This window comes from Sulfuricystis multivorans, from assembly GCF_003966565.1.
GTDB lineage: Bacteria > Pseudomonadota > Gammaproteobacteria > Burkholderiales > Rhodocyclaceae > Sulfuricystis > Sulfuricystis multivorans.
In genome coordinates, this window is record NZ_AP018718.1 from 838,636 (window position 1) to 1,733,125 (window position 894,490).

General features: G+C 62.8%; 862 protein-coding genes, 21 tRNA genes, 3 rRNA genes, 2 other RNA genes, 10 pseudogenes, 1 CRISPR repeat array and 1 riboswitch (1 of these 900 cut by a window edge). Of the genes and pseudogenes, 454 read left to right on the forward strand and 444 right to left on the reverse strand.

What is annotated here, in order from left to right:
* Window positions 1-226 precede the first annotated feature (226 nt).
* From rpmG to radC, 3 genes are all read right to left on the reverse strand, one after another.
* Window positions 227-397 carry a 50S ribosomal protein L33 gene (gene rpmG / locus EL335_RS04185; RefSeq protein WP_126444390.1) on the reverse strand — a complete coding sequence of 57 codons (171 nt, stop codon included), beginning with the start codon at window positions 395-397 and terminating at the stop codon, window positions 227-229.
* Between the two features lie 17 nt (window positions 398-414).
* Entirely contained in the window at window positions 415-651 is a 237-nt protein-coding gene (rpmB, locus tag EL335_RS04190; RefSeq protein ID WP_126444391.1) for a 50S ribosomal protein L28, read from the reverse strand.
* Between the two features lie 85 nt (window positions 652-736).
* Window positions 737-1,417, reverse strand: a complete 681-nt coding sequence (gene radC, locus EL335_RS04195; RefSeq protein ID WP_126444392.1) for a RadC family protein — start codon at window positions 1,415-1,417, stop codon at window positions 737-739.
* Between the two features lie 41 nt (window positions 1,418-1,458).
* On the opposite strand from radC, the gene coaBC reads away from it, so the two are divergent.
* The gene (gene coaBC, locus EL335_RS04200) at window positions 1,459-2,643 is read left to right on the forward strand and encodes a bifunctional phosphopantothenoylcysteine decarboxylase/phosphopantothenate--cysteine ligase CoaBC (protein WP_126444393.1); all 1,185 of its coding nucleotides are present in this window, start codon (window positions 1,459-1,461) and stop codon (window positions 2,641-2,643) included.
* Window positions 2,636-3,103 (forward strand): dUTP diphosphatase, encoded by a 468-nt coding sequence (dut, locus tag EL335_RS04205; protein ID WP_126444394.1) that lies wholly within the window; start codon window positions 2,636-2,638, stop codon window positions 3,101-3,103. Before coaBC ends, dut begins: the two co-directional genes overlap by 8 nt.
* Before the next feature lie 100 nt (window positions 3,104-3,203).
* Here the strand turns inward: dut and EL335_RS04210 are convergent, their stop codons facing one another.
* From EL335_RS04210 to EL335_RS04235, 6 genes are all read right to left on the reverse strand, one after another.
* Window positions 3,204-4,511, reverse strand: coding sequence for an NAD(P)/FAD-dependent oxidoreductase (locus tag EL335_RS04210; protein WP_126444395.1), 1,308 nt, complete (start codon window positions 4,509-4,511; stop codon window positions 3,204-3,206).
* Window positions 4,512-4,523: 12 nt separating this feature from the next.
* Window positions 4,524-5,105, reverse strand: coding sequence for a c-type cytochrome (locus EL335_RS04215; RefSeq protein WP_126444396.1), 582 nt, complete (start codon window positions 5,103-5,105; stop codon window positions 4,524-4,526).
* Window positions 5,106-5,156: 51 nt separating this feature from the next.
* A complete protein-coding gene (locus EL335_RS04220) occupies window positions 5,157-6,080 on the reverse strand; it encodes an ethylbenzene dehydrogenase-related protein (protein ID WP_172600027.1) in 924 nt (307 codons plus the stop codon).
* Window positions 6,081-6,118: 38 nt separating this feature from the next.
* Window positions 6,119-6,763, reverse strand: a complete 645-nt coding sequence (locus tag EL335_RS04225; protein ID WP_126444398.1) for a NapC/NirT family cytochrome c — start codon at window positions 6,761-6,763, stop codon at window positions 6,119-6,121.
* Window positions 6,764-7,085: 322 nt separating this feature from the next.
* Window positions 7,086-8,696 (reverse strand): malate synthase A, encoded by a 1,611-nt coding sequence (aceB, locus tag EL335_RS04230; protein WP_126444400.1) that lies wholly within the window; start codon window positions 8,694-8,696, stop codon window positions 7,086-7,088.
* Between the two features lie 337 nt (window positions 8,697-9,033).
* The gene (locus EL335_RS04235) at window positions 9,034-10,308 is read right to left on the reverse strand and encodes a glycerate kinase type-2 family protein (RefSeq protein ID WP_431306262.1); all 1,275 of its coding nucleotides are present in this window, start codon (window positions 10,306-10,308) and stop codon (window positions 9,034-9,036) included.
* Between the two features lie 108 nt (window positions 10,309-10,416).
* On the opposite strand from EL335_RS04235, the gene EL335_RS04240 reads away from it, so the two are divergent.
* A complete protein-coding gene (locus tag EL335_RS04240; protein WP_126444404.1) occupies window positions 10,417-11,316 on the forward strand; it encodes a LysR family transcriptional regulator in 900 nt (299 codons plus the stop codon).
* Window positions 11,317-11,466: 150 nt separating this feature from the next.
* Here the strand turns inward: EL335_RS04240 and aceA are convergent, their stop codons facing one another.
* The 4 genes from aceA to clpS all read right to left on the reverse strand — a co-directional run bounded on the left by aceA (window position 11,467) and on the right by clpS (window position 16,171).
* Window positions 11,467-12,777: an isocitrate lyase gene (aceA, locus tag EL335_RS04245; protein ID WP_126444406.1), complete on the reverse strand. Its 1,311-nt coding sequence runs from the start codon at window positions 12,775-12,777 to the stop codon at window positions 11,467-11,469.
* 301 nt (window positions 12,778-13,078) lie between these two features.
* Window positions 13,079-13,558, reverse strand: coding sequence for a ribonuclease E activity regulator RraA (gene rraA / locus EL335_RS04250; RefSeq protein ID WP_126444408.1), 480 nt, complete (start codon window positions 13,556-13,558; stop codon window positions 13,079-13,081).
* Complete coding sequence (gene clpA, locus EL335_RS04255; RefSeq protein WP_126444410.1) at window positions 13,558-15,840, reverse strand: ATP-dependent Clp protease ATP-binding subunit ClpA; 2,283 nt, start codon at window positions 15,838-15,840, stop codon at window positions 13,558-13,560. Before clpA ends, rraA begins: the two co-directional genes overlap by 1 nt.
* 10 nt (window positions 15,841-15,850) lie before the next feature.
* Entirely contained in the window at window positions 15,851-16,171 is a 321-nt protein-coding gene (gene clpS / locus EL335_RS04260) for an ATP-dependent Clp protease adapter ClpS (protein WP_126444412.1), read from the reverse strand.
* Window positions 16,172-16,519: 348 nt separating this feature from the next.
* Here clpS and EL335_RS04265 point away from each other — a divergent pair, with 348 nt between their 5' ends.
* Window positions 16,520-16,723 carry a cold-shock protein gene (locus tag EL335_RS04265; RefSeq protein ID WP_126444415.1) on the forward strand — a complete coding sequence of 68 codons (204 nt, stop codon included), beginning with the start codon at window positions 16,520-16,522 and terminating at the stop codon, window positions 16,721-16,723.
* Between the two features lie 91 nt (window positions 16,724-16,814).
* Here the strand turns inward: EL335_RS04265 and icd are convergent, their stop codons facing one another.
* Window positions 16,815-18,059, reverse strand: coding sequence for an NADP-dependent isocitrate dehydrogenase (icd, locus tag EL335_RS04270; RefSeq protein WP_126444417.1), 1,245 nt, complete (start codon window positions 18,057-18,059; stop codon window positions 16,815-16,817).
* Window positions 18,060-18,183: 124 nt separating this feature from the next.
* Between icd and aceK the strand changes: the two genes are divergently transcribed.
* From aceK to EL335_RS04290, 4 genes are all read left to right on the forward strand, one after another.
* A complete protein-coding gene (gene aceK / locus EL335_RS04275) occupies window positions 18,184-19,980 on the forward strand; it encodes a bifunctional isocitrate dehydrogenase kinase/phosphatase (RefSeq protein ID WP_126444419.1) in 1,797 nt (598 codons plus the stop codon).
* Window positions 19,977-20,411 (forward strand): DUF192 domain-containing protein, encoded by a 435-nt coding sequence (locus tag EL335_RS04280; RefSeq protein ID WP_126444421.1) that lies wholly within the window; start codon window positions 19,977-19,979, stop codon window positions 20,409-20,411. Before aceK ends, EL335_RS04280 begins: the two co-directional genes overlap by 4 nt.
* A 64-nt stretch (window positions 20,412-20,475) precedes the next feature.
* Window positions 20,476-21,609, forward strand: a complete 1,134-nt coding sequence (locus EL335_RS04285) for an aminotransferase class V-fold PLP-dependent enzyme (protein ID WP_126444423.1) — start codon at window positions 20,476-20,478, stop codon at window positions 21,607-21,609.
* 25 nt (window positions 21,610-21,634) lie between these two features.
* Complete coding sequence (locus EL335_RS04290) at window positions 21,635-22,579, forward strand: PDC sensor domain-containing protein (protein ID WP_126444425.1); 945 nt, start codon at window positions 21,635-21,637, stop codon at window positions 22,577-22,579.
* A 29-nt stretch (window positions 22,580-22,608) separates the two neighbouring features.
* Here EL335_RS04290 and infA read toward each other — a convergent pair whose 3' ends face one another.
* The 5 genes from infA to xseA all read right to left on the reverse strand — a co-directional run bounded on the left by infA (window position 22,609) and on the right by xseA (window position 25,551).
* A complete protein-coding gene (infA, locus tag EL335_RS04295) occupies window positions 22,609-22,869 on the reverse strand; it encodes a translation initiation factor IF-1 (RefSeq protein ID WP_126444427.1) in 261 nt (86 codons plus the stop codon).
* A gap of 89 nt (window positions 22,870-22,958) precedes the next feature.
* Window positions 22,959-23,165, reverse strand: a complete 207-nt coding sequence (locus EL335_RS04300; protein ID WP_126444429.1) for a cold-shock protein — start codon at window positions 23,163-23,165, stop codon at window positions 22,959-22,961.
* A gap of 56 nt (window positions 23,166-23,221) precedes the next feature.
* On the reverse strand, window positions 23,222-23,443 hold the full coding sequence (locus tag EL335_RS04305) for a hypothetical protein (protein ID WP_126444431.1): 222 nt from the start codon (window positions 23,441-23,443) through the stop codon (window positions 23,222-23,224).
* Window positions 23,444-23,640: 197 nt separating this feature from the next.
* Entirely contained in the window at window positions 23,641-24,225 is a 585-nt protein-coding gene (locus tag EL335_RS04310; protein WP_126444433.1) for a superoxide dismutase, read from the reverse strand.
* Window positions 24,226-24,285: 60 nt separating this feature from the next.
* Window positions 24,286-25,551, reverse strand: a complete 1,266-nt coding sequence (gene xseA / locus EL335_RS04315; protein WP_284155444.1) for an exodeoxyribonuclease VII large subunit — start codon at window positions 25,549-25,551, stop codon at window positions 24,286-24,288.
* A gap of 330 nt (window positions 25,552-25,881) precedes the next feature.
* Between xseA and EL335_RS04320 the strand changes: the two genes are divergently transcribed.
* A complete protein-coding gene (locus EL335_RS04320) occupies window positions 25,882-27,858 on the forward strand; it encodes an SEL1-like repeat protein (RefSeq protein WP_126444437.1) in 1,977 nt (658 codons plus the stop codon).
* Here the strand turns inward: EL335_RS04320 and EL335_RS04325 are convergent.
* On the reverse strand, window positions 27,851-29,179 hold the full coding sequence (locus EL335_RS04325; RefSeq protein WP_126444439.1) for an ATP-binding protein: 1,329 nt from the start codon (window positions 29,177-29,179) through the stop codon (window positions 27,851-27,853). The two genes, EL335_RS04320 and EL335_RS04325, sit on opposite strands and share 8 nt — an antisense overlap.
* Window positions 29,145-29,888: an osmolarity response regulator transcription factor OmpR gene (ompR, locus tag EL335_RS04330; protein ID WP_126444441.1), complete on the reverse strand. Its 744-nt coding sequence runs from the start codon at window positions 29,886-29,888 to the stop codon at window positions 29,145-29,147. The genes EL335_RS04325 and ompR overlap by 35 nt, the downstream gene beginning before the upstream one ends.
* A 350-nt stretch (window positions 29,889-30,238) precedes the next feature.
* Between ompR and EL335_RS04335 the strand changes: the two genes are divergently transcribed.
* The gene (locus tag EL335_RS04335; protein ID WP_126444443.1) at window positions 30,239-30,514 is read left to right on the forward strand and encodes a hypothetical protein; all 276 of its coding nucleotides are present in this window, start codon (window positions 30,239-30,241) and stop codon (window positions 30,512-30,514) included.
* 96 nt (window positions 30,515-30,610) lie between these two features.
* Window positions 30,611-30,976, forward strand: a complete 366-nt coding sequence (locus EL335_RS04340; protein WP_126444445.1) for a TusE/DsrC/DsvC family sulfur relay protein — start codon at window positions 30,611-30,613, stop codon at window positions 30,974-30,976.
* Here the strand turns inward: EL335_RS04340 and EL335_RS04345 are convergent, their stop codons facing one another.
* From EL335_RS04345 to EL335_RS04365, 6 genes are read right to left on the reverse strand one after another with little or no spacing between them, the layout of a single operon-like run.
* Complete coding sequence (locus tag EL335_RS04345; protein ID WP_126444447.1) at window positions 30,977-31,759, reverse strand: energy-coupling factor ABC transporter ATP-binding protein; 783 nt, start codon at window positions 31,757-31,759, stop codon at window positions 30,977-30,979.
* On the reverse strand, window positions 31,759-32,316 hold the full coding sequence (locus EL335_RS04350) for an ABC transporter permease (RefSeq protein ID WP_284155445.1): 558 nt from the start codon (window positions 32,314-32,316) through the stop codon (window positions 31,759-31,761). Before EL335_RS04350 ends, EL335_RS04345 begins: the two co-directional genes overlap by 1 nt.
* Window positions 32,304-32,945 carry an energy-coupling factor ABC transporter permease gene (locus EL335_RS04355; protein ID WP_126444449.1) on the reverse strand — a complete coding sequence of 214 codons (642 nt, stop codon included), beginning with the start codon at window positions 32,943-32,945 and terminating at the stop codon, window positions 32,304-32,306. Before EL335_RS04355 ends, EL335_RS04350 begins: the two co-directional genes overlap by 13 nt.
* 15 nt (window positions 32,946-32,960) lie before the next feature.
* Window positions 32,961-33,938, reverse strand: a complete 978-nt coding sequence (locus EL335_RS04360; RefSeq protein WP_126444451.1) for a transporter — start codon at window positions 33,936-33,938, stop codon at window positions 32,961-32,963.
* On the reverse strand, window positions 33,935-34,354 hold the full coding sequence (locus EL335_RS14290; protein ID WP_172600028.1) for an ABC transporter permease: 420 nt from the start codon (window positions 34,352-34,354) through the stop codon (window positions 33,935-33,937). Before EL335_RS14290 ends, EL335_RS04360 begins: the two co-directional genes overlap by 4 nt.
* The gene (locus tag EL335_RS04365; RefSeq protein ID WP_126444453.1) at window positions 34,351-35,061 is read right to left on the reverse strand and encodes a DUF4198 domain-containing protein; all 711 of its coding nucleotides are present in this window, start codon (window positions 35,059-35,061) and stop codon (window positions 34,351-34,353) included. The genes EL335_RS14290 and EL335_RS04365 overlap by 4 nt, the downstream gene beginning before the upstream one ends.
* A gap of 92 nt (window positions 35,062-35,153) precedes the next feature.
* Between EL335_RS04365 and EL335_RS04370 the strand changes: the two genes are divergently transcribed.
* From EL335_RS04370 to rpoS, 10 genes are read left to right on the forward strand one after another with little or no spacing between them, the layout of a single operon-like run.
* The gene (locus tag EL335_RS04370) at window positions 35,154-35,930 is read left to right on the forward strand and encodes an MlaE family ABC transporter permease (RefSeq protein WP_126444455.1); all 777 of its coding nucleotides are present in this window, start codon (window positions 35,154-35,156) and stop codon (window positions 35,928-35,930) included.
* Between the two features lie 4 nt (window positions 35,931-35,934).
* Window positions 35,935-36,879 (forward strand): MlaD family protein, encoded by a 945-nt coding sequence (locus EL335_RS04375; protein WP_126444457.1) that lies wholly within the window; start codon window positions 35,935-35,937, stop codon window positions 36,877-36,879.
* Window positions 36,876-37,529 carry a hypothetical protein gene (locus tag EL335_RS04380; RefSeq protein ID WP_126444459.1) on the forward strand — a complete coding sequence of 218 codons (654 nt, stop codon included), beginning with the start codon at window positions 36,876-36,878 and terminating at the stop codon, window positions 37,527-37,529. The genes EL335_RS04375 and EL335_RS04380 overlap by 4 nt, the downstream gene beginning before the upstream one ends.
* Before the next feature lie 10 nt (window positions 37,530-37,539).
* Window positions 37,540-38,235, forward strand: a complete 696-nt coding sequence (gene tsaB, locus EL335_RS14295; protein WP_172600029.1) for a tRNA (adenosine(37)-N6)-threonylcarbamoyltransferase complex dimerization subunit type 1 TsaB — start codon at window positions 37,540-37,542, stop codon at window positions 38,233-38,235.
* Window positions 38,232-38,669, forward strand: a complete 438-nt coding sequence (rimI, locus tag EL335_RS14300; RefSeq protein WP_172600030.1) for a ribosomal protein S18-alanine N-acetyltransferase — start codon at window positions 38,232-38,234, stop codon at window positions 38,667-38,669. Before tsaB ends, rimI begins: the two co-directional genes overlap by 4 nt.
* Window positions 38,666-39,367: a uracil-DNA glycosylase gene (locus tag EL335_RS04390; RefSeq protein ID WP_126444461.1), complete on the forward strand. Its 702-nt coding sequence runs from the start codon at window positions 38,666-38,668 to the stop codon at window positions 39,365-39,367. The genes rimI and EL335_RS04390 overlap by 4 nt, the downstream gene beginning before the upstream one ends.
* Window positions 39,368-39,376: 9 nt before the next feature.
* Window positions 39,377-40,120 (forward strand): 5'/3'-nucleotidase SurE, encoded by a 744-nt coding sequence (surE, locus tag EL335_RS04395; protein WP_126444463.1) that lies wholly within the window; start codon window positions 39,377-39,379, stop codon window positions 40,118-40,120.
* Window positions 40,105-40,782, forward strand: a complete 678-nt coding sequence (locus tag EL335_RS04400) for a protein-L-isoaspartate(D-aspartate) O-methyltransferase (protein WP_431306256.1) — start codon at window positions 40,105-40,107, stop codon at window positions 40,780-40,782. The genes surE and EL335_RS04400 overlap by 16 nt, the downstream gene beginning before the upstream one ends.
* Window positions 40,782-41,765: a LysM peptidoglycan-binding domain-containing M23 family metallopeptidase gene (locus EL335_RS04405; protein ID WP_126444467.1), complete on the forward strand. Its 984-nt coding sequence runs from the start codon at window positions 40,782-40,784 to the stop codon at window positions 41,763-41,765. The genes EL335_RS04400 and EL335_RS04405 overlap by 1 nt, the downstream gene beginning before the upstream one ends.
* On the forward strand, window positions 41,762-42,721 hold the full coding sequence (rpoS, locus tag EL335_RS04410; RefSeq protein WP_126444469.1) for an RNA polymerase sigma factor RpoS: 960 nt from the start codon (window positions 41,762-41,764) through the stop codon (window positions 42,719-42,721). The genes EL335_RS04405 and rpoS overlap by 4 nt, the downstream gene beginning before the upstream one ends.
* Here rpoS and mltB read toward each other — a convergent pair.
* The 4 genes from mltB to EL335_RS04430 are packed head-to-tail and all read right to left on the reverse strand — an operon-like array spanning window position 42,713 to window position 47,526.
* A complete protein-coding gene (gene mltB / locus EL335_RS04415) occupies window positions 42,713-43,693 on the reverse strand; it encodes a lytic murein transglycosylase B (RefSeq protein WP_126444471.1) in 981 nt (326 codons plus the stop codon). The genes rpoS and mltB overlap by 9 nt on opposite strands.
* Entirely contained in the window at window positions 43,690-45,648 is a 1,959-nt protein-coding gene (locus tag EL335_RS04420) for a transglutaminase TgpA family protein (RefSeq protein WP_126444473.1), read from the reverse strand. The genes mltB and EL335_RS04420 overlap by 4 nt, the downstream gene beginning before the upstream one ends.
* A complete protein-coding gene (locus EL335_RS04425) occupies window positions 45,632-46,612 on the reverse strand; it encodes a DUF58 domain-containing protein (protein ID WP_126444476.1) in 981 nt (326 codons plus the stop codon). The genes EL335_RS04420 and EL335_RS04425 overlap by 17 nt, the downstream gene beginning before the upstream one ends.
* Window positions 46,612-47,526, reverse strand: a complete 915-nt coding sequence (locus tag EL335_RS04430; RefSeq protein ID WP_126444478.1) for an AAA family ATPase — start codon at window positions 47,524-47,526, stop codon at window positions 46,612-46,614. The genes EL335_RS04425 and EL335_RS04430 overlap by 1 nt, the downstream gene beginning before the upstream one ends.
* A gap of 74 nt (window positions 47,527-47,600) precedes the next feature.
* Between EL335_RS04430 and EL335_RS04435 the strand changes: the two genes are divergently transcribed.
* Genes EL335_RS04435 through EL335_RS04450 form a run of 4 tightly spaced genes read left to right on the forward strand, consistent with a single transcriptional unit; the run spans window position 47,601 to window position 51,340 of the window.
* The gene (locus tag EL335_RS04435; protein WP_284155447.1) at window positions 47,601-48,524 is read left to right on the forward strand and encodes a histone deacetylase family protein; all 924 of its coding nucleotides are present in this window, start codon (window positions 47,601-47,603) and stop codon (window positions 48,522-48,524) included.
* A gap of 19 nt (window positions 48,525-48,543) precedes the next feature.
* Window positions 48,544-49,422 carry a 4-hydroxy-tetrahydrodipicolinate synthase gene (gene dapA / locus EL335_RS04440; RefSeq protein ID WP_126444480.1) on the forward strand — a complete coding sequence of 293 codons (879 nt, stop codon included), beginning with the start codon at window positions 48,544-48,546 and terminating at the stop codon, window positions 49,420-49,422.
* An 8-nt stretch (window positions 49,423-49,430) separates the two neighbouring features.
* Complete coding sequence (gene bamC / locus EL335_RS04445; RefSeq protein WP_126444482.1) at window positions 49,431-50,582, forward strand: NlpB/DapX family lipoprotein; 1,152 nt, start codon at window positions 49,431-49,433, stop codon at window positions 50,580-50,582.
* Window positions 50,579-51,340: an MBL fold metallo-hydrolase gene (locus EL335_RS04450; RefSeq protein ID WP_431306257.1), complete on the forward strand. Its 762-nt coding sequence runs from the start codon at window positions 50,579-50,581 to the stop codon at window positions 51,338-51,340. Before bamC ends, EL335_RS04450 begins: the two co-directional genes overlap by 4 nt.
* A 3-nt stretch (window positions 51,341-51,343) precedes the next feature.
* On the opposite strand, the gene EL335_RS04455 is transcribed toward EL335_RS04450, so the two are convergent.
* Window positions 51,344-53,872, reverse strand: coding sequence for an EAL domain-containing protein (locus tag EL335_RS04455; RefSeq protein WP_126444484.1), 2,529 nt, complete (start codon window positions 53,870-53,872; stop codon window positions 51,344-51,346).
* Window positions 53,873-53,990: 118 nt separating this feature from the next.
* Between EL335_RS04455 and rlmD the strand changes: the two genes are divergently transcribed.
* On the forward strand, window positions 53,991-55,289 hold the full coding sequence (gene rlmD, locus EL335_RS04460; RefSeq protein WP_126444486.1) for a 23S rRNA (uracil(1939)-C(5))-methyltransferase RlmD: 1,299 nt from the start codon (window positions 53,991-53,993) through the stop codon (window positions 55,287-55,289).
* Here rlmD and EL335_RS04465 read toward each other — a convergent pair.
* The 5 genes from EL335_RS04465 to typA all read right to left on the reverse strand — a co-directional run bounded on the left by EL335_RS04465 (window position 55,272) and on the right by typA (window position 59,703).
* Window positions 55,272-55,922: a DsbA family protein gene (locus EL335_RS04465; RefSeq protein WP_126444488.1), complete on the reverse strand. Its 651-nt coding sequence runs from the start codon at window positions 55,920-55,922 to the stop codon at window positions 55,272-55,274. The two genes, rlmD and EL335_RS04465, sit on opposite strands and share 18 nt — an antisense overlap.
* Window positions 55,919-56,347 carry a disulfide bond formation protein B gene (locus tag EL335_RS04470; protein ID WP_126444490.1) on the reverse strand — a complete coding sequence of 143 codons (429 nt, stop codon included), beginning with the start codon at window positions 56,345-56,347 and terminating at the stop codon, window positions 55,919-55,921. Before EL335_RS04470 ends, EL335_RS04465 begins: the two co-directional genes overlap by 4 nt.
* A 450-nt stretch (window positions 56,348-56,797) precedes the next feature.
* On the reverse strand, window positions 56,798-57,487 hold the full coding sequence (locus tag EL335_RS04475; protein WP_126444492.1) for a Bax inhibitor-1/YccA family protein: 690 nt from the start codon (window positions 57,485-57,487) through the stop codon (window positions 56,798-56,800).
* A gap of 274 nt (window positions 57,488-57,761) precedes the next feature.
* Window positions 57,762-57,902, reverse strand: a complete 141-nt coding sequence (locus EL335_RS14305; RefSeq protein WP_172600031.1) for a hypothetical protein — start codon at window positions 57,900-57,902, stop codon at window positions 57,762-57,764.
* On the reverse strand, window positions 57,883-59,703 hold the full coding sequence (gene typA / locus EL335_RS04480; RefSeq protein ID WP_126444494.1) for a translational GTPase TypA: 1,821 nt from the start codon (window positions 59,701-59,703) through the stop codon (window positions 57,883-57,885). Before typA ends, EL335_RS14305 begins: the two co-directional genes overlap by 20 nt.
* Before the next feature lie 68 nt (window positions 59,704-59,771).
* On the opposite strand from typA, the gene EL335_RS04485 reads away from it, so the two are divergent.
* A complete protein-coding gene (locus EL335_RS04485; protein ID WP_126444496.1) occupies window positions 59,772-60,518 on the forward strand; it encodes an S-methyl-5'-thioinosine phosphorylase in 747 nt (248 codons plus the stop codon).
* Between the two features lie 23 nt (window positions 60,519-60,541).
* Here the strand turns inward: EL335_RS04485 and EL335_RS04490 are convergent, their stop codons facing one another.
* Both EL335_RS04490 and map read right to left on the reverse strand, forming a co-directional pair.
* Entirely contained in the window at window positions 60,542-63,127 is a 2,586-nt protein-coding gene (locus EL335_RS04490) for a [protein-PII] uridylyltransferase (RefSeq protein WP_284155448.1), read from the reverse strand.
* Window positions 63,124-63,930 (reverse strand): type I methionyl aminopeptidase, encoded by an 807-nt coding sequence (gene map, locus EL335_RS04495; RefSeq protein ID WP_126444501.1) that lies wholly within the window; start codon window positions 63,928-63,930, stop codon window positions 63,124-63,126. Before map ends, EL335_RS04490 begins: the two co-directional genes overlap by 4 nt.
* A 221-nt stretch (window positions 63,931-64,151) precedes the next feature.
* On the opposite strand from map, the gene rpsB reads away from it, so the two are divergent.
* Genes rpsB through EL335_RS04585 form a run of 18 tightly spaced genes read left to right on the forward strand, consistent with a single transcriptional unit; the run spans window position 64,152 to window position 80,256 of the window.
* Window positions 64,152-64,907: a 30S ribosomal protein S2 gene (gene rpsB / locus EL335_RS04500; RefSeq protein ID WP_126444503.1), complete on the forward strand. Its 756-nt coding sequence runs from the start codon at window positions 64,152-64,154 to the stop codon at window positions 64,905-64,907.
* Between the two features lie 17 nt (window positions 64,908-64,924).
* Window positions 64,925-65,818: a translation elongation factor Ts gene (tsf, locus tag EL335_RS04505; protein ID WP_126444505.1), complete on the forward strand. Its 894-nt coding sequence runs from the start codon at window positions 64,925-64,927 to the stop codon at window positions 65,816-65,818.
* Window positions 65,819-65,826: 8 nt separating this feature from the next.
* A complete protein-coding gene (gene pyrH, locus EL335_RS04510; RefSeq protein ID WP_126444507.1) occupies window positions 65,827-66,549 on the forward strand; it encodes a UMP kinase in 723 nt (240 codons plus the stop codon).
* 24 nt (window positions 66,550-66,573) lie between these two features.
* The gene (gene frr / locus EL335_RS04515) at window positions 66,574-67,131 is read left to right on the forward strand and encodes a ribosome recycling factor (RefSeq protein ID WP_126447687.1); all 558 of its coding nucleotides are present in this window, start codon (window positions 66,574-66,576) and stop codon (window positions 67,129-67,131) included.
* 21 nt (window positions 67,132-67,152) lie between these two features.
* Complete coding sequence (gene uppS / locus EL335_RS04520) at window positions 67,153-67,941, forward strand: polyprenyl diphosphate synthase (RefSeq protein ID WP_126444509.1); 789 nt, start codon at window positions 67,153-67,155, stop codon at window positions 67,939-67,941.
* Window positions 67,934-68,716, forward strand: coding sequence for a phosphatidate cytidylyltransferase (locus tag EL335_RS04525; protein ID WP_126444511.1), 783 nt, complete (start codon window positions 67,934-67,936; stop codon window positions 68,714-68,716). The genes uppS and EL335_RS04525 overlap by 8 nt, the downstream gene beginning before the upstream one ends.
* The gene (gene ispC / locus EL335_RS04530; protein ID WP_126444513.1) at window positions 68,713-69,894 is read left to right on the forward strand and encodes a 1-deoxy-D-xylulose-5-phosphate reductoisomerase; all 1,182 of its coding nucleotides are present in this window, start codon (window positions 68,713-68,715) and stop codon (window positions 69,892-69,894) included. Before EL335_RS04525 ends, ispC begins: the two co-directional genes overlap by 4 nt.
* Window positions 69,891-71,264, forward strand: coding sequence for an RIP metalloprotease RseP (gene rseP / locus EL335_RS04535; protein WP_126444515.1), 1,374 nt, complete (start codon window positions 69,891-69,893; stop codon window positions 71,262-71,264). The genes ispC and rseP overlap by 4 nt, the downstream gene beginning before the upstream one ends.
* 13 nt (window positions 71,265-71,277) lie before the next feature.
* On the forward strand, window positions 71,278-73,566 hold the full coding sequence (gene bamA / locus EL335_RS04540) for an outer membrane protein assembly factor BamA (protein WP_126444517.1): 2,289 nt from the start codon (window positions 71,278-71,280) through the stop codon (window positions 73,564-73,566).
* A gap of 13 nt (window positions 73,567-73,579) precedes the next feature.
* A complete protein-coding gene (locus tag EL335_RS04545) occupies window positions 73,580-74,098 on the forward strand; it encodes an OmpH/Skp family outer membrane protein (RefSeq protein ID WP_126444519.1) in 519 nt (172 codons plus the stop codon).
* A 13-nt stretch (window positions 74,099-74,111) separates the two neighbouring features.
* Window positions 74,112-75,143: a UDP-3-O-(3-hydroxymyristoyl)glucosamine N-acyltransferase gene (gene lpxD / locus EL335_RS04550; RefSeq protein ID WP_126444521.1), complete on the forward strand. Its 1,032-nt coding sequence runs from the start codon at window positions 74,112-74,114 to the stop codon at window positions 75,141-75,143.
* Complete coding sequence (gene fabZ / locus EL335_RS04555; protein ID WP_284155449.1) at window positions 75,140-75,616, forward strand: 3-hydroxyacyl-ACP dehydratase FabZ; 477 nt, start codon at window positions 75,140-75,142, stop codon at window positions 75,614-75,616. The genes lpxD and fabZ overlap by 4 nt, the downstream gene beginning before the upstream one ends.
* Window position 75,617: 1 nt before the next feature.
* On the forward strand, window positions 75,618-76,400 hold the full coding sequence (gene lpxA / locus EL335_RS04560) for an acyl-ACP--UDP-N-acetylglucosamine O-acyltransferase (RefSeq protein WP_126444523.1): 783 nt from the start codon (window positions 75,618-75,620) through the stop codon (window positions 76,398-76,400).
* A gap of 6 nt (window positions 76,401-76,406) precedes the next feature.
* The gene (gene lpxB, locus EL335_RS04565) at window positions 76,407-77,552 is read left to right on the forward strand and encodes a lipid-A-disaccharide synthase (protein ID WP_126444525.1); all 1,146 of its coding nucleotides are present in this window, start codon (window positions 76,407-76,409) and stop codon (window positions 77,550-77,552) included.
* Window positions 77,549-78,112, forward strand: coding sequence for a ribonuclease HII (rnhB, locus tag EL335_RS04570; protein ID WP_126444527.1), 564 nt, complete (start codon window positions 77,549-77,551; stop codon window positions 78,110-78,112). Before lpxB ends, rnhB begins: the two co-directional genes overlap by 4 nt.
* Window positions 78,109-78,924, forward strand: coding sequence for a TrmH family RNA methyltransferase (locus EL335_RS04575; protein ID WP_126444529.1), 816 nt, complete (start codon window positions 78,109-78,111; stop codon window positions 78,922-78,924). Before rnhB ends, EL335_RS04575 begins: the two co-directional genes overlap by 4 nt.
* 38 nt (window positions 78,925-78,962) lie before the next feature.
* Entirely contained in the window at window positions 78,963-79,403 is a 441-nt protein-coding gene (locus EL335_RS04580; protein ID WP_126444531.1) for an NfeD family protein, read from the forward strand.
* Between the two features lies 1 nt (window position 79,404).
* Window positions 79,405-80,256 (forward strand): SPFH domain-containing protein, encoded by an 852-nt coding sequence (locus EL335_RS04585; RefSeq protein ID WP_126444533.1) that lies wholly within the window; start codon window positions 79,405-79,407, stop codon window positions 80,254-80,256.
* A 79-nt stretch (window positions 80,257-80,335) separates the two neighbouring features.
* Here the strand turns inward: EL335_RS04585 and EL335_RS04590 are convergent, their stop codons facing one another.
* The gene (locus EL335_RS04590; RefSeq protein WP_126444535.1) at window positions 80,336-81,277 is read right to left on the reverse strand and encodes a CysB family HTH-type transcriptional regulator; all 942 of its coding nucleotides are present in this window, start codon (window positions 81,275-81,277) and stop codon (window positions 80,336-80,338) included.
* 116 nt (window positions 81,278-81,393) lie between these two features.
* Between EL335_RS04590 and EL335_RS04595 the strand changes: the two genes are divergently transcribed.
* The 6 genes from EL335_RS04595 to EL335_RS04620 are packed head-to-tail and all read left to right on the forward strand — an operon-like array spanning window position 81,394 to window position 87,367.
* Window positions 81,394-82,164, forward strand: a complete 771-nt coding sequence (locus tag EL335_RS04595; RefSeq protein WP_126444537.1) for a sulfite exporter TauE/SafE family protein — start codon at window positions 81,394-81,396, stop codon at window positions 82,162-82,164.
* A 15-nt stretch (window positions 82,165-82,179) separates the two neighbouring features.
* Window positions 82,180-83,874: a nitrite/sulfite reductase gene (locus EL335_RS04600; protein WP_126444539.1), complete on the forward strand. Its 1,695-nt coding sequence runs from the start codon at window positions 82,180-82,182 to the stop codon at window positions 83,872-83,874.
* Window positions 83,828-84,385 carry a DUF934 domain-containing protein gene (locus tag EL335_RS04605; RefSeq protein ID WP_126444541.1) on the forward strand — a complete coding sequence of 186 codons (558 nt, stop codon included), beginning with the start codon at window positions 83,828-83,830 and terminating at the stop codon, window positions 84,383-84,385. Before EL335_RS04600 ends, EL335_RS04605 begins: the two co-directional genes overlap by 47 nt.
* The gene (locus EL335_RS04610; RefSeq protein ID WP_126444543.1) at window positions 84,382-85,167 is read left to right on the forward strand and encodes a phosphoadenylyl-sulfate reductase; all 786 of its coding nucleotides are present in this window, start codon (window positions 84,382-84,384) and stop codon (window positions 85,165-85,167) included. Before EL335_RS04605 ends, EL335_RS04610 begins: the two co-directional genes overlap by 4 nt.
* On the forward strand, window positions 85,164-86,084 hold the full coding sequence (gene cysD / locus EL335_RS04615; protein ID WP_172600032.1) for a sulfate adenylyltransferase subunit CysD: 921 nt from the start codon (window positions 85,164-85,166) through the stop codon (window positions 86,082-86,084). Before EL335_RS04610 ends, cysD begins: the two co-directional genes overlap by 4 nt.
* Window positions 86,084-87,367 carry a sulfate adenylyltransferase subunit 1 gene (locus EL335_RS04620; protein WP_126444545.1) on the forward strand — a complete coding sequence of 428 codons (1,284 nt, stop codon included), beginning with the start codon at window positions 86,084-86,086 and terminating at the stop codon, window positions 87,365-87,367. Before cysD ends, EL335_RS04620 begins: the two co-directional genes overlap by 1 nt.
* 702 nt (window positions 87,368-88,069) lie before the next feature.
* Here EL335_RS04620 and smpB read toward each other — a convergent pair.
* Window positions 88,070-88,516 (reverse strand): SsrA-binding protein SmpB, encoded by a 447-nt coding sequence (smpB, locus tag EL335_RS04625; RefSeq protein ID WP_126444547.1) that lies wholly within the window; start codon window positions 88,514-88,516, stop codon window positions 88,070-88,072.
* Window positions 88,517-88,574: 58 nt separating this feature from the next.
* Here smpB and EL335_RS04630 point away from each other — a divergent pair, with 58 nt between their 5' ends.
* Window positions 88,575-89,006, forward strand: coding sequence for a type II toxin-antitoxin system RatA family toxin (locus EL335_RS04630; protein ID WP_126444549.1), 432 nt, complete (start codon window positions 88,575-88,577; stop codon window positions 89,004-89,006).
* Window positions 88,999-89,322, forward strand: coding sequence for an RnfH family protein (locus EL335_RS04635; protein WP_126444551.1), 324 nt, complete (start codon window positions 88,999-89,001; stop codon window positions 89,320-89,322). The genes EL335_RS04630 and EL335_RS04635 overlap by 8 nt, the downstream gene beginning before the upstream one ends.
* A 6-nt stretch (window positions 89,323-89,328) precedes the next feature.
* Here the strand turns inward: EL335_RS04635 and EL335_RS04640 are convergent, their stop codons facing one another.
* Entirely contained in the window at window positions 89,329-89,787 is a 459-nt protein-coding gene (locus tag EL335_RS04640) for a DUF4124 domain-containing protein (RefSeq protein WP_126444553.1), read from the reverse strand.
* 106 nt (window positions 89,788-89,893) lie between these two features.
* Here EL335_RS04640 and guaB point away from each other — a divergent pair, with 106 nt between their 5' ends.
* Window positions 89,894-91,354, forward strand: a complete 1,461-nt coding sequence (guaB, locus tag EL335_RS04645; protein WP_126444555.1) for an IMP dehydrogenase — start codon at window positions 89,894-89,896, stop codon at window positions 91,352-91,354.
* Window positions 91,355-91,415: 61 nt separating this feature from the next.
* Entirely contained in the window at window positions 91,416-92,981 is a 1,566-nt protein-coding gene (gene guaA, locus EL335_RS04650) for a glutamine-hydrolyzing GMP synthase (protein WP_126444557.1), read from the forward strand.
* 24 nt (window positions 92,982-93,005) lie between these two features.
* On the opposite strand, the gene EL335_RS04655 is transcribed toward guaA, so the two are convergent.
* The 3 genes from EL335_RS04655 to EL335_RS04665 are packed head-to-tail and all read right to left on the reverse strand — an operon-like array spanning window position 93,006 to window position 96,696.
* Complete coding sequence (locus EL335_RS04655; RefSeq protein ID WP_126444559.1) at window positions 93,006-94,166, reverse strand: MFS transporter; 1,161 nt, start codon at window positions 94,164-94,166, stop codon at window positions 93,006-93,008.
* Between the two features lie 11 nt (window positions 94,167-94,177).
* A complete protein-coding gene (locus EL335_RS04660; protein WP_126444561.1) occupies window positions 94,178-95,854 on the reverse strand; it encodes an ABC1 kinase family protein in 1,677 nt (558 codons plus the stop codon).
* On the reverse strand, window positions 95,854-96,696 hold the full coding sequence (locus tag EL335_RS04665) for a DUF2934 domain-containing protein (protein WP_284155450.1): 843 nt from the start codon (window positions 96,694-96,696) through the stop codon (window positions 95,854-95,856). The genes EL335_RS04660 and EL335_RS04665 overlap by 1 nt, the downstream gene beginning before the upstream one ends.
* 191 nt (window positions 96,697-96,887) lie before the next feature.
* On the opposite strand from EL335_RS04665, the gene crcB reads away from it, so the two are divergent.
* Together crcB and EL335_RS04675 are read left to right on the forward strand one after the other, a co-directional pair.
* On the forward strand, window positions 96,888-97,271 hold the full coding sequence (crcB, locus tag EL335_RS04670) for a fluoride efflux transporter CrcB (protein ID WP_126444565.1): 384 nt from the start codon (window positions 96,888-96,890) through the stop codon (window positions 97,269-97,271).
* Between the two features lie 9 nt (window positions 97,272-97,280).
* Window positions 97,281-97,601, forward strand: coding sequence for a DUF190 domain-containing protein (locus tag EL335_RS04675; RefSeq protein ID WP_126444567.1), 321 nt, complete (start codon window positions 97,281-97,283; stop codon window positions 97,599-97,601).
* Here the strand turns inward: EL335_RS04675 and EL335_RS04680 are convergent, their stop codons facing one another.
* Both EL335_RS04680 and moeA read right to left on the reverse strand, forming a co-directional pair.
* Window positions 97,602-98,414, reverse strand: a complete 813-nt coding sequence (locus EL335_RS04680) for a sulfite exporter TauE/SafE family protein (protein ID WP_126444569.1) — start codon at window positions 98,412-98,414, stop codon at window positions 97,602-97,604. It lies immediately after the preceding gene.
* Window positions 98,415-98,427: 13 nt separating this feature from the next.
* Complete coding sequence (gene moeA / locus EL335_RS04685) at window positions 98,428-99,696, reverse strand: molybdopterin molybdotransferase MoeA (RefSeq protein WP_126444571.1); 1,269 nt, start codon at window positions 99,694-99,696, stop codon at window positions 98,428-98,430.
* Window positions 99,697-99,748: 52 nt separating this feature from the next.
* On the opposite strand from moeA, the gene EL335_RS04690 reads away from it, so the two are divergent.
* On the forward strand, window positions 99,749-100,186 hold the full coding sequence (locus EL335_RS04690) for a hypothetical protein (RefSeq protein WP_126444573.1): 438 nt from the start codon (window positions 99,749-99,751) through the stop codon (window positions 100,184-100,186).
* A 148-nt stretch (window positions 100,187-100,334) separates the two neighbouring features.
* On the opposite strand, the gene EL335_RS04695 is transcribed toward EL335_RS04690, so the two are convergent.
* The 6 genes from EL335_RS04695 to EL335_RS04720 all read right to left on the reverse strand — a co-directional run bounded on the left by EL335_RS04695 (window position 100,335) and on the right by EL335_RS04720 (window position 105,581).
* Window positions 100,335-101,129, reverse strand: a complete 795-nt coding sequence (locus EL335_RS04695) for an SDR family NAD(P)-dependent oxidoreductase (protein WP_172600033.1) — start codon at window positions 101,127-101,129, stop codon at window positions 100,335-100,337.
* Between the two features lie 140 nt (window positions 101,130-101,269).
* Complete coding sequence (locus EL335_RS04700) at window positions 101,270-101,524, reverse strand: MoaD/ThiS family protein (protein ID WP_126444577.1); 255 nt, start codon at window positions 101,522-101,524, stop codon at window positions 101,270-101,272.
* Complete coding sequence (locus tag EL335_RS04705; protein ID WP_126444579.1) at window positions 101,521-102,762, reverse strand: NAD(P)/FAD-dependent oxidoreductase; 1,242 nt, start codon at window positions 102,760-102,762, stop codon at window positions 101,521-101,523. The genes EL335_RS04700 and EL335_RS04705 overlap by 4 nt, the downstream gene beginning before the upstream one ends.
* A 1-nt stretch (window position 102,763) precedes the next feature.
* Window positions 102,764-104,611: an aldehyde ferredoxin oxidoreductase family protein gene (locus EL335_RS04710; protein ID WP_126444581.1), complete on the reverse strand. Its 1,848-nt coding sequence runs from the start codon at window positions 104,609-104,611 to the stop codon at window positions 102,764-102,766.
* 15 nt (window positions 104,612-104,626) lie between these two features.
* A complete protein-coding gene (locus tag EL335_RS04715; RefSeq protein WP_126444583.1) occupies window positions 104,627-105,106 on the reverse strand; it encodes a 4Fe-4S dicluster domain-containing protein in 480 nt (159 codons plus the stop codon).
* 94 nt (window positions 105,107-105,200) lie between these two features.
* A complete protein-coding gene (locus tag EL335_RS04720) occupies window positions 105,201-105,581 on the reverse strand; it encodes a hypothetical protein (protein ID WP_126444585.1) in 381 nt (126 codons plus the stop codon).
* Between the two features lie 261 nt (window positions 105,582-105,842).
* Here EL335_RS04720 and EL335_RS04725 point away from each other — a divergent pair, with 261 nt between their 5' ends.
* Both EL335_RS04725 and ylqF read left to right on the forward strand, forming a co-directional pair.
* Window positions 105,843-106,130, forward strand: coding sequence for a hypothetical protein (locus EL335_RS04725; protein ID WP_126444587.1), 288 nt, complete (start codon window positions 105,843-105,845; stop codon window positions 106,128-106,130).
* 79 nt (window positions 106,131-106,209) lie between these two features.
* Window positions 106,210-107,097, forward strand: coding sequence for a ribosome biogenesis GTPase YlqF (gene ylqF, locus EL335_RS04730; RefSeq protein ID WP_126444589.1), 888 nt, complete (start codon window positions 106,210-106,212; stop codon window positions 107,095-107,097).
* Here the strand turns inward: ylqF and EL335_RS04735 are convergent.
* A complete protein-coding gene (locus EL335_RS04735; RefSeq protein WP_126444591.1) occupies window positions 107,085-108,500 on the reverse strand; it encodes a sensor histidine kinase in 1,416 nt (471 codons plus the stop codon). The two genes, ylqF and EL335_RS04735, sit on opposite strands and share 13 nt — an antisense overlap.
* A 134-nt stretch (window positions 108,501-108,634) precedes the next feature.
* Here EL335_RS04735 and EL335_RS04740 point away from each other — a divergent pair, with 134 nt between their 5' ends.
* From EL335_RS04740 to EL335_RS04835, 20 genes are all read left to right on the forward strand, one after another.
* Complete coding sequence (locus tag EL335_RS04740; protein ID WP_126444593.1) at window positions 108,635-110,965, forward strand: Tex family protein; 2,331 nt, start codon at window positions 108,635-108,637, stop codon at window positions 110,963-110,965.
* A gap of 92 nt (window positions 110,966-111,057) precedes the next feature.
* Window positions 111,058-111,486, forward strand: a complete 429-nt coding sequence (gene paaI, locus EL335_RS04745) for a hydroxyphenylacetyl-CoA thioesterase PaaI (RefSeq protein ID WP_126444595.1) — start codon at window positions 111,058-111,060, stop codon at window positions 111,484-111,486.
* A 71-nt stretch (window positions 111,487-111,557) separates the two neighbouring features.
* A complete protein-coding gene (locus EL335_RS04750) occupies window positions 111,558-112,181 on the forward strand; it encodes a TetR/AcrR family transcriptional regulator (RefSeq protein WP_126444597.1) in 624 nt (207 codons plus the stop codon).
* A 191-nt stretch (window positions 112,182-112,372) separates the two neighbouring features.
* Window positions 112,373-113,608, forward strand: coding sequence for an efflux RND transporter periplasmic adaptor subunit (locus EL335_RS04755; RefSeq protein WP_284155451.1), 1,236 nt, complete (start codon window positions 112,373-112,375; stop codon window positions 113,606-113,608).
* Window positions 113,609-116,731 (forward strand): efflux RND transporter permease subunit, encoded by a 3,123-nt coding sequence (locus tag EL335_RS04760; RefSeq protein WP_284155452.1) that lies wholly within the window; start codon window positions 113,609-113,611, stop codon window positions 116,729-116,731. It abuts the gene before it with no gap.
* Window positions 116,724-118,091 carry an efflux transporter outer membrane subunit gene (locus EL335_RS04765; protein ID WP_126444601.1) on the forward strand — a complete coding sequence of 456 codons (1,368 nt, stop codon included), beginning with the start codon at window positions 116,724-116,726 and terminating at the stop codon, window positions 118,089-118,091. Before EL335_RS04760 ends, EL335_RS04765 begins: the two co-directional genes overlap by 8 nt.
* Window positions 118,092-118,170: 79 nt before the next feature.
* Window positions 118,171-118,404 carry an RNA chaperone Hfq gene (hfq, locus tag EL335_RS04770; protein ID WP_126444603.1) on the forward strand — a complete coding sequence of 78 codons (234 nt, stop codon included), beginning with the start codon at window positions 118,171-118,173 and terminating at the stop codon, window positions 118,402-118,404.
* Between the two features lie 27 nt (window positions 118,405-118,431).
* Window positions 118,432-119,619 carry a GTPase HflX gene (gene hflX / locus EL335_RS04775; protein WP_126444605.1) on the forward strand — a complete coding sequence of 396 codons (1,188 nt, stop codon included), beginning with the start codon at window positions 118,432-118,434 and terminating at the stop codon, window positions 119,617-119,619.
* Window positions 119,606-120,811: an FtsH protease activity modulator HflK gene (gene hflK / locus EL335_RS04780; RefSeq protein WP_126447695.1), complete on the forward strand. Its 1,206-nt coding sequence runs from the start codon at window positions 119,606-119,608 to the stop codon at window positions 120,809-120,811. Before hflX ends, hflK begins: the two co-directional genes overlap by 14 nt.
* Window positions 120,811-121,689, forward strand: a complete 879-nt coding sequence (hflC, locus tag EL335_RS04785) for a protease modulator HflC (RefSeq protein WP_126444607.1) — start codon at window positions 120,811-120,813, stop codon at window positions 121,687-121,689. The genes hflK and hflC overlap by 1 nt, the downstream gene beginning before the upstream one ends.
* Before the next feature lie 18 nt (window positions 121,690-121,707).
* On the forward strand, window positions 121,708-121,890 hold the full coding sequence (locus EL335_RS04790; RefSeq protein WP_126444609.1) for a DUF2065 domain-containing protein: 183 nt from the start codon (window positions 121,708-121,710) through the stop codon (window positions 121,888-121,890).
* A gap of 6 nt (window positions 121,891-121,896) precedes the next feature.
* Window positions 121,897-123,054, forward strand: a complete 1,158-nt coding sequence (locus EL335_RS04795; RefSeq protein WP_126444611.1) for an ATP phosphoribosyltransferase regulatory subunit — start codon at window positions 121,897-121,899, stop codon at window positions 123,052-123,054.
* Between the two features lie 3 nt (window positions 123,055-123,057).
* Window positions 123,058-124,368: an adenylosuccinate synthase gene (locus EL335_RS04800; RefSeq protein ID WP_126444613.1), complete on the forward strand. Its 1,311-nt coding sequence runs from the start codon at window positions 123,058-123,060 to the stop codon at window positions 124,366-124,368.
* A 190-nt stretch (window positions 124,369-124,558) separates the two neighbouring features.
* Window positions 124,559-124,915 (forward strand): hypothetical protein, encoded by a 357-nt coding sequence (locus tag EL335_RS04805; protein WP_126444615.1) that lies wholly within the window; start codon window positions 124,559-124,561, stop codon window positions 124,913-124,915.
* 19 nt (window positions 124,916-124,934) lie between these two features.
* Window positions 124,935-125,444: a hypothetical protein gene (locus EL335_RS04810; protein WP_126444617.1), complete on the forward strand. Its 510-nt coding sequence runs from the start codon at window positions 124,935-124,937 to the stop codon at window positions 125,442-125,444.
* Between the two features lie 53 nt (window positions 125,445-125,497).
* The gene (locus EL335_RS04815; RefSeq protein ID WP_126444619.1) at window positions 125,498-126,097 is read left to right on the forward strand and encodes a LexA family protein; all 600 of its coding nucleotides are present in this window, start codon (window positions 125,498-125,500) and stop codon (window positions 126,095-126,097) included.
* A 1-nt stretch (window position 126,098) separates the two neighbouring features.
* Window positions 126,099-126,521: a LexA family protein gene (locus tag EL335_RS04820; protein WP_126444621.1), complete on the forward strand. Its 423-nt coding sequence runs from the start codon at window positions 126,099-126,101 to the stop codon at window positions 126,519-126,521.
* 3 nt (window positions 126,522-126,524) lie between these two features.
* Entirely contained in the window at window positions 126,525-127,793 is a 1,269-nt protein-coding gene (locus tag EL335_RS04825) for a Y-family DNA polymerase (RefSeq protein ID WP_126444623.1), read from the forward strand.
* 165 nt (window positions 127,794-127,958) lie between these two features.
* Entirely contained in the window at window positions 127,959-129,203 is a 1,245-nt protein-coding gene (locus tag EL335_RS04830) for a cytochrome D1 domain-containing protein (RefSeq protein ID WP_284155453.1), read from the forward strand.
* The gene (locus tag EL335_RS04835; RefSeq protein ID WP_126444627.1) at window positions 129,178-129,795 is read left to right on the forward strand and encodes a DUF3299 domain-containing protein; all 618 of its coding nucleotides are present in this window, start codon (window positions 129,178-129,180) and stop codon (window positions 129,793-129,795) included. Before EL335_RS04830 ends, EL335_RS04835 begins: the two co-directional genes overlap by 26 nt.
* Window positions 129,796-129,819: 24 nt before the next feature.
* Here EL335_RS04835 and nfsB read toward each other — a convergent pair whose 3' ends face one another.
* The 5 genes from nfsB to EL335_RS04860 form a co-directional block, all read right to left on the reverse strand.
* Complete coding sequence (nfsB, locus tag EL335_RS04840; protein WP_172600034.1) at window positions 129,820-130,476, reverse strand: oxygen-insensitive NAD(P)H nitroreductase; 657 nt, start codon at window positions 130,474-130,476, stop codon at window positions 129,820-129,822.
* A 71-nt stretch (window positions 130,477-130,547) separates the two neighbouring features.
* Window positions 130,548-130,624: transfer RNA gene (locus tag EL335_RS04845), tRNA-Met, on the reverse strand.
* Window positions 130,625-130,682: 58 nt separating this feature from the next.
* Entirely contained in the window at window positions 130,683-132,440 is a 1,758-nt protein-coding gene (locus tag EL335_RS04850) for a GGDEF domain-containing protein (protein ID WP_126444631.1), read from the reverse strand.
* Window positions 132,441-132,458: 18 nt separating this feature from the next.
* Window positions 132,459-133,100, reverse strand: a complete 642-nt coding sequence (locus EL335_RS04855; protein WP_126444637.1) for a response regulator — start codon at window positions 133,098-133,100, stop codon at window positions 132,459-132,461.
* 1 nt (window position 133,101) lies between these two features.
* The gene (locus EL335_RS04860) at window positions 133,102-134,622 is read right to left on the reverse strand and encodes a hybrid sensor histidine kinase/response regulator (protein WP_126444639.1); all 1,521 of its coding nucleotides are present in this window, start codon (window positions 134,620-134,622) and stop codon (window positions 133,102-133,104) included.
* A 73-nt stretch (window positions 134,623-134,695) separates the two neighbouring features.
* On the opposite strand from EL335_RS04860, the gene EL335_RS04865 reads away from it, so the two are divergent.
* A tRNA-Thr gene (locus tag EL335_RS04865) sits at window positions 134,696-134,771 on the forward strand.
* 33 nt (window positions 134,772-134,804) lie between these two features.
* Window positions 134,805-136,982 carry an exonuclease domain-containing protein gene (locus tag EL335_RS04870; RefSeq protein ID WP_126444641.1) on the forward strand — a complete coding sequence of 726 codons (2,178 nt, stop codon included), beginning with the start codon at window positions 134,805-134,807 and terminating at the stop codon, window positions 136,980-136,982.
* Between the two features lie 18 nt (window positions 136,983-137,000).
* Here EL335_RS04870 and EL335_RS04875 read toward each other — a convergent pair whose 3' ends face one another.
* Window positions 137,001-138,086 (reverse strand): ankyrin repeat domain-containing protein, encoded by a 1,086-nt coding sequence (locus EL335_RS04875; RefSeq protein WP_172600035.1) that lies wholly within the window; start codon window positions 138,084-138,086, stop codon window positions 137,001-137,003.
* 36 nt (window positions 138,087-138,122) lie between these two features.
* Between EL335_RS04875 and EL335_RS14310 the strand changes: the two genes are divergently transcribed.
* From EL335_RS14310 to EL335_RS04895, 5 genes are read left to right on the forward strand one after another with little or no spacing between them, the layout of a single operon-like run.
* Window positions 138,123-138,677: an energy transducer TonB gene (locus EL335_RS14310; RefSeq protein WP_172600036.1), complete on the forward strand. Its 555-nt coding sequence runs from the start codon at window positions 138,123-138,125 to the stop codon at window positions 138,675-138,677.
* A complete protein-coding gene (locus tag EL335_RS04880; RefSeq protein ID WP_126444645.1) occupies window positions 138,674-138,967 on the forward strand; it encodes a hypothetical protein in 294 nt (97 codons plus the stop codon). The genes EL335_RS14310 and EL335_RS04880 overlap by 4 nt, the downstream gene beginning before the upstream one ends.
* Before the next feature lie 9 nt (window positions 138,968-138,976).
* Window positions 138,977-139,954 (forward strand): ABC transporter permease, encoded by a 978-nt coding sequence (locus EL335_RS04885; RefSeq protein ID WP_126444647.1) that lies wholly within the window; start codon window positions 138,977-138,979, stop codon window positions 139,952-139,954.
* Window positions 139,951-141,282: an ABC transporter permease gene (locus EL335_RS04890; RefSeq protein WP_126444649.1), complete on the forward strand. Its 1,332-nt coding sequence runs from the start codon at window positions 139,951-139,953 to the stop codon at window positions 141,280-141,282. Before EL335_RS04885 ends, EL335_RS04890 begins: the two co-directional genes overlap by 4 nt.
* A complete protein-coding gene (locus EL335_RS04895) occupies window positions 141,279-143,189 on the forward strand; it encodes a dipeptide ABC transporter ATP-binding protein (protein ID WP_126444650.1) in 1,911 nt (636 codons plus the stop codon). Before EL335_RS04890 ends, EL335_RS04895 begins: the two co-directional genes overlap by 4 nt.
* 216 nt (window positions 143,190-143,405) lie before the next feature.
* Here the strand turns inward: EL335_RS04895 and EL335_RS04900 are convergent, their stop codons facing one another.
* Window positions 143,406-144,851 carry a transglycosylase SLT domain-containing protein gene (locus EL335_RS04900; protein WP_126444652.1) on the reverse strand — a complete coding sequence of 482 codons (1,446 nt, stop codon included), beginning with the start codon at window positions 144,849-144,851 and terminating at the stop codon, window positions 143,406-143,408.
* A gap of 191 nt (window positions 144,852-145,042) precedes the next feature.
* Here EL335_RS04900 and EL335_RS04905 point away from each other — a divergent pair, with 191 nt between their 5' ends.
* The 41 genes from EL335_RS04905 to EL335_RS05105 all read left to right on the forward strand — a co-directional run bounded on the left by EL335_RS04905 (window position 145,043) and on the right by EL335_RS05105 (window position 183,133).
* On the forward strand, window positions 145,043-146,047 hold the full coding sequence (locus EL335_RS04905) for a TRAP transporter substrate-binding protein (protein ID WP_126444654.1): 1,005 nt from the start codon (window positions 145,043-145,045) through the stop codon (window positions 146,045-146,047).
* 66 nt (window positions 146,048-146,113) lie between these two features.
* On the forward strand, window positions 146,114-146,851 hold the full coding sequence (locus EL335_RS04910; RefSeq protein ID WP_126444656.1) for a TRAP transporter small permease: 738 nt from the start codon (window positions 146,114-146,116) through the stop codon (window positions 146,849-146,851).
* Window positions 146,848-148,134 (forward strand): TRAP transporter large permease, encoded by a 1,287-nt coding sequence (locus EL335_RS04915; RefSeq protein WP_126444658.1) that lies wholly within the window; start codon window positions 146,848-146,850, stop codon window positions 148,132-148,134. The genes EL335_RS04910 and EL335_RS04915 overlap by 4 nt, the downstream gene beginning before the upstream one ends.
* A 132-nt stretch (window positions 148,135-148,266) precedes the next feature.
* On the forward strand, window positions 148,267-148,695 hold the full coding sequence (ndk, locus tag EL335_RS04920) for a nucleoside-diphosphate kinase (protein WP_126444660.1): 429 nt from the start codon (window positions 148,267-148,269) through the stop codon (window positions 148,693-148,695).
* Window positions 148,695-149,804, forward strand: a complete 1,110-nt coding sequence (rlmN, locus tag EL335_RS04925; RefSeq protein WP_126444662.1) for a dual-specificity RNA methyltransferase RlmN — start codon at window positions 148,695-148,697, stop codon at window positions 149,802-149,804. Before ndk ends, rlmN begins: the two co-directional genes overlap by 1 nt.
* Entirely contained in the window at window positions 149,801-150,607 is an 807-nt protein-coding gene (gene pilW / locus EL335_RS04930) for a type IV pilus biogenesis/stability protein PilW (protein ID WP_126444664.1), read from the forward strand. The genes rlmN and pilW overlap by 4 nt, the downstream gene beginning before the upstream one ends.
* A complete protein-coding gene (locus EL335_RS04935; RefSeq protein ID WP_126444666.1) occupies window positions 150,604-151,452 on the forward strand; it encodes a helix-turn-helix domain-containing protein in 849 nt (282 codons plus the stop codon). Before pilW ends, EL335_RS04935 begins: the two co-directional genes overlap by 4 nt.
* A 2-nt stretch (window positions 151,453-151,454) precedes the next feature.
* Window positions 151,455-152,684, forward strand: coding sequence for a flavodoxin-dependent (E)-4-hydroxy-3-methylbut-2-enyl-diphosphate synthase (ispG, locus tag EL335_RS04940; protein ID WP_431306258.1), 1,230 nt, complete (start codon window positions 151,455-151,457; stop codon window positions 152,682-152,684).
* Complete coding sequence (gene hisS, locus EL335_RS04945; RefSeq protein ID WP_126444670.1) at window positions 152,681-153,976, forward strand: histidine--tRNA ligase; 1,296 nt, start codon at window positions 152,681-152,683, stop codon at window positions 153,974-153,976. The genes ispG and hisS overlap by 4 nt, the downstream gene beginning before the upstream one ends.
* Before the next feature lie 2 nt (window positions 153,977-153,978).
* A complete protein-coding gene (locus EL335_RS04950; protein ID WP_126444672.1) occupies window positions 153,979-154,641 on the forward strand; it encodes a tetratricopeptide repeat protein in 663 nt (220 codons plus the stop codon).
* A complete protein-coding gene (bamB, locus tag EL335_RS04955) occupies window positions 154,638-155,801 on the forward strand; it encodes an outer membrane protein assembly factor BamB (RefSeq protein WP_126444674.1) in 1,164 nt (387 codons plus the stop codon). Before EL335_RS04950 ends, bamB begins: the two co-directional genes overlap by 4 nt.
* Entirely contained in the window at window positions 155,801-157,126 is a 1,326-nt protein-coding gene (gene der / locus EL335_RS04960; protein WP_126444676.1) for a ribosome biogenesis GTPase Der, read from the forward strand. The genes bamB and der overlap by 1 nt, the downstream gene beginning before the upstream one ends.
* Window positions 157,127-157,362: 236 nt before the next feature.
* On the forward strand, window positions 157,363-157,692 hold the full coding sequence (gene fdxA / locus EL335_RS04965) for a ferredoxin FdxA (protein WP_126444678.1): 330 nt from the start codon (window positions 157,363-157,365) through the stop codon (window positions 157,690-157,692).
* Between the two features lie 53 nt (window positions 157,693-157,745).
* Window positions 157,746-158,870 (forward strand): chorismate synthase, encoded by a 1,125-nt coding sequence (gene aroC, locus EL335_RS04970; RefSeq protein ID WP_126444680.1) that lies wholly within the window; start codon window positions 157,746-157,748, stop codon window positions 158,868-158,870.
* A 46-nt stretch (window positions 158,871-158,916) separates the two neighbouring features.
* Window positions 158,917-159,180, forward strand: a complete 264-nt coding sequence (locus EL335_RS04975; protein ID WP_126444682.1) for an HP1242/YdcH family protein — start codon at window positions 158,917-158,919, stop codon at window positions 159,178-159,180.
* Window positions 159,177-160,370 (forward strand): MFS transporter, encoded by a 1,194-nt coding sequence (locus EL335_RS04980; RefSeq protein WP_284155454.1) that lies wholly within the window; start codon window positions 159,177-159,179, stop codon window positions 160,368-160,370. Before EL335_RS04975 ends, EL335_RS04980 begins: the two co-directional genes overlap by 4 nt.
* On the forward strand, window positions 160,367-161,146 hold the full coding sequence (locus EL335_RS04985; RefSeq protein WP_126444684.1) for a M48 family metallopeptidase: 780 nt from the start codon (window positions 160,367-160,369) through the stop codon (window positions 161,144-161,146). The genes EL335_RS04980 and EL335_RS04985 overlap by 4 nt, the downstream gene beginning before the upstream one ends.
* 66 nt (window positions 161,147-161,212) lie before the next feature.
* Window positions 161,213-161,332 carry an entericidin A/B family lipoprotein gene (locus tag EL335_RS04990; protein ID WP_126444686.1) on the forward strand — a complete coding sequence of 40 codons (120 nt, stop codon included), beginning with the start codon at window positions 161,213-161,215 and terminating at the stop codon, window positions 161,330-161,332.
* A 20-nt stretch (window positions 161,333-161,352) separates the two neighbouring features.
* Entirely contained in the window at window positions 161,353-162,417 is a 1,065-nt protein-coding gene (leuB, locus tag EL335_RS04995; protein ID WP_126444688.1) for a 3-isopropylmalate dehydrogenase, read from the forward strand.
* Window positions 162,418-162,438: 21 nt separating this feature from the next.
* Window positions 162,439-163,560 carry an aspartate-semialdehyde dehydrogenase gene (gene asd, locus EL335_RS05000; protein ID WP_126444690.1) on the forward strand — a complete coding sequence of 374 codons (1,122 nt, stop codon included), beginning with the start codon at window positions 162,439-162,441 and terminating at the stop codon, window positions 163,558-163,560.
* 139 nt (window positions 163,561-163,699) lie between these two features.
* Window positions 163,700-166,462 (forward strand): motility hub landmark protein FimV, encoded by a 2,763-nt coding sequence (locus tag EL335_RS05005; RefSeq protein ID WP_126444692.1) that lies wholly within the window; start codon window positions 163,700-163,702, stop codon window positions 166,460-166,462.
* Window positions 166,463-166,531: 69 nt separating this feature from the next.
* A complete protein-coding gene (locus EL335_RS05010) occupies window positions 166,532-167,128 on the forward strand; it encodes a CbiQ family ECF transporter T component (RefSeq protein WP_172600037.1) in 597 nt (198 codons plus the stop codon).
* The gene (gene truA, locus EL335_RS05015; RefSeq protein WP_126444696.1) at window positions 167,125-167,919 is read left to right on the forward strand and encodes a tRNA pseudouridine(38-40) synthase TruA; all 795 of its coding nucleotides are present in this window, start codon (window positions 167,125-167,127) and stop codon (window positions 167,917-167,919) included. Before EL335_RS05010 ends, truA begins: the two co-directional genes overlap by 4 nt.
* Before the next feature lie 4 nt (window positions 167,920-167,923).
* On the forward strand, window positions 167,924-168,571 hold the full coding sequence (locus EL335_RS05020) for a phosphoribosylanthranilate isomerase (RefSeq protein ID WP_126444698.1): 648 nt from the start codon (window positions 167,924-167,926) through the stop codon (window positions 168,569-168,571).
* Window positions 168,540-169,745 (forward strand): tryptophan synthase subunit beta, encoded by a 1,206-nt coding sequence (trpB, locus tag EL335_RS05025; protein WP_126444699.1) that lies wholly within the window; start codon window positions 168,540-168,542, stop codon window positions 169,743-169,745. Before EL335_RS05020 ends, trpB begins: the two co-directional genes overlap by 32 nt.
* 43 nt (window positions 169,746-169,788) lie before the next feature.
* Window positions 169,789-170,013, forward strand: coding sequence for a DUF4160 domain-containing protein (locus EL335_RS05030; protein ID WP_284155455.1), 225 nt, complete (start codon window positions 169,789-169,791; stop codon window positions 170,011-170,013).
* Window positions 170,006-170,263: a DUF2442 domain-containing protein gene (locus EL335_RS05035; RefSeq protein ID WP_126444701.1), complete on the forward strand. Its 258-nt coding sequence runs from the start codon at window positions 170,006-170,008 to the stop codon at window positions 170,261-170,263. Before EL335_RS05030 ends, EL335_RS05035 begins: the two co-directional genes overlap by 8 nt.
* Entirely contained in the window at window positions 170,263-171,081 is an 819-nt protein-coding gene (gene trpA, locus EL335_RS05040) for a tryptophan synthase subunit alpha (protein WP_126444703.1), read from the forward strand. Before EL335_RS05035 ends, trpA begins: the two co-directional genes overlap by 1 nt.
* A complete protein-coding gene (gene accD, locus EL335_RS05045; RefSeq protein ID WP_126444705.1) occupies window positions 171,078-171,938 on the forward strand; it encodes an acetyl-CoA carboxylase, carboxyltransferase subunit beta in 861 nt (286 codons plus the stop codon). The genes trpA and accD overlap by 4 nt, the downstream gene beginning before the upstream one ends.
* The gene (gene folC, locus EL335_RS05050) at window positions 171,938-173,221 is read left to right on the forward strand and encodes a bifunctional tetrahydrofolate synthase/dihydrofolate synthase (protein WP_284155456.1); all 1,284 of its coding nucleotides are present in this window, start codon (window positions 171,938-171,940) and stop codon (window positions 173,219-173,221) included. The genes accD and folC overlap by 1 nt, the downstream gene beginning before the upstream one ends.
* 1 nt (window position 173,222) lies before the next feature.
* A complete protein-coding gene (locus EL335_RS05055; RefSeq protein ID WP_126444709.1) occupies window positions 173,223-173,906 on the forward strand; it encodes an SPOR domain-containing protein in 684 nt (227 codons plus the stop codon).
* Between the two features lie 15 nt (window positions 173,907-173,921).
* Entirely contained in the window at window positions 173,922-174,413 is a 492-nt protein-coding gene (locus EL335_RS05060) for a CvpA family protein (RefSeq protein ID WP_126444711.1), read from the forward strand.
* A gap of 250 nt (window positions 174,414-174,663) precedes the next feature.
* Window positions 174,664-176,184 (forward strand): amidophosphoribosyltransferase, encoded by a 1,521-nt coding sequence (purF, locus tag EL335_RS05065; RefSeq protein ID WP_126447698.1) that lies wholly within the window; start codon window positions 174,664-174,666, stop codon window positions 176,182-176,184.
* Window positions 176,181-177,362 (forward strand): O-succinylhomoserine sulfhydrylase, encoded by a 1,182-nt coding sequence (locus tag EL335_RS05070; RefSeq protein WP_126444713.1) that lies wholly within the window; start codon window positions 176,181-176,183, stop codon window positions 177,360-177,362. Before purF ends, EL335_RS05070 begins: the two co-directional genes overlap by 4 nt.
* A 126-nt stretch (window positions 177,363-177,488) precedes the next feature.
* Window positions 177,489-178,670, forward strand: coding sequence for a DUF2863 family protein (locus EL335_RS05075; protein WP_126444715.1), 1,182 nt, complete (start codon window positions 177,489-177,491; stop codon window positions 178,668-178,670).
* Complete coding sequence (recR, locus tag EL335_RS05080) at window positions 178,670-179,266, forward strand: recombination mediator RecR (protein ID WP_126444717.1); 597 nt, start codon at window positions 178,670-178,672, stop codon at window positions 179,264-179,266. Before EL335_RS05075 ends, recR begins: the two co-directional genes overlap by 1 nt.
* Before the next feature lie 93 nt (window positions 179,267-179,359).
* Window positions 179,360-179,956 (forward strand): ubiquinol-cytochrome c reductase iron-sulfur subunit, encoded by a 597-nt coding sequence (gene petA, locus EL335_RS05085; protein ID WP_126444719.1) that lies wholly within the window; start codon window positions 179,360-179,362, stop codon window positions 179,954-179,956.
* A gap of 3 nt (window positions 179,957-179,959) precedes the next feature.
* On the forward strand, window positions 179,960-181,258 hold the full coding sequence (locus EL335_RS05090) for a cytochrome b (RefSeq protein WP_126444721.1): 1,299 nt from the start codon (window positions 179,960-179,962) through the stop codon (window positions 181,256-181,258).
* Window positions 181,258-181,968: a cytochrome c1 gene (locus EL335_RS05095; protein ID WP_126444723.1), complete on the forward strand. Its 711-nt coding sequence runs from the start codon at window positions 181,258-181,260 to the stop codon at window positions 181,966-181,968. The genes EL335_RS05090 and EL335_RS05095 overlap by 1 nt, the downstream gene beginning before the upstream one ends.
* Window positions 181,969-182,061: 93 nt before the next feature.
* Window positions 182,062-182,661 (forward strand): glutathione S-transferase N-terminal domain-containing protein, encoded by a 600-nt coding sequence (locus tag EL335_RS05100; RefSeq protein WP_126447700.1) that lies wholly within the window; start codon window positions 182,062-182,064, stop codon window positions 182,659-182,661.
* Between the two features lie 37 nt (window positions 182,662-182,698).
* Complete coding sequence (locus EL335_RS05105; protein WP_126444725.1) at window positions 182,699-183,133, forward strand: ClpXP protease specificity-enhancing factor; 435 nt, start codon at window positions 182,699-182,701, stop codon at window positions 183,131-183,133.
* A 22-nt stretch (window positions 183,134-183,155) separates the two neighbouring features.
* Here the strand turns inward: EL335_RS05105 and EL335_RS05110 are convergent.
* Together EL335_RS05110 and EL335_RS05115 are read right to left on the reverse strand one after the other, a co-directional pair.
* Window positions 183,156-183,231: transfer RNA gene (locus tag EL335_RS05110), tRNA-Arg, on the reverse strand.
* 13 nt (window positions 183,232-183,244) lie between these two features.
* On the reverse strand, window positions 183,245-184,114 hold the full coding sequence (locus EL335_RS05115; protein WP_126444728.1) for an HDOD domain-containing protein: 870 nt from the start codon (window positions 184,112-184,114) through the stop codon (window positions 183,245-183,247).
* A 173-nt stretch (window positions 184,115-184,287) separates the two neighbouring features.
* Here EL335_RS05115 and rpsF point away from each other — a divergent pair, with 173 nt between their 5' ends.
* The 5 genes from rpsF (at window position 184,288) to dnaB (ending at window position 187,336) form a co-directional block, all read left to right on the forward strand.
* Entirely contained in the window at window positions 184,288-184,674 is a 387-nt protein-coding gene (gene rpsF / locus EL335_RS05120) for a 30S ribosomal protein S6 (RefSeq protein ID WP_126444730.1), read from the forward strand.
* Between the two features lie 19 nt (window positions 184,675-184,693).
* Window positions 184,694-184,999, forward strand: coding sequence for a primosomal replication protein N (gene priB / locus EL335_RS05125; RefSeq protein WP_284155457.1), 306 nt, complete (start codon window positions 184,694-184,696; stop codon window positions 184,997-184,999).
* Between the two features lie 15 nt (window positions 185,000-185,014).
* The gene (gene rpsR, locus EL335_RS05130) at window positions 185,015-185,287 is read left to right on the forward strand and encodes a 30S ribosomal protein S18 (RefSeq protein ID WP_126444732.1); all 273 of its coding nucleotides are present in this window, start codon (window positions 185,015-185,017) and stop codon (window positions 185,285-185,287) included.
* Between the two features lie 15 nt (window positions 185,288-185,302).
* The gene (gene rplI, locus EL335_RS05135) at window positions 185,303-185,752 is read left to right on the forward strand and encodes a 50S ribosomal protein L9 (protein ID WP_126444734.1); all 450 of its coding nucleotides are present in this window, start codon (window positions 185,303-185,305) and stop codon (window positions 185,750-185,752) included.
* Window positions 185,753-185,944: 192 nt separating this feature from the next.
* Entirely contained in the window at window positions 185,945-187,336 is a 1,392-nt protein-coding gene (dnaB, locus tag EL335_RS05140; RefSeq protein ID WP_172600106.1) for a replicative DNA helicase, read from the forward strand.
* Window positions 187,337-187,375: 39 nt separating this feature from the next.
* Here the strand turns inward: dnaB and EL335_RS05145 are convergent, their stop codons facing one another.
* From EL335_RS05145 to EL335_RS05160, 4 genes are read right to left on the reverse strand one after another with little or no spacing between them, the layout of a single operon-like run.
* A complete protein-coding gene (locus EL335_RS05145) occupies window positions 187,376-188,806 on the reverse strand; it encodes a PhoH family protein (protein ID WP_126444738.1) in 1,431 nt (476 codons plus the stop codon).
* A gap of 27 nt (window positions 188,807-188,833) precedes the next feature.
* A complete protein-coding gene (locus EL335_RS05150) occupies window positions 188,834-189,316 on the reverse strand; it encodes a peroxiredoxin (protein ID WP_126444740.1) in 483 nt (160 codons plus the stop codon).
* The gene (locus tag EL335_RS05155; RefSeq protein ID WP_126444742.1) at window positions 189,313-190,131 is read right to left on the reverse strand and encodes a polysaccharide deacetylase family protein; all 819 of its coding nucleotides are present in this window, start codon (window positions 190,129-190,131) and stop codon (window positions 189,313-189,315) included. The genes EL335_RS05150 and EL335_RS05155 overlap by 4 nt, the downstream gene beginning before the upstream one ends.
* The gene (locus EL335_RS05160) at window positions 190,128-190,511 is read right to left on the reverse strand and encodes an Mth938-like domain-containing protein (protein ID WP_126444744.1); all 384 of its coding nucleotides are present in this window, start codon (window positions 190,509-190,511) and stop codon (window positions 190,128-190,130) included. The genes EL335_RS05155 and EL335_RS05160 overlap by 4 nt, the downstream gene beginning before the upstream one ends.
* A gap of 115 nt (window positions 190,512-190,626) precedes the next feature.
* On the opposite strand from EL335_RS05160, the gene EL335_RS05165 reads away from it, so the two are divergent.
* From EL335_RS05165 to thrC, 4 genes are read left to right on the forward strand one after another with little or no spacing between them, the layout of a single operon-like run.
* The gene (locus EL335_RS05165; protein ID WP_126444746.1) at window positions 190,627-191,853 is read left to right on the forward strand and encodes a pyridoxal phosphate-dependent aminotransferase; all 1,227 of its coding nucleotides are present in this window, start codon (window positions 190,627-190,629) and stop codon (window positions 191,851-191,853) included.
* Window positions 191,854-191,883: 30 nt separating this feature from the next.
* Complete coding sequence (locus tag EL335_RS05170; RefSeq protein ID WP_126444748.1) at window positions 191,884-193,206, forward strand: homoserine dehydrogenase; 1,323 nt, start codon at window positions 191,884-191,886, stop codon at window positions 193,204-193,206.
* A gap of 12 nt (window positions 193,207-193,218) precedes the next feature.
* Window positions 193,219-194,331 carry a hypothetical protein gene (locus tag EL335_RS05175; protein WP_126444750.1) on the forward strand — a complete coding sequence of 371 codons (1,113 nt, stop codon included), beginning with the start codon at window positions 193,219-193,221 and terminating at the stop codon, window positions 194,329-194,331.
* A gap of 15 nt (window positions 194,332-194,346) precedes the next feature.
* A complete protein-coding gene (gene thrC, locus EL335_RS05180) occupies window positions 194,347-195,798 on the forward strand; it encodes a threonine synthase (protein ID WP_126444753.1) in 1,452 nt (483 codons plus the stop codon).
* On the opposite strand, the gene EL335_RS14315 is transcribed toward thrC, so the two are convergent.
* On the reverse strand, window positions 195,785-195,925 hold the full coding sequence (locus EL335_RS14315) for a hypothetical protein (protein WP_172599968.1): 141 nt from the start codon (window positions 195,923-195,925) through the stop codon (window positions 195,785-195,787). The two genes, thrC and EL335_RS14315, sit on opposite strands and share 14 nt — an antisense overlap.
* A 414-nt stretch (window positions 195,926-196,339) precedes the next feature.
* On the opposite strand from EL335_RS14315, the gene EL335_RS05185 reads away from it, so the two are divergent.
* On the forward strand, window positions 196,340-196,636 hold the full coding sequence (locus tag EL335_RS05185) for an HU family DNA-binding protein (protein WP_126444755.1): 297 nt from the start codon (window positions 196,340-196,342) through the stop codon (window positions 196,634-196,636).
* A 53-nt stretch (window positions 196,637-196,689) separates the two neighbouring features.
* On the opposite strand, the gene EL335_RS05190 is transcribed toward EL335_RS05185, so the two are convergent.
* Window positions 196,690-197,907: an MFS transporter gene (locus tag EL335_RS05190; RefSeq protein ID WP_126444757.1), complete on the reverse strand. Its 1,218-nt coding sequence runs from the start codon at window positions 197,905-197,907 to the stop codon at window positions 196,690-196,692.
* A gap of 69 nt (window positions 197,908-197,976) precedes the next feature.
* On the opposite strand from EL335_RS05190, the gene gltX reads away from it, so the two are divergent.
* Window positions 197,977-199,371, forward strand: coding sequence for a glutamate--tRNA ligase (gene gltX / locus EL335_RS05195; protein WP_126444759.1), 1,395 nt, complete (start codon window positions 197,977-197,979; stop codon window positions 199,369-199,371).
* Between the two features lie 207 nt (window positions 199,372-199,578).
* Here the strand turns inward: gltX and EL335_RS05200 are convergent, their stop codons facing one another.
* From EL335_RS05200 to EL335_RS05220, 5 genes are all read right to left on the reverse strand, one after another.
* Window positions 199,579-200,274: an outer membrane lipoprotein gene (locus EL335_RS05200; RefSeq protein ID WP_126444761.1), complete on the reverse strand. Its 696-nt coding sequence runs from the start codon at window positions 200,272-200,274 to the stop codon at window positions 199,579-199,581.
* A 79-nt stretch (window positions 200,275-200,353) separates the two neighbouring features.
* On the reverse strand, window positions 200,354-202,252 hold the full coding sequence (gene mnmC, locus EL335_RS05205) for a bifunctional tRNA (5-methylaminomethyl-2-thiouridine)(34)-methyltransferase MnmC2/FAD-dependent 5-carboxymethylaminomethyl-2-thiouridine(34) oxidoreductase MnmC1 (protein WP_172600038.1): 1,899 nt from the start codon (window positions 202,250-202,252) through the stop codon (window positions 200,354-200,356).
* Window positions 202,249-203,751: a lysine--tRNA ligase gene (gene lysS / locus EL335_RS05210; protein WP_126444765.1), complete on the reverse strand. Its 1,503-nt coding sequence runs from the start codon at window positions 203,749-203,751 to the stop codon at window positions 202,249-202,251. Before lysS ends, mnmC begins: the two co-directional genes overlap by 4 nt.
* 9 nt (window positions 203,752-203,760) lie before the next feature.
* The gene (locus tag EL335_RS05215) at window positions 203,761-204,189 is read right to left on the reverse strand and encodes a type II toxin-antitoxin system VapC family toxin (protein ID WP_126444767.1); all 429 of its coding nucleotides are present in this window, start codon (window positions 204,187-204,189) and stop codon (window positions 203,761-203,763) included.
* Window positions 204,189-204,422, reverse strand: a complete 234-nt coding sequence (locus tag EL335_RS05220; protein WP_126444769.1) for a type II toxin-antitoxin system Phd/YefM family antitoxin — start codon at window positions 204,420-204,422, stop codon at window positions 204,189-204,191. Before EL335_RS05220 ends, EL335_RS05215 begins: the two co-directional genes overlap by 1 nt.
* A gap of 293 nt (window positions 204,423-204,715) precedes the next feature.
* Between EL335_RS05220 and EL335_RS05225 the strand changes: the two are divergent.
* Window positions 204,716-204,895: pseudogene (locus tag EL335_RS05225) on the forward strand (transposase); the annotation flags it as partial.
* Between the two features lie 538 nt (window positions 204,896-205,433).
* Here the strand turns inward: EL335_RS05225 and prfB are convergent.
* The 9 genes from prfB to EL335_RS05275 all read right to left on the reverse strand — a co-directional run bounded on the left by prfB (window position 205,434) and on the right by EL335_RS05275 (window position 213,624).
* A protein-coding gene (prfB, locus tag EL335_RS05235; protein ID WP_126444771.1) for a peptide chain release factor 2 occupies window positions 205,434-206,538 on the reverse strand; the annotation gives its coding sequence in 2 pieces (ribosomal slippage) (window positions 205,434-206,456 and window positions 206,458-206,538; 1,104 coding nt in all).
* 39 nt (window positions 206,539-206,577) lie between these two features.
* On the reverse strand, window positions 206,578-208,164 hold the full coding sequence (locus EL335_RS05240) for a peptide chain release factor 3 (protein ID WP_126444774.1): 1,587 nt from the start codon (window positions 208,162-208,164) through the stop codon (window positions 206,578-206,580).
* 183 nt (window positions 208,165-208,347) lie between these two features.
* Complete coding sequence (locus EL335_RS05245) at window positions 208,348-209,463, reverse strand: acetate/propionate family kinase (protein WP_126444776.1); 1,116 nt, start codon at window positions 209,461-209,463, stop codon at window positions 208,348-208,350.
* Between the two features lie 11 nt (window positions 209,464-209,474).
* Window positions 209,475-210,887 (reverse strand): bifunctional enoyl-CoA hydratase/phosphate acetyltransferase, encoded by a 1,413-nt coding sequence (locus EL335_RS05250; protein ID WP_126444778.1) that lies wholly within the window; start codon window positions 210,885-210,887, stop codon window positions 209,475-209,477.
* Between the two features lie 40 nt (window positions 210,888-210,927).
* The gene (locus EL335_RS05255) at window positions 210,928-211,704 is read right to left on the reverse strand and encodes a M90 family metallopeptidase (RefSeq protein ID WP_126444780.1); all 777 of its coding nucleotides are present in this window, start codon (window positions 211,702-211,704) and stop codon (window positions 210,928-210,930) included.
* A 29-nt stretch (window positions 211,705-211,733) separates the two neighbouring features.
* Complete coding sequence (locus EL335_RS05260; RefSeq protein WP_126444782.1) at window positions 211,734-212,507, reverse strand: peptidyl-prolyl cis-trans isomerase; 774 nt, start codon at window positions 212,505-212,507, stop codon at window positions 211,734-211,736.
* Between the two features lie 21 nt (window positions 212,508-212,528).
* Window positions 212,529-212,789 (reverse strand): BolA family protein, encoded by a 261-nt coding sequence (locus tag EL335_RS05265; protein WP_126444784.1) that lies wholly within the window; start codon window positions 212,787-212,789, stop codon window positions 212,529-212,531.
* On the reverse strand, window positions 212,786-213,085 hold the full coding sequence (locus EL335_RS05270) for a YciI family protein (protein WP_126444786.1): 300 nt from the start codon (window positions 213,083-213,085) through the stop codon (window positions 212,786-212,788). Before EL335_RS05270 ends, EL335_RS05265 begins: the two co-directional genes overlap by 4 nt.
* Entirely contained in the window at window positions 213,085-213,624 is a 540-nt protein-coding gene (locus EL335_RS05275) for a septation protein A (protein ID WP_126444788.1), read from the reverse strand. Before EL335_RS05275 ends, EL335_RS05270 begins: the two co-directional genes overlap by 1 nt.
* A 44-nt stretch (window positions 213,625-213,668) precedes the next feature.
* Here EL335_RS05275 and EL335_RS05280 point away from each other — a divergent pair, with 44 nt between their 5' ends.
* Together EL335_RS05280 and EL335_RS05285 are read left to right on the forward strand one after the other, a co-directional pair.
* Window positions 213,669-214,922 carry a D-amino acid dehydrogenase gene (locus tag EL335_RS05280; protein WP_126444790.1) on the forward strand — a complete coding sequence of 418 codons (1,254 nt, stop codon included), beginning with the start codon at window positions 213,669-213,671 and terminating at the stop codon, window positions 214,920-214,922.
* Between the two features lie 57 nt (window positions 214,923-214,979).
* A complete protein-coding gene (locus EL335_RS05285) occupies window positions 214,980-216,734 on the forward strand; it encodes a DEAD/DEAH box helicase (protein ID WP_126444792.1) in 1,755 nt (584 codons plus the stop codon).
* On the opposite strand, the gene EL335_RS05290 is transcribed toward EL335_RS05285, so the two are convergent.
* The 3 genes from EL335_RS05290 to EL335_RS05300 are packed head-to-tail and all read right to left on the reverse strand — an operon-like array spanning window position 216,688 to window position 218,467.
* The gene (locus tag EL335_RS05290) at window positions 216,688-217,407 is read right to left on the reverse strand and encodes a UDP-2,3-diacylglucosamine diphosphatase (protein ID WP_126447706.1); all 720 of its coding nucleotides are present in this window, start codon (window positions 217,405-217,407) and stop codon (window positions 216,688-216,690) included. The two genes, EL335_RS05285 and EL335_RS05290, sit on opposite strands and share 47 nt — an antisense overlap.
* A complete protein-coding gene (locus EL335_RS05295) occupies window positions 217,404-217,895 on the reverse strand; it encodes a peptidylprolyl isomerase (RefSeq protein WP_126444794.1) in 492 nt (163 codons plus the stop codon). Before EL335_RS05295 ends, EL335_RS05290 begins: the two co-directional genes overlap by 4 nt.
* An 11-nt stretch (window positions 217,896-217,906) precedes the next feature.
* Window positions 217,907-218,467, reverse strand: a complete 561-nt coding sequence (locus tag EL335_RS05300) for a peptidylprolyl isomerase (protein WP_126444796.1) — start codon at window positions 218,465-218,467, stop codon at window positions 217,907-217,909.
* Window positions 218,468-218,737: 270 nt separating this feature from the next.
* Here EL335_RS05300 and cysS point away from each other — a divergent pair, with 270 nt between their 5' ends.
* Window positions 218,738-220,117 (forward strand): cysteine--tRNA ligase, encoded by a 1,380-nt coding sequence (gene cysS / locus EL335_RS05305; protein ID WP_126444798.1) that lies wholly within the window; start codon window positions 218,738-218,740, stop codon window positions 220,115-220,117.
* 139 nt (window positions 220,118-220,256) lie between these two features.
* Window positions 220,257-221,231: a CRISPR direct-repeat array (repeat unit 37 nt; unit sequence GTTGTAGCTCCCTCTCTCACCCCGGATAGCTACAATT).
* A 63-nt stretch (window positions 221,232-221,294) separates the two neighbouring features.
* Here cysS and cas2 read toward each other — a convergent pair.
* The 3 genes from cas2 to cas9 are packed head-to-tail and all read right to left on the reverse strand — an operon-like array spanning window position 221,295 to window position 225,889.
* Window positions 221,295-221,603, reverse strand: a complete 309-nt coding sequence (gene cas2, locus EL335_RS05310; protein WP_126444800.1) for a CRISPR-associated endonuclease Cas2 — start codon at window positions 221,601-221,603, stop codon at window positions 221,295-221,297.
* A 25-nt stretch (window positions 221,604-221,628) separates the two neighbouring features.
* Complete coding sequence (gene cas1, locus EL335_RS05315; protein ID WP_284155458.1) at window positions 221,629-222,531, reverse strand: type II CRISPR-associated endonuclease Cas1; 903 nt, start codon at window positions 222,529-222,531, stop codon at window positions 221,629-221,631.
* The gene (cas9, locus tag EL335_RS05320) at window positions 222,518-225,889 is read right to left on the reverse strand and encodes a type II CRISPR RNA-guided endonuclease Cas9 (protein ID WP_126444802.1); all 3,372 of its coding nucleotides are present in this window, start codon (window positions 225,887-225,889) and stop codon (window positions 222,518-222,520) included. Before cas9 ends, cas1 begins: the two co-directional genes overlap by 14 nt.
* A 251-nt stretch (window positions 225,890-226,140) precedes the next feature.
* On the opposite strand from cas9, the gene EL335_RS05325 reads away from it, so the two are divergent.
* Window positions 226,141-227,109, forward strand: coding sequence for an acetyl-CoA carboxylase carboxyltransferase subunit alpha (locus EL335_RS05325; RefSeq protein WP_126444804.1), 969 nt, complete (start codon window positions 226,141-226,143; stop codon window positions 227,107-227,109).
* Window positions 227,078-228,052 carry a tRNA lysidine(34) synthetase TilS gene (gene tilS, locus EL335_RS05330; protein ID WP_126444806.1) on the forward strand — a complete coding sequence of 325 codons (975 nt, stop codon included), beginning with the start codon at window positions 227,078-227,080 and terminating at the stop codon, window positions 228,050-228,052. Before EL335_RS05325 ends, tilS begins: the two co-directional genes overlap by 32 nt.
* Here tilS and EL335_RS05335 read toward each other — a convergent pair.
* The 7 genes from EL335_RS05335 to EL335_RS05365 all read right to left on the reverse strand — a co-directional run bounded on the left by EL335_RS05335 (window position 228,013) and on the right by EL335_RS05365 (window position 238,054).
* The gene (locus EL335_RS05335; RefSeq protein ID WP_284155459.1) at window positions 228,013-228,642 is read right to left on the reverse strand and encodes a response regulator transcription factor; all 630 of its coding nucleotides are present in this window, start codon (window positions 228,640-228,642) and stop codon (window positions 228,013-228,015) included. The two genes, tilS and EL335_RS05335, sit on opposite strands and share 40 nt — an antisense overlap.
* Window positions 228,627-230,582, reverse strand: a complete 1,956-nt coding sequence (locus EL335_RS05340; protein WP_126444808.1) for a sensor histidine kinase — start codon at window positions 230,580-230,582, stop codon at window positions 228,627-228,629. The genes EL335_RS05335 and EL335_RS05340 overlap by 16 nt, the downstream gene beginning before the upstream one ends.
* Window positions 230,583-230,640: 58 nt before the next feature.
* Window positions 230,641-231,015, reverse strand: a complete 375-nt coding sequence (locus tag EL335_RS05345) for a hypothetical protein (RefSeq protein ID WP_126444810.1) — start codon at window positions 231,013-231,015, stop codon at window positions 230,641-230,643.
* A 201-nt stretch (window positions 231,016-231,216) separates the two neighbouring features.
* Complete coding sequence (locus tag EL335_RS05350; protein WP_126444812.1) at window positions 231,217-234,126, reverse strand: adenosylcobalamin-dependent ribonucleoside-diphosphate reductase; 2,910 nt, start codon at window positions 234,124-234,126, stop codon at window positions 231,217-231,219.
* A gap of 333 nt (window positions 234,127-234,459) precedes the next feature.
* Window positions 234,460-236,367 carry an ATP-binding cassette domain-containing protein gene (locus tag EL335_RS05355; protein ID WP_126444814.1) on the reverse strand — a complete coding sequence of 636 codons (1,908 nt, stop codon included), beginning with the start codon at window positions 236,365-236,367 and terminating at the stop codon, window positions 234,460-234,462.
* An 89-nt stretch (window positions 236,368-236,456) separates the two neighbouring features.
* The gene (locus EL335_RS05360) at window positions 236,457-237,257 is read right to left on the reverse strand and encodes a PEP-CTERM sorting domain-containing protein (protein WP_126444816.1); all 801 of its coding nucleotides are present in this window, start codon (window positions 237,255-237,257) and stop codon (window positions 236,457-236,459) included.
* Window positions 237,258-237,469: 212 nt separating this feature from the next.
* Window positions 237,470-238,054: a malonic semialdehyde reductase gene (locus tag EL335_RS05365; RefSeq protein ID WP_126444818.1), complete on the reverse strand. Its 585-nt coding sequence runs from the start codon at window positions 238,052-238,054 to the stop codon at window positions 237,470-237,472.
* Window positions 238,055-238,088: 34 nt separating this feature from the next.
* Here EL335_RS05365 and nikR point away from each other — a divergent pair, with 34 nt between their 5' ends.
* Window positions 238,089-238,562 (forward strand): nickel-responsive transcriptional regulator NikR, encoded by a 474-nt coding sequence (gene nikR / locus EL335_RS05370; RefSeq protein ID WP_126444820.1) that lies wholly within the window; start codon window positions 238,089-238,091, stop codon window positions 238,560-238,562.
* Window positions 238,563-238,567: 5 nt separating this feature from the next.
* Here the strand turns inward: nikR and EL335_RS05375 are convergent, their stop codons facing one another.
* Window positions 238,568-238,777, reverse strand: coding sequence for a YdcH family protein (locus tag EL335_RS05375; RefSeq protein ID WP_284155460.1), 210 nt, complete (start codon window positions 238,775-238,777; stop codon window positions 238,568-238,570).
* A gap of 86 nt (window positions 238,778-238,863) precedes the next feature.
* Here EL335_RS05375 and greB point away from each other — a divergent pair, with 86 nt between their 5' ends.
* From greB to tfpB, 4 genes are read left to right on the forward strand one after another with little or no spacing between them, the layout of a single operon-like run.
* On the forward strand, window positions 238,864-239,424 hold the full coding sequence (greB, locus tag EL335_RS05380) for a transcription elongation factor GreB (protein WP_126444824.1): 561 nt from the start codon (window positions 238,864-238,866) through the stop codon (window positions 239,422-239,424).
* Between the two features lie 52 nt (window positions 239,425-239,476).
* A complete protein-coding gene (htpG, locus tag EL335_RS05385) occupies window positions 239,477-241,384 on the forward strand; it encodes a molecular chaperone HtpG (RefSeq protein ID WP_126444826.1) in 1,908 nt (635 codons plus the stop codon).
* Complete coding sequence (locus EL335_RS05390; RefSeq protein WP_284155461.1) at window positions 241,381-241,947, forward strand: DNA-deoxyinosine glycosylase; 567 nt, start codon at window positions 241,381-241,383, stop codon at window positions 241,945-241,947. The genes htpG and EL335_RS05390 overlap by 4 nt, the downstream gene beginning before the upstream one ends.
* Complete coding sequence (gene tfpB, locus EL335_RS05395) at window positions 241,877-243,679, forward strand: type IV pilus assembly ATPase TfpB (protein WP_126444828.1); 1,803 nt, start codon at window positions 241,877-241,879, stop codon at window positions 243,677-243,679. The genes EL335_RS05390 and tfpB overlap by 71 nt, the downstream gene beginning before the upstream one ends.
* Before the next feature lies 1 nt (window position 243,680).
* Here the strand turns inward: tfpB and EL335_RS05400 are convergent, their stop codons facing one another.
* The 10 genes from EL335_RS05400 to ppk1 form a co-directional block, all read right to left on the reverse strand.
* Window positions 243,681-244,109, reverse strand: a complete 429-nt coding sequence (locus EL335_RS05400) for a DUF1841 family protein (protein ID WP_126444830.1) — start codon at window positions 244,107-244,109, stop codon at window positions 243,681-243,683.
* Window positions 244,087-244,734: an endonuclease III gene (gene nth / locus EL335_RS05405; RefSeq protein ID WP_126444832.1), complete on the reverse strand. Its 648-nt coding sequence runs from the start codon at window positions 244,732-244,734 to the stop codon at window positions 244,087-244,089. Before nth ends, EL335_RS05400 begins: the two co-directional genes overlap by 23 nt.
* An 8-nt stretch (window positions 244,735-244,742) precedes the next feature.
* Complete coding sequence (locus EL335_RS05410) at window positions 244,743-245,933, reverse strand: type IV pilus assembly protein FimV (RefSeq protein WP_126444834.1); 1,191 nt, start codon at window positions 245,931-245,933, stop codon at window positions 244,743-244,745.
* Between the two features lie 284 nt (window positions 245,934-246,217).
* Window positions 246,218-246,898: an electron transport complex subunit E gene (locus tag EL335_RS05415; protein WP_126444836.1), complete on the reverse strand. Its 681-nt coding sequence runs from the start codon at window positions 246,896-246,898 to the stop codon at window positions 246,218-246,220.
* Entirely contained in the window at window positions 246,895-247,608 is a 714-nt protein-coding gene (rsxG, locus tag EL335_RS05420) for an electron transport complex subunit RsxG (protein ID WP_126444838.1), read from the reverse strand. The genes EL335_RS05415 and rsxG overlap by 4 nt, the downstream gene beginning before the upstream one ends.
* Window positions 247,605-248,621 carry an RnfABCDGE type electron transport complex subunit D gene (locus tag EL335_RS05425; protein WP_126444840.1) on the reverse strand — a complete coding sequence of 339 codons (1,017 nt, stop codon included), beginning with the start codon at window positions 248,619-248,621 and terminating at the stop codon, window positions 247,605-247,607. Before EL335_RS05425 ends, rsxG begins: the two co-directional genes overlap by 4 nt.
* Entirely contained in the window at window positions 248,621-250,126 is a 1,506-nt protein-coding gene (rsxC, locus tag EL335_RS05430; protein WP_126444842.1) for an electron transport complex subunit RsxC, read from the reverse strand. The genes EL335_RS05425 and rsxC overlap by 1 nt, the downstream gene beginning before the upstream one ends.
* Window positions 250,119-250,688 (reverse strand): electron transport complex subunit RsxB, encoded by a 570-nt coding sequence (rsxB, locus tag EL335_RS05435; RefSeq protein WP_126444844.1) that lies wholly within the window; start codon window positions 250,686-250,688, stop codon window positions 250,119-250,121. Before rsxB ends, rsxC begins: the two co-directional genes overlap by 8 nt.
* A 4-nt stretch (window positions 250,689-250,692) precedes the next feature.
* Complete coding sequence (gene rsxA / locus EL335_RS05440; protein WP_126444846.1) at window positions 250,693-251,277, reverse strand: electron transport complex subunit RsxA; 585 nt, start codon at window positions 251,275-251,277, stop codon at window positions 250,693-250,695.
* 100 nt (window positions 251,278-251,377) lie between these two features.
* Window positions 251,378-253,459 carry a polyphosphate kinase 1 gene (ppk1, locus tag EL335_RS05445; RefSeq protein ID WP_126444848.1) on the reverse strand — a complete coding sequence of 694 codons (2,082 nt, stop codon included), beginning with the start codon at window positions 253,457-253,459 and terminating at the stop codon, window positions 251,378-251,380.
* A 131-nt stretch (window positions 253,460-253,590) separates the two neighbouring features.
* On the opposite strand from ppk1, the gene ppx reads away from it, so the two are divergent.
* The 5 genes from ppx to EL335_RS05470 are packed head-to-tail and all read left to right on the forward strand — an operon-like array spanning window position 253,591 to window position 258,529.
* Window positions 253,591-255,084: an exopolyphosphatase gene (gene ppx / locus EL335_RS05450; RefSeq protein WP_126444850.1), complete on the forward strand. Its 1,494-nt coding sequence runs from the start codon at window positions 253,591-253,593 to the stop codon at window positions 255,082-255,084.
* 8 nt (window positions 255,085-255,092) lie between these two features.
* Entirely contained in the window at window positions 255,093-256,211 is a 1,119-nt protein-coding gene (locus EL335_RS05455) for an MlaE family ABC transporter permease (RefSeq protein WP_126444852.1), read from the forward strand.
* Entirely contained in the window at window positions 256,208-256,987 is a 780-nt protein-coding gene (locus tag EL335_RS05460; RefSeq protein WP_126444854.1) for an ABC transporter ATP-binding protein, read from the forward strand. The genes EL335_RS05455 and EL335_RS05460 overlap by 4 nt, the downstream gene beginning before the upstream one ends.
* Window positions 256,988-256,992: 5 nt before the next feature.
* Complete coding sequence (locus EL335_RS05465; protein WP_126444856.1) at window positions 256,993-257,940, forward strand: MlaD family protein; 948 nt, start codon at window positions 256,993-256,995, stop codon at window positions 257,938-257,940.
* Window positions 257,941-257,944: 4 nt separating this feature from the next.
* Window positions 257,945-258,529: an ABC-type transport auxiliary lipoprotein family protein gene (locus tag EL335_RS05470; RefSeq protein WP_172600041.1), complete on the forward strand. Its 585-nt coding sequence runs from the start codon at window positions 257,945-257,947 to the stop codon at window positions 258,527-258,529.
* Window positions 258,530-258,543: 14 nt separating this feature from the next.
* On the opposite strand, the gene EL335_RS05475 is transcribed toward EL335_RS05470, so the two are convergent.
* Entirely contained in the window at window positions 258,544-258,909 is a 366-nt protein-coding gene (locus EL335_RS05475; protein ID WP_126444860.1) for a YhbY family RNA-binding protein, read from the reverse strand.
* 13 nt (window positions 258,910-258,922) lie between these two features.
* On the opposite strand from EL335_RS05475, the gene EL335_RS05480 reads away from it, so the two are divergent.
* The 4 genes from EL335_RS05480 to EL335_RS05490 all read left to right on the forward strand — a co-directional run bounded on the left by EL335_RS05480 (window position 258,923) and on the right by EL335_RS05490 (window position 262,086).
* Window positions 258,923-259,558, forward strand: a complete 636-nt coding sequence (locus EL335_RS05480; RefSeq protein WP_126444862.1) for an RlmE family RNA methyltransferase — start codon at window positions 258,923-258,925, stop codon at window positions 259,556-259,558.
* 35 nt (window positions 259,559-259,593) lie between these two features.
* Window positions 259,594-261,480, forward strand: a complete 1,887-nt coding sequence (gene ftsH, locus EL335_RS05485) for an ATP-dependent zinc metalloprotease FtsH (protein ID WP_126444864.1) — start codon at window positions 259,594-259,596, stop codon at window positions 261,478-261,480.
* A gap of 85 nt (window positions 261,481-261,565) precedes the next feature.
* Window positions 261,566-261,718 (forward strand): GDCCVxC domain-containing (seleno)protein, encoded by a 153-nt coding sequence (locus EL335_RS14325; protein ID WP_172599969.1) that lies wholly within the window; start codon window positions 261,566-261,568, stop codon window positions 261,716-261,718.
* Window positions 261,715-262,086, forward strand: a complete 372-nt coding sequence (locus tag EL335_RS05490; RefSeq protein ID WP_126444866.1) for a winged helix-turn-helix domain-containing protein — start codon at window positions 261,715-261,717, stop codon at window positions 262,084-262,086. Before EL335_RS14325 ends, EL335_RS05490 begins: the two co-directional genes overlap by 4 nt.
* A 3-nt stretch (window positions 262,087-262,089) precedes the next feature.
* Here the strand turns inward: EL335_RS05490 and EL335_RS05495 are convergent, their stop codons facing one another.
* The 4 genes from EL335_RS05495 to EL335_RS05510 form a co-directional block, all read right to left on the reverse strand.
* Entirely contained in the window at window positions 262,090-263,148 is a 1,059-nt protein-coding gene (locus EL335_RS05495; protein WP_126444868.1) for an ABC transporter ATP-binding protein, read from the reverse strand.
* Window positions 263,141-263,923 (reverse strand): molybdate ABC transporter permease subunit, encoded by a 783-nt coding sequence (locus EL335_RS05500; RefSeq protein ID WP_284155463.1) that lies wholly within the window; start codon window positions 263,921-263,923, stop codon window positions 263,141-263,143. Before EL335_RS05500 ends, EL335_RS05495 begins: the two co-directional genes overlap by 8 nt.
* Window positions 263,920-264,801: a molybdate ABC transporter substrate-binding protein gene (modA, locus tag EL335_RS05505; protein ID WP_126444872.1), complete on the reverse strand. Its 882-nt coding sequence runs from the start codon at window positions 264,799-264,801 to the stop codon at window positions 263,920-263,922. The genes EL335_RS05500 and modA overlap by 4 nt, the downstream gene beginning before the upstream one ends.
* Before the next feature lie 118 nt (window positions 264,802-264,919).
* Entirely contained in the window at window positions 264,920-266,083 is a 1,164-nt protein-coding gene (locus EL335_RS05510; RefSeq protein ID WP_126444874.1) for a hypothetical protein, read from the reverse strand.
* 75 nt (window positions 266,084-266,158) lie between these two features.
* On the opposite strand from EL335_RS05510, the gene mgtA reads away from it, so the two are divergent.
* A complete protein-coding gene (gene mgtA / locus EL335_RS05515) occupies window positions 266,159-268,633 on the forward strand; it encodes a magnesium-translocating P-type ATPase (protein WP_126444877.1) in 2,475 nt (824 codons plus the stop codon).
* Between the two features lie 50 nt (window positions 268,634-268,683).
* Here the strand turns inward: mgtA and EL335_RS05520 are convergent, their stop codons facing one another.
* Window positions 268,684-269,514 carry an AraC family transcriptional regulator gene (locus EL335_RS05520; protein ID WP_126444879.1) on the reverse strand — a complete coding sequence of 277 codons (831 nt, stop codon included), beginning with the start codon at window positions 269,512-269,514 and terminating at the stop codon, window positions 268,684-268,686.
* A 111-nt stretch (window positions 269,515-269,625) separates the two neighbouring features.
* Between EL335_RS05520 and EL335_RS05525 the strand changes: the two genes are divergently transcribed.
* From EL335_RS05525 to EL335_RS05595, 15 genes are all read left to right on the forward strand, one after another.
* Window positions 269,626-270,192 (forward strand): carboxymuconolactone decarboxylase family protein, encoded by a 567-nt coding sequence (locus tag EL335_RS05525; protein ID WP_126444881.1) that lies wholly within the window; start codon window positions 269,626-269,628, stop codon window positions 270,190-270,192.
* Window positions 270,193-270,271: 79 nt separating this feature from the next.
* A complete protein-coding gene (locus tag EL335_RS05530) occupies window positions 270,272-270,574 on the forward strand; it encodes a BufA1 family periplasmic bufferin-type metallophore (RefSeq protein WP_126444883.1) in 303 nt (100 codons plus the stop codon).
* Window positions 270,575-270,581: 7 nt separating this feature from the next.
* Window positions 270,582-271,448 (forward strand): MNIO family bufferin maturase, encoded by an 867-nt coding sequence (gene bufB / locus EL335_RS05535; protein ID WP_126444885.1) that lies wholly within the window; start codon window positions 270,582-270,584, stop codon window positions 271,446-271,448.
* Window positions 271,445-272,221 (forward strand): HvfC/BufC N-terminal domain-containing protein, encoded by a 777-nt coding sequence (locus tag EL335_RS05540; RefSeq protein ID WP_126444887.1) that lies wholly within the window; start codon window positions 271,445-271,447, stop codon window positions 272,219-272,221. Before bufB ends, EL335_RS05540 begins: the two co-directional genes overlap by 4 nt.
* Entirely contained in the window at window positions 272,218-272,730 is a 513-nt protein-coding gene (locus EL335_RS05545) for a DoxX family protein (RefSeq protein ID WP_126444889.1), read from the forward strand. Before EL335_RS05540 ends, EL335_RS05545 begins: the two co-directional genes overlap by 4 nt.
* Window positions 272,714-273,613, forward strand: a complete 900-nt coding sequence (locus EL335_RS05550) for an HD domain-containing phosphohydrolase (RefSeq protein WP_126444891.1) — start codon at window positions 272,714-272,716, stop codon at window positions 273,611-273,613. The genes EL335_RS05545 and EL335_RS05550 overlap by 17 nt, the downstream gene beginning before the upstream one ends.
* Before the next feature lie 119 nt (window positions 273,614-273,732).
* Window positions 273,733-275,886, forward strand: coding sequence for a dihydrolipoyl dehydrogenase family protein (locus tag EL335_RS05555; RefSeq protein ID WP_126444893.1), 2,154 nt, complete (start codon window positions 273,733-273,735; stop codon window positions 275,884-275,886).
* Complete coding sequence (locus tag EL335_RS05560) at window positions 275,883-276,641, forward strand: YiiX/YebB-like N1pC/P60 family cysteine hydrolase (protein WP_126444895.1); 759 nt, start codon at window positions 275,883-275,885, stop codon at window positions 276,639-276,641. Before EL335_RS05555 ends, EL335_RS05560 begins: the two co-directional genes overlap by 4 nt.
* Complete coding sequence (locus tag EL335_RS05565) at window positions 276,638-277,360, forward strand: DUF3047 domain-containing protein (RefSeq protein WP_126444897.1); 723 nt, start codon at window positions 276,638-276,640, stop codon at window positions 277,358-277,360. Before EL335_RS05560 ends, EL335_RS05565 begins: the two co-directional genes overlap by 4 nt.
* On the forward strand, window positions 277,357-278,046 hold the full coding sequence (locus EL335_RS05570; RefSeq protein ID WP_126444899.1) for a TIGR04283 family arsenosugar biosynthesis glycosyltransferase: 690 nt from the start codon (window positions 277,357-277,359) through the stop codon (window positions 278,044-278,046). The genes EL335_RS05565 and EL335_RS05570 overlap by 4 nt, the downstream gene beginning before the upstream one ends.
* Window positions 278,027-278,689: a TIGR04282 family arsenosugar biosynthesis glycosyltransferase gene (locus EL335_RS05575; RefSeq protein ID WP_284155464.1), complete on the forward strand. Its 663-nt coding sequence runs from the start codon at window positions 278,027-278,029 to the stop codon at window positions 278,687-278,689. Before EL335_RS05570 ends, EL335_RS05575 begins: the two co-directional genes overlap by 20 nt.
* 50 nt (window positions 278,690-278,739) lie before the next feature.
* Window positions 278,740-279,339: a sigma-70 family RNA polymerase sigma factor gene (locus EL335_RS05580; RefSeq protein WP_126444901.1), complete on the forward strand. Its 600-nt coding sequence runs from the start codon at window positions 278,740-278,742 to the stop codon at window positions 279,337-279,339.
* A complete protein-coding gene (locus EL335_RS05585) occupies window positions 279,333-279,533 on the forward strand; it encodes a zf-HC2 domain-containing protein (RefSeq protein ID WP_126444903.1) in 201 nt (66 codons plus the stop codon). The genes EL335_RS05580 and EL335_RS05585 overlap by 7 nt, the downstream gene beginning before the upstream one ends.
* Window positions 279,534-279,600: 67 nt before the next feature.
* Window positions 279,601-280,593 (forward strand): arsenosugar biosynthesis radical SAM (seleno)protein ArsS, encoded by a 993-nt coding sequence (gene arsS, locus EL335_RS05590; protein WP_126444905.1) that lies wholly within the window; start codon window positions 279,601-279,603, stop codon window positions 280,591-280,593.
* The gene (locus EL335_RS05595; RefSeq protein WP_126444907.1) at window positions 280,578-281,618 is read left to right on the forward strand and encodes a methyltransferase domain-containing protein; all 1,041 of its coding nucleotides are present in this window, start codon (window positions 280,578-280,580) and stop codon (window positions 281,616-281,618) included. Before arsS ends, EL335_RS05595 begins: the two co-directional genes overlap by 16 nt.
* 74 nt (window positions 281,619-281,692) lie before the next feature.
* On the opposite strand, the gene merA is transcribed toward EL335_RS05595, so the two are convergent.
* Together merA and merC are read right to left on the reverse strand one after the other, a co-directional pair.
* On the reverse strand, window positions 281,693-283,126 hold the full coding sequence (merA, locus tag EL335_RS05600) for a mercury(II) reductase (protein WP_431306259.1): 1,434 nt from the start codon (window positions 283,124-283,126) through the stop codon (window positions 281,693-281,695).
* Window positions 283,123-283,548: an organomercurial transporter MerC gene (merC, locus tag EL335_RS14435; RefSeq protein WP_348541424.1), complete on the reverse strand. Its 426-nt coding sequence runs from the start codon at window positions 283,546-283,548 to the stop codon at window positions 283,123-283,125. Before merC ends, merA begins: the two co-directional genes overlap by 4 nt.
* A gap of 68 nt (window positions 283,549-283,616) precedes the next feature.
* Here merC and merR point away from each other — a divergent pair, with 68 nt between their 5' ends.
* From merR to EL335_RS14570, 9 genes are all read left to right on the forward strand, one after another.
* Window positions 283,617-284,060, forward strand: coding sequence for a mercury resistance transcriptional regulator MerR (merR, locus tag EL335_RS05605; RefSeq protein ID WP_126444909.1), 444 nt, complete (start codon window positions 283,617-283,619; stop codon window positions 284,058-284,060).
* A gap of 151 nt (window positions 284,061-284,211) precedes the next feature.
* Window positions 284,212-285,267 (forward strand): permease, encoded by a 1,056-nt coding sequence (locus EL335_RS05610; protein WP_126444911.1) that lies wholly within the window; start codon window positions 284,212-284,214, stop codon window positions 285,265-285,267.
* 3 nt (window positions 285,268-285,270) lie between these two features.
* Window positions 285,271-285,666, forward strand: a complete 396-nt coding sequence (locus EL335_RS05615) for a thioredoxin family protein (protein WP_126444913.1) — start codon at window positions 285,271-285,273, stop codon at window positions 285,664-285,666.
* Entirely contained in the window at window positions 285,663-286,367 is a 705-nt protein-coding gene (locus EL335_RS05620; protein WP_126444915.1) for a cytochrome c biogenesis CcdA family protein, read from the forward strand. Before EL335_RS05615 ends, EL335_RS05620 begins: the two co-directional genes overlap by 4 nt.
* Before the next feature lie 75 nt (window positions 286,368-286,442).
* Window positions 286,443-286,676, forward strand: a complete 234-nt coding sequence (locus tag EL335_RS05625) for a thioredoxin family protein (RefSeq protein WP_126444917.1) — start codon at window positions 286,443-286,445, stop codon at window positions 286,674-286,676.
* Between the two features lie 11 nt (window positions 286,677-286,687).
* Entirely contained in the window at window positions 286,688-286,918 is a 231-nt protein-coding gene (locus tag EL335_RS05630) for a DUF2798 domain-containing protein (RefSeq protein WP_126444919.1), read from the forward strand.
* Window positions 286,919-286,958: 40 nt separating this feature from the next.
* Window positions 286,959-287,564 carry a Crp/Fnr family transcriptional regulator gene (locus tag EL335_RS05635; protein ID WP_126444921.1) on the forward strand — a complete coding sequence of 202 codons (606 nt, stop codon included), beginning with the start codon at window positions 286,959-286,961 and terminating at the stop codon, window positions 287,562-287,564.
* 89 nt (window positions 287,565-287,653) lie between these two features.
* Window positions 287,654-289,024 carry a multiheme c-type cytochrome gene (locus EL335_RS05640; protein ID WP_126444923.1) on the forward strand — a complete coding sequence of 457 codons (1,371 nt, stop codon included), beginning with the start codon at window positions 287,654-287,656 and terminating at the stop codon, window positions 289,022-289,024.
* A gap of 80 nt (window positions 289,025-289,104) precedes the next feature.
* Window positions 289,105-289,230 (forward strand): YgaP-like transmembrane domain, encoded by a 126-nt coding sequence (locus tag EL335_RS14570; protein ID WP_431306263.1) that lies wholly within the window; start codon window positions 289,105-289,107, stop codon window positions 289,228-289,230.
* Between the two features lie 217 nt (window positions 289,231-289,447).
* On the opposite strand, the gene EL335_RS14330 is transcribed toward EL335_RS14570, so the two are convergent.
* Complete coding sequence (locus EL335_RS14330) at window positions 289,448-289,792, reverse strand: ribbon-helix-helix domain-containing protein (RefSeq protein ID WP_172600042.1); 345 nt, start codon at window positions 289,790-289,792, stop codon at window positions 289,448-289,450.
* Window positions 289,793-289,898: 106 nt separating this feature from the next.
* Between EL335_RS14330 and EL335_RS05655 the strand changes: the two genes are divergently transcribed.
* The 42 genes from EL335_RS05655 (at window position 289,899) to glmM (ending at window position 320,715) form a co-directional block, all read left to right on the forward strand.
* Window positions 289,899-290,393, forward strand: coding sequence for a YeeE/YedE thiosulfate transporter family protein (locus EL335_RS05655; RefSeq protein WP_126444927.1), 495 nt, complete (start codon window positions 289,899-289,901; stop codon window positions 290,391-290,393).
* A complete protein-coding gene (locus EL335_RS05660; RefSeq protein ID WP_172600043.1) occupies window positions 290,390-291,097 on the forward strand; it encodes a YeeE/YedE thiosulfate transporter family protein in 708 nt (235 codons plus the stop codon). Before EL335_RS05655 ends, EL335_RS05660 begins: the two co-directional genes overlap by 4 nt.
* A gap of 12 nt (window positions 291,098-291,109) precedes the next feature.
* Window positions 291,110-291,415 (forward strand): sulfurtransferase TusA family protein, encoded by a 306-nt coding sequence (locus tag EL335_RS05665; protein WP_126444931.1) that lies wholly within the window; start codon window positions 291,110-291,112, stop codon window positions 291,413-291,415.
* Window positions 291,416-291,420: 5 nt separating this feature from the next.
* Window positions 291,421-291,630 (forward strand): hypothetical protein, encoded by a 210-nt coding sequence (locus EL335_RS05670; RefSeq protein WP_126444933.1) that lies wholly within the window; start codon window positions 291,421-291,423, stop codon window positions 291,628-291,630.
* A gap of 96 nt (window positions 291,631-291,726) precedes the next feature.
* Window positions 291,727-292,002 (forward strand): hypothetical protein, encoded by a 276-nt coding sequence (locus EL335_RS05675; protein ID WP_126444935.1) that lies wholly within the window; start codon window positions 291,727-291,729, stop codon window positions 292,000-292,002.
* 2 nt (window positions 292,003-292,004) lie between these two features.
* Complete coding sequence (locus EL335_RS05680) at window positions 292,005-292,598, forward strand: rhodanese-like domain-containing protein (RefSeq protein WP_126444937.1); 594 nt, start codon at window positions 292,005-292,007, stop codon at window positions 292,596-292,598.
* Window positions 292,595-292,882 carry a hypothetical protein gene (locus EL335_RS05685; protein WP_126444939.1) on the forward strand — a complete coding sequence of 96 codons (288 nt, stop codon included), beginning with the start codon at window positions 292,595-292,597 and terminating at the stop codon, window positions 292,880-292,882. Before EL335_RS05680 ends, EL335_RS05685 begins: the two co-directional genes overlap by 4 nt.
* Window positions 292,879-293,157: a hypothetical protein gene (locus EL335_RS05690; protein WP_126444941.1), complete on the forward strand. Its 279-nt coding sequence runs from the start codon at window positions 292,879-292,881 to the stop codon at window positions 293,155-293,157. Before EL335_RS05685 ends, EL335_RS05690 begins: the two co-directional genes overlap by 4 nt.
* A 21-nt stretch (window positions 293,158-293,178) precedes the next feature.
* On the forward strand, window positions 293,179-293,364 hold the full coding sequence (locus tag EL335_RS05695; protein ID WP_126444943.1) for a hypothetical protein: 186 nt from the start codon (window positions 293,179-293,181) through the stop codon (window positions 293,362-293,364).
* A gap of 25 nt (window positions 293,365-293,389) precedes the next feature.
* Window positions 293,390-294,322, forward strand: coding sequence for a sulfurtransferase (locus tag EL335_RS05700; protein ID WP_126444945.1), 933 nt, complete (start codon window positions 293,390-293,392; stop codon window positions 294,320-294,322).
* Window positions 294,271-294,927 (forward strand): c-type cytochrome, encoded by a 657-nt coding sequence (locus tag EL335_RS05705; protein ID WP_126444947.1) that lies wholly within the window; start codon window positions 294,271-294,273, stop codon window positions 294,925-294,927. The genes EL335_RS05700 and EL335_RS05705 overlap by 52 nt, the downstream gene beginning before the upstream one ends.
* Before the next feature lie 171 nt (window positions 294,928-295,098).
* Window positions 295,099-296,037: a sulfurtransferase gene (locus EL335_RS05710; protein WP_126444949.1), complete on the forward strand. Its 939-nt coding sequence runs from the start codon at window positions 295,099-295,101 to the stop codon at window positions 296,035-296,037.
* A gap of 19 nt (window positions 296,038-296,056) precedes the next feature.
* Window positions 296,057-296,962 (forward strand): cation diffusion facilitator family transporter, encoded by a 906-nt coding sequence (locus EL335_RS05715; RefSeq protein WP_126444952.1) that lies wholly within the window; start codon window positions 296,057-296,059, stop codon window positions 296,960-296,962.
* A gap of 61 nt (window positions 296,963-297,023) precedes the next feature.
* On the forward strand, window positions 297,024-297,257 hold the full coding sequence (locus EL335_RS05720; RefSeq protein WP_126444954.1) for a thioredoxin family protein: 234 nt from the start codon (window positions 297,024-297,026) through the stop codon (window positions 297,255-297,257).
* A 161-nt stretch (window positions 297,258-297,418) separates the two neighbouring features.
* Window positions 297,419-297,763, forward strand: coding sequence for a hypothetical protein (locus EL335_RS05725; RefSeq protein ID WP_284155465.1), 345 nt, complete (start codon window positions 297,419-297,421; stop codon window positions 297,761-297,763).
* Window positions 297,764-297,887: 124 nt separating this feature from the next.
* On the forward strand, window positions 297,888-298,619 hold the full coding sequence (locus EL335_RS05730) for an ABC transporter ATP-binding protein (protein ID WP_126444957.1): 732 nt from the start codon (window positions 297,888-297,890) through the stop codon (window positions 298,617-298,619).
* Complete coding sequence (locus EL335_RS05735; RefSeq protein ID WP_126444959.1) at window positions 298,612-299,859, forward strand: ABC transporter permease; 1,248 nt, start codon at window positions 298,612-298,614, stop codon at window positions 299,857-299,859. The genes EL335_RS05730 and EL335_RS05735 overlap by 8 nt, the downstream gene beginning before the upstream one ends.
* Before the next feature lie 6 nt (window positions 299,860-299,865).
* A complete protein-coding gene (locus EL335_RS05740) occupies window positions 299,866-300,597 on the forward strand; it encodes an outer membrane lipoprotein-sorting protein (RefSeq protein WP_126444961.1) in 732 nt (243 codons plus the stop codon).
* Window positions 300,594-301,844 carry a hypothetical protein gene (locus EL335_RS05745; protein WP_126444963.1) on the forward strand — a complete coding sequence of 417 codons (1,251 nt, stop codon included), beginning with the start codon at window positions 300,594-300,596 and terminating at the stop codon, window positions 301,842-301,844. Before EL335_RS05740 ends, EL335_RS05745 begins: the two co-directional genes overlap by 4 nt.
* Window positions 301,845-302,023: 179 nt before the next feature.
* Complete coding sequence (locus EL335_RS05750) at window positions 302,024-303,220, forward strand: acetyl-CoA C-acetyltransferase (protein ID WP_284155466.1); 1,197 nt, start codon at window positions 302,024-302,026, stop codon at window positions 303,218-303,220.
* Between the two features lie 14 nt (window positions 303,221-303,234).
* The gene (locus tag EL335_RS05755; protein WP_126444965.1) at window positions 303,235-303,657 is read left to right on the forward strand and encodes a c-type cytochrome; all 423 of its coding nucleotides are present in this window, start codon (window positions 303,235-303,237) and stop codon (window positions 303,655-303,657) included.
* A gap of 48 nt (window positions 303,658-303,705) precedes the next feature.
* On the forward strand, window positions 303,706-304,200 hold the full coding sequence (locus EL335_RS05760; protein WP_284155467.1) for a disulfide bond formation protein B: 495 nt from the start codon (window positions 303,706-303,708) through the stop codon (window positions 304,198-304,200).
* Complete coding sequence (locus EL335_RS05765; protein WP_126444969.1) at window positions 304,197-304,844, forward strand: thiol:disulfide interchange protein DsbA/DsbL; 648 nt, start codon at window positions 304,197-304,199, stop codon at window positions 304,842-304,844. Before EL335_RS05760 ends, EL335_RS05765 begins: the two co-directional genes overlap by 4 nt.
* A 124-nt stretch (window positions 304,845-304,968) precedes the next feature.
* Complete coding sequence (locus tag EL335_RS05770; protein WP_126444972.1) at window positions 304,969-305,280, forward strand: hypothetical protein; 312 nt, start codon at window positions 304,969-304,971, stop codon at window positions 305,278-305,280.
* Between the two features lie 24 nt (window positions 305,281-305,304).
* The gene (locus EL335_RS05775) at window positions 305,305-306,363 is read left to right on the forward strand and encodes a hypothetical protein (RefSeq protein ID WP_148103019.1); all 1,059 of its coding nucleotides are present in this window, start codon (window positions 305,305-305,307) and stop codon (window positions 306,361-306,363) included.
* Between the two features lie 118 nt (window positions 306,364-306,481).
* The gene (locus tag EL335_RS05780; RefSeq protein WP_126444976.1) at window positions 306,482-306,787 is read left to right on the forward strand and encodes a hypothetical protein; all 306 of its coding nucleotides are present in this window, start codon (window positions 306,482-306,484) and stop codon (window positions 306,785-306,787) included.
* Between the two features lie 324 nt (window positions 306,788-307,111).
* Window positions 307,112-307,873 (forward strand): sulfite exporter TauE/SafE family protein, encoded by a 762-nt coding sequence (locus tag EL335_RS05785; RefSeq protein WP_126444978.1) that lies wholly within the window; start codon window positions 307,112-307,114, stop codon window positions 307,871-307,873.
* Window positions 307,874-307,883: 10 nt separating this feature from the next.
* Entirely contained in the window at window positions 307,884-308,738 is an 855-nt protein-coding gene (locus tag EL335_RS05790) for a universal stress protein (RefSeq protein WP_126444980.1), read from the forward strand.
* 30 nt (window positions 308,739-308,768) lie between these two features.
* Window positions 308,769-310,184, forward strand: coding sequence for a F0F1 ATP synthase subunit beta (gene atpD, locus EL335_RS05795; protein WP_126444982.1), 1,416 nt, complete (start codon window positions 308,769-308,771; stop codon window positions 310,182-310,184).
* Entirely contained in the window at window positions 310,181-310,588 is a 408-nt protein-coding gene (locus tag EL335_RS05800; protein WP_126444984.1) for a F0F1 ATP synthase subunit delta/epsilon, read from the forward strand. Before atpD ends, EL335_RS05800 begins: the two co-directional genes overlap by 4 nt.
* Window positions 310,588-310,860: an AtpZ/AtpI family protein gene (locus EL335_RS05805; protein ID WP_126444986.1), complete on the forward strand. Its 273-nt coding sequence runs from the start codon at window positions 310,588-310,590 to the stop codon at window positions 310,858-310,860. Before EL335_RS05800 ends, EL335_RS05805 begins: the two co-directional genes overlap by 1 nt.
* Before the next feature lies 1 nt (window position 310,861).
* Window positions 310,862-311,539: a F0F1 ATP synthase subunit A gene (locus tag EL335_RS05810; protein WP_126444988.1), complete on the forward strand. Its 678-nt coding sequence runs from the start codon at window positions 310,862-310,864 to the stop codon at window positions 311,537-311,539.
* A 4-nt stretch (window positions 311,540-311,543) separates the two neighbouring features.
* A complete protein-coding gene (locus EL335_RS05815) occupies window positions 311,544-311,810 on the forward strand; it encodes an ATP synthase subunit c family protein (RefSeq protein ID WP_126444990.1) in 267 nt (88 codons plus the stop codon).
* A 7-nt stretch (window positions 311,811-311,817) separates the two neighbouring features.
* Window positions 311,818-312,588, forward strand: coding sequence for a F0F1 ATP synthase subunit delta (locus tag EL335_RS05820; RefSeq protein WP_126444992.1), 771 nt, complete (start codon window positions 311,818-311,820; stop codon window positions 312,586-312,588).
* Window positions 312,578-314,044, forward strand: a complete 1,467-nt coding sequence (locus EL335_RS05825) for a F0F1 ATP synthase subunit alpha (RefSeq protein ID WP_126444994.1) — start codon at window positions 312,578-312,580, stop codon at window positions 314,042-314,044. The genes EL335_RS05820 and EL335_RS05825 overlap by 11 nt, the downstream gene beginning before the upstream one ends.
* Window positions 314,041-314,886 carry a F0F1 ATP synthase subunit gamma gene (locus EL335_RS05830; RefSeq protein ID WP_126444996.1) on the forward strand — a complete coding sequence of 282 codons (846 nt, stop codon included), beginning with the start codon at window positions 314,041-314,043 and terminating at the stop codon, window positions 314,884-314,886. The genes EL335_RS05825 and EL335_RS05830 overlap by 4 nt, the downstream gene beginning before the upstream one ends.
* A gap of 12 nt (window positions 314,887-314,898) precedes the next feature.
* Window positions 314,899-315,321: an OsmC family protein gene (locus EL335_RS05835; RefSeq protein ID WP_126444998.1), complete on the forward strand. Its 423-nt coding sequence runs from the start codon at window positions 314,899-314,901 to the stop codon at window positions 315,319-315,321.
* Window positions 315,322-315,522: 201 nt separating this feature from the next.
* Window positions 315,523-316,470: a sulfurtransferase gene (locus tag EL335_RS05840; RefSeq protein WP_284155468.1), complete on the forward strand. Its 948-nt coding sequence runs from the start codon at window positions 315,523-315,525 to the stop codon at window positions 316,468-316,470.
* 262 nt (window positions 316,471-316,732) lie between these two features.
* On the forward strand, window positions 316,733-317,647 hold the full coding sequence (locus EL335_RS05845) for a cation diffusion facilitator family transporter (protein ID WP_126445000.1): 915 nt from the start codon (window positions 316,733-316,735) through the stop codon (window positions 317,645-317,647).
* A gap of 400 nt (window positions 317,648-318,047) precedes the next feature.
* The gene (locus EL335_RS05850) at window positions 318,048-318,494 is read left to right on the forward strand and encodes an OsmC family protein (RefSeq protein ID WP_126445002.1); all 447 of its coding nucleotides are present in this window, start codon (window positions 318,048-318,050) and stop codon (window positions 318,492-318,494) included.
* Window positions 318,495-318,568: 74 nt separating this feature from the next.
* Window positions 318,569-319,348 (forward strand): dihydropteroate synthase, encoded by a 780-nt coding sequence (gene folP / locus EL335_RS05855; RefSeq protein WP_284155469.1) that lies wholly within the window; start codon window positions 318,569-318,571, stop codon window positions 319,346-319,348.
* Window positions 319,348-320,715, forward strand: a complete 1,368-nt coding sequence (glmM, locus tag EL335_RS05860; RefSeq protein ID WP_126445006.1) for a phosphoglucosamine mutase — start codon at window positions 319,348-319,350, stop codon at window positions 320,713-320,715. Before folP ends, glmM begins: the two co-directional genes overlap by 1 nt.
* A gap of 33 nt (window positions 320,716-320,748) precedes the next feature.
* Here glmM and EL335_RS05865 read toward each other — a convergent pair whose 3' ends face one another.
* Together EL335_RS05865 and EL335_RS05870 are read right to left on the reverse strand one after the other, a co-directional pair.
* Window positions 320,749-321,129 (reverse strand): diacylglycerol kinase, encoded by a 381-nt coding sequence (locus EL335_RS05865; protein WP_126445009.1) that lies wholly within the window; start codon window positions 321,127-321,129, stop codon window positions 320,749-320,751.
* A 34-nt stretch (window positions 321,130-321,163) separates the two neighbouring features.
* Window positions 321,164-321,433, reverse strand: a complete 270-nt coding sequence (locus tag EL335_RS05870; RefSeq protein WP_126445011.1) for a hypothetical protein — start codon at window positions 321,431-321,433, stop codon at window positions 321,164-321,166.
* A gap of 99 nt (window positions 321,434-321,532) precedes the next feature.
* On the opposite strand from EL335_RS05870, the gene EL335_RS05875 reads away from it, so the two are divergent.
* From EL335_RS05875 to hypE, 14 genes are all read left to right on the forward strand, one after another.
* A tRNA-Pro gene (locus EL335_RS05875) sits at window positions 321,533-321,609 on the forward strand.
* A 30-nt stretch (window positions 321,610-321,639) separates the two neighbouring features.
* Window positions 321,640-321,716: transfer RNA gene (locus EL335_RS05880), tRNA-Arg, on the forward strand.
* A gap of 12 nt (window positions 321,717-321,728) precedes the next feature.
* Window positions 321,729-321,804 (forward strand) — tRNA-His (locus tag EL335_RS05885).
* 356 nt (window positions 321,805-322,160) lie between these two features.
* On the forward strand, window positions 322,161-322,850 hold the full coding sequence (locus tag EL335_RS05890) for a TetR/AcrR family transcriptional regulator (RefSeq protein ID WP_126445013.1): 690 nt from the start codon (window positions 322,161-322,163) through the stop codon (window positions 322,848-322,850).
* A 23-nt stretch (window positions 322,851-322,873) separates the two neighbouring features.
* Window positions 322,874-325,219, forward strand: a complete 2,346-nt coding sequence (locus EL335_RS05895; protein WP_126445015.1) for an acyl-CoA dehydrogenase — start codon at window positions 322,874-322,876, stop codon at window positions 325,217-325,219.
* A 140-nt stretch (window positions 325,220-325,359) separates the two neighbouring features.
* On the forward strand, window positions 325,360-326,622 hold the full coding sequence (locus EL335_RS05900) for an OmpP1/FadL family transporter (RefSeq protein ID WP_126445017.1): 1,263 nt from the start codon (window positions 325,360-325,362) through the stop codon (window positions 326,620-326,622).
* Between the two features lie 120 nt (window positions 326,623-326,742).
* Window positions 326,743-329,139, forward strand: a complete 2,397-nt coding sequence (locus EL335_RS05905) for a 3-hydroxyacyl-CoA dehydrogenase/enoyl-CoA hydratase family protein (protein WP_126445019.1) — start codon at window positions 326,743-326,745, stop codon at window positions 329,137-329,139.
* 10 nt (window positions 329,140-329,149) lie between these two features.
* Window positions 329,150-330,346 carry an acetyl-CoA C-acyltransferase gene (locus EL335_RS05910; protein WP_126445021.1) on the forward strand — a complete coding sequence of 399 codons (1,197 nt, stop codon included), beginning with the start codon at window positions 329,150-329,152 and terminating at the stop codon, window positions 330,344-330,346.
* Between the two features lie 22 nt (window positions 330,347-330,368).
* Window positions 330,369-330,950 carry a chalcone isomerase family protein gene (locus tag EL335_RS05915; RefSeq protein WP_126445023.1) on the forward strand — a complete coding sequence of 194 codons (582 nt, stop codon included), beginning with the start codon at window positions 330,369-330,371 and terminating at the stop codon, window positions 330,948-330,950.
* Window positions 330,951-330,997: 47 nt separating this feature from the next.
* Window positions 330,998-332,656: a long-chain-fatty-acid--CoA ligase gene (locus EL335_RS05920; protein ID WP_126445025.1), complete on the forward strand. Its 1,659-nt coding sequence runs from the start codon at window positions 330,998-331,000 to the stop codon at window positions 332,654-332,656.
* Entirely contained in the window at window positions 332,656-333,597 is a 942-nt protein-coding gene (locus tag EL335_RS05925) for an NAD(P)H-dependent flavin oxidoreductase (protein WP_126445027.1), read from the forward strand. Before EL335_RS05920 ends, EL335_RS05925 begins: the two co-directional genes overlap by 1 nt.
* Window positions 333,598-333,653: 56 nt before the next feature.
* Window positions 333,654-335,459 (forward strand): acyl-CoA dehydrogenase C-terminal domain-containing protein, encoded by a 1,806-nt coding sequence (locus EL335_RS05930; protein ID WP_126445029.1) that lies wholly within the window; start codon window positions 333,654-333,656, stop codon window positions 335,457-335,459.
* A 23-nt stretch (window positions 335,460-335,482) separates the two neighbouring features.
* Window positions 335,483-335,917: an SseB family protein gene (locus tag EL335_RS05935; protein ID WP_126445031.1), complete on the forward strand. Its 435-nt coding sequence runs from the start codon at window positions 335,483-335,485 to the stop codon at window positions 335,915-335,917.
* Complete coding sequence (hypE, locus tag EL335_RS05940) at window positions 335,917-336,963, forward strand: hydrogenase expression/formation protein HypE (protein WP_126445033.1); 1,047 nt, start codon at window positions 335,917-335,919, stop codon at window positions 336,961-336,963. Before EL335_RS05935 ends, hypE begins: the two co-directional genes overlap by 1 nt.
* A gap of 12 nt (window positions 336,964-336,975) precedes the next feature.
* Here the strand turns inward: hypE and acnB are convergent, their stop codons facing one another.
* From acnB to EL335_RS05960, 4 genes are read right to left on the reverse strand one after another with little or no spacing between them, the layout of a single operon-like run.
* Window positions 336,976-339,573 carry a bifunctional aconitate hydratase 2/2-methylisocitrate dehydratase gene (gene acnB / locus EL335_RS05945; RefSeq protein ID WP_126445035.1) on the reverse strand — a complete coding sequence of 866 codons (2,598 nt, stop codon included), beginning with the start codon at window positions 339,571-339,573 and terminating at the stop codon, window positions 336,976-336,978.
* A 37-nt stretch (window positions 339,574-339,610) separates the two neighbouring features.
* A complete protein-coding gene (locus tag EL335_RS05950) occupies window positions 339,611-340,027 on the reverse strand; it encodes a DUF3617 domain-containing protein (RefSeq protein ID WP_126445037.1) in 417 nt (138 codons plus the stop codon).
* Entirely contained in the window at window positions 340,027-341,040 is a 1,014-nt protein-coding gene (locus EL335_RS05955) for an HpcH/HpaI aldolase/citrate lyase family protein (protein WP_126445039.1), read from the reverse strand. Before EL335_RS05955 ends, EL335_RS05950 begins: the two co-directional genes overlap by 1 nt.
* Before the next feature lie 3 nt (window positions 341,041-341,043).
* On the reverse strand, window positions 341,044-342,033 hold the full coding sequence (locus EL335_RS05960; protein ID WP_126445041.1) for a malate dehydrogenase: 990 nt from the start codon (window positions 342,031-342,033) through the stop codon (window positions 341,044-341,046).
* A 147-nt stretch (window positions 342,034-342,180) separates the two neighbouring features.
* Here EL335_RS05960 and EL335_RS05965 point away from each other — a divergent pair, with 147 nt between their 5' ends.
* The 12 genes from EL335_RS05965 to zapE all read left to right on the forward strand — a co-directional run bounded on the left by EL335_RS05965 (window position 342,181) and on the right by zapE (window position 355,363).
* Complete coding sequence (locus tag EL335_RS05965; protein ID WP_126445043.1) at window positions 342,181-342,921, forward strand: GntR family transcriptional regulator; 741 nt, start codon at window positions 342,181-342,183, stop codon at window positions 342,919-342,921.
* A gap of 64 nt (window positions 342,922-342,985) precedes the next feature.
* Complete coding sequence (gene sdhC / locus EL335_RS05970; protein ID WP_126445045.1) at window positions 342,986-343,369, forward strand: succinate dehydrogenase, cytochrome b556 subunit; 384 nt, start codon at window positions 342,986-342,988, stop codon at window positions 343,367-343,369.
* A complete protein-coding gene (gene sdhD / locus EL335_RS05975; RefSeq protein WP_126445048.1) occupies window positions 343,363-343,710 on the forward strand; it encodes a succinate dehydrogenase, hydrophobic membrane anchor protein in 348 nt (115 codons plus the stop codon). Before sdhC ends, sdhD begins: the two co-directional genes overlap by 7 nt.
* Window positions 343,711-343,712: 2 nt before the next feature.
* Entirely contained in the window at window positions 343,713-345,500 is a 1,788-nt protein-coding gene (sdhA, locus tag EL335_RS05980) for a succinate dehydrogenase flavoprotein subunit (RefSeq protein WP_126445050.1), read from the forward strand.
* A gap of 13 nt (window positions 345,501-345,513) precedes the next feature.
* Window positions 345,514-346,230 carry a succinate dehydrogenase iron-sulfur subunit gene (locus tag EL335_RS05985; protein WP_126445052.1) on the forward strand — a complete coding sequence of 239 codons (717 nt, stop codon included), beginning with the start codon at window positions 345,514-345,516 and terminating at the stop codon, window positions 346,228-346,230.
* 2 nt (window positions 346,231-346,232) lie between these two features.
* Window positions 346,233-346,502, forward strand: a complete 270-nt coding sequence (locus tag EL335_RS05990) for an FAD assembly factor SdhE (RefSeq protein ID WP_126445054.1) — start codon at window positions 346,233-346,235, stop codon at window positions 346,500-346,502.
* 14 nt (window positions 346,503-346,516) lie between these two features.
* On the forward strand, window positions 346,517-347,806 hold the full coding sequence (gene gltA, locus EL335_RS05995; protein WP_126445056.1) for a citrate synthase: 1,290 nt from the start codon (window positions 346,517-346,519) through the stop codon (window positions 347,804-347,806).
* Window positions 347,807-348,054: 248 nt separating this feature from the next.
* Complete coding sequence (locus EL335_RS06000) at window positions 348,055-350,880, forward strand: 2-oxoglutarate dehydrogenase E1 component (protein WP_126445058.1); 2,826 nt, start codon at window positions 348,055-348,057, stop codon at window positions 350,878-350,880.
* 18 nt (window positions 350,881-350,898) lie between these two features.
* Complete coding sequence (gene odhB, locus EL335_RS06005) at window positions 350,899-352,218, forward strand: 2-oxoglutarate dehydrogenase complex dihydrolipoyllysine-residue succinyltransferase (protein WP_126445060.1); 1,320 nt, start codon at window positions 350,899-350,901, stop codon at window positions 352,216-352,218.
* A 10-nt stretch (window positions 352,219-352,228) separates the two neighbouring features.
* Window positions 352,229-353,671: a dihydrolipoyl dehydrogenase gene (lpdA, locus tag EL335_RS06010; protein WP_126445062.1), complete on the forward strand. Its 1,443-nt coding sequence runs from the start codon at window positions 352,229-352,231 to the stop codon at window positions 353,669-353,671.
* Between the two features lie 48 nt (window positions 353,672-353,719).
* Complete coding sequence (locus tag EL335_RS06015) at window positions 353,720-353,950, forward strand: DUF433 domain-containing protein (RefSeq protein ID WP_126445064.1); 231 nt, start codon at window positions 353,720-353,722, stop codon at window positions 353,948-353,950.
* A gap of 315 nt (window positions 353,951-354,265) precedes the next feature.
* Entirely contained in the window at window positions 354,266-355,363 is a 1,098-nt protein-coding gene (gene zapE / locus EL335_RS06020; RefSeq protein WP_126445066.1) for a cell division protein ZapE, read from the forward strand.
* 142 nt (window positions 355,364-355,505) lie between these two features.
* Here the strand turns inward: zapE and EL335_RS06025 are convergent, their stop codons facing one another.
* A complete protein-coding gene (locus EL335_RS06025) occupies window positions 355,506-356,723 on the reverse strand; it encodes a cation:proton antiporter (protein ID WP_126445068.1) in 1,218 nt (405 codons plus the stop codon).
* Complete coding sequence (gene mutS / locus EL335_RS06030) at window positions 356,720-359,326, reverse strand: DNA mismatch repair protein MutS (protein ID WP_284155470.1); 2,607 nt, start codon at window positions 359,324-359,326, stop codon at window positions 356,720-356,722. The genes EL335_RS06025 and mutS overlap by 4 nt, the downstream gene beginning before the upstream one ends.
* 87 nt (window positions 359,327-359,413) lie before the next feature.
* On the opposite strand from mutS, the gene plsB reads away from it, so the two are divergent.
* The gene (plsB, locus tag EL335_RS06035) at window positions 359,414-361,651 is read left to right on the forward strand and encodes a glycerol-3-phosphate 1-O-acyltransferase PlsB (protein ID WP_126445071.1); all 2,238 of its coding nucleotides are present in this window, start codon (window positions 359,414-359,416) and stop codon (window positions 361,649-361,651) included.
* Here plsB and EL335_RS06040 read toward each other — a convergent pair.
* The 6 genes from EL335_RS06040 to EL335_RS06065 all read right to left on the reverse strand — a co-directional run bounded on the left by EL335_RS06040 (window position 361,546) and on the right by EL335_RS06065 (window position 368,605).
* Window positions 361,546-362,973 (reverse strand): DNA recombination protein RmuC, encoded by a 1,428-nt coding sequence (locus tag EL335_RS06040; RefSeq protein WP_126445073.1) that lies wholly within the window; start codon window positions 362,971-362,973, stop codon window positions 361,546-361,548. The genes plsB and EL335_RS06040 overlap by 106 nt on opposite strands.
* Window positions 362,974-363,039: 66 nt before the next feature.
* Window positions 363,040-364,992 carry a diguanylate cyclase domain-containing protein gene (locus tag EL335_RS06045; protein WP_126445074.1) on the reverse strand — a complete coding sequence of 651 codons (1,953 nt, stop codon included), beginning with the start codon at window positions 364,990-364,992 and terminating at the stop codon, window positions 363,040-363,042.
* Between the two features lie 83 nt (window positions 364,993-365,075).
* Window positions 365,076-366,095: a quinone-dependent dihydroorotate dehydrogenase gene (locus tag EL335_RS06050; RefSeq protein ID WP_284155471.1), complete on the reverse strand. Its 1,020-nt coding sequence runs from the start codon at window positions 366,093-366,095 to the stop codon at window positions 365,076-365,078.
* Window positions 366,092-366,835, reverse strand: a complete 744-nt coding sequence (locus EL335_RS06055) for an arginyltransferase (RefSeq protein ID WP_126445076.1) — start codon at window positions 366,833-366,835, stop codon at window positions 366,092-366,094. The genes EL335_RS06050 and EL335_RS06055 overlap by 4 nt, the downstream gene beginning before the upstream one ends.
* Window positions 366,832-367,548: a leucyl/phenylalanyl-tRNA--protein transferase gene (aat, locus tag EL335_RS06060; protein ID WP_126445078.1), complete on the reverse strand. Its 717-nt coding sequence runs from the start codon at window positions 367,546-367,548 to the stop codon at window positions 366,832-366,834. The genes EL335_RS06055 and aat overlap by 4 nt, the downstream gene beginning before the upstream one ends.
* On the reverse strand, window positions 367,526-368,605 hold the full coding sequence (locus EL335_RS06065; RefSeq protein WP_126445080.1) for an ABC transporter ATP-binding protein: 1,080 nt from the start codon (window positions 368,603-368,605) through the stop codon (window positions 367,526-367,528). The genes aat and EL335_RS06065 overlap by 23 nt, the downstream gene beginning before the upstream one ends.
* A gap of 38 nt (window positions 368,606-368,643) precedes the next feature.
* Here EL335_RS06065 and EL335_RS06070 point away from each other — a divergent pair, with 38 nt between their 5' ends.
* Window positions 368,644-370,263 carry an ABC transporter permease gene (locus tag EL335_RS06070; RefSeq protein WP_126445082.1) on the forward strand — a complete coding sequence of 540 codons (1,620 nt, stop codon included), beginning with the start codon at window positions 368,644-368,646 and terminating at the stop codon, window positions 370,261-370,263.
* Window positions 370,264-370,313: 50 nt separating this feature from the next.
* Here the strand turns inward: EL335_RS06070 and EL335_RS06075 are convergent, their stop codons facing one another.
* The gene (locus tag EL335_RS06075) at window positions 370,314-371,012 is read right to left on the reverse strand and encodes a hypothetical protein (RefSeq protein WP_284155472.1); all 699 of its coding nucleotides are present in this window, start codon (window positions 371,010-371,012) and stop codon (window positions 370,314-370,316) included.
* A 501-nt stretch (window positions 371,013-371,513) separates the two neighbouring features.
* Window positions 371,514-372,536, reverse strand: coding sequence for a Fe(3+) ABC transporter substrate-binding protein (locus EL335_RS06080; RefSeq protein WP_284155473.1), 1,023 nt, complete (start codon window positions 372,534-372,536; stop codon window positions 371,514-371,516).
* A 148-nt stretch (window positions 372,537-372,684) separates the two neighbouring features.
* Here EL335_RS06080 and EL335_RS06085 point away from each other — a divergent pair, with 148 nt between their 5' ends.
* Together EL335_RS06085 and EL335_RS06090 are read left to right on the forward strand one after the other, a co-directional pair.
* The gene (locus EL335_RS06085) at window positions 372,685-373,677 is read left to right on the forward strand and encodes an oxidoreductase (RefSeq protein ID WP_126445084.1); all 993 of its coding nucleotides are present in this window, start codon (window positions 372,685-372,687) and stop codon (window positions 373,675-373,677) included.
* Window positions 373,670-375,592: a propionate--CoA ligase gene (locus tag EL335_RS06090; RefSeq protein ID WP_284155490.1), complete on the forward strand. Its 1,923-nt coding sequence runs from the start codon at window positions 373,670-373,672 to the stop codon at window positions 375,590-375,592. The genes EL335_RS06085 and EL335_RS06090 overlap by 8 nt, the downstream gene beginning before the upstream one ends.
* Before the next feature lie 174 nt (window positions 375,593-375,766).
* Here the strand turns inward: EL335_RS06090 and EL335_RS06095 are convergent, their stop codons facing one another.
* Complete coding sequence (locus tag EL335_RS06095) at window positions 375,767-376,540, reverse strand: enoyl-CoA hydratase (protein WP_126445088.1); 774 nt, start codon at window positions 376,538-376,540, stop codon at window positions 375,767-375,769.
* Window positions 376,541-376,842: 302 nt separating this feature from the next.
* On the opposite strand from EL335_RS06095, the gene tpiA reads away from it, so the two are divergent.
* The 18 genes from tpiA to EL335_RS06185 all read left to right on the forward strand — a co-directional run bounded on the left by tpiA (window position 376,843) and on the right by EL335_RS06185 (window position 393,494).
* Window positions 376,843-377,592 (forward strand): triose-phosphate isomerase, encoded by a 750-nt coding sequence (gene tpiA, locus EL335_RS06100; RefSeq protein WP_126445090.1) that lies wholly within the window; start codon window positions 376,843-376,845, stop codon window positions 377,590-377,592.
* A gap of 9 nt (window positions 377,593-377,601) precedes the next feature.
* A complete protein-coding gene (secG, locus tag EL335_RS06105; protein ID WP_126445092.1) occupies window positions 377,602-377,961 on the forward strand; it encodes a preprotein translocase subunit SecG in 360 nt (119 codons plus the stop codon).
* Between the two features lie 104 nt (window positions 377,962-378,065).
* Window positions 378,066-378,150, forward strand: a tRNA-Leu gene (locus tag EL335_RS06110).
* Between the two features lie 48 nt (window positions 378,151-378,198).
* On the forward strand, window positions 378,199-378,579 hold the full coding sequence (gene ndhC / locus EL335_RS06115; protein ID WP_126445094.1) for an NADH-quinone oxidoreductase subunit A: 381 nt from the start codon (window positions 378,199-378,201) through the stop codon (window positions 378,577-378,579).
* Window positions 378,580-378,583: 4 nt separating this feature from the next.
* Window positions 378,584-379,060: a NuoB/complex I 20 kDa subunit family protein gene (locus tag EL335_RS06120; protein ID WP_126445096.1), complete on the forward strand. Its 477-nt coding sequence runs from the start codon at window positions 378,584-378,586 to the stop codon at window positions 379,058-379,060.
* A 36-nt stretch (window positions 379,061-379,096) separates the two neighbouring features.
* A complete protein-coding gene (locus EL335_RS06125; RefSeq protein ID WP_126445098.1) occupies window positions 379,097-379,726 on the forward strand; it encodes an NADH-quinone oxidoreductase subunit C in 630 nt (209 codons plus the stop codon).
* The gene (locus tag EL335_RS06130) at window positions 379,719-380,972 is read left to right on the forward strand and encodes an NADH-quinone oxidoreductase subunit D (protein ID WP_126445100.1); all 1,254 of its coding nucleotides are present in this window, start codon (window positions 379,719-379,721) and stop codon (window positions 380,970-380,972) included. Before EL335_RS06125 ends, EL335_RS06130 begins: the two co-directional genes overlap by 8 nt.
* Before the next feature lie 3 nt (window positions 380,973-380,975).
* The gene (nuoE, locus tag EL335_RS06135) at window positions 380,976-381,473 is read left to right on the forward strand and encodes an NADH-quinone oxidoreductase subunit NuoE (RefSeq protein ID WP_126445102.1); all 498 of its coding nucleotides are present in this window, start codon (window positions 380,976-380,978) and stop codon (window positions 381,471-381,473) included.
* 149 nt (window positions 381,474-381,622) lie between these two features.
* On the forward strand, window positions 381,623-382,912 hold the full coding sequence (nuoF, locus tag EL335_RS06140; protein WP_431306264.1) for an NADH-quinone oxidoreductase subunit NuoF: 1,290 nt from the start codon (window positions 381,623-381,625) through the stop codon (window positions 382,910-382,912).
* Entirely contained in the window at window positions 382,906-385,239 is a 2,334-nt protein-coding gene (nuoG, locus tag EL335_RS06145; RefSeq protein WP_126445106.1) for an NADH-quinone oxidoreductase subunit NuoG, read from the forward strand. The genes nuoF and nuoG overlap by 7 nt, the downstream gene beginning before the upstream one ends.
* On the forward strand, window positions 385,239-386,312 hold the full coding sequence (gene nuoH / locus EL335_RS06150; RefSeq protein ID WP_126447735.1) for an NADH-quinone oxidoreductase subunit NuoH: 1,074 nt from the start codon (window positions 385,239-385,241) through the stop codon (window positions 386,310-386,312). The genes nuoG and nuoH overlap by 1 nt, the downstream gene beginning before the upstream one ends.
* Before the next feature lie 5 nt (window positions 386,313-386,317).
* Window positions 386,318-386,806, forward strand: a complete 489-nt coding sequence (gene nuoI, locus EL335_RS06155; protein ID WP_126445108.1) for an NADH-quinone oxidoreductase subunit NuoI — start codon at window positions 386,318-386,320, stop codon at window positions 386,804-386,806.
* A 9-nt stretch (window positions 386,807-386,815) separates the two neighbouring features.
* Window positions 386,816-387,457, forward strand: coding sequence for an NADH-quinone oxidoreductase subunit J (locus EL335_RS06160; RefSeq protein ID WP_126445110.1), 642 nt, complete (start codon window positions 386,816-386,818; stop codon window positions 387,455-387,457).
* Window positions 387,454-387,771: an NADH-quinone oxidoreductase subunit NuoK gene (gene nuoK / locus EL335_RS06165; RefSeq protein ID WP_126445112.1), complete on the forward strand. Its 318-nt coding sequence runs from the start codon at window positions 387,454-387,456 to the stop codon at window positions 387,769-387,771. Before EL335_RS06160 ends, nuoK begins: the two co-directional genes overlap by 4 nt.
* Window positions 387,772-387,776: 5 nt before the next feature.
* Window positions 387,777-389,798: an NADH-quinone oxidoreductase subunit L gene (nuoL, locus tag EL335_RS06170; RefSeq protein ID WP_284155474.1), complete on the forward strand. Its 2,022-nt coding sequence runs from the start codon at window positions 387,777-387,779 to the stop codon at window positions 389,796-389,798.
* Between the two features lie 13 nt (window positions 389,799-389,811).
* Window positions 389,812-391,284 (forward strand): NADH-quinone oxidoreductase subunit M, encoded by a 1,473-nt coding sequence (locus EL335_RS06175; protein WP_126445116.1) that lies wholly within the window; start codon window positions 389,812-389,814, stop codon window positions 391,282-391,284.
* Between the two features lie 26 nt (window positions 391,285-391,310).
* Entirely contained in the window at window positions 391,311-392,786 is a 1,476-nt protein-coding gene (nuoN, locus tag EL335_RS06180) for an NADH-quinone oxidoreductase subunit NuoN (RefSeq protein WP_126445118.1), read from the forward strand.
* A gap of 24 nt (window positions 392,787-392,810) precedes the next feature.
* Window positions 392,811-393,494 carry a hypothetical protein gene (locus tag EL335_RS06185; protein WP_126445120.1) on the forward strand — a complete coding sequence of 228 codons (684 nt, stop codon included), beginning with the start codon at window positions 392,811-392,813 and terminating at the stop codon, window positions 393,492-393,494.
* Here EL335_RS06185 and EL335_RS06190 read toward each other — a convergent pair.
* From EL335_RS06190 to EL335_RS06200, 3 genes are all read right to left on the reverse strand, one after another.
* Entirely contained in the window at window positions 393,471-393,785 is a 315-nt protein-coding gene (locus EL335_RS06190; protein WP_126445122.1) for a type II toxin-antitoxin system HicA family toxin, read from the reverse strand. The two genes, EL335_RS06185 and EL335_RS06190, sit on opposite strands and share 24 nt — an antisense overlap.
* A 20-nt stretch (window positions 393,786-393,805) precedes the next feature.
* Window positions 393,806-393,893 (reverse strand) — tRNA-Ser (locus EL335_RS06195).
* Between the two features lie 534 nt (window positions 393,894-394,427).
* Entirely contained in the window at window positions 394,428-394,772 is a 345-nt protein-coding gene (locus EL335_RS06200; RefSeq protein WP_126445124.1) for a YkgJ family cysteine cluster protein, read from the reverse strand.
* A 74-nt stretch (window positions 394,773-394,846) separates the two neighbouring features.
* Between EL335_RS06200 and EL335_RS06205 the strand changes: the two genes are divergently transcribed.
* A tRNA-Val gene (locus EL335_RS06205) sits at window positions 394,847-394,923 on the forward strand.
* A 76-nt stretch (window positions 394,924-394,999) separates the two neighbouring features.
* On the opposite strand, the gene EL335_RS06210 is transcribed toward EL335_RS06205, so the two are convergent.
* Complete coding sequence (locus EL335_RS06210; RefSeq protein ID WP_126445126.1) at window positions 395,000-396,271, reverse strand: bifunctional O-acetylhomoserine aminocarboxypropyltransferase/cysteine synthase; 1,272 nt, start codon at window positions 396,269-396,271, stop codon at window positions 395,000-395,002.
* A gap of 240 nt (window positions 396,272-396,511) precedes the next feature.
* Here EL335_RS06210 and yoaA point away from each other — a divergent pair, with 240 nt between their 5' ends.
* The 7 genes from yoaA to moaE are packed head-to-tail and all read left to right on the forward strand — an operon-like array spanning window position 396,512 to window position 402,376.
* A complete protein-coding gene (gene yoaA, locus EL335_RS06220; protein WP_126445128.1) occupies window positions 396,512-398,494 on the forward strand; it encodes a DNA repair helicase YoaA in 1,983 nt (660 codons plus the stop codon).
* A gap of 1 nt (window position 398,495) precedes the next feature.
* Window positions 398,496-398,816 carry a quaternary ammonium compound efflux SMR transporter SugE gene (gene sugE / locus EL335_RS06225; RefSeq protein ID WP_126445130.1) on the forward strand — a complete coding sequence of 107 codons (321 nt, stop codon included), beginning with the start codon at window positions 398,496-398,498 and terminating at the stop codon, window positions 398,814-398,816.
* Between the two features lie 20 nt (window positions 398,817-398,836).
* A complete protein-coding gene (locus EL335_RS06230; protein ID WP_126445132.1) occupies window positions 398,837-399,925 on the forward strand; it encodes a hypothetical protein in 1,089 nt (362 codons plus the stop codon).
* Window positions 399,922-400,419 (forward strand): molybdopterin-guanine dinucleotide biosynthesis protein B, encoded by a 498-nt coding sequence (gene mobB, locus EL335_RS06235; protein WP_126445134.1) that lies wholly within the window; start codon window positions 399,922-399,924, stop codon window positions 400,417-400,419. The genes EL335_RS06230 and mobB overlap by 4 nt, the downstream gene beginning before the upstream one ends.
* The gene (locus EL335_RS06240; protein WP_126445136.1) at window positions 400,413-401,633 is read left to right on the forward strand and encodes a molybdopterin molybdotransferase MoeA; all 1,221 of its coding nucleotides are present in this window, start codon (window positions 400,413-400,415) and stop codon (window positions 401,631-401,633) included. Before mobB ends, EL335_RS06240 begins: the two co-directional genes overlap by 7 nt.
* Window positions 401,634-401,637: 4 nt before the next feature.
* A complete protein-coding gene (moaD, locus tag EL335_RS06245; RefSeq protein ID WP_126445138.1) occupies window positions 401,638-401,883 on the forward strand; it encodes a molybdopterin converting factor subunit 1 in 246 nt (81 codons plus the stop codon).
* A gap of 1 nt (window position 401,884) precedes the next feature.
* Window positions 401,885-402,376, forward strand: a complete 492-nt coding sequence (gene moaE, locus EL335_RS06250; RefSeq protein WP_126445140.1) for a molybdopterin synthase catalytic subunit MoaE — start codon at window positions 401,885-401,887, stop codon at window positions 402,374-402,376.
* Between the two features lies 1 nt (window position 402,377).
* Here the strand turns inward: moaE and EL335_RS06255 are convergent, their stop codons facing one another.
* The 8 genes from EL335_RS06255 to EL335_RS06290 all read right to left on the reverse strand — a co-directional run bounded on the left by EL335_RS06255 (window position 402,378) and on the right by EL335_RS06290 (window position 412,602).
* Window positions 402,378-402,872, reverse strand: a complete 495-nt coding sequence (locus tag EL335_RS06255; protein WP_126445142.1) for a phasin family protein — start codon at window positions 402,870-402,872, stop codon at window positions 402,378-402,380.
* 307 nt (window positions 402,873-403,179) lie between these two features.
* Window positions 403,180-404,781 (reverse strand): acyl CoA:acetate/3-ketoacid CoA transferase, encoded by a 1,602-nt coding sequence (locus EL335_RS06260; protein WP_126445144.1) that lies wholly within the window; start codon window positions 404,779-404,781, stop codon window positions 403,180-403,182.
* A gap of 45 nt (window positions 404,782-404,826) precedes the next feature.
* Complete coding sequence (locus tag EL335_RS06265) at window positions 404,827-405,198, reverse strand: type II toxin-antitoxin system VapC family toxin (protein ID WP_126445146.1); 372 nt, start codon at window positions 405,196-405,198, stop codon at window positions 404,827-404,829.
* A complete protein-coding gene (locus tag EL335_RS06270) occupies window positions 405,198-405,410 on the reverse strand; it encodes an AbrB/MazE/SpoVT family DNA-binding domain-containing protein (protein ID WP_126445148.1) in 213 nt (70 codons plus the stop codon). Before EL335_RS06270 ends, EL335_RS06265 begins: the two co-directional genes overlap by 1 nt.
* 109 nt (window positions 405,411-405,519) lie before the next feature.
* Window positions 405,520-406,713, reverse strand: a complete 1,194-nt coding sequence (locus EL335_RS06275; RefSeq protein WP_126445150.1) for an EAL domain-containing response regulator — start codon at window positions 406,711-406,713, stop codon at window positions 405,520-405,522.
* A complete protein-coding gene (locus tag EL335_RS06280) occupies window positions 406,710-407,777 on the reverse strand; it encodes a response regulator (protein WP_126445152.1) in 1,068 nt (355 codons plus the stop codon). The genes EL335_RS06275 and EL335_RS06280 overlap by 4 nt, the downstream gene beginning before the upstream one ends.
* Entirely contained in the window at window positions 407,774-411,091 is a 3,318-nt protein-coding gene (locus EL335_RS06285; RefSeq protein WP_126445154.1) for an ATP-binding protein, read from the reverse strand. Before EL335_RS06285 ends, EL335_RS06280 begins: the two co-directional genes overlap by 4 nt.
* A 53-nt stretch (window positions 411,092-411,144) precedes the next feature.
* Window positions 411,145-412,602: an HD domain-containing phosphohydrolase gene (locus EL335_RS06290; RefSeq protein WP_172600044.1), complete on the reverse strand. Its 1,458-nt coding sequence runs from the start codon at window positions 412,600-412,602 to the stop codon at window positions 411,145-411,147.
* Between the two features lie 255 nt (window positions 412,603-412,857).
* Between EL335_RS06290 and clpB the strand changes: the two genes are divergently transcribed.
* Window positions 412,858-415,440 (forward strand): ATP-dependent chaperone ClpB, encoded by a 2,583-nt coding sequence (gene clpB / locus EL335_RS06295; RefSeq protein WP_126445158.1) that lies wholly within the window; start codon window positions 412,858-412,860, stop codon window positions 415,438-415,440.
* An 87-nt stretch (window positions 415,441-415,527) separates the two neighbouring features.
* On the opposite strand, the gene bcsS is transcribed toward clpB, so the two are convergent.
* From bcsS to EL335_RS06330, 7 genes are all read right to left on the reverse strand, one after another.
* Window positions 415,528-416,232 carry a cellulose biosynthesis protein BcsS gene (gene bcsS, locus EL335_RS06300; RefSeq protein ID WP_126445160.1) on the reverse strand — a complete coding sequence of 235 codons (705 nt, stop codon included), beginning with the start codon at window positions 416,230-416,232 and terminating at the stop codon, window positions 415,528-415,530.
* Window positions 416,232-418,499 carry a glycosyltransferase gene (locus EL335_RS06305; RefSeq protein ID WP_126445162.1) on the reverse strand — a complete coding sequence of 756 codons (2,268 nt, stop codon included), beginning with the start codon at window positions 418,497-418,499 and terminating at the stop codon, window positions 416,232-416,234. The genes bcsS and EL335_RS06305 overlap by 1 nt, the downstream gene beginning before the upstream one ends.
* Window positions 418,496-419,332 (reverse strand): hypothetical protein, encoded by an 837-nt coding sequence (locus EL335_RS06310; RefSeq protein WP_126445164.1) that lies wholly within the window; start codon window positions 419,330-419,332, stop codon window positions 418,496-418,498. The genes EL335_RS06305 and EL335_RS06310 overlap by 4 nt, the downstream gene beginning before the upstream one ends.
* Window positions 419,333-419,502: 170 nt before the next feature.
* Window positions 419,503-420,108 carry a DNA-3-methyladenine glycosylase I gene (locus EL335_RS06315; protein WP_126445166.1) on the reverse strand — a complete coding sequence of 202 codons (606 nt, stop codon included), beginning with the start codon at window positions 420,106-420,108 and terminating at the stop codon, window positions 419,503-419,505.
* Window positions 420,077-420,631, reverse strand: coding sequence for a peptidoglycan L,D-endopeptidase MepK (mepK, locus tag EL335_RS06320; RefSeq protein ID WP_126445168.1), 555 nt, complete (start codon window positions 420,629-420,631; stop codon window positions 420,077-420,079). Before mepK ends, EL335_RS06315 begins: the two co-directional genes overlap by 32 nt.
* A 4-nt stretch (window positions 420,632-420,635) precedes the next feature.
* Window positions 420,636-421,757, reverse strand: a complete 1,122-nt coding sequence (locus EL335_RS06325) for a L,D-transpeptidase family protein (RefSeq protein ID WP_284155475.1) — start codon at window positions 421,755-421,757, stop codon at window positions 420,636-420,638.
* A gap of 87 nt (window positions 421,758-421,844) precedes the next feature.
* Complete coding sequence (locus EL335_RS06330) at window positions 421,845-424,541, reverse strand: bifunctional acetate--CoA ligase family protein/GNAT family N-acetyltransferase (RefSeq protein ID WP_126445172.1); 2,697 nt, start codon at window positions 424,539-424,541, stop codon at window positions 421,845-421,847.
* Between the two features lie 227 nt (window positions 424,542-424,768).
* Between EL335_RS06330 and EL335_RS06335 the strand changes: the two genes are divergently transcribed.
* A complete protein-coding gene (locus EL335_RS06335) occupies window positions 424,769-425,596 on the forward strand; it encodes a class I SAM-dependent methyltransferase (protein ID WP_126445175.1) in 828 nt (275 codons plus the stop codon).
* A 33-nt stretch (window positions 425,597-425,629) separates the two neighbouring features.
* Here the strand turns inward: EL335_RS06335 and EL335_RS06340 are convergent, their stop codons facing one another.
* Window positions 425,630-426,031: a bacteriohemerythrin gene (locus EL335_RS06340; RefSeq protein ID WP_126445177.1), complete on the reverse strand. Its 402-nt coding sequence runs from the start codon at window positions 426,029-426,031 to the stop codon at window positions 425,630-425,632.
* A gap of 71 nt (window positions 426,032-426,102) precedes the next feature.
* Here EL335_RS06340 and EL335_RS06345 point away from each other — a divergent pair, with 71 nt between their 5' ends.
* Genes EL335_RS06345 through EL335_RS06360 form a run of 4 tightly spaced genes read left to right on the forward strand, consistent with a single transcriptional unit; the run spans window position 426,103 to window position 428,122 of the window.
* Window positions 426,103-426,837, forward strand: coding sequence for a pseudouridine synthase (locus tag EL335_RS06345; protein ID WP_126445179.1), 735 nt, complete (start codon window positions 426,103-426,105; stop codon window positions 426,835-426,837).
* Between the two features lie 31 nt (window positions 426,838-426,868).
* Window positions 426,869-427,378, forward strand: coding sequence for a class I SAM-dependent methyltransferase (locus EL335_RS06350; RefSeq protein WP_284155476.1), 510 nt, complete (start codon window positions 426,869-426,871; stop codon window positions 427,376-427,378).
* A 58-nt stretch (window positions 427,379-427,436) separates the two neighbouring features.
* Entirely contained in the window at window positions 427,437-427,706 is a 270-nt protein-coding gene (locus EL335_RS06355; RefSeq protein ID WP_284155477.1) for a type II toxin-antitoxin system Phd/YefM family antitoxin, read from the forward strand.
* Window positions 427,706-428,122 (forward strand): type II toxin-antitoxin system VapC family toxin, encoded by a 417-nt coding sequence (locus tag EL335_RS06360; RefSeq protein WP_126445183.1) that lies wholly within the window; start codon window positions 427,706-427,708, stop codon window positions 428,120-428,122. Before EL335_RS06355 ends, EL335_RS06360 begins: the two co-directional genes overlap by 1 nt.
* Window positions 428,123-428,410: 288 nt before the next feature.
* On the opposite strand, the gene mnmH is transcribed toward EL335_RS06360, so the two are convergent.
* On the reverse strand, window positions 428,411-429,490 hold the full coding sequence (gene mnmH / locus EL335_RS06365; protein WP_126445185.1) for a tRNA 2-selenouridine(34) synthase MnmH: 1,080 nt from the start codon (window positions 429,488-429,490) through the stop codon (window positions 428,411-428,413).
* Between the two features lie 91 nt (window positions 429,491-429,581).
* Between mnmH and selD the strand changes: the two genes are divergently transcribed.
* Window positions 429,582-430,625: a selenide, water dikinase SelD gene (gene selD / locus EL335_RS06370; RefSeq protein ID WP_126445187.1), complete on the forward strand. Its 1,044-nt coding sequence runs from the start codon at window positions 429,582-429,584 to the stop codon at window positions 430,623-430,625.
* Here the strand turns inward: selD and EL335_RS06375 are convergent.
* Entirely contained in the window at window positions 430,612-431,220 is a 609-nt protein-coding gene (locus EL335_RS06375) for an arylesterase (RefSeq protein WP_126445190.1), read from the reverse strand. The genes selD and EL335_RS06375 overlap by 14 nt on opposite strands.
* Between EL335_RS06375 and EL335_RS06380 the strand changes: the two genes are divergently transcribed.
* From EL335_RS06380 to EL335_RS06390, 3 genes are read left to right on the forward strand one after another with little or no spacing between them, the layout of a single operon-like run.
* The gene (locus EL335_RS06380; RefSeq protein WP_126445192.1) at window positions 431,219-431,887 is read left to right on the forward strand and encodes an ABC transporter ATP-binding protein; all 669 of its coding nucleotides are present in this window, start codon (window positions 431,219-431,221) and stop codon (window positions 431,885-431,887) included. The two genes, EL335_RS06375 and EL335_RS06380, sit on opposite strands and share 2 nt — an antisense overlap.
* Before the next feature lie 24 nt (window positions 431,888-431,911).
* Window positions 431,912-432,106: a hypothetical protein gene (locus tag EL335_RS06385; protein ID WP_126445194.1), complete on the forward strand. Its 195-nt coding sequence runs from the start codon at window positions 431,912-431,914 to the stop codon at window positions 432,104-432,106.
* The gene (locus tag EL335_RS06390) at window positions 432,103-432,966 is read left to right on the forward strand and encodes a hypothetical protein (protein ID WP_126445196.1); all 864 of its coding nucleotides are present in this window, start codon (window positions 432,103-432,105) and stop codon (window positions 432,964-432,966) included. Before EL335_RS06385 ends, EL335_RS06390 begins: the two co-directional genes overlap by 4 nt.
* Here EL335_RS06390 and hpnE read toward each other — a convergent pair.
* The 3 genes from hpnE to hpnC are packed head-to-tail and all read right to left on the reverse strand — an operon-like array spanning window position 432,956 to window position 435,815.
* Entirely contained in the window at window positions 432,956-434,182 is a 1,227-nt protein-coding gene (hpnE, locus tag EL335_RS06395) for a hydroxysqualene dehydroxylase HpnE (RefSeq protein WP_126445198.1), read from the reverse strand. The genes EL335_RS06390 and hpnE overlap by 11 nt on opposite strands.
* Complete coding sequence (gene hpnD / locus EL335_RS06400; protein WP_126445200.1) at window positions 434,167-435,000, reverse strand: presqualene diphosphate synthase HpnD; 834 nt, start codon at window positions 434,998-435,000, stop codon at window positions 434,167-434,169. The genes hpnE and hpnD overlap by 16 nt, the downstream gene beginning before the upstream one ends.
* Window positions 434,997-435,815, reverse strand: coding sequence for a squalene synthase HpnC (gene hpnC, locus EL335_RS06405; protein ID WP_126445202.1), 819 nt, complete (start codon window positions 435,813-435,815; stop codon window positions 434,997-434,999). The genes hpnD and hpnC overlap by 4 nt, the downstream gene beginning before the upstream one ends.
* A 36-nt stretch (window positions 435,816-435,851) precedes the next feature.
* Here hpnC and EL335_RS06410 point away from each other — a divergent pair.
* The 6 genes from EL335_RS06410 to EL335_RS06435 all read left to right on the forward strand — a co-directional run bounded on the left by EL335_RS06410 (window position 435,852) and on the right by EL335_RS06435 (window position 442,106).
* A tRNA-Leu gene (locus EL335_RS06410) sits at window positions 435,852-435,936 on the forward strand.
* 44 nt (window positions 435,937-435,980) lie between these two features.
* Complete coding sequence (gene tig / locus EL335_RS06415; RefSeq protein ID WP_126445204.1) at window positions 435,981-437,309, forward strand: trigger factor; 1,329 nt, start codon at window positions 435,981-435,983, stop codon at window positions 437,307-437,309.
* Between the two features lie 219 nt (window positions 437,310-437,528).
* Complete coding sequence (gene clpP, locus EL335_RS06420) at window positions 437,529-438,161, forward strand: ATP-dependent Clp endopeptidase proteolytic subunit ClpP (RefSeq protein ID WP_126445206.1); 633 nt, start codon at window positions 437,529-437,531, stop codon at window positions 438,159-438,161.
* Window positions 438,162-438,188: 27 nt separating this feature from the next.
* Complete coding sequence (gene clpX, locus EL335_RS06425) at window positions 438,189-439,463, forward strand: ATP-dependent Clp protease ATP-binding subunit ClpX (RefSeq protein ID WP_126445208.1); 1,275 nt, start codon at window positions 438,189-438,191, stop codon at window positions 439,461-439,463.
* A gap of 119 nt (window positions 439,464-439,582) precedes the next feature.
* Window positions 439,583-442,009 carry an endopeptidase La gene (gene lon, locus EL335_RS06430; protein WP_126445210.1) on the forward strand — a complete coding sequence of 809 codons (2,427 nt, stop codon included), beginning with the start codon at window positions 439,583-439,585 and terminating at the stop codon, window positions 442,007-442,009.
* Window positions 442,010-442,030: 21 nt separating this feature from the next.
* A tRNA-Val gene (locus tag EL335_RS06435) sits at window positions 442,031-442,106 on the forward strand.
* Between the two features lie 41 nt (window positions 442,107-442,147).
* On the opposite strand, the gene EL335_RS06440 is transcribed toward EL335_RS06435, so the two are convergent.
* The 3 genes from EL335_RS06440 to EL335_RS06450 form a co-directional block, all read right to left on the reverse strand.
* Window positions 442,148-443,020: a tetratricopeptide repeat protein gene (locus EL335_RS06440; protein ID WP_126445212.1), complete on the reverse strand. Its 873-nt coding sequence runs from the start codon at window positions 443,018-443,020 to the stop codon at window positions 442,148-442,150.
* Window positions 443,021-443,293: 273 nt separating this feature from the next.
* Window positions 443,294-444,181: an NAD(P)-dependent oxidoreductase gene (locus EL335_RS06445; RefSeq protein ID WP_126445214.1), complete on the reverse strand. Its 888-nt coding sequence runs from the start codon at window positions 444,179-444,181 to the stop codon at window positions 443,294-443,296.
* 31 nt (window positions 444,182-444,212) lie between these two features.
* Window positions 444,213-444,683, reverse strand: a complete 471-nt coding sequence (locus tag EL335_RS06450) for a YbhB/YbcL family Raf kinase inhibitor-like protein (RefSeq protein ID WP_126445216.1) — start codon at window positions 444,681-444,683, stop codon at window positions 444,213-444,215.
* Window positions 444,684-444,779: 96 nt separating this feature from the next.
* On the opposite strand from EL335_RS06450, the gene purL reads away from it, so the two are divergent.
* Both purL and EL335_RS06460 read left to right on the forward strand, forming a co-directional pair.
* Window positions 444,780-448,661, forward strand: a complete 3,882-nt coding sequence (gene purL, locus EL335_RS06455; RefSeq protein ID WP_126445218.1) for a phosphoribosylformylglycinamidine synthase — start codon at window positions 444,780-444,782, stop codon at window positions 448,659-448,661.
* Window positions 448,662-448,673: 12 nt separating this feature from the next.
* Window positions 448,674-450,851, forward strand: a complete 2,178-nt coding sequence (locus EL335_RS06460; RefSeq protein ID WP_126445219.1) for a RelA/SpoT family protein — start codon at window positions 448,674-448,676, stop codon at window positions 450,849-450,851.
* 23 nt (window positions 450,852-450,874) lie between these two features.
* Here the strand turns inward: EL335_RS06460 and mobA are convergent, their stop codons facing one another.
* The 16 genes from mobA to mltG form a co-directional block, all read right to left on the reverse strand.
* Complete coding sequence (gene mobA / locus EL335_RS06465) at window positions 450,875-451,441, reverse strand: molybdenum cofactor guanylyltransferase MobA (protein WP_126445221.1); 567 nt, start codon at window positions 451,439-451,441, stop codon at window positions 450,875-450,877.
* Window positions 451,434-452,450 (reverse strand): GTP 3',8-cyclase MoaA, encoded by a 1,017-nt coding sequence (gene moaA / locus EL335_RS06470; protein WP_284155266.1) that lies wholly within the window; start codon window positions 452,448-452,450, stop codon window positions 451,434-451,436. Before moaA ends, mobA begins: the two co-directional genes overlap by 8 nt.
* Window positions 452,451-452,653: 203 nt before the next feature.
* Window positions 452,654-453,130, reverse strand: a complete 477-nt coding sequence (locus EL335_RS06475; RefSeq protein WP_126445225.1) for a V4R domain-containing protein — start codon at window positions 453,128-453,130, stop codon at window positions 452,654-452,656.
* 29 nt (window positions 453,131-453,159) lie between these two features.
* A complete protein-coding gene (locus tag EL335_RS06480; protein ID WP_126445227.1) occupies window positions 453,160-453,894 on the reverse strand; it encodes a PhnD/SsuA/transferrin family substrate-binding protein in 735 nt (244 codons plus the stop codon).
* A 28-nt stretch (window positions 453,895-453,922) separates the two neighbouring features.
* Window positions 453,923-454,663: a phosphate/phosphite/phosphonate ABC transporter substrate-binding protein gene (locus EL335_RS06485; protein WP_126445229.1), complete on the reverse strand. Its 741-nt coding sequence runs from the start codon at window positions 454,661-454,663 to the stop codon at window positions 453,923-453,925.
* Window positions 454,660-455,151: a PAS domain-containing protein gene (locus tag EL335_RS06490; RefSeq protein WP_284155267.1), complete on the reverse strand. Its 492-nt coding sequence runs from the start codon at window positions 455,149-455,151 to the stop codon at window positions 454,660-454,662. The genes EL335_RS06485 and EL335_RS06490 overlap by 4 nt, the downstream gene beginning before the upstream one ends.
* 21 nt (window positions 455,152-455,172) lie before the next feature.
* Entirely contained in the window at window positions 455,173-455,535 is a 363-nt protein-coding gene (locus EL335_RS06495) for a roadblock/LC7 domain-containing protein (RefSeq protein WP_126445233.1), read from the reverse strand.
* Window positions 455,536-455,551: 16 nt separating this feature from the next.
* Window positions 455,552-456,205, reverse strand: a complete 654-nt coding sequence (locus EL335_RS06500; protein ID WP_126445235.1) for a hypothetical protein — start codon at window positions 456,203-456,205, stop codon at window positions 455,552-455,554.
* Between the two features lie 95 nt (window positions 456,206-456,300).
* Window positions 456,301-457,800, reverse strand: a complete 1,500-nt coding sequence (locus EL335_RS06505; RefSeq protein WP_126445237.1) for a protein kinase domain-containing protein — start codon at window positions 457,798-457,800, stop codon at window positions 456,301-456,303.
* The gene (locus tag EL335_RS06510; protein WP_126445239.1) at window positions 457,797-459,008 is read right to left on the reverse strand and encodes a response regulator; all 1,212 of its coding nucleotides are present in this window, start codon (window positions 459,006-459,008) and stop codon (window positions 457,797-457,799) included. The genes EL335_RS06505 and EL335_RS06510 overlap by 4 nt, the downstream gene beginning before the upstream one ends.
* 192 nt (window positions 459,009-459,200) lie before the next feature.
* On the reverse strand, window positions 459,201-459,884 hold the full coding sequence (locus EL335_RS06515; RefSeq protein ID WP_126445241.1) for a tetratricopeptide repeat protein: 684 nt from the start codon (window positions 459,882-459,884) through the stop codon (window positions 459,201-459,203).
* Window positions 459,885-459,930: 46 nt separating this feature from the next.
* Entirely contained in the window at window positions 459,931-460,560 is a 630-nt protein-coding gene (locus EL335_RS06520) for an ankyrin repeat domain-containing protein (RefSeq protein WP_172600045.1), read from the reverse strand.
* 11 nt (window positions 460,561-460,571) lie between these two features.
* The gene (locus tag EL335_RS06525; RefSeq protein WP_126445245.1) at window positions 460,572-461,354 is read right to left on the reverse strand and encodes a TatD family hydrolase; all 783 of its coding nucleotides are present in this window, start codon (window positions 461,352-461,354) and stop codon (window positions 460,572-460,574) included.
* Window positions 461,351-462,361: a DNA polymerase III subunit delta' gene (holB, locus tag EL335_RS14575; protein WP_126445247.1), complete on the reverse strand. Its 1,011-nt coding sequence runs from the start codon at window positions 462,359-462,361 to the stop codon at window positions 461,351-461,353. Before holB ends, EL335_RS06525 begins: the two co-directional genes overlap by 4 nt.
* A gap of 4 nt (window positions 462,362-462,365) precedes the next feature.
* A complete protein-coding gene (tmk, locus tag EL335_RS06535) occupies window positions 462,366-462,980 on the reverse strand; it encodes a dTMP kinase (protein ID WP_126445249.1) in 615 nt (204 codons plus the stop codon).
* Complete coding sequence (gene mltG, locus EL335_RS06540; protein WP_126445251.1) at window positions 462,977-463,981, reverse strand: endolytic transglycosylase MltG; 1,005 nt, start codon at window positions 463,979-463,981, stop codon at window positions 462,977-462,979. The genes tmk and mltG overlap by 4 nt, the downstream gene beginning before the upstream one ends.
* 271 nt (window positions 463,982-464,252) lie before the next feature.
* Between mltG and ygfZ the strand changes: the two genes are divergently transcribed.
* Window positions 464,253-465,134: a CAF17-like 4Fe-4S cluster assembly/insertion protein YgfZ gene (ygfZ, locus tag EL335_RS06545; RefSeq protein ID WP_126445253.1), complete on the forward strand. Its 882-nt coding sequence runs from the start codon at window positions 464,253-464,255 to the stop codon at window positions 465,132-465,134.
* 3 nt (window positions 465,135-465,137) lie between these two features.
* Window positions 465,138-465,905 carry an NRDE family protein gene (locus EL335_RS06550; protein WP_126445255.1) on the forward strand — a complete coding sequence of 256 codons (768 nt, stop codon included), beginning with the start codon at window positions 465,138-465,140 and terminating at the stop codon, window positions 465,903-465,905.
* Here EL335_RS06550 and EL335_RS06555 read toward each other — a convergent pair.
* The 4 genes from EL335_RS06555 to ppdK form a co-directional block, all read right to left on the reverse strand.
* Window positions 465,878-466,357: a L,D-transpeptidase gene (locus tag EL335_RS06555; protein ID WP_126445257.1), complete on the reverse strand. Its 480-nt coding sequence runs from the start codon at window positions 466,355-466,357 to the stop codon at window positions 465,878-465,880. The genes EL335_RS06550 and EL335_RS06555 overlap by 28 nt on opposite strands.
* Window positions 466,357-466,821, reverse strand: a complete 465-nt coding sequence (gene tadA / locus EL335_RS06560) for a tRNA adenosine(34) deaminase TadA (protein ID WP_126445259.1) — start codon at window positions 466,819-466,821, stop codon at window positions 466,357-466,359. Before tadA ends, EL335_RS06555 begins: the two co-directional genes overlap by 1 nt.
* Window positions 466,822-466,826: 5 nt before the next feature.
* Window positions 466,827-467,480, reverse strand: a complete 654-nt coding sequence (locus tag EL335_RS06565) for a DsbA family oxidoreductase (protein WP_126445261.1) — start codon at window positions 467,478-467,480, stop codon at window positions 466,827-466,829.
* A 99-nt stretch (window positions 467,481-467,579) separates the two neighbouring features.
* Complete coding sequence (gene ppdK / locus EL335_RS06570; RefSeq protein WP_126445263.1) at window positions 467,580-470,378, reverse strand: pyruvate, phosphate dikinase; 2,799 nt, start codon at window positions 470,376-470,378, stop codon at window positions 467,580-467,582.
* Window positions 470,379-470,521: 143 nt separating this feature from the next.
* On the opposite strand from ppdK, the gene EL335_RS06575 reads away from it, so the two are divergent.
* Complete coding sequence (locus tag EL335_RS06575) at window positions 470,522-471,424, forward strand: recombination-associated protein RdgC (protein WP_126445265.1); 903 nt, start codon at window positions 470,522-470,524, stop codon at window positions 471,422-471,424.
* A gap of 37 nt (window positions 471,425-471,461) precedes the next feature.
* Here EL335_RS06575 and zwf read toward each other — a convergent pair whose 3' ends face one another.
* Both zwf and gnd read right to left on the reverse strand, forming a co-directional pair.
* Window positions 471,462-472,967: a glucose-6-phosphate dehydrogenase gene (zwf, locus tag EL335_RS06580; RefSeq protein WP_126445268.1), complete on the reverse strand. Its 1,506-nt coding sequence runs from the start codon at window positions 472,965-472,967 to the stop codon at window positions 471,462-471,464.
* Entirely contained in the window at window positions 472,964-473,878 is a 915-nt protein-coding gene (gene gnd, locus EL335_RS06585) for a phosphogluconate dehydrogenase (NAD(+)-dependent, decarboxylating) (protein WP_126445270.1), read from the reverse strand. The genes zwf and gnd overlap by 4 nt, the downstream gene beginning before the upstream one ends.
* Before the next feature lie 35 nt (window positions 473,879-473,913).
* Here gnd and pgl point away from each other — a divergent pair, with 35 nt between their 5' ends.
* Window positions 473,914-474,597 (forward strand): 6-phosphogluconolactonase, encoded by a 684-nt coding sequence (pgl, locus tag EL335_RS06590; protein ID WP_126445272.1) that lies wholly within the window; start codon window positions 473,914-473,916, stop codon window positions 474,595-474,597.
* Here the strand turns inward: pgl and EL335_RS06595 are convergent.
* From EL335_RS06595 to EL335_RS06605, 3 genes are read right to left on the reverse strand one after another with little or no spacing between them, the layout of a single operon-like run.
* On the reverse strand, window positions 474,594-477,086 hold the full coding sequence (locus EL335_RS06595) for a glycogen/starch/alpha-glucan phosphorylase (RefSeq protein ID WP_126445274.1): 2,493 nt from the start codon (window positions 477,084-477,086) through the stop codon (window positions 474,594-474,596). The genes pgl and EL335_RS06595 overlap by 4 nt on opposite strands.
* Window positions 477,087-477,125: 39 nt before the next feature.
* A complete protein-coding gene (gene cphA / locus EL335_RS06600; protein WP_126445276.1) occupies window positions 477,126-479,696 on the reverse strand; it encodes a cyanophycin synthetase in 2,571 nt (856 codons plus the stop codon).
* Between the two features lie 8 nt (window positions 479,697-479,704).
* Entirely contained in the window at window positions 479,705-481,870 is a 2,166-nt protein-coding gene (locus tag EL335_RS06605) for a cyanophycin synthetase (RefSeq protein ID WP_126445278.1), read from the reverse strand.
* A gap of 128 nt (window positions 481,871-481,998) precedes the next feature.
* Between EL335_RS06605 and EL335_RS06610 the strand changes: the two genes are divergently transcribed.
* The 8 genes from EL335_RS06610 to malQ all read left to right on the forward strand — a co-directional run bounded on the left by EL335_RS06610 (window position 481,999) and on the right by malQ (window position 495,536).
* On the forward strand, window positions 481,999-484,269 hold the full coding sequence (locus tag EL335_RS06610; RefSeq protein WP_126445281.1) for a cyanophycin metabolism-associated ABC transporter: 2,271 nt from the start codon (window positions 481,999-482,001) through the stop codon (window positions 484,267-484,269).
* Complete coding sequence (locus EL335_RS06615; RefSeq protein WP_126445283.1) at window positions 484,266-484,748, forward strand: cyanophycin metabolism-associated DUF1854 family protein; 483 nt, start codon at window positions 484,266-484,268, stop codon at window positions 484,746-484,748. Before EL335_RS06610 ends, EL335_RS06615 begins: the two co-directional genes overlap by 4 nt.
* 98 nt (window positions 484,749-484,846) lie before the next feature.
* Window positions 484,847-487,342, forward strand: coding sequence for an EAL domain-containing protein (locus EL335_RS06620; protein ID WP_126445285.1), 2,496 nt, complete (start codon window positions 484,847-484,849; stop codon window positions 487,340-487,342).
* Between the two features lie 46 nt (window positions 487,343-487,388).
* On the forward strand, window positions 487,389-488,747 hold the full coding sequence (locus tag EL335_RS06625) for an ATP-binding protein (protein ID WP_172600046.1): 1,359 nt from the start codon (window positions 487,389-487,391) through the stop codon (window positions 488,745-488,747).
* Window positions 488,744-490,054 (forward strand): response regulator c-di-GMP phosphodiesterase, NosR family, encoded by a 1,311-nt coding sequence (nosR, locus tag EL335_RS06630; RefSeq protein WP_126445289.1) that lies wholly within the window; start codon window positions 488,744-488,746, stop codon window positions 490,052-490,054. Before EL335_RS06625 ends, nosR begins: the two co-directional genes overlap by 4 nt.
* Before the next feature lie 2 nt (window positions 490,055-490,056).
* Complete coding sequence (locus tag EL335_RS06635) at window positions 490,057-491,409, forward strand: bacteriohemerythrin (protein ID WP_126445291.1); 1,353 nt, start codon at window positions 490,057-490,059, stop codon at window positions 491,407-491,409.
* A 51-nt stretch (window positions 491,410-491,460) separates the two neighbouring features.
* Window positions 491,461-493,629, forward strand: a complete 2,169-nt coding sequence (glgX, locus tag EL335_RS06640; RefSeq protein WP_126445293.1) for a glycogen debranching protein GlgX — start codon at window positions 491,461-491,463, stop codon at window positions 493,627-493,629.
* A complete protein-coding gene (gene malQ, locus EL335_RS06645) occupies window positions 493,626-495,536 on the forward strand; it encodes a 4-alpha-glucanotransferase (protein WP_126445295.1) in 1,911 nt (636 codons plus the stop codon). Before glgX ends, malQ begins: the two co-directional genes overlap by 4 nt.
* A 6-nt stretch (window positions 495,537-495,542) precedes the next feature.
* On the opposite strand, the gene EL335_RS06650 is transcribed toward malQ, so the two are convergent.
* The 16 genes from EL335_RS06650 to gyrA all read right to left on the reverse strand — a co-directional run bounded on the left by EL335_RS06650 (window position 495,543) and on the right by gyrA (window position 514,057).
* Window positions 495,543-496,331, reverse strand: a complete 789-nt coding sequence (locus EL335_RS06650; protein ID WP_126445297.1) for a 3'-5' exonuclease — start codon at window positions 496,329-496,331, stop codon at window positions 495,543-495,545.
* Entirely contained in the window at window positions 496,328-497,230 is a 903-nt protein-coding gene (cysM, locus tag EL335_RS06655) for a cysteine synthase CysM (protein WP_126445299.1), read from the reverse strand. Before cysM ends, EL335_RS06650 begins: the two co-directional genes overlap by 4 nt.
* The gene (gene rfaD / locus EL335_RS06660; RefSeq protein WP_126445301.1) at window positions 497,227-498,225 is read right to left on the reverse strand and encodes an ADP-glyceromanno-heptose 6-epimerase; all 999 of its coding nucleotides are present in this window, start codon (window positions 498,223-498,225) and stop codon (window positions 497,227-497,229) included. The genes cysM and rfaD overlap by 4 nt, the downstream gene beginning before the upstream one ends.
* 22 nt (window positions 498,226-498,247) lie before the next feature.
* Window positions 498,248-499,417: an IS4 family transposase gene (locus EL335_RS06665; RefSeq protein WP_126443682.1), complete on the reverse strand. Its 1,170-nt coding sequence runs from the start codon at window positions 499,415-499,417 to the stop codon at window positions 498,248-498,250.
* A gap of 322 nt (window positions 499,418-499,739) precedes the next feature.
* Entirely contained in the window at window positions 499,740-500,693 is a 954-nt protein-coding gene (gene rfaE1 / locus EL335_RS06670) for a D-glycero-beta-D-manno-heptose-7-phosphate kinase (protein WP_126445303.1), read from the reverse strand.
* Window positions 500,690-501,877: a lipopolysaccharide assembly protein LapB gene (gene lapB / locus EL335_RS06675; protein WP_126445305.1), complete on the reverse strand. Its 1,188-nt coding sequence runs from the start codon at window positions 501,875-501,877 to the stop codon at window positions 500,690-500,692. Before lapB ends, rfaE1 begins: the two co-directional genes overlap by 4 nt.
* Before the next feature lie 2 nt (window positions 501,878-501,879).
* Window positions 501,880-502,149: a lipopolysaccharide assembly protein LapA domain-containing protein gene (locus EL335_RS06680; RefSeq protein WP_126445307.1), complete on the reverse strand. Its 270-nt coding sequence runs from the start codon at window positions 502,147-502,149 to the stop codon at window positions 501,880-501,882.
* A gap of 11 nt (window positions 502,150-502,160) precedes the next feature.
* Window positions 502,161-502,448, reverse strand: a complete 288-nt coding sequence (locus tag EL335_RS06685) for an integration host factor subunit beta (RefSeq protein ID WP_126445309.1) — start codon at window positions 502,446-502,448, stop codon at window positions 502,161-502,163.
* A gap of 9 nt (window positions 502,449-502,457) precedes the next feature.
* The gene (gene rpsA / locus EL335_RS06690; protein WP_126445311.1) at window positions 502,458-504,167 is read right to left on the reverse strand and encodes a 30S ribosomal protein S1; all 1,710 of its coding nucleotides are present in this window, start codon (window positions 504,165-504,167) and stop codon (window positions 502,458-502,460) included.
* Between the two features lie 28 nt (window positions 504,168-504,195).
* Window positions 504,196-506,178: a bifunctional 3-phosphoshikimate 1-carboxyvinyltransferase/cytidylate kinase gene (locus tag EL335_RS06695; RefSeq protein WP_126445313.1), complete on the reverse strand. Its 1,983-nt coding sequence runs from the start codon at window positions 506,176-506,178 to the stop codon at window positions 504,196-504,198.
* Window positions 506,178-507,065 (reverse strand): prephenate dehydrogenase, encoded by an 888-nt coding sequence (locus EL335_RS06700; RefSeq protein WP_126445315.1) that lies wholly within the window; start codon window positions 507,063-507,065, stop codon window positions 506,178-506,180. Before EL335_RS06700 ends, EL335_RS06695 begins: the two co-directional genes overlap by 1 nt.
* The gene (gene hisC / locus EL335_RS06705) at window positions 507,065-508,153 is read right to left on the reverse strand and encodes a histidinol-phosphate transaminase (protein WP_126445317.1); all 1,089 of its coding nucleotides are present in this window, start codon (window positions 508,151-508,153) and stop codon (window positions 507,065-507,067) included. Before hisC ends, EL335_RS06700 begins: the two co-directional genes overlap by 1 nt.
* 18 nt (window positions 508,154-508,171) lie before the next feature.
* Window positions 508,172-509,254, reverse strand: coding sequence for a prephenate dehydratase (pheA, locus tag EL335_RS06710; protein ID WP_126445319.1), 1,083 nt, complete (start codon window positions 509,252-509,254; stop codon window positions 508,172-508,174).
* Window positions 509,254-510,435, reverse strand: a complete 1,182-nt coding sequence (locus EL335_RS06715) for a phosphoglycerate dehydrogenase (RefSeq protein WP_126445321.1) — start codon at window positions 510,433-510,435, stop codon at window positions 509,254-509,256. Before EL335_RS06715 ends, pheA begins: the two co-directional genes overlap by 1 nt.
* Complete coding sequence (gene serC / locus EL335_RS06720; protein WP_126445323.1) at window positions 510,428-511,510, reverse strand: 3-phosphoserine/phosphohydroxythreonine transaminase; 1,083 nt, start codon at window positions 511,508-511,510, stop codon at window positions 510,428-510,430. The genes EL335_RS06715 and serC overlap by 8 nt, the downstream gene beginning before the upstream one ends.
* Window positions 511,511-511,513: 3 nt before the next feature.
* Window positions 511,514-514,057, reverse strand: coding sequence for a DNA gyrase subunit A (gyrA, locus tag EL335_RS06725; RefSeq protein WP_126445325.1), 2,544 nt, complete (start codon window positions 514,055-514,057; stop codon window positions 511,514-511,516).
* Between the two features lie 56 nt (window positions 514,058-514,113).
* Between gyrA and EL335_RS06730 the strand changes: the two genes are divergently transcribed.
* The 3 genes from EL335_RS06730 (at window position 514,114) to ubiG (ending at window position 517,205) form a co-directional block, all read left to right on the forward strand.
* A complete protein-coding gene (locus tag EL335_RS06730; RefSeq protein WP_126445327.1) occupies window positions 514,114-515,460 on the forward strand; it encodes a TRZ/ATZ family hydrolase in 1,347 nt (448 codons plus the stop codon).
* Between the two features lie 289 nt (window positions 515,461-515,749).
* A complete protein-coding gene (gene ompA, locus EL335_RS06735; RefSeq protein WP_126445329.1) occupies window positions 515,750-516,433 on the forward strand; it encodes an outer membrane protein OmpA in 684 nt (227 codons plus the stop codon).
* Between the two features lie 64 nt (window positions 516,434-516,497).
* Window positions 516,498-517,205 (forward strand): bifunctional 2-polyprenyl-6-hydroxyphenol methylase/3-demethylubiquinol 3-O-methyltransferase UbiG, encoded by a 708-nt coding sequence (gene ubiG / locus EL335_RS06740; protein WP_126445331.1) that lies wholly within the window; start codon window positions 516,498-516,500, stop codon window positions 517,203-517,205.
* Here ubiG and EL335_RS06745 read toward each other — a convergent pair whose 3' ends face one another.
* Window positions 517,206-519,317 carry an ABC transporter substrate-binding protein gene (locus tag EL335_RS06745; protein ID WP_126445333.1) on the reverse strand — a complete coding sequence of 704 codons (2,112 nt, stop codon included), beginning with the start codon at window positions 519,315-519,317 and terminating at the stop codon, window positions 517,206-517,208.
* 65 nt (window positions 519,318-519,382) lie between these two features.
* Between EL335_RS06745 and fabI the strand changes: the two genes are divergently transcribed.
* On the forward strand, window positions 519,383-520,192 hold the full coding sequence (gene fabI / locus EL335_RS06750) for an enoyl-ACP reductase FabI (RefSeq protein ID WP_126445335.1): 810 nt from the start codon (window positions 519,383-519,385) through the stop codon (window positions 520,190-520,192).
* A gap of 40 nt (window positions 520,193-520,232) precedes the next feature.
* On the opposite strand, the gene EL335_RS06755 is transcribed toward fabI, so the two are convergent.
* The 3 genes from EL335_RS06755 to EL335_RS06765 form a co-directional block, all read right to left on the reverse strand.
* The gene (locus EL335_RS06755) at window positions 520,233-522,131 is read right to left on the reverse strand and encodes a SurA N-terminal domain-containing protein (protein ID WP_126445337.1); all 1,899 of its coding nucleotides are present in this window, start codon (window positions 522,129-522,131) and stop codon (window positions 520,233-520,235) included.
* Between the two features lie 62 nt (window positions 522,132-522,193).
* A tRNA-Ser gene (locus EL335_RS06760) sits at window positions 522,194-522,287 on the reverse strand.
* Window positions 522,288-522,329: 42 nt separating this feature from the next.
* The gene (locus tag EL335_RS06765; RefSeq protein WP_126445339.1) at window positions 522,330-523,571 is read right to left on the reverse strand and encodes an aspartate kinase; all 1,242 of its coding nucleotides are present in this window, start codon (window positions 523,569-523,571) and stop codon (window positions 522,330-522,332) included.
* A gap of 177 nt (window positions 523,572-523,748) precedes the next feature.
* On the opposite strand from EL335_RS06765, the gene EL335_RS06770 reads away from it, so the two are divergent.
* Complete coding sequence (locus EL335_RS06770) at window positions 523,749-524,039, forward strand: helix-turn-helix domain-containing protein (RefSeq protein ID WP_126445341.1); 291 nt, start codon at window positions 523,749-523,751, stop codon at window positions 524,037-524,039.
* A gap of 8 nt (window positions 524,040-524,047) precedes the next feature.
* Here the strand turns inward: EL335_RS06770 and EL335_RS06775 are convergent, their stop codons facing one another.
* Complete coding sequence (locus EL335_RS06775; RefSeq protein WP_172600047.1) at window positions 524,048-524,902, reverse strand: radical SAM protein; 855 nt, start codon at window positions 524,900-524,902, stop codon at window positions 524,048-524,050.
* Window positions 524,903-525,272: 370 nt separating this feature from the next.
* Here EL335_RS06775 and EL335_RS06780 point away from each other — a divergent pair.
* From EL335_RS06780 to EL335_RS06805, 5 genes and pseudogenes are all read left to right on the forward strand, one after another.
* Window positions 525,273-526,350 (forward strand): annotated as a pseudogene (locus tag EL335_RS06780) (IS5 family transposase).
* A gap of 267 nt (window positions 526,351-526,617) precedes the next feature.
* Window positions 526,618-527,238, forward strand: coding sequence for a Crp/Fnr family transcriptional regulator (locus EL335_RS06785; RefSeq protein ID WP_284155491.1), 621 nt, complete (start codon window positions 526,618-526,620; stop codon window positions 527,236-527,238).
* 200 nt (window positions 527,239-527,438) lie between these two features.
* Entirely contained in the window at window positions 527,439-530,285 is a 2,847-nt protein-coding gene (locus EL335_RS14545; RefSeq protein WP_348541414.1) for a YgaP-like transmembrane domain, read from the forward strand.
* A gap of 3 nt (window positions 530,286-530,288) precedes the next feature.
* Window positions 530,289-530,411, forward strand: coding sequence for a hypothetical protein (locus EL335_RS14450; RefSeq protein WP_284155269.1), 123 nt, complete (start codon window positions 530,289-530,291; stop codon window positions 530,409-530,411).
* A gap of 71 nt (window positions 530,412-530,482) precedes the next feature.
* Window positions 530,483-531,763: an OmpP1/FadL family transporter gene (locus EL335_RS06805; protein WP_126445347.1), complete on the forward strand. Its 1,281-nt coding sequence runs from the start codon at window positions 530,483-530,485 to the stop codon at window positions 531,761-531,763.
* Window positions 531,764-531,799: 36 nt separating this feature from the next.
* Here the strand turns inward: EL335_RS06805 and EL335_RS14455 are convergent, their stop codons facing one another.
* On the reverse strand, window positions 531,800-531,985 hold the full coding sequence (locus tag EL335_RS14455) for a hypothetical protein (RefSeq protein WP_284155270.1): 186 nt from the start codon (window positions 531,983-531,985) through the stop codon (window positions 531,800-531,802).
* Window positions 531,986-532,027: 42 nt separating this feature from the next.
* A complete protein-coding gene (locus EL335_RS06810) occupies window positions 532,028-532,573 on the reverse strand; it encodes a hypothetical protein (RefSeq protein ID WP_284155271.1) in 546 nt (181 codons plus the stop codon).
* A gap of 59 nt (window positions 532,574-532,632) precedes the next feature.
* Between EL335_RS06810 and EL335_RS06815 the strand changes: the two genes are divergently transcribed.
* The 3 genes from EL335_RS06815 (at window position 532,633) to EL335_RS06825 (ending at window position 535,201) form a co-directional block, all read left to right on the forward strand.
* On the forward strand, window positions 532,633-533,220 hold the full coding sequence (locus tag EL335_RS06815) for a transposase (protein ID WP_284155272.1): 588 nt from the start codon (window positions 532,633-532,635) through the stop codon (window positions 533,218-533,220).
* A gap of 241 nt (window positions 533,221-533,461) precedes the next feature.
* Window positions 533,462-534,094, forward strand: a complete 633-nt coding sequence (locus EL335_RS06820) for a hypothetical protein (protein WP_284155273.1) — start codon at window positions 533,462-533,464, stop codon at window positions 534,092-534,094.
* Window positions 534,095-534,322: 228 nt separating this feature from the next.
* Window positions 534,323-535,201: an IS3 family transposase gene (locus EL335_RS06825; protein WP_431306265.1), complete on the forward strand. Its 879-nt coding sequence runs from the start codon at window positions 534,323-534,325 to the stop codon at window positions 535,199-535,201.
* 77 nt (window positions 535,202-535,278) lie between these two features.
* Here EL335_RS06825 and EL335_RS06830 read toward each other — a convergent pair whose 3' ends face one another.
* From EL335_RS06830 to EL335_RS06845, 4 genes are all read right to left on the reverse strand, one after another.
* On the reverse strand, window positions 535,279-535,557 hold the full coding sequence (locus tag EL335_RS06830; RefSeq protein ID WP_126445351.1) for a type II toxin-antitoxin system RelE/ParE family toxin: 279 nt from the start codon (window positions 535,555-535,557) through the stop codon (window positions 535,279-535,281).
* Window positions 535,557-535,766, reverse strand: coding sequence for a TA system antitoxin ParD family protein (locus tag EL335_RS06835; RefSeq protein ID WP_126445353.1), 210 nt, complete (start codon window positions 535,764-535,766; stop codon window positions 535,557-535,559). Before EL335_RS06835 ends, EL335_RS06830 begins: the two co-directional genes overlap by 1 nt.
* Window positions 535,767-535,846: 80 nt before the next feature.
* On the reverse strand, window positions 535,847-536,017 hold the full coding sequence (locus EL335_RS14460) for a hypothetical protein (protein ID WP_284155274.1): 171 nt from the start codon (window positions 536,015-536,017) through the stop codon (window positions 535,847-535,849).
* Between the two features lie 260 nt (window positions 536,018-536,277).
* Entirely contained in the window at window positions 536,278-536,730 is a 453-nt protein-coding gene (locus EL335_RS06845) for a DUF3489 domain-containing protein (RefSeq protein ID WP_284155275.1), read from the reverse strand.
* 107 nt (window positions 536,731-536,837) lie between these two features.
* Between EL335_RS06845 and EL335_RS06850 the strand changes: the two are divergent.
* The 5 genes and pseudogenes from EL335_RS06850 (at window position 536,838) to EL335_RS06870 (ending at window position 540,786) form a co-directional block, all read left to right on the forward strand.
* Window positions 536,838-538,029: pseudogene (locus tag EL335_RS06850) on the forward strand (IS256 family transposase).
* A gap of 250 nt (window positions 538,030-538,279) precedes the next feature.
* On the forward strand, window positions 538,280-539,362 hold the full coding sequence (locus EL335_RS06855; protein WP_126445355.1) for an IS5 family transposase: 1,083 nt from the start codon (window positions 538,280-538,282) through the stop codon (window positions 539,360-539,362).
* A 350-nt stretch (window positions 539,363-539,712) separates the two neighbouring features.
* Window positions 539,713-540,168, forward strand: a complete 456-nt coding sequence (gene queD, locus EL335_RS06860; RefSeq protein ID WP_172600048.1) for a 6-carboxytetrahydropterin synthase QueD — start codon at window positions 539,713-539,715, stop codon at window positions 540,166-540,168.
* Window positions 540,151-540,495, forward strand: a transfer-messenger RNA (tmRNA) gene (ssrA, locus tag EL335_RS06865). Before queD ends, ssrA begins: the two co-directional genes overlap by 18 nt.
* Window positions 540,496-540,498: 3 nt before the next feature.
* The gene (locus tag EL335_RS06870) at window positions 540,499-540,786 is read left to right on the forward strand and encodes a hypothetical protein (RefSeq protein ID WP_126445357.1); all 288 of its coding nucleotides are present in this window, start codon (window positions 540,499-540,501) and stop codon (window positions 540,784-540,786) included.
* An 11-nt stretch (window positions 540,787-540,797) separates the two neighbouring features.
* On the opposite strand, the gene EL335_RS06875 is transcribed toward EL335_RS06870, so the two are convergent.
* Window positions 540,798-541,040, reverse strand: a complete 243-nt coding sequence (locus EL335_RS06875) for a hypothetical protein (RefSeq protein ID WP_126445359.1) — start codon at window positions 541,038-541,040, stop codon at window positions 540,798-540,800.
* A 245-nt stretch (window positions 541,041-541,285) separates the two neighbouring features.
* The gene (gene acs, locus EL335_RS06880; protein ID WP_172600049.1) at window positions 541,286-543,268 is read right to left on the reverse strand and encodes an acetate--CoA ligase; all 1,983 of its coding nucleotides are present in this window, start codon (window positions 543,266-543,268) and stop codon (window positions 541,286-541,288) included.
* 187 nt (window positions 543,269-543,455) lie between these two features.
* Between acs and EL335_RS06885 the strand changes: the two genes are divergently transcribed.
* The 3 genes from EL335_RS06885 to murI are packed head-to-tail and all read left to right on the forward strand — an operon-like array spanning window position 543,456 to window position 546,380.
* On the forward strand, window positions 543,456-543,995 hold the full coding sequence (locus tag EL335_RS06885; protein WP_284155276.1) for a TIGR00645 family protein: 540 nt from the start codon (window positions 543,456-543,458) through the stop codon (window positions 543,993-543,995).
* A gap of 49 nt (window positions 543,996-544,044) precedes the next feature.
* Window positions 544,045-545,568, forward strand: a complete 1,524-nt coding sequence (locus EL335_RS06890) for a fumarate hydratase (protein ID WP_126445363.1) — start codon at window positions 544,045-544,047, stop codon at window positions 545,566-545,568.
* The gene (murI, locus tag EL335_RS06895; RefSeq protein WP_284155277.1) at window positions 545,565-546,380 is read left to right on the forward strand and encodes a glutamate racemase; all 816 of its coding nucleotides are present in this window, start codon (window positions 545,565-545,567) and stop codon (window positions 546,378-546,380) included. The genes EL335_RS06890 and murI overlap by 4 nt, the downstream gene beginning before the upstream one ends.
* Here murI and EL335_RS06900 read toward each other — a convergent pair.
* Complete coding sequence (locus EL335_RS06900; RefSeq protein WP_126445365.1) at window positions 546,370-547,254, reverse strand: DMT family transporter; 885 nt, start codon at window positions 547,252-547,254, stop codon at window positions 546,370-546,372. The two genes, murI and EL335_RS06900, sit on opposite strands and share 11 nt — an antisense overlap.
* A 44-nt stretch (window positions 547,255-547,298) precedes the next feature.
* Here EL335_RS06900 and EL335_RS06905 point away from each other — a divergent pair, with 44 nt between their 5' ends.
* Window positions 547,299-548,150: an ATPase gene (locus EL335_RS06905; protein ID WP_126445367.1), complete on the forward strand. Its 852-nt coding sequence runs from the start codon at window positions 547,299-547,301 to the stop codon at window positions 548,148-548,150.
* Window positions 548,151-548,157: 7 nt separating this feature from the next.
* Here EL335_RS06905 and EL335_RS06910 read toward each other — a convergent pair whose 3' ends face one another.
* The 7 genes from EL335_RS06910 to EL335_RS06940 form a co-directional block, all read right to left on the reverse strand.
* Window positions 548,158-548,643, reverse strand: a complete 486-nt coding sequence (locus tag EL335_RS06910; RefSeq protein ID WP_126445369.1) for an FKBP-type peptidyl-prolyl cis-trans isomerase — start codon at window positions 548,641-548,643, stop codon at window positions 548,158-548,160.
* Window positions 548,644-548,668: 25 nt separating this feature from the next.
* Complete coding sequence (locus EL335_RS06915; protein WP_126445371.1) at window positions 548,669-549,160, reverse strand: peroxiredoxin; 492 nt, start codon at window positions 549,158-549,160, stop codon at window positions 548,669-548,671.
* Window positions 549,161-549,240: 80 nt separating this feature from the next.
* Complete coding sequence (locus EL335_RS06920) at window positions 549,241-550,311, reverse strand: sensor domain-containing diguanylate cyclase (protein WP_172600050.1); 1,071 nt, start codon at window positions 550,309-550,311, stop codon at window positions 549,241-549,243.
* 54 nt (window positions 550,312-550,365) lie between these two features.
* On the reverse strand, window positions 550,366-552,846 hold the full coding sequence (locus tag EL335_RS06925; RefSeq protein WP_126445375.1) for an ABC transporter permease: 2,481 nt from the start codon (window positions 552,844-552,846) through the stop codon (window positions 550,366-550,368).
* Between the two features lie 14 nt (window positions 552,847-552,860).
* Window positions 552,861-554,240 (reverse strand): DNA repair protein RadA, encoded by a 1,380-nt coding sequence (radA, locus tag EL335_RS06930; RefSeq protein WP_126445377.1) that lies wholly within the window; start codon window positions 554,238-554,240, stop codon window positions 552,861-552,863.
* Window positions 554,228-555,313 (reverse strand): alanine racemase, encoded by a 1,086-nt coding sequence (alr, locus tag EL335_RS06935; RefSeq protein ID WP_126445379.1) that lies wholly within the window; start codon window positions 555,311-555,313, stop codon window positions 554,228-554,230. Before alr ends, radA begins: the two co-directional genes overlap by 13 nt.
* 3 nt (window positions 555,314-555,316) lie before the next feature.
* Window positions 555,317-556,222: a LysR family transcriptional regulator gene (locus tag EL335_RS06940; protein WP_126445381.1), complete on the reverse strand. Its 906-nt coding sequence runs from the start codon at window positions 556,220-556,222 to the stop codon at window positions 555,317-555,319.
* 166 nt (window positions 556,223-556,388) lie between these two features.
* Here EL335_RS06940 and lplT point away from each other — a divergent pair, with 166 nt between their 5' ends.
* On the forward strand, window positions 556,389-557,651 hold the full coding sequence (gene lplT, locus EL335_RS06945; protein ID WP_126445383.1) for a lysophospholipid transporter LplT: 1,263 nt from the start codon (window positions 556,389-556,391) through the stop codon (window positions 557,649-557,651).
* Window positions 557,652-557,691: 40 nt separating this feature from the next.
* Here the strand turns inward: lplT and EL335_RS06950 are convergent.
* A tRNA-Arg gene (locus EL335_RS06950) sits at window positions 557,692-557,768 on the reverse strand.
* Between the two features lie 71 nt (window positions 557,769-557,839).
* Between EL335_RS06950 and EL335_RS06955 the strand changes: the two genes are divergently transcribed.
* Genes EL335_RS06955 through EL335_RS06965 form a run of 3 tightly spaced genes read left to right on the forward strand, consistent with a single transcriptional unit; the run spans window position 557,840 to window position 562,435 of the window.
* Window positions 557,840-559,807, forward strand: coding sequence for a DNA topoisomerase IV subunit B (locus EL335_RS06955; protein ID WP_126445385.1), 1,968 nt, complete (start codon window positions 557,840-557,842; stop codon window positions 559,805-559,807).
* The gene (gene parC, locus EL335_RS06960) at window positions 559,804-562,152 is read left to right on the forward strand and encodes a DNA topoisomerase IV subunit A (protein ID WP_126445387.1); all 2,349 of its coding nucleotides are present in this window, start codon (window positions 559,804-559,806) and stop codon (window positions 562,150-562,152) included. Before EL335_RS06955 ends, parC begins: the two co-directional genes overlap by 4 nt.
* A gap of 37 nt (window positions 562,153-562,189) precedes the next feature.
* Window positions 562,190-562,435: a hypothetical protein gene (locus tag EL335_RS06965; RefSeq protein WP_126445389.1), complete on the forward strand. Its 246-nt coding sequence runs from the start codon at window positions 562,190-562,192 to the stop codon at window positions 562,433-562,435.
* A 9-nt stretch (window positions 562,436-562,444) separates the two neighbouring features.
* On the opposite strand, the gene recD is transcribed toward EL335_RS06965, so the two are convergent.
* The 3 genes from recD to recC are packed head-to-tail and all read right to left on the reverse strand — an operon-like array spanning window position 562,445 to window position 570,640.
* Window positions 562,445-564,022: an exodeoxyribonuclease V subunit alpha gene (gene recD / locus EL335_RS06970; protein WP_126445391.1), complete on the reverse strand. Its 1,578-nt coding sequence runs from the start codon at window positions 564,020-564,022 to the stop codon at window positions 562,445-562,447.
* On the reverse strand, window positions 564,019-567,498 hold the full coding sequence (gene recB, locus EL335_RS06975) for an exodeoxyribonuclease V subunit beta (RefSeq protein ID WP_126445393.1): 3,480 nt from the start codon (window positions 567,496-567,498) through the stop codon (window positions 564,019-564,021). Before recB ends, recD begins: the two co-directional genes overlap by 4 nt.
* A complete protein-coding gene (gene recC, locus EL335_RS06980) occupies window positions 567,491-570,640 on the reverse strand; it encodes an exodeoxyribonuclease V subunit gamma (RefSeq protein WP_126445395.1) in 3,150 nt (1,049 codons plus the stop codon). Before recC ends, recB begins: the two co-directional genes overlap by 8 nt.
* 43 nt (window positions 570,641-570,683) lie before the next feature.
* Between recC and dtd the strand changes: the two genes are divergently transcribed.
* Window positions 570,684-571,136 (forward strand): D-aminoacyl-tRNA deacylase, encoded by a 453-nt coding sequence (gene dtd, locus EL335_RS06985; protein ID WP_126445397.1) that lies wholly within the window; start codon window positions 570,684-570,686, stop codon window positions 571,134-571,136.
* Here dtd and EL335_RS06990 read toward each other — a convergent pair.
* The 10 genes from EL335_RS06990 to ispD form a co-directional block, all read right to left on the reverse strand.
* Window positions 571,087-571,398, reverse strand: coding sequence for a hypothetical protein (locus EL335_RS06990; RefSeq protein ID WP_126445399.1), 312 nt, complete (start codon window positions 571,396-571,398; stop codon window positions 571,087-571,089). The genes dtd and EL335_RS06990 overlap by 50 nt on opposite strands.
* A 5-nt stretch (window positions 571,399-571,403) precedes the next feature.
* Complete coding sequence (locus tag EL335_RS06995) at window positions 571,404-572,294, reverse strand: AEC family transporter (protein WP_126445401.1); 891 nt, start codon at window positions 572,292-572,294, stop codon at window positions 571,404-571,406.
* A gap of 126 nt (window positions 572,295-572,420) precedes the next feature.
* Window positions 572,421-572,535, reverse strand: a 5S ribosomal RNA gene (gene rrf / locus EL335_RS07000).
* A 119-nt stretch (window positions 572,536-572,654) separates the two neighbouring features.
* Window positions 572,655-575,826: ribosomal RNA gene (locus tag EL335_RS07005) — 23S ribosomal RNA — on the reverse strand.
* Window positions 575,827-576,116: 290 nt separating this feature from the next.
* Window positions 576,117-576,192: transfer RNA gene (locus EL335_RS07010), tRNA-Ala, on the reverse strand.
* 8 nt (window positions 576,193-576,200) lie between these two features.
* A tRNA-Ile gene (locus EL335_RS07015) sits at window positions 576,201-576,277 on the reverse strand.
* A 54-nt stretch (window positions 576,278-576,331) separates the two neighbouring features.
* Window positions 576,332-577,879, reverse strand: a 16S ribosomal RNA gene (locus tag EL335_RS07020).
* The 16S, 23S and 5S rRNA genes sit together here with 2 tRNA genes alongside, the layout of an rRNA operon.
* A 313-nt stretch (window positions 577,880-578,192) precedes the next feature.
* Entirely contained in the window at window positions 578,193-578,753 is a 561-nt protein-coding gene (thpR, locus tag EL335_RS07025) for an RNA 2',3'-cyclic phosphodiesterase (protein ID WP_126445403.1), read from the reverse strand.
* The gene (gene ispF / locus EL335_RS07030; protein WP_126445405.1) at window positions 578,746-579,228 is read right to left on the reverse strand and encodes a 2-C-methyl-D-erythritol 2,4-cyclodiphosphate synthase; all 483 of its coding nucleotides are present in this window, start codon (window positions 579,226-579,228) and stop codon (window positions 578,746-578,748) included. Before ispF ends, thpR begins: the two co-directional genes overlap by 8 nt.
* Entirely contained in the window at window positions 579,225-579,911 is a 687-nt protein-coding gene (gene ispD, locus EL335_RS07035; RefSeq protein ID WP_126445407.1) for a 2-C-methyl-D-erythritol 4-phosphate cytidylyltransferase, read from the reverse strand. The genes ispF and ispD overlap by 4 nt, the downstream gene beginning before the upstream one ends.
* 92 nt (window positions 579,912-580,003) lie before the next feature.
* Between ispD and amrB the strand changes: the two genes are divergently transcribed.
* From amrB to amrS, 3 genes are read left to right on the forward strand one after another with little or no spacing between them, the layout of a single operon-like run.
* The gene (gene amrB, locus EL335_RS07040; RefSeq protein ID WP_284155278.1) at window positions 580,004-580,822 is read left to right on the forward strand and encodes an AmmeMemoRadiSam system protein B; all 819 of its coding nucleotides are present in this window, start codon (window positions 580,004-580,006) and stop codon (window positions 580,820-580,822) included.
* On the forward strand, window positions 580,815-581,372 hold the full coding sequence (amrA, locus tag EL335_RS07045; RefSeq protein ID WP_126445409.1) for an AmmeMemoRadiSam system protein A: 558 nt from the start codon (window positions 580,815-580,817) through the stop codon (window positions 581,370-581,372). The genes amrB and amrA overlap by 8 nt, the downstream gene beginning before the upstream one ends.
* A complete protein-coding gene (gene amrS / locus EL335_RS07050) occupies window positions 581,348-582,442 on the forward strand; it encodes an AmmeMemoRadiSam system radical SAM enzyme (protein ID WP_126445411.1) in 1,095 nt (364 codons plus the stop codon). The genes amrA and amrS overlap by 25 nt, the downstream gene beginning before the upstream one ends.
* Before the next feature lie 234 nt (window positions 582,443-582,676).
* Here amrS and EL335_RS07055 read toward each other — a convergent pair whose 3' ends face one another.
* Entirely contained in the window at window positions 582,677-583,768 is a 1,092-nt protein-coding gene (locus EL335_RS07055; RefSeq protein WP_126445413.1) for a PilT/PilU family type 4a pilus ATPase, read from the reverse strand.
* Between the two features lie 91 nt (window positions 583,769-583,859).
* Here EL335_RS07055 and EL335_RS07060 point away from each other — a divergent pair, with 91 nt between their 5' ends.
* The 8 genes from EL335_RS07060 (at window position 583,860) to EL335_RS07095 (ending at window position 591,651) form a co-directional block, all read left to right on the forward strand.
* Window positions 583,860-584,609 (forward strand): fused MFS/spermidine synthase, encoded by a 750-nt coding sequence (locus EL335_RS07060; RefSeq protein WP_126445415.1) that lies wholly within the window; start codon window positions 583,860-583,862, stop codon window positions 584,607-584,609.
* 20 nt (window positions 584,610-584,629) lie between these two features.
* Complete coding sequence (locus tag EL335_RS07065) at window positions 584,630-584,977, forward strand: ArsC family reductase (protein ID WP_126445417.1); 348 nt, start codon at window positions 584,630-584,632, stop codon at window positions 584,975-584,977.
* Window positions 584,977-585,813, forward strand: a complete 837-nt coding sequence (gene hslO / locus EL335_RS07070) for an Hsp33 family molecular chaperone HslO (protein WP_126445419.1) — start codon at window positions 584,977-584,979, stop codon at window positions 585,811-585,813. Before EL335_RS07065 ends, hslO begins: the two co-directional genes overlap by 1 nt.
* 68 nt (window positions 585,814-585,881) lie before the next feature.
* A riboswitch (glycine riboswitch) is annotated at window positions 585,882-585,985 on the forward strand.
* A gap of 165 nt (window positions 585,986-586,150) precedes the next feature.
* Complete coding sequence (gene gcvT / locus EL335_RS07075) at window positions 586,151-587,248, forward strand: glycine cleavage system aminomethyltransferase GcvT (RefSeq protein WP_126445421.1); 1,098 nt, start codon at window positions 586,151-586,153, stop codon at window positions 587,246-587,248.
* Window positions 587,245-587,625 carry a glycine cleavage system protein GcvH gene (gcvH, locus tag EL335_RS07080; protein ID WP_126445423.1) on the forward strand — a complete coding sequence of 127 codons (381 nt, stop codon included), beginning with the start codon at window positions 587,245-587,247 and terminating at the stop codon, window positions 587,623-587,625. Before gcvT ends, gcvH begins: the two co-directional genes overlap by 4 nt.
* A complete protein-coding gene (gene gcvP, locus EL335_RS07085; RefSeq protein WP_126445425.1) occupies window positions 587,622-590,426 on the forward strand; it encodes an aminomethyl-transferring glycine dehydrogenase in 2,805 nt (934 codons plus the stop codon). The genes gcvH and gcvP overlap by 4 nt, the downstream gene beginning before the upstream one ends.
* Window positions 590,426-590,953 (forward strand): gamma carbonic anhydrase family protein, encoded by a 528-nt coding sequence (locus EL335_RS07090; protein ID WP_126445427.1) that lies wholly within the window; start codon window positions 590,426-590,428, stop codon window positions 590,951-590,953. The genes gcvP and EL335_RS07090 overlap by 1 nt, the downstream gene beginning before the upstream one ends.
* Window positions 590,950-591,651: an SIMPL domain-containing protein gene (locus tag EL335_RS07095; RefSeq protein ID WP_126445429.1), complete on the forward strand. Its 702-nt coding sequence runs from the start codon at window positions 590,950-590,952 to the stop codon at window positions 591,649-591,651. Before EL335_RS07090 ends, EL335_RS07095 begins: the two co-directional genes overlap by 4 nt.
* 28 nt (window positions 591,652-591,679) lie before the next feature.
* Here the strand turns inward: EL335_RS07095 and ftsB (EL335_RS07100) are convergent, their stop codons facing one another.
* Together ftsB (EL335_RS07100) and eno (EL335_RS07105) are read right to left on the reverse strand one after the other, a co-directional pair.
* Window positions 591,680-591,958, reverse strand: coding sequence for a cell division protein FtsB (ftsB, locus tag EL335_RS07100; RefSeq protein WP_126445431.1), 279 nt, complete (start codon window positions 591,956-591,958; stop codon window positions 591,680-591,682).
* Window positions 591,959-592,125: 167 nt separating this feature from the next.
* Window positions 592,126-593,304 (reverse strand): annotated as a pseudogene (eno, locus tag EL335_RS07105) (phosphopyruvate hydratase); the annotation flags it as partial.
* Between the two features lies 1 nt (window position 593,305).
* On the opposite strand from eno (EL335_RS07105), the gene EL335_RS14335 reads away from it, so the two are divergent.
* Window positions 593,306-593,476 carry a hypothetical protein gene (locus EL335_RS14335; protein WP_172600052.1) on the forward strand — a complete coding sequence of 57 codons (171 nt, stop codon included), beginning with the start codon at window positions 593,306-593,308 and terminating at the stop codon, window positions 593,474-593,476.
* 615 nt (window positions 593,477-594,091) lie between these two features.
* Here the strand turns inward: EL335_RS14335 and EL335_RS14465 are convergent.
* On the reverse strand, window positions 594,092-594,217 hold the full coding sequence (locus tag EL335_RS14465) for a hypothetical protein (protein ID WP_284155279.1): 126 nt from the start codon (window positions 594,215-594,217) through the stop codon (window positions 594,092-594,094).
* 193 nt (window positions 594,218-594,410) lie between these two features.
* On the opposite strand from EL335_RS14465, the gene EL335_RS07115 reads away from it, so the two are divergent.
* Window positions 594,411-595,226 (forward strand): PEP-CTERM sorting domain-containing protein, encoded by an 816-nt coding sequence (locus EL335_RS07115; RefSeq protein WP_284155280.1) that lies wholly within the window; start codon window positions 594,411-594,413, stop codon window positions 595,224-595,226.
* Between the two features lie 67 nt (window positions 595,227-595,293).
* On the opposite strand, the gene ftsB (EL335_RS07120) is transcribed toward EL335_RS07115, so the two are convergent.
* From ftsB (EL335_RS07120) to EL335_RS14475, 13 genes and pseudogenes are all read right to left on the reverse strand, one after another.
* Window positions 595,294-595,572: a cell division protein FtsB gene (gene ftsB / locus EL335_RS07120; protein ID WP_126445435.1), complete on the reverse strand. Its 279-nt coding sequence runs from the start codon at window positions 595,570-595,572 to the stop codon at window positions 595,294-595,296.
* A 334-nt stretch (window positions 595,573-595,906) separates the two neighbouring features.
* Window positions 595,907-597,193, reverse strand: a complete 1,287-nt coding sequence (gene eno / locus EL335_RS07125; protein ID WP_126445437.1) for a phosphopyruvate hydratase — start codon at window positions 597,191-597,193, stop codon at window positions 595,907-595,909.
* A gap of 25 nt (window positions 597,194-597,218) precedes the next feature.
* Window positions 597,219-597,512, reverse strand: coding sequence for a Dabb family protein (locus tag EL335_RS07130; RefSeq protein WP_126445439.1), 294 nt, complete (start codon window positions 597,510-597,512; stop codon window positions 597,219-597,221).
* Window positions 597,509-598,345 carry a 3-deoxy-8-phosphooctulonate synthase gene (gene kdsA / locus EL335_RS07135; RefSeq protein ID WP_126445442.1) on the reverse strand — a complete coding sequence of 279 codons (837 nt, stop codon included), beginning with the start codon at window positions 598,343-598,345 and terminating at the stop codon, window positions 597,509-597,511. The genes EL335_RS07130 and kdsA overlap by 4 nt, the downstream gene beginning before the upstream one ends.
* Window positions 598,342-598,725 carry a HEPN domain-containing protein gene (locus EL335_RS07140; RefSeq protein ID WP_126445444.1) on the reverse strand — a complete coding sequence of 128 codons (384 nt, stop codon included), beginning with the start codon at window positions 598,723-598,725 and terminating at the stop codon, window positions 598,342-598,344. Before EL335_RS07140 ends, kdsA begins: the two co-directional genes overlap by 4 nt.
* Window positions 598,722-599,033: a nucleotidyltransferase domain-containing protein gene (locus EL335_RS07145; protein WP_126445445.1), complete on the reverse strand. Its 312-nt coding sequence runs from the start codon at window positions 599,031-599,033 to the stop codon at window positions 598,722-598,724. The genes EL335_RS07140 and EL335_RS07145 overlap by 4 nt, the downstream gene beginning before the upstream one ends.
* Entirely contained in the window at window positions 599,026-600,663 is a 1,638-nt protein-coding gene (pyrG, locus tag EL335_RS07150; protein WP_126445447.1) for a CTP synthase, read from the reverse strand. Before pyrG ends, EL335_RS07145 begins: the two co-directional genes overlap by 8 nt.
* 36 nt (window positions 600,664-600,699) lie before the next feature.
* Complete coding sequence (gene pgsA, locus EL335_RS07155) at window positions 600,700-601,263, reverse strand: CDP-diacylglycerol--glycerol-3-phosphate 3-phosphatidyltransferase (protein WP_126445449.1); 564 nt, start codon at window positions 601,261-601,263, stop codon at window positions 600,700-600,702.
* A 2-nt stretch (window positions 601,264-601,265) separates the two neighbouring features.
* Entirely contained in the window at window positions 601,266-601,688 is a 423-nt protein-coding gene (locus tag EL335_RS07160) for a type II toxin-antitoxin system VapC family toxin (protein WP_126445451.1), read from the reverse strand.
* Window positions 601,688-601,969 (reverse strand): hypothetical protein, encoded by a 282-nt coding sequence (locus tag EL335_RS07165; protein WP_126445453.1) that lies wholly within the window; start codon window positions 601,967-601,969, stop codon window positions 601,688-601,690. The genes EL335_RS07160 and EL335_RS07165 overlap by 1 nt, the downstream gene beginning before the upstream one ends.
* 45 nt (window positions 601,970-602,014) lie before the next feature.
* Window positions 602,015-603,805, reverse strand: coding sequence for an excinuclease ABC subunit UvrC (uvrC, locus tag EL335_RS07170; protein WP_126445455.1), 1,791 nt, complete (start codon window positions 603,803-603,805; stop codon window positions 602,015-602,017).
* Window positions 603,806-603,836: 31 nt separating this feature from the next.
* A pseudogene (locus EL335_RS14470) lies at window positions 603,837-604,185 on the reverse strand (tyrosine-type recombinase/integrase); the annotation flags it as partial.
* Window positions 604,186-604,250: 65 nt separating this feature from the next.
* Window positions 604,251-604,385, reverse strand: a pseudogene (locus EL335_RS14475) (hypothetical protein); the annotation flags it as partial.
* 108 nt (window positions 604,386-604,493) lie between these two features.
* Here EL335_RS14475 and EL335_RS07185 point away from each other — a divergent pair.
* The 9 genes and pseudogenes from EL335_RS07185 to efp all read left to right on the forward strand — a co-directional run bounded on the left by EL335_RS07185 (window position 604,494) and on the right by efp (window position 609,994).
* A complete protein-coding gene (locus EL335_RS07185; RefSeq protein ID WP_126445459.1) occupies window positions 604,494-605,192 on the forward strand; it encodes an HNH endonuclease in 699 nt (232 codons plus the stop codon).
* Window positions 605,193-605,301: 109 nt separating this feature from the next.
* Window positions 605,302-606,303, forward strand: coding sequence for an IS256 family transposase (locus tag EL335_RS07190; RefSeq protein ID WP_284155281.1), 1,002 nt, complete (start codon window positions 605,302-605,304; stop codon window positions 606,301-606,303).
* Window positions 606,222-606,559, forward strand: a pseudogene (locus EL335_RS14480) (transposase). The gene EL335_RS07190 and the pseudogene EL335_RS14480 overlap by 82 nt, the downstream one beginning before the upstream one ends.
* Before the next feature lie 119 nt (window positions 606,560-606,678).
* Window positions 606,679-607,055 (forward strand): annotated as a pseudogene (locus tag EL335_RS07195) (transposase); the annotation flags it as partial.
* A 125-nt stretch (window positions 607,056-607,180) separates the two neighbouring features.
* Window positions 607,181-607,666, forward strand: a complete 486-nt coding sequence (locus EL335_RS07200; protein ID WP_126445461.1) for a hypothetical protein — start codon at window positions 607,181-607,183, stop codon at window positions 607,664-607,666.
* A gap of 105 nt (window positions 607,667-607,771) precedes the next feature.
* Window positions 607,772-607,960, forward strand: coding sequence for a type II toxin-antitoxin system HicA family toxin (locus EL335_RS07205; protein WP_126445463.1), 189 nt, complete (start codon window positions 607,772-607,774; stop codon window positions 607,958-607,960).
* 4 nt (window positions 607,961-607,964) lie between these two features.
* On the forward strand, window positions 607,965-608,219 hold the full coding sequence (locus EL335_RS07210; RefSeq protein ID WP_126445465.1) for a type II toxin-antitoxin system HicB family antitoxin: 255 nt from the start codon (window positions 607,965-607,967) through the stop codon (window positions 608,217-608,219).
* Between the two features lie 154 nt (window positions 608,220-608,373).
* Complete coding sequence (earP, locus tag EL335_RS07215; protein WP_126445467.1) at window positions 608,374-609,399, forward strand: elongation factor P maturation arginine rhamnosyltransferase EarP; 1,026 nt, start codon at window positions 608,374-608,376, stop codon at window positions 609,397-609,399.
* A gap of 34 nt (window positions 609,400-609,433) precedes the next feature.
* Window positions 609,434-609,994, forward strand: coding sequence for an elongation factor P (gene efp, locus EL335_RS07220; RefSeq protein ID WP_126445469.1), 561 nt, complete (start codon window positions 609,434-609,436; stop codon window positions 609,992-609,994).
* A 49-nt stretch (window positions 609,995-610,043) separates the two neighbouring features.
* Here the strand turns inward: efp and EL335_RS07225 are convergent, their stop codons facing one another.
* The 16 genes from EL335_RS07225 to rpoE all read right to left on the reverse strand — a co-directional run bounded on the left by EL335_RS07225 (window position 610,044) and on the right by rpoE (window position 622,368).
* Window positions 610,044-610,532, reverse strand: a complete 489-nt coding sequence (locus tag EL335_RS07225; protein WP_126445471.1) for a C-GCAxxG-C-C family protein — start codon at window positions 610,530-610,532, stop codon at window positions 610,044-610,046.
* Between the two features lie 80 nt (window positions 610,533-610,612).
* On the reverse strand, window positions 610,613-611,659 hold the full coding sequence (nagZ, locus tag EL335_RS07230) for a beta-N-acetylhexosaminidase (protein WP_126445473.1): 1,047 nt from the start codon (window positions 611,657-611,659) through the stop codon (window positions 610,613-610,615).
* On the reverse strand, window positions 611,656-612,033 hold the full coding sequence (gene acpS / locus EL335_RS07235; RefSeq protein ID WP_126445475.1) for a holo-ACP synthase: 378 nt from the start codon (window positions 612,031-612,033) through the stop codon (window positions 611,656-611,658). The genes nagZ and acpS overlap by 4 nt, the downstream gene beginning before the upstream one ends.
* Window positions 612,030-612,779 (reverse strand): pyridoxine 5'-phosphate synthase, encoded by a 750-nt coding sequence (locus EL335_RS07240; RefSeq protein WP_126445477.1) that lies wholly within the window; start codon window positions 612,777-612,779, stop codon window positions 612,030-612,032. Before EL335_RS07240 ends, acpS begins: the two co-directional genes overlap by 4 nt.
* Window positions 612,780-612,793: 14 nt before the next feature.
* Window positions 612,794-613,507, reverse strand: coding sequence for a DNA repair protein RecO (gene recO, locus EL335_RS07245; protein WP_172600054.1), 714 nt, complete (start codon window positions 613,505-613,507; stop codon window positions 612,794-612,796).
* Window positions 613,507-614,400, reverse strand: a complete 894-nt coding sequence (gene era / locus EL335_RS07250; RefSeq protein ID WP_126445481.1) for a GTPase Era — start codon at window positions 614,398-614,400, stop codon at window positions 613,507-613,509. The genes recO and era overlap by 1 nt, the downstream gene beginning before the upstream one ends.
* On the reverse strand, window positions 614,397-615,065 hold the full coding sequence (rnc, locus tag EL335_RS07255; RefSeq protein WP_126445483.1) for a ribonuclease III: 669 nt from the start codon (window positions 615,063-615,065) through the stop codon (window positions 614,397-614,399). Before rnc ends, era begins: the two co-directional genes overlap by 4 nt.
* 2 nt (window positions 615,066-615,067) lie before the next feature.
* Window positions 615,068-615,424, reverse strand: a complete 357-nt coding sequence (locus EL335_RS07260; RefSeq protein ID WP_126445485.1) for a DUF4845 domain-containing protein — start codon at window positions 615,422-615,424, stop codon at window positions 615,068-615,070.
* Window positions 615,425-615,446: 22 nt separating this feature from the next.
* Window positions 615,447-616,235, reverse strand: coding sequence for a signal peptidase I (lepB, locus tag EL335_RS07265; RefSeq protein ID WP_126445487.1), 789 nt, complete (start codon window positions 616,233-616,235; stop codon window positions 615,447-615,449).
* A 15-nt stretch (window positions 616,236-616,250) separates the two neighbouring features.
* Window positions 616,251-618,044, reverse strand: a complete 1,794-nt coding sequence (lepA, locus tag EL335_RS07270) for a translation elongation factor 4 (RefSeq protein ID WP_126445489.1) — start codon at window positions 618,042-618,044, stop codon at window positions 616,251-616,253.
* Between the two features lie 45 nt (window positions 618,045-618,089).
* Complete coding sequence (locus EL335_RS07275) at window positions 618,090-618,326, reverse strand: glutaredoxin family protein (RefSeq protein WP_348541429.1); 237 nt, start codon at window positions 618,324-618,326, stop codon at window positions 618,090-618,092.
* Window positions 618,319-619,749, reverse strand: a complete 1,431-nt coding sequence (locus EL335_RS07280) for a DegQ family serine endoprotease (RefSeq protein ID WP_126445493.1) — start codon at window positions 619,747-619,749, stop codon at window positions 618,319-618,321. The genes EL335_RS07275 and EL335_RS07280 overlap by 8 nt, the downstream gene beginning before the upstream one ends.
* Window positions 619,743-620,225: a SoxR reducing system RseC family protein gene (locus tag EL335_RS07285; RefSeq protein ID WP_126445495.1), complete on the reverse strand. Its 483-nt coding sequence runs from the start codon at window positions 620,223-620,225 to the stop codon at window positions 619,743-619,745. Before EL335_RS07285 ends, EL335_RS07280 begins: the two co-directional genes overlap by 7 nt.
* Window positions 620,222-621,217 (reverse strand): MucB/RseB C-terminal domain-containing protein, encoded by a 996-nt coding sequence (locus tag EL335_RS07290; protein WP_126445497.1) that lies wholly within the window; start codon window positions 621,215-621,217, stop codon window positions 620,222-620,224. The genes EL335_RS07285 and EL335_RS07290 overlap by 4 nt, the downstream gene beginning before the upstream one ends.
* Window positions 621,214-621,753, reverse strand: a complete 540-nt coding sequence (locus EL335_RS07295; RefSeq protein WP_172600055.1) for a sigma-E factor negative regulatory protein — start codon at window positions 621,751-621,753, stop codon at window positions 621,214-621,216. The genes EL335_RS07290 and EL335_RS07295 overlap by 4 nt, the downstream gene beginning before the upstream one ends.
* 15 nt (window positions 621,754-621,768) lie before the next feature.
* Entirely contained in the window at window positions 621,769-622,368 is a 600-nt protein-coding gene (gene rpoE / locus EL335_RS07300) for an RNA polymerase sigma factor RpoE (RefSeq protein ID WP_126445501.1), read from the reverse strand.
* A gap of 157 nt (window positions 622,369-622,525) precedes the next feature.
* Between rpoE and nadB the strand changes: the two genes are divergently transcribed.
* Window positions 622,526-624,094 carry an L-aspartate oxidase gene (gene nadB / locus EL335_RS07305; RefSeq protein WP_284155494.1) on the forward strand — a complete coding sequence of 523 codons (1,569 nt, stop codon included), beginning with the start codon at window positions 622,526-622,528 and terminating at the stop codon, window positions 624,092-624,094.
* On the opposite strand, the gene EL335_RS07310 is transcribed toward nadB, so the two are convergent.
* From EL335_RS07310 to EL335_RS07350, 9 genes are all read right to left on the reverse strand, one after another.
* Complete coding sequence (locus EL335_RS07310) at window positions 624,078-624,395, reverse strand: hypothetical protein (protein WP_126445505.1); 318 nt, start codon at window positions 624,393-624,395, stop codon at window positions 624,078-624,080. The two genes, nadB and EL335_RS07310, sit on opposite strands and share 17 nt — an antisense overlap.
* Window positions 624,396-624,428: 33 nt before the next feature.
* Window positions 624,429-625,661, reverse strand: a complete 1,233-nt coding sequence (fabF, locus tag EL335_RS07315) for a beta-ketoacyl-ACP synthase II (RefSeq protein WP_126445507.1) — start codon at window positions 625,659-625,661, stop codon at window positions 624,429-624,431.
* 194 nt (window positions 625,662-625,855) lie between these two features.
* Complete coding sequence (gene acpP, locus EL335_RS07320; protein WP_126445509.1) at window positions 625,856-626,095, reverse strand: acyl carrier protein; 240 nt, start codon at window positions 626,093-626,095, stop codon at window positions 625,856-625,858.
* Window positions 626,096-626,173: 78 nt separating this feature from the next.
* Window positions 626,174-626,926, reverse strand: a complete 753-nt coding sequence (gene fabG, locus EL335_RS07325; protein WP_126445511.1) for a 3-oxoacyl-ACP reductase FabG — start codon at window positions 626,924-626,926, stop codon at window positions 626,174-626,176.
* 5 nt (window positions 626,927-626,931) lie between these two features.
* Window positions 626,932-627,861 carry an ACP S-malonyltransferase gene (gene fabD / locus EL335_RS07330; protein WP_126445513.1) on the reverse strand — a complete coding sequence of 310 codons (930 nt, stop codon included), beginning with the start codon at window positions 627,859-627,861 and terminating at the stop codon, window positions 626,932-626,934.
* A gap of 10 nt (window positions 627,862-627,871) precedes the next feature.
* Window positions 627,872-628,840: a beta-ketoacyl-ACP synthase III gene (locus EL335_RS07335; RefSeq protein WP_126445514.1), complete on the reverse strand. Its 969-nt coding sequence runs from the start codon at window positions 628,838-628,840 to the stop codon at window positions 627,872-627,874.
* A 9-nt stretch (window positions 628,841-628,849) separates the two neighbouring features.
* A complete protein-coding gene (gene plsX / locus EL335_RS07340; RefSeq protein ID WP_126445516.1) occupies window positions 628,850-629,875 on the reverse strand; it encodes a phosphate acyltransferase PlsX in 1,026 nt (341 codons plus the stop codon).
* 65 nt (window positions 629,876-629,940) lie between these two features.
* Complete coding sequence (gene rpmF / locus EL335_RS07345; RefSeq protein ID WP_126445518.1) at window positions 629,941-630,120, reverse strand: 50S ribosomal protein L32; 180 nt, start codon at window positions 630,118-630,120, stop codon at window positions 629,941-629,943.
* A gap of 18 nt (window positions 630,121-630,138) precedes the next feature.
* The gene (locus EL335_RS07350; protein ID WP_126445520.1) at window positions 630,139-630,690 is read right to left on the reverse strand and encodes a YceD family protein; all 552 of its coding nucleotides are present in this window, start codon (window positions 630,688-630,690) and stop codon (window positions 630,139-630,141) included.
* A gap of 60 nt (window positions 630,691-630,750) precedes the next feature.
* On the opposite strand from EL335_RS07350, the gene EL335_RS07355 reads away from it, so the two are divergent.
* Window positions 630,751-631,335, forward strand: coding sequence for a Maf family protein (locus EL335_RS07355; protein WP_126445522.1), 585 nt, complete (start codon window positions 630,751-630,753; stop codon window positions 631,333-631,335).
* A 429-nt stretch (window positions 631,336-631,764) separates the two neighbouring features.
* Entirely contained in the window at window positions 631,765-632,496 is a 732-nt protein-coding gene (locus EL335_RS07360) for an SAM-dependent methyltransferase (protein WP_126445524.1), read from the forward strand.
* Here EL335_RS07360 and EL335_RS07365 read toward each other — a convergent pair.
* Genes EL335_RS07365 through EL335_RS07375 form a run of 3 tightly spaced genes read right to left on the reverse strand, consistent with a single transcriptional unit; the run spans window position 632,483 to window position 635,023 of the window.
* Window positions 632,483-633,433, reverse strand: coding sequence for a S49 family peptidase (locus EL335_RS07365; protein ID WP_126445526.1), 951 nt, complete (start codon window positions 633,431-633,433; stop codon window positions 632,483-632,485). The two genes, EL335_RS07360 and EL335_RS07365, sit on opposite strands and share 14 nt — an antisense overlap.
* Window positions 633,430-634,086 carry an HAD-IIIA family hydrolase gene (locus tag EL335_RS07370; protein ID WP_126447754.1) on the reverse strand — a complete coding sequence of 219 codons (657 nt, stop codon included), beginning with the start codon at window positions 634,084-634,086 and terminating at the stop codon, window positions 633,430-633,432. Before EL335_RS07370 ends, EL335_RS07365 begins: the two co-directional genes overlap by 4 nt.
* A complete protein-coding gene (locus tag EL335_RS07375; RefSeq protein WP_126445528.1) occupies window positions 634,055-635,023 on the reverse strand; it encodes an RluA family pseudouridine synthase in 969 nt (322 codons plus the stop codon). Before EL335_RS07375 ends, EL335_RS07370 begins: the two co-directional genes overlap by 32 nt.
* A gap of 462 nt (window positions 635,024-635,485) precedes the next feature.
* Between EL335_RS07375 and EL335_RS07380 the strand changes: the two genes are divergently transcribed.
* Complete coding sequence (locus EL335_RS07380; protein WP_126445530.1) at window positions 635,486-638,152, forward strand: Rne/Rng family ribonuclease; 2,667 nt, start codon at window positions 635,486-635,488, stop codon at window positions 638,150-638,152.
* 31 nt (window positions 638,153-638,183) lie between these two features.
* On the opposite strand, the gene EL335_RS07385 is transcribed toward EL335_RS07380, so the two are convergent.
* The 7 genes from EL335_RS07385 to EL335_RS07415 form a co-directional block, all read right to left on the reverse strand.
* Complete coding sequence (locus EL335_RS07385; protein WP_126445532.1) at window positions 638,184-638,657, reverse strand: low molecular weight protein-tyrosine-phosphatase; 474 nt, start codon at window positions 638,655-638,657, stop codon at window positions 638,184-638,186.
* Between the two features lie 4 nt (window positions 638,658-638,661).
* Entirely contained in the window at window positions 638,662-638,985 is a 324-nt protein-coding gene (locus EL335_RS07390; RefSeq protein ID WP_126447756.1) for a YbaB/EbfC family nucleoid-associated protein, read from the reverse strand.
* Between the two features lie 14 nt (window positions 638,986-638,999).
* Complete coding sequence (gene dnaX / locus EL335_RS07395) at window positions 639,000-640,580, reverse strand: DNA polymerase III subunit gamma/tau (RefSeq protein WP_126445534.1); 1,581 nt, start codon at window positions 640,578-640,580, stop codon at window positions 639,000-639,002.
* Window positions 640,581-640,600: 20 nt separating this feature from the next.
* Entirely contained in the window at window positions 640,601-641,113 is a 513-nt protein-coding gene (locus tag EL335_RS07400; RefSeq protein WP_126445536.1) for a Spy/CpxP family protein refolding chaperone, read from the reverse strand.
* 92 nt (window positions 641,114-641,205) lie between these two features.
* Window positions 641,206-641,304: signal recognition particle sRNA small type (gene ffs / locus EL335_RS07405), an RNA gene on the reverse strand.
* A gap of 10 nt (window positions 641,305-641,314) precedes the next feature.
* Window positions 641,315-642,172, reverse strand: coding sequence for an alpha/beta fold hydrolase (locus tag EL335_RS07410; RefSeq protein WP_284155282.1), 858 nt, complete (start codon window positions 642,170-642,172; stop codon window positions 641,315-641,317).
* Window positions 642,173-642,177: 5 nt separating this feature from the next.
* Window positions 642,178-644,463 carry a DNA internalization-related competence protein ComEC/Rec2 gene (locus EL335_RS07415; protein ID WP_126445541.1) on the reverse strand — a complete coding sequence of 762 codons (2,286 nt, stop codon included), beginning with the start codon at window positions 644,461-644,463 and terminating at the stop codon, window positions 642,178-642,180.
* A gap of 12 nt (window positions 644,464-644,475) precedes the next feature.
* Between EL335_RS07415 and EL335_RS07420 the strand changes: the two genes are divergently transcribed.
* Window positions 644,476-645,048 carry a DUF2062 domain-containing protein gene (locus EL335_RS07420; RefSeq protein WP_126445543.1) on the forward strand — a complete coding sequence of 191 codons (573 nt, stop codon included), beginning with the start codon at window positions 644,476-644,478 and terminating at the stop codon, window positions 645,046-645,048.
* Here the strand turns inward: EL335_RS07420 and lolD are convergent.
* Window positions 644,992-645,696, reverse strand: a complete 705-nt coding sequence (gene lolD, locus EL335_RS07425) for a lipoprotein-releasing ABC transporter ATP-binding protein LolD (protein ID WP_126445545.1) — start codon at window positions 645,694-645,696, stop codon at window positions 644,992-644,994. The two genes, EL335_RS07420 and lolD, sit on opposite strands and share 57 nt — an antisense overlap.
* Window positions 645,689-646,939: a lipoprotein-releasing ABC transporter permease subunit gene (locus EL335_RS07430; RefSeq protein ID WP_126445547.1), complete on the reverse strand. Its 1,251-nt coding sequence runs from the start codon at window positions 646,937-646,939 to the stop codon at window positions 645,689-645,691. Before EL335_RS07430 ends, lolD begins: the two co-directional genes overlap by 8 nt.
* 328 nt (window positions 646,940-647,267) lie before the next feature.
* Between EL335_RS07430 and EL335_RS07435 the strand changes: the two genes are divergently transcribed.
* Genes EL335_RS07435 through EL335_RS07445 form a run of 3 tightly spaced genes read left to right on the forward strand, consistent with a single transcriptional unit; the run spans window position 647,268 to window position 650,250 of the window.
* Window positions 647,268-648,242 carry a hypothetical protein gene (locus EL335_RS07435; protein ID WP_126445549.1) on the forward strand — a complete coding sequence of 325 codons (975 nt, stop codon included), beginning with the start codon at window positions 647,268-647,270 and terminating at the stop codon, window positions 648,240-648,242.
* Window positions 648,239-649,930 carry a single-stranded-DNA-specific exonuclease RecJ gene (recJ, locus tag EL335_RS07440; RefSeq protein WP_126445551.1) on the forward strand — a complete coding sequence of 564 codons (1,692 nt, stop codon included), beginning with the start codon at window positions 648,239-648,241 and terminating at the stop codon, window positions 649,928-649,930. The genes EL335_RS07435 and recJ overlap by 4 nt, the downstream gene beginning before the upstream one ends.
* A gap of 38 nt (window positions 649,931-649,968) precedes the next feature.
* Window positions 649,969-650,250: a segregation and condensation protein A gene (locus tag EL335_RS07445; protein WP_126445553.1), complete on the forward strand. Its 282-nt coding sequence runs from the start codon at window positions 649,969-649,971 to the stop codon at window positions 650,248-650,250.
* 57 nt (window positions 650,251-650,307) lie between these two features.
* Here EL335_RS07445 and EL335_RS07450 read toward each other — a convergent pair whose 3' ends face one another.
* Window positions 650,308-650,655 carry a hypothetical protein gene (locus EL335_RS07450; protein ID WP_126445555.1) on the reverse strand — a complete coding sequence of 116 codons (348 nt, stop codon included), beginning with the start codon at window positions 650,653-650,655 and terminating at the stop codon, window positions 650,308-650,310.
* A gap of 54 nt (window positions 650,656-650,709) precedes the next feature.
* Window positions 650,710-650,785 (reverse strand) — tRNA-Asn (locus tag EL335_RS07455).
* Window positions 650,786-650,916: 131 nt separating this feature from the next.
* Between EL335_RS07455 and dksA the strand changes: the two genes are divergently transcribed.
* Window positions 650,917-651,342, forward strand: a complete 426-nt coding sequence (dksA, locus tag EL335_RS07460) for an RNA polymerase-binding protein DksA (RefSeq protein WP_126445557.1) — start codon at window positions 650,917-650,919, stop codon at window positions 651,340-651,342.
* 176 nt (window positions 651,343-651,518) lie between these two features.
* Here dksA and pnp read toward each other — a convergent pair whose 3' ends face one another.
* From pnp to smc, 19 genes are all read right to left on the reverse strand, one after another.
* A complete protein-coding gene (gene pnp / locus EL335_RS07465; protein WP_126445559.1) occupies window positions 651,519-653,636 on the reverse strand; it encodes a polyribonucleotide nucleotidyltransferase in 2,118 nt (705 codons plus the stop codon).
* Between the two features lie 13 nt (window positions 653,637-653,649).
* Complete coding sequence (gene rpsO / locus EL335_RS07470; RefSeq protein WP_126445561.1) at window positions 653,650-653,919, reverse strand: 30S ribosomal protein S15; 270 nt, start codon at window positions 653,917-653,919, stop codon at window positions 653,650-653,652.
* A 316-nt stretch (window positions 653,920-654,235) separates the two neighbouring features.
* Complete coding sequence (truB, locus tag EL335_RS07475; protein WP_126445563.1) at window positions 654,236-655,138, reverse strand: tRNA pseudouridine(55) synthase TruB; 903 nt, start codon at window positions 655,136-655,138, stop codon at window positions 654,236-654,238.
* Window positions 655,131-655,532 (reverse strand): 30S ribosome-binding factor RbfA, encoded by a 402-nt coding sequence (gene rbfA / locus EL335_RS07480; protein WP_126445565.1) that lies wholly within the window; start codon window positions 655,530-655,532, stop codon window positions 655,131-655,133. The genes truB and rbfA overlap by 8 nt, the downstream gene beginning before the upstream one ends.
* 9 nt (window positions 655,533-655,541) lie before the next feature.
* Window positions 655,542-658,112 carry a translation initiation factor IF-2 gene (gene infB / locus EL335_RS07485; RefSeq protein WP_284155283.1) on the reverse strand — a complete coding sequence of 857 codons (2,571 nt, stop codon included), beginning with the start codon at window positions 658,110-658,112 and terminating at the stop codon, window positions 655,542-655,544.
* 9 nt (window positions 658,113-658,121) lie between these two features.
* On the reverse strand, window positions 658,122-659,606 hold the full coding sequence (gene nusA / locus EL335_RS07490) for a transcription termination factor NusA (RefSeq protein WP_126445567.1): 1,485 nt from the start codon (window positions 659,604-659,606) through the stop codon (window positions 658,122-658,124).
* A gap of 24 nt (window positions 659,607-659,630) precedes the next feature.
* Entirely contained in the window at window positions 659,631-660,110 is a 480-nt protein-coding gene (gene rimP, locus EL335_RS07495) for a ribosome maturation factor RimP (RefSeq protein ID WP_126445569.1), read from the reverse strand.
* A gap of 130 nt (window positions 660,111-660,240) precedes the next feature.
* Entirely contained in the window at window positions 660,241-661,101 is an 861-nt protein-coding gene (rluB, locus tag EL335_RS07500; RefSeq protein WP_284155495.1) for a 23S rRNA pseudouridine(2605) synthase RluB, read from the reverse strand.
* A complete protein-coding gene (gene scpB / locus EL335_RS14485; RefSeq protein WP_126445573.1) occupies window positions 660,995-661,672 on the reverse strand; it encodes an SMC-Scp complex subunit ScpB in 678 nt (225 codons plus the stop codon). The genes rluB and scpB overlap by 107 nt, the downstream gene beginning before the upstream one ends.
* Window positions 661,653-662,498, reverse strand: a complete 846-nt coding sequence (locus EL335_RS07510) for a segregation and condensation protein A (protein WP_126445575.1) — start codon at window positions 662,496-662,498, stop codon at window positions 661,653-661,655. The genes scpB and EL335_RS07510 overlap by 20 nt, the downstream gene beginning before the upstream one ends.
* Window positions 662,495-662,977 (reverse strand): thioesterase family protein, encoded by a 483-nt coding sequence (locus EL335_RS07515; protein WP_284155284.1) that lies wholly within the window; start codon window positions 662,975-662,977, stop codon window positions 662,495-662,497. The genes EL335_RS07510 and EL335_RS07515 overlap by 4 nt, the downstream gene beginning before the upstream one ends.
* Window positions 662,974-664,176 carry a tryptophan--tRNA ligase gene (locus tag EL335_RS07520; RefSeq protein WP_126445577.1) on the reverse strand — a complete coding sequence of 401 codons (1,203 nt, stop codon included), beginning with the start codon at window positions 664,174-664,176 and terminating at the stop codon, window positions 662,974-662,976. The genes EL335_RS07515 and EL335_RS07520 overlap by 4 nt, the downstream gene beginning before the upstream one ends.
* A 3-nt stretch (window positions 664,177-664,179) precedes the next feature.
* Window positions 664,180-664,827 carry a site-2 protease family protein gene (locus EL335_RS07525; RefSeq protein WP_126445579.1) on the reverse strand — a complete coding sequence of 216 codons (648 nt, stop codon included), beginning with the start codon at window positions 664,825-664,827 and terminating at the stop codon, window positions 664,180-664,182.
* 20 nt (window positions 664,828-664,847) lie between these two features.
* Window positions 664,848-665,480, reverse strand: a complete 633-nt coding sequence (locus EL335_RS07530; protein ID WP_126445581.1) for an L-threonylcarbamoyladenylate synthase — start codon at window positions 665,478-665,480, stop codon at window positions 664,848-664,850.
* Between the two features lies 1 nt (window position 665,481).
* A complete protein-coding gene (locus EL335_RS07535) occupies window positions 665,482-666,327 on the reverse strand; it encodes a 3',5'-nucleoside bisphosphate phosphatase (RefSeq protein WP_126445583.1) in 846 nt (281 codons plus the stop codon).
* A complete protein-coding gene (galU, locus tag EL335_RS07540; protein ID WP_126445585.1) occupies window positions 666,324-667,199 on the reverse strand; it encodes a UTP--glucose-1-phosphate uridylyltransferase GalU in 876 nt (291 codons plus the stop codon). The genes EL335_RS07535 and galU overlap by 4 nt, the downstream gene beginning before the upstream one ends.
* Window positions 667,196-669,220, reverse strand: a complete 2,025-nt coding sequence (ligA, locus tag EL335_RS07545; RefSeq protein WP_126445587.1) for an NAD-dependent DNA ligase LigA — start codon at window positions 669,218-669,220, stop codon at window positions 667,196-667,198. The genes galU and ligA overlap by 4 nt, the downstream gene beginning before the upstream one ends.
* Window positions 669,220-670,380, reverse strand: coding sequence for a cell division protein ZipA C-terminal FtsZ-binding domain-containing protein (locus EL335_RS07550; RefSeq protein WP_126445589.1), 1,161 nt, complete (start codon window positions 670,378-670,380; stop codon window positions 669,220-669,222). The genes ligA and EL335_RS07550 overlap by 1 nt, the downstream gene beginning before the upstream one ends.
* A complete protein-coding gene (smc, locus tag EL335_RS07555) occupies window positions 670,377-673,883 on the reverse strand; it encodes a chromosome segregation protein SMC (protein ID WP_126445591.1) in 3,507 nt (1,168 codons plus the stop codon). Before smc ends, EL335_RS07550 begins: the two co-directional genes overlap by 4 nt.
* Window positions 673,884-673,969: 86 nt before the next feature.
* Between smc and bioB the strand changes: the two genes are divergently transcribed.
* Window positions 673,970-674,911: a biotin synthase BioB gene (gene bioB / locus EL335_RS07560; RefSeq protein WP_126445593.1), complete on the forward strand. Its 942-nt coding sequence runs from the start codon at window positions 673,970-673,972 to the stop codon at window positions 674,909-674,911.
* Here bioB and bioD read toward each other — a convergent pair.
* Window positions 674,898-675,527, reverse strand: a complete 630-nt coding sequence (bioD, locus tag EL335_RS07565) for a dethiobiotin synthase (protein ID WP_126445595.1) — start codon at window positions 675,525-675,527, stop codon at window positions 674,898-674,900. The two genes, bioB and bioD, sit on opposite strands and share 14 nt — an antisense overlap.
* Window positions 675,528-675,541: 14 nt before the next feature.
* On the opposite strand from bioD, the gene EL335_RS07570 reads away from it, so the two are divergent.
* The 5 genes from EL335_RS07570 (at window position 675,542) to EL335_RS07590 (ending at window position 681,039) form a co-directional block, all read left to right on the forward strand.
* Entirely contained in the window at window positions 675,542-676,816 is a 1,275-nt protein-coding gene (locus EL335_RS07570) for an adenosylmethionine--8-amino-7-oxononanoate transaminase (protein ID WP_126445597.1), read from the forward strand.
* A complete protein-coding gene (locus EL335_RS07575; protein ID WP_126445599.1) occupies window positions 676,795-677,901 on the forward strand; it encodes an aminotransferase class I/II-fold pyridoxal phosphate-dependent enzyme in 1,107 nt (368 codons plus the stop codon). The genes EL335_RS07570 and EL335_RS07575 overlap by 22 nt, the downstream gene beginning before the upstream one ends.
* Entirely contained in the window at window positions 677,898-678,521 is a 624-nt protein-coding gene (locus EL335_RS07580) for an alpha/beta fold hydrolase (RefSeq protein WP_126445601.1), read from the forward strand. The genes EL335_RS07575 and EL335_RS07580 overlap by 4 nt, the downstream gene beginning before the upstream one ends.
* Window positions 678,514-679,260, forward strand: a complete 747-nt coding sequence (locus EL335_RS07585) for a methyltransferase (protein ID WP_126445603.1) — start codon at window positions 678,514-678,516, stop codon at window positions 679,258-679,260. Before EL335_RS07580 ends, EL335_RS07585 begins: the two co-directional genes overlap by 8 nt.
* A gap of 801 nt (window positions 679,261-680,061) precedes the next feature.
* Window positions 680,062-681,039, forward strand: a complete 978-nt coding sequence (locus EL335_RS07590) for a hypothetical protein (protein WP_126445605.1) — start codon at window positions 680,062-680,064, stop codon at window positions 681,037-681,039.
* Here EL335_RS07590 and EL335_RS07595 read toward each other — a convergent pair.
* On the reverse strand, window positions 681,020-682,201 hold the full coding sequence (locus EL335_RS07595; protein ID WP_172600056.1) for an ISL3 family transposase: 1,182 nt from the start codon (window positions 682,199-682,201) through the stop codon (window positions 681,020-681,022). The two genes, EL335_RS07590 and EL335_RS07595, sit on opposite strands and share 20 nt — an antisense overlap.
* Before the next feature lie 283 nt (window positions 682,202-682,484).
* Window positions 682,485-682,685, reverse strand: coding sequence for a DUF2905 domain-containing protein (locus EL335_RS07600; RefSeq protein ID WP_126445609.1), 201 nt, complete (start codon window positions 682,683-682,685; stop codon window positions 682,485-682,487).
* 81 nt (window positions 682,686-682,766) lie between these two features.
* Here EL335_RS07600 and queF point away from each other — a divergent pair, with 81 nt between their 5' ends.
* From queF to prmB, 7 genes are read left to right on the forward strand one after another with little or no spacing between them, the layout of a single operon-like run.
* Window positions 682,767-683,186: a preQ(1) synthase gene (gene queF / locus EL335_RS07605; RefSeq protein WP_126445611.1), complete on the forward strand. Its 420-nt coding sequence runs from the start codon at window positions 682,767-682,769 to the stop codon at window positions 683,184-683,186.
* Window positions 683,187-683,188: 2 nt separating this feature from the next.
* A complete protein-coding gene (locus EL335_RS07610) occupies window positions 683,189-683,914 on the forward strand; it encodes a DUF2189 domain-containing protein (RefSeq protein ID WP_126445613.1) in 726 nt (241 codons plus the stop codon).
* Window positions 683,911-685,116, forward strand: coding sequence for a succinyldiaminopimelate transaminase (dapC, locus tag EL335_RS07615; protein WP_126445615.1), 1,206 nt, complete (start codon window positions 683,911-683,913; stop codon window positions 685,114-685,116). The genes EL335_RS07610 and dapC overlap by 4 nt, the downstream gene beginning before the upstream one ends.
* Window positions 685,117-685,131: 15 nt before the next feature.
* Entirely contained in the window at window positions 685,132-685,950 is an 819-nt protein-coding gene (dapD, locus tag EL335_RS07620; protein WP_126445617.1) for a 2,3,4,5-tetrahydropyridine-2,6-dicarboxylate N-succinyltransferase, read from the forward strand.
* A gap of 11 nt (window positions 685,951-685,961) precedes the next feature.
* Window positions 685,962-687,134: a PilT/PilU family type 4a pilus ATPase gene (locus tag EL335_RS07625; RefSeq protein WP_172600057.1), complete on the forward strand. Its 1,173-nt coding sequence runs from the start codon at window positions 685,962-685,964 to the stop codon at window positions 687,132-687,134.
* A complete protein-coding gene (dapE, locus tag EL335_RS07630) occupies window positions 687,134-688,270 on the forward strand; it encodes a succinyl-diaminopimelate desuccinylase (protein WP_126445619.1) in 1,137 nt (378 codons plus the stop codon). The genes EL335_RS07625 and dapE overlap by 1 nt, the downstream gene beginning before the upstream one ends.
* Window positions 688,271-688,292: 22 nt before the next feature.
* Window positions 688,293-689,183, forward strand: a complete 891-nt coding sequence (gene prmB, locus EL335_RS07635) for a 50S ribosomal protein L3 N(5)-glutamine methyltransferase (protein WP_172600058.1) — start codon at window positions 688,293-688,295, stop codon at window positions 689,181-689,183.
* On the opposite strand, the gene EL335_RS07640 is transcribed toward prmB, so the two are convergent.
* Both EL335_RS07640 and EL335_RS07645 read right to left on the reverse strand, forming a co-directional pair.
* Window positions 689,178-689,807: a YbhB/YbcL family Raf kinase inhibitor-like protein gene (locus EL335_RS07640; protein WP_126445623.1), complete on the reverse strand. Its 630-nt coding sequence runs from the start codon at window positions 689,805-689,807 to the stop codon at window positions 689,178-689,180. The genes prmB and EL335_RS07640 overlap by 6 nt on opposite strands.
* Window positions 689,808-689,821: 14 nt before the next feature.
* Window positions 689,822-690,559 (reverse strand): pseudouridine synthase, encoded by a 738-nt coding sequence (locus tag EL335_RS07645; protein ID WP_126445625.1) that lies wholly within the window; start codon window positions 690,557-690,559, stop codon window positions 689,822-689,824.
* Between the two features lie 23 nt (window positions 690,560-690,582).
* Here EL335_RS07645 and EL335_RS07650 point away from each other — a divergent pair, with 23 nt between their 5' ends.
* Window positions 690,583-691,452 carry a 23S rRNA (adenine(2030)-N(6))-methyltransferase RlmJ gene (locus tag EL335_RS07650; RefSeq protein WP_126445627.1) on the forward strand — a complete coding sequence of 290 codons (870 nt, stop codon included), beginning with the start codon at window positions 690,583-690,585 and terminating at the stop codon, window positions 691,450-691,452.
* Here the strand turns inward: EL335_RS07650 and EL335_RS07655 are convergent.
* Window positions 691,441-693,387 (reverse strand): acetoacetate--CoA ligase, encoded by a 1,947-nt coding sequence (locus EL335_RS07655; RefSeq protein ID WP_126445629.1) that lies wholly within the window; start codon window positions 693,385-693,387, stop codon window positions 691,441-691,443. The two genes, EL335_RS07650 and EL335_RS07655, sit on opposite strands and share 12 nt — an antisense overlap.
* 43 nt (window positions 693,388-693,430) lie before the next feature.
* The gene (locus EL335_RS07660; protein WP_126445631.1) at window positions 693,431-693,853 is read right to left on the reverse strand and encodes an acyl-CoA thioesterase; all 423 of its coding nucleotides are present in this window, start codon (window positions 693,851-693,853) and stop codon (window positions 693,431-693,433) included.
* A gap of 69 nt (window positions 693,854-693,922) precedes the next feature.
* On the opposite strand from EL335_RS07660, the gene EL335_RS07665 reads away from it, so the two are divergent.
* A complete protein-coding gene (locus EL335_RS07665) occupies window positions 693,923-695,566 on the forward strand; it encodes an electron transfer flavoprotein-ubiquinone oxidoreductase (protein WP_284155285.1) in 1,644 nt (547 codons plus the stop codon).
* Between the two features lie 55 nt (window positions 695,567-695,621).
* On the opposite strand, the gene EL335_RS07670 is transcribed toward EL335_RS07665, so the two are convergent.
* From EL335_RS07670 to uvrB, 4 genes are all read right to left on the reverse strand, one after another.
* Entirely contained in the window at window positions 695,622-696,314 is a 693-nt protein-coding gene (locus EL335_RS07670) for an energy-coupling factor ABC transporter permease (RefSeq protein ID WP_126445633.1), read from the reverse strand.
* 10 nt (window positions 696,315-696,324) lie between these two features.
* Complete coding sequence (locus EL335_RS07675) at window positions 696,325-697,266, reverse strand: electron transfer flavoprotein subunit alpha/FixB family protein (RefSeq protein WP_126445635.1); 942 nt, start codon at window positions 697,264-697,266, stop codon at window positions 696,325-696,327.
* 2 nt (window positions 697,267-697,268) lie between these two features.
* Window positions 697,269-698,030 (reverse strand): electron transfer flavoprotein subunit beta/FixA family protein, encoded by a 762-nt coding sequence (locus EL335_RS07680; protein WP_126445638.1) that lies wholly within the window; start codon window positions 698,028-698,030, stop codon window positions 697,269-697,271.
* Window positions 698,031-698,147: 117 nt separating this feature from the next.
* On the reverse strand, window positions 698,148-700,196 hold the full coding sequence (uvrB, locus tag EL335_RS07685) for an excinuclease ABC subunit UvrB (RefSeq protein WP_126445640.1): 2,049 nt from the start codon (window positions 700,194-700,196) through the stop codon (window positions 698,148-698,150).
* A 93-nt stretch (window positions 700,197-700,289) separates the two neighbouring features.
* Between uvrB and EL335_RS07690 the strand changes: the two genes are divergently transcribed.
* A complete protein-coding gene (locus tag EL335_RS07690) occupies window positions 700,290-701,495 on the forward strand; it encodes an amino acid aminotransferase (RefSeq protein WP_126445642.1) in 1,206 nt (401 codons plus the stop codon).
* A gap of 32 nt (window positions 701,496-701,527) precedes the next feature.
* Window positions 701,528-701,602, forward strand: a tRNA-Val gene (locus EL335_RS07695).
* An 81-nt stretch (window positions 701,603-701,683) separates the two neighbouring features.
* On the opposite strand, the gene EL335_RS07700 is transcribed toward EL335_RS07695, so the two are convergent.
* Genes EL335_RS07700 through EL335_RS07710 form a run of 3 tightly spaced genes read right to left on the reverse strand, consistent with a single transcriptional unit; the run spans window position 701,684 to window position 706,034 of the window.
* A complete protein-coding gene (locus tag EL335_RS07700) occupies window positions 701,684-702,790 on the reverse strand; it encodes a lipocalin-like domain-containing protein (RefSeq protein ID WP_126445644.1) in 1,107 nt (368 codons plus the stop codon).
* Window positions 702,790-705,327, reverse strand: a complete 2,538-nt coding sequence (locus EL335_RS07705; RefSeq protein ID WP_126445646.1) for an FtsX-like permease family protein — start codon at window positions 705,325-705,327, stop codon at window positions 702,790-702,792. Before EL335_RS07705 ends, EL335_RS07700 begins: the two co-directional genes overlap by 1 nt.
* The gene (locus EL335_RS07710) at window positions 705,324-706,034 is read right to left on the reverse strand and encodes an ABC transporter ATP-binding protein (RefSeq protein ID WP_431306266.1); all 711 of its coding nucleotides are present in this window, start codon (window positions 706,032-706,034) and stop codon (window positions 705,324-705,326) included. Before EL335_RS07710 ends, EL335_RS07705 begins: the two co-directional genes overlap by 4 nt.
* A gap of 84 nt (window positions 706,035-706,118) precedes the next feature.
* Here EL335_RS07710 and EL335_RS07715 point away from each other — a divergent pair, with 84 nt between their 5' ends.
* Together EL335_RS07715 and glgB are read left to right on the forward strand one after the other, a co-directional pair.
* A complete protein-coding gene (locus EL335_RS07715; RefSeq protein ID WP_172600059.1) occupies window positions 706,119-706,649 on the forward strand; it encodes a Crp/Fnr family transcriptional regulator in 531 nt (176 codons plus the stop codon).
* 43 nt (window positions 706,650-706,692) lie between these two features.
* Entirely contained in the window at window positions 706,693-708,603 is a 1,911-nt protein-coding gene (gene glgB, locus EL335_RS07720) for a 1,4-alpha-glucan branching protein GlgB (protein ID WP_126445652.1), read from the forward strand.
* Between the two features lie 134 nt (window positions 708,604-708,737).
* Here glgB and dnaQ read toward each other — a convergent pair whose 3' ends face one another.
* Genes dnaQ through EL335_RS07735 form a run of 3 tightly spaced genes read right to left on the reverse strand, consistent with a single transcriptional unit; the run spans window position 708,738 to window position 710,610 of the window.
* Window positions 708,738-709,442 (reverse strand): DNA polymerase III subunit epsilon, encoded by a 705-nt coding sequence (gene dnaQ, locus EL335_RS07725; protein ID WP_126445654.1) that lies wholly within the window; start codon window positions 709,440-709,442, stop codon window positions 708,738-708,740.
* Complete coding sequence (rnhA, locus tag EL335_RS07730) at window positions 709,439-709,882, reverse strand: ribonuclease HI (protein ID WP_126445656.1); 444 nt, start codon at window positions 709,880-709,882, stop codon at window positions 709,439-709,441. The genes dnaQ and rnhA overlap by 4 nt, the downstream gene beginning before the upstream one ends.
* On the reverse strand, window positions 709,879-710,610 hold the full coding sequence (locus tag EL335_RS07735; protein ID WP_126445658.1) for a class I SAM-dependent methyltransferase: 732 nt from the start codon (window positions 710,608-710,610) through the stop codon (window positions 709,879-709,881). The genes rnhA and EL335_RS07735 overlap by 4 nt, the downstream gene beginning before the upstream one ends.
* Window positions 710,611-710,624: 14 nt before the next feature.
* Between EL335_RS07735 and gloB the strand changes: the two genes are divergently transcribed.
* Entirely contained in the window at window positions 710,625-711,380 is a 756-nt protein-coding gene (gene gloB, locus EL335_RS07740; protein ID WP_126445660.1) for a hydroxyacylglutathione hydrolase, read from the forward strand.
* Window positions 711,381-711,443: 63 nt separating this feature from the next.
* Here the strand turns inward: gloB and recN are convergent, their stop codons facing one another.
* Genes recN through EL335_RS07755 form a run of 3 tightly spaced genes read right to left on the reverse strand, consistent with a single transcriptional unit; the run spans window position 711,444 to window position 715,147 of the window.
* On the reverse strand, window positions 711,444-713,093 hold the full coding sequence (gene recN / locus EL335_RS07745; protein WP_126445662.1) for a DNA repair protein RecN: 1,650 nt from the start codon (window positions 713,091-713,093) through the stop codon (window positions 711,444-711,446).
* A gap of 3 nt (window positions 713,094-713,096) precedes the next feature.
* Window positions 713,097-713,969: an NAD(+)/NADH kinase gene (locus EL335_RS07750; RefSeq protein ID WP_126445664.1), complete on the reverse strand. Its 873-nt coding sequence runs from the start codon at window positions 713,967-713,969 to the stop codon at window positions 713,097-713,099.
* Entirely contained in the window at window positions 713,966-715,147 is a 1,182-nt protein-coding gene (locus EL335_RS07755) for an Eco57I restriction-modification methylase domain-containing protein (RefSeq protein WP_126445666.1), read from the reverse strand. The genes EL335_RS07750 and EL335_RS07755 overlap by 4 nt, the downstream gene beginning before the upstream one ends.
* A gap of 66 nt (window positions 715,148-715,213) precedes the next feature.
* On the opposite strand from EL335_RS07755, the gene hrcA reads away from it, so the two are divergent.
* From hrcA to EL335_RS07815, 12 genes are all read left to right on the forward strand, one after another.
* Entirely contained in the window at window positions 715,214-716,233 is a 1,020-nt protein-coding gene (gene hrcA / locus EL335_RS07760; protein WP_126445668.1) for a heat-inducible transcriptional repressor HrcA, read from the forward strand.
* Complete coding sequence (gene hemH, locus EL335_RS07765) at window positions 716,230-717,207, forward strand: ferrochelatase (protein WP_126445670.1); 978 nt, start codon at window positions 716,230-716,232, stop codon at window positions 717,205-717,207. Before hrcA ends, hemH begins: the two co-directional genes overlap by 4 nt.
* Window positions 717,208-717,467: 260 nt before the next feature.
* A complete protein-coding gene (gene trxC / locus EL335_RS07770) occupies window positions 717,468-717,902 on the forward strand; it encodes a thioredoxin TrxC (RefSeq protein WP_126445672.1) in 435 nt (144 codons plus the stop codon).
* Window positions 717,903-717,962: 60 nt separating this feature from the next.
* Window positions 717,963-719,579: a methyl-accepting chemotaxis protein gene (locus EL335_RS07775; protein ID WP_126445674.1), complete on the forward strand. Its 1,617-nt coding sequence runs from the start codon at window positions 717,963-717,965 to the stop codon at window positions 719,577-719,579.
* A gap of 302 nt (window positions 719,580-719,881) precedes the next feature.
* Window positions 719,882-720,448 carry a nucleotide exchange factor GrpE gene (gene grpE, locus EL335_RS07780; RefSeq protein ID WP_126445676.1) on the forward strand — a complete coding sequence of 189 codons (567 nt, stop codon included), beginning with the start codon at window positions 719,882-719,884 and terminating at the stop codon, window positions 720,446-720,448.
* A gap of 72 nt (window positions 720,449-720,520) precedes the next feature.
* Complete coding sequence (gene dnaK / locus EL335_RS07785; protein ID WP_126445678.1) at window positions 720,521-722,443, forward strand: molecular chaperone DnaK; 1,923 nt, start codon at window positions 720,521-720,523, stop codon at window positions 722,441-722,443.
* 97 nt (window positions 722,444-722,540) lie between these two features.
* On the forward strand, window positions 722,541-723,659 hold the full coding sequence (gene dnaJ, locus EL335_RS07790; protein ID WP_126445680.1) for a molecular chaperone DnaJ: 1,119 nt from the start codon (window positions 722,541-722,543) through the stop codon (window positions 723,657-723,659).
* Between the two features lie 101 nt (window positions 723,660-723,760).
* Window positions 723,761-727,168: a transcription-repair coupling factor gene (gene mfd / locus EL335_RS07795; protein WP_284155286.1), complete on the forward strand. Its 3,408-nt coding sequence runs from the start codon at window positions 723,761-723,763 to the stop codon at window positions 727,166-727,168.
* Window positions 727,169-727,180: 12 nt separating this feature from the next.
* Window positions 727,181-727,438, forward strand: a complete 258-nt coding sequence (locus EL335_RS07800; RefSeq protein WP_284155287.1) for a type II toxin-antitoxin system Phd/YefM family antitoxin — start codon at window positions 727,181-727,183, stop codon at window positions 727,436-727,438.
* Window positions 727,438-727,824: a type II toxin-antitoxin system VapC family toxin gene (locus EL335_RS07805; RefSeq protein ID WP_126445684.1), complete on the forward strand. Its 387-nt coding sequence runs from the start codon at window positions 727,438-727,440 to the stop codon at window positions 727,822-727,824. The genes EL335_RS07800 and EL335_RS07805 overlap by 1 nt, the downstream gene beginning before the upstream one ends.
* A gap of 7 nt (window positions 727,825-727,831) precedes the next feature.
* Window positions 727,832-728,911: a 3-deoxy-7-phosphoheptulonate synthase gene (locus EL335_RS07810; RefSeq protein ID WP_126445686.1), complete on the forward strand. Its 1,080-nt coding sequence runs from the start codon at window positions 727,832-727,834 to the stop codon at window positions 728,909-728,911.
* Window positions 728,908-730,161, forward strand: coding sequence for a DUF1015 domain-containing protein (locus tag EL335_RS07815; protein ID WP_284155288.1), 1,254 nt, complete (start codon window positions 728,908-728,910; stop codon window positions 730,159-730,161). The genes EL335_RS07810 and EL335_RS07815 overlap by 4 nt, the downstream gene beginning before the upstream one ends.
* A gap of 50 nt (window positions 730,162-730,211) precedes the next feature.
* Here EL335_RS07815 and tpx read toward each other — a convergent pair whose 3' ends face one another.
* The 13 genes from tpx to EL335_RS07880 all read right to left on the reverse strand — a co-directional run bounded on the left by tpx (window position 730,212) and on the right by EL335_RS07880 (window position 739,849).
* The gene (gene tpx / locus EL335_RS07820) at window positions 730,212-730,709 is read right to left on the reverse strand and encodes a thiol peroxidase (protein WP_126445688.1); all 498 of its coding nucleotides are present in this window, start codon (window positions 730,707-730,709) and stop codon (window positions 730,212-730,214) included.
* Window positions 730,706-731,512, reverse strand: coding sequence for a TatD family hydrolase (locus EL335_RS07825; protein WP_284155289.1), 807 nt, complete (start codon window positions 731,510-731,512; stop codon window positions 730,706-730,708). Before EL335_RS07825 ends, tpx begins: the two co-directional genes overlap by 4 nt.
* A 24-nt stretch (window positions 731,513-731,536) precedes the next feature.
* On the reverse strand, window positions 731,537-731,734 hold the full coding sequence (gene iscX / locus EL335_RS07830) for a Fe-S cluster assembly protein IscX (RefSeq protein WP_126445692.1): 198 nt from the start codon (window positions 731,732-731,734) through the stop codon (window positions 731,537-731,539).
* The gene (fdx, locus tag EL335_RS07835) at window positions 731,731-732,078 is read right to left on the reverse strand and encodes an ISC system 2Fe-2S type ferredoxin (protein WP_126445694.1); all 348 of its coding nucleotides are present in this window, start codon (window positions 732,076-732,078) and stop codon (window positions 731,731-731,733) included. Before fdx ends, iscX begins: the two co-directional genes overlap by 4 nt.
* Window positions 732,075-733,946, reverse strand: coding sequence for a Fe-S protein assembly chaperone HscA (gene hscA, locus EL335_RS07840; RefSeq protein WP_126445696.1), 1,872 nt, complete (start codon window positions 733,944-733,946; stop codon window positions 732,075-732,077). Before hscA ends, fdx begins: the two co-directional genes overlap by 4 nt.
* Window positions 733,947-733,967: 21 nt before the next feature.
* Window positions 733,968-734,504, reverse strand: coding sequence for a Fe-S protein assembly co-chaperone HscB (gene hscB, locus EL335_RS07845; protein WP_126445698.1), 537 nt, complete (start codon window positions 734,502-734,504; stop codon window positions 733,968-733,970).
* Entirely contained in the window at window positions 734,501-734,827 is a 327-nt protein-coding gene (gene iscA, locus EL335_RS07850; protein WP_126445700.1) for an iron-sulfur cluster assembly protein IscA, read from the reverse strand. The genes hscB and iscA overlap by 4 nt, the downstream gene beginning before the upstream one ends.
* A 4-nt stretch (window positions 734,828-734,831) precedes the next feature.
* Complete coding sequence (gene iscU, locus EL335_RS07855; RefSeq protein ID WP_126445702.1) at window positions 734,832-735,215, reverse strand: Fe-S cluster assembly scaffold IscU; 384 nt, start codon at window positions 735,213-735,215, stop codon at window positions 734,832-734,834.
* A gap of 15 nt (window positions 735,216-735,230) precedes the next feature.
* Window positions 735,231-736,445, reverse strand: coding sequence for an IscS subfamily cysteine desulfurase (locus EL335_RS07860; RefSeq protein ID WP_126445704.1), 1,215 nt, complete (start codon window positions 736,443-736,445; stop codon window positions 735,231-735,233).
* Between the two features lie 16 nt (window positions 736,446-736,461).
* A complete protein-coding gene (locus EL335_RS07865) occupies window positions 736,462-737,631 on the reverse strand; it encodes a cysteine desulfurase family protein (protein ID WP_126445706.1) in 1,170 nt (389 codons plus the stop codon).
* Window positions 737,632-737,642: 11 nt separating this feature from the next.
* Complete coding sequence (gene iscR / locus EL335_RS07870; RefSeq protein ID WP_126445708.1) at window positions 737,643-738,131, reverse strand: Fe-S cluster assembly transcriptional regulator IscR; 489 nt, start codon at window positions 738,129-738,131, stop codon at window positions 737,643-737,645.
* Window positions 738,132-738,223: 92 nt separating this feature from the next.
* Entirely contained in the window at window positions 738,224-738,976 is a 753-nt protein-coding gene (gene cysE / locus EL335_RS07875) for a serine O-acetyltransferase (RefSeq protein ID WP_126445710.1), read from the reverse strand.
* An 81-nt stretch (window positions 738,977-739,057) separates the two neighbouring features.
* Window positions 739,058-739,849, reverse strand: coding sequence for an RNA methyltransferase (locus EL335_RS07880; RefSeq protein ID WP_126445712.1), 792 nt, complete (start codon window positions 739,847-739,849; stop codon window positions 739,058-739,060).
* A gap of 26 nt (window positions 739,850-739,875) precedes the next feature.
* Between EL335_RS07880 and EL335_RS07885 the strand changes: the two genes are divergently transcribed.
* The 4 genes from EL335_RS07885 to EL335_RS07900 all read left to right on the forward strand — a co-directional run bounded on the left by EL335_RS07885 (window position 739,876) and on the right by EL335_RS07900 (window position 742,051).
* Complete coding sequence (locus tag EL335_RS07885) at window positions 739,876-740,682, forward strand: inositol monophosphatase family protein (RefSeq protein WP_126445714.1); 807 nt, start codon at window positions 739,876-739,878, stop codon at window positions 740,680-740,682.
* 81 nt (window positions 740,683-740,763) lie between these two features.
* Complete coding sequence (locus EL335_RS07890) at window positions 740,764-741,783, forward strand: GGDEF domain-containing protein (RefSeq protein ID WP_126445717.1); 1,020 nt, start codon at window positions 740,764-740,766, stop codon at window positions 741,781-741,783.
* Window positions 741,784-741,837: 54 nt separating this feature from the next.
* A tRNA-Gly gene (locus tag EL335_RS07895) sits at window positions 741,838-741,913 on the forward strand.
* Between the two features lie 64 nt (window positions 741,914-741,977).
* Window positions 741,978-742,051 (forward strand) — tRNA-Cys (locus tag EL335_RS07900).
* 82 nt (window positions 742,052-742,133) lie between these two features.
* On the opposite strand, the pseudogene EL335_RS07905 reads toward EL335_RS07900, so the two are convergent.
* A pseudogene (locus EL335_RS07905) lies at window positions 742,134-743,237 on the reverse strand (M20 aminoacylase family protein); the annotation flags it as partial.
* Between the two features lie 123 nt (window positions 743,238-743,360).
* Here EL335_RS07905 and EL335_RS07910 point away from each other — a divergent pair.
* The 4 genes from EL335_RS07910 to EL335_RS07925 all read left to right on the forward strand — a co-directional run bounded on the left by EL335_RS07910 (window position 743,361) and on the right by EL335_RS07925 (window position 746,600).
* The gene (locus EL335_RS07910) at window positions 743,361-744,740 is read left to right on the forward strand and encodes an NAD(P)H-hydrate dehydratase (protein WP_284155497.1); all 1,380 of its coding nucleotides are present in this window, start codon (window positions 743,361-743,363) and stop codon (window positions 744,738-744,740) included.
* Window positions 744,730-745,593 carry a DMT family transporter gene (locus tag EL335_RS07915; RefSeq protein ID WP_284155290.1) on the forward strand — a complete coding sequence of 288 codons (864 nt, stop codon included), beginning with the start codon at window positions 744,730-744,732 and terminating at the stop codon, window positions 745,591-745,593. Before EL335_RS07910 ends, EL335_RS07915 begins: the two co-directional genes overlap by 11 nt.
* A gap of 9 nt (window positions 745,594-745,602) precedes the next feature.
* Window positions 745,603-746,457: a carboxylating nicotinate-nucleotide diphosphorylase gene (gene nadC / locus EL335_RS07920; protein ID WP_126445719.1), complete on the forward strand. Its 855-nt coding sequence runs from the start codon at window positions 745,603-745,605 to the stop codon at window positions 746,455-746,457.
* Between the two features lie 52 nt (window positions 746,458-746,509).
* Window positions 746,510-746,600 (forward strand) — tRNA-Ser (locus tag EL335_RS07925).
* A 23-nt stretch (window positions 746,601-746,623) separates the two neighbouring features.
* On the opposite strand, the gene EL335_RS07930 is transcribed toward EL335_RS07925, so the two are convergent.
* The 3 genes from EL335_RS07930 to EL335_RS07940 all read right to left on the reverse strand — a co-directional run bounded on the left by EL335_RS07930 (window position 746,624) and on the right by EL335_RS07940 (window position 749,187).
* On the reverse strand, window positions 746,624-748,042 hold the full coding sequence (locus tag EL335_RS07930) for a mannose-1-phosphate guanylyltransferase/mannose-6-phosphate isomerase (RefSeq protein ID WP_126445721.1): 1,419 nt from the start codon (window positions 748,040-748,042) through the stop codon (window positions 746,624-746,626).
* A 9-nt stretch (window positions 748,043-748,051) separates the two neighbouring features.
* Window positions 748,052-748,276, reverse strand: coding sequence for a hypothetical protein (locus EL335_RS07935; protein WP_126445723.1), 225 nt, complete (start codon window positions 748,274-748,276; stop codon window positions 748,052-748,054).
* A gap of 140 nt (window positions 748,277-748,416) precedes the next feature.
* Window positions 748,417-749,187: a YdcF family protein gene (locus tag EL335_RS07940; protein WP_126445725.1), complete on the reverse strand. Its 771-nt coding sequence runs from the start codon at window positions 749,185-749,187 to the stop codon at window positions 748,417-748,419.
* 198 nt (window positions 749,188-749,385) lie between these two features.
* Here EL335_RS07940 and EL335_RS07945 point away from each other — a divergent pair, with 198 nt between their 5' ends.
* Window positions 749,386-750,708 (forward strand): right-handed parallel beta-helix repeat-containing protein, encoded by a 1,323-nt coding sequence (locus tag EL335_RS07945; protein ID WP_172600060.1) that lies wholly within the window; start codon window positions 749,386-749,388, stop codon window positions 750,706-750,708.
* 28 nt (window positions 750,709-750,736) lie between these two features.
* On the opposite strand, the gene EL335_RS07950 is transcribed toward EL335_RS07945, so the two are convergent.
* Window positions 750,737-751,975 (reverse strand): pyridoxal-dependent decarboxylase, exosortase A system-associated, encoded by a 1,239-nt coding sequence (locus tag EL335_RS07950; protein ID WP_126445729.1) that lies wholly within the window; start codon window positions 751,973-751,975, stop codon window positions 750,737-750,739.
* Between the two features lie 141 nt (window positions 751,976-752,116).
* Between EL335_RS07950 and EL335_RS07955 the strand changes: the two genes are divergently transcribed.
* Window positions 752,117-752,548 carry a hypothetical protein gene (locus tag EL335_RS07955; RefSeq protein ID WP_126445731.1) on the forward strand — a complete coding sequence of 144 codons (432 nt, stop codon included), beginning with the start codon at window positions 752,117-752,119 and terminating at the stop codon, window positions 752,546-752,548.
* Here EL335_RS07955 and EL335_RS07960 read toward each other — a convergent pair.
* Both EL335_RS07960 and EL335_RS07965 read right to left on the reverse strand, forming a co-directional pair.
* Window positions 752,517-755,705 (reverse strand): VanZ family protein, encoded by a 3,189-nt coding sequence (locus EL335_RS07960; RefSeq protein WP_126445733.1) that lies wholly within the window; start codon window positions 755,703-755,705, stop codon window positions 752,517-752,519. The two genes, EL335_RS07955 and EL335_RS07960, sit on opposite strands and share 32 nt — an antisense overlap.
* Window position 755,706: 1 nt before the next feature.
* The gene (locus tag EL335_RS07965; RefSeq protein ID WP_126445735.1) at window positions 755,707-757,293 is read right to left on the reverse strand and encodes an acyl-CoA ligase (AMP-forming), exosortase A system-associated; all 1,587 of its coding nucleotides are present in this window, start codon (window positions 757,291-757,293) and stop codon (window positions 755,707-755,709) included.
* A gap of 83 nt (window positions 757,294-757,376) precedes the next feature.
* Here EL335_RS07965 and EL335_RS07970 point away from each other — a divergent pair, with 83 nt between their 5' ends.
* From EL335_RS07970 to EL335_RS08005, 8 genes are read left to right on the forward strand one after another with little or no spacing between them, the layout of a single operon-like run.
* Window positions 757,377-757,628 (forward strand): acyl carrier protein, encoded by a 252-nt coding sequence (locus tag EL335_RS07970; RefSeq protein ID WP_126445737.1) that lies wholly within the window; start codon window positions 757,377-757,379, stop codon window positions 757,626-757,628.
* Between the two features lie 9 nt (window positions 757,629-757,637).
* Window positions 757,638-758,441 (forward strand): hydrolase 2, exosortase A system-associated, encoded by an 804-nt coding sequence (locus EL335_RS07975; RefSeq protein WP_126445739.1) that lies wholly within the window; start codon window positions 757,638-757,640, stop codon window positions 758,439-758,441.
* Window positions 758,438-759,277, forward strand: a complete 840-nt coding sequence (locus EL335_RS07980; protein ID WP_126445740.1) for a hydrolase 1, exosortase A system-associated — start codon at window positions 758,438-758,440, stop codon at window positions 759,275-759,277. Before EL335_RS07975 ends, EL335_RS07980 begins: the two co-directional genes overlap by 4 nt.
* Complete coding sequence (locus tag EL335_RS07985) at window positions 759,270-760,946, forward strand: asparagine synthetase B family protein (RefSeq protein WP_126445742.1); 1,677 nt, start codon at window positions 759,270-759,272, stop codon at window positions 760,944-760,946. Before EL335_RS07980 ends, EL335_RS07985 begins: the two co-directional genes overlap by 8 nt.
* Window positions 760,943-761,905 (forward strand): right-handed parallel beta-helix repeat-containing protein, encoded by a 963-nt coding sequence (locus EL335_RS07990; protein ID WP_126445744.1) that lies wholly within the window; start codon window positions 760,943-760,945, stop codon window positions 761,903-761,905. The genes EL335_RS07985 and EL335_RS07990 overlap by 4 nt, the downstream gene beginning before the upstream one ends.
* 26 nt (window positions 761,906-761,931) lie before the next feature.
* Window positions 761,932-763,128 (forward strand): DegT/DnrJ/EryC1/StrS family aminotransferase, encoded by a 1,197-nt coding sequence (locus EL335_RS07995; protein ID WP_126445746.1) that lies wholly within the window; start codon window positions 761,932-761,934, stop codon window positions 763,126-763,128.
* Window positions 763,125-764,237 (forward strand): sugar-transfer associated ATP-grasp domain-containing protein, encoded by a 1,113-nt coding sequence (locus EL335_RS08000; protein ID WP_172600061.1) that lies wholly within the window; start codon window positions 763,125-763,127, stop codon window positions 764,235-764,237. Before EL335_RS07995 ends, EL335_RS08000 begins: the two co-directional genes overlap by 4 nt.
* Window positions 764,234-766,357, forward strand: a complete 2,124-nt coding sequence (locus tag EL335_RS08005) for a GNAT family N-acetyltransferase (protein WP_148103021.1) — start codon at window positions 764,234-764,236, stop codon at window positions 766,355-766,357. Before EL335_RS08000 ends, EL335_RS08005 begins: the two co-directional genes overlap by 4 nt.
* Here the strand turns inward: EL335_RS08005 and EL335_RS08010 are convergent.
* On the reverse strand, window positions 766,302-766,997 hold the full coding sequence (locus EL335_RS08010; RefSeq protein WP_126445752.1) for a tetratricopeptide repeat protein: 696 nt from the start codon (window positions 766,995-766,997) through the stop codon (window positions 766,302-766,304). The two genes, EL335_RS08005 and EL335_RS08010, sit on opposite strands and share 56 nt — an antisense overlap.
* Before the next feature lie 78 nt (window positions 766,998-767,075).
* Here EL335_RS08010 and EL335_RS08015 point away from each other — a divergent pair, with 78 nt between their 5' ends.
* From EL335_RS08015 to EL335_RS08030, 4 genes are read left to right on the forward strand one after another with little or no spacing between them, the layout of a single operon-like run.
* Entirely contained in the window at window positions 767,076-768,308 is a 1,233-nt protein-coding gene (locus tag EL335_RS08015; protein WP_126445754.1) for a glycosyltransferase, read from the forward strand.
* Window positions 768,309-768,339: 31 nt separating this feature from the next.
* Window positions 768,340-769,017, forward strand: coding sequence for a class I SAM-dependent methyltransferase (locus tag EL335_RS08020; RefSeq protein WP_126445756.1), 678 nt, complete (start codon window positions 768,340-768,342; stop codon window positions 769,015-769,017).
* On the forward strand, window positions 769,014-769,955 hold the full coding sequence (locus EL335_RS08025) for a hypothetical protein (protein WP_126445758.1): 942 nt from the start codon (window positions 769,014-769,016) through the stop codon (window positions 769,953-769,955). The genes EL335_RS08020 and EL335_RS08025 overlap by 4 nt, the downstream gene beginning before the upstream one ends.
* A 37-nt stretch (window positions 769,956-769,992) precedes the next feature.
* The gene (locus tag EL335_RS08030; RefSeq protein WP_284155291.1) at window positions 769,993-771,492 is read left to right on the forward strand and encodes a lipopolysaccharide biosynthesis protein; all 1,500 of its coding nucleotides are present in this window, start codon (window positions 769,993-769,995) and stop codon (window positions 771,490-771,492) included.
* Here EL335_RS08030 and EL335_RS08035 read toward each other — a convergent pair.
* The 30 genes from EL335_RS08035 to EL335_RS08180 all read right to left on the reverse strand — a co-directional run bounded on the left by EL335_RS08035 (window position 771,461) and on the right by EL335_RS08180 (window position 803,216).
* Window positions 771,461-772,411, reverse strand: coding sequence for a polysaccharide deacetylase family protein (locus EL335_RS08035; protein ID WP_284155292.1), 951 nt, complete (start codon window positions 772,409-772,411; stop codon window positions 771,461-771,463). The genes EL335_RS08030 and EL335_RS08035 overlap by 32 nt on opposite strands.
* Complete coding sequence (locus EL335_RS08040) at window positions 772,408-773,718, reverse strand: putative O-glycosylation ligase, exosortase A system-associated (RefSeq protein WP_126445762.1); 1,311 nt, start codon at window positions 773,716-773,718, stop codon at window positions 772,408-772,410. The genes EL335_RS08035 and EL335_RS08040 overlap by 4 nt, the downstream gene beginning before the upstream one ends.
* A complete protein-coding gene (locus tag EL335_RS08045) occupies window positions 773,711-774,913 on the reverse strand; it encodes a glycosyltransferase (protein ID WP_126445764.1) in 1,203 nt (400 codons plus the stop codon). The genes EL335_RS08040 and EL335_RS08045 overlap by 8 nt, the downstream gene beginning before the upstream one ends.
* Before the next feature lie 4 nt (window positions 774,914-774,917).
* Window positions 774,918-776,018 carry a glycosyltransferase gene (locus EL335_RS08050; RefSeq protein ID WP_126445766.1) on the reverse strand — a complete coding sequence of 367 codons (1,101 nt, stop codon included), beginning with the start codon at window positions 776,016-776,018 and terminating at the stop codon, window positions 774,918-774,920.
* Between the two features lie 16 nt (window positions 776,019-776,034).
* Window positions 776,035-776,973: an acyltransferase family protein gene (locus tag EL335_RS08055; protein WP_126445768.1), complete on the reverse strand. Its 939-nt coding sequence runs from the start codon at window positions 776,971-776,973 to the stop codon at window positions 776,035-776,037.
* Window positions 776,974-776,985: 12 nt separating this feature from the next.
* Window positions 776,986-778,803 (reverse strand): asparagine synthase-related protein, encoded by a 1,818-nt coding sequence (locus tag EL335_RS08060; RefSeq protein WP_126445770.1) that lies wholly within the window; start codon window positions 778,801-778,803, stop codon window positions 776,986-776,988.
* 45 nt (window positions 778,804-778,848) lie between these two features.
* Window positions 778,849-780,078, reverse strand: coding sequence for a glycosyltransferase family 4 protein (locus EL335_RS08065; RefSeq protein ID WP_284155293.1), 1,230 nt, complete (start codon window positions 780,076-780,078; stop codon window positions 778,849-778,851).
* Between the two features lie 53 nt (window positions 780,079-780,131).
* On the reverse strand, window positions 780,132-780,545 hold the full coding sequence (locus EL335_RS08070; RefSeq protein ID WP_126445772.1) for a type II toxin-antitoxin system VapC family toxin: 414 nt from the start codon (window positions 780,543-780,545) through the stop codon (window positions 780,132-780,134).
* Between the two features lie 12 nt (window positions 780,546-780,557).
* Window positions 780,558-780,785, reverse strand: a complete 228-nt coding sequence (locus EL335_RS08075) for a type II toxin-antitoxin system Phd/YefM family antitoxin (protein ID WP_126445774.1) — start codon at window positions 780,783-780,785, stop codon at window positions 780,558-780,560.
* Window positions 780,786-780,923: 138 nt separating this feature from the next.
* A complete protein-coding gene (locus EL335_RS08080; protein WP_126445776.1) occupies window positions 780,924-782,123 on the reverse strand; it encodes a TIGR04063 family PEP-CTERM/XrtA system glycosyltransferase in 1,200 nt (399 codons plus the stop codon).
* Window positions 782,123-783,229, reverse strand: a complete 1,107-nt coding sequence (wecB, locus tag EL335_RS08085; protein ID WP_126445778.1) for a non-hydrolyzing UDP-N-acetylglucosamine 2-epimerase — start codon at window positions 783,227-783,229, stop codon at window positions 782,123-782,125. The genes EL335_RS08080 and wecB overlap by 1 nt, the downstream gene beginning before the upstream one ends.
* A 93-nt stretch (window positions 783,230-783,322) precedes the next feature.
* A complete protein-coding gene (locus tag EL335_RS08090) occupies window positions 783,323-784,489 on the reverse strand; it encodes a nucleotide sugar dehydrogenase (protein WP_126445780.1) in 1,167 nt (388 codons plus the stop codon).
* 2 nt (window positions 784,490-784,491) lie between these two features.
* The gene (locus tag EL335_RS08095; RefSeq protein WP_126445782.1) at window positions 784,492-785,499 is read right to left on the reverse strand and encodes an NAD-dependent epimerase; all 1,008 of its coding nucleotides are present in this window, start codon (window positions 785,497-785,499) and stop codon (window positions 784,492-784,494) included.
* A 27-nt stretch (window positions 785,500-785,526) separates the two neighbouring features.
* On the reverse strand, window positions 785,527-787,425 hold the full coding sequence (locus EL335_RS08100; RefSeq protein WP_126445784.1) for an XrtA/PEP-CTERM system amidotransferase: 1,899 nt from the start codon (window positions 787,423-787,425) through the stop codon (window positions 785,527-785,529).
* Between the two features lie 2 nt (window positions 787,426-787,427).
* Window positions 787,428-787,841, reverse strand: coding sequence for a type II toxin-antitoxin system VapC family toxin (locus tag EL335_RS08105; RefSeq protein WP_126445786.1), 414 nt, complete (start codon window positions 787,839-787,841; stop codon window positions 787,428-787,430).
* Entirely contained in the window at window positions 787,841-788,104 is a 264-nt protein-coding gene (locus EL335_RS08110; protein ID WP_126445788.1) for a type II toxin-antitoxin system prevent-host-death family antitoxin, read from the reverse strand. The genes EL335_RS08105 and EL335_RS08110 overlap by 1 nt, the downstream gene beginning before the upstream one ends.
* Before the next feature lie 20 nt (window positions 788,105-788,124).
* Window positions 788,125-789,312 (reverse strand): TIGR03088 family PEP-CTERM/XrtA system glycosyltransferase, encoded by a 1,188-nt coding sequence (locus EL335_RS08115; protein WP_126445790.1) that lies wholly within the window; start codon window positions 789,310-789,312, stop codon window positions 788,125-788,127.
* A complete protein-coding gene (locus EL335_RS08120) occupies window positions 789,309-790,388 on the reverse strand; it encodes an SDR family oxidoreductase (RefSeq protein ID WP_126445792.1) in 1,080 nt (359 codons plus the stop codon). Before EL335_RS08120 ends, EL335_RS08115 begins: the two co-directional genes overlap by 4 nt.
* Before the next feature lie 53 nt (window positions 790,389-790,441).
* The gene (locus EL335_RS08125) at window positions 790,442-790,756 is read right to left on the reverse strand and encodes a hypothetical protein (RefSeq protein ID WP_126445794.1); all 315 of its coding nucleotides are present in this window, start codon (window positions 790,754-790,756) and stop codon (window positions 790,442-790,444) included.
* The gene (locus tag EL335_RS08130) at window positions 790,749-791,249 is read right to left on the reverse strand and encodes a nucleotidyl transferase AbiEii/AbiGii toxin family protein (RefSeq protein WP_126445796.1); all 501 of its coding nucleotides are present in this window, start codon (window positions 791,247-791,249) and stop codon (window positions 790,749-790,751) included. Before EL335_RS08130 ends, EL335_RS08125 begins: the two co-directional genes overlap by 8 nt.
* Before the next feature lie 13 nt (window positions 791,250-791,262).
* On the reverse strand, window positions 791,263-792,609 hold the full coding sequence (locus EL335_RS08135) for a nucleotide sugar dehydrogenase (RefSeq protein ID WP_126445798.1): 1,347 nt from the start codon (window positions 792,607-792,609) through the stop codon (window positions 791,263-791,265).
* A 35-nt stretch (window positions 792,610-792,644) separates the two neighbouring features.
* Window positions 792,645-794,213, reverse strand: coding sequence for an exosortase A (gene xrtA / locus EL335_RS08140; protein WP_126445800.1), 1,569 nt, complete (start codon window positions 794,211-794,213; stop codon window positions 792,645-792,647).
* A complete protein-coding gene (locus EL335_RS08145; protein ID WP_284155294.1) occupies window positions 794,210-795,409 on the reverse strand; it encodes a TIGR03087 family PEP-CTERM/XrtA system glycosyltransferase in 1,200 nt (399 codons plus the stop codon). The genes xrtA and EL335_RS08145 overlap by 4 nt, the downstream gene beginning before the upstream one ends.
* Before the next feature lie 6 nt (window positions 795,410-795,415).
* The gene (locus EL335_RS08150; RefSeq protein WP_126445804.1) at window positions 795,416-796,480 is read right to left on the reverse strand and encodes a FemAB family XrtA/PEP-CTERM system-associated protein; all 1,065 of its coding nucleotides are present in this window, start codon (window positions 796,478-796,480) and stop codon (window positions 795,416-795,418) included.
* Window positions 796,477-797,307 carry an XrtA system polysaccharide deacetylase gene (locus tag EL335_RS08155; RefSeq protein ID WP_126445806.1) on the reverse strand — a complete coding sequence of 277 codons (831 nt, stop codon included), beginning with the start codon at window positions 797,305-797,307 and terminating at the stop codon, window positions 796,477-796,479. Before EL335_RS08155 ends, EL335_RS08150 begins: the two co-directional genes overlap by 4 nt.
* Complete coding sequence (locus tag EL335_RS08160; protein ID WP_126445808.1) at window positions 797,304-798,437, reverse strand: XrtA/PEP-CTERM system-associated ATPase; 1,134 nt, start codon at window positions 798,435-798,437, stop codon at window positions 797,304-797,306. The genes EL335_RS08155 and EL335_RS08160 overlap by 4 nt, the downstream gene beginning before the upstream one ends.
* A 7-nt stretch (window positions 798,438-798,444) precedes the next feature.
* Window positions 798,445-800,013, reverse strand: a complete 1,569-nt coding sequence (locus tag EL335_RS08165) for a TIGR03016 family PEP-CTERM system-associated outer membrane protein (RefSeq protein ID WP_172600062.1) — start codon at window positions 800,011-800,013, stop codon at window positions 798,445-798,447.
* Between the two features lie 21 nt (window positions 800,014-800,034).
* Window positions 800,035-800,970 carry an XrtA-associated tyrosine autokinase gene (locus EL335_RS08170; protein WP_126445812.1) on the reverse strand — a complete coding sequence of 312 codons (936 nt, stop codon included), beginning with the start codon at window positions 800,968-800,970 and terminating at the stop codon, window positions 800,035-800,037.
* An 8-nt stretch (window positions 800,971-800,978) separates the two neighbouring features.
* Entirely contained in the window at window positions 800,979-802,541 is a 1,563-nt protein-coding gene (locus tag EL335_RS08175; RefSeq protein WP_126445815.1) for an XrtA system polysaccharide chain length determinant, read from the reverse strand.
* Window positions 802,542-802,577: 36 nt separating this feature from the next.
* The gene (locus EL335_RS08180) at window positions 802,578-803,216 is read right to left on the reverse strand and encodes an XrtA/PEP-CTERM system exopolysaccharide export protein (RefSeq protein ID WP_126445817.1); all 639 of its coding nucleotides are present in this window, start codon (window positions 803,214-803,216) and stop codon (window positions 802,578-802,580) included.
* Window positions 803,217-803,385: 169 nt separating this feature from the next.
* Here EL335_RS08180 and EL335_RS08185 point away from each other — a divergent pair, with 169 nt between their 5' ends.
* Genes EL335_RS08185 through EL335_RS08215 form a run of 7 tightly spaced genes read left to right on the forward strand, consistent with a single transcriptional unit; the run spans window position 803,386 to window position 814,404 of the window.
* Window positions 803,386-804,597, forward strand: coding sequence for an MASE2 domain-containing protein (locus EL335_RS08185; RefSeq protein ID WP_284155295.1), 1,212 nt, complete (start codon window positions 803,386-803,388; stop codon window positions 804,595-804,597).
* Window positions 804,594-806,453 carry a patatin-like phospholipase family protein gene (locus EL335_RS08190; RefSeq protein ID WP_126445821.1) on the forward strand — a complete coding sequence of 620 codons (1,860 nt, stop codon included), beginning with the start codon at window positions 804,594-804,596 and terminating at the stop codon, window positions 806,451-806,453. The genes EL335_RS08185 and EL335_RS08190 overlap by 4 nt, the downstream gene beginning before the upstream one ends.
* Window positions 806,454-806,460: 7 nt before the next feature.
* The gene (prsK, locus tag EL335_RS08195) at window positions 806,461-808,578 is read left to right on the forward strand and encodes an XrtA/PEP-CTERM system histidine kinase PrsK (protein WP_126445823.1); all 2,118 of its coding nucleotides are present in this window, start codon (window positions 806,461-806,463) and stop codon (window positions 808,576-808,578) included.
* A complete protein-coding gene (gene prsR, locus EL335_RS08200) occupies window positions 808,575-809,930 on the forward strand; it encodes a PEP-CTERM-box response regulator transcription factor (RefSeq protein ID WP_126445825.1) in 1,356 nt (451 codons plus the stop codon). The genes prsK and prsR overlap by 4 nt, the downstream gene beginning before the upstream one ends.
* 24 nt (window positions 809,931-809,954) lie before the next feature.
* Window positions 809,955-812,723 (forward strand): XrtA/PEP-CTERM system TPR-repeat protein PrsT, encoded by a 2,769-nt coding sequence (gene prsT / locus EL335_RS08205; RefSeq protein ID WP_126445827.1) that lies wholly within the window; start codon window positions 809,955-809,957, stop codon window positions 812,721-812,723.
* Window positions 812,724-812,725: 2 nt separating this feature from the next.
* Window positions 812,726-813,625 (forward strand): transglycosylase SLT domain-containing protein, encoded by a 900-nt coding sequence (locus tag EL335_RS08210; protein ID WP_126445829.1) that lies wholly within the window; start codon window positions 812,726-812,728, stop codon window positions 813,623-813,625.
* Window positions 813,622-814,404, forward strand: coding sequence for a S1C family serine protease (locus EL335_RS08215; protein WP_126445831.1), 783 nt, complete (start codon window positions 813,622-813,624; stop codon window positions 814,402-814,404). The genes EL335_RS08210 and EL335_RS08215 overlap by 4 nt, the downstream gene beginning before the upstream one ends.
* Here EL335_RS08215 and EL335_RS08220 read toward each other — a convergent pair.
* From EL335_RS08220 to EL335_RS08280, 13 genes are all read right to left on the reverse strand, one after another.
* A complete protein-coding gene (locus EL335_RS08220; RefSeq protein WP_172600064.1) occupies window positions 814,401-815,495 on the reverse strand; it encodes a nucleotidyltransferase domain-containing protein in 1,095 nt (364 codons plus the stop codon). The two genes, EL335_RS08215 and EL335_RS08220, sit on opposite strands and share 4 nt — an antisense overlap.
* On the reverse strand, window positions 815,488-816,423 hold the full coding sequence (locus EL335_RS08225) for an HprK-related kinase A (protein WP_172600065.1): 936 nt from the start codon (window positions 816,421-816,423) through the stop codon (window positions 815,488-815,490). Before EL335_RS08225 ends, EL335_RS08220 begins: the two co-directional genes overlap by 8 nt.
* Window positions 816,393-816,650 (reverse strand): hypothetical protein, encoded by a 258-nt coding sequence (locus tag EL335_RS08230; protein WP_126445837.1) that lies wholly within the window; start codon window positions 816,648-816,650, stop codon window positions 816,393-816,395. The genes EL335_RS08225 and EL335_RS08230 overlap by 31 nt, the downstream gene beginning before the upstream one ends.
* Before the next feature lie 92 nt (window positions 816,651-816,742).
* On the reverse strand, window positions 816,743-817,321 hold the full coding sequence (locus tag EL335_RS08235; RefSeq protein ID WP_126445839.1) for a hypothetical protein: 579 nt from the start codon (window positions 817,319-817,321) through the stop codon (window positions 816,743-816,745).
* 146 nt (window positions 817,322-817,467) lie between these two features.
* Window positions 817,468-818,853 (reverse strand): TIGR03013 family XrtA/PEP-CTERM system glycosyltransferase, encoded by a 1,386-nt coding sequence (locus tag EL335_RS08240; protein ID WP_284155296.1) that lies wholly within the window; start codon window positions 818,851-818,853, stop codon window positions 817,468-817,470.
* Window positions 818,854-818,923: 70 nt separating this feature from the next.
* Entirely contained in the window at window positions 818,924-820,144 is a 1,221-nt protein-coding gene (locus EL335_RS08245; RefSeq protein ID WP_126445841.1) for an ABC transporter permease, read from the reverse strand.
* A 7-nt stretch (window positions 820,145-820,151) separates the two neighbouring features.
* Window positions 820,152-821,375, reverse strand: coding sequence for an ABC transporter permease (locus EL335_RS08250; protein WP_126445843.1), 1,224 nt, complete (start codon window positions 821,373-821,375; stop codon window positions 820,152-820,154).
* A gap of 87 nt (window positions 821,376-821,462) precedes the next feature.
* Window positions 821,463-822,677 carry a sugar-transfer associated ATP-grasp domain-containing protein gene (locus EL335_RS08255; RefSeq protein WP_126445845.1) on the reverse strand — a complete coding sequence of 405 codons (1,215 nt, stop codon included), beginning with the start codon at window positions 822,675-822,677 and terminating at the stop codon, window positions 821,463-821,465.
* Between the two features lie 11 nt (window positions 822,678-822,688).
* Window positions 822,689-823,714, reverse strand: coding sequence for a THxN family PEP-CTERM protein (locus tag EL335_RS08260; protein ID WP_126445847.1), 1,026 nt, complete (start codon window positions 823,712-823,714; stop codon window positions 822,689-822,691).
* Window positions 823,715-823,722: 8 nt separating this feature from the next.
* Window positions 823,723-825,150 carry a phenylacetate--CoA ligase family protein gene (locus EL335_RS08265; RefSeq protein WP_126445849.1) on the reverse strand — a complete coding sequence of 476 codons (1,428 nt, stop codon included), beginning with the start codon at window positions 825,148-825,150 and terminating at the stop codon, window positions 823,723-823,725.
* A gap of 17 nt (window positions 825,151-825,167) precedes the next feature.
* Complete coding sequence (locus tag EL335_RS08270) at window positions 825,168-825,995, reverse strand: PEP-CTERM/exosortase system-associated acyltransferase (RefSeq protein ID WP_126445851.1); 828 nt, start codon at window positions 825,993-825,995, stop codon at window positions 825,168-825,170.
* A gap of 22 nt (window positions 825,996-826,017) precedes the next feature.
* Window positions 826,018-827,379 (reverse strand): DUF1302 family protein, encoded by a 1,362-nt coding sequence (locus EL335_RS08275; protein WP_126445854.1) that lies wholly within the window; start codon window positions 827,377-827,379, stop codon window positions 826,018-826,020.
* A 1-nt stretch (window position 827,380) separates the two neighbouring features.
* Window positions 827,381-828,166, reverse strand: a complete 786-nt coding sequence (locus tag EL335_RS08280; protein WP_126445856.1) for an ABC transporter ATP-binding protein — start codon at window positions 828,164-828,166, stop codon at window positions 827,381-827,383.
* An 84-nt stretch (window positions 828,167-828,250) separates the two neighbouring features.
* On the opposite strand from EL335_RS08280, the gene EL335_RS08285 reads away from it, so the two are divergent.
* A complete protein-coding gene (locus tag EL335_RS08285) occupies window positions 828,251-829,075 on the forward strand; it encodes an outer membrane lipoprotein-sorting protein (protein ID WP_126445858.1) in 825 nt (274 codons plus the stop codon).
* 14 nt (window positions 829,076-829,089) lie between these two features.
* Here EL335_RS08285 and galE read toward each other — a convergent pair whose 3' ends face one another.
* From galE to EL335_RS08305, 4 genes are read right to left on the reverse strand one after another with little or no spacing between them, the layout of a single operon-like run.
* Window positions 829,090-830,100, reverse strand: coding sequence for a UDP-glucose 4-epimerase GalE (gene galE, locus EL335_RS08290; RefSeq protein ID WP_126445860.1), 1,011 nt, complete (start codon window positions 830,098-830,100; stop codon window positions 829,090-829,092).
* Window positions 830,101-830,105: 5 nt separating this feature from the next.
* Entirely contained in the window at window positions 830,106-830,789 is a 684-nt protein-coding gene (locus EL335_RS08295; RefSeq protein ID WP_126445862.1) for a response regulator, read from the reverse strand.
* Window positions 830,786-832,033 carry a GAF domain-containing sensor histidine kinase gene (locus EL335_RS08300; protein ID WP_126445864.1) on the reverse strand — a complete coding sequence of 416 codons (1,248 nt, stop codon included), beginning with the start codon at window positions 832,031-832,033 and terminating at the stop codon, window positions 830,786-830,788. Before EL335_RS08300 ends, EL335_RS08295 begins: the two co-directional genes overlap by 4 nt.
* Window positions 832,034-832,093: 60 nt before the next feature.
* Complete coding sequence (locus tag EL335_RS08305) at window positions 832,094-832,657, reverse strand: NUDIX domain-containing protein (protein ID WP_126445866.1); 564 nt, start codon at window positions 832,655-832,657, stop codon at window positions 832,094-832,096.
* A 100-nt stretch (window positions 832,658-832,757) separates the two neighbouring features.
* On the opposite strand from EL335_RS08305, the gene EL335_RS08310 reads away from it, so the two are divergent.
* Window positions 832,758-833,210: a ligand-binding protein SH3 gene (locus tag EL335_RS08310; protein ID WP_126445868.1), complete on the forward strand. Its 453-nt coding sequence runs from the start codon at window positions 832,758-832,760 to the stop codon at window positions 833,208-833,210.
* A 173-nt stretch (window positions 833,211-833,383) separates the two neighbouring features.
* On the opposite strand, the gene EL335_RS08315 is transcribed toward EL335_RS08310, so the two are convergent.
* Genes EL335_RS08315 through EL335_RS08330 form a run of 4 tightly spaced genes read right to left on the reverse strand, consistent with a single transcriptional unit; the run spans window position 833,384 to window position 836,833 of the window.
* Window positions 833,384-834,568 carry an acetyl-CoA C-acyltransferase family protein gene (locus EL335_RS08315; RefSeq protein WP_126445870.1) on the reverse strand — a complete coding sequence of 395 codons (1,185 nt, stop codon included), beginning with the start codon at window positions 834,566-834,568 and terminating at the stop codon, window positions 833,384-833,386.
* 34 nt (window positions 834,569-834,602) lie between these two features.
* Window positions 834,603-835,526, reverse strand: a complete 924-nt coding sequence (locus EL335_RS08320) for a CobD/CbiB family protein (protein WP_126445872.1) — start codon at window positions 835,524-835,526, stop codon at window positions 834,603-834,605.
* 55 nt (window positions 835,527-835,581) lie between these two features.
* Complete coding sequence (locus EL335_RS08325; RefSeq protein WP_126445874.1) at window positions 835,582-836,178, reverse strand: CoA pyrophosphatase; 597 nt, start codon at window positions 836,176-836,178, stop codon at window positions 835,582-835,584.
* Between the two features lies 1 nt (window position 836,179).
* Complete coding sequence (locus EL335_RS08330) at window positions 836,180-836,833, reverse strand: retropepsin-like aspartic protease family protein (protein ID WP_284155297.1); 654 nt, start codon at window positions 836,831-836,833, stop codon at window positions 836,180-836,182.
* A gap of 10 nt (window positions 836,834-836,843) precedes the next feature.
* Here EL335_RS08330 and EL335_RS08335 point away from each other — a divergent pair, with 10 nt between their 5' ends.
* Window positions 836,844-837,542 carry a type 1 glutamine amidotransferase gene (locus EL335_RS08335; RefSeq protein ID WP_126445876.1) on the forward strand — a complete coding sequence of 233 codons (699 nt, stop codon included), beginning with the start codon at window positions 836,844-836,846 and terminating at the stop codon, window positions 837,540-837,542.
* A 36-nt stretch (window positions 837,543-837,578) separates the two neighbouring features.
* Here EL335_RS08335 and EL335_RS08340 read toward each other — a convergent pair whose 3' ends face one another.
* The 7 genes from EL335_RS08340 to rpsT all read right to left on the reverse strand — a co-directional run bounded on the left by EL335_RS08340 (window position 837,579) and on the right by rpsT (window position 842,481).
* On the reverse strand, window positions 837,579-838,073 hold the full coding sequence (locus tag EL335_RS08340) for a YajQ family cyclic di-GMP-binding protein (RefSeq protein WP_126445878.1): 495 nt from the start codon (window positions 838,071-838,073) through the stop codon (window positions 837,579-837,581).
* A 4-nt stretch (window positions 838,074-838,077) separates the two neighbouring features.
* Window positions 838,078-838,389, reverse strand: a complete 312-nt coding sequence (ppnP, locus tag EL335_RS08345) for a pyrimidine/purine nucleoside phosphorylase (RefSeq protein WP_126445880.1) — start codon at window positions 838,387-838,389, stop codon at window positions 838,078-838,080.
* Complete coding sequence (locus EL335_RS08350; RefSeq protein ID WP_126445882.1) at window positions 838,386-838,610, reverse strand: DUF2788 domain-containing protein; 225 nt, start codon at window positions 838,608-838,610, stop codon at window positions 838,386-838,388. Before EL335_RS08350 ends, ppnP begins: the two co-directional genes overlap by 4 nt.
* A gap of 11 nt (window positions 838,611-838,621) precedes the next feature.
* A complete protein-coding gene (locus tag EL335_RS08355; protein WP_126445884.1) occupies window positions 838,622-839,905 on the reverse strand; it encodes an argininosuccinate synthase in 1,284 nt (427 codons plus the stop codon).
* A gap of 3 nt (window positions 839,906-839,908) precedes the next feature.
* Window positions 839,909-840,832, reverse strand: a complete 924-nt coding sequence (gene argF / locus EL335_RS08360) for an ornithine carbamoyltransferase (RefSeq protein WP_126445886.1) — start codon at window positions 840,830-840,832, stop codon at window positions 839,909-839,911.
* A gap of 9 nt (window positions 840,833-840,841) precedes the next feature.
* The gene (locus tag EL335_RS08365) at window positions 840,842-842,014 is read right to left on the reverse strand and encodes an aspartate aminotransferase family protein (RefSeq protein WP_126445888.1); all 1,173 of its coding nucleotides are present in this window, start codon (window positions 842,012-842,014) and stop codon (window positions 840,842-840,844) included.
* A gap of 206 nt (window positions 842,015-842,220) precedes the next feature.
* Entirely contained in the window at window positions 842,221-842,481 is a 261-nt protein-coding gene (gene rpsT / locus EL335_RS08370) for a 30S ribosomal protein S20 (protein WP_126445890.1), read from the reverse strand.
* Window positions 842,482-842,576: 95 nt separating this feature from the next.
* Between rpsT and murJ the strand changes: the two genes are divergently transcribed.
* Complete coding sequence (gene murJ / locus EL335_RS08375) at window positions 842,577-844,115, forward strand: murein biosynthesis integral membrane protein MurJ (RefSeq protein WP_126445892.1); 1,539 nt, start codon at window positions 842,577-842,579, stop codon at window positions 844,113-844,115.
* Window positions 844,116-844,223: 108 nt separating this feature from the next.
* Here murJ and EL335_RS08380 read toward each other — a convergent pair whose 3' ends face one another.
* The 8 genes from EL335_RS08380 to EL335_RS08415 form a co-directional block, all read right to left on the reverse strand.
* Complete coding sequence (locus tag EL335_RS08380) at window positions 844,224-846,329, reverse strand: sodium-translocating pyrophosphatase (RefSeq protein ID WP_126445894.1); 2,106 nt, start codon at window positions 846,327-846,329, stop codon at window positions 844,224-844,226.
* Window positions 846,330-846,417: 88 nt separating this feature from the next.
* On the reverse strand, window positions 846,418-847,686 hold the full coding sequence (locus EL335_RS08385) for a 6-phosphofructokinase (RefSeq protein ID WP_126445896.1): 1,269 nt from the start codon (window positions 847,684-847,686) through the stop codon (window positions 846,418-846,420).
* A gap of 14 nt (window positions 847,687-847,700) precedes the next feature.
* Window positions 847,701-848,357, reverse strand: a complete 657-nt coding sequence (gene adk / locus EL335_RS08390; RefSeq protein WP_126445898.1) for an adenylate kinase — start codon at window positions 848,355-848,357, stop codon at window positions 847,701-847,703.
* A 110-nt stretch (window positions 848,358-848,467) separates the two neighbouring features.
* Window positions 848,468-849,235, reverse strand: coding sequence for a 3-deoxy-manno-octulosonate cytidylyltransferase (gene kdsB / locus EL335_RS08395; RefSeq protein ID WP_126445900.1), 768 nt, complete (start codon window positions 849,233-849,235; stop codon window positions 848,468-848,470).
* Complete coding sequence (locus EL335_RS08400) at window positions 849,236-849,412, reverse strand: Trm112 family protein (RefSeq protein WP_126445902.1); 177 nt, start codon at window positions 849,410-849,412, stop codon at window positions 849,236-849,238.
* Window positions 849,393-850,385 carry a tetraacyldisaccharide 4'-kinase gene (lpxK, locus tag EL335_RS08405; protein ID WP_126445904.1) on the reverse strand — a complete coding sequence of 331 codons (993 nt, stop codon included), beginning with the start codon at window positions 850,383-850,385 and terminating at the stop codon, window positions 849,393-849,395. The genes EL335_RS08400 and lpxK overlap by 20 nt, the downstream gene beginning before the upstream one ends.
* Before the next feature lie 4 nt (window positions 850,386-850,389).
* On the reverse strand, window positions 850,390-850,806 hold the full coding sequence (locus EL335_RS08410; RefSeq protein ID WP_126445906.1) for an ExbD/TolR family protein: 417 nt from the start codon (window positions 850,804-850,806) through the stop codon (window positions 850,390-850,392).
* Window positions 850,807-851,412: a MotA/TolQ/ExbB proton channel family protein gene (locus EL335_RS08415; protein ID WP_126445908.1), complete on the reverse strand. Its 606-nt coding sequence runs from the start codon at window positions 851,410-851,412 to the stop codon at window positions 850,807-850,809. It lies immediately after the preceding gene.
* A gap of 77 nt (window positions 851,413-851,489) precedes the next feature.
* Between EL335_RS08415 and EL335_RS08420 the strand changes: the two genes are divergently transcribed.
* On the forward strand, window positions 851,490-852,902 hold the full coding sequence (locus tag EL335_RS08420) for a J domain-containing protein (protein ID WP_126445910.1): 1,413 nt from the start codon (window positions 851,490-851,492) through the stop codon (window positions 852,900-852,902).
* Here EL335_RS08420 and EL335_RS08425 read toward each other — a convergent pair.
* From EL335_RS08425 to cas6, 6 genes are read right to left on the reverse strand one after another with little or no spacing between them, the layout of a single operon-like run.
* Window positions 852,892-853,773, reverse strand: coding sequence for an MBL fold metallo-hydrolase (locus EL335_RS08425; protein ID WP_126445912.1), 882 nt, complete (start codon window positions 853,771-853,773; stop codon window positions 852,892-852,894). The two genes, EL335_RS08420 and EL335_RS08425, sit on opposite strands and share 11 nt — an antisense overlap.
* Window positions 853,770-854,645, reverse strand: coding sequence for an HDOD domain-containing protein (locus tag EL335_RS08430; RefSeq protein ID WP_126445914.1), 876 nt, complete (start codon window positions 854,643-854,645; stop codon window positions 853,770-853,772). The genes EL335_RS08425 and EL335_RS08430 overlap by 4 nt, the downstream gene beginning before the upstream one ends.
* Window positions 854,646-854,705: 60 nt before the next feature.
* Window positions 854,706-855,584, reverse strand: coding sequence for a TauD/TfdA family dioxygenase (locus EL335_RS08435; RefSeq protein WP_126445916.1), 879 nt, complete (start codon window positions 855,582-855,584; stop codon window positions 854,706-854,708).
* 11 nt (window positions 855,585-855,595) lie between these two features.
* Window positions 855,596-856,204 carry a hypothetical protein gene (locus EL335_RS08440; RefSeq protein WP_126445918.1) on the reverse strand — a complete coding sequence of 203 codons (609 nt, stop codon included), beginning with the start codon at window positions 856,202-856,204 and terminating at the stop codon, window positions 855,596-855,598.
* 3 nt (window positions 856,205-856,207) lie between these two features.
* Window positions 856,208-856,546, reverse strand: a complete 339-nt coding sequence (locus tag EL335_RS08445; RefSeq protein ID WP_126445920.1) for a TusE/DsrC/DsvC family sulfur relay protein — start codon at window positions 856,544-856,546, stop codon at window positions 856,208-856,210.
* A gap of 45 nt (window positions 856,547-856,591) precedes the next feature.
* On the reverse strand, window positions 856,592-857,479 hold the full coding sequence (gene cas6, locus EL335_RS08450; protein ID WP_126445922.1) for a type I-MYXAN CRISPR-associated protein Cas6/Cmx6: 888 nt from the start codon (window positions 857,477-857,479) through the stop codon (window positions 856,592-856,594).
* A 282-nt stretch (window positions 857,480-857,761) separates the two neighbouring features.
* On the opposite strand from cas6, the gene dsrA reads away from it, so the two are divergent.
* From dsrA to EL335_RS08535, 17 genes and pseudogenes are all read left to right on the forward strand, one after another.
* Window positions 857,762-859,063, forward strand: a complete 1,302-nt coding sequence (gene dsrA / locus EL335_RS08455) for a dissimilatory-type sulfite reductase subunit alpha (protein WP_126445924.1) — start codon at window positions 857,762-857,764, stop codon at window positions 859,061-859,063.
* Between the two features lie 101 nt (window positions 859,064-859,164).
* The gene (gene dsrB, locus EL335_RS08460; protein ID WP_126445926.1) at window positions 859,165-860,238 is read left to right on the forward strand and encodes a dissimilatory-type sulfite reductase subunit beta; all 1,074 of its coding nucleotides are present in this window, start codon (window positions 859,165-859,167) and stop codon (window positions 860,236-860,238) included.
* A 13-nt stretch (window positions 860,239-860,251) separates the two neighbouring features.
* The gene (tusD, locus tag EL335_RS08465) at window positions 860,252-860,644 is read left to right on the forward strand and encodes a sulfurtransferase complex subunit TusD (protein WP_126445928.1); all 393 of its coding nucleotides are present in this window, start codon (window positions 860,252-860,254) and stop codon (window positions 860,642-860,644) included.
* Window positions 860,645-860,656: 12 nt separating this feature from the next.
* Entirely contained in the window at window positions 860,657-861,019 is a 363-nt protein-coding gene (tusC, locus tag EL335_RS08470; protein WP_126445930.1) for a sulfurtransferase complex subunit TusC, read from the forward strand.
* Window positions 861,020-861,029: 10 nt separating this feature from the next.
* Window positions 861,030-861,326: a sulfurtransferase complex subunit TusB gene (tusB, locus tag EL335_RS08475; RefSeq protein WP_126445932.1), complete on the forward strand. Its 297-nt coding sequence runs from the start codon at window positions 861,030-861,032 to the stop codon at window positions 861,324-861,326.
* Window positions 861,327-861,358: 32 nt separating this feature from the next.
* Window positions 861,359-861,691 carry a TusE/DsrC/DsvC family sulfur relay protein gene (locus EL335_RS08480; protein WP_126445934.1) on the forward strand — a complete coding sequence of 111 codons (333 nt, stop codon included), beginning with the start codon at window positions 861,359-861,361 and terminating at the stop codon, window positions 861,689-861,691.
* 149 nt (window positions 861,692-861,840) lie between these two features.
* A complete protein-coding gene (locus EL335_RS08485; protein ID WP_126445936.1) occupies window positions 861,841-862,563 on the forward strand; it encodes a respiratory nitrate reductase subunit gamma in 723 nt (240 codons plus the stop codon).
* Window position 862,564: 1 nt separating this feature from the next.
* Complete coding sequence (gene dsrK, locus EL335_RS08490) at window positions 862,565-864,106, forward strand: sulfate reduction electron transfer complex DsrMKJOP subunit DsrK (RefSeq protein WP_126445938.1); 1,542 nt, start codon at window positions 862,565-862,567, stop codon at window positions 864,104-864,106.
* Window positions 864,107-864,138: 32 nt separating this feature from the next.
* Window positions 864,139-866,106 carry an NAD(P)-binding protein gene (locus EL335_RS08495; protein WP_126445940.1) on the forward strand — a complete coding sequence of 656 codons (1,968 nt, stop codon included), beginning with the start codon at window positions 864,139-864,141 and terminating at the stop codon, window positions 866,104-866,106.
* 33 nt (window positions 866,107-866,139) lie between these two features.
* A complete protein-coding gene (locus tag EL335_RS08500) occupies window positions 866,140-866,511 on the forward strand; it encodes a hypothetical protein (protein WP_284155298.1) in 372 nt (123 codons plus the stop codon).
* On the forward strand, window positions 866,508-867,257 hold the full coding sequence (gene dsrO, locus EL335_RS08505; RefSeq protein ID WP_126445942.1) for a sulfate reduction electron transfer complex DsrMKJOP subunit DsrO: 750 nt from the start codon (window positions 866,508-866,510) through the stop codon (window positions 867,255-867,257). Before EL335_RS08500 ends, dsrO begins: the two co-directional genes overlap by 4 nt.
* A 5-nt stretch (window positions 867,258-867,262) precedes the next feature.
* Entirely contained in the window at window positions 867,263-868,468 is a 1,206-nt protein-coding gene (gene nrfD / locus EL335_RS08510) for an NrfD/PsrC family molybdoenzyme membrane anchor subunit (RefSeq protein WP_126445944.1), read from the forward strand.
* A 54-nt stretch (window positions 868,469-868,522) separates the two neighbouring features.
* Window positions 868,523-869,926: a cobyrinic acid a,c-diamide synthase CobB gene (locus EL335_RS08515; RefSeq protein WP_126445946.1), complete on the forward strand. Its 1,404-nt coding sequence runs from the start codon at window positions 868,523-868,525 to the stop codon at window positions 869,924-869,926.
* A 403-nt stretch (window positions 869,927-870,329) separates the two neighbouring features.
* Window positions 870,330-870,704, forward strand: coding sequence for an iron-sulfur cluster assembly accessory protein (locus EL335_RS08520; protein ID WP_126445948.1), 375 nt, complete (start codon window positions 870,330-870,332; stop codon window positions 870,702-870,704).
* 52 nt (window positions 870,705-870,756) lie between these two features.
* Window positions 870,757-871,500: pseudogene (gene cobA, locus EL335_RS08525) on the forward strand (uroporphyrinogen-III C-methyltransferase); the annotation flags it as partial.
* Between the two features lie 89 nt (window positions 871,501-871,589).
* Window positions 871,590-873,005, forward strand: a complete 1,416-nt coding sequence (locus EL335_RS08530) for a cyclic di-GMP phosphodiesterase (RefSeq protein ID WP_126445952.1) — start codon at window positions 871,590-871,592, stop codon at window positions 873,003-873,005.
* Window positions 873,002-875,434, forward strand: a complete 2,433-nt coding sequence (locus EL335_RS08535; protein ID WP_126445954.1) for a sensor domain-containing protein — start codon at window positions 873,002-873,004, stop codon at window positions 875,432-875,434. The genes EL335_RS08530 and EL335_RS08535 overlap by 4 nt, the downstream gene beginning before the upstream one ends.
* 47 nt (window positions 875,435-875,481) lie before the next feature.
* Here EL335_RS08535 and EL335_RS08540 read toward each other — a convergent pair.
* The 16 genes from EL335_RS08540 to EL335_RS08615 all read right to left on the reverse strand — a co-directional run bounded on the left by EL335_RS08540 (window position 875,482) and on the right by EL335_RS08615 (window position 891,540).
* Window positions 875,482-875,557 (reverse strand) — tRNA-Thr (locus EL335_RS08540).
* A 38-nt stretch (window positions 875,558-875,595) separates the two neighbouring features.
* Entirely contained in the window at window positions 875,596-879,831 is a 4,236-nt protein-coding gene (locus EL335_RS08545; protein WP_126445956.1) for a pilus assembly protein, read from the reverse strand.
* 15 nt (window positions 879,832-879,846) lie between these two features.
* Window positions 879,847-880,449 carry a pilus assembly PilX family protein gene (locus EL335_RS08550; RefSeq protein WP_126445958.1) on the reverse strand — a complete coding sequence of 201 codons (603 nt, stop codon included), beginning with the start codon at window positions 880,447-880,449 and terminating at the stop codon, window positions 879,847-879,849.
* A 38-nt stretch (window positions 880,450-880,487) separates the two neighbouring features.
* On the reverse strand, window positions 880,488-881,669 hold the full coding sequence (locus tag EL335_RS08555; RefSeq protein WP_126445960.1) for a PilW family protein: 1,182 nt from the start codon (window positions 881,667-881,669) through the stop codon (window positions 880,488-880,490).
* Window positions 881,670-881,672: 3 nt separating this feature from the next.
* Window positions 881,673-882,086, reverse strand: coding sequence for a type IV pilus modification protein PilV (pilV, locus tag EL335_RS08560; protein ID WP_126445962.1), 414 nt, complete (start codon window positions 882,084-882,086; stop codon window positions 881,673-881,675).
* Between the two features lie 11 nt (window positions 882,087-882,097).
* On the reverse strand, window positions 882,098-882,634 hold the full coding sequence (locus EL335_RS08565; RefSeq protein WP_126445964.1) for a GspH/FimT family pseudopilin: 537 nt from the start codon (window positions 882,632-882,634) through the stop codon (window positions 882,098-882,100).
* Window positions 882,628-883,059, reverse strand: coding sequence for a type IV pilin protein (locus EL335_RS08570; RefSeq protein WP_126447781.1), 432 nt, complete (start codon window positions 883,057-883,059; stop codon window positions 882,628-882,630). Before EL335_RS08570 ends, EL335_RS08565 begins: the two co-directional genes overlap by 7 nt.
* A gap of 107 nt (window positions 883,060-883,166) precedes the next feature.
* Window positions 883,167-884,159 (reverse strand): 4-hydroxy-3-methylbut-2-enyl diphosphate reductase, encoded by a 993-nt coding sequence (gene ispH / locus EL335_RS08575; protein ID WP_126447783.1) that lies wholly within the window; start codon window positions 884,157-884,159, stop codon window positions 883,167-883,169.
* A gap of 237 nt (window positions 884,160-884,396) precedes the next feature.
* On the reverse strand, window positions 884,397-884,831 hold the full coding sequence (locus EL335_RS08580) for an FKBP-type peptidyl-prolyl cis-trans isomerase (RefSeq protein WP_126445966.1): 435 nt from the start codon (window positions 884,829-884,831) through the stop codon (window positions 884,397-884,399).
* The gene (lspA, locus tag EL335_RS08585) at window positions 884,824-885,294 is read right to left on the reverse strand and encodes a signal peptidase II (protein ID WP_284155299.1); all 471 of its coding nucleotides are present in this window, start codon (window positions 885,292-885,294) and stop codon (window positions 884,824-884,826) included. Before lspA ends, EL335_RS08580 begins: the two co-directional genes overlap by 8 nt.
* Window positions 885,287-888,097: an isoleucine--tRNA ligase gene (ileS, locus tag EL335_RS08590; RefSeq protein WP_126445970.1), complete on the reverse strand. Its 2,811-nt coding sequence runs from the start codon at window positions 888,095-888,097 to the stop codon at window positions 885,287-885,289. The genes lspA and ileS overlap by 8 nt, the downstream gene beginning before the upstream one ends.
* Window positions 888,098-888,111: 14 nt before the next feature.
* Window positions 888,112-889,047 carry a bifunctional riboflavin kinase/FAD synthetase gene (locus EL335_RS08595; protein WP_126445972.1) on the reverse strand — a complete coding sequence of 312 codons (936 nt, stop codon included), beginning with the start codon at window positions 889,045-889,047 and terminating at the stop codon, window positions 888,112-888,114.
* Window positions 889,048-889,079: 32 nt separating this feature from the next.
* Window positions 889,080-890,351 carry an N-acetylmuramoyl-L-alanine amidase gene (locus EL335_RS08600; RefSeq protein WP_126445974.1) on the reverse strand — a complete coding sequence of 424 codons (1,272 nt, stop codon included), beginning with the start codon at window positions 890,349-890,351 and terminating at the stop codon, window positions 889,080-889,082.
* Window positions 890,288-890,989: a tRNA (adenosine(37)-N6)-threonylcarbamoyltransferase complex ATPase subunit type 1 TsaE gene (gene tsaE / locus EL335_RS08605; protein ID WP_284155300.1), complete on the reverse strand. Its 702-nt coding sequence runs from the start codon at window positions 890,987-890,989 to the stop codon at window positions 890,288-890,290. Before tsaE ends, EL335_RS08600 begins: the two co-directional genes overlap by 64 nt.
* Window positions 890,982-891,320 carry a type II toxin-antitoxin system PemK/MazF family toxin gene (locus EL335_RS08610; protein ID WP_126445976.1) on the reverse strand — a complete coding sequence of 113 codons (339 nt, stop codon included), beginning with the start codon at window positions 891,318-891,320 and terminating at the stop codon, window positions 890,982-890,984. Before EL335_RS08610 ends, tsaE begins: the two co-directional genes overlap by 8 nt.
* Entirely contained in the window at window positions 891,310-891,540 is a 231-nt protein-coding gene (locus tag EL335_RS08615; RefSeq protein WP_126445978.1) for an AbrB/MazE/SpoVT family DNA-binding domain-containing protein, read from the reverse strand. Before EL335_RS08615 ends, EL335_RS08610 begins: the two co-directional genes overlap by 11 nt.
* Before the next feature lie 89 nt (window positions 891,541-891,629).
* Here EL335_RS08615 and queG point away from each other — a divergent pair, with 89 nt between their 5' ends.
* Complete coding sequence (gene queG / locus EL335_RS08620; RefSeq protein WP_126445980.1) at window positions 891,630-892,667, forward strand: tRNA epoxyqueuosine(34) reductase QueG; 1,038 nt, start codon at window positions 891,630-891,632, stop codon at window positions 892,665-892,667.
* On the opposite strand, the gene EL335_RS08625 is transcribed toward queG, so the two are convergent.
* The 3 genes in view from EL335_RS08625 to EL335_RS08635 are tightly spaced (each overlapping or abutting the next) and all read right to left on the reverse strand, a layout consistent with a single transcriptional unit that may run on beyond the window.
* Entirely contained in the window at window positions 892,655-893,512 is an 858-nt protein-coding gene (locus EL335_RS08625; protein WP_126445982.1) for a sulfurtransferase, read from the reverse strand. The two genes, queG and EL335_RS08625, sit on opposite strands and share 13 nt — an antisense overlap.
* Window positions 893,512-893,865 (reverse strand): SpoIIAA family protein, encoded by a 354-nt coding sequence (locus tag EL335_RS08630; RefSeq protein ID WP_126445984.1) that lies wholly within the window; start codon window positions 893,863-893,865, stop codon window positions 893,512-893,514. Before EL335_RS08630 ends, EL335_RS08625 begins: the two co-directional genes overlap by 1 nt.
* On the reverse strand, window positions 893,862-894,490 hold the 3' portion of the coding sequence (locus tag EL335_RS08635) for an aromatic ring-hydroxylating oxygenase subunit alpha (RefSeq protein ID WP_126445986.1). The gene runs 484 nt beyond the window's last position; 629 of the gene's 1,113 nt are visible here — the last part of the coding sequence; the start codon falls outside the window, past its right edge; its stop codon occupies window positions 893,862-893,864. Before EL335_RS08635 ends, EL335_RS08630 begins: the two co-directional genes overlap by 4 nt.

The window sequence follows — 894,490 nt, forward strand, 5'->3', positions numbered from 1 at the left end:
GGTTTCTCTTGACGAACCTCCTCCTCCTCCAATGTGCTTGTCGGGATCTTCCCTCAGGCTCGACAAGCAGGTAATCCAGCGACTCGCACCGCTTCTTTTTTTCCTGCCCAGAAAACAAAAACGCCAGCGATGGTTCGCTGGAAGAAAAAACGCCAGCGGTGGTTCGCTGGCGTTGTGGCCTTCCATTCCGCGCGCCCGGCAGGGGAGCGGACTGTCCGGGAATGGCTTACTTGAGCTTCACTTCCTTGTAAAGCACGTGCTTGCGTGCCTTCGGGTCATATTTCATGAACTCGAGCTTTTCCGGCGTGGTGCGCTTGTTCTTGCTAGTGGTGTAAAAGTGCCCCGTGCCCGCAGTGGATTCGAGCTTGATTTTTTCACGTCCGCCCTTGGCTGCCATGATTGCTGACTCCTGTCTCAAACGGCCTCGCCGCGTTCGCGCAGCTCGGCGAGAACGACGTCGATGCCTTTCTTGTCGATGGTGCGCAAACCCGCGTTCGAGACGCGCAGGCGCACCCAGCGGTTTTCGGATTCGACCCAGAACCTGCGATTCTGCAGGTTGGGTAGATAGCGACGCTTGGTCTTGTTGTTGGCGTGGGAAACGTGGTTACCCACCATCGGGGCCTTGCCCGTCACTTGGCAAACGCGGGACATGGTTGTCTCCAGAAAACATCGATTGCTTAAAAGCCGCACATTTTAGCCGACCGGCGGGGGGCGGGCAAGTGTTTTTTACGGAAATTCAGAGGAGTCCCCGCTCGGCAAAGGAAAGCGGCGGCGCGTGGCCGGCGACGATGAAGTGATCGACGAGGCGGACATCGACCAGCGCGAGCGCCTGCTTGAGGTTGCGCGTCAACACCTCGTCCGCGGCCGAGGGCTCGGCAACACCCGAAGGATGGTTGTGGGCGAGGATCACGGCGGCGGCATTGCGTGCCAGGGCGCGCTTGACGACTTCGCGTGGATAAACCGAAGTCTGGGTGAGGGTGCCACGGAACAGTTCCTCATCGGCGATCAGCCGGTTCTGGGCATCGAGCCAGAGGGCCAGAAAAACTTCATGCTGCAATGGCGATAGCGCCAGACGCAACCAGTCGCGCACGGCATTGGGGGTGGCAAGGGCCGGACGTTGGCGTAGCTCCTCGCGCAAGCCGCGGCGCGCGAGCTCGAGGGTGGCGACGAGCTGTGCCGCCTTGGCTGGTCCGATGCCATTGACGGCGGTCAGCTCCACTGCCGAAGCGGCACACAGCCGCGTCAGGCTGTTATCGAAATGGGCGAGCAGTCGCCGGGCGAGATCGACCGCGCTCACGCCCTTGACGCCGACACGCAGGAAGATCGCCAGCAGTTCCGCATCCGAAAGCGCAGCGGCGCCCTGCGAAAGCAGCCTTTCGCGCGGGCGCTCGTCGTCGGGCCAGTCGGTGATCGCCATGAGCTAGAATCTCCCAATCCGTTTCCATCATTCTATCTGTCATGAACGACTTGCAGGGTAGGCGCATCGTGCTGGGAGTCACCGGCGGCATCGCGGCTTACAAGGCCTGCGAACTGGCACGGCTGATCGGCAAGGCGGGAGCCGATGTCGATGTCGTCATGACCGAGGCGGCGACGCATTTCGTGGCGCCGCTGACCTTTCAGGCGCTCACCGGCCGGCCGGTGCATGTCTCGCTGTGGGAAACCGATCAAGCCAACGGCATGGCTCATATCGACCTCGTGCGCGGCGCGGCTGCCGTGCTGATCGCCCCGGCGACGGCCGATTTCATCGCCAAGCTGGCACATGGTTTTGCCGATGATCTACTTTCTTCCCTTTGCCTTGCGCGCGAATGCCCGCTGCTGGTCGCGCCGGCGATGAATCGCCAGATGTGGGCCCATCCGGCCACGCAGCGCAACGTCGCGCAATTGCGCAACGATGGTGTCGAAATCCTCGGCCCAGCCAGCGGCGAGCAGGCTTGTGGCGAGATGGGTGAAGGGCGCATGCTCGAAGCAGAGGAACTTTGCGACGCGCTGATCGCTCATCTCCAGCCGAAGCTGCTCGCTGGCAAGCGTGTCGTGCTGACGGCCGGGCCGACCCACGAACCCCTCGATCCGGTGCGCGTGCTGACGAATATGAGCTCCGGCAAGATGGGATTTGCTTTGGCGCGCGCCTGCGCGGAGGCTGGGGCATCGGTGACGCTGGTGGCCGGGCCGGTGTGCCTGCCGACGCCTGCTGGGGTCACACGCATCGATGTGCGCAGCGCGTTCGAGATGCGCGATGCGGTCCTGGCCGCCTTGCCGACCGATATCTTCGTCAGTGTCGCGGCGGTGGCCGATTACCGCCCCGCCGCCCCCGCTACTCACAAGATCAAGAAAGGTGCTGAGCGGCTTACCCTCGAACTCGTCGCCAACCCCGACATCCTGGCCGAGATTGCCGCGCGGCCGGATGCGCCGTTGTGCGTCGGCTTCGCCGCCGAGAGTCAGAATCTCGCCGAGTATGCCGAAGCCAAGCGGCGGGCAAAGAAACTGCCACTCATCGTCGGCAACCTCGTCCAGGACGGACTGGGCGGCGAGACGAACCAGATTACCCTGTTCGATGCTGCCGGCAGTCATCCGCTGCCGGCCGGCGACAAACTGACCCTGGCGCGCGCGATCGTGCGCCATATCGCGGAGATGATTCATGCCTAAGCCGACCATCGATGTGCGCATCCTCGATCCGCGTCTCAAGGACGAGAAAGGCGGCTACGCGCCGCATTACGCGACACCGGGTGCGGCAGGGATGGATCTGCGCGCCTGCATCGAGGCGCCGATCCGCTTGCATCCGAACGAGACGATGCTGGTGCCGTCAGGCATCGCGATCCATATCGCCGATCCGGGCATGGCGGCATTGATCCTGCCCCGCTCTGGACTTGGCCACAAACACGGCATCGTGCTCGGCAACCTGGTCGGCCTGATCGATTCGGATTACCAGGGCGAGATTTTCGTTTCCCTGTGGAATCGCGGTCACGAGGTCTTCGCCCTCAACCCTCTCGACCGCGTCGCGCAGCTGGTGATCGTTCCGGTACTGCAGGTCGCCTTCAACATCGTCGACAGCTTCGAAGATTCACAGCGCGGAGCAGGGGGATTTGGCAGCACCGGTCAGCGCTGAAACGCGTCGGATCGGTGCCGTTATGCCAGCGCCGAGTTTCGCACGACAAAAAAAGAACCCCGCGCGAGGCGGGGTTCGTCGAGTTGAATAAAACGTGGGATCAGGTCGACATCTCGGTGAGGATGTTCCTGAGCCAACTCTTGGCATAGATCGCTTCGGTCTTGACCATTGACCAGTCCTTCGGCGAGACGCCGCCGGAATTCGGCACCGAGACGATCTTGCCGTCTTTCAGCATGTAGACGGCCGCCACGCTGATCGCCTCGTCGTCGGTGATGTAGCTGTAGCAGGTGTTGATGCCGGACAGCGGCACCACCGGCTTGCCATTCATCAGTGCGACGACGTTGGCTGCACAGATCTTGGCTTCCGAGTTCGCCGAGTAGCCTGACTTCGGCATCGCGCCGGCGATCGAGGCATCGCCGATGACGTGGATGTCCTCGTGCAGCGTGGATTCGAAGGTCGCCTGATTGACCGGGCACCACTTCTTGTCGTCGCCAACCAGACCGGCCTGCACCGCGATGTTCGCGGCGCGTTGCGGCGGGATCAGGTTGATGACGTCGCCCTTGACCTCGTCGAGACCCTCGATCAGCACCGACTTATTCGCGGCATTGATCGCGGTGACCTTCGATGCCTTGAGGTAGTCGATGATGCCCTTGTAGTGCATGTCCCAGCCCTTGCGGAACAACGGGCCTTTCGAGGCGATGTCCGGGTTGGCATCTACGACGATGATCTTCGACTTCGGCTTGTGCTTCTTCAGATAGCGGGCGATCATGCTGGTGCGCTCATAGGGGCCGGGCGGGCAGCGGAACGGCGAGAGCGGCACGGCGAGCACCACGGTGCCGCCATCCTTCATCGCTTCGAGCTGCTTGCGCAGCAACACGGTCTGTGGGCCGGCCTTCCAGGCGTGCGGCATGATCTCGGGAGTTTGTGCGTTGTAGCCCTCGATCTCCTCGGTGCGGAAGTCGATGCCCGGGGAGATGACCAGACGGTCGTATTTCAGTGTGCCTTTCGAGGTGACGACGGTATGCGCGGCAGGATCGATCGCGGTGACCTCGGCCTGCACGAACTTGATGCCGTGATTGGCGATCAGTTTGTCGTATTTGATGGTCAGCGACGACAGATCCGGCAGGATGCCGCCGATGTAGAGGTTCGAGAACGGGCAGGAGACGAAATGGTCATTGCGCTCGACCAGTACCACCTCGATGCTCGGATCCATCATGCGGATGTATTTGGCGGCGATCGTGCCGCCGTATCCGCCGCCGACGACGACGACGCGGCGCGCTGCGCCCTTGGGCATGATTTCGGCCGCCGAGCCGCTCGACACGGCCGGGCCTTGGCTAGCGCAGCCAGCCAGCGCGAGGCTTCCGGCGCCACCAACGAGTTTGATGAAATTTCTGCGATCCAGTGTCATGTCTCGTCCCCCTTATTTATTCACGCTGGCGTAGAAGTGGAGCAGGGCGTCCAGGTCTTCCTTGGACAAGGGCTTCACCTTCTCGGCCATCTTGTCCGGCATCTTGCGCTTGCCAGATTGATAGAGCTCCATCTGCATCTGTAAGTAGGGTAGCCACTGGCTCGCCACCACCGGCGTGTCGTCCTTGCCATCCGTGCCATCGTCGAGATGGCAGCGGGAGCAGTTGGCTTCCTGCAGCTCGGCGCCTTTCTTCGCCTTGGCCATATCGACTTGCTGATGGGTGAAATGCAGCTTTTGCTTGGAGAAGAACTCACCGAGCTGGTCGATCTGCTGATCGGTATAGCCCTTGGCTAGGCGGCCCATGATGCTGGAGGGGCGCTCGCCGCTCCTGAATTTCTTCATCGCTTCGACGATCGCCGTCTTCGATTGCGCGGCCAGGCTCGGCATCGTCAAACCGGCGCTGCCCCCGTGCGTGCCATGACAGCCGGCGCAGGCATTGGCGAGCATCGCCGTGTATGGGTCGGCGGCAAAGGCCGTCGCCGAGATCGTCAGGGCACCTGCGGTCAGTGCCCAACTGCTCCATCGTTGCTTCATCGTTTTCTCCTCCTGTGACGAAAAAGTGAACTGCCGGTGCTGCTTCCCCTGTTACTGCTTCACGACGTTGTAGTAATACTTGACGCCCTCGACCGCCTTGTCGAGGCCGAATTGGTAATTGAGCGAGACATAGTGGTAACGCGCCTCGGCGCCACCATCATGCAAGGCAAAACCGAAGTCGTAGATTTTCCCCGGCTCGATCTTGTGGTCGCCCGTGCCGCCGCCGGCCAACGCCCGCGTGAAGGTGACGACCCATTTGTTGCCGTCCTTCTTCCCCTCGGCCTTGACGAGCCCTTTGCCGCCTTCCATCACGCGCTTGTCGGCAATAAAGCCATCGACCGGTTTTTCGCCCTTGCCACTGCGCCATTGGATCAGGTCCATGAACTTGCCGCCGTCGAGCGCCGCGCCTTTGATGTACTTGGTCTTCTTGTCGTCCTTGGCCTCTTTCATCGAACGCAGGTCGTTGTGACAAGTGACCCAGCAGCCGGCGCGCTCGGCCAAGTCGATCGCCGGCGTGCCACCGTCACTGATGCCGCCGTCGAACATCATCGCCAGCTTGACCTCGTTTTTCTTGTCCATGCCGAAGCTGCCGCCCTTGGGCTGCTCCCACTCGACGCGCACATAGAGATTCTGTCCGTCGTGGGCCATCTTGAAGCTCGCTGGCACCCAGCCGGCACGGTCGGCAATCGGCTTCGGTTCGAGTTGCGTCTTCGAGTTGCCGACAGGATTGCCTTTGATGATCTTGTCGCCGACTTCGTTGGCGTCGCCCTCGTGGCACTTCGAACAGGCGCGCTTCTTGTTGACGATATCGGGCACCGCCGAATGGTCGGCCTTATTCAAGATCCATTCCAGGCCGGACTGGCCGGGATAGAACAGCTTGATCTTGCGTTCGGTAACCTTGCTCCAGTCGGGCTCGCCGGCGAACACGCCGCCAGCGGCGAATACACCCATGAAAGCCCAAGCGATCTTTTTCATCTGTGACTCCATTCAGTTGGTCTCCGGGAAAATCGTGGTCAGCCTTCCGCCTTCTCGCCACCCTGCTTCTTCAGCTCTTCGAGATATTCCTTCGGCAGGTGGTGGGAAACACCCTTGTGGCATTCGATACAGGTCTTGCCGTCCTCGACCGCGCCTTCATGCTTCACCGCCGAGCGGTCTTTCTGCTTGTCGGGGTCCATGTACTTGAAGTCGTGGCAGTTGCGGCATTCCTTCGAGTCGCGTTCCTTCAGACGCTGCCAAACGCGCTTGGCCATCGTGTAGCGGTGCGCCTCGAATTTCTCCGGGGTGTCGACCGTGCCCTTGATATGGCCGATCACGTCGCGGGCGGCGAGAATCTTCTGGAACGCCTTGAACATGTAGTCGGTCGGCGTCTTGCTGCTGGCGACATGGCAGTCGGCGCATTGCGCCGCGGCGCCGCTGCGGTTCTTGTAGTGGACAGTCTGCTTGAGCTCGTTGAAGGGAATCTGCATTTCGTGGCAGGAGGTGCAGAACTCCGAGCGGTTGGTGTATTCCATGCCCATATTGAGTCCACCCCAGATGATGATGCCGCCCAGCACGCCGATGACGATCATGCGCAGCATCGAACATTTCGGCGGATTCTTCAACCGCTCGATCAGGCCCAACTTTTCTTTGGGGGGTGGGTCGTTTTGGATCTCAGCCATCGTCAATTCTTCCTCCTCATGTCGTCGCTCGATCTCTGGAAGAGGGATTCGAACCGACGGGATGGGGCGGACATCTACGACCTTCCCGGCCATACGACCCGGAAACGCTTCCCGACACTGAAACCTCCTCCGCTTCTTCTTCTCTGCGCCTAGCGCATGGCTTATGTCGAGAAATTATTACAGCGATCGCTGATTTGAATCAAGAGGTTTTATCGAACAATTTTTTAGGTGAATATATCCGAATCTTCTAATACTTGAGGGGTGGGAACGAGCTGCCGTCTTCCCAGCGCCGAATTTGGCTGCGGCGCTGGGATAGGCGGAGTTATTCCATCGCCTCGTAGAGCGGCAGGGTGAGGAATTCGGGAAACTCTTCGGCGAGCGACATCTGCTCGAAGATCTTCGCCGCCTGGTCATAGCTGTCGGTCTTTTCGCCGTTGGCGCTGACAACCGCCTTCACCTTGGCGAGTTCTTCCGGAATCATCGCCTTGACCATCTCGGCGGTGATCTTCTCGCCGGCGCGCGGGCCTTCGGAAATCACCCCTTTGGGCGAGCGTACCCACTGCCAGACCTGCGAGCGGGAGATTTCGGCGGTGGCGGCATCTTCCATCAGGTTGTGAATCGGCACACAGCCGTTGCCGGCGAGCCACGAGCCGAGGTAATGGATGCCGACGTTGATGTTGTTCCTCAGACCGGCTTCGGTGATGGGCTTTTCGGGGCCGAAATCAAGCCAGTCCTTCGGCCCGAAGTGGCCTTCGACCTGTTTGTCCCACTGGTTCGGCCGATCGCCCAGCACCTTGACGAATTCCTCCATCGCGATCGGGACTAGGCCCGGGTGGGCGACCCAGCCGCCGTCATAGCCGTCGTTGGCATCGCGCCGCTTGTCGTGGCGAATGCCGGAAAGCGCCTTTTCGTTGGCTTCGGGATCGTTCTTGATTGGGATGAGCGCGCTCATGCCGCCGATCGCCGGTGCGCCGCGCTTGTGGCAAGCCTGCACCAAGGCCAAGGCGTAGGCGCGCATGAACGGCACTTCCATCGTGATCGCGCTGCGGTTGGCGAGACAAAAATCCTTGTTGCGCTTGAATTTCTTGATCGCGCTGAAGATATAGTCCCAGCGACCTGCGTTGAGCCCGGCCGAATGTTCGCGCAGCTCGTAAAGAATCTCTTCCATCTCGAAGGTGGCGAGGATGGTCTCGATCAGCACCGTGGCCTTGATCGTGCCGCGCGGCAGACCGATGTGATCCTGCGCCATGCAGAAGATGTCGTTCCACAGGCGTGCTTCGAGGTGAGATTCCATCTTCGGCAGGTAGTAGAAGGGGCCGGCACCGCGTGCGACTTGCTCCTTGGCGTTGTGGAAAAACACCAGCGCGAAGTCGAAGATGCCGCCACTGACTCGCTGGCCATCGACGGTGACGTGCTTCTCATCCAGGTGCCAGCCGCGCGGGCGGATCTGCAAAGTCGCGATCTTGTCGTTGAGTTTGTATTCCTTGCCGGCCTCGTTGGTGAAAGTGATCTGGCGGCGGATCGCGTCGTAGAGATTCACCTGGCCCTGGATCTGGTTGTACCAGTTCGGGCTGTTGGAATCCTCGAAGTCGGTCATGTAGGAATCCGCCCCCGAGTTGAAGGCGTTGATGATCATCTTGCGCTCGACCGGGCCGGTAATCTCGACGCGGCGGCAGTGGAGCGCCGGCGGCAGCGGCGCGATCTTCCAGTCGCCTTCGCGGATATGCTTCGTCTCGGGCAGAAAGTCGGGCATCTGGCCGGCATCGATGCGCGCTTGGCGTTCGACACGCTTTTTCAGCAATTCCTGACGGCGTGGCTCGAAGGCGCGGTGCAGCTTGGCGACGAATTCGAGTGCCTCCTTGGTGAGGATTTCGTCGAAACGCGGATGGATCGGGGCGTGGATTTCTACGCCGGCGGGTAGATCGAGGTTCATGGCGTCTCCTATCTGGGTTGAGCTGGAAGAATGATGCGGTGCAGAAATATCTTATATAAGACACATGAAAAAACAAGCTTGGATTACACACATTTTGGTCAATAATGTCTTGACTAGAGGCGCCCATCTAACAGGCTGTTGAAAAACTACTGCGGTGGGCGTTCTTCCGCGTTGCGCGGTGTTGGCTTCGGCCGCTTCGCTTAACCTCGGCAAAGCCAAAGTGAGCCTTCGCCGCAACTTCGTTGTCGCTCCCTCGCCTATCTTATTGATAGACTTCGGTCGCTGCGCACCAAACGCCTTGCATCTGGCCATCCTCGTGACGTTTTTCAACGGCCTGCTAAGTACGGGGAAGGTAAATCGCACGAAAATCGTTGACGTTGGTGCGTGTCGGCCCGGTAACGATCAGCTGGCCAAGGGCGGCGAAAAAGCCATAGCCGTCGTTGTTCGCCAGAAAGTCGGCGCTGGCGAGACGGCACGCCGCGGCGCGTTCATGCACATCGGGCCCGAACCAGGCGCCGGCGTTGTCTTCGGTGCCGTCGATGCCATCGGTATCGCAGGCGAGTGCCCAGGCCGGGACGTCGAGTACATGGGCGAGCGCGAGCAGGAATTCGGCGTTGCGGCCGCCGCGGCCATTGCCGCGCACGGTGACGGTCGTCTCGCCGCCGGAAAGGATCACACAGGGCTTGGCAATGGGTTCGTCGTAACGATGGATCTGGCGGGCGATCGCGGCATGGACATAGGCCACGTCGCGCGCCTCGCCTTCGATCGTGTCGCCCAGCACCAGCGGTGTGACGCCTTGACAGCGGGCAAAGGTAGCCGCGGCCTGCAACGCCTGCTGCGCAGTGGCGATGATGCGGGTTTCGCAGTGCGCTAATCGCGGATCGCCTGGTTTCGGCGTCTCGCATTCTGCGCTTCCGAGCCAGGCGCGAACGTGCGGCGGCACCTCGATCCGGTATTTGGCGAGAATGCCGAGCGCGTCGCTGCACGTGGTCGGATCGGCCACCGTCGGCCCCGAGGCGAGCGCGGACGGGTCGTCGCCTGGGATGTCCGAGATGCCCAAGGTCACCACCCGTGCAGGCGCGCAGGCGAGTGCCAGTCGCCCGCCTTTGATCGCCGACAGGTGCTTTCTGACGCAATTCATCTCGTGGATGTTCGCACCGCTTTTCAACAAGGCTTTGCTCACCGCCTGCTTGTCGGCCAGCCGCAGGCCCGGGGCGGGCAGGGCCAGCAGCGCCGAGCCGCCGCCCGAGATCAAGCACAGCACCAGATCGTCGGCCGTCAGCCCTCTGACGCGTTCGAATATCAGGCGCGCCGCCTGCTCGCCGGCGGCGTCTGGCAACGGGTGGGCGGCTTCGACCACTTCGACGCGTCGCGTCGGAACGCCGTGGCCGTAGCGCGTCACGACCAGGCCGGAAAGCGGCGCGTCGCTTGGCCAATGCGCCTCGACCGCCGCCGCCATCGCCGCTGCGGCCTTGCCGGCGCCGATCACGACGGTGCGTCCCCGCGGTGGGGTAGGTAGACGACCAGGCACGCAAATGGCCGGATCGACTGCAGCGAGTGCCGCGTCGAACAGGTCGCGCAGAAAGATTTCCGGATTGTCGATCGATGCCATCATCGCAGAAATAAAAGACGTGACGATCGCAGTCTACAGATTATCGGCGGGCAAAAAAATTGGTTGATCGGCAATTGATTGTTGCAAAATAAACAAAGGAGAGGGCAGATGGACAGGCTTAAGTTGATGGAAACCTTCGTCGCCGTCAGTCAACGCGGCAGCCTGACGGCGGCTGCAGCAGCCGAGGGCGTGGCGCCTGCCGTGATCAGCCGACGGCTGGATGCACTCGAGGAACGGCTCGGCGTCAAGTTGCTGGTACGCACGACCCGGAAGATCACGCTGACCTTCGAAGGCAACGCCTATCTCGAAGATTGCCAGCGTATCCTGCGTGACCTCGAAGATGCCGAAGCGGCCGTCACCGAGGGAAGCGCGCGTGCCAGTGGCTTTCTTCGCGTCACCGCGCCGGCGGGGTTTGGCCGAAAGCATGTCGCCCCGCTGTTGATGGGCTTCCTGCGGGCTCACCCAGAGGTGAGCGCCAGTCTCGATTTGTCGGACCGCACGGTCGATCTGGTCAATGAAGGCGTCGACTGCGCGGTACGGCTTGGCGGACTCGTCGATTCGAGCCTCGTCGCCGTGCGGCTCGGCGAGATGAGACGCGTCGTGGTCGGCAGCCCGGCCTATTTCCGCGCACGTGGCGTGCCGCGCAGTCTGGACGATTTATCGCGCCACGATTGTCTCAGTCTGGTCGCTCAATCGGGTTGGGATTTCTTCGTCGATGGCAAGCCGGTGCTCTTCAAGCCAGGCGGTCGTTTCGCCTGTAACGATGGAGCGGTGCTGCATGACTGGGCGTTGGCCGGCATGGGGCTCGCCTGGCGCTCGCTCTGGGAAGTGGGCGAGGATCTGCGCTGGGGGCGTCTCGTATCGGTGCTCGACGAATTCGCCGCGCCGCCGGTGGGCATCCATGCGGTTTTTCCGCAGCGCCGCCATTTGCCCTTGCGTGTGCGACTGTTCATCGAACTGCTGAAAGAACATTACAGCCGGCCCGATTACTGGGATAAGAGCGAGTAGCTGCCGTCCCGCCAACGCCGAGTATTCGAAATGACTCGGCGCCCGGCGGGACGTCGAAATTTCCGCCAGCGCCGAATTTCGATGGATGCAAAAAAGCCCCGCGGGTTTCCCCGCGAGGCCTCTTCGCTCCACTCCCTCTGTTTCGAGGGATCAGTGAAACTGCTCCTCCTCCGTCGAGCCGGTGAGCGCCTTGACGCTCGATGAGCCACCCTGGATCACCGTGGTGACGTCGTCGAAATAGCCGGCACCGACTTCCTGCTGGTGGGCGACGAAGGTGTAGCCCAATTCGCGCGCGGCAAACTCGGGTTCCTGCACCATCTCGACATAATGCTTCATGCCCTCGCCGCGGGCGTAGTGATAGGCGAACTTGAAAGTGTTGAACCAGTTGATGTGGATACCTGCGAGCGTGATGAATTGGTATTTGTAGCCCAGCGCCGAGAGCTCGTCCTGGAACCTGGCGATGGTTTTTTCGTCGAGATTCTTTTTCCAGTTGAATGACGGCGAGCAGTTGTAGGCCAGCAGTTTGCCCGGGCATTCCTCGAGCACCGCCTGCGCGAACTCGCGCGCGAAACCGAGGTCGGGCGTGCCGGTCTCGCACCAGACCAGATCGGCATAGGGCGCATAGGAAACACCGCGGGAAATGGCTTGCTCGAGGCCATTCTTGACGCGGAAAAAACCTTCCTGGGTGCGTTCCCCGGTCAGGAACGGCCGGTCGCGCTCGTCGTGATCCGAAGTCAGCAGATTCGCCGCTTCGGCGTCGGTGCGGGCGAGCACGATGGTGGGAACATTCATCACGTCGGCGGCGAAACGCGCGGCGATCAACTTCTCGATCGCTTCCTGAGTCGGCACCAGCACCTTGCCGCCCATGTGGCCGCACTTCTTGACCGCGGCGAGCTGATCCTCGAAGTGCACGCCGGCAGCACCGGCGGCGATCATGTTTTTCATCAGCTCGAAGGCGTTCAACACGCCGCCGAAGCCGGCCTCGGCATCGGCCACGATCGGCAGGAAGTAGTCGATATAGTCCTTGTCGCCGGGGCCGATGCCGCGGCTCCACTGGATCTCGTCGGCGCGCTTGAAGGTGTTGTTGATACGGCGCACCATGGTCGGCACCGAGTCATAGGCGTAGAGCGACTGGTCCGGATACATCGTCTCCGAGGTATTGCCGTCGGCGGCGACCTGCCAGCCGGACAGATACACCGCTTCGAGGCCAGCCTTGGCCTGCTGCATCGCCTGGCCGGCGGTGATCGCGCCGAAGGCGTTCACATAGCCTTTCTTCGCCTCGCCATTGATCAGGCGCCAGAGCTTTTCGGCGCCGCGCTTGGCGAGCGTGTATTCGATCTGCACCGAGCCGCGCAGACGCACGACGTCGGCGGCAGAATAAGTGCGCCTGACGTTCTTCCAGCGCGGATTTTCGGCCCAGTCTTTTTCCAAGATGGCGATTTGGGTCTGTCGATCGATCATGTTTGAGTCCTCTCTCGCTAGGGTTCGGGGAAAGCGTTACGCTTAGCAGGCTGTTGAAAAACTACTGCGGTGGCCATCTGCGGCGTTGCGCGGTGCTCGCTCCCTCGCCTATCTTATTGATATGTCTCGGTCGCTGCGCTCCGTGCGCCTTACATCTGGCCATCCTCGTGACGTTTTTCAACGGCCTGTTGGACAACTATAATGGTAATATTGCAAAGCAACAAGTATCTTATATAAGACATATGTTAGAAATTTTTGATGCTGGTCATGGGCAGGCTTATCGCCTTCTTATGGATGGGGGTCAGTGGAGGCGTTCGGCCGCAACGATCAAGCCGTCGGCGTCGGCATAGAGCCAGTCGCCGGGACGAAATTCAATGCCGGCGAAACAGACGGGCACCCCTGCCTCGCCGAGGTTCTTTTTCACCGTCTTTTGCGGATGGGTGGCCAGCGCGAGCACGCCGAGATCCATCGCGGCAATGGCGGCGGAATCACGGATGCAACCCCAGACGACGACGCCGGCCCAGCCGTTCTTGACGGCAAGCGCGGCGAGCTGGTCGCCCAGGAGCGCGCAGCGCAGACTGCCGCCACCGTCGATCACCAGGACGCGCTCCGCGCCCGGGGTTTCGAGGGCCTGACGCACCAGGCCGTTGTCCTCGAAGAGTTTCAGCGTGGCGATCTGGCCGTGGAAAGCCTTGCGCCCGCCAAAGGAGCGAAAGATCGGCGCGGCAACGCGCACTTTGCCTTCGTGTGCATCGCACAGATCGCTGGTCGCGTATTGCATCAAGCCGTCGAGGAGGAAGGCGAAGGGGTGTTTTGGCTCGGTGTGTCCTCGAACACCAGGCGCACCTGGTCGTTCTCGTCGAGATCGATGGTCACCCTACCGCCATTGACGAGACGGCCAAACAGCAGCTCGTCGGCCAGCACGGCACGGATCGTGTCCTGGATCAGCCGCGCCATCGGGCGGGCGCCCATCAGCGGATCGAAGCCCTTCTCGGCGAGCCAGGCGCGCAGCTGATCGGTAAATACCGCCTCGACCTTCTTTTCATGCAGCTGGACTTCGAGCTGCATCAGGAACTTGTCGACGACACGCAGGATGATCGCCGAATCGAGCGGCTTGAACGAGACGATGGCATCGAGGCGGTTGCGGAATTCCGGCGAGAACATACGCTTGATGTCCGCCATCTCGTCGCCGGGCTGCTTGCTGGGGGTGAAGCCGATCGTCGTCTTCTGCAGCGCCTCGGCGCCGGCATTGGTGGTCATGATGATCACGACGTTGCGGAAATCCGCCTTCCGACCGTTATTGTCGGTCAGCGTCCCATGGTCCATCACCTGCAACAGGATGTTGAAGATGTCCGGATGCGCCTTTTCGATTTCGTCGAGCAGCAACACCGCATGCGGCTTCTTCGAGATCGCCTCGGTGAGCAACCCGCCCTGGTCGAAACCGACATAGCCGGGTGGCGCGCCGATCAGGCGGCTGACCGCATGACGCTCCATGTATTCGGACATGTCGAAGCGGATCAGTTCGATGCCCATGCAATAGGCGAGCTGGCGTGCGACCTCGGTCTTGCCGACGCCGGTGGGCCCCGAGAACAGGAAACAGCCAATCGGCTTTTGCGGGTTGCCGAGTCCGGAGCGTGACATCCTGATCGCTTTCGTTATGGCATCGATTGCGGCGTCTTGGCCGAAGACGACGCTCTTCAGGTCGCGGTCGAGATTTTTGAGTGCGGTGCGGTCATCCGCGGAGACGTGTTGCGGCGGGATGCGCGCGATCTTGGCGACGACTTCCTCGATCTCCTGCTTGCCGATCAGTTTTTTCTGCTTCGATTTCGGCAGGATGCGCTGCGCGGCGCCGGCTTCGTCGATCACGTCGATCGCCTTGTCCGGCAGATGACGGTCGGTGATGTACTTCGCTGCGAGCTCGGCGGCATTGCTGATCGCCGCGGCGGAATACTTGATACCGTGGTGCTCCTCGAAGCGCGATTTCAGGCCGCGCAGGATCGAGACGGTCTCCTCGACCGAGGGCTCACTGACATCGATCTTCTGGAAGCGCCGCGACAGTGCGTGGTCTTTTTCGAACACGCCGCGGAACTCATTGTAGGTGGTCGCGCCGATGCACTTGATGGCCCCGGAGGAGAGCGCCGGCTTGAGCAGGTTCGATGCATCGAGCGTGCCGCCGGAAGCCGCCCCGGCGCCGATCAGGGTGTGGATCTCGTCGATGAACAGGATCGCGTTCGGATCGTCGGCGAGCTGCTTGAGCACGGCCTTGAGGCGCTGCTCGAAGTCGCCGCGGTATTTGGTGCCGGCCAACAGCGCGCCCATGTCGAGCGCATAGACGGTGGCATTGGCGAGAATGTCGGGGACGCGGCCTTCGACGATGCGCCGCGCCAGACCCTCGGCGATCGCGGTCTTGCCGACGCCGGCCTCGCCGACCAGCAGCGGATTGTTCTTGCGCCGCCGACACAACGTCTGGATCACGCGCTCCAGCTCCTTCTCGCGGCCGATCAGCGGATCGATCTTGCCGGTGAGTGCCAGCTGGTTGAGGTTCTGCGTGAAGCTTTCCAGCGCGCCGCCGGCTTGCTGAGCATCGGTTTCCTGTTCGCGGTTTTCCTCATTCTTGCCGTTGTGGGCCGGCACCTTGGTGATGCCATGGGAAATGTAATTCACCACATCCAGTCGCGTGATGTTCTGCTTCTGCAGGAAATAGACCGCATGCGAATCCTTCTCGGCGAAAATCGCCACCAGCACGTTGGCGCCATTCACTTCCTTTTTGCCGGAAGATTGCACATGCAGGATGGCGCGCTGGATCACGCGCTGGAAACCGAGCGTCGGCTGCGTGTCGATCTCGCCGTCGCCGGGAACGGTCGGCGTGTGCTGGTCGATGAAGCGGGTGATTTCACGGCGCAGAGCCTCGATGTCGGCCGCACAGGCGCGCAGCACGTCGGCGGCGGAAGGATTGTCGAGTAGGGCCAGCAGCAGGTGCTCGACGGTGATGAATTCGTGACGCTTCTGGCGGGCTTCGACGAAGGCCATGTGCAGACTGACTTCGAGTTCCTGGGCGATCATTGCTTTCCTTTCAGTTCTCTTCCATCACGCAGGCCAGCGGATGCTGGTGTTGCCGGGCGAAGGCAGTCACCTGCTCGACCTTGGTGCTGGCGACGTCGCGCGGATACACGCCGCAGACGGCGCGGCCGCGGTGATGGACCGTCAGCATCACGCGCGTGGCCTTTTCGCGGCTCATGCGAAAAAACTTCTCGAGCACGACGACGACGAAATCCATCGGCGTGTAGTCGTCGTTGAGCAGCACCACCTTATATAGAGGCGGCGGGTTGACTTTCTGCTGCTCCGGTTCGAGGACGACGTTGCCATTCGGTTGAATCTTCTTGCGGGTGACCATGAAATGATTGTAATGCGAATCGTCGCGGCAACAACCCGCTGGCCATTGGGGAATCAGCGGGGGAAAACCCGGTCTGTGCCTCTGTTGGCTGAACTCATCGAGGTTCTGGCGATGTTGTCATGCAGCATCGAAACTGCTTGACGGGAATGGTGAACTTCAGTAAAAGGCTGCCGTGTTTGGTGCAAGCTTCATCCCAGCAATACCGAGTCACCGTGCTTCTCCGTGCGTTTGCCTCTGATCCACCGGCCTGACTCCTTCCTGCCGTCGAGAAACTTGTTACACAAACATGTCGCCGGTGATGCGCTGCATGGCCGGATATATGTAACGTCGTTTTAGGAAAGAGGTTTTATGGCAACGGGTACCGTCAAGTGGTTCAACGACTCCAAGGGTTTTGGCTTCATCACCCCGGACGATGGCAGCGAAGATCTGTTCGCGCACTTCTCCGCGATCAACATGCAGGGTTTCAAGACCCTGAAAGAGGGCGAGAAGGTCAGTTTCGACGTCGTCCAAGGCCCCAAGGGCAAGCAGGCTTCGAATATCCAGAAGACCTGATTTAGACGGTAGCTGTGCCGTCCCGCCAGCGCCGATTTTCGAGGGCGCTGACGACGAAAAACCCGGCATTGCCGGGTTTTTCGTTGCATCGTCACATCCGCTCGATCATCGCCCGGCCGAATTCCGAGCACTTCACTTCCTTCGCGCCTTCCATCAGACGGGCAAAGTCGTAGGTGACGATCTTGTCGCTGATGGTGGCTTCCATCGCCTGGATGATCAGGTCGGCGGCTTCCTTCCAGCCGAGGTGGCGCAACATCATTTCGGCCGAAAGGATCAGCGAGCCGGGATTGACCTTGTCCTGGCCGGCATACTTGGGCGCCGTGCCGTGGGTGGCCTCGAACACCGCATATTGGTCGGAGATGTTGGCGCCCGGCGCAATGCCGATGCCGCCGACTTGTGCAGCCAGCGCATCGGAGATGTAGTCGCCATTGAGATTCAGCGTGGCGATAACATCGTATTCGGCGGGACGTAACAGGATCTGTTGCAGGAAGGCGTCGGCGATCACGTCCTTGATGACGATCTCGCGGCTGGTTTCTGGATTCTTGAAGCTGCACCACGGGCCGCCGTCGATCGGTTGGGCGCCGAATTCGTTGCGCGCCAGCGCATAACCCCAGTCGCGGAAGGCGCCCTCGGTGTATTTCATGATGTTGCCCTTGTGGACGAGGGTGACGCTCTGCCGATCATTGGCGATCGCATATTTGATCGCGGCGCGCACCAGGCGCTCGGTGCCCTCGCGAGAGACTGGCTTGATGCCGATGCCGGAGGTGGCAGGAAAGCGAATCTTCTTGACGCCCATTTCGTCTTGCAGGAAGCGGATCACCTTTTGTGCGCCTTCCGACTGAGCCGGCCATTCGATGCCAGCATAGATGTCTTCGGTGTTCTCGCGGAAAATCACCATGTCGGTCTGCGACGGATCCTTGAGCGGCGAGGGTACCCCCTTGAAATAGCGCACCGGGCGGACACATTGGTACAGATCGAGTTCCTGGCGCAGCGCGACGTTCAGCGAGCGGATACCGCCGCCGACCGGCGTGGTCATCGGCCCCTTGATCGAGACCGCATAGGTCTTCAGGGCATCGAAAGTCTCCTGGGGCAGCCACTGATCTGGGCCATACAGCCTGGTTGCCTTTTCTCCCGCATAGACTTCCAGCCAAACGATCTTGCGCTTGCCGCCATAGGCCTTGGCGACGGCGGCATCGACGACGGCCTTCATCACCGGCGTGATATCGACGCCGATGCCATCGCCTTCGATGAACGGGATGATGGGATTGTCGGGAATGGGTTGTCCGACGACGATTCTCTGCCCCTCGGCAGGGATCTGGATATGGGATTGACTCATGATGGCTCCACTGACGGTTGCAATCGTTTCATTATCCATGATTGATCGCCGGCTCGCCAGCGAATGGGCAATGGTGGCAGGCAAGGTCTAGAATCGCTCGCTTTTGCATCAAGGTCTTCCGAACATGGGCATTCCCTCGAGCCTGGCGTCCGGCACGTCCTCACTTGAACGACGGGCGCTGGCGATCGCGCAGACTTTGCTGGCCGGCTTCGACAAGCATTACCGCTTGTTTCGTGAGATTTCGGCAGCGGCCAAAGAGTACTTCGAGGCCGGTGACTGGTCCGCCGTGCAGCGGGCCGTTCGCGAGCGCATCCAGTTCTACGACGACCGGGTCGCCGAAACCGTCGCACAAGTGCACCGCGCATTCGGCTCGGATGCCCTGGATACCGACATTTGGCGCCAAGCCAAGCTCTACTACATCGGCATGTTGACCGAACACGCCCAGCCGGAGCTGGCGGAAACCTTTTTCAACTCGGTGTTCTGCAAGATCCTGCACCGCACCTATTTCCACAACGAATTCATCTTCGTGCGGCCGGCGATCTCGACGGAGTACATCGAGTCCGATCCGCCCGCCTATCGCTTTTACTACCTGCGCGAAGCCGACTGGCGCGCAGCACTTGGCCGCATCTTTCTCGATTTCGGCTGGCGGCGCCCGTTTGCCGATCTCGACCGCGATGTCGCTTGGCTGCTACTTGCGGTGCGCGAACGCTATCCGGAGCTACCGCCGCGCGAGGACAACTTCCAGATCCAGGTGCTGTCCTCGGCCTTTTATCGCAACAAGGCCGCTTATGTGATCGGCAAGGTGATCAACGGTGCGAACGAGTATCCGTTCGCGATCCCGGTGCTCCATGATGCTTCCGGCAGGCTCTATCTCGATACGATCCTGCTCGATGCCGCGGACATCGGCGTGCTGTTCTCGCTGTCGCGCGCCTATTTCATGGTGGACATGCCGGTGCCGGCGAACACCGTGCAGTTTCTGCGCAGCCTGATGCCGAACAAGCCGCGCGCCGAGATCTATTCGATGCTCGGTTTGGGCAAGCAGGGCAAGACTTCTTTCTACCGTGGCCTGTTTTCCCATCTCCATCATTCGGATGACCAGTTCGTCATCGCGCCCGGCATTCGCGGTCAGGTGATGCTGGTGTTCACGCTGCCGTCTTATCCTTATGTCTTCAAGGTGATCAAGGATCGCTTCGGCAGCAGCAAGGAAGTCGATCACGCCACGGTGAGAAGCAAATACCAGCTCGTCAAGCAGATCGATCGTGTCGGTCGCCTGGCCGATACGCTCGAATTTTCCTTGGTCGCCTTGCCGAAAGCGCGGCTCGCGCCCGAACTGATCGATGAGCTCTACCGCGAGATTCCTTCGCAGCTCGAGGAGGAAGCAGGCGACCTGATCATCAAACATCTCTACATCGAACGGCGCATGCAACCGCTCAATCTCTATCTGGAACGGGCGCTCGCAACGGGTCGCGACGATCTCGTCGAGCAGGCGGTGATCGAATACGGCAATGCGATCCGTGAGCTGGCGATCGCCAACATCTTTCCGGGCGATCTACTGTGGAAGAATTTCGGCATGACGCGTTACGGTCGCGTGGTGTTCTACGATTACGACGAGATCGAATTCATGACCGACTGTCATTTCCGGCGTATTCCGCCACCACCCAACGAAGAAGCGGAATTGTCCGGCGAGCCCTGGTACGCGGTGGGCAAGAACGACGTCTTCCCGGAGGAATTCGCCACCTTCTTGCTCGGCGAACCACGCATACGCGCCGCGTTCCTGAAGCACCATGCCGATCTGCTCGACGTCGGCTTCTGGCTGCGCGCGCAGGAGGACATCCGCAGCGGAAAGATCCGCGACTTCTTCCCTTATCCAGAGGCCCTGCGCTTCTGCCACCGTTTCGCCGAAAGGAAGATCAACGCATGAAAGCCCCTGTCATGCTGGCTGCCCTCCTACTCGCCCGCGCCGCTCTTGCGCAGTCGTTGCCGGTGATCGAACTCAACGCCGGCATCCACCGTATCGAGGCCGAAGTGGCGGCCAGCCCAGCTGCGCGCATCCGCGGCCTGATGCAGCGCACGACGCTGCCTCCTGCGCGCGGCATGCTGTTCGTCTTCGACCAGGAGGCGCGCCATTGCATGTGGATGAAGAACACCTATCTACCACTCTCGGTCGCTTTTCTCGATGCCACGGGCCGGATCATCAACATCGAGGAGATGCAGCCGCAGACCCTCGACAATCACTGCGCGGCGCGGCCGGCGCGCTATGCGCTGGAAATGAATGCGGGGTGGTTTGCCCAGCGCGGCATTCGGGCTGGGGATGCCATCAGCGGCATCGGCCAAGTCCCGCCGGCGCATTGATGCCGTTCTGCCAGCGCCGAATTTGTTAATCTGAAGGCCCATCAAAGCACACAAGGAGTTGCGCATGCCCGGCTTGTTGCCCAACGTCGATCCGGAGGGTCTGCTCGAATACTCGGTCGTCTATACCGACCGCGCGCTCAATCACATGTCGGCGAAGTTCCAGAGCGCGATGCGCGAGATCGCGCGCGTACTCAAGGCCGTCTATCGTGCCGAGGCCGCGATCGTCGTGCCGGGCAGCGGCACCTTCGGCATGGAGGCGATCGCCCGTCAGTTCGCCACCGGTAAGAAATGCCTGGTGATCCGCAATGGCTGGTTCAGCTATCGCTGGAGCCAGATCTTCGAGATGGGCGCGATCCCTGCCTCCACGACGGTCCTGAAGGCGCGGCGCATTGCCGCAGAATCGCATTCCCCTTTCGTGCCTGCGCCGATCGAAGAGGTCGTGGCCACGATCGAGGCGGAGCGCCCCGAGCTCGTCTTCGCACCGCATGTCGAAACATCTTCCGGCCTGCTGCTGCCGGATGATTATCTGCGCGCTGTTGCCGATGCAGTGCATGCGCAGGGGGGCTTGTTCGTGCTCGACTGCGTCGCCTCGGGTGCTCTGTGGGTGGACATGGCGGAGCTGGGGATCGACATCCTCGTCACCGCGCCACAGAAGGGCTGGAGCGGGCCGCCGGGCGCGGGATTGGTCTGCCTGGGCACGACGGCGCTGGAACGTCTCGAGACGACGACCAGCACCAGCTTCGCGCTGGATCTCAAGAAGTGGCTGCAGATCATGCAGGCCTATGAGAAGGGCGGCCACGCCTATCACGCGACGCCACCGACCGATGCGCTCGTCACCTTGTGCAACGTGATGCGCGAGGCCGAGGAGTACGGCTTCGAGAAATTGCGTGCCGCGCAAATCGAATTGGGCGCCAGGGTGCGCAAGGTGCTCGCCGATGCAGGCATCAAAAGTGTCGCCGCGCCGGGTTTCGAAGCGCCCGGCGTCATCGTCTGCTATACCGACGATGCCGAGCTCCAGTCGGGCAAGAAGTTCGCCGCCCAGGGGCTGCAAATCGCCGCGGGCGTGCCGTTGCAATGCGATGAGCCGGCGGATTTCCGCAGCTTTCGCATCGGCCTGTTCGGCCTCGACAAACTATATGCCGTCGACCGCACGGTAACCACTTTCGCCGCTGCGCTCGACAAGGTGTTGGGGCGTTGACCGTGATCGGCAGCGTAGGGTAAGCGTGACGGAAAACTGGAAAGCCTCGATCGAACGACAGCGCGCCGCGCTCGCCGCACAGCTGCATGCGCCGATGGCGCGGCTGGCTTCGCTGTGCCCGCCGGTGTGGGGCGAGCGTGAAAAGCTCGATGCCTTGCTGCGCGAGCATTTCGGCGAAGTGCCACACGTCAAGTATCTGTATTGCCTCGACCCGCAGGGGATCCAGATCTGCGACAACGTCGGCGCCGATCGTTTCTCGACGGTCCATTTCGGCCGCGACCGCTCGCACCGCTCTTATATGCGTGAGCCGATGCCGCCGTGGGGCTTTTTGCTCTCCGATGCCTACGTGAGCCAGTCGGGCCGGCCATCGATCACGGCGCTGCATGTCGTGTGCAAGGGAGATCAGCTGCTGGGCTATCTGGGCGCGGATTTCGATCTGCGCCATTTGCCGACGGCCACGACACTGCACGAAGAATCGCGGGCCTGGCGTCAGATCAAGGGGGATCCGTCGATCCGCGGCACCGTGTTCCTCCAGGAGCGTATCGACAGCCCGATGGATCGTCATATCGATCAGGCGCTGACGATCCTCGAAGAGCTGATCACCGACCGGGGCCTGTTTCAGGCGGTGATCCATTTTTCCAGTAGCCGGGTCACCGCCTGGTTTCTCGATGATCCTTACCGTTATCGTCTCATCGACGACGAGGCGCTCGGTGATCCGGATGTCTGTCTGCTCTACCCGCGCCAGCACTGGCCGGCCGACGCATCGATGCCACGCGAGGCGATCCGGCCGATTCTCGCCGGCATGCGTGAGCTGCGCCTGGCCGATCGCACCATTTATCTACGCTCGGCGTCGATCAACATCTTCAACGGCATGGTGAGCCTGACATTCTCCTGTGATGGCTCGCACTATCTGAGCTACGCGGATTTCCTCGACCGCAAGAGCGGCTTCTGGCTCGGCATCGGCGGCTAGACAGGCACGTGTGTCAAGCCGCGCTGCCGTCAATACTTCCGGCGGCGTGGCGCGGCAGGTGTTGCGCGTGCTTCGAGGTGACGGAAGATGATGCGTCCCTTGCTCAGGTCATAAGGCGACAGCTCCAGCGAGACCTTGTCGCCGGCCAGGATGCGGATGTGGTGCTTGCGCATCTTCCCGGCGCTGTAGGCCACCAGATCATGGCCGTTGTCGAGGGTGACGCGATAACGCGAATCGGGCAGCACTTCCATCACCACGCCGTTCATTTCGATGAGTTCTTCTTTGGCCATCAGGGTTCTTTCATGGCGAGAAAAAAGCCCGGGAGGGCCCGGGCTCGGTAAGATCGCCGGCCAGCCGCTGAGACTGGCTGGGCAAGACCTTAGTCGATCGGCCGAATGTTCGACGCCTGCTGACCCTTGGGGCCGCGGGTGACGTCGAAATTGACGCGCTGACCTTCGCGCAGCGTCTTGAAGCCGCTCGTCTGGATTGCGGAAAAATGGGCGAAAAGATCATCGCCGCCGGCCTCCGGGGTGATGAAACCGAAGCCCTTGGAATCGTTGAACCACTTCACTGTACCTGTTGCCATGTCTTGAATATCCTGAAAAAACAAAAATTGGGGTTGCCCCCGTACTGGGGCGAAACTCAAGACAGCGGGTGGTGCAGGGGAAGGACGGCGACCGGGAACCGGTTCGCGAGTACAAGACCAGACAACAACGACACTACTTGAAAATCGCTGGATCGGACTATGCGCGCTTTCGCAAGGAAATGCAACGAATAATTTGTAACAGTGAGGTTCCCTCGGGTTTTCGTTTGCCAATCGGCGCCCTTGAGTTCGGCATGGATGGCGCGGATCAGCGCCAGCATCCGCGCATCCGTCAGGCGCCTGCGCTGCGCCGATCTGCTCCGGCGTCGCCACCTTGGTCTGAGGCCCATTGAGCTTCCCGGCATCGAATGTCTTGACCCGGTTGCGCAGCGTCTGCTCGCTCAACCCCGGCTGTTCGGGGGAAGCCCACAAAACGAAACGGGCGCCGCGGCGCCCGTTTTCTCGAAGCTGCGTGGGATTACGCGAAGTTCTTTTCGGCGAATTCCCAGTTCACCAGATGGTTGAGGAAGGTCTCGACGAACTTCGGGCGCAGATTACGGTAATCGATGTAGTAGGCGTGTTCCCAGACGTCGATGCACAGCAGCGGCTTGTCGCCCGTGGTCAGCGGGGTACCCGCGGCGCCCATGTTCACGATATCGACCGAGCCATCGGCCTTTTTCACCAGCCAGGTCCAGCCCGAGCCGAAATTGCCGACCGCGGACGCCTGGAAGGCCTTCTTGAACTCGTCGACCGAACCCCACTTCTTGTTGATCGCCTCGAGCAGCGCACCGCTCGGGGCGCCGCCGCCGTTCGGCTTCATGCAGTTCCAGAAGAAGCTGTGGTTCCAGACCTGGGCGGCATTGTTGTAGATGCCGCCGGCAGGCGCTTTCTTGACGATCGATTCGAGGTCGAGGTTTTCGTATTCGGTGCCCTTGATCAGGTTGTTCAGATTGGTGACGTAAGCCTGATGGTGCTTGCCGTAGTGGTAGTCGAAGGTTTCCTCGGACATATACGGCGTCAGGGCGTTTTTCGGATAGGGCAGGGGGGGGAGGGTGTGTTCCATGTCGTTCTCCTGTTCATTGGGGTTGAAGTCTCATGAGCCATGTGGTGCTCGCACATGATTTTACAAGTCGCCGGCCGGCGTGATCGTCTCGATGCGGCCACTGGCCGAGCCGCGGGCGAACTGTAACTCGATACGTTCACCAGGTGCGAGATGGCTGGCATCCCGCACGATGGCGCCATCGACCTGACGCACGATGCTGTAGCCGCGCGCGAGCGTGGAAAGCGGCGATAGCCCCGACAGCGCGCCCTGGCAGCGGGAGAGGCTTTTTTGGCAGCGGGAGAGCCTCTCGTTGATGGCTTGGCGGATGCGGTGTTCCAGCGAGCCGAGACGGGATTGCTGTGCCAAGCGTCGTTCGATCGCCGCGTGCAGGCGGTGGCCGAGCGATTCCAGCCGTTGGCGTCCGGCGGCGAGCCGCTGGGCCGGATGAATGAGGCGCAGGGCCAGCCGATCGACTGCCTGCATGCGGCCCTCCAGCGCCGTGCGCAATGTTCGCTGCAAGGTGGTGACGAGCGTGGCGAGCTCCCTGGCCGCTGCATGCCAGCCGGCGCTTGCCAGCTCGGCCGCGGCGGTGGGGGTTGCGGCCCGCTGGTCGGCGACGAGGTCGGCGATCGTCGTATCGGTCTCGTGGCCGATGCCGGCGATGATGGGCATCGGCGCGGCGGCGATCTGCCGCGCCACCGTTTCGTCGTTGAAGGCCCAGAGGTCTTCGAGACTGCCGCCGCCGCGCACGAGCAGCAGCAGATCGCATTCGGCGCGGGCATACGCGGTGGAAAGCGCGGCGACGATCGCGGCCGGTGCCTCGGCGCCTTGGACCAGGGTCGGATAGACGATCAGCTCGACATGTCTTGCCCGCCGCGCGAAGGCGGCGAGCACATCGGACAGTGCCGCGGCCTGGGGGGAGGTGACGATGCCGACCCGGCGCGGATACGCTGGCACGGGTTTTTTCCGTGAAGCATCGAGCAGTCCTTCGCGGCCGAGCTTGTCGCGCAGCTGCAGGAAGCGTTCGTAGAGGCGGCCAAGGCCGGCGCGGCGCAGAGCTTCGACGTTGAGCTGGAATTCGCCACGTGCCTCGTAGAGTGTGACGAGTGCCTGGGCTTCGACCTGCTGGCCGTTTTCGAGACGCCAGGGCAACGATTGGGCACGCGAGCGGAACATCACGCAGCGCACCTGCGCTCGATCGTCCTTCAGGGAGAAATACAGGTGCCCGGAGGCGGCGGACGTCAGGTTGGAAATCTCGCCGCTGACCCACAACAGCGGGAAATGCCGTTCGATCAGCTGACGGGCGGCGCGATTGAGCTCACTGACGGTGAGGATTTCTGCGTTCAATTGGCGCGAAAATGGGGTCAAAATGGCAGATGCAGGCGCTTTGCGAATGCTACCTCATCCACAATCGCGTTTCGTCTCCGAAACATTTCCCGACAGGTGACCCAAGTGCCGCCCAAAACCCGGGGTATCCATATAAGTCATTGATTAATAACGATAAATATTTTGGTCAGTTTTGCGACGAAGTAACAAAAGTCCTTTTCCGTAGGCTACTTAGGAGCATGATGCGCAAACGATTCACAAAGTTATCCACAAATTTTGGGGATAATTCGAACAGCCGCCGTTTCCGGCCGCTGACTTCGTTCGGCGAGCCTTTCTGATTTTTTCCTGCCGATGAACCTCGTCCCGCTGGAAACCCCTGCGCTGCTCGGCTTGTTTCGCGAAGCCCTCGATGGCAGCCTGATCGAGCGCGGCATCGCCGAAGGGCTCGATCTCATCGGGCATGCCGATACTTTCTGGCAGAGTGTCGAGGCGTCGGAATTGCAACGCATGGCGCAGGGCGGCAATCCTCACGCCCAAGCGGAGCTGGCCTGGCGTTGCGCGCTCGGCAAGGAAACGCCACCATCGGCGCAGGATGCGGTGCGCTGGGCGACACGCAGCGCGCAGCGCCAATGCCCGGCCGGCTACGCGGTTCTCGGTTGGCTGCTCTATCAGGGCATCGGGCTGCCGCGCGATTTCCGTGAAGCGGCGGCGCTCTTCGAGCGGGCCGCGCAGCAGCAGGATGGCCGCGGCGCGACCTGGTTCGCGCTCTGCCTGCTGCGCGGGCATGGCGTGGCTGCGGACAGCGAGCGCGGGCTGTCCTTGCTGCGTGAAACGGCCGAGCGCGGCAATCGCGAGGCGCAGTATTGGATGGGCAGATTGTCCTATTCGGGCGATTGCCTTCCCGTCGATTTCGCCGCGGCCGTGGCGTGGTTGCGCCGAGCCAGTGGGCAAGGCCATGCCGAAGCGTCCGATCTGCTTGCACGCTGCTGCTTTTTCGGTCGCGGCATCGCCCCAGACCGCGCCGAAGCCGTGCGACTGTGGCGCGAAGCCGCCCAGGCGGGGGTGCCGACGGCGATGTTCAGCCTGGGCCTTTGTCTTTATGCGGGGGAAGGGGTGGCAGTCGATCATGCCGAAGCGGTGCGCTGGCTGCGTGCCGCGGCACGGCACGGGGTGGTCGAAGCGATGACCCTGCTCGGCCAATGCGCCACCTTTGGCTTCGGCCTGCCCGCCGACCCGGCTGCCGGCGTGGCCTGGTATCGTCGGGCGGCCGCGCTGGGCAGCCGCGAAGCGCAGTTCGAGCTCGCCGAAGCCCATGCGACCGGCTATGGGCTGGTCGAGCGCGATTTGACGCAAGCCGTGCATTGGTGGCGCGAGGCGGCGAGCCGCAATCATGCGCGCGCGCAGCTCAAGCTGGGCCATTGCTACCGTTGGGGCGAAGGCGTCGAGGAAGACAAGGCGCTGGCGCTCGCCTGGTATCGGCGGGCTGCGGCCGGTGGCGAGGCGAGCGCCCACGTCTGGCTCGGGGAATGTCACGAGCATGGCGAGGGCGTGGCGGCCGATCCGGTCGCGGCGCGTCGCCATTACCATGAGGCCGCCACGGCAGGGCTTGCGCATGGCAAGGCCGAGCTGGGACGTTGTCTGCTGTATGGGATCGGTGGCCAGGCCGACATCGAGCGCGGCGAGACCCTGTTGCGCGAAGCGGCCGAGCAGGGCTGGCAGCCGGCGCTGGACGAGCTGGAACGTTATTGGTTCAACGAGGGCGAGCGTCATTTCCACGGCCGCGGCACGATCGTCGATGCCGCGCGTGCGCGCGAGTGCTATCGCAAGGCGGGTGAGCTTGGCCACCGGCGCGCCGCCTGGATGCTGGCCGAATGCCTGCGGCATGGTCTGGGCGGCCCTGCCGATGTCGTGCAGGCGGTGACCTGGTATCGCCGTGCCGCGATCCTGTTCGACGCCAAGCTGGCGCTTGCGGATCTTTATTACCACGGCGAGGGGGTGGCGCAGAATTACCGCGAGGCCTATCGCTGGTTCGCGCAGGCGGTCGAGCAGCACGAGGATGCCTATGCGCTCTACAGCCTCGGTTTCATGCTGCTTCACGGCCAGGGGGTGCGCCGCGATGCGAAGCGTGCTCTGAAGTATTTGCGCCGCGCGGCATTGCTCGGCGATCCGAACGCGCAGTATGAGCTCGGCTGTGCCTGGTATCGCGGCGTCGGCGGCACGAAGAATCCAAAGCTGGCAATGAAGTGGCTGCGCATGGCCGCCGCGCATGGACACGAGGCCGCGCGCGCCTTCCTCGAACGCATCGGCGAGGGAAAGAAGCTCAATTGACGGGCAGCACGATCCGGGCAGCCAGGCCCCCGCCTTCGCGGGGCAGGAGTTCCAGACGCCCGCCGTGGGCGCGGGCGATGCGCTCGACGATCGCCAGTCCCAGTCCCGCGCCGGCGGCGCCGGTGCGTGCCGCCTCGCCGCGCGTGAAGGGCTGCTTCAGGCGCTCGGCGTCCTCTGGGGCGATGCCGGGTCCGCGGTCGAGCACCGCGATGACGAGCCGGCCGTCTTCCCGCTCGAGCGTCAATTCCACCGCTGCGGTGCCGCCGCCGTGACGCAGCGCATTTTCGATCAGATTGACGACCGCCCGCCTAAGAGGCTCACGCTGGATCGGGTGCAGAAACTCGGCGCTGGCGGGACGGCACTTCACCTTGTCGCCATAGCGCGCGGCGATCTCTCCAAGCCACGGAGCGAGATTGGTCGGCTCCAGCGCGACGCTCCGCTGCGCCTTATGGCGCGCGAAGTCGAGGAACTGGCCGATGGTGCGATCCATTTCGTCGATGTCGGCGGCCATGTCGGCGCGCGCCTGCGGATCGCTGACCGAAATCTCGATCTCCATGCGCAGGCGCGCGAGCGGCGTGCGCAGGTCGTGCGAAATGCCGGCGAGCAGCAGCCGGCGATCTTCTTCGAGACGTTTCAGGCTCTCGCTCATCTGGTTGAAGGCGTGGGTGACGGCGACGATCTCGTCTGGCCCTTTTTCGGGCAAAGGTGAGGGTGTTTCGCCCTGGCCGAGCTTGCCTGCCGCGGCTTCAAGCGCTTTGAGCGGGCGCGAGATGCGCAGCACGATCAGCCAGGCGCCGGCGAGTGCGAGGAGCAGTACCAGCGCGCCCCAACCGAGCCATTGCAGCGGAAAGCGGCCTTCGAGGCGTTCGCGCGGCAGGGCGAGCCAAAACACGCCATCTTCGCCGGGAAAGAGGCGGAAGCTGACGAACAGCCCCGGCTCATCGTTGAGCTCGAAGGCAAGCCTTGTTTCGGTGCCGAGCCGCTCGCGCAGATCGCTTTCCAGATGACGCATCAGCGCTGTGGCTGGCGGTGGGACGATCCGGTCGTCGGCCTCGGCTGGATAGACATGCACGCCCTCGACGTCGGAGAGATCGGCGAGCACATCGATGCGTCGCTCCGGCCGCGCAGCGAGCAATGCGGTGCGCGTCAGATTGCTGATGCTGACGATCGTCTGGGCCAGCGCGTGGGCGCGCGGCTCGATTTCGGCCTGACGGAAGATCGCCAGCCAAGCGCCGACCGCCGCGAGCATCAGCGTCGCGATCAGCAGGAAAGCGCGCCAGAGCAGGCTATGCGGCAGCAGGCGCGTCGGGGACGAAGACATAGCCGAAGCCCCAGACCGTCTGGATGTGGCGTGGCTTGGAGGGATCTTCCTCGACGAGCTTGCGCAAGCGCGAGATCTGCACGTCGATCGCGCGGTCGAACACGCCATGCTCACGGCCGCGGGCGAGCTCCATCAACTTGTCGCGCGAGAGCGGCTGGCGCGGATGCTTGAGCAGCACGGAAAGCAGGCTGAATTCGCCGGTGGTGAGCATCGTCGTGCTGCCGTTGCGCCTCAACTCACGGGTGGCGAGATTCACCTCGACCTTGCCGAAGCGGACGATTTCAGGCGTGGGCGCGGGCGCGCCCGCCGGTATCCCGCTGGTGCGTCGGCGCAGGATGGCATGGATGCGCGCGACCAGCTCGCGCGGGTTGAATGGCTTCCCCAGATAATCGTCGGCGCCGAGCTCCAGGCCGATGATGCGATCGATGTCGTCACCCTTGGCGGTGAGCATCAGGATCGCGATGTCATGGTAAGCGTCGCGCTTCGCACGCAGCCGGCGGCAAATCGACAGACCATCCTCGCCGGGCAGCATCAGGTCGAGGACGATGAGATCATAGAGCTCGCGCTCGAGCTGGCGATCCATCTGCGGCGCATCACCCACTGCCTTGACGGTGAAACCCTGATCGCCGAGATAGCGCTCGAGCTGGCTGCGTAGCCGCACATCGTCATCGACGACGAGGATTTTCGGTTTGCGGGTCTCGGTGTTCATGAGGCGCAAGGATACCGCCTGAAATCTTTTCCGGATGTTGCCTGGGCTGCCACGGCAACGGATTGTTACAAAGGCAGGCTCGCCTGGGCAGTGCAGCGTCCTACAATGATCCTAAAAACCTCGGTTGGACGCGCCCGATGGTGCGTGGCGGCGGGTGCATGGCGCGGCGCGACGACGCAGCAGGCTCATGCCTGCAAGGAGGAGCAACAAAGCCAGGCGCGCGCCGGCGCGTGCCAGCGGGTGCGTAGCGGGGTCACCGACTCGGTGAGCGGGGGGTGTAGCAATCTATGATTTTCAAAGGCATTTTTTGCCTACAGGAGCGGTCAACTGAGGTTTTTAGGATGATAGCCATGAAAAAGCTCGCGGCTATTTTGCTGGGTTGGGCGGCAAGTGCGCTGGCGCAAGGCGTGCCGCCTGCACCGCCGCGTGCGCCCTGGCTCGATGAGGCGCCGCCCAGGATGCTGCGCGAACCCTCAGCGGAGCAGGCGCAGCGTTGGCAGCAGTGGCGTGACGAGCGTCATCGCGAGCACCGCGAAGCTTGGCGCGAGATGAGCCCTGAAGAACGCCGCGCATTACGCCACGACATCCGCGAGGCGGGCAGGATGTATCGGCGCGGCCCGCGCTGAAACTTTCCCTTGACTTCCTGGGTTCCTGTGCTTGACTAAAAACATAGTAAAAAAGTCGGGTAAGCCGACCCGTTCCAAGCCAAAAAGGAGGTCATCATGTACGACATCAACAAATTCATCGCCAATCCCTCGCTCGTCAATCACGATGTCGAAGGTTTCCTTGCCGATCTGCCGCACTGGTCGCCGCGTTTCGCCCACCAGCGCGCCGAAGAGGAAGGGCTGACGCTCACCGATGCCCATTGGGACGTGATCGTCCGTCTGCGCGAGCTGTATCGCGCCGAGGGGCCCGGATGGAATGCGCGTGACGTGACCCGAGCACTCGAGAAGGATTTCGCCGCAGCCGGCGGCCGTCGCCATCTGTATGCGCTCTTCCCGGGCGGCCCGCTGGCTCAGGGCTGCAAATTGGCCGGCCTGCCGCTACCGGAAGGAACGCTCGATCCCTCGTTCGGCAGCGTGCATTGATCAGCTGCTTGCCCAATCGTGGGCGTGCAAATGGGAGTGCTGCGTGCCGCCGTGCCGATGACGATGGCGGTGCGCCAGATGCGCTTCATCGAGTAGCGCGAGATTGCCTAGTGCCGCCTCGACCGGGCCGTCGAAGAGCATGCGACCCCGCTGACCCAGCACGATACAGCGGCTGCCGAGCTCGGCGGCGAGCGACAGATTGTGGGTCGCTGCGACTACCGTCACGCTCGATTCGATGATGAGATCGATCAGCCAGCCGACGCTGGCGGGATCCAGGCTCGCCGACGGCTCGTCGAGCAGCAAAAGTTTCGGCTCCAGCACCAGGATCGCGGCGAGCGCCACTTTCTGCTTTTCACCGCCGGAGAGCAGAAACGGCGGTTTGTCCAAGAGTTCTGTGAGCCGCAATGCAGCGGCCCAGTGTGCGACGCGCGCTTCGACGTCGGCAAGTCCCAGTTGCCGCGGCCCATAGGCGATTTCCTCGCGCACCGTCGGATTGAACAGCATCGCCTCCGGATGCTGGAAGAGCAGCGCGCACTCAGAGCGAAAGCGCCGCGCAAAGTGCCGTTCTCCCAGCGCCGACTTGGTGAGTGGCGTGCCCTCGTAATGAATTGTGCCCGACTGCGGTTCGATGAGTCCATTCATCAGCTTGAGCAGCGTGGACTTGCCGCAGCCATTGGCGCCCAACAGCACGAGCTTGTCGCCCGTGCGCACCTCGAGCGAGAGAGCCTCGATCACTGGCTGGTCGGCTTCCCAGCCGAAACGTATGTCATTGAGTTTCAGCATCAGTCGAAGGCGCCGCGCGAGCGCAGAGCCTGCGCGACCTCGGTCGATTGCGCCATTGCCTTGTCGAGCAAGGCAATGGCTTGAGCGCCGGCGTGATGGCGGCGGTCGAGGAGACGGGGACGCGCGATGTTACGACTATCGAAAGCCAGGCGAAAATCACCCAGCACGCGCTCGAAAGTGCGGATCTGGCCGATCGTCAGAGTGACCAGCCGCCGTGCGGTGGGCAGACCTTCGAGCGCCGCGAGGAGTTCGCACCGCGCGATGAACCAGAATCCGAGATAGGCCATCAGCAACACGCGCAGGTTGGCGAGCAGCAGCCAATCGACATCGATCCGGCCCTGCCACAGGCCGACCAGGACGACGCCGAGGCTCACCGACAGATCGAAGGCGAGGATGGCGATGAGGCTGCGGCTCAGGATGCGCCAGCGCGTTTTGCCGGCAAGCAGCAAAGCGAAGGCGAACCCAGCGGCGAGAAGCGCCGGCTGATGGATGAGCGTCGGCGCTGGCAGGACGGCAAGGTAGAGCAGGAGTTTCTGGCGCGGTGTCATGATGTCCATTTGCGCGCTTTCGCATAGCGCCAGACGAAGAGGGTGAGGGCTGCTTCGGCGAGGCCAATGAAGGCATGGGGGATCAGGATCGCCGGCAAGGTGATCGACCAGCCGAAGGGAAAGAAGAGCGGCGAGCCGTCGGGTTTATGGGCGATCAAGGGCTGCAGTCCCAGCACGAGGGCGACGACGATGCCCGGCAGCAAGACGGAAGCCCAGGCGGCGAACAGCACGGCAAAAGCCTCATTGACCCGCCGCAGCAGGCGGAAAACGATCAGCGCCGCGCCACTGCCGATGAACCCCATCGCCAGGGCGTTGACCGGCAGCGCGGTCAAACCTCCGGCGCCGAAGAGCAGCGCCTGCAGGAGCAATACGCCGGAATAGGCAAGGAAGGCGAGCCGCCAGCCGAAGAGCAGCGCGAGCATCGCGACACCGATCAGATGCGCCGAGGTGCCGCCGGGTAGCGGTAGCATCACCAGCCCCAGGCCATAGGCGAGCGCCGTGACCATCGCCAGCCGCGGCAGCAGCGTTTCATCCAGCCGCGATTTCAATCCGCGTGCCGCCCAGGCCCACGCCCCGACGGCCATCAGCGTGGCAGGCAGATAGGTCTGTGGCGAGAGAAAGCCGTCGGGGATGTGCATGGCAGAGGTCGGGGATCAGAAGAGGTAGGAGGCGGAAAAGATCAGCCGATATTTTTCCTTGCCTTCGGCGCCTTGCTGGTCGGCCGATTCGTTGAGACGGGTCCACACCGCTTTCTTGAAGCCGAAGGCGAAGCTCATGTCGTCCTTGTAGAGCCTCAGCCCTGGCATGAGATAGAGCATTCTGCCGCCGGTGGCTTCGGCAGGCGCACCATTTTCGATGTCGCGGCCCAGTTGCAGGTATTGCGCTTCGAGCACGCCATCGATGCGGAAGCGACTGTCCGGAATCGTATGGAGGCGCTGGGCAAGGCCGAGGTTGAGGCGATACTCGGTGCCGAACTTCATCGTCTGGCCGTCGTCGTAACGGTATTCCCGGAAACGGATCGCCGAGGCTTCGAGATTGAAGGTGAGATCACGCGCAAGCTGCTTGGTCGCCGTGACGCCGAGGCTGAGCGCCGGTTTGCCGAAACCGTGTGCTTTACCGGGATCGATCGTTCCGTCGGCGAGCCGATGGTTGGCGTTGCCGGTCGGCAAGGTGCTACCGAAGAACACCGTGAAATGCCAATCTTCCATGTCGTCGAGGCTTTCGTGCGCCGGCACGAGTTTGAAGCCGCCGTCGTATTTGAAGCCGATCTGGCCCATGACCGAGACATCGGCCCAGCCTTTCGAATCGAGCCCGCCGGGCTCGTCGATCTTTTCGTGGTAGGGCGCAAACAGATAGGCCGAAAACCAGGGGGTGAAGCCGTGGCCGAGCCCGACCATCCAGTAGTTCGCATAATCGCTTTCCGGATTGGCGGGATCCGGATCATAGGTCTTGAACTTCGCATGATCGAGCTTGGCGTAGGCGAGCGTCTTGCCGGCGGGCAACACTGCGGAACTTGCCGACTCGACCGGGGAACCCGGCCCTTCGAGGGCGGTAGCGCCGACACCGGCGACGCCGTGATGGGCAAGCGCTACGGCGGGCCAAAGCAGGAAGGAGATCATGAGGCGTTTCATCGTTTCCTCCTCAGGAAAAGTTGCCACAGGCCAAACAGGCCGAAGATCAGGGTGAAGCCGGAGAAGGCGATGAGCCAGCGTGGTTGCATGGGGGCGGCGGCTTTACTGGGCGCGCCGCGCGTGGGCACGGTGATTTCCTGGCTCACCCCGTGGCCGTCGGCGGAAACGGCCGAAAGTTGCCATTTCTCTTGCTGGCCCGGCAGGAAGACGATGCGCCCGGCGGCGTCGGTGTTGCCGACCTGCTGCGGCGTTTGTCGTCCTGCGGCGGTGAGGGCGTATTTCTCATAGGCGAAGGGCTCGCCGTTGGCATAGGTGAGCTTGATCACCACGGCTTCGGCGACGTCGATCTGCGTATGCACTTCGTGCGCCGCCACGGGCGGGCTCAGGCAAAGCAGCAACAGAAGAAAACGTTTCATTGCGGCAGCTCGAATTGCAGGGTCGTACCGAGGATTTCGACATCGGCCTTGCCGTCGGCAAGCGGCTGCTCGAGGCTGGCCGAGATGAGCTGCAGGCCGCCGTGGCGCAGGCGGATCGCGATCTGGCCTTGCGGGTCGGTCGTGCCGCGCGTCTCGCCGTGATAGGCCACTGGCACATTCGCCTGCGGCTTACCGGAAAGCAAGACCTGAACGACGAGTTTTTCACCGGGCTTGAGCGCGAATGGATCGGCCTGCGGCACGATTTCCAGAGCTTCGCTCAAAGGCTTCGCAAAGGGCGGCGCCCAGCGCTCGAGCCGCTTGATGGCTTCCTCGGACAGCCAGCTCTTGATCGCGCCGGGCGCTTCTGTCTTCGGCACGTTCCTCGTCTCCCACGGCGTCTTGCTCCAGTAGCCGGAAGAGGCGGTAATGACGAGCGCCGCGCACGCGCCGCTGGCCTTCCAGGGGGCGGGGCTCGTGATGGTGAGTGGGCGCCTGCCCCCTTGGGCATCGAAACAGGTGGCGGTGGTGACGAAATTCTTGCCATAGTCCATCGTTTCGGCGCCGGCATGGGCGCTGTGGCGATGGCCTTGATACAGAGTGAATTGCTGGCCGGATTTTTCGATCCACAGATCGTGGGCGAAGGCCGTAGGGACGGTAAGGCAGAGTGAAACGAGAATTGACAGGCTGAGGGGAAATCGCGAGTTCATCGCCGTCTAGTATGAAGAAAAGTATTTTTCATCATACTGATCGCACCGGGGAAAGCAACAGGGGCAGGCCGATCGGTTAAGATGGTTGCGCGATGAGCCAAGCCGATTCCTCCAAGCTTTCATTCCCGGTCCGGCTGCTGCGCGGTATCGAGCGCGAATGGCGCTTCGTGCGCTTCTTTGCGCTGCTATTGACCGCGGCGGTCAGCCCTGCGAGCCATCGTCCCGCCGTGCGTTTGGCCACGGCGCAGGCGCTGTGCTTCGCGGCCGGGCAGGCGCTGCCTGGCTATGCGCTGTTCTCGGCGCTCTTCGCCGCGGTGACGACGCGCATCGTCGCGGCGAGCGCTGCCAGTTACGGCCTTTCTCATTTGGCGCTCGAAGGCGTGGTGCGCGTCTTCGTCGTCGAGCTCTTGCCTTTGGCCGCCGCTTTGTTCGTCGCGATGCGCTCGGGGCTGGCCGTGCTCGATCATCTCGCCGGGCTGCGCGCACATGGCGAGCCGCTGGCCGTGGGTGATGCCTTCCTGCGCATCGTGCTGCCCGGCTTCATCGCCAACCTGTTCGCCACTGTGCTCTTGACGCTGGCCAGTACCTTGATCGCGCTTTTTGTGGCCTATCTGATCGTCTATGGCCTGACACCGTGGGGAATCGCCGGCTTTTCGAGACTCGTCGGTCAGGTGTTCGATCCGGTGACCCTGCCCGGTTTTCTGCTCAAGGCGGCCCTGTTCGGGCTCGCCGTCGGGGCGGCGCCGGCCACGGTGGCGCTCGATACGCCACGCCGCGCCGCCGCGGGCAGCGAAATGCGCGTGATGGCGCGGCTGTTTCTCTCGCTCGTGCTGATCGAAGGCGCGAGCCTCATCGTGCTGCATTTCTGAACCCATGAGCGCGCCTGCCGACCCGCGTGACCCGAATGCCCTGCCGATCGCGCATGCCACTGCCAAGGCTTATCTGCTTCTCACGCTGCTCATCATTCTTCTTGCCGGATTCGTGCTGTATGTGATGCACGCGCGCGGGGTGTTCGAGGAGAAACGGCATTTCGTGCTGCTGGCGGAAAATTCCGAAGGGGTTACGGTCGGCATGGACATGACCTTTTCCGGCTTTGCGATCGGCCGGGTGGCGAAGATCGAGCTGGGCGAAGACGGCAAGGCGCACATCCATGTCGAGGTGCCCGTCAAGGATGCGCGCTGGCTGCGCACTTCATCGGTATTCACGCTCGAACGCGGTCTCGTCGGTGGCGCAAAGTTGCGTGCCTATACGGGCATCCTCGACGATCCGCCGCTGCCCGAGGGCGCGCGCCGCGAGGTCTTGATCGGCGATGCGACAGCGGGCATCCCGCAGCTCGTGGCCACGATGCGCGATCTCATCGACAATCTGAAACGAATCACCGCTGCCGATGCGCCGCTGCGCGCAAGCCTCGCCAATCTGCAGACGCTCACCGGCCGGATGACCGGCAAGGACGGCAGCCTGCCCGGCTTGCTGGGCGAGGCCGGTGCAAAACGGGTGCTCGAGGCGCTCGAGCGCAGCAACCGCCTGCTCGCCCAGGCCGATGCGAAGATCCTGGGCCGCGAAGGCGTGCTGGATGAAACGCAGGCGGCCGTTGCCGAACTGCGCCACTTGCTCGGCCAAGCGCGGCAAAGCCTCGAGAAGGTCGATGCGACGCTCGATGAGGCGCGGCAGATCGCCGCGAATGCGCGCGTGGCGAGCGAAGACCTCGATGTCTTGCGTGCCGAGGTCGAGGCGAGTCTGCGACGCATCTCCCAGCTCGTCGAGGAGGTCAATCGCAAGTGGCCGTTTGCGCGCGAGCGGGAGCTCAAGCTGCCATGAAAAGCCTCCTCGCTTTGTTGCTTCTGCTCGCTGGTTGCGCCAGCGCTCCGGCGGTGCCGGACTGGCGGGTCAACGCCCATGCGGCGCTCGGCAATTACACGGCCGCCTATTTCGCCGGCCGCGAGCGCGTAGCCCGGCTGGAACTGGCGCGCGCCCGCGCCGAGGTCGCGCGGACCGGCGAGGCAAGCCAGATGGCGCGGGTGGAGCTCGTCGCCTGCGCGCTCGAAGTCGCCAGCCTCGCGGCGACGCAATGCCCGGCATTCCAGGTGCTTGAGCAGGATGCCGATGCCGCGGCCAGGGCGTATGCCGACTATCTCGCCGGCCGCTGGGAAAGACTCGATGCCGCGCTCTTGCCGCCAGCGCAGCAGGGTGTGCCGGCAAGCCGCGATGCGCTCGCAACGCTTTCCGCGATCGAAGATCCGCTTTCCCGGCTCGTCGCGGCCGCATTACTTCTTCGGGCCGGCCGCCTGCCGCCGGCAGGCATCGATCTCGCGATCGACACCGCATCGCAACAGGGCTGGCGGCGGCCGCTGCTGGCGTGGCTGAGTTTTGCGCGTGATCGTTGCAAGGCTGCCGGCGATGCTGCCTGTGCAGCGGCACGTCAGCGGCGGATCGATTATGTGCTCGGTTCCACCCGGCCCGACCGGTAGAATCCGCAGCGTGAAACTGATTGCCTTCGAGGCGGCCACGCGCCGCCTATCCGTTGCCTTGTGGTGCGACGGCTCCCTCTGTGAAAGAAGCGCCGATTACGCCAATGGCGGTTCCGAAGTGCTGCTGCCTTGGACGCTGGAATTGCTCGCCGAGGCGGGGCTCACCTTACGACGCCTCGACGGCATCGCCTTCGGCGCCGGCCCCGGCGGCTTCACCGGCTTGCGGCTCGCTTGCGGCGTCGCGCAGGGACTCGCCTGTGGCCTGGATTTGCCGGTGGCGCCGGTTTCCTCTCTTGCTGCGCTGGCCTTGGCGGCGGGCGACGGCCCGGTGCTCGCCTGCCTCGATGCGCGGATGAACGAAGTCTATCTCGGCGCCTATCGGGTTGCGGGGGATGATGTTGTCGAGCGGATGGCGCCGAAAGTCGGCCCTGGCGCAACGGCACCCCTGCCGGAAGGGGATGGCTTTCGCGGCGTAGGAGATGGCTTTGCGACGCCGCACGGCGAGGCAATCCGCGCCCGCATGGGGGCACGTCTCGAAGCCGTCGCTGCGACGGTATTTCCAAGCGCCGCGGCGGTGGCGCGGCTCGGTGTCCGGCAGCTTGCGCGGGGCGAAGGCGTGCCAGCCAGGCAGGCGCAGCCGCTCTACGTGCGCGACAAGGTGGCGCTCACCGTCGCGGAACGCCGCGCGCGCGGCGGCGAGAAATGAGTTTCGCGCCGATGACGGCGGATGACGTCGATGCCGTGCTGGCGATCGAGGCGGCGGTGCAGGAATTTCCCTGGACGCGCGGCAACTTTCTCGATGCGCTCGCCGCCGGTTATGATGCCTGGGTGATGCGCGAAGGCGACCGCTTGGTCGGCTTCGCGGTGCTGATGCATGCGGTCGACGAAGCGCATCTGCTGGTGATCGGCATTGCGCCGGATCGTCAGCGCGCCGGGCGTGGCCGCGCACTGCTCGAGTTCATCGCGGGGCGGGCGCGCGCGGCCGGCATGACGCGCCTCTTGCTCGAGGTGCGTCCCTCGAATCAGCCGGCACTTGCTTTCTACCGGCAGGCAGGTTTTGTCGAAATCGGCCGGCGGCGGGCTTACTATCCGGCACGGGAAGGAAGGGAAGATGCGATCGTGATGGCCAGGGAACCATGAACCGCGAACAGTTGATCAAGGAAATGGGCCTCGGCCCGATCTGGAAACTTCGCCGGCCGCCGCAGAAGTCGGCGGCGGACGCTGCATCGTCCGTCGCTGCCGCGGCCGCGCCGCTCGATCACCGCACCGCGGCGATCGCGGCGATGGATTGGGATCAATTGCGCCGGGCGGTGGCGGAATGCACCGCCTGTCCGCTCTATGCCACGCGCAAGCAGGCGGTGCTCGGCGTCGGCGACATCCATGCCGAGTGGCTGTTCGTCGGCGAAGGCCCGGGCGCGGAGGAGGACGAGCGCGGCGAACCTTTCGTCGGCCAGGCGGGCAAGCTGCTCGACAACATGCTCGCGGCCATTGGCCTTAGGCGGGGGGAGAACGTCTATATCGCCAATGCGGTGAAATGCCGGCCGCCCAACAACCGCACGCCGGAAGCCGCTGAGACGGCGGCCTGCTGGCCGTTTCTCGCACGGCAGATCGAGCTCATCCGCCCGAAGCTCATCATTGCGCTGGGCAAGCCCGCGGCGCAGACGCTATTGCAACGGGAGGTGACGATCTCGCGGGCGCGCGGCATCATCCACGACTTCGCCGGCACACCGCTGATCGTCACCTACCATCCGGCCTATCTGCTGCGCAACCTGCCGGACAAAGCCAAGGCCTGGGAGGACCTTTGTTTCATGCGGAAGACGATGGCAAGCCTCCGCTAAAATCGCCCCATGAACCTTTTGCTTTCCAACGACGACGGCTATTCCGCCCCGGGACTTTCCGCGCTCGCCGCAGCCTTGCAGGATCTGGGCCAGGTGACCGTCGTCGCGCCGGAGCGCAACCGCAGCGGCGCATCGAATTCGCTCACCCTCGATCGCCCCCTGCTGCTCAAGACGGCGGAGAACGGTTTCCACTATGTGAATGGCACGCCCAGCGACTGCGTGCATCTGGCGGTGACCGGCATGCTGCCGCAAGAGCCGGACATGGTGATCTCGGGCATCAATCTCGGCGCCAACATGGGTGACGATACGATCTATTCCGGCACCGTCGCGGCGGCGATGGAGGGCTATCTGCTTGGTATCCCCGCGCTGGCCGTCTCGTTGGCGAGTTTCGCGGGGCGCCATTTCGAGACGGCGGCGCGCGTCGTGCGCGCGCTGGTCGAGCGCCTGCACGCCCGGCCGTTTCCCGAGCCGGTGCTGCTCAACGTCAATGTCCCGGATCGGCCACAGGCAGAGCTTTCCGGCTGGGAGGTCACCCGCCTGGGTCGCCGCCACAAGGCCGAGCCGGTGGTCAAGCAGGTCTCGCCGCGCGGCGACACGGTATATTGGATCGGGCCCGCCGGTGCGGCGGCCGATGCCGGCCCCGGCACCGATTTCCATGCGGTCGCGCAGGGCCGGGTGTCGATCACGCCGCTCGCGATCGACCTGACGCATGTTGCCCAGCTGGACCGGGTGCGGGAGTGGCTCGGACGATGAATGCGCATATGGCTTTCCGTGGCGTCGGCATGACCTCGGAGCGCACGCGCGCGCGCATGATCGAACGCCTGCGCGAACAGGGGATCAAGAACGAACAGGTGCTGATGGCGTTGGGGCTGGTGCCGCGCCACATCTTCGTCGAGCCGGCGATGGCGCACCGCGCTTATGAGGACACCGCGCTGCCGCTGATCCTCGGCCAGACCATCTCGCAGCCCTACATCGTCGCGCGCATGATCGAGCTGCTGCTCGAAGGCCGCGCGAGCCTGGGCAAGACGCTCGAGGTCGGCGCCGGCTGCGGCTATCAGGCGGCGGTGCTCGCCCAGCTCACAAGGGAGGTCTATGGCGTCGAACGGCTCGCCGCGCTGCTGGCGCGGGCGCGCGAGAACCTCAAGGCGCTGCGCTTGACCCGGGTGCGCCTCAAGCATGGCGATGGCATGATGGGTCTGCCCGAGGCGGCGCCCTTCGAATCGATCATCGTCGCCGCCGCCGCGGCGGCGGTGCCGCAGGCTTTGAAGGACCAGCTGACAGTCGGCGGCCGCCTGGTGATGCCGGTCGGCGGCGGCGCGCAGATGCTGATGGTCGTCGAGCGTACCGCGCAGGGCTGGAAAGAAAGCCTCTTCGAGTCGGTGCGCTTCGTGCCTTTGCTGCCGGGAGTCGGCTGATGAAACGCAGAATCCTCACCCTCGCGCTGCTACTTCTCGCTGGTTGCGCCAGCACGCTGCCGGCCCCGGTGAGCGAGGTGCAATCGACCGCCCACATCGAGAAGCCGCGCCTGCCTGCGCCGGCGGAGACTGCGGCCAAGACCCATGTGGTCAAGAAGGGTGAGACGCTCTACGGCATCGCTCGCGAGCATGGCCTCAACCCCCGTGATCTGGCGGCCTGGAACTTGCTCGACAATACGAGCCGCCTCGTCGTCGGTCAGACCCTACGGCTGACCCCACCTGCAGCGCCAGCTGCTACGCCCGCGCCGTCGCCAGAAGCCATCGAAGTGCGGCCGATCATTGGCAGCGGTGCCGTCGTTGCCCGCCCTCTCGACGGCGCTGCCGCAGGCAGTGCCGTTCCACCAGCGCCGACCGTGGCGCCGAGCAGCCATGATGCCGTCAAACGTGCGCCGAAAGGCGGCAAGCTGCCTTACTCGGCAGAGAATCTCGCCCTGCTCAAGGGTGAATCCGCACCACCGCCCGCGGCGCTCGCCGCGCCCGCGCCCGGAAAGCCTGCTGCCCCCATCCCACCGGTAACATCGCCTGCTGCCGCGACGGACTCCGGCAGCGAATGGCTCTGGCCCGCCAACGGCAAGCTGCTCGCCACTTTCAGCGATGGCAATGGCGGCGCCCAGGCGATCAACCGCGGCATCGACATCGCCGGCAAGATCGGCGATCCAGTGCGTGCCGCCGCTGCCGGCAAGGTGATCTTCGTCGGTGTCTATCCGAAGCATGGTAATCTCGTCGTGCTGCTGCATGCCGATGGCTACAGCAGCGTCTATGCCCACAATAGCCGCATCCTCGTCAAGGAGGGCCAGATGGTCAAGCGGGGCGATAAGATCGCCGAGCTCGGCGATTCCGACGCCGATCAACCCAAACTGCATTTCGAGCTGCGGCACAAGGGCAAGCCGCTCGACCCGCTGAAGCTGTTGCCTGCTCGATGACGGCTGCCGACGAAGACAACGCCATCGGCGCCGGCGCGCCTGGCGACGCAGCACTGGCGCCGCCGTCGAATGACCATGAAGCGAGTGGCGAGCTCGCTGGCGAGGACGGCTTCCTCGACGACGTCACGCAGCTGTATCTGAACGAGATCGGCGCCAAGCCGCTGCTCAAGCCGGAAGAGGAGTTTGCGCTGGCGCGTGCGGTGCGTGCCGGGGATAGCCAAGCGCGCCAGAGGATGATCGAAGCGAACCTCAGGCTGGTGGTGAGCATCGCCAAACATTACCAGCATCGCGGCATTCCGCTCGACGACCTGATCGAGGAAGGCAACCTCGGCCTGATTCATGCGTTGGAGAAATTCGATCCGGAGCGCGGCTTTCGCTTCTCGACCTATGCGACCTGGTGGATCCGCCAGAACATCGAGCGCGCGATCATGAATCAGTCGCGCACCGTGCGTCTGCCGGTGCATGTGGTCAAGGAGCTCAATGGCGTGCTGATGGCGCTGCGCAGAATCGGCGCCGACCCGGAAATGGTCGATGCGGCGCCGACCCCGGTGCTCGAGAAAGTGGCCGGCTTGCTGCACAAACCGGTCGACGAGATTCGCCGCCTGTTGCTGCTCAACGAACGCACCGCCTCGCTCGATGCGCCGCTCGACATCGACCCTGATTTGTCGATCGCCGACGCGCTCGCCGACGAAAACGCCGTCGATCCCGAGGTGAGCGTCGAAGAAGACGAGATCGCCCGCCACATCGAAGGCTGGGTCGCCGAGCTGCCCGAGCGTCATCGTTACATCGTCGAAAGACGCTACGGCCTGAACGAGCGCGACGTCGCGACGTTGGAGGAGTTGGCCGGCGAGCTCGGCGTCACGCGCGAACGCGTGCGGCAACTGCAGATGGAAGCGCTTGCCCGCCTGCGCCAGCGCATGGCGAGGGATGGCATAGGGGTGCGCTCGTTACTCTAAGCGTGCCATCAGTGTCGCGGCGAGCCGATAAACCGCCATCGCATAGAAGCTCGAACGGTTATAACGCGTCAGCACATAGAAGTTCTGGTAGCCCAGCCAGTATTCGGTCGGCTTTTCCGGTGTGACGAGGTCGATCAGCGCCGCAGGGGCGTCGGGCGCATCGGCAGGGATCATGACCCCGAAGCTCGCCATCTCCTGCGGCCGTCGCTGGGGCAGGATGCCTTCCTCGATCAGGGCGTCGGCTGCCGTCTTACCTGCGCCGACTTTGACCGGGATCGCGATCGGCCCGCCTGCTTCCCAGCCGTGCGAGGCGAGAAAGTTCGCCACGCTGCCGATCGCGTCTTCCGCGCTGCCGACGAGATCGATGCGGCCATCGTGGTCGAAATCCACCGCATAGTGGCGGATGCTCGAGGGCAGAAACTGCGGCAGGCCGATCGCGCCGGCATAGGAGCCGCGGTAGCTGTCGGGTGCGCGTCGCTCGTCGCGCGCGAGTAGCAAAAGCGCCTCGAGCTCGCGCCGGAACGCTTCCGCGCGCGGCGGGTAGTCGAAGGCCAGCGTGGCCAGCGCCGCGAAGCTGTCGAAGCGGCCGAGATGTTTGCCGTAGAAGGTTTCGATGCCGATGATCGCGGCGATGATCTCCGCCGGCACACCGGTTTTCGCCTCGGCCCGCGCGAGCGCCGCGCGGTGCTGGCACATGAAGCGCAAGCCAGCGGCGATGCGTTTGGGTTCGATGAAACGTGCGCGATAGGTTTGCCACGAGCGGATGCGCGGATCGGTGGGCGGCCTGATGGCCTCGATCACCGCGGGCATCGGTCGCGCCTTGGCAAACAGCGCGGCCAGTCGGGAGCTATCGAGGCCGTGTTTTTCCTGCATCTCGGTGATGAACGTCTGCACCTCTTCGCGCTCGGCGAAACCGGCGGCGTGGGCGGGCAGGGCGAGCAAAACGATGACGAGGAAGACGAGCGGTTTCATGGGCGGAAGGCGTTGACACGCCGTCTGAGCGCGGCAAGCCCCTCGTGCGAGGTAGGGCCGTAGCGTAGCGCGCAGTAAGCCTGTGCGATGGCGCGAATATCGTCCGCTGCGGCGGGCAATTCCCGCGCGACGCGTTCCGCGTAATCCAGCGGCCCTTCCCACGGCCGGCGCGTAAGGCCGCGTTTGGCCAGACGCCGGCAGACCGTCAGCCATGCGCGCTGCGCTTTATCGGGATGCGGACGGCGCTTGAGCAGCACGAGGGCGAGCATGATGAGCGCCACGCCGGAAAGGCCGGCGAGCCAGGCGGTCATCGATCGCCAGTCTGGCGTGCTCATACCGAGCCGGAGGAGCAGATCGCGCTGGCGTTGCGGGTCGAAGCCGAGCACCCACTGGTTCCAGGCGTTGTTGATCGCCCACCAGCGATAGCGCACCGCACGCAGCCAGTCGAAACCCGAACGCGCGAAGAAGGGTAAGGGATCGCCGGCCGGCAGGGCGGTGGCGAGATCTTCTTCGATGCGCGCCGGCGCGGCGGTCGCGGTGGGATCGATGCGCTGCCAGCCGCGGCCGTCGAACCAGACTTCGGCCCAGGCATGCGCGTCCGCCTGGCGGATCACCCAGGTGTCATCGACGGGATTCCTTTCGCCGCCCTGGTAACCGGTGACGACGCGCGCGGGCACGCCCGCCGCGCGCATCAGCACGACGAACGCGGCGGCGAAATGCTCGCAGAAGCCGCGCTTCGTCTCGAACAGGAAAGTGTCGGCGACATGTTCGTCGGTGAGCGGCGGCCGCAGCGTGTAGGTGAGCCGCTGGTCTCGCAGGAAGTCGAGGCCGCGCGCTACGCGCTCGGCCGGGGCCAAGCCTGCTGCCGCCCAGCTGGCGCCGAGCTCTACGGTGCGCGGATTGAGCCCGGCGGGAAGCGTCAGCGCGGCGGCGAGCACGGCAGGGTCTTCGGCGCCGAAATCGACCAGCGGATGCGAGACGAGGGTGTAACGCAGGCGTTCGCGCACAGGGCGCTTCGCCTGCAACTGGAAGTCATGGGTGCGAAAAGCGTCGGGCGGCAATGTTTCGGGCAGCTCGAGCGCGAACAGCCACGGTCGGTTGTGCGCTTCGAGCGTCAGCGTGTAGTGATAGGCAAGGCTTGCCTGTCGAGCCCTGTAGGGCGACTCATCGAGACGTCGCACCTCGCCGGCCCGGAAGATGCGGCCATCGAGTCTCGAGAGCACCGGGCCGCGCCAGTACATGTCGCGTTTCGGCGGCGCCGCACCAGCGAATTTGACGCGGAAGGCGATCGCATCTGATTGGGCGAGGTTCTGGATCGTGCCTGGCGCCATGCTGTCCGACAATCCGGTCAGGCCGCTGTAGGCATCGCGCGGCAGGCCCCACAGCGGCCCCTCTACGCGCGGGAAGAGCAAAAACAGGATCAGCATTAGCGGTGCTGCCTGCATCAACAATGTGCCGGCGAGTTTGACCAGTTCCCGCGGCCGGCCTGCCGGATCGACGAGGCTGGCGAGGGTTGCGGTGATGATCAGCACTGTGCCGAGCATCGTCGCCGCGACCGGAATCGACTGGTTCGCGAAGAATTGCGCCAGCGTCAGGAAGTAGCCGAGCAACACGATGGCCAGGCCGTCGCGATTCGCGCGCGCCTCGAGCTGCTTCAAGGCCATGAAGACGACCAGCAGCGCGACGCCCGCGGCTTGACCGAACAGCGTGCGAGTGTGGATCAGCACCGCCGCGACGCTGCCCAGCGTGACGAGGATCAGCAACCAGCGCGGCGGCAGCGGCAGGCCGCGCGAGAGAAGCCACGCGCGCCAGAGGAATGCACCGGCGGCGAGGGCGGCAAGCCACGGCGGCACTTGGCTGGCGAGCGGCAGCGTGGCGACGATGCCCGACGCCAGTAGCCAGCCGCTTTGCGCCGACGTCAGCGGCGGCGCGGTTCGCTCATGCTTCGTCGCCATAGAGCGCCAAGGCCTTCAGGCAGGCATGCAAATGGACTGGGCCCTGTGTCTGCGAAATTTCTCGACCGGGCAGTCGCAAGCCATATGACAGACCTGCTTCTTCGGCATCGAGTACCCAGCGGGCAAGGATCGACAGCCGGGTCTCGACATCGAGTGACCCCGGTAGCTGCGCCCAGTCGAACATGAGCGCCGGGGACGCGGTGCCGGAAAACTGCTTGGTCTGCAAGCTGGCCTCCGGTCCCAGCCGCGCCGCGATCTTCCAGGCGACGTGATGCAGCGGATCGCCCGGCCGGTGGCGCTTGAGACCAGCGAAATCCTCGTCACCGGCCTCGCTCGCCAGCCGCCCCTCCTGCATCGCGGCGAAACTCGGCGGCTTCGGCACGGCACGGGCGGGTCGCGGATAGACAAGGCAGCGCGCCGCGGGCCAGGCGTAGGCCCAACAGCGCACCAGGCCCAACGGCCAGACCGTGTCGATCGTCACGCGCGGCATCGTCAGCCAGCCGCGCCGTCGCGCCGGCAACGGCAACAGCGCGCGAGTGCTCTCCTGCGGCGGCAGATCGATGGCGACCGCTGCCTGTCCCGGCAAAAACAGCCGCAGGCGGCGGCGCGCGCGGGCATCCGGATTGTGGAGCAACAAGGGAAAGCATGCATCGCAGCCGACGAACACGGGGGCCGCCTCAGCGACGCCGAGCGCGATACCGGCCAGATTGCGAAACGTGTGCAAAATCGTCACGACGCCCACGCCGGCGAGCAGGAACACCAGCGCATAGCCGAGCGAGAGGTTGTAGTTGATCGCGCCGATCAACAGCACGATGAGGGAGATCGCATAGAGCAGGCCGGCACGCGTCGGTAGCACATAGACGCGCCGCTGCCCGAGCATCACTGGCTGGGCTTCCGGCGGGTGGGCGCGCAGCGCCCAGGCGATGAACCGCTCGCGCAGCGCCAGACGTAATCCGGACAGCATCAGGGGATGGGCACCGCCTCGATCAGCGCGCGACCGCTGACATCGGCATCGCGCGGCTCGCCCGGGGTTCCCAGACGGTGCGCGACGACGGCCGGCAGCACGGCCTGCACGTCTTCCGGCAACACATGATCACGGCCGGCAAGCCAGGCCCAGGCGCGCGCGGCGGCGAGAAGCCCGAGCGCCGCGCGTGGCGACAGGCCGGTAGGCGATAGGTTGCGCGTATGGCCGACGAGTGCCTGCAGATAGTCGAGCAGAGCCGGCGCCACATGCACCGAGGCGACGCGCCGTTGCTCGGCGAGCAAGGTTTCGGCCGACAGTAGCGGTGCAGTCTTAGCGAGCAGCTCGCGGCGGTCGGCGCCTTCGAGCAGTGCGCGTTCGGCCGCACGGTCGGGGTAGCCCAGCGCGATCTTCATCAGGAAACGGTCGAGCTGCGATTCGGGTAATGGGAAGGTGCCGAGCTGGTGAGAGGGGTTCTGCGTGGCGATCACGAAGAAGGGCTGCGGCAGCGGGCGTGTTTCGCCTTCGACGGTGACCTGGCGTTCTTCCATCGCTTCGAGCAGCGCGCTCTGGGTCTTTGGCGTGGCGCGGTTGATCTCGTCGGCGAGCACCACCTGGGTGAAGATCGGTCCAGGGTGGAAGCGGAAGACGCCGGTTTCGCGGTCGAACACCGAAATGCCGAGGATGTCGGCCGGCAGCATGTCGCTGGTGAACTGGATGCGCTGGAAATCGAGGCCGATGAGGCGGGCGAGCGTGTGCGCCAGCGTCGTCTTGCCGACGCCGGGCAGGTCCTCGATCAACAGATGGCCGCGCGCCAGCAGACAGGCCAGCGCCAGGCGGATCTGCCGCTCCTTGCCGAGGACGATGCGACTGGCGGCAGCGAGCACGGTGGCAAGGGGACTGGGGTGGGAGACCATGCGTTACAATCCGAAGAAGCGCCATAATGGCGTTGCCGAGATTGTAAGCGAAGCCCCCGACGTCCCCCTCCGACATGCCGATCGCCTTCATCACCCATCGCGAGTGCCTGCTGCACGACATGGGCGCGCATCATCCCGAATGCCCCGACCGGCTCGGTGCCATCCAGGATCGGCTGATCGCCGCGGGACTCGACATGTATCTGAACTTTTACGACGCGCCGCTCGTCACCCGAGAACAACTGCTGCGCGTCCATCCGCCCGAATACATCGATTTCATCCATGCCAGCGCGCCCGAGCAAGGCATCCACCATCTCGATCCCGACACGGCGATGAGCCCCGGCACTTTGCGGGCGGCCCTGCGCGCCGCCGGCGCCGGTGTGCTGGCAACCGATCTGCTGATGAAGAATGAGGTTCGGGCGGCTTTCTGCGCGGTACGTCCTCCGGGCCATCACGCCGAACGCGCCAAGCCGATGGGCTTTTGCTTTTTCAACAACATCGCCGTCGCGGTGCGCCATGCGCTCGACGCCTGGGGCTTGCAGCGCGTCGCCGTCGTCGATTTCGACGTGCATCACGGCAACGGCACCGAAGACATCCTCGCGGGCGACATGCGCACCTTGATGGTCAGCATCTTCCAGCACCCCTTCTATCCCTACAGCGGCACCGAGAATCCGGCACCCAACATGTGCAATGTCCCGGTGAAGGCTGGCCTGCGCGGCGAGGCTTTTCGCGAGATCGTGACCGAGAAATGGCTGCCGCGGCTGACCGAATTTGCTCCCGAGCTGATCTTCATCTCTGCCGGCTTCGATGCCCATTACGAGGACGACATGGCATCATTGGGCTTGGTGGAATCCGATTACGCCTGGGTGACCGAACGGCTGCTCGAAGTCGCCCGTAAGAGCGCCCAAGGCCGCATCGTCTCGATGCTCGAAGGCGGCTATGCGCTTTCGGCGCTCGCGCGCAGCGTGACCGCTCACATCAAGGCACTGGCCGAAATCTAACCCACGGTTCGTACACATCATGATTCGAGGCTCCATTCCCGCGATCGTCACTCCGATGCAGGAGGACGGCTCGCTCGATCTTCCCGCACTGCGTCGCCTGCTCGACTGGCACATCGCCGAAGGTTCCGACGCCGTCGTCGTCGTCGGCACCACCGGCGAATCGCCGACCGTCGACATGGCAGAACACTGCCTGCTCATCCGCGAAACCGTCGCCCACGTCGCCGGACGCATTCCGGTGATCGCCGGCACCGGCGCGAATTCGACCACCGAGGCGATCGAGCTCGCCCACTGCGCCAAGGCTGCCGGCGCCAGTGCCCACCTGTCCGTCGTGCCCTATTACAACAAACCGACCCAGGAAGGGCTTTATCAGCACTTCAAGGCCATCGCCGAGGAAGTCGATCTGCCGATGATCCTCTATAACGTGCCGGGCCGCACCGTCGCGGATCTCGCCAATGAGACCACGCTGCGGCTGGCGCAGGTGCCCGGCATCGTCGGCATCAAGGATGCCACCGGCAACCTGGAGCGCGGCATCGACCTGATCAAGCGCGCCCCGGCGGGCTTCGCGATCTACAGTGGCGACGATGCGACCGGCCTCGCGCTGGTGCTGCTGGGCGGTCACGGCATCATCACCGTCACCGGCAATGTCGCGCCGCGGTTGATGCACGAGATGGTCGCCGCGGCGCTTGCCGGCGACGTCGAGACGGCGCGCGAGATCAATCTGAAGCTGATGGGTCTGCACAAGCAACTGTTCTGCGAAGCGAACCCGATTCCCGTCAAATGGGCCTGCGCACGCATGGGCCTGATCAAGGACACGCTGCGGCTGCCGCTCACCGTTCTGTCGCCCGAATATCACGGCCGGGTGCGCGCGGCCATGCTCGAAGCCGGCATCGACCTGTGACCATGAGCATGAAACTTCCCCTGTTCCGTCTCGCGGGCGCGCTGTTTGGCGCTGTCCTGCTCTCCGCATGCACCGGCAACATCCTGCCGGAATCGAAGAAAATCGAATACAAGTCGGCGGGCAAGCTGCCCTCGCTCGAAGTGCCGCCGGATTTGACCCAGCCGTCGCGCGACGATCGTTACGCGGTGCCCGACATCACGCCGCGGGGCAGTGCGACTTATTCCGAATATGCCGGCGAACGCAAGGGGGGGACGACCACCGCGGCGGCGAGCCCAGTGTTGCCGAATGCCGAGAAGATGCGCATCGAACGCGCCGGCACGCAGCGCTGGCTGGTGGTTGCCGGCACGCCTGACGAGTTGTGGCCCAAGCTCAAGGAATTCTGGCAGGAAATGGGTTTCATCATCGATGTCGAGCTTCCCGAAGCCGGTGTGATGGAAACCGACTGGGCCGAAAACCGCGCCAAGATTCCCCAGGACATCATTCGCTCGACGATCGGCAAGGTGTTCGACAGCCTGTATTCGACGCCGGAGCGCGACAAGTTCCGTACCCGGATCGAAAAGGGCGCGGAGCCCGGCACCGTGGAGATCTACATCAGCCATCGCGGCATGTACGAGGTCTATGTCACCGAAGGCAAGGACCAGACCCGCTGGCAGCCGCGTCCGCCCGATCCCGAGCTCGAAGCCGAGATGCTCAGACGCCTGATGGTGCGTCTCGGCGTCGAGGAAACGCGTGCCAAGACCTTGATGGCCGCCGAGAAGGCGCCGGAACGCGCCAAGCTCACGCGCGCTGCCGACGGCGCCGGCACGTTGTTGATCGAGGAGTCCTTCGACCGCGCCTGGCGGCGCGTTGGTCTCGCGCTCGACCGCGTCGGCTTCACGGTCGAAGACCGCGACCGCAGCCAAGGGCTGTACTACGTGCGCTACATCGACCCGGAAGCCGATCCGAAGAAGAAGGGCGAGAATGAGGGCTGGCTGTCCAAGCTCAATCCGCTCAATCTCTTCAAAGGCAAGCCCGAAGTCGACCCGAAGCAGCAGTACCGCATCCACGTGCAGGGCAACGGCCCGGAAAGCAGCGTGCGCGTACTGACCCGCGAGGGCGGCGCCGACAATTCGGAAACGGCGAGAAAGATCCTCACCCTGCTGCACGAACAGTTGAAGTGATTCGCTTCGCTTCACTGGGCAGCGGCAGCAAGGGCAATGCGCTGATCGTCGAATCGGGCGCAACCCGCGTGCTGCTCGACTGCGGCTTTGGACCGCGCGAGCTGGCACGGCGGCTCGCGCGCCTCGCCATCGTTCCGGAGAGCATCGCCGCGGTGCTGATCACGCACGAGCATGCCGACCATGTCGGCGGCGCGGCGCGCTGCGCGGCGCGCTACGGCTGGCAGGTTTTTGCCAGTTTCGGCACCGTTGCAGCATCCCGGCAACTGGAGGACGTGCCGGTGCGCCGTTTCGACAGCCACACCTGCTTTGCCATCGGTGATCTGGAAATTCATCCTTACCCCGTGCCGCACGATGCGCGCGAGCCGACCCAGTTCGTCTTCTCCGATGGCGCCAGCCGCTTGGGCGTGCTCACCGATGCCGGCGGCATCACCGCGCACATCGTCGCGATGCTCAGGGACTGCGTGGCGCTGGTGCTCGAATGTAACCACGATGCCGAGATGCTCGCCAACGGTCGCTATCCGCCACCGTTGAAGCAGCGCATCGCCGGCGGTTATGGCCATCTGGAAAATGGCCAGGCCGCCGAACTGCTGCGCGCCATCGGCGGGCGGAAACTGCGTCACGTCATTGCCGCGCATCTTTCCGAGGAAAACAACCGTCCGCATCTTGCCCGCGCGGCGCTCGCGCAGGCGCTCGATTGCTCGGCCGACTGGATCGGCGTGGCGACGCAGGCCGAGGGAACGGGCTGGCTGATGCTCTGAGCTTCACTTCCAAGCCGCCAACCACTCCTCGACGGGGAGCGGCTTGCCGTAGTGATAGCCTTGGCGGATGATTTCACCCTTGCCGTCGAGGAAGGCGGCATGAAGCGCGGTCTCCACGCCTTCGGCGACGACGCGTAACTTGAGCTGCCGCGCCACGCCTAGGATGGTATCGACGAGCGCTGCGTCGTCGGCATCGAATGGCGCGTCGAGGACGAAACTCTTGTCGATCTTGAGCTCCGAGATCGGCAGCCGTTTCAGATAGGCGAGCGACGAATAGCCGGTGCCGAAATCATCGAGCGAGAAATGCAGGCCCATGGCGCGCAGCGCATGCATGCGGCCGACGGTGACGGCGAAATCCTCGATGGCGAGGCTTTCCGTGACTTCGAGCGTCATGAGCGCCGGATCGGCGCCATGCGCCTCGATCAAATCGGCGAGCCAGCGCTCGAAGCCAGGCTGGCGAAACTGCCGTGCCGAGAGATTCACCGACAGGCGCAGCGGACGGCCTGCGTCGAGCTGGCGGCGGATCAGCAGGCAAGCTTCTTTGAGCACCCAGGCACCGAGCTCGACGATCAGCTTCGACTCTTCGGCGATCGGAATGAACTGGCCGGGCGGAACGAGCCCGCGTTCGGGATGCTGCCAGCGCAGCAAGACTTCGGCGCCGATGATGCGCCCGGCGGCATCGACTTGGGACTGTAGATACAAACGCAGCTCGTCACGCAGCAAGGCTTGGCGCAGCGCTTTTTCGATCTCGAAACGCAGCCGGGCGGTTTCGCCCATCGCCTCCTCGAAGAAGGCGTATTCGCCCGGCCCTTTCGCCTTCGCGCGATGCAACGCGGTATCGGCGCGACGCAGGGCGGCTTCAGCGCTGTCAGCCGCAGTTGTGGGCAGATGGGTGATGCCGAAGCAGGCGGCGAGGGCGAGTTCCTCGCCGTCCAGGAACATCGGCGCAACGATGGCTTGTTGCAGTTTGCCGAGCACGGAGACGATCTGCTTCGTGGCCAGATCGCTGTGCTTGTCGAGATGGGTGAGCAACAGAGCGAATTCGTCACCATAGGTGCGTGCGACGAGATCGCCTTCGCGCAGCGTGTGCTGGAGGCGCTCGGCCACGGCGATCAGTACCCGGTTGCCGAAATCTTCACCACGCGCTTCGTTGAGCCGCTTGAAACCGGAAAGATCGATCAGGATCAACGCCGCCAGCATCTTCTGTCGCGACGATGTGGCGAGCACGTAGGCGAGCCGCTCGATCATTTCGCGGCGGTTCGGCAGGCCGGTCAGCGCATCCTGGTAGGCGAGCCGTTCGGCCTCGGCCTCGGCGTGTTTGCGCGCGGTGATGTCGCGGAATGCACCGCGCCGGCCAAGATAGCGGCCCTCCTCGAACACCGGCATGCAGTCGTGCTCGATCCAGACGGTCTCGCCATCGGGGCGTAGCAGGCGCAGTTCCATGCCTTCGGTGGCCAGATCGGCATGTCCGAGATGCTCCTGCCAGCGTCGCCGATCCTCGGGCGCGATCCGCTCGAGCAGATCGGATGCATGGGCGCGGAGCAAGGCTTCGGGCGCTACGCCGAAAATGGCGCGCGCCGCGGGTGAGACATAGGAAAAACCTCCTTCGGGCAATTCGAAAGTGATGCAATCCCGCGCATGCTCGGCGAGCAGCCGGTAGCGCGCCTCCGATTCGCTCAGCGCCTTCTGCGTCTGACCGAGCGTGGTGGCCATGCGATTGAAGCTGTCGGCGACGGCACGCACTTCGTCGATCGTCGAAGCGGAATGCGCCCGCGCAGTCAGATCGCCAGTGGCCAGCTGCTGCGCAGCCGCGGCAACGCTCGCCAATGGCCGGGCGAGATCACGGCGCAGCCGCCAAACGAGGAATGCGCCGGCAGCGAAAAAGACGATCAGGCTGATCAACAGCTGCCAGCGGAAATTGCGCCAAGCATGCACGGTGACCTGTTCACGAGGCAGCTTGATCGACAGCACGCCGCGTAAATCACCCACCTTGTAACCGTAGGCATTCGGGTAACGCGCGCGGATCGAGGGTGGCGCATCCTCCGGCTTGCCGTGGCACTTCAGACAATAATCCTCGATCCAGATCGGCCGCGCATAGAGGAGCTTTTCGCGGCCGTCGGCGTCGATGATCGGAGCTGTGTAGCGTTCGGCCTTCGGGTGTTCGCGGAAGAAAGCGATGGCTTTGAGTTCTTCGGCATCCGCCTGGTTGTGGTGGTTACGCGCCTGATCCGAGACGTTGTTGAAAGAAAAGCCGCTGCTGTCGAAATTCTTCAGCTCTTCGGCCATTCGGGCCATCGCGAAAGCCGGCAAGAGCGGCAGCGTCTTTTCGTTGAGCTCGAGGCCGGATTCCAGGAACGCATGCTGGGAGACGCGGCGCAGGCTCATCAAGACCCCGCGGATGCGCTCGGCGTTTTCGAGCAGCTGATCTTCGGCGGCCTGCCTGGCCAGCCGCCAAGAGACGAGCTGGTAGAGCAGCAACGCCCCCAGCAAAATGCCGGCGAGGATGAGCAGGATCAGACGGTGGAATTTCATTGCAAGCGGCGCACCTTACCATGTTCGAAAGGGCTCGCTATTGATCGGCATCAATTGCGCATCTGGGCGAAGCGAGGCGGCCTCTATAATCGCGCCCCCGACCTTGCGAAGCGCCATCATGAACATCGCCATCATCGAATCGCTCGACCATGAAGGACGCGGCGTTGCCCACGTCGAGGGCAAGGTGGTGTTCATCGAAGGCGCGTTGCCGGGCGAGCGCGTACGTTACGCGCGCCTGCGCAGCAAGCCGAAGTTCGATACCGGCCGTGTCGAGGACATCCTCGAACCCTCGAGCCAGAGAGTCGCGCCGCGCTGCCCCCACTTCGGCATCTGCGGCGGTTGCAGCATGCAGCATCTGGAACCGGGCGCGCAGGCGGCCGTCAAGCAGCGGGTGCTCGAGGATGCCTTTTGGCACATCGCGCGGCTCGAACCCGAGACGATGCTACCGCCGATCATCGGCCCGGCCTGGGGCTATCGCCGCCGCGCCCGGCTTGCGGTGCGGTTCGTTGCGAAGAAGGGCGGCGTGCTGGTCGGCTTCCACGAGAAAAAGAGCAGTTTCGTCGCCGACATGACTTCCTGTGCCGTGCTGCCAGCGCCGATTTCCGCACTGTTGCCGGCTTTGCGGACCTTGGTTGGCCGGCTTTCGATCGCCCAGCAGCTGCCGCAGATCGAGGTTGCCGTCGGCGACGGGCCGCCCGTCTTGGTGTTGCGCATCCTCGAGCCGCTGACCGCTGCGGATGAGGATGTGCTGCGCGGCTTCGCCGACAGGCACGGTGTGCATCTCTGGCTGCAGCCGGGTGGGCCGGATACGGCGACACCCTTTCATCCGGCCGAAGCGCCCTTGCCCGTCTATCGGCTGGCGGATTTCGCGGTCGGCTTGCGTTTCCGGCCGACCGATTTCACGCAGGTGAATCACGATGTGAACCGCGTGCTGGTGCGCCGCGCGATCGGGTTGCTCGCGCCACGACCAAAGGAGCGCATCGCCGACATGTTCTGCGGGCTGGGCAATTTCACGCTGCCGCTGGCGCGTTGCGGGGCGACGGTGGTCGGCGTCGAGGGCAGCGCCCCGCTGGTGGCGCGGGCGCGGGAAAATGCGTTGGCCAATGGCCTCGCTGCGCGGATCGACTATCACGTCGCCAATCTGTTCGCGGTAACCCCGGAGCAGCTTTCTGGCTGGGGGTGTTTCGACAAGATGCTGATCGATCCGCCGCGCGAGGGCGCGATCGAGCTCGTCAAATGTCTCGGCAGCGATGCGCCGGCGCGCATCGTCTATGTCTCGTGCAATCCGGCCACCTTGGCGCGCGATGCGGCCGTGCTGGTGCACGAAAAGGGCTATCGGCTGCGCGCGGCGGGCATCGCGAACATGTTCCCGCACACCTCGCACGTCGAGTCGATCGCGCTATTCGAGCGTGGCTAGCGCGGCTTCGACGGTCTTTTGCAGCACGCCGAAACCGAAGCCAGGCAGCGGCCGGCCGTTGACGTAAAAAGTCGGCGTCGTGTCGATCCTCAGGCGGTTGGCGTCTTCCTCGTCCTGCTGGATGCGCGCGGCGATTTCCGGATCGCTCATGTCACGGCGCAGCCGGTCGAGATCCAGTTCCAGTCCGTCCAGGTGTTTCCAGACGCGCGGCAGCTCCGCTTCGTGCAGCGGCTTCCAGTCGTCCTGTGTTTCCATCAGCACATCGAGTACTGGCCAGAATTTGTCCTGGCGGCGGGCGGCCTCCAGCAGCGCGACGATGTGCTCCGCGCCGATCTGGAAGGGGGCATAGCGCAGCACCAGTTTGAGTTTGCCCGGATGGGCGGCGACGAGTGCTTTGAGAGGCTCATGGAATGCCTGGCAGGTAGCGCAGGCCGGATCGAAAAACTCGACGATCGTCACCGGCGCAGTGACATCGCCGAGGATCGGCGCATGCGGGCGGATCAGCCGATCGCCGTGATCGATCGCGCGCCGGGTGGCGGCATCGGCTTGTGCGCGGTGATAAAGCGCGGTTGCCGCGACGAATGCGGACAGCAACAGCGCGGCGGTGACGAGGACGAGGGTGCGGGGATTCATCGTCGCCCCTGCCGGAAGGCGAGCGTGAGCAACAGGACGATGGCCGCGAATGCGGCGATCGACAGCCAGGGAAGCGTGAGGAAACCGAACCACTCGACGACGGTCTTCGAACAGGGCACGCCGCGCGCGCAGGGTTCCAGGCTTTTCGGCACCCAGCCGGACACCAGCGCTTGATGGAACAGCGCGATGGCCAGGCCGATCATGGCGAGCGGCAGCGCATAGCGCACGATGTGACGATCTTGGGCGGCAAGCCCGAGCGGCAGGATCAGCGCCAGCGGGAACATGCAGATACGCTGATACCAGCACAGCAGACAAGGCGGCAGCCCCATCACCTCGCCGAAGAACAAGGCGCCGAGTGTCGCCGTAGCGGCGACGAGCCAGGCCGCGAACACCAGCCACCAGTCGGCGGGCAGACGGGCGTTCATTTTCATTGAACCTAAAAACCCCAGTTGACCGCTTCTGTAAGCAAAAAATGCCTTTGAGAATCAGAGCTTGCCACACTTTCCCCGCTCACCGAGTCGGTGACCCCGCTACGCACCCCCTGGCGCTTCCTAAGCTGGCACCTGGCTTTGTTGCTCCTCCTTGCAGGCATGAGCCTGCTGCGTCGTCGCGCCGCGCCATGCACCCGCCGCCACGCACCATCGGGCGCGTCCAACTGAGGTTTTTAGGTTGAACCCAGATTGTCCATTAGACCGTCCTGTCATCGGATGAGCGTGAGTAAACCTTGCCATGCTGGACTGCGCGGGCGCGCATCATCTGCGGGCGGGCCCTTCGCGCCCTAATGGACAATCTGGGTTGAAACGAAAACGGCGACCCCGAGGTCGCCGTCTGAGATGAAGCGCGGCGTGCCATTGCGCCAGCGCCGAATTTCATCGTCAATCCCGCTGGCCGGTAAAGGCGAGCAGCAGGTTCAAGAGGCTGACGAAGACGTTGTAGATGTCGAGATAGACCGCCAGCGTCGCCGAGATGTAGTTGTCCTCACCACCCCGGACGATGCGGTTGATGTCGTAGAGAATCAGCGCGGAGAAGATGCCGATCGCGAGCACCGAGATCGTCAGCGCCAGCGCCGGGATCTGGAAGAAGGCATTGGCGAGCGCGGCAAGCAGGATCAGGATCACACCGGCGAAGAGGAACTTGCCAAGGTTGGAGAAGTCGCGCTTGCTCGTCGCGGCGATGCCGGCCATCACGAAGAAGATCGCGCCGGTGCCGCCCGCGGCCAGCGCGATCAGTTGTCCGCCGTTGGCAAAGCCCAGCGCCACCTGCAGGATGCGCGAGAGCATCAAGCCCATGAAGAAAGTGAAGCCCAACAGCAGCACGACGCCCATGCCGTTGTTCTTGGTGCGCTCGATGCCGTACATGAAGCCCCAGGCGATGCCGAGGAACAGCAGGAAGGCCAGCAACGGGCTGCCAGCGAGGAAGGAGAACTTCAGCTGGACGCCGAGCAGCGCGCCGAGCACGGTCGGCACCATCGACAGGCCGAGCAGTGCGTAAGTGTTGCGCAGCACGCGGTTTTGACGGACGACCGATTCGGCAGAGGTTTGGGTGACGATGTCGAACGGTTGCATGGTGTTTTCCTCTCTGTGGTTACGACATAAATGATTTTTAGACTACCGAAAGCGCCAGAAAGTTTCAACCCAGATTGTCCATTGGAACACGAGCGGGTATCAAAAGGCGAGGGCGAGCAGGTTTGCGTCACCGCGACGAGCCAATAACCGTGTCTGGCGATACGCGGGGGCGCAAAGATGCCGCCCGCAGGCCGAAAAGCCGCCGCGTAAAGCAATGAAATGATCGTATCGAATGCTCATGGCGCATCAGCCAGATCTAATGGATAATCTGGGTTCAACCATAGATCTTGCACATCAGCGGCATCACCGGGGTCTGGGAAGAAAGCCCGATCAGCGCGAGGATCGCGCCGGCGATCGCGATGCGCAACAGCCAGCGACGCGCCGCCGGCGGCGGCTTATGCAGAAGATTCCTCACGGCCGGCACGCCTGCGCTCGTGTGCCTTCAGGAAGCGCTTCCTCAGGCGGATCGATTTCGGCGTGATCTCGACCAGCTCGTCGTCGGCGATGAATTCGACCGCCGATTCGAGGGTGAGCCGGATCGGCGGGGTGAGCTGCACCGCTTCGTCCTTGCCGGCGGCACGGATGTTGGTGAGCTGCTTGCCCTTGATCGGATTCACGACCAGGTCGTTTTCGCGGCTGTGGATGCCGATGATCATGCCCTCATAGACCGGATCGCCGGGGTTGATGAACATGCGGCCGCGCTCCTGTAGTTTCCATAGCGCGTAAGCGACCGCGGCGCCATCTTCGGCCGAGACCAACACGCCGTTGCGGCGGTCGGAAAGCGCTCCGGCCCAGGGGCCGTAAGCGTCGAAGACGTGGCTCATCAGGCCGGTACCACGAGTGAGTGTCAGAAACTCGCCCTGAAAGCCGATCAGGCCGCGCGCCGGGATACGGTATTCGAGACGCACGCGGCCTTTGCCGTCCGGCTGCATGTCCTGGAGCTCGCCCTTTCTGCGGCCGAGTTCCTCCATCACGCCGCCCTGATGGACTTCCTCCACATCCACGGTGAGCATTTCATAAGGTTCCTGCTTTTCGCCATCCACTTCATGGAGCACCACGCGCGGCCGTGAGACGGCGAGCTCATAGCCTTCGCGGCGCATGTTTTCGAGCAGGATGGTCAGATGCAGCTCGCCGCGGCCGGAAACTTCGAAGACGTCGGCGTTGTCGGTATCCTTGACGCGTAGCGCGACATTGGAAAGCAGTTCGCGCGCCAAACGTTCGCGAATCTGGCGGCTGGTGACGAACTTGCCTTCCTTGCCGGCGAGCGGCGACGTATTGACCTGGAAGTTCATCGTCAGCGTCGGCTCATCGACCAGGATCGGCGGTAAGCCCACGGGGTTGTCGACGGCGCAGAGCGTGACGCCGATGCCGACCTCATCGATGCCGGTGACCAGTACGATGTCGCCGGCTTCGGCTTCCGCTGTCGCTTCGCGTTCCAAGCCCTTGAAGACGAAGATCTGGCCGACCTTCGCGCTGCCGCGCATCTCGTCGCCGTACATCACCGCGACCTGCTGGCCGGATTTCAGGTGACCCTGCTTGATGCGGCCGATGCCGATGCGACCCAGATATGAGCTGTAATCGAGCGAGCAGATCTGCAGCTGGAGCGGCGCCTCCGAATCGACGTCGGGGGGCGGTACGTGGCGCAAGATGGCCTCGAAAAGCGGCCGCATGTCGGTGCCGGGCGTGTGGGAAGCCATCATCGCATAGCCGTTCAAGGCTGATGCATAGACGACTGGAAAATCGAGCTGCTCCTCGGTGGCGCCGAGCTTGTCGAACAGATCGAAAGTATGGTCGATCACCCAGTCCGGGCGCGCACCGGGCCGGTCGATCTTGTTGATGACGACGATCGGCTTCAAACCCTGCGCCAGCGCCTTTTTGGTGACGAAGCGCGTTTGCGGCATCGGCCCTTCGACGGCATCCACCAGCAGCAGCACGCCATCGACCATCGACAGCACGCGCTCGACCTCGCCGCCGAAGTCGGCGTGGCCCGGCGTGTCGACGATGTTGATGTGGGTGCCTTCCCAGTCGATCGCGCAGTTCTTGGCGAGGATGGTGATGCCGCGTTCCCGTTCGAGGTCGTTCGAATCCATCACGCGCTCGGCGATCTGCTGGTTCTCGCGGAAAGTGCCGGACTGCCGCAACAGCTGATCGACGAGAGTGGTCTTGCCGTGGTCGACGTGGGCGATAATGGCGATGTTGCGTAAGGAACGGGACATTGGCGTGCGTCTGGAAAAAGGGCGCGCATTCTAGCAGAGGCTCTGTCCCCATCACGAAGGAGATCAGAATGTTGGCAGTCATCGGCGGCAGCGGGCTCACTCAGCTGGCGAGTCTCGAAGTGACGCGGCGCGAGGTGGTGCGCACGCCTTACGGCGACCCCTCGGGCGTGCTCACGTTCGGCCGCATCGGCAGGCAGGATGTCGTCTTCCTGCCGCGCCACGGCTACGGTCACACGATCCCGCCGCATCGCGTCAATTACCGCGCCAATCTCTGGGCGCTGGTCAAGGCGGCTGGAGCGAGCGGCATCGTTTCCGTCGCCTCGGTCGGCGGCATTCGCGCCGACCTCGGCCCGGGTTCGCTCGCGGTGCCGCACCAGATCATCGATTACACCTGGGGGCGAGCGCATACCTTTTTCGATGGCGGCGAAGCACCGGTGGTGCATGTCGATTTCACCGAGCCCTACGATCGCGCCTTGCGCGAACGGCTGTTGTGCGCCGCCGATGCCTCTGGCATCAAGGCGGCCGGCTCGGCGGTTTATGCCGCGACCCAGGGACCGCGTCTGGAAAGTGCCGCAGAAATCGAGCGCTTGGCGCGCGATGGCGCCGACATCGTCGGCATGACCGGCATGCCCGAGGCTGGCCTGGCGCGCGAGCTGGAAACGCCCTACGCAGCGATCTGTGCGGTGGCGAACTGGGCGGCCGGGCGCGGCGATTCGAAAACGGCGATCAGTTTCGCTCAGCTCGAAGCGGTTCTGGAAGAAGCGCTGATCAAGGTGCGTCGGGTGGTCGAGCATTTGTGCGAGGCGCCACTGTAGTGCCGTCCTGCCAGCGCCGAGTTTCAGATCTTCAGCGTGTCGAGCAACTCCTGCTCCAACTGCACCAGCGAGGCGGTCTGGCCGAGCTCCGCGCCGCTGATCAGGAAGGTGTCCTCGACGCGCTCGCCGAGCGTCATGATCTTCGCGCCATGTACCGCGATACCGTGCCGCGCCAGCACGCGGGCGATCGCATAGAGCAATCCGGTGCGGTCGGCGGCGACCAGCGACAGCAGATGATGACGGCCATCTTCGGCGCTGCGGATCGACACTTCCGGAGCGAGCGGCATGTGCCGCGCGCGGCGCGATAGCCGGGCGCGCGGCGGCGGCGCCAGCGGTGGCAGCCGGGTGAGCTCGTCGGAAAGTTCGTGCTCGATGAAGCTCAGCATGTCGCGGTAGGGCATCTGATGCTCCGGATCGAGCAGCGCGAAGCTGTCGAGCGCGTAACCATGACGCGTGGTGTGGATCTTCGCATCGACGATCGTGAAACCGAGGCGGGCGAAAAAGCCGCAGATGCGGGCGAACAGCTCCGGTTGATCCTGCACGTAGATCATCGCCTGCAAACCGGCGCCGGCGGGATTGATGCGCGCCTTCACCAGCGGCCTAGCGGGCGCCAGACGGTGATAGAGCTGCTGGGTGTGCCAGGCGATCTCGTCGCCGTCGTGACGGAGGAAGTAGGCAGTGTCGAGCTCGCGCCACAAGGCGTCCTCGATGCCGGGGCGCAGGCCACGCAAGCGCAGCCGGTTGCGCGCTTCTGCCTGGCGTTCCTCGACGCCGGTCGGCGTGTGGCGCTCGCCAGTGAGCAGCGGACGCGTCAGCCGGTAGAGGTCTTCGAGCAGCTTGGCCTTCCATGGGTTCCACACCTTCGGGCCGGTGCCGCGGATGTCGCAGACGGTGAGCAGATACAGTGCGGTCAGTCGCTCTTCCGTGGCCACGATCGCGGCAAAGCGCCGGATCGTTTCCGGATCGGTGAGATCGCGCTTTTGTGCAAACAGCGACATCGTCAAATGATGCTCGACGAGAAACACGATCAGCGCCGTATCGTCCTTGCCGAGGCCGTGGGCACGGCAGAAACGTCGCGCATCGCGCATGCCGAGCTTCGAGTGGTCGCCGCCGCGTCCCTTGGCGATGTCGTGGAACAATGCGGCGAGATACAGCCGCCAGCGTTCCGGAAAGCCGGCCATCAGGCTCGAGTGCTCCGGGTACTCGTGGGCGAATTCGGGCAGCGAGAGGCGGCGCAGGTTGCGCACTACCTGCAGGATGTGCTGATCGACGGTATAGACATGGAACAGGTCGTGCTGCATGCGCCCGACGATGCGTCCGAAGGCCGGTAGATAAGCGCCGAGGATGTCGAACTGGTTCATGCGCCGCAGCTGGTGGGTCAAACCGCGCTGCGCTTTGAACAGCGCCAAAAAGCGCTCACAGTTGGCCGGGTCGTGGCGAAAGGCGGCGTCGATGCGGTGGCGCGCATGCCACAGCGCGCGCAGACAGCGCGGCGTCATGCCCTTCAGTTCCGGCCGCTGCGAGAGCAGCCAAAAGCTCGTCAGCAGCGCGCCCGGTTTGCGCTCGAACAAATCATCGCGGCGGATGTCGAGCAGATCTTGATCGATCTGGAAATCGGCGTCGATCGGGATGGCGGCGGCGGGGGGGTGCCGTTCCAGCCGCGCCGCCAGATCGAGCAGGATCAGGGTATTGAGCTGCGTGATGCGCTTGGCATTACGGTAATAGCGCTGCATCAGCACTTCGGCAGCGCGGCGGTTGGCGGTGGCCTTGCAGCCGAGCAGCGCGGCGAGCGCCCCCTGATGGTCGAACAGCAAGCGATCCTCGCGCCGGCGAGCGATCAGGTGCAAACCGATCCGCACGCGGCGCAGGAAGTTCTCCGTACCCGCCAGTTGCCGTGCTTCGATCGCCGAGACAAGCCCCTGGCGGGCGAGCGCCTGCCAGCCGATGGCTCCGGTCGCCGCGCGCCCGACCCAGAGGATGATCTGCAGATCACGTAAGCCGCCCGGATGCTCCTTGCAATTGGGCTCGAGTGCGTAGGGCGTGTCGTTGTATTTCGCGTAGCGTTCTTCCTGTTCGAGACGCTTCGCACGGAAAAAAGCGAGGGAATCGAACTGCGCTGCAAAGGCGCTCTGGAAACGCTCGAACAACGTGCGTGCGCCGCACAGGAAGCGCGCTTCGAGTAAGGCGGTCTGCACCGTGATGTCGCGCCCGGCGGCTTCCAGACATTGCTCGATGGTACGCACGCTGTGACCGATTTCGAGGCCGATGTCCCAGAGCATGCCGATGAATGCTTCCAATTGCGGCGCTGGGCCTTCCTCGGCGCCCGCTGGCAGCAGGATCAGAAGATCGACGTCCGAGGCTGGATAAAGCTCGCCGCGTCCGTAACCGCCGACCGCGACGAGGGCGAGCCGCCGGTCGATGCCGGCGCTCCGCCAGAGATGGCGCAGCACTCGATCCACCAGCCGTGCCGTGCCGCGCAGCAGTGCGGCCGGATGGCCGCCGGCGAGATAATGCTGCTCGAGCGCAGCGCGTCCTTGGCTGAGTCGCTCGCGGCAGCTGGCGATCGGATCGGCCGACGGGGAGGGGCAGCGAGGCCGGGAGCGACTCAAGACTGAAACGGATTCGGTGGCGCGCCAGCCGAGAGCGTCAGCACTTCGACGCCGGTTTCGGTGACGGCGACGGTGTGTTCCCATTGGGCGGAAAGGCTGCGATCCTTGGTGACGATCGTCCAGCCGTCGGGCAGCTCGGAGATCGCCGCCTTGCCCGCATTGATCATCGGCTCGATCGTAAACACCATGCCGGGCTCGAGGCGCAGGCCATCGCCGCGCTTGCCGTAATGGAGCACTTGCGGCTCTTCGTGGAACTTGCGGCCGATGCCGTGGCCGCAGAATTCGCGCACCACCGAAAAGCCGTTCGCTTCGGCATGGCGCTGGATCGCCGCGCCGATGTCGCCCAGATGCGCACCCGGGCGCACGGCGGCGATGCCCAGCCACAGACACTCGTGCGTGATGCGGATCAGCCGCTTGGCGAGGATCGAGGCGGCCTCCAGGCCACCGGCGACGAACATCCGGGAGGTGTCGCCATGCCAGCCGTCCTTGATCGTCGTGATGTCGAGATTGACGATGTCGCCCTTCTTCAGCGGCCGGTCATTCGGCACGCCGTGGCAGACCTGGTGATTGACGGAAGCGCAGATGGACTTCGGATAAGGCACATAACCGGGCGGTGCGTAATTGAGCGGCGCGGGGATGCAGCCTTGCACCTTGACCATGTAATCGTGGCACAGCCGGTCGAGCTCCTCGGTGGTGACGCCGGGCTTGACGAAGGGCTCGATGTAGTCGAGCACTTCGCCGGCGAGCCGGCCGGCGATGCGCATCTTTTCGATTTCTTCCGGGGTCTTGATCGTGACGCTCATGTTTCTCTGTCGGAGATGTCGGGCCTGCCGATTCTAACCCGCCGCCGCCAGCGAAAATCCAACCGCATCCGGCGCTTGCTGCACGGCATGCAATCCATTTATAATCCGCCGCTTGTTTTGCTTTGCGCAGGACAAAATTCACACACCCGGCGCCGAATGGGTGCCTTGCGCTTGAAAGACTGGCCGGGTGGCGGACCAACCCATATCGGAGATCGATCCAAATGAGCACTACCATGCGTCAGATGCTGGAGGCCGGCGTGCATTTCGGCCACCAGACCCGTTTCTGGAACCCCAAGATGGCCCCCTACATTTTCGGCCATCGCAACAAGATCCACATCATCAACCTCGAAAAGACTCTCGTCAAATACAACGAGGCGATGGACTTTTTGAAGAAGCTGGCAGCGAAGAAGGGCACCGTGCTGTTCGTCGGTACCAAGCGCCAGGCGCGCGAGATCGTCGCCGAAGAGGCGCAGCGCTGTGGCATGCCCTATGTCGATGAGCGCTGGCTGGGCGGTATGCTCACCAACTTCAAGACCGTCAAGCAGTCGCTCAAAAGGCTCAAGGAAATGGAGCAGATGGTCGAGGATGGCACGCTCGAGAAGATGAACAAGAAGGAGGCCCTGATGATGACGCGCGAGCTCGCCAAGCTGCAGAAGAGCCTCGGCGGCATCAAGGAAATGAACGCGCTGCCGGATGCGCTGTTCGTCATCGACGTCGGCTATCACAAGATCGCCGTCACCGAGGCCAACAAGCTCGACATCCCGATCGTCGGCGTGGTCGATACCAACCACAGCCCGATCGGCATCGACTACGTGATCCCGGGTAACGACGATTCCTCGCGTGCGATCCGCCTCTATGCGCGCGGTGCGGCCGATGCCATTCTGGAAGGCAGGAATCAGGCGATCGACGAGGTGGTGCAACAGCTGGCCGGCGACGATGAGTTCGTCGAGGTTGCAGAAGAAGAAACGGAAGAGTGAGCGAAGGGAAGATGAGCATGGCTGAAATTACCGCGAGCATGGTCAAGGCGCTGCGCGAGAAGACCGATGCGCCGATGATGGAATGCAAGAAGGCGCTGACCGAGGCGGGTGGCGACATGGCCAAGGCCGAGGAGATCCTGCGCGTCAAGCTCGGCAACAAGGCAACCAAGGCGGCGGCCCGCATCGCCGCCGAGGGTGTGATCGGCCTGTATCTGTCAGCCGACGGCAAGCTGGGCGCGATGGTGGAAGTGAACTCCGAAACCGACTTCGTCGCCAAGAACGAGGAATTTATCGCGCTCGCCAAGAGCTGCGCCGAGCTGGTGGCCAAGAACAACCCGGCTGACGTCGCGGCGCTCTCCGCGTTGCCGCTCGGTGAGGGGACGGTCGAAGATACGCGCGCCGCGCTGGTCGGCAAGATCGGCGAGAACATGACGATCCGCCGCTTTACGCGCATCGAGGCGGAAGGCAAGCTCGCCGCCTATGTGCATGGCGGCGCCAAGATCGGCGTGCTGGTCGATGTCAGCGGCGGCGACGATCAGATGGCCAAGGACATCGCGATGCACATCGCCGCCTCCAAGCCCAAGGCGCTGGATGCTTCCGGCGTGCCGGCCGAGCTCATCGAGACCGAGCGCCGCATCGCGATCGAGAAGGCGCGCGAGGCCGGTAAGCCCGAAGCGATGCTCGAAAAGATCGCCGAAGGCACGGTGCAGAAGTTCCTCAAGGACGTCACGCTGCTCGGTCAGGTGTTCGTCAAGGCCGAGGATGGCAAGCAGACCATCGCTGAGCTGCTGAAGAGCAAGGGCGCGACGGTGAATGGCTTTGCGCTCTACATCGTCGGCGAGGGCATCGAGAAGAAGCAATCCGACTTCGCTGCCGAGGTGGCGGCACAGGCGGCTGCGGCGAAGAAGTAAGCAGCATCATGCCCGCCGCCGCACCGCATTACCGTCGCATCCTGCTCAAGCTCTCCGGCGAGGCGTTGATGGGCGATGATGCCTATGGCATCAATCGCGAGACGCTCTGGCGCATCGTCAATGAAGTGAAGGCGGTCGTCGATCTCGGTGTCGAGATCGGCGTGGTGATCGGCGGCGGTAACATCTTCCGTGGCATGGCCGGGGCTTCCGCCGGCATGGATCGCGCCACCGCGGACTACATCGGCATGCTGGCCACGGTGATGAATGCGATGGCGCTCGCCGATGCGATGCGCCAGGCGGGTATGAATGCGCGCGTGCAATCGGCACTGACCATCGAACAAGTCGTCGAGCCCTACATCCGCGGCAAAGCGATCCGCTATCTCGAAGAAGGCAAGGTGGTGATCTTCGGCGGCGGCACCGGCAATCCGTTCTTCACCACCGATACCGCGGCGGCGCTGCGCGGCTCGGAGATCGGCGCCGAGATGGTCTTGAAAGCCACCAAGGTCGATGGCGTCTATAGCGCCGATCCGAAGAAGGATCCGGCCGCGATTCGCTACACGAAGATCAGCTTCGACGAGGCGATCGGCCGCAATCTCGCCGTGATGGATGCCACGGCGTTTGCGCTGTGCCGCGACCAGAAGCTGCCGATCAACGTGTTCTCGATCTTCAAGCCCGGCGCCTTGCAGCGTGTCGTGATGGGCGAAGACGAGGGCACGCTGGTGCATTGCTGAGTTGCCAAGCGGGAGTTTTCCATGATCATTGCGGAACTGAAGAAAACCACCGAACACAAGATGCAGAAGAGTGTCGAGGCGCTGAAGGCCGATTTGGCCAAGGTGCGCACCGGCCGCGCGCACACCGGCCTGCTCGATCACGTGATGGTCGATTATTACGGCAGCCTGGTGCCGATCAACCAGGTGGCGAACGTCACCTTGCTCGATGCCCGCACCATCGGCGTACAACCCTGGGAAAAGGGCATGGGGCCGAAGATCGAAAAGGCGATCCGCGAATCCGACCTCGGCCTCAATCCTTCGGCACAGGGCGATTTGCTGCGCGTGCCGATGCCGATGCTCACCGAGGAACGGCGCCGTGATCTGATCAAAGTGGTGCGCCACGAAGGTGAGACCGCCAAGGTGGCGGTGCGCAACCTGCGCCGCGATGCGATCACCCATCTCAAGGATGCGCTCAAGAAGCACGAGATTTCCGAAGACGAGGAACGGCGCGCGCAGGACGAGGTGCAGAAGCTCACCGACAAGTATGTCGCCGAGATCGACAAGCTGCTCGCCGAAAAGGAAAAGGACCTGATGGCCGTCTAGGCCGTCGCTGTGAGCCGCACGATGTTTTCCAGCACGACGCGCAGCATCCCGGCACCGCGCAGCGTTCCGCGCCATCTGGCGATCATCATGGATGGCAACGGGCGCTGGGCGAAGCAGCGTCTATTGCCGCGCGTCGCCGGCCACAAGCAGGGCCTCGAGGCGGTGCGCCGCATCGTCGCCGCCTCGATCGAGCGCGGCATCGAATATCTGACGCTGTTCGCCTTCAGCTCGGAAAACTGGCGTCGTCCCCCCGAGGAAGTCGGCTTCCTGATGAACCTGTTCATGGCGGCGCTGGAACGCGAGGTCGGCAAGCTGCACCAAAACGGCGTGCGTCTGCGCGTCATCGGCGATCTGGCCGCTTTCGAGCCGCGTCTGATCGACCTGATCCGCCGCGGCGAAAACCTGACCGCGGAAAACAAGCGCCTCACCTTGACGATCGCCGCCAACTACGGCGGCCGTTGGGATATGATGCAAGCGGTCAATGGCCTGGCGCTCGCCTTTCCTGAAAAGGCCGGCAACTATGGCGAGGGGGATCTGGAGCCGTTTTTGGCGATGAGCTACGCGCCGGAGCCGGACCTGTTCATCCGCACCGGCGGTGAGCAGCGCATCAGCAATTTCCTGCTCTGGCAGCTCGCTTACACCGAGCTGTATTTCACGGACACGTTCTGGCCCGATTTCGACGCCGCGGCGCTCGATGCCGCGATCGAAAGCTACCGCAAACGCGAACGCCGTTTCGGGCGCACCAGCGAGCAGCTACTCTCCGCCACGGGCACTGCCGTTGCGCCAGCGCCGACTTCAACCAATGCTTAAAGCGCGAATCATCACCGCGCTGTTCCTCGTCGCCGCTTTTCTGGCCGTCTTGTTTTTGCTGCCGCCGCGACTGGCGGGGATGACGTTCGCACTGGTGGCCGCAATGGCCGCCTGGGAATGGGCCGGCCTGATGCAAGCCCCGCTCCGCGGGCGCATCGCCTTCGGGCTACTCGCCTTCGGGCTGTGTCTGCTGTTCTGGACGCGGCCCGAAGACGGTTTTCGGCTCCTCTGGGGGCTTGCCACACTGTTCTGGCTTGGCGTTGCGCCGTTGTGGCTGAAGTGGCAATGGCCTACCGCCTGCGCCACGCTTGGCCTGGTGCTGATCCTGCCGGCCTGGGCGGCCCTGGTCGCCTTGCATGCGCGCAGCCCAGTCCTGTTGCTGGCGGTGATGGCGCTGGTCTGGGTCGCCGACATCGCGGCCTATTTCAGCGGCCGCGCCTTCGGTCGGCACAAGCTCGCACCGAGCATCAGCCCGGGGAAAACCTGGGAGGGCGTGGCCGGAGCGCTGATCGGCGTTCTGGTCTATGGTTTCGCGGTCGCACCACTGCTGCCGGCCGTGCAAAACCTCGACCGGTTCGTGCTGGCCGGCTGCCTGCTCATCATCACCGCACTGTCGATCGTCGGCGATCTGTTCGAGTCGCTCGCCAAGCGCCAGGCGGGCGTCAAGGACAGCAGCCAGTTGTTGCCGGGTCATGGCGGCATCCTCGACCGCATCGACAGCCAGCTGTCGACGCTGCCGCTCGTCGCGCTCGGTCTGCATTTCCTTTCGGCATGAAGAAGCTCACGGTTCTCGGCGCGACCGGCTCGATCGGTGTTTCCACGCTCGACGTCGTCGCGCGACATCCGGATCGCTTCCAGGTCGTGGCGCTGACCGGCAACAGCCGCATCGAAGTGCTCTACCAGCAATGCCTGCAGCATCGGCCGCGCTATGCGGTGGTCGGTCGGCCCGAGGATGCTGCCGCGGTGGGCGCAAGGCTAAGCGATGCCGGCGTGGCTACCGAGGTGTTGGCCGGCCCGCAGGCGCTCGAATTCGTCGCCGCGCTGCCGGAAGTCGATGCGGTGATGGCCGCGATCGTCGGCGCCGCGGGGCTGATGCCGACGCTCGCCGCAGTGCGCGCAGGAAAACAGGTGCTGCTGGCGAACAAGGAAGCGCTGGTGATGGCCGGCCAGCTGTTCATGGCCGAAGTCAAGGCGCATCGCGCCACCCTGCTGCCGATCGATTCCGAGCACAATGCGGTGTTCCAGTCGCTGCCGGCCGACTATGCCGGCCAGCCTGCGCGCGCGGGCGTGAGCCGCATCCTGCTCACCGCCTCGGGCGGACCGTTTCGCACCACGCCGCACGAGGCGCTGCGTGCGGTGACCCCAGAGGCCGCCTGCGCCCATCCGAACTGGTCGATGGGCCGCAAGATCTCGGTCGATTCGGCGACGCTGATGAACAAGGGCCTCGAAGTGATCGAGGCGCATTGGCTGTTCGGTCTGGCGCCAGAGCAGATCGAGGTGGTCGTCCATCCACAGAGCGTGATCCATTCGCTGGTGCAATACATCGATGGCTCGGTGCTCGCCGAGCTGGGTAATCCGGACATGCGTACGCCGATCGCCCATGCGCTCGCCTGGCCGGAACGCGTCGCCGCGGGGGTGGCGCCGCTCGATCTGCCGGCGATCGCGCGGCTCGATTTCGAGCGCCCCGATCTCGAACGCTTCCCTTGCCTCGGCCTGGCCTATCGCGCGCTCGCCGCGGGCGGCAATGCAGCGACCGTGCTCAATGCCGCCAACGAAGTGGCGGTCGCCGCCTTCCTCGACGGCCAGTTGCCCTTCCTCGGCATCAGTGAGGTGATCGGTGCGACGCTGGACGCGATCCCGGTCGAGGAAATGCCCGATCTCGCCGCGATCCTCGCCACTGATGCGCATGCGCGCAACATCGCGAGCGAAATGCTGCAACGCTGCCGGGCATGAATTCCTCGGGCATTTTCGGGACGCTCGGCGCTTTCCTGCTGGCGCTGGGGGTGCTGATCGTCGTGCATGAGCTGGGCCACTATTGGGCCGCGCGGCTATGCAACGTCAAGATCCTGCGTTTTTCGATCGGTTTCGGACGGCCGCTCCTGACATGGCGTTTCGGCCGCGATGCCACCGAATGGCAGATCGCCGCGTTTCCGCTCGGCGGTTACGTCAAGATGCTCGACGAACACGAGGGCGAGGTGCCGGCCGATGAGCTTTCGCGCGCCTTCAATCGCCAAAGTCTCGCCCGGCGCGCATTCATCGTCGTTGCCGGGCCATTCGCCAACCTGCTGCTCGCCGTGGCGCTTTATGCCGCGCTGTTTACGAGCGGCGTCGAGGAACCGCGGCCGATCCTCGCCGCCCCGCCTGAAAACACCTTGGCGGCAGAGGCGAAAGTCGGGGCTGGCGAGACGGCACGCAGCATCAATGGCAAAGCGGTGGCGACCTGGAGTGAGCTGCGCTGGGAAATCCTGCGTCATGTGCTGGAGCGCGATGCGATCGTGCTCGAAACCATCGATGCACATGGCAACATCAATTTTCATCGCTTCGATCTGGCCCGGTTGCCTTCATCGGCGCTGGAAGGCGACGTGCTGCCGGCCCTCGGCCTCAAGCTTAAGGCCCCCGATTTCCCAGCGCTGATCGGCAGCGTGCAGCCGGATTCGCCGGCGGCGCGGGCCGGTCTGCGGGTCGGAGATCGCATCGTCGCGATCGATGGCGAACCGATGGCCGGCTGGCAGGAGGTCGCGGCGACGATCCGTGCTGCCGGCGCACGCGTGCTGACGCTCGAAATCGAACGCGGCGGCGAGCGGCTCAGCGTCGCCGTGACGCCCGCGCTGGTCGAGGAGCGCGGCAAGCCGGTGGCGCGGATCGGCATCGGCGTGCGCAGTGACCCCGAGGCGCGCCGCGCGTTTTTGGTGAAGGTGCGCTATGCGCCGCTCGAAGCGCTCGAGCGCGCCATTGCGCAGACCTGGGATACCGCGGCGCTGTCGCTGCGCATGATCGGCCGCATGGTCAAGGGCGAGGCCTCGATCCGCAACGTCTCGGGCCCGGTGACGATCGCCGACTATGCCGGCCAGTCTGCGCGCATGGGCGGCGAGCACTATCTCCGTTTCCTCGCGCTGATCAGCATCAGTCTCGGCGTGCTGAACCTGCTGCCGATCCCGGTGCTGGATGGCGGACACTTGATGTATTATCTGGCCGAACTGATCAAGGGGAAACCGCTCTCGGAACGCGTCATGGCAATCGGCCAGCAAATCGGTCTGACCGTGCTTGCATTGCTGATGGGGCTGGCCCTATACAACGACTTTTTCCGACTGCTTTCCGACTGATTTCGGCCAACGCATGAAACGTTCTTTACTTGCGGGTCTGATCGCGGCAATGCTGGCCACGAGCGCTGCCGCCTTCGAACCTTTCGTGGTGCACGACATCCGTGTCGAAGGCATCCAGCGCACCGAGGCCGGCACGGTGTTTTCCTATCTGCCGGTCAAGGTCGGCGACACGCTCACCGAAGAGAAGGCCTCCCAGGCGATCAAGGCCCTTTTTGCCACCGGCTTCTTCAAGGACGTGCGGCTCGAGGTCGAAGGCAATGTGCTGGTGGTGTTGGTCGAGGAACGCCCGGCCATTGCCTCGCTCGAATTCATCGGCGTCAAGGCGTTCGAGAAGGAGCAGTTGCGCAAGGGTCTGCGTGAAGTGGGGCTTGCCGAATCGCGCATTTTCGACCGTTCGCTGGTCGAGCGCGCCGAGCAGGAACTGAAGCGCCAGTATCTGTCGCAGGGCTACTATGCGGCGCAGGTGACGACGACGGTCACGCCCTTGGAGCGCAATCGCGTCGGCATCACCTTCGCGGTCGAGGAAGGCGACATCGCCAAGATCCGCCAGATCAACATCGTCGGCGCCAAGGCGTTCAAGGAAAAGGAACTGCTCGAGCAATTCACCTTGCGTACCCCTGGCTGGCTGACCTGGTATACCAAGAACGATCAGTATTCGAAGCAGAAGCTCTCGGCCGACCTGGAAACCCTGCGTTCGTGGTATCTCGATCGCGGCTTCATCGAGTTCACCATCGAATCGACGCAGGTGATGATCACGCCGGATAAGCAGGACATCTACATCACGATCAACATCAATGAGGGTGAGCGCTACACGGTGTCATCGGTCAAGCTTGCCGGCGAGCTCTTGTTGCCGGAAGACGAGCTACTCAAACTGGTGACGATCAAGCCCGGCAGCCTGTTCTCGCGCGAGCAGGTAACCGCGACCACCAAGGCGATCGCCGAGCGTCTCGGCAACGACGGCTATGCCTTCGCCAACGTGAATGCCGCGCCCGAGCTCGACAAGGAAAAGAAACAGGTCGCCTTCACGTTGTTCATCGATCCAGGCCGCCGCGTCTATGTGCGGCGCATCCAAGTGCAGGGCAACACGCGCACGCGTGACGAAGTGATCCGCCGCGAGATGCGCCAGATGGAGGCCGCCTGGTATGACGGCGAGAAGATCAACAAGTCGCGTACCCGCGTCGACCGGCTCGGCTATTTCGACGAGGTGACGGTCGAGACGCCTGCGGTGCCGGGCACCACCGACCAAGTCGACGTGGTGATGAATGTCAAAGAAAAACCCACCGGCAATTTGATGCTCGGCGCCGGCCTGTCGAGCTCCGAAGGGCTGGTGTTCTCCGGCTCGGTCAACCAGCAGAACCTGTTCGGCAGCGGCAAGCATGTCGGCATCGGCTTCAACACCAGCAAGATCAACACGCTGTATTCGTTTTCCTATACCGATCCCTATTACACGGTCGATGGGGTCAGCCGCGGTTTCGACGTCTATGCGCGCGATACCGACACCACGAAGCTGACGAGCCTGGCGACCTATGCCACGAAATCGCTGGGTGGCGGCATCCGTTATGGCTTTCCGATCGGCGAGGACGACACGATCAACTTCGGCCTCGCCGTCGACAGCACCGAGATCAAGACGACGAGCTATACGACGCCGACGATCCAGCGCTTCCTCGACCAATACGGCAGCAAATTCACCGGCGCGATCGGCACGCTCGGCTGGGCCAAGAACACGCTCGACAGCATCATCTACCCGATGTCCGGCTACAACGCGCGTGTCAGTGGTGAGGTGGGGCTGGGCGGCAGCCTGCGCTATTACCGAGCCAATTTCCAATATCAGCGCTTTTTCCCGATCGGCCGCGAATACACGCTGATGCTCAATGGCGAATATGGCCAAGGAGGCGGCATCGGCAGCAAGCCGCTGCCGTTCTATAAGTATTACTATGCCGGTGGCGTTGGCTCGGTGCGCGGTTTCAAGGCGGGAGCGCTCGGCCCGGTCGATCCGTATGCGACCGATACCGACCAGCGCATCGGTGGTGACCGGCGCCTGGTGATGAACGCCGAATTCCTCTTCCCGATGCCCGGCAGCGGCAAGGACAAATCCTTCCGCCTCGGTGCCTTCGTCGATGCCGGTTGGGTATGGGGCGTCGGCGAGAAGCTCAACGTCGGCGACCTGCGCTACAGCACCGGGCTTTCGCTGTCCTGGTCCTCGCCGCTCGGCCCGTTGAAGTTCAGCCTGGCGCAGCCGCTCAACCGCAAGGAGGGCGACAAGACGCAGCGACTGCAGTTCCAGATGGGGACCGTCTTCTGACACAGGAGAGAACATGAATCGCATCATCCAGGTTATTGCTCCGGTTTTGCTGGCCCTGACCTTCACGCCCGCGCGCGCGGAAACGGTGAAGATCGGCTTCGTCAATGGCCAGCGGGTGGTCAATGAATCGCCGCAGGCCAAGCGCGCCAAGCTAAAGCTCGAGAAGGAATTCGCGCCACGCGACCAGGAGCTGCAGCAAATGGCCAAGCGCCTGCAGGCGCTGCAGGAAAATCTCGACAAGAACGGCGTGACGATGGCCGAGAGTGAGCGGCGCAGCAAAGAGCGCGAATTTGCCGAGCTGAACCGTGAATTCCAGCGCAAGCAGCGCGAATTCCGCGAGGATCTGAATCTGCGCCAGAACGAGGAGCTGGCGGCAATTTTCGAGCGCGCCAACAAGGTCATCAAACAGGTCGCCGAAACCGAGAAGTTCGATCTGATCGTCCAGGAGGCGGTGTATTTCAGCCCGCGCATCGACATCACCGAGAAGGTGATCAAGGCGCTCAGCAACGAGACTGCGCCCGCTGCGAAGTAACGGCAAGCAACAGGTGGCAACGCCACGCACCCTGGGCGAGATCGTCGCCCGTTTCGGCGGCGAGCTGAAAGGCGACCCGCAGCGGCTCGTCTGCGGGTTGGCGACGCTCGAAAACGCGACGTCCGATCAACTCAGTTTTCTGGCGAATCCGAAGTATCGCCGTCAGCTCATGACGACGCGTGCGGGCGCAGTGATCCTCGCCCCCGAAGCTGCGGCGGAATGTCCTGTCGATGCGATCGTCACGGTACAGCCTTATCTCTACTTCGCCCGCGTCTCGCAATGGCTGGCGAAGGTGCCGCGCCCGGCGCCGGGCATCCATCCGAGTGCGGTGGTCGAATCGGCGGTACCGGCAAGCTGCGCGATCGGTCCGCTGGCCTGGATCGGTCCAGATGTCGCGATCGGTGAAAATTGCGTCATCGGCGCGCACTGCCGCATCGGCGCCGGTGCAGTGGTTGGTGACGATAGCTGGCTGTATCCCAATGTGACGGTCTATCACGGTTGCCGCATCGGCCGACGAGTGATCGTTCATTCGGGCGCGGTGATCGGGGCAGATGGTTTCGGCTTCGCGGCCGACGGCGCGACATGGGTGAAGATCGCCCAGAGCGGCGGCGTCGTGATCGGCGACGACGTCGAGATCGGCGCCAATACGACGATCGACCGTGGCGCGCTGGAGGATACGGTGATCGAGGATGGCGTCAAGCTCGACAACCAGATCCAGATCGCGCACAACGTGAAAATCGGCCGGCACACGGCGATCGCCGGCTGCGTTGGCATCGCCGGCAGCACGAAGATCGGCGCGCGCTGCACCATCGGCGGTGCGGCGATGATCATCGGCCATCTGACGCTGGCGGACGACGTTCATGTCGCCGCCGGCACCTTCGTTGGCAAGTCGATCCTCGCGCCAGGCCATTACACCGGCGCCGTGCCCCTGCAACCTCATGCCGAGTGGCTGAAAAACTTCGCCCATCTGCGGCATCTTAATGCGCTGGCCGATAAAATACGCGCACTCGAAAAACGCCTCGCCGAACTGGAGAACGCCCGATGAACGCCCCGACCGCAATGGACATCCACCAGATCCTCGAATATCTGCCGCACCGCTATCCGATCCTGCTGGTCGATCGGGTGCTCGAGATCGTGCCGGGCGAACGGATCGTCGCCCTCAAGAACGTCAGCATGAACGAGCCGTTCTTCCCCGGCCATTATCCGCATCATCCGGTGATGCCCGGCGTATTGATCGTCGAGGCGATGGCGCAGACGGCGGCGATCCTGTCGTTCCGCAAGATGGATGGCAAGCCCGAGACGGATGCCGTCTATTATTTCGTCGGCATCGACGGTGCACGCTTCAAGCGACCGGTGACACCGGGCGATCAGCTGATCATCGAAGTGACCATCCTCGGCAATAAACGCGGCATGTGGAAGTTTTCCGGCAAGGCCAGGGTCGATGGCCAACTCGCCTGCGAGGCGGAACTGATCTGCACGATGCGCAAGCTGGAAAAGCCGGGACAGCCGGAACAGTGAGATGGCGGTCAGTATCCACCCCACTGCGCTCGTCGACCCGCAGGCGCAGTTTGGCGAAAACGTCACGGTCGGCGCCTACACCATCATCGGCGCCGAGGTCGAAATCGGCGACGGCACTTGGATCGGTCCGCATGTCGTGATCAACGGGCCGACGCGCATCGGCCGCGACAACCGCATCTTCCAGTTCTCTTCGCTCGGCGAGATGCCGCAGGACAAGAAGTACGCCAATGAACCGACCCGGCTCGAAATCGGCGACCGCAACACCATCCGCGAGTTCTGCACCTTCAATCGCGGCACCGTCCAGGATGCTGGCGTGACGCGTCTTGGCAATGACAACTGGATCATGGCCTATGTGCATATCGCCCATGACTGCCAGGTGGGCAACCACACGATCTTCGCCAACAACGCGCAACTCGCCGGCCATGTGCATGTCGGCGACTGGGCGATCCTCGGCGGTTATACCGGCGTGCATCAGTTCGTGCGCGTCGGCGCGCACTGCATCACCGGTGTCGGCAGCGTCGTGCTGCAGGACATCCCGCCCTACGTGATGGCCGCCGGCAACCCGGCCGCGCCGCATGGTATCAACAGCGAAGGCTTGCGGCGACGCGGTTTCGCCCCAGAGACGATTGCCAGCATCCGTCGCGCCTACAAGACACTCTACCGTAGCGGTCTCAAGCTCGACGAGGCGGTCGTGGCGATTGCCGCCGAAGCGCAAGCCGGTGTCGCGGCTCTCGCGCCGCTGGCCGAATTCCTCGCGACACCCGGACGCGGCATCATTCGCTGATCTCCCATGACGCGTATTGCCCTGGTGGCAGGCGAGGCGTCGGGCGACCTGCTGGCCGCACACCTGATCGAAGCCTTGCAGCGCCGCCTGCCCGACGCCGAATTCGTCGGCATCGGTGGACCGCAGATGCAGCGTGTCGGATTCACCGCCTGGTGGCCGGCGGAAACCCTCGCGGTGCGCGGTTATGCGGAGGTATTGCGGCATTATCGCCGCATCGCCGCCGTCCGCAGGCAGTTGCTCGAACGCCTGCTCGCCGAGCGGCCCGACGTCTTCATCGGCGTCGATGCACCGGATTTCAATCTCTGGCTCGAAGCGCGCATGAAGCGTGCCGGCGTTTGCACCGTCCATTACGTCAGCCCATCGGTGTGGGCCTGGCGCCGTGGACGTATCGGCAAAATCGCCCGTGCCTGCGACCAGTTGCTGGCGCTGTTTCCCTTCGAGCCGCCGCTTTACGAAAAAACCGGTCTCGATGTGGTCTATGTCGGGCACCCGCTGGCCGATATGCTGCCCATCGAGGTCGACCGCGCCGCAGCGCGTGAGCTTCTGGAGATTCCCGACGCTGGCCCCGTCTTTGCGCTGTTGCCGGGCAGCCGCCAATCGGAAGTCGGTTATCACGCCGAGCTGTTCATCCGTACCGCCGGTCTGTTACGCGAACGTTTTCCCACCTCACGTTTTCTCGTCCCCCTCGTCTCGCGAGAAACGCGCCTTTTGTTCGAGACCGCGCTGTGGCGGCTGGGCGCACAGGAGTGGCCGATCCGCCTGCTGTTCGGTCATGCACGGGATGCCCTCGCCGCCTGTGATGGCGCCCTCGTCGCCAGCGGCACCGCGACGCTCGAAGCAGCGCTGAGGAAGGCCCCGCATGTCATCACCTATCGCATGTCCGACTGGTCGTGGCGCATCATGAAACGGATGGGCTATCTGCCCTGGGTGGGCCTGCCCAACATCCTCGCCGGCCGTTTCGTCGTCCCGGAATTTCTGCAGCACGATGCAACAGCGGAGAACCTCGCCCAGGCGCTCGGCAATCTCGTCCAGGATGAGGAGGTCGAAAAACGTCTGGCCCGCTGCTTTACCGAGATGCACCTAACGCTGCGTCAGAATACCGCCGAACGCGCGGCCACGGCGATCCTGGCGTTGTTGGAAAAGCGTCGATGATTTGCGGTGTCGACGAAGCGGGCAGGGGGCCCTTGGCGGGCCCGGTCGTCGCCGCGGCGGTGATCCTCGATCCAACTCGTCCCATCGATGGTCTGGCCGACTCGAAAAAACTGACGCCGGCCAAGCGGGCAAGGCTCGCCGATGCGATTCGCGCCAAGGCATTGGCCTGGCATGTCGCGGTAGCGAGCGTCGAGGAAATCGACACGCTCAATATCCTGCAGGCGACGTTGCTGGCGATGCAGCGCGCGGTCGCGGGTCTGGCCATTCGGCCCCACGAAGTGTTGATCGATGGCAACCGCTGCCCATCGCTCGACATCCCAGCCCGCGCGATCGTCGGCGGCGACGCCACGGTGGCATCGATCTCGGCCGCCTCGATCCTCGCCAAGACGGCGCGCGACGCCATCATGCTCGACTTGCACGCACGCCATCCGCAATATGGTTTCGATCGCCACATGGGCTACGGCACCGCGGAACATCTCGCGGCATTGCGCGCGCATGGGCCCTGTCGAGCGCATCGCAAGAGCTTTGCGCCGGTGCGCCAATTCGAGCTATTCGCATGAAGACGATCACCTCACGTGACAATCCGACGTTCAAGGATCTGCACGATCTCGCCGTCACCGCGCGACGGCAGAAGCGTGAAGGCCGCGCACTCTTGGAGGGCCCTCATCTGGTTGCCGCGGCGCTCGATCATGGCGTGGTTCCCGAGCTCGTCGCCGTGGCGGAAGAAGCCCTCGATCATCCCGAGATCGCCGCCCTGCTGGTGCGCATTCCCGGCGTTCCGGTGCTTTGCCTGCGCAGCACACTGTTCCGTGAGGTGAGCGAATTGAAGACGCCAGTCGGCATCCTGGCTCGCATTGCCGTGCCGAAGGTGACGAAAGCCGGGGGTGCCGTCTCGTCAGCTCCAAGTTTGCGCACGGGGACGGCTGGTGACTGTCTGCTGCTCGACGCGATACAGGATGCAGGCAATGTCGGCACGCTGCTGCGCACCGCGGCAGCGGCCGGCGTGCGCGACGTGCTGCTCGGCCCAGGTTGCGCCGGTGCCTGGACGCAGCGCGTGCTGCGTGCCGCGCAGGGTGCGCATTTTTCGCTCGCCATCCATGAGAACGTCGATCTCGCTGCTTTCGTGCAAAGCTTTTCCGGTCGGTCGCTGGCAGCCGTTGCACATGGCGGCGAGTCGTTGTATGCGCTCGATTTCTCTCAACCGACCGCATGGCTGTTCGGCAACGAGGGGGCGGGGCTCTCCCCCGACCTCGTGGCCTTGGCCACGAAGCGCGCAACGATTCCGCTCGCCCCGGACAGCGAATCGCTCAACGTCGCCGCTGCGGCGGCGGTGTGCCTGTTCGAGATGCGCCGCCAGCGAGAATTCGGGTAAAGTCGGTGCTGCCGGGACGGCACGACGGGGGAAAAGCTATGGACCTTGCATGGTGGCACTGGGCGGTGGGCGGCATCGTGTTGATCGTCGCCGAGCTCGTCGTGCCCTCGTTCGTGCTGATCTGGTTCGGTGCCGGGGCGCTCGTCGTCGCATTGGCCGTAGCGCTGGCCGATTTGACGCTCACCGCACAGCTCGGGCTGTGGCTGATCGTCTCGCTGGTGCTGGTCGCGGCCTGGTTCAAGGTGTTCAAGCCGGGCATGCACAAGACGAAGGTTGGCATGGCCGATGCGGGCGTGATTGGCGAGGTCGGCGTGCTGGTGCATGAGGTAGCGCCGTTCCATAAGGGCAAGGTGCGTTTCCAGAAGCCGGTGCTCGGCGACGATGTATGGGTTTGCATTGCCGACGAGGAAATCAAAAGCGGCGAACGCGTCCGGGTGCTCGCGATCGAAGGCAGTTTGTTGAAAGTCGGGAGGGTTTGAGATGGATGTGATGATCTTCGTCGTCGCGCTGCTGGTCTTTACCGGCATCACGCTCGCCAAGGGCATCCGCATCGTGCCGCAGGGAGAGGAGTGGATCGTCGAACGGCTCGGCAAGTACCACGGCACCTTGCACCCAGGCTTGAACATCATCATTCCATACCTGGATCAGGTGCGTTACAAGCTCGTCACCAAGGACATCATCCTCGACGTGCAGGAGCAGGAGGTGATCACGCGTGACAATGCGGTGATCGTCACCAATGCGATCGCCTTCATCAAGGTCACCGATCCGATCAAAGCGGTCTATGGGGTGACCGACTTCGCCGAGGCGATCCGCAACATGATCATGACCACGCTGCGCTCGATCATCGGCGAGATGAATCTCGACGAGGCGCTCTCGAACCGCGACAAGATCAAGGCAAGGTTACGCGAGAGCATTGCCGACGAAGCGATCGACTGGGGGCTGACGGTCAAATCCGTCGAGATCCAGGACATCAAGCCCAGCCCATCGATGCAGAAGGCGATGGAGATGCAGGCCGCCGCGGAGCGCGAAAGGAAGGCGATGGTGACCAAATCCGAGGGCGAGAAGCAGTCGATGATCCTGCAGGCCGAGGCGCGCCTCGAATCGGCGCGCCGCGACGCCGAGGCGCAAGTGACGCTGGCCGAGGCGTCCGCCGAGGCGATCAAGCGGGTCAGCCAGGCGATCGGCGACAACGAAGGGCCGATGCGCTACATGCTCGGCGAGAAATACATCCTGGCGATGACGAAGCTCGCCGATTCTCATAACGCGAAGACGATCCTGATTCCTGGCGACCTGCAGGAGACGATCCGCGCCGTGCTGGGCAGGAAAGCTTAGCGGCCCTTTGCTTCCGTCGGTCAATTTTTTGAGACAGCGGGGATTTGACGGTCGGGACGGCGCAAGAGGTCTGTCCAGGTCAGAGGCCCGGATCCTCGCCGTCACCGCGTAGCGTAGCCTCGATGACACGGCGTGTCAGGTGCGGAGCAAAGAGTTCGATGAAATCGAAATCGTAGCGACGTAGCCAAGCCCCTTTGCGAATGGCTAACCGGGTGGTATTGGTCTCAAACAAGTTATTCGCAGACAGGGCGACGATGTCCGTGTCGCGTGTCGAATCGAAAGCCATCGCAGCGATGATGCCGATGCCCAGCCCCAAGGCGACATAGGTCTTGATGACATCGGAATCGATGGCGGTCAATACGACATTCGGCGCAACGCCCGCCCGGTCGAAAGCGCGATCGATCTTGGTGCGGCCCGTGAAGGTCGGGTCGTATGTGATCAGCGGCCACTCGGCAAGCATGGCGAGAGTGATGTCTTTGTGCGCCAGTAGCGGATGATTCCGGGGTGTAATGACGAGATGCGACCATTGGTAGCAAGGCAATGCGATGAGGCGTGGGTGTTCCGCCAATGCCTCTGTAGCTATTCCCAGGTCGGCCGTGCCATCTGCCACCCAGCTTGCCACTTGGATCGGATTGCCCTCCTGTAAACGTAAGCGCACCTGAGGGTGTCTTTCCATGAAACCTTTCACCACCGCCGGCAGTAGGTAGCGTGCCTGAGTGTGCGTGGTTGCCACACTCAGAGTACCGCTGGATTCATTGGCGTAGTCTTCGCCGACGCGCTTGAGATTACGGGTCTCATCGAGTATGCGGCCGACGATGGCGAGCACATGACGACCTGGCTCGGTGATGCCCGTCAAACGTTTGCCCTTGCGGGTGAAGATGGTTACGCCAAGCTCCTCCTCCAGCAAAGCCACTTGCTTCGAAACCCCTGGCTGTGAGGTGTAAAGAGCGCTTGCCGCCTCGGAAACATTGAGGTCATGGCGCGCTATTTCGTACAGATAGCGCAGTTGTTGCAGTTTCATGGCAACCAGAATATTCCTAAAAGTTATATGAATTTAATTATAAAGTATTTCAAGGAATTAAAGGAAGTCGATACGATGCACCGCAACGAAGTTTTGGAACGAGCGGAGCATCATTCGTGGAACTTGCGCAAATCATTTCGGGTTTTGCCGTTGGCACCCTAGTCGGGATTACCGGCGTGGGTGGCGGCGCGTTGATGACACCGCTGCTGGTGCTGCTGTTTGGCGTTGCACCCATCACGGCAGTGGGCACCGACCTACTGTATGCGGCGCTCACCAAGACTGGCGGCGCCATCATCCATGCGCGCTATGGCCATATCGAATGGCGCATCGTCGGTCGCCTCGCGCTGGGCAGCCTGCCGGCAGCGGTGCTTGCTCTCCTGTTCGTCCATCATTTCGTCCCGGGCGGCCTCGGCAACGCCCACCAGACCATTCGTTTTTTTCTCGGTCTGGCTTTGCTGTTTACCGCCGCGGCAATGATTTTGCGGCTTCGCCTGTTGGCCAGGGGAAAGGGCGGCAATCGGGTGACTCGGGATCGAGCGTGGCCGACGGTGCTGGCCGGCACCGTGCTCGGCATCCTCGTCGCTCTGTCATCCGTCGGTGCCGGTGCTCTCGGCGTCACGGCGCTGTTCTTTCTTTACCCGGGACTATCACCGATCCGCATTGTCGGCGCCGACATAGCTCATGCGGTCCCACTGACGCTGGTGGCCGGACTGGGGCACTGGTGGTGGGGAAACATCGACTGGTCGTTACTGAGCGCTTTGCTGGTCGGCTCATTGCCCGGCGTCTGGCTTGGCAGCCATCTGGCGCCGCGCATACCGGAGGTTTTTCTCCGCGCTGCCTTGGCGGTTTTGCTCGTGTTTGCCGGCGGCAAGCTCATTACTAACTGAAGAAAGGGCTTGGGTATGTATGCCTACAACGATATCGATCGTCGCATTGTCGCTGAACGTGTAACTCAGTTCCGCGATCAAACGCGCCGCTATCTAGCCGGCGAATTGACCGAGGACCAGTTCCGCCCGTTGCGGCTGCAAAACGGGCTCTATTACGAGAAACACAACCCTTTGCTGCGCATTGCGATTCCCTACGGACAATTGTCTAGCAAGCAACTGAGAACGCTGGCGCGCATCACCCGTATCTATGATCGTGGTTATGGTCACTTCACCACACGCCACAACTTGCAACTCAACTGGGTGCGCGTCGATCGGGTACCTGAGATTCTCGCCGAACTGGCCGAGGTCGACATGCATTCGATACAAAGCTGCGGAAACTGCATCCGCGTGGTGACCGCCGATCCTCTTGCCGGCGTTTCGCCCTCGGAAATTGCCGATCCACGCCCTTGGGCTGAGTTGTTCCGCCAATGGGCGACACTGCATCCTGAATTCGCCACTTTGCCACGCAAATTCAAGGTGGCGTTCTCAGGTGGGCCGGATGACGCAGCGAGCACCCGCATTCATGATCTTGGTTTCGAAATGCTCAAGGATACTGCCGGCAATCCTGGTTTTCGCGTTTGGGCCGGAGGTGGTCTTGGGCGTACTCCCATCCTCGGACGGATGGTTCGCGACTTTCTGCCGGCAGCTGAGCTGCTGAACTACAGCGAAGCGTTACTGCGTGTCTATAACCTGCAGGGCCGGCGCGACAATCTTTACAAATCGCGTCTCAAAGTTCTTGTCCAATCGCTGGGCGCGGAGGAGTTTTCCAGGCGCGTGGAGGCAGAGTGGACGCATTTGCGTGGCGGTCCGCTGACGCTGACTCCGGAACGGATCGCTGCCGTCATGGCTCATTTTGCCGCTCCCGCCTATGAAAACCTGCCGCATTGCGATGCACGCTTCGAGCTCGCACGGCGTTCGGACAAAGGTTTTGCTGCCTGGGTCGCCAGCAATGTCCATGCGCATCGTGTGCCCGGCTATGCTGCCGTCACGTTGTCGCTCAAGCGCCCGGGGAAAGCGCCTGGGGATGCATCGGCACAGACGATGGAAGCAGCGGCCGATCTTGCCGAACGCTTTGGTTTTGGCGAGCTGCGCACGTCACAAACCCAGAATCTGATTCTGCCCGACGTGAAGAAAAGTGATCTTTATAACCTCTGGCAGGAAGCGAAAAAATTCGGGCTGGCGACCGCGACGGTGGGGCTGCTCGCCGATGTCGTCGCCTGCCCAGGCGGCGATTACTGCTCGCTGGCATATGCACGCACGCTACCCGTGGTGGCGGAAATCCAGGCGCGTTTTTCCAGCCAGACGGAGCTGGCTGACATAGGTCCGCTGCGGCTCAACATTTCAGGCTGCGTCAATGCTTGCGGCCACCACCATGTGGGTGACATAGGCATCCTTGGTATCAACAAGGCCGGCGAAGAGCACTACCAGATCATCCTTGGGGGCAGGAGTACCGCGCCAGCTGCCATCGGCAAAGTAATTGGCCCATCGGTATCTGCCGCTGAGGTGCCCGAGGTCGTGGCGCGAATCGTTGCGCACTACCGTGCCTGTCGATACCCCAAGGAAAACTTCAGCGACACACTGCGACGTATCGGTATCAGCAGCTTCATGTCTGCCGCATACGCAATTGAAGAGCAAACTTTTGATAATGAAAGAGAGGTTGCAAATGGCTAAGTTGATCAAGCGACGCGCCGTCGTCGCGAACGACTGGAACATCCTGACCCTTGCCGAAGGTACGCCCCCCGCCGCAGCCAGGCTACCCTATGGCGACGTGTTGGTGCCGCTCGCCGTCTGGCAGGCGCGCAAATGGGATTTGATCCAGCGGCAATGGAATGATGGCGGCCAGGGTAATCGGCTTGGGATATGGCTGGCGCCTACGGATGATCCTTTGACCCTTGCCGGCGATCTTGAAGACTTGGACGTGATTGCCGTGCATTTCCCGGCCGTGGGCGACGGTCGCGGCTATTCGATTGCCCGCATGCTGCGCTCGCGCCTCGGCTATCGCGGCGAGTTGCGTGCCATCGGCGCCGTGGAGCGCGATTATCTGCATTTTCTGGAACGGGTGGGCTTCGATGCTTTCGAAATAGAGGGAGACGAAAGCGTGCTGGATTCTTTCGACACCTTTAGTGTCGCTTACCAACCCACTACGATCCCAGGATCTTGGCAACATGAGGTAGCGGCATGAAACGCGAAGATTTCTTGGATTCCTATGAAGATTCCACCGGCGACCTCGCAGAGCGGGCAGCCGAGGTGGCTCGTTTATTGAGCGCGGCCGCCCGCGACTTCGCGCCCGTAGTTTTTGCCAGCAGCCTCGGCGCCGAAGACATGGTGCTTACTGACTTGATCTGGCGCCAAGACATTGGCATCGAGATCTTCACCATCGATACCGGTCGGCTACCCACCGAAACTCATGATCTGATCGCCAGGACAGAACGGCACTATGGCCGCCGCATCGAGATCTGCCATCCCGATGCCGAGCAGCTGGCGCTGTTCGTTCGTACCTACGGCATCAATGGCTTCTACGATTCCATCGAGGCACGCAAGGCTTGCTGTCAAGCGCGCAAGGTCGAGCCCTTGCGCAGGAAACTTGCGGGCAAGAAGGCATGGGTCACGGGCTTGCGCGCTGAACAGTCTATTACCCGTAACAGCCTGCGGCGCATTGACTATGACTTCGCCTTCGATCTCGTAAAGTTCAACCCGCTTGTCGACTGGAGCGAGCGTGAAGTCTGGGCCTACCTGCATTTGCATAATGTTCCCTATAACGCACTGCATGACCGACATTATCCGAGTATCGGCTGCGCACCATGCACGCGCGCCATTCAACCCGGCGAGGACATTCGCGCCGGACGTTGGTGGTGGGAATCCCCCATTACGAAGGAGTGTGGCCTGCACCTGGTCGAAGGTCGTCTGATGCGCAAAGCCTGCACTGACGAGACGTTAGAGATCGTTACGCGGGAGGCGGCATGACTTTCGCAATCATGGGTCAGCACACCCTCAATCATCTCGATTGGCTGGAGGCGGAGGCGATCCATATTTTGCGCGAAGTGGCTGGGCAGTGTGCTCATCCTGTCCTACTGTTTTCCGGTGGCAAGGATTCGATCGTGTTGCTGCGCCTCGCGGAAAAGGCGTTTCGCCCTGGCCGCTTTCCATTTCCGCTGATGCATATCGATACGGGTCACAATTTTCCTGAGGTGATCGAGTTCCGCGACCATCGCGTCGCCGAGTTGGGCGAACGACTGATCGTGCGTTCGGTGGAGGATTCGATCGCGCGCGGTACTGTGGTGTTGCGTTCGGCTGAGGAGTCGCGTAACAAGCACCAATCGGTGACATTACTCGAAGCCATCGAGGAGTTCGGCTTCGATGCCTGCATCGGTGGCGCACGGCGCGATGAGGAGAAAGCACGCGCCAAGGAGCGGATCTTCTCGTTTCGCGATGCCTTCGGACAATGGGATCCGAAGAATCAGCGAGCGGAACTCTGGAATCTCTACAATGCCAGAGTCCACCCAGGCGAACACATGCGCGTCTTCCCGATTTCGAACTGGACTGAGCTCGACGTTTGGCAATACATTGCGCGTGAAAACCTGGAAGTGCCAACCATATATTTTGCTCATCTTCGACCGGTCATACGCCGCAGAGGGCTGCTGTTGCCGATCACCCCGCTTACCCCGCTGCAAGAGGACGAGAAGGCAGAAAACCTTTCGGTGCGTTTTCGTACCGTCGGCGATATCACTTGCACGGCTGCGGTCGAATCGCATGCCGATAGCGTCGACAAAATCATTGCCGAGACAGCGGCTGCTAGCATTACCGAGCGCGGCGCCACGCGCCTCGACGATCAAGCCACGGAAGCAGCCATGGAGCAACGTAAAAAGGAAGGATACTTTTGATGGGGGCTGCGGAACTTTTCGATCAAGGCGCTCCGGCGCTTGACAACGGCCTATTGCGCTTTATGACTTGCGGTAGTGTCGACGACGGCAAAAGCACACTGATCGGCCGATTGCTCTATGACAGCAAGGCGATCCTTGCCGACACGCTGCACGCCATTGCCAAAACCTCTCGGAAGCGAGGACTCTCGGCCGTTGATCTCTCGTTGCTTACCGACGGTCTTGTCGCCGAGCGCGAGCAGGGAATTACCATCGACGTTGCCTATCGTTACTTCAGTACCGGCACGCGCAAATACATTATCGCCGACGCGCCCGGCCACGAGCAGTACACTCGCAACATGGTTACTGCCGCATCCACGGCTGACCTGGCGATCATTCTCGTCGATGCACGGAAGGGCGTATTGCCGCAGACGCGTCGCCATTCGGCCATCGCGCGTCTGTTGGGTATTCCGCAGCTCGTCGTCGCGGTGAATAAGATGGATTTGGTCGGTTATGACGAAGATGTATTCGCGCGTCTGCGCGCCGACTATCTCGACTGTGCCCATCGTCTCGGCATCGATGATGTGTCGTTCGTTCCGATCTCGGCCCTTGAGGGCGACATGATCGTCGAACGCGGCGAGCGACTTGGCTGGTATCGCGGTCCGACCTTACTGGAGATTCTCGAAGCTGCGCCGGGTGCCGGCACCGTGGCATGCGACGAACGTTTTCGCTTCCCGGTGCAATATGTATGTCGACCTCAGCAGAGCGACGGTAGTTTTCGCGGTTACATGGGGCGTATCGAATCCGGCTCGGTCGCTGTCGGCGATCGGGTGGAAATCCTGCCTGCGGGTCTCGTCACCCATATCAAAGATATTCGGCTGTATGGTCGCTCACTGCCGTCGGCTGTCGCTGGTCAGTCGGTCACATTGCTAGTGGAGGATGAGATCGACGTCTCACGAGGCGATATGATCGTCAAACCTGACGAACGACCGCTGTCCTCCGCGTTGCTGAAGGCCGACCTTTGCTGGTTGTCTGGATCTCCCCTTGATCCAATGCGACGTTACCTGATCCGCCACACGACACGCGAGGTGCCGGCCCGACTCGCGGGTATCGACTACCGGCTGGACATCACCACCCTGAGGCATGTGGATACCAGCCACATCGGCATGAACGACATCGTCCGGGTAGGCTTCCGTCTTGGCCGTCCGATCTTCGTCGATCGATATGCGGACAACCGTGCCACCGGCGCCTTTATCGTCATTGATCCCTCGACCAATGATACCGTGGGGGCCGGCATGATCGTCTAACCTAACGCGCATGATCGCCACGCCCACCCGCGAAGGCATGAAAACCCCATGCGCAAAAATGAACACCCGCCCTCTCTTAAGCACCGCCCACGGCCGGCTCTGCATAGCCGGCCGGCTAGGCCTGGAGCGAGCAGTGCGCGCCGAAACAGCGCCCCCCCCCGCGGGAGGGAAGACTGTCAGCGCGGCTTTCGCCGCGAGGTTTGGCTGCCGTCGAGGAAACTTAAGTTGGCGCACTTATTGCCTTGTATTTCACGTTAAACCCAGATTGTCCATTGGAACGTGAGCGGGTATCAAAAGCGAGGGCGAGCAGGTTTGGGTCTCCGCGACGAGCCAATAACCGTGTCCGGCGATACGCGGAGGCGCAAAGATGCCGCCCGCAGCTCGAAAACCGCCGCGTAGGGCGTTGCAATGATCGTATCGGATGCTCATGGCGCATCAGCCCGCTCTCAATGGACAATCTGGGTTAAGCTGAATAAACCTGCTGCGTGTCCGGAGGGCTGTGTTGCGCGAGGCTCGGATGCTCGCCTATCTAGTTGAGGACACTTGCCCCCGGTTTCGTTCTGCGCTATCACCGGTGTGGCGCCGGAATCGCTGGCCAGATGGGGCAGGGAGGCGAGGTAGGGGGTGGTCGGCAGCGGCTGCAGCATCAGGCAGCCGACGATCAGTCAGAGGTTGGAAGTCGGTGTCACGGAAGGCAAGGATTCAGCGCGTTTCCTTCATCAGCCGTTGTTTTTCCCGATTCCATTCGCGCTCTTTTTCCGCGGCCCGCTTGTCGTATTGTTTCTTGCCTTTGGCGAGCCCGATTTCGAGCTTGATGCGGCCCTTGCTGAAATGCAGGTCGAGCGGCACCAGCGCATAACCCGCGCGCTCGACCTTGCCGATCAGCTTGGCGATCTCGCGTTCGTGCAACAGGAGCTTGCGCGTCCTGACCGGATCATGCTTGGTGTGGGTCGAGGCCGTGGACAGCGGGCTGATATGGCAACCGAGCAGCCAGACTTCGCCGTTCTTGACGATCACGTAGGCCTCTTTGATCTGCACGCGACCGGCGCGGATCGCCTTGACTTCCCAGCCTTCGAGCACCAGGCCGGCCTCGATGCGTTCCTCGATGAAGTAATCGTGGAAGGCTTTCTTGTTTTCGACGATGCTCATGAACGAAGGGTATGGCGCTGCGGAGGTAGAATCCTCGCATTCTAGAACACCCTCCATCATGGCCGTCGTCGAGAAATCCGTTTTGATCATGCGCACGCCCGAACAGATGTTCGCGCTCGTCGATCATGTCGAGGACTATCCGCAATTCCTGCCCTGGTGCGGCGGCGTCGAGGTGCTGGAACGCACGAACGACAAGACTGCGGCGCGCATCCACATCCACTATCGCGGCATCCGCACGCACTTCGCCACCGAAAACAGCAAGACACCGCCGCATTTGATGCGGCTTTCGTTCCGCGAAGGCCCGTTCCGCCGCCTAGACGGCAGCTGGCGCTTCACGAAACTGGGGGAGCAGGGTTGCAAGGTGGAGTTCCACCTGAACTACGAGTTTTCCAACAAACTGCTCGAGAAGGCGCTGGGGCCGGTGTTCGGCCACATCGTCAATACCTTCGTCGATTCTTTCGTCAAACGCGCCCAGCAAATCCATGACTGACACGATCAAGATCGAAGTGGTCTATGCGTTGCCGACCCGGCAAGAGGTGGTTCCGCTGACTCTGCCGGCCGGCTCGACGCTCCAGCAGGCGCTCGAGGCTTCTGGTCTGCTCGCCAAATATCCGGAAATCGATCTGGCGAAAGGCAAGTTCGGCATCTACAGCAAGCTCGCGAAACTGGATACGCTGCTGCGGGACCGTGACCGCGTGGAAATCTACCGGCCGCTGATCGCCGATCCGAAGGAAGTCAGAAAGCTGCGCGCCGCCGAGGGTAAGGTGCTCAAGAAGGGTGCTGGCGCGACAGCAGGGGAAGAATAGCAGAGGCTATTTGCACCACTCGGCGACCGATTGCCGCGCCCGGACGAGCTCCTCTTCGCGTAACGGACCTTCGAGGGCGACACGCTCTCCCTTGGCGTCGATCGTGAAGCGTATCTGGCCGGATTCGAGGGCTGCAAGCTGGTTCTTTGCGCGTTGACAGTTTTCGGCGCGCAGCTTGGCCTGCGCCGGGTCTTCCGGCGCCGATTTGTCTTGACTTCTCGTCTGCTTTTCACGCTGGGCGAACTGTCGCTCGGCTGCTGCCTTGCGGGCGGCTTCGACATCGGGGGTCGCAGCGGGCGCACCCGGCAACTGACGCACCTGGGCCTGACGTTCCGCAGGCGGTCGGTCGCCATAATGGACCTTGCCACTGGCGTCTTTCCAGGAATAGACCTGGGCCGCGGCCGCAAGGGGTAGCAGCGCGAGCAGGATGGCGTAGGGGTGACGCAGGAACGAGAATGAGCGCATGATCGATCCTCACGGAACTCGGGATGGGGATGGGGCCGGGGAGGGCCTGAATTGCCGCTGTCCGGCCGCCTCCGTATAATACGTTTTTGGATACGAGGATAACAGCATGCGACTGATCAAGAAGGCCCTGACCTTCGACGACGTTCTCCTGATTCCCGCCCATTCGGCGATCCTCCCCCGCGACGTCTCCCTCGCCACCCAGCTCACACGCAAGATCCGTCTCAACCTGCCGCTGGTCTCGGCGGCGATGGATACGGTGACCGAGGCGCGCCTGGCGATCGCCTTGGCCCAGGAGGGCGGCATCGGCATCATCCACAAGAATCTCGAACCGGCGGCCCAGGCCGCCGAAGTGGCGAAGGTCAAACGTTACGAATCCGGCATCCTCAAGGATCCGATTACCATTCCGCCGACGATGACCGTGCGCGAGGTGCTCGATCTTACGCGCATCCACAAGATTTCCGGCCTGCCGGTGGTCGAAAACGGCAAGGTCGTCGGCATCGTCACCAATCGCGACCTGCGCTTCGAAACGCGGCTGGACGAACCGATTGGCCACATCATGACGCCGAAGGAGTGCCTCGTCACCGTCAAGGAAGGCGCGACCCTCGAAGAAGGCAAGGCGCTGATGCACAAGCATCGCCTCGAGCGCGTGCTGGTCATCAACGATGCCTGGGAACTGCGCGGGCTGATGACCGTCAAGGACATCCAGAAGGCTTCGGACTATCCCAATGCCGCCCGCGACGAGCTTGGTCGGCTGCGCGTCGGTGCTGCGGTGGGTGTCGCTGCGGGTACCGAGGAGCGTGTTGCTCTGCTCGCCGAAGCGGGTGTCGATGTGATCGTCGTCGATACCGCCCACGGTCATTCGCAAGGCGTGCTGAACCGTGTCGCATGGGTCAAGAAGAACTACCCGCAGATCGAGGTGATCGGCGGCAACATCGCCACCGGCGAGGCCGCGCGCGCGCTCGCCGATCACGGGGCCGATGCGGTAAAGGTCGGCATCGGCCCCGGCTCGATCTGCACCACGCGTATCGTCGCCGGCGTCGGCGTGCCACAGATCACCGCGGTCGACAACGTCGCCACGGCATTGGCCAATACCGGCATCCCGCTCATTGCCGACGGCGGTATCCGTTATTCCGGTGACATTGCCAAGGCGATCGCCGCCGGTGCGCACGCGGTCATGCTCGGCGGCCTGTTCGCCGGCACCGAGGAGGCGCCGGGCGAGACGGTGCTCTACCAGGGCCGCTCCTACAAGGCTTACCGCGGGATGGGTTCTCTGGGCGCGATGCAGAAGGGCTCTTCGGATCGCTACTTCCAGGAAAACGAGGCGAACGTCGAAAAGCTCGTGCCCGAGGGGATCGAGGGTCGCGTGCCCTACAAGGGTCCGGTGGCTGCCGTGATCCACCAGCTGATGGGTGGTTTGCGTTCCTCGATGGGCTATCTCGGTTGCGCGACCATCGCCGAGATGCACGCCAAAGCGCAGTTCGTCGAAATCACCTCGGCCGGCGTGCGCGAATCGCACGTCCATGACGTACAGATCACCAAGGAAGCGCCCAACTACCACGTCGAATGAGACAGCGCAACTCCCGACGGGCGGCTTAAGGCCGCCCGTTTCACATGCAGAGGCAGCCATCATGTCCCATCAAAAAATCCTCATCCTCGATTTCGGATCGCAAGTCACCCAGTTGATCGCCCGCCGCGTGCGCGAGCAGCAGGTGTATTGCGAGCTGCATCCGTTCGACGTTTCCGAACAGTTCATTCGCGAGTTTGCACCTGCCGGCATCATCCTCTCGGGCGGGCCGAATTCGGTCTATGAGGCCGAGGATTGGCGCGCGCCGCAGCTCGTTTTCGAGCTGGGCGTGCCGGTGTTGGGTATCTGCTACGGCATGCAGACGATGGCGGCGCAGCTCGGCGGTAAGGTCGAAAGCTCCGGCAAGCGCGAGTTCGGCTATGCCGAAATGCGCGCCCATGGCCACTCGAGGCTGTTCGCAGGCATCCAGGATCGCACCAATGCCGAGGGTCATGGCCTGCTCGAAGTCTGGATGTCGCATGGCGACAAAGTCACGCTACTGCCACCGGGCTTCAAGGTCATCGGCAGCAACGAGGCGACACCGATCGCCGCGATGGCCGACGAAGAACGTCGCTTCTATGGTGTGCAGTTCCACCCCGAAGTGACGCATACGCTCAAAGGCCGCGAAATCATTGCCCGTTTCGTGCATGACATTTGCGGCTGCAGGGGTGATTGGAACATGCCCGGCTATGTCGACGAAGCGACCGCGCGCATCCGCGAGCAAGTCGGCAAGGACGAAGTCGTCCTGGGGCTCTCGGGCGGCGTCGACTCCTCGGTCGTCGCCGCGCTCCTGCACAAGGCGATCGGTGATCAGCTCACCTGCGTGTTCGTCGACAACGGTCTGCTGCGACTGAATGAGGCCGAGCAGGTGATGCAGACTTTCGCGCGTAATCTCGGTGTGAAAGTCATCCACGTCGATGCCGCCGCCCAGTTCATGGAGCATCTCAAGGGCATCAGCGATCCGGAACAGAAACGCAAGATCATTGGCCGCGAATTCATCGAAGTGTTTCAGGCCGAAGCCAAGAAACTGCCGAATGCGAAGTGGCTGGCGCAGGGCACCATCTACCCTGATGTGATCGAATCTGCGGGCGGCAAGACCAAGAAGGCGCACACCATCAAGAGCCATCACAACGTCGGCGGACTACCCGAAACGCTGAACCTGAAACTGCTCGAACCCTTGCGCGAACTTTTCAAGGACGAAGTGCGCGAACTGGGCATCGCTTTGGGACTGCCTCATGAGATGGTTCATCGCCATCCGTTCCCGGGGCCGGGCCTTGGCGTGCGCATCCTCGGTGAGGTGAAGCCGGAATATGCCGATCTGCTGCGCCGTGCGGATGCGATCTTCATCGATGAGCTTAGGGCCGCCGAATGGTATGAAAAGGTTAGCCAGGCCTTCGCCGTGTTCCTGCCGGTGAAAAGCGTCGGCGTGATGGGCGATGGCCGCGTCTATGACTATGTCGTCGCATTGCGCGCCGTCGAAACCACCGACTTCATGACCGCCCGCTGGGCCGAACTGCCGCATGAACTCTTGGCGCGCGTCTCCAATCGCATTGTCAATGAGATTCGCGGCATCTCGCGCGTCGTCTATGACATCACGGGTAAGCCGCCCGGTACGATCGAGTGGGAGTGAGCGAAGTGCTAGTCAGCGTATCGCTCACGTCCGCCCACCGATGATGAGTCCAGCCAGCGCCACCAAGGAGAAGGCCGCACCGGCATAGAAGGTCGCAGCCGGCCCGAGCCAGGTCCATAGGCTACCGGCGATGACGCTGGCGGCGAGCAGCGCCGCCCCGCTCACCAGGTTGAAAACGCCAAAGGCCGTGCCGCGCAGGCTCGCCGGCGCGGCATCGGCGATGAGTGCCGAGAGCAGTCCCTGGGTTGCGCCCATGTGCAGGCCCCAGATCGCGGCGCCCAGGCCGACGGCCCAGGCGTTGGCGGCGAGCGCGAGAACGATGTCGGCGGCGATCAGAAACAGCACGCCCCAGACGAGCAGGCTGCGGCGGCTGGCGTTGTCGGAGAATTTGCCGAAGGGAAAGGCGCTGGCCGCATAGACGAGGTTCATCACGATCAGGATCAGCGGCACCCAAGTCGCGGCCAGCCCCGCGTTCTCGGCACGCAGGAGCAGAAAAGCCTCTGAGAAGCGCGCGAGTGTGAGCACCGCGGCAAAGGCCACCACCCACCAGAAGCGGGACGGCAGTTGCGCGAGGCTGGCGCGGGAAATCGGGAAGCGCGCTTGGGCAGGCGGGCGCGTGGCCTCGGGCTCCTCGACGCCGAAGAGGATCAACAGCACGCAAGCGACGGCGGGCAGTACGGCGACCCAGAACACCAGGCGGAAATCGTCGTGACTCGCCGCCATCAGGCCCATCGCGGCGAGAGGCCCGGCGAAGGCCCCGACCGTGTCCAGCGCCTGGCGCAGGCCATAGGCCGCGCCCCGCTGCGCCTTGGGCGTCAAATCGGCGATCAGCGCATCGCGCGGGGCGCCGCGGATGCCCTTGCCGATGCGGTCGAGAAAGCGCGCGGTGAGCACCGCCGTGATTCCGGTGGCGAGGGGAAAGAGCGGTTTCGTCAGCGCCGCCAGGCCATAGCCCAGGAGCACCAGCGGTTTTCTGCGCCCGATCCAGTCGGAGATCACGCCGGAGAAGACCTTGGCGATCGCAGCCGTCGCCTCGGCGATGCCTTCGATGAAGCCGACCGACAAGGCGGATGCCCCCAGCACCGTCACCAGGAACACCGGCAAGAGGCTGTGGATCATCTCGGAGGAGAGGTCCATCGTCAGCGAGACCAGACCCAGGGCGATGACACCGCGGGGGAGTTTCATCGGGGGTGTCCTTACCTTCCGCTCTTCCAGATCGACAACACCACCCACAGACCGCCGACGACTGCGGCAATGAAGCCCAGCAGGCCAAAGGAAGGCAGGCTGGGCAGCGTGGTCTCATGCTCGACGGTCATCACGATCGCCGAGCCGATGATCAGCGCTGCGGTGACGATGGCAAGGGCGAGGCGGCTGATCGCCCGGTCGAGGCGATCGCCGAACTGCTTCAAGGGCAGGACTTCGACTTGCACCTGCAATTTGCCGCGCCGGGCGGCGGTGAGCAGCTGACGCAGATCCTGCGGCAGCCGCGAGAGGAGGGTGACCGTCTCGTCGATCTCGCGCCAGGCACGCTTGAGCAGCGCGGCGGGCGCGGCATGGGCGATCAGCACCCGTTCGATGAACGGCGCGGCTTCGCCCGCCATGTCGAAATCGGGATCGAGCTGGCGCCCCAAGCCTTCGAGGGTGATGAACGCCTTGGTCATCAACGCGAGGTCGGGCGGTAGCGCCAGGCCATGTTCGCGCAGGATGGCGATCAGATCGGAGAGCATCGCGCCCAGATCGAGGCGCTTGAGCGGCACACCGTGATACTGATCGACGAAGGCGTCGATTTCTGGCGTGATGGCTTCGCCGTCGGTCTGGGTATCGTTGCTCCATTCCAGGAACACGTCGGCGACCTTGGCCGCGTCATGGCGGACGAGGCCGTGCAGCAGCAAGGCCAGCTGATAGCGGCGTTCCTCGGAAAGGCGGCCGATCATGCCGAAGTCGATGAAGGCGATGCGCTGGTCGGGCAGATAGAAGACATTGCCGGGATGCGGATCGGCATGGAAGAAGCCGTCTTCGAGCAACATCTTCAGGACGGCTTGTGCGCCGCGCCGGGCGAGGGTTTTGCGGTCGAACCCGGCGGCAGCGACGGCGTCCAGGTCGCGGCCTGCAATGCCTTCGACATAGTCCTGGACGAGCAGTCGCTCAGACGTCCATGTCCAGTGGATGCGTGGTACGACGATTTCGGGCCAGTCGGCGAAATTCGCCGCGATGCGCTCGGCATTGCGACCCTCGATCGCGAAATCCAACTCGCGCCGCAGCGCCTGGGTGAACTGGCGCACCACTTCCTTGGGCCGATAGCGGCGCAGATCGGCGGCTTCCGCTTCGATGATCTCGGCCAGCCGCGCCAGCAAGCGTAGATCGGCCTCGACGATCGGCCGGATGCCGGGGCGGCGCACCTTGAGGATCACTGCCGTACCGTCGGCAAGCCAGGCACGATGTACCTGGGCCAGCGAGGCGGCGGCGAGCGCCTCGGTTTCCAGCCGGGGAAACACCGACTCTGGTTCCTGGCCGAGGTCCTCGGTCAATTGCGGCCGTAGTTGCTCGAAAGGCAGTGCCGGCGCGGCATCTTGCAACTTGCCGAATTCGGCGATCCACTCCGGCGGGAACAGGTCGACGCGCGTGGCGAGGATCTGACCGAGCTTGACGAAGCTGGGCCCCAAGTCCTCCAGCGCGCGGCGCACCCGGGCTGGCGGTTCCAGTCGCGCCAATTCTTCCGGCGCTTGCCAGTGCAGCGCACGGCCGGCCCGCTCCAGCGCGCCGGCCATACCGATGCGCCGCACCAGATCGCCAAAGCCGTAACGGATCAGGATGCTGGCGATGTCATGCAGGCGTCCCAGATCGCGGACGGCGCCGATGGCCTGCCACAGCATCAGCGCTGCTTCTCATCGGATGTCGATTGCAAGCGGGCGGCGATGCCTTGCAAGAGCCCGGCGGCCAGTCCGGCGAGCAGCGCGGTCTCGTTGCGCAGGGCTTTCGTTCCCTTTCGGGCCTGATCGCGTGCGGTCGCCTTGGCCGTCTGGGCGAGCTGCTCGACGGCCAGCTTGACCCGCTGCCCCACCGCCGAGCCGCTGCTTTTGGCATGCTCGGCCAGTTGCTTGAACGTGGTTTGTGCCACGCCCCGCGCCGTGCGCGCGGCCTCCTGCAGTGTTTCGGCAAACAGTGTCTGCAGCGTGGCCAGATCGTCCGCCGCCTTCTTGAGTCCTTGTTGGGAAAACTCCTTGGTGCGTGTCGCGGCTTCCTCGATGGCCAGATGCGCCGCTTCCGCAGCGCCGGCGAGTGCCTCGTCGAGGCCGCGCATCGCCTCTTTCAGCGGCTGGTCGCCACGTTCGCCCAACGGGGCGACGCCGGCGCGGGCGCCCGCGACCACCGCCGCCGTGACGCGTTTCACCGCCTCGCTATCGAGATGTCCACGAGTCAGCGCATCGAGCGTGATCGCGCGCACTTCCTTGGCGATCGACGCAGGGTCGCTAGCGAGCGCCGTCTTGACACGCTGTTCGATGTCTTCGTCCGTCAGCGCTGGCAGACGCCCCTGTTCGCGCAGCATCTGGTCGATCTGCGCTTCGGCGTTGCGCCAATCCTGGGCCATGTCGCCGCCGGCAAAGCCGCGCTTTTCGGCGAGGAAATAGGCAGCCTCGGCGATCATCTTGTAGCGTTCTTCTGGAGTAACGGGCCGCTTGCTGGCGTGGGCGGCATCGAGATCGGTTTCGGTCATGGTCGTGCTCCTTTCTGGGTGATGGAGACGTGTGGGACGGATGTCCATTTCCATTGTAGTCCGGGAAATCGAGCGTTCATGACGGTTTGCTTGCTACTGGGGCGAAGAGGAGGATAATCCGGCTGAAAGCTCATGATCTGCAGCGGGCGGTCGGTGCGCTTTGCCGTCTGCCGGAAATTCGGGAATTCGTCATGTGGAAAACGATACTCGCGATCGCCCTCGGGGCTGCGCTCGGTGCGCTGTTGCGCTGGTTTCTCGGCCTCAAGCTCAACAGCCTGTTCCCGGCCATCCCGCCGGGAACGCTCGCCGCCAACCTGATCGGCGGCTACATCATCGGTGTCGCGATCGCCTATTTCGCGCTGGCGCCATCGATCGCGCCGGAATGGCGCCTGCTGATCGTCACTGGATTTTGCGGCGGGCTGACGACCTTTTCGACCTTCTCGGCCGAGGTCGTCAGCCTGCTGCAGGAAGGCCGGCCGGGCTGGGCGCTGGGGGCGGTGGCGGTGCATGTCGCCGGCTCGCTGCTGGCGACGTTCGCCGGCATGGTCTCCTGGCAATGGTTGAAATCGGCATGAGGAATGGGTATGAACGGTTATCAGATCACCTTTTTCACCCAGCAGGATCGTCGTCACAAGGGCAAGCCGTTGGCCGACTGGCTGGTTCATCTTGCCAAGGAACTGGGGTTGCAGGGCGCGACGGTTCTTGCCGGCAGCGAAGGGCTGGGACATGATCGCCGCATCCATTCGGCGCGTTTTTTCGAGCTGGCCGATCAGCCGGTGGAGGTCGTGATGGCCGTGAGCAGCGAACAGGCCGAGCGCTTGTTTGCACGGCTCAAGGCCGAAGGCGTGCATCTGTTCTACGTCAAGACTGCCGTCGAGTTTGGTGTGCTGGGCGAGGATGCGTAATCAGCGAAAAAACTGCGTCACATAGGTCACCGCAAGCCCGGCGAGCAGCAGCGCCAGCCCGGTCTCGAGCAGTCGCAACGGCACGTGCTTTTGTGTGCGCGCGCCGAGATACATGCCGGCAAGACCGCCGAAGCCGAACATCAGGCCGAGCGCCCAGTCCGGCTGGGTCGGCAAGCCTGCCGGGGCGGGCAGGAACTGATAGGCGGCCACCCCCAGCAACGAGGTCAGGAAGGTGCCGAACAGTGTCGCGCCGGCGATCGCATGCAGTGATAGGCCGAATAGCGCGACCAGTACCGGAGACATCAACGCGCCACCGCCGATGCCGTAGGCGCCGCCGATCATGCCGATGACCAGGGAGAGCAGCAACACGCCGCGCGCCGGGAAACTCTCGGGTTTCGTTGTCGTCGGCCGGGTGGATACGATGGTTCGGGAGCGCCACAGGCGTATGGCGAGCCCGCCGAGCACCAGGCCGACGAACAGCTTGAAGGTCTTGGGATCGACCAGCCAATGCAGACGCAGCCACCAGCCGGCCAGGAGGCCGGGCAGTGTGCCCAGCGCGATGAGGCGCGCCAGAGGCCAGTCCAGCCGGCCTTCCTTGGCATAGCGCCAGACGCCGCCGGGGATCGCGACGAGGTTGAAGACCAGATTGGTCGCCGATACCGAGGGCGAGACGTAGCCGAGCACGCTCATCTGGAAGGGCAGCAGCAGGAAGGCGCCCGAGATGCCGACCATCGAGCAGAAATAGGCGAGCACGAAACCGGCCAATGGCGGTAGCCACAGTGGCGCATCGATGCCCGCAGTGGCAAAGTGCATCTGGGTCCTGCGGCTAGGCGAGCCCTGCGAAAGGCTGTACCTGCACCATCTCACCCGCTTCGATGAAGCCGCGTTCTGCTTCGAGGACGATGAAACAGTCGGCCTGGGTCATCGAGCTCAGCATGCCCGAACCCTGATGGCCGGTCGGCCGCACGCACCATGCGCCGTTTTCCTGGAACAGGATGCCGCGCTGGAACTCGGTGCGCCCCTTGCCTTTTTTGATCGGCACGACGCAGCGCGCCGGGAACGTCGCAACCTCGGGCACTGGGTCGATGCCCATCAGCTTCATCAGTGCCGGCTGGACGAACTGGTAGAAGGTCACCATCACCGCGACCGGATTGCCAGGCAGGCCGAACAGCCACGCGCTTTCCTTGCCCGCGCCGATGCGCCCGAAAGCCATCGGCTTGCCGGGCTTCATCGCGATCTTCCAGAACGCCACTTCGCCCAGGCGCGCCATCAGCTGTTTGACGAAATCCGCCTCGCCGACCGAAACGCCGCCGCTGGTGACGATCGCATCACTGCAGGCCGCCGCCGCGCGGAAAGCCGCTTCCAGCGTCACCGGATCGTCCTTGACCACGCCCATGTCGATCACTTCGCAGCCCAGCCTTGTCAGCATGCCCCAGAGGGTGTAGCGGTTGCTGTCATAGACCGCGCCTGGCGCTAGTGGCGTGCCGATCGACATCAGCTCGTCGCCGGTGGAAAACAAGGCGACACGCACGCGGCGCCGCACCGTGACTTCGGCGATGCCGAGCGAGGCGATCACGCCGAGTTCGGCGGGCCGCAAGCGCTTGCCGGCGGAAAGCGCCGGTTTGCCGGCCTGCAAATCCTCGCCGGCGCGGCGGATGTTCTGCGCCGGCTTCTGTCCCGGTGGGACGACGATCGTCTCGCCTTCGACGCGCACGACTTCCTGGATCACCACGCAATCGGCGCCCTCGGGAATCATCGCCCCGGTCATGATGCGTGCCGTCTCGCAAGCGCCGAGTTTCGCATCGCAGGGACGGCCGGCGAAGGCCGTGCCGACGATCGTCAGCCGTGTTTCGCGATCGGGCGAGAGATCGGCATGGCGCACCGCCCAGCCGTCCATCGCCGAGTTGTCGTGCGCCGGCACATCGACCGGCGAGATCACGTCCTCGGCGAGCACGCGGTCGAGCGCCTCACGCACGAAGAGGCGTTCATGGCCGACGATGGGCTGGACGGTTTCGAGCAGGAACTGACGGGCGCGCCAGACGCTGAGCGCGTCCGGGTCATAGTCGTCGAGACAGGTGAAAGGGAGTGCTGACATGTTCGTCGATGCCGGTTGCGAAAGGCTTTCGAGTGTAGCCTAGAATCCGCGCATGAGCATCCTGACCCAAATCATCGCCGCCGAAGCGGACGAAGTCGAAGCGATCGGCGAAGCGGCGAATCCGCTCGATCTGTGGAGCGGCATTGGCTTGCGCGATCTGACCATCCCCCGGATCGCGATGCTGGAGTGCGTGCTGACCGGCGAACTGTTCGATGACGCCGCGGCGCAATGCGAACCCGTTTATGTTTCGCCGGACGAGGGCGCGCTGGTGCTGCGTTTGAGTGACGCGCTATTGGCGCGGCTTGCCGCGCTCGACGACGAACGGCTGGAGGCCGTCGCCGCCGAGCTGACGGCGACAGAGGCATTCGAGACGGCGGGCTGGAGCGAGGATGAGGTTGCCACGATGCTTGCCGATCTTGGCGAGCTCGCGCAACTCGCCGAATCGCAGGGGCAGGCGCTGTTTGCTTGGATTCACCCCTTGCGCACCTAACGCGCATGTCACACACTGACGCCCGCGAAGGCTCTTGGGCAAACACCCGTCCTCCCTCGAGCAATGCGCGCCGAAACAGCGCCTTTTGCCCCTCGAACGAAAAGGGCAAGCGATTAGCCGCTTGCCCTTGTAGCCAAAGCCGAAACGCTTACTTCGCGATGCCGCCGGGATAGCAGAGGCCGCCGGTGATTTCCAGCGTGGTGGCGTTGATTGCCTCGTTTTCGGCGCAGTGGCCGATCAGGCGGGCGATTTCCTCCGGCTCGACCAGGCGGCCCAGATGCACGTCCTTGAGGATCGCCTTCAATGCGTCCTGGTTCATGCCGGTGAGCATCGGCGTCGCGGTGTAGCCCGGCGCGATGCCGACGCAGCGGATGTTCTTGATGCCGCGCAGCATGAATTCGCCGATGATGATCTTCGGCATCAGCGCGTCGGCGACCTTGGTCGAGGAGTAGTTGAGCTGGCCGATCTGGCCGACCTTGTTGACCGAGGAGATGGTGACCAGCAGGCCCGGCCAGCCGCCATTGACCATCGCTTCGGCGGAATCGCGCAGCGTCAGGAAGGTGCCGGTGAGGTTGACGTCGATCACCGCTTGCCATTTGTCGAGGCCCAGCTTGCGCGATACCTTGCCGGTCTGCTTGTCGAGCGTGAGCATCATGCCGTCGCGGATGATGCCGGCGCAGGCGACGGTGATGTTCAACTTGCCGAACGCATCGAGAGTCGCCTGGATGAACTTCGCGGTATCCGCCTCGCTGGTGACGTTCGCCTGCACGCCGATGGCTTCGGCGCCCATCGCCTTGAGATCCGCGAGCACGCGATCGATGTTTTCCTGCACCATGTCGACGATCGCGATCTTGGCGCCCCGTTGGGCGAAATACTTGGCGACCGCTTCGCCGATGCCATTGCCGCCGCCGGTGACGAGAACCACACTGCCTTTGATTTCCATGTTCGAGCCTTTCTTTGTTTCGGGTTGAACCCGGACATCCTTGGGTTGAAGCATAGGGAGGGCTGCGCCCTTCGAACTGCACTGCAAGTATCGCAAGTTTGCTTGTGCGCCGCAACAACGAAACGTTGCGGGACGAGCACTCAGCCGCCGGCGATCGGTGGCCAGATGGCGAGCGTTTCGCCGTCCTTGAGCGTGCGGCTTGCGCGCTCTGCCGGCGGCACGAACACGCCATCGACCAGCACCAGCTTGCAGGAAGCCGCCGGCAGCGCGAAACGTTCGATCACCTGGGCGATCGTCGTGCCTTCCGGAAGCTCGATCTCGAGCGCATTCTTCGCTCTTGCCTCGAACGGCAGATGATCCTGCAGCGAGGCGAAGAGCTTGAAGGTGATTTTCATGCCGCTTTTTGGGTGCAGGCGAGGTAGGCGGCCATGAACTGCGTCGGATCGGCCATCAGGCGCGCTTTCCACGGGCCCAGCCGGATGCGCGACTGGATCAGGCCACGCAAGGCGCCGACATGATCCGTCCAGCCGATGCTGGTGGCGCCGATCAGCACGTCATCCTCGAATTGCAGCGACAGATAGCGGAAGTTTGCCTCATCGACGAGCTCGACGCCGTCGCCTTTGCCTTGCCAGTGGCCGAAGGAGGTGGAGATCAAGCCGAGCGTATCGAGCACGTTGATCGCCAGACTGCCTGGCAATTCGGCATTGCCGCCGGCCATGTTGATCGCGGCGATGCGCCCTTGCTCGACGGCGTTGGGCTGGATCGCGTTGAGCTGCGGCGTGCCATCGTAAAAACCCGGTGCCTCGGTGACATCGCCGGCGGCATAAATGTCCGGCACCGAAGTGCGCATGCCGCGGTCGACGCGGATGCCGCGGCCGAGCGCCACGCCACTGCCGGCAAGAAAGTCCACATTCGGACGCACGCCGGCGGCGCAGATCACCAGGTCGGCTCGCAGTGCCGTTTCGCCAGCGCCGAGTTTGACACACAGCGCATCGCCGTCCTGCTCGATAGCGCTGATCGCGGTGCTGACACGCACTTCGATACCTTTGCTTTTCACCCAGCGCTCGATCATCGCACCGGCTATCAAAGTCATCATGCGCGGCACCATCCGGTCTCCCATCTCGACGATCGTCAGCTCGACGTCGCGAGTGGCAAGCGCTTCCAGGATGATGCAGCCGATGAAACCGGCGCCGAGCTGCACCACGCGGCTGCCGGGCTGGGCTTTTGCCGCGATCGCGCGCGCGTCGTCGAGCGTCCAGCAGGTATGCACGTTGGCGAGGTCGATGCCGGGAATCTCCGGACGGATCGGCCGCGAGCCGGTGGCAATCAGGAGCCGATCATAGGCAAGGCGTTCACCGCTGGCGAATTCGATCTGCCGCACCGCCGAATCGACACAGCTTACGCGCCCCTGGATCAGGTGGATGCGGTGGGTCGTGAAATGGTCGTGCGTCTTGCGCAGATGAGTGCCGTCCTCGGGAATGTTGCCTTGCAGGAAATACGGGATCGCCATGCGCGAGTAGGGTGGCTCTGCCTCGTCGCCGATCAGCGCGATCTCGGCGGTCGGCTGCAGTCGACGCAAGGTTTCTGCGGCAACGACCCCCGCGGGGCCGTTGCCGATGATGACATGCCTCATCTCACAAACCCAGCCGTTGCAAAGTCTCGCCGCTGGGTCGGCCTTCGGCATCCCAGCCGCGCAGCTGGTAATACTCGGGCTTCATCTTGTCGAGGCCGTTGACCAGCCCCTTGGCCGGCCCGGTCTTCGCCGGCTCGGTCTTCAGGCGCGGCGGCAGGTCGTCGTCCTTCGCGGTGAAGCCGGCGGCGAGGTTGAACTGGCGTTCCATGTTCCAGATGCGCTCGCCGACCTCATTGAGTTTTTCCAGCGACCAGTCGCCCTCACAGGCGGCGGCGATCTGCGGCTGGATGTCGGCCAGCGTCCAAGCGAACGAGGTGAAGATACATAAGCCCGAAGAATCGAACACCGCGGTGGCATCCTGAAAGGCTTTGACCAGCGCGGCCTTGCCTTCGGTGACGAGCGGGTCGGTCTTGACCGGGATGCCCAGCACCTCGGAGGCGACCGTATAGCCGCGCAGATGGCAGGCACCGCGGTTCGAGGTGGCATAGGCGAGCCCCATGCCCTGGATGCCGCGTGAATCGTAGGCGGGGAATTCCTGCTTCTTGACGCCCATCGACAGCTCCGGCCGACCGTATTTCTCGCACAGGCGCGCCGAGCCCAGCCCCAGCAGCTTGCCGAAGCCTTCGCCCTGCGCGGTCGCTTGCGCCAGCGCCACCAGCGCCTGGGCCGAGCCGAACGGCGCTTCCATGCCGATGTCTTCTTTCTTGAGGATGCCGAGCTCATAAAGCTCCATCGCCGCGCCGACGGTGGCGCCGAACGAGATCGGGTCCATGCCGTCTTCGTTGCAGATCATGTTCGCGAACTGCAAGGCTTCGAGATCGCCGACACCGTTGGCGGCGCCGAGCGCCCAGGCCGCCTCGTATTCGAGGCCGCCGGAGGCGCCCCAGTATTCGGGTTTGTTGACCACCGAGAAGTGCGTCTCGTCGATGCGCGAGATGCGGCCGCAGGCGATCGTGCAGCCGAAGCAGGCGGCGTTGGTGACGAGATGGGACTTGCCGTCGGTCGGGCGCTTTTCGTACATCGCCTCGGCCGAAATCCGGTTGGCCTGCTCGAACTGCACGTCGCGATGGTTGCGCGTCGGCAGCGCGCCGATCTCGTTGATGACGTTCATCAACACCTGGGTGCCGTATTTCGGCAAGCCCTGGCCGGTGACGGCATTCTCGGCCAGCACCTTCTTGCCGGCGGCGACGGCCGCCATGAAGGTCTGCGGGTCCTTGATTCCCGACACGCCTCGCGTGCCACGCACCGCGACGGCCTTGAGGTTCTTGCTGCCCATCACGGTGCCGACGCCGGAACGGCCCGCAGCGCGGTGCAGGTCATTGACGACGCAGGCGTAGAGCACGCCGTTCTCGCCGGCGCGGCCGATGCTGGCGACGCGTATTTGCGGGTCCTGGTGGGTCTTCTTGATGATCTCCTCGGTCTGCCAGACCGTCTTGCCCCACAGGTGCGAGGCATCCTTGAGCTCCGCCTTGTCGTTTTCGATCGACAGATAGACCGGCTGCGGACTCTTGCCTTCGAAGATGATCATGTCCCAGCCGGCGAACTTCAATTCCGCGCCAAAGAAGCCGCCCGAGTTCGAACAGGCGATCGCGCCGGTGAGCGCGCCCTTGGTCACCACCGAATAACGGCCGCCAGTCGAGGCGGGCGTGCCGGTCAAAGGCCCGGTGGTCATGATTAGCTTGTTGGCGGGCGAGAGCGGATCGACCTTCGGATCGACCTCGCTGACGAAATACTTGGTGGCCAGGCCGCGCTGGCCGAGATACTGCTGCGCCCATTCCATGTTGAGCGGTTCGGCTGTGCAGGTGCCGTGGGTGAGGTCAACGCGCAGAATTTTTCGTGTCCATCCCATGATGTTCTCCTCCGATCAGGCAGCAACGCGCGGTGCGGTGTCAGTCTTGCCGGCCCAGGCGCGCATTCTGTCGAAACCGGTCCAATCGGCATCGACATAGGTGATCGCCCCGGTGGGGCAGGCGGCGGCGCAAGCGGGTTCTCCGCCGCACAGGTCGCATTTTTGTACCTTGCCGGTCTCGGCGACGTAATTGATCGTGCCGAACGGGCAGGCGATCGTGCACACCTTGCAGCCGACGCAGGTCGCCTCATACACCACCTTGGCGCCAGTGGCGGCGTCGATGCGGATCGCATCGACCGGGCAGGCGTTCATGCACCAGGCATCGGCGCACTGGGTGCAGGTATAAGGCACCTTGCGTCCCTCGTGCTCGAAGTTGAAGACCTTGATGCGCGATCGGGATGGATTGAACGACCCGTAATTGTCGAAGGAACAGGCCAGCTCGCACTGCAGACAGCCAGTGCACTTGTTGGCATCGATATGAAGGGATTTCTGCATGACGCGTTTCTCCTGCTCGTTGGTCGTTATCGAGACGTCAGCCAATTCGGCCAGGCAGCCGATGAAGCCAACTTAGCACAGACAGCAGACGGCTTCAACGCGAACTTTTGCTGCCCAGCAGCATCGCGTGACGAAAGCGCGCCGGCGCGTGGGCGGCGATCGCCGAACCGGCGACGATGAGCCAGAACAGATAGGGTCGCGCGGCGGCGTCGAGGACCATCCAGCCGACCAGCACCAGTTTGACGAGGACACTGAGGCCGGCGGCCTCGATGAGGTGCTGCGGCTTGCGCCAGACATCGAGCGCGAACATCGCGAAACCGGTCACCGCGACGGCGATGGCACTGGCAGGGCTGGCCTGCGGCGCGCCGAGCAACGCCGCGCCGAGCAGGATCACCGCGGCAAGATGCAGCCCGCGCAGCAGCACGTTGATCCAGCGTAAGAGATGATCGAGAGGGGTCATCGGTTTGCGGGCCATCTTTGCATGATCCTAAAAACCTCTGTTGGACGCGCCCGATGGTGCGTGCCGGCGGGCGGATGGCGCGACGCGACGACGCAGCAGGCTCATGCCTGCAAGGAGGAGCAACAAAGCCAGGCGCCCGTCGGCGCGTGCCAGGGGGTGCGTAGCAGGGTCACCTCTCCGGTGAGCGGAATCAGTGAGACATCTTTCGATCTTCTCAGGCATTTTTTGCCTTCATGAGTGGTCAACTGGGGTTTTTAGGATGATAGGCTGCAAACCATGGACGATGAAACCCTGACACGCGAGATGGCGACGACGGCGCAGGAATTCCGCCGTGTGCTCGATTTCGCCTTTCCCGACGCCGTGAGCGAGCGCGACGAGAGGCTTTGCGTCGCGGCAGCCGGGGCGAAGATGGAGATAACGCTCGCGCCGCTGCCGCCGCGTGTGATCGCGAAACTTTCATTGCCGCGCCTGATGGTGCGCATCCGTTTCACTGCGGGATCGTTCGAAGCTTGTCAGGCGCTGCTGGCGCGGATGGATCGTGCGATGCAGCGCGGTGGTGGGTGAGGGTGCCGTATCGCCAGCGCCGGGTTTGTGAATTGTGAATCGGCGATAATCACGGCCCATTCATTTCCACGATTCGGCAATGTCCATCCAGTGGTTCCCCGGCCACATGGTCTCGGCGCGCAAAAAGGCCGCCGAGACGATGGCCCGTACCGATGTCGTCATCGAGGTGCTCGATGCGCGCTGCCCCGAGGCGAGCAGCAATCCGATGATCCGCGAGCTGCGTGCAGCGCGCCAGCGGCCGGTGTTGCGCGTGCTGAACAAGGCCGATCTGGCCGATCCGGTCGCAACCCGCGCCTGGCTCGACTTTTACGCCCGGCAGCCCGGCGTGCTGGCCGTCGCGCTCTCCTGCAAAAAGCCGGGTGAGGCGGCGAAGATTCCGGCCCTTTGCCGCCAACTCGCCCCACACCGCAACGACCCGACCAAACCGCTGCGCATGATGATCATGGGGATTCCCAACGTCGGCAAATCGACTTTGCTGAACGCGCTCATCAAGCGCCGCATTGCCGCGGTCGGCGACGAGCCCGCGGTGACCAGACATCTGCAGAGCTTCGACCTCGGTCCCGGCATGACGATCACCGACACGCCGGGGCTGATGTGGCCGAAGATCGAGCACGATGCGGATGGTTACATGCTCGCCGCCTGCCATGCGATCGGCCGCAATGCCGTGATCGACGAAGCAGTGGCCGAATTCCTCGCCGGCATCCTGCTGGTGCGTTATCCGGCGCTGCTCGCCGCGCGCTATGGAATCGATGTGGCCGGGATGGATGCGATCGGTATCGTCGAGACGGTCGGCAGGAAACGCGGCTGCCTGCGGGGTGGCAAGCTCGAACTGGAGAAGGCGGCGATGATCCTGCTGACCGATTTCCGCTCTGGGGTGTTGGGCCGCATCAGTCTCGAAACACCGCAGACCCGGGCGGCGATGCTTTCGCTGAAGGCGCAGGAATCCGCTGCGCCTCAGGCGGACTGATCCGCTGGCCGCAAAGGCAATTGCAGCGTGAAGGTGCTGCCATGCCAGGGGGTGCTGACGGCCTGGATCGTGCCACCCATCAGACTGGCTAGGTTCATCGCGATCGGCAGCGCCAGCCGCGTGCCGCACGCAGACCGATCGATCGGTTGGTCGTCGTGGGCGAAGGCCCGGAACGCATTGGTGATCTCTTCGCGCGTCATGCCGACGCCTTCATCTCTGACCGAGAACCACAGTTCGTCATCGGCGCTTAGCACGGTCAGCACGATGCTGCCGTGCGAACTGTGACGCACGGCGTTCATCAGCAGGGTGACGAGGATCTGCCGGATGCGCGCGGGGTCGCCGAGGATGAATTCCGGTAAAGAATCACTTTGCCGACAGACGAGCTCAAGTCCCTTGGCGGCTGCGTGCTGCTCGACCGCGGCGACTGCATCGGCGACGAGACTGGTGAGCTTGCAGGGGTTGTTTTCAAGGACGAGCTTCCCTGCCTCGATGCGGGAGAAATCCAGCACGTCGTCGATCGTGGCCTGCAATTGGGCGCCGGCTTTGTCGATGCGGCCGAAATGTTCTTGATCGATGGCGGATTCGCCCTGACGTGCGCCGAGCCGGGCGATCTGTCGGATGGTGGTGAGCGGAGCGCGGATCTCGCGGCTCAGGCTGGCTAGAAACTGGCTTTTCGCCTCCGAGGCGGCTTCGGCGGACGCACGGTCTTGGCGAGCTTCTGCGATTGTCAGCGCCAGTCTGTCGGCGAGACGGTTGATGTCGCCGACGAGCCGGCCGAGTTCGGTATTCAGATGGCCGGATGGAATCGGCAGCCGTTCGCCCTGCAGCGGATCCATCGTATGCAGACGCTCGGAGATGTGCGAAATCGGCCGGGCGACGAAGACGATCAGCGCCGTGCCGATCGCCCCGGAGACGACGAGGAGCTGCCAGAGGAGCTGCTCTGCTGCACGCTGGATCTCGTTGCTGCGCTGCTGGGCGATCACTTCCGGGTTGGGTGAGAGCCGGATCATGCCGACTTTCTTGTCAGGCGTGAAAGGGGATGTCACCACACGTTCGAGAGGAGGAAGCGTGACAGCTTCCGAAACAGGTGCTTCGCCGGCACGCTTTGCATCGACGAGCGTAATTTCATCGGCCTGGATCAGCACATGCAGCACTTCCGGACTTTTCAGCAGCCCAGTGGCAACATCCTCGGCAAGCGACTGATCCTTCAGGAAACAGGCGATGCTCAGGGTGCTGTAAATCGTGTCGAGCAACTGATTCAACCGGATGTCGACATTCCGCGCCGCTCGTTCGGCAGTTGCATGATAGGTGAACGCGAAAATGCCGATGCCCGCCAGGAAAAAGGCGAGCACCGTGAGCAGGATCGAACGCAGGACGATGCCATCTCCGGGAATGGGTTTCATCGCACGGCGCGGCAGAGGCAAAATTCCAGGTTGCGCATCGCCCGATCATACCAAACGAATATCTGCCGCGGTACCGATTGCACCTCGGCCCGGCTTGCGGTAGTGTGCGCGCCTTTTCGTTTCCAGTCCGACCCATGCTGCCTTCGATCGAATCCCGCATCGCCGCCGAACTCGGCGTGCTTCCCAATCAAGTCGCCGCGGCCGTCCAATTGCTCGACGGCGGCGCCACCGTGCCCTTCATCGCCCGTTACCGCAAGGAAGCGACCGGCAATCTTGATGACACGCAGCTGCGCACCCTCGAAGAGCGGCTGGGTTATCTGCGCGAGCTGGAAGAGCGCCGCGCGGCGATCCTGTCGAGCATCGAAGAGCAGGGCAAGCTCAGCCCCGAACTGAAGCATGAAATCGAGCACGCCGAGACCAAGCAGCGGCTCGAAGATCTGTATCTTCCTTATAAGCCCAAGCGCCGCACCAAGGCGCAGATCGCGCGCGAGGCGGGGCTTACGCCCCTGGCCGAGTCTCTTTATCGCGATCCGACGCTCGTTCCGGAAGCCGAGGCGGCGAAATTCGTCGCTGCCGACAAGGGCGTGCCGGACGTCAAGGCGGCGCTCGATGGGGCGCGCCAGATCCTGATGGAGCGTTTCGCCGAGGATGCTTCGCTGCTGGAGAAGCTGCGCGGCTATCTCAACGAGCACGCCTTCATCGTCTCGACCGTGATCGAAGGCAAGGAGGAGGCAGGGGCGAAGTTTCGCGACTGGTTCGATTTCCGCGAGCCATTGAAGAGCGCCGCTTCGCACCGCGTGCTGGCGCTGCTGCGCGGGCGCAACGAGGACGTGCTGCGCCTTTCGATCAAGACCGAGCCGGAACTGCGCGATCCGCCCGAATCCTCGCCCTGCATCGCGATGATCGCGCGTCATGTCGGCATCGAAGACAAGGGCAGGGCGGCCGACAGGTGGCTTACCGAGACGGTGCGCTGGACTTGGCTGGTGAAGCTCTCGCTCCATCTCGAAACCGAGCTGATGGGCGTCTTGCGCGAGCGCGCCGAGGAAGAGGCGATCCGCGTCTTCGCCCGCAACTTGCACGATTTGCTGCTCGCCGCGCCGGCTGGGCCGCAGGCGGTGATCGGCCTCGATCCGGGCATCCGCACCGGAGTCAAGGTCGCCGTCGTCGATGCCACCGGCAAGCTCTTGGAGACGGCGACGCTCTATCCGTTCGAGCCGCGCCGCGACTGGGAAGTCTCGATCGCCGCGCTGCGTCGGCTGGCGCAAAAGCACGGCGTCAAGCTCGTTGCGATCGGCAACGGCACCGCCAGCCGCGAGACCGACCGGCTCGTCGGCGAGCTGATCCAGCGCCATCCGGAACTGAGGCTGACCAAGGTCCTCGTCTCGGAAGCCGGCGCTTCGGTGTATTCGGCTTCGGAGCTCGCTGCGCGCGAGTTTCCCGAGCTCGATGTGAGCTTGCGCGGCGCGGTCTCGATCGCGCGCCGGCTGCAGGATCCGCTGGCGGAGCTCGTCAAGATCGAGCCGAAGAGCATCGGGGTCGGCCAGTATCAGCACGACGTCAATCAGGCCAAGCTCGCGCGCGCCCTCGATGCCGTGGTCGAGGACTGCGTCAATGCCGTCGGCGTCGATGTCAACACCGCTTCGGTGGCGCTCTTGGCCCGCATCTCCGGTTTGAATGCCACGCTCGCGGCGAACATCGTCGGCTACCGTGACCAACATGGGGCTTTCCCGACGCGCGCGGCGCTGAAAAAAGTGCCGCGGCTGGGAGAAAAGACTTTCGAGCAGGCGGCCGGTTTCTTGCGCATCCCTCACGGCGAGAATCCGCTCGATGCCTCGGCGGTGCACCCGGAAGCCTACCCGGTGGTCGAGCGCATCCTTGCCGACATCAAGAAAAGCGTGAAGGAAGTCATCGGCGATAGCCGCCTGATCCGCTCGTTGCGGCCCGAGAAATACACCGACGAACGCTTCGGCCTGCCGACGGTGCAAGACATCCTCAAAGAACTCGAAAAACCCGGCCGTGACCCGCGGCCGGAATTCAAGACCGCGTCATTCCGCGAAGGCGTCGAGGAAATCACCGACCTCGAACCCGGCATGGTGCTCGAAGGGGTGGTCACCAACGTCACCAACTTCGGTGCTTTCGTCGATATCGGCGTGCATCAGGATGGCCTGGTGCATGTCTCGGCGCTGTCGGACAAATTCGTGCGCGACCCGCACACGGTGGTGAAAGCCGGCGACGTGGTCAAGGTCAAGGTGCTGGAGGTCGATCTGCCACGAAAGCGCATCGCGTTGTCGATGCGGCTTTCAGACGAGGTGAGGAAGACGGAAAAAGTCGGCGCTGGGCAGACGGCATCTCCGCGTGATCTGCAACGCCATCGACAGCAGCCACGGCCAGAACCCACCAGCGCGATGGCGGCGGCGTTTGCGAAATTGAACCTAACAGCCCCGGCTGACCGCTCCTCAAGGTGAAAAGTGTCTTCGGAAATCAGAGTCTGCCTCACCTTCACCACTCGCTAGCGTCTTAGAATCCAGCGCGTTGTCTGCCGGGAGGGAAAAACAACATGTCCGCGCAACGGATCGCCGAGAAAGTGGCTGAAATCATGTGGGCCGACGACCATGCCGCGCGTGGCCTGGGCATCGAGATCGTCGCCGTCGGTCCCGGCGCGGCGACGCTGAAAATGGCCGTGCGACCGGACATGGTCAATGGCCACGGCAGTTGCCACGGCGCCTTCATCTTCGCGGTGGCCGATGCTACCTTCGCCTATGCCTGTAATTCCGACAACCAGCGCACGGTGGCATCTGGCGCGGACATCGATTTCCTCGCCCCGGCGATGATGGGTGAGGTGCTGACGGCGACGGCCATCCGGCGTCAGCAGGGCGGGCGCAGCGGTCTTTACGACGTCGAGGTCGTCAATCAAGACGGCAGGCTGATCGCGCTCTTCCGCGGCCGCGCGGTGCGCGTGAAAGGTCACATCTTCGAGCCAGCCTGAATGGCATGAGGCAAATTGCACGATTTCTTTCGATCCGATAGACTGGACAGTCTAGTCCATAGGATCGCTCCATGTCTTTTCCCGATCAAGCTGCGAGCGGCGATTGCCGGAAGCGTCTTTTACAAGCCGCCTGTGAGGTGTTCGGCGCCGAGGGTTACCATGTCAGTGTCGACCGTATCGCCGCGCAGGCAGGTGTGGCCAAGCAGACGCTCTACAATCACTTTTCGAGCAAGGCCGAGCTTTTTGCCGAGGTGATCAAAAATGCCACCGCCGAATTTCTCGTCGCTTTGGATGATGACGGCACCCCCTTGCGGGAGCGGTTGGTACGCTTCGGCGTGCGATATCGCGAACGCCTGCTCTCAACGGGCGGCCTGCAGTTCTACCGGATGCTGGTGGCCGAGATTCCGCGCTTTCCGGAACTGGCCGCCGCGTTTTACGAAAGCGGACCACGACGCACGGCCGCTTGTCTGCGCGAGGTAATCAAGGCGTCGATGGCGTGCGGCGAATTGCGCTGCGACGATGCCGAGTTCGCCGCTGGCATGCTTCTTTCGATGCTGGTTGGCGCCGAGCGTAGCCAATACCTGTTTTCCGGCGAAACACCGCCAGAATTCGATCCTGGCCAGGCGGCGAGGATCGTCGACTGTTTTCTGCGCGCCTTCGCTCCAGAAGGCGATGTCAGACGGAGTGATTCATGAAGGAAACGCTGAAGAAGGCCGCGAGCGGGATGCAGCGCAAGGCGCACGGAGCGCAGCGACCGAGAAAACGAGCCGAAGGCGAAGTTTCGGTGCAGGCTAACAGGAGCGAAGCGCAAGTTATGCCGGAACCACATAACATGGAGTTAGGCGAGGGAGCGACAACGAAGTTGCGGCGAAGGCTAACCTCGGCTTTGCCGAGGTTAAGCGAAGCGGCCGAAGCCAACACCGCGCAACGCGGCGATGCGCCCGCGCAGCAACTTATTCAGCGTTTCCTGAAAAAAATCCCATCTATTTTCCTCTTGTTGATCCTCGCGGCCTGCGGTCAGGGCAATGATGGGGGCAAGCCCGGCGCTACCGCAGGTCCGGGCAAACCCGCCGCAATGCCGCCGCCGGAAGTCGATGTCGTGACGGTCAAACCTGTCACGGCGAAGATCACGCAGGATCTGCCCGGTCGGCTACTGGCCTATCGCACTGCCCAGGTGCGGGCGCGCGTCGAGGGAGTGGTGGAAAAGCAGCTGTTCGTCGAGGGCAGCGATGTCAAGGCCGGCACGCCGCTGTTTAGAATCGATGCGCGCACCTACCGGGCACAGCTCGATGCCGCCGAGGCCGATCTCGCCGCGGCGCGGGCGGTGCTGGCGCGCTACCAGCCGCTTTTGGAAATCAAGGCGGTGAGCCAGCAGGAGTTCGACGCCGCCGCCGCCAAGGTCAAGCAGGCCGAAGCTTCGCTCGCCAAGGCGCGGCTCGATTTCGAGAATGCCGTCCCGTCGGCGCCGATTTCCGGCCGTATCGGCCGCGCGCTGGTCACCGAGGGCGCGCTGGTCGGCAGAAACGAGGCGACTCATCTGGCCACCATCGAACAGATCGATCCGATCCGCGTCGAATTCACCCACGGTTATGCCGATTTGCTGCGCCTGCAGCAGGCGGTGAAGGCCGGCAAGCAGAAAAAGGCCGACAGCGCCGAAGTGCAGCTTGTGTTGGAAGACGGCTCGCTCTATGCCGAAAAAGGCCGGGTCAAATTCACCGACATGGCGGTCGATCCGAGCACCGGCGCGGTGGTGCTGCGTGCCGAGTTTCCCAATCCGCGCCGCGAGCTGCTGCCCGGCGCCTTCGTGCGCGTGCGTTTTCCCGAAGCGATGATCGATGAGGCGCTGACCGTGCCACAGCGCGCGGTGCAAGGGTCGCCCACCGGCCAGATCGTGATGACCGTCGATGCCGAGGGCAAGGTGAGCGTGCGCCCGATCAAGACGGGCGGCGTCAGCGGCAATGATTTCATCGTCACCGAGGGTCTTGTGGCGGGCGATATCGTGATCGTCAATGGCCTGCAGAAGGCAAGACCCGGCAGCGTCGTCAAAGCGGTGCCCTGGACGCCTGGTGCGCCCCTGCTGGCTGGGCCGCCCGCCCCGGCCTCGGCAGCGGGGAAGAAGTAAATGCTGCCGCGCTTCTTCATCGACCGGCCGGTCTTTGCCTGGGTGATCGCGCTCGTCATCATCATGGGGGGGCTGATGTCTTTGCGCGAGCTGCCGGTGGCAAGCTATCCCTCCGTTGCGCCGCCGGCCTTGTCGATCACGTTGAACTACCCCGGCGCCTCGGGGCAGGTGGTCGAGGAGACTGCGGTCGCCTTGATCGAGCAGGAGATGAACGGCATCGACAACCTGCTCTACATGGAGTCGAGTTCAGAGCAAAACCGCGGCACGATCACGCTGACCTTCAAGGCCGGCACCAATCTCGATCTCGCCTCGGTCGAGACACAGAACCGCATCAAGCGCGCCGAGGCGCGTCTGCCCGAGGAGGTGCGGCGGCTGGGCGTGACGGTGGCCAAATCGGCGCGCAATTTCTTGATGATCATCTCGATCTTCTCGCCCGATAAGTCGCTCGACAACATCGCCCTGGGCAGCTTCGCGGCGGCGAACGTGTTGGAGAGCATCCGCCGCACACCGGGGGTGGGCGAGGCGATCCTGTTCGGCACCGAATATTCGATGCGCATCTGGCTCAAGCCCGATCGGCTCCAGGCCTTCAATCTCACCCCGGCGGATGTCGCCCGTGCGGTGCGCGCGCAGAACGTACAGCTCGCTACCGGAGAACTGGGCGCGATTCCCGCGCTGCCGGGACAGGAAATCGCTGCGCCGATCGTCATGAAAAGCCGCTTGGCCAGCCCCGAAGAATTCGGCGCGATCATCGTCAAGTCCGATGCCCGCGGCGCATTGGTGCGTGTCAAGGACGTCGCGCGGGTGGAATTGGGCGCGGAGGATTATTCGGTGGCGGCGCGCGTCGATGGTCAGCCGAACGCGGCGATCGCCGTGCGCATGGCCCCCGGCGCAAACGCTCTGGAGACCGCCAAGGCAGTACGCGCGACGATGACCAATCTCGCGCAGTATTTCCCCAAGGGGATCGACTGGCTGGTGCCGTATGACACCTCGACCTTCGTCGAGATCTCGATTCGCGAGGTGGTCAAAACCCTCGTCGAGGCGATGATCCTCGTCGTGCTCGTGATGTATCTGTTTTTGGAGAACTGGCGCGCCACCTTCATCCCGGCCATCGTCGTGCCGGTGGCACTGTTGGGCGGCACGGTGGGGCTCTATTTTCTTGGATACTCGATCAACGTGCTGACGCTCTTCGCGATGGTTCTGGCGATCGCCATCGTCGTCGATGACGCGATCGTCGTCGTCGAGAACGTCGAGCGCATCATGAGCGAGGAGGGGCTTGCCCCCCGCGAGGCGACCATCAAGGCGATGGGGCAGATCTTCGGCGCGATCATCGCCATCACCCTGGTGCTCTCGGCGGTGTTCGTGCCGATGGCCTTCTTCGGCGGCTCGACCGGCGCGATCTATCGCCAGTTCTCGGTGACCCTGGTGCTGACGATGCTCTTTTCCGCCTTGATGGCGATGACGCTCACGCCCGCCCTGTGCGCGACCCTGCTCAAGCACGAACGAGGCGAGGTGCTGCCCTCGCGCGGCTTCTTCGGCGGGTGGAACCGTTTCTTCGCCGCGACCGTGAGGCGCTATGTGGGCGCCATACGGCGCATGCTCGGCCGGCCCGGCCGCTGGCTCATCGTCTATGCGACGATTCTTGCCGCCGCCGGCTGGCTGTTCGCGAAGCTGCCTGGCAGCTTCCTGCCCTCCGAAGATCAAGGCTACTTCATCAACATCGTCCAGCTGCCGCCAGGCGCGACACGCGAGCGCACGCTCGAGGTGCTCTCGAGCGTCGAGCAATATTACCTCGCGCAGCCCGAGGTCGCGCATGTGATCGGGGTGGCCGGCTTTTCCTTCTTCGGCCGCGGCCAGAATGCAGCGATCGCCTTCGTGCGCCTGAAAGATTGGGACGGGCGGCCGGCCAAGGAAAGCGAAGCCGAATCCTTGGTGAGGAAGGCCAACATGACTTTCTTCCGCATCAAGCAGGCGATGATTTTCGCGATCAACGTGCCGCCGATTCCGGAACTGGCCGCGGTCGGCGGCTTCGATTTCCGCTTGCAGGATCGCGGTGGGTTGGGACGCGAAAAGCTTCTCGAAGCCCGTAACCTGGCCTTGGGCTTGGCGGGCCAGAATCCGGTGCTCTCGGGCGTGCGCCCCGAAGGGCAGGAGGCCGGGCCGCAGCTCTTCCTCGACATCGACCGCGTGAAGGCCAGCGCCTTGGGGGTGAATCTCGCCGATCTGAACGACAGCTTGCAAGCGACGCTCGGTCAGGCGTATCTCAACGATTTCGTGCGCCAGGGACGCATCCTGCGCGTGCAGATGCAGGCCGATGCCGGTTTGCGCCGCACGCCCGAGGACATCCTGCGCCTGCCGGTCAGGAACGCTCGCGGCGATATGATTCCGCTGGCCGAATTCGCGCAGGCGAAATGGGTGGTGGGTTCCCCGAAACTGGACCGCTACAACGGCTTGCCGGCGATGAAGATTGCTGGCGGCCCGGCACCGGGGCGCTCGACCGGCGAGGCGATGGCGGCGATGGAGGCGATCGCCAAGCAATTGCCTGCCGGGATCGGTTTCGAGTGGTCCGGCACTTCCTTCGAAGAGCGCCAATCCGGCGCACAGGCGCCATTCTTGTTCGGCGTCTCGCTGATCGTCGTCTTTCTTTGTCTTGCCGCGTTGTATGAGAGTTGGTCGGTACCCTTCGCGGTGATGCTCGTCGTGCCGCTCGGTATCTTCGGCGCGGTGCTGGCCGTCACCTTGCGTGGCTTGCCGAACGACGTCTATTTCAAGGTGGGGCTGATCGCGATCATCGGTCTTTCGGCCAAGAACGCGATCCTGATCATCGAGTTCGCGCGCAGGCTGCACGAAGAGGGTCGGGAATTGATCGAAGCGACGCTGGAAGCCTGCCGGCTGCGCTTCCGGCCGATCCTGATGACCTCGATCGCCTTCGTCTTCGGCGTGCTGCCGTTGGCAGTCTCCACCGGCGCGGGCGCCAACAGCCGCCATGCGATCGGCACCGGCGTGATGGGCGGCATGATCTCGGCCACAGTGCTCGCCGTGTTTTTGGTGCCGGTGTTCTTCGTCGTCGTGCGGCGCATCTTTCCCGGCCATTCCCGGCATCGTCAGGAGCCGCCCCATGAATAAGTCGCTGCCGCTTATCCTGCTCATCGCCGGCTGCTCATTCATCCCACCCCATGAGCGGCCGGCAGCGCCGGTGCCGCAAGCATGGCCATTGCCGAGTGCCGTCTCACCCGCGCCGGGTTTCAACGGCGACTGGCGCGCTTTCTTCACCGATCCGGCCTTGCAACGACTGATCGGCCTGGCGCTCGAACACAACCGCGATCTCATGATCGCCATCGCCCGTGTCGAGGAAGCGCGCGCGCAGGCAGGCTTGGCGCGCGCCGATCGTTTCCCGACCGTCGATGTCGGCTTGCAGGAACAGGCTGCCCGCGTGCCAGGGAGTTTGACCTCTTCGGGCCGGCCGACCCACAACCGGCGCTTCGATGCCAACCTGAGCATGACGGCCTTCGAGCTCGATTTTTGGGGACGTGTGAAAAGCCTCGATGAAGCGGCACGGGCGAACTTCCTCGCCAGCGACTATGCCCGGCAAGCGTTTGAGCTGTCTTTGATCAGCGATGTCGCGAGCGCCTATTACAGCCTCATCGAACTCGCTACCCGCAGCCGGCTCACTGCAGCGACGCTCAAGAACCGCGCCGAGAACCGGCGGCTCATCGAGCGTCGCCGCGACGTGGGGTTGGCCACGGACCTCGACTTTCTCGCCGCCGATGGCGCCTATCAGGCCGCAGCCGCGGAACTCGCGAATCTCGAGCGCCAACAGGCGGCGGCGGCAAACGCGCTGCGCCTTTTGGTTGGCAGCGATATCGGTGCCTTTCTCGATGGGCCGGCTCTGGGCTTTGGCGCCTTGCCGGAAGTCCCTGTCGGTCTGCCTTCCGAGGTGTTGTTGCGACGCCCCGACGTCTTGGCGGCGGAGCAGAAGCTGATCGCGGCGAATGCCAACATCGGCGCGGCGCGCGCGGCTTTCTTTCCGAAGATCGTGCTCACGGTGCTCGCCGGCTCGGCAAGCCCGGCGCTGTCCGGACTGTTCGGCGGCGGCAGCGGCGCGTGGAGTTTCGTGCCAGTGTTGAAATGGCCGCTATTCGACGCTGGTCGCAACGCGGCCAACGAAGATATCGCCGCGGCGCGCCAGCATATCGCAGTTGCCGAATACGAAAAGACCATCCAGCAGGCTTTCCGCGAGGTGGCCGATCTGTTGGCGGCGCGCGAGCATTACGCCCAACAGCTCGAAGCGCTCGTTCAGGCCGAAGCCGCGCAAGCCGAACGCCTGCGCCGCGTCGAGGCGCGTCAGCGCGCTGGGGTCTCCAGCTATCTGGAACTCTTGGATGCCCAGCGCGAGCTGTTCGCCGCGCAGCAGGCCGTGATCAGCGTGCGGCGGGCGCTGGCTGCGACTGCCGCCGGGCTGTTCAAGGCGACCGGCGGCGCCTGAGGGCCGGCAGGCGCTGGCTTCCCCGGCGAAAATCGGCTACAGTTCCGATTTTTCATAACCATGACTTCGTGAGGCCATCATGAGCAACAAAGGGCAGATGCTACAAGACCCGTTTCTGAACACGCTGCGGCGCGAGCACATCCCCGTTTCGATCTATCTCGTCAATGGCATCAAGCTGCAGGGGCAGGTCGAATCCTTCGACCAATATGTCGTGTTGCTCAAGAACACCGTCACACAGATGGTCTATAAGCACGCCATTTCCACCGTGGTGCCCGCCCGCCCGGTGAATATCAGCAACGAACCGGCCGAGTGACTCCCTTGAGCGGCGGACGCTCCGCCGATGTTTGAACGCCCTGCGGCCGGCGAGCGGGCCATTCTCGTGCAGCTCGATTTCGGTGAGGGCGATGTCGCCGAACGCCTCGACGAGTTCCGGCTCTTGGCCGGCAGCGCCGGGGCCGTCCCCATCGCCACGATCACCGGCAAAAGGGATCGCCCCGATCCGAAAACCTATGCCGGTTCCGGCAAGGTCGAGGAAATCCGCGCGGCGACGATTCTCCACGGTGCGGAGCTGGTCATCTTCAACCACGAGCTTTCGCCTGCCCAGCAGCGCAACCTGGAAAAAGCCCTGGAGCGCCGCGTCATCGATCGTACGGCGCTGATCCTCGACATCTTCGCATTGCGCGCGAAGAGTCACGAAGGCAAGCTGCAGGTCGAACTCGCCCAGCTCGAGCACCAGCTGACGCGACTGGTGCGCGGCTGGAGTCACCTGGAGCGGCAACGGGGTGGCATCGGTCTGCGCGGCCCGGGCGAGAAACAGTTGGAAACCGACCGGCGCCTGCTTGGCAAGCGCATCGCCGTATTGAAAGAGCGCCTGCGGCAGCTGGAACGCCAACGCGCAGTGCGCCGCAAGGGGCGTAGTCGCAGCGAGGTGCTCTCGGTCTCGCTGGTCGGCTACACCAACGCCGGCAAGAGCACGTTGTTCAACGCGCTGACGAAGGCAGGTGCCTATGCCGCCGATCAGCTCTTCGCCACCCTCGATACCACTTCCCGCAAGCTCTATGTGCCGAGCTGCGAGCTGGAAAACGGTCGATCAGGCTGCCAGATCGTGTTATCCGACACCGTCGGCTTCATTCGCGACCTGCCGCATGCGCTCGTCGCCGCCTTCCATGCCACGCTCGAAGAAACGGTGGCGGCCGATTTACTGTTGCACGTCGTCGATGCCGCAAGCCCCGATCGCGACCAGCAAATGCGCGCCGTCCTCCAGGTGCTTGCCGAGATCGGCGCAGCCGGGGTGCCGCAGATCGTCGTCCTCAACAAGATCGATTTGACGGGGGTTGCCCCCGGAGTCGAACGGGATGAGTGTGATAACATCGCCCGCGTCCGTGTCAGCGCCAAGACCGGCGCCGGACTCGACCTGTTGCGAGCCGCGCTGGCCGAAATGTCGCGCAAGCTGGCAATGCCGATCATCGACAAGACCACCCACCCCATTACAGAACATGATCACCGGCATTCTGATGTCGCTCAATGACCACGGCTGGGGCAACGACCCCGGGCGCGGCGGCCGCAACGGGCCTCCCGATCTCGACGAGCTGTGGCGCGATTTCAACAAGCGCCTGTCCGGCATCCTGGGCAAGAAGGGCGGCGGTGCGGGCGGCGACGACGGCGGCGCGCGCAGGCCGAACTTGACGCCTGGCCAGTTCGGCGGCGGCCTGGGCCTCTTGATCGCGCTCATCGCGGTCGTCTGGCTGGCGAGCGGCTTCTACATCGTCGATGCCAGCCAGCGCGGCGTGGTGCTCACCCTCGGCAAATACTCCGAAACCACCGAGCCGGGCCTGCGCTGGCGACTACCCTGGCCGATCCAGAGCCATGAAGTCGTCAACCTCACCGGCGTGCGCACCATCGAGATCGGCTATCGCGGTTCCGAGAAGAACAAGGTGCTCAAGGAAGCGCTGATGCTCACCGACGACGAGAACATCGTCAGCGTGCAGTTCGCCGTCCAGTACCTGCTCAAAGACCCAAAGGCCTACCTGTTCAACAACCGCCATCCCGACGACGCCGTCACTCAGGCTGCCGAGACCGCGATCCGCGAGGTGGTTGGCAAGAGCAAGATGGACTTCGTGCTCTATGAGGGTCGCGATGTGATCGCCGCCAACACGCAGAAGACGATGCAGGAGATCCTCGACCGTTACGACACCGGCATCCAGATCCGCGCCGTGACGATGCAGAGCACCCAGCCGCCCGAGCAGGTGCAAGCCGCCTTCGACGATGCGGTGAAGGCTGGCCAGGACCGCGAGCGGCAGAAGAACGAGGGGGAAGCCTACGCCAACGACGTGATCCCGCGGGCGCGTGGTACCGCTTCGCGCCTGCTGCAGGAAGCCGAAGGCTACCGCGCGCGGCTCGTCGCCACCGCAGAAGGTGAAGCGGCACGCTTTTCCAAGCTCTATGGCGAATACGCCAAGGCGCCGGAAGTCACGCGCCAGCGCCTCTATCTAGAAACCATGCAGCAGATCTTCACCAACACCAGCAAGGTGATGATCGATGCCAAGGGCGGCGGCAATCTGCTCTATCTGCCGCTCGACAAGCTGATGCAGCAGGCGGCGGCCAATCCCGCGCCGGCTGAAGCGCCGATCGTCGAGCGGCCGTCGGCGCCGGCTTCCGCCCAGGAAAACCGTGACGTGCGCACGCGCGGCCAACTGACGCGCGAACGGGGAGAACGCTGATGCAACGACTGCCCTTCATGCTCGCGATCGTCTTCGCCGTGTTCGTCGCAGCCGGCGCGATGCTGTTTACCGTCGATCAGCGCCAGTATGCAATCGTCTTCCAGCTCGGCGAGATCAAGGAGGTGGTCACGACTCCCGGTCTTCATTTCAAGTGGCCGTTGATCCAGAACGTACGCTATTTCGATCGGCGCATCCTGACGATGGACTCGGTCGAGCCGGAGCGTTTCTTGACCGCCGAGAAAAAGCCGGTGCTGGTCGATTCCTTCGTCAAATGGCGGATCGCCGACGTGCATCAGTATTACATCTCGGTGCAGGGCGACGAAATGCTGGCGCGTACCCGTCTGGCGCAGACCGTCAATTCCGGCCTGCGCGAAGAGTTCGGCCGGCGCACCGTGCATGACGTGGTTTCCGGCGAACGCGACAAGATCATGGCCGAGGTGCAGAAGAAGGCGGATGCCGATGCGCGCCAGATCGGCGTCGAGATCGTCGATGTGCGTTTGAAGCGCGTCGATCTGCCGCCGGAAGTCTCCGAATCCGTCTATCGCCGCATGGAGACCGAGCGCAAGCGCGTGGCCAACGAGCTCCGCTCGCAGGGCGCGGCAGAAGCGGAACGGATCCGCGCCGACGCCGACAAGCAGCGCGAGGTGATCATCGCCGAGGCCTATCGCGAGGCCCAGAAGATCAAGGGTGAAGGCGATGCCAAGGCCGCGGCGATCTATGCCAAGGCTTTTGGCGAGAACCCCGAGTTCTACGCCTTCTACCGCAGTCTCGAAGCGTATCGCCAGAGCTTCGCCAACAAGAACGACCTGCTCGTCGTCGATCCGAGCGCCGAGTTCTTCAAGTATCTGAAGAACGGCGCGAAAGCTGCTGGCAAATAAGTCTTCTGGCACGCACCCATGACGAATCTCCTGCTGGCGTTCGCGCTGATGCTCGTGATCGAAGGCCTATTGCCCTTCGCCGCGCCGCGCATCTGGCGCGAGACCTTTCGTCGTGCGCTCGAGCTCACCGATGGTCAGCTGCGTTTCGTGGGCTTGAGCTCGATCGTCATCGGTCTGACGCTGTTGCTGTTGTTCAGATAAAACGCCATGCATGCCTGGTTGTTGCCCGAGGCCATCGAAGACCTGCTGCCAGCCGAGGCCGCCCAGATCGAGCGTCTGCGCCGGCAGCTGCTCGACGAGTTCGCTCGTTACGGCTACCAGCTGGTCGTCCCTCCCTTGCTCGAATTCGCCGATGCCCTGCTCGACGAACAGGCCAGCGATCTCAATCTTTCCAGCTTCAAGCTCATTGACCAGCTCTCGGGCCGCACACTGGTGTTGCGCGCCGACATCACGCCGCAGGCGGCGCGCATCGATGCCCACCTGCTCAATCGGGCCGGCGTAACAAGGCTGTGCTACTGCGGCAGCGTGCTGCACACCCGGCCGGCGGGATTGTTCGCGCCCCGCGAGCCGCTGCAGATCGGCATCGAGCTGTATGGGCATGCCGGGCTCGAGGCCGATCACGAAGTCATCCGCTTGCTCGCGCGCACGCTGCATCTGGCCGATTTGCCGCCTTTCCGCATCGATCTTGGCCATGTCGGCATCTTTCGCGCGCTGGTGGCCGGCCAGGGACTGGCGCCAGCGGTGGAGCAGGCGCTGTTCGAAGCCTTGCAGGCCAAAGATGTGCCCAGCCTGCGCGAGCTGACCGCCGTTCTCCCCGAGCCCGTCAGAAATGGCCTGCTCTTCCTGCCGACACTCTATGGCGGCGAGGAAGTGATCCGCGGGGCGTCCGTCTGTCTGCCGATGCTGCCAGAGATCACGCGAGCGTTGGGCGACTTGCAACGGCTCGCCACCGAGCTCGCCGATCTGCCGCTGTCATTCGATCTGGCCGACCTGCGTGGCTATCACTATCACAATGGCGTCGTGTTCGCCGCCTATTGCGCCGACAGTCCTGGGGCGATCGCCTTGGGCGGGCGTTATGACGGCATCGGCGCGCGTTTCGGCCGTGCCCGGCCGGCGACGGGTTTTTCGCTCGATCTGCGCGCGCTGGCGCGCCTTGCCAAACCGCAGCCGATGCCGGGCGCGATTCTCGCGCCCTGGCCGGAAGACGAAGCGGCGCACGCGGAAGTCGAACGCCTGCGCGCGGCGGGCGAGATCGTCGTCGCCGCTCTTCCGGACCATGAAGGCTGCTGGCGGGAGGCCGGTTGCGACCGCCGTCTGGTGCGGCGCGGTGATGAATGGATCGTTGAACCGTTAGGGGAGAATTGAAAGATGGCCAAGAACGTCGTCGTGATCGGCACGCAATGGGGTGACGAAGGCAAGGGCAAGATCGTCGACTGGCTCACCGATCATGCCCAGGCAGTGGTGCGTTACCAGGGCGGCCACAATGCCGGCCACACGCTGGTGATCGGTGGCAAGAAGACCGTTTTGCATCTCGTGCCGTCAGGCATTCTGCGCGAGGACGTGATCTGCTACATCGGCAATGGTGTGGTGCTCTCGCCCGATGCGCTGATCAAGGAGATCGACGAGCTCAACGCCGCCGGCGTCGATGCCGAGGCACGGGTGAGGATTTCCGAGGCCTGCCCGCTGATCCTGCCCTACCACCAGGCGCTCGATGTCGCCCGTGAGGCCGCCAAGGGGGCGAAAAAGATCGGCACCACCGGCCGCGGTATCGGTCCGGCGTACGAAGACAAGGTGGCGCGGCGGGCTTTACGCGTGCAGGATCTCTTGCGGCCGAAGCGCTTCGCCGAGAAGCTCGGCGAGGTGCTCGACTATCACAACTTCGTGCTGAAAAACTATCTCGGCGCCGCCCCCGTCGATTTCCAGCAAGTGTTCGACGGTGTGATGGCGCAGGCCGCCCGGCTGACCAAGATGGTCGCAGACGTGCCGCGCGCGCTCTACGATGCGCACAACGCCGGTGCCAACATCCTGTTCGAAGGCGCCCAGGGCACGCTGCTCGACATCGACCACGGCACCTATCCGTATGTCACCTCGTCGAACTGCGTCGCCGGTGGCGCCTCGACCGGCGCCGGCGTCGGCCCGGGCATGCTGCATTACGTGCTGGGCATCACCAAGGCTTACACGACGCGCGTCGGCTCCGGCCCGTTCCCGACCGAACTGTACGATGCCATCGACAAGCAGGATCCCGTCGGTAAGCACATGGCCGAAAAAGGGCACGAATTCGGCTCGACGACCGGGCGCGCACGCCGTTGTGGCTGGTTCGACGCCGCCGCGCTGAAGCGCTCGATCCAGATCAATGGCGTCTCGGGCTTGTGCGTGATGAAGCTCGATGTGCTCGATGGCCTCGAGGAGATGAAGATCTGCACCGGCTACAAGCTCGACGGCCAATTCACCGACATCCTGCCGGTCGGCGCGGACGAGCTCGAACGCTGCGAGCCGGTCTATGAATCGATGCCGGGCTGGAAAGAGAGCACCGTCGGCATCAAGACCTTCGCTGATCTACCGCGCGCGGCGCAGAATTACATCAAGCGCATGGAGGCGCTGTGTGGCGTGCCGGTGGATATGATTTCCACGGGGCCGGACCGGGAAGAGACGATCGTGCTGCGTCATCCGTTCCAGTAAGACGAGAAAATCGGCGCTGGCGGAAAAAGGGACGTCCCGCCGGGCGCCGCCTCGTCTCGGAGAGTCGGCGGCTTCGGGATGGCACCCTCGCTCTTGCAACAATTCCTTACACTTTGCCACGCGGGCGACATTGTCTGGCGGCCCACGGATGCTTCAATGTGAATAAAAGTATTCGAGGAGAAAGCCAGCCATGAAGAGTGTCGCCAGAGCCGCAACGGTGCTCGCGCTGGCCTGCCTGCTGGTGGGCAACGCATGGGCCGATCCCCATTGGCATCATCGGCCACGCACGTCGGTCGAGTTCGGTTTCTATTGGGGCGGGCCATGGTGGTATCCGCCGTATTATTATCCCTATCCGATCTATGCCGCGCCGCCCGTCGTCGTGGTGCCGCCGCCCGCGCCACCGCCAGTCTATATCGAGCAGCCGCGCGCAGCCCCTCCGCCCGAACCCGGTTACTGGTACTACTGCCGCGAGGCTCGGGCGTATTATCCCTATGTCAAGGAATGTCCGAGCCCGTGGGAGAAGGTGGCGCCCCAGCCGCGGCAGTGACCCGCAAGGAGAGTTGGTGATGACCCCAAGGAAAAAAGTACTACCGCTATTGTTGGCCGGGCTGGCGATCGCCGGCTGTGCCAGCGTGCCGACCGCGCCGAGCGTGATGGTCCTGCCTGGCACGGGACGAACGTTCGACGAGTTTCGCGTCGACGATGTCTATTGCCGTGACTATGCTTTCCAGCAGATCGGCGGCCGGTCACGCGAGCAGGTCGCCAGCTCGGCAGCCATCCAGAATGCCGCCATCGGTACGGCGATCGGCGCCGTGGCGGGTGCCGCGATCGGTGGTCGCGACGCGGCCGGCGTCGGTGCCGGCATGGGGCTGATCGTCGGCAGCGCTTCGGGTGCCGAAGCCTCACGTGGCGCGGTATATGGCAGTCAGCGTCAATATGATCACGCCTATGTGCAATGCATGTATGCCCGCGGCCATCGCGTGCCGGTGAGCATGTCAGGCTACACTGCGGCACCGCCGGCCACTGCTCTGCCGCCTCCGCCACCGGGAAATCCGCCCCCGCCGCCTCCCCGTTGACAAGCGAACGAACGTTCTCTAAAGTAGAGAACGTTCGTTCAGGGGAGCGTGTCATGCCTGCTGCCAATCCTGCTCGCGATGCCGATTATCTCGACCGGCTGCGCGATTATTACGCCGAGAACCGGCACATTCCCTCGTTTCAGCGTATTGCCGAATTGATGGGCTTCGCCTCGAAGGCGGCGGCCAGCAAGCTGATGGATCGTCTGGCGGCCGCCGGGTTTTTCGAGCGTGCGCCCGATGATGCCACCTGGGTACCTGCCGAGCGCTTTTTCGAGCGTCCGCTGGCCGAGGCTGCGGTACGCGCCGGTGCGCCGGACATGATCGAAGGCGGCCAGGGGGAGCTTTTCCTCGTCGATCGCTATCTGGTGCGTCAGCCCTCGCGAACCGTGATGGTGCCGGTGAAGGGCGATTCGATGTGTGATGCCGGCATCTACGATGGCGACATCGTCGTCGTCGAACGCACCAAGGCCGCGAAGGCTGGGGACTTCGTCGTCGCCATCGTCGATAACGAGTTCACACTCAAGGAGCTCGCGCTGGAGCAGGGCCGTTTCGTCCTCAAGCCGCACAATCCGGCCTATCCGGTGATTCGCCCCCGAGGTGAACTGGAAATTTTCGGTGTGGTCACCGGTCTCGTCCGGCGCTATCGGTCCTGACATGCCCCGTCTGTCTGCCGAAACCGGCGTGATCCTGCCGCCGGGTCAGCCCTTGCTCGATCGGGCGGTACCTGCGGGTTTTCCGTCGCCGGCTGCGGATTATTTCGAGATGCGACTCAGTCTCGACGAGCATCTCATCAGTCACAGAGAAGCGACGTTTTTCGTGCGCGTCAGCGGGAATTCGATGACCGGTTTCGGCATTCACGATGGCGACCTCTTGGTAGTCGACCGCGCGCTCGATCTTGCCGACCGCAGCATCGTCGTTGCCGTCGTCGATGGCGAGTTCGTCGTCAAGCAGTTTTGCCGGTTGCCCGATGGCGTGCTGCTGCGCTCCGGCGCACCGGGCCACCGCGACATCCTCGTCGAGGAAGGGCAGGAGTTACAGGTATGGGGAGTGGTGCGCTGGAGCATCCACAAACTCTGAACGATGACGTTCGCGCTCGTCGATGGCAACAACTTCTATGTCTCCTGCGAACGGGTGTTCGACCCGAAGCTCGCCGGCCGGCCCGTCGTCGTCCTGTCCAACAACGACGGCTGTGTCGTATCGCGCAGCGACGAGGCGAAGGCGCTCGGCGTGAAGATGGGCGCGCCGTGGTTCCAGTTGCGCGATCTCGCGCGGCGCCACGGCATCGTTGCGCTCTCCAGCAATTACGCGCTGTATGCCGACATGAGCAACCGCATGATGGCGGTGCTCGCTGCCTTTTCCCCGCTCCAGGAGATTTACAGCATCGACGAATGTTTCTTGGTTCTCGACGGCATCGTCGGGAAAGACCGCTACGGGTACGGTCAGGCGATCCGCCGGCGGGTCGGGCAGTGGCTTGGTCTGCCCGTCTGTGTCGGCATCGGCGCCACCAAGACCTTGGCCAAGCTGGCCAATCATTGCGCGAAGAAACGGCTGGCCGGTAGCGACGGTGTCTGCGATTTCACGGCGCTGCCCGCAGAGGCGCTGTCCGGGCTTTTTTCGGCCCTTCCGGTGGGCGAAGTGTGGGGTGTCGGGCCGCGGCTGGCGCGGCAGCTGACGGAAATCGGCATTTCCAGCGTCGAAGCGCTGCGTCGCGCCGACACGGCGATGCTGCGCACCCGCTTCTCGGTGGTGCTTGAGCGCATCCAGCGCGAGCTCAACGAGATTCCCTGTCTTGCGCTCGAAGAGGTGGCAGCGAACAAGCAGCAGATCATCTCCTCGCGCTCTTTCGGCCGTTATGTGACCGAGCTTGCCGCGTTGCGGGAGGCCGTTGCCAGTCACGTCGCGATCGCGGCGGAAAAGCTGCGCGCTCAGGCTTCATGTGCCGGGATGGTGCAGGTGCTGATCCGCACCAATCCGCACAGTGCAACGGCGCCGCAATATCATGGGGCGCTTGCCGTCTCGTTGCCGACGCCGAGCGACGATACCTTGCGGCTGACGCGGGCGGCGCTGTGGGCGCTCGAACGCATCTATCGGCCGGGATTCGCCTATCAGAAGGCCGGCATCGCCCTGCTCGAACTGAGCCCTGCGGCCGCACAGCCGCAGGATCTGTTCGCCGCTCCGCGTGACAATAGGCGGCTGATGCAGGCGATGGACCGCATCAATGCGATCTGGGGGCGGGGAACGCTACGTTCCGCGGCCACGGGTCGAGGCGATGCATGCTGGCAAATGAAGCGCGAGCGGCTGAGCCCCGGCTATACGACGCGCTGGGATCAGCTGCCGCGCGTGACTTGAGCGATCCGCCCGGGGAAATGGCACCGCGGCAATGCGTATCTAGGCTCCGCTGGCTAGAAATCTCGCTTGCCGTGCCACCAGCGTCGAATTTCGGTATAGTCGATGGTGATATCAAGAAAATTGATATCTGCTCGATCTCATGTTTCATTCACAGGAGGAGGAAACGTGCATACCAACAAGAAGCTGATCGTCACCGCCCTTGCGGCGGCCTTTGCCCTTGCGGGCTGCGCCACCACCGCCAGCGCGCCCAAGCGCGCCGACGTCAAGTGGCCGAATGTGATCGTCCATCTGCACGGCGGCAACGGCAAGGCTTATCTCGTCGATCCGGCCACCGACAGCGTCGTCGCTACGCTCGACACCGAGAAGAGCGCCGGCCTGGGCGACACTACACCGGATGGCCGCAAGGTCTATGTCGGCGCCGAAGGCGAGGGCAAGGACACGGTGACCGTGATCGATCTGGACAAGCGCGCGGTCGTGGCGAAGATCAAAACCGGCAACCGGCCCAAACATCCGGTGGTCAGCCCGAATGGCAAGCTGGTGATGGTCAACCACTGGGGGCTCGATGACGGCAAACTGCGCGTCGCTTTCATCGACACCGCGAGCGACAAGGTCGTCAAGAACGTCGAGCTCGCCGTCACCGGTCAAGCCAAGGGGCCGACCTCGATGCACAATGCCTGGAGCTACGACTCGCGCTATGCCTTCACCGTCGATCGCGTCGATGACCATTTCGTGATCATCGACACCACCGACTGGTCGGTCAAAAAGATCAAGGTGCCGTCCAAGCCGCACTACGTCGTGCCGAGCCCCGATGGCACAGAAGTCTGGGTGGTCGTCGAAGGCAAGGATCGCGACAAGAACTATCCCGGCGCGCTGGTCTATGGCATCGGCAGCTTCGAGCAGATCGCCCAGATCAAGATGCCACTCATTGGCCAGGGCGTGATCGAGGGTCATCATGGCAATTTCTCGCAGGACGGCAAGTATTTCTTCATCCTGAACCGTGGGCCAGGCAGCAAGCTCGAAGGCACCGAGGTCGCCGTGTTCGACGCGGCGACCAAGAAGTTCGTCAAGCGCACCGAGACCGTCTCGACCGGCATCGGCCACACCTACAACACGCCGGACGGCAAGTACGCCGTGGTCACCAACTACGGCAACAACTGGGTGTCGATCATCGACAATACACAGGGCTTCAAGGTCGTCAAAGATCTGGCTGTCGGCAAGGGCCGCATGGGCCATATCGCCTTCACGCCGGATAGTCGTTACGGCTATCTGTCGAATGCCGGCGATGGCAACCTGCACAAGCTCGACATGCAAACGCTGACCGTCGTCAAGGAGATCAAGACCGGCAATGCGCCCGGTGGCTCGCAGGTGTTGAACGTCTGGACCAATGTCTTTGAAGAACTGCCGCGCTGATTGGCGGGGCGCATTGCGGCGGGGCCTTGGCCTCGCCGTTTTGTCGTCCGGCCTAGCCTTCGCCCAGGGTGAATTCCGTGTCGGCGAGACGCTTGCCGCACCAATGGCACGATCACTGCCGGCCGGTGTCGTCGAGCTCGAATGGGAAGCGCTGATGCCGGCGGACTGGAATCCAAAGAAGGCGCTCGACGGTATCGATCTTGCCGCGCTCTCTGATAACGACCCGAAGGCCAGTGCGCTGCTCGACAAGCTCAGGCAGGATCTGGACAAGGCGCCGGTGGTCAAATCGCTCGATGGCAAGCGCGTGCGCATCGCCGGTTTCGTCGTCACACTCGAGCGCAACGACAAGGGGGTGAGTGAATTCCTGCTCGTGCCCTATTACGGCGCTTGCATCCATACCCCGCCGCCTCCCGCGAATCAGATCATCCATGTGCTGCCGAAAACACCCGTTGCCCCGGAAATGGCGATTTTTCCGGTCTATGTCACCGGCACACTGAAGACCGTCGCAGTGACGACGGCCGAGGGCGCCGCGGGCTACCAGATCGCCGATGGCAAGGTCGAGGAATATCCTTGGCGCCGGCAGCGCAGGTGAGTCGCAGGCTCATAGAGGGTGCCGTCAAAGCTCGGAAATCACCGTCGCCGCGGGTAGCCGCGACTTGGGCAGGCGGGCGTTGAAATCCTCCGCGCTGCGATAGCCGAGCGCGGCGAGCACGACGCTGGTGAGCCCCTTTTCACGCAGCCCGAGCACGTCGTTGAGAATGCGGCTGTCGAAGCCTTCGATCGGGGTCGCATCGATGCCCAGCGCCGCAGCACCGAAGAGGAGGGTGCCGAGCGCCAGATAAACCTGTTTTTCCATCCAATGTTGGGTGTCTTTCAGGTCGAAACGGTGCAGGCCGGCATAGAACCGGCGGCTCTTCAGCTGCAGGGCTTGGGCGTCCGCGTTCGCAAAGCGGCCATCACGCGCTTCCTGCTCGGTGACTTCGACGAGGTGGGCATCCTCCAGTGTGGTGCGCGCGCAGAACACCACGACATGCGAGGCGGCCATGATCTTCTGGCCATTGGCGGCATACATCGGATGTTCCGTCGCCTTGGCGATGGTCGCCTTGGCGGCATCGGTGGCGGCAATGATGAAATGCCAGGGCTGCGAATTCACCGAGGAAGGGGCGAAGCGCAGCAGGGTTCTGATCTGTTCGACCTCTCCGGCCGGAATCTTGCGGCTGGGGTCGAAGGCCTTGCAGGTATGACGCGTCTGGGCGATTTTGGCGATATCCATCGAAGCGCTCTCCATGTCGGATACGAAAAAAATAAGGCCAACCACCGCTAAGTAGTTGGCCTCATTGTGTTTGGTTGCGGGGGCAAGATTTGAACTTGCGACCTTCGGGTTATGAGCCCGACGAGCTGCCAGACTGCTCCACCCCGCGTCAGTCCCGCCATTATGCAAGAAACCGGCCATCGGCGTCAATAACCATGATCGAATTTTCAGGCAGCCATCACGCGGTTCTTGCCAGCACGCTTGGCGAGATACATCGCTGCATCGGCGCGCTGCAACGCGGCTTCAGGCGATTCGTCGGGGCCGAGCTCGGCGACGCCACAACTGAAGGTGATCAGCACCTTCTGGTTGTCGTGCAGGAAGAAGTGGCGCGTCAGTTCGCGCTGCACGCGCTGCATCGCCGTGACGGCATCCTCCAGCGGTGTGTTGGGCAGCAGGATCACGAATTCCTCGCCGCCGTAGCGCGCCAGCGTGTCTGAGGGACGAATCGTTTCGCCGACGACCTTGGCCAGATGCACCAGCGCGGCATCGCCGGCAGCGTGCCCCAGGCTATCGTTGAGTTTCTTGAAATTGTCGATGTCGAGCAGCGCCAGGCAAAGCGGGCTGCCGTGGCGCTTGGCGCGTGAAGCCTCGGTTTCGATCGCCTCGTCCATGCCTTTGCGATTGAGGGCGCCGGTGAGCGGATCGTGGCGCACCAGCTCGCTCGCCCGAGCAAGCTCCTGTTGCAGACGTTGCACCTCCTGTTCGGCCGCCGCGACTCTCTGCCGCATCGACTGCAGCTCGTCATGGGTGCGCTGGGCATCGAGCTGGACGGCACGGGTTTCGCTCATCACCGCGTCGAGGACCTGCGTCAGCTCGGTGATGTCGCTGGCCTGGCTGATCTTCTCGGCATAATGTTCGAGTTTGTCGTGATAGCTGCCGGTCGAGGAGGAAAAATCGGCCAGGCGGTCCACGAACGTGGCGAGCATGGCCTTGAGCTGTTCCTGAGCGTCGATCAGGCTCTTTTTCAGCGCGCTTTGCTTGAAGATGACCTCTTTCATGCGACGCTCGACTTCATCGAGACGGCGCAGATCAAGCGGCTGGCTGACGAGATCGAGCACCGTCGCGATCTGGCCATGCAGCCAGCGGTCATCGATCACCAGCTCGCCGATATTGTCGATGATGAGATGCAGCAGGTGGAGCAAGGCGGCGCGAACCTCGTTCTGATCCTCGGCGACGAAATGCAGCCGGTAGGCAAAGCGCTTCAGCGTGGCGACGAGCTTGGCGACGTCGTCGTTGCTGTGCGCACTCCGCGCCGCAGCGACCAGCTTTTGCGCTTCGGAAGACAGTTCGGTGTTCTCGCCGATGATCAGCGCGATCGTGGTCTCGATGAGCTGCGCGAGCAGCTCGAGCAGCTCGATCGTCGCCTTGCCGAGGGTGGAAGAGGTGGCGCTGCCGGCCAAAGTCGGCGCTGGTGCACCGGCACTCTCGGCCTCGACAGCGGAGTCGGCGGTGGCAATTTCGAGCGCGCTGGCTTGCGACCAGCTTTTCATTAGCCCCTGGAGGCGGCCATAGAGCAGCTCGGGCGAGGATGTGGCGCTCAACACGTGTTCGAGCGCTTCGCGCTTGCGCGCCGGCGTGAGCTCGGCCTGGCGCATCTCCAGCCTCAGGATCAGCTCGCGGATCAACCCGGACCAGTCCGGTGGTTCTTCCGCGGATTTCGCCAACAGCTCGGTGAGCGCCGTGCGCACGGCTTCCCAGTCGTTTTCGCCGATCGCCTTTTCGATCTGGCGCGCGAAGCGCAGCTGTTCCGGTGCCGTGCGGGGCAAGCCGGAGAGCAGCTTTTTCAGCGATTTCTCCGGGAAGGGCTCCTGGGCGGTGGTGCCGGCGATTTCGTGATAGAGCGCCCGATAGTTGTCGGGCGTCGGCATGATGCGTTGCTGGGCGAGCCGTTTGAGGGTTTCGCGGGCGATTTCGAAGGGCGTCATGGCCGCGAAGAGAAAAGATTAGTCGACGAGCCCGTGCCGCAGGCCGTAGTGGATCAGCTCGGCGGTGCTCTTCAGCCCCATTTTTTCCAACAGACGCGCTCGATAAGTGCTGACCGTGGCGACGCCCAGATTCAGTTCGTCGGCGATCTGTGTCAATGGCTTGCCTTGGGCGATCATCACCAGCACCTGATATTCGCGATCGGTGATGCGCTCGTGCGGTAGCTTTTCGGTGTCTTCAGCAATCGCTTCGGCGAGCTGCTGAGCCACGCCCGGGCTGACGTATTTCTTGCCGCGCGCGACCTGACGGATCGCGGTGACGAGCTGATCCGGAGCGCTTTGCTTGGTCAGATACCCCGAGGCGCCGGCTTTCAGCGCGCGCAACGCATACTGCTCCTCGGGGTGCATGCTGAGGATCAGCACCGGTTGCTTGGGAAACTCACGCTTGAGCTGTTTCAGCGTGTCGATGCCGTTGCGGTTGGGCATCGAGATGTCGAGCAGGAACACGTCCCATTCGTTCTGCCGGGCGATCTGCAACGCATCGACGCCGTCGTCGGCCTCGCCGGCGACGACGAGGTCTTCGGTTTCGGAAAAGATCTGCTTGAACCCCTGACGCACGATGGCGTGGTCGTCGGCGATCAGGACACGGATTTTTTCTGCCATTTCAGAACAGATCGGGCTGGATGACGGGTTCGGCCTCGCCTGCAGCGACGACATCGCCGTGTCGCTCCGGCACTTTCAGGATCAGCAGCGTGCCACCTTGTTCCGCGCTGGCGATATGGAAGCTGCCATCGAGGCTCTGCACCCGCTCACGGATGCCGCGCAGGCCGAAGGATTTGGGCTTGTCGAGGTCGCACTCGGCGATGCCGCGACCGTTGTCGCGAATCTCGAGCACGATATTACCGTTTTCGCGTCTCAAGCGCACGGCAACCAGCGATGCGTGCGCATGCTTGGCGATGTTCGTCAGTGCTTCCTGGGTGATGCGAAACAGGGCCAGCGAGGTTTCGGGATCCACCTCGATGCCGTCGTCGCATTGAGCGCGGCAGGTGATGCCGGTGCTGTGCATGAAGTCTTCGGCCTGGCACTCGATCGCGGCGGCGAGTCCGAATTCCTTCAGGATCCCGGGGCGCAGCTGCCGGGCGACCCGGCTGGCGGTGCTCATCGCCTGGTCGAGCAGATTCTCGATCGAACGCGCCTTGTCGGCGAGCTCGACAGGCAGCTTGCTGGCCAGGAGCGCCGCTTCGATCTTGAGACGCACGAGGATGCTACCGAGCTCGTCATGGATGTCGCGGGCGATGCGTTCGCGTTCCTCTTCCTTGGCGGCTTCGAGGTGGAACGACAGAGCGGCCAGCTGGGCGCGTGATTCGCGTAGCGCGGCTTCGGTGTTCTTGGTGCGCGTGATGTCGGTCGCGATTCCGGTCCATTGCACCGTGCCTTCGTCGCCACGATGAGGCAGCGAACGCATGTCGATCCAGCGGACGCCGTCCCTGAGGCGACCTTCCCATGACAGTGGGTTGCCTGACTGGGCGGATTCCTCGAGTGCCGCGATCAGGGTTTGCTGATCGGCGGGCAGAAGACAGGCGAAAAAACGCTCCGTAATGCCGCGCAGTTCGTGCGGGGCGATGCCGAGCAGGCGCGTGCTGCCTTCGCTGACATAGAGGAAACGGAAACGCCCTGCCGGATCGCGTTGCAGGTTGAACACCAAGCCGGGCAGATTGCTGGCCAGCGCCCGAAAGCGGGTCTCGCTGTCGTGCAACATTTCCAGCGCGGCGCGATGGTCGGCGCGCTGGCCGGCTTCGCGGACCTCTCGCTCGACGGCGGCAGGCAGACGTTCGAGTCGATCGGTGAAGACGATGTCATGAATGCCGCAGCGCAGCGCCTTCATCGCGGTACGCTGGTCGGCCGGTTCCGCGACGACGATCAACGGCGTTTCGAGACCGCGATCGCGCAACGTCCTCAGCGCGGCGACTGGAGTACAGCCGGCATGATTGAGGCAATGCAGTACCGCATCCCAGGACCCGGAGCGCAGCGCCGAGCGTAGCGCGGGTAATCCGCTCACCGCGGAAAATTCCGGGGTGGGCCCTTCCCATTGCCAACTGCTGCGCAAGGCGTCGATCAGTGCCGGCGAGTCGCACAGCAGCAGAAGACGCAAGGCGATGTCGCGGTGCGACGAGACTGGTTGCATGGGGAAGAACGCAGATCAAAGCTTGCATTTTAAGATACACGCGAGGCTCCGTTTATAATCCGCTGCACAGCGTGCCGGCATAGCTCAGTCGGTAGAGCAACCGCCTTGTAAGCGGTAGGTCACCAGTTCGAATCCGGTTGCCGGCACCAGCACCAATCCTTCAGCCGAGGCACGCAGCGTCGATGAGCGCAAAAGCCCGCTTCATTCTGGCCGTGGTCATTCTGCTGTTGGTGATGACCGCGCCAGTGGCGCTGACGATGGCGATCGCCCTTCACGAGTTGCAGGGCGATGAGCGCGCCGCTTTTCTCGTCATGCTCAATCGCTGGTTGCCGATCGGTGCGATGCTCGGCTTGCTCGCGCTGTTGCTCGCCGTCAATGGGTTGCGGCTCTTTTTCAAGCAATATGTGCTCGGCCTGTCGGCGCTTGCCGAGAAGATGCGGCTGATGATCGAGGCCAACCGTGCCTACCGTATTCCACCCACCGGCGCGCCGGAAATCCGGGCATTGGCCGAGGCCGCGAATGCGCTGGCCGATGCGCGTGACGCCCTGCAGACCGATGTCGAGGCGCGCATCGCGGCCGCCAAGGCGGCCACCGAGGAGGAAAGAAACCGGCTTGCCGCATTGGTCGCCGATCTGCCAATGCCGGTGCTGGTCTGCAATCTCGACGGCCGCATCCTGCTTTACAACAATCATGCCCGCCTGCAGGTGAAAGCGCTGGTACCGGATGGCCATGCCGGTGGCGGCGTGATCGGTCTGGGGCGTTCGATCTACGGGGTGTTCGACCATTCGCTGATCGGCCATGCGTTGGAATCCCTGCAACATCGCCTGGAACGCGCGGGCAGCCGGCCGCTCGCCCACTTCATCACGACGACCCGCGCCGGACAGCTGATCCGCGTGCAAATGGCGCCGGTCCTGTCCTCTGCCGCTGCTCCGGATGAAGCAAAAGAAAAAGAGGTGCAGCGCAGCATTGCCGGCTATGTGCTGGTGATGGAAAACATCACCAAGCAGCTCGAAAGCGGGACGCACTGTGACCGCACCGTACAGGCGCTGACCGACGACACGCGCGCGGCGCTCACTGGAATCCGCGCCAGTTTGCAAGGACTGCGCGGCTGTGTTGCGATCGACGAGGTCGAAGCCATTGCCGATGCCATCGAGGACGAGATCCAGATCCTCGCCGTGCGGCTCAACCAGTCCGCCCAGGAATATGCGAACACGCTGATCGGCCGCTGGCCGCTAGAAGACATGCTGGGTGCCGATCTGATGACGGCGGTCGGTCGACGCATCGAAAAGCGGCTTGGACTCACGGCGAAGATCGACGACGTGGCGGATGATCTCTGGGTTCGCGTCGATAGTTATTCGCTCACCCAGGCGGTGACCTTCCTCGCCGCGAAGCTCACTGAAAGTTTCGCTGTCAGGCTGGTGCGTCTGCGGCTCGCCCGCGCCGGGCGTATGGCACGGCTGGAGCTGCATTGGGCCGGCACCGCGGTATCGACCGAAACGCTGCTGGGTTGGCAACTCGAACCGATGACCATCGCCGGGGAAACCACACCGCTCACGTTGCGTGACGTCACCGACCGCCATGGCGGCCAGCTCTCCTGTGGCCGCAGCGCGGCGATCCAGCAATCTTTTTTCCGCATCGAGATTCCGGCTGCCAGGGAGCAGGAAAGCAGCGATGGCGTCGCGCTGATCCAGGTCGAGAGCCGGCCGGAGTTCTACGATTTCGATCTGTTCCATCGCGCCGGCGAGGATCGTACCAGCGACGATATGCCCCTTGCGGCGCTCACCTACACGGTCTTCGATACCGAGACCACGGGCATCGAGCCCTCCGCGGGTGACGAGATCATCCAGATCGGCGCGGTGCGTATCGTCAATGGCCGGTTGTTGCGCCACGAGAACGTCGACCAGCTCATCGATCCGCAGCGTCCGTTGCGCCCCGAGAGCATTCCGATCCACGGCATCACCGAAGAGATGGTGCGCGGCCAGCCGACCATCGCCACCGTCCTGCCTCAGTTCCACCGCTTCTGCGAGGGAACCGTCCTGGTCGCGCACAACGCCGCCTTCGACATGCGTTTCCTGCAATTGAAGGAAGAGAAACTTGGCTTGCGCTTTACGCATCCGGTGCTCGATACGCTGCTATTGTCGGCGGTGATCCATCCGAACCAGGAGTCGCACAAACTCGAAGCGATCGCCGAACGGCTCGGCATCAAGATCATCGGCCGCCACACCGCGCTCGGCGATGCGATCGTCACCGCCGAGGTGTTCCTGCGCATGCTGCCGCTTTTGGCCGGCATGGGCATCCATACCCTGGGCCAAGCGCGCGCCGCGGCGGAGAAGACCTACTATGCCCGCGTCAAATATTGAGGAAGCGCTCGCTGAGGGTCATTGCGCAGCACTGGCGCGAATCGCCGCAGCCGCGCGGCGATAAAACTCCAGGGCCTGATGGCGCTCGCCGGCCGCTTCCGCGGCGCGGGCGCGTTCGAGCCATTGATCGGCGCTGGCGTCCTCGCTTTCCGCATAGCGGATCGTGAGCGACTGTTTTTCCGGCGCGTTTCGTTTGGCGCGAATGACGAGCGCTTTGGGTGTCTTCGCTCCCGCGTCGGTCTTTCCGGCGGGGGGCGTCTTGTCGGCGCCGACTTTGCGCGGCGCTTGCAGGGCTTTCAGTTCCTCCCAGGCTTGGCGGTAGATCAGGAGTGCTTCGTCACGCTTGCCAGCCATCTCGGCCAGGCGCGCCTTGCGCAGCAGCTCATCGACCCGATCGGGTGCCTGAAGCGAACGCACGGGCGGCGCGGGCGGATTTTCCGCGGCCTGGCGCGCCAGTGCGGCGAAGTTCTCGGTGCTGGTGAAGAGCTTGGCGATGTCGTAGTTGCCCTGTCGCATCGCCCAGGCGACGGCATCATCGCCATAATCGTTCTTGAGCGCGGGGTTTGCGCCGGCATCGATCAAGCGCTGGGCGATGCTTGCATGCCCTTCGCGCGCGGCCATCATCACCACCGTCGAGCCATTGGTCGAGCGTGCATTGACCTCGGCGCCGGCGGCGAGCAGGTCTTCGACCACGCGGGCATGGCCGGCGAAGGCCGCATAGTGCAGTGCCGTCCAGACGCGCTCTTTCCCAGGATTGGGGCGGGCGCCATGAGCGAGCAGCCAGCGCACCGCTTCCTGGCGGTTCTTCCATGCCGCGAGCATCAGCGCGGTTTCGCCGAAGCGGTTGGCGCGGTCGATGTCGGCGCCGCGAGCGAGGAATAGTTCCATCAGCGGGATATTGCCTTCCCAGGCGCCGATCATCAGGCCGGTGCCGATCAGCTGACCCTCGAAATTTGGGTCCAGTCCCTCATCGAGCCAGGCCGCGGCCTGCTGGATGTCGCCCAATTCGAGCGCAGCGGAAAATCGCGCTGGGTCGGGCAGCTCGGCAAAAGCGGTTGATAGCGGCAGCAGGAGCGCAAAGAGGGGAGGAAGCCAGCGTTTCATCGCCAGCAGTTTAACCGCTGGGGTAGCATTCACCGCATGATGGCGGCGACGATCGGGTGTCGGGATTCGGCAGGTGGCCGGATGGGGCTGGCGCTGTTGATCAGTCTTGTCCTGCACGGGGTGCTGTTGTTTCCTTGGCGCGCACCGCGTATGCCAAGGCCTGTTTCCGCGCTCGAGGTGACCCTGCCGCCGCTTGCCATGCCCGAGCCGGTCGCGCAGCTCATGTCCGCCGCGCCGGAAGCGACCCAGGATGCCATCGTGCCCGCTTCGGCCAAAGCTGCCGTTGCGCCAGCGCCGACTGTCGGCCCGGTAAAGCCGCAGCCTTTGAAAGGGCGTGCGCTGTCCGCCGCGCTGGCAGCATTGACGCAGGAGGAGTTCTATCCGCGCGCGGCGATCGAGCAGGGGCTGGAAGGGCGTGTCGTGCTGCTCCTGACACTCGACGAGGGCGGCCGTGTCACCCGCATCGAGCTGGCGAGTTCGTCGGGACATGCGCTGCTCGATGAGGCGGCCGTGCAGGCGGCAAGCCGCGTCGGGCGCCTGGCCGGCGGGCATCGCCAGGTGCTGCTGCCCGTGGAGTTTCGCCTCGAATGAAGGCCATCTCCCTTCATGCCGCCGTACCGGAGAAGCCTGCCGTCGGCGCCCCTTGCAATGGCTGCGGGGTCTGCTGTGCGCTGTTTCCCTGTCCGCTCTCGCGTCTTTTGCTGCGGCATCGCGAGGGCCCCTGCCCGGCGCTGACCTGGCAAGAGACGCGCTATGTCTGTGGCCTGGTCGTCGCGCCGACGGGGTTTGCCCGCTGGCTGCCGCGTCGTCTCGTGCGGCGCTGGATCGGTGTTGGCATCGGTTGCGATTGCGATGCCGAAGTCAGCGACGATGTTTTATAGTCACTGGCAATGCTCGCCTACCTGATCCGCCGCCTGCTTTACGCCTTGCCGATCCTGATCGGCGTCAATGTCATCACCTTTGCGCTGTTTTTCATCGTCAACACCCCGGACGACATGGCGCGCATGCAGCTCGGCGTCAAGCGTGTCACGCCGGAAGCGATCGAGAAATGGAAGGCCGAGCGCGGTTACGACTTGCCGCTGTTTTGGAATGCCCAGGCGCTAGGCGCCGAAAAGCTCACCCGCACGATCTTTTTCACCAAGTCGGTGAGGATGTTCGTGCTCGATTTCGGCCGCGCCGACGATGGCCGCGACATTGCGCGCGAGATCGGCCAGCGCATGGGGCCGAGTCTCGCGGTGGCGGTGCCGGTGTTCGTGCTGGGGCTGATTGCGGCGATTTCGTTCGCGCTCTTGCTCGTTTATTTTCGCGCCACCTATCTCGATTTCGCCGGCGTCGTGTTGTGCGTGGCGATGATGTCGGTCTCCAGCCTCTTCTACATCATCGGCGGCCAGTGGCTCGTTGCCAAGGTCTGGCATCTGGTGCCGATCTCCGGCTACGCCGAGGGGCTGTCGGCGACGAAGTTCATCGTCTTGCCGGTGATCATCAGCGTGCTCGCCGGCTTGGGTGCCTCATCCCGCTGGTATCGGACGATCTTTCTCGAAGAGGCGAACAAGGATTACGTGCGCACCGCGCGCGCCAAGGGCTTGTCGGAGCGCGTCGTGCTGTTTCGCCACGTGCTGAGGAACGCCCTGATCCCGATCCTCACCGGCGCGGTGGTGCTGATTCCATCGCTGTTCATGGGCAGTCTCTTGATCGAGGCGTTCTTCGGCATTCCGGGCCTGGGCAGCTACACGATCGATGCGATCAACGCGCAGGACTTCGCCGTCGTGCGCGCGATGGTATTCATCGGCTCGGTGCTCTACATCGTCGGCCTGCTGCTCACCGACATTTCCTACACGCTCGCCGATCCGCGCATCCGCCTGCAATGAAGTTCGTCCTGCTCGTCTCGGATGCGCTGTTCTTCCTGCTCGTTCTGGCGGCGATCATCGGCGGGCTTTGGGCGCGTCGCGTCGAGCACCTGCGGGCGAGTTGGCGGCGCGTCGGCCAAAACCGTGTGGCGATGGCGGCGGCGACGCTGCTCGTGGCCTTCACCGCCGTTGCGCTGCTGGATTCGGTGCACTATCGCGAGCGGTTGCCGGGGGAGGGCGAGAACTATGCCGTGGAGGTGCGATCATTGCTCGATGGGCTGCTTGCCGACCTGCGCACGCGCACCGAGAAGACCTACTCGGCGCCGCTTTCCACACACTCCTTCGCCAAGGAAACCATCGAGGGCGAGGGGCGCGACTTCCCGCGCCTCAAATTCGGCGGCGCGCATCTGGGTGAGAATCTCTCCCGCCACGGCGCGGATATCCGCTTGCGCATCCTCAAAGGACTGGGCGCCGGCGTGCTCGTCTGGCTGACGCTGTGGCTCGTCGGCGCACCGTGGCGGGCGAAGGTGCCGCATCTGGCTTGGGATGCCGTGTTCCTCACCTTGCTGGTGCTTTGCCTCATGGCCGGCCCCGTCGCCGTACTGGCACAGGGCTATCATGTGTTCGGCACCGACAAGGTGGGGCAGGACGTGCTCTATCTGACGCTGAAGAGCATCCGTACCGGCCTGTTGATCGGCACGCTCACCACGCTGATCATGCTGCCGGCGGCGATTTTTTTCGGCATCCTCGCCGGCTACGCGGGCGGCTGGATCGACGATGTGATCCAGTATCTCTACACGACGCTCAACTCCATACCCGGTGTGCTCCTGATCGCCGCCGCGGTGCTGATGATGCAGGTGGTGATCGACACCCATCCGGAATGGTTCGCGACCAGCGCCGAGCGCGCCGACGCACGGCTGATCGCCTTGTGCGCGATTCTCGGCTTGACCAGCTGGACGGGGCTGTGCCGGCTGCTGCGTGGTGAGACCCTGAAGCTGCGCGAGCTGGAATACGTGCAGGCGGCGCGCGCGCTCGGGGTATCTGGCCTGCGCATCCTGGCGCGCCACATCCTGCCGAACGTGATGCACATCGTGATGATCGCGATCGTGATGGATTTCTCGGGACTGGTGCTCGCCGAGGCTGTGCTGTCCTATGTCGGCATCGGCGTCGATCCGAACACGATCAGCTTCGGCACGATGATCAACGCCGCGCGCATGGAGCTCGCGCGCGAGCCGATGGTCTGGTGGTCCTTGGCTGCCGCCTTCGTCTTCATGTTCGTGCTGGTGCTCGCGGCGAATCTGTTCGCCGACGTGGTGCGCGACGCTTTCGACCCGCGGGCGGTGCGATGACATTGCTTACCGTGCGCGATCTTTCCATCGACATCGGCCCCGCTCGTCCGGTCGAGGGCGTTTCGTTCGAGATTGCCCGGGGGGAGACTTTCGCGCTGGTCGGGGAATCCGGCTGCGGTAAGTCGCTCACTGCGCTGGCGTTGCTGCGGTTACTTCCCGAGGCGGCGCGGATCGCTGGCGGCATGGCGCATCTGGGGGACACCGACCTCTTCGCCCTGCCCGAGGTCCGCATGCGCGAGGTGCGCGGCGGCCGCATCGGCATGATCTTCCAGGAGCCGGCGACCAGCCTGAATCCGGTGATGACCATCGGCAGCCAGATCGGCGAGGCGTTGCGGCTGCATGGCGGCTCGGCGGATATGAGACGAGTCGTCGAACTGCTCACCGCGGTGGGTATCCCCGATCCCGAGCGGCGGGCCGGCGAATATCCGTTCCAGATGTCGGGCGGCATGAAGCAGCGGGCGATGATCGCGATGGCGCTGGCCGGCGAGCCGGAGCTTTTGATCGCCGACGAGCCGACCACCGCGCTCGATGTGACGATCCAGGCCCAGGTGCTCGATCTGCTCGCCAGACTCGCGGCAAAGCGGGGCATGGCGATGCTCCTGATCACCCATGACCTGGGGGTCGTCGCGCGGATGGCCGATCGTGTCGCCGTGATGTATGCCGGCGAGCTCGTCGAGATCGCGCCGCGCGCTGCATTCTTTGCCCAGCCCGCCCACCCGTACGCGCAGCGGCTGTTCGCCGCCTTGCCCGCTACGGCCGCCCGGCGGACGCGTCTGGCAACGATTCCCGGCAGCGTGCCGAATCCCACCGAGCGTCATGCGGGCTGCCGCTTCGTCGCCCGCTGCTCGGTTGCCCTGCCGGTGTGCGGCACGGTGCCGCCGCCCTGGCGCGAGCCCACACCGGGACATCGAGTGCGTTGCCATCTGGAAACGGCGACGAAAATCGGCGCTGGTGGCACAGCACCTCCCTGCGCAGAAGGACATGGCCGCCCCACGACCGAGAACTTGCTCGAGGCGCACGACCTCAAAGTGCATTTCCCGATCCGGCGCGGCGTGCTACAGCGTGCCGTCGGCTGGGTGCGGGCAGTCGATGGCGTCGACCTCTCGATTGCGGCAGGCCGCACGCTGGCGCTGGTGGGCGAATCGGGCTGTGGCAAGACCACGGTCGGCAAGGCGATCCTTGGGCTGCAGTCGGCGACGGCGGGAACGGTGAAGCTCGCAGGTCGGATTTTGGATGGGCTGGCGCCGCGCGAGATGCAGATGGTGTTCCAGGACCCCTTCGGCTCCCTCGATCCGCGGCTCACCATCGACGCGATCGTTCGGGAGGGCCGGCCCGATGCGGACGTTTCGGCTTTGCTGCGCCAGGTGGGACTGACGCCGGAAATGGCCAAGCGCTATCCGCACGAATTCTCCGGCGGCCAGCGCCAGCGCATCGCCATCGCCCGCGCCTTGGCCGTCATGCCCAGGCTGTTGATCTGCGATGAGCCGACCAGTGCGCTGGATGTCTCGGTGCAGGCGCAGATCCTCAACCTGTTGCTCGACTTGCAGGCGCGTCTGGGATTGGCGTATCTGTTCATCACGCACAACATCGCGGCGGTCGATTTCCTCGCCCATGAGGTGGCCGTGATGTATCTGGGCCGCATCGTCGAACAGGGAACGGTCGAGGAGGTATTGGACAACCCGCGCCACCCCTATACTCAGGCGCTGTTGGCGGCGGTGCCGAAGCTTGTGGGAGCGCCCGGCGAACGGCTATGGGTCCAGGGCGATCCGCCCTCGCCGGCGAACCCGCCGCCGGGCTGCCATTTCCATCCGCGCTGCCCGCGCGCGGCGGCGCGCTGCCATGCCGCCTATCCTGCGACTGCCGTGATTTCGGCGACGCACTGGGTGCGCTGTTATTTTCCCGATTGAACCTAAAAACCTCAGTTGGACGCGCCCGATGGTGCGTGCCGGCGGGCGGATGGCGCGACGCGACGACGCCGCAGGCTCATGCCTGCAAGGAGGAGCAACAAAGCCAGGCGCGCGCCGGGGCGCGCCAGGGGGTGCGTAGCGGGGTCACCGACTCGGTGAGCGGGGAAAGTGTGGCAAGCTCTGATTCTCAAAGGCATTTTTTGCTTACAGAAGCGGTCAACTGGGGTTTTTAGGTTGAAGCTTTTTCTTGGTCGTCCGGGCATTGGGTGGCGTTTTCGTTTTCGCTCTCACGGCTGGTTTCGCGCTTGGCTTGACCGTCACCGTGGGTTTCCCCTTGAACCTGGCCGCCACTGTTTTGCCTTTGCGGCTCGGCGTGGCGCTTTCCTTCGGTAGCGGCGGAGGTTCGGGCAGCGCATGGGCGAGGTTTTCTGCCGCCTGGCTGCCAGGACGGGGGATGAGCAGGGTGAAGCCGGGATGGATTCTGACGCGCGGCGTAATCCCGTTGATCTGCCGCAACCGCGCCTCGCTGAGCTTGAAACGGGCGGCGACCTTGGCGATCGTCTCGCCGCGCTTGAGCGTATGAGTCTTCCAGTTCGACAGCGGCTTGTCTTCGGCCTCGTAACGCTCCAGATTGGTGAGGAAGGTGCCGATCTTTTCCACGGGAAGCAGCAGTTCCTCGCCGGCCTGATTGCCATCGATGACGGGACGATGGTAAGCCGGGTTCAAGGCGACGAACTCCTCGACCGATATCCCAGCGAGGTGCGCGGCGAGCGCGACATCGATGCGCGCCGGCTTCGCGACCGTTTCGAAATAAGGCCGATTGGGGATCGGCGGCAAATAGATACCGAACAGCTCGGGTTGCGCGACGATGTTCTTCAGTGCTTGCAGTTTCGGCACATAGTTGCGGGTCTCGGCGGGCATCGTCAGGCTCGAATAGTCCGTGGGCAGACCCTTGGCCTGGTTTTTTGCGATCGCCCGGCCGACGGCGCCTTCACCCCAGTTGTAGGAAGCCAGCGCGAGATGCCAGTCACCGTGCATTTCATAGATTTTTTGCAGATAGGTCAGCGCCGCATCCGTCGAGGCGATGATGTCGCGACGCTCATCGGCCCACCAGTTCTGGTCGAGGTTGTAGGTCTTGCCGGTCGAGGGAATGAACTGCCACAGTCCCATCGCTCGCGCCCTCGATACGGCTCGCGGATTGAAGGCGCTCTCGACCATCGGCAAGAGGGCAAGCTCGGTGGGCATGCCGCGTGTTTCCAGCTCCTCGACGATGTGGTAGAGATAACGCCGGCCACGCTCGAAGATGCGCCGCAGCATTTCCGGGCGGTTCAGATACCAGGATTGATGCTCGGCGACGAGCGGATCGTGCAGATCGGGCATGCCGAAGCCGCGGCGGATGCGCTGCCAGAGATCCTCGGGGGGGGCGGTCAGGTCGATGAGCGGCGGTGGAGTGTTTTCAGTGATGATTTGTTTGGGCAGTGCAGAGGCAGGCAATTCTGGCGCGGCGGCAGCGCCGGGTTCAGAAATGGTCTGGGGCGGCGAAGGCTGCACGGCCGCTTCGGCCGAGCGGTCGGGTTTTTGCGCAACACTGCCGGGTAGTGTTGCGCAGCCGCCGGCGAGCACGACCAGCACGAGCACGGTAAGGCGCAAAATGAGGTTCATCGGATGCCCGTTTCGGAAAAGGGGGGCAGTTTAACCCTTCGCATCGAGCGGGCAATCATGGCGAAGCATATGTCTGCGGAAAACCACAATGGCGCATGGCATTCGGAAAGCGCTAACTTGACAAGCCAAGAAAGCAGGATCGTATCCATGCGGCTTGGCCGCTTCATCGAATGGTTCCAAGGAGACGAGAAATGAAACTACGCACGCTCATGATGGGCCTCATCGCCGCCACATTCGCCTGCACGGCGCTGGCGGATCAGCCGATCGTCATCAAGTTCAGCCATGTCGTGGCCACCGACACACCGAAAGGCAAGGGGGCCGAGTTCTTCAAACAGAAGGCCGAGGAACTCACCAAGGGGCGCGTCAAGGTCGAGGTCTATCCGAACAGCACGCTCTACAAGGACAAGGAAGAAATGGAGGCCCTCCAGCTGGGCGCCGTGCAGATGCTCGCGCCGTCGCTCGCCAAGTTCGGCCCCTTGGGCGTCAAGGAATTCGAGCTCTTCGATCTGCCGTTCATCTTCGACAATTACGGGGAGTTGCACAAGGTCACCACCGGACCGGTCGGCAAGTCGCTGCTGAAGAAACTCGAGTCGAAGGGCATCCTCGGCTTGGCCTACTGGGACAACGGCTTCAAGGTGATGAGCGCGAACAAGCCGCTGCGCATGCCAGAAGACTTCAAGGGGCTGAAAATGCGCATCCAGTCCTCGAACGTGCTGGATGCCCAGATGCGCGCGCTCGGCGCCTTGCCGCAGAAGATGGCCTTCTCCGAGGTCTATCAGGCATTGCAGACCGGTGTGGTCGATGGCACCGAGAACCCGCCGTCGAACCTCTACACGCAGAAGATGCACGAGGTGCAGAAGTATGTGACGCTCTCCGACCACGGCTATCTCGGCTATGCGGTGATCGTCAACAAGAAATTCTGGGACGGCCTGCCAGCGGACATCCGCAAGGCGCTCGAAGACGCGATGGAACAGGCGACCCGTTATGCCAACCAAATCGCCAAGGTCGAGAACGACCAGGCCCTCGAGGCCGTCCGGAAGTCTGGCAAGAGCGAGATCATCACCCTGACGCCGGAGCAGAAAAAAGCCTGGAAAAAGGCCCTCGTCAAAGTGCATGAGCAGATGGCCGACCGTATCGGCAAGGAGCTGATCCAGTCGGTGTATCAGGAAACCGGCTTCGATCCGCACAAGCTTTGATTTCTTTGCTGCGTTAGCGCGAACGCGGGGAGCACGCTGCTCCCCGTCGTTTTGTCGGGAAAGCGCATGAAGATCCTCGATCACCTCGAAGAATGGCTGATCACCTTTCTGATGGGGGCGGCAACGACGATCATCTTCGTCGCCGTCTTGCATCGCTATGCCTCGGGTTGGCCGATCCCGGTCGTGCAGGACTGGCTGATTTCGCTCGACTTCTCCTGGGCGCAGGAGCTTTGCATCATCATGTTCGTCTGGATGGCCAAGTTCGGCGCCGCCTATGGGGTGAGAACCGGCATCCACGTCGGCGTCGATGTCTTGATCAATCGACTCTCCGACCGCACTCGCGCCAAGTTCATCGTCTTCGGCCTACTCGCCGGGGCGCTGTTTACGGGCATCGTCGGCACGCTGGGAGCGACCTTCGTCTGGGAAAACGGCGCGCACTACAGCATCTATAAATTCCTCGGCCTGGAGCTTGGCGACCTTTACGAAGGCCCGACGACGCCAGACCTCGAGTGGCCGACCTGGATCGTCTATTCGGCGATTCCTCTCGGCTCCTGGCTGATGTGCTTCCGCTTCCTCCAAGTCATGGTGAGCTTCATGCGCAGCGGTGAACTGCCGCATCATGATCACGGCCATGTCGAAGGTCTGCCAGAAGGCGAGTCGCTCGAACCTGGCAAGGATGACGCGATCTACCGGATGAACGATGACCTGCATCCGCGCAGCGTGTTTGCCGGCCCCGAGCGTCGGCAGCGCGACGACGGCCCGCCTGCTGGCGGCGATCGCCGTGCTGGGGGTGCCCAGTCATGAATTCGCTCCTCATCTTTTCGCTGCTGGTGGCGCTGATGCTGACCGGTATGCCGATCTCGATCTCGCTCGGCCTCACGGTGCTGTCCTTCCTGTTCTTCATGACCCACGTGCCGGTCGAGTCGGTGGCGCTGAAGCTGTTTACCGGCATCGAGAAGTTCGAGATCATGGCGATCCCGTTCTTCATTCTCGCCGGCAATTTCCTCACCCACGGAGGTGTGGCACGGCGCATGATCAAGTTCGCCACCTCGATGGTGGGCCACTGGCACGGCGGACTGGGCTTGGGCGGGGTGGTCGCCTGCGCGCTGTTTGCGGCGGTATCGGGCTCCAGCCCGGCCACCGTCGTGGCGATCGGTTCGATCCTGATGCCGGCGATGGTCAAAGCCGGCTTCCCGAAGCGCTTCGGCGCCGGTGTCATCACCACCTCGGGCGCGCTCGGCATCCTGATTCCGCCGTCGATCGTGATGGTGATGTATTCGGTGTCGACCAACACTTCGGTGGGCGCGCTGTTCATGGCCGGCGTGATTCCGGGGCTGGTGATGGCGACGATGCTCGGTATGACGACCTGGTACCGCGCCTGGAAGAACGCTTACCCGCGTCAGCCGCGGGCGTCGTGGGGCGAGCGCTGGACGGCCTTCCGCGAATCCGCTTGGGGGGTGTTCCTGATCGTCGTGGTGATGGGCGGCATCTACAGCGGCATCTTCACGCCGACCGAGGCCGCGGCGATGAGCGCGGTATATGCCTTCTTCGTCGCCGTGTTCGTCTATAGGGACATGGGGCTGAAAGATGTGCCGCGCGTGCTGCTCTCGTCGGCGAACATGAGTGCGATGCTGCTCTACATCATCACCAACGCGGTACTGTTTTCCTTCCTGATGACGCATGAGAACATCCCGCAAGAGATGGCGAACTGGATGATCGGTACTGGCGTCGGGGTAATCGGTTTTTTGCTGATCGCCAACGTGCTGTTGCTGATCGCCGGCAACTTCATGGAGCCTTCGTCGATCGTGCTGATCCTGGCGCCGATCCTGTTCCCGATCGCCGTCAAGCTCGGCATCGACCCGGTGCATTTCGGCATCCTGATGGTCGTGAACATGGAAGTCGGCATGTGCCATCCGCCCGTCGGTTTGAACCTCTACGTTTCCTCCGGGATCACCAAGATGGGCATTACCGAGCTGACGGTCGCGGTCTGGCCCTGGTTGCTGACGATGCTGATCTTCCTCGTCATCGTCACCTACTGGCCACCGCTGTCGCTGTGGTTGCCGCGCACCCTGGGCATGATCCACTGAGAAAGCCTTGCTGCGCACAAGCCCGGCCGTCGGACCGGGCTTTTTTGTCGCTGCTGCGGGCGGGGAAGGTCGATTCTGCGATAAAATCCGCAGTCCTTTGTTTTTCATATCAATCTGCTGGAGAATCTCAGAATGGCCATCGAACGCACTCTGTCGATCATCAAACCGGATGCCGTGGCGAAGAACCTGATCGGCAAGATCTATTCCCGTTTCGAGACCAACGGTCTCAAGATCGTCGCCGCCCGCATGGCGTGGCTCTCGGAACGTGAAGCGGCCGGCTTCTATGCCGTGCACAAGGAGCGTCCTTTCTTCAAGGATCTCGTCAAGTTCATGACCTCCGGTCCGGTGATGATCCAGGTGCTCGAAGGCGAGGACGCGATCGCCAAGAACCGTGCGTTGATGGGCGCGACCGACCCGAAAAAGGCCGAACCCGGCACCATTCGTGCCGATTTCGCCGAGAGCATCGATGCCAATGCCGTGCATGGCTCGGATGGCCCCGAGACGGCGAAGACCGAGATCGCCTATTTCTTCCCGGAACTGGACGTTTTCTCTGGCCGTTGATGACGACCAATCTGCTCGATTTCGATATCGACGGGCTGACAGCCTGGTTCGCGCAATTGGGCGAGAAACCCTTCCGCGCGCGCCAGGTGCTCTCCTGGATGCATCGTTTCGGCGTCGACGATTTCGGGCAGATGACCGATGTGGCGAAAAGCCTGCGCGCCAAGCTCACGGAAACGGCCGAGATTCGTGGTCCTGTTCCCGTGCGTGACAGCATGGCTGCCGACGGCACGCGCAAATGGCTGCTCGACGTCGGGCAGGGCAATGCCGTCGAGACGGTATTCATCCCCGAAGCCGGTCGCGGCACCCTGTGCGTGTCGACGCAGGTGGGTTGCGCGCTGGAATGCGCTTTTTGTTCGACGGGCCGGCAGGGTTTCAACCGCAATCTCTCCACCGCCGAGATCATCGGCCAGCTCTGGCACGCCAACCGTGTGCTCGGCGCGGTGAAGCAGCCAGGGGTGGGCGATCCAAGAGAACGCGTGATCAGCAACGTCGTGCTGATGGGTATGGGCGAGCCGTTGGCGAACTACGACAATGTCGTGGCGGCGCTCAGACTGATGCTCGACGACCATGCCTATGGCCTGTCGCGTCGACGCGTCACCGTCTCCACCGCCGGGATGGTGCCGGCGATCGATCGGTTGCGCGAGGATTGTCCGGTGGCACTGGCCGTCTCGCTGCACGCGCCGACCGATGCCTTGCGCGACGAACTGGTACCGCTCAACAAGAAATATCCGCTCGCGGAGCTGATGGCCGCTTGCCGGCGCTATCTGGAAAACGCGCCGCGCGATTTCATCACTTTCGAATACGTGTTGCTCGCCGATGTCAATGATCGCGACGAGGATGCCCGCGCTTTGTCGAAACTGGTGCGCGACATCCCCTGCAAGTTCAACCTGATCCCGTTCAATCCCTTCCCGGATTCGGGTTTTCGCAAGCCATCGATGGAGCGCGTGCGCCGCTTCCAGGCAATCCTGATGAACGCCGACATCGTCACGACGGTGAGGAAAACCCGCGGCGACGAGATCGACGCGGCTTGTGGCCAGTTGGCCGGGCAGGTCAGGGACAGGACCAAACGCCGTTCGGTCGAGCTCCATCCAGAGGCAATCGCCCAATGATCCCGTTGCGCTTTTTGCCGTTTGTCTTGGCATCCGCCCTGCTAGGATGTGCGAGCACCTCCGCTCCCCCCAAGCCGGAACCGCTGCCCGATCTGGAACAAAAGACGGCGATCAGCCCACCCGTTGCCGCGGATCCGCGCGAACGGGCGAAGGTGCATACCGATCTCGGTCTTGCCTATCTGCGTGAGGGTCAGTACGAAATCGCGCTCAACGAGGCGAAGATCGCCATCGAGGCCCAGGACGGCTATGCTCCCGCCTACAACCTGAAAGGGCTCGTGCATATGGCCCTCGGGCAGAACGGGGAGGCCGAAGCGGCTTTTCGCCAGGCGTTGGCGCTGGCCCCGGGCAATCCAGAAATCAGCAACAACTTCGGGTGGTTCCTCTGCCAGACGGGCAGGGTCAAGGATTCTTTCGCCTACTTCAACAAGGCGCTTGCCAATCCGCTCTACAAGACGCCCGCCACCGCCTTGCACAACATGGGCGTGTGCGCGCTGCTGGACAAAGACGACGTCACCGCCGAGTCTCATCTGTTCCGTGCCTTGAAGCTCGACCCGAACGACTTGCGCGCCTATTACCTGCTGGCCGAAATCGATTACCGGCGCGGACGTTACGAAGACGCACGCGAGTGGCTGCGCAAATTGCACGAGAGAATCGAACCGACGGCCGAGACCGTATGGCTTTCCTTGCGCATCGACCGTAAACTCGGCGACCACAAGAGCGAGGCGGCCAACATGGGCATCTTGCGCCGCAAATTCCGCGATTCGCCCGAATACCTGTTGATGATGCGCGGAGCGTTCGATTGAGCGAGTTGGAGCACGACATCGCCGGCAGCGAAACCTCGCCGGCTGCACAAACCCTTTCTGTCGGGTCGCAGTTGCGTGCCGCGCGCGAAGCCGCGCAATTGACCCCTGACGATGTCGCCCAGGCGCTGAAATTCAGCCCCCGGCAGATCGCCGCCCTCGAGGCCGACGATTACGCTGCGCTGCCCGGTGCAACGATCGTGCGCGGCTTCGTGCGCAACTACGCGCGTCTGCTGAAACTGGATGCGACGAAGTTGCTGCAGCAACTCGATGACGCCTTGCCAAGCGGGCCCGTCGAGGTGCGACCGCCCGATAACATGGGGATCGCCAGCGAGCGACGTGGGTTGCGGGAATCCTCCCCGTTGCTGACCCTCTCACTGGTGCTACTGCTGGCGGCTGCCTTGCTGATGCTGTGGCATTTCTTCGGCCCGGTGCCACAGCGGGCCGCGCCGGCGGCAGCTGGCGCAGAATCGTCGATCGGACAAACCACGAACCAGCCGCCGGCTTCACCGGCACCAACGCCCGTTACTGCGTCGGCCGACACTCCCGTTACTGCGTCGGCCGACAGCCCCGTGCCGGCGCCGGCCGATGTGGCGACCGGTCAGGGATCCTCGCCGGCTTTGCATTTCTCGTTTGCCGATCGTTCCTGGGTCGAGGTCGTCGATGCAAACAAGCAGGTGCTGCACAGCGGCGAGAATCCGCCGGGTAGCGAATTGAACCTCGTTGGTCAGCCGCCCTTCGACATCGTGATCGGCAATGCCACGAAGGTCACACTGTCCTATGATGGCAAGCCGATCGATCTCGCTCCTCATACGCGAGCGGAAGTGGCGCGCTTAAGACTCGAATGACCATGACGGCGAATATTCCAACACGCCGGCTGACGCGACAGGTCATGGTCGGCAAAGTCTGCGTTGGCGGGACGGCACCGGTTGTCGTCCAATCGATGACCAATACCGACACCGCCGACGTCTTCGCCACGGCCCAGCAGGTAGCCATGCTCGATCGCGCCGGCGCCGAGATCGTGCGCGTCACGGTGAATACCCGCGAGGCTGCGGCTGCGGTGCCGAAGATCAAGGAGCGGCTGCTGCAGCTCGGGCTGGAGGTGCCGCTCGTCGGTGACTTTCATTTCAACGGCCACAAGCTGCTCGCCGAGGTGCCGGAATGCGCCGCCGCGCTCGACAAGCTGCGCATCAATCCCGGCAACGTCGGCAAGGGGGCCAAGCGCTTCGATCAGTTCGCGCAGATGATCGAATTCGCCTGCAAATTCGGCAAGCCCGTGCGTATCGGCGTCAATTGGGGTAGCCTCGATCAGGAGCTCCTCGCCCGGTTGATGGACGAGAATGCCCGTCGCTTGGAGCCGAAGGACGCGACGGGGCTGATGCGTGAGGCGATGGTGACTTCGGCGTTGGAGTCTGCGGCGCAGGCCGAGAAGCTGGGCTTGCCCGGCAATGCGATCGTGCTCTCCTGCAAAGTGAGTGGGGTGCAGGATCTGATTGCGATCTATCGCGAGCTGGCGGCGCAGTGCGACTACCCGCTGCATCTGGGGCTTACCGAGGCCGGCATGGGCAGCAAGGGCATCGTCGCCTCGACCGCAGCGCTGGCCGTGCTGCTGCAGGAGGGCATTGGCGATACGATCCGTGTCTCGCTGACGCCGGAACCGAATGAGCCACGCACCAAGGAGGTCGTCGTCGCGCAGGAAATCTTGCAGACGATGGGCCTGCGTGCCTTCGTGCCGTTGGTGGTGGCCTGCCCCGGCTGCGGCCGCACCAGCAGCACTTTCTTCCAGGAGCTCGCGCAGGACATCCAGACCTATGTGCGGGAGAAGATGCCCAAGTGGCGGCTCGAACACCGTGGTGTGGAAATGATGACCGTGGCGGTGATGGGCTGCGTGGTCAATGGCCCCGGTGAAAGCAAGCATGCCAACCTCGGCATCTCGCTGCCCGGCACGGGTGAAGCGCCGGTGGCGCCCGTCTATGCCGATGGCGAGCGCCTCACCACCTTGCGCGGCGAGAACATCGCCGCCGAATTCCGCGCCATCATCGACGCTTACGTTGCAAAAACCTACCCAAGGCATTCATGAGTCGAGTCTTGCAAGCCATCCGCGGCATGAACGACATCCTGCCGCCCGAATCCGAGCGCTGGGAAGCCTTCGAGGAGACCGTGCGCGACTGGCTGTTTTCCTACGGCTACCGGCCGATCCGCATGCCGCTGGTCGAACCCACGCCGCTGTTCGCGCGCGCCATCGGCGCGGTGACCGACATCGTCGAGAAGGAGATGTATTCCTTCATCGACAGCCTCAATGGCGAATCGCTCACGTTGCGCCCGGAGGGGACCGCCTCCTGCGTGCGCGCCGTGTTGCAGCACAATCTTCTTTACGATGGGCCGAAGCGGCTGTGGTACATGGGGCCGATGTTCCGCCATGAACGGCCGCAGAAAGGCCGTTACCGGCAGTTCCACCAGGTCGGTGTCGAGGCGCTGGGGCTGGCGGGTCCCGATATCGACGCCGAGCAGATCCTGATGTGCGCGCGGCTGTGGGACGATCTGGGGCTCGACGGCATCCGCCTCGAGATCAACTCGTTGGGGCAGCTCGATGAGCGTACGAAGCATCGCGCCGACCTGATCAGTTATCTGGAAAGGCATATCGACCAGCTCGACGAGGACGGCAGGCGGCGGTTGCACACGAATCCGTTACGTATCCTCGACACCAAGAACCCGGCCCTGCAAACGCTCGTCGAAGGAGCGCCGAAGCTGATCGATTATCTCGGCGAAGCCTCGCTGAAACATTTCGAAGGCGTACAGCGACTGCTCAAGGATGCCGGTGTTCCCTACCGGATCAATCCGCGGCTGGTGCGCGGGCTCGACTACTACAATCTGACCGTGTTCGAGTGGGTCACCGACCGGCTCGGCGCCCAGGGCACCGTTTGCGCCGGCGGGCGCTACGATGGGCTGATCGCGCAGCTGGGTGGCAAGCCGGCGCCCGCCTGCGGTTTTGCGCTGGGCGTCGAGCGGCTGATGGCGCTGCTGGAGTCCCAAAGCGGCCTGCCGGAAGCGCCGGCGCCCGATGTCTATCTCGTGCATCAGGGCGAGGCGGCGCAGCGTCTTGCCTTCCGGGTGGCGGAAGCCTTGCGCGACATCGGTTGCGCGGTCATCAGCCACATGGGCGGCGGCAGTTTCAAGTCGCAGATGAAGCGCGCCGATGCCTCTGGTGCGCAGCTGGCGGTGATCATCGGCGAGGACGAGGCGCAGAAGAACGAAGCGAGCCTGAAGCCCTTGCGGGTCGAGATGGAGCAATGGCGCGTGGCCGTCGATGGGCTCGCGGATGCGGTAAGCGACTGGCTCTTCGGTGCGGATGAAGCAATCAACGAGGAATGAGCATGGCAACCTACGATCTCGAAGAACAGGAACAGATTGAAGAGCTGAAGACCTGGTGGAAGCTGCACGGCACGTTGGTCACCTCGGTGGTGGTCGCTTTCGCCGTCGCCGTGGTCGGCTGGCAGGTCTGGCAATGGTGGCAACGCAACGAGGCCGCCAAGGCCGCGCAGCTATTTGGCAATCTGCAGCAGGCGCTGGCGCAGCAGGATGTCAAACGCGTGCGCCTCTTGGCCGGCGAACTCGTCGACAAGCATGCCGGCACGGCCTATGCCGGCATGGCGGCGATGGTCGCCGGCAAGGTGCTGGCCGAGACCGGCGATCTGAAATCGGCCCAGGCCCAGTACGGCTGGGCGGCGGAACATGCGACGGATCAGGGCACGCGTGATCTCGCGCGGCTTCGGCAGGCCATCGTGCTGGCCGAGGAAAAGTCGTTCGACGAGGCATTGAAGCTCCTTGCCGTGCCGCCAACGCCGAATCTGATGATGCGCTTTCTCGAAGTGCGCGGCGACATCCTCGCCGCCCAGGGCAAGGCCGCTGAGGCCCGCAACGCCTACGAGGAAGCGATCAAGGCGCTCGAAGCCGACCGCAAGGCCGAGGGTTTGCCGCCCGGAACGTACCTCGACATCCTGAAGGACAAGCGCGACGCGATCGGGGTGAGCTCATGAGGTTCTCCGCACTGCTGTTGTCGTGCGCCACCGTGCTGCTGGCCGGCTGCGCCGCCTTGAGCGACACCGTCGATGCGATCAATCCCTTCAGCAAGTCGGTGCCGAAGGCCAAGCCCGCGCCGCTGCCGGTCATCCAGCCGCAGGCCGAGATCGGCCGTCTCTGGCAGGCGAGCATCGGCAAGGCCGGGGAATATGCGCTGACGCCGGCCGTGGTCGGCGAAAGCGTCTATGCCGCAGCGCGTGACGGCACGCTGGCGCGCTTCGACGCCGGCCGCCAGGTCTGGAGGATCGAGACTGGCAAGCCGCTCTCCGGCGGTGTCGGCGCCAGCGACCAGCTGGTGGTGGTCGGCACTCCGAAAGGGGAGGTGCTTGCCTTCCATGCTCGAGATGGCAAGTTGGCCTGGCAGGCGCAGGTCAGTTCCGAAATCCTTGCCTCCCCGGCACTGGCCGGCGATCTCGTCGTCGTGCGCAGCGCCGACGCGCACATCTTCGCCTTCGATGCGGCCTCTGGCCTCCGCCGCTGGCTGTATCAGCGGCCTCTGCCCACGCTGGTGCTGCGCTCCACGGCGGGCGTCGTGCTGACCGACAAGGCCGTCTTTGCCGGTTTCCCCGGCGGCAAGCTGGTCGCGATCGCGCGTGGCAATGGTGCGGCGCTGTGGGAATCCACGGTAGCGCTGCCGCGTGGCACGACCGAACTCGAGCGCATCGCCGATGTCGCCAGCGATCCGGTGGTCGAAATGGCTACCGTCTGTGCCGTCGCCTATCAGGGACGGCTGGCCTGTTTCGACAGCGACAATGGCCGGCAGCTCTGGGCCCGCGACATCTCCTCGGTGGCAGGTCTCGACATCGGCCAGCGGGCCATCTTCGTCACGGATGAAAAGGGCGTCGTGCATGCCTTCGAACGCAACGGCGGTGCCACGCTATGGAAGCAGGACAAGCTGCGCCTGCGCGGTGTCGGCCGCCCGCTGGCGCTGGACCGCAAGGTCGTCGTCGGTGATTTCGAGGGTTATCTGCACGTGCTCGCCGAGGACGACGGCAGCTTTCTCGCGCGCAGCTCGACCGATGGCTCGCCCCTGCTGGCGCCGCTGCGGCGCATGGCGGCCGAGAATTTCGTCGTGCAGACCAGAAACGGCGGCATCTTCGCCTTCGCTTTGCGTTGATGATTCCCACGCTCGCGCTCGTCGGCCGTCCCAATGTCGGCAAATCCACGCTGTTCAACCGGCTGACCAAGTCGCGGGCGGCGCTGGTCGCCGATCAACCTGGGCTGACACGCGATCGCCACTATGGCCAAGGCCGGCTCGGCAAACGCCCCTTTCTGGTCATCGATACCGGTGGTTTCGAGCCGCAGGCGAAGGAGGGGCTGGTTTATGAAATGGCGCGCCAGGCCGAGGCGGCGATCGCCGAAGCCGATGCGCTGTTGTTCATCGTCGATGTGCGCACGGGACTCACGCCGCAGGACAAGGTGATCGCCGAGCGACTGCGTCGTTCGGGCCGCCCTGTGTATCTGGTCGTCAACAAGGCCGAGGGCATGGACCGCGATGTCGTCGCGGCGGAATTCCACGAACTCGGCTGTGGAGAACCCTATGTCATCTCCGCCGCGCACGGCGAAGGGGTGCGCGAGCTGCTGGAGCTGGTGCTGGCTCGCTTTCCCGAGGCAGCCGAAGAAGCGCCGGAAGAGACCGGGCCACGTGTGGCGATCGTCGGCCGGCCCAATGTCGGCAAGAGCACGCTGGTCAACACCCTGCTCGGCGAGGAGCGCATGATCGCCTTTGACCAGCCGGGCACGACGCGCGATGCGATCGCCACGCCGTTCGAGAAGAATGGCCGGCGCTACACGCTGATCGACACGGCGGGCCTGCGCCGTAAGGGCAAGGTGTTCGAGGCCATCGAAAAGTTTTCGGTGGTCAAGACGCTGCAGGCGATCGAGGCCGCCAATGTCGTGGTGCTGATGGTCGATGCGAGCCAGAACATCTCCGACCAGGATGCACACATCGCCGGTTTTTGCTGTGATGCCGGTCGCGCGCTGGTGCTGGCGGTCAACAAGTGGGATGCCGTCGATGCCTATCGTCGCGAGCAGGTCAAGCGGGACATCCAGCGCAAACTCAATTTCCTTGGCTTTGCGCGCGTGCATTACATCTCGGCGCTCAAAGGACAGGGTGTGGCGGGTCTGCTACAGTCGGTCGCCTTGGCTTACGCCGCCGCGATGGCCAAGCTGCCCACTCCGAAGCTGACGCGCGTGCTGCTCGACGCCGTGCAAAAGCAGGCGCCGCCGCGACATGGCAACGTGCGCCCGAAGCTGCGCTATGCCCATCAGGGTGGCAGTAATCCGCCCGTGGTCGTGATTCACGGCAATGCGCTCGAGCACGTACCGCCGGCCTACGTGCGCTATCTCGAGCATGCTTTCGTCGAGGCGTTCGGGCTGCAGGGCACACCCTTGCGCATCCAGTTCAAGAGCAGCAAGAACCCTTACGTCGATAAGGGCTGAAACTCGGTGCTGGCGGGGAAATGAGAGCGTCCCGCCGGGCACCGGCTTTTCTCGTCGAGCCGGCGCTGGCGGGGAAATGAGAGCGTCCCGCCGGGCACCGGCTTTTCTCGTCGAGCCGACGCTGGCGGGGAAATGAGAGCGTCCCGCCGGGCACCGGCTTTTCTCGTCGAGCCGGCGCTGGCGGGACGGCATGCCGCGGCTATACTTAACGAAAGCAGTTGTGAAGGAGGGCGAAGATGACCTACGTCGTGACGGAAAACTGCATCAAGTGCAAATATACGGACTGCGTCGATGTCTGCCCGGTCGATTGTTTCCGCGAGGGGCCGAATTTCCTCGTCATCGATCCGGACGAGTGCATCGACTGCACCTTGTGCGTGCCGGAGTGTCCGGCCGAGGCGATTTTCGCCGAGGACGACGTGCCGGACGAGCAACGCGAATTCGTCGCGTTGAACGCAGAGCTGGCCAAGCAGTGGCCGCCGATCGTCGAGCGCAAGGCGCCCTTGCCGGATGCGGACGAATGGCGCGGCAAGCCGGGCAAGAAATCCTTGCTCGAACGCTGCGGTTGAGCGATGCTAGACTGCATGGCCCTTTTCGCCTCCTGTCCTGATACCGTATTCTGATGCCCGGCAATACCCTCGGCACGCTGTTTTCCGTCACCTCGTTCGGCGAATCGCACGGGCCGGCGATCGGTTGCGTCGTCGATGGCTGCCCCCCGGGGCTCGAACTGTCTGCCGGCGACATCCAGGTCGAGCTCGATCGCCGCAAGCCTGGCACCTCGCGTCATGTCACGCAGCGACGCGAAGCCGATGAAGTCGAGATTCTCTCCGGCGTCTTCGAGGGCAAGACCACGGGCACGCCGATCGCGCTCCTGATCCGCAATACCGATCAGCGCAGTAAGGACTACGGCAGCATCGCGCGGACTTTCCGGCCGGGTCATGCCGACTACACGTACTGGCAGAAATACGGCATCCGCGACTATCGCGGTGGTGGGCGCTCTTCCGCGCGAGAGACGGCGGTGCGCGTCGCCGCCGGCGCGATCGCGAAGAAATGGCTGAAGGAACGTTTCGGCGTGTCGATCCGCGGCTGGATGAGCCAGCTCGGGCCGATCGAGATTCCTTTCGTCGATGCCGCGGAGATCGACCGTAATCCCTTCTTTGCGCCGAACGCCGCGATCGTGCCGGAGCTCGAGGCTTATATGGATCGACTGCGCAAGGAGGGCGATTCGGTCGGCGCCAAGATCGAGGTCGTGGCCAGCGGCGTGCCGCCGGGCTGGGGCGATCCGGTCTATGACCGGCTCGATGCGCGGATCGCCTATGCGATGATGGGCATCAATGCGGTCAAGGGGGTGGAAATCGGCGCCGGCTTCCGAAGCGTTGCCCAGCGTGGCAGCGAGCATGGCGACGAACTGACGCCACAGGGGTTCCTCTCCAATCACGCTGGCGGCATCCTGGGCGGCATTTCCACCGGCCAGGAGGTGCGCGTCTCCATCGCCATCAAGCCGACCTCGAGCATTCGCATTCCGCGCCGCTCGATCGACATCGACGGTCGGCCGGTGATGGTATCCACCGAAGGACGTCACGATCCCTGTGTCGGTATCCGTGCCACGCCGATCGCCGAGGCCATGCTCGCGCTGGTGCTGATCGATGCCGCGCTGCTCGATCGGGCGCAATGCGCCGATGTGCATTGCCCGACGGCGGCGATTCCCGGCCAGGCGCCACCGGCTGGATCGGACTCGGCCTGTTAGAATCCGGCCCATTTCGATAACACGACAAACAGGGAAGAATACAGCCATGCACGTCGACCATCACGATCTCTACAGCGAGTTTCCGGAACTGCGCGACGCCATCGACACGATGAAGGCCGAAAGCGGTTTCTTCGCTGCCCTTTGCGCCCGCTACCACCGCCTGACCGGCAAGGTCGAGGATCTCGAGGAGCATGACATGCCGGTGGCCGACTTCACGCTCGAAGACATGAAGAAAGAGCGCGTCAGGCTCAAAGACGAGATCTACCAGTTGCTGATGGCTTACCGCATCGGTCAGAAACACTGCGCTTGACCATAGGCCAGCACGGCCACTCGCCCGAGCCAGATCGTCAGCAGCTTACTCGGCTGGCCGTTTGGTATTTCTTTTATTTCTCCTTCGTCGGGGCGTTTGCGCCGTATTTCACACTCTATCTCCAGGATGTCGGCCTGCCGGCCAGCGAGATCGGCATGCTGATGTCCGTGCCGCAGGTGATGCGCCTCGTGGCGCCGAATCTTTGGGGATGGCTTGCCGATCATCTCGGCGTGCGCGCCGCGGTGATCAAGCTCGCCGCGTTCGGCGCACTCATCGGTTTCGTTGCTTTCTTCCTGTCCCGCGATCTGGCCGTGCTGTTTGCCGCGATGGCGCTCGTCTGGTTCTTCTGGAGTGCCGCATTGCCCCTCGTCGAAGCGATGACCCTCGACCGGCTCGCCGGGCAGACCGAGCGTTACGGCAGGATCCGCTTGTGGGGGTCGATCGGTTTCATCGCCAGCGTGCTGGGCTTGGGCGCATTGCTCGATCACCTGCCGATCGGCACGATCCTCTGGGCCTGTTTGGCGATCCTTGCCAGCGTGCTGGCCAGCGCCATGACGCTCGAAGAAACGAAACTCGGCGCTCGTGGCACGGCACCTCCGATCGGCGCGCGCTTGCGTCGGCCTGCGGTGCTGGCGCTCTTGGCCGCGTGCTTTTTCATGTCGGTCGCACATGGGCCGCTTTATGTGTTCTACTCGATCCATCTCGTCGCGCATGGCTACGACAAGCTGTCGATCGGCATGCTTTGGTCGCTCGGCGTGATCGCCGAGATCGTCGTCTTCATGAACATGCCACGCCTGATGGGCCATGTTTCGCTGCGTGCCATCCTGTTGGCGAGTTTTGCCTTGGCTGTGCTGCGCTTCCTGCTGATCGGCTGGGCGGCGGATTATCCAGTGGCGCTGCTGTTCGCCCAGCTGCTCCATGGTGCGACCTTCGGCGCCTACCACGCAGCGGCGATGGCGGTGCTGATCCGTTGGTTCGAACCTTCGCAGCAGGCGCGCGTCCAGGGCGTTTATGGCAGTATTTCGTTCGGTGCCGGCGGCATGGTGGGCGGCCTGGTCAGCGGCCAGGCATGGGATCCTCTCGGCGCCGGCATGACCTATACGCTCGGGGCGCTGTTTGCCGCCTGCGGCTGGCTGTTGGTCTGGCGCGGCTTGTCAGCGCAATCGCTCACACCGCTGAAAGAAAAATGAAGAGCAAGGCATTGCTTCTGTCGCTGGCGGCCGTTTTTCTCCTGCAGACCGGCTGCAGCACCGTACCGGTCACTGGCCGCTCGCAGTTGCTGATGGTTTCGGAGCAGCAGGAAATCCGCATGGGGCTGACGAGCTTCAGGGAGATCCTCGAAAGGGAAAAGCTCAACACCGATCCGCTCATCAACGATCGTGTGCAACGTATCGGCCGCCGCATCGCCGCCGCGACCGGCCGCACGGATTATCAGTGGGAATTCAAGGTGATCGAGAACGACAAGACCGTCAATGCCTTCTGTCTGCCCGGCGGCAAGGTCGCCGTTTATACCGGCCTGCTGCCGGTGGCGCAGGACGATGCCGGCCTCGCGGCGGTGATCGCGCACGAAGTCGCCCATGCGATTGCACGCCACGGCGGAGAGCGCCTCAGCCAGGAAATGGTGGTCGCCGGACTGACCGTCGCCACGGTGATGGCCACCAGCGATTCGTCGCGCCGCGATCTTTATGCCGGCTTGCTCGGCGCGGGCGCGGCGGTCGGTTTCCTGCTCCCCTATTCACGCTTGCACGAATCCGAGGCCGACCGCATGGGGCTGATCTACATGGCCAAGGCGGGCTACGATCCGCGTGCCGCGCTGGCGTTGTGGCAGCGGATGGCGGCGCAGGCGAAAGGAAAGTCGAAGCTTCCGGAATGGCTCTCGACCCATCCGGCAGACGAAACGCGGATCAGGCAAATCGAGCGTTGGTTACCGGAGGCTTTGAGCCATTACCATCCGAGCAAGAACTGACCTCGCCGGAATCTCGCTGCTTCCATAGTGCTGTCATGCGATAATTTTTCTTTTTTGGAGACGAACATGAAGAAATTGCTGGGTTTGTTCGCCATCGTGTTGTTTCTCACCGGTTGCAACACCGTCCATGGGATCGGCAAGGATATCGAGAAGGGTGGCGAAGCGATTCAAAGAGCCGTCAAGTAATTCAGTCAATAGGAATCCTGATGAAAATCCTCGTATTGCCCGGTGATGGCATCGGGCCGGAAATCACCGCCGAGGCGGTGCGCGTTCTCGAGGCACTCGACCTGAAATTCGAAATGGAAGAGGGGCTCTTGGGCGGTTGTGCCGTTGATGCAACCGGTGACCCTTATCCCGAGGCGACACGGAAGCTCGCGCGCGAGGCCGATGCCGTACTGCTCGGCGCCGTCGGCGGCCCAAAATGGGACGGCAACCCGCGCGAACAGCGACCCGAACGCGGTCTCTTGGGCATCCGCAAAGAGCTTGGCCTGTTCGCCAATCTGCGCCCGGCAGTGCTCTACCCGGAGCTTGCCAATGCCTCGACGCTCAAACCCGAGATCGTGGCCGGCCTCGACATCCTGATCGTGCGCGAACTGACCGGCGACATCTACTTCGGTCAGCCACGGGGAATCGAGAAGCGCAACGTCGATGGCGAAGAGCAGCGGGTCGGTTTCAACACGATGATCTATGCCGAGAGCGAGATCCGCCGCATCGCCCGTGTGGCCTGCGAGGCGGCGCGCAAGCGCAATCGCCGCGTCTGTTCGGTCGACAAGATGAACGTGCTCGAATGCACGCAGCTGTGGCGCGACGTGGTGACCGAGACGGCACGCGAATATCCTGATGTCGAGCTGTCGCACATGCTCGTCGACAATGCCGCGATGCAGCTGGTGAAAAACCCCAAACAATTCGACGTGATGGTCACCGGCAACATGTTCGGCGACATTCTCTCGGACGAAGCCGCGATGCTGACGGGTTCGATCGGCATGCTGCCCTCGGCATCGCTGGACGAAAAAAACAAGGGGCTCTACGAACCCTGCCATGGTTCGGCGCCGGACATTGCTGGCAAGGGGTTGGCCAACCCGCTGGCGACGATCCTCTCGGCTGCGATGATGTTGCGCTATACGTTCAGTAACGAAGAAGCGGCCTGCCGGATCGAGAATGCGGTGAAGCGGGTACTGGCCCAGGGGCTGCGCACTGCCGATATCTTCGAGCCGGGCACCCGGAAGGTCGGCACAAAGGAAATGGGCGACGCGGTGCTCGCGGCGCTTTGATCGACGAGAGGAACGCGGATCATGAAGAAAGTAGGTTTGGTGGGTTGGCGCGGCATGGTCGGCTCGGTGCTGATGAGCCGCATGCGCGAAGAAGGCGATTTCGCCCTGATCGAACCGGTTTTTTTCACCACCTCGAACGTCGGCGGCCAAGGGCCGGCGGAGGCCGGCGGCGCGCCGCTCAAGGATGCCCGTGACATCGCCGCCTTGCGGCAGATGGACATCATCATCAGCTGTCAGGGTGGTGAGTACACGAAGGAGGTGTTCGCTCCCCTGCGTGCCGCGGGCTGGAATGGTTACTGGATCGACGCTGCATCCTCCCTCCGCATGGCCGATGATGCGATCATCATCCTCGATCCGGTCAATCTAGACGTCATCGAGGCGGGGCTGGCGAAAGGCATCAAGAATTACATCGGCGGCAACTGCACGGTGTCGTTGATGCTGATGGGACTGGGTGGGCTGTTCCATCACGATCTGGTCGAGTGGGTCTCGGCGATGACCTATCAGGCGGCTTCTGGCGCTGGCGCGCAGAACATGCGCGAGCTTTTGGCGCAGATGGGTATGCTGCACGAGGCGGTGAAAGCGGAACTCGCCGATCCCGCTTCCGCCATTCTCGACATCGATCGTAAGGTCGCCGAGACGATGCGCTCGGCGACATTTCCGACCAAGAACTTTCGTGGCGTGCCGCTCGCTGGCAGTGTGATTCCCTGGATCGACGTACCGGTCGAGCACGGCCAGTCGAAGGAAGAGTGGAAGGGCGGGGCAGAATGCAACAAAATCCTCGGCCGTCCACCGTTTCGCTCGCCGGGCAGCATCCCGATCGATGGCATCTGCGTGCGCGTCGGTGCGATGCGCTGCCACTCGCAGGGGCTGACCATCAAACTCAAAAAAGATGTGCCGCTCGACGAACTCGCGGACATCATCGCCAAAGGCAACGATTGGGTGAAGGTGGTAGCCAACGAGCGCGAAATCACCGAGCGGGAGCTGACACCCGCTGCAGTGACTGGCACGTTGACCGTGCCGGTGGGCCGTCTGCACAAACTGGCGATGGGGCCGGAATACCTCGGCGCATTTACCTGTGGCGACCAGCTGTTGTGGGGCGCCGCCGAACCCCTACGCAGGATGTTGCGGATTTTGCTCGCCTGAGCACGTATCCGGCATATGAAGTACAAGTCGAGCTTGCGCCATTAAGTGCATGATGTTATTTTGAATACTGGGTTATCTCTCCCGGGCGGGGTCAATCGTGAATAAATCACCCAGAGCGTCGATCTTCAAAGCGTCCCTGATGGCCATGCTCCTTGCCGGCGCCTTCGGTGCACAGGCCGCTGGACTCGGGCCGTTGAGTGTCTATTCCGGAATCGGCCAGCAGTTGAATGCCGAAGTCGCTTTGAATGCGACGCCTGCCGAACTGGGTTCGATGTCGGCCCGAATCGCTTCGCCGGAAGCGTTCAAGGAAGCAGGTATCGACTACTTGCCGGTGCTCGCGGACTTGCAGATCAGGATCGACAAGTCGGCGAGCGGTCAGCCGGTTTTGAAGCTGACGACGGTTCGTCCGGTCACCGAACCCTTCCTGCATTTTCTCGTCGAGCTGAGCTGGGGTTCCGGTCGGGTGATCAGGGAATACACCTTCCTGCTCGATCCACCGGAAATGCTCCAGGTAGCCAGGCCGGCTTCGGTGGTTGCGCCTACGGCACCGGCGAGCAAGCCCCTGCCGGCGCCTGCTGCCGTCAAACCTGCGGTGTCACCCACCGTCGTGGCAGGAGCGCCCGCCAGCAGCGAATATCGGGTCAAGCCCGGAGATACGCTGAGCAAGATTGCCCGGGAGACGCGGCCGGAATCGGTCACGCTCGATCAGATGCTGGTCGCATTGTTGGACAACAACCGGGATGCCTTCGATGGCGGCAACATGAACCGCCTGCGTGCGGGCAAGATTTTGCGCATTCCGGCAGCCGATGAGGTCGCCAGGGTCGATCCAGCCACGGCGCGCAAGCTGGTGATCGAGCAGACCACTGAATTCGCCGCATATCGGCGTCGGCTCGCAGGAGCGGTGGCGGCAGCGCCGGTGGCTGCGGCCGTTCCGCCTCAGCAGGTGAGTGGTACGATCAAGCCCGAGGTCGAGGACAAGACGCCTCCGCCGCCGGTCAAGGATAAGCTGGAAGTCTCGCGCACCGAACCGGCGAAAGCTAAACAGGCTGCGAGCGGCAGAAGCCTCGAAGAGGATCTGATCGCCCGCGACAAGGCGTTGCGTGAAGCGTCTGAACGCATCGCATTGCTTGAAAAAAATATCGAGAACCTCAAGAAACTCATTGAGATCAAGAGCGAGGCGGGGGCCGCACTCCAACAGCAGAATACGGCCGCCCAACCGGCTCCCAAGGCGAAACCCGTTGAGCCGGCGAAGAGTGAAGCGTCCGCGTCGAAAGCCGAGGAAGCCAAACCAGCAGCAGCCACGGAATCGGTCCCTGCCAAGCCGACTGATACTGCACCTGGGGCCGCGGTGCCTGCAGCCCCGGCCGACATTTCAAGCCAGACGGCCAAACCCGCTGTACCGCCGCCTGCTGCGAAGAAGCCGGCTTTGCCACCACCAGAAGCCGAACTCAGCTTCGTCGAGGAAAACCCCGAGATCGTCTATGGCGGTGGTGGCCTGATTGCCCTGCTGCTCGGTTATCTGGGCTATGCCTCCTGGCGCCGTAAGAAGGCAGCGGCTGAAAAAACTTCTCCAGCGGCTGCCGTTGCGCCAGCGCCGACTCCCGCCCCGGTCGAGGCCGCGCCGCAGAGCGTGCTTGCTCCCGGCTTCGAAAGTGGTGAACTCTCGATCCAGGGCGAATTCAGCGAAGGCGGCCTGCTGACGAGTGAGGAGATCGTCGATCCGGTGGCCGAGGCCGAGGTGCTGATGGCCTATGGGCGCGACCGTCAGGCCGAGGAAGTGCTGCAGGCTGGCCTCGTCAAGGACCCCGGCCGGTCGGCAATTCACATGAAACTGCTCGAGCTGTATGCCAAGCAGGAGAATCTCGCCCAATTCGAGGCGGTCGCCGCGAAACTCCACGAACTCGACAAAGGCCATGGCCCGGATTGGGAAAAAGTCGTTACCATGGCGCATTCGCTGGGCTTGTTTGGCGGCATTTTTGCCGTGGGCCCGACGGCGACCGAGGCAGTCAAGCCTGCTGCGGCAATCGACAGGGTCGAGCCCGCACCGACCGTCGAATCGATCCAGCCCGAGCCGATCCAGCCCGAGCCTGCAGCGGTTGGAGTCTCCAAACAGGAAGCTTTAGCCCCGCAGGCACCGGAAACAGCCGCCGTCGAAAACATTCCCTCGCTGGAGTTCGATCTGGATCTTGGCTCGCCCGCCGAGGTTGAGCCAGCAGGCAGCGAACCGGGTCAAGCTCGACTGGCTAAGGTGCCCGCCGAAGAGACCGGAGTGGTGCTCGATTTCGATTTCGACCTCGGCTCACCTGAAGCCGAGGCGGCTGTGGTGGGCGCGGTGGAAGAAGCCGAGGCTGTCGCGAAGGAAAATCCTCCGGTTCTCGATTTCGAACTGGACATCGGCTCCCCGGTCGAGGAAACCGCCGAAGCCGCAGAGAAAACTGCCGCTGCCGAACAACCCGTCGACATCGATTTCGATTTCGATCTGAATCCGGCGACCGATACCGAGTCTGGCCCCCCGGCTGAGCCCTCTTCAGCGGATCTATCTGCCGTTTCGGTCCCGCATGCGGAAACGCCAGCGGAACCATCGCCGTTGCCGGGCATCGGTGATCTGAAGCTGGATTTCGATCTCGACCTCGAAGAAGTGCCGACCGACAAGCTACCCCTGGGTTCCATACCAGAGCCGTCGCTGGCGGCCGAGGCGCAATCTGTTGCTGCTCCTGTCGCACCACAGGAAGCCGAGCCCGACAATGCCGAGGCGGCCACGAAGCTGGAGCTGGCGCAGGCTTATGAGGAAATGGGCGATTTGGAGGGCGCGCGCGAGCTCCTGAACGAGGTCCTCAACGAAGGCTCGCCATCCCAGCAGGCGCAAGCCAAGGCCAAGCTGGAGCAGTTGAGCGCAAGCTGAGCGGCAACACGCATGCCGGACACCTGAGAGGGTTCCGACATTACTTGTCTGCGGATGTCAAGACGCGCCATGTTCCATCCCGCCTCGCTGTTGCTGGCCTGGCTGGCTTTCGCATTTGCGCTGCAGTGGCTGAGCGTTATCTGGCTGGCCGCCGTGGCGGCTGCTTGCATCGCGCTGGCCATCGTGCTGGCCTCCGACCGCACCCGTGCGCTGCTGCGCCGCACCCGCTGGCTGCTGCTCTCGCTGCTGATGCTCTACCTTTTCTTCACCCCCGGCGAATATCTACCTGGAATGGCCGGAACGCTCGGCCTCACTCATGAAGGACTCAGACGAGGGGCGGAGCAGATCGGTCGACTGCTCACGCTCTTGGCGAGTCTCGCCCTGCTGCATCGGCAACTGGGAACAACAGGACTGCTCGCCGGACTGCATTGGCTTCTGACCCCCTTCGCCTGGCGCGAGAAGACGGTCGTCAGGCTGATGCTGGTGCTCGATACGGTTGAGCGGCAACGCGCCATGCCGTGGCGGGAATGGCTGATGCCGTCAGACATCGGCGCAAGCGGGCTGCCCTCCACCCTGACATTGACGATGCCGCGCTTTCGCGCCATCGATTGCGCCTTGATGCTGTTCGTCGCCGGCTGCCTTTCGCTCCTGATGCGCTACGCATGAGAATCGCGCTCGGTCTGGAATACGACGGCTCTCGATTCTTGGGTTGGCAGTCGCAAGCGGGGGGCAATACGGTCCAGGATGCGTTGGAGGCCGCGCTCGCTGCCGTTGCCGGCCATCGTGTTCGTGTCGTATGTGCCGGCCGCACCGACGCCGGCGTGCATGCGACCGCCCAGCTGGTACATTTCGATGTCGCTGTTTCCAGACCCCTGACGGCCTGGGTACGCGGCGCGAATGCGCATTTGCCGCGAGAAGTCGCTGTGCGCTGGGCCGTACCGGTCGGCGCGGATTTTCATGCACGCTTTGCCGCGCGGGCACGCAGCTATCGCTATCTGCTGCTCAATCGGCCTGAGCGGCCCGGCCTTTTGGCCGGCCGCGTCGGGTGGTGCCATCGACCCTTGGATCTACCTGCGATGCGGGCTGCCTCCGCCTGCTTGATCGGAGAACACGATTTCTCGTCATTCCGAGCCGCCGGCTGCCAGGCGAAATCGCCCGTCAAAACCCTGTATCGTTTCGACATCGAGCGGCAGGGCGATCTGATCGTGTTCGACTGCTGCGCGAATGCTTTCCTGCATCACATGGTGCGCAATCTGGTGGGCGCGCTGGTCCATGTCGGCGTGGGCAGGATGAGCCCGGACGATTTCGTGCGCCTGCTCGAAGCGCGCGACCGGCGTCTGGGTGCGCCGACTTACGCGCCCGATGGCCTGTATCTGACGGGGGTCGAATACGACGAGGCTTGGGGATTGCCGCAGCAGGGACGTATCATGGCGCTTCCCTGTCTGCCCCTTGGATGAGCCCATGCAGCGCACGCGCGTCAAGATCTGCGGCATCACGCGGGAAGAAGATCTCGCCGCCGTAGTGGCGGCCGGCGCCGATGCCGTCGGTTTCGTCTTTTATCCCCCCAGTCCACGCCATCTACCGGTCGAAACGGCTGCCAGGCTCTCGCGGCTGGTGCCGCCATTCGTCACCCGGGTCGGCCTGTTCGTGAATGCCGAGCCCGCCCTCGTCCGGGAAACGCTCGCCCAGGTGCCGCTCGATCTGTTGCAGTTCCATGGCGACGAGGATGCCGCTTATTGTCAGCAGTTCGCCCGCCCGTATCTCAAGGCGGTGCGGGTCAAGCCGGAGGTCGATCTGCTAGAATTCGCCGGCGCTTTCCCGACCGCCCAAGGATTGCTGCTCGATGCCTGGAGCAGCGGCTATGGCGGCAGCGGGCAAACCTTCGACTGGTCGCTGATCCCTGAAAACCTGCCGCTGCCGATCATTCTGTCGGGTGGGCTCCACGCGGGCAATGTCGGCGATGCGCTGGTCAGGATTCGGCCTTGGGCAGTGGATGTCAGCAGCGGCGTAGAACGCTCCAAGGGCATCAAGGATGCGACGAAAATCGCCGCCTTCATGGCGGCAGTGAGAATGGCAGATGACGCAAAACGAGTACAGTTTGCCCGATGAGCGGGGCCATTTCGGCAGATACGGCGGCATCTTCGTCGCCGAGACGCTGATTCCTGCACTCACCGAGCTGGCGGCGGCCTACGAGGATGCGCGCAACGATCCCGCCTTCCGCGCCGAATTCGAGCAGGAACTGACGCATTATGTCGGTCGCCCAAGCCCGATCTACTATGCGCGGCGCTGGTCGCAGGCGCTCGGCGGCGCACAGATCTATCTCAAGCGCGAAGATCTCAACCACACCGGCGCACACAAGATCAACAACGGCATCGGCCAGGCATTGCTGGCGCGCCGCATGGGCAAGCGGCGCGTGATCGCCGAGACCGGCGCAGGCATGCACGGCGTCGCGACGGCCACCGTTGCCGCACGCTATGGCATGGAATGCGTCGTCTACATGGGCTCGGAAGACGTCAAGCGTCAGTCGGCCAACGTTTATCGGATGAAAGTGCTCGGCGCGACGGTCGTACCGGTCGAGTCCGGCTCGAAGACGCTCAAGGATGCGCTCAACGAGGCGATGCGCGATTGGGTCACGAATGTCGAGAACACCTTCTACATCATCGGCACGGTGGCAGGTCCGCATCCCTATCCGATGATGGTGCGCGACTTCCAGTCGGTGATCGGCAAGGAGTGCATCGCGCAAATGCCTCGGCTTGCGGGGCGGCAACCTGACCAGGTGATCGCCTGCGTGGGCGGCGGTTCCAATGCGATGGGCATCTTTTACGACTACCTCCCCAATGAAAAGGTCAAGCTGGTCGGCGTCGAAGCTGCCGGCCTGGGGATCGAGACCGGCCACCATGCCGCGTCATTGACCGCCGGCCGCCCGGGGGTTTTGCACGGCAACCGCACCTATCTGTTGCAGGACGACAATGGCCAGATCATCGAGACGCACTCGATTTCCGCCGGCCTGGACTATCCGGGCGTCGGCCCCGAGCACGCCTGGCTCAAGGACAGCGGCAGGGCCGAGTATGTGACCGTCACGGACGAGGAAGCACTGGCTGCGTTTCACGACCTGTGTCGCTACGAGGGCATCATCCCGGCACTGGAGTCGAGCCATGCGCTCGCCTACGCGGCGAAAGCCGCGCGCGGCCTGCCGAAGGACCGCATCCTGCTCGTCAACCTGTCCGGCCGTGGCGACAAGGACTTGCACACGGTGGCCGAACGCGCCGGGATAAGGTTCTGAATGCCAACCATTTTGCAGATGCTTGGTTGGCGGTTGTTCTTTTATGCTTTATGCCAATGAAGGCTGCGAGCCAATGCATGTACATGCGCGCAAGGGAGAGATGGAATGCAAATTCTGGTTATTGCCCGACGAGTACGAGATCAGACCTGCATTCGTCCATGGCCTTGGCCCGCGCGATCTGCGCGAGATTCGTAAGTTGATCTTCGATCATTTCGAGTACATTGCCGAACGTTGGCAAATTTTCCAGCAGGAGAGGGGAAATGGCTAAATGGCACGAAGTCCGGGACGCACGCATCGTCGATGATTTCCTCATGCTGAACATCGATGGCCGCCCTATGCGCTTTGCCATACGCGAGCTGTCACCGCGGCTCAAGACGGCCAGCGCCGAAAGTTTGGCAGTGTTCGAGGTCAGTCCGTCGGGTTACGGCATCCACTGGCCTTTGATCGACGAAGATCTGTCGATCGACGGTTTGTTGGGTATCCGTCATTCATTCGATACCGAGCGGGTGGCGGCCTGATGTCGCGCATTGCTGCCACATTCGCCCGGCTTGCGGCAGAAGGTCGCAAGGCGCTGATTCCCTTCATCACCGCGGGTGATCCCGGGCCCGGGCTGACGCTGCCGCTGATGCATGCGCTTATCGCCGGCGGTGCCGACATCATCGAGCTCGGCGTGCCGTTTTCCGACCCGATGGCCGACGGCCCGACGATCCAGCGTGCCTCGGAGCGCGCCCTTTCCTATGGCGTCAGCTTGCATCTCGTGCTCGGCATGGTGCGTGAATTCCGCAAGGCCGATGCGATTACGCCCATCGTGCTGATGGGCTATGCCAATCCAATCGAGGCCTATGGCCTCGAAGCATTTGTCCGCGATGCGGCGGCAGCCGGTGTCGATGGCGTGCTGACGGTCGATTATCCGCCCGAGGAATGCGCGGGGTTTGCCGACGCTTTGCAGCAGCATGGCATCGATCCGATCTTCCTGCTGGCGCCGACTTCCGACGCGAAACGGATCACCGAGGTTGCCGAGGTGGGCAGCGGTTACATCTACTACGTCTCGCTGAAGGGCGTGACGGGTTCGGCGGCGATCGATCTCGACGAGGTCGCCCGGCGTATCCCGCTGATCCGCGAAAAAGTGGGTATGCCAGTCGGCGTCGGCTTTGGCGTCCGCGATGCCGCCTCCGCCGCACGTATCGCACGTGTCGCCGATGCGGTGGTGATCGGCAGCCGGATCATCGAGTTGATCGAACGAGGGCCGGCGGAAGAAGCACCAGCAAGGGTGACGGCCTTTTTGCGCGAGGTGCGCGCCGCGATGGATGCGACGTCAGGGGAGACGCAGGGATGAGCTGGTTGCAAAAGCTGCTGCCACCGAAGATCAAGCGCGCCGAAGGGGCTCGCCGTTCGATTCCCGAAGGATTGTGGCGCAAATGCGCAGCCTGTGAGGCGGTGCTCTATGCGACCGACCTCGAACAGAATCTCAGCGTCTGCCCGAAATGCGGCCATCATCATCGCCTCAGGGCGCGTGCGCGCCTCGACCTGCTGCTCGACCCGGAAGGGCGCCATGAGATCGGCAGTGAGGTCGTGCCGCTCGACGTGCTGAAATTCAAGGACAGCAAACGCTATCCGGAGCGGCTGGCTGCGGCCCATGAAGAAAGCGGCGAGACCGACGCGCTGGTCGTGATGCAGGGTGCAGTGAAGCATCTGCCGCTCGTGGTGGCCTGTTTCGAATTCGATTTCATGGGCGGCTCGATGGGCTCGGTGGTCGGCGAGCGCTTCGTGCGCGGCGTGAATGTCGCCGTCGAGCATCAGCTGCCGTTCGTCTGCATCACCGCGTCCGGCGGCGCCCGCATGCAGGAAGGCCTGTTCTCGTTGATGCAGATGAGCAAGACCACCGCAGCGGTGACGAGGTTGGCGCGTCAGCAGCTGCCGTTCGTCACCATTCTCACCGATCCGACCATGGGCGGTGTCTCAGCCTCCTTCGCCTTCGTCGGCGACGTGGTGATGGCCGAGCCGGGCGCCTTGATCGGCTTCGCCGGTCCACGCGTGATCGAACAGACGGTGCGCGAGAAGCTGCCGGAAGGCTTCCAGCGCGCCGAGTTCCTGCTGGTGAAGGGCGCCATCGACATGATCGTCGATCGACGCGAAATGCGCGAGAAGCTCGCTGCGGTGCTCACGTTGCTGCAGAGGATCCCTGCGGCCTGATGTCGCCGCACAGTCTGGCCGACTGGCTCGCCTACCTGGAAAGCCTGCACCCGAAAGGGCAGGCGGGCATCGAGCTCGGCCTCGATCGAGTACGGCGCGTTTCCCAAGCGCTCGGCCAGCGACCGTTCTGCCCGGTGATCACCGTCGGCGGCACCAACGGCAAGGGTTCGACCTGTGCGCTGCTCGAGCGCATCCTGATGTCCGCCGGCTACCGGGTCGGCACCTATACCTCGCCGCACCTGATCACCTACAACGAACGGGTGCGCATCGACGGCCTGCCAGCGAGTGATGCCGCCTTCTGCGCGGCATTTACGCGCGTCGAGGCGGCGCGCGGAGAAGTGCCGCTCACCTATTTCGAATTCGGCACGCTGGCCGCCTGGGAGATGTTCGCGGCCGCCCGCCCCGATGCGATCATCCTCGAGGTGGGCCTGGGGGGGCGGCTCGACGCGACGAACATCTATGATGCCGACTGCGCGGTCGTCACCAGCATCGCGCTGGATCACACCGACTATCTCGGGCCGACGCGCGAGCACATCGGTTGCGAGAAGGCCGGTATCTGCCGTCCCGGCCGGCCGCTGATCTGTGGCGATGACGATCCACCGGCCGGATTGGTCGAAGCCTGCCGTGCCGCCAGCGCCGAGTTTCGCTGCCTCGGCCGTGATTTCGGTTATCTACGTCAAGAAAACCAGTGGCAATTTTGGAACCTCACGGGGCGGCGGCTTGGTGGTCTGGCCCATCCTGCCTTGCGCGGCGAATGCCAATTGAGCAACGCGGCCTGCGCGATCGCCGCGCTCGATGCGCTCGATGAGCATTTGCCGGTCGCCGCCCAAGACATCCGCCGCGGGCTGGCGGAAGTCGAATTGGCGGGGCGCTGCCAGGTGCTGCCTGGGCGACCGCAGCTCGTTCTCGATGTCGCCCATAATCCCCAGGCGGCAGCCGAGCTTGCCCGCAACCTCGGCAACATGGGATGCGCCCGCACGACCTGGGCCGTCTTCGGCATGATGGCCGACAAGGACATTGCCGGCGTCGTCGGGGCGATGCGTCACCGGGTCGATCGCTGGCTGCCCTGCGACCTGCCGGTGCCGCGCGCGGCGTCTGCGGCGCAGCTGGCCGCAATCATCGAAAAACTCGGCGCAGACGGCAAGGCACCGACCTTCGTTTCTCCCGAGGCAGCGCTGCGCCACGCGCAGGAGAACGCCAGCGCCGATGATAGAATTTTGGCCTTAGGATCATTCCTGACGGTGGCGGGGGTGATGCGTTCCCTGAATCGCGGCGGTGGCTGAGATGGCGCAAGAGAACAGACAGTTGGATGCACAGGTGCAGCCGGACGAGATCATGCTGCTCAAGAAGCGTGCCCGACGGCGCCTGATCGGCGCCGTGGCGGTGGCGCTGTTCGCGGCCATCGTGCTGCCGATGGTGATGGACCACCAACCGGCACCGCCGCTCAAGGATCTCCAGGTTCGCATCCCGAGTCCGGACGAAGGCGCTGACCGGAAGATGGCCGGCACGGAAAAACCCATCGCCAGGACGGAAGCCAAACCCATCGCCAAGCCGGAGCCGAAATCGGAAGCGAAGCCCGCGGCGGAATCGGCAGACAAGGCGGCAGCGAAAGCCGAAAATGGCCACCTGCCGGAAACCAAAGCCGAGAATAAATCAGTGGCAGCCCCTGCCGCCGTCGAGCCGAAGCCGCCCGCCAAGACCGAGCCCAAGGCCGAGGTGAAATCCCCAGTCGGCGGAGAGTCGTGGGAAGTCCAGCTGGGTGCGTATGCCGAGATGGGGCGTGTCAAGAATCTACTGGCGAAGCTCAAAGAAATGGGGTTGCCGGCCTACACCGAGAAGGTCGATACCCCGAACGGCCCACGCACGCGTGTTCGGGCAGGACCTTTTCCCAGTCAGGATGCTGCCGAGAAGGCGAGGGCGCGTATCAAGACGATCGGTATCGATGGCCCGGTGGCCAAAAAATCGTGACAGCGAATCCGGCCGATGACAGCGTTCGACTATTGCGTGCTGGCCGTCCTCGGCGTCTCACTGGCGTTGGGCTTCAGCCGGGGCCTGATCAGCGAAATTCTCGCGTTGCTGGCCTGGGTGGTGGCCTTTTTGGCGGCGCGGCTCTGGGCACAGCCGGTGGGGGATCATCTGCTCGCGGAACTGTCAGATCCGCTATGGCGACCGCTGGCAGGTTTCATTACCGTCTTCATCTCCGTGCTGATCGCATTCGCGCTGTTGCGCTGGTTGATCGGCCTCTTGCTCAAGGCCACCGGCTTGCAGCCCTTGGATCGGTTCCTGGGGGCCCTGTTCGGCGCCTTGCGCGGCGTTACGATCCTGCTGATACTGGTGCTATTGGCGGGTCTGACGCCTGTGCCACAGCAATCCTGGTGGCGACAGGCGATGTTCGCGCCGCCACTGGAGACGGGGGTGCTGGCGACCAAGCCCTGGCTGCCGACGGAGCTGGCGAAACGAATCCATTACCGATAGCGTGAAATACGATCAGCCATGTCTTCGACGTTCGTGACTCGACCGGAAGATCACCCTCGCGGCGAAAGCCGCGCACACGCCGTAGGGGTAGGCCTTGTGCCTACTCGTCATCTCGGCCATCGGGCGGGCACAAGACCCGCCCATCGGGCGGGCACAAGACCCGCCCCTACAGGATGTGGGCGGGTGTTTGCGCATGGGTATTCCATCCTCCGCGGGCGACAGTGCCCGTCATGCGCGTTGGGGTGAAACGATGTGCGGCATTCTCGGCGTAGTCGCGACCACGCCAGTCAATCAGTTGCTCTATGACGGTCTCCAGGTGCTGCAACACCGCGGCCAGGATGCGGCCGGCATCGCCACTGCAGAGGGCGGACGCTTCCACATGCACAAAGGGCCGGGGCTGGTGCGTGACGTGTTCCGCACCCGCAACATGCGCGATCTGACCGGCAACTGGGGCATCGCCCACTGCCGCTATCCGACCGCGGGCTCGGCCTACAATGCCGCCGAGTCGCAACCCTTCTACGTCAATTCGCCGTTCGGCCTGATGCTCGCCCACAACGGTAATTTGACCAATGCCGAGCAGCTCAAGCGCGACATGTTCTTGCAGGATCTGCGCCACATCAACACCAACTCGGATTCCGAGGTGCTGCTCAACGTCCTCGCCCACGAACTGCAGGCGGCGACGACGAAATACCAGGTCGATGCCGAAACCCTCTTCAAGGCAGTGGCCGGAACGCACAAACGCGTGCGCGGTGCCTACGCGGTGGTGGCGATGGTCGCCGGCTACGGATTGCTGGCTTTTCGCGACCCCTACGGCATCCGCCCGCTGGTGATCGGCAAGAACGAGACTCCTGCCGGCACGGAATACCTGGTGGCCTCCGAAAGCGTCGCGCTCGATACGCTCGGCTTCAAATTCCTGCGCGATGTCGAGCCGGGTGAAGCAGTCTTGATCGACACGCGCGGTCAGTTCCTCAGCCGGCAGTGCGCGGAAAAGACCATTCATGCGCCCTGCATGTTCGAATACGTCTATCTGGCGCGGCCCGATTCGCTGATCGATGGTGTGTCAGTGTATGCGGCGCGGGTCAATATGGGCGTCGCGCTGGCCGACAAGATCCGTCACACGATGCCGCATCTGGCGATCGACACGGTGATCCCGATTCCCGATTCGAGTCGTCCGGCGGCGCTCGAGCTCGCTACCCGCCTTGGCGTCCCTTACCGCGAGGGCTTCGTCAAGAACCGCTACATTGGCCGCACCTTCATCATGCCCGGCCAGGCGACGCGCAAGAAATCCGTGCGCCAGAAGCTCAATGCCATCGTCTCGGAGTTCCGCGGCAAGAACGTGCTGCTGGTCGATGATTCGATCGTGCGCGGCACCACCAGCCGCGAAATCATCATGATGGCGCGCGAGGCGGGCGCAAAGCGGGTCTATTTCGCTTCGGCCAGCCCGCCGGTGCGTTACGCCAACGTCTATGGCATCGACATGCCAACGCGCGCCGAGCTGATCGCCGCTTACCGCAACGACGAGGAAATCTGCCAGGAAATCGGCGCCGATGCGCTGATCTACCAGGATCTCGACGCCCTGCGCGAAGCCGTGCGCTCGTTGAATCCGGCGCTCACCCAGTTCGACTGCTCCTGCTTCGATGGCCATTACATCACCGGCGACGTCAGCAGCGAATACCTCGACAGCATCGAGGCCGCGCACGGCCGCCCGGCGCGCGACGAAGGAGGCGGCAGTCAGCTCGATCTCAACCTCGTTTCTCCGCCCAACGAATGAGCAACGATCAGTCTTACCACTTCGAGACGCTGGCGATCCGCACCGGCCAGGAACGCAGCCAATTCGGCGAGCATTCCGAGGCGCTGTATCTCACCTCGAGCTTCGTGTTCTCCAACGCCGCCGAGGCGGCAGCGCTGTTCTCCGGCGAGCGGGAAGGGTTCATTTATTCGCGTTTCACCAATCCGACCGTCACGCTGTTCCAGGAGCGCCTCGCCGCGCTGGAGGGCGCCGATGCCTGCATCGCGACGGCGAGCGGCATGGCGGCGATCCTCGCCACCGCGATGGCGCTGCTACAAAGCGGCGATCACATCGTCGCCGCGCGCGGCATCTTCGGCGCGAGCCAGACATTGTTCGCTACGATCCTGCCGAAATTCGGCGTGACAACGAGTTTCGTGTCCGGTTGCGACCCCGACGATTTTGCCAAGGCACTCAAACCGAATACGAAGCTGATATTCATCGAAACACCGTCGAATCCACTCACCGAAGTGCAGGATATCGCCCGACTCGCCCGCCTGGCGCACGAAGCCGGCGCGCTGTTGGCGGTCGATAATTGCTTTTGCACGCCGGCGCTGCAGCGACCGATCGAATTCGGTGCCGATTTGGTGATCCACTCCGCGACCAAGCATCTCGACGGGCAGGGCAGGGTGCTCGGCGGCGCGATCTGCGGGCCGAAAGCGCTGATCGAGGAGATCTTCAAGTTCATGCGCACTGCCGGGCCGACGCTGTCGCCGTTCAATGCCTGGGTGATCCTGAAGGGGCTCGAGACGTTGAAACTCCGCGTCGAGGCGCAATCCGCCCACGCACTGGAGCTGGCGCGGCGTTTGGAGGCTCATACCGCGATCGAACGCGTGTTCTATCCTGGTTTACCTTCTCATCCTCAGCACGCGCTGGCCATGCGCCAGCAAGCGGCGGGGGGTGCGATCGTCTCCTTCGAGGTGAAAGGTGGGCGCGAAGCCGCCTGGCGCGTCATCGATCATTGTCGGCTGCTGTCGATCACCGCGAACCTCGGCGATGTGAAGACGACGATCACCCATCCGGCGACCACCACGCATGGCCGGCTCACCCCAGAGGCGCGCGCCTCGGCCGGAATCACCGAAGGGTTGGTGCGCGTCGCCGTCGGCCTCGAGGCCGTCGCCGATATCGAGCGGGATTTGCTTCGGGGCCTGAGTCTCTGTTGAGCGGTGCAGGCAAGCGAGAGGTGCCGTTTAGCCAGCGCCGAATTTTCATCAGCCCGGCCAGGGTTTTCGAACTGATAAAATCCGCGCACCAGTGCAGCCATCGCTGCGAAACTTTTTCCGCTTGCCATGAAACGTTCCCGCTTCGCCCGCCGCACCAAGCAAACGCCCGATACCGAGGCGCTGATCCACTGCGCGACCCAATTGAGCCTGTCCGGCAGCCGCCTGGAAGACGCCTTTTGGGAGCATCGTCTGCAGGGCATCATCGATCGCCTGTTGCGCGGCCAGGACGAAGCGGCGCTGAATGCCGCGCTCGACCATCTTTATGCCAGCGGCGGGCGCGCCTACGACGAGCTCGCCGACTTGGTGGAAAGCTGTGCCGAATCGCATCACCATCCGCTGGCCGGCAGTGGTGCCGGTCAGGACGTGTTGCTTTTCGCCGCGCCGGTGCTGGCCTGGTCCCGCTATGCGATTCCCTCGGGGACGATCAACGCCGAGCTGCTGGCGATGTTGCGTGTCCAGCTGCAGGCTCATGTCTTTGCCGCCGATGTGCATTTCGGGCTGGCGGACTTCATGTTCAGTCCCGATCAGTTGCCACAAAGCTATTGCGAGACGGCCGCGCTGAGGGAGAAGCTCGCCAAGGCCGCGCTGCATGGACGCGACACCCGGCTCGATCCGGTGCAAATGCCCGAGACGATGAATTTCCTCTCCGACACCCGTTACCTGATCGGCGTCGTCTGCGCTGCGTCAGGCGCGCCGCTGTTCCGCTGGCAGGAAACCGACGGCAGCCGTAACGAGGCGCTCAAACAATGGCGCAACCAAGGTGGCGAGGTGCTGCGCGGCCTCTTGCCGGCTTGCGCGTTCGATGCGCTGCTGCCGCAATCCTTCCATGCCGCGATCCGCGAAGCCGACCGCGCTTCCCGTCCCTATTCGTTGCGCTCGGCGGTCGCTTTCCTGCAGACGACACTGAACGTGCCGGCGGCCAACCTGCGTGCGGTCGTGGCACCCTACTATGATCGCCAGTTGGAGGAATACCGGATCGGCTTCACCCTCGGCGATACGGTCGAGGTGATCCATGGGGTGGTCTGGCCGCTACTCGAACACGAAGACGAGGCCGTCGATCTTCCCGGGCAGATCGAGGCGGTGCTGCGCGAGGCCGGGGTGCGCGAGGTGATGGTGCTCGACCATCGCTTTCCGCTCGAATACTGCGACGATTGCGGCGCGCCGCTGTATCCGAACCCCGAGGGCGAGCCGGTGCATGCCGAGCTGCCCGAGGCCGAAGAGGAAGCCATGCCGCGCCATCTGCATTGATGACCACGGTTTCTGCGCTGGACGAACTCATCATCGCCCTGCGCTGCTTGCCGGGGGTGGGGCCTAAATCCGCCCAGCGCATGGCCTATCATCTGCTGCAGCATGAGCGTCGTGGTGCCGAGCGTCTCGCTGCTGCATTGTCGCGCGCTTTGCAGACTCTGCACCCCTGTGCCCGATGCAACAACTTTACCGAAGCCGAGATCTGCGATCGCTGCCTCTCACCGCAACGCGATCCCACGCAGCTGTGCGTCGTCGAGATGCCTGCCGACGTAAATGTCGTCGAACAAAGCCAGGCCTACCGGGGGCTCTATTACGTGCTGATGGGCCGGCTTTCGCCGCTCGACGGCATTGGGCCGCGGGAACTCGCTTTCGATCGCCTGCTGGCGCGGGCTAGCGATGGCGTGGTGAAGGAGGTGATCCTGGCCACCAATCTCACCCAGGAAGGTGAGGTGACGGCGCACTACCTCGCCGAGATGCTCCACGCGCGGGGAATCAAGGTCAGCCGTCTCGCCCGTGGCCTGCCGCTTGGCAGCGAGATCGAGTACGCCGATGTCGCGAGCGTCGCCCAGGCTTTGCTCGATCGACGTGACTATTGAGCATCGAGTAAAGCCGGGGGGCTTTGAATCGCTCGCCGGGTCTGGTATGATTTCCTGGTTTTTTGCGTAAGCCCAAATTGATAGGAAGCCACCATGAGTTGTGACGATAAAGTGGATTGTGGCAGGCGTCGCCTGCTGGTCGCTACGTCGGTTGCCGGCGGTGTGGCGGGAGTTGCGGCCGTCGTGCCTTTCGTCGGTTCGCTGGCGCCGTCCGAGCGTGCCAAATCTGCCGGGGCGCCGGTAGAAGTCGATATCAGCAAGCTGCAGCCAGGGGAAATGATGACCGTCGAGTGGCGCGGCAAGCCGGTGTGGATCATTCATCGCACCAAGGAAATGCTCGACAACCTGTCGAAGCACGATGACAAGCTGGCCGATCCGAAATCCGAGCGTCACCAGCAACCGGATTATGCGAAGAACGAATATCGTTCGATCAAGCCGGAGTATCTGGTCGCCATCGGCATCTGCACTCATCTGGGCTGTTCGCCGACCGAGAAGTTCAAGACCGGCGCCGAGTCGGGGATCGATGCCGATTGGCCGGGGGGCTTCCTGTGTCCCTGTCACGGCTCGACCTTCGATCTTGCTGGTCGTGTCTACAAGAACAAGCCGGCGCCAGACAACCTGGAGATTCCGCCGCATTATTACCTGTCGGACGCCAAGATTCTGATTGGCGAAGAGAAGAAGGGGGCTTAAGTCATGGCTGGCGCCAACGTCGAAAAGTACAAATCCGACGGCACGACCACCGGCAACCTGCTGGAATGGCTCGATGCGCGTTTTCCGCTGATGTCGTTGTGGAACGATCACCTGGCTAAGTATTACGCCCCGAAGAATTTCAACTTCTGGTATTTCTTCGGCTCGCTGGCTCTTCTGGTGCTGGTGCTGCAAATCCTCACCGGGGTATTCCTCGTCATGCACTACAAACCGGATGCCTCGCTCAATGCTTCTGGGGTTCCTGTGGCGTTCGCCAGCGTCGAATACATCATGCGCGACGTTCCCTGGGGCTGGTTGATCCGCTACATGCATTCCACCGGTGCCTCGGCATTCTTCATCGTCGTCTATCTGCACATGTTTCGTGGCATGCTCTACGGTTCCTACCGCACGCCGCGTGAGCTGGTGTGGATCGTCGGCGTGGTGATTTTCCTCGTCCTGATGGCCACTGCCTTCATGGGTTACCTGCTGCCTTGGGGTCAGATGTCCTACTGGGGTGCGCAGGTGATCCTGAATCTTTTCACCGCCATTCCGTTGATCGGCCCCGATCTCGGCGTGTGGATCCGTGGTGATTACGTCGTCGGCGATGCGACGCTGAACCGCCTGTTCTCGCTCCACTATCTGTTACCGGTGCTGATCCTGCCCGCGCTGGTCGCCGTGCATCTGATCGCGTTGCACGAGGTCGGCTCGAACAACCCGGACGGCATCGAGATCAAGAAGAAAAAGGACGAAACCGGCAAGCCGCTCGATGGCATCCCGTTCCATCCGTATTACACCGTGAAGGACATCGTCGGCGTGGTCGCTTTCCTGATGGTGTTTTCGGTAGTGGTGTTCTTCATGCCCGAAGGCGGTGGTTATTTCCTCGAAGCCAACAATTTCTTCCCTGCCGATCCGCTGGTGACGCCGCCTCATATCGCGCCGGTCTGGTATTTCGGTCCGTTCTATTCGATTCTGCGTGCCAACACGGTGAATTTCTTCTGGGTCGATGCGAAGCTATGGGGGGTCATTTTCATGGGGCTGGGGGTGTTGATCTTCGCCTTCCTTCCCTGGCTGGATCGCAGCCCGGTGAAGTCGATCCGCTATCGTGGGCCTCTCTACAAAGGCGCGCTGACGATTTTCGTGATCAGTTTCGTGATCCTTGGCTATCTGGGCATGCTGGCACCGACCCCGGGTCGCACCCTGGTCGCCCAGATCTGCACGATTCTCTATTTTGCGTTCTTCCTGCTGATGCCGATCTATACCTCGCTGGACAAGTGCAAGCCGGAACCGGAAAGGGTGACGAAATAATGAAGAAACTATTGATTGCTCTGCTGTGTGCGCCGCTGCTGGCCTTTGCCAGTGGGGCGGAACTCCACCTCGACAAGGCGCCGGATCGCAGCCATGATCTGCCTGCGTTGCAAAACGGCGCCAAGGTGTTCGTCAATTACTGCCTGAACTGCCATTCGGCGTCCTATATGCGCTACAACCGTTTGCGCGACATCGGCCTGACCGAGCAGCAGATCAAAGACAATTTGTTATTCACGCAGGAAAAGGTTGGTGAACTGATGACGATCGCGATGCGCCGTGCCGAGGCAAAGCAATGGTTCGGCGCCGCGCCTCCCGATCTGACGGTGATCAGTCGGGCTCGCGCTTCCGAGTTCGGTTCTGGTGCCGACTGGCTCTACACTTATCTGCGCAGCTTCTACCGTGACGACAGCCGGCCGAGCGGTTGGAACAACGTCGTGTTCTCCAATGTTGCAATGCCGCATGTGCTCTGGGAATTGCAGGGTGAGCAGGTGCTCGGCCCCGATCACAAACTGACACTCGCCAAACCTGGATTGATGAAACCCGAGGAATACGACGCGATGGTCGCCGACTTGGTCGGCTTCCTGAACTACATGGGGGAACCCATGCAGAACTATCGCAAGGCGTTGGGCGTCGTCGTGCTGATCGCGCTGGCTATCCTGTTCGTCTTGGCCTATGCCCTGAAACGTGAGTACTGGAAAGACGTCCATTAACAGAACGACAATCCTGCCATGGGACACCGAGACATGAATCCACCCGTGCGCCGAGTGGTACGTGATTCCGATTATTCCTGGGGAACGAGCGCAATGATGAATCTGTATTCGGGCACCACCTGCCCATATAGCCATCGCTGTCGCATCGTTCTCTACGAGAAACAGATGGACTTCCAGGTCATCGACGTCGATCTGTTCAACAAGCCGGAAGACATCGCTGTCATCAATCCTTACAACCGTGTGCCGGTGCTGGTGGATCGTGACTTGGTTCTCTATGAAGCGAACATCATCAACGAATACATCGATGAACGCTTTCCACATCCCCAGCTGATGCCGCCGGATCCGCAGACGCGCGCCAAGGCACGCCAGCTGCTCCACACGATGGAGCAGGAGCTGTTTGGCCAACACATCGATGCGCTCGAACGCAACTTGAAGTCGGCAGAAAAGGCGCGGGCGCACATCCGCGACCGGCTCGTCGAACTGGTACCCTTGTTCGCCAAGCAAAAGTACCTCTTGGGCGACGATTTCTCGATGCTCGACGTGGCGATTGCGCCACTGCTCTGGCGTCTCGAACACTATGGCATCGAACTGCCGAAGTCGGCGGCGCCGGTGCTCAAATATGCTGAGCGTATCTTCGCCCGCCAAGGCTTCATCGACGCCCTGACTCCATCGGAAAAGGTGATGCGGCGCTGAGGCGCCGCCGTGGGTTTGCTCGCCGTTCCTTCGGCTTATGTCCCCGACCAAGCCATACTTGATCCGTGCCATTTACGAGTGGTGCGTCGATAACGGTTGCACACCCTACCTGGTCGTTCAAGTGGATGCGCGAACGCGGGTGCCGCGGGAATATGTCCGCGACGGGCAGATCGTCCTCAACATCAGCCCGGAGGCGACGCACCATCTGGCGCTGGGCAACGACGAGATCACCTTTCAGACGCGATTCGGCGGTGCACTCTTCCAGGTCAGCGTGCCGGTCGCGACCGTCGCGGCGATTTATGCGCGCGAAAACGGCCAAGGCATGGCCTTCGAGGTGAGCGCGGAGGAGACATCCGCAACTGATGGAAAAGTCGGCGCTGGCGAGACGGCACCCGAAGCCGCTGAGCCTCCAGTCGAGCGAGCGACAGAGCACGCCGCGAAGCGTAACGCCCATCTGACCCGGGTCAAATGACTGCAGGGGCGTAGAAAAACACTGGCGCCCAAGGCAGGAATCGAACCTGCGACCTACCGCTTAGGAGGCGGTCGCTCTATCCACTGAGCTACGAGGGCGAGGTGGCGCATTTTATCCATTCGCTGGCGGCTTGTCCTCGGCGTTAGCTGAAGGTGGCCGATCGAGCCCGAGCTTGTGCATCAGGGTTTCATGACTGATGTGCAGCAGCTCTTCGATGGCCTTGTAGTCGTCGGGCAACGCCGCATCGTCCCAGCCGTTTGCCGAATGGCGCGCCAGATCGACCGCCAGCTTCACGTTGCGGACCCGCGGATGCTCGGCGTTTTGCGGATCCATCAGCGTAATCAGCAATTGCGGCAAATGCCAACGGTGTGCCAGCGTTTGTTTGATCTGCCATAGCGGGACGCCATACACCTCGGTCTGCACCGCCACAGAACGCAACGTGCGGTCGGCCTTCTGGCGATCGGCGACTTGCAGCGCCAATCCTGGGGCGAAGCACCACATGAGGATTTCCGCAAAGTCGTAGAGCAGGGTTGCGACGGTGATTTCGTCGACGTCCAGATCATGGCGATGGATCGCCCATTCACGTGCCCAGTGTGCGGCTTTGCGCGCGCGGGCGATGACCTTGAGCAAGCCGAGCAGGGCGCGCGGATGCCCCTTGAGATGCTCTTCGACCGTCGGCAGGTGCTCGAAGTCGTTGAAGAACGGCTCCATGCCGATCATCATCAGCGACCGTTCGATCGTGGTGATGTCGGTCAGCCGCGTCTTGCTGCGTTTGCTTTCGATATAGGCGAGCACGCGCAACGTCATCATCGGGTCCTGGAGGATCACCGCGGAGATCGTGCGGGCGTTGGCTTTCTGGGCGTGCTCGCGTAAGGCTGCGAGCTGTTGCTCGGTATGACGCAAGACCGGAATCGGCGCGGCGCTGAAATAGGCGACCCAGCCTTCGAGATCGAGCGCGGCGGAATTGGATTGGTCATTCATGATGCGCATTATCGGCGCGATCGAGGGTTGCGGCAAATTCCGATTATGCGTGCTGCGCCAGAGGAAATCGCCTTGTATTTTCAGCAGTCTCCGGATAGAATGCACGCCCTTTCAATCCTTGCTCCACTCGTAGCGCATGCGAGGGGGCTCAACCCGATCCAAAAGGAGAGTCCATGCGACATTACGAAATCGTTTTCATCGTGCACCCGGATCAGTCCGACCAGGTGCCGGCCATGATCGAACGTTACAAGGCGCTCGTCACCGGTGCGGGTGGTGCGATCCACCGGCTCGAAGACTGGGGACGCCGCCAGCTGGCTTATCCGATCCAGAAGATGCACAAGGCTCATTATGTTCTGATGAACATCGAGTGCGGCATCGACACCCTGGCGGAACTGGAAAATGCCTTCAGGTTCAACGATGCCGTCTTGCGGCATCTGACGGTCAAGATGGATCATGCCGAGACCGCCCCTTCGCCGATGATGAAAGAAGAGAAGGCGCGGTCGCTGACCGCGTCCGGTCAGGAAGAGAAGTCCGCCGAGGAGGCAGCGGCAGCCGAGTGAATCCGCAGGCGGCGCGGCCGTGCAGGCGAATCACACCGAATTGGCGGGCGTCTTGCAGGAATTTGGCCCACTGCGCCACACCCCGGCAGGCATTCCGGTCATCGAATTCATGATCGTCCACGACTCGGAGCAGCTCGAAGCCGGGGACCTTCGCCGTGTCACTTGCGAAATCGCCTGTGTGGCCCTAGGCACGACGGCCTTGCTGATCAAGGAAGCGTCTCCTGGGAGCGCGCTCAAGGTAAGCGGATTCCTGGCTTCCCGCAGCCTGAAGCGGAAGACTCCGGTACTCCATGTGATTCAAGTCGAATTCTTTGAAAAATTTTGAGAAGGGATAGCGAAAATGGCTTTCAAACCCAGCAGCAAAAAGAAGGATGATCGCAGCAAGAGCCGCAATCTGTTCAAGCGGCGCAAGTTCTGCCGTTTCTCCGCCGAGAAGATTCCTTATGTCGATTACAAGGACGTCGATCTGCTGAAGGATTTCATTACCGAGACCGGTAAGGTAATGCCGGCACGCATCACCGGCACCAAGAGTCGTTATCAGCGCCAGCTATCGACCGCCATCAAGCGGGCACGTTTCCTTGCGCTGCTGCCTTATACCGACCTGCACAAGTAAGCGAGGAGGCAAACCATGCAAGTGATTCTGATGGACAAGGTGGCGAACCTCGGCAATCTGGGCGATGTCGTCAAGGTCAAGGAAGGTTATGCGCGCAATTACCTGATCCCCAAGGGCTTCGCGAAACGCGCGACCCCTGAAAACATCAAGGTTTTCGAAGCGCGCCGTGCCGAACTCGAAAAGGTCGCCGCCGAGAAGCTGGCCGCAGCCCAGGCCATTGCCGCGAAACTCGACGGGCTGCGTGTCGAGGTTGCGCGCAAGGCCGGGGTCGATGGTCGTCTGTTTGGTTCGGTGACGACGATCGACATCGTCGATGCACTCGCCGCCCAAGGCATCGTGATCGAGAAAAGTGCCGTGCGCATGCCGATGGGGCCGATCAAGGCACTGGGAGAAACGGTCCTGGAAGTCGTCCCTCATGCGGATGTCGCCGCCAGTGTGACCGTTGCCGTCGTCGCCGAACAATAAGTGGGTTTTCATTCGGACAAAAAGCCGCCCGATGGGCGGCTTTTTGCGTAGACGCAGCGCACTTTCGTTCATGCACAAGCGATGCACAGTTTGTGCACAGAAGAAGATGCTCATTCCCACAGCTTGTTCCCTCGTCAGCCGGGAATATCGCGAGTAGACTTGCACAGACGGAGGAATCGCAACATGGCGCAAATGGGACAAGCTTATCTGCAGGCCGTCGCGGCGGATCCGCAAGTCGCCGCTCTGAAACTACCACCGCATTCGATCGAGGCCGAACAGTCTTTGCTTGGCGGACTATTGCTCGACAACGGTGCCTGGGACCGAATCGCCGACATCGTCAATGAAGCGGACTTCTACCGTGACGATCACCGCCGCATTTTCGCGCACATCAGAAAACTGATCGAAACCGGCCGGCCGGCAGACGTGGTGACCGTCTTTGAATCGATCGAGCATGCCAACCAGGTCAATGAGACCGGTGGGCTCGCGTATCTGGGCGAGATTGCCAATGCCACGCCGTCTGCCGCCAACATCCGTCGCTATGCCGAGATCGTGCATGAGCGGGCGATCCTGCGCAAGCTGGTATCCGTCGGCGACGAAATCGCCGCCGCGGCGCTGAACCCCGCCGGACGGGATGTCAAGACCCTGCTGGACCAGGCAGAGCAGAAAGTCTTCGAGATCGCCGAAGTGGGCAACCGTGTCGGCCAGGGATTCCAAGCCATCACACCGTTGCTGGGCGAGGTGGTCGATCGCATCGAAAAGCTCTACAACCGCGACAATCCTTCCGACATCACTGGCCTGGCGTCGGGCTTCCATGATCTCGACCGGCTCACCTCCGGCTTCCAGCCCGGCGACATGATCGTCGTCGCGGGCCGTCCCTCGATGGGCAAGACCGCGTTTGCACTGAACATCGCCGAACACGTCGGTGTCGAACTGCGCCAACCAGTGGCGATCTTCAGCCTGGAAATGTCCGGACCGCAACTGGCGATGCGTTTTTTGTCTTCGGTCGGGCGCCTCGATCAGACCAAGATCCGCACCGGCAAGCTGACCGACGAGGATTGGGAGAAGATGTCGGTGGCGCTGGGCAAGCTGCATGAAGCGCCGATCCACATCGACGAGACGGGTGCGATCAATGCTTCCGACCTGCGGGCGCGTGCGCGCCGTCTGCATCGCCAGTTCGGGCGTCTCGGTCTGATCGTCATCGACTACCTGCAATTGATGACCTCGATCCGTGACAACGAGAACCGTGCCACGGAAATCTCCGAGATCTCGCGCTCGATCAAGGCGCTGGCGAAAGAGTTGCAGGTGCCGGTGATCGCCCTTTCGCAGCTGTCGCGCAAGGTCGAAGAGCGCAACGACAAGCGGCCCTTGATGTCGGATCTGCGTGAATCGGGCGCCATCGAGCAGGATGCCGACATCATCCTGATGATGTATCGCGAGGAATACTACAAACCGGACACGACCGAGAAGGGGGTTGCCGAAGTGATCATCGGTAAGCACCGCAACGGGCCGACGGGTGTCGTCAAGCTCACCTTCCTTGGGGAATACACCCGTTTCGAGAATTTTGCTGCCCCAGGCACTTATTGAGCGAAAGTCGGCGCTGGCAGAACGGCACGCTTACGACAGTTACAGCACCTCGGCGGCATGATCGGCGAGCCGTGAGCGCTCGCCGCGCTGCAAGGTGATGTGGCCGGCGTGCGGCCAACCCTTGAAGCGATCGACGACATAGGTGAGACCCGAAGAGCCTTCAGTGAGATACGGCGTGTCGATCTGCGCGATGTTGCCGAGGCAGACTACCTTGGTGCCGGGGCCGGCACGCGTGATCAACGTCTTCATCTGCTTGGGGGTCAGGTTCTGCGCCTCATCGATGATCAGGAACTTGTTGAGGAAGGTGCGGCCGCGCATGAAGTTCAGCGACTTGATCTTGATGCGGCTCCGAATCAGGTCCATCGTCGCGGCGCGGCCCCAATCGCCCGAGTAATTGCCTTTGTCGCCATCGTCGAGCGGTTTGTTGAGCACGTCGAGGTTGTCTTCGAGCGCGCCCATCCACGGCGTCATCTTTTCCTCCTCGCTGCCGGGCAAAAAGCCGATGTCTTCGCCGACCGGCACGGTGACGCGCGTGATGATGATCTCGGAGAAGCGCTTCTGTTCCAGCGTCTGCGTCAGCGCGGCGGCGAGCGTGAGCAGCGTCTTGCCGGTGCCGGCCTGGCCCAGCAGCGTGACGAAGTCGATGTCTGGATGCATCAACAGGTTCAGCGCAAAATTTTGCTCCCGGTTCCGGGCCGTGATGCCCCAGACGGCATTCTTGCCGTGCGAGTAGTCCGTCAGGGTCTCTAGCTCCACCGTCTTGCCAGCGTGCGTACGCACCCAGGCCTGCAAGGGTTGCGGGCCTTCCTGCCAGACGAATTCGTTGATCAGCAGATCGGCGCACAGCGGCCCGCTGATGCGGTAATAGGTGCGGCCGTCCCTTTTCCACGATTCCAGACCCTGCGCGTGGGTTTCCCAGAAGTCGGCGGGCAGCTCGAGGCTGCCGGTGTAGAGCAGGTCGGTGTCCTCGAGCACCTTGTCGTTGAAATAGTCCTGCGCCTCGAGGCCCAGTGCGCGGGCCTTGATGCGCATGTTGATGTCCTTGGTGACGAGGATCACCGGCCGTTTCGGGTGCTTCTGGCGCAGATGCAGCGCGACGGCGATGATCTGGTTGTCGGCGCGCGAGGTCGGCAGCGAGGCCGGTAGGAGACCGTTGATCGCTTCGGTCTGCAAAAACAGCCGGCCGCTCGCCAGTCCGCGCGAGGGGTTGGCAAGGTCGATGCCATCTTCGATGTCCACCTCGCTGCCGGTGACGATCTCATCCAGCATGCGGCTCGCCTGACGGGCATTCCGCGCGACTTCCGACATGCCCTTCTTGTTGGCGTCGAGTTCCTCCAGCGTCATCATCGGCACGAACAGGTCGTGCTCCTCGAAGCGGAACAGGCTGGTCGGATCGTGCATCAGGACGTTGGTGTCGAGCACGAATAGTTTGGTTGGCTTGCTGGATTTGGCAGTGCGTTTGGCGTTCATCGGCTCTCAGGGCAGGGGGTGAGGAGATCAAAGGGATTTCACGGCTTCGAGTACGTCGGCCGCATGGCCATCCGCTTTCACGCCGCGCCATTCGCGCGCCAGGTGACCGGCGGGATCGATCAGGAAGGTGCTGCGCTCGATGCCGCGCACCTGTTTGCCGTAGAGATTTTTCATTTTGATGACGCCGAACAGGCGGCAGGCTGTCTCATCGGCATCGCAGAGCAGCTCGAACGGCAATCCCAGTTTGGCCTTGAAGTTTTCGTGCGACTTCAGGCTGTCGCGGGAAATGCCCCAGACCGTGGCGCCCTGTGCGACGAAGGCATCGTAGAGGTCGCGGAACTGGCCGGCCTCGGTGGTACAGCCCGGTGTGCCGTCCTTCGGATAGAAATAGAGCACGACGGCCTGACCGCGCAGTGCACAGAGATGGAAAGTTCGCCCGCTGGTGGCCGGCAGGGAAAAGTCGGGCACTGTCTGGCCGACGTTGAGCGGTGAAACGGAAGCTTCATTCATGCCGGAGTTCTCCATTCAGAAAGGAATTCATCCCCTTGCAGCAGCACGGGGCGGGAATGGCCAGGGACCGTGCCGATGATGATTTCATGGCGCGGCAGTTGATCGATGACCAATCCAGCGGCGAAGACGTCGAGTGAAACGATCCGGTAGCCTTGGCCACGCCAGCCGACGAGCAGACGCTCGAAATGCTGCGGCGCCTTCCCAAGTGCCCGGCTGGCCATGAGGTTGAAGACATGGCCGAAGCGTGGTGGTTGCGCAGTCAGCGCCAGCAGGGCATCGACCACGTCCGCCATCCCCTTGCCTGAGGCGACGGCCAGCTCGTCGAGAGTCGGCAGGGTGACCGGAATTTGCGGGCAGCGCACGATCTCGCCATTCCAGACGGGAATGAAGGGGTGATGCCCGCGGGTGTCGCTGGCGCGGGCGAAACCGAGGCGCTGTGTCAGGCGTAAGGAGTGCGGATTTCCCTGCCAGCCGGGCGCCGCCGTCAATTGCGGCGCACAGCCGAAGGTTTTCGTGAAGGCCGCCCGGGCTTGTGCGAACTGCTCGCTTATCCAGACGGCCGGCGCCGAAGCGGCCCGTTTGAGCCACTGAGTCGGCTGCCAGCCGAAAATGCCGGTATCGAATCCGGCGGCGGGCACCTGTTCGAGCAGGCTGCGGGCATGGCGCGCGGGTGAGCGGCCGAGCCAGTCATTGCTCAGTCCGAACAGGAAACTCGCGCCAGCTTCCTGGCTTTGCAATAGGGCGATGAGTACTGGCAGCGCGGCGCAGGCGCGATAGCCGGGAACCTCGATGCGCAGCGCGAGCATGGGCTTCATGCGGCGTCTTTTTCGAGAATCAGCGCAGCTAGGGGCAGACGTCCTTCACCGACCAGGATGTTGTAGGTGCGGCAGGCCGCCGCCGTATCCATGATCTCGAAGCCGCGGCCAGCCTCGATCAGCGGGCGCAGCAGCGCGGGTGCAGGAAAACGTTGGCGTCGTCCGGTGCCGAGCAGCACCACATCGCAGGAAAAGGCAGCGAGGCGCGCGAGATGCTCGATGGCGAGATCGGCATACGCCTCGGGGCCCCATTGCGCGTCGAGACGATCGGGCAGGAGCAGCAGACTGCGCGTCAGCACACGGCCACCGACCGCGATGAAATCGCTGCCGTAGGCGGTGACGATGTTGTCGGTGCTGCGTGGATCGGGATGAAGCTTCAAGAGGGGTCTGCCGGGAAGGGGTCTGTCGGGAATGCGCGGCAGGCTTTGGATTTGCCGCAGCGCGGGTCATTCGGTAGGATTATAGCCTTTCGATTTTTGCTCCCTTAGCCGCCTCATGCGTCCGATCCTCAAATCGACCAAGCTCGCCAACGTTTGTTACGACATCCGCGGTCCGGTGCTGGCCCGGGCACGCCAGATGGAAGAGGAGGGGCATCGGGTCATCAAGCTCAACATCGGCAACCCGGCCGCTTTCGGCTTCGAGGCGCCGGAGGAGATCGTCGTCGACGTGATCCGCAACATTCGCGATGCCTCCGGCTATTCCGACTCGAAAGGCCTGTTTTCCGCCCGCAAGGCGGTGATGCACTACAGCCAGCAGAAGAAGATTCCCGGCGTGACGATCGACGACATCACGCTCGGCAACGGTGTCTCGGAACTGATCGTGATGGCGATGCAGGGTCTGCTCAACAACGGCGACGAGGTGCTGGTGCCAGCGCCGGACTATCCGTTGTGGACCGCTGCGGTGAGCCTCTCCGGCGGCACGCCGCGTCATTATCTGTGCGACGAAGGTGCCGGCTGGCTGCCGGATCTGGCCGACATTCGTGCCAAGATCACGCCGGCGACGCGGGCGATCGTGGTCATCAATCCGAACAACCCGACTGGCGCGCTGTACCCCGACGATCTGCTCCGGGGCATCGTCGACATCGCCCGCCAGCACGAGCTGATCGTGTTCGCCGACGAAATCTACGACAAGGTGCTCTATGACGGCCGCAAGCACACCTCGATCGCCAGCCTGGCCGATGACGTGCTATTCATCACCTTCAACGGCTTGTCGAAGAATTATCGCGCTTGTGGCTTCCGTGCCGGCTGGATGATCGTCTCCGGTGAGAAGCGTCATGCGCAGGACTACATCGAGGGCCTGAACATTCTCGCTTCGATGCGCCTGTGCTCGAATGTGCCGGGCCAGCACGCGATCCAGACCGCGCTGGGCGGCTATCAGAGCATCGAAGATCTGGTCGCACCGCACGGGCGCCTGGCCAAGCAGCGCGATCTCGCCTGGGAGATGCTCTCGAACATTCCCGGCGTTTCCTGTGTGCGGCCTCAAGCGGCGCTGTATTGTTTCCCGCGGCTCGATCCGAAGCTTTACCCGATCGATGATGACCAGCAGTTCATCCTCGAATTGCTCGAGGAAGAAAAAGTCCTGCTGGTGCAAGGGAGCGGCTTCAACTGGCCCAACCCGGATCACTTCCGTGTCGTGTTCCTGCCGAACGTCGATGATCTTACCGAGGCGATCGGTCGCATCGCCCGGTTCCTGGAGACGTATCGCAAGCGCCACGGCACCTGAAATTTCATATCTTTTTTTTACTGCACAACCATGAAGCCAATTCAAGTCGGACTGCTGGGGATCGGCACCGTCGGTGGCGGCACCTATACCGTTCTGGCGCGCAACGAGGCGGAGATCACCCGCCGTGCCGGACGGCCGATCCGCATCACTCAGGTCGCGGACAAGAACCTGGAACTGGCCCGACGGGTCACGGGCGGCAAGGTCGATTTGACCGACGATGCCTTCGCCGTCGTCAATAACCCTGAGATCGATATCGTCGTCGAGCTGATCGGCGGCTATGGCGTCGCCAAGGAACTGGTGATGACGGCCATCGAGAACGGCAAACATGTAGTGACCGCGAACAAGGCGCTGCTCGCCGTGCATGGCAATGAGATTTTCGCCGCCGCGCAACGGAAGGGGGTGATGATCGGTTTCGAGGCTGCGGTCGCCGGCGGCATTCCGATCATCAAGGCGCTGCGCGAAGGCTTGACCGCCAACCGCATCGAATGGATCGCCGGCATCATCAACGGCACCACCAACTTCATCCTCTCCGAGATGCGCAACAAGGGGCTGCCGTTCGCAACGGTGCTCAAGGAGGCGCAGCGGCTGGGTTACGCCGAGGCGGATCCGACCTTCGACATCGAAGGCATCGACGCCGCTCACAAGCTGACGATCATGGCGGCGATCGCCTTCGGCATCCCGATGCAGTTCGACAAAGCCTATGTCGAAGGCATCAGCAAGCTACAGGCGGAAGACATCCGCTATGCCGAACAACTCGGCTATCGCATCAAGTTGTTGGGCATCACCAAGCGCAGAAAGCTCGACGGTCAGACCGCGATCGAGCTGCGGGTGCATCCGACGCTGATCCCGGCCAAGCGGCTGCTCGCCAATGTCGAGGGCGCGATGAACGCGGTGCTGGTGCAGGGCGACGCGGTCGGCGCGACGCTCTATTACGGCAAAGGGGCCGGTGCCGAGCCAACCGCCTCGGCGGTGATCGCCGATCTGGTGGATGTGACGCGCATGGCCACCGCCGACCCGGAAAACCGCGTCCCGCATCTCGCTTTCCAGCCCGATGCAGTGGCTAATCTTCCGATCCTGCCGATGGCCGAGGTGGAAAGCGGCTATTACCTGCGCATGCGGGTGGAGGACAAGCCAGGCGTGCTCGCCGACATCACGCGCATCCTGGCCGACGAGCAGATCTCGATCGATGCGATGGTGCAGCGTGAGCCGGGCGAGGGCGAGCAGCAGACCGACATCATCATCCTGACCCATGTCGTGCGCGAAAAGCAGGTCGATGCGGCGATCGCGCGGATCGAGGCGCTGCCGGTGGTGAGCGGCAAGATCGTGCGTTTGCGGCTCGAAGAGCTGAGCTGAAACGCCGCGCGGATGCTGGTCTGGCTTGGCGTTTGTGCCATCGTGGCCTTTCTGGCCGCATTGGCTGCGGCGCTGGGTGCCGTCCCGCCAGCGCCGACTTTTCATCTCGCCTTCGCGCTGGGTTCGTTGCCGCTGATCTTTGGCGCGATCGCTCATTTCGTGCCGGTGCTGACGAAAAGCCGCGCCGCCGAGCCGTCGATCCATTACCTGCCGCTTCCTGTGCAGGTGGCGGGACTCATCACGCCGCTGGCGTTGGCGGGCATCCTGCCGCAATGGTTTCTGCATCTGGCTGCGACGATCGATGCGGCTGCCGCGGTGCTGTTGTTGTTCTGGGTTTCCCGCCGCCTGCGCGCCGCGCTGGGCGCGCCACATCCGGGCGCGTATTGGTATGGTGCGGCGTTGCTGTGTCTTTTTTTCGCGCTGAGCCTCGTGCCGGTGTGGCTGATGATTCCCACATTGCGTCCGCCATTGCGTCTCTTCCATCTGCATCTGAATACCCTCGGCTTCATCGGTCTGGCCGCACTCGGCACGCTGCCGGTGCTGTTGCCGACCGCCCTGCGCCAGTTCGATGCGACGGCTGCCGCGCGCCTGCGCGAGGATCTCCTGCCGGCGCTTACTGGCGCCGTGTCGATCGCGGCTGGCGCGACGGTCGGCTTTTGGTTTGCCGTGCCCGGCGCCATGCTGCTCGCTTGGGTGGTCGGGCGCGATCTCTTTGCCTGGTGGCGTGTCTATGGTGCGAAAGTCGGCGCGACCGCAACGGCACCGCTGTTCATCGCCAGCGTCGGGTTCTTGATTCTGCTTATCGCGGGGCTCGCGCACGGCGCGGGCGGGCTTGCGGCACGACCTGCCTTGTCTGGCTACGTCGCGTTCTTCCTGCTGCCGCTGGTCAGCGGCGCGCTGGCGCAGCTCATACCGGTGTGGCGTTTCCCCGGCGTGGATTCTCCGGCACGGCAGGTGATGCAGCGACGTCTTGCCGGCGGCGGCCGCTTTCGCGCCATGCTGTTTCTCGGCGCCGGCCTCGCCCTGCTGTTCGAAGCGCATTGGGCGTGGCTGTTGGCAGCGCTGGCGCTGGCCGACTTCGTCCTGCGCCTGCTGGGCGCACTCTATAATCCCCGCCAGCCTTGATCTTTTCGATTCGCCATGAAATACATTTCCACGCGCGGCCAGGCGGCGCCGCAAGCCTTTTGTGACATCCTGCTCGGCGGCCTGGCGCCCGACGGCGGCCTGTATCTGCCCGAACACTATCCGCAGATCTCTCCGGCCGAGCTCGCCGAATGGCGCGAGTTGCCTTATCCGGCGCTGGCGCTGAAGATCTTTTTGAAATTCATCGACGACATTCCGGCCTGTGACCTGAAATCGATCGTCGATCGCACCTATACCGCGCGCAACTATCGCTACTGCCGGCCCGGTCACGATGCGGCGGAGATCACGCCGCTGACCACGCTCGATCCCGGCTTTCATCTGCTCGAACTGTCGAACGGCCCGACGCTCGCCTTCAAGGACATGGCGATGCAGCTGTTGGGCAACCTGTTCGAGTATGTGCTCGAGAAGCGCAATGAAACGATCAACATCCTGGGGGCTACCTCGGGCGATACCGGTTCCGCCGCCGAGTACGCGATGCGGGGAAAAAAAGGTGTGCGCGTCTTCATGCTCTCGCCGCACGGCAAGATGAGCCCCTTCCAGCGCGCGCAGATGTATTCGCTGCAGGACGAGAACATCATCAACATCGCGATCCGCGGCATGTTCGACGACTGCCAGGACATCGTCAAAAACGTCGCCAACGATGCCGCGTTCAAGGCGAGATACAAGATCGGTGCGGTGAATTCGATCAACTGGGCGCGTGTGCTGGCGCAGATCGTCTATTACTTCAAGGGCTATTTTGCCGCGACGCAGAGCAACGACGAGAAGGTGGCCTTCAGCGTGCCATCCGGCAACTTCGGCAATATCTGCGCCGGCCATATCGCCCGGATGATGGGTCTGCCGATCGAGCGGCTGGTGCTCGCCACCAACGAGAACGACGTGCTCGACGAGTTCTTCCGCACCGGACGTTACCGCCCACGCGACAGCGCCGAGACCTATGTGACTTCGAGTCCGTCGATGGATATCTCGAAAGCCTCGAATTTCGAGCGCTTCGTCTTCGACCTGGTCGGGCGCGATCCGGCGGTGGTGCGCGAACTATGGGCGAAAGTCGCTGCCGGAGAAGGTTTCGATCTGTCCGCCACGCCGTATTTCGCACGGCTACCCGAGTTCCGTTTCGTCTCCGGCAAGAGCACGCATGTCGACCGACTGGCGACGATTCGAGACGTCTGGCAGCGCCATCGGGTGATGATCGATCCGCACACCGCTGATGCCGTCAAGGTGGCGCGCGAGCAGATGGGGGTGGGCGTGCCGACGCCCATCATTGTGCTGGAGACCGCGCAGCCGGTGAAGTTTGCCGAGACGATTCAAGAAGCGCTCGGGGTGCAGCCGACGCGGCCAAAGGAATTGGAAGGTATCGAAAATCTACCGCAGCGTGTCATCGTGCTGGATGCCGATGCGCAAGCCGTCAAGGCCCTGATCGAAAAAGTCTGCGCTCCAGCTATAAATAGATGACGGCCGGGAAAACGGTCACCGCCAGGACTAGCACCAGCCATTCGAGATTGTGCCGCGCCAGAAAGCCGGTAAAGTGCAGCACCAGGATCGTGATGGCGATGACGTAGTAGAGAATGAAGAGCATCAAGTGAAATCCTCCTGTTCGGGGCGGCACAACGACTTTCTTGATTCATTATAGCCATCCTTGCCGTCGGCATCGCCCTGCTGCGCGAGAAGCCACAACCGCTCGCCGGATACGTTGAACCCAGATTGTCCAATGGAACGTAGGCGGATTTCGTGGCTGAAGGCGAGCAGATTTGTGTTCGCGCGAGGAGTCCATAACCGTGTCCATGAATGACCAGCGCGAGCGCAAAGATGCCGCCCGCAGTTTGATAGCCGCCATGTAGGGCGTATGAGCTCGATTTCAAACGCCTCATAAAGCCTTCGCCCGGCCTAATGGACAATCTGGGTTGAAATCCCGCCAGGCACTTGACGTCCGGCCCGGATATCCCGCTAGAATTATCATGGCAATTTGGCCATTCCACTTGAGGAGCAATTCAACATGAATAAAGGGGATCTCGTCGAAGTCGTCGCCAAGAGTGCCGACATCAGCAAAGCCGCTGCCGCCAAGGCGCTGGATGCAATGATCGATGCCGTGGTCAAGTCCGTCGCCAAGGGCAATGCCGTGACGCTGGTGGGCTTTGGCACCTTCAAGGCCGCCAAGCGCGCCGCACGCACCGGTGTCAATCCCAAGACCGGTGAAAAGATCAAGATTGCCGCCACCACCGTGCCGCGCTTCACCGCTGGCGCTGGCTTCAAGGCCGCCGTCGCGGGCAAGAAGAAGGCCGCCAAGAAGTAATTTCGCGCGATAAGCAACAGACGCTTGCAGGCCACGGCATTGCCGTGCCTTTTTCATTTGTGTGCATGAATGCGCCGCCGAAAAACCAGGCCGGCGCCGAACGCCAGCATGCCGCAGCAGAACAGGGTCGGCCGCACGTCGAGATGAGCGCTGACCAGGCCCACCGTCAGGCTGCCCAATGGCGCGATGCCGAGAAACGCCGTCGAGAAGATCGCCATCACCCGGCCACGGAAGTGTTCTTCGACTTCCAGTTGGATCAAGGTGTTGCTGCCGGCAGCCGTGATCACGACGGCAAAGCCGAGCAGCACCAGCAATGGATAGGCGAGAATAATCGTCGGGACGAAGGAGAATATGGCCAGCGCGATGCCGCCGGCCAGCGCCGTGCGGCCGACCAGCCGGTCGAGGCCTTCGCCGGCCCGTTGGCTGCCCCGCCAGGCCAGCCAGAACGCCGCGCAAAGCGAACCCGCGCCCGCGCTGCTGATCAACAGCCCATAGGTCCGGGCGTCGCCCTGGAACAGGTCGCGCGCATACACCGGCATCATCACCACGTAGGGGGTAACGAAAAAACTGAAGCCGGCGACCAGCAGCAGGATGGTGCGGATGCGTGGATGACTTTTCGTGTAGGACAGCCCGGCGCGCAGGGCATCAACAGCCGGTTGTCGCGCCGCTGGCTTGCCGGGGACCGTGCGAATCGCCGCCAGCGCGGCAAGCACTGCCAGATAGGACAGCGCATTGAGCAGGAAGCAGGCGGCCTCGCCCAAACTGGCGACGATCAGGCCGGCGAGCGCCGGGCCGACGAAGCGCGAGCCATTCATCAGAAAGGAGTTGAGACCGATCGCATTCGGCAGGGCGCGCTTGTCCGGCACCATCTGCGCAACGAAAGCCTGGCGTGCGGGTAGATCGACGGCATTGATGCAACCGAGCGTGAAGGCGAGGATGAGCAGCAATGGCGGCGTGATCGATTGCGTCGCGGTAAGCCCGGCGAGCAGCAGTGCCTGCAGCAGGGCGAGGAACTGGGTCAGCAGCAACAGGCGGCGCCGATCGAGGCGGTCGTTCCAGACACCGGCAGGGATCGAGAACAACAGGATCGGCAGCTGGCTGGAGAAGCCGACCATACCGAGCATCACGGTCGAATCGGTGAGCCGATAAGCGAGCCAGGTCATCGCGATATGCTGCATCCAGGTGCCGATCAGCGAGACCAGCTGGCCGGCGAAGAACAGCCGGAAATTGCGCGACTGCAAAGCGGGGAAACGCTGGGCTAGGGCTTGCATGCCGCGATGCTACGGGATGGCGACGCCGCCGGTCACGTTAAAATATCGTTTTTTCCCGGCCCTTCCATCATGACCGTCCGCACTCGTTTCGCTCCCAGTCCGACCGGCTATCTGCACATCGGCGGTGCGCGCACCGCGCTGTTTGCCTGGGCCTATGCGCGCCATCATGGTGGCCAGTTCATCCTGCGCATCGAGGATACCGACATCGAGCGTTCGACACCGCAGGCCGTTCAGGCCATCCTCGACGGCATGCGCTGGCTCGGCTTGACCCCCGATGAGGGCCCGTTTTTCCAGACCCAGCGCATGTATCGCTACAAGGAAGTGATCCAGCAGATGCTCGCCGCCGGCAGCGCGTATTTCTGCTACATGAGCAAGGAGGAGCTCGACGCGCTGCGCGCCGAACAGGAAGCGCGCAAGGAAAAACCGCGCTATGACGGTCGCTGGCGGCCCGAGCCAGGCAAGACACTGCCGACACCGCCCTCTGGCGTGCAGCCGGTGGTGCGCTTCAGGAACCCGACCGACGGCATGGTCGCCTGGGATGACTTGGTCAAAGGGCACATCGAGTTCAGCAATGCCGAGCTCGACGATTTCGTCATCGCGCGCGCCGATGGCACACCGACCTACAACTTTTGCGTCGTCGTCGATGACTGGGACATGGGGATCACCCATGTGATCCGCGGCGACGATCACGTCAATAACACGCCGCGCCAGATCAATCTGCTGAAGGCGCTCGGCGCACCACTGCCGCGTTACGGACATCTGTCGATGATCCTCGGCCCGGACGGGACGAAGCTCTCGAAACGCCACGGCGCGGTCTCGGTGATGCAGTATGACGAAGACGGCTATCTGCCCGAGGCGGTGCTGAATTATCTGGCGCGGCTGGGTTGGTCGCATGGCGATGACGAAATCTTCTCGATGGAGCAATTCATCGCCTGGTTCGATCTCGATCACATCACCAGTTCCGCCGCTCAGTTCAACACCGAGAAACTCAATTGGCTGAACGCCCATTACATCAAACACTGTGACGATGCACGGCTCGGCCAGGAAATTCGCCGGCGACTGGCGCGTGAAGGCGTGGTCGATACGGCGTTCCCCGAACCCGCAGAAATTGCCGCGCTCTACAAGGATCGCGTGCATAACCTCAACGAGCTCGCCGACGCGGCGCATCCGTTTTACGTCGCGCCGCAGCCTCCGGCCGAGCTGGTGGCGCAGCATCTTTGCGACACGGCAAAGAGCGCGCTTGCCGATCTGCGCTGCCGTCTCGCCAGCGCCGACTTTCGGCCCGAAGCCCTCGCCAAGGCGATCAAAGAGACGCTCGCGGCGACGGGGTTGAAAATGCCGCAGGTGGCGATCCCCTTGCGCGTCGTGTTGCTCGGCCAGACACAAAGCCCGCCCATCGACCGCGTGCTCGCGGTGATGGGACGGGGTGAGGTACTGAAACGCCTGGAGAGGGCGCTCGATTAATCCCAGATTGTCCATTAGACCGGGCTGATTCGCCATGAGCATTTGATACGGTCATTTCATCGCCCTACACGGCGGCTTTCGGGCTGCGGGCGGCATCTTTGCGCCTCCGCTCCTCGCCAATAGACACAGTTATTGGCTCGTCGCGGTGACGCAAACCTGCTCGCCCTCGCCTTCGAAACCCGCTCGCGTTCCAATGGACAATCTGGGTTAATCTCTCACCAGCGTGCCGTTTTCGATGCGCACGCGCTCGCCGACGCGCCAACCGGGGAGCGTGTCCATCATCACCGAGCGCGTCGTGCCATCGTTCATGCGCACGATGACTTCATAGCGCGTGGTCTTGCGCTGCGATTTCTCGATCTGATGACCGGCATAGGCGCCACCGGCCGCACCTGCCACGGTGGCCAGCTTCTTGCCGGTGCCGCCGCCGATCTGATGACCCAGGATCGCACCGACCACGCCGCCGGCAACTGCACCCAGACCGGTGGCTTCGCCCGGCTGCGTGATTTCGCGGATGTCGTCGATCACGCCGCAGTTGCCACATACCGGCAAAGCGGGCGGCGACACAGGCGGTGCGGCGACGGGCGCCTGGGCGATTTCGGTCGACGCCGGTTTCGCGGCGGGTTTCGGCGCGGGTTTCGGCGCCGCCTTGACGACGGGTTTCGCTGCGCGGTGTTCGACGGGAGCGGGTGTATTGGCAACCGGTTGCGCCGCGGCCTTGGGTTCGCTGGCCGGGACGGTGGCGACGGCGGTGGGTGTTTCGGCCGAAGTGGCCTTGCCACTGGGCAGCCAGCCGTTGATCGCAGCGATGCCGAAGAGCGAAAAGGCAGTCACGGAGATCGCCGCGATGGCGACGAGAGGATGCAGGCCGGATTTGGCCGGCGGGTTCGGGACGGGGGGCGTCATGTGGTTTCCTCCTGTTTGCGTCGGGTGTGGCAAGCATAACGCGAGACCGTTGCCGACAGGGGACGCCCGCAACAGTTGGTTACATTTCGCTGCGCCCTTTCCAGGCAAAGCGCGCCGGATCGACTGCGGCGGTAAGCTCATGGCCGATCGGCAATGGCTCGTTGCAAATGTGGCTGGCCAGCAGTTCGGCCATCAGCTGCGCCCAGACGAAGCCGCGCGCCCCATAACCCGTGGCGACGAACAGCCCCGGCCAGCGCGGCCATTCGACATGCGCGATCGGGCGTGGCTCGCATGTCGACAGTGGCAAGGCGCCGACCAGCGGCAGCTTGTCCGGCGAGACCGGCCGCAGCGCGACGCGGCCTGCCAGCGTGGTCGGGTCGAAACGTCCGGCCAGCGTCGGCAGCATCGAAGTCAAACGCGCGAGATTCGCGGCATGCTCCTCGATGCTCGGCGCCAGATCACGGCTGCGCTTGAAGCTGGCACCCAGGCTGGCGATGCCGTCGTGCGGCGGAGCGAGATAGCCTTCACGGCAGACGACGGTGCGCAGCAAGTCGGGGAGCGCTTGGGCAGGCAGATGGGTCGTCTGGCCGCGAAAACACAAGATCGGTAGATGCGCGGCCTGCGGCAGGCGGCGAATCTCGTGTGCATGGGCGAGGATGACCGTGGCGCCCTCCCAGAGCGGCTGACCCGTCGCATCGCGCAGCTGCCAGCCGCCGTCGCTCCCGTGCAGCTCGGCGACCGGCGTAGCGAGGCGGAGAGTGACGCCTTCGCCTGCCTGCGCGAGTAGCGCCTGGGCCAATGCGGTTGGTGCGACCCAGCCGGCGCGGGGAAACCACCAGCCCGGCCCGGCGACCGCCATGCCCACGATCTGCGCGGCGCTGTCCGCGTCGAAAAACTGCACGAAGTCGCCGGGTAGCCCTCGTTCGGCAACGATGCGCGCCTGCTTTTGCGCATGCGCGCCATCGCGGGCGATCTGGAACACGCCGCACGGCGCGAAGACGGGGGGATGGCCGGTTGCGGCGAGGGTTTCGAGGCGATGCAGCGCATAGAGGAAGGCGATCGTGTTCAGGCTTGAAAGGCGGGTCGCCTCGACGGCCAATGCCGGAAGCAAGACGGCTTGATGATTGCCGGAAGTCTCGGCGGCGATATGCTCGCGCCGCTCGAACAACGTGACTTCGCAGCCGCGTGAGGCGAGCCGTTCGGCGCAGGACAGTCCAGCGATGCCGGCGCCGATCACGGCGATGCGCTGGCCGCCGAAACTCGGCGGCTTCGGAACGGCACCCCCGCGATATTGACCGACGAGCATCTCGCGTTTGCTGCCGAAACCGGGGCGGCGCTCGACAGAAAAGCCCGCCGCGGCGAGATGGCGCCGCACTTCGCCCGCCACCGTCCAGGTGGCGAGTGTCGCGCCGGGCGCGGCAAGCCAGGCCAGATCCTCACAAAGCTCTTTCGACCACATCTCGGGATTTTTCGCCGGCGAGAAACCGTCGAGATAGAAGGCATCGAAGCGTCCGGCGATCTCGCCGAGCACGGTCTGCGCTGGGCCGAAGACCAGCGTCAGCGTGATGGCACCGCCTGCGAAGTGCCGCCTGTGGAAGCCAGGAATCAGACTCGGCCAGGCTGCGCGCAATCGGGCAGCGAGCGGCGCGAGGGTAGGGAATCTTTCATGCAGCCGCGCGAGATCCTCGACCCGGAAAGGGTGTTGTTCGATTGCGACGTAATGCAGCCGGCATCCGGGCGTTTCTCGCCACGCCTGCCAGGTAGCGAGGAAGTTGAGCCCGAGGCCGAAGCCGGTTTCCAGGATGGCGAAATCACGCCCCTGCCAACGCGCCGGCAGATCGTTGCCGGCGAGAAACACATGGCGGGCCTGTTCGAGGCCGCCGCTGGCGGAGTGATAGACGTCGCCGAAAGCCGGCGCGTAGGGTACGCCGTTGCCGTCGAACGCGAGCTCGGCGGGAACGATCGGCGTCGGTTTCACTCCGGACGCATCTGCGGAAAGAGGATCACGTCGCGAATCGAGGGCGAATCGGTGAGCAGCATCACGAGACGGTCGATGCCGATGCCGCAGCCGCCGGTCGGCGGCAGCCCATATTCGAGCGCGCGGATGTAGTCGGCATCGAAATACATCGCCTCCTCATCGCCGGCGGCCCGCGCCTTGGCCTGCTCCATGAAGCGCGCCGCCTGATCCTCGGGATCGTTCAATTCCGAAAAACCATTGGCGATCTCGCGGCCGACGATGAACAGCTCGAAGCGCTCGGTCACCTCCGGGTTCGTATCGGAGCGGCGCGCCAGCGGCGAAACCTCGGTCGGGTAGTCGATGATGTAGGTGGGGTCCCATAGCTCGGTCTCGGTGGTTTCCTCGAACAATTGCATCTGCAAGGTGCCCAGACCCGCATTGGGCTTGACCTCGACTTGCAGATCGGCGAGCTTGTGCCGCAGCCAGCCGGCATCGCCCAGCATCGTCAGGCTGTAACCCGGGTGGTAGGCGTGGATGGCCTCGACGATGGTCATGCGGCGGAAGGGCTTGGACAAATCGAGGATGCGACCCTGATATTCGAAGACTTCGCTGCCCAAAGCCTCGCGTGCGGCATGGCGGATCAACCCCTCGGTGAAATCCATCAGGCTGCGGTAATCGGCATAGGCTTCATAAAACTCCATCATCGTGAATTCCGGGTTGTGGCGTGGCGAGAGACCCTCGTTGCGGAAATTGCGGTTCACCTCGAACACCTTTTCGAAGCCGCCGACGACGAGGCGTTTCAGGTAGAGCTCGGGCGCGATGCGCAGGAACAGATCCATGTCGAGCGCATTGTGATGGGTGACGAAGGGCCTGGCCGCCGCCCCGCCGGGAATCGGGTGCATCATCGGCGTTTCCACTTCGAGGAAGCCGTGATGCACCATGTAGTTGCGGATCGACTGGATCATGCGGCTCCTGGCGACGAAGGTGAAGCGCGTTGCCTCATTGGTGATGAGGTCCAGATAGCGGCTCCGGTACTTCTGCTCGACGTCGGTCAGTCCATGAAACTTTTCCGGCAGCGGGCGCAGGCATTTCGACAGCAGGCGGATTTCCGTGCAATCGACGGTGAGCTCGCCGGTCTTGGTCTTCATCAGCGTGCCTGCAGCCCCGACGATGTCGCCCAAATCCCATTTTTTGAAATCTTCGTAGACCGCCTCGCCGACCTTGTCTTTCGTGACGTAGAACTGGATGCGGCCCGAGAGGTCCTGCACGGTGATGAAGCTTGCTTTGCCCATCACGCGCTTCAACATGATCCGCCCGGCCACCCGCACCGCGATCGGTGTGGCTTCCAGTTCCTCCTTGGTTTTCTCGCCGTAGAGCTCGTCGAGTTTCGCCGCGGTGTTCTCGCGGCGGAAATCGTTCGGATAGGCTTGGCCGGTGGCGCGCCAGGCTTTCAGCTTCTCGCGGCGCTCGGCGATGATGTGGTTCTCCTCGGTGATGGGGGTTTGGGACGGTTCGGTCATGATGGGCTTTCAGTAGAAACGATGAACGGCAAGGCCGAGCGCCGCGGCGGCCTCGGCCTGGATCCTGTCGGCGGTGGCGAAGGCGGTGGCTCGAATTTCACGAGCAATGGCCAGATGCACGGCGTCCAGACTACGCAATGGCATCGCCGTCAGTGTTTCGATGAGCTCGCATGCCAAAGAAAAGTGAGCGTCGCCTACCCCATGCAAGACGAGTGCGCCATCGCGGATGTCTTGGAGCAACTCCTTACTGGCCTGCACTTCCGTCGCACTATCGATTTGCCGATTGCGCCGGCGTCTGGCCAATGAACAGCGTGCTTCGACAATGCTCAGCCGGCTGATCGATAGCGGACCCCGATTCATGAATAATGCGTCGAAATCGTCGCTGGCATGTTCATGCAGGTAGCGCTTGAGCAAGGCGCTGGTATCGCAATAGATCATCAACAGCGATCCTCGCGGTCCTCGGCGATCAGCAGCTCGCTCGGCACCGTCTGATACGGCTGAGTGGCGCGAAATTCCGCCAGCGAGCGGAATTTCGGCTTGGTCGGTTGGATCGGCAGGATGCGCGCCACCGGCTCGCCGCGGCGCGTGACGATCACCTCGTCTTCGCCGGCAAACAGCCGTTCGGGGTGAGAGAGCCCTGCGCGGGCCTCGCGGATGGTGACGGTGCGCATGGCGGGTTTCCTCGTGACACGATGATGCGCATTGTGTCACAACGGTTGCCGTCCCGCCAGCGCCGACTCGTCGAATTGAGTTGGCGCCCGGCGGGACGCTCGAATCTGCCGCCAGCGCCGACTCGTCGAATTGAGTTGGCGCCCCGCGGGACGTTCGAATCTGCCGCCAGCGCCGATTCGGGATTCACCCGTTCGCGGATGCGGGGCTCGTAACCGAACAGTTCAGCATGCGCCGGAGCGAGCTTCCCCTGAAATTTTCTCTTCCAGGAGATGGGGTATGACGCCCCGGCAAACTGGAAGGAGCGAGGAAGTCGAAGATACCGAAGCAGGAGTACACGGCGGCGTTCAGGGAACTGGCGGTGAAGCGGGTCAAGGGAGGCCAGGGCATCGGCGCCGTAGCGCGGGAACTGGGCATCAGCGACCAGACGCTGCGCAACTGGGTCAAGGCGTTCGATGCCGGCAAGCTCACCGGGCCACAGACCACGTAGGCGACCACACCCGCCCTGACTGCCGAATGGATCGTCTCGCCATTGCGATCACCCGAGAACATCACCACTGGCCCTGGCATGGTCTGGTTCATCACCGCGAGATGTTCGAGTGTGTCGCGCGAAGGCGACTCGGTCTCGATCAGGATGACGTCCGGTGCGACTTCCTCGATCCGGGAAATCAGATCGTTGGCCGACGGCAGCACGGCAGCAACCTGATGGCCGGCCTGGATCAGCCCGGTGCAGATTTCCAGTGCGCGTTGCCGCGATTCATCGATGACGAGGATGCGCGCCATGGCCAATGCCAAGCAATTCGCGGGCTAACAGGCTGTTGAAAAACTACTGCGGTGGGCCATCTGCGGCGTTGCGCGGTGCTCGCTCCCTCGCCTATCTGTATTGATATGTCTCGGTCGCTGCGCACCAAACGCCTTGCATCTGGCCATCCTCGTGACGTTTTTCAACGGCCTGCTAACTGTGCATGCTGGGTATGCATGCAGGCAGTGAAGGTCGGCGCGCTGAAAGCGGATCAAACCCCCTGTTTCAGGCTCGCCTCGATGAAGGCATCCAGATCGCCGTCGAGCACTTTCTGGGTGTTCGAGATTTCGACGCCGGTGCGCAAGTCCTTGATGCGGGATTGATCCAGCACGTAGCTCCTGATCTGGTGACCCCAGCCGACATCGGTCTTCTGCGCTTCGAGCTTGTCGGCCTCTTCACGGCGCTTCTGCATTTCCAGCTCGTACAGGCGCGATTTGAGCATCGCCATCGCCTCGGTGCGGTTCTTGTGCTGCGAGCGGTCGTTCTGGCACTGCACGACGATGCCGGTCGGGATGTGCGTGATGCGCACTGCCGAATCGGTCTTGTTGATGTGCTGGCCGCCGGCGCCGGAGGCGCGGAAGGTATCGATGCGCAGATCGGCCGGGTTGATGTCGACCTCGATCGAGTCGTCGATCTCCGGATAGACGTAGATGCTGGCAAAACTGGTGTGACGGCCGCCCGAGGAATCGAACGGCGATTTGCGCACCAGCCGATGCACGCCGGTCTCGGTGCGCAAGAAGCCATAGGCATAATCGCCCTCGACCTTGATCGTCGCGCTACGGATGCCGGCCACGTCGCCGTCGGTCTGTTCGAGGATCTCGGTCTTGAAGCCCTTCTTTTCGCAGTATTTCAGATACTGGCGCAGCAGCATCGCCGCCCAGTCGCAGGCCTCGGTGCCGCCGGCGCCGGCCTGGATGTCGATGAAGCAGTTGTTCGGGTCGGCCGGGTTGTTGAACATGCGCCGGAACTCGAGGTCGGCGATTTTCTTTTCGACCGTGTCGAGATCGGCCTCGACCGCGGCGAGGGTGGCTTCGTCGTCCTCTTCTTTCGCCATTTCGATGAGCTCGCGCGCATCGGTCAGCGAATTGCCCACGCCCTCCAGCGTCAGCACGATGGCTTCGAGGGATTTTTTCTCTTTACCCAGGCTCTGGGCGCGCTCGGGATCGTTCCAGAGCGCCGGGTCTTCCATCACCCGGTTCAGTTCGGCGAGTTTCTCCGACTTCGCAGCGAAGTCAAAGATACCTCCGCAGTTGATCGCCGCGGGCTTCCAGGTCGGCGATGCGATTGACGACGGCGTTGATGCGTTCGGCTTCCATGTCGTTCTGTCCCAATCAGAAGCGCATCATTATAGAGATTCAATGAATCTCGCGGGTTTCCAGGAAGACGATGTCTGGATGGCGCTCCTGCGCCATCTGCAGGTTGACGCGGTTCGGGGCGAGATAGACGTAGTCGCCGGCGTTATCGAGTGCGATGTTGGCCGGCGCCTTGTCGATCAACGCCTTGAGTGCCAGCTCTGGCCCGCGTAGCCAGCGCGCGGTGGCGACATTGACCGGCTCGAAGAAGCAATCGACGCCGTATTCATGTTCGAGCCGGTGGGCGACGACGTCGAACTGTAGCAGGCCGACGGCCCCCAAGATCAGGTCGTTGCCATCGAGGGGCTTGAAGAGCTGGGTGGCGCCTTCCTCGGCGAGCTGCTGCAGGCCCTTCTGCAACTGCTTGATCTTCATCGGATTGCGGATTTGTGCGCGGCGAAAGTGCTCGGGCGCGAAGCAAGGAATGCCGGTGAATTGGAGCGCCTCGCCCTCGCTGAAAGTGTCGCCGAGCACCACCGTGCCATGATTCGGGATGCCGATGATGTCGCCGGGCCAGGCTTCGTCGGTGGTGTTGCGATCCTGCGCCATGAAGGTGATCGCGTTGTTGACCGCCAGCGTCTTGCCGGTCGACTGCTGCTTGAGCTTGATGCCACGCGTGTAATGGCCCGAACAGACGCGCACGAAGGCGATGCGGTCGCGGTGTTTCGGGTCCATGTTGGCCTGGATCTTGAACACGAAGCCGGTGAATTTCGGCTCCAGCGGTTCGACCATCCGCTCGACGCCGGCACTGATCGCCGCGCGTCGCTGCGGCGGCGGTGCCAGATCGACGATCGCATCGAGCAGTGATTGCACGCCGAAGTTGTTGATCGCCGAGCCGAAGAATACCGGGGTTTGCCGGCCGGCCAGATAAGCCGTCTTGTCGAAGGCGTGCGAGGCGCCGCGCACCAGCTCGATTTCGGCGCGCAGCTCTTCGGCCTGATAGCCCAACGATTCATCGAGCTCGGGGTTGTCGAGGTGCTCGATGATGCGCGAGGTGCCTTTTTCCGCCTGCGGGTCGAAGAAATAGACGCAGTCGTCGTAGAGGTCATAGACGCCGCGGAACGATTTCCCCATGCCGATCGGCCAGGTCATCGGCGCGCACTGGATCTTCAGCACGTCCTCGATCTCGTCGATGAGGTCGATCGGGGCGCGCCCCTCGCGGTCGAGCTTGTTGATGAAGGTGAGGATCGGCGTGTCACGCAGGCGGCAGACGTTCAAGAGCTTGATCGTCTGCGCCTCGACACCATTGACCGAGTCGATCACCATTACCGCCGAATCGACGGCGGTGAGAGTCCGGTAGGTATCCTCGGAGAAGTCCTCGTGGCCCGGTGTGTCGAGCAGGTTCACCATGTGCTCGCGGTAAGGAAACTGCATCACCGAGCTGGTCACCGAAATGCCACGTTGCTTTTCCAGCTCCATCCAGTCGGAAGTCGCATACCGCGCGGCCTTGCGTGCCCGCACCTCGCCGGCCACCTGGATCGCGCCGCCGAACCAGAGGAGCTTCTCGGTCAGCGTCGTCTTGCCGGCATCCGGATGCGAGATGATGGCGAAGGTGCGCCGGCGGGCGATTTCAAAGGCGAGCTTGGACATGACGGGAAAGACGCTTGAAAAAGGCGCGAATTATACGTGCGGCGCAGTCGGCGCTGGCGGAAATGAGGACGTCCCGTCGGGCGCCGACTCATTTCGGAGAGTCGGCGCTGGCGGAAATGAGAACGTCCCGTCGGGCGCCGACTCATTTCGGAGAGTCGGCGCTGGCGGGACGGCATGAAATTCTCAGCCGATCAGCTCCGCCGCGTGACGCGCCAGCATCCATTCCTCGTTGGTCGGCAGGACGAGCACGGCTGTCTTGCTGGCTGGCGTGCTGATGCGCTGCTGATGGGCCGCATTGGCCGCAGGATCGATTTCCACGCCCAGCCAGCCCAACTGGCGGCAAACCCGTTCGCGCACCGGTGCGGCATGCTCGCCGATGCCGCCCGTGAATACGAAGGCATCGAGGCCGCCGAGCGCGGCGATGAGCGAGCCGGTCTCGCGCACGATGCGGTAGCAGAAGAGCTCGACGGCTTCGCGCGCTTCGGGCCGGTCGGTTGAGAGCAGCACACGCATGTCGGCGGAGATGCCCGAGACGCCGAGCAGGCCGGATTCCTTGTAGAGCAGCCGGGTGAGCGCCGGCGTGTCCATGTCGGCGTACTCCATCAGATACAGCAGCACACCGGGATCGAGGCTGCCGCAGCGCGTGCCCATCATCAGGCCTTCGAGCGCGGTAAAACCCATCGTCGTCGCCTGGCTCTTCCTGCCGCGCATGGCGCACATCGAGGCGCCGTTGCCCAGATGCGCGACGATCACACGGCCGTCGGCCTGTTGCGCCGGCAGATGCTGCGGCAGCACCTCGGCGATGTATTCGTAGGAGAGGCCGTGAAAACCGTAGCGGCGCACGCCTTGCGCGGTGATGCGGCGCGGCAGCGCAAACAGCTGGGCCAGCTCCGGCTGGCTGCGATGGAAGGCGGTATCGAAACAGGCGATCTGCGGCACGTCGGGCAGCGCGGCCTGCATCGCCTCGATGCCGGCGAGATTGTGCGGCTGATGAAGCGGCGCGAGCGGGATGAAGGCCTTGAGCTGCGCGAGGTGTTGCGCGTCGATCACGATCGGCTGCGCGTAGCGTTCGCCGCCGTGGACGACACGGTGACCGACGCCAACGATCGTCCAGTCGGCGGCCTGCGCACGCACCCAGTGCAGCAGACGCTCGATGGCGGCGCGATGGGCTCCCTCTTCGCTGCCGACCTCGATCAGGCCATCGAATTCGGGCTTGGCCGGGATCGGATCGGCACGTCGGAACAGCGCATATTTGATCGTTGCCGATCCGCTGTTGAGAGTCAGTAGGGCATCGGCCATCGTGCGCCCGCTTACTTGCAGGTGCCGCGCTTGCAATGGGCCATGACGACGGCAATCGCCGTCGAGGCGGTGCGCGTCTGCGCCGAATCGGCGCGGCTGGTCAGCACGATCGGCACGCGCGCGCCGAGCACGATGCCGGCGGCGAGCGCATCGGCGAGATATTCGAGTTGCTTGGCGAGCATGTTGCCGGATTCGATGTCCGGCACCAGCAGGATGTCGGCTTGTCCCGCCACCGCCGATTTGATGCCTTTGGTGCGCGCGGCGACCACCGAGATCGCGTTGTCGAAGGCAAGGGGCCCATCGAGGATGCCGCCCTCGATCTGGCCGCGGTCGGCCATCTTGCACAACGCAGCGGCGTCGAGCGTGGCGGGCATCTTGGCATTCACCGTCTCGACCGCGGCGAGCAGCGCGACCTTGGGCTCGGGAATCTTCAGCATGTGCGCCAGATCGATCGCATTCTGCACGATGTCGACCTTGGTCGGCAGATCGGGCGCGACATTGACCGCGGCATCGGTGATCATCAGCGGGCGCGGGTAGGTCGGCACGTCCATCAGGAACACGTGACTGATGCGCCGGTCGGTGCGCAAGCCGGTGGCCTTGTCCACCACTTCACTCATCAGCTCGTCGGTGTGCAGGCTGCCCTTCATCAATGCTTCGACGAGACCTTCGCGCGCCAGCGCGACGCCAGATTCCGCAGCGGCATGGCTGTGCGGCACGTCGAGGAACTGGCAGCCGTAGAGATTGAGCCCGAGCTCCTCGGCCAATGCGCGGATGCGTTTCTCCGGGCCGACCAGGGTCGGATCGATCAGACCACGATCGCGCGCCAAGAGCGCCCCCTTCAGCGATTCGGCATCGCAGGGGTGCACCACGGCCATCGGAATCGGCGCGAGCCCCGCGGTGATCTCGAGCAGATGCTCGTAGCGCGCGGTCTTGGTCGCCGAGAGCTTGATTTCCGGCAGCGCGACCTTCATGCGCTTGATCTTTTCGACCGGCGCGATCACCTCGGCCGTGCCACTGATGACCAGCTCGCCCTCCTGATTGGCGCAGCGGCAATCGAACAGGATGTGGTGATTGTGGTCGAACTTGCGCTGGCAGGTGATGGTCGCGGTGAGCGTATCGCCGATGCGCACGACGCGGTCGAAATGCAGGTTCTGATCGACATAGACGGTGCCGGGGCCGGGAAACTGCGTGCCGAGGATGTTCGAGAACAGCATCGCGCCCCACATGCCGTGGCCGACGACCTCGCGGAACTGCGACGAACGGGCATATTCCGGATCGACATGGGTCGGGTTCATGTCGCCGGAGATGATCGCGAACATCTGGATGTCCTCGGGCCGCAAGGTGCGCGTCAGCGACGCGGAATCGCCGACCTGGATCTCGTCGTAGGTGCGGTTTTCGATCGTGTCGATGAAATCGTGGCTCATGGCGGTCCCGAGTGGAGAAAATGGGCGGGCGTATTTTGCCTTACTTTTGCTGCAACGCAATAAAGCCAGTCAGAGGATCCTGACGGTAGAAACGCCGCAGCTGCTCATAGACGGCCGGATATTCGGCCATCAAGAGATCGGGCGCTTCGAAGAACACCTCGCTCGTGACGGCGAAGAATTCGCTCGGATGGAGGGCGGCGTAGGGGTCGATCGCCGTGTCCTCACCGGCCTCGACACGCCGGCAGAAATCGTCGAAGGCTGGCTGATACGCGGCACTCCAGTCGGCGGCGCGCATGTCGGCGTGGAGCCGCGGCATGCCGTCGACCGCGCCGTTGGTCATGTCGAGCTTGTGGGCGAATTCGTGGATGACGATGCTGACGTCGCCGGGTTCGGTCGGGTCGTCGAACCATGACAGCAGCACCGGGCCACCTTCCCAGGCCTCGCCGAGCACGGGGTCGTCGTATTCATGGACGACGCCGTCTTCATCGACGATCTGGCGCGGGATGACGAAGTCGCCGGGATAGACGACGATGCCGACCCAGCCGCGATACCAGTCGAGCCCGAGCTCGAGGATCGGCAGGCAGGCCTGCAGCGCGATCGAGAGCTGGATCGGGGCAGTCAGCTGCAGACCCTGCGCGCCGCTCCATTCCTTGCTGGCGATGAACTCGCGCGCCAGGGCGCGCAGGCGCTGGCGCTGCCCATCATTCAGCCGATCGAGGAACGGCAGCGGATATTCCGCCGCCTGCCATTGGGTTTCACTGATTTCGAGTGCGGCGGCGGCGCGCTGTCGCCGCCATCTGCGCCAGACGTCCAGCAATGTGCCGTCCTGTCAGCGCCGAGTTCCGCTTATTCGACTTTGGCCTTCGCGCGCAGATCGAGAATATGCTTCTCGACGGCTTGCTGGCGCAAGCGTTGGATGATCTGCGGCTTGACCTCGTCGAGCGGCGGCGCTTTCAGTTCGCGCACGTCGTCGAGCTGGATCACATGCCAGCCGAAATTGGTCTGCACCGGGGATTCGGTGAATTTACCTTTCGCGAGCTTGACCATCGCGTCGGCGAAGGCCGGCACGTAGCTGGCCTTGTTCGCCCAGCCGAGTTCGCCGCCCTTGTCCTTGGAGCCGGGGTCCTTGGAGAGCTTGGCCAGCTCCTCGAACTTCTGACCGGCCTTGAGCTTGGCGATGATGTCCTTGGCCTCTTCCTCCTTGTCGACGAGGATGTGGCGCGCCTTGTATTCCTTGTCGCCGAGCGCGTTCCTGATCGCGTCATATTCCTTTTTGACGTCTTCATCGCTGATCTTGAGCGCCTTGGCGTAATCGTTCAGATAGGCGCCGATCAGCACGCCCTGGCGGGCGAGATCGATCTGCGCCTGCACGTCGGGCTTCTTGTCGAGGCCCTTGGCGCTGGCGGCCTGCGCCAGCACTTCGCGGCGCACCAATTCTTCCTTGACGGCCTTTTCGAGCTCAGGGGTCTTGGCCTGACCCTGCGCCAGCTGGTGGGCGATCAGGACCTCGGCGCGGCTGGCCGGGATGGGTTTGCCATTGACCTTGGCGACCGGATCGGCAGCCAGGACGGTGGAGGAAGCAAAAGCGAGCAGAGCGAGCGGAAGCAGGGTGCGTTTCATGGCGGGTGTCCGGGTGAAAAATTAGGTTTCTTCGGGGGTCTTGGCGGTGATGCTCAGCGCATGGATGCGGGCATTGGGCAGATCGCCGACGGCATCATACACCAGGCGGTGGCGCTGCAAGGTCGACAGGCCGGCAAAGCAGGGCGCGACGATACGGATGGCGTAGTGGCCGCCTTCTTTCGCACCGGCATGGCCAGCATGCTGGGCGCTGTCGTCGCGGATCTCGAGTGCGCTGGGCGCGAGAGCGGCGAGGCGTGCCCGGATCAGCTCGACGGCGCTCATGGCAGAACCTTCTTGAAGGGCTTCACCGTCACGCTGGCATAGACGCCGGCGGCATTGTAAGGATCGGCTTGTGCCCAGGCTTGCGCTTCCTCGAGGGAAGAAAACTCGGCGACGATCAAGCTGCCGGAAAAGCCGGCCGGGCCGGGGTCTGGGCTGTCGATCGCCGGGCAGGGGCCGGCGAGGATCAGCCGGCCGGCGGCGAGCAGCACTTGCAGCCGTTCGAGATGGGCAGGGCGCGCAATCAACCGCTTGTCGAGGCTGCCTGGAGCGTCGCTGCCGAGGATCATGTAGAGCATCAATGCGACTCCTTGTCTTCGAGGTGTTTGGCGAGGAACAGCCCCTGCGCGACGACGAAAGCGAGCATCAGGCCCATGCCGCCGAACAGCTTGAAATTCACCCAGGCGTCCTCGCTGAAGTGGTAGGCGACGTAGAGATTGAGTGCACCCATCAGCGCGAAGAAAGCGGCCCAGGCGAGATTGAGGCGGCTCCAGATACCGTCGGGTAGGGTCATCTGCTGGCCGAGCATGCTGCGTATCAGGTTTTTGTCGAACAGCCAGGCCGAGCCGGAGAGCACCAGCGCGAACAGCCAATAGAGGATCGTCGGTTTCCATTTGATGAACGTCGGATCGTGCAAGAGCAGCGTCATGCCGCCGAAGACGACGATCAGCACGAGACTGACCCAAAGCATCTTGTCGACCTTGCCGTGGCGGAAATGCACCCAGCCGATCTGCGCGCAGGTTGCGACGATGGCGACGCCGGTCGCGACATAGATGCCGGCGAACTTGTAGGCGACGAAGAACAGGATGACCGGAAAGAGGTCGAAGAGGAACTTCATGTGGGTGCCTATAATCCTGCGCTGGCGGTGAATGGGAAACTCGAATGCGTATTGTAGTGCTTGGAGCGGGACTGATCGGCGTCGCTTCCGCCTGGTTCCTCGCCCGGGAGGGTCACGAGGTGACCGTCATCGACCGTCAGCCCGGCCCGGCGCTGGAGACCAGTTTCGCCAACGGTGGCCAGATCTCGACCAGTCATGCCGAACCGTGGGCGAATCCCGCGACACCGCTGAAGATCCTCAAATGGCTGGGCCGCGAGGATTCGCCGCTTTTGTGGCGGCTGCGCGCCGATGCCGCCCAATGGCGCTGGGGATTGCGCTTCCTGCGCGAATGCACGCCCAGCCGCACACGCGCCAACATCCGCGCGATCCTTGCGCTCTCGCTCGACAGCCGCGCGCGCGTGAAAGCCTTGCGTCACGAGCTGGGGCTCGAATACGACTGCCTGGAGCGTGGCATCCTGCATTACTACACCGACGAGCAGGAATTCGCGCGCGCCGTTCCCCAGGCCGAATTCATGCAGCAGTTCGGCTGCGAGCGCAGTGTCAAGTCGGCGGCCGAATGTCTGGCGATCGAGCCGGCGCTCAAGGATTCGACGCTGCCGATCGTCGGCGGCACCTACACGCCGGGCGACGAATCGGGCGATGCACGGCGTTTTACCCTGGCGTTGGCTGGCCATTGCCGGCAGCACGGCGTGAGGTTCCTTTACGGCAGCGCAATCGCCGGCATCGAAACCGCGGGCGGACGGTTCAATGCGGTGCGCCTCGTCAATGACAAACGCATCGCCGGCGAGGCCTGCGTCGTCGCGCTCGGCAGCTACACGCCCGGGCTGTTGCGGCCGCTGGGCATACGCCTGCCGATCTATCCTGCCAAAGGCTATTCGATCACCATTGCCCTGTCCCCCGATGCGCCGGCGCCGAGCGTGAGTCTGACCGACGATGGCGCGAAGATCGTCTATTCGCGCCTGGGCGAGCGCCTGCGCGTGGCCGGCACGGCCGAATTCACTGGTCTGGACACGTCGATCAATCCCGCGCGCATCGCGCCGCTCATCCGCCGCGTGCGGCAGATCTTCCCGCGGCTTGCCTTGCGCGACGACGCCGTCGAACCTTGGGCCGGACTGCGTCCGGCTACGCCCGGCAACGTGCCGCTGATCGGCCCGACGCCGATCGGCGGGCTGTATGTGAATAGCGGCCACGGCACGCTGGGCTGGACGATGGCGGTCGGCTCCGGCCGGCTGCTGGCCGATCTCGTTTCGGGGCGTGCGCCGGCCATCGACCCTGCGCCTTACCAGATTCTGCGATAATGCCGGCCCGCGCGGCCTGAAAGGCCTTTCTTCACCCTGCCAGACGCAGGCTTTCCCATGACCGACACCCTCGACTCCTTCGCGGCGCTCGCGCTGCCGCCGTATCTCCTTTCCGCACTCGCCGAAGTCGGCTATGAGACGCCGTCGCCGATCCAGGCCGCCTGCATCCCGCATCTGTTGGCTGGGCGCGACCTCTTGGGCGAGGCGCAGACCGGCACCGGCAAGACCGCGGCGTTTGCCCTGCCGATCCTGGCGCGGCTCGATCTCGCCGACAAACGTCCGCAGGCGCTGGTGCTCGCACCGACGCGCGAGCTGGCGATCCAGGTCGCCGAGGCGTTCCAGAAATATGCGCACCAGATGCCGGGCTTCCATGTCTTGCCGATCTACGGCGGCCAGAGCATGGTGATCCAGCTGCGGGCTCTCGCGCGCGGCGCGCAGGTGATCGTCGGCACTCCCGGACGGGTGATGGATCACCTGGAAAGGAAGAGCCTGAATCTCGACCATCTCAAAACGCTGGTGCTCGACGAGGCCGATGAGATGCTGCGCATGGGGTTCATCGACGATGTCGAATGGATCCTCGAACACACGCCGGCGACGAGACAGACGGCGCTCTTCTCGGCGACGATGCCCGAGCCGATCCGCCGCATCGCCAGCCGTTATCTGCGCGATCCAGAACAGGTGAAGATCCGTGCCGCCACCACGACTGTCGCGGCGATCAAGCAGAAGTACTGGAAGGTTTCCGGCGCGGACAAGCTCGAAGCGCTGACCCGCATGCTGGAAGTCGAGGAGGATTTCGAGGCGGCGATCGTTTTCGTGCGCACCAAGACCGCGACGGTCGAGCTCGCCGACAAGCTGGAGGCACGCGGCTACGAGGCGGCGGCCCTGAACGGCGACATGACGCAGGGCTTGCGCGAGCAGGTGATCGAACGTTTGAAGAATGGCAGCCTCGACATCGTCGTCGCCACCGACGTCGCTGCGCGCGGCCTGGACGTGCCGCGCATCAGCCATGTCATCAACTACGACATTCCTTACGACACCGAAGCCTATGTGCACCGCATCGGCCGCACCGGTCGGGCCGGTCGCACGGGGGTTGCGATCCTGTTCGTCAGCCCGCGCGAGATGCGCATGCTCAAAACCATCGAGCGCGCCACGCGCCAGCCGATCGAGCCGGTGGCGCTGCCCACACGCGGCGAAGTGGCCGAGCGGCGCGTGCAACAGTTCCGCCAGCAGGTGCTCGACACACTCGCCGAGGAGAATCTCGACTTCTTCTACGACGTGGTGCGGCGCATGGAAAACGAAGACGGTCTGGCGACGCGGCAGATCGCCGCCGCGCTCGCGTTTCTTGCTCAGCGCGAGCGGCCTTTGCAGCCAGAGGGGTTGGATGAGCCGGCGCCCAGCGTGCCGCGCGCCGCCCCAGCGCGCAGCAAACGTGCCGTTGTGCCAGCGCCGAGTCTGGCCCCAGCGGAGCGCAAACCGCGTTCAATGCCGGCGGCCGGGCGCGATTTCGATGCGGCACCGCGGCTACGCTACCGGATCGAGGTTGGCCGCAACCAAGGCGCGTTGCCGAAAGAGATCGTCGGCGCGATCGCCAACGAAGGCGGCATCGACGGCAGGCTGATCGGCCAGATCGATCTGTTCGATGACTACAGCACGGTGGAGCTGCCCGAGTTGCCGCCGCAGGTGCTCGAAACGCTCAAGCGCACGCGGGTGCGTCATCTGCCGCTCAAGATCCGTCCGGCCAAGCCGGGCGAGGGCGAACGGACATTCAAACGGAAAACCGCCAGTTCGCCGCCGCGCAGAAAAGCGCGCTGAGCCGGCCAGGGTTCCAGTCGCCGAGCACCCAGCGCAGGCAGGGTTTGCCGGCGACGAGATGCTCGTGACGTCCCTGCCGATGGGTGTGGCCGTGGATCAGCGCCTGGGCGCGATGCGCAGCGCACATGGCAGCGACCGCGTCGGCATTCACGTCCATGATCTGAGCCGGCTTGTGTTGCTTTTCCTTTTCGCTTAAGGCGCGCAGGGCTTCGATCTCGCGTTTGCGATCCGCCAGCGGCCGGGCAAGAAAAGCCTCCCGCCAGGCCGGCTTGCGGACCTCTTCGCGGAAGCGCTGGTAGTCGATGTCGTCGGTGCACAGCTGATCGCCGTGCGTGAGCACGGTGCGGATGCCGTCGATTTCCCGCACGCAAGGATCGGAAAGCAAGGTGAGGCCGGCCGCGCCGGCAAAGGCTGCGCCGATCAAAAAATCGCGGTTGCCGGCCATGAATTCGAGCCGCACCCCGCTGTCGGATAGCGTGCGCAAGGCGGCGACGATGCGGGCGTTGAAGGGATCGGCCAGATCGTCGTCGCCGGCCCAATATTCGAACAGGTCGCCGAGGATGGTCAGTCGGCTCGCCTCGCGCGCCGGGCCGGCGAGGAAATCGAGGAAGGTCTGCACCGTCCCCGGCTCGGTCGGGGAGAGATGCAGGTCGGAGATGAATAGCTCGCTCAGACGACTTCCGCCTTCTCGATCACGACGTCCTCGACCGGCACGTCCTGGTGGAAGCCCCTGTTGCCGGTCTTCACGCGCCTGATCGCGTCGACGACGTCCATGCCCTCGACGACGCGCCCGAACACGCAGTAGCCCCAGCCATTGCCCGAGGGCGCGCGAAAATCGAGAAAGTCGTTGTCGGCGACGTTGATGAAGAACTGCGCGGTGGCCGAGTGCGGGTCCGAGGTGCGCGCCATCGCGATCGTGCCACGCTGGTTTTTCAGACCGTTGGCTGCCTCGTTCTCGATCGCTGCGTTGGTCGGTTTCTGTTTCATGCCGGGCAGGAAGCCGCCCCCCTGGATCATGAAGCCGTCGATCACGCGGTGGAAGATCGTGCCGTCGTAATGGCCGGCCTTGACGTAATCGATGAAGTTGGCGACGGTCTTCGGCGCCTTCTCGGCGTCGAGTTCGAGCGTGATGGTGCCGAGGTTGGTGGTGAGCTTGATCATTCTGGGGTTCCTTATTTCTTGTCGAGGATGCGGGCGGTTTCGATGACGACGGGAGTGAGCGGGACGTTCTGGTGGAAGCCGGCATTGCCGGTGGGAACCTTGGCGATTTTCTGCACGACATCGAGGCCCCGCACGACCTGGCCGAATACGGCATAGCCCCAGCCGTCCTGGCCCGGATAGTCGAGGAAGGCATTGTCCTTGACGTTGATGAAGAACTGCGCCGCGGCCGAGTGCGGATCGCGCGTCCTGGCCATCGCGATGCTGCCGGTGACGTTCTTGAGGCCGTTCTTGGCCTCGTTGGGGATTGGCGCACGGGTCGGCTTTTCCTTCATGTCGGGGGTCATGCCGCCGCCCTGGATCATGAAGCCGTCGATCACGCGATGGAAGATCGTGCCGTCGTAGAAGCCGTCCTTGACGTATTGCAGGAAGTTTTCGGTGGTCTTCGGCGCTCTGGCGGCATCGAGTTCGAGAACGATCACGCCGAGGCTGGTCTTCAGCTCGACCTGGGGATTGGCGGCGGCCGCGGCCAACGGGAAAAACAGCGCGGACAACAGCGCGAACAAATGTTTCATGATCCCAGATTGTCCATTGGAACGCGAGCGGGTATCAAAAGCGAGGGCGAGCAGGTTTGCGTTACCGCGACGAGCCAATAGCGGAGCCTATTGGCGAGGAGCGGGGGCGCAAAGATGCCGCCCGCAGCTCGAAAACCGCCGCGTAGGGCGTTGAAATGATCGTATCGAATGCTCATGGCGAATCAGCCCGGTCTAATGGTCAATTTGGGATGATATCTCCGTCCGGAACAAACGACGTATGATTCTAGCCTTTTGTGCGACGCTTCTCCCATGCTGAAAATCTTCAATTCGCTGACCCGCTCCGTGCAAGAGTTCGTGCCCATCGAGCCTGGCAAGGTGCGTCTCTACGTGTGCGGCATGACCGTCTATGACTACTGCCATCTCGGCCACGCCCGCGTGCTGGTGGTCTTCGACATGGTGGTGCGCTGGCTCGAGGCCAGCGGCTATCGGGTCACCTATGTGCGCAACATCACCGACATCGACGACAAGATCATCAAGCGCGCCGTGGACAATGGCGAGTCGATCCGCAGCCTCACCGACCGTTTCATCGCCGCGATGCACGAGGACGCCGACGCTCTGGGTGTTGCGCGCCCGGATTTCGAGCCACGCGCCACCGAATACGTGCCGGCGATGCTGGCGCTGATCGACAAGCTGGAAAAGAATGGCTACGCCTATGTCGCCGCCAACGGCGACGTCTGCTTCGCGGTGCGCAAGTTTCCCGCCTATGGCAAGCTTTCCGGCAAATCACTCGAAGACCTGCGCGCCGGCGAGCGGGTCGATGTCATGGAAGGCAAGCAAGATCCGCTCGATTTCGTGCTCTGGAAGCACGCCAAAGCGGATGAACCGGACGAGGTGAAATGGGCTTCGCCGTGGGGGCCGGGCCGCCCGGGTTGGCACATCGAATGCTCGGCGATGAGCTCCAAGCTGCTCGGCGAACATTTCGACATCCACGGCGGCGGCCAGGATTTGCAGTTCCCGCACCACGAGAACGAGATCGCCCAATCCGAAGGGGCGCATGGTCATGTCTTCGTCAATTACTGGATGCACAATGGCTTCGTGCGCGTCGATGACGAGAAGATGTCGAAATCACTCGGCAACTTCTTCACCATCCGCGACGTCCTGAAGAAATATCACCCCGAAGTCGTGCGTTTCTTCATCCTGCGCGCGCACTACCGCAGCCCGCTCAATTATTCCGCTGCCCACCTCGAAGACGCGCGCGCCGCTCTGACCCGTCTCTATACCGCGCTGAAAGGCTTCATTGTTGCGCCGAGCGTCGACTGGAACGAGCCGCATGCGATGCGTTTCAAGGCGGCGATGGACGATGACTTCGCCACGCCGGAAGCGATCGCCGTGCTGTTCGATCTCGCCAATGAGGTCAATCGCAGCAAGGATGCCGCGCTGGCGGCGCAGCTCAAAGGGCTGGGCGGGATTCTGGGCCTCTTGCAACGCGATCCAATCGAATTCCTGCAAGCCGGGCCGGCGGCGGGCGAGGGCATGAGCGCTGCGGAAATCGAAGCCAGAGTCGCCGCGCGCGCCGCCGCGAAGAAGGCGAGAAACTTCGCCGAAGCCGACCGCATCCGCGACGAATTGAAGGCCGTCGGCATCATCCTCGAAGACGGCCCGCAAGGCACCACCTGGCGCCGGGCGTGAGCGTCGACGGTGGCGGAAACGAGAGCGTCCCGCCGGGTGCCGAGTCATCTCGAACACTCGGCGCTGGCGGGACGGCACCTTACAGACTGGCCGCGAAGCGGCACGTTTCATGCGGGGGCCGCGAGCTCCCGCATGAAACGTTGTAGCTCCCTCTCTCACCCCGGATAGCTACAATTTAGGCGAAACAATCATATAACATCTTCCGAGTTGTAGCTCCCTCTCTCACCCCGGATAGCTACAATTTCGATTTCGTTCGGCCAGACATTGGCCGGTGTTGTAGCTCCCTCTCTCACCCCGGATAGCTACAATTAATCTGCGCTGGCGTTGGATACGACCCCCCGTTGTAGCTCCCTCTCTCACCCCGGATAGCTACAATTCAGAAATCATTTCCAAAGTGGCGAAATCACGTTGTAGCTCCCTCTCTCACCCCGGATAGCTACAATTGGAGGAAGATCATGACCATACCAGACAAACGTTGTAGCTCCCTCTCTCACCCCGGATAGCTACAATTTGCTTCGTGCTGTTCGCTCGTTCGATGCTGGTTGTAGCTCCCTCTCTCACCCCGGATAGCTACAATTGAGCATCTGCGGAGTTACGCGCCATGTTTCGTTGTAGCTCCCTCTCTCACCCCGGATAGCTACAATTATGACGCAAGTGCTCGGCCAGTGCCTGCGTGTTGTAGCTCCCTCTCTCACCCCGGATAGCTACAATTAAGAATATATATAACGCGCATGGCGCTGTAGTTGTAGCTCCCTCTCTCACCCCGGATAGCTACAATTCGGTGGTCAAGCGGGATGTTGAGCGTCTGTGTTGTAGCTCCCTCTCTCACCCCGGATAGCTACAATTTGAAGTCGATGCGCGCCAAGGTCTTCGACCGTTGTAGCTCCCTCTCTCACCCCGGATAGCTACAATTCATCAAAAAAGCAAGAGATCAGGCAGCATCGTTGTAGCTCCCTCTCTCACCCCGGATAGCTACAATTTTTGATCGTGCCAAGGTTGTAGAAGTTTGCGTTGTAGCTCCCTCTCTCACCCCGGATAGCTACAATTATGCAATCATGATGCAATTTTGCTGCAATCGTTGTAGCTCCCTCTCTCACCCCGGATAGCTACAATTTGGCTGTATCTTGATCCCCGTCCGGCCAAGGCTTGGCGGGGATTTTTCTTCTCCAATCCCGGATCAGAACAGCACCAGTTGCGCCGCTGAGACCTTTTTTTCCTGAAAAAGCGGCATGCCGACCAACAGGCGCATGCCGGCATACTGCTTTTCGGTCACGGTCATCGCGCGCACCGAGCCTTCCGGAGGCAGGTTCTCGGCGAGCCGCGCCAGATGCTTTTTCTCGGCGTCGCTGCCATTGAGGATGCGGCCATAGACCGACCACTGGATCATGTCGTAGCCGTCGTTGAGCAAGAATTTGCGGAACTGCACATAGGCGCGCTTTTCGGCCTTGGTGACCATCGGCAGGTCGAAAAATACCAGCAGCCTCATGTATCGCCTCGTCTCTATGCCCACGTCAATACTCCAGCCGGTGCGCCGTAAGACCGATGAGCGCGGGCAGGTGGAGCTGGCGGCTTTCGTCTTCATAGACCCGCACCAGGCTTTCGACCGCGTATTCGATCGCCGAGAGCACCGACATCCTTCCTTGTGGCATGCCGACATCGACATTGAGCAGCGCCACCAGCGCCTGCTTGTCCGTCGGAATCAAATCGCCCTCAGTCGAGGCCGGATGCTTGGCGACGTGTAGATCGACGATCGGCCGGAAGGGTTCGATCAGATCGTCGGCCAGGTTGAAGGCATTCTGCTCGCTGTCATGGAACAGGCCGACGGTCGGATGCAGCCCATGCGCCACCAGTCCGCGCGCGATCGCGCCGCGTAATACCGCATAGCCGTAATCGAGCGCGGCGTTCGTCCAGCGCGCCTCGGCGCGGTTGAAATCGCTCCCGAAGAGCTGCGCGAAATAGAACGCCGCGGCTTGCGCTTCCAGATTGTCCGGGTCGCCGGAGCGCACGCGCCGCGCATAGGAGGCGAGCCGATCCATGCCTTCTTTGCCGCACAACTTGAGACAGGCGGCCTGGTTCTCGATCTTGCGGCGCACGAGAGCAGCCCAGGCCTGCTTGGCCGCGGGCTTGCCTAGCCCAAGCTGCTTTCTCATCATGCGCGTGGTGCGCGAATGCGGCAGGAACGGCAGGAACACGCCGGCCGGCTGGTGGTTGGCGCCGGTGGCAAAAAGCCCGATGCCGTATTCGGCGCAGGCCGAGAGTACTGGATGGGTGAGCGTGATCTCGCGATGGTTCAAGACGATCACCGCGATGTCCTCGAAGGGCACGAAGGCGGTTTCCTCCTGGTCGATGGCCAGCGAATAATGCTCCCGCCGTAGCCGCGCGGGACGCGAGATCATCACGCTACGCCAGACCACGGCGCGCTTCCTTCGGCGCAGGGTAGACGTTGCCGAGGACGTCGACGTGGAATTTTTCGAACCCGCTGGCAGTTTTCACCCCAGTGCGGATGAATCCGTCTTTGCCGACACTGGCGTTCCGGTCGTGCGCCCAGAGACCAATATTGCCGGTTGACCGATCACAACCGGCAAAATAACCCGTCAGCACTTCTCCTTTCAGCTTGACGCGCAACAAATCACTGGGATGTGCGGAGAATAGAAAGTCGAAATCCGCTTCGTCGATCAGCGTCCATTCCTCCTCGTCCTTGAAAGCCACGATCGCCCGGTTCGGCAATTCCCCGGTGCGCTTGAAGATCGCGACGTGATGCACATACACAGGCACCAAATGGAACTTGCCGTCCTTTTTGCTGCGGAAGACGTCGACGCGCAGCATGGTGTCGTTCTTGGCGATGCCGCCGCGCACGGGAATGCCTGAGAGCTTGTCGATCACCATCGTCACGCTGCGCACGATCGGGCCGGTCGGCTTGCCGTCGCGGTCGGGTTTCCTCAGCGGATTGTCGGATGGGAAGGCTTTGTCGCCCTTGCCGCCGTGGGCTTCCAGCCGTGCGCGGATCGCGGCGTAGAGTTTCTCGTTACGGTGCGGGTCGATCAGTTTGTCGAGGTCGGCCAGTTTCAGGCTGGAAAGCGGCACTCGCTGCGTGACGCTTCCTTTCGCCTTGAGTCGTTCCGGCTGACCGTAGATGGTGTCCTTGTGCGCCGCGCCGCTACCTCTGCGCTGTGGCGCGCGCGAGACGAACAGCGGGCGAACGTTGGCGAGCGCCTCGGCCGGATAGGTGCCGAAAGCCTGCAATCGCTCGCGCAAGGCTTGCTCGTCGTCGATGAACAGCCGCGCTTCGAGCTCCTGCCTGAAGTGCGGCCACGGCTCGGGGAAATGCGCAGTCAGGCGCGCGAACATCGCCGGATCGAGAATCTCGCCGGTTTCCGGGTCGGGAAAGCCCAAGCGCAGGTTTTCGAGTTCGTGGCTGCGCGCATAGTCGGCTAGGCGTTTGACCATGCCATGACTACAGGCGGCGACTACGGCGGCGTCGAGCGCGTGGTGGCGGTCGCTGTCGCTGCGCACCTTCAGCAAGCCCCAGCGGGCGCGCAGGAAAGCGGTGAGCTGGCCATTGACGACGACGCAGCGCTTCGCTTCGGTAAGTGCCGTCCCATCAGCGCCGACTTTCGGCGTGAGTTTGAGATGCCGCTCGACGTAGTTCTTGAAGAAGCGGCAGATGTAGCGGGTGTCGTTGAGGTGGCGCTCGCGAAACTCCTCGGCGGCCGTGCTGGAAAAATCCTTGCGCAACAGGCGCTGGCGCTTGGCGAGCCGAAAGTTCTTGTTCGCTTCGACGTAAGCGACGAAGTTGCGCCAGCGTTCGCCTTGCTCGCCGCCCGTGAAGCTGGTCAGGTACTCATACGGGGTGCGGTTACCCTTGTTGCGGTTTTCTTCGCCCAGCACCAGCACCTTGTTGTTCTTGCTGTCATCGAAGCTGCGCGAGTAGGGCAGCGCATGATCCACCTCGGCATACCCCGGATCGAAAATCACGCGCTGAAGATCCAGCGCTTGCAGAGAGTAGGCGCACTTGCCCTGCTGCTCGCGGTAGAGCTGGAATTTCTCGAACTCGCGGCTTTTGGCCGGGATGCCGAATTCGTCGGCGAAAACCGCCTTGTCCTTTTCGTTGCGCTCGCGGTATTCCTCCTGTGCCTTCTTGATTTTGTTGCGTTCATCGGAGGGGCGGGACAGATCGCGCGCCATTTCGATATGCACCTCGTGCGGCGAGCAATAGGCGCGGATCAGCGCATTCATCACCTTGCGCGCCTGGTTGAGCGCGCGCAGCACGACGGGATTCCTGGGAATATCCAGTTCCTCGTTGAGTGTGAGCCGTCCATTCTTTTCGCGCCCAAGGTAGAAAGGCGGCAGATAGATGTCTTTCCTCGTCTCGGCGGCCTGCGGCTGGCTGTGGTGATAGCCGACGACCTGGCAAGCTTCGTCGTAGCGCAGGCCCTTCTCCATCTGTGGCACGATCTTGCGCAAGGCTTTCAGCGAGAGGTTGTGGAACTTGTCGAAGCTGATTTCGGACAGCGCCTCGATCATCTTTTCGCCGCCGGGTAGATCGAGCTTGCGCAATTCCGTCTCGACTTCGGCGCCGTCCTTGAAGACCGAGAGCACGAGGGAGATTTCGTCGAGCAGCGTCGGATCGCCGGCCATCGCCTGTCCGGCCATGCTCTCCCATTCCGTTTGCAAGCCTTTGTCCTTGAGCGTCTTGCGTAGGGTTTGCCATGCCGGCAGCTTGACGAGCACCTCCTTTTCCTTCTCCTCGGCGATGCCGGCAAAGCTGAAATTCGCCAGTCCGGCCTTGGTGAGCGCCGCGCGCAGGTGTTCGTACTTGAAGTCGCCGGCGCGCTGATAGGGCAAAGGCAGAACGAGCTGCCGCTCGGTCTCGTTCAGCGCTCGCGTGCGGCCATCGACGACGATGCGCAGGTTGTTGAGGCGGGTGAGCCAGACATGGCGCTCGGCGGTGAAGCTCGCTTTCGGCGCGCGGTATTCGCCCTTGCCGTCAGGCCCTCCCGTTCTCTCGAAGGTGCATCTGCCCAGCATTTTGAGCAAATCGGCACCGGAAAGTGGCGGCTTTTGCTCCCAGAACAGGCCGCTCTTGCGGTCACCGCGGCCGAGGATCTTCTCTTCCAGTGGGGCGCCGGCATGCGGATTGCCCAGTTCGCGCTGACGGCGGAACAAAAGCGCCAGCTCGTCGGCGAGCAGTGTCCGAGAGAGGGCTTTGCTGTATTCCCCGGCCTTGTTGCGCTGGGCATCCGGAAATTCGGCCAGCACCATCTCGGCGGCGCTGCGATAGCCTTTTTCGGCCATGCGCCGCTGGGTGTCGGAAAGTCCTTGCTTGACCCTGCCGCCTTCCTTCTTGTCGCCTTCGGCTTTCTTTTCCTCGGCGCGGCTGATCCAGTGAAAGCCGCGATGTTTGACGAGGTGATAGATGACGCGCGCCCACTCGATCGGTTCCAGGCGACGGTCGAGGCCTTCGACGCGCAGCTTCCAGGGAGAAATCGACGATGGGCGGCGCACGGCTTCGATGCGATCGATCAAGCCCTCGCGCCTGAGCAGGCGGGCGAGCTTGACGAGCCGCCAGGCGCGCCGGCGCAGACGGCGGCGCATCAGCCGCGCCATGCGTCGCGCGAGATTGAGCGATTCGCCCTTGTCGGCGGTTTCCGCCTTGTCGAAACAGCGCACGCCGAGGTCGATGATGCGCTCGTCGTCGAGCACGCACCAGCCGACCGAAGCGATGCCGATGTCCAGACCGAAGGCCAAATTTTGCGAGGTCTTGTCGCCCATGCCATCCTCCCTTATCATTCGCTTCGTTGTGGCTATCCGGGGTGAGAGCCGTTGCTACAATAAGCTGGAGTCGTAAGACTCCGAGTCGTATCCGGGCCCAGCGGGGAAACCCGTTGGGCTCTTCCATTTTATGTCCGACAAACGCGCGTTTGTCATTGTGCGCGCCGTCATGCTCGGCTTCGGCTCGGGATATCCCACGCTTCGTTTCGGCACTTGCCGTTCGGCTTGCGCCTTCCAGTAGAATCCCCGCCATGAAGACGACCTTTCTGGATTTCGAACAGCCGATCGCCGAGCTCGAGGAGAAAATCGAGCAGCTGCGTTATGTGCAGGACGATTCGGCTGTGGATATCTCCGACGAGATCGGCCGGCTGGAGAGCAAGAGCGCGGCGCTCATCAAGGAGATCTACGCCAAGCTGACGCCGTGGCAGATCGCCCAAGTGGCGCGTCATCCGCAGCGCCCCTATACGCTCGACTACATCGGCATGATCTTCACCGATTTCGTCGAGCTGCACGGCGATCGCGCCTTTGCCGACGATCCGGCGATCGTCGGCGGCTTGGCGCGCTTCAATGGCCAGTCCTGCGTCGTGATCGGCCATCAGAAGGGTCGCGATACGAAGGAGAAGATCCACCGCAATTTCGGCATGCCCCGGCCCGAGGGCTATCGCAAGGCCTTGCGGCTGATGCGTTTGGCGGAGAAATTCGGCATGCCGGTATTCACCTTCGTCGATACGCCCGGTGCCTATCCGGGTATTGGTGCCGAAGAGCGCGGCCAGTCCGAGGCGATCGGGCGCAATCTGTTCGTGATGGCCGAGCTGAAAGTGCCGCTGGTATGCACGATCATCGGCGAGGGCGGTTCGGGCGGTGCGCTGGCGATCGCCCAAGGGGACGTGGTGATGATGCTGCAATACGCGACTTATTCGGTGATCTCGCCGGAAGGCTGCGCGTCGATCCTCTGGAAGAGCGCAGAACGCGCCCCCGATGCCGCGGAAACCCTGGGCATCACCGCAGCGCGTCTGAAGACGCTCGGGCTGATCGATCGCGTGATCAACGAACCGCTGGGCGGCGCGCATCGCGATCCGCGTGCGGCTGCCGCCGCGTTGAAAAAGGCCTTGCAGGATGCATTGCGTGGTTTGCAGGGCCTTTCCGCCGACGAACTCGTCGAGCGTCGCTATCAGCGCTTGATGAGTCATGGCAAGTTCAAGGAACTCGCCGTCCATTGACGCGATCGAACGCGCCCTGACGGCCTGCCTGGAAAACTACGCGCCGCCCGGTGCGCGGCTGGCCGTCGCTCTGTCGGGCGGCATCGATTCCGTCGTCCTGTTGCACAGTTTGGCTCGGCTGCGTCCTGAGGGGCTTTCTGCATTGCACGTCCATCACGGTTTGAGCCAGCATGCCGATGCTTGGGCTGATTTCTGCGCGGCTTTCGCTCGCAGCCTGGGCGTGCCATTCCAGTGCGTGCGCGTCACGGTCGAACGTGGTTCGCCCGACGGGTTGGAGGCGGCGGCACGGCGCGCGCGTCATGCGGTGTTCGCGCGGATACCTGCCGATTGGATCGTGCTCGCGCATCAGCGCGACGATCAGGCCGAGACCTTGCTGTTCAATCTGCTGCGCGGCGCCGGCTTGGCCGGCGCGGCGGCGATGCGTCAGGCGAGCGGCCGCCTGTTGCGCCCGCTCTTGACCGTAGGCCGCGCCGAGATCGCGGCGTATGCCAAAGCGCAAGGGCTGGAATGGATCGAGGACGAGAGCAATGCGGACATTCGTCACACAAGGAACTTCCTCCGTCACCGTGTTCTGAAGCTGCTTTTGGGGCGCTTTCCGGCCGCGACGCGCAATCTCGCCGCCGCCGCGGCGCGCTTTGCCGAGGCCGAAGCGCTGCTCGACGATCTGGCGCGCCTCGATCTGGCAGGTTGCGAAGGCTTTCCGCTTCCCGTCGAGCGCTTGCAGGCGCTGCCCGAGCCGCGCGCGCGCAATGTGCTGCGTTACCTGCTCGCACACAACCAGGTCGCGATTCCGTCGGATGCCCGGCTGCGTGAAGCGTTACGCCAGATGCTCGCCGCTGCAAGCGATCGTCATCCGCTCGTCGAGCTCGGCAACCATCGGCTGCTGCGCCGTCGCGGATGGATTCATCTGGAGCCGGGTGGGCCGAGCAGCGACAGCCGCTGAGCCAGCTCGACGGCCGAGCGCACGCCCATCTTTTCGAAGATGTGCGCGCGGTGCACTTCGACGGTGCGCATCGCGATCGATAGCTCGTCGGCGATCACCTTGTTGAGCTTGCCGGCGAGGATGTGTTCCATCACTTGACGTTCGCGCTCGGTGAGTGTGGCCAGTCGTTCCAGCACCGCGGCTTTCATGCCGTCCTGCCGGCGCCGATTTTTTTCGTATTGCAGCGCTTCATGCACGCGGTCGGCGAGCTCGTTGTCGTTGAAGGGTTTTTCGATGAAGTCGAAGGCGCCGCGCTTCAAGGCGTTGACCGCCAGCGGCACGTCGCCGTGACCGGTGAGGAAGATCACCGGCATCGCGCAGCCGCGCTCTAGCAGGCGCTCAAAGAGCTCGCTGCCGGTCATGCCGGCCATGCGCAGATCGAGGATCAGGCAGCCGCTCATCTCGTCGCGGTAGTCGGCGAGGAATGCCTCGGCCGATGCCCAGGCGCGGCAGGCAATGCCACGCGAGCGCAGCAGCCAGGGCAACGCATCGCGGATCGCGGCGTCGTCATCGACGAGATAGGCCATCCCGGAGGTCATGTCGTCGGGCATGGTAGCGCGATGTGGAAAATCGTGCCACCGGCCGGGTTCGTTTCGAACCAGAGCCGGCCATGATGCGCTTCGACCACCGAGCGGCAGATCTTCAGGCCCATGCCGAGGCCCTCTTGCTTGGTGGTGTAGAACGGTTCGAACAGCTGCGCGGCGGTTTCCGCCCCGATGCCGCAGCCGCGATCGGCGACCGAGATAAGCACCTGTCCGGCAAAGCTTGCCGCGCGCACGGTGAGGACGCGTGCGGCTTCTTCCGTCTGAGCCATCGCGTCGATGCCATTTTTCATCAGGTTGAGGATCGCCTGGCCGAGCAGAATACGATCGGCTTGCCAGACGGGCAGGTCTGGCGCGATCTCGCGCTGGATGCGCACGCGCTGGCGGCGGGCGTCGCCATCCAGCAGCATGATCAGGTCATTGATCAAAAGACCGATGTCGCAAGATTCGTTTTTCGGTTCCTGACGCTGCACGAATTCGTAGATGCGGCGGATGATGCGCCCGGCGCGCTGGGCCTGTTCCTGGCACTTGGCGATCGCACCGTCGATTTCATTTTGCGGCGCGCCGGCCGCGATCAGGTTACGGCAGCCGGTCGCATAACTGGAAATCGCCGCCAGCGGTTGGTTCAGCTCGTGGGCGAGGCTCGAGGCCATCTCACCCATCGTGATCAGACGGGCGCTGGCCTGCAAGCGTTCTTCCTGCTGGCGCGCCAGCTCGGCGACGCGCTTTCTCTCCGTGATATCGACCACCGAGCCCATCCAGCCAGTATGCCGGCCTTGGCTGTCGATCAGCGGCGCTTCGATGATCAACGCATCGAAGATTTCCCCATTGCGACGCTTGAGCTTGATCTCGAAACCCTCGCTGGGTGCCTGGCCGGCGAGCACTTTCTCGTGCATCGCGCGCGTTTCGTCGAGATATTCCTCGGCCCAGTAGGGCATCGGCGGCCGGCGGCCGATCAATTCGCCGGCTGAATAACCGACCATGCGGCAGAATGCCGGATTGACGTAGGTGATCATGCCGTCGAGGTTACGCGCGCGCAGGCCGGTCTGCACCGAGTCCTCCATCGCCTTGCGGAACGCGACTTCGTTTTGCAGCGCGCTTTCCGCCGCCAGCCGGCCCTGCACGTGCCGGCGCAGCGTCCACAGGCTGAACAGCACCAGCGCGGCGAGGAAAGTCAGCCCCGCGATGATCACCCGGCCGGCCATCGGCGTGGCGCTACGGTAGGAGATCGCATGCAGGATCAGACCGTGGCCGGGCGGGTCGAAAGGCATCTGGTAAGCGTTGTCGGTGTCGATCTCCGTGATGTTGGAGCGCTGGCCAAGCGACTGGCCCGAGGGATCGGCGATCGCGATTTGATAACGTTCGGCGATCCACCACGGAACGCCATCCGCCAGCAGACGGCTGATCGAATAAACCCCGACGACGATGCCGGCGAGTTCTCCGGCATGGAAAATCGGCACGTGCACTTCGAATCGCCAGTCGCCGCCGACGGGGTAGGGTGGGCCATAGACGGCATGGGCCACCGACCCGGCAAGCCGTTGCACGCCGGCCTGCGCGACGGCAGTCTCGGTGGATGGCGCGCTGGAAACGGGCGGGTAGGCATCCAGTCTCTCTCCGGACGGAGCCAGCCAGAGCACTTGAATGACACCGGAATTACTGGCGATGACGGGCGCCACGTGGGCCTGGAAGGTTTCGCGCTGTCCGATGCGCTGCGGATCGAAACGCCCGAACAGGTCTTCGTTGTGGTGGAGCAGGAAGCGCAGATTCTGCTCGAGCCACAGCATATCGCTGATCAGTGTCGCGTGTTTCTCTTCGCGGTCGCTGCGTTCGAGATACCAAAACAGCGTAATGATCGCGGCAAGGAACAGCAGGATCGACAGACGCGGCAACCACCACCATAGCTGTCCGCCGTTGGTGGTTGGAGGGCGCGTGGCGATGGGCGCGGTCATTTGGGCAGCGCGGGCAGCAAAAGGCCACGACCGCGAATGCAGTTCCGCCTCGGCGGCTTTATGCGGGGCGCGGCTTGTTCGGGTGATTCTGCGCTTTTCCGCCGCCCGGCGGCCGGTTTCCGCTCTGGCCGGGCTTGCCCTTGGCCTTGCCTTTCATACGGTGCTTGGCATGGAAGGCAGGCTTGCCGGAATAACTGGCCGGCGGCTGGTTGCCGATGCGGTTGCCCGGTGCGGTCTGGATTTCGAGCTCGTTCAGTTCGTCCCATTCGGCATCGGTGCGGTCGCGTTCCGGAATCGCCAGCAATTCACGGATGCGGCGGCGCGGATCGAATGCCGGGGGCGGGGGTGACGCGCTGACCACATTGGGTGCAGTGGGCGCCGCGACGGCTGCGTCGGACGCGGCGACCGGAGAGGAAAGGTCTTCGTTCTCCAAGGGCTTCTCGATCAATCAAAAAATTGGAAATGCGACATGCCAGGCATGCCATTCGCCGTCGCTGCGTTCATGACGGCTGGGTGCTCACGACGCAACCCAAAAATCCCCACGGTTGGATGCCATTGCTTTGAGAGTGTCGCGGGGACATCAAATCTACCAGAATTTCCGGCCCAGGTGTGAGCCCGGGCCAGGTCCGGATGTCTAGCCGCAAGTGCCGACTGCGCCGCAGGCAGTGCAGAAGTCGCAGCCATCCTTGCGGATCACGGTCATGTTGCCGCATTCAGAGCACAACGATCCCTGAGTGATCTTGAGTTCGCCCTTCTTGTCGCTCGGCCGCTCGAGGATGCCCATTTCGCGGGTCGGGAAGCCCTGCTCGTCGAGGATACCGAGCATCGCGTAACGGTGGATGATCAGTCGCGCGATGTAGGCCACCGTCGAGGGCCAGTTCTGCTGCTTGTTCGAGCCAGGCACGCGTGCCATGAAGTCGCCCAGCGGCTCGGGGTAATTCAGGAGCTTGCGCAGCTTCATGCCGATCCACGCCGGATCCATCACGCGCATGTCGAGCGAGAGCAGCTTGGTCAGGCCATCGAGGGCACGCGGGTAATTGCCGGAGAGCCAGCAGGAATAGGGACGGGTGACGCCGTCGGGCAGCGTGATTTCCTTGAGACCGAGCACGAAATCCTCGCGCGAGGCCGGATTGACGATGTCGACGGTCCAGGACAGCGTGCCGTCGGTACCGGTCTTCGGCTCGTCGCGCGAGAACATGCAATCGAGCACGGGGGTGGAGCCATCGCTGACCAGCGCGCCGAGCTGTTCGCAGCGGTAGCGGATCACCTGCGCCAGCGCCGACACCGTGCCGGGCATCAGCTTCAGCTCGCCATGCGGCGGGAAGGGCATCTCGAAGGGTTCGTCGCCGACCGTGCTGGCCAGTACGTCGAGCTTGAGATTCAGCCAGGCGGGGTCGTTGGCGCGCATGTCCATCGACAGGGTCTTGGCCACCGCACCGAGGCCGCGTGGCTGCTCGGTACCGTTGACCCAGACCTCGAAAGGCACCTGCTGGTGTTTCTCGTTCTCGATCTGGCCTACGAAGAGCGCGAACTCGCCGTGCGGCGTCTCGATCATGTAGGTCCATGCGCTATTGCCGTCAGGCAGACGCGGACGTCCCGGCCAGCGCAGCGAGGCAAGCACTGGTGCGGGCAATGAGCCGATCGACAGGCGCCGGTTGGCGCCGTCGATCACGACGTCCTGCGGCTGTTTCTGGGCTTTCTGCCCCTGGGCCGGTTGCTGCGGTTCGACCGACAGCACGCTGCCGAGCACCGCATTCGGCCGGTAGGTGGCCAGTCCCTTGAGGCCGGATTTCCAGGCGACCAGATAAAGATCCTCGAATTCGGCGTACGGGTAGTCGGCCGGCACGTTGACGGTCTTGGAGATCGAGGTGTCGATGTAGGGGGCGACCGCGGCGACCATCTCCTCATGCGCCTTGGCCGAGATTTCCAGGGCGGTGACGAAGTAGTCGGGCAGGGCGTTGGTGTCGCCACCGAGATGCTTATAGAGGCGCCAGGCGTAATCCTCGACGGCGTATTCCTTGTGGGTGCCGTCCGGCATGCGCTTTTTGCGCGTGTAGGTCCAGGAGAACGGCGGCTCGATGCCATTCGAGGCGTTGTCGGCGAAAGCCAGCGAAATGGTGCCGGTCGGCGCGATCGACAACAGATGCGAATTGCGGATGCCATGTTTTCTGATCACGTCCTTGATGTGCTGCGGCAGGCGCGAGGCGAAATTGCCGCCGGTCAGGTACAAATCGGCGTTGAACAGAGGGAAAGGGCCGCGCTCCTTGGCGAGCTCGACCGAGGTCAGGTAGGCGCGGTCGCGCATGAACTCGGCGATCCTGGCAGCAGTCTTGCGCGCTTCGTCGGAATCGTAGCGCAGGCCGAGCATGATCAGCGCATCGCCCAGGCCGGTGAAGCCCAGGCCAATGCGGCGCTTGGCCGCGGCTTCGGCCTGCTGTTGCGGCAGCGGCCAGTGGGTGACGTCGAGCACGTTGTCGAGCATGCGCACCGCCACCTCGATCACCTTGCCGAAGCCGGCGTAATCGAAGTCGGCAGTCTCCGAGAATGGCTGACGCACGAACAGCGTCAGGTTGATCGAGCCGAGACAGCAGCAGCCATAGGGCGGCAGCGGCTGTTCGGCGCAGGGGTTGGTGGCCTCGATCGTCTCGCAGTAGTTGAGGTTGTTGTCCTTGTTCATCCGGTCGATGAACAGGATGCCCGGTTCGGCGTGGTCGTAGGTCGAACGCATGATCTGGTCCCACAGCTCGCGCGCCGGCACCTTGCGATAGACCCACAGCCCGTCGTCGCGTTGGTAGGCGCCGGCCTGCTTCAGCTCGTCGGTCGGTTCGGCGCGATGCACGAGTTCGACCTCGCTGCCGGCCTCGACGGCTTGCATGAAGGCATCGGTGACGCCGACCGAGATGTTGAAATTCGTCAGATCACCATGATCCTTCGCGTGGATGAAGGCTTCGATGTCGGGGTGGTCGCAGCGCAAGACACCCATCTGCGCGCCGCGGCGTGCGCCGGCGGATTCGACGGTTTCGCAGGAACGGTCGAAGACGCGCATGTAGGACACTGGGCCGGAAGCGCGCGAATGGGTGCCGCGCACGAAGGCGCCGACCGGGCGGATGCTGGAAAAGTCGTATCCGACGCCGCCGCCGCGCCGCATCGTTTCGGCCGCTTGCGCCAGCGCGGTGTAGATGCCGGGGCGGCCATCCACGACTTCCGAGATCGAGTCACCGACGGGTTGCACGAAGCAGTTGATCAGCGTCGCGCACAGGTCGGTGCCCGCCGCCGAGTTGATGCGGCCGGCGGGAATGAAGCCGTTTTCCTGGGCATCGAGGAAGCGCTCCTGCCAATAGGCGCGGCGTTCTTCCGCTTCGACGCTGGCCAGCGCGTGGGCAACCCGGGCGCGCACGTCATGGACGTTGCGCTCAAAGCCCTTGGCGTACTTTTCGAGCAAAACCTCGCCGGAAATCTCTTGCGGCAGGAGAAGACCGAGCTGGCCGGTGTGTTCCTGGGCTTCTCCAATGCTGTCTAGGTCGGTGGTCTGTTCGATCGTCATGGTCGGTCCGTGGATGGGTTGGGTTGATCGGAAATCGGGCAAGGCCGAAGCTTAACGAGAACCCGGGAAACATCAAAGAAAAAAATTTTTGCTCACAGGAAAATCAGATAGTTATATTCTTTCCTAGTAGGCGAAGAATTTTTTACCACTAGATCTAGTAGGTCGGGTGCGAAAAAAGAGCGCCAAAAATCAGTCTGTTGTGCGGACTCGTGGGCGTTCGCGGAAAGCGCTGTTTTGTTGCGCTGCGGAATCCGTGTCCGGCTGGGGGGGATTGACGAGAACCCGAAATGCCCTCTTTCCGCCTGCCGTCTGGACGGAAAAAATCCTGCCATATCACTTTAGTCGAGTTTCGAGGTTTTCCCAGCGCTCCAGCATGGCCAGCAGTTCGTCGTCGATTTCGGCCAAGCGCGTCGCGACGGCTTGCGCCTGTTGTGGCTCGTCGTACAGTGCCGGATCCTCCAGACGTTTGGCCAGTGCCTGCTGTTCGGTTTCGAGCGTGGCGATCTGCTCGGACAGGGCTTCCAGCTCGCGTCGTTCCTTCCAGGAGAGTTTGTCGGGCTTTGCCTTATTTTCGTGCCGTGTCGCCAGCACCGACTTCGCTGTCGGTTCGCGTTGTGTTTCGGCCTTGGACTCTTTGCGCTGGCTTTGGTAAGCCGCCCAGTCGCTGTAGCCACCGGCATATTCGTGCCAGATGCCGTCGCCTTCGGCGGCGATGGTCTGGGTGACGATGGCATCGAGGAAGACACGGTCGTGGCTGACGAGGAATACCGTGCCGGGATAGTCTTGCAAGAGGTCTTCGAGTAAGTCGAGCGTTTCGATGTCCAGATCGTTGGTCGGCTCGTCGAGCACCAGCACGTTGGCCGGCCGCGCGAACAGCCGCGCTAAGAGCAGGCGGTTCTTTTCTCCGCCGGAGAGCGATTTCACCGGTGAGCGCGCCCGTTGCGGCGCGAACAGGAAGTCGCCGAGATAACCGACGACATGCTTTCTTGCGCCGGCGATCTCGACCCAGTCCGAACCCGGCGAGATGATGTCGGCGAGTGTGGCCTCGGGATCGAGCTGGGCGCGGAACTGGTCGAAATAGGCGACTGCGAGCTTCGTGCCGCGCTTCACCGTGCCGCTGTCGGGCTTGACCTCACCCAGGATGAGGCGCAGCAGGGTGGTCTTGCCGGCGCCGTTCGGACCGATGATGCCGACACGGTCGCCGCGCAGGATGCGGCAGGAGAAGTCGCGTACCACCGTGTGCGCGCCGAAAGACTTGCTGACGTGTTCGAGCTCGGCCACCACCTGCCCGCTCTTATCGCCGCTATCGAGGCGCAAGCGTACCGCGCCGAGCCGCTCACGTCGTGCTGCACGCTCGCTGCGCAGCCGTTCGAGCCGCTGCACGCGGAACACGGCGCGGGTGCGGCGTGCCTCGACGCCCTGCCGAATCCACGCTTCTTCTTCCTTCAGCAGCTTGTCGAAGCGCTGCTGCGCCTTTGCTTCGTCGGCAAGCTCGCGCTCCTTGCGCTCCCGGTAGGCCGCGAAGCTACCGGGATAACTGGTCAGTCGGCCGCGGTCGAGCTCGACGATCCGGGTCGCCAAGCGATCGAGAAAGCGCCGATCATGGGTGACGAACAGCAGGGTCAGCCGGTTTTCGAGCAGGAACTCTTCGAGCCATTCGATCGCCGCGATATCGAGGTGATTGGTCGGTTCGTCGAGCAGCAACACATCGGGGGCGGCCGCAAGCGCCTGGGCCAGCGCCACGCGCTTTTTCTGTCCGCCGGAGAGCGTGCCGATCCGCGCATCGGCGTCGAGTGCGAAACGCGCGATCACCTGCTCGGCGCTCGCCTCGTAAGCCCAGACACCGAGCGCTTCCATCTCGTGCTGGAGCGCTTCCATGCGTGCGAGTAGAACGATCTGGTCTGCACCGGCGTCTGCCAGGCGATGGGAGACCTCGTGGTACTCGGCGAGCAGCCGGCGGGTCTCGCCCATCCCGGCGACGATGGTTTCGAACACCGTGAGGCTTTCGTCGAGCGGCGGTTCCTGCGGCACATAGCCGATCCTGAGGCCGGGCTGCAGCCGGAGCGTGCCATCGTCGAGACTCGCCTTGCCGGCCAGTGCGGCGAGCAGCGAGGATTTGCCGCTGCCGTTTCTGCCGATCAGCGCGACGCGCTCGCCGGCATCGAGCTGGAAATCGGCTGCGTCGAGCAGCGCTACATGACCGTAGGCGAGGTGGCCGGCATCGAGTTTGAGAAGAGGCATGGGGTGCTATTAGACCGTAAAGCACGCCCTCGTGAAGTCTTCTGCGATTGTATTCGCTTCCCGTCAGTCTGGATCTGTGGTCGCGGGAATCAGCTGCGGCGGCGCATGCTTCTCAGGCCGAGCAGAGTGATGCCCAGCAGTGCGAGGGAGCTGGGTTCGGGAACATGGAAAGGTGGATCGACGACGATGCTGTCGTTGGCGCAATTTTCGGTCCAGTTGATGTTGAATGGATTTCCGTCCCAACCTGCTGACCAAAGTAGACTTAGATCGAGGCTCATCTCGTAGAAGTAGTGCAGATCGCTCGATTTGCTGCCGTAGCCGGTGGCGCTGCCAGTCGCGATGGTTGCGTTGCCGATATGGGTGCCGCTTTGCATGTGGGTCGGATGTGCGCGATCGGGATGGCCTGGATCATAGGCACCACTCGAATTCCAGAGACCATAATTCCAGACTGGATTCTTATAGACGCCGCCACTCATTTGGAGTGGATCGGCATTGGCGTTGGTGCCGTTATGGACGATGTTGATGCCCAGATCGAAAATGCCGTTTTTCCCAAAGTCGATTGCAAAGTCGCCTGCGCCAAAGCTGTTGTTCGCGGGGTTTTGCACTGTGTTGGGGTTGTGGCCGGTGGCGAGCGCGATGTACAGCGTACTCCCAATGATCGTCGTGTAGATCGCTTCGGCATCATAGGCCTGCCCGCCCCAGCCAGGATCGAGGTAATACCCACCACTGCCGGTTTGATCTTCGATTACGTAATGGATGCCGCTGGCGGGTGCCCAGGTGGAAGGATTGACGCCCCAGTCCGAAAGGTTGCCGTCGATGGTCAGAGCAGAGACAGTGCTGGATAAAGTGAAACTGACGAGCGCAGTGGCGATGAAGAATCGAGTTTTCATGGCAGATGCCGTCGGAAAAGTTGCTACCCAGCACACTAAGCATAAATCGTGCCTGATTCATCAGGTATATGTTTTATAAACAAAAATTCAAAAATGTAATTTTTGGCGACACAATTTATCGCCCAAGACACGCCCCTGGAGAGGTATCTCTGCGCAATTTTCGTCAGCCGCTGCGCAAAAACCGACAGCGGTGCGCCTCAAAGCCGTTCCTGCTAGAGGATTTTGCACACCTCGTCGAAGTCTGGGCGCGGGCTGCGCGGGAACAGTCCTGCCGGGTCGCCGTAGCCGAGATTGCAGATGAAGTTGCTCTTGACCGTCGTGCCGGCGAAGAATTCGGCGTCCACCGCGGCGGCGTCGAAACCGGACATCGGGCCACAGTCGAGACCGAGGGCACGGGCGGCGAGCATGAAATAGGCGCCTTGCAGACTGCTGTTGCGGAACGCGGTGGCTTCGATCAGCGCGTCGTTGCCGACGAACCAGGATCTCGCATCGGTGTGCGGGAACAGTCTCGGCAATTGCTCGTAGAACGCCATATCCATGCCGAGGATCGCGGTGACCGGCGCCGCTTGCGTCTTGGCGCGGTTACCTTCCATCATCAGCGGCACCAGACGCGCCTTCGCCTGTGCTGACTTGACATAGACCACGCGCAGCGGCCAGCAGTTGGCGCTGGTCGGCCCCCATTTCATCAGCTCGTGGAGCTCGACGAGCAGACTGTCGGGAACGGGCTTGTCGAGCCAGGCATTGTGGGTGCGTGCATTGCGGAAGAGTTGGTCGAGGGCGGCATCATCGAGTTTCATGGCGTATCCTTTCATGAGTGGGGGATCAGAGTATATGGAACGTATCACCATTTCGTTGGACGAGACCCTGGCGCGCGAGTTCGATGCGCTGATCGCGCGGCGCGGCTACCGCAACCGCTCCGAGGCGATTCGCGACCTGTTGCGCGAGCAGCTGGAAGCGGCACGCCAAGGCGTCGAGACGGGTCATTGTGTCGCCAATCTTTCCTATGTCTATAACCACCACGCGCGCGATCTGGCCGAACGGCTGACGGGGCTGCAACACGCCCATCACGACCTGACGGTGGCGACGATGCACGCGCATCTCGATCACGACAACTGCCTGGAGAGCGTGATCCTGCGCGGACCGACCGCCAGCGTGCGCGCTTTCGCCGATCGGCTCATCGCCGAGCGCGGCGTGCGTCACGGTCAGGTCAATCTCGTCTCGGTGGAGGTCGAGAACAGCGCCCACGCCCACGGCTACCGGCCGCACGGCACGGCGTTGCACCAGCATCTGCGGCCGAAGACCTAGGGCAATCAAGCGATCAGGTCGGGGCCGAGCAGCCGCTCCACGGCGGCGATGCGGTCCTTGAGCAGCAGTTTGCGCTTCTTCATTCGCCGCAACAGCAGCTCGTCGTGCGGGGGATTTTCTTCCAGACGGGTGATGCTCGCATCGAGATCGCGATGTTCGCTCTTGAGTTCTTCGAGTAGCGCCTCCAGGGCTTGCGGATCGTCGGGCAGGGTCATATGGGCCATCCTAATCTTGAGCCCGGGATTTGGCAATCGGGCCGATAAAATACGCAGAATCTGCTTTGGCGATACGGCACGCGAACATGAACAAGGCTTTCGTCAAGGAAACCAACCACGAAGACGACGAGGACGATCTTCCCGGTCAGCCATCCCTGCCGCCCGGCACCAAGAACTACATGACTCCGGCGGGCCATCGCGCGCTGCGCGAGGAATTCGAGCGTCTCGTCAAGGTCGAACGTCCCCATCTGGTCGAGGTCGTCGCCTGGGCGGCTTCCAATGGCGACCGCTCGGAAAACGGCGATTACATCTACGGCAAGAAGAAGCTCAGGGAAATGGACCGGCGCATCCGTTACCTGCAGAAGCGGCTCGATAATGCCGTGGTGGTCGATCCGGCGTTGCAGAGCAATTTGGAGCAGGTGTTCTTCGGCGCGACGGTGACCATCGGCTATCTCGACGCCGATGAGGGCACGCCGCTTTGCTACCAGATCGTCGGCGTCGATGAGGCCGATCCGGCCAACGGCAAGATCAGTTGGATCTCGCCCTTGGCACGCGCCTTGATGAAGGCGCGCGAGGGCGACATCGTCAAGTTCCAAAGCCCCACGGGACTGCGCGAGATCGAGATCCTCGAGATCCGCTACGCTTGAAAAAGGGCTCTGCGGCCCTCATATCGCTGGGGTCTTTTACGGAGGAATCCCAATGAGTATCGCAACCGCAGACAAGGAAACCCTGGGCTTCCAGGCCGAGGTGAAGCAGCTGCTTCACCTGATGATCCACAGCCTCTACAGCAACCGCGAAATCTTCCTGCGCGAGCTGATCTCGAACGCATCCGATGCCTGCGACAAGCTGCGCTTCGAATCGCTGCACAACGCCGCCTTGCTCGAAGGGGGTGGCGACTTCGAGATTCGCGTCGATTACGACCGGCAAGCGCGCACCATCACCGTCGCCGATAACGGCATCGGCATGAATCGCGACGAGGTGATCGCGAATCTGGGCACCATCGCCAAATCCGGCACGCGCGAATTCTTCGCCAGTCTCACCGGCGATCAGCAGAAGGATGCACACCTCATTGGCCAGTTCGGCGTCGGTTTCTATTCTTCGTTCATCGTCGCCGACAAGGTGACGGTGAGGACGCGCCGTGCTGGCGAGAAGCCCGACCAGGGCGTCGAATGGGTTTCCGACGGCGGTGGCGAATTCACCGTCACGATGATCGAGAAGCCCGAGCGCGGCACCGAGATCACGCTGCACTTACGCGAAGGGCAGGACGATCTGCTCTCGGCCTGGAAGCTCAAGTCAATCATCCACAAGTATTCCGACCACATCGTCCAGCCGATCAAGATGCGGAAGGAGGAGTGGAAGGACGGCAATGAGGTCAAGCTCGACGCGTGGGAAACGGTGAATCAAGCCTCTGCGCTGTGGGCCAGGCCGAAGAACGAGATTTCCGAGGACGATTACAAGGCCTTCTACAAGCACGTCGCGCACGATTACGACGATCCGCTCGCCTGGGTGCATGCCAAGGTCGAGGGTAAGACCGAATACACGCAGCTGCTCTACATCCCCGCGCATGCGCCGTTCGATCTGTGGGATCGCCATGCGCGCCATGGCGTCAAGCTCTATGTGCGGCGCGTGTTCATCATGGACGATGCCGAGCAGCTGATGCCGCTCTACTTGCGCTTCGTGCGCGGCGTGGTCGATTCGGCCGATCTGCCTTTGAACGTCTCGCGCGAGATCCTGCAAGAAAGCAAGGACATCGAGACGATCCGCAAAGGCTGTACGGCGAAGGTGCTCGGCCTGCTGGCGGACTTGGCCGAGAGCGACAAGGAGAAATACGCCAAGTTCTGGGGCGAGTTCGGGCGCGTGCTGAAAGAAGGCGTCGGCGAGGATTTCGCCAACAAGGAGAAGATCGCGAAGCTGTTGCGCTTCGCCTCGACGCACAACGACACGAGTGAGGAGACGGTGTCGCTCGCCGATTATGTGGCGCGGATGAAGGACGGCCAGGAGAAAATCTACTATGTCACGGCCGAGAGCTTCAATGCGGCGAAGAACAGCCCGCATCTCGAAATCTTCCGCAAGAAGGGCATCGAGGTCCTGCTGCTCTCCGACCGCGTCGATGAGTGGGTGGTTTCGCACTTGACCGAATTCGAGGGCAAGCCTCTCGTCTCGGTCGCCAAAGGTGGTCTCGACCTCGGCAAGCTCGAGGACGAGGCCGAGAAGAAGGAGCAGGAGAAGGAGGCTTCCGAGTTCAAGGACCTGACGGAGAAGATCGCCAAGTCCTTGGGCGAGCGCGTCAAGGAAGTGCGCGTGACGCATCGTCTTACCGACAGCCCGGCCTGTTTGGTCGCCGATGAGCACGATTTGTCCGGCAATCTGGCACGCATCCTCAAGGCCGCAGGGCAGAAGGCGCCGATCTCCAAACCAATCCTCGAGATCAACCCGAAGCATCCGGTGGTGTTGCGCCTCAGAACCGAGCAGCAAAAGTTCGACGACTGGGCCGCGGTGCTGTTCGATCAAGCACTCCTCGCCGAAGGCGGCCAGCTCGACGATCCGGCGACTTTCGTCAAACGCATCAACGATCTGATGCTGTCGATGAGTCTTTCCAGCCAGTGACGGTTCTCCACGGGCTGCCCCCGATCTGTGATCAACGAGCCGAGGTGCTGATCCTCGGCTCGTTTCCTTCCGAAGCCTCGCTGGCTGCGCGCCAGTATTACGCCCACCGGCAGAACCAGTTCTGGAAAATCCTCGGCGCAGTGCTTGATCTGCCGCTCTTCACGATGGACTATGCTGCGAAGCAGGCGGCGGTGAAGGAGGCCGGCATCGCCATCTGGGACGTCTATGCCTCATGCGAGCGTGTCGGTAGTCTCGATGCCGCGATCAAAAACGGTGTTGCCAACGATTTCGGCCATCTCGTCGCGACGGCGCCGCGGCTGCAGCGCGTCCTTTTCAATGGCCGCACCGCGGGCCGTTTCGCGCCGCAACTTACGGCGCTGGGCTTTACGACGCTGATTCTTCCTTCCACCAGTGGGGCCAACGCAAGCTGGAGTTATGCCGAAAAGCTCGAAGCCTGGCGTCGCGCCATCGAGGACGGTATAGTCGCGTTTCATGAACAGCGCCGCCGCGAACGGGGAACATCGCCTCACCCTGCAGGAAGTCATCGACGCCTTGATCCTTGATGGCAAGGTGCCGCGCGAGGAGGCCGAGCGTTTCCGCCGCGAGCGCCGCTTTTACCGCGGTATGACCCATCCGCTCACGGTGATCGCCGAACAGCGTTGGAAGTCGCCTACGCCGCCCTATCGCTTGCTCGATCTCGAGACGCTGACCGAATGGCTCGCCGGCTGGGTTGGCCTGCCGTATTACCACATCGATCCGCTGAAGGTGAATCTCGCCGCCGTCACCGAGGTGATGAGTTCCGCCTACGCGAGCCGTTTCCGTATCCTGCCGGTCGAGGTGCGCGCGACCGAGGTGGTGATCGCCACCGCCGAACCGTTCATTCGCAGCTGGGAGGCGGAACTCGAACCGATCCTGAAGAAAGACATCCGGCTGGTGGTCGCCAACCCGCAAGACATCGAGCGCTACCAGGTCGAGTTCTACAACCTCGCCAAATCGGTGAAGAGCGCGCTGGCGCGCGGCGACGTGGCCCGCACCGGCGTTTCCAATTTCGAGCAGCTCGTCGAGCTCGGTCGCGGCAAGACCACGCTCGATGCCAACGACCAGCACATCGTGCTGATCGTCGACTGGCTCTGGCAATATGCGTTCGAGCAGCGCGCTTCCGACATCCACATCGAGCCGCGGCGGGAAATGGGCATCGTGCGTTTCCGGATCGACGGCGTGCTGCACCAGGTCTATCAGATCCCGATGCCGGTCCTCAATGCGATGACCAGCCGCATCAAGATCCTCGGCCGCATGGACGTGGTCGAAAAACGCCGCCCGCAGGATGGCCGCATCAAGACGCGCTCGCCCGATGGCGAAGAGATCGAGCTCAGGCTCTCCACGCTGCCGACTGCTTTCGGCGAGAAGCTGGTGATGCGCATCTTCGATCCCGAGGTGCTGGTACGTGATCTGGCCGATCTCGGTTTTTCCAGCGAGGATGCCGCGCGCTGGCAGGAGATGACCGCCAAGCCCAACGGCATCATCCTCGTCACCGGCCCGACCGGCTCGGGCAAGACGACGACGCTGTATTCGACGCTCAAGCAGTTGGCCACGCCGGAAGTCAACGTCTGCACACTCGAAGACCCGATCGAGATGATCGAACCAGCCTTCAATCAGGTGCAGGTGCAGCCGGAGCTCGGCGTCACCTTCGCTGCCGGTATCCGCGCGCTGATGCGCCAGGATCCGGACATCATCATGGTTGGTGAAATCCGCGACCTCGAGACCGCCGACATGGCGGTACAGGCCGCACTGACCGGCCATTTGGTGTTGTCGACGCTGCATACCAACGACGCGCCGACGGCGGTCACGCGACTCCTCGATCTGGGTGTGCCGCCCTATCTGCTGCAAGCGACGGTGATCGGCGTGATGGCGCAGCGCTTGGTGCGCACGCTCTGTCCGCACTGCAAGCAAGCCGCGCCGCTCGACAAGGATGACGAAGTCCTCTGGCAGGGACTGGTCTCCCCGTGGAAAGCGAAGCAACCGACCCGGCTCCATCGACCGGTCGGCTGCCTCGAATGCCGCATGACCGGCTATCTCGGGCGCATCGGCCTCTACGAGATCATGCCGATGAGTCAGGAGATCAAGGGCTTGATCGGCCCACATACCGACATCGCGGCGTTGCGCGAACGCGCGATCAAGGCCGGTATGCAGCCGCTCAGGATCGCCGGGGCGCGCAAGGTGGCGGCCGGATTGACGACGATCGCCGAGGTGTTGAAAGTGGCACCGCCGCTGCAGGATCAGCTACCGGCGCAATGATTCACCCTGCCTTGCGGCGGATGCAGTCGAGATAGGCCGCGCCGTCGGGCGGCTGACGCTCGCGCTGGGCGCGCCAGATCGTCTCGCCGAGGCAGTCGAGGATGTCGTGCAATGCATCGTGGACGTTGCCGTGGTGCGAGCGCCGAGTTTCGAACAGCGCGCGAATGCCTGGCGGCTGATCGATCGACAATTGCTCGGCGATCGCCAGATGCAGGGAAAGATGCAGGAAGGGGTTCATCGCGCCGTCCTCGGGCGTCCATTCGCGGGTCAGCGCATCGGCAGCGACGAGCAGCGCGTGATATTCCGGATGCATCGCGATGACGTCGGCGGCGATGGTTTCCAATGCTGACGCGGGAACGCCGCCGCAGCGCTTGCGCCAGGCCTCGATGAAGAATTGCCGTGCCTGGTCACGCGTGGGGTTGAAGAGCATTCTTGTCCTCGTAGGCGCACAGGTCACGGATCACGCAGCGCCAGCATTCGGGTTTGCGCGCCTTGCAGACATAGCGGCCGTGCAGGATCAGCCAATGGTGCGCATGTTGGCGGAATTCGCGGGGGACGACTTCGAGCAGCTTCTTTTCCACCGCGCGGACATCCTTGCCCGGCGCGAGTCCGGTGCGGTTGGCAACACGGAAGATGTGGGTATCGACGGCGATCGTCGGTTCCTGGAAGACGACGTTGAGCACGACATTGGCCGTCTTGCGACCGACACCGGGCAGGGCTTCGAGGGCAGCCCGGTCATGCGGTACTTCGCCGCCATGCCGCTCGAGAATCTGCCGAGCGGTGGCGATGAGGTTTTTTGCCTTGGTTTTGTAAAGGCCGATGGTTTTGATGGAGTCGGCGAGCTTCTCTTCACCGAGTGCGAGCAGCGCCTGTGGCGTCGGGGCGACGCAAAACAGCGCGCGGGTGACGAGATTGACACTCTTGTCGGTCGCCTGGGCCGAGAGGATCACTGCGACCAAGAGCTGGAACGGCGTGGCGTATTCGAGCTCGGTTTTGGGTTCTGGATCGAGCGCCGCGAGGCGGCGGAACAATTCGACGCGTTGCGCTGGCTTCATGCGCCGGGTCAGAAGCCGATACGGGGAGGATCCGAGTTCGCCGCCCTGCGCCTTAGCCAGAGCGACATCAACAGGGCACCCAACGCTCCTCCTGCAATGACTGCAATGACCAGTTCGACGAGTGCGGATTGTGACAAGGCTTCCTGTGCCTGCCGCAGGCGTTCCTTTTCCATCTCGAGCCCGCGCATGCGATCTTCCATGAGCTGCAGCCGTTCCTGCAGGCTCTTGTAGGCCATCTCGGCTTGAGCCAGGCGGGCGATCAATTCCTCTTGAGCCGCGAAAGAGCTCTCGGCCTTACCGGCCAGGGCGGCTTCCTGCGCTGTCGTCGGCTGTGGTTTCTCGCCCGCCCCGGAGGCGATCACCAGCCGATCGGATTGCGCTGGAGAAGGCTCGGGAGCGGCGACGGGGGTGGCGGTCTTGACCTCTTTCGCTTTGGCAGCGGATTTCGATGATGGTTGGGTGACCTTCTTCTGCGCTTTGGCGGGACGATAGGGGCCGGTGCGACGCTTCGGCAGGTGGTCCGGATACTTGAGCGCCGCGGGATCGACCGGCAGGACTTCATCATCGGCAAGTGCCAGATCCGGATTCGCGTTCTTCACCATGCGCTTGAACTTTGCTCGCGCCTTGGGTTGCAGCGGGTAGCGCTGGCGGGCGAGTTGGTTGAGCGTCAGACCGTGGCTTTGGGGGATGCTTTTTACGGTATCCGTGCGCGGCGAATTTGCGATCGGTAACGATGAGGTCACGGGCAGTGCAACCGATTCTGGCAGGAGTTCTCGTGGTGGGCTGGCCAGAAGCGTGTAATGTCGTTCGACTTGTGCGCCACAGCGCGTTCTCAGCCGGAACTCGACGACCGGTTCACGGATCGTGTCGCCCGTGACGACGAGATGAGTCTTGCCATCGGCCGATTTCCTCAGATCGAGGCGGGCTCGCCGTGGAAAGAAACTGCTATCGCCTTCCTCGCCGAGGGGTTTGATTTCGAAGCATTCCATGCTGCTGCGTTCCGGATTGGTGACCTCGATTTCGACAGACAGAGGAGTGCCGATCACCGCTTCGCCCTGAGCGGCTCCGAATCCGGTGGCCTGGCTCGTCATCGGCAGCAGTACGCCGGTTACGAGCAGAGCAAAAGTCGCGAAAGTCGTTTTGACGCGCAAAGACAGTTCATTGCGGAATAGGTAGTGCGGGAGACCGGGGGTTACCATGTTCGTCCTCGGCATTGGAATATCGGATCAATCTAGCATAAACCCGGATTGTCCATTAGGGCGCGAGGCGATATCAAGGCGAAGGCGAGGCCATTTGTGTCCGCGCGACGAGCCAATCCCTCGTCTATTGGCGAGGAGCGCGGGCGGATAGGGCCCGCCTGCAGATGATGCGCGCCCGCGCAGTCCAAGATCACAAGGCTTGCTCTCGCCCATTCGGTGACAGGACGGTCTAATGGACAATCCGGGATAAATGCGCTGCTCCGCTGCCATCCGATCGTGCCGAATCATGGCGCTATTTGCAGGATTTGCTGTGCGCGCAACCGTGCCTTGGCGCGTTCGTTGGCGCGATGGTCGAGCCAGTTGCGCGCAGCGATCATCAGGCCCAGCACGAAGAAGGCGCCGGGCGGCAGAATCGCGATCAGGAAGCCGGGATAGTCCTCTGGAAGTATCTGCAAGGCATGGGCGCTCGGAATGATCATCTCGATGCCGGAGAACAGCGTGCCTTGGCCAATGAATTCCCGGATCGCGCCCAACAGACCGATCACCCAGACGAAACCCACCCCCATCGCTGCGCCGTCGAAGGCGGCCAGCCAGGTGGAATTTTTGGCGGCGAAGGCTTCGACACGTGCCAGCACGATGCAGTTGGTGACGATCAGTGGGATGAAGATGCCGAGGACCAGATAGAGATCATGCAGATAGGCGTTGAACAGCAGATCCACCACCGTCACCAGCGAGGCGATGATGAGGATGAACACCGGGATGCGGATCTCGTAGGGAATGAAACCACGCAGCAGAGAGACGGCGAAGCTCGACAGACTCATCACCAGGATGGTCGCCAGGCCGAGGCTGACGGCATTGACCATCGAGCTGCTGACGGCGAGCAGCGGGCACAGCCCCAACAGCTGCGCCAGGATGGCGTTCTGCTTCCATAGGCCGTTGTGGGTGATCTCGCGATAGACGCTCATGGGCCTTTCTCCTGGTAAGTCGAGCCGGCAGGCAGGGTGTAGAGCCGCTCGGCATTGGCGGTCGCCCAGGCGAGTGCCCGCGCAGTGGCGTGAATGACGGCGCGTGCCGAGATCGTCGCGCCGGCGCGCTGCTCGAACACGCCACCATCCTTCTTGACACGCCATCGAGCGGCCGGCGGATCGATGAGACTGCGTCCGTCGAACTGGGTGATCCAGGGTCGAGCCTTGTTTTTGTCTTTCTTCGGATCGATGTAATCGCCCAACCCTGGCGTTTCCTTGTGTTGTGTCACGCGCACCGCGGCGAGTCGGCCATCCGTGCGCACGGCGAGGATCAGTCCGACGCGTCCGGAATAGCCGTCCGGTGCGACGGCTTCGAACACCAGCGCGGCGGGCTCGCCATGTTTGCGCGCGCGGTAGAGTCGGGTGACTTCGGTCGTGCCCAGCTCGACGATCGGGGGTAACTCCAGAGCATCGGCGAGGAGATTGTTGTCGTAGTCTTCTGGCGGCAGGACTTCATTGATCAGCCGGCGTTTGGCGTCGGCCGCGCTGGCCAGGAGGATCGGCTGGGTGAACTGGTAGACCCCGGCCATCAGGCTGGTAAACACCAGTGTGAATGCCAGCATGATCGCTGCCGTGCGCAATGCGATACGCGGCGCGGCGGCGGGCGGCGGCCCTGAGGGTGTGGCGGCGGGTGCAGCGGTTTCGCTCATCTCTCGGACTTCCTGCGGTGGCCGAAGACTTTCGGCTGGGTGAGCATGTCGATCAGCGGTACGAACAGGTTCATGAGGAGAATGGCAAAGGCCATCCCGTCGGGGTAGGCGCCGAAGCTGCGGATGATCCAGGTCAGCAGTGCGGCGCCGGCGGCGAAGATGATCTTGCCGAGCGGTGTGGTGCTGCCCGAGACCGGGTCGGTGGCGATGAAGAAGGCGCCGAGCATCGCGCCGCCGGTGAATAGATGGAAATTGGCGCCGACGAAACGGTCCGGGTTGGCGATGTTGAAAGTCGTAGCGACCAGAGCGAGTGTGACGGCGAAGGCGACCGGCACGTGCCAGGTGATGATGCGCTGTTTGAGCAGCCATAGACCGCCGACCAGGTAGCCGGCAGCCACCCATTCCCAACCGCGCCCGCCGATGTTGCCGAAAGTGGCGTGAGAACCCAGGATGCCGGCGATGGTGGCACGTTGCTCTGGGTCGCGCAGGATGGTGCGCAGTGCATCGAGCGGTGTGGCCATCACGATTGCGTCGAGTTGACGGTCGCTGGCGAAGATTGCCCGCAGCATCGGCTCGAAGGTGTTCATTTCCGCCCGTGGCCATTGCGACATCAGTTGCGGATAGGCGACGATCATCGCGCAGAAGGCGACCATCGCCGGATTGAACGGATTTTGGCCGAGGCCCCCATAGAGATGTTTGACGACGAGGATGGCGATCAGCACACCGGTGACCGTCAGCCACCACGGCACGATCGGCGGAAAGGTCAGCGCCACGAGCCAGGCGGTGACCAGTGCACTACCATCGGTGACGAACAGCAGCACCGGCTTGCCGCGCAATTTGAGCATCAGCGCCTCGGCGCTCAGCGCGGTCACCGAGGCCAGCAGAATCTGCACCAGGATCGCCGGGCCGAAGAACCAGACATAGGCAAAGATGCCGGGCAAGAGCGCGATCAGCACCTTGAGCATCACGACGCGCACACTGACGTCCTGGGAGATGTGGGGGGCGTAGGCCATCAGGCTTCGTCCTTTCCTTCGGGATGCGCACGGCTTTGCGCGGCGGCGATCACCGCTGCGGCGCCTTCCTGGGCGAGCTTGGCCTTGGTCTCGGCGGCCTTGGCGGCGAGCCGCGCGGCCTTCTCGGCCTTTTCGCGTTCCTCGCGGAACTTGCGGAATTCGTAGCGTTCGCGGGCCCGGTCGGCGGCGGCCTTTTCCCGTTCGCGGGCACGGATTTCCGATTTCGCGAAACGGTAGTAATCGACCAGCGGGATGTGTGAGGGACAGACATAGGCGCAACAGCCGCATTCGATGCAATCGAACAGATGGTATTCCTGCGCCTTGCCGAAATTCTTCGACCGGGCATACCAGTAGAGCTCGTGCGGCTGAAGGATCATCGGGCAGGCACGCGTGCAGGCGCCGCAACGGATACAGGGCATTTCCGGCGGCGGAGGCGGGAACAGGGCCGGGCTCATCGCCAATAGGCAGTTGGTCGCCTTGACTACCGGCAATGAAGACTCCGGCAGCACGAAGCCCATCATCGGCCCGCCCATCACGATGCGATCGGTGTCCGGTTTGGGTTCGCCAAGCGCGAGTAAGGCATCGATCGGCGTGCCGATGCGCGCCTCGACATTGCCTGGCCGGGCGTAATTGCCGGCGAGGGTCACGATGCGACAGATCAGCGGTTCGTCGTGCAGTACCGCACGCGCCACGGCATGAGCGGTGCCAACATTGAAACATTGCACGCCGAAATCCGGGCCCAGTTTGCCATAGGGGATTTCGATGCCGGTCAGCACGCGGATCATCTGTTTCTCGCCGCCGGCCGGATAACGCGTCGGCACGGGGATCACCTGCATATCTTTTCCGCCCGCAGCCTCGACGGCAGCGCGCATCGCCGCCGCGGCATCGGGCTTGTTGTCCTCGATGCCGAACAGGATGCGTTTCGCGCCCATCAGGTGGCGGATGATCGCCGCGCCGGCGACGATCGTCGGCGCGCGTTCGCGCATCAGGCGGTCATCGCAGGTGATCCAGGGTTCGCATTCGGCGCCATTGATCACCAGCGTCTCGATGTGCGCGTTCATTTTGACGTGACTGGGAAACACCGCGCCGCCCAGACCGACGATGCCGGCTTCGCGGATGCGCGTGCGCAGCTTGGCGGGATCGGTAGAGAACGGCTCGAGCGGCACGCGCTCACGCCACGCATCTTCACCATCCGCTTCGATGATCGCGCAGGGTGCCGCCAGTGCCGAAGGGTGCGGCAGCGTGCGCGATTCGATGCCGATCACGGTGCCGGAGGTCGGTGCATGCACGCAGGTGCCAAAAGGTCCTTCCGCGCTGCCGATGCATTGGCCTTTGAGCACGCGTTCGCCAACCTTGACACGGATATCGACGCCACCGGTCGCGCTCTGTCGAAACGGCACGACCAAGAGCGGCGGCAACGGAGCCGGCGCGATCGGCGTGCGCGCCGATTCTTCCTTGTGGGCGTCTGGTTTGATGCCGCCGGGAAAGCGAAACAGCTCAAGCATGGTGAATCATCGTCCTGACAGGCTGAAGCTGATACACCGGATATTTCCACTTCCAGGTGTCGAGCGTTTCCGGCAGCGGTTGCATGTGGATGCAATTGACCGGGCAGGGCGGCACGCACAGCTCGCAGCCGGTGCATTGCGCGGCAATCACCGTGTGCATCTGCTTCGCGGCGCCGACGATCGCATCGACCGGACAGGCCTGGATGCACAGCGTGCAGCCGATGCACAAGTTTTCGTCGATGACCGCGACGCTCTTCGGTTTCTCGATGCCATGCTCGGCCGAGAGCGGCTTGAATTCGCGGCCGAGCAGATCGGCAAGCTTGCGGATGCCTTCCTCGCCGCCGGGTGGGCACTGATTGATGTCGGCCTCGCCCTTGGCGATGGCTTCGGCGTAGGGCTTGCAGCCGGGATAACCGCATTGGCCGCATTGCGTCTGCGGCAGGATCGCATCGATCTTCTCGACCAGCGGATCGCCCTCGACCTTGAAGCGCACCGCGGCGAAACCGAGTGCTGCACCGAGCACGATGGCGCCCAAAGCCATGACCAGGATCGCTGCAAACATTTATTTACTTGTATTTGTCCAGTCCAGCGAAACCCATGAAGGCCAGGCTCATGATGCCGGCGGTGATCATCGCGATCGCAGTGCCACGGAAATACACCGGCACGTCCGCACCCTCGAGACGTTCGCGCAGGCCGGCGAAGATCACCAGCGCCAGCGAAAAACCGAGCGCGGAGCCGAAACCGAACAGCAGCGATTCGACGAGGTTGTGCTTCAAACCGATGTTGAGCAGCGGGATGCCCAAGACCGCGCAGTTGGTGGTGATCAGCGGTAGGTAGATGCCGAGCACCTGGTGCAGCAAGGGACTCGTTTTCTGGATCACCAGTTCGGTCAGCTGCACGATCGCCGCGATGGTGACGATGAACGAGAGGGTGCGCAGATAGAACAGGTCATAGGGCGCGAGCAACCAGCGGTCGATCACATAGCTGGTGCCGCAGGCGAGCGTCAGCACGAAGGTGGTGGCGGCGCCCATGCCAAGCGCGGTTTCCAGCTTCCTCGACACGCCCATGAAGGGGCACAGGCCGAGGATGCGCACGAAGACGACGTTGTTGACGAGAACCGCGCCGAGGATGATGAAGAGATAGCTGGTCATGATGTCCCGACTGTGCCGCGCGCGCACCGTGGCACGACGGCAGCTACGGATTATCGCGCGTCGGTGGGCGGACAACAACCCTGCGGCCGGAACGGGAATCTCATCTTTCGGCCAGCTCGCCGAGCAACAGCTCCTGAGCGCAGGTGCGCACGCGCCGCGAAGGACGGACGCGGTAGTCGCCGTCACTGTCCATGTCCCAGGCCTGGCAGTTGTCGGCCAGATAGGCGCGCAAGCCTTCACGGATTACGCGCCGCTTGAGTTTCGGATCGAGCACCGGGAAGCAGACTTCGATGCGCCGAAAGAAGTTGCGCTCCATCCAGTCGGCACTGCCCAGATAGAGCCGCTCGGCGCCGTCGGCATGGAAATAGAAGATGCGGTGGTGTTCGAGGAAGCGGCCGATCACCGAGCGCACGCGGATGTTCTCCGAAAGTCCCGGCACGCCCGGCCGCAGGCAACAGACGCCGCGCACGATCAGATCGATCTTCACGCCGGCCTGGCTCGCGGCATAGAGCGCCTCGATGACCTGCGGTTCGAGCAGGGCGTTCATCTTGGCGATGATTTGCGCCTTGCCTCCCGCCTTGGCGATCTTCGTCTCTTCCCGGATCGCAGCCAGCATGTTGTCGTGCAGCGTGAAAGGCGCCTGCCAGAGGTGCTTGAGCTCGACCGCCTTGCCCAGTCCGGTGAGCTGCTTGAAAATTTCGTTGACGTCGGCGGTGATTTCGTCGTGACAGCTCAGCAGGCCGAAGTCGGTATAGAAGCGAGTCGTGCGCGGATGGTAGTTGCCGGTGCCCAGATGCACGTAGCGGCGGTAACCCTGGTCTTCGCGCCGCAGCACCAACATCATCTTGGCATGCGTCTTGTAGCCGAACACGCCATAGACGACATGGGCGCCGACTTCTTCGAGCCGCGCGGCGATCGATAGATTCGCCTCCTCGTCGAATCGTGCCATCAGCTCGACGACGACGGTGACTTCCTTGCCCTTCTGGGCGGCGCGCAGCAGGTGCTCCATCAGCACCGAATCGGTGCCGGTGCGATAGACGGTCATCTTGATCGCCACCACCTGTGGGTCGTCCGCCGCCTGCTGCAAAAAGTCGATCACCGGCGTGAATGACTGATAAGGGTGATGTAGCAGGATGTCACCCTTGCGGATCGCGGCGAACATGTCCTGGTGGCCGGAAAGCGGTTTCGGCAGACCGGGTTGGAAGGGTTTGAACTTGAGGTCGGGACGGTCGACGCGATCCGGCACCGAGATCAGCCGCACCAGATTGACGATGCCGTGCACCTGGTAGAGATCGTCGCGTCCGAGGCCGAATTGCTGGAGCAGGAAGTCGACCATCATGGGGGAGCAGTTGTCCGGCACTTCGAGCCGCACCGCATCACCGAAATGGCGCTGCGGCAGCTCACCCTGCAGTGCGGTGCGCAGGTTCTTGACCTCTTCCTCATCGACGAACAGGTCGGAATTGCGGGTGACGCGGAACTGGTAACAGCCGAGCACGTTCATGCCGGCGAACAGTTCACCGACATAGCGGTGCATCACCGAGGAAAGGAAGATGAAGCCGTAATCGATGCCGGTGAGCTCGCGCGGCAGTTGGATCACGCGCGGCAGCGCCCTGGGTGCCTGGACGATCGCGGCGCCGCCGGCGCGCCCGAAGGCGTCCGTGCCTTCGAGCTCGACCGCGAAGTTGAGGCTCTTGTTGAGCACGCGCGGGAAGGGGTGCGCCGGATCCAGCCCGATCGGGGTGAGTACCGGCATCACTTCGCGGCGGAAGTAGTCGTGGATCCAGGCTTCCTGCGCTTCGGTCCATTCCGAACGCCGAAAGAAGCAGATGCCTTCTTTTCGCAACGCTGGCAGGATCACCTGGTTGAGTAGCGCGTATTGCTCCTCGATGAGCCGATGCGCTTCGCGCGTGACGAGCCGAAACACCTCCTGTGGCGTGCGCCCATCGGCGCCGACGATGTTGCTCTTCAGTTTGATCTGTTCCTTGATGCCGGCGACGCGGATCTCGAAAAATTCATCGAGATTGGACGAGACGATGCACAGGAAACGCAGGCGTTCGAGCAGGGGGACGCGCGTGTCGGCCGCCTGGGCCAACACGCGACGATTGAAGGCGAGCAGGGACAGCTCGCGGTTGAGGAAGTGGTCCGCCGGGAAGGCCGGCGTTGCAGCAGAATGCGTGGTCATGGCAAAGTGTGGGGCTGTGGGGCGATGGTCGATGTGCCGCAAGTATGACACGGCGCTGTGCCGTTGCGCCAGCGCCGATTTTCGGCTGCTAGAATTGCCGCACTGCACATGGAGAGACGGGAACCTCTGCCGTGATACATGAACACGTCGCCGCCGTCGACTTGGGCTCCAATAGTTTTCGCCTGCAGGTGGGGCGTGTGGTCGGCAACCAGATCTACCCGCTCGACAGCCTCAAAGAGCCAGTGCGTCTCGCCGCCGGCCTGACTGCAGACAAATGGCTCGATGCCGCCGCGCAACGCCGCGGGCTGGCGGCCCTGGCCCGTTTCGGCGAGCGCCTGCGCGGCTTCGCGCCCGATGCGGTGCGTGCCGTCGCTACCAACACGCTGCGCGTCGCCCGCAATGCTGCTGCTTTCCTCGCCCAGGCCGAGGCGGTGCTCGGTTTTCCCATCGAGGTGATCGCCGGTCGCGAGGAGGCACGCCTGATCTATCTCGGCGTCGCGCATGCCTTGCCCAATCAGCGCATCCGCCATCTGGTCGTCGACATCGGCGGCGGCTCCACCGAATTCATCATCGGCCGCAACATCAAACCGCTGCTGCTCGAGTCGCTCTACATGGGCTGCGTCGGCTACAGCCAGCGGTTCTTCCCCGACGGCCGCATCACCAAGCGCAACCTGAAGGAAGCCGAGCTGGCCGCGCGTCGCGAGTTGCAGACCATCGTGCATGCTTATCGCGAGACCGGCTGGGATCTCGCCGTCGGCTCGTCCGGAACGGCCAAGGCGATCTGCGACCTGCTCGAATTCAATGGCTTTGCCGCGGGCACCATCACGTGGGAGGGGCTCGAACGCCTGCGTCACCGTCTCATCAGTGCCGGTCACGCCGCCAAGACGGGGCTTGCCGGTATGCGCCCCGATCGTGTACCGGTGCTTCCCGGCGGCGTGGCGATCATGTCGGCGGTGTTCAAGGAGCTGGGGCTCGAGGAAATGGTCTATTCCGAAGGCGCGCTGCGTCTTGGCGTGCTCTACGACCTTTTGGGCCGCTATCACCACGAAGACATGCGCGAGGCGACCGTCAAACGCTTCATCCAGCGCTACGAGGTGGATCGGGCTCAGGCGGCGCGGGTCGCCACCACCGCTCTGGAGCTCTATCAGCAATTGCGGCCGCAGGAGGATATCGAGACTTCGCCGGCGGCACAGTTCCTCGCCTGGGCGGCCAGGCTCCATGAAGTGGGTGTCTCGGTGGCGCACACGAGCTATCACAAGCACAGCGCCTACATTCTCGCCAATGCCGACATGCCGGGTTTTTCCCGGCGCGACCAGGCGTTGCTGGCGCGCCTGGTGCTCGCCCACCGCGGCAAGCTCGAACGCGCGCAGCCGCTACCGCGGGAAGCGCCGGAATGGTCGTTGATCTTCTGTCTGCGCATCGCCGCGCTGTTGCATCGTGCCCGCGACGCTGCCCCCTTGCCCGAGCTCCAGGTGCGCTTCGGCAGTAAGGGCTTCGAACTGGCCATCGACCGGGAATGGCTCGTCGAGTCGCCCTTGACGGCAGCGGCGCTGGAGGAGGAAGTCGCGCAATGGGCGAGCGTCGGCATCGGCTTCAAGTTGCGCGCGTTACGCCCTCACGCCTGATTTTCGCGATGGAGACTCCCGGCTATGTGCTGCGCCGTGGTGAGGACGGAAAGGACGAGATCGTGCTCGAAGGCGCGTGGCGTCTTGCCGCCATCGTCGCTGCCGGTCGCGCTTGGTTCACACGGCTGCGTGCGATGCCGATGCACAAAGACCTGCGCTGGAACTGCCTTGGGCTAGAGGCGCTCGACTCGGCAGGGGCGGCGCTGCTCTGGCAGCTGTGGGGCCGACGTCTGCCCGCCTCGCTTTTGATCGCGCCGGAACACCGGGAGATCTTTGCGCGTCTTGCGCGCCTGCCGGTGCCAGCGGCAAAGTCGAGACCCAGCCCTTTCGATGGTCTGGTCATGCTCGGCCTGACGAGCTTTGCGCTGCTGTGGCATCTGCGCGACTTCGTCATGCTGCTCGGGCAACTGGTGCTCGATCTTTGCCATCTACTGCGCCATCCCGGCGATTGGCCGCTGCGCGAAATCTCCGCCAACATCTACAAAAGCGGCGTGCGGGCGATGCCGGTCACCGCGCTGGTCGGCTTCCTGATCGGCGTGGTGCTTTCCTATCTTTCGGCGCTGCAGCTCAGGCAGCTCGGCGCCGACATGTTCATCGTCAATATCCTTGGTTTCGGCATCATCCGCGAACTTGGGCCGCTCCTGGTCGCGGTACTGGTCGCTGGGCGTTCCGGTTCGGCGATGACCGCGCAACTCGGTGTGATGCGCGTCACCGAGGAGATCGACGCGCTCGTCGCGATGGGGGTTGCGCGCAATCTGCGGCTGGTGTTTCCGAAGGTGGTCGCGCTGGCCGTGACCGTGCCGCTTTTGGTGCTATGGACCTCAGGCATGGCGCTTCTCGGCGGCATGGTCGCGGCGAACTTGCAGCTGGACATCGGTTACGGCTTCTTCTTCGAGGCGCTGCCGAAGGCCGTGCCAGTGGCGAACCTGTGGATCGGGCTGGTGAAGGGCATCGCCTTCGGCGTGGCGATCGCGCTGGTGGCCTGCCACTTTGGCCTGCGCGTGCTACCCAACACCGAAAGCCTTGCCATCAACACGACCGCCTCGGTGGTCAGCGCGATCACGCTGGTGATCTTGATCGATGCGGTGTTTGCGATCGTGACCCGCAGCATTGGGATGCCCTTGTGACCCAGCCCTCCGATTCGCCGGTGATTGCCATTCACGATCTGTCGACCCGGCTGGGCGGACGCTGGATCCATCGCCATCTGGATCTGGAAATCCGGCATGGCGAGCGGGTGGCGCTGGTGGGGGATTCGGGCAGCGGCAAGACGACGCTATTGCGGCAGGTGATCGGCCTTTTGACACCGACGACCGGCGCAGTGCGACTGTTCGGCGAACCGCTGTTCGGCGGCGGCGTGATGCGCGAGCGCAAGCTACGGCAGCGCTTCGGTGTGCTGTTCCAGCAAGGCGCGCTGTTTTCCGCGCTCGACGTCTTCGCCAACATCGCCTTTCCGTTGCGTGAGCTCAAGACGCTCGACGAAGCAGTGATCCGCGATTTGGTGATGCTCAAGCTGGAAATGGTCGAGCTGCCCGCGGATGTCGCGCAGCTGATGCCGGCCCAGCTCTCCGGCGGGATGATCAAGCGCGTCGCGCTGGCGCGCGCGCTGGCGCTCGAACCGGAACTGCTGTTGCTCGACGAGCCGACCGCCGGACTCGATCCGGAGCTGTCCGAAGGTTTCGAACGGCTGATCCAGACGCTTTGCGATCGGCTCGATCTGACCGTCGTCTTCGTCACCCACGATCTCGACACCATCGCCGCGCTCGCGACCCGCGTAGCCGTGTTGGCAGAGCAGAAAATCATCGCCTATGGGCCGATCGACGAAATCATGCGCCTCGACCATCCCTTTGTGCATAATTTCTTCCATTCCGCCCGCGGGCGACATGCTTTTGCCGAATTTCGCTGATCGAGATGGAGAACCGCGCCCACGCCCTGCTGGCAGGTCTGTTTACGCTGATCTTCCTGGTCGCGGCGGCGCTGGCCGTCTGGTGGCTGTCGGACAGCAGCGAGAAGACGCATACCTATTTGCTCGAAACGCGCGGCAGTGTCAGCGGCTTGAATCTCGAGGCGCAGGTGCGTTACCGCGGCATCCGCGCCGGCAAGGTCAAGGAGATCTACACCGATCCCGAGGATCCGGCCAAACTGCTGGTCAAGATCGTCCTCGGCCGCCAGTACCGGCTGACCGACAAGACGCTGGCCCGCCTCGATTACCAGGGGGTGACGGGCATCGCCTACGTGATGCTCGAAGAGGGTGGAGCGCAGGGCAGGCCGCTCGAACCGAACGAGGCTTCGCCGCCGCGCCTGCCGCTTCAGCCGGGGCTGCTCGATAGACTGGGACAACGCGCGGGAGACATCACCGGCCAGCTGGCGGAACTCGTCACGCGCCTCAACCAGGTGTTCGACGAACGCAATCTGGGCAATCTGCAACGCACGCTCGACAATCTGGCAGTGTCTTCCGAAAGCCTGAAGGCCCTGCCGGAGGTCATGGCGCGACTCAAGACCGCGCTGTCGCCGGAAAATCTCGCGCACTTGAATGCGCTGCTGGCGCAGCTCGACAAGAGCTCAGCGCAGGCTGCGCCGCTCGCCGTCGAAGCGCGGCAACTGGTGGCGACATTGCACGGCCTGGCGCAGCGCCTCGACGCCTTGGCGGCGACGGCCGGGGCGCTCGGCGAGCGTCTGGACACTACGACCCTGCCAGGCGCGGAAAAACTGATCCATGAGGCCGCCGCCGCGACACGCCGCCTCGATCGGCTGATCGAGATGCTCAACGACACGCCGCAGGCGCTGCTGTTCGGCCCTCCGGCGCCACAACCGGGGCCAGGAGAGCAGGGTTTTACAGCGCCTGCCGGAAAGGAGTGAGAAGTTGAGAAGGTGGCTGCTCGTGCTGGTTCTTTCGCTCTCCGGCTGCGTCGGCCAGCTGCGACACGAGGCGCCAATCGTGCGTCATGATTTCGGCGATCCCGCCGGACGGTGGCCGGCGGGGGGCATTGCGATCCGGCAAGTGAAGGTCGAGGCGGCGCCGTGGCTCGATTCGCCGGCACAGCTCTACCGGCTGCAGTATGCAACGCCGCTGCGTCGCGAAAGTTTTGCCGAAAGCCGCTGGGTCGCGCCGCCGGGCGAATTGCTCGAGCGCTGGCTCGATCGGGTCATTCTGCCTGCGCAGCCGGGCGGCGCAGGTGGCTGCCGACTCGTGATCATGCTCGACGAGCTCGAACAGCGCTTTACCTCGCCCACGGCCAGTGAAGTGGTGCTGGCGGTGCGCGCGAATCTCTTGCAAGGCAAGCGCCTTGTCACCAACAAGGCGTTCGAAATCGCGCGCCCCGCGTCTACGCCAGACAGTGCCGGCGGCGTGCGGGCGACACGCGCTGCGGTTCAAGCGCTGGGTGAGGCGTTGGCTGTCTGGGTCGAGGAAAGTCGGCAGCTCGCCTCTGCCTGTGCGGGCAGTTGAAGGCGAGTGCTTCTTCAGCGGCGCTGTTTTTCGAGCGCTGCGGCAGCCTGCTTCTTGGTTTTCGGCGCAGTCGGCTTGTGTCGGCGTGGTTTCTGAACGGCTTCCTCGGCTGGCTTCGGACGCCAGAGGACGAGGATGTTGCCGATGTGCTGCACCGGTGCGCAGTCGAGTGTCACGCAGATTTCCTCGAGCAAGGCGGCGCGGTCGTCGCGTTCGATGCCGTGGAGCTTGACCTTGATCAGCGCGTGGGCCTTGAGCGAGACATCGATCTCTTTGACGACATTGGGTGTGAGCCCATTGCCGGCGATGGCGACCGTCGGTTGCAGGTGATGCGCGGCGGCGCGCAAGGCGCGGCGTTCCGTGGGGGATAATTCGATCATGGACGGATTCTAGATGAGCTGGACGACGAAGCAGAAAAAAAAGAGCAAGGCGTGGATGCAGCAGCACGTGAATGACCCCTATGTGCAGCAGGCGCAAAAGGAGGGTTGGCGCTCGCGCGCGGTGTTCAAGCTGAAAGAGATCGACGAGAAGGACGGGCTGCTCAAGCCCGGCATGACGGTCGTCGATCTTGGCGCCACGCCCGGCAGTTGGTGCCAGTATGCCGTCAAACGCATCCAGCCCGGTGGCCGGCTGATCGCGCTCGATCTGCTCGATTTCGAGCCGATACCGGGAGTCGAATTCATCCAGGGCGATTTCCGCGACGCGGCGGTGCTGGCGCGGCTGGAATCGGCGCTGGCTGGGCGGCAGGTCGATCTTGTATTGTCGGACATGGCGCCCAATATGACGGGTATCGCGGCAACGGACAGCGCCCAGGTGATGGTTTTGGCCGAGCTGACGCTCGATTTCGCAAAGCAGCATCTGAAACCCGGTGGCGATCTGCTGGTCAAAGTGTTCCAAGGCGCCGGCTTCATGGAGCTGCGGCGACAGATGCAGGCGATCTTCGAGACGCTGGCGACGCGCAAACCGGCCGCATCGCGGGATCGCAGCGCGGAGCTGTACTTGCTGGCGAGAAAGAAGCGGTTGACATAGAATCGGCCGCAAATGTGTGAAAGAGAGGCAATCGCTTGAACAATCTATTCAAAAACATGGCCATCTGGCTCGTCATCGGCGTCGTGTTGATGACGGTGTTCAACCAATTCAATACTCGCCAGTCCCCGCAGAACACGCTGGATTACTCGGCTTTCCTCGACGAGGTGAAGCAGGGGCATATCGCCAAGGTGGTGATCCAGGGGCGCACGCTCGAAGCGACCACCGTCGAGGGAAGGAAGATCACCACCTATGCGCCGGCCGACCTGTGGATGGTCTCCGACCTGCTCAAGAACAATGTCAAGATCGTCGCCAAGCCGGAGGAAGAGCAATCCTTCCTGATGAATATCTTCGTCTCCTGGTTCCCGATGCTGCTCTTGATCGGCGTGTGGATCTTCTTCATGCGCCAGATGCAAGGCGGCGGCCGCGGCGGGGCGTTCTCTTTCGGCAAGAGCCGCGCGCGCATCCTCGATGAGAACAGCAACACGGTGACTTTCGCCGATGTCGCCGGCTGCGAGGAGGCGAAGGAGGAGGTGGCGGAACTCGTCGATTTCCTGCGTGATCCGTCGAAGTTCCAGAAGCTCGGTGGCCGCATTCCGCGCGGCGTGCTGATGGTGGGCAGCCCCGGCACCGGCAAGACGCTTCTCGCCCGCGCCATCGCCGGCGAGGCGAAGGTGCCTTTCTTTTCGATCTCCGGCTCCGATTTCGTCGAGATGTTCGTCGGTGTCGGCGCCGCGCGCGTGCGCGACATGTTCGAGCAGGCGAAGAAGGCCGCGCCCTGCATCATCTTCATCGACGAGATCGACGCGGTCGGCCGCCAGCGCGGCGCGGGCCTGGGGGGCGGCAACGACGAGCGCGAACAGACCTTGAACCAGCTCCTGGTCGAGATGGACGGCTTCGAAGCGAATCAGGGCATCATCGTGATTGCCGCGACCAACCGTCCCGACGTGCTCGACCCGGCGCTGTTGCGCCCTGGCCGCTTCGACCGCCAGGTGGTCGTGCCGCTGCCGGATATCCGCGGTCGCGAGCAGATCCTCAAGGTGCATATGCGTAAGGTGCCGCTCGCGCCCGATGTCGATGCAACCGTGCTGGCGCGCGGCACACCGGGCTTTTCCGGCGCCGATCTCGCCAATTTGGTGAATGAGGCGGCGCTGTTCGCGGCGCGTGCCAACAAGCGGCTCGTCGACATGGAGGATTTCGAGCGCGCCAAGGACAAGATCATGATGGGCGCCGAGCGCCGCTCGATGGTGATGCCCGAGGAGGAGCGTCGCAACACCGCCTACCATGAATCGGGTCACGCGGTGGTCGCGAAGCTGCTGCCGAAGACCGATCCGGTGCACAAGGTGACGATCATCCCGCGCGGGCGCGCGCTGGGCGTGACGATGCAGCTGCCGACCGAGGATCGCTACAGCCAGGACAAGGAACGGCTGCTGAACACGATTGCCGTGCTGTTCGGCGGCCGGCTCGCCGAAGAGATCTTCATGCACCAGATGACCACCGGCGCCTCGAACGACTTCCAGCGCGCGACCGATCTGGCGCGCCGCATGGTGACGCAGTGGGGTATGTCCGAGAACCTCGGCCCGATGGTCTATGGTGAGGAAGAAGCGGAAATCTTCCTCGGTCGCTCGGTGACCACGCACAAGAACGTTTCCGAAGCGACGATGCAGAAGGTCGATGCCGAGATTCGCCGCATCATCGACGAGCAATATGCGCTCGCGCGGCGGCTGCTCGAAGAGAATCGCGACAAAGTCGAGGCGATGGCCAAGGCCTTGCTCGAATGGGAGACCATCGACGCCGATCAGATCGACGACATCATGGCGGGCCGACCGCCGCGTCCGCCCAAACCTTCTTCGACCACGTCTGCGAAGCCCAGCGCCGGCGATAGCACCACGGGGCCGGCGCCGAATGCTGCGGCAGCGGCGTGAATGCGAACGGGAGCGTATGCTCCCGTTTTTGTTGCACCGATGAACATCGAACCGATCCTGCAATCGACCTTTCCCCATGGAAACCATGCCCGCCGCTGCCCGCCAGTGGTGCTACGAATGCGAGGGCTGTCACGTGCTGCTGAAACCCAAACCCGGCGACTGCTGCGTGTTCCGCTCTGATGGTGATGTGCCCTGTCCGCCGGTGCAGCTTGCCGGCAAGGGCGGCTGCCGTTCATGAGCGCGGCAAAAACGCTGCGTCCGCTGGTGCGGCCGCGGCTGTATCTGGGCAAAGAGCTTTCGCTCGGCCCCGGCAAGATCGACCTGTTGCGCAAGGTCGGCGAGACGGGTTCGATCAGCGCGGCGGCGCGGGCGCTGGGCATGCCCTACAAACGCGCGTGGCTGCTGATCGACACGCTCAACCGCGGCTTTCCTACCCCGGTGCTCGATACCGCGATCGGCGGTAGAAGTGGCGGCGGTGCGCGGCTCACCGCTTTGGGCGAGACGCTGGTCAAGGCTTACGATGCGCTGGAGACGAAGCTCAACGCCGCGGCGCAGGACGAGCTCGCTGCGCTCCAAAAGCTGGTTGCTTTGCGACGCCGGCGCTGAGTCTCACTTCGCAATGACGAACAAATCGCGGGCGGGCAGGCCGACGAAGCCGGCATCTCCCGGCTGCAAGTCGAACTTGCGCAGCACGCGGCTGCCGCAGCGCACTTCGAGCAGCGTGCCGGCCTCGGTGCGGAATTGCAGCAGTGCCGCCTCGCCGAGATCCACCACCGCCTCGAAACGGCCGGCCAGTCGTGCTTCATCGGGGCGCGGCGGCGCTTCCGGTTCGCGCAGCGCGACATGTTCGGCGCGGATCGCCAACCACGCTTCTCCGCTCGCCTTTGCTCCGGCAACCTCCAGCACCCCGCCGAGCGACGGACATTCGGCCTTGCCTGGAGCAATGAGGCGTGCCGGAAAGAGGTTCTTGAGACCCAGGAAATGCGCCGCCGCGAGGCTTTGCGGGCGGCGATAGACGGTGGCCTTCTCGCCGCTTTGAGCAGGCATCCCGTCGATCAGCACGGTGATCTGGTCGGCGAGGAAATAGGCCTCGGCGAGATCGTGGGTGACGAGCAGCACGGTCAAGGCGCGCTCGCGCTGCAGGTCCTTGACCAGCCACCACAGCTCGCGGCGCAGGCTCTCGTTCAATGCCGTGAAGGGCTCGTCCAGCAGCACCAGGCGTGGGTTGGCCACCAGCGCGCGCACCAGCGCGACGCGCTGGCGCTCACCGCCAGAGAGCGTCGCGATGCGGCGGGAAAGCAGGTGGCCGATGCCGGTGATTTCGATGAGGCGCTCACACAGCGGCTGAAACTCGGCGCGGCGAAGACGGCACGCGCGGGCGCCGTAGAGCAGATTGTCGCGGACGGACAGATGCGGAAAAAGCCCCAGCTGCTGCGGCACATAACCCAGTCGACGGCGCTCGATCGGCCAATGCGTGATGTCCGCGCCGGCGAGTTCGATGCGACCAGCGGTCGGTGGCAGCGTGCCGAGGATCGCGGCGAGCAATGTGCTCTTGCCGGAGCCGGACGGCCCGAGCACTGCATGGCATTGGCCTTTTTCGATGGTGAGTGAGACGTCCTGGAGCCGGAACGTGCCGGCGGCGGCGCTCAAGTTCTCGATCTCAAGCACGAGCGCCTCCTGCCAGCAGCCGTCGGGCGACGAACAGGGCGGTCAGGCCGATCGTGACGAGGATCAGGATCAAGGCCACGGTACCTTCGATATCGGCGTTGGACAGGCGCATGAAGATGGCGATCGGCAAGGTTTCGGTGCGCATCGCCATCGAGCCGGCGACCATCAGCGTCGCGCCGAATTCGCCCAGCGCCTTCGCCCAGGTGAGGATGAACGCGGCGATCAGGCCGTTCTTCGCCAATGGCAGTGTGACGGTGAAGAAGGCATGCCGGGTGGATGCGCCCAGCGTGCGGGCGACGGTCTCCAGTTCCACTGGCACCTCGTCGAAGGCAGACTTGAGCATGCGCACCGCGAGTCCAAGGATCGTGACGAATTGCGCCAGCACGATGCCGGCGAAACCAAAGACGAAATAGACGGCGTGTTCCTGAATCCACTCGCCGACGGGATTGTTGAAGAAGATCAGGATGATCGCGCCCAAGGCGGCGGGGGAGACGATGATCGGGAATTCGAGCACCGTCTCGGCGGCCTCCCGACCGGGAAAACGGTAGCGCGACAGCGCATAGGCGGCAGGGATCGCCAGCAGCAGCGCGAGCGCCGTGGCGAGCGTGGCCGCCAATAGCGACAACTGCACCGAAAACAGGGTGCGATCGGCAAGGAGCGTGGCGGCGAAGCGGCGGCCATCGAAAAACCAGGCGAGTGATGCGATCAACCCGGCATAAAGCGCCAGCACCACGAGCGCGGCAATGATGCTGGCGCGCAAGCCGGATGGGCTCACGGCTTGACGACCTTCTTCGGATCGACCGTGGTGCGCAGGTTGAGCCATTCCTGCGGCACCACGTATTCGCCGCCCACCGGCTTGACGGCGCCCAGCCACTTGAAGGCGGATTCCGGATCGGCAAAGTAGCTGTATTTGGCGTAGATCGCCTGCCCCTCGGGGCCGGTGACGAAGTCGATGAAGCGCTGGGCGAGCTCACGATTCTTGCTGAACTTGCTGATCGCGATCGGGATGTAGCCGATGCGCTGGATTTGCGCCGCCGGTAGCTTGACGGTTTCGATGCGCTCCGGGTCCCAATATTGGAACACACGCCAGCCGATCACCGCGTCGGCGAGTTTGAGCGAAATCGCCGTGGCGGTCTGCTCGCAGGAGCCGGTGTAGTTCTTGATGTTCGCTTTGAGCTGCTCACGCTCGGCGTTAGTGAGTTCCTTCTCGAAGATTTCGACCGCGTAGGCGCCGATACATACCCCTTCCGGATTGGCGATGGCCACGCGCAAGCCCGGTTTGAGCAAGTCCTTGAGGCCCTGGATATGGTGGGGATTGCCTTTCTGCACGGTGATGGCCGGCACCGCATAGACGATGATCTTCTCCGTTTCCGGCAGCACGTAGCCCTCGCGCTTGGCGAGCTCCATGTAATCGGAAGAACCGGGGAAATAAAGATCGCCCTGCTTGGCAAGCTTCATCTGCGAGAGCACATAACCCGAGCCGCCGAACACCACGTCCACCTTGACACCGGTCTTCTTCTCGAAGGCTTTGGCGGCATCGGTGGTGGGCGGCACGGTGGCGGCGCCGGCGAAGATCAATAGGGATTCGGCGGCGAAAGCGCTCGCGGCAAAGGCCATCAGCAGCGCCAAGAGCAGGGCGGACAAACGATTCATGACGATCTCCGAGAGGCTGATCAAAGACACGTCGAATGCTACTGGTCGGCTCACGCTATGTCAATGTTGAAATAACGTAAGGGATGCCGTTCCGCCAGCGCCGAATTTCGTTTGGCTGTCAGTCAGCTGGCCACTGCGTGGTGGCTATCCCCTCACCGAGGTCGGCCTCGATCAGCCGCCGGCGCACCTCGAAGAGTTGTTCGAGCAGTGCCGGCTCGGCTTGGGCATAGGCTTTTGCATCAGGCACCCGCTTGACGACCACGCCGAGCAGCTCGGTGATGGCATTGCCGATCGAGTTCTGGCTGATCGTGACGATCAAATCGCCACGGTCGTTGCGGTAGATGAGCTGCTTGAAGGCCGGCTGCCAGCGGATCGCATTGGCATAGCGGGCATCCTTGATGCAGCGCTCGCGCACCATCTTCGCGGTCTTCAGGAAGTCGTTGTCGAACAGCAGCTTGTCCTCGACTAGCTCAGGGAAGTAGAGATCGCGCGGCGGCGGCGAATTGCGCGTGCTGACCTGACCGAAGAAGCTGCGATAGAAATCGAGGAAGCCTTTCAGCAGCGTGTCATAGTCGCGCCAGAACGCCACTTGCTTCAACGCCGCGGCGCCGCCCGGCACACCCCAGCTCGGCAGGCCCTGCGGATAGCCGGTCAGCTGAAGGCGGCATTCGCCTTTGTTGCAGGGTTTCAATACCTTGAAATCGAGCGCGTCGAAGAAGGCGCGATAGACCTCGCGCATGTGGGCCTGGAACAGCGAATGCTGGCCGCCGTCGGTCAGGTTCGGATTGTTCGGGTCTGCCAGAGGCGCCACTGCCAGCTGTTGCTTGTCGAAGACGATGAAATGGTTGTGCAGCATGCGGATCGACGGCACGCCGGGCGAGGTGAGCGGCCAGGTGGCATCCAGGCTCGCCTCGCCGGCCAGGATGAGATGGCGCTCTGGGTCGGGATAGCGTTCCAGCATGAAGTCGATGATGATCTGGTTCATCCGGTTCCAGACGTTCTTGACCGCGTTGGGCACCTGGGTGCGGCGCACCGGCCGGCCGAGCGGATCGAGGATCTTCTGCGAGGTGTTGTAGATGATCGAGGTGTCGAACAGGTTGCTGTGGCCGAGCGCCTTGCGATACAGGAGCAGCTCTTCCGGGTTTTGCAGCAGGCCGTTGTTGTGCACCAGGTCGCCCAGGTTCTCGGCGCTGTTGAAGAATTCATTCGGCGCCATGCCTTCCGGCACTTCGAGGGGAATGGGACGGAAGGGGGTGACGATTTCGCGCGGACCGGTCTGCATCGGCGATGCTCCTCCGAAGGCTTGGAAAGGAAGAATCATAGCCGCAAGCGGGTGCGGGGCCTATACTCGCCAGGCATGGATGAATACTCGCGTCAACCCGGGCTTTCCAGTCGTGAGGCCAATGAGCGCCTGGCGCGCTTCGGCCCCAACCAGATCCGCCCGCATCGCGAGCGCGCGCTCTTCATCCGGTTCCTGATGCGCTTTCGCAATCCGCTCGTCCTCGTCCTGTTCGCGGCGAGCGTGGTTACCGCGCTGACGGGCGATGCGACGGGCGCCACCATCATCGGCGCCATCGTGCTCTTGAGCGTCACGCTCGATTTCGTCCAGGAATACCGCGCCGGGCAGGCGGCCGAGCGCTTGTCGCAGCAGGTCGCGGTGACGGCGACGGTGCTGCGCGACGGCGCGCCGCGCGAAGTGCCGGTCGCCGAGATCGTTCCCGGCGACGTGGTGCGCCTTTCCGCCGGCGATCTGGTGCCAGCCGACGGCCGCGTACTCGAGGCGCGCGACTTCTTCGTCAACCAGGCGCAGCTCACCGGCGAGCCTTACCCGGTGGAAAAGCGCGCCGTCGCGGGCGCGGAAGGCGGGACCGACGACGAAGGCGCGGTGTTCATGGGCAGCTCGGTGGTGAGCGGCGCGGCGACGGTCTTGATCGAGCGCACCGGTGCGGCGACGGAGCTCGGCAAGATCGCCGCAAGCCTCGCTCGGCAGCCGCCGCCCACCGCTTTCGAGCGCGGCACGCGCCACTTCGGCATGCTGATCATGCGGCTGACGATGCTTCTGGTGTTGTTCACGCTCTTGGTGAACCTCGCCTTCGCGCGGCCGCTTTTGGAATCCTTCCTGTTCGCGGTGGCGCTGGCGGTGGGGCTCACACCCGAGTTGTTGCCGATGGTCGTCTCGGTGACGCTCGCGCGTGGCGCGCAACGCATGGCGGCGCGGCAGGTGATCGTCAAGCGGCTGTCGGCGATCCAGGACATGGGCTCGATGGACGTGTTGTGCACCGACAAGACCGGCACGCTCACCGAAGCGAAGATTCGTCTGGAACGTCACATCGATGCGGCGGGCCGGCCGAGCGGGCGGGTGCTGGAACTCGCCTATCTGAACAGCTTTTTCGAAAGCGGTCTGAAAAGCCCGCTCGACGAGGCGATTCTCGCGCATGGCGAGATCGACCTTGGCGGCTGGCGCAAGATCGACGAGGTGCCCTTCGATTTCGAGCGCCGCCGCGTCTCGGTGCTGGCGGAGAAAGACGGCCGCCGCATCCTCGCGGTGAAAGGCGCACCGGAAGACATCCTCGCGCTCTCCACCGCCTATGAAACGGCCGACGGCGCGGCGCTGCCGCTCGATGAGGCCGCGCGCGAGCGCAGCGCGGCGCTCTTCGCATCGCTCGGCGACGAAGGCTTTCGCGCGCTCGGCATCGCCTGGCGCGAGGTGCCCCCGGATCATCCGCATGCCATCGTCACCGACGAGACGGAACTGACCTTCTCCGGCTTCGCGGCCTTTCTCGATCCGCCCAAGGCGAGCGCCGCAGCGGCGATCGCGCACCTGGCGGAAAGCGGTGTGGCGGTGAAGATCCTCACCGGCGACAATGAGCGTGTCACGCGTCACGTCTGCACGACGCTCGCCATCCCCATCGCCGGCGTGCTCACCGGCCAGGAGATCGCGCAGCTCGACGATACGGCGCTCGCCGCGCGCGTCGACGAGGTCAATCTGTTCTGCCGGGTCACCCCGGCGCAGAAAAATCGCATCCTGCTCGCGCTCAAGCGCCGTGGCCACGCAGTCGGCTATCTCGGCGACGGCATCAACGATGCGCCGTCGTTGCACACCGCCGATGTCGGCATCTCGGTCGATGGCGCGGTGGACGTGGCGCGCGAGGCCGCCGATCTCGTTTTGCTCGAACACGACCTCGACGTGCTCCATGACGGCATCCGCGAAGGGCGGCGCACTTTCGGCAACGTCATGAAATACATCATGATGGCCACCAGCTCCAACTTCGGCAACATGTTCAGCATGGCCGCGGCGACGCTGTTCCTGCCTTTCCTGCCGATGCTGCCGATGCAGATCCTGCTCAACAACCTGCTCTACGACGTCTCGGAAATTCCGTTGCCGCTGGACAACGTCGACGCCGAGGACATGGCCCGTCCGCGGCGCTGGGACATGCGCTTCATCCGCGACTTCATGGTCACCATCGGCCCCATCAGTTCGCTGTTCGACTTTCTCACCTTCTATCTGCTGCTGGCGCTGCTCGAAGCCAACGAGACGCTCTTCCGCACCGGCTGGTTCGTCGAATCGATCGCCACCCAGGTGCTGGTGATCTTCGTCATCCGCACCCGGCGCAACCCGCTCAAGAGCCGCCCGCACCCCTGGCTTGCCGCCACCTCGCTTGCCGTGGTGGGCCTGGCGCTGCTGCTACCCTTAACGCCGCTGGCCGGCCTGCTGGGCTTCACTCCGCTGCCGCCGCTGTTCTTCCTGCTCTTGTTGGGCCTGCTGGTCACTTATCTCGGTTTGGTCGAAATGGTCAAGCGTGGTTTTTTTCGCCGTTACGATAGCGTCTGAACACGCTTCGAGTGCGAAAATGTCGCCGGTGCCGTCCCACCAGCGCCGACTCATTTCGTGATTTGCTGCCTGAGCCAATCGGAAGGCGCTATCCCGGTTTCCCGGATGAAGGCGCGCGACAGCGCCGGCTGACTGCCGTAGCCAACCGTTTGCGCCACCGTCGCGAGCGGTTTGCCCTGGCGCAGCAGTCGTTGGGCAAGACCGATGCGGACTTGTGCCAGCAAGGCCGCCGGTGTAGCGCCGACGGTTTCCCGGAAATGACGTGCGAAGCTGCTGCGTGAAAGATTCGCCCGCGCCGCCATCGTTTCGAGCGTCCACGCTTCGCCCGGCGCATCGAGCATCGCTGTCAGCGTTTTGCCCAGACGCGGGTGAGCCAGCCCGGTGAGCAGTCCGCGCGCAATCCAGCCTCGTTCGATGGCATGACGGACGATCTGGATCAGCACGACGTCGCAGAGCCGATCGAGCATCGCTTGGCGGCCGATGCCTTCCATGCGCGCTTGCGTGAAAAGCAGTTCCAGCGTCGGCGCAAGCCCCGGCGCACCATCGAGCGGGACGACGACGAGAGCAGGCAGTGCGCGAACGAGCGCGTTGTCCATGCCGGCGTCGTAACTGACACTGGCGCAGAGCACCTCGGCCGTCACCCCGCTGGGAACGTCGAGCCGGTGATCCAGCGGTCGCGGATAAAAGAGCAGGGCCGGTCCCTCGATGACCATCCGTTGTGCACCCATGATTCGCACGGTGCCGGCACGCACGACGTGCAGGTGTCCGACGCCCTCTGCGGCGTGAAAGGCGTGCAGACCGCACAGCGCCCCGGTATAGAAAGTGCGCGCACGCAGGCCGGTGTGGTCCAGCAAGCGGGATAGGCCGTCCGAAGCATCCATCTCCGATACGAAGGGTGATGAGATCGGCACGGATGATAATCGCAATCGCCAAGAGGCAACCTATTCTCGGTTCATCGCCGGCAGGCGCCGGCATTTCGAACGGAGGACAACATGAACCCGCATTTCGTCACCCAGACACTCAAACCCGTCACGCTCGACACCGCCACCCCCGAGCAGAAGGCGGTGCTCGAAGCCGCGCAACAGGCGGTCGGCTTCATCCCCAACATGTATGCCAACATGGCGAACGTCCCCGGCGTGTTGTCCACCTACCTGCACGGCTATGCCGAGTTTCGCCAGAAGTCGGGATTTACGCCGGCCGAGCAGGAAGTGGTGTTCCTCGCCATCAGCCAGCACAACGGCTGCCGTTATTGCACCGCGGCGCACAGCATGCTGGCCGACAAGGTCTCGCGCGTGCCCGCCCCGGTATTGGCGGCGATCCGCGCCGGCGCGCCGATTCCGGATGCCAAATTGCAGGCCCTCTACGCCTATGCTCGGGAACTGGTGAAAACCGGCGGCAAGCCCAGTCAGGCGGTGGGCGCAGCCTTTCTCGCCGCCGGTTACACCGAGAAGCAGGCACTCGCGGTGGTGCTCGCCTGTGCGGTGAAAACGCTTTCGAACTACACCAATCACCTGTGCCAGACCGTGATCGATGAGAAATTCGCCGCCTATCGGTTGTAAGAAAACGGCCGTTGCTCCGACTAACGATCAGCAGGTGAGAAACCTGCCCCATTTCGCAACCCAACCGAAGGAGACTCAAATGAACAAGACCATGACCGCCGCATCCCTCGCCCTCGCCCTGGGCGCCGCCATGACCATCGCCGCCACGCCCGTCGCCGCGCAGGACAAGATGGCCGACATGGAGAAGTGCTACGGGGTCGCGCTGAAAGGCAAGAACGACTGCAAGGCCGGCGCCGGCACCACCTGCGCCGGCACCTCGGTGCGCGACCATCAGGGCAATGCCTGGTCGATGGTGCCGAAGGGCACCTGCGAGAAGACGCCGTCGAAGACCTCGCCGACCGGCTACGGCCAACTGCAGGCTTTCAAGGAAAAGAGCGCCTGAGTCCATCATGACCACGACACTGTCTGCCCTGCCGAGGGCCGGCGGTGTCGGGTTGAAACCGGAACACTTCCGGACGATTCTCGACACGCGGCCCGCCATCGGCTTCTTCGAAATCCACGCCGAGAACTACATGGTGGCCGGTGGGCCGTTCCACCATCATCTCGAGCGCATCCGCGCCGACTATCCGCTGTCGATCCACGGCGTCGGGCTTTCCATCGGTGGCGAAGCGCCGCTGGATGAAGCGCATCTGGATCGTCTGGCGGCTTTGCTCGAGCGCTACCAGCCCGAAGCCTTCTCCGAGCATCTGGCCTGGTCGAGTCACGGCGGGACATTTTTCAACGATCTGCTGCCGGCGCCGTATCACGCCGGCACCCTGGCGCGCGTGTGCGAACACATCGACCGCGTGCAGGAACGGCTCGGCCGCCGCATGCTGCTGGAGAATCCGGCGACCTATGTCGAATTCACCGCCTCGACGATGGCCGAGCCCGACTTCATTAGCGAAGTCGTCAGGCGTACCGGCTGCGGACTGCTGCTCGATGTCAATAACCTTTACGTCTCCTGCGTCAATCATCGCCGCAATGCCTCGGCCGAGCTGCGCGCCCTGCCGCTTTATGCCGTCGGTGAAATCCATCTCGCCGGCTTTGCCGAGGATGTCGATGCGGTGGGCGATCGCCTGCTGATCGACAGCCACGGCGCCGCCGTGGCGGGCGATGTCTGGGATCTCTATGCCGAGGCGCTGGGCTACGTCGGCCCGATGGCGACGCTGATCGAGCGCGACAACGACATTCCCCCCCTGGCCGTGCTGCATGCCGAAGCGCGTCAAGCCGAAGCGATGATGGCGGCGCTCACGGCCGATGAAAGGCTGTGCGCATGAACACTCAGGCTAGCTTTGCTGCTCGGTTTTCTGAAGCGTTGCGAGCGCCGACATTCGGCTGCCCGCCGGGGCTGAAAGCCTGGAACGGCTCCGATCCGGCCAAGCGTTTCGCCGTCTATCGCAACAACGTCCTCGTCGGACTGATCGATGCGCTGGCCGAGACCTACCCGGTGGTGCAGGCGCTCGTGGGCGAGGAATTCTTCCGCGCCATGGCGGCCGAGTTCGTGCGCGCCTCGCCGCCGAGCTCGCCGGTGCTCGCCTGGTATGGCGCGGGTTTCGCCGATTTCATCGCGGCATTTCCGCCCGTGGCGGGCCTGCCGTATCTCGCCGACGTGGCGCGGCTCGAATGGCTGCGCGTCGAGGCCTGGCACGCCGCCGATGCCGAGCCGCTGGACAGGGACACGCTTTCCGTCTTGCTCGCCGATGCCGAGGCCTTGCCCTTGACGCGCTTCGTGCTGCAGCCGTCGCTGCGCGTGCTCCGTTCGCCGCATCCGGTCGTCTCGCTGTGGGCCGCGCATCAAGTCGACGATCCCGCAGCCGCGCTGGCCAAGATCGACCTGGCGCGCGGCGAGGCGGCGTTTCTCGCCCGTCCCGGGCTCGAAGTCGAGATCACGCCGATCGAGCCAGGCGCCGCCGGCTTCATCGCGCGCCTTTTGGCCGGCGAAACTCTGGGTGCGGCGGCAGCCGCTGAGGAAAGTTTCGATCTGGCGGCGAGTTTGGCGCTATTGATCCGCAGCGGCGCACTCATTGCCTGCGAAAGGAGTGGACTATGAAAAAGATCATCGCTTTTGTGCACGGCCTGATCGGCTGGCTCGAGCGCATTCCCGACGACGCGATCGCGCTGCTCGGCCGCTTCTCCATTGCGGCGATCTTCTGGAAATCGGGTCAGACCAAGGTGCAGGGCTTCGCGCTCGACATCGTCTCCGGCGAATTCCAGATCGGCTGGCCGCATCTTTCGGATAGCGTCGTCGCTCTGTTCCGCGAGGAATACCGGCTGCCGCTCCTGCCGCCGGAACTCGCGGCGCTCTTGGGCGCAACCGCCGAGCACGTCTTTCCGGTGCTGATCCTCATCGGGCTGGCGACGCGTTTCTCGGCATTGGCGCTTTTGGGCATGACTGCGACGATCCAGTTTCTGGTCTATCCTGACGCCTATCCGACGCACGGCGTCTGGGCCACGGTGCTGCTCTATCTCATCGCGCGCGGACCGGGGCACCTGTCTTTCGATCATCTGCTGGAAAGCCTGCTGGCGAAGGGAGGCAAGAAACATGAGTCTGCTCGCTGAACTCAAGGACATGCTGGGCGGCACCGAGCGGCATGCCGTGCGTCATTACGAAGACTTGCTGGCAAGTCTGCTGGTGATGGCCTGGATGGTCGAGGCGCGCGATCCCTACACCGGCGGCCACCTGTGGCGCGTCTCCCGCTATGCGCATCTGCTCGCCACCGAGTCCGGCCTGGGGCCAGCCGATGCAGCGCGCATCGCGGTGGGCGGCTTTCTGCACGATCTCGGCAAGATCAGCGTGCCCGATCACATCCTGGGCAAGAAGGATCGCCTGACCGAAGACGAGTATGCCGTGATCAAGACCCATCCGGACGTCGGCTGGCGCATGCTGGCCGGTCACCCCTTGGCGCGGCTCGTCGAGGCGGCGATCCGCGCCCATCACGAGACGCCGGACGGACGCGGCTATCCACGTGGCCTGCGCGGCAAGGACGTGCCGCTCGACGGACGCATCGTCGGCATTTGCGATGCCTTCGACGCGATGACCAGCACGCGCCCTTACCGGCGCGGCATGTCGATCGGCCAGGCGCTTCACATCATCGAGGAGAACCTCGATCGCCAGTTCGACCGGGAATTCGGCGAACGCTTCCTCGCGCTCGGCCGCGCCGGGCAACTCGGTCACATCGTCGGCCACAGCGACGAGGGCATCCCCTTGCGCGAATGCATGATGTGCGGCCCGACCCTGGTGGTGCGCCGCGACCATCATGCGGGGGATCGCATCTATTGCCATTCCTGCACCGGCGAATACGCGCTGGAGGAACGGCAAGGGCAGCTTACGGCAGTGCCGACCGGCCGCATGGGCACGGCCCAGCAGCTCGAACCGGAAGTCGATGAGGCATTGATCGCGCAGGTGGTGCGCGCTTCGGCCAGCGCCTTGCTGGCGGGTTGATCCGATCCACTGTAAAGGGGCCGCGCCGGACGCAGGCCTGTAAGGTTCCGCGGCTTTGTCGCGACCAAGCGACGAAGCGCCACCTCTTTCGGGGGGCGCGATCCACCAGAGAAAGCTTCATGGCCCTCAAGAAACTCGCACTGCTCTTCATCGTCGTTGCCTTGATCGCCCTGTTCTTTGGGCTCGATCTCGACCGCTACTTCGATCTCATGTGGCTCAAATCGCAGCAGGCCAGCCTTGCCGCCTGGCGGGATGCGCACCCGCTCTTCGGCGCCGCGGTTTTCTTCGCGCTCTATGTGCTGGTGACGGCCTTGTCGCTGCCCGGCGCGGTCTGGATGACCCTGGCCGGCGGAGCGATCTTCGGTTTGTGGTGGGGCGCCCTGCTGGTTTCTTTCGCCTCTTCGCTGGGGGCGACGCTGGCCTTTCTCGCCGCCCGCTTCCTGCTGCGCGATTGGGTGGCGAGCCGCTTCGGGCAGCGCCTGGCCGCCATCGATGCCGGTATCCGGCGCGAGGGGGCCTTCTATCTCTTCACCCTGCGACTGGTGCCGGCGTTTCCCTTCTTCCTGGTCAATCTGCTGCTGGGCTTGACGGCGATGAAGACGCGCACCTTCTACTGGGTGAGCCAGCTCGGCATGCTGCCCGGCACCGTGGTTTACGTGAATGCCGGCACGCAGTTGGCGAAGATCGATTCGCTCTCCGGCCTCGTCTCGCCGGGTCTGTTGTTGTCGTTCGCCCTGCTGGGCGTGTTTCCCTTGATGGCCAAAAAGATCGTGGAGGTGGTGCGCGTGAACAAGATATTTGCGAAATGGACGAAGCCGGCGCGCTTCGACCGCAATCTCGTCGTCATCGGCGGCGGCAGCGCGGGACTGGTGACGGCCTATATCGCGGCCGCCGTGAAAGCCAAGGTGACGCTGATCGAGAAGGACAAGATGGGCGGCGATTGTCTCAACACCGGCTGTGTGCCCTCGAAGGCCTTGATCCGCTCGGCGAAGTTTCTCGCCCAGCTGGCGCGTGCCGAGGAGTTCGGGTGCCGTCGCGCCAGCGCCGAGTTTTCGTTCGCGGAAGTGATGGAGCGGGTGCAAAGGGTCGTGCAAACCGTTGCGCCGCATGATTCGATCGAACGCTACACCGGCCTGGGAGTGGAAGTGATCGAGGGCCGCGCGAAAATCATCTCGCCGTGGGCGGTGGAAGTCACGCGCAACGACGGTAGCACCGCAACGCTGACCACCCGCAGCATCGTCATCGCCGCCGGCGCGCGACCCTTCGTGCCGCCGATTCCGGGCATCGAGGAGGTGGGCTACCTGACCTCGGACACGGTGTGGTCTTTGCGCGAGCTGCCCAAGCGTCTGGTGGTGCTGGGCGGCGGGCCCATCGGTTCGGAATTGACACAAGCCTTTGCCCGTTTTGGCGCCGAAGTGACGCAAGTCGAAATGGCGCCGCGCATCCTGATCCGTGAAGATGCCGAGGTTTCCGCGCTGGTGGAGGAGCGTTTCCGCGCCGAAGGTATCGCGGTGCTGACAAACCATAAGGCCAAGCAGTTCGTGATGGACAATGGCGAGAAGGTTCTCATCGCCGAACACGAAGGCCGCGACGTGAAAATTCCCTTCGATGCCGTGCTGGTGGCCGTCGGCCGGGTCGCCAATCTCAAGGGCTATGGGCTGGAAGACATCGGCGTGGCCACTTCGCGCACCATCGAGGTCAATGCGTTTCTGCAAACCAATTTCCCGAACATCTATGCCGCCGGCGATGTGGCCGGGCCCTATCAATTCACGCATACCGCCGCCCATCAGGCCTGGTATGCGGCGGTGAATGCCCTGTTCGACCCCTTCAAGAAGTTTCGGGCCGACTATTCCGTGATTCCCTGGGCGACTTTCGTCGAGCCCGAAGTCGCGCGGGTCGGCCTCAACGAGCAGGAAGCGAAGGAAAAGGGCATCCCCTACGAAGTCAGCCGTTACGATATCGACGATCTCGATCGCGCCATCGCCGACGGCGAGGCGCATGGCTTCATCAAGGTGCTGACCGTGCCGGGCAAGGATCGCATTCTCGGCGTGACCATCGTCGGCGAGCATGCCGGCGAGCTGATCGCCGAATACGTGCTGGCGATGAAGCAGGGCATCGGCCTCAACGAGATTCTCGGCACCATCCACATCTATCCGACGCTCGCCGAAGCGAACAAATACGTCGCCGGGGTCTGGAAGAAGGCCCATGCCCCGCAACGGCTGCTGGCCTGGGTCGAACGCTTTCATGGCTGGCGGCGGGGAGCGTCGGCATGAATCCGTTGACATCGAGCCTCGGGCGCGCGCTCGGTCGCTGGCTGAGCCGGGAGCGGCACGTGCACAGCACCTCGCCACCGACGGCAAGCGATCTGCTGGCCGCGACCTTGCGCCCTGCAGACGTGCTGTTGGTCGAGGGCCGGACGCGCGTGAGCGTCGCCATCAAGTTTCTGACGCAATCCACCTGGTCGCATGCCGCTCTCTACGTGGGCGACTGCGGTGGGTCGTGTGCGCCGCACTGTTTCGTCGAAGCCGACATCGTCGAGGGGGTCCGTCTGGTCGGGCTGGAACATTTCGCCGGCCTGCATTGCCGCATTTGTCGGCCGGTGGGGCTCAGCGATGACGATTGTCGCCGCGTCGTCGAATTCGCGTTGGCTCGTGTCGGCTACCAATATGACCTACGCAACGTGATCGACCTGGTGCGCTATCTGATCCCGACGCCGCCGGTACCGCAACGTTGGCGGCGGCGCATGCTGGCCTTGGGCAGCGGCGACCCGACGCGTGCGATCTGCTCGACACTGGTGGCCCAGAGTTTCCAGTCCGTGCGCTATCCGATCTTGCCCCACATCGAAACTCGACCGGCGACAGGGGGTGGCTGTCCGGATTGCGTCGATGAGATCCTGCACGTGCGTCACCACAGTCTATTCGTGCCGCGCGACTTCGACGTCTCGCCCTACTTCGAGGTGATCAAGCCGACCCTGGCGCAGGGTTTCGACTACCATCGATTGAATTGGGCCGAGGAGAAGGCTGCATGAAGCGGAATATGGCCTGGCTGATGTTGCCCTGTGCGCTGGCGGCGCTCGCAGAGCCTCGATGGGTCGGGCGTTTTCCCGCCAGCGGTGGGATTCCCGCGCCCTGGCGGATCGAACGGTTGAACGAGGACATCGCGCCGACCCGTTATCGATTGCGCGACTGGGAGGGTGTGCCGGCCGTCGAGGCGCATGCCGTCAGCAGCATGGCGCTGCTGGCGCGTCCGCTCGAGATCGATCTGAACGAGACGCCGATACTGTGCTGGCGTTGGCGGATCGATGCGCCCTTGAAGAATGCCGACATGACGACCAAGGCGGGCGATGACTATGCCGCCCGCGTCTATCTGAGTTTCGCGGTCCCGCCGGATACGCTGGGCCTGGGCACGCGGATGGCGCTCGGACTGGCGCGCTCGCTGCGCGGCAATGTGGTGCCCGATGCCGCCATCAACTACATTTGGGACAACCGCCAGCCGGTCGGCACCTGGCAGCCGAATGCCTATACCGACCGCGCCCGCATGCTGGTGCTACGTTCGGGTGCTGGACAAGCGAATCGATGGGTCAGCGAACGCCGTGATGTCAGCGCCGATTTTCAACGCGCATTTGGCCATGCGCCGGCAAAGCTGACCGGGCTGGCGTTGGCCTCCGATACGGACAACACCGGCGAACAGGCGCATGCCGGTTTTGCCGATTTCGCCTTCGTCGGCCGCAAGGAACCCTGCCCATGATCAGTATCGTGATCCCCGTTCTCGACGAAGCAGACGGCATCGTGTCCGCATTGCAAGCGCTGCAACCGTTGCGGGCACGCGGTGGCGAGGTGATCGTCGTCGATGGCGGCAGTGTGGATGCAACGCTTGAATTGGCCAGGCCACTGGCCGACCAGGCGATCAGTGCGCCCCGCGGCCGGGCGCGCCAGATGAATGCCGGGGCCGCAGCGGCAAGCGGTGCGGTGCTGCTCTTTTTGCATGCCGATACTCGCTTGCCCGAGGAGGCCGACCGACTGATCCTCGATGCCTTGGCCGCGGGAAAGGGCCAGTGGGGACGCTTCGATGTGGAGATAGCAGGCGATTCCCCGTGGCTCGGCGTCGTCGCCCGCATGATGAATCTGCGCTCGCGGCTGACCGGTATCGCCACCGGCGATCAGGCCATGTTCGTCTCGCGCGCAGCCTTCCTTGCGGTCGGTGGCTTTCCGGAGATCCCCTTGATGGAAGACATTGCCCTGTCGAAAGCCCTGCGCCAAAGGGGGCGCCCGCTATGCCTGACGGCGCGGGCGACGACCTCGGGGCGGCGCTGGGAGACGCACGGCGTCTGGCGCACGATCCTTTTGATGTGGTGGCTGCGGCTGCGCTATTTCTTCGGCGCCGATCCGCAACGACTCGCCTGCGAGTACGGCTATGTCCCCGATCGACCCTGATGCCGGCCGCGTCGGCGTGGCGATCCTCGCCCGTGCGCCGATTCCGGGCCAATGCAAGACCCGGCTGATCCCGGCTCTGGGCGCGGCGGGAGCGGCGCGACTGCAACGCTGGTTGTTGCAACGCACCGTCGCGATGGCGCTGGTCGCGGATGTCGGGCCAGTCTCCCTGTGGTGCGCGGGCGATCCGCGCCATCCCGATTTCATCCAGTGCCGCGCTTACGGTGCGGTGAGCGTGCGCCATCAGCCGCAGGGCGATCTGGGGCGGCGCATGCTGGCGGCCGCGCACGCATCGGCCACGTCCTCTGGGGTGCTGGTCATCGGCACCGATTGCCCGGCGCTGACGCCGGGTTCCTTGCGCGAGGCGGCGGCGCGCTTGCAGCGACACGATGCCGTGCTCACGCCGGCAGAGGATGGCGGCTACGTGCTGATCGGTCTGCGCGCACCGATCGCATCCGTGTTCGAGGGCATCGCCTGGGGGAGCGATGAGGTGATGGCGCAGACCCGGCAACGGCTGCGGGAGTGCGGCTGCACGTGGGAAGAATCGACGACGCTCTGGGACGTCGACCGTCCGGAAGATTTGTCGCGTCTTCTCGCCGCGTTTCCCGAAGCGATGCAGGCCATAGGCACGGCGGTAACATTATGAGTCTTGCAGTCGTGATTTCCACGACGTCATGCTTTCGAGGGGGAGGGCGAATGCCGGATGAAGTCGTCGGTCACATCGATGCGGCTTTTCTGACGGAAATACGTCGTGACATGCTGCGCTTCGCCACCCTGCAATTGCGCGACGCGCAGCTCGCCGAAGACGTGGTGCAAGAAGCGATGCTCGCCGCGCTCGACGGAGAAAAACAGTTCGCCGGCCGTTCCGCCGTGAAAACCTGGATCTTCGCGATCCTGCGCAACAAGATCGTCGATGCGATCCGCCAGAAAGCGAAGAGCGTGAATTTCAGCGCGCTGCTGCCGGAAGAGGCCGATCTGGAAGAAGCCTTCGAGGCCCAGTTCAAGCCGAACGCGCACTGGCGTCTTGAAGCCGCACCCTCGGACTGGGGTGATCCAGAAGCCGCCTTGCATCAGGAACAGTTCTGGGCAGTGTTCGAGGCCTGCCTCGAACACCTGCCGGCCAATACCGCACGTGTGTTCATGATGCGCGAGTTCCTCGAATTCGATACCGCCGAGATCTGCCGTGAGCTCGGCATTTCCACCAGCAACTGCCATGTGATCCTGCATCGCGCGCGCAATGCGCTGCGCCGCTGCCTGCAGGACAGCTGGTTTGCTTCGGGAGTCTCGTCATGCTGAGCTGCAAGGAAGTCACCCATCTGCTCTCCGAAGGGCAGGACCGCAAGCTGTCACTGCGTGAGCGACTCGCGCTCAAGATGCACCTGGCGATGTGCAAAGGCTGCACGAACTACCGTCGGCAAATGGATTTCCTGCATCGGGCCTGCAAACGCTACGCCGGCAAACTGCTCGACGACGGCGGTTCTGGCGAGTAAGGCCAGTCTGTAAGAAATCGGCCCTGAACGCCGACCAATCGATAGTCAACCTGCGACGGAGCCGCTCATGCACGATACCCTTCCCCTGCTGGTCCAGACGGATTTTCCGCCCATCCGGCGCGAACGTCTTGCCATCCTCCAGGCCAACCTCGGTTACCGCTGCAACCAGTCCTGCCGGCACTGCCATGTCGCCGCCAGTCCCAGGCGTAGCGAGGAAATGGCCTGGGAGACCATGGAGCTGCTGCTGCGTTTTGCCGAGCAGCAGGGAATCGCGAGCCTCGACCTGACAGGTGGCGCTCCCGAGCTGAATCCTCACTTCCGTCGGCTGGTCGTCGCCGCCCGGGCGCTGGGTGTGAAGGTCATCGACCGCTGCAATCTGACCATTCTCAACGAGCCGGGACAGGAAGACCTGGCCGGGTTTCTCGCCGCCCATGCGGTGGAGATCGTCGCTTCGCTGCCGTGCTATCTGGAAGAGAACGTCGATTTGCAGCGTGGCGACGGGGTTTTCCAGGCGAGCCTCGCCGGCTTGCGCCAGCTCAACGATCTGGGCTATGGCCTTCCCAACAGGGGGCTGACGCTGAATCTGGTCTATAACCCCCTCGGCCCCGACCTGCCGCCGGAGCAAAGCGCACTCGAAGCGGCCTACAAGGAGCAGCTTTTGACGCGCTACGGCATCGTCTTCAACCATCTCTATGCGCTCGCCAACATGCCGATCCGCCGCTTCGGCAGCACGCTGCTCGCGCGTGACGCATTCCACGACTACATGCGCTTGCTCAAGAGCGCGCATCGGCACGACAACCTGCCCGGCGTGATGTGCCGGACGACGATTTCCGTCGATTGGCGGGGTTTCGTCTATGACTGTGACTTCAACCAGATGCTCGGCCTGCCGCTCGGTGACTCTGCCCGGCCAGTGCATCTGTCGGAACTGCTGGAGCGGGACATCGCCGGCCGCGTCATTCGCGTCGCCGACCACTGCTACGGCTGCACGGCGGGGCAGGGCAGCAGCTGCGGCGGCGCGCTGAAAGCGGAAACCCGGGAGGCGACATGCACGAACTCGTGAAGGATTACTACGGCAAGCAACTGTCGGGCACCGCCGATCTGAAAACCTCCGCCTGCTGCGATGCCTCCAGCGTGCCGGCCTGGCTGAAGCCCTTGCTGGCGAAGATCCATCCGGAAGTGCTGGAGCGCTACTACGGCTGTGGTCTCGTCTGCCCGCCGCTGCTGGAAGGCTGCCGCGTACTCGATCTCGGTAGCGGGTCCGGTCGCGACGTGTATGCGCTGGCGCAGCTCGTCGGCCGCAGGGGCGAGGTGGTCGGCGTCGATATGACCGACGAACAGCTGGCGGTGGCCGAGCGTCATCGTGCCTGGCACGCCGAGCGCTTCGGTTTTGCCAACGTGCGTTTCCTGCATGGCTACATCGAGCGCCTCATCGAGCTCGATCTGGAACCGGCCAGCTTCGACGTCATCGTCTCCAACTGCGTGGTCAATCTGTCGCCCGATAAGGCGGCGGTGCTTGCCGGCGTCCATCGTCTGCTCAAGCCGGGCGGCGAGTTCTATTTCTCGGATGTCTATGCCGACCGGCGCGTGCCCGAGGCGGTACGTAACGACCCGGTGCTGTACGGCGAATGCCTCGGCGGCGCACTCTATTGGAACGATTTCCTGCATCTTGCGCGGGAGGCGGGCTTTGCCGATCCGCGGCTGGTCGAAGACCGGCCGCTCGACGTCACCGATCCGGAGCTTGTGCCGCGCACCGCGGGCGTGCGCTTTTTCTCGGCGACCTACCGGCTGTTCAAGCTCGACGGGCTGGAAACCGATTGCGAAGACTACGGCCAGGCCGTCATCTATCGCGGCAGCATTGCGGAACAGGCGCAGGTCTTCGCGCTCGACAAACACCACCGCATCGAAGTCGGCCGGGTTTTCCCGGTCTGCGGCAACACGTATCGCATGCTGAAGGAGAGCCGACTGGCGCCGCATTTCGACTTCATCGGCGACTTTTCGCGCCATTACGGCATTTTCGCCGGTTGCGGCAAGGACATCCCTTTCGGCAGCCAGCCGCCAAACGAGGATCATTGCGGCTGTTGCTGAATCGGCAGAATATTCATGAATGCCCCTCGCCTGTCCGCCGGTGCCATCCCGAAGCCGCCGAGTTTTGGCAGCGCTCATCCGGCACAGCAGGACAATTGCTTCACATCCTTGCTGAAGGTCTGCGCGGCGAGTTTCAAGCCTTCGACCATCGTGAGATAAGGAAACAACTGGTCGGCCAGTTCCTGCACCGTCATGCGGTGGCGGATGGCCAGCGCCGCCGTCTGGATCAGCTCACCCGCTTCCGGGGCGACCGCTTGCACGCCGAGCAGGCGAGAGCTGCCCGCTTCCGCGACCAGTTTGATGAAGCCGCGCGTATCGAAATTGGCCAGCGCCCTCGGCACGTTGTCGAGCGTGAGGGTGCGGCTGTCGGTTTCGATGCCCATGAGATGGGCCTCGGCTTCGGACAAGCCGACGGTGGCCACCTGCGGATCGGTGAACACCACCGTCGGCATCGCCGTCAGGTCGAGTGCGGCTTCTCCGCCGGTCATGTTGATGGCCGCGCGGGTGCCGGCGGCCGCAGCCACATAGACGAACTGCGGCTGGTTGGTACAGTCGCCGGCTGCGAAAATGTTCGGAACATTGGTGCGCAGACGATCGTCGACGAGAATCGCGCCCCGCGCATCGACTGCGACGCCTGCCGCTTCCAGGTTCAGCGTACGTGTGTTCGGTATCCGGCCGGTGGCGACGAGCAACTTGTCGGCGCGGATTTCGCCGTGCGCCGTGGTCAGCACGAAAGTGCCGCCCACATGGGCGATGTGGCTGGCTTGTGTCTGTTCCAGCACCGTGATGCCTTCGGCACGGAAGGCTTCCGTGATGGCCGCGCCGATCGCCGGGTCTTCGCGGAAGAAGAGCCGGCTGCGCGCCAGGATCGTGACTTGGCTACCCAGCCGTGCGAAGGCTTGCGCCAGTTCCACCGCGACGACCGACGAGCCGATCACGGCAAGATGCGCGGGAAGGGTTTCGCTCGCCAGCGCCTCGGTGGACGTCCAGTAGGGCGTGTCTTTCAGGCCCGGAATCGGCACCACCGCGGCGCTCGCGCCGGTGGCGATCAAACAGCGGTCGAAGGCGACGATGCGCTCGCCGCCGTCGGTCAGGCGCACGACGAGACTCGTGGCGTCCCCAAAGCGCGCCTCGCCGCGCAACACATCGATCTCCGGGCGATTGGCCAGGATGCCTTCGTATTTGGCCTGGCGCAGTTCGGCGACGCGGGCCTGCTGCTGGGCGAGCAGCGTGCTGCGATCGATCGTCGGCGATGTCGCAGTGATGCCGCCGTCGAACGGGCTCTCCCGCCGCAGCTTAGCGATTTGCGCCGTGCGGATCAGGATCTTCGATGGCACGCAGCCGACATTGACACAGGTGCCGCCAATCGTGCCGCGCTCGATCAGCGTGACACGTGCGCCGCGCTCGACGACCTTCAAGGCCGCCGCCATCGCCGCGCCGCCGCTGCCGATGATGGCAATGTGCACACCATTGTCGCCCGGCTGGGGTGTTATGCAGCAATCATTCATGATCCGATCTCCTTGGCAGGAAGCGTGCAGCGATCGTCGCAACGGCGGCTGGCAGGGGAAAACAGATCCCACAGCGAGACGGCCACCATCAGCGCCAGCGACACATAGATGAGTTTTGCATCGAACCAGAGATAGAGGGCGAGCAGCAGCAATACTGGGCCGAGCATGCCCAGCAGACTGCGCTGCCATTGCCGGTGAGCGAACCAGCCCAGGGCATGGACGACCAGCAACAGCACGGCGGAGGCCGGCAGCAGCGTACCGATGAACAGCTCTTCCCATTGGCCGAGAAAACCGAGGCCGAGGGCGGCGCCCAGACTGGCGATGGCTGGGAAGCACATGGCACAGCCCATCGCGGAGACCAGCGCGCCCAGCGATCCGGCCTTGTCGCCAATCCGGTTGATCCAACGAAGCATCGATTGCATTTCTTCTCTCCTTTTTGAGTTGGGGTAAGCTAACCTTACTTCCGTAGCCAAGTACGGAGTCAAGGCCCATGACGACCCTGCAGGAAAACATGAGCATCGGCGCCTTCGCCAGGGCCGCCGAGGTGGGTGTCGAAACGATCCGTTTCTACCAGCGCAAGGGGTTGCTACCCGAGCCGCACCGGCCCTATGGCAGCATTCGTCGCTATGGCGCGGCCGATGTGGCGCGGGTGAGGTTCATCAAGTCGGCCCAGCGACTGGGTTTCAGCCTGGACGAGGTCGGCGAGTTATTGCGCCTCGAGGATGGCGCGCACTGTGCCCAAGCAGCCGAGCTGGCGGCAAGGCGTCTTGCCGACGTGCGCGCTCGTTTGGCAGACCTCGAACGGATGGAAGCTGCGCTGGCACAACTACTGGCCGAGTGCCAAACGCGGCGCGGTCAGATTTCCTGCCCGTTGATCAAGGCCTTGCATGGCGGCGCTCCATCCCCTGCCACATCGCAACGGAAAGGGATGTGAAGTGCATTTCCGCCGTCCCGCCGCTGCCGACCCAGCAAAGCGAGGCGACAGCCGGGGGGACGTCTTGAGTTCTTAAAGCAAGGAGGGTTCGGCTGCATCCTTTTCTACGCTGATTCGTCATCCGATTGCACTGTTTCTGGAGCTCCCTTTCATGACCACACTCGTTTTGCAGATCAAGCGCTTTTCCGACCGCCAGCCTTGGCTTTTCCTCGCCGTCGCCGCTGTGCTCTGGTTTGCGCTCTACCAGACGCTGATCCCGTTTTCCGAAGCGCTGGTTGGGTTTCTTCCCGTGGCACGTGACAGCCATCTGGGTGGCGCGTTGCAATTTTTCTTCTACGACACCCCCAAGGTGCTCTTGCTCCTGACCGGCATCGTCTTCGTGATGGGTATCGTACACACCTTCGTCTCGCCCGAACGCACACGCGCGATACTCTCCGGCAAGCGGCTCGGGCTGGGCAACGCGCTGGCGGCGAGCTTGGGCATCGTCACGCCGTTTTGCTCCTGCTCCGCCGTGCCGCTGTTCATCGGCTTTTTGCAGGCCGGCGTGCCGCTCGGCGTGACTTTTTCCTTCCTCATCTCCGCGCCGATGGTCAATGAGGTGGCGCTCGCCATGCTGTTTGGCCTGTTCGGCTGGAAGGTCGCCGCGCTCTACCTCGGGCTGGGCCTGTTGGTCGCGATCGTCGCCGGGCTGGTGATCGGTGAGTTGAAGATGGAGCGCCATCTCGAGGACTGGGTGGCGGCACTGCAAAATTCGCAGCGCGTCGCGGATGTCGAGCTGCCGCAACTGGCCTGGGGCGAACGCATCGAGCAGGGCTTCCATCACGTGCGCGAAATCGTCGGCAAGGTCTGGCCCTACATCCTCGCCGGCATCGCGCTGGGCGCGGGCATCCACGGTTATGTGCCCGAGGATTTCATGGCCTCGATCATGGGCAAGGACGCACCCTGGTGGTCGGTGCCTGCCGCCGTGGTCATCGGCGTGCCGATGTATACCAATGCTGCCGGCATCATTCCGGTCGTCGAGGCGCTGATGGGCAAGGGCGCGGCGCTGGGCACCGTGCTCGCTTTCATGATGAGCGTGATCGCGCTGTCGGCCCCGGAAATGATCATCCTGAGGAAGGTCTTGAAGCCCAGACTGATCGCCACCTTCGCCGGTGTGGTGTCCGCCGGCATCCTGCTGGTGGGTTACGTCTTCAATCTGGTGCTGTAAAGCATGCGGATTGGGTGGCTTGCCGCTTTGGCGCTGATGGCTGTGTCGGTGGCGCTCGCCGGCTGCGGCCGTGAAGCGCCGGTGCCGCCTTCGCCCGGCGTCGCACTGGTCGCTAACGCCACCGCCTCGGGCTTGCCGACCATCGCCGAGTTCGGCGCCGCCGCCTGCGCTTCCTGCCGCGAGATGAAAATCGTGCTCGACAGCGTCGCGCGCAAGACGGCGGGCAAGGCCCATGTACTGGTCATCGACATCAGCAAGGACTATGAGGCGGCGCAGGCGTTCCGCATCCAGCTGATGCCGACTCAGGTCTTCTTCGACGCCAAGGGCAAGGAGATCGGCCGTCACATGGGCAAGCTTACCGAGGCCGAGATCATGGCGCGGCTGGGTTTTTCTTCATGACCGAAAACGAGGCGCTGATCGCTGCCTATCCGGCGACCGCAGCCGCCACGGCCCTGCTCGCGGGGCTGGTATCGTCAGTGTCGCCCTGCACGGTCGCCGCCGTGCCGCTGGTGATCGGCTACGTCGGCGGCTATGCCGGCGGCAGCCGGCGCCGTGCGATCAGCTATTCCGCCGCCTTCGCGTTCGGCATGGCGCTCGCTTTCACCGCCATCGGCCTCGCCGTCGCGCTGGCCGGTGCGATGTTCCTGCCAACGGGCGGTTTCTGGCGCTGGGCGTTGATCGTGCTGGCGCTGGCCGCCGGCATCAGCCTGCTGAGCGACAAGGGGCTGCCCGGACTGGGCAAGGCGCAGTGCGGAGCGACCGCACCTCGAACGCGACACTGGCGCGGTATGTTCGGTGCTTTCGTCACCGGTGCGCTGTCGGGTTTCGTGTTCGCGCCCTGCGCCACGCCGGTGATGGTCGGCATCCTGGCCTTGATCGGCAATCAGCAGGATGTCGTCTTCGGCACCGGGCTGATGTTGCTCTATTCGCTTGGCCACAGCGCGCTGCTCCTGGCAGCGGGCAGCTCGGTCGGTTTCGCCCAGTGGGTCGCCCGCTCGCGCTGGGCAGGACGCATCAACTGGCTATTCACCCGCGCCGCCGGCGGCCTGCTGGTCGGCTATGCGCTGTATCTCGCGGCGGAGATACTGGGTTGGCTGTGAGGAATCACCCCGGGAGCATCCTTTTTCCGTCCGCTTCGTCTTCTTCAACGCCCGCAATCAAATTGGAGTCATGTCATGAAAAACATCAAAGTGCTCGGCACCGGGTGTGCCAACTGCAAGACCACGCTGAAGCTGATCGAGGATGTCGCCGCCGCCAAGGGCGTGGCCGTTCAGCTCGAAAAGGTCGAAGAGCTCAAAGACATCATGAGCTACGGCGTGATGAGCACGCCGGGGGTCGTCGTCGACGGCAAGGTGGTGCACGCCGGCGGCATCCCAAGCCGCGAAAAGATCGAATCGTGGCTGGTGTGAGGAGAGCGACGATGGCACCGCAAAAGAAGTTCCATCTCGTGTTTTCGCTCTTGATGGGCCTCCTGATGATCTCGCTGATGACCTTCGTCATCACCGCCGTGAACGTCGGCTTCGCTCCGGATTTCCTCGCCCGCTGGGGCAAGGCCTTCATGGTCGCTTATGTGGTTGGCGTGCCGGTGATTTTCTTCCTGGCACCGGTCGCACGCAAAATGACCGGCAAGCTGCTCGGGATGCCGGTTTGAGACATGCCGTCCCGCCAGCGCCGACTTTCGAACCCCCAACATGTCCCTTGCCGAACTGCCCGACTATCTCCCTGATCCCTTGCGCCAGACAGCTCGTCCTTTGGCCATCAAGCGCCGCCAGATGCTCTGGCAGATCAATGATCCCGTGACGACGATTTTCTTCGTCCGCAGCGGGGAGCTGGATGCCGTACGCTACACGCCCGAAGGCGAAGCACTGGTAATGATTCGTGGCCAGGCGGGCGAGTTCTTCGGCGAATCCGCGCTGGCGGTCGAACGCTATCTCTGCGCGGCACAGAGCCGCAGCGATGCCGAGTTGTACGGCCTGCCCAAGACCGCCTTTCTTGCGGCATTGCAGACCGTGCCGACTTTCGCGGCGGCTTTCCTGCATACGCAGATCAAGAACGCCCGCCGCCAGTGCTCGCGTTACGAGCGGGTGCGGCTACGTCGCGCCGAGGATCGCATCGTGCATTACCTCATCACCGAAGGCGGCCTGGACGCCTGCGTGACTCTCAATGGCCCCTTGTCCGACTGGGCGGCCGAGCTGGGGCTACAACCGGAATCGCTCTATCGAGCCCTGGCGCGTTTGCGCGCCGAAGGACGCATCGAAGGCGAGGGCAACACGCTGCGTATTCGCCAGCGGAAATAGTGCGCCGCACACTGATTGCAGTCATGGCATCCCGTTCTCCCTTCCGATAAGCTCCGGGCTCCGAAAAACGAAAATGGAGGAGCCCCCCAATGGAGTCGATGTTCCCGATCGCGCTATTGCGCGCTGTCTTGGCATGCCTGCTCGCGCTCGCAGGCCTTGCCGCCCATGCCTATGAACCGGCCCAGCCAGGCAGTTTCGACGACCCGCAATTCTGCGGTGCCTGCCATCAGCGCATCTACAAGGAGTTTTCGCAGTCGGTGATGGGCACCGATTTGCAAAACCCGATCGTCTACCAGTTCTACACTGCCACCAACGCCAAGGGCGAAAAGGACGGAATGGGCTACCAAGGCGTTTTCCCGGGCCAGCCTGGCGATTGCGCGCAGTGCCATGTGCCCAAGTTGGCGCTCAAAGAGCACAAGGCGGGGCGGGCCGTGGATCTTGGTCAGGCCATACGCGACAAGGCCGATTTCGGCATCTCCTGCAGCTACTGTCACACGGTGCAGAATGTCAAGGTCGTCAAGGAAGGCGACCGTTACAAAACCGGGCCCATCCATACCGTCACGCTCGACGAGAGCGGGGCGATCCACGGTCCGCGCAAGGGTATCAAGGCGGCACCCTTCGAGATCAAGGTCAACCCGCAACTCAAGGCCGCCGAGTTCTGCTCGCAATGCCACCTCAACCAGGAAGAAGGCCACGCCAAGACCCGCAACGAGGGTAAGGGGGTGCTGGCGATCTCCACTTATGAGGATTGGAAGAAACTCTACGATGCCGGCATCGTCAAGCAGACCTGTCAGGAATGCCACATGCCGCTCCTTCCCGGCAAGCAGGAGATCGCCGTCGGCGCGCCGAAACGCTACGGCGCGCGCGCCCATACCTTCGTCGGCGCGCACGATCCGGCCACGCTGCAAGGCTCGGTGAGCATGGATGTCGGCACCAAGATCGTCGGCGACGAACTGGTGGTGAATACCGTCGTCGAGAACATCGGCGCCGGCCACAGCATTCCCGGTTCCGGCCCGATCCGCGCCGTCTTGCTCAAACTCGACGTCTTCGATGCCGACGGCAAGCTGCTGAGCTATGTCGGCGACAAGAGCGGGCTGCTGCACCCGCTCGCCGGCATGGGCAATCCGAAAACCGGCGAGCGCGGCCCGCAGGACTGGGGTGGCATGCCGGGCAAGTTCTACGGCAAGCCGCTGCAATCACCGCCCGACCCCAAGACCGGCCAGCCGCGTCTGGGCGTGGGTGGTTTTGCGGCCGAAAAAGTCGCTTTCGACACGACACTCAAGCCCTTCACCCCGGATCGCGGCGAATTCCGCTTCAAGCTGCCGCCGGGCAAGGGGCCGGTCAAGGTCGTCGCTCGCCTGGTCTATCGCTGGGCTCCCATCGGGCTAGCCAATGCCAAGGGCTGGAAAGTCGATGACCGTCTGATGAAGGTAGTCAGCCGCACCGTCGCTCGTTCCTGAGCGGACTTTTCATCGAAATCTTGATGAACCAGGGCCTGGCCCACATCAGCGGAGAGATCGACCTGTCCCACATGAGCTGACTGTGGCTCGGTGCCTTCGTCGGCGCCAACATGTTCCAGATGGGCTTCACCGATTTTTGCCCAGCGGCCTCGATCATGCGGGCGCTGGGCATGAAGGATGGCGGGAGCGGCTCCCGCCGCGCCTGACGACAAAGAATCTGCCCGCCGCCTGGCAGGCAAGTTTTACGGCAGCCTGAGTTGGCAGGAGCTTGATGCCTTGTGGGAGACCGTGCGAACAACCGGCGGGCTGGTACGCCATCCTGGTCGGCGAAGCGCCACTGGCGTCGCCCGTGGATGTCGTCGGCATCCGGCTGGTGGGTTACGTTTTCGGGCCGTCTTGCCAGCGCCGAGTTTCGAGGGCAAATCAGGCCGCCAGCGTATCGACATCCACCTCGCGCGTTGGCGCCTCGCCACTGGCGTAGATGTTCAGATATTTGAGGCAGATCACGCGCAGGCAGGACGAGAGGTTCTTGTCGTTGGCGACCAGGCAGCCGTCGAGCACGCGTTCGATCAGCCGCGGCACGGTGAGGCCGCAATCCTGCGCCATCGCCTCCAGCACGTTCCAGAACGCGCGCTCCAGCGCCACCGTGGTGCTATGGCCGTGCAGGCGGAAGCCACGCTTTTCCGGAATGAATTCGTTGATCTGCGCGGTCGTGCACGCGTTGAACATGTGGTCGAGAAAATCGCGCGGCTCGTAATAGATGTCCACTTTTTCCTCCTCCTCCGGCTGCGACTGGATGTTGGCAATAGATACTACCTCAGGCAGAGTAAGCTGCCGTAAGTTTCGTTCTACGACAAGATGAAGAGGAGGTGGCATGGAATTTTTCAAGAAGACGCTCGATCCGATCATCGCGCTCGCGGCGATCGCGGTGCTCGACATCTTCATGTTCCTGATCATGGGCGCATGGACCGTCGGCGGCGGCGAGACGATGATGACGGGGCTGATCGCCAAGGGCATGATCGGCGACGAGCTGGAACGCCTGCCCTTCTGGAGCATCGTCTTTCCGGTGCATGGCGACTACTGGAAGATTTACATCAGCCTCGGCATGCTGTTCGGTGCCTTCGTCGGCGCGGTGCTTTCGAAGGAGTTCTACTGGCGCGTGCCGCGGCACCTGTCCGAGTGGGTGCTGATCACGCTGGGCGGCCTCTTGATGGGCTTCGGTATTCGCCTTGCCTACATCTGCAACGTGTCCACCTTCTTCGGCCTGATGCCGGAGATGAACATGGGAGGGTACCTGGCCATGTCCGGCATCCTCGCCGGTGCATGGGTTGGTTCGCTGATCTACAAAAAACTGCTGGAGGCCGAATGATGAGCCCTGTCGCCGAATGTTTCGTCGCGTTCATTTTCGGCTCGGTGGCCGGTCTCCTGATGCAGCGCTCGCGATTTTGTAACACCGCCGCGTTGCGCGACGCGATCATGTTCAAAACCTACCGCAATACCAAGGCCATGCTGGTGGCGATGATGATCCTCACCATCGGCTTCACTGGCTTCATGTCGCTCGGCGCGGGGCATCCGCTGCAGTTCGACGTGGGCCTCAATACCTTCGCCGGTCTGTTCCTGTTCGGCATCGGGATGGTGTTCGCCGGCGCCTGCACGGTGTCGACCTGGGTGAAGACCGGTGAGGGCAATCTGGGCGCGCTGTGGGCGCTGCTGTTCACCTTCGTCGGCATGTTCCTGTTCTCGCTCGTCTGGTCGGCGAGTTGGTGGCCGCCGGCACCGCAGACCATGACCGGGCAGATCAACGCGCCGGCGTTGCAACTGGGCTTCGCCAACGCCCAGACACTGGGCCAGAAGTTCGGTGTGCCGGCGATCGTCTTCGGTCTGGTGCAAACCGTGGTGCTGTTCGGACTGTATCGCGCGATTCTGAAGCGCGAGCACGCGCAGCGCCTCGAGCACGAAAGGCACGAGCTGGAGCATGCCCGGAAAAAAGCCGAGAAGGCGGCGCGCAAGGCCGCCCGTGAAACCGCAGCGAAAACCACCACGGCGGCAACCGAGCCCGCCACGATCAACTGAGGAGGGGATGTAATGGGCCTGTTTGGAACCAAGAAGAAAACCGAGGAAACGACAAGTGGCGGCACGGCCAGACTCTCGGATGGAACGGAGATCAGGATCGCGCGCCAGGTCGATTGCCTGGGCGTTTCCTGTCCACGCCCGCAACTGATGACCAAGAAGGCGATCAATGAAATCGCCGTCGGCGAAGTGATCGAGGTGCTGGCCGACAATCCCTCGTCGGTCGAGGCGCTGCCCCCGATGTGCGACGAGCTCGATGCCACGCATCTGGAAACCATCAAGGCGCCCAACTGCTGGCGCATCTACATCCGCAAGGACTGAAGACCATGTGGCAACGACTGCTGCTGCGCTTTCTCGTCGCATGCTCCGCCGTGGTGAGCATCGGCGGCATTCTCTGGATGACTTTCGCGCCGCCGCCGGGCATGAAGGCGACCAAGGAAGGGGTGCCGTATTTCACGCCACCGGTCATCCACCCGGTCAGCGGCGAGGCGATCCCGGTGGAGACGCTGGTGCGCCATTTCAAGGGAGAGAAATGATGGATGCACAAACGCTTTGGCATGCCGGCCTGTTCTGTCTGGCGATGGGCATGATGTACCTCGCCTTCTTCAGCGATTCGCTGTGAGGAGTCGGAGATGCTCAATCGCACCGGTGTGATCTTCTGTTCCGTCAGCCTCGTGACGGCAGCCGTGGTCTGCATCGGCGGGTTTCGGCTCGCCGCCCTGCCCAAGGCCACCATCGAGGCCGCGCAAGTGCCCGTGCCGCCCGAATCCCTGCCGGAACTCGATCTGCCCGGCTTCGGCAAGGTCTCGGCACTCGACCTGATCGGTTATTACATCGACAACCCGCCGGCACCGGTCAATGCCGGCGGCGGCGCGGCGGCGGCGCCGAAGCGCTTTGGCGGCTGCTGACGATGCGCGCTTTCCTTGTCGCCCTCGCATGCGCTGCCCTGCCGGCCTTCGCCGCGACCGACTTCGGCCGAGTGACAAAAGTCGGCACTGGCGAGACGGCGATTGACACGCGTCCGCTCGCACAATGCCGGGCGGCCTCGCTACCCGGCGCGCGCTGTCTGCCGCCGAGCGAATTCATCGGCGAACGCGGGCAGTTGCCGAGCGAGCGCGATCTGCTCTGGCTGCTTGGCACAGTGGGCCTCGACGGCAGCGAGCGCGTCGTCGTCGCCGGTGATACGGCCAGCGCGCGCGAGTTCGTCGCCGGACTACTGTATCTGGCCGGCCAGAAGGACGTGCGCGTCCTCGATGCGCCGCTCACGCCGCTTCTCAAGGTACGCGGCGACGCTGCTTTGGGGCAGGAACGCTCGCTGATCCGTTCCACAGTGTTCACCGCGCCGATGCGCGATGCGCTGTGGATCGTCGACCGGCGCGAAGCCGGCGCCGATGCCATCGTCGCGCGCGACGCCTACACGGCGATCCGCCGTTTTGCCCGCCGCCTGCTCGACACGGGGGAGGCCGTGCGCGTCGGCTGGGCGCTTGCCGAGGAAAGAAGATGAACCTCCTATTTCATGTCACTACCGCCCAAAGCGGCGCGCTGCTCGTGCCGCTCGTCTTGGCGGCGCGGCGTGCGAACGCCAGTTTCGCCGCCTTCTTCACCCATGAGGGTGTGAAGACGCTGCAGAACGCCAATCTCGTCGCCGCGCTCGCCGGCAGCCGCGCGGTGGTCTGCGAGGAATCCTGGCACCGCTTCTGCCCTGGCCTGGCCTGCCCGGTGGAAAACGGCAGCCAGACGATCAACAGCGCGCTGATGGCCGAAGCGGAAAGGGTGGTGAGCCTGTGAGCGAGAAAAACATCCTGGTATTGGCGCGGCGCGATCATGCCGAGGCAATGCGTGTCGCGGCGGGGCTGACCATCTTCGGCCACCATGTCGATCTCGTCTTCATGGATCGCCCGGTCGAGGAGTCGGCCGAAAACGCCGCCAACGTCGAGCTGCTGGAAATGTGCGACATCGCGCCGCAGACCACCGTCGCCGCCTTGGCCGACGACCTGCCGCTGCTCGACGCTGCAGCGCTGGCCGGTGCCATCCAGGCCGCCGACATCACCCTGTCGCTGTAAGCGTTTTTTTCCGAGCACAGCATGACTATCATCGAACTCGACACCGGTCTGTTTCCCGATGCCCAGACCGTGAGTGCCGCCCTGCGGCAGATGGCCAGGACGAATACCGTCGAGACCATCGACCTTCGGCAGCGGGAACTGAGGGAAAGCGACTGGGACGAAGTGATGCAAAAACTCCTCGCCGCCGATCGCATCGTCTGTATCTGAAACACCACCTGATGGAGGAGACACGATGAAAAACACATCCTTGCAACTGGGCCGTTCACTCTGGATGGCCTTCCTGTTCCTGTTCGGCCTCGCCGCTTCGGCGTTTGCTGCCGAACCCTTGGTCGACGTCGCCTGGCTCAAGGCGAATCTGGGCAAGCCCGGCATCGCCGTCGTCGACATCCAGCCGGCCGGCGACTTCCTGCGCGGCCACATTCCGGGCGCGGCGAATACCGATTTCGCCAAATCCGGCTGGCGCGAGGAGCGTGCCGACAAGGTGCCGGACATGCTGCCGGCCAAGTTCGACAAGCTCGCCGCGCACATCGGCAGCCTCGGCATCGACAACGACAGCCATGTGATCCTCGTCGCGCCCGGCTACTCCTATGCCGACATGGGTTGGGCCACCCGCATCTACTGGACTTTCAAGACGCTCGGCCATGACAACGTGTCGATTCTCAACGGTGGCATGGCCGCCTGGATCAAGGACAAAGGGCCGCTGGAGACCGGCGCGGCCAAGGTCGCCGCCAAGACCTTCACGCCGCACCCGCGCATGGACATGCTCGCCACGGTGGATGACGTCAAGGCGGCCATCGCTTCGAAGAAGGCCTTGCTCGTCGATAGCCGTCCCGAGGACCAGTTCGCCGGCATCAACCGCAATCCGAAAGCGACCGAAAACGGTACGCTGCCCGGCGCGAAGAACCTGCCCACCGGCTGGTTCACCGAAAACGGCGGCGGCCTGTTCCGCGACAAGGCCATCATCGAGAAGCTCTACAAGCATGCCGGCGTGCCCACCAGCGGCGAGCAGATCAACTTCTGCAACACCGGGCATCTCGCCTCGATCGGCTGGTTCGTTTCCAGCGAAATCGTCGGCAACAAGAAGGCCAAGCTCTACGACGGCTCGATGACCGAATGGACGATCACGAAGGCCGGCCCGGTCGAACAGCACGTCAAGCTGCAATAAGAAGCGGACTGCTGGCGCTGCTGGCGGGCATGGCCCTCGCCTGCAGCGCGGCGGCAGAAGACCGTCTCTCATCGGCTCGGCGCCTCGGCGCCGAGCTGCTCATTTTGGACGGCGATGTGCGCGAGCTGATCGCGGGACGCGCCGGGGCTTTGGAGCGCGATGGCCTCGTCCTGCGACTGCAAGGGGCGCTATCTTCCCTGCCGCTGACGCTGCGGCGCGCAGGGGGAAACCCACAATCCGCCTCCGCCTTGCGCAGCCATCTGGAACGCAGGGATTGGCAAGCGTTCAAAGCGACGCTCGCCCCGCTGATCCGTCGTTATCCGTTTACCGCGCCTTTTCTGACCCTGCCCGTGACGCCGCAACGGATCGCGGCGGGTAAGACGCTGCACAAGGAAACCTGCGCCGCCTGCCATGATGCCGATTGGGGCGACACATTGCTGCCGGCGAAAAACCTCGCGGCGTTGGCCGCACGACTGCCGCGCGCCGAGTTCGCCGCACGCCTGTGGCTCGGTGTGCGGGGGACGCGTGAGCACGCCTATGCCAACCCGTTTTCCGACGAGGAACTGGCAAACCTGTTGGCCTATTACGAAAAAGCACGCCCGTAGTGTGGAAAAATTTTGCGACATGATTCGAATCATGAGCGTCAAACCCGGTGCCATGTCATAGTTAGCGTGAAACGCCTTGACAGCCAACCTCAAGCACTCACGTGTCATTGATCGTGGGTTGCAAGAGATCGGCGATGCGGCGTTGGGCATCACCATTTGGAGGTTGTCTGTATGTTCGGAAATTCCCGTTTCACCGAGTTTTCGTTGCTGATTCTGCTGTTGCTGACGCTGACAGGGCTCGCCCGTGCCGCCGCTCCCGATTTTCTCGTCGATGCCGGCTGGCTCGAAAGCCGGCTGAAAGACCCCAAGACCGTGGTACTCGAAGTGCGCTACTTTCCGCACCGCTACGCCACGGTCGGCCATATCCCGGGCGCCGTGCAGGTCGCGCGCTTCAAGGATCTCGGCGACAACGACCACCCGGTGCTGATGCGCCTGCCTGCGCGCGAGGTCTTCCAGGCGACGCTGCGGCGCTGGGGCGTGAATGACGATTCGACGCTCGTGCTCTACGACGATTCGCGCTCGGTGCTCGCCGCGCGGCTTTACTTCCTGCTCGACTACTACGGTTTCGATATGCGCCGGGTCAAGATCCTCGATGGCGGCACGGTCGAATGGACCGCCTTCAACGAACTGGCCAAGGAAACGGCGCCGCGAAAGCCGGGCAAGGTGACGCTCAAGCCCGGCAATCGCGCCATGATCGCCGAATGGACCGAGGTCTATGAACGCGTCGTCGTCGGCCGCGATCCGCAGGTGGTGCTGATCGACAGCCGGCCGAAGGACATGTACACCGGCAAGCTGATCCGCCATTCGGTACAAGGCGGCCATATTCCCGGCGCAGTCAATGTCGTCAGCCTCGACCTCACCGACGCTCAGTCGCAGAAGTGGCTCTCACTCGAACAGATCGCCGCGGCCTACAAAGACATCCCCAAGGACGCGACGATCATCACCTACTGCCATGATGGCTTCCGCTCCGCGCTTGCCTGGCTGCAACTCAAGGCTCTAGGCTACCGAAACGTGCGCTTCATGAACGGCGGCTGGAGCCAGTGGGATCGCTCGCTGACACTGCCGGTGGTGCAAGGCGACAAGCCTTACGACGAAGACTTTTCGCTGTAACTGGCCTACCTTGTCGAACATGGCCCATTCGCACGACCACGTACACGCCCATGGCGGCGATGCCCGTTCGCCCCATCAACGCCGCCAGCTGTCGATTGCGCTGGCACTGACCTGGGGTTTTGCGCTGATCGAAGCCTTGGCGGGCTTACGCGGCGGCTCGCTGGCGCTCTTGGCCGACGCCGGCCACATGGTCACCGACGGTGCGGCCTTGGCGCTTGCTTTACTTGCCGCCTGGCTCGCAGCACGCTCGACATCGCAGCGGCATACCTATGGTTTCGGGCGCGCCGAGCTGTTGGCGGCATTGCTCAATGCCCTGGCGATGCTTGCCGTGGTGGTCGGCATCGCTTGGGAAGCCTGGGGTCGCTTTGCCGAGCCGCGGCCGATCATGGGCGAGCTGGTCAGCCTCGTCGCCGCGCTCGGTCTTGGCGTCAATCTGCTGGTCGCCTGGATGCTCTCGCACGGACAGGAAAACCTCAATGTGCGCGGCGCCTTCCTGCACGTGTTGGGTGACGTGTTGGGGTCCATCGCCGCGATCGCTGCCGGCGCCGTGGTTTGGCTCACCGGTTGGACGCCGATCGACCCATTGCTCTCGATCCTGATCGGCGGGCTGGTGCTGGCGGCGAGCCTGCGCCTGTTGCGCGAAGCCCTGCATGGCTTGATGGACGGTGTGCCTTTCTCGATCGATCTCGAACATCTGGGCAAGACGCTTGCCGCCGTGCCGGGTATTGCCGAGGTGCACGACCTGCACGTCTGGGCGCTCTCCGGCGAACGGCTGGCGCTCACGGCGCATGTGCGAGTGCGCGATTTCTCGACCTGGCCGGAAATACTGGCCGGGCTGCGCCACGAAGCGGAAGAACACGGCATCGGCCACGTCACTTTCCAGCCGGAGACCGTGCTCTGGGCGCCTTTGGTGCGACAGGACTGACTGCATCCTTTCGCCGACCGCTTCGTCTCCGTCATCGTTCAACCCCTCAAGGAGTCTCATCATGAAAAACATCAAGGTGCTCGGCACCGGCTGTGCCAACTGCAAGACCACGCTGAAACTGATCGAGGAGGTGGCGGCCGCCAAGGGTGTGGCCGTTCAACTCGAAAAGGTCGAGGAACTCAAGGACATCATGAGCTATGGGGTGATGAGCACGCCGGGCGTCGTCATCGACGGCAAGGTGGTGCACGCCGGCGGCATCCCGAGCCGCGAGAAGATCGAGTCGTGGCTAGCCTGACGGACTGATCGCCAAATGGCGCGGCCTCGGCGATGATGATTTTGGCAACACCTGGTTACACATTCTCACAGGTTCCCGTTTGATTGCGCAGGCGAAACAAACTAGCCTGGCATTAGGTGGCTGAAAAGCCTCTGTTTGCCAATCCAAGCAAGGAGATGATCATGAAGAAACTTGCACTGACTGCTTCCTTCCTGACCGCCGCAGTCGTCGCGGCCTCCGCCTTTGCGCAAATGGGACCGGGTGGCGGTATGGGCCCGGGCGGAATGGGCAAGGGCCGCTTCGCCTGGAACCAGACCTACACGCCGGGCTGGACGCTGATGACGCCGGAAGAGCGCACCGCCTGGCAGGCGCAGATGCGCGAAGTGAAAACGTATGAGGAATGCGTGGCCACTCAAGAAGCCCATCGCAAGGTGATGGAAGAGCGCGCCAAGGAAAAAGGCGTGCAGCTTATGCCGCCACGCCGGAACGGCTGCGATGTCATGAAGGCGCGCGGGATCATCAAGTAAGCTGCAACGCTGGCGGGGCGGCCCTGACCCAGGGTGCCGTCCCGCCAGCGCCGACTATTCGAGGTGAGTCGGCGCTCGGCGGGACTTCAAAAATTCCTCCAGCACCGACTTTGGTAAGCAGACCATGAGCCTTGTTTATGCCCAGCGCGTGACGAAAACCTACCGCGTCGGCGACATCGACGTGCCGGCGATCAAAGGCGTCGATTTCGCTATCGAACCCGCCGCTTTCGTCGCCTTCGTCGGCCCCTCGGGCAGCGGCAAGAGCACGCTGCTCAACATGATCGGCTGTCTCGACCATCCGACCAGCGGTACCTTGAAAGTGCTCGATACCGACATCGCCACGCTGGATCGCCGCGCTGCGGCAAGATTTCGCGGCGAGCACATCGGTTTCGTGTTCCAGGATTTCAACCTGATTCCCGTCCTTACCGTGTTCGAGAACGTCGAGTATCCCTTGCGCATGGTGCAGAAATGGCCGAAGGAGAAGCGCCGGGAGCAGGTGCTGCGCATGCTCGAGGCCGTCGGGATGCGGGATCAGGCCGACAAGCGGCCCGACCAGATCTCTGGCGGCCAGAAGCAGCGCGTCGCCGTGGCGCGCGCGCTGGTCAGCAACCCAAAACTGGTGCTCGCCGACGAGCCAACCGCCAACCTCGACCATGACACCGCCTACCGCATCATCGAACTGATGAAATCGATGCGCGACGAATTCAGAACCACCTTCGTCTTCTCCACGCACGACCCGAAGATCATGGGCGAGGCCGAGGTCACTTTTACGCTCGAAGACGGGATCATGGGCGAGGCCGAGGTCACTTTTACGCTCGAAGACGGCCGCCTGAAGAACGGAGGCGATCATGTTTGATGTGCTCGCCATCGCCAGCCGCAACCTGCTGCGCTACCGCCGCCGCACTTCGCTCACCCTGCTGTTGATCGTCATCGGCATGCTGGCGGTGCTGCTGTTCGTGGCCATCGCCGGCTCTTTCAAGGCGATGATGATCGGCCAGATCACCGACTCGCTGCTTGGCCACGTGCAGGTGCATCGCAAGGGCTATGTTGCTGCGATCGACAGCCTGCCACTCAATCTCAACATGCGCCCCAACATGCTCGCCAAGCTCGACGAGGCGCTGAAAGCCGAGCCGGCCATCGCCGCGCGGTCGCCGCGCATCAAGTTCGGCGGCATGTTCAGCAACTTCACCGAAACGACCAGCATCCGCGTCAATGGCATTGATCCCGAGCGCGAAGCGGCCACCGTGCCGCTCCTGCCCGGCCGCATCGCCGAGGGCGATAAGAGCGGTCCCCTGGTGGCGCGCGGCCAGATCGTCATCCCGCAACTGCTGGCGCGCGGTCTCAAGGTCAAGGTTGGCGACACCGTGGTGGTGGTGGCGACCAACAAGGATGGTTCGGTGAATGGCAAGACCTTCGTCGTGCGCGGCATCATGGAGGCGGTTACCGGCCCCGGTGGCCGCGATTCCTATGTCCATATCGAGGATGCACGCGAGCTCTTGCGCATGAACGAGGCGGAGGTCAGCGAAATCGTCGTGCGGCTCAAGGACTTTTCCCAGCTCGACCGCGTCGGTGCGCGCCTCAAGGCGGCCATTGAAGGGCTGACCAACAAGGAAGGCAAGCCGATGCTGGAGGTGCACGACTGGACGCAACTCTCGCCCTTCGCCAACATCGCTCGGATGATCGACCTGATGACGCTGTTCATCAAGATCATGCTGGTCTCCATCGTACTGGTCGCGGTGATGAACGTGATGATCATGGCGGTGTTCGAACGCATCCGCGAAATTGGCACCATCGCCGCCATCGGCACGCCGCCGTCGCGCATCCTCTCGCTGTTCCTCGCCGAAGGTCTGATGTTGGGCATTGTCGGCACGGTAGCGGGCATCGCCGCGAGCCTGGCCGCCATCGCCGGCATCAATGTCTGGAAGCCCACCTTCAATTTCGGCCAGCAACAGGGGCTGGTGATGGCGCCCTCCATCGCCGCTGGCGACGTGCTGACCATCGCCGGCCTGGTGATCCTGGTCGCGGTCATCGCCAGCCTGCAACCGGCCTGGAAGGCGTCGCGCATGGACCCGATCACCGCCCTGCGTCACGTTTGAGGATTCATGATGAAGAAGCTGCTCGCTGCGCTGTTTTTCCTGTGTGCCAGTTCGGCCTATGCCCTCGATGGCCAAGAGATTCTCAAACAAGTCGACCGCAACCTCGAACCCGAGTCCTCCGAATCCCTGCGCAAGCTCATCAATGTCGAGCCGGACGGTCGGAAAAAAGAGTTCGTGCTCTATTCGGTCCGGAAGGGGCGCGACCAAGTCGTCGGCCTGTTCCTCGCGCCGGAAAGCGACAAGGGCCGCGCCACGCTCCGCCAGGGCGACAACATGTGGCTCTACATTCCCGAGGTCGGCAAGCCGATGCGCATCACCAGCATGCAGTCGGTCACCGGCGGCGTGTTCAACAACGCCGACATTCTGCGCATCGACTACACCGCCGAATACAACGTCGAAGCGCTGGCCGAGGACGGGGATCGGCACCTGCTCACCCTCAAGGCCAAGACAGGTGAAGTCGCCTACGACAAGCTGAAGATGTGGGTGGACAAGAAGGCGTTGCTGCCCGTCGCCATCGAATGCTACGCCGCCAGCGGCATGCTCATCAAGACGCTGCATTTCAAGGACATCAAGGAGTTCGGGGCCGGCCTCAAACGGCCAGCTACCATCGAGACCGACAGCCCGCTCTACAAGGGTTACAAGTCGGTGATGATCTACGGCCAGATCAAGAAGCGCGAGTTTCCCGACGAAGTGTTCACCCTCAACTACCTGCCGCGCGTCGGGGAACTGAGAAAGTGAGAGCCATACTGGTCCTGGTCGCCTGCCTGCTCTTGGGCGGTGTCCAGGCGGAGGAGTTCAGTTTCGATGCCAGCGCATTCGAGAAAAAGCCGTTCGAGTTCGGTGGCTATCTCGAACTCAAGGCCGAGCGGGCCGACCTCAACCGCGATGGCAGCCTCTACAAGCTCAATGGCCTTGATCGCGATACGCTGAACCGCAACACCGCCACGGCCAAGCTCAACGCCAAATTCACCCAGGGCATCGCCAGCCTCAATCTAAAATACTCGGCAAGCGTGCAGCGCGATGAGCTCGCCAGCCTCCACGACAATCACTTCGACGAAGCCTACCTTTCCCTCAAGCCCGATCCCGGCTTCACGCTCGACACCGGCAAGATCGCGATGAAGTGGGGCAAGGGCTACGCATGGAATCCGGTCGGCTTCATCGAGCGGCCGAAAGATCCGAACGACGTCGAGCTGACGCGCGAGGGATACACCATGGTGGCCGCCGACTTCATCCGCAATTTTGACGGCGACCTGAAAACCGTGGCTTTCACCCCTGTGTTGCTGCCCGTAAGCAACCACTACAACAACGATTTCGGCGCACCCGACCACACCAATGTCGCGGCGAAGCTCTATCTGCTCTACAAAGACACCGACATCGATTTCGTCTGGTTCAACGGCGGCAGCCGCACAACGCGCTTCGGCATCGACTTCTCGAAGAACCTGACGAGCAATTTCGAGATCCACGGCGAATGGGCGCGCATCCGCGACTTCGAACAACGCCGCATCGACGCCGCCGGCAACGTGAAGAGCGTCACCCGCGACGTCACCAGCGCGCTGATCGGCCTGCGCTACCTGACGCAGAACGACACCACCTGGATCGCCGAGCTCTACCGCAATGGTACTGGCTATACCGAGCCTCAGCTTGCCGACTTCCTCCAGCTTGCCGAGAGCGGCAACCCGCTGCTCGTCAACAAGGCGAAGCAGATCAGCCCGGCCTACGCGCGCCCCAACGCCGGTCGCGATTACCTGTATCTCAAGGTAAGCCAGAAGGAGCCCTTCGACATCGTCTATTTCACGCCGTCGCTGACGTGGATGGTCAATCTGGCCGACAAAAGCTGGTCACTCACGCCGGAGCTGCTTTACACTGGCATTACCAACCTCGACCTTCGTTTGCGCGCCACATGGCTACACGGAAAGAGCTACAGCGAGTTCGGCGAAAAGCAAAACCGGCGTAAGCTGGAGTTGATGGCCCGTTTTTATTTTTGAGCCCATGACTTCTTTTCCTTTGGCTTTCGCCGCTCACGTGAGCCCGCACCCAAGTCGGAGTGAGCGTTCCTTTCCTTTGCCGTCCCGCCAGCGCCGACTTTTCACCGCCCCCCTCGGTGCATCCATAAGCGGATTGCTCGTTTTCAACAATATCGAGGCCGCATGTCGCGGCCGGGCACTTGGGAGACCATCATGGCAAACCGCGAATCGTCCTGTGTAACCCCGTCCGTACCCCCATCGGCACCTACGGCGGCACTTTGAAGAACACCCCGGCGACGGAACTTGGCGCCGTCGTCATTCGTGAAGTCCTAAAGCGCTCCGGCCTTGCGCCGGAAAAAGTGCACACCTTGGTCATGGGCCAGGTCATTCAGGCGGGCAGCAAGATGAATCCGGCGCGCCAGGCCGGCATCGGCGGCGGCTTGCCGGTCGAAGTGCCGGCGCTGACGGTCAATCGCGTTTGCGGCTCCGGCGCCCAGGCCATCGCCTCGGCGGCCATGGAGATCATGGCTGGCTACATTGATTGCGCCATCGCCGGCGGCATGGAGAACATGGACATGGCGCCCTACCTCTTGCCGCAGGGCCGCTGGGGCGCGCGCATGGGCGACATCACCATGTTCGATAGCATGTTGATGGACGGCTTGAACGATGCCTTTTCTGGCCAGCACTCCGGCTGGCATACCGAGGATCTGGTCGCCAAATACGGCATCAGCCGCGCCGACCAGGATGCGTGGGCCTTGCGCTCGCAACAGAACTTCACCGCGGCGCAGGCGGCCGGCAAGTTCGCGGCCGAGATCGTGCCGGTTGAGGTCAAGGGCCGCAAGGGGCCGGAACTCTTTGCCAAAGACGAGCACAACCGCCCTGACACCACGGCCGAATCCCTGGCCAAACTGCGTCCCGCCTTCCGCAAGGATGGCACCATCACGGCGGGCAACGCGCCGGGGCTCAACACCGGCGCGGCGGCGATGATCGTCTGCGAGCGTGGCTTTGCCGAGGCGAATGGCCTGCAGCCGGTGGCAAGGCTGGCGTCCTATGGCGTGGCAGCTGTCGAGCCCGGCTTCTTCGGCATCGGCCCGGTGCCCGCCGTCCGGCAGGCCCTGGCGCGCGCCAGCTGGCAGGTCGGCGACGTCGATCGCGTGGAGATCAACGAAGCCTTCGCCGCCATCGCCATTGCCTGTACGCGCGAACTGGGCTTTGCGCAGGACGTGGTGAATGTCGAGGGCGGCGCCATCGCCCACGGCCACCCGATCGGCGCCTCCGGTGCGGTGTTGACCACGAGGTTGATCCATTCGATGCACCGCGACGGGCTGAAGCGCGGTATCGTTACGCTGTGCATCGGTGGCGGCCAGGGCATCGCGCTGGCATTGGAAACGATCTGAAAGGAGAACGACACATGAGAAAGCAATGGAAGACATTCCTCGTCACCGCCGGCCTGCTGGTAGGCGGTTCCGTGCTTGCGGCGGACAAGCTGATCGATGTGGGCAAGGGCGAATACAACGCTGCCTGCGCCAGTTGCCATGGTCTGCAAGGCAAAGGCGATGGACCGGCCGCCGACCAGATGAAGACGAAGGTCCCCGATATCACCGGCCTGGCGAAGGCCAACAACGGCGTCTTCCCCTTCGACAAGGTCTATCAGATCATCGACGGCCGTGCCGAGATCAAGGCGCATGGCTCGCGCGAAATGCCGATCTGGGGCGCGGCGTTCCGCCGGCAGACCTCGGTCTATTTCGAAAACTACGCCGGCGATCCCGAATCCGGTGCGCGCAGCCGCATCCTGGCGCTGACCGAATATGTCTATCGCTTGCAGCAGAAATAACCCGGAAGCCCCGGGCCGATCAGACGGCGCCGACTTTTGCCCATGCTCATGAAGCGTTTCACCTGGTTCGCGCTGGCGGTGGGAACAGCACTGACCGCTGGCGCCAGCCTTGTATTGACGGCTTGGCTGGATTTGCATCCCTGCCATCTGTGCATCTTCCAACGCCTGCTATTCATGCTGCTGGCGGTCCTCGCCGGGGTGGCGTGGCTGTCGCGATCCCGTGCCGCAACGCTGGGAGCCGGCGGCCTGTTCGTCGCAGTCGCCCTGGCAGGCATGGCCGTGGCCGCCTACCAGAGCTGGCTGCAATGGCAACCGGCCGGCAGCATCACCTGCGCTGGCAGCCAGCCCAGCCTGATCGAGCGTATCGTCGAGTGGCTGGGACGGCTGCAGCCAGAATTGTTCCTCGCTACGGGATTCTGCGAGGACAAGGAACTGACCCTGCTCGGTTTGAGTCTCGCCAATCTCGCCTTTCTGGGTTATCTTGGCTGCGCCATCGCAGCGCTCATCGCGCTACGGCAATTTTTGGAGCACGAACCCTCATGAACATCACACGCCGTGAATTTCATCGACTGTTGCTGGGGGCCGGAATGCTGGCCGCCGGTGTCCCGGCCGTGCAGGCGGCGCCGGCCCTGCGCGAAGGCATCGACTGGTCGCCGGTTAACCCGCCGCAACCGGGCGATACGCCCGGCAAGATCGAAGTGCTGGAGTTCTTTTCCTACGGCTGCCCGCACTGTCGCGAAATGCATCCGCATGTGATGAACTGGGCCGCGCGTCTGCCCGGCAATGTCGCTTTTCGCCGTGTGCCAGTCAGCTTCGGCCGCGCCGCCTGGGCGAATCTGGCCAAGCTCTACTACACACTGGAATCCGAGGGCCTGTTGGCCAGCCTCGACCAGGCCGTCTTCGATGCCATCCATGTGCGCCGGGTCAATCTGTTCGTCGACAGCGCCATTTTCGACTGGATCGGCGCACAAGGGATCGACAAGGAAAAATTCCGCACCTTCTTCACCTCTTTCGCTATCGGCACACGACTCGCGCGCGCCGAGGCGTTTACCGCCAGCTACAAGATTGATGCCGTGCCACGCCTGGTGGTCGACGGTCGCTACCAAGTGCTCGGCAAGGATGCGAAGAGTTTCGGTGATCTCTTGGCCATTGCCGACGTACTCATCGACAAGGCATCGCGACGCTAGCCGAAAAAAATCGTTACCGAATGGACGATTTGTTACGCATTCTTCATTGATGCGCCGGCACTGCTTGCCATAATGGAAACAACCCGGCCTTAAGCCGGAATTTCAACCAGACAAGGAGATCATCATGAAAAAACTCGCATTGACCATTTCCGTTCTGAGCGCCGCTGTGCTTGCCACTTCCGCCCTGGCCCAGGGCGGCAAAGGGCGCTTCACCTGGAACCAGACCTATACGCCGGGCTGGACGCTGATGACGCCTGAAGAGCGTAGCGAATGGGCCAATAAGATGCGCGAGGTCAAAACCTATGAAGAGTGCAAGGCACTGCAGGAAGAGCACCAGAGGGCAATGGAAGAGCGCGCGAAAGAGAAGGGCGTCAAGCTCATGCCCCCGCGCCAGAACGGCTGCGACGTGATGAAGGCGCGCGGGTTCATCAAATAAGGAGCGGCGGTGAATAACGGCGCGATGACGGGCGTACGGTTCGGACTCGTCGTCGCGCTCCTGCTGCTCACCGGCTGCCAGAACATCGCCTACCGCGACCTGCCGCGCGACCGCCTGGGTTATGTGCAGGCCATCGCCGAATCGTGGAAGGCGCAGATGCTGCTCAACATCGTCAAGGTGCGCTATCTCGATCCGCCGGTGTATCTCGACATCTCCTCCGTGATCAACTCCACCTCGCTGGAAACCGAAGTCTCGCTGAGCGCTACCCTCTTTCCGCATTTGGCCGAAAACGACAGCCGTGGCGCCGGCATCATCGGCCGCTTCGGCCAGACGCCGACGATTTCCTACGAGCCGCTTTCCGGCCAACGTCTCGTCAAGAGCATGCACACGCCGATCCCGCCCGAGACCGTGTTCGCCACCATCACCGGCGGCGGGCGTGCCGACTTCATCCTGCGCACCACCGTGCAGGCGATCAACGGCATCTACAACGTCTCCAGCTCGCCCTCGCGCGGCCGGCACCACGATCCGCGCTTTCTCGAAGCGGCCGAGCTGATCGGCCGCATCAGCGAGGGTGGCGGCATGAGTTTGCGCATCGAACCGCGTACCAGCGGCGCCCGCTCGACGCTGACGCTGCGCGCTGCCGATGATGAACAGGCCCCCGACATTGCCCGCCTCAAGGCGTTGCTCGGCCTCGATCCGGCGCGTGACACCTTCATGCTCGGTTTCGGCGCGGCGCGCGGCGGCAGCGACGAGATCATCGTCCTCACCCGCACCATGCAAGGCGTGATCGGCGACCTGTCGGTCGGCGTCGAAGTGCCGCCGGAAGACATTGCCCAAGGCCGCGCCACGGCGCGCGGCAAGCTCGCCGCCGGCGAGGCGGAGGACGCTCTGCTGCGCATTCGCTCGGGCATGGAAAAGCCGGTTGATGCCTACGCCGCCGTCTTTTACCGCAACCGCTGGTTCTGGATCGATGACACCGATCTCGATTCCAAGCGCAGCTTCCGCTTCCTCGCCATGTTCAGTTCGCTGGCCGAAACCGGCACGACGCCGGCGGCGCCGCTGCTGACCATTCCTGCACGCTGATCGGCTTGGGGCCCGATCACACATCGTTACAAATCCGCTGTCACCGCCCGGACCGCCGTTGCGTTAAAGAAGACTCCGACGCACTGTCAGTCCATCCAAGTTCTCAAGGAGAATCGCCATGAAACCGAAGCAAATCGCTCTCATCGCCGCCCTGTCCACCACCGCGCTTTCCGCCGTCGCCGCCGGCCCCGGCCGTTTCGCCTGGAACAAGGACTACACGCCGGGCTGGACGCTGATGACGCCTGAAGAGCGTAGCGAATGGGCCAACAAGATGCGCGAGGTCAAAACCTATGAAGAGTGCAAGGCGCTGCAGGAAGAGCACCACAAGGCAATGGAAGAGCGCGCGAAAGAGAAGGGCGTCAAGCTCATGCCCCCGCGCCAGAACGGCTGCGACGTGATGAAGGCGCGCGGGTTCATCAAATAAGTGCAGACGGTTGGGCGGCTGCCGCCCACCATCGCTTTGTACGTGAAGAAAATGAACGAGACAAACATCAGGATGACCGCGGTGGCGCCCGAATTCGCAGGCCAAACGCTGCGTGTGGCGGACTGGTAAGTGCGGCTGGAGGCCGGCGAACCGGCTACGCTCGTCGATGAGACGTACGGAAGCATGGCATTCGATGCCGGGGGCAAGGTGGCGCTTTCGCATGCATCGGGGGTTGCCGGAACCCAGTGGTGGCCTACACTGGAAGAACGGGAGTTTCTGCAGTTCTTGGTGTTCGCCATGACTGCCGGAAAGGGAAGTGCTTAGATGAACGATGCTCTCATCATGGCCATCGGTCTGGCCATTCTGTCCATCGCCTCGGGCATGCTCGGCCTCGGCGTAGCCTTCGCCGCGGTGCCATTCCTCGGCATTTTCCTGCACGATCTGGTGCATGAGGTGCAGCCTCTGTCGCTGGTGTTGAACGGCGTCACCGCGCTGTTTTCTCTCTTGGGCTTCGCCAGGAGCGGCCTGGTCGATTGGCGCCAGGCCATCCTGCTGGCGATCGTCACCACCGCAGTGGCACCGCTGGGCGCTTGGCTGGCCCAGCACATCGATGCGCGCTGGCTGTGGGCATTCTATTTCCTGGCGGTTGCCTTTCTCGCCTGGCGCATGTTTCTTCCCGACAAGGCGGAGGAGGCCGGCGCAGCGGCCGCCGCCGGCAAGCCGAACCACAGCCTTGCTCTGACCCTTGCCGTGCCGATCTCGGTGGTCGCCGGCATGCTGGGCGTTGGCCCCGGCTTCCTGCTGCTGCCCACCCTGATCCTGCTCAGGTACGAGCCCAAGCATGCGGCCGCGATCAATGCGCTGGCAGTGACGCCGCCGTCCTTCTCGGCGCTGATTCCCCATCTTGCCACCGCCCGCATCGACCTCACGCTGGCGGCGGTCCTGGTCGCCGTCGGCGCCATCGGCTCCTTTGTCGGTGCCCGCGTCACCAGCCTATATGTACCGGGCAAAAGGCTCAAGCAGGGCTTCGGCGTGCTCATCGTCGTCATGACTGCCTACAAGCTGTTCCAGATCCTGAACAAGTAAGGAGATTGCCATGTTCGAACGCTTCATCGTCGCCACCGATCTCTCGCCCGCCTCCGAGGCGATGGTCGGCTGTCTCGCCGGCCTGGCCGCCTTTGGCGCCCGCCATGCCCTGCTGCTGCAATGCCTGGACATGCAGCAGGCCATCTCGACGGCCCTGTCGTACAGCACGGCCGCGCTCGAAGCGGTTCTCGCGCGCCAGAAAGCCAGGCTGGAAGCGCAGGGTTTCGAGGTCGACACCCGCATCGCGCCCGGCTTCGCCAAGAGCGAGATCAACCGCATCGCGCAGGAGGAGGACTATGCGCTGATCGTGGTCGGCTCGCATGGCCACAACATCGTCGGCGAGGCCCTGCTCGGCGGCGTGGCCAGCGAGGTGGTGCACGGCGCTACCCGGCCGGTGCTGATCGTGCGCCTGGAACGCCGCAAGGAAAGTGGGGAGGTCTGCCTGCTTCCCGCCGACTGCGATCTGGCTTCCCATGTGCTGTTCCCCACCGATTTTTCCGCCAACGCCGACCACGCCTTCACCGTCGTCGAACATCTCGTGGCGAGCGGCGCCCGCCGCGTTACCTTGCTGCATGTGAGCGACGCGATGCGGAACGACGCAGAGGCGAACGACATTGAGCGCGCCAGGCTCGAAGACATGCGCAAGCGACTCGAGCGCCTGGGCGACGTCGCCGTCGACACCGAGCTGGCCGCCGGCAAACCCTACCTGAAGATCGTCGAGGTCGCACGGGCGCGCGGCGTGCACCTGATCGCGATGGGTAGCCAGGGACGCGGCTTTGTCCCGGAATTGTTTCTCGGCAGCGTCAGTCATCAGGTCGCAAGGCATGCGCCGGCGCCGGTGCTGCTCGTCCCGATGCTGCGTTGAGGTGCCGTCTTACCAGCGCCGAGTTTCGTGATGAACCGCGACGATCCGCAGCTTGCCGCCTGCCCACCGCCCGAGGCTGCGCCGCTCGGCGTGATCGAGGAGATCCACGGCCCGGTCGTCGACATCCTCTGCACGCGCCTGCCGCCGCTCTCTCAGGCCGTCTTTGTTTGCCGTGACGGCGTGCGGCATCTGTTCGAGGTGCATCGCCATCTGGACGAAACGCGAGCGCGCGCCATCGCGCTGGGGCCGACGGCGGGCCTGAAGCGGCGCCTGCCGGTGTTCGACGGCGGCGGCCCCTTGCGGGTGCCGGTGACGCCGGACTGCCTCGGCCGCCTGCTCGACGCCTTCGGCGCGCCTCTCGACGGCGGTGCGCCGCTGTCGGCCGAGGACTGGCGTCCGATCGTCGCACCGCCGGCGCCGCTGGCGGAAAGCGCCGGCGCGGGCGACACGCTGCTCACCGGCATCAAGGTCATCGATCTGTTGTGCCCCTTCGTGCGCGGCGGCAAGACGGGGCTCTTCGGCGGTGCCGGCGTGGGCAAGACGGTGCTGATCATGGAATTCATGAACGCCATCGTGCGCCTGCACCGCGGCGTCTCGGTGTTCGCCGGCGTCGGCGAGCGCATCCGCGAGGGCCACGAGCTGTGGCACGACATGCAAAAGGCCGGCGTGATGCCGCGCACGCTGATGGTATTCGGCGAAATGGACCAGTCGCCCGGCGTGCGTTTCCGCGTCGGCCTGGCGGCGCTCACCTATGCCGAATACCTGCGCGACCACGTCGCAAAGGAAGTGCTGTTCCTGATGGACAACGCCTTCCGCTTCGTCCAGGCGGGAGCCGAACTCTCCGGCTTGCTCGGCCGCATGCCGGCCACGGTCGGCTACCAGCCGACGCTGCTCACTGAGGTGGCAGAGCTGCAGGAGCGCATCCTGTCGACCAAGACCGGCAACATCACGGCGGTCGAGGCCGTCTATGTGCCGGCGGACGACATGAGTGACCCGGCCGTCGGCGCGCTGCTCGCCCACCTCGACGCCACGGTGATCCTGTCGCGCGCCCAGGCGGCCAAGGGCATCTACCCGGCCGTCGATCCGCTCGCCTCGAATAGTCGTGCGCTCGATCGCGCCGTCGTCGGCGCACGCCATTACGCCGTCGCCCAGGCGGTGCGCGAGCACCTGGCGCGCTACCGCGAGCTGGAGGACATCATCGCCATGCTCGGCATGGAGGCGCTCTCGGCAACCGACCGGCGCATCGTCGGCCGCGCGCGGCGGCTGGAGCGTTACCTGACGCAGCCATTCTTCGTCGTCGCCGATCACACCGGCATCCCCGGCGTTTCAGTGCCGCTGGAGGCAATGCTGGCCGACTGCGAGGCTTTCATCCGCGGCGATCACGACGAGCTGCCCGAGGATCGCTGCTACATGCGCGGCACGATGGCGGGCGTGGAGGGGGCATGAGGCCCGCACTCACCCTGCATCTGCACGGCGCCACGCAGCACGAGCGCATCACGGATGTGAAGAGCTTCGTCGGCGCGGACGCCAGCGGCAGCTTCGGCATCCTGCCGGGGCGGGCGCCCTTCGTCACGGTACTCGAATACGGCCTGGCGCGTTTTGGTGACGCGGCCGGCCGCTGGCGCTATCTCGCCTGCCCTGGCGCGGTGCTGCAGCTCGTCGATGACGCGCTGTTCGTGCTTACGCGCCGCTATCTGCTCGACGAGGACTATGCACGCATCTCTGCGCTGCTCGCCGGCCAGCTGGCGCAGGAGGAAGCGCAGTTGCAGGCGGTCAAGGACAACCTGCAGCGCATGGAACAGGAGCTTTTTCGCCGCCTGCGCCGGCTCGAGGTCTGGGAGAGTGACTGATGAACGACGAAAAGTGGCGCTCGGATGTGGCGCGCGATGTCGAGCGGCTGGAAACGGCGAAGCAGGCGAAGCGCTCGCTGCTGGCGCAGACTGCGTATCTGGGCACGCTCTCGATATTGTTCCTCACGCCCGTCATCGGTGGCGCCTATCTCGGTCGCTGGCTCGACGGCATGAACGAAGGCTACACGACGCGCTGGACGATCAACCTGATCGTGCTCGGGCTCGGCCTGGGCGCGTTCAACGTCTATCAGTTCGTCAAACGCCATTGGTGAAATGGAAGAAGCTGTCGTCATTTTCGCGTTCGGGCCCGTCCACATCACCGCGACGGTGGTGACCACCTGGGGCATGCTACTCGTGCTGGGTGTCTGCGCCCGGCTGGCGACGCGCGATCTTTCCACCGACGCGCCCGGGATGCTGCAAACCGCGCTGGAAGGCGCCGTGCTGGCCGTCGAAAATGCCATCGAAGGGCTGGTGGCGGGACGCTCAGCGCTCCTGCTGCCCTTCATCGGCACCCTGTGGCTGTTCGTCGGCGTCGCGAATCTCACCGGCCTCGTGCCCGGCCTGCACTCCCCGACCGGCGACCTGTCCACCACGGCGGCGCTGGCCTTCCTGGTGTTTCTCTCCGTGCACTGGTTCGGCATCCGCGCCGTCGGCTTCAAGGCCTACGCGCGCCACTACCTGTCGCCCAACCCGATCCTGCTGCCCTTCCACCTGCTCGGCGAGCTGTCGCGCACGCTGGCGCTGGCGGTGCGGCTGTTCGGCAACATCATGAGCCTGGAGATGGCGGCGCTCCTGATCCTGCTGGTGGCGGGGCTCTTGGTGCCGGTGCCGATCCTCATGCTGCACATCGTCGAGGCGCTGGTGCAGGCCTACATCTTCGGCACGCTGACGCTGATCTACATCGCCGGCGGCATGGAAGCGCAACAGGAACAATCCAAGGAAAAGGAGTAGCCCCATGAGCGACATGCATCTGTTCGTCCTGATCTCCACGGTGGTGGCGGCACTGGCCATCGCCATCGGGATCATTTTTCCGGCGCAGGCGATGGGTCGCGCCATCACCCAGGCGCTGGAGGCGCTGGCGCGCCAGCCCGAGGCCGAGAAATCGATCAGCCGCACGCTGTTCATCGGCCTGGCGATGATCGAGTCGCTGGCGATCTACGTGCTGGTGATCGTGCTCATCATCCTGTTCCGCAACCCTTTGCTCGAATACCTGCTCCAGTAAGCGCGCCATGCAGATCGACTGGACCACCTTCGCCCTCGAAATCGTCAACTTCCTGGCGCTGCTGTGGATTCTCAAGCGCTTCCTCTACCGGCCGGTGCTCGACGTGCTCGCCCGCCGTCGCGCCGAGGTGGAGCGCGTCCGGGCCGAAGGCGAGGCGGCGAAAGCGCAAGCCCAGGCCCTGCGCCAGCAATACGAAGCGCGTCTGGCCGACTGGGAAAAGGAGAAGGCGGGCCTGCGCGCCGCCTTCGACGCCGAGCTCGCCGCCGAGCGCGAACGGCAGCTCAAGGCGCTGCAAAAGAGCCTGGCCGACGAGCGTGCCCGCCAGGCGGCGCAGGAATCTCATCGGCAGGCCGAGCTGCAAGGCGCGCTCGAAGCCCGGGCCATCCGCCAGGCCGCAACCTTCGCGGCGCGACTCTTGCAGCGGCTCGCCGATCCCGCGCTCGAAACCCGCCTGCTCGACCTCCTGATCGAGGATCTGGCGCAACTGCCTGCCGCACAGCGGGAGGGCCTGCGCCTCGCGGCCCGGGAGGCCAGCGAGGCCAACGCGCCGGCGCGCGTCGTCAGCGCCCATGCGCTTTCCGAGGATTCGCGCAAGCGCCTGGCCGCGGCGCTCGCCGAGCGGCTCGGCACGCCGCTGCCGCTCGCCTTCGCGGAGGACGGAAGCCTCATCGCGGGCCTGCGCATCGTCATCGGTCCCTGGCAGATCAAGGCCGATCTCGCCGACGAGCTGGCCTTCTTCGCTGCCGGCGCCGAGGGTCCCAGCGCGCATGGCGGCTGAAACCTCGCTGCTCTCCCGGCAGGCGGCACGGCTCGCCGACTACCGCTTCGCGCTGCGCCTCGCGGAGCAGGGCAAGGTGGTGGCGGTGGGCGACGGCATTGCCTGGATCGAGGGCCTGCCTTCGGCCGGAATGGACGAGATCGTCCGCTGCGAAGACGGCAGCGAGGCGCTGGTGTTCCACCTGGGCAGCCGCCGCATCGGCGCGATCCTGCTGCGCCAGGGGCCGGGCCTCATCGCCGGCACGCCCGTCCATCTCACCGGCCGAACACTCGACATCGGCGTCGGCGATGCCTGCCTCGGTCGCGTGCTCGATCCCCTCGGCAATCCGCTCGACGGCGGCGAAGCGCCGCGCGTTTCCGCGCGCCGCCGGCTCGAAGCGCCCTCGCCACCGCTCGTCACACGCGATTTCGTCACCCGGCCGCTCGTTTCCGGCAACAAGATCGTCGACACGATGGTGCCCATCGGCAAGGGACAGCGGCAGCTTTTGATCGGCGACGCCGGCACGGGCAAGAGCGCGCTGGCGCTTGACATGGTGATCGCGCAACGGGGCCGCGACGTGTTGTGCGTCTATGTCCTGATCAGCCAGAAGCGTGCCGCCGTGCTGGCCACGCTGGAGACCTTGCGCCGCCATGACGCCCTCGACTACACCTGCCTCGTCGTCGCCGAAGCGACGGCGATGCCGGGCCTCAAGTTCCTCGCGCCCTTTGCCGGCTGCGCCCTCGCCGAAGGCTGGATGGCCGCCGGCCGCGACGTGCTCGTCGTCTATGACGATCTCACCACCCACGCCCGCGCCTACCGCGAACTCTCCCTGCTGCTGCGCCGCCCGCCGGGCCGCGAAGCCTATCCCGGCGACATCTTCTCTCTCCATGCGCGCCTGCTCGAGCGCTCCACCTGCCTCGCTGCGGCGCACGGCGGCGGCAGCATGACGGCGCTGCCGATCGTCGCCACCGAGCAAGGCGAGCTGGCCGCCTACATTCCGACCAACCTGATCTCGATCACCGACGGGCAGATCTATTTCGATCCGCAGCTGTTCGCGCGCGGCTTTCTGCCGGCCATCGACGTCACGCGCTCGGTCTCGCGCATCGGCGGCAAGGCCCAGCACCCGGCGATCAAGGCGGAGGCCGGCCGCATGAAGCTCGACTACCTGCAATTCCTCGAACTGGAAGTCTTCACGCGCTTTGGCAGCAGGCTCGATCCGGCCATCGAGGCCAAGATCCGCCGCGGCCGGCTGTTGCGCGAACTGCTCAAACAGGAGCGGCTGGCGCCCCTGTCGCCGGAACAGCAGATGGCCTGGCTCATCGCCTTCAACGCCGGCCGCTTCGACGGCCTGACGGAAGCGCAAGCCTCGGCACGGCTTGCGCAACTCCTCGCCGCCTTCGCCGCGCCGCCGCTCGCGCTGACTGCGACGCGCGAGGATTGGCTCGCCGCGGTGGACAAGGCATTGGCATCGCCATGAGTCGGCGGCACGTTCTCGCGCATCGGATCATGGCGCTCGACGAGATCGCCAGCATCCTCTCGGCGATGAAGAGCCTCGCGCTGATGGAGATCCATCTGCTCGGCGAATTCATGACCAGTCAGCGGCAGCTGACGGCCGGCATCGAGAGGGCGGCGGCCGACCTGCTGGCCTGGCATCCCGCGCTGCGTCCGCCCGCCGAGGCGGCGCCGGAATTGTGCGTGGTGATCGGCTCGCAGCAAGGGTTTTGCGGCGACACCAACGACGCGCTGCTCGATTACCTGGCGCAACGAGGCATCCCGGCGCTCACCGGACGCTGGATCGTCGTCGGCCAGCGCCTGTCCGCGAGACTGGAAAACGATCCGCGCATGCTGCTGGCGCTGCCCGGCGCGACGGTCGCCGACGAGGTGCCGGCCGTGCTGCAGCGGCTCACACGCGAGATCGTGCGCTTGATGGCCTCGCCCGATCTCGCCGGCCGGGGGCTCTCGGCCCTGCATCACGATCCCGAGGACGGTGCCATCCGCCTGCGCCGTCTCCTGCCGCTGCGCGACCTGCCGGCGCCGCGCGCTGCGGCCTTCGCGCCCGACCTCAACCTGCCGCCGGCGGACGTCTTGCGCGGCCTGATGCAGCATTATCTGCATGCCATCCTCAACGAAGTGCTCTACGGCGCGCTGCTGGCCGAGAACCGGCAGCGCGAGATGCACATGGAGCGTGCCCTCAGACGCCTCGACGAACGCCGCGCACGCCTGCGGCTCGCCGCCAACCGCCAGCGCCAGTCCGATATCACCGAGGAAATCGAATTGCTGTTGCTGGCGGGGGAAATGCAGGCGCCGGCGCCCAACTGACGAGGAGACGAGATGAACCCACCAACCCCGAAAATGGAATTCCGCGTCGTCGCCCGGCGCCTCGACGCGCACGGCAGCGTCGCGCAGTGCAAGGATGCCGAGATCGTGCTCGACACGGATTTGGCCGGCCGGCGCGATGCCTTCAATCCCGCCGAGCTGCTGCTCGCCGCGCTGGCCGCCTGCATGCTCAAGGGGATCGAGCGCGTGACGCCGATCCTCAAGTTCCAGTTGCGCGGCGTCGAGGTGAAGGTGCACGGCGTGCGCCGCGACGTGCCGTCGGGCATGGAGTCGATCGATTATGAAATCGTCGTCGATACCGACGAGGGCGATCGCCGCCTCGAACTGCTGCACGAGAACGTCAAGCGCTACGGCACGGTGTTCAACACCGTGGCGCCGGGAACGACGCTTTCCGGCACGCTGCGAAGAGCGTCATGACTCGACCCTCCAGCCCACGCATCACCGGCACTGGCAATTTTCTGCCGGGGGTGCGCCGCTGGCCGGGTTCGTTCGTATCATCGCGGCCTTAGCCGCCGCTCGCGGCTGAGCTTCGGATCGCCACGCCTTCATGATTTCGATCATGAAGGCAATGACTTGCTGTGTGGGAGTCTTCCCGCCACGAAACACTCGGAGGAAACCATGTCGATGTATCCCAATCTGCTCGCCGCCAAAGCGCCCGCCTTGCTGTTGGCTGGCCTGCTCATCCTGGCCGCGAACCTTGCCCATGCCGCTCCCGATTTTCTCGTCGATGCCGGCTGGCTCGAAAGCCGGCTGAAAGACCCCAAGACCGTGGTACTCGAAGTGCGCTACTTTCCGCACCGCTACGCCACGGTCGGCCATATCCCGGGCGCGGTGCAGGTTGCGCGCTTCAAGGACCTGGGCGACAACGACAGTCCGGTACTGATGCGCCTGCCTGCGCGCGAGGTCTTCCAGGCGACGCTGCGGCGCTGGGGCGTGAATGACGATTCGACGCTCGTGCTCTACGACGATTCGCGCTCGGTGCTCGCCGCGCGGCTTTACTTCCTGCTCGACTACTACGGTTTCGACATGAACCGGGTGAAGATCCTCGATGGCGGCACCGTCGAATGGACCGCCTTCAACGAACTGACCAAGGAAACGGCGCCGCGAAAGCCGGGCAAGGTGACGCTCAAGCCCGGCAATCGCGCCATGATCGCCGAATGGACCGAGGTCTATGAACGCGTCGTCGTCGGCCGCGATCCGCAGGTGGTGCTGATCGACAGCCGGCCGAAGGACATGTACACCGGCAAGCTGATCCGCCATTCGGTACAAGGCGGCCATATTCCCGGCGCAGTCAATGTCGTCAGCCTCGATCTGACCGATGCCCAGTCGCAGAAATGGCTCTCGCTCGATCAGATCGCCGCGGCCTACAAAGACATCCCCAAGGACGCGACGATCATCACCTACTGCCATGATGGCTTCCGCTCCGCGCTTGCCTGGCTGCAACTCAAGGCTCTAGGCTACCGAAACGTGCGCTTCATGAACGGCGGCTGGAGCCAGTGGGATCGCTCGCTGACACTGCCGGTGGTGCAAGGCGACAAGCCTTTCGACGAAGATTTCTCGCTCTGATGCCGTCTTGCCAGCGCCGAGTTTGGCATCTTTTCGCCGACTGACTCGTCTTCTGGTTAGCCCCCTTCAACCACAGCAAACGCGCATGATCGCCACGCCCACCCGCGAAGGCACGAAAACCCCAAGCGCAAACACCCGCCCACCCTTAAGCCCCGTTCGCGGGGGGGGGGGGGGGACTCCGTGCGCGGCGTGCCGCCGCGAAGTTTGGCTGCCGTCGAGGAAACCAAGCTTGGCGCACTTATTGCTTTGTATTTCACGCTAAATGAACGCACACGATCACGAAGGCCATCGCCACGGTAGCACCGACACCCCTGATCAACGCCGCCGCCTGTTCATCGCGCTGGGCCTGACCTGGGCGTTTGCCGCGGTCGAAGCACTGGCTGGCTGGCGTGGGGGTTCGCTCGCACTGCTTGCCGATGCCGGCCACATGGTCACCGACGGTGCGGCCTTGGCGCTCGCTTTACTTGCCGCCTGGCTTGCCTCGCGTCCGGCCTCGGTCCGGCATTCCTACGGCTTAGGTCGGGCGGAGCTCATCGCGGCGCTCGTCAATGCATTGGCGATGCTCGCCGTGGTGGCGGGGATCGGCTGGGAAGCCTGGGGGCGCTTTCAGTCGCCGCGGCCGATCATGGGCGAGCTGGTCAGCCTCGTCGCCGCGCTCGGTCTTGGCGTCAATCTGCTGGTCGCCTGGATGCTCTCGCACGGACAGGAAAACCTCAATGTGCGCGGCGCCTTCCTGCACGTGTTGGGTGACGTGCTCGGTTCGGTGGCCGCGATCGCCGCCGGCATCGTGGTCTGGGTTACCGGTTGGACGCCGATCGACCCATTGCTCTCGATCCTGATCGGCGGGCTGGTGCTCGCGGCGAGCCTGCGCCTGCTGCGCGAAGCCCTGCATGGCTTGATGGACGGTGTGCCTTTCTCGATCGATCTCGAACATCTGGGCCGGGAACTGGCGGCCGTGCCGGGCGTGGTCGAGGTTCACGACCTGCATGTCTGGGCGCTTTCCGGCCAGCGGCTTGCCCTGACCGCGCACGTCACGGTGCGCGAGCTGGCCGCCTGGTCGGAAATATTGTCCGGACTGCGACAAACTGCGCAAGAGCACGGCATCCAGCATGCCACTTTCCAGCCAGAGGTGATATCTTGGGCGCCGCTGGTACGTCACGATTTGACAGACCGTTGAAAAACGTCACGAGGATGGCCACAGGCAAGACGTTTGATGCCCAGCGACCGAGACATATCCAGTAGATAGGCTAGAGACGAGCACCGCGCAACGCAGAAGAATGCCCACCGCAGTAGTTTTTCGACAGCCTGCTAATGGACAATCTGGGCTCGACAGCCCGTTAAACCCAGATTGTCCATTGGAACGCGAGCGGGTTTCGAAGGCGAGGGCGAGCAGGTTTGCGTCCCCGCGACGAGCCAATAACCATGTCTATTGGCGAGGAGCGGGGGCGCGAAGATGCCGCCCGCAGCCCGAAAGCCGCCGTGTAGGGCGACGAAATGACCGTATCAAATGCTCATGGCGCATCAGCCCGGTCTAATGGACAATCTGGGTTAAATTCGACATTCACGGAGAATGATTCATGAGCGAAGCCCAATTTTCTTTCGCGCTCGAACAGCAGGAGGATTTTGCGTTCCTGGTGCGTTTCGACGCCGATCTGCCGGCGCTGCTCACCGACGAGCCGCCGCCACTGGGCAAGGGTGCGGGGCCGAATCCGTCGCGACTGATCGCGGCCGGGGTGGCGAACTGCCTTGCCGCGAGTCTGCTGTTCGCACTGCGCAAGTTCAAGAACGAGCCGGGCAAGCTCACTGCGACGGTGACGACGCAATTGGGGCGCAACGAGCAAAAGCGGCTGCGCATCATGCACATGGGCGTGGAACTCCGCTTTGCGGCCAAGGCGGGGGAGATGGCACAGCTCGAGCGCATCCTGCAAACCTTCGAGGACTACTGCGTGGTCACCCAGAGCGTCCAGCACGGAATCCCAGTCGATATCGCCATCTATGATGGCACCGGGACGCGTCTCAAATAACCGGTCGGTATAATCAACCAATGATGATGTTGTGTTGTGGCCGTTATCGATTAAGCACGGATCGCCCGCTGATCATGGGCATCGTCAATCTGACGCCGGATTCGTTTTCGGGCGACGGCGTCGGCGACGATGTCAAGGCGGCGATCTCTCATGCCGAAGCACAAGCACAGGCCGGGGCCGACATCCTCGATCTGGGAGCAGAATCGTCGCGCCCCGGCGCGGCGCCAGTGTCCGCCGATGTCGAGATCGCGCGATTGCGGCCGGTATTGCGCGCACTACGCGACTGGGGCGTGCCGATCTCGGTCGATACCACGAAGCCGGAAGTGATGCGCATGGCCCTCGACGAGGGCGCGGTGTTGATCAACGACATCATGGCGCTACGTGCGCCGGGCGCCCTCGAAGTCCTGGCGGAAAGCGATGCTGGCGTGTGCTTGATGCACATGCAAGGAGAGCCGCGCACGATGCAGGCCGACCCGCGTTATGGGGACGTGGTCGAGGAGGTGCACACCTTCCTCACCGCGCGGCTGATGGCGTGTCTGGCCGCCGGCATCGACAAGGCACGGCTGATCGTCGATGCCGGTTTCGGCTTCGGCAAGACCGTGGAACACAACTACACGCTGCTGCGCGAACTCGATCGCTTCACGACGCTCGGCGTGCCGATATTGGTGGGGCTGTCGCGCAAATCGATGCTGGGTGCCGTCACCGGCCGGGAAGCCGGCAGCGCGCGCATGCCCGCCAGCATCGCGGCAGCGCTATTGGCGGTGGAACGCGGCGCCAGTATCGTGCGCGTGCACGACGTCGCCGCGACGAAAGATGCGCTCGCCGTTTGGGCGGCGTTGAAAGGGAGTCCTTGATGGCAAGACAGTATTTCGGCACCGACGGGGTGCGCGGCCGCGTCGGCCGCTTTCCGATCACGCCCGAGTTCGCGCTGCGGCTGGGATTTGCCGCCGGCGAGACACTCGTCGCCCATGCCCGCGATTCGGGTCATGCCCGCGACGGCGAGCGGCCGGCGGTGCTGATCGGCAAGGACACGCGCATTTCCGGCTACATGCTCGAAGCCGCGTTGGAGGCCGGCTTTTCCGCTGCCGGCGTCGATGTGATGCTGTGCGGGCCGCTGCCGACGCCGGCCGTCGCCTATCTGACCCGGGCGCTGCGTCTGGCGGCGGGTGTGGTGATCTCCGCCTCGCACAACCCCTATGACGACAACGGCATCAAATTCTTCGCCGCCGGCGGCTACAAGCTGCCGGATGCCGTCGAAGAGGAAATCGAAGCACGACTCGCCGAACCGATGGGTTGCCGACCGTCGAGCGAGCTTGGCAAGGCGCGCCGCGTCGAAGACGCCGCCGGGCGCTACATCGAATTCTGCAAGAGCACCTTTCCGAACGATCTCGATCTGAAGGGACTCAAGATCGTCGTCGATTGCGCGCATGGCGCGGCCTACCACGTCGCGCCGAAAGTGTTCCACGAGCTCGGCGCCGAGGTGGTGGCGGTCGGCGCGCAGCCGGATGGCTTGAACATCAATGCCGGCGTCGGCGCAACGATGCCGGCGTTCGTGCGCGAACAGGTGCTCAAGCACCAGGCCGATCTGGGCATCGCCCTCGACGGCGATGGCGACCGGGTGTTGATGGTCGATGCCAGCGGCCGCCTGTTCGACGGCGATGCGCTGCTGTATGTGATCGCGCGCCGTCAGCAGGCCTTACGGGGTTTGCCCGGCATCGTCGGCACCCTGATGAGCAATCTCGGTTTCGAGCAGGCGCTTGCGCGGCTGGGCATCGACTTTGCGCGTGCGAAAGTCGGCGACCGTTACGTGCTCGAGCTGATGCAGGAAAAGGGCTGGCCGCTCGGTGGTGAGAATTCCGGCCACATCATCTGTCTGGATCGGCATACCACCGGCGACGGCATCGTTGCCGCGCTGCAGGTGCTCGCCGCCTTGCGCGAGCGCGACGAGACGCTCGCCACGGCCTGCGCCGATCTGACGATGTTCCCGCAGAAACTGATCAACGTGCGCTTCACGAAGCCTTTCGATTGGCGCGGCAACCACGCCATCCAGGCCGCGACGGCGCAGGCCGAGAAGATCCTCGATGGCCGCGGGCGTGTGCTGCTGCGCCCCTCCGGCACCGAGCCGCTGCTGCGCGTGATGGTCGAAGGCGAGGATCAGGCGCTCGTACTGGCCCAGGCCGAGGCGATCGCCCAGGCAGTGCGGGCGGCCGCGGATCTCTGAGGGTGCCGTGCTGCCAGCGCCGAATTTCCTGAGTCAGCCGATCAGCACCAAACTCCAAGTCGCAACGACGTTGAAGAGCGCGAGCAGCACTGCCGCGCTGCCGATGTCCTTGGCGCGCTTGGCGAGCCGGTGATGTTCGAGCGAAACACGATCGACGGCGGCCTCGATCGCCGAATTGAGTAGCTCGACGATCAGCACCAGCAGCACGCTGCCGATCATCAAAGCCTTGCCCAGACCGCTGGCGGGCAGGAAAGCGGCGAGTGGGATCAGCACGAGCGCGAGCCACACCTCCTGGCGGAATGCATCCTCGTGCCGGTAGGCGGCGGCGAGCCCGTCGAGCGAATAGCGCAACGCGTTGATCAGCCGGGTGAGGCCGGTCTTGCCTTTGAACGGACTTTCGTCATGCGGTTCCATACGCGAAAGATAGCAGTTTTGCGCTGCGCGCCGCTTACAGGAACGATGGTCTTCTGTGCGTCGTTGCCGTCGTGGGCGAGACTATAGGCGCCCGAGATGAAGAGCTGCATGTAGCTGAATCAGCGCCCACCTGCGTCGGCGTCTGGTGGCGAGAGAGCCAGGCGACGAGCACCATCAGCAGACCGCCGAGCATGAAGCCGACGAACGGCGAGACGACGATGAAGACGAGGATCTCGATGAGCCGCTCCAGACGATCGGACTGAGGCCGTCCCCCTTCGCCGCCGTCGCGGCGGTTCGGTAACACCCGTACAATGGCTCATCACCCATCACCCCGAGTGCCAAAGGTACTGGACGAATACATTCGTTTGACCTTCGGCGCACACATCGCTAGAATGCGCGCTCTCGGGGTGTAGCGCAGCCCGGTAGCGCGCTTGCTTTGGGAGCAAGATGTCGGGGGTTCGAATCCCTCCACCCCGACCAGGCGCCTGCATCTCCGACCGCTTGACGGGACCGCCCGTAGCTCAACCGGATAGAGCACCGGCCTTCTAAGCCGGGGGTTGTGAGTTCGAGTCTCGCCGGGCGGGCCAGGTTTCCAGGTGGTGGACGTAGCTCAGTTGGTAGAGTCCCGGATTGTGATTCCGGTCGTCGTGGGTTCGAGTCCCATCGTCCACCCCAACCAACATTTCCTCTTTAAGGAAACGCTGAATAAGTTGCTGCGCGGGCGCCTCGCTGCGTTGCGCGGTGTTGGCTTCGGCCGCTTCGCTTAACCTCGGCAAAGCCAAAGTGAGCCTTCGCCACAACTTCGTTGTCGCTCCCTCGCCTATCTATTTGATAGGCTTCGGTCGCTGCGCACCAAACGCCTTGCATCTGGCCATCCTCGTGACGTTTTTCAACGGCCTGCTAATGGACAATCTGGGTTTATCAATCTTTCGTTTCGTCGCCCTCCAGCCTATGGCTGAGGCGTGATGTCTTGCCTGTCGGTTTTTTTTCGAGTACAGTTCAAACGAACGTATGAACAAAACGGAGTGCCCATGAAGACCCCACGTGACTCTCCAGCGAGCGATACCCGGGAGCGCATCCTCGACGTCGCCGAGCGGCTGTTCATGGAATATGGTTACGACGGCACCTCGATGCGCCAGATCACCGGCGAGGCGGGGGTCAATCTAGCGGCGGTCAATTATCACTTCGGCAGCAAGGAGGCACTTTTGCAGGCAGTGTTCCGCCGTCGTCTGGCCTGTTTGAACGAGGAACGGCTGCGCGTGCTCGATCGGCTCGAGGCGGAAGCCGGCGGCAAGCCGCTGAAGCCTTCACAGATCGTCGATGCGTTTTTCGGCACGATGCTACGCATGGCGCAGGACAAGGATTGCGGCGGCCAGATCTTCCTGCGCCTGTTGGGACGCACGATGACCGAGCCGGCCGAGTTCATCCGCACTTTCCTCGCCCAGGAATACCGCCCAGTGCTCGAACGTTACAAGGCCGCGTTGTTCCGCGCGCTGCCGGAAGTGCCGCATGCCGAGATCGTCTGGCGCTTCCATTTCATGCTCGGCGCGACTTCCTACGCGATCGCCGGCACCGACGCGCTGCGGCTCGTCACCGATTGGGAGATCGAGGAAGAGGATTCGGTCGACCGGCTCGATCGACTGCTGCCGCGGCTGATGAGCTTCCTGCTCGGCGGCCTGCGGGCGCCGTTGCCGGAATTCAGTGACGAGAAGAAATCCTGATCGATACGGAGAGGAGTGGAGTAATGACAATAGGATACTGGTTGTGGTTGGGGCTGATCATTGCCGTCGCAGGAGTTTTCGTCGTCCGGCCGTTGCGCCGTGCCGTGCTGTCAGCGCCGATTTTCGCCGCCTATCGACGCTTGCTGCCACCGATGTCGGACACCGAGCGTGCGGCGCTCGAAGCCGGCAGCGTCTGGTGGGAAGGGGAGCTGTTTTCCGGCAAACCGGACTGGCAGCGGCTGTTGCGCCTGCCGAAGCCGACACTCAGCGCCGAGGAGCAGTCCTTTCTCGATCACGAGGTCGAGGAAGTCTGCGCCATGGTCGATGAGTGGCGCATCACCCGCGAGCTCTATGATCTGCCGCCGCAAGTCTGGGATTATCTGAAGCGCAAGGGCTTCTTTGGCATGATCATTCCGAAGCGCTATGGTGGGCTGGAATTCTCGGCCTATGCGCATTCGCAGGTGGTGACCAAGCTGTCGACCCGCTCTTCGACGCTGGCGGTGACGGTAATGGTGCCGAATTCGCTGGGCCCGGCCGAGCTGTTGCTGCACTATGGCACCGAGGCGCAGAAAAATCACTACCTGCCACGGCTGGCACGCGGCGAGGAAATTCCCGCCTTTGCGCTGACCAGCCCCTGGGCCGGCTCGGACGCGGCCTCGATTCCCGACGTCGGCATCGTCTGCAAGGGGGACTGGCAGGGCCGCGAGGTGATCGGCATGCGCGTGAGCTGGGACAAGCGTTACATCACGCTAGCGCCGGTGTGTACTTTGCTGGGCCTCGCCTTCCGACTCTACGACCCGGAAGGTCTGCTCGGTGACAAGAAGGATCTCGGCATCACCTGCGCGCTGGTGCCGGCCGATCATCCCGGCGTCGAGCTCGGTCGCCGGCATTTCCCGCTCGATGCGATGTTCATGAACGGCCCGACGCGTGGCCGGGATGTGTTCATGCCGCTCGATTTCATCATCGGCGGGCCAGGGATGGCCGGCCAGGGCTGGCGTATGCTGATGGAGTGCCTCGCCGCCGGGCGTTCCATCTCGCTACCGTCTTCGAATACCGGCATGGCGCAGCTCACCGCACGCGCAGTGGGCGGCTATGCCCGCGTGCGCCAGCAGTTCGGCATGCCAGTCGGCCGCTTCGAAGGCGTCGAGGAGGCGCTGACGCGCATCGCCGCCAACACCTATCTGATGGATGCGACGCGCAAATTCACCGCCGGTGCGGTCGATCTCGGCGAAAAGCCGGCCGTCGCTTCGGCGATCGCCAAGTATCACGTCACCGAGCGGGCGCGCAAGGTGGTCAGCGACGGCATGGACGTGATCGGCGGCAAGGGCATCTGTCTCGGCCCATCGAACTTCCTCGGCCGGGCGTGGCAGCAGGTGCCGATCGGCATCACCGTCGAGGGCGCGAACATCCTGACCCGTTCGCTGATCATCTTCGGCCAGGGGGCGATCCGCTGCCATCCCTACCTTTTCGCCGAGATGTCGGCGGCCACGGAGGCTGATGCGCAGCTTGGCCTCGAGCGCTTCGACCGCGCCTTCTGGGGCCATGTCGGCTTCACGCTGAAAAACGGTCTGCGCTCCTTCTGGCTGGGGCTGACCGGCTCGCACTTCGTGCGCATCGAGGCGGCGGTGGCGCCACAGATGCGGCGTTACTACCAGCAGCTGACGCGCTTTGCGGCAGCCTTTGCGTTTCTCGCCGACATCGCGCTACTGGTGATGGGCGGGGGGCTCAAGCGGCGCGAGAAGCTCTCGGCGCGGCTCGGCGACATCCTGGCGTCACTCTATCTGATGTCCGCGACGTTGAAGCGTTTCGAGGACGAAGGTCGGCAGGCCGCCGATGCGCCGCTCGTGCACTGGGCGATCTGGGACACGATGTATCAGGCGCAGCAGGCCTTCGAAGGCGTGATCGGCAACTTCCCGAACCGCTGGGTGGCCGCCCTCCTGCGTCGTGCGATCTTCCCGTGGGGGCATCCCTATGTCGTGCCTTCGGATGCGCTCGGCCACCGGGCGGCGCGGTTGCTGCTCGAGCCCTCGGCGACGCGAGACCGGCTCACCGCCGAGTGTTTCCTGCCGCGTGACGAAAACGAGCCGGTTGGCGCGATCGAACTGGCGCTCGCCGCGACGCTCGCCGCCGAACCGATCGAAACCAAGATTCGCACTGCGGAACGCGCGGGCCGTTTCGACGACGAGCCGCGCGCCAATTTGCGCGAGATCGCGCAACTCGCCCTGGAACGCGGCGTGATCGGCAGCGCCGAATACGAGACGCTCCGGCTGCGCAACCGTCTGCGCGATATCGTCATTCGCGTCGACGACTTCCCGTTCGATTTCGGCCGTGCCGCGGCACAGATCGATCAAGAAAGGCTGGCCGCCTGACGCTCATCTGCCGCATGTTGTAGAAATGGCACAGCGAGGAGGGAGGAAAAGCTGTTCAAACGAAATTTCAAACAGCTGTTTCGGTTTTAATCGGTTTCGTAGTGGTTTTCCCCATTCAACGTAGCAAAGGAGGAGTCAAAATGCACAAACGCTTCACCCCAAGGATTCTCGCCGCGGCGCTGGCCGCTCTTGCATCGGGCGGCGCATGGGCGTCGGGTTTTGCTTTGCAGAATCAGACCGGCTCGGGCAATGGCAATGCCTTTGCCGGTGCTGCTGCAGCCGCCGAAGATGCCGGGACTATCTTTTTCAACCCCGCCGGAATGATGAATCTCTCTCCAGGCCATCATCTTTCGGTGGCAGGCACTATCCTCGTGCGCTCGATCGAATTCACCAACAAGGGGACGACGGTACCAACCTTTACGGGCGATAATGGTGGGGATGCTGGAGGTGTGGCTTTGATTCCGGCGGGTTACTTTAGCTACGCTTTGTCGCCGAATCTGCGGCTGGGGTTGGGTATCTCCCCGACATTTGGCAACGTCACCGAATACGACCAGAGTTTCATCGGCCGTTTTTCCGGCTATTACGCTGATCTGAAGCAGATCAACATCAATCCTTCAGTTGCCTGGAAGGTAAACGAAACGGTTTCTTTGGGCTTCGGTCTCAATTGGGCCAAAAATGAAGTCGAATTTCGTTTAAAAACGCCGATAGGTGTTGCAACCCAAACGACGGCGATACTTGAAGGCGATGACGATGCCTGGGGTTGGAATGCTGGTGTGATGTTCAATCTTTCCCAAAACACACGCCTTGGACTTGCCTACCGCTCGAAAATCAAATTCGATCTGGAAGGCAATCAGATCGTCGTCGGCGTGCCCACCCAAAGCTTCGCTATTCGATCGAGACTCGAAACGCCCGACAGTTTCTCGATCGCGGTTAGCCATCAGCTGAACGAGCGGACGCAACTTCTGGCCGATTACACTTGGACGGGTTGGAGCTCAGTGAAGTCTTTGCCCGTCTATCACGCTTCAAGCGGTGTCCAGGTTAACTCACTGTCTTATAACTTCGACGACACCTACCGGGTCGGCTTCGGCGTGAATTACCAGTGGAACGATGCCTGGAAGCTGCGATTCGGTATCGCTTATGACAAGACTCCGGTGCAGAGCGACGCCGACCGCACTATGACACTTCCAGATGCCGATCGCACATGGTTGTCTTTCGGGGCGAAGTGGAAGACGAGCAAGCAGTCGTCATGGGATTTCGGCTATACACACATCTTTTTCAAGGATGTCTCGACGACGCGGCAGGTGACCTACACGGGGGCTCAAGCGCCATTCAGTCATACCGTGAGGGGCAGCTTCGAGACGACGGCCGACCTTCTCTCGGTGCAATACAACCACGGCTTTTAATTTTCCTCCAGTTTTGCGCCCCCGGCTTTCCCCCGGGGGCTTTTTTTTGCATAGCTCTTGACATGCAGTCGATGTTTCGGCTTACAATTCAAACGTTCGTTTTACTCTGAGGAGAGGGAAGTGGAAAATTTGACCATCAAGCGCGTCGCCGTGCTCGGCGCCGGCGTCATGGGCGCGCAGATCGCCGCGCATCTGGCCAATGCGCGGGTGCCGGTGCTGCTGTTCGACCTGCCGGCCAAAGACGGCGACAAGAACGCGATCGTCGACAAGGCGCTGGCCGGGCTGAAGAAGCTGAAGCCCACACCGCTGGCGACGGCGCGTGTTCTGCCCTACATCGAAGCGGCCAATTACGACGAGGATCTGGTGAAGCTCACCGCTTGCGATCTGGTCATCGAAGCGATCGCCGAACGGCTCGACTGGAAAAAAGACCTCTATGCGAAGATTGCGCCGCATCTCGCATCTTGCGCGATCCTCGCCTCGAACACCTCGGGGCTGTCGCTGGCGGCGCTCGATGGGACGCTTCCCGAAACGCTGCGCTCCCGTTTCTGTGGCATTCATTTCTTCAACCCGCCGCGCTACATGCATCTCGTCGAGCTGATCGCCGCGCCGGCGACCCAGCCCCAGCTGCTCGACGATCTGGAGACCTGGTTGGTGATGCGTCTGGGCAAAGGCGTGGTGCGCGCGTTCGATACGCCCAACTTCGTCGCCAACCGCGTCGGCGTCTTTTCGATGCTGGCCGCGATCCATCACACGCAGGCCTTTGGGCTGGGCTTCGATGAGGTCGATGCGCTCACCGGGCCGCTGATAGGCCGACCGAAGAGCGCGACCTACCGCACTGCCGATGTCGTTGGACTCGACACGCTCGCTCATGTCGTCAAGACGATGCAGCAAGCTTTGCCGAACGATCCGTGGCATGCGCATTTCCAGGTGCCAGCCTGGCTCACGCTGCTGATCGAGCAGGGCGCGCTGGGCCAGAAGGTGGGTGCCGGCATCTACCGCAAGCAGGGCAAGGAGATTCTCGTCCTCGATCTCGCTGCACGCGATTACCGTGCGTCAGGAAAGACCGTGGCCGAGGAAGTGGCGGCGATCCTGAAGCTCAAGAATCCGGCCGAGAAGTTTGCCCAGCTGCGCGCGAACCCGCACCCGCAGGCGCAATTCCTCTGGGCGATCTTCCGCGATCTGTTCCACTATGCGGCGTTTCATCTGGCCGAGATCGCCGACAACGCGCGCGATGTCGATCTGGCGCTGCGCTGGGGCTTCGGCTGGGCCTTCGGCCCGTTCGAGACCTGGCAGGCGGCGGGTTGGCAGGCGACCGCCGAGGCGATCACGGCCGACATCACTGCCGGCAAGGCGATGAGTGCCGCGCCGCTGCCGGCCTGGGTGAGCGATGGTCGCGCAGGCGTGCATACGCCGCATGGCTCCTGGTCGGCGCGCAACGCGGTTTATGCGCCGCGCTCGACGCTGCCGGTCTATCGTCGTCAGCTGTTCCCGGAAATCCTGGTCGGCGAGGCACCACGGTTGCCCGAGGTGGCAGGCGAGACGCTCTACGCCAACGAGGGTGTGCGACTGTGGCGCCTGCCAGAGATCGATGCCAGCATCGGCATCCTCTCGGTGATTTCGAAGAACCATACGCTCGGCAACGAGGTGCTCGACGGCATCCAGGCCGCCGTGCGCCTGGCCGAGGAGAAGCTCGACGGGCTGGTGATCTGGCATCCGGCGCCGTTCGCGGTCGGCGCGAACCTGAAACAGGTGTTGCAGGCGATCCAGGCCTCTGAATGGCATCTGCTCGAAGCCACGGTGGAGAAATTCCAGCGCACCTCGCAAGCGCTGAAATATGCGCAGGTGCCGGTGGTGGCGGCGGTCGAGGGCATGGCCTTGGGCGGCGGTTGCGAATTCCTGATGCACTGCGCACACCGAGTTCTGGCGCTCGAAAGCTATGTCGGCCTGGTCGAGGCCGGTGTCGGCTTGATCCCGGCAGGCGGCGGCTGCAAGGAGTTCGCCGTCCGGGCCGCCGCGCTGGCGGCTCAGACGGCCACCCCGAACGAGGTGTTCCCGTTCCTGCAGACGGTGTTCCAGACCATCGCGATGGCCAAGGTGGCCGGCAGTGCATTGGAGGCGATCGACTACGGCTTCGCGCGGGAGGCCGACACGGTGCGCTTCAACGCCAAGGAGCTGCTTTATGTGGCGTTGAAACAGGCGCGCGCGCTGGCCGATGCGGGCTTCGTTCCGCCGTTGCCGGCGCGCGACATTCCGGTCGCGGGCCGCACCGGCATCGCCAACTGCGAGATGATGCTGGTCAATATGAAAGAGGGCGCGATGATTTCGGCGCACGATTACCGGGTCGCCAAGGCGGCGGCAGTGGCGCTGTGCGGTGGCGAAATCGAGACCGGCAGCCGTGTCGACGAGGAATGGCTGCTGACCATCGAGCGCCGCGAGTTCATGCGTCTGCTGCGCACACCCGAGACGCAGGCGCGCATCGCGCACATGATGGAAACCGGCAAGCCGCTGCGAAATTGAGGAGAATCAGATGAACAAGCAAATCCAGGACGCCTACATCGTTGCCGCCAAGCGGCTGCCGGTGGCGAAGAAGAACGGCATGTTCCGCCATGTGCGGCCCGACGACATGCTCGCGCACGCGATTCGTGCCGTCGTCGCCGAAGTTCCGCAACTCGATCCGGAGCGCATCGGCGACGTGATCGTCGGCTGTGCGATGCCCGAAGCCGAGCAGGGTATGAACGTCGCGCGCATCGGCCTGCTGCTCGCTGGTCTGCCGGTGTCGGTACCGGGGATGACGATCAACCGCTTTTGCGCCTCGGGCTTGCAGGCGGTCGCCGATGCGGCCAGCCAGATCCGCCTCGGCAACGCCGACGTGATGATCGCCGCCGGTACCGAGTCGATGACCGTGATGCCACAGATCATGGGCAACAAGGTGGCGATCAATCCGGCGGTGTTCTCGGACGAGAACGTCGGCATCGCCTATGGCATGGGACTGACCGCCGAGAAGGTGGCAGCGCGCTGGCAGGTGACGCGCGAAGATCAGGATGCCTTCGCGCTCGAATCGCATCGCCGTGCGTTGGCGGCGATCGCGGCCGGCCATTTCAAGGCCGAGATCACGCCTTACACGGTGCGCGAGCAGTTACCGAACCTCGCCACCGGTGAAATCGTGACGCGTGAGTTCGTCGCCGAGAACGATGAGGGACCCCGTGCCGACAGCGCGATGGAAAAGCTCGCGAAACTGAAGCCGGTGTTCCATGCCAAGGGGTCGGTGACGGCGGGCAACTCCTCGCAGATGTCGGATGGCGCCGCGGCGGTGCTGTTGATGTCGGAGCGCGCGCTGAAGGAATTCGGATTGACGCCGCAAGCGCGCTTCGTCGGCTTCGCCGCTGCGGGGGTCGAGCCGGAGATCATGGGCATCGGTCCGATCGCGGCGATCCCGAAGGTGCTTGCCGCGACCGGCGTCAAGCAAGAGGATCTCGACTGGATCGAGCTCAATGAGGCTTTCGCGGCGCAGTCGCTGGCGGTGATCCGCGAGCTCGGGCTCGATCCGGCGAAGGTGAATCCATTGGGCGGTGCAATCGCGCTGGGACATCCGCTCGGTGCGACGGGCGCGATCCGCACCGCCACCGTCGTGCATGGCCTGCGGCGTACCGGCGGGCGCTATGGAATGGTGACGATGTGCATCGGCACCGGCATGGGTGCGGCGGGAATCTTCGAGCGCGTCTGAAGCGTTCGCCAGGAGGAGGCGTATGCGGAGCATTGGCAAGAAAACGATATCGGCCCTGGTGTTCGCGGCACTGCTCGGCGCAGCCGGTGCGGCGAAGGCGCTGGAAGTGGCCGGCGTCAAGGTCGAAGAGCGGGTGCAGACTGCAGGTAAGACGCTGACGCTCAATGGGGCCGGCCTGCGCACCAAGCTGTTCTTCAAGGTCTATGTGGCGGCGCTGTATGTCGAAAAGCCGAGCCGCGAGGCCACGGCGGTGATCAGCAGCCCCGGCGCGCGGCGAGTCGTGCTGTCGATGTTGCGCGAGCTTGATGCCGAAACGCTCTATGGCGCGCTAGAGGAAGGCTTGCGAAACAATTTGACCGACGCCGAGCGCGCCGTGCTCAAGACCTCGATCGAGGCGCTCGCGGCGACGATGCGCGCGATCGGCAAGGTCCTGCCAGGCGACACGGTGACGCTCGACTTCAGCGCCGATGGGCTGGCGATCGCTCACAATGGCAAGCCAAAAGGCAGGATCGCCGATGAAGGCATCGGCCCGGCAGTACTGAAGGTGTGGCTGGGCGAGAAGCCGGCTGAAGAGTCGCTGAAACAAGCTCTGCTCGGCCATTGATCTCCGTCGGTGACAATGTCTGAATCAAAACGAGGAGGAGACTGGCGATGGAAAAGGTCTGGTTGAAGAGCTATCCGCCCGGCGTGCCGGCACAGATCGACCCGTCGCGCTTCGCGAGCCTGGCGGCGGTGTTCGAGCACGCTTGCACGAAATATGCCGATCAGATTGCCTATCTGTCGATGGGCAAGGGGATCGGCTACCGTCAGCTTCTCGCCGATGCGCAGGCTTTTGCCGGTTGGCTGCAGGCGCGCGGGCTGAAGAAGGGCGATCGCGTCGCGCTGATGATGCCCAACGTCCTGCAGTATCCGGTAGCGCTGTTCGGTGTCTTGCTTGCCGGCTGCGTGGTGGTCAATTGCAATCCGCTCTACACGCCGCGCGAGCTCGAACATCAGCTCGAGGATTCGGGGGCGAGCGCAATCGTGATTCTGGAGAACTTTGCTCACACGTTGCAGGCGGTGATCGACAAAACTGCGGTGCGCCATGTGATCGTCACACCGCTTGGGGAATTGTTGGGCGTCAAGGGCATGCTGGTCAATTTCGTCGTCCGCCACGTGAAAAAGCTGGTGCCCGCCTGGAGCCTGCCCCAGGCGATCGGCTTCAAACAGGCGCTGGCCGAAGGTCGGCGGCACGGTTTCACGGCCGTGCCGCTCGCGCATGACGATCTCGCTTTCCTGCAATACACCGGTGGCACCACCGGCGTCTCGAAGGGCGCGATGCTCACGCACGGGAATCTGTGCGCGAACATGCTGCAGGCGCATGCCTGGATCGCGCACAAGATCGAGGAAGGCAAGGAGGTGATCGTCACCGCGCTGCCGCTCTATCACATCTTCGCGCTGACCGCGAACTGCCTGGTGTTCCTGCTGATGGGGGCGCGCAACGTGCTGATCGCCAATCCGCGCGACATCCCGCACTTCGTCAAGGAATGGGCCAAGTATCCGGTCTCGGTGATCACCGGCGTGAATACGCTGTTCAATGCGCTGCTCAACAACGAAGACTTTGGCAAGCTCGATTTCTCGCCGATGAAGGTGACGCTCGGTGGCGGCATGGCGGTATTGAAGCCGACCGCAGAGCGCTGGCGGCAGGTGGTCGGTGTGCCGCTGGTGCAGGCTTATGGGCTGACCGAGACTTCGCCGGCGGCGACGATCAATCCCATCGATATCACCGAGTTCAACGGCTCGATCGGCCTGCCGATTCCCTCGACCGAGGTTTCGATCCGGGCCGACGACGGTCACGAGGTGCCGCTCGGCCAGGTCGGCGAGATCTGCATCCGCGGGCCGCAGGTGATGAAAGGCTATTGGCAGCGCCCCGACGAGACCGCCAACGTGCTGTTGCCCGACGGCTTCCTACGCACTGGAGATCTCGGCTATGTCGATGAGCAGGGCTTCGTCTATCTCGTCGATCGCAAGAAGGACATGATCCTGGTCTCGGGCTTCAATGTCTTCCCGAACGAAGTCGAGGAAGCGGTGGCGCAGCATCCCGGCGTGCTCGAAGTCGCGGCGATCGGCGTGCCCGACGAGCATTCCGGCGAGGCGGTGAAGATCTTCGTCGTGAGGAAAGACCCGAACCTGACGGCGGAGGCGCTGATCAATCATTGCCGGAATCTGCTCACCGGCTACAAGGTGCCCAAGCAAGTCGAATTTCGTGCCGATCTGCCGAAGACCAACGTCGGCAAGATTTTGCGCCGCGCGCTGAAGGAGCAGGGCTGATGCCGATTCCCGCAGCTCTGAAAAGGAATCTGACGTTGCCGGTGATCGGCGCGCCGATGTTCATCGTCTCGACGCCGGAACTGGTGATTGCCCAATGCAAGGCCGGCATCATCGGCGCGTTTCCGGCGCTCAATGCGCGTCCGGCCGAAAAGCTCGACACATGGCTGACGACCATCGAGGCGGCGCTCGCCGATCAGCCGGCCGCCCCGTATGCGGTGAATCTGATCGTCCACCCGACCAACGAACGGCTGGCAGCCGATCTGGCCTGCTGCGTCGCGCATCGCGTGCCGCTGGTGATCACCAGTCTCGGTGCGCCGAGCGCGATCGTGCCGCAGGTGCACGCTTATGGCGGACTGGTGTTCCATGATGTGACCAATGTGCGCCATGCCATAAAGGCACTGGAAGCCGGTGTCGATGGCCTGATCCTGGTGGCCGCCGGCGCCGGCGGGCATGGCGGCACGTTGAGTCCGTTCGCGCTGGTGGCCGAGGTGCGCCGGTTCTATGACGGCCCGCTGGCGCTCGCCGGCGCGATCACCCAGGGACGGCAGATCCTCGCCGCACAGGTACTCGGCGCCGATTTCGCCTACCTCGGCACACGCTTCATCGCCACACAGGAGGCCAACGCCAGCGACGCCTATAAGCAGGCGATCCTCGCCGCTCATGCCGAAGACATCGTCTATACGCCGTATTTCACCGGCGTGCCCGGCAATTATTTGAAGAGCAGCATCCTCGCGGCCGGCCTCGATCCTGCCGCGCTTCCTTCTGGCCACGGGCCGAAGCTCGAATTCACCCGCGCCAGCGAGGGCGCCAAGGCCTGGCGCGACATCTGGGGCGCCGGTCAGGGCGTGGGGGGAATCGAGGACGTGCCGCATACCGCCGTGCTGGTCGAGCGGCTGAAACGCGAATTCGACGCGGCCCGTGCCGCATCGTGCGGGCTATGATGCCGTCCCGCCAGCGCCGATTTTGATGATCATCGATATGACAAGGAGTGGAAAACATGAGTGACTACCGGGCCCCCGTCGAAGAGATGCGTTTCCTGATCGAGGAGATCGTGGGACTTTCAGAAATCCGCCAATTGCCGGGGTGTGAGGAGGCCAGCGAGGACGTCGTGTCGGCGATCCTCGACGAGGCGGCGAAATTCGCCGGCGAAGTGCTTGCGCCGCTAAACCGCGTCGGCGACAAGACCGGCTGCCGGCTCGAAGGCGACACGGTGATCACGCCACCGGGCTGGCAGGAAGCGTATCACCAGTTCTGCGAGGCCGGCTGGGGCGGCTTGACCGCGCCGGCGGAATTCGGCGGGCAGGGTCTGCCGAATTCGCTGGGCGTGGCCGTCGAGGAAATGTGGAACGCCGCCAACATGTCGTTCGCGCTCGGGCCGATGCTCACCACGGGTGCCGTCGATGCGCTTCTCACCGCCGCTAGCCCGGAAATCAAGTCGATCTATCTGCCGAAGATGATCTCTGGCCAATGGACCGGCACGATGAACCTGACCGAGCCGCAGGCGGGCTCCGATCTGGCGCTGATCCGCACGCGCGCGCAACCCCAGCCCGACGGTACCTATCGGTTGTTCGGCCAAAAGATCTTCATCACCTATGGCGAGCACGACCTCGCCGAGAACATCATCCATCTGGTGCTCGCCCGGCTGCCGGATGCGCCGGCCGGCGTGAAGGGCATTTCGCTGTTCGTCGTGCCGAAGTTCCTGGTCAATGCCGATGGCTCGCTCGGCGCCCGCAACGACGTGCGCTGCGTGTCGATCGAGCACAAGCTCGGCATCCATGCCAGCCCGACCTGCGTGATGGCCTATGGCGATGCCGGCGGCGCGGTCGGCTACCTGGTCGGCGAGCCGAATGCCGGCCTCAAGTACATGTTCATCATGATGAACGCGGCACGTCATGCCGTCGGCGTCCAGGGCGTGGCGATCGCCGAACGGGCCTTCCAACAGGCGCTGACCTACGCACGCGAACGCAAGCAAGGCCGCGATCTGGCCAGCGGCGAAGGGCCGGTGAGCATCGACCGGCATCCGGACGTGCAACGCATGCTGCTGACCATCAAGACACGCATCGAAGCCTACCGGGCGCTCGCCTATTACGCTTCGGGCCTGTTCGACCGCGCCTATCATCATCCCGATACCAAGGAGCGCGAGCTGGCGCTCATGATGGGTGAGCTGTTCATCCCGCTGGTCAAAGGCGGCGCCACCGAGATGAGCATCGAGGCGACCTCGCTGGCGGTGCAGGTACATGGCGGGATGGGCTATGTCGAGGAGACCGGCGCCGCGCAGCATTTCCGCGATGCGCGCATCACGACGATCTACGAGGGCACCACCGGCATCCAGGCCAATGACCTGATCGGCCGCAAGCTGATGCGCGACCAGGGAGCGACGCTGATGCGGCTGCTGGGCATGGTCGAGACCACCTGCAAGGAGCTCGCAGGCAGCGGCGACGCAGATCTCGCGCCGATCGGCGCGCATTTGGCCAAGGCGCTGGCCGCCTGGGGAGAAGCAGCCCGCTGGATCGGCGAGAACCTCAAGGGCAACATACTCGGCGTGTTTGCCGGTTCGGTACCGTTCCTCGAACTGTCGAGCCGGGTCGCCGGTGGCTGGCTGCTGGCCAAATCCGCGCAGATCGCCAAACGGCGGCTTAGCGAAGGCGTGGGCAATGCCCGCTTCTACCAGGCGAAGATCGCCAGCGCGCGTTTCTATGCCGATCATCAGCTGCCGCAAGCGAGGGCGTTGGCGCAATCGATCCGCAGCTACGATGCCACCACGTTGCAGGCCTACGCCAGCGCGCTCTTTGCGTATGATTGAGGGCATTTTCTCCAGGAGAGATCATGCAGGCAGAAACACTGGAAGCGAAGAACGAGCTAGAACGGAAGCTGCTGGCCGCCATCAATGGCGAGCTGGCGGCAGAAGAATTCATGCGTGAATTGCTCACGCAGCAGATCTTCATCCCGATCAAGGACGATCGCGACAGCGGGATTCAGGGCTTGCAGCTCACCAACAAGGCAACACCGCTCGTCGTCGAGGATGAGGCGGGCGGTAAGATCGTCGTGCTGTTTACGAGTCCAGAGCGCGCCAAGGATTTCCTCGCCGACGTGCCTGGTTATAGCGGCGGTCTGTTGGCCGAGTTTTCCTGGGTCGTCGAGCGCATGGAGCCCGGTTTCGCGATCGCGGTCAATCCGGGGATCGAGCTCGGCATGGACATCGAGCCCGAGCAGGTGATGGAGATGCTGGCAATCCTCGCATCGCGCGAGAAGAGCAACTGATGAAACTCGGCTACGTGCGCCCGCTCGACCTGAAGCGAGGATGCGTCGAGATGGCGCATGGCGCGGGCGGCCGCGCGATGGTGCAGCTCATCGGCGAGCTGTTCGCGAAACATCTCGGCAACGAATATCTCGGCCAGGGCAACGATGGTGCCGTGCTGCCAGCGCCGAGTTTTTCGGGCCAGCTGGTGATGGCCACCGACAGCCATGTCGTATCCCCCTTGTTCTTTCCCGGTGGCGACATCGGCTGCCTCGCGGTGCATGGCACGATCAACGACGTCGCGGTGATGGGCGCCACTCCCCTTTATCTCGCGGCGGGCTTCATCCTCGAAGAAGGTTTCCCGCTCGCCGATCTTTCGCGCATCGTCGCCTCGATGGCACAAGCGGCCCATGAAGCCGGCGTGCCGGTGGTGACTGGTGATACCAAAGTCGTCGAACGCGGCAAGGGCGATGGCATATTCATTACCACCACCGGCGTTGGCGTGCTGCCGGAAGGCCGCGCCATCGGCGGCGCGAACGCTCGGCCGGGCGACGCGATCCTCGTCTCGGGCACACTCGGCGATCACGGTGTCGCGATCATGAGCCAGCGCGAGAACATCGCTTTCGAGGCGCCGATCGTCTCCGATACGGCCGCGCTCAATGGGCTGGTCGCCGACATGCTCGCCACCGGTGCCGACATCCATGTGCTGCGCGATCCGACGCGCGGCGGGCTGGCGGCCACCCTCAACGAGATCGCGACCCAGTCGCAGGTGGGCATGATGCTCGACGAGAAGGCGATTCCGATCCGCCCGGTGGTCGCTGCCGCCTGCGAGTTCCTCGGCCTCGATCCGCTCCATGTCGCGAACGAGGGCAAGTTGCTGTGCATCTGCGCCGCAGCGGATGCCGAGCGCGTGCTGACGGCGATGCGCGCGCATCCGCTGGGAACGAATGCAGCGATCATCGGCGAGGTCGTCGCCGATGATCACCATTTCGTGCAGCTCGTCACCTCGTTGGGTGGGCGGCGGGTCGTCGATTGGCTGGCGGGGGACCAGCTTCCCCGCATCTGCTGAGGAAACGCCTGATCAAACCGCCACGCTCTCGGCAATCTCCCTGAACTCGGCGATCTGATCGAAATTCAGGTAGCGATAGATCTCGCCGGCTTTGGGTTGGATGCCATTCACCTGCGCCAGATATTCCTCAGGCGTCGGGATGCGGCCCAGCAGCGCCGCCACCGCCGCGAGTTCGGCCGAAGCGAGATAAACGCGCGTGTCGAGCCCCATCCGGTTTGGGAAGTTGCGCGTCGAGGTCGACACCGCGGTGGCGCCGCGATGCATCTGTGCCTGGTTGCCCATGCACAGACTGCAGCCCGGCACCTCGATGCGCGCGCCGACCTTGCCGAAGGTCGCGAAATAGCCTTCCTCCATCAGCTCCTGCTGATCCATCTTGGTCGGCGGCACTACCCACAGCCGCGTCGGGATGTCGGTCTTGCCGGCCAGCACGGTCGCGGCCGCGCGGTAGTGGCCGATGTTGGTCATGCACGAACCGATGAAGACTTCGTCGATCTTGTCGCCGGCGACCTGTGAGAGCGGCTTGATGTCGTCCGGATCGTTCGGGCAGGCCAAGAGCGGCTCCTTGATCTCGTTCATGTCGATCTCGATCACTGCGGCGTATTCGGCATCGGCATCGGCCTCGAGCAGCTGCGGGTTGGCGAGCCATTCCTCCATCTTGTGGATGCGGCGCGCCAGCGTGCGCTTGTCCTCATACCCTCCGGCGATCATCCACTTCATCAGCGTGATGTTCGACTTCAGATATTCGATGATCGGTTCCTTGTTCAAGCGCACCGTGCAGGCGGCGGCGGAGCGCTCGGCCGAGGCGTCGGAGAGCTCGAAGGCCTGTTCCACCTTGAGGTTTGGCAGGCCCTCGATCTCGAGGATGCGGCCGTTGAAGACGTTTTTCTTGCCCTTCTTCTCGACGGTCAGCAGCCCTTTTTGGATTGCCGCATAGGGGATTGCATTGACGAGGTCGCGCAGCGTGATGCCCGGCTGCATCTGGCCTTTGAAGCGCACCAGCACCGATTCCGGCATGTCGAGCGGCATCACGCCGGTCGCTGCGGCGAAGGCGACCAGCCCAGAGCCGGCCGGGAACGAGATGCCGATCGGAAAGCGGGTATGGCTGTCGCCGCCAGTGCCGACCGTGTCGGGCAGCAGGAAACGGTTGAGCCACGAGTGGATCACGCCATCGCCGGGTTTGAGCGAGACACCACCGCGCGCAGTGATAAACGAGGGCAAGGTCTTATACATCTTGATGTCGACGGGTTTCGGATACGCGGCGGTGTGGCAGAACGACTGCATCACGAAATCGGCCGAGAAGCCGAGACAGGCCAGATCCTTCAGCTCATCGCGCGTCATCGGCCCGGTAGTGTCCTGCGAACCCACCGTGGTGATGCGTGGCTCGCAATAGGTGCCGGGACGGATGCCCCGCTGCTTGCCATTTTCTTCCGGCAGGCCACAGGCGCGGCCGACGATTTTCTGCGCCAGCGTGAAGCCCTTGCCGGTTTCGACCGGGGCCTTCGGCAGACGGAACAGCGTCGAGGCAGGCAAGCCGAGGAACTCGCGTGCCTTGGCCGTGAGCCCCCGCCCGATGATCAGGTTGATGCGCCCGCCGGCGCGCACTTCGTCGAGCAGCACTTCGGACTTGTAAGCGAAGGTGCTGATCACCTTGCCGTCTTTCTCGATCTTCTTCTGATACGGATAGATGTCGATGACATCGCCCATCTGCATCTGGGTGACATCGCATTCGATCGGGAAGGCGCCGGCGTCTTCCTGGGTATTGAAGAAGATCGGCGCGATCTTGCCGCCCAGGCAATAGCCGCCATAGCGCTTGTTCGGTACGAAGGGGATGTCCTCCCCGGTCCACCAGATCACCGAGTTGGTCGCGGATTTGCGCGAAGAGCCGGTACCGACGACATCGCCGACATAGGCGACCGGGTGGCCCTTCTTCTTCAGTTCTTCGATCAGGCTGATCGGCCCGCGCTCGCCGGGCTTGTCGGGCGTGATGCCTTCGCGCGGATTCTTCAGCATCGCCAGCGCGTGGAGCGGAATGTCCGGGCGGCTCCAGGCATCGGGGGCAGGTGAGAGGTCGTCGGTGTTGGTCTCGCCCGGCACTTTGAAGACGGTGACGGTGATCTTCTCTGGCACTGCCGGCCGTGAGGTGAACCATTCGGCTTCGGCCCAGCTCTGCATCACGGCCTGTGCGTTCGCATTGCCAGCCTTGGCCTTGTCGGCGACGTCGTGGAAGGCGTCGAACATCAGGAGTGTCTTCTTGAGCCCTGCGGCCGCGACGGCGCCGACTTCCGGATCATCGAGCAAATCGATCAACGGCTTGACGTTGTAGCCGCCGAGCATCGTGCCGAGGAGCTCGACAGCCTTGACGCGCGAGATCAGCGGACAGGCGATCTTACCCGCGCCGACTTTGGCGAGGAAGGCCGCCTTGATCTCGGCAGCATCATCGACACCGGCCGGCACGCGATGGCTGATCAGCTCGACGAGGAAGTCTTCTTCGCCCTTGGGCGGGTTTTGCAGCAATTCGACGAGCGCCTGGGTCTGTTGTTTGGAAAGTGGTAGCGGTGGAATGCCGAGGGCGGCGCGTTCGGCGACATGGGCCCGGTAGGCTTCGAGCATGGTCAGGCTTCCTTTCTGTCAGGTCGGTTGGATTTGCTTACTTTTTGCAGTCGCCGATGCGGCGACCTTTGATCAGCGAGAGCATGTCGCCCATGCCTTCGTCGGGCGTCATGCGCAGTCTTTGTTCGAATGAGAAGGCCGTGGCCGACATCGTCCCCTTGACGCTGCCGGTCATCTTGCTGCCATCGGCTTCGCAAGTCATCTCGTAACTGATGTTGCCGCCGGCGTTCTTCATGTTGCGGATCATGCATTTGCTCTTATCGTCCATGCCGTATTGCTTGCCGGCGGCGAGATCCTGAGGGGTATAACAATGAGTGAATTTCTGTGGTGGCATGGCCATGCCCTGCATCTTCATTTCGCTGGTGAGCTCCCACAGTCCGGGTGACATCTCCTGGGCGAGCGCATGGCCGGCGAGTGTCGTGATGGCAGCGAGGGCAGCAAGCAAACGTTTCATCAGAATCTCCTTTCGGGTGCGTGGGATGAAAAAAAGCGCGCTGCCGCAGGCGGCAGCATCACGCCCGTGGCATGGGCGCGTTGTAGCAGCTCCCAATGGTAGCGGTAGGAGGCGCGGTCGTGCAGGCGACCATCACACTGGATCGGCCCCCAATCGGCCTCCTGGGCGGCGCAGAGGATCGCGGCGGCGGTTTCGATCTCGGCGGCTTTGGGTTGCATTGCCGCGACGATCGGTTCGATCTGGTTCGGATGGATGCTCCACATGCGCAAATAGCCGAATTCCTCACGGGCGCGGCGGGCATCGGCGGCGACGACGGATGGGTCACGGAATTCGGTGGTGACGTTGTGCGCTGGCACGATGCCATTGCCCAATGCCGCGGCGGCGATCTCGCATTTGGCGCGCACGATCAGTGGATGGGAAAACTGCCCTGGCGAACGCATCGCACTCTCCGGGATCGCGCCGTGGTGGGCGGAGACGAAATCCATCAGCCCGAAATCGAGCGATTCGACCCGGGGAAGTTGCGCGATCTGCCAGACCTCATGGAGCGCCCCTGGCGTTTCGATCAGCACATGGACCGGGATCGGTCGCGCGATGGCCAAGCGTTCGCGCAGCGTTTCCAATGCGGCGATCTGGGTTTCGACGTCGCCGCACGACTCGGCTTTGGGCAGCACGAGGTAGGCGAGGCGGTGACCGGCGCGCGCCAGGAGAATGTCCAACTCTTGCTGCCACAACGGATGATGGGCCGGATGGATGCGCGCACCGACACGGTCATGGCGATTGGCAGCCGAGTCGATCAACGCCGCGATCATCGCGGCATGTTCGCGCTCGAGGCCGGCCGGCGCGCCGTCTTCGCAGTCGGCCGTGACATCGAAGATCGGCCCGAGCTTGGCCTGCAAGTCGAGTGCCTTGCGAATCAGCTTCTCGCTGCCGGCATAATGTTCGCAGGCGGCAAGGGCCGAAAACGGCTTGCCGCCTGCGTACAGCACTTCCGAAGGATGAAGTGCCGTGCTCACCGATCAGGCGAACAGATGTTTGACGCCGTCACGCTCTTCCTGCAGCTCCTTGAGCGTGGCGTCCATTTTTTCGCGCGAGAAGACGTCGATCTCCAGCCCCTTGACGATTTCCCACTTGCCGTTGCTGCAGACGCAGGGCATGCCGTAGATCATGCCTTCGGGAATGCCGTAGGAACCATCGGAAACCACCCCCATCGTCACCCATGCGCCGTTCGTGCCAAGGTTCCAGTCGCGCATGTGGTCGATCGCCGCATTGGCGGCCGAGGCGGCGGAGGAAGCGCCGCGCGCTTCGATGATCGCCGCGCCGCGCTTGCCGACCTTCGGGATGTATTCGTTTTTGTACCAGGCATCGTCAGCGACGAGCTGGGGCGCTGGCCTGCCCGCGATAGTGCAGAAACGGATGTCCGGATACATCGTCGGCGAGTGGTTGCCCCAAACGACCATGTTCTTCACATCGGTCACCGGCGCTTTTACGCGCGCTGCAAGCATCGAGATCGCGCGGTTGTGGTCGAGACGCATCATCGAGGTGAAGTTCTCGCGCGGCAGGCTCTTCGCAGTATTCATCGCGATCAGCGCGTTGGTATTGGCCGGGTTGCCGACGACGATGACCTTGACATCGCGGGCGGCGACCTCATCGAGCGCCTTGCCTTGTTCGATGAAGATCTTCGCGTTTTCGAGCAGCAGATCCTTGCGTTCCATGCCTGGGCCGCGCGGCTTGGCGCCCACCAGCAGCGCCTGCTGCGCATCCTTGAAAGCGACTTTGGGATCGGCGGTGCCGATCATGTCGACGAGCAGCGGGAAAGCGCAGTCTTCGAGTTCCATCATCACACCCTTCAATGCCTGTTGGGCCTTGTCGATGGGCAGCTCGAGCATTTGCAGAATCACGGGCTGATCCTTGCCGAGCATTTCGCCGCTGGCGATGCGGAACAGCAATGCGTAACCGATTTGACCTGCGGCACCGGTGACGGTGACACGAACGGGGGGCTTGGTCATTGACGGGCTCCTTGAGTTGAATGAGAGAGATTGCAGCAGAAAATCATAGTGGCGTTTGCTGCGTTGTGTCAATCAATATCTTATAAATGATATAAGATATATGATAATCTATGGACGTCATGAAAAAATTGTGCTTGAATGGCGAACATGAAAAGGCAGCCTATCGCACATTCACCTTCCTTCAGCCCGCTGTATCGTCAAATCAAGGGTCTGATGCTCCAGGCGCTCGAAAAACAGGAATGGCGACCTGGAGAGATGATCCCCAGTGAGGCCGAGCTGGCCAGCCGCTTCCAAGTGAGCCAGGGAACGGTGCGCAAAGCCATCGACGAGATGGCCGCCGAAAACCTGCTGGTGCGTAAGCAAGGCAAAGGTACGTTCGTCGCCAGCCATAGCGATCCACGCGCTTTTTTCCGTTTCCTGCGTTTGGTGCCGCTCTCGGGCAGTGTCGAGCCGGCGCACAGCCGTCCCCTCGAATGTTGGCGCGCCAAGGCCCGGCCGGAGGCCGCGCACGTCCTCGGTATCCAGCCCGGCGACCCCGTGATCATCGTGCGTCGCTTGCTCGAATTTTCAGGCAAACCCGTCGTGCTCGACGAGATCTATCTGCCGGGCGAAATCTTCGCCGGGCTGACCTTCGATGTCCTGAAGGAATCACGGGTTTCCCTGTATACGCTGTTCGAGGAGAAGTTTGGGGTGCGCATGATCCGGGCGGAAGAGCGTATTCGCGCAGTGGCCGCCGACCGGACCACGGCCGAGCTGCTCGGTGTGCGCGAAGGCAGTCCGCTGCTGTCGGTCGAGCGCACCAGCTTCACTTATGGCGATCGGCCGGTCGAGTGGCGGCGAGGTTTGTATTCGACCGAGTCGCACTGCTATTTCAATGAATTGACCTGAACGGCCCATCGTTCGGCCGAGCAGAAGGTAAGATGGTGCACTGCAAACAAGAAAGGAGTGGTCGATGAACACTATCGCCAGAAAGCGTCCCAAGCATCTGAATCTCTTCCAGATAAAGCTTCCCGTGGCGGGGATCGCTTCGATACTGCATCGCGTCAGCGGTTTCGGGTTGTTCCTGATGCTGCCGTTCCTGATCTGGTTGCTCGAACTGTCGCTGACTTCGCCTGATTCCTTCGCGACATTTCAATCGATCGCCGCGCACCCGCTCATCAAGCTCCTGCTGATTGGCTTGTTGTGGGCGTTCCTGCATCACTTTTTCATGGGTATGCGCATTTTGCTCATCGATATTCACGTCGGCGTCGCCAAGGCGCAGGCGTCAGCTTCGGCCAAGGCCGTACTGGCGGTGAGCCTGGCCCTGACCTTGATCCTGGGAGTGAAGCTATGGTGAATCGCAAGATCGTTGGTGCCCATTATGGCTTGGTCGACTGGCTGGCCCAGCGCATCACGGCCATTGTCATGATCGTGTTCACACTGGTGATCGCTGTCGGTCTGGCCTCGGGCGCAGGAGCGAGTTTCGCAACCTGGCGCGCCTTCATGTCTGCCGAACTGATGCGCTTCATCACCTTCCTGTTCGTGATTGCGCTGTGCTGGCACGCCTGGGTTGGCGTGCGCGACATCTGGATGGATTACGTCCAACCCGCCGGCATCAAACTCGCTTTGCATGTCCTCACCCTGCTGGCGCTGATCGGCTATGCCGGTTGGGCGGTGAGGATCCTCTGGAGGCTCTGAACGTGAAAGTCACAGTCCGCAAATTCGATGCAGTCATCGTCGGCGCCGGCGGCGCCGGCCTGCGTGCCGCGCTCCAGCTCTCGGAATCCGGTTTCAAGACCGCGGTGATCACCAAGGTGTTCCCGACGCGCTCACATACCGTCGCCGCTCAAGGCGGCGTGGCCGCGAGTCTCGGCAATTCGGAAGAAGACCACTGGCATTGGCACATGTACGATACCGTCAAGGGCTCCGACTGGCTCGGCGACCAGGATGCGATCGAATTCATGTGCCGCAAGGCCAATGAGGTCGTCATCGAGCTGGAACATTACGGCATGCCCTTCGATCGCCTCGACAATGGCCGCATTTATCAGCGTCCCTTTGGTGGCCACATGTCGAACTTCGGCGAAAAACCGGTACGCCGCGCCTGTGCCGCGGCCGACCGCACTGGTCATGCGATGCTGCACGCGATGTATCAGCGTAACGTCAAGGCCAACACGCAGTTCTACGTCGAATGGATGGCGCTGGATTTGATCCGCGATGCCGAAGGCGAGGTGCTCGGTGTCACTGCGCTGGAAATGGAGACTGGCGAGATTTATGCCTTTCATGCCAAAGCCACCATCTTCGCCACCGGCGGTGCGGGGCGCATCTTTTACTCCTCGACCAACGCCTTCATCAATACCGGCGACGGCCTTGGCATGGCGGCGCGCGCCGGCATTCCGCTCGAGGACATGGAGTTCTGGCAGTTCCACCCGACCGGGGTGGCCGGTGCGGGGGTGCTGATCACCGAAGGCGTGCGCGGCGAGGGTGGCATCCTCAGGAACAGCAACGGCGAGCGTTTCATGGAGCGCTATGCGCCGAACGCCAAGGACTTGGCCTCCCGCGATGTCGTGTCGCGGGCGATGGTCACCGAGATCAATGAAGGCCGCGGCTGCGGTCCGAACAAGGATTACGTGCTGCTCGACATCACGCATCTCGATCCGGAAACCATCATGAAGCGGCTGCCGGGGATTCGCGAGATCGCGCTCCAGTTCGCCGGCGTCGACTGCGTCAAGGAGCCGATCCCGGTGGTGCCGACGGCGCATTACCAGATGGGCGGTATTCCGACCAATTACCTGGGACAGGTGGTGGTGCCGGGCAAGCGCAGCCAGAACGAGATCGTGCCGGGTTTCTATGCCGCCGGCGAGTGCGCCTGTGCTTCGGTGCATGGTGCCAACCGGCTGGGTACCAACTCGCTGCTCGATTTGTTGGTGTTCGGTAAGTCGGCGGGGGAAACCGCCGTCGAGGAATTGAAGAAATCACCCAAGGCGCACAAGGGGCTGCCGGCTGATGCCTTCGATCGCACGCTCGAACGCCTGAATCGCCTCGACACGCAAAAGGACGGCGCCAACGTGCACGAGACGCGGCTTAAGCTGCAGCGCACGATGCAGAAGCATGCCGGCGTGTTCCGCTTCGCCAGCCTGTTGAAAGAAGGCGTCGAGAAGATCCTCGAGGTGCAGAAGGATGTGGCGCGCACCGAGATCAAGGACAAGTCGAAGGTGTTCAATACTGCGCGCGTCGAGGCGCTCGAACTCGACAACCTGAGCGAGGTCGCGGTCGCAACGATGATTTCGGCCGAGGCGAGGAAGGAATCGCGCGGCGCCCACGTGCGCGACGACTGTCCGGATACTCCGGAACATCCGAATGGCCGCGACGACGACAACTGGCTCAAGCATACCCTTTGGTACAAGGAGGGTAATCGCCTCGAGTACAAGTCGGTCAACCTGCGCCCGCTGAGCGTCGACACCATCGCGCTCAAGAAACGCGTCTATTGAGGAAGCGAAAACCATGACCAGCCGCACCCTCCAGTTCCGCATATACCGCTTTGATCCCGACCGCGATCACAAGCCCTGGATGCAGGACATCGAAGTCGAGGTCGACAGTACCGACCGCAAGCTGCTCGATGCCCTGGTCAAGCTGAAGGCGAAAGACGACTCGATCGCCTTCCGCCGTTCCTGCCGCGAAGGCGTCTGTGGCTCGGATGCGCTCAACATCAATGGCAGAAATGGCCTCGCCTGTCTGACCGATCTGGCGAGTTTTCCAGAAGGCAGGCCGATCGTTTTGCGTCCGCTGCCCGGCCTGCCGGTGATCCGCGATCTGATCGTCGATATGACGCAGTTCTTCAAGCAGTATCACTCGATCAAGCCGTATCTGATCAACAACGATCCACCACCGGAACGCGAACGGCTGCAGTCGCCGGAGGATCGTGAGGAGCTCAATGGCTTGTATGAGTGCATCTTGTGCGCCTGCTGCTCGACGGCCTGTCCGTCGTTCTGGTGGAATCCGGACAAGTTCGTCGGGCCAGCAGGGTTGTTGGCCGCCTACCGTTTCATCGCCGACACTCGCGACCAGGCGACCAGTGAGCGGCTGGACAACCTGAATGACCCGTATCGTTTGTTCCGTTGCCATACCATCATGAATTGCGTCGATGTCTGCCCGAAGGGCTTGAATCCCACCAAGGCGATCGGCAAGATCAAGGACATGATGGTCAAGCGTGCCATCTGATCATGACGGAAGCGCAGCGCATCCGCAGCGAGAAGCTCCGCTGGGCGAGCCGGCGGGCGCTGCTGGAAAACGATCTGTTACTGCAGCGCTTCTGGCAGCGGCAGTCGACGGAGCTGGACGAGACGCTGGTCGGGCCGCTCGAACGCCTGCTGGCGATGGATGACCACGATTTGTGGGCGTTGCTCTCGGGCCGATGTGCAAGCACCGATCCGGAGCTTGGAAAACTGGTCGACCTGCTGCGGCAGCCGGCCACTCCTAGTGAAGACCTTTGACAGGGGACTGACGCATGACGCAAAAAACCGCCACCTTGACCTACAACGGCAAGACCACCGAATACCCGGTCTATTCCGGCACCATCGGCCCGGAGGTGATCGACATTTCCAAGCTCTATGCCCAGACGGGGGCCTTCACCTACGATCCTGGCTTCATGTCTACGGCAGCGTGCAAATCGTCGATCACTTACATCGACGGCGAGAAGGGCGAGTTGCTCTACCGCGGCTACCCGATCGAGCAGCTGGCCGAGAAGTGCGACTTCATGGAAGTCTGCTATCTGCTCAAGAATGGTGAGCTGCCGAACCAGGCGCAATATGACGATTGGGTCAACCGGGTACGCAAGCACACGATGGTGCATGACCAGCTGACGCGCTTTTTCAACGGGTTCCGCCGCGACGCCCATCCGATGGCGGTACTCGTCGGGGTGGTCGGCGGCCTGTCGGCCTTCTATCACGACTCGCTCGACATCAACAACCCGGAACATCGCATGACAGCCGCGATCCGGCTGATCGCCAAGATGCCGACCATCACGGCGATGGCCTACCGCTACAACATGGGCCTGCCGTTCATGTATCCGAAGAACGACTACGACTACGCAACGAACTTCCTCTACATGATGTTTGGCACGCCCTGCGAGGAGTTCAAGCCGAACCCGGTGCTGTCGCGCGCGCTCGACCGTATCCTGATCCTGCATGCCGACCACGAGCAGAACGCCTCGACTTCGACGGTGCGCCTGTCCGGATCTTCCGGCGCCAACCCGTTCGCCTGCATTGCCGCCGGCATCGCCTGCCTGTGGGGTCCGGCGCACGGTGGCGCCAACGAAGCCTGCCTCAAGATGCTCGAGGAGATCGGCGACGTCTCGCGCGTGCCGGAATACATCAAGCGCGCCAAGGACAAGAACGACCCGTTCCGCCTGATGGGCTTCGGCCATCGTGTTTACAAGAATTACGATCCACGTGCCAAGCTGATGCGCCAGACCTGCCATGAGGTGCTCGACGAGCTGGGCTTGCGGGACGATCCGCTGTTCAAGCTGGCGATGGAACTCGAGCGCATCGCGCTGGAAGACGAATACTTCATCGAGAAGAAACTCTACCCGAACGTCGATTTCTACTCCGGCATCGTGCAAAGCGCCTTGGGCATCCCGACCAATCTGTTCACCGGCATCTTCGCGATGGCACGCACCATCGGCTGGATCGCTCAATGGCACGAGATGATCGGTGATCCAGAGCAGAAGATCGGCCGGCCGCGCCAGCTCTATCTCGGTGCGTCCAAGCGCGATGTGCCGGACATGGCTGCGCGTTGAGAAACGGCCAAAGGGGCGTCGGCGAGGGCCCCTTTTTTCATGGATGCCTATCAACGCGCATGACGGACATGGTAACCCGCGAAGGCATGAAAACCCCATGCGAAAAAATGAACACCCGCCCACCCTTAAGCCCCCCTCGCGGGCGGGGAGACTGTCAGCAGCGGCTTGCGCTGCGAAGTTTGGCTGCCGATCGCGTCACGCAGCCGTCAGGCAGAGCTTGAGTGTATTTCACTAAAAGAGGTGATGACATGATCAAGGAATTGTTGTCCAACTCCTATCTGTTCGGTGCGAATGCTCCGTATGTCGAGGAGTTGTACGAGAAATACCTCGACAACCCGAGTGCCATCGATCCGGCCTGGCGCGACTATTTCGACAAGCTGGCGAACCTGCCGGGCGTGGGCGCCTACCAGGGTCCCGATGTGCCTCACGCGCCGATCATCAGTGGCTTCGCGCAACGCGCGCGTGAAGGCTGCCTGAACGTTGCGCGCCGCGCCGGCATCGGGGAGAAGCAGACGAAAGTCCTGCAGATCATCAATGCCTACCGTTTCCTCGGCAACCGCTGGGCGCAACTCGATCCGCTGAAACGGCATCCCCGCCCCGAGGTTCCCGAGCTGGAGCCCTCCTTTTATGGCTTCACCGAGGCCGATCTGGCGACTGCATTTCGCACCGGTTCGTTCGACATGGGGGTCGAAGAGGCCACGCTGCGCGAGATCCTCGACATGCTGCGGCAGCGCTATTGTGGACATATCGGCGCCGAGTACATGTACATCGCCGACGTGCAGCAAAAGCGCTGGATCCAGGCCCGTTTCGAGCCGCCACGCGCGCAGCCGCGCTTTTCCAGCGAGGAGCGCAGACAACTGCTGGAGATCCTCACCGCGGCGGAAACGCTGGAACGCTATCTGCATACCCGTTATGTCGGCCAGAAGCGCTTTTCGCTGGAGGGTGGCGAATCGCTGATGGTCGCTCTTCAGCAGTTGATCCGTCATGCCGGCGCCCAAGGCGCGAAGGAGATCGTCATCGGCATGGCGCACCGCGGACGTCTCAACGTGCTGGTCAACGTGCTTGGCAAGCAGCCGGCGATGTTGTTCGAGGAGTTCGAGGGCAAGAAGAAGTCAGAGCTGATCGCCGGTGACGTCAAATATCACATGGGCTATTCGTCCGACGTGGCCACACCCGGTGGCCCGGTGCATCTGACGCTCGCTTTCAATCCCTCGCATCTCGAGATCGTCAATCCGGTCGTCGAAGGCTCGGTCTATGCGCGCCAGGTGCGCCGCGGCGAAAACGGCAAGCAGGAGGTCCTGCCGGTGCTGATCCACGGCGACGCGGCAGTGGCCGGCCAGGGTGTCAACCAGGAAATGCTCAACTTCTCGCAGACGCGCGGCTATGGCACCGGTGGCACGGTGCATATCGTCGTCAACAACCAGATCGGCTTCACCACTTCCGATCCGCGCGATGCGCGTTCCTCGCTCTACTGCACCGACATCTTCAAGATGGTCGAAGCGCCGATCTTCCACGTCAATGGCGACGATCCGGAGGCGGTGGCTTTCGTCACCGCGCTGGCGGTCGAATTCCGCAACACTTTCCGCAAGGATGTCGTCGTCGACATCATCTGTTTCCGCAAACTTGGCCACAACGAGGCCGACGAGCCGATGGTGACGCAGCCCTTGATGTACCGCAAGATCGCGGCACATCCCGGCACCCGCAGACTCTATGCCGAAAAACTCATCGCTCAGGGGGTCATCGCAGCGGGCGAAGACGAGCAGATGATCAAAGACTACCGGGCCGCGCTCGATGCCGGCAAGCATCTGCACAATCCGGCGATCAGCGATTTCAAGAGCCAGTCGGCGATCGACTGGACGCCCTACGTCGGGGCGAAATACACCGAGCTGTGCGATACACGGGTGCCGCTCGCGGAACTGCAGCGTCTCGGCCGGCGTCTGACCGATCTGCCCGAAGGTTTTACCCTCCATCCGCGCGTGCAGAAGGTCATCGAGGATAGGCGGCTGATGATCGAGGGCAAGCTGCCGATCGACTGGGGCATGGCGGAAAACCTCGCCTATGCGACGCTGCTCTGCGCCGGTTATGGCGTGCGCATCTCCGGCGAGGATGTCGGCCGTGGCACCTTCTTCCATCGCCATGCCGTGCTGCATGACCAAAAGCGTGAAAAATGGGACGAAGGCGTCTGGATGCCGCTCGCCAACCTGCAGCAGGGTCAGGCGCGCTTCCAGTGCTTCGATTCCGTGCTTTCCGAAGAGGCGGTACTGGCCTTCGAATACGGCTATGCGACGGCGACGCCCAACGAACTGGTGATCTGGGAGGCACAGTTCGGCGATTTCGCCAACGGCGCCCAGGTGGTGATCGACCAGTTCCTCGCCTCGGGCGAGGCCAAGTGGGGGCGTCTGTGTGGCCTCGTCCTGCTGCTGCCGCATGGCCTAGAAGGCCAGGGGCCGGAACATTCCTCGGCACGCATCGAACGCTTCCTGCAGCTGTCGGCCGATTTCAACTGGGAAGTTTGCATGCCCACCTCCGCGGCGCAGATGTTCCACCTGTTGCGGCGCCAGATGCTCAGAAAGCAAAGAAAGCCGTTGATCGTGTTCACGCCGAAGTCGCTGTTACGCAGCAAGGAGGCTGCTTCCAACCTCGAGGATCTGACGGAAGGCACGTTCCAGACGGTCTTTGGCGAGGTCGACCCGCTCGATCCGAAGAAGGTCACGCGGGTGCTGATCTGCGCCGGCAAGGTGTATTACGACCTGCGCGCCGCGCGGCGCGAACAGAAGCTCGACCATATCGCGATCATTCGCACGCCGCAGCTCTATCCGATGGACGACCGCCGTATCGCCGAAGAGCTGGCGAAATATCCGCGTCTGAAGGAGGTGGTCTGGTGCCAGGAAGAGCCGGAAAACCAGGGCGCATGGTACGCGAAGCATCACACTCTGCTGCCGCTCCTCAAGAAAGGCCAGTCGCTGCATGTCGTTGCGCGGCCGGCCTCGGCGTCTCCCGCAGTGGGCAGCGCTGCGGTCCATGCCAGGCAGCAAAAGGAAATCGTCGAAACCGCGCTGGGCGCGCTCAAATAACCGCTACGGAGAGAGATCATGCTGATCGAAGTCAAAGTCCCGCAACTGTCGGAATCGGTCGCCGAAGCGACGCTGGTGAGCTGGCACAAACATGTCGGCGATGTCGTGATGCGTGACGAGAATCTCATCGACATCGAAACCGACAAGGTCGTCCTCGAACTCCCGGCGCCGGAATCGGGCGTGCTGGTCGAAGTCCTCAAGGGCAATGGCGAAACCGTCACCTCGGGCGAGCTGATCGCCCGCATCGATACCGAAGCCAAGGCGGTGGCGGCAGCAGCCGCACAGCCTGCCGCAGCGAAGCCGGCGCCGCAGCCGACCGCGCCGGCGGCAGCCGCACCGGGCGTCGGCCCGGCCGCCCGTAAGGCACTTGCCGAGAAAGGCCTGGAGGCTAGCCAAGTGCAGGGCACGGGGCCCGGCGGCCGCGTCACCAAGGCCGACGTCTTGAACGTCGGCGCGCCGGCAGGTGCCGTCCCGGCAGCGCCGACTATTCGAGGTGAGTCGGCGCCCGGCGGGACGTCCAGTTTTTCGCCAGCGCCAACTTCTGCCCCGGCCGCGCCAGCGGCGCCGGTCGCTGCGGCAGCCCCGGCAGGCGCCCTGCCGGTACCGCCTGCAGTGGCCCTGGATGCGATCATCGGCGATCGTCCCGAGCAGCGCGTACCGATGTCGCGCTTGAGAGCGCGCATTGCCGAACGTCTGCTGCAATCACAGGCGCAGAACGCCATCCTCACCACGTTCAACGAGGTGAACATGGCGCCGGTGATCGAGCTACGGAAGAAATACGCCGAGAAGTTCGAGAAAGAGCATGGCGTACGCCTGGGCTTCATGAGCTTTTTCGTCAAGGCGGCTGTCGCGGCGCTGAAGAGGTTCCCGATCCTCAATGCCTCGGTCGATGGCAACGACATCGTCTATCACGGCTATTTCGACATCGGCATCGCCGTCGGTAGTCCTCGCGGGCTGGTGGTGCCGATCCTGCGCGACGCAGATCAGATGTCACTGGCGCAGATCGAAAAGAAGATCGCCGAATTCGGGCAGAAGGCCAAGGACGGCAAGCTCACCCTCGAAGAGCTCACCGGCGGCACTTTCTCGATCTCCAACGGCGGCGTGTTCGGTTCGATGCTGTCGACGCCGATCATCAACCCGCCGCAATCGGCGATCCTCGGCATCCATGCCACCAAGGAGCGACCGGTGGTCGAAAATGGCCAGATCGTGATCCGGCCGATCAACTATCTGGCGCTCTCATATGACCACCGTATCATCGACGGCCGCGAGGCGGTGCTCGGTCTCGTCGCCATCAAGGAGGCGCTCGAGGATCCGGCACGCATGCTGCTCGACATCTGAGGAGGCGAACATGACCAAGCGACAATTCGACGTCGTCGTCATCGGTGGTGGCCCCGGCGGTTACGTCGCGGCGATCCGCGCCGCGCAGCTCGGTTTTGCCACCGCCTGCATCGAGATGGAAAGCTATGCCGATCCGAAAGGCGAGGTGCGGCTGGGCGGCACCTGCCTCAATGTCGGCTGCATTCCCTCGAAGGCGTTGTTGCGCTCCTCCGAGCTTTTCGACGAGGCAAAGCATGCCTTCGTGATGCATGGCATCAAGATGAACGATTTGGCGATCGACGTCGGCGTGATGATGCGCCGCAAGGACAACATCGTCACCCAGCTCACCCAGGGCATCCGCGGCTTGTTCAAGAAGAACAAGGTGACGCTGCTCGCCGGGCGCGGCAGCTTCGCCGGCCGCGAGGACGAACTCTGGCAGATCGCGGTGACCGCGCAGGACGGCACGACCGAGATCGTCGCCGCGACACACGTGATCGTCGCCACCGGCTCGTCGCCCCGCCAGCTGGAAGGTATTCCGGTCGATAACGTGACGATCTGCGACAACGTCGGGGCGCTGTCTTTCACCGAGGTGCCCAAACGGCTCGGCGTCATCGGCGCCGGGGTGATCGGCCTCGAGCTCGGTTCGGTCTGGAAGCGGCTGGGATCAGAGGTGACGATCCTCGAAGCGATGCCCGACTTCCTCGCTGCCGCCGACCCGGCCGTAGCCAAGGAAGCCTGGAAGATTTTCACGAGCAAGCAGGCCCTGAAGATCCATCTGGGAGTGAAGATCGGAGAGGTGAAGCAGGGCGCAAAGGGCATCGCCATCGAATACGAAAACGGTGAGGGGGCGCAGCGGCTCGAATGCGACAAGCTGATCGTCTCGGTCGGTCGCGTGCCGAACACGGCCGGATTGGGATGCGAGACCGTCGGTCTCGAGCTCGATGCGCAGGGGCGCATCGAGGTCGATGAGCATTGCCACACCAATCTCGACAACGTCTGGGCAGTGGGCGATGTAGTGCGTGGGCCAATGCTCGCGCACAAGGGCATGGAAGAGGGCGTGATGGTCGCCGAGTGCATCGCCGGCCAGGCCGGGCATGTCAATTACGAGGCGATTCCCTGGGTCATCTACACACATCCGGAAATCGCCTGGGTCGGCAAGACCGAGACGCAGTTGAAGAATGAAGGCGTCGAGTACCGTGTCGGCCAGATTCCCTTTCTCGCCAACGGTCGCGCACTCGGCCAAGGCGATACCGCCGGCTTCGTCAAGATGCTCGCCTGCGCCAAGACCGACCGCATCCTCGGCGTGCATGTGATCGGCAGCAATGCCTCGGAGCTGATCAGCGAGGCCGTCGTGGCGATGGAATTCGGTGCCGTCGCCGAAGACATCGCGCGCATCTGCCATGCCCACCCGACGCTCTCCGAAGTGATGCACGAGGCGGCACTGGCGGTGGATAAGCGCGCGCTGCATTTTTGATGTCTGGTAGCACTACAATGGCGCTTGCCGTCAGCCCGGGAGTTTGTGATGAATGAAAGGATCACTATCGATGCGGCGATTTGCCATGGCAAGCCCTGCATCCGCGGCCTGCGTTATCCCGTCGAGAGCATCCTCGAATGGCTGGCCGCGGGGATGACGATCGATGAGATCCTCGCCGATTATCCCGATCTCGAACGAGAAGACATCCTCGCAGCGCTTGCGTTCGCTGCCCGCCTCACTCACGTCAAGCGCCTGGAGCCTTTGGCCGAGGCGGCATGAAATTTCTCGTCGATGCGCAGCTACCGCGCCACACTGTGGCGCAGGCACATCGATACGATCGAGGCAGCGTTCGTTTCGGCGCGTTTCGTCGAGCTCGGCCGTGCTGCGCTGATCATCCACGCTTAGGGAACGCTGAAGAAGTCGTCGCGAGCGGCCGGAGGGCAAGGCGCACGGAGCGCAGGATGCGAGACATATCAAGGTGATAGGCGAGCATCCGAGCACCGCGCAACACAGCCATCCGGTCGCGTAGCAGACTGATTCAGTGTTTCCTTAGCCTTGACCGTCCATCGCATCCTCAATGTGCCGGAAGACGCCATGATTCGTGCGTTCGAGGCCGCGCTCGCCGAGCGCGGCATCGTCGCCGACGAAGCCCAGCAGGCCGCTGCCCTCCGCCTGCAAAAGTTCTACGACGATCTGGTCGCCTTCAAGGCGGCGCGGCGCACCCGCCTGCGCAAGCTGCTCGTGCATCCCGCCTTGCCAAAAGGCGTCTGGTTCTGGGGCGGCGTCGGGCGCGGCAAGAGCTTCCTGATGGACTGTTTCTACGCCGCCGTGCCTTATCGGCGCAAGCGGCGCGTGCATTTCCACGCCTTCATGCGCGAGCTCCACGAGCGGCTCCAGGCATTGAAGGACGAAGCCGATCCGCTGGCCAAGGCAGCCGGCGAGGTGGCGAAAGAGACGCGCTTGATGTGTTTCGACGAATTCCACGTCTCCGATATCGCCGATGCGATGATCCTCGGCCGGCTGATGGAAAAGCTGTTCGACGCCGGCGTGGTGTTTTGCATCACCTCGAACTATCCGCCCGATGGCCTGTATCCGAACGGCCTGCACCGCGAGCGGCTGCTGCCGACCATCGCTTTGCTCAACGACAAGCTCGACGTGATCCGAGTTGATGCGGGCATCGACTATCGCCTGCGTGCGCTCGAAGCGGCGCCGGTGTATCTCTTGCCTGGTGATGGCGATGCCGCAGCCCTGATGATGCACACCTTCTCGCAAATCGCCCACGGCGTAGGGCATGACCGGCCACTCGCGGTGCTGGGGCGAATGCTGCCTGTCGTGCAGCGCGCACCGGGCGTCGTCTGGTTCGATTTCGCGACACTGTGCGGTGGGCCGCGCTCGCAGAACGACTATCTGGAGCTCGCGCACAATTTCCACACGGTATTCCTCTCCGGCGTGCCGCGGATGGGCTCGGAGATGGGGAATGAGGCGCGCCGTTTCACCTGGCTCGTCGATGTGTTCTACGATCATCATGTGAAATTGGTGATCGCCGCCGAAGTGCCGGCCGAGGAGCTCTATGTCGCCGGGCCGCAAGCGGAGGAATTCAAGCGCACCGTCTCACGCCTGATCGAGATGCGCTCGCACGAGTATCTCGCCAGCACGCACCGGCGCTATGAGACACACGCACCGGCAACCTAACAGGCTGTTGAAAAACTACTGCGGTGGCCATCTGCGGCGTTGCGCGGTGCTCGCTCCCTCGCCTATCTTTTTGATATGTCTCGGTCGCTGCGCTCCGTGCGCCTTGCATCTGGCCATCCTCGTGACGTTTTTCAACGGCCTGCTAAGGTGCCGGTCGGCCAGTGCCGACTTTCGCTGTCTCGCCGGAAAGTCGGAAAGCCCATGCCGCCAAAGGTGGGCCAAGGGTTTCCAAGAGGGCCACCGCGACGAGGATCAACGCATACAGAGTCTCGACTTGGGCACCGAACAGCTGCTCGGCCGTCTGGACCAGACCGATCGCCAGGCCGGCCATCGGCATCAGCAGCAAGGCGGTCGCAGCCGCACTGCGGTGGCCGATGCCGTGACGCCATAGAAAGCCGTGCACGATCAGCCATTTGGCGAGAAAGCGCGCACCGATGAAGGCGAGGGCCAGCAGGCCGATTTGGGAAAAAAGCGCGGGCTTGATCTTGCTGCCGGCGAAAACGAACAGCACGATGAAGAAAAGCTCGAAGGTCTCGCCGAATTCGATGTCGGAAAGCGTCTCGCTTTCGGCTTCCAGGCTCCGCACTGCGACCCCCATTGCCAGCGGCACGAACAGCGGCGACAGGAGCAGGCTGTCAGCAATGCCGACGCCGAGCATCAACGCGCCGACGACGAGCGCGAAGCGGTATTGCGGCGCGCTGCGCGTGTGTCGAGCGATCTGAACCAAAAGCCATGCGGAAGCGAATGCGACCAGCGCCGAACCTGCCAGCTGGTAGATCGGCTGCAACAGCGCAGTGCCCAAATCGGCGTCCGTGGCGAGATGGGCAAAGGGGAGTACGGCAGAAAACACCAGGAAGGCGAAGAGATTGTTGATCGCGACCATTTCCTTGGCGCGCTCGGTGGTCGGGCCGGCCGCTGCCAGTTCGTGCGCGACGTGGATCAGCACCGCGGGCGAGGAAGAGATCGCGATCGATGCCGCAAGGGCAGCGAGGAAAGCGGACAACCCCATCCAGACGAGACACCCGTAACAAGCCAGAAAAGTCGCAACGCTCTCGGCCACCGCCACCAATAGCAGACGTCGATCGCGCAACATGGCGCGCAGATCGAGCGAAAGGCCGAGGCGATAGAGGATCAGCGCCAGCGCTACGCCGATCAGGGGGCGCGCCTGCTCGAGGGCGCTTTGCGTCAGCAGATCGATGCCAGAAGGTCCGATCAAGAAGCCGATTGCCATGAAGCCGGTGATCGACGGCAACCAGGAAATCCTGTGGGCAAGATAGCCTCCCAGCGCGCCGGCGAGCAGCAAGATGCCGAAAGCGATTTGGGAAGTGTAAGTGGGCGGCCAGTCGGGCAGGAAGTTCACCGTGACGCCTCTGCGATCGTCCGCTTGAGTGCGTAGAGCCGCTCCAGCGCCTCGCGTGGCGTGAGCTCGTCCGGATCGATGGCCTGCAAGGCTTCGACGACCGGATGGGGGGCGGGTGTTGTGAAAGTCGGCGCTGGCAAGACGGCATGTTGCGAACCGAACAGGTCGGGTTGTGCCGACGCGGCGGCTGCGCGGTTTTCCAGCTCGATGAGCTGCCGCTGGGCTTCGCGCAGCACCGCCGGGGGCACGCCGGCCAATGCCGCGACCTGGATGCCATAGGACTGCGAAGCCGGGCCGGGCTCGACCGCATGCAGAAAGACCACCGATTTGCCATGCTCGACCGCATCCAGATGCACGTTGGCGCAGCCGGCATGCGCTTCGGCCAGGCGGGTGAGCTCGAAATAATGCGTCGCGAACAGCGTCCAGCAGCGGATTTTTTCCAGCAGATGGCGGGCGATCGCGAACGCGAGCGCCAGTCCGTCGAAAGTCGAGGTGCCGCGGCCGACCTCGTCCATCAGCACCAGCGAGCGTTCCGTCGCACCATGCAGGATCGCGGCGGCCTCGCTCATCTCGACCATGAAGGTCGAGCGGCCCGAGGCCAGATCGTCGGCGGCGCCGATGCGGGTATGAATCGCGTCGATCGGCCCCAGGCGGCAGGCGGCGGCCGGCACGAAGCTGCCGCAGTGCGCCAACAGCACGATCAGCGCGATCTGGCGCATATAGGTCGATTTGCCGCCCATGTTCGGGCCGGTGATGAGCAGCATGCGGCGGTTCGGATTCAGATCGAGATCGTTACTGATGAAGCTCTCCACCTGCCGTTCGACGACCGGATGACGGCCGGCGCGAATCTCGAGGCAAGGGTAATCGACGAATTCAGGCCGGCAGTAGTCGTAACGCCGTGCCGCGGTGGCGAAGGCCATCAGACCGTCGAGTTCGGCCAAGGCACGAGCGATCCGCTGCAGGTCGGCGATATGCGCGGCAAGCGCGTCGAGCAATTCGTCATAAAGGCGCTTTTCCAGCGCCAGCGCGCGCTCGTTGGCGGAAAGCGCCTTGTCCTCGAAGGCTTTCAATTCGGGCGTGATGTAGCGCTCGGCGTTCTTCAGTGTCTGGCGCCGGCGGTAGTCGTCCGGCACCTTGTCGGCATGGGCGTGGGTGACCTCGATGTAGAAGCCATGCACCTTGTTGTATTCGACCTTGAGGCTCGGGATCTGCGTGCGCTCGCGCTCGCGCGCTTCGAGTTCGAGCAGGAATTGCCCGCAGTTCGATTGGATCGCGCGCAGCTCGTCGAGTTCGGCGGAAAAGCCCGCGGCGATCGCGCCGCCATTGGCGAGTAGTGCCGGCGGATCGGCGGCGAGCGTGGCCTCGAGCCGGGCAAGGCATTCGGGCGGCATCGCCAGCTCCTCGCGCAGCTCGCCCAGCCGGCCGGATTGCCCGGCGAGCAGCGTGGCGAGGTCGGGCAGCCGCCGGAGCGTCTCGCGCAGCGCGGCCAGCTCGCGTGGGCGGGCGGATTTGAGCGCGATGCGGCTGCCGATACGCTCGACGTCGGCGCTACCCTTCAATGCGGCGACGAGGGCGTCGAGCATTGCATCTTCCTCCAGCAGGGCGGCCACTGCGCCGTGGCGTCGCGCCGCCTGGCGGCGCTCGGCGAGCGGGTGGTGCAGGCAATGTTTGAGCCAGCGCGTGCCCGCCGCGGTCACGCAGGTATCGAGCAGGGAGAGCAGCGTTGGCGCCGCCTCGCCGCGCAGCGTCTCGGTGAGCTCGAGATTGCGGCGCGTTGCGGCATCGAGTCTCAACCACTGCGATTCGCGCTCCAAAATGAGGCCGGTGACGTGGGAAAGCGTCGTCAATTGTGTCGCCTGCGCATAGCGCAACAACGCGCCGGCGGCGCCGAGCGCTAGGGTGACTTCTTCGTCGTCGGGGATGAAGGCGGCCAGATCGCGCGTGCCGAACTGCGCGGTCAACAGTTGCGTCGCCGCAGCGGCGTCGAAATGCCAGTCGGGCCGTCTGACCAGCGCCGCTTTTTGATCGATCTCGAGCGCGGCACTCTCGCCAAGCAAAATCTCGGCGGCATTCAGACGGCAAAGCTGCGCCGGAAGACGCGCCAGGGCCGTCTCGAGCAGGCGCAGCTCGCCACTGGCGAGATTGAGCCAGGCCAGACCCACTCGCGTCTTCTCCGCATGGATCGCGAGCAAGAGGCTATCGCTGCGCTCATCGAGCAGCGCGGCATCGGTGAGCGTGCCGGGAGTGACGATGCGCACGATCTTGCGCTCGAACGGGCCCTTGGCAAGCGCTGGATCGCCGATCTGTTCGCAGATCGCCACCGCTTCGCCGAGCTTGACCAGCCGCGCCAGATACTGCTCGACCGCATGATGCGGCACCCCGGCCATCGGGATCGGTTTGCCGGCCGACTGGCCGCGTTTCGTCAACGTGATGTCCAAGAGCCGCGCGGCTTTCTCGGCGTCTTCGTAGAACAGCTCGTAGAAATCGCCCATCCGATAGAACAGCAGCACGTCCGGATGCTCGGCCTTCAGACGCAGGTATTGCTGCATCATCGGCGTGTGGCGGGCGAGCGCGTCGGTAGGGTGCGAAGAGGTCTGCGGCATGCGGGGGGCAGCGAAACGCGCTGAGACGGTGGGTCGGATCGACAGGAATTATACTGACGCCCCCTTGGGCAATTCCTTTGGCTTCTCATGGCCTCCGCCTTTCTGCGCTTGGCGCGGCGCCTGCTGCACCTGTGGGTGCGGTTGCGTCTGTTTCCCGAAAATGCCGCCGCACTGGGCATCGATCCCGCCCGGCCGGTCTGTTATGCGCTGAACGAATACTGGCTGTCCGATCGCCTGGTGCTGCACGAGGCGGTGGCGCGCGCCGGGTTACCGGCGGTCGATCGGCCCTTGGACGTCGCGCAGTGCCGTCTTCCCAGCGCCGAGTTTGCGTTGAGCATCGGCTGGCGGCTCATGGGCAGGGCGCGGGCATTCCGGGGTGCGCCGCCGCGACTGTCCCGCTTGGTTGCTTGCCTGGCGCGAGACCCTGCTGCGGATGTGCAGATCGTGCCGGTCACCGTGCTGTGGGGACGCGCACCGCGCCAGCAGGATGGCGTGCTGCGTGCGCTGCTGGCCGAATCCTGGCAGCGGCGCCATCCGCTCGGCCACTGGCTGGCGGTGCTGTTGCATGGTCGTCAGACGCATGTCCATTTCGGCGCGCCGTATTCGTTGCGCGCCATGCTGGCGGACGTGGCCGAGCCTGCGCGTGCTGCAAAAAAGACCGCGCGTGTGCTGCGCGCCCACTTCCGCCGCCAGCGCGAACGCTTCATCGGTCCGGACATCTCCCATCGCCACACCCAGGTCGAGGCATTGCTCGCCACGCCGGCAGTGCAAGCCGCGATCGAGGCCGAGGCTGCACAGCACGGCATTTTGCTCGATGCCGCACGCGATCGCGCCCGGCGTCACGCGCTGGCGATCGCCTCCGACTTCTCTTATGCCGTCGCGCGCGCGCTCGAGATCTTCCTCACCTGGTTATGGACGCGGCTGTTCGACGGCGTCGAGGTGCGCCATCTCGACGTGCTGCAGCGCATCGCGCCCGGCCAGAGCATCGTCTATCTGCCCTGCCATCGCAGCCACGTCGATTATCTGCTGATGTCGTATGTCATCTACCGGGCCGGGCTGGTGCCGCCGCACATCGCCGCCGGCGACAATCTCGATCTGCCGCTGCTCGGTCGTATCCTGCGCGGCGGCGGCGCCTTCTTCCTGCGGCGCAGTTTCAAGGGCGATCCGCTCTATGCATCGGTGTTCGCCGAATATCTGCATTACCTGCTGGCGCAAGGGTTCCCGGTCGAATACTTCATCGAGGGCGGCCGCAGCCGCAACGGCCGCCTGTTGCCGCCGAAAACCGGCTTGCTGGCGATGACGATCCAGAGCTTTCTGCGCGGCCACGAGCGGCCACTGGTGTTCGTGCCGGTCTATCTCGGCTACGAAAAGCTGCCGGAAGGCCCGAGTTTCGTCGCCGAACTGGCAGGCCGGCCGAAACGGCGCGAATCCTGGCTGGGTCTGCTCGCCGCGCTGCGCGTGCTGCGACGCCATTTCGGCCGGGTCTATGTGAATTTCGGCGTGCCATTGGCGCTTTCCGACTGGCTCGATGCGTCTTATGCCGATTGGCGCATCATGCCGCCGACGAATGAAGCGCAGCGCGCCATGGTCGCCGCGATCGCCGCCGAGCTGGCCCGGCGCATCAATGCCGCGGCGCTGGTCAATCCGATGAATCTGGTCGCACTGGCCCTGTTGTCGGCGCCGGAGTTTCGGGCCGGGGAAGCCGCGCTGGCGCGCCAGATCGAAAACCTCGCTGCACTCGTCGATGATGCGCATCTGGCTGCGCCGCCCCGCGGCGAAGACAACATCGCCATAGCGCTGAGGCTCGCGGCGGTGCGGCGGGTCGATCACCCTTCCGGCGCGCAGATCGAAGCCAATGCCTTCGAAGCCGCGCTGCTCGCCTACTTCCGCAACAACGTGCTGCACCTTTTCGCCCTATCGGCGGTCATTGCCTGGCTGCTGGTGCGTCGCGGGTCACTCGATACCGAGCGATTGCAAGCCGCGGTGGCCTGCCTGCTTGGCCCGCTACGGGAAAGCCTCTGTTTGCCCTGGAGCGACGCCAGCTTGCCCACTGCGCTCGACGAGGCGCTGGTACGGCTGGCTGGGCGCGGGCTGATCGAACGGGCAAACGAAGCGTGGCGGGCGCCTGCACCAGATGCGCCAACCTGCACGGCGCTGGGTTGGCTTGCCGGCATCATCGAACCCGAGATACGTGAAGCGTTGCCCGGATCTGGTCGAGATCAATCTTCTTCTGGCAAGGCGAGAGGCAAGGCGTCGTCCGGCATTGGCAGCGCCTCGACGTCGCGCAGTTTGCGTTCGATCGCGCGCGTGCGCGTGCCCACCTGATCGAAGCGATTGCGCGCCTCGTCGAGCTTCTTCTTCGTCGCCTCGATCACCTCACCGAACTTGCCGAACTCGGTCTTCACCTGACCGAGCACCTGCCAGACCTCGCTGGCGCGTTTTTCGATGGCCAATGTGCGAAAGCCCATCTGCAGGCTATTGAGCAGCGCGGCCAGATTCGTCGGCCCGGCCAACACGACGCGCTGTTCGCGCTGCAAGGTTTCGGCCAACCCCGGGCGGCGCAGTGCCTCGGCATAGAGCCCTTCGGTGGGCAGGTAGAGCACCGCGAAATCGGTGGTGAAGGGCGGCTCGAGGTATTTTTCACGTATCGTGCGCGCTTCCGCCTTGAGGCGGTTTTCCAGCGCCCGCGCCGCGGCTTCGACGCCCTCGGCATCGGCGCGGTCGTGTGCGTCGAGCAAGCGCTGGTAATCCTCGACCGGAAATTTCGCATCGATCGGCAGCCACACCGGCCTATCCCCGCTCACACCCGGCAGGCGGATCGCGACTTCGACGCGTTCCGCCGAACCCGGCCGTGTCGCCACGTTGCGGCCATACTGCTCGGACGTGAGCATCTGGTCGATCAAGGTCAAAAGTTGCACTTCACCCCACGTGCCGCGCGCCTTGACGTTGGTTAGCACGCGCTTCAGATCGCCCACCCCGGCCGCCAGTGTCTGCATTTCGCCCAAGCCGCGATGCACCTGTTCGAGCCGTTCCGAGACCAGCTGGAACGATTGCCCAAGGCGTTGTTCCAGCGTCGCGTGCAACTTCTCATCCACGGTCTTGCGCATCTCTTCGAGTTTGGCCGCGTTGTCGGTCTGGATCGCGGCCAGCCGCTCGTTCAGCGTCGCGCGCATCTGCTCAGCCTGTTGTTGCTGGGCGAGCCCCAATCCGGCGAGCTGCTGAGTGATCGTCTCCTGGATGATCGACAGCTGGTTTTTGAGCTGCGCGCCATTGCCTTCGAGCTGCTCGCGCAGCGCAGTGGTCATCGTCGCCAGCCGGGCGTCGATGTCGCTGCGAAAGGCGGCAAAGCCCGTGGCCAGCTCGGCGCGCCCGGCGCGCGCATCCTCGAGCGCCAGGGTCAACTGGCGTTCGACCGCTTCGCGCACGGCTTCCAGCGCCTGCGTTGTCGCCTGGTTGAGGCCTTGCAGGCGGGCCTCTTGCGCCGCGCCGATCATTTGCAGCTGGCCTTCGAGACGCGCCAATGCCGCCGTCTGCTCTTCCTGGCGGTGGCTCAATGCATCCAACCCCTTGCCGCGCTGGATCGTCAGCAGCAGGAGCAACAGGAGGGCGGCGCAAGTGGCGACGAGTGCGATGTCGATGAAAGTCATAGGGCTTGCGGAAAACTTTCGCGATGCTACCGAAACTCGGCGCTGATGGGACGGCAGCGCGCTTTGTCATCCATCGCGTTCGGCCAGATTCATCGGATCGAAAAAATCGTAACGGCCTCGGCCGGCTTGCTTGGCGCGATACATCGCATGGTCGGCATGGCGCAGCAAACCGTCGGCGCCGGCTTCGTCGAGGGGATAGATCGTGACACCGATGCTCGTGCCGATGTGTGCTTCCCGTTCTTCGAGGCTAAACGGTGCTGCGATCGTCCTCAAGATGCGCTCGAGGATCTGTTCGAGCTCGTCGATCGTGGTGAGATCGACGATGAGCAGCACGAATTCGTCGCCACCGAGGCGTGCCGCGGTATCGCCTTCGCGCACCGCGGTGGAAAGTCGGTGCGCGACCTCGATCAACAAGCGGTCGCCGAGTGCATGCCCCCATTGATCATTGACCGCCTTGAAGCCGTCGAGATCGAGAAAGCAGACGGCGAGCAGGCGGCCCCGGCGGCGCGTCTGTTTCAGGGCGAGTTCCAGTCGGTCCATCAGCAGCACGCGGTTCGGCAATTGCGTGAGCGGGTCGAAATGCGCGAGCCGACGCAGGTTCTCTTCCGCCGCCTTGAGCTCGGAAATGTCGATGAAATTGCCGATGTAGTGCGTGGTGCGGCCGGCCGCATCGCGTACCGCGGCGATGCTCAACAGTTCCGGATAGGCCGTGCCGTCCTTGCGCCGGTTCCAGATTTCGCCGCGCCAGCGTCCCGATTCTCGCAGCGCGCGCCACATTTCGGCATAAAAACCCGGCTCATGGCGGCCGGATTTGAGCAAGCGGATGTTTTGGCCGCAGGCTTCCTCTCGGCCATAGCCGGTGACGCTCGTGAAAGCGGCATTGACGTCGAGGATCGTGCCGCCGGGATCGGTGATCACCATGCCCTCGGTGGCGTTGTCGAACACGGCGGCGGCGAGCTTCAATTGCTGCTGGTCTTTTTCGAGGGTGCGGCGTAGCAGGTGGTTGCGCCAGGAGAGCAGCGCGAAAGCCGCGCCGATCAGCAGCAGCAAAGCCATGATCGGCAGATCGTAGCGGCGCAGCACGTCGCGCCAATCGATATCGACCGGCGCATCATAGGGCGGCATGCGCATCTTCTTGAGCACCTCATGTACCGGCTCATAGCCTACCGGCACGTCCCAGCCGAAGCTATTCGCCCGACGGGCGGCGAAATGATCGGCGGGCATCGATAAGAGCGCGATCGCGACATCCTTGGCCAAGTCTGCCGCAACCTGGGGCATGGCTGCGAATGGCCATTCGGGATAAGGGCGGGTCGAGTGCCAGTAAGGATTGTGGCCGTTTTTTGCGCCGAGGGGCTTCAGCTCGGCGAGAGACAGCTTGCCTTCGGCAGCCATCCCTTCGAGTACGCCGGAGCGCACGAAGCCGGCATCGGCGCGGCCCTCGAGCACTGCGGCGACGACGTTGTCCTGGGGCAGGCCGAGGAACAGCGGTCGGATGTCTTCGCTGGGATCGAGCCCGGCATCGATCAATTCGACGCCCTGGATCAGGTAACCGCCGAAGGCGTCTGGCGCGACCGCGGCGATGCGCTTGCCTTTCAGATCGGCGAGGGTGCGTAGATCCGCGCGGCTGGCGCGAGTGAAGATCACGCCGGAAAATTCCGAGCTCGGTCTGCCGCCTTCATCGTTGATCAGCGTGGCGATCCGGCGCGCGCCGTGGCGGTATTCGAGTTCGACATAGAGATCGGGGTTGACGATCACGAAATCGAATTCGCGGCGTCGGGCGGCTTCGCGCAGCTCATTGCGGCGATAGGCACGAACCGAGAAATGCTTGCCCGGCAGCCGCTGACCGAGATAATCGGCCAGCGGCGCGAAAGCGGCTTCCATCTTCTCTTTTGGCCGCACCGCAAGCACGCCGATCCGATGTTCTTGCTGAGCGACCACAGGCGGGCTGCCGGCGCAGAGCGCGCCGACGAGCAAGATCAGCAGCAGAAAACGGCGGGTATGCCGCCGTGCTTCCCCCATCGTCGCCGTCCCTTTTTGTTATCGGCATATTCTATGCGGAATTCGCGCTGGAGGGTGGCGGCGCCAGCGCCGATTGGTGAGCCTCAAACCGGCCAGCCGCGCGTCGCGGCGACGCATTCCTCGACCAGCCCCGGGCCGCGATAGACCAGGCCGGAGTAGATCTGCACGAGCTTCGCGCCGGCTTCGAGTTTGGCTTTCGCTTTTGCGCCATCGACCACGCCGCCGGCGGCGATGATCGGTACTTCGCCGGCAAGCGCCCGGGCGAGTTTTCCGAGTACCTCGGTCGACAGCTCGAAAAGCGGCGCGCCGGACAGCCCGCCGGCTTCATTGGCATGGCGCAGGCCGGCGACCCGGCTGCGATCGAGCGTGGTGTTGGTGGCGATCACTGCATCACAGCGGTGGCGGCGCAATGCGTCGGCGATCTGGATGATCTGGTCATCATCGAGATCGGGCGCGATCTTCAGCACCAGCGGCACATGACGCCCGTGCCGGTCTGCCAGCGCCGACTGCTGCGACTTCAGCGCGGCGAGCAGCCCGTCGAGCTCGGAGGCGCCTTGCAACTGACGGAGGTTCTTGGTGTTCGGACTGGAAATGTTGACGGTGACGTAACTCGCATACGGATAGGCCTTCTCGAAGCCGATCAGATAGTCATCGACGGCGCGCTCGATCGGCGTGTCGGCGTTCTTGCCGATGTTGATGCCGAGGATGCCGCGGTATTTCGCGGCCTTGACGTTACTGATCAGCGCGTCGATGCCGTGGTTGTTGAAACCCATCCGGTTGATGATGCCTTCGACCTCGGGCAGCCGGAACATGCGCGGCTTCGGATTGCCCGGCTGCGGCCGTGGCGTGACGGTGCCGACCTCGATGTGTCCGAAGCCCCACGTGGCCAGCCCGTCGATCGCCTCGCCGTTCTTGTCGAGTCCGGCGGCCAGACCCACGCGGTTCGGGAAGGAAAGCCCCATCACGCTGACCGGTGTGTCCGGCAGCGGGCCTTTGCCGGGCAGGAATGCCCCGAGTGTGCGCAGGCCGGCGATGGAAAGCTCGTGCGCGGTTTCGGGATCGAGGGCGAGGACGAAAGGCTTGATCAGGCAGTAGGGGATCATGATGGAGAATGCGCGTCGTCGAGGCGCACCCAACGACCGTTCTTCAGCGCTTCGAGCGGGCGGAATTGTGATTTGTAGGACATCTTGCGGCTATGTTCGATCCAGTAGCCGAGATAGAGGTGGGGCAGGTCGAGCCGTCGGCATTGGTCGATCTGCCAGAGGATCGCATAAGTGCCATAGCTGGCGGAGGGCAGATCCGGCTCGTAGAAGGTGTAGACCGCCGACAGGCCGTTGTCGAGCACATCGATGATGCTGACGATGCGCAAGGCATCGCCCTCGCGGAACTCGACCAGCCGGCTGTCGACCTGCGTCTGCAGCAGGAATTGGGCATACTGCTCGCGGTTGTCGTCGTCCATGCCGCCGCCGGCATGGCGCGCCTGCTGGTAGCGCTGGTAGAGCGCATAGTGTTCCTCGCGGAACAGCAACGGGCGCTCACGGGCGATGAGCCGGGCGCAACGCGCCTTGATGCGGCGCTGGCTGCGGTTGGGCCGAAAGTCCGCGCTGGGAATGCGCACCGGCACGCATTCGCGGCAGCTGTCGCACCACGGTCGATAGGTGAAGGTGCCGCTGCGGCGAAAGCCGAGCTCGACGAGCTCACTGTAGATCGCGGTATCGATCAGCTGGCTGGGCGTTGCGACCTGCGAGCGGGCGATGCGGCCGGGCAGATAGGAGCAACCGTAGGCCGAGGTGGCATAGAACTGCAACAGCGAGAAGGACGGCAGGTCGCGTAAGTGCGTCATGCTGTTTTCCTGAACACGCCATCGATGCCGTTTTCCGGCCAGCGGCCAGGCGGCTCGCCCTCATCGACGAGCGCGGCGAGCCGGGCGACGAATGCATCGCGCGGTATCGGCCGGGCGCCGAGCGAACGAAGGTGGGTGGTTTCCATCTGGCAATCGATCATGCCGAAATTATGCACGCACAAATAGCGGCACAGATGCGCGAGCGCGATTTTCGACGCATCGCGCTCCAGCGAGAACATCGATTCGCCAAAAAATACGCGGCCGAGCGCAACGCCATAAAGCCCGCCAATCAGCCGGCCATCGCGCCAGGTCTCGACGCTGTGGGCGTAACCGAGCGCATAGAGGCGCCGATAGGCAATCTTCATTTCCGCGGTGATCCAGGTGCCGTTCTGCCCCGGGCGAGGTGTCGTGGCGCAGGCGGCGATCACCGCGTCGAAAGCGGTATCGAGCTTCACCTGATAGTCGGCGTTCCTGAGCGTCTTGGCCAGCGAGCGGGAGATCTTCAGCTCGGATGGAAACAACACCATCCGCGGATCGGGGCTCCACCACAGGATCGGCTCCCCTGCGGAGAACCACGGAAAGATGCCGCGCCGATAGGCCGCGAGGAGGCGGGCAGGGGTGAGATCACCCCCGGCGGCGAGCAGGCCGTTGGGTTCGGTGAGGGCCTCACTGACGGGTGGAAAAGAGGAGTCAGGCAGCAGCCAGGGGATCATGCCGGAACGCTACCACATGTTCCGTATCCAGCCGGATACCGATCTTCTCGCCGATGGCGTGGTCGTGGTGCGAAGGCACCAGCGAGAGCACGCGCGCGCCGGAAGCGAGTTCCAGTGTGTAGAGGAATTCCGCGCCGCGAAAGGCCTTGGCCAGGATCGTGGCCCGAAGGGCGGCGCCATCGTCGTGCACGAGGTCGTCGGGGCGCAGCAGCACCTCGACCGGCGTGCCGACGGGCAGGCGGGCGCAGCTTGCGCCATCGCATTCGGTCGACAACAAGCCATTGAGCACACCCAGCTCGGTCGCCACCCGGCCGTCGGCTTCGACGCGGCCTTCGAGGAATGCGCCTTCACCGACGAAATCGGCGACATGGCGCGTTGCCGGACGGTGATAGAGATTCCAGGGCGTATCCCACTGCTCGATGCGACCGGCGCGCATCACGCCCACCCGGTCGGCGACGGCGAAGGCTTCGTGCTGATCGTGGGTGACGAGGATCGCCGCGGTGCCAGCCTCTTTCAGGATGGCGCGCACTTCGAGCGACAGCCGCTCGCGCAGCTCGACGTCGAGATTCGAAAACGGTTCGTCGAGCAGCAGCAGATGCGGCTGCGGCGCGAGCGCCCGAGCCAAAGCCACGCGCTGCTGCTGGCCGCCGGAGAGCTCATGCGGGTATTTGCCACCCAGGCCGACAAGCCCGACGAGTTCGAGCAGTCGCGCCACCTGCCGTTGTGCCAGCGCCGATTTTCCGCGCAAACCGAAAGCGACATTGCCGGCCACCGTCAGATGGGGAAACAGCGCGTAATCCTGGAACACCATGCCGATGCGCCGCCTTTCCGGCGGGAGGTGGTGAAGATCATCGTCGACGGCTTCGCCGCGCAGCAGGATGCGGCCGGAACGCGCGCGCTCGAAGCCCATGACGAGCCGTAGCACGGTCGTCTTGCCGCAGCCGGAGGCGCCCAACAGGCAGCCGATCTCGCCCTCGTGCAAAGTCAGCGACAAGCCGTCGACGACACGGTGCGTGCCGTAGGTGAAGCAGACGTCGTCGAGTTCGAGAATAGGCATGGCAGGATTATAATTGAGAAAAATTCTCAAAAACTTCGATGCGCCCACACTCATTCCTGGCCGTTTTCTCTGTCATCATCGGCATGCTGATCGGTCTGCCGGTGATTTCTGTGGGCGCAAATCTTTTTGCTCCCGGCACCAGTGCCACCTGGGCGCATCTTTGGGCCACCGTGCTGCCCGAGTATGTCGTCAATTCGCTGCTGCTCTCGTTTTTCGTGACGATCGGGGTGAGTGTGATCGGGATGGCCACCGCCTGGTTCGTCTCGATGCATGAGTTCCCCGGCCGACGCGTGTTCGAATGGGCCTTGTTGTTGCCGCTGGCGATGCCGGCTTATGTGATGGCCTACGTCTATACGGATTTGTTGCAGTTCGTCGGCCCGGTGCAGACTTTCCTGCGCGAGACCTTCGGCTGGAAACGCGGTGACTACTGGTTTCCGGAAATCAGAAGCCTATCCGGCGCGGCGCTGATGTTCGTCAGCGTGCTCTTCCCATATGTCTATCTGCTCGCGCGCACCGCCTTTTTAGAGCGCGGCGCCAACACTTTCGAAGCGGCGCGTTCGTTGGGGCTCACCCCTTGGGCCGCCTTCCGGCGCGTCTCGTTACCGCTGGCGCGGCCAAGCGTTGCCGCCGGTGTGGCACTGGTGCTGATGGAAACGCTCGCCGACTACGGCACCGTGGCCTACTTCGGCGTGCCGACCTTTACCACCGGCATCTATCGCGCCTGGTTCTCGCTCGGTGATCGCACCGCTGCAGCGCAACTGGCTGCTACGCTGCTCGCTTTCGTGTTGCTCCTCGTTTTGCTCGAGCGCATTGGTCGCGGCCGCGCGCGCTTTCATGAGACGCACCGGCGCGCAGCAAAGCGCAAGACGCTTTCGGGCGCTGCGGCGCTCTTCGCTTTTTTCATTTGCTTTTTGCCGCTCTTCCTCGGCTTCTTGCTGCCGGCGGGACTGCTCTTCAAGCTGGCACTCGCCGAGGGAGATGGGCAATTCGGTGTGCGTTATCTCACCCTGGCGAAGAACAGTCTCCTGGTCGCGGGGCTTGCCGCCGTGTTGGCGGCAATGCTTGCGATGCTGCTCGGCTACGCGCAGCGCCTGCACCCCACAATGGTCTCGCGCACGGTCAATCGGCTCGCTGGACTGGGCTATGCCGTGCCCGGTGCGGTGATCGCGGTGGGTGTGCTGATACCGGTCACGCGTCTCGATCACTGGCTCGCCGCACAATGGCTTGGTTGGTTCGGCGAAAATCCGGGGCTCATTTTCACCGGCGGCATCGCCGCGCTCGTCTATGCCTATCTCGTGCGTTTCTTGTCGGTCGCCCTATCGGCCGTCGAGGCAGGACTTTTGCGCATCACGCCGGCAATGGATGCCGCGGCGCAAAGCCTTGGCTGCAACGCGCGCCAAACGCTCGTGCGTGTGCATCTGCCGCTGTTGGGGAAAAGCCTTTTGACCGCGATGCTCTTGGTTTTCGTCGATGTGATGAAAGAACTGCCCGCCACCTTGGTGATGCGCCCGTTCAACTTCGACACGCTGGCCACGCAAACCTTCACCCTTGCCAGCGACGAGAGGCTCGCCGAGGCTTCCACCGCGGCGCTCGCCATCGTTGCGGTGGGGTTGTTGCCGGTATTGCTGCTGGCGCGGCAGATCGGACGGGGGCGATAGCCGTCCCGCCAGCGCCGAGTTTCGGCTCCGTTTTGTCGTAATGAGCCTACTCAGAACTCCCAGGCAAAGCCGATTTGTCCGAAGCGGCGGCCGTTGCCGTGACCGATGGCGCCGGAGAGCTTGAAGCCCTCGAAAACCTCGTAGCGCAGGCCGAGCGCCTTGTCGGGGCGGCTGTGTTCTTCTCCGAAAATTTCCTCGGTCAGCTTGAGTTTCGCTGCCAGCGGCCATTCATGGCCCAAGCCCCAGGTGCCGACGGTCGCGCGATCGCCCTGCGCCCTGGCCTGCTTGCTGCCCAGGTTGGCATGGATGGCCTGCCCGTCGTCGAAACGGTATGTGGCCAGCGCTGCCAGCGCATATTCCTTTTCCGTGTAACGCTCTCCGTTGACGCGATCATCCACCCGCGTAGCAGAGAGGTCCAGCTTGACCCCCGCCGACCAGCCAGTCTCATTCTGGATCGGCACCCATTTGAAACCGATGCCCGAGCCGCGCAAACGGGTCGATGGATCGGGTTCGCGATCGGTTGCGTGTGAGAGGGCAAGACCGATTTCCAAATTTTCGAGCGGCGCGAAACCGAAGATCAGCTCTCCGCCGTGCGTCTTGTGATCGCGCGTCAGCGCCCCTTCGATCTTCAGGCCGCCGGCGCCGAGTGTGCCGGCGTCATCGACCTGCATCGGCGGTTCGGCAAAAGCCGGAGCGGTAGCGAGAATGGCCGACGCCCATAGCGCCGACATCTGCGTCCGCAATTTCATGATCAAACGTCCTTTTATCCCAGATCGTCCTTTGGAACACGAGCGGGTATCAAAAGCGAGGGCGAGCAGGTTTGCGTCCCCGCGACGAGCCAAAACCCTCGTCTATTGGCGAGGAGCGGGGGCGCGAAGATGCCGCCCGCAGCCCAAAAGCCGCCGTGTAGGGCGATGAAATGGCCGTATCAAATGCTCATGGCGAATCAGCCCGGTCTAAGGAAACGCTGAATAAGTTGCTGCGCGGGCGCCTCGCTGCGTTGCGCGGTGTTGGCTTCGGCCGCTTCGCTTAACCTCGGCAAAGCCGAGGTTAGCCTTCGCCGCAACTTCGTTGTCGCTCCCTCGCCTAACTCCATGTTATGTGGTTCCGGCATAACTTGCGCTTCGCTCCTGTTAGCCTGCACCGAAACTTCGCCTTCGGCTCGTTTTCTCGGTCGCTGCGCACCAAACGTCTTGCGCTGCATCCCGCTCGCGGCCTTCTTCAGCGTTTCCCTAATGGATAATCTGGGTTTATTTCCATCCGACGCGGTCATAGATTTTCTGCGCCAGGGTGGCGTTTCTCGCCAATTCGACGATTGGCAGCGTATCGGCCTTGAAGCTGCCCAAAGCGTTCAATGCCGGATTGTCGGTTTTCACCGTCGGCACGGCCGGCCATTCATTGTTACCGTCGGCGAAGTAAAGCTGCGCTTCGTCGGAGGCGAGGTAGTCGAGGAATTTCTTCGCCGCTTCCTTGTTCGGCGCGGTCTTCAATATGCCGCCGCCAGAGATGTTGATGTGCGTGCCGGTGCTACTCTGGTTCGGCCATACGACGCCGATCGCTGCGACGACTTTTTGATCTTCGGGTTTGCTCGATCGCATCAGGCGCGCCAGATAGTAGGAATTCGAGACCGTCACGCCGCACTCGCCGGCAGCCACCGCCCTGATTTGGTCGGTGTCGCCGCCTTTGGGTGCCCGTGCGAAATTGGCGACGACGCCCTTGGCCCAGGACTCCGCCTTTTGTTCGCCGTGATGGGCGATCATCGAGGCGAGTAGCGAGAGGTTGTATGGATGGGCGCCGGAGCGCATGCAGACCTGGTTCCTGAGCTTCGGGTCGGCAAGGTCTTCATAGTTTTGAACGCTTTCTGGTTTGATGGCCGACTTGTCATAGACGATCAGCCGTGCGCGGGTCGAGAAAGCGACCCAGTCGTTCGAGCGTAGGTGAGCGGGGATGCGCTCGTCGATCACCTTCGACTTTAGCGGCGCGAACAGACCCAGCGCGTCGGCCTTGGCAAGCCGCGCGGCGTCCACTGTGATGAAGACGTCTGCCGGGCTCATCGCCCCTTCATTCTTGATGCGCTCCAACAGCTCGTCTTCTTTGGCCTCGATGCGGTTGATTTTGATGCCGGTTTGCTTGGTAAAGTTGCTGTAGAGCGCCTCGTCCGTCTGGTAGTGACGTGCGGAGTAGAGGTTCAATTCCGTGTCGGCAGCCAGAGCCGTGGCTTCGATGGCGACTGCTGCAGTGAGGGCGATGATGAGAAGAGTTTGACGCATCATGAGACTCCCGATGGTTGATGGAAACCAAGTGATATAACAAACGAGAACCATTATCAATAACTTTGAAGACGGTGTCAAGCGGGCACGCAAAAGCGAGTGCATCCCGAAGGTCGATGGCTATAATCGACCGAACAAAAAGGAGTGGAGCATGATGTTCAAGGCATTGCTGATACGGCAGGAGGAGGGCCGCGTGACGGCCGGTTTCGAGCAGATGGACGAGTCCGCGCTCGATCCGGGCGAGGTGACGATCCGGGTTCTCTGGTCCGACGTCAATTACAAGGATGCGCTCGCGGCGACTGGTGCCGGCAAGATCATCCGGCGCTTTCCCTGCATCGGCGGCATCGATCTCTCCGGCGTGGTGATCGACAGTCGAAGCCCACGATTCGCACCCGGCGACGAGGTGCTGGCGACGAGTTTCGACATCGGTGTTGCCCATCATGGCGGCTATGCCGAGATCGCACGCCTGCCTGCCGCCTGGGTGCGCAAGCTGCCTGCCGGCCTCGATCTGCGTGAGGCGATGGCGTTGGGCACGGCCGGCTTCACGGCCGGACTGGCAATAGCGCGCATGGAGCACGACGGCTTGCGCCCCGACAAGGGCCCGGTGGTGGTATCGGGTGCGACTGGTGGTGTGGGCAGCATCGCCATCGAAATCCTCGCCAAGTCGGGTTATGAAGTGCATGCGCTGACTGGCAAGGCCGAGGCGACTGACTATCTGAAAGGGCTGGGCGCACGTGAGGTGATCCTGCGTTCGAGCCTCGATCTGAGCAGGATCCGTCCTCTCGAAAAGGCGCAATGGGCAGGAGCGGTCGACAATCTCGGTGGTGAGGTGTTGGCCTGGATGGCGAGCACGATGAAGCAGGGTGGCACGATCGCCAGCATCGGCCTTGCCGCCAGCATGGAACTCAAGACTACCGTCGCACCGTTCATCTTGCGCGGGGTATCGCTACTCGGTATCGATTCCGGCTATATCGGCGAGCCGTGGCGTAGCGAAGTCTGGCGGCGGCTGGGGAGCGATTGGAAGCCCGAGAAAGTCATCGATCAGGTGCGCGAAATCGGTTTCGATGAGTTGCCCGGCGTGTTCGACGATTTTCTCAAGGCGCGCGTGACCGGCCGCATCATCGTGCGCATCCAGAATCCATGACAACCAGAGGGAAGAGAAGACGATGAAATACGCTGACTTTCACCGGCGCTCGCTCGAAGAACGCGACGCTTTCTGGGCCGAGCAGGCGCAGCTCGTCGATTGGCAAACGCCGCCGCAGACGATTTGTGATTACAACCGGCCGCCATTCGTCAAGTGGTTCTCGGGCGGAACGACGAACCTCTGCCACAACGCGGTGGACCGTCATGCCGCGAAGCGCCCCAATGATCGAGCGCTGATCTATGTCTCGACCGAAACGAACGAGGAGAAGATCTACAGCTTCGCCGAGCTGAAAACCGAAGTGATGCGCATGGCGGCGATCATGCAGTCGCTGGGCGTCAAAAAAGGCGACCGGGTGCTGATCTACATGCCGATGATTCCCGAAGCGGCGTTCGCGATGCTCGCCTGCGTGCGCATCGGCGCGATCCACTCGGTGGTATTCGGCGGCTTCGCTTCCGGGTCGCTGGCCACCCGCATCGACGATGCCAAGCCGAAACTGATCATTTCCGCGGATGCCGGCATGCGCGGCGGCAAGGCCGTCCCCTACAAGCATCTGCTCGATGAGGCGATCAACCTTGCCGAGTCGAAGCCGGAAAAAGTACTGATGGTCGATCGCGGCATCGACAAAGGCTTCAACAAGGTTGCCGGCCGCGATGTCGATTACGCCATGCTGCGCGCGCAGCACATGGATGCCGAGGTACCCTGCGAGTGGCTGGAATCCTCGGAACCCTCCTATATCCTCTACACCTCCGGTACCACCGGTAAGCCCAAGGGGGTGCAGCGCGATACCGGCGGTTACGCCGTCGCGCTCGCTGCCTCGCTCAAATACATCTACACCGGCCATGAGGGCGAAACCTATTTCGCCACCTCGGACATCGGCTGGGTGGTGGGGCACAGCTACATCATCTACGGGCCACTGATCGCCGGCATGGCGACGGTGATGTACGAGGGCACGCCGATCCGGCCCGATGCCGGCATCTGGTGGAGTCTGGTCGAGAAATACCGCATCAACGTGATGTTCTCGGCGCCGACCGCGATCCGCGTGCTCAAGAAGCAGGATCCGGCCTATCTGCACAAATACGATCTCTCTTCGCTCAAGCATCTGTTCCTCGCTGGTGAGCCGCTCGACCAACCGACGCACGAATGGATCATGAGCGAACTGAAGCTGCCGGTGATCGACAACTACTGGCAGACCGAGACCGGCTGGCCGATGCTCTCGGCGGTACCGGGGGTGGAAAAAACGCCGATCAAGTTCGGCTCGCCGTCCTTTCCCGTTTTCGGCTATGACTTGCGCATCTTTCGTGAGGATGGCACGGAGTGCGGCCCGAACGAAAAGGGCATCGTCGGCGTCGTGCCGCCGCTGCCGCCGGGCTGTCTGTCGACGGTGTGGGGGCAGGATGAGCGCTTCGTCAGCACCTATTTCAGCCTGTTCAAGGAACCGCTGGTCTATTCTTCCTTCGACTGGGGCATCAAGGACGAGGAGGGTTACCACTTCATCCTCGGCCGCACCGACGACGTGATCAATGTCGCCGGCCATCGCCTCGGCACGCGCGAAATCGAAGAGGCGGTGCAGGCGCATCCAATGATCGCCGAAGTGGCTGTCGTCGGCGTCAACGATCCGCTCAAGGGCCAGGAGCCGGTCGCCTTTGCCGTCGTCAAGGACGCATCGAAGATCGCCTCGCCGGAACTCAAGGCTGCCCTCGAAGCCGAGGTGAAGAAGACCGTCGATGGCCTGCTCGGCGCGATCGCGCGGCCGAAGCATGTGCATTTCGTCACGGGGCTGCCGAAGACGCGTTCCGGCAAGATGCTGCGCCGCTCGATCCAGGCGCTGGCCGAAGGCCGCGATCCGGGCGATTTGACCACGCTCGACGACCCGACGACGCTGGAGCAGATCCGCCAAGTGCTCGCCCCGGGCTGATCGGCTCAGCGGGTGCCGTCCCGCCAGCGCCGAATTTCCGAAGCGATTCGGCGCTCGGCGGGACGTTCCATTTTCCGCCAGCGCCGAATTTCCGAAGTGATTCGGCGCTCGGCGGGACGTTCCATTTTCCGCCAGCGCCGAGTTTGCAAGCCGGTGCAGGGCGAATGGTGGCGCCTATCGATTGCGGAACTTCGGCGTGCGCTTTTCCAGAAATGCGGTCATGCCTTCCTTTTGATCTTCGAGGGCAAAGGAAGCATGAAAAGTGCGCCGTTCGAACAACAGACCTTCGGCGAGCGAGGTCTCGAAGGCGCGATTGACGGACTCCTTGATCATCATCAGCACGGGCAGGGAGTAGCCGGCGATCGTCTGTGCTATGGCAATGGTTTCGTCGACCAGTTTCTCGGTCGGAAAGATCCGCGCGACCAAGCCGCAGCGTTCCGCTTCGACGGCGTCCATCATGCGCCCGGTAAAGCAAAGATCCATCGCCTTGGCCTTGCCGACGGCGCGCGGCAGCCGTTGCGTGCCACCGGCGCCGGGCAGGGTGCCGAGCTTGACTTCCGGCAGACCAAATCTGGCGTTTTCTGCTGCATAGATCGTGTCGCACATCAACGCGAGTTCACAGCCGCCGCCGAGCGCATAACCCGCCACCGCGGCGATGACAGGCTTGCGGCAGGTTTTCAGACGTTCCCAGTTGCGGGTGATGAAATCGCCCTGGTAGGCGGCCATGTAGTCGAAATCCTTCATGGCGCGGATGTCGGCGCCGGCGGCGAAGGCCTTGCTGTCGCCGGTGAGGACGATGCAGCCGATGTCGTCGTCGGCCTCGAAGCTGGCAAGCGCGCTGCCGATACCTTCGATGACTTCGTCGTTGAGGGCGTTCATGGCTGCGGGGCGGTTGATGCGGATCAGACCCACCTTGTCATGGGTCTCGCGGATGATGCTTTCGGGCATGGGGTTCTCCGGTTGAACCCAGATTATCCATTGAGAGCGGGCTGATGCGCCATGAGCATTTGATACGGTCATTTCATCGCCCTACACGGCGGCTTTCGGCCTGCGGGCGGCATCTTTGCGCCCCCGTTCCTCGCCAATAGACGCTGTTATTGGCTCGTCGCGGGGACGCAAACCTGCTCGCCCTCGCCTTTTGATACCCGCTCGTGTTCCAATGGACAATCTGGGTTGAAGGCAAAATTGACGTGCTCGGAAAGCCGTCACTATAATGCGCGACTTTCAATCCCGCTGAAACGGAATCGAAGATGCGCAGGAAATTCGTCGCCGGTAACTGGAAGATGCACGGCAGTTTGAAGAGCAATGCCGAATTGCTTCGCGACGTGCGAACGGGTGTCGCCCCACTGGATATCGATATCGCCGTCTGCGCGCCTTATCCCTATCTCGCGCAGGTCAGCGAACTACTCCAAGGTAGCAATGTGGCCTGGGGCGCCCAGGATGTTTCCGAGCATGCACAAGGCGCTTACACCGGCGAAGTCAGCGCGGCGATGCTCGTCGATTTCGGCTGCAAATATGTGATCGTCGGTCATTCCGAGCGGCGCAGCTATTATGGTGAAAGCGATGCGATCGTCGCCGCGAAAACCGAGGCGGCACTGAAGGCGGGGCTGATCCCGATCGTCTGTGTCGGCGAGACCCTCGAAGAGCGTGAGCGCAATGTCACTGCCGAAGTGGTCACACGTCAGCTCGACGCCGTCATCGCGCGCTGCGGCGTTGCTGCACTGGCCAACGCCGTGGTCGCTTATGAGCCGGTTTGGGCGATTGGCACCGGACACACCGCCACACCAGCGCAGGCGCAAGAAGTGCATGCGCTGATCCGCAGCCGCGTGGCACGCGAAGATGCGCAAGTTGCCGCGGGGCTACGCATTCTCTACGGCGGCAGTATGAAGCCGGCCAATGCCCAGGAGTTGATGGCTCAGCCCGACATCGATGGCGGTCTGATCGGCGGCGCGTCGCTGGTGGCCGCCGATTTCGTGGCCATCTGTGCGGCGGCCCGTTAAGGAAACTCCATGAGCATTCTCTTCACCATCACGCTCACCGTGCACATCATCGTCGGGCTTGCGGTGATCGGCCTCGTGTTGATCCAGCATGGCAAAGGCGCCGACATGGGGGCGGCGTTCGGCAGCGGTGCTTCGGGTAGCCTGTTCGGTGCGACCGGCTCGGCCAATTTTCTATCGCGCTCGACCGCGGTGCTGGCAGCAATTTTCTTTATCACCAGCCTGTCGCTGGCCTACATGGCGAGCCAACGTCCCGCTGCAGCAGCGAGCAGCGTGACCGATACCGTCAAGACGGAATCGGTCGTGCCGGTCGCGCCTGCTCCTCAGCAGGACGCGCAGGAAGAATCGAAGGCAAAAAATATTCCGAAGTGACGCGACAGAAGCGCGGAACGCGGTTAAAATTATCAAGCTGAAAATGCGCCCGGACGCAGTCGCAGAGCCCCACCAGCGCTCAAGCGATGGAACCGGGTGACAAAGCCGACGTGGTGGAATTGGTAGACACGCTATCTTGAGGGGGTAGTGGCGAAAGCTGTGCGAGTTCGAGTCTCGCCGTCGGCACCAGACACGAGGGCAATGACCATGAAGCGATTTGCAACAGGGGGTTGTTGAATGCTGGAAAACTATTTCCCGGTGCTGGTGTTCATCATCGTTGCCCTGATTTTTGGCTGTGTGCCCATGATCATCGGGCGGCTGGTCGGGCCCCATCGTCCTGACCCAGAAAAACTTTCCCCCTACGAATGTGGCTTCAATGCCTTCGAGGATGCGCGCATGAAGTTCGATGTGCGCTATTACCTCGTCGCGATCGCTTTCATCATCTTCGATCTGGAAGTGGCCTACATGTTTCCCTGGGCGGCGATCTACAAGGAATTCGTCGGCGCGGAAAACGCCGTGGTGCGGTCTTTCGGTTTCGTCGAGATGTTCATCTTCATGGGCATCCTCATCGTCGGTTTCGTCTGGGCCTGGCTGAAAGGCGCCCTCGAGTGGGAGTGAGCGAGTGAGCATCGAAGGTGTCTTGCAGGAAGGTTTCGTCACCACTACGCTCGACAAGGTCATCAACTGGACGCGCACCGGTTCCCTCTGGCCGATGACGTTTGGCTTGGCCTGCTGTGCGATCGAGATGATCCACACCGGGGTGTCCCGTTACGATCTCGACCGCTTCGGTGTGGTCTTCCGCCCGAGTCCGCGTCAGTCAGACGTGATGATCGTCGCGGGCACGGTCACCAACAAGATGGCCCCGGCGATGCGCCGCGTCTATGACCAAATGGCGGAACCGCGCTGGGTGATCTCGATGGGTTCCTGTGCGAACGGAGGCGGTTACTATCATTACTCCTATTCCGTGTTGCGGGGTTGCGACCGGGTGATCCCAGTCGATATTTACGTGCCTGGCTGTCCACCCACCCCAGAAGCGCTGCTCTACGGCATCATCCAACTGCAAAACAAGATCAATCGGACCTGCACCATCGCCCGTTAATCTACCCCCGTCGTTCGCGAAATCTCTGAAAACATCATGAGCGCCAAGCTGGAACGGCTGTGCAAGCACTTGAACGAAATCTTCGTCGGGCGCATCCAGAATCTCACGGTCGCCGGCGGCGAGGTCACGCTCGAGGTCTCTCCCGCTGACTATTTCGAGGTTGCCAAGACGCTGCGCGATCATCCGGAGCTGCGCTTCGAGCAGTTGCTCGATCTGTGTGGTGTCGACTATGTGACTTACGGCAGAACGGATCTCGTCGATTTCAGCAAAGGGCGTTCGCCGCGTTTCGCCGCCGTGAGCCACCTGCTCTCCCTGACTCACAACTGGCGCTTGCGACTCAGGGTGTTCGCACCGGATGATGCCTTTCCCGTCGTCGCTTCGCTGACGCCGCTGTGGAGCAGCGCCAATTGGTTCGAGCGCGAGGCCTTCGATCTGTTTGGCATCATGTTCGAAGGCCATGACGATCTCCGGCGCATTTTGACCGACTACGGCTTCGTCGGCCATCCATTCCGCAAGGACTTCCCGGTGCATGGTTATGTCGAGATGCGCTACGACCCGGAGCAGCGTCGCGTGGTCTATCAGCCCGTGACCATCGAGCCGCGCGAGGTGACGCCGCGCATCATCCGCGAAGAAAACTATGGAAAGGTGAGCGACGACCGTGGCTGAGATCAAGAACTATACGGTCAATATGGGGCCGCAGCATCCAGCGACCCACGGTGTGCTGCGGCTGGTGCTCGAACTCGATGGCGAGGTCGTGGTGCGTGCCGACCCGCACATCGGTTTGCTGCACCGGGCGACCGAAAAGTTGATGGAGCATCGCACCTGGGTGCAATCCTTGCCGTACATGGATCGGATGGATTACACCTCGATGTTCATCAACGAACATCCGTTCTGTCTGGCCGTCGAACGCTTGTTGGGAATCGAGGTACCGATCCGCGCGCAATACATCCGTGTGATGTTCGACGAACTGACGCGCATCTTCCACCATCTCTTCAATCTCGGCACGCACGCGCTGGACATCGGCGCGATGGCGATGGTGCTCTACACCTTCCGTGAGCGCGAAGACATCCTCGACATGCTCGAAGCGGTTTCCGGCGCGCGCATGCACGGCGCCTACTATCGACCTGGCGGCGTGTATCGCGACCTGCCGGACAGCATGCCCAAGTACACGGTCAATAAGTTCAAGGACGAGAAGACCGTCAAGGAACTGAATGCTGCGCGCGAAGGTTCCATGCTCGATTTCATCGAGGATTTCACCAACCGGTTGCCGCGTTATCTCGACGAATACGAAACCCTGCTGACCGGCAACCGCATTTGGAAGCAGCGCACCGTCGGCATCGGCGTCGTCTCGCCGGAGCGTGCGCTCCAGCTCGGTTTCACCGGCCCGATGCTGCGCGGCTCGGGCATCGCCTGGGATCTGCGCAAGAAACAGCCCTACATGGTCTATGACCGACTCGATTTCGATGTGCCGGTCGGTGTCAACGGCGATTGCTACGACCGTTATCTCGTGCGCATGGAGGAAATGCGCCAGTCCAACCGCATCGTCAAGCAATGCGTCGACTGGCTGCGCAAGAATCCCGGCCCGGTGATGATCGACGATCTGAAGGTCGCGCCGCCGAAGCGCGAGAAGATGAAAACCAGCATGGAAGAGCTGATCCACCATTTCAAGTTCTTCACCGAGGGCATCCATGTGCCGCCGGGGGAGACCTATGCCGCGATCGAGCATGCCAAAGGCGAGCTGGGCGTCTATATGATCTCGGATGGCGCCAACAAACCCTACCGCGTCAAAGTGCGCTCGCCTGCGTTCCAAAACCTCTCGGCGATGGATGAAATGGCGCGCGGCCACATGATCGCCGACGTGGTCACCATTATCGGCACGATGGACATCGTGTTCGGCGAAGTGGACAGATAAGTCATGTTGAGCGAAGCCACGTTGCAAAAAATCGATCGCGAGATCGCCAAGTACCCGTCCGATCAGCGGCAGTCCGCAGTGATGGCGGCGTTGCGTCTTGCCCAGCAAGAAAAAGGCTGGCTCTCGCCCGAGACCATCGCCTTCGTCGCGAAATATCTAGGCATGGCCGAGATGGCGGTCTATGAGGTGGCGACCTTCTACAACATGTATGAGCTGGCGCCGGTCGGCAAATACAAGATCACGGTGTGCACCAATTTGCCGTGCGCCCTGTCGGGCGGCGTACATGCCGCCGACTATCTGAAAGAGAAGCTCGGCATCGATTTCAACGAAACCACGCCGGATGGCAAATTCACGCTGAAGGAGGGCGAATGCATGGGGGCGTGCGGCGATGCGCCGGTGCTGCTCGTCAATGACGTGCATATGCGCTGTTTCATGACGCCCGAGGAAATCGACCGGCTGCTGGCGGAGTGCGATCGTAGCGAGAGCGGAGGCAACGGTTAATGGCGATTCTCGATAGCATCAATCCGACCTTGACCGCCGGCTGGCATCGTCCCGACGTGCGCGATCTGGCGCGTGACACCGGCTGGCACCTTGCGGATTACGAAGCGCGCGGCGGCTATCAGGCCTTGAAAAAGCTGTTCGCCGAAAAGATGACGCCCGAGCAGGTGATCGCCGAGGTGAAGGCTTCGGTCTTGCGCGGTCGCGGCGGGGCGGGATTTCCGACTGGCCTGAAATGGAGCTTCATGCCGAAAAAAAAGGTGGTCGAAAAACAGCTCGTCTGCGATACCGAAACCGGCGCACCCACGCTGTGCGAAGTGGTCGATTCCCGTGCCGGCGACCATTACATCGTCTGCAACACCGATGAAGGCGAACCCGGCACGTTCAAGGATCGCGACATCTTGCGTCACGACCCGCACGCGGTCATCGAGGGCATGATCATCGCCGGATACGCGATAGGCGCGAATTGCGGCTACAACTACATCCACGGCGAAATCTTCGAGCTCTACCAGCGTTTCGAAGCCGCGCTCGCTGAGGCGCGCGCCGCCGGCTATCTGGGCAAGAACATCCTCGGTTCCGGCTTCGATTTCGAGCTCTACGCCCATCACGGCTGGGGCGCCTACATCTGCGGCGAGGAAACGGCGCTGCTCGAATCGATCGAAGGCAAGAAAGGCCAGCCGCGCTACAAGCCGCCCTTTCCGGCCAATGTCGGCCTCTATGGACGTCCGACGACGATCAACAATACCGAGTCGCTGGCCTCGATTCCCTGGATCATCCGCAATGGCGGCCAGGCCTTCCTCGATCTGGGCAAACCGAACAATGGTGGCACCAAGTTGTTCTCGGTCTCCGGTCATGTCAATAAGCCCGGCAACTACGAAGTGCCGCTGGGCACGCCATTTGCCAAGCTGCTCGAAATGGCGGGCGGCATGCGCGGCGGCAGAAAACTCAAGGCGGTGATTCCCGGTGGTTCCTCGGCGCCGGTGCTGCCAGCCGAGATCATCATGGACTGCACCATGGATTACGATTCGATCGCCAAAGCCGGTTCGATGCTCGGCTCGGGCGCGGTGATCGTGATGGACGAGACGGTCTGCATGGTCAAGGCGCTCGAACGCCTGTCACGCTTTTATCACGAGGAATCCTGCGGGCAATGCACGCCGTGCCGGGAAGGCACCGGCTGGCTCTACAAGATGATCCATCGCATCGAGCATGGCCAGGGACGGCCGGAGGATCTCGATTTGCTCGACGACGTGGCGAAGAACATCATGGGACGGACGATCTGCGCGCTCGGCGATGCCGCCGCCATGCCGGTGATCAGTTTCGTCAAACATTTCCGCGCCGAGTTTGCCTATCACATCGAACACAAGCAGTGTCTGGTGCCCCCCGATGTGCAGAGGGCGGGCAGCACCTTCCATACGCGCTTGATGGCGGGGGCGACATGTTGAACATCGAGATCGACGGCAAGCCGCTGCAAGTCGCGCCGGGCACTACGGTGTTCGAGGCCGCGCGTTCGGCCGGCATCTACATTCCGCATTTCTGCTACCACAAGAAGCTCTCGATCGCCGCCAATTGCCGGATGTGTCTCGTGCAGGTCGAAAAGGCGCCGAAACCGATGCCCGCCTGCGCGACCGTCGCCACCGAAGGCATGAAGGTATTCACGCATTCGCCGCTGGCGGTCAAGGCGCAGCGCGCCGTGATGGAGTTTCTGTTGATCAACCATCCGCTCGACTGTCCGATCTGCGATCAGGGCGGGGAATGTCAGCTGCAGGATCTCGCCGTCGGCTACGGCGGCTCCCATGCGCGCTTCCAGGAAGAAAAGCGCGTCGTCAGCAACAAGGATCTCGGTCCGCTGGTCGCGACCGATATGACTCGCTGCATCAACTGTACGCGCTGTGTGCGCTTCACGCAGGAAATCGCCGGCTACATGGAGCTCGGTCAGGCCTATCGCGGCGATCGCGCCGAGATCATGCCTTTCCTCGGTCAGACGCTCGATTCCGAGCTGTCCGGCAACGTCATCGACCTTTGCCCGGTCGGCGCGCTGACTTCGAAGCCGTTCCGCTTCGCGGCGCGCACTTGGGAGCTTTCGCGCCGCAAGTCGGTGAGCCCGCATGACGGCCTGGGCAGCAATCTGATCGTCCAGGTGTTGCATGACAAGGTCAAGCGCGTCTTGCCGCTGGAAAACGAGGCGATCAACGAGTGCTGGCTGTCCGACAAGGATCGCTTCTCCTACGAAGCGCTCAACGGCGAGGAACGCCTGACACGCCCGCTGGTCAAGCAGGGCGGTCAGTGGCGCGAAGTCGAATGGAACGTGGCGCTCGATTATGCCGCGCATGCGCTGCGCGACATCGCGCGCAATCATGGTGCGGATGCGCTCGGCGCCCTCATCAGCCCGCATGCAACCCTCGAGGAAATGGCGCTGGCCGCCAAACTGCTGCGTGGGTTGGGCTCGGACAACATCGATTTCCGTTTGCGTCAGAGCGATTTCAGCCTCGATGGCCAGCGCGCCGGCATACCTTGGCTCGGCATGAAGATCGCCGAGCTCGGCGCACTCGATCGCGTGTTCGTGGTCGGCAGTTTCCTGCGCAAGGATCATCCGCTGATCGCTCAGCGCCTGCGCCAGAGCGCGAAGAAGGGCGCCCAGATTTCGCTGCTGCATTCTGCCGATGACGAGCTGTTCATCGAGCTGTTCGCGAAGGCGATCGCTGCACCGGCGCAACTGACGGCGCTGTTCGCCGAGGTCGTCAAGGCGGTGGCCGAACTCAAGAACGTGCCGCTCGACGACGAATTCGCGAAAGTCGGCCCCGGCGAGACGGCACGCAAGATCGCCGCCAGCCTCGCCTCCGGCGCGAACGTCGGCATCCTGCTGGGCAACTTTGCCCAGCAGCACCCGCAGGCGGCGACGCTGAATCGCCTTGCGCAGCAGCTCGCCGGACTGCTCGGAGCGAAATTTGGTTTCCTCGGCGAGGCGGCGAACAGCGTCGGCGGGTATGTTGCCGGTGCCCATCCTCGTCAAGGCGGAATGAATGCTGCGCGGCTGATCTCCGAACCACGGCGCGGCTACTTGCTACTGGGTGTCGAGCCGGAGCTCGATTGTGCGGATGGTGCGGCGGCGCTTTCCGCACTTTCCCAGGCGGCGAGCGTGATCGTCCTGTCGCCGTTCAAGTCGCAGGCCGCGCTCGACTATGCCGATTGTCTGCTGCCCGTCGCACCATTTACCGAGACTTCCGGCACTTTCGTCAATACCGAGGGTCGGCTGCAGAGTTTCCATGCCGTCTGCAAACCCTTGGGCGAGACGCGGCCGGCCTGGAAGGTGCTGCGCGTGTTGGGCAATCTGCTCGAGCTTGCCGGCTTCGATTACGAAAGTTCGGAACAGGTGCGTGACGAAGTTTTGCCCGGCAAACCCGAATTCGTCGCGGGGCTCGACAATGCCGTCGCCCCCGGCGCGATGCGGCTTGTCTCTTCTACCACGGGTCTGCAGCGCATCGCCGATGTACCGATCTACTTCGCCGATCCGCTGGTGCGCCGCGCGCCCAGTCTGCAGGCGACCCGCGATGCGGCCAAACCTACGGTGCGCATGAATGCCGCGACGCTGGCGAAACTGGGGCTTATCGATGGCAACCGAGTGAAGTTCGGCGCTGGCGGCACGGCAGTCGAGCTGCTCGCTCGGCTCGATGCCGGCGTGCCGGATGAATGCGTACGCATCGCCGCGGCGCATGCGACGACCGTGGCGCTCGGTCCGCTGTTCGGCACCCTGAATGTGGAGCGCGCATGATGGAAGCCCAGTTCCTGCAATTCTTTCAGTCTGCATTCGGCAGCGCCTGGCCGACGGTAGCACCCGTGTGGCCGGCGATCTGGGCCTTGCTCAAGATCGTCGCCGTGTTGGTGCCGGTCGTCATCGCGGTCGCCTACCTGCCTTATTTCGAGCGCAAGGTCATCGCCTACATGCATGTGCGCATCGGCCCGAACCGCGTCGGTCCGATCGGCCTGCTGCAGCCGATCGCCGATGCGCTGAAACTGGTATTCAAGGAAATCGTCACGCCGGCCAAGGCCGACAAGGCGCTCTATTTCACCGGCCCGGTGCTGGCGTTGGCGCCGGCCTTGGTCGCCTGGGCGGTGGTGCCATTCGACGATGGCAAGGTGATCGCCAACGTCGATGCCGGGGTGCTTTATCTGCTCGCCGTCAGCTCGCTGGGCATCTACGGCATCATCGTTTCCGGTTGGGCCTCGAACTCGAAATATGCCTTTCTCGGTGCGATGCGCGCCGGCGCGCAGATGATTTCCTACGAGATCGCGATGGGCATGGCCTTGATCACCGTGCTGATGGTCTCGAACAGCCTCAATCTCGGCGACATCGTGCATGCCCAGGCCAGGGGCCGCTTTGCCGAGATGGGGTTCGATTTCCTTTCGTGGAACTGGCTGCCGTTGTTGCCGATGTTCGTGATCTACCTGATCTCTGGCGTCGCGGAAACCAACCGCGCGCCGTTCGACGTCGTCGAAGGGGAATCCGAGATCGTCGCCGGCCACATGGTCGAATATTCCGGCATGGCCTTCGCGCTGTTTTTCCTCGCCGAATACGGCAACATGATCCTGATCTCGGCGCTGACGTCGATTTTCTTCCTCGGCGGCTGGCTCTCGCCAGTGGGCTTCCTGCCCGACGGACTGGGCTGGCTGGTGCTGAAGATCTCGTTCCTGCTCTTCCTGTTTCTCTGGTTCCGCGCTTCCTTTCCGCGTTATCGCTATGACCAGATCATGCGGCTGGGCTGGAAGGTCTTCATCCCGTTGTGCATCGTCTGGATCCTGCTGATCGGTGTCTGGATGATGTCGCCACTTTCCATTTGGAGCTGACCATCATGGGCGCGCTCAAGGACTTCATCGGTGGCTTCCTGCTCAAGGATTTCCTTGCCGGGATGGCATTGACCGGGCGCTATCTGTTCGCCCGCAAGATCACCGTCCAGTATCCGGACGAGAAGACGCCGCAGAGTTTCCGCTTCCGCGGCCTACATGCGTTGCGTCGCTATCCGAATGGCGAGGAGCGCTGCATCGCCTGCAAGCTGTGCGAGGCGATCTGCCCGGCGATGGCGATCACGATCGAATCGGCCGAGCGGGAAGATGGCTCGCGGCGCACCACACGCTACGACATCGATCTGACGAAATGCATTTTCTGTGGCTTCTGCGAAGAGGCTTGCCCGGTCGATGCGATCGTCGAAACGCACATCTTCGAATATCACGGCGAGACGCGCGGCGATTTGTATTACACCAAGCAGATGCTGCTGGCCAACGGCGATCGTTATGAGGAAGAGATCGCTCGACGCAAGCAGCTCGATGCGCCTTACCGGTAGAGCGCGGCCATGGAATTCAAGATCTTCATCTTCTACATGTTCGCGGCGATCATGCTGTTCGCCGGGCTGCGGGTGATCACTGCCCGTAATCCGGTTCATGCCGCGCTCTATCTGGTGCTGGCGTTCTTTAACGCCGCAGGCATCTGGATGCTGCTGCAGGCGGAATTCCTCGCCATCCTGCTCGTGATGGTTTATGTCGGCGCGGTGATGGTGCTGTTCCTCTTCGTCGTCATGATGCTCGACATCGATCTCGACCGGCTGCGGCACCGCTTTTGGAGCTATTTGCCGCTCGGGGCGATGATCGGCGTGCTGATGGTCGTCGAAATGAGTCTGGTGCTTTCCGGCAAATACTTCGGTGTCGAGGCGCTGCCCGGTCAGACGCTGCCCGATGGCTACAGCAACACACGCGAGCTGGGAAGACTGCTCTACACAGATTACGTCTATCCATTCGAGTTGGCTTCGGTGATCCTGCTGGTGGGCATCATCGCCGCGGTGCACCTGACCCTGCGCCGCCGCAAGGACAGCAAGTATCAGAAGCCGTCGGCGCAAATCCACATCCGGCGAGAAGATCGCGTGCGGCTGGTGAAGATGGCCGTCGAAAAGGATGTGCCCGCAGATTCTGCTCAGACGACGAAGGAGGGCGGTCAATGAGTCTCACCACCCTGTCGCTGTCGCATTACCTGATCCTTTCGGCGATCCTGTTCGCGATCAGCGTGGTCGGCATCTTCCTCAACCGCAAGAACCTGATCGTGCTGTTGATGGCGATCGAGCTGATGCTGCTGTCGGTGAATCTGAACTTCGTCGCCTTTTCTCATTACCTCAACGACCTGGCCGGGCAACTCACGGTGTTCTTCATCCTCACCGTCGCTGCGGCCGAAGCCGCCATTGGACTGGCCATCCTCGTGGTGCTGTTCCGTAACCTCTCGACGATCCATGTCGATGATCTCGACAGCCTGAAGGGATAAGGCGAATGAAACTGCTCTACCTCATCGTGCCGCTGGCGCCGCTGATCGGTGCAATCATCGCCGGGTTGTTTTCCAAGACGATCGGCCGCAGCGGCGCCCATTCGGTGACGATCCTCGGTGTGACGATTTCTTTCCTCGCTTCGCTGTCGATCTTCCGCGACGTGATGGCCGGTCAAACCTTCAATGGCGAGGTCTATACCTGGCTCGCATCGGGCGGTCTGAAACTGTCGATCGGTTTCCTGATCGACCCGCTCACCGCGGTGATGATGGTCGTCGTCACCTTCGTTTCGCTGATGGTGCATATCTACACCATCGGCTACATGGCGCACGACGAGGAGAACTGGCCCGCCGACAGCCGCGCCGCCACGAACAGCTATCAGCGCTTCTTCGCCTACATCTCGCTGTTTACCTTCTCGATGCTGATGTTGGTGATGAGCAATAACTTCGTGCAGCTGTTCTTCGGCTGGGAAGCGGTCGGCCTCGTCTCCTATCTGTTGATCGGTTTCTGGTCGGTGCGTCCATCGGCGGTGTATGCGAACCTGAAAGCGTTTCTGGTCAACCGCGTCGGCGACTTCGGCTTCCTGCTCGGGATTGGGCTCGTCGCCGCTTATGCCGGCAGCCTCGATTACGCGACGGTGTTCGGTAAGGCGAAAGAGTTGGCCGCGATGAATGAAGCCGTCACGGGTTGGCCGCTGGTCACCGCGATCTGTATTGGCCTGTTCGTCGGCGCGATGGGCAAGTCGGCGCAGTTCCCGCTGCACGTCTGGCTCCCCGACTCGATGGAAGGTCCGACGCCGATTTCCGCGCTGATCCATGCCGCGACGATGGTGACGGCCGGCATCTTCATGGTATCGCGCATGTCGCCGCTGTTCGAGCTGTCCGATACCGCGCTGTCGCTGGTGATCGTCGTCGGCGCGATCACGACGCTGTTCATGGCGCTGATCGCGATCGTACAGACCGACATCAAGCGCGTCGTCGCTTATTCGACGCTCTCCCAGCTCGGCTACATGACGATGGCGCTGGGCGCTTCCGCCTATTCGGCAGCGATCTTCCATCTGATGACGCACGCCTTCTTCAAGGCGGTGCTGTTCCTCGGCGCCGGCTCGGTGATCATCGCGATGCACCACGAGCAGGACATGCGCAAGATGGGCGGTTTGCGCAAATACATGCCGATCACCTACGCGACGGTGCTGATCGGCGCGCTCGCCAACGCCGGCCTGCCGCCCTTCGCCGGCTTCTTCTCGAAGGATTCGATCATCGAGGCAGTGCATCTGGCCAACGTGCCGGGAGCCGGATTCGCTTATTTCTGCGCGCTGGCGGCGGTGTTCGTCGGCGGCCTGTATTCGTTCCGCCTCGTCTTTTTCGCTTTCCACGGCAAGGAACGTTTCCGTGAGGTGCATGCTCATGGCGAACATGGCCACGGCCATGGCCATGGCCATGGCGAAGTGCATGAACCGCACGAGTCGCCCAAGGTCGTCACGGTGCCGCTGATCCTGCTGGCGATCCCCGCGATCGCCTCCGGCTGGGTGATCGGCACGATGCTCTATGGCGGCTGGTTCGGCAACGCGATCTACATCGACAGCGCCGTGCATCCGGGCTTCGGGACGATGGCCGAGGAATTCCACGGCGTTTTCGCGATGATGGCGCACGGCGTGACGACGCTGCCCTTCTGGCTGGCCATCGCCGGTGCCGGTCTAGCAGGGTATCTCTATCTCGTGCGACCGGATCTGCCAGCGGTGATCAAGCGGAAATCGGGCATTCTCGCCACGATCCTGGAAAAGAAATACGGCTTCGACGAATTCAACGAATGGTTTTTCGCCGGCGGCGCGCGCGCCATCGGCCGCCTGCTCTGGAAGGGCGGCGATCAGACACTCATCGACGGTGTGGCGGTCAATGGTTCGGCGCGCCTCGTGGGCTGGTTCGCCAGCGTCGTGCGCCTGATCCAGTCCGGCTACATCTATCAATACGCGTTCTCCATGATCATCGGCGTCTTCGTGCTGCTGACGTTGTGGATGAACCGAGCCTGACGGAACCGACGCAATGAGTTCTCACCTCCTCAGCCTGGCCATCTGGGTACCGATCCTCGGCGCCTTCGTGGTGTTTGCTGCCGGCAATGCGCACAACCTCGCGCGCTGGGCGGCGTTGATCAGCGCGATCGCCGGCTTTCTCGTCACTCTGCCGTTATATGCCGGCTTCGACATCAGCCAGGCGGGCATGCAATTCGTCGAGCAGCGCCCGTGGATGCCGCGTTTCAACATCGAATATTTCCTCGGCGTCGATGGCATTTCCGTACTGTTCATCCTGCTCAACAGCTTCATCACCATTCTCGTCGTCATCGCCGGCTGGGAGGTGATCAAGGAAAAGGTCGCCCAGTACATGGGCGCCTTCCTGATCATGTCCGGCGTGATGAACGGCATCTTCTGCGCGCTCGATGCGATGCTGTTCTATGTGTTCTTCGAGGCATCGCTGATCCCGATGTACATCATCATCGGCATCTGGGGCGGGCCGAACCGCGTCTATGCCGCCTTCAAGTTCTTCCTCTACACATTGCTCGGCTCGTTGCTGATGCTGATCGCGCTGATCTACCTGTTCCTCGCCTCCGGTGGCAGCTTCAACCTGCTCGAGTGGCATCAACTGAAGATTGGCATGACCCCGCAAATGCTGCTGTTCCTGGCCTTCTTGGCGGCTTTTGCCGTGAAAGTGCCGATGTGGCCGGTGCATACCTGGCTGCCCGATGCCCACGTCGAGGCTCCGACCGGCGGCTCGGTAGTGCTGGCGGCGATCATGCTGAAGCTCGGTGCCTACGGCTTCCTGCGTTTCTCGCTGCCGATCACGCCGGATGCGAGCCACTATTTCGCGCCACTGATCATCGCGCTGTCACTGATCGCCGTGATCTACATCGGCTTCGTCGCGCTGGTGCAGGCCGACATGAAAAAGCTGATCGCTTATTCGTCGATCTCGCACATGGGCTTCGTCACGCTGGGCTTCTTCATCTTCAATCAGATCGGCCTGGAAGGGGCGCTGGTGCAGATGATTTCCCACGGTTTCGTCTCCGCGGCGATGTTCCTCTGCGTCGGCGTGATGTACGACCGCATGCATTCGCGGCTGATCGCCGACTATGGCGGTGTGGTGCATCGGATGCCGAAATTCGCCGGTTTCTTCATGCTATTCGCGATGGCCAATGCGGGATTGCCGGCCACTTCTGGTTTCGTCGGTGAATTCATGGTCGCCTTGGGCGCGATCAAATTCAACTTCTGGATCGGCTTCGCTGCCGCGACGACCTTGGTGCTCGGCGCGGCCTATACCCTCTGGATGTACAAGCGCGTGATCTTCGGTCCGGTCGGCAATGCGCATGTCGCCGCATTGACCGACATCGATGCGCGCGAATTCCTGTTCCTGGCGGCACTGGCGCTGTGTGTGCTGGCCATGGGCATCTACCCCTTCCCGTTCACAGAGGTGATGCATGCCTCGGTGGATAACCTGCTCAAGCACGTCGCTGTGAGCAAGCTCTGATCACTATGGCGGCGACGAGATAAACGATGCTCAACCATTTCATCACGCCCGACCTCTACCCGGCCGCAGCGGAACTGTTCCTCGCGGCGATGGCCTGCGTCATTCTGCTCGCCGATGCGCTACTCGGTCCTACGCGCCGTTGGGTGACCACCGCGCTGACGCTGGTAACACTCGCCGGTTGCCTTTTGATCACCTACCGGACGATGGACGGCCAGGTAGTGCTGACGTTCAGCAACATGTTCGTCGATGACCTGTTTGGCGATTTCCTGAAGATCTTGCTCTATCTGGCGGTGATCGTGGTGATCGTTTATAGCCGCGACTATCTGGCGGCGCGGGGGCTCGACAAGGGCGAATACTACGTGCTGGTGCTGTTCGCGACGCTCGGCATGATGGTGATGATCACCGCGGCGAGCTTCCTGACCATCTATCTGGGGCTGGAATTACTTTCTCTGTCGCTGTATGCGCTCGTGGCGATCGACCGGGATTCGCCGCGCGCCACCGAGGCGGCGATGAAATACTTTGTGCTCGGCGCGCTGGCTTCCGGCCTGCTGCTCTATGGCATGTCGATGGTCTATGGCGCGACCGGCACGCTGGAGATCGGCGGGGTCGCCCAGGCGCTGCACTTGGGCGTCGCCAACAAGACGGTGCTGGTGTTCGGTCTGGTGTTCATCGTCGCTGGGCTAGCCTTCAAGCTCGGCGCAGTGCCGTTCCATATGTGGGTACCCGATGTCTATCAAGGAGCACCGGCACCGATTACCCTGCTGATCGGCTCGGCGCCGAAACTGGCGGCCTTCGCGATGGCGATGCGCATGCTGGTCTATGGCTTGTTCGAGCTGGCCGAGCATTGGCAGAGCATGTTGATGCTGCTGGCCGTGCTGTCGATCGCGCTGGGCAATCTGGTGGCGATCGCCCAGACCAACATCAAGCGCATGCTCGCCTATTCGGCGATTTCGCACATGGGATTCCTGCTCCTGGCGCTGATGAGCGGCGTGGTCGGCCCGGACAAGCATTTCGCACTCAATGCCTACAGTTCGGCGATGTACTACGTGGTGGCCTACGTGCTGATGTCGCTCGGCGCGTTCGGCACCGTGCTGTTGCTCTCGCGCGCTGGATACGAGGCCGAGCATCTCGACGATTTCAAGGGCCTCAATCAGCGCAGTCCGTTGTTCGCGGCGGTGATGTTGGCGGTGATGTTCTCGATGGCCGGCGTGCCGTTCTTCGTTGGCTTCTTCGCCAAATTCTCGGTGCTGCTCGCGGTCATCGATGCCGGTTATCTGTGGGTGGCGATCTTCGCGGTGCTGTTCTCGCTGATCGGTGCCTTCTACTATCTGCGCGTCGTCAAATACATGTACTTCGATCCGCCGGCCGATGTCGCGCCGCTCAAGGCTGGTCTGGACATGCGCTTCCTGCTGGCCGTGAATGGCGCCGCGATCGCGCTGTTCGGCATTTTCCCGGATACGCTGGTTTCGCTGTGCACCTACGCTTTGCTGCGCTCGCTGTAAGCGGGCGTCGCAACGTCAGGCAACGTGAAGAAGTTACTCAGGGGCATTGCGCTATTCCTCGCACTCATTGCTGCGCTGTTGGCGATTCCTTTGCTGTTCATTTCCGGAAACGAAAAAGCGCCGGCCGTCGATGATGCGCTATTGCCCTGGAACATCGAGCGGTTGCCAGGCGGAGCAACGCGCGTATTCGGCCTCACGCTGGGCGAGAGCACGCTGGACGATGCTTACCGCCGATTTGGCGAAGAAGCCCGGGTGGCGCTGATCGCGGCCCAGGGCGAATCCGGATCGGTCGAGGCGTTCTACGAGCACTTCAATGCCGGCTTCATCACCGGGAAGATGATTCTCACGCTGGAAACCAGCCAGGCGCAACGCGCAGCGTTGCTCGCGCGCGCGGTCAAGGCGGAAATCACCGAAAATGCCGCGCGGCGCATCACGCTCGCCGCCGTCGATCTAGAGGATCTACGCCACGCGCGCATCGCCGGCATCACCTTCATTCCTTCCGCGGATCTCGACGCGGAGTCCGTCAGGCAACGTTTCGCTATGCCCGCCGAAACGATCCGTCTCGACGAACGCATCACCCACTGGCTCTATCCCGACAAGGGGCTCGACGTGCGGCTCGACGCCAAGGGCAAGGAAGTATTGCAATACGTCGCGCCAATGGATTTCACCCGCCTGCGCGATCCATTACTGGCCGCTGGGCGCTCGTGATGCCTTGTCGCCTGCCACGTGTTGGGCTTCGTAAGCCGAAGGGCTGACGCCGGCGCGGGCGAGAAACTCGCGCAGATGCTTGATGTCCTGACGGCCGAAGACGCTGCCTTGATGCGGATGATGGAGGAAATATTCGTGGCGGTTCAACAACACGCGGAAACGCGCGCCATGCACCGGTTCCACGGTGGCACCCAGGTGATGGAGCAGGGATTCGATCTCGCGCCAGTGAATGTTGCCGCTCGGTGGGTCCTGGAACAGGCTGCGCAGAAGATGCAGATGTTTGTGGCTCATGTTTATGATCCAATCTGATCTGGCGGAGGCGGTGAGATTCGAACTCACGAACGCTTGCGCGTTGGCGGTTTTCAAGACCGCTGCCTTAAACCACTCGGCCACGCCTCCTATACATTGTCACTGGCGGTTTTAGTTCCGGCATAACGCGCCAACGCGCGTTAGCCTACACTAGCGCGCCCAGCTTGCGCTGGGCTGGCGCCAAGACCGCTGCCTTAAACCACTCGGCCACGCCTCCTATACATTGTCACTGGCGGTTTTAGTTCCGGCATAACGCGCCAACGCGCGTTAGCCTACACTAGCGCGCCCAGCTTGCGCTGGGCTGGCGCCAAGACCGCTGCCTTAAACCACTCGGCCACGCCTCCTATACATTGTCACTGGCGGTTTTAGTTCCGGCATAACGCGCCAACGCGCGTTAGCCTACACTAGCGCGCCCAGCTTGCGCTGGGCTGGCGCCAAGACCGCTGCCTTAAACCACTCGGCCACGCCTCCTATACATTGTCACTGGCGGTTTTGGCTCCGGCCGCCCGCTGACGCGGGCTTAACATTCGCAAGCGAATGTTAGCCTTTGCCGCAATGGCGCCTGTGCGCCATTGTCAAGACCGCTGCCTTAAACCACTCGGCCACGCCTCCCGACGCAGTGGATTATAGACCGCCGAGCGGCAGCAGTCCGTGGCGGCGGCGGGCTTCGTTGCAGGCTTCGTCGCCGATATCCAGCAGGGAGAGCGGCGCGAAATCGCGACAGGCCACCGGACGCCGTTCGTAGATCGTGCAGCGAACGCTTTCGCCGACGACCCCGACCAAGGCGATGCAGCGCCCCGGCATGTCGGGATGTTCGCGCATGCAGGCAGTCGTCGGTGTGTAGGGTTCCGTCATCTCGTTGGGTACCCAGCCCGAAGAGTGGCTGGCCAGCTCGACGCGGGGCAGTGTGACGCGGTAAGTCGCACAACAGGCGCCGCAACGACAGCAAACGGAAGGCGAGGAATCCATCGCGCCAGCGTAACAAAAATTCGCCCGGTGCGTTGCACGCGGCGCGCGATTCGTCTAGAATGCGCGGCTCGTTCAGGCGGTTAGCTCAGCTGGTTAGAGCGCCACGTTGACATCGTGGAGGTCGTTGGTTCGATTCCAATACCGCCTACCAGACACGAAAAGCCGTCCCGGATCCCCAGGACGGCTTTTTGCTTTTGGGCGACTCGTAACGCGGCGCCGGAAGGGTCTTACGCTGCTGCGAGCGCCTGCTCTAGATCGGCCTTGAGGTCGTCGATGTGTTCGAGGCCGATCGACAGCCGCACCATGTCATCCGAAACCCCCGCTTTTTTCAGCTCGTCCGGTGAGAGCTGGCGGTGTGTCGTGCTCGCCGGATGGCAGGCGAGTGACTTGGCATCGCCGATATTGACGAGCCGGGTGATCAGTTTCAGCGCATCCTGGAAGCGCGCGCCGGCCGCAGCACCTCCCTTGATGCCGAAGGTGAGGATGCCGGAAGCGCGGCCGTCCATGTATTTCCGTGCCAGCGCATGCTCGGGGTGGTCGGGCAGGCCGGCGTAATTGACCCAGCCGACTTTCGGATGGTTCTTCAGGTAATGCGCGACCGCCAGGGTGTTTGCGCAGATGCGTTCCATGCGCACCGCCAGCGTCTCGATACCCTGCAGGATCAGGAAGCTGTTGAACGGCGAGATCGCCGCGCCCATGTTTCTGAGCGGCACGACGCGGGCGCGGCCGATGTAGGCCGCCGACCCCAGGGCTTCGGTATAGACGATGCCGTGATAGGAGACGTCCGGCTCATTGAGGCGCTTGAAACGCTCCTTGTGCTCGGCCCAGGGAAATTTGCCCGAATCGACGATCGCGCCGCCGATGCTGGTGCCATGACCACCGAGATACTTGGTCAGTGAATGGACGACGATGTCGGCGCCATGCTCGAAGGGACGACACAGATAGGGCGTCGGCACCGTGTTGTCGACGATCAGCGGAATACCGTTTGCATGGGCACGCTCGGCCAGCGCCGCAATGTCGACGACATTGCCCAGCGGATTGCCGATCGATTCGCAATAGATCGCCTTGGTCTTCGCGTCGATCAGCGGCTGGAACGAGGCAGGATTCTTGTAATCGGCGAAACGCACTTCGATGCCGTATTGCGGCAGCGTGTGGGCGAACAGGTTGTAGGTGCCGCCATAGAGCGTGCCGACCGAGACGATGTTGTCGCCGGCTTCGGCAATGGTCTGGATCGCATAGGTGATCGCCGCCTGGCCGGAAGCCAGCCCCAGCGCGCCGACGCCGCCTTCCAGCGCCGCGAGGCGCTTTTCCAGCACGTCGGTGGTCGGGTTCATGATGCGCGTGTAGATGTTGCCCTGCACCTTCAGGTCGAACAGGTCTGCGCCGTGCTGGGTGTCGTCGAATGCATAGGAAGTGGTTTGATAGATCGGCACCGCCACTGCCTTGGTGGTCGGATCCGGGCTGTAGCCGCCGTGGACGGCGAGAGTTTCGAGTTTCATAAGTTCCCCTGCAGTAGTGAAACCTCTGCATAACGCCGCGAGCGGGATGGGATGCAAGGCGCACGGAGCGCAGCGACCGAGACATATCAAGTAGATAGGCGAGGGAGCGAGCACCGCGCAACGCAGCAGACCGCCCGCGCAGCAAGTTAGACAGAGGTTTCATGGTGATAAACGAGCCGTATTGTGGCGCAAAACTCGGCGCTGGTGGCACGGCATGCGTGCTACCATGCCCAAGTCGCCATGACCGCTCGTTCCGATCTGGAAAAGATTTTCGCCGTCGATGGCCCGCTCGCCCGGGCGATCAGAGACTACCGCCCGCGTCATCAGCAGATCGCGATGGCGCAGGCGGTGCGCGAGGCGATCATCGGCAACCGGCCACTCGTCGCCGAGGCCGGCACCGGCACCGGCAAGACCTTCGCCTATCTGGTGCCTGCGCTGCTTTCCGGTGGCAAGGTGATCATCTCGACCGGCACCAAGACGCTGCAGGATCAGTTGTTCAATCGCGACCTGCCGACGGTGCGCGAGGCGCTCGGTGTGCCGGCCACCATCGCGCTGTTGAAGGGCCGCGCCAACTACGTCTGTCCTTGGCATCTCGAGCGGGCTTTAGCCGCCGGCAAGCTCGCTTCGCGAGCCGAAGTGCTGCATCTAAATGCGATCGCGCGCTTCGCCAAAGTCACTGCCAGCGGCGACAAGGCCGAATGCAGCGAGGTGCCGGAGGATTCCGGGGCCTGGCAGCTTTGCACCTCGACGCGCGAGAACTGCCTGGGTCAGGAATGCGCCTATGTCAAGGAATGCTTCGTCATCAATGCGCGGCGCGAGGCCCTGACGGCCGATATCATCGTGGTGAATCACCATCTCTTCTTCGCCGATGTGATGCTCAAGGACGACGGCATGGGCGAGCTGCTACCGGCCGTCAACACCGTGATCTTCGACGAAGCCCACCAGCTGCCCGAGGTGGCGGGTCTATTTTTCGGCGCGAGTGTCGGCACGGGGCAGATCCTCGATCTGGCGCGGGATGCAAAGCTCGAGGGCATCGCCGCGGCGAAGGATTATCCGCCCTTGCAGGAAGCAGCGCAGGCGCTGGAAAAGGCGGCCAAGGATCTGCGCTTGGCGTTCAAGCATGAAGGCCGTCTCGCGGTTGCGCAATGGCTGCAACATCCCGATGCCATCGCGGCGCTTGCGCATCTGCAACAGAGGCTCGATGAACTGGGCCGTCATCTCGAAGCCCAGGCGGGGCGCTCGGAAGGGTTGGCCAATTGCCTGCGCCGCTGCCAGGAGCTGACCCAGTCGTTGCAAGCCTGGCAGGCGGCGAAAGTCTCTGCTTCCGGGACGGCACCGGCTGATATGGAGGGAGGGGGAGGGCAGGCTGCCGTGCGCTGGGTCGAAGTGACGGCCTATGGCGCCACGTTCAATCTCACGCCCTTGTCGGTCGCGCCGTTCTTCAAAAGGCAGCTCGAAGGCCATCCGCGCGCCTGGATCTTTACTTCGGCGACCCTGGCGGTGGGCGAGGATTTCTCGCACTTTTGCAGCGCGTTGGGTCTGACCCAAGCCCAGACCGGCTGCTGGGGCAGCCCGTTCGATTATCCATCGCACGCCCTGCTGTATTGTCCGACCGGCATGCCCGACCCGAACCATCCGGATTACAGCGAAGCGGTGGTCGAAGCCTGCTGGCCGGTCATCCGCGCCGCGCAGGGCCGCGCCTTCGTGCTGTGCACCTCTTTGCGCGCGATGCGGCGCATCCACGAGCTGTTGGCGCTGCGCATCGAAAACGCCGCGCTCGATCTGCCGCTCCTATTGCAGGGGCAACGCCCGAAAGCCGAGCTGCTCGATGCCTTCCGGCGGCTGGGCAATGCGGTGCTGGTGGCCAGTCAGAGCTTCTGGGAAGGCGTCGATGTGCCGGGCGAAGCGCTGTCGCTGGTGATCATCGACAAGCTGCCCTTCGCGCCGCCCGACGATCCGGTGCTCGCGGCACGCATCGACAGCTGCAAGCGTCAGGGCCGCAACGCCTTCTTCGAGGTGCAGCTGCCGCGCGCGGTGATCAGCATGAAGCAGGGCGCCGGGCGGCTGATCCGCTCGGAAACCGACCGCGGCGTGTTGATGGTCTGCGACCCGCGGTTGGTCGAAAAGCCCTATGGCCGGCGCATCTGGCAGAGCCTGCCGCCGATGCGGCGCACGCGCGAGCTCGGTGAGGTCGAGGCGTTTTTCGGAAATCTGGAGAACTGAGATGGCATGGATCCTCTTGCTGCTGGCCGGCCTGTGCGAGGTGGCCTGGGCGATCGGGCTCAAATACACCGATGGCTTCACGCGTCCCGTGCCCTCGCTGCTGACGCTGATGGCGATGGTGGCCAGTGTCGTGCTGCTCGGACTGGCGATGAGGGTGCTGCCGGTCGGTACCGCCTATGCAATATGGGTAGGCATCGGCGCGCTCGGCACGGCGATCCTCGGCATCGTGCTGTTCGCCGAGCCGGCGAGCGCCGGGCGGCTCTTGAGCCTCGCGCTCATCGTCGCCGGGATCGTCGGCCTCAAGCTCGCCACACCACACTGAATCGGAATACACTCGGCGCCATGAAACTTTCCGACCTCCCTGTCGAGCTCTTGGCGGCGCGCCCGCACCTCTTTTCGCCTGCGCTCGTTTTCGTGCCCAGGGCGGACATGGCACGGATGCGCGAAATCATCGCCGCGGTCGAGGAGGTAGTGGCGCTGAAACTCGGCGCTGACGGTACGGCACCTTCCGCCAGCGGCGTGTTCATGGGCTACGATTTTCATCTCACGCCCGAAGGGCCGAAGCTGATCGAGATCAACACCAATGCCGGCGGCGGGCTGCTTGCGGCGCTGCAGGCCGAACGCGACGATGTGCTCGAAGACTATCTGGAAATGTTTCGCGCCGAATGCGCGCCACGCGAGCTCAACATGGTCGCGATCGTCGATGAGGCGCCCGAGCAGCAATACCTCTACCCGGAGCTGGTCGGCTTTCGCCGGCTGTTCGAAGCGCACGGCATCCGCGCGGTGATTTGCGCGCCGGATGAGCTGATGATCTGCCACGGCGGGTTGTGGTATTCCGACGGCGTGACCGAGACGCGCATCGATCTGGTCTATAACCGGCTGACCGATTTCACGCTCGATATGCCCGCTGCGGTCGCCCTGCGGCTTGCCTGGCTGCATGAGGACACCGTGGTGACGCCGAATCCACGGCTCCATGCCCTGTATGCGGACAAGAAGAACCTCGTCGCGCTCACCGATCCGGCGCAACTGGCCGCGTGGGGCGTGGCGGAAGGAACGCGGCGCATATTGCTGAACGGCATTCCGCGCACGGAGGCGGTGACGGTCGCCCATGCCGAAGATTTTTGGCGCCGCCGCCGCGGGCTGTTTTTCAAACCGGCCTGTGGTTTCGGCTCACGCGGCGCCTATCGCGGCGACAAGGTGACAAAGCGGGTTTTTGCCGAGATCCTCGCCGACGATTACGTCGCCCAGGCTTATGCGCCGCCATCGACCGTGAAGGTCGAGGTCGCTGGTCAGATGACCGAGCTCAAGGCAGATATCCGCAACTACGTGTATCGTGGCAGAGTGCAACTGGTCGCCGCCCGGCTGTATCAGGGCCAGACGACGAACTTCCGTACCCCGGGCGGCGGTTTCGCAAAGGTGGTCGAAGCATGAAGGTATTCGGTTTCGCAGGCTATTCCGGTTCCGGCAAGACGACGCTGATCGAGAAGCTCATCCCGCGCTTCACCGCGCGCGGCCTGACTGTTTCGCTGATCAAGCACACCCATCACGATTTCGACGTCGACCAGCCCGGCAAAGATTCCTGGCGCCATCGCCAGGCCGGCGCGCATGAGGTGCTGCTCACCTGCGACAGGCGCTGGGTGTTGATGCACGAACTGCGTGGTGCGCCAGAGCCCGCCCTCGATGAGCAGCTCGCGATCCTTTCGCCTTGCGATCTCGTCCTGGTCGAGGGTTTCAAACAGACGCCGATCTCGAAGCTCGAAGTGCATCGTCCTGCCCACGGCCGGCCGCCGTTGTGGCCGGAGAACAACAGCATCGTCGCGGTGGCGACCGATGCCCGGATCGATTGCCCGCTGCCCGTGCTCGATCTGAACGACCCCGACGCGATCGCCCGTTTCATCCTCGATTTCCTGGAACGCCCATGCTGAGTTACGAACAAGCCCTCGAACACTTGCTCGCCGCGGCCACGCCCGTCACGGAAGCCCGCCGGCTGCCGCTGGCCGCGCTGCGCGGCCGCTTTCTGGCCGAAGCGCTCGTCTCGAACGTGACCGTGCCGCCGCTCGACAATTCCGCGATGGATGGCTACGCGCTGCGCTGTGCCGATGTACCCGAACCCGGTGTCGTGTTACCGGTTTCCCAACGCATCCCGGCCGGAAGCGTGGGTACGCCGCTCATGCCCGGCACGGCGGCGCGCATCTTCACCGGCGCGCCGGTGCCGCCCGGCGCCGATGCGGTGGTGATGCAGGAGCTGTGCGAACACGCCCCGGATGGCAAGGTGATCGTCAATCAGGTGCCCACACCCGGCCAGAACATCCGCCGTGCCGGCGAGGACATCGCCGCAGGCAGCGTGATCCTGCCGGCGGGCACGCGCCTGGGCCCCGCCGAAATCGGGCTGGCCGCCTCGGTCGGTGCGGCCGAGCTGCCAGTGCGACGGCGGCTGCGCGTCGCACTGCTGTCGACCGGCGACGAGCTCACCGAGCCCGGCCAGCCGCTGCCCGCCGGCGGCATCTACAACTCGAACCGCCACTTCCTGCGCGCGCTGTTCGAAACCTTCGGCTGTGCCGTCACCGATGCCGGCCACGTGCCCGATACGCTGGAGGCCACACGCGCGGCACTGCGCGAAGCCGCCGCAGCACACGATCTGATCGTCACCTCGGGTGGCGTCTCGGTCGGCGAGGAGGATCACGTCAAACCCGCCGTCGAGGCGGAAGGCGCGTTGTCGCTGTGGAAGATCGCCATCAAGCCGGGCAAGCCGCTCGCGTTCGGCCATGTGCGCAAAGTCGGCGCCGAGGGAACGGCAGAGTCCACCGCCTTCATCGGTCTGCCGGGCAATCCAGTGTCCTGCTTCGTGACCTTTCTGCTCTTCTTGCGCCCCTATCTGCTCAAGCGCATGGGCGCCGCGGTCGTCGTGCCGGTCGCGCGCGAGCTCGTTTCCGCCTCCGCCTGGACGAAACCCGAAGACCGGCGCAGCTTCCTGCGGGCGCGGATCGCTGCCGATGGCCGCGTCGAGTTGTATCCTAATCAAAGTTCCGGCGTGCTGACTTCCTGCGTCTGGGCCGACGGCCTGGTCGACACCCCAGCCCAGCAGACCTTCGCGCCGGGCGACACGGTGCGTTTTCTCGCTTTCTCCGACTTGTTGTGATGCGATGACTCTCAAAGTACTTTATTTCGCCAGCTTGAGCGAAGCGATCGGCCTTGCTGCCGAAACCATCGACCTGCCACCCGGTGGCACGACCGTCGGCGCGCTGCGCCAGACCCTCGGCGCACGCCATCCAGCGCTGTTGACCACGAAGAACCTGCGCGCTGCGGTCAACCGACAGATGTGCGGCTGGGAAGCGCCTGTCGAGGATGGCGACGAAGTGGCCTTTTTCCCACCCGTGACGGGAGGCTGAGATGTCCGAAGTCAGCGTCCAGCAAGCCGATTTCGACGTCGGTTCTGAAATCGCGGCATTGTCGGCCGACGACCCGGAAGCCGGCGCGGTGGCGAGCTTCGTCGGCCTCGTGCGCGCCGACAAGCTCTGTGCGCCGGAAGTCGGCGCTGGCGGCACGGCACAGGTCGCCGCGATGACCCTCGAATACTATCCGGGCATGACCGAAGCCGCGCTCGCCGAGATCGTCGCCCAGGCCAAGGCCCGCTGGCAGCTGAAGCGGGTACGGGTGATCCATCGCGTCGGCCGGCTGCTGCCTTCTGAGCACATCGTCTTCGTGGGTGTGAGCTCGTCGCATCGCCACGACGCCTTCGCTGCCTGCGAATTCATCATGGATTACCTGAAGACCCGCGCGCCGTTCTGGAAAAAGGAAGAAACCCCGGCCGGCAGCCGCTGGGTCGATGCGCGCGAGAGCGACGATCGGGCCGCCGCCCGTTGGGAAGGGAAGGAGACGTAGGCTATTTCGCGGCTTTGGCCATCCCGGCCACGCTCGCCGTGGTGGCCTGGGCGATCTGCTCGAAGGCGCTGTTCGCGCTCGCCATCGCCTGCTGCATCATCTCGAGCAGGTTCGGTGATTGGCCCGGCAGCGTCTTCAGGAAACCCTGGAAGGCATCGGCCATCTCCTGACTGCCGGAGGCGAGTTGCTCGGTGAGGAGCCGGGCGAAGGCGGCACGCGACTCGTTACCGATCTCGGCCACCTGCTGCGCGACGGCCATCATCTTGCGCGTGGTCTCCTGCGCGTATTCGGCGCGCAGCCGCATCACCTCCTGCGCGTCCTTCGCGGCGGCCAGCGCGCGTGCGTTGGCGACGCCATCGTCGAACAGCTCGCGCGCCAGCTCGTTTTGCAGTGCCAACACGCGCTGCGAATTCTCGATCGACAACTGCGCCAGATGCATCGCCGCTTCCATGTTCCTGCGGTTGAGTTCGCTGAATTGCTCGTTCGTGCCGGCCATGATTCCGCTCCCTTTCCGTTCTGTTCAACCCAGATTGTCCATTGGAACGCGAGCGGGTATCAAAAGCGAGGGCGAGCAGGTTTGCGTCCCCGCGACGAGCCAATAACCCTGTCTGGCGATACGCGGGGGCGCAAAGATGCCGCCCGCAGCCCGAAAACCGCCGCGTAGGGCAATGAAATGATCGTATCGAATGCTCATGGCGAATCAGCCCGCTCTCAATGGACAATCTGGGTTCAAAGACCTCCGCATCGGCAGCCTAGCATGTCCGGCTGACGGCAATCTGACCGAAATCAAAAACTTGCGAGATTCACCCGGCGAGCCCCATCCTGCCATGCGCGAAGATGCGTGCATCCATCGTTGCCAGCGGGGTGCGGATGAGCGGGCGGAAATCCATCCGGGCGAGGATGTCGCGCTCGAGATCGATCCCCGGCGCGATCTCGGTCAGTTCCAACCCTTCCGGCCCGAGCCGGAACACGCAGCGCTCGGTGATGTAAAGCACCTCCTGACCGCGCCGCAGGGCCTGTTGGCCACTGAAGGTGCGATGCTCGACCTGCGGCACGAACTTCTTTTCGCGGCCTTCTTTGACGATGCGCAGGCGACCGTCCGCGACGGCGATTTCCAGCCCACCGGCGGTGAAGGTGCCGACGAAGACGACTTTGCGCGCAGTCTGCGAGATATTGATGAAGCCGCCGGCGCCATTGAGCCGCGGGCCGAACTTGCTGACGTTCAGATTGCCCTCGCGATCGACCTGGGCGAGCCCCAGAAAGGCGATGTCGAGTCCCCCGCCGTCGTAGAAATCGAACTGGCAGGGCTGATCGATGATCGCCTGGGTGTTGGTCGCCGCGCCGAAGTTGAGGCCGCCGGCGGGAATGCCGCCGATCACGCCCGGCTCGGCGGTCAAGGTCATCCGGTCGTTGATGCGCTCCTCGGCGGCGACGGCCGCCACGCCCTCCGGCATGCCGATGCCCAGATTCACCACCGCGCCGGGGCTTAGCTCCAACGCTGCGCGCCGGGCGATGATCTTGCGCTCCGACATCGGCAGGGGCGGAATGCTCGACAACGGCACCTTGAGCTCGCCCGAGAATGCCGGGCTGTATTGCTCGATGAAGGTCTGCATGTGGTATTCGGGCTTTTCGGCGACGACCACGCAATCGACGAGGATGCCCGGAATCTTGACGTGGCGCGGATTCAGCGAGCCGCGTGCGGCGACGCGCTCGACCTGGCAAATGACGATGCCGCCGCAGTTGTGCGCCGCCATTGCGATTGCCTGCGCCTCCAAGGTCAGTGCTTCCTTTTCCATCGTCACGTTGCCTTCCTCATCCGCAGTCGTGCCGCGGATCAGCGCCACGTCGATCGGAAAGGCCCGATAGAACAGATACTCCTCGCCATCGATCTCCATCAGCCGCACCAGCTCGCGGGTAGTCTTGTCGTTGAGCTTGCCGCCGCCGAAGCGCGGGTCGACGAAGGTGCCCAGACCGATGCGCGTCAATGTGCCCGGCTTGCCGGCGGCGATGTCGCGGAACAGATGCGAGATCACCCCTTGCGGCAGATTCCAGGCCTCGATGCGGTTGCCGACGGCGAGCTCCTGCATGCGTGGCGCCAGGCCCCAATGGCCGCCGATCACGCGCGCGACGAGGCCGTCATGGCCGAGGTGGTTCAAGCCACGCGCCTTGCCGTCGCCCTGACCGGCGGCATAGACCAGCCCGATGCCACGCGGCGCGCTTTCTTCCAGATAGCGCTCTTCGAGTGCGACGGCGAGGTTTTCCGGAAAGCCGATGCCGACGAAGCCGCCGGTGGCGATCATGTCGCCATCGCGGATCAGGCCGACGGCTTCGCGCGCGCTCACCACCTTGCCGCTCTTGCGGGCATGCAGGGCTGCCAGTTCGGGGTGTCTCGTTCTGACGGTCATGGATCCTCCCTCTGCCGTGATTATGCGCCGGCGGCTCACCCGCGCTCATTTCCTGATGAGGATCACGCCCGGAAGATTTTCGAAGTGGGTATCGCAGGTGAGCAAGTCCACCCCTGATTCGCGGGCGGTCGCATACACCACGGCATCGGCCGTCGCCAGTTTGTATTGGCGATGCAGGTCGGCGGCCTGGAGCGCGAGGCGCGTGTCGAGCGCCACGACGATGCATTTTTGCGTGTAGGCGATCATCTGGTCGGCGGCTTCTTCGCCAACCTCCCTGACGAGCCATTTCGCCAGTTCCAGTTGCACGATGGTGGGCACGATGCATTGCGTCCGGTCGGGAATTTCCTGCGCCAGGCGGTCGCGCAACGGGCTGCCTACCAGCCATTCGATCCAGACCGAAGTGTCGATGACCCGCATCAGAAGCGGTCTTGCCGGTCGCGGTAGCCTTCGGTGTTGGCGCCTTGCGCCAGACCGGCGAGCTGCTCCAGTTCGGGCACCGGCATGAGCAGCACGCCTTTGCCCTTGGGAATGAAGACGAACTCCTGTCCGGCCTCCCAGTGCAGATCGTCACGGATGGCCTTGGGGACGGAGATTTGATATTTGCTGGATAAGGTGGCGGTCGCGGCCATGGCTTTACTCTTTACCTTGTGTTGATCGATCACAGATTGGTAAAAGTATAGCAAGCCCGCCTGCCGGCTGAAAACCGCCGACAAATCCCTAAAAAAATAACCTGCCCGCTCATGCGCTTCGCTGCACGCCGCGCGAGCGGCAGAACGCGACGAACGCCGCCTCATCCAGCGGCCGGGCGATGAAATAGCCCTGTGCGATGTCGCAGCCCATCGTGGCGAGCGCATCCCAGTCGCCTTGCGTCTCCACGCCTTCGGCCACGGCCTTGAGCTTGAGACCATGCGCGAGCGCGAGGCTCGCCTCGACGATCACGTGCGCGGTCGGATGCTCGCCGCAGCCGGTGACGAAGCCCTGATCGATCTTCAGTTCCGTGAACGGCACCCGCGCCAGTTGCGCGAGGCTGGCAAAGCCGGTGCCGTAATCGTCGATCGACAGGCCAAAACCCTTCATGCGCAGCCGGGTGAGGTTCTCCAGCGCCGGCGCCAGCGCCGTCATCGCCGCGGTCTCGGTCACTTCCAGCACCATCTGCTCCGGCTCCAGGCCGCAGCCGGTGACGGTCGCAAGCACCCGGTCGGCCAGCGTCACGTCGTCGAGGCAGGCAGTGGAGAGGTTTACCGACAGTACAAGCTCCAGCCCGGCCTCCTTGAAGCGCCGCGCCGCATGGGCGGTCTGCTCCAGCATCGCGAAGGTCAGCGCATCGATCTTGCCGGCCTGCTCGAGCGTGAGGATGAAGCCGTAGGGCGAGACGATGCCTTTTTCCCGATGTCGCCAGCGCGCCAAGGCTTCCGCGCCCACCACGGCGCCGGTCTTCATGTCCACTTTGGGCTGGAAGAAGGGCACGAATTCGCCATTGGCGATGCCGGCCTCGATCTCGGCCAGTGCGAAACTCGGTGCTGGCGGCGCGGCACGGCGCGGCCGCGGCTGTTCGCGCACCGCCAAGAGTTGCGCCAGATGCACGCGCGTGACCGGCTTTTCCAGCACGCCCAACAGGCGCACGCCGTAGGCATCGGCCATCTTCGCCACCGAGCCCAACAGCGCCGGGTCCAGCGCGCTGGCGATGATCACCGGCACGTCGGGCAGCCGCTCGCCCAGATGACGGATGAAGGCCATGCCGTCCATCTCAGGCATGTCGAGATCGCAGATCACCAGCTCGGGCGCATGGCCGGCGTCCAGCAGTTCCAGCGCCGCCTGGCCGTTGGCCGCTTCGAGCACGTTTTGCGCGCCCAACGCGGTGAGCAGCCGGGCGAGGATACGGCGCTGGAAGTCGTGGTCTTCGACGATCAGGATGGAAGAGAGGCGGTTCATGGCGCAATCTCCGGCGGCATGGGCGGCGGCAGCGCCTCCCGCAGCTTGCTCAGCACCGCTGCGCGCTGGCCGGGTTTGACGATGAAGCCGGCCACGCCGTGTTGCGCCGCGGCACGCACCGTTTCGGCGTCGGCATGGCCGGTGATGACCAGATAGGGAATGCCAGCGAGCGCCGGCACGCGCTTGGCCGCCGCGATCAGTTCCAGACCGCCGATGCCCGGCATCTCCACATCGACCAGCACGGCGTCGGGCTTGAGGCGCGGCAGCGCCACCAGCGCGCCCTGCGGATCGGTAAAGGCGCGCACTTCGTAGCCGGCGGATTCCAGCATCGAGGCGAGCACTTTCAGATAGACCGGATCGTCATCGACGACCACCAGCCGCTGCGGCTGCTGCGCCAGCCAGGCAGCCGCCTGACTCAGTTGTGGCGCCACTGCGGCGGCGGTGTTGCGTGCCTCGGCCGAGCTGGCCACCAGTCGCCGTTCGGCCGGCGAGCAGGCCGCCTCGATCACTGGATGCAGTTCCGGTGCGGCCGCGACCAGCCGCTGGCGTGCGGCGGCCAGATCGGCGGCCACCGCTTCACTGGCTTGCGCCTGCCGCGTCAACGCGCCGTGCAGCGCTGAAGCGCCTGTTTGTGCAGCGGCGAGTTGCCGGCGCGCGGCCGCCGCCTGATCCTCGCCGCGCCGTGCGCCGGTCAGATGGCGGATGCTGATGGCCAGCCGGTGCGGATCGTAGAGCGGCCGGAACACCACATAATCGTCGAACACGCCGCGCCTGACCAGATCGTAGGCCAGGTCCGCGTCCTGCCCCCTGCAGAGCAGGATCGACGGATGATCGCCGCCGGCAAAACCGGGTGCAGTGCGAAAGAGCTCCAGAAACGCGCGCTCGGCCAGCGCGAGGTCGACATGGGCGAACAGCAAGAGCGCCGGTGGCGCCTGCGCATAGCGTTTGGCGGCCCTCGCCCCATCCGTGAAGGCTTCGATGCGGAATCCACTGCCCTCGGCCAGCGCGCGTACTTCCTCGATCGCATCGGCATCGGCGAACAGCCAGGCGAGCGAGGCGGTCATTCGTGCGCTCCTTGCAGCCGGGCCACCAGCCGCGCCCAGGCCTCATCGAGTTGGTGATAGCCGCGCGCGGCCGCTTCCCAGTCGATGTTGTTGCCGGCGGCTTCGAGCGCGGCGAGCAAGGCGGCCAGTTCCTGCGCGCCGATCGCGCGGGCGGAGGACTTGAGCTTGTGGGCGGCGCGGGCGAGATCGCGCGCCGCGCGTCTTTCGTAGGCCGCGCGAATCTCGGCGAGCGGCGCATCGGCATGGACAAAGAAGCTGTCGATCAGCTCGTGCTGCAACTTTTGTGAATCGCCCACCATGTCGGCGAGCACCGCCGGGTCGAACACCGGCGGCGCATCGGGATTGGCCGGCTCCGCCGCCGGCGGGGCGGCAAGCCCCGCGCTGGCTTCCAGCTCGGCCAGGTCCGCCTCGATCTCGCGCAGCCGCTCGGCGGCTTGGGCGAGGTCATGACGGCGGGCGGCTTCCTCGGCGCGCGCGGCACGCGCGGCCAGGCGCAGCGCGCCGACCATCTTCGCCGCGCCTTTGATGCGGTGGGCTTCGCGCGTGGCGGCCGCCGCATCGTCACGCGCGAGCGCCGCTTCCAGCTCGGCGAGATCGCGGCGGGTTTGGTTGACGAAATCGGCGAGGATCAGCCGTTCCTCCTCGGCGCCTTCGGCGAGTTGACCGAGTACCGCGCGGTCGAGCACCATGCCAGGATCGATGGGGATGGGCGCGCCGTTGTCGGCGGCGAACGGCAGCCAGCGCGCCAGCACCGTGCGCAGCGTGACCAGTTCTGTGGGCTTCACCAGCACGTCGTCCATGCCGGCAGCGCGGCAGCGGGCCACTTCTTCGCCCATCGCGGCGGCGGTCCAGGCGATGATCGGTGTCGGTTTGCGGCCTTCCTGGCGCTCGATCTCACGCACCGCCTGCGCGAGCTCGAACCCGTCCATCACCGGCATGTGCACGTCGGTCACGATCAGGCAGTAGTCGCCGTGTTTCCATTTCGCCAGCGCCTGGTTGCCGTTCTCGGCCAGTTCCACCGGCAGGCCCAGCAGCGCCAGCTGGCGCGCGATCAGCGCGCGGTTGGTGGGATGGTCGTCGGCCACCAGCACCGGCCGTCCGCCGCCGTCGAGCTGGCGCAAGGCCACGCTGGCGGTGGCGGGCGGGGGCGGCGCAGTCTCGGCCACCGGGAGGGTCAAGGTGACGAAAAAGGAGCTGCCGCGCGCCGGTGCCGATTCGACGCCGATCTCGCCGCCCATCAATTCGGCGAGCCGCTTGCAGATCGCCAGCCCCAGGCCGGTGCCGCCATAGCGCCGCGCCACGGTGTGGTCGGCCTGGCTGTAGCGCTCGAACAGCTGTTTCTGCACTTCGGGCGCGATGCCGATGCCGGTATCGCGCACCGAGAGCTTGAGCGTGACCTGGCCGTCCTGCTGGCCCAGCCAGTCGGCGCGCAGCTCGACATAACCTTCGGCGGTGAATTTGAGCGCGTTGGAGACGAAGTTCTGCAGAATCTGGCGCACGCGCAGGCCGTCCATCACCAGCGCGCGCGGCAGGCGCGGATCGACGAAACTCATCAGCGAGATGCCCTTGGCGCTGGCCGTGGCCAGATGGGCGTCGCGCACGCCATCGATCAGCGCCGGCAGGTCTTCGGGCTCGGGCGAGAGCGTGAGCCGGCCGGCCCCGATCTTCGAGTAGTCGAGGATGTCGTCGATGATGCGCGAGAGCGCCTTGCCCGATTCGCGCGCGATCGCCAGCTGGTGGCGTTCCTCGTCCGGCAGCGGGGAGAGCGAAAGGAGCTCCAGCATGCCCAAGAGACCCGTGAGCGGCGTGCGGATCTCGTGGCTCATCGTGGCCAGAAAGTCCTGGCGCTGGACGAGCAGTTCTTCCAATTGGCGGGTGCGCTCGACGACGCGCTGCTCCAGCTCGGCGTTGAGCCGGCGCAGGGCTTCCTCGGCTTCCTTCTGTGCGGTGATGTCGCGCACCGTGCCGTGGGCGGCGAGGAATTTGCCGTTTTCGTCGAAGAGGAGTTCCGCCCGCTCCTCGACCCACTGCGTCACGCCATCGACCACGATGCGATGTTCGATGCAATAGGGCGCACCCTTCAGGGCCGCCTGCCAGGCGGCATCGACCAGGCCGCGGTCTTCCGGATGCACGCAGGCGAGGAAGCGTGGATAGTCGAGGGGCGTTCCTTCGGGCAAACCGAATATCCTGAAAGTTTGCGGCGACCAGAAGAGATGGCCGCTGGGGCCATCCAGATGCCAGCTGCCGATCTTGGCGACTGCCTGAGCGCGCAGCAGATCGTCCCGGCTCATTTGCAAATTCGCTTCGGCACTCTGCCAGCGCAGCAACAGCAACCTGGCCGCGAGAGCGAGCAGCAGCGTGAGCACGACGCCCGCCGCACCCACTGCGATGGGGAACCAGCGGTCCTGCACCGCTGGTTCCCAGTTGGGCAGCGCAGTGACCACCAGCGTCCATTCGGCGTCGGCGACCTTGATCGGCAACCGCGCCTGCAAGGGTAGATGCTGGGCGGCATGGGGCGCATCTTCTTCTGCGTGGGTGTCGAAGACCGGCGGGATCGCGCCGCCGAGCGGCGCCGTTGCCGGCCGGTCGTAGAGCTCCAGATCCAGCCCGGCATCGCTCGACGCGGCGATGGTCTGGATCAGCCGGTCGGGGCGGAAGATCAGCGCCACGGTGCCGGGAAGGATTTCCTCGGATTTGCCCGGCAGACGCGCCATCAGCGAGTAGTGCGGCGCTTGCGGGTATTCGTTGGCGAGCCGCTCGCTCAGCGCGAGCTCTGCCCTGGCTTCGAGCTGGGCGATGGCCTTGCGCCGCGGGCCTGGCAAGAGATCGAGGCCGAGGGCGGCCGGATTGAACGGATAGACATATTCCACCAGCAGGTATTCCGCGCGTTCGCCGGCCGGCTTGGGCGCAGGCTGGAAAGGCTTCTCGCCCACCTCGGCCAGCGAGGCCGCCACCTGCCGCTGCCAGCCAGGAAGCTCTTGCGCGCGCAGATGGCGCGCGTAGCGGTATTCGACCGCCGCCGGAAAGCGCTCGGCGAGGTCGAGGCGAGCGACATAGGCGCGGAAATCGCGCCGGGTCACCTCATCCGAGGTGACGAACAAGCCGGCCAGACCGCGCAGCGTTTCTTCCTGCAATGCGAACTGCTGCTGCATCCGCGCGGCGAGCTGGCCGGCCTCGTGGCGCAATTCCTCGTCGAGCGTTTCCTCGACCCAGGCCTGCGCGCGCAGGAACAGCACGACGGTGGCGGCCAGCCCCACGATCAGGACCAGCAGGGGCAAGAAGAGTTGCTGCTTCAGGAAACGTGCGCTCGCCATGACATGTGAAACCCTCGACGAAACCATCCTCTATGGTTGTGTATGAGCCGGGACTATAGCTCATAGCCGCGCTCCATGAACAGGCGCAAACAGGCTTCGACCACGGCCGGATCAAAGAAGCGGCCCTTGTTCCGGGTCACCTCCTGCAAGGCCGGGAACACGCCGAAGCCCGGACGGTAAGGGCGGTGCGTGGCCATCGCTTCGACGACGTCGGCCACCGCGAGGATGCGTGCTTCGAGGAGGATCTCCTCGCCCTTCAGACCGCGCGGGTAGCCCGAGCCGTCCAGCCGCTCGTGGTGCTGATGGACGATCTCCGCCACCGGCCAGGGAAAGTCGATGACCTTGAGGATTTCCCAGCCCGACAGCGGATGGGTGCGGATGATCGCGAATTCGGCGTCCGACAGCTTGGCCGGACTGGCCAGTATCTCGGCCGGCACGCGCACCTTGCCGATATCGTGCACGATGCCGGCCATGCGCAGCCCATCCACCTGCTCCCCGGGCAATCCCATCTCGGTGGCAATGGCTGCCGCCAGCTGGGCCACGCGGCGCTGATGGCCGGCGGTGTAAGGGTCGCGCATTTCCACCGTGGCGGCGATCGCGGCGACCGCATGGTCGAGGCTGTGGTCGAGCTTTTCCAGGATGCCCAGGCGCTCGGCGCGACCGCGCAGATTGGTGATGCCGTAGGCGAGATCGCCGACCAGCTCCGTCAGCAGGTCTATGACGTCCTCGGCAAAGCAATCGGCCCGTTCGCTGCCGACCCAGAGCACACCCAGCCGATCGCCGTTCGCGGCGAACGGCAGCGCGGCGGAAGCCGCGACCCCCAGTCGCGTCATGGTTTCGATGAGGAGCGGATCGTTCTCGTCCTCCAGCCGCCGGAGGTCGGGACGACCCTGACCGAGGATGTCCCGTTCGATCGACTCCGCGCGCTGTGCGCCCACTTCGGCGACGAGGCGCGCTTCTTCCACGTTCAGTCCCGCCCAGCCGGCCGGCACCACGTGTCCGGCGCGCGGGCCGAGCATTGCGCAGGCAGACTTGAATTCGCCGTGCTCGACCAGCACGCGGCACATCTCGCCGGAAAGCGCCAGCTCGTCCTCGGCGCGCACCAGCACCTGGTTGCAGCGGCTGATGGTGCGGTAGAGGCGCTGGATGCGTGCCACATGGTCTTCGGCCTGCCGTTGCGCGGTGATGTCGCGCAACACATGCAGCGAATACTGCGCAGTGCCTTGCGCGTCGCGCAGCTCGAAGCCGCGCGAGAGAAAGCGGCGTTCTCCGGCGGTGAATTCCTCGCTGCTTTCGGGACGTCCGCCTTCGTGCGTCGCGCGACAACCGGGCAGGGGCCCGTCGCCACGCGGAAAAACCTCCCAGTAGAACTTGCCGACGGCCTCCGCCGGCGTCATCCCCGCCGCCTTGAAATAGGCGTGGTTGGCGAACCGCACCCGGTAATCGGGGTCATGCAAGAAGATCGGATCCTCGATCGCATCACACATCCTGTGCCAGATGTCGGGACTCATGGGGATGCCTTCCAGAGGGCCGGCAAGGGCGGGTTGGTTTTCTTGTTGGCTAGCTGAGGACATGCGCGCCTCTCTTTCGGTGATGGTGCTCGATCGCAACCCTCGTTCGAAAATGGCATCGGTCAAGATGCAAACCTGGTCGCGATAACGAGCATTTTTTGACAATGATCGATCTGTTGCGGTTCCTGCCGCGGCCGCTTGAAATGCGTTCGCATATCCCAATGTTACGCGTAGTGCCATTTTTGGAGACGAGCCATGCGCTTCGACAAATTCACCACCAAGTTCCAACAAGCGATCAGTGATGCCCAGAGCATCGCGATCGGCCACGACAACCAGATCATCGAGCCGCAGCATCTGTTGCTGGCCTTGCTCAACCAGGAGGACGGCTCGACCAGCTCGCTGCTGTCGCGCGCCGGCGTCAATGTCGGCGGACTCAGGAAGGCGCTCGATGCGGCGATCGACCGTCTGCCGCAGGTGCAGGGCCACGGCGGCGAGGTGACGATCGGCCGCGATCTTTCCAACCTGCTCAATCTCACCGATCGCGAGGCGCAAAAGGCCGGCGACCAGTTCATCGCCTCGGAGATGTTCTTGCTCGCGCTCTTCGAGGACAAGGGCGAGACGGGGCGTTTGTTCAAACAACACGGCGCGGAGCGCCGCGCGCTCGAAGAGGCGATCCGTGCCATTCGTGGAGGACAGACCGTGAACAATCCGGAAGCCGAAGGCAGCCGCGAGGCGCTCAAGAAATACACGCTGGATCTGACCGAGCGCGCCCGCGCCGGCAAGCTCGATCCGGTGATCGGCCGCGACGACGAGATTCGGCGCGTGATCCAGATCCTGCAACGCCGCACCAAGAACAACCCGGTGCTGATCGGCGAGCCCGGCGTGGGCAAGACGGCGATCGTCGAGGGGCTGGCGCAGCGCATCGTCAATGGCGAGGTGCCGGAGACCTTACGCGACAAGAAGGTGCTGTCGCTCGACATGGCGGCCTTGCTGGCCGGCGCGAAATACCGCGGCGAGTTCGAGGAGCGCCTGAAAGCGGTGCTGAAGGAGATCGCCCAGGAAGAGGGGCGCATCATCCTGTTCATCGACGAGATCCACACGATGGTCGGCGCCGGCAAGGCGGAGGGCGCGATCGATGCCGGCAACATGTTGAAGCCCGCGCTGGCCAGAGGCGAGCTGCACTGCATCGGCGCGACGACCTTGGACGAATACCGCAAATACATCGAGAAGGATGCGGCCCTCGAGCGCCGCTTCCAGAAGGTGCTGGTCGAGGAGCCCTCGGTCGAGGCGACGATCGCGATCCTGCGGGGGCTTCAGGAGAAATACGAAATCCACCACGGCGTCGAGATCACCGACCCGGCGATCGTCGCCGCGGCGGAGCTCTCCCACCGCTACATCACCGACCGCTTTCTGCCGGACAAGGCGATCGATTTGATCGACGAGGCGGCGGCGCGCATCAAGATGGAGATCGACTCGAAGCCCGAGGCGATGGACAAGCTCGACCGGCGGCTGATTCAGCTCAAGATCGAGCGCGAGGCGGTGAAGAAGGAGAAGGATGAGGCTTCGCAGAAACGGCTGGCGCTGATCGAAGAAGAGATCAAGAAGCTCGAGAAGGAATATTCCGACCTCGAAGAGATCTGGAAGGCCGAAAAGGCGCAGGTGCAGGGCACCCAGCACATCAAGGAAGAGATCGATCGCATCCGGGGAGAGATCGCCGACCTGCAACGCAAGGGTCAATACGACAAGCTCGCCGAGCTGCAATACGGCAAGCTGCCGCAGCTGGAAGCGCAATTGAAGGCCGCGGAAAAACTCGGCGCTGCCGAGACGGCACCGCGGAAGCTTTTGCGCACCCAGGTCGGTGCCGAGGAGATCGCCGAGGTCGTCTCGCGCGCGACCGGCATTCCGGTGGCCAAGATGATGCAGGGCGAGCGCGACAAGCTCTTGCACATGGAAGAGAAGCTGCACGAGCGCGTCGTCGGCCAGGACGAGGCGGTGCGGCTGGTTTCCGACGCGATCCGCCGCTCACGCGCGGGACTCTCGGAAGAAAGCCGGCCGTATGGTTCCTTCCTGTTCCTCGGGCCCACCGGTGTCGGCAAGACGGAGCTTAGCAAGGCGCTGGCCGAATTCCTGTTCGATTCCGAGGAGCACCTGATCCGCATCGACATGAGCGAGTTCATGGAAAAGCACTCGGTCGCGCGGCTCATTGGCGCGCCGCCCGGTTATGTCGGCTATGAGGAGGGTGGCTATCTGACCGAGCAGGTGCGCAGGAAGCCTTACAGCGTGATCCTCTTCGACGAGGTCGAGAAGGCGCATCCGGACGTGTTCAACGTGCTGCTGCAGGTGCTCGACGATGGCCGCATGACCGACGGCCAGGGCCGCACCGTCGACTTCAAGAACACGGTGATCGTGATGACCTCGAACCTGGGCAGCCAGATGATCCAGCAGATGGCCGGCGACGACTATCAGGTGATCAAGCTCGCCGTGATGGCCGAGGTGAAGACCCATTTCCGTCCCGAATTCGTCAACCGCATCGACGAGATCGTCGTCTTCCATCCGCTGGATGAGAAGCACATCGCCGGCATCGCGAAGATCCAGCTCGGTTATCTCGAAAAGCGCCTGGCGCGGCTGGAGATGAGCCTCGAAGTGACCGACGCGGCGCTCAAGGAGCTGGCCAAGGCCGGCTTCGATCCGGTGTTCGGCGCGCGGCCCTTGAAGCGCGCGATCCAGGAGCGCATCGAGAATCCGCTCGCCAAGCTGATCCTCGAAGGCAAGTTCGCCGCCAAGGATCGCATCCGCGTCGATGCGCACAACGGTCAGCTGACGTTCGGCAAGGCCTGATCGCATAGCGCTGCGTGCCGATGGCAGGCGACGAGATGGTCATTGACCAGACCCGTCGCCTGCATCAGCATTGCCTCGAGCGGTGATTCAGAATGGCTTGGTGAATTCGAGCCCGCCGTATGGCGTCGAGGAGGTTCCGCTGCCGGTGCGGATGCCTGCCTTGATGATGGTCATGACGTTGCGGTCGAGTGGAACGACGAAGAGTCCGCCGATTTGCGTTGCTTGATAATCGGGATCGCCATGCAGGATCATCTCGGCGCCGACGCGGCGTGAGGCGTAGAGAGATTTGAATACGCGCCCGCGCAGCCAGTAGGCATTGCTGCCAAAGGTGTAGCTGGATGCCAGATTCGCGGTCAAAGTCGGCGCGAGTTGGGTTTCACCCTCCAATTGGAGGAAGGGTTTGATTTTCCCGCCGCGGCTGGCATTTTCCGGATCATCCGGAGACAATGAGGTCTGTTGATATCCGGCACCGAGATAACCGGCCCACCAGCCTCGTTCTCCGGCGTTTTGATAGCCGGCCGCCGCGGAGGCTCGCCAGTATCGCGCATCGATCTGCGTGCCGGATTTTTCATATCGATAGGTGCCGGCATCGAGCCATGTCCGATAGGCGAGCCCGCTACCGAGCGAAGCGCTCGCGGATTGAATGCCCCCCAAATAGAGGTAACTATTGTGGTTGGCGATCTCGAAGCCAGCCAATCCCAACCCCTGCTGCGCGCCGGCCCAGGATGAGAAGAACAGGCAAACGGCCGGCACGAGGCGCACGAATCGGTTATGGAAAGATAGGGGCTGCATCAGTCAACATGGCTCACGGCCACGGGGCTCACTTGATAAAGATACATCGGGGAGAGCGGGCTTTGTAGCGCTCTTTCCTCTCCTGCCTGCACGACGAAATCGCCGGCTTGCCGCCGGGTGAAAAAGCGACCGTCGATCATCGCTCCTTTGGGGAGGGCTCTGAAAACCAAAACGGCTTCGGGGCGACGATCATTGGTCATCGTGACCAGTCCTACCTCATGCGGATTTTTTTCGCCAGCAATTCTATAAAGCATAGCCGCCCAGTTCTTGGGCATGAATTGCGAAGAAGAGGGGAGAAGACCCATTTTTTGGGCGATCCATTCGCTTGGGGTCGGGATGCGCTCGGTCAGCGACAGCAATTGCCATTGCAGATCCGAGCCATACAGGAAGAGTTTCAACTGGTCTCGGTAGAGCCAGTCCTGCACGACGAAGCGACAACCGATGGCTTTGACGAACCGCTCTTCCTCGTCGCCGGCCTCGATTTGAGCGGTGACTTCGCCGATGAATGGAATTCTTCCCGCCGGGAGGAAGATGATGCCACGCACCAAGTCGCCGACTTGCGGTGGCTCGATGAATGCGCCATACAGCTTGCAACCGTTCGAGGAAATGTTGTCGACCGTCATGTAGCGTGACGTCCCATCCGCCAGTGTGACGAGTGCGGGCAATGGAATCGGAAAACGATATTCCTTGCGGCGAAATTGCGATTGACGCAAGGAAAACAGCACGATCCCCAATGCCAGCGACAGGTTGACGGCGGCCCAGATGACGTTCGCGACGACACCGGAGATGGGAAGATGCCGCCAATAAAGGAACAGGGCTATCCCAACCGGGATGGCCGTGGCATTGAACACGAGGATGACGATCTGCGGCATCAGCAACCGTAGCGACTCCTGGCGCGGCGGAATTTCCTTGGGCGTGACGATGAAGGAGAGCCGTTTCCTGAACAGTCCCAAGGTGGCCCAGGCGAATCCCGCGAAGCGGCCCATGTTGTACTGTTCGATATACAGCGTATTGCCGAAGCCCCGCCCGACTTCTTCGAACACCCAGAAATTCAACAAATAGTAGGGGAGGAAATGCCAGAGGAACTCCGCGCCGAGCGCATTGATCGGCATCGTGCCGGTGAAGAGGACGATGACCGGGGCAATGTAAAAAATCGCCTTCTGCCAGCCGTCGAAATAGGTCGCCATCGAGGCGAAGTAGTTGATCCGCTGGGCGAGCGTCAAGCCGCGCGCGAAGACGACGCCCTCTTGTCGCCAAACCTGCATCGCGCCCTGCCCCCAGCGGATGCGCTGTTTCAGGAAAGGCATGACGCCGTTGGGCGCAAGGCCGAATGCGAGAGATTCAGGGTGATAAACGGATTGGTAACCCGCTTTGTGCATGCGGATCGAGGTGTGCAAATCCTCGGTCACCGACCCGGTGGCAAAACCGCCGATGGCGTCCAGCGCCGAGCGCCGGATGACCGCGCAGCTGCCACAAAAGAACGCAGCATTCCAGTAGTCTTTGCCCCGCTGGATGACGCGAAAGAACAGCGATTGCTCGGTCCACACCAGCTTGCGATTGGGCGACCAGCGATGCTGATAGGAGTCCAGATTGAAGAAGTCTTGCGGCGTTTGAACGAAGGCGACTTTTTCGTCCCGGAAATAGCCGAGAGTCCTGGTCAGGAAAGATTTGTGCGGGGCATGGTCGCAATCGAAAATGGCGATGAAATCCGCTTTGCTGTGACGCAAGGCATTGTTCAAATTCCCGGCCTTCGCATCCGTGTTCTCTTGCCGGGCGAGATAGCGGATGCCGAATTCCTTGGCCAAGGCCGCCATTTCAGGGCGGTTGCCATCGTCGAGCAGCCAGGTCTCGTGCGGGTAATCCATGTGGGTGGCGGCAATGAGCGTATTGCGCACCAGTTCCACCGACTCGTTGTAGGTGGGAATGAAGACATCGACCTTGAGTCCGGCGGGTGGCGGAGGCGCAACGCGTATGCGCAGCCGCCAGGTCATGAACAGATGCAGTAGGGCTGTGAGTGTCCCATAGAGCTCGGCACCATAGAGCAGGAGGGAAAATCCCAAGGCCTGCTCGTTGAAGGTGCCGAGCCGCCAGGTCAGATACCAGATGCTGACGCCGACGAATGTTAGGGCGATCAGCGACGCAAATCCGCCCAGGCTTTCGTATTCGATTCGTTCCGTGCTCGGCCCTGTTGAGCTTTCCGAGTCGGAACGGTGGCGAGCGCTCGTTCTTTCGTCTTTTTCTTCTAAGGAACGTTCGTCCGAATTCATCGATGAGGCAAGGTCTTGGGTTTGGTAAGACTAACAATGACGGTTTCCCCGATGCGCCCGGGCCGGGCCGCCCACAGAAAAGTCAAGGCGATCAAGAGCAGGGCCAAAACCGAGGGCTCGGGAATCGTATGCAAGGTGACTCTGACATTGTCGAGACCCCATGATTCATCGAGGTAATCCGGTGTCATACCTTGCAGCCCCTCTCCAAAAAATGTCAGGATCAGACTGTCTGCCGTATGAGAAAAATCGAAGGTCAATCGATAGACGGCATCCATGACTTCCTCGGCGGTCTTGTTCGCATCCACATCCCAATATCCGAATTTATAACCCAAGGAATATCTCTCGACAGCACCGGTCATCGGGCTGCAAGGGGAAACGCCGCCCGGACAATAGGACTGGCCTGCAGGGTGGCCATTGCTGAAAGATTCGCGGAACAGCAGTGACGAGTCGGCACGCACACCGAATTGGTCGCGGCCGTAATCGCTGGCTTCGCCATCCCAAGAACGCAGCAGGTAAAGATCGAAACTCAAGGTGACGGCATCATGGGATGGCAGGCCGGAGAGCGAAAGCGTCGTTCCTGCATTGGAAAATTCGCCGAGGAAACGCCTCCAGCCGCCGTAATCAGGGTTGGGGGCACTCTGGATCGTTCCTGCCGACCAACCGGGCACACTCGCACCGATGTCCCATTGGAAGTCATGGAGATAGAAAGGCGTGGCAGCGGCTTTGGTCGCAACAACCAGTAAAGAAAGGAAAATGAGCTTATTCCAATATCCTAGAGATTTCATTTGCCTTACTCCAAAAAAGTTTGCGCTAATAGATAAAGCAAAAGCCATGCCAATTCATTTAGAGGGTCAGATGTTCGTATAACCGTTTCTTTTCTGTCGAATTGGGGCGAGTTAACAGGCCGTTGAGAAACGTCACGAGGATGGCCAGATGCATGGTGTTTGGTGCGCAGCCACCGACATATATCAAGCATGACGATTTCGACAACTCCTGTCGAAATTTAGACAGTTCGGTGGTCGGGATGGACAGGGCAAGAGACGAGGTGGTCATTGACCAGACCCGTCGCCTGCATCAGCGCATAGACGATCGTCGGGCCGACGAAGCGAAAACCCCGCTGAGAAAGCGCCTTCGACAGCGCTTGGGCGGTTGGCGTGAAGACCGGCACTTCGTCGGCAGTGCGCCAGCGGTTGATGACCGGCTTGCCTTCGACATGCTGCCAGAGCAGGCTTGCCAAGCTGCCGCCGGCTTCATGGAGTGCCAGCGTCGCGCGCGCATTGCCGATCGCCGCGTCGATTTTCAGACGGTTCCTGACGATGCCGGGATCGGCGAGCAGCCGGGCGACGTCACGATCCCCATAGCGGGCGATTTTTCCGGGGTCGAAGCCAGAGAAGGCGCGACGGAAGTTTTCGCGTTTCCTCAGGATCGTGAGCCAAGACAGACCCGCCTGCATGCCTTCGAGGATCAGGAATTCGAACAGCCGCCGCTCGTCGCGACAGGGCACGCCCCACTCGGTGTCATGATAGGTGATATAGAGCGGATCGGTGCCGCACCAGGGGCAGCGGATTACCGCAGACTCACCAGTAACGCACTCGCCCGGTATCGACATGGACGAACTGCTCGCGCGGGTAGTAGCCGACGCCGCCTTGCCTGAGTCCGATGGCTGCCTCGCGTAGATCGCCGAGTGGCACGCCGGGCAGACGGATGTCGATCGCCTTGCCGTCCATGTGCAGGCTGTGGCGGGCGACACCACCGCCGCGTGTGGCTTTCAGTTTTGCGTTGGTTTCCGGACAGCGATAGCCGGAAATGACATGGAAGGGCTCGCTGCAGGTGAGCTCGCGTTGCAGATGGAACAGCAGGTCGAAGAGCTGCGGGTCGATTGAACCGACTGCGCCGGTGTAGTGGTCGCGCAAGAAATGATTCAGCGCGGTCAACGCGCCGGGCAGATAGCGGTCATCGACCGCATAGACCACCGAGAGATGCTCGCCGGTGTGCGTGTGACGGAACGCGAGGCTGCGGGCGTTGGGCAGCGAGGCGAGTGCACGGCTGGCGAAGGGGAGCATCGCGCCGCCGATCACTAGACGGGCGGAGGTGCGCAAGAAACCACGGCGTGGAGGAATGCGCTGATTCATAAAATCATTTTAACCCGTCCAACTCGTAGATGTCCGGGAAGAACGAGACCTTTTCCGGGCCGTCGGCAACAGCGGTCAAGTAGGTGATGATCACCGGCACGGGTTCCGGTAGCCTCACGATGCGCGTCTGACCGGATTGCATCGCTGCGAGGATGCCTTCCTTGGGCCAGGCCGGATCGTCGTTCAGGACGAAGCGGACCAGGGCAACCGGGTCTTCGACCCGGATGCAGCCGTGGCTGAAATCGCGCCGCGCCTTCGCGAACAGGCGCAGCGCCGGCGTGTAATGCATGTAGATGTTGTCACGGTTCGGAAATACGAATTTGACCCCGCCCAATGCGTTTTTCGGGCCAGGCCGTTGTCGCAATTGCAGCCGGCCTTGCAACACGGCGTCGAGGCTTTCTTCCGTCAGTGCGGCAGAGGTTTCCCGCCGACCGTCGTGGAATTCGAAACCTTCCGCAGTGAAATAGCCAGGGTCGCGGCGCAGCAGTGGCACCAGTTCCTTGCGTGCGATCGAGGGCGGCACGTTCCAGTAGGGGCTGAATTCGAGGTAGCGCATTTCCTCGACGAACAGTGGCGTGGGCGTGTGGTTGTGCGCGCTGCCGACGATGATCCTGATGCGCAGCTTCTCTTCGTCGCCGGCGTAGGCGCGCAGGACGAATTCCGGCACATTGACGAGCAGATGGCGGGAGGCGAAGGGCAGCTGCCGCAGGCGATCGAGATTGAGTTCGATCTGTTTCAGCCGCGTCGCCGGCGGAATGTTCAGCGCCGCGAGGGTGTGCTTGCCGATCACACCGTCCGCCTCCAGGCCGTGACGGCGCTGGAATGCCTTGACGGCATCGATGAGCTCGCCTTCGTAGCGGGCGGGCGGCGGTGTGGCGGGCGAGAGGTCTCCGAGAGCGGTGAGCCTCCGCGCCAATAGCGGCAGGCCTGCCCAGGGTTTCCCGGGTTCCAGTTTGCGGGCACCCAAGGGTGGCAGCGGCTCGCTCCAGGCGGCCTGGATGGCCGGATCGGCGGCCAGTTGTCGGTAATGCGCCAGGGCGGTTTCGAGCCCGCCCTGCAGCGGATGCGCCAAGGCCAGGGTTTGCAACAGCAGTCCGGCCAGCCACACCAGCAGCCGAGCGGCCATGCGAAGTCGGCGCTGGCGGGAAAAAGAGCGTCCCGCCGGGCGCCGTCTCGCCTCGAAAAGTCGGCGCTGGTGGGACGGCAGCATCGGTCAGTTGAGCGTCAGCACGCCGCGTTTCAGTCCCGGATCTTCGGGATGGGGCGAGAGCACGAAGCCGAGGCTGGTGACGAACTGGATCATGCGCCGGTTTTCGACGAGGAAATCGCCGTTCATGTACTTGATGCCGCGCGAACGCGCGGTGTCGATCAGCACGCCCATCAGTCGGCGCGCCAGGCCCTTGCCCTGCCAGGCGTCGGCGACGACGATCGCGAACTCGCAGGATTCACCGTCCGGATTCGTCGCATAGCGGGCGACGCCGACTTCGGTTTCCTTGCCATCGATCTGGGTGATCGCGACGAAGGCCATCTCGCGATCGTAATCGATTTGCGTCAGGCGCACCAGCTGCGCCGGCGAGAGTTCCTTCAGCGTGTTCATGAAGCGGTAGTACTTGGTTTGTGGCGACAGATTGCGCACGAATTCCTGTTCCATGTCGGCATCCTCGGGCCGGATCGGCCGGATCGTCACCACTTGACCGTCCGGGGTCTGATACTCGGTGATCAGGTGCGAAGGATAAGGATGGATCGCCATGTGGTCGTAGCGACCCGCGGTGAGCGGCAGATTCTCGATCACGATGCGGGCATCGACGGCCACCGCGCCGTATTCGTCGACGATCAGTGGGTTGATGTCCATCTCGCGGATCCACGGCAGTTCGCAGACCATTTCGGAAACGCGCAGCAGCACGGCTTCGAGCGCCTCGATGTTGACGGGCGGCATGTTGCGGTATTCGCCCAGGCGGGCGGCGATGCGCGTCGAGGCGAGCATGTCGTCGACGAGGAACTTGTTCAGCGGCGGCAACGCGACGGCGCGTTGCGCGCAAAGGGCATCGCTGCGGACATCGCTGTCTGGGGTGCCGAAGACGATGGTCGGACCGAAAATCTGGTCGCGCGTCATGCCGACGACGAGTTCGCGTCCATTGGCCTTCTGGATCATCGGCTCGATCGCGATGCCGTGGATGACCGCATCGGGACGGTGTTTCTTCACTTCCTCGATGATCTCGGTGTAGGCATCGCGCACTGCGGCAAGGCTGTTCAGATTCAGCCGCACCCCGCCTGAGTCGCTCTTGCTGGCGATCTGCGGCGAATCCACCTTCATCACCACGGGCAAGCCGATTTCCTCGGCGAGCACCATCGCCTCGGAGGGCGAGCGGGCGATGACGGTCTGCGCGATCGGGATGCGGAAGGCGGCGAGAAGCGCCTTCGATTCCATCTCATTGAGCACCTTGCGCCCTTCGGATAGCGCCGTTTCGATCACCAGTCGGGCGGACTCGAGCCGGGGTGCGACGTGATCGGCGATCGAAGCCGGTGCCTGCATCAACAGCTGCTGGTTGCGGTAATAGTTCGAGATGTGCGAGAACAGCTCGACCGCCGGTTCCGGGGTGTGAAAGGTCGGGATACCGGCGCCCCGCAGCAGCAGGCGCGCCTCATAGACCTGCTCGCCGCCCATCCAGCAGGTGACCACCGGCTTGTCGGATTTTTTCGAGGCTTCGATCATGGCGCGGGCCGACTGGGTCGGATCGGTCATCGCCTGCGGCGTGAGGATCACCAGCACCCCATCGACGTCGTCGTCCGCAAGGCAGACATCGAGCGCCGCCGCATAGCGTTCCGGTGTCGCATCGCCGACGATGTCGATGGGATTGCCTTTCGACCAGGTCGGCGGCAGCAGGGCATCGAGTCTTTCACGTGTCGCGCTGCCGATTTCGGCAAGCGGGATGCCGATGTCGGCAGCGTAGTCGGCGGCCATCACGCCGGGCCCACCGCCGTTGGTGACGATCATCAGCCGATTGCCGCGCGGCCGGAAATGCGAAAACAGCGCCTGCGCGGCCGCATACATCTGACCGACCTTGCCCAGTCGCACCACGCCGGCGCGGCGCACTGCGGCATCGAATACATCGTCGGCGCCGACCAGCGCGCCGGTGTGCGACAGCGCCGCCTGACGCCCGGCCGGATGGCGCCCGACCTTGATCAGCAATACCGGCTTGGCGCGCGCCGCGGCACGCAGCGCGCTCATGAAGCGGCGCGCGTTCTTGATGCCTTCGATGTAGAGGAAGATGCTCTCGGTGCGCGGATCGGCGACCATGTAGTCGAGCACTTCGCCGAAATCGATGTCGCTTTCGGCACCGAGCGAGACGACGTTCGAAAAGCCCACTTTGTTCGGCAGCGCCCAGTCGAGGATCGCGGTGCATAAGGCACCGGATTGGGAAATCAGGGCGATCGTGCCAGGATGCGCGCTTCCGTTGGCGAACGTGGCGTTGAGATGGCTGCCCGGCCGCATGATGCCGAGACAGTTGGGCCCCAGCAGGCGCAAGCGATGGCGGTGCGCGGAATCGAGCGTGGCGCGCAGCAGTTTCTCGCCGCGCGGGCCCATCTCGGCGAAACCGCCGGAGATGATGATCGCGTGCCGGGTGCCAGCGCGGCCGCAGGCTTCGACGATCATTGGCACCGTCTCGGCCTTGGTGCAGATCACCGCGAGATCGAGACGCTGCGGAATGCTCTCGACCGAATCGTAGGCCTTCTGGCCATAGACGAACTCGTGGCGCGGATTGACGAAGTAGAGCTTGCCGGTATAGCCGCCGTCGATGATGTTGCGCACCAGCGTGGAGCCGACAGATCCCGGTGTTTCCGAAGCGCCGACGATGGCGATGGATTGGGGCTCGAAGAGGGGGGTGAGATAATGTTTTTCGTCGTTCATAGGGGGTTAGCAGGCTGTTGAAAAACTACTGCGGTGGCCATCTGCGGCGTTGCGCGGTGCTCGCTCCCTCGCCTATCTTATTGATATGTCTCGGTCGCTGCGCTCCGTGCGCCTTGCATCTGGCCATCCTCGTGACGTTTTTCAACGGCCTGTTAGACTTTGGGTCGGTCCCTCGGAAGTTGCACTGATGTTGCAGTGCAGCAGGATAACACCAACAGCGAGCCCAGATGCAAGAAAAACATGCCATTCGCCCCGGTCAATCAACCGATCTGTTGAAAGAATTGCACATTCTGACGCGTGATGGGCAGCTCAATCAGGACAGCCGGCGCAAGCTCAAGCAGGTCTATCATCTGATCGGTTTCATCGAGCCGCTGATCCAGGAAACCGCCGCCCGGCAACCGGAGGTGAATCTGGTCGATTTCGGCGCCGGCAAATCCTACCTCGGTTTCCTGCTCCACGACCTGTTTTTCAAGGACGGCCGGGGCGCCGCCACGGTGCATGGCATCGAGGCGCGCCGCGAGCTGGTCGAAAAATCTCGTGCGCTTGCTGCCCGGCTGGGGTTTGCCGGCATGCAGTTCCATGCGCTGGATGCCGCGAATGCGGATTCGTGTCCCGAACTGCCACAGTACATCGACATCGTCACCGCGCTGCATGCCTGTGACACCGCGACCGACGACGCGATCCGCTTCGCGTTGAAGCGCCAGGCCCGATTCGTCGTGCTGGTGCCCTGCTGCCAGGCCGAGGTCGCCGCGCTGTTGAGGAAACACAAGAGCCGGGCGCTCGCCAATCCGCTCGCGGAACTGTGGCGCCATCCGCTTCACACGCGCGAATTCGGCAACCTCGTCACCAACGTGCTGCGCTGCCTGCAGCTCGAGGCGCATGGCTACCAGGTAAGCGTGACCGAACTGGTCGGCTGGGAACACTCGCTGAAGAACGAGCTGATCGTCGCCCGGCGCACCGGACAGCCGGCGCGTCACCGCGGTGCGCGGCTCAGGGAAATCCTCGCTTTTCTTGGGCTAGAAACAGAACTTTCCGAGCGCTTCTTCCTGCCTTGAGATTCACGCGCGCGAGCGTCGCAGGGGTTTTTCCTACATCACGTTGGCCAGATAGGCGCCCAGCCGCATGTCGGTGGTGAGGATGTGCTCCGTCAGCCAACGTTCGAGGATTTCGATGTGCCGTTCCGTCATCTCACCGCCGCCCTGCAACAGCTCCTGCTGCAGTTCCTTGACGGTTTCGATCAGTTCCCGGTGCTCGGCCTTGTGCGCCTCCATGTCCTTGTACTGATACTTGAGCATCAGGCGTTCCTCGTGGCTGAAGTGCCAGACGGTACAGTTGACCAACTCGTCGAGCACCGCGGTTAGATATTCCGGTGCATCTCGGTCTTTGACGGCGTGGTTGAGGGTGTTGAAAATATCGACCAGTTTGCGGTGATCCTCATCCACTTCCTCGACGCCAATGCTCAGTGTCTTGCTCCAGGTAATGCCTTTCATGATGTCTCTCCCAACGAAGTTGCCGTCTCTATGAGCATAGCAATGATGAACATGCAAATCGAGGTTTGCCGATGTCACGCCTGACGCTCGACCGGATGCTGCAATCGCAAGGTTTCGGCTCGCGCAAGGCCTGCCGCGGCCTGATCGAGGCGGGCGCGGTGAAAATCGATGGAGAAATCATCGCCGACTGGCGTATCGAAATCGAGACCGACGGGCTCGAATTCGAGGTGGACGGCCGGCGCTGGGCATACCGCGAGCATGTCTATCTGGCGCTCGACAAACCGGCGGGCGTCGAATGCTCGCGACGACCGAGTCATCATCCCGGCGTGCTTTCCCTGCTGCCGGCGCCTTTCACGCTGCGCGGCGTGCAGCCAGTCGGCCGCCTCGACCACGACACGACCGGTCTTTTGCTGCTCTCCGACGATGGTGCCTTCATCCATGCGCTGACGCATCCGAAGCGCCATGTATCGAAGACCTACCGCGTCACCACCGCCGAGCCCATCACGCAGGCGTTGATCGAACGCCTGTGCAGCGGCGTGCAACTTGCCGACGAGCCGGCGCCGCTGGCCGCGCAAGCCCGGCAGACAGGCGAGCACGAACTCGAGATCGTGCTCGAACAAGGCAAGTATCATCAGGTCAAACGCATGCTCGCCGCTGCCGGCAGCCATTGCGTCGCGCTGCGTCGGATCGCGATCGGCGGGCTGGCGCTCGAATCTCTCGGGCTCGCCGAAGGGGGGTGGTGTTTTCTCGATGATGAACCATTGGAGCGGCTGACGAGCCATGGCCGAAAAAATTTTGCCGACTGAACCCTCTATGTGGGTAACGCGCTTCGCGTCCTTGATTCCGCCCGACGGCGAGGTGCTCGATCTGGCCTGCGGTTACGGGCGGCACGCGCGTTTTCTTGCCGGCATGGGCCTCCATGTCGAGGCGGTGGATCGCGATGCCGAGGCGCTGGCGGCATTGGCTGGCGTCGCGAACGTGACGACACGCCATGCCGATCTGGAAAACGGGCCGTGGCCGTATTACAGCCGGGTCTTCGATGGCATCGTGGTGAGTCGTTATCTGTGGCGTCCGCTTTTCCCCCAGATTTTCAATTGCCTGGCCGAAGGCGGGGTGCTGATCTACGAGACTTTCATGGAAGGCCAGCAGCTCTATGGCAAGCCGGAGAATCCGGCGCATCTGTTGCGGCCGGGCGAGCTGCTCGAGCTGGTCGGCAAGCGCTTCACGGTGATCGCCTTCGAGCAGGGCGAAGTCCTGGGCGCGGTCGGCGACCCGCAGGTGATCCAGCGCATTTGTGTGCGGCGCGGCCGGCCGGTCAGGCTGCCAGAATGCGTTCCGCCACCATGACGAGTCCAAGAGTTTCTATTTTAGCTATAATGGCGATATTGGATATTTCAGGGTATTCATGATGATCACCGTGACTTCCGTCGAGGCACAAAACCGTTTTGGCGAGCTGATCGATCGTTCCCAGCGCGAGCCGGTCGCGATCACCCGGCGCGGCCGCACCGTGGCTTACGTGATTTCCGAACATGAAATGCGCGAGCTCGAAAAAGCGCGCCGGCAGTCCGTAGCACAGCGCAAGATCGCCGATTGGCTTGCCTTGCCCGGTGTCGAGGGCGTCGATCTCGTCTTGCCTGCGCGCAGCGATCAGCCACGGGCTGTGGATCTTTGCTGATGTTTTTGCTCGACACCAATGTCGTTTCCGAGCTGCGCAAGGTGCGCATGGGCAAGGCCAACCCTGGACTGGCCACGTGGGCCGATGGTGTCGAGACGGATCGTCTTTTCATTTCGGTGCTGAGCATCGAGGAGTTGGAAATCGGGGTTTTGCGCGCCGAACGCCGTGATCCGGCGCAAGGGGCGATTTTGCGCGTCTGGCTCGACCAACATGTGCTGCCCGCATTCGCCGAGCGTATCTTGCCCGTCGATCTGGCCGTGGCGCGTCTTGCCGCGAGAGTGCACGTGCCGGATCCGCGTCCGGCTTTCGATGCCTTGATCGCCGCGACTGCGTTGGCGAACGATTTCACCCTGGTGACCCGCAATGAGACAGATTTTCTGGGTATGGGCGTGAGGGTGTTGAATCCCTGGACTTGACGCGCATGATTGCTACACCCACCCGCGGAGGATGAAATAACCCATGCGCAAAAATAAACGCCCGCCCACCCCTTGTAGGGGCGGGTCTTGTGCCCGCCCTATGGGGGGTCTTGTGCCCGCCCTATGGGGGGTCTTGTGCCCGCCCTATGGGGGGTCTTGTGCCCGCCCTATGGGGGGGTGACGGGTAGGCACAAGGCCTACCCCTACGGCGTGTGCGCGGCTTTGGCCGCGATCGTTGACTGCCTGTCGAGCGGCGATCGTCGAGGGCAGGGCTGATCGTATTTCACGTTACCCCTCGCGCCGCGGCTGACAGTGCCAGTCTGCCAGAATGCATTTCGCCAGCTGCCTGATACCGGTGGGCGAAAGATCATCGGTGGCGAACACCGGTGCATCCGCATAACGATAGTTCTTTTCCTGCGAGCGCTGGTAGAGCGGGTCGTAATGCTTCTCCAAGAGCTCTTCGACCAGCATGCGGAATTCGCCGGCGGTGACCAGGGCGTTCCAGCGCGCCAGGGTTTCGTTGCTCTGTAGGCCACGCAGGTGGCGAAGCTGCTCGGCAAGCCACTGGGGCCGTTCGAGAAAATAGGCGTAGTCCCGCAGCAGAAAATCGGCTCTGGCGGCACGGCAGGCTTCGATCTTCAGACAAGGCGCGGCGCGCATCGCCTCGATCAGCGCATCCGGCAGCTGCAGCTTGCCGATGCGCCGGCTTTCGGCCTCGACGAATACCGGGCGCGCCGGATCGAAACCTTCCAGGGCGGTGAGAAGCCGTGTCTCGAACATTTTCTGCGCGGGCTGTGCTGCATCCGGCAGCACGCCCAGCACCGAGCCTTTGTGCGCGGCGATCTGCTCCAGATGCAGCACCTGGGCGCCCAACTCGGCCAGCGCCTCGAGGAGGCGACTCTTCCCGCTGCCGGTGGGGCCGGAGACGACGCGAAACGAAAATTGCGCGGGCAACTCGGCGAGCCGGGCGAGAACATGGCGGCGCCAGCCCTTGTAGCCGCCTTCGAGCCGATGCGCATCCCAGCCGATCTCGCGCAGGATGTGCGTGAAGGCGCCGGAGCGCTGGCCGCCACGCCAGCAATAGACGAGCGGCCGCCAGTGCTTCGGCTTGTCGAGGAAGTGCGCCTCGATCAGGGCGGCGATGTTGCGGGCGACCAGCACGGCGCCGAGTTTCTTTGCCTCGAAGGGGGAAACTTGCTTATAGAGCGTGCCGACCTGCGCGCGTTCCTCGTCCGAGAGCACAGGGCAACTGATCGCGCCGGGGACGTGATCCTCGGCGAACTCCGCCGGCGAACGGGCGTCGAGGATGGCGTCGAATTCGCCAAGTTGTGCTACCGTGGCGACCCCTTTGGGAAGCTTGGCGGACATCGTGCTATGGATGGACAAAATCAAACTGGTTGCATTTTAGTTCCGAGATGACCCGCGGCGCGGCTTGGTCTTCGCTGAAAACTCATTCGCAATGACTGAAAAAATCCAGCTCACTCGTTTTTCCCACGGTGGCGGTTGCGGCTGCAAGATCGCCCCGGCCGTGCTCTCTCGCCTGTTGGCCGAATCGCCGCTGAAATGCGTGCCTGCCGATCTTTTGGTCGGTGTCGAGACCGCCGACGACGCGGCGGTGTATCGCTTCAACGACACTCAGGCGGTGGTGGCCACCACCGATTTCTTCACGCCCATCGTCGATGATCCCTTCGATTTCGGCCGCATCGCCGCGACCAACGCGCTCTCCGATGTCTATGCGATGGGCGGCCGGCCGATCTTCGCGCTGGCGGTCGTCGGCATGCCGCTCGACAAGCTGCCGGAAGACGTGATCCGCCAGATCCTCGCCGGTGGCGAGAGCATTTGCGCCGCAGCCGGAATCCCAATCGCCGGCGGACATTCGATCGACATCGTCGAGCCGGTCTATGGTCTCGTGGCGCTCGGCATCGTCCATCCGGCGCATCTGAAGAAGAATGCGGGCGCAAAGGCGGGCGACGTGCTGATCCTCGGCAAGCCCTTGGGCATCGGCATCCTCTCGGCGGCGCTCAAGAAAGGTGAGCTGTCGGCCGCGGGCTATGCCGAGATGCTGCGCTGGACGACGAAACTCAATCTCACCGGCACGCGGCTCGCCAAGATGCCCGGCGTGCATGCGGTCACCGACGTGACGGGCTTCGGGCTGGCCGGCCATCTGCTCGAGATCTGCCGCGGCTCGGGCGTTGCCGCACGGGTGGAATTTGCCCGGCTGCCGCTGATCGAGGAGGCGGTACGGCATGTGCGTGCGGGCACATTCACCGGCGCCTCCGGGCGCAACTGGGCGAGCTACGGCAGTGCCGTCCTGCCAGCGCCGACTATCGAAGAATGGCAGCAGAAGATCATCACCGACCCGCAAACGAGCGGCGGCCTGCTGGTCGCCTGCGCGCCGGAAAGCGCGGATGAGGTCTTGGCGGCTTTCCACACCGACGGCTTCGAGCGGGCGGCGGTGATCGGCAGTTTTGCAGCCGGTGCGCCCAGCATTACGGTCGTTTGAGCAGCGGCAACAGGGCCGCCCAGACATGATCGAGGATCTTCGGCTGCGCAGCCGCGGTCGGATGCAGCCGGTCGGGCTGGAAGGCGGTGTCATCGAGCGCGATCGGTTCGAGCAGGAAGGGGAGCAGTGCCGTCTTTTCCGCCTTGGCGATCTCGGAGAAGATCACATTGAATTCGCGCGAGTAGTCCGGCCCGTAGTTGGGTGGAAGTTGCATGCCGACGAGGAGCACCCGGCCGCCTGCGGCTTTGGCCTGCCTGACCATCACGGTGAGGTTCTCGCGCATCTGTCGCAAGGAGAGTCCGCGCAGGCCGTCGTTGGCGCCCAGCGCGAGGATCACGATGCGCGGACGTTCTCGCTGCAGCACGGCCGGCAGGCGGCTTTTGCCGCCGGCCGTGGTCTCACCGCTGATGCTGGCGTTGAAGACCTCCCAGGCATGGCCCTCGCGGGCAAGCCGGGTCTGCAACAGCGCCGGCCAGCTTTGTTCGCGAGCCATGCCGTAGCCCGCCGAAAGGCTGTCGCCGAAGACGAGGATTTTTTCGGCGGCGTGGGCCTGCCCGATCAGCAGGCAGGCGAAGAATGCGAGAATCCTGAACATGGACACGGTATTGGCAGTGGACGATCTGGGCAAGGATGTCGTCAGCGGCGAGTCTATCCTGACCATTCTCGACGGTATTGGTTTCACGATCGCCGCCGGCGAGTCGGTGGCGATCCTCGGGCCTTCGGGGTCGGGCAAGTCGACGCTGCTCGGCTTGCTCGCCGGTCTCGACCTGCCGACACGCGGCCGGGTGGTGCTCGCTGGGCAGGATTTGGCCGCACTCGACGAGGATGCGCGCGCGGCTTTACGCGGGCGGCTGTTGGGTTTCGTCTTTCAATCATTCCAGTTGCTGCCGGCGCTCACTGCACTGGAAAACGTGATGCTGCCGCTCGAGCTGCTCGGGCTGTCTCAGCCGCGCGTGAGCGCTGAGGCGATGCTCGCGCGCGTGGGGCTCGCCGACCGGCTCGGCCATTACCCGAAGCAGCTGTCGGGCGGCGAACAGCAGCGCGTAGCGCTGGCGCGCGCCTTCGCCGTGCATCCGCGTCTGTTGCTCGCCGACGAGCCGACCGGCAATCTCGATGCGGCGACCGGTCGCCAGGTGATCGAGCTGATGTTCGCGATGAATGCCGAGCAGGGCACCACCCTGGTGCTCGTCACCCACGACGAAGCCCTCGCGCAACGCTGCGCGCGGCGTCTGCGGCTTGCTGGCGGACGACTGGTTTCCTGATCAACCTGGAGGAGGAGCAAAGCCTTGAGCCGACCCGTCGATCCCGATCGTTACTTGCGGCAGATCGCCGAACGCATGTCCGCGACGCTGGAGCGTGAAGAAATGGAGGTGCTGCTCGATGAACTGGAATATCTCTATGACGTCATCGATCCTGTGTTGCAGGACAGCGCGGAAACGCTGATGAAGCAGTTGCGTCAGAAGCTCGGTTACGCCGCATGAGCGAAACGCGCTGCTACGCTTTCCGGCGCCTCAATCCTTTTCTGGGTACGACGCAAGTCGTCGACACCGCGCAGGGGCGCGCGGTGTCGGTCGATGGCGTCAACTGGGAGCTCCAGTTGCGGATGCGGTTGCCTGCCGGCTGGGGCTTCCTCGACCGCGCAGGAGGAGATACGGCTTATCTGCGTTTCGGCGTCTGGTCGAAAGCCGAGGGATTGGCGCGCTTTCCGCCGGCACGCAACGTCGATCCGAATGCCGCGGAAAAATCCGCCGCTGCGTTGCTCGATGAAATCGGCGCAGCCCTGCCGCGCCTGCCATTCGGGCTCATCGACACCCTCGAATGCTGGCTCGTCGATATCGTCCGCAAGCCGCTGGCGCTCATTGCCAGCCTCAAGGCCGATGATGTGTTGCCCGAGCGCGCCCCGCGCCGCTGGGCGCCGCTGCTGCCGGAGGTGGCGCGGGCATCGAGCGACGATTTCTCGCCGCTGAGCGGCTGGGTGGCCGAGCGCGCCTTGCCGGGCCCTTGCTGGATTTCACGCGACGCACAAGGTAACGGCACCCTCTTCAAAGGCATGAACGGCGAACGCAAGACCTTCGCCGCCGGCGAGTTTCCCGAAACTCTCGTCGATCTGGGCAGTTGCCGAGATGATCCGGTCCGCGAATTGCATGACCGCTATCTCGCGGTGCTCGCTCCGCGCCTCTTGATGCTGCCGCTTACGCCCGCGACACGCGCCCGGCTAGAAGTGCTGGCGGCACGTCAGCCGACCGAGATTGCACGCTTCTGGCGGCTCTATCCAGCGATCTGCGACCGCGCCTTGGTCAACACCGCCCGGGTGCAGGCGCAGCTGATCGCTACGAGCTGAGAATACTGCCTGCGACGGCGATTCCACTCCTGACCGCGCCTTCGAGCGTCGCGGGGTAATCGCCGGCAACGTAATCGCCGGCGAGCCAGAGGTTCGGGGAATTGGTGGCGGCCGAAGGGCGCACGAGGTTCGGCGTGCAGGCGAAGGTGGCGCGCTTTTCCTCGATCACGCGAATCTTCTTCGGCATCACGATGCCCGGCAGCAATGGCACGAGCTGGCGATGGATCGCCCAGCCGAGCTGGACGTGGTCGAGCGCCTGCCAGGGGCCGGCACCACTGATGACGACCGCCAGAAGCCCCGCTGGTCCGCCCAATAGGCCGCGGTCGAATACCCATTGGCCGTGGCCATTGCCAAGACCGAGCATCGGGAAGGCAAGACGCACCGTTTCCGGATAGTGGAGATAGATCGTCGCGATCGGCTGGGTCGCGATTCCATGTAGCGCTAGCTCCGGCGCCAGCTGGGTCAGGTGCCAGGGCGCGACCGCGAGCACGCGATGGTCGTATTCGGCCAGCGACTCCAGGCTGTCGATGCGTGTGGCGCGATGCACCTTGCCGCCGCGGACCTCGATGAATCGAGCCGCCGGTTCCGGAAACAGGCTGGAGAGATCGGTTGCCGGCAGCAAGAGGTCGGCTGCGCTGCGGTTTGCAGCCAGCGTGTCACGCAACACGTTGAGAAAGACCTGCGCCGAGGCTTCGCGTATCGGAGTGTTGAGGGCCGCCAGACACAACGGGCCCCAAAGGAAACGGCGTAGCCGGGGCGGCTGGTTGGCGATCAGCCGGCTTGCCGGGATGTCGCTTGGCAGGCGGAAGCGAATCTTGCCGAGCGCCCGCAGGAAACGCAGCGCGGCGAGCTTGTCATGGAAATCGAGCCCTTGCGCAGTCAAAAGCGCCCAGCCGAGAGAAAGCGTGGCGGGCAGGGGCAGGGCGGGTGCGGCAAGGCGGAATTCGCGGGGGAATTCCAGATGGAGCGGAAATCGGGCGAGTGCCGTCCTGCCAGCGCCGACTTTGGCGATCAATCGCAACGTCTCGCGATAGGCGCCGACGAGGATGTGCTGACCGTTGTCGACGCTCAGCCCGTCGAGTTCCACCGCGCGCGCACGCCCGCCCAGCGTGCGCGAGGCTTCGAAGACATCGACCGCGATGCCGGCATCGGCGAGCTCGACGGCACACGCCAGGCCGGCCCAGCCGGCGCCGACGATGGCTACGCGGCGAGCCATGTCTTCAGCGCCAGCCAAGCCTTGCGCGCCGGCGGCAGGAAAGTGCGGCGGTCGAGGACGAGGAAGCCGTCTTTTTCGATCTCGTCGAGCAGCGTCTGGTAGATCACCGCCATCACGAGCCCGGGGCGCTGCGGCTTGCGGTCGAGGGCGGGCAGCAGCGCAAAGGCGCGGGCATAGTGTTCGCGCGCCCGCCGCGCCTGGAAGGCCATCAGCGCCTTGAATTTCGGCGTATGACGGGCGGCGAGGATGTCGGCTTCGGCAACGCCGAAAGCGGCGAGCTCGTCCTGCGGCAGGTAGATGCGCCCGCGCCGCGCATCCTCGCCGACATCGCGGATGATGTTGGTGAGCTGGAAGGCGATCCCGAGCGCATGCGCGTATTTGAGCGTCTGCCGGTCTCGATAGCCGAAGATCTCGGCCGAGAGGAGCCCTACGACGCCGGCGACGCGATGGCAGTAAAGCTGCAACTGGGCGAAGTTCGGGTAGCGCTCCTGATCGAGATCCATGCGCATGCCGTCGATGATTTCGGCGAGTTGTTCGAGCGGCAAGGCAAAATGCTCTCGGGCGGACGCCAACGCCCGGCTGACCGGATGGCTCGGCTGGCCGCGATCGAGGCTTTCGATTTCCGAATGCCACCAGTCGAGCTTGGCGCGGGCGACGGCCGGCTCGTGGCATTCATCCACCACGTCATCGACTTCGCGGCAGAAGGCGTACAGGGCGTTCAATGCCTGGCGGCGGGGCGCATCGAGGAAGCGAAAAGCCACAGCGAAGCTCGACGCGCTGGCTTTGACCTTGGCGGCGCAATAGTCGTCGGGACTCATGCGAAAGCCGCCTCGAGGAAAAGGCACGGCCAGTCGGTGGTGCGCAATACCGGCCGGTGTCTGAAAATGTCGTAGCCGCACGCCTCGATCTTGTCGAGGATCCTCAGTCCGCCATTGATGATGGCGCGGATTTCCATGCCAATGCGGCCGGAAAGGTTGCGGCCCAGCGCGGCGCCGCTCATCATCAGCGCACGGCTGCGCTCGACCTGGAAGCGCATCAGGGCGCGAAACTCGGCGCTCATGATCCGGCACCGCAGCATCTCCTCGCTGACGCCGAAACGCGCCATTTCATCTTGCGGCAAGTAGATGCGGCCGCGCGGCCCTTTGTCGAGGTCGATGCCGACATCCTGCCAATGGTTGACGAGCTGGAGCGCGGAACAGATCTTGTCCGAATCTTGCAGATTCTCGGCCGTGGCCGCGTCGAACAGGTGGAGCAGCAGCCGGCCGATCGGATTCGCCGAGCGGCGACAGTAATCGAGCAATTCGTCGTAACTGGCGTAGCGATCTTTGACGATATCCTGGGAAAAGGCATCGAGCAGGTCGTAAAACGGCGCCAGGGGCAGTCCGTGGGCGGCGATCTGGACGGCCAGCCGCTGGAAGAGCGGTTGGGTGGGAGACAAGCCGCGGCCGATGCGATCGAGTTCGGCGCGATAGCCGTCGAGGAGGTCGAGCCGCCTGGCGGCCGGGAGACTGCCTTCGTCGGCGAAATCGTCGGCCGAGCGGGCGAAGGCATAGATCGCCGTCACCGCCGGCCGCAACCGGGCTGGGAGCAACAGCGAAGCAACGGGAAAATTCTCGTAGTGATCGACCGACATGGGGTGCCAGTATAGTGGGATAGAATCCCGGGTCACGCGAGGGTGGCGGAATTGGTAGACGCACTGGATTTAGGTTCCAGCGCCGCAAGGCATAAGGGTTCGAGTCCCTTCCTTCGCACCACACCATCCGCCCCAACCTTTTTCTGATCAAGTCAAGGATTCTTCATGGAAACGACCCAGGACACCCCTGTCCAAACCGCTGCGCCGCCCGTCAATCCGCTGGAACGCCGCCTCGACATGGCCGTGACACTCGCAGAGATCGAACGCGAAGTCGAACAGCAATTGAAGCGCATCGCCAAGACCGCCAAGATGGCCGGCTTCCGGCCGGGCAAGGTGCCGATGAAGCTGGTCGAGAAGATGTATGCTGGCGAAGCGCGCTCCGAAGCACTCGGCGCGGCCATCGACAAGGCGTTCAACGAGCTGGTGCGTGCGCAGAACTTGCGCATCGCTGGCCAGCCGCGCGTCGAGCCCAAAGCAGGCAGCGAGGAAGGCAAGCTCGAATTCACCGCGATTTTCGAGGTCTATCCTGAATTCCAGATCGGTGACGTCACCGGCAAGACGATCGAAAAGCCGGTGCTGACCATCACCGACGTCGAGGTCGACCAGACCATCGAGGTGCTTCGCAAGCAGCGCACTACCTATGCCGAGGTTGACCGCGCCTCGGTCAAGGGCGACCGGCTGATCGTCGATTTCACCGGGCGCAAGAATGGCGAGGAGTTTCCGGGCGGGAAGGCCACCGACTACCCGGTGTTCGTCGGCGGCGGCATGATGCTGCCGGACTTCGAGGCGGCGCTGGAAGGTGTCAAGTCGGGTGAGGAGAAGACCTTCGACGTAAACTTCCCGGAGGACTATCACGCCAAGGATCTCGCGGGTCAGCAGGTGCAATTCACCGTCGTGGTCAAGAAGGTCGAAGAGCCGCGGCTGCCCGAGGTCGATGCCGATTTCGCCCGCGCACTCGGCATCAAGGAGGGCGACGTCGCCAAGATGCGCGAGGAGGTGAAAGCCAATCTCGAACGCGAGGTCGCCAACCGCTTGAAGAACCGCGTCAAGGAACAGGCGATGAACCTGCTGCTCGAAACCAACCCGATCGACGTCCCGCAGTCCCTGGTGCAGGCCGAGGCCCAGCAGATGGCCCAGCGCGCACTAGAAGACCTCAAACAGCGCAACCCGCAGATGAAGGACATGCCCGTCGAGGCGAGCTGGTTTCTTGATCAGGCCGCGCGCCGCGTCAAGCTCGGCCTGATCATCGCCGAGCTGGTCAAGAGTCAGGATCTGCACGTCAAGCCGGAAGAGGTGCGCGCCGTCGTCGATGAATACGCCGCCACCTTCGAGGAGCCGCAGGAAGTCGTGCGCTGGTATTACAGCAAGCCCGAGATGCTCGCCCATGCCGAAGTGCTGGCGATGGAGAACAAGGTCGTCGACTGGGTGCTCGCCCACGCCCAGGTGACCGAAAAACCGGTGGCCTTTGACGAACTGATGGGCACTCAGGCATGATCCCAGATTGTCCATTAGACCGGGCTGATTCGCCATGAGCATCCGATACGATCATTTCAACGCCCTACGCGGCGGTTTTCGAGCTGCGGGCGGCATCTTTGCGCCCCCGCTCCTCGCCAATAGACACTGTTATTGGCTCGTCGCGGGGGCGCAAACCTGCTCGCCCTCGCTTTTGATACCCGCTCGCGTTCCAATGGACAATCTGGGATGATTTCGCGCATGGACACCCAAGCACAACGCCAAGACGACATCCAGGCGCTCGGCCTGATCCCGATGGTCATCGAGACCAGCGGACGCGGCGAGCGCGCCTACGACATCTATTCGCGCCTGCTCAAGGAGCGGGTGATTTTTCTCGTCGGGCCGGTCAATGACGTGACGGCCAATCTGGTCGTCGCGCAGCTGTTGTTCCTCGAATCGGAAAATCCGGACAAGGACATCTTTCTCTACATCAACTCGCCGGGCGGCTCGGTGTCGTCGGGGTTGGCGATCTACGACACGATGCAGTTCATCAAGCCCGACGTGTCGACGCTGTGCATCGGCCAGGCGGCGTCGATGGGCGCCTTCCTGCTCGCCGCCGGCGCGCCGGGCAAGCGTTACTGCCTGCCCAATTCGCGCGTGATGATCCACCAGCCGATGGGCGGCTTCCAGGGGCAGGCCTCGGACATCGAGATCCATGCCAAGGAAATCCTCCACATCAAACAGCGCTTGAACGAGATGCTCGCCAAGCACACCGGCCAGCCGCTGGAACGCATCGAACGCGATACCGACCGCGATACCTTCCTCTCGGCCGAGGCCGCAGTCGAATACGGCCTGGTCGACAAGTTGCTCACTCACCGCAGCGACGCGGCATAAGACCAAGACAGCATCGGAGAACTGACGATGGCAGGAAAAAAAGAGGCACCGGAAAAACTGCTCTACTGCTCCTTCTGCGGCAAGAGCCAGCACGAGGTCAAGAAGCTGATCGCCGGTCCGTCGGTGTTCATCTGCGATGAATGCATCGACCTGTGTAACGACATCATTCGTGATGATGGCGAAGTCGGCGAGAGCGCGAAGCCGGCCAGCGATCTGCCGACGCCAGCCGAGATCCGCGCGGTGCTCGACCAGTACGTGATTGGCCAGGATCGGGCGAAGAAAGTCCTCGCCGTCGCCGTTTATAACCACTACAAGCGGCTGCGCAGCGAGGGCAAGCCGCGGCGCGGCAAGGAGGACGTCGAGCTCGCCAAGAGCAACATCCTGCTGATCGGACCGACGGGCTCGGGCAAGACGCTGCTGGCTCAAACCCTGGCGCGGCTCTTGAACGTCCCCTTCGTGATCGCCGATGCAACCACGCTGACCGAAGCCGGCTATGTCGGCGAGGATGTCGAGAACATCATCGCCAAGCTGCTGCAGACCTGCGATCACGATCCGGCCAAGGCGCAACAGGGCATCGTCTATCTCGACGAGATCGACAAGATCTCGCGCCGCAGCGAGAACCGTTCGATCACGCGCGACGTTTCCGGGGAAGGCGTGCAGCAGGCTCTCCTGAAGCTGATCGAGGGCACGGTCGCCGCGGTGCCGCCGCAGGGTGGCCGCAAGCATCCGAACCAGGACTTCATCCAAGTCGATACCTCGAACATTCTGTTCATCTGCGGTGGTGCCTTCGACGGTCTGGACAAGATCATCCAGGAACGTTCCGAAAAATCCGGCATCGGTTTCGCCGCGCCGGTCAAGAGCAAGACGAGCGCCAGTGTCAGCGAGATCCTCTCCCAGGTCGAGCCGGACGATCTGGTGCGCTATGGCTTGATTCCCGAGCTGATCGGTCGGCTGCCGGTAGTCGCCAATCTCAGCGAATTGGATGAAGAAGCGCTGGTGCGCATTCTGATCGAACCGAAGAACGCACTGATCAAACAGTACCAGAAGCTCTTCGCGATGGAGGGCGTCGAACTCGAAGTGCGTCCCAGCGCCTTGCAGGCGATCGCCCGAAAGGCGATCAAGCGCAAGACCGGTGCGCGGGGCTTGCGTTCGATCATGGAAAACGTGTTGCTCGACACGATGTTCGAACTGCCGGGCATGAGCGGTGTCGAAAAGGTCGTGATCGACGAGAACACGATCGAAGCAGGCGCCAAGCCGCTATTGATCTACGCCGATCAGCCGAAGGTTTCCGGGGCCAACTGAAAGCCGGCGCCATTTGCGCTATCCTGCCGTCGTCCGCCTCGACCCGGACGTCGGCTTGAATCTCTTGCCCGTGGCCCCATGTGCGGGGAACGGCAACTACACAATGAGAGGATGCGTCCATGTCAGACGATCTCGAACTTACCCAGCAAAGCACGGCCAACATCCTGCCACTTCTGCCGTTGCGCGACGTGGTGGTGTTTCCCCATATGGTCATCCCGCTTTTCGTCGGTCGCCCGAAATCGATCAAGGCGCTCGAGGTGGCGATGGAAACCGGCAAGAGCATCCTGCTCGTGGCGCAGAAATCGGCTGCCAAGGACGAACCGGATCCGGCCGACCTCTATGACGTCGGCTGCATCTCGAACATCCTGCAAATGCTCAAGTTGCCCGACGGCACCGTCAAGGTGCTGGTCGAGGGCACGCAACGTGCGCGCATCCGCCGCGTCGAGGACAAAAACGGTCTGTTCATCGCCGAAGTCGAGCCGGTCTCGATCCCGGAGCGCAGCAATCATGAAATCGAGGCAATGCGGCGCACGATCCTGGCACAGTTCGACCAGTATGTGAAGCTGAACAAAAAGATCCCGCCTGAAATCCTCACCTCTCTTTCAGGCATCGAGGAAGCCGGACGGCTGGCCGACACCATCGCCGCCCATCTGCCGATGAAGCTCGAGCTCAAGCAGGGCATCCTCGAGCTGTTCAACATCGACGAACGGCTCGACAAGCTGCTCAATCAACTCGAAACCGAACTCGACATCCTCCAGGTCGAAAAGCGCATCCGCGGCCGCGTCAAGCGCCAGATGGAAAAGAGCCAGCGCGAGTACTACCTGAACGAGCAGGTCAAGGCGATCCAGAAGGAGCTCGGTGAAGGTGAAGAGGGCGCCGATCTCGAAGAGTTGGAGAAGAAGATCAAGGCTGCTGGCATGAGCAAGGAAGCGCTCAACAAGGCGATGTCCGAGCTCAAGAAGCTCAAGCTGATGTCGCCGATGTCCGCCGAGGCCACCGTGGTGCGCAACTATCTCGATGCGCTGATCAGCCTGCCGTGGAAGAAGAAATCGCGCGTTTCGAAAGACCTCGCTGCGGCCCAGAAGATCCTCGACAAGGACCACTACGGGCTCGAAAAGGTCAAGGAACGCATCGTCGAATATCTCGCCGTGCAACAGCGTGTTGACAAGCTCAAGGCGCCGATCCTCTGCCTCGTCGGACCTCCTGGCGTGGGCAAGACCTCGCTCGGCCAGTCGATCGCCAAGGCGACCAATCGCAAGTTCGTGAGAATGGCCTTGGGTGGCGTGCGCGACGAGGCCGAGATTCGCGGCCACCGGCGCACCTACATCGGCTCGATGCCTGGCAAGATCCTGCAGAACATGGCCAAGGTCGGCGTCAAGAATCCGCTGTTCCTGCTCGACGAAGTCGACAAGCTGGGCATGGATTTCCGCGGCGACCCGTCATCGGCGCTCTTGGAGGTGCTCGACCCCGAGCAGAACCACACCTTCCAGGATCACTACATCGAGGTCGATTTCGATCTTTCGGACGTGATGTTCGTCGCCACCGCGAATACGCTGAACATCCCGGCGCCGTTGCTCGACCGCATGGAGGTGATCCGCCTGTCCGGTTATACCGAGGACGAGAAGATCAACATCGCGCTGCGCTATCTGCTGCCCAAGCAGATGAAGACCAATGGCCTCAAACGCGAGGAGCTGAGCGTCACCGAAGAGGCGATTCGCGACATCGTGCGCTACTACACGCGCGAGGCCGGGGTGCGCGCGCTCGAGCGCGAAATCTCGAAGATCTGCCGCAAGGTCGTCAAATCGCTAGTGCTCAAACCCAGAAAACACAAGGTCGTCGTCAACAGCAAAAATCTCGAGAAATATCTCGGCGTGCGCCGTTACACCTTCGGCGTGGCGGAAAAGGAAAACCAGGTCGGGCAGGTCACGGGGCTGGCTTGGACGGAGGTGGGTGGCGAGCTACTCACCGTCGAAGCCGTCGCCGTGCCAGGCAAGGGCAAGACGGTGACGACCGGCAAGCTCGGCGAAGTGATGCAAGAGTCGGTCCAGGCGGCGCTCACCGTGGTGCGCAAGCGCGCTCGCTCGCTGGGCATCCCCGAGGACTTCTATCAGAAGAACGACATCCATATTCACTTGCCAGAAGGCGCGACGCCAAAGGATGGGCCCTCTGCGGGTATCGCGATGTGCACCGCGATGGTTTCGGTGCTGACTGGCATCCCGGTGCGTGCCGATGTGGCGATGACCGGCGAGATCACGCTGCGCGGCGAAGTGCTGCCGATCGGCGGCCTCAAGGAGAAGCTCCTTGCCGCGGTGCGGGGTGGCATCCGCACGGTGCTGATCCCCGAGGAGAACGTCAAGGATCTCGCCGAGATTCCCGATTCGATCAAGAACCGTATCGAGATCGTGCCGGTGCGCTGGATCGACAAGGTGTTCGAGCTGGCGCTCGAGCGTATGCCTCAGTCCTTGCCGGAACCCGCCGTCGAGACGCCCCCCGCGCTGCCGCCTGCCGAGGTGAAAGCCGATGCCGCAACACTCATCAAGCATTGATAGAATGCGCGACGCTCTTCCGGGTGCTTAGCTCAGTTGGTAGAGCGTCGCCCTTACAAGGCGAATGTCGGCGGTTCGAACCCGTCAGCACCCACCAATGAAATAGCCCGGCTTCGCCGGGCTATCTGTTTTCTGCACTCAGTTCAGGGTGCGCGCCAGCGCGATACGGAACGCGCGCACCAAGTCGTCATATTGCGGCTGCGCCGACAGTAGCGTGAACAGTTTGAGCATGCCTTTGCGGCCGGCCTCGTCGTTCCATTTGCGATCGCGGCGCACGATTTCGAGCAGCTGTTCCAGCGCGGCTTGGTAGTCCTGCCGCAGGGCCAAGGCATTGGCCAGTTGCAGTCGCGCTTCGTGATCATTGGCATCGCGCTCCAGACGTGCCTGCAATGCGCCGACATCGGCACCGTTGGCCGTCTTGGCCATGTCGATGCGCGCCATGAGCGCGGCGGCGCGATCCTGGTCGCGTACCCGATCGGCGACGGCCGACAGCAATTCCGTTGCCTCGGACAAGGCTTCCGGGGTGCCGAGATCGAGGCTGAGCTGGACGAAATCGAGGTAGGCGGTGTCATTCCTAGGATCGAGATCGATCGCCTCGGCCATCTTCTGACGGGCAGCATCGAGGTTGCCGGCGGCGGCGAGATCGAGCGCCGCACGGCGCAGCGGCTCGGCGGGTGAGGGGATCAACCGGTCGAGGAACTCGCGAATTTGGGCTTCGGGCAGCGCGCCGGTGAATTCATCGACCAGCTCGCCACCGACGAAAGCCTTCACGGCAGGGATGCCGCGCACCCCATAGCGCATCGCCAATTCCTGGTTTTCGTCGGAATTCACCTTGGCGAGGATGAACTTGCCGGAATATTCCGCCGCGAGTTTTTCGAGGATCGGCTTGAGAATGCGGCAGGGCTGGCACCACGGTGCCCAGAAATCGACGATCACGGGCACTCGGCGCGAGGCGGCGAGTACCTTTTCGTCGAAATCGACGACGCTGACATCGATCGCGTATTGGGACATGGATCAACCTCGTGTGCGGAAGGACAGATGCTGCCTCGCAAATGTGGGCACGCGGCTGATTTTAAACCCAGATTGTCCATTGGAACGCGAGCGGGTTTCGAAGGCGAGGGCGAGCAGGTTTGCGTCCCCGCGACGAGCCAATAACCATGTCTATTGGCGAGGAACGGGGGCGCGAAGATGCCGCCCGCAGCCCGAAAGCCGCCGTGTAGGGCGACGAAATGACCGTATCAAATGCTCATGGCGCATCAGCCCGGTCTAATGGACAATCTGGGTTTAAATGCCATCACTTTCCGGCGTGCTCAGCTTTTCGAGCAGTTTCAGTGCCGCGATCGAATCTTCCTCGCCCATGCCGCTGCCGACGACCGCATTGAACATCTGCGCCGTAGCTGCCGCCGCAGGCAGCATCAGGCCGAGCCGGTGCGCTTCTTCCATGACGATGCGCAGATCCTTCTGGTGCATCCAGGCTTTGAAACCCGGCTTGAAATTGCGCTCGATCATGCGCTGGCCGTGGTTTTCGAGGATGCGCGAGTAAGCGAAGCCTCCCAGCAGTGCCTCGCGCACCTTGGCGACATCGACGCCGTTTTTCGCCGCGAAATTGAAGGCTTCGGCCACCGCCATGACCCCGACCCCGGTGAGAATCTGATTGCAGGCCTTGGCGACCTGTCCAGCGCCGATCTCCCCGATCAGTGTCACCGACTTGCCGAGCTTCGCGAACAGCGGTTTGACCTTCTCGAAGACCTCGGATTTGCCGCCCACCATGATCGTCAGGCTCGCATTGATCGCCCCGATCTCGCCACCAGAAACCGGCGCATCGAGGAACTCGATGCCTTTTGCGGCGAGCGCCGCGCCGATCTCGCGCGCGGCATTGGGGTTGATCGTGCTCATGTCGACGACGATCAGGCCGGGCCGTCCACCGCTGGCGATGCCGTTCTCACCCAATGTGACCTCTCGCACGTCGGGTGCGTCGGCGACCATCGTGAAGACGATCTCGGCATGACGCGCAACTTCGGCCGCCGAGACATGAATTTTGGCGTCGACCTCCTTGAAAGGTTCGAGCGAGGCGGGCCGGCGCGCCCACAAGTGCAGCGTGTGGCCGGCTTGGGCCAGATGCAGGGCCATGGGACGTCCCATCAGCCCCAGGCCAATGAAGCCAATGTTCATGAGGGAGTTCCTTGGTGGCGTTCGGGAGAAATCAGGGATGCTTCTGATAGGTGCCGACCAGCTGCGCTTCGGCGAGGATATGACCGGCCATCGCCTTTTCCAGTTGCGCCTTGGTGGGATGTTTGAGATCAGGCAGCACGACGTCGAGCGCATAGAGCTTGTGGAAATAGCGATGGCGGCCGATCGGCGGACAAGGGCCACCATAGCCGGTACGCTGCCAGTCGTTGAGACCTTCGAACGTGCCGGGGGGTAAGGTCTTCACTGCTTCGGGTAGCCCAGTGACCGTCGGCGGGATGTTGTAGAGCACCCAATGCACCCAGGTCATTTTCGGCGCGGCCGGATCGGGGGCATCGGGGTCATCGACGATCAGCGCCAGGCTCTTCGTGCCCGCCGGCACCCCCGACCATGACAGGGGCGGTGAAACGTCGGCCCCTTGACAGGTATAGTGCGCGGGGATCGCGGCCAGATGCGCAAAGGCAACCGAGGTCAGGATCAGGCTCATGATGGATTCCTCCCTGAGGCAAGGAAATAGCGGTCAGTATAATCACATTCCTCCCAGCTTGGCTTGCCTGCCCAACGCCCTTCCTTATCTCGCATCATGTCACGAATCCTCAAGCTGCGCGGCGCCGCCGCTTTTTCTCCCTCCCATCTCGCCCGCCTGCAAAAGGCGCTCGATACGCCGCTTGCTGCCGAGCAATGGTTTTTCGTCGAGCTCGACGCTGCACTGGAGGAGGAAGATGAGGCGCGTCTGAAAGACCTACTCGGTATTCCCGACCCGCTGCCGCCGGCGCCGCAAGGTGAGCTGCTGCTCATCACCCCGAGATTGGGAACGATCTCGCCTTGGTCGTCGAAAGCCACCGACATCGCCAAGAACTGCGGTTTTGCTGCGGTCAAACGCATCGAGCGCGGCATCGTCTACACATTGCCAAAATCGGCGCTGACGCAGCGGCACATCGCGCGGCTCCACGACCGGATGACCGAGTCGGTGCTCGATTCGATCGAGGCCGCCGAACGGCTTTTCCACCACGTTGCGCCGCAACCGCTGACGAGCGTGGACATCCTTGCCGGCGGCCGCGCCGCGCTGGTCGAGGCCAACGGCGAGCTGGGGCTGGCGCTGTCGAACGATGAGATCGACTACTTGATCGACAATTTCACGAAGCTGGGTCGCAATCCGACCGATGTCGAGCTGATGATGTTCGCGCAGGCGAATTCCGAGCACTGCCGCCACAAGATCTTCAATGCCTCGTGGGAGATCGACGGGAAACCGCAGCCCATGTCGCTGTTCGGCATGATCCGAGAAACGCACAAGGCGCATCCCGACGGGACGATCGTCGCCTACGCCGACAACGCGGCGGTGATCGAAGGGGCAGCGATTCGGCGCTTCCATCCGCGGGCCGATGGCACCTATGCCTATGTCGAGGAGGTCACGCACATCCTTGCCAAGGTCGAAACCCACAACCATCCGACTGCGATCTCGCCGTTTCCGGGTGCCGCGACAGGCTCTGGCGGCGAGATTCGCGACGAGGGCGCCACCGGCCGCGGCGCGAAGCCCAAGGCGGGCCTGTGTGGCTTTTCGGTCTCCGACCTCAAGATTCCAGGCTTCGAGCAGCCGTGGGAGTCGAACTACGGCAAACCCGAGCGCATCGCCTCGGCCTTGGAGATCATGATCGAAGGGCCGCTGGGCGCAGCGGCGTTCAACAACGAATTCGGCCGGCCAAACCTCGCCGGTTATTTCCGCACCTTCGAGCAGCCGTTCAATGGTGAGATGCGCGGCTACCACAAGCCGATCATGATCGCCGGTGGCGTGGGCAACATCGGCGCGCGTCATTGCTTCAAGGAGAAATTTCCGGCCGGCACGAAACTCATCCAGCTCGGCGGTCCCGGGATGTCGATCGGCCTGGGCGGCGGTGCGGCCTCGTCGATGGCCACCGGCACGAATACCGCCGATCTCGATTTTGCCTCGGTGCAGCGCGGCAATCCGGAAATGCAGCGGCGCGCGCAGGAGGTCATCGACCGCTGCTGGCAGATGGGCGAGGCGAATCCGATTCTCGCCATCCACGACGTCGGCGCGGGCGGCATCTCGAACGCGATGCCGGAACTCGCCTTTGATGCCGGTCGCGGCGCCTGGTTCGATCTGCGCCAGGTGCCGACCGAAGAGCCGGGTATGAGCCCGCGCGAGATTTGGTGCAACGAGGCCCAGGAGCGTTATGTGCTCGCCGTCGCCCCCGAACGTCTCGCCGAATTCGAGGCGATCTGCGCTCGCGAGCGTTGCCCGTTCGCGGTGATCGGTGAAGCGACCGAAACGCGTCAGCTCGTCGTCGAGGATCCGTATTTCGGCAACAAGCCCGTCGATATACCGATGGAAGTGCTGTTGGGCAAGCCTCCCCGCATGCACCGCAAGGCGGCACGCAAGCCGGTGGCGATGCCGCCGCTCGCTCTCGATGCGATCGATCTGGCTGATGCGGCCATGCGTGTGCTGCGCTTGCCGGCGGTGGCCAGCAAGAGTTTTTTGATCACCATCGGCGATCGCACGGTCGGCGGTTTGACGGCCCGCGACCAGTTCGTCGGCCCCTGGCAGACGCCGGTGGCCGACGTGGCGGTCACCGCGATGGGTTTCGATACCTACTTGGGCGAGTGCTTTGCAATGGGCGAGAGAACGCCCGTGGCGCTGCTCGACGCGCCCGCCTCCGGCCGCATGGCGATCGGCGAGGCGATCACCAATCTCGCCGCCGCGCAAGTGACCGATCTTGGCCAGGTGAAGCTCTCCGCCAACTGGATGGCGGCCGCTGGCCACGGCAACGAGGATGCGGCGTTGTTCGACACCGTGAAGGGCGTTGGCCTCGAATTCTGCCCGGCGCTCGGCATCTCCATCCCCGTCGGCAAAGATTCGCTGTCGATGCGCACCCAATGGGAGGAAAACGGTGTCAAAAAGTCCGTCGTCGCGCCGCTTTCCCTGATCGTCACGGCCTTTGCGCCTTGCGGCGACGTGCGCGAAACACTCACGCCGCAATTGCAATCAGACGCAGGCGGCGAGACCGAGCTGATCCTGATCGATCTGGGGCAGGGCAAAAACCGCCTGGGCGGCTCGGCACTGGCCCAGGTCTATGGCGCTTCGGGCGACGTGCCGCCTGATGCCGATGCCGCTTTGCTCAAGCGCTTTTTCGCCGCGATCCAGACGCTGCGCCCCCTGATCCTCGCTTACCACGACCGTTCCGACGGCGGGCTGTTCGCGACCCTCTGCGAGATGAGCTTCGCCTCGCATCTGGGTATTTCGGTGAACCTCGATATCCTGTGCTACGACCCGCTGATGAACGATGTCGATGGCATCGAACGCGCGCCGCAACTGATCGATGGCCGGATGCAGGATCGCTTGCTCGCCGCACTGTTTTCCGAGGAACTCGGCGCCGTGATCCAGATCCGCCGCTCTCAACGCACGGCCGTGATGCAGACCTTGCGCGATCATGGCCTCGGTGCATGCTCCCACATCATCGGCAGCCTGAACGACGCCGACGAGCTGCGCCTGTGGCGCAACGCCAAAGCCGTGCTGACCCTGCCGCGCGTCGCGCTGCAGCGCGCCTGGAGCGAGACGAGTTACCGAATCGCCCAGCTGCGCGACGACCCGGAATGCGCGCAGGAAGAGTTCGATGCGCTGCTCGATGCCGCCGACCCGGGACTGTCATGCCAGCCGACTTTCGATCCAGCCGCGCCGTTCGTCGTCAGCGGCGTCCGACCCAAGATCGCCATCCTGCGCGAGCAGGGCGTCAATGGCGAGATCGAGATGGCCGCCGCCTTCGACCGGGCTGGCTTCGAATGCATCGATGTGCATATGTCCGACCTGATGAGCGGCCGTGTGAAACTCGCCGACTTCAAAGGATTGGCCGCCTGCGGCGGTTTTTCCTATGGCGATGTGCTCGGCGCGGGGCAGGGCTGGGCGAAGTCGATTCTCTTCCACCCCGAACTCAAGGACGAATTCGCCGCCTTCTTCGCGCGCTCCGACACTTTTGCGCTGGGCGTGTGCAACGGTTGCCAGATGATGGCGCATCTGGCGCCGATCATCCCCGGCGCCGAACATTGGCCGACCTTCCAGCACAACCGCTCCGAGCGCTTCGAGGCGCGTTTTTCGCTGGTCGAGATTCTCGATTCGCCGTCGATCTTCTTTGCCGGCATGGCGGGATCGAAACTGCCGGTCGTGGTCTCGCACGGCGAGGGGCGGGCGGTATTCGCCAGCGATGCGCGCCCCCCGGTGGCGCTGCGCTACATCGACCATCGCGGCCAGGTGACGATGACCTATCCTTTCAACCCGAACGGCTCGCCCGAAGGGATTACCGGCGTTACCACCCCGGACGGTCGCTTCACCATCATGATGCCGCATCCCGAGCGCGTCTTCCGCACCGTGCAGATGAGCTGGCATCCGGCAGGGCTTGGTGAGGATTCGCCGTGGCTGACGATGTTCCGCAATGCCCGGAAGTGGATGGGGTAGGGGCGGAAAGTCATGGTTTCCGTCACCCACGCCCTGCCGGAGTCTGGCATCGACGTCGCGACGTTCGAGCGCCTGACCGCCGGGCTATCGGAGGAGGGCGCGGCCAGGTTGCGCGATGCGGTGGCGTTTGCCGGCGAAGTCTATCGCGATGCGAAACTCGGCTCTGGCGAGACGGCACTCAGTCACGGACTGGGGGCCGCGCTGATCCTCGCCGGCCTGAATCTGGATCTTGACACACGCTTGGCGGCGCTGCTGTTCGCGATCCCCGATTTCGTCGAGCATGCGCATGAAAAGCTCGCCCGGCAATGGGGCGAGCCGCTCGCTTTGTTGGTCGATGGCTTGCATCGCTTGAAGAATCTGCGGCCGCTGAATCTCGCCAGCGGCCAGAACATCGCCGCCCAGGCGGAGATTCTGCGCAAGATGCTGCTGGCGCTATCGACCGACATCCGTGTCGTGATGGTGCGGCTGGCCTCGCGCACCCAGACGCTGCGCTTCCTCACCGACAATGAGACGCCGGAACGTTTCGAGATCGCGCGTGAAAGCCTGGAAATCTACGCGCCGCTCGCCAACCGGCTCGGCGTCTGGCAGATCAAGTGGGAGATCGAGGATCTGTCCTTCCGCTTCACCGAACCGGACACCTACAAGAAAATCGCCCGGCAACTGGACGAACGGCGGCAGGAGCGCGAAGCCTTCATCCGCAACGCGGTGGCGCGCCTCGAGGAGGAGCTCGTCAAAGCGGGCATCGCCCATGCCGAAGTCTATGGCCGGCCCAAGCACATCTACAGCATCTGGAACAAGATGCGCCAGAAACAGCTCGATTTCGACCAGGTGTATGACGTGCGCGCGCTGCGGATCGTCGTCGATGAGGTGCGCGACTGCTATACCGCGCTCGGTGTCGTGCATGCGCTGTGGCAGCCGATCCACGGCGAATTCGACGACTATATCTCGCACCCGAAAGGCAATTTCTACCGCTCCCTGCACACCGCGGTGATCGCCGCGGACGGGCGCGCGCTGGAGGTGCAGATCCGCACCCAGGAAATGCACCGTCATGCCGAGCTGGGCGTGGCCGCCCACTGGCGCTACAAGGAGGCCGGCAACACGCCGACCAAGGCCGACTCCAACTATGACGACAAGATTGCCTGGCTGCGCCAACTGCTTTCCTGGCGCGACGAGATCACCGATTCGGCGGTCTGGGTCGAGCAGTTCAAGCGCGCCGCGCTCGACGACACGATCTACGTGATGACCCCGCAGGGCAGGGTGATCGATCTGCCCAAGGGCGCAACCCCGCTCGATTTCGCCTACCGTGTGCATACCGAACTTGGCCATCGCTGTCGCGGCGCGAAGGTCGACGGTCATCTGGTACCGCTCAATACGCCGCTGGCTAGCGGCCAGCAGGTCGAAATCATCGCCGCGAAGAGTGGCGGGCCTTCGCGGGACTGGCTGGGTCCCGGCTATCTCGTCTCGCCGCGTGCGCGCCAGAAAGTCAAGGCGTGGTTCGCCGCCCAGCAGGAACAGGAGATGCTCGCCGCCGGCCGTGCCTTCGTGATGCGGGAATTGCAGCGCGACGGCGCCACGCAGGCCAATCTCGATGAACTGGCGCGCAAACTCGGCTTCAAGAATGCCGACGCATTGTTTCTCGCCGCGGCGCGCGACGAAGTCGGTCCGCGCGCGATCGAGGCAGCGGTGAAGGGCGCGCCGATCGCCGAAGCCGCCCCGGAGATCCTCACCCATCGGGCCAAGGCCCAAGCGAGCGGACAGATTCTCGTCGTCGGCGTCGACAAGCTGATGACCCAGCTTGGCCGCTGCTGCAAGCCGGTACCGCCGGATGCGATCGCCGGCTTCGTCACGCGCGGCCGCGGCATCTCCGTGCATCGCGTCGAATGCGCGAATTTCCGCAACATGGCGGCGAGGAATCCCGAGCGCGTCATCGAAGCCACGTGGGGTAACAAACAGGTAGGCAGCTATGCCTGCGACCTGTTCATCGAGGCAGCGGACCGTCAAGGCCTGCTGCGCGACATCTCGGAGGCGCTCGCGAAAGAGAAGGTCAATGTCACCGCGGTGAAGACACGCTCGAAGGGCGCTGTCGCGCACATGTCTTTCACCGTGGAACTCGGCAGCGCCGAGCAGCTGCAAAAGATAATGTCAGTGCTGGGCGAAATCGGCGGGGTGACCCGCGTGATCCGCGGCTGAGTTCTGGCCGTGGGGTAGGGTCATCAGGTCCCGCTGGTCAGTTCATCGGGCGTATTCAGATTGCGGAATGCTGCCGCGTCGGGAAAATCCACGGTGACGGCGCCCTGATCGCGGCACCAGGCCATCAACTTGCGCTCGCCGCAAGCCAATCGGGCTTCCACGGTGGGCAGCAGGTCACGACGGCAGAGCAGGAAGGTCGGCTGCGTTCCTGCGGAGGTGGCGGCGATCGCCAGGGATCCAGGGCCGATTCCCGCCATCAGGCGAGGAACGAGATCGACAGGCAGGGTAGGGCAATCACAGGGAACGACCGCCAGCCACGGCGTCGTGCAGGCCGACAATCCGGCCGCGATGCCCGCCAGCGGGCCGCAACGCTCGACTGCCGCGTCGCAGACCACCGGGTAGCCGAAGGCCCGATAAGCATCGAGATTGCGGTTGGCGCTGATCAGGAGTCGACCGACCTGCGGGGCAAAACGTTCTATGACATGGGCGATCAACGGCTTGCCGCGGTAGTCGAGCAAACCTTTGTCGGCTCCACCCATGCGACGGCCTTCGCCGCCGGCGAGGATCAGTCCGGTGACCGCGCTATCCACCAATGTAGGACATCTCGATTTTTTTCAGATTCGGTGTCGCCGCCATGCGCAATTGTGAATAGCGGTCGGTGCGCTGTTGCCAGATGCTCTCGATCGCCGCATCGAGTGCCGCGTCGTCGGCGCCGCTGCGCAGCAGGACGCGTAGATCGTGGCCGCTGGAGGCGAACAGGCAGGTGTAGAGCTGGCCTTCGGTGGAAAGACGGATGCGCGTGCAGCTGTCGCAAAAGGCCCTGGTCACCGAAGAAATCACACCGATTTCGCCGGCGCCATCCAGATAACGCCAGCGTTGTGCCACTTCGCCGGGATAGTTCGGATCGATCGGCTCGATCGGGAAATGCTCGCCGATGCGGCGCAGCACTTCGGCAGAGGGCACGACTTCGTCGAGCTTCCAACCATTGCTGGAACCGACATCCATGTATTCGATGAAGCGCAGGATGTGGCCGGTATGTCTGAAATGCCGCGCGAGCGGAACGATCTGGTCATCATTCATGCCGCGCTTGACCACGCAATTCACCTTCACCGGCCTCAAGCCCGCATGAGCGGCCGCCTCGATGCCGGCGAGCACCTTCGCCACCGGGTAATCGGCATCGTTCATGCGCTTGAAGGTCGCATCGTCGAGCGCATCGAGGCTGACCGTCACCCGTGCGAGGCCAGCGGAACGCAGGAGCGCAGCTTTCCTTTCCAACAGCGAGCCATTGGTCGTCAGCGTCACTTCCAGGTCGGGAATCGCCGCCAGCATCTCGACCAATTCTTCCATGCCATGCCGCAGCAGCGGCTCGCCGCCGGTGAGGCGAATCTTCCGCACCCCGCGTGCCGCAAAGCGGCGCGTGATGCGTGTGATCTCTTCGAAGGAAAGCAGCTCGGCGCGCGGCAGGAACGGATAGTCGCGCCCGAAAACCGTCTTTGGCATGCAATAGACGCAACGGAAATTGCAGCGATCGGTGATCGAAATGCGCAGATCGCGCACCGGCCGGCCAAACGCATCGATCAAGGAGGGCAAGGTGCTCATGGGCTTCATTATAGGGTGGCAAGCGGCTTGCGTTTTGAGGAATCATGCCGTGCCGCCAGCGCCGAGTATAGGGCGGCATCCCATCTGTACCACGGCACGGATGCGGACCGTGGCTTGCACCTCGCGATTGCCTCAACGATTCGCATAATATATATTATGTAAAGTAATATCTACCGCTGAGGCAGCGAATGCAATCCTGCTGTTCATTTCAGTATCTTTACTTCGAAACCACAGGTCGCGTCGCCCAAGCCGCCGATACAGGACGTTTCGCGCGCCTGCACTTTGACTTGCAAAATCGAACCGATCGCGCCGGCGATCAAGCCACCTTCAAAGGAACAAAGGGGTCTGCCGACAGGAGTCATTCCCGCGCAAGTGATGCATTCATGCACATCGACCTTGAATCCCTCATTCAGCTTTTCGACACTGATCTCGCCAAGTTTCAGCTGCCGGCAGAGATCGAGAAACTGCTCGACGCTTTGCAAGCCCAGTTGCCCGCCGAGCTTCTTGCCCGCCAGATAGGCTTGCGCCGCCGCGGCCGGGCCAAAAAGGTCTTCGAGCACCACGAGTCGCAGCAGGCGGAATACCGCGATCGGAGCGTCCGTGCCCAATTTCGGCCGGTCGATGCGTAGCGCGTTGGCGACGTCGACGGCTGCGAATGGCGATTTCTGCAAGTTGTTCATGCTTTGGGACATTCCTTTGCTTGGTCGATTCAATCGATCATTGCGGCGAGTGCGTCGAGATCGCTTTCATGGGCGGGCTCGAAACCGGAGAAATGCAGATCGGCGAGGATCCGGCTGCCCTGCGGATGGCCGTGCATGCTGCAGAGCAATTCTTGCAGCGGCTGGAATTTGTCCCGCCATTCCGGTGCCAGACAAAAGCAGTGATAAGCGCGTCGACTCTGGGATTCGGCGATGAGGCGCAAGCTTTGACGCGTCGAATCCGCCATCCCCTGCCAAGTTTCGTTATATACGAAAGCCAGATCGGCCTTGCCCTGGATCGCCGCCTGCGCTGCGGCAAGATGGTTGCCGGTGAAGACGAATTCGCAATCGCTGCGGAGAATGCCCTGACTGTCGAGCAATTCGAGGCCCAGGATGTGCACGATCAGTTTGTCGGTCGCCGAGGCGATCTTCAGCGGCCTGCGTTGAAGATCGGCGCCGGACGCCGACCCGACCAGAAAGGTTTCGTCAAAGAACCCGACCGGCCGGGCAACCGGAATGAAGTTTTTTTCCCTGCGAAAGATCGCCGCGCTGAACGGGTTGGCATAGACGAGCCGATATGGACCTGCCAGAACCGCTGCCCTTTCCTGGAGGAAATTGTCCTTTGGTTCGAAGTGCAGACGGCAGCCGAGGTGACGCTGGATATAGGAGTTGAGGGTATACCAACCGACCAGATTCTTGGCTGTGTCGTGCGGGCAGACGGAAAACAACTCTGAGGCGAATTTCATGTGTCTCTCTGTTGTGTCTGGATTGTCGTCAATCGATCAGCGTGTCCATCAGGTCGACCATGAATTCCGCTTCTTCGCCATCGGTAGCCTGCCAGCCAGTGATGCCGATCTCTTTCAGCAAGCAGGGTTCGGTGTCGTTCATGGCCAGCAGCGCCTGCCTGATCTCGACGACTTGGTCTGTCAAGCGTGGCCCGGCCAGGAACAGATGATGGATGACGTGTATCTGGCTTTTCAAGATCACGCGCAGCCGGTTGCGGATCGTCGGCGAGAGTTCGGCAAAGGTTTCGGCGAGGAAGAATCCGGCATCGGCCTTGCCATTCATCAGGGCCTTGGCGACCAACACATAATTCTCGCAGCGCTGGTATTGGATGTCGGCCGGCGTGATGTCGGCTGGTTCCAGCAGGATCTGGCCGATCATGTTGATTTCCGGATCATCGGTGGCGGCAACACGCAAGTCCGGGTGGAAATCCTCGATGCGGGTTACTGGACTGTCGGCGGGCACGGCGATGATGGTTTCGTCGGGCCGCATCCTCGGATGCACGACCGGCACGAACTGTTTCTCACGCAGGAGCATTGCCCCGTCGGCCGGGTTGGCGTAGATCAGGTCGATCTTGCCCGCGTCGATCGCGGCATGACAGGCAGGGAAATCGGTGAACAGCTCGAGATGGATCGGCAGTCCGAGCCGTTTTTGCAGCCAGGTGTTGAAGACGAACCAGCCGGCCAGATACTTGGTGTTGAAATCTGGGCTCAGCGTGAGGGTGTATTTCATTGGCGTCTCCCCTGCTCTTCCTGCAGCAAGCTCTTGTAGAGGGCGGCCATTTCCTCGATCTTGCGGCGTGAAGGTTTGCGGCGTACGGAGGTATAGCTGACGATGCGACCCTCCCGGATATTGGGCACGACGGTGGCGTAAACCCAATAGAACGCCCCATCCTTGCGCAGATTTTTCACATAGCCGTGCCACTTTTTCCCTTGGGTGATCGTATCCCACAATCCTTTGAACGCCACCGCGGGCATATTGGGATGGCGCAGGATGTAATGCTGCTCCCCTACCAGTTCATCTTCGCTATAACCGGACATGTCGACGAAGGCCTGGTTGGCGTGGGTAATCACGCCAGATGGATCGGTACGCGAAACGATCAATTTACCCTCTGGAAAGGGCACTTCACGTTGCGTGACGAACACCCGCCGCCGGAAGCCGTCGTAATAGGTGAGCCAATGCTCCTCGCCGCTTTCGCCGTGGAGATCGGCAAGCGTCATGTCGCGCATGGTCTGGCGACCTCACAGCAGTTTGCTGACGCTTTCGGCTGCACGTTTGGCATCGAGGAAAATCAGGCCGAGCTTGGCGCCGGGGCGCGCTACCACCGACAGCACGGCATCCTCGCCGGCATGAATCATCAGGATGTAGCCCTCCTTGCCCTTGACCATCACCTGTTCGAGCGCGCCACAGCCCAGTTCGCTCGCGCTGCGATCGCCGAGCGTCAGCATCGCCGCGTTCATCGCCCCGACGCGATCTTCATCGAGGTTGGCTGGCAACAGGCTGGCGATCATCAGGCCGTCGGTCGAAACGACCGCTGAACCGATGATATCGGCCGAACTGCCGTTCAAATCGCTCAGCACGGCACGCAACATTTCTTCACGCATGTGAAAGTCTCCTTGTCTATGTGGATACGAAATCGAGTGCGGCGTATCGGCGCGACAGCCACCATACCAGATCGACGAACGCCGGACGGTCGAATGCCGGTGTGCCGGCGATCGATAGTACGAACTTCTGGCTGCCAACGATGAGTGGCCAGAAACCGAGCTGGCCATTACCGGCGGCATCGACTGCCGCCCAACCGCCTGGCGGAAGCCGCAAGTTTCTGTCGAGCAGGCCGCTATTGCGAGCCTGCAATGAAGCGATGGAGGCAGCCAATGCCGCCAATTCCTCGACGACCTCGTGGGCGAAGCCGACATTGGCGAGATAAAAACCCTGCGCGTCGGCGAGCAAGGCTTTACCGGCACCCGACAGTTCAGCGAGCAGGCGGGGAACATCTTGTTCCATGTTGAGATCCGGAGCCTCGCGACGGTCTTTGCTGCCGGCCAGCCAGCCGAGTTCCTGCAGGCGATAGAGAAGCTCGACGAAATCGGCTTCGCTGCTGCCGCCAGCGAGCTCCGCCAGAGTGGCCTGATCCAACGAAGGTGTCTCAGGCATCGAGAGCAAGCGTCCAAGCAGTGCTCGGACGGCATCATCCTGATTGCCGACGACGGCGCGATAGGCGCCCGACGGCGTGACGTTCACATAAACCCCAGAGTTGAGGGTGTAATCAGGCATGATCGATCCAATCTTCAGCAATGGATAATCTTAATACTATCGTCATGATGGCACGGATGCCAATTTCGGTTGCGCGAAAAAGCGCGAGTCGTCGGTCACAATTCGTAATCCTGCACGCCAGGGTCGATCGTCACCAGCAGCGCCTGGATCAGCATGACCACATCGGCTTTGTTGCGGGCATCGATTTCGAACACCGGCGGTTTGATCTTGGATGCACGTGCCTCGTCGAGCAGGAAGCGGTAATAGCTTTCCAGGTCGTGAGGTTGATCGAACGCCATGAAATTGACGCCGATGACGATTTTCGTCGCTGAACCCATGGCATCGTCACACCACTTCAGATAAAACGCCAGATCGTCAAGCGGCGAAGGACGCGAGTTGTCGATCAGGATCACCAGCCCCAAGACGCCCTTTTTGAGGATGTCCCACATGAAATCGAAGCGCTCCTGCCCCGGTGCGCCATACAGATGGACCCGCTCGTTTGGTCCGATGTTCATGATGCCGTAGTCGAATGCGACGGTGGTCTTCTCCTTTCTCGATCGGGTCATGTCCGAGGCGGTCTGATCGGTGCCGACCACAGGCACATCGCTCAAGGCGCCGATGGCAGTCGTCTTCCCGGCACCGACCGGCCCAATGAACAGGATCTTGTGGTTGCGCACGTGCTGGCGTGGCACATATGGCACGATGGTCGCAGTCATCGACCGAGCGGCTTCGCCACTTTCAAGCTGGGCGAGAACCGCACCGACACTCGCTGGCCGTTGCTCCGGGCGCAGCCCCAGCAGGCTGTCGATGATTTCCAGAAAGCCAGATGAATATCGGCCTGCCGCGATTTTCGCCAAGGGTGCCATGGGATCCGGCATCCCCTGCTCTACTGCCAGCAAGCGGGTTTTCGCATCCACGGGTCGTTTGCCGGTGATGCAGCGCCGTAAGGTTGCCCCCAAGGCATAGAGATCCGACCATGGCCCCTGCACTCCACCTTCTTCATATTGTTCGAGCGGCGCATAACCAGGAGTCAATGCGCAGTAACCGTAGTTCGTGGCCGCCCCGAACTCGAGTTTCGCCGCACCGAAATCGATCAGTAACGGCACCCCGTCGTGACGGATATAAATATTGCTGGGCTTGATGTCGCGGTGCAGATATTTTTGCGCATGGATGGCACGCAATCCTTCCAGCAAGGGTACGAAAATGCCCCGCAGCCAGGTTTCATCGAAGCCCTCTTGCCGGCTGCGAGCAACCATTGCCAGCGTCGTTCCTTCCTCGTAATCCATCACGAAATATGCCGTGCCATGCGCATTGAAGTAACGCGAAATGCGCACGATGTTCGGATGCTTGAGACGGGCGAGGATGCGTGCCTCGCTGACGAAGGTCTCGAGGCCGAAGCGGTAAAGCTCATCGTCTGCCGCCGACTTGAGCGTGACGCGTTCGCCTTTGCGTATCGCCAGGTCAGCCGGAAAATATTCTTTGATCGCCACCGGGATGTTCAGGTGCGTGTCCCAACCTCGGTAAGTGATGCCGAAAGCACCGATACCCAGCACGCCGTCGATACGATATTCGTGCAACAGCGTGCCGGGCGGCAAGGCATGGGTGGCTTGGCTCATCGCGTCATCAGCCCTTTCAGATAGTGCATGATGCGGCCGAGGAATTGACGTTCGCCGTGCTCCGGCGGCGCTGGGGGCGGCTCGATCAGGTGGTCGGCGGCGCGTTTGGCGATATCGAGCAGACCAATCGTGTGGGCGCAGGCGCAAAAGGCAAAGACATGACGCTGCGGAATCTGCAGAGCCTCGGCAACCCGGCTCATGCTCATCGGTTGCTCGTTCAACAGGGCGGCGATGCGCATCGCATCCGGCAGCTCCAAGAGACGGGTGAGATTGGGCCAATGTCGCAGATAGACACGCACATTCGGCGGCAGATCGACCGGCAACCGGCCACGATAGGTCCAGGCCGCCACCTTCCAGAGCAGGACGTCTGGATGGACGGCCATCGGCCCAGGCGCGGAGGCGCTATCGGCAGGTAGTTTCTCTAAGAACAGCATCCCACCGGGAAATGCTGCTTGGCTCATGCGCTGGAGAGAGGCATCACCGACTGGCACGGCCACTGCCCGCCCCCGTGGATGAAAGATCGCAAGCGTGTTTTCTTTGTATCTGAGAGCGACCGGTTGCTTGCCCTGCTTCGCTTCTGCGAGCGCTGTCTGTAGCGCTGCGAGCAAACGACCTTCGAGCGGCAAGAACAGTTTGCTTACCTGTGCATCGTCGTTGCAATCGATATCTTCGACCGTACCACATACCGCTGAAAGATCCTTCCCGGGAGGAGTTGCGGGCGATTCGCTTGTCTCAGGTTCCCTTTGATGCAGGCGCAAGGTAGGGATTCTTTGTGTCTTCTCCTCATTTTCCGTTTCCGCCGCCAGCCCCGAAGAGGGAGCGACTTGAGGCGCAGGAATCGAGGCTGCCAAGGGCAGCGGTGGGGTTTTCTGCGTATCCGGCTCGATCTGTTCGGCCAGCCGCCGAATGGTTTCGATCAGCTGCTCGACCCTGATTGGCTTTGCAATCGTTGCTGCGACGCCCTCCAGCTCGATGCCCGCGGCAGAAATGGCGATGGCGGGACAGCGGGGGCGTTTTTCATGGAACGCCTGCCAGGCTTCCTGAGCACCGACGCCATCGGCATCGACGATCACCAAGTCGGCCCTGCCACCATCGGCCAAGCGGGCCACGGCCTTCGCAGGTCCGGCAAAGGCCATCGCAAAGGTATTGCGCATCCGCTCATTGACACCCAACAGATCGACCGCCAATGGTAGCGTCTTACGTTTCATGCTGGCTTGGTAGTCCCGAATAACTCAGCTCTGCCTGCGACGGCCTTCGTGACGCGATCGGCAGCCAAACTTCGCGGTGCAAGCCGCGCTGATTGCCTCCCCGCCCGCGAGGGGGGCTTAAGGGTGGGCGGGTGTTTGTTCTTGCGCATGGGGGTTTTCATCTTCTGCGGGTGGGCGTGGCGATCATGCGCGTTAGCGAGAAACATCGGAGGCTTCCCAGAGGGGGCGCACGGCTTCCGGCACTGGTTCGATCCGTTTTCTCATGGCCGTCTTTGCCGAGTGATCGCGTGAGCGTCGGTAGATGTCCAGCAGAAGACGCGTCGCCTCGACGTCGCTCGGATTGGCTGGCAGATGTTTTTCGAGCAAAGAGCGCGCTTCATCGACTTGGCCGGCCTCCAAATGATCCAGCGCCTCGACCAACAATGTGGAATTCCCAGCTTCGGGACGACTCGAGGAAGTTCCTCGATTGGCCAGACGAATCACGATGGCTGGGGGATGAGGCTGGGACGCTTCAGCAAAATGTCCCAGGCGCTCCAAGCTCTGGGTGTCGAGCAGCGGGGAACACAAAGTGAGCAGGTGGGTGCGCAAGCCTGCTCCCCTGTTTTCCAACACGCGGAATAGATCATGCAAGGCTTCCGCGGTAACTTTTTTTTGCCGGTACGCGCGGGCGAGCAATATGCGCCGGACGTGGGCAAGCAGATCGGCGGGCTGCCGCGCGATCCGGTGTTTGAGGAAGTCGAGATAACGTTCGGCATGTTCCGCTGACGGCAACACCGGGCAAAGCTTGCCGTGACAATCGAAAAAAGCGGGCTGCCAATCATCCAACGGCGGAACGAACGGTTCGGAAACGGGCTCAAGGACCAACAACTCGTTCATGGCGTGGAATATATGCGAAACCCTTTCTACCGGTGAGTTTTTTTCATCAGCGCGCCCCGGCGCGTCGTAAAAAGTCGACGATCTCGGCGTGATTCGCCTTGCGGGCCATGTCGAGTGCGGTGCCTTCGTCGCGATCGATCTCGTTGACCTCGGCGCCGGCGCCGACGAGCAGACGCACCATTTCCAGATGACCGCGTTTGGCCGCCAGCATCAATGCGGTGGACCCATTCGGCGCGATGGCATTCACCTGTGCGCCGGCAGCCAGCAGTAATGCGGCGATTTGCGGGCGATTCTCGAAGGCGGCGTAATGCAGCGCCGTCCAGCCCGGCGTGTTCGGATCGGCCTTGCGGTCGAGCAGCAACCTGGCGACCGCCTCATGGCCGCGCAGCGTGGCCAGCATCAATGCGGTGTCACCATAACGGTTGCGGCGGTTGAGATTGGCGCGGTTGTCGAGCAGAAAACGCACCAGTTCAAGATTGTTTTCGCGGGCGGCGATCATCAGCAGCGTGTTGCCCTGGGCATCGGTGGTATTGACATCCATGCCGCGCCGCAACAGGTCGATGACCTGTTCGGTTTCATTTTGCTCGGCCGCGTGCAGGATGTCTTCATACACCCCGGCGACGGCGTGAATGGCAAGCAAGGCATACAAGAGTGACAGGACCAAGTATTTTTTCATCGGCTGTGCTTTCATCGTTTGGCGTGGCTGAAAAGCCGGAAGAAGTTCTCGGTCGTCTGCTCGGCGACCGCATCGAGCGTCAAGCCACGTAAGCGGGCGATCTCTTCGGCGACATGACGCACATAGGCGGGCTGATTCACCTTGCCGCGGTAGGGCACTGGCGCGAGATAAGGAGCATCGGTTTCGACGAGCATGCGTTCGAGCGGCACCATTTTTGCGACTTCCTTGAGTTCGATGGCATTTTTGAAGGTGACGATACCCGAGAACGAAATGTAGAACCCCAGATCGAGCGCAGTGCGAGCAATCTGTGCGCTTTCGGTGAAGCAATGGAAGACACCGCCGACCGCCTCCGCCCCCTCCTCTTTCAAGATGGCCAGAGTATCGGCCGCGGCCGAGCGGGTGTGAATGATCAGCGGCTTGCTGCAGAGCCGGGCAGCGCGAATGTGAGTGCGAAAACGCTCGCGTTGCCACTCCAGATCACCCTCGAGGCGATAATAATCGAGGCCGGTTTCGCCAATGGCCACGACTCTTGGATCATTGGCCAGTTCAAGCAAAGTCTTGGCATCGGGGTCTCTTTCAGAATATTCCGTATCCGGGTGCACACCGACTGCGGCGAAGAGGTTGGATGCCGAGCGGACGAGCGCCAGCATCGCCGGGAAACGCTCCAAGGTGACGCCAGCGCACAGTGCCCAGCCAACGTCGGCCTGCGCCATGGCGGCTAGAAGATCGTGGAGATTTTCCGCAAGCTCAGGGAAATCGAGATGGCAATGGGAGTCGACGAGTGGCGCGTTCATGATTCGAGGGGCTTGAATGCGCGCAGGCAAAGGTCTTCGAGAAAAAGTCGCGGATTGAGCGGGTGATTTGCCCAGGCGCGCAATTGGGCTATTTGCCGTTGGGCGCGGATCAACGCAGGCAGGGTGGTTCTCTGAGCGAGTGGCGCAAGCGCATCGCGGTCGAAATAGCGAGGTGCATGACCGACCCGGCACAAGCCAAGGTCGTGGAGCCACTTTTGCACGGTCACGACCAGATCCTCGATGCCGAGCCCCGCATCATCTTTAACGAGCCCTTCCCAGCGCGCCGCGAGCGCGAGCGGTTCAGAAGGCCGCAGCAAATCGCTCACCAGCTTTTCCAGAGCCTTCAGACGGCCGCTGCGGGCGGCATCGAAAAGCTGGCGTGGAGCCTGGCCGAAAAATGGCAGCCACTTCGCCTCGCCAGCAAGTTTTTGCTCTTCCAGCCAACGTCGGCTTTGCTCGATGGGCGGAGGGGCGAAAACGACGCGTCGAGAACGGCTCAAGAGCGTCGGCAAGAGGCTGCGCCATCTGTTGGAAATCATTATGAAATAGAAAGATGTCGATGGTTCTTCAAGTATCTTGAGAAGAGAGTTGGCAACGATTGGGTTCATCGCTTCGGCCGGGTCGATCAGGCAGACCCGCGCTCCGCCGCGATGGCCGCCAACGTGGAAGAAGTCTTCCAGCTCACGGATCTGCTGGATGCGGATCTGGCGACCGGTCTTTTTCTTTTCTCCTTCGCTATGCTTTGCGTCCTCCTCGGCCGCACTTTCAGCCTCGGGCTGGACGAGCCGAAAATCGGGATGCTGGCCATTGGCCATCATCGAACAGGACGGGCAGCGGCCGCAAGCGGGCTCATGGGGGCCGCGCGGTATCTCGCAGAGCAGACGGGCCGCCAACGCATCCGCCAACTCCCGCTTCCCGACTCCGACCGGACCAGTGAACAGCAGCGCATGGGGCAGGCGCACATCGGGCCCAGTCAGGCTCTTCCATATATCTTCATTTAGTATCATTTATTCAATATCTTAAGAATATATCTTCAAGTTGTTTCTGAATGAGTGCACAACTTTGGCTGGCATCGATCACCTTCACCCGTTCCGGCATTCGACGGGCGCGCGCCAGGTAAGCAGCGCGAACGCGTTCGTGGAAATCGGCCTTTTCCTGTTCGAAACGATCGAGCTGCCGGGAAGCCTTGGCCATGCGTTGCATCGCGATCTCGACCGGCAGGTCAAAGAGGAGCGTCAGATCGGGCTGGAAACCACCTTGCACCCAGATTTCCAGTTGGGCGAGTTTTTCGGCCGACAGCCCTCGTCCACCGCCCTGATAGGCGAAGCTTGCATCAGTGAAGCGATCGCAGACGACCCAGTCGCCCCGTTCGAGCGCCGGCCAGATGAGCTCGCCCAGATGCTCGCGGCGGGCGGCGAACATCAGAAGAGCCTCGGTTTCGAGATGCATCGGTTCGGCAAGCAGCAGTCCGCGCAGCTTCTCGCCCAGGGGCGTGCCGCCCGGCTCCCGGGTCTGCACGACGCGATATCCACGCCGACGCAGGAATTCGACCAGCCAGGCAAGATGCGTGCTCTTGCCGGCGCCATCGATGCCTTCGAGCGTGATGAATTTGCCTCTTGCCGTCACTTTTTCCCCAACTGGTATTTGGCTACCGCGCGATTATGCTCCTCCAGCGTGCGCGAAAAAACGCTGGAACCGTCCCCGCGGGCGACGAAGTAGAGGAAATCGGTCTGCGGCGGATGGAGCGCCGCTTCGAGCGAAGCCATGCCCGGCAGGCAGATCGGCGTCGGTGGCAGGCCGCTGCGAGTATAGGTGTTCCAGGGGGTATCGGCCTGCAGATCGCGCTTTCTCAGATTGCCATCGAACTTTTCGCCCAGACCGTAAATCACGCTCGGATCGGTCTGCAACGGCATGCCGAGCTTGAGGCGATTGACGAACACCGAGGCGATCTTGCCGCGATCGGTGGCAAGGCCGGTTTCCTTTTCGATGATCGAAGCCATGATCAACGCTTCGGCCGGGTTTTGATAAGGCACTGAAGGGTCGCGGTTTTCCCAGGCGACGGCCAAGCGGCGCTGCATGGCGCGGTAGGCGCGCCGGTAGATGTCGAAATCGCTCGAACGACGGACAAAGAGATAGGTGTCTGGGAAAAACCGACCTTCGGCATATGGCTCCGTCGCGCCGATGCGTTGCAGGATCTCGGCTTCAGTCAGCTCGGTGCTGTCGTGACGCAGGTCGTGATGGGCATCGATCAGCGCGCGCATGTCGCGGAAAGTCTTTCCCTCGACGATGACGATCTCGCTTAGGGTCACGTCGCCGGCAGTGAGCTTTTCGAGCAGCTGCCATGCCGTGATGCCAGCGCCGATTTCGTAAGCGCCGGCCTTGATGTTGCGGTCGCGGCCCGCCAGCCGGCCCAGCAGCGCGAATTGCCACGGCCGGATGCCGACGCCGGCATCGCGCATCGCCTGGGCAGCGCCCTTGAGGCCGAGACCGGGGCGAATGTCGAAATCCACCACCCCGTCGGGGTTGAGTTGCAAGGAGATGGCCGCAGATGCGAACCAGACCATCCAGCCGGCGAAAGCCGCCGCGAGCAGGAAGGTCAGCCATAATAAGTGTTTGAGTAGTCGCATACGAGGCGGCTATGATAGTGAAACCTCTGCCTAACTTGCTGTGCGGGTGGTCTGCTGCGTTGCGCGGTGCTCGGATGCTCGCCTACCCACGCAGGTATGTCTCGCATCCTGCGCTCCGTGCGCCTTGCATCCCATCCCGCTCGCGGCGTTATGCAGAAGTTTCATAGTGAGAACGCTTTACCGACCGACCTCACCACTTGCGTTCGATCGACCCGCGGGTGGCCAAGGTCGGCGATGTGGCGTTGGCCGCTTCATCGATCGAGGATTTCGCATGAGCCAGAGCACCTTCATTCCTCTCACCGACCAGGGCTTGATCCGCGCCAGCGGCGAGGAGGCAACGAGTTTTTTGCACAACCTGCTGACCAACGACATCAACCACTTGCCGGCCGACGGCGCGCGTCATGCGGCGCTTTGCACCGCCAAGGGCCGCATGATCGCCAGTTTCCTGATCTGGCGCGAAGGGCAAGATATTCTCCTGATGCTCTCGGCCGACATCCTGCCGGGCATCCTGAAGAAACTGTCGATGTACATCCTGCGCAGCAAGGTTAGGCTCACGGACATCAGCGCCGAGCGCACGCTCTTTGGCGTGCTCGGCAGTGAAATCGGACCGACCGAGCCGATGTCGACCGCGCAGTGGCACGGCGGCACGGCGATTCGGCTCGATGCCGGGCGCGCGATCCTTGCTCTTCCCGCTGGCGCGCCTGTGCCCGCGGATGGACGTCTCGGTGAGATCGCCGCATGGCATCTGGCCGAGATTCGCGCAGGCATTCCGCGCATCGTCGCCGCCACCCAAGAGCTATTCACCCCGCAGATGGTGAATTACGAGCTTGCCAAGATCGGCGGCGTCAGCTTCCAGAAAGGCTGCTATCCAGGACAGGAAATCGTCGCCCGCACGCAGTATCTCGGCAAGGTCAAGCGGCGCATGTATCGGGTGCGGCTTAATGAGCCCTTTCCGCCAGGCACCGAGGTGTTCACCCCCGCAGCGGGCGACCAGCATTGCGGCAACGTCGTGCTGTGCGCTCCTTCGCCAGACGGCGGCTTCGAGGCTTTGCTCGTCGTGCAATCCTCGGGGGCGCAATCCGATGGAGTGTATGTCGGCAAGCCCGACGGGGCGCGCGCCACGTTGCTCGATCTGCCCTATCCCATCGATTGACCGATGTGCCTGATTCTCGTCGCCTGGCACGCCCATCACGAGTTTCCACTCGTCGTCGCGGCGAACCGTGACGAGTTCCATGCCCGGGCGACGGCTCCGGCGGCCTTCTGGGCGGATCATCCCCAGGTGCTCGCCGGCCGTGACCTCGCCGCAGGAGGCACCTGGCTGGGCTTCACGTGCGATGGCCGCCTCGCGGCGCTGACCAATTTCCGTGATCCGGCCCGCCATCAGCCGTATGCGCCGTCGCGCGGCCGGCTGGTCGCCGACTTTCTCTGTGGCGAAACCGGCATCGACGCCTATCTCGACAGCCTCGATTCGGGACGCTACAACGGCTTCAACCTGCTGCTTGGCGACGGACGGCGGCTGGTCGCTTTCAGCAATGTGACGGGCGAGCGCCACGAACTCGCGCCCGGCATCTACGGTCTGTCGAATGCGCTGCTCGACACGCCCTGGCCGAAAGTCGGCGCTGGCAAGGCGGCACTGGAAGCGGCGCTCCACCATCTGCCCGATGAGCACGGCCTTTGGGCACTGCTGTGCGACGATCGGACGCATCCCGATCACCTGCTCCCCGCCACCGGCGTGCCGCGCGAATGGGAACGCCTGCTCTCGGCGGCCTTCATCCGCGGGGTAGATTACGGCACGCGCAGCTCGACGGTCATCACGCTCAGCGCCGGCGGCAAGGTGACTTTCGACGAGCAGACCTGGCTGCCGGGCGGGATGGCCGGCGAGCGGCGGCGCTATCGTTACTCGCTGATCTCGACCGGCGTATGAACCGGTACTAGGTCGAACAGCTCGATGATGTCGGCGTTCCTCATGCGGATGCAGCCGATCGAGCCGGGTTTGCCCATCTCGACCGTGTCCGGGCTGCCGTGGATGTAGATGTAGCGGCGCATCGTATCGACCTCGCCGAAGCGGTTCTTGCCCGGCTCGCAACCGGACAGCCAGAGGATGCGCGTCAAGATCCAGTCGCGATCGGGAAATTGCGCGGCAAGTTCCGGCGTCCAGATTTCGCCGGTCGGCCGGCGGCGCACGAACACCGTGTTTGCCGCTGCGCCCGCGCCGATTTTCGCGCGGATGATGTGTTTGCCGCGCGGCGTGCGGAAGCTGCCGCGCCGCTCACCGGCACCGTTCTTCGCCGTCGAAACGCGATAGCGTCGCAGCAGCATCCCTCGCTCGTCGAACAATTCGAGCGTCTGGGCAGGGAGGCTGACGCGGATATGCATCAGGCCACCTCCGTCTTCTGCCGCCGGGCGGCGAAAAAGCTCGACAACAGCGCGCCGCACTCCTCGGCACGCACGCCGCCGACGACTTCGGCGTGGTGATTCAGACGCTCTTCGGCGAACAGGTCGATCACGCTGCCGGCCGCGCCAGTTTTCGGATCCGGCGCGCCGAAGACGACGCGGGCGATGCGGGCGTGGAAGATCGCGCCGATACACATCGCGCAGGGCTCCAGCGTCACATACAGCGTGCAGCCCGGTAGCCGATAGTTGCCCAACCGCTTGGCCGCGTCTCTGAGCGCCATCACCTCGGCGTGGGCGGTCGGATCCTGACGGGAGATCGGCTGGTTGAAGCCGCGACCGACGATCGCGCCGTCCTTGACGACGATCGCGCCGACCGGCACCTCGTCGAGCGTGGCCGCCTCGCGCGCCAGCGTTAGCGCGATGCCCATGTAGGCGGCGTCATCCATCGGGCTCAGGCCGCGAGCGCCTCGCGGATGGCCGCGGCGAGGATCGCCGGATCCTCGGCGCCGACGATGATGCGCTGGCCTGGCAGGATGAAGGTGGGCACCTGGTTGATGCCCATCGCTTGCACCTTTGCGGCCATTTGTTTCACCACCTCTTCGTCGGCGTTCGAGGCGAGATAGGCACGAATGGTCGGTCCGTCGTAACCAGATTCGGACGCGCAGGCGGTCAGCACGTCGATATCGCCGACATGCTCGCCGCGCTGGAACTGCGCGGCATAGAGGCGCTCGATCAGCGCATCGAGCTTCGCCGGATCGGGAGCGACCGTCTGAGCGTAATGGATCAGCCGGTGGGCCTTCAATGTGTTGGCGCGATACTGGATCTTCTCGAATGCGTAGTCGATGCCCCAGGCGCGGCCGGCTTCGCGCAACCGCGCCCAGAGCTGCTCGACTTTATCCCGTCCGCCGAACTTCTTTTCCAGGAATGGAAGGTACGGCTCGCCTTCGGCAGGAGTATCTGGATTGAGGAAGAACGGCAGCCAGTGCTTGCGATACTGGAAGTCAGGCCATTCCCTGCGGACGAGGTCGACGGCCGCCGCCAGCCGCCGGGTACCGATGAAGCACCAGGGACAGACGACGTCGGCAACGATTTCGATCGTGAACATGGATTCATCCTTGATCATTTCGCAGCCGCAAGGATAAAGCATCTGCCGTCCCGCCAGCGCCGAGTTCCGTTCGCGGCGCCGGCGGGAAGCGGTTGGTCGTTACGCGTTCTTCGCGACTTCGCCACCCTGCTCCAGCAAGGCCGCCTGTGCCGCGGCCAAGCGCGCGATCGGCACGCGCGGGCCGGAGCAGGAAACGTAGGTGAGCCCGATCTTGTGACAGAAATGGATCGAAGCCGGATGGCCGCCATGTTCGCCGCAGATGCCCACCTTGAGGTCGGGACGCGTCTTGCGGCCCTCGCTGACGGCAAGCTTCATCAGTTCGCCAACGCCCTTCTGGTCGAGCACTTCGAATGGGTTGTCCTGGAGAATGCCCACCTCGGTGTAATGCGGCAGGAACTTGTTCTCGGCATCCTCGCGCGAGAACGAGAAGGTCGCCTGCGTCAGATCGTTGGTGCCGAAGCTGAAGAATTCGGCATCTTCCGCCATACGCCCGGCACGCAGGCAGGCGCGCACCACCTCGAGCATACTGCCGAACTTGTAGCCGACGTTGATGCCGTGGGTGAGCTGGACCACCTGGTGAATGTCGCGCACGTATTTGTGGATGCGCGTCAGCTCCTCGACGGTCGCCACCTGTGGCACCATGATCTCCGGATAGACCTCGATGCCCTCTTTCGCGCACAGCGCCGCGGCCTCGAGGATCGCCTGGATCTGCATCTTGTAGATTTCAGGGTAGGTGATGCCCAGGCGCACGCCGCGATGACCGAGCATCGGGTTGACCTCGGCGAGCGCACGAACTTTCTTGAGCGTCTTTTCCTTCTTCTGGATCACATCCTCTTCGAGGTGGCTGTCCTTGAACTCGGTCATGCTGCGCGACAGCTTGGCCAATCCATCGGCATATTGCATGTAGAGCTTCGGATTGAGCAGCTTCAGGGTCTCCGGCAACTCCTCGAGCGCCTTGAGCGAATCGCGCAGATGGTGCAGGTGGGCGATTTCCAGCTCGAGCTGCGCGGCGGTCGGCAGGAACTCGTGCAGCGGCGGATCCATCAGGCGCACGGTCACCGGCAGCCCGCGCATCGCCTTGAAGATCGCCTTGAAGTCGGAACGCTGGATCGGCAACAGCCGGTCGATCGCGGCTTGCCGCTCCTCGAGCGATTCGGCGAGGATCATCTCCTGGACGATCGGCAGCCGGTCGGTGGCGTTGAACATGCGCTCGGTGCGGCACAAGCCGATGCCCATCGCACCGAATTCGCGCGCGCGCAGCGCGTCTTCCGGCGTGTCGGCATTGGCCATCACTTTGAGACGCGCCACCTGGTCGGCCCATTTGAGCAGCGTCGCCATGTCCTGGTTGAACTTGGCCTGCACGGTTGGCACCTCGCCGGCATAGACATTGCCGGTGCTGCCGTCGATGGTGATGACATCGCCTTCGTGCAGCGTCGTGTCGCCGATGGTGGCGCATTTCTTCACGTCGTCGATGTGGATCGCTTCGCAACCGGAGACACAGGGCTTGCCCATGCCGCGCGCGACTACCGCCGCATGCGAGGTCTTGCCGCCGCGGCTCGTCAGGATGCCCTGCGCCTGGAAGAAGCCGTGGATGTCTTCCGGCTTGGTCTCTTCGCGCACCAGGATGATTTTCTCGCCGGCACGCCCGCGCGCCTCGGCGGTATCGGCATCGAAGACGATCTTGCCGGATGCGGCGCCCGGCGAGGCCGGCAGTCCGGTAGCCAAGGGTTTGCCCTTGAAGTTCGGCGAAAGCTGTGGCACCAACAGTTGTTCGAGCATCGAAGGATCGACGCGCAGCAAGGCCTTTTCCTTGCTGATCAGCCCTTCCTTGAACATATCGACCGAGGTGCGCACCATCGCCGCGGCATTCATCTTGCCGTTGCGGGTCTGCAGGCAATAGAGCGTGCCGCGCTCGATGGTGAATTCGAAGTCCTGCACTTCCTTGTAGTGGCCTTCGAGGCGGTTGCGCAATTCGAGCAGTTGCCGGTAGATCTCTGGCATGTCCTGTTCCATCTCGGCAATCGCTTTCGGCGTGCGGATGCCGGCGACCACATCCTCACCCTGCGCATTGACGAGATATTCGCCGTAAATCTGATTCTCACCGGTCCCCGGGTTGCGCGTAAAGCCGACGCCGGTGCCCGAATCGTTGCCCATGTTGCCGAACACCATCGTGACGATGTTGCAGGCCGTGCCGTTGGCCATCTCCTTGGTGATCTTGAACTGCCTGCGGTAATCGACCGCACGCTTGCCGTTCCAGGAGCGAAACACCGCGCCGATGGCGATTTCGAGCTGCTTGTAGGGATCTTCCGGGAAGGGCTTGCCAGTGTGATCCTTGACGATCCGCAGGAACTGCTCGGAAAGTTCCGCGAGTTGCTCGGCTTTCAGATCGATGTCCTGGGCGGCGCCGACTTTTTCCTTTATCGCCTTCATCGCCTCGTCGAACGGCTTGTCGTCGATCCCGAGCGCGATCTTCGCAAACAGCTGGATGAAGCGCCGCCAGGCGTCATAACCGAAACGCGGATTGTCGGTGAGCTTGATCAGCCCGGCGAGCGTGGTCTTGTTGAGGCCGAGGTTGAGGATCGTATCCATCATCCCCGGCATCGACATCGCCGAGCCGGAACGCACCGAGACCAACAACGGGTTGGCCGCACCGCCGAACTGTTTGCCGGTCTTTTTCTCGAGCGCCTTCATGTGTTCGAGGATTTCTTCCCAGGCACCCTTGGGCAGTTCGTCGTGCTCCAGGTAGGCCAAACAGGCTTCCGTCGTGATCGTGAAGCCGGGCGGCACATTGAGACCGATCTGCGTCATCTCGCAGAGGTTCGCTCCCTTGCCACCCAGCAGCATCTTGTTCTTGCCGTCGCCTTCCTCGAAGGCATAGACGAACTTCTTGCCAGCCATCTTCCACTCCCGATTGTTTGAAAGAAATGTTTGTGCTGCAAAGCAGCACGGCGTGTAAACATATCAAAACAATGCTCTTGTCGGGAAGTTTTTCCAATCGGCAGCCAGCGGGTATCCTGCGCACTTTTTCCGGAAGTTCGCTCATGTGGTTCAAAAATCTGCGTCTCTATCGCCTGCCAAGCGGCCAGGCGCTCGACCTGGCAAAGCTCGATGCCCTTCTGGCTCGACGCCCCCTCACCCGCTGCGGCAGCTTCGAGATGGCCAGCTGTGGCTGGGTTTTCCCCCGTCAGGAAGGCGCCTTCGTGCATGCGGTCGATCGCCAGTGGCTGCTGGCGCTGGGGATCGAGCAGAAACTGCTGCCGACGACCGTGGTGCGGCAGACCGCCCGCGAGCGCGCCGCCATCATCGAAAAAGAACAGGGCCGAAAGGTCGGTCGCAAGGAAATGCGCGACCTCACCGAGCGGGTGATGGAGGAATTGCTGCCCAAGGCGTTTTCGCAGCGTCGCACCACCTGGGCCTGGATCGATCCGCAGGGCGGCCGGCTGGTGGTGGATGCCGGCTCGGACGCCCGCGCCGATGAGTTCATGGAAACCTTGCTCACCACGCTCGACGACGTGACGCCCCGGCCCTTACAGACGCAGGTTTCGCCCACGACGGCAATGACCGCGTGGCTGGCCGCCCAGGAGCCCCCCACCGGATTCTCTTTCGACAGCGACCTCGAGCTACGCGCCGCGAGCCAGTCCCAGTCCGCAATCCGTTATGTGCACCACGACCTCGGTGGCCAAGAAATCGCCGCCCACATCGCCACGGGCAAGCTCGTCACACGGCTGGGGCTCACCTGGAACGACAAGATTTCCTTCGTGCTGACCGACAAGCTACGGATCAAACGGCTTGCCTTCCTCGACGTGCTGAAGGAACAGGCCGAGCAGTCGGCGGCCAACGAGGACGAGCGTTTCGACGCCGATTTCGCGCTGATGGTCGGCGAACTGGCCCGGATGCTCGACGACCTCGTCAATGCGCTGGGCGGCGAGCTCGAGCCGGAATAGACATGGCGACGCGGTGCCGCCCCGCCAACGCCGAATTTCAGTAAGCCTGCAAGTCGCCGCCACTGACATCGAGCGAGTGGCGCCAGAACTGGTCATCGCTGTCGAACAGCCGGTAGGTCCCGCGCGGGCCCCAGCTGCCGGCTGCGTAGGTGTTGATGAATTCGCGCTCCATCGACCAGACCTTGAGCACCGGATCGACGACACGCCAGGCCCATTCCACCTCGTCGTAGCGCAGGAACAGCGAATGGTCGCCTTCCAGCACGTCGAGCAGTAAGCCTTCGTAGGCATCGACGTCCTCGTCGCCCTGCTTGCGGTAGGTGGCATCCAGGCTCAGCGTGCGCGTCTTCAGCTCCAGTCCCGGCTCCTTGACCTGGATTTCCATCTTCAGACAGTCGTCGGGTTGGATGCCAAGCATGATCCAGTTCGGACGAGTATGGGCATGACGCGTCTGACGCAGCAAGTCCTGAGGCGGATTCCTGAAACGGATCGAGATCACCGAAAGGTTTTCCGCCATGCGTTTGCCGGTACGCAGATAGAAAGGCACGTCAGCCCAGCGCCAGTTGTCGATGAAGAGCTTCAGGGCCGCGTAGGTTTCCGTGGTGCTGTCAGGGGCCACGCCGGGTTCTTCGAGATAGCCGGGGACCCTCTCTCCATCGATGACCCCGCTCGTGTACTGCGCGCGGAAGGCATGCGCATGGACTGCGTGCTGGGCGATGGGCCGGATGCTCTTGAGCACCTTCACTTTCTCGTCGCGCAGATGCTCGGCGGCCATCGACACCGGCGGCTCCATCGCCACCAGCGTCAGCAGCTGCAGCAGGTGGCTCTGGATCATGTCGCGCAGCGCGCCGGCGCCATCGTAGTAGCCGGCACGGCCGCCCGTGCCGAACTTTTCGGCGTGGGTGATCTGCACATGGTCGATGTAGTGGCGGTTCCACAGCGGTTCGAGCAGCAGATTGGCGAAGCGGAACACCATCACGTTTTGCACCGTGCCCTTGCCGAGGTAGTGGTCGATGCGGAAGATCTGCGATTCGTCAAGGTGGCGATAAAGGCCCTTTTGCAGCGCCTGCGCCGAGAGCAAGTCGTAGCCGAAGGGCTTTTCGATCACCACGCGGCGCGTGCCGTGGGTCTGCTTGAGCAGTCCGGCATCGCCGAGCCGGTCGATGATGCCGGGAAACATCGAGGGCGGCACCGCCATGTAGAACGCCACGTTGCGCGGAAAGAGCGGATCGGTATCGAGCAGTTCCTTGAGCCTGAGATAGCTGCCGTCGTCGCCGGGGGGATTGGCATGGTAGTGGATACGCCCAGAGAAACGCTCGAACATGGCCGCGTCGTAGCCCTGCGGATACTTGGCCTTGAGCATGCCGGCGACCTCGGCGAGCCACTGCTCGCGGCTGCGCGCCTCGATGCTGGCGCACAAGATCATCGTCTGTTCGGGCAGCCGGCCCGCTACCTCCAGCCGGAACAGCGCCGGAATCAGCTTGAGCCGGGCGAGGTTGCCCGCCGCGCCGAAGATGACCAGGGTGCTGGGCGCGATGGTCTTCATGATCCGCCCGACTTGACGGCATGGCCACCGAAGGCGTTTCTCATCAGCGACAGCAGTCTGTAGCCATAACCTTTCTCGTCCTGACTGACGAAGCGCATCTGTAGCGCCAAGGTGAGCACCGGCGCAGGGATGCCCTGCTCGATGGCATCGATCGCCGTCCAGCGCCCTTCACCGGAATCGGCGACGTAGGGCGCGATATTGGCCAACGCCTGGTCGCCCTTCAATGCCTCGGCGGTCAGATCGAGCAACCAGCTCCTGACCACCGAACCGTGGCGCCAGAGCTCGGCGATCTGGGCGAGATCGTAATGGAACTCCTGCTTCCCCTTGAGCAGATCGAGTCCTTCGGCGAGCGCCTGCATCATTCCGTACTCGATGCCGTTGTGGATCATCTTCGCATAGTGGCCGGCACCGACCGGTCCGACGTGCGCCCAACCGCGATCCGGTGCGGGGGCCAGCGCCTTGAGCACCGGCTCGACGATTTTCGCCACTTCCGGCGTGGCACCCACCATCAGGCAATACCCGTTCTCCAGCCCCCAGATGCCGCCCGAGGTGCCCGCATCCATGAAACCGATGCCCCGCTCGGCCAGCCAGGCACCGCGGCGCCGGCTGTCCTTGTAGTTCGAATTGCCGCCATCGATGACGATATCCCCGCTGCCGAGCAGGGGCGCAAGCTCCTCGATCTGGCTTTCGGTCGGCGCGCCGGCAGGCAACATCAGCCACACGAGCTTCGGCGCCGTCAGCTGGCCCACTGCGTCGGCAACCGAGCCAGCTGCCAGCATGCCGCATTCGTCGGCCAGCCCGGAAACGATCCCGCTGTCACGGTCATAGCCGACGATCTCGATGCCGTGACGGCGCAAGCGCCGCACCATGTTGCCACCCATCTTGCCCAGACCGATCATTGCGAGACGCATTTTTGCTCCTCCCTTGCTGATGTATGCTCGCAGCCATGCAGACGACCCGCTGGCATGCCTTTCCCGATGCGGAAGCGCTCGAACGCGCCGCGACCGCCCGTATCCTCACCTCGGCGCAGGCGGCGATCGCCGCGCGTGGCGCCTTCCATCTCGTGCTGGCCGGCGGCAACACGCCGCGGCGCGTTTATGCCGCGCTGGCCGAAGCGCCGGCCGATTGGCCGCGCTGGCACATCTGGTTCGGCGACGAGCGCTGTCTGCCGCCGGCGCATCCCGAGCGCAACAGCCGGATGGCGACACAGACGTGGCTGAGTCTTGTCGCCATCCCGCCAACGCAGATCCATGTCATTCCAGCGGAACTCGGCGCTGGCGAGGCGGCACGGCGGTACGCCGCGGCGTTGGTCGGCCGCGGCGATTTCGATCTCGTGCTGCTCGGCCTGGGCGAAGACGGCCACACGGCCAGCCTGTTTCCAGGCCATGACTGGGGCAGGGAGGAGACGGCGCCGGCCGCGCTCGCCATCTTCGACGCCCCCAAGCCACCGCCCGCGCGGGTCTCGCTCTCGGCGCGTCGGCTGTCGGCGGCTCGGGAAGTCCTGTTCCTGGTCAGCGGTGCCGCCAAGCGGCAGGCCGTCGCCGCCTGGCGGGCCGGGAAGACCATCCCCGCTGCGGCCATCGTGCCGGACAAAGGCGTGGATATCTTCCACGATCTGGGCGACCTCTAAAGCACCACTGGCACCGCCGATACCTTCCAGATGTCGCGGCAGTATTCGGCGATGGAGCGGTCGGAGGAAAACTTGCCCATGCGCGCGACGTTGCAGATGGACATGCGCGTCCAGCGCGCCGGATCGCGCCAGACTCCGCTGACTGCTTCCTGACAAGCGATATAGGATGCGTAGTCAGCCAGCACGAGGTAAGGGTCGCTGTTCAGCAGGTTGTCGATGAGCGGCCGAAAGGCGTCGCGGTCGCCGTGCGAGAAAAGGCCCGAGCCGATCAGGTCGAGCGCGCCTTTGAGCTCGGCATCGTTTTCATACAGATCGCGCGGGCGGTAGCCTGCGGCGAGTCTGTGCTCGACCTCCTCGGCGGTGAGGCCGAAGAGGAAGAAATTCTCCGCACCGACCTCCTCGCGAATCTCGACGTTGGCGCCGTCGAGCGTACCGATGGTGAGCGCGCCGTTCATGGCGAACTTCATGTTGCCGGTGCCCGAGGCTTCCTTGCCGGCGGTCGAGATCTGCTCCGACAGGTCGGCGGCAGGATACAGCGCATGGCCGAGCTTGACGCTGAAATTCGGCAGGAAAACCACCTTGAGCCGGCCGGCGACAGCCGGATCGCGGTTGACCACCTCGCCCACTGCATTGATGAGGCGGATCATCAGCTTGGCCATGAAATAGCCCGGCGCGGCTTTGCCACCGAACACGAAGGTGCGCGGCACGATGTCGCTCGACGGGTCGTGCTTGATGCGGTTGTAGAGCGTGACGATGTGCAGCACATTCAAGTGCTGGCGTTTGTATTCGTGGATGCGCTTGGCCTGCACGTCGAACAGGCTGTCGGGATCGACGCGCGCGCCGCACAGCCGCGAAATCAGCAGCCCCAGATGCGCCTTGCGTTCACGCTTGACGTCGCGCCAGCGTTCCAGGAAGGCCGCATCGTCGGCGTATTTCTCCAGCGCGCGCAGCTGGGTGAGGTCGTTCTCCCAGCTGGAATCGATGGTTTCGTTGAGCAGCCGCGCCAGTCCCGGATTGGCGAGCATCACGAAGCGGCGCGGCGTGACGCCGTTGGTCTTGTTCTGGAACTTCTCCGGCCAGAGGTCGTAAAAGTCGCGCAGCACGGTTTCCTTGAGCAGGCGCGAATGCAGCTCGGCCACGCCGTTGATGGCGAAACTGCCGACGCAGGCCAGATGGGCCATGCGCACGTAGCGCGGCCCGCTTTCGTCGATGATCGACATGCGCCGCACGCGCGCCTCGTCGAAGGGGAAACGCATCCGCACCTCGTCGAGGAAGCGCGCGTTGATCTCGTAGATGATCTCGAGATGGCGCGGCAGCAGACTCTCGAACAGCGGCACCGGCCATTTTTCCAGCGCCTCGGGCAGTAGCGTGTGGTTGGTGTAGGCGAAGCTGTTGTGCGTCACCTGCCAGGCGAGGTCCCAGTCGAGATGATGCTCGTCGACCAGCAGGCGCATCAGCTCGGCCACCGCGATGGCCGGATGCGTGTCGTTGAGCTGCACGCAGAACTTCTCGTGGAAGCGCTCGGGCGGCAGCTCGGTGGTGCCGAGCACGCGCAGCATGTCCTGCAGCGAGCAGGTGACGAAGAAGTGCTGCTGAATCAGGCGCAACCGTTTGCCGATCTCGGGTTCGTCGTTCGGGTAGAGCACCTTGCTGATCGTCTCCGAGCGCACTTCACGCACCACGGCGCCATAGTAGTCGCCGCGGTTGAAGGCATGAAAGTCGAAGCCCTCGGCGGCCTCTGCGCTCCACAGCCGCATCAGGTTGACCGTGTTCACACCGTGGCCGAGGATTGGCGTGTCGATGGGGACGCCGCGGAAAGTCTCGCTCGGCAGCCAGCGCACGCGCCAGCGGCCGGCCTCGTCGTGGTACGACTCGGTGCGGCCGCCGAGCTTCACCGTGCAGGCGATGTGGGGGCGGCGCACTTCCCAGGGGTTGCCGTAGCGCAACCAGTTGTCGGTGGTCTCGACCTGCTCGCCGTCGCGGATGCGTTGGTTGAAGATGCCGAATTCGTAGCGGATGCCGTAGCTGATGGCGGGTATCTGCAGCGTCGCCAGCGAGTCCATGAAGCAGGCGGCGAGGCGGCCGAGGCCGCCGTTGCCCAGGCCCGGCTCCTCCTCATGCTCGAGCAGATCGTCGAGCTCGATGCCGAGACCGGCGAGCGCCTTGCGCGTCACCTCCGAGATGCCGAGGTTGAGCAGGTTGTTGCCCATGAACGGGCCGGGCAGGTATTCGGCCGAGAGGTAGCAGACCGTGCGCGGGTTGGTCTGCTGGTAGGTGCGTACCGTGGCCACCCAGCGGTGCAGCAGGCGGTCGCGCACCGTATAGGCGAGCGCCTTGTACTTGTCGTCGAGCGAGGCCACCTCGAGAAAACGACCCTGCACGTAAAAGAGGTTGTCGAGGAAGGCGAGGCGGATCGAGTCTTCGGACAGGCCGGTGCGGATGCTGTCCTCGCCTCCCTTCGCCGCGTCGTCGCGCTTGCGTGCCGTCATTTCCCCTTTGAAATCTCGCCGTTCCGCCAGCGCCTGGTTTTACACCTCCCCGACCCGGCGCGCAATATGCGCGAGCGCTTCCTCGACCTGGTCGATCAGGATCAAGCACAGATCACCTGGCTGCAGTTTGGCAAGTGCCGTGTCGATGGCGAGGAATTCGCCACGGATCTCCTCGATCTCCTTGGTGCGCGTCGCGCCGACGAGCCCCTTGCGGAGCAGCGCCAGCACCTCGCCGTCGGCGCGGCCGCGCTGACAGGCGTCCTGGTAGAGGATCGCGCCGTCGAAGGCCTCGCCGAGGATCTCGCTCTGGCGGATGATGTCCTCGTCGCGCCGGTCGCCAGCGCCGCTGATGACGATCCAGCGCCGTTGCGCCGGCAGCTGTTCTACCGCCTGCACCAGCGCGCGGATCGCGTCCGGGTTGTGACCGTAATCGGCGATCAGCTTCGCGCCGCGGTAGTCGAAGACATTGAAGCGCCCCGGTGCCGTCCGCGCATCGCTGACGAAGGTGGCCAAACCGCGGCGGATCGTCTCCCAGTCGATTCCCAGCGCCCAGGCGGCACCGACCGCGGCCATCACGTTCTCGACCTGGAAGCCGATCGTGCCGTTACGGGTGAGTGGTACCGCGGACAGCTCCAAGCGCTCGACTTGTGCCCCTTCTGCGCAGACGATCGCATTGCCCTCGCGAAAAATGGTCCGTTTGCCCTGCGCGCGGTGCGTCATCATCAGCGGATGATGCGGGTCGGTGGCGAAATAGGTCACCTTGCCCGGACAGGCGCTGGCCATCTTCGCGACATTCGGGTCGGCGGCATTCAACACCGCCATGCCATTGGGACTGACGTTCTGCACGATCACGCGCTTGACCACGGCAAGCTCTTCGATCGTCGTGATGTAGTTCAGCCCCAAATGGTCGCCCATGCCGAGATTGGTCACCACCGCGACGTCGCACCGGTCGAAGCCGAGGCCCTCGCGCAGGATACCGCCGCGCGCGACCTCGAAAACTGCCGCATCGACTTCCGGATGCAGCAGCACGTTCTTTGCGCTTTTCGGGCCGCTGCAATCACCGCGATCGATGCACCGTCCGTTGGCAAAGACGCCGTCGGTCAGCGTCATGCCGATGCGCTTGCCGGTCTGGCCAATGAGATGGGCGGTCAGCCGCACCGTGGTCGTCTTGCCATTGGTGCCGGAGACCGCGACGACCGGAATGCGGCCGTTTTCATTGGCCGGGAACATCATCTCGATGACCGCGCGGCCGACGTCGCGCGGTTTGCCATAAGACGGATCGAGGTGCATGCGCAGGCCCGGCGCCGCATTGACCTCGACGATGCCGCCGTTCTGCGCTTCGAGCGGTTGACCGATGTCCTCGCAGATCACATCGATGCCAGCGATATCCAGCCCGACCATGCGCGCGCAAGCGACGGCGTGCGCCGCGACCTCGGGATGGACGTCGCCGGTCACGTCGGTCGCGGTGCCGCCAGTCGACAGGTTCGCGTTGTTGCGTAGCACTGCTCGCACGCCCTTCGGCAGCACCGATTCGGGCGTGAAACCTTGCGCAGCCAGGCGCGCCAGGGCGATGGCATCGAGGCGGATCTTGGTCAGCGATGTGGCATGTCCCTCGCCGCGGCGTGGATCGCTGTTGACGATATCGACCAGCTCACGTACCGAATGCACGCCATCGCCGATCACCGTCGGAGGCTCGCGTCGCGCCGCCGCGACCATCTGGTCGCCAACGACCAGCACGCGGAAGTCGTAGCCGGTGATGAAACGCTCGACCAGCACATGCGCGCTGATTTCCTGGGCGGCAGCGAAAGCCACCTCGAAATGGGAGCGATTGACGATATTGACCGTCACCCCCTTGCCCTGGTTGCCGTCATAAGGCTTGGTGACCACGGGTAGCCCGATCTCGAGCGCCGCCTGCCAGCCGGCCTCGACGTCATCGACGACCCGTCCGACCGGCACCGGCACCCCGGCGGCCCTGAGCAGGCTCTTGGTCAGGTCCTTGTCCTGAGCGATCGATTCGGCGATCGCCGAGGTGCTATCGACTTCGGCCGCCTGGATGCGCCGCTGTTTCGCGCCCCAGCCGAACTGCACCAGGCTACCGCGGGTCAGCCGCCGCCAAGGGATGTCACGCGCCTGGGCGGCATGGACGATCGCCCCCGTCGAGGGACCCAGCCGTTCATCCTCGTCGAGCGCGCGTAACTCGGCCACAGCGGCATCGAGATCGAAGGGCGTGTCATCGAGGGCTGCCCGGCAAAGGGTTTCGGCCAGTTCCAGCGCACGGCGGCCGACCGCCTCTTCGCTGTATTCGACGACCACCTGATAAAGCCCCGCTTCGGTCGTCGGCGCCGTGCAGCTGAAGGACACCGGGCAACCCGCCTGCGCCTGAAGGTTGAGCGTGGCGAACTGCACCGCGTGGGCAAGCGAAAGCTCGCCGGCATAGCCGATCGGTCGCATCGCGCCGATATGCGGAAAGCGCGCGCGGATGCGTGCTTCGAAGCCTGGCAAGCGACTGAATGCCCGTTCGTTTTCCTCGCAACGCACGAGAGCCTGGATCGATGTGTGCCGTGACCAGAGATTGGGGCCGCGCAAGGCACGAATGCGGAAGATTTCCATGATGATGATCAGTTTTCGGCAAAGGCGCGATAAGTTTCGATGCCGGCGCGCAGCAGATCAGTGCTCAAGCCCAACGCCCAGCCGGCGGCCAGCGCGGCCAGCACGGCGACGAGATGTTCTCGGGAATCCTGCAGCAGCGGAATCTGTTCGAGGGCAATGAGCGGCAGCTCGACCGCCGAGGAACTCAGCACCACTTGGCTGTCGCGCAACACCACGGCTCGCCCGCCCTTGGTGCGATGCTCGGCCACCCGCGGCATCAAAGGGTCGCAGCTGAAGAAGATCACCTCGCCGTCGCACAGATCCGCCAGGGAGGCCGTCGTCTCGTCGTCGGCATTGAGCACGCCGATGCCGTCAGGCAGCACCACATCGATCTGGGTGCGCATCACCTTGAACAGCAACTCGTCGTTGGTGATGCCGTGGTCGGGCATCAGCGCACGGGGGTCGATGGCCGTGACGATGCCCACCTGGCAGCGATCATAGGCCAGCCCTTCACCAGCGATCGCGGCGGGAGTATTCTCGATGACCGCGGCTTCGAGGCTGCGGTTCATCAAGAGGCGCTGACCGGGCTCCCAATGCGCGCAGTCGCCCGCCTCGACGCAGCGGTCTTCGAGGAACAATCCTTCGGTGCAGGCCAGCCCGGTGCGCAACCCGCCAAGCTGCAGCAGATGGGCGATGAGCTGCGCGGTAAGCGTAGATTCACGGCTGCCACTCACACCAATCACTGGAATGCGACCATTCTCGCCCGCCGGAAAGAGGTGTTCGACGATCGCCTCGCCGACCGGCCGGGGTTTGCCGACCGCGGGCTTCAGATGCATCAACAGGCTGGGGCCGGCATTCACCTCGACGATCGCGCCACCCTGCTCGGCCAGCGGACGCGAGATGTCCTCCGCCACCAGGTCGATGCCGGCGATGTCCAAGCCCACCACTTTCGCAGCCAGACAAGCGATCTGCGCAGTCTCGGGATGCACTGCGTCGGTGACGTCGATTGCATAGGTGCCGGTGCGCTGGACGAGCAGTTGCTGGCCTTCTGCCGGAACGTCATCGCCGGAAAAACCTTGGCGCTTCAGGATCAGCTGCACGAGGGCATCCTTGTCGAAGTCGATGGTCTCCAAGGGCAATTCCTCGGCATCGCCGCGGCGCGGGTCGGTGTTGATCTGGCTGTCGATCAGCGCCCTGACCGTCTGGCGGCCATCGCCGGTAATAAAGATGCTCTCGCCTTTGCAGGCTGCGACCAACTTTCCGCCGACGACGAGCAGCCGGTGCTCCTCGCCGCGTACATACCGCTCGACCATCACCCCGCTACCCTCGCGTTCGGCGACCGGAAACGCCGCACGGACTTCCGCTTCGGTCATCAGTTCGAGGGAAACCCCGCGACCATGATTGCCGTCATAAGGCTTCACGACCACCGGCACACCGATTTCCTGCGCGGCTTCCCAGGCATCGTCCGGATCATCGACCATGCGGCCCTCGGGGATCGGCACGCCGCAGGAGGCCAGCAAGGTCTTGGTCAGGTCCTTGTCGCAGGCGATGGATTCGGCGATGGCGCCGGTCAGATCCGTCTCGGCCGTCCAGATGCGCTTGCTCTTGGTGCCGTAGCCCAGCTGCACGAGGTTGCCTTCGTTGAGGCGGATGTGCGGAATGCGCCGCGGCTTGGCATCGGCCGCATCGACGATCGAGGCGGTGCTGGGGCCGAGCAGCAGCCGGTCGGCCAACTCGTGCAGACGCTTGACGGTGACCGCAACATCGAAAGGTTTGTCGTCGATCGCCGCCATCACCAGATCGCGCGCCGCATAAAGCGCCATGCGGGTGACTTCCGGATGAAAAGCACGCACCACCACCTTGTAGTGCCCGCGCGTGTCCATGCTGCGGGCACGGCCGAAGCCGCCGGGCATGCCAGCGAGATTCTGCAGCTCGAGTGTCACGTGTTCGAGGATGTGCGCCGGCCAGGTGCCTTCTTCGAGACGGCGGATGAAGCCGCCCTCGGTGTCGTAACTGCAACGATGGGACTGTAGCGAAGGCAGCCAGGCGACGAGACGCTCGGTGAAGCCCGGCAGCGTGTTCGACGGGCAATCTTCCAGCTCGCCGATGTCGACCCAGGCTTCCAGCACGGGACGGTAGGTCCACAGGTTGGGCCCGCGCAAGTGCACGATTTTCAGGAATTCGATGGATTTCATTGTGCTGGGCTGAAACTTTCGGACGAGTAACGCGTTGATCGTGGAAAAGCTGACAGGTGGCCGAGATACTGCCCGGTCGCACCCCGTATCATTCGCAACCTTCGTCGGCAGTTTGCCTCTTCATCGTGATGGAAAGCGCTACTTTACGCCAGCCAGAATCTCCGCTCCAGTCAGCCCCAGTCATAGCCACGCTCGAAATCGACCTCGACGAGCAGCTGAATTTCCGCTCCGGACTGATCCAGCTCACCGCGCTCGAGATTCGCGCCGGCGAAAAAGTCTGGCCTTTGTCGGCCGCGCTGACGCTCACGCATTCCGATCACGGCGGCATCGGCACCCTGGAGCTTGCCGACGGCCAACGCTTGCTCGCGCGCTGGCGCTACACCCTCGCCCGCAACCCGGCCGCCCTGAAGTTCGAGCGTGAATTCAACCGCTTACGCGACAGTCTGGCGAGCGGGATGGCGCCGGCTCCCGCCCTCGCCGCGACCTGCCCGATCTGCAAGGCGCCGATTCCACCCGACGAGGAGGAATGTCCGAACTGCGCCCGCGAGCTCGCCACCCCGCCATCGACCTGGGTTTTGCTGCGGCTGTGGCGCTTCGCCAAGCCTTACCGGGGCATGCTCTTCGCCGGCTTCCTGCTCACCCTGGCCGCCACCGCCGCGACCCTGGTGCCGCCTTACTTGACCATGCCGTTGATGGACGACGTGCTGATTCCCTATCAGAACGGTACGCCGATCGACTGGGTCAAGGTCGCCTGGCTGTTGGGCGGCCTGCTTTTCGCCGCCTGCCTTGCCTGGGGCTTGGGCTGGGCGCGCACCTACATCCTCGCGCTCGTCTCTGAACGAATTGGATCAGATTTGAGAACAACGACTTATGAACATTTGTTAAAGCTATCTCTCGAATATTTCGGTGGCAAACGCACCGGGGATCTCTTGGCGCGCATCGGCTCGGAAACCGATCGCATCAACGTCTTCCTGTCGCTGCATCTGCTCGATTTCGCGACCGACGTCTTGATGATCGCGATGACCGCGGTGATCCTGTTCTCGATCGATGCCTGGCTAGCGCTGATCACGCTGATCCCGTTGCCGATCATCATTTGGCTGATCCACATCGTGCGCGACCGTCTTCGCACCGGCTTCGAGCAGATCGACCGCGTGTGGGCCGAGGTCACCAACGTGCTGGCCGACACGATCCCGGGCATTCGCGTCGTCAAGGCTTTCGCGCAGGAAGCGCGCGAGGCACAGCGTTTCCGCGACGCCAATCGTCACAACCTCGACGTCAATGACCGGTTGAACCGCATCTGGTCGCTGTTCGCGCCGACGGTCGGCTTGCTCACCGAAATCGGCGTGCTGGTCGTCTGGGTGTCGGGCATCTGGCTGATCGCCCATGACCGCATCACGGTCGGCGTGCTGACCGCCTTCCTCGCCTACATCTCGCGCTTCTATACCCGGCTGGACGCGATGAGTCGCATCGTCTCGGTGACGCAAAAGGCTGCTGCCGGGGCCAAGCGCATCTTCGACATCCTCGACCATGTCTCCAGCGTGCCCGATCCGGTGAAGCCGGTGCCGATGCCGCCGGTCACAGGCGCGATCCAAATCCAAAACGTGCATTTCCGCTATGGCAACCGCGCCATCCTGCGCGGCATCGACCTCGACATCCGCCCCGGCGAGATGATCGGTCTGGTCGGTCATTCCGGCTCGGGCAAGAGCACGCTGGTGAATCTGATCTGCCGCTTCTACGATGTAACGGAGGGCAGCATTCGCATCGAGGGAGTCGATCTGCGCTCGATTCCGGTGGCCGAATGGCGCCGCCACATCGGGCTGGTCTTGCAGGAGCCCTTCCTGTTCTTCGGCACCATCGCCGAGAACATCGCCTATGGCAAGCCCGACGCGACGCGCGAGGAAATCGTCGCCGCGGCGCGCGCCGCCCATGCGCACGAATTCATCCTCCGCCAGCCGTTCGGTTACGACTCGCTGGTCGGCGAGCGCGGGCAGTCGCTCTCCGGCGGCGAGCGCCAGCGCATCTCGATCGCCAGAGCGCTGTTGATCGATCCGAAGATCCTGATTCTCGACGAGGCGACCTCGGCGGTCGATACCGAGACCGAATTCGAGATCCAGCAGGCCTTGAACAACCTGATCCGCGGCCGCACGACGATCGCGATCGCCCACCGCCTCTCGACGCTGCGCCGTGCCGACCGGCTCGTCGTGATGGACCGCGGCAAGATCGTCGAGATCGGCAACCACGACGAGCTGATGGCGAAAGAAGGTCACTACTGGCGGCTCTACATGGCGCAGAGCAAGCAGCTCGACGAGCCGCCCCCGCTGGGCGAAGCCGACAAGAACGCGCTCCCGCCGCTCGTGTTGCCGGAGCCGAAGGCGCAGGAACGGGAGGTGGTCGCATGAGATCGCCCACTTTCACCTTGAGCCGCAACCCGTTCGGCAAACTGGTGTTCACCGGCCCCGATGGCGTGGCGCACGAGGGTGTGACGCCGGTGCGCGCTTTTGCGCTTTCCTCACCGGAGGAAGGCATTGCGCTGCTCTCTGCCGAAGGCAAGGAGCTCGTCTGGATCGACCGACTTGCCGACTTGCCGACGCCGTTGCGCGGCTTGATCGAAGAAGAATTCGCCCAACGCGAATTCATGCCGGTGATTCAGCGCATCGTCCGGGTGTCGAGCTTCGCCACCCCATCGACCTGGCGGGTCGACACCGACCGGGGAAGCACGGAACTGATTCTCAAGAGTGAGGACGACATCCGCCGCCTGCGCGGCAGCATCCACCCCAACGGACTCCTGATCGCCGACAGCAACGGCATCCACTACCTGATCCCCGACCGAAATAGGCTCGATGCGGCGAGCCGGAAGATTCTGAAACGGTTTCTCTGACCGACCATCGGGTCTGATCATCCGGCCTTGATCCTCGGCGCTGCAGGACGGCACTCAGCGGCGCTGCGTTCCCCATTGCACCGAGGTAAGATGGCGCCATGGAAGCTGCTGCGCCCATCCGCGTCCTCTACGTCGAGGACGATCCGTTCGACCGCGAGCTGGTGCTCGATGTGCTCGAACATGCCGAGACGCCCTTCGCGCTGACGACGGTTGGCGATCGCCGCGAATTCGAAACCGCGTTGCAGACGGGCAGCTTCGATTGCGTGCTGACGGATTATGAGATTCTCGGCTACTCTGGCCTAGAGGTCTTCGATGCAGTGCAGGCCGTGCAGCCGAACCTGCCGGTGGTGATCCTGACTGGCACGGGTTCGGAAGAACTCGCCGTCGCGGCGATGAAACGCGGCGCCGCCGATTACATCATCAAGACACCCGAGCACATCCGTCGTCTGCCGCTGTCGCTGAATCGCGTCGTCGAGCAGGCCGCATGCGCGCTACGGTTGAAACAGCAACAAGCCGAAGTCGATCTGGCCGCGAAGATTTTCGCTGCGAGCAGCGACGGGCTGATCATCACCGACGCGGCCAGAAAGATCCTCGCCGTCAATCCGGCTTTCTGCGCGCTCAGCGGCTATCGGGCCGACGAGTTGATCGGCCGCGAGACCGACGTACTCAACGCCGGACCGAAAGACGACGCCTTGGTCGCGGCAATCTGGGGAAGTGTCGCCCGACAGGGGATCTGGCAAGGCGAAATCCGGCCGCGGCGCAAGGATGGCACGCGTGGCCGCGCCTGGCTCACCCTGTCGGCGATCACGGACCCCGAGGGTGCGGTGAGCCATTATGTCATTCAGCTCGTCGATCTCACCGAGCGCAAGCAGTTCGAGGAACACCTGCGTTACGTGCTACAGCACGACGCACTGACCGACCTGCCGAATCTCGGCCTGCTGACCGACCACCTCGAGCAGGCACTCAGTGACGCCGCGCGGCAAGGGCGCAGCGTAGCGCTCATGACCCTCAATTTGACGCGCTTTCGCGCGGTCAATGAACACTATGGCCGCAGCGTCGGCGATCGCGCGTTGATCGAAGTAGCTCGTCGTCTTTCCGACCTGATACGCGCCAGCGACACGGTGGCGCGCAGTGGCGCCGACGAATTCGACATCGTGCTCACCAACCTCGACGAGGAAGATGATGCGATCCTGCTCGCCCAGCGCATCCTCGATCGGATCGCCGAACCATTGGATATCGACGGTCACCGGCTGGCGCTCGATGCCTGCATCGGCATCGCGCTCTATCCGAAGGATGCCCAGGATGTCGAAGGACTGTTCAAGAGCGCCGATAGCGCGCTCGATCATGCCCGCAAAGCCGGGAAACACGGCTTCCATTTCTTCGACCGGCAGATGAATGCAGAAGCTCAATTGCGGCTGCGGCTCGAAGCTGACTTGCGGGAGGCCGTCGCGCAGGAAGCGCTGGAGATTCGCTACCAGCCACAGGTCGATCTGCACAGCGGCCGCATCTGCGGCTACGAAGCGCTGTTGCGCTGGCAGCATCCGCAGCTCGGCGCGATCTCACCGACCCAGTTCGTCCCGTTGGCCGAGGAGATCGGCCTGATCGACCGTATCGGCACCTGGGTCCTGCGCCAAGCCTGCCAGCAGAACAAGATTTGGTTGGATGCCGGCGCACCGCTGCTGCCGGTGGCGGTGAATGTCTCGCCCCACCAGTTCCGGCAGGAAGATCTGGCCGAGATCGTCAGTCGGACGCTGAGCGAGAGCGGCTTGCCGGGCGCCGGCCTGGAGTTGGAGATCACCGAATCGTCGATGATCGAGCACCCGACGCAGGTCGCCGACGTGATCGGCCGAGTCAAGGCACTGGGCGTGAAGCTGGCGCTCGACGATTTCGGCACCGGTTATTCGTCGCTGTCGTATCTGTCGAGCCTGCCGTTCGACAAGATCAAGATCGACCAGAGCTTCATCCGCGACGTGATCACCAACCCCGTCAACGCCGCGATCGTCAGCGCGACGATCGCGATGGGGCGCAGTCTTGGTATGACTGTGCTGGCCGAGGGTGTCGAGAACGAGGCACAGTTGATGTTCCTGCGCAGCCGGCGATGCGAGGCGATGCAGGGCTGGCTATTCAGCAAGGACATCGCCGCGGATCAGCTCGGCATGCTGCTGAAGGAAGGCGCAACGCTGAAAGTCGGCACAGCAGAAACGGCAGCAGAGGAGACCCTGCTGCTGCTCGACGACGAGCCGAACATCCTCAACGCGCTGCGCCGCCTGCTGCGGCGGGAGGGCTATCGCATCCTCGCGACCACCTCGCCGCAGGAAGCCTTCGCACTGCTGGCGCAACATCGTGTCCAGGTGATCGTCTCCGACCAGCGCATGCCCGAGATGAGCGGCACCGAATTCCTCTCGCGCGTCCGGCAAATCTATCCCGATACAGTGCGCATCGTGCTCTCCGGCTACACCGACCTGCAATCGATCACCGATGCGATCAACCGCGGAGCGATCTATCGCTTCCTCGTCAAACCCTGGGACGACGAAGAGCTGCGCCAGCAGATCCGCGAGGCATTCCGCGTCGCGCATGGGCTGAAACATGGCTGAACCACCATGGGCGCATCCGATGGCCTCTGATGACTTTGGAGGGGATATGGAAGAAGACAAGATCCAGATCGGCTGCGAATCGATAATCAACGGCCTTGCCGTACCGACGTTCATCATCGATCTCCGGCACAGGCTCGTTTGTTGGAACCATGCCTGCGAGAAAATCACCGGCAAGTCGGCAGTCGAGATGGTCGGCACAGACAATCATCGACGGATCCTTTATGACCAGGAACGGCCGACGATGGCCGATCTGATCGTCGATGGTGCCGACGCCAAGACACTTCGTCAGCACTACGGTGAAAAGCGCCTGACCCGTTCTTCCCTGCTCGATGGGGCCTATGAGGCAGAGGATTATTTTGCGCACTTGGGCGAGGATGGTCTATGGCTTTACTTTACCGCTGCGCCGCTGCGTGATGCGCAGGGTCGCATGCTCGGCGCAATAGAAACTCTTCAGGACGTTTCCGATCGCCATCTCGCCGAGCAAACGCTGCTGAATTATCAGAAGAATCTCGAGAAAATCATCCAGCTACACACTGCTCAGCTGGCCGAGACCCAGCAGCAACTGGTGCACGCTGAAAAAATGGCCTCGATCGGCCAACTCGCCGCCGGCGTCGCCCACGAGCTCAACAACCCGATCGGTTTCGTCAATAGCAACCTCAATACCCTCGAAACCTATCTCGCGGATCTCTTCGCGATCGCCGACGCTTATGCGCAGGCCGAGCTCGCCTACGGGATGGAGTCGCCGCCGTTCGAGCGTGCCCGCCAGCTCAAGGAGGAAAAGGATTACGACTTCCTGCGCAACGACATCCTGGCGCTGTTGCACGAATCGAAAGAGGGGCTCTCGCGCGTCGCGCGGATCGTGCGCGATTTGAAGGATTTTTCTCATGCCGGCAACACTGCGATGCAGTGGGCCGACCTGCATGCCGGGCTCGAATCGACGCTCAACATCGTCTGGAACGAGCTGAAATACAAATGCACCGTCACCAAGCGTTATGGCGAACTGCCTCCGGTCTGGTGCGACATTTCGCAGCTCAACCAGGTGTTCATGAACCTGCTCGTCAATGCTGGCCACGCGATCGCCGAGAAGGGCGAGATCACGATCGCCACCGGCCGCGAAGGCGACAAGGTGTTCGTCGCGATCAGCGACACCGGCAGCGGCATCGCGCCGGAGAACCTCAAACGCATTTTCGATCCCTTCTTCACCACCAAGCCGGTCGGCAAGGGCACGGGTCTCGGCCTGTCGCTCGCCTATGGCATCGTGCAGAAACACCGGGGCAACATCGAGGTAAAAAGCGAGCTGGGCAAGGGCAGCACCTTCACCGTCTGGTTGCCGATCGAGCCGCCGACGCAGACCGCCGAGACGCAGACTGCCGTCTTGCCAGCGCCGACTTTGCAACAGCCATGAACGCATCCCAGACACCTCCGGCGCCAGCGCGCATCCTGTGCGTCGATGACGAACCATCGATTCTCGCCGCGTTGAAGCGCGTCTTCCGTCCTCACGGCTATACCGTGCTGACGGCCGGCTCCGGTCAGGAAGCGCTCGAGCTGCTCGCCAAGGAGCCGGTCGATTTGGTGATCAGTGACATGCGCATGCCACAAATGGATGGTGCGCAGCTTCTCGAACAGGTCTTCCAGCGCTGGCCCGAGACGAAGCGCATCTTGCTCACCGGCTACGCCGATGCCAATGCCACGATCGCGGCGATCAATCTGGGCCATATCTGGCGCTATGTCGCCAAGCCTTGGAACGATGCCGAACTGGTGAGCGCCGTCGAGCAGGCGCTGGCCCACAGCCGGTTGGAGCGCGAGAACGCCGCGCTCGTCGCGCTCACAAAGCGGCAGAACGAAGAGTTGCGCCGGCTCAATGCCGGCCTGGAAGAAAAAGTCGCGGCGCGCACCGCGGAATTGCAACAAATGCTCGGCATGGTGGAAACAGCCCATGCCGAGCTGAAAAAAGGCTTCATGACCACCGTCAAGGTGCTCTCCAGCCTGTTCGAGCTGCGTGGCGGCAAACTCGCCGGCCACTCGCGCCGCGTCGCCGAGACGGCGCGCCAGCTCGTCCAGGTGCTCGCGCTCGACGAAGCGGCCGCCCAGGACGTGTTGCTCGCAGCGCTGCTGCACGACATCGGCAAGATCGGCCTGCCCGACCATCTGCTCGACAGGCCGTTCATTACGCTGCTGGCCGAAGAGCGTGCCCAGGTCATGACGCATCCGCAGCGTGGCGAGCTGGTATTGAAGGCGGTCGAACAGCTCAAGAATGCGGCCGTGCTGGTGCGCCACCATCACGAATGCTTCGACGGTAGCGGCTATCCGGATCATCTGGTCGGTCTGGCCATCCCTCTGGGCGCGCGCATTCTCGCCGTGGCCAACGATTTCGATGCCCTGCAGCTGGGCACGCTGGTCAGCCGGCCGTTGAAACCAGCCGAGGCGCGCTCCTATATCTTCGAAAACCGTGGCAAGCGCTATGACCCGCAGGTCGTCGATGCCTTCATGGCCAAGGTCGCCGATCAGATCCCCGAGGAAGTGCAGGAGCTGCCGATGCGTCCCGGCACCTTGCGTCCCGGCATGGTGCTGACGCGCGATCTCATGCATCCCGACGGCTACCTGCTGCTGGCCAAGGGCCAAGCAGTCGATGCGCAGGTGATCCAGCAGCTGCTGAAGATCGAATCGCTGGAAGGCCACCGATTGACACTCTATGTCCGGCCGGAGAAGTGACGATGGAAGCCTTCGTCTGGAGCGAGCGTTTCGAAACCGGTTTCGCCAGCGTCGATGCGCAGCACCGCCATCTCGTCGCCCTCGTCAATCGGGTCGGCGACATGCTCCTCGATGCGAATCCGGGCTCATCCGGGATCGAGGAAGTGTTCCGCGAGCTTTCGACCTACGCAGCGACACACTTCCGCGGGGAAGAACGCCTGATGCAGGAGAACGGCGTCGATGCGCGCCATCTCGAGCATCACCGCAAGTCGCACCGTGATTTCGTCGAACAGGTCAAGGAGATGTGGAACCAGCGCAAATTGATGTCGGCGCCGGCGGAAACCCTGCATGGCTTCCTCGTCGCCTGGCTGAGTTTCCACATCCTCGGCGAGGATCAGCAGATGGCACGCGAAATCATGCGCATCCGCCAAGGCAAGAGCCCGGCCGAAGCCCATGAGCTCGAACACACGCGCGGCGAACGCTCGACGACGGCGCTGATCACCGCGCTGAAAAACCTCTATGCGGTACTGCTGCGCCTGAACCGCGACATGGCGCAGATCAATGCCCGTCTCGAAGCCGAGGTCGCCGAACGCACGAAAGAGCTACTACAATCGGAAAAGCTCGCTTCGATCGGCCAACTCGCCGCCGGGGTGGCACACGAGATCAACAATCCGATTGGTTTCGTCACGTCCAATCTCGGTACGTTGGGTCGCTATGTCGATCAGCTGCTGCGGCTGGCCGACCTAGGCGCCGCGACGCCGCAAGGCGAGGCGATCAGCCAGGAAATCGATCTGGCCTACCTGAAAACCGATGTCGCCGACCTGCTGCGTGAAACGCGCGCGGGACTCGAACGAGTGCAAAAGATCGTCGTCAATCTCAAGGATTTCTCGCGCGTCGATCAGGCGCAATGGCAGGAAGCCGACCTGCTTGCCGGCCTCGAGAGCACGCTTGCCGTCGCCGCCCACGAATTGAAGTACAAGGCGGACATCAAGCGCGATCTCGCGCCACTGCCGCCGGTGCGTTGCATGCCGGCGCAGATCAACCAGGTGTTCCTGAACCTGCTGGTCAACGCGGCACAGGCAATCGCCGGTCACGGCACGATCACATTGAAAAGCGGACGCGCCGGCGACCGTGTCTGGATCGAGATCACCGATACCGGTTGCGGGATGGATGCAGCCACCCAGCGCCGCCTGTTCGAGCCGTTTTTCACCACCAAGCCCGTCGGCAGCGGCACCGGGCTGGGACTGTCACTGAGCTGGGACATCATCAACAAACACGGCGGCAGCATCGACGTCGACAGCACGCCGGGCAAAGGCACGACGTTCCGCATCTGGCTGCCGATTTCTGGACCCAGCGGAGGACACGAGGCCGGTTAGCCGTGCTACCCTCTCGCGCCGCCGTCCATTGATTGGCGCAGCATCGTTACCATGCATCCGATCCACCACTTTCCAATCACTACCGTCTGGCCCGGCTCGCCCTACCCGCGCGGCGCCACCTGGGATGGCGAAGGCGTCAATTTCGCGCTGTTTTCCGAGCATGCCGAAAAGGTCGAGCTGTGCCTGTTCGATCCGTCCGGTCAGCATGAAATCCAGCGCATCACGCTGCGCGAGCAGACCGATCTGGTCTGGCACTGTTATCTGCCCGAGGCGCGCCCCGGACTGCTCTACGGTTATCGCGTTCATGGGCCTTACGACCCGGTGCGCGGCCACCGTTTCAACCCGAACAAGCTGTTGCTCGATCCCTACGCCCAGGACATCGTCGGGCCGCTCATCTGGAACGACGCCCATTACGGCTATCAGGTCGATGCCCTGCATGACGATCTGTCCTTCGACCGCCGCGACAACGCGCCGTGGATGCCGAAGTGCCGCGTCACCGATCCGGCGTTTTCCTGGGGGGATGATCGTTCGCCGAACATCCCCTGGCACGAGATGGTGATCTACGAGCTGCACGTGCGCGGTTTCACGATCGAGCATCCGGACGTCCCGCCCCCGCTGCGCGGCACTTATGCGGGGTTGATCACCGCGCCGGTGATCAACCATCTCAAGCGGCTGGGCATCACCTCGGTGGAGCTGATGCCGATCCACAGCTTCATCGACGACCGCCATCTGGTCGATCAGGGCAAGCGCAATTACTGGGGCTACAACTCGATCGGCTTTTTTTCGCCCGAGCAGCGCTATTCGGCGAGCGGCTCGCCGAAGGAATTCAAGACGATGGTCAAGACGCTGCATTCGGCGGGCATCGAGGTGATCCTCGACGTGGTCTATAACCACACCGCCGAAGGCAACCATCTGGGGCCGACGTTGTCGTTCAAGGGCATCGACAACAGCGTCTATTACCGTCTGCAGCCCGACGCGCCGCGTTATTACCGCGATTACACCGGCTGCGGCAACACGCTCAACCTCGAACACCCGCGCGTGCTGCAGCTGGTGATGGATTCTCTACGCTACTGGGTGCAGGAGATGCACGTCGACGGCTTCCGCTTCGATCTGGCCGCCGCGCTCGGTCGCGAGCAGCATACGGTGAATCACTTCGGCGCTTTCTTCGACATCCTGCACCAGGATCCGATCCTCTCGCGCGTCAAGCTGATCGCCGAGCCGTGGGACCTCGGCGAAGGCGGCTATCAGGTCGGCAATTTCCCGTTGGGCTGGGCAGAATGGAACGACCGCTACCGCGATTGCATGCGCGCTTTCTGGCGCGGCGATGGCGGCAAGATCGGCGAATTCGCCACAAGGCTGACCGGCTCCTCCGACCTCTACGCCCGCAACGGCCGCCGCCCCTATGCGAGCATCAATTTCATCACCGCGCACGACGGCTTCACGCTGCACGATCTGGTCAGCTATGAACACAAACACAACGAGGCCAACGGCGAAGGCAACCGCGACGGCACCGACAACAACCTGTCTTGCAACTACGGCGTCGAAGGCGAGAGCAGCGATCCTGGCATCTGTGCGCTGCGCGCGCGCCAGAAGCGCAACCTGCTGGCCACCTTGCTGTTCTCGCAGGGCGTGCCGATGCTGCTTGCCGGCGACGAGATGGGCCGCACCCAGCATGGCAACAACAACGCTTACTGTCAGGACAACCCGCTCGGCTGGGTGAGCTGGAATCTCAGCGCGGATGATCGGGAACTGCTCGAATTCGTCGCCCGGTTGGTCAGGCTGCGCCACCGTCACCCGGTGTTCCGGCGGCGCAATTTCTTTCAGGGACGGCCGATCCGCTACTCGTCTGATACCGGCATCAAGGACATCCACTGGCTCAAGCCCGACGGCACCGACATGAGCGACGAGGAATGGACGCAGGATTACGCCCGCTGTCTTGGCGTCTATCTGTCCGGCGAGGCGCTCGGCGAAGTCGATCGCCACGGCCGCGCGATCCGCGACGACAACTTCATCCTGCTGTTCAACGCCCATGTCGACCGGATCGATTTCGCCCTGCCCCGACTGTGTGACGATTGCCTCTGGCAGGTGCTGATCGACACCCATTACCACGCCGGCCTCAAGCCTGATGGCCGTTTTCGCGGCGGCGAACGTTATCCGCTCGAAGGCCGCACCCTTGCGCTGCTCAGCCAGCAAACCGCTGCAACTCAAACCGCCCCATGAACGAGACCGCCCTCGAACGCCTCGCCGAGGCCTGCGGCATCGCCCGCGAATATCACGACATCTGGGGCGGCCATCATCCGACCTCGGCGAGCACGCAGCGTGATTTGCTCGCCGCGATGCACTTCGACCTCACCCGCGATGCCGAAGAGCTGCTCGCCGAATTCGCGGCGGCCCAGCGCACCCTCCCTGCGCTGCCTGATGAGGCGATGGCGCAATGCTGTCATCTGCCGGCCGTACTCGCCGAGGGTGGACGGCTGTGGGGCTTGAGCGTGCAGCTCTACAGCCTGCGATCAGGGCGAAATTGGGGCATCGGTGATTTCACCGATCTGGCCGCGCTGGTCGAACTGGTCGCCGCGGCCGGCGGCGATTTCATCGGACTGAACCCCTTGCATGCGCTATTTCCGGACGATCCGACGCGCATCAGCCCCTACAGCCCTTCGCACCGCGCTTTCTTGAACGTGCTCTACATCGATGTCGAGGCCGTGCCGGAATTCGCCGCCTGTGAGGCCGTCCAAAGCCGTATCGCCAGCGCCGAGTTTCAGGCGCAATTGACTGCGCTGCGCGCGCAGCCGTTGGTCGATTACCCTGGCGTCGCCCGGCTCAAACTCGAGATCCTGCGGGCGCTGTTCGATTTCTGGCGCGCCCATGCCGGCGCCTGCCTGGCCGGCTTCGCCGTCTGGCGCGAAGCACAGGGCGAGGCACTGGAACATTTCGCGCGCTTCGAGACGCTCCAGGCGCACTTTCGCGCACAAGACCCGGACTGCTGGGGCTGGCCAGCCTGGCCGGAGGAATACCGTGACCCGGCCTCACCCGCTGTCGCCGCTTTTGCCGAGAATCACGCCGTCGAGATCGACTGGCATGCCTGGCTGCAATGGCTGGCGGATTCGCAGCTGGCCGCGGTCGCCGCACGCGCGCGCGAGCGCGGCATGGCGATCGGTCTTTACCGCGATCTGGCCGTCGGCGCCCATCCGGGCGGCGCGGAGGTCTGGCAATGGCAGGATGTGTTCGCGATCGGCAATGGCGGCGCCCATACCGGCGCGCCGCCCGACGATCTCAATCTGCTCGGTCAGGACTGGGGACTGCCGCCCTTGATCCCGCATCGCCTGCGCGAAGCCAGTTATGCGCCCTTCATCGAGGTATTGCACGCCAACATGCGCCACGCCGGCGCCTTGCGCATCGATCATGTGATGGGATTGTCACGCCTGTTTTGGGTACCGGCCGACACGCCGGCAACCGAAGGCGCTTATGTCCATTACCCCTTCGCTACGCTGCTCGGCCTCGTGGCACGCGCGAGTCTCGACCATGCCTGCCTGGTGATCGGCGAGGACTTGGGCACCGTGCCCGAAGGTTTCCGCGAGCGGCTCTTCGCTGCCGGCGTGCTCTCCTACCACCCGCTGATCTTCGAGCGTTATCCCGACGGCAATTTCCGCCTGCCCGTCGACATGCCGCGCCAGGCGCTCGTCTCGGCCAGCACCCACGACTTGCCGACGCTCGCCGGTTTCTGGCAGGGCGTCGATCTGGAGATTCGCACGCGATTGATGCTGTTTCCGAGCAGCGCAGTGCGCGAGCGGCTGATCACCGAACGCGGCTGGGATCGCGGCCGCTTGCTGTGGGCGCTGGAGCGCGAAAATCTGCTCCCTACGGGAGTCAGCAAGGACCCTGCTGCGCTGCCGGACCTGACGCCGGAAGTCATCGCTGCGATCCACGCCTATCTCGCCCGCAGCCCGGCGATGTTGCTGTCCATCCAGCCCGAGGACGTCTTCGCCTGCCGCGATCAGATCAACGTGCCGGGCACGCTCGAAGACCAACATCCGAACTGGCAGCGCAAGCTGCCGCAGCCGCTGGAAGAGTGGCCGATGCTGCCGGGCTGGTATGCCGTGATCGACGCTGTGCGCGCCGAGCGCTGAACGGTGCTATGCGCCCCAGGCGCCGAGAAACTCCCGCCAGTGCGCTGCATCGATCTTCGCCAGCGCGTCGCGCACGCTGGCCACTTCCTCGTCGTGCTCCGCGACGGACATTTGGCCACGCATCATCTGGAAGCGCAGATAGACGAGGTAGGTGTTGACGACATCGGTCTCGCAATAATCGCGGATCGCCCCGATCTCGCCAGCAAGCCACGCACTCCAGACCGCGCCGCCGTCCATGCCGAGTTTGCCAGGAAGCCCCATCAGCTTCGCCAGCTCGTCGAGCGGCGCGTTGGCGCGCGGCTGATAGAGCGCCAACAGATCCATCAGATCCAGATGGCGCGTGTGGTAACGACTGATGTAGTTGTTGAACTTGAAGTCGCGGCTGTCCTTGTAATCGCCCTCGCCCATCTCCCAGTAGCGCGGCGCGGCGATGCCGTGGATCAACCCGCGGTAGTGCAGCACCGGCAAATCGAAGCCACCGCCGTTCCATGAGACGATCTGTGGCGTGTATTTTTCGATACCGGCGAAGAAGCGCCGGATGATCTCGGCCTCGGTGAGCTTCGGCTCGGCCAGCGACCAGACCTTGAAGCCCTCGTCGCTCCTCATCACGCAAGAGATGACGACGACGCGTTGCAGATGGAGCGGCAAAAAATCCGAGCCGTTCTTTGCGCGCTGCTTCTGGAAGGCGAATTCTGCCACCTCGGCATCGGGCAGCGATTCCGGCAGATCATGGAGAAGTCGCAGCCCCGCGATATCGGGGATCGACTCGATGTCGAAGACAAGAACAGGAGTCACGCCGGAAACACGCCGGTCGAGAGATAGCGGTCGCCGCGATCGCAGACGATGCTGACGATCACCGCGTCCTCGACTTCGGCGGCGATGCGCAGCGCCACCGCCATCGCCCCACCGGACGAAATGCCGGCACAGATGCCCTCCTCGCGGGCGAGCCGACGCGTCATTTCCTCGGCGTCATGCTGGCTTACGTATTCGATCCGGTCGATGCGCGAGAAATCGCAGATCTTCGGCAGATACTCCGGCGGCCATTTGCGGATGCCCGGAATCTGCGCGCCTTCTGCCGGCTGACAACCGATGATCTGGATGGCCGGATTCATTTCCTTGAAGTAGCGCGAGCAGCCCATGATCGTGCCTGTGGTGCCCATGCTGGAGACGAAATGGGTGATGCGGCCTGCCGTGTCGCGCCAGATTTCCGGGCCGGTGCCGCGGTAGTGCGCGAGCGGATTGTCCGGGTTGGAAAACTGGTCGAGCATGATGCCGCGTCCAGTGCCAACCAGCCGCTCGGCCTCGTCGCGCGCGCCTTCCATCCCGGCTGCCTTCGGCGTCAGTATCAGCTCGGCACCATAGGCGCGCATCGACTGCCGCCGCTCGATACTCTGGTTCTCCGGCATCACCAGCACCATTTTGTAGCCGCGCATCGCCGCCACCATCGCCAGCGCAATGCCGGTGTTGCCCGAAGTCGCCTCGATCAGCGTGTCGCCTGGCTTGATCTCGCCGCGCTTTTCGGCTTCCAGGATCATCGACAGTGCCGGCCGGTCCTTGACCGAGCCGGCCGGATTGTTGCCCTCGAGCTTGGCAAGAATCACGTTATTGCGCCGCGCATTCTCGGCGCCAGGTAACCGTTGCAGGCGCACCAGCGGAGTATTGCCGACAAAGTCTTCGAGAGTATGCGTGTTCATTTGCCGGAGAGATAGCTGACGTATTCCCTCACACCCTGCGCGACATCCCGGAAAGGTTCCGTGTAGCCGGCCTCGCGCAGCGCGGAAATATCGGCCTGCGTGAAGCTTTGATATTTGCCTTTCAATGCCTCGGGGAAAGCGATGTATTCGACGATGCCGGCATCGACCATCTGCGCGAGCGAAAGCGGCGGCTCGCCTTCCAAGGCACGGCAGGCGTTGACGGTGGCGAAGGCGATGTCGTTGAACGGTTGCGCCTGGCCGGTGCCGAGGTTGAAGATGCCAGACTTACCCGGATGGTCGAGAAAGAACAGATTCACCTTGACGACGTCCTCGACATAAACGAAATCGCGCCGCTGTTCGCCGTTGCCATAACCGTCGCAGCCTTCGAACAGCTTCACCTTGCGGCTTTCGCGATATTGGTTGAAGTGGTGGAAGGCGACCGAGGCCATGCGCCCCTTGTGCTGCTCACGCGGCCCATAGACGTTGAAGTAACGAAAACCCACCACCTGCGAGGCCGGCTCTTCCTGAGCCAGACGCCGGCGAACCACCTGGTCGAAGAGGAATTTCGAGTAGCCATAGACGTTCAGCGGCCCCTCGTGCTCGCGTGCCTCTTTGAAGATGCGCCCCGCCCCATAGACCGACGCGGAGGAGGCATAGAGGAACTGCACCTCCTGATCGAGACAATGATCCAACAGCGTCAGGCTGTAGCGGTAATTGTTCTGCATCATGTAATGGCCATCGCTCTCCATCGTGTCCGAGCACGCCCCTTCGTGGAACACCGCTTCGAGCACACCGTCGAAATGGCCCTGCTGCAACAGCTCGAGGAATTCGTGCTTGTCGAGATAGTCGGCAATCTCGCAATCGACCAAATTCTTGAATTTGTCCGCCTTCTCGAGGTTGTCGACGGCGAGGATATTGTCGATGCCGCGCTCGTTCAACGCCTTGACGAGATTCGAGCCAATAAACCCGGCCGCACCGGTGACTACGTAATACATACTCATTCCCACTACCGTCCGGTTAAATCGTGAATAGATTCAGTTGGTTGCGCGGCACACCCTGTGGAAGAATGCACTCGCTGGCTGGAAAGGCTTGCTGCAAGGGCATCTTCTCGAACAGGGTGACCGACAAAATCTGTAGCAAAGTGTAGAGCGAGGCGTCCAGTTGCAGTTTCTTCTTGATGATGGCAACGAGCACATAGACCGACACGGCGATCCAGATTTGCGTCTTGACCGCATTCTCCGATGTTCCGAAAAACCGTTTGATCCGCAAATGCTGCTTGATCCACTTGAAGAACAACTCGACTTGCCAGCGATTCTTGTAGAGCGCGCAGATCGTCGTGGCCGGCAAGGTCATCTGGTTGGTAAGGAAGATGAGCGTCTTGCCTGTCTCCGGATCGTTGAAGCGCACCCGGCGCAGCTGGGCGGGATACTCCTGCCGGGTGTAGAAACCATCGAGCGCAATGCGCTGATCGCAGATGACGCCCGTGGTTCGGTCGGTTGGCACCGAATAGACACGATGCCAGCGCATGTTCGACTTGGCGCGTGTGACGAAGAACGCCCCGGCCAGGTGCAGCGCATGCAAGCGGGCGAAATCGACGTAGCCCCGATCCATGGTGTAGATGGCCCCGGGTTCCAGTTCGAGCAGATCGAGGGCATGCACGTCGTGCAGTTTGCCGTCGGAGACATGGATAAAGCTGGGAATGCTGCCCTTCAGGTCGAGCAGCGTATGCATCTTCACCGCCGCCTTGGTGGTGCGAAAGTGCGCCCACGGAAACACCGACAGGCACAGGTCGATGGTGGTCGAGTCCAGCGCATAGACGGTGTTCGACAGATCGAGTCCCAAGTCCTCGCTCATATACAGTTTGCGGGCTTGCATGATCAAGCGACTGGCAAAAGCTTCCCAGATGCGCCAATCTCGCGACTCGTTGGCGTCGGCCAATGTCGATCTGGCCACCGGAGCGCGAAACCCCATGTGGTAGAGCTTCGCCGATTGGGCCAGCAGGCAGGCCTCGATGTCCCGCAGGCTCTCCCGGTAGGTCAGTTGCGCAAAGGCCATGGCCCGGAATTGCTCGGCACAGGTCAGCGCCCGCACCCCCTTGTCGCCGCCGTGTCGTGCCACGATCCGATGGAATGTCTTCCACGGCAGAAAGTCCATGATCTGGGCGAACAGCGTCTTGCCGGTGTTCATGGCAGTCTCCGGGCCAAAGCTCGGAATTCTGCGGGAACCCCGTTTCCGATTTCAAATCGGAGACACCCCTCGTCGCTCGGAAACCTGCATCAGTCATGGCTTACAGCGGTTCACCCTCTCATTTAACCGGACAGCAGTGACTCATTCCTTCAACCCAGATTGTCCATTGGAACGCGAGCGGGTTTCGAAGGCGAGGGCGAGCAGGTTTGCGTCCCCGCGACGAGCCAATAACAGTGTCTATTGGCGAGGAACGGGGGCGCAAAGATGCCGCCCGCAGCTCGAAAACCGCCGCGTAGGGCGATGAGATGATCGTATCGAATGTTCATGGCGAATCTGCCCGGTCTAATGGACAATCTGGGTTCAACTCTTCCAGAGAACAGGTGGCGGTGCCGAGCTTGCCGACGACGATACCCGCCGCGCGGTTGGCAAGCCGCACCGCTTCGATGAGGGGCTGCCCGGCGGCGAGCATCACCGCCAGCGTGGCGATCACGGTATCCCCCGCACCGCTGACATCATAAACCTCGCGCGCCTGCGCCGGCTCGTGAATCGCCCCATCCGCAGTAAACAGCGTCATGCCTTCTTCCGAGCGCGTCAGCAGCACGGCATCGAAGCCGAGCTCGGCGCGCAGCTTCGTCACCCGGGCGGTCAGGTCTGTTTCATCCTGCCAGCGGCCGACGACCTCACGCAATTCGGCGCGGTTGGGCGTGACGATGCTCGCCCCCGCATAGCGCGTGTAGTCGTCGCCTTTGGGATCGACGAGCACGGGTTTGCCGTATTCCTTGGCGATGCGGATCATCTCGGCGATGTGGGTCAGCCCGCCCTTGCCATAGTCGGAGAGGATCACGACCTCGCAATCATCGATGCGCTGGCGGAACTCGGCCAGCTTCGCTTGCAGCACCTCGTGAGCCGGCCAGTTCTCGAAGTCGATGCGCAGCAGTTGTTGCTGGCGGCCGATGACGCGCAGCTTGACGGTGGTATTGAGCTGCGCATCTTCATGGAGACTCGCCTCGATCGCCGATTCGGCCAACAAGCGGGCGAGCGACTGGCCAGCCTCATCGGCGCCGACGACCGAAAGCAGAGTCGCCTGCGCGCCGAGCGCGGCGATGTTGCGTGCGACATTGGCCGCGCCGCCGGGACGCTCCTCGGTGCGCTCCACCTTGACCACCGGCACCGGCGCTTCGGGTGAGATGCGCGAGACCTCACCGAACCAGTAACGGTCGAGCATCACGTCGCCGACGACGAGCACACGGGCAGAAGCCGTATCGGGCAGATTCATGGCGAAAGATCGAATTCTTCGGTGCGTTTCGGGGGGAAAGTCTCCCAGCCGCCGCAGGCTGGGCAGCGCCAGTGGAACTGACGCGCCTTGAAACCGCAATCGTCACAGCGGTAACGCGCCACGCGCCGGGTGTGGGTATGGATCAGGTTCTTGACCAATTCCAGATCGGCACGTCGCTCCGGTGGCGCGAGCAGGAGCTGCGCTTCGAGCAGCTTGTCGAGCCCCAGCAGAGTGGGATTGCGCCGCAGTTCGTCGCGCACCAAGCCATAGGCGGCTTGCGGACCATGAACCCGTAACTCCGCCTGGAACACGGCATCGAGGAGATCGAGCGACGAATGGCGTTCGAGATAACCGCGCAGCAGCTCGATGCCCGCCTGCTCGCGGCCAAGCTGTCGGAATGCAGCCATCATCTTGTCCGCAGCGAGCGACAGATGCTGCGGGTTTTGTTGTTCGATTGCCTGCCAGTGGCCGATCGCCGCCTCCGGAGAGCCGGCCTTCGCTTCGAGCTCGCCGAGCATCAGCGTGGCGCGCACGCAGCGGCGGTTGGTCGCCAGCGCGGTCTCGATGTGCTGGCGCGCCATTTCGTAACGGCCGTTGAGCAGATCGGAGGCCGCTAGCTCGCAATGGAATTGGGCGATTTCTTTTTGCCAGAGATGCTCCGCATGGCCAGGCATCTGGTTGGCGATGGCAATGGCTTTTTCCCAATCCTTCTCGAGCTGATAGATCTCCAGCAGGTTGCGCAATGCTTCCTCGTCACGCGCGGTGCCGCGCAGTTTGAGGAAGACCTCCTCGGCGCGATCGAGCAGCCCCGCCTTCAGATAATCCAGGCCGAGTTCCGTCAGGGCTTGCAGGCGCTGTTCTTCGGTCAGTTGGGAGAGCGAGGCGTCGCGGTCGATCAGGTGCTTGTGCACGCGAATCGCGCGGTCGGTCTCGCCGCGCCGGCGAAACAGGCTGCCAAGCGCGAAATGCAGTTCGACGGTCTCGGGATCGATGCGCGCCGCTTCGAGAAACGCCTCGATCGCTCGATCGGGCTGCTCATTGAGCAGGAAGTTGAGGCCGGTGAAATAGGAGCGCGGTAAGGCGCGCGATTCGCTGACCACCTGCTTGATGTCGATCCGCGCCGCCAGCCAGCCGAAGCCGAAAAACAATGGCAGCGCGAGTAGCCACCACAGTTCGATTTCCATTATCAGGTCTTCGGCCGATCCGTCGGCTCGGGCGCGGTGGCTCGACGTTCGAGACGGCTGACCCTGCGCCGCAGCCGGATCACCTGCGGCAGCAGGGCCAATAATCCGAGAGCGACGCCGATCGCCAGCGCCGCCAACAGCGCCAGCGACAAAGGCACGCGCCAGACGGTATCGAAGTAGAAGCGCAGCTCCACATCCGAAGCATTCTTGATCGCCAGGCCGAGCAGGACGACGAACAGGACGCCACGCAGGAGCCAGAGCAGTGCGTTCATCGGCAGGGCGTTTATTTACCGGCCTGGTCGACGCGCTCGCGCAACTCTTTGCCCGCCTTGAAATGCGGCACGTACTTGGCCGGCACCTCGACCTTGACGCCGGATTTCGGGTTGCGGCCGATGCGCGGCGGACGGTAGTTGAGCGAGAAGCTGCCGAAGCCGCGAATCTCGATGCGCTCCCCTTTGGCGAGGGTTTCCGCGAGCGCATCGAGAATCACTTTGACGGCCAGATCCGCATCTTTTGCCACCAGCTGTGGAAAGCGCTGGGCCAGACGGGCGATCAACTCGGATTTGGTCATGGCCCCGGCTTATTGCTGATTGAGCTTGGCCTTCAGCAAGGCGCCGAGATTGGTGGTGCCGGTCGCGGCGGACGCCGATTCGGCCGAAAGCTTTTGCATCGCCTCGGCTTGCTCGGCCTGCTCCTTGGCCTTGATCGACAGGTTGATCGAACGCGACTTGCGATCGACATTGATGATCATCGCCTCGATGCTGTCGCCGACTTTCAGGTGTTGCGACAGGTCTTCGATGCGCTCGCGCGAGAACTCGGAAGCGCGCAGATAGCCTTCGACATCACCACCGAGATCGATCACCGCGCCCTTGGCATCGACGCTCTTCACGATGCCGCTCACCAGGCTGTTCTTGTCATGCGTGGCGATGAAGCTGGTGAAGGGGTCGCCATCGAGCTGTTTGATGCCGAGCGAAATACGTTCCTTCTCGACGTCGATCGACAGCACCACGGCCTCGACCTCGTCGCCCTTCTTGTAGTTCTGCTTGGCTTCCTCGCCGGGCAGCGACCAGGAGAGGTCGGACAGATGCACCAGGCCGTCGATGCCGCCGGGCAAGCCGATGAAGATGCCGAAGTCGGTGATCGACTTGATCGCGCCTTTCACCTTGTCGCCCTTCTTGTGGTTCATCGCGAATTCTTCCCACGGGTTGGGCTTGCACTGCTTCATGCCCAACGAGATGCGACGGCGGTCCTCGTCGATTTCGAGGATCATCACCTCGACTTCGTCGCCGAGCTGGACGACCTTCGACGGGTGGATGTTCTTGTTGGTCCAGTCCATTTCGGAGACGTGCACCAGACCTTCGATGCCCTGTTCGATCTCGACGAAGGCGCCGTAGTCGGTGAGATTCGTCACTTTGCCGAACAGGCGCGTGCCGGCGGGGTAGCGGCGCGCGATGCCGATCCACGGATCCTCGCCCAGCTGCTTCATGCCCAAGGAAACGCGGTTTTTCTCCTGGTCGAACTTGAGCACCTTGGCGGTGACTTCATCACCGACGTTGAGCACTTCGGACGGGTGACGCACGCGCCGCCAGGCCAGATCGGTGATGTGCAGCAGGCCATCGATGCCGCCGAGATCGACGAAGGCGCCATACTCGGTGATGTTCTTGACGATGCCCTTGACGATCGTGCCTTCCTGGAGGCTTTCCAGCAGCTTCTGACGCTCTTCGCCCATGTTGGCTTCGAGCACGGCACGGCGCGAGAGTACTACGTTGTTGCGCTTGCGGTCGAGCTTGATGACCTTGAACTCGAACTCCTTGCCTTCATAAGGCGTGGTGTCCTTGACCGGACGGGTATCGACCAACGAGCCAGGCAGGAAGGCGCGGATGCCGTTGGTCATGACGGTGAGACCACCTTTGACCTTGCCGGTGATCACACCCTTGACGAGGGTGCCTTCGTTCATCGCCTTTTCGAGATCGTTCCAGGCGGCGATACGCTTGGCCTTTTCGCGGGAAAGGCGGGTTTCGCCATAGCCGTCTTCGAGCATCTCGATGGCGACCTGGACGAAATCACCTGGCTTGACTTCGATTTCTCCACGGTCGTTCTTGAATTCCTCGACCGGGATGAAAGATTCGGATTTGAGGCCCGCGTTGACGACCACGAAATTCGGATCGACACGGACGACTTCGGCCGTGATCACTTCGCCGGCGCGCATTTCCTTGCGCGAGAGGCTTTCTTCGAACAGGGCGGCAAACGATTCGTCGGCGGGATTCACGGCAGCAGCGGTAGCAGACATAGGGTTGAAGGTTGAAGGAAAAAAACCGTCAGACGACGGGTGGGTTGATGAACGGCAGACGGCGACGGACGCTGTCCATCACCGCTGCCACGGCTTGGTCGATGTTCAATGACGTGGTATCCACGAGATCGGCATCGGGCAATTGCTTCAAGGGTGCGACGGGTCTTGCGGCATCGCGGGCATCCCGATCTTCGAGATCCCTCACGATATCCTGCAAAAGGGGACGCATGTTATCAGGCATTCCCTTCTCGATCAACTGCTTATATCGTCTTTCGCCCCGCGTCTGCGCGGAGGCGGTCAAAAACACCTTGACGGGCGCGTCGGGGAACACCACCGAACCCATGTCGCGGCCGTCCGCGACCAAGCCGGGAAAGCGGCGGAAAGCGCGCTGGCGGTCGAGCAGCGCGGCGCGCACGGCAGGAAAGGCGGCGATCTTCGATGCACCATTGCCGATGGTCTCACGACGAATCGCCTCGGTCACGTCCTCACCGGAAAGGAAGATTCTGTCGTCGCGAAATTCCACCGGCAGCGTGGCGGCGATCGCTGCGACCCCGACTTCGTCGTCGAGCGAAACATCTGCCTTCAGCGCCGCAAGCGCGGTCAAGCGATAGAGCGCGCCGCTGTCGAGGAAATGAAAGCCCAACGCTTTCGCCACCCGCTGCGCCACGGTGCCCTTGCCCGAGGCCGATGGACCGTCGATCGCGATCACCGGCGCGGCGATGCGGGCAAAGACGTCGAAATAATCCGGGAAGGTCTTTGCGACACAGCCTGGCTCCAGGATGCGCACCGGCACGCCGCCCAAGGCAACCAGCGAGAAGCACATCGCGATGCGATGGTCATCGTAGGTGGCGATCGCGACATTGGGTATCAAACTCGGCGCAGGCAAAACGGCAAGCCAATCTGCACCCTCCTCCACCGTCGCGCCGAGCTTTCTGAGCTCGGTCGCCATCGCCGCGATGCGATCGGTCTCCTTGACGCGCCAGGAGCCGATGTTGCGCAAGGTACAGCGGCCGTCGGCAAACAGCGCCGCCACCGCGAGCGTCATCGCCGCATCGGGGATGTGGTTGAGGTCGAGGTCGAAGGCTCTCAGTCTGCCCAGTGGCCCGCCCGAGGCGGGCGCGCTGGCCTCGATCCAGTTTTCGCCCCAGACGATCCGCGCCCCCAGTGTTTCGAGCGCGTCGGCAAATTTCACATCGCCCTGGATGCTGTGGCGCCCGACGCCTTCGACGCGCACCGGACCACCGCCGATCGCGCCTGCGGCAAGAAAGTAGGAAGCGGCCGAGGCATCGCCCTCGACATGCAAGCGCCCCGGACTGCGATAGCGCTGCTTGGCCGGTATCGTGAAGCGCCGCCAGCCATCGCGCTCGACCGTCACGCCAAAGCGCGCCATCAGGTTGAGCGTGATCTCGATGTAGGGCTTCGAGATGAGCTCGGTCGTCAGCTCGACCACCGTCGTCTCGCCCGTGAGTGGCAGCGCCATCAACAAGGCCGTGAGGAACTGCGATGAAACATCGCCGCGCACCTTGATCGGCGCAGCGGGCCTGAGCTGCGCCGGGAAGATTTCCAGTGGCGGAAAGCCTGCGTTGCCGGCATAGCGCACATCGCAGCCGATCTGCCGCAAACCATCGACCAGATCGCCGATCGGCCGCTCGTGCATGCGCGCCACACCCGAGAGCCTGTAATGACCGCCGGAAAGCGCCAGCACCGCGGTGAGTGGCCGGATCGCCGTGCCGGCGTTGCCCATGAACAGCTCGCCCTGTTTGACCGGAAACACGCCGCCAGCGCCACGCACCCGCCAGCAGTTCTGCCCTTTCGCCTCGAGCCCGATGCCGAGGGAAGCCAAGGCGGTAAGCATCACGCGCGTGTCGTCGGAATCGAGCAGGTCATGGATTTCCGTCGCCCCTTCGGCGAGCGCGGCCAAGAGCAGCATGCGGTTGGAGATGCTCTTCGAGCCCGGCAGCTTCACCGTGCCGGCGGCGTTCGAGAGCGGCGGGAGGTCGATGAATGCCATCACTCGCCCACCGGCGCTTGCGCTTCCAGCCAGGCATCCCGCCGCGCGCGAGCCGTGGCGAACATGCTTTCCAGCCCCGCACTGTCGGCGCTGGCGAGCATCACACGCGTCTTCATGAGCTCGACCATGAAGGCATCGACCTCTTTCATCAGCGCTTTGCGATTGGCGATGCAGATGTCGCGCCACATTTCCGGATGGCTGCTGGCGATGCGCGTGAAATCGCGAAAGCCGCTGGCGGCAAAGGAAAACAGTTGATCGGCATTGTCGCGCAGCGCCAGATCATGCACCAGCGCGAAGGCCAACAGATGCGGCAGATGGGAGACCGCCGCGAACACGCGGTCGTGCTCCTCGGGCGAGAGTTCCGAGACTTTCGCGCCGGCAAGTTCCCAGACCTTGCGAATCGCCGCCACGTCTTCGGGTCGGTTTTCGGGCAACGGGGTGAGCACGACGCGTCTTCCCAGGTAGAGATCGGCTTTCGCAGCGGCTACTCCGCTCTTCTCGGCTCCAGCGATCGGATGGCCGGGAATGAACTGACCGATCTTGTCACCCAGCGCCTGCCGCGCTGCGGCAACGACGTCGCATTTGGTGCTGCCACCGTCGGTGACGAGAGTATCAGGCCCAAGATACGGCGCGATCGCCTGCATGACCGGCAGTATCTGGCCGACCGGCATGCCGAGGAACACCAGGTCGGCGCCCTGCAAGGCGCTTTTCCAGTCGCAGGCGATCTCGTCGATGACGCCGAGCTCCAGCGCCCGCTCCAGCGACGCGCGGCTGCGGCCCAGGCCGACGATATGCGGGCAATCGTGCCGTCCCGCCAGCGCCGACTTGATACTCAAGGCAAACGAGCCACCGATCAGACCGACGCCGCAAATGACGAGCTTGCCCATCAGAGACTCTTCTCCAGCGCTTCGAGAAAGCGCAGGTTTTCGCTTTCCAGGCCGATCGTCACACGCAGATGATTCGGCAAACCATAGCCGCCGATCGGCCGCACGATCACGCCCTGTTTCAGGAGTTTTTGGTTGACCGCCGCGCCATCGGGCACGGCGAAGGTGACGAAATTACCGTGCGAGGGAATGTGCTCCAGCCCCAGGCGTTTGAGGCCGGCGACGATCTGCTCCATACCGCGACGGTTGAGCTGATAGCTCTCGGCGACGAACAAGTGGTCGTCGAGCGCCGCGGCTGCGGCCGCAATGGCGAGATTGTTGACATTGAAGGGCTGACGCACCCGGTTCATCAGGTCGGCAATCTCGGCTGAAGCCACCGCGAAGCCGACACGCAAGCCCGCCAGACCATAGATCTTCGAGAAAGTGCGGGTAACGATCAGGTTCGGAAAATCCTTGATCCAAGCCACGGTATCGACGCGCTCGGCCGGCGGCAGGTACTCGTTGTAGGCTTCATCCAGCACCACTGCGACATCGGCCGGCACCTGGGCGATGAATTCGCGCACTTGCGGATAGGGCAGGAAATTGCCGGTAGGGTTGTTCGGATTGGCGATCCAGACCACGCGCGTGTCAGGTCGGATCGCCGCCTGCATCGCCGTAAGATCGTGGCCATAGTGTTTCGCCGGGGTCACGATGCATTCGGCGCCAGTGGCCATCGTCGCCAGTGGATAGACGGCGAAGGCATGCTCCGAGAACACGGCCGAGCGTCCCGGCGCAAGGAAGACCCGCGCGGCCAGATCGAGCACGTCGTTCGAGCCATTGCCGAGCACGATCTGTTGCTGGGCGACGCCCAAATCCTGAGCGAGCTTCGCGATGAGCTCGAACTGATCGGGATAACGCTCGACTCCTGCCAGGGCCTTCTCGACCGCGGCGCGCGCCTTCGGACTCATGCCCAAAGGATTTTCGTTCGAGGCCAGCTTGACGATCTTGTCGACGGCCAGGCCCATCTCGCGGGCGAGTTCGGTGATCGGTTTGCCGGGCACGTAAGGGGAAATCTTGCGGACGTAGGGCAGTGACTGATCGAAGATGCTCATGAATGAATGACTACGCTCTCAGTTGGCGGCTTTGGGGTAGGAACCGAGTTCTTTGAGGAAGCCGACGCAGCCCTTCAGCTCTTCGAGCGCGGCGGCGACGTTCGCATCGCTGCGATGGCCTTCGACATCGATGAAAAACACATATTCCCAGCGTGAATTGCCGAAGCCGCGCGCCGGCCGCGACTCGAAGCGCGACATCGAAACGGCGTGGTTCTTCAGTGGCGTGAGCAGGTCGTGCACCGCGCCGGGCTTGTTCTGCGCCGAACAGACGAAGGAGGTCTTGTCATTGCCCGAAGGCCCGGCGTCGTGCGTGGCGAGCACGACGAAGCGCGTGGTGTTGTTCGGATCGTCTTCGATGTTGGCGGCGAGGATGTTCAGATCGTAAAGACGCGCCGCCGCTTCGCCGGCGATCGCACAGGCTTCGACGTCTCCGGCCGCCAGACGGGCGGCCTCGGCATTGCTCGCTACCGGCACGCGCGGCAGATGGGGCAGGTTGCGGTTCAACCACTCGTGGCACTGGGCGAGCGACTGGGCGTGGGAATAGAGCTTTTTCACCGCATCGAGCGAGGCGGCCTTGCTCATCAGATTCTGATGGATGCGTAGATTCACCTCGCCGCAGATCATCAACGGCGAAACGAGCATCTGATCCAGCGTGCGGCCGACCGAGCCTTCGGTCGAATTCTCGATCGGCACGACGCCGTAATCGGCCTGCCCCGCCTCGACGGCGCGGAACACGTCGTCGATGGTGAGAAACGGTGTGAAGGTCGGTGCCGAGCCGAAATGCTTCTTCGCCGCCGATTCCGTGAAAGTGCCGGCCGGGCCGAAATAGGCGATTTTGAGCGGCTGCTCGAGGGCGAGACAAGCCGACATGATCTCGCGGAAGATCGTGCGTACGGCCGCCTCCGGCAGCGGGCCGGGATTCATTGCAGCGATGCGGCGCAACACCTGCGCCTCGCGCTCGGGGCGATAGAGGTTGCCGTGCTTGATTTCGCCAACCTTCTGAGCCAACTTCCCGCGGTCGGAGATCAGGCGCAGCACTTCATCATCGATCGCATCGATGCGCTCCCGTAAGCGGGCGAGCTCTTCGGCTGGATCGACCATCAATGTTCCTGCGGCAGATAACGCACCGCCAGCACGCCGTCGATCTTGGCGATCGCATCGATCACCGTCTGCGGCACCGGGCTGTCGACATCGACGAGCGTGTAGGCGATATCCCGCTTCGACTTGTTCATCATGTTGTGGATGTTCAATCCGGCCCCGGCAAGCACTGCGGTGATTTGCCCCACCATGTTCGGCACGTTGGCGTTGGCGATCGCGATGCGAAAGGCCGATTCGCGCGGCATCACCACGTTGGGAAAGTTCACCGCATTGACGATGTTGCCATCGATCAGATAGTCGCGCACCTGGTCGGCGACCATGATCGCGCAGTTTTCCTCGGCCTCGCGCGTCGAGGCGCCCAGGTGGGGCAAAGCGATGACCTGCGGATGAGTATTGACGCGCGGGCTCGGGAAGTCGCACACGTAGCAGGCCAGGTGCTTCGCTTCCAGTGCCGAAAGCACCGCCGCCTCATCGACGACACCGTCGCGAGCGAAATTGAGCAGCACGGCGCCATGCTTCATCAGCGCGATGCGCTCGGCATCGATCATCTTCTTCGTCGCATCGATGAGCGGCACATGCAGTGTGACGAAATGGCTGCCCTTCAATACTTCGGCAAGCGAATTGGCCTTTTTCACCTGCGCAGGCAGGCTCCAGGCCGCATCGACGGTGATCTCGGGGTCGAAACCGATCACCTGCATGCCGAGCTTGATCGCCGCATCGGCGACCAGACAGCCGATCTTGCCCAGACCGATCACGCCGAGGGTATGGCCGGAAAGCTCGAAGCCCGCATAGGCCTTCTTGCCGGATTCGACCTTCTTCTCCATCTCGGGATCGTTAGGATCGAGCGCGGCGACGAAGCGCAGCGCCGCCGGCAGGTTTCGCGCCGCCATCAGCATGCCGGCGAGCACCAGTTCCTTGACCGCGTTGGCATTGGCTCCTGGCGCGTTGAACACCGGCACGCCGCGCTGGCTCAGCGCGGCGACCGGGATGTTGTTGGTGCCCGAACCGGCGCGGCCGATCGCCAGCACGGATTTGGCAATCTCGACACTATGCAGATCGGCCGAACGCAGCAGGATCGCATCCGGCGCAGCGATTTCCTTGGCGCAGACGAAACGCTCGCCCAGGCGCTTGAGGCCATTTTGCGAGACATTGTTGAGGACGAGGACCTTGAACGGCTCAGCCATGATTCTTCTCGAACTCGCGCATGTATTCGACGAGAGCTTCGACGCCGGCCTTGGGCATCGCGTTGTAGATCGAGGCGCGCATGCCGCCGACCGAGCGGTGACCTTTGAGCTGCACCAGGCCGCGTGCCTTGGCGCCCTTGAGGAACTCGTCGTCGAGCGCGGCGTCCCTCAACGTGAAAGGAATATTCATCCGCGAACGATCTTGTCTGCGCACCGGGTTGCGGTAGAACTCGGTGGAATCGAGGTAGTCGTAGAGGAGCTTCGCCTTTTCGATGTTTTTCTGTTCCATCGCCGCCACCCCGCCGTTTTTCTTCAGCCACTGGAACACCAGGCCAGCGATGTAGATCGCATAGGTGGGCGGTGTGTTGTACATCGACTCGGCATCGACATGGGTCTTGTAGTCGAGCATCGCCGAAGGCGCCGGCTGCGCCTTGCCGACCAGATCCTCGCGGACGATGACGATGGTCAGCCCCGCCGGGCCGATGTTCTTCTGCGCGCCGGCGTAGATCAGGCCGTATTTGCTGACGTCGATCGGCCTCGACAGGATGTTCGAGGACATGTCGCAGACGAGCGGCACGTCGCCGGTATCGGGTGTCCAGTGAAACTCGACGCCGCCGATGGTCTCGTTGGCCGTGTAATGCACATAGGCGGCATCCCTGGAAAGCTTCCAGTCGGCCTGCGCCGGCGCATAAGTGAAGCCCTCGTCTTCGCTGCTGGCGACGACATTGACGGTGCAAAAGTTCCTGGCCGCCTTGATCGCCTTCTTCGCCCATTCGCCGGTATGCACGTAGTCGGCCACCGACCGGCCGGCAAGCAGGTTCATCGGCACCATCTCGAACTGCAGGGAGGCGCCGCCTTGCAAAAACAACACCTTGTAATTCGCCGGAATGGCCAGCAGCTCCCGGAGGTCGGCCTCGGCCTGGGCGGCAATGCTCATGAACTCCTTGCCGCGGTGGCTCATCTCCATCACCGACATGCCGGCGCCATGCCAGTCGAGCATCTCCGCGGCGGCCTGCTGGAGGACTTCTTCGGGCAGCGCGGCCGGGCCGGCGCTGAAGTTGAATACGCGTGCCATTGCTTACTCCTCGTCTTCGGTTTCGATGACCTTTTCGATGCCGGCGAGCTTGGTGCCGTCATCCAGATTGATGAGCCGTACGCCCTGAGCGGAGCGCCCGGTTTCGCGCACTTGATCGACACGGCTGCGAATCAGCACGCCGCCGGTGGAGATCAGCATCACTTCGTCGTTCTCCTCGACCAGCACGGCACCGATGAGCGCGCCGTTGCGCTCGCTGGTTTGGATCGCGATCATGCCCTTGCTGCCACGGCCATGCTTGGTGTATTCAGCGATCGGTGTTCTCTTGCCGTAACCGTTTTCGGTTGCCGTCAGCACGTTGAGTGACTCGTCTTTGGCCACCAGCATGCAAATGACCTTTTGTCCTTCCTCCAGCATCATGCCGCGCACGCCGCGCGCCTGGCGTCCCATCGGCCGCACGTCGTCTTCGGCAAAGCGCACTGCCTTGCCGGCATCCGAAAACAGCATCACATCGCAGCTGCCGTCGGTGATCGCGACGCCGATCAGATAATCGCCCGCGTCGAGATTGACGGCGATGATGCCCGCTTTGCGCGGATTGGCGAATTCGGTCAGCGGCGTCTTCTTCACCGTGCCTTGGGTGGTGGCCATGAAGACGAAGTGCGCCGCGTCGAAAGTCGGCGTTGGCAACACGGCAGTAATTTTTTCGCCTTCCTCCAGCGGGAAAAAGTTGACGATCGGCTTGCCACGCGAAGTGCGCGAGCCCTCCGGCACCTCATAGACCTTGAGCCAATAGACACGGCCGCGATTGGAAAAACACAGCAGGTAATCGTGGGTGTTGGCGATGAACAGCCGTTCGACGAAATCGTCCTCCTTGACCGCCGCCGCCTGCTTGCCCCGGCCGCCACGTTTCTGTGTGCGATAGTCGTCGAGACTCTGGCGCTTGACGTAGCCACCGTGGGAAAGCGTCACGACCATGTCCTCACGCGCGATCAGGTCTTCGAGATTGATGTCCGCGGTCTGCAAGACGATCTCGGAGCGGCGCCCGTCGCCGAACTGCGCCTTGATGGCAACGAGCTCGTCGGCAATGATCTTCGTGATGCGCTCAGGCCGGGCGAGGATGTCCAAGAGATCCTCGATCTGCGTCATCACTTGCCGATATTCGGCGACGATCTTGTCCTGTTCCAGCCCCGTCAAACGCTGCAGGCGCAGATCGAGGATCGCCTGCGCCTGCACGTCGGATAGCGCGTAGCCGCGGCGCGACCAGCCGAACTCCGGCGCCAGTCCCTCGGGACGCGAAGCCTCGGCCGCGGCACGCGCGAGCATCTCCTCGACCAGCGTGGAGCGCCAGGTGCGCGACATCAACTCGCGCTTGGCCTCCGCGGGCGTGGGCGCCGCCTTGATCAACGCGATGATCTCATCGACGTTCGACAGCGCCACCGCCAAGCCTTCCAGCACGTGACCGCGCTCGCGCGCTTTGCGCAATTCGAACACGGTGCGACGCGTCACCACCTCGCGGCGGTGGGACAGGAAGCATTCGATGAGCTGTTTCAGATTCAACGTCTGCGGGCGGCCGTCGACCAGCGCCACCATGTTCATGCCGAAGGTGTCCTGCAGTTGCGTCTGCTTGAACAGGTTGTTCAAGACCACCTCGGGCACCTCGCCGCGGGCGAGCTCGATCACCACGCGCATCCCGGATTTGTCGGATTCGTCCTGAATGTGCGCGATACCCTCGATCTTCTTCTCCTTGACCAGCTCGGCAATCTTCTCCAGCAGTGTTCTTTTATTGACCTGGTAAGGGATCTCATCGACGATGATCGCCTGGCGGCCGGATTTCAGCTCCTCGAAATGGGTGCGCGCGCGCATGATCACCCGACCACGGCCGGTCAGATAGCCCTCGCGCACACCCGAGAGGCCATAGATCAGCCCGGCCGTGGGGAAATCCGGTGCCGGCACGATCTTGATCAGCTCCTCGATCGTGATTTCCGGATTTTCCAGCAAGGCGAGACACGCATCGATCACCTCGCCCAGGTTGTGCGGCGGGATGTTGGTCGCCATGCCCACGGCAATACCGGCGCTGCCATTGATCAAAAGATTCGGGATCTTCGCCGGCAGGACGAGCGGCTCCTTTTCCGAACCATCGTAGTTCGGGCCGAAATCGACGGTTTCTTTCTCGATGTCGGCCAAGAGCTCATGGCCGATGCGGGCCATGCGCACCTCGGTGTAACGCATCGCCGCGGCATTGTCGCCGTCGACCGAACCGAAGTTGCCCTGGCCATCGATGAGCATATAGCGCAAGGAAAAATCCTGCGCCATGCGCACGATCGTGTCATAGACCGCGGTATCGCCGTGCGGGTGATATTTACCGATCACGTCACCGACGATGCGTGCCGACTTTTTATAGGGCTTGTTCCAGTCGTTACCCAGCTCGTGCATCGCATACATCACGCGCCGGTGCACCGGCTTCAGACCATCGCGCGCATCGGGGAGCGCCCGACCAACGATCACGCTCATCGCGTAATCGAGATAGGAGTGGCGCATCTCCTCTTCGAGACTGACGGGAAGGGTTTCCTTGGCGAAAGCGGTAGCCATTTGATCTGGTTTTGGGAGCCAGCCCCGCAGGGCTTTGAAAAGTTTAAAATCTTAGCATGAATACCTTCCGGGATTCCTCACCACCACTGGAAATCGATCAGCTGATCGATGCACGCTGGATCGCCCCGGTCGAGCCGGAAAATCTCCTGCTCGAACACCATAGTCTGGCGATCCATCAGGGCCGGATCGTTGCACTGCTGCCGACGGCTGAAGCCCAGCGGCGCTACGCGCCACGCGAGCATTTCGCGCTCAGCGAGCATCTCCTGCTGCCGGGTTTCGTCAACCTGCACACCCATGCCGCGATGACGCTGCTGCGTGGTTTTGCCGACGACATGCCGTTGATGCGCTGGCTCACCGAGCGCATCTGGCCGGCGGAACAACGCCATGTCGCGCCGGAATTCGTCCGCGACGGCACCTTGCTCGCCTGCTGGGAGATGCTCCGGGGAGGCATCACCTGTTTCAACGACATGTATTTCTTTCCGCATGCCGCCGCCGAAGCCGCCTTGGCGGCCGGCATGCGCGCCGCACTGGGCATCACCGTGTTCGAATTTCCCAGCGCCTACGGCAGCGATGCCGAGGATTATCTGGCCAAGGGCCTGGAAACGCGCGATGCCCTTGCTGACGAGCCGCTGATTTCCTTCTGTCTCGCGCCGCACGCGCCCTACACCGTCGCCGACAAGACCTTCGAGCGTGTCGCGGTGCTCGCTGACCAGCTGGAAGCACCGATTCACATCCATGTCCATGAAACCGAAGAGGAAATCGCCGACAGCCTCAAGGAGCATGGTGTCCGCCCCCTCGAGCGCCTCGAACGTCTCGGTCTGCTGGGCCCGCAGCTGATCGCCGTCCATGCCGTGCATCTTTCGGATGCCGAAATCGACTTGTTGGTGGATCATGGCAGCCATGTCGTCCATTGTCCGACCTCGAACATGAAGCTCGCCAGCGGCCTGGCACCGGTCAGCGCATTGCTGGCGAAAGGCGTCGGCGTCGGCCTGGGCAGCGATGGAGCCGCGAGCAACAACCGGCTCGACCTAATGCAGGAGATGCGCCATGCCGCCTTGCTCGCCAAACTGGGCAGCCGGGATGCGGCTGCGCTGCCTGCACATCAGGCATTGCGGCTGGCCACGTTGGCCGGCGCGCGGGCGCTCGGCCTCGACGACGAGATCGGCTCGCTGCTGCCTGGCAAGGCGGCCGACCTATGCGCACTGCGCCTGGACGATTGGGCACTGCAACCCTGCTACGATCCGGTCTCCCACCTCGTCTATGTGGCCGGCCGGGAACAGATCACCCATGTCTGGGTCGCGGGCAAGTTGCGCATAAAAGACACTCGCGCCGTCGGCCTCGACCTTGACTCGCTCCAGGCAAAATGCAGAGTATGGAATAGTGTTATCATTGGTCACCGTTAGCCGCAGAGTAATGCGGAGTGACTAACAGGCCGTTGAAAAACGTCACGAGGATGGCCAGATGCAAGGCGTTTGGTGCGCAGCGACCGAAGCCTATCAAATAGATAGGCGAGGGAGCGACAACGAAGTTGCGGCGAAGGTTCACTTTGGCTTTGCCGAGGTTGAGCGAAGCGGCCGAAGCCAACACCGCGCAACGCGGAAGAACGCCCACCGCAGTAGTTTTTCAACGGCCTGCTAAGGCACGACACTCACAGGGATTCTCTTTCAACAACTCAAAGTTAGGGAAAAAAACATGATCAAGCTCGCCTCCAAGCATCTTCTGATGGCAGCCGTGGTCGCCGGCATCGGCGCCGCTGCCCAAGCGCAAACTCCCGGCGTGGACCTCAAGGGCACCGTCGGCTATGTGATCGATCAGCGCGGTTATGTCGCGAAGAGCGGCGCCGGCTTGTGCTGGCGTACCGGCTACTGGACGCCAGCGATGGCGATCGCCGAATGTGATCCCGACCTGGTACCCAAGGCCGCTCCGGCCCCTGCACCTGCGCCCGCGCCTGCCGCCAAACCCGCTCCGGCTCCGAAGCCCGCGGCGAAAAAGGTGACGCTGGCCGCCGACACGCTGTTCGATTTCGACAAGGCTATCCTGCGCCCCGAAGGCAAGGCCAAGCTCGACAAGCTGGTCAGCGACATCGGCACCATCAAGCTGGAAGTGATCATCGCCGTCGGCCATGCCGACCGCATCGGCAAGGACGCCTATAACCAGAAGCTATCCGAGCGTCGCGCCGCCGCCGTCAAGGACTATCTGGTGAGCAAGGGCATCGAGGCCAACCGCATCTATGCCGAAGGCAAGGGTGAGAAGCAGCCGGTGACCGGCGACAAGTGCAAGAAGATGGGCCCCGAGAACCGCAGGAACAAGAAGCTGATCGAGTGCCTGCAACCCGATCGTCGCGTCGAAATCGAAGTGATCGGCACGCAAAACTGAACGCGCCCGTGATTGGCCACGGAAAGCCCTGCCTGGCAGGGCTTTTCCTTTTCGGGAGTTCCCCATGAGCACGACCGTCAATTTCGATCCGCAGGAGCTCGCCAAATTCGGTGAGCTGGCCCATCGCTGGTGGGATCCGCACTCCGAATTCAAGCCCCTGCATGACATCAACCCGCTGCGTTTGGGCTGGATCGACCGCTGCGCCAGTCTCGCCGGCAAGAAGGTTCTCGATGTCGGCTGCGGTGGTGGCCTGCTCACGGAAGGCATGGCAGCGCTCGGTGCGCAGGTGATGGGCATCGATCTTTCGGAAAAGCCACTGGCCGTCGCGATGCTGCATCTCCATGAAAGCGGCCACCAGATCGACTATCGCCTCGTTTCGGCCGAAGCGCTGGCCGCCGAAATGCCGGCCAGCTTCGATGTCGTCACCTGCATGGAAATGCTCGAGCATGTGCCGGACCCCGCCTCGACCGTGCGTGCCTGCGCCCGGCTGGTCAAACCCGGCGGCCAGGTGTTTTTCTCGACCATCAACCGCAATCCGAAGGCCTGGTTGTTCGCGGTGGTCGGCGCCGAATACGTGCTGCGCCTGCTGCCGAAAGGCACCCACGAATACGCGAAATTTCTGCGTCCGGCGGAATTGGCGCGCTTTGCGCGTGAGGCGAATCTGGAAATCGAAGAAATCATTGGCATGAGCTACAACCCGCTGACCAAGACCTACTCACTTGGCTCAGACACCAGCGTGAATTATCTGTTGCGCGCCCGGCGTCCAGCCTGATCAGCTTTTTGCCGACGCCTTCTCACGGCGGCGGTGACTGACTACCGCCGGCAAGGCCAATGCAACCAGCAGGCCGGCCACCGCCGCGAGCGGCCAGATCACCGGCCGGTTCCATTGCGCACGCAGCCTCTCCCGCAACGCCACGTCGATACGCTGATATTTGAGCGTGTTGTTGCCGACCTTGGTCGGTTTGCGGTTCAAAAGCCAAGCGTGGCGCAGGCTGTAATCCTTCGGATGGAAACCCCATACCCAAGGGGTGTCCTCGTGCAGGATCGCGAGCATCCGGTCGATGATTCGCTGTCGTTCGGGGCCGTTGTCCATCGCCCGCATGCGCTCGAAGAGCCGGTCGTATTCGGGATTTGCATAGTTGGCGGCATTCTCGCCGCCGTGCTTGACCTTGCCCTGCGGGCCATAGAGTAGGAACAGGAAGTTCTCCGGATCCGGGTAGTCGGCATTCCAGCCGAAATAGAACAACTGCACCGCGCCCTTACGCACCTTCTCCTGGAAGCGGTTGTAATCGGTGCTGCGCACGACGAGCTGCACGCCGAGCTTCTGGAACTGCTTGTTCAGCCAGTCGATACGGGATTTCGCGCCGACGCCGGTCGTCGTGGTATCGAGGTTGATGATCAGCGGCTCGCCCGTCTTGGCATTGCGGCCGTCCGGCCAGCCGGCTTCTGCGAGCAGGCGGCGCGCCACCGCAATGTCCTTGCGGCGCGCTCCTGCCTCGCTCCAGTCATAGACCACCGGGTTGATGCCGGCACGCCCTTCGCGATAGCCGAAGATGCCGGGCGGGATCGGACTCATCGCCGGTATGCCGCGGCCGTTCTGGAAGATCGAGATGAACTCTTCCTGATCGATCGCGATGGCAATCGCCTGACGGATCTTCCGGGCCGCCGGACTGTCGCCGCCGATCAGCGGATCGAGCATATTGAAGCCCATGTAGAAGGTCGAAGTCGCCACCGAGGTCGATAGCCGAATGCCCTGTGCGCGCATCTCGGCCGTCAGCGAGACTTCGCCGCCCGTGTCGACTTGCACCGCCTGATCGAAGGAATCCGAGGCGATGCCCGAGGCATCGTAATAGCCTTGCAGGAACTTGTTCCAGTAGGGAATCTGTTCCTTCTCGCGCGTGAAGACCACCTTGTCGATGAACGGCAGCGGCTTGCCGCAATCGTCGAGCAGCCCGGCTTCCCTGTCGCCCGGCTCACCTTCGCAGGGATAGGTTTCACCACGGAAATTGGGATTGCGCTCCAGCACCATGCGTGCATTCGGATTGTTCTCGGTCAGCATGTAGGGGCCAGTGCCGATCGGATACCAGTCGAGGGTGAGATTTTTCTCCGCCATTCCCGGCTGGCTGTGGAAACGATCCGCTTCCCAGGGCATCGGTGCGAAAAAGGGCATCGTCAGCCAGTAGAGAAATTGCGGATACTTGCCCTTGATGCGAATGCGATAACGGTAACGATCGATGACCACGGCGCCGGCGAGCGGAAACTCCCGTAGATCGAGCCATCCTTGCCGTTCCGAAGCCGCCGACTTTTGTAAACTTTGCGCCAGCTCGTGCAGGCCGACGATGTATTCCTCCATCAGCCCGAGAATCGGGGAATGCAGTCTGGGATGGGCGAGCCGCTTGATCGCATACACGTAATCCTCGGCCACCAGCTCGCGCGTACCGCGATTGGGGAAATCGGCCAGGGTATGAAAGGCGGAAATGTCGGCCGGCTGCTCGGCGAAGGCCGGATGCGGCTGATAGCGGATGCCCGGTTTGATCTCGACGACATAGTCGGTGAAAGCGATCTGCGCCGCATCGGCATTGGCGGGCAAGGGATTGCCTTGCACATCGAGATAACTGGGTTGGGGCACGGCCACCGCCGTTGCGGGAATCAGCGCATAAGGGCGTTTCAGATAGTGATACTGCAACGGCGGCTCGTAGATCTGCGCCGTGAAGGTGATTTCGTCCTCACTATAGGACTGCACCGGATCGAGGTGCTTGGGCCGCTCGGTGAACGCCGTGTAGAGGATGTTCTGTCCGCGCTCGGCGGCCGGGTAAGGATCATTCCAAACCGGGCCGCAGGCACCGAGCAGAAAACACGCCAACGAAATGAGCAGCCGCTGCATGGCCGAAGTGTAATGCAATCGCCGCTATAATCCGGCTCCGTTGGAACGCATTGGGAGGAATCACCATGGGTTTTCTTGCCGGCAAGCGCATCCTGATCACCGGCCTGTTGTCGAACCGCTCGATCGCCTATGGCATCGCCAAGGCTTGCCACCGCGAAGGCGCACGACTCGCCTTCACCTACCAGAGCGAACGCTTCCGGGAACGCTTGCAGAAATTTGCCGCCGAATTCGACAGCGACATGGTGTATCCGCTCGATGTCGCAGACGATGCGCAGATCGATGCCGCCTTCGCCGCCATCGCTGAGCGCTGGGAAGGTCTCGATGGGCTGGTCCATTCGATCGCCTATGCGCCCAACGAGGCGATCGAAGGCGATTTTCTCGATGGCATTTCCCGCGAAGCCTTCCGCATCGCCCATGAAATCTCTTCCTATAGCTTTCCGGCCATGGTCAAGGCGGCGCGGCCACTGCTGTTCAAGGGCAACAATCCGTCGCTGCTGTGCATGACCTATCTCGGCGCCGAGCGCACGATGCCCAACTACAACACGATGGGGCTGGCCAAGGCGAGCCTGGAAGCGGCCACCCGCTATCTCGCCTTCAGCCTGGGGCCGCGCGGCATCCGCGCCAATGCGGTTTCGGCCGGCCCGATCAAGACCTTGGCCGCTTCGGGCATCGGCAACTTCAGCAAACTGCTCGCCTACAACGCACATCATGCACCGCTCAGGCGCAACGTGACGATCGACGAGGTCGGTAATGCCGCCGCCTTCCTGCTCTCCGACCTGGCGAGCGGCATCACCGGCGAAGTGCTCTTCGTGGATGGCGGCACCCACACCGTCGCGATGGGCAATCCCGACCCGTTGCCGGGCTCGACGGCCTGAAACGCCGCTCCGGTGCCGCGTTACCAGCGCCGACTGGCGACTATTTGCGCTCGAGCGCTGCGCTGTTGATCGTCACGCCATATTGCTCGCGCAATGCGGCCAGCCAGCCGATCAACTCTTCGCGCGCGACGACATCGTTGTATTGCTGACGCAAGGCTTCGGCGCGCGGCGCCGCTTCGCCCGGATTGGCTGGATCGAAGGGTCTGACGCGCTCGATCCGATACAAAGCAAAGCCGCTCGCCGTCTTGACACCAGCATAGGCGGGTAATTGTTTCGCATCGACGGCGAAAATCGCGGCGCGCGCGTCCGCACTGAGGTCCGGCGCATGCTGACGACTCACTGCGCGCACAGTTCCCCACGTGAGCGTGGACTTTTCACCCCGCCGCAGCTTGGCAAGCTCCGCTTCACCTGCCTCTGCAGCCTTGGCCAAAGCCACCTCGCGTGAGAGTACCTGTTCGATCATGCCAGCCACTTTTTCGAGCGGCAGCAGCTCGGCGGGACGATGCTCGATCACACGCGCGGCAACGAGCATGTTCGGCGCGGCTTCGATCGCCTCGGTGTTGCGCCGGTTCTTGATCGCATCTTCGGAAAAGATCGCCTGCAGCAGCTTCGGGTTCGTGAAGGGCGCGGAAAGATGCCCATCCTTCGCCAGCCAATCCGAGGTCTGGATCGCCAGCCCATACTTTTCCGCCGCAGGCTTGAGGCTGTCGGCCTGTTCATAGACCAGATTGGCGAAGCCTTCTGTCGCTTCGAGAAACTGCTTCGTGCCCACCTGGCGCTTGAGCTCCGCCTCGATCTCGCCGCGCACCTCGTCGAAGCTGCGGGTCTGTTCGGGACGGATACCGGTGAGCTTGATGATGTGGAAACCGAAATCCGAACGCACCAGATCGGAAACCTGGTTTTCCTGCAACGCGAAAGCGGCCTCTTCGAAAGGCTTGACCATCATGCCGCGGCCAAAGAAGCCGAGGTCTCCGCCCTTGTCGGCGGAACCCGGATCCTGAGAATGCGCTTTCGCCAGCTTGGCAAACTCATCCGGATTGGCCCGCACCTGGTCGAGAATCTGCCTGGCCTTTTGCTCGGCCGCCTTGAGCTCGTCGGCCGAAGCATTTTTTTCGACGCGAATCAGGATGTGGCTGGCGCGCCGCTGCTCGGGCGTGCGGTAACGCGCCTGATTCGCCTCATAGGCAGCCTTGATCTCGGCCTCCGCGACCTTGGCGTTGTTGATCAGTTTGTCGCGACCCAACACCAGATATTCCACGCGCACCTGCTCGGGCTGTTCGAAACGGGCACGATTCTCGTCGTAATAACGCTGCACCGCCTGCGCATCCGGCTTGCTGGCGGCGAGGAACTGCTCGACGGGCAGCACGGCCTCGGCGATGTCGCGCTCTTCGAGCCGGGCGGTCAGCCAACGCTCCACCGGCAGCTTACCCACGAAGGAGGCATTCGCGATCGGCAACAGCTGTTGCTGGGTGATCAGATCCCGGCGCAGCAGCGTCTCGAACTGGGCAACGCTCATGTTCTGGCCGGCGACCATCGCCTCGTAACGTTCGCGCGAAAACTTGCCGTCCACCTGCAAGGCCGGTAGGGAGGTGATGATCGCCGCGAGCATTTCGTTGCTGATACCCATGTGCGCTTTGCTGGCATGCAATTGCAGAGCACGCTGGTTGATCAGCTCCTGCAGCACGCCACGCCGGAATTCCGGGCTTTCCAACAAGGCCGTATTGTTGGAAAGCTGTGGCCGCAGGCGCTCCTGCTGTTCGGTCAGGGCGCGCTGGAATTCATCGCGGCTGATCGGCGACTTGCCGACGCGGGCGATCTCGTTCGCGCCACCACCGCTGCCGCGAATGTAGGAATCCACCCCCCACAGGGCAAACGGCAGAATGATGATCGCCAATACCAGCTGGACGATTTTCTTGTTGTTGCGAACGAAATCGAACATGGTCTCGTTTCCAAGCAAAAAGGCGAACCGTGGTCCGCCTTTATATCTTATTCGCGTGTCACTGGCGGAGACGGAGGGATTCGAACCCTCGATACAGGTTTTGGCCCGTATGCTCCCTTAGCAGGGGAGTGCCTTCGACCTCTCGGCCACGTCTCCGAAGTGGGCGGATGATACCCGCCGCACCTTTCCGGGTCAAACTCAAGCCGGCGCCTTGTCGAGCCCGAAGGCCTGGTGCAGCACGCGCACGGCGAGTTCGAGATATTTCTCGTCAACCACTACCGAGATCTTGATTTCGGAGGTGGAGATCATCTGAATGTTGATCCCCTCCTCGGCCAGCACGCGGAACATCTTGCTGGCGACACCGGGATGGGAGCGCATGCCGACGCCGACGGCGGAAACCTTGCAGATCTTGTTGTCGCCTTCGATCGCTCGCGCGCCGATGTGCGGCTTGACCTGTTCTTCGAGGATTTTCAGGGCCCGTGCGTATTCACCGCGATTGACAGTGAAGGAGAAATCGGTAGTGCCGTCATGACCGACGTTCTGGATGATCATGTCGACGTCGATGTTGGCCTCGGAAATCGGCCCGAGAATTTGCGATGCGATGCCAGGACGATCCGGCACGCCCAGCACGGTCAGCTTGGCCTCGTCGCGATTGAAGGCGATGCCAGAGATGATCGGTTGTTCCATGGTGGTGTCTTCCTCAACGGTAATCAGCGTGCCAGAAGTTTCCTTGCCTTCTTCTTCGAAGCTGGAAAGCACGCGCAGTTTGACTTTGTACTTGCCGGCGAATTCGACCGAGCGGATCTGCAGGACCTTGGAGCCCAGACTCGCCATTTCGAGCATTTCCTCGAACGTGATCCGATCGAGCTTGCGCGCCTCGGGCACGACCCGCGGATCAGTCGTATAGACGCCATCGACATCGGTATAGATCTGGCATTCGTCGGCCTTGAGCGCAGCGGCGAGCGCAACCGCGGAGGTATCCGAACCGCCCCGGCCAAGCGTGGTGATGTTGCCCTGTTCATCCACCCCTTGGAAGCCGGCCACGATCACTACCGTGTCGTCTTCGAGATCGGAGCGGATGTTGTGCTCGTCGATCGAGAGAATGCGCGCCTTGGTGAAAGTACTGTCGGTAAGCACCTTGACTTGCCCGCCGGTGTAACTCTTCGCCTTGATGCCGAGATCCTGCAAGGCCATCGCCAAGAGCGCAATGGTGACCTGTTCGCCGGTGGAAACCATCACGTCGAGTTCGCGCGGATGAGGGTTCGGCGAGACTTCCTTGGCGAGGGCGATCAGGCGGTTGGTTTCGCCGCTCATCGCGGAGACGACCACGACGAGCTGGTGGCCCTGCATTTTCCAACGTTTGATGCGCCGGGCGACATCCCGGATGCGTTCGGGGCTACCCACGGAGGTGCCCCCGTACTTCTGAACGATCAGCGCCATGTTCGATCCAAAAAAGAAAGTGGCGCATTCTAGCCGAAACCGCAATGTTGCGGAAACTACTTAGTTGCATGGCCTTGTATGGCAAGCCAATATTCGATATGCTTGCATGTCTATAACTTCCGTTGTAAAAACGAATCGCTCATCATACCCACCTTAACCCAACGAAAGGATGATCAAATGAAATCGACAGACAAAATCGACGTCCGCGAAATCCGCCGCAAGCTCGGCATGAACCAGCAGCAATTCTGGTCGAAACTCGGTGTGACCCAAAGCGGTGGTTCTCGCTACGAAAGCGGTCGCAACATGCCGCGGCCCGTGCAGCATCTGCTCCGTCTCGTGCATATCGAGCAGATCGACATCCAGAAGATCAAGAAAGAGGATTGGGAGGTCAGCGAGTATCTGAAGTCGAAGAAGCCCGACCTCTTCAAGGAGCTCAAGAAGGAAGCACGAGCCGCCAAAAAAGGCTGAGCGGGTGATTACGGGCTGACCATCACGGTCAGCCCGGTCACTGTGCGGATCCGTTCCGCGAATTCTTCCAGCCACTCGGCAGGCAAAGCTTGCAGTCGTGCGGCTTCCGGTTGCTGTGAGGGACGCGCCAAACCATAAAGATGCACCCCGGCGAGCACATCCCGCGCGCTGCCGAGTAGTGCCAGATAGCGTTCGAGCGCATCCTGCGATGGCGTTTCGCCGTCGAACATGAAAAAACAGCTTTGCACCCAGGTGGGGCACAGTGATGCACAGGTTTCGAGTCTTCGGAGGACGACGCCGGGCTGCAAGGCGACACCATTGATCAGACGGGTAGTTTCGGCTCCCACGCCATCGATCTTGAACCAGACCTCACCCTGGCGCTCTCCAATGCACCGGATGCCTTCCTGCACGGCTTTGCGGCCGAGGAAACTCCCGTTGGTGATGAGCCGCAACAGCGGCGCTCGGGATATCGGAAAATCATCGAGCACCCGAGCGACCAAGGCGACGGCTGCGGGAAATTCATCCGCGCTGGTCGGTTCGCCGTTGCCGGAAAAGGCGACATCGACCAAACGACGCGCCTTTGGCGGCGCATGCCGTTGCAGATAATCGCCGTGGATCATTGCCGTCAAAAGCGCGCGTAATTCGGTTTCCAGGAGAGCGAGATCGATCGGTGGTGGCCCGCCACGTTTCAGGTTGGGCACCTGGCAATAGATGCAGCGCCAATTGCAGGCGTTGTTCGGATTCAGGTTGATACCAACGGAGACGCCGCGTGCACGCCGGGAGACCACCGGGTAGACATAGGTCATGCCGCTGCTGTCGCGGTCATGGTTGCCGGTGGAAAGCCGACGCGCGGGAAAAGTCATGGGGCACATGCCCGGAATATTAATCCTAGAATGTCCATTAGCAGGCTGTTGAAAAACTACTGCGGTGGGCGTTCTTCCGCGTTGCGCGGTGTTGGCTTCGGCCGCTTCGCTTAACCTCGGCAAAGCCAAAGTGAGCCTTCGCCGCAACTTCGTTGTCGCTCCCTCGCCTATCTTATTGATATGTCTCGGTCGCTGCGCACCAAACGCCTTGCATCTGGCCATCCTCGTGACGTTTTTCAACGGCCTGCTAGACCGAGCGAGGAGCTTCATGAGGTGTTCGAAATCGCGTTTAACAGGCCGTTGAAAAACTCTGATCATCGGGGCGGGTTGGTAAAATTGGCTCATCGATTCCTTTGAGGCAGACCATCCGATGCGAGGCAAGACGATCGATCAAGGCGCGATGTTCTCCTACGTGAGCCTGGAGGACCGCATTCCGAAGAATCACCCGCTGCGCAAGCTGCGCTTTCTGGTAGATGCCGTGCTAGCGACGATGGACCTGGAATTCGATGCGGTCTACGCCAAGACCGGCCGTCGGTGCCGCCGAAGCGCCTTCTGAAGGCGATGCTGCTGCAAATCCTGTTCACGATTCGCTCCGAGCGCCTCTTGGTCGAGAGCATCGACTACAACCTGCTCTATCGCTGGTTTGTCGGCCTGGCCATCGACGATCCGGTGTGGGACCACTCCACCTTCAGCCAGAACCGGGACCGCCTGTTCAACGAAGGGCTGGCCCGGGTATTCTTCGAGCGGGTCAAGGCCCTGGCCGACTGGAAACGACTGACCAGCAGCGAACACTTCAGCGTCGATGGTACCCTGATCGATGCCTGGGCCTCGCACAAGAGCTTCCGGCCCAAGGACGCTGATGGCCCGAGGCCCCCGGGGCGCAACCCGGAAGTGGATTTCAAGGGCCAGCCCCGGGCCAACGACACACACGCCTCCACCACCGACCCGGACGCCCGGCTGTTCAAGAAAGCCCAAGGCACGGCCTCGCGGCTGTGCCACATGACCCACGTGCTGATGGAGAACCGCAATGGCCTGGTGGTGGATGTGGCCACTACCGAGGCAAACGGCAAGGCGGAACGCCAGGCGGCCTTGAAGCTTCTTGCCCGGCACGCCAGGCGGGGCGCGACGGTAGGCGCGGATAAAGACTATGACACGGCCGACTTCGTCGCCGGCTGCCGCAAACTGGGGGTGACGCCGCACGTGGCGAGGAAGAAGACCGGCTCGGCGATCGATGCTCGCACAACGAGGCATGCGGGTTACCAGACTTCGCTGAAGGTGAGAAAACGCATCGAAGAGGTCTTCGGCTGGCTCAAGACCGTGGGGGTTTGCGCAAGACGCGGCTGATCGGCCGGGCCAAATTGGCTGGGCAGACGCTCTTGTGCTTTGCCACCTACAACCTGGTGCGCCTGGGTAGCCTGGGCGGCTGGTGGAACGCGCAGCATGTGTAGGGCGAAATCCGCCCGGATTCCGCCCAAAGGCGGAAGAACAGCCGGGAAACCGGCCAAACAGGCCCTCAACCTGGGCTGAACAGGGTCACATCGAGGCAATGACACCGAAAAACGACCGTTCAGAGATGGGTTGGGAAGGTTGAACATGGGTTTTTCAGCGGCCTGCTAAACATGCTGCAAGGTTCAGGAGCAGTGGCCGCCTCCTGAAGAGGGATCGTTGACAGGGGGAAACGAGGCATGAATGGAGTTCAGCCGGGGTCAAGAGCGATGTTCCCAGCGTATTTTCCTCATGAACTGGTGAGACGCGCGCGTCTGCGATCCCTACGGCGCGGTGAAGTTCTGTTCAGCTTTGGCGACCGGATCGACTCCTTGCACAGGGTCGTGGAAGGCCAGCTCTCCCTGGTCCATCTGTTGCCGGATGGCGGCGAACTGGTGCTGATGCGAACCGGTGCGGATCAGTTCATCGCCGAGTGCAGCGTCTGCGCCAACGAATATACCTGCGAGGCGCGAGCCGACAAGGAAAGCCTCGTTGCCTCGCTTCCCATGGCCGAATTCGACCGCTGGCTGATCCAGGACGGAAGCTTTGCGCGCGCCTGGGCAATGGATCTCGCACGCAGGCTCAAGGACCAGTTCATACGCTACCAGCGGCTCAGCTTGCGGAATGCGCGTGATCGCATTCTGCATTTTCTCCATAGCGAGGCCGACACGCGCGGCGTGGTTTCCTTGCCGGGAAGCTATGCGGACTGGGCAGCGGAACTGGGCCTGACGAAGGAAACGCTGTACCGGGCGCTTGCTGCGCTTGAGGACGAGGCGGTACTGAGCCGCGATGGCAGGTGGTTGACGATCCTGGAAAGTCCCTTGCGTCGCGGCACTCGCCGAGAGCGATGATGGATGTCATATGACGCGCGTCATACAACGGCCCCTCCACCGATGCCAACCCATTGTTTCTAATTAAACAATTAATTTCAGGCTCACTGTGCTGCATCACTTCTCATTCTTAATTCATCCAATAAGATGAACATGAGTTTCGCGTTGCCGCTGAGGTGATTTTGCGGCACGCGATTTCGCCAAGGAGAAAGGAGAGGGGCATGCAGAATAAGAACTGGCCGCAGCGCCTGACCGGTGCCTGCGTCTTCTTCTTCTGGGTGTTGACGGTACAGGAGGCAATCGCAACCACGGTATCCGGGCAAGTCAAGGACGCGCAGACGGGAAAACCGGTGGTCGGAGCGCTCGTCATGGTGCAGGGCACCCAGCGCAGCACTCATACCGACGCCGAAGGGCGCTTCGTCCTCGACGCCGGGGATGCCGACCTCGATGCCCGCTACATCACTGCCTGGCGCGACGGCTATTCGATCGCGGCTGACAAGGCGGGCGCAGGCAAGGCGCTGAACCTTTCCCTGGCGCCTTTGCCTGCGGACGACCCCACCTACCAATATCAGCCCGCGCAAACCTGCGGCACCTGCCATACCGACATCTACCGCCAGTGGCTTAACACCAGCATGGGCCGGGCGGTCGGCTCGAAGCTGCCGCAAAAATTGCAGTTCTACCTGGGCATCAATGGCGAAGGAAAATTCGACGGCCTGGGTTTCGGCTGGAAGTATTTTGCGCCCATGATGGGCATCTCCCAGGGCATGCACGCCATGGACCTGAATCATTACGTCGGCACATGCGTGAATTGTCATGCCCGCGGCGTTACCTGGAAGGAAGGGGAATTCGAACCGCATCGCAAGCTCAACCCGGCCACAGGCGAGGTGTTCATCTCCGGCAATCTCAAGGTTTTCCGCTTCGACAAGCTCGCCGATCTCAGCATCGGCCAGGGCCGCGAAGGGATCAGCTGCGATGTCTGCCACTCGGTGCAGGACGTGCGCATCCACCACGACCAGTTCGGCAAGCTGGAAACGGTGAAAATTGACCAGATGGAGATCATCCGCCGGGGCGATGTGAAGTTCGGTCCGTACCCCGATGCGGTCAGCCCGGCCCACAAGACCGCCTACAGCCCGATCTTCAAGAAGTCCGAGTTCTGCGCCATGTGCCACATGGAACGCGCCGACGACCTGGAAGGCGTCGGGGTGCAGTCACTGCTCACGCTCGACGAATATCCGCGCTGGAAAGCCAATTTCGACGCCGGCAAGACCGACAAGCAATGCCAGTCCTGCCACATGTACACCGGTGGGCGCGGCGAGTGGAGCATGAACAAGGCTGCTGTCATGGGCGCGGACCGCGATCCCGAGAGCCTGTTCGGGCATCACTGGCGCGGCAGCTATTTCGATGGCGAGATGGCGAAGCGCGCCTCCAACCTGAAACTGAGTGCACGCAGGCAGGGCAACGAAATCGTGGTCACCGCTGAAGTGGCAAACGTCGGCGCCGCCCACAAGATGCCCGGTGGGCCACCGTTCCGGCAGATGCTGCTGCTGATCACGGCGACAGACGCCAACGGCAGTCCGCTCAAGCCGCTCGACCCGGTTCGCGCGGACCCCAACGACGCGGCCCATGCCAACCGCATCATCGATGTCGGCGAAGGCTATCGCAAGTACGGCTTCTTCAAGCTGTGGGAACTGCAGTTCGGCAAGCCCTTTCCGGAAATGCCCTACAAGGGGCACGTCGGCAAGGTCTACAACGCTTCCTGGGTGACGCCTGGCTTCTTTCCCATGGAGTGGATGTTCAGGTACTTCTGGATCGGCGCGATCCCGCTGCTCATCGGTCTGGTCGGATGGTCGCCGCTGCGCGCGATGTTTGGCGGCTCGCCGCGTTCAGGCAAGCCGGGCTTCTTCAGCGGCAATGTCGGCACGCTCGACCGCCTGCTGCGCATCGCGGCGGCTGCCGCCATGCTGGCCTGGGTGCCGATGCCCTGGGGCTTCATCGGCCTGATCCCGCTGTTCAGCGGGCTGCTCGGCTGGTGTCCGACTTATCATCTGATCGGCCACCTGGACACCCGCGAGTCGGGCGGCTTCTTCCGGCGCAACGTCGGCACGCTGGACCGCGCCCTGCGCATCGTCGCTGGCCTTGTCATCCTGTTCGCGCTGCCGGCGCCGTGGCACTGGATCGGACTGGTGCCGCTGGTGAGCGGCGTGCTGGCCTGGTGCCCGACTTACATCCTGATCGGCAATATAAGCACCTGCAGCGCAAACGCACCTGCCCTGTTCAGCCCGAATCTGGGCACGGGCGACCGCTTGCTGCGCGCTGCCATCGGTCTTGCCCTGCTCGCGCTGCTGTTCTGGGGGCCAAAGACCGCCTGGGGTGCGCTGGGACTGATCCCGCTGTTCACGGCAATCATGGGCAGTTGCATACCCTATCGTATCGCCGGCATCGATACGCGCGGCGAGAAGGAACGTACGGACCAGGGCGCGGCCTGGATGAATCTCGACTTCGGCGAGCGCCGCACGCGCATGCTGGCAGGCTTCATCCTCATCACCATGGCGGCGGTGCTGCCCAAGGTCGGCGCCATGCACATGTGGCCGGTGGGTGGATTCGCCGCCGAGCGCGTGCTCTACGACACTCGCCTCGACTACAAGGAATCGGATGTCACCCACTATCGCTTCGCCGCCCCCGCCTCGGGCACGGTCAAAGTCGGGGCGCAACTGGTCTACTACCGCCACTGGTATTTCATGGAGCCGATCAAGGGCGAGAAGTACTGGAGTACCGACAAGTGGAAATACCTGCTGCACGCGCTCAGCATCGAGCTGGCTGACAAGGACGGCAGCGTGGCCGCTGCGGACGCCGGCAACCACGACGGCAGTCTGGCCGACATGCCGCCCATCCCCGGCACCCCGGGGGCAGGCGCATGGCGCGCACAAGCCGGGAACGGCGAAGATATCAGCACGCTGCTGTCCGCCTTGCTTCACCGCTCGCCAGATGCAAAGCCGGCGGCGCCCCGGGCGAGCGCGCCCGCTTCCGCGCCGGGTGCCGTCCAGACAACGGATGAAAAGGGGAGCTGAGAAATGGGCTGGCTCATCGGCGGCGCGATGCTGGTGTGCTGCATCGGCATACCGCTCCTGATCCGCTTCGTGCGCAAGCGCCGCGCGCACGCGATGACGGAAAGCAAGGCCGACAAGCCGCCGTGAGCATCTGGTGCTTCAAGGCAAATACGGGTATGGAAACATAACAGTCAAACAAAACGACAGGAGACGCAACCATGAAAAAAGTGACCCAGCAACCTCGCCTGTCCGCCTTGCCGGCGGCAGTCGGCCTTGCACTGCTGACGGCGACGACAGCCTACGCCAACGACGGCATGGAGAATATCGGCTTCAGCGCCAAGTCCATGGGCCGCGCCGGCACCAACATCGCGGTGGGGGATGACGCCAGCGTGATGAACACGAACCCTGCGCTGCTCGCCAACATCGCCGAGGCGCGCGCGGATGCCAATCTGGAAATGATGTTTCCCGACTTCGGCTACCGCAACGGCGTCAACGACACCGACGGCAAGAGCCCCATCTACGTCATTCCCTCCATGGGCTATGCAAAGCGCATCAACGAGCGGATGGTGCTGGGGATCGCCATGTTCAACGAGGGCGGGACCGGCACCGATTACGGCGTGCTCAACGTCGACAACTCGCGGCTGGGTGGGAGCGGCACTTCGGGCGTCGAGCACTTCAGCCAGTTCGGCTACATGATCGTGACCCCCACGGTCGCCTATCAGATTGCAGACGGGCTGCACATCGGGCTGTCACCGCAGATCGGCTACGGCATGCTGCGCATGAAGATGCCGATGCCAATCCAAACAGGCCCGAGTAGCTACGAATTCGGCGCGGTGGACATGGACGGCACCGACGTCAACTTCCGCGCCAAGCTCGGGCTCTACTACAACAACGGCGGGCGTTACGGCTTCGGCCTGGCCTACACCACCAAGGCAGCCATCGAAGCCGACGGCGACGTGACCGTGACCTCGCCCAGCATGGGCGTGATGCGGGGTAGCTCGCTGATGAAGGTGGGCTGGCCGTCCTCACTCAAGGTGGGCGCGTTCTACGACGCCGGGCCCATGGGCCGCATCACCGGCGAAGTGCAGCGCGTGAACTGGAGCGAATACTATGACTCCATTCCTGTGACCTGGCAGTTTTCCGGCATGCCCGCCCAATCGTTCAACATGAACATCGGCATGGCGGACCAGACCGCCTGGCGCGTTGGCTACGAATACCCGCTGAATCCGGCCATCACCCTGCGCGCCGGCTGGGTCCACGGCAAGAACCCGATCCCGTCGACAGGCATCATCGCGATCTTCAACCCCATCGTCGAGGATCACGTCACCTTCGGGCTGGGCTACCAGGGCGGCAAGAATTTCGAGTTCAACATGGCGGTGGTGCGCGGGCTCAAGAACACGGTGACCGGTGCGCCCAATCATCCCTTTCCCGACGCCGCCAACAGCCAGACCGACATGGCCTTCTGGTCGATGGCCGTGCAGCTATCCTACAAGTGGTGAAAGGAGGATCAGGCTTCGCCGCGGCTGATTCACGGCTCATGGCTGCCTTGCGGTGAGCGCGCCATCCTGTTCCGGCACCACGAACACCGGCGCGAAGCCGCTGCCCGGCGTGCGGAAGTTGGTGGTCTGGCCGGCATAGAGCCGCGCCGCGAGCAGTTGCACCTGGCCTGCATAGGCATAGGCGCGCACGTCGAGCTTGAGCTCGGCGGTAATGCCATCCACCTGCGTCAGGCGCTCGCTGGGCGGGGCGATGGCCTGGGCTACCTAGTCGCCGGCGAGAATTTCCTCCCATACCCGGCGCGTCAGCTTGTCGCCGCGATAGGCCGCTTTGCTGCCGTAGCCCGATGCCCGCTTGAAGAACAGACCGCGGCGCTGCGCCCACAGGCGCTCGGCGGCCTCCACCGTGACCGCTTCCGTCCGTGGCACGCCGGCCTGCAGGACTTCGATCGCCTGGGACGGCGCGCCCATCCGCGCAAGCGCTTGCGCATCGCTCAGCAGGATCAGGTTGCGCTTGTCGGCATACAGCGCATGGGCGCGCGGATGCGGCGTTAGCACCACGGCACCGGCCGCGTAGGCCTGGCGCCACGCCACATGGCGGGCTTCCTCGAGATGGAAGTCGGTGAGCCGGTTGTAGATGAGATCGATGGCTTTGCCGTCGTGTCGCAGGCGGCCGTCGCGCCAGGCGAGCGCGACCGGGTCGGCCATCGCCGCATGGATTCCGGCGCGCGCGAACAGCTGCTCGAACAGCTTGAACTCGGATAGAGATACTGCCCCGCCGGGTCGTCGTCGACGATGGCGATGCGGGCACACAAATATGGGACACCCACATCTTGCTTGACGCCCCCACCTCCCCCCGCTAGGGTTCGGCCATGACCCGCCCACGCTCACAGCTCGTTTCCCTTTCGGACACGCCGTGGTATCACGTCGTCAGCCGCTGCGTGCGCCGCGCTTATCTGTGTGGCGAGGATCACGCCACGGGCCGCAGCTATGAGCACCGCCGCGGCTGGATCGAAGCCCGCATTCGCCAGCTTGCCGCCGTCTTCACCATCGATGTCGCCGCCTATGCGGTGATGAGCAACCACTACCACATCGTCCTGAAGGTCGATGCCCAGCGCGCCGCTTCCCTTTCCGATGACGAGGTGCTCGAACGCTGGTCCAAGCTCTTTACCGGCCCCTTGCTGGTGCAGCGCTATCGAGCCCCCTCGATCCGCGCCACGATGGATGAGGCGGAAATCGCCAAGGCGCAGGAATTCGTCGCCCTCTACCGCGCGCGCCTGGCCGATCTTTCCTGGTTCATGCGCGTCTTGAACGAAGGCATCGCCCGCGAGGCCAACAAAGAAGACGACGTCAAGGGCCGCTTCTGGGAAGGTCGCTTCGACACTAAACATGGGACACCCACATCTTTAGCGCCCACATCTTTAGCGAGGATCACGCCACGGGCCGCCGCGGACAAATAGGGGACACCCACATCTTGCTCGGGCCGCCGCGGACAAATAGGGGACACCCACATCTTGCTTACACATCTTGCTTCCCGCACCTCCTCCCGCTAGGGTTCGCCCATCACCCGCCCCCTCTCACAGCTCGCTTCCCTCATCAAGACGCCGTGGTATCACGTCGTCAGCCGCTGCGTGCGCCGCGCCTCTTTTGCTTTCGCGCGTTACAATATCGCGCCCATGCCATGACATTCGTGGAGGCCGCATGAGCACCGCTGCCGATCTCTCTTGGGACGACATCAAGCTGATGATCGCCCAACTTGCCGAGCAGTCGAAAGAGACTGGTCGGCGCATGCAAGAGACCGACCAACTGATCCGCGAGCTGCGCGAGTCGGGCAAAGAAACCGACCAGCGCTTGGAGCGTTACATCCAAGAGACCAGCCGCGAGGTGCGCGAACTCAAAAAGCAGATCGGCGGCTTGGGCGACAAGCTCGGCTACTTTGCCGAGGGCATGGCGCTGCCGACGATGGAAAAGCTCCTGCGCCGCCGCTTCAAGATGGAAAACGTTTCGCCGCGCCATCGCGTGCGCCGCGACGACCACGAACGCGAATACGACGTGCTCGCCTGGGCCAATGGCAAGGTCAACCGCGTGGTGGTGGTCGAGGTCAAAAGCCGCGTCAAGCGCGATGCGATCGAGCAGCTCATCGATCAGGTGGAAACCCTCTTTGCCTTCATCCCCGAGCTCAAGGGCAAGGAGCGCATCGGGATTCTGGCGGGCATCGACTGGGACGTAGGCGTCATGGAAGAAGCCCAGGCCGCGGGGCTTTACACCGCCACGATCCACGACGAGATGTTTGCGCTCACCACCCCCAAGGGCTTCAAGCCCAGGGTGTGGTGATGGGGCGCACTTTGCTTCACGTCGGCTGCGGCGGTAAGCGCAAAGACCAGACTACCGCGGCTTTAATCGTCCCAAGTGGCAGGAGCCGCGCCTCGAAAGCCTATCCAGAATTTTGCGTGTGAGGCATACCATGAGATCTGAAAGAAAGCGGCGAGTGCTGGAGCGTCACTGATTGAGCTTCCCCTGAAATTTCTTCTTCCAGGAGATGGGCTATGACGCCCCGGCAAACTGGAAGGAGCGAGGAAGTCGAAGATACCGAAGCAGGAGTACCCGGCGGAGTTCAGGGAACTGGCGGTGAAGCGGGTCAAGGGAGTCCAGGGCATCGGCGCCGTAGCGCGGGAACTGGGCATCAGCGACCAGACGCTGCGCAACTGGGTCAAGGCGTTCGATGCCGGCAAGCTCAACGGGCCGCAGGCCAAGGCGGTGACGCCGGAGCAGATGGAACTCTCGCGGGTGCGCGCCGAGAATGTCCGGCTGCGGCGCGAGAACGGCATCAAGGCCCGCCACAAGCGACGCTACAAGACGACGACGGACTCGAAGCACAGCCTGCCGGTCGCGCCGAACCTGCTGGATCGGAACTTCGCGCCGGCGGCGCCGAACCGAGTCTGGACGGCCGACCTGACCTACATCTGGACCGGCGAGGGCTGGCTGTACCTCGCCGTCGTACTCGATCTGTTCAACCGGGAGATCGTCGGCGGGTCGATCAAGCCGCGCATGACGGTGGATATCGTCGTCGATGCCTGGACGATGGCAGGGTTCCGCAGGAAGCCGGCGCCAGGCCTGATCCATCACTCCGACCGGGGAAGCCAGTATGCGAGCCACGCCTTTCAGGCGCGGCTGAAGGAATATGGCATGGTCTGCTCGATGAGCCGCAAGGGCAATTGCTGGGATAACGCGCCGACCGAGAGCTTCTGCAACAGCCTGAAGAATGAGCGGGTGCATGGCGCCCGCTACGGCACACGGACCGAAACGGAAGCTGACCTCTTCGACTACATCGAACCGTTCTACAACCGCAAGCGCATCCATTCCACGCTCGGCTACGCCTCGCCGGTGAAGTTCATGGAGGACTGGATCAGCGCTCAGCATGAAGAGAAATTGGCGCCATAATGCCGTCGGGTTGGAAGACGAAAAACCGGAGGAACCTCACCAGGCCCAAGAGGATATGTTTTCTTCGGGTCAGGAGATCAATGTCCGATACGCTTGAGGTCACGGTAAAAATTCTCGTGTGGCCCAACCATCAGCAGTTTGAGTGTGTTCTCGTCAAGAACCCGATAGGCCAGCAGGCAGAGCAAGCTGCCCATGCGGAATTTGTAAACCTGGACGCCAGCCAGGTCCCCGACCTTGGTCTCACCCACGTCGGGTTGACTGGCGATGGCTCGCACCGCTTCGTCGAGCGCGGCTTTTTGCTGCTTGTGCAGCTTTTTGGCGGCGCGCTCGAAGGTCGGGGTGACAAGGATGCGCATCAGCCGAACCGGTATTCACCGACGGGCTCTTCCTGGTCGGCGATCAGGATGTCGCGGATGACACTGAAGGGCAGATCAGGATTTTCTGATGCGATCTTGCCGATCCGAGACCAGTACTCGATCTGCTTGGGCACCGAACGATGCTCGATGGTGCCGTAGCGCTTGGCGCTTTCGACCAGGGTTTCTGGCAATTTGACATTGATGGCCATGACTCACCTCCATTAAATAATATTCATTTTAGTCCATAATGGAGCAAAAAGTAACCTTCTTGCCGTCCGGCCTTGGCTGATCAGGCCGCCAGGGAGGCTTCGACGATCTCGCAGTGAGTCACGAAGCCGGTGAGGTAAGGCAGCCCCTTGGGGATGCCGTAATCCTTGCTGGTCTGGCGGCCAATCGTCCAGCCCATCCACCGCGTCACTGCGGCGTCGATGGCCTGCTGGATCTTCTGGCCTCGGAGCATCTCGTTGAGGACGTCATCCGCAAAGTGGCATCCGAGATCGCGGTCATCGCGATGGGCCAGGCGGCGTGGGCGTTGTCGTTCATCGTGCCCCAAAATCCCCAGGCTTCGTTCTGGGTGGCGGGGATTTGTGTGGTGTGCATCGTTTTCTCCTTCGGGTTGATCGTTGCGACACCCGTATGAGTGCGCTGTTCGATCGAAGAAGCCAAGCGCTTTTTGCACTTTTTTGATGGCGGAGCACACCCCGCCCCGCCATGCTCCAGTCAGTCTGTGATGCGATAGACGCGCTCGCCGCCCTCGGGCCTTTCCGAGGTGATGGTGAGCCCGAGTTTCTTCTTGAGCGCCCCGGCCAAGGTGCCGCGCACCGTGTGGGGCAGCCAGCCGGTGACTGCGCAGATTTGACGGATCGTGGCCCCGTTCGGCCGCCTGAGCATTTCAATGACCTGCGCTTGTTTGCTGTTGCGCGCCATTGCTTTATTGAGGGTGCCTTCTCGCTGCTTCCGGATTGCTGCCCCTTCTTTGGCGCATTGAACTGCCCTGTCGTAGGCATCATTGCCTTCGAGGCCGATTAGCTGTTTTGCAGATTCCTGCTTCCCAGATTCAGAGTCGGCGTCAGTGGCGGCCAGTGGCGGGGTGTGTGATGAGGTCGCTGCTGCAGGCAGCATATCCTCTGGCTGCGCTTCGCCCTTGATGATCGCGATGGCTGCCGGGGTCAAGGGTAGTGTGCTGACTTGTGTGCAAAAGCGCCTGGGTAGCGAGCGGGCGGGAGGTCATGGTAAGAGGTTGATTGAGATTGACCTTGAACCCTGAAAAAGGGCAAACCATGACCACACGCAAGCATAAGACGAAGTTGTCGGCAGTGGAAGCAGTCGCGGGCGACCGTGACCTGATGAAGGCGCTGATGAAGGAGGCGCTGCAAGAGGTGCTGGAAGGCGAGATGACCGAATTTCTGGGGGCGGCGCCGGGCGAACGGACCGTAAGCTGAAATGGCTACCGTGCTGGCTACTACAGCCGCAGCCTGGTCACCCGCATCGGCAAGCTCGAGCTGCGGGTGCCGCGGGACAGGAGCGGCGAATTCTCTACGGCCTTGTTCGAGCGCTACGCAAGGAGCGAGAAGGCCGTGGTGGCGGCCTTGGCCGAGATGTACGTGCAAGGGGTCTCAACCCGCAAGGTCAAGGCCATCACCGAAGCGCTCTGCGGCCACCGTTTTTCGGCCAGCGCCATCAGTGCCATCAACAAGGGGCTGGATGATGCCCTGGCGCGGTTTGCCAATCGTCCTCTTACCGAACCCTATCCCTACCTGATTCTGGACGCGCGCTACGAGCGGGTGCGCGACGACGGGATCATCACCCACCAGGCGGTGCTGATCGCTATCGGCATCCACTGGGAAGGGCAACGCCAGGTGTTGGCCGTCGAGTTGGCCAACCGCGAGAGCCAGAGTGCGTGGCGCGACTTTCTGATTCGGCCGAAGGAGGGGCCTGTCCGGTGTCGAATTCGTCGTCTCCGACGACCATGCGGGCCTCAAGAAGGCCATTCGCGAGGTGCTGACCGAAGCCGGCTGGCAGCGCTGCTATGTGCATTTCCTGAGGAACGCTCTCGACTACCTGCCTCGGCGCGCCGACGATGATTGTCTGCAGGAGCTGCGCTGGATTTACGACCGGCGCGACATCCAGGAAGCCCATCGTGACCTGGCGGCCTGGATCGGCAAATGGGCGGGCAAGTACCCGAAGCTGGCCGACTGGGTGGAATCGAATATCGCCGAGACGCTGACTTTCCATCGCCTGCCGCGCGCCCACCACAAGCACATGAAGAGCACGAACATGCTGGAGCGGCTCAACGAGGAGATCAAGCGCAGAACCCGGGTGGTGCGCATCTTTCCGAACGTGGCGTCCTGCCTACGCCTGATCCGGGCGCTGTGCGTCGAAACCCACGAGGCGTGGCTCGAGGACAGCCGTTACCTCAACATGATGCTGCTGGCAGAGCAGAAGAAAGAGGCGTTGAGACTGGCCGCTTGACGCGACCGCTCAAACAGGATCAACCACTTCCATGACCACGAATTTGCACAACTTGACGCACACAACTGGGTCAAGCGCCACCGGCCGCCTTGCTGCTCGATCAACCCCCGCTGCGCGAGGCTGGCGATCATCTTGAGTTTGGCCCCACCCTTGAGCTTGAGCAGCGGCTCGATCAGGCCGTTGAAAAACCCCGTCCGACCGGGCGGGCCATTAAAATTGAGCCACCGCGAACCATAGAGCAAAGTCCCCGATGCGAGGCAGCCCGTACACCCAAAGCGCGATGTTCTCCTACGTGAGCCTGGAGGACCGCATTCCGAAGAATCACCCGCTGCGCAAGCTGCGCTTTCTGGTAGATGCCGTGCTAGCGACGATGGACCTGGAATTCGATGCGGTCTACGCCAAGACCGGCCGGCCGACGGTGCCGCCGGAGCGCCTTCTGAAGGCGATGCTGCTGCAAATCCTGTTCACGATTCGCTCCGAGCGCCTCTTGGTCGAGAGCATCGACTACAACCTGCTCTATCGCTGGTTTGTCGGCCTGGCCATCGACGATCCGGTGTGGGACCACTCCACCTTCAGCGCCAACCGCGAGCGTCTGTTCAACGAAGGACTGGCGCGGGTGTTCTTCGAGCGGGTCAAGGCCCTGGCCGACTGGAAACGACTGACCAGCAGCGAACACTTCAGCGTCGATGGCACCCTGATCGATGCCTGGGCCTCGCACAAGCGCTTCCGGCCCAAGGGCGACGACGGTCCTACAGGACCAGGGCGCAACCCCGAGGTTGACTTCAAGGGGCAGTCCCGCGCCAACGACAGCCACGCCTCGACCACCGACCCGGACGCCAGGCTGTTCAAGAAAGCCCAAGGCACGGCCTCGCGGCTGTGCCACATGACCCACGTGCTGATGGAGAACCGCAATGGCCTGGTGGTGGATGTGGCCACTACCGAGGCAAACGGCAAGGCGGAACGCCAGGCGGCCTTGAAGCTTCTTGCCAGGCATGCCAGGCGGGGCGCGACGGTGGGCGCGGACAAAGGGTATGACACGGCCGACTTCGTCGCCGGCTGCCGCAAGTTGGGGGTGACGCCGCATGTGGCGAGGAAGAAGACCGGCTCGGCGATTGACGGCCGAACGACGCGGCACGCCGGCTACCAGACTTCGCTGAAGGTGCGGAAACGAATCGAAGAGGCCTTCGGCTGGCTCAAGACCGTGGGGGGCTTGCGCAAGACGCGGCTGATCGGCCGGGCCAAATTGGCTGGGCAGACGCTCTTGTGCTTTGCCACCTACAACCTGGTGCGCCTGGGTAGCCTGGGCGGCTGGTGGAACGCGCAGCATGTGTAGGGCGAAATCCGCCCGGATTCCGCCCAAAGGCGGAAGAACAGCCGGGAAACCGGCCAAACAGGCCCCCAACCGGGGCTGAACAGGGTCACATCGAGGCAATGACGCCGAAAAACGACCGTTCAGAGATGGGTTGGGAAGGTTGAACATGGGTTTTTCAGCGGCCTGTTAAATGCCCTACGTGACGGCTTTCTGCCTGCGGGCGGCATCTTTGCGCCCGCGCTCCTCGGCAATAAGACGCGGCTATTGGCACGTCGCGCGAGCACAAATCGCCTCGCCCTCGCATCGGAATCGCCTCGCGCCCTAATGGACAATCTGGGATAATGCCGAACCGCAGATCATCACCCCCCCTCATGAAAATCACCCGTCGCCTCGAATTCGACGCGGGACATCGCATCCCCGACCACGCCAGCCAGTGCCGTCATCTCCATGGCCATCGCTATGCGCTGGAAATCACGCTCTCCGGCGAGGTGATCGAGGCCGCCGGCCAGCCATACAATGGCATGGTGATGGACTTCGCCGAAGTCAAGGCGATTGCCCGGCGTCAGATCGTCGATCTTTGGGATCATGCCTTTCTCGTCTATGCCGGCGATACTCTGGTAATGGATTTTCTTGCCTCCCTGCCCGGCCATAAGACAGCGATTCTCGATCGGGTGCCGACTGCGGAAAATCTCGCCCGTATCGCTTTCGAGCGGCTTGCCCCTGCCTACCGCGACGTCTATGGCAATCATTTGCGCCTCGAACGGGTGCGCATCTATGAGACCCCGAACTGCTGGGCAGATTGTTGTTCGAGCGATTTGTCGTCTTGAAATTTCCCGCAGCCGGTCACATAATATCGGCATGGTTGTAATCCCGGCGATCTGGAGACGTTCTGGACAGGGGTTCGATTCCCCTCACCTCCACCCAAGGGCAGACGCAAGACCGGTAAGCCGACGATGTTCTTGGGTGGGGGTGCACTGGCTTCGACAGGGCGGATGAAGGAAAGCAGGCAACCCGAAAGGCGACGAACGTAATTCGCGCAAATCCACAAACGCCAACGATGAGCGTTTTGCACTGGCCGCCTAAGGCCAATGCCGAGGCCGCTTGAGCCTTGTCACCCAAGAAAAGCCGGCGGGCGCTTTAAGCGCCCGTCGTCATTTATGTTTCATTTTTCCTCATCATCATTACCGCTGACACCATCTTGTGCGGTGCAACAATTACAAGGCATCATCATGGAAATGAATCGGGTGGGGAAATTCGAAACCCTCAAGATAATGAACGAATTCGACCAGGCGCTGATCGAGAAATACGGGGTCAATATGACCGATGCCCACATCACGCGTTACGAAGCGCTGACGGCTTATGAAGAAACGGGCAGCGCCAGTCAAGCGGCTGCGCTGCTCGCCGAACAACGCGGGTTCAAACCGCTGGCCGGATCCGTCGACTGAAGCGTAGCCGGTCAATGCAGACCGGCCGCTGCCAGCATCTTCTGCGCTCGAACACGGCGCGCCTGTTCCGGGGTCAAACCCACCAGCGTTTCGGGAGGCAGGGGCACATCCCAGTGCTGCTGAAACAGATCGATGATCTCGCCGGTATCCAGGTAAGCACGATAGATCTTTTCCTGATATGCCGGTGCACCCGGCAGTGCCACGAGTTCGACGGATTGAATGATCATGATGAAAGCCTCGACGCAGCGGTTCACTGCGTATCCTGCACCCGCCGTCTTCGCGACTCAAGCCGAAGAAAGCAGCCAAATCCGCTGATGCTCGGAAAATCGGCGCTGGCGCAACGGCACGAAACGACACCGCCAAGCTGCAAGCAAGACGACAGCCAGACAAGGCAACGGCCGCTTGTGGCGGCCGCTGCCATATTATCCTCCTCCGGTTCACCTCCACCGGCCCGAAACTCTGTTTGAGGCGAGCCGGCGGACGAGATGTATGGGACGAATCAAATGCCCTGTTTGAGTTGCTCCAGAATGGCAGGGTTTTCGAGGGTGGAAACGTCTTGAGCGATCTCCTCGCCCTTGGCGAGCGAACGCAGCAGGCGACGCATGATCTTGCCCGAACGCGTCTTCGGCAAGTTTTCACCAAAACGGATGTCTTTCGGTTTGGCGATCGGCCCGATCTCCTTGCCGACCCAATTCCTGAGCTCGTCTGCGATCTTTTTCGCTTCCTCTCCCGTCGGCCGGGGCCCCTTGAGCACCACGAAGGCGCAGATCGCCTCACCGGTCAATTCGTCCGGCCGACCGACGACCGCGGCCTCGGCAACGAGCGGGTTGGCCACCAAGGCGGATTCGATTTCCATCGTCCCCATACGGTGGCCGGAGACATTGAGCACGTCGTCGATCCGGCCCATGATCGTGAAATAGCCGGTTTTGGCGTCTCGCACCGCACCGTCGCCGGCAAGATACAGCTTGCCGCCGAAGTCGGCCGGATAATAAGACTTCTTGAAGCGCTCCGGATCGCCCCAGATGGTGCGGATCATCGACGGCCAGGGCTTCTTGATGACCAGGAAACCGCCCTGCCCCCAAGGCACTTCATGGCCGGTTTCATCGACGATCGCGGCCTGGATGCCTGGGAAGGATAGCGTGCAGGAGCCCGGCACCAAGGGTGTGACGCCCGGCAGCGGCGTGATCATGTGGCCGCCGGTTTCGGTCTGCCAGAAGGTATCGACGATCGGGCAACGGCCGCCACCGACGTTCTCGTAATACCACATCCAGGCTTCCGGGTTGATCGGCTCGCCGACGGTGCCGAGGATGCGCAGCGACTTCAGGTTGTAGTTCCGCGGATGGGTCGCCGGGTTGGTTTCGGAGGCCTTGATCAGCGAACGGATTGCCGTCGGCGCCGTGTAGAAGATCGTCACCTTGTGATCCTGGATCATGCGCCAGAAGCGGCCGGCATCGGGATAGGTGGGCACGCCTTCGAAGACGATCTCGGTGCCGCCACAGGCCAGCGGGCCATAGGTGATGTAAGTGTGACCGGTGACCCAGCCGATGTCGGCCGTGCACCAGAAGATGTCATCCTTCTTGAGGTCGAAGGTCCACTTGGTGGTGAGGATCGCATGCAGCAGATAGCCCCCCGAGCTGTGCTGGACGCCTTTTGGTTTGCCCGTCGAGCCGGAGGTGTAGAGCAAAAACAGCGGGTGTTCGGCCTCGACCCACTCCGGTTCGCAGGTATCCGGCTGGTTGGCGACGACATCGTGGTACCAGACGTCGCGGCCGGCCACCATGTTGCAGTTGCCGCTGCCACGCTTGATGACGAATACGGTCTTGACCTGATGGCCAGTCGCCATACTAAGGGCTTCGTCCACTGCTGGCTTGAGCGGTAGCGCCTTGCCACCGCGGTGTTGTTCGTCCATCGTGATCACTGCACAGGCGCCGGCATCGAGAATGCGCTCTTCCAGGGACTTGGCGGAGAAGCCGCCGAAGACGACGGAATGAATCGCGCCGATGCGGGCGCAGGCCTGCATCGCGACGACCCCATCGATCGACATCGCAACATAGATCAGGACGCGGTCGCCCTTCTTGATCCCCGCGGCGCGCAATGCATTGGCGAACTTGTTGACACGGGCAAGCAACTCTTTGTAGGTGACCTTGGTGACGTTGCCGTCATCGGCTTCGAAGATCAGCGCGACTTTGTCGCCCAACCCGGCCTCGACGTTCTTGTCCAGGCAGTTCCACGAGACGTTCAGCTTGCCATCGGCGAACCATTTGTAGAACGGCGCATTCGATTCATCGAGCACTTGAGTGAAAGGCTGCTTCCACACCACGTGTTCGCGGGCCAGACGGGCCCAGTAACCCTCGTAATCCTGCTCGGCTTCTTTGCACAGAGCCTCATAGGCCGCCATGCCAGAAATGGTGGCATTCTTGACGACTTCTTCGGAGGGCGGAAAGACGCGGCTTTCCTGCATGACCGATTCGATGGCGCTCATTGAGATTTCTCCTCTCGCAATGACGTTGTGGATATGGACCCGCTCGCTGAATCCGCTTTTTCTGGGTAGTTCATTCTAGCCGATCATTACAGCCGGCAAAGCTTACAGCCCCCTTACGGTCGCATCGACGACGAGTCGCCGCGCCTCGGCCGTGTAGAATTTCTGGCAGCGATTCTGCACCCGTTGGATGAAGCCGATGAAAAAAGCCGTGCAAACGATGGAACGTTTCATTTTTTGGAGCCGCTGGCTGCAGGCGCCGCTCTACCTCGGTCTGATCGCCGCCCAGGGCGTCTATGTGTATCAGTTCATGCACGAGCTCGTGCATCTGATCACCAAGGCGGGCGAACTTGGCGAAACCGAAGTGATGCTGATCGTGCTGGGGCTCATCGACGTGGTGATGATCGCCAACCTGTTGATCATGGTCATCATCGGCGGCTACGAGACTTTCGTCTCCCGTCTCGATGCCATCGAAGGACACCCGGATCAACCCGAATGGCTCTCTCATGTCAATGCCGGCGTGCTCAAGGTCAAGCTGGCGGTGGCCTTGATCAGCATTTCCTCGATCCACCTGCTGCGCACTTTCATCAACGCCGCGCAGATCAGCGATCGCGTGGTGGTGATCCAGATCGCCATTCACCTTGCTTTCCTCGTTTCGGCGATCGCCATCGCCTGGACCGACAAGATCATGATGCAGACCCTGGCGATCAGCCACAAGACAACCTACTGAGAGCCCTTACCGACCACACGACAACCACACACACCAGAGGGAACGCTCCATGTCTGCCCAGATCCGCCAGGAAGACTTCATCCAGTCGATCTTCGACGCCTTCCAATTCATCAGCTATTACCATCCGAAAGACTTTATCCAGGCGCTCGGCCGCGCCTATGAACGCGAACAATCGCCTGCTGCCAAGGACGCGATCGCCCAAATCCTCACCAACAGCCGCATGTGTGCCGAAGGCAAGCGGCCGATCTGCCAGGACACCGGTATTGCCGTGGTGTTTCTCAAGATCGGCATGAACGTGCGCTGGGATGCGCAGCTTGCGCTCCAGGAAATGGTCGATGAGGGTGTGCGCCGCGCCTATCTGCATCCGGACAACAAGCTGAGAGCCTCGGTGCTGCTCGACCCGGCCGGCAAGCGCATCAACAGCCGCGACAACACGCCGGCGGTGGTGCACGTCGAAATCGTGCCGGGCGATACCGTCGAGGCGATCTGCGCGGCCAAGGGCGGCGGCTCGGAAAACAAGGCGAAGTTCGTGATGCTCAACCCCTCCGATTCGATCGTCGACTGGGTGTTGAAAACCGTGCCGTCGATGGGCGCCGGCTGGTGTCCGCCCGGCATCCTCGGGCTCGGTATCGGCGGCACGCCGGAAAAGGCGATGCTGCTCGCCAAGGAAGCCTTGATGGCGCCGATCGACATCGACGAACTGATCGCCCGTGGCCCACGCAACCGCATCGAAGAGCTGCGTCTTACGCTCTACGACAAGGTCAACGCGCTCGGCATCGGCGCGCAGGGGCTCGGAGGACTGACCACCGTGCTCGACGTGAAGATCCTCGATTACCCGACCCACGCGGCAAGCCTTCCGGTAGCGATGATCCCGAACTGCGCTGCGACGCGCCATGTCCATTTCACCCTCGATGGCACTGGCCCGGCCAGGCTCGAGCCGCCCAGTCTTGCCGATTGGCCGCAGGTTTCCTGGCAGCCGGATACGGAAAAGTCGCTGCGCGTCGATCTCGACCGTTTGACGCCCGCCCAGGTCGCTTCCTGGAAGCCGGGCCAGACCTTGTTGCTCTCCGGCAAGCTGCTCACCGGCCGCGATGCCGCGCACAAGCGCATCGCCGACCTGCTCGCCAAGGGCGAGAAACTGCCGGTCGATTTCACCAATCGCGTCATCTATTACGTTGGCCCGGTCGATCCGGTACGCGACGAGGTCGTCGGCCCCGCCGGCCCGACGACGGCCACCCGGATGGACAAATTCACCGAGCTGATGCTCGCGCAAACCGGCCTGATCGCGATGGTCGGCAAGGCCGAGCGTGGCCCGGCGGCGATCGAGGCGATCAAAAAACACCAATCGGCCTACCTGATGGCGGTGGGTGGTGCTGCTTATCTCGTCTCGAAGGCGATCAAGGCCGCGCGCGTCGTGGCCTTTCCCGACCTGGGCATGGAAGCGATCTACGAATTCGAAGTCAAGGACATGCCTGTCACCGTCGCGGTCGACTCGACCGGCACTTCGGTGCATGAAACCGGACCGCTCGAATGGCGCATGAAGATCGGTAAGATTCCTGTCGTCAAGGGATGAGGGATGCCGTCCCGCCAGCGCCGATTTTGCACATGATCGGTGTCTTCGACTCAGGCTACGGTGGCCTGTCGGTGCTGAATGCGATCGCCCGGCTGTTGCCGCGCGCCGACCTGCTCTATTTGGCCGATACTGCCCACGTGCCCTATGGCGACAAGCCGGAAGGCTTCATCATCGGCCGCGTGCTGGCGATCGGCGAGCATCTCGCCGCGCAGGGTTGTTCCCTGATCGTGGTGGCCTGTAACACCGCGACGACCACCGCGATCCAGGCGTTGCGCGACCATCTGCCGGGCATTCCGATCGTCGGCGTCGAACCGGGTATCAAGCCCGCTGCGCTCTCGACGCGTACGAAGCGCATCGCCGTGCTGGCCACCGAGGCGACGGCCAGAAGCAAGCGCCTCGCCCAGTTGATCACCAGTCATGCCGCGGATGTCGCAGTGGAAGTCGTGCCCTGCCCAGGCTGGGCGACCCATGTGGAAACCCTGCGTCCCCTGACCGGCGAATTCCGCGCCGAAGTGGCCGCAAAGATCACTCCGCTCATCGCGTCGGGTGTCGACCGCATCGTGCTTGGTTGCACCCACTATGCGTTTCTGGCGCCGATCATCGAACCTTTGATCGTCGGACGCGCCGAGCTCGTCGATGTCGCCGATGCGGTCGCGCGTCAGGTCGTGCGTCTGGGGGGCGCAATGAGCGGCCGAGCCGAACTGCACCTACAGGCCACCGCGAAATCGCAACGGCTGCAATACGCGCTGCCGATGCTCGGTCTGACGGCGTTGGCGGAACGCAGTGTATCGCCGCAGCTCATCAGGCTCTAGATGCATCACGCCGCGCCAGATAAATCACCGCGACGAGTATCAGCGCTCCACCCGCCAACTGCACCGCCGTCACAGCCTCGCCGAGCACCAGGAAAGCCAGGCCGATGGTGACCAACGGTTCCAGCGTCGACAGCGTCGAGGCATCTGCGGCGCCGAGTTTCTCGATGCCCTTGAAGAAGCCCAAGATTGCGAGCAACGTCGAAAAGATCGCGATCGCCAGCACCGCCAGCCAACCCGTCACGGTTCGTGGCCAGGCCAGACCTTCGGCGCTCGCTGCCCCGCCATAGACGATGGCCGCGGCCAGTATGATCACGGTCGACGCCGGTAGGGCGCCAACGCGCGGCAGTATGCCCTCGCCGGCAATGATGTAGATTGAATAGATCAACGCTGCGCCGAGACCGAACACGATGCCGAGCGGCTGGCTGGAAAGGTCGCCGCCCACCGTCAGCGCGGTGCCGAGCAGTGCCAATGCCACGGCGATCGCCCGTGCAATCCCGATCTTGCGCCGATAAAGCAGTGCCGACAGCAGGGTGACGATGGCCGGATAAAGATATAGAAGCAAAGCCACCAGCCCGGCACTTGCATATTTCAGAGCGGTGAAATAACAGAACGCCTGACCGACATAGCCCGCTGCACCCATCACGATCAGCCACAGCAGATCACGACCGCGTGGCCAGCGCATGCCATGCGCGCTACCCCATGCCGCTAGCAGCACGCCGGCGATCGAAAAGCGCAGAAACAGCATCGTGCTGAGCGTGACCCCTGATGCATAGGCGATCTTGGCGAAGATCGCCATCGCGCCAAAGCCGGCGGCGGAGGCCATGATCCACGCTACGCCTTGCCAGCGCTCGGCAGCCTTCGTCGTTTCGTTCATAGGGCGCGCAGTTTATCTGTATCGATTGCGCGATAATGGCGCGCATGAAAATGTCCGTCGCCGAATTCCGCGCCTGGCCGCACAAGAGGATCACCCTGCTCGGCATGTCCGGCGTCGGCAAGACCTGGTTATCCTCGCTGTTGCGCACGCAGGACTGGTTCCATTACTCGGCCGACTACCGCATCGGCAAACGCTATCTCGACGAACCGATCCTCGATCTCGTCAAACAGCAGGCGATGCAGGTGCCTTTCCTGCGCGATCTGCTGCGGCGCGACTGGATCGACATCAAGAACAACATCAAGATCGACGATCTCGGCCCGGTGCTCACTTTCGTCGGCAAGCTCGGCGATCCCTCGCGCGGCGGGCTGCCGCTGGCCGAATTTTCGCGCCGTCAGGCGCTCTACCGTGCGGCCGAAATCGCGGCGATGCACGACGTTCCTGAATTCGTCAAGAAAGCGCAGGAAATCTACGGCTATGCGCATTTCGTCAATGATGCCGCCGGCAGCCTGTGCGAACTCGAGGATCCTGGCGTGATCGATCTCTTGGTCGAACACACGCTGATTCTCTATGTCCAGGTGACGACCGCGGCAGAAGAGGCGGAACTGATCCGCCGCGCGCAGTCCGACCCGAAGCCGCTTTACTTCCGGCCTGCCTTCCTGGCCAGCCACATTCCGCGCTATCTGAAAGAGCGTGATCTAACAGACATCGAACAGGCCGACCCCGACGATTTCACGCGCTGGATCTTCCCCTACTTGTTTCGCGCGCGACAACCGCGTTATGAAGCCATCGCGCGGCCGTACGGCTATACCGTCACGTCGGCTGAGGTGTCTTGCGTGCGCGACGAACGGGATTTCCTGGAATTGCTGGAAAACGCGATCGACCGGAGCGGCGACTGATTGCGCCTCAATGACTGTGACCACCGTCGCCATGCACATGCCCGTGCGCGATTTCTTCGGCGGTAGCCGGACGCACGTCGCTGACGGTGCAGGAGAATACCAGCGCGGTGCCGGCGAGCGGATGGTTGCCGTCGAGCATCACCTTGTCGTCGAGGATCTGGGTGACGCGATAGACGATGAAGTCGTCTTCGTCGGCGCCGGGCAACGCCCCCTCGAACTGCATGCCGACTTCGAGAATCTCGGGAAAGCTGGAGCGGGGCTCGATCTGCACCAGGTCGGCGTCGTATTCGCCGAACGCCTCTGCCGGTTGCAGCTTGACCTGCACCGAGTCGCCCGTCTCTTTGCCTTGCAGGGCCTGTTCGATGCGCGGAAAGATGTCGTCGTAGCCGCCATGCAGATAGACGATCGGGCGTTCGCCCGGATCGATCAGTTCGCCATCGGGATCGGTGACGCGATAAGCAAGGGTGACGACGGTATTCGGTGCGATTTTCATGAAAGGAGACTCCACAGATGGCCGGTCAGGCGTGATGGCGCGAGGACTTGTGGCCGAGTTGTTTGACGAGTTGCAAGACTTCGGCAGCGTGTCCTTTGGCATTGACGTCGTATAGCGCGTGACGCACGATGCCTTGCTTGTCGATGACGAAGGTGGAACGGATCAGGCACAGCTTCTTGTGGCCTTCGTGCTCGCGATAATGCATCACGCCGAATTTGCGGCAGACTTCGCCGTCTTCGTCGGAAAGCAACCGCACCGAAAGACCATGTTTGTCGCGAAACTCCGCATGGGACAGGCAATCGTCACGCGAGATGCCGACCACGGCACAGCCGAGCCGGTTGAATTCGCTCTCGTGATCGGAAAAATCGATGGCTTCGAGCGTGCAGTATGGCGTGCCGTCCTTCGGGTAGAAAAACAGCACGAGATGCTGCTTGCCGATCAGCGAAGCCGAATCGAACAGCTCCATGTCGGCATCGGGCAAGAGGAACTGCGGTGCGGCCTGTCCTGGTTGAAGCATGTCGGTCTCACGAAAAACGATGGCGGATTCTAACCGGAGAAGAGCACCCTGCAACTTTGCAACCTCTGCCGAAAGCAGTATCAGAGCAAACTCGCCTGCATATCGTCTGAATGTTCCTGCACGGCAAATAGCCGGTACTGATTGCGCCCACCTTCCTTCGCAGCATACAGCGCGAGATCGGCATTGCGCAGCAACCGATCCGCCTCGCGGCCATCGCGCGGATAGAGCGCGATGCCGACACAACCGCTGATGCGCACCGTCCCGGCATCGAGATAATACGGCTCGCCCAGGAGGGTTACGATCCGCTGGGCGATCTGTTCCACTTCTGCGATATCGGCCATCTCGGAAAGGATGATCGCGAACTCGTCGCCGCCCAGTCGAGCCACCGTGTCGGTTTCGCGCACACAGCCAACCATCCGCCGCGCCGCTTCGACCAGCAGCTGGTCGCCGGCACTATGTCCCAACGAATCATTGACCTCCTTGAATCGATCCAGATCGATTTGCAGCAATGCGAAATTGCGATGATAACGATGCGCCTGGCTGATCGCGGTCTGGAGGCGGTCCATGAACAGGGTTCGGTTCGGCAGCTCGGTGAGTGGATCGTGATACGCCTTGAAGCGCAGCTGCTCCTCATCCGCCTTCCGCTGCGTGATGTCGTGGAAGATGGCGAGGTAATGGATGGGCCCCTGACCACCGTCGATTTTCACGATCGACAGCCATTCGACGTGGATCTCACCGTCCTTGTAACGGTTCCAGATTTCCCCTTCCCAATGTTTGCGCGTCTCGATCGACGACCACATCTGTTCGTAAAAAGTCTGCTCGTGGCGGCCCGATTTCAGCAGACGAGGATTGCGCCCCACCACTTCGGCGGCCGTATAGCCAGTGATCGCCGTGAATGCCGGATTCACCCTCACGATGTCGTTGGCGGCGTCGGTGACCATGATCGCTTCGGCGGCATGCTCGAAGACGGCATCGGCGATACGCAAAGCCTCTTCTTGCCGACGGTACTCGAGAATCTCTTTCTGTAACGCGGCATTGCGTTGTTCCAATTCGCGATGGCGCACGAACTGCAGATACCAGAAAACCGCCATCGCGAGACAGCCCGCCAAACCCGCAACCACGAGGAGCGAAAGGCCAGCATTGCTGATCATCGACCCATCCATATTTTTATTATGGTCGAAGGAATGATAATTGCCAGAACGCGCTCAACCTTCCCGGAGCCGGTCGATGACGCGGCCGGAAAAGGCGCGCCTAGCGGCGATCATCCCGAAGAGGGCTACGCCGACCAACCCGGCTGCGAATCCGATCGCCAATACCTCTACTTTTGGCCAATACTCGAAACCAAACACCTGGCGCGCGAGCAAAGCGCCGATCGCCGTCGCACCACCTCCTGCCATCAGGCCGGCGATGGCGCCTTGTAAAGCGAACTCGGCCAACACGCTCTGGCGCAACTGACGGCGTTGTCCGCCTAAGGCGCGCATCACGGCGAGTTCCTGGCTGCGCGCGCCATTGCTCGTTTCGATCGCCGCATACAGCACCGTGAGGCCGGCGATCAGCGCGAACAGGAACACCAGCTGCAGGGCACCGATCACCTGTCCGACCGTCTGCTGCAACTGTCTGACCAGTGCGACGACGTCGATCACGGTGACGTTCGGGAAGCTGCGCACCAGCGCCGATGTCAATGCTTCGCGGCCGGCAGGCAGATGGAAGCTGGTGATGTAACTCGTCGGCTGGCCATCGAGGGCGCCTTGCGGGGCGATGACGAAAAAGTTGACGCGCATCGAATCCCAGTCCAGTTTGCGCAGCGAAGTCACCGGCCCCGAGAATCGCTGACCGGCGACTTCGAAACTCAGCTCATCTCCCAGTTTCAGGCCAAGAGTGCTGGCCAGCCCCTGCTCCACCGAGAATTGCATCGTCGTGGCGTTGCCGAACCACTGGCCGGCGATGATGGTATTGCCCAATGGCAGGTCGTCGCGCTGGGTCAGATTGAACTCGCGCTCAACCAGACGCCGCGCACGTTCGTCAGCGAAATCCTGCGGACCGATCGGCCGGCCATTCACTGCCACCAAACGACCACGCACCATCGGTTCTAGACGTGGCGCGGGCAAGCCGGCGCGGGCGAGGAATTCGGTCACGGCCGCGCGCTGTTCCGGCTGGATGTTGATCAGGAAACGGTTTGGCGCATCGGGTGGCAGTTTCGTCTGCCAGGCGACCAAGAGATCGTTCTTCACCAGCGAAAGCAACAGCAGCGTGGTCAAACCGAGCGCAAGCGAGACCACTTGGAGCAAGCTGGCGCTGCCGTGGCGGCGCAGGCGGACGACTCCGATGCGCCAGCCGCCGCAGGCAAGCCGCACCGCAAGACGCACGACGATTTCCAGCAACAGGCGTCCGATCAGCGCATAAATCGCGATCGCGGCCAGAAAGCCGCCCAATACCACGGCGGCGAGCCGTGCCTCGCCCGCCATCCAGAACATCAGTCCGGCAAGGCAAGCGCCGCCGACGAGATAGGATGCCATCGACAGAGGGGCGACCCTCCCCCATTCGCGGCGCAGCACGCGCAAGGCTGGCACCGACTTCAAGCGCAGCAAGGGTGGAACGGCGAACCCGACCACCAGCACGGCGGCGACGGTGCCGCCATGTAGCCACGGCAGAGCGCCGGGCGCCGGCAAGCGCTCGGCGAGCAATCCGGCGAGCATGCCATGCAGCGCCTGCTGCGCCAGCAGACCACAGAGCCCACCGAACAAGGTCGCAAGAGCGCCCAGTAGGACGAATTCACCGCCGTGGATCATCAGGATCTGCCGCTCGCTGGCGCCAAAGACCCGCATCACGGCGCAGGCATCGAGATGGCGTTGCATGAAACGCCGTGCCGCCATGCCGACCGCGATCGTCGCCAGCACCACCGTCAAAAGCGCCGCGAGCCTGAGAAAGCGCTCGGCACGTTCGATGATGACGCGCACCTCGGGGCGGGCATCGTCGAGGCCCTCGAGTTTCTCGCCTCGTCCCAGCCGTGGCTGCGCCCAGGCGCGGAATGCGCGCACCGCCTCTTCGTCCCCGGCGAGGTGCAAGCGCCAGGTGATGCGGCTGCCGGGCTGGATCAATCCGGTCGCAGGAAGATCCGCGAGGTTGACGATCAGGCGCGGGGCAAACGCAAACGGGTTGATGCCGCGCTCCGGATCGAGCGTGAGAATCCCACCGACGCTGGCCGTCAGCGCACCGATGCGCACCTTCGTTCCTGGTTCGAGCGCCAGCGCGGTGGCGAGACGCTCATCGGGCCATACTGTGCCGAGGGAAAGCGGGTGTGCCGAGCCACCAGCGCCGACTTTATCGTTGAACGGTTCGACCTCCAGTGCGCCGCGCAAAGGATAGCCAGGAGAGATGGCCTTGATCTCGCCGAGCTGCACATTGCCCGCGCCTTCCGGGTTGCCGACCATCGAAAGCAACAACGCGCTTTCGGCGAGACGCAAGCCATGTTGCCGCGCCGCTTCACGATAAGCCTCGGGCCAGGGATGATCGGCGGAGAGCAACAGATCGCCGCCCAGCAACTGATGGGCTTCGCGCTCGACGGCGTGCCGGACGCGGTCGGCGAGAAAACCGACGCTGGTGAGCGCCGCGACCGCCAGCATGAGAGCCACGAACACCACCGTCAGTTCGCCGGCGCGAAAGTCGCGCGCCAGCATGCGCAGCATGAGGCGCAGCGTAGTCACAGCGCGCGCAGCACCTCGAGCGCCTGTTCGATGCGTTCCAGCGCCACGACCTCGATGCCCTTGATCGGCTGCTTCGGCGCGTTCGCCTTGGGGATCAGCGCACGGGTGAAACCGAGCTTGGCGGCTTCCTTGAGCCGCTCCTGGCCGCGCGGTGCGGGCCGGATCTCGCCGGCCAACCCCACCTCGCCGAACACCACCAGCTTCGGCGGCAGCGGCTTGTCGCGCATGCTGGAGACGATCGCCAACAGTACGGCGAGATCGGCCGCCGGTTCCTGGATGCGCACGCCACCGACGGCATTGACGAACACATCCTGATCGCCGCACATCACGCCGGCATGTCGGTGCAGCACGGCGAGCAGCATCGCCAGGCGCTGCGGCTCGAGGCCGACGGTGAGCCGGCGCGGATTGCCGCCTTGCGCGCTATCGACCAACGCCTGGATTTCGACCAAGAGCGGCCGCGTGCCTTCCTGCGTGACCAGCACGCAGGAGCCGGCGACATCCTGCGCGTGCTGCGAAAGAAACAGCGCCGAAGGATTCGAGACACCGCGCAAGCCGCGATCGGTCATCGCGAACACGCCCAATTCATTGACCGCACCGAAACGGTTCTTGAACGCGCGCACGAGGCGGAAGCTCGAATGCGTGTCGCCCTCGAAGTAGAGCACGGTATCGACGATGTGCTCGAGCACGCGCGGGCCGGCCAGGGCGCCTTCCTTCGTCACGTGCCCCACGAGGATCACCGAAGTGCCCGTTTGCTTGGCAAAGCGCGTCAGTTGCGCCGCGCATTCGCGCACCTGGGCGACTGAGCCGGGCGCCGACTGCAAGACGTCGGACCACAATGTCTGGATCGAGTCGATCACCGCCACCAGTGGCTTTTCGTCTTGCAGCGCAGCGAGGATTTTTTCGAGATTGATCTCGGGCAGCAAACGCAGGCCAGAAGCCGGCAATTGCAGCCGCTGGGCACGCAAGGCCACTTGTTCCGCAGATTCCTCACCCGAAACATAGAGCACCGGCTGACGCGCTTCGGCGAGCCTTGAGAGCGCCTGCAACAGCAATGTGCTTTTGCCGATGCCCGGATCGCCGCCGATCAGCACCACGCCGCCGGCGACCAGCCCCCCGCCCAGCACGCGGTCGAATTCCTCGATGCCCGTCGGCACCCGTGGCTCTTCGCGCGGATGGATGAATGCCAGGTCCTGCGGCTTGCCGGTCGCGGCAAGCGGCGCGAAATTTGCGCCGAAGCGCTTGGAGCCCGGCGTGGCGACCTCGGCGACCGTCTCGACCAGCGTGTTCCACTGGCCGCAGCCGGGGCACTGTCCTTGCCACTTCGGCGAGGTGGCCCCGCATTCGCTGCAGGCGTAGAACGATTTCACTTTGGCCATCCGCCGACCTCGCTCACCGGCACGCGCGGAGAAAGCGCACAGAAAAGCTCGTAGCTGATCGTGCCCGCCGCCATCGCCACCTCGTCGGCAGCCAAGCCTTCACCCCACAGCGTCACCTTTCCAGCGACGCCGATTTTCTCCGGCAGATCGGTCAGATCGACGCAGAGCTTGTCCATCGAAACCCGACCGAGCAGACGCGTGCGCATGCCTGCGACGAGGACTGGTGTTCCGGTCGGCGCGTGGCGCGGATAACCATCGGCGTAGCCGCAGGCGACGATGCCAACACGCATGGGCCGATCTGCGGTGAAGGCGCAGCCGTAGCCGATGCACTCGCCCGCCGCGAGGTGCTGCACGGCGACGATCTCGCTTTGCAGCGTCATCACTGGCCGCAGATCGAGTTCGGCGGCTGATTTCGTTTGCGGAAACGGCGAGCCGCCATAGAGCATGATGCCCGGCCGGGCCCAGTCGCCGACGGATTCGGGATAGCGCAGGATCGTCGCCGAATTGCCGAGCGACGTCGCTTCACTCATACCCGCCGTCATCGCGCGGAAACGTTCGAGTTGCCAGTCGATGCCGCGCGGCCCGTCGGCATCGGCGAAATGGGACATCAGCACGCTGCCGACGTGCCGTTTTGCCAGCGCCGACTTTGCGTTCGTTAGCCCCGCCGCATCGAAACCGAGACGATTCATGCCGGTGTTGAGTTTCAGATACACCGGCAGATCGGCTGGCCAATTGGACGCCAAGAGCCAGTCGAGCTGCTCACTGCGATGGACGACAGGAATCAGCCGGTGACGGATGAACAGCGGCACATCGCTGGTCGCGTAACAGCCTTCGAGCATCAACAGCGGCTTCGTCAAACCGGCCTCGCGCAGCGCGATCGCGCGCTCGAGCTCGATCAGCGCGAAACCATCGGCGCGAGCCTGTAAAGCCGCCACGGTGCGTTCCAGGCCGTGGCCATAGGCATCGGCCTTGACGACCGCCCACAGCCGCGCCGCGGTGGCATGGCGACGGGCGACGCTGAAATTGTGCCGCAGGGCGGAAAGATCGATGATCGCGCGAATCGGCCGCGGCATGAGCTACGCCGCCTTGTGTTCCTTGAGGCGTTCGGCGGCGAACGAGACGAAAGAGGTGACCAGGCGCGAGCGGAATTTTTCCTTCGGATAGACCATCGAGAGCTTGCGCACCAGCCGGGGCTTGAGCGGGATCGACACCAGCGTGCCCAGACGCAGCGCGTGCATCACCGAGGCGCGCGAGGCGATCGCATACCCCAGGCCGGTTTCCACCACCTCCAACAAGGCCAGCGGACTGCCCAGCTCCATGACCGGCGTCATGCGGCTGATATCGATCCCCTGCTTGTGCAGATAGACCTCGGTGAATTCGCGGGTGCCGGAGCCGGGTTCGCGCGACACGAAGGGATGATCGACCAGTTGCTGGGGAGTGAGCTCCTTGAATCGTGCCAGCGGGAACTTCGGGCTGCAGATCACCTGCATCTCGTCTTCACAGCAGACTTCGGTCTGCAGGTTGGGATGATGGGTCGGCGATTCGATGAAGCCGATGTCGAGCGTATGTTCTGCCACCCGGGTCTCGATGGCTTCCGAGTTGGCGACGATCAAGCGCGGACGCACCTTCGGATATTTCGACTTGAACTCGCCCATGATGCGCGGCAGCAGGAACTCGGCGATCGTCGTACTGGCGCCGACCAGTAATGAGCCGCCGATCTCGCCGGTCATCTCGGCCATGCGCACGTCCATTTCGTTCGACAAAGCGAGGATTTTTTCAGCATAGGCGAGGACCAGCTCCCCCGCCGGGGTGAGCGAGATGCGCCCATGGCCGCGGTCGAACAGGCGGGTATTGAAATGTTCTTCGAGCTGCTTGATCTGGAAGGTGACCGCCGGCTGCGTCATGAACAGCACTTCCGCAGCCTTGGTGAAGGAAAGTTGCTTGGCCACGGCGTGGAAAACTTGGAGCCTACGATCAGCCATGTGTCGTCCCTCGAAGAATGGTTATTTTCCGCATCGACGCTGCTATTGAAGCATAATTCCCGCCCATAAGAAAGCCTGATGCAAGCAGCCGACTACCCGCACGCTGCAAGTTTTGCGCCATTCCATCACGAGGTCGTAACGACTTTCGTGATATAACCCGGCGTCCATGAGCCTCGGGTTCTACATCATCATGGCGGCGCAGTTTTTTTCCGCGCTCGCCGACAATGCCCTGTTGATCGCCGCGATCGCCATCTTGCGCGACATGCACGCTCCGGTGGCCTATGAACCTCTGCTGAAGACCTTTTTCACCGTCTCCTACGTCGTGCTGGCCGCCTTCGTCGGCGCTTTCGCCGATTCGATGCCGAAGTGGCGCGTGATGTTCATCAGCAATGGCATCAAGATCGCCGGCTGCGGACTGATGTTCTTCAATGTTCACCCATTGCTCGCCTATGCCGTCGTGGGACTGGGCGCCGCGGCCTATTCGCCGGCCAAGTACGGCATTCTCACCGAATATCTGCCGCACCGGCTGCTCGTCATCGCCAACGGCTGGATCGAGGGCTTGACCGTGGTCGCGATCATCCTCGGCGTGCTGATCGGCGGCCTCTTGATCAAGCCGGACATCGCCGTCAAGCTGCTCACCTTCGACTTTCCCGGCATCGATACCGGCATCGACACGGTGGCGGAGATGAACCTGCTCGTGATTGGATTGTTGTACCTGATCGCCGCGCTGTTCAACCTCTTCATTCCCGACACCGGCGTCGACCACAAGCCGTTGAAGAAGAACCCGCTCTACCTGCTTCACGAATTCAATCACTGCCTGCGGCTGCTTTGGCGCGACCGGCTTGGCCAGATTTCGCTCGCCGTCACCACGCTGTTCTGGGGTGCGGGGGCCACCTTGCAGTTCATCGTCATCGAATGGGCCAAGGAAGCGCTCAATCTCGATCTCTCCAAAGCCAGCATGCTGCAGGGTGTGGTGGCGATCGGCGTGGCCATCGGTGCGGTGCTCGCCGCCCGCTTCATCACCTTGCGCAAATCGGTGCGCGTGATACCGCTCGGCATCGCGATGGGCGTCGGTGTGATGGCGATGATCGCCGTGCGCGACACCAGGGCGGCGATGCCTCTTCTGGTGATCGTCGGCATCCTCTCGGGTTTCTTCGTCGTGCCGATGAACGCACTCTTGCAACACCGCGGCCACATCCTGATGGGCGCCGGCCATTCGATCGCGGTGCAAAACTTCAACGAGAATCTGTCGATCCTGGTGATGACCGGCGTCTATTCGCTGCTCATCAAGCTAGGGCTACACATTTACTGGGTGATCGTCCTGTTCGGCCTGTTCGTCTCAGGCATGATGTGGCTGGTCAAGCGCCGCCATGAGGCCAACCAGCGGATTCACGATGACGTGAGCCATCTCGAGGACGTCCGGCATTAGCAAAAAAGCCGGCGACCTTGCGGTCGCCGGCTGTCTATTCTGGCGCGCCCGGAGCGATTCGAACGCCCGACCCCTTGGTTCGTAGCCAAGTACTCTATCCAACTGAGCTACGGGCGCGGCTTGAGGCTGCGCATTATAGCGAAAGTTCCGAACAGGTAAACTGCCGCCCTCATTTTTCCGTTCCAGCCATGAAACAGACTTACGACGAATCCAGTTTCCGCGTCCTGAAAGGGCTCGAACCGGTGCGCGAGCGGCCGGGCATGTACACCCGCACCGACTCGCCGGCCCATATCATCCAGGAAGTCATCGACAACGCCGCCGACGAGGCGCTCGCCGGCTTCGCAAAACACATCCAGGTATTGGTTGCCCAAGACGGCTCGATCACGGTCAGCGACGACGGCCGGGGCATTCCGGTCGGCCTACACGCCGAGGAGAAAATCCCCGTCGTCGTGCTCGCCTTCACGCGCCTGCATGCCGGCGGCAAGTTCGACAAGAAGACCGGCAACGGCGCCTATGCGTTTTCCGGCGGGTTGCACGGCGTCGGGGTGGCCGTCACCAATGCGCTGTCGCTCACCGTGGATGTCGAGGTGCGCCGCGACGGCAAGATCTACACGGTGAGCTTTTCGGAGGGGGGCGAGAAAGTCTCGCCCTTGCAAGTCGTCGGCGAATGCGGCCGGCAGACCGGCACCCGGGTGCGCGTCGTGCCCGATCCGAAGTATTTCGACTCGCCCAAGGTGCCGCAGGCCGAACTGGAACGCCTGCTGCGCTCCAAGGCCGTCCTGTTGCCCGGTGTGAAGGTCACGCTGGCTGTCGAGCAGCCCGACGGGGTGCTGCTCGAAAAAACCTGGCGTTACCCGGAGGGTCTCGCCGGCTATCTGAAAGAGCTCGCCGGCAGCGATCCGGTAGCGCCGATCTGGGCCGCCGAGAGCTATGCGGGCAGTGATGATGAGAGCTTTGCGGCTGGCGAAGGCGCGGCCTGGGCGCTCGGCTGGTGGCCCGATGCCGCACCGTCGGAATCCTATGTCAATCTGATTCCGACGGTGGCCGGCGGCACGCACGAATCCGGCCTCAAGGCCGGCGTCTTCGAGGCAGTGAAGAGCTTCATCGAGCACCACGCGCTGCTGCCGCGCGGGGTGAAGCTCCAGCAGGAGGACATCTGCGGGAAGATGGGCTTCGTGCTCTCGGCGCGCCTGCTGGATCCGCAGTTCCAGGGGCAGGTGAAGGAAAAGCTCAATTCGCGCGAAGCGGTGAAGCTCGTCGCCCGCATGGTGCGCGACCCGCTGGAAATCTGGCTCAACCAGCACGTCGAGGCAGGCCGAATGATCGCGGAACTCGCCATCAAACAAGCCCTGGCGCGCCAGAAGAATGCGCAGAAAGTCGAAAAGAAAAAGCAATCCGGTGTGGCCGTGCTGCCGGGCAAACTTTCGGACTGCGAATCGACCGACATTCGGGAAAACGAACTCTTCCTCGTCGAGGGCGATTCCGCCGGCGGTTCGGCAAAGATGGCCAGAAACCGGGAGACGCAGGCGATCCTGCCCTTGCGCGGCAAGGTGCAGAATGCCTGGGAGATCGAGCCCAACCGCCTGTTCGCCAACGCCGAGATCCACGACATCGCCGTGGCGCTGGGCATCGAGCCACACACCGCCGAGGATGAGCCGGACCTGTCGAACCTTCGCTACGGCAAGGTGATCATCATGTCGGATGCCGACGTCGATGGCGCGCACATCCAGACGCTCTTGCTCACCCTCTTCTACCGCCACTTCCCGGCGCTGATCCGGCGCGGCCATGTCTTCGTCGCCCAACCGCCGCTCTTCCGCATCGACGTGCCGGCATCGGGCAAAAAGCGCTCCGCCAAGCGGCTCTACGCGCTCGATGATGGGGAGCTCGAAGCGATCAAGGAGCGCCTCGCCAAGGAAGGCATCCCGATCGACAAGATCGAGGTCGGCCGCTTCAAGGGCCTGGGCGAAATGAACCCCGAGCAGCTGCGCGAGACGGCGATGGACCCGGCGACGCGCCGGGTCTTGCCCGTGTTCGAACGCAGCGAGGCGCACGAGGAGACCGTCAAGCTCTTCAACCTGCTGATGGGCAAGGGTGAGGCAGCGGCGCGCCGCGTCTGGATGGAAGAAAAAGGCAATCTGATCGAGGCCGATGTATGAACACACCCGATCTATTCGACACCCCATCTGAACCGAATCCGCCTTCCGGTGCCGTCCCACCAGCGCCGAGCTTCCCCGACGACGCCCTGCCGCTCGATGCCTACGCCGAGCGCGCTTATCTCGCCTATGCGATGAGCGTGGTCAAATCCCGCGCCCTGCCGCAGGTCGAGGATGGTCTCAAGCCCGTGCAGCGCCGCATCCTCTATGCGATGCACGAGATGCGCTTGGCCGCCTCCGCCAAGCATGTCAAGAGCGCGCGGGTAGTCGGCGACGTGATCGGCAAGTTCCATCCGCACGGCGATGCCAGCGTCTATGACGCGATGGTGCGCGTGGCGCAAGACTTTTCCTTGCGCTATCCGCTCGTCGATGGCCAGGGCAATTTCGGCTCACGCGACGGTGATGGCGCGGCGGCGATGCGCTACACCGAATGCCGCTTGACGCCGATCGCCGAACTGCTGCTCGCCGAGATCGACCGGGGCACCGTCGACTTCGTGCCCAACTACGACGGCACGATGGAAGAGCCGCGGCTGCTGCCCGCGCGCCTGCCCTTCGTGCTTCTGAACGGCGCCTCGGGCATCGCGGTGGGCATGGCCACCGAGATTCCGCCGCACAACCTGGGCGAGGTCGCCGAGGCGCTCAAGCTCCTGATCAAAAAGCCTGAGGCGACACTCGACGAGGTGCTTGCCGTGCTGCCCGGCCCGGATTTTCCCGGCGGCGGGCAGATCATCTCGCCGTCCGCCGAGATCCGCGCTGCCTACGAGACCGGCCGCGGCAGCTTCCGTATGCGCTGCCGCTGGCGCATCGAGGAACTGGCGCGCGGCCAGTGGCGCGTGATCGTGTACGAACTGCCGCATGGCATCTCGACGGCACAGGTGCTCTCCGAGATCGAAGCGATCACCAATCCGCAGCCGCGGCCAGGCAAGAAAGACATCTCGCAAGATCAGAGAAACCTCAAGCAGGCGGTGCTTGCGGTGCTGGAAGCCGTACGCGACGAGTCGAACGAAAAGGAGCCGGTGCGCATCGTGCTCGAGCCGCGCTCCTCGCGCGTGCCAGTCGCCGAGTTCATGGCGGTGCTGCTCGCGCGCACCAGCCTCGAAGCCAACGTCCCGGTGAATCTGACGATGATCGGCATGGATGGCCGGCCGGCGCAGAAACCGCTTCTCACAATGCTCTCCGAGTGGGTGCAGTTCCGCCACGCCACCGTCGAGAAGCGAAGCCGTCATCGGCTGGCCGAAGTCGAGCGGCGGCTGCACATCCTCGCCGGCCGCATGCTGGCCTTCCTCTCGATCGACCAGATCATCCAGACGATCCGCGAAGCGGAGGAACCGAAGGCCGAGCTGATGGCGAGGTTCGGGCTCTCGGAAGCCCAGGCCGAAGACATCCTCGAAATCCGCCTGCGCCAGCTGGCCCGCCTCGAAGGCATCAAGATCGAGCAGGAGCAGAAGGCGCTGGAGGCCGAAGCACAGGCGCTGCGCCGGGTGCTCGAGGACCACAAGGAACTGACCAGGCTCGTCCTCCGTGAAATCACGGAAGACGCGAAGAAGTTTGCTGATGCGCGCAGAACGCTCATCGAAGCCGTCGCGCCGGTCACGCCGGCCGAGGTGGCGATTCCCGATGAACCAGTCACGGTGATCGTCTCGAAAAACGGCTGGGTGCGCACCCGCCAAGGACACGGCCTCGACCCGGCCGGCATCGGCTACAAGACGGGCGATTTCCCCTTCCTCGTCGCCGAATCGCGTACCGTCTGGCCGCTCGTCGTCATCGACACCAACGGCCGCGCCTATAGTGTGCGCGTCGCCGATCTTCCGGGCGGACGCGGCGACGGCGTGCCGATCACGACACTCGTCGATTTCCAGGACGGCGGCAAGCTGGCCCAGGCGCTCACCGACGCGCCCGAGACGCAGTATCTCTTCGCCAACTCGGGCGGCTACGGCTTCATCGCCAAAGTCGCCGACCTCGTCTCGCGGCAGCGCGCCGGCAAGGCGTTCATGACCCTCGAAAAAGGCGAAAAACCGTTGCCGCCTGCAAAAGTCGGCTCTGATGGCACGGCACAAACCGTCGCGGCAATCTCCGCGAACGGCCGCCTGCTGCTGTTTCCGCTGGCCGAGGCCAAGACGATGGCGAAGGGCCGCGGCACGATCCTGCAAGCGCTGGAGGCCAACGACGAACTGGTGGCCGTGGCCGTCGGCACGAATGCTTTCGTCGTCACCGGCAGTGATCGCGGTGGCAAAACGACGCAATGGCGGCTTGCCGGCGCGGTTGCAGCACCGTTCCGTACCCATCGCGCGCGCAAGGGTCAGCCCATACCAGTTCGGATGAAACCGGCAGGAATGGCGGCCGGGTAGCGCGCAGTGTCTTCCATCCTGTATAATCCGCAGGTCTATGAGCACCGACAAAAAAGAACCCGCGACGCGTTACTGCTATCACTGCCGCACGCATCATCCCGTCGAGGAAATGCGGCTTCTGGTGACCAAGACCGGCTCGCGCTGGCGCTGCATCAAGAGCATCGAGGCCGTCAAGCGTTCCAAGGAAGAACGCGATGCCTACGGTCGTCAGGTATCGGCGCAGAACCAGGCCGAAGCCTCCGGTCGGGCCCGCATGCTGAACAAGATCCAGCGCGGCCTCTGAAAGCGCCTTTCAGGTCAGGCGCTCGCGCAAGCCCGACATGCGCGTCGAGCGGCGCTCGATCGCCGCGCGCAGCACGGCTTCGCTGGCCCACAGCATGACGCGCCGTTTTGCCCGGGTCACGCCCGTATAGACCAGCTCGCGCGTCGTCACCGGCGAGATGGTCGCAGGCAGCACCAGCAGCACCTCTTCGAACTCTGAGCCCTGGGCCTTATGCACGGTCATCGCCCAAGCCGGCGTCCACCCCGGCAGCCGGTTGAGGGCGATCCAGCGTGGCGTCTGTCCGGGGAAAAAAACCTTCTGCCGGCCATCGGCCGGGTCGTTCAGCAGCAGGCCGATATCGCCGTTGAACACCTCGAGCAGCGGATCATTGCGCAACACCATGATCGGCGTGCCGAGCGGCGGCCGCAACGTGTCGCCGCTCAACGCCCGGTTGATCGCCTGCGCTTCCTGCCGGTGGGCGCACAGCACGCGGAAACCACCGAAAAGAGCCAACAGCGCTGTCGGATCGAGCCCTCGCGCCACGCCCACGAGGTAATCCCGATATCCTTCGCGTGCCGCCGCGACGAGGGCTTGGCCGTCGCTGCGCTCCGTCCAGACGAGATCGTCACCTGCAGCCTTGAGCAGCGCCACCACGCCATCGGCCTCGCCGCGACGCAAGCCTTCCGCCAGCCGCCCGATGCCGCTCGAAGCACCGAAGCGGAAGTTCGTCGTCAGCAAGGCGAGCGAATCCGCCAGACACTGGCTGTCGCACAGATCGGCGAACACCGCGCCGGCCTCGACCGCCGCGAGCTGGTCGCGGTCACCGAGCAAGATCAGCCGCGCATCAAACGGCAAGGCATCGAGGAGATGGCTCATCAGCGACAAATCGATCATCGACGCCTCGTCGACGACCAGCACATCGACGGCGAGCGGTCGATCGCGATCGTGCTGGAAGCCGCCATCGGCACGCACGCCGAGCAGACGGTGCAGCGTTTTCGCGGCAGAGGCCAGCGTCACTCCCGCCGCCTGCAAGGCTTCGCTCATGCGCGCCGCCGCCTTGCCGGTCGGGGCCGCGAGCGCGATGCGTAGATCTGGCTTTCTGGATTGCAAGCGTTTGATGATGCGCGCCAGAGTGTGCGTCTTGCCGGTGCCGGGGCCGCCGGAGATCAGCGCCAGCCGACGTGCCAGCGCGATGCGAGCCGCGTGACGCTGGCCGGCATCCGGAAAATGCGCAGCGAGCAGCGCATCAGACTCGCCCTCCGTCGCCGCGGCGGAGGATCGCCTCGAAAGATCGGCCGCAACCCGCGCTTCATAGTCCCAATAGCGCCGCAGATACAGTCGCCGCCCATCCCAGACCAGCGGCGTCCAGTCTTGCTCCCCGCCGACGATCGCCAGTTGCGGCAAACGGGCGCGGAAGGCAGCGCGTCCTGCCTCGTCGACACTGGCGGCCCAAGGCCCCCAACCGATATCGCAGTCGAGATCGGCGCAAACGTGGCCTTCGACGGTCGCCAGGCTTGCCAGCGCCGCCGCCCGCTCCGCATCGGGATCGCCGGCGCCGAGGAAACGCGCGAAATGTCGGACGATCGCCGGCAAGGCCGTTTGCGTCATCGCACCACCTCATCGAGAAAAGCTTCCAACTCGACGACCGTCGGCCGGCTGAAAAAAACGCCCGCGCCACTGCCGGGCTTCATGCCGCGCAGGAAGAGATAAAACACACCGCCGAAAGACGCTTCCCAGTCGCACGCCGGTTCGCGCCAGGCCAGCGCGCGCTTGAGCGCCGCCGCGTAGATGCGCAATTGCAGATCGTAGCGATGCGCCTGCATTGCCGCGGCGAGCGCTTGCGGGCCGTAATCTTCGAGCCAGTTCGACTTCCAATCGACGATGTACCAGCGTCCATTGGCACGGAACACCAGGTCGATGAATCCCTTCATGTACCCCGCCCGCCCGGCGGAAGAATCCTGCGGGAAAGTGAACGCCATCTCCGCGATGCGCGCCTCTGAGGGAACGTCGATAAGCCGGAGCCCTTCCGCATTCAACGGCGACGACAGCACATCGGCCACCAACCGTTCGAGTACCGGTTGCCACGCCAATGCATAGCCGTACTCGGCGAGCAACTGCGCCGCCACCGGGCCGACCGACTGGCGCTGCTGGAAATCGATGCGCTCGAACAGCGCGTGCAGGCAGCTGCCCGCCCTCGTGCCCCGCGGGAAAGCCTGGATATCGGCGGGCGCCGCCGGCATCGACGAGGCCCCGTCAGGCACTGATATCTCTTGGAAACTCGGCGCTGGTAGGGCGGCACCCCAAGACGCGATGGCATCATGGTCGGCCCGCTCCGCCTCCTCCGCCAGCTGCGCGGCGAGCGAAGAGAAACTGCGCACCTGCCAAGGCGACGGAATTCGCCCGGTGAAGATTCGCGGTCGCCATTCCTGGGGGACTGTTGCAGGCGGGAGGGCCGCTTCTCCATCCGACGGCAGCGGCAGCACTTTCAACGCGCCGCCAAGCTGGCCCTCTAGCGCGCGCAGCGTCTCGGTTTCGTCGTGCGTCTCCAACCATTGGGCCAGCCAGACGCGCGGGTCTTCCGCCACCTCGCTACGCGGACCGAACAGAAGCCAAGCGAGCGGCGAGCGCGCGCAATTGTTCGCCTTGCCCCAGATCACGATGCAGCGATGCTCGGCGCGCGTGAGCGCCACATAGGCCAGACGCAACTCCTCGGCCGCGGCTTCGATTTCCTTGGCGGCGAGCAGCGCTTCCATCTCAGGCGAGCCGAAATCGAGACAGGCACCACCGTCGCGATGCGCGAACACCGGCCAGGCTTTCGCTTCTTCGGTACCGATCCAGAGGAAAGGACAATAGACGATCGGGTATTGCAGGCCTTTCGCGGCATGTTGCGTGACGATGCGCACCAGATGGGCGTCGCTTTCGAGCCGCAGCAGGCTGTCTTCGTTTTCCGCGGCGGTTCGCTGATCGGCAATGAAGCGCGCCAGCCCTTCGGCATCGAGCGCGGCTTTTTGCTCCGCCGACTGCAACAGCTCGGCCAGATGCCGGTAATTGGTCAGCCGCCGTTCGCCGTCGGGACGCGCCAGCATGCGCGCGACCACCCTTTCGCGCCGCAGCAGACGCCGCCACATCGCCATGAAGCCCCGTTCGTGCAGCAAGACGAGATCGTCATGGAACGTTTCCAGTCGAGCGCTCCATGCCTGATCGTCGTCGCGCCAGGCGGCGAGCTGCGCCGCATCGGCGCCGAGCAGCACGGTCGATAGCGCCCCGCGCACCAGCGCCTCGCGGCTCGGTTGTGCAATGGCGAGAAGCAGGCGCTCGAGATCTTCCGCTTCTTCGCTCTCCCAGACGCTGCCGCCTCCGCCGCTGACCGCAGGAATGCCAAGCTTTGATAGAGCCTGCCGGACGAGCTCGCCTTCCTGATGCTTGCGCACCAGCACCGCGATGTCGCCGCCGGAAAGCGGACGCTCGCCGATCGTCGCCCGGCCCGCCGCGGCGAGCGCCAGCAGCCGCGCGATGTCGGCGGCGACGGCTTGCGCCGCCATCGTTCGCCCATCTTCTTTCGTGAAACTCTTTGCCTGCGCCGGTTTTGTCATCCACCACAGCGTCAGCGGCGCGCACTCATCGTCGATCGTGCACGGCGCACGTTCTTGATCGGCCGGCAGGGCGGGCTCATAAGGCAGATCATCGAGCAGGAAAGGCCGCGGGCGCGCAAACAGGGCATTGATCGCATCGAGCAAGGGTTTGTCGGAACGGCGGTTTTCCAGCAGCGCATGGCCGGCATCGGCCTGTTTCCGCGCTGCGAGATAGGCGAACACGTCGGCACCGCGAAAAGCGTAGATCGCCTGCTTCGGGTCGCCGACGAAGATCAGCGGATGGGCCGCGCTGCCGAAGATGCGCGTGAAGATGCGCAATTGCAGCGTGTCGGTATCCTGGAATTCATCGACCAGCGCCACCGGGTAGCGTGCGCGCAAGGCGTCGATCAGCCGTTTCCCGGCCGGCCCGTCGAGCGCCTGATCGAGCGCGAACAACAGGTCGTCATAACTTTGCAAGCCGCTTTCCCGCTTGCGCTGCGTCAGCTGCTCACGCGCCATGACGAGGAAAGCGGCACACAAGCCACGCAAGGCTGCATCGCAGGCGGCCTGAAAAGCATCGACCGTCTGGAGCAGCGCCTCCATCGCTGCGAAGAACGGGTGCTCCGGCGCAGGACTCGCTTTCGTCCGCGCCCGCTCGATCTTTTGCCGGCTCAAAAGGTGCAGATCACCCGACAGCGGCAGCAGCGGCAGTTCCTCGGCAAACCAGGCATCGGCAGCCAGAACTACCGCATCGATTTTCTGCTCGGGATAAATGTTGCGTTTCAGCTGGGCAATCCTCAGCCAGCGCTGCAGCGCTTCACCCTCGGCCAGCCAAAACCCTCGTGCCAGACGCCAGGATTCAAGAAGCCGCGATTCGGCGGCCAGACGATCGACGGGGAGTGGCACGCCGACCGTTACAGCCGCCCGCCCCAGATGATCTTTGACTTTGGCGACGAGACCGTCCGGGCCTTTGAGCTTGTCCATCAAATACTGGGCCCACAATGGCGTAGCTTTCGCCATCTCGCGCCGCCAGGCATCGCGCGCCACATCGGCCAACAGCTCGTTTTGATCGGCGATCAATTCGCGTTCGAACGGCTGGCCGGCCCAGAAAGCCGTCTCGTCCAGCGCGCGCTGGCAAAAACCGTGGATCGTGAAGATCGCCGCAGTATCGAAACTCTCGATCGCGAGCCTTATGCGCGTTTTCGCCTCGGTCGGCTCGCAGCGCTCGATCAGCGCCTGCAAATACTCGTCTTCCGCCTGACCTGTCTCGAAAGCCGCCAGCGCCTCGACCAGCCGGGCGCGAATCCTGCTCTTGAGCTCGCCGCTCGCGGCACGGGTATAGGTGACGACGAGGATCTGACCGATCTTGAGCCGCCGTTCGAGTAACAGTCGCAGCACCAGCGCGGCCAGCGTCCAGGTCTTGCCGGTGCCGGCGCCGGCCTCGATCAACCGCATGCCGGAGAATTCGACCTCGAAAGGCGTTTGCAATGCCGTGAAGTGCCGTTCAGTCACTGACGCACCTCATTGCCTCGCGTAGCGGCGCAAAGATCAGCGTCGCCAGAGTCTGGAATTCCTTGCCCAGCGGATCATCCTGCCGGTCGCGCAGGAATAGCCTGACATAGGCATCATCGCGTTCGCCGGGACGGTCGCGGTAGGAATCCCCCTCCCAAATCTGTCTGATCCCCTTGCCTTCTAGCCAGGCCCAGGCCGTTTCTGGATAGAACGGCAAAGCGCGCTCCATCCCGTCGCGATACCGGGCCAGCAGACTGTCGAGCAGCGCACTCGCATCCTGCACCGGGACCAACTCCACGGACGCATCGCGCGCGATCAGCGTACTCACCGCAGGCACTCCTTGGGGTGCCAACACATTGAGCAGCAGATGATCGATCCACAGCCGCAGCCGGTCTTTCGCGCGCAGATCATTATGCCGCATGCGCAACAGTCCCTGCGCGCTCAAGCCACTGATCCGACCGGCAAGACGCACGCCGTGGGCGCTGTACTCGATCTGGAGATCCTCGAGGGGGCGCGCTGCAAGCCTGGGCCGCGCTCGATGCCACAGCTTCAGCGCTTCCTGACGGGCCTCGCGCGCCTCCAAGTCGCCGGCAACACCAGCCGGCAACCAGCCGCGCGCGCGCAGTCGAGTCGTGGTTTGCGCTGCCTCCTGCCGCTGCTGCAGCGCGATAAATTGCGCCTCGCGCAGACGGTAACGTTCCAGCGCGTCGGAGACGAAGGGCTCGTGAATCTCCAGCATGGCCTCGCGCTCTTCCAGGTGGATGCCCAAACGCTCGCGCAAGAAACAACGCACCGGGTTGGAAAAGAACCGGTGCAATTGAGCGAGGTCGATTTCGATCGTCTCCGCGGCCGGCAGCTTCACCTCGGCGGTGAAAAAAGCCGGCGCCGTGCGCTTGCTGCCAGGCGGGCAATATTCGGCATCGAAACTGAACAACCGCTTATTACTGCCATCGAAATAGACTGCACCAAAAGGCTGCAAGGGATGGTTGACGACCAGCGCGTTGGCGTCACCCCCGGTCATTTGCACCACGACGTCGATCAGTTCGGCAAGAGGAGGGGCCGGCGGCAATTCGAGATTGCTGCGCGGATCGCGTCCGGTGTAGGTAGCGATCAGGGCGTCGCTGGCGCACAGCAGCGCTTCGAGGAAGGCGTAGCGATCCTCGTCGCGCAAATTGCGATCGCCCAGACGCGGATGGCTTGCCAAAAGGTCGAAGCCCGGGATCGTGCGTTGGCGCGGCCAGCTGCCATCGTTCATGCCGACGAGACAAATGATGCGTGCGGCGACCGGCCGCCCCGGGCGCAGCGCGGCGATCGTGACACTGCCGGACAGGAAGGTCTGCGCCGGAGCCTCCTCGGCAAGCAGTCTGTCGATCTCGCGCAACAGTACCGGCAGCGGCAATCGGGTGTCACAGCCAGCGGTGGCCGCTGCCTGCCCGACGTGCCGCAAGGTTTCGCGCAGTCGTTGCGCCTGGACTTCTTCAGACTCGTCCGGCGCCAGGCAGCGCTCGAAGGTATCGAGCAGCATTCGGGCCAATTCCGGTGCCGTCCCACCGACGCCGAGTTTTGTGTGGAGCGCGAAGAGCGTTTCGGCAAACTCCGCAAAGCGCCCCAATAGCACCGCGTCCTCACCTTCGATGCCCGTCACCGGCAACCTACCCTGCCAGAGGCGCTCTGGTTCATCCGGCAGTGCAACGCCAAGCAGCAGCCGCGCGATCCCCGCCCGCCAGGTGAAGGCATCGTCAGCGGGCAAGCCGCGCCGTGCGCGCGCCGCGCCATCGACTCCCCAGCGGATGCCTGCGCCCGCCACCCAGTCGCGCAACCGCGGCAGAGCCTCGTCAGCGATCTCGAAGGCGCGCCGCAATGCCGGCTCTTCCAGCAGCGAGAGTACGCTCTCGGCATCGCATATACCGGCGGCGACGACGCACAATTGCCGCAATGCCCGCCACAGCGGTAGCGTAGCCAGCGGCCGATCGGCCACCGTGCAAGGCAGCCGCCGCGGCGACGGCGCATTGGCCAGCACCGCCGCGATGATCGGCCCATAGGTCTCGATATCTGGCGTGAGGATCAGGATGTCGGCTGGCCGGAGATTCGGAATGAGCTCGAACAGTTCGAGCAGACGGTCATGCAGCACTTCCGCCTCACGCTGCGCGCCATGACAGGCATGGATCTGCAATGTGGCGTCGGGCGAAGCCGTCCGCGTCGTCAATTCGAGGATGTCGCGCTGCACAGTCCCCAGCAGGCTGGCAGGAGGCATGACGAAATCCTCCGTTTCCTGGCTGGCAGCCTGCGCCACCGTATCGGCCAGGCGCACCACTGCATGCTGGCGCGCCCGACCGAGCGAGGCGAGCAGCGGATGACCGGTTTCATAAAGCATCGCCACATCCGGCCGTTCGATTTCCAGGCACAGGCGCTTTCGCAACCGTTCGATGTCACCCCAGTATTCCCGGCACGGCGCGAGTACGAAGACGTGCACGTCGATCCACGCTGCCAGCGCGACGAACACCTGCCAGTAGAGCTCCGGCATCGCCTCGACACAGAACAGACTCAGCCTTCTCGGCAGCCGCTCGCGCAGCGCCGCATCGGATGCCAGCGCGTCAAAGAAGCGTTCGCGCGGATGTTCCGCCGCGACCGGTGGCAGCGCAGCGAGCAAGGCCTGCCAAAGCCCAGCCTGCCAGTCCTCATCGAAGCCGAGACCGAGCCGGCGGCCGGCGCTCCAAGCTTTGATCCAGTCCGGCCGCTCGACCAGATACCGGTCGAACTGATTGGCCAGCTGCTGCGCCAGCTCGAACTGGCGCGACCCATCATCCCCCGCGAGGTAATGACGAATTTCCGCTCCCTGACACTCACCCAGCAAGCGGAACAGGTGCCATTGCATCGTCTCGCGGTCGAACGGGTTGTGCGGCGACACCCCCGGCAATAGCCGCCCGAACAGCTGCCAGACATAAGCAGCCGGAAAATCATGCCGTAGCTGTGTCGCGATGCCCAAACCCTCGGCGAGCTGGAAAGTCAGCCAGCGCGCCAGCGCGGTCGAGGGCACCAACACGGTCTCGCTCTCGAACAGCGGCAGCGGATCAAGGCGCAAAACCTGCGCCAATGCGCTAGCGAGCCGATCAGGGCGGTTGCTGTGATGCACGTGCAGCATGGATGAATGCTATCAGGAGCGAACGCTATACTTCCACTCGATCATGCGAGTCGTCATCCAGCGCGTCCTCGAAGCCTCCGTCATCGTGGCGGGCGAAACCGTCGGGCACATCGGCCCCGGCATGCTGGTACTCGCCGGCTTCGAGGCGGGCGACACTCAGAACGACATCGACTGGATGGTGCGCAAGCTCGTTGGGCTGCGGATCTTTCCCGATGCCGATGGCGTGATGAACCTCGATCTTGCCGATAGCGGCGGCGAAATCCTCGCCGTTTCGCAATTCACGCTCTTCGCCTCGGTGAAAAAAGGCAACCGCCCATCCTGGTGCCGTGCCGCCAGCGCCGAGATTTCACGACCGTTGTTCCAGCAATTCGTCGCCAAGCTTTCAGCCGCATCGGGACGCCCGGTACAGACCGGCACGTTTGGCGCGGACATGAAGGTCAGCCTGATCAATGATGGTCCGGTGACCCTGGCAATCGATTCGAAGTCACCCGAGTAATCTCCTCTTCGACGATCACGGCTTCGCCCTCGATCACCTCACCGGCCTGGTTCGCACCCCCTGCCGATACGGCTTCCCGCAACGCCTTGCGCAGCGCGCGCGTCCTCCACCAGAACCAACCCCAAACGGCAATGCCGAGCACCACGGCAACGGCCAATACCACCAGCGAGAACATGAAGCCGACGACGAGCAGGACCGTGCCGACGATGACGCCGAGGAGTTTGGCGAAAAGACCGCTGCCCGTAATCCCTGAGCGCATCATCCCTCCTACTGCAGAGTCATCGCCAGCGCCAGCGGGATGAAGAGCAGTGCGCCGAGATTGCCGATCATCACGAGGGAAGCCACTTTCGCCGGTTCCTGATGGTAACGCTCGGCGAAGACATAGTTGAGTACGGCTGGCGGCAGCGCACCGAATACCATCAGCATCGCCGCATCCCGCTCGTCGAGAGCAAGCAGACGCGCCAGCAGGGCGGCAAACAGCATCCCTGTGGCCGGGCGGAGCACCATGCCGATCAGGCCGAGCCGCACATCGCTCCATTGCGAAAGCGCCAACCGCACACCGAGCGAAAACAGCAACAGAGGAATGGCGACATCGCCGACCAGTTTGATCGCCACGAGCAACGGCGGCCAGAGAGGGACTTCGACAAATTTGACGGCCAAGGCCAGCAGTGCAGCGAAAATCACCGGCACGCGCCAGAGGTTCCACAGTCGGGCATGATGATCGAGCAGCCAGGTGCCCAGCGTGTAATGCAGCAGGTTTTCGACGAAGAACAGCACCACCGCCGCCGGCAGTGCTCCATCTCCGAACGCGAGCACCATCAAGGGCAAACCCATGTTGCCGGAATTGACGAACATCATCGGTGGCACGAAGGTTTTCGGCTGTTCGCCGAGCAATCGGGCCAGCCACCAAGCCACGATCCCGCTACCGAACATCAACAGCAGGGCGGCAAGCGCCAAATCCCGATAGCTTCCCAAGGCAAAGTCTTTCGAAACCAAAGCGGCGAACACGAGAGCCGGCACGAACACTTCCATGTTCAGCTGATTGGCAAATGCCATGTCGATGCCACCGCCATTTCTGTGACGCAGCCGCGCATAGAGCCATCCCGCTCCAATGATGGCGAAGATGGGGAAAATGATCGAAAGGATGCGGAAAAACATGGCAAGGACGAATTGAAGACAGGGCGAGAGCTAGCTTAATCGATTTGCAGGTGGGCTTGCGTTTGGCGACGCGCAAAGCAAAACGCCCCACAAGGAAGCCTTGCGGGGCGTTGCCGTATGAGGTTAGTCTGGTGTTGACCTACTTTCTCGCCCGGAGGGGGGCAATATCATTGGCGCGGTCTCGTTTCACGGTCCTGTTCGGGATGGGAAGGGGTGGTACCGAGACGCTATGGACACCAGACTGAAACTGGGGTGAATTGGGTGGGGGGTGGAAGAAGTGTGGGGGGTAGTGATGGTTGTGCTGTTGGGGCACAACGGGGTTGGCGTTGTGCGGGATTGTCGTTGTGGTGACAAGGTTATAGGGTCAAGCCGCACGGGCAATTAGTACTGGTTAGCTCAACGCATTGCTGCGCTTCCACACCCAGCCTATCAACGCGGTGGTCTTCCGCGACCCTTTAGGGGGATCGAGTCCCCGGGAGATCTCATCTTGGGGCGAGTTTCACGCTTAGATGCTTTCAGCGTTTATCTCTTCCGTACTTAGCTACCCGGCGATGCGACTGGCGTCACAACCGGTCCACCAGAGGTACGTCCACTCCGGTCCTCTCGTACTAGGAGCAGCCCCCCTCAAATCTCCAGCGCCCACGGCAGATAGGGACCAAACTGTCTCACGACGTTTTGAACCCAGCTCACGTACCACTTTAAATGGCGAACAGCCATACCCTTGGGACCGGCTACAGCCCCAGGATGTGATGAGCCGACATCGAGGTGCCAAACTCCGCCGTCGATGTGAACTCTTGGGCGGAATCAGCCTGTTATCCCCAGAGTACCTTTTATCCGTTGAGCGATGGCCCTTCCATACAGAACCACCGGATCACTATGACCTGCTTTCGCACCTGCTCGACTTGTGGGTCTCGCAGTCAAGCCGCCTTTTGCCATTGCACTATGAGCACGATGTCCGACCGTGCCTAGGCGACCTTCGTACTCCTCCGTTACCGTTTAGGAGGAGACCGCCCCAGTCAAACTGCCTGCCATGCACGGTCCCCGACCCCGATTCAGGGGCCCAGGTTAGAACCTCAACGACACCAGGGTGGTATTTCAACGTCGGCTCCAGCGAATCTGGCGACTCGCCTTCACTGCCTCCCACCTATCCTACACAAGTCCCGTCAAAGTCCAATGCAAAGCTACAGTAAAGGTTCATGGGGTCTTTCCGTCTAGCCGCGGGGAGATTGCATCTTCACAAACATTTCAACTTCGCTGAGTCCCAAGAGGAGACAGTGTGGCCATCGTTACGCCATTCGTGCAGGTCGGAACTTACCCGACAAGGAATTTCGCTACCTTAGGACCGTTATAGTTACGGCCGCCGTTTACCGGGGCTTCGATCAAGAGCTTGCACCCCATCACTTAACCTTCCGGCACCGGGCAGGCGTCACACCCTATACGTCGTCTTTCGACTTGGCAGAGTGCTGTGTTTTTGTTAAACAGTCGCAGCCACCGATTCTCTGCGACCCCTTTCCGCTTCGCCCGCAAGGGACTACACGTACTCGGGGCACACCTTCTCCCGAAGTTACGGTGTCAATTTGCCGAGTTCCTTCTCCTGGGTTCTCTCAAGCGCCTGAGAATTTTCATCCTGCCCACCTGTGTCGGTTTGCGGTACGGTCTTCGTCATCCTGAAGCTTAGAGGCTTTTCCTGGAAGCAGGGTATCAGTCACTTCGCGGTCAAAGACCACTCGTCATCACGCCTCGGCTTAGCCCTCCGGATTTGCCTAAAGAGCACGCCTACACGCTTAAACCAGGACGTCCAACACCCGGCTGACCTAACCTTCTCCGTCCCCCCATCGCAGATGACAAAGGTACAGGAATATTGACCTGTTTCCCATCGACTACGCCTTTCGGCCTCGCCTTAGGGGCCGACTCACCCTGCGCCGATGAACGTTGCGCAGGAAACCTTGGGCTTTCGGCGAGCGGGCTTTTCACCCGCTTTATCGCTACTCATGTCAGCATTCGCACTTCTGATATCTCCAGCAGCCCTCTCGAGCCACCTTCACAGACCTACAGAACGCTCCCCTACCACGCACATTGCTGTGCATCCGCAGCTTCGGTTATTGGCTTGAGCCCCGTTACATCTTCCGCGCAGGACGACTCGACCAGTGAGCTATTACGCTTTCTTTAAAGGGTGGCTGCTTCTAAGCCAACCTCCTGGCTGTCTATGCCTTCCCACCTCGTTTACCACTTAGCCAATCATTGGGGACCTTAGCTGGCGGTCTGGGTTGTTTCCCTCTCGTCACCGGACGTTAGCACCCGGTGACTGTCTCCCATACATCACTTGCCGGTATTCGGAGTTTGCTATGGCGAGGTAGATCTCAATGACCCCCCCAACCATTACAGTGCTCTACCCCCGGCAGTGTCCATATGAGGCGCTACCTAAATAGCTTTCGGGGAGAACCAGCTATCTCCAGATTTGTTTAGCCTTTCACCCCTATCCACAGCTCATCCCCTACTTTTTCAACAGTAGTGGGTTCGGACCTCCAGTGAGTGTTACCCCACCTTCATCCTGGCCATGGATAGATCATCTGGTTTCGGGTCTACGCCCAGCAACTCATTCGCCCTATTCAGACTCGGTTTCCCTACGCCTCCCCTATCCGGTTAAGCTCGCTACTGAACGTAAGTCGCTGACCCATTATACAAAAGGTACGCAGTCACCCTTGCGGGCTCCCACTGTTTGTATGCATGCGGTTTCAGGATCTATTTCACTCCCCTCCCGGGGTTCTTTTCGCCTTTCCCTCACGGTACTGGTTCACTATCGGTCGATCACGAGTATTTAGCCTTGGAGGATGGTCCCCCCATCTTCAGACAGGATTTCTCGTGTCCCGCCCTACTTGTCGCAAGCTTAGTCCCACTGCCGGGTTTTCGCGTACGGGGCTGTCACCCTCTATGGCCAGCCTTTCCAGACTGTTCCACTAACGCAGCAGCTATCTCTTGCAGGCTCTTCCGCTTTCGCTCGCCACTACTGACGGAATCTCGGTTGATTTCTTTTCCTCGAGGTACTTAGATGTTTCAGTTCCCTCGGTTCGCCTCCATGTCCCTATGGATTCAGGACAGGATGACCCTGCATACAGCGCTCTCTTTCACACAAACCAACCGCTTCGCTCCACAAAGCCTGTTTGCTTTGTGGTCGCTTTTGCTGTGCGTCGCACAGCGAAAGCGCAAACAAACGCTTTGGGCTATCCAACCTTTGGACTGCCTCCAAGCCTGTTTGCTTTGTGTTTGCTTTTGCTGTGCGTCGCACAGCGAAAGCGCAAACAAACGCTTTGGGCTATCCAACCTTTGGACTGCCTCCAAGCCTGTTTGCTTTGTGTTTGCTTTTGCTGTGCGTCGCACAGCGAAAGCGCTCTATGCAGGGCCGGGTTTCCCCATTCGGACATCTCCGGATCAAAGCCTGTTTGCGGGCTCCCCGAAGCTTTTCGCACGCTACAACGTCCTTCATCGCCTGTGATCGCCAAGGCATCCACCACATGCACTTCGTCGCTTGACCCTATAACGTTGTCACCCGACTCCCGCCAGGCCACGCTACAGGCACAACTCGTGCTTGTTCCACTTCCATCGCTGGTTCAGGATGGAAGCGAAGATTGCAATCACTACCCATGCCGGTCAGGTACCAGGGTTCAGAAACCAGGAATCAGACTTCCCCAGCTCCCTACCGTGATTACCTCACCAGCACCTTCACTTCTTCCAAGTTGTTAAAGATCCAACAGCCTCCGTGACCAAAAATCACGCATCAAGATTCAGACTTTCCATCTGATCCCTGATCCCTGATCTCTGTCATGGTGGAGGTGAACGGGATCGAACCGATGACCTCCTGCTTGCAAAGCAGGCGCTCTCCCAACTGAGCTACACCCCCTCTCAAGGTGGTGGGTCTGGTTGGGTTCGAACCAACGACCCCCGCCTTATCAAGACGGTGCTCTAACCAGCTGAGCTACAGACCCGCTGCCGCTTTCAAACAACCGATAGGTTGTAGGTGCTCACCAGGCTTTCTCTAGAAAGGAGGTGATCCAGCCGCACCTTCCGATACGGCTACCTTGTTACGACTTCACCCCAGTCATGAAGCCCACCGTGGTAAGCGCCCCCCTCGCGGTTAGGCTACCTACTTCTGGTGAACCCCACTCCCATGGTGTGACGGGCGGTGTGTACAAGACCCGGGAACGTATTCACCGCGGCATGCTGATCCGCGATTACTAGCGATTCCGACTTCATGCAGTCGAGTTGCAGACTGCAATCCGGACTACGATCGGCTTTCTGGGATTGGCTCCACCTCGCGGCTTGGCTACCCTCTGTACCGACCATTGTATGACGTGTGAAGCCCTACCCATAAGGGCCATGAGGACTTGACGTCATCCCCACCTTCCTCCGGTTTGTCACCGGCAGTCTCATTAGAGTGCCCAACTCAATGATGGCAACTAATGACAAGGGTTGCGCTCGTTGCGGGACTTAACCCAACATCTCACGACACGAGCTGACGACAGCCATGCAGCACCTGTGTCCCCGCTCCCTTTCGGGCACTCCCACATCTCTGCAGGATTCGAGGCATGTCAAGGGTAGGTAAGGTTTTTCGCGTTGCATCGAATTAATCCACATCATCCACCGCTTGTGCGGGTCCCCGTCAATTCCTTTGAGTTTTAATCTTGCGACCGTACTCCCCAGGCGGCCAACTTCACGCGTTAGCTTCGGTACTAAGAAAGTCTCCTTCCCCAACACCTAGTTGGCATCGTTTAGGGCGTGGACTACCAGGGTATCTAATCCTGTTTGCTCCCCACGCTTTCGTGCATGAGCGTCAGTGTCAACCCAGGGGGCTGCCTTCGCCATCGGTGTTCCTCCACATCTCTACGCATTTCACTGCTACACGTGGAATTCCACCCCCCTCTGCCGCACTCCAGCTCTACAGTCACAAACGCAGTTCCTAGGTTGAGCCCAGGGATTTCACATCTGTCTTATAGAGCCGCCTGCGCACGCTTTACGCCCAGTAATTCCGATTAACGCTCGCACCCTACGTATTACCGCGGCTGCTGGCACGTAGTTAGCCGGTGCTTCTTCTTCGGGTACCGTCATTAGCAGAGGGTGTTCGCCTCCACCGTTTCGTCCCCGCCGAAAGAGCTTTACAACCCGAAGGCCTTCTTCACTCACGCGGAATGGCTGGATCAGGCTTGCGCCCATTGTCCAAAATTCCCCACTGCTGCCTCCCGTAGGAGTCTGGACCGTGTCTCAGTTCCAGTGTGGCTGATCATCCTCTCAGACCAGCTACGGATCGTCGCCTTGGTGGGCCTTTACCCCACCAACTAGCTAATCCGCCATCGGCCGCTCCAATTGCGTGAGGCCTTGCGGTCCCCCACTTTCACCCTCAGGTCGTATGCGGTATTAATCCGGCTTTCGCCGGGCTATCCCCCACAACTGGGTACGTTCCGATGTGTTACTCACCCGTTCGCCGCTCGCCGCCAGAACTCAGTTGCCTGAGTCCCGCGCTGCCGCCCGACTTGCATGTGTAAAGCATTCCGCCAGCGTTCAATCTGAGCCAGGATCAAACTCTTCAGTTCAATCTTCTCGCTCGCTTACTGTCTCTCCAGAATCAACAAGGTCTTCTCTAAACCTTACTGTTCTTTCTCGGTAAGCGCTTGCTGCTATTCTCTTCTCGCTAGTTAATCCGTAACCACACAGTCGAACCAAGTCTTCCAACTCAGCCCGCGTCAGTAGCTTCGATCCTCACTACCAACGCCCAGATCCACTAGCTCACCCAGCAAACACCTACACCTATCGGCTGTTAGGTTTTTAAAGAACACTTCGATGATTAATGCGCATCGAGGAAAGACCGCGATTATAGCCAGCCGAAAAACCTCGTCAACACTCTTTTCAGATTTTTTCATCGAGAGGGCGGGGTAGCGGCCAGCAGGACAATGAAAGATATTGTCTTTCAGCAGGTTGCGGCAGCGACTCGACAAGCGCAAACTCGGTCACCGGCCAGCGGATCGGCCTCTCCAGCCTCGGCAGCTCCCCGCAACGGGCTTTACGCGCCAGTGTGATGTGGGGCACAAAGGGACGTTGATCGAGGCGAAACCCCTCGGCAAGCAGATCGCCTGCCAATGAGTCGTAAAGTCGGCGCTGGCAGGACGGCACTTCAGAACATCCCGCCCAAATGATCCGGTTGTGTGGCCAGTAGCCGAGCCTATCGATGTTCATGGCAAACGCTTCGCCCTGGATCCGCCCCCCGATGGCGAGCAACCGATCGAGCTGTTCCTGAGTCACGGCCCCGACGAAAGCGAGAGTCATGTGCAGGCTGTCACGCGCCGTGCGTCTGCCTTCACAGCGCCTGGAGACCCTCCCAGCCAGATCATCGAGCCCCTCCAATGCCTCCGGCGGCGGCCAGAGGGCGAAAAATACTCGCCGCGTCCTGGAGGGCCCTGTCTCAGTCACGGATCAACAGCACCACCGCCTCGGCAGCGATGCCCTCGCCTCGGCCGATAAAGCCCAGCCGCTCGGCCGTCTTGCCTTTGACATTGACGCGATCGACGTCAACACCGAGATCGCTGGCGATGTTCGCGCGCATCGCCGCCACATGCGGGGCGATGCGCGGCGCCTGCGCGATCACCGTGCAATCGACGTTGCTCACCCGCCAGTTGGCGGCGCGGACGGCCGCCAGCGCCGCACGCAGCAGAGCACGGCTGTCGGCATCTTTCCAGCGCGCATCGGTATCAGGAAAGTGGTGGCCGATATCGCCCAGCCCCGCCGCGCCGAGCAAGGCATCGGTGATCGCATGGAGCAGCGCATCGGCATCGGAATGGCCGAACAGGCCCAGGTGATACGGTATCGTCACGCCTCCCAGGATCAGCTTGCGATCCGGTACCAGCGTATGCACATCGAAACCTTGTCCGACTCTCAGCTCCATCATTGCCTCCGGTTGGCCAGAATCCATTCGGCCAGCTGGAGATCAAGCGGCCAGGTCACTTTGAGATTGGTCGCATCGGCGGCGACGAGTTTGGGCTGGAAACCTGACGCCTCGATCGCGCTAGCCTCGTCGGTCACCTCGGGCACCCGCTGCAGCGCATCGAGCAGCATCCGGTAATGGAACATCTGCGGCGTCTGCGCCTGCCATAGACCTTCGCGCGGCACCGTGCCGGCCACCCGCCCGTCGGCTTGCACGCGTTTCAGGGTATCGGCGACCGGCACGGCCAACAGCCCACCGACCGGGTCGTCGCCGATCTCATTGATGAGTTTCATGACATGCGTGGCCGTCAGGCAGCAGCGCGCCGCATCGTGCACCAGGATCCAGTCGTCATCCGCGACACCGCTACGCAACGCCCGCAACCCTTGGATCACGCTTTCCGCACGCGTCGCCCCACCACAGCGGAGCACGCTCAACCGTCCCGAGAACACCGACCAGTCGTGCGCATCCCAAAGAGGGTCATCTGGCGAAAGAACCACATGGACATGCTCGATGGCCATCACATGGGTCAGTGTTTTCAGCGTATGCCAGATCAGGGGCCGACCGGCGAGCGGCAAATACTGTTTCGGCGTGCCGCCACCCATCCGGGACCCCCCACCGGCGGCGGGAATCAGCGCGTGATATTTCATGCGGCGATTTTACGGCTTGCGTGACGGCGCATTCGGTCTAGGATGGTGATTGTTGAGATTGCGGTTAGTCGAAGCGGAAGGAGAGACCACCGATGGAAATGCAGATCAGCCGCCCCCCTGCCGTTGCCGGCATGTTTTACCCAGGTGATCCGCGCATCCTGGCTGGCGAAGTCGACACGATGCTGGCTCGCGCCCGTGCCGTCTCACCAGCGCCGGCTTTCGGGCAACCGAAGGCGCTGATCGCCCCGCATGCTGGATATATCTATTCCGGCCCGATCGCAGCGAGTGCCTATGCCAGTCTCTTGCCCTATGCCCAGGTGATCCGGCGGGTGGTCCTGCTGGGACCGTGCCATCGTGTTGCCATACGCGGGCTGGCGGTGCCGCATGCTCAATCGTTCAGTACGCCGCTCGGCGCCGTTGCGCTCGACCAGGCGGCGATAGCTGCTGCGCTCGAACTGCCGCAGGTGATCCGCCATAACGGCGCACATGCCGATGAGCATTCGCTCGAAGTGCATCTGCCGTTCCTGCAGGCCACATTGGAGGATTTCACGCTCGTGCCCTTTGCGGTCGGCTACGCGTCTGCCGAAGAAGTCGCCGAAGTGCTCGAGCTGCTGTGGGGCGGGCCGGAAACCCTGATCGTCGTCAGCTCCGATCTGTCGCATTACCACCCCTATTCCGCCGCGCAGCGGCTCGACGCACATACCGCCAACGAAATCCTGCACCTTGACTTGCTGCGCGACCACGAACAGGCCTGCGGTGCAACGCCGATCAATGGCCTCATCGAGGTGGCAAAGCGGCACGGCCTCGTGCCCCATCTACTCGATCTGCGCAATTCCGGCGATACCGCGGGCGACAAGGCGCAGGTCGTCGGCTATGCAAGCTTTGCCTTCACGGAGCCCGAACATGCCTGATCCCGCCCTCGGTCGAGCGCTGCTCATTCGCGCCCGCAATGCGATCGGCGAAGAATTCGGCATTGCCGGGCAGCCCGAACCGGATCATCCTGCGCTAGAGCGGCCCGGCGCCACTTTCGTGACCTTGACCCAAGATGGGCAATTGCGCGGCTGCATCGGCTCGCTGGAAGCTTGGCGACCGCTCGACGAAGACGTACGGGCCAATGCCAAGGCCGCCGCCTTTGGCGACCCGCGTTTCCCACCACTGTCGAAGAGCGAATTCGCGCGCACGCGCGTCGAGGTTTCCCTACTGACCCCACCCGTGCCGCTCGACTTCACCGACGAGGCAGACGCCATCCGGCAGATGCGGCCGGGCATCGACGGCATGATTTTCGAATATCACGGCCGGCGCGGCACCTTTCTACCGCAGGTATGGGAAAGCCTGCCCGATCGGCAGCAGTTCTTCGCCCATCTGAAACAGAAGGCCGGCTTTCCCGCAAACTTCTGGTCCCCAGAGGTCCGGCTCTACCGCTACGAGGTGCAAAAATGGAAGGAACCCGAGAAGTCCTGAGTGGCGTCTCTGCCCGCTGGTGGCATACGCTTCCCGATGGGCGCATCCAGTGCGATCTCTGCCCGCGGGACTGCAAGCTGCACGACGGCCAGCGCGCCGCCTGCTTCGTGCGCGCGAACCGGGGAGGACAGATGATCCTCACTACCTATGGCCGCAGCAGCGGCTTCTGCATCGACCCGATCGAAAAGAAGCCGCTCAATCATTTCTATCCGGGTTCCAGCGTCCTGTCCTTTGGTACGGCCGGGTGCAACCTCGCCTGCAAGTTCTGCCAGAACTGGGACATCTCCAAATCGCGCGAAATGGACACGCTGATGGACGAGGCCAGTCCACAGGCGATCGCCCAGGCGGCAAAACGCTATGGCGCACAGAGCGTCGCCTTCACCTACAACGATCCTGTGATCTTCGCCGAATATGCGATGGACACCGCCGACGCCTGCCATGCGCTCGGCATCCATAGCGTCGCCGTCACGGCCGGCTTCATGCATCTCGATCCGGCCCGGGAGTTCTATGCCAAGATGGACGCCGCCAACATCGACCTGAAGGCCTTCACCGACCACTTCTACTTCAAGCTCTGCGGCGGCCACCTGCAGCCGGTGCTCGACTTGATCGCGATGGTGCATCACGAAACGGATTGCTGGATCGAGCTGACCACGCTGCTGATTCCGGGGCTGAACGATTCGGATGCCGAACTCAAGCAACTCGCTGCATGGTGCTTCAAAGAGTTGGGCCCCGACGTGCCCCTGCATTTCTCGGCCTTTCATCCCGATTTCAAGATGCTCGACCGGCCTGCGACACCGCCGGCCACTTTGCAACGCGCGCGTCGCATTGCGCTCGATGCCGGGCTGCACTTTGTCTATACGGGCAACGTGCATGACCGCGCGGGGGAGAGCACCTACTGCCCGGGCTGCGGCAAGGCCGTGATCGAGCGCGACTGGTACGAGATCCTCGGCTATTCACTCGACGAGACGGGCCATTGCAAGCACTGCGGCACTCGAATCGCTGGGCGCTTCGGCCATTTCGGTCACCCCTTCGGCGCACGGCGCATGCCGATCCGGATCGCCGCGATGTAACAGGCCGTTGAAAAACGTCACGAGGATGGCCAGATGCAAGGCGTTTGGTGCGCAGCGACCGAAGCCTATCAAATAGATAGGCGAGGGAGCGACAACGAAGTTGCGGCGAAGGTTCACTTTGGCTTTGCCGAGGTTAAGCGAAGCGGCCGAAGCCAACACCGCGCAACGCCGCAGATGGCCCACCGCAGTAGTTTTTCAACGGCCTGGTAGATATCGGCCTCTCGCTACTGCGGGCTACAGCCGTTCGGGAGCGACGGCCAGCCGCAGCTTGAGCGCGAGATCGGTCTTCGAATCGGCATGATCGAGCGCCTCTTCGGGCGCGATGCGCCGGGCGCGGCATAGTTCCAGCAGGCAGTCGTCGAACAATTGCATGCCGCTGGCGGTTCCCTTGCGGATCGCGTCCTTGAGCTGATCGATCTCGCCTTTTTGGATCAGCGACGACGAATAGGCCGACTGCAGCAAGATTTCGGTCGCCAACACCTGGCCACCGTGCAGTCCTGGCAGGAGTCTTTGCGAGATGACACCCCTGAGGTTGAGCGACAGATCGAGCAACACCTGATGATGCAATTCCTCGGGAAAGAAATTGACGATGCGTTCGATCGCCTGATTGGCATTGTTCGAGTGCAGCGTCGACAGACACAAGGCACCGGCTTCGGCATACATGATGGCGTTTTTGGCTGTCTCGCGGTCGCGGATCTCGCCGATGACGATCACGTCCGGGGCCTGGCGCATCATGTTCTTGAGCGCATCGGCAAAGCTCAAGGTATCGATCCCCACTTCGCGCTGCTCGACGACCGACTTGCCGTGTGGATAGATGTACTCGATCGGGTCTTCGACCGAAAGGATGTGGCCGTCCAGCGTCCGCGCACGGTGCGCGACCATCGCCGCCAGCGTGGTGCTCTTGCCCATCCCCGCCGCGCCGACGATCAGCACCAGCCCGCGCCGCAACAATGCAAGCTGCCCCGCCTGGGGGGGCAAGCCCAGCACCTCGAATGATGGGACGTCCGTCTTGATCAGACGGATCACCATCGACACCTCACCGCGCTGGTAATAGACGTTGACGCGATAACGTCCACCCTCGCGCGTGGCGAGTGCGAAATTGCATTCCTTGTTCTTTTCGAATTCGGCGCGCTGCGCTTCATTCATCAAGGCATACGCGAAGCGACGTGATTCGCCAGGCGCCAGGGCAGGCCATGATCCACCTGCCCGCTGCGCCGGGAGTGTTCGGCCTTGAATCTTCAAATGGGGTGGAATCTCCGCAGAGATGAACAGGTCGGATGCCCCGCGCTCGAGCATTTGGTGCAACAGCTCCTGGATTTCGGTCATTGCCCTTTCCGGAATTGATTGATTTCACACCCATGATATCCAAACATCATCGACAGGAAAAGTAAAATGTGACCATTTTTTGCGAGGCCGCATGGAAATCCAGATCAGCGAATCCGCCGGCGTGCGTTATCTGCATTTCAGCTCACACTGGATCCAGGGCGCCATGCGCATCGCCCGCCCCTGGGCGCTGGAGCTCGACTACACCCGCGAGATGATGGCCGCGCTGCTGCTGCGCCCCGATCCGGACTGGCCGCGCACGGCTCTCCTGATCGGGCTGGGGGCAGGTTCTCTGACCAAGTTCCTTTATCGGCACCGGCCGGAAGCACGGCTGACGGTCGTCGAAATCGACCCGGAGGTCATCGATGTCGCACGCCTTTATTTCAGGCTGCCGCCGGAGGACGAGCGCCTGACCATCCTGCTCGACGACGGCGCCGATTTCGTCGCCAAGACCTCTCGGCAGTTCGATCTGATCATGGTCGATGGCTTCGACGAAAACGGCCGCAGCGGCATGCTCGATACCCTGCCCTTCTATCTGAATTGCAAGGCACGCATGTCGGAAAGCGGTCTGCTGGTGACGAATCTGCTCACCAAGCGCCGCGGCGTGCGCCCCTCGCTGGAACGTTTGGAATCCGCCTTCGATGGCCGAGCGCTGGCCTTTCCGTCCTGTTCGAGTGGCAACGTGATCGCCTTCGCCGCGACCGGCGCACCGGTGGAACACTCCTTAAGCGAACTCAAGACCCTGGCACGCGAGCTGAAAGCGCACACCGATCTGAATCTATTGCCGACCCTGAACCGGCTCGAACATGCCAAGAGGTATCCCGGCGGTAAACTGCGCATCTGAAACGCGGTTGCGGAGGCAATATGATCAGAATCTACGGCATCAAGAATTGCGACTCGATGAAAAAAGCCTTCAAATGGCTCGACGAGCGCAACATTCCCTACGAGTTCCACGACTACAAGAAAGCCGGCGTGCCACGCGAGCGACTCGTCGCCTGGTGCAAGGTGCTGGGCTGGAAAACCCTGCTCAACACCAAGGGGCCGACCTGGCGCAAACTGACGCCGGAACAGCAACAGATCTCCACACAAAGCCAAGCCGTTTCGATCATGATGGAATTTCCGAGCGTGATTCGTCGCCCCGTCATCGAAACGGACAGCGGCCATCTGCTCGTCGGTTTCGACCCGACGATGTTCGAAAGCTTCATCAAGTAATGGATGTCGTCCGCAGCTTTCTTTTCGAGGATCTCGACATCCGCGGCGTGCTGGTCGCCCTCGGCAATGTCTGGCACGAACTGCAGGCCGGCCGGAACTTGCCGCCGCCAGTCAATGCCGTACTCGGCGAACTGGCTGTGGTCACCGCGCTGATCGCCGGCAACCTCAAGACACCCGGCCGTATCACCTTCCAGCTGCAGGGTCATGGTCTCGTCTCGCTGCTCTACGTCGATTGCGATGAACGGCTGCGCCTGCGCGGCATGGCGCGGCTTCGGCAGGATCGGGGTGCCGTCCCACCAGCGCCGAGTTTCGATCAGTTGCTCGGCGACGGCCAACTGGCCCTGACGCTCGACACCCACTCGGGCGCGCCTTACCAAAGCATCGTACCGCTGGTCGGTGCCAATCTCAGTGAAGTCTTCGCACATTACCTCGCCCAGTCAGAGCAGCTGCCGGCCTGGCTCCTGCTCGGGGCCAACGAGGATTTCGCCGGCGGGATGTTTTTGCAGAAACTGCCGGATGCCGACCGCCGCGATCCGGATGGCTGGAGCCGCATCCTGCACCTGGCTTCGACCCTCACGCCTGCCGAGCTGGCCAGCCCAGTCGCGAATCTGCTGATGCGCGTGTTTCCAGAGGAGAACATCCGCCTTTTCGATCCGCGGCCCGTGTCCTACCATTGCCCGCGCGATGAAGACAAGGTGCTCGCGATGCTGAAAAACCTGGGGCGGGCGGAAATCGAGGCCACCCTTGCGGCCGAAGGCAGCATCAGCGTCGAAGACGAAATCTGCCAGCAGAATTACCACTACGGTCCGGAAATCCTCTCCCGGCTGTTCGATTGAAGCCCGGATGCCTTGACGGTTTTTTCCGGGAAATGGTATGTTGCACTGCGTTAAGCGCGGCGCAAGCCGACGCGGCATCGGGAGAGCTCGATTCCAGCCCTATGGAGCGTGGAGCGACGCCGAAGGAGCAACTGCCCCGGAAACTCTCAGGCAAAAGGACCGATGTCGTGCTCGATCTCTGAAGAGCCGCCGGATCACACGTCGTCCGGCGCACCGAAGGAGCAAGTGGGTGCCAGCCTCCCGCGAATCTCTCAGGTACCGGACAGAGGGGGCATCCATCGCGCATGGGGCGCATGGATCGCCACCAGACGCGGACAAACCGGGAGCCTCAAGAATCATGCCGCAACGCACCCCGCTCTACGACGCCCATCTTTCTGCTGGCGCGAAGCTCGTCGATTTCGCCGGTTGGGAAATGCCCATCCACTACGGCTCGCAGCTCGAGGAACATCATCTCGTGCGCCGCGATGCCGGCATGTTCGATGTCTCGCACATGCTAGGCTTAGACCTCGCCGGCTGCGATGCGCAAAGCTATCTGCGCCGCCTCGTCGCCAACGACGTCGCCAAGCTCACGCTGCCTGGCAAGGCGCTTTACTCCTGCATGCTCGATGAAGACGGCGGCGTCATCGACGATCTGATCATCTATTTCTTCACCCCGACGCGATACCGTATCGTCGTCAATGCCGGCACCGCCACCAAGGATCTCGCCTGGATGCAGGCGCAGGCGGCGAATTTCAATGTCAGCCTCGCACCACGCCGCGATCTGGCGATGATCGCCATTCAGGGTCCTCGGGCGCGGGAAAAATTCTGGCAAGCCTTTCCCGCAAGCCGCGCCGCGAGCGAAGCGCTCGCAGTCTTTCAAGCGACGGAATGGAACGACTGGCTGATCGCCCGTACCGGCTATACCGGCGAAGACGGCTTCGAGATCAGCGTGCCGGCAACGCAGGCCATCGCCGTGTGGCAAAAGCTGCTTGCCGCCGGCGTCAAACCGGCGGGGCTGGGCGCGCGCGACACATTGCGTCTCGAAGCCGGCATGAATCTCTACGGCCAGGACATGGATGAAAGCGTGACGCCGCTCGAAGCGGGGCTCGCCTGGACGGTCGATTTCAATGATGCAAACCGCGACTTCATCGGCAAGTCGGCGCTCGTCGAACGGCAGTCGCAAGGCCATTTGCGTCAATTCCTCGGCCTCGTGCTCATCGACCGCGGCGTGCTGCGCGCCCATCAGAAAGTCATCAGCGCACAGGGTGAAGGCGAGACGACGAGCGGTTCATTCTCGCCGACGCTCGAGCGTTCGATCGCGCTGGCGCGCCTGCCCGCGGGTGTTATCGTCGGCGACACGGTGCAAGTCGTGATTCGCGACAAACTTCTCAACGCGAAAGTGGTCAAGCCACCCTTCGTCCGTCATGGCAAATCTCTCATTCAGGAGCTCTCATGAACATTCCCGCCGATCTCAAATACACCGCTTCCCACGAATGGGCCCGTCGCGAAGCCGACGGTACCGTTTCCGTCGGCATCACCGACCACGCGCAGCAGGCGCTTGGCGACATCGTCTTCCTCGAATTGCCCGAGCCCGGCCGAAAGGTCGAGGCCGGCAAGGAATGCGCGGTGGTCGAATCGGTGAAGGCCGCGTCCGACATCTACGCTCCAGTGGCGGGCGAAGTGGTGGCGCGCAACGATGCCATCGTCGATGCGCCGGAGAAAGTGAATCAAGACCCTTACGGCAGCTGGCTGTTCAAGATCAAGCCCACCGATCCGTCCGCTTTCGACGGCCTGCTCGATGCCACTGCCTACGCCCAGGTGGCCGCCGAATGACGCTGGAAGAACTCGAAGGGCGCGACGAGTTCGTCGCACGCCACATCGGCCCATCATTGGCCGAGCAAGCCGCGATGTGCGCCGTCATCGGTGTCAAGGATCGCGCCGAGCTGATCGATCAGACGGTACCTTCCGGCATCCGCTTGCCCGATGCTCTGCTGCTTCCGGAACCGATGAATGAGCACGCCGCGCTGGCGAAACTCAAAGCCATCGCCGCGAAGAACCAGATCAAGAAATCCTTCATCGGGCTGGGCTATTACGGCACCTACACCCCGCCGGTGATCCAACGCAACGTCCTCGAAAACCCCGGCTGGTACACCGCCTACACGCCCTATCAGGCCGAGATCGCGCAGGGGCGTCTGGAAGCGCTGCTCAATTTCCAGCAGATGGTGATCGATCTGACTGGCCTGCCGATCGCCAATGCGTCAATGCTGGATGAAGCGACTGCCGCCGCCGAGGCGATGGCGATGGCGCGCCGCACGAGCAAGGCACAGAGCAACGCCTTCTTCGTCGATGAGGACGTCTTTCCGCAGACCCTCGACGTGGTGCGCACCCGCGCCGCAGGGTTCGGCTTCGAACTGATCGTCGGGCCGGCGCAAGCGGCCGCGGATCACGAAGTCTTCGGCGCGCTGCTGCAAACGCCGAACGCGAAGGGCGAACTGAAAGACTTCACTGCGCTGATCACCGCCTTGCAGGCAAAGCAGGCGATCGTCGCCATCGGCTGCGATCTGATGGCGCTGGTGCTGACCAAACCGCCCGGCGAGATGGGCGCCGACATCGCCCTCGGCTCCAGTCAGCGTTTCGGCATTCCGATGGGCTACGGCGGCCCGCATGCCGCCTTCTTCGCCTGCCGGGACGAGCACAAGCGCCAGCTGCCCGGCCGCATCATCGGCGTCTCGAAAGATGCGCGTGGCAAGATCGCACTGCGCATGGCGCTGCAGACGCGCGAGCAGCACATCCGCCGCGAGAAGGCCACCTCGAACATTTGCACCTCCCAAGTGCTGCTCGCCAACATGGCCGGCCTGTATGCCGTCTGGCACGGCCCGGCAGGTTTGCAACGCATCGCCCGGCGCATCCATCGGCTGACCTGCCTGCTGGCGAAAGCGCTCGGCATCGAGGGCGCTTTCTTCGACACACTCGTCGCCAAAGTCGGCGCCGACGGGACGGCACGACTGAAAGATTCCCCCTTCAATGTCCGCCACATCGATGACGAGACCATCGGCATCAGTCTCGACGAGACCACGACGCGCGAGGATGTCGCCGCGCTGGCGCAACTGCTCGGCAAGAGCATCGACTTTGCCGCCGAGGTGCCCGCGGCGATTCCGGAAAACCTGTGCCGCGGCTCGGCCTTTCTCACGCATCCGGTGTTCAATCGCCATCACACCGAGCATGCGATGCTGCGTTACCTCAAGTCGCTGCAGAACAAAGACCTCGCGCTCGATCATGCGATGATCCCGCTGGGCAGCTGCACGATGAAACTCAACGCCGCCGCCGAGATGATGCCGGTCTCCTGGCCGGAGTTTTCCGCCTTGCATCCTTTCGCGCCTGCCAAACAGGCCGCCGGCTACGGCGAGATGATCGCTGAGCTCTCAAACTGGCTCGCCACGATCACCGGCTTCGATGCCTTATGCATGCAGCCGAACTCCGGCGCGCAGGGCGAATACGCCGGTCTCGTCACGATCCGCCGCTATCAGCAGGCGCAGGGGCAAGCCAAGCGCGATGTCTGCCTGATTCCGAAATCCGCACATGGCACCAACCCGGCTTCGGCGCATATGGCGGGCCTGTCGGTCGTGGTCGTCGAATGCGATGCCCAGGGCAATGTCGATCTCGCCGATCTGAAAGCCAAGGCCGCGCAATACGCCGACCGGCTTGCCTGCCTGATGCTCACTTACCCCTCGACGCACGGCGTATTCGAAGAAGCGGTGCGCGAGATGTGCGCGATCATCCATGCCCACGGCGGACAGGTCTATATGGACGGCGCCAACCTCAATGCTCAGGTGGGTCTCACCTCCCCTGGGCACATCGGCGCCGACGTCGCGCACATCAACCTGCACAAGACTTTCGCGATCCCGCACGGCGGCGGCGGCCCCGGCATGGGGCCGATCGGTCTGAAAGCCCATTTGGCGCCCTATGCGCCCGGCCACGTCTTTGCGGCCGAGCGCGTCGGCAGTCACGGCGCGGTGAGCGCCGCCCCCTACGGCTCGGCCTCGATCCTGCCGATCTCGTGGATGTACATCGCGATGATGGGCAGCACGGGCCTGAGAGAGGCCACCGAAGTGGCGATCCTCAATGCCAACTACATCGCCACGCGGCTCAAAGACCACTACCCGGTGCTCTACACCGGCAGCCACGGTCGCGTCGCCCACGAGTGCATCCTCGACGTGCGTGCCATCAAGGCGGCCACCGGCATCAGCGAGATCGACATCGCGAAAAGGCTGATGGACTATGGCTTCCATGCGCCGACGGTGAGCTTCCCGGTGGCCGGCACACTGATGGTCGAACCCACCGAATCGGAAAACAAGGCGGAACTGGATCGCTTCTGCGAAGCGATGATTTCGATCCGCGACGAAATTCGCGCCATCGAGGATGGGCGCTGGTCGCGCGACGACAATCCGTTGAAAAACGCGCCACATACCCAGACCGACCTCGTCGGAAAGTGGCACCGGCCCTATTCGCGCGAAACGGCGGTGTTTCCGCTGCCCTGGGTTGCCAGCAACAAATTCTGGCCATCGGTCAATCGTATCGACGACGTCTGGGGCGACCGCAATCTGGTCTGCACTTTGCCTGCCGGGGACGACTGATGCCGATCTACCGCATCGGCGCCAAGACGCCACAGATCGACCCGACCGCCTGGATCGCACCGAATGCCACCGTGATCGGCGATGTGCGGCTCGCGGCCCATACCAGCGTCTGGTGGAACTGCGTGCTGCGCGGCGACAACGACCCGATCACCGTCGGCGAAAACAGCAACGTCCAGGATGGCTCGATCCTGCACACCGATGACGGCATTCCACTGACCATCGGCCGCAACGTCACGGTGGGGCACATGGTCATGCTGCATGGCTGCACGATCGGCGACGGCACGCTGATCGGCATGGGCGCGATCGTGCTCAACAGCGTCGTGATCGGCAAGAACTGCCTGATCGGCGCCGGCACGCTGATCCCCGAAGGCAAGGTGATCCCGGACGATTCGCTGGTCGTCGGCTCGCCCGGCCGCGTCGTGCATGAACTGACCGAAAAGCATCGGGCGCGCATCGCCGATTCGGCGCAGCATTACGTCGTCACTGCCGACAACTATCGACGTTTTCTGGAGGAAATCTCACGATGAGACCAGTCATCCTTCTGCTCGCCTTTCTTGCCCAGCCGATCCTGCCGCTATGGGCGGCCACTCCGGTGGCAAAGCCCGCCGGTACCGTGATCGACTTCCGCATCGAAGTGCACAAGAGCCTGCCGAACGATCTGGGCAGCGCGATGGCCTATCTCGAGATGCAAGGCGCTGATGCCGCGGAAGTCGCCGGCAAGGTGAAAGCGATGCTTGCCGAAGCCATGAGTCTGGCGAAGTCCCAGCCGGGCATCACCGTCAAGAGCGGCAACACGCATACCTGGCCGGTCTATGGCAAGAGCGGGGAGAGCGTCGACCACTGGCGAATGCGCTCGGAACTCCTGATCGAAAGCCGCGATCCGGCGGCGCTGGCCTCAGCGCTCGGCGCCCTGCAAAACCTGCTGGCGATCGGCGCCGTCCAGTTCGCGCCGGCGCCCGAGACGCGTCGCAAGGCCGAGAACGATGCCGCGCTGGAAGCAATCGCCGCCTTTCGCGCCCAGGCCGCCCGCATCGCCGCGACGCTCAAGAAGCCCTACCGGATCCGTCAGATCAGCATCGTCAATGGCAGCGAGCGCGCCCCGAGCCCTCGGTCAGCCGCCCGGACGAAGGCACTTGCGGCGAGCGATGCCGCCCCACTACCGCTGGAAGCCGGCGAAGCGCAGCTGACGGTGATGGCCAGCGGCAAGATCGAGCTGCTGGACTGATGCGGTGCCGTTTCGCCAGCGCCGAGTTTCATGGCTTCTTCTGCGGCGTCTGCACGAAGATCTCGCCATCCTTGACGAGGCCGAGATCAAAGCGGGCACGCTCCTCGATCGCCTCGAGGCCTGACTTCAGATCGCGCACTTCGGCATCCAGCGCCGCATTGCGCGCTTCGAGGCGCTGATTCGTCTCACGCTGCGCGGCGACCTGCCGTTCCAGATCCCAGATTCGGAGCAGGCCACCCTTGCCCAGCCACAGCGGGTACTGCAACAGGATCAGCAGGGCGACCAACACCCAGGTCGGCCATTTCATGACCCGCCCCCCTTCGCCCCCCTCGCGGGGGGTTCCAGACAGGCTCGCTGCGCTCGCGAAAATGAGGGACGCTCCGTCGCCAGCGCAGCGCGGTTTGCGGCTTCGCCGCGTGCCGCTTTTCCTTGGGGCGGCCCAGCGGAAAAGCTGCGCTGCTTCACGCCAACCGATTACTTGCGCACGCTGTAGAAGGCGTCGCGGCCCGCATAGCTGACGACGTCGCCCAGATCTTCCTCGATGCGCAGCAGCTGGTTGTACTTGGCGATGCGATCGGAGCGACTGAGCGAGCCGGTCTTGATCTGGCCGGCATTCAAGCCCACCGCGATGTCGGCGATCGTCGAATCCTCAGTCTCGCCCGAGCGATGCGAGATCACATTGGCCCAACCCGCCCGCTTGGCCATTTCGACGGTCGCGAAGGTCTCGGTCAGCGTGCCGATCTGATTCACCTTGATCAGGATCGCGTTCGCGACATTCTTCGCGATGCCTTCCCTGAGGATCTTCGGGTTGGTGACGAAGATGTCGTCGCCGACGATCTGGATCTTCTTGCCCAGCTTGTCGTTGAAGAGCTTCCAGCCGTCCCAGTCGCCCTCGGCCATGCCGTCTTCGATGCTGATGATCGGGAACTTGTCGACCAAGGTGGCGAGGTAATCGGCCATGCCGGCAGAATCGAGCTCGAGCTTTTCGGAAGCCAGAACGTATTTGCCGTCCTTGAAGAACTCGGATGCGGCGCAGTCGAGGCCGAGTACCACGTCCTGTCCGGGGGTATAACCGGCCGCCTCGATCGCGCGCAGGATCAGCTCGATCGCCTCGTCATTGCCGGAGACGTTCGGCGCAAAGCCGCCCTCGTCGCCGACCGTGGTCGGATAGCCCTTCTTGTCGACGAGCTTCTTGAGGTTCTGGAACACCTCGACGCCGCAGCGCAGCGCCTCGCGAAAGCTCTGCATGCCGACCGGCAGGATCATGAATTCCTGGAGATCGAGGTTGTTGTTGGCATGGACGCCGCCATTGATCACGTTCATCATCGGCACCGGCATGCTCATCAAACCTGAGCCGCCGAAGTAGCGATAAAGCGGCAGGCCGGCTTCCTCGGCGGCCGCCTTGGCGACGGCCATCGAGACGGCGAGGATCGCATTCGCGCCCAAGCGCGACTTGTTGTCGGTGCCGTCGAGTTCAATCAGCGTCTTGTCGATGAAGGCTTGCTCTTCGGCATCCAAACCGATGATCGCTTCGGAAATCTCGGTATTCACGTTCTCGACGGCCTTGAGCACTCCCTTGCCGAGATAACGCGCCTGATCACCGTCACGCAGCTCGATCGCTTCGCGCGAGCCGGTCGAAGCGCCCGCCGGTACCGTGATCGACTTCCGCATCGAAGTGCACAAGAGCCTGCCGAACGATCTGGGCAGCGCGATGGCCTATCTCGAGATGCAAGGCGCTGATGCCGCGGAAGTCGCCGGCAAGGTGAAAGCGATGCTTGCCGAAGCCTTGAACCTAAAAACCACAGTTGACCGTTCCTCAAGGTGAAAATGCCTTCGGAAATCATAGGTTGCCTTACCTTCACCGCTCACCGAAAAGGTGACCCCGCTACGCATCCGCTGGCACACCCCGGCGGGCGCTTGGCTTTGTTGCTCCTCCTTGCAGGCATGAGCTTGCGGCGTCGTCGCGTCGCGCAATCCGCCCGCCGGGACGTACCATCGGGCGCGTCCAACTGAGGTTTTTAGGTTGAACCCAGATTGCCCATCAGGGAAACGCTGAATAAGTTGCTGCGCGGGCGCATCGCCGCGTTGCGCGGTGTTGGCTTCGGCCGCTTCGCTTAACCTCGGCAAAGCCGAGGTTAGCCTTCGCCGCAACTTCGTTGTCTCTCCCTCGCCTAACTCCATGTTATGTCTCGGTCGCTGCGCACCAAACGCCTTGCGCTGCATCCCGCTCGCGGCCTTCTTCAGCGTTTCCTTAGACCGGACGAGGAGCATTATGAGGAGTTCGAAATCGGGTTCATATGCCCTACGTGGCGGCTTCCGGCCTGCGGGCGGCTGCGCCCGCGCTCGGCGACGGAATCCGCTCACGTTCCAATGGACAATCTTGGTTGAAGCTTGCCAAGGCCCAGCCGGGCATCACGACCAAGAGCGGTAACACGCATACCTAGCCGGTCTTCGCCAAGGACGGACAAAACATCGCGATGCCACCCCGCTGCCGCTGGAAGCCGGCGAATCTCTGCTGACGACGATCGTCAGCGGCAAAATCGAGCTGCTGGACTGATGCGACCATGATCTCCATCTGTGTCATTTTGACTTTCCAGAGACTCGGTCAGATTGTCGATTTTTCTTACACACCATTTGGCCCAAAAGTGGATGTATTTCATCAACAAATTGATATTGAATGATTTTTTAACGCTGGCATGCATTATGCTTAATGCTTACTGTAGTTCATACTTAGGTCACTTTTAAAGAAGGAGAGTGTTATGTTTTTACAAAAATCCAAAATTACTGCATTGGGAGTTGCATTGATCCTTGGCGTCGCCGTTAACGCGGCCAATGCAGCACCTGTCATCTATAACCTATCACTTACCAATATCACTACATTTGATAATGTAATCACGGGCACAGGCTCATCCGTTCTGACGACCCAAGTCATTTTGGGACAAAGCACTTACAATTACACTGATCAAAATGGCAATCCGGCGACCGTGACGATCACCCGTCCAAACAGCTCTACACAGTTGGGAGCAAATATTGCTAGCTATTCGTCTGGATCAAAGTCCCTTTCCGGTGCCGCCTGGCAAATCAACCCGGGCTTGTCTTCAGGAGAGCCGATCCCAGGTATGTATTCTGGGCTGAGCTTCACTTTCAGCTCGCCAGTGAATGCCTTCGGATTCGAAATCGGAGATTGGGCAACATGCTGTACAGGCAACACACGGCCAGCCTCGATTCAATCGACCTACGGCGTGCCGGCACTGGGTTCTGGTTTGTGGATCGCCTTTGATGGCGGAGCAGCCACTCTGCCAGCCAATGCCTTAACTGATACGGACAATCCGGGCTATTTTGAAAGCTTCTCTTACACCAATTTCATTGGCGCGATCGATTCGTCCGGCTTCTTCTCGCAAGTCACATTCTGGGGTGACGGTTTTGGCGAATACTTGGTCGCGGGAGGCACGCTACGGTTTGCGTCCGTTCCCCAAGGATCAGTGGGTAACAATGTTCCAGAGCCGGCCACTGTTGCACTAATGGGTCTTGGCTTGGCTGGTCTGGCATCGCTGCGTCGGCGCAAGCTTAATTAAGCTCGAGGATTCGTCCAAGATAACCCGACGCAGCGATGTGTCGGGCTTTTTTACATCTTGACGCAGATCACGGCTTCTTCTGCGGCGTCTGCACGAAGATCTCGCCTTCCTTGACGAGGCCGAGTTCATAGCGGGCACGCTCCTCGATCGCCTCGAGGCCTGACTTCAGATCGCGCACTTCGGCATCCAGCGCCGCATTGCGCGCTTCGAGGCGCTGATTCGTCTCACGCTGCGCGGCGACCTGCCGCTCCAGATCCCAGATCCGGAGCAGGCCACCCTTGCCAAGCCACAGCGGGTACTGCAACAGGATCAGCAGGGCGACCAACACCCAGGTCGGCCATTTCATGACCCGCCCCCCTTCGCCCCCCTCGCGGGGGGTTCCAGACAGGCTCGCTGCGCTCGCGAAAATGAGGGGCGCTCCGTCGCCAGCGCAGCGCGGTTTGCGGCTTCGCCGCGTGCCGCTTTTCCTTGGGACGGCCCGGCGGAAAAGCTGCGCGTCACTTTCACGACCATGACCCGCCCCCCTTCGCCCCCCTCGCGGGGGGTTCCAGACAGGCTCGCTGCGCTCGCGAAAATGAGGGGCGCTCCGTCGCCAGCGCAGCGCGGTTTGCGGCTTCGCCGCGTGCCGCTTTTCCTTGGGGCGGCCCGGCGGAAAAGCTGCGCTGCTTCACGCCAACCGATTACTTGCGCACGCTGTAGAAGGCGTCGCGGCCCGCATAGCTGACGACGTCGCCCAGATCTTCCTCGATGCGCAGCAGCTGGTTGTACTTGGCGATGCGATCGGAGCGACTGAGCGAGCCGGTCTTGATCTGGCCGGCATTCAAGCCCACCGCGATGTCGGCGATCGTCGAATCCTCAGTCTCGCCCGAGCGATGCGAGATCACATTGGCCCAACCCGCCCGCTTGGCCATTTCGACGGTCGCGAAGGTCTCGGTCAGCGTGCCGATCTGATTCACCTTGATCAGGATCGCGTTCGCGACATTCTTCGCGATGCCTTCCCTGAGGATCTTCGGGTTGGTGACGAAGATGTCGTCGCCGACGATCTGGATCTTCTTGCCCAGCTTGTCGTTGAAGAGCTTCCAGCCGTCCCAGTCGCCCTCGGCCATGCCGTCTTCGATGCTGACGATCGGGAACTTGTCGACCAAGGTGGCGAGGTAATCGGCCATGCCGGCAGAATCGAGCTCGAGCTTTTCGGAAGCCAGAACGTATTTGCCGTCCTTGAAGAACTCGGATGCGGCGCAGTCGAGGCCGAGTACCACGTCCTGTCCGGGGGTATAACCGGCCGCCTCGATCGCGCGCAGGATCAGCTCGATCGCCTCGTCATTGCCGGAGACGTTCGGCGCAAAGCCGCCCTCGTCGCCGACCGTGGTCGGATAGCCCTTCTTGTCGACGAGCTTCTTGAGATTCTGGAACACCTCGACGCCGCAGCGCAGCGCCTCGCGAAAGCTCTGCATGCCGACCGGCAGGATCATGAATTCCTGGAGATCGAGGTTGTTGTTGGCATGGACGCCGCCATTGATCACGTTCATCATCGGCACCGGCATGCTCATCAAACCTGAGCCGCCGAAGTAGCGATAAAGCGGCAGGCCGGCTTCCTCGGCGGCCGCCTTGGCGACGGCCATCGAGACGGCGAGGATCGCATTCGCGCCCAGGCGCGACTTGTTGTCGGTGCCGTCGAGTTCAATCAGCGTCTTGTCGATGAAGGCTTGCTCTTCGGCATCCAAACCGATGATCGCTTCGGAAATCTCGGTATTCACGTTCTCGACGGCCTTGAGCACTCCCTTGCCGAGATAACGCGCCTGATCACCGTCACGCAGCTCGATCGCTTCGCGCGAGCCGGTCGAAGCGCCAGACGGCACCGCGGCGCGGCCCATCACGCCGGATTCCAGCAGCACATCGGCTTCAACGGTGGGATTGCCGCGCGAATCGAGAATTTCGCGCGCGACGACATCAACGATGGCACTCATTTGTCTTCCTTTACAGAGTCAAGATTCAAACCGCGAGATCGGCGAACGCCAGCGTCGCGATCTCGTTCCATTGGGCGACCACCGGCAGATGCGCCGGATGGTCGAAATACGCATGCAAGTCCGCTTCACACTCGAACGTGGCGATCAGTCCGTAATCCCAGGCCTCGGCATCGGGCGTCAGATTCACGCCATGTTGCCAGGAACGGATGACAGAAATCTTGCCGGGCAGCGCCGCCATCGCCGCCTGCACCGCGGCAAAACGCGGGTCGCTTGGCGCGATGCCGGGCTTGAGCTTGAACAGCACGAGATGCGTGATCATGCCCACTCCCGGAAACCATGCCGTTTGACGACGGCATCGAGCTCGACGAGCTCGGCGAGCAGCGCTTCCATCTGCATCAGCGGCCAGCTGTTCGGCCCGTCGGAAAGCGCCTTGGCCGGCTCGGGATGCGTTTCCATGAACAGCCCGGCCACACCGACCGCCACCGCCGCACGCGCCAAGACCGGCACGAATTCGCGCTGACCGCCGGAACTCGTCCCTTGGCCACCCGGCAGCTGCACCGAATGCGTCGCATCGAACACCACCGGGCAGCCCGTTTCGCGCATGATCGCCAAGGAGCGCATGTCGGCGACGAGATTGTTGTAACCGAAGCTGACACCGCGCTCGCAGACCATGATCGTATCCGCCCCGCCGTTGGCCTCCTTCGCCTTGGCGACCACCTGCTTCATGTCGCCAGGCGCTAGGAACTGGCCCTTCTTGATATTCACCGGCTTGCCGCTCGCCGCGACGGCCTGAATGAAATCGGTCTGGCGGCACAGGAAAGCCGGGGTTTGCAAGACATCGACGACGGCGGCGACCGGCGCCACCTCGGCCTCGGTGTGCACATCGGTGAGCACCGGCACCCCGAGCTCGCGTCGCACGCGGTTTAGCCACTCCAAGCCCTTTGCTATGCCGGGACCACGCGGCGATTGGCCCGAGCTGCGGTTGGCCTTGTCGTAGGAGGCCTTGAAGATGTAAGGCACGCCGAGCTTGGCCGTCACCTCTTTCATGTGGCCGGCGACGTCGAGGCACAGCTGTTCCGATTCCGCCGTGCACGGGCCGGCGATCAAAAACAGCGGCTGATCGAGGCCGACGTCGAAAGCGCACAATTTCACTGCAAGACCTCCCTGGCCCAGACCCAAGCCGTCTCAACTGCGCTTAAAGCTTCATCGAGCCCAACTTCCGGTGCGATCACACCGAGATAGCGAAACTCGACCGCGTATGGGCCCAAACGAGCCATCAGGTCGCGTGGCACTGGAACTTGCAGATCATTCTCCACAACCAGGTCGAAAAGGGCGAGAAGATCGTGGGTGCGGGGAAACACAACGCCTTTTGTCACGAGCACCGCCTTGAGCAATTTTTCCATGGCCTGCTGCGCATGAAAGAGGGTCGTCTCAACCGGCGCTTCTGGATCGCGCGCAAGAATCCGCAAGGCCTTGTCATCGCGCTGCGCAGCTGCCAAAAGGGCTTTGGCTTGTTCTTCATGCGGACTCATGTCAGCAGCTTTCCCTCGCGCATTGCCCAATACACCGGGGTCGTCCACCAGGTTTTGCGTTTTTCAGCTTCGGCCTCTGGATACAAGAGAAGATCGACTCCGACGTCCAAATGGCCAACTGCGTCGCGCAAACGAAGGTACTCGTGGGTGTGATCGACGATTTCTTTCTCGATGACCAGTAAATCGAGATCAGAGTCTTCGCGCGCATCGCCCCGAGCATAAGAGCCGAACACGATTACCTTCGCCGGGCTGCTGGCGGCAGCGGCCACACGTTGGGCAACTTGACGAATCGTCTGGAAATCAAGCATGTTTTTCGTGCCGTCTCGCCAGCGCCGACTTGACGAAGGCGATGAACAGCGGGTGGCCGGTGCGCGGGTTGGAGGTGAATTCCGGGTGGAACTGCACGCCCATGAACCACGGATGCAGGCTCTGCGGCAGCTCCATGATCTCCGGCAGGTTCTCGGTCGGGGTGCGCGCCGAAATCACCAGCCCGGCCGCTTCGAGCTTCGGCACATAGGCGTTGTTCACCTCGTAACGATGACGATGACGCTCATTGACCTCATCTCCATAGATCGAATGAGCGAGCGTTCCGGGTTTTACTGGGCAGCGCTGCGCACCGAGCCGCATCGTGCCACCGAGGTTCGAAGCGGCGTCGCGCCGCTCGATGCGCCCCTCGCGATCCAGCCATTCGGTGATGAGCGCGACGACCGGATGCGGCGTGTCGGGATCGAATTCGGTGCTGTTCGCCCCTTCGAGACCAGCGACATGACGAGCGAACTCGATGGTGGCAAGCTGCATGCCCAGACAGATGCCCAGGTAAGGCAGCTTGTGCTCGCGTGCGTAGCAGATCGCGACGATCTTGCCCTCGGTGCCACGCTTGCCGAAGCCGCCGGGCACCAGCACCGCGTCCATGCCCTTCAGCGAAGCCGGTCCGTGCTTTTCGATGTCTTCGGAATCGAGGTAGTGGATGTTGACCTTCGAGCGGGTATGGATGCCGGCATGCACGAGCGCTTCGGTGAGCGACTTGTAGGACTCGGTGAGATCGACATACTTGCCGACGAAGGCGATGTCGACCTCGTGCTCCGGATGCTCGAGCGCCTCGACGAGATTCTTCCAGACGGTGAGATTCGCCGCGCGCGCGAGGATGCCGAGCTTGTGGCAGACGATTTCGTCGAGCATCTGGTCATGCAGCATCGCCGGAATCTTGTAGATCGAATCGGCATCGAGCGCGGCGATCACCGCCTCGGGCTGCACGTTGGTGAAAAGCGCGATCTTGCGCCGCTCTTCCTCGGGAATCGGCCGGTCGGCGCGGCACAGGAGGATGTCGGGCTGAATGCCGATCTCGCGCAACTCTTTGACCGAATGCTGCGTCGGCTTGGTCTTCAGCTCCCCGGCGGTCGGGATGTACGGCAGCAATGTCAGATGGATGTAGCAGGCATTGTGCTTACCCTCTTCGATGCCCATCTGGCGGATCGCTTCGAGAAAGGGCAAGGATTCGATGTCGCCGACCGTGCCGCCGATCTCGACGATCGCCACTTCCGCGCCTTCCGCCCCGCGCTTGATGTAATGCTTGATCTCGTCGGTGATGTGTGGGATCACCTGGACGGTCTTGCCCAGATACTCGCCGCGCCGCTCCTTCTTGATCACCGACTCGTAGATCTGGCCGGTGGTGAAGTTGTTGCGGCGGCTCATCTTGGCGCTGGTGAAGCGCTCGTAATGACCGAGGTCGAGATCGGTCTCGGCGCCATCCTCGGTGACGAACACCTCGCCGTGCTGGAACGGCGACATCGTGCCGGGATCGACGTTGATATAGGGATCGAGCTTGAGGTGGGTGACCTTGATGCCGCGCGATTCGAGAATCGCCCCGAGGCTCGCGGCGGCGATGCCTTTGCCCAGACTGGACACGACACCCCCCGTGACGAAGACGTATTTGGTCATGGCAAAAAGCCGTAACGGGAAAGGCGAATGATACCTTCAAAACCCGCGGCTGCGAATCTCCGGCCAGGCCTTGCCGAGGTAATAGCCCATCGACCACAGCGTGAGCAGCGCGGCAAGCCAGATCAGCGCCTCGCCAATCGCCGCAATGGGAATGCCGGGCAGCGGGTCGTAATAGAGCAGCATCGGGATCGCGAGCATCTGCGCGGTGGTCTTGAGCTTGCCGACGAACGAGACCGCGACACTCCTGGCCGCGCCCAGATGCGCCATCCATTCGCGCAAAGCGGAAATCGCGATCTCACGGCCGATGATGACGATCGCGACCAACGCATCGGCGCGCCCGAGCTGCACCAGCACGACGAGCGCCGCGGCAACCATCAATTTATCGGCCACCGGATCGAGAAACGCACCAAAAGCGGAAGTCTGACCGAGCTTTCTGGCCAGCCAGCCATCGAACCAGTCGGTCACCGCCGCAATGGTGAATGCGACCGTGGCGATGAGATTCTGCTCGTAAAGCGGTAGCGGCAGATAAAACGCGCCGACGACGAGCGGAATCAGCACGATGCGTGCCCAGGTGAGAAGATTGGGCAAATTGAGCGGCATGTTCAGCGCCTTGCGAGCCAAAGGCGTGGGGTGAGCGCTGCGACGACGGGCGCGGCACGCTCGATCATTTCGTCATCCAAGCTCACGAGCGGCTCGCACCGCAAGGCGGCCAGCGCGACATAGACGGCATCCCCACCCCGCAGGCGCAGCTCGGCCGCCAGACGTGCCGCTTCGTTGGCCAGCGTCACATCGATGGCTACCCCATTGACCCATGTTTTGGCTGCAATCGTGTCAACGACCTTCTGCCCCTGGGCGGCATCCTGACAGCGCCGCGCCACCGCGCCGGCAATTTCCGCCCACGCCAGCAAGGGCACGGTCGCGATGCTCTGCTCCAGCACGAGCCGATGGAGGAAATCGAGACAATCGCGGTGGCGCGGCTCGTCTTGCAGCACGCTGGCGATCCACACCGAAGCATCGACGATCATCAGTCGAAATCCCGGCGTGCCTCGCGTAACGCTGCCACGGCATCCTGCGGCCCCTGCCAGCGCGGCGCAACCTCGGCCGCCAGTCGTTCGAGTTCGGCGACGAAAGCTTCGGCCTCTTTTCGCCGCGATGTCTCATCCATGTCTTTGATGGCCGACGCCCCTGCCCCCACTTCACGTTGCAGCAGATTCGTCAGCCAATCCTTGACGCTCTGCCCCTTCAAAGCCGCAGTCGCCTTGACCTGTCGATACAAATCGTCGGGCAGTTCCAGTGTGGTTTTCATGCCAAGTCCCATAAATATGGATTTATGGCCAATGCTAGACAGGGTTCAAGCCGAATGCAAGCTGCGGTAGATGTTTTCCGCCAGATGCCGGCTGATGCCGGGCACCCGGCACAGATCCTCGACCGTGGCTGCTTTCACTCCCTCCAGTCCGCCGAAATGGGCGAGCAAGCTGCGCCGGCGAGCCGGACCGATGCCGGCCACCTCTTCCAACGCCGAACGCCCGCGCGCCTTGGCGCGCCGCGCGCGATGGCCGACGATCGCGAAGCGATGCGCCTCGTCGCGAATCTCCAGGATCAGATGGAAGCCGGCGTCGTCAACGCCCAATTCTAGCGGCTGCTTGCGCCCATGCACGAACAAGGTTTCCAGGCCGGACTTGCGTCCCTCGCCCTTGGCAATGCCGACGCTTAGGATGTCGGAAAGTCCCAGCTCGGCGAACACCTCGCGCGCCACGGCGTGCTGGCCCTTGCCGCCGTCGATCAAGACCAAATCGGGACGTGCCGTCTCGGAGCCGCCGAGTTTCTCGTAGCGCCGCTTGAGCGCCTGGCGCATCGCCGCGTAATCGTCGCCCGGCGTGACGCCGGCAATGTTGAAGCGGCGATATTCGCTTTTTTTCATCGCGCCATCGACGCAGACGACGCAGGAAGCCACCGTGCCCTCGCCCATCGTATGACTGATGTCGAAGCACTCGATGCGGCGCGGCGCCTCGGGCAAATCGAGCGCGGCGCGCAAGGCTTCCAGCCGCTCGGCGGCGCGGCCGCGGCTTTGCCGGCGCATCGCCAGCGCAAGACGCGCATTGTTCCTCGCCATCTCGAGCCAAGCGCGCTCCATCGCGTTCTTCGCCGTACCGATGGCAAGCCCCGCCGGCGCTTCTTCCAACGGCCACGGCTCGACGATCAACCGCGGCGGCGCAGTATGGTCGGCATAGTGCTGTTCGAGGAAGGCGATCAGCCCCTCTGCGGCAGCTGCCTCACCCTCCATCTGCGGAAAATACGCCCGATCGCCCAGATGCAGCCCGCCGCGCACCATCGCCAGATTGACGCACAGCTCGCCGTGCTCGCTCACCGCGACGACGATATCGACATCGAGCGCCTTCGTCGCGCTCACATACTGGCGATGCAGCACCGCCTGCAAGGCGCGAATCTGGTCGCGCAAGACGGCCGCCTGCTCGAAGCGCAATGCCGCGGCGGCATCTTCCATCTGCTGGGTGAGCCGCTCGATCACCTCGCCATGCCGCCCCTTCAGGAAAGCCTCGGCCAAGCGCACATCCTCGGCATAGTCCTCGGCCGAGACGAGCCCCACACACGGCGCCTTGCAGCGACCGATTTGATACAACAGACACGGCCGGGAACGGTGCGCGAACACCGCCTCCTCGCAGGTGCGCAAGCGGAAGGTCTTCTGGATCAACTGAATCGCCTCACGCACCGCCAGACTGCTGGGATAAGGCCCGAAATAGCGCGATTTCTTCTCGAAAGCGCCACGATGATAGAAAAGGCGCGGGAACATGCCGCCGGAAAGCCCAATGTAGGCATAAGACTTGTCATCGCGGAACAGGATGTTGTATTTCGGCTTGAGCGTCTTGATCAGCGTATTTTCGAGGATCAACGCCTCGGCCTCGGAGCGCGTCGCAGTCGTCTCGACCCCGACGACCTGCTGCAGCATCAGCCTGATGCGCGGGCTGTGATCGCTCTTCTGGAAATAGCTCGAAACCCGCTTCTTCAGGTTTTTCGCCTTGCCGACGTAGAGCACCGCGCCGTCGCGCGCGAGCATCCGATACACCCCCGGCGCTTCGGTCAGGGTAGCAAGAAAAGTTTTGGGGTCGAAAACGAAATCGTTCATCGTAAAAAATCGGCGCTGGCGAAACGGCAGCTCAGAACCGATCCAGCGGGCTCAGAACCCTGCGCCCGCCGCGATCGAGCACGTGGGTGTAGATCATCGTCGTGCGCACATCGCTGTGACCCAGAAGCTCCTGCACCGTGCGGATGTCATGGCCGGATTCGAGCAGATGCGTGGCAAAGGAATGACGCAGCGTGTGGGGTGTGGCACAGCTTGGCCAGCCGTGCGGCCACCACCGCCTTCTTCATCGCCCGCTGCAGGAGATTCTCATCGATGTGATGCCGGCGAAGAACGCCACTGCGTGGATCAACCGAGTGCGATCCCGAGCAGAACACATACTGCCAGCCCCATGCGCTGGCCGCAAGCGGATATTTCCTTGCCAGCCTACCCCCAGCTCGCGCGGGTAGCACTTGCCAAGCAAGAGGATGAAGCGCCGTATCCAATGCGCATATTGATTTTCCGTGCGGATCGAGTAATGTTTCATCCGCAGCCGTGCCCGCACCTGGTCGAGCAGTTTCGGCGGCCTGGGGGCGTCGGGCGAAGCGGTAGGTGTGATATCTGGAGAAGGCATAGACGAAGCCATACGATTCAATCGGTTGCTTTGGTTTCGGCTTAGTAGACATTCCGACCATAGGATTTATACACCTTTTTCTGTGTTCACTAGACGTTATGTTCTTTCTGGAGTTGAAGCGTGAGAGGTAATGTCATCTCCTACATTGAAATGTGCCAGAAAGAGGGCACGAGTTTGCAACGAGGGATGAATTTTCGCCTGAGGGGACGTCACTCAGTCATTCTTATGTCCGTTCGTCCTAATTCCCCGTATCGAGACGAGGTTCAGGATGACGGCGCTGTACTGATATACGAAGGGCATGATGAGCCAAAACGAAAAGGCATTTCTGACCCAAAATCTCTCGATCAACCAGAGCGGCAACCTGGAGGCACTCTTACTGAGAACGGTAAGTTTCACCGAGCCGCACAACTGTTCAAAGCAGGAAAAAAAGGGCCTGATATTGTTCAGGTATACGAAAAGATCAAAGCCGGTATTTGGACCGACAACGGATTCTTCCATCTCGTCGATTCTTGGATCGAGAACGACGGCATTAGGAACGTTTTCAAATTCAAACTCGTGGCTGTAGAAGGCGTATCTGACGAATCAGCACCAGAAGATGATGTCAATCGTCTGGTTGAGCCTAGTCGCATTATCCCAACTAACGTAAAGCTTGAAGTATGGGCTCGCGACGGTGGCAAATGCGTGATGTGCGGAGCAACCGATGAACTGCACTTTGATCACATCCTCCCCTTCTCGAAGGGTGGCACATCGCTGAAAGCTGAGAATATCCAGCTACTCTGTGCACGCCATAATCTAAGAAAAAGTGCGAAGATTGAATGAAAAACGAACATAACAGGTCGTTCCAGCGGACCGACAAAAAGCTATGTTTTTTGGAGCCTATCCAGAATTTTGTGTGTGAGGCATACCATGAGACCTGAAAGGAGGCGGTATGCCGAGCATCAAGAAGACGAAAGTAGCGCCGGTGGTTGAGGCGCCGTATCAAATCAAGCGGGAAGTGCTGGAGGAACTGATCCCTGGGCCGATGACGGCCGAAGGCGTCGAGTCGATCTTCCGGCAAATCAAGAAAGCGCTGCTGGAACGGGCGCTGAACGCCGAACTGACCCATCATCTGGGCTACGCCAAGGGCGAAGCGCCCACGGAAGCCGGCAACCACCGCAACGGCAGCAGTCCCAAGACCGTGCTGACCGATGACGGGCCGCTGACACTGGATATTCCCCGCGACCGGATGGGCAGTTTCGAGCCGCAAATCATCGGCAAGCACGAACGGCGCTTCACCGGCTTCGACGACAAGATCGTTTCCATGGACGCCCGAGGCATGAGCGTACGCGAGATTCAGGGGCATCTGCTGGAAATGTACGCCGTCGAAGTCTCGCCCCAGTTCATCTCCGACGTCACCGACGCAGTGATGGCTGAGGTGACGCAATGGCAGAACCGGCCGCTTGAGCCGATGTATCCGGTGGTGTTCTTCGATTGCCTGCGCGTCAAGATTCGCGATGAGGGCACGGTCAGGAACAAAGCGGTCTATCTGGCCCTGGGCGTGCTGCCCGACGGTAGCCGCGATGTGCTCGGGCTGTGGATCGAGCAGACGGAAGGCGCCAAGTTCTGGCTCAAAGTCTTCAACGAATTGCGTAACCGGGGCGTGCAGGACATCCTGATTGCCGTGGTCGATGGTTTGAAGGGGTTCCCGGAGTCCATCGAAACGGCGTTTCCGCGGGCGACGGTGCAAACCTGCATCGTGCATCTGATCCGCAATTCGCTCGACGATGTCAGCTGGACGATCCGCAAGGTGGTGGCCGCGCCCTGCGCCCGGTCTATACGGCACCGACCGAAGCGGCAGCCCGCGAAGCGTTGGCCGCCTTCGAGAATGGCGAATGGGGCCAGAAGCATCCGACCATCGCGGCCGCCTGGCACCGCAACTGGGAGCGGGTGATCCCGTTCTTCGCCTTCCCGCTGGACATCCCCGCGTGATCTACACGACGAACGCCATCGAAAGCCTGCATATGCGCCTGCGCAAGATCATCAAGACCCGCGGCCACTTTCCCAGCGACGAGGCCGCAATCAAGCTACTCTGGCTGGCGTTGCGCAACATCACGGCCGACTGGGGCAAGGCCGCCAAGGAATGGAAGGCCGCGATGAATCAATTCGCCATCTTCTATGCCGAACGCTTTACCGAGGCCCGGGGATAGAATGACCACCGACTTTCCCACCGCGCCGCTCGCCCCAGGCCATACAAGGGCCGGCGGCGGCACCGTGGAAAAGTCCCTCTCCGCCTCACACACAAAATTTCTGATACGCCCCACGGCCGGCCAATGTTCCCGATAGTGATGCAGTTCCCAACCTCCTGCATGGCAACGAAACCCGCTGCTACGGTGACAGTGCCTACCGGGGCAAGGCGCGGCGAGAGCGTCTGAAAGAAATCGCCCCCGCGCCAAGGACTTCACCAACAAGCGGGCGTACCGCAATGCGCCTCTGTCCGATGCCGACAAGGAGACGAACCGGCGCAAGTCCAGCATCCGTGCCAAGGTCGAGCATCCCTTCCTGATCCTCAAACGCTTGTGGGGCTTCGCCAAGGTCCGCTATCGCGGCCTGGCGAAGAATGCCAACCGCGCCTTCGCCCTGCTGGCCGCGATCAATCTGCTCAAGCACGGCAGACCCCTGACAGGAGAGGTGCGTCCGGCATGAGCCCAATACCGGGGAATACACCCAGCTTCCATCTCCCAGAGAGCCTTTCCACGATGAAATGTGGTCGCGTTTCGCCATTTCGTCTCAATTCACCACCGTCAATGAAAATCTCGGCGGCTTGTTCAGTGTTTCCTAAGCTGAATCTGTTGTTACTGATCTCTTTACTCAGCGTACCAGCTGCGTCCTTCGCAGGATGGTTTGGCCCAAGCAATTACGATGAGTGCATTTTGGAATCGATGAAAGGGGTTACCAGCGATGTGGCCGCAAGAATGGTTGCGCGTTCATGCCGGGAGAAATTCCCAGACAAGCCAAAGGCTCAACCGAGATCACGCGAGTTGAATTCTTCTGAGTTGGACCAGATCACAGGACGGGCAGGGATTTCTTTTGGCGATTACTTCGGCGGAACTCTATACAACGGCAATGGCGGTATAACTATTTCGCAAATTACTGTTGTTGCAACAACGAAAGAAGGGAAGAAAGATGTTTCTCGAACATACGTTACTGATGTAAGCATCCCGCCCCAAACTACAGCCGATTTCCATTTCATCATTGTCAAAGGGGACGAGGGGTCAGATTATTCGTGGGGTATCGTAGCTGGGCGTGGATACTAGTTCTCTAAAACTTCGATCAAGCAGGACGCTCCGCCGAAAAGCACGGCTCCGTGCCCCTTACCTTCAACGTTGGCCCCATGAGAAGGGCCATGGCATACTTGGCGCATGAAAGTTACCGACGTTTTGGAGCTTCTACGTAAAGATGGCTGGGAGCTGGTTGCAATCAGAGGTAGCTATCGTCAGTTCAAACATTCCACGAAGCCTGGGCGCGTAACTGTAGCCGGAAAACCAAGCGCTGATTTGGCAGCGGGAACACTCAACAGCATTCTCAAACAAGCGTCTTTGAAAGGTTGATCTTATGCGTTATGCCATCGTTATTGAAAAGGCCGGTAGCAATTATTCCGGGTATTCTCCCGATTTGCCTGGCTGTGTGGCGACCGGCACTTCCATCGAGGAAGCGGAAACCGAGCTTCTCGCTGCAATCCAGTTTCATCTTGAAGGTCTACGCGAAGACGGGTTGGCTCCTCCGCCAGCACAAAGCATCGTCGAGTATATGTTTGTTCCGGACCAACCCAGCGCTCCAGTGGACGCGCCGCAAGCGGCGCGCCCCTGAGCTTCGACGTTAGACGGTTTGGCCCGAGGACATGTTTTGCGCTCTTCCGTGCCGTCTCGCCAGCGCCGACTTCCGCGCTCCGGTCGAGCGTTGGGTTTTGCTTTTCCTCTGGTCTTCGTCGCTAGCGTCGTCCTGCTGAACGAATCCCCTTCCCATGCCGTCGATCCGCTGCGACCTCTTCTGCCGTGTCATCGACAACCTCGGTGATGCGGGTGTGAGCTGGCGCCTTGCGCGGCAGCTGGCGGTCGAGTTTGGTTGGCGGGTGCGGCTTTTCATCGATGATCCGGCGCCGATCGGTCTGCTTGCGCCCGGACAGTCGGTCGTCGAGGTGCGGCGCTGGCTGGAAGATTTTTCGGGCGTCGCAGCGGCGGATGTCGTCATCGAAACCTTCGCCTGTGACCTTCCGCCCGCCTATGTCGCGGCGATGCGCTCGCGCGCGCGGCCGCCGGTGTGGATCAACCTCGAATATCTGTCGGCGGAGAACTGGGTGGTCGGCTGTCACGGCCTGCCCTCGCCGCAGCAGGGCTTGTCGAAGTTCTTTTTCTTTCCCGGCTTCGTGCCGGGCACCGGCGGGTTGTTGAAGGAACGCGACTATGCCGCTCCACCAGCGCCGAGTTTCGACGGGCCGCTAAAAGTCTCGCTGTTCTGTTACGAAAATCCGCAGCTGCCGGCGCTGCTGGAAGTCTGGCGCGACGGGGAGCAGCCCATCTTCTGCCATGTCTGCGCGGGACTGCCGCGCCAGCAGGTGGAAGCCTGGCTCGGCGCGCCCTTCCCGGTCGGGGCGAAGGTCGAGTGCGGCAGTTTGATCCTCACTGCCCTGCCTTTTCTGCCGCAGACCGAGTACGACGCGCTACTGGGGCGTTGTCAGCTCAATTTCGTGCGTGGCGAGGATTCCTTCGTGCGCGCCCAGTGGGCCGAGCGGCCCTTCGTCTGGCAGGCCTACCGCCAAGCCGAGGACGCGCATCTGGCCAAGCTCGATGCTTTTTTGAGGCTCTATACCGACGATGCGGCAACACATGCCTTTTTCCGCGCCTGGAACGGCGGGGGCGATCTCGACTGGCCAGCCTTCGCAAGGCGCCTGCCATATCTTGCCGCCCAGGCGCCGGGCTGGGCCAAGCGGATCGCCGCCCAGGGCGATCTGGCGACGAATCTGGTCAAGTTCTGCCTGGCTCGGCTATAATGCTCGGATTTCTTTCTCCCTTCGGGCAACGTTTATGAAAACCGCACAGGAACTGCGCACCGGCAACGTCATCATGGTCGATGGCCAGCCGCTCGTGATCCAGAAACACGAATACAACAAGTCCGGCCGCAACGCCGCGGTCGTCAAGTTCAAGTTCAAGAACCTGCTCACCGGCGCCCCGTCGGAGGCCGTCTATAAAGCCGATGAAAAGTTCGAGCAGATCATTCCCGAACGCAAGGAATGCACCTATTCCTACTATGCCGATCCGATGTATGTCTTCATGGACGCCGAGTACAACCAGTACGAAGTCGAAGCCGAGAACATGCAGGACGCCATTCCCTATCTCGAAGACGGCATGCAGGTCGAGGTGGTGTTCTATGAAGGCAAGGCGATCTCGGTCGAGTTGCCGAACTCGGTGGTGCGCGAAGTCGAATATACCGAGCCAGCCGTCAAGGGCGACACTTCCGGCAAGGTGATGAAGCCGGCGCGCATCAAGCCTTCTGGTCTGGAAGTGATGGTGCCGATCTTCGTCGAAATCGGCGACAAGATCGAAATCGACACCCGCAGCGGCGAATACAAGAGCCGCGTCAAGTAAGCGCGCAGATCAACCGAACGAAAAAGGGACGGTCGCGGCCGTCCCTTTTTTACTTCACCATCATCTCGACCACCCAGCGTGTCACGCTAGCGGTGGCATGAGCGCATTTGTTGCCGCGGGCTTCCGAAAAGGCCTGGTATTCCTCGGCCTTCCACATGTCGTAAGTGCGACCGGTGAATTGCTGCTGCAGTTCGGCACAGGTCACACCGCCGAATTCGGCGCGGAAGCGCTCGACGAGTTCCTTGCATTTCCTGAAGTTGTTGATGTAGCGCCCCTTGTCGAGTTTGTCGCGGTCGCGACCGTATTTCGCCGACAGGGCGACCAGCCCGCCGCTCAGCGCTCCACAAGCGCCCGCGCCCATCAGCGCGCCACCTCCCGACAGGCCGTGAACAGCCTTGATCGTCGCGTCGTCGATGCCTCCCACCGTCTCCTGAAGAGTCGCCAGCACACACTGCGGACAACAGCCATAGTCCAGCTCGTATTGCAGCGCCTTGGCGTAGGCCTGTTCGGCGAGGGTCGATTTTTCGTCCGCACTCATTTCATTTCTCCATATCATGGAATGCTTATATTCTGAATGATTCAGGCGGCACAGATGTTGACCCATCTCAACAAAAGCGTTCAAGCCTTGCCTGGTGCGGGTAAATCGCCGGTGAGCCTGCGCACGACCTGGCGGCCGGCCTGCCACAGCATCGATTCCGCCAGCTCCCCCCAGGACAACGCAGGCCGGGTCGGCAGAAGCCGAGCAATGCGCACGGCGCGTTGGGCATCGGCTCGGGCTTGCCAGCGCGTGAGCACCTCTTCCACCGCTTCAGGGGCATTGCAGACGAGCAACATGTCGCAGCCGGCCATCCAGGCGGCCTCGACGCGCGCGACGATGTCGCCGGCGACACTCGCCCCGGCCATCGACAGATCGTCGCTGAAAATCGCCCCGTCGAAGCCAAATTCCCTGCGCAACTTGCCGATCCAAAGCGGCGAGAATCCCGCCGGCCGTTCATCGATCCGGGGGTAGATCACATGCGCCGGCATCACCGCATCGAGTTGCGCATGAGCGATCAGGTGGCGATAGGGCTGCAAATCCTCGGCCATCTCTTCGAGACGACGCCCATCGACGGGAAGCGCGACATGCGAGTCGGCTTCCACCCAGCCGTGGCCGGGGAAATGCTTGCCACAGCAGGCCATGCCGGCCTCTTTCATCCCACGGATCAGCCCGCCGGCGAGCTCGCTCACGGCCTTGGGGTCGCGGTGAAAGGCGCGGTCGCCAATCACGCTGCTCACGCCATAGTCGAGATCGAGCACCGGGGTGAATGACAAATCGACGCCACAGGCGCGCAGCTCAGCGGCAAGCACGAAGCCGAGCATGCGCGCCGTCTCCACGCTGGCCTGCGGCGCTTTATCCCACCACTGACCGAGCCGGCGCATCGCCGGAATCGCGGTAAAACCCTCGCGGCAGCGCTGCACGCGGCCGCCTTCGTGATCGATGGCAATCAGCAGCCGCGGAGTGCGCAGGTCGTGAATCTCGGCACATAGCGCGGCAAGCTGCTCGGGATCGCGATAGTTGCGCGCGAACAGAATCACGCCGCCGACGAGCGGATGGCGCAATCGCTCGCGCTCTGCGTCCGTCAGCGCGGGGCCATTGATATCGATCATCAATGGGCCGTGGCTCATTGGCGCTCCACGATGACGAAGGCCAGCGCGTACTCCATCTCGTCGGCCAGCGAAAGATGACAGAGCAGACCCCTCGCCGCCAGCCAACTCGCGAGCTCGGCGGCAAAGGCAAAGGAGGGTTTGCCGAGCGCATCATGAGTTACGGCGATCGCGGTGAGCAGCACCGGCGCCCGGATGCCAGTGCCGAGCGCCTTGGCCAAGGCTTCCTTGGCGGCGAAGCGCTTGGCGAGTAACCGAGCCGGATCGAGACTCATGCGGCATTCGCCGCGCTCATCCGGCGCGAGCAGCTTCGCCAACGCTCGCTCACCATGACGCTGCCAGAGCGCTTGCATACGCGCGATGGCGACGAGATCGGTGCCGATGCCGTGGATCACTGCGCGGCTGCCTCGCGCATCAGGGCCTTCATTTCCCGCACCGCCTCGCGCAAGCCCACGAAGACGGCACGGCTAACGATGCTGTGGCCGATGTGCAATTCGCTGATGCCAGGCAGCGCCGCGACCGGCTGCACATTGGCATAGGTGAGCGCGTGCCCGGCGTTGAAGCGCAGTCCGAGATCGAGCAGTGCCGCGCCGCCAGCGCCGACTTTCGCCAGTTCGGCCTGAGCGTTGGGGCTTGCCATGTCGCGCCCATGCTGGTGAAAGGCATGCGCATAGGGGCCGGTGTGGATTTCGCCAGCCTGTGCGCCGACGCGCCCGGCGGCCTCGACCTGACGCAAATCGGCGTCGATGAACAGGCTCACATAGACGCCGGCATCATTGAGACGTGCGACGACTTCTTTGAGTCTCGCCTCTTGCCCGGCCACATCGAGCCCCCCCTCAGTGGTGATCTCATGACGCCCCTCGGGCACCAGCGTGGCCATCTCGGGCTTGAGGCGGCAGGCGATGGCGATCATTTCGTCGGTCGCCGCCATTTCGAGGTTCAGTTTCACCGCGACGGTCTGGCGCAACAGCTCGACATCGCGGTCGATGATGTGGCGCCGATCCTCGCGCAAATGCACGGTGATGCAGTCGGCGCCGCCCAGCTGCGCTTCGAACGCCGCAGCGACGGGGTCGGGCTCATAAGTGCGGCGCGCCTGGCGCAGCGTCGCCACATGGTCGATGTTCACACCCAAATGAATCATGTTCTCTCCACTACTCAAATGTCTTGCAAATCGATGAACACCCGCCGCGTCTGCAACGGCTGGCCTTCCAGATAATGCGCCAACAGCGTGCGCATCAGTGGCTTGGCCTCGGCCAGGGTGCGCGGATCGGCGTAATTATCCTCCGCGAGATCGAGCAAGGTCTGGCCGGAAACGCAAGGCCCGCTGCCAGCTTCTTCCGCCGGCAGCGCGCCGCGCTCGACCTGATAGCGATAGCTGCGCCGCGGCTCGATCGGCTGGCCCTGCGCATCGTGTTCCAACCGCAAGCCATAGCCGAGCTCGCGCAGCAGGATTTTCTCGAAGCGGCGCGCGGCGGCCTCGATCGTGCCGCGCGCCAGATCCCCCAGCGCGCTGCCATAGGCATCGAACAGCGCCACATGAGGATCTTCACGCGGCAACAGTTTCATCAACAGCTCGTTCAGATAATAGCCGACCAGGAGCCCAGAGCCGACGAGCAGCGGCAAGCCGCCCAGCCATTCGGCCCTGGCCAGCGTCTTCACTTCGCCGCCGCCGAACCAGGCAAGTTCGAGCGGCTGGAAGGCATGCAGCACGCCGCGCAGTGCCGAGCGCGGCCGGCGCGCCCCGCGCGCGAGCAATGCGAGACGGCCATGTTCGCGCGCGAAGATCTCGAGAATCAGGCTGGTTTCGCTGAATGGGTAACTATGCAGCAGAAAGGCAGCCGCACCGTCAATGCGTTGCTTGCCGGTCATCACTCATAGCCGAGACTCTTCAGGGCGCGCTCATCAATGGTCCAGCCACTCTTCACCTTCACCCAAGTTTCCAGCCAGACCTTGCCGCCGAAGAGTTTTTCCATGTCATGGCGCGCAGCGCTGGCGATGCGCTTTAGCCGTTCGCCTTTCTTGCCGATGACGATCGCCTTGTGCGCTTCCTTGTCGACGATCACCGCGGCATGGATACGCCGCAGCTGGCCCTCTTGCTCGAATTTCTCGATCTCGACGGTGAGGCCATAGGGCAGCTCGTCGCCCAAATTGCGGAACAGCTTCTCGCGCAACAGCTCCGCGGCGAGGAAGCGCTCGGAACGATCGGTGAGCTCGTCCGGCGCGAAGATCGGCGGTGCTTCCGGCAAATGTCGGCCGGCGACATCGAGCAGCGTATCGAGGTTTTCGTCCTTCTCGGCGCTCACCGGTACGATGTCGGCGAAAGCGTATTCCTTCGCCAACAGCGCGATCAAGGGCAGCAGCGCTTTCTTGTCGGCCAACCGATCGATCTTGTTGATCACCAGCACGATCGGCTTGGCCGCCGGCAGGCGTGCGAGTACCGCGCGATCCTCATCGCGCCAGCGCCGCGCATCGATCACGAACAGAATCACATCGACGTCGTCGAGCGCCGCATTCACGGCGCGGTTCATCGCCCGGTTCAATGCCGTGCGGTATTCGGTCTGGAAGCCCGGTGTATCGACGAAGACATACTGGCGCGTTTCAGTCGTCAAGATGCCGTGGATACGGTGGCGCGTGGTCTGCGCCTTGCTGGAAGTGATGCTGAGCTTCGCGCCCACCAGATGGTTCATCAACGTCGATTTGCCGACGTTCGGACAACCGACGATCGCCAGGTAGCCGGCGCGGAAAGAATCCATTTCGTTCATGCGCCGCTCAGCTTGTCCAGGGCCGCCTGCGCCGCTTCCTGCTCGGCGGCGCGCCGGCTCGCGCCCCGGCCGGTGACGCGGATATCGAGGGCAGGAATGTTGCAGGCGACCACGAACTCCTGGGCATGGGCGCTGCCGAGCGTTTCGAGCAATTGGTATTGCGGTAGCGGCAGACGCCGCCCCTGCAGCCATTCCTGTAAAGCCGTCTTGGCGTCCTTGCCAGCGCTGCGAGGGTCGAGGCGCTCGATGCGCTCCCGGTAGAGACGCTCGATCGTCGCCAGCGCCGAATCGAAGCCGGCGTCGAGGAGAATAGCGCCGAAGATCGCCTCCAGCGCGTCGGCCAGGATCGAAGGGCGTCGAAAGCCGCCGCTTTTCAGCTCGCCCTCACCCAGGCGCAACGCATCGCCCAAACCCAGGCTGGTAGCGATTTCCGCCAGTGTTTCCTGACGCACCAGGCTGGCACGCAGCCGGGAAAGCTCGCCCTCCTTGAGCGTGGGAAACTTGCGGAACAGCAACATCGCGACTGCGCAATTGAGCACGCTGTCGCCGAGGAATTCGAAGCGTTCGTTGTGCGGCGAGGAATGGCTGCGGTGCGTCAGCGCCTGGCGCAGCAGCTCGGGTTTGGCAAAGCGGTGGCCAAGCGCCTGTTCGAGCCGCACGCTCAAGCCTACTCCTTCGAGGAACCGGAAAAATCGAGCAGCAGGCTGACGTTGGCGAACAGCGGAATGCGCTTTTCGTAAGCGAACGAGACGACGATCTGACCTGCTTCCTTGGTGATGTCGAGATCGGCGCCGGTGATTGCCGAGATGTAGTCCACGTTGGCCTGCCGGTCGAAAGCTTCGCGGATTTGCCGGACACTCGTCTCGGGGCCGGCCGCCTGGGTCACCTTCTTGATCGAAGCGACCACCTGCCGATATTCGATGTATTCCGGGACGACCTTCATGCCCAGCAGGGCGAGGAGCGCAACGACGAACGCAGCGAACAGCAGGCCGGAAAGTGACATACCACGGTGCTTGTAGTTCATTCTCCCTCCTCACCAGGCAACATCAGCGGAAACCGCCGATACGCTTCAGATCGCCGAAATTGAACCAGATGTAGAACGCCTTGCCGACCAGGTTCTCGTCGGGCACGAAGCCCCATACCCGACTGTCCTGAGAATTGTCGCGGTTGTCGCCCATGACGAAGTAATGGCCGGGCGGCACTTCGCAGACAAAGCCCTCGGTATTGTAGAGGCATTTGTCACGGTGGGGAAACTGCATGACATGCGGCACGAAAGCCGGCGCATCGTTCTCGATCAGGATCATATGCTCCCGGTTGCCGAGCCGTTCTTCATAAAGCGGCGTATAGAACAGGCGTTCCGCGTCGAAATAATCGCCGGCGCGGCGCACTTCGACCGGCTGGCCGTTGATGGTCAGGCGCTTGTTCTGATAGGCCACCTTGTCGCCGGGAAGTCCCACGACGCGCTTGATGTAATCGAGCGAAGGATCGGGCGGGTAGCGGAACACCACGACATCGCCACGCTCGGGCTGGCCGATATCGACGATTTTCTTGTTCACCACTGGCAGGCGGATGCCATAGGCAAACTTGTTGACGGCGATGAAGTCGCCGACCAGCAAGGTCGGAATCATCGAGCCGGAAGGAATCTTGAACGGCTCGACGAGAAATGAGCGCAGCAGGAACACCACCAGGATGACCGGGAAAAAACTGGCACCGTATTCGACCCACAGCGGCTCCTTGGCATCGGGCGCGCGCCGCTTGCGGAAATGGATGCGATCGAGCGCCCAGAGCACACCGCTGGCGACCAGAAGAATGAAAAGGATCAAGGCGAAGTTCATGGCGCTCCCGACTGGTTATTTTTCGTCGACGCGCAGCACGGCCAGGAAGGCTTCCTGGGGAATTTCCACGCTGCCGACCTGTTTCATGCGCTTCTTGCCGGCTTTCTGCTTTTCCAGCAGCTTCTTCTTGCGCGTGATGTCGCCGCCGTAGCATTTCGCCAGCACGTCTTTACGCAGCGCCTTGACGTTTTCGCGCGCGATGATCGTCGAGCCGATCGCCGCCTGGATGGCGACGTCGTACATCTGGCGCGGGATCAGGCCGCGCATCTTGGCCGCCAGCTCACGGCCGCGATACTGGGCATTGGCGCGATGGACGATCACCGACAGAGCATCGACGCGGTCGCCGTTGATCAGGATGTCGAGCTTGACGACGTCGGCGGCGCGGTATTCCTTGAATTCGTAGTCGAGCGAGGCATAGCCGCGCGAGACCGATTTGAGCCTATCGAAAAAATCGAACACCACCTCGGCCAATGGCATCTCGTAGGTGACGTGGACCTGGCGGCCGTGGAAGCGCATATCGACCTGCGTGCCGCGCTTTGCTTCGCACAAGGTGATCACCGCGCCGAGATAGTCCTGCGGCACGAAGATCTGCGTCGTGATGATCGGCTCGCGGATCTCCTCGATCTTCTGCAGTTCCGGGAGTTTGGACGGATTTTCGACGAAAATCTCGGAACCGTCGCGCAGCTTGACCTGATAGACGACGGTCGGCGCCGTCGTGATGAGATCCTGATCGAACTCGCGCTCCAGCCGCTCCTGGACGATCTCCATGTGCAACAGGCCCAGGAAGCCGCAGCGGAAACCGAAACCGAGCGCCTGCGAGACTTCCGGCTCGAACTGCAGCGAGGCGTCGTTGAGCTGCAGTTTTTCCAGCGCCTCGCGCAAGGAATCGTACTGGTTCGCCTCGACTGGATAGAGGCCGGCGAAGACCTGCGGCTTGACCTCCTTGAAGCCAGGCAAGGGTTCGGCCGCCGGGCGCTCGGCGAGCGTCACCGTATCGCCTACCTTGGCGGCCTTCAATTCTTTGATCCCGGAAATGATGAAGCCAACCTCGCCGGCAGAAAGCTGCTCGCGCGTCTGCGACTTGGGCGTAAACACCCCGACCTGTTCGCACAGATGCACCGCCCCCGTCGACATCAGGCGAATCTTGTCCTTGGCTTTCAGGCTGCCATCGACGACGCGCACCAGCATCACGACGCCGACATAGTTGTCGAACCAGGAATCGATGATCAGCGCCTTCAAAGGGGCGGTCGGGTCGCCCTTAGGGGGCGACACACGATTGATCACCGCTTCGAGGATGTCGTCGATGCCCATGCCGGTCTTGGCCGAACAAGGAATCGCATCAGTCGCGTCGATACCGATCACTTCCTCGATCTCGGCGCGCGCATTGTCGGGATCGGCCTGCGGCAGATCCATTTTGTTGAGAACCGGCACGACCTCGACGCCGAGCTCGATCGCCGTGTAGCAATTCGCCACGGTCTGCGCTTCGACGCCTTGCGAGGCATCGACGACGAGGAGCGCACCTTCGCAGGCCGAGAGGCTACGCGAGACCTCGTAGGAAAAGTCGACATGCCCCGGGGTATCGATCAGGTTGAGGTTGTAGCGTCGGCCATCCTTGGCCTGATACCACAACGCCGCCGTCTGCGCCTTGATGGTGATGCCCCGCTCGCGCTCGATGTCCATCGAATCGAGCACCTGCTCCGACATTTCGCGCTCGGAGAGACCGCCGCAGCGCTGGATGATACGGTCGGCGAGGGTGGACTTGCCGTGATCGATATGGGCGATGATCGAAAAATTGCGGATGTGATCCATGAAAAAAAGCGCCGCACGGCGCCTTCGAGAAAATCGCCGCGGATTTTATCGCGAAAGGGCCGCCCGCAGTGCCACCAGATCGAGGAAAAAGTGGCAAATTTCCGTCTCGCCCAACATCAAGACGGGAATGCGCGACCCGAAGCGATCGCGCCAGGCCGGATCGTCATCGATATTACGCACTTCGATTGCGCAACCATGCTCACTGCGAAAATCCTCCAGCACGGCGAGCATGTCTGCGCACAGATGGCAACCGGGTCTGCCGTAGAGCGTCAGTTTATTTATCCTGCGCCCCCTTGATCGTCACGAAGGTCTGGCTGTCGCCGCGCTTGACGAGCAGCGTGACGACGGCCTCCTTGTCGAGCTTCGCCAGCAGGCTGTTGAACTGCTCCATGGAACGGATCTCCGTCTGCACACCTTTCTGGATCAAGGCCAGGATCACGTCACCGGGACGCAGGTCGTTGCGCGAGCCGTTCTTCACGTCCTCGACGATCAAGCCATGACGAATGCCCAGCTGGCGCTTCTGTTCCGCGGTCGGTTCGGAGAGCACCAGACCGAGCCGGTTCGCAGGCTGAGCCTCGGCCGGCTTGCCGCGGCGTGCAAGGCGCGCCACCGGTTCGTCGGGCATTTCTCCGACCGTCACGGTCAACTCTTTGGTCCTGCCGCCACGCCAGACCTGCACGCTGGCACGGGTGCCCGGCTTGGTATTGCCGACGATGCGCGGCAGGTCGGAGGATTGTGCCACCGGCTTGTCGTTGAAGCGCAGGATCACGTCGCCGGCCTCGATGCCTGCCTTGTCGGCGGGACTGCCTTTTTCGACCGAGGCGACCAGCGCACCCTGGGGCTTCGCAAGCCCGAACGAATCGGCGAGCTCCTTCGTCACCTCCTGGATCGCGACACCGATGCGACCTCGATGCACCTTGCCGGAAGCGCGCAGCTGGGCCTGCACCTCCATCGCGACATCGATCGGGATCGCGAACGAAATCCCCTGGTAGCCGCCAGAACGGCTGTAGATCTGCGAGTTGATGCCGACCACCTCGCCGTTCATGTTGAACAGCGGGCCACCGGAATTGCCGGGGTTGATCGCCACATCGGTCTGAATGAACGGCACGTAATTTTCGGAAGGCAGCGAACGTCCTTTGGCGCTGACGATTCCCGCCGTCACGCTATTTTCGAAACCGAACGGCGAACCGATCGCCACCACCCATTCGCCGACACGCAACTTGCTCGGATCACCGAGCGTCACTACCGGCAGGTTGCGCGCCTCGATCTTGATCAGAGCAACGTCGGTACGCTTGTCCGCACCGATGACTTTTGCCTTGAATTCGCGCTTGTCGGTCAGCTTGACGATCACTTCGTCGGCACCCTCGACGACGTGGGCATTGGTCAGGATGTAGCCGTCGGCGCTGATGATGAAACCGGAACCGAGGGAGCGGTTCTCGAATTCGAATTCGCGCGGCGCCCCGGGAATGCGGGGGAACATGTGCGGCGCGAAACGGCGGAAGAACTCGAAGGCCGGGTCGTCCTCGTCGAACGGCAGGCCGCCGAAGCGCTGACCGCGCACCACCTGGGTCGCGCTGATGTTGACGACGGCAACTCCCTGCTTCTCCGCCAGATCGGCGAAATCGGGCAATTGGGCTTGCGCCTTGAGCAGGAAGAGCGCCAAACCGAGGGCCAAAAGACAATGTTTCATCCACTGTTTCAGCATGATTCACGATCCTTGAAGAAAACCACTGGAGGCGTTTTGAATTCCAACGACAGAATTGGTTCCCGGCGCCGCGCTTCAAGTCCCCACCAGCGCAGCCCAACGATTCCCGCCATGAGGCCAAGCAGCATGCCGATGAGCGCCGCCGGCTCGCTGCCGGTGAGCGCGGTGGCCAGCAAGGCGCCGCCCAGGGCCAGCAGCAGGGGGATGCCATAGGCCAGCCACACGGCGCGCAGCACCATCCCGTCGGCGGCACGGATGACGACCGCATCGCCGGGGCGAGCGCCGATCGTGTTCGGCAGACGGATCAAGAGCAGTTTCCCGCCCTTGCCGCCCGCCGCATCGAGAACATTGCCCGGCGTGCAGCTTGGGCAGCTGCCCGCCTGAGCGCAGCCACCGCAGGCATTGCCAGGGCCGGTCGTCTCGACCCAGGCATCGCGGCCTTCGAGCCGCACGACGATCCCATCGGTCCGATTCATTGGCCGCGCACCTCGATCCCTGCCGCGAAATGCCGGATCGCCACCGGCGGCAGGTCGCCCATCACGACGATTTGATGCCCATCGAGGACGCGTTTCGCGACACTCATCGCTCCCATGGTGCGGAAACTTTCTTCACCACGGTCCCGGGGCGAAGACAGGGGTGAAATGAAGACCGAAAAAGCGGCGAGACCGTCCGAAAATACCCAATGGAGCATCGCGGCATCCTTGCCTTCGTTGCCGAACGCCCGCCGCAACGCGGTCAGCTTGCGAAAGCCAGGCAGTTCATTGCGGAAGACCCAGGGAACGTCATCGTGCAAGTCGCTCAGGCGAGCCTGACGGATGCGCCAGCTTTCTTTCGCAGCAGCCTTGTATTTCGGTTCGAGCACTTCCGGCGGGATCGATTCGCCGATGCGCAGATCGGTAAATGCCATCGACTCGAGCACGCTACCCTGCGCATCGACGATGTCTGCCCGCAGCAGCAGGCCGGACGCCGCATCCACCCAAAGGCGATGGCCATAACGCCAGGTGTCGCGTGGCTCGAGACGGATCGTCTGACAGTCGAACCCGGCCACACGCTCGCTGCCGCCGGTGCGAATCAGATAATGGTCGTGCAGATCACCCAGTCCGCTGGCCAGCAAGGCCGGAAAACTGCGGCGCACACTGCGCTGCTCGATGATGACCAGCCGGTTTTCCGGCAGATAGCAGCTCACCTCGTCATCCTGACGGACCACTTCGCGCGGACTGCCGTCGAGCACCTCGAGCCTTTCGCTCTGCCGGCCCTGGCTGGCCAAATGGGCGATGCGCGAAGTCTCGCTGCGATTGCCGCTGCGATAGACGAAAGTGCCCGTATAGCTCAGCGTCTCGGCCGCCATCGAGATGCGCTGCAACCACTGCAAGCCTTCGCTCTGGATCGCTATCGTCTGTCCCCAGGCCAGAGGGCTCAGGCCGCCGGCCGCCACCCAGAGACAGCACAAGAGGGTGACGCGCCTCATGGATGTGTCGCGGTCAGGACCACGCTTCGGATCTGCCGGGCCGGTTCGGCCAAACGGACCGTCGCCGCCTGGGCCTGATGCGCCAGCAGGTATTCCTGCATCTCAGAGGCAGTGGCAGGCACGGCATTCACCAACGTCGCCGTTGGCGGAATCATGGCGGGCCCGCCGGGCGCCGCTGCAAGCTGAGCGCTGCCGCCCCCTGGTTGCAAAGTGCCGGTCAAGGCGACCCAACCGACCACGGCCACACCCGCCACCGAGGCGGCCAAGGCCAGCAGCGGGTGAGGTCGCCGCCGGCGCTCGTGCAGGTTGCGCGGAGCCAGTATCACGGGCTCCTCAGCAAGCCGCGCCATCACGGCTTCGGTCACATTCAACCGAGGAGCCGACTCGCCGCGCAGACTCTCGCCGATGAGCAAATAATCACGCCACCTCTGCATATCGTCCAGGCTCGCCCGGATCGCCGCCTGCTCTTCGTGCGCCTCGACCTCGCCATCGAGCAGGGCGGAAATTTGCATCGCACGTTGCGTATCGATATCCATAGGTTTCTCCATCACCTACCAGCGCCGATGCGGCGCGGTATCCAGCAAGGGGCGCAGACGCGCGGCGATCGCCTCGCGGGCGCGGAAGATGCGCGAGCGCACCGTACCGATCGGACAGTTCATCACTTCGGCAATTTCCTCATACGATAGTCCTTCGATTTCGCGCAGGCCGATCGCCACGCGCAAATCTTCGGGCAGAGCTTCCATTGCCGCATGCACCGCAGCGCCGATCTGCCGGGACATCAGCACGCCTTCGGGCGTCGTCTCGTCGCGCAGCAGCACCGAGTCCTCGATGCCTTCGCTTTCCTCGTCGCCGACCTCGCTCATCGATGGCATGCGTCGACCATGCGCCATCAGCCAGTTTTTCGCGGTATTCACACCGATGCGATACAACCAGGTGTAGAACGCGCTCTCGCCACGAAAGTTCGGCAACGCCCGGTAGGCCTTGATGAAGGCTTCCTGGACGACGTCCTCGGCTTCGGCCGGATCGCGCACCAGCCGCATCACGAGCCTCATCAGCTTGCGCTGGTATTTGGCCACCAGAAGGCCGAAGGCTTCCCGGTCGCCGTTTTGCACCCGTTCGACGAGCAGAGAATCGGCTTCGCGCTCTCCCATGCGGTGGCAACACTGTCGAAGAAATTGGACGCATCAGTATAACCACCTCGAACCGTTTCATCCCATTACAGCACCAGTTCCAGAGACCAACGCCGAGCGGATAAAGTTCCTTCGCCGGCGTGATATAGTCGCCGGCACCATGGCCAAACAGGGTTATCTGCGCGAATTCGACGTCATCGTGATCGGCAGCGGACTGGCCGGATTGTCGGTTGCGCTGCGGCTCGCCGATACGCACCGCATCGCGCTCGTCACCAAGCGACTGATCGACGATACCGCGACGAACTACGCCCAAGGCGGCATCGCCGCGGTGCTCGATGACGCGGATTCGATCGAATCCCATATCCAGGACACCTTCGTCGCCGGCGCCGGCCTGTGCGATCCGGTCGCCACCCGCTTCGTCATCGAGCATGGTCGCGCCGCGATCGACTGGCTGATCGAGCAGGGCGTGCCTTTCACGCGTGACGCTTCCGGCTATCACCTGACACGCGAAGGCGGCCACAGCACGCGGCGCGTGATCCACGTCGCCGATGCGACCGGTGCCTCCGTGCAGCACACCCTGAGTGCGAAAATCCGCGCCCACCCGAACATCACCGTACTGGAACGCCATATCGCGGTCGACCTGATCACCGGCCGCAAGCTCGGTTATCAAACGCAACGCTGCTGGGGCGCCTACGTCCTCGACATCGACAATGAACACATGGTGACACTGGCCGCCCAGAATACGGTGATCGCCTGCGGCGGCGCCGGCAAGGCCTATCTGTTCACCAGCAACCCGGACACCTCGACCGGGGATGGCATCGCGATGGCCTGGCGTGCCGGCTGCCGCGTCGCGAACATGGAGTTCATCCAGTTCCATCCCACCTGCCTCTACCACCCGCGTGCCAAATCCTTCCTGATCACCGAGGCGATGCGTGGCGAAGGCGGCATCCTGCGCCTGCCCGACGGCACCCGCTTCATGACCGAACACGATCCCCGTCTCGAATTGGCGCCCCGCGACATCGTCGCCCGCGCGATCGACTACGAGATGAAGAAACGCGGCCTCGACTGCGTCTACCTCGACATGACGCACAAGGACGAAGCCTTCCTGCGCGAGCACTTTCCGAACATCTACGCGCGCTGCCTCGAGCTGGGCATCGACATCGCCAAGGAGCCGATCCCGGTGGTGCCCGCCGCGCATTACACCTGCGGCGGCATCGTCGTCGACCTGGCGGCGCGCACCGACATTGCGGGACTCTACGCGCTGGGCGAGGCTTCCTGCACGGGCTTACATGGCGCGAACCGTCTAGCGAGCAACTCGCTGCTCGAATGCCTCGTCTATGGCGAATCGGCCGCCCACGACATCCGCGCGCAAAAACGCGTGAAAGTGCCTCGCCTACCTCGCTGGGACGAATCGCGCGTCACCGATGCCGACGAGGAAGTGGTGATCGCCCACAACTGGGACGAGCTGCGCCGCTTCATGTGGGATTACGTCGGCATCGTACGCACCACCAAACGGCTGGAACGCGCCCGCCACCGCATCCGTCTGCTGGAGCGGGAAATCGACGAGTTCTATGCGAATTTCCGCGTCAGCAACGATTTGCTCGAGCTCAGGAATCTGGTGCTCACCGCGCACCTGATCGTCGCCTGCGCGCTGCGGCGCAAGGAAAGCCGCGGCCTACACTACAGCCGCGATTATCCAAACCTGTTGCCGAAGGCGCGCAACACCGTTCTCACGCCGCGTCCCTGAAAAGCGCGGGGCGCGCCCGCCAGCGCAACCAGACGCGCAGCCGTCGATGCACATCGTGGCCCGTCGCTCGAGGCGGCACGACCAGTGTCTCGCACCGCCCGCCCTGGCGCAGGCGCAGGATCACCAAGCCCGTAAACATCGTCGTCGCGGCATCGAGCACGGCCTCCCCGCATGCCCCAGAGCGACGCTCGATACCCAAACGGCCATCCGCGCCGAGGAGCAGCGCATCGATGTCGCCCCGGCAGAGTAGGCGCGCCAGCCAGTATTGGCGGCGGATCTCGATGCGCAAAGGCAAACGCACCGTCAGCGTCGGCGGCCAAAGAGCGAGACCGCGTCACACCCGCTTGAAGGCGAGTGTTCCATTGGTACCGCCGAAACCAAAGTTGTTCTTGATCGCGACGTCGATCTTCAGGTCACGCGCGGCATTCGCGCAATAGTCGAGGTCGCACTCCGGATCCTGCGCAAAGATGTTGATCGTCGGTGGCGACACCTGGTGATGCACGGCCAGCGCGGTGAGCACCGACTCGAGCCCGCCAGCGCCGCCCAACAGGTGGCCGGTCATCGACTTGGTGGAATTGACGACGAGCTTCTTCGCGTGGGCACCGAACGCAAGCTTGATCGCCTCGGTCTCGTTCTTGTCGCCCAGCGGCGTCGAGGTGCCGTGGGCATTGATGTACTGCACTTCGTCCGGATTGATGCCGGCATCCTTGAGGGCATTCAGCATGCTGCGCCGCGGCCCGTCGGTATCCGGCGCCGTCATGTGATAGGCGTCGCCGCTCATGCCGAAGCCGGCGAGTTCGCAGTAAATGTGCGCGCCGCGTTTTTTCGCATGTTCGTATTCTTCGAGCACCATCACCCCGGCGCCCTCGCCAAGCACGAAACCGTCGCGATCCTTGTCCCAAGGACGGCTCGCCGTCGCCGGATCGTCGTTGCGTGTGGACAGCGCCTGGGCGGCGGCGAAACCGCCGACCGCCAATGGCGTGATGGTCGATTCCGCACCGCCGCAGACCATCGCGTCGGCATCGCCATACTGGATCATCCGGAAACTGGTGCCGATCGCATGCAAGCCGGTCGTGCAGGCCGTCACTACGGCGAGGTTCGGCCCTTTGAGGCCGAGCATGATCGACAGGTTGCCGGAGATCATGTTGATGATCGTGCCGGGGATGAAGAACGGCGAGATCTTGCGCGGGCCGCTGGCGAGGTAATCGTTGTGCGTGTCCTCGATCATCGGCAGGCCGCCGATGCCGGAGCCGATGTTCACACCGATACGATCGGCATTGTGCTCCGTGACCACCAGGCCGGAGTCGCGGAAAGCCTGAATTCCCGCCGCCATGCCGTAATGGATGAAGACATCCATGCGCCTGGCCTCCTTCGGCGACAGGTAGTCGGTGACATTGAAGCCCTTCACCTCGCCAGCGATGCGCGCCTTGAGGGCGGAGGCATCGAAGCGGGTGATCGGGCCGATGCCGCTGGTTCCGGCAAGGATGGCGTTCCAACCGTCAGGGACGTTGTTGCCGACCGGCGAGACGAGTCCCAGACCGGTCACGACGACACGGCGACGCGACAAGGCATTCTCCTGGAGGCTGCAAAGGTGGTGCGGGAAAGTCCCGCGGCTTAACAGGCCGTTTAAAAACTACTGCGGTAGGCCATCTGCGGCGTTGCGCGGTGCTCGCTCCCTCGCCTATCTTATTGATATGTCTCGGTCGCTGCGCACCAAACGCCTTGTATCTGGCCATCCTCGTGACGTTTTTCAACGACCTGTTACTGCTTCAGATGGTTCTTGACGTAGTCGATCGCCTGCTGGACCGTGGTGATCTTTTCGGCTTCCTCGTCGGGGATCTCGCACTCGAACTCCTCCTCGAGGGCCATCACCAGTTCGACCGTGTCAAGCGAATCGGCGCCTAGATCATCGACGAAGGAGGACTCGTTCTTGATGTCGGCCTCGTTCACACCGAGCTGTTCGGCGACGATTTTCTTGACACGTTGTTCGATGTTGTCCATTGTGATTGCTCCTTCCCTGTGAAGGCGGGTGTTGAGAACCCGCGTAGTTTAGCAAAAAGGTGTTCTTCCTACTTCGCATCAAACCATGTACATGCCGCCGTTGACATGCAGCATGGCGCCGGTGATGTAGGCGGCCTCCGGTCCGGCCAAAAAGGCGACGGCATTGGCGATGTCCTCGGCCTGGCCGAGGCGGCCGAGCGGAATCTTCTGGATCAACGCATTACGCTGCTCTTCGGAGAGCGCGCGCGTCATCGCCGTGTCGATGAAACCGGGCGCGACGCAGTTGACCGTGATGTTGCGGCTGCCGACTTCCTGCGCCAAAGAGCGCGACAGGCCGGCGACACCGGCTTTGGAGGCCGCATAGTTGATTTGGCCGGGGTTGCCGGAGGCGGCGACGACCGAGGAGATGTTGATGATGCGTCCGCAACGCGCCTTCATCATGCCGCGTAACACCAGCTTGGAGAGGCGAAACACCGACTTCAGGTTGGTGTCGATCACCGCGTCCCACTCCTCTTCCTTCATGCGCATCGCCAGATTGTCGCGCGTGATGCCGGCATTGTTGACCAGGATCGTCACGGCACCGAAGCGCCTTTCGACTTCGCCGATCACCGCTTCGCAGGCGGCGCCGTCGGTGACGTCGAGCACGGCGCCCCAGCCGGTAATGCCGGCAGCATCGAGCGCTTTTTGGATCTCCTGGGCGGCGGCTTCATTGATGTCGGCGCCGACGACGGTCGCGCCGCGGCGGCCCAGCGCCTGCACGATCGCCGCGCCAATGCCGCGCGCCGCGCCAGTCACGAAAGCAATCTGTCCTTGCAAAGCATCATCTTGCATGATGATCATCCTTTCACGAGTACGAGGGTAGATTCCAGCGCGGCCAGGTCGTTGAGGGCGCCGCCGGCGAGTTCTGCGCAGCGTTTGGTCAGGCCGGCAAGCACCTTGCCCGGGCCGCATTCGAAGACATGGCTGATGCCGGCGGCCTGCATCGCGCGCAGGGTTTCGACCCAACGCACCGGGGAAGCCGCCTGACGCACCAGCGCGTCACGGATCGCGGCGGGATCGTTTACTACTGCGACATCGACGTTGTTGATCACCGGGATCGTTGGCGGACGCAACTCGATGTGCGCCAGCGCATCACGCAGGCGTTCGGCCGCCGGCTGCATCAGCGCACAGTGGAACGGCGCCGAGACGGGGAGCATCACCGCGCGCTTGGCACCGGCCGTCTTGCAGGCATCGATGGCGCGTTCGACCGCGGCCTTATGACCCGCGATCACGGTCTGCTCGGGGGAGTTGAAATTGACCGCCTCGACGATTTCGCCATGGGCGCTCGCTGCACAGGCGGCCTGCACCTTGTCGGCCTCGAGGCCGAGGATCGCCGCCATCGCCCCCGTGCCAGCCGGCACGGCCTCCTGCATCGCCTTGGCGCGCAGCTCGACGAGCGGCACGGCAGTGGCGAGATCGAGCACACCGGCGGCGACCAGCGCCGCATATTCGCCCAGACTGTGGCCGGCGAGCAGCGCCGGGTCCGGCCCACCTTTCTCACGCCACAATCGCCAGACGGCAATGTCGGCGGTCAGCATCAGCGGCTGGGTATTGACGGTCTGCGCAAGCTGCTCGGCCGGGCCTGCCGTGACCAGTTGCCACAGATCGCGGCCGAGCGCGCTCGAGGCTTCGTCGAAAGTGGCGCGGATCACCGGACTGTCGCCGTAGGCGGCCATCATGCCGAGCGACTGGGAGCCCTGGCCGGGCATCACGAATGCAAATTTCATGAATGGTATCTCACAGGGTCATCAGGACGGCGCCCCAGGTGAAACCGCCGCCAACGCCTTCCAGCAGTGCCGTCTCGCCAGCGCCGAGTTTGCCGCTGCGCACCGCTTCGTCGAGCGCCAGCGGAATCGAGGCGGCCGAGGTGTTGCCATGCCGATCGACGGTGACGACGATACGCTCCGGCGGCAGATGGAGCTTCTTCGCCGTGGCCTGCATGATACGGATGTTCGCCTGATGCGGGATCAGCCAATCGACGTCCGCCGCCGTCTTGCCGGCAGTGGCGAGCACTTCTTCCGCGACCTCGGCGAGCACCTTGACGGCGAATTTGAACACCGCCTGCCCGTCCATGCGCAAGAAGGGATCGCCGATCGGTTCGCCGCCGGAAAGATGACCGGCGACTTGCAGGATTTTGCCGTAGCGGCCATCCGCGTGCAACGCGGTCGCCAGGATGCCGGGACGCTCGCTCGCTTCGATCACGACGGCGCCGGCACCATCACCGAACAGCACGCAGGTGCCGCGATCCTTCCAGTCGAGGATGCGCGAGAAGGTTTCGGCGCCGACGACCAGCGCGCGCCGGTGCGACCCCGAACGGATGAACTTGTCGGCGACGGCGAGCGCATAGATGAAGCCGCCGCACACCGCCTGCAGATCGAAGGCCGGGGCGCCGTTGGTCATCCCCAGCTTGTCCTGCAGAATGGTCGCGGTGCTCGGGAAGACGTAGTCCGGCGTCGAGGTCGCGACGATGACGAGATCGATGTCGTTCGCTTGGCAGCTCGCCGCCTCCAGCGCGCGTTGCGAGGCGACGAGCGCCAGATCGCTGGCGGCCACGTCCGGGGACGCCAGATGGCGCACGCGGATGCCGGTGCGCTCGACGATCCAGGCGTCAGACGAATCGAGGCCGTGGGCATGGATCAGCGACGTGTTATCGACGGGTGCGCCGGGTAGATAACCGCCGGTGCCGATGATACGGGAATGGACCATCCTTCACTTTCAATCACAAAGTGTCGGCGCAATGGGCACCGACGCCATGCGCGCCGCGATCTTTTCGGGCAACTTCTGGCGCGCCGCCTCCGCCGCCTGTTGGAGGGCATGGCGGAAGGCAAAGCCGTCCGCCGAGCCGTGACTCTTGACCACCACCCCCTTCAGACCGAGCAGGCTGGCGCCATTGTAACGGCGCGGATCGACCCGTGTCTTGAACGCCTTGAGCACGGGCAGCGCCGCAAGACCCGCGAGCCGGGTGAGTGGATTGCGGGCGAACTCCTCGCGCAGGAAGGTGCTGATCATGCGCGCCAGCCCCTCCGAGGTCTTCAGCGCCACATTGCCGACGAAGCCGTCGCAGACGATCACGTCGGCCGCGCCCATGTAGATGCCATCGCCTTCGACGTTGCCGATGAAGTTGAGGCCGCTTTCCTTGAGTAGCTCGGCGGCACGCTTGACGGTCTCGTTGCCCTTGATGTCCTCCTCGCCGATGTTGAGCAGGCCGACCGTGGGTCGCTCCTTGTGTTCGAGCGCGGCGGCGAGCATCGCCCCCATGATGCCGAACTGGAGCAGATGTTCCGGTTCGCAATCGACGTTGGCGCCGAGATCGAGCACATAGCTGTGGCCGCGCAGCGTCGGCAGCGCAGTGGCGATCGCCGGCCGGTCGATGCCCGGCAGGGTCTTGAGCACGAAACGCGACACGGCCATCAGCGCGCCGGTGTTGCCGGCCGAGACGGCGCCATCGGCACGACCTTCCTTGACGAGGTCGGCCATCACACGCAGCGAGGAATCCTTCTTCACGCGCAACGCGGTGGCCACCGGGTCGTGCATGTCGACGACCTCGCTCGCATGCTGAATGGACCAGCGCCCGGCGAGCGCTTCCTCGGTATGTCTGAGCAAGGGTGTGAGAGCGCTTTCGCGGCCGACGAGGATCGCCGCGCAAGCGTGATCATGACGCAGGAATTCGAGCACGGCCGGGACGGTCACGGCAGGTCCATGATCGCCCCCCATGCAATCCACTGCCAAGGTGATCGTCATTCAGTCCCCCACTGAATGAAACGGCCGGACGCCCCAACGTCCGGCCGTCAGGCGATGCGCGCGATTCACTCGCTGCGGGTTTTGATGACCTTCTTGCCGCGATAAACGCCCGAGGGTGAGATGTGATGGCGCAGATGCACCTCGCCGGTGGTCGGCTCGATCGCCAGCGGCGGTGCGGACAGGAAATCGTGCGAACGATGCATGCCGCGTTTGGACGGGGACTTCTTGTTCTGCTGAACAGCCATGATGACTCCTTTTTCGACTCAATGTTGCTTCAAACCCGCCAGCACCGCGAACGGCGACGGCGCCCTGTCTTCTTCCGGTGCAGCCCCGACGGCCAGGGGCGGCACGCAATCCGCATGACGCGGCACGATCGGCAACGCCAGCAGCACTTCCTCTTCGACCAGGGCCAGGAGCGACAACGCCGGACTGGCCTCGATCGCATCCCAGGCGTCGCTTTCCAGATCCTCTTCCGGCCAGTCGGCGCCCGACGGCACGAGCAGCAAGTGGCTGTCGATCGCACAGTCGACTTCGACGGCCGCCAGACAGCGCTGACACTGCAACTGCACCCGGCCCGTCACGGTCAGCCGCAACCCAGGCCGCGACTCACCCGCACAGTCGAGACGGCAGCCTTCCAGCACGCAGGCAAGCCAACCCTCCTGGCTCGTCACGACGTCTGCCAGCCGCGGCAACTGCGCCAAGGCAAGCCTTCCTGCGATCTGGCCGCCTTCCTCGGCAAAACGCAGGCTGTCGATGACCGCCGTGGCGAAATCGGGTTCTTCCTGACACGACATAAAGGGCGCGAATGCTATCATGCCCGCCCTTCCCAGTCAAAGGCCATCGGCCGAAAAAACCTGCAAAAACATTCCACAACCATGAACTTCCCGCGCCTCGTCCTCGCCTCGACCTCGCCTTACCGTCGCGAACTGCTGGGCCGCCTGCACCTACCTTTCGAAACCTGCTCGCCTGAAACCGACGAAACTCCGCTACCCGGCGAAGCGCCGGCGGCGACCGCACAGCGGCTTTCGCTCGCCAAGGCCCAGGCGGTCGTCGAGCGTTATCCGGATGCGCTGATCATCGGCTCGGATCAGGTCGCCTACTGCGGCGACCAGCGTTTCGGCAAGCCCGGCAGCCGAGACAACGCACGCCGCCAACTGCGCGAGCTCTCCGGCAAGACGGCGATTTTCCATACCGGCCTGTGCCTGCTCAACAGTGCGAGCGGCCGTCACCACTTGCGCGGAGTTGCCACCGAAGTGCGCTTTCGCGAGCTCTCGGATGCAGAAATCGAGCGTTACCTCGACAAGGAAGATGCCCTGAACTGTTCCGGCAGCGCGCGCGCCGAGGGCCTGGGCATCAGCCTGCTCGAATGGATGAAGAGCGACGATCCGACGGCGCTCATCGGCTTACCGCTGATCGCACTTTGCGAGATGCTGCGCGCCGAGGGGCTCGAACTGCCTTAAACCCAGATTGTCCATTAGACCGGGCTGATTTGCATGAGCATTTGATATGATCCTAAAAATCCCAGTTGATCGCTCCTCAAGGCAAAAATGTCTTCGGAAATCAGCAGTTATCTCGCTTTCGCTGCTCACCAAAAAGGTGAGCCCGCTACGCACCCCCTGGCGCACCCCGGCGGGCGCCTGGCTTTGTTGCTCCTCCTTGCAGGCATGAGCCTGCTGCGTCGTCGCGTCGCGCCATGCACCCGCCGGGACGCACCATCGGGCGCGTCCAACTGAGGTTTTTAGGATGATTATTTTATTGCCCTACGCGGCGGTTTTCATGCTGCGGGCGGCATCTTTGCGCCCCCGCTCCTCGCCAATAGGCCCCGCTATTGGCTCGTCGCGGTAACGCAAACCTGCTCGCCCTCGCTTTTGATACCCGCTCGCGTTCCAATGGACAATCTGGGTTACGGCACGCTCTATCTGCTGCCCACCCGCCTGGGCGAAGTGCCCTGGCCGGCCGTGCTGCCCGCTGGCACCCGCGAGATCGCGTGCCGGCTGTGTCATTTCGTCGTCGAAAACGCCAAGAGCGCGCGCGCCGCATTGAAATGGCTCGACCATCCCGGCCCGCTGCACAAACTCGCCATCGAGGAATTGCCCGCATCCCCTGCGCCGGCCGATCTCGATCGCCTGCTGGCCCCGCTGCTGGCCGGCCAGGACATGGGGGTGATGTCGGAGGCCGGCTGTCCCGGCGTGGCCGATCCCGGCGCCCTGCTCGTCCGGCGCGCCCACGAACTGGGCATCCCCGTGCGGCCGCTCGTCGGTCCCTCGTCGCTGCTGCTGGCGCTGATGGCCTCGGGACTCGAAGGCCAGCGCTTCGCCTTTCACGGCTATCTGCCACGACGCGAGCCCGAGCGCTCGCAGCACATCGCCGAGCTGGAACGGGAATCGCGGCAAAAACGGCAGACACAGCTCTTCATCGAGACGCCCTACCGCAACGCGGCCCTGCTCGAAGCGCTGATCACCACCTGCCGGGCGGACACATTGCTGTGCCTGGCTTGCGATCTGACGCTGCCGACCGAACAGATCGTGACGCGCCGCATCATCGAGTGGCGGTGCCGGCCTGACAGCGCCGACTCTTACGCCAAGCGGCCGACGGTGTTTCTGCTGCTCAGCGCAGCGTGAAACGCGCCAGCGCAGCACCGAACGCCGCCGCGGCATCCGCTCCGAAACGGCGCGCGAATTTCTCGGCGAAATTCGGCTCGACCGTGTAGTCGCGGATGTCCTCGGCCTTGAGCACGTCGCGGGCGACCGATTCGACCGTGCCGAAACCGTCGGCCAGCCCCAGCTCGACGCTCTCGGCGCCCGTCCACATCAGCCCGGAAAACATCTCGGGCGTCTCCTTGAGCCGATCGCCGCGGCCCTTCTTCACCTCGGCGATGAACTGCCGGTGGATTTCGTCGAGCATCTTTTGCGCATGCGCCTTGTGAAGCTCATTCTGCGGCGAGAAAGGATCGAGGAAGCCTTTGTTCTCGCCGGCGGTCATCAGCCGCCGCTCGATGCCGAGCTTCTCCATCGCGCCGGTGAAGCCGAAGCCGTCCATCAACACGCCGATCGAGCCGACGATGCTCGCCTTGTCGACGAAGATCTTGTCGGCGGCCGCGGCGACGTAATAACCGCCCGAGGCACAGACATCCTCGACGACGGCATAAAGCGGCTTATCGGGGTGCTTGCTGCGCAGACGGCGAATCTCGTCGGCGATGATGCCGGCCTGCACCGGGCTGCCGCCTGGGCTGTTGATGCGCAGCACCACGCCCACCGCACCACGATCGTCGAAAGCCGCCTGCAAAGCGCTCAAGACGTCGTCGGCATTCACATCCCCTTTGGCCTGGATCACGCCCTGCAGGTCGATCAATGCGGTATGGCGCGCCGCCTTCTCTGGGCTGATGGCACTCCAGTCGATCACCACGGCGAGCAGGATGCCCAAATAGGCAAAGCCGAGCAGCTTGAAGAAAATTCCCCAGCGCCGCGCGCGCCGCTGTTCGGCCACGGCGGCCAGCGCCACTTTTTCGAGCACCTTGCGTTCCCAGTTCCCGTCTTCCGCCACGTCACCCTCGTTCATCTTGCATCCGCCAGCCACTTCGCCAGCGCAGCGATCGAATCGGCACAGTATAACGGCCCGGCGTCCTCCAAGTCTGCGCGCGCATGTGCGCCATAAGTCACCGCGACGGCGGCGGTGCCGGCATTGGCGGCCATCATCAGGTCGTGCGTCGTGTCGCCGATCATCAGCGTCTGCGCTGGCTCGACGGCAAACTCTTCCATCAGCTCCAAGAGCATCTGCGGATGGGGTTTCGAATGACACTCATCGGCACAGCGCGTGGCATGGAAAAAGCCGTCGAGGCCGGTCTGGGCGAGCGCACGGTCGAGGCCGAGGCGAGATTTTCCGGTCGCCACTGCGAGTCGATAGCCCCGCTCGGCAAGGTCTTGAACGAAATCGGCCGCGCCGGGAAACAGCGTGAGCTCGTGATCGCGCGACAGGTAATGGTGACGGTAGCGCGCCACCAGCTCGGGATAGTGCGCTTCGGGCAGATCGGGCAGGGCATGGCGCAAGGCTTCGTTGAGCCCCAGACCGATGATGTGGCGCGCGCGCTCGATAGGCGGCGGCGCCAGGCCCAGATCGCGCGCCGCAGCCTGCACGCTGGCGACGATCAGCGCCGCCGAATCCATCAGCGTGCCATCCCAATCAAAGACGATCAACTCGAAGCGTTGCTGCATCATCGCCGCCAATCCGTTTCATGAAGTTTTCCAGTTCCGCTGGCAAGGGCGAGGCCAGCGCCAGCATCTCGCCGCTTTGCGGGTGAGGCAACCGCAAGCTGGCCGCATGCAGGAACATGCGTTTCAAGCCATGCTTTTGCAAGGTCTTGTTGAGCGCGAAATCGCCATATTTTTCATCGCCCGCGATCGGAAAGCCCAGATGCGCGAGATGGACGCGGATCTGATGAGTGCGACCACTCTTCAGCTCCACCTCGAGCAGGCTGAATTCACCCAGGGGTGTTTGCCATTGCTGGAGCAGACGCACGATCGAATGTGCCGGCTTGCCTGCCTCATCCACGCGCACGCGCCGCTCGCCTTCCCCCGTCAGATACTTGTGCAATGGCAGCCTGACGTTGCGCAGTTTGTCGCGCCAATGACCTTTCACGAGCGCCAGATAGCGCTTCTCGATCCCCCCTTCCCGGAACAGGTCATGCAGTCTCATAAGCGCCTTGCGCTTCTTGCCGATTACCAAGAGACCCGAGGTTTCACGGTCGAGGCGATGCGCGAGCTCGAGAAACCTCGCTTGCGGCCGCGCGCGGCGCAGCTGCTCGATGACGCCGAAATCGACGCCGCTGCCGCCATGCACGGCGACTCCCGCCGGCTTGTCGATGACGAGCAGCGCGTCATCCTCGTAGACGACCACGAACTCCCGGCCCGGAGTGGGTCGATCGCTGCGGGGTTCCGGGACGCGCAGCGGCGGCACGCGGATCACGTCGCCCGGCACCAGACGTCGTTCGGCGCCAACCCGCCCCTTATTCACCCGCACCTCGCCGCTCCTGAGAATGCGATAGATGTGGCTCTTGGGCACTCCCTTGAAGGTCTTGAGCAGAAAATTGTCGATGCGCTGCCCGGCGGCATCCTCATCGACTTGAAGGAATGTGACGGATTCTTTACCCAACTCGTTCTTTCACAATATAATGCGCGTGCTTAGCCATCCGCGGATGACGTGCCCGGCGACACGAAGCGGTTCCGGGGCGCCTTTCGCCGATGTTGCCGGCAGCCAGGCCGCCCGCCATTCTACGGGGCCCGCCTGCCGTCATGGGGTATGACGCCTCCGCCTTCCAGGCCGCACGACGCACGTTACCGTCCGGCTGGCGCCGGAATCCCGTTCTGCCTTGCTGGCCCAGGTGAAGTCGCTCACCGCAAGTTGCGACCCGTAACGATATCTTTCGCGTACAGACAGGCTTCGATATGCGCGGCCGGCTTTCACCGGCCAGCCGCGCGATCCGACAAACCCACGACCCATTTGCCCATCCCACACCCCTCGATCCCGATGGTGTCGAACCCGCAAATCCGTTAGAAAACGCCACCTTCGTGGCGCGATTTGTCGTGCCTGCCTGCGCGCCGAGCAGGAGCACAGATGAAACGCATGTTGTTCAATGCGACGCAGGCCGAGGAACTCCGCGTCGCGATCGTCGATGGTCAGAAGCTGATCGACCTCGACATCGAATCGGCCACCAAGGAGCAAAGAAAGAGCAACATCTACAAGGCGGTGATCACCCGCATCGAGCCCAGCCTCGAAGCCGCCTTCGTCGATTACGGCGCCGAACGCCACGGCTTTCTGCCGTTCAAGGAGGTCGCCAGAAGCTACTATCAGTCCGGCCTCGAACCCGGTCGCGCGCGCATCCAGGATGCCCTCAAGGTCGGCCAGGAACTGATCGTCCAGGTCGAAAAGGACGAGCGCGGCAACAAGGGCGCCGCGCTGACCACCTACATTTCGCTCGCCGGCCGCTATCTGGTGCTGATGCCGAACAACCCGCGCGGCGGCGGCGTCTCGCGCCGCATCGAGGGTGAGGAACGTCAAGAACTGCGCGAGGTGATGGATCAGCTCGAAGTGCCGCCCGGCATGAGCCTGATCGCCCGCACCGCCGGCATCGGCCGCAGCGTCGAGGAGCTGCAATGGGACCTCAACTACCTGTTGCAGCTGTGGCGCGCGATCGAGGGCGCGGCCCAGGCGCAGTCCGGCGCCTTTTTGATCTATCAGGAATCGAGCCTGGTGATCCGTGCGATTCGCGATTATTTCCAGCCGGACATCGGCGAGATCCTGATCGACACCGACGACATCTTCGAACAGGCCCAGCAGTTCATGGCCCACGTGATGCCGGCCAACGTCAATCGGGTCAAACGCTATCGCGACGACGTGCCGCTGTTTTCGCGCTTCCAGATCGAGCACCAGATCGAAACTGCCTACTCGCGGCAGGTCACCCTCCCTTCCGGCGGCGCGGTGGTGATCGACCACACCGAGGCGCTGGTGGCGATCGATGTCAACTCCGGGCGTGCCACCAAGGGCGCCGACATCGAGGAAACCGCGCTCAAGACCAACCTCGAAGCGGCGGACGAAATTGCCCGTCAATTGCGTTTGCGCGACCTGGGGGGGCTCATCGTCATCGACTTCATCGACATGGAATCACCCAAAAGCCAGCGCGAAGTCGAAAATCGCCTGCGCGAAGCGCTGCATTACGACCGCGCCCGGGTGCAGATCGGCAAGATCTCGCGCTTTGGCCTGCTGGAACTTTCCCGCCAGCGGCTGCGTCCGGCGCTGGCCGAGACCAGCTACATCACCTGCCCGCGCTGCACCGGCACCGGCCATATCCGCTCGACCGAATCGGCCGCGCTGCACATCCTGCGCATCCTCGAAGAGGAAGCGATGAAGGAAAACACCGGCGCACTGCACGTGCAGGTGCCGGTCGATGTCGCCACCTACCTGTTGAACGAGAAGCGTCCGGACATCGCCCGCATCGAGCTGCGGCATCACGTCAACCTGATCATCATCCCGAATCGCTACATCGAGACGCCGCACTACGAGATCGTCCGTCTGCGCCACGACCAGCTCAACCTGGAAGGCATCAGCCAGCCGAGCTATGAAATGGCTCTGAAGCCGGCGGAAGAAGCTGCGACGCAAGCCGCCCAGACAGAAGCCAAAGCGCCGCGCCCCGAAGCGGCAGTGAAGGGCATCACCCCCGAACAGCCGGCCCCGACCGTCGCGCCGAAATCCACCGAGCCGGCAACGCCGAAGCCTGGGTTCTTTGCCCGCATCCTGTCTTGGCTTACCGGCGGCAAGAAGGAAGAGCCTGCCGTCGAGGAGGCACCGAAGAAATCCGCGGCCGCCGGCCGACGCGAACGCAGCGAGGGCGTCGAACGTGGCGGCCGCACGCGCCGCGAAGGACGTGAGAGCCGCGAGCGCAACGAGAAGGGTGATCGCCGCGAAGCGCGGGAAGGCCGTCAAAACCGTGCCGAGCAAGGCGAGCGCAAGGAACGTCCCGGGGGCGCGAAGGAAGCGCGCGAAGCGCGTCCGAATCGTCAGAAAGCCGTGGCAGCCGAACAGCAGGAGGCACCGCCTGCCGCCCTTGCCGTCGCCCCCAATGAAGGCAGCGCAGCCGAGGGTACAGGTGGCCGGCGTCGCGGCCGGCGCGGCGGACGCAATCGCGGCGAACGCCAGCTCGAGGAAGTCGCCGCCGCCGTCGCGGCAGTCTCTGCGCCGCCAGAAGAGGCCGCCCCCATCCCCGACACCGCCCCGCTGATGGCGGCCACTGGGCCGACCGCAGCCCCGGAATTGCTGACGGAGACCCACGCTGCTGGCAGCGCCGCGCCGGTCGCCGCGAGCGCGCCCGGGGGGGGTGCCGTCCCGCCAGCGCCGACTTCTGGAGGCAAGGCGCCCGGCGGGACGTCCTCCATTCCGCCAGCGCCGACTTCGACTCCTGCCGAACCGACTACCGACGCACCCTTGGCTGTGACGGAGCCAGTCGCGCTTCCTCCGGCGGAATCTCAGCCACCGCTTGCTGCGCCACTGGGCGTGGCGCCTGCTCCGGAAACGCACACCCAGGCGGATGTGTCTGCAGCAGCGCCGATCACCGTCGATCTCGCGGCCGAACTGGCGAAAGCCGGTCTGCAGCTGGTCGAAACGACGAAGCGCCCCACTGCTGCGCCGGTCGAGCCGCCCGTGCAACCGCTTGGCCGCAAGCCCAAACCGGCGCCGTTGCTCAGCGACGAACCGCTGGTGATGGTGGAAACCCGGAAACCGGAATAGCCGTGGAAACGTCCGCGCGAAGCGGGCGTTTTCACTTCTGCGGGGCGAGCCGGCTCAACAACCCGTCGGCCGCCGCCTCGACCAAATCGAGGACGATTTCGAAGCCTTCCAGTCCGCCGTAGTAGGGGTCGGGTACTTCATCGAAGCCCCTCTCCGGCGCGAATTCGAGAAACAGGCCGAGCTTGCCGTGATGCTCATCCGGGCAGATCTCACGCAACAGCGTGAGGTTGTCGCGATCCATCGCCAGGATGCGGTCGAAGCGCACGAAATCGGACTCATTGACCTGACGCGCGCGCAAGCTCGATAGATCGTAGCCGCGTCTCTTCGCCGCTTCCTGCGCACGGCGATCGGGCGGATTGCCGACGTGATAGCCATGGGTGCCGGCCGAATCGAACTCGAAAAAGCCGTGTAATCCGCGCCGCCTGGCCAACTCGCGCGCCACGCCCTCGGCAGTGGGCGAGCGGCAGATATTGCCCATGCAGACGAACAAGATACGTTGTCGCATCGGTTCAAAACGGCAGTTTCATCCCGGGCGGCAGCGGCAGACCGGCGGTCAGTGCCCCCATGCGCTCCTGGACCGTCGCTTCGACGCGCCGGTTGGCATCGTTGAGCGCAGCGGCGATCAGGTCTTCGAGCATCTCCTTGTCGTCCATCACCGACGGATCGATGATGACGCGTTTCACATCATGCTTGCAGGTCATGACGATCTTCACGGCGCCGGCGCCGGACTGGCCCTCCACTTCGAGATTGGCCAGCTCTTCTTGCGCCTTCTGCATGTTTTCCTGCATCTTCTGCGCCTGTTTCATCAGGTTGGCAATACCGCCTTTGTTCAGCATGTCGTGTTCCTCTAGAGGGGTTTGATGGTGGATTCGTCGATGCTCGCGTCGAACAGGTCGCAGACCTCGCGCACGAAGGGATCATTCTCGATCGCGGCGATCGCCTGATCCTGCCGCTCGCGCTTGAGCTGGTCGGCTCGTGCTTTCGGTGTAGCACCATTCGGTGCGCCAAGCTGGATTTCGAGCCGCAAGGGCTCCCCGAAATGTTTCGCCAGCTCGGCGCGCAGCTTGTCCTGATGCATTTGCAGGAAGCGGTGGGCCGGATCGAGGCGTAGCACGATCTTCTGGCCGTCACAATCGACCAGCTCGCAATGCTGGGCGAGCTGGCGCGCCATGCCGGTGAGCGTATTGCCCTCGACCAGCGTATGCCAGTCATCTGGCGCTGCCGCAACCGGCCCGGCCGAGGAGGAAAGCGACGGCGCTTCGGGAGCTACGGCGGGTGCCACTGCGGCCGCGGTGGCCGTCTGGGTCATTGGAGCAACCGCCGTGCGCGCAGGCTTTTCGTCACCACCGCCTGGCCGGAAGGCATGCAGCCGCAGCAGGGTCATCGTGAAGCCGGCCGCCTCGTCGGGGGCCAGCGCCAGTTCGTCGCGCCCGTGGGTGACGATCTGGTAACAGAGCTGGAGGAATTCGGCATCGAGACGTTCGGCATACGGCGTCAGCCGCGCACGCTCGGTATCGTCGAGGATCGCCTCGGGTGCGAACTGCAGGAGCGCGATGCGATGAAACAAGGTCGCCAGCTCCTGCAACGCCGCTTCGAAATTCAGGCTGCGCTCTTCCATCGTCCTGGCCACCGCCAGCATCGCCTGGATGTCGCCGGCTGCGAGTCCGTCGAGCAATGCGAACAGGTAATCGTCAGCGACGGTGCCGAGCATCGCCCGCACGCCCTCCTCCTCGACGCGTCCGGCGCCGTGGGCGATCGCCTGGTCGAGCAGCGAGAGCGCATCGCGCATCGAACCGGCGGCGGCTTTGGCCAGATGTCTGAGTGCTGGCGCCTCGAAATGGATGCCTTCGGCCGTCAGCACCCGCGCCAGATGATCGACGATCGCGGCCTGCGGCATCTGCTTGAGGTTGAATTGCAGACACCGGCTCAATACCGTGACGGGAATCTTTTGCGGATCGGTGGTGGCGAGGATGAACTTGACGTGCTCCGGCGGCTCTTCGAGGGTCTTGAGCATCGCGTTGAAGGCATGGCCCGAGAGCTGGTGCACTTCGTCGATCATATAGACCTTGTAGCGGCCGGCATTCGGCGCATAGGCGGCCTTCTCCAAGAGCGCCGCCATGTCCTCGACGCCGCGGTTCGAGGCGGCATCCATTTCGACGTAGTCGATGAAGCGCCCGGCATCGATCTCGCGACAGGGCGTGCATTCGCCGCAGGGCGTGGCAGTGACGCCTTTCTCGCAGTTGAGCGCCTTGGCCATGATGCGCGCGATCGTCGTCTTGCCGACGCCGCGCGTGCCGGTGAAGAGATAGGCGTGATGAAGCCGCTGCTGTTCGAGCGCGTGCCTGAGCGAGCGCACGACGTGCTCTTGGCCAACCAGCGTGTCGAAGGATTTCGGGCGCCACTTGCGGGCAAGAACCTGGTAGCTCATGCCCGCGATTCTACCTGCGGTCAGCCCTGCGGGGGCGCCATGCGGCCGTGACGTCCGCCCATCGGCCCTTTGCCCATCCGCGCGGCCTCACGGTCCGCGATCGCCTTCTGTTCAGGGGTGAGCGCCTCATAGAGGCGGTTGAAGCTCTGATGCACCTCCTTCATCGCGGCCAGTCTTTCTTCCATCAGGGCCTCGCGCTTGGCCATGCGTTCCGGCGCGGTGAGCTTGGTGTCAGCAACCAGCGCGCGCATCTCGTTGATGCCCTTGCCCGCCTCGGCCTGCACTTTCTCGGCAAAGGCGTTCCACAACGCTTCCTGCTCGGGGGTGATCTTGAGGTGGTATTTCTGGTAGTCGAGACGTTCCTTGACGCGCGCGGCGGGATCGAAGCGCATCGCGGCCGGGCGACCCATCTTGCCCATCGGCCCCATGCCATCCTCTCCGGACATCATGCCCAGGCCGGGCTGGGCGAAGGCGGCCGTGCCGAGGCCGGCGGCGAGAACGAGACCGAGGAAATATTGCTGTGTGCGTTTCATATGACTCTCCTTGTGAATGAAGTTTGCGAGGAGAGATTGAGCGCCCCAAAGGTAAGCAGACTATGAGCGCTTTGTAACGAAACGTGAGGAAAGGTGGCGAGCCTGACCCCCGGCACTTGCAAGGATTGGCTATGGCTGCTGCCTTCCGGCCCTGACCAGGTTCACCAGCTTGCAATGCGGGGAGACCCGCCACGACGCAGTTTAGCAGCTTTCGCGTTCCAGCCAATCACGCACGATGGCCACTTGCGCATCGTCCAGGAACATCGGCGCGTGGCCGACGTCCGGAATCTCGACACTTTCCGCCTTCGGGCCGCGGCTGCGCATCGCCGCCACCGTTTCCCGCGCGAGCAGATCGGACTGCGCACCGCGGATCACCAGCGTCGGGCAGCGGATCGCGTCATACAGCGGCCACAGGTCGATGTCCTGCCCATCGCGCGCGGCTTGCGCGTAGGGCACGGCGATGCCCGGGTCGTAACGCAGCTGGAAACGGCCGTTCGGGGCGGCCTCGATGACGTGCTGGGTCAGATGTCGCCATTGCGCATCGGTGAGCTGGCCAAACGGCGCGGCGATCGTGCGGATGTAGGCCTCGGCTTCCTGCGGCGAAGCGAAATCCGGCGGCGTGGCGAGATATTCGCCGATGCGCTGCAAGGCGGCGGCGGGGATCAGCGGCCCGACGTCGTTGAGGATCAGGCGGGCGATCGGCGTGCCGGGTTGCGCCGCCAGCGCCATGCCGATGATGCCACCCATCGAGGTGCCGAGCCAATCGACCCGCTCGACATCGAGCCGGGCGATCAGCGCGACCATGTCCTGGGCATATTGGGGAATCGTGTAGTGGTGCGGATCGCGCAGCCAGTCGCTGCCGCCGCGCCCGACCACGTCGGGGCAGACGACGCGATAGCGGTCGGCGAGCCGCTCGGCGAGGAAATCGAAATCACGCCCGCAGCGCGTCAGGCCATGCACGCAGATGAGCACGCGCGGATTGGCCGCATCTCCCCATTCGACATAGGCCATCTTGTGGAACCCGGCGGGGCTCAAGCATTGGACGAATTTCTGGCGCATCACGGTCATTCCCTGGCAGTGAAAGCCGTATTGTGCCAGTAGCGACGGCTGGCTTCGCGCTCGTTCGCGTATGCCGTCCCGCCAGCGCCGATTTGGAAAGTGACGGCGCCATCGCGGTCGGTGCGATGGATGTTGGCATCGGCATAGCGCGCCAGCACGGACGGGTAGGGATGGCCGAAGCGGTTGCGGTAGCCGACCGGAAAGATGACGTCCCGCGCCGCCACCGCCGCGACGAACGCCGGCGACGACGTCTTCTTGCCGCCATGATGGGGCGCGACGAGGATGTCGGCGTGTGCCGCATCGCGATGGCGGGCGAGGAACTCGGCCTCCGCCCGGCCTTCGAGATCGCCGGGGATCAACGCGCTGCCGTGCGGCGATTCGATCTTCAGCGCACAGGAGAGCGCATTGCTGGGCCGCGGGCCATCATAGTCCGCGGCCTGCGGGTGCAACACGCGAAAGCGTATCCCATCCCATTCCCAGCCCTGACCATCGACACAGCGCCGTTCGACGGTTGCCACCGGCAGCGCCGCGAGCAGCGAATCGGCGCCGCCGGCATGATCGCGGTCGGCATGGCTGACGATCAGACGATCGAGCCTGGCTACTCCGATCGCGCGCAGATAGGGCACGACGATGCGGCTACCGGCATCGCTTTGGGCATTGAAGGCAGGCCCTACATCGAACAGCAGATCGTGCGTGGCGGTCTGCACATGCACCGCCTGTCCCTGGCCGACATCGAGCACCCTGAGCATGAATTCGCCCGGCGCCGGTCGTTCCGGCCGCAAGGCGAACAACGGCAGGAACAGCACAGCGCCTGCCCAGCGCGCCGGAAAGCCGCGCGGCAGCAGCAGCCAGACGGCGCCCACGACGGCGACCGGCACCGCCCAGGCCGGCGGCGCATGCTGCTGCCAGAGCGCGCCCGGCAATCCGGCGAGCCACTGGAGAAAATCCATCAACGGCACGAGCAGCAGATGGGCCAGTTGCAGCGCCCAGTCGAAGCCTGGCAGGCTGCCGAGCAAGGCGAGCGGCGTGACGGCAAGGCTGACGAGCGGGATCGCCAACGCATTGGCGAACGGCGAAACCAGCGAAAACTGTTGAAACAGCGCCAACAGCAGCGGAATGAGGCCCAGCGTGATCGCCCATTGTGCGCGCAACCATTCGATCAGCCAATGCCGTTGGCCGAGCCGGCCGGCGCTGATGAAGAACAGCAGCGCCACCGCGCCGAAGGATAGCCAGAAGCCGGCAGAGAGCACCGCCCAGGGATCGAGCAGCAGCACCAGCAACAACGCGGCGCCGAGCACCGTCTGCGCCGCGAGGTTGCGCCCGGAGAGCAACGCGGCGACGACGACGCCGAGCATGTAGAGCGTGCGCTGCGCCGGCACTGCGAAACCGGCGAGCAACGCATAGGCAAGCGCGCCGAGGAAGGCCGCCAGCGCCGCGGCCTTTTGTGCCGGCCAAACCAGCGGCAGCCGTGGCTGGCGCCGCCACAGCATCGAGACGAGCCACGCCACGAGGCCGCCGACCATCGTCACATGCAGGCCGGAGATCGACATCAGGTGCGTGATGCCGGTCGCCGCGAACAGCCGCCACAGCTGCGGCGCGATCGACTGCTGGTCGCCGATCGCCAGCGCCGTCAGCACGCCCGCGTAAGGCGCTTCCGGCAAGGCGCGCTGGATGCGCGCGCGCACCGCTTCACGCAGCCGCTCGATGGTCCAGCCGGCCGGCGCAAGCCGCTGGTTGGTGTCCGATTTGCGCACATAGCCGGTGGCGCGAATGCCGCGTTCGAACAGCCAGCCTTCGTAATCCAAACCGTGGGGATTCAGATTGCCATGCGGGCGTTTCAACCGCACCACGAGCCGCCAGCGCTCGCCGGCATGCGGCAAACTGAGCGCACCGCCGGCCTCCTCATCCTCCTCCTCCTGGCGCTCATCGAGATGCCCATACCAGGAAAGCAGGAGCTTCGAGGGCACCGGCGCATTCGCCGCCTGCGCTGCGAAGACGAAGCGCACGCCGCGCTCGAAGCCTTGCGGCAATCCGGCCACGATGCCCGTGATCTCGATGTCACGCCCTTCCCATTGCGTCGGCAGTTCATCATTCATGCGCCAGTGGGCAAATGCGCCGGCCCAAGTGATGCCGAGTAGCACAGCGCCGAATACCGTCAAGCCCGGCCTGCGCGACACCAGCAGCGCCGCGCCGCCCAGCCCGAGCGCGGCGAGCAAACTCGGCGCTGGCAGGACGGCACACTGCTGCAGCAGCCACACGCCCAGCGCGAAGGCCAGCACCCGCCAAGGCATTAGAATGACTCCATGAAGCACTGGCTGCGCAAGCACATGCCGGATGCCGCGGCGGTGAAGGAAAACCGCTGGCTGTACCCGTTCCGCAATACGCTGCTGCACCCGCGGTTATGGCACTTAAACCGCCATTCCGCCGCCGGCGCGGTCGCCGCTGGGCTGTTCTGCGGCCTGATTCCCGGGCCGTTCCAGATGCTCGGCGCGGCTGTCTGCGCCGTGATCTTTCGCATCAACCTGCCGCTGGCACTCCTGACCACGCTCTACACCAATCCGCTCACGATCGTGCCGCTCTACATCGTCGCCTTCGCGCTCGGCGAGGAAATGTTCTCGCTGCTGGGCCATCCGCGACGTGCGTTCGTCGCCCCGCCGGACTTCGGCGACCCGGGCAGCGAGACGCTGATCAGCTGGGTCGGCGCGCTGATCGACTGGATGATCCAGCTCGGTGCGCCGCTGGCGGTCGGCCTCGTCCTGCTCGCCACGCTGCTCGCGCTCATTGGCTATTTCGGCGTGCGCATCGGTTGGCGCATCTGGCTAGTGCGCGCCTGGCGCCGGCGAAGAAAGCGGCGCAAGGCGTCCATCGCGCAGTAACAACTGGCGCTGGCAGGCTGAGGCCAGCGTCATATCGTGCGTGACGATGACGAGGCTGGTGCCATGCGCGGCATTCAGGCGCAACATCAACGCGAACACCTCGTCGGCGGTATGGCGATCGAGATTGCCGGTCGGCTCGTCGGCCAGCACGCAAGCCGGCTGCGTCACCAGCGCGCGCGCGAGCGCCGCGCGCTGACGCTCGCCGCCGGAAAGCTCGCCCGGCCGATGCGTAAGCCTGGCCCCCAGCCCCACCTCGGCGAGGATCCCGGCTGCCTGCCGCTCGGCTTGCGTCTTCGCCATGCGCCGGATCAGCAAGGGCATCGCGACGTTCTCCAGCGCGGTGAATTCCGCCAGCAGATGGTGGAACTGATAGACGAAGCCGAGTGATTCGTTTCTCAGCCGGCCCCGTTCGGACTCCGCTACCGTGGCGAGATCGCGGCCCATCAGATGCACGGAACCGGAGGTCGGTGTGTCGAGCCCGCCCAACAGATGCAGCAGCGTGCTCTTGCCCGAGCCGGAAGCGCCCACGATCGCCACCGTCTCGCCGCGCTCGACGGCGAGCTCCACGCCCGTCAGCACGCGTACCTCCTCCGCGCCTTGGCGGAACACCTTGGTCAAGCCTGCGCAGGAGAGCACCGCCTCACTCATAGCGCAGCGCCTCGGCAGGGTTGACGCGCGCAGCGCGCCAGCTCGGATAGAGGGTGGCCAGCACGGTGAGAGCGAACGACGTGGCGCTGATGATGCCGACATCCGACCAATGCAGATCGGAGGGCAGATCGGAGATGTAATAGACATCCTTGGCGAGGAACTGGATACCCAGCAGCCGCTCGAGGAAGGGCACGACGGTTTCGACATTGAGCGCGAGCGCGACCCCGCCGGCCACCCCCAACAGCAGGCCGATCGCGCCGATCAAGGTGCCCTGGATGACGAAGATCGCCATGACGCTGCCGGGGCTGGCGCCCAGCGTGCGCAAAATCGCGATGTCGGCACGCTTGTCCTGCACGGTCATCACCAAAGTGGAGACGATGTTGAAGGCCGCCACCGCGACGATCAACAGCAGGATCAGGAACATCATGTTCTTCTCGATCTGCACCGCGCGGAAGAAATTGGCGTGGCTTTTCGTCCAGTCGACGAGCCGCAAGCCCGGCGGCAGGCTCTCCGCCAGCTCGCGCACCACCTGCGGCGCCGCGAACAAGTCATCGAGCTTCAGACGCACGCCGGAGACGGCATCATTCATCTGGTAGAGCTTCTGCGCATCTTCGAGATGCAGCAGGGCAAGACCGCTATCGTATTCGAACATGCCAACCTCGAAGATGCCGACGACGGTGAATTGCTTCATGCGCGGCAGCACCGCAGCGGGCGTCACCATGCCCTGTGGCGCGATCAGCGTCACCTTGTCGCCGGGATAGGCGCGCAGCGCATAGGCGATCTCGCTGCCGAGCACGATGCCGAATTCGCCCGGTTGCAGAGCCTCCAGCCGGCCGGCCTTCATGTGGCGCGCAAAATCGGCCACCTTCTCCTCTTCGCCCGGCAAAATGCCGCGTACCACCACCCCTTTCACCTGCCCGGCGAGCGACAGCATCGCCTGCTGCTGGACATAAGGCGCGGCGGCGAGGACACGACGATGCCCGCCGACCTTCTCGACGATGGCTGGCCAGCCAGCAAGCTCTCCCTCGTCGCCCATCACCTGCACGTGTGAAGCGACGCCGAGGATGCGCGTTCTGAGCTCCTTCTGGAAGCCATTCATCACCGACAGCACGACGATCAGCGCCGCCACGCCCAAGCCGAGGCCGAGCATGGAAATCAGCGAGATGAAGGAGATGAAGCGGTTGCCGCCGCCCGGCTTTCTTGCCGCCGTATAGCGCAGCCCGATGAGGGTTTCGAAGGTCATTAGCGTGAAATATGATCAGCCATGCCCTCGACGTTCGCCACTCGACCGGCAATCAACGATCGCGGCGATAGCCGCGCACAAAGTCTCCCCGCCGTAGGGGTAGGCCTTGTGCCTACACGTCGTCTCGCCCATAGGGCGGGCACAAGACCCACACATAGGGCGGGCACAAAACCCACACATAGGGCGGGCACAAAACCCACACATAGGGCGGGCACAAGACCCGCCCCTACAGGGCGTGGGTGGGTGTTTATTTTTGCGCAAGGGTATTTCATCCTCTGCGGGTGGGTGTTGCGATCATGCGCGTTAGAGCGGCATGTTAACATGCCTCATGCACCTGACTTTGCTGGTCTTTGGCCTACTGCTGCCGGAGGCGATCCTCGAACCTACCGTTTACGATCTGCATGCGCCGGCGCTGTCGAAATTGCTCGGCCGCGGCAGGAGGCGCACATTGCCGGACGATGCCCTGGCACACCTGTTCGGCCTCGATTCTCTGCCTGCTGCCGCATTGCGCAGACTCGGCGCCGGCAAAGCGGCACCCGACGAATGGCTCTGCCTCGATCCGGTGCGCTGGCAGGTCGGCGCGCGCGGCGTAACCCTCGACGATCCGGCGCGGCTGGCGCTGAACGAGGAGGAAAGCGCGGCGCTGCTCGAAGCCGTCCAGCCGCTCTTTGCCGACTGGGGGGAGCTTTCCGCCTCTGCGCCCGGCCATTGGGAACTGCATTTGACTCGGCCGCTTTCGCTGCAGACGGTGCCGCTGCCCGCCGCGATCCATCAGCCGATCGACCCGGACCTGCCCGGCGGCAACGATGGCCTGACCTGGCGGCGGCGCATCGCCGAGGCGCAGACGATCCTCTTCGCCCATCCGGTCAACCGTCGGCGCGAGGAGGCCAACCTGCCGACGGCCAACAGCCTGTGGCCATGGGGACAAGGCCGGCTGCCGGAATCGCCGCCCACCGGCTTCTCGGCCGTCTGCAGCGACGATCCCGTGGTCATTGGCCTCTGTCGGCATGCGGGCATCGCCCGTCGGCAGGTGCCCGAACGCTTCGATCCGGGCGAAGGAAACATACTCGTCACGCTCGATAGCCTTGCTCATCCGGCGCGCAGCCTCGATGCCCTGCGCTGGCGCGAGGCGCTTACGAGGCTCGAACGCGACTGGCTGGCGCCCGCCCTCGAGTACTGTGCGGAGCTGATCGTGATCGGCACCCGTCTTACGCAGGCGCCGGCAGCGGTAGCCTATGAATGGCGGCGGCGCGACCACTGGCGCTTGTGGCGCAGCTTGCCCGCCTTGACGGAGCTGAAATGACGCGCATCACGATCCGCCCCGTCCCGCAACGTGCCCGGCTGATGTTGGAGCAGTCGGGCGTACATCCGCTACTGGCACGCCTTTACGCCGCGCGCGGCATCACTACCAGCGACGAGCTCGACATTCGGCTGGCGGCGCTCACGCCGCCCGACAGCATGAAAGGGATCGACGCTGCTGCCAGGCTGCTTTCCGACGCCATCACAAAGGGCAAAAAGATCCTCATCGTCGCCGACTATGACTGCGATGGCGCCACCGCCTGTGCGGTGGGCATGCGCGCCTTGCGGGCGATGGGTGGCACGGTCGATTACCTGGTGCCCAACCGCTTCGAGACCGGCTATGGCCTCTCCCCCGAAGTCGCACGGCTGGCCGCGGCGCGGCGTCCCGATGTGCTCGTCACGGTCGACAATGGCATCGCCAGCGTCGAAGGCATAGCCGAGGCGAAGCGCCTGGGCATGACGGTGATCGTCACCGACCATCATCTGCCAGGCCCCGAACTGCCCGCCGCCGACGCGATCGTCGATCCAAACCAGCCGGGCTGCCCTTTCCCGAGCAAGGCGATGGCCGGCGTCGGCGTGATGTTCTACGTGATGCTGGCGCTGCGTGCGGAACTCAGACGGCGCGGCAGTTTCAATGCACGACGGGAACCCATTCTCGCCGAGCTGCTCGACCTCGTCGCGCTCGGCACGGTCGCCGACGTGGTGCCGCTCGACCGCAACAACCGCATCCTCGTCGCTCAAGGCCTCGCGCGCATCCGCCAGCGTCGCATGACGCTGGGCATCGCCGCGCTGCTCTCGGTCGCCGGACGCGATCCGGGGCGCGCCGGCAGCTTCGATCTCGGTTTTTCCGTCGGGCCGCGCCTGAATGCCGCGGGACGGCTCGCCGACATGAGCCTCGGCATCGAATGCCTCATCACCGATGATCCGGGCCGGGCGCTCAACATCGCGCAGGAACTCGATGCGATCAACCACGAGCGCCGCACCATCGAGGCCGACATGCACGATGACGCCGCGCTGCAGCTCGAAGACCTCGACGTCGCCCAGCGCGCCAGCATCATCCTGTTCGATCCGAGCTGGCACCAGGGTGTGATCGGCATCCTCGCCGGCCGCATCAAGGAAAGACTGCACCGGCCGACCTTCGTCTTCGCGCGAGGAGAGGATGGCGAGCTGAAAGGCTCGGGGCGCTCGATCGCCGGATTGCATCTGCGCGACGCGCTCGACCTCGTCGCCAAGCAGCGCCCCGGCCTGCTGTTGCGTTTCGGCGGTCATGCCGCCGCCGCCGGGCTGACGCTCAAAGAGAACGATCTGCCCGAATTCGAGACACTGTTCGAACGGGTGGCGCGCGCCTGGCTGTCGCCAGCGGCGCTGGCACGCACGCTGGAAACCGATGGTGCGCTCGAAGCCGCCTATTACGGCCTGCCGACCGCGCGTCTGCTGCAGGATGCCGTCTGGGGTCAGGCGTTTCCAGCCCCCCTGTTCGCCGACGAGTTCGAAGTCGTCCAGCAACGGCTGCTCAAGGACAAGCACCTGAAGCTGATGCTCAAGAAAGGTCCCATACGCCTCGATGGTATCCGCTTCAATCATGCCGAAGGAGCCCCCGACCGCATCCGCGCCGCCTTCCGCCTCGACATCAACGAATGGCAAGGCGAAGCGAGCGTAAAGCTGGTGTTCGAACATTTCGAACCCGCATAACGGGTAATATCGAGCGACCACCCCAAACGGAGATCACGATGGAAAACGAAGGCCTCTCGAAGGAACAACGCATCCTGCGCGTGCTGCGCAAGGTGCTCGGCAACATCGTCAAGGACACCGCGCCGCGTCCCGGCCGGCCGAACCCGCTGCAGGAGAGCACGATCGAAGACATTCGCGGCCTGTTCGCGCTGATCGCCGAACGCGAACGGGAGCTGGCCAACGAAGCCGGCATGACGGCGAAGGAGCGGCCTTATTTCAGCGACGAGCCGCAGAACACGCACACACTCAAGCTGCACCGACCAGCGAAGAAACTCAACTGAAAATCTGCGCTGGCGGGAAATGGGACGTCCCGCCGGGCGCCGACCCGCTTCGAATGGTCAGCGCGCCGCGCTCGCTTGGTCGATCAATTCGGCCAGCTGTCGGCGTTCGGCGACATCGAGCCGATCGATGTTCTTTCTCCAGCGGTAGGTCGAATAATTCGCCCGCACATACTCCCATCCGAGCGGCCCATAGGCATCGACACTGGCCTTGAGTTTCGGGACGGCCTCGACCACTCGTCTGAATTGCACCCAGCTCAAATGCTGGAGACGTCGCTCCAGAGTGCTGCTGTCACTGATGCCGTCACCCTCGGCGAGAAGCGGCGTCTGCCGCCCCTCCGTAGGAAAAGCCGCAACCGCCCAGCTCGCACCGAGCAGGAACACAGCGGCGAAACGGGTCAATGACATGACGGCATCCGGAAATGAAAAGGCCCAACACACCGTGCTGGGCCTCAGGCATTCTGGCTCCCCGACCTGGGCTCGAACCAGGGACCTACGGATTAACAGTCCGGCGCTCTACCGACTGAGCTATCGGGGAATTGCGAGCCGCGAATGATAGGGACTTCCGCAATCCACGTCAACGGCAATGAGGAGAATTTGCACGAAGACTTGCGAGCAGTCACGGTTTCATTGTTAAACTTCGCGCTTTGCCGACCGGAACAATCCAAGATGGCCGAAGAAACTCTGCACAAGCAATTCCCCCCCTATACTCCCAAAAAGGGCGAGGAATACATGAATCCCAAACAGCTCGCCCACTTCAAGATGATCCTCGAATCCCTGAAGGCCGAGCTGCTGGACGACATTGAAAAAACCGTGCATACGATGCAGGACGAGGCAACGGTGTTCGCCGACCCGAACGACCGTGCCAGTCAGGAATCGGACATCGCACTCGAACTACGCAATCGCGATCGCGAACGCAAGCTGATCAAGAAGATCGACGAATCCCTCGCGCGCATCGAAAGCGGCGAGTATGGCTACTGCGAAGCCTGTGGCGTGGAAATCGGCATCAAGCGTCTCGAAGCCCGCCCCACCGCCACCCTGTGCATCGACTGCAAGGAAATCGAGGAGCGCCGGGAAAAACAAATGGCCAAGTGATCGACCCCAAGTGATCGACCGTTTTTTCCCAGCATCGGGTCAATGGAAGGTGACGACCACTGAGTTTGCCTGACCAAACCCATGGCTTTGGTGGTGCGAAACAAGCGGAATACTTCGCCGGATTCAGCAACGAAAAAGGACGCCGAGGCGTCCTTTTTCACGGGTAGAAGGCGTTATTACTGGGGGGCAGCAGGCGTCTCGCCGCTGTTTTCCGGCTGGAGCGCCTTCATCGACAGGCGCACGCGGCCCTTGTCGTCCATCTCGATCACCTTCACGCGCACGGTCTGGCCTTCCTTGAGGTAATCGGAAACGGCATTGACCCGCTCGTTGGCGATCTGCGAGATGTGCAGCAGGCCATCCTTGCCGGGCAGGATCTGGACGATCGCGCCGAAATCAAGCAGGCGCAATACGGTACCTTCATAGACCTTGCCGACTTCGACATCGGCGGTGATGTCTTCGATGCGCTTCTTCGCCACCTGAGCGGCATCGGCATTCACCGACGAAATGGTGACGGTGCCATCGTCCTCGATGTCGATGGTGCAGCCGGTTTCCTCGGTGAGCGCCCGGATCGTGGCGCCACCCTTGCCGATCACGTCGCGGATCTTTTCCGGATTGATCTTCATCGTGATCATGCGCGGCGCATAGCTGGAGACTTCCTGGCGCGGACTGGCCATCGCCGCTTCCATGATCCCGAGGATATGCAGACGGGCCTCCTTGGCCTGCGCCAGCGCCACCTGCATGATCTCCTTGGTGATGCCCTGGATCTTGATGTCCATCTGCAGCGCGGTCACACCGGTGCGCGTACCCGCCACCTTGAAGTCCATGTCGCCAAGGTGATCCTCGTCGCCGAGGATGTCGGTGAGCACGGCGAAGCGGTTGCCCTCTTTGATCAGACCCATCGCGATGCCAGCGACATGAGCCTTCAAGGGCACGCCGGCATCCATCAGCGACAGCGAGCCGCCGCAGACCGAGGCCATCGAAGAGGAGCCGTTCGATTCGGTGATCTCGGAGACGACACGCATCGAGTAACCGAATTCCTCGGCGGAGGGCAGCACAGCGACCAGCGCACGCTTGGCCAGTCGGCCGTGGCCGATTTCGCGGCGCTTCGGGCTGCCGATGCGGCCGGTCTCGCCGGTGGCGAATGGCGGCATGTTGTAGTGGAGCATGAAGCGCTCGCGGTATTCGCCGTGCAGCGCATCGATGATCTGCTCGTCGCGGGTGGTGCCGAGCGTGGCGATCACCAGCGCCTGGGTCTCGCCACGGGTAAACAGCACCGAGCCATGAGTGCGCGGCAGCACGCCGGTGCGGATCGTGATCGGCCTCACGGTGCGCGTGTCGCGGCCGTCGATGCGCGGCTCGCCGTTGAGGATCTGCGAGCGGACGATCTTCGCTTCGAGTTCGAAGATCAGGTTACCGACGGTGATCGGATCGGGGGCGCCTTCTCCGCTGCACAGCGCCTCGATCACGCGGTTGGAGATTTCGCGGCAGCGCTGGGTGCGCGCCTGCTTGCTGGTAATGCGATAGGCCTCTCGCAGATCGGCTTCGGCCAGCTGGGCGACCTTGGTGATCAGGGCCTCGTCCTTGGCCGGCGGCTGCCAGTTCCATTCCGGCTTGCCGGCGACCTCGACGAGTTCGTTGATCGCCTGGATGGCGACTTGCATCTGCTCATGGCCGAACACCACGGCACCGAGCATCACGTCTTCCGGCAGCTGTTGCGCTTCGGATTCGACCATCAGCACGGCGCTCTGCGTGCCGGCGACGACCAGATCGAGCTGACTGTCGAAGAGCTGGGTGCGGGTCGGGTTCAGCACATACTGGCCGTCGATGTAGCCGACGCGCGCGGCGCCGATCGGACCGTTGAACGGGATGCCGGAAATGGCCAGCGCAGCGGAAGCGGCGAGCATCGCCGGGATGTCCGGATCGACTTCGGGGTTCGAGGACAGCACATGGACGATGACCTGCACTTCGTTGTAGAAGCCATCCGGGAACAACGGCCGCAGCGGCCGGTCGATCAGCCGCGAGGTGAGCGTTTCCTTCTCGGAGGGGCGGCCTTCGCGCTTGAAGAAGCCACCGGGGATGCGCCCGGCGGCATAGACTTTCTCGACGTAATCGACGGTGAGCGGGAAGAAATCCTGCCCCGGTTTGGCCTCGTCCTTGGCGACGACGGTGGCGAGGACGACGGTGTCATCGACATTCACCACCACGGCGCCAGTGGCCTGGCGGGCGATTTCACCGGTTTCCAGCGTGACGGTATGGGCGCCGTAGGTGAAGCTTTTCTTGATCGGTGTGAGCACTGGGAATGTTCCTTTACTTGCGCAGGCCGAGACGTTCGATCAGCACACGATAGCTGTCGGCATTCTTGCGCTTCAGGTAATCGAGCAATTTGCGGCGCTGGCTCACCATCTTGAGCAGACCGCGGCGGGAATGGTGATCCTTGACGTGGGTCTTGAAATGGGCGGTCAGGTCGTTGATGCGCGCGGTGAGCAATGCGACTTGCACTTCGGGAGAGCCGGTATCACCCTGGGCGCGCTGGAATTCGCTGACGATCTTTGCCTTGTCGGCAGTGGAAATGGCCATGTTTTATCTCTCAAACACTGGGTTGAAAAAACGGCTGCGGCCCCGGTTTGATAGAGCTTGACAGCCGCACACTGAAAAGTAGCGAGGGTCGGATTATCCCAGATCGTCCATTGGAACGCGAGCGGGTTTCGAAGGCGAGGGCGAGCAGGTTTGCGTCACCGCGACGAGCCAATAACAGTGTCTATTGGCGAGGAGCGGGGGCGCAAAGATGCCGCCCGCAGCTAGAAAACCGCCGCGTAGGGCGTTGAAATGATCGTATCGGATGTTCATGACGAATCAGCCCGCTCTCAATGGACAATCTGGGATTATATACGGATCAGCCGCTTGCGATCAGACGTTGCGGCTTGAGCCAACCATCGGCCAGGAGCACGCCTGTACCGATGAATCCTTGTGGCGCGACGAGACGATAGCGTTGCCCAACCTCCCCCAGCCAGCGCACCGTCTGACCATGCAGCAGGCGCGCTGCCTCGGTGGCCGTCAAAGTGGCGGGGGGTAGATCGATGAGCAGGGCATCGACCGGCAACAACAGGCGATCGCGTGCGTCATCAGGCAAACCTTCGATGGCATCGAGGGTTACCGCCGTGGCGATGTCGAGCGCTCCGACGCGCGTGCGCCGCAACGCAGCCAGATGCGCCCCACAACCGAGCGCGGTGCCGATATCGGCGGCCAGCGTCCGGATGTAGGTGCCCTTGCTGCACGTCACCTCGATCTCGCAACGGTCGCTCAGCCAATCGAGCAGGCGCAGGGTATGGATGGTCACGCGGCGAGCGGCGCGCTCGACCTCGACACCTTGACGGGCGAGTTCGTAAAGCGGCCTGCCATCGCGCTTCAATGCCGAATACATCGGCGGCACCTGCTTGATCTCGCCCGTGAAACGCTGCAGCACGGCCATCACCTGTGCCTTATCGACCATCACCGGCCGGCTGGCGAGCACTTCGCCCTCGGCATCGGCCGTGCTGGTGACGATGCCCAAACGCACCGTCGCCCGGTAGGTTTTGTCGGCATCGAGCAAGCTGCCGGCGAACTTGGTGGCTTCGCCGAAACAGAGCGGCAAGAGACCTGTCGCCAGCGGGTCGAGGGTGCCGGTATGGCCGGCTTTTTCGGCATTGAACAGCCGACGCGCCCTTTGTAACGCGTCATTGGAGCTCAGGCCGGCCGGCTTGTCGAGCAGCAATACGCCATCGACATGCCGGCGCGGGGCACGTCGCGGCTTACTCACCCTTGGGCTCGTCCTTGCGTTCTGCCTCGATCACTTCGTCGATGAGGTGCGCCAGGCGTGCGCCGCGTTCGACCGAGGCATCGAAGACGAAGTCGAGCTCGGGAATGTGATGGATGTGTAGGCGCCGGCCGAGCTCGCGGCGCAAAAAGCCCGCCGCATTGGCAAGCCCGCGCGCGATTTCATTGGCATGCTCGCCGCCAGCCAGCGAGGTGTAATACACCTTGGCATGCGCGTAATCGGGCGTGACCTCGACGGCAGTGAGGGTGATGAGCGGCAACCATTGCGCGACGCGGGGGTCTTTGACCTGGCGCAGCAGTTCGACGAGATCGCGATGGATCTGCTCCGCCACGCGCTCGCCGCGCGAAAAACCGTGAGAAGAGTGCCGTCCCGCCATCGCCGACTCTTACAGGCTACGGGCAACTTCCTGGACTTCGAAGATTTCGAGCTGGTCGCCTTCCTTGATGTCGTTGAAGTTCTTCAGGCTCAGCCCGCACTCGAAACCTTCCTTGACCTCACGCACGTCGTCCTTGAAGCGCTTGAGCGAATCGAGCTCGCCGGTGTGGATGACGACGTTGTCGCGCAACACACGCACCTGGGCGCCGCGCCGCACCACGCCCGAGAGCACCATGCAGCCGGCCACCGTGCCGACCTTCGAGATGCGGAACACTTGGCGAATCTCGACCAGGCCGATCACGTTCTCGCGCCTCTCGGGCGTCAGCATGCCGGAGAGCGCGGCCTTCACGTCATCGACGGCATCGTAGATGATGTTGTAGTAGCGGATGTCGATGCCGAAGTTTTCCGCCGCCTTGCGCGCGCCGGCATCGGCACGGGTGTTGAAGCCGATGATCACGGCCTTCGAAGCCTGGGCGAGATTGACGTCGGATTCGGTGATGCCGCCCACCGCCGCATGGATGACGTTCACCTTGACCTCGTCGGTCGACAGCTTGGTCAGGGCATGGGTGAGCGCCTCCTGCGAACCCTGCACGTCGGCCTTGATGATCAACGGCAGCACCTTGACCTCGCCCTCGCCCATCTGTTCGAACAGGTTTTCGAGCTTCGCGGCCTGCTGCTTGGCCAAGCGCACGTCACGGAACTTGCCTTGGCGGAACAGCGCGATTTCGCGCGCCTTCTTCTCGTCGAGGAGCACCACCGCCTCATCGCCGGCCGCCGGCACGTCGGAAAGACCCTGGACCTCGACCGGAATCGACGGTCCGGCCTCTTCGACCGGCTGGCCATTCTCGTCGAGCATCGCCCGGACGCGGCCCCAGACCTGGCCGACCAGCAGCACGTCGCCGCGGCGCAGGGTGCCGGACTGCACCAGCACCGTCGCCACAGGGCCCTTACCCTTGTCGAGACGCGCCTCGATGACGATGCCCTTGGCGGGCACGTCGCGCGGTGCCTTCAACTCGAGCACCTCCGCCTGCAGCAGCACGTTTTCCAGGAGATCATCGATACCCTGGCCGGTCTTCGCGGAAACCGGTACGAAGGGCGAGTCACCGCCGTATTCCTCGGGCACGACGCCCTCGGCGACCAACTCCTGCTTGACGCGTTCGGGATTGGCCTCGGGCTTGTCGATCTTGTTGATCGCCACGACCAGCGGCACGCCGGCCGCCTTGGCATGATGTATCGCCTCTTTGGTTTGCGGCATCACGCCGTCGTCCGCCGCGACCACCAAAATGACGATGTCGGTTGCCTTGGCACCGCGCGCGCGCATCGCCGTGAACGCCGCGTGGCCTGGGGTGTCGAGGAAAGTAACCATGCCGCGCGGCGTCTCGACGTGGTAGGCACCGATGTGCTGGGTGATGCCGCCCGCCTCGCCAGCCGCCACCTTGGTGCGGCGGATGTAGTCGAGCAGCGAAGTCTTGCCGTGGTCGACGTGCCCCATCACCGTGACCACCGGCGCACGTGGCAGCGCCGGCGCATCCTTGTGTCGAGCCTGCGCTTCGTCGAGGAAGGCATCGGGATCGTCGAGCTTCGCGGCGACCGCCTTGTGCCCCATCTCCTCGACGACGATCATCGCGGTTTCCTGGTCGAGATGCTGGTTGATGGTCACCATCATGCCCATCTTCATCAGCACCTTGATGACCTCGGTAGCCTTGACGGCCATCTTGTGAGCGAGATCGGCCACCGAAATCGTTTCCGGCACGTGCACCTCGCGCACCACCTGCTCGACGGGCTGCGGTGCAGCACGTTCCTCTTCGTGATGGCGATTGTGGCGCCCCTTTGGTCCGCCACGCCAACCTGCCGTGCCACCACCGCTATCGCCACGCATCTTGATGCCGCGCCGGCTGCGCTCATCCTCGCCCTTCGCGATCGCCTTGACCTCACCCTTCTTCTCGGCCTTCTTTTCGCCTTTCCGTTCCTCACCGGCCTTGGCGGCAGGCTTGTGCAGGGTGCCGGAAACACCGGCCGCGCCAGCCTCCGGCGCCGGCTCGGCGCTCTTCGCCTCGGCCTGGGCCGCAAGCTGCGTAAGACGCGCCAGACTTTCCTCGCGCGCGCGGGCTTCCCGCTCCTGTTTTTCCTTGAGCTCCGCAGCCTGGATCGCGGCGAGCTCGGCCTGACGCTTGGCCTCGGCCTCGCGCATCCTGGCCTGCTCTTCATCGATGACCGGTTGAGTCGCGACGGGCGGCTTGACGACGACCTCGGGCGCTGGTACTTCCGGGGGCATCTCGATGTCGCGCTTGACGAAGGTGCGCTTCTTGCGCACTTCGACCTGGACGGTGCGCGCTTTGCCGGTCGCATCGGTGGCCTTGATCTCGGTGGTCTGCTTGCGCGTCAGCGTGATCTTCGCCTTCGGCGCGGTCTCGCCATGCGCACGGCGCAGGAATTCGAGCAGCCGAGCCTTGTCCTGCTCGGTCAGGGTATCGGTGCTCGATTGCTTGACGACGCCCGCCTTGGCCAGCTGCTCGATCAGGGCCATCGGCGGAATCTTCAGTTCGGCGGCGAACTGGGCAACACTCATCTGGGCTGACATGGGCCCTCCTTACTTCGTTTCATCGGCGAACCAGTGCGCGCGCGCGACGGTGATGAGGGATTTGGCGCGCGCTTCGTCGATGCCGGCCATTTCCATCAATTCATCGACCGCCAGATCGGCGAGCTCATCGCGGGTGTGGATACCTTGCCTGGACAGTCGGGCGGCCAGCTGCTTGTCCATGCCTTCGAGCTCGAGAAGATCGGCGGAGACTTTCTCCAGCTCCTCCTCGTTGGCGATCGCCTCGGTGAGCAGCACGTTGCGGGCGCGCTCGCGCAACTCATTGACCGTCGCCTCGTCGAAGGCCTCGATTTCGAGCATTTCCGCGAGCGGCACATAGGCCACTTCCTCGAGCGTGGAGAAACCTTCCTGCACCAGGATGTCGGCCACGTCCTGATCGACATCGAGCTTGTCCATGAAAAGCTGGCGGATGCTGGCGGTTTCCTGCTCCTGCTTCTCTTGGGATTCCTCGACGGTCATCAGATTGATCGTCCAGCCGGTCAGTTCGGAAGCCAGCCGCACGTTCTGCCCGCCACGGCCGATGGCGATCGCCAGGTTGTCCTCGTCGACCACCACGTCCATGCTGTGCTTTTCTTCGTCGACGACGATCGAGCGGACTTCCGCAGGTGCCAAAGCGCCGATCACGAACTGGGCCGGATCGGGCGACCAGAGCACGATATCGACACGCTCGCCGGCAAGCTCGTTGGTCACCGCGGTGACGCGCGAACCGCGCATGCCGACGCAGGTGCCGATCGGATCGATGCGTGGATCATTCGATTTCACGGCGATCTTGGCGCGCACGCCGGGATCGCGTGCGGCCGATTTGATCTCGATCAGTCCATCCTCGATCTCGGGCACTTCGAGCTCGAAGAGCTTCATGATGAACTGCGGCGCGGTGCGCGAGAGAATCAGCTGCGGCCCGCGCGCATTGCGGTCGATCTTCATCAGCCAGGCACGCACCCGGTCACCGGGACGCAGGTTCTCTTTCGGAATCATCTGATCGCGCGGCAGCAGCGCCTCGATGCGACCGGCCTCGATGATCGCATTGCCACGCTCCATACGCTTGACGGTGCCGGTGACGATGTGTTCCTTGCGTTCGAGGAAATCGTTGAGGATCTGCTCGCGTTCGGCATCGCGGATCTTCTGCAGGATCACCTGCTTGGCGGTCTGCGCGCCGATGCGGCCGAAATCGACGGCATCGAGCTGTTCCTCGATGTAATCGCCGATCTGCACGTCCGGATCGTCCTGGCGCGCTTCGGAGAGACCGATCTGCTGGGCGGGGATCTCCACTTCGTCGTCGTCCAGCACCAGCCAGCGCCGATAGGCGGTGTAATCGCCGGTAGCGCGGTCGATCTCGACGCGCACGTCGGCTTCGTCGTGGATGCGCTTCTTCGTCGCCGAGGCGAGCGCCTGTTCGAGAGCGGAAAACACCAGCTCCTTGTCGACGTTCTTTTCGCGTGCCAGCGCATCGACCAGCAACAGCAGCTCACGACTCATTTCGATCTCCTGTAAAACGAATTCTCAAAACTTCGGCACCAGACGGGCTTTTTCGATGTTGTCGAAAGCGAACTCGCGCTCGCCACCCGCGACGGCAAGACGCAGACCGTGCTGGCCAACACCGAGGATCGTGCCGGAGAAATTGCGTTGCAACGGCCCTGCGGCTCCCGCCGCGCCAGCGGCCGCGACGCGCAGCTTGACCTGGACTTCCTGGCCAACGAAACGCGCGAAATCCGCTGGCTTCTTGAGCAGCCGGTCGAGTCCCGGCGAGGACACCTCGAGCCGGTCGTAATCGACATTTTCGACTTCGAACAGCCGGGTCAGATGATTGCTCACCGTGGCGCAGTCATCGACCGTCACACCGCTCATCGGGCTGCCGGGATCACCTGCCGGACGATCGATGAAGACGCGCAACAGACGCGCGCGCGGGCTCGTCTCGAAATCCACGAGCTCGTAACCCAGTCCGACGACCGCCTGTTCGACCAAACCTGCCAGATCCGCCATGTTTTCCCACGCTACAAATAAAAAATGGGCGGACCGCCCATTCTTCTTCTCGCCACCCCGACTTCGCGACCACAACCAAGGGTGTTTACTGAAAGCGCTGATTATACAAGTCGCTGCACGGCAAAGCAATTCATGCGTCGGATTTGACCTTCAGAACGTCGAGCAAAGCCTTCACCTCGTCCGGCGCCAATTCGCGGCACTGACCGCGTTTGAGGTTGGCCGGCAGGACGATCGGCCCGTAGCGCACCCGCATCAGCCGGCTCACCGTCACCCCGGCGGCGGCGAACATGCGCCGCACTTCCCGATTACGCCCCTCTTCGAGCGTCACCCGGTACCAACGGTTGGCACCCTCGCCACCGGCGGGTTGCAGGCGAATGAAACGCGCCATGCCGTCTTCGAGCTCGATGCCCTCGGTGAGTTTCTTCAGGAGAGCCTCGTCCAGATCGCCCAGCACACGTACCGCATATTCGCGCTCCAACCGGTAACGCGGGTGCATCAGGCGGTTGGCGAGCGCCCCGTCGGTGGTAAACAGCAAAAGACCGCAGGAATTGAAGTCGAGCCGGCCGATGGCGATCCAGCGGCCGCCGCGCAGGCGCGGCAGAGCATTGAAGACCGACGGACGCCCTTGCGGGTCGTCGCGCGAGACGATTTCGCCTTCCGGCTTGTGGTAGAGCAGCACACGAGGCAGGCGCGCGGCGAAACGGAGATTGATCAGCCGGCCGCCGACCTTGACCTTGTCGCCAGGCGCGATGCGCTGGCCGAGGTGCGCCGGCTCGCCATTGACCTGGACGCGCCCGGCGGCGATCCATGCCTCGATCTCGCGGCGCGAGGCGAGTCCAGCATCGGCGAGCGCCTTTTGCAGTTTGACGCTCGTCGCCGCGGCTTCAGGCTTCGCCTGCCGCGACGACCTGGCCGCCGAAGCCGTTTTCGTCGGCGGCCGGAAAGGCGTCGTCTTGCGCCGGGGCCGAGGCGCCGTGGAGCGCGGTGTCAGGGCTTTCCGGGCTCTCCCGGGTTTCGTGGTGGTTGGCATCGATCATCCGTTCGATCTCGGCGAGCGGAGGCAGTTCCGCAAGACTGCGCAGGCCGAGGTCATCGAGAAATTTGCGGGTGGTGGCATACAGCGCCGGTCGCCCAGGCGCGTCGCGGTGACCGACGACATCGACCCAGCCGCGACCTTCCAGGGTCTTGAGGACATTCGGCGAGACGGCGACGCCGCGAATCTCCTCGATGTCGCCGCGCGTCACCGGCTGACGATAGGCGATGATCGCCAGCGTTTCCATCACGGCGCGCGAGTAGCGTGGTGGCCGCTCGTTCTTGAGGCGATCGAGGAACAGCTGGTACTCCGGCCGCGTCTGGAAACGCCAGCCGGAGGCGAGCTGCACCAGTTCGACGCCGCGGCCATGCCAGTCGCGCCTCAAGTCGTCGAGCAGCGCACGCCAGGTATCGTCGTCGAACTCTTCGTCGAAAAGCTTTTTCAGCTCCGCCAACGGCAGCGGTTCGGGGGCCGCGAGCAGCGCCGTCTCGAGCACCTTCTTGTAGTCTTCAGGCTTGTAGAGCTGCATCGTTTTTCATTTTCACATAAATCGGCGCGAGTGCCTCGCTTTGGGTGATCTCGATCAGACTCTCGCGTGCCAGCTCGAGGATCGCCAGAAAGCTGACGATCATGCCAGCCATCCCCGCCTGTGCGGCCGTCGCAGCGAACAGCTCTTCGAACATCACATACCCTCGCCCCTGCAAGTGGCGCAGCACGACACTCATCGTCTCGCGCACCGAAAGCTCCTCGCGCTGCACGCGGTGATGCTGTTTGACGCGGGCACGTTGCATCAGCGTAAGCCATACCGCGAGCAGGTCATTGAGGTTCACTTCAGGCGCACGCGCGGCAACTTTTTCCGCCACCCAGACGCTCGCCCATTCGTAGTCGCGATGCACCTGGGGCAGCGCGTCGAGACGCGCGGCGGCAAGCTTGATGCGCTCGTATTCCATCAGCCGACGCACCAGCTCCGCGCGCGGATCATCGGGTTCGCCGCTTTCGGTCTTCGTCGGCCGCGGCAGCAGCATGCGCGACTTGATCTCGAGCAGCATCGCCGCCATCAGCAGGTAATCCGCCGCCAATTCGAGGTTGCTGCGCCGCATTGCCTCGACATAGGCCAGATACTGCGCGGTGAGCGGCGCCATCGGAATGTCGAGGATGTTCACGTTGGCCTTGCGGATCAGATAAAGCAAGAGGTCGAGCGGGCCTTCGAAGGCATCGAGGAACACCTCCAGCGCATCCGGCGGGATGTAGAGGTCGCGCGGCAGCTCCGGCAATGGCTCGCCGTAGAGTTTCGGCACGTGCGCTTGGGCACCGGGTGCCGTGCCAGCAGCGCCGACTTGCGCCGTTTCCGTCATGACACCGTGTAGGCCGCGGTACCCACCGCGATCAGCTCGCTGCGGTCGTTGAACATTTCCATGCGCGCCACCGCGACCTTGTTACCGGTACGCAATGGATAGCCGCGGGCCAGGAACCGTGCGCCGTCGCCGGGGCGCAGGTAATCGACGCGCAAATCGATGGTGCCGATACGCGCGAAGCGTTCCAGCACTTCTTCGACCGGCTTGCCTTTGAGCTTCTGCTGCACGCCGAGGAACGCGACCAGTCCGCCGGTGACGTCGAGCACCGCGGAGATCACGCCGCCGTGCAGGATGTTGCGCACGTAGTTGCCGACCAGCTCGGGGCGCATCGCGAAGGAGAGCTCTGGACGATCGTGGTGCAGCGACAGCACGTCGATGCCGAGGATGCGATTGAATGGCATGCGCTCGACGAAGCTGTCGCGAATGATCGCCAACAGCCGCGCCTCTTCGGCCACGGCAATGTCCGCCTCGCGCTTCACGAGTAGTCCAATCCCATCGCTTCGCGCACGTCGCGCATGGTCTCCTGCGCGAGCTTGCGGGCCTTCTCGCAGCCGTCGGCGATGATGCCCCTCACCAGCTGCGGATCTTCCTCGTAACGCCGCGCGCGTTCGCGCATCGGCTCCTGCTCCTTGAGCACGCCCTCGATCACCGGCTGCTTGCATTCGAGGCAACCGATGCCGGCAGAACGACAGCCCTCGCGCACCCAGGCTTTCACTTCGTCGTTCGAATAGATTTGGTGGAACTGCCAGACCGGGCATTTTTCCGGATCGCCCGGATCCGAGCGACGCACGCGCGCCGGATCGGTCTGCATGGTGCGAATCTTCTTGCGGATCGACTCCTCGTCTTCTCTGAGCGCGATCGTGTTGCCGTAGGACTTCGACATCTTTTGTCCGTCCAGCCCGGGCATCCGCGATGCCTGGGTGAGCAGCGCCGTCGGTTCGACGAGGATCATCTTGCCGCTGCCTTCGAGATAGCCAAACAGACGTTCGCGGTCGCCATGCGACAGGCTCTGCGCTTCCTCGAGGATCGCATGGGCCTGTTCGAGCGCGTCTTCGTCGCCTTTCTCCTGAAAACGCACGCGCAGCTCTTCATAGAGCCGGGCGCGTTTGCCACCGAGCTTCTTCACCGCCACTTTCGCCTTTTCCTCGAAGCCGGGTTCGCGGCCGTAGAGATGATTGAAGCGGCGGGCGATCTCGCGCGCGAATTCCAGGTGCGGCACCTGATCCTCGCCGACCGGTACCTTGTCGGCCCGATAGATCAGAATGTCGGCGGCTTGCAGGAGCGGATAGCCGAGGAAGCCATAGGTCGTGAGATCTTTGTGGGTGAGCTTCTCCTGCTGATCTTTGTAGGTCGGCACGCGCTCGAGCCAGGACAGCGGCGTCATCATGGAGAGGAGCAGATGCAATTCGGCATGTTCCGGTACGCGCGACTGGATGAAGATCGTCGCCTGTGCCGGATCGACACCCGCCGCCAGCCAGTCGATCACCATGTCCCAGGCGTTCTGGGCGATGCCGCTCGGCTCGTCATAGGCGGTCGTCAGCGCGTGCCAGTCGGCGACGAAGAACAGACAGGGAAACTCGTGCTGGAGCTTGATCCAGTTGGCCAGCACGCCGTGATAGTGCCCCAGATGCAGGCGGCCGGTGGGACGCATCCCGGAAAGGACTCTTGCGACGAACATGATTTACAGGGCAAACAGATTTTTGATGAAAAAAAGGAAAGCGCGCATCAGCGGCGTCAGGATCAGGTCGAGCCCGCCGAGGAACAACAGCACGAGCAGGATCGTGAAGCCGAAGCGTTCGAGCTGCGCGAAACGCCACGCCAGCCGATGCGGCAACAGGCTCACCGCGATGCGTCCGCCGTCGAGCGGCGGAATCGGCAAGAGATTCAGTAGCATCAGCACCGCATTGACGTTGATGCCGGCGCGCGCCATCTCGGCGAGCGGCAGGCTGTAGGCATTCTCGGGCATCACTACCGCCAGCTTCAGCACCAACGCCCAGGCGAGCGCCATCGCCAGATTCGCGCCGGGTCCCGCGGCGGCCACCCAGAGCATGTCCTGCTTCGGATGCCGCAAGCGGCCGAAATCCACCGGCACCGGCTTGGCCCAGCCGAACAGGAACTGACCCTTGCTGAAAAAAAGCAATAGCGCCGGCACCAGCAAGGTGCCGACCGGATCGACGTGTTTGACGGGATTGAGGGTGATGCGGCCGAGCAGCCAGGCGGTGGGATCGCCGAAATGGCGCGCCACGTAACCGTGGGCGGCCTCGTGCAGCGTGATGGCGAAAATCACCGGGATGGCGTGGATCGCCAGGGCTTGGATCAAATTTTCCATGGCCGGGATTGTAAACGACGCTAATCGCCCGCAAGCCCGAAGGGGCCGAGCGGCCCCTTGCCGGCACGAATCAACGTGATCTCGCCGCCGACGAGCTCGATCACCGTCGTCATGCCGCTGCCGCAGGGCCCGGCGTCGATGATCAGATCGACGACTGGGTCAAGCCGCGCGCGGATCTCCTCAGGATCGGTAAGTGGCTCATTCTCGCCGGCCAGAATCAGCGTCGAACAGAGAATCGGTTCGTCCAGGGCGGAAAGCAGCGCGCGCGTCACCGGATGGTCGGGCACGCGCAGGCCGATGGTCTTCTTCTTCGGATGCAGCACGCGGCGTGGCAATTCCTTCGTGCCTTCGAGGATGAAGGTGTAGGGCCCGGGCGTGGCGGCCTTGAGCAGCCGATATTGGGCGTTATCGACGCGCGCATAGGTGGCGATCTCGGACAGATCGCGGCACATCAGCGTGAAATGATGGCGCTCATCGACGCCTCTGATGCGCCGGATGCGTTCGATGAGCGCAGCATCGCCGAGGTGCCCGCCCAGTGCATAGGCGGAATCGGTGGGGAAGACCGCCAGAGCGCCTTTGCGGATGAGCTCCGCGGCGCGGTCGATCAGGCGCGGCTGCGGGTTCTTCGGATGAACCGCGAAACATTCCGCCAATTCATTCCTCCCAGGCGGTCCACACCGGCGTCAGTCCTTCCGGCAACGGCGGCAGGCGACCGAGATCGGCATAGCTCTCGCCCGGGCCGTGAAAATCCGAGGCGCGCGAGGCGAGGAAGCCGAATTCGCGGGCAATGGCGGCAAATTCGCGCATTTCGGCATCGCTGGCGCTGCCTGAGACCACTTCGATGCCTTGCCCGCCGCAGTCCCTGAAGGCGCGATACAACTCGCGCCGTTCGCCGGCGGCGAGGCGATAGCGGCCCGGATGGGCGATCACCGCGATGCCGCCCGCGCCGCGGATCCAGCCCACCGCCTCGGCAAGCTCGGCCCAGGCATGGCTGACATAGCCGGGCTTGTCCTTGGCGAGCCAGTGCTCGAAAACCGTCTTCACATCCGGCGCGAAGCCGCGCTCGACGATGTAGCGGGCGAAATGCGAACGCGAGATCAGCGCCGGATTGCCGACATACTTCAGCGCCCCTTCATAGGCGCCGTCGATGCCTACCTTGGCGAGTTCCTGCGCCATCAGGACGGCACGCGCATCGCGGCCGCTGCGTACCCTTGCGAGCCCCGCGCGCAGGGTCTCATCGCGCGGGTCGAAATTCAGTCCGACGATGTGCACGGTCTGATCGTCTCCCCACGAGACGGAAATCTCGACGCCGGTGACGAAGCGCAAACCGAGCGTCGCTGCCGCCGCCATCGCTTCGTCGAGTCCGCCGATTTCGTCGTGATCGGTCAGCGCCAGCAGATCGACGCCATTGGCATGGGCACGGCTGACCACCGCGGCCGGCGCGAGCAGCCCGTCGGAGACGGTCGAATGGCAATGCAGGTCGGGGTTCGACGGCATCATCGCAGCAGATCCGACGATTTCAGCCAGGCCGCGAAATCGGCGCCGACTTCGGGGTGGCGCAGCGCATATTCGACCGTGGCGCGCAGATAGCCGAGCTTCGAGCCGCAGTCATAGCGCACCCCGCGGTAACGGTAGGCGAGCACCTGCTGTTCAGCGAGCAGCGCCGCAATCGCGTCGGTGAGCTGGATCTCGCCACCCGAGCCGGCCTGGGCGTTTTCCAGATACGCGAAGATGCGCGGGGCCAGCACGTAGCGGCCGACCACCGCCAGCGTCGAGGGGGCGGCCTCGGGCTTCGGCTTCTCGACGATGGCCGTCACCCGCTCGACACGCTCGGCCAAAGGCTGCGCGGCGACGATGCCATAGCTTCCGGTGTCCTCGCGCGGCACGTCCTGCACACCGAGGATCGAGCAGCGGTAATAGTCGTAGGCTTCGACCATCTGCTTCATCACCGGCACCTCACCGTCGAGCAGGTCGTCGGCCAAGAGCACCGCGAAGGGTTCATCGCCGACCACCGGCTTGGCGCACAGCACTGCGTGCCCGAGACCGAGCGCCTCCGCCTGGCGGATGTAGATGCAATTGATGTGCTTGGGCAGGAGATTGCGGACGAAATCGAGCAATTCCGTCTTGCCGCGCCGTTCCAGCTCGCTTTCCAGTTCGTAAGCCTTGTCGAAGTGATCCTCGATCGCGCGTTTCGAGCGGCCGGTGACGAAGATCATGTCGGTGATGCCGGCGGCGACCGCCTCCTCGACCGCATACTGGATCAGCGGCTTATCGACGATCGGCAGCATCTCCTTTGGACTGGCCTTGGTGGCGGGCAGAAAACGGGTACCCATGCCGGCGACAGGAAAAACCGCCTTGGTAACTTTACTCATGACTTCAATAGCTCCCTCAATTGCTTTTCATCGAGCATGGTAATGCCCAATTCCTGCGCCTTGGTGAATTTGCTGCCGGGGTCTGTGCCTACGACGACGTAATCGGTCTTCTTCGACACCGAGCCGGCGATCTTGCCGCCCTTCTCCTCGATCAGCGCCTTGGCCTGATCGCGTGTCAGCGTCGGCAGCGTGCCGGTGAGCACGAAGGTCTTGCCGGCAAGCGGGGCCGGCGCGGCACGCCTGCTGGTTTCTTCCGGCCAACGCACGCCGGCGGCGATCAGCGCCTCGATCACCTTACGGTTGTGCGGTTCGGAAAAGAAGTGGGCGATCGATTCGGCCACCACCGGCCCGACTTCCGGCACCTGCTGCAGCGCAGCGACATCCGCGCGCATCAAGGCTTCGAGCCGGCCGAAATGACGCGCGAGGTCCTTGGCCGTCGCCTCACCGACGTTGCGGATGCCGAGCGCATAGATGAAGCGCGCCAGCGTGGTCTGACGGCTCTTGTCGATCGCGGCAAGGAGATTCTGCGCCGATTTCTCGCCCATGCGCTCGAGATTCGCCAGTGTCGGCAGATCCAGCCGGTAGAGATCGGCCACCGTGGCGACGATGCCCTGATCGACCAGCTGATCGACCAGTTTCTCGCCCAGGCCTTCGATGTCCATCGCACGCCGCGAGGCAAAGTGGAGCAAGGTCTGCTTGCGCTGCGCGGGACAGAACAGGCCGCCGGTGCAGCGCGCGATCGCCTCGCCTTCGGGCTTTTCGACTCGTGATCCGCACACCGGGCAGTGGGTCGGCATCACGAACGGATGCGTGTGCGGCGGGCGCCGCTCCGGGACGATGGCGACCACCTCGGGGATCACGTCGCCGGCGCGGCGGACGATCACGGTATCGCCCACGCGCACGTCCTTGCGATGCACTTCGTCTTCGTTGTGCAGGGTCGCGTTGGTCACCGTGACGCCGCCGACGAACACCGGCGCAAGTCTGGCCACCGGGGTGAGTGCGCCGGTACGGCCGACCTGCACGTCGATCGCCAGCACCGTCGTCAACGCCTCTTCGGCAGGAAACTTGTGGGCGATCGCGAAGCGCGGCGCGCGCGCGACGAAACCCAGGCGCTCCTGGTCGGCAAGATCATCGACCTTATAGACCACGCCGTCGATGTCGTAGGGCAAGCTGCGGCGCTGCCTGCCGATGCGTTCGAAATAGCCGAGCAGCCCACGCGCGCCCTGCACCACCGCCCGCTCGCGCGCCACCGGGATGCCCCAGCTGGAAAGCCGCGCCATCATCTCGGAATGCAAAGTCGGCGTAGGCCGGACGGCACCCGCATCGGCCACGCCATAGGCGTAGAAGCGCAGCGGCCGCTGGGCGGTGATCTTCGGGTCGAGCTGGCGCAGACTGCCCGCCGCGGCATTGCGCGGATTGGCGAATTCCTTTTCGCCGGCGGCGCGCTGACGCTCGTTGAGTTTCTCGAAATCGCGCTTGAGCATCAGCACCTCGCCGCGCACCTCGATGAGCGGCGGCACATCCGCGCCCGCAAGACGCAGTGGAATGTTGCGCACGGTGCGCAGATTCTGTGTCACGTCCTCGCCAGTGAAGCCGTCGCCGCGCGTCGCGCCCTGCACGAAGAGGCCGTCCTCGTAGCGCAAGGTGATCGCCAGGCCATCGAACTTCGGCTCGCAGGCATAGGAAATCACCACCTTGCCGAGCCCCTCGCGGCAGCGGCGGTCGAACGCTTCCACCTCCTCCGCGGAAAACGCATTGTTGAGCGAGAGCATCGGCACTCTATGGCGCACCTCGCGAAACGCAGACAGCGGCTGGCCGCCGACGCGCTGGGTCGGCGAATCCGGCGTGACGAGCTCGGGATATTCGGTTTCGAGCTGCTGCAGCGCCCGGAACAACTTGTCATACTCGGCGTCTGGGATCGTTGGTGCGTCGAGCACGTAATAGGCATAGTTGTGGCGCTCGATCTCGGCGCGCAATTGCGCCGCACGGGCGGCGACCTCTGCGGGAACTTTCGTGGCCATCAGGCGAACAACCGCAAGGCGCGCACCCCGCCGGGCACGATGCCGCGATCACGCATGCGGCTTTGCAGCTCGACGATGCGGCTTCTGATGATGTCGATCGTCGCTTCGGGCAGCGGCTTGCGCTGCGCGTCGGCCAGCTGCCCGCCGAGCGCCGTGGCGCACTGCCGAGCGAAATCGAGAAGACGCTCGAACGCCTGCGCGCCGGCAGCCACGCGCGGCACATCGAGAGTGAAGATCAGATCGGAAAGCTCGTTCGCCGCGACATGTGCGGCCGGGAAGGTCTTCGCCGCGCGGCAGATCAGCGCGAAAGCCTCGCTGCCGTCCTGATTGCTGGCGACGAAGCGCTCGCCTTCGAGACGCAGACCGGCGCGCTCGAGGAGCGGCGCGAGCCGAGCACCGGAGAGGCGCGGGGTGGTCCTCGGCAGCACGTGCAGCGTCAGTTGCAGATCCACCGAGGCGCAAAACGCATCGAGTTCCTGCGCCCGTTCGAGCAGCGCTCCGGTTTCCGGCATCTCGATGCTACCGACGAAGCGCTGCGCCAGCCGTTTCATGCCCTCAACGAAGGTCGCCAGTGTTTCCGCGCTCACGGCGCCGAGACGATCGACCAGCTGCAACGCGACGGCCAGATGCTTGACGCTGCCCGAATCGTCCGGCAGCAGCGTGTGCCAATGACCGCTATGCTCATCCAGGCCCAGCCACTGTACCGGCTTGTCGATGCGGGCCGACCAGTCGTGATATTCCTCGCGCAGCACTCGCACGGGCACCGGTGCGACGAACTCGATGCGCACCAGGCAATCGACGCTGCCATCGCTCCATTCAGCCGGTACGGGGGGGATACCCTCCTCTTCGACGTCGAGCAGCAAATCCACTTCCCCGGCCGGCATGGCGGATTCAGGCTCGAGCGGCAGATCGGCCTCCATGAAACTCGGCTCAGGCAGACCGGCACCCGGCGACGACAGGCTCGGCTCGATCCTCTTCGCAGGCTGCGGGGAAGCGGTTTCCTCTCCAGGAGATTGGGTCGCCGCCCTGGCAGCAGCGGATGCCTTCGCCTCGCGCTCTTTGCGCGCCAGGAAACGCTTTTCCTGAATGCGGTTGTAAAGCCAGACGGCGAGTACCAGCACCACGCCGAAGACGATCAGTGCAATCTGCAGATCTTTCATGCCGCCGCCTCCTTGTCCGCCATGCGCAGGGCTTCTTCGATGTCGACCTCGACGACGCGCGACACACCCTGTTCCTGCATGGTCACGCCGATCAGCTGCTGGGCCATCTCCATCGTGATCTTGCTGTGTGTGATGAAGACGAACTGCGTGACGCGCGCCATGCGCTTGACCATTTCACAGTAACGCACCGTGTTCGAATCGTCGAGCGGCGCGTCGACCTCGTCGAGCATGCAAAACGGCGCCGGATTGAGCTGGAACAGCGCGAACACCAGCGCGATCGCGGTGAGCGCCTTCTCGCCGCCGGAGAGCAGATGGATCGTCGAATTGCGTTTGCCGGGCGGCTGCGCCATGATCTGGATGCCGGCATCGAGGATTTCCTCGCCGGTCAAAATCAGCTTCGCCTCGCCGCCCCCAAACAGCTCCGGGAACAGCGCGCCGAAATTGGCATTCACTTTGTCGTAGGTCTCCTGCAACTGCTCGCGCGTCTCGCGATCGATGCGGCGGATCGCGTCTTCGAGCGTGCCGATCGCGGTGGCCAAATCGGCCGACTGCTCGTCGAGGAAGCCCTTGCGCTCCTTGGCGCTTTCCAGCTCTTCGAGCGCGGCCAGATTGACCGGTCCCAATGCCTCGATCTCGTTGGCAAGCCGCGTGATTTCCGCCTGCAAGGCGCTGTCGCGCAGGTTGGCCGTCAATTCGGCGGCCAGCGCCGCCTCGTCCTCGGGCCTTACGACATGGGCTTCCTTGAGCCGCTCCTGGAACTGTTCGACATTGAGCTTGGCCGCCTGCTGCTTGAGCTTCAGTTCGTTGATCCGCTCACGCGCCGGTAGCAGGGACTGCTCGATCTTCAGACGCTCCTCGTCGAGGCTGCGCAGCGCTGCGGCGGCCGCTTCGAGTTCGTTGCGACGCTTGGCCAGCGTGGTCTCCTGCGCAGCTTTCGTCGCCAGCGCCGTCTGTAATTGCTGCTGGCAGACTTCGTCGCTGATCGCGGCCAGTTCCTGCGACGCCTCTCCGCGCTCCTGGGCCACCTGGGCCAGCTGGCGGCGCGCGGTCTCAAAGGCGCGTGCGTTGTCTTCGAGCTTGCCACGGCATTCCTTCTCGGCGAAGCCCGCCTCCTGCGCCTCGCGGGCGAGCTGGTGTTCGAGCGCGCGCGCCTCGCGCAGCGCCGTATCGAGCTGGCGCTGGCGTTCCAGTGCCGCTTCCATGCGCGCGCGCGCCGCTGCCAATGCTTCGCGCGCGCGAAAGGCTTCGTCCTCGGCGGCGACGAGAGCGGCTTTCTCCTCTTCCTCGACGCGCGCGATCTCGTCGAGATCGCGCGTCAATTGCGCTACCCGCTCCTCGAAACGCGCCTGCGCCTGACCGAGCTTGAGGGCCTCGACCTGGGCGGCATGCCGGCGGCTTTGCGCCTCCTGCACGGCGCGCCGCGCCTCGGTAAGCTCGCGTTGGCCGGCAGCGACCGCCTGCTCGGCGGCGAGTTGCGCTTCACGCGCCGCGCTCTGGGCCTCTTCGAGCACCTCGATCTGCGCGGCCAGCTGCTCGAGCTCGCGCTGGCGCTCGATGACGCCGTGGGTCTTGACGTCGGGAACGTAGAGCGTAAGCCCCGCCGGCGTCGCCAGATGGCCGGCGCGACCGATACGCCGACCCGCGCCTTCCAGCAAGTCGGCAACGTCCTCGACGATGCGCACGTCACCGAGCCATTCGTCGAGCAACGCTGCCCAGCGCATATCGCGGCAGCGCACCTGGGTGCGCAGGCTGTCGGCCGGTGGCGCGACACTGGGGCCATCACCCGGCAGAGCCAGCGTAACGGTGGCCGGCGGCGGCGTGGTCAGGGCTTTTTGCAGCGCCTCGCGGCTCGCCGGCACGGCCATCAGCTTTTCGCGCAGCACCGCCTCGACGGCGGTCTCCCAGCCTGGTTCGACGTCGAGTGCATGCCAAAGCGGTTCGGCATCCGCCAACCCCAAGTCGGCGAGCCAGCCGGGAAGATCGCCTCCCCGTCCGACACGTGACTGCAATTGCGCCAGCGCATCGTGCCGCGCCCGCGCGGAGGTAGTGGCCCGATGGGCGGCGGCCAATGTTTCGCGCCGCTCGCGCAAGGCCGCTTCCAAGGCCGGCTGGCGGGCCTGTGCTTCGGCAAGATGCGCCTGGGCAACTTCCAGCGCAGCCTCGGCCTCTGCCTCGGCTTCTTGGGCAGCGGCGAGTTCTGCCGCATCGGGCGCGATGAGCTGGGAGCGCTCGGCATCGAGCCGGCCCTTGCGCTGGGCGAGATTATCGAGCGCGCGCAGCGCATGGCCGCGATCGGCCTCGGCGAGCCGTAACGCCTGTTCGGCGGCATTCAAGGCCTTGCGCGCCTCGGTGACCTGGGCCTCGGCTTCCCTGACGGCCTCCTCGGCTTCTGGCAAACGCGCGGCCGCCTCCTCGTGGCGGGCCGCCGCGGTGACGGCGCGGCTGCGCGAGTTTTCCAGCAGCGCATTCCAGCGCAGCTCTTCCTCCTCGAGGCGGCGCATCTCGGCCGACCAGTGAGCTTCCTGCGCATCGAGCTGGGCAAGGCGACCTTCCAGCCGGGCGCGGGCATCGCGCAGGTGGGAGATCTCGGTTTCGAGACGCTTGACCTCGGCATTGGCCGCGTACATCTCGGCCTGGGCGGCATGCAGTGCGTCCGAGGCGGAAAAATGCGCCTCACGGGCCTGTTCGACGCGCAGCTCGAGCTCGCGCAGCCGCGCCGTCTCGGCCTCGACTGCGTTGATCTGCTCGGCGACCTGGCGTGCCAGGCGCTCGGCCTCGGCCTGTGCGTCATTGCGCTTCTTGAGCCATAACAAGCTCTGACGACGATTGAGCCGGGCTTGCAGATCGCGGTAACGCCGCGCCACTTCGGCTTGCGCTTCGAGGCGCTCCACCTGGCCGGCGAGCTCGTTGCGAATGTCGTCGACGCGAGCGAGGTTTTCGCGCGCGTCTTCGAGACGGCCCTCGGTTTCCTTGCGCCGTTCCTTGTATTTCGTCACGCCGGCCGCTTCTTCGAGGAACCAGCGCAATTCCTCGGGCTTGGACTCGATGATGCGCGAGATCATCCCCTGGCCGATGATCGCGTAGGCGCGCGGCCCCAGGCCGGTGCCGAGGAACAGGTCGATCACGTCGCGGCGGCGCACGTGCAGGTTGTTGATGTAGTAGTTGGAATTGCCGTCGCGATCGAGGGTGCGCTTGACGGTGATCTCGGCGTATTGCCCCCACTGGCCGCCGACCCGCCCTTGCGAATTGTCGAAGAACAGCTCGACGCTGGCCCGGCCGACTTCCTTGCGCGTGCCGGAGCCCTTGAAGATCACGTCCTGGATCGATTCGCCACGCAGTTCGGAGGCCTTCGATTCGCCCAGCACCCAGCGCACCGCGTCGATGATGTTCGATTTGCCGCAGCCGTTGGGACCGACCACCCCCACAAGCTGGTTCGGGAACACCACGGTGGTCGGCTCGACGAAGGATTTGAAGCCGGCGATCTTGAGCTTGGTAAGACGCACGTCGGAAAATGTCCAGGGAATGTAGCTGGGGATTATAGTGCCCGCTAAAGGGTAGAATCCGCGCCCCACCCTTACCAGGACTCGCCATGCCAAGCCCGACACCGATCGATACCGATGCGGTCGAAGCGCTCTTCGCGTTGCCCTTCAACGATCTCATCTACCGCGCGCAGACCGTGCACCGCCAGCATTTCGACCCAAACCAGGTGCAGCGCTCGACGCTGCTGTCGATCAAGACCGGCGGCTGCTCCGAGGATTGCGGCTATTGCTCGCAATCGGCGCGCCGCGATACCGGCATCGGCCGCGGCAAGCTGCTCGATCTCGAGGAAGTCGAGCTCGCGGCCAAGGCCGCCAAGGAAAAAGGCGCGACGCGTTTTTGCATGGGCGCCGCCTGGCGCGGGCCGAAGGACGGCGACCTCGACAAAGTGATCGAAATGGTGCGCGCGGTAAAAAACCTCGGCATGGAAGCCTGCCTGACGCTTGGGCTCCTGGCGCCGGGGCAAGCCGAGAAGCTCGCCGCGGCTGGCCTGGACTACTACAACCACAATCTCGACACCGGAGCCGAGTATTACGACCAGATCATCACCACGCACAGCCAACAGGCGCGCATGGAAACCCTGATGAGCGTGCGTGGGGCCGGTATCAAGATCTGCTGCGGCGGCATCATCGGCATGGGCGAGAGCCGCCGCGTGCGCGCGTCCTTGATTGCCCAGTTGGCGAACCTGAACCCGCCGCCGGAATCGGTGCCGATCAACCACCTCGTCGCGATTCCCGGCACGCCGCTGGAAAACGCGCCGCCGCTCGATCCATTCGAGTTCGTGCGCACCATCGCTTGCGCTCGCATCACGATGCCGACTTCCTATGTCCGGCTGTCCGCCGGCCGGCAGCAGATGAGCGATGAGCTGCAGGCGCTGTGCTTCCTGGCCGGGGCGAATTCGATCTTCTATGGCGATAAGCTGCTCACTTCCGGCAACCCGGAGGTGGCGCACGACGAGGCGCTGTTCGCGCGGCTCGGGCTCACAGGCTGCTAGCGAGTCTCGCCAGGCCCGCCGCATCGTCGCGGCGCAAGGCCACGATCGGAATGTCGCCGACGTGAGGAGTCAGCGATGCCAGCGTCTCCTCGACGCTCACCGTGCTGTCCGCGGTTTCATTGACGATCAGCCGTGCGGGACGGATGCCGACTTCGCGCAGCGCAGCGAGCGCCGTGAGCGTGTGCGAGAGCGCACCCAGATGAGTGCCGGCAACGAGCAGCGTCGGCACTTCGAGGGCTACGATCCAGTCGCGCACCGTGTGTTGCGCCGTCAGCGGCACCATCATGCCTCCCACGCCCTCGATGAGCAGGAGTCCATCATTCGTAGCGATCTCGTCTCGGCACCAGGCGACGAGCGCATCGAAGTCGATGCTTTTGCCCTCCTTCGCCGCCGCGAGATCGGGCGAGAAGGGCGCCTGATAGCACCATGCCGTCCTGCCAGCGCCGATTCTGGCGAGATCGGACTCGGCATGACGCGCCGGATCGTAGCCGGAGACCACCGGCTTGATCGCCCGCACCGGTCTATCCTGCTCGCGACACGCCGCGATCAAGCCCGCGCAAAGCCAGGTTTTGCCAAGGTCGGTGCCCGTCGCGGTAATAAAATAACTTTTGCCCATCGCGCCATTTTCCCATGACTTGTATCGACGCCCTTTGGCTCCCCTACACCCAGATGGCCACCGCGCCTGCCCCTTTGCCGGTGGTTGGCGCGCAAGGGGTACGGATTCGGCTCGCCGACGGCCGCGAGCTGATCGACGGTATTTCCTCGTGGTGGACGATGTGCCACGGCTATCGCCATCCGCACATCGTCGCGGCCGTCAAGGCGCAGCTCGACACCCTGCCGCATGTGATGTTCGCCGGCCTCGTCCATGAGCCGGCACTGAAACTCGCCCGGCGGCTCGTCAAGCTGCTGCCGGGCACACTCGAGCGCGTCTTCTTCTCCGAATCCGGTTCGGTCGCGGTCGAAGTGGCGCTCAAGATCGCCGTGCAGTATTGGCGCAACCGCGGCGAGGACCGGCATGCCTTCGTCGCCTTCAAGGATGGCTACCACGGCGACACGCTGGGCGCCCTCTCCGTCACCGATCCAGGCTGCGGCTTTCACGCTGCGATGTCCGCCTATCGCGTCCCGCAATTCTTCGCCGCGCTGCCGCGCGATGCGGCCACGCGCGCCGCGCTCGATGACTTGCTGGAAAAACATCGTCTCGACATCGCCGCGGTGATCGTCGAGCCGCGCGTGCAGGGCGCCGGCGGCATGCGTTTTCACGATCTCGCCACACTGCGCGCCATCCGGGCTGCCTGCGATGAACACGGCGTGCTGCTCATCCATGATGAGATCATGACCGGCTTCGGCCGCACCGGCCAGATGTTCGCCTCCCCTGCCGACGCGCCGCCAGACATCCTGTGCCTGTCGAAGGCGCTCACCGGCGGCACGCTGCCACTTGCCGCCACCGTCGCCAGCGATCATGTTTTCGCCGCGTTTTGCTCCGCACGCGCCGAGGATGCCTTGATGCACGGCCCGACCTTCATGGCCAATCCGCTCGCCTGCGCGGCGGCGAATGCCTCGCTCGATCTGTTCGAGACCGAGCCGAGACTAGAGCAGGTCGCAGCGATCGAAGCGCAGATGAAGCGCGAGCTCGCACCCTGCCGCGCTCTGCCTGGTGTCAGCGATGTGCGCGTCATGGGCGCGATCGGCGTGGTGCAGCTCGAGCACCCCGTCGCCGCCGCCTTGCGCCCGGCCTTCATCGAACGCGGCGTGTGGGTGCGGCCGTTCGGCGACATCGTCTATCTCACCCCGCCCTTCGTGATCGAACCGGCAGATCTGAGCACGCTCGCCACGGCGGTCTGCGAAGTCGTAGCCGAGTGGTCGAAACAGGTCCACCGCCTTCCATGCCCGATCTCGACGCCCTGATCGCGCCGCGGCTTGTGCAGCTCGATGCGGCGAATCTTCGGCGCAGGCTCGTCGCGATCGATCCGTCGCTCGTCGATGTCGCCTCGAACGACTATCTGGGGCTCTCTCGCCATCCGCTCGTCATCGAGCGCGCCTGTGAATGGACCACTAAGCATGGCGCCGGCAGCCGCGCCTCCAGGCTCGTCACCGGCACCAGCGATGAACTGCTGGCGCTGGAAGCACGGCTCGCCCGCTTCAAGGGCAGGGAAGCCGCGCTGATCTTCGCCAGCGGCTTTCAGCTCAACAGCTCGGTGCTGCCGGCCTTGCTGGAACTGGGAGACGCGCCGCTCGTCTTCACCGATCGCTTGAACCACGCCAGCCTCCATGCGGGCTTGCGCGGCGTCAAACAAATCCGCTTTCGCCACAACGACCTCACGCATCTCGAAGAACTGCTGATGAGCCATCCGGGCAAGACGCGCTGGATCGTCACCGAGTCGGTGTTCAGCATGGACGGCGACACGGCCGATGTCGCCGCGCTCGCGGCGCTGGCGGAAAAGCATGGCGCTTTTCTCTATCTCGACGAGGCCCATGCCACCGGCGTGCTCGGGCCGCAGGGCAGCGGGCTTTCGCAAGGGCGGGCCACCGTGACGATGGGCACGCTCGGCAAGGCCCTGGGCGGCGCGGGGGCCTATGTCGCTGGCTCACAGGCATTGATCGACTGGCTGATCAACCGCTGCGCCGGCTTCATCTACAGCACCGCGCCGGCGCCGGCGGCCTTGGGCGCGCTCGATGCGGCGCTCGATCTCGTGCCGACGATGGATGCCGAGCGGGCACGGCTGATGCGGATGGCCGATGCCTTGCGCAGCGCGTTGCAATCGTGCGGCTTCGACACTCTGGCCTCGTCGACCCAGATCGTCCCCGCCGTGTTCGGACAAGCGCGCCGCACGCTCGAAGCGGCGGCAAAACTCCGTCAGGCAGGCATCCTCGCCGTCGCGATCCGTCCGCCGACGGTGCCCGTCGGCACGGCGCGGCTGAGGTTCTCACTTTCGGCGGCGCTTTCCGACGGCCAGTTCGAGCGGCTGCTTGCGGCGGTAAAGACCCTGTGAGCACGGTCGTCTTCGTCCACGGCTGGGGCTACGATGCGCACCTGTGGGATGAGGTGCGCGCCTTGCTCGACCCGACGCTTGGCATCGTCACCCTCGATTTCGGCTACTTTGGTGCCGCCTCACCAGCGCCGACTCTCGATGAGCCCGTCCTCGCCGTCGGCCATTCGCTCGGCGTCTTGTGGTGGCTTGCGCAATCGGCCATTCCCTGGCGGCGCCTGCTGTCGATCAACGGCTTTCCGCGCTTCACCGCCAGCGCGGATTACCCAGGGGTTGCGCCGCGGCTGCTCTGTCGCATGCAGCAGCAGTTTCGGAAAGCGCCCGCGACGGTGCTCGCCGATTTTCATGCGCGCTGCGGCGGGCACGCGCCTTTTGGCTTGCCGAACCTCGCGCGCCTTGCGGCCGGGCTCGATGCGTTGGGCGAGTGGGATGGCCGTGCGCGGCTCGCCTCGCGCCGCAGCGATGTCGTCGCGCTGGCTGGAACGAACGATCCGATCGTCCCTGCTGCGATGAGTCGCATGGCCTTCGGGACGGTCGAATTCATCGATACCACGGGGCACCTGCTCCCCGAGACCCATCCGGAAATCTGCGCCCGCTGGATCGAAAGGCTCGCCGATGCGTGATGTCGCGCAACGCTTTTCTGCCGCCGCAGACAGTTACGACGCCCATTCGGCGGCGCAGCGCCATGCCGCGCAGCGTCTTGCCGAGCATCTCGTGCGCTGCCGCTTGCCGCCGCGCCCGCGCGTGCTGGAGATCGGCTGCGGCACCGGGCATCTGACGGTGCTATTGGCGCAGCAATTGCCCGGCGCGCAGATCTTGGCCACCGACCTCGCGCCGCCGATGGTCGCGGCCTGTCGCAGGCGACTGGGCAACAACCCCCGCCTTGCCTTCGTCGCGATGGACGGCAGCCGACCCGCCGTGAAAGGAAAGTTCGATCTGATCTGCGGCAATCTGGTCGCGCAATGGTTCGACGATCTGCCCGCCGCCTTCGCGACGCTGGCCGCACTGCTGGCGCCTTCGGGTGTGATGTTGATGAGTTTGCCGGGCGAAAAGACCTTTTGCGAGTGGCGTGCGGCCCACGCCCGGCATGGTTTGCCCCCCGGCACGCGCAAACTGCCGACACGAGACGATTGCCTGGCGGCCCTGCCGCCGGGTGAAAACACGCTCGAGTGTGAATACTGGCGCGACCAGTATGCCGATGGGCTTGCCTTTCTGCGTAGCTTACGCGCGATCGGCGCCGATACGCCCGCCGCTGGTCACAAGCCACTCGCCGTCGGCCAGCTGCGGCGCGTGCTGGAAACACTGGGTGTTGCCCCCCAGCTGACCTATGAATTTTTCTTGCTGATCCATCAGAGGAAATAGGAGACTGACCCCGACTTTTTGGGCTGTTTGGCAGCTCACCAGGCGGCGGCACCCTCCTCGCCACGCTGAAGAAAGAACTGCTGACGATCTCCAATGTTTCGTCTCATTTTGTCTATGCAGAGCCGGCCGTGGGAGAGGCCGCGAGGGCGGGTGTTTATTTTGCGCATGGCCATTTCATCCTCCCCGGCTGACATTGTCCGTCATGCGCGTAAGTAAGAGAGTTACCAGCAGAATGGTGTCGGTTATTTTTACATTCAGTAGGTACCACTGCGGGTATAAATTAAGTAACTAAATGATTTACTGAAATAGTTTCCATTTCATGAAATTTGGCTCAAATTTTGCTATGAGCCCCACGTACGCGTCCCGCCTCAAATTCTTTTGGACATGTACCGCCCCCAAAATTCTTGTAGTACTGATTTGCAGTTCATGCAGCCTTGCGGATCGCTTGAGCCTGCAGGACTTCAAAGGATAGATGAAGCCCAGTTTTTGGCTGCGGCCACTATGCTTAGCTTCGGGTGCGACGAAGTTTGCTTGCGCCGGAACTTCGTTTTCAAGACTCGTTTTCAAGACGCCAATGGCGATTGTAGCGATCCCTGAACTCGGTGACAGCCTGCCGCACTTCGCACTTATTCGATGTTGCGGAAGAAGCGTCCATGAATGCTTGCTCCTTCAGCGTCCGTTTGAAGCGTTTGGTCATGCCGTTGGTCTTGGGTTTCGAGACGATGGCGAAGTTATATTGCTTGGGCCATTCCCAAGTATCTGCAATATTTTTTCCTGTTCTTAGACATAGGAGTCAAAATCATGAAATATCCAAGGATTGCATTAGTAATATCAGCATTTGTTGCGTTGTCATATTCGACAAGCAGCGCTGCCAGCCCAATTGAAGTCTCTCTAGATGCGCTGAAATTCGTTGTAAAGAACCAAACATCGATTGCAGCTTCCTTTGCGGTTGCCCACACCCAAAATGGAAGTGGGGAGCCTGGTTCTAGAGTTTGTGGTCCGAAGGTTAGCGAAACTGGAGATGCAGTCAGTTGTAATACTAGCGATTTTTTCAATCATCAGAACATTGGCAATGACACAGCGATTTCTGATGCGTTTGGGATTAGTTGGGCACTAGGATTCCGGGGTGAAGCTACAGCACATGCTAGTGTATTAAAAGGAGATTTTGCAGCAGCAGGAGCATACGCCCGTGGAGGTGCTGCAGTCACAGCTACTGACGGTTCTCTCGGCGCAACAGGTATGACGAAAGCTACTGCTTCGTTTTCGCTCGGAGGGCTGACGCTCCGCGCCTCGAAGAAAGACCCTGAATTATATTCTTTACTAGTGTCCGATTTACCGCTATGGAGTTTGCCTGAAGATTTTTTTGATAAAGAGATTTCTGGAATATCACATAATGCATTTATTACACTCCCTCCCAGCCTATCAAAAGGAGTTCCTGACCATATATTTTGGGCCTTGGATCTTCTGCTTGATGGCGCCTCAGGTCAGCTAACTGTATCAAATTATGGTCTATCTGTAACATCTCCTCTAACTTCTGCTGATTTTATAGACTTATCTACTGCAGCTGAAAGCGTGTATCAACTCAGTGGTTCCGGTGATTTCACTATTGATATTCCGTTCCTCGATCTTAATGCTCCAGAGCAGGTTATAACCTTTGATGAAATGTCTCTTACAGTTGCAGCGATGCCAGAGCCTACCTCGTTACTTTTGGTATTCCTAGGACTTGCCTGTATTGCAGGCATTCGCACAACGCGGCTGTTCACGGGTTTCCTACGGTAGGAATCTGGGTCTGACATGGTGTCTTTGGCATTTTGGTATAGAGGAACGACGAAGTGTCCTCAGTGTTGAGCTGGAAGATCTTGAGCTTGAAATACTCCATGTCGCGGAAGCCCCTGGCGCGGCGGCGCAAGAGCGCAATGGAGACGTTGCCGGCCTCCAGACGCGAGGTCGTGATCGGATGATCGGCGTAAGCGCAGATGCCGGTGCGGTGCGACTGCAAGGTCTTCACGAAGGCAGCCAGTCCGGTGATCTTGGCGGCCTTGGCCATGCCGCACCAGTCATCGAGACGCTGCGCCATCTCGGCGATCGTGGAGTTGGGTTGCCACAGGCGCTGCAACTGCTCCTTGAGCGCGTAGAGCGAGGCCAGTGGTTGATTCAGCGCCAGCAGTTGATCCAGTCGTCCCTGGTCGGTTTCCTTGAGGGTCGTGCGATTCGACAACAGCAGCCACAGGCTGCCCTTGATCGTTTGCTGGCCGGTCAGGTCGCCCAGGGTCTTGGCGGCCTTGAACTCGGCCCGGCGGCAATCACGGATCACCTTGCTGAACATCTGCATGACGTGGAAGCGATCGAAGACGATCGCCGCGCCCGGCAGCGACTCGCGCACGGCGGCGATATAGGCCGCTCCCATGTCCAGCGCCACCGCCTGGATGCCTTCAGCACACTCCTGCGACAGGGCGTCAAGGCATTCGATCAGCACGGCGGACTCGCGACCCTCCTTCACCCACAGGATGCGGCCGGAGTTCGTTCCGGGCGACAGGTCATAGACCAGGGTGAAGTAGCTTTGCCCCTTGGCGCGGGCGACTTCATAGACGCCGAGGTAACGAATCCCGGTCAGGGTTTGCGGCCGAGGGATCGGGATCGTCTCGGCCAAGTGGGCGCATTCGATCGCTTTCACCGAGTCCCACGACAGGCCCGTGTGACGCGCCACCGTCGAAATCGGCATGTGCCGGGCCATGCCGGCAATCAGGCGGGCGTAGCGTTTCGTCACACGCGCCTTGGGCGCCACGAACGACAGATGCTCGACACGCACGTGGCCGGGCGACAAGAAGGTCTCGGCATACTCGATCTCGATCTCGCAGCGGTGCCCGCCCAGCGGCACGTCCAGCACCGTCCGCCGCAACAGGCGATTGACCGAACCGCGCCGCCCAGTGCGGTGATCCATCGGCCGACGCCGCCGGCGCACGCCCGCTGCCGACGAGAGAGGAATGTCTGGCCACATTGCCGCCAGGGGACAACCGCATCGAAACCGAACACTGGGTCGATCGCCCCCCCAAGGCATCGACTTTCTGCGTAGCTTACGCGCGATCGGCGCCGATACGCCCGCCGCGGGTCACAAGCCACTCGCCGTCGGCCAGCTGCGGCGCGTGCTCGCGACACTGGGCCCTTTGCCGCAGCTGAGCTATGAATTCTTCTTTCTGATCCACGGCCAGCGCTGCTGGCGAGACTCACCTGCGCCACCACCAGAAAATCAGCGTCAGCAGCAGCGAAAGCAGAATCGATGAGGTGAGCGGAAAATAAAAATCGAAATGCTCGCGCTCGATGTGGATGTCACCGGGCAAACGGCCGAAGGGCAGGCGCGACAGCCACGGCCAGAGCGCGCCGACGGCAACGATGAAGAGACCGAGGAGGATCAGCGTCTTTTGCATAGGCCTATCAAGGGGCGGTTCCGAACGATATAAGCATTGTGCGCATTTATAATCCCGTCAAGCACATTGCCGCATCCGACCATGCCTTCCCAGCCCTCGAAGACCCTCGAAACCTTCCCCAATCCGGCGCCGCAGCGCGATTACCGGATCCACATGGAGATTCCGGAATTCACCTGCCTGTGTCCAAAGACCGGCCAGCCGGATTTCGCGGTGCTGACCCTCGATTACGTGCCGGACCAGCTCTGCATCGAATTGAAGAGCCTCAAACTCTACATCTGGAGCTTCCGCGACGAGGGGCATTTCCATGAGGCGGTGACGAACCGCATCCTCGATGACCTCGTCCAGGCGACGAAGCCGCGCTTCATGCGGCTTGCCGCGCGCTTCTTTGTCCGTGGCGGCATCTTCACCAACGTCGTCGCCGAACATCGCAAGAAGGGCTGGAAACCAAAGCCGCGCATCGAACTCGACGATTTCCCGGCCCAGTCGAACACGCGCGGCTGATCATGACGCCCCACCCATTCGGCTTTGCGGACATCGGCCGGGCGCTCGCCGAAGGCTGGGTCATGACGAAAGCCACGCTGGCGGCCAGCCTCGTCTATGCTGGACTGTTCGCGCTGATCGGCGCACTCATCCTCGGCGGGTTGCTCCTCGAGGGTTTCACCCCCTTCGTGATCGCCGCGGCGGGCGCCTTCATGCTCGTCGGCCCGGCGCTCCTCGCCGGCTTCTTCGGCATCGCCCGCGCCCATGAATCGGGTGCAAAAGTCGGCGTTGGCGACACGGCACGGGGCTTCGCCGCCGCCGCACCGGCGCTGTGGGCGCTCGCGCTCGTCTGCGCGTTGCTATTCATGATCTTCGTCACCGACGCGGCGATCCTCTACAGTTACATGGTCGGCGGCACGCCGGTGTGGTTGGCCGATTTGCCGCCAGTCGCGCCGGGGGTGGCGAATTTCCTGCTCTGGGGCGCGGTCTCGGGCTTCGTGATCGCTTTCTTGCTCTATTGCGTCTCGGTCTTTTCGGTACCGCTCCTGGCCGAGCGCCGCGCCGGCCTCGTCGATGCCGTCGTCGCCAGCGTGCGCGCCGTCTTCGGCAATTTCATCCCAGCCATGGCCTGGGCCTTCCTGCTATCGTTTCTGATCATCGGCAGCATCCTGTTCCTGCCCCTGTTGCCGTTCGCCCTTCCCTGGCTGGCCTATGCCAGCCGAGCGCTTTATCGCCGTGTCTTTCCATGAATCCGAACCTCGACAAGCTCCAGCCCTACCCGTTCGAAAAGCTGCGCGCCCTGTTTGCCGGCAGCCGCCCGCCTGCCGATCTCCCGGAAATCAAGCTGCATATCGGCGAGCCGCAACACCCGACGCCGCAGCTCGTCAAGGATGCGTTGACGGCGAATCTCGCTGGCCTCGCGAACTACCCGGCCACCAACGGTTCGGAGGCGCTGCGCCAGGCGATCGCTGCCTGGGTCGGTCGCCGCTACGGCATCCCGGCACCCGATCCCGCGACCCAGGTGCTACCGGTCAATGGCTCGCGCGAAGCGCTGTTCGCGTTCGCCCAAGCAGTCATCGCCCCGCGCAAGCACGTCCAGCCCGTGGTGATTTCACCCAACCCCTTCTACCAGATCTACGAAGGCGCAGCCGTTTTGGCCGGCGCGCGGCCGTTCTATCTCAACACCTTGCCGGACAACGATTTCCGCATGGATTTCTCGCGCGTGCCGGAAGAGATTTGGCAGGCGACCCAGCTCGTCTATGTCTGCTCGCCGGGCAACCCTACCGGCAAGGTGCTGCCGCTCGAGGATTGGCAGACGCTGTTCGATCTTTCCGACCGCTATGGTTTCATGATCGCCGCCGACGAATGCTATTCGGAGCTCTATTTCGACGAGGACGAGCCGCCGCTGGGCAGCCTGGAGGCGGCGAAAAAGCTCGGCCGCGACGGTTACGAGAATCTCGTGATGTTCTCGAGCCTATCGAAACGCTCGAACGTGCCGGGACTGCGCTCGGGCTTCGTCGCCGGCGATGCGGCGATCCTGAAAGCATTCTGGCTCTATCGCACTTATCACGGCTGCGCGATGAGCCCGCCGGTGCAGGCCGCGAGCATCGCCGCCTGGAACGACGAAGCGCACGTGCGCGACAACCGTCGCCGCTACGCCGAGAAATTCGCCCAGGCCACGCCGCTCATCGCGCGGCATCTGAAAACCGCGTTGCCCGAGGCGGGCTTCTATCTCTGGGCCGACGTCTCGCCCACTGGGCTTTCCGACACCGAATTCACCCGCCGGCTGTATGCCCAATATAATGTGAGCGTCCTGCCGGGCAGCTTTCTCGCGCGCGAGGCAGCGGGCTGCAACCCCGGCCGGAATTTCGTGCGCATCGCGCTGGTCGCCGCAATCACGGAATGCATCGCTGCGGCAGAACGCATCCATGCCTTCTGCACCTCACTCTGAACACAAGGAACCGCCATGTCCGAACTGCAAAGCCTGATCGAACAATATTGGGAAGACCGCGCCAGCCTCAAACCCGGCGCAGCGCCGGCGCGTCTCGGTGAAGCCGTCAAGACCGTGCTCGACGAGCTCGACCGCGGCACCTTGCGCGTCGCCGAGAAGATCGACGGCCAGTGGGTCACTTACCAATGGGTCAAGAAGGCGGTGCTGCTGTCTTTCCGCCTCGAAGACAACGTCGTCATGGAGAGCGGCTGCCTGCGCTACTTCGACAAGGTGCCGACCAAGTTCGCCCGTTACGATACGCATCTGTTCCAGAAGGGCGGCTTCCGCGTCGTGCCGGGCGCCGTGGTGCGCCGCGGTTCCTACATCGCCCCGTCGGTCGTGCTGATGCCCAGTTTCGTCAATATCGGCGCCTACGTCGGCGAAGGCACGATGGTCGATACCTGGGCCACGGTCGGTTCCTGCGCCCAAATCGGCAAGAACGTGCATCTGTCCGGCGGCGTCGGCATCGGCGGTGTCCTCGAACCCCTGCAAGCCAATCCGACGATCATCGGCGACAACTGCTTCATCGGCGCGCGCTCCGAAATCGTCGAGGGCGTCATCGTCGAGGACGACTGCGTGATCTCGATGGGCGTGTTCATCGGCCAGAGCACCAAGATCTATGATCGCGCCACTGGCGAGATTCTCTATGGCCGCGTGCCGGCCGGCTCGGTCGTGGTCAGCGGCAATCTGCCCAGCAAGGATGGCAGCTACAGTCTCTACTGCGCGGTGATCGTCAAGAAGGTCGATGCGCAAACGCGCTCCAAGACCAGCATCAACGAGCTGCTGCGCGACTGAAGGACAGCGGCATGAGCGCGATGCACAAGCTGTTCCGGCTGATGGCGGAAAAGAACGCCTCGGACATCTTCGTCTCGGTGGGCGCCCCGATCAACATCAAGATCAATGGCATGGCACAGCCGGTGAATCAGCAGGTGATGGACAGCGCTACGGTGATGATGCTGCTCAAGGAGATCCTCACCGAGCGCCAGCTCGCCGAGTTCGAGACCACGCTCGAGCTGAACACCGGCTATGCACTCGAAGGCGTTGGCAATTACCGCATCTCGGTGATGCGCCAGAAGGGCACGCCAGCCTTCGTCGTGCGCTACATCCCGGCGCAGATTCCACGTCTCGAAACGCTCAACCTGCCGCCGGTGCTGGCCGAGATCATCATGGAAAAGCGCGGCCTGGTGCTGATGGTCGGCGCCACCGGTTCCGGCAAGACGACCTCGATCACCGCGATGCTCGACTACCGCAACGAGCGCATGTCCGGCCACATCCTGACGCTCGAAGACCCGATCGAATTCATCTTCAAGAACAAGAAATCGATCGTCAACCAGCGTGAGATCGGTTCCGACACGCGCGCCTTCCAGGTCGGCCTGAAGAACGCCCTGCGCCAGGCGCCGGACTGCATCTTCATCGGTGAGATCCGCGACAAGGAAACCATGACGCAGGCGATCGCCTACGCGCAATCCGGCCATCTGTGCCTGGCCACGCTGCATGCCAACAACAGCTACCACACGATGAGCCGCATCATCAGCTTCTATCCGCTGGAGAACCGCCCGGCGCTGTTGGCCGACCTGGCGGTGACCCTGAAGGCGATCATCTCGCAGCGACTGGTCAAGAAGCCGGACGGCACACGCATCCCGGCTTGCGAGGTGATGCTCAACTCGCGTTACATCGGCGAACTGATCGAGAAGGGCGACCTCAACGCGATCAAGGAGGCGATGGAACAGAGCATGTCGCCCGGCTCGCAGACCTTCGAGCAGGCACTGCACGCCCTCTACCGCGCGGGCACCATCACGCTCGAAGAAGCGCTCGCCAACGCCGATTCGGCGAACAACCTGCACTGGCTGATCAACAACACCGAGCTGGAAAAGAAGACGGAAGAGAAACCGCGCGTGCCGCTCACCGAGCCGGGCGCGGTCCAGACGACGACGGAAAACGGCGCCAGCTTCGCCGAATTCACGTTGCGGATCGATTGATGTCCGCCACGCTCGAACTCGCCAAGAACCTCATCGCACGCCGCTCGGTCACGCCGGAGGATGCCGGTTGCCTCGAGCTGATCGCCGCGCGCCTCGAACCCCTCGGCTTCGTCTGCGAGCGAATGGATAGCACCGGGCCGACGGGGCGCGTCGCCAACCTCTGGGCACGGCGTGGGCAAGCCAAACCGCTGGTGGTGTTCGCCGGCCATACCGACGTCGTCCCGCCCGGCCCACGCGATCGCTGGCATTCCGATCCGTTTCAGCCCGCCGAGCGGGAAGGCCATCTCTATGGCCGCGGCGCCGCCGACATGAAGACCTCGATCGCCGCGGCGATCACTGCGGTCGAGCGCCTGCTCGCCGTGGGCGAACCCAATGGCTCGCTCGCCTTCCTGCTCACCTCGGACGAAGAAGGCGACGCCACCGACGGCACGGTCAAGGTCGTCGAGACGCTGAAGGCCCGCAATGAGCGCATCGATTTCTGCATCGTCGGCGAGCCGACCTCGGTACATCGGCTGGGCGATACGATCAAGAACGGCCGGCGCGGCTCGCTTTCAGGCAAACTCACCGTCAAAGGCGTGCAAGGCCATGTCGCCTATCCGGAGAAGGTCAAGAACCCGATCCATCGCGCCGCCCCCGCGCTGGCGGAACTCGCCGCCGCGCACTGGGACATCGGCAACGAATTCTTCCCGCCGACCAGCTTCCAGATCTCGAACATCCATGCCGGCACCGGCGCCACCAACGTCGTGCCCGGGATTTGCGAGGTGTTGTTCAACTTTCGCTTTTCGACCGCCAGCAGCGCACAAAGCCTGCAAGAGCGCGTCCATCACATCCTCGACCGCCACGGCCTCGAATACGAGATCATTTGGACGCTCGGCGGCAAGCCATTCCTGACCCCGCCCGGCCGGCTGGTCGCGGCACTTTCCCACGCCATCGAAGCCGAGACCGGCATCGCGCCGGAACTGTCGACTTCCGGCGGCACCTCGGATGGTCGCTTCATCGCCGAGATCTGTCAGGAAGTGGTGGAGTTCGGGCCGGTGAATGCGACGATCCACCAGATCGACGAATGCATCGCGATCGCCGACATCGACCCGCTGTCACGCATCTATGAAGCCGCTTTCCGGGAATTGTTCTCCTGAAACTCGGCGCTGGCGACACGGCATGATGGAATCCCTGCTCGACGACCTGATCACCATCCGCGACTGGCTGCGCTGGGGTGTGAGCCGCTTCAACGAAGCGAAACTGTATTTCGGCCACGGCTGCGACAACGCGCACGACGAGGCCGCCTGGCTGATCCTGCATGCGCTGCATCTGCCGCCGGATCGGCTCGACCCGTATCTCGATGCGCGGCTGACCCGTCACGAGCGCCTCGCGGTGCTGGAACTCTTGCAGCAACGCATAGCAAAGCGCCTGCCGGCCGCCTATCTGACGCACGAGGCCTGGCAGGCGGGCTTGCGCTTCTATGTCGACGAGCGCGTGCTGATCCCACGTTCCTACTTCGCCGAGCTGCTGGTCGAAGGTTTCGCCCCCTGGGTCGAAGATCCGGCAGCGATCGCATCGGCGCTCGATCTGTGCACCGGCTCGGGGTGTCTGGCCATCCTGATGGCGCATGCCTTCCCAAACGCCCAGATCGACGCCACCGACCTCTCGGCCGATGCGCTGGAGGTCGCGCGCCGCAACGTCGCCGACTACCATCTCGAAGATCGCATCCGCCTCGTCCAGGGCGACCTGTTCGCGGGACTCGGCAAGCGCAAATACGATCTGATCATCAGCAACCCGCCCTATGTCACGGCGCAGGCGATGCGCGATCTGCCGCCCGAATATCGCCACGAGCCAGAAATCGCGCTCGCCGCCGGCGAGGACGGGCTCGACATCGTGCGCCGCATCCTGCGCAATGCCAGGCGGCATCTGAAAGCGAACGGCTTAATCGCCGTCGAGGTCGGCCACAACAAGGAGATCGTCGAGGCCGCCTTCCCTAAGCTGCCCTTCACTTGGCTCGATACCCCGAGCGGCGAAGGAAAGATCTTTCTCCTGCGCCGCGAGGATCTATGACTTGACTTTCGGATTGAGGCTATAGACACCCGTCAGGCTCGCCTGGGCGAGGATGTGCCCCTGCATCGCCGCCAGCGCCTCTTGGCCGGTGAATTTGCCCTCCAGCGGCAGACGCTCGAGGTCGAGCGCATAGACGGTGAATACGTAGCGGTGGCGCAGCTCGTCGTTCCACGGCGGGCAGGGACCGTCGTAGCCGTAGTAGTCGCCGCTCATGTCGCGGTCGCTGGCGAACCAGCCGGTGTAATCGTTGACGCCCTGGCGCGCGCCATGCGCCGCCGCCGGCCCTGCCTTGCCTCGTGGCGTGACGCCATTGGAGAACTCGCCCGCGGCGATGCTCGTCACGCTCGCCGGCAGATCGATCAGCACCCAATGGAAGAAATCGACGCGCGGCAGGCTGGCCGGCACCGTGCGGCCTTCCTGATTGACGTCGTCGCCCCGGCTCGGCACGTCAGGATCAACGCAGATCACCGCGAACGATTGCGTGCCCGCCGGCGCGCCGGTCCAGGCAAGCTGCGGATTGCGGTTGCCGCCGAGGCACACGTGCGCGGCCTCATCGGGCATGCAGAACGCGTATTCGCCAGGGATCCGTTCTCCATCCCTGAAACTGTTGCTGGTCACCTGCATGATCGTCCTCCTCGTCAAAAACGCTCGTCGGCCCCAAGGAAGCGCCACTGGCCGAGCGGTAGGTCGCCGAGTCTCACGCGGCCGATGCGCACGCGCTTGAGGCCCGTGACGCGCAGGCCGACCAGCTCGCACATGCGGCGGATCTGGCGCTTTTTGCCCTCTTTCAGGATGAATTGCAACTGGTCTTCGTTCTGCCAGCGCACCTGCGCCCGTTTCAAGGGCTTGCCGTCGAGGCTCAGGCCGTGGTTGAGCAATGCCAGGCCGCGCGCATCGAGCGTGCCCTCGACACGTACCAGGTATTCCTTCTCGATCACGCTGTCCGCGCCGATCAACTGTCTTGCAATGCGGCCATCCTGCGTCAGCACCAGCAGGCCGGTCGAATCGATGTCGAGCCGGCCGGCAGGCGCCAGCCCCTTCAGAATCGCCGGCTGGAAGCGCCGGATGTCACCAGTCATCTGGTGCGCGGGCTGAACCAACACCACGGCCGGCTGATGGCCGTCCTCGGCCTGCCCGGAAACGTAGCCCACCGGCTTGTGCAACAGAATCGTCGCCAGTTGCGCCTGCCGGTTCTGCGCCCGCGAGGCGAGCTCGATCTTGGCATCGGGCGCGCAGCGCGTACCAAGCTGCGTCACCTTCCGGCCATTGACGAACACCAGCCCCTGCTCGATGAAGGCATCGGCTTCGCGGCGCGAGCAGAGCCCGCGCTGCGCCATCAGTTTCGAGACCCGCTCGCCGGGTTGCGTATCATTCATGCTCACCATTCTAGTCGCCGCTCATGCTTTCCTATCGCCACGTCTTCCATGCCGGCAACCATGCCGATGTGCTCAAGCACTGCGTGCTGCTCGCGGTGCTCGACTACCTGAACCAGAAGGACAAACCCTACTGGATCATCGATACCCATGCCGGCGCGGGCGGCTATGTGCTGACGGCGGGTCGGTCGAAAACCCACGCCGAGTGGCAAGACGGCATTGGCCGGCTTTGGCAGCGCGATGATCTGCCGCCGCTCATTGCGCGTTATGTCGCCGCCGTGCGCGCCGACAACCCAGAGGGCAAGCTCCGACGTTATCCCGGCTCGCCGCTCTTTGCCCTGCGCACGATGCGGCCAGCCGACCGGATGCGGCTCTTCGAGCTGCATCCGGCCGACGTGAAGCTCTTGGCGCAGAACATCGCCGCCGCGACGCCGGATGCTCGAAAACGCGTGCAGATCCGTCAGGAAGACGGCTTCGCCGCTCTGAAAACCCTGCTGCCCCCGCCCCCGCGCCGTGGGCTGGTGCTGATCGACCCTTCCTATGAAGACAAGCGCGACTATGCCCGGGTGGTTGCAGCCGTCAAGGAAGGCTTGCAGCGCTTCGCCACCGGCACCTTCATGGTCTGGTATCCGCTGCTGCAGAAGAACGAATGCCTGACACTCGCCGGCAAGCTCAAGAAGCTCGCGCCAGACTGGCTGCATGCGACGCTGACGATCAAGGCGCCGAGTTCGGAGGGCCTCGGCATGCACGGCAGCGCGATCTTTCTGATCAATCCGCCGTGGACACTGGCCGCGCAGTTGAAAGAAACCTTGCCGTGGCTCGCTGATGTCCTTGCAGTGGAAAAACTCGGCGCTGGCGGGACGGCACCCTGGGCCGTCGAGATTTCAGGAAGCTAGCTCGGGGCGGTTCCTGAAGTATTCGAGGGCCTCGGGGTTAGCGAGCGCCTCGATGTTCTTCACCGGCCGGCCATGCACCACCTCGCGCACCGCGAGTTCGACGATCTTGCCGCTCTTGGTGCGCGGGATGTCGGCGACTTCCAGGATCTTCGCCGGCACGTGGCGCGGCGTAGTGTTGGCGCGGATCTGCTCCTTGATCCGCTTGATGAGCTCCTCGTCGAGCGTCAATCCCTCTTTCAGCTTGACGAACAGCACGATGCGCACGTCATTGTCCCAGTCCTGGCCGATGACCAGCGACTCCATCACCTCGGCCAGCTTCTCGACCTGGCGGTAGATTTCCGCCGTGCCGATGCGCACCCCGCCGGGGTTGAGCGTGGCGTCCGAACGGCCGTGGATGATGAAGCCGCCATGCGGTGTCTTCTCGGCGAAATCGCCATGACACCAGATGCCGGCAAAGCGCTCGAAGTAGGCGGCGCGATACTTCGCGCCCTCCGGGTCGTTCCAGAAGCCGATCGGCATCGAAGGGAAAGGGCGCGTGCAGACCAACTCGCCTTTTTCCCCCACCGGCGCCGGCCGGCCGTTTTCGTCATAGACATCGACCGCCATGCCCAGCCCCGCGCACTGGATCTCGCCGCGCCAGACCGGCTGCCACGGATTGCCGAGCACGAAGCAGGAGACGATGTCGGTGCCGCCGGAGATCGACGCGAGCTGCACATCGGGCTTCCAGTCGCGATAGACGTAGTCGAAGCTCTCGGGCGCAAGGGGGCTGCCGGTCGAGAAGATCGTGCGCAGCGCCGCTAGATCGTGCGTTTGGCGCGGCTTGAGCTCGATCTTCGCGCAGGCATCGATGAACTTCGCAGAAGTACCGAAGTGCGTCATGCCCTCGGTCTGCGCATAGTCGAACAGCACGCGACCGCGCTCGATGAACGGCGAGCCGTCGTAGAGCAGCAAGGTTGCCTCCGAGGCCAGCCCCGAGGCCAGCCAGTTCCACATCATCCAGCCGCAGGTGGTGAAGTAGAACAGCCTGTCACCGGGCTTGATGTCGGCATGGAGGCGATGCTCCTTCAGATGCTGCAATAGTGCGCCGCCGGCCGAATGCACGATGCATTTCGGCACACCGGTGGTGCCGGACGAATAGAGGATGTAGAGCGGATGAGCGAACGGCAGCCGGGCAAACTCGATCTCGTGCAGCGTGCGATGCGGCGCGACGAAGTCGCCAAGCAGCGAAGCATGGGCGATGCCGGACAGATCATGGCCGGTCTCGCGCAGATACGGTGAGACGACGACCTTGCGCACACTCGGCAGACCGGCGACGATTTCCTTGACGCGGCCGAGGCTGTCGAAGGTCTTGCCGTTGTAGTAATAGCCGTCAGCGGTAAACAGCAGCTTGGGGTTCACCTGCCCGAAGCGGTCGAGCACGCCCTGCACGCCGAAGTCCGGCGAGGCCGAGGTGAAGATCGCACCGATGCTCGCTGCGGCGAGCATCGCGATCAGCGTCTCGGGCAGATTCGGCATGTAGGCGGCGATCACGTCGCCGGCGACGATGCCTTCCGCCTTCATCGCCGCCGCGAGCCGCGCGACGCGCAAGTAAAGCTCGGCATGGCTCATGCGGCGCGCGATCTTGTCCTCGCCGCGAAACACCAGCGCCGTCGTCTCGTCGCGCCGGCGCAGCAGGTTCTCGGCATAGTTGAGCCGCGCCTCGGGAAACCAGCGCGCGCCGGGCATCTTGTCGCCATCGACGAGCACGGTCGAACCCTTCTCACCGATCACACTGCAAAAGTCCCAGACCCGCGACCAGAAGTCGGCCGGGGCTTCGATCGACCAGCGGTGCAGCTGTGCATAGTCGGCGGGCAGCCCAGCCTCATGCGCAAAGGCGGTGAGGTTCGCGGCGGCGATGCGTTCCGCTGCGGGTTGCCAGAGGGGACGATCACTCATAGGGAAACCTCAGCCTAACTTGCTGCGCGGGCGGTCTGCTGCGTTATGCAGAGGTTTCATCGGGATAGAGCCTGCGAATGAAATCGGGGAGTGGCAAGGATTTGCCGGTCTTGGGATTCCACCAGACGATCTTCGCCGCGCCTTCGGCATAGAGCGCGTCTTCGCCGAGACAGCGCATCTCGTAAAAGGTCGGCAGGCTGCTCTTGCCCGGCCGGCCGATCAGCGTGCGCACCTCGACGGTGGCCGGAAACGTGATCGGCTTGAGGAAAGTGCAGCTGGCGTTGACGATCACCGGTCCTTCCTCGACCTCGACGATGTCCTGCATGCCCAGCGAGAGCAGCCAGTCGATGCGCGCCTGCTCGGCGAAGCGGAAATACACGGTGTTGTTGACGTGGCCCAAGGCATCCATGTCGCCCCAGCGCACGGGGATCTGCGTGATGTGAACCAGGTGGCGGAGATGGTCCATGTTTGGAATGCCAGAAGGAGATGGCCAAATTATAATCACGCGGCCAATAACGCCACGAGGGAGAATGGGATGGAAGCGATCGAACGCGAGTCGATGGAATTCGACGTGGTGGTGGTCGGGGGTGGGCCCGCGGGACTCGCGGCCGCCATCCGCCTCAAGCAGCTCGATCCGGGCATCAACGTCTGTCTGATCGACAAGGGTGCAGAAATCGGCGCCCACATCCTTTCAGGCGCGGTGATGGACCCGCGCGCGCTCACGGAATTGTTCCCCGACTGGCAGGAACGCGATGCGCCGCTCGACACGCCGGTGACCGAGGACCGCCTGCTGTTCCTCTCCGAAAAGAGCGCCTGGGCCTTGCCGGCCGCCCTGCTGCCGGCCTGCTTCCACAACGAAGGCAATTACATCATCAGCCTCGGCGAAGTCTGCCGCTGGCTGGGCGGGCAAGCCGAAGCGCTCGGCGTCGAGGTCTATGCCGGCTTCGCCGGCGCCGACATCCTCTATGAAGACGACAAGGTCGCCGGCGTGATCACCGGCGACATGGGCGTGCTGAAGAACGGCGAGCCCGGCCCCAACTTCCAACCCGGCATGGCGCTGCGCGCGAAATACACGCTGTTCGCCGAAGGCTGCCGCGGCCATCTCGGCAAGCGTCTGGAACAGCGTTTCGCGTTGCGCACCGGCGCCGACCCGCAAGTCTATGGCATCGGCATCAAGGAGCTCTGGCAGGTGACAGCGGAGCAACATCGCAAGGGACTGGTGATGCACACCGCCGGTTGGCCCCTCGACAGCGACACCTATGGCGGCGGCTTCTGTTACCACTATGCAAATGCCACACAGCCGCATCTCGTTTCTTTCGGACTGGTGGTCGGCCTCGGCTACCGCAACCCGTATCTCTCGCCCTTCGAGGAAATGCAGCGGCTGAAAACCCACCCTGCGCTGCGGCCGATCTTCGCAGGCGGCACACGGCTCGCCTACGGCGCGCGGGCGCTCGTCTCGGGCGGCTTGCAGGCGCTGCCGAAACTGATCTTCCCGGGCGGTGCGCTGATCGGCGACGACGCGGGCTTTCTGGTCGCCTCGCGCATCAAGGGCTCGCATGCGGCGATCAAATCCGGCATGCTCGCCGCCGAGTCCGTCGCCGCGGCGCTGGCCGAAGGCCGCAGTGGTGACGAACTCACTGCGTACCCGGAAGCCTTCCGTAACTCCTGGCTGTTCGACGAGCTCTACCGCGCGCGCAACTTCAAGCCGTTGATGAGCAAGGGGCTGTGGCTGGGTTCGCTGTTATTCGGCATCGACCAGCAGCTCTTTCGCGGCAAGGCGCCCTGGACGCTGCACCTGACCGCCGACCACAGCAAACTCAAGCCCGCCGCGCAGTGTAAGGCGATCGACTATCCGAAACCCGATGGCGTGCTCACTTTCGACCGGCTCTCTTCGGTATTCCTCTCCAACACCAACCACGAGGAAGACCAACCCTGCCATCTGCGCCTGAAGGACGAAAAAGCGCCGATCACCCACAACCTGGCGCTCTACGCCGCGCCCGAGCAACGCTACTGCCCGGCCGGCGTCTATGAGATCGTCGAGGATGGCGGCCGCCCGCGCCTGCAGATCAACGCACAGAACTGCGTGCACTGCAAGACCTGCGACATCAAGGATCCCGGGCAGAACATCGACTGGGTACCGCCGCAGGGCGGCGAGGGGCCGATCTATCAGGGAATGTGAGAGTGTTCGCTTTCTCCCCGGCGGCGCACCCGGGACGACGCGCTTGCGGCGGCGCCTATGGGCGGGGCTCCTTTTTCTTCCACAGATAGCGCCGGTCGTCGAAGCTGCCGACCCAGCGCGGGAAATACACCACCATCAGCGTGATCGCGGCGCCGTTGAGCCAGGCCTCGGCAAAGCCGAGCAGGATGTAGAACGGCAGGTAGTCCGAAAACAACAGCTCGGCGGCGTAGGTGCCGGTCACCCAGAGCAGCAAACCGCTGAAGATGCCGCTGGCGACCACGGCCAGTGCACCGCCGAAGAAGGCGGCGACGAAGAAGAAGACGAAGATGTTGGGCGGCAGGAAGCGCTCATTGAACCGCCATACATAATGAGCGACGAACACCGGCACGACGATGAATGCCAGCGCATTGACCGCATAGGCTTGCCAGCCGGCGATGCCCTTCAATCCGGCGTTGAAGGTGACCGCGGCGAGCACCACCGACAGGCCGATCAGCGCGAGCTGGCGGCCGAACATCAGGGTGAAGGCCGTGGCACCGAGCAGATGCAGATGCAAGCCGGGCTTGGCACCGGCCTTGAGGCTCCAGACCAGCATCAGCACGACGATCGTGGCCATCCAGACGTGCATCTGGCCGTTGTCGGCCAGCCGCTTCCACGGCGCGGTGCGCACGGCCCACAGCAGCAGCAGCGCATACGGCAGAAACGCCGCATGAGCCCAAAACGCCGCAAACAGGCCGTCGGTAAAATTCATCGCCCCACGCTCACAACGCTGCGGTGAGATCAGGCACCGCCTGGAACAAATCGGCCACCAACCCGTAATCGGCGACCTGGAAGATCGGCGCGTCCGGATCCTTGTTGATCGCGACGATCACCTTGCTGTCCTTCATGCCCGCCAGGTGCTGGATCGCGCCGGAGATGCCGATCGCGATGTAAAGCTGCGGCGCCACCACCTTGCCGGTCTGGCCGACCTGGTAGTCATTCGGCACGAAGCCGGCATCGACGGCAGCGCGCGAGGCGCCCAGCGCCGCGCCGAGCTTGTCGGCGAGCGGCTCGAGCAGTTTGTGATAGTTCTCGCCGGAAGCCAGCCCCCGCCCGCCGGAGACGATCACCCTCGCGGCGCCCAGCTCGGGCCGCGCCGATTTCGTCAATTCGCGGCCGACGAGCTTGGACAGCCCCAGATCGGGGCCGGCCGGGATGTTCTCGATGGCCGCGGCACCCCCTTGCCCGACGGCGTCGAAGGCGGTGGTGCGCACGGTGATCACTTTCACCGGATCGGCGGATTTCACGGTCGCCAGTGCATTGCCGGCGTAGATCGGCCGCACGAAGGTGTCAGGATTCTCGACGGCACAGATCTCGGAAATCTGCGCGACATCGAGCAGCGCGGCGACGCGCGGCAGCAGGTTCTTGCCGAAGGTGGTCGCCGGCGCGAGGATGTGTGAGTAGCCGGCAGCATGGGCAGGAATCAGCGCGGCGAGGTTCTCGGCGGTCTGGTCGGCGTAGTGCGCGGCATCGGCCAGCTTCACCTTCGCCACGCCTGCGAGCCGGGCGGCGGCCTCGGCGACCGCTTCGCAGCCGCTGCCGGCGACGAGGACATGAATCTCTGCCGCCAGCGCTGCGCCGATCTTCTGCGCAGCGGCGACGGTGTTCAGGGTGGCCGCCTTAAGTGCGGCATTGTCGTGTTCGGCGATGACGAGAATGGCCATGATCAGATCACCTTCGCTTCGTTCTTGAGTTTCTCCACCAGCTCGGCCACGCTGGCGACCTTCACACCGGCCTGACGCTTCGGCGGTTCGACGACTTTCAGCGTCGCAAGACGCGGGGCGATGTCGATGCCGAGATCGGCGGATTTGAGCACCTCGAGCGGCTTCTTCTTCGCCTTCATGATGTTCGGCAGCGTCGCATAGCGCGGCTCATTGAGGCGCAGATCGGTGGTCACCACCGCCGGCAGCTTGAGTTCGAGCGTTTCGAGGCCACCGTCGATCTCGCGCGTCACGGTCGCCTTGCCGTCCGCGATCGCGAGCTTCGAAGCAAAGGTCGCCTGCGGCCAGCCCAAGAGCGCGGCGAGCATCTGCCCAGTCTGGTTGGCGTCATCGTCGATCGCCTGCTTGCCGAGGATCACCAGCGCTGGCTGTTCCTTGCCGCACACCGCCTTGAGCAGCTTGGCCACCGCCAGCGGCTGCAGGGTCTCGGCTTGTTGCGCATCGGTCTCGACGAGGATCGCGCGGTCGGCGCCGAGCGCCAGCGCGGTGCGCAGCTGCTCCTGGCAGACTGCGGCGCCACAGGAAACGGCGACCACCTCGCTGGCGATGCCGGCTTCCTTCAGCCGCACCGCCTCTTCGACGGCGATTTCATCGAAGGGATTCAACGCCATCTTGACGCCGGCGAGTTCCACGCCGCTACCGTCGGCCTTGACGCGCACCTTGACGTTGTAATCGATCACCCTTTTCACGGGCACCAGAACTTTCATGAAGAGCTCCTTGGAAGTTGCACGGATTCTACGACCGCGAATCTAGCCTGCGCGCCTGGGCTGCGTTGTCGCTGGCAAGACAATTGCGCAGGGGTGCCGTTTTGCCAGCGCCGACGTTCACGCCGGCGGCGCATCGTGACCGCCATCGCCGAAGGCGAGCTTTTTCAGGCGAAAGAGCTCGTCGCGCGCCGCGGCGGCGGCTTCGAACTCGAGGTTCTTCGCGTGCGCCTGCATCGCCTTCTCCAGTCGCTTGATCTCGCGCGCGAGCGCCTTTTCGCTCATCATTTCATAGCGCGCCTGAAGCTGCATCACCTTGAGGTCGGTCACCGCGATCTCATGGTCATAGACGCCGTCGATGATGTCCTTGACGCGCTTCTTCACCCCCTGCGGCGTGATGCCCTGCGCGGCGTTCCAGGCGAGCTGCTTCTTCCTGCGCCGCTCGGTCTCGTCGATCGCACGCCGCATCGAATCGGTGATCTTGTCGGCGTAGAGGATCGCCGTGCCGTTGAGGTGGCGCGCCGCTCGGCCGATGGTCTGGATCAACGAACGTTCCGAGCGCAGGAAGCCTTCCTTGTCGGCATCGAGGATCGCCACCAGCGAGACCTCGGGGATGTCCAACCCCTCGCGCAGCAGGTTGATGCCGACCAGCACGTCGAAGACGCCGAGCCGCAAATCGCGGATGATCTCGACGCGCTCGACGGTGTCGATGTCCGAATGCAGATAGCGCACCTTGATGCCGTTGTCGGCCAAGAATTCGGTCAGCTGCTCGGCCAGGCGTTTGGTGAGCACCGTGACCAGCACCCGTTCTTCGGCGGCGACGCGCTTTTTGATCTCGCCCAGCAGATCATCCACCTGGGTGACGGCCGGACGCACCTCGACCTTCGGGTCGACCAAGCCGGTGGGGCGCACTACCTGCTCGACCACCTGGCCCTGATGCTGCTGCTCGTATTCGGCCGGCGTGGCCGAGACGAAGATCGTCTGCGGCATCAGCCGCTCGAATTCCTCGAACTTGAGCGGCCGGTTGTCGAGCGCCGAAGGCAGGCGGAAGCCGTAATTCACCAAGTTTTCTTTGCGCGAGCGGTCGCCCTTGTACATGCCGCCGACCTGCGGGATCGTCACGTGCGATTCGTCAATGAACATGATCGCATCGGGCGGCAGGTAGTCGTAGAGCGTCGGCGGCGGCTCGCCCTCTTTACGCCCCGACAGATGGCGCGAGTAGTTCTCGATGCCCTTGCAAAACCCCAGCTGGTCGAGCATCTCGAGATCGAAACGCGTGCGCTGCTCGATGCGCTGCGCCTCGACGAGCTTGTTCTCACGGACGAAGAAGTCGACGCGCTCGCGCAATTCCGCCTTGATCTTCTCGATGGCCTGGAGCACCGTCGCGCGCGGCGTCACGTAATGGCTGGACGGAAACACCGTGAAGCGGCCGAGACGCTGCTTGACCTGGCCGGTGAGCGGATCGAACAGCGTCAGCGACTCGATCTCGTCGTCGAACAGCGTCACTCGCAGCGCGCTCTCGGCGTTTTCCGCCGGGAAGATGTCGATCACGTCGCCGCGCACGCGGAAGGTGCCGCGATGGAAATCCAGCTCGTTCCTCTCGTATTGCATCTCGGCCAGCCGCCGGATGATGTCGCGCTGGCCGGTCTTTTCGCCCTCCCTGAGATGCAGGATCATCGCGTGATAATCGACCGGATCGCCGATGCCGTAGATCGCCGAGACGGTGCACACGATCACCACGTCGCGGCGCTCCAACAGGCTCTTGGTGGCGGAAAGGCGCATCTGCTCGATGTGCTCGTTGATCGACGAATCCTTCTCGATGTAGAGATCGCGGCTCGGCACGTAGGCTTCCGGCTGGTAGTAGTCGTAGTAGGAGACGAAGTACTCGACCGCGTTTTCCGGAAAGAACTCGCGGAATTCCGCATACAGCTGCGCCGCCAGCGTCTTGTTCGGCGCGAGCACCAGGGCGGGACGACCCAGCCGCGCGATCACGTTGGCCATCGTGTAGGTCTTGCCCGAACCGGTCACCCCCAAGAGCGTCTGGAACGAAAGTCCATCCTCGACCCCTTCGACCAGCCGACGGATCGCCTCGGGTTGATCGCCGGCCGGAGGGAAAGGCTCATGCAGCCTGAATGGGCTGCCAGGGAAGGTCACAACTTCTTCATTCATTGGAAACTTCTATGAAATTTCTGCGCTGGCGGGACGGCACGATCCGGTATTATCGCGTTTTGTCTTTCTATCTTTCCGGAGCCTTGTTCAAAAATGAGCACCACTTCCCTGTTCGCCAACGTCGAAATGGCCCCCCGCGATCCGATCCTGGGCCTGACTGAAGCCTTCAATGCCGAAACCAATCCGAACAAGGTCAACCTCGGCGTCGGCGTCTATTTCGGCGACGACGGCAAGATTCCTTTGCTTTCCTGCGTCAAGCAGGCCGAGAAAGCCCGCCTCGAAACCCAGCCGCCGCGCGGCTACCAGCCGATCGAAGGCCCGGCCGCCTACACCACGGCCGTCCAGAATCTGCTCTTCGGCAAGGACTCGGAACTATTGGCCGCCGGCCGCGCCGTCACCTGTCAGAGCCTGGGCGGCACCGGCGCCTTGAAGGTCGGCGCCGATTATCTGAAGCGCCTGCTGCCGGAAACCACCGTCTATATCTCCGATCCGAGTTGGGAAAACCATCGCGCGCTCTTTGAAGCGGCGGGCTTCCCGGTCAAGGATTACCGCTATTACGACCCGGCCACGCGCGGCGTCGATTTCGCCGGCATGAAGGCGGCTTTGCTGGCGATGCCGGCACGCTCGATCGTCGTGCTGCACGCCTGCTGCCATAACCCCACCGGCGCGGATCTGACCGTCGAACAGTGGAAAGAGATCGTCGCCGCGATCCGCGAGCGCGACCTCGTCGCCTTCATCGACATGGCCTACCAGGGCTTCGCCGACGGCATCGAGGCAGACGCCGCCGCGCTGGATCTCTTCGCCGCCTCCGGCCTGCAATTCTTCGTCGCCAGCTCGTTCTCGAAGTCGTTCTCGCTCTATGGCGAGCGCGTGGGCGCCTTGACCATCGTCACCGCGAACAAGGACGAATCCGCGCGCGTGCTCTCGCAGATCAAGCGCGTGATCCGCACCAACTATTCCAACCCGCCCACCCACGGCGGCGCCATCGTCGCCGCCTGCCTCGCCAGCCCCGAGCTGCGCCAGATGTGGGAGGACGAACTCGCCGGCATGCGCAACCGCATCCGCGCGATGCGCCGAAGCCTCGTCGAGAAGCTCACCGCCAACGGCGCCGCCGGCTTCGAGTTCATCGACGTGCAGCGCGGCATGTTCTCCTACACGGGCCTTTCCGCCGCGCAAGTGGACAAGCTGCGCGCCGAGTTCGGCATCTACGCCGTCTCCACCGGACGCATCTGTGTCGCCGCGCTGAACACCCGCAACATCGATTACGTCGCGAAAGCCATCGCCGCCGTGATCAAGTGACGCTATAATCCGCGCCGCGCTGATTTATTTTTGGGCGGTTAGCTCAGCGGTAGAGCACTGCCTTCACACGGCAGGGGTCACTGGTTCGAACCCAGTACCGCCCACCAATCCTTCGAAAGGCCCGATGTTCACGTCGGGCTTTTTTCTCCGCCAGTGCCGTCCCGCCAGCACCGAGTTTCATGCAGCGCTCACAGGCGCATCGGTCGGTGATAGCCGGTGAGCTCGAGATAACCGCGCCCACGCCGCCGACCCTCGGCAAGCAGCGTGACCGCGCCTTCCCAATACACCGTGCCGGTCGAACGTCGGGCGTCGAGCTCCTGATCCTCGAGCAGCGGTTCGATCGCGAAACGCAGCGCCTCCGCGCCGCGGCCCAGCGTCAACTGGCAACGCACCGGATAGCGCGTGCCGGTATGCGGCGAAAGCCAGTGACCGAGCGGCTCGAAATGCACGTCGGTCGGGCCGAAGCTACGCTCGAAGCCCGCCGCGGTGCGCAGCCGCGCGCTCGCCCAGAGGCTGCCTTGTCCAGAGCGAGGACGAATGCGGAAGGCCATCAGCGCACCGCCATCGTCGAGGTTGATGCCCAGCCAGTCCCAGCCTGCTGCTCCGGCAGCGAGCAGCTGCGACGACCATTCGTGATCGAGCCAGGCGCGTCCACCGACCGACAATGACTCATTACCCTGCTTGACCGTGCCGCTGACGGCGAGCTGCGGCTGGCTGTAGTAGTGGCTCGCCTGCTCCGGCTGCGGCCCCTTGCGCGAGTAGCCGCCATCGCCTTGCAGCAAGAGCGGCTGCGTCGGTGAAAACCGCAGCTCGAAGCCGAAGCCCGCGGCGTCGATCCTTGCGTCATAGCGGTCATCCGGTGTACGCGCCAGCTGCCAACCGGCGAGGTGGAGCTCGGTATCGCTGATCGAGAACCCGGCGGCCGGATCGTCGCGCCGCACGCGCGAGACCCGTTGGTCATGCAGCAGATGCCCCAGGCGCGGCCCTGCCAGAGCGGCATGCGCAAACATGAGCTGGTGCGGCGCGAAGCGCGATGGGTTGTTCGGATCGTGTGTGGTGCGGCTGCGGAAAAAGGTGATCTGGACACCAAGCGCCTCGGCGGTGGCCGTCTCGAGCCAGCCGGTGAGGTACCACCATTCGGTGCGAAATTCCGGATGTGCGCCGTGATCGCGCGGAAAGACCAAGGGCCGCGGCAAGACGGGCGGAAATGCCGGCGCAGCGGCCAGCAGCCGGCGCGGCAGCATCGGCAGCATTCCGGCCGAAAGCAGCGTTTGCAGCCAGCGGCGGCGCTGCATCACCAATCCTCCCGCACCGCGCGCAGCGGGCCTAATCCGGTGGCCTGACGTGTCGCGATCAGCGCGGTGGTCACGCTGGCGACGATGAGCAGCGCGCTGACCATGCCGAGCAGACGCCACGGCACCGCCAGGTCCATGTTCCAGTGGAAGGACTGCGGATTGACGACGCGGATCAGCACCAGCGCGACCGCCAGGCCCAAGGCAGCGCCGGCGGCGATGCCGAACAGCGTCAGGCCGCAGGCCTCGAAGCCGAGCAGACGCATGAGCTCGCGACGCGTCACACCGAGATGGCGCAGCATGCCGAACTCGCGGGCGCGCGCAAGCACTTGCGCGGAAAAACTCGCCCCGATGCCGGCCAGGCCGATGACGATGGCCACGCCTTCGAGCAAGTAGGTGATGGCGAAACTGCGGTCGAAGATACGCAATGACGCGGCGCGAATCCCTCCCGCCTCGGCGAACTCGAGCTGCCGAGTGGCCGGCACCGCGTCCCGGATCGCCTCGGCCAGCTCGGCTGCAGAAACACCCGTCTTGGGCCACAACGCGCCGTCGGTGATCCCCTGATCGCCAGTCAGACGCCGGTAATCGTCGAGCGAGAGCGTCACCGTGCCGTGCTGGCGGGCGAAGTCGCGCCAGACGCCGGCCACGGTGACGGCGACCGCGCGACCGGCCAGGGGGAGGGATTGGCGGCTACCCGGCGACCAGCCATAGAGATCGACCATCGCTTCGGACACCCAGACCGGCACGCTGTCCGGCCAGAGCGCCTCGGCTGGCAGCGTAGGCGCGGTGAGCGGGATGCGCCGGCCAGGATCGCGCTTGTCGAGCGTGCGTGCCATCAATGTGATCGACGGGCGGCGCGGATCGAGATCGATCTGCTCGATACGCAGCCATTCGCAGCGTTCCAACCCTGGCTGGGCCGCGATAGCCGCGAGAGTTTGGGACGGGACGAAAGCGCTATTGCCGCCCGCCGCCACGCGGAAATACAACGGTGCGGCCAGCACCCGGCCGAGCCAGCGATCGACCGAATCGCGGAAGCTGCCGACCATGATCGCCATCGCCACCATCAGCGCGAAACTCGCGACCACGCCGGCGAGCGCAACGCCGGCCTGAGCGGGCGCAGCCGCGAGCCGCTCGAGCGAAAGGAAGGCGAGCGGCCAGCGTCCGGCGTGTCGGCCCAGCCAGGCTGCGGCGACGGCGAAAGTCTTTCCGGCCAGGACCGGCATCAGAGCGATGCCGCCGACGAGCCAGCAGACGATCGCGAGATAGCCGGCGATGGGCAGTCCGTCGATCGCCGGCAACCGCGTCAAAACCGCGCCGGTGACGAGCGCGAGCGCCGGCCAGCCACGCCGCGCAATCGGATGCGCCAGGGTTTCGGCGCCGCTTTTGAGCGCCTGGGCCGGGGCAGCCCGTGCGATTTCCAGCGCCGGCATGAAACTGCCTGCCACGGCGGCGAGCGTGCCGAGCAGCACGAAGCCGGCGACGGACGCGCGCTCGATGCGCAATTCCGGCACGATGCCGGCGAAATAACCGCCGCCCAGATCGCCGCCCATCAGATCGAGCGCGAAACGTGCCACGCCGATGCCCAGGATCGCACCGAGCAGGCTGCCGATGAGACCGAGCGCCGCGCCTTCGGCGACGATGTGGATGAGCAGCCGCTCTCGTGGCCAGCCGAGCGTGCGCAACAGCGCGAATTCGCCGCGCCGCCGCGCCACGGCGAGCGTCTGCGTCGAAAACACCAAAAAGGCGCCGGTAAACAGCGCGACCAGCGCCAGAACGTCGAGATTCACCCGGTAGGCGCGCGACAGGCTGCTGGCACGTACGTCGGCATCTTCGGGATCGGCGATGAACACGCCCGCGGGCAGCAGCGCAGCGATGCGGGTGCGCGCCGCGCTACCATCATTGCCCGGCGCAAGGCGCACCGCGATCCGCGTCAGAGTGCCCAATCGTGCCAGACGCCACTGCGCAGCGCCGATGTCCATCGTCGCGATGCGAAGACCCTGGCGCGCGCCCGGCAGGCCGCCGGCGATACGCAGCGTCACGGCATCCAGCCCGACCTGCAGCCGCAGCGGCTGACCAAGGGATACGCCGAGCCAGCGCTGCGCCGCCGGCGAAAGGAACAACGCATCGTCGGCCAGCAGCGCGAGCCCATCGTCATCAGCCGGCGCGCCGATCAGCGCCGGTGTGAGCGCTGCGGCGCGGAACGGATCGATGCCGATCACTTTCAGGATGTGCGCTTCCTCCTTGCCGTCGAGCACCCGTGCATCGACTTCGACCATTGGGCTGGCGACGGCAACCGCCGGATCGGCGGCGACGAGCTCCAGCACTCGCTCGTCGAAGCCGGCGCGCGGGCCGCGAATCTCGAAATCGGCCTGCCCGGTCGTCGCTCGCACCGCTTGGGAAAACTCCGCCGCTGCCGAAGCATTGATCAGCTGCACGGCCAGGCCGAGCGCGACACCGATGGCGATCGCCATCAGCGCGACGAGCATGCGCCCGGGATGGGCACGCAGCTCGCCGCTCACCAGCCAGGCGGCGAGTTTCATGCCGAAAGCGTCCGCGGCCGCAGCCCAAGCGGCGTCAATTCGAGGACGCGGTCGGCGCTGCCCGCCGCCTGCCGCGAATGGGTCACGAGGATCGCGGTCGTGCCGTTGGCGCGAATCTCCTCGTGCAGCAAGGCGAGGATTTCGCGCGCGGTGTCCGGATCGAGATTGCCGGTCGGCTCATCGGCGAGCAGCAGCGCCGGACGATGCACCAGCGCCCGCGCAATCGCGACGCGTTGCAGCTCGCCACCCGACAGCTGGTGCGGAAAGCTATGCAGACGCTCGCCGAGCCCAACGGCCGCAAGCATCGCCGCCGCGCGCGCCGGATCGTCGCGGCCCAGCAGCAGTAATGGCACGCGCACGTTCTGCAGCAGGTTCAGATGTGGCAGCACATGGAAGGCCTGGAACACGAAACCGAGTTTCTCGCGGCGCAACCGCGCCGCAGCGGCGTCGGGCAAGCCGGAAATCTGCTGGCCGGCGATGCGGATGCTGCCCTGGTCGGGCGCTTCAAGCCCGGCGATCAGATTCAGCAGCGTCGACTTGCCGACGCCCGATTCACCCATGATAGCGACATACTCGCCCGCCGCCAACACAAACGACAGATCGGTGAACAACGCATGGCCGCCCGGATGGCGTTTGGCGAGGGACTGGATTTCGAGCAGCACACTCATGTCCCGCCCGCTGCCGGAAGAAGAGGTTTCATCGCTCATGCGCAAGCCGTGCAGGGAAATCTGCATGTTAGCCAGTTTCTCCGCTGGCGCCGCTTTGCGCGCAATCTGCTAAGCTTCGCCTTCATGTCGCTCGCCAACCCAACCAACCTCTATCTCGACGTCGATTACCTCGGCAGTGCGGAGGCGTTCATCGACGATGTCCTCGCCGCGATCAACAAGGAAGCGCTGTTCGACGAGTTCTACCGCTACGAGATCGAGGAGCTGTGCCGGTTCATGCACTGTTTCTCCGCGCCGGCCGGAACGGTGCTGCTGCAGGAAGGTGAAATTGGCGAGCACCTGATTCTGCTGCTCGCCGGGCAGGTCATCGTGCGCAAGACCGACCTGGCGGGCAAGCCACATAGTCTGGCGCTGGTCGGCGAGGGCAGCATCCTCGGCGAGATGTCGCTGATCGACGGTCAGCCGCGCTTCGCCAGCTGCATCGCGGCCGAGGCCACGCGCTTCGTGGTGATGTCGAAATCCGACTTGAACGAAATCCTCGCGCTCCATCCACGGCTGGCGAACAAATTCCTCACCATGCTGCTGCAGATCATGGTCGAACGGCTGCGCGACCTTGGCAATCGGGTCGTCTCACCCGGCACCCGGCCGATCGTCTAGCCACTCGTACCGGCCGATCCGCAGCCGCCCGCAAGCCCACGTCATGGCAACCGAACCCAGCATAGTCAGCCGCTTCGGCGAACTCGATCTCCATCTGTTCCGCGAAGGCAGCCACAGCCGCGTCTATCGTTGCCTAGGCGCCCACCCCGAAACGCGCGACGGCGTTGCCGGCTGTCATTTCGCGGTCTGGGCGCCGAATGCCCACGCCGTCTCGGTGATCGGCGATTTCAACGGCTGGCATCGCCATACGCACTGGCTGCGGCAGAGCCATCCAGGCTCCGGCATCTGGGAAGGCTTCGTCGTCGGCGCCCAAGTCGGTCAGCGCTACAAGTTCCACATCGAATCGAACTTCCACGGCTACAAGGTCGACAAGGCCGACCCTGTCGCCTTTGCCAGCGAAGCTCCGCCGGCCACCGCGTCGGTGATCACTGATCTCGCCTATGAGTGGCATGATGATGAATGGATGGCGCGCCGCAAGACGGCCAATGCGCTCGATGCGCCGTTTGCCGTCTATGAGGTGCACTTGGGCTCCTGGCGCCGCTCGCCGGAAACGCCGGAGGTGCCGCTCGGCTATCGGGAGCTTGCGCCGCTCATCGCCGAGTACTGCCTGGAGATGGGCTTCACGCACGTCGAGCTGTTGCCAGTGATGGAACACCCGTTCTACGGCTCCTGGGGCTACCAGGTCACCGGCTACTTCGCGCCGACTGCGCGCTACGGCAGCCCGCAGGATTTCATGTTCTTCGTCGATCATCTGCACCAAAAGGGCATCGGCGTGATCCTCGACTGGGTGCCATCGCATTTCCCGAACGACCAGCACGGGCTGGCGTATTTCGATGGCACCGCGCTCTATGAACACGCCGATCCGCGTCAGGGCTACCACCCGGAATGGAGCAGCCAGATCTTCAATTACGGCCGCCACGAGGTGCGTTCCTTTCTGCTCTCCTCCGCGTTGTTCTGGCTCGACCAGTATCACGTCGACGGGCTGCGCGTCGATGCGGTGGCCTCGATGCTCTATCTCGATTACGCCCGCAAACCCGGCGAATGGGTGCCGAACGAACACGGCGGCCGCGAGAACCTCGCCGCGATCCATTTCCTGCGCCAGCTCAACGAGGCGGTCTATCGCGACTTTCCCGACACGCAGACGATCGCCGAGGAATCGACCGCCTGGCCGATGGTCTCGCGCCCGACCTGGCTTGGCGGCTTAGGCTTCGGCATGAAGTGGAACATGGGCTGGATGCACGACACGCTCGACTACTTCGCGCACGACCCGATCCATCGCAAGTATCACCACGACCAGATCACCTTCAGCATCTGGTATGCCTTCCATGAAAACTTCATGCTACCGATCTCGCACGACGAAGTCGTGCATGGCAAGGGCTCGCTGGTCGGCAAGCTGCCGGGCGACGAATGGCAGCGCTTCGCCAATCTGCGCCTGCTGCTCGGCTACATGTGGGCGCATCCGGGCAAGAAGCTCTTGTTCATGGGCTGCGAATTCGGCCAGAGCGCGGAGTGGAACCACGACAAGAGCCTCGACTGGCACCTGCTGCAATACTGGCCGCACGCCGGCGCGCAAGCCTGGCTGCGCGATCTCAACGCCCTCTACAAATCACGTCCGGCGCTCTATGCACGCGACTTTTCCAACGACGGTTTCGAATGGATCGACTGCCACGACAGCGACGAGAGCGTGCTCTCCTTCCTGCGCAAGGGGCCGGCGGGGGAAACGATGCTGATCGTGGCGAACTGCACGCCGGTGGTGCGCGAAGGCTATCGTCTCGGCGTGCCGCGCGGCGGCTTCTGGCGCGAGGTGTTGAACAGCGACGCCACTTGCTACGGCGGCAGTGGTCAGGGCAATGGCGGCGGCCGTCTCGCGCAGGAGACTCCCAGCCACGGCCGGCCGTATTCGCTCGAGCTGCGCTTGCCGCCGTTGGGCATTCTGTTCTTGGAACCCGACTGAAATTCGGCGCTGGCGGCAATGAAGGCGTCCCGCCGGGCGCCGACTTTCCTCCAAGAGTCGGCGCTGGCGGCAATGAGGGCGTCCCGCCGGGCGCCGACTTTCCTCCAAGAGTCGGCGCTGGCGGGACGGCACCCTCAAGCGCAAAGCTGTCGCCACAGCGTCTTGCCACCGCTGGCTTTGTCGATCTCGGCGAGCACGCGCTCGTGTTCGCCGAGCTCTTCGGCAGAAGGCGCCAGCACGCGGATCGGCGGACGTTCACCGCTCAGATCGATACCCGATGCCAAAGCGCCGTCGAGCGCGATCATCAGGCTTTCCTGGCCGCGCGTCATCGCCAGATAGACCTCGGCCAAAAGCTCCGCGTCGAGCAGCGCGCCATGGAGCTGCCGATTCGAGTTGTCGATGCCAAATTCCGCGCACAACGCATCGAGGCCGTTCTTCTTGCCGGGCCGCAGTTCGCGCGCCATCTTCAGTGTGTCGGTGATCGATGCGCAGACCGTGGCGAGTGGGCCGCGCCCGATCAGACTCAGCTCATAGTCGAGGAAGCCGACGTCGAACGGCGCATTGTGGATGATCACTTCGGCGCCGGAAAGGAACTCGAGCAGCTCGTCGGCGATGTCGGCGAACTTCGGTTTGTCGGCGAGGAATTCGTCGGTCAGCCCATGCACCGCCTGCGCACCGGCGCCGATCGGGCGCTGCGGATTCAGGTAACGATGGAAGCGCCGCCCGCTTTGCCGGCGATTCACCAGCTCGATGCAGCCGATTTCGATCACGCGGTCGCCCTGGCGCCATTCGAGGCCGGTGGTCTCGGTATCGAGGATCACTTGCCGTTCGGCACTCATTTGCCTCTCCCTTTTTCGATCGCCGCGCGCGCCAGCGCATCGACGCGCTCGTTGAACTCATGCCCGGCATGCCCGCGCACCCAGACCCATTCGAGGCGATGCTGCGCGGCCAGCCGTTCGAGCGTCTGCCACAGATCGGCGTTCTTGACCGGCTTTTTGTCGGCAGTCTGCCAGCCACGCCGCTTCCAGCCGTGAATCCACTCGCTGATGCCCTTCTGCACGTATTGCGAGTCGGTATGCACACGCGCCGTCACCGGCCGCTTCAAGGCTTTCAGCGCCTCGATCACCGCGGTCAGCTCCATTCGGTTGTTGGTGGTCGCCGGATCGAAGCCCGACAGTTCCTTTTCCTTGCTGCCTGCGCGCAACAGCGCGCCCCAGCCGCCCGGGCCGGGATTGCCGCTGCAGGCGCCATCGGTGTAGATCTCGACGATGTCGGTCATTTTTCTTCGCGTTTCTGCGTCAAGGGCTTCTGCGGCAGCAGCGCGAGCGCCTTCGCGCGCGCCATGCGGTCTTTCCATTTCGGCGTGACCAACCGCAGGCCGTGCTGGCGCTTGATCGCCTGCAGCACATATACCGCGCCCAGATAAGGCCACCAGCGGTCACCGGCCGCTTCGATGCAATGCCAGCGCGCGAGCCATTTTTCCTGCCGCAAGGGGGGCGCATAGCAGCCGAAGGCGCCGCCGCGCGTCTCGAAACCGAGCAGCGCGAACCAATCCCGCAGGCGGGGCACCGACAGATAGCGGCCCTGCCACGGCGGCTCGCCCCGACTGCCGGAAAACAGTCGCCGCAGGCCCCAGAGACTGAACGGATTGAAGCCGATCACCAGCACGCTGCCCTCGGGTACCAGCACGCGATCGACCTCGCGCAGGATCTGGTGCGGATTGGCATCGAATTCCAGGATGTGTGGCAGCACGACGAGATCGACGCTGTTCGTCGCGAATGGCAGATGATGGGGGTCGGCACGCGTCGTGCAGGGGCCCTCTTCACAGCAGGTGAAGCGCAACGGCATCCGGTTGGCGCGCAGGAAATCGATCTGCGGAAAGCCGATCTGCACCGCATTGAAGCCGAAGATGTCGGCGGCCAACAGATCGGTCTTCGTCTGCTCCCAGGCCAGCGCATAACGGCCTTGCGGTGTTTCCAGCCAGGCGGCAAAGCTCTCCACAGCCATTACAATCCCCTGCCATGCGCATCGAACCGATTCCCGCCTTCGAGGACAATTACATCTGGGCGCTTCGCGATGACGGCGCCGTGGCGCTCGTCGATCCGGGCGAAGCTGCGCCGGTGCTGCGTTTTCTCGAACGAAGCGGCGAGCGCCTGGCGGCGATCCTCGTCACCCACCGCCATCACGACCACATCGGCGGCATCGGTGAGATTCTCGCCCACCATCCGGCGCCGGTGTATGGCCCGGCGCTGGAAGCCGCCGAGGTCGTCACCCAGCCATTGCAGGACGGCGATCGGGTGTCGCTGCTGGGTACCGACTTCGAGGTGTTGCATCTGCCGGGACATACGCTGGGTCATGTCGCCTATTATCGCCCGGGTAGCCTGTTGAGCGGCGACGTGCTGTTCGGCGCCGGCTGCGGCCGCGTCTTCGAGGGCACGCTGGATCAGATGCAGGCATCGCTCGCCCGCATCGCCGCCTTGCCTGGCGCGACGAAAATCTATTGCGCCCACGAATATACGCAATCCTGTCTGCGTTTTGCGCACGAGGTGGAGCCGGACAATCCGGCGATCATCCGTCGCAGCGAAGAGGTCGCCCGGCTACGCGCAGCAGGTTTGCCCAGCGTGCCATCGACGCTTTTCGATGAGCTCGACACCAACCCATTTCTGCGCTGGCGCTCGCCCGCCGTGATCGCCGCCGCCACCCGCTGGCTCGGCCATCCGCCGGCCAACGATGTGGAAACCTTCGCCGCGATCCGGCGATGGCGGGACAGCCTGTAACGCTCTCAAATCGCCTCACCGCCCGGCCGTTTTTCTCGATCCCTTTCGACGGCCCTCGATCGGCTACAGTCCCAGCATTTCCCGGGCGTGTTGGCGTGTCGTCTCGGTGATGCTTACACCTCCCAGCATCCGGGCGATCTCCTCGACGCGACCGGCATCATCGAGCACGGTGACGCGGCTTGCGGCCTGACCCGCGCGGTTTTCCTTGGCGATCGACCACTGCCAGTGGGCGCAGGCCGCGACCTGCGGCAGATGGGTGACGCACAACACCTGACGGCTACTGCCGAGCCGACGCAGCATGCGTCCGACGATCTCGGCCACCCGTCCGCCGATGCCGACATCGACCTCGTCGAAGATCAGCGTCTCGACGACATGGCTTTGGCTGGCGATCACCTGCAGCGCAAGGCCGATGCGCGACAGCTCCCCGCCCGAGGCCACCTTGGCGAGCGGCCGCAACGGCTGCCCGGCGTTGGTGCTGACGAAAAATTCGACCGCTTCGAGCCCATGCGCGTCGCCTTCGGCAAGTGGGGTGAGAGCGATCTCGAAGCGTCCGCCGGCCATCGCCAGCGTCTGCATCGCCTCGGTCACGGCTTTGCTCAAGCGCTCGGCCGCTGCTTTCCGCGCCGCGCTCAATTCCTGCGCCGCGGCGAGATAGGCAGTTTCGGCCTCCTGCTCGCGCTCGGCGAGCAGGGCCGGGTCGGCGGCGAGCGTGAGCTCGGCAAGGCGTGCTTGCAGCCGTGCCTGCACCGCGGGCAATTCTTCCGGCGGCACACGGTGTTTGCGCGAAAGCTGCGTCACGGCATCGATGCGGGCATCGAGTTCGGCCAGGCGCGCCGGGTCGAGCTCTAGCTTGTCGCGATAGCGCCGCAGCGCCAGCACCGCCTCGTCAAGCTGGATCAGCGCGCCCTCGAACAGCTCGGCCGCCTCGCCGAGGTTGGCATCGACCGCGGTCAGCTCGGTCAGTCGGCTGCTCGCCTGCTGTAAGAGCGGCAGCACCGGCAGCTCACCTTCCTCGAGCGCCGCCAGCGCCGCGCTGCTCGCTTCGAGCAGGCTCGCGGCATGGGCGAGCCGCCGCTGCTCGGCTTCGGTTTCCTGCCACTCGAGCGCATCGAAGCCCAGCGTGGAAAGCTCCTTGAGCTGCCATTCGATCAGCTCGCGTTCGCGCGCACTTGCGGCGACATCGCGCTCGGCCGCGGCGCGCGCCGCGACCAGCTTGCGCCAGGCGGCATGGCGCTTGGCCACGTCACGCGCCAACGCCTCGACGCCCGCATGGGCATCGAGAAGCCGACGTTGGGCATCGGCACGCAAAAGCGCGTGATGCGCGTGCTGACCGTGGATGTCGCACAGCCTCTCGCCGATTTCGCGCAGCTGAGCGAGGGTGGCCGGTGTGCCGTTGATCCAGGCGCGCGATTTGCCGTTGGCATCGATGACGCGGCGCAGCAGACAGCCGTCGGCAGGGAAATCGTTCGCGGCGAGCCAGCCGCTGAGAGCCGAATCGGCGGCGAGCGAAAATTCGGCCGAGATGTCGGCCCTGGCGGCACCGCTTCTCACCACGGCGGTATCGGCGCGTTCGCCGAGCGCGAGTGAGAGCGCATCGACGAGGATCGACTTGCCGGCGCCGGTTTCACCCGTCAAGGCGCCAAAACCAGGCTCGAACTCGAGTTCGAGCCGATCGACGATGACGAAATCGCGGATCGTCAGACTGAGCAGCATCGCTCACCTGTGCGGCGTGGCGCTCCAGTGCAGCTTCTCGCGCAGCATCGCAAAGTAGCTGTAGCCCGGCGGATGCAAAAGCGTCAGCGGATACGGCGAGCGCTCGATCGACACGCGGTCGCCGGCCTGGGCATCGAAGAAATTCTGGCCGTCGCAATGCACGCGGCCATCATAGGAATGCACCAGCTCGAGCTCGACGGCGCAGCTGTCGGCGATCGTGATCGGCCGGTAGGTGAGCCCATGCGCGCACAGCGGCACCAGCGCGATGCCCGGCACCGCGGGCTGCAGGATCGGGCCGTTGGCCGATAGCGCATAGGCGGTCGAACCGGAAGGTGTGGCGACGATCATGCCGTCGGCGCGCAGGACATAGAGGAACTCGCCATCGACGCGCAGCTTGAGCTCGATCATGCGGCCCAGATCGCCTTTATTGACCACGACCTCATTGAGCGCCAGCGTGCGGAATACCTCCCTGCCCTCGCGCAGCACGCGCACCGTCAGGCGCAAGCGCCGATCGGGCGTGAATTCGCCCGCCAGCAGGCGCTCGATCGCCGGCAGCATCTGGGCGCGCGCAATGTCGGTCATGAAACCGAGACGCCCCTGATTGATGCCGACCAGCGGCACCGAAGCTTCGCCGAGCTTGCGCGCGGCGGAAAGCAGCGTGCCGTCGCCACCGACGACGATCGCGACCTCGGCCTGGCTGCGGATCGCGGCGATGTCGGCGCAGGCGGGTGCGAGTGCGGGGATAGGGCCGAGCGCATCATCGACCAGCACCGTGATCCCGCGCCGGGCGAGATCATCGTAAAGCGCGATCAGCGCCTCGGCGACGGGCGCGCTGCCCTGTTTGCCGAACAGCGCGATGGTGCGATAGCGACTCATGCCGCCACCTTCATGCGTTCGGTCAGCGCCTCGGCCATGCGACGCAGTTTGTCGAACACTGGCGGCAGCAGGCAATTTTGCAGCGTGCGCTGGGTAAACAGGAAACGCCCGTCGCAGACGAAGCCGAGCTCCGCCCAATCCACCTGGTCATTGAGCATGTCGGCGGCGAGCGCCACATCCAAGCCCGGCAGGCGCGGAAACAGCGCCAGCACCGAGCCATCGTAATTCGGGCAGTCATGCACGAAAAACGGCCGCCCCCGTCGCGTCTTGCAATTCACATAGACGCGTGGGGACTCGGAGACGTGGTGCAATCGTCCCCACTGCCACCAGTTCGATTCGTCGAAAGGCCGCACGCGCCGCGCCAAGAGCCGCGCCTTGAAGGCTTCGAGATGCGGATGGGGCTGATTGAAGATCATGCGCCGGGTGATGCCGTCGTCGATGGTCGTCGAACAGACGAACTCGGCGTTGCCCTCGGGATGCTCGAACACGTCATCGGCGCCGGAGACCGCGCCGACCTTGACCTCGAACAGCTCGGACAGCGGCACGCGATAGTCGCCGCGCAGGAACATCAGCTGGCCATCGACCAGCGCGAAGCGTCGGCCATCGAACAGGCGCCGCTCGCGGCGGCCGCGCTCGAAACGGAAGATCGCGCAGTTCGGGGTATGCTCGCCAAAGACGCGCGCATCGCCCAGCTCGATGAAATCGGTGATGTCGCCCTCCTCGAAGAGAAAGGCATTGAGCTTGCGCGCCGCGGTGAGCTTGGTGAATTCGCGCGGCACGATGAAGATCAGCTCGCCGCCGCGGCGCAGATGGCGCACCGCCTTCTCGATGAAATAGAGGAACAGATTGCTGCGCCGATCGAACATTTCATGATCGAGCAGCGCCAGCGTGCGCGGCGGGATGTCCTGAAAGCGCACATAGGGCGGGTTGCCGATGATCGTGTCGTATTTTTCCGTCAGCGGCAGCGCGAAGAAATCCATCACCCGAGCGCCCGACGGGGCCACGCGAGGATCGATCTCGATCGCCTCACAGCCGGGGATGCGGGCGCTGAAGGCGCCATCCCCGGCGGCCGGATCGAGGGTGCGGCCGCGCCGCCTACGCAGCGCGAGCATTTGTTCGACCACCGTGGGCGGGGTGAATACTTGCCCGAGGGCGTGCACATTCAGTTGTTTCGACATCGGAAAAATCGGCGCTGGCAAGACGGCAGGATTGTAATCCAGAGGTTCGTTACAATCTGCTTCGCCATGCTCGATGCCCGCGCCAAGACCCTGCTCAAGACCCTGATCGAACGCTATATCGCGGAAGGTCAGCCGGTCGGCTCGCGCACGCTCGCCAAATACTCGGGCCTGGAGCTTTCGCCGGCGACGATCCGCAACGTGATGGCCGATCTCGAAGAGATGGGCTTCATCGCCAGCCCGCACACCTCGGCCGGACGCGTGCCGACGCCCAGGGGTTACCGCCTGTTCGTCGATACGCTGCTCACCGTGCAGCCGCTCGATCCCCAGCATATCTCCGAGCTCAAGGAAGCGCTGCTGCCCGACGTGCCGCAACGGGTGATCAGCCATGCCTCGCAGATGATCTCGGAGCTCACCCATTTCGCCGGCGTCGTCATCGCGCCGCGCCGCCAGGCGCCAAAGATCCGCCAGATCGAGTTTCTGAATCTGACCGAGACGCGCATCCTGCTGATCATCGTCACCACCGAAGGCGAAGTACAAAACCGCATCCTCCTCACCCAACGCCCCTATGCCCAGAGCGAGCTGATCGAAGCGGCCAATTACCTGACGCAGAATTACGCCGGCCTGGACTTCATGCAGATCCGCCAGCGCCTGCACCACGAGCTGCAGCAGTTGCGCAGCGACATGACCGAGCTGATGAACGCCGCCGCCGATGCCGGCGCCCAAGCCGCCAGCGAAGCTGCGCAGCAATACGTGATCAGCGGCGAGAAGAATCTGCTCGACAGCGAGGATCTCGCCGCCAACATGGCGCGGCTACGCCAGCTGTTTGACCTCTTCGAACAGAAAACCGGCCTGATGCAGCTGCTCGACCTGTCGAGCCGCGCCGAGGGCGTGCATGTCTTCATCGGCGGTGAATCGGGCATCGCGCCGCTCGATGAATGCAGCATCGTCGCCGCCCCCTACGAAGTCGAAGGGCAAGTGGTCGGCACCATCGGCGTGATCGGCCCGACACGCATGGCCTACGAGCGCGTGATCCCGATCGTCGACATCACCGCGCGACTGCTCTCCTCCGCATTGAGTCCCAATTGAGCCGGCAAGCCATCCTGCTCGTCAATCTCGGCACCCCGGACGCGACCGATGCCCCGGCCGTCAAGCGTTATCTGGCCGAGTTTCTTGGCGACCCGCGCGTCGTCGAGCTGCCGCGCATCCTATGGCTGCCGATCCTCTATGGCATCATCCTCAACACCCGGCCGGCGAAATCGGCGGCGAAATACGCGACGATCTGGACGCCCGAAGGCTCGCCGCTCAAGGTGCATACCGAACGGCAGGCCAAATTGCTCCGCGGCCTGCTCGGCGAGCGCGGCCGCAAAGATCTCGCGATCGACTGGGCGATGCGTTATGGCAATCCGGCCATCCCCGCCGTGCTCGACCGGCTGGTCGACAGCGGGGCCGAGGACATCCTCATCCTGCCGCTCTATCCCCAATGGGCGGGCAGCACCACCGGCAGCACGCAAGACGCCGTGGCCGCCTGGCAAAGGCGCCAGAAACGCCCCCCGGCGATCCGCTGGATCGAAGATTTTCACACCGATCCGGGCTACATCGGCGCGCTGGCCGCCTCGGTGCGCGAGCACTGGCAGGCGTACGGACACGGCGAGAAGCTCGTGATGAGTTTTCACGGCATCCCGCAGCGCTCGGTGGATCGCGGCGATCCCTATGCGCGTCAGTGCCACGCCACGGCGCAAGCACTCGCCGCCGCCCTCGGGCTGGACCCGCGCCAATGGGTAGCGACTTTCCAGTCGCGCTTCGGCGCCGCCAAATGGCTGCAGCCCTATACCCAGCCGACGCTGGAAGAACTCGCGCGCAGCGGGCTTGCGCGCGTCGATGTGATCTGCCCCGGCTTTCCGGCCGACTGCCTGGAAACCCTCGAGGAAATTTCCTTGGAGTGCCGCGCGGCCTTCGTCGCTGCGGGCGGGCGCGAATTCCATTACATCCCCTGCCTCAACGAACGGCCAGACTGGATCGCCGCGCTGGCCGACCTGTGCCTTGCCCATCTCGGCGGTTGAACCCAGATTGTCCATTAGACCGTCCTGTCTGCGGATGAGCGTAAGCAAACCTTGTCATCCTGGACTGCGCGGGCGTTTCCGGTCTGCGAGCGGGCCCTTCGCGCCCGCGCTCCTCGCCAATAGACACCGTTATTGGCTCGTCACGCGGACGCAAATCGCCTCGCCCTCGCCTCGAAACCGCCTCGCGCCCTAATGGACAATCTGGGTTGAAAACTGGCTGCCGAAACCTATATCAGCGAAAACCGATATAGGAGACTGCCATGTCCGACCCACTGATCGTCGTCTGCCCGCATTGCCACGCCCCGAACCGCGTGCCGGCCGAAAAACTTTCTGCCGGCGGTGTTTGCGGCAAATGCAAACGCGCGTTGTTCGACGGCCACCCGGTCGAGCTCGATGAGGCGAGCTTCGACAAGCACATCGGCCGCAACGAGATTCCGGTGCTGGTCGATTTCTGGGCGCCGTGGTGCGGCCCGTGCCGGATGATGGCGCCGGCCTTCGCCCAGGCCGCCAGCCTGCTCGAACCGCAGGTCAGGCTGGCGAAGCTGAACACCGAAGATCATCAGGGCATCGCCGCGCGGCTGGGCATCCGCAGCATTCCGACCATGATCCTGTTCAAGGGCGGACGCGAAATCGCCCGGCAATCCGGCGCCATGGATGCCGGCAGCATCGTGCGCTGGGTGCGCGCCGCACTCTGAGATGCCTTCGTCGCCTCTGGGGTAAACTCCTCCCGCTACCTTTCGAGGGGAGTTGACACCATGCGCCTTTCCGACATGAAAATCTGGCTGCGCCTGACAGCCGGCATCTGGTTGCTCCTGGTATTCGTCTGGACCGGAATGGTCTTCTGGGAAAGCCAGGTGAATCGCAACACGGCCATCGAGCAGGCCACCCGTTTTTCCCAGTCGATGCACGAGGCGACGCTGGCGGGACTGACCGGCATGATGATCACCGGCACTGTCGGCCAGCGCGAGGTGTTCCTCGACCAGATCAAGCAGTTGTCGATCATCCGCGATCTCCGGGTGATCCGCGGCGAGGCGGTCACGAAACTGTATGGGCCCGGCAAGGCTGGCGAAGGCCAACCCGATGCGACCGAGCGGCAGGTGCTCGACAGCGGCAAGGAATTCATCGAGGTGCAACAGGACGGCCAGGGCGAATATCTGCGTGTCGTGCGCCCGGCGCTTGCCAGCAAGAATTATCTCGGCAAGGACTGCATCGCCTGCCACCAGACGCCGGAAGGTACTGTTCTGGGCGTCGTCAGCATGAAGGTCTCCCTCGACGATGTCGAAGCCGCGATCGCCACACAGCGCATCAAGATCCTGCTGGCGGCGATCGGCGTCAGCATTCCCGTCATGTTGTTCATCTGGTTCTTCATCACGCGGGTCGTCACCCGGCCGCTCGAGAACATGGTCGCGGGACTGCGCGCGATCGCCAGCGGCGAGGGTGACCTGACGCGCCGTCTGGAAGTGAAGAGCAACGATGAGATCGGCCAGGCGAGCCTTGTGTTCAACGAGATGATGGCCAATTTCGCCAACCTAGTACGCCAGGTCGACACTTCGGCGAAGCACGTCTCCACCGCCGCCCGCGATCTGGTCGAAGGGGCGCGGCAGGTTGCCGAAAGCTCGCGCCAGCAAAGCGGGAAATCCGCTGCCGTGACGGACGCAGTCGAGCGCATGGTCAGAAGCATCGTCGCGGTCGCCGAGAGCGCCGAGCGCGTCCATGCCCAGTCACAGGAAAGCCTCGCCCGCTCGCGTGAAGGCAGACAAAGCCTCGAACGCCTGATCGGCGAGATCGGCCGCGTCAAGTCCGCGGTCGATGAAATGGCCGCGGCCGTCAATGAATTCGTCAGCAGCACGGCATCGATCACCAACATGACGCGCGAAGTCAAGGACATTGCCGATCAGACCAACCTGTTGGCGCTCAATGCGGCGATCGAGGCGGCACGCGCCGGCGAAGCTGGGCGCGGTTTCGCGGTGGTGGCGGACGAAGTGAGGAAACTCGCCGAGAAATCGGCCGCGTCGGCCAACGAGATCGACATCATCACCCGCACTCTGGGAGCCAAATCCGATCTCGTGCGCAACGCGATCGAAAGCGGTCTGGCCGACATCGCCTCGAGCGAGCAGTCGCTCGCAGCCGTCGCCAATGCGATCAACGAATCCAACGCCTCGGTCGAAGAGGTGGGGCGCGGCCTCGACACGATCGCCGCCGCCACCGAAGAACAGCGGCAGGTCAGCGCCGCAGCGCTGACGGACATCGAGGCCATCGCCGCGATGGCGCGCGAAAACAGCACTGCTGTGGAACAGAATGCCATGTCGGCCCAACGACTCGAAACGCTCGCAGGCGAGCTGCAAAGTACCGTCGGCCGTTTCCGCACCTAACATGCCGTTGAAAAACGTCACGAGGATGGCCAGATGCAAGGCGTTTGGTGCGCAGCGACCGAAGCCTATCAAATAGATAGGCGAGGGAGCGACAACGAAGTTGCGGCGAAGGCTCGCTTTGGCTTTGCCGAGGTCAAGCGAAGCGGCCGAAGCCAACACCGCGCAACGCGGAAGAACGCCCACCGCAGTAGTTTTTCAACAGCCTGCTAACGCCACACCCACCAGAAAATGCTCCGTCACCCCTTGAAAAGGGGCATGGAGCCCTTATTCCTTCCATGGTTTAATTTTCGAGGCCCTATGTCATGCAAGACGATCACACCCCCGAAACCCCTGAACTGACGGCCAAACCCGGCGCCGGCGACACGGCGCCCGAGGCTGCGGCCGACACTGCGGATGCGCCGGAAGTCATGCCGAGTCTCGAAGAGTTGCTCAAGGCCGCGGAGCTCAAAGCCGCCGAGCACCACGACGCCTGGCTGCGCGCGAAGGCCGAGACCGAAAACGTCCGCCGCCGCGCTCAGGAAGACATCGCCAAGGCGCACAAGTTTGCGATCGAAAAATTCGCCGGCGAATTGCTGGCGGTCAAAGACAGCCTGGAAGCCGCGCTCGCCAACGAGACCCAAACCGTCGAGACGCTCAGGGCCGGCGTCGAGCTGACGCTGAAACAGCTGGCGAGCGCGTTCGAGAAATCCGCGCTCACCGAGATCAACCCGCTCGGTGAAAAGTTCGACCCACACAAGCACCAGGCGATCGCGATGGTCGAGGCCGACCAGGAAGCGAATACCATCGTCAGCGTTCTGCAGAAGGGTTATGCGCTGCACGACCGCATCTTGCGGCCGGCGCTGGTCACCGTCGCCAAGCCCAAGGCTTGAAGCATCGCGCCATAACCCCATATTGAGCACAGGTTAATTTTTCTCCACCCGATTCTCCAAAGGAAAACGAACATGGGCAAGATCATCGGTATCGACCTGGGCACCACCAACAGCTGTGTCGCCGTGATGGAAAACGGCAAGCCCAAGGTCATCGAAAACTCGGAAGGCGCACGCACCACGCCTTCCATCGTCGCCTACACCGAAGACGGCGAGATCCTCGTCGGCGCCCCGGCCAAGCGTCAGGCGGTCACCAATGCGAAGAACACGCTGTTCGCGATCAAGCGCCTGATCGGCCGCCGCTTCGAAGAAAAGGAAGTGCAAAAGGACATCGACCTGATGCCCTACAAGATCGTCCGGGCCGACAACGGCGATGCCTGGGTCGAGGTGCGCGGCAAGAAGCTCGCGCCGCCGCAGGTCTCGGCCGAGGTGCTGAAGAAGATGAAGAAGACTGCCGAAGACTATCTCGGCGAAGAAGTCACCGAAGCCGTCATCACCGTGCCCGCCTACTTCAACGACAGCCAGCGTCAGGCCACCAAGGATGCCGGTCGCATCGCCGGCCTGGAAGTCAAGCGCATCATCAACGAGCCGACCGCGGCCGCGCTCGCCTTCGGCCTGGACAAGAAGGAAGGCGACCGCAAGATCGCGGTCTATGACCTGGGCGGCGGCACTTTCGACATCTCGATCATCGACATCGCCGAAGTGGATGGCGAACACCAGTTCGAAGTGCTGTCGACCAATGGCGACACCTTCCTCGGCGGCGAGGACTTCGACCAGCGCCTGATCGACTACATCGTCACCGAGTTCAAGAAGGAACAAGGCGTCGATCTGAAGAACGACGTGCTGGCGCTGCAGCGCCTCAAAGAGGCGGCCGAGAAGGCAAAGATCGAGCTCTCCAGCTCGATGCAGACCGAGATCAACCTGCCCTACATCACCGCGGATGCAAGCGGGCCGAAGCATTTGGCGATGAAGATCACCCGCGCCAAGTTCGAAGCGCTGGTCGAAGATCTGATCGAGCGCACCATCGAGCCTTGTCGCATCGCGCTGAAAGACGCCGGGCTGAAGGTCTCCGACATCGGCGACGTGATCCTGGTCGGCGGCATGACACGCATGCCCAAGGTGCAGGAAAAGGTCAAGGAGTTCTTCGGCAAGGAGCCGCGCAAGGACGTCAACCCCGATGAAGCGGTCGCGATCGGCGCGGCGATCCAGGGCGGCGTGCTGCAGGGCGAAGTCAAGGACGTGCTGCTGCTCGACGTCACCCCGCTGTCGCTGGGTATCGAAACCCTGGGCGGCGTGATGACCAAGCTGATCCCGAAGAACACGACCATCCCGACCAAGGCGACCCAGGTCTTCTCCACGGCGGATGACAATCAAACCGCAGTGACGATCCACGTGCTGCAGGGCGAGCGCGAGATGGCAGCCGGCAACAAGAGCCTCGGTCAGTTCAACCTCACCGACATCCCGCCAGCGCCGCGCGGCGTGCCGCAGATCGAGGTGACCTTCGACATCGATGCCAACGGCATTCTGCATGTCTCGGCCAAGGACAAGGGCACCGGCAAGGAAGCCAAGATCACCATCAAGGCGAATTCCGGTCTCACCGAGGAAGAAATTCAGCGCATGGTCAAGGATGCCGAGGCCCATGCCGAGGAAGACAAGAAGGCCCACGAGCTCGTCGAGGCGCGCAACCAGTGCGACGCGCTGGTGCATTCGGTGAAGAAGATGCTCACCGAGCATGGCGACAAGCTCGAAGCCGGCGAAAAGACGAAGATCGAGGAAGCGCTGAAAGCCGCCGAGGAGGCGATCAAGGGCAACGACAAGGCGACGATCGAAGCCAAAGCCCAGGCGCTTGCCGCGGCCTCGCAGAAACTCGGCGAGAAGATCTACGCGCAGCAGGCGGGCGGCGCGCAGTCAGGCACCAGCGGTGGCGGCGAAGCCAAGAAGGACGACAGCGACGTGGTCGATGCCGAATTCACCGAGGTGAAAGACAAGAAGGCTTGACGCCGGCGCGGACGCGCAGCCCTGATGGGCCGGGTTCGAGCGGGCGGCCATCCGCCCCTTGACCCGGCCGTATCGTTTGCTTGAGTCGAAGGCATATATGGCAAAACGCGACTACTACGAAGTGCTCGGCGTCAATCGGGATGCCTCGGAAGAAGAAATCAAGAAAGCCTATCGCCGCCTGGCGATGAAATACCATCCGGACCGCAATCCGGACAATCCGAAGGCCGAGGAACTCTTCAAGGAAGCGAAGGAAGCCTACGAAGTCCTCTCCGACTCGAGCAAGCGCCAGGCCTACGACCAGTTCGGCCATGCCGGCGTCGATCCCCAGGCCGGCATGGGTGGCGGCTTCGGCGGCATGGGCGGCTTCGCCGACGCGTTTTCCGACATCTTCGGCGACATCTTCGGCGGCGGCCGCGGCCGCTCGAACGTCTATCGCGGCGCCGACTTGCGCTACAACCTGGAAATCACCCTCGAAGAAGCCGCGCGCGGCACCGAGACGCGCATCCGCATCCCGACGATGGCCGAATGCGATGCCTGCCACGGTACCGGAGCCCGCAAAGGCAGCGAGCCGAAAATCTGTCCGACCTGCGGCGGTCACGGCCAAGTGCGCATCCAGCAAGGCTTCTTCTCGATCCAGCAGACCTGTCCGCGTTGCCACGGCAGCGGCCGCTACATCCCGGACCCCTGCCCAACCTGCCACGGCGCCGGGCGCGTCAAGCAACACAAGACGCTGTCGGTCAAGATTCCTGCCGGCATCGACGAAGGCGATCGCATCCGCCTCTCCGGCGAAGGGGAAATGGGCGTCAATGGCGGCCCCCCCGGCGATCTTTATGTGCAAATCCATCTCAAGCCGCACGCGGTCTTCCAGCGCGACCGCGACGACCTGCATTGCGAGATGCCGATCTCCTTCGCCACCGCCGCGCTGGGCGGCGAAATCGAGATTCCCACGCTCGATGGCGTCGCCAAGCTGAAGATCCCCGCCGAAACCCAGACGGGCAAGGTGTTCCGCCTACGCGGCAAAGGCATCAAGGGCGTGCGCTCGCATCAACCAGGCGACCTGCTCTGCCATGTCGTCGTCGAAACACCGGTCAATCTCACCGAACGTCAGAAGGAACTCCTGCGCGAGTTCGAAGACATCAGCAAAGGCAACGCCGCGCACCACAACCCCAAGGCCCAAGGCTGGATGGACAAGGTCAGGGAGTTCTTCGGCGGCTAGGCCCCGGCCGACCGCTAATCGAAATCCCTGCCTGATGGCGATGCGATAATGCGCGCCCTGCCCAACCCTCTTCGACCATGTCGTTTCAGTTCGACTTGCCCATGCCGCCGAAAGCCGGCCAGCGCGTGGCTTTACCCCGCCTCGCCGGCTCAGCCGACGCCCTGGCGCTCGCGCAGCTTGCCGACGGCAAACACCTGCTGACGATCGTCGCCGCCACACCGCTCGAAGCCCAGCGGCTTTACGATGAAATCGGCTGGTTCGCGCCGTCCTTGCGCGTCCATCTGCTGCCCGACTGGGAAACGCTCCCCTATGACCACTTCTCGCCGCACCAGGATCTGATCTCCGAGCGACTGGCAACGCTGTTTGCCGTCTCGCAGAATCAGAGCGACGTGCTGATCGTCGCTGCAGCGACCGCAGCCACGCGGCTTCCGCCCCCCGCCTTCCTCGCCGCCCACACTTTCTTCATGAAACAGGGCGACACGCTCGACCTCGAACGCTTCCGCAACCAGATGACGCTGGCGGGCTACCAGCATGTCACGCAGGTCGTTGCCCCGGGCGAATACAGCATGCGCGGCGGGCTGATCGATCTTTTTCCGATGGGCTCGGCGCTCCCCTACCGGATCGAGCTGTTCGACGACGAGATCGAAACCTTGCGCTGCTTCGACGTCGACAGCCAGAAGAGTCTCTATCCGGTGGCGGAGATTCGCCTGCTGCCGGCGCGCGAATTCCCCACCAGCGAGTCCGCACGGACGATGTTCCGCCAGCGCTTCCGTGAGACGTTCGAGGGCGATGCCTCGCGCATCGCGCTCTACAAGGACGTCTCGAACGGCGTGTTTCCTGCCGGCATCGAGTATTACCTGCCGCTCTTTTTCGACCAGACGGCGACATTGTTCGACTACCTGCCGCAGGATGCCCGGCTCGTGCTGCATGGCGACGTGCCTGCGACGCTCGCCGAGTTCTGGGTCGACCTGCAACAGCGCTACAAAACGCTTGGCGGCGACAGATCTCGGCCGATCTTGCCGCCTCAGTCGCTCTTTATGCGCGACGAGGAGTTTTTCATCGAGGCGCATGCCTGGCCGCAATACCTGATGAAAATCGGCGCTGGCGAGACGGCACCCCCGTCACCGCAAGCCCTGCCGCCGCTGGCGGTCGACCGCAAGGCCAACGACCCCGTCGCCGCGCTGCGCCGCTTTCTCGACGGTTACCCCGGCCGCGTGCTGCTCATTGCCGAATCGCCAGGCCGGCGCGAGACGCTGCATGAATATCTCGCCGAGCATGGGCTTGCCGCGGCGATCGTCCCCGACTTCGCGGCTTTCCTTGCCGGCTCGGCCCCATTGTCTTTGGCGCACGGCCCGGTTTCCGGCGGCTTTGCGCTCGATGATTTCGCCGTCGTCACCGAAAACGAACTCTATGCCGCCACCGCGCGACCGCGCCACAAGCGCTCGGAGGCACGGCGCGCCAATCTCGAAGGCTGGCTGCGCGATTTGTCGGAGCTGAAGATCGGCGATCCGGTGGTGCATGAAAACCACGGCATCGGCCGTTTTCTCGGCCTCGTGCGCATGGATCTCGGGCAGGGCGAGGAAGAGTTCCTCCAGCTCGAATACGCCAACGAAGCGAAGCTCTATGTGCCCGTCGCTCAGCTCGAAGTGATCTCGCGCTACAGCGGCGCCGATCCGGAAGCGGTGCAATTGCACACGCTCGGCTCGGGCCAGTGGGAGAAGGCAAAGAAAAAGGCCGCGCTGCAGGTGCGTGACACCGCCGCGGAACTGCTTGCGCTCTATGCCCAGCGCGCCGCCCGCCAGGGCCACAAGTTCAGCTTCCAGACGCATGATCTGGAAGCCTTCGCCGCCGGCTTCGGTTTCGAGGAGACACCCGATCAGCTGGCCGCGATCGGCGCGGTGATTTCCGACATGACCGCCGGCAAGCCGATGGATCGGCTGGTCTGTGGCGACGTCGGTTTCGGCAAGACCGAAGTCGCGCTGCGCGCCGCCTTCGTCGCGGTGGCCGACGGCCGTCAAGTGGCCGTGCTCTGCCCGACCACGCTCCTTGCCGAACAGCATTATCAGACCTTCGCCGACCGCTTCGCCGACTGGCCCGTCAAGGTCGCCGAACTCTCGCGCTTCAAATCGAAACAGGAGCAAGCCGCAGCCATCGAGCAGCTCGCGCAGGGAAAAATCGACATCGTGATCGGCACTCACCGATTATTGCAACCGGATGTGAAGTTTGCCCGCCTCGGCCTTGTCATCATCGACGAGGAACACCGCTTCGGCGTGCGCCAGAAGGAAGCGCTGAAGGCGCTGCGCGCCGAGGTCGATGTGCTGACGCTGACCGCCACGCCGATCCCGCGCACGCTGGGCCTGTCGCTCGAAGGCTTGCGCGATTTTTCGGTGATCGCCACACCTCCCCAGAAACGGCTGGCCATCAAGACCTTCGTGCATCGATGGTCCAACGGCCTGGTGCGCGAAGCCTGCCTGCGAGAATTCAAACGCGGCGGACAAGTCTATGTTCTCCATAACGAAGTCGAGACGATCGAAAATATGCGCGACCGGCTCCAGAAATTACTGCCGGAGGCGCGCATCGTCGTCGGCCACGGTCAGCTTCCCGAGCGGGAGCTCGAACGCGTGATGCGCGAATTCACCCAGCAGAAGCACAACCTGCTGCTGTGTTCGACGATCATCGAAACCGGCATCGACAATCCACACGCCAACACCATCATCATCCACCGCGCCGACAAATTCGGCTTGGCCCAGCTCCATCAGCTGCGCGGACGGGTCGGGCGCAGCCACCACCAGGCCTACGCCTATCTGCTCACCGACGAGCATGCCAAGCCAACGCCCCAGGCGCAACGCCGCCTCGAAGCGATCCAGGCGATGGAAGAACTCGGCTCCGGCTTTTTCCTCGCCATGCACGATCTGGAGATTCGCGGCGCCGGCGAGGTGCTCGGTGAGGCGCAGTCGGGAGAAATCCACGAGATCGGCTTCGCGCTTTACACCAACATGCTCAATGCCGCGGTACGCGCGCTCAAGGACGGCAAACCGATGCCGGACCTCACCCGGCCGCTGTCGATCACCGCGGAAATCGATCTGCATACCCCGGCGCTGCTGCCAAATGACTACTGCCCCGATGTCAACGAGCGGCTGACGCTCTACAAGCGACTCGCCAACTGTGAGACGGAAGCCGCGCTGCGGGCAATGCAGGAAGAGCTGATCGACCGCTATGGCGAGTTGCCCGCCCAAGCCGTGGCCCTCATCGAAACCCACCGCCTGCGCATCCTCGGCAAGCCACTCGGCGTCAGCAAGCTCGATGCCGGAGAGAAATCGGTCCAGCTGCAGCTCGTCGCCAATCCCCCGATCGATCCGGCCCGCATCATCCGGCTGATCCAGAACGACCGCAGCTTCAAACTCGCCGGACCGGACAAGCTCGTCTGGCAGAAGACCACGAACACGCTCAAGGAGCGCGTCGGCGCGGTGAAGGAATTGTTTGGCCGCCTGAACTTGTCAGCCCGATGATGGTCATGTAGGATGACCAAATCACCCGTTCCAACGACCGCCATGCCGCAGTTCAACATCGCCGAAGCCAAGACGCATCTTTCCGAACTCGTCCAAAAGGCCTTGATGGGGGAAGAAGTCATCATCGCACGCGACAACAAACCTCAAGTGAAAATCGTCCCGCTCAAGCGCCCTGCCGGAAAGCGCGTGCCAGGTTCCGGGAAAGATCAGATACGCTTCATCAGCGACGATTTCGACGCCACGCCGGCAGATTTCGCCGATTACGTTTAATGAAGCTCTTGCTCGACACCCACGCCTTCTTGCACTGGGTGGCGGACGATCCTCGGCTCACCCCCAAGGTGCGCGAGGTGATCGCTGATATGGACAACGAAGTGTTCGTCAGTCTCATCGTGCCTTGGGAGCTAGCCATCAAGTCGGCGCTGGGAAAGATTTGCCTGAATCAGTCGGTCGGTCGTTTCGTAACGCAACAGGTCGAAGCCAACGGCTTTAGCCTGCTGGGCATCGATCTTGCCGACATCGCCCTCGTCGAGACGCTTCCACTGCACCACCGCGATCCGTTCGATCGCCTCTTGATCGCACAGGCGAAGAACAGAAATCTCACCCTCGTCAGCGGGGATGCTGCGTTTTCTGCCTACTCAATCAAACGTATCTGGTAACCACGCCATGCAGCCCACCGAAAACCTCAACATCGAAACCTTCGAACCGATGCCGACGCCGGCGGAGATCCACGCCCGCGTGCCGATGACCGAAGCCGCGGAAAAGTCGGTGCTGGCGGGACGGCACACGATCGAGGCGATTCTCGACCGCCGCGATCCACGTCTGTTCGTCGTCGTCGGCCCTTGCTCGATCCACGACCCCATCGCCGGCATCGATTACGCCCAGCGTCTCGAGGCGCTCGCCGACGAGGTCGCCGACACGCTGTTCCTCGTCATGCGCGTCTATTTCGAAAAGCCGCGCACCGCGACCGGCTGGAAGGGTTTCATCAACGATCCGCGCATGGATGATTCCTTCCACATCGAGGAAGGCATCTACAAGGCGCGCGAGTTCCTGCTCGCCGTCAATGAGCTGGGGGTGCCCGCCGGTACCGAGGCGCTCGACCCGATCACCCCACAATATCTCGGCGACCTGGTCAGCTGGACGGCGATCGGCGCACGCACCTCCGAATCGCAGACGCACCGCGAGATGGCCTCGGGCCTATCGACGCCGGTGGGTTTCAAGAACGGCACCGACGGCTCGGTCGAGACCGCGGTGAATGCGATCCTCTCCGCCTCGAAACCGCACAGCTTTCTCGGCATCAACATGGAAGGGCGCACCTCGGTCGTCCGCACCCGCGGCAATCGTTATGGCCACCTCGTCCTGCGCGGCGGCGGTGGCCGGCCGAATTACGATTCGGTCTCGGTGGCGATCGCCGAACAGGCGCTCGCCAAGGCGGGGCGACCTCAGAACATCGTCATCGACTGCTCGCATGCCAACAGCTACAAAGACCCGGAGCGTCAGCCGCTGGTACTGCACGACGTCGTGAACCAAATCCGGCTGGGCAACAAATCGATCGTCGGCCTGATGATCGAAAGCTTCCTCGAAGCCGGCAACCAGCCGATCCCCGACGATTTGACGCAGCTCAAATACGGCTGTTCGGTCACCGATGCCTGCGTAGACTGGCCGACCACCGAAAAGATGATCCGCGAGGCTTATGACATCCTGCGCGGCCCATTGGCCGGCCGTGCCATGCGAAAGGCCGCATGATGCCGACCTTGATCAAACCTTTGCGCGGGCTGTGTCCCGCCCCCGGTCGCGCTCAGGATGTTGTCGCACCGCCCTACGACGTGCTCTCCTCCGACGAAGCGCGCATCCGCGCCGCAGGCAAGCCGTGGTCTTTTCTGCACATCTCGAAACCGGAAATCGACTTGCCCGCCGACATCGATCCTTATGATCCTGCCGTCTATGCCAAAGCCGCCGAGAACCTGCAACGCATGATCGCCGCCGGGGTGCTGCTGCGCGATACAACGCCCTGCTACTACGCCTACCGGCTGACGATGCGCACCGAGCGCGGAACGCACGAGCAGACGGGGCTGGTCGCCATCAGTTCGGTCGCCGCTTACGAGGCCCAGCGCATCAAAAAGCACGAATTCACCCGCCCGGACAAGGAAGACGACCGCGTGCGCCAGATCGAAGCCACCAACGCCCAAACCGGGCCGGTGCTGCTCGCCTACCCTTCCTCGGCGGAGGCAGACCGGCTGATTGCCGCGATGGCGCAAGGCGATCCGGCGGCCGATGTCACCCTTGCCGAGCCGACGCACACGGTGCGTCACCAGATCTGGCGCTGCGCCGACCCCGATCATATCGAGGCAATCACGCGCTGCTTCGATCAGATGCCTGCGCTCTACATCGCCGATGGCCACCATCGTTCGGCCGCGGCCGCACGAGTGGCCGCCGCAAGGCGCATCCCCGGTCGTGAGCGCTCCTCCGACTATTTCCTCAGCGTGATCTTCCCCCATCGGCAGATGCAGATTCTCGATTACAACCGGGTCGTCAAGGATCTGAACGGCCTGACGGCGGATGAATTCCTCGCCCGGCTCGGTGAAAAATTCCTCGTCTCGCCGAGCTGCGATGCCGTCCGTCCAGCCTGCCCGGGCGAATTTGGCCTCTATCTCCCCAAGCGCTGGTTCCGCCTCAATATCGACCCGAAGCTGTTTTCCAAGGACCCGGTCGCCGGCCTCGACGTCTCACTGCTCTCTGACCATGTGCTCGGACCCATCCTGGGTATCACCGATCTGCGGCGCGACCAACGCATCGATTTCGTTGGCGGCATCCGTGGCCTGGCAGAGCTCGAACGGCGCGTCGATTGCGGCGAAATGGCTGCCGCGTTCGCCATGTATCCCACCCGCATGGATCAACTGATGGCCGTGGCGGACAGCGGTCAGGTCATGCCACCGAAATCGACCTGGTTCGAGCCCAAACTCGCGGATGGGCTGGTGTCCCACGTTCTCGACTGAAGAAAAAAGCCCGGCAAAGCCGGGCCGCGTCAGCCGGACGCGAGGGGCGATCAAAGCACCTTGAGCGCCGCGTCGTAATCTGGCTCGTTGGCAATCTCGGGCACGAGCTGGCTGTGCAGCACCTTGTCGTTCTCGTCGAGCACCACCACCGCGCGTGCGGTGAGGCCGAAGAGCGGCCCTTCGGCCATCTTGACGCCCCAGGCCGCCATGAATTCGGGATGGCGGAAGGTCGACAGATGCACGACGTTTTTCAAGCCTTCGGTGGTGCAGAAGCGCCCCGCGGCAAATGGCAGATCGGCCGAGATTACCAGCACGACGGTATTGTTCAGGCCGGCCGCCTTTTCGTTGAACTTGCGAGTCGAAGTCGCGCAGGTGGGGGTGTCAAGGCTCGGTACGATGTTCAGGATCTTGCGCTTGCCGGCGAAGCTCGCCAGCGTCACGTCGGCGAGCTCGCCGTTGGTGAGCGTCAGCTCAGGCGCCTGGCTGCCAACCGGGGGCAGCGTGCCTTCGACCTTGAAAGGATTGCCTTGCAGAGTGACTGTAGTCATGGCATTTCTCCGTGGGGTATGAAGTTTACGAGGCGCGGCAACACCGCCAGGGTATTGGCGCGGGTCCTTGCTGCGATTTCCATCAGCGGCATCCCCCGCAATTGTGCCAGCGTTTCGGCGATCGGCACCAGATCGGCGGGCGTGTTTCTACCGTTCGGTTTCCAGGCCGGCGGGATGTCCGGCGCATCGGTCTCCAGCACGATCGCTTCGAGCGGCAAGGTCGCGGCAAGCGCCCGGATGCGTTTCGAGCCGGGATAGGTCATTGCACCGCCAAAACCCAGTTTGAAGCCGAGTTTGATGAACTGCTCGGCCTGTTCCCGACTGCCATTGAAGGCATGGGCGATGCCGCCGGGCACGGGGATTTCACGCAGGGCCTTGAGAATCGGATCGATCGCCCGACGCACGTGCAGCAGTACCGGCAGCCCCAACTCGCGCGCGAGCTCAAGCTGCGAACGGAACCAAAACATCTGTTGCCCATCATCGCGCGGCTGCACATGTCGATCGAGCCCGATCTCGCCGACGGCCACCGCCGGTTGATGCTGCAAGGTTTCCCGCAGCGCATCGAGGTCCTCTGGCCGGACACGATCGACATACATCGGGTGGATGCCAAAGCTCGGCGCACAACCCGGATAGGTGCGGCAGACGCTGGCCACCGCGCCGAAATTCGCCCGCTCGACTGCCGGAACGACCATGACCTCGACTGCCGTGCCACCAGCGCCGAGTTTCGCCGCGGCCACCACCTCGTCGCGATCGGCGTCGAATTCCGCCGCGTCGAGATGGCAGTGGGTGTCGATCAGGCTCAACGGAATCTCTGGCTCACAGGTGCGTCAGAAAGAGGTTTCATCGATCCAGGCTTGCTGGATGGCCTCGAGCTTCTTCTCGCCACAGTGGCGCTCGTCTTCCTCGAAGCCCGGCAATTCCATCACCCAGCGCATCAGATCGACGAAGTTGATCTTGCTCGGATCGACGTCGGGATGGCGCTCGGCAAGGGCGATGGCGATGTCGAGACTATCGGTCCATTTCATTTGCGTCCGCCTCCTTCCTTGACCATGTTGATCGTGTATTTCGGAATCTCGACCACCAACGGCGTTTCGGCGACCATCGCCTGGCAAGACAGCCTCGATGTCGGCGTCAGACCCCAGGCCTTGTCGAGCATGTCTTCCTCGAGCTCGTCGGGTGGTTCGAGCGATTCATAGCCCTCGCGCACGATCACGTGACAGGTGGTGCAGGCGCAGGACATCTCGCAGGCGTGCTCGATCTCAATCTCGTTGGCAAGCAGCGCCTCGCAGATCGAGGTGCCCGGCGCGGCTTCGATCACCGCACCCTCAGGGCACAGTTCCTCATGAGGGAGAACGACGATTTGGGTCATAGCGCATCCATTTCTTCGATTTTCTTGCCCGAGAGCGCGCGCTGCACGCTCTGGTTCATGCGCCGTGCGGCGAATTCCTCGGTCGCTTTCGAGAGCGCATCCATCGCCGCGTCGATCGCGCGCCGGTCGTCGCCGACCAGCACGCTTTGCAGCCGCGTCAAGCAATTGTCGATCTGCGCGCGCTCGTCGTCCGAGAGCAGATGGGCGTCTTCCTTGAGCGCCGAGAGCACCGCCTCGACGAGCCGCTGCGCCTCGACCTGTGCTTCGCGCAAGGCGCGGCGGAAGGCATCATCAGCGGCATGATTGAAACTTTCCTTCAGCATCGCGGCGATCTCGTCATCCGTCAGGCCGTAGGAGGGCTTCACCTCGATGTGGGACTCGATGCCGGTCGTCTGCTCGCGCGCCGTCACCGACAGCAAGCCGTCGGCATCGACCTGGAAGGTCACACGCACGCGCGCAGCACCCGCCACCATCGGCGGGATGCCGCGCAGTTCGAAGCGCGCCAGGCTGCGGCAATCGGAAACCAGCTCGCGTTCGCCTTGCACGACGTGCAGCGCCATCGCGGTCTGGCCGTCCTTGAAGGTCGTGAAATCCTGCGCGCGCGCGACGGGAATCGTCGAATTGCGCGGGATGATCTTCTCGACCAAGCCCCCCATCGTCTCGAGCCCGAGCGAGAGCGGGATCACGTCGAGCAACAGCCAGTCGTCACCCGCGGCACGGTTGCCGGCCAACAGGTTCGCCTGGGTGGCCGCGCCGAGCGCGACGACCTTGTCCGGATCGAGATTGTTGAGCGGCTCGCAGCCGAAGAAATCCTCGACCGCCTTCTGGATCTGCGGCATGCGCGTCGCGCCACCGACCATCACCACCCCCTTGATCTCGTCGGGCGACAGGCCCGCGTCGCGCAGCGCCTTGCGCGTCGGCCCCAAGGTCTTGTGCACCAGCGTGCGGGTGATCTCGGTGAAGGTTTCCGAGGTCAGCTTCAGATCGACGAACTCACCAGTCGATAGCCGCGCAGTGATCGGCGCCACGCTGTTGAGGGTCAGGAACTCCTTCGCCTCGCGCGCGCGCATCAAGATGAGGCGCGCATCCTCGTGCGACAGCGGCGCGAGCTTGGCCTGCTCGATGATCCAGCAAAACACGCGATGGTCGAAATCGTCGCCACCCAGCGCGGAATCGCCGCCGGTGGCGAGCACCTGGAACACGCCCTTCGAGAGTTTGAGGATCGAGATGTCGAAGGTGCCGCCGCCGAGGTCATACACCGCGTAGATGCCTTCGGAACCATTGTCGAGCCCGTAGGCGATCGCCGCCGCCGTCGGCTCGTTGAGCAGCCGCAGCACGTTCAAGCCCGCAAGCCGCGCGGCATCCTTGGTCGCTTGGCGCTGGGCGTCGTCGAAATAGGCCGGCACCGTGATCACCGCGCCGGTGAGCGTTCCACCGAGCGAGGCTTCCGCGCGTTCGCGCAGCACGCGCAGGATCTCCGCCGACACTTCGACCGGGCTTTTGACGCCCTGCGCGGTGCGAATCTTCACCATGCCCTCGCCTTCGATGAAGTCGTAAGGCATGCTCTCGACATGCTCGATGTCCTTCAAACCCCGCCCCATGAAGCGCTTGACGGAGACGATCGTATTCTTCGGATCGGTTGCCTGATGTTGCTGCGCCTCATAGCCGACCTCGATCTTGCCGTCCGGCGCGTAGCGCACCACGGAAGGCAACAGCGGGCGGCCGAGTTCATCGTTGAGCACGACCGCCATGCCGCTTTTCACGGTGGCGACGAGAGAGTTGGTGGTACCCAGGTCGATGCCGACCGCCAGACGGTGTTCATGCGGCGCGGCCGACTGGCCGGGCTCGGAGATTTGCAACAGTGCCATTTTGTGCTTGGTGAGTGAGCTTCAGGTTTCCAAAACTTCCAGGGCGTCGCCGATTTCCTGCAGCAGTTTTTCCTGGAACATCAGCTGGCGAACCAGTTCGCCAGCGCGGGCAAGCTCGCCAGCGTCGAGCGCCGTCTGCAATGCCGCATATTCATCGCGGATCGTGCGCCGCAAGCGGCGGTGGTACTCGTCCAACGTCTCGGTATCGCCGGCAGCTTTCGCCCCGGCCACCGACTCTCGCAGCTCCATCTGCGCCATCAGGAACTCGACCGGCATCGCCGTGTTCGTTTCCAGGCGCACATCGTGGCCAGCGAGCTCGAGCAGATAACGCGCCCGCCGCAAAGGATCCTTGAGCGTCAGGTAGGCCTCATTGACGCGCGAGGCCCATTGCATCGCCTGGCGCTTTTCGGCGTCCGAAAGATGCGCATAGCGGTCGGGATGCACCTTTTCCTGCAGCTCGCGGTAGCGCGCTTCCAGCCGCTCGGCATCGAGCGCCTGGGTGCGCGGCAGCCCGAACAGCGCGAAGTGGTCCTGGGCCAGATCGAACGATTGGATCATTTAACGTTGAAGCTCTCGCCGCAGCCGCATTGATCCTTGACGTTCGGGTTGTTGAACTTGAAACCCTCGTTCAACCCTTCCTTCGCGTAATCGAGCTCGGTGCCGTCGAGGTAGGGCAGACTTTTCGGGTCGACCAGCACCTTGACGCCATGACTCTCGAAGACGATGTCCTCGGGTTCGGCCAGATCGGCGAATTCGAGCTTGTAGGCCATCCCGGAACAGCCGGAGGTTTTCACGCCGAGACGGATGCCGATGCCCTTGCCGCGCTTGGCAAGAAACCTGGCGACGTGTTGAGCAGCGGCTTCGGAAAGGGTCACGGCCATCGCATCACTCCGCATGCTTCTTCTTGTAATCGGCGACCGCCGCCTTGATCGCGTCCTCGGCGAGGATCGAGCAATGGATCTTCACCGGCGGCAGCGCGAGTTCCTCGGCGATCTGCGTGTTCTTGATCTGCAAGGCCTCGTCGAGCGTCTTGCCTTTCACCCATTCGGTGACCAACGAGCTCGAGGCGATCGCCGAGCCGCAGCCGTAGGTCTTGAACTTGGCATCTTCGATGATGCCGTCCTTATTGACCTTGATCTGCAGTTTCATCACGTCGCCGCAGGCCGGCGCGCCGACCATGCCGGTGGCCACCCCCTCCTCGTCCTTCGGAAAGGAGCCGACGTTGCGGGGGTTTTCATAGTGATCGAGTACTTTTTCGCTATAAGCCATGATGGTCCTCCAATATCAATGAGCCGCCCACTGGACGGTGGATAGATCGATGCCTTCCAGATGCATCTCCCACAGCGGCGAGAGCTCGCGCAGCTTGCCGATCTTTTCATGCAGGAGCTTGATCGTGAAGTCGATCTCTTCCTCGGTGGTGAAGCGGCCGAGGGTGAAACGGATCGAGCTGTGCGCCAGTTCATCGGAACGGCCGAGCGCGCGCAGCACGTAGGAAGGCTCCAATGATGCCGAGGTGCAGGCCGAGCCGGAAGAGACCGCGATGTCCTTGACCGCCATGATCAGCGATTCGCCCTCGACGAAGTTGAAGCTGACATTGAGGTTGTGCGGCACGCGCTGCTCCATGTCGCCGTTGATGTAGGTCTCTTCGATGTCCATGATGCCCTTGAGCAGCCGATCGCGCAGCATGCGGATGCGCTCGTTCTCACGCGCCATCTCCTCGCGCGCGATGCGGAAGGCTTCGCCCATGCCGACGATCTGATGGGTCGGCAAGGTGCCGGAGCGCAAGCCCCGCTCGTGGCCGCCGCCGTGCATCTGCGCTTCTAAGCGCACACGGGGCTTCCTGCGCACATAGAGCGCGCCGATGCCTTTCGGCCCGTAGGTCTTGTGCGCCGAAAACGACATCAAGTCGACTTTCAGCTTGGCCAGATCGATCGGCATCTTGCCGGTCGCCTGCGCGGCATCGACATGGAAGATCGTGCCGTTGGCGCGGCAGATCTCGCCCAGCTCGGCGATCGGCTGGATCACGCCGATCTCGTTGTTGACCGCCATCACCGAGGCGACCACGGTGTCTTTCCTCAACGCCTGCTTGAACTGCTCGATGGTGATCAGGCCATTTTCCTGCGGTTGCAGATAGGTGGCCGTAAAGCCCTGGCGCTCGAGCTCCTTGACGGTATCGAGCACCGCCTTGTGCTCGGTGGCGACGGTGAGGATGTGCTTGCCTTTGGTCTCGGCATAGAAATGCGCCGCCCCTTTGAGCGCCAGGTTGTTCGATTCGGTCGCCCCCGATGTCCAGATGATCTCCTTCGGGTCGGCATTGACGAGCGCGGCCACCTGCTCGCGCGCCTCCTCGACGGCCTTTTCCGCCTCCCAGCCGTAGGCGTGGGAGCGCGAGGCGGGGTTGCCGAATTTCTCGGTCAGATAGGGGATCATCTTTTCCGCGACGCGGGGATCGACCGGCGTGGTCGCCGAATAGTCGAGGTAAATGGGCAGCTTCAGCATATCGGGAATCTCCGGTTCAAACAGCCACGTGCGGATGCACGGTGGTCAAGTGTTGCAATTGGAAAACGGTTTCGCCTAGCGTGCGCAGAAAACCGGCGACATCGTCCGCCGTGTTCTGGCGGCCGAGGCTGACCCGCACCGCGCCTCGGGCAAGCTTGGGCTCGACGCCCATCGCCAGCAGCACATGCGAGGGCTCCGGATTCGCCGAGGAACAGGCCGCGCCGCTGGCCACCGCGTAGCCGGCGCGGTCGAGCTTGGCGACCAGCGTTTCGCCATCGACGCCAGAAAAGGCGAAATAGACGGTGTTGGGCAGACGTTCGGCAGCCATGGCGAAGATCGTCGCGCCCAGTTCCGCCAAGCCCCGCTCGAGCTGTGAACGCAACGCCGTCAGATGCAGCTTCGCGGCGTCGAGTCCGGCGACGGCCTCCTCGCAGGCGATGCCGAAGCCCACGATCGCCGGCACGTTCTCGGTGCCCGAGCGGTAGCCCCGCTCGTGGCCGCCGCCATCGATCAGCGGCGCGAGTTCGACCCGCTTGTCGAGGATCAGCGCCCCCGCGCCTTTCGGGCCGCCGATCTTGTGAGCGGAGAGGGTCAGCGCATGCACGCCGGCGGCATTGAGGGCGCGGAAATCGAGCGGCAGCTTGCCCAGCGCCTGCACCGCATCGGTATGGAACCAGGCACCGGTTCGCGCGGCCTGTGCCGCCAAAGCGTCGATCGGCTGGATCGCACCGGTTTCGTTGTTCGCGAACATGATCGAGATCAGTGCCGGCCGCTCATCGAGCGCCGCCTGAAAGTCGGCGCTCCTGATACGGCACTGCCCATCGACCGCGATCTCGCGCATGCGCCAACCGAGCCTGCGGAGGGCCTTGGCCGGCTCCCGCACGCAAGGATGTTCGATCGCCGAGATCGCGACGGTGCCGGCGGGCAGATACGCCGCCGCGCCCTTGATGAACAGATTGTTCGCTTCCGATCCGCCGCTGGTGAAGATCACCTCGGTCGGATGCGCGCCGACCGCTGCGGCGACGCGTTGCCGCGCCTCGTCGAGCGCACGCCGCGCCGCACGGCCGTATTCGTGGCGGCTCGAGGCATTGCCATACTGCACGCCGAAATACGGCAGCATCGCCTCCAGCACGCGCGGGGAGACCGGCGTCGTGGCGTTGTGATCGAGGTAGACCGGTGCGAACATGGCGTTGGCAATCAGGCAGTGGCAAGCGGGGCGACGCGTCTTCCAGCAGTGGTCTTGGCGAGCCGGACGGGTCGCACGTCGTCGGCGCAGCCGGCCAGATTCTGCTGGCGCACCAGATCATCGAGGCTCACCGAGCTCAAGTATTCGTACATGCGCGCATTCAGGCTCATCCACAGATCGTGCGTCATGCACGGATGATCGTCGTGACAATTGCCCCTGCCGCCGCAGTTGGTGGCATCGAGCGGCTCATCGACGGCGCTGATGATGTCGGCTACCGAGATGGCCGCCAGCGGCTTGGCGAGCGTGTAACCGCCTCCCGGACCACGCGTGCTCGCCACCAGATGGTTGCGGCGCAGCTTGCCGAACAGTTGTTCGAGATAGGAAAGGGAAATCTTCTGGCGCTCGGCGATGCCGGCCAGCGTGACGGGACCGGCATGCTGGCGCAGCGCCACATCGATCATCGCCGTCACGGCAAAACGTCCTTTGGTCGTCAGTCTCATGGGAATACCTCGTCAGGATCGCGCGTTCGGAATATCGGCCATTCGGACCGATGGCTAGAAGATATAGTTCCCGATAAAAATAGTCAAGTATTTCAATCGACGATTTTCGACAAACGGTTGGGATCGAACTTGTCGGCGGTGGCGACATCGTCTTCGAGTGACACGCCAGCCCGTTCGATCGACTTGAGCAACGCATCGATGCGCCGGTCGGTCTCGACTGCATGGTCGAGCAGGCCGTGGATCGCCAGCGCGATCGGATCGTCTTCGTTACGTGTCACGGCATAGGCGGAAAAGCCGAGGTTTTCGGCCTTTTCCTGGCGCAGCTGCGCTTGCCCCGGCTCAATGATGCGCGCCGGAATACCCACCGCCGTCGCGCCGGACGGCACCTCGCGCACCACGACGGCGTTCGAGCCGATCTTCGCCCCGGCGCCGACCGTGATCGGCCCGAGCACCTTCGCGCCGGCGCCGATGACGACCCCTTTCTCCAGCGTCGGATGACGCTTGCCCTTGTTCCATGAGGTGCCGCCCAGCGTCACGCCGTGGTAGAGGGTGCAATCATCGCCGATCACCGCGGTCTCACCGATCACCACGCCCATGCCGTGGTCGATGAAAACCCGGCGGCCGATCTTCGCGCCCGGATGGATCTCGATACCGGTGAGAAAACGCGTGAAATGTGAGACCAGCCGCGCCAGCCAGCGCAAGCCGTGATTCCACAGCCAATGCGCCAGACGATGCAGCAGCAGGGCATGAAAGCCCGGGTAGCAGGTCAGCACCTCCCACGTCGAACGGGCAGCGGGATCGCGTTCGAAAACGCAGGCGATGTCTTCGCGCAGGCGGGCAAACATGATCGATAAAGTCTTATGAGTTTTGGGGGAATTCTAGAAATCCCGATTACATCGGTCAACTTAAGTTCGTTGATGGCGATATCAAGCGCTCTCACGGTATCGCTTGCCGGTCGGCTGACGGCAAGAGGTCAGCAGTCCGCGCAGGATGTTGACCTCTTCTCTTTCCAGCCCGGCGCGCGCGAACAATCGCCGCAGGCGCAGCATCAGCCTTCCAGGTCTTTCCGGGTCGAGAAAGCCGCTTTTGATGGCCATGCCTTCGATCTGCGCGAGCAACCCCTCGATCTCCTCGTGGGTCGCCAGCATCCTGGCAGGCGTAAAACTCGGCGCTGGCGCGACGGCACCCGCAGAGGTAGCGATGGCCAAGCGTAGCTCGTAACAGAGCACCTGCACCGCCGCGGCGAGATTGAGCGACGAATAGGCCGGATTGGCAGGAATCATCGCCCAGCGGTTGCAATAGGCGAACTCCTCGTTCGACAAGCCAGTGGTTTCATTGCCGAAGACGAGAGCCACTTCGGCAGCCGCAACAGCCTGCTGCGCCAACTCGACAGCCCCCTCACGCGCCCAGCAGGGCGCGGTGGCCAAATCACGCCGACGCGAGGTCAGCGCCAGGGCGAGGGTCACGCCTTCGAGCGCCGCAGGCAAAGAATCCACCACCTGCACCGCCGCCAGCACATCAACCGCGCCAGAGGCCATCGCCTCCGCCTCAGGGGCCGGAAATACCTTCGGCGCGACGAGCACGAGTCGGCCGAAACCCATCGTCTTCATCGCTCGCGCGGCCGCACCGATGTTGCCCGGATGGCTGGGCCGCACCAGCACGATGCGCACGCGCCCGAAAGCGTCCGACGCCGTAAGGTCCGAAGGATTAGAATTCACGCAGTTACTTTCGACAAGCCCAAGCCATGCATCCCATGCTCAACACGGCCGTCAAGGCCGCCCGCCGCGCCGGCCACATCATCGGCCGCGCCAGCCTCGACCTCGGTCAGATCAAGGTCGGACTCAAACGACAGAACGATTTCGTCACCGAAGTAGACCGCGCCGCCGAGGCCGCGATCATCGAAATCCTGCGCGAAGTCTATCCGAGCCACGCGATCCTCGCCGAGGAATCCGGGCACAGCGACCATCCCGCCGATGCCGAATACCAGTGGATCATCGACCCGCTCGACGGCACCACCAACTTCATCCACGGCTTTCCGCAATACGCGGTGTCGCTCGCGCTGGCGCACAAGGGCGTGCTGACCCATGCGGTGGTCTTCGACCCGAACCGCAACGAGCTGTTTACCGCCAGCAAAGGCGCCGGCGCCTTCCTCAACGACAAGCGCATCCGCGTCAGCCGCTGTGCCAAACTCGAAGAAGCGCTCATCGGTACCGGCTTCCCCTACCGCATGTTCGACCACGCCGACGTCTACCTCGCCATCTTCAAGGAAATGACACGCCGCTCGGCGGGCGTGCGCCGTCCTGGCGCCGCTTCGCTCGATCTCGCCTGGCTTGCCGCCGGCCGCATCGACGGTTTTTGGGAATTCGGCCTCTCACCCTGGGACATGGCCGCCGGCGCACTCCTCATCCTCGAAGCCGGTGGCCTCGTCAGCGATCTGTCCGGCGAAGGCAACTATCTCAAGACCGGCAACATCGTCGCCGGCACGCCGAAAGTCTTCAGCCAGCTCCTGATGGCCATCCAACCGCATCGCACGGCGCAGCTGCAAGCCTAGCCGCAACGATGTATTATTCCGTTAGTCATAGAAAAGCCGCGCGGCCAGAAGCGGCAATGTGACGAACGGGAGGAAACGAGGATGGAGTATCACGACACCATCGAACAAAGCGCCGAATATCTGCGCATGGCGCTGCCGTTGATGACGAAGCAGGCGGCCGCCCTGCATCCGATCAGTTATGCGATCTGGTACGAATACGTCGCCGGCATCAATCCACCGCTACGTCAGCGCATCGACGAGCTGATACACGACGGCCGGGTGCTCGACGAGGCGATGGTGCAACAGCTCTACCGCGACCACATCGCCGAGATCGACGAAGCGATCGCCCGCCGCGTCAGCCAGGGTTTCGACAAGGTGATGCAAGACATCGATGCTTCGACCACCCAAGCGGCCGCGCAAACGAAAGAATTCGGCGCCACGCTGGAACGTTGGTCCGCCGACGTGGCCGCCGGCAAAAGCGATGCCATCAGCCTCTCGGCCATCGGCGAGGTGCTCCATCGTTCGCAGGACTTGCGACAGATCGTCGCTGCACTGCAAGCGGATCTCGCCGTCAGCCGAAGCGAAATCGAACAGCTGCGCAAGGAAGTCAGCCGCGCCCGTGAAGAAGCGATGATCGATGGCCTGACCGGACTCGCGAACCGCCGCGGCTTCGATGCCAAACTCGCCGCCTGCCTGGCCGAGACACCGGGCGAAGCAGTCGGGCCCAGCCTGTTGATGGCCGACATCGACCACTTCAAGCGCATCAACGACAATTTCGGCCATCTGTTCGGCGACAAAGTCATCCGCAACATCGCGACGATCCTGCGCGACAACGTCAAAGGTCAGGATCTGGCGGCACGCTATGGCGGCGAAGAATTCGTCGTGCTACTGCGTGACACACCGCTCGCGGGTGCGCTAACACTCGCGGAGAAAATCCGTCGCATCGTCGAGAACAGCCGCATCAAACGCATCGGCAGCGATGAAGTCGTCAGCAACCTGACGATCTCGATCGGCGTCGCCTGCCGCGAGCCCGGCGAAAGCGCCGAGACCTTGATCGGCCGCGCCGATGCGGCGCTGTACCAATCCAAGCAGTCCGGCCGCAACCGCGTCAGCGCCGCATAAGTTACGCTTTGTCGTTGACACGGCCGGATTCGTTGGTAGAATGCGCCGCTCGTTGCGGGAGTAGCTCAGTTGGTAGAGCGCAACCTTGCCAAGGTTGAGGTCGCGAGTTCGAGACTCGTCTCCCGCTCCAAAATTTCGGGGAAAGCACTTGCTTTCCCCTTTTCGATTCAGCCTGGTGTATCTTTGCAGGCCACGGCGCGGTAGCAAAGCGGTTATGCACCGGATTGCAAATCCGAGTAGGTCGGTTCGACTCCGGCCCGCGCCTCCAGAATTCCTCGGCTCACCAGGGCCTTCTCCGCCAACCGCACCCAGTAGCGGATGCCGGTGGCGATGATCTCGTCGTTGAAATCGTAGTGCGGGCTATGCAGCATGCAGCCGCCCTCTCCCGCGCCGTTGCCGAGCCAGACATAGCAGCCCGGCACCACGCGTGACAGGTAAGCGAAATCTTCGGCGCCCATGCTCGGCTTCAAATGCGTAAAGACATGCTCGCCGCCGACGATTTGCCGCGCCACTTCGCGGCAGAGGAAGCTCGGCTCCGGGGCGTTGATCGTCGGCGGATAGCCGCGTTCGTAGCGCAATTCGATGCGCACCCGGTGCATCGTTTCGATGCCGTTGCAGAGGCGCTCCAGGCCTGCTGCGAGCGCGTCCTGCAGCTCGGGCCGCAGGTAACGCACCGTGCCGCCCAGCACCGCCTGTTCCGGCAGAATGTTGTCGGCATGGCCGGCCTGGAAGCGCGTGACGCTGACCACGGCGGCTTCGAGCGGATCGACGCTGCGGCTCACCAGTGACTGCACCGCCTGGACCAGTTCGGCGCCGGCAAGGATCGCGTCGCTGCCTTGATGCGGCATCGCGGCATGCGCACCGCGGGCGTTGATGACGATCTCGAACCGGTCGGCGCCCGCCATCACCGGGCCTTCCGTCACCGCGATACTGCCTACCGGCAGCCCTGGCCAGTTGTGCAGGCCGAACACCATCTGCATCGGAAAACGCTCGAAGAGGCCCTCCTCGACCATCACGCGACCGCCGCCCTCATGCTCCTCGGCCGGCTGGAAGATGAAATAGACGGTGCCGGAACTTTTCAAGCGCCCCGCGTCGCGCATGCGCACCAGCGCCTCGGCAGCGCCGAGCAGCATCGCCGTATGGCCGTCATGTCCGCAGGCATGCATGCGCCCCTCGTGGCGCGAGCGGTGCGGGAAAGTGTTCAGCTCGGGCAGCGGCAACGCATCCATGTCGGCGCGCAGGCCGATCGCGCATGGTGCTTCGCCCAGCTTCAAGCGTGCGACGACGCCGGTTTTCGCGATGCCCTCGAAGACTTCGAGGCCGAGTTTTTTCAGATGTTCGGCAACCACGGAGGCGGTGCGCGTCTCGGCGAAAGCCAGCTCGGGATGGGCATGCAAATCGCGCCGCAGGCTGGCGATACGATTGGCGAGGTCGGGGAGAAAGTCCAGGTTCATGGTCGACTCCTCAAAACAAGGGATCACTCTATCACCTACAATCGCCGTATGAGCTCCCCGATCCTCGCGGCCCAGTCATTGCGCGCTCTCGAAGCGGCCCATTCGTCCGCCACGCCCTCGCTGATGGAACGCGCCGGCGCCTGCGCCGCCCGTATCGCTTTGGAGATGCTGGAAGGGAAAGCGCTGATCCTCGCCGGCCCTGGCAACAACGGCGGCGATGCCTTCGTCGTCGCGCGTCTTCTCAAGCAAGCCGGCCACCTCCCCGTCGTGCTGTTCGCCGGCGATCCGGCGCGACTGCCGGAGGATGCGCGCGGCGCTCATGGCGCCTGGCTCGCAGGCGGCGGACGGTGTCTGGCGCAGTTTCCCGAAGACCGCTTCGGCCTGATCGTCGATGGGCTGTTCGGCATTGGCCTTGCCCGACCGATCGACGGCCTCTATGCCGAATGGATCGAGCGCGCCAATGCCAGTGGCGCCCCGATTCTCGCCCTCGACACTCCGAGCGGCTTGAATGCGCTGACCGGCCAGGTCACCGGCCCGGTGATCCGCGCGACCCGCACCGTCGCCTTCATCGCACTGAAGCCGGGCTTGCTGACCGGCGAGGGGCCGGATCTTTGCGGGAGGATCGACGTCTGCGACCTCGACCTCGATGTCGGCGCCGGGGATGGTCAAGTCGTTTCGCCCGAACTGTTCCGCGCCTATCTGAAGCCCAGGCTGCGCAACAGCCACAAGGGCAGCTTCGGCAGCGTCGCGATCCTCGGCGGCGCGCCCGGCATGGCCGGTGCCGCGCTGCTCGCCGGCCGCGCGGCCCTGAAACTCGGCGCCGGACGGGTCTATCCCGGCATGCTCGAAACGCTCGCCGTCGATGTCATGCAACCGGAGCTGATGCTGCGCTCGCCCGACGATGCACTGCGCTTGGCCAGCGTGCTGGCGATCGGGCCGGGACTCGGCCAGTCGCCATCCGCCGAAGCGCTGCTTGCGCAGGTCTTCGATTGCGATTTGCCTCTCATCATCGACGCCGACGGCCTCAATCTCCTGGCCAAGATCCCGCAACTGCAACGCAAGTGTGCCGTCTCGCCAGCGCCGACTCTGCTCACCCCTCACCCCGCCGAGGCGGCGCGGCTGTTGGGCTGCCTGCCAGGCGCGATCCAGGCCGATCGCGTCACGGCGGCGCTGGAACTGGCCAAGCGCTTCTCCGCCCATGTCGCCCTCAAGGGCTGTGGCACGGTCGTCGCGGCACCCGACGGACGCTGGTTCATCAACCAAAGCGGCAACCCGGGGCTGGCCAGCGCCGGCAGCGGCGACGTGCTCACCGGCATGCTCGCCGCGCTGCTCGCGCAGCACTGGCCGCCACTCGAAGCGTTACTGGCCGCCGTGCATCTGCATGGCGTGGCGGCGGATGCCTGCGTCGCCGAAGGCCGCGGTCCGGTGGGGCTGACCGCCACTGAGCTGATCGACGCGGCACGCCGCACCTTGAACCGCTGGATCGCCGAACTTGCCTGTTGAACACCACCCTCTGCGCGGCATGCTGTTGATGCTCGCGGCAGTGTTCTGTTTCGCACTGCTCGACGCCACGGCCAAACATCTGTCGCAGACCTATCCGGTGCCGATGCTGGTCTGGGCGCGCTATACGCTGCATTGCCTGCTGATGGTGATCTTTCTGGCGCCATCGCTGCGCTGGAAACTGGTGGCCACCCGGCGCCCGGCGATGCAGATCGTGCGCGCGCTGATGCTGGTCGGCACCACCGGCTTCGCGATGGCGGCCTTCCGTCACCTGCCGCTGGCGGAAACCACCGCGCTGATCTTCGTCACGCCGCTGATCGTCGCCCTGCTCGCTGGCCCCTTCCTGGGCGAAAAACTACGGCCGCTGCATTGGGGCGCGAGCCTGTGCGGTTTCGCCGGTGCCCTGTTGATCGCCCGTCCGGGCGGCGCGCTCAATCTCACCGGCATATTGCTCGTCTTGGGCGCAGCGCTGTGCTACAGCATCTACCAGATCCAGACGCGGCTGTTGTCGCCGACCGAAAACACGCTGACCTTGCTGTTTTACACCGCGCTGGTCGGCACGGTCAGCATGACGCTGGCCGCGCCGCTGTTCTGGGGCGGGCCACTGCCGAGTTGGCGCGATGGCATCATGATCGCCGCGCTCGGCATCTTCGGCGGCGGCGGCCACTTCCTGCTCACCCATGCGTTCCGCCTCGCGCCGGCCACCTTTCTCTCACCATTTCTCTACGCCCAGCTGATCTGGGCTACGCTGCTCGGCTGGCTGGTCTTCGATCACTGGCCCGACGGCGCCACGCTCGCCGGCATGGCGATCATCGCCGCCGCCAGCATCGTGCTGGCACTGACGCAGCGACGCTAAAATGCCCGCATGAAAAAAAAGCACGATCCCACGCTCGCCGAGGCGATCGAACAGAACGTCCGCGCCGCGCTCGCCGAAGACATCGGCAGCGGCGATCTCACGGCTCAGCTGGTACCCGCGCAACGCACTGCACGCGGCATCGTCATCACCCGTGAGGCCGCGATCCTCTGCGGCACCGACTGGTTCGACGCCTGCCTGCTCAAGCTCGATCCCCACGCGCGAATCCATTGGCTTGCCCGCGATGGCGAACGCATCGAGGCCGGCCAGGTAGTCTGCGAGCTGAAAGCCGATACGCGCGCATTGCTCACTGCGGAGCGGAGCGCGCTCAATTTCCTGCAGCTGCTCTCCGGCACGGCCACCCAGACGCGCCGCTATGTCGATGCGGTGGCCGGCACACGCGCGCGCATCGTCGATACGCGGAAGACCTTGCCCGGACTGCGCCTGGCGCAGAAATATGCCGTGGCCTGCGGCGGCGGCACCAATCACCGCCTCGGCCTCTATGACGGCATCTTGATCAAGGAAAACCACATCATCGCTGCCGGCGGCGTAACCGCCGCGTATCAAAAGGCGCTACGGTTGGCCCCCCCCGACGTGTTCATCCAGATCGAAGTCGAAACACTCGAACAACTCGCCGAGGCGCTCGATGCCGGCGCGACCCTGATCCTGCTCGACAACATGGACCTCCACCAGATGCGCCAAGCGGTGGGATTGACGGCCGGTCGCGCCCAGCTCGAGGCCTCCGGTGGCGTGCGCCTGGAAACCGTGCGCGCGATCGCCGAAACCGGCATCGACCGCATCTCGATCGGCAGCCTGACCAAGGACGTGCGCGCGATCGACCTGTCGCTGCGACACAGCGAAGGGTGAAGTCGGTTATCTGCTAGAATCCGCCCCCTGCCACACCAATGCTGGCCACCGCGGAGAGGTGGATGAGTGGTTTAAGTCGCACGCCTGGAAAGCGTGTTCAGGGTAATACCCTGACGCGGGTTCGAATCCCGCCCTCTCCGCCAGATCCAACGGAGCAGAGCGTAGCTCAACAGCGCCCGTAATTGTCTTCCAGCCGGACGATGTCGTCCTCACCGACGTAATCGCCGGACTGCACCTCGATCATCACGCAATCGATCTTGCCGGGATTGGAGAGCCGGTGCGGGGTGCCGGAGGGAATGTAGGTCGACTCGTCGGTACGCACGAAGATTTCCCGCTCGCCATTCACGACACGCGCCATGCCGGAAATCACCACCCAGTGCTCACTGCGGTGATGGTGCATCTGCAGACTGAGGCTCGCGCCAGGCTTGACGACGATGCGCTTGATCTTGAAGCGCGGGCCTTCTTCGAGCACCGTGTAGCTGCCCCACGGACGATGCACCGTGCGGTGATGGCGCACGCTGTCATGGGCGGTGAGCTTGAGCTGCTGCACCACTGCCTTGACGTCCTGAGCACGATCGCGATTGGCCACCAGCAGCGCATCGGTGGTATCGACGATCAACAGGTTGTCGACACCGACCGCAGCGACCACGCGATCCTCGCCCTGCAAATAGCAGTTCGTCGCATCGACGAGTACCGCCTCGCCGGCGACGCGGTTGCCGCGGCCATCGGGCGGTGTCAGTTCGGCCAGCGCATTCCAGGAGCCGATGTCGCTCCAGTCGAAATTCGCCGGCACGACGGCGACGCGTTCGGACTTTTCCATCACCGCGTAATCGATCGAGACATCGGGCGCCTTCTTGAAATGCTCGGTGGCAAGCACCGGCGGTTGCTTGGCGAAATCCGTCGCGGCGAGCGTCTGCTCCACCGCTTCGAGCAAATCCGGCGCATGGGCGCGCAGCGCATCGAGCATCGCCACCGCGGTGAAACAGAACATGCCGGCATTCCAGCTGAAATTGCCGGCAGTGAGATAGGCTTGGGCCTTGTCGAGGGTCGGCTTTTCGACGAAGCGCGCGACCTTGAAGCCAACCGCCAGGGGTTCCCCGGCCTCGATGTAACCGAAACCGGTCTCCGGCGCCGTCGGCCGGACGCCAAAGGTGACCAGCCAGCCATCCATAGCGAGCTGCCGCGCCGAGCCGACCGCCGCGGCGAAGGCAGCCTGATCCCCAATCAGATGATCGGCCGGTAGCACCAGCAGCGTCGCATCGGGACCGTAGCGCAAAGCGGCGTGCAAACTGGCGGCCGCGATGGCCGGTGCGGTGTTGCGGCCGAAAGGCTCGAGCAGATACTCGAGCGGCGGCAGATCGCCCACCACGGCATACTCATCACGGGTCAGAAAGAAATGATCCCGGTTGGTGACGGTCAGCACCGCCGCCACGCCGGGAAGAGCGACGGCGCGCTTGAGCGTTTTCAGCAGCAGGCTTTCGCCATCGGGCAGCTTGATGAAGGGTTTCGGCAACGCCTCGCGGGAAACCGGCCACAGCCGTGTGCCGGCACCGCCGGACAAGATGACGGGAACGAACGCGCTCATGCGCGCAATCTAGCACAAGCCGTCGGGTTCGCGGTCGTGCGGCGCCAGGCGCAGCGTAAACAAGCGCAAGGCAAAAGGCAGCAGCGGCAAAACCAGCCACGCCACCACTGCCACCCAGAAGAACGGTGCGTGGATGACCTTCCACAGCAGCAGGAATAGACCGGCCAGCAACAGGACGACCAGCACACCGGCAATCAGTGCGGCATCTCGCTGCCCGATCATCGACTTGTCCATGTCCGCCTCCAGCCCGCTCATGACTGCACCATACCAGAAACCTAAGCCAAAAGTTATAGAAATTATACGGGGTCTTCATACCCCATTTCTATGGATTGTCGAGAAATGGCTGAAAATCGGCGCTGGCAGGACGGCACCGTTCAGAAAAAACGCTGACGCAGTTTCAAGGCGAGGAGTCCGGCCCATTCGTGTGCGGCATACCAGGCCGAATAGGCGGCGCTCGGCCCCGGCAGAACGGCGAGGAAGGCCGGCTCCGGCTCATCACCGCCATGTCGGGAGAGGAAGCCGAGCGGCGCGGGGATCACCTCGATAGCGCTATTCGCCAGCGCGAATTCGGCCAACGCGCGGCGCATGTGGATCGCGTGTGTCACCAACACGATGCGCCGGATGCCAGCGCGCTCGAGAATCTTCAACGTATGGGCGGCATTGTCCTGGGTATCGAGCGAAGCACCTTCCAGCCAACGCGGTGTGACGCCGAAATCGTTACGCAGCACGTCGGCCATCGGTCCGGCCTCGCCGCTCAGCAGCACTGGCAGGTCACTCGCACGCGCCAGCCGCGCGCCATAGCGCAGGCGTTCTAGCGCTAGTCGGTTGGGCGCCGAACCGCCGCCATATTCCGGCATCTGCCGGTGCGCACCGGCACCGAGGATCACGATCGCCTCGGCACGCGCCAGATCGCGCGCTTGGAGCACCGGCACGTCTTCGAGCAGCGCAACGAGCGGATCGACGCACGCAGGCGTGCTCGACAACCAGGCCAGCAAAGCACCGCTCCAGGCCAGCCCTCTGCCCAGCCACGGCCGGCGGCGCATCAGCAGCAGGCCGAGCAGAATGCACAATAGGAATCCACCCGGCGGCAGGATCAACGCCGAGACGAATTTCTTCAGCAGGAAAGAGGTCGGCAGTGAATCCATTTGGGAAACGCTGAAGAAGTCGTTGCGAGCGGCCGGAAGGCAAGGCGCACAGCGCGCAGGATGCAAGACATATCCGATAGATAGGCGAGCAGCCGAGCACCGCGCCACACAGCCATCCGGGCGCGCAGCAGACTTTTCCTTTGCATGATCAAGATGAATTGGTGCATTATCCTGCAATACCCACCATCGGGAGGTTCTATGACAGACTTTCCGCGCTTCGGCGTTGGCGCGACGGCACATCGCTCCCGTTTCGGGATGGCGCTACGTTGCATCTTCGCCTTCTCCGTCCTTGGCGGCACCTGGGCGGCTTGTTTGGCCGACGACCTGCCGGGCACGCCGCAATACCTCGGCGAAGTGCGCCGCGATCCAAGCGGCCGGCTCGTCACCGTGCCGGCACCGGCGGCCAATGAGACCGCCGCGCGTCCCACCGGCAGGGTGCTGAAGGTCGGACCGCATCAGGAAATCCGGCTCATCTCCACCGCCGCCAAACTCGCCCAGGATGGCGATACGATCGAGATCGAGGCCGGCGACTATCCGGGCGATGTCGCGGTCTGGAAGCAAAACGAGCTGACCATCCGTGGCGTCGGCGGTCGCCCGCGGCTGATCGCCGCCGGCGCCAGCGCCGAAGGCAAGGGCATCTGGGTGATCCGCGGCGGCCGTATCGTCGTCGAGAACCTCGAATTCACCGGTGCGCGCGTGTCGGACAAAAATGGCGCCGGTATCCGTTTCGAGCGCGGCCACCTCATCGTGCGCAAGTGCCGCTTCCACGACAACGAGAACGGCATCCTCACCGGCAGCGGCAACCAGGAGCTCGAGATCGAGGACAGCGAGTTCGGCCACAACGGCGCCGGCGACGGTTACAGCCACAACATCTACGTCGGCGCGATCCGCAAGCTCACCGTGACCGGCAGCTATTTCCATCACGCCAAGGCGGGGCATCTGTTGAAGAGCCGCGCCGCGGAAAACTACATCCTTTACAACCGCCTCACCGACGAAGCCGGCGGCCGCGCCAGCTATGAGCTCGAATTCCCCAATGGCGGCGTCAACTATGTGATCGGCAACATCATCCAGCAGAGCTCCACGCCCGAAAACCCGGTACTCATCTCCTTTGGTGCCGAGGGCTACAAGCATCCCACCAACCAGCTCTATCTGATCAACAACACGCTGCACGACGAACGCCCGCAAGGCGGCTATTTCCTCGTCGCGAAACCCGGCTTCCAGATCGTCAAGGCCTACAACAACCTGCTGATCGGCAAGCGGCCGCTCAACAGCGGCGGCATCGACGGTGAATTCGTCAACAATCCGAACGTCGAATGGGAACCCTTCGTGCTACCGCAGCGTCATGACTATCGCATCAAGCGCGACAGCCCCCTGCACCGCACCTGGCGCGACCCCGGCAGTGCCAATGGCTTCAGTCTCGCACCGGTACGCGAATACGTGCATCCCACTTCGACCCGACCGCTGACCACCACGCCGACGCTGCCCGGCGCCAGGCAAACACTCGAACCCGACCGGGAATAGGTCGAAACTCGGCGGCTTCGAAACGGCACTAGACGAGGATTTCGGCGACCGCCGGATGGCCGAGAAACGCTTGAGGACTTGCGCTGGCGCCATAGGCGCCGGACTGGAAGATCACCACCAGATCGCCGGGTTCGGCCTTCGCCAGCGCCAGCCGGTCGGCCAGCAGATCGAGCGGGGTGCAAAGCGGCCCGACGACGCTGGCGACTTCCTTCTCCGTCGCGTCCATTTTGTTGCCGATCACCACCGGATAGTTCTTGCGGATCACCTGGCCAAAATTGCCCGAGGCCGAAAGGTGGTGGTTGAGTCCGCCATCGCAGACGAGGAACACCTGGCCGCGCGAGATTTTCCGGTCGAGCACGCGTGTCACATAAATACCGGCCTCGCCGACCAAGTAACGCCCCAACTCGATCACCAGTTCGGCCCGCGGCAGCTCGCGCTCCGCCCGCTCGCTGAGCGCGGCGAGATTCGCGCCGATCGGCGCCGGATCGAGCCGCTCTTCGCCGGGGAAATATGGAATACCGAAGCCGCCGCCGAGATTGAGTGTCAAAACCGGCGCCGGCGCATGCGCTGCGAGCTTGAGTGCAAGCTCATAGGATTTCTGCTGCGCCTCGACGATCGCCTCCGCCTTCAGGTTCTGCGAGCCGGAGAACAGATGGAAGCCTTCGAAAACGAGTCCTGCCTTACCGATTTCGGCCAGCGCCTGCGGCACCGCTTCGGCGTCGATGCCGAACTGCTTCGGGCCGCCACCCATCTTCATCCCTGAGGCCTTGAGCTCGAAATCGGGATTGACGCGCACCGCCACGCGGGCTGGCACGCCCAGTTGCCGCGAAATTCTCGCCAACAAGGCGATCTCGCGGAAGGATTCGACATTGACGAGGATCCCCGCCGCGACCGCCTGGATGAGCTCGTTCTCGCGCTTGCCCGGTCCGGCGAAGCTGATTTCGCGCGGTTTAGCGCCGGCATCGAGTGATACTTTCAGCTCGCCGCCGGAAGCGACGTCGATGCCATCGACCAGCCGCACCATCTGCGCCACCAGCGCCGGCATCGGATTGGCCTTCATCGCGTAGTGGAGCTTCACCGCTGGCGGCAGGATCGCACGCAATTGCGCGACACGTTGGGCGATGAGGCCGCGGTCGTAGGCATAGAAAGGCGTCGCGCCGACGCGCGCGGCCAACTGCGTCAATGGCAGGCCGCCAATGACCAGCTCGCCTGAGGCGACCGGGAACTGGTCCATCGGCGCATGGGCGGGTGTTGAGGATAGGATCATGACAATGGGCGCAGGATTGCGTCGGTGAAATTTACATCAACATCTTCCCATTTGTCAGAAATGAGCCTAACCTGTTGTTAGCCTGAGCCTGGCGTGTTTGTTGCTTGGCGATTTGGCTCACCCATTTGCGGAGGAAAGATCATGAAACAACGTCTCTTGCTCATCGGCTGCGCTTTTGCGCTTCTATCCGGTAGCGCCTTCTCCCAATGCGGCTCTGCAACCAATCGATTGAACCAGAGCGAACTCAGTGCTGCATTGAGCGGGAAGACGGTGTGCGCCACCCTCGGCAACGACAAGTGGCAGGAATACCACGCACCCGGCGGTGACCTGATCGACTGGAAGAAAGGGCCCAGCAATCCCGTCGATCCGACGACCAAGGTGGGCACATGGTCGATCAGCGGGGCAGGGAACAATGCTGTCATCAATTACAGCTACAGCGGTGGTGGCACCTATTCCTTCGCCGTCTATGCCAACAAGCAGGGAAACAATTTCGTCGCCCCGTTCGATTTTTGTGGGTCGAGCAACGTCACCAACGCCACCCTTAGCTCCGGCCAAGTCGGCTGCGGCTTCTGACAGAGATCAGCAAGAACAAGATCAGCAGCAACAAACGCGGGGTGTCGACAAGGGTATCGACCCCCGCGAGCATGAGCAATCCAGATAAAGCCGCGAGACACGCTGCCGCCGCCTTGTCCCCCTGCCATGCAGCTGAGCCGTGGCGCATGAGCGCAAAGAGCACTGCCGCGCCAAATGCCAGCAACCCGAACCAGCCCAGATCGAACAACAGTCCGATCGGCAGACTCCAGACATGCCAAGGCAGATCCTGATCGACGCTGAAAAACCAGTCATCCAGGCCACGTGAGAAGTCTGCGTTGCCGAGCAGTACCCGCCCGTGGGCATCGACAAGCTGGATGTCGTCGATATCCACGCGGGTTGGCGAGGCATTGAAAACGCTCAGCTTGACAGGTGGACGCAGCCAGCCGTGTCCCAGGCCGACACTCTCGCTGGCAAAAGGAATTTCATGATGTTGCCATTGCAGATCGTTGGCCGCAACAGTGCGTGACACGCACTGCGCAGAGGTCAGCAACCATTTTTCGCACAGCGTAACGACCAACCTGCCGTCCTGCCTCGCCGCCCGCAGCGTGATATGCAAACGATATTCGCGCTGCGGCTCGATGGCGACGAACTGCTCGATATAGAGCGGATGTCCGGCGCCCAGCCGCAGAAAAACCGCATTGCCCTCGCGCACCAGCCGATAGCCGCCGGCCCGCGATTCAGCGCTACGCCAATAATGCGTTTCCGGAAAACGGCCAAGGCCCATGCCGAACAGGCGGATCATCCAGTCGTCATCACGCAGCGCCAGGGCATCGCGCCAGTGAGCGATGCGCGTATCCAGATCCTTGCCCGCGCTCGCGACACGTTCCTGCGCAAATGAACCGCTCAACACCGCACCCACGATGGCCAGGACACCGACGACCACGGCTCCCGGCACGGCCCAGCGCCGCAAGCCGGCATCAGGCCGCCCATGCCGGCGCACTTGCAACAGTAGCGCCATCATCAGCGCCAGCGCGAAGCCGGCATAACCGGCGCGCGAGAAAGTCATCATCAGGGCATAGGTCGCCCCCAAAACGACAACGCCGAAAACGAGCCGTGCGGCCCCAGAACGCGCCTCGGCCAGCATCAACACCGCGAACGGGGTTGCCAAGGTGATAAAGGTCTCGATGTCCGCGCCACCGACATGCATCGCCGAGAACGGCCCCGTCACACGATAGACATCGGAGAAGTTGAACAGACCAGGAAAGGTGGCCCGTTCCCAAACGACCACGGCGACAACCCCGGCCAGCCCGATCACCATGCCCTCCGCAAACCAGCGCCAGGCATCATGGCCGGCGGCAGAGAAGCGCCGCAGCAAGGCGCTCAGGAGCACCGCCCAGAGCACGCCCTTGGCGAGACGCACGGCATTCCATGGGCTATAGTAGTTGCTAAAGCCATTGATGTCGGGCCATTGCCACGGCAACAGGCCACGTAGGGTGCCGATCGCGAAGGCCAGTACAAGGATCACGCTCATCACCTGCGCCGCACGATCGCGTGGATGATTTTGCGGCACGGCCCGGATGCGCGCAAAGCCGACGATCAGGCTGACGATCAGCAGATAATCGAATTCGTCGAGATAGAAGCGACCGCTCCAAGGCGCAAGATCGAGTAGTGGCAGGGCGATCGGGATCGCCGCCCACATCAACGCGGGCGCACGCCACAACAGCAAGGCATAGAGCAGTAGCGCTCCAGCCAAGAAAAAGGATCCGAAGGGGAAGTCGATGCCCACCCAAACAGCCAGCCCGCTCACGAGAACGAGCGTGACCACTTCGCGCAGCGAAACCACGCCTGGGGCAACGGCGGCGGCTGCAGAAAAAGACTCTGCGGGGCGATCATGGCCCGGCCGCTTCATCCCCTGCGCAGTCGCTCCCGCAGCAAACGCAGCGATCAGCACATTGGTCGGATCGGGATGCATGCCAACGAGGAACAACTTTGTGGATTCCATGAACAGCGCCAGCAACGCGGCGAGCGCCACCCCCCAGGCCGATGGCCAGCCGCGCAACCAGGCCAGGCCACCGAGCGGTGCATACATCAAGGCCACCGAAGCCAAGCTCAGCAGCGCGGCCTGCTCTGTGGTGTAGTAGTGGTAATAAAAAGGCAGGAAGCGTGTTCCGGCCAGTGATTCGCCGGCTGCCGCCAGTCCTTGCCAGGCATGGTCGAATACGCCATTGAACGCCACCAGAACCAAGCCATAAATCCCGAGCAGATAGAACAAACGGCCGCCGGCGAGCGTCTCGCGGATCGTATGCACGCGCCCGCGTTCGCGCCAAAGCAGTGCGCCGGCATACATGCCTGCTGCACGCGTGAGCAGCGATACCCCCTGGCTGATACCGGAATAAATGAAGAATTGCGCCGTCTCGACAAACAGACCGAGCAGCCCGCCCACCAACCAGCTACGGCGCGTCGCTGGATACCGATGTGCTTCATTCCAGCGCCCCAACATCAGGCCGAGCGGCACGACCGCGAGCGTTTCGGCCGCCAGCTTTGCGGCCAGGACGATCGCACCGCGTTCCAGACTCTGTCCGGCCAGTATCATTCCCCAGCCGTCCGAGGCGAACCTTGCCGACAACTCTGTTGACGACAACAAAAAATCATAAGGAAAAAAGCTGAAGGCCAGATAGCCAGCCACATAGGCCGGCAAGCCATAGCCAATGAGCCGCTCGCGTCTTCCGGCAAGAGCCGCCAGAAAGCGCTGAAACCAGTCTGACCAATACAGGGCCAGGACGATTCCGAGCACGCTGCCGAGCCATTCGGCAATCACATCATTGCGGGAAACCGTGCGGGGCGGAAAAAACAACTGCAAGAACTCGACGCCAATCGCCAACGCAAAGGAAAAGGCCAGCGCAAGAACAACTACCGAAACACGCCGCCAACCACCCGAATGCGCTCCCGCCAGCGCCGCCGTGAGAAAGCCTACCGGCAGATAAAGGACGCCATTGGCCACCCAGTCCGCACGGTTCTCGACGCCGAGTTTCAACATCGGAATCTGCGCGAATCGGGCCAACGCTTGATCCCAAGGCAACGGCTGGTAATCCAGCGGCACCAGGCTGCCATAGACGACGAACACCAGATAGGCGAACCAGCCCAGCCACACAGCGCCGGAGGTTTGGACTTGCGGCTTGCCGAGCCTGGCAGTCATGTCAGCCGACGAATTCGCTGCTCAATGTCTTGCGATCGATCTTGCCGTTCGGGTTGCGCGGCAATGGGCCGTCGCGCACCGTGATGCCCGCCGGCACCATGTAGGCCGGCATGCGCGCGCGGCATTCGGCCAGCAGCGCCTCGACGTCGAGCCGGCCGCCGGCAGGCGGTGTCGCGATCACCTGGATCGCCTGGCCGAGCGTCGGATGATCGACGCCGAAGGCGACGCATTCGCCGACCAGCTTCGTTGCATAAAGAATCTCCTCGACTTCGGTGGGGCTGACGCGATAGCCCGAGGTCTTGATCATCTCGTCGCGCCGGCCGATGAAGTAGAGAAAGCCCTCCTCGTCCATCTTCACCGTATCGCCGGAAAACACCGCCAGCTCGGGGATCACCAGTCCCGGCTCACGCCCCGGCGCATGACTCGGCAGCGGCTTGTAGCGTTCCGCGGTCTTTTCCGGATCGTTCCAGTAACCCATGCCGACCAGCACGCCGCGATGCACCAGCTCGCCCGGCTCGTTCGGCGCACAGGGCGTACCGTCCTCGCGCAGCACGAGGATTTCGGCATTCGGGATCGCCTTGCCGATCGAGTCCGGCCGCCGATCGACCTCCTCCGGCGGCAGATAGGTCGAACGGAACGCCTCGGTGAGGCCATACATCAGAAACGGCCTCGTCTTCGGCAGCCGGGCGCGCAACGCGGCGAGCGTCTCGCGCGGCATGCGCCCGCCGGTGTTGGCGAAGTAACGCAAGTGCTCGGTGATCGACGCCGGCCAATCGAGCTGCGCGAGCTGGATGTAAAGCGGCGGCACGGCGGTGAGCCCCGTCACCTGCTCGCGTTCCAGCGCTTTGAGCACATCGCGCGGCAACAGGTAATTGAGCAGCACGACGCGCGCGCCGGCGTGGAACGCGGTGGTCAGCTGTGAAAAGCCGGCATCGAACGACAACGGCAGCGCGGCGAGCAGCGTGTCGCCGGCATGGTTCTCCAGATAGCTCGCCACACTCTTCGCACCCGCCACCATGTTGCGGTGGGAGAGCACGACGCCCTTGGGCTTGCCGGTGCTCCCCGAGGTGTAAAGGATCGCCGCCATGTCGCCATCGATCACCCGATGGCCCGCGCGCGGCGGAACGGCAATGAGCTCGTCCCAGCGCAGGCACTCGAGCGCGCCCAGCGGCGGCAGCTCTTGGCTGCCTTCGACCACGACGACCTGACGCAGGTCGTGACAAGTCGGCAGCACCTCGGCGAGCAATTTCAGCCGCTCCTTCGAAGTGACCAGCACGCGCACATTGCAATCGCGCAGGATGTAGCCGACCTGTTCGGGCTTGAGCAGGGGATTGAGCGGCACGAACACACCACCGGCCGCCGGTGCGCCAAAACTCGCGATCACCGTCTCGAAACGCTTTTCGAGATAGATCGCGACGCGCTCGCCGCGTTGCAGACCGAGTGCCAGCAAACCGCTGGCAAAACCGCTCACCGCCACCTGCAAGGCGCCGTAAGCGAGCGACTGTTTGCCATAGGTCAGCGCGACCGCTTCAGGCGCGCGCTCGGCGGAAAGGGAAACCAGCTGGGGAAGGAGGAAGGCATCGCGCATGGCAGTGACATCGAAATGCATCTGCCGGTAAGTATCGCATACCTCTATAATCCGCGCCGTTTCAACCCGAAAGCGGAGCCGCCGTGAACACCCAGCAAGAAGTCCTCGCCCTGCTCGACGAAATCCTCAGCCTCAAAGGGCGCGCCACCGGCTTCAGCGCCGAGACTCCGCTGCTCGGCGCGATCCCCGAGCTCGATTCGATGGCCGTCGTCGCGGTGATCACCGGCCTCGAAGAGCGCTTTGGCTTCGTCGTCGAGGACGACGAGATCGACGGCAGCACCTTCGCCAGCGTCGGCGCGCTGGTCGGTTTCGTCGAAGCCAAGCTCGCCGGCTGATTCTCGCGGATGGCGGCCGAAGCCTTTTTCCTTCCGGTCGCCGCAGGTCAGCGCTTCTGCCTGTACTACGCGCCGGCGGGCGAAACGCGGGCGGTGTTCCTGTATCTCCATCCGTTTGCCGAAGAGATGAACAAATCGCGCCGCATGGCCGCGCTGATGTCGCGCCGGCTGGCGGAACACGGCCTCGCGGTATTGCAGATCGATCTCGCCGGCTGTGGCGACAGCAGCGGCGATTTCGGCGATGCGAGCTGGCAAGCCTGGCTGGACGATATCGCCGCCGCGCTCGACTGGCTGCGCGTGCGCCATGACGCGCCGCTGTGGCTCTGGGGCCTGCGCAGCGGCTGCTTGCTGGCGGCCGAGGCCGCGCGACGCACAGAGGTTGCCGCGAACTTCCTGTTCTGGCAGCCGGTGATCACCGGCAGGACATTCCTGCAACAGTTCTTGCGTCTGAAGCTCGCCGGCGAAATGCTCGGCGGCGAGGCCAAGGGCGTGATGGCCACGCTCAAACAACGGCTCGCCGCCGGTGAAGCCGTCGAGATCGTCGGCTATGCGCTCTCGCCCGCCCTCGCGCAGGGACTGGAAAGCGCGACCCTCGCACCGCCGAACCGACCGGGGCGGTTGTTGTGGTTCGAGCTCTCATCCCGCGCCGACGCAACGCTCGCCCCGGCCTCGCAAAAGTGCCTGGAACAATGGCAAGCGGCGGAATTTTCGGTCGCCAGTGCCGTGTTGCCAGCGCCGAGTTTCTGGCAGACCACGGAAATCGAGGAAGCGCCGGCGCTCATCGAGGCGACACTGGCCGCACTGCAAACATGAACATCCGCGAAGAGCCCCTCCGCTTCGCCTGCGAGGGTGAAATGCTGTTCGGCATCCTCGCCCGGCCGGAACAGCCGGCCGGCCTCGGCGTCGTCATCGTCGTCGGCGGTCCGCAGACGCGCATCGGCAGCCACCGGCAGTTCGTGCTGCTCTCCCGCGTGCTCGCTGGCGCGGGTTTTCCCACGCTGCGCTTCGATGTCCGCGGCATGGGGGACAGCAGCGGCGAAAAGCGCAGCTTCGAGCAGATCACGCCGGACATCGCCGCCGCGATCGATACGCTCCGAACCGCCTGTCCGACGGTCGAGCGCGTCGTGCTCTGGGGACTGTGCGATGCCGCCTCCGCCGCGCTGCTCTACGTCGAGGCGACGCGCGATGCGCGCATCGCGGGCTTATGCCTGCTCAACCCCTGGGTGCGCTCGGCAGCCACGCTGGCAAAAACGCAAGTCAAGCACTATTACGGCCAGCGGCTGCTGCAGCGCGAATTCTGGACGAAGCTCTTCACGGGACGGTTAAACCCGTTCGCCGCGCTCGGCGAACTGTGGCGCAAACTCGGCCAGGCGTGCGCCCGGCCCGAGCAACCCTTGGGCTTTCAGGAACGCATGGCGCGCGGCTGGCGGCATTTCCCCGGCCGCATCCTGCTGATCCTGAGCGGCAACGACTACACCGCGAAAGAATTCCTCGAATATGCCGCCGGCGATGCAAGCTGGCGTGGGCTGCTGGAACAGAACGGTGTCACGCGCTGCGACGTGCCGGATGCCGACCACACGTTTTCCTCACAAAAGTGGCGCAATTCCGTGGAAAATGCCTGCATCGACTGGCTCAAGCGAAATGAATAAGCAAACCGACATCCTCTACCTCGGCCACCCGCGCTTTGCCGACCGCGAGCTCGCCGATCTCGCCGCGCGCGAGGGCATCGCGGCCGCCTGGCAACGCGCCTTCGAGCAACATGGCGCCGCCGCGCCCGCCCAGGCGACGGGTGATTTCGCGGTCGCCGTCGCGCTCGCCGACGGCCGCCAGTTCCTCGCCATCGACCGCTTCGCGATCCAGACGCTGTGTTACCGCATCGTTGACGGGCGGCTGACCGTCGCCGCGCGCGCGGACGAGCTCGGCGCCAGCGAACTCGATCCGCAAGCGCTGTTCGACTACCTCTATTTCCACGTCATCCCCTCGCCGCGCACCATCTTCCGCGACGTCTTCCGTCTGCCGCCCGGCCATTGTGCGTCATTCGCAAACGGCCGCTTGAGCGTCGCTCCCTATTGGCAGCCTGATTTCGCCGAAGTGCGCAACCCCTCCTTCCCGACGCTGGCCAAGGAATTCCGCGCGCTGATCGAACAGGCGGTCGCCGAGCGGCTCGCCGCCGGCCCCGCCGGTTGTTATCTCTCCGGCGGCACCGACAGCTCGACGGTCGCCGGCATGGTGACGCAGATCCGCGGCCAGCCGGCCGACACTTATTCGATCGGTTTCGACGTCGCCGGCTATGACGAAATGGAATACGCGCGCATCGCGGTCAAGCACTTCGGCACGCGCCATCACGAGTACTACGTCACGCCGGACGATCTCGTCGCCGGCATGCCCAAGGTCGCGGCAAGCTACGACCAGCCCTTCGGCAACTCCTCCGCGGTGCCGGCCTACTACTGCGCGCGCATGGCGCAACAAGACGGCTATCAACGCATGCTCGCCGGCGACGGCGGCGACGAGCTGTTCGGCGGCAACGCCCGTTACGCCAAACAGCGCATCTTCGGCCTCTACGACCATCTGCCGCTGATCCTGCGCGAGGGCTTGCTCGAACCGGCCTTCGCCGACAGCACGGTGTTCGATCACGTGCCGCTGCTGAAGAAAGTCGCCAGCTACGTCCGCCAGGCGCGCGTGCCGATGCCCGAACGCATGCAGACCTACAACCTCCTGATGCGCATGGGGCTCGAAAACGTCTTCACGCCCGAATTCCTCTCCCGCGTCGATGCCGCCGAACCGGCACGCCACCAGCGCGAAGTCTATGAAGCCGTTCCTGCTTCGGCTTCGCTCGTCAACAAGATGCTCGCCTACGACTGGCGCTACACGCTGGCCGAAAACGACCTGCCCAAAGTGATCGGCTCGGCGCAACTGGCTGGCATCGAACCTGCTTTTCCGCTGCTCGATGACCGCCTGCTGGAATTCTCACTGCGGTTGCCGACCTCATACAAGCTGAAAGGGCTCAAGCTGCGTTGGTTCTTCAAGGAAGCGCTACGCGGCTTCCTGCCCGACGAAATCATCACCAAGAAGAAACACGGCTTCGGCCTGCCCTTCGGCCCGTGGGCGGTCGCTCACCCGGCACTCAACCGGCTCGCTACCGATGCCCTCAATGGCCTCGCCGACCGCAACATCATCCGGCGCGACTTCATCGACCGCCTGCTCGAAGAGCATCTGCCGGCGCATCCGGGCTTCTATGGCGAACTGGTGTGGATCATGACGATGCTGGAGCTATGGCTGCGGGCCCAGCCGGATGACATCGGCCTGAGTCAGCCATGACGGAACCCGGCGCTGGCAAGACGGCACAGCACATCACGCTGGCGCTCTTTTTGGCCCTCACGCTCCCCAGCGCCCTAGCCGACACCCTGCGCGTCGGCCCGCACGAACGCCTCACGCGCATCGCCGAGGCCGCCCGCCTGGCCAAGGACGGCGACACGGTGGAAATCCTCCCCGGCGAATATCGCGGCGATGTCGCCGTCTGGCTGCAAAAGCGGCTCACTGTGCGCGGTATCGGTCAGCGGCCCGTTTTGATCGCCGACGGCAGCAGCGCGGAAGGGAAAGCCATCTGGGTCATCCGCAACGGCGAATTCCACCTCGAAAACCTCGAATTCCGCGGCAGCCGCGTACCGGCCGGCAACGGCGCGGCCATCCGTTTCGAAGGCGGCAGGCTCACCGTGCGCGACTGCGCCTTCATCGACAACCAGATGGGCATCCTCACCAGTAACGACGGCGTTTCCGAACTCGTCATCGAGCACAGCCGCTTCGCCGACGCGCCGCATCAGATGCATTCGCTGCCGCACCTGCTCTATGTCGGTCGCATCGCCCGCGTCGAGATCCGCCACAGCCGTTTCGAAAACGGTTTTCGCGGCCATCTGGTCAAATCGCGCGCGCGGCAGAGCCTGCTCCACGACAATCAGATCGTCGACGGCTCCAGCGGCGAAGCTTCCTACGAGATCGACCTTCCCAACGGCGGCATCGCCACGATCACCGGCAACACCGTCGCCCAGAGCGCGAAGACCCAGAACCCCGTGTTGATCTCTTACGGCGCCGAAGGCGATGTCTGGCCCGACAATGCGCTCACCCTGCGCCACAACGTGCTGATCAGCGATGTCCTGCCCGGCGGCTGGTTCCTGCGCGTCCATGGAGACAAATTCCCCACCCCGCCCCGCCTCGACATCGGCGACAATGAAACGCACGGCATTGGCATCCTGACTCCTGCCGAAGCAACAAGCCGATGACAGGAACTCGGCTCTGATAGGACGGCATGCTGCTCGACACCCTGATCTTCGATCCCAGCTCTTGCGGTTTTCCCAGGCCGCGCCTGCCGCTGCTGCCGATCGGCTTTGACGGAATCGCATTCGCAGCACCGTCGGCATGGGCGCCCACCGCGCACTTCCGCCACTTTTCACGCGGCCGCTATGCCCTGCGCGAAGCCTATCGGCTCGCCGGCATCGGCCCGGGCAGCACCCTGCTCGCGCCAGCCTATCATTGCCGAACGATGCTCGACCCGGCGTTGGCGCTGGGTGCCGACGTGGCACTCTACCCACTGCGATCCGACCTTTCGCCCGATCTCGCCGCGCTCGATGCCCTGGCCGACTCGGCGCCCATCCCCGTCAGGGCATTGCTCGCCACGCACTTCTTCGGTCTGCCACGCGACTTCGCCGCACTCGCCGACTGGTGCGCGGCGCGCCGTATCACCCTAATCGAAGACGCCTCGCACGCTTTCTTCACCGAGCAGCACCGTCCTGCCGGCATCGGCGCCTATGGCGCATTCGTCGTCTCCAGCCCTTACAAATTCCTCCCCAGTCCCGATGGCGGCCTGCTCTACGCACCGGAGGCCGGGCGTCTGCACGACATCGTCCCCAGGGCGCCAAGCTGGCGCGACGAGCTCGCCGGTATCGCCAGCTTCTGGCAAAAAGCCCACAGCGCCTCCCGCTGCGACCTCGCGATGCTGGAGGCCGAGCTCACCGCAAACGCCGCCAACCCGAGTCCCCTGGCCAGCGAGCGCCACGAGTTCGCCGGCCCATCGAGCGACTATCGGCCGGAACATGCCGGCCGAGCAAGTCTGCGCTTGTCTCGGCTACTCTACCGTCATCCCGATATCGCAGCCATCGCCTCGTCGAGACGCAAGAATTATCGTCGCTGGACCACAGCGACCATGAATCTGCCATACTGTCGGCCGCTTTACCCCGAATTGCCCGATGATTGCATTCCTTACATGTTCCCACTGCTGATCGAGCACCCCGAAACCCACTTCTACTGGCTCAAGCGGCTGGGCGTACCGATCTGGCGCTGGGACAGCATGGCCGCTTCGACCTGCCCGACGGCGACGCACTACCGCTTACACTTGTTGCACCTGCCCTGCCACCAATCCCTCAATGAAAGCAAAATGGACTGGATAATCTCGGCTCTCACCAAAGTCGGCGCTGGCAGGACGGCACTTCTCCAAGCATGCCAATGAATCTGATCGCCACCGCAAAGGCCGTCCGGAATCTGACCGGAAAAACCCTCAGCCGACAGCTGCGCGAAGCCATCGCGTTACGACTTGGCAAACAACGCATCGGCATCTCGGAATATTTCGAATATGGCATTTGGGATCCAAAACTGACTGCTGAGCAGCGCGCCGAATTCATCAGCTGGCGGACCAGCGCAGAACTGGACCGCCGTTTCAACAGCGATCATGCACGTGTGCTGGCAAATGACAAGCTGATCAACTACATCATCCTCGATTCACTGGGCTTCCCCTTCCCGCGCCCGCTGGCGACATATTCGGTCAATGGCAGACGCATCGCCAAAGAAACCCTGCTGAAGAGCCGTGGAGATGTCTTCCAATACCTCCAAACCGCCCCCTATCCGCTATTCGTCAAGCCCATTTCGGCCGGCTATGGTCGCGGGGCTGCCGGGTTGGCTGGCTTCGATGGCAAGCAGGTGCGGTTGTTGGATGGCAACAGGGTCGAGTTTGACAAATTTTTCGCCCCCTTCGATTTCCTTCCCTTCCAGGGCATGCTGTTTCAGGAGTGTGCAGAATCCCATCCGGCCATTCGCGAACTGACCGGCAGCGCCGCCATTTGCTGCATTCGGATGATCTGCATCGTTGCACGCTGCGAAACACTCGTTCATACCGCTTTTTTCAAGATCGTCACGGGACACAACATGCTCGACAATTTTTCCCATGGCGATTATGGCAATCTGCTCGCCGCCCTCGATACCGAACGGGGCGTCATTACACACGCCATTCGGCGCATGGGGCCGCAAGGTGCCATCGACAGACATCCTGATACCGGAAAGTCTTTGATCGGCTTCGAAATACCGCTTTGGAGCGAGGCCATTGCCTTGGCCAAGGAAGCATCACGTCATTTTCCAGGGCTGGGCATTCAGAATTGGGATGTCGCCATCACACCGCAGGGCCCCCTGCTGATCGAACTCAACACCGAATCGGAACTCGCCGTACCCCAGGCCATTAGCCACAGAGGACTGATGGATGCACGCCTGGTCGAGGCGCTACAAATCCTCGAAGCAGAACGCCAGGCCATTTTTGAAGCCATGCGCTTGGGTTGGCATTCGAAATGATGGGGTGGGATCTCAAACCGGCACGCGAGCACTTCCCAGCCTTCGCCGAAGCATGGGATCGGCTCAATGCCGAGCTTTATGCAAGCCATCCCATGTTCGACAGCCGCTTCGTCGGTTCCCTGCTCGAACACTTCGGTAATGGCGACGAACTGCTTTGCATCCATCACGGCGCCGGAAGTGTCGATGGTGCTTTGATCGTCCGTCCACGGGGCCGCGGCCGCTGGGCGCTTTTTCTGCCTTCGCAAGCCCAGGCCGGTGCGGTGATGCTGAAAAACGCCAAGTTGCTCGAAACCCTGCTGCTGGCTTTGCCCGGCTACGCCTGGAGCCTCGATCTCCTTTCCATAGACCCGCTCTACTCGCCCGATTGGACGCAGCTAGGCTTGCCACGCATCGTCATGCCACATGCCAACACGATGGCAATTAGCACCCGAGGCGATTTCGCCGCCTATTGGCAAGCGCGTCCAAAAAACTTGCGACACAATATCAGCCGTTATCTACGGCGTGCCAAACAAGTCGCAGGCGCGATTTCGGTTCACTGCTTCACCAAACCGAATGAAATCGCTGAAGCACTGAAGCGCTACGGCGTGCTCGAATCGGCTGGCTGGAAAGGCAAAGGGGGAACCTCCATCGCGCCAGACAATGCGCAAGGCAGGTTCTACACCGACATGCTCGGCCGCTTCGGCGCCACCGGTCAGGCAATGGTCATGGAACTTCATGCCGGCGAACGGCTGGTTGCCTCGCGCCTATTCATTGGCCACCCAACGATGTGGATCGCCCTCAAAACCACCTATGACGAAACACAATCCGCCTTTGCGCCGGGCCGATTGCTGCTGCACGACATGATCGAACGCGCCTTCAACGAAATACCGGATGGCAGCATCGAGTTCTATACCAATGCCACGCGTGACCAGGCCGACTGGGCGACCAGCTTGCGTCCCATCCCGCACCACCAAATCTTGCGCAACGAGCCCATCGCGACTGCACTCATCACCATCAAATCCCTGCCTCATCGCCTGGCAAAAAACCAGAATCGCAATGCTTTCGATCCATTGCAGATTCACAGCTTTCCGAACGTCTCATCCCTGCCGCCCAGCGCCCTGGAACTTTTCGAGCAAGCCGAAACGCGCTATCCGGAATTCGCTGCCGGGTGGTTCGACAACCTCCATCGCAGCGTGTTCGCGGAAGACCCAGGGATGCGTTATTACGTGGCAGAACGCGCCGGAAAAGCCGTCGCCATCCTGCCGGTGCGCCTCGCTCGCTATGGTCTCGTGCGGCGCATCGAGGCGCTTGGCAACTTCTACACGTCGCTCTACAGCCCCATCCTCGGCGAGGATGCCACCGAAGTCGATCTCGCTGCATTGCTGGAAACCGCCAGCCGCAATCATGAGGGCGCCCATGAAATGCGCTTCGCCCCGATGGACCCAGAGGCGCCCGCCTTTGCCGCTACACTCGCTGCTTTACGCAGCATCGGCTGGATACCTTTCCGCTATTTCTGCTTTGGCAACTGGCATCTGCCCGTCTCTGGCAGCTGGCAGGATTATTTCCAGCAGCGCGAAGGGCAGCTACGCAACACGATCAAACGCAAAGGCAAGAAATTCGCCGCTGCTGGCGGCACGCTGGAAATCATCACCGAGCCGACGCAAGCCGAAGCCGCGATCGCCGACTTCATTCACGTCTACTCGCGCAGTTGGAAGAAGCCGGAGCCTTATCCAGAATTCATTCCAGGGCTGATCCGCTGGCTGGCAGCCAAAGGCTGGCTGCGCCTCGGTATCGCGCGACTGGTTGGTCAGCCCATCGCGGCCCAGCTCTGGATCGTCGCCCATGGCAAGGCCTACATTTACAAACTTGCTTACGACGAAGCTCATGCCCAATATGCCCCCGGTACCCTACTCACGGCACACCTGATGGAACACGCAATCGATCGCGATCGCGTGCGAGAAGTCGATTACATGATCGGGGACGATGAATACAAAAAGACCTGGATGAGCAACCGAAGAGAACGCTGGGGGATCGTCGCCATCAACCCAAGAACTTTTCAAGGAGTCTTGCAGCTCCCTAAACAAATCATTGGCCAGGTGATCCGTCTGATGCGCGAGAAGAAGGAAGCTCAGGCTGGCTGACAGCAGGCGATGGCAGATCTTTCCATTTCCCGATCTTTTCCAACTTCTGGCGCAACCCCGGCAACTGGAAGCCCAGTTGATAGGCCTTATGCGCGCTAGCAAGCGCTTTGTCGTAATCCCTCAGATCGAAATAAGCCAAACCAAGGTTGTAATACACATTGGCATTGTCTCCAGCCAGGGTCAATGCTTCTTCCAGCTTTTTGGCACCTTGCTCCGTTTCACCCCGTCTGAGCAAATACACACCATAGAGCATCTTCACCATGCCATCGTCGGGTGCAAAACGTTCTGCCCGGTCGAGCCAACAGCTGATGCTATAGCGCGATCCCCTCGGTTTTTCAGTTTTTTCCTTCTTCGCCAGATTCATCATTGCCAGCAAGGCCCGATGGTGATTTGGCGAAGCCCGCAAGGTGTAATCGATGTCCCTGCCCGGGGTGGTAGAAGTGTTTCCGCGCTGCAGGTTTTCGACGAACGGAAGGAAATGAGCGCCTTCGACGATTTCGAGCTTGGGTTTCTCAGTGCGGTAATCGAATGGGCCATAAGCGTTTCGCAGACTGCCGCAGGCTTCCTGCGCCTGCACCGTCGACACAAAGACCGATACGCCAAAGAAAAACGTCATCAATATTGAATACCAATGCATCATTGCGTCCTTTCAACGGTATTCTGACCAGTGAGATAACGTTGCTATCATAGCTCGATAACCTTCACGCACGCTTACCTCATGAAGCGCATCCTGATGATTGCCTATCACTTCCCACCATTGGCGGGAAGCAGCGGTATCCAGCGCACTCTGCGTTTCGTTCAGCACCTCCCCGAATTCGGCTGGGAACCGATCGTTCTGACAACACGGCCTTTTGCATACGAGCGCACCAGTGACGATCTGCTCGCCGACATCCCCACGGGAACAATCGTAAGCCGCGCCTTTGCACTCGACACCGCTCGACACCTATCGATCGCCAAGCGCTACCCCGGCTTTCTTGCACGTCCCGATCGATGGATGAGCTGGAAGTTCGACGGTATTCGTCGAGGATTGAAGTTGATTCGCCAATACCGGCCGCAGGTTATCTGGAGCACCTATCCAATCGCCACTGCTCACATCATCGGCGCCGAGCTTCGAAAACGCACCGGGTTGCCTTGGGTCGCCGATTTCCGCGATCCGATGGCTCAAGAAGGCTATCCGGCCGACCCGATCACTTGGCAACACTTCAAACGTATCGAAATGACAGCCATGCAAAGTGCGAGCGTTGCTCTGTTCACAACGCCGGGTGCAGCACGCATTTACCGGGAGCGATACCCGGAAGCAAATGCGCGCATCGAAGTGCTCGAAAATGGCTATGACGAAGAAACTTTTGCAAAAACAGAAGCCGAGCTTCATGATCGTGCGCCTTTGAATCCAAGCAAGTTGACGCTGTTGCACAGCGGCATCGTTTATCCCACGGAACGCGACCCGACGGCACTATTCCAAGCTTTGGCACAACTCAGGCATTCGCATCCCGATCTCGCATCGAAATTGAAGCTGCGGTTTCGCGCAGCAGCACATGACGATCTTTTGCGAACATTGGCAAGCAAATATGATGTCATGGAAAACATCGAGATATTTCCAGCCATTCCCTATCGAGAAGCTCTTGCCGAAATGCTGCGCGCAGACGGCTTATTACTGCTCCAAGCCGCCAATTGCAATGATCAGATTCCTGCCAAGTTGTATGAATATCTGCGCGCCAAGCGACCCATCATCGCACTCACCCCATTGGAAGGTGACACGGGATCGACCCTTCGCCACGCGGGGATTTCGACGATCGCGCCGCTCGATGATCCTTCCGCCATTGAAAGGTTGTTGTTTGATTTTGCAATCAATCCCCGTGTAGGGTCACTAGCCACCGACATTGCAATCAGAGCAGCATCCCGAAAAGGCAGGAGTGCTTTACTTGCGAAGCTTTTAGAAGAAATCGCTTGATCCATTTAACCTAAACCACCACACTGAAGCCATGGATCGCCTGCAAGCATATACAACCTCCCGTCCTGACATTTGTGCAATGGTGCCTGAAAATGCACTTTTGATACTCGACCTTGGATGCAGTGATGGCAGTCTTGGTGCCGCACTTAAACAGATGGGAAAGAATCGCCGAGTTTATGGAATCGAATTGTCATCTGAACTGGCATGCATAGCCGAGTCTCGTTTGGATATGGTGATTGTTGAAGATTTAAATCATGAAAACTGTTTAGCGAAGTTCGCTGATGAAAGATTCGATTGCGTAGTTGCAGCGGATGTATTGGAACATTTAGTTGCACCAGAAAGACTGTTAGCACAAATCACGAATATCATGGCAGATAATGCAACCTTGATCGTCAGCCTGCCAAATATTCGGCATCACTCAGCATTCACTTCCATTTATCTTGCAGGCAGATTTCCTCGTCGCGATAGAGGAATTTTTGACTACAATCACTTGCGCTGGTTCACTCTAAAAGATGCAAGATATTTATTGCAATCTGCTGGATTTACCATTGAGGCCGAACATTACACGCTGCGCGTGGGTGACAAGGGAAGCGGTTTGATCAACAAAATAGCTCTACGCACCTTGTCACCGATTGCTTCTTTTGCTCCAGTACGTGAATTCATGACATATCAGTTTGTTCTTCGCGCACACAATAAATGCCACGGATGAAAACAAACCGGCTCACCATTCTGACTGTCTCGTATGGCCATAAGGCTCTGCTACTTGAAAACATGCGGCTCTCCCAACTATTACACAAAGATTTCCTAAACGATGTCGAATGGCATGTTGCAGAGAATAGTCCGATCGATCATCCGGAGCGCTTCACTGAAAGCGAGGCAGGATTTTATTTACATCCAGGGGACGGTGAGAATGATAAAGGCATCAGCCATCATCACGCCTCTGCACTCAACAATCTGCTGCGCACAGTCAACCTCAATCGTTATGTATTGATTCTTGACCCTGATTTTTTCTTATTATTGCCAGAGTGGGCAAAAGTCATTCCAGATTACATGCATTCTCGTGCCCTCAGTTTTTTTGGAGTGCCATGGCATCCGCGGCATCATGAGAACTATCGCTATTTTCCTGCAGTGCATTGTTTCGCTTTTGACAGTCATGTAATTGATCGTGATTCGCTCGACTTTACGCCTCAACTAGATTTACTCGAATGGAAAGAAGGAAGACTTGCAAAACTTCTCACAAAGATTCCAGTTCTGGGATATCGCATATCGAGAAGAAGCTGGGATACTGGAACACGGGTTTGGAGACGTTATTCCATACTGTCGAACAAGTATGAAGTTGTTACACCCATATACCATCCAGACCCCAGTTTCCTTACTCTCAAAAATCGCCTGATCGAGTCTTTGCTTCCTGATTGGATGTGCTTACTTCCAAAAAGAACAGGTTATTTTGATGAGACGTCTTTCGAAAAACGAGGATGGGTGAATGAACAAATCCCTAATAATTGGGAGGCCTTCATGTGGAAGGACCAACCTTTTGGGCTGCATGTTCGTCGCAGTTTTGCACATCATATGCGTAGTGAAGCAGATGAATTGTCTAAGTTACCTATTATTTTGAAATCAATTATTACCAAAGTCATGCTGAAATAGCGACATTTTCATATGATTTTTTTGCTACACTTTAGTAGTGATAATTAAGAACTCCAGTAAGTTCACACAACCAGTTTCTGTTGTCCGAGGGGCAGCCCTGGTCATTGCCATGCGCTGGACCGATCGGCTGATCGGCATCGCCAGCACGCTGATACTTGCCCGTCTTCTGGTGCCAGCTGATTTCGGCATCGTCGCGATGGCCTCTTTGGTCGTTGCACTCATCGACACATTACTCGATTTGGGCGTTGGCTCTGCGCTGATCCAAAACCCCAATGCCGACCGAGAGGATTTCGATACTGCCTGGACGCTGCGTTTATGCCAAGCCCTGGCCGCAGGATTACTGATCGCCTTGCTCGGCGCACCTCTTGCTGCGGAATATTTCAAGGAACCTCGGGTAGAAAACGTCCTCTATTTGATGTCGCTGACGATCGCGCTTGGCGGCCTGGAAAACATCGGTATCGTCGCTTTCCAGAAAAACATGGAATTCGGACGCGATTTTCGCTTCTTTTTTTTGCGCAGGCTGTCAGGCTTTGCAATCACCGTCGTCTTGGCATTCTGGCTGCGGTCCTATTGGGCCATGGTCATCGGTGCGCTCTGCGGCCGCATTGCGGGCGTCTGGCTCAGTTATTTGCTGCATAATTTTCGGCCTCGCTTTTCCTTTGCGCGCATCGGTCGAATTTGGTCGTTCTCGCAATGGATACTCGTCCGTAACTTGGGCACATATGGTGCGCAACAGACTGACAAATTACTCGTCGGTCGTTTCAATGATGCAGGAGCCATGGGCGCTTACTCACTTGCCGACGAGATCTCGGCAATGCCGACGAACGAGGTGTTGATGCCTTTAGGGCGGGTATTGTTCCCCGCCTTCGTGCGTGTGATCGACAAACCCGCCGAGTTGCGGCGTGCATTTTGTCTTGCCTTGGGCGTGCAAGCTCTTGTCGCGCTGCCTGCCGGCATTGGTCTTGCACTGGTGGCACCGATCGCAGTTCCTCTGCTACTTGGTCCACAGTGGGCTGCGGCAATTCCGTTCGTGCAATTGCTCGCTTTGATGAACATTGCGGTGGCATTGACACATAGCAGCGGTTATCTACTTCTCGCTCTTGGCAAGGTACGCTTGCAGGCGGTGATCTCGTGGTTGCAATTTGGCGTGTTAGCCACTCTGGCCGTATTCGTTTTTCCATCGGGTAATGCTGTCTGGATCGCCGGAATCCGGCTGGCCGTTTCTTTCATCGCGATGTGCCTGTTGCTCTTCCTCGTGCTCAAGGCGCTTCCTTTTCTGACCTGGCGCGACCTTTTCGCACATTCTTGGCGACCAGTTTGTGCTTCAGCGGCCATGGTTGGGGTGCTTTCGATCACGCAGTGGCCAGCTTACTGGTCTAGCGCCGTAATCTTTGTTGCAACGATCGCACTCGGCGCGACCGCCTATGCGCTGACCATCTGGCTGTCTTGGCGTGTTGCCGGCATGCCGAAAGGGGCGGAAAGCTATCTACTGGGAAAACTTGCTTTCAAACGTTGGCCGGGATCCAGGCATTCCTGACCAACTGCGCCATTCTGCGAAAACCGTTTGCAGCCCATGGCGTAAACCTGGGTAGCTGGAACACATCGCTGCCCTTCCTTGCCACGCCATACCCTGTAGTCACTGCCCGCTTGAAACCCGCCGTCTTGACCAAAGAAATATGGCGCTCTGTGTAGTCCCGCCCGGGTTTCCCATTCGGATAGGCAAAAGATGTCAATGAATTGCCGATGATGGCTTCCAGTAGGTGCTTTCCTGTGACGATTTCGTCATATGCACGTTTCTCGTCGAGCGTGCTCAGGATCGTGTGCGCGTTCGTGTGACCACCGATTTCGATCCCTCTGTCACTCATATCACGCACTTGCTGGCTCGTCAGCATGATGTCGTGGGGCAAATCACTACATCCGGAAGCCTCCAGAATTGTCTTGACCTGTTGATCGCGCAGTTCTGGCGTGCTCAACTTGATGCGACTCAGTATTGCGTCGATCGCCGCCTGCTTTTGTTCGAGACTATGGATCGGATGAACACCCAGACCGATGGAACCCAGATCCAGTTCCGGTTTGGTGGTCGCAGCAATCGCATCGATGACTGCGTCGTTGAACATGCGGCCGCCGTCGAGATAGCCCGTGGCAATGAAAACTGTTGCCGGCAGACGATATTTTTCGAGAATCGGTACTGCGATGGTTAGATTATCGGCATAGCCATCGTCGAAAGTGATACAGCATGCCCGATGAGGCAAACTGCCCGATTGCAAGCGATCGACCGCTTCCGGTAGCGGTAGCACGGAAAAGTTATCCGCAACGAAGCGCATCAAGGCATCGAATCGCTCCGCATCCGGCTCCCCTCGCCGCAAAGGGTCGGGTGCCGGCAGCACACGGTGGAAGATCAGCGTCGTCAGCGTCTGCTCACGAGGCCAAAAGAGCAATGGCAACTTTTCGATCATGTCGCTCTAGCCGCGGGCTCGGCTTTACGCCGAAAACTGAGCATTTCCCGGAGTGTGACCTCCTTTTCAGTCTCCCAGGCGCGCTTTTCCACCCACTTGCGTGCCAGCACCACCATCACCATGATGTTGTAAGGCAGGTCGAAATAAGGCATAGAAAGAAACGCACCCCCGACCGCGAAGCCTACGAGGCTCACCTGAGCCATTGCGCCAAGGTCGCTGGCCCATTGGGTTTGTGGCTGAGCCTTGCCATGCTTGCGTAGCCAGCCGGCCGAACGATAGGTGGTAAGCCAGAGCAGCAGATACAGTATCAGGCCCACGAAGCCGTGATTACCCAAGATCTGGAAATAGATGCTGTGCGCGGCACGCACGATGTCTTCATATACGCCATACATCGAAAAGAAATATGGATGCTGATAAGACATGCCACCACCGAAGAAATGGTTCTTGGCCACTTCCCAACCCACGATCCAGGCATTGATGCGCCCCATTGCCGAAGCATCCTGCTCATAGGTCTGGATAGTCCGCATCCGCTCCCACCAGGTTTCCGGCATGAAGGGTAGGAAGACAGCCACCATCAGCATGATCAGCATGCCCAGCAGCAGTTTTCTCTCGCTGCGCCACCACAAAAGGGCAGTCATTGCCGCAATGGCCAACAAACCGCCACGCGAGTAACTGCCAATTGCCGCAATGGCACACAATACCATGATAGCCGTGACTGCATGCCGTTGCCACACCGAAAGCAGCTGTAATTGAAGGAAATGCAGCAGCGGGATCGTCATGATCAGGGCCAAGGCGAAATGGTTGTTATCCGCCACGAAAGATTCGGGTGGGCCCCAAACACGGTAATTGCCTGCCGTCAGCAGGGTAAACAGCCCACCCTTGGCTCCAAGCAAAGCGAGTGACAGCGTCGTCACCCACGCGAAAGCGATGATTTTCTGTTTATGGTTCAGCAACATTAGGGCGACGAAGGTCATGAGATAAATTTTGATCACCTTGTCCCACTGTGGATAGTCACCGGCCGTGTCGTAACCCGCCAGCCAGGAAATCGTCATCCAGATGGCGAACAAAAAAAGGATGATGGTAGGCGCTCCTTGGAAAGGGGATTGCCGGTATTTCGTAAACAACGTACCGATCAGCACTGATACCGCCACAATCGCCGCCACAGGCGAGGTGTAAGCGATGCCCCAAGCGTAACGGTGAGGGTTCATGATGCTGACCCAGGTCCAGAGCAAGATGCCGATCCATGGTCGCCAAAGCGCCACGGCTGCGCCGATAAGAATGATCGAAAGAATGATCAGGTCACGCACTAGTGGCCCTCACGACTGATTCCATGACCTCCAGTGCCTGCTCAGCCCAACGAGACCAGCTGTGAGCTTCTGCATGGCGGCGTATTGCATCTTCGTCATAATCGGTCTCAGCAATCTTGTTCAGCGCATTGGCAAATGTTTCAGGTGAATAGTCTTCAACAACAAGACCCAAATCCGGACTGCTTATCGCATCCTTGGCAGAATCGACATTAGTGGAAAGAATCGGGCGCCCACAAGCCATAGCTTCGAAATAAACAGTAGGCCAACCTTCGTGGAGGCTAGAAAGAAGCAGCCAATCTGAAGCTGCCATCCATGTAGCAACTTCAACATGAGGCCTTTTGCAAACCCAGAAAATTCGATCGTCAACGCAGAGTTGTCGAGCCTCCTGCTCTAAACGGTATCTGTTTGGCCCTTCACCCAAAAAAATCACATATGGAAGTGGAAGCTGCAAGTAACGTAGTCGATGTAATGCCTTGATAATCAGTGACTGATTTTTTATGTCGATCAGTGCAGCAACACAAATTCCTATTTTTTCATCTAAAGGAAGGTTTAGCTTTTGCCTGCACTCAACTTTATTAAGCGGTTTAAATTTTTCGGTATCTACCCCATTAGGAATAAAAATAGCGTTTTGCTCATTGCAGCCTAGCTCGATAGACTTGGATCTAAGGCTATTACTAACTGATAATACACGATCTGCTGATTTAAGCGTCCATCTGAGCATAGTACCTGCAAATGGCAGTTCTGGATAAAGACGCAAATCAGACCCATGACAGGTCACCAGACAAGGGCGCTTCAAGTATTTTGCGAGTTTGACAGATGCATAGCCATCTGGATACGCAAAATGCCCATCTATAACATCTGGATTCCAGCCTTTGAAATCTTCTAAGAAATTACGCCTGATCGCAATGGTCATAGCAACACCCTGCGACCAGGTTGCAATTTTTGGTATGGATAAATAACGAGGGTAAGTAGCCGATAATCCTCCTTCAAGCTTTCCATGCAATTCCACAGCACTCCATTTATTCCACTCCGAGGGTCCAGGCATCGAAGCTGGGAACCATGGTGTAGGAACCATAACTCTTACATCGACATGCCTTGATAGAGCCTTTGCACGTTCTAAGCAAAAAGTGCCGAGAGTTGGAAATGCCTTACTAGGGAAAAGCCGCGTCAGCATTAAAACTTTGAGCCGAGACATGTCTTTATTCTGCTTCTACCAAGCTTTGGTAGAGGTCAAAATAGTTTTTCAACATGACTTCCATTGAATAGTTCTTAGATATAAATTCCACTGCAGCAGCGCCGAGGGCTTTACGTTTCTCATGATCAGTAGCAAGAATTAATAATAATTTGACCAAGGCAACCTCATCGCCAGCCTCAAAAAGAAGAGCTGCACGACCTTTGTCAGTAATTTCAGGTATACCTCCGACACGTGTTGCAATGCACGGAAGACCACAAGCCATTGCTTCACTGAGTGCGTTAGGGTGGGCTTCACTATCACTCGGAAGAACAAAAATATCCAGATTATTTAGAAATTTCTGAATATTTTTGACATGTCCTAATAAACGAACATTTCTAGTCAGTCCTAGCGAATCTATCAATTTCTCAAGCGCTTGACGTTCCCTACCCTCACCTGCAATATCCAGTTGTACATCGATTCCTTGATTTAAAACTTGAAAGCACGCGCGAATCAACAACGCTTGATTTTTGACTGGAGAAAGACTGCCTACGGTACCAATCCTCAAAGGCCCCCCAGTATGACGTGGATCCCTTTTTGGATAAAAGATTCTGGTATCGACACCATTGGGGATGATATCTATATCGGAGCCACATAGCCCAAGATGATGAACTAGAAATTGCTTCGAACCCTCACTAACGGTAAAAATGTGCGTGGTTATCATGCTGAGCATTCTACTTAGCAATCGCCACCGCATTGGCACGGGCTTAACTTCTGCAATACCATGAAAACTGAACACAATGGGCACAAGCGGATAAGTCATTAAGCGAGCGAACGCTATTTCGGGCCATGCCCCAAGATTTCGCGCGTGAATGACAGATGGCGCTTCGTTCTTGATCAGACGACGCAGCCGGAATGGGATATGGGGGTCATGCGGCCCCGCATGCATACAATGAATACGCACAGACAGATCAAATCGATCCCGAATAATCGCATCACCTTTTAGCGCAATGATGCTATGAGTAGTTCCGTAAGGTATCAGCCCATTGACGACCCTAGCGAGAGCAAACTCCATTCCTCCTGGCTGGAGGGTTGGAACGACATGGACCACATGAAAAGAGCGATTCATTTCTTATTCATTGACACTAGAGCGATTTCAATTCCCAATGCGTAACAATATTTCCCAAACGAGAGAGAACATTTGCAACTACAAAAATCAATATCAAAGAAGCAAGAAAGCGCAAAACTGCAAATGTACCAAAATTTATAAAAAGATAAGTATGAATTAAATATATCTCTAATATTGAAGAATAAAATATTGTAGCCCAAGAAAAGTACGTTCTTGATACTTGCCCTCGCTCAAGCCAAATCACAATTGAGATAGAAATAAGAAATATAAATACTATATTGGCATGCTTAAAACCCACAGCATTTAGAATCAATATTACAAAGACATTTACACTAGTGATTAATAACCATAACCGCGCAGACCCTTCCAGTGGGTATCTTGCCGAATATACGCCAAACCAAAAAGCAAATGCGGTAATCCAGAGTGCATGCCCTACATTAACCGCATAACTTAGGAATAAAGTTAAGAATAAGAATGATGTAATTAAAACAGTAGCTTGTCGTGGTTGATTAAGCCATCGATACAAGAATGGGTAAAGAAGATAAAAAGTAAGCAGGAGTGTTAAAAACCACAATCCAGCACCAAACGGGCTGTCATTGGAAAACCCCAACCAATTAATCCATCCGCTCATGCCAAGCAAATGAACCACAGTCTGCCAAGTCCAGATTCCATCTCTATCATTCACCAAAAAAAACAGCAACAAAAAGCCTTGTGCAATCCAAAAAGGAATGACTAAGCGCCTGAGCTTGTTTAGCCAGAATGATTTATAAGAAAAGTGATAGCCATATTTCTTTGTAGTGAAATATGCGGATGAAAAGGCAAAGACAAAAAGACCAATCGTCACAGGCACCCAGAGTAAGCTTCCTTCGAAAAAATGACCACCGACTACCAGAAGGATAGACAATACCTTTGCTACTGCAAAATTGAAAGATGTTTGCGAGCTGATGACACCCATGCAACTATATGCTCAGTGAGGGATTTGTCTAACTAAAGTTTCCAGCGTCATGAGACGTCGCCACTGTTCGTTTCGAAACTTGGCTTGAACATTATCCAATTGCTTAAGGTAACTCATCTCTGGAAGAAAAAGCCCGGTATTTAGTAGCTCTAATGATTCAAATGCTTTAGCCAAGCCACTTTCATAAATAAAGCCAGCAACATCTTCGCTAGTATGAACCGTGGATTGGAGATTAAGGGTAGAAATGCGGAGCCTGAGTCCTAGTCGAGGTGCCAGTTTGCTCCAGACCTTTCCGCCGTAATGGCCAAGCATTGGTAGAAAGCGCCAAACGTTGAATAGCGTAGCGGGAGCGGGAGGATAACCATGTTCAAGTGGTATGTTCGCCAACGGCGGGGCAAAGCGTTGAAACAGGCGGCGCACGAGCAGGCTGCGAAAGCGCGCGTCGGCCCGGGCAGCGAGGATCGGATCGAGCACCTGGGCAAAGGCGATCGGTGAAAATGCCGGCCAGAGTTGATTGGTGCTGCTGGTGATGCGCCCCTGCCAACGCTGCATACGCAGGGTGTAATAAACGCAATCCATTTGCGTCGTGTTGGGATAGTTGATGATGGGCACAATGGCACGGCTGGCGACTTCGGCCATATGGGACGCGAGATCAAGCTGTGCGGCAGGTGAAAAAATCGATTTGTCGTAGGGAATGGCGGCAAAGCGTTTGCGCGCGACCATTGCAACATCGAGTGGATGACGTCGTGCCAAGCGGGGCCAGAGCAGTTCCCACCAATAACCGCGCGCCAGCTCGCCGAACGAGCCGTTGAGACTCATGCCATGTTCATTGGCGAGTCGGCGGTGGATGTGGAGGATGCGAGCGAAGTCGAAAGCATCATATTCGCCATCGGTCATGCGCACGGCAGCATCGAATTCCTCGGCGGTTGGCAGCGACGGTGAGCTGATGTTCTGGTGCTTCAGACCGAGTGCCGAGGCAATTCGCGCAGCAACCGTGACATCCGGATGATCGCTGCTCCCCGAGACGGTAGTATGGAACGGCCGCTGTGCATCGAGCAGGCCAGCCAGCAGCAGACGTGAATCGTAGCCGCCGGTGAGATCGGAAACGAGGGGCTCGCGGGTATCAGGCAAGGCTTTGAGCACCTCGACCAGAGCGGCATGGGTTCGGTCGACAGCATCGTCGAGTGCCAGACTTTCCGGCTCGATAGCCGAAAAATCCCAGTAGCGACGGCTCCGCGCACCGTTGGCATCGATGGTCAGCACCGTGGCCGGGCCAATCTTGCGGACATCGCGCCACAACGACCGGTCTTCGTAGATGATGCCGGTCGCGATGAATTCATGCACTGCGAGGGGATCGAACGTGCTCGGTGCGCATTGCGCCAATACAGCGGAAGAAGTACAGACGGCTACGCCATCTGCCAACTGCCGCCAATATATATGCAGGCTGCCACAGCGATCGGTGATGACATGCACCTGACGGCTGCGCTGGTCGACGATGAATATCGCAAACAAGCCCTGTAGACGGCACGCCAAACCATCCGCGCCATGGGTGAGGTATTGCTCGATCAGCCAGCTTCCGTCGCGGCCTTTTTCAGCCGGGAGAGGCAGCCAGGTGCCGAAATCGGCGATCCAGACTTGGTCGTCTGTTGAACGGGTGATGCGTTTGTCGGTTGTCTTTGCCGGCGGCGCCACCGCGAGGGAAGCGTTGGCAGAAATTGCGCTATCGCTGATCTTCACTCCTTTGAAGCTGCATAACGCTTGGACGCCTTTTTGGAAACTCGGCACTTCAAATTGGCCGGCAGCAGGAACAAACAGGAAGGCGTGGCTCATCGCGAGAAGTGCTTCCGGAAAAAGTGTTGCGATCGATTATACGGACTACATGGAGGTAACAGTTTTATCTACGAAGGTGCCGTTCCGCCAGCGCCGACTATGCGCTGGCGAGAATCTGCCGAAATAGTGCCAATTGCCCGGCGGTGGTCGGCTGCCAGCGAAGCGCTCGGCATAGGCACGGGTGAGGTTGCGGGACGGCATGCCAGATCGCAACCGGCCTATGGCACGCACGATGCCATTGGCGCTGCGTTCATCCATCAGCACACCGGCTTCGGGGGCTGCGACGACTTCCGGTGTGCCCCAGACCTTGCTGGCGACGACCGGCGTGCCGCAGGCCATGGCTTCGAGCAGCACGTTGGCCCAGCCTTCGCGGCTGGAGGCGAGTACCAGGCAATCGACAGCGCTGTAGAGGGTGCGCAGCTGGGTTTGCGGCATGGCGCCCAGGAAATGCACTCGCTCCGTCATGCCCAGACGCGCAGCCAGCGCGCGCAGGCGGGTTTCCTCTTCGCCGCCGCCGGCGATGAAAAGCTCGGCATCCGGAATCTGCGCCAGTGCTTCGATGACGAGGTGGTGGCCCTTGCGTTCGATGAGGTGGCCGACCGAAGCGATGGTGAAACGGTCGCTCATGCCGAAGGCAGCACGGGCCTGTCCGCGGTCTTCGGGATGGAAGAGTTCCAGATCGACGCCGTTGCGCAGCACGGTGATCTTTTCCGCCGGGGCGCCGAGTTCCACCAACGCATCTTTGAGCGCCTGGCAGACGGTGATCATGTGGTCGCACTCGTGGGCGGCCTGCAGGATCATGCGGCGCGGTTTTGCGAATCGTGGGATCAGGTTGATGTCGGTGCCGCGCGCGGTGATGACCACGGGTTTGCGAAGCGTCTTGCCGATCAAGGTGGCGGCGACACCGTCCGGATAGAAGTAGTGGGCATCGATGAGATCGAAATCGAAGCCTGCGGCGATGAGCTTTCTTGCCGCTGCCAGTCCGCATCGGGCGAGGCTCGCGGGCGCCAGGTTCATGCCAATCTTCGGCAGCAGCAGGTAGCGCGGATGACCGACCTCGATGCCGTGGCGACTTTCATGGGCCGGCACGGCGGCATGCTTGGCGTATTCACCGAAACGCGGGTGTTTGAAGGGAAACCACGGCACGGGGGCGACGACGCCGGTTTCGACTGCGCCGCTGGCCAGCAGATGCCGCAGCCTTGTTTCGACGAAGATGCCGTGGCTCGGCCGTACGCTGCTGGGATAGAGGGTGGAGAAGAGGAGCGTGCGGATCATGGAGATCGCTGTGCCGTCCCGCCAGCGCCGGGTTTTGACCTTACCTGCATTTTTTACACAGCCTCGATCCGTAGTCCAGCCCTCCCTGCTGCTTCGAGCTGTCGTGCGTCTGCCGATACGAAAACATCCGCCTGCAATGCAACGGCGCTACCGATATGAAGGGCATCCATGCCACGCAGAGCATTCGATTCGAGGCAGGCTATCGATTGGGCCAGCACCTCTGGCGTCAGATCACAAATCGCGGCATCTTCGATGTCCGCCAGCAGCAGGGTTTTTAACTGCCGATATTGTGTGTCGTCGACTTTGCCCTCACGGCGCAAGCGACAGAAAACAGAAATAATCTCGGGCAGCGCAATCGCGGAAAGCCCGATTTCCGTCGCCTGATCGCACCACTCTAGTACTTTGTCGGTACCGGCTTCGCTGATGTAGCGCTTGGCGAAGGCCGAACTGTCGAAGAAAACGCGCACCGGAAAGCACTCTTACAAACCGGCCTGGCGTTGTTCGAGAATCATGCGGCTGATCGAAACGCCATCCAACACCAAAGGCTGCGCCTTGCGGCGTTTCCATAAGGGCAGATCAGCCACCACGGGGACGATATCGGCAATCGGCTTGCCGTTGCGCAGCACACGCACGGTTTCTCCCGATTCGACAATGTCGAAATAGGCTTTGGCGTGGTTACGGACTTCGGTGAAGGTAGCCTGTCTCATATCCGTCTAGTAATCAGATTCGTGTAATCATACATCTTCATCTGGTACTGCCAGCGGCTGGATTTTTCGTGGTCTGACACTGGATTTTTATTGTTGTTTGCAATCTTGGGAGTCACCCTCCCAATTTTGCAAGGATGTTTAGCCTTTGGCCACCAACACTTCATAAACACGCTGGTAATTCGCCACGCTGTTCCTCCAGTTCCGCTCTTGCTCGACGAAGCGCCGGCCGGCGGCCCGGTAGGCGGGCCACTGCTCGCGTCGTGACAGCATGTCTTCGACTGCAGCAGCCAGCGCGCCGGCATCGCCGGCCTTGAACAGGCGACCGGTTTCACCGTCACGGATCAGTTCCCTGTGGCCACCGACATCCGAGGCGACGAAGATGCGCCCCTGCGCCATCGCTTCGAGCGGCTTGAGCGGGGTGACGAGCTCGGTGAGCCGCATCGAATGGCGCGGATAGACCAGCAGGTCGATCAGATCGTAGTAACGGCTGACCTCCTGATGCGGCACGCGGCCGGCAAAGACGACCTTGTCGGCAATGCCTAGACGTTCTGCCTGCGCCTTGAGGTTCGCCTCCTGCGGGCCACCGCCGACGAGTAGGATGCGCAGATCGGGGCGGCGCGCGAGCATCGCGGGAAAGGCTTCGAGCAGCAGGTCGAGGCCTTCATAGGCATAGAACGAGCCGATGAAACCGATCACCGTCGTGCCGTCGAGCGAAAGCCGAGTTTTGAGCGCGGGATCGGGCGCGCCGGAAAGCTGGAAGTTTTCGATGTCGACGGCGTTGGGAATGACGGTGACCTTCTCGGCGGGGATGCCGCGGGCGAGGATGTCCTGGCGCAACCCTTCGCAGATCGTGAAGGCATGGGCGACACGCTGCAACACCCAGGTTTCGAGCTTGCGTGTCAGGCGATAACGCAGGCTGCCTTCACGCGTCGTGCCGTGATCGACGGCGGCATCTTCCCAGAAGGCGCGGATTTCATAGACCACCGGGATTCCCAAGCGCCTGCCGACGCGCAGTGCCGGGATGGCATTCAGCACCGGGGAATGGGCGTGGAGGATGTCGGGGCGCAGTGTGCGGGCAAGCTGCTCGAGCCGGGCCGCGGTGGCCTCGATCTGGCGCAGTTCGTTGAGGATCGGCGGTGCGGGGGGCGGCACTGCGGTGCGGTGGAATAGCAGGCCGTCGACTTGTTCGGCTTCGGCTGTCACGCTGCCCTGCTTGGGCGAGGTGAGATGATGGGTTTCCCACCCCAGCGCACGCTGCTCGCGCAGGATGGCAGCCGTGCGGAAGGTGTAGCCGCTGTGCAGCGGAATCGAATGGTCGAGGATGTGCAGGATGCGCATCAGCGGTTCCCGGCTGCCAAAGCGTCGGCCAAGATGGCGACGATGCGTTCTGCCGCCCGACCATCCCACAGTTGCGGTCGACGGCCTTGCTTGCCCTGTCCGGCGAGCACCTTGCGAGCTTCCGTGACGATGCGCGCCGGATCGGTGCCGACCAGGGTGTTGGTGCCCTCCTCGATGGTGATCGGGCGTTCGGTGTTTTCGCGGATCGTCAGGCAGGGCACGCCGAGGGCGGTGGTTTCTTCCTGCAAGCCGCCGCTGTCGGTGAGCACCACCACGGCATCCTTCCAGAGGTTGAGGAAGGGCATGTAACCTTGTGGCGCGACGAGGGTGATGTCGGGTCCCAGATCGATGCCGAATTTTTCGAGGTTGGCGCGCGTGCGCGGATGCACCGGAAAGATCAACGGCAGTTCGGCAGCGATTTCCTTCAACGCCGCGGCGATGCGCGTCATCGTCTCAGGTTCGTCGACGTTGCTCGGCCGATGCAGGGTGAGCACGCCGTAGCGCGCATGGCGGCGCTTGAAGGCATCGGTTTCGAAGTCGGTTTCCATGCGCGTGAGTTTTTCGGCCTGATAGAGCAGGTTGTCGACCATCACATGGCCGACGTGGTGAATCGCACTGTCGGGCTTGCCTTCACGGCGCAGATGTTCGATGCCGCTCGGTTCGGTGACGAAGAACCAGTCGGCGATGCTGTCGGTGACGAGACGGTTGATTTCCTCGGGCATCGACATGTCGCCGCTGCGCAGGCCGGCTTCGACATGGGCGACCGGGATGTGCAGCTTCTTGGCGACGATGGAACAGGCCAGCGTGGAATTGACATCACCGACGACGAGCACTGCGTCGGGCATTTCGGCCTGGCAGAGTTCTTCGAAGGCGACCATGATCTTCGCGGTCTGCTGGGCATGGCTGCCGCCGCCCGCGCCCATGAACACATCGGGCGCCGGGATGCCGAGCTCTTCGAAGAAGACGTCGTTCATTTCGCGGTCGTAATGCTGGCCGGTGTGGATGATCTTGAAGCCGAGCCCGCCGTGGGCCTGCAAGGCGCGCACGATCGGGGCGATTTTCATGAAATTGGGCCGCGCGCCAGCGACGAGATAGAGCATGTGCATTGTGTAGCCGTTTCTGTTGGTTATACGATCATTCTGGGGTGCCGCATTCCGCCTGACAAATTGCCGACCATGCCGTCCCGCCAGCGCCGAATTTCAATCGTGGCCAAACAGATCACGGCTGTAGACCTTGTCTGCCACGTCGCGGATCTCGTCGGTGATGCGGTTGGCGACGATGATGTCCGCGAGATATTTGAATTCGGCCAGGTCGTTGATGACGCGCGAACGGTAGAACTCCGGCTCGCTGAGTACCGGCTCATAGACGATCACCTCGATGCCCTTGGCCTTGATGCGCTTCATGATGCCCTGGATCGAGGAGGCGCGGAAGTTGTCCGAGCCAGCCTTCATGATCAACCGATAGACGCCGACGATCTTCGGGTTCCTTCGGATGATCTCGTCGGCGATGAAGTCCTTGCGTGTGGTGTTCGAGTCGACGATCGCGCGGATCAGGTTCTGCGGCACGTCGCGGTAGTTGGCCAGCAGCTGCTTGGTGTCTTTCGGCAGACAATAGCCGCCGTAGCCGAAGCTCGGGTTGTTGTAGAAGTTGCCGATGCGCGGGTCGAGGCAGACGCCGTCGATGATCTGACGCGTATCCAGACCGTGGGTGGCGGCATAGGTGTCGAGCTCGTTGAAGAAGGCCACCCGCATCGCCAGATAAGTGTTGGCGAACAGTTTGATCGCCTCGGCCTCGGTGCTGTCGGTGAAGAGCACCGGAATGTCGGGTTTGAGCGCGCCCTGCTTGAGCAGATTGGCGAAGGTCTCTGCCCGCGCCGAGCGTTCGCCGACGACGATGCGCGATGGATACAGGTTGTCGTAGAGCGCGCGACCCTCGCGCAGGAATTCCGGCGAGAAGATCAGGTTCTCGCAGCCAAGCTGAGCGCGCGTCTTCGCGGTGTAGCCGACCGGCACGGTGGATTTGATCACCATCACCGCATCGGGGTTGATGGCCATGACATCCCGGATCACTGCTTCGACCGAGCGGGTGTCGAAGTAGTTGGTTTCGGGATCGTAGTCGGTCGGCGTGGCGATCACCACATAATCGGCACCGGCATAGGCATCCTGCTTGTCGAGCGTGGCGCGGAAATCGAGCGGCTTGTGGGCGAGATAGTCCTCGATCTCGGTATCGGCGATCGGCGAAACCTTGCGGTTGAGCATGTCCACCTTCTCGGGAACGATGTCGAGCGCGACGACTTCGTTGTGCTGCGCGAGCAATACGCCGATCGAGAGGCCGACGTAACCCGTTCCGGCAATGGCGATTTTCATGATCAGACCCTGAAATAATCGCGATACCAGGCGACGAAGTTGGCCACCCCCTGCTCGACTGGCGTAGCCGGCTTGTAGCCGAAATCACGCACCAGATCCTGCACGTCGGCATAGGTGTCGGGCACGTCGCCGGGCTGCAGCGGCAAGAGTTCCATTTCGGCTTTCATCCCCAGCGCCTTTTCCAGCGCGGCGATGTAGTCCATCAGTTCGACGGGATGGTTATTGCCGATGTTATAGACGCGCCACGGGGCGAGGCTGCTGCCTGGATCGGGATGGTCGCCCGACCAGTCCGGATTCGGCTGCGCGGGCTTGTCGAGCACGCGGATCACGCCTTCGACGATGTCGTCGATGTAGGTGAAGTCGCGGCGGTGCTTGCCATAGTTGAACACCGGGATCTTGCAGCCTTCGAGGATCGCCTTGGTGAATTTGAACAGCGCCATGTCCGGCCGACCCCAGGGGCCATAGACGGTGAAGAAGCGCAGGCCCGTGGTCGGCAAGCCGTAGAGGTGGCTGTAGGTGTGCGCCATCAGCTCGTTGGCTTTTTTGGTGGCGGCATAGAGCGAGAGCGGATGATCGACGTTGTGATGCACCGAGAACGGCATCGTCGTATTGGCGCCATAGACGCTGGAACTCGAGGCATAGACGAGATGCTCGACGCCGTGATGCCGGCAGCCTTCGAGGATGTGGCCGAAACCGACCAGATTGCTGTCGATGTAGGCGAGCGGATTTTCCAGCGAATAGCGCACGCCGGCCTGGGCGGCGAGGTTGATGACGCGCTGCGGCTTGTGCTCGGCGAAGGCCGCCTCCATCGCCTTGCGATCGGCGATGTCGATACGCAGATGGGTGTAATGCGGGTGATGGGCGTGGCGCGCCAGACGCGCTTCCTTGAGCGCCGGATCGTAGTAGTCGTTGTGGTTGTCGATGCCGATGACCTGATCGCCGCGTTCCAGCAGGCGCAGCGCCAGCGCCGAACCAATAAACCCGGCCGCGCCGGTGATGAGGACTTTCATGAAGGATTCCCTGTCGTTTCGTGCATTTTATGCGTTCATGACATTGCGCAGGAAGGCGTCGAACATCAACAGCACCCAGATCGGCGTGCTGTGGTCGCGGCGGCCCGCTTCGTGCTGTTCGACGATGCGGCGGACCGCGTCGCGCTCGAACCAGCCGGTATCGAGCAGCGGGCCGCCGAGCAGGCCGTCGCGCACGCGTTGCCGCAGCGGCCCGCGGAACCAGCGCGCCAGCGGCACGGCGAAGCCCATTTTCGGCCGGTACATGATGTCGTGCGGCAGATGCGGCTCCATGGCTTTTTTCAGCAGAAATTTGCTCTCGCCATTGCGCACCTTGAGGCTGCTCGGCAGCGTGGCGAGCCATTCGACCAGCGGATGGTCCATCAGCGGTTCGCGCACTTCGAGCGAATGCGCCATGCTGGCGCGGTCGACCTTGGTGTTGATGTCGCCGATCAGATAGGTGTGCAGGTCGAGATACTGGATCAGCGCCAGCGGGTCGTCGGTGTCGGCGCGGGCGGCATGGCGGTCGAACACGGCCTGCGCGTTGTAGCCGCCGAGTTCTGCCTTGAAGGCGGCGCTGAAGATTTGCGCGCGCTGCCAGTTGCGGATCACCGAGACGCTGTGGAAATAGGCTTCGACCGAGGTGCGCGCCAAGGCTTCGAAGGTGGTCTTGGCGCGGAAGATGCGCGGCGCCCAGTCGGCCTTCGGATAGAGCCGGCCGAGCAGGCCAAACAGCGGCCGACGCAGCCCCAGCGGCAGCAGAGCGCGCAGCTTTTCCTCCATCAGATGCAACTGGTAACGGCGGTAGCCGCCGAAGCTCTCGTCGCCGCCATCGCCGGAGAGCGCCACCGTCACGTGCCGCCGCGCCAGCTGACAGACGCGGTAGGTCGGGATCGCCGAGCTGTCGGCATAGGGTTCGTCATAGAGCCTTGCCAGCGTGTCGATCAGGTCGAAATCGTCGCTCTCGACCCGGTCGACGAAATGGCGTGTGTGGTAACGCTCGGCCACCTGCTGGGCAAAGCGCGCCTCGTCATAGGCCGGATCGGAAAACGAGATCGAGCAGGTATTGACCGGTTCCGCAGACAAACCGGCCATCATCGCCACCACCGCACTCGAATCGACCCCACCGGAGAGGAAGGCGCCGAGCGGCACTTCGGCGATCATGCGCAGGCGGATCGATTCTTCGAGCCGGCGCTCGAGCTCATGACAAGCCTCGTCGAGGCCGATGCGTTGATCGAGCGTGAAGCGCACGTCCCAGTATTCGCGCGGCTCCGGCAGTGCCGTGCCGCCACGGCCGACTTTCAGCGTGCAGGCCGGCGGCAGCTTTTTCGCCTGTTTGAAGATGCAGCGCGGCTCGGCCACATAACCGAGCGCGAAATATTCTTCGACGGCCAGCGGGTCGATCTCGCGCTTGAGGCCTCCGTGGGCGAGCAGCGATTTCAGCTCGGAGCCGAACAGGAAGGTGCCGTCGTCGAGCAGCGCATAGAACAGCGGCTTGACGCCGAGCCGGTCGCGGGCGAGAAACAACACTTCGCGATTGCGATCCCACAGCGCAAAGGCGAACATGCCGCGAAAGCGCTCGACACAGGCCTCACCCCACGCCTCCCAGGCATGGACGATGACTTCGGTATCGCTCTTGGTGTGGAAAACATGGCCGAGCGCTTGCAGTTCCGGAATCAACGCCTGGAAGTTGTAGATCTCGCCGTTGAAGACCACGCAGACGCTGCCATCCTCGTTGTAGAGCGGCTGCTGGCCGGTGGACAGGTCGATGATCGACAGGCGGCGATGGCCGAGGCCGACGCCCGGTTCGAGATGCAGCCCGCCCTCGTCCGGCCCGCGGTGGAACTGGCTTTCGTTCATCCGCTGCAACACGTCGCGGTCGATGGCGCGCTTGCCGCGGGTATCGAAGATGCCGGTGATGCCGCACATGCTCAGCGCCGTCCGTCAAAGGGGTTGAAGACATTCACGCCTATCGGCGCGAAATCGCCGCTGTTGCGTGTGACCACCGTCAGAGCGTTTTCCAGCGCCGTCGCGGCGATCAACAGATCTGCGCCATCGTTGCCGATGCGCGCAGCCAGACGCCCCCAGGTGCGGGCGATCGCCGGCGTGACCGCCAGGATCCGGTCGGCGTACAGGCGAATCAGCTCTTCGAGCCAGACGGCCAGCTCCGTGGCGAATTGCGGCGCACGGGCACGCTGCTTCTCGACGCCTTTTTCGATTTCACCCAAGGTGACGACACTGATGAACAGCTCATCATCCTGGCGGGCGGAGATCCAGCGCACCACGCCGCTATCGGGACGACTCTTGCGCAGCTCGGAGATGATGGCGGTATCGAGCAGAAACATCAAAACTCCACATCGCGCAGCCGGAGCCGGGCCTTTTCGGCCGGCATGGCCTCGCTCTTCGGCACGGCAAGCAGATGCGCAACGAAACCCGGCGCCGCATGGCGCGCTTGTTGCTGCAAGCGCTGGTAGGCCGATTCGGCGAGCACCACGACGGCTTCCCGCCCGCGGCGCGTCACGTGCTGCGGCTCCCCCTGCAGCGCCGCTTCGACGACTTCGCTGAAACGAGCTTTCGCATCCTGCAAACGCCACTGTGATTTGTGCATGAACGGATTCTCCTTTACTGCTAACTAGTCAGATTATCTGACCAGTTTTGTCTGGCGTCAATGGCGAGACAGCGATCATAGAGGGCTCGATAGGCCGCCACCATCGCCTCCAGGCTGAAGCGCCGTTCGACCTCCGCCCTGCTCTGCCGGCCGTGTTCCTGCGCCAAGGCTGGCTGTTGCGCATAGACGAGGATCGCCTCGGCCATCGCCTCGACATCGTCGGCCGGCACGAGCCGACCGCTGCGGCCATCGACGACGAGTTCCGGATTGCCGCCGACGCGGGTGGCGATCACCGGTAGCCCCGTCGCCATCGCTTCGAGGATGGTGTTGGAGATGCCCTCGGCCTGCGAGGGCAGCACGAAACAGTCGAGGCTGCGTAAAAGCGCCGGCACATCGTCGCGCTCGCCGGGTAACCAGGCGAGATCGGCGACACCGGCCGCGGCGAGCAGCGCCTGGGCTTCTCTCCGCAAGGGCCCGTCGCCGACCATCACCAGCCGCAGGCGCGGCCGCAGCTCCGGGGCGATTTCCAGCGCGCGGATGAAGGCCCGCGCCAGCAGGGTTTGATTCTTGACCGCCTGCATGCGGCCGACCGTGCCGATCAGCCAATGCTCCGGGCGCCGGAAAGGACAATCCACGAAAGTCGCATCCGACAAGCTGGCAGGATGAAAGCGTTCGGCATCGACGCCGTTGTAGATCTGCGTCACCTTGCGCGCCGGAATGCCGACGCGATCGACGAGATAGTTCTGCAGATCGCGCGACAGCGCGATCCAATGGCTGACGAAGGGGTTGTAGGCGCGGCGCAGCCAGCGGTAGGTGGCATTGCTGCCATCGAGATCATGGACGTCGTAGCCATGCTCGCCGTGCAGGCGCACCGGCACGCCTGCCAGCCACGCAGGCACGGTGACTTCCAAAGCGGCAAGATTGCGCGAATGGACGATCGCCGGTCTGAGTTCGCGAAAGATGCGCACCAGACGTGGGAAGAGACGGAACAAATGGCCGGGCGGCTTGTGCAGGCTGATGTAGCGCACATCGTCGCGCTGCACACGCCGCTTGAAGTCGGTCACCTCGGTGAGGGCGAGGATCGCATGCCGGTAGGCATCTTCCGGCATGCGGTTGATCAGATTGACGACGCCGTTTTCCAGCCCGCCGACATCGAAGCGGTAGAAGACGTGCAAGACCAGTGGCCGTTCATCGGGCTTGCCGGTCATTTGAGATGTTCTATGTACCAGGCCATCGCCGCTTCGAGGCCGGCGTCGATGCGGTGGCTCGGCGCATAGCCGAGCAGGCGTTGCGCCTTGGAGATGTCGGCAAGCGAATGGCGCACGTCGCCGGCACGGAAATCGCGATAGATCGGTTTGAAGTCGCGCAGCTGCGGATAGCGCTCGGAAAGATGCTTGACGAGGAATGCGCACAGCTGATTGAGCGAAGTGCGCTCGCCGACAGCGACGTTATAGACCTGATCGAGGGCTTGCGGATTTTCCGTCGTCGCGGCAAGCAAATTGGCCTGCACGGCGTTGTCGATGTAACAGAAGTCGCGGCTCGTCTCGCCATCGCCGTTGATAAAGACCGGCTGGCCGGTGATCAAGGCTGCGATCCACTTCGGAATCACTGCGGCATAGGCGCCGTTCGGGTCCTGGCGTTTGCCGAAGATGTTGAAGTAACGCAGCCCGATGGTCTTGAAGCCGTAAGTACGGGCGAACACCTGGGCATAGAGCTCATTGACCAGCTTGGTGACCGCATAGGGCGAGAGCGGCTTGCCGATCTTGTCCTCGACCTTCGGCAAATCGGGATGATCGCCATAGGTGGAGCTGCTCGCCGCATAGACGAAACGGCTCACCTTGGCGTCGCGTGCGGCGACGAGCATGTTGAGGAAGCCGTCGATGTTGGCCTGGTTCGTGGCGATCGGATCCTCGATCGAACGCGGCACGCTGCCCAGCGCCGCCTGATGCAGCACATAATCGACGGCATGGCTCTTCGCTCCCTGCTGCCACCACATCGCCTCGCGGCAGGTCTCCAGATCCCGGATGTCGCCCTCGATGAAATGGAACAGCGCTTCCAGCTCGCCGCGCGGTCGCCCGGTGGCGGCACTGGCATCGTCGAGCGCGGCTTCGAGATTGTGGTGATAGCCGGTGGCGAAGTTGTCCAGGCCGACGACGCGCTGGCCGAGCGTCAGCAGAGTTTCCAGCAGGTTGCTGCCGATGAAGCCCGCGACCCCCGTGACCAACCAGGTCTGAGGGTGGTCTCGCAGCGCATTGCGCAACGCATCGTAAGTCGGTGCCGTCATGATGTGAGGGGTTTGCCGAGGGAAGTTAACGTGAAATACGATCAGCCATGCTCTCAACGATCGCTACACGACCGGCAGTCACCCATCGCGGCGTAAGCCGCGCTGACAGTCTCCCCGCCCGCGAGGGCGGGGCTAGGGGTGGGCGGGTGTTTATTTTTGCGCATGGGTATTTCATCCTCCGCGGGTGAAGTGTCCGACATGCGCGTTAGAAGTTCAGCCACCCTACTGCCCGCCTGTCGGGCGAGCAGAGGATTTTGCAGCCACATCTGGATGGTGAATTCGCGCAACTCCTCAGCCTGTTCCAAACGCATCAGCAAGAGCTGTTGCGGAATGTCGACAGTGCTGGCGCGTGGATCTGTTTCAGCCATTCGGGTCTTCTCCTCGCCGGATTTTTTCCAGCGCTTCGATATCGAACCAATCCCTTGGTCGGTTAGCGTTTCGTTTCAGTTCGAGCAAATCCTCGATCGACGCGATCAGGACTTTTCCGCCCGGCAATTCGCCGACGATGGCGTTTCGCATCAAGCGGTCGAAGGGTACTGAAGGTCGCACCAGGATATCGACAACCTTGCCGCCGGGCTGGGATTCACGCAAGGAAAACGCCAACATGCCTTTTTCTCGATGCCAGATATCGATCTGGGCGGCATCACGTAAAACATCGAGAGGCACGGGAATATTCGGCTGTAATCCGTACTTCCTCGCGACGCCGATGAATTTGTCGAGATTCGCATCATCCATTGCCAAGACCAGATCGATGTCGAGCGTTGCACGCATGAAGCCGTGTAGCTGTACCGCCAAACCGCCGACCACAACATAGGAAACCCCCGCTTCGGTCATGGATTGCAACAGTTCGGCGATTTTCATTCGTGCGCCCCTATCACACCCGCCAGAGCTTGAAGCCTGCCTTGGCGACAGCCTTCGGATCGTAGGCCGATTTGACGTCGACGAACACGCCGCCGGGCTTGAGTTTGCTGGTCAGCCGCTGGAAGGACATCGCGAGATACTGCTTGTGCGCGACCGCGGCGACGAGCGCATCGGCCCGATCGGGCAAGGCGTTCCATTTGACCAGCTCGATGCCATATTCATGCCGCGCCTCGGCCGGTTCGCCGAGCGGATCGTGCACCGCCACCTTGCAGCCGAAGGATTGCAGCTCCTTGACCAGATCGGCGACTTTCGAATTGCGTAGGTCCGGGCAGTTCTCCTTGAAGGTGAGGCCGAGCACGATCACCTGCGCACCTTTCACCGGGCAGCCATTGTTGATCATCTGCTTGACGGTCTGCTGGGCGACCCAGCTCGCCATGCCGTCGTTGATGCGGCGGCCGGCAAGGATCACTTCGGGATGGTAGCCGAGCATCTCCGCCTTGTGCGTCAAGTAATACGGATCGACGCCGATGCAGTGCCCCCCGACCAGACCCGGCCGGAAGGGCAGGAAGTTCCACTTGGTGCCAGCCGCCTGCAGCACTTCGAGCGTGTCGATGCCCATACGATTGAAGATCAGCGCCAGCTCGTTCATCAGTGCGATGTTCAGGTCGCGCTGGGTGTTCTCGATCACCTTCGCGGCTTCGGCAACCTTGATGCTGCTGGCTTTGTGCACCCCGGCAGTGATCACCGAGGCATACATCTGCTCGACGAAGCGTGCGGTCTTTTCGTCGTCGCCGGAGACGACCTTGACGATCTTCGTGATCGTGCGTTCCTTGTCGCCCGGATTGACGCGCTCGGGCGAGTAGCCGACATGGAAATCTTTCATCCACTTCATGCCGGAATGCTTTTCCAGCAGCGGGATGCAAACCTCTTCAGTGGCACCCGGATAGACCGTCGATTCATAGACGACGATGGCGCCCTTCTTCATGTATTTGCCCACCGTCGTCGAGGCGCCGATGAGCGGCGAAAAATCGGGAATGTGCGCCTGATCGACCGGGGTCGGCACCGCGACGACGATGAAATCGGCGGCGGCGATGGTGGCCGGATCGCTACTCACCGAAAGCTTGGTGGCTGCCTTGAGGTCGGCGCTGCTCACCTCACCGGTCGGATCGATGAACTTGCGGTAGCTGCTTACTTTGGCTTCCGAAAGGTCATAGCCGATGGTCTGGTATTTCTTGCCGAATTCGACCGCCAGCGGCAGCCCGACATAGCCGAGGCCGACGACGGCGACGACGGTATTCGCCAACGAGACGGACTTGCCGGCTCGGCGTGCGGATTTCGTTGCGGTTTTGCGTGTTGCCATGAGCTTCCCCTTCGATTGCAATGAACATATGGATTCTAGCGGTGCCTGGCCGCCCGTTCGAGCAGTACATCGAGTGCCCCGCCCGTTGCGGCGAGGAAATCGGCCAATGTGGCTTCGCTACCGGGTTCGAATGCATAGACGAACACCGCTGCGGAGGCATCGCCGCGTCCGCTCAATTTCGCCCATGCCAAGCGCAATTTGCCGAGCATGTCGTTGATGACGACGTGGCCATCGATCCAGTACCAGTGCCAGACCGTGAGACGCGGCGGATCGGCAGCCAGCAGCGCGTCCAGGCTGCGTAGCGTGGCGCTACGCACGCTGACACGCTCCGCGCCCAGCAGCGCTTCGCGCTGGCCACGCCCGACTTGTGCCCAGGCCTTGTCTTCGCTCCTCACCACCAGGTTCGTCGAGGTGATCAACTTGCGTTCGTAGTTCTGCTGTTGGTACCAGGCGATGAAGACACCGACACGGCGTCCGTCTTTGGCGAACACGGCTTGCAAGGTCGTGGTGGGATTGGCATAGGCCGGCTGCCAGTCGACGAGAGGTTCCGAGACGGGCTGCCAGCCGCCTTGAGCCAAGGTCTCGCCCGACAGTCGCGGCGGTGGCAGCTGCGCGCCTTCGTCCATCAGCCTCAGCGCCGCGCGCGGCGCGAACCCAATCGCCACGGCGAGCAGCGCGGCCGCTAGCGCCGCCCGTGGAGGAGCAGGCGGCATCGGCAAGGTTGTGGCAGTGACGGATTCGCCGGATGCCACGATGTCGTGTTCGCGCCAGCGCAGGCCGATCGCGAACATGATCAGCATCACCAGGCCGAAGAACACCCAGCCGTAGATCAGGTGGTCGATACCGACGGCCAGCGTGTTGCCGGAGAGATGGCCGAGCATGACGATCATGTAAGCGCGCAGCCAGTTGGCGACGAGGGGGATGACGATCGCGACGCCGATGAAGATCAGCCGACGCTTGAGCGATCGGTAATTGAGGTAGGCATAGAGCGTGCCGACGACGATCGACGCGATCAGATAGCGAACGCCGCTGCAGGCTTCGACCACCGACCACCGGCCGGAAGGGATCACGAAATGCAAGCCTTCCTGATAGACGGGAATGCCGGAGGCACGCAAGCCGATCACGGTAAATTTCGCCGTCCAAGCCATCATCGTCGGCATCACGAATTCGCCGAACGGCACCGCAAAGAACAGGAATGCCAGTGGGAAGGCGATGATGCGAGCAGCCGGCAGGCCGATCACCAGCGGCACGGCGAGCACCATCATCGCCACCAGCGCAAACTGGGTCAGCACATTCACCGCGACCAGCTCGCCCAGCAGCCAGCCAAAGGCAATCAGGGCCAATGGCAGTAAGAGCCACGGCGTGGGGCGCGGCGGCACCTGTCCCAGCACGTGGCGTTTTTCCCAAATCAGCCAGAGGCTGATCGGTGGCACGAGGAAGGCATGGTTAAAGGTTCCGGAACGCCACCAGATCTCGACCATCGCCCGCGCCGTATCGAAATAGAGCGCGAGCAACACCAGCTCGATGACGATGAGCGCAACGCCGGCCTGCTTCCAGCCCGCAGCGGGTGCAAAAGTCGGCGCTGACGGCACGGCACTGTTCATGGCGCGAGGGAATCGAGTTGGCGGTCGATCACGGCGAGATGGGCGTCCCAGCCGTAGCTGGCGAGCACCCGCCGCCGGGCGGCCCTGCCAATGTTATCAGCATGGGCCGGCGCAGCGAGCAATGCTTCGATGCGGGCGAGATAATCCGCCGCACTTTCGGCAACCAGCAACTCTCGATCGGGCACGGCGGCGATCGGCTGCGCACAGGTCGCCGAGGCGACCACCGGCCGGGCCATCGCCATCGCTTCGAGCACCTTGTTCTGGATGCCGCGCGCGATGCGTAGCGGCGCGACGACCACGGTGGCATGGGCGAGATATGGTCGCACGTCCGGCACCGTCCCCGTCACCACGATGCCCTCTCCGGACAATGCCTGCACCGCCGGGTCAGGACTACGGCCGACGATGAAAAAGCGCAGTGCCGGATGACGCCGGCGCAGCTCGGGCAGGACTTCGTTGGCGAACCAGACCGCGGCATCGATGTTCGGCCAGTAATCCATCGCGCCGGTAAATACCAGCGGGATTTCCTCGCTGCGATAAGGCGAGGCGAAATCCTGATCGGGCGAAAAGAATTCGGCATCGACGCCGTTACCCATCGCGTCGATGCGCCCGGCGCATTCCGGGGCCGCGGCGAGGAACAGCTCACACTCGGCTGGAGTGACGAAGAACGCGTGCGCCGCCTTGTGCGCCACCGCGCGCTCGAAGGCGAACAGGCACTCGCCCTCGCGACGATACAACCAGGACAGAGGCCAACGATGAGTCGTCGCATATTGCCGCCATTTGGCCGAATCCATGTCGACGAAATCGACCAGCGTCGGCAAGCTCGCCATGTCGGGCAGGTAATCGGCCATCACCGAGGAAAACACGACCGCGGCATCGATGTCTGCCGCCGCGCAGGTGCGTTCGACCCAGGTGCGCAGACTGGCATCGCGGTAATACGGCAGCGACAGCGCCTCCCCATCGAGCAGCCCCCGCAGGCTGCGCAGCTTCGCTCGGCGCGGATCGAGGCGCGCGACATGCATCTCGGCGCAATAGCCGCGCACTTCGTCGAGATAGGCCGCATCGGCGGGATCGTCGATGAAGGTGCCGAGATAGAGCCGATGGCTGCGGGCCAGATGCTTCATCAGGTGGAACGAGCGCACCTTGTCGCCCTTGTTCGGGGGATAGGGCAGCCGATGCACGAGATAGAGCAGATTCACGGGCAATCAGCCGAGGTTGCGCACGATCAGCGGGCCAAGCCGGGTGGTCAGCCACAGTGGCAAGCGGCGCCAGGTGGCGATCATCAGCCGGTATTTCGGATTGTTCGGGTTGTTCTGCGGAATGCTGTCGCGCTTGTAGAGACGGTATTCGTAGGACAACGGCTTTGGTTCGAAACCCCAGTTTTTCTTGAACGCATAGGAGCCGGCACCGACCTTGCTGCGCCCGTAATCGAACACCTTCAGCCCGCGGGCACAGGCGCGCCGCATCAGTTCCCAGTATTTGAAATCGTTGGCCGCCAGCTCGCGCGCCCGCACGTCATCGCCGGCGTAGTAAGGCAGCACTTCATCGCGGAAATAAAAGCTCAGCACGCTGCTGACCGGGGTGCCCGCGGCATCGACGACGGTGAGGATTTCGCAATCCGGACCGAAGGTCTCGAGCAGACGATCGAAATAGTGTTTCGGCAGCGCGGGCGTGCCGTGGCGGCGCACGTTGTCGGCATAGAGGGCGAAAAAACGCCGACTGTCGGCGTCGATTTCGGCGCGCAAACCGTGCTTGATGCCTTTCCTGACCATCGCCCGCTGCTTGCGCGGGATGGCCTGCAAGTTGGCTTCTTCTTCTGGCAGGATTTCCTTGCGGAACGTGACGTAGAGCTCCTGGCGCGGCCAGTCGGCGTGCCGAGGTATCAGGTTGCGATATTCGAGATGATCGACGTCCAAGCGGCGCGCCAGCGCCTCGGCCTCGGCCTCGAGCGCTTCCACGGTCTCCGCATCCTCGGCGATGATCCCGCCATAGACGCAGAACGGCAGTGACACCAGCGCGTTGCCGAACAGCCGGCTCTTGACCTGCGCGAGCGGCAGGATGCCCACGATCGCACCGTCACGTTCGGCATACAGATAATGGGTCTGATGGCCGAACACCTCGTGCAGGATGTCTTGCCAGGCGGCGCGATGAAAGAAAGTCGCCGCCGGATGCGCGGCGACGAAGGCTTCCCAGCGGGCGTTGCCGCTGGCATCGCCGGCATCGAGCCGTCGCACGCGCAAGGATGAAGCTGAAACGGTTGGCTCACTCATGCGCCGAGAAACACCCGATCCATCCGATCCCAGCGGAAGTCGGCGAGCAAACATTCGAGCCGCCGTTCCATCCGATGCAGATTGAGATAGTGTCGAAAGCGCGTCTTGACATCGATGCCTGGAATGCGCGGCTGCTCGGGATCGAGCTCCCAGGGGTGGAAGTAGAACACCGCCGGCTCGCCGTCGATTTCATTGACATGGGCGATCAGGCGCCGCGAGATCGCATAGGGCAACAGCCGAAAGTAGCCGCCGCCGCTGGCCGGCCAGTTGCGCAGGAAGGCACGCACCGTGGTCGGCGGGATCTCCAGTATGCCAGCATCCGGCACATGGGAAAAGCGCGGCGCCTCGGGCATGCCGTAATGATCGTGACGCACCGGATAGACGCTGGAGCTATAACGATGGCCGGCCCGGGCCAGCGTCTCGAAGGCCCAAGCGCGGTTGCTGGCATCGATCGAGAAGCTCGGTGCCCGGTAGCCCTTCACTTGCTGGCCAGAAAGATCTTCGAGGATTCCCTTGGCACGGAAGACATCGTCAGCGAACGCTTGTGGCGTGAGCCGGTTCGCGCGCTCGTGGCCATAGCCGTGGCTGGCCAGCTCGTGACCATTGGCAATGATCTCGCGCACCACTTGCGGATGGCGCTCCGCGATCCAGCCGAGCGTGAAGAAGGTTGCTTTGACATTGTGCCGGTCGAGCAAAGCGAGGATGCGCGCGACATTGCGTTCGATGCGGCATTCGCGCTGATCCCACTCGGTGCGATCGATGTAGGGTGCGAAGGCCGAGACCTGGAAATAGTCCTCGACATCGATGGTCAGCGCATTGGTCTTCATGCGTCTTCGCTTTTCGTGGCTTCCGTATCCGTCTTCTTTTCCGCAGGATTGCGGGCAGCCTTGCCGACCCGCGCAGCATCGACCAATTGCTGCAATACGCGCAGCATCATCGTGTTCGTCTGTTCGAGGCGCACCAGGCTGCGCTCGAGCCGCAGCAACCGATCGGCGATGCGCCGGTTGCTGATGCTGGTGAGCGTCTTGCCGGCCTCCTGGGCCGTCTCGGCATCGATCTGCAGTGCCGCAACCTCGGCAGGAGCGAAATCGCTTTCCAATGCCTGCGGCGCCAGCAATGCCGTCGTGGTCGGCTTGGCACCGGCGCCGATCTGGCCGCCCATCTCATTGACGACCTCTTGGACGTCCTCCTTGCCGAAGAGTTTCTTGTCATTCAGAAAGCCCAGCAGCAGGAGTCGATCGCACAGCGCGTTGATGCGCCTGGGAATACCGCCGCTTGCCTCATAGATCGCCTGGTGCGCGGCATCATCGAACTTCGGCTCGCCCTTGGAGCCGGCACAGCGCAAACGGTGATAGATGTAATCGCGCGTCTCGGCGGCGCTCAGCGGACCGACATGGCAGGCGGCGATCACCCGCTGGCGCAACTGCTCCATCTGCGGGCTCAGCATGATGGCGCGAAATTCCGGCTGGCCGACGAGGAAGCTCTGTAGCAGCGCGTGCGACTCGAACTGGAAATTCGACAGCATGCGCAATTCTTCGACCGCGCGCGGCGTCAGATTCTGTGCCTCGTCGACGATCAGCAGACAACGCTTGCCGCGCCGCGTGATCTCGACGAAAAACGCTTCCAGCGCCAGGATCAGATCGGCTTTGGCGAGATCCTTGAAACGCACGCCGAAGGCGGCGGCGACCATGCGCAGGATGTCGTCAGCATCGAGTTGGGTGCTGACGATCTGCGCGGCGACGACCTTGTCCTTATCAAGCGCATCAAGCAGGCCGCGCACGATAGTCGTTTTGCCGGCGCCGATCTCGCCGGTGACGACGATGAAGCCCTCGTTCTGGTGCAGGCCGTATTCGAGATAGGCCTTGGCGCGACGGTGCTGCTTGCTGTCGAAATAGAACGCAGGATCGGGGTTCAGCTGGAAGGGTTTGACCTTCAAGCCGTAATAGGCTTCGTACATGGTCGTCTCAGAAGGAGGCGGACAATGTGCCGGTTATCGCGTGTTCGGTGTAGTCGGCGGTGCCGCTACCGGCGTTGTCGTAACTGTTCTGGCGCAGCCCGAGCGATGCCGTGGTGCGAGCACCGAGTTTCGTCGTATAAAGCAGCGAGATCGAGCGCAGCCGAGAATCCTGCCCGCTGGCATCGCCGCGACTGTGCGAGGTCAATGCATTCAACGTCAAGTTGCTGATGGGCGAAAGTTTGTGCGCCCAGCTACCACTGAAACCCGACTGGCGGATGTTCTGCGTCAGCGCGAAATCGTCGAGTGCACCGACGCCGGTGCCCAGCCGGGTGTTGCTGCTGCGTTGGGCGGTAAAGGTCACCGTGTTGTTCACCCCGGTCAGCGACAGCGAAGCCTGCTGCCGCCGCTGGATGAACGGCTGGGCTGTCACGACATTGCCATAGATCAGGCTATTTGCCGGAATACCTGAGCTTTGCAGCAATGCACTGACCACCTGTGAGCGCACGACCGGGTCGGGCACCGAGGAAGCGAGTTGCAGGAACAGCAGATCGTAGGCCGTCGACAGCGGAGCGGTGGTGAATTGCTGAGCCGGGATGACCACACTGCGCGTATCGATGAATTTCCACGCCGTCAGCGCGGTGCGATGGCTGAAGTCGATCGTATGGCCATTGCCAAAGCTGCGTTTTTCCTTGGTCAGCTTGAGCAGGGTGCGCTCGGTGGGTGCCCAGTCGAGCCCATAGCCGGTCACGGTGCGGTGTTGCCACTGGAGATTGCTGTAGTTGTCGGATTCCCGGCCGGCGCTGAGGTTGAACTTGAGCTGCGGATCGAAGCGGTATTCGAGCGTGCCGATGAGGCGACTCGACTTCGTATCCCGTACCTTGAAGCTGGTGCGCTGATCCTCGGCGAGCAGCGACCAACCGATGAGCGCCACCGGCATATCGCCGGAGAGGCGACCGGTCCAGATCTGGGTGTCGACGTCGTTCCCGGTGGCATAGAGGCCGCTGTCCGCGGTCGTGCGCACATCACGATAGCGTAATTCGTAAGCAACGTTGCTGGCACCGAAATAACCTTGCAGATACGGCGACCACTGCCACGAGGTGGTCTGGCTGCGATTGTTATTGACCAGCTCATTGTTGGCAGTCTGAGTGCCAAACACCGAAGTGGCATGTTGGGCGATGCTGGCAAGCGCATCGAGATACAGCCATTGCTCCACCAATTCCGCCTTGCCGGACGCCGACAGCGACATCTGATCGTTGTTATAGCGGTTTTCGCTGGCATAGAAGTTGTTCTGCCAGCTGAAATTGAGATTGCCGCTGACGCGCCCGCCTTTGCCATCGATGCGGATCGCCGGCGTGATGCTGGTGATCAGATCGCTTTTCTTGTCGGTCTGCCCGGGACGCACATTGTCGGTGAATGTCAGGGTAGCGGAGATGCTCGGCGTGATCAGCCAGGCCGGCCGGTTGGCCGAGGCAGCGACATCTTCCTGCGCAGAGACATTCCCCAGCCACAGGAGGCCACCAGCCAGACAGCCCAGCAGACTAGCCGACTTGCGGAACGGAGCGTGTGCTGTGATCAAGGATTCATCCCTCAGTAAGCATCAAGGTCGCGCGGCGCTTGCGCTGGCATCGGATTTCGCAGCATAGCCATAGCCGTAACCGTAGCCATAGCCGTAACCGTGGCCATCGACATGGCCGGTGGTCTTGTTCAGCACCGCCATCTTGACCGGGCAGGACTCGATTGCGGCGATCGCGTTCTTGACCTCGGCGTGCGTCGTGCTCTCGGCCTTGACGACGAGCACGACCTGGCCCATGTGCATCGCCAGCGCACGCGCCTCGGTAGTCACCAAGAGGGGAGGCGAATCGAAGATGATGATGCGGTCGTGATAACGCCGTGCCATGTCGGCGAGCAGCTGATTCATCGCATCGCTGGCCAACAGCTCGGTCGCCCGCGGATGCGGCGTGCCGGCGGGCAGCACGGAGAGTTTCTCGATGTTGGTGCGCAATAGCACCTGGCTCAAATCGAGCGTCGGATCGGTCAGGGCGTCGAGCAGCCCTTTTTCCTCGTCGAAACCAAATACTTCGGGCAACGAGGGCCTTGCGACGTCGGCATCGACGAGCAGCACGGTGCGATCCAGCTCCATCGCGATGCTGATCGCCAGATTCGCCGCCATGAAGGTCTTGCCTTCGCCTGGCAGAGCGCTGGTGATCATGATCAAGTTGGCGTCCTTCACCGGCGCAGCACCCTTGCCGGCGACATTGTGCAACAACGGACGCTTGATGACGCGCATCTCGTCGCCGAGCTGCGAACGCACGCTGTCGGGCGTCAGGATGCCGTGCGCGGTCAGCACGCCCATGTCGAGATCGATACGCCGCGAGTGAACAGTGCCCTGCCCGGCCAGGGGTGCCGTAGCGCCAGCGCCGAGTTTTGCCGCAGACGTCTCCCCTGAGGCAGAAGCGGCAGATTCGCCCGGCAGCTCGACGCCGGCGCGGCGCAGTTCTTCGAGACGTTTGGCGGCTTGTTCAATGATGTCCATCGTATCCCTCAAGCCGCGCGGAAAATGATGATGCTGACAACGGCGATGGCCGCCGCATAGACGCCGACGAAGGCGCCCAGTCCGGCGACGAAACGTATCAGCGCGCGGCGCTCGTGTTGTTGGTCGGCCGGCGTGGTGATCAGCGAGACGGTGCCCAAGAGCGGCAAGCCGCTCACTTCACGCAGGGTACGCGCATCGAAGAAGGCGGGACGCAGCTGGCTCGCAGCGAAGCTCGCCGCCAGCCCGATCGACAACGAGGCCAACAAGGCCAGGGCAAGCAGGATCGCTCGATTCGGCCCAACCGGTGTGCGCGAGGCGCGCGGCGGGTCGATCAGGCGGAAATCGGCGACGCTCGAGACATCGGTCATCCCTTCGGAAATCGTCGCCGACTCGCGGCGCTTGACCAGCTCGTCATAGTTTCTCTTGTGCACATCATAATCGCGGTTGAGCTGGGCATATTCGGCCTCGATTTCGGGCAGTAGCTTCACCCGACTCACCGCCTTGTTGTAGCGCGATTCATACTCGGCCACGCGCGCCCGCAACGCGGCAACGGTCGCCTCTGCTTCGGCGAGCGACACCTTCAGCTGTTGATAGGCGGGATTGGTATTGACCGACACCGAGGCTGGATGGGCTGCCGCTGCTTTCTTGCGCGCGGCGATCTCCTTGGCCTTTTGTTCTTCGAGTTCCTTGATGATGCGCCGGGTATTGACCACATCGGGATGCTGATCGGTATAACGCTGCAGCAGCGCATCCAGATTGCGCTTCTGCACGTCGATGCGTCCATCGATTTCGGGAATCGAGACGGTCGATTCCAGCCCAGGTGCATCCGGCAGCAGAACCGGCTCTTCGCCGGCGAGCTGCCGTTTGAGCGCATCGCGGCTGTTTTCTGCCTCACGCAATTCGAGGCGTGCTTGACTGAGCTGCGCGCCCAGCTCGGACAGACGGCCCCCGACTCCACCTTCCTTGTCCAGGCCGATCTCGAGATTCTGCAATTTGAACTGCTTGAGCCGGTTTTCCGCTTCTTCCAACTTCTTGCGATAGATCGCGATCTGCTCGTCGATGAATTTGCGCGCCGCATCGGTATCGCTGCGCTTGCTGCCCAGGCTCGACTCGACGAAGATCGTCGTCAGCGACTGCACCACCTTGCGCGCCCGCTCGGGATCGGTATCCCGATAGCCCAGCGTATAGAGGTTGTCACGGCCGACGCTCTTGATGCTCAGTGCGGCGGTGACCTTGTCGATCAGCGCCTCTTTCTCGCGGGGCGAAGCAATCCCGAGATCCAGATCAGCCATGCGAATCAGCTTCTCGACATTCGGCCGGCTGATCAAGGTGCGGCTCAACATCGCGATCTGCTGTTCGGTGTTGGCCGGCACGGTCAGGCCAGCCAACAAGGGTTTGAGCACGGAATCGGTATCGACGAAAATGCGTGCCGATGCCTCGTATTTGTCCGGGGTCACGAAAACGAGGACCGCGGCGACCAGACCCACGCTCCAGGCCACGAACAACCCCAGCCAGCGGTGCAGCCACATGCCGCGCAATACCAGCCGGGCCTGTCGTACCAGTTCTTCCATCGATGTTGTTCCGAGCTATTACTTGTTTGGGATGCGTCAGAACCAGCTGCGCGGGATGATCAGCACGTCGCCAGGCTTCATCTCGACGTTCGCCGAGACATCGCCTCGCTTGACCAGATCCTTCAGGCGCACGCCATACTGCTTGTTGCCGTCGGAGGGGCGCAGGATCGAGGCGCCATTGCCGTCGGCGAAATCGGTCAAGCCGCCCACCGCGATCATTACGTCGAGTAGCGTCATCTTTTGTTTGTAAGGCAGCACCTGGGGCTTGGCGGCCTCGCCGATCACGCGGATCTGTTCGCTATAGGGCCCGACGAACTGGGTGACGATCACCGTCACCACCGGGTCGCGGATGAACTTCGACAAAGCCTTTTCGATGTCGCGAGCCAGCTCGGTCGGATTCTTGCCGATCGCCGGCAGATCCTCGATCAGCGGCGAGGCGAGCTTGCCGTCGGGCCGCACCGGCACCGACATCGATAGTTCCGGGTTACGCCAGACGACGATATTGACGGTATCGCCCGGGCCGATGTGATAGTTGTAATCATCCGAAGCCGCCAGCGTCGGCGCCGGCGGATAGGCATTCGAGGCACAACCGGCCACGACCCCACCGATCAGGACGACGAGCAGCAGACGCAGCATGGCCGCCCAGGAACTCCGCACGCTTCCATTTCCAATCATGACCGTTCTCCCCTACCTTGAAAGTGATCAGCCTCGCCCGAAAGAATGACCGAAAAAAACATTTTCGTGACAGTCCGTTAACGGACAAATATCAATATACTTTAAAAGCATAACATAATCACTTGAATTTCGATGCTCCAGCTTTAAACCGGCCGTCCCAATGACCGCCATGCCGCGCACACGCGCCCTCCGCCAACGACCCTTGGATGCAAGTCAACGACTTGATGTCCAAGTTTATCTCGTGCGGGTGGTTTTTTGCCTACTGATGATGCTGCTCGTCGCGGTCGACGACATCTACTGTCACGATCGGCCTGGCGCGCATGGGCTGCTGTTGTTCGTCGGACTGATCTATCCCCATCTCGGCCATTTGATCTCCGGCCGCTTCGATCCCGATCTACGCCACCGTCGCTTATTGTTCATGCTCGACGGGCTCTATGCCGGCGCCGTCATTGGTGCGCTCGAATTCGCCTGGCTGCCGAGTTTCGTCGTCTGCGTCATCTGCCTGTTCAACTGGCTGGTCGTCGGCGGCATCCCGTTGATCGGTCTAGGATCGGCGGCAATGTTGGCCGGCGCGCTGCTTTCCGGTAGCCTGCCCACCGCAATGTCGAGCGCTGGCCTGCAATCAGGCTGTACCGCGCTGCTGTGGTCGACGGCAAGTCTGTTCGTCGCCTATTTCCTGATCGTTGCATATGTCATTCACCGGCTGATCGGCGCACTGCAACACCAGCAGACCATACTCCAAGCCAATGCCGACGCGGCGGATGCGGCACGCAGCCTGGCAGAGCGCGCCCTGCTCGCGGCCTTTCCCCGCAGCGTGGCCAAACAGCTGGAGGCCACGGGCAAGCATGTGCCGGAGCCGCTCCCGGCGGCCAATCTGGCGCTGATCGAGCTCGCCGCATTCGACACGGCACCACAAGATCTCGCCCCATTGCAAGCAACTTGGGACCTGTGCGAGACGATCCTGACCCGCCATGGCGCCGAGCTGATCAAGACTTTTGATCGTCGGGCGATCGCCCTTTGCCGTGGTGATACCGGTCTGCAAGGGTTGATCGACGCGGCCCGGGAAATCCTCATCCACTTCTCGGACCATCCGGTTGGGCCAGCCGGTTGCCCAAGGCGCATCCTCATTCACCGGGGATCGGTGACGCTCGGCCTGGTGCAGCCAGCGCGTCTGAACCTGGATTTCTGCGGCCCGGGCATCGAAGCACTGTTGACCCTCGCCGCGCAGGCGGCAGAATTGGCATTGCAAGGCCTGATCGTCTCGCCTGCTGCGTTCCGGCAGCTACGGAGCAGCGAGGCTTTCGTCGCACATCCGTCCGAAGTGGATTCGCCACTGTGTTACCTCGAACGCAGTTACCTCGAACGCAGCCATTTCGCATGATCAGCCCGCCCACAGACACGCTTTCCGCCAGACATGCGGCGCTGATCGCAGCGGCGCTGAAGCAGATGTGCGGTACGCTCGATGAAACGAGCCTTGCCGCGCTCCTCGGCGAAGCCCAAGTGCTGCACCTGCCAGTTGGCAACATTCTTTACCGGCAAGGAGAACCGGGCGATTGCCTGCACATCGTGCTTTCCGGCCGTCTGCAAGTCAGGGTCAGAGAGATCGATGGCCAAGAGCGAATCGTCGCCTACCCTCAGCCCGGGGATGTGGTCGGCGAAATCGCTCTGCTATCGGGTAGTGGGCGGGCGGCGACGATCACCGCGGTGCGCGATACGATCCTCGCTGCGCTGCCACGCGCAGCGATCGATCGACTCATCGCCCATCACCCACAAGCATTCACGAACATCGCACGCATGGTCATTGCCCGGCTGACCGGCCAACGCGGCCACATCGCGACCCGCAGCGGCGCGCGCACCCTGATGATCGTCCCGCTGCACCGCACCGTGGATGTGCATATCTGGTGTGACGCCTTGCGCAGCGAACTGCTGCGTTTCGGCGCCGTGCTGCAGCTCGATGCCGCTGCGGCCAACGCACGCTTTGGCACCCCACCGGGCCCTGTCTACGGGCATCATCTCGACCGCTGCGAGCAGGATTACGACTTTCTGCTGCTCGTCGCCAACCCGCTGCCCGACGAGTGGAATCGCATCTGCCGCGGTTATGCCGACAAGATCGTGCTCGTGGCCGATGCCGCTCTCGAACCGAACGTCACCGAACTGGAACGCTGGCTGTTCGATGTGCCGGAGACACAAATCCATCACTGCGATGTCCATCTGGCCTTGACTCATCGCACCGACACGCAGCCGCAGCGGACGCGCGACTGGCTCGCAGCACGCCGGGTGGACCGGCATCACCATCTGCGCAGCGGCAACCGTGAAGACATGGCGCGCCTGGCCCGCTTCCTTTCCGGTCATGCGGTCGGGCTGGTGCTCGCCGGTGGCGGCGCGCGCGGTTTCGCCCATCTCGGTGCGATCCGTGCCTTGGGCGAAGCCGGCGTGCCGATCGACATGATCGGCGGTGCCAGTTTCGGCGCGCTCGCGGCGACGGGCTTGGCTCGCGGCTTGAGCGATGCCGAAAGTTTTGCCGAGCACCGGCTCGCCTTCACCAGTGAGGATCCGCTCGGCGACTACACATTGCCGGTGGTATCGCTGGTGCGCGGCGAACATCTGAACCGCGTGCTGCGCAGCCATCTGCCGATGGACATCGAGGATTTGTGGTTGCCCTTTTTCGCGGTGTCGAGCGATCTGTCGGCCAATCGCGTGCGCGTGCATGAGCGCGGTCCGCTCTGGCAGGCGATTCGCGCCAGCGTCTCGTTGCCAGCGATTCTGCCGCCCGCGATCGAAGATGGCCATTTGCTGGTCGATGGCGGGGTATTGAACAACCTGCCGATCGACATCATGCGTGAACGCATGCAAGGTAAGATCATCGCCATCGACCTCGCCGTCGAGGCACTCGAAGGGACGGCTTACCAGCGCATTCCCGGCAGCCTGGAATATCTCGCCGACCAGCTGCTGCCCGGCAGAGCTCGCGAAGCGGCACCGACGCTGTCGCGCGTCATCCTGCAGGTCACGACGCTGGCCAGTCGCAAGGAAGTCCAGCATGCGCGCAAGCTCGCCGATCTCTACCTGAACCCGCCGCTCGATGACTTCGACTTCCTCGATTGGCGCCAGATGCGTGCGATCGCCGCTGCCGGCTACCAGCATGCCCTGCCACGCGCCAAGGAATGGCTCGCCCGTCATCCGCAATACGATCGGCGCGCCGGATTCATGAACGGCTGGCAATTCGGCCAGGCCGCCTGACACGATCATGGGAACTTCCCTCTCGACCGCCCCGCTCTGGAGTTATGGCCTGGCGAGCGTGAGTCATCTGGCCTTCGCGCTCCATTTTCTGCGCTGGCGCCACGGCAACCTGCGTGACCCGGTCGACCGCGCGTTGCTCGGTGCTGCCGTGGCCACCCTGCTCTGGGCCGCCGAGGGATTCCTGCTCGCGCTGCAGCCGCTGTCTTTTCTGTTCATTGCCCATGCCGTCTTCGATAGCCTGCGCTATGCCGGTTGGTATGTCTTCATCATCCTACTGCTGCGCACGGCGACTTCGGCCAGCGGACGCGAACAACCGTTCCGAGCGCAGTGGCCGATGTTCGTCGGCCTCGCCAGCGTCACGCTGGCGCTCGTGTTCCAGGCCCTGCTGGCGACGGATCTGCTGGTAGCCGAAGTCGCCGCGCGCGGTGCGCAATATGCGGCATTGGCCCAGAGCATCTTCGGTCTGGTGCTGATCGAGCAACTGTTCCGCAACACCACGAGCGATTCGCGTTGGCAGATCAAGCCGCTGGGCATCGGCCTGGCAGCGGTCTTCGGCTTCGACCTCTACTTCCATTCCACCGTGCTGCTGTTCAACCGCATCGACAATGACAGCTTCACGGTACGCGGATTGGCCACCGTGCTGGTGCTGCCGCTGATCATCCTGACGGTCTACCGCACCCGGGCACGCCAGCTGCGCATCGCCGTCTCGCAGAAAGCCGCCTTCCAGACCACATCGCTCGCAATCGCCGGACTCTACCTATTGATCGCTTCCGCCGCCGGCTATTACGTCCGTTACCTGGGCGGCAGTTGGGGCGGTGCGCTGCAGATCGCGGTGCTGTTCGCGGCCATGCTGCTGATGATGGTGTTGATGTTCTCTGGCACGATGCGCGCGCGCATCAAGGTGCTGATCGGCAAGAATTTTTTCCGCTATCGCTACGACTACCGCGAGGAATGGCTCAAATTCACGCGCACACTCTCTTCCGGCGAGAGTGCGCAGCAAGCCGGACAACAGGTGATTCGCGGTCTGGCCGACATGGTGGAGAGCCCGGCGGGCACGCTATGGCTGCTCGATGGCGATGGAAGCACCTATCGCCAGAACGCACGCTGGAACATGCCGGAATGCACCGGCAGCGAGCCCGCGGACGGTTCGCTGGTGCGCTTCCTCGAAACCAGCGGCTGGGTGATCAATCTCGAGGAGTACCGCCATCGCCCGAGCCGCTACCAGAATCTCACTTTGCCCGAATGGCTGCTGGAAACGCCCAATGCCTGGCTGATCGTGCCGCTCAGTCTGCCCAGCAAGGTCGTCGGTTTCGTCGTCCTCGCCACGGCGCGCGCGCCGCTCGACATCGACTGGGAGGTGAATGACCTGCTGCGCACCGCCGGCCGCCAGGCCGCTGCCTTCCTCGCCCAGCTCCAGGCCGCCGAGGCGCTGCTCGAAGCGCGCAAATTCGATGCCTTCAACAAGATGTCGGCGTTCGTCGTCCATGACCTGAAGAACATCGTCACCCAATTGTCGCTGATGCTGAAGAACGCCGAACGGCATGCCGGCAATCCGGAATTCCAACGCGACATGATCGAAACGGTGGATCACGCCGTGACACGCATGAAGCAGCTGATGATGCAGCTGCGCGAAGGCGCAAAACCGGCCGAGGGCGTCTGCGGTGTCGATCTCGCCGCCATCGCGCAACGCGTCAAAAAGGCGAAGGCCCACCTCGCACCGCCCGTCGATGTCAAGGTGCATGCCCAGGTTTTTGCCCGCGGTCACGAAGAGCGGATCGAGCGTGTGATCGGCCATCTGGTACAAAACGCCCTCGAGGCGACGCCGCCCGACGGCCGGGTCTGGATCGACATCGGCCGCGCCGGCAGCCAAGCGACGATCGAGGTCGGCGACACGGGCCACGGCATGTCAGCGGAATTCATACGCGAGCGCCTGTTCAAACCGTTCCAGACCACCAAACAGTCCGGCATGGGCATCGGCGCCTTCGAGAGCCGCCAATATATCCAGGAACTCGGAGGTGACATTTGCGTAGAAAGTGCCGAGAATAGCGGCACACGCTTTTTGATCCGGCTGCCGCTGATCGAAGTTTCGAAGTCATCCGACCTGCAACAGGCTGAGCATCCATGACGAACGGGAAACCGCGCACCCTGCTGATCGTCGAGGACGATCCCGCGCTGCAAAAACAGATGCGCTGGTCGTTCGACCAGTACGAGACCCTGGTCGCCGCCGATCGCGACAGCGCACTTGCCCTAGTGCGGCGCCACGCACCGGCGGTGGTGACGATGGACCTGGGGCTACCACCGGACGCCGATTCGGTGAGCGAGGGCTTTCTGCTCCTCGAACAGTTGCTGGCGATCGCTCCGGATACCAAGGTCATCGTGCTCACCGGCCAGAATGACCGGGCCAATGCGCTGCGGGCGATCGACATGGGGGCCTATGACTTCTTTGCCAAGCCTTTCGAGCCGGAAATCCTTGGCCTGACGATCGACCGCGCATTCCGTCTCTATGATCTGCAGCAAGAAAACCGCCGTCTGCGGTCGATGCAACAACCGGATGCGTTGGGTGGCCTGATCACCCGCGACCCGGAAATGTTGCGCATCTGCCGCACGATCGAGAAGGTGGCCACCAGCAATGCCACGGTGCTGCTGCTCGGCGAAAGCGGCACCGGCAAGGAGTTGCTGGCGCGCGGTTTGCATGCCGCCTCGCCGCGTAGCGGCGAACGTTTCGTCGCGATCAACTGCGCGGCGATTCCAGAAAACCTGCTCGAAAGCGAACTGTTCGGCTACGAAAAAGGCGCCTTCACCGGTGCGGCGAAAAGCACGCCCGGCAAGATCGAAACGGCACATCGCGGTACGCTGATGCTCGACGAGATCGGCGATCTGCCCCTCGCGCTACAAGCCAAGCTGTTGCGCTTTTTGCAAGAGCGCGTGATCGAGCGCGTCGGCGGCCGCGAGGAAATCCCCGTCGATGTGCGCATCGTCTGCGCGACCCATCAGGATTTGAAGGCATTGATTCGCGAGGGCCGCTTCCGCGAAGACCTTTACTACCGGCTGGCCGAGATCGTCATCAACATCCCGCCGTTGCGCAACCGAATCGGCGACGCCGCACTGCTCGCCCATGCCTTCGTGCGTCGTTTCGGCGCCGAACAAAAGCGCAGTCTGACGCTCGGCGAGGATGCGCTGAGCAGCATCACGGCGCATCGCTGGCCCGGCAATGTGCGCGAGTTGGAAAACTGCATCAAACGCGCCGTCATCATGGCCGAGGGCAACCTCGTGACGGCCAGTGATCTCGGCCTGGAAACCACCGACACGGAACCCACGAATCTGGATCTGCGCTCGCTCCGCGAAGAAGCCGAACGCAAAGCGATCCTCACCGCTCTGAGCCGCAGTAACGGCAACGTGGTGCGCACCGCCGAGCTCCTCGGCATCAGCCGACCGACGCTGTATGATCTGATGCACAAGCTGGGGCTGAAAACTTGAACAATCTTGCAAGCGAGGCATGAAATGACTTCCCTCCTCCATCGTACTCTGGCCATCGCGACGCTCGTCGCCGCTCTCGTCGGCACCGCCTGCGGCGATTCTCCCGAAGCCATGCTCGCTTCGGCGAAGGAGTATCTGGCCAAGAACGATCAGGCAGCGGCGACGATCCAGCTCAAGAACGTGCTCGCCAAGAATCCCGATTCGGCAGAAGCGCGCTTCCTGCTTGGCAAAGCCTTGCTCGAAAACGGCGATGTGACGGCCGCCGAAGTCGAACTGCGCAAGGCGCTCGAGCTCAAACATCCTGCCGACCAAGTGGTGCCACTGCTCGCCCGTGTGCTGCTCGCCCAGAGCCAGTTCAAGAAACTCGACGAGCTCGCCAAGACATCCATCGCTTCTGCCGAGGGATTGGCCGACCTGAAAACGACGCTGGCGCAGAGCCTCGCGATGCAGGGCAAACCGGAGGCCGCGCGGACGATGCTCGATGAAGCGTTGGCGGCAAAAAGCGATTTCGCTCCGGCATTGCTCCTCCAAGCGCGGATCAAGGTGGCCAACAACGATTTGGCTGGTGCCCATGCAATCATCGACGGTATCCTCGCCAGGGCACCTCAGGACGTGAATGCTTGGCTGTTCAAGGCCGATCTACTCAACGCCGAGGGCAAGACCGCGGAGGCCGTCGCCGCCTACGAAAAGGGTCTCGCGCTCAAACCGCAGGCACTCAATGCCCATGCCGCGCTGATCATGACCCATCTGCGCGAACGTCAGCCCGAGAAAGCCGCCAAACAGCTCGAGGCGATGCAGAAGGTCGCGCCCAAACATCCGCTGACCTATTATGAGCAAGGACTGCTGGCCTTCACTAAGAAAGACCTCGCCACGGCCAAATCCGCGGTCGACAACCTACTCAAGCTCCAGCCCGACAGCCCACAGGGCCTTCAGCTCGCGGGTCTGGTCGCATTCGAAAGCCGCTCCGACCTCCAAGCCCAGGACTATCTGCGCAAGGCCTTGCAAAAGGCACCGGCACTTGCCCTCGCCCGGCGCACGCTCGTGCTCTCCTACTTGCGCAGCGGCCAGTCAGCCAAGGCAGTGGAAACCCTTCAACCGGTGCTCCACGGCGACGAGACGGCGCCCACCTGGCTCGAGCTGGCGGGCAATGCCTACCTGCAAAACGGTGATGCCAAGACCGCGGAGGAATTTTTCCAGCGGGCCACCAAGGCCAACCCGCAAAACAAGAAGGCGCAGACGGCTCTGGCGCTGGCACGTCTGCGCGGCGGCCATACCGCGGAAGCCCTCGGTGATCTCGAAGCGATCGCCGCATCTTCGGAAACCGATACCAGTGCTGACATGGCCCTGATCGTCGCCAGCATCCGCACCCGGCAGTTCGACAAGGCTTTGCAGGCGATCGCCAATCTGGAAAAGAAACGGCCCGACCACCCGCTCGTGCATAACCTGCGCGGCGGCGCGCTGCTCGCCAAGGGCGACCAGGAAGGGGCGCGCAAGAGTTTCGAAAAGGCGCTGGCGATCGACCCGGCCTATCTGCCAGCCGCCAGCGCCCTGGCTCAAATGGATCTGCGTGCCAACCGGCCGGAAGAGGCGCAAAAACGTTTCGAAGCCGTGCTCGCGAAGGACCCGAAGAACGCGCAGGCGATGCTGGCCCTCGCCGAACTGCGCGCCCGCGGCGGGGCGAAAACTTCCGACCTGGTGGAACTGATCAAGCGGGCGATCGACGCAGCACCAGCCGAACCCGCGCCACGCCTGGCGCTGATCGGCGCCTATCTGCGCGAACAGGACAAAGACAAGGCGCTCGCTGCCGTCCAGGAAGCGCTCGCCGCGATCCCCGATCGCCCCGAGCTGCTCGACGCCGCCGGCCGTGTCTATCAGATGAACGGCGACAACCAGCAGGCGCTGACCATTTACAGCAAGCTTGCGAACCTGATGCCGACCTCACCGCAGCCTTATCTGCGCATGGCCGAAATCCAGCTTGCGGCCAAGAACCGCGAGGGCGCACGCAGCAGCCTGACGAAAGGACTGTCGGCGCTACCGGATTCGTTGGCGCTGCAGCGCGCGCTGATCCAACTCGACCTCGAAGAAGGCAAGCTCGAAGCAGCGCTCGCCCGGGCACGGGAAATCCAGAAGGCCCAGCCGCAACAAAGCGTCGGCTATCTGTTCGAAGGCGACGCACATGCGGCGAACAAAGCCTGGGCGCAGGCGGCCAATGCCTATCGTGCCGGCCTGAAGGCCGCCCCAGCGACGGAACTCGCGCAACGGCTCCATGCCGTTTTGCTGGCCGACGGCAAGACCGTCGAAGCGAGGGCGCATGCCGATGCCTGGCTCAAACAGCATCCGAAGGACCATGCCTTCCGGCTCTATCTCGCCGAACAGGCAAACCGAAACAAAGACTTCGCGACCGCCGCGGCGCACTACCGCAACCTGCTGGCCAATCAGCCGAACAACCCGGCGTTGCTCAACAACCTCGCCTGGACGCTCGGCCAGATGAAAGATCCCCAAGCCCTGTCACTAGCCGAGCGCGCGAACAGCCTCGCCCCGAACCAGCCGGCGATCATGGATACGCTTGGCATGCTGCTCGTCGAGCGCGGCGAGGGCAAGCGCGGTGTCGAACTGTTGGCCAAGGCCGTCGAGCTGCAACCGCAGGCCGCCCTAATCCGGCTCAACTATGCGAAAGCCCTGATCAAGACCGGCGACAAGAACACCGCGCGGCGCGAGCTCGAAGAACTGTCCAAGCTCGGCGAGCGCTTCCCGGCGCAAGCAGAAGTCGCGGCACTATTGAAGAGTCTGTGACGATGCGGTCTTTCGCCTTTCTTCGCTTCTGGCCGGTTGCCGCAATGGCGCTGGGTGCCGTCTTCCCAGCGCCGACTCTCGCCGCCGGGCCCGAGGCGGAACACTGGCGCCAGCTGCGCGAGGAAGCCCGCGCCTACGAGCATGGCGAAGGTGTGGCCAAAGACCCTATGAAAGCCTATACGCTGTATTGCGCGGCGGCAAAAGCCGGCGATCCAGAGGCGCGTTACAGCCTCGGCTGGATGATCGCCAATGGCCGCGGCGTGCCGCGCGACGATGCCCTTGCCGCCTATTTCTTCGCGCTCGCCGCCGAACAGGGACACGAGCCTTCCCGGCGGATGTTGCGTTTCGTCGGCACGCCGACCGATCAAATACCGGAATGCCTGCGCGACCCTCCAGCCGCCGCCGAGCAGGACGATGACATCGAGTTCGCCAGCGAACAGCAGCGTCAGTTCGCCGAGCTGGTGAAGCGTCTCGCTCCCGAATACGGCATCGAACCGCGCCTGGCGCTGGCGATCGCGCGCACCGAATCCAATTTCAACCCGCGCGCCGTCTCGCCGAAGAACGCCCAGGGCCTGATGCAGCTGATCCCCGAAACCGCCGCGCGTTTCAACGTCAAGAAGCCCTTCGATCCGGAGCAGAACGTGCGCGGCGGCCTTGCTTACCTGCGCTGGCTGCTGGCCTATTTTCGCGGTGACGTCGCACTCGCCGCCGCGGCCTACAACGCCGGTGAAGGGGCCGTCAATCGCCATCTCGGCATCCCGCCTTTTGCCGAAACACGCGAGTATGTGAAGCGCATCCTGGAATTCTTCCGCCGTCAGGAGCACCCATACGACGCCTCCGTCACGGACCCCTCTCCCGAGCTGCCGAAGATCCTGCGCCGCCTGTCCAGAGTCCGATCATGAAGCCGCGGCTTCCCGGGCAGCTGCTCTTTGCGCTGCTTTGCTGCCTGATGCTCGCGCTGCCGGCGCGTGCCGGGCTGCCCGACACGATCGAACGCATCAAACCTTCGCTGGTCGTCATCGGCCTCTTCAACAAACTGAAAAGTCCCGCGTTCCAAATGCGCGGCACCGGCTTCGCCGTTGGTGATGGCCGGCTGATCGCCACCAATGCCCATGTCGTGCCGGAAATCACCGCTAGCGATACCGGTGAGGATCAGCTCGCGGTTCTCGCCAGGTTCGGCAGCGAACGCCGCGTGATTCCGGCGCGCCTGGTGGCGCGCGATGCCGACCACGACCTGGCGCTGCTGCGCTTCGACGGCCCGCCACTAACCACCGTGACGCTCGGTGACTCCGATGCCGTACGTGAAGGCCAGGCCATCGCCTTCAGCGGCTTCCCGATCGGCAGCGTGCTCGGCTTCTCACCGGTGACCCATCGCGGCATCGTCTCGTCGATCACGCCGATCAGCGTGCCTGGCAATAATGCCCACCAGCTCAAGGCCCAGTCGATCCGCAGTCTGCGCAGCGGATCGTTTCCGATCTTCCAGCTCGACGCCACCGCCTACCCCGGCAACAGCGGCGGCCCGCTGTTCGATGCCGACAGCGGTGAAGTGGTCGGCATCATCAACATGGTGTTCATCAAGACGACGAAAGAATCCATCTTGGAAAAACCGTCGGGGATCAGTTATGCGATTCCGGCCAAGCATCTCGCCGAGTTGCTGAGGAATAGCGAAACCAGGCGCTAGCTCACCGTTTCGGATTCTTGCCGCAAGGCTCGCCAAGACTTGCGCAGCAAATGCGGCAGCAATAACCTGAGTGGCATGCGTAGCCAATGGCCGCGCAAATAGAGCGTCTGTTTGGCCAGAGCAAAGCCGCGACTACGCACACTGGGGTGGATTCCTTGTAATAGCGGAGCGTAGAGGGCATGCATGGCACGTAGAACCGGCAGCGACGGGCATGCATCGGCCAAGTCGCGTTCGGCTTTTTCCAGTCCTTCGAGCTGGAAGACACGGCGCAGGAAATGCACTGCGAGAAACAGAGGCCGTTCAAGGCCAATGATCTGTGCGCGCGCAACCAGCCGCGTGACGAAATCCGCGCTCTCGGCCTGGCGCGATTTCAACAGCTCGACCAGATCATAAAGATTGCGCAGCGCGGCATCCGCTTCCCCTTCGGCGAACAAATGCACCGCCGCATGGAGGAATTGATCCTCATCCGACAACACCAGCACACCCGCCAAAGCGCCTGCTGGCCGCGTAGCGGCAAAGACGGCCGTCGTATCGGCACGATAGCGCGCAGTGAGCGGTGTCAGAGCATGATGTAGGTCCAGCGTCGTACCGCGATGAATCTGGCGTAACGGCGGCACCTCGTGCATCCACTGTCGATAATAGCGTTGGTCATAGGCATCGCTGGTCGTCGTCAGCCAGCCATATGTCATCAACTGTGTTTCGACCTCGCCGAGTCGCGCGCGTGGCACCATTACATCGATGTCGCCGAAATGACGGTGATGCGCCAGCGGCAGGCCATCGGCGACATAGGCGGCACCTTTGAGTAGAATCGGCATGACGCCGATCGGTTCGAGCGCCAGGGCGATCTGCCGGCATTCCCAGAGCACCGTTTCATTGCGATGGGCGATGGTCTGTCTTGCGGCGGAAAAGATCGGCTGGGCGAGCGAAGGAATCTCGATTGAGATCGGGCTTTCCTGCAATCGCACGGCGAGTGCCGCAACCAGATTGGCCGTGCGTGCCTGGCGAATCGCCAGTCCCCAGTCGGCTGCCGACCAACACCGCGCTGCCTCGGGCTCGATGAGTGCCTTGAGCAGCAGGTTATGCTCAAACACCCCTTTCGCTCCCTTCCACAATCTCGGCAAAGCCGGCAATTGCCTCGTCGAGGCTGCCATACTCGAGACTGTAGCAATCGCATTGGCCAACCATATCGGCCAAGGCTGCAAAGCCCGGCCTCCCCAGAACGGGCAGATTGAAAGCATTCTTGGCCAGCTCGATCGCGGCCTCTGGACGGCCAAGCGGCACCAGCGACCAAGACACCCCCGCAACGAAGCGCGGAAAGACCAACCAGCGCGGAACCGCCTTTTCCCGGTTGCCCATCATGCTATGCGCCGTCGGACGCAAATGTGCTACGGTACCCTTGACCGTATCCTGCACCGCAGGTGTGAATATCGCTTCGGGGAAATGTCCGCCGATGATCCCGATCGAAGCATTCTTCAGGCTCACCGGTCGTACGAAGGGTTCGAGTCGGCCGGCATGCGGATCGAGCAGGGCGAGTTCGTCGGACAGCAGCCGCCAGCCAGAAAGCATCAGTGCCGCCGCAAGCGTACTTTTCCCGGAACCGGGAGGAGCAGGCAGGATCAGGGCTTGTTCACCCTGCGCCAATACCGCGCTGTGACACATCAGATACTGTTGGGCGCTGGTCGTCACGCACCAGTTCATCGCCCACTCGAGCAAAGGGAAAACTTGGCCACGCGGCAGAGGCGCAAATGGACGGGCACCATCGAATTCGAGTTCGATCAAGGGCTTGAACCAGCGGCGCAGGCCAGTCGCCGGTTTGACCCTCAAGTCGAAGTGAATGAATGCAGGCTCGTCGAGGATCTCGTAACCGCCATAAGCGAGGCGTAGCGCCGGCAATAGCTCGCCTACCTGGGCGCGCAACCTGAACACGAATGGCGGAGCGGAAAAAACGAGGCCGCAGCTGGCCAGAAGCTGCTGCAGTGTTTCGAGGCTCAGGTCATCGAGGCGTTTTCGCTCGGACAACAGCGCACCACTCCCGCTTTGTAAAGGCTGTCGACGATCCCGCGCACTGCTGTGCTGCTCAAGCCGAGTTCAGGAAAGGCTTCGATGGTGTCGGCAGACAACGTCGCGAGGTCGAGAGGCTGAGCATCCAATCGCTGCAGCAGATGGGCCGCGACTCGGTCTACCGCGAGCAGTTCTCCCGAAAAGCAATGATAAACGACACCGCCTTCTTCGGGGAAAAGCCGCAAACACCACCCTTCCGCTAGCCGATAGAAGAGGGAGTCAGAAACCTCAACGCCGAGATTGGAGCATTCCGCAGCCAACTGATGCTACGCAAATGCTACGGCCATGGGCTATTGCCGACCAGCACGTCGAGGAAAGCGCGCACCGTCTGCTCAGACCATGCCGTGCCATTGACACTGTAGGGTTGGCCGCAAAAGACCAATCCCCACATCTTTTGAATGTCAGCAGTGGTGAACTGCCCTTGAGCGTAACCGGCTGCCGCATCCAGATAGGCGGAGATCAGATCGGCCGCCAAGGCCCGATCACCCCCTCCTCCCTGCATGTTGAGGATATCGATCAGTTTCGTATCTGAAGTAATCCCGAGCGCAGTTAGTCTGCTACCAATACAAAAGCCCGCTTGCCCCACCGTCGTCTGTTGGGAAATCGGCCAAGCCTTATTTTTCCAGTAGCCGTGGGAATGGCAGGTCGGCAACTGCTGGGGCCGATGGCTGGTAGCCGGATTGAGAGTGATCGACGTAAAGGAAGACGGGCTCGCACATACACCGCTCGCCAGAGCGCTACCGCTCTTCAGCGAGGCCAGAACACCGCCTGTGATTCCGGTGGCGAGAAAACGGCGCCGCCCCGCTAACCTCGGGAGGGAACCTGTCTCATTTCTCCGGACCTTTTCATCGTTCATTTTTTTCTTGCGCCCAAAACAAACACTTCACGGTAAATTTGAGCAATTCTCGTGCCAGAGTTATATCCATTTGATTCAAAATGAGCTTCCATAAACGACCTGGAACAGGGCAATTGAAGTGTCAATGTTTCCGACAGTCATTCGACTCATTGCGCACCCTTTCCTCCGACTACCACTCCCACGGTCTCGAACAAGATCACCAGATCGAGCAGCAAGGAATGATTCTTTACGTAATATAGATCATATTGCAATTTCTGCGCCGCATCGTCGACGCTGGCACCATACTGATAGCGCACCTGCGCCCAGCCGGTCACACCTGGCTTGACGCTGTGACGCACCGCATAAAACGGAATTTCCTTGGTCAGCTGATCGACGAAATAGGCCCGTTCCGGCCGCGGGCCGACCATGCTCATATCGCCCTTCAACACCGAAAACAGTTGCGGCAGCTCGTCGATGCGCAGCTTGCGGATGATGCGTCCGACTTTCGTCACCCGTGTATCGTTTTTCGACGCCCAACGTGGCGTGCCGTCCTTTTCCGCGTCTTTCTTCATGCTGCGGAACTTGATCACATTGAACAGGCGACCGCTCAGGCCTACCCGCTCTTGGCGATAGAGGATCGGAAAACCATCCTCGATCATGATCGCCAACGCGGTCAGTAGCATCAGTGGCGAGAAGAGGATCAACAGGATCGTCGCAGCGACGATGTCGAAGATGCGTTTGACCACCGTCCGGACAGGCCCCTGCCGGAAGCCATCGCCGAAGATCAGCCAGCCGGCGCGCAGTGCATCGAGGCGAATCTGACCGAGCATGCGCTCGAAATGGCTCGACATGTCGAGCACCAGGACCCCGGAGAGACGGCAGTCGAGCAGCTCGCGCAGCGGCATGCGCCCACCGCGTCGCTCGCCGATTGCGACGACGATCTCATCGACCTTGAGCTCGCTGACGGCATCGACGAGGTTCTTTTCGCGCGGGATCAGCATCTCCTGCGGCACCATCACTTCCTCGCTCGGATGCCCCGGATAAAACCCGACGACACGCACCGTCTGGTCTTCCTTGCTCAACGACGCGGCGACGGTCTCCGCCTCCTTGCCGGCGCCGAAGATCAGGATGCGGTGCGTCACCAGCGCATGCTGTCGCCGATGGCTGGCCATCACGCGATAACTCAGCATGCCGAACAGCGCCGCCATGCCCGAAAGCTCGAACAGGGTACGGTCACCATTCACCGACGGCAGGATCAGGAAAATCAAATAGGCGACGGGAATCGACAGGTGCAACGCCAGCACCGCGCGTGCACGCGAATCCTCGATCGTCCGATCGTGGATGCGCTGATAGAAACCGAGCCAGGCATTGATCGCCAGCATCACCAGCGCCAGTATCGCCGCATAGGCGGCGACGAGACCGTAATCGACCGGCAGGCCGTTCTTGACCCACATCACGGCGATGATGATGCCGACGAAGACGAAACCGAAGTCGAAAATCACCTCGAGCAGGGTGTCGGGGCGAAACAGATGCCACATCGTCTTCAGCGACATGCCGGCTCCTCGGAAACAAACTATCGCAATGATACCCGATGCCCGAGGCATCAATGCGACAAGCGTAAATCTACACCCCTTGTCGCAAGGCTTCGGCAATATGCATACGGCTGACCTTGCGTGCCGGCAAGATCGAGGCAAGGACTGCAGCCAACAGCCCGGTGAGGAAAGCCAGACCGATCACCTCCGGCACAACCAACACTTTGGAGATGTAGCCCTGATCGGCATTGGGCGGTGGTGGCATCGGAATGCCGACTTGTGAGACCGACATCGCCAGCAGGACTCCGATCACGACCCCCAGCAGACTGCCGATCAATCCGAGGCAGACGCTTTCCGTCACGATCAAGCCGAACACCCGCGATGCGCGATTGCCCAGCGCAAGCATCGTGCCGAACTCGCTGACGCGTTCGAAGATGCCGATATTCACCGTGTTCGAGACTGAGAGCAGCAGCATCACCAGAATGATGGCAGTGAGAAATCCGAATTGCTGGCGATAAAGCGTCACGGTCTGGTTGTAGAACTCGTCGAGATCGAGCCAGGTACGCAATTCGAACTCTTTTCCGTCGAGCTGCCGACGCAAAGCTTCCGCTGCGCTGCCGGTGGCCGCAGTGTCTTTGAGCAGCAGGACGCCGAGATGCGCACCCGGTGTCGCCAGTAGCTCCTGTGCCGCCGCAAGCGAAATACGCACTGCACGCGCGTCGTAATCTTTCGAAAAGGTCTGGAAGACGCCGACGATTTCGAAATCGAGCAGGTTCGTCGCCCCGCCGGGTGTACTGACCAAGAGCGATGCCGTATCGCCAGCGCCGAGTTTCAGCGCCTTGGCGACGCCGGCGCCGATCATCATGCCAAAGCGGTCCTTGTCGGTCATCCGCCGCCCCGAAACCACTGTCAGATAACTCGCCAGCCGGGCCTCACGATCCGGCTCGACCCCCTCGCCGATGATCGGCCAATCGCTCCGGCCATTGCCCAGCAAGCCAGAAAAGCCGAGACGAAACATCACGTCGGCAACGCCATCCATCGCAGCCATTAGGCGACGTAGTCCTTCCACATCATCGATCAGGTAGTGCTCGGGCTGCTGGCTACCATATTCCCAATAACCGCGACGCGCCACCTGGATGTGCCCGGTGTTCGAGCGGATCGTCGCCTCGCCGGTCTCGATGATCGTATCTTCGATGAAACCGCCCGCCAGGATCAAGGCCACGACACCGAAGACGATCGAAGCCAGCGTCATCGCGGTGCGGCCGCGGTGACGGAAGATGTTGCGTAATGCCAGCTTCAGTAACCCTTGCATCGCGTACCTACTTGTTCTTGCGCAGCGCATCGACGATCATCATGCGTGAGGCTTTCCAAGCCGGATACAGACTCGCCAATACCGTCGTCATCACTGCGATGCCCAATGCCTCTGCCGCAATGGTCGGGGTCAGCAAAATCCGGGCGATGTAACCTCGAGTCAAACTGGGGGGCGGCGGCATCTCGATCTGCAATGCATCGACCCCGATGCTGGCCAACCACGCCAATAGCAACCCGCTGATGCCGCCCAGCAAGCCGATCAACGCGCCTTCGGCCAGGAACTGGCCCAGCACGGCACGCCGCCGCACCCCCAGCGCCATCATCGTGCCGATCTCGCCGGTGCGCTCCATCACGCTCATCATCATCGTATTGCCGATACCGAGCAGGATGATCGCAAAAACGATGAAGCGCACCACGTCGAGTTGCTGGCGAAACAGATCGACCGCGCGGGCATAGAACTCGGCAAGCTGATCCCAGGTGCGCACCTCGAACTGGCGGGGATCGAACTGCCGACGCAAAGCTTCGGCGACGGTAGCGGTGTTTTCCGTCTTGTCGAGATATACCAGCCAGCTATGGGCCCCGGACACCTTGAGCAGCTTGCGTGCGTCATCGATCGGCACCAGCAGCGCGCTGTCGTCATAGGCCTTGCTGACGGATTCGAAAATGCCGGCGACGTTTGCATCGATGGCGCTCAAACCGCTGCCTGGATTATCGACGAGGATCACCACCGCATCGCTAGGCTGTGCCCCCAACTGCAGCGCGAGCCCCTTGCCCAACAGAATCGTGTTCCGATCGGCCGGCGTCAGCTTGCGTCCGGCAATGATGCGCAACGCCCGATCGCCGGTCAGATCGGTGGCCGGATTAAAGCCTTCCCCGATGAAAGAGAGCGTCGTTTCCCCCTTGCTCAAGAGACCCGAAAAAGCCAACCGCGCTCCCCAGCCGCGTACGTGGTCCAGCTTCGCCAATGAAGCAGCAGTGCTGTCTTCAGGCAACAGGAAGCGAAAAGGATCGGCGCGCCCGTCCTCGTGATAATGCGGCCGCGTCAGCTGAATATGCGCGTATTGCGATTCGATCGTCGCCTCGCGGAAGTCGTAAAACATCCACGCGATGTAACCGTTTGCCACGGACAGTGCTGCGATACCGAAAGCCACGGAGAACACTGCGATCAGCGCCCGCCGCCGCTGGCGCAGCAGGTTGCGCAAGACGAGGGGAAACAAGGCAAGGACGCGCATGGTCTGGAAAGCGAGCCTGGCGATGATACCGAAGTTCCGCAGGCCGCGAATCAATAAAGTCGGTGCTGGCGGGACGGCACGAGCTGGCTACAAATCATTCACCCATCGATGCACCTGGCGGTCGGCATGGCGCTTGAGAAATTCCCGCGTTTCTCTCTTGAGCAATCCGCGACCATGTAACTGAACGATTTGCGTCCCCCCCATGTCGTTCAGCTCGAGGATCACCGGCCCTCGATCGGTCAATGCAAAATCCCAATGATGCACTTTCATCAAAGGAAAGACTTTCCCGGCTTCCTCACAGACATCGAGCATCGCTTGCCAACCAGGAAGACAAAACCCCGCAAAGGATTGCCCGGTAAGGGGGTGTTGCTCGTTAAGCCGCGCTTTAGGCCAGAAACCATCCACCACACGCTCGACTTTGCCTGTGGTTATATCGACTCCCGCGACCAAATTTCCGTAAGCCCCCATATGGAAATTATCTACGGTATTCGGTGGGACTGCGATCTTCCATGCTGCCGCAACCGGAAAAACACCCTCCGGGCCATTCAAGCAAATCAGGCGTATTCCACTGATCGCAGGCCATCCAGTCAATTTTTCGATTTCCGGTGCGTTACGCAAAATCTGCTGAAAAAGGAAACCACATTCCGGGCGGTGGTAACGCCGATCGACGGTCTCATGGAGACGCCGCACGAACGTGGGCAGCGGAATCGTACGATCACCAGCCAGTTGCAGAGTATCATCCTCCCGCCGATAACCGAGTAAGGCCAGCGCCCCTTCGCCTTGCTGCGAATAGGCAGGTTTGGCATAGATAGGATATTCGGCCTCCTCGCGCAAGAACTCCGCCGCCGACTCCAAAGTCGAAAGCTTTCGGCATCCCGGGAGCACTAGCTTTTTTGCGGGATGAAAATAAGCAATGATCGGCGCCAAAGGAAGACCGGCAGCTTGCGCGAGCTGGTGAAAAACCAGCTTGTCCCACGCGGGTAAAACCGCATGACGTGGGTTCAACGCAAAATTGAAAGGATCCTGCAATCGCCAGCCGAGAAAATCTGCTTGCCCTTCCCCCGACAAGTAATTTTCATCGTATAGCCTGAACCAATAGTAGTCGGTAATGCCGCATTGACCACCGGCATGTTTCAGCGCCCGTATTTCGCGCGCTTGGCTCAGCAAGCTCTTTCCAGTCTGCTTCTCAGCCAGGGATACCCATTCGCGGTATTCCTTCAGCCGCGCAAACAGATCATCGATACGCATAACGCAAAAATAAACGAAAAACGGCCCCGCAGGGCCGTTTTTCTTGAAGAGCACAAAAACTTGCTTTACGCGTTTCTGCGACGACGCAGACCGGCCAGCCCAAAGAGGCCGAGACCAACCAGCGCCAATGAAGCAGGTTCTGGAACTTCACGGATGCGCATGAATATGCTCAGATCACTCGTTACGCCTTCAGCCGTCCAGACAGTACACGCCGGTCCAGAACAAGGGTAATTTGTCACCGAGTTATTAAATTCATCGATTTTGAATTCTGCATAATAGGTCTTGCCACCATCGACGAAAGTAATTGGGGCGAGGCCGCTGCCCGGAAAATTGAATAAGTCATCGCAAATACTACCATTCGGATTCCCCAATGGGCAAGATCCCACATTCAAGGTTTCCGTGAAAGTGATCGGTATGCCATTAGGATCGATATGAGATCCGATATAAAGCTCAGAGTATATCAGCGCACTCGCCAAAGTCGCTGCAGCGGCATTGATTGCACTATTCTTATGATATAGGGTTGATATTTTTTCCCAAGGACCAAAGGTGATAGGATCAAAGCCTGTCGACACCATCCCAGACCACCCTAATACTCGCAATCCACTATAGATTTGATCGCTATTACCTGTGACCGCAAAAGGATCAAAGCCGACATTCCCAAGTCCTTGGTTCGTCGAGGCATACGACCACGCAATAGTATCGTAAGTCCCGGCCGGCGGAGTCACACCCGATGGATGCTCATACCATACGATATCATCGTGAGTATTGCCATTACCGCCGCCAGTACTAAAGAGCCATGCATCACTCACATCTAAGCCACTATGCTCTTGATAGGAGAGAGTCGTCGTAGCAGAAGCCTGCATAGAACCGATTGCCAAGACCCCAAACAACGCAGTTGCGAAGGTCTTACGTAGGAACTTTGATTTCATTTGATTACTCCTGACCGTGTTGGGATACCAAACATCAATTATCTTACTGCTCAAGCATATGTAGCAATACACGTGCCAGAATAACAACGATTTGATTTTAAATAACTTTATCCTGATGCGCCACCCACCACGGGAATGGCTGTAAAAAATATCGACAGCCATTCATACTGCTAATCTTTCGAAAGATAATTGAATTTTCTTTCATAATCTATTGTTTTTGCGTATGAAAACGAATCGTAGGGTAATACGTGGATCGTCACAGCCCTGTCAATAGGAATCCTGGTAGCGAGATGTCGTTGTAGCCGATCGGTCAGCACATCCGAGTCAACGTCGACTCCGGCTCTTGCCTGAACTTCCCAGCGAAGAACGTCATCATTAGGGGTGAGGCAATGCGCTCCAGTCAATCGCCTCGCAACTGTATGATCTTCATAAAGTATCTCTTTGAACAGATCGACATGTCCCCCGCCGGGCAACCGATCCTTCGCGCGCCCATGTAAAGCGATCATCGGCAACGAGGGAAGCGTCAAATCGGGGGCCAAGGCGGCCACCCGCTGGCGGTCGATGAATTGCATGCGGTCCCCGGTCGCGTAGCGCATCAATGGCACGGGAGCCTTTTCGTCCATCACCGTCACGACCAGATCGCCCACCCCATGCTCATCTGGGTCGATCACCTCGACGAATGACCGCAAGGGATTGAAAACCATGAAAGTCGGTGCTGGCAAGACGGCATTGTCCTGTCCTGTCAATTTTTTCGACAGTTCTGGATCGCGGCTGCAGGCGCGGCGCAAGGCGACGGTCTCGCGCGTTTCGTTGAAGAGGTTCAAACCAAGTTCTCCGACCCCCATCGAGCTACCGATCAAGCCGCTGGCCGGATCATCGGGATCGATACTAAGCACCACGGCGAGATAGTCGCGGAAGGTTTCGGGAAATGTTTCCTCACCCACGATGACGTGGATGCGGAAGCGGCGCCAGTCGAGTCCGATGTCTTGCGAATAGTCGCAGAGTTTTTTCAGAAACAACGGATCGCCACACAATACGATCTGCTCGAAAAGTGGGCCAGCCTTATCGACGATCGCGCAGGCCATGTCCTCACGAACGCTGACATTGGCGATGCAGACGAGATTGGAAGCGAAAGTGACGCCCATCGGCAGGCAGTTGACCAGTAGGGTACGGCGGCTATCGACGTCAAAAGCCAGATCGAGGCCGATATCGATCAGCCGTGCCGCATCACGCAATTGCTTTCTGCTGCTGATGCCAAAGGCAAAACCATTCCCGCCATGCCCAGAACTAGTGATGATCGAGGCGAGGTCATCCAGTCGCACATCCTCGGCAATCAATTCTGCGATCGGGAAACGCCGGAATGTGTTGGTCTTGTCGAGCACCGGGCAGTGGCGGACGAAATCCTCGACCGTCTTGATCTTGGTAGGATCGATACCGGCCTCGGCGAGCAAGACACGATATGCTGGAGAAACTCGGGCGGCCCGGCGAAAAGCCGGCAACAACCATTTTCGTCCAGAACGAATCAGGGTGTCAGCGTCGGCTTTGGCGAGCCTGGCCCTGATCAGGCGACGTTCGATGGCAGCGAAAATGGCTTGCATGCGCAGCAGCGCTCCGCTCAGAGCTTGCCAAAATGCCCTAGTTTGTATTTCACCAACGTGGTGATCAAGAGCCAGTCGGAGATCGGCGCGTCCTGGAACCAGGCGAGCAGGAAGCGGTTGGCATTTTCGAGGGCGCTTTCGATCTGACGCAGATCGGCGAGATAGGTCGTCACCGGGCCGTAGTAATCGGTTTCCGGTCCAACCGGGACGAAATGGAAGCCCATGCGATCCAATAATCGAGCCAAGCCCTTCTCCATCGCCGCATACCAGAAACGTATGCCGTTTTGCCGACTGTAGCGGTACATCTCACGATACATGCCGAGCATGATCTGCGGGCTGCGGTTGCGCCGGTTGCGGTGCTTGAAGACGTGCGGAGGTTCGGGAGCAATTTCTGTGGCGTTACCATGCTCCTGAAATTCTTTCGTCACGCCTTGCAGGTTGTCCCCTGCGCGCCGGCGGTAATTCTTTTTGACGATCAGGCGCGAGATCTCGGCACATTGCTCCTTCGGCGGGAAAGCGAAGTCCGGGAACACCGCACAATGCTCCTCGAAAGGGAAGATCTGCTCCTCTCTCGCCAATACGAGGCGAACGGTACCAACGATTTCGCCTTCGGCATTCTGCGCCGAAACGTGGATCGAGCGCTCGTCGTATTCATCAGTCTCGAGCCTCGAAGGATAAGCGGCAGCATCGAGATATTTGCACTCTTCGCAATAAACTTCGTAGCGCAAGCGGGCGATCGAGCGGAACACCTCTGCCTCTTCGTCCTTCGAAAGCAGCCGGCGAAAAGAAAAACTCGGCGCGAGCAGATCGCGCTTGCCATGATGGGTGAGCAGTTCAACCAACATTAGACCATTTCATGAAAACGCCTCAATAGGAATAACGCAGCTCGGTATAGACCCGATCCTGCGCACTGTAACGCCCGAAGTAGCCGAGGGTCGGGCCGTGGAACACATCCGCGCCGAATACCAGCCGCCAATTTTTTTCGAACATCCAGCTGAGCTTCGGCCGCAGCATCCAGTCGCTCCGGTTCAGGCTCGCGACCCAGAGCACCTCGGCTTCGAGCCTCGGCCGCAATTTTCCATTTACAAATACACTATAGCCATTCTCACGCTTTTCTTGCAGCAAATCCGGATCGCGGGCATTCGTCACCATGCTCTGGAAAAACTGCAGATTGAGCCGCGTTTCCGCAGGTAACACGAAGTCGAACCCCACCACCCAATCGAGCGTGTTCTGACGCGCCAGCCCATCGTCATCGGCAAGGCGCAGCACGGTCAAACCTCTCCCCTTCGTATAAACCGCCTCGGCCTTGAGCACCATCGCGCCGAAGTCTTTAGCCAGCGTGCCGCCGAATTGGCTGATACGGTCATGGCGCGCCTCGTAACTGATCACACCTGCGACACCATCGACCGTGCGGTAGAACGTCGGTGTCGCATCGGTGCTGCGGTAGTAGAACGCAGAAACGTCCCAACCATTCTTCAGCCAGCCGGCCCGCAGACCATAGTTGCCATTGGCGGGGCGCCGTGAAGGCTTCTGTTCATTGCGATAGCGGGTCACGTAGCCCGGATATTCGGGCTGCCTCGGGAAGAATTCCGCGCCGGACTTGCCGGTTTCGTCGTAGCTCGGCACGGGGATCCAGAGCAATTCGCCGTGGAAGTCACCACTGAAGTATTCGGCACGTGCCGCCCACTGCGGAATGCGCATGAGGTTGAATTCGGGCAGGATGAATTCGCGCATGTCACGGGCCGAGACGACATCGGCGAAGAACAACCCGACCATCTCGCCCCAGATCACGTGTTGGCGCCCCAAACGGAAGTCCCAATCCCCCGCACCGACATCGAGGTAATTCTCGCGTAGCGAGACATTGAAGCGCTGATCATCGGCGACAGCGGCGGGATAGTGGTCGGTAACATCATAGACCGCGTCATAGTCGGCGCGCGCGCTCAATTTCCATTTAAGGCCCTCGCCGAGTCGGCCATTGGCACCGACTTCGATGCGGCCGAGCATCTTCGACCAATGCACCGGTCGGCTCGTCGTGCGTGCCAGCTCGAATTGCGCGAAACCATGCAGGCCCGCAGCCCCATGTCCGGCCTGCGCCGCCATACGGGCATCGTCCCGAGCGGCCTCGCGCAGCAACGCCTCGATGTCTTCCGGAACATTCTCGGCAGTTGCGGAACCCGCCATCAAGCAGATGAGTGCAATGAGCCAACCACTCTTCAAAGCCAATTTCATTTCATTCTCCCAAGCCGTCGAGACTGACGCCTTCGTCCTCGGCGCCCAGCACCAGCTCGCTGCCACGACGATGAAGGTTGATCGTTCCCCATTGCTTGCCTTTGCGAACGCCGAGCTGCCAGAGCACCCCATCCTCGATACGCACCAGGCGATTGGACATTTCCATCACACGTTGGTCATGAGTGGAAAAAATGAAGGTCGTGCCCAGTTCCTTGTTGATCTTGCGCATCAAACGGAGAATTTCCGTGCCGGTGGTCTGGTCCAGGTTTGCGGTCGGCTCATCGGCGAGCACGATGTCGGGTTGGATCGCCAAGGCGCGTGCGATCGCAACGCGCTGACGCTGACCACCACTCAGCTGGTTGGGCCGATGATCGGCATACTTGCTCAGCCCGACCATGCTCAGATAAAACGCCACACGCCTGCGCCGTTCCTCCTTCGAGACATCCTTGCGATAGAGCAACGGATATTCGACGTTCTCGGCAGCCGTCAATACCGGGAAAAGGTTGAAGGTTTGAAAAATGAAGCCGATCTTGTGGGCCCGCAGATCCGCCATTTGATCGCTCGTCCAGTTCGTGACATCCTGATCGTTGATGTAGATCCAGCCCTCCGTCGGCCGATCGATGCAACCGATCAGGTTCAGCAAGGTGGTCTTGCCACTACCAGAGGGGCCTGCAATCGCCATGAAGACGCCTCGTTCGATATGCAGTGTAATATCCGACAATGCCTGAACGATCTGATCGCCCAGCAAATATTCCTTGAACACCCGCTCGATACGCACCACATACATCGCTGACTCCGATTGGCGAGCCGAGATTCACCGGCGATTTTCCCCACTCTTTTCACACGGTGACATTTGAAACGAGGTGAAAGCATGCAAATCGCAAGAGAATCCTGCCATTTCCGGCGCAGTTTGGCAATTCATTTTCATCTGGCATTGATTGGCACTGCCCTTGCGCTGTTTGCGAGTGGCCCTGTGCTGGCGCAGAGCCCATCAGGCCAGGTGGCCGAGGAAACTCCTGCCGACCCCCTTGCCCAGGAGATTTTGCTCAAGGCCGACCAAATCCGTTTCCCGAAAGAAAGTTTTCAGGTCGACATCAACATCATTTCAAAGCAAGCCGACCAAACCACCGAGACGAAAAAGTATCAGGTTCTTTCGAAAGGCAACGACAAAACCGTCGTCATTACCACCGAGCCCGCCTCGGAGCGCGGCCAGACCCTATTGATGAGCGGCCGCGACCTCTGGATCTTTCTGCCCGAGGTATCACAGCCCGTTCGTCTGTCTCTGGCTCAGCGGCTGACCGGCCAAGTTGCCAATGGCGACCTCGCACGCGCCAACTTTTCCGGTGACTACCATCCCCGTATCTTGCGCAACGAGACGATCGACGGAGAAAGTTACCACGTGCTCGAACTGCGCGCGGTGGACCGCAGTGTCACCTATCCGCGGGTACTGTACTGGGTAAACCAGAAGAACGCCCAACCGTTCAAGGCAGAGTTCTATTCGCTCTCGAATCGGTTACTGAAGACCTGCCGTTACGAAAACTTCCGCAATCTGGCGGGCAAGCTGCGCCCCACGCGCCTCGTCATGGAGAACGCCCTGCGTGCCGGGGAGGTGTCGATCCTCGAATACAACGACATGAAGATCCGCGAACTGCCGGACAAGTTCTTCACCAAAGAGTATCTGAAGAAACTCGACTGAGTTTCACGTCGGGTTCAGCCCGAATATCCATCCGGATTGGCGCTCTGCCAACGCCAGGCATCGATGCACATCGCGGCGAGGTCTTTTTCGGCGCGCCAGCCGAGTACTCGTGCGGCGAGCGTCGGATCGGCATAACAGGTCGCGACGTCCCCGGGCCGGCGCGGTGCGATCCGGTAAGGCACTTTGCGGCCGCTGGCGGCCTCGAAGGCCTTGACCATTTCGAGCACTGAATAGCCACGGCCGGTGCCGAGATTGACGGTCAGCAGCCCGCCCTGCCGCTCGAGCGCGGCCAGCGCAGCGAGATGCCCCTTGGCGAGATCGACGACGTGGATGTAATCGCGCACGCCGGTGCCATCCGGTGTCGGGTAGTCTTTGCCGAACACCGAGAGGAACGGGAGCTTGCCGACCGCCACCTGAGCGACATAGGGCATCAGGTTGTTGGGAATGCCGTTCGGGTCCTCGCCGATGCGCCCGGAAGGATGCGCGCCGACCGGGTTGAAATAGCGTAGCAACGCGATCTTCCAGTCCGGTTCGGCGCGATGGAGATCGCGTAGCATGTCCTCGATCATCAGCTTCGAGCGGCCATAAGGATTAGTCGCCGACAGCGGGGCATCCTCGCGGATCGGCACACTGGCCGGATCGCCATAGACGGTGGCCGACGAGGAGAACACCAGGGTCTTCACCCCTGTCTCGGCCATCGTTTCGAACAGGGCGATGCTGCCCGAGACGTTGTTGTCGTAGTAACGCAGCGGCTGGGCGACCGATTCGCCGACCGCTTTTAGGCCGGCGAAATGGATCACCGCGTCGCAGCCATTCAGCGCCGTGCGTAGCGCGCCGCGATCACGGATGTCACCGCGCACGAATTCTGGCCGTACCCCGGCGATCTCGGCGATGCGCTCCAGCACCGCCAGTTTACTGTTGGACAGGTTGTCGAGGATCCTGACCCGATGCCCGGCGGCGATGAGCTCGACGCAGGTATGGCTGCCGATGTAGCCAAGCCCGCCAGTGACGAGGCAGAAGGCCATGATCGTCACCGAACCTTGCCTTGGCTGACCGCTTTCTGCTCGACGGCGAACACGGCCGCCTCGACGCGCGAGGTCAGGTTCAGCTTGGCGAGGATGTGACGCACATGGAGTTTGACGGTGTCGTGGCTGATGTCGAGCGCGCGGCCGATCGCCTTGTTCGACAGGCCCTGGGCGAGATAGTCGAGGATCTCGCGCTCGCGCGCGGTGAGCTGCTGAAGGGCATCGGCCTTGGCCGGCTGCCCACCGCCCTGCAGCAGGCTCACCAGCTTCAGCGTCATCGCTGGCGCAACCACGGTCTCGCCGCGCATCGCACGCTGCACGGCATCGACGACGTCGTCCGGCTCCATGTCCTTCAGCAAATAGCCTTGTGCACCCGCCGCCATCGCGCTGGCGAGGTCTTCCTGGTCGTCGCTGACGGTGAGCACCAGCATCGGACCGTGCCAGCCGGCAGCGCGAATCTGCCGCAAGAGCGCCAGCCCCCCATGAGGCGGCATGTTCAGATCGGTGATGACGACATCGAAAGGCTCGCTTTGCAACAGTTTCAGCGCTTCGTCGCCATTGCCGGCGATGCCCGCGATATGGATCGGGCCGCGCTTTTCGAGCAGCTCGGCCAGCCCTTTGCGGAACAGGGTATGGTCGTCGGCGAGCAGCACGCGAATGCGTTCGTTCGGCAACAGAACTTCTGTCATGGGGCAACCTTGTGGTTACTCGGTCCGATGGCCGGAAAGGTCAGACGCACGCGAAAGCCGCCCTCTGGCAGGTTGGCCACTTCGACGCGGCCGCCGATCAGTCGCGCGCGTTCGCGCATGATCGACAAGCCGAAATGATCGCGCAGCTGCGGAATATCGTCCAATTCGCCACTACGGTTGGCAATGGCGAAGAAGTTCGGGCCGCCCCGACCGTTGTCGTCGATGGTGACCACATAGTAATCGCCGGCGCCTTCGAGGGTCAGTCGGGCACGGCTAGCGCCAGAATGACGGCTGACATTCGCCAGCGCCTCCTGGACGATGAAGAACACCTGGGCCTCCTGATCGACCGACAGGCGCAGATCGACGATACGGTTGCAATAATCCAGCGCGATCCCGGTGCGGTCCTGAAACGTCGCAGCGATGTTGGCCAGCGCCTGCTGCAGACCCATCGGGTCCATGCGACTGCGGAACTGCACCAGCAGCTCGCGCAGCTGACGGTAAGCCTCATCCACCGCCTGGCCAACATCGTTGGCATATTTGACGGCCAACTCGCCATTCACGCCGGAGGAATCGCACAAGGCGTCCTGCAGCAGGGCGATGCGCACTTTCATGTAAGCGAGCGTCTGCGCCAGCGAATCATGCACCTCGGCCGCCATCATCTGGCGCTCGTTCATCAGCTTGATGCGCAGGTTCTCGCGTTTCAGATGGGCGTTTTCGAGCGCCATGCCGAGATGCTCGCCGATCGAGCGAAACAGCAGCGCGACTTCTTCGGGAAGTTCGAAACGCTCGGGCAAGAACAGGTTGTAAATGCCTTGCAATTGGCCGCCATGCTGCAGCGGCACGACCACCATCGCCTGGCAGTCGTTTCCGAAATAGGAATGATGCGTGCGTTTCGCGCACGCGCCCAGATCGATTTCGTAGCGGGAATGCTCGTCGAGTAGCGCCCCGCCGCAATGCCCGCAGTCGATCGGCACCAGGCGCTCGCGTTCAACCACCGCGCGCGGTAGCCCCCGCGCCGCGACCAGCCTCAGATGCTTGCCGTCCGTGGTGACGACGCGCACCGCACCGGCGCTTGCCTTGGCCAGCTTGAGCATCGTGCCGAGGAAGCGACCGAGCAGTTCCTCGACGTCGTCCTCGTCCGCGAGGTTTGCCGATACCTCGGAAAAGATGTCGAGCACCTGCAGCCGGGTGCGTTCGTCGGCTTCGACCTCCGGCAGCTCATTCGGATACTCGGGGGCGTTCATCGGGCTGGCTCGATACGCAAGTTCGGGAAAGGCATTTTAACTTGCAAGCACGGGCCAGAGTCAGAGCGGCAGTGGCCATGCCCCGCTCATGGTTTTCTCGGCCCAAAGCAGCGCCGCGATGGTCTTGCCATCGGTGATGTCGCCATCACGCACCGCCAGCAGCGCATCGGCGAGGGAGAGCTCGCAGAGCTCGACTATCTCGCCATCGTCGAGCGCCGCGCCGACGAAGGAAAGCCCTTTGGCCCAGAAGATCTCGATGCGCTCGTCCGAATAGCCGATGCAGTTATGCAGCGTGCCCAGATGCCGCCAAGTCTTCGCCTTGTAGCCGGTTTCCTCGCGCAGCTCGCGGCGGGCGGTGTCGAGGATGTGCTCGCCCGGATCGATCTTGCCAGCAGGAATTTCGAGAAACACCCGGCGCAACGGATGGCGATACTGGCGCTCGAACAGCAGCTTGCCGTTGTCGAGCACGGCGAGGATCGCCACCGCACCCGGATGCTTCACATACTCGCGCCACGATTCGGTGCCGTCTGGCAGGCGCACCTTGTCGGAGAAGACCTTCAAGAGCCGACCGTCGAAAACCAGCTCGCTTTCGAGCGTTTCCTCGATGAATTCGCTTTCATCCATACCGTTTGCAGGGGATTGATTCGTCTTGAACTTTACCAGATCAGCGATATCTTATGGACAAATCAAGCCGCTTTTTGACCCCAACCCCAGGAGAGAACCCATGTCATTCATCCCCAACTTCGACAGTGACGGCGTCGTCACGATCAACCGCGTCATCCTCAAGCCACAATTTTCCGTCGAAGACCTCGAGGAGCGCGTCGCGCTGCTGTGCGAGAACGTCAAGACCTATCATTCGGGTACCGGCTTCATCGGCGGCATGGTGGTGCTGAACAGCGGCCAGGTCTCGAACGAAGGCAGCACCGTCGGCCAGGCCGTCGCCAGCCCGCTCAAGGACCGCGAAGCGCTGATCATCACCTTCTGGCGCTCGTTCGAAGAGCACGAGGCCTCACACCGCAGTGAGACCTTCCAGCCACTCTTCAAGCACGTGCTCGAATTGTGCGAGAACGGCAACGAGGAGATTGCCTACCGGATGCTCTGGTCGGGCAAGGCCTACTCACCGAAGGAAGCCGCCGAAGCCCGCGCCGCGAAAGAGCGCTACCTGAAAGCCGCGTAAACTCGGCGCTGGCTGGACGGCACTTCCCAAGCAAGACGGGCCTCACGGCCCGTTTTTGCGAGTGTTTTCGAGATTGGGGAAACGCTGAAGAAAGCCGCGAGCGGCAGGCAGCAAGGTGCGCGGAGCGCAACGCAGCGTTGCGCCCGCGCAGCAATTTATTCAGCGCTTCCTTATCAGACGCGTTCCCAGATCGTCGTGATGCCCTGCCCACCGCCGATGCACATCGTCGCCATGCCGTAGCGGCCGTTGATGCGGATCAACTCGTGCAGCAGTTTGGTGATGATCACCGCGCCGGTGGCGCCGACTGGGTGACCAAGCGCGATCGCGCCGCCATTCGGGTTGGTCTTCACCGGGTCGAGACCGAGGCCGCGGGCGACGGTGATCGACTGCACGGCGAAGGCCTCGTTCGACTCGATGACATCCATCTGGTCGAGCGTGAGCCCCGCTCTTTGCAGTGCCACCTTGGAAGAGGGAATCGGCCCCTCGCCCATCACATCGTTCGGCACCCCGGCGATCGCGTAAGAAACCAGGCGGGCGATCGGCTTGAAGCCGCCGGCGGCCGCCTTCGTGGCATCGGCGAGCACCAGGAAGGCGGCCGCGTCGTTGATGCCGGAAGCATTGCCGGCGGTGACCGTGCCGTCCTTCTTGAAGGCCGGCTTCATCTTCGCCAGCATCTCCATCGTCGTGCCGGGACGCGGATGCTCGTCGGTGTCGAAGACGACCTCGCCTTTGCGCGTCTTCAGCGTGATCGGCACGATCTGGCTCTTGAAACGACCCTCGGCGATGGCCCGAGCGGCACGCGCCTGTGATTCGACGGCGAAGGCGTCTTGCTCCTCACGCGTGATGCCGTGCTTGGCGGCCAGATTTTCGGCCGTAATGCCCATGTGACCGGCGCCGAACGGGTCGGTCAGTACGGCGACCATCGCATCGATCGCCTGCGTGTCACCCATGCGCGCACCAGAGCGCAGCGTCGGCAGAAGATAGGCGCCGCGCGACATCACTTCGACGCCGCCGCCGATGGCGAAATCGGCATCGCCAAGCATGATCGCCTGGGCGACATTGACGATCGCCTGCTGCGCAGAGCCGCACAGGCGGTTCACCGCAAAGGCGGTCGAGCTCATCGGCATCCCGCCCTGGATCGTCGCCACCCGGGCGACGTAAGGATAGCGCGACTCGGTCGGGATGGTATTGCCGACCGCTGCGAAGCTCACCTGATTGGGATCGACGCCGGCGCGCTCGATCGCGGCCTTGACGATGAGCCCACCGAGTTCGGCGGGCTCGATGCCGGCGAGCGAGCCGCCGAAGGTACCGACGGCGGAACGCACGGCGCTCAATACGACAACTTCCTTGCTTGACATTTTCCACTCCTTTTTTATTTGACTGAAAAAGCGACTAGCCGACCCAACGGGCGAGCGTCAGGAGAGCCAGCAACAACAGGCACAGCACCAGCGCGCGCCAGACCAGTCCGATGGCGCTTTGCAGATGTTCGACATCGGCATCGTCGCCGAGACCGAGCCCTGGTCGCACCATGCCCTCATCCTCGATCGACAATGGCTGGCCAAGGCGAATGCCCAGCGCGCCAGCGCCGCTCGCGAGCAGGATACCTGCCGCCGCATCTGGCCATTGCGCGGCCTGGGTGCGCCAGCAATAGATGGCATCCTCGAAATCGCCGACGATCGCGAAAGTCGCTGCCGTCATGCGCGCCGGCAGCCAGTCGAGTGCATCGAAAGCGCGACGGGCGAAGCTGCCGAAAGGCGCCTCCGTCTCGGGCGCGCCGGCATTGAACCGCCAGGCTTCGGCCGTCGTCAGCGCCAGCCGGTAAAGCACCGCGCCGGCCGGCCCGAATAGCAGAAACCAGAACAGCGGCGCGAAGACATGCCGATGCGAGCTGAGGATGCCCTGCTCGATCGCCAGCTGCGATATCGCGGCCGGCCCGAGTCGCTCCTCCGTCTGGCCACGCCATTCGGCGAGCAGCCGACGCGCATGCTCGAGCTCGCCCATGCGCAGCGCCAGCTGGATGTCCGTGAAGTAGTGGCTGAACTGACGGAACCCGAGCAAGAAATACAGCACCAGCACATCGAAGCCGAAGGCCAGCACGACATGGATGGCCTCCAGCACGTAATGCACGATGAAGGTCATTAGCGCCGGCAGGCCGACCCCGACGATCCAGGCGATCAAGCCATGCCGCATCTCGCCACCGTTGAAGCGCCGCTCCAGAAAGCGCGCGTAGGCCGAAAATGCAGCGAACACCTGGGCGGCAGGCGTTGCTTTGATCTGCTCGAGGACGAGTACGCAAAGAAGGCTGAGAAGCGTCATAAGGGCGACCGACGACTGGCTGCGTCGAAGATAACACACTCCCCCATATGCCGCCTTACAAGTCAGACAGGGCTTCGCGCAGACTGACCAGGATGCTGGCGGTCGCGCCCCAGATGTAGTAATCCCGCCACGGCACCGCCCAGAAGCTGCGCCGCAAGCCCTCGATGACAACGGTTTCGCGGCGGTAGTTCGCCGCATCGAGGAAGAATTCCAGGGGCACCTCGAACACTTCGGCGACCTCGAAGTCATCGAGCCGCAGGTCGAGTGGCGGAGTGACGAGCCCGACCACCGGCGCGATGCAAAACCCGGTGCCGGTGAAATGATCGGGCAGCCTGCCCAGCACTTCGACTTGAGCAGGCTCGATGCCGACTTCTTCACGACTTTCGCGCAGTGCCGTAGCGATGGGCGATGCATCAGGAGCCTCGCATCGCCCGCCGGGAAAACTCACTTGGCCGGCATGATCGCGCAGATGCGCGGTGCGCTGGGTGAGCAGCACGGTCATGCCGCTCACGCGCGCAACGATCGGCACCAGCACGGCCGCCGGAACGACCGGCGCCGGCGGCGATGGCGAGGTATAGACGGCCGGCGCGGCGCCCGATGGGACGAAACGGCGACGCAGCCAGTCGGCGGTCAGGGATAGCGCCGGCGACATCTCAATAGCGTTGCACGAGGCTCAGCGTCGTGCCGTCGCGGCGCATTTCCATCCGCTTCAGAAAGCTCATGCCAAGCAGCACGACCGGCATGTCATGCTCATGGACGGTGGCCTCGACGTCGCGCAAGGTGATGTTGCCCACCCGGACGCTGGTAAGCCGCACCCGCCAGACGCGCGTCATGCCATTGGCGGTCTGCGTCATGGCCGGCTTCGCATTGCCGAGATCGACGCGTGCCCGACGTGCATCCGCAGCGCCCAGCGAAACGAAGGTCGCACCGGTATCGACCAGGAAACGCATCGGCTCGCCGTTGATACTGCCGCTGGTGACGAAATGTCCTTGGGCATCGGCAGTCAGTACCAACGCCGGCTTTTCGGCCTTGGGCACGGAGACGACGCTCTGACCGATCTCGATGCGCCGGCGCTTGCCGTCGCTTTCGAACACCGCGGCGCCGGCTTCGATGGCCACGAGCTTCACCCCTTCGGCAGAACGCTCACCCACCGACAACAACTGGCGCCGGCCGCCATCGATCACCACCAGCGCTTTGTCGGCCATCAACCCGACGAGCGCCAGATCGGCCGCCACTGCGAGGCTGGGCAAAATGCCAGCCAGCGCAGCGCTACAATGCATCGAGAGCACAGCTTTTCTGCCCCTCATCTTCAATGCCATGAAACCCATCGCGATCTTTCGTCACAGTGCCGGGGAAGGCCCCGGCTATTTTGCCAGCTTTCTCGATGCCCATGCCATACCCTGGCAGCTGATCCGCATCGATGCCAATGATCCGCTACCGCAAGACGCGGCCGCTTTTTCCGGCTTGTGCCTGATGGGCGGGCCGATGAGCGTCAATGACGATCTGCCCTGGATTCCTCAAGTGCTCGGGCTGATCCGCGCCGCGGTTGCGGCCGCCATCCCGGTGATCGGCCATTGTCTGGGTGGGCAGCTGATGGCGAAAGCACTCGGCGGCCAGGTGACGAAAAATCCGCTCAAGGAAATCGGCTGGGGATGGGTCGAGACCACCGATCCGACGGCGCGCGACTGGCTGGGCGATCTTGAGCGCTTCGAGGCCTTCCATTGGCATGGCGAGACTTTTTCGATCCCGCCGGGGGCGACGCGCATTTTGAAGAGCGCGTTTTGCGCCAACCAGGCCTTCGTGCTGGGCCCACATCTCGCCCTGCAATGCCATGTCGAAATGACCGAGGCGATGATTCGGCTATGGTGCCAAGCGTGGGCCGACGAGCATGCCGAGCCCGGCCCATCGGTGCACAGGCCGGAAGAAATGTTCATCGATCTCGAACAGCGCCTTGCCGCGATGCGCGTCGCTGCCGACCGGCTTTACGCGCGCTGGATCGCGGAGCTAAAGCGCTGAGTGCCGTTCCCCCAACGCCGAGTTGCGCTTACCGCTTCAGTCGCGGAAGTTGCCGAAGGCGAGCGGATAATCGGTGACCGTTTTCTTCACCAGTGCGATCACGGCCTGCAGATCGTCGCGCTTGGCACCGGCCACCCGCACCGCGTCGCCCTGGATCGTCGCCTGCACCTTGAGTTTGCTCTCTTTGACGAGCTTGACGATCTTCTTGGCGAGCTCCTGGTCGATGCCGGACTTGATCTTCAGCTCCTGCTTGGCCTTGTTGCCCGAGACACTCTGCACCGCGCCGATATCGAGGCGCTTGGTGCTCTCGCGCTCCTTTTTCTCCATCTCGGGAAACAGGATGTCCTTGATCTGGCCGAGTTGGAATTCCGAGTCGCCCCAGAGCGTGATCACTTTGTCTTTTTCGTTCAGCTCCGCTTTCGCGCTCGTGCCCTTGAAATCGTAGCGATTGCCGATCTGGCGGCCGGCGACATCGACCGCGTTTTTGATCGCCACCATGTTCGCTTCCGAGGTGATATCGAACGACGGCATGACCTCACCCGAAATGGCAGACGTAATGATAGGGCTCACCCGTCACCTCGATCTCGAACGAGGAATTGCCAGGCACCCGGAACGATTCACCCGCCGCGCAGGTTTGCCACTCCCCGCCAGCAATACGATAGCGGCAGGCACCGGCGACGGTTTCCATGATCTCCGGCGCACCGGTGTTGAAGGTGAGTGTTGCCGGCAGGATGACGCCGACGCTCTTCTTCGTGCCATCGGCGAAAACCACGGTGTGGCTGACGCACTTGCCGTCGAAATAGACATTGGCTTTCTTGATCACCGAGACATTGTCGAACTGGCTCATTGGATTCCCCACATTTTCTGGATGATGTTCTTGGCGACGAAACCGAGCATGCCGAACGCGAGCACGAAGAACAGCACGAAGGTGCCGAGCTTGCCGGCCTTCGAGCGCCAGGCCAGCTCGCCGATGATGAACAGCATGTAGAGCATGAAGGCGCCAAGCCCGAAGGTAACGCCGAACTCGGCGATCTGCGACTCGGTAAACCCGAAGACCGTGCTTTCCATGCCGCCACCCGTCAGCTTGCCTTGCCGGTCCGCTTGGTGCGGTGGCTACCTGCCTTGGCGCGTTTCTGGCGCGCGTTTGCGGCGATGCGCATCCTGAGCGCATTGAGCTTGATGAAGCCCGCCGCGTCCTTCTGGTCGTAGGCGCCGGCATCGTCCTCGAAGGTGGCGATGGTCGGATCGAACAGCGAATCGGTCTTCGAATCGCGCGCGACGACCGAGACCGAGCCCTTGTAGAGCTTGACGCGCACCCAGCCATTGACGTTTTGCTGGGTGTGGTCGATCAGCACCTGCAGCGCGCGCCGTTCTGGACTCCACCAGTAGCCGTTGTAGATCAGACTCGCGTAGCGAGGCATCAGATCGTCCTTCAGATGGGCCACCTCGCGGTCGAGGGTGATCGATTCGATGGCGCGATGGGCCTTGAGCAAGATCGTGCCACCGGGAGTTTCGTAACAGCCGCGCGACTTCATGCCGACATAGCGGTTCTCGACCAGATCCAGCCGGCCGATGCCGTGCTTGCCGCCAATCTGATTCAAGGTGGCGAGCAGCTCGTGCGGCTGCATCTTCTTGCCATCGATCGCGACGAGATCGCCGTGCGCGAACTCGAGCTCGAGATATTCCGGCTTGTTGGGCGCCTTCTCGGGAGCAACCGTCCAGCGCCACATGCTCTCTTCAGCCTCGGCGGACGGATCTTCGAGATGGCGGCCTTCATAGGAGATGTGCAGCAAGTTGGCATCCATCGAATACGGAGAGCCACCCTTCTTGTGCTTCATCTCGATCGGAATGCCGTTGGCTTCGGCATAGGCGAGCAATTTTTCGCGCGAGAGCAGATCCCACTCACGCCACGGCGCGATGATCTTGACGTTGGGCAGCAGCGCATAGGCGCCGAGCTCGAAGCGCACCTGGTCATTACCCTTGCCGGTGGCGCCGTGCGCGATGGCGTCTGCGCCGGTCTTGCGGGCGATCTCGACCAGCCGCTTGGCGATCAGCGGCCGTGCGATCGAGGTACCGAGCAGATATTCGCCCTCGTAGACCGTGTTGGCGCGAAACATCGGAAAGACGAAGTCGCGCACGAATTCCTCGCGCAGATCCTCGATGAAGATGTTCTTCGGTTGGATGCCGAGCTGCAGTGCTTTCTGGCGTGCCGGTTCCAGTTCCTCACCCTGCCCCAGATCAGCCGTGAAAGTGACCACCTCGCAACCGTAGCGATCCTGCAGCCACTTGAGGATCACCGAGGTATCCAGCCCGCCCGAATAGGCCAGCACGACTTTTTTGATGCCCGATTTCGCTTTTGCCATTTCTTATTCCTTCACCTTGCCCAAAACGAGAAACTCCAGCAATGCTTTCTGCGCGTGCAGCCGGTTCTCGGCCTCATCCCAGACCACGCTTTGCGACCCGTCGATCACCTCGGCGGCAACCTCCTCGCCGCGATGTGCCGGCAGACAATGCATGAAGAGGGCATCGGGCTTGGCAACCCGCATCATCTCGCCATCGACCTGCCAGTCTTTGAACGCCTTCATGCGCTTTTCATTCTCGGCCTCGAAGCCCATCGAGGTCCACACGTCGGTGGTGACGAGATCGGCGCCACGCGCCGCGTCCATCGGGTCGGCGAACTGCTCGAAGTGGTCGGTGCCATACAGGCCGGCACGCTCGGGCTCGACTTCATAGCCGGGCGGCGTCGAGACATGGACGTTGAAATCGAGCACTTCGGCGGCCTGCAGCCAGGTGTTGCACATGTTGTTCGAATCGCCGATCCAGGCTACCGTCTTGCCCTGGATGCAGCCGCGATGCTCGATGAAGGTGAAGATGTCGGCGAGGATCTGGCAGGGGTGATATTCATTGGTCAGCCCGTTGATCACCGGCACACGCGAATGACGCGCGAAGCGTTCGATGATCTCCTGCTCGAAGGTGCGGATCATCACCACATCGGACATGCGCGAGATGACCTCGGCAGCATCCTCCACGGGCTCACCGCGACCGAGCTGCGAGTCGCGCGTGTTGAGATAGATCGCCGTGCCGCCGAGCTGCTGCATCCCCGCCTCGAAAGAAAGACGCGTGCGCGTGCTGGCTTTCTCGAAGATCATCACCAGCGTGCGGTCCTCGAGCGGCCAGTATTTCTGGTAGGACTTGAAGCGCTGCTTGATGATGCGCGTGCGCTCGAATAGATACTCGAACTCGGCGCGAGTGAAATCCTTGAACTGCAAGAAGTGTCTCGGGTTGTGCATCGCGACTCCTCAGCCGGCCAGGAAATGCCGCACCACCATGATGAGCTTGTCGACGAGCTCGTCGGCCTCCGCATCGCACATCACCAAGGGCGGCAAGAGGCGCACCACTTTTTCGGCGGTGACGTTGATCAGAATGCCGGCTTCCAGACCTGCAGCCACCAGGGCCGCGCAGGGTCGATCGAGCTCGATGCCGAGCATCAGCCCCTTGCCACGAATCTCGACGATACCGGCAACGCCCGCGAGACCGCTTTCCAGGCGCCCACGCATCCGCTCGCCCAGCACGCCGGCGCGCGTCGGCAGATCCTCGTCCTCGAGCACCGTCAGCGTCGTCAGCGCGGCGACCATCGCGAGGGGGTTGCCGCCAAAGGTCGACCCGTGGTTGCCCGGCTTGAAGACGCCAGCGGCCTTGCCGGCGGCCAGACAGGCGCCGACCGGCACACCGGAACCCAAACCTTTCGCCAGCGTCATCACGTCCGGGCGAATGCCGGCATGCTGATAGGCGAACCACTGACCGGTGCGGCCGATGCCGCATTGCACCTCGTCGAGCATCAGCAACCAGCCCTGCGTATCGCAGATCCGCCTCAAGCCGCGCAGATAATCGTCGTGACAGACGTTGATGCCGCCTTCGCCCTGCACCGGCTCGAACAGTACCGCGACGACGTGGTGATTGTTCGCCGCCACCTGCTCGATCGCCGCCAGATCGTCGAAGGGCACGCGTACGAAACCGGACACCAAAGGTTCGAAGCCCGCCTGCACCTTGCGGTTGCCGGTAGCGGAAAGCGTCGCCAGCGTGCGGCCGTGGAAGGATTGTTCCATGACGATGATCGCCGGCTGGTCGATGCCCTTGCCATGTCCATAGAGCCGCGCCAGCTTGATCGCCGCCTCGTTCGCCTCGCAGCCGGAATTGCAGAAGAAGGCTTCATCCATCCCGGAAAGCCGCGCCAGCCGCTGTGCCAAATTTTCCTGCTCGGGCACCCGATAGAGATTCGAGACATGGATCAGGCGATGCACCTGTCGTTCGAGCGCCGCGGTGAGGCGCGGATGATTGTGGCCGAGGGTATTGACGGCGATGCCGGCGATGCCATCGAGGTAGCTCCTGCCATGCTCATCGAAGAGACGGCAGCCTTCGCCATGGGTGAAGGCCACTGGCTGCCGGGCATAGTTGTTCATCAGGTGCGACATGATCCGCTCCGCGGTTGCAAACAGGAAACCGTCAGCCGCAAAAAGCGACGGCGGCCCGTGCGGCCGCCGTGCTTTCATGCTGCGGGGAATCGATCATAAGTGAAAATCGGCACGCTGTGTAGTCTCGCCATTCGATCCGCCGATAAAAAAGCGCGTGGGGCTCGGCAAGCCACCCACGCGCCGTCGTTGCCGTGCTGCGCTTTGGATCAAAGCGCCTTGATCGCGGCGGACAAACGGCTCTTGTGGCGCGCCGCGGCGTTCTTGTGGATGATCTTCTTGTCGGCGATCGAATCGATGATGCGCTGCGATTCCTTGAAGACCGCCTGAGCGGCGGCCTTGTCGCCGCTGGCGACGGCCTTGCGCACCTTCTTGATCGCGGTGCGCAGCCTTGAGCGCAGGCTCATGTTGTGGGCGCGGCGCTTGATCGCCTGAAGGGCGCGCTTGCGGGCTTGTGCGGTATTGGCCATGAAACGTTGCTCGTTGGATGATCGGAAAGGCGCGGATTATAGGGGCAGTCCAACGGCGATGCAAGATGCTTTGCCGAACCTGTAACATCCACGCCATGAACCTGATGCGTATCCTCGCCACCGTCAGCAGCCTGACGCTGCTGTCGCGCATTCTCGGCTTCGTCCGCGATTTCGTGATCGCCCGCACATTCGGCGCCGGGATGGCGACCGACGCCTTTTTCGTCGCTTTCCGGCTGCCCAACCTGCTCCGGCGCATGTTCGCCGAAGGCGCGTTCTCGCAGGCCTTCGTGCCGATGCTCGCGGAATACCGGCAGCGGCGCAGCGCTGCCGAAACCAAGACCCTGGTCGATCGCGTCGCCACCGCACTGTTCCTCGTCGTGCTGCTCGTCACGCTCGCTGGCATGCTCGGCGCACCGCTTTTGATTCTCGTCTCTGCGCCCGGCTTTGCCGCCGATGGAGAAAAATTCGACCTCACGGTGACGCTCACCCGCATCACCTTTCCGTACATCCTGTTCATGGCGCTGGTCGCGCTCTCGGCCGGCATCCTCAATACCTGGAGCCGTTTCGCATTGCCGGCATTCACCCCGGTACTGCTGAACCTCTCCTTCATCGGCATGGCGCTCATCGCGGCGCAATGGTTCGATCCGCCGGTGCAGGTGCTCGCCTGGGCGGTGTTGCTCGGCGGTGCGCTGCAGCTCGCTCTCCAGACCCCTGCGCTGAAAACGATCGGCATGCTGCCGCGTTTCGATTTCGCCCCCAATGATCCGGGTGTCAGACGCATCATGAAGCTGATGGCGCCGGCGCTGCTCGGCGTCTCCGTCAGCCAGATCTCCTTGCTGATCAACACGATCTTCGCCTCCTTCCTGACCTCTGGCAGCGTCTCCTGGCTGTATTACGCCGACCGGTTGATGGAATTCCCGGCCGGGCTGCTCGGCGCGGCACTGGGCACGATCCTGCTGCCCAGCCTCTCCAAGGCACACGCGAGTGGCAAGCCGGAAACCTTCTCGGGCTTGCTCGACTGGGGCTTGCGACTCACCTTCCTGCTGACGCTGCCGGCAGCAACGGCGCTGGCGATCCTTGGCGTGCCACTGATCGCCACACTCTTCAAGCATGGCGTCTTCACCGCGACCGACGTGCTCGCGACACGCCAGGCACTCGTCGCCTACAGCGTGGGTCTGATCGGCCTCATTCTCGTCAAGGTGCTGGCACCGGGTTTCTATGCGCAGCAGAACATCAAGACACCGGTGAAGATCGCGTTCGTCACGCTGGCCGCAACCCAAGCGATGAATATCGTTTTCATCGTCCCGCTCAAGCACGCAGGGCTGGCTCTGTCGATCGGGTTGGCCTCGTGCCTGAACGCCTGGCTGCTGTTCCGTGGCTTGCATCGGCGTGGTGCCTATCGCCCGCTGCCCGGCTGGCCGATGTTCGCGGCGAAGCTCGTCTTGGCGCTGGTGGCACTGGCGCTAACGCTCTGGTTCGGCATGGGCGAGGAAGCCAACTGGCTGACCGCGTCGAGCTGGACGCGTGTCACGCACCTGTCCCTGTTGGTCGTTGGCGCAGCCGCGGCGTATTTCGGCACGCTGTGGCTGCTAGGGTTTCGCTTGCAGGATTTCCGTCGCCGCGCCGAGCAATGAGGACGGGCGTCGTGCCGTCCCGCCAGCGCCGAGTTGGCACCATGCTGAAAACGAAACGGGCAGTCCCGTCACCGGAACTGCCCGCTCGTCGCTGGCCTGGAATATCGATCAGGCGATCAGCGGAACGATCAAGAGCGCCACGATGTTGATGATCTTGATCAGGGGATTCACCGCCGGGCCGGCCGTATCTTTGTACGGATCGCCGACGGTGTCGCCGGTCACCGCCGCCTTGTGCGCATCCGACCCCTTGCCGCCATAGTTGCCCTCTTCGATGTACTTCTTGGCGTTGTCCCAGGCGCCGCCGCCGGTGGTCATCGAGATCGCGACGAACAGGCCGGTGACGATTGTGCCGAGCAGAACGCCACCCAATGCACGCACACCGGCGCTGACACCGCCGATCGCGGGCATCAAGAAGTTCATCCCGATCGCCACCGCCAGCGGCACGACCACCGGCAGCAGCGAGGGGATCATCATTTCCTTGATCGCCGCCTTGGTCAGCATATCGACGCAGGTGCCGTATTCCGGTTTGGCCTTGCCTTCCATGATGCCCTTGATTTCGCGGAACTGACGGCGCACTTCGATGACCACGGAGCCCGCCGCGCGGCCGACCGCTTCCATGCCCATCGCGGCGAACAGATAAGGCACCATGCCGCCGACGAACAGACCGATGATGACCGCCGGATCGGAGAGGTCGAAGAGGAACTTCACACCCGGCTTGAAGGCTTCCAGCGCGTGGGTAAAGTCGGCGAACAGAACCAGCGCGGCCAGGCCCGCAGAACCGATCGCATAGCCCTTGGTCACCGCCTTGGTGGTGTTGCCGACCGCGTCGAGCGGGTCGGTGACGCCACGCACTGAATCCGGCAGTTCGGCCATTTCCGCAATGCCACCAGCATTGTCGGTGATCGGTCCGTAAGCGTCGAGGGCGACGATGATGCCAGCCATCGACAGCATCGAGGTCGCGGCGATCGCGATGCCATACAGACCGCCGAGCGTGTAAGCCGCCCAGATCGAGCCGCACACCGCGAGCACCGGCCAGGCAGTCGCCTTCATCGAGACGCCGATACCGGCGATGACGTTGGTGCCGTGACCGGTCGTCGAGGCTTGCGCGATGTGACGCACTGGCGCATATTCGGTTGCAGTGTAGTACTCGGTGATGAAGACCATCAGGCCGGTCAGCACCAGACCAATCACCGCCGCGCCATAAAGACGCATCTGCGAGCCGCCGCTAATGCCGAGCACCTGATCGAGCAAATGGTCATCGACGACCCAGCCGGTCAGCGGATAAAACACGACCAGCGCCAGCAGGCCGGCGACGATCAGGCCCTTGTAGAGCGCGCTCATGATCTTCTGTCCTGGCGAAGCCTTGACGAAGAAAGCGCCAAGGATCGAAGCGATGATCGCGAAACCGCCGAGTACCAGCGGATAAAGCACCGCGGAGTTCGCCATCGCTTCGCCACCCGCCTTGAACAACAGGGCGCCGAGCAGCATCGTCGCGACGGTCGTCACCGCATAGGTCTCGAACAGGTCGGCCGCCATGCCGGCGCAGTCGCCGACGTTGTCGCCGACGTTGTCGGCGATCACCGCCGGGTTGCGCGGGTCATCCTCGGGAATGCCTGCCTCGACCTTGCCGACGAGGTCGGCACCGACGTCGGCACCCTTGGTGAAGATGCCGCCGCCTAGACGCGCGAAGATCGAGATCAGTGAGGAACCGAAACCCAGACCGACGAGCGGATGCAGGATGTGGTCGAGGCTCTGGTCACCCTGAGTGGCCTTGAGATAGGCATAGAAACCGGCGACCCCCAACAGACCCAGGCCGACCACCAGCATGCCGGTGATCGCTCCACCGCGGAAGGCGACGTTGAGCGCTTCGTTCAGGCCCTTGCTCGCCGCCTCGGCCGTGCGCACGTTGGCGCGCACCGAGACGTTCATGCCGATGAAACCGGCTGCGCCGGACAGCACCGCGCCGAGCACGAAGCCGACGGCAGTGGCAACACCGAGCGAGAAGGTGATCACCACGGCGAGCACGATGCCCACCATCGCAATCGTCGTGTATTGGCGCTTGAGATAGGCTTGGGCGCCCTCCTGCACCGCCGCCGAGATCGCGCGCATCCGATCGTTGCCGGTCGGTTGGGCGAGAATCCATTGCGCCGAAACCCAGCCGAACACAATCGCACCGATTGCGCAGGCCAGGGCAAATATCAGACCTGAAGACATACACCCCCCTTTAGTCAAAACATCAGACTGCGATCACGAAAGCCGCAGCGCCCCAAAAAAAAGCTGCGGCTTTCACCGACTTACATCCTCACAACTTGAACTCCGGCAATTTCTTCGCCACCGCGACGTTCTTCAAAGTCACATACTTGGGCAGACCATCCGGCCCGTAGGGCGGATAGTCCTCGCCCTTCATCAGCGGCGCGAGGTATTCGCGGCACTTGTCGGTGATGCCGAAACCATCGCTGGTGATGAAGTTCTTCGGCATCATTTTCTCGACATTGGCCACCTTGGAGAGCGGCGCCATGCCAACCTTCCAGCGATAAGGCTTGCTGGAGATACGCTCGACGGTCGGCATCACCGAATTGTGCCCTTTCAGTGCGAACTCGACCGCCGCCTTGCCCATCGCATAGGCCTGATCGACGTCGGACTTCGAGGCGATGTGCCGCGCGGCGCGCTGCAGATAGTCGGCGACCCCCCAGTGGAACTTGTAGCCGAGCGATTCCTTGATCATGTTGGCGACCACCGGGGCAGCACCGCCGAGTTGGGCATGGCCGAAAGCATCGCGCGTGCCCTGCTCGGCGAGGAACTTGCCGTCGGGCCAATGGCACCCCTCGGAGACGACGACCGTGCAATAGCCGAACTTCTTGACCATCGCATCGACCTTGGCGAGGAATTTCTCCTTGTCGAACAACACCTCGGGGAACAGCACGACGATTGGCAGTTCACGCTCCTTGCTGGAAGCCATCGCGCCGGCGGCAGCGATCCAGCCGGCGTGCCGTCCCATCACCTCGAGTACGAACACCTTGGTCGAGGTCGCGCACATCGAGCGCACGTCATAGGTCGCCTCGAGCGTCGAGACGGCGATGTACTTGGCGACCGAACCGAAACCCGGGCAGTTGTCGGTGATCGGCAGGTCGTTATCCACGGTCTTGGGCACATGGATCGCCTGCACCGGGTAGCCCATCTTCTCGGACAGCTGCGAGACCTTGTAGCAGGTGTCGGCCGAGTCGCCGCCGCCGTTGTAGAAGAAGTAGCCGATGTTGTGCGCCTTGAACACCTCGATCAGGCGCTCGTATTCGCGCTGGTTCGCTTCCAGGCTCTTCAGCTTGTAGCGGCACGAGCCGAAGGCGCCGGAGGGCGTATAGCGCAGCGCGGCGATCGCCGCGGCGGATTCCTTGCTGGTGTCGATCAGGTCTTCGGTCAAAGCACCGATGATGCCATTGCGTCCTGCATAGACCTTGCCGATCTTGTCCTTGTGCTTCCTGGCGGTCTCGATCACGCCGCAGGCCGAGGCGTTGATCACCGCGGTCACTCCGCCCGACTGCGCATAGAACGCATTCATTTTCTTTGCTGCCATGATGACTCTCCTCCTCACTCGCTCAGGGCGGCAAAGGCAGCGTCGCGCACCTCCTCGACCTTGCCGAGCCCATTGATCTTGCGGTATTTCGGCGCACCGGGTTCGCCCGAGGCCGCCCATTTGCCGTAGTAGTCGATCAGCGCTTCGGTTTGCTGGTGATAGACCTCGAGGCGCTTTTTGACGGTTTCCTCCTTGTCATCGTCGCGCTGGATCAGCGGCTCGCCGGTGACGTCGTCCTTGCCTTCGACCTTGGGCGGATTGAAGATCACGTGATAAGTGCGCCCAGAGGCGACGTGCACGCGCCGCCCGCTCATGCGCTTGATGATCTCCTCGTCGGGCACGTCGATCTCGAGCACGTAGTCGATCGGCACACCGGCCTCCTTCATCGCCTCGGCCTGCGGGATGGTGCGTGGAAAACCGTCGAACATATAGCCGTTCTGACAATCCGGTTCCTTCAGCCGATCCTTCACCAGGCCGATGATGATGTCATCGCGAACGAGGCCGCCGGCATCCATGATCTTCTTGGCTTCCAGACCGAGCGGCGTGCCCGCCTTGACCGCGGCGCGCAGCATGTCGCCGGTCGAGATCTGCGGAATGCCGTATTTTTCCTTGATGAAATTGGCCTGGGTGCCCTTACCGGCGCCCGGCGGGCCCAACAGAATCAAACGCATCGTACATCTCCTCGTGTTGTTATTTCCTGACTTCAAACAATGCAACGAATGTTCGCACCAACCGCCACGGGCTTGGCTAGATTTTATCTATCCCAAGATAGCCGCCATGATTAGTGCAGTGCAACAAACTGTTTGCGCACCCGTTCCAGATCTTCTGGCGTATCGACGCCTGGCACCGGAGGATGCGCATAATCGATGACATGGATGTGAAAGCCGTGCCACAAGGCGCGCAGTTGTTCGAGCGCCTCCCATTGCTCGAGCGGCGCCGGCGCCAGCGAGCCAAAGCGGCGCAGGAAGCCCACCCGATAGGCATACAGCCCGACATGGCGCCGCACCTCCAATTCCGGGGGCAGCACCGCGGGACGCGCCGCCAGACCATCGCGATGCCAAGGGATCGGCGCGCGCGAGAAATAGAGCGCGCGCCCGTTGGAGGTGGTGACCACCTTGACGACGTGCGGACTCATAAACTCGGTCAGATCGTGGATGCGGTGCGCCGCGGTAGCCATGCTCGCCTCACGATCGATCACCAGCGCACCAGCCACGGCATCGATGTGGGCCGGATCGATCAGCGGTTCGTCGCCCTGCACGTTGACGACGATCGCCTCTTCAGGCCAGCCAAAGAAGCGCGCGACCTCGGCGACGCGATCGGTGCCGCTCACATGGTCGGCGCGCGTCATGACGGCAAGATGGCCGTGGGCCGCAGCCGCGGCGATGATGCGTTCGTCATCGGTGGCGATGATCACTTCCTGCGCGCCGCTTCGCTGCGCGGCTTCGGCGACGCGCACGACCATCGGTTTGCCGGCGAGATCGAGGAGCGGTTTGCCGGGCAGCCGCGTCGAGGCGTAACGGGCGGGGATGACGACGAAGAAGCCGCTCACTTACTCTTCTTCCGGGGCAAGCTGGCGCGCCTCGTCTTCGAGCATGATCGGAATGTCGTCGCGGATCGGGTAGGCGAGGCGGCAAGCCTTGCAGACCAGCTCGCCGGCTGCCTTGCGATAGTCGAGCGGGCCCTTGCACAGTGGGCAGACGAGGATTTCAAGCAGACGCGGGTCCATCGGTTTTCTCCAGAATGGCCAGAACATGGCGGGCGAGATCGGGCTCGACGTGCGCCTCGACCGGTAGCACCCAGACCGGCAGCCGCGCGAGGCCGGCGCATTTTAGCGCGTCCTTCTCGGTCATCAGTATCGCATCGCCGGCAAAATCGAGATCGACCGCGCTGTAGCGATGATGATCGGGAAACGGATGCGCCTCGAAGACGAGACCGAGCCGGGTAAGGTGATCGAAGAAGCGCTGCGGTTCGCCGATGCCAGCCACGGCATGCAGCTGCAGACCGGCCAGCTCGCCCGCCGCACAGAGGATTTTCGGATCGTCGAGACGATAAAACCGCTCGCCGACGAGGCGCATCGTGAAACGCGGCACGTCAGCCACGGCGGGCGCGGCGCAGTCGTGCAGCACCAGCGCCGCGACCTCGCGCAGACGGGCCGGCGGCTCGCGCAGCGGCCCGGCCGGCAGCGGCCAGCCATTCATCAGTCCGCGCCGGTCGATCACCGCGATCTCGACATCGCGGGCAAGACGGTAATGTTGCAGGCCGTCATCGCACAACAGCAGATCGCATTCGGGATGGGCGGCCAGGAGGGCGCGCCCGGCGGCGAGACGGTCCGCGCCGACGACGACCGGGCAGCCGCAGCGGCGCGCAAGCAGCAGCGGCTCGTCGCCGACCTCTTCTGCCGTGCTGTCCGCGCCGACGATGCGAATATCGCTCGTCGCGCGCCGATAGCCGCGGCTGACGATGCCCGGACGACGCCCCGCAGTTCGCAGCCGTTCAGCCAGCCAGAGCGTCAGTGGGGTCTTGCCTGCGCCGCCGGCGACGATGTTGCCGACCACCACCACCGGTACCGGCAAGCGCTCCGATTTCAGCCACCCGCGCCGGTATGCCTTGCGGCGCAGTCCGGCCAGGGCGAAGAACAACAGTCCGAAGGGCAGCAACGACCAGGCAAGGAGTCCCCGGCGTCGCCAGACCCGCATCATCCCATCACGGTTGTTTTTGCTGGGTGGCAAAGGAGATCTGGCTCAAGCCGGCAGTACGCGCGGCCTGCATCACGTCGATGACATTCTGATGGGCGGTCTTGGCGTCCGCGTTGATGACGACGATGGGTGAAGCTGCGCCTGCGGCAGCACGCTGCAATGCCTGGGCGAGCGCCTCGACGTTGCCTGCGACCGGCTGCTTGTCGATCAGCACCGTCCCGGCAGCCGTCACCACCACGTCGATCTCGTTCGGCTTGTCCTGCTGCGCCTGGGCATCCGCCGTCGGCAGATTGATCTCGAGGCCGGCGAACTTCGAGTAGGTCGTCGTGATCATCAGGAAGATGAGGATCACCAGCAGCACGTCGATCATCGGGATCAGATTGATCTCCGGCTCTTCGCGTGTGCGGCCGCGTTGGAAGTTCATTCACCGCCTCTCGCCATGGATCTGTTCGACCAATTTGAGCGCCTGCTGCTCCATCTCGATCACACAGCTGTCGACGAAGGCGCGGAAATGCCGGTAGAAGATCATCGCCGGGATGGCGATGATCAGGCCGAAGCCGGTGTTGTAGAGCGCCACCGAAATGCCATGCGCCAGCTGCTGCGGATTGTTGCCCGCGCCGGTGGCCGAACCGAAGATCTCGATCATCCCCACGACCGTGCCGAACAGTCCCAACAGCGGGCTGATCGAGGCGATCGTGCCCAAGCTGGTGAGGAAGCGTTCTAGCTCGTGGGCAACAGCGCGCCCGGCTTCTTCGATGGCTTCCTTCATCACTTCGCGCGAGGCTTTGTCGTTGCGCAAGCCGGCCGCGAAGACCCTGCCGAGCGGGGAATGCGCCTCGAGCCGCGCCAGCAGGTCGTCGGTGACGCCGCTCTTGCGGTATTCGGCGATCGTGCTCTGCAACAGGCCAGTGGGCACGACCCGCCCGCGCCGCAAAGTGAAAGCCCGTTCGATGATCAGCGCCACGGCGATCACCGACGCCGCCAGCAAAAACCAGATCGGCCAGCCGGCCGCCTGAATGATCGAAAACACGCTTTATCCTCCGCAACCATTGACGACAGATTGCGCACTTTACTACGAACCGCCGTCAGTCCCGACTAGAATGCCGCATGAATCGCATGTCAGAAATCTCATCGACCCTCGCCGCCTGGCTGAAGCTGCTCGGACAAGCCAGTGCCGGTGTACGAGCGCCGAGTTTCGCCAACGCAGCGGCACCCGAGCAGCAGGAAATCCTCATCGGCGCGCTGGCGGCGCTGGCCGCCGAAGCACTGGCCTGCGATCGCAGCTTAACGATCGTCACTGCCGACGATGGCCTGCTGCCGGATATCTCGAATGCCCTCGACCTGCATCTGCGTCCGCTCTGTCTGGTCCTGCCGGGCGCCGACCACGCCCGTCCGATTGCGCTGCGCGCGACACTGTCGCTCTTGAAAAGCCGACTCTCCCGCACCGCCGCCGACAGCCAAGGGCCCGTCTGGACGGCACAACGCGAACGTCTGCGGCATGCGGATGCCCTCTGGCGGATGAGCCTCGCCTGGGTGGCGCGCAATCTGCGTGACGAGGCGCCGCCGGCCGGCATCTTCGCTCTGTTTCCAGTGCGCATCGCCCCCTGGCAGGCCATCCAGCACACCGCAATGCCAACCGATTGGGTGGTGCTGATGCAAGACGGGCGATTGCCCGCTCAGCTTTGCAGCCCCTGGCCAGGGGCACGGCACACCCTGCTGCTGTCGTGGGCCGGTGGGAAAACGCAAGGCATCGTTCTTACCGACGAGACCGCGCAGCTTTCGGCGCAGATCGAGCTGCTCGGCCAGGAGCTCGCCGAGCTGGAGCTCGAGCTGGCAACCGCACAAGGGGAGCTGGCGGCATTCGGTGCCCGCTACCAGATGCTCGTTGCCGCCCGTATCGTCCGCCTCGACCGGCTGCTGGCCGAACTGGCCGCAGCGCGCCTCGAATGCACGCCACAGGATGCTGCCAAAGTCCAGGCGGCACAGGAGGCGCGAGCCCGCGCCGACCAATCGCAGCGCGAATACGAAGCCGGCAGATGCCGTCCTGAAGGGGAGCAGACCCAGTCTTTCGCACCGGACATCGAGCTCAAGAAGCGCTTTCGTCAGCTGGCGCAGAAGATCCACCCGGATCGCGCCGCCAACGAGGCCGAGCGCGCTTGGCGCACGCAGTTGATGAGTGAAGCCAACCGCGCCTACCGGGCCGGTGACGCCGTGGCACTCGAGCGCATCTTTGCCCTTTGGCGCGCCGGGCCCGGAGCGGCTGCCGGCGTTGCCGTCCCGAAGCCGCCGAGTTTTGCGCGCCGACAGGGACTCATCGCCCAGCGCGATGCGATCCGGCAACGTATCGCCGCCATCGGCGCCGAGCTCGACCGGCTCTACGGCTCGAAGCTCTACGAGCTCTTCGCCGCCGCGCGGCTGGCCGAACGCCAGGGGCGCGATCTGCTCAGCGAAATGGCGCAACGTCTCGATCGGCAGATCGCGCAGGCGGAAAGCGAGCTCGCCGCACTGATCAAAGGGTGATTTCCAGACCTTCGTAAGCCAGCATCACCTCGCAACCCGGATCCGGATGGCGGGCAAGCGCCTCGGCAAACACCCGTTCCAGCTCGTCATCGCTGCGGGTCGGTTCGTGGTGGGTGCATAGCAGCCGTCGGGCGCCGGTGCGGCGGGCCAATTCCAGACCGGTATCGAAAGTGCCATGCCCCCAGCCGATTTTCTGCGGATATTCGGCCACCGTGTAGGCGGCATCGACGATCAGCAGATCGACCGGACCGATCGCCGCATCCAGGTCGGCCTGGCGCTGTTCGATCAGCGCCTGGTATTCGGCCCAAGGCGGGTCCTCCGGCGCGTAAATGTTGCGCCAGGGCTCGTGATCGCCAGTGAAGAACAGCGCTTTGCCATTGCACTCGATGCGATAACCGAGATTGGTCACCGGATGGTTCATCAGTATCGGCGTCACGGTCGCATCGCCGACCCGAACCGGCTCCCCCACGGTCAGCGTCAGGTATTCGACCGCAGCCTTGAGCTCGGCTTCGCGAATCGGGAAATAACTGTATTGCAACTGCACGTTCATCACGTGCTCGACCCCTTGCTGGGTGATCAAATCGAAGGCACCGTGAATACGCACGACATTGCCGGGAATATGTAGCGGCACGAAGAACGGCAGCCCCTGGATGTGATCCCAATGGGTATGGGTGATGAAGATGTTGGCTTCCACGGGAAGCCGGGCGAGCAGGCTCTGCGCCAGCGGAAAGATACCGGTACCGGCATCGAGGATGATCAGTCGGTCTTCATCGCTCCTGACCTCGATGCAAGTCGTGTTGCCGCCATAGCGCACCGTGCGCGGACCGGGCGACGGGATCGATCCCCGCACGCCCCACATCTTCACTCTCATCCCCTCTCCCCAATGCCGATCTGCGCGAAGGTCTGCGCTTCCGCCAGATGTTTGTTCAAATCCCCGAAGCCCGCGACGACCGCGTCCAGATCGCTGCCGAAGCGCGTCGGCAATTCTGCCATCTCTTCCTCCCGCCAGGGATTGCCCGCTGCCCCGATGCTCTGTTTGCGGCAGATCGCATCGGCCATGCGCAGGCAATCGAGCATCGCCTGCGGCGCGACATCGGCCGCGTGATGGTCGCGAATGCATGCAACGAGCGCCTCACCGAACTGCCATTTCTTCGCCAGCAGGGCGCCGACGAAGGCGTGGTCGGCACCGATCACCTCCTGCTCGGCGAGATACAGCGGTTTCCCTTCCTGGGCTGCGATGCCCAGTGCGAGCGTGAATTCGGCCGCCATGGTGTGGGCGAATACCACCTTGCCGAAATCGTGCAGCAGCCCGGCCACATAGCAGTCACCGGGATCGGCTTCCGAGCGGGTATGTTTCTCGCACAACAGGCGCGCCAATGAGGCGACGGCCAACGAATGGAGCAAGTATTGCTGGCTGTCGAAGAAGTCGGTATGAAAGCGCGGCAGCGCCCCGGCGGCGGCACAGGCCAGCGCAAGATTTTTGATCGTGTTGAGGCCGAGATAGACGACCGCCTGGCCGACCGAGCCGATCTTGTTGGGCAAGGCATAGTAGGCGGAATTGATGACGCGCAGGATGCGCAGCGTCATCACCGGGTCTTTCTCGATCACACCGACCAGCTGCTTGGGCAGGCAGTTGCTGTCCCGCGTCATCGCGAGGATGGTCTGCACGCTCTTCGGAAACGCCGGCATGCGGTCGACCGCCGCCGTCAGCCTGCGTTCGAGTTCCGGTGACAACTGCGGCATGCCCTACCCCACCCCAAGGACGATGGCGGCGATTATACGGAGCGCGCCAGCGTCTGTTGGTCAAACGGCGGCAACGCGTTCGTAATACCGGGCGCGATAGAGCAAACGGCGCTTGTCGGCCGTTTCAGTGAAGCCGCTGCGATCGTGCAACACGTTGTTGCACACCAGCCCCATGCCAGGCTCGAGCCGGCCGCGCAGGGTCCACGGCGTCGGCGTGGCCAGGATGCGCTCGAGGGCGGCACGCGCCGCGCTGGCGGCGGCATCCCAGACGATACTCACCGTGCGGGCCGTGTAGCGCATGTGCAGCGTGCCATCTTCATTGACGGAAAACACCGGGCCGGGTTGGGCGGCACGCGCCACCCCCTGGTCATCGGTGCGCGGCGGGATGGTCATCACCGCCGGCCGAGACAGGGCGCGGATGTAGTCTGGATTCTCGTCGCGCAACAAGAGGTAGGCGATCTCGTGATCGAGCAGCTGATTCTCGCCGCCGCTGGCGGCGCTTTGCACGCAGTGCAGCAGCAAGCCGCGGATCGTGTGCTCGGGCCGGTTGTAATAGCCGTCGGTATGCCACTTGATCGGCCGGTCAGTGTAGGGAATGAAGTCCTTGCGTTCGCCACGGGCTTCGGCGCCGGTGACCGAAAGCGGCGAAATGCCGTCGCTGTCGGTCAGCCAGTGGCCATCGAGCGTGCGCATCCCAAGCTGGGCGCCGAGCCGCCGGGGAATCTCCTTGTCGGGATCCGCGCCGGTCTTGCTGATGTAGATCGCCATGTTGCAGCACCGGTTGAGAGCGACGAGACGCTCGCGCTCCACTGCTTTCAGCTGGCGCGGATCATCTAGGGCGACGATGATGTCCTCGATGTGCCGCGGCGCGGTATCGAGTTTGCGCGCGCGCCATTCGGCATAGGCGCGGGTGTCGGCAAGGTCGAAGGGGCCGGGCATCGCGTGTCCTTTCAGTCGATCGAGCCGCGCAGATCCTGCCGGCGCTGGCTTTTGGCCTGTTCCGGATTGAACAGGCCATCGAGGGTTTTCTCGAGCATCTTCAGCGACTCAGGAGCCTCGATGTCCATCGCCTGATCGATGACCCAGAGCTTGTCCTTCTCTGGCAAAACATCGCGCAAGCAGGCGGCGAAGAAGCGTTTGAAAGCGAAATCCGGCCCTTGCTCGGTGTAGTCGAATTCGGCGTAATCCACCACGCGGCGGTTGAAGAGATCGATGAAATGCCGCTGCGACTCGCCCGGCACCGCTTCGCCCAGCAGCATGATGTTGTTTTCCTCGACGAAGCGGGCGATGTTCTTCACCAGCGCGGACGTGAATTCGTTGCGTGCCGCGGCATCGAGCTTGCGATGAGCGACCCGGTCGGCTGCCACGGCCAGAAATGCCAGATACTCACAGACGAAATCGAAGTACGGGCGCCCCGGATCGATGTCGTAATCGGCCTTGCGCATGCGCTTGATCGATTCGATCGCCAGCTTCCAGGCGAGCACCGCCACCACCGAGGCAAGTGTCGCCGGAGAGCGCTGTCCCGGCGTGTGGAACTTGGTCTTGAGACGGATGGCCACGAATTAATAACCGCCCTTGCCATATGGCTGCGGCAGACCGGCGATACGGCAGCCCTGCTTTGCCGCACCACCATCCGGGAACAGCTCGAACATCAGCTTGTTGTCGGCTTCCGGCATCACGCCTTCATCCTGCAATCCCTTGATCAGGTTGCGCAGATTGGGGGTATGACCGTCTTCCTGATACTTCTGGCGGAGATAATTGATCACCTTCCAGTGTTGTTCGGTCAGCTCGATGCCTTCCTTTTCGGCGAAGGCATGCACCGCTTCCTCGCTGAAATCGGGTTCGAGCAGATAGCCGTAATCATCCACTTCTTTTTCGACGCCATTGATGACGATACCCATGTTTTTCCTCCTTGCAGTTGGCTTGTCGAGTTGATGATCGTTGAATCAGGCGGTTGCGGCGTCCGCTGGATTCGACTTGTGCGGCACGAAAACACCGCAGCCGCGTTTGCGTTCGATACCGAGGCCATATCGCATCAGGCGCTGGGCGCCTTCGGCATCGAGACCATTCACCATCAGGCTGAAGCCGTGCAACATCCCCTCCGCCGTTCTGGCCGACTGACGTTTGCCACAGACGAGAGAGCGCGGAACCACCTGCAGTGCCGCCAAGGCGCGCTGACAGGCGGTATAAAACCATTCCTCATCCGGTGCGTCGCTGCCGCCGAAGGTCACGAACTTCGAATACAGCACCGGCGCCTCGGGGAGCGCCTTTTCTGTTGCCGCGCCAACCTCGAGGATCGAACCGGCGAGATCGAGCTGGGCTCCGACCAACGCCCGCGCCTCAGCGAGTCGGCCGTGCGGCAGACGCAGCGTCAAATGCGAACGACGCGCGAGATACCACACCCCTTCCCCTGGACTCAAGCCGGAAAGGGGATGCACGCCGGCCAGCGCTTCGTTTTCCATCCACGGCAGGATCCGGCGGATCGCCTGCCATAGCGCATCTGCATGGTCGAACGGCACACTGCCGCCTTTGAGGACGAATTGGAGATCGACTATTTCCGGGCAGACATCCGTCAGCGCCACCTCGGTCGCCGTCTCGACTAGAGACTGGCCAGCCCCCAGGACCTCGAGCTGCCGCTGCGACCACTGCCCCATCGTCGCGGCCCAGCGGCCGGCAGTGACCGGATCGATATCGAAGATCGTAAACCGTCGATGCTCGCGGATGCGCAGGCGCAGTACCGGCACGCCACCCGCCGCGAAGCGGATGTGCTGCAATTCGATTTCCTGATTACCGACCGGCACCCGGAATTTGTCTAGACTGGTAATCTCATCCACGATTGCATGGACCTTGCGGCAAAGGCTGAAACGACATTGGAGATGGGGTCGGACTATCGCACCGCAAGATGGCGAGAACCATCACCAAATGGGAGAAAGCCGAATACCCCATCAGGGTAGGTTCCCTTACCCCTCCGAATGCGGTTATTCTACCTGCCGGAGGTATGGTGCAACCGGACGGTCAGTCCTGATAATTCAATCCAACAAAGACTGGCGACGGCGGCACGAACAACAGCAGCGAACGACCAGTTCCCAACAGTCACCTACGAACGAGGAGATAACATGGCCAAACAGCTTCACCCAACCCCTATGCTAGACCAACTCGAGTCCGGTCCGTGGCCCAGCTTCGTCACTGGCCTCAAGCGTCTCGCGAAGGACAAGGATTATGTCGTCGACCTGCTCGGCCACCTCGAGCATTCTTACGAAACCCGCAAGGGTTACTGGAAGGGGGGCACCGTGGGCGTGTTCGGTTACGGCGGCGGCGTGATCCCCCGCTTCACCGAAATCAAGGACGAAAAGACCGGCCAGCCGGTCTTCAAGGATGCTGCGGAATTCCACACCCTGCGCATCATGCCCCCGCCCGGCATGCACTATGACACCGCCACCCTGCGCAAATTCTGCGACATCTGGGAAAAGTATGGTTCCGGCCTGATCGCGCTGCACGGCCAGTCCGGCGACATCATGTTCCAGGGCTGCACCACCGAGAACGTCCAGCCGGCCTGGGACGAAATCAACGAGATGGGCTTCGATATGGGCGGCGCCGGCCCGGCCGTGCGCACCGCGATGTCCTGCGTCGGTGCCGCGCGCTGCGAGCAGTCCTGCTACGACGAAGCGCTGGCTCACCAGAAGATCATCAACAACTTCCTCGACGACATCCATCGTCCGGCACTGCCTTACAAGTTCAAGTTCAAGTTCTCCGGCTGCGGCAACGACTGCATGAACGCCATCCAGCGTGCCGACATGGCCGTGATCGGTACTTGGCGTGACAACATGAAGACCGACGACGAGCTCGGCAAGAAGTGGTTCGCCAAGCACGGCATGAACGAGCTGATCAACGACGTCGTCAATATGTGCCCGACGCGCGCCCTGCAAGTCAAGGACACCAAGGATGTGCGCAAGGACGCACACATCTCCGCCGTCGCGATCAACGACACCCAGTCGCTCGAAATCGACAACAAGGACTGCGTGCGCTGCATGCACTGCATCAACGTGATGACCGGCGCGCTCGGCCCGGGCAAGGACAAAGGCGCGACGATCCTGGTCGGCGGCCACGGCCACTTGAAGATCGGCGCGACGCTCGGCACCGTCGTCGTCCCCTTCATGGACCTCAAGACCGAAGAAGACTACGACAAGCTGGTCGAGCTGGCGCAGAACATCGTCGACTTCTTCGCCGAGAACGCTCTCGAGCATGAGCGCACCGGTGAGATGATCGAACGTATTGGTCTAGTCAACTTCCTCGAAGGCATCGGCCTCGATCCCGACGCGAACATGGTCAACTGCCCGCGTTCCAACCCGTATGTGCGCACCGACGGTTGGGACGAAGAAGTCGCGCGGATCAACGCCAAGAAGAAGGCCGCGGCCTGAGCTTCCTCCTGTGACAGGCGGCCGACTCCGTCTGGAGTCGGCCGACGGCCAGGCAGATGACCCTGTTCAGATAGCAACCATTTACACTGCGGAGACGATTCATGGCTCAACCTCAAATGCGCAAGCCAGTCGAGTACTTCCTCGACAACAAGAAATTCCTCCATCCGAAACTCGCCGCCAACTATGGCAACTGGAAATACCACGACCGTCCGCGTCCTGGCGTCCTGCATCACGTCTCCAACACTGGCGACGAAGTCTGGACGGTGCGCGCCGGCACCCAGCGGCAGATGGACGTGCACACGATCCGTCTGCTGTGCGACATCGCCGACCAATACGCCGAAGGGCGCGTTCGTTTCACGATCCGTTCCAACATCGAATACATCGTCTCCGATGAAGCCAAGGTCGGCCCGCTGATCGAAGCGCTGGAAAAGAACGGCTTCCCCGTCGGCGGCACCGGTAACTCGGTGTCGATGGTCGCCCACACCCAGGGCTGGCTGCACTGCGACATCCCGGGCACAGATGCCTCCGGCGTCGTCAAGTCGATGATGGACGCGCTGTTCGAAGACTTCAAGAAGGAAGAGATGCCCAACCGCGTCCGCTTGTCGACCTCCTGCTGCGAAATCAACTGCGGCGGCCAGGCCGACATCGCGGTGATCATCCAGCACACCAAGCCGCCGAAGATCAACCACGACCTGGTCGCCAACGTCTGCGAACGTCCCGCCGTCGTCGCCCGCTGCCCGGTCGCGGCGATCCGCCCAGCGCTGGTCAATGGCAAGCCTTCGCTGGAAGTCGACGAGAAGAAATGCGTCTGCTGCGGCGCCTGCTACCCCCCCTGCCCGCCGATGCAGATCAACGACCCCGAGCACTCGAAGCTCGCGATCTGGGTGGGCGGCAAGAACTCCAACGCGCGCAGCAAGCCCTCCTTCCACAAGCTGGTCGCCGCTGGGCTGCCCAACAACCCGCCGCGTTGGCCGGAGGTCAACGCCATCGTCAAGAAAATCCTCGACACCTACAAGGCCGATGCCCGTCCGTGGGAGCGCATGGCCGACTGGATCGAGCGTATCGGCTGGCCGCGCTTCTTCGAAAAGACGGGTCTGCCCTTCACCAAGTACATGATCGACGATTGGCGCGGCAGCCGTTACAACCTCAACGCCTCGAACCACGTCCGCTTCTGAGGAATCCGACACGATGAAGTTTTCGATTCTGGTCAACGAAGGTCCTTACACGCACGAGGCTTCCGACACCGCCTACCAGTTCGCCAAGGCGGTGTTGGCGAAGGGACACGAGATCTTCCGGATCTTCTTCTATCACGACGGCGTCAACAACGCCACGCGCCTGACCACGCCGCCGCAGGATGACCGCAACATCGTCAGCCGCTGGTCGAAGCTCGCGCAGGAGAACAATCTCGATCTCGTCGTCTGCGTCGCCGCGGCGCAGCGCCGTGGCATCGTCGATGAGGGCGAGATGAAGCGTAACGGCAAGGACGCCACGAACCTGGCGCCGGGATTCCGCATCTCCGGCCTCGGTCAGCTGATCGAAGCCGGCATCCAGTCCGACCGTCTGGTCGTGTTCGGTGACTGAAGGAGCGCACAGATGACTACCAAGAAATTCATGATGGTCAATCGCAAGGCGCCCTACGGCACGATCTATGCGTGGGAAGCTCTCGAAGTCGTGTTGATCGCCGCCGCCTTCGAGCAGGATGTATCGCTGACCTTCCTCGACGATGGTGTCTATCAGCTCAAGAAAGGGCACAACACCAAGGGCATCGAGACCAAGGCCTTCGAAAAGACCTGGGGGGCGCTCGAGGATTACGACATCACCAAGCTTTACGTCGCCCAGGAATCGCTGGCCGAGCGCGGTTTGTCCGCCGACGATCTCGCGGTGCCCGTCGAAGTGCTCTCCCGCGCCGAAATCGGCAAACTGATGGAAGAGCAGGACGTGATCCTGTCGTTCTGAGGAAACCACCATGCTGCATATCGTCAACAAATCCCCCTACGACCGTCCCGCGCTGAATTCCGTCCTCGCCACCTGCGATGGCGGCACGATCCTCCTCATCGAGGATGCCGTCTACGCAGCCGCCAAAGGGGGCAGCGAAGAAGCCAAGATCAAGGCGGCGATGGGCAAATTCAAAATCTATGCGCTCGCTTCCGACCTGGAAGCGCGCGGGATGGCGGATCGTGTGATCGAGGGCATCACCGTCACCGATTACGCCGGCTTCGTCGATCTCGTCGCGGATCACAAAACCTGCCAGTCATGGCTGTAACCCATTTTCAATCAATCAACTAGGAGACAACAATGGCATTCGAACTCAACGGCAAGACCTACGAAACCGACGAAGAAGGCTACCTGGTCAACCTGTCGGACTGGAATGAAGACGTCGCCAAGTACCTGGCCGAGCAAGAAGGCGTCAACCTGACCGACGCGCACTGGGAAGTCATCAACTTCCTGCGCGACTACTACAACGAGTTCCAGATCGCTCCAGCCGTGCGCGTGCTGACCAAGGCGATCGGCAAGAAGCTCGGCCCGGATAAAGGCAACAGCCAGTATCTCTATGAGCTGTTCCCCTATGGCCCCGCCAAGCAGGCCTGCAAGATCGCCGGCCTGCCGAAGCCGACCGGCTGCGTCTGATTCAGAAATAACCCGTCGGTGCACGGCACACTGGTGCCGTGCCACCAGCGCCGATTTCCGCAGTAGCGCCGGCTGCTCCGACGGCTACGTCAGGACAGCCAACGCAGCTCTGCACTCATGAATGCTGTGTTCGCCGTGGTGCACCGTCCATGACAACGTTCTTCGCGATCCTGTTCTACCTCGCCTTCGCCATCTTGGTCGTCGGCCTGGCCTACAAGATCTACGACTTTGCCCGCACTCCTGCGCCACTGTCGATCCCGACGACACCGGCGCCGACCACCACCGCCGGCGTGGCGTTCCGCTTGGCGCGCGAGGTGGTGCTGTTCGAGAGCCTGTTCAAGGGCAACCTGTGGATCTGGTTGTTCGGCTGGATGTTCCACATGGGACTGTTTCTCGTCCTGATCCGTCATCTGCGCTATTTCATCAGTGATGTTCCGGCCTGGCTGGTCTTCATTCAACCTTTCGGCAAATACGCCGCATTCATGATGGTGGCCGGACTGGCTGGTCTCTGGGCGCGCCGTTTCCTGGTCGAACGCATCCGCTACATCACCACGCCGTCCGATCATCTTTGGCTTGTCGTATTGATCGGCATCGGCATCACCGGTGCTGGCATGACCTTCGTCAGCCATGTCGATGTCGTCGCCGTGAAGGCCTTCTTCCTTGGTCTGATGCGCTTCGACATCCAGCCGCTGCCGGACCACCCTGCCTTGTACATCCATCTGATTCTCGTCGCCTTGCTGATGATCCTGTTCCCATTCAGCAAGCTACTGCATGCCCCGGGCGTGTTCTTCAGCCCGACCCGCAACCAGGCCGATACCCCGCGCGAAAAACGTCATCTCGCGCCGTGGGCCGCCCAGATCGAGAAGAGCTGACATGGCCGACCTTGAATTCCAGATTCCGAAATACCGGGAATATCCGGAAGTGCCTGTGCTCCAGCCGGGTGCGATGGCCCATTCGCACCCGCACGTCGCCAGCGAAAAGATCCAGGAAGCCATCGGCTTCCAGGGCAAGCTGGATGACGACTGGCAAATTACCCACGACAAGGCGATCGCCAAATTCGGCGAGCTGCTCGGCAAATACCGCTCGCTCAAGGTGTTCATGGATGCCTGCGTGCATTGCGGTTCCTGCACCGACAAGTGCCACTATTTCATCGGTACCAGCGACCCGAAGAACATGCCAGTGGCGCGCCAGGAGTTGATGCGCTCGGTCTATCGGCGCTATTTCACTTTCGCTGGCAAGCTGTTCCCCGGCCTGGTGGGCGCCAAGGATCTGACACGCGAACTCCTTGACGAATGGTACAGCTACTTCTGGCAGTGTTCGGAATGTCGCCGCTGCTCGGTGTTCTGCCCCTATGGCATCGACACCGCCGAAGTGACGATGGCCGCGCGCCATATCCTAGACACGGTCGGCTACGGCCAGAAGTACTCGAACGAAATCATCGGCAAGGTCTACAAGATCGGCAACAACCTGGGGCTACCCGGCCCGGCACTCGAGGACACGCTGCAGGGTCTCGAAGAAGACGTCAAAGAAGACACCGGCGTCGACGTCAAGTATCCGCTCGATGTCCAAGGCGCCGAAGTGCTGTTGGTCACCCCATCGGCCGACTTCTTCGCCGAGCCGCACATCGAATCATTGATCGGCTACGGCAAGGTCTTCCATGCTGCAGGGATTTCCTGGACGCTCTCCTCACATGCCTCGGAGGCCGGCAACTTCGGTCTGTTCAATGGCAGCTATGAGACGATGCGCAAGGTCGCCATGCGCATTCGCGAGGCGGCGTTGGAGTTGGGCGTCAAACGCATCGTCGTCGGCGAATGCGGCCATGCCTGGCGTGTCGCCTATGCGTTCTGGAACACCTTGAACGGTGTCGGTGCCGGCGGTAACGATCCCTTCTCGATCGAACTGCAAAAGCAGCTCGATCCGCGCTATCCGCAACCTTCGCACATCTGCGAATTCACTTGGGATCTGATCCAGCAAGGGCGCCTGAAGTTCGACAAGGAAGCCAACGACCACCGCGTCATCACCTTCCACGACTCCTGCAACGTCGCCCGCGCCTCGCGCATGGGCGGCTATCCGGGCGGCCAGTTCGAGATTCCGCGCAACATCATCAAGGCGGTTGCCAACAAATTCGTCGACATGGCGCCGGAGACGATCCGCGAGGTCACCTATTGTTGCGGCGGCGGTGGCGGCATCCTGACAGACGAGCTGATCGAAGCGCGCATCAAGGGCGCTTTTCCGCGCATGGAAGCGCTGCAGCAAGTGGTCGAAAGGCATGGCGTGAACTTCATGGCCACCATCTGTGCGATCTGCAAAGCCCAATTCACCAAGGTCTTGCCGTATTACGGTTTCAACATGCGGCTGGTCGGCGGCGTGCACCAGCTGGTCAGCACCGCCATCCGCCTCGGCAACGAACATTGATCCAACAACCCGATAAACACACGGAGACGACGATGTCAGCGACCCCCGAAACGACGAACGTAAAGTTGACCTTCCGCCACTTCAAGGACGGCGAAAAGCCCGATAGTTACAAGCGCTGGCAAGAAAAAATCTTCCAGGCGGGCTGGTCCTACAAGTGCCCGACCTACATCCAGTCCACGCCCCCGTGTCAGGGTTCCTGCCCGTCGGGCGAAGACATCCGCAGCTACCTGAACATCGTGCGCGGCATCGAAAAACCGCCGGTAGGCGCCGATGGCAAGCCGGTCATGCCGTGGCAGGAATATGCCTGGCGGCGCCTGACCGAAGCCAACCCCTTCCCGGCAGTGATGGGCCGTGTCTGCCCGGCGCCCTGCGAATCCGGCTGCAACCGCAACCAGGTCGAAGACCATGTCGGTATCAACTCGGTCGAACACTATCTGGGCGAATATGCGATCAAGAACAACCTGCAGTTCAAGAAGCCCGAGAAACTGACCGGCAAGAAAGTCGCCGTGATCGGTGGTGGGCCTGCCGGTCTGTCGGTCGCCTACCAGCTGGCGCTGAAGGGTCATTCGGTCACCATCTTCGACGACCACGACAAGCTCGGTGGCATGATGCGCTACGGCATCCCGGGCTACCGCACGCCGCGTGAAGTGCTCGATGCCGAAATCCAGCGCATCCTCAACCTCGGTGTCGAGACGCGCTTGAACTGCAAAGTCGGTGTCGATGTCACGCTCGAGCAGATCCGCAAGGAATTCGACGCCGTCTTCCTCGGCCTCGGCGCCCAGGGCGGCCGCCAGCTTCCCGCCGAGGGCGCGGAAAACACGCCGAACGTGGTCACCGCGACCGCGTTCCTGAAAGCCTTCAACGACGGCCGCCTGAAGTCGGTCGGCAAGAATGTCGTGGTCGTGGGCGGCGGCGACACTTCGATGGACGTCGCCACCGTGGCGCGTCGTCTTGGCCACATCGACAAGGTCAACCCGACCGACTGGGAGAAAGCGATCGCCGGCCAGCTCGCCCAGGACGTGGCGGACATCTCCCGCAGAGAAGGCGCCAACGTGGTGCTGACCTCGGTGTTCATGACCGCCAGCAAGCACGAAATCGAGCACGCGCAATCCGAAGGGATCGAGATCATGCAAGGCTGGATGCCGGTCAAGGTGATCAAGGGCCCGGATGGCCGTGCCACCGCGTTGCGTGTCAAGCAATGCGAGGCCAAGATGGTCGCAGGCCGCCTCGACATCAAGCCGATCGAGGGCACCGAGAAGGACCTGCCGGCCGACTTGATCGTCTCGGCGATCGGCCAGACCATCGATCTGACTGGCCTGTCCGAATTCGACAACGGCAAGGGTGGCGTCTCCGCCGACCGGAATTACCAGGTGCAAGGCAAGCCCGGCGTGTTCTGCGGCGGTGACGTGATCCGCCCGCATCTTTTGACCACCGCAATCGGTCATGGTGCGATCGCCGCCGACGGCATCGACCAATTCCTGCAGGGCCTCGAAGTGGGCAAGCGGCCGAAGATCGACGTGCATTACTTCGACCTGCTGCGCAAGTATCACGAGAAGGGCGTCGAGTTCCATGAAATTCATGGCCCGATCCGCGGCTCCTCGGAGTCTAAGGACATCATCCACAACTTCGACAACCGCGCCGATCGCTACATCATCCCGCACACCGAGTTGTTCCTTGGTCACTTCCAATACACGCCGCGCAACAAGCGCAAGATCGTCCATCTGACGAAGGAAGAGGCGCTCGGCAACTTCGAGGAACGCCTCGAGCCGCTCAACGATCAGCAAGTCGTTGCCGAGGCCAAGCGCTGCATGAGTTGCGGCCTGTGCTTCGAGTGCGACAACTGTGTGGTCTATTGCCCGCAGACGGCGGTCTATCGCGTCAAGAAGACCGAGGCGACCACCGGCCGCTACGTCGCCACCGACTACGACAAGTGCATCGGCTGCCACATCTGTCACGATGTCTGCCCGACTGGCTACATCCAGATGGGCCTTGGCGAGTAACCTCGAGGAGAAGGGGTGAGGAGTATGGTCATCGTGAAGCGTTTACTCGTCGGTTTGGCGGCGGTCCTGCTGCTTGCCCCTACTCTCGCCGCCGCTGGTACGCCGCTGCCGCAGCTCAAGATCGAGAATCCGGGGTCATGCATCGCACCGGTGCCCGAGATGCGCCGCAATCACATGGAGATGCTGAAGCACACCCGTGACCGGACCCTGCGCCAGGGTATCCGTGGCGAAAAGGCGAGCCTCAACGAGTGCATCAATTGTCATGCCAGCAAGACCACCGGCTCGGTGCTCGGCCCAGGCGGTTTCTGCCAGGAATGCCATGCCTACGCCGCCGTCAAGCCGGATTGTTGGGATTGTCATCAACCCAAGGCCGGCAACCATCAGGCCGTGGGAGTGAAACCATGAGCGAAGACCGCATCGAGAACAAATCGCGCCGTAGTTTCGTCGGAGCAGCAGCCGTCGCCGGTATCGGCGTCGCCGCGCTGGCGCCCGGCCTCAAGTTGATCGAAGTCGCCGGTGCCGCGCAGCGAGCGCCGGGTGAGCCGGCTTCTTCCGCCGTGCGCTGGGGCATGCTGATCGACACCAGCAAGTGCGCGAGCGGCTGCGACGCCTGCGTGAAGGCCTGCGCGCTTGAAAACGGCATCAACGAAACCGTCACTGACGCACGCCAGGGCTCCCAGTGGATCCGCAAGATCGATCTCAAAGATCCCAAGACGGGGCAGGAGCATTCGTTGCCGATGCTCTGTCAGCACTGCGAACACCCGCCCTGCGTCGATGTCTGCCCGACCGGAGCCTCGATGAAACGCGCCGATGGCATCGTGCTCGTCGACCGCCACATCTGCATCGGTTGCCGCTATTGCATGATGGCTTGCCCCTACAAGGCGCGCTCGCTGGTGCATATGCCGCTCACCGAGCAGAATCCTCTGGTGCCGCGCGGCCAGGGATGTGTAGAAGCCTGTACCTTCTGCGTGCATCGGGTCGATCGCGGCCAACAGCCGGCCTGTGTCGAGGCCTGCCCGGAAAAGGCCATGCTGTTCGGTAATCTCAACGACCCGAACAGCGAAATTGCCCAGCGCATTGCGAAAGAAAAGACCACGCAGGTGCGCGCCGATCTGAAACTGAATCTTGGCGTGCGTTACCAGGGAATCTGACGACCATGCAATCTGCCCTCACCCAACGTCTGCGCATACCGAACTTCTACCTCTTGGCAGCCATTGGTGCCATCCTCACCGTGGCAGGCACACTTGCCGCCTTCTACATGGAGCATCACGGCCACCAGGTGACCGGCATGAACAACCAGGTCTTCTGGGGCTTGCCACACGTGTTCGCGATCTTCCTGATCGTCGGCGCATCGGGCGTGCTCAACGTCGCCTCGATCGGCACCGTCTTCGGCAAGAAGGTCTACAAACCACGCGGGCCGCTCTCCGGTTTACTGGCGATCACCATGCTGGCTGCGGGTCTGTTCGTGATCATGCTCGACCTGGGGCGTGCCGATCGTCTGATCGTCGCGATGACGCACGTCAACTGGACCTCGGTGTTCGGGTGGAACATGGTGCTGTATCCCGTGTTTTTTGGCCTGGTTGGCCTCTACGTCTGGCTGCTGCTCGACCGTAAGATGTATGCCTATTCCAAGGCAGCGGGCACGGCGGCCTTCATCTGGCGTCTGGTGATGACCACTGGTACCGGTTCCATCTTCGGTTTCGTCGTCGCGCGCCAGGCCTATCATTCCGCAGTCATCGCCCCGATGTTCATCATCATGTCGTTCGCCTGGGGGCTGGCGATGTTCCTACTTTTCCAAACGGCGATGTACAAATGGCAGGGCACCCAGCTGAATGAGGAAATCCGCCTGCGGCTCAACAATCTGCTGGGAACCTTCGTGGCAGCGGTCGCCTATTTCGTCGTCGTCTATCATCTCACCAACATCTACTACGCGAAGCAGACCGCCTTCGAACACTTCATCCTCGTCTCCGGCGGCATTTATCCGCAACTGTTCTGGGTCGGCTTCGTCGTCGTCGGCACGCTCCTGCCGCTGCTGTTCGTCTTCGTCCCCGCGCTGCGCAACACACCTTCTTCCAGCATCCTGGCGTCGATTTTCACCATCCTCGGCGGCTTGGCCTTCCTGTATGTATTCATCATCGGCGGGCAAGCCTATCCGCTCGAAATCTTCCCGGGCATGGAGGTGAAAAGCAGCTTTTTCGATGGCGTGGTCGATCCCTACACGCCCAGCTTGCCCGAGATCCTGCTCAGTATTGGCGGGTTCGGCCTGTATTTCCTGCTCAGTCTGCTCGCCGTCCATGTATTGCCTTTCATGCCGCAGGACGACATCGCCCAGTTGCAGGCATCGGGCGCGCTACACGACTGAAGCATGCTGCGCGGCTGAATCCCGACAGGGATTCGCCGGGCAACGGTTTCCTCCATGCACCGTTTCCTGATCTCCGCCGCGCACAAGTCCTCGGGCAAGACCACGCTTTCCATCGGTCTGTGTGCGGCGCTCTCCGCACGCGGTCTCGCCGTGCAACCCTTCAAGAAGGGCCCGGACTACATCGATCCGCTCTGGCTTTCCAGAGCGGCGGGGCGAGGTTGCCGCAATCTCGACTTCTTCCTCTCCCCGCACGAAGAGATCCTTCGCCAGTTTAGCCAAGGCCATGACGCCGACGTCTGCCTGGTCGAGGGCAACAAGGGGCTCTACGACGGGCTCGCGCTCGATGGCAGCAACAGCAACGCAGCGCTGGCCCGGCTCCTCGATCTGCCGGTGATCCTGGTGCTCGACGCGCGCGGCCAGACGCGCGGCATCGCCCCGCTGATCCTCGGTTACCAGGCCTTCGATCCAGCGATCCGCATCGTCGGCGTGATCCTCAACCGCCTCGGCGGCAGCCGTCACGAAGCCAAGCTGCGCGCCGTCGTCGAGCACTACACCCACGTGCCCGTGCTTGGCGCGATCCACGAAGATCCGCAGCTAGCGGTCGTCGAACGCCATCTCGGTCTGATGCCGGCGAACGAAGCCGCTCATGCCCATGAGACCATCGCCGCGATTGCCGACCGTGTCGCCCGGCAGGTCGATCTCGACAGGCTGCTGGCCATCACCAAGACCGATGTGGCACTCTCCCCTCCTCCGCCCCGCCCGGCCCAGCCCAGCCCCAAAATCCGCGTGGCCATCGCTCGCGATGCCGCCTTCGGCTTCTACTACAGCGACGATCTCGAAGCGCTCGAGGACGCCGGTGCCGAGCTCGTCCCCTTCGATACCCTCAGTGATGCGCATCTGCCGCCCTGTGATGCGCTGCTGATCGGCGGCGGCTTTCCCGAGTCCTTTCTCGACGAGCTCGCCGCCAACACCAGCCTGCGCGAGGAGATTCGCACCGCAATCACAGCCGGTATGCCCGCCTATGCCGAGTGCGGCGGCCTGATGTATTTGGCCCGTTCGATCACCTGGCAAGGCAAATCCCGGCCGATGGTCGGGGTGATCCCGGGTGACATTCTGATGCACGACAAACCGGTCGGCCGCGGTTACGTGATCATCGAGCCGACCCAGGATCATCCGTGGTGGCAGGCGCAGAGGTGCCGTCCCGCGAGCGCCGAACTTCCTGCGATCCACGCCCACGAATTCCACTACTCCGAGATTCGCGGGCTGCCGGCCGACCAGCGCTATGCCTATCGGGTCAAACGCGGCCACGGCACCGATGGCCAGCACGACGGCATCCTTTGCCACAATCTGCTGGCCTCTTACACCCACCTGCGCGGCACGGCCGGTTGTGACTGGCCGGCACGCTTCATCCGCTTTGTTAACATGAAATACGATCAGCCATGCCCTCGACGTTCGTGACTCGACCGGAAGATCACCCTCGAGGCGAAAGCCGCGCACACGCCGTAGGGGTAGGCCTTGTGCCTACCCCCTTGTGCCTACCCGTCAACTCGCCCATAGGGCGGGCACAAGACCCACACATAGGGCGGGCACAAGACCCGCCCCTACAGGATGTGGGCGGGTGTTTATTCTTGCGCATGGCTATTTCATCCTCTGCGGGTGAGCGTGGTGATCATGCGCGTTAGCAGGCCGTTGAAAAACGTCACGAGGATGGCCAGATGCAAGGCGCACGGAGCGCAGCGACCGAGACATATCAATAAGATAGGCGAGGGAGCGAGCACCGCGCAACGCCGCAGATGGCCACCGCAGTAGTTTTTCAACAGCCTGTTAGACAATGTAACATTCCCACTCTGGAGACAGTCCCATGTTTACCCTGACCCCTGCCGCTGCCCAGCAAATCATCGCTGCCGCCGCAGCCTACCCCAACGATGACGAAGACATGCCCTGCCTGCGCGTCGCGGCCAAGATCGAAGACGGCGATATCGTTTACGGCATGGGTTTCGACGAAGAGCGCGAACAGGATACGGTCGTCGAATCCTGTGGCGTCACCGTGCTGATCTCACCTTTGAGCCGCGACCTGCTGGCCGATGCGACGCTCGATTTCGTCGAACTGCGGCCCGGCGAATTCCAGTTCGTCTTCCTGCACGGAGAAACGGCTCCAGGCGCAGAGGGCGGCTGTGCCAGTCGCAGCAGCGGCTGCGGTGGCTGTGGCGGAGGGACGGCGGGAGGTTGTGGCTGAGATGGACCATCCCCTGCTTCCCGAAGTGCCCAGCCGCGGCGCGGCCGTGCCCGGCACGGTCTATCTGGTCGGTGCCGGACCGGGTGATCCGGAGCTCTTGACGCTGCGCGCGTTGCGGCTGATCCGCGAGGCCGACGTCTTGGTTCATGATCAGCTCGTCTCCGAGGCGATCCTCGGTCTGGTCAATCCGGTGGCCGAGCGCATCTATGCCGGTAAGCAACGCGGCAACCATGCGGTGCCTCAGGAGGACCTGAATCGACTGCTGGTGCAGCTCGCCAAGCAAAACAAACGTGTCGTGCGCCTCAAGGGGGGCGATCCCTACACCTTCGGCCGCGGCGGCGAGGAGGTCGAAACGCTGCGCGAAAACGGCGTACCTTTCGAGGTCGTGCCGGGCGTCACCGCGGCGGCCGGTGTCGCCGCCTACGCCGGCATACCGCTCACCCACCGCAATTACGCCCAGGCTTGCGTCTATGTCACCGGTCACCTCAAGGATGGCAGCATGAACCTCGACTGGCCAGGGCTCGCCCGCCGCCGTCAGACGGTGATCATCTACATGGGGCTCTCTGGCCTGTCCTACCTGTGCGAACAGCTGATCGCGCACGGCCTGCCGCCCGACTGGCCCGCGGCGATCGTCCAGCAGGGCACCACCCCAAATCAGCGTACCGTCACCGGCACGCTGGCTACCTTGCCAGAACTCGCCGCCCAGGCCGGTCTCAAACCACCGACGCTGATCATCGTCGGCGAAGTCGTCCGGCTCCGCGACAAACTCGCCTGGTTCGAGAAAACCCCTGTTTGAACAAGGACTGACGTCCTGCGAAAGCAGGGGGTTTTCCACGAGTTCTCTCAAGACCGGCGCCAGCATTGTCGTTATATCGTGGTAAAGCCATGGCCAACCACGACAGCGAAGCCCAATTCATCGACATCGCCGATCTGCGCATCGGGATGTACGTCTATGTCGATCTGGGCTGGATCAAACATCCTTTCGCGCTGAACAGCTTCAAGATCAGCTCGCAGGACCAGATCGACACGCTGATCGAACTGGGCGTCAAGCGCATCCGCTGGTCGCCGGAAAAGAGCGATCTCGAGCCACGCACCGAGAATGCCCAGAACGCAGTGGCTGGGAATGAGGATGCTCCAGCGGTGGATGACGCACAAAAATTCGGCGCTGACGGAACGGCACCTTCCAATCCAACCGGCAACGGAACAGCTCACGGACATGAGCCCCCAAGCGCTGCAGGGCGACAGGCAATCAGCGAAATCGTCGCCGCGGAAGCAGCCGCGCGTGTCGAAGAACGCCGTCGGCGGCAACAACGGCTCGCCGATCAGCTCAAGAGCCTGGAAATCTGCGAACGCGAGTTTTCCAGCGCATCACGCGGCTATCGCCAGCTCTGCGAACAAGTCGCCTCCCAGCCGGAAATCGCCCGCGAACGCGCCAGCGCGATCGTCGGCACGATGCTCAACGAGATGCTCGGCCAGCAGGAAACCGCGATCCGCTTGCTCTCCGAAGGCGTCGGCGATCGCACCGCGCAACATGCCATCAACGTCACGGTCATCGCCCTACTGCTCGGCAAGGCACTCGGCCTCGACGACACTCGGCTCGAGACACTCGGCAATGGCGCGCTGCTGCACGACATCGGACTGATCGAGCTGCCGGAGCGGCTGCGCTGGTTCGACAAGCATTTCACCACTGCCGAACGACGGCTCTATCAAGAACACGTCCCCCATGGCATCAAGCTTGCCGAGCGGATGAGGCTGCCTACCGAACAACGCGCGATCATCGCCCAGCATCACGAGCTCGCCGATGGACGAGGTTTCCCGCAAGGCTTGAGCGGCGAGCAAATCGACCCTCTGGCGCGCATCGTCGCGCTGGTCAATCTCTACGACAACCTCTGCAATCCGGTCCATCCGGCCCAGGCGCTCACGCCGCACGAAGCGCAGCGGCTGATCTTCGCGCAGATGCGCAACCAGTTCGACCCGAAGGTGCTGATGCCCTTCATCCGCATGATGGGCGTCTATCCGCCTGGATCATGTGTCGAGCTCACCGACGGACGTTTCGCCCTGGTCGTCTCGGTCAATGCCGCACGTCCTCTCAAACCGAACGTGATCATCTTTGATCCGCGCATCCCGCGCGACGAAGCCCTGGTCGAGAACCTCGAACAGGCCGGGGAACTCGGTATTCGCCGGAGCTTGAAGCCACTGCAATTGCCGCGCGCCGCCTTCGATTATCTGTCGCCGCGCCAGCGCGTCTGCTACTTTTTCGAGCGAGCCATGCCGATCCATGAACACGGGGTCAGTCGATGAAAGATCGCACCTGGCAGCCGCTGATCGAAGGCATGCTCGAAGCGGTATGGATCGTCGATGCGCTCGATCTACGCATATTGGCCATCAATCGCGCCGCCAGTGAGATGCTCGGCATCCCGGCGGCCGAGCTGGTCGGTAAGGCGGTCATCGATCTCGCCGCGACGCCAGAGGACATCTATTTCTGGGAAGACGTCGCCGCGGGACTCACCGACCAGATCCACTCCGAAACGCTGGTGCGCCGTGTCGATGGGACGACGCTGCCGGTCGAACGGCGCGCCAGCCGCATCACCTTGAGCGATGCGGCGAGCATCTTCCTGGTCGGCCTGCGCGATCGATCCGAAGAGCGACGCTTCGAGGACGAACTCGAAAAGCTCGTCGCCGAGCTGCGCGCCACACTCGAATCGACCGCCGACGGCATCCTCGTCACCGACCCGAACGGCGTGATCCGCGGCTACAACCGCCGTTTCGCGGAACTCTGGGACCTGCCGCAGGAATTGACGACGCAACGTAATGACGCGGCGATCCATGGCTGGATGGCACAAAACGTCGTCGATGCCACGACCTACGCGGCCCGCCTGACCATGATCGCGCGCTCGCCACTGCTCGAGGCCACCGACACGCTGGTGCTGAAGAGCGGCAAGATCCTCGAGCGCGTCACCCTGCCCCAATACGCGCGTGGCCGGCCGATCGGCCGTGTCTATTCCTTCCGCGACATCACCCAGCGGGTGGCCGACGAAGCGCGCCTGCAGCTCGCCGCCAAGGTCTTCGCCTCGAGCCTCGACGCGATCTTCGTCACCGATCCGGAAATGATTCTGATCGACGCCAATCCTGCCTGCGAACGGCTCACCGGTCTATCTCACGAGGAGCTGGTCGGCAAGCACACCTACGATCTGCTCACCGACATGATCTCGCGCGAACATTTCGCCGCGCAGGTGGCAACGGCCTTGCAGACTTACGGCTATTGGGATGGCGAAGCCTGGCACCGCGATCACGCCGGCAACACGCTGCCCTGCCAGGCCTCGCTGGTGCGCGTGCTCGACAACGAGGGAGCGCTGCTCCATTACATCGGTTTCTTCAAGGACCTCTCGGAAACCGTCAATGCCAAGAAGCGCATCGAGGAGCTCGCCTACACCGACGCGCTCACCGGCCTGCCGAACCGCCTGCTGCTCAACGAACGCATCGAATTCGCGCTCGGCCTGGCCCATCGCGAGAAAGTCGGCTTCGCGCTGCTGTTCCTCGACCTGGACCGCTTCAAGCAGATCAACGACTCGCTCGGCCACATGTTCGGCGACCGGGTGCTCGTCTGCGTCGCCGAACGCATCAAGGACTGTCTGCGCCAGGTCGATACCGCCGCGCGGCTGGGTGGCGACGAATTCCTGATCCTGCTGCACAAGACCGATGCCCGTGGCGCCGAAATCATCGCCCGGCGCATCCTCAACAGCCTCTCCCAGCCTTTCGTCCTCGACGACTTTTCGTTCACCGTCACCTGCAGCATCGGCATCGCGCTCTATCCCGACGACGGCGAGACGATGGACGATCTGATCAAGAACGCCGATGCGGCGATGTATCACGTCAAAGAGCGCGGCCGTGCCGGCTTCCGCTTCTATCAGCGGCAGATGAACGTCGGCCTGCTCTCGCGGATGAAGATCGACCACGCGATGCGCCAGGCGCTCGCCAATCCGACAGCCGAAAGTCGCTTCGAGCTTTACTATCAGCCGCAGGTGCGTTTCAGCGATAATGCGATCACCGGCGTCGAGGCGCTGCTGCGCTGGCATGACGCCGAGCTGGGCGAAATCCCGCCAGCCCAGTTCATTCCCATCGCCGAGGAATCCGGCGTGATCGTCAATATCGGCCACTGGGTGCTCGACGCCGCCGTCGCCCAGTGCGCTGCCTGGCACGCGAAAGGCCTCGAGCTGATGATGGCCGTCAATGTCTCGCCGCTGCAGTTCCAGCAGGCCGACTTCGTCGAGCGTGTCGGTCAGACCCTGAAAAAATACGCCCTGCCGCCCCGGCTGCTCGAGCTGGAGCTCACCGAATCGATCCTGATCCAGGACGTCGATGACGCGCTGCGCCGTCTCGAAGCGCTGGCCGCGCTCGGCGTACAGTTGGCGATCGACGACTTCGGCACCGGCTATTCGAGTCTTTCCTACCTGAAGCGCTTCCCGATCCATCGGCTGAAAATCGACCGCTCCTTCATCCAGGACCTGCCCGTCGAAGAGAGCGACACGGCGATCGTCAATGCGATCATCCAGCTCGCCAACGCGCTACGCCTCAACGTGATCGCCGAAGGCGTCGAAACCGCCGATCAGCAGGATTTCTTGATCGCCGCCGGCTGCCAGGAATACCAAGGCTTCCTTTGCACTGCCGCACTACCAGCGCCGGATTTCGAAACCTTCCTCGCGCACCATCGGCAGGCAAACGGCTCGTAATGCCCCAGCAAAAAGCCCCCGCAGGTGAAACCTGGGGGGCTTCGGTCTGGTGCTGCCGGCCGGAATCGAACTGGCGACCTACTGATTACGAATCAGTTGCTCTACCGACTGAGCTACGGCAGCGACGGGCGCGCATTATAGCGCGCCTTCTCGCATCCGGTTCATTTGGTCAGTTCGCGCCAGCTGATCCGCTTCAGCTTGCTTTTGATGCGCACGTCGTTGATCTGATTCGTCACATTCTGGTCGGTCAAACGGATGATGCTCTTGACCTGCCCTCCGGGCAGGGTAAAGATATTTGCCCGCGTCGCAGCACCCGAATATTGCACCGCGATCTGCGTATTTGAAGTCCCAGGTACAAACACGACATGGCCGGAAAGAAAGTCGATGTTGTATACCCAACTCGTAAAACCCGACGCATTACAAGGATCAGGAGTACCCGGTTTGGTGGTCGAAAACACGAGCGTTCCCAAAACCAGCATCGGGTCGGTCACGCCGCGCTCGCCGGCATCCGGGAAATCGAGCTTCCAACCAAGGTTGTTGTCGTCGTCGAACACACTGTCCGGGTTGCCGTCACCGTTGATGTCGTAAATCGTTCCCGTCCGGCCGGCACCGCCGGAACTGACCGGAACATTGACGAGCCCGTTCGCCGGTGTACTACCTCCCAGCCAGTCCCAGATGCCATAGAAACTCTGTGACTGGGTGTTGGCTAGGTCGGAGTTGCCCAGCAGACGCCCGGTCGGGAAGAACACCACACGTTTCTTGACGCTGGTATTGGTTTTCGTCACTTCGCCGAGTTCCGGCCGTGCGGTGATCGGCTGGTTCGGCCCGGCATCGTATAGAAGGCTCACCGTCGGCGCACCACCACCGGTGAAGTCGAATTTCCAGAGCTTGCCGAGCAAGTCACCACCATAGACATATTTCGTCGTGTTGTCCTTGAGCGGATCGTCCGCCCAAGCGGCGATGCGCGCCAGACCACTCGGCGTCGCCGTGCTACCTGCTCCGGTGCTTACCTTGTAGATCACCGCTCCGGTCATCGCATCGAGCACATAGAGATAGCCACGTCCGTCGCCATTGACATGGTTGTTGTAGCCCGAGGTAACCATGACCACCCACTGACCATTCGGCAGCTTGGTGATCACCGGATTGCCAAAGCTGTAGCCGAGATCACAATCCTCGATCATGCGCGCGATGCCCGACGAGGCATAGCGTGCCGCGCCGGCCGGCGTCGACGCCGTGCAGCCCGGTTTCTGCCGAAACTCCCACAACACTTCGGGCGCCGTCTGGTTCGTGATGTCGAGCGCATAATAGCCCGGGCCGCCACCGGCCAGCCCGCCGACCAGGATGGTTTTCCAGACACCGCCGTCTTTGACATCCATCACCACCGGGGAGCCATCGACAAAGTAGCGATGCTTGGTATCGTAATCTTTGTCGGCGAGACGATACAGGTCGCGGATCACCATCGATGGGATATAAGCCCAGCGCTCCTGCCCGCCGCCACTGGATGCCCCCGACGCATTGAATGCATGCAGCATGCCATCGTTCGCTGCGACGTACAATGTTGGATCAGGCCGCAAGGTATTACGGGCGGGGTAACCGACCGCGCTGCCATAATCGTAAAGATATTTACCGACATAGACGGCCTCGGCATTGACGATGTCGCCCATCCTTCCATCCCGCTTACGGAAGTATCCCGTCGTGTTCGTCGTATCCTCGTGGCTCTTGTCACCGCGCAGATAATCGACCAAGGGCTGCCCTGCTGCTGCGGCCTGATCGGCCGCCGAAAGGCAAAGCGGCCCGATGGCACAGTATTGGGCCAGCCCACCCGCAATCCAGGATTGGTCGAAGCATCCCTGTTCACTCGCTGGCGGATTACAGGCACCCGGATTGAGGGTTGCATAAGTAAAGGCGCGCGGAGATCCTCCACCGACTCGGAAAGTCAGGATGCTACGTGCCGACCAGCTCGCGGCATCGAGCAGGGTGTGCGCCTGCCAATCCTCGGAGCCGGTGAAGATCGTGCCATTGATGGTATTGATCGACTCGCGTACCAGCTCACCGACCCATTTTTGCGTCCAATACTTCGAACTAAAAAGGAAGTTGTCTCCTGCGGTCACATTGGGGTTACTGGTGGTTGCCGCGGCATTACTGCCATCATCCACCCAGATGTCATTGATGATGTCGCGCAAACCACGGCTCAGAGTCAAAGGATTCTTCGCCAGCAGATAACTACCATGGCCGTTGACCGCGGCATGCCAGAGGTCGTCGATGTTCGCCTGATTGTCGGCCGACGGCTGCGGCCAGTTGCAGGAACCCGAAGTCTGCCAAGGGCAGATGCCATTGACAGCATTGGCGGTGCTGGCGTTAACCCTGAAGCTCACCGCGTCGTAATCGTCGGTGTCGGTTGGATCCGTCGTCGGATCGCCGCTCGGCGTTTTGTAATCGGCACGATACTGCATCAAGCCATCGACACCCAGGCTCACGCCGTAGGTCACCATGTGCTGAGCCGTATTCATATCGACACCACTCCTGGTCGCCACATTGTCGGTGCAGACCGAGCCGCCGCTCACACCGAGTGCACCGGTGCAATTGTTCAGGCTGCTGTCGCGCAGATCGGTTTTGTAGTAATAGGCGGCCACATCGGCAAGAGTGCCGCTCCAACCGTCGGCAAAAGGTATGGGGGGAACAGGGGGGCTGGCTGTCATATCTCCTTGTCCGACGCCCCCAATCACCATGCCGCTGCTGTCTTCATTGCCGATCCCACTGCCATTGAGACGCACACCACCAGCACCATTCCAATAACCGTCGGTCGTGACGATGCTGAAATTTTTCTGGCATGAATATTGGATGGGATCGGTCGCCCCGGCCAGGCCGGATGACTTGGCAAAATAGCGCCCAACCCGCGACAGTGCTTCGCGCAGTGGTGTTCCGCCGCTCGGCCGGATTGCGAACAGGCGGGTGTACCAATCCTGCTTGTGGCCGCTTGGGCCTGGGACGAAATTGAAGTCGGCGATGTTGATCAGATCGCGGTTTCCGGTCGTGTTGCCATTGATGGTCATGAAACCGACACGAAAACGGTCATCGACACTCTGGAAAGCGATCGATATGGCTGTTTTCGTAGACTGAATGCGGGAACGATACCAGGCGAACCAGTTGGCGAAATTGCTCAATTCTTCACTATAGCTGCACGTCGGCTGGTTCGTGCAGTCGCTCCGACCCGAACGGTCGAGCGCCGCAAACTCGCCGGCATTGCATGGCCCGAAACGCTCGGTGACCGTTCCCGTGGCCGCGACGCAGAGATTGCCGTAGCTGGCCTTGCCAGAGACGATGTCGATACGCATGAAACGTCCAGGTGCATACGTCGGGCCGGTTGTGCTGACTCGCAGCGTCGGATAGCGTGGATACCTAAATGTTCCATTCTTCAATGCCTGGCAGCGATCGGTCGCGGCCGCCACACCTCCATCGACCAGCCGGTCGCGACCACGAGTATTGTTGCACCAGCGCAAGGCAGCGGGATAGTTATAAGCCACGCCACCGACCGTTGTCGGAACCCAGGAGGCAACACAGTTGGTCAGTTTGCGGTTGGTACAGAATTCGCCCGGAATCATCACATAGTAATGTGGCCCGGCATCGCGATTGGTATCGATCGTCGGCGCCTGAGGTGTGCCGGTAACGAATTTTCCGCTACCGGTGGCACGCACTGCGTGCATCGTTGTGTAATTTTTACCGGCGATTGTGCCTGGAACGAGATAGTTGTCTGCCCGCAGACAATCGGTATAGCTCGTGTTGGTACACCATTCGGTATCCGGAAATTCGGTGCGCAGATCGATGCCCGCAGCACCGTACATCACCCCATAGGCATCCCAGGGGGTCGTCCCGTTACCACTGTAACTGGCACGACTGGTACCATCGGCATTCACTGGCGGACGGTATTCAATGGTCGGGTTGTAATAAACCGAGTTGAAGCCCCCGTTGACGATTTCATCATGCGTTCCACCGCCGGCTGATGGCACTTTCAACAGCCAAGTGGTATGGGTCAAAAAGGGCGGCATGCCGCGCTGATTAGTGCCACCGGAATAGACGGTATCGATGTTATTGCCCGATGAATTCTGTGGCAGGCAAACCCAAGCACTACTATTGCTGCTGGGTTGCCGGCAACACTTCGTTCCGGTTTCGCCAGTACTGTTCTTGCAATAGTTATAATCACTATATCCAAGCCAATCGGGGAGATAATCGAAGCGCATCGAGCCCGAGTCGTCGAGCAGGAACATCAGGTTCGGCTTCACGGGCGATGCGGTGGGCGTGATCAATGGGCCGCTCGAAATGTCCGTTGGGGTTGCCCAACTATGCCATGCAGGCAGGCCGAGACAGAAAACCAAGGGCAGAAAGCGGAAGCTGTTCATTGTGCAACTCCCTATTCAAAGAGAAACGATCGCTTCGACGAAGGCCGTCGTATTGCGCGGCCCATCGATACGGGTGATGATGCGGTAATACACCCCGGCTGGCGCCGAACCAGAGAATGCCACCGCATCATTGCGTTTCGATCCGGGCAGCAATCGACTCACATCCCATGTCTTGGCGCAATAGACACCGGCAGCATTGGCTGCGCCATTTGCCGTGCAAAGGCGCTGGATCAAATAAGACACCTGAAGGCCGGTATTCGGATCGGACGCCAACACTGCCGGGGTATTCGTAGCAGCATAGGCATTCCACCAGGTCAGCCAGCTTTGGCTAGAAGAAGGTTGATGATAGGGAGGGGTGGGATTCGGATCGAGCGCATTCGCAACGTAGAAAGGCGTATTGACGTAACCCGGTTCGGCCGGATCCTCATTCAGCATGACAGCGCTGGCGCTCACCAGCCATGATGAGGCATCTTCGATGCCGCGATCTCCCTGGCTTACCGCGCTTTTCTGCAGGGCGAGGTTGCCGGCGGTCAGGATGCCACTATCCACGGTGCGAAACAAGGCAATGCCGGAAAGCAGCATCGCGACGAGCACGATCAACGCGAGAAAGAGAATCACGCCGCGCTGTCTGGACGGAATCTTTCGCCTGCCCATCGCTACACCCCGCTCCAAAGGAGGTTGCGCAACACCACGATCGAATTCGCGACCCGGTAGCGGTAATGCTGATCCGGGACGCTCCAGACCGGCCCTTGGGTCAGTGGCCCGTCAGCGGCATTCGTGTTGTCAGCCCACAGCTTGAGAGTCGCCGGACTGACTGGGTCCTTTTCCGCCTGGCCGCTGCGCGTCACCACTGCGATACGCACCGCCAAAATACGCGCCCCGTCTTCGGCACGCACCGTCTGGCTGGCATCCGACCCCGGCGCATCGGTCAGACCAGTATCACTCGCCGGACAAGTCCCGCCCGGTGGCACACGGGTCTTGCAGAAAAGATCGATCACACGATCCCGATTCGGCGCAGTGGTATCGACCCCATATTGGGCAACCAAAGCGACCACATCGTTGGCAATAGGCTGCCAGACAGTCAGATCATTGATTTTCGTGCTATCAGCGCAGTTGGAGACGGTGAAATCGCAACGCGTCAGCATACCATTGCGAACGGCATACACGACGAATGTGGGGTTGCCCCCAAGATGCATGACTATTGCATTGTCGGCGCCATAGGCCGCGACTGTTGCGAAATCAATGGCCACCTCGTCATCGACATTGGGGGGATTGATCGTTCCACTCGCTCTGGTCAAGGTGCAATCGCTCCCGGACTCTCCCACCAGTAGAAAATCCGGAGGATTGCTGTGAATGCCGTTTTTATTCACCAAATGAAGCACAGTATCCCCTGCCGCTGCTGGCGTTGCGAGGCGACTTCCCTCTATGATCGATGCCCCATCTCCCGCAACGATCACGAGCATGTCCGAACCCGGATCACCGGGTGGGATGCCCCACAAGTTGGCAAGGTGGGAAGCAGTCGCACCCGCCGGCACGATACTGACCGGTTGCAGATAACGATTGTTCAACCCCGAGGCGAGATTCGATCGTATCCTGCAGCCAAGCACCTGACGATCGAGGAAGCCGTAGCCGGCGCGCTGCATTTCGCGTTCGATCTGATAGAGCGCGACAATCGCGCCGGATTGCGCTTCGCCCAAGCTGCCGAGAGCGCGCTTACCACTTTCACCACGTATGTAGACCTGCATGATCGCAATGGTGCCGATCATCGCGATGACCAAGGCTACCAGGAGCTCGATCAGACTGAAACCACGGGATGTTGAGAGGGAGGTGAAATGCATGGATCATTTCCTGATCTGAGCGACGACGACATGATGATGGGGCGCAACATCGGTGGGCGCCTGCCATGAAATCGTCACCGTGACGACATTATTGGCGTCGATCGACACGACCGGCTCGTTCGTGCCCGTCGCCCCGGGCAGACCCGTGCCGGCGGCCTGGATCTGATTACGCCAGGCGACGAATTTCGCCCCCCCCATCGTCGAGTCGTATTGAGCTGCCAGAGCGGCTGTATCGTCCGTCCACATCTGGCTGATCAGCTGGTCGGCATACATCGCCGCCTCGGCGCGGTATTTGGCCTCGCCGGTCATCTGCGAAGCCACGGCCTGCATGCCGAGCAGCCCGAGGATGCCGAAGGCGAACAACAGCAGCGCGACGAGCACTTCGAGCAGGGTGGCGCCATTTTGAGTCTTTTTCATGCCGGTCACCTTCAACACGCTTGAGGATCGCCCGCCGGTCGGCGCGGATCGCACAAACGCACCTCGCCACCAACGGCCACGGTGATACGCAAACAACGGATCGAGCCGCTTGCTCCTTCGCAGTTGTCCACGCTTGGATTCGTAATGTCGATATCCACCACGGCAGGCGGAGAAGCGGGCAGAATGCGCCGACCCAGATTGTCGAAGACGATATCGACGTTGCCACCGGCAATCGTCGCTTCGACCGCACCCCCATCGGCAGCGGACTTCTGCTGAATCACTGTCGTATCGGGCAACATGACTTGCCAACCGCCACCCACGCCGCTGACTGGATCGAACCGGAAAGTGATCTCCATGTTGCGCTTGAGCGCTTCGGTCCGGGCATATTGCAGGCCAGACAAAACCCCATCGGCCACCGCCCGCACGCGTAGATTGGCGAGCATCGTCACGAAGCCTGGATAGGCGATTAGGAGCAGGAAGGCGAGCAGCGCGATCGACACCATCAGCTCGATGAGGGTGAAACCTCGTGCCGAGCCCATTTTCAGCATGTACCACCTCGCCTGATCACCCAACAGTTGGCATTGAGCGTCCAGCCTGAGGGAACGGCAGTCGTCGCCCGATTGTTGTCCTGATCGATCGTATAAGTGAATCCAGCCGTCCGTTCGCCGGCTCTGCCATCCGCCTGAATCGTGTAAGTCGTTGCAGTCAGGGTTGGGCAGGAATAATTGAAAAAACGCCCTGTCGGCAGCGGAGCAACGGTGTTTGCAGCACAGGCGCCCACATAGGTGCGGTTGTCGAGGAAATAGGTTTCCATTTTCGCGCGCATTGCGGCGAGCTCGCCATGCGCCTCGGACAGTGCGCCGCGCAGCAGATAATCGTTGTACGCTGGCAACGCTATGGCCGCCAGGATGGCAATGATGGCGACGGTGATCATCATTTCGATCAAGGTAAATCCGCGCTGAGCCCGTTTCATGAAATCGCTCCTCTTCTGCCCTGATTGGAATTTATGCCGATGGCCTCGACGAGGCCAGTGTGCGCCGACGAATGGCGGAAAATGGGCGGCGAACGGCGGCACCGCCGTCAGCCGAGCCCTTTCGGCAACGGAAACCGCACCCCTTCGTCCACCTGCGCGATCTTGGGCGGCGGCGCACCGGTGAGGGCGGCAACGGCAGCGACGACTTCGGCGACCAGCGTCTCGGGAGCGGAAGCGCCAGCGGTGATGCCGACCGCTGCGGCGTCAGCGAACCATTCGGGTCGAAGCTCCGCGGCGCGGTCGATCAACCAGGCTTGGGCGCCTTGCTGCTCGGCCACTTCGCGTAGGCGATTGGAGTTCGAGCTGTTCTTCGAGCCGACGACGAGGATCACATCGCACTGCTGTGCGAGTCGGCGCACGGCATCCTGGCGATTTTGCGTCGCATAGCAGATGTCGTCCTTCTTCGGACCGACGATGTTCGGAAAGCGGCATTTGAGCGCCGCGACGATCGCCGCCGCGTCATCGACCGAGAGGGTGGTCTGGGTAACGTAGGCCAAGGGGGGTGCCGGGGGTGCCGCCCCGCCAGCGCCGACTTTGCGAGGTGAGTCGGCGCCCGGCGGGACGTCTTCATTTCCACCAGCGCCGACTTTCAGCGTAGCCACATCGGCAACGTTTTCGACCAGATACATGCCATCCGGCCATTGCCCCATCGTGCCCTCGACTTCCGGATGCCCCTTGTGGCCGATCATGATCACCTCGCGACCAGCCTTGCGATGACGCTCGACTTCGAAATGCACCTTGGTCACCAGCGGGCAGGTGGCGTCGAAGACCGTCAGGTGGCGCCGAGCGGCCTCGGCGCGCACGCTCTTTGGCACGCCGTGGGCGGAAAAGATCACCGTCGCGCCATCGGGCACCTCGTCGAGCTCGTGGACGAAGATCGCACCCTTGGCGCGCAACCCATCGACGACGAAGCGGTTGTGCACGACCTCATGGCGCACGTAGATCGGCGCGCCGAACTTTTCGAGGGCGCGCTCGACGATACTGATCGCCCGCTCGACGCCGGCACAAAAACCGCGGGGGTTGGCGAGCAGGATTTGCATCATCCTAAAAACCTCGGTTGGACGCGCCCGATGGTGCGGCCCGGCGGGTGCATGGCGCGACGCGACGACGCTGCAGGCTCATGCCTGCAAGGAGGAGCAACAAAGCCAAGCGCCCGCCGGGGTGTGCCAGCGGGTGTGTAGCGGGGTCACCGACTCGGTGAGCGGGGGAGGTGTGGCAACCTATGATTCTCAAAGGCATTTTTTGCCTACAGGAGCGGTCAACTGAGGTTTTTAGGATCATAGCACTCCGATCACTTCGACCTCGAAGCGGATCGATTTGCCGGCCAGCGGATGGTTGAAGTCGACGAGCGCCGTTTCGTCGTCCATTTCGCGCACCAGCCCGGCGAAGGTCTGGCCATTGGGTGCCGCGAACTCGACGAGAGTGAGCACGCCGATATCGGCTCCGCCGTTGGGCAGTTCGGCTTTCGGGATGCGTTTCATGAGTTCGGGATTGTGCGGGCCGAAGGCTTGATGCGCTTCGAGCAGGAAGACGTGCCGCTCGCCGACGGGCAGGCCGTCGAGGCAGGCCTCGAGGGTGGGCGCGAGCTCGCCGCTGCCCAGCTGCAAGGTGGCGGGTGTCGCGCCGAAGGTCGAGACGATCTCGATATCGTCGGCGGTGGCGACGCGGTAGTGGAGGGTCACGAGGTCGTCGAGCTTGACGCGTTCAGTCATGGGGCGTGTGCCTGAGTTGCTGCCAGAGCAGCAGTATGACACCGATGGTGATGGCCGAATCGGCGAGGTTGAAGGCCGGCCAGTGCCAGCCGGCGACATGGAAATCGAGGAAATCGACCACTGCAGCAAAGCGCAGCCGGTCGATCAAATTGCCGATGGCGCCGCCGAGGATCAGCGCGAAGGCCAATGGTTGCAAGGTTTCCTGCGCGTGTTTGCGGATCATCCAGACAAGCCCAATGGAGACGGAAAGCGCGAGCAGGATGAAGAACCATTTCTGCCAGCCACCCGCCTGGGCGAGGAAGGAAAACGATGCTCCGGGATTCATCACCAGCACGAGATTGAAGAACGGTGTGATTTCGCCGCTCTCGTAAAGATGCAGGCTCGCCAGCACCCAGGCCTTGCTGAGCTGGTCGAGCAGGATCACGAGACCAGCCAGAGCGAACCAGCGCACCGAATCACGCAAACTCGCGCGCCTCGCCCGCGCCGAAGAGATTGGTCGTGCAGCGGCCGCACAGTTCTGGATGGGCAGGATCATGGCCGACATCCTCGCGCCAGTGCCAGCAGCGCGCGCATTTCTTGTGCGGGCTGGGCGTGACTCGAATGGTGAGACCGGTAGACTGTGCCATTTGGCCAGCGCCAAGATTCGTCAGCGAAACTTTCGAGCAGATCAGCACGAACTTGAGGTCTTCACCCAAAGCGGCGAGCGCCTCGAAGACTTCCCCGGCCGCGGTGATTTCGATCTCGGCTTGCAGGGACGAGCCGATCCTGCCTGCGCTGCGCACCGCCTCGATCGCCTTCATCGCCTCCAGGCGCACCGAGCGGATGAGCCGCCAGCGCGCTTCGATCTGTCCGGCCTGCGGCAGCTCGGGCAGCCGATGCCAGGTCTCCAGCATCACGCTGTCCTTGCCTTGCACCGCGCGAATCTCCTCGGCGGTGAAGGCGAGGATCGGCGCCATCAGCCGGGTCAGGCTCTCGGTGATGTGCCACAGCGCAGATTGCGCCGAGCGGCGCGGCCGCCCAGCGGCCGGCGTGGTGTAGAGGCGATCTTTGAGGATGTCGAGATAGAACGCGCCCAGATCCTCGGCGCAGAAGTTCATCAGCGCCTGCACCACCTTGTGGAACTCATAGCGTTCATAGGCGGTAGTGCACGTCTTTTGCAGCGCATGCACGAGGAAGAGCGCATAGCGGTCGATTTCCAGCCAGTCCTCGACCGGCAGCATGTGCTGGAGCGGATCGAAATCCGCCGTATTGGCGAGCAGAAACTTCAAGGTGTTGCGCAGCCGCCGATAGACCTCGACGACGCGGTCGAGGATCTCCTGCGAGATCGACAGCTCTCCGGAATAATCGGTCGCCGCGACCCACAGGCGCAGGATTTCGGCGCCGAGCTTGTCGGCGACTTGCTGCGGCGCGACGACGTTGCCTTTCGACTTGCTCATCTTCTGGCCCTTGCCATCGACGACGAAGCCGTGGGTCAAGAGCCCCTTGTAGGGCGCACGGCCGTCGATGCAGCAACCGGTGAGCAAACTGGAGTGGAACCAGCCGCGATGCTGGTCGGAGCCTTCGAGATACAGATCGGCAGGATAGGCGCACTCGGCTGCATGCGAGCCGCGCATCACGCTCCAGTGCGTGGTGCCGGAATCGAACCAGACGTCGAGGGTGTCGTTCATCTTCTCGTATTGCGCCGCCTCGTCGCCGAGCAGCTCTTTGGGATCGAGCGAGAACCAGGCTTCGATGCCGCCCGCTTCGACACGCTTGGCCACCGCTTCGAGGAGTTCCAGTGTGCGCGGGTGCGGCTCGCCGGTTTCCTTGTGCAGGAAGAACGGGATCGGCACGCCCCAGTTTCTCTGGCGCGAAACACACCAGTCGGGCCGGTTGGCGATCATCGCATGCAGGCGCGCCTTGCCCCAGGGCGGGAAGAATGCCGTCGCCTCCACCGCCGCCAGCGCCATCTCGCGCAAGGTCTTGCCTTCGTCACGCCCTCTGACCTCCATGCCGACGAACCATTGCGTCGTGGCGCGGTAGATGACCGGCGTCTTGTGGCGCCAGCAGTGCATGTAGCTGTGCGTGATCTCGCCACTGGCCAAGAGACAACCGACTTCGGCAAGCTTGTCGATGATCTTCGCATTCGCCTGCCAGACGTCCATGCCGCCAAAGAAAGGCAAACTTTCCGCAAAACGGCCATCTGCCTGCACCGGGGTGAGGATCTCGTCGTTTTGCATCCCGGCGCGCTTGCAGGATTCATAGTCCTCGACGCCATAGGCCGGCGCGCTATGCACGATGCCGGTGCCGGTATCGAGCGTCACGTATTCGCCGAGAAACACGGGGGAGGCGCGGTCGTAGAACGGATGACGAAACTCGAGGCGATCCAGGGCCAGCCCTCGGCAGGCGCCCAGCACCTTGCCTTCGAGACCGTAACGCGCCAGCGCAAGCGCTCTGAGCTCGGCGGCGAGGATCAAAAGCCCCTTTTCGGTATCGACGAGCTCATAGACGAAATCGGGATGCACGTTCAGGGCCTGGTTGGCCGGAATGGTCCACGGCGTGGTGGTCCAGATCACCGCATAGACGGGCGCCTGCGGCACAGCGGCCAAACCGAAGGCGCCGGCAAGGCGAACGCGCTCGGCAGGATCGAGCGGGAAGGCGACGTCGATCGCCGGGCTCTTCTTGTCGGCATACTCGACCTCGGCCTCGGCGAGTGCTGAGCGGCAATCGAAGCACCAATTGACGGGTTTGAGGCCCTTGTAGAGATAGCCCTTGCGATACAGCTCGGCAAGCGCGCGAATCTCCGCCGCCTCGGTCGCAAAATCCATCGTCTTGTAGGGGTGCTCCCAGTCGCCCAGGACGCCCAAGCGGATGAAATCCTTCTTCTGCCGTTCGATCTGCGCCTCGGCATAGGCACGGCACAGCGCGCGCGCCTGATTGCCTTCGAGGTGCTTGCCGTGCGTCTTTTCGATCTGGTGCTCGATCGGCAGGCCGTGGCAGTCCCAGCCCGGCACATAAGGCGCATCGAAGCCGGCGAGCGTCTTCGAGCGAACGATGATGTCCTTGAGGATTTTGTTGACCGCATGGCCGATGTGGATGTCGCCATTGGCATAGGGCGGTCCGTCGTGCAGCGTAAAGCGTGGCCGGCCACGGCAAGCCTCGCGAATCTTCCGATAAAGTTGCTTGTCCTGCCATTCCTTCACCCAAGCCGGTTCGCGGCGCGCCAAATCGCCACGCATCGGGAAGGGCGTGTCGGGCATGTTGAGCGTTTTCTTGTAATTGGCCATCTTTTACCTGTCGGTCAAACCATCTGCCTGCAGCTGAAATATTTCTGCGTTACCGCCACGTCGCAGGCGATCTGGGCAGCAAGCGCATCGAACGAATCGAATTTCATCTCTTCGCGCAGCCTGTGCAAGAAATGCACGGTGACGTGCGCGCCATAGATCTCTTGATCGAAATCGAACAGATGGACTTCCAGCACTGGCCGCAGCCCCAGCCCCAGCGTCGGCCTCACGCCCAGGCTCGCCGCGCCGGGCAAATGGCGCTTGTCCAATCCCGAGACGGTCGCGGCAAAGACACCGGTGAGCGGCAGACGCTTGCGTTTGAGCTGGATGTTCGCGGTCGGCCAGCCGATCTTGCGGCCGATCTTGTCGCCATGCACCACCCGGCCGGAAATGCAGTAGGGGCGCCCCAACAGACGCGCGGCATGTTCGAGATCGCCGCTGCCCAATGCCTCGCGCACCGCAGAGCTGGAAACGCGCTCACCGTCGATTTCGATCGTGTGCATCGCCTCGACCGTGAAACCGAAACGCTGACCGGCAGCCTGCAGCATGCCAAAGTCGCCGGCGCGGCCCTTGCCGAAGCGGAAATCGTCACCGATGATCAGATGCCGCACGCCCAAACCGCGCACCAAGAGCCGCTCGATGAATTCCTCGGCGGTGAGGCTGGCGAGCTTGCGGGAAAAATGCAGCAGATGCACTTCGTCGATACCACAGGCATCGAGCAGGCCGAGTTTCTCGCGCAAGCTGGTGAGCCGCGCCGGCGCCTGATCAGGCGCGATGAGCTCGCGCGGATGCGGCTCGAAGGTCATCACCGCTGCCGGCAGGCCGAGCTGGCGGGCCGTGGCGGTGAGGCGTTCGAGCAAGGCACGGTGCCCGAGATGCACGCCGTCGAAATTACCGATGGCGAGCACCCGGGACGAGGTCGCTTGCGCGGGAATGGTGCGGAAGAACTGCATTCTTGCAGGCGCTTGGAAAACGCCCGATTGTATCAGTAGAGTTTTGCCAGCTTCGATTTCGCCGCGGGCGGATTCTGCGCGAAATAGCGCTTCATGCCGGCAAGCAGCGCCTCGGCCATCTGGTTCTGGTAAGCCTCGTCGGTGAGACGTTTCTCTTCCTCGGGATTGGAAATGAAGGCGGTCTCGACGAGGATCGAGGGAATGTCCGGCGCCTTGAGCACGGCGAAGCCGGCCTGCTCGACATGCCCTTTGTGCAGGTCGTTGATGCCGCCGATCTCGTTGAGCACGGCGCGAGCGAGTTTGAAGCTGTCGTTGATCGTCGCCGTCTGCGACAGATCGAGCAGCGTGCGCGCCAGATGCGGATCCTTGTTGCCGAGATTCACGCCGCCGATCAGGTCGGCGGCATTCTCCCGGTCGGCGAGCCAGCGCGCGGCCGACGAGGAAGCGCCGTTCTCCGACAAAACGAACACCGACGAACCCCGTGCGGTCGGCTTCATGAACGCATCGGCATGCACCGAGACGAACAGGTCGGCCTTGACGCGCCGCGCCTTCGCCACGCGCTGGTGGAGCGGAATGAAGTAATCGCCGTCGCGCGTCAAGAGCGCACGCATATTGGGCTGCGCATCGATCTTCGCCTTGAGGCGACGGGCGATCGCCAAGGTGACCTCTTTTTCGCGGCTGCCGCCGGCGCCGATCGCACCCGGATCTTCGCCGCCGTGCCCCGGATCGATGACCACCGTGACGAGGCGCGTGATGTCGGACACCTCGGCACGAGGCTTACGATCGGCAGTCGTGGCCGGATCGGCAGGGGCGAATGGATCGTCTTGAGCGCGTTTTTCCAGCAGCGCCAGCAGCGGATCGGGGGGCACTGCCGGGTAGAGATCGATCACCAGCCGATGGCCATAGCTGCCGATCGGCTTGAGGGCAAAGAGCTGCGGCTTCACCTCGCCCTTCAGCTCGATGACGATGCGCACCACGCCGGGTTTGAAACGGCCGGCGCGGATCAGCTTGATTTGCGGATCATCGTCGAGAATCTTGCCCGGCAGGCTGGCGAGCACCGAATTGAATTCCACCCCTTCGAGATCGAGCACCAGCCGGTCCGGGTCTTTCAGCATCATCTGCCGGAACTCGAGCGGTTGATCGTGCTCGATCGTCACGCGCGTGTAATCGGGTGCCGGCCAGACGCGCACGCCGATCAGCGTCGGCGCCGCCGCCCGAGCCAGCGGCATCACCAGCAGGGTCAGGACGGCGCCGCCGGCGCGGATGAACTCACGGCGGGTAAGGCCGGCGAGCTTGCTAGCCATCGCCGCCCCCGTTCCGATGCTGCCTCGACGCTGGCCAGACGACCGCTTCCTGCATGCTTGAGCCGAATGCAAAGGTCTGGCGCAGGCAAATACGGCGCCGCGCGCGCCGGCCATTCGACCAGGCACACACCTTCGGCGGCGAAGTATTCGTCCAGTCCCGCATCGAGAAATTCTTCCGGAAAATTGAACCTATAAAAATCAAAGTGATATAAGTGTAATCCAGAAATTACATAAGGTTCAACCAATGTGAAGGTCGGGCTCTTCACTGCCTGGCCGGGGTGGAGTTTCTGCAACAGTCCGCGCACCAGCGTGGTCTTGCCGGCACCGAGATCGCCTTCGAGATATATGACGGCCGCAGGGCTCAGGTCTTTAGGGAAATGCTGAATAAGTTGCTGCGCGGGCGCATCGCCGCGTTGCGCGGTGTTGGCTTCGGCCGCTTCGCTCCTGTTGGCCTGCACCGGAACTTCGCCTTCGGCTCGTTTTCTCGGTCGCTGCGCACCAAACGCCTTGCGCTGCATCCCGCTCGCGGCCTTCTTCAGCGTTTCCTTAGGCAAAATCTGGGCAAGCCATGCGCCCAAGGCCAAAGTCGCCGCCTCGTCGGCTAACGCAAATTCGCGCTTGGCACGGGCATCAGCCACCCAGCAGCGCCTCCAACCGTGTTCGCACGCGCTCGATGTCTTCGTTCGAGAGTTTGCCAAGCTCCCCGCGCACCAGTCGGCAATCGAGGGTAAAAAGCTTGAAACGCACTTTGGATGGGGCCGGCAAGCCGGCGGCAGAAAGATCTTCGATCGGGCAATCGAGCGCCCACGGCGCATTGGCCGCAGAGGTAATCATCGCCATCACTGCATGACCCGTCGGAGCATTGAACCGTTCGGCCGACGAAAGCACCAAGGCAGGCCGGTTCTTCACTGCGCAGCGGTCGGTAAACGGAAACGGCACCCGCACGACCGCGAAGCGATCAAAGGTCACGATAGGCTTCCTCATCGGCGCTGCCGGCCCATTCGGAAAGCGTGCCCTCAATCGCACGCAGATAATCGAGATCGAGCGGTTGCACGCGGCGTACCGTCGCCGTTCCGTCGGCGCCGATTTCCCAAGCGATCAAATCGCCTGGTGCGACCTGTAGCGCGGCGCGCACCTCGTGTGGAATGGTGGTTTGTCCCTTGGCGGTGATCTTGGCGATGGCAAGCATAGGTATCTCTAGTAAGAAAATCATTACTTTCTTACCATACAAACTACCTTCCCGAAAATCAAGCGTCCGACGGGAAGTATCATCCCCCAATGCACGACTGGACTGCCCTCAAGGAAAAGATCCGCGACTGGGGCCGGGAGCTGGGTTTTACCGCTGTCGGCTTTGCCGGCGTCGATCTCGGCAGCGCGGATCGGCGGCTCTTCGATTGGCTCGCCGCGGGCTTGCATGGCGAGATGGATTATATGGCCCGCCACGGGCTGATGCGAGCGCGACCGGCCGATTTGGTGCCCGGCACGCGCGCGGTGATTTGCTGCCGGATGGATTATGGGTGCCGTCCCGCGGGGGCCGACTTTCCACATCCGCAGCAGGCGGTCATCTCGCGCTATGCACTCGGCCGCGACTACCACAAGGTGTTGCGCCAGCGTTTGCAAAGATTGGCGTTGCGCATCGGCGCCGAGGTCGGCGAGTTTGCTTATCGGGCCTTCACCGATTCGGCGCCGGTGATGGAAGTGGAGCTCGCCAAAAACGCGGGCTTGGGCTGGCGCGGCAAGCATACGCTGCTGCTTTCGCGCAGCGGTTCGTGGTTTTTCCTCGGCGAGCTGTTCGTCGATCTGCCGCTGCCACCCGATGCGCCGATCGACGCGCATTGCGGCACTTGCCGGGCTTGCCTCGATGCCTGCCCGACCGGCGCCTTTCTCGGCCCCTACCGGCTCGATGCGCGCCGCTGCATTTCCTATCTCACCATCGAACTCAAAGGCAGCATCCCCGAAAAGCTGCGTCCGATGCTCGGCAACCGCATCTACGGTTGCGACGACTGCCAGCTGGTCTGTCCGTGGAACCGCTTCGCGCCGACGACCCGAGAAGCCGATTTCCTGCCGCGCCACGACCTGGACAAGACAAGACTCATCGACCTGTTCGCGTGGAGCGAGAGCGACTTCAACGACCGGCTGGCGGGTTCACCGATCCGGCGCATCGGTTACGAGCGCTGGCTGAGGAACATCGCCGTCGCCCTGGGCAACGCCGCGCCCGATCCGGCGGCGAAGTCGGCATTGCAAACGCGCATGGATCACCCGTCCGCGCTGGTGCGCGAGCATGTGGCCTGGGCCTTGTCGCGCTATCCCGGCTGATCCCCGGTGACATAGGGCCGCGCTGGATCGGCGCACCACTCGCTCCAGGAGCCGACATAGAGCTTCGAGCCCGGCAGGCCCGCGATCTCCATGCCGAGCACATTGACGCAGGCAGTCACCCCCGAGCCGCACATATGCACGACGGTGCGCGGATCGCGATCCCCGATCAGGTCGATGAATTCCGCCCGCAGTTCATCGGCGGGCTTGAAGTAGATCGCCGCGTCGTCGAGACAGTCGTAGTAGAAACGGTTGAGCGCGCCCGGAATGTGGCCGGCGACCGGATCGAGCCGCTCGTTCTCGCCGGCATAACGATCTTCGCTGCGCGCATCGATCAGCAGCATCTCGGGACGATGCAGATGCTGCAGGACATAGTCGCTATCGACGAGCATCTCGGCACGCGGCTGTGGCACGAACTGTGCCGGCGTCACGGTTCTCACCGTGGTGTCGAGCGGCAGCTTCGCGCGCCGCCAGCCGGGTAGCCCCCCGTCGAGCACCGCCACCTTGTCGTGGCCCAGCCATTTGAGCAGCCACCACAGGCGCGATGCAAAGGCGCTCGCCTCGTTGTCGTAAGCCACCACCTGGGTGTCGGGCGTAATGCCGCATTCGCCCATGCGACGCGCGAAGGTCTCGATGTCCGGCAGCGGATGGCGGCCGTTCTTGCCAGTCATCGGCCCGGACAGATCGCGGTCGCAATGCAGGAACAGCGCGCCGGGAACGTGCGCCTTCGCCCAGGCCTGCGCGCCATACTCGGTATTCGCCAGGTCATGGCGACAGTCGAACACCACCCAGCTCGGGTCATCGAGATGCGCGGCGAGCGTATCGACATCGACCAGCTTGTCGAACATCACGCCTGCTCCTCGGCAAGCCAGGCGCGCGCATCATTGACATCGTCGAAGACGCGCAGCTCGGCGGCGACGAAAGCCTTTTCCAGCCAGGCGCTCCAGGCCAGCCACTGACTGTCGGTGACGACGGCGATCTTCTTGAAATCCCCGCCGTGCAGGCGCGTGAACTTGATTTCCTCGAGTGCGACATCGACGGTGAACCCCGCCATTTCGGTGAGATCGAAGAGCAGGTTGTGAGAGCCGTCGAACAGATCGTTGGCGATCAGGTATTCCTCGAACTCGGTGAAGTCCGCGAGGGTGAACTCGCCGATCACGGCGAGAGTCACGGTTTGCGCATCGTGATCGACGGTAATCATTTGTCAGCCAGCGCCTCCGCCATGAGGCGCCGGTAGAACTCGTGGAAGTGCTGCATGCCATCCTCCATCGGCGATTGATAGGGCCCGATCTCGCTCCTGCCCTGCTTCAAGAGTGCCCAGCGGCCGCGATCCATGCGCTCGCCGATGTCGTCGTCCTCGAGCGCGGTTTCCATGTAGGCGGCCTGTTCGGCCTTGACGAACTCCGGCTCGAACAGCGCGATGTCTTCGGGATAGTAGAACTCGACGACGTTCAAGGTCTTTTGCACGTCCTGCGGGATCAGCGTCGAGACCACCAGCACATGCGGATACCACTCGACCATGATGTTCGGGTAGTAGGTGAGCCACACGGCGCCCTGCTTGGGCAGTTCGCCGTTGTAGTAATCGAGCACCGCCTTGTGCCATTTGGCGTAGGTCGGGCTGCCGGGCTTGGCGAGCGAGGTGATGCCGACCTTCTGCACCGAATACCATTCGGCGAATTGCCAGGTCAGATCATCGCAGGTGACGAAATTGCCCAGGCCCGGATGGTAGGGCACGACGTGATAGTCCTCGAGATAGACCTCGATGAAAGTCTTCCAGTTGTAGTTGCACTGATGCAGCTCGACATGGTCGAGCTTGTAGCCGGTGA

What these genes read in the sequence shown, in the direction of transcription:
- EL335_RS08210 (WP_126445829.1), top strand. Translation starts at nt 812,726, where the DNA reads ATGCGGTCTTTCGCCTTTCTTCGCTTCTGGCCGGTTGCCGCAATGGCG.
- EL335_RS07435 (WP_126445549.1), top strand. Translation starts at nt 647,268, where the DNA reads ATGCACCTGACTTTGCTGGTCTTTGGCCTACTGCTGCCGGAGGCGATC.
- iscU (WP_126445702.1), bottom strand. Translation starts at nt 735,215, where the DNA reads ATGGCTTATAGCGAAAAAGTACTCGATCACTATGAAAACCCCCGCAAC.
- EL335_RS07145 (WP_126445445.1), bottom strand. Translation starts at nt 599,033, where the DNA reads ATGCTTGATTTCCAGACGATTCGTCAAGTTGCCCAACGTGTGGCCGCT.
- EL335_RS06490 (WP_284155267.1), bottom strand. Translation starts at nt 455,151, where the DNA reads ATGACGCTTGCCGATCTCCACGGCGAAAGCGGCGAGGAGCATTGGCTC.
- EL335_RS06460 (WP_126445219.1), top strand. Translation starts at nt 448,674, where the DNA reads ATGGTTTCCGTCACCCACGCCCTGCCGGAGTCTGGCATCGACGTCGCG.
- EL335_RS06210 (WP_126445126.1), bottom strand. Translation starts at nt 396,271, where the DNA reads ATGAAACTCGAAACTCTCGCCGTCCACGGCGGCTACAGCCCGGATCCG.
- EL335_RS08445 (WP_126445920.1), bottom strand. Translation starts at nt 856,546, where the DNA reads ATGGGTATCGTCATCAATGGCGTCGAAAAAGAAGTGGATGATTACGGC.
- EL335_RS07680 (WP_126445638.1), bottom strand. Translation starts at nt 698,030, where the DNA reads ATGAAAGTTCTGGTGCCCGTGAAAAGGGTGATCGATTACAACGTCAAG.
- rseP (WP_126444515.1), top strand. Translation starts at nt 69,891, where the DNA reads ATGAATTCCTCGGGCATTTTCGGGACGCTCGGCGCTTTCCTGCTGGCG.
- glgB (WP_126445652.1), top strand. Translation starts at nt 706,693, where the DNA reads ATGGCAACCGAACCCAGCATAGTCAGCCGCTTCGGCGAACTCGATCTC.
- dnaQ (WP_126445654.1), bottom strand. Translation starts at nt 709,442, where the DNA reads ATGAGTGCCGAACGGCAAGTGATCCTCGATACCGAGACCACCGGCCTC.
- EL335_RS07690 (WP_126445642.1), top strand. Translation starts at nt 700,290, where the DNA reads ATGAGCACCACTTCCCTGTTCGCCAACGTCGAAATGGCCCCCCGCGAT.
- pgsA (WP_126445449.1), bottom strand. Translation starts at nt 601,263, where the DNA reads ATGCCGCTCAATTTGCCCAATCTTCTCACCTGGGCACGCATCGTGCTG.
- EL335_RS08235 (WP_126445839.1), bottom strand. Translation starts at nt 817,321, where the DNA reads ATGAACGATGAAAAGGTCCGGAGAAATGAGACAGGTTCCCTCCCGAGG.
- hisS (WP_126444670.1), top strand. Translation starts at nt 152,681, where the DNA reads ATGAGTCGAGTCTTGCAAGCCATCCGCGGCATGAACGACATCCTGCCG.
- EL335_RS07535 (WP_126445583.1), bottom strand. Translation starts at nt 666,327, where the DNA reads ATGATGCCGTCGAACCCCGACCTGCATTGCCATTCGACCGTCTCCGAC.
- EL335_RS05425 (WP_126444840.1), bottom strand. Translation starts at nt 248,621, where the DNA reads ATGGCCTACGCCCCCCACATCTCCCAGGACGTCAGTGTGCGCGTCGTG.
- aceB (WP_126444400.1), bottom strand. Translation starts at nt 8,696, where the DNA reads ATGAACCTCGATCTACCCGCCGGCGTAGAAATCCACGCCCCGATCCAT.
- EL335_RS04880 (WP_126444645.1), top strand. Translation starts at nt 138,674, where the DNA reads ATGAAGGCCATCTCCCTTCATGCCGCCGTACCGGAGAAGCCTGCCGTC.
- EL335_RS06500 (WP_126445235.1), bottom strand. Translation starts at nt 456,205, where the DNA reads ATGCCTGATTACACCCTCAACTCTGGGGTTTATGTGAACGTCACGCCG.
- cysE (WP_126445710.1), bottom strand. Translation starts at nt 738,976, where the DNA reads ATGTTTGCCCGCCTGCGCGAAGACATCGCCTGCGTTTTCGAACGCGAT.
- EL335_RS06730 (WP_126445327.1), top strand. Translation starts at nt 514,114, where the DNA reads ATGAATACCTTCCGGGATTCCTCACCACCACTGGAAATCGATCAGCTG.
- bioD (WP_126445595.1), bottom strand. Translation starts at nt 675,527, where the DNA reads ATGGGCAAAAGTTATTTTATTACCGCGACGGGCACCGACCTTGGCAAA.
- rpoE (WP_126445501.1), bottom strand. Translation starts at nt 622,368, where the DNA reads ATGGGAGAGCGCGAAGCCGATTCTCTGCTCGTCGAACGGGTGCAAAAC.
- EL335_RS07445 (WP_126445553.1), top strand. Translation starts at nt 649,969, where the DNA reads ATGGAAAACGAAGGCCTCTCGAAGGAACAACGCATCCTGCGCGTGCTG.
- EL335_RS07060 (WP_126445415.1), top strand. Translation starts at nt 583,860, where the DNA reads ATGGAAATCCAGATCAGCGAATCCGCCGGCGTGCGTTATCTGCATTTC.
- EL335_RS07400 (WP_126445536.1), bottom strand. Translation starts at nt 641,113, where the DNA reads ATGAAACGCACACAGCAATATTTCCTCGGTCTCGTTCTCGCCGCCGGC.
- EL335_RS06345 (WP_126445179.1), top strand. Translation starts at nt 426,103, where the DNA reads ATGTCACGCCTGACGCTCGACCGGATGCTGCAATCGCAAGGTTTCGGC.
- EL335_RS04750 (WP_126444597.1), top strand. Translation starts at nt 111,558, where the DNA reads ATGTCTTTTCCCGATCAAGCTGCGAGCGGCGATTGCCGGAAGCGTCTT.
- EL335_RS06175 (WP_126445116.1), top strand. Translation starts at nt 389,812, where the DNA reads ATGAGTTCTCACCTCCTCAGCCTGGCCATCTGGGTACCGATCCTCGGC.
- wecB (WP_126445778.1), bottom strand. Translation starts at nt 783,229, where the DNA reads ATGCACATGCTCTATCTCGTCGCTGGCGCGCGGCCCAATTTCATGAAA.
- cas2 (WP_126444800.1), bottom strand. Translation starts at nt 221,603, where the DNA reads ATGAGGCTGCTGGTATTTTTCGACCTGCCGATGGTCACCAAGGCCGAA.
- EL335_RS06260 (WP_126445144.1), bottom strand. Translation starts at nt 404,781, where the DNA reads ATGACCGTCAGAACGAGACACCCCGAACTGGCAGCCCTGCATGCCCGC.
- EL335_RS08430 (WP_126445914.1), bottom strand. Translation starts at nt 854,645, where the DNA reads ATGCCGCAGTTGTCACCGGAACTCGAACGCAGGCTGACGGCGGCGGTC.
- queD (WP_172600048.1), top strand. Translation starts at nt 539,713, where the DNA reads ATGAAAATCACCCGTCGCCTCGAATTCGACGCGGGACATCGCATCCCC.
- EL335_RS08300 (WP_126445864.1), bottom strand. Translation starts at nt 832,033, where the DNA reads ATGAACGCCCCCGAGTATCCGAATGAGCTGCCGGAGGTCGAAGCCGAC.
- cphA (WP_126445276.1), bottom strand. Translation starts at nt 479,696, where the DNA reads ATGGAAATCTTCCGCATTCGTGCCTTGCGCGGCCCCAATCTCTGGTCA.
- truA (WP_126444696.1), top strand. Translation starts at nt 167,125, where the DNA reads ATGAGAATCGCGCTCGGTCTGGAATACGACGGCTCTCGATTCTTGGGT.
- EL335_RS05655 (WP_126444927.1), top strand. Translation starts at nt 289,899, where the DNA reads ATGGAATTTTTCAAGAAGACGCTCGATCCGATCATCGCGCTCGCGGCG.
- prsK (WP_126445823.1), top strand. Translation starts at nt 806,461, where the DNA reads ATGGGAACTTCCCTCTCGACCGCCCCGCTCTGGAGTTATGGCCTGGCG.
- EL335_RS05455 (WP_126444852.1), top strand. Translation starts at nt 255,093, where the DNA reads ATGGAGACTCCCGGCTATGTGCTGCGCCGTGGTGAGGACGGAAAGGAC.
- secG (WP_126445092.1), top strand. Translation starts at nt 377,602, where the DNA reads ATGAGCATTCTCTTCACCATCACGCTCACCGTGCACATCATCGTCGGG.
- EL335_RS06440 (WP_126445212.1), bottom strand. Translation starts at nt 443,020, where the DNA reads ATGTCCCAATACGCGATCGATGTCAGCGTCGTCGATTTCGACGAAAAG.
- EL335_RS08340 (WP_126445878.1), bottom strand. Translation starts at nt 838,073, where the DNA reads ATGCCGTCGTTCGATATCACCTCGGAAGCGAACATGGTGGCGATCAAA.
- EL335_RS04340 (WP_126444445.1), top strand. Translation starts at nt 30,611, where the DNA reads ATGTACGACATCAACAAATTCATCGCCAATCCCTCGCTCGTCAATCAC.
- EL335_RS05755 (WP_126444965.1), top strand. Translation starts at nt 303,235, where the DNA reads ATGAGAAAGCAATGGAAGACATTCCTCGTCACCGCCGGCCTGCTGGTA.
- era (WP_126445481.1), bottom strand. Translation starts at nt 614,400, where the DNA reads ATGAACGAAATGGATTCTTTCCGCGCCGGCTACCTGGCGATCGTCGGT.
- tilS (WP_126444806.1), top strand. Translation starts at nt 227,078, where the DNA reads ATGGCAAGTTCAAGGAACTCGCCGTCCATTGACGCGATCGAACGCGCC.
- EL335_RS06765 (WP_126445339.1), bottom strand. Translation starts at nt 523,571, where the DNA reads ATGGCGCTGATCGTTCAGAAGTACGGGGGCACCTCCGTGGGTAGCCCC.
- guaB (WP_126444555.1), top strand. Translation starts at nt 89,894, where the DNA reads ATGCGACTGATCAAGAAGGCCCTGACCTTCGACGACGTTCTCCTGATT.
- smpB (WP_126444547.1), bottom strand. Translation starts at nt 88,516, where the DNA reads ATGAGCATCGTCGAAAACAAGAAAGCCTTCCACGATTACTTCATCGAG.
- EL335_RS04610 (WP_126444543.1), top strand. Translation starts at nt 84,382, where the DNA reads ATGAAACGCGAAGATTTCTTGGATTCCTATGAAGATTCCACCGGCGAC.
- trxC (WP_126445672.1), top strand. Translation starts at nt 717,468, where the DNA reads ATGTCCGACCCACTGATCGTCGTCTGCCCGCATTGCCACGCCCCGAAC.
- pgl (WP_126445272.1), top strand. Translation starts at nt 473,914, where the DNA reads ATGCAGACGACCCGCTGGCATGCCTTTCCCGATGCGGAAGCGCTCGAA.
- hpnC (WP_126445202.1), bottom strand. Translation starts at nt 435,815, where the DNA reads ATGTCGGTCGATCACTACGAGAATTTTCCCGTTGCTTCGCTGTTGCTC.
- rpsA (WP_126445311.1), bottom strand. Translation starts at nt 504,167, where the DNA reads ATGTCTGCTACCGCTGCTGCCGTGAATCCCGCCGACGAATCGTTTGCC.
- EL335_RS05925 (WP_126445027.1), top strand. Translation starts at nt 332,656, where the DNA reads ATGCCGATTCCCGCAGCTCTGAAAAGGAATCTGACGTTGCCGGTGATC.
- typA (WP_126444494.1), bottom strand. Translation starts at nt 59,703, where the DNA reads ATGTCCCGTTCCTTACGCAACATCGCCATTATCGCCCACGTCGACCAC.
- EL335_RS04705 (WP_126444579.1), bottom strand. Translation starts at nt 102,762, where the DNA reads ATGAGGCATGTCATCATCGGCAACGGCCCCGCGGGGGTCGTTGCCGCA.
- EL335_RS05145 (WP_126444738.1), bottom strand. Translation starts at nt 188,806, where the DNA reads ATGAACGCCAAACGCACTGCCAAATCCAGCAAGCCAACCAAACTATTC.
- ndhC (WP_126445094.1), top strand. Translation starts at nt 378,199, where the DNA reads ATGCTGGAAAACTATTTCCCGGTGCTGGTGTTCATCATCGTTGCCCTG.
- EL335_RS06635 (WP_126445291.1), top strand. Translation starts at nt 490,057, where the DNA reads ATGGAAGCCTTCGTCTGGAGCGAGCGTTTCGAAACCGGTTTCGCCAGC.
- radA (WP_126445377.1), bottom strand. Translation starts at nt 554,240, where the DNA reads ATGGCCAAAGTGAAATCGTTCTACGCCTGCAGCGAATGCGGGGCCACC.
- EL335_RS05530 (WP_126444883.1), top strand. Translation starts at nt 270,272, where the DNA reads ATGAACAAGACCATGACCGCCGCATCCCTCGCCCTCGCCCTGGGCGCC.
- EL335_RS05760 (WP_284155467.1), top strand. Translation starts at nt 303,706, where the DNA reads ATGAAGCGTTTCACCTGGTTCGCGCTGGCGGTGGGAACAGCACTGACC.
- EL335_RS04660 (WP_126444561.1), bottom strand. Translation starts at nt 95,854, where the DNA reads ATGCTGTGGCAGGCCATCGGCGCCGTCCGCGATCTGGGACGCCTGCAT.
- ispC (WP_126444513.1), top strand. Translation starts at nt 68,713, where the DNA reads ATGAAGAAGCTCACGGTTCTCGGCGCGACCGGCTCGATCGGTGTTTCC.
- EL335_RS06335 (WP_126445175.1), top strand. Translation starts at nt 424,769, where the DNA reads ATGCAAGAAAAACATGCCATTCGCCCCGGTCAATCAACCGATCTGTTG.
- EL335_RS06075 (WP_284155472.1), bottom strand. Translation starts at nt 371,012, where the DNA reads ATGAAATTGCGGACGCAGATGTCGGCGCTATGGGCGTCGGCCATTCTC.
- bcsS (WP_126445160.1), bottom strand. Translation starts at nt 416,232, where the DNA reads ATGCAGCCCCTATCTTTCCATAACCGATTCGTGCGCCTCGTGCCGGCC.
- EL335_RS08250 (WP_126445843.1), bottom strand. Translation starts at nt 821,375, where the DNA reads ATGCGCGTCCTTGCCTTGTTTCCCCTCGTCTTGCGCAACCTGCTGCGC.
- tusD (WP_126445928.1), top strand. Translation starts at nt 860,252, where the DNA reads ATGAAGTTTTCGATTCTGGTCAACGAAGGTCCTTACACGCACGAGGCT.
- EL335_RS08095 (WP_126445782.1), bottom strand. Translation starts at nt 785,499, where the DNA reads ATGAAAGTCCTCATCACCGGCGCGGCCGGGTTTATTGGTTCGGCGCTG.
- rfaE1 (WP_126445303.1), bottom strand. Translation starts at nt 500,693, where the DNA reads ATGAATCTGCCCGATACGGCTTCTGCCCGTGTGCTCGTCGTCGGCGAC.
- scpB (WP_126445573.1), bottom strand. Translation starts at nt 661,672, where the DNA reads ATGCAGCTCTACAAGCCTGAAGACTACAAGAAGGTGCTCGAGACGGCG.
- EL335_RS05985 (WP_126445052.1), top strand. Translation starts at nt 345,514, where the DNA reads ATGACCAGCCGCACCCTCCAGTTCCGCATATACCGCTTTGATCCCGAC.
- EL335_RS06475 (WP_126445225.1), bottom strand. Translation starts at nt 453,130, where the DNA reads ATGAACAACTTGCAGAAATCGCCATTCGCAGCCGTCGACGTCGCCAAC.
- EL335_RS07160 (WP_126445451.1), bottom strand. Translation starts at nt 601,688, where the DNA reads ATGATCGTCGATGCTTCGGTGTGGATCGCCAGCGTGCTGCAAGACGAG.
- EL335_RS05560 (WP_126444895.1), top strand. Translation starts at nt 275,883, where the DNA reads ATGAATCCGTTGACATCGAGCCTCGGGCGCGCGCTCGGTCGCTGGCTG.
- EL335_RS07735 (WP_126445658.1), bottom strand. Translation starts at nt 710,610, where the DNA reads ATGGCTGTGGAGAGCTTTGCCGCCTGGCTGGAAACACCGCAAGGCCGT.
- EL335_RS05245 (WP_126444776.1), bottom strand. Translation starts at nt 209,463, where the DNA reads ATGGCCGATGCCCTACTGACTCTCAACAGCGGATCGGCAACGATCAAA.
- nth (WP_126444832.1), bottom strand. Translation starts at nt 244,734, where the DNA reads ATGAAGCCAGCGCAACGCGTCGAATTGTTCCGCCGCCTCGCGGCGCTC.
- rlmN (WP_126444662.1), top strand. Translation starts at nt 148,695, where the DNA reads ATGACGACCAATCTGCTCGATTTCGATATCGACGGGCTGACAGCCTGG.
- EL335_RS07910 (WP_284155497.1), top strand. Translation starts at nt 743,361, where the DNA reads ATGGAACGCGCCGGCGCCTGCGCCGCCCGTATCGCTTTGGAGATGCTG.
- EL335_RS05820 (WP_126444992.1), top strand. Translation starts at nt 311,818, where the DNA reads ATGCAGATCGACTGGACCACCTTCGCCCTCGAAATCGTCAACTTCCTG.
- argF (WP_126445886.1), bottom strand. Translation starts at nt 840,832, where the DNA reads ATGCACAACCCGAGACACTTCTTGCAGTTCAAGGATTTCACTCGCGCC.
- EL335_RS04740 (WP_126444593.1), top strand. Translation starts at nt 108,635, where the DNA reads ATGCTGCCTTCGATCGAATCCCGCATCGCCGCCGAACTCGGCGTGCTT.
- dnaK (WP_126445678.1), top strand. Translation starts at nt 720,521, where the DNA reads ATGGGCAAGATCATCGGTATCGACCTGGGCACCACCAACAGCTGTGTC.
- EL335_RS06905 (WP_126445367.1), top strand. Translation starts at nt 547,299, where the DNA reads ATGAAAATGTCCGTCGCCGAATTCCGCGCCTGGCCGCACAAGAGGATC.
- adk (WP_126445898.1), bottom strand. Translation starts at nt 848,357, where the DNA reads ATGCGTTTGATTCTGTTGGGCCCGCCGGGCGCCGGTAAGGGCACCCAG.
- EL335_RS05965 (WP_126445043.1), top strand. Translation starts at nt 342,181, where the DNA reads ATGAAAAGGCAGCCTATCGCACATTCACCTTCCTTCAGCCCGCTGTAT.
- EL335_RS05580 (WP_126444901.1), top strand. Translation starts at nt 278,740, where the DNA reads ATGCCGGATGAAGTCGTCGGTCACATCGATGCGGCTTTTCTGACGGAA.
- EL335_RS07165 (WP_126445453.1), bottom strand. Translation starts at nt 601,969, where the DNA reads ATGAAAACCACACTGGAACTGCCCGACGATTTGTATCGACAGGTCAAG.
- sugE (WP_126445130.1), top strand. Translation starts at nt 398,496, where the DNA reads ATGGCATGGATCCTCTTGCTGCTGGCCGGCCTGTGCGAGGTGGCCTGG.
- EL335_RS06835 (WP_126445353.1), bottom strand. Translation starts at nt 535,766, where the DNA reads ATGGCCATCAATGTCAAATTGCCAGAAACCCTGGTCGAAAGCGCCAAG.
- EL335_RS04235 (WP_431306262.1), bottom strand. Translation starts at nt 10,308, where the DNA reads ATGGCATCGATCGACAATCCGGAAATCTTTCTGCGCGACCTGTTCGAC.
- EL335_RS08065 (WP_284155293.1), bottom strand. Translation starts at nt 780,078, where the DNA reads ATGATCCGCACGCTCCTCTTCTCCACCCTCTATCCCAGCAGCGTACGG.
- rraA (WP_126444408.1), bottom strand. Translation starts at nt 13,558, where the DNA reads ATGCAATACGCGACCAGCGATCTGTGCGATGCACACGAAGGCAAAGTG.
- EL335_RS06190 (WP_126445122.1), bottom strand. Translation starts at nt 393,785, where the DNA reads ATGAGCCACAAACATCTGCATCTTCTGCGCAGCCTGTTCCAGGACCCA.
- nrfD (WP_126445944.1), top strand. Translation starts at nt 867,263, where the DNA reads ATGCAATCTGCCCTCACCCAACGTCTGCGCATACCGAACTTCTACCTC.
- EL335_RS05670 (WP_126444933.1), top strand. Translation starts at nt 291,421, where the DNA reads ATGTGGCAACGACTGCTGCTGCGCTTTCTCGTCGCATGCTCCGCCGTG.
- EL335_RS08355 (WP_126445884.1), bottom strand. Translation starts at nt 839,905, where the DNA reads ATGGCAAAAGCGAAATCGGGCATCAAAAAAGTCGTGCTGGCCTATTCG.
- EL335_RS06855 (WP_126445355.1), top strand. Translation starts at nt 538,280, where the DNA reads ATGCGAGGCAGCCCGTACACCCAAAGCGCGATGTTCTCCTACGTGAGC.
- earP (WP_126445467.1), top strand. Translation starts at nt 608,374, where the DNA reads ATGCCGTCGATCCGCTGCGACCTCTTCTGCCGTGTCATCGACAACCTC.
- EL335_RS06240 (WP_126445136.1), top strand. Translation starts at nt 400,413, where the DNA reads ATGCTGAGTTACGAACAAGCCCTCGAACACTTGCTCGCCGCGGCCACG.
- EL335_RS05060 (WP_126444711.1), top strand. Translation starts at nt 173,922, where the DNA reads ATGACAGCGTTCGACTATTGCGTGCTGGCCGTCCTCGGCGTCTCACTG.
- EL335_RS08090 (WP_126445780.1), bottom strand. Translation starts at nt 784,489, where the DNA reads ATGAAAATCGCCATTGCCGGAACGGGTTACGTCGGCCTCTCGATCGGC.
- EL335_RS06055 (WP_126445076.1), bottom strand. Translation starts at nt 366,835, where the DNA reads ATGACGCACTTACGCGACCTGCCGTCCTTCTCGCTGTTGCAGTTCTAT.
- murJ (WP_126445892.1), top strand. Translation starts at nt 842,577, where the DNA reads ATGAACCTGATGCGTATCCTCGCCACCGTCAGCAGCCTGACGCTGCTG.
- rpmB (WP_126444391.1), bottom strand. Translation starts at nt 651, where the DNA reads ATGTCCCGCGTTTGCCAAGTGACGGGCAAGGCCCCGATGGTGGGTAAC.
- mgtA (WP_126444877.1), top strand. Translation starts at nt 266,159, where the DNA reads ATGGATGAATACTCGCGTCAACCCGGGCTTTCCAGTCGTGAGGCCAAT.
- EL335_RS08495 (WP_126445940.1), top strand. Translation starts at nt 864,139, where the DNA reads ATGTCAGCGACCCCCGAAACGACGAACGTAAAGTTGACCTTCCGCCAC.
- EL335_RS05725 (WP_284155465.1), top strand. Translation starts at nt 297,419, where the DNA reads ATGAAGAAACTTGCACTGACTGCTTCCTTCCTGACCGCCGCAGTCGTC.
- EL335_RS07510 (WP_126445575.1), bottom strand. Translation starts at nt 662,498, where the DNA reads ATGACGGAAACGGCGCAAGTCGGCGCTGCTGGCACGGCACCCGGTGCC.
- EL335_RS04345 (WP_126444447.1), bottom strand. Translation starts at nt 31,759, where the DNA reads ATGCTGAAACTCAATGACATACGTTTCGGCTGGGAAGCCGACCAGCCA.
- nuoG (WP_126445106.1), top strand. Translation starts at nt 382,906, where the DNA reads ATGTTGAACATCGAGATCGACGGCAAGCCGCTGCAAGTCGCGCCGGGC.
- EL335_RS06275 (WP_126445150.1), bottom strand. Translation starts at nt 406,713, where the DNA reads ATGAACCGCCTCTCTTCCATCCTGATCGTCGAAGACCACGACTTCCAG.
- bamB (WP_126444674.1), top strand. Translation starts at nt 154,638, where the DNA reads ATGAGGTTCTCCGCACTGCTGTTGTCGTGCGCCACCGTGCTGCTGGCC.
- EL335_RS04390 (WP_126444461.1), top strand. Translation starts at nt 38,666, where the DNA reads ATGAACCGCGAACAGTTGATCAAGGAAATGGGCCTCGGCCCGATCTGG.
- ppnP (WP_126445880.1), bottom strand. Translation starts at nt 838,389, where the DNA reads ATGAGCCAGTTCGACAATGTCTCGGTGATCAAGAAAGCCAATGTCTAT.
- EL335_RS07295 (WP_172600055.1), bottom strand. Translation starts at nt 621,753, where the DNA reads ATGGATATCGATACGCAACGTGCGATGCAAATTTCCGCCCTGCTCGAT.
- EL335_RS06715 (WP_126445321.1), bottom strand. Translation starts at nt 510,435, where the DNA reads ATGGCTGAGCCGTTCAAGGTCCTCGTCCTCAACAATGTCTCGCAAAAT.
- rnhB (WP_126444527.1), top strand. Translation starts at nt 77,549, where the DNA reads ATGATTTGCGGTGTCGACGAAGCGGGCAGGGGGCCCTTGGCGGGCCCG.
- EL335_RS05620 (WP_126444915.1), top strand. Translation starts at nt 285,663, where the DNA reads ATGACCGAAAACGAGGCGCTGATCGCTGCCTATCCGGCGACCGCAGCC.
- EL335_RS05910 (WP_126445021.1), top strand. Translation starts at nt 329,150, where the DNA reads ATGAACAAGCAAATCCAGGACGCCTACATCGTTGCCGCCAAGCGGCTG.
- greB (WP_126444824.1), top strand. Translation starts at nt 238,864, where the DNA reads ATGAACAAGGCTTTCGTCAAGGAAACCAACCACGAAGACGACGAGGAC.
- prmB (WP_172600058.1), top strand. Translation starts at nt 688,293, where the DNA reads ATGATGGAATCCCTGCTCGACGACCTGATCACCATCCGCGACTGGCTG.
- EL335_RS04365 (WP_126444453.1), bottom strand. Translation starts at nt 35,061, where the DNA reads ATGAACTCGCGATTTCCCCTCAGCCTGTCAATTCTCGTTTCACTCTGC.
- EL335_RS06340 (WP_126445177.1), bottom strand. Translation starts at nt 426,031, where the DNA reads ATGAAAGGCATTACCTGGAGCAAGACACTGAGCATTGGCGTCGAGGAA.
- EL335_RS07380 (WP_126445530.1), top strand. Translation starts at nt 635,486, where the DNA reads ATGAAACGCATGTTGTTCAATGCGACGCAGGCCGAGGAACTCCGCGTC.
- gltX (WP_126444759.1), top strand. Translation starts at nt 197,977, where the DNA reads ATGACCGTCCGCACTCGTTTCGCTCCCAGTCCGACCGGCTATCTGCAC.
- EL335_RS06375 (WP_126445190.1), bottom strand. Translation starts at nt 431,220, where the DNA reads ATGTTCAGGATTCTCGCATTCTTCGCCTGCCTGCTGATCGGGCAGGCC.
- EL335_RS07335 (WP_126445514.1), bottom strand. Translation starts at nt 628,840, where the DNA reads ATGGTCCATTCCCGTATCATCGGCACCGGCGGTTATCTACCCGGCGCA.
- EL335_RS07385 (WP_126445532.1), bottom strand. Translation starts at nt 638,657, where the DNA reads ATGCGACAACGTATCTTGTTCGTCTGCATGGGCAATATCTGCCGCTCG.
- EL335_RS08175 (WP_126445815.1), bottom strand. Translation starts at nt 802,541, where the DNA reads ATGGAAGAACTGGTACGACAGGCCCGGCTGGTATTGCGCGGCATGTGG.
- prsT (WP_126445827.1), top strand. Translation starts at nt 809,955, where the DNA reads ATGACTTCCCTCCTCCATCGTACTCTGGCCATCGCGACGCTCGTCGCC.
- EL335_RS05510 (WP_126444874.1), bottom strand. Translation starts at nt 266,083, where the DNA reads ATGCAGACCGGTCCGCGCGAAATCGTCACCCCCTTCCGTCCCATTCCC.
- EL335_RS08080 (WP_126445776.1), bottom strand. Translation starts at nt 782,123, where the DNA reads ATGCGCATCCTGCACATCCTCGACCATTCGATTCCGCTGCACAGCGGC.
- EL335_RS08170 (WP_126445812.1), bottom strand. Translation starts at nt 800,970, where the DNA reads ATGGACATCATTGAACAAGCCGCCAAACGTCTCGAAGAACTGCGCCGC.
- nuoN (WP_126445118.1), top strand. Translation starts at nt 391,311, where the DNA reads ATGCTCAACCATTTCATCACGCCCGACCTCTACCCGGCCGCAGCGGAA.
- tusC (WP_126445930.1), top strand. Translation starts at nt 860,657, where the DNA reads ATGACTACCAAGAAATTCATGATGGTCAATCGCAAGGCGCCCTACGGC.
- galE (WP_126445860.1), bottom strand. Translation starts at nt 830,100, where the DNA reads ATGGCCTTCTGCCTCGTCACTGGCGGGCTTGGCTACATCGGCAGCCAT.
- EL335_RS05215 (WP_126444767.1), bottom strand. Translation starts at nt 204,189, where the DNA reads ATGATCTATTGCGATACCAGCGCCTTGCTCAAGCGCTACCTGCATGAA.
- EL335_RS06315 (WP_126445166.1), bottom strand. Translation starts at nt 420,108, where the DNA reads ATGTCGATACCGGGCGAGTGCGTTACTGGTGAGTCTGCGGTAATCCGC.
- map (WP_126444501.1), bottom strand. Translation starts at nt 63,930, where the DNA reads ATGAGCGTCACGATCAAGACCCCGGAAGAAATCGAAAAGATGCGCATC.
- EL335_RS14545 (WP_348541414.1), top strand. Translation starts at nt 527,439, where the DNA reads ATGCAGAATAAGAACTGGCCGCAGCGCCTGACCGGTGCCTGCGTCTTC.
- dsrB (WP_126445926.1), top strand. Translation starts at nt 859,165, where the DNA reads ATGGCTCAACCTCAAATGCGCAAGCCAGTCGAGTACTTCCTCGACAAC.
- merA (WP_431306259.1), bottom strand. Translation starts at nt 283,126, where the DNA reads ATGAATGATTGCTGCATAACACCCCAGCCGGGCGACAATGGTGTGCAC.
- EL335_RS04630 (WP_126444549.1), top strand. Translation starts at nt 88,575, where the DNA reads ATGGCCGTCGTCGAGAAATCCGTTTTGATCATGCGCACGCCCGAACAG.
- EL335_RS04680 (WP_126444569.1), bottom strand. Translation starts at nt 98,414, where the DNA reads ATGCACTTTGCCACTGCGGGCATCGATGCGCCACTGTGGCTACCGCCA.
- amrB (WP_284155278.1), top strand. Translation starts at nt 580,004, where the DNA reads ATGGAAATGCAGATCAGCCGCCCCCCTGCCGTTGCCGGCATGTTTTAC.
- hypE (WP_126445033.1), top strand. Translation starts at nt 335,917, where the DNA reads ATGAAACTCGGCTACGTGCGCCCGCTCGACCTGAAGCGAGGATGCGTC.
- EL335_RS06785 (WP_284155491.1), top strand. Translation starts at nt 526,618, where the DNA reads ATGTTCCCAGCGTATTTTCCTCATGAACTGGTGAGACGCGCGCGTCTG.
- rpsF (WP_126444730.1), top strand. Translation starts at nt 184,288, where the DNA reads ATGCGACATTACGAAATCGTTTTCATCGTGCACCCGGATCAGTCCGAC.
- EL335_RS08265 (WP_126445849.1), bottom strand. Translation starts at nt 825,150, where the DNA reads ATGCAAGCCATTTTCGCTGCCATCGAACGTCGCCTGATCAGGGCCAGG.
- EL335_RS07940 (WP_126445725.1), bottom strand. Translation starts at nt 749,187, where the DNA reads ATGGATTCACTGCCGACCTCTTTCCTGCTGAAGAAATTCGTCTCGGCG.
- efp (WP_126445469.1), top strand. Translation starts at nt 609,434, where the DNA reads ATGAAAACCGCACAGGAACTGCGCACCGGCAACGTCATCATGGTCGAT.
- EL335_RS05300 (WP_126444796.1), bottom strand. Translation starts at nt 218,467, where the DNA reads ATGAAACATTTGTTCGCGCTGTTGTCCGCGCTGTTTTTCCCGTTGGCC.
- EL335_RS07660 (WP_126445631.1), bottom strand. Translation starts at nt 693,853, where the DNA reads ATGGACCATCTCCGCCACCTGGTTCACATCACGCAGATCCCCGTGCGC.
- EL335_RS06230 (WP_126445132.1), top strand. Translation starts at nt 398,837, where the DNA reads ATGAAACTTTCCGACCTCCCTGTCGAGCTCTTGGCGGCGCGCCCGCAC.
- EL335_RS07860 (WP_126445704.1), bottom strand. Translation starts at nt 736,445, where the DNA reads ATGCTGAAGCTGCCCATTTACCTCGACTATTCGGCGACCACGCCGGTC.
- EL335_RS05665 (WP_126444931.1), top strand. Translation starts at nt 291,110, where the DNA reads ATGGGCCTGTTTGGAACCAAGAAGAAAACCGAGGAAACGACAAGTGGC.
- EL335_RS06815 (WP_284155272.1), top strand. Translation starts at nt 532,633, where the DNA reads ATGACCCGCCCACGCTCACAGCTCGTTTCCCTTTCGGACACGCCGTGG.
- EL335_RS07810 (WP_126445686.1), top strand. Translation starts at nt 727,832, where the DNA reads ATGCAGCCCACCGAAAACCTCAACATCGAAACCTTCGAACCGATGCCG.
- EL335_RS05090 (WP_126444721.1), top strand. Translation starts at nt 179,960, where the DNA reads ATGGCTGGCGCCAACGTCGAAAAGTACAAATCCGACGGCACGACCACC.
- dksA (WP_126445557.1), top strand. Translation starts at nt 650,917, where the DNA reads ATGGCCGAAGAAACTCTGCACAAGCAATTCCCCCCCTATACTCCCAAA.
- asd (WP_126444690.1), top strand. Translation starts at nt 162,439, where the DNA reads ATGAAGAAAGTAGGTTTGGTGGGTTGGCGCGGCATGGTCGGCTCGGTG.
- EL335_RS05475 (WP_126444860.1), bottom strand. Translation starts at nt 258,909, where the DNA reads ATGATCGAATTATCCCCCACGGAACGCCGCGCCTTGCGCGCCGCCGCG.
- dsrA (WP_126445924.1), top strand. Translation starts at nt 857,762, where the DNA reads ATGGCCAAACAGCTTCACCCAACCCCTATGCTAGACCAACTCGAGTCC.
- EL335_RS04895 (WP_126444650.1), top strand. Translation starts at nt 141,279, where the DNA reads ATGACATTGCTTACCGTGCGCGATCTTTCCATCGACATCGGCCCCGCT.
- EL335_RS07550 (WP_126445589.1), bottom strand. Translation starts at nt 670,380, where the DNA reads ATGAAAGATCTGCAGATTGCACTGATCGTCTTCGGCGTGGTGCTGGTA.
- EL335_RS05770 (WP_126444972.1), top strand. Translation starts at nt 304,969, where the DNA reads ATGAAAAAACTCGCATTGACCATTTCCGTTCTGAGCGCCGCTGTGCTT.
- EL335_RS04655 (WP_126444559.1), bottom strand. Translation starts at nt 94,166, where the DNA reads ATGAAACTCCCCCGCGGTGTCATCGCCCTGGGTCTGGTCTCGCTGACG.
- EL335_RS08120 (WP_126445792.1), bottom strand. Translation starts at nt 790,388, where the DNA reads ATGACGGCACCGACTTACGATGCGTTGCGCAATGCGCTGCGAGACCAC.
- EL335_RS05185 (WP_126444755.1), top strand. Translation starts at nt 196,340, where the DNA reads ATGAATAAAGGGGATCTCGTCGAAGTCGTCGCCAAGAGTGCCGACATC.
- ompR (WP_126444441.1), bottom strand. Translation starts at nt 29,888, where the DNA reads ATGAACACCGAGACCCGCAAACCGAAAATCCTCGTCGTCGATGACGAT.
- EL335_RS07610 (WP_126445613.1), top strand. Translation starts at nt 683,189, where the DNA reads ATGACGCCCCACCCATTCGGCTTTGCGGACATCGGCCGGGCGCTCGCC.
- EL335_RS07585 (WP_126445603.1), top strand. Translation starts at nt 678,514, where the DNA reads ATGCGTGATGTCGCGCAACGCTTTTCTGCCGCCGCAGACAGTTACGAC.
- EL335_RS07260 (WP_126445485.1), bottom strand. Translation starts at nt 615,424, where the DNA reads ATGAACTACAAGCACCGTGGTATGTCACTTTCCGGCCTGCTGTTCGCT.
- EL335_RS05960 (WP_126445041.1), bottom strand. Translation starts at nt 342,033, where the DNA reads ATGACCAAGCCCCCCGTTCGTGTCACCGTCACCGGTGCCGCAGGTCAA.
- yoaA (WP_126445128.1), top strand. Translation starts at nt 396,512, where the DNA reads ATGACCGCTCGTTCCGATCTGGAAAAGATTTTCGCCGTCGATGGCCCG.
- rpmG (WP_126444390.1), bottom strand. Translation starts at nt 397, where the DNA reads ATGGCAGCCAAGGGCGGACGTGAAAAAATCAAGCTCGAATCCACTGCG.
- bamC (WP_126444482.1), top strand. Translation starts at nt 49,431, where the DNA reads ATGAAACTTCCCCTGTTCCGTCTCGCGGGCGCGCTGTTTGGCGCTGTC.
- rpsB (WP_126444503.1), top strand. Translation starts at nt 64,152, where the DNA reads ATGAGCACTACCATGCGTCAGATGCTGGAGGCCGGCGTGCATTTCGGC.
- EL335_RS08110 (WP_126445788.1), bottom strand. Translation starts at nt 788,104, where the DNA reads ATGCACAAATCACAGTGGCGTTTGCAGGATGCGAAAGCTCGTTTCAGC.
- EL335_RS07645 (WP_126445625.1), bottom strand. Translation starts at nt 690,559, where the DNA reads ATGAATGATACGCAACCCGGCGAGCGGGTCTCGAAACTGATGGCGCAG.
- rsxG (WP_126444838.1), bottom strand. Translation starts at nt 247,608, where the DNA reads ATGAGCGAAACCGCTGCACCCGCCGCCACACCCTCAGGGCCGCCGCCC.
- EL335_RS05555 (WP_126444893.1), top strand. Translation starts at nt 273,733, where the DNA reads ATGGCCCTCAAGAAACTCGCACTGCTCTTCATCGTCGTTGCCTTGATC.
- glgX (WP_126445293.1), top strand. Translation starts at nt 491,461, where the DNA reads ATGCATCCGATCCACCACTTTCCAATCACTACCGTCTGGCCCGGCTCG.
- EL335_RS04475 (WP_126444492.1), bottom strand. Translation starts at nt 57,487, where the DNA reads ATGCAACCGTTCGACATCGTCACCCAAACCTCTGCCGAATCGGTCGTC.
- amrA (WP_126445409.1), top strand. Translation starts at nt 580,815, where the DNA reads ATGCCTGATCCCGCCCTCGGTCGAGCGCTGCTCATTCGCGCCCGCAAT.
- EL335_RS04710 (WP_126444581.1), bottom strand. Translation starts at nt 104,611, where the DNA reads ATGGGATGGACACGAAAAATTCTGCGCGTTGACCTCACCCACGGCACC.
- EL335_RS08050 (WP_126445766.1), bottom strand. Translation starts at nt 776,018, where the DNA reads ATGAATCGCTCTTTTCATGTGGTCCATGTCGTTCCAACCCTCCAGCCA.
- EL335_RS06200 (WP_126445124.1), bottom strand. Translation starts at nt 394,772, where the DNA reads ATGGATTCCTCGCCTTCCGTTTGCTGTCGTTGCGGCGCCTGTTGTGCG.
- EL335_RS08310 (WP_126445868.1), top strand. Translation starts at nt 832,758, where the DNA reads ATGTCATTCATCCCCAACTTCGACAGTGACGGCGTCGTCACGATCAAC.
- EL335_RS05365 (WP_126444818.1), bottom strand. Translation starts at nt 238,054, where the DNA reads ATGAAACTCGATGATGCCGCCCTCGACCAACTCTTCCGCAATGCACGC.
- EL335_RS07365 (WP_126445526.1), bottom strand. Translation starts at nt 633,433, where the DNA reads ATGAACGAGGGTGACGTGGCGGAAGACGGGAACTGGGAACGCAAGGTG.
- EL335_RS05540 (WP_126444887.1), top strand. Translation starts at nt 271,445, where the DNA reads ATGAACACTCAGGCTAGCTTTGCTGCTCGGTTTTCTGAAGCGTTGCGA.
- EL335_RS05815 (WP_126444990.1), top strand. Translation starts at nt 311,544, where the DNA reads ATGAGCGACATGCATCTGTTCGTCCTGATCTCCACGGTGGTGGCGGCA.
- EL335_RS08615 (WP_126445978.1), bottom strand. Translation starts at nt 891,540, where the DNA reads ATGCTTGCCATCGCCAAGATCACCGCCAAGGGACAAACCACCATTCCA.
- dapD (WP_126445617.1), top strand. Translation starts at nt 685,132, where the DNA reads ATGTCCGAACTGCAAAGCCTGATCGAACAATATTGGGAAGACCGCGCC.
- trpA (WP_126444703.1), top strand. Translation starts at nt 170,263, where the DNA reads ATGTCGCGCATTGCTGCCACATTCGCCCGGCTTGCGGCAGAAGGTCGC.
- EL335_RS04875 (WP_172600035.1), bottom strand. Translation starts at nt 138,086, where the DNA reads ATGAAACGCTGGCTTCCTCCCCTCTTTGCGCTCCTGCTGCCGCTATCA.
- EL335_RS05220 (WP_126444769.1), bottom strand. Translation starts at nt 204,422, where the DNA reads ATGCGCACCGTCACCATCCGCGAGGCCCGCGCAGGGCTCTCTCACCCC.
- grpE (WP_126445676.1), top strand. Translation starts at nt 719,882, where the DNA reads ATGCAAGACGATCACACCCCCGAAACCCCTGAACTGACGGCCAAACCC.
- nuoK (WP_126445112.1), top strand. Translation starts at nt 387,454, where the DNA reads ATGAGTCTCACCACCCTGTCGCTGTCGCATTACCTGATCCTTTCGGCG.
- EL335_RS07985 (WP_126445742.1), top strand. Translation starts at nt 759,270, where the DNA reads ATGAATAAGCAAACCGACATCCTCTACCTCGGCCACCCGCGCTTTGCC.
- clpP (WP_126445206.1), top strand. Translation starts at nt 437,529, where the DNA reads ATGGACACCCAAGCACAACGCCAAGACGACATCCAGGCGCTCGGCCTG.
- EL335_RS04430 (WP_126444478.1), bottom strand. Translation starts at nt 47,526, where the DNA reads ATGGTCTCCCACCCCAGTCCCCTTGCCACCGTGCTCGCTGCCGCCAGT.
- bamA (WP_126444517.1), top strand. Translation starts at nt 71,278, where the DNA reads ATGAAACGTTCTTTACTTGCGGGTCTGATCGCGGCAATGCTGGCCACG.
- odhB (WP_126445060.1), top strand. Translation starts at nt 350,899, where the DNA reads ATGCTGATCGAAGTCAAAGTCCCGCAACTGTCGGAATCGGTCGCCGAA.
- rpoS (WP_126444469.1), top strand. Translation starts at nt 41,762, where the DNA reads ATGACGGCTGCCGACGAAGACAACGCCATCGGCGCCGGCGCGCCTGGC.
- EL335_RS04280 (WP_126444421.1), top strand. Translation starts at nt 19,977, where the DNA reads ATGAAAGCCCCTGTCATGCTGGCTGCCCTCCTACTCGCCCGCGCCGCT.
- EL335_RS05630 (WP_126444919.1), top strand. Translation starts at nt 286,688, where the DNA reads ATGGCACCGCAAAAGAAGTTCCATCTCGTGTTTTCGCTCTTGATGGGC.
- EL335_RS07525 (WP_126445579.1), bottom strand. Translation starts at nt 664,827, where the DNA reads ATGGAAAATTTGATCCAAGCCCTGGCGATCCACGCCATCCCGGTGATT.
- EL335_RS04360 (WP_126444451.1), bottom strand. Translation starts at nt 33,938, where the DNA reads ATGAAACGCCTCATGATCTCCTTCCTGCTTTGGCCCGCCGTAGCGCTT.
- EL335_RS05170 (WP_126444748.1), top strand. Translation starts at nt 191,884, where the DNA reads ATGAAGCCAATTCAAGTCGGACTGCTGGGGATCGGCACCGTCGGTGGC.
- clpS (WP_126444412.1), bottom strand. Translation starts at nt 16,171, where the DNA reads ATGGTCACCCGCAAGAAGATTCAACCGAATGGCAACGTCGTCCTCGAA.
- dapA (WP_126444480.1), top strand. Translation starts at nt 48,544, where the DNA reads ATGATTCGAGGCTCCATTCCCGCGATCGTCACTCCGATGCAGGAGGAC.
- EL335_RS05700 (WP_126444945.1), top strand. Translation starts at nt 293,390, where the DNA reads ATGAAAAACACATCCTTGCAACTGGGCCGTTCACTCTGGATGGCCTTC.
- EL335_RS07885 (WP_126445714.1), top strand. Translation starts at nt 739,876, where the DNA reads ATGCATCCCATGCTCAACACGGCCGTCAAGGCCGCCCGCCGCGCCGGC.
- EL335_RS07625 (WP_172600057.1), top strand. Translation starts at nt 685,962, where the DNA reads ATGAGCGCGATGCACAAGCTGTTCCGGCTGATGGCGGAAAAGAACGCC.
- EL335_RS05850 (WP_126445002.1), top strand. Translation starts at nt 318,048, where the DNA reads ATGAGCGAAGCCCAATTTTCTTTCGCGCTCGAACAGCAGGAGGATTTT.
- EL335_RS05790 (WP_126444980.1), top strand. Translation starts at nt 307,884, where the DNA reads ATGTTCGAACGCTTCATCGTCGCCACCGATCTCTCGCCCGCCTCCGAG.
- gyrA (WP_126445325.1), bottom strand. Translation starts at nt 514,057, where the DNA reads ATGGCTACCGCTTTCGCCAAGGAAACCCTTCCCGTCAGTCTCGAAGAG.
- EL335_RS05115 (WP_126444728.1), bottom strand. Translation starts at nt 184,114, where the DNA reads ATGAATGACCAATCCAATTCCGCCGCGCTCGATCTCGAAGGCTGGGTC.
- lpdA (WP_126445062.1), top strand. Translation starts at nt 352,229, where the DNA reads ATGACCAAGCGACAATTCGACGTCGTCGTCATCGGTGGTGGCCCCGGC.
- EL335_RS05950 (WP_126445037.1), bottom strand. Translation starts at nt 340,027, where the DNA reads ATGAAACGTTTGCTTGCTGCCCTCGCTGCCATCACGACACTCGCCGGC.
- EL335_RS05810 (WP_126444988.1), top strand. Translation starts at nt 310,862, where the DNA reads ATGGAAGAAGCTGTCGTCATTTTCGCGTTCGGGCCCGTCCACATCACC.
- EL335_RS05935 (WP_126445031.1), top strand. Translation starts at nt 335,483, where the DNA reads ATGCAGGCAGAAACACTGGAAGCGAAGAACGAGCTAGAACGGAAGCTG.
- EL335_RS07755 (WP_126445666.1), bottom strand. Translation starts at nt 715,147, where the DNA reads ATGTCGAAACAACTGAATGTGCACGCCCTCGGGCAAGTATTCACCCCG.
- EL335_RS06925 (WP_126445375.1), bottom strand. Translation starts at nt 552,846, where the DNA reads ATGCTGCGCATGCTGGCGCGCGACTTTCGCGCCGGCGAACTGACGGTG.
- EL335_RS05570 (WP_126444899.1), top strand. Translation starts at nt 277,357, where the DNA reads ATGATCAGTATCGTGATCCCCGTTCTCGACGAAGCAGACGGCATCGTG.
- EL335_RS06265 (WP_126445146.1), bottom strand. Translation starts at nt 405,198, where the DNA reads ATGCGGGTCATCGACACTTCGGTCTGGATCGAATGGCTGGTAGGCAGC.
- gnd (WP_126445270.1), bottom strand. Translation starts at nt 473,878, where the DNA reads ATGCGTCTCGCAATGATCGGTCTGGGCAAGATGGGTGGCAACATGGTG.
- EL335_RS07650 (WP_126445627.1), top strand. Translation starts at nt 690,583, where the DNA reads ATGCTTTCCTATCGCCACGTCTTCCATGCCGGCAACCATGCCGATGTG.
- clpX (WP_126445208.1), top strand. Translation starts at nt 438,189, where the DNA reads ATGGCAGGAAAAAAAGAGGCACCGGAAAAACTGCTCTACTGCTCCTTC.
- EL335_RS06805 (WP_126445347.1), top strand. Translation starts at nt 530,483, where the DNA reads ATGAAAAAAGTGACCCAGCAACCTCGCCTGTCCGCCTTGCCGGCGGCA.
- bioB (WP_126445593.1), top strand. Translation starts at nt 673,970, where the DNA reads ATGCCAAGCCCGACACCGATCGATACCGATGCGGTCGAAGCGCTCTTC.
- glmM (WP_126445006.1), top strand. Translation starts at nt 319,348, where the DNA reads ATGGCAAGACAGTATTTCGGCACCGACGGGGTGCGCGGCCGCGTCGGC.
- nuoE (WP_126445102.1), top strand. Translation starts at nt 380,976, where the DNA reads ATGTTGAGCGAAGCCACGTTGCAAAAAATCGATCGCGAGATCGCCAAG.
- eno (WP_126445437.1), bottom strand. Translation starts at nt 597,193, where the DNA reads ATGAGTGCCATCGTTGATGTCGTCGCGCGCGAAATTCTCGATTCGCGC.
- modA (WP_126444872.1), bottom strand. Translation starts at nt 264,801, where the DNA reads ATGAATCGTTTGTCCGCCCTGCTCTTGGCGCTGCTGATGGCCTTTGCC.
- moaA (WP_284155266.1), bottom strand. Translation starts at nt 452,450, where the DNA reads ATGAGCACCTTGCCCTCCTTGATCGATGCGTTTGGCCGGCCGGTGCGC.
- EL335_RS06745 (WP_126445333.1), bottom strand. Translation starts at nt 519,317, where the DNA reads ATGCAGCGGCTGCTCATTTCGTTGGCGTGTTTTCTGCTCGGTGCCTGC.
- iscA (WP_126445700.1), bottom strand. Translation starts at nt 734,827, where the DNA reads ATGGCCGTGACCCTTTCCGAAGCCGCTGCTCAACACGTCGCCAGGTTT.
- EL335_RS06990 (WP_126445399.1), bottom strand. Translation starts at nt 571,398, where the DNA reads ATGATGCGCTCAGGGATTACGGGCAGCGGTCTTTTCGCCAAACTCCTC.
- EL335_RS04240 (WP_126444404.1), top strand. Translation starts at nt 10,417, where the DNA reads ATGGACAGGCTTAAGTTGATGGAAACCTTCGTCGCCGTCAGTCAACGC.
- EL335_RS08295 (WP_126445862.1), bottom strand. Translation starts at nt 830,789, where the DNA reads ATGACAGAAGTTCTGTTGCCGAACGAACGCATTCGCGTGCTGCTCGCC.
- rlmD (WP_126444486.1), top strand. Translation starts at nt 53,991, where the DNA reads ATGAACATCGCCATCATCGAATCGCTCGACCATGAAGGACGCGGCGTT.
- EL335_RS06695 (WP_126445313.1), bottom strand. Translation starts at nt 506,178, where the DNA reads ATGGCATTCATCGACCTCCCGCCGCTCTCGAACGCCGCCGGCACGGTG.
- atpD (WP_126444982.1), top strand. Translation starts at nt 308,769, where the DNA reads ATGAACCGCGACGATCCGCAGCTTGCCGCCTGCCCACCGCCCGAGGCT.
- EL335_RS06995 (WP_126445401.1), bottom strand. Translation starts at nt 572,294, where the DNA reads ATGTTTTTCCGCATCCTTTCGATCATTTTCCCCATCTTCGCCATCATT.
- sdhD (WP_126445048.1), top strand. Translation starts at nt 343,363, where the DNA reads ATGGTGAATCGCAAGATCGTTGGTGCCCATTATGGCTTGGTCGACTGG.
- EL335_RS07975 (WP_126445739.1), top strand. Translation starts at nt 757,638, where the DNA reads ATGGCGGCCGAAGCCTTTTTCCTTCCGGTCGCCGCAGGTCAGCGCTTC.
- tpx (WP_126445688.1), bottom strand. Translation starts at nt 730,709, where the DNA reads ATGACTACAGTCACTCTGCAAGGCAATCCTTTCAAGGTCGAAGGCACG.
- EL335_RS04265 (WP_126444415.1), top strand. Translation starts at nt 16,520, where the DNA reads ATGGCAACGGGTACCGTCAAGTGGTTCAACGACTCCAAGGGTTTTGGC.
- moaE (WP_126445140.1), top strand. Translation starts at nt 401,885, where the DNA reads ATGTCCGAAGTCAGCGTCCAGCAAGCCGATTTCGACGTCGGTTCTGAA.
- EL335_RS04990 (WP_126444686.1), top strand. Translation starts at nt 161,213, where the DNA reads ATGAAGAAATTGCTGGGTTTGTTCGCCATCGTGTTGTTTCTCACCGGT.
- EL335_RS04900 (WP_126444652.1), bottom strand. Translation starts at nt 144,851, where the DNA reads ATGAACCTCATTTTGCGCCTTACCGTGCTCGTGCTGGTCGTGCTCGCC.
- EL335_RS05900 (WP_126445017.1), top strand. Translation starts at nt 325,360, where the DNA reads ATGCACAAACGCTTCACCCCAAGGATTCTCGCCGCGGCGCTGGCCGCT.
- guaA (WP_126444557.1), top strand. Translation starts at nt 91,416, where the DNA reads ATGTCCCATCAAAAAATCCTCATCCTCGATTTCGGATCGCAAGTCACC.
- EL335_RS04310 (WP_126444433.1), bottom strand. Translation starts at nt 24,225, where the DNA reads ATGGAACACACCCTCCCCCCCCTGCCCTATCCGAAAAACGCCCTGACG.
- EL335_RS07930 (WP_126445721.1), bottom strand. Translation starts at nt 748,042, where the DNA reads ATGAGCGCGTTCGTTCCCGTCATCTTGTCCGGCGGTGCCGGCACACGG.
- mltB (WP_126444471.1), bottom strand. Translation starts at nt 43,693, where the DNA reads ATGAAACCGCTCGTCTTCCTCGTCATCGTTTTGCTCGCCCTGCCCGCC.
- EL335_RS07415 (WP_126445541.1), bottom strand. Translation starts at nt 644,463, where the DNA reads ATGCCTTGGCGGGTGCTGGCCTTCGCGCTGGGCGTGTGGCTGCTGCAG.
- EL335_RS07225 (WP_126445471.1), bottom strand. Translation starts at nt 610,532, where the DNA reads ATGAGTGCGGACGAAAAATCGACCCTCGCCGAACAGGCCTACGCCAAG.
- EL335_RS04210 (WP_126444395.1), bottom strand. Translation starts at nt 4,511, where the DNA reads ATGACACTGGATCGCAGAAATTTCATCAAACTCGTTGGTGGCGCCGGA.
- clpB (WP_126445158.1), top strand. Translation starts at nt 412,858, where the DNA reads ATGCGCTTCGACAAATTCACCACCAAGTTCCAACAAGCGATCAGTGAT.
- folC (WP_284155456.1), top strand. Translation starts at nt 171,938, where the DNA reads ATGTCGCCGCACAGTCTGGCCGACTGGCTCGCCTACCTGGAAAGCCTG.
- EL335_RS06280 (WP_126445152.1), bottom strand. Translation starts at nt 407,777, where the DNA reads ATGACCGCCTCGCTCGCCTGGCTGTTCGCCGATGCCGATGCGATCGAG.
- EL335_RS06040 (WP_126445073.1), bottom strand. Translation starts at nt 362,973, where the DNA reads ATGACTTTCATCGACATCGCACTCGTCGCCACTTGCGCCGCCCTCCTG.
- EL335_RS08285 (WP_126445858.1), top strand. Translation starts at nt 828,251, where the DNA reads ATGCAAATCGCAAGAGAATCCTGCCATTTCCGGCGCAGTTTGGCAATT.
- der (WP_126444676.1), top strand. Translation starts at nt 155,801, where the DNA reads ATGATTCCCACGCTCGCGCTCGTCGGCCGTCCCAATGTCGGCAAATCC.
- EL335_RS07590 (WP_126445605.1), top strand. Translation starts at nt 680,062, where the DNA reads ATGAAATATCCAAGGATTGCATTAGTAATATCAGCATTTGTTGCGTTG.
- EL335_RS08005 (WP_148103021.1), top strand. Translation starts at nt 764,234, where the DNA reads ATGATGGGGTGGGATCTCAAACCGGCACGCGAGCACTTCCCAGCCTTC.
- EL335_RS08180 (WP_126445817.1), bottom strand. Translation starts at nt 803,216, where the DNA reads ATGATTGGAAATGGAAGCGTGCGGAGTTCCTGGGCGGCCATGCTGCGT.
- ligA (WP_126445587.1), bottom strand. Translation starts at nt 669,220, where the DNA reads ATGGCCACGAAAGTTCCCGCAGAGGTCGCCGCCCGTGCGGCGCAATTG.
- coaBC (WP_126444393.1), top strand. Translation starts at nt 1,459, where the DNA reads ATGAACGACTTGCAGGGTAGGCGCATCGTGCTGGGAGTCACCGGCGGC.
- EL335_RS04720 (WP_126444585.1), bottom strand. Translation starts at nt 105,581, where the DNA reads ATGGCCCGCAAACCGATGACCCCTCTCGATCATCTCTTACGCTGGATC.
- rsxA (WP_126444846.1), bottom strand. Translation starts at nt 251,277, where the DNA reads ATGACCAGCTATCTCTTCATCATCCTCGGCGCGGTTCTCGTCAACAAC.
- cysM (WP_126445299.1), bottom strand. Translation starts at nt 497,230, where the DNA reads ATGAACACGCATACTCTCGAAGACTTTGTCGGCAATACTCCGCTGGTG.
- hrcA (WP_126445668.1), top strand. Translation starts at nt 715,214, where the DNA reads ATGCTCGATGCCCGCGCCAAGACCCTGCTCAAGACCCTGATCGAACGC.
- EL335_RS04300 (WP_126444429.1), bottom strand. Translation starts at nt 23,165, where the DNA reads ATGGCAACAGGTACAGTGAAGTGGTTCAACGATTCCAAGGGCTTCGGT.
- EL335_RS07815 (WP_284155288.1), top strand. Translation starts at nt 728,908, where the DNA reads ATGATGCCGACCTTGATCAAACCTTTGCGCGGGCTGTGTCCCGCCCCC.
- rsxB (WP_126444844.1), bottom strand. Translation starts at nt 250,688, where the DNA reads ATGTTTGCAGCGATCCTGGTCATGGCTTTGGGCGCCATCGTGCTCGGT.
- EL335_RS08275 (WP_126445854.1), bottom strand. Translation starts at nt 827,379, where the DNA reads ATGAAATTGGCTTTGAAGAGTGGTTGGCTCATTGCACTCATCTGCTTG.
- EL335_RS08115 (WP_126445790.1), bottom strand. Translation starts at nt 789,312, where the DNA reads ATGACCGGCAAGCCCGATGAACGGCCACTGGTCTTGCACGTCTTCTAC.
- dapE (WP_126445619.1), top strand. Translation starts at nt 687,134, where the DNA reads ATGTCCGCCACGCTCGAACTCGCCAAGAACCTCATCGCACGCCGCTCG.
- rbfA (WP_126445565.1), bottom strand. Translation starts at nt 655,532, where the DNA reads ATGGCGGGACGGCACTCTTCTCACGGTTTTTCGCGCGGCGAGCGCGTG.
- iscR (WP_126445708.1), bottom strand. Translation starts at nt 738,131, where the DNA reads ATGAGACTGACGACCAAAGGACGTTTTGCCGTGACGGCGATGATCGAT.
- surE (WP_126444463.1), top strand. Translation starts at nt 39,377, where the DNA reads ATGAACCTTTTGCTTTCCAACGACGACGGCTATTCCGCCCCGGGACTT.
- EL335_RS05285 (WP_126444792.1), top strand. Translation starts at nt 214,980, where the DNA reads ATGACCGACACCCTCGACTCCTTCGCGGCGCTCGCGCTGCCGCCGTAT.
- EL335_RS05265 (WP_126444784.1), bottom strand. Translation starts at nt 212,789, where the DNA reads ATGAGCGCCGTCGAGCTGATCCGGGCACGCCTCGCCGCTCTCGCGCCC.
- EL335_RS08545 (WP_126445956.1), bottom strand. Translation starts at nt 879,831, where the DNA reads ATGAACAGCTTCCGCTTTCTGCCCTTGGTTTTCTGTCTCGGCCTGCCT.
- EL335_RS04820 (WP_126444621.1), top strand. Translation starts at nt 126,099, where the DNA reads ATGCCCCGTCTGTCTGCCGAAACCGGCGTGATCCTGCCGCCGGGTCAG.
- EL335_RS07965 (WP_126445735.1), bottom strand. Translation starts at nt 757,293, where the DNA reads ATGCGCGATGCCTTCCTCCTTCCCCAGCTGGTTTCCCTTTCCGCCGAG.
- EL335_RS06820 (WP_284155273.1), top strand. Translation starts at nt 533,462, where the DNA reads ATGAGCACCGCTGCCGATCTCTCTTGGGACGACATCAAGCTGATGATC.
- EL335_RS04285 (WP_126444423.1), top strand. Translation starts at nt 20,476, where the DNA reads ATGCCCGGCTTGTTGCCCAACGTCGATCCGGAGGGTCTGCTCGAATAC.
- ispF (WP_126445405.1), bottom strand. Translation starts at nt 579,228, where the DNA reads ATGATGGAGCTGAGAGTCGGACAAGGTTTCGATGTGCATACGCTGGTA.
- pilW (WP_126444664.1), top strand. Translation starts at nt 149,801, where the DNA reads ATGATCCCGTTGCGCTTTTTGCCGTTTGTCTTGGCATCCGCCCTGCTA.
- EL335_RS04590 (WP_126444535.1), bottom strand. Translation starts at nt 81,277, where the DNA reads ATGAAACTGCAACAACTGCGCTATCTGTACGAAATAGCGCGCCATGAC.
- EL335_RS08155 (WP_126445806.1), bottom strand. Translation starts at nt 797,307, where the DNA reads ATGAAGACCAATGCGCTGACCATCGATGTCGAGGACTATTTCCAGGTC.
- EL335_RS05840 (WP_284155468.1), top strand. Translation starts at nt 315,523, where the DNA reads ATGTCGATGTATCCCAATCTGCTCGCCGCCAAAGCGCCCGCCTTGCTG.
- EL335_RS08060 (WP_126445770.1), bottom strand. Translation starts at nt 778,803, where the DNA reads ATGAGCCACGCCTTCCTGTTTGTTCCTGCTGCCGGCCAATTTGAAGTG.
- EL335_RS05325 (WP_126444804.1), top strand. Translation starts at nt 226,141, where the DNA reads ATGAAGACGACCTTTCTGGATTTCGAACAGCCGATCGCCGAGCTCGAG.
- hisC (WP_126445317.1), bottom strand. Translation starts at nt 508,153, where the DNA reads ATGAGCATCTTCGATCAGTCACTGCCCTACGTCCGCAAGATTTCCCCT.
- EL335_RS05800 (WP_126444984.1), top strand. Translation starts at nt 310,181, where the DNA reads ATGAGGCCCGCACTCACCCTGCATCTGCACGGCGCCACGCAGCACGAG.
- EL335_RS06900 (WP_126445365.1), bottom strand. Translation starts at nt 547,254, where the DNA reads ATGAACGAAACGACGAAGGCTGCCGAGCGCTGGCAAGGCGTAGCGTGG.
- EL335_RS08100 (WP_126445784.1), bottom strand. Translation starts at nt 787,425, where the DNA reads ATGTGCGGCATCACCGGCATCTTCGATACCCGCGGCAAGCGCGCCATC.
- EL335_RS14290 (WP_172600028.1), bottom strand. Translation starts at nt 34,354, where the DNA reads ATGAAACGTTTTCTTCTGTTGCTGCTTTGCCTGAGCCCGCCCGTGGCG.
- EL335_RS04715 (WP_126444583.1), bottom strand. Translation starts at nt 105,106, where the DNA reads ATGCAGAAATCCCTTCATATCGATGCCAACAAGTGCACTGGCTGTCTG.
- EL335_RS05410 (WP_126444834.1), bottom strand. Translation starts at nt 245,933, where the DNA reads ATGGTAACCCCCGGTCTCCCGCACTACCTATTCCGCAATGAACTGTCT.
- EL335_RS07715 (WP_172600059.1), top strand. Translation starts at nt 706,119, where the DNA reads ATGTCGCTCGCCAACCCAACCAACCTCTATCTCGACGTCGATTACCTC.
- EL335_RS05525 (WP_126444881.1), top strand. Translation starts at nt 269,626, where the DNA reads ATGAACCCGCATTTCGTCACCCAGACACTCAAACCCGTCACGCTCGAC.
- hfq (WP_126444603.1), top strand. Translation starts at nt 118,171, where the DNA reads ATGAGCAACAAAGGGCAGATGCTACAAGACCCGTTTCTGAACACGCTG.
- EL335_RS05715 (WP_126444952.1), top strand. Translation starts at nt 296,057, where the DNA reads ATGGCCCATTCGCACGACCACGTACACGCCCATGGCGGCGATGCCCGT.
- lysS (WP_126444765.1), bottom strand. Translation starts at nt 203,751, where the DNA reads ATGACCGAACCGTCCCAAACCCCCATCACCGAGGAGAACCACATCATC.
- mnmH (WP_126445185.1), bottom strand. Translation starts at nt 429,490, where the DNA reads ATGTCCGCCAAGCTTCCCAAAGGGGTCGCCACGGTAGCACAACTTGGC.
- EL335_RS07350 (WP_126445520.1), bottom strand. Translation starts at nt 630,690, where the DNA reads ATGATAGCATTCGCGCCCTTTATGTCGTGTCAGGAAGAACCCGATTTC.
- EL335_RS05100 (WP_126447700.1), top strand. Translation starts at nt 182,062, where the DNA reads ATGATGAATCTGTATTCGGGCACCACCTGCCCATATAGCCATCGCTGT.
- cas9 (WP_126444802.1), bottom strand. Translation starts at nt 225,889, where the DNA reads ATGGGCGACAAGACCTCGCAAAATTTGGCCTTCGGTCTGGACATCGGC.
- gltA (WP_126445056.1), top strand. Translation starts at nt 346,517, where the DNA reads ATGACGCAAAAAACCGCCACCTTGACCTACAACGGCAAGACCACCGAA.
- icd (WP_126444417.1), bottom strand. Translation starts at nt 18,059, where the DNA reads ATGAGTCAATCCCATATCCAGATCCCTGCCGAGGGGCAGAGAATCGTC.
- EL335_RS04525 (WP_126444511.1), top strand. Translation starts at nt 67,934, where the DNA reads ATGCTTAAAGCGCGAATCATCACCGCGCTGTTCCTCGTCGCCGCTTTT.
- rsxC (WP_126444842.1), bottom strand. Translation starts at nt 250,126, where the DNA reads ATGCTTGAGCTGTTTCGCTTTCCCGGCGGCATCAAACCAGACGCCCAC.
- EL335_RS08565 (WP_126445964.1), bottom strand. Translation starts at nt 882,634, where the DNA reads ATGCTGAAAATGGGCTCGGCACGAGGTTTCACCCTCATCGAGCTGATG.
- EL335_RS05070 (WP_126444713.1), top strand. Translation starts at nt 176,181, where the DNA reads ATGAGCAACGATCAGTCTTACCACTTCGAGACGCTGGCGATCCGCACC.
- EL335_RS07950 (WP_126445729.1), bottom strand. Translation starts at nt 751,975, where the DNA reads ATGATCCTATCCTCAACACCCGCCCATGCGCCGATGGACCAGTTCCCG.
- EL335_RS05735 (WP_126444959.1), top strand. Translation starts at nt 298,612, where the DNA reads ATGTTTGATGTGCTCGCCATCGCCAGCCGCAACCTGCTGCGCTACCGC.
- EL335_RS07995 (WP_126445746.1), top strand. Translation starts at nt 761,932, where the DNA reads ATGCTGCTCGACACCCTGATCTTCGATCCCAGCTCTTGCGGTTTTCCC.
- EL335_RS05585 (WP_126444903.1), top strand. Translation starts at nt 279,333, where the DNA reads ATGCTGAGCTGCAAGGAAGTCACCCATCTGCTCTCCGAAGGGCAGGAC.
- EL335_RS05780 (WP_126444976.1), top strand. Translation starts at nt 306,482, where the DNA reads ATGAAACCGAAGCAAATCGCTCTCATCGCCGCCCTGTCCACCACCGCG.
- EL335_RS07210 (WP_126445465.1), top strand. Translation starts at nt 607,965, where the DNA reads ATGCGTTATGCCATCGTTATTGAAAAGGCCGGTAGCAATTATTCCGGG.
- EL335_RS05825 (WP_126444994.1), top strand. Translation starts at nt 312,578, where the DNA reads ATGGCGGCTGAAACCTCGCTGCTCTCCCGGCAGGCGGCACGGCTCGCC.
- lplT (WP_126445383.1), top strand. Translation starts at nt 556,389, where the DNA reads ATGAGCCTCGGGTTCTACATCATCATGGCGGCGCAGTTTTTTTCCGCG.
- bufB (WP_126444885.1), top strand. Translation starts at nt 270,582, where the DNA reads ATGACCACGACACTGTCTGCCCTGCCGAGGGCCGGCGGTGTCGGGTTG.
- EL335_RS06480 (WP_126445227.1), bottom strand. Translation starts at nt 453,894, where the DNA reads ATGAAATTCGCCTCAGAGTTGTTTTCCGTCTGCCCGCACGACACAGCC.
- EL335_RS06955 (WP_126445385.1), top strand. Translation starts at nt 557,840, where the DNA reads ATGAAACAGACTTACGACGAATCCAGTTTCCGCGTCCTGAAAGGGCTC.
- uppS (WP_126444509.1), top strand. Translation starts at nt 67,153, where the DNA reads ATGTTTTCCAGCACGACGCGCAGCATCCCGGCACCGCGCAGCGTTCCG.
- pyrG (WP_126445447.1), bottom strand. Translation starts at nt 600,663, where the DNA reads ATGACCAAATACGTCTTCGTCACGGGGGGTGTCGTGTCCAGTCTGGGC.
- fdxA (WP_126444678.1), top strand. Translation starts at nt 157,363, where the DNA reads ATGACCTACGTCGTGACGGAAAACTGCATCAAGTGCAAATATACGGAC.
- EL335_RS06610 (WP_126445281.1), top strand. Translation starts at nt 481,999, where the DNA reads ATGGAAAGCGCTACTTTACGCCAGCCAGAATCTCCGCTCCAGTCAGCC.
- EL335_RS06685 (WP_126445309.1), bottom strand. Translation starts at nt 502,448, where the DNA reads ATGACCAAATCCGAGTTGATCGCCCGTCTGGCCCAGCGCTTTCCACAG.
- recR (WP_126444717.1), top strand. Translation starts at nt 178,670, where the DNA reads ATGACCACGGTTTCTGCGCTGGACGAACTCATCATCGCCCTGCGCTGC.
- EL335_RS04580 (WP_126444531.1), top strand. Translation starts at nt 78,963, where the DNA reads ATGGACCTTGCATGGTGGCACTGGGCGGTGGGCGGCATCGTGTTGATC.
- prsR (WP_126445825.1), top strand. Translation starts at nt 808,575, where the DNA reads ATGACGAACGGGAAACCGCGCACCCTGCTGATCGTCGAGGACGATCCC.
- EL335_RS08075 (WP_126445774.1), bottom strand. Translation starts at nt 780,785, where the DNA reads ATGAGACAGGCTACCTTCACCGAAGTCCGTAACCACGCCAAAGCCTAT.
- EL335_RS04860 (WP_126444639.1), bottom strand. Translation starts at nt 134,622, where the DNA reads ATGCAACCAGTCTCGTCGCACCGCGACATCGCCTTGCGTCTTCTGCTG.
- EL335_RS04950 (WP_126444672.1), top strand. Translation starts at nt 153,979, where the DNA reads ATGGCAACCTACGATCTCGAAGAACAGGAACAGATTGAAGAGCTGAAG.
- EL335_RS05625 (WP_126444917.1), top strand. Translation starts at nt 286,443, where the DNA reads ATGAAAAACATCAAAGTGCTCGGCACCGGGTGTGCCAACTGCAAGACC.
- EL335_RS06285 (WP_126445154.1), bottom strand. Translation starts at nt 411,091, where the DNA reads ATGGCGAGCGCACGTTTCCTGAAGCAGCAACTCTTCTTGCCCCTGCTG.
- purL (WP_126445218.1), top strand. Translation starts at nt 444,780, where the DNA reads ATGTCACGAATCCTCAAGCTGCGCGGCGCCGCCGCTTTTTCTCCCTCC.
- EL335_RS04855 (WP_126444637.1), bottom strand. Translation starts at nt 133,100, where the DNA reads ATGGCAGAAAAAATCCGTGTCCTGATCGCCGACGACCACGCCATCGTG.
- EL335_RS07130 (WP_126445439.1), bottom strand. Translation starts at nt 597,512, where the DNA reads ATGATCACGCATCTCGTGCTGTTCAAGCTCAAGCCCGGCATCGCGCCA.
- gcvP (WP_126445425.1), top strand. Translation starts at nt 587,622, where the DNA reads ATGACGCTGGAAGAACTCGAAGGGCGCGACGAGTTCGTCGCACGCCAC.
- EL335_RS06255 (WP_126445142.1), bottom strand. Translation starts at nt 402,872, where the DNA reads ATGGCCGGCACGAACGAGCAATTCAGCGAACTCAACCGCAGGAACATG.
- EL335_RS04760 (WP_284155452.1), top strand. Translation starts at nt 113,609, where the DNA reads ATGCTGCCGCGCTTCTTCATCGACCGGCCGGTCTTTGCCTGGGTGATC.
- EL335_RS06870 (WP_126445357.1), top strand. Translation starts at nt 540,499, where the DNA reads ATGTTTCATTTTTCCTCATCATCATTACCGCTGACACCATCTTGTGCG.
- mobB (WP_126445134.1), top strand. Translation starts at nt 399,922, where the DNA reads ATGAAGGTATTCGGTTTCGCAGGCTATTCCGGTTCCGGCAAGACGACG.
- EL335_RS05075 (WP_126444715.1), top strand. Translation starts at nt 177,489, where the DNA reads ATGAAACGTTCCCGCTTCGCCCGCCGCACCAAGCAAACGCCCGATACC.
- EL335_RS06550 (WP_126445255.1), top strand. Translation starts at nt 465,138, where the DNA reads ATGTGCCTGATTCTCGTCGCCTGGCACGCCCATCACGAGTTTCCACTC.
- EL335_RS07600 (WP_126445609.1), bottom strand. Translation starts at nt 682,685, where the DNA reads ATGCAAAAGACGCTGATCCTCCTCGGTCTCTTCATCGTTGCCGTCGGC.
- purF (WP_126447698.1), top strand. Translation starts at nt 174,664, where the DNA reads ATGTGCGGCATTCTCGGCGTAGTCGCGACCACGCCAGTCAATCAGTTG.
- EL335_RS06605 (WP_126445278.1), bottom strand. Translation starts at nt 481,870, where the DNA reads ATGAAATCCATCGAATTCCTGAAAATCGTGCACTTGCGCGGGCCCAAC.
- gloB (WP_126445660.1), top strand. Translation starts at nt 710,625, where the DNA reads ATGCGCATCGAACCGATTCCCGCCTTCGAGGACAATTACATCTGGGCG.
- EL335_RS05675 (WP_126444935.1), top strand. Translation starts at nt 291,727, where the DNA reads ATGCTCAATCGCACCGGTGTGATCTTCTGTTCCGTCAGCCTCGTGACG.
- EL335_RS05915 (WP_126445023.1), top strand. Translation starts at nt 330,369, where the DNA reads ATGCGGAGCATTGGCAAGAAAACGATATCGGCCCTGGTGTTCGCGGCA.
- EL335_RS06940 (WP_126445381.1), bottom strand. Translation starts at nt 556,222, where the DNA reads ATGGCTGATCGTAGGCTCCAAGTTTTCCACGCCGTGGCCAAGCAACTT.
- EL335_RS07710 (WP_431306266.1), bottom strand. Translation starts at nt 706,034, where the DNA reads ATGAGCGATGAAACCTCTTCTTCCGGCAGCGGGCGGGACATGAGTGTG.
- EL335_RS06965 (WP_126445389.1), top strand. Translation starts at nt 562,190, where the DNA reads ATGAGCACCGACAAAAAAGAACCCGCGACGCGTTACTGCTATCACTGC.
- EL335_RS06305 (WP_126445162.1), bottom strand. Translation starts at nt 418,499, where the DNA reads ATGAATTCGGACGAACGTTCCTTAGAAGAAAAAGACGAAAGAACGAGC.
- EL335_RS07355 (WP_126445522.1), top strand. Translation starts at nt 630,751, where the DNA reads ATGAACTTCCCGCGCCTCGTCCTCGCCTCGACCTCGCCTTACCGTCGC.
- tadA (WP_126445259.1), bottom strand. Translation starts at nt 466,821, where the DNA reads ATGGATGACGCCGCCTACATGGGCATCGCGCTAACGCTGGCGCGCGAG.
- EL335_RS05785 (WP_126444978.1), top strand. Translation starts at nt 307,112, where the DNA reads ATGAACGATGCTCTCATCATGGCCATCGGTCTGGCCATTCTGTCCATC.
- EL335_RS08260 (WP_126445847.1), bottom strand. Translation starts at nt 823,714, where the DNA reads ATGGCTGTCGATATTTTTTACAGCCATTCCCGTGGTGGGTGGCGCATC.
- infB (WP_284155283.1), bottom strand. Translation starts at nt 658,112, where the DNA reads ATGTCAGCCCAGATGAGTGTTGCCCAGTTCGCCGCCGAACTGAAGATT.
- rimP (WP_126445569.1), bottom strand. Translation starts at nt 660,110, where the DNA reads ATGGCGGATCTGGCAGGTTTGGTCGAACAGGCGGTCGTCGGACTGGGT.
- EL335_RS04320 (WP_126444437.1), top strand. Translation starts at nt 25,882, where the DNA reads ATGAACCTCGTCCCGCTGGAAACCCCTGCGCTGCTCGGCTTGTTTCGC.
- dnaB (WP_172600106.1), top strand. Translation starts at nt 185,945, where the DNA reads ATGGGACAAGCTTATCTGCAGGCCGTCGCGGCGGATCCGCAAGTCGCC.
- pilV (WP_126445962.1), bottom strand. Translation starts at nt 882,086, where the DNA reads ATGAAAAAGACTCAAAATGGCGCCACCCTGCTCGAAGTGCTCGTCGCG.
- queF (WP_126445611.1), top strand. Translation starts at nt 682,767, where the DNA reads ATGCCTTCCCAGCCCTCGAAGACCCTCGAAACCTTCCCCAATCCGGCG.
- hflX (WP_126444605.1), top strand. Translation starts at nt 118,432, where the DNA reads ATGTTTGAACGCCCTGCGGCCGGCGAGCGGGCCATTCTCGTGCAGCTC.
- EL335_RS04465 (WP_126444488.1), bottom strand. Translation starts at nt 55,922, where the DNA reads ATGAATCCCCGCACCCTCGTCCTCGTCACCGCCGCGCTGTTGCTGTCC.
- EL335_RS06575 (WP_126445265.1), top strand. Translation starts at nt 470,522, where the DNA reads ATGTGGTTCAAAAATCTGCGTCTCTATCGCCTGCCAAGCGGCCAGGCG.
- nagZ (WP_126445473.1), bottom strand. Translation starts at nt 611,659, where the DNA reads ATGAGCCACGGCCCATTGATGATCGATATCAATGGCCCCGCGCTGACG.
- parC (WP_126445387.1), top strand. Translation starts at nt 559,804, where the DNA reads ATGAACACACCCGATCTATTCGACACCCCATCTGAACCGAATCCGCCT.
- EL335_RS05830 (WP_126444996.1), top strand. Translation starts at nt 314,041, where the DNA reads ATGAGTCGGCGGCACGTTCTCGCGCATCGGATCATGGCGCTCGACGAG.
- EL335_RS05720 (WP_126444954.1), top strand. Translation starts at nt 297,024, where the DNA reads ATGAAAAACATCAAGGTGCTCGGCACCGGCTGTGCCAACTGCAAGACC.
- EL335_RS04435 (WP_284155447.1), top strand. Translation starts at nt 47,601, where the DNA reads ATGCCGATCGCCTTCATCACCCATCGCGAGTGCCTGCTGCACGACATG.
- EL335_RS06310 (WP_126445164.1), bottom strand. Translation starts at nt 419,332, where the DNA reads ATGGCTTTTGCTTTATCTATTAGCGCAAACTTTTTTGGAGTAAGGCAA.
- EL335_RS07700 (WP_126445644.1), bottom strand. Translation starts at nt 702,790, where the DNA reads ATGCAGCGCCGCCGCTGGCTGCAAACGCTGCTTTCGGCCGGAATGCTG.
- EL335_RS04470 (WP_126444490.1), bottom strand. Translation starts at nt 56,347, where the DNA reads ATGAACGCCCGTCTGCCCGCCGACTGGTGGCTGGTGTTCGCGGCCTGG.
- EL335_RS07655 (WP_126445629.1), bottom strand. Translation starts at nt 693,387, where the DNA reads ATGAGTGATCGTCCCCTCTGGCAACCCGCAGCGGAACGCATCGCCGCC.
- EL335_RS04405 (WP_126444467.1), top strand. Translation starts at nt 40,782, where the DNA reads ATGAAACGCAGAATCCTCACCCTCGCGCTGCTACTTCTCGCTGGTTGC.
- EL335_RS06910 (WP_126445369.1), bottom strand. Translation starts at nt 548,643, where the DNA reads ATGAAAATCGCACCGAATACCGTCGTCACCCTTGCTTATCGCGTCACC.
- EL335_RS04975 (WP_126444682.1), top strand. Translation starts at nt 158,917, where the DNA reads ATGCACGTCGACCATCACGATCTCTACAGCGAGTTTCCGGAACTGCGC.
- EL335_RS05350 (WP_126444812.1), bottom strand. Translation starts at nt 234,126, where the DNA reads ATGACGATCGAACAGACCACCGACCTAGACAGCATTGGAGAAGCCCAG.
- EL335_RS04765 (WP_126444601.1), top strand. Translation starts at nt 116,724, where the DNA reads ATGAATAAGTCGCTGCCGCTTATCCTGCTCATCGCCGGCTGCTCATTC.
- EL335_RS06755 (WP_126445337.1), bottom strand. Translation starts at nt 522,131, where the DNA reads ATGTTCGATTTCGTTCGCAACAACAAGAAAATCGTCCAGCTGGTATTG.
- EL335_RS06445 (WP_126445214.1), bottom strand. Translation starts at nt 444,181, where the DNA reads ATGAACATTGGCTTCATTGGCCTGGGGCTGATGGGACGTCCCATGGCC.
- malQ (WP_126445295.1), top strand. Translation starts at nt 493,626, where the DNA reads ATGAACGAGACCGCCCTCGAACGCCTCGCCGAGGCCTGCGGCATCGCC.
- EL335_RS06920 (WP_172600050.1), bottom strand. Translation starts at nt 550,311, where the DNA reads ATGATCAGCAATGCTGGCCTTTCGCTCCTCGTGGTTGCGGGTTTGGCG.
- EL335_RS04380 (WP_126444459.1), top strand. Translation starts at nt 36,876, where the DNA reads ATGAAAAGCCTCCTCGCTTTGTTGCTTCTGCTCGCTGGTTGCGCCAGC.
- hscB (WP_126445698.1), bottom strand. Translation starts at nt 734,504, where the DNA reads ATGATCCAATCGTTCGATCTGGCCCAGGACCACTTCGCGCTGTTCGGG.
- EL335_RS05835 (WP_126444998.1), top strand. Translation starts at nt 314,899, where the DNA reads ATGAACCCACCAACCCCGAAAATGGAATTCCGCGTCGTCGCCCGGCGC.
- EL335_RS08485 (WP_126445936.1), top strand. Translation starts at nt 861,841, where the DNA reads ATGACAACGTTCTTCGCGATCCTGTTCTACCTCGCCTTCGCCATCTTG.
- plsX (WP_126445516.1), bottom strand. Translation starts at nt 629,875, where the DNA reads ATGACGATCACCTTGGCAGTGGATTGCATGGGGGGCGATCATGGACCT.
- EL335_RS08315 (WP_126445870.1), bottom strand. Translation starts at nt 834,568, where the DNA reads ATGTCAAGCAAGGAAGTTGTCGTATTGAGCGCCGTGCGTTCCGCCGTC.
- EL335_RS08385 (WP_126445896.1), bottom strand. Translation starts at nt 847,686, where the DNA reads ATGGCAGCAAAGAAAATGAATGCGTTCTATGCGCAGTCGGGCGGAGTG.
- EL335_RS07990 (WP_126445744.1), top strand. Translation starts at nt 760,943, where the DNA reads ATGACGGAACCCGGCGCTGGCAAGACGGCACAGCACATCACGCTGGCG.
- EL335_RS05175 (WP_126444750.1), top strand. Translation starts at nt 193,219, where the DNA reads ATGCTGGTCTGGCTTGGCGTTTGTGCCATCGTGGCCTTTCTGGCCGCA.
- EL335_RS04835 (WP_126444627.1), top strand. Translation starts at nt 129,178, where the DNA reads ATGTCTTTGAAGAACTGCCGCGCTGATTGGCGGGGCGCATTGCGGCGG.
- EL335_RS07675 (WP_126445635.1), bottom strand. Translation starts at nt 697,266, where the DNA reads ATGGCCATTCTCGTCATCGCCGAACACGACAATGCCGCACTTAAGGCG.
- EL335_RS07670 (WP_126445633.1), bottom strand. Translation starts at nt 696,314, where the DNA reads ATGAATTTTACCGACGGCCTGTTTGCGGCGTTTTGGGCTCATGCGGCG.
- EL335_RS05805 (WP_126444986.1), top strand. Translation starts at nt 310,588, where the DNA reads ATGAACGACGAAAAGTGGCGCTCGGATGTGGCGCGCGATGTCGAGCGG.
- rnhA (WP_126445656.1), bottom strand. Translation starts at nt 709,882, where the DNA reads ATGACCGACATCGTCGAGATCTACACCGATGGCGCCTGCAGCGGCAAT.
- hscA (WP_126445696.1), bottom strand. Translation starts at nt 733,946, where the DNA reads ATGGCACTGTTGCAAATCTCCGAGCCCGGCCAGTCGGCCGCGCCGCAT.
- EL335_RS07370 (WP_126447754.1), bottom strand. Translation starts at nt 634,086, where the DNA reads ATGCAGCAACGCTTCGAGTTGATCGTCTTTGATTGGGATGGCACGCTG.
- EL335_RS05545 (WP_126444889.1), top strand. Translation starts at nt 272,218, where the DNA reads ATGAAAAAGATCATCGCTTTTGTGCACGGCCTGATCGGCTGGCTCGAG.
- EL335_RS06665 (WP_126443682.1), bottom strand. Translation starts at nt 499,417, where the DNA reads ATGAACACCGGCAAGACGCTGTTCGCCCAGATCATGGACTTTCTGCCG.
- EL335_RS07280 (WP_126445493.1), bottom strand. Translation starts at nt 619,749, where the DNA reads ATGCTGAAACAGTGGATGAAACATTGTCTTTTGGCCCTCGGTTTGGCG.
- EL335_RS05575 (WP_284155464.1), top strand. Translation starts at nt 278,027, where the DNA reads ATGTCCCCGATCGACCCTGATGCCGGCCGCGTCGGCGTGGCGATCCTC.
- EL335_RS08480 (WP_126445934.1), top strand. Translation starts at nt 861,359, where the DNA reads ATGGCATTCGAACTCAACGGCAAGACCTACGAAACCGACGAAGAAGGC.
- EL335_RS06595 (WP_126445274.1), bottom strand. Translation starts at nt 477,086, where the DNA reads ATGACGGCACGCAAGCGCGACGACGCGGCGAAGGGAGGCGAGGACAGC.
- EL335_RS06625 (WP_172600046.1), top strand. Translation starts at nt 487,389, where the DNA reads ATGGAAGAAGACAAGATCCAGATCGGCTGCGAATCGATAATCAACGGC.
- EL335_RS08535 (WP_126445954.1), top strand. Translation starts at nt 873,002, where the DNA reads ATGAAAGATCGCACCTGGCAGCCGCTGATCGAAGGCATGCTCGAAGCG.
- EL335_RS05055 (WP_126444709.1), top strand. Translation starts at nt 173,223, where the DNA reads ATGGCGCAAGAGAACAGACAGTTGGATGCACAGGTGCAGCCGGACGAG.
- EL335_RS05480 (WP_126444862.1), top strand. Translation starts at nt 258,923, where the DNA reads ATGAGCTGGACGACGAAGCAGAAAAAAAAGAGCAAGGCGTGGATGCAG.
- EL335_RS06775 (WP_172600047.1), bottom strand. Translation starts at nt 524,902, where the DNA reads ATGACTTTTCCCGCGCGTCGGCTTTCCACCGGCAACCATGACCGCGAC.
- EL335_RS08010 (WP_126445752.1), bottom strand. Translation starts at nt 766,997, where the DNA reads ATGATGCATTGGTATTCAATATTGATGACGTTTTTCTTTGGCGTATCG.
- EL335_RS04420 (WP_126444473.1), bottom strand. Translation starts at nt 45,648, where the DNA reads ATGGCGACGAAGCATGAGCGAACCGCGCCGCCGCTGACGTCGGCGCAA.
- EL335_RS06510 (WP_126445239.1), bottom strand. Translation starts at nt 459,008, where the DNA reads ATGAAACGTAAGACGCTACCATTGGCGGTCGATCTGTTGGGTGTCAAT.
- EL335_RS08320 (WP_126445872.1), bottom strand. Translation starts at nt 835,526, where the DNA reads ATGACGCTTCTCAGCCTTCTTTGCGTACTCGTCCTCGAGCAGATCAAA.
- EL335_RS04815 (WP_126444619.1), top strand. Translation starts at nt 125,498, where the DNA reads ATGCCTGCTGCCAATCCTGCTCGCGATGCCGATTATCTCGACCGGCTG.
- EL335_RS05020 (WP_126444698.1), top strand. Translation starts at nt 167,924, where the DNA reads ATGCAGCGCACGCGCGTCAAGATCTGCGGCATCACGCGGGAAGAAGAT.
- EL335_RS08350 (WP_126445882.1), bottom strand. Translation starts at nt 838,610, where the DNA reads ATGGAAAGCACGGTCTTCGGGTTTACCGAGTCGCAGATCGCCGAGTTC.
- EL335_RS04620 (WP_126444545.1), top strand. Translation starts at nt 86,084, where the DNA reads ATGGGGGCTGCGGAACTTTTCGATCAAGGCGCTCCGGCGCTTGACAAC.
- EL335_RS04890 (WP_126444649.1), top strand. Translation starts at nt 139,951, where the DNA reads ATGAAGTTCGTCCTGCTCGTCTCGGATGCGCTGTTCTTCCTGCTCGTT.
- EL335_RS07575 (WP_126445599.1), top strand. Translation starts at nt 676,795, where the DNA reads ATGCCCGATCTCGACGCCCTGATCGCGCCGCGGCTTGTGCAGCTCGAT.
- EL335_RS05710 (WP_126444949.1), top strand. Translation starts at nt 295,099, where the DNA reads ATGTTCGGAAATTCCCGTTTCACCGAGTTTTCGTTGCTGATTCTGCTG.
- EL335_RS04800 (WP_126444613.1), top strand. Translation starts at nt 123,058, where the DNA reads ATGGCCAAGAACGTCGTCGTGATCGGCACGCAATGGGGTGACGAAGGC.
- EL335_RS05165 (WP_126444746.1), top strand. Translation starts at nt 190,627, where the DNA reads ATGCGTCCGATCCTCAAATCGACCAAGCTCGCCAACGTTTGTTACGAC.
- nuoI (WP_126445108.1), top strand. Translation starts at nt 386,318, where the DNA reads ATGGGCGCGCTCAAGGACTTCATCGGTGGCTTCCTGCTCAAGGATTTC.
- EL335_RS08055 (WP_126445768.1), bottom strand. Translation starts at nt 776,973, where the DNA reads ATGGGTGTCATCAGCTCGCAAACATCTTTCAATTTTGCAGTAGCAAAG.
- EL335_RS06270 (WP_126445148.1), bottom strand. Translation starts at nt 405,410, where the DNA reads ATGGCCGCGACCGCCACCTTATCCAGCAAATATCAAATCTCCGTCCCC.
- rpsT (WP_126445890.1), bottom strand. Translation starts at nt 842,481, where the DNA reads ATGGCCAATACCGCACAAGCCCGCAAGCGCGCCCTTCAGGCGATCAAG.
- EL335_RS08045 (WP_126445764.1), bottom strand. Translation starts at nt 774,913, where the DNA reads ATGTCTCGGCTCAAAGTTTTAATGCTGACGCGGCTTTTCCCTAGTAAG.
- EL335_RS08125 (WP_126445794.1), bottom strand. Translation starts at nt 790,756, where the DNA reads ATGGCTGAAACAGATCCACGCGCCAGCACTGTCGACATTCCGCAACAG.
- EL335_RS06080 (WP_284155473.1), bottom strand. Translation starts at nt 372,536, where the DNA reads ATGATGCGTCAAACTCTTCTCATCATCGCCCTCACTGCAGCAGTCGCC.
- murI (WP_284155277.1), top strand. Translation starts at nt 545,565, where the DNA reads ATGAGGGATGCCGTCCCGCCAGCGCCGATTTTGCACATGATCGGTGTC.
- EL335_RS07095 (WP_126445429.1), top strand. Translation starts at nt 590,950, where the DNA reads ATGAGACCAGTCATCCTTCTGCTCGCCTTTCTTGCCCAGCCGATCCTG.
- nosR (WP_126445289.1), top strand. Translation starts at nt 488,744, where the DNA reads ATGAACGCATCCCAGACACCTCCGGCGCCAGCGCGCATCCTGTGCGTC.
- EL335_RS05520 (WP_126444879.1), bottom strand. Translation starts at nt 269,514, where the DNA reads ATGGATGCTTCGGACGGCCTATCCCGCTTGCTGGACCACACCGGCCTG.
- EL335_RS14465 (WP_284155279.1), bottom strand. Translation starts at nt 594,217, where the DNA reads ATGGTCGCATCAGTCCAGCAGCTCGATTTTGCCGCTGACGATCGTCGT.
- arsS (WP_126444905.1), top strand. Translation starts at nt 279,601, where the DNA reads ATGCACGATACCCTTCCCCTGCTGGTCCAGACGGATTTTCCGCCCATC.
- EL335_RS06355 (WP_284155477.1), top strand. Translation starts at nt 427,437, where the DNA reads ATGATGATCACCGTGACTTCCGTCGAGGCACAAAACCGTTTTGGCGAG.
- EL335_RS07090 (WP_126445427.1), top strand. Translation starts at nt 590,426, where the DNA reads ATGCCGATCTACCGCATCGGCGCCAAGACGCCACAGATCGACCCGACC.
- EL335_RS04355 (WP_126444449.1), bottom strand. Translation starts at nt 32,945, where the DNA reads ATGCACATCCCCGACGGCTTTCTCTCGCCACAGACCTATCTGCCTGCC.
- EL335_RS05895 (WP_126445015.1), top strand. Translation starts at nt 322,874, where the DNA reads ATGACAATAGGATACTGGTTGTGGTTGGGGCTGATCATTGCCGTCGCA.
- EL335_RS07935 (WP_126445723.1), bottom strand. Translation starts at nt 748,276, where the DNA reads ATGGACAAGTCGATGATCGGGCAGCGAGATGCCGCACTGATTGCCGGT.
- EL335_RS04425 (WP_126444476.1), bottom strand. Translation starts at nt 46,612, where the DNA reads ATGCTGTCCGGATTACGTCTGGCGCTGCGCGAGCGGTTCATCGCCTGG.
- EL335_RS06620 (WP_126445285.1), top strand. Translation starts at nt 484,847, where the DNA reads ATGGAAGCTGCTGCGCCCATCCGCGTCCTCTACGTCGAGGACGATCCG.
- EL335_RS08365 (WP_126445888.1), bottom strand. Translation starts at nt 842,014, where the DNA reads ATGTCGCACCTGATGAACAACTATGCCCGGCAGCCAGTGGCCTTCACC.
- EL335_RS07750 (WP_126445664.1), bottom strand. Translation starts at nt 713,969, where the DNA reads ATGAGTCGCTATCGCACCATCGCGCTGTTCGGCAAACAGGGCAGCGCG.
- EL335_RS08420 (WP_126445910.1), top strand. Translation starts at nt 851,490, where the DNA reads ATGAATCGCATGTCAGAAATCTCATCGACCCTCGCCGCCTGGCTGAAG.
- EL335_RS08410 (WP_126445906.1), bottom strand. Translation starts at nt 850,806, where the DNA reads ATGAACTTCCAACGCGGCCGCACACGCGAAGAGCCGGAGATCAATCTG.
- EL335_RS04870 (WP_126444641.1), top strand. Translation starts at nt 134,805, where the DNA reads ATGAGCGCAAAAGCCCGCTTCATTCTGGCCGTGGTCATTCTGCTGTTG.
- EL335_RS08580 (WP_126445966.1), bottom strand. Translation starts at nt 884,831, where the DNA reads ATGACTGAACGCGTCAAGCTCGACGACCTCGTGACCCTCCACTACCGC.
- crcB (WP_126444565.1), top strand. Translation starts at nt 96,888, where the DNA reads ATGTGGAAAACGATACTCGCGATCGCCCTCGGGGCTGCGCTCGGTGCG.
- EL335_RS05030 (WP_284155455.1), top strand. Translation starts at nt 169,789, where the DNA reads ATGCTTTATGCCAATGAAGGCTGCGAGCCAATGCATGTACATGCGCGC.
- EL335_RS06065 (WP_126445080.1), bottom strand. Translation starts at nt 368,605, where the DNA reads ATGCCTATTCTCGAACTCGACGACGTCTGCTTCACCTACGGCACGCAC.
- EL335_RS04885 (WP_126444647.1), top strand. Translation starts at nt 138,977, where the DNA reads ATGCTCGCCTACCTGATCCGCCGCCTGCTTTACGCCTTGCCGATCCTG.
- EL335_RS08020 (WP_126445756.1), top strand. Translation starts at nt 768,340, where the DNA reads ATGGATCGCCTGCAAGCATATACAACCTCCCGTCCTGACATTTGTGCA.
- EL335_RS05890 (WP_126445013.1), top strand. Translation starts at nt 322,161, where the DNA reads ATGAAGACCCCACGTGACTCTCCAGCGAGCGATACCCGGGAGCGCATC.
- plsB (WP_126445071.1), top strand. Translation starts at nt 359,414, where the DNA reads ATGGCCTCCGCCTTTCTGCGCTTGGCGCGGCGCCTGCTGCACCTGTGG.
- nuoF (WP_431306264.1), top strand. Translation starts at nt 381,623, where the DNA reads ATGACGCCCGAGCAGGTGATCGCCGAGGTGAAGGCTTCGGTCTTGCGC.
- EL335_RS04735 (WP_126444591.1), bottom strand. Translation starts at nt 108,500, where the DNA reads ATGAAACCCATTCCCGGAGATGGCATCGTCCTGCGTTCGATCCTGCTC.
- EL335_RS06680 (WP_126445307.1), bottom strand. Translation starts at nt 502,149, where the DNA reads ATGAACGCACTGCTCTGGCTCCTGCGTGGCGTCCTGTTCGTCGTCCTG.
- hpnD (WP_126445200.1), bottom strand. Translation starts at nt 435,000, where the DNA reads ATGAGTCCCGACGACTATTGCGCCGCCAAGGTCAAAGCCAGCGCGTCG.
- EL335_RS06000 (WP_126445058.1), top strand. Translation starts at nt 348,055, where the DNA reads ATGATCAAGGAATTGTTGTCCAACTCCTATCTGTTCGGTGCGAATGCT.
- ispH (WP_126447783.1), bottom strand. Translation starts at nt 884,159, where the DNA reads ATGCAAATCCTGCTCGCCAACCCCCGCGGTTTTTGTGCCGGCGTCGAG.
- tsf (WP_126444505.1), top strand. Translation starts at nt 64,925, where the DNA reads ATGGCTGAAATTACCGCGAGCATGGTCAAGGCGCTGCGCGAGAAGACC.
- EL335_RS05685 (WP_126444939.1), top strand. Translation starts at nt 292,595, where the DNA reads ATGAACCTCCTATTTCATGTCACTACCGCCCAAAGCGGCGCGCTGCTC.
- EL335_RS08330 (WP_284155297.1), bottom strand. Translation starts at nt 836,833, where the DNA reads ATGAGGGGCAGAAAAGCTGTGCTCTCGATGCATTGTAGCGCTGCGCTG.
- dtd (WP_126445397.1), top strand. Translation starts at nt 570,684, where the DNA reads ATGCGAGTCGTCATCCAGCGCGTCCTCGAAGCCTCCGTCATCGTGGCG.
- aroC (WP_126444680.1), top strand. Translation starts at nt 157,746, where the DNA reads ATGCCCGGCAATACCCTCGGCACGCTGTTTTCCGTCACCTCGTTCGGC.
- tig (WP_126445204.1), top strand. Translation starts at nt 435,981, where the DNA reads ATGGAAACGACCCAGGACACCCCTGTCCAAACCGCTGCGCCGCCCGTC.
- EL335_RS08015 (WP_126445754.1), top strand. Translation starts at nt 767,076, where the DNA reads ATGAAGCGCATCCTGATGATTGCCTATCACTTCCCACCATTGGCGGGA.
- mepK (WP_126445168.1), bottom strand. Translation starts at nt 420,631, where the DNA reads ATGAATCAGCGCATTCCTCCACGCCGTGGTTTCTTGCGCACCTCCGCC.
- EL335_RS07640 (WP_126445623.1), bottom strand. Translation starts at nt 689,807, where the DNA reads ATGCAGGTGACCAGCAACAGTTTCAGGGATGGAGAACGGATCCCTGGC.
- EL335_RS04640 (WP_126444553.1), bottom strand. Translation starts at nt 89,787, where the DNA reads ATGCGCTCATTCTCGTTCCTGCGTCACCCCTACGCCATCCTGCTCGCG.
- lpxK (WP_126445904.1), bottom strand. Translation starts at nt 850,385, where the DNA reads ATGATGCGGGTCTGGCGACGCCGGGGACTCCTTGCCTGGTCGTTGCTG.
- EL335_RS08240 (WP_284155296.1), bottom strand. Translation starts at nt 818,853, where the DNA reads ATGTCGCTGAAGACGATGTGGCATCTGTTTCGCCCCGACACCCTGCTC.
- EL335_RS08555 (WP_126445960.1), bottom strand. Translation starts at nt 881,669, where the DNA reads ATGCATTTCACCTCCCTCTCAACATCCCGTGGTTTCAGTCTGATCGAG.
- pheA (WP_126445319.1), bottom strand. Translation starts at nt 509,254, where the DNA reads ATGGTCGATCCAGCCGAAGAGCTCGCCCGCTTACGGGAGCGCATCGAT.
- EL335_RS04675 (WP_126444567.1), top strand. Translation starts at nt 97,281, where the DNA reads ATGAACGGTTATCAGATCACCTTTTTCACCCAGCAGGATCGTCGTCAC.
- EL335_RS14450 (WP_284155269.1), top strand. Translation starts at nt 530,289, where the DNA reads ATGGGCTGGCTCATCGGCGGCGCGATGCTGGTGTGCTGCATCGGCATA.
- EL335_RS04695 (WP_172600033.1), bottom strand. Translation starts at nt 101,129, where the DNA reads ATGGAAATCAAAGGCAGTGTGGTTCTCGTCACCGGCGGCGGCAATGGC.
- EL335_RS06050 (WP_284155471.1), bottom strand. Translation starts at nt 366,095, where the DNA reads ATGATCCCCTACTGCCTGATCAAGCCTTTCGTCCTCGCCCTCGATCCC.
- nuoL (WP_284155474.1), top strand. Translation starts at nt 387,777, where the DNA reads ATGAAACTGCTCTACCTCATCGTGCCGCTGGCGCCGCTGATCGGTGCA.
- EL335_RS04485 (WP_126444496.1), top strand. Translation starts at nt 59,772, where the DNA reads ATGTTGGCAGTCATCGGCGGCAGCGGGCTCACTCAGCTGGCGAGTCTC.
- EL335_RS04375 (WP_126444457.1), top strand. Translation starts at nt 35,935, where the DNA reads ATGAGCGCGCCTGCCGACCCGCGTGACCCGAATGCCCTGCCGATCGCG.
- ppk1 (WP_126444848.1), bottom strand. Translation starts at nt 253,459, where the DNA reads ATGACCACGCATTCTGCTGCAACGCCGGCCTTCCCGGCGGACCACTTC.
- EL335_RS07960 (WP_126445733.1), bottom strand. Translation starts at nt 755,705, where the DNA reads ATGACTGCCAGGCTCGGCAAGCCGCAAGTCCAAACCTCCGGCGCTGTG.
- lolD (WP_126445545.1), bottom strand. Translation starts at nt 645,696, where the DNA reads ATGAGTGAGGCGGTGCTCTCCTGCGCAGGCTTGACCAAGGTGTTCCGC.
- dnaJ (WP_126445680.1), top strand. Translation starts at nt 722,541, where the DNA reads ATGGCAAAACGCGACTACTACGAAGTGCTCGGCGTCAATCGGGATGCC.
- lpxB (WP_126444525.1), top strand. Translation starts at nt 76,407, where the DNA reads ATGACGCGTATTGCCCTGGTGGCAGGCGAGGCGTCGGGCGACCTGCTG.
- EL335_RS07945 (WP_172600060.1), top strand. Translation starts at nt 749,386, where the DNA reads ATGACAGACTTTCCGCGCTTCGGCGTTGGCGCGACGGCACATCGCTCC.
- EL335_RS07775 (WP_126445674.1), top strand. Translation starts at nt 717,963, where the DNA reads ATGCGCCTTTCCGACATGAAAATCTGGCTGCGCCTGACAGCCGGCATC.
- EL335_RS05595 (WP_126444907.1), top strand. Translation starts at nt 280,578, where the DNA reads ATGCACGAACTCGTGAAGGATTACTACGGCAAGCAACTGTCGGGCACC.
- EL335_RS06330 (WP_126445172.1), bottom strand. Translation starts at nt 424,541, where the DNA reads ATGAACGACGAAAAACATTATCTCACCCCCCTCTTCGAGCCCCAATCC.
- EL335_RS06380 (WP_126445192.1), top strand. Translation starts at nt 431,219, where the DNA reads ATGGACACGGTATTGGCAGTGGACGATCTGGGCAAGGATGTCGTCAGC.
- EL335_RS05200 (WP_126444761.1), bottom strand. Translation starts at nt 200,274, where the DNA reads ATGACGCCCCCCGTCCCGAACCCGCCGGCCAAATCCGGCCTGCATCCT.
- EL335_RS07205 (WP_126445463.1), top strand. Translation starts at nt 607,772, where the DNA reads ATGAAAGTTACCGACGTTTTGGAGCTTCTACGTAAAGATGGCTGGGAG.
- EL335_RS08135 (WP_126445798.1), bottom strand. Translation starts at nt 792,609, where the DNA reads ATGGCAACACGCAAAACCGCAACGAAATCCGCACGCCGAGCCGGCAAG.
- EL335_RS04220 (WP_172600027.1), bottom strand. Translation starts at nt 6,080, where the DNA reads ATGAAAAAGATCGCTTGGGCTTTCATGGGTGTATTCGCCGCTGGCGGC.
- EL335_RS05375 (WP_284155460.1), bottom strand. Translation starts at nt 238,777, where the DNA reads ATGACCCTGCCCGACGATCCGCAAGCCCTGGAGGCGCTACTCGAAGAA.
- EL335_RS07410 (WP_284155282.1), bottom strand. Translation starts at nt 642,172, where the DNA reads ATGCGCCAGAAATTCGTCCAATGCTTGAGCCCCGCCGGGTTCCACAAG.
- lpxA (WP_126444523.1), top strand. Translation starts at nt 75,618, where the DNA reads ATGGCGGTCAGTATCCACCCCACTGCGCTCGTCGACCCGCAGGCGCAG.
- EL335_RS06015 (WP_126445064.1), top strand. Translation starts at nt 353,720, where the DNA reads ATGAATGAAAGGATCACTATCGATGCGGCGATTTGCCATGGCAAGCCC.
- EL335_RS06890 (WP_126445363.1), top strand. Translation starts at nt 544,045, where the DNA reads ATGTCTGCCCAGATCCGCCAGGAAGACTTCATCCAGTCGATCTTCGAC.
- zapE (WP_126445066.1), top strand. Translation starts at nt 354,266, where the DNA reads ATGATTCGTGCGTTCGAGGCCGCGCTCGCCGAGCGCGGCATCGTCGCC.
- alr (WP_126445379.1), bottom strand. Translation starts at nt 555,313, where the DNA reads ATGCCGCGGCCGATTCGCGCGATCATCGATCTTTCCGCCCTGCGGCAC.
- EL335_RS05640 (WP_126444923.1), top strand. Translation starts at nt 287,654, where the DNA reads ATGGAGTCGATGTTCCCGATCGCGCTATTGCGCGCTGTCTTGGCATGC.
- fabZ (WP_284155449.1), top strand. Translation starts at nt 75,140, where the DNA reads ATGAACGCCCCGACCGCAATGGACATCCACCAGATCCTCGAATATCTG.
- EL335_RS05275 (WP_126444788.1), bottom strand. Translation starts at nt 213,624, where the DNA reads ATGAAGTTCCTCTTCGACCTCTTTCCGGTCATCCTGTTCTTCGTCGCC.
- EL335_RS06070 (WP_126445082.1), top strand. Translation starts at nt 368,644, where the DNA reads ATGCGCCCACACTCATTCCTGGCCGTTTTCTCTGTCATCATCGGCATG.
- EL335_RS04350 (WP_284155445.1), bottom strand. Translation starts at nt 32,316, where the DNA reads ATGGACATCATGACACCGCGCCAGAAACTCCTGCTCTACCTTGCCGTC.
- EL335_RS05740 (WP_126444961.1), top strand. Translation starts at nt 299,866, where the DNA reads ATGATGAAGAAGCTGCTCGCTGCGCTGTTTTTCCTGTGTGCCAGTTCG.
- EL335_RS06160 (WP_126445110.1), top strand. Translation starts at nt 386,816, where the DNA reads ATGGAATTCAAGATCTTCATCTTCTACATGTTCGCGGCGATCATGCTG.
- EL335_RS05775 (WP_148103019.1), top strand. Translation starts at nt 305,305, where the DNA reads ATGACGGGCGTACGGTTCGGACTCGTCGTCGCGCTCCTGCTGCTCACC.
- lepB (WP_126445487.1), bottom strand. Translation starts at nt 616,235, where the DNA reads ATGAACTTCGCCTTGATCCTTTTCATTCTTCTGGTCGCCAGCGGTGTG.
- EL335_RS08425 (WP_126445912.1), bottom strand. Translation starts at nt 853,773, where the DNA reads ATGAGAGTGAAGATGTGGGGCGTGCGGGGATCGATCCCGTCGCCCGGT.
- htpG (WP_126444826.1), top strand. Translation starts at nt 239,477, where the DNA reads ATGAGTATCGCAACCGCAGACAAGGAAACCCTGGGCTTCCAGGCCGAG.
- EL335_RS05415 (WP_126444836.1), bottom strand. Translation starts at nt 246,898, where the DNA reads ATGAGCGTCTATCGCGAGATCACCCACAACGGCCTATGGAAGCAGAAC.
- uvrB (WP_126445640.1), bottom strand. Translation starts at nt 700,196, where the DNA reads ATGAATGAAGAAGTTGTGACCTTCCCTGGCAGCCCATTCAGGCTGCAT.
- EL335_RS08520 (WP_126445948.1), top strand. Translation starts at nt 870,330, where the DNA reads ATGTTTACCCTGACCCCTGCCGCTGCCCAGCAAATCATCGCTGCCGCC.
- EL335_RS06390 (WP_126445196.1), top strand. Translation starts at nt 432,103, where the DNA reads ATGAGCGAAACGCGCTGCTACGCTTTCCGGCGCCTCAATCCTTTTCTG.
- EL335_RS08190 (WP_126445821.1), top strand. Translation starts at nt 804,594, where the DNA reads ATGATCAGCCCGCCCACAGACACGCTTTCCGCCAGACATGCGGCGCTG.
- cysS (WP_126444798.1), top strand. Translation starts at nt 218,738, where the DNA reads ATGCTGAAAATCTTCAATTCGCTGACCCGCTCCGTGCAAGAGTTCGTG.
- lepA (WP_126445489.1), bottom strand. Translation starts at nt 618,044, where the DNA reads ATGGATCACATCCGCAATTTTTCGATCATCGCCCATATCGATCACGGC.
- leuB (WP_126444688.1), top strand. Translation starts at nt 161,353, where the DNA reads ATGAAAATCCTCGTATTGCCCGGTGATGGCATCGGGCCGGAAATCACC.
- EL335_RS07450 (WP_126445555.1), bottom strand. Translation starts at nt 650,655, where the DNA reads ATGTCATTGACCCGTTTCGCCGCTGTGTTCCTGCTCGGTGCGAGCTGG.
- EL335_RS05705 (WP_126444947.1), top strand. Translation starts at nt 294,271, where the DNA reads ATGGACGATCACGAAGGCCGGCCCGGTCGAACAGCACGTCAAGCTGCA.
- paaI (WP_126444595.1), top strand. Translation starts at nt 111,058, where the DNA reads ATGTCCGCGCAACGGATCGCCGAGAAAGTGGCTGAAATCATGTGGGCC.
- galU (WP_126445585.1), bottom strand. Translation starts at nt 667,199, where the DNA reads ATGAGTAAAGTTACCAAGGCGGTTTTTCCTGTCGCCGGCATGGGTACC.
- dsrK (WP_126445938.1), top strand. Translation starts at nt 862,565, where the DNA reads ATGGCCGACCTTGAATTCCAGATTCCGAAATACCGGGAATATCCGGAA.
- EL335_RS06565 (WP_126445261.1), bottom strand. Translation starts at nt 467,480, where the DNA reads ATGTTCACGATCGAAATCGTTGCCGACGTCGTCTGTCCCTGGTGCTTC.
- EL335_RS08515 (WP_126445946.1), top strand. Translation starts at nt 868,523, where the DNA reads ATGCACCGTTTCCTGATCTCCGCCGCGCACAAGTCCTCGGGCAAGACC.
- EL335_RS05335 (WP_284155459.1), bottom strand. Translation starts at nt 228,642, where the DNA reads ATGCCCGACGACATGACCTCCGGGATGGCCTATCTCGTCGATGACGAC.
- EL335_RS05250 (WP_126444778.1), bottom strand. Translation starts at nt 210,887, where the DNA reads ATGAGCCACGATTTCATCGACACGATCGAAAACCGCACCTACGACGAG.
- EL335_RS06045 (WP_126445074.1), bottom strand. Translation starts at nt 364,992, where the DNA reads ATGGGGGAAGCACGGCGGCATACCCGCCGTTTTCTGCTGCTGATCTTG.
- mfd (WP_284155286.1), top strand. Translation starts at nt 723,761, where the DNA reads ATGCCGCCGAAAGCCGGCCAGCGCGTGGCTTTACCCCGCCTCGCCGGC.
- EL335_RS07665 (WP_284155285.1), top strand. Translation starts at nt 693,923, where the DNA reads ATGGAAGCGATCGAACGCGAGTCGATGGAATTCGACGTGGTGGTGGTC.
- EL335_RS07705 (WP_126445646.1), bottom strand. Translation starts at nt 705,327, where the DNA reads ATGAAACTCGCCGCCTGGCTGGTGAGCGGCGAGCTGCGTGCCCATCCC.
- EL335_RS04790 (WP_126444609.1), top strand. Translation starts at nt 121,708, where the DNA reads ATGACGAATCTCCTGCTGGCGTTCGCGCTGATGCTCGTGATCGAAGGC.
- EL335_RS07290 (WP_126445497.1), bottom strand. Translation starts at nt 621,217, where the DNA reads ATGAGGCGCGTCACCCTCTTGTGCTGTCTCTGGGTGGCGGCCGGCGGC.
- EL335_RS05280 (WP_126444790.1), top strand. Translation starts at nt 213,669, where the DNA reads ATGCGTATTGTAGTGCTTGGAGCGGGACTGATCGGCGTCGCTTCCGCC.
- recD (WP_126445391.1), bottom strand. Translation starts at nt 564,022, where the DNA reads ATGACGCAAACGGCCTTGCCGGCGATCGTCCGACATTTCGCGCGTTTC.
- EL335_RS04665 (WP_284155450.1), bottom strand. Translation starts at nt 96,696, where the DNA reads ATGACCGAAACCGATCTCGATGCCGCCCACGCCAGCAAGCGGCCCGTT.
- EL335_RS05660 (WP_172600043.1), top strand. Translation starts at nt 290,390, where the DNA reads ATGATGAGCCCTGTCGCCGAATGTTTCGTCGCGTTCATTTTCGGCTCG.
- EL335_RS05765 (WP_126444969.1), top strand. Translation starts at nt 304,197, where the DNA reads ATGAACATCACACGCCGTGAATTTCATCGACTGTTGCTGGGGGCCGGA.
- EL335_RS08160 (WP_126445808.1), bottom strand. Translation starts at nt 798,437, where the DNA reads ATGTACGAAGCCTATTACGGCTTGAAGGTCAAACCCTTCCAGCTGAAC.
- EL335_RS07420 (WP_126445543.1), top strand. Translation starts at nt 644,476, where the DNA reads ATGAAGCACTGGCTGCGCAAGCACATGCCGGATGCCGCGGCGGTGAAG.
- EL335_RS08595 (WP_126445972.1), bottom strand. Translation starts at nt 889,047, where the DNA reads ATGCAGTTCTTCCGCACCATTCCCGCGCAAGCGACCTCGTCCCGGGTG.
- EL335_RS05695 (WP_126444943.1), top strand. Translation starts at nt 293,179, where the DNA reads ATGACTATCATCGAACTCGACACCGGTCTGTTTCCCGATGCCCAGACC.
- EL335_RS06915 (WP_126445371.1), bottom strand. Translation starts at nt 549,160, where the DNA reads ATGCTTCAACCAGGACAGGCCGCACCGCAGTTCCTCTTGCCCGATGCC.
- EL335_RS06885 (WP_284155276.1), top strand. Translation starts at nt 543,456, where the DNA reads ATGAAGCCGATGAAAAAAGCCGTGCAAACGATGGAACGTTTCATTTTT.
- nikR (WP_126444820.1), top strand. Translation starts at nt 238,089, where the DNA reads ATGGAACGTATCACCATTTCGTTGGACGAGACCCTGGCGCGCGAGTTC.
- rplI (WP_126444734.1), top strand. Translation starts at nt 185,303, where the DNA reads ATGCAAGTGATTCTGATGGACAAGGTGGCGAACCTCGGCAATCTGGGC.
- EL335_RS08270 (WP_126445851.1), bottom strand. Translation starts at nt 825,995, where the DNA reads ATGTTGGTTGAACTGCTCACCCATCATGGCAAGCGCGATCTGCTCGCG.
- aceA (WP_126444406.1), bottom strand. Translation starts at nt 12,777, where the DNA reads ATGATCGATCGACAGACCCAAATCGCCATCTTGGAAAAAGACTGGGCC.
- EL335_RS08185 (WP_284155295.1), top strand. Translation starts at nt 803,386, where the DNA reads ATGCCGCGCACACGCGCCCTCCGCCAACGACCCTTGGATGCAAGTCAA.
- EL335_RS05490 (WP_126444866.1), top strand. Translation starts at nt 261,715, where the DNA reads ATGAGCGCGGCAAAAACGCTGCGTCCGCTGGTGCGGCCGCGGCTGTAT.
- nfsB (WP_172600034.1), bottom strand. Translation starts at nt 130,476, where the DNA reads ATGGATATCGCCAAAATCGCCCAGACGCGTCATACCTGCAAGGCCTTC.
- EL335_RS07285 (WP_126445495.1), bottom strand. Translation starts at nt 620,225, where the DNA reads ATGAATCGGACCGATGGGATCGTCGTGCGGCTCGAAGGCCGCGATGCC.
- merC (WP_348541424.1), bottom strand. Translation starts at nt 283,548, where the DNA reads ATGCAATCGATGCTTCGTTGGATCAACCGGATTGGCGACAAGGCCGGA.
- recC (WP_126445395.1), bottom strand. Translation starts at nt 570,640, where the DNA reads ATGCTGCACGTGCATCACAGCAACCGCCCTGATCGGCTCGCTAGCGCA.
- EL335_RS05295 (WP_126444794.1), bottom strand. Translation starts at nt 217,895, where the DNA reads ATGATCAAGCTCACCACCAACCTCGGCACCATCACGCTCGAACTCGAC.
- EL335_RS05615 (WP_126444913.1), top strand. Translation starts at nt 285,271, where the DNA reads ATGCGGATTGGGTGGCTTGCCGCTTTGGCGCTGATGGCTGTGTCGGTG.
- EL335_RS07955 (WP_126445731.1), top strand. Translation starts at nt 752,117, where the DNA reads ATGAAACAACGTCTCTTGCTCATCGGCTGCGCTTTTGCGCTTCTATCC.
- EL335_RS04725 (WP_126444587.1), top strand. Translation starts at nt 105,843, where the DNA reads ATGGACGATGAAACCCTGACACGCGAGATGGCGACGACGGCGCAGGAA.
- serC (WP_126445323.1), bottom strand. Translation starts at nt 511,510, where the DNA reads ATGGCACGCGTATTCAACTTCAGCGCCGGCCCGGCCGCGCTGCCCGAA.
- EL335_RS07520 (WP_126445577.1), bottom strand. Translation starts at nt 664,176, where the DNA reads ATGTTCGTCGCAAGAGTCCTTTCCGGGATGCGTCCCACCGGCCGCCTG.
- rpsO (WP_126445561.1), bottom strand. Translation starts at nt 653,919, where the DNA reads ATGGCCATTTCCACTGCCGACAAGGCAAAGATCGTCAGCGAATTCCAG.
- EL335_RS05005 (WP_126444692.1), top strand. Translation starts at nt 163,700, where the DNA reads ATGGCCATGCTCCTTGCCGGCGCCTTCGGTGCACAGGCCGCTGGACTC.
- EL335_RS07360 (WP_126445524.1), top strand. Translation starts at nt 631,765, where the DNA reads ATGGACAATCTGGGTTACGGCACGCTCTATCTGCTGCCCACCCGCCTG.
- EL335_RS05095 (WP_126444723.1), top strand. Translation starts at nt 181,258, where the DNA reads ATGAAGAAACTATTGATTGCTCTGCTGTGTGCGCCGCTGCTGGCCTTT.
- EL335_RS08305 (WP_126445866.1), bottom strand. Translation starts at nt 832,657, where the DNA reads ATGGATGAAAGCGAATTCATCGAGGAAACGCTCGAAAGCGAGCTGGTT.
- EL335_RS05565 (WP_126444897.1), top strand. Translation starts at nt 276,638, where the DNA reads ATGAAGCGGAATATGGCCTGGCTGATGTTGCCCTGTGCGCTGGCGGCG.
- EL335_RS04370 (WP_126444455.1), top strand. Translation starts at nt 35,154, where the DNA reads ATGAGCCAAGCCGATTCCTCCAAGCTTTCATTCCCGGTCCGGCTGCTG.
- EL335_RS07115 (WP_284155280.1), top strand. Translation starts at nt 594,411, where the DNA reads ATGTTTTTACAAAAATCCAAAATTACTGCATTGGGAGTTGCATTGATC.
- EL335_RS07800 (WP_284155287.1), top strand. Translation starts at nt 727,181, where the DNA reads ATGACCAAATCACCCGTTCCAACGACCGCCATGCCGCAGTTCAACATC.
- EL335_RS05730 (WP_126444957.1), top strand. Translation starts at nt 297,888, where the DNA reads ATGAGCCTTGTTTATGCCCAGCGCGTGACGAAAACCTACCGCGTCGGC.
- EL335_RS04690 (WP_126444573.1), top strand. Translation starts at nt 99,749, where the DNA reads ATGAGCATCCTGACCCAAATCATCGCCGCCGAAGCGGACGAAGTCGAA.
- hflC (WP_126444607.1), top strand. Translation starts at nt 120,811, where the DNA reads ATGCAACGACTGCCCTTCATGCTCGCGATCGTCTTCGCCGTGTTCGTC.
- EL335_RS06515 (WP_126445241.1), bottom strand. Translation starts at nt 459,884, where the DNA reads ATGAACGAGTTGTTGGTCCTTGAGCCCGTTTCCGAACCGTTCGTTCCG.
- acnB (WP_126445035.1), bottom strand. Translation starts at nt 339,573, where the DNA reads ATGCTCGAAGCCTACCGGGCCCATGTCGCCGAACGCGCCGCCCTCGGC.
- EL335_RS05240 (WP_126444774.1), bottom strand. Translation starts at nt 208,164, where the DNA reads ATGTCCAAGCTCGCCTTTGAAATCGCCCGCCGGCGCACCTTCGCCATC.
- EL335_RS04455 (WP_126444484.1), bottom strand. Translation starts at nt 53,872, where the DNA reads ATGAAATTCCACCGTCTGATCCTGCTCATCCTCGCCGGCATTTTGCTG.
- EL335_RS05550 (WP_126444891.1), top strand. Translation starts at nt 272,714, where the DNA reads ATGAGTCTGCTCGCTGAACTCAAGGACATGCTGGGCGGCACCGAGCGG.
- ndk (WP_126444660.1), top strand. Translation starts at nt 148,267, where the DNA reads ATGGCCATCGAACGCACTCTGTCGATCATCAAACCGGATGCCGTGGCG.
- EL335_RS06085 (WP_126445084.1), top strand. Translation starts at nt 372,685, where the DNA reads ATGATGTTCAAGGCATTGCTGATACGGCAGGAGGAGGGCCGCGTGACG.
- EL335_RS06555 (WP_126445257.1), bottom strand. Translation starts at nt 466,357, where the DNA reads ATGCATATCCGCGTCAGCCTCCCTGCCCAGACGCTCGAATTGTTCGAC.
- EL335_RS14460 (WP_284155274.1), bottom strand. Translation starts at nt 536,017, where the DNA reads ATGCTCCGAGGCCAGAAGATCCAGCAGGCCATCGACGCCGCAGTGACG.
- EL335_RS05845 (WP_126445000.1), top strand. Translation starts at nt 316,733, where the DNA reads ATGAACGCACACGATCACGAAGGCCATCGCCACGGTAGCACCGACACC.
- hpnE (WP_126445198.1), bottom strand. Translation starts at nt 434,182, where the DNA reads ATGGCTCGCCGCGTAGCCATCGTCGGCGCCGGCTGGGCCGGCCTGGCG.
- EL335_RS04700 (WP_126444577.1), bottom strand. Translation starts at nt 101,524, where the DNA reads ATGAAAATCACCTTCAAGCTCTTCGCCTCGCTGCAGGATCATCTGCCG.
- EL335_RS05680 (WP_126444937.1), top strand. Translation starts at nt 292,005, where the DNA reads ATGCGCGCTTTCCTTGTCGCCCTCGCATGCGCTGCCCTGCCGGCCTTC.
- EL335_RS04335 (WP_126444443.1), top strand. Translation starts at nt 30,239, where the DNA reads ATGAAAAAGCTCGCGGCTATTTTGCTGGGTTGGGCGGCAAGTGCGCTG.
- EL335_RS05355 (WP_126444814.1), bottom strand. Translation starts at nt 236,367, where the DNA reads ATGCCTCTTCTCAAACTCGATGCCGGCCACCTCGCCTACGGTCATGTA.
- EL335_RS08400 (WP_126445902.1), bottom strand. Translation starts at nt 849,412, where the DNA reads ATGGACCCGCGTCTGCTTGAAATCCTCGTCTGCCCACTGTGCAAGGGC.
- EL335_RS06525 (WP_126445245.1), bottom strand. Translation starts at nt 461,354, where the DNA reads ATGAACGCGCCACTCGTCGACTCCCATTGCCATCTCGATTTCCCTGAG.
- EL335_RS08150 (WP_126445804.1), bottom strand. Translation starts at nt 796,480, where the DNA reads ATGAGTGAGCCAACCGTTTCAGCTTCATCCTTGCGCGTGCGACGGCTC.
- EL335_RS08625 (WP_126445982.1), bottom strand. Translation starts at nt 893,512, where the DNA reads ATGTTCGACAAGCTGGTCGATGTCGATACGCTCGCCGCGCATCTCGAT.
- sdhC (WP_126445045.1), top strand. Translation starts at nt 342,986, where the DNA reads ATGAACACTATCGCCAGAAAGCGTCCCAAGCATCTGAATCTCTTCCAG.
- EL335_RS06700 (WP_126445315.1), bottom strand. Translation starts at nt 507,065, where the DNA reads ATGGGCAAGCTCGTCATTTGCGGCGTCGGTCTGATCGGTGGCTCGTTT.
- ylqF (WP_126444589.1), top strand. Translation starts at nt 106,210, where the DNA reads ATGTCCATCCAGTGGTTCCCCGGCCACATGGTCTCGGCGCGCAAAAAG.
- EL335_RS04805 (WP_126444615.1), top strand. Translation starts at nt 124,559, where the DNA reads ATGAAGAGTGTCGCCAGAGCCGCAACGGTGCTCGCGCTGGCCTGCCTG.
- holB (WP_126445247.1), bottom strand. Translation starts at nt 462,361, where the DNA reads ATGATACTAAATGAAGATATATGGAAGAGCCTGACTGGGCCCGATGTG.
- ftsB (WP_126445435.1), bottom strand. Translation starts at nt 595,572, where the DNA reads ATGAAATGGCCGACCTGGGTGTTGGTCGCCCTGCTGATCCTGTTGCAG.
- mltG (WP_126445251.1), bottom strand. Translation starts at nt 463,981, where the DNA reads ATGCGACTACTCAAACACTTATTATGGCTGACCTTCCTGCTCGCGGCG.
- EL335_RS04225 (WP_126444398.1), bottom strand. Translation starts at nt 6,763, where the DNA reads ATGGCTGAGATCCAAAACGACCCACCCCCCAAAGAAAAGTTGGGCCTG.
- EL335_RS08000 (WP_172600061.1), top strand. Translation starts at nt 763,125, where the DNA reads ATGAATCTGATCGCCACCGCAAAGGCCGTCCGGAATCTGACCGGAAAA.
- EL335_RS04600 (WP_126444539.1), top strand. Translation starts at nt 82,180, where the DNA reads ATGTATGCCTACAACGATATCGATCGTCGCATTGTCGCTGAACGTGTA.
- EL335_RS05190 (WP_126444757.1), bottom strand. Translation starts at nt 197,907, where the DNA reads ATGCAAGCCCTAGCCCAGCGTTTCCCCGCTTTGCAGTCGCGCAATTTC.
- rfaD (WP_126445301.1), bottom strand. Translation starts at nt 498,225, where the DNA reads ATGTATTACGTAGTCACCGGTGCGGCCGGGTTTATTGGCTCGAATCTC.
- EL335_RS07430 (WP_126445547.1), bottom strand. Translation starts at nt 646,939, where the DNA reads ATGACCTTCGAAACCCTCATCGGGCTGCGCTATACGGCGGCAAGAAAG.
- ispG (WP_431306258.1), top strand. Translation starts at nt 151,455, where the DNA reads ATGACGGCGAATATTCCAACACGCCGGCTGACGCGACAGGTCATGGTC.
- xrtA (WP_126445800.1), bottom strand. Translation starts at nt 794,213, where the DNA reads ATGAACAGTGCCGTGCCGTCAGCGCCGACTTTTGCACCCGCTGCGGGC.
- EL335_RS07980 (WP_126445740.1), top strand. Translation starts at nt 758,438, where the DNA reads ATGAACATCCGCGAAGAGCCCCTCCGCTTCGCCTGCGAGGGTGAAATG.
- EL335_RS08530 (WP_126445952.1), top strand. Translation starts at nt 871,590, where the DNA reads ATGGCCAACCACGACAGCGAAGCCCAATTCATCGACATCGCCGATCTG.
- EL335_RS07865 (WP_126445706.1), bottom strand. Translation starts at nt 737,631, where the DNA reads ATGTTCGCACCGGTCTACCTCGATCACAACGCCACGACGCCGGTCTCC.
- EL335_RS05920 (WP_126445025.1), top strand. Translation starts at nt 330,998, where the DNA reads ATGGAAAAGGTCTGGTTGAAGAGCTATCCGCCCGGCGTGCCGGCACAG.
- hslO (WP_126445419.1), top strand. Translation starts at nt 584,977, where the DNA reads ATGGATGTCGTCCGCAGCTTTCTTTTCGAGGATCTCGACATCCGCGGC.
- EL335_RS06450 (WP_126445216.1), bottom strand. Translation starts at nt 444,683, where the DNA reads ATGAGCCTGATCCTGACCTCGGTTGCCTTTGCGCATCTGGCCGCGATC.
- EL335_RS04325 (WP_126444439.1), bottom strand. Translation starts at nt 29,179, where the DNA reads ATGTCTTCGTCCCCGACGCGCCTGCTGCCGCATAGCCTGCTCTGGCGC.
- EL335_RS14310 (WP_172600036.1), top strand. Translation starts at nt 138,123, where the DNA reads ATGATGGCGGCGACGATCGGGTGTCGGGATTCGGCAGGTGGCCGGATG.
- merR (WP_126444909.1), top strand. Translation starts at nt 283,617, where the DNA reads ATGACGACCCTGCAGGAAAACATGAGCATCGGCGCCTTCGCCAGGGCC.
- moeA (WP_126444571.1), bottom strand. Translation starts at nt 99,696, where the DNA reads ATGTCAGCACTCCCTTTCACCTGTCTCGACGACTATGACCCGGACGCG.
- amrS (WP_126445411.1), top strand. Translation starts at nt 581,348, where the DNA reads ATGGAAGGAACCCGAGAAGTCCTGAGTGGCGTCTCTGCCCGCTGGTGG.
- ftsB (WP_126445431.1), bottom strand. Translation starts at nt 591,958, where the DNA reads ATGAAATGGCCGACCTGGGTGTTGGTCGCCCTGCTGATCCTGTTGCAG.
- acs (WP_172600049.1), bottom strand. Translation starts at nt 543,268, where the DNA reads ATGAGCGCCATCGAATCGGTCATGCAGGAAAGCCGCGTCTTTCCGCCC.
- thrC (WP_126444753.1), top strand. Translation starts at nt 194,347, where the DNA reads ATGAAATACATTTCCACGCGCGGCCAGGCGGCGCCGCAAGCCTTTTGT.
- EL335_RS07240 (WP_126445477.1), bottom strand. Translation starts at nt 612,779, where the DNA reads ATGATTCATTTGGGTGTGAACATCGACCATGTGGCGACGCTGCGCCAG.
- nusA (WP_126445567.1), bottom strand. Translation starts at nt 659,606, where the DNA reads ATGAGTCGTGAGCTGCTGTTGCTGGTCGATGCGCTGGCACGCGAAAAG.
- EL335_RS05360 (WP_126444816.1), bottom strand. Translation starts at nt 237,257, where the DNA reads ATGAAAACTCGATTCTTCATCGCCACTGCGCTCGTCAGTTTCACTTTA.
- EL335_RS14325 (WP_172599969.1), top strand. Translation starts at nt 261,566, where the DNA reads ATGCCCGCCGCTGCCCGCCAGTGGTGCTACGAATGCGAGGGCTGTCAC.
- accD (WP_126444705.1), top strand. Translation starts at nt 171,078, where the DNA reads ATGAGCTGGTTGCAAAAGCTGCTGCCACCGAAGATCAAGCGCGCCGAA.
- dnaX (WP_126445534.1), bottom strand. Translation starts at nt 640,580, where the DNA reads ATGAGCTACCAGGTTCTTGCCCGCAAGTGGCGCCCGAAATCCTTCGAC.
- mutS (WP_284155470.1), bottom strand. Translation starts at nt 359,326, where the DNA reads ATGCCGCAGACCTCTTCGCACCCTACCGACGCGCTCGCCCGCCACACG.
- fdx (WP_126445694.1), bottom strand. Translation starts at nt 732,078, where the DNA reads ATGACCCAAATCGTCGTTCTCCCTCATGAGGAACTGTGCCCTGAGGGT.
- lon (WP_126445210.1), top strand. Translation starts at nt 439,583, where the DNA reads ATGTCAGACGATCTCGAACTTACCCAGCAAAGCACGGCCAACATCCTG.
- EL335_RS07055 (WP_126445413.1), bottom strand. Translation starts at nt 583,768, where the DNA reads ATGACCGAAATCCAGGAGCTGTTGCACCAAATGCTCGAGCGCGGGGCA.
- ubiG (WP_126445331.1), top strand. Translation starts at nt 516,498, where the DNA reads ATGAGCACGACCGTCAATTTCGATCCGCAGGAGCTCGCCAAATTCGGT.
- recN (WP_126445662.1), bottom strand. Translation starts at nt 713,093, where the DNA reads ATGCTGCTCAGTCTGACGATCCGCGATTTCGTCATCGTCGATCGGCTC.
- EL335_RS04795 (WP_126444611.1), top strand. Translation starts at nt 121,897, where the DNA reads ATGCATGCCTGGTTGTTGCCCGAGGCCATCGAAGACCTGCTGCCAGCC.
- EL335_RS05400 (WP_126444830.1), bottom strand. Translation starts at nt 244,109, where the DNA reads ATGCTCTTCAACCCCACGCGTGACCAGGCACGGCAATTCTTCATCGAG.
- EL335_RS08025 (WP_126445758.1), top strand. Translation starts at nt 769,014, where the DNA reads ATGAAAACAAACCGGCTCACCATTCTGACTGTCTCGTATGGCCATAAG.
- dapC (WP_126445615.1), top strand. Translation starts at nt 683,911, where the DNA reads ATGAATCCGAACCTCGACAAGCTCCAGCCCTACCCGTTCGAAAAGCTG.
- EL335_RS08335 (WP_126445876.1), top strand. Translation starts at nt 836,844, where the DNA reads ATGAAACCCATCGCGATCTTTCGTCACAGTGCCGGGGAAGGCCCCGGC.
- EL335_RS05260 (WP_126444782.1), bottom strand. Translation starts at nt 212,507, where the DNA reads ATGAAACGCACCCTGCTTCCGCTCGCTCTGCTCGCTTTTGCTTCCTCC.
- EL335_RS07140 (WP_126445444.1), bottom strand. Translation starts at nt 598,725, where the DNA reads ATGAGTCCGCATGAAGAACAAGCCAAAGCCCTTTTGGCAGCTGCGCAG.
- EL335_RS07190 (WP_284155281.1), top strand. Translation starts at nt 605,302, where the DNA reads ATGCCGAGCATCAAGAAGACGAAAGTAGCGCCGGTGGTTGAGGCGCCG.
- fabD (WP_126445513.1), bottom strand. Translation starts at nt 627,861, where the DNA reads ATGAAATTTGCATTCGTGATGCCCGGCCAGGGCTCCCAGTCGCTCGGC.
- EL335_RS06830 (WP_126445351.1), bottom strand. Translation starts at nt 535,557, where the DNA reads ATGCGCATCCTTGTCACCCCGACCTTCGAGCGCGCCGCCAAAAAGCTG.
- aceK (WP_126444419.1), top strand. Translation starts at nt 18,184, where the DNA reads ATGGGCATTCCCTCGAGCCTGGCGTCCGGCACGTCCTCACTTGAACGA.
- EL335_RS06125 (WP_126445098.1), top strand. Translation starts at nt 379,097, where the DNA reads ATGAGCGCCAAGCTGGAACGGCTGTGCAAGCACTTGAACGAAATCTTC.
- EL335_RS06485 (WP_126445229.1), bottom strand. Translation starts at nt 454,663, where the DNA reads ATGAAATACACCCTCACGCTGAGCCCAGATTTCAACACCAAGTATCTG.
- infA (WP_126444427.1), bottom strand. Translation starts at nt 22,869, where the DNA reads ATGGCCAAAGAAGAACTCATCGAAATGAACGGCGTGGTGATGGAAGTG.
- rpmF (WP_126445518.1), bottom strand. Translation starts at nt 630,120, where the DNA reads ATGGCTGTTCAGCAGAACAAGAAGTCCCCGTCCAAACGCGGCATGCAT.
- EL335_RS04810 (WP_126444617.1), top strand. Translation starts at nt 124,935, where the DNA reads ATGACCCCAAGGAAAAAAGTACTACCGCTATTGTTGGCCGGGCTGGCG.
- EL335_RS04915 (WP_126444658.1), top strand. Translation starts at nt 146,848, where the DNA reads ATGAATTCGCTCCTCATCTTTTCGCTGCTGGTGGCGCTGATGCTGACC.
- EL335_RS07595 (WP_172600056.1), bottom strand. Translation starts at nt 682,201, where the DNA reads ATGGATCACCGCACTGGGCGGCGCGGTTCGGTCAATCGCCTGTTGCGG.
- gcvT (WP_126445421.1), top strand. Translation starts at nt 586,151, where the DNA reads ATGCCGCAACGCACCCCGCTCTACGACGCCCATCTTTCTGCTGGCGCG.
- EL335_RS05635 (WP_126444921.1), top strand. Translation starts at nt 286,959, where the DNA reads ATGTCCCTTGCCGAACTGCCCGACTATCTCCCTGATCCCTTGCGCCAG.
- EL335_RS08280 (WP_126445856.1), bottom strand. Translation starts at nt 828,166, where the DNA reads ATGTATGTGGTGCGTATCGAGCGGGTGTTCAAGGAATATTTGCTGGGC.
- EL335_RS05865 (WP_126445009.1), bottom strand. Translation starts at nt 321,129, where the DNA reads ATGGAACCGCATGACGAAAGTCCGTTCAAAGGCAAGACCGGCCTCACC.
- EL335_RS08130 (WP_126445796.1), bottom strand. Translation starts at nt 791,249, where the DNA reads ATGAAAATCGCCGAACTGTTGCAATCCATGACCGAAGCGGGGGTTTCC.
- EL335_RS04575 (WP_126444529.1), top strand. Translation starts at nt 78,109, where the DNA reads ATGAAGACGATCACCTCACGTGACAATCCGACGTTCAAGGATCTGCAC.
- EL335_RS06505 (WP_126445237.1), bottom strand. Translation starts at nt 457,800, where the DNA reads ATGAGCCAAGCCACCCATGCCTTGCCGCCCGGCACGCTGTTGCACGAA.
- EL335_RS04905 (WP_126444654.1), top strand. Translation starts at nt 145,043, where the DNA reads ATGAAACTACGCACGCTCATGATGGGCCTCATCGCCGCCACATTCGCC.
- EL335_RS08600 (WP_126445974.1), bottom strand. Translation starts at nt 890,351, where the DNA reads ATGGCTAGCAAGCTCGCCGGCCTTACCCGCCGTGAGTTCATCCGCGCC.
- ileS (WP_126445970.1), bottom strand. Translation starts at nt 888,097, where the DNA reads ATGGCCAATTACAAGAAAACGCTCAACATGCCCGACACGCCCTTCCCG.
- lapB (WP_126445305.1), bottom strand. Translation starts at nt 501,877, where the DNA reads ATGGAAATCGAACTGTGGTGGCTACTCGCGCTGCCATTGTTTTTCGGC.
- EL335_RS08245 (WP_126445841.1), bottom strand. Translation starts at nt 820,144, where the DNA reads ATGCAAGGGTTACTGAAGCTGGCATTACGCAACATCTTCCGTCACCGC.
- moaD (WP_126445138.1), top strand. Translation starts at nt 401,638, where the DNA reads ATGACTCTCAAAGTACTTTATTTCGCCAGCTTGAGCGAAGCGATCGGC.
- EL335_RS04985 (WP_126444684.1), top strand. Translation starts at nt 160,367, where the DNA reads ATGAAGAGCAAGGCATTGCTTCTGTCGCTGGCGGCCGTTTTTCTCCTG.
- EL335_RS05610 (WP_126444911.1), top strand. Translation starts at nt 284,212, where the DNA reads ATGACCACACTCGTTTTGCAGATCAAGCGCTTTTCCGACCGCCAGCCT.
- rpsR (WP_126444732.1), top strand. Translation starts at nt 185,015, where the DNA reads ATGGCTTTCAAACCCAGCAGCAAAAAGAAGGATGATCGCAGCAAGAGC.
- EL335_RS05465 (WP_126444856.1), top strand. Translation starts at nt 256,993, where the DNA reads ATGGAGAACCGCGCCCACGCCCTGCTGGCAGGTCTGTTTACGCTGATC.
- queG (WP_126445980.1), top strand. Translation starts at nt 891,630, where the DNA reads ATGCACGACTGGACTGCCCTCAAGGAAAAGATCCGCGACTGGGGCCGG.
- pyrH (WP_126444507.1), top strand. Translation starts at nt 65,827, where the DNA reads ATGCCCGCCGCCGCACCGCATTACCGTCGCATCCTGCTCAAGCTCTCC.
- EL335_RS05010 (WP_172600037.1), top strand. Translation starts at nt 166,532, where the DNA reads ATGTTCCATCCCGCCTCGCTGTTGCTGGCCTGGCTGGCTTTCGCATTT.
- EL335_RS06520 (WP_172600045.1), bottom strand. Translation starts at nt 460,560, where the DNA reads ATGAAAAAATACTTGGTCCTGTCACTCTTGTATGCCTTGCTTGCCATT.
- ygfZ (WP_126445253.1), top strand. Translation starts at nt 464,253, where the DNA reads ATGAGCCAGAGCACCTTCATTCCTCTCACCGACCAGGGCTTGATCCGC.
- recJ (WP_126445551.1), top strand. Translation starts at nt 648,239, where the DNA reads ATGACGCGCATCACGATCCGCCCCGTCCCGCAACGTGCCCGGCTGATG.
- iscX (WP_126445692.1), bottom strand. Translation starts at nt 731,734, where the DNA reads ATGAAATGGACCGATAGTCTCGACATCGCCATCGCCCTTGCCGAGCGC.
- tusB (WP_126445932.1), top strand. Translation starts at nt 861,030, where the DNA reads ATGCTGCATATCGTCAACAAATCCCCCTACGACCGTCCCGCGCTGAAT.
- EL335_RS04850 (WP_126444631.1), bottom strand. Translation starts at nt 132,440, where the DNA reads ATGACGCCCTTCGAAATCGCCCGCGAAACCCTCAAACGGCTCGCCCAG.
- aat (WP_126445078.1), bottom strand. Translation starts at nt 367,548, where the DNA reads ATGATCCCCTGGCTGCTGCCTGACTCCTCTTTTCCACCCGTCAGTGAG.
- ppdK (WP_126445263.1), bottom strand. Translation starts at nt 470,378, where the DNA reads ATGGCTGGCAAGAAGTTCGTCTATGCCTTCGAGGAAGGCGACGGCAAG.
- EL335_RS05270 (WP_126444786.1), bottom strand. Translation starts at nt 213,085, where the DNA reads ATGCTCTACATGATCCTCGGCAGCGACGCTCCAGGCAGCCTCGACAAG.
- EL335_RS05155 (WP_126444742.1), bottom strand. Translation starts at nt 190,131, where the DNA reads ATGAAGCCCATGCTCGCGCTGCGCATCGAGGTTCCCGGCTATCGCGCC.
- tfpB (WP_126444828.1), top strand. Translation starts at nt 241,877, where the DNA reads ATGAACAGCGCCGCCGCGAACGGGGAACATCGCCTCACCCTGCAGGAA.
- EL335_RS04910 (WP_126444656.1), top strand. Translation starts at nt 146,114, where the DNA reads ATGAAGATCCTCGATCACCTCGAAGAATGGCTGATCACCTTTCTGATG.
- fabI (WP_126445335.1), top strand. Translation starts at nt 519,383, where the DNA reads ATGGGTTTTCTTGCCGGCAAGCGCATCCTGATCACCGGCCTGTTGTCG.
- EL335_RS06325 (WP_284155475.1), bottom strand. Translation starts at nt 421,757, where the DNA reads ATGGCCGCTCGGCTGCTGGTGTGGCTGGCCGGACTGCTGTTGCAAACC.
- EL335_RS06095 (WP_126445088.1), bottom strand. Translation starts at nt 376,540, where the DNA reads ATGCCCGAAAGCATCATCCGCGAGACCCATGACAAGGTGGGTCTGATC.
- EL335_RS08570 (WP_126447781.1), bottom strand. Translation starts at nt 883,059, where the DNA reads ATGAAACGGGCTCAGCGCGGATTTACCTTGATCGAAATGATGATCACC.
- EL335_RS08380 (WP_126445894.1), bottom strand. Translation starts at nt 846,329, where the DNA reads ATGTCTTCAGGTCTGATATTTGCCCTGGCCTGCGCAATCGGTGCGATT.
- ompA (WP_126445329.1), top strand. Translation starts at nt 515,750, where the DNA reads ATGATCAAGCTCGCCTCCAAGCATCTTCTGATGGCAGCCGTGGTCGCC.
- EL335_RS07890 (WP_126445717.1), top strand. Translation starts at nt 740,764, where the DNA reads ATGGAGTATCACGACACCATCGAACAAAGCGCCGAATATCTGCGCATG.
- fabG (WP_126445511.1), bottom strand. Translation starts at nt 626,926, where the DNA reads ATGCAAGATGATGCTTTGCAAGGACAGATTGCTTTCGTGACTGGCGCG.
- EL335_RS08630 (WP_126445984.1), bottom strand. Translation starts at nt 893,865, where the DNA reads ATGATTACCGTCGATCACGATGCGCAAACCGTGACTCTCGCCGTGATC.
- EL335_RS06615 (WP_126445283.1), top strand. Translation starts at nt 484,266, where the DNA reads ATGAGATCGCCCACTTTCACCTTGAGCCGCAACCCGTTCGGCAAACTG.
- dsrO (WP_126445942.1), top strand. Translation starts at nt 866,508, where the DNA reads ATGAGCGAAGACCGCATCGAGAACAAATCGCGCCGTAGTTTCGTCGGA.
- acpP (WP_126445509.1), bottom strand. Translation starts at nt 626,095, where the DNA reads ATGGACAACATCGAACAACGTGTCAAGAAAATCGTCGCCGAACAGCTC.
- EL335_RS05990 (WP_126445054.1), top strand. Translation starts at nt 346,233, where the DNA reads ATGACGGAAGCGCAGCGCATCCGCAGCGAGAAGCTCCGCTGGGCGAGC.
- gcvH (WP_126445423.1), top strand. Translation starts at nt 587,245, where the DNA reads ATGAACATTCCCGCCGATCTCAAATACACCGCTTCCCACGAATGGGCC.
- EL335_RS08325 (WP_126445874.1), bottom strand. Translation starts at nt 836,178, where the DNA reads ATGTCGCCGGCGCTATCCCTGACCGCCGACTGGCTGCGTCGCCGTTTC.
- EL335_RS08435 (WP_126445916.1), bottom strand. Translation starts at nt 855,584, where the DNA reads ATGCCCGGCCCCTTCGACCTTGCCGACACCCGCGCCTATGCCGAATGG.
- EL335_RS08105 (WP_126445786.1), bottom strand. Translation starts at nt 787,841, where the DNA reads ATGTTTCTGCTCGATACCGCCATCATCTCCGAGCTGCGCAAGAGTCGT.
- petA (WP_126444719.1), top strand. Translation starts at nt 179,360, where the DNA reads ATGAGTTGTGACGATAAAGTGGATTGTGGCAGGCGTCGCCTGCTGGTC.
- EL335_RS05150 (WP_126444740.1), bottom strand. Translation starts at nt 189,316, where the DNA reads ATGAATGAAGCTTCCGTTTCACCGCTCAACGTCGGCCAGACAGTGCCC.
- rimI (WP_172600030.1), top strand. Translation starts at nt 38,232, where the DNA reads ATGAGTTTCGCGCCGATGACGGCGGATGACGTCGATGCCGTGCTGGCG.
- clpA (WP_126444410.1), bottom strand. Translation starts at nt 15,840, where the DNA reads ATGATCGCCCAGGAACTCGAAGTCAGTCTGCACATGGCCTTCGTCGAA.
- folP (WP_284155469.1), top strand. Translation starts at nt 318,569, where the DNA reads ATGGGCATCGTCAATCTGACGCCGGATTCGTTTTCGGGCGACGGCGTC.
- EL335_RS04825 (WP_126444623.1), top strand. Translation starts at nt 126,525, where the DNA reads ATGACGTTCGCGCTCGTCGATGGCAACAACTTCTATGTCTCCTGCGAA.
- zwf (WP_126445268.1), bottom strand. Translation starts at nt 472,967, where the DNA reads ATGAAGACCATCGCGCCCAGCACCCTGGTCATCTTCGGCGCGGCGGGC.
- cysD (WP_172600032.1), top strand. Translation starts at nt 85,164, where the DNA reads ATGACTTTCGCAATCATGGGTCAGCACACCCTCAATCATCTCGATTGG.
- EL335_RS06495 (WP_126445233.1), bottom strand. Translation starts at nt 455,535, where the DNA reads ATGCGTGAAGAAATGTTGCGTGCCGTGCTGAGCGATTTGAACGGCAGT.
- EL335_RS06290 (WP_172600044.1), bottom strand. Translation starts at nt 412,602, where the DNA reads ATGAGTCCCGACATCTGGCACAGGATGTGTGATGCGATCGAGGATCCG.
- EL335_RS04585 (WP_126444533.1), top strand. Translation starts at nt 79,405, where the DNA reads ATGGATGTGATGATCTTCGTCGTCGCGCTGCTGGTCTTTACCGGCATC.
- EL335_RS04545 (WP_126444519.1), top strand. Translation starts at nt 73,580, where the DNA reads ATGAATCGCATCATCCAGGTTATTGCTCCGGTTTTGCTGGCCCTGACC.
- dut (WP_126444394.1), top strand. Translation starts at nt 2,636, where the DNA reads ATGCCTAAGCCGACCATCGATGTGCGCATCCTCGATCCGCGTCTCAAG.
- nadC (WP_126445719.1), top strand. Translation starts at nt 745,603, where the DNA reads ATGAAAAAAAAGCACGATCCCACGCTCGCCGAGGCGATCGAACAGAAC.
- EL335_RS05930 (WP_126445029.1), top strand. Translation starts at nt 333,654, where the DNA reads ATGAGTGACTACCGGGCCCCCGTCGAAGAGATGCGTTTCCTGATCGAG.
- EL335_RS08215 (WP_126445831.1), top strand. Translation starts at nt 813,622, where the DNA reads ATGAAGCCGCGGCTTCCCGGGCAGCTGCTCTTTGCGCTGCTTTGCTGC.
- EL335_RS04215 (WP_126444396.1), bottom strand. Translation starts at nt 5,105, where the DNA reads ATGAAGCAACGATGGAGCAGTTGGGCACTGACCGCAGGTGCCCTGACG.
- EL335_RS08035 (WP_284155292.1), bottom strand. Translation starts at nt 772,411, where the DNA reads ATGATCGAAAAGTTGCCATTGCTCTTTTGGCCTCGTGAGCAGACGCTG.
- ispD (WP_126445407.1), bottom strand. Translation starts at nt 579,911, where the DNA reads ATGAAATATCACGCGCTGATTCCCGCCGCCGGTGGGGGGTCCCGGATG.
- EL335_RS07805 (WP_126445684.1), top strand. Translation starts at nt 727,438, where the DNA reads ATGAAGCTCTTGCTCGACACCCACGCCTTCTTGCACTGGGTGGCGGAC.
- uvrC (WP_126445455.1), bottom strand. Translation starts at nt 603,805, where the DNA reads ATGAACGATTTCGTTTTCGACCCCAAAACTTTTCTTGCTACCCTGACC.
- selD (WP_126445187.1), top strand. Translation starts at nt 429,582, where the DNA reads ATGACTGAAAAAATCCAGCTCACTCGTTTTTCCCACGGTGGCGGTTGC.
- EL335_RS05035 (WP_126444701.1), top strand. Translation starts at nt 170,006, where the DNA reads ATGGCTAAATGGCACGAAGTCCGGGACGCACGCATCGTCGATGATTTC.
- tpiA (WP_126445090.1), top strand. Translation starts at nt 376,843, where the DNA reads ATGCGCAGGAAATTCGTCGCCGGTAACTGGAAGATGCACGGCAGTTTG.
- EL335_RS06360 (WP_126445183.1), top strand. Translation starts at nt 427,706, where the DNA reads ATGTTTTTGCTCGACACCAATGTCGTTTCCGAGCTGCGCAAGGTGCGC.
- EL335_RS04635 (WP_126444551.1), top strand. Translation starts at nt 88,999, where the DNA reads ATGACTGACACGATCAAGATCGAAGTGGTCTATGCGTTGCCGACCCGG.
- EL335_RS06770 (WP_126445341.1), top strand. Translation starts at nt 523,749, where the DNA reads ATGAAATCGACAGACAAAATCGACGTCCGCGAAATCCGCCGCAAGCTC.
- trpB (WP_126444699.1), top strand. Translation starts at nt 168,540, where the DNA reads ATGACGCAAAACGAGTACAGTTTGCCCGATGAGCGGGGCCATTTCGGC.
- EL335_RS05340 (WP_126444808.1), bottom strand. Translation starts at nt 230,582, where the DNA reads ATGACCGCGCCCATCGCCACGCGCCCTCCAACCACCAACGGCGGACAG.
- radC (WP_126444392.1), bottom strand. Translation starts at nt 1,417, where the DNA reads ATGGCGATCACCGACTGGCCCGACGACGAGCGCCCGCGCGAAAGGCTG.
- hflK (WP_126447695.1), top strand. Translation starts at nt 119,606, where the DNA reads ATGTCGCTCAATGACCACGGCTGGGGCAACGACCCCGGGCGCGGCGGC.
- recO (WP_172600054.1), bottom strand. Translation starts at nt 613,507, where the DNA reads ATGACCGGCAAGCAACGCATTGACGGTGCGGCTGCCTTTCTGCTGCAT.
- EL335_RS07570 (WP_126445597.1), top strand. Translation starts at nt 675,542, where the DNA reads ATGACTTGTATCGACGCCCTTTGGCTCCCCTACACCCAGATGGCCACC.
- EL335_RS07065 (WP_126445417.1), top strand. Translation starts at nt 584,630, where the DNA reads ATGATCAGAATCTACGGCATCAAGAATTGCGACTCGATGAAAAAAGCC.
- EL335_RS04305 (WP_126444431.1), bottom strand. Translation starts at nt 23,443, where the DNA reads ATGCTGGCGCTGATCCGCGCCATCCATGCCGAACTCAAGGGCGCCGAT.
- nuoH (WP_126447735.1), top strand. Translation starts at nt 385,239, where the DNA reads ATGGAAGCCCAGTTCCTGCAATTCTTTCAGTCTGCATTCGGCAGCGCC.
- EL335_RS05105 (WP_126444725.1), top strand. Translation starts at nt 182,699, where the DNA reads ATGTCCCCGACCAAGCCATACTTGATCCGTGCCATTTACGAGTGGTGC.